The 922746-nt window shown below is 52.2% G+C and carries 855 protein-coding genes, 18 tRNA genes, 3 rRNA genes, 1 other RNA gene, 19 pseudogenes, 2 riboswitches and 1 other annotated feature (2 of these 899 cut by a window edge); of the genes and pseudogenes, 497 read left to right on the top strand and 399 right to left on the bottom strand.

Annotated features, from left to right (window positions below; translation table 11 throughout):
• The 6 genes from rluA to araB all read right to left on the bottom strand — a co-directional run.
• A protein-coding gene (gene rluA, locus SK33_RS19765) for a bifunctional tRNA pseudouridine(32) synthase/23S rRNA pseudouridine(746) synthase RluA (protein WP_048219734.1) crosses the window boundary here: on the bottom strand, positions 1-656 show its 5' portion. 4 nt of this gene lie to the left of the window's left edge; the window shows 656 of its 660 coding nt (coding positions 1-656); the start codon lies at positions 654-656; its stop codon lies off the left edge, out of view.
• Positions 657-667: 11 nt separating this feature from the next.
• Complete coding sequence (rapA, locus tag SK33_RS19760; RefSeq protein ID WP_003837386.1) at positions 668-3574, bottom strand: RNA polymerase-associated protein RapA; 2907 nt, start codon at positions 3572-3574, stop codon at positions 668-670.
• A 131-nt stretch (positions 3575-3705) separates the two neighbouring features.
• Positions 3706-6057, bottom strand: coding sequence for a DNA polymerase II (gene polB, locus SK33_RS19755; protein ID WP_048219732.1), 2352 nt, complete (start codon positions 6055-6057; stop codon positions 3706-3708).
• Positions 6058-6148: 91 nt separating this feature from the next.
• Positions 6149-6844 (bottom strand): L-ribulose-5-phosphate 4-epimerase, encoded by a 696-nt coding sequence (gene araD / locus SK33_RS19750; protein ID WP_003018841.1) that lies wholly within the window; start codon positions 6842-6844, stop codon positions 6149-6151.
• A gap of 97 nt (positions 6845-6941) precedes the next feature.
• A complete protein-coding gene (araA, locus tag SK33_RS19745; RefSeq protein ID WP_032948509.1) occupies positions 6942-8444 on the bottom strand; it encodes an L-arabinose isomerase in 1503 nt (500 codons plus the stop codon).
• A gap of 10 nt (positions 8445-8454) precedes the next feature.
• Positions 8455-10164, bottom strand: a complete 1710-nt coding sequence (araB, locus tag SK33_RS19740) for a ribulokinase (protein ID WP_048219730.1) — start codon at positions 10162-10164, stop codon at positions 8455-8457.
• Positions 10165-10503: 339 nt separating this feature from the next.
• On the opposite strand from araB, the gene araC reads away from it, so the two are divergent.
• Positions 10504-11349, top strand: a complete 846-nt coding sequence (araC, locus tag SK33_RS19735) for an arabinose operon transcriptional regulator AraC (protein WP_003018834.1) — start codon at positions 10504-10506, stop codon at positions 11347-11349.
• A gap of 119 nt (positions 11350-11468) precedes the next feature.
• Positions 11469-12236, top strand: coding sequence for a DedA family protein (locus SK33_RS19730; protein WP_003837398.1), 768 nt, complete (start codon positions 11469-11471; stop codon positions 12234-12236).
• Positions 12237-12333: 97 nt separating this feature from the next.
• On the opposite strand, the gene thiQ is transcribed toward SK33_RS19730, so the two are convergent.
• The 4 genes from thiQ to sgrR form a co-directional block, all read right to left on the bottom strand.
• On the bottom strand, positions 12334-13032 hold the full coding sequence (gene thiQ / locus SK33_RS19725; protein ID WP_003018829.1) for a thiamine ABC transporter ATP-binding protein ThiQ: 699 nt from the start codon (positions 13030-13032) through the stop codon (positions 12334-12336).
• On the bottom strand, positions 13016-14626 hold the full coding sequence (gene thiP / locus SK33_RS19720) for a thiamine/thiamine pyrophosphate ABC transporter permease ThiP (protein ID WP_048219728.1): 1611 nt from the start codon (positions 14624-14626) through the stop codon (positions 13016-13018). The genes thiQ and thiP overlap by 17 nt, the downstream gene beginning before the upstream one ends.
• Positions 14602-15585: a thiamine ABC transporter substrate binding subunit gene (gene thiB, locus SK33_RS19715; RefSeq protein WP_048219726.1), complete on the bottom strand. Its 984-nt coding sequence runs from the start codon at positions 15583-15585 to the stop codon at positions 14602-14604. The genes thiP and thiB overlap by 25 nt, the downstream gene beginning before the upstream one ends.
• 30 nt (positions 15586-15615) lie before the next feature.
• Positions 15616-15739, bottom strand: a riboswitch (TPP riboswitch).
• A 33-nt stretch (positions 15740-15772) separates the two neighbouring features.
• A complete protein-coding gene (gene sgrR / locus SK33_RS19710) occupies positions 15773-17428 on the bottom strand; it encodes an HTH-type transcriptional regulator SgrR (protein WP_003837406.1) in 1656 nt (551 codons plus the stop codon).
• A gap of 99 nt (positions 17429-17527) precedes the next feature.
• Here sgrR and sgrT point away from each other — a divergent pair, with 99 nt between their 5' ends.
• The 5 genes from sgrT to idnR all read left to right on the top strand — a co-directional run bounded on the left by sgrT (position 17528) and on the right by idnR (position 22667).
• Complete coding sequence (gene sgrT, locus SK33_RS19705) at positions 17528-17656, top strand: glucose uptake inhibitor SgrT (RefSeq protein WP_048219724.1); 129 nt, start codon at positions 17528-17530, stop codon at positions 17654-17656.
• A gap of 373 nt (positions 17657-18029) precedes the next feature.
• Positions 18030-19208: a sugar efflux transporter gene (locus SK33_RS19700; RefSeq protein WP_048219722.1), complete on the top strand. Its 1179-nt coding sequence runs from the start codon at positions 18030-18032 to the stop codon at positions 19206-19208.
• 277 nt (positions 19209-19485) lie between these two features.
• A complete protein-coding gene (idnO, locus tag SK33_RS19695) occupies positions 19486-20250 on the top strand; it encodes a gluconate 5-dehydrogenase (RefSeq protein ID WP_048219720.1) in 765 nt (254 codons plus the stop codon).
• A 58-nt stretch (positions 20251-20308) separates the two neighbouring features.
• A complete protein-coding gene (locus SK33_RS19690) occupies positions 20309-21592 on the top strand; it encodes an MFS transporter (protein ID WP_048219718.1) in 1284 nt (427 codons plus the stop codon).
• An 82-nt stretch (positions 21593-21674) separates the two neighbouring features.
• Positions 21675-22667 (top strand): DNA-binding transcriptional regulator IdnR, encoded by a 993-nt coding sequence (idnR, locus tag SK33_RS19685; RefSeq protein ID WP_048219716.1) that lies wholly within the window; start codon positions 21675-21677, stop codon positions 22665-22667.
• Between the two features lie 45 nt (positions 22668-22712).
• Here idnR and leuD read toward each other — a convergent pair whose 3' ends face one another.
• The 5 genes from leuD to leuL all read right to left on the bottom strand — a co-directional run bounded on the left by leuD (position 22713) and on the right by leuL (position 27572).
• Positions 22713-23318, bottom strand: coding sequence for a 3-isopropylmalate dehydratase small subunit (gene leuD, locus SK33_RS19680; protein WP_003837416.1), 606 nt, complete (start codon positions 23316-23318; stop codon positions 22713-22715).
• A gap of 10 nt (positions 23319-23328) precedes the next feature.
• The gene (gene leuC / locus SK33_RS19675) at positions 23329-24729 is read right to left on the bottom strand and encodes a 3-isopropylmalate dehydratase large subunit (protein ID WP_003845726.1); all 1401 of its coding nucleotides are present in this window, start codon (positions 24727-24729) and stop codon (positions 23329-23331) included.
• Between the two features lie 2 nt (positions 24730-24731).
• The gene (gene leuB, locus SK33_RS19670) at positions 24732-25823 is read right to left on the bottom strand and encodes a 3-isopropylmalate dehydrogenase (protein ID WP_003018804.1); all 1092 of its coding nucleotides are present in this window, start codon (positions 25821-25823) and stop codon (positions 24732-24734) included.
• Entirely contained in the window at positions 25823-27394 is a 1572-nt protein-coding gene (gene leuA, locus SK33_RS19665; RefSeq protein ID WP_003018802.1) for a 2-isopropylmalate synthase, read from the bottom strand. The genes leuB and leuA overlap by 1 nt, the downstream gene beginning before the upstream one ends.
• 91 nt (positions 27395-27485) lie before the next feature.
• Positions 27486-27572 carry a leu operon leader peptide gene (gene leuL, locus SK33_RS19660; protein ID WP_048998978.1) on the bottom strand — a complete coding sequence of 29 codons (87 nt, stop codon included), beginning with the start codon at positions 27570-27572 and terminating at the stop codon, positions 27486-27488.
• Positions 27573-28225: 653 nt separating this feature from the next.
• Between leuL and leuO the strand changes: the two genes are divergently transcribed.
• From leuO to mutT, 23 genes are all read left to right on the top strand, one after another.
• Positions 28226-29173 carry a transcriptional regulator LeuO gene (leuO, locus tag SK33_RS19655; RefSeq protein ID WP_032948523.1) on the top strand — a complete coding sequence of 316 codons (948 nt, stop codon included), beginning with the start codon at positions 28226-28228 and terminating at the stop codon, positions 29171-29173.
• 318 nt (positions 29174-29491) lie between these two features.
• Positions 29492-31216: an acetolactate synthase 3 large subunit gene (ilvI, locus tag SK33_RS19650; RefSeq protein WP_075262494.1), complete on the top strand. Its 1725-nt coding sequence runs from the start codon at positions 29492-29494 to the stop codon at positions 31214-31216.
• Between the two features lie 2 nt (positions 31217-31218).
• Positions 31219-31710, top strand: coding sequence for an acetolactate synthase small subunit (gene ilvN / locus SK33_RS19645; protein ID WP_003829566.1), 492 nt, complete (start codon positions 31219-31221; stop codon positions 31708-31710).
• A 180-nt stretch (positions 31711-31890) separates the two neighbouring features.
• Positions 31891-32895 (top strand): catabolite repressor/activator, encoded by a 1005-nt coding sequence (gene cra, locus SK33_RS19640; RefSeq protein ID WP_003018794.1) that lies wholly within the window; start codon positions 31891-31893, stop codon positions 32893-32895.
• A 613-nt stretch (positions 32896-33508) separates the two neighbouring features.
• Positions 33509-33967, top strand: coding sequence for a division/cell wall cluster transcriptional repressor MraZ (gene mraZ / locus SK33_RS19635; protein ID WP_003018792.1), 459 nt, complete (start codon positions 33509-33511; stop codon positions 33965-33967).
• Between the two features lies 1 nt (position 33968).
• On the top strand, positions 33969-34910 hold the full coding sequence (rsmH, locus tag SK33_RS19630) for a 16S rRNA (cytosine(1402)-N(4))-methyltransferase RsmH (RefSeq protein WP_048219711.1): 942 nt from the start codon (positions 33969-33971) through the stop codon (positions 34908-34910).
• On the top strand, positions 34907-35272 hold the full coding sequence (gene ftsL / locus SK33_RS19625; RefSeq protein ID WP_000625651.1) for a cell division protein FtsL: 366 nt from the start codon (positions 34907-34909) through the stop codon (positions 35270-35272). Before rsmH ends, ftsL begins: the two co-directional genes overlap by 4 nt.
• Positions 35273-35287: 15 nt before the next feature.
• Complete coding sequence (gene ftsI / locus SK33_RS19620; protein WP_003018783.1) at positions 35288-37054, top strand: peptidoglycan glycosyltransferase FtsI; 1767 nt, start codon at positions 35288-35290, stop codon at positions 37052-37054.
• On the top strand, positions 37041-38528 hold the full coding sequence (gene murE / locus SK33_RS19615) for a UDP-N-acetylmuramoyl-L-alanyl-D-glutamate--2,6-diaminopimelate ligase (RefSeq protein ID WP_003018780.1): 1488 nt from the start codon (positions 37041-37043) through the stop codon (positions 38526-38528). The genes ftsI and murE overlap by 14 nt, the downstream gene beginning before the upstream one ends.
• Positions 38525-39883, top strand: coding sequence for a UDP-N-acetylmuramoyl-tripeptide--D-alanyl-D-alanine ligase (gene murF, locus SK33_RS19610; protein ID WP_003018777.1), 1359 nt, complete (start codon positions 38525-38527; stop codon positions 39881-39883). Before murE ends, murF begins: the two co-directional genes overlap by 4 nt.
• A complete protein-coding gene (mraY, locus tag SK33_RS19605) occupies positions 39877-40959 on the top strand; it encodes a phospho-N-acetylmuramoyl-pentapeptide-transferase (RefSeq protein ID WP_003018774.1) in 1083 nt (360 codons plus the stop codon). Before murF ends, mraY begins: the two co-directional genes overlap by 7 nt.
• Positions 40960-40961: 2 nt before the next feature.
• A complete protein-coding gene (murD, locus tag SK33_RS19600; protein WP_048219709.1) occupies positions 40962-42278 on the top strand; it encodes a UDP-N-acetylmuramoyl-L-alanine--D-glutamate ligase in 1317 nt (438 codons plus the stop codon).
• Positions 42278-43522 (top strand): cell division protein FtsW, encoded by a 1245-nt coding sequence (gene ftsW, locus SK33_RS19595; RefSeq protein WP_003018770.1) that lies wholly within the window; start codon positions 42278-42280, stop codon positions 43520-43522. Before murD ends, ftsW begins: the two co-directional genes overlap by 1 nt.
• On the top strand, positions 43519-44586 hold the full coding sequence (gene murG / locus SK33_RS19590) for an undecaprenyldiphospho-muramoylpentapeptide beta-N-acetylglucosaminyltransferase (RefSeq protein WP_032937534.1): 1068 nt from the start codon (positions 43519-43521) through the stop codon (positions 44584-44586). The genes ftsW and murG overlap by 4 nt, the downstream gene beginning before the upstream one ends.
• Before the next feature lie 51 nt (positions 44587-44637).
• Entirely contained in the window at positions 44638-46113 is a 1476-nt protein-coding gene (murC, locus tag SK33_RS19585) for a UDP-N-acetylmuramate--L-alanine ligase (RefSeq protein WP_003018763.1), read from the top strand.
• Positions 46106-47026 (top strand): D-alanine--D-alanine ligase, encoded by a 921-nt coding sequence (locus SK33_RS19580; RefSeq protein WP_003018760.1) that lies wholly within the window; start codon positions 46106-46108, stop codon positions 47024-47026. The genes murC and SK33_RS19580 overlap by 8 nt, the downstream gene beginning before the upstream one ends.
• Before the next feature lies 1 nt (position 47027).
• Positions 47028-47861, top strand: a complete 834-nt coding sequence (ftsQ, locus tag SK33_RS19575) for a cell division protein FtsQ (protein WP_003018758.1) — start codon at positions 47028-47030, stop codon at positions 47859-47861.
• Positions 47858-49120, top strand: coding sequence for a cell division protein FtsA (ftsA, locus tag SK33_RS19570; protein ID WP_003018755.1), 1263 nt, complete (start codon positions 47858-47860; stop codon positions 49118-49120). Before ftsQ ends, ftsA begins: the two co-directional genes overlap by 4 nt.
• Positions 49121-49182: 62 nt before the next feature.
• Complete coding sequence (gene ftsZ / locus SK33_RS19565; protein WP_003018753.1) at positions 49183-50334, top strand: cell division protein FtsZ; 1152 nt, start codon at positions 49183-49185, stop codon at positions 50332-50334.
• A gap of 100 nt (positions 50335-50434) precedes the next feature.
• Complete coding sequence (lpxC, locus tag SK33_RS19560; protein ID WP_003018750.1) at positions 50435-51352, top strand: UDP-3-O-acyl-N-acetylglucosamine deacetylase; 918 nt, start codon at positions 50435-50437, stop codon at positions 51350-51352.
• 282 nt (positions 51353-51634) lie between these two features.
• Positions 51635-52141 carry a secA translation cis-regulator SecM gene (gene secM, locus SK33_RS19555; RefSeq protein WP_003018748.1) on the top strand — a complete coding sequence of 169 codons (507 nt, stop codon included), beginning with the start codon at positions 51635-51637 and terminating at the stop codon, positions 52139-52141.
• Between the two features lie 59 nt (positions 52142-52200).
• Positions 52201-54906, top strand: coding sequence for a preprotein translocase subunit SecA (gene secA, locus SK33_RS19550; protein ID WP_003018746.1), 2706 nt, complete (start codon positions 52201-52203; stop codon positions 54904-54906).
• A 56-nt stretch (positions 54907-54962) separates the two neighbouring features.
• Positions 54963-55352: an 8-oxo-dGTP diphosphatase MutT gene (gene mutT, locus SK33_RS19545; protein ID WP_003837443.1), complete on the top strand. Its 390-nt coding sequence runs from the start codon at positions 54963-54965 to the stop codon at positions 55350-55352.
• A gap of 88 nt (positions 55353-55440) precedes the next feature.
• Here the strand turns inward: mutT and yacG are convergent, their stop codons facing one another.
• The 3 genes from yacG to coaE are packed head-to-tail and all read right to left on the bottom strand — an operon-like array spanning position 55441 to position 57008.
• Positions 55441-55635, bottom strand: coding sequence for a DNA gyrase inhibitor YacG (gene yacG / locus SK33_RS19540; protein ID WP_003018740.1), 195 nt, complete (start codon positions 55633-55635; stop codon positions 55441-55443).
• A 9-nt stretch (positions 55636-55644) separates the two neighbouring features.
• On the bottom strand, positions 55645-56388 hold the full coding sequence (zapD, locus tag SK33_RS19535; protein WP_003837445.1) for a cell division protein ZapD: 744 nt from the start codon (positions 56386-56388) through the stop codon (positions 55645-55647).
• Positions 56388-57008, bottom strand: coding sequence for a dephospho-CoA kinase (gene coaE, locus SK33_RS19530; protein ID WP_048219707.1), 621 nt, complete (start codon positions 57006-57008; stop codon positions 56388-56390). The genes zapD and coaE overlap by 1 nt, the downstream gene beginning before the upstream one ends.
• 225 nt (positions 57009-57233) lie before the next feature.
• Between coaE and SK33_RS19525 the strand changes: the two genes are divergently transcribed.
• A complete protein-coding gene (locus tag SK33_RS19525; protein WP_003829510.1) occupies positions 57234-58277 on the top strand; it encodes a GMP reductase in 1044 nt (347 codons plus the stop codon).
• Positions 58278-58333: 56 nt separating this feature from the next.
• Here SK33_RS19525 and hofC read toward each other — a convergent pair whose 3' ends face one another.
• The 4 genes from hofC to nadC all read right to left on the bottom strand — a co-directional run bounded on the left by hofC (position 58334) and on the right by nadC (position 62492).
• Positions 58334-59536, bottom strand: coding sequence for a protein transport protein HofC (gene hofC, locus SK33_RS19520; protein WP_048219705.1), 1203 nt, complete (start codon positions 59534-59536; stop codon positions 58334-58336).
• A complete protein-coding gene (gene gspE / locus SK33_RS19515; protein ID WP_048219703.1) occupies positions 59526-60908 on the bottom strand; it encodes a type II secretion system protein GspE in 1383 nt (460 codons plus the stop codon). The genes hofC and gspE overlap by 11 nt, the downstream gene beginning before the upstream one ends.
• Before the next feature lie 9 nt (positions 60909-60917).
• Positions 60918-61355: a prepilin peptidase-dependent pilin gene (gene ppdD / locus SK33_RS19510; RefSeq protein ID WP_003018724.1), complete on the bottom strand. Its 438-nt coding sequence runs from the start codon at positions 61353-61355 to the stop codon at positions 60918-60920.
• A gap of 243 nt (positions 61356-61598) precedes the next feature.
• Positions 61599-62492: a carboxylating nicotinate-nucleotide diphosphorylase gene (gene nadC / locus SK33_RS19505; RefSeq protein WP_003837454.1), complete on the bottom strand. Its 894-nt coding sequence runs from the start codon at positions 62490-62492 to the stop codon at positions 61599-61601.
• Between the two features lie 87 nt (positions 62493-62579).
• Here nadC and ampD point away from each other — a divergent pair, with 87 nt between their 5' ends.
• On the top strand, positions 62580-63143 hold the full coding sequence (ampD, locus tag SK33_RS19500; protein ID WP_003018719.1) for a 1,6-anhydro-N-acetylmuramyl-L-alanine amidase AmpD: 564 nt from the start codon (positions 62580-62582) through the stop codon (positions 63141-63143).
• On the top strand, positions 63140-63994 hold the full coding sequence (gene ampE / locus SK33_RS19495) for a beta-lactamase regulator AmpE (protein ID WP_048219702.1): 855 nt from the start codon (positions 63140-63142) through the stop codon (positions 63992-63994). The genes ampD and ampE overlap by 4 nt, the downstream gene beginning before the upstream one ends.
• Positions 63995-64086: 92 nt before the next feature.
• Here ampE and SK33_RS19490 read toward each other — a convergent pair whose 3' ends face one another.
• The 3 genes from SK33_RS19490 to aroP all read right to left on the bottom strand — a co-directional run bounded on the left by SK33_RS19490 (position 64087) and on the right by aroP (position 67974).
• On the bottom strand, positions 64087-65037 hold the full coding sequence (locus tag SK33_RS19490) for a glycoside hydrolase family 43 protein (RefSeq protein WP_048219701.1): 951 nt from the start codon (positions 65035-65037) through the stop codon (positions 64087-64089).
• Complete coding sequence (locus SK33_RS19485) at positions 65037-66443, bottom strand: glycoside-pentoside-hexuronide (GPH):cation symporter (RefSeq protein WP_003837460.1); 1407 nt, start codon at positions 66441-66443, stop codon at positions 65037-65039. Before SK33_RS19485 ends, SK33_RS19490 begins: the two co-directional genes overlap by 1 nt.
• A 157-nt stretch (positions 66444-66600) precedes the next feature.
• Entirely contained in the window at positions 66601-67974 is a 1374-nt protein-coding gene (gene aroP / locus SK33_RS19480; protein ID WP_085951556.1) for an aromatic amino acid transporter AroP, read from the bottom strand.
• Between the two features lie 564 nt (positions 67975-68538).
• Here aroP and pdhR point away from each other — a divergent pair.
• The 5 genes from pdhR to traT all read left to right on the top strand — a co-directional run bounded on the left by pdhR (position 68539) and on the right by traT (position 76560).
• Positions 68539-69303: a pyruvate dehydrogenase complex transcriptional repressor PdhR gene (gene pdhR, locus SK33_RS19475; protein WP_003018699.1), complete on the top strand. Its 765-nt coding sequence runs from the start codon at positions 68539-68541 to the stop codon at positions 69301-69303.
• Positions 69304-69466: 163 nt separating this feature from the next.
• Positions 69467-72130, top strand: a complete 2664-nt coding sequence (gene aceE / locus SK33_RS19470; protein WP_003837462.1) for a pyruvate dehydrogenase (acetyl-transferring), homodimeric type — start codon at positions 69467-69469, stop codon at positions 72128-72130.
• A 14-nt stretch (positions 72131-72144) separates the two neighbouring features.
• Positions 72145-74034, top strand: coding sequence for a pyruvate dehydrogenase complex dihydrolipoyllysine-residue acetyltransferase (gene aceF, locus SK33_RS19465; protein WP_048219699.1), 1890 nt, complete (start codon positions 72145-72147; stop codon positions 74032-74034).
• 175 nt (positions 74035-74209) lie between these two features.
• Positions 74210-75634 carry a dihydrolipoyl dehydrogenase gene (gene lpdA, locus SK33_RS19460; protein WP_003018686.1) on the top strand — a complete coding sequence of 475 codons (1425 nt, stop codon included), beginning with the start codon at positions 74210-74212 and terminating at the stop codon, positions 75632-75634.
• 194 nt (positions 75635-75828) lie between these two features.
• Positions 75829-76560 carry a complement resistance protein TraT gene (gene traT, locus SK33_RS19455; RefSeq protein ID WP_003018683.1) on the top strand — a complete coding sequence of 244 codons (732 nt, stop codon included), beginning with the start codon at positions 75829-75831 and terminating at the stop codon, positions 76558-76560.
• A gap of 63 nt (positions 76561-76623) precedes the next feature.
• Here traT and SK33_RS19450 read toward each other — a convergent pair whose 3' ends face one another.
• Both SK33_RS19450 and SK33_RS19445 read right to left on the bottom strand, forming a co-directional pair.
• Positions 76624-77418, bottom strand: a complete 795-nt coding sequence (locus SK33_RS19450; RefSeq protein ID WP_003018680.1) for a DUF2950 family protein — start codon at positions 77416-77418, stop codon at positions 76624-76626.
• Positions 77419-77428: 10 nt separating this feature from the next.
• Positions 77429-79033: a DUF3300 domain-containing protein gene (locus SK33_RS19445; RefSeq protein WP_003018676.1), complete on the bottom strand. Its 1605-nt coding sequence runs from the start codon at positions 79031-79033 to the stop codon at positions 77429-77431.
• A gap of 448 nt (positions 79034-79481) precedes the next feature.
• Between SK33_RS19445 and acnB the strand changes: the two genes are divergently transcribed.
• The gene (acnB, locus tag SK33_RS19440) at positions 79482-82079 is read left to right on the top strand and encodes a bifunctional aconitate hydratase 2/2-methylisocitrate dehydratase (RefSeq protein WP_048219697.1); all 2598 of its coding nucleotides are present in this window, start codon (positions 79482-79484) and stop codon (positions 82077-82079) included.
• Positions 82080-82253: 174 nt separating this feature from the next.
• Positions 82254-82616 carry a protein YacL gene (yacL, locus tag SK33_RS19435; RefSeq protein ID WP_003018670.1) on the top strand — a complete coding sequence of 121 codons (363 nt, stop codon included), beginning with the start codon at positions 82254-82256 and terminating at the stop codon, positions 82614-82616.
• Positions 82617-82649: 33 nt separating this feature from the next.
• Here the strand turns inward: yacL and SK33_RS19430 are convergent, their stop codons facing one another.
• Entirely contained in the window at positions 82650-82997 is a 348-nt protein-coding gene (locus SK33_RS19430) for a YacC family pilotin-like protein (protein WP_003018667.1), read from the bottom strand.
• A gap of 153 nt (positions 82998-83150) precedes the next feature.
• Between SK33_RS19430 and cueO the strand changes: the two genes are divergently transcribed.
• From cueO to hpt, 3 genes are all read left to right on the top strand, one after another.
• On the top strand, positions 83151-84770 hold the full coding sequence (cueO, locus tag SK33_RS19425; protein ID WP_003018664.1) for a multicopper oxidase CueO: 1620 nt from the start codon (positions 83151-83153) through the stop codon (positions 84768-84770).
• Positions 84771-84954: 184 nt separating this feature from the next.
• Positions 84955-86610 carry a methyl-accepting chemotaxis citrate transducer gene (gene tcp / locus SK33_RS19420; RefSeq protein WP_003018660.1) on the top strand — a complete coding sequence of 552 codons (1656 nt, stop codon included), beginning with the start codon at positions 84955-84957 and terminating at the stop codon, positions 86608-86610.
• Between the two features lie 251 nt (positions 86611-86861).
• Entirely contained in the window at positions 86862-87398 is a 537-nt protein-coding gene (hpt, locus tag SK33_RS19415; RefSeq protein WP_003018658.1) for a hypoxanthine phosphoribosyltransferase, read from the top strand.
• Positions 87399-87467: 69 nt separating this feature from the next.
• On the opposite strand, the gene can is transcribed toward hpt, so the two are convergent.
• Positions 87468-88157, bottom strand: a complete 690-nt coding sequence (can, locus tag SK33_RS19410; RefSeq protein ID WP_032948539.1) for a carbonate dehydratase — start codon at positions 88155-88157, stop codon at positions 87468-87470.
• A 107-nt stretch (positions 88158-88264) separates the two neighbouring features.
• Here can and SK33_RS19405 point away from each other — a divergent pair, with 107 nt between their 5' ends.
• The 4 genes from SK33_RS19405 (at position 88265) to SK33_RS19390 (ending at position 91793) form a co-directional block, all read left to right on the top strand.
• Positions 88265-89191, top strand: a complete 927-nt coding sequence (locus SK33_RS19405) for an ABC transporter ATP-binding protein (protein ID WP_016149566.1) — start codon at positions 88265-88267, stop codon at positions 89189-89191.
• Positions 89188-89958: an ABC transporter permease gene (locus SK33_RS19400; protein WP_003018647.1), complete on the top strand. Its 771-nt coding sequence runs from the start codon at positions 89188-89190 to the stop codon at positions 89956-89958. The genes SK33_RS19405 and SK33_RS19400 overlap by 4 nt, the downstream gene beginning before the upstream one ends.
• 103 nt (positions 89959-90061) lie before the next feature.
• A complete protein-coding gene (locus tag SK33_RS19395) occupies positions 90062-90502 on the top strand; it encodes a PTS sugar transporter subunit IIA (protein ID WP_003018644.1) in 441 nt (146 codons plus the stop codon).
• A 61-nt stretch (positions 90503-90563) separates the two neighbouring features.
• Entirely contained in the window at positions 90564-91793 is a 1230-nt protein-coding gene (locus SK33_RS19390) for a polysaccharide deacetylase family protein (RefSeq protein ID WP_032937603.1), read from the top strand.
• Positions 91794-91799: 6 nt separating this feature from the next.
• On the opposite strand, the gene panD is transcribed toward SK33_RS19390, so the two are convergent.
• The 9 genes from panD to thpR all read right to left on the bottom strand — a co-directional run bounded on the left by panD (position 91800) and on the right by thpR (position 98959).
• Positions 91800-92180 carry an aspartate 1-decarboxylase gene (gene panD / locus SK33_RS19385; protein ID WP_003018640.1) on the bottom strand — a complete coding sequence of 127 codons (381 nt, stop codon included), beginning with the start codon at positions 92178-92180 and terminating at the stop codon, positions 91800-91802.
• A gap of 95 nt (positions 92181-92275) precedes the next feature.
• On the bottom strand, positions 92276-93130 hold the full coding sequence (gene panC, locus SK33_RS19380) for a pantoate--beta-alanine ligase (RefSeq protein ID WP_048219695.1): 855 nt from the start codon (positions 93128-93130) through the stop codon (positions 92276-92278).
• A gap of 121 nt (positions 93131-93251) precedes the next feature.
• Positions 93252-94043, bottom strand: a complete 792-nt coding sequence (panB, locus tag SK33_RS19375) for a 3-methyl-2-oxobutanoate hydroxymethyltransferase (protein WP_003018636.1) — start codon at positions 94041-94043, stop codon at positions 93252-93254.
• A gap of 120 nt (positions 94044-94163) precedes the next feature.
• The gene (gene folK, locus SK33_RS19370; protein ID WP_003018634.1) at positions 94164-94643 is read right to left on the bottom strand and encodes a 2-amino-4-hydroxy-6-hydroxymethyldihydropteridine diphosphokinase; all 480 of its coding nucleotides are present in this window, start codon (positions 94641-94643) and stop codon (positions 94164-94166) included.
• On the bottom strand, positions 94640-96037 hold the full coding sequence (gene pcnB, locus SK33_RS19365; RefSeq protein WP_203237415.1) for a polynucleotide adenylyltransferase PcnB: 1398 nt from the start codon (positions 96035-96037) through the stop codon (positions 94640-94642). Before pcnB ends, folK begins: the two co-directional genes overlap by 4 nt.
• Before the next feature lie 71 nt (positions 96038-96108).
• Positions 96109-97005 (bottom strand): tRNA glutamyl-Q(34) synthetase GluQRS, encoded by an 897-nt coding sequence (gene gluQRS / locus SK33_RS19360; RefSeq protein WP_016149569.1) that lies wholly within the window; start codon positions 97003-97005, stop codon positions 96109-96111.
• Between the two features lie 70 nt (positions 97006-97075).
• Positions 97076-97531, bottom strand: coding sequence for an RNA polymerase-binding protein DksA (gene dksA / locus SK33_RS19355; RefSeq protein ID WP_003018625.1), 456 nt, complete (start codon positions 97529-97531; stop codon positions 97076-97078).
• Between the two features lie 177 nt (positions 97532-97708).
• Positions 97709-98413 (bottom strand): DNA/RNA nuclease SfsA, encoded by a 705-nt coding sequence (gene sfsA, locus SK33_RS19350; RefSeq protein ID WP_048219694.1) that lies wholly within the window; start codon positions 98411-98413, stop codon positions 97709-97711.
• Positions 98414-98428: 15 nt separating this feature from the next.
• A complete protein-coding gene (gene thpR, locus SK33_RS19345) occupies positions 98429-98959 on the bottom strand; it encodes an RNA 2',3'-cyclic phosphodiesterase (protein WP_003018620.1) in 531 nt (176 codons plus the stop codon).
• A 73-nt stretch (positions 98960-99032) separates the two neighbouring features.
• On the opposite strand from thpR, the gene hrpB reads away from it, so the two are divergent.
• From hrpB to fhuB, 10 genes are all read left to right on the top strand, one after another.
• Complete coding sequence (hrpB, locus tag SK33_RS19340; protein ID WP_048219692.1) at positions 99033-101462, top strand: ATP-dependent helicase HrpB; 2430 nt, start codon at positions 99033-99035, stop codon at positions 101460-101462.
• Between the two features lie 177 nt (positions 101463-101639).
• Positions 101640-104177, top strand: coding sequence for a bifunctional glycosyl transferase/transpeptidase (gene mrcB, locus SK33_RS19335; RefSeq protein ID WP_003837501.1), 2538 nt, complete (start codon positions 101640-101642; stop codon positions 104175-104177).
• Between the two features lie 564 nt (positions 104178-104741).
• Positions 104742-105284 carry a fimbrial protein gene (locus SK33_RS19330; protein ID WP_003837506.1) on the top strand — a complete coding sequence of 181 codons (543 nt, stop codon included), beginning with the start codon at positions 104742-104744 and terminating at the stop codon, positions 105282-105284.
• A 50-nt stretch (positions 105285-105334) separates the two neighbouring features.
• Positions 105335-106048 carry a fimbrial biogenesis chaperone gene (locus SK33_RS19325; protein WP_165488874.1) on the top strand — a complete coding sequence of 238 codons (714 nt, stop codon included), beginning with the start codon at positions 105335-105337 and terminating at the stop codon, positions 106046-106048.
• A 32-nt stretch (positions 106049-106080) separates the two neighbouring features.
• The gene (locus SK33_RS19320; protein ID WP_048219689.1) at positions 106081-108564 is read left to right on the top strand and encodes a fimbria/pilus outer membrane usher protein; all 2484 of its coding nucleotides are present in this window, start codon (positions 106081-106083) and stop codon (positions 108562-108564) included.
• A gap of 35 nt (positions 108565-108599) precedes the next feature.
• The gene (locus SK33_RS19315; RefSeq protein ID WP_247751716.1) at positions 108600-109601 is read left to right on the top strand and encodes a fimbrial protein; all 1002 of its coding nucleotides are present in this window, start codon (positions 108600-108602) and stop codon (positions 109599-109601) included.
• 210 nt (positions 109602-109811) lie between these two features.
• Complete coding sequence (gene fhuA / locus SK33_RS19310) at positions 109812-112001, top strand: ferrichrome porin FhuA (protein WP_003018594.1); 2190 nt, start codon at positions 109812-109814, stop codon at positions 111999-112001.
• Positions 112002-112047: 46 nt separating this feature from the next.
• Positions 112048-112845 (top strand): Fe3+-hydroxamate ABC transporter ATP-binding protein FhuC, encoded by a 798-nt coding sequence (gene fhuC / locus SK33_RS19305; protein ID WP_003845793.1) that lies wholly within the window; start codon positions 112048-112050, stop codon positions 112843-112845.
• A complete protein-coding gene (gene fhuD / locus SK33_RS19300; protein WP_032948550.1) occupies positions 112845-113735 on the top strand; it encodes a Fe(3+)-hydroxamate ABC transporter substrate-binding protein FhuD in 891 nt (296 codons plus the stop codon). The genes fhuC and fhuD overlap by 1 nt, the downstream gene beginning before the upstream one ends.
• Positions 113732-115714 (top strand): Fe(3+)-hydroxamate ABC transporter permease FhuB, encoded by a 1983-nt coding sequence (fhuB, locus tag SK33_RS19295; RefSeq protein ID WP_003018589.1) that lies wholly within the window; start codon positions 113732-113734, stop codon positions 115712-115714. Before fhuD ends, fhuB begins: the two co-directional genes overlap by 4 nt.
• Before the next feature lie 73 nt (positions 115715-115787).
• Here the strand turns inward: fhuB and hemL are convergent, their stop codons facing one another.
• Positions 115788-117068 (bottom strand): glutamate-1-semialdehyde 2,1-aminomutase, encoded by a 1281-nt coding sequence (hemL, locus tag SK33_RS19290; RefSeq protein WP_048219685.1) that lies wholly within the window; start codon positions 117066-117068, stop codon positions 115788-115790.
• Positions 117069-117236: 168 nt separating this feature from the next.
• On the opposite strand from hemL, the gene clcA reads away from it, so the two are divergent.
• The 3 genes and pseudogenes from clcA (at position 117237) to erpA (ending at position 119084) form a co-directional block, all read left to right on the top strand.
• Positions 117237-118658 carry a H(+)/Cl(-) exchange transporter ClcA gene (gene clcA / locus SK33_RS19285; protein ID WP_048219683.1) on the top strand — a complete coding sequence of 474 codons (1422 nt, stop codon included), beginning with the start codon at positions 117237-117239 and terminating at the stop codon, positions 118656-118658.
• Positions 118659-118681: 23 nt separating this feature from the next.
• Positions 118682-118747 (top strand): annotated as a pseudogene (gene yadW, locus SK33_RS19280) (small protein YadW).
• Positions 118740-119084 carry an iron-sulfur cluster insertion protein ErpA gene (gene erpA, locus SK33_RS19275; protein ID WP_003018581.1) on the top strand — a complete coding sequence of 115 codons (345 nt, stop codon included), beginning with the start codon at positions 118740-118742 and terminating at the stop codon, positions 119082-119084. The pseudogene yadW and the gene erpA overlap by 8 nt, the downstream one beginning before the upstream one ends.
• 119 nt (positions 119085-119203) lie before the next feature.
• Here the strand turns inward: erpA and SK33_RS19270 are convergent, their stop codons facing one another.
• The 3 genes from SK33_RS19270 to mtnN are packed head-to-tail and all read right to left on the bottom strand — an operon-like array spanning position 119204 to position 121356.
• Entirely contained in the window at positions 119204-119827 is a 624-nt protein-coding gene (locus tag SK33_RS19270; protein WP_048219682.1) for a TRIC cation channel family protein, read from the bottom strand.
• Between the two features lie 37 nt (positions 119828-119864).
• Positions 119865-120665 carry a vitamin B12 ABC transporter substrate-binding protein BtuF gene (gene btuF, locus SK33_RS19265; RefSeq protein WP_048219681.1) on the bottom strand — a complete coding sequence of 267 codons (801 nt, stop codon included), beginning with the start codon at positions 120663-120665 and terminating at the stop codon, positions 119865-119867.
• Positions 120658-121356, bottom strand: coding sequence for a 5'-methylthioadenosine/S-adenosylhomocysteine nucleosidase (gene mtnN / locus SK33_RS19260; RefSeq protein ID WP_003018572.1), 699 nt, complete (start codon positions 121354-121356; stop codon positions 120658-120660). The genes btuF and mtnN overlap by 8 nt, the downstream gene beginning before the upstream one ends.
• 83 nt (positions 121357-121439) lie before the next feature.
• Here mtnN and dgt point away from each other — a divergent pair, with 83 nt between their 5' ends.
• The 3 genes from dgt to cdaR all read left to right on the top strand — a co-directional run bounded on the left by dgt (position 121440) and on the right by cdaR (position 125825).
• On the top strand, positions 121440-122957 hold the full coding sequence (gene dgt / locus SK33_RS19255) for a dGTPase (RefSeq protein WP_048219679.1): 1518 nt from the start codon (positions 121440-121442) through the stop codon (positions 122955-122957).
• A gap of 129 nt (positions 122958-123086) precedes the next feature.
• The gene (degP, locus tag SK33_RS19250; protein ID WP_003018567.1) at positions 123087-124520 is read left to right on the top strand and encodes a serine endoprotease DegP; all 1434 of its coding nucleotides are present in this window, start codon (positions 123087-123089) and stop codon (positions 124518-124520) included.
• A gap of 147 nt (positions 124521-124667) precedes the next feature.
• A complete protein-coding gene (cdaR, locus tag SK33_RS19245) occupies positions 124668-125825 on the top strand; it encodes a DNA-binding transcriptional regulator CdaR (protein ID WP_003018564.1) in 1158 nt (385 codons plus the stop codon).
• Between the two features lie 87 nt (positions 125826-125912).
• Here cdaR and SK33_RS19240 read toward each other — a convergent pair whose 3' ends face one another.
• From SK33_RS19240 to map, 4 genes are all read right to left on the bottom strand, one after another.
• On the bottom strand, positions 125913-126299 hold the full coding sequence (locus tag SK33_RS19240; RefSeq protein WP_003018562.1) for a DUF3461 family protein: 387 nt from the start codon (positions 126297-126299) through the stop codon (positions 125913-125915).
• A 109-nt stretch (positions 126300-126408) separates the two neighbouring features.
• Positions 126409-127233, bottom strand: a complete 825-nt coding sequence (gene dapD, locus SK33_RS19235; RefSeq protein ID WP_048219678.1) for a 2,3,4,5-tetrahydropyridine-2,6-dicarboxylate N-succinyltransferase — start codon at positions 127231-127233, stop codon at positions 126409-126411.
• A 31-nt stretch (positions 127234-127264) separates the two neighbouring features.
• Positions 127265-129937, bottom strand: a complete 2673-nt coding sequence (gene glnD, locus SK33_RS19230) for a bifunctional uridylyltransferase/uridylyl-removing protein GlnD (RefSeq protein ID WP_003837534.1) — start codon at positions 129935-129937, stop codon at positions 127265-127267.
• 113 nt (positions 129938-130050) lie between these two features.
• Positions 130051-130845, bottom strand: a complete 795-nt coding sequence (gene map, locus SK33_RS19225) for a type I methionyl aminopeptidase (RefSeq protein ID WP_003018555.1) — start codon at positions 130843-130845, stop codon at positions 130051-130053.
• Between the two features lie 324 nt (positions 130846-131169).
• Between map and rpsB the strand changes: the two genes are divergently transcribed.
• The 20 genes from rpsB (at position 131170) to tilS (ending at position 154641) form a co-directional block, all read left to right on the top strand.
• Positions 131170-131895 (top strand): 30S ribosomal protein S2, encoded by a 726-nt coding sequence (gene rpsB, locus SK33_RS19220; RefSeq protein ID WP_003018553.1) that lies wholly within the window; start codon positions 131170-131172, stop codon positions 131893-131895.
• 136 nt (positions 131896-132031) lie between these two features.
• A complete protein-coding gene (gene tsf, locus SK33_RS19215; RefSeq protein ID WP_003018551.1) occupies positions 132032-132883 on the top strand; it encodes a translation elongation factor Ts in 852 nt (283 codons plus the stop codon).
• 145 nt (positions 132884-133028) lie between these two features.
• Positions 133029-133754 (top strand): UMP kinase, encoded by a 726-nt coding sequence (gene pyrH, locus SK33_RS19210; RefSeq protein WP_003018549.1) that lies wholly within the window; start codon positions 133029-133031, stop codon positions 133752-133754.
• Positions 133755-133893: 139 nt separating this feature from the next.
• Positions 133894-134451, top strand: coding sequence for a ribosome recycling factor (gene frr / locus SK33_RS19205; RefSeq protein WP_003018547.1), 558 nt, complete (start codon positions 133894-133896; stop codon positions 134449-134451).
• 110 nt (positions 134452-134561) lie between these two features.
• On the top strand, positions 134562-135758 hold the full coding sequence (ispC, locus tag SK33_RS19200; protein ID WP_048219676.1) for a 1-deoxy-D-xylulose-5-phosphate reductoisomerase: 1197 nt from the start codon (positions 134562-134564) through the stop codon (positions 135756-135758).
• A gap of 187 nt (positions 135759-135945) precedes the next feature.
• Complete coding sequence (ispU, locus tag SK33_RS19195; RefSeq protein ID WP_003018543.1) at positions 135946-136704, top strand: (2E,6E)-farnesyl-diphosphate-specific ditrans,polycis-undecaprenyl-diphosphate synthase; 759 nt, start codon at positions 135946-135948, stop codon at positions 136702-136704.
• A 12-nt stretch (positions 136705-136716) separates the two neighbouring features.
• A complete protein-coding gene (gene cdsA, locus SK33_RS19190) occupies positions 136717-137574 on the top strand; it encodes a phosphatidate cytidylyltransferase (protein ID WP_003018541.1) in 858 nt (285 codons plus the stop codon).
• Between the two features lie 11 nt (positions 137575-137585).
• On the top strand, positions 137586-138938 hold the full coding sequence (gene rseP / locus SK33_RS19185) for a sigma E protease regulator RseP (RefSeq protein WP_003837540.1): 1353 nt from the start codon (positions 137586-137588) through the stop codon (positions 138936-138938).
• Positions 138939-138967: 29 nt separating this feature from the next.
• The gene (bamA, locus tag SK33_RS19180) at positions 138968-141385 is read left to right on the top strand and encodes an outer membrane protein assembly factor BamA (RefSeq protein ID WP_032948557.1); all 2418 of its coding nucleotides are present in this window, start codon (positions 138968-138970) and stop codon (positions 141383-141385) included.
• Between the two features lie 122 nt (positions 141386-141507).
• Positions 141508-141993 (top strand): molecular chaperone Skp, encoded by a 486-nt coding sequence (gene skp / locus SK33_RS19175; protein WP_003018533.1) that lies wholly within the window; start codon positions 141508-141510, stop codon positions 141991-141993.
• 3 nt (positions 141994-141996) lie between these two features.
• Positions 141997-143022 (top strand): UDP-3-O-(3-hydroxymyristoyl)glucosamine N-acyltransferase, encoded by a 1026-nt coding sequence (lpxD, locus tag SK33_RS19170; protein ID WP_003018531.1) that lies wholly within the window; start codon positions 141997-141999, stop codon positions 143020-143022.
• Between the two features lie 103 nt (positions 143023-143125).
• Positions 143126-143581 (top strand): 3-hydroxyacyl-ACP dehydratase FabZ, encoded by a 456-nt coding sequence (fabZ, locus tag SK33_RS19165; RefSeq protein WP_003018528.1) that lies wholly within the window; start codon positions 143126-143128, stop codon positions 143579-143581.
• A 3-nt stretch (positions 143582-143584) separates the two neighbouring features.
• Complete coding sequence (gene lpxA, locus SK33_RS19160) at positions 143585-144373, top strand: acyl-ACP--UDP-N-acetylglucosamine O-acyltransferase (protein ID WP_003018525.1); 789 nt, start codon at positions 143585-143587, stop codon at positions 144371-144373.
• Positions 144373-145521 (top strand): lipid-A-disaccharide synthase, encoded by a 1149-nt coding sequence (lpxB, locus tag SK33_RS19155; protein WP_003018522.1) that lies wholly within the window; start codon positions 144373-144375, stop codon positions 145519-145521. Before lpxA ends, lpxB begins: the two co-directional genes overlap by 1 nt.
• A complete protein-coding gene (rnhB, locus tag SK33_RS19150) occupies positions 145518-146114 on the top strand; it encodes a ribonuclease HII (protein ID WP_003018518.1) in 597 nt (198 codons plus the stop codon). The genes lpxB and rnhB overlap by 4 nt, the downstream gene beginning before the upstream one ends.
• A gap of 24 nt (positions 146115-146138) precedes the next feature.
• On the top strand, positions 146139-149621 hold the full coding sequence (gene dnaE, locus SK33_RS19145; protein ID WP_003018516.1) for a DNA polymerase III subunit alpha: 3483 nt from the start codon (positions 146139-146141) through the stop codon (positions 149619-149621).
• Positions 149622-149633: 12 nt separating this feature from the next.
• Positions 149634-150593, top strand: a complete 960-nt coding sequence (gene accA, locus SK33_RS19140; protein WP_003018513.1) for an acetyl-CoA carboxylase carboxyl transferase subunit alpha — start codon at positions 149634-149636, stop codon at positions 150591-150593.
• 99 nt (positions 150594-150692) lie between these two features.
• A complete protein-coding gene (gene ldcC, locus SK33_RS19135) occupies positions 150693-152831 on the top strand; it encodes a lysine decarboxylase LdcC (RefSeq protein WP_032948560.1) in 2139 nt (712 codons plus the stop codon).
• A 66-nt stretch (positions 152832-152897) separates the two neighbouring features.
• Positions 152898-153287, top strand: coding sequence for a VOC family protein (locus tag SK33_RS19130; protein WP_003018507.1), 390 nt, complete (start codon positions 152898-152900; stop codon positions 153285-153287).
• A 61-nt stretch (positions 153288-153348) separates the two neighbouring features.
• The gene (gene tilS, locus SK33_RS19125) at positions 153349-154641 is read left to right on the top strand and encodes a tRNA lysidine(34) synthetase TilS (RefSeq protein ID WP_048219675.1); all 1293 of its coding nucleotides are present in this window, start codon (positions 153349-153351) and stop codon (positions 154639-154641) included.
• Between the two features lie 63 nt (positions 154642-154704).
• Here the strand turns inward: tilS and rof are convergent, their stop codons facing one another.
• Entirely contained in the window at positions 154705-154965 is a 261-nt protein-coding gene (gene rof, locus SK33_RS19120) for a Rho-binding antiterminator (protein WP_048219673.1), read from the bottom strand.
• On the bottom strand, positions 154952-155152 hold the full coding sequence (locus tag SK33_RS19115) for a YaeP family protein (RefSeq protein WP_048219672.1): 201 nt from the start codon (positions 155150-155152) through the stop codon (positions 154952-154954). The genes rof and SK33_RS19115 overlap by 14 nt, the downstream gene beginning before the upstream one ends.
• A gap of 188 nt (positions 155153-155340) precedes the next feature.
• Between SK33_RS19115 and SK33_RS19110 the strand changes: the two genes are divergently transcribed.
• Genes SK33_RS19110 through nlpE form a run of 3 tightly spaced genes read left to right on the top strand, consistent with a single transcriptional unit; the run spans position 155341 to position 157034 of the window.
• Positions 155341-155886, top strand: coding sequence for a YaeQ family protein (locus SK33_RS19110; RefSeq protein WP_003018497.1), 546 nt, complete (start codon positions 155341-155343; stop codon positions 155884-155886).
• The gene (gene arfB / locus SK33_RS19105; RefSeq protein ID WP_003018489.1) at positions 155883-156305 is read left to right on the top strand and encodes an alternative ribosome rescue aminoacyl-tRNA hydrolase ArfB; all 423 of its coding nucleotides are present in this window, start codon (positions 155883-155885) and stop codon (positions 156303-156305) included. The genes SK33_RS19110 and arfB overlap by 4 nt, the downstream gene beginning before the upstream one ends.
• Before the next feature lie 30 nt (positions 156306-156335).
• Positions 156336-157034: an envelope stress response activation lipoprotein NlpE gene (nlpE, locus tag SK33_RS19100; RefSeq protein ID WP_113772704.1), complete on the top strand. Its 699-nt coding sequence runs from the start codon at positions 156336-156338 to the stop codon at positions 157032-157034.
• 44 nt (positions 157035-157078) lie between these two features.
• Here the strand turns inward: nlpE and proS are convergent, their stop codons facing one another.
• The 6 genes from proS to metN form a co-directional block, all read right to left on the bottom strand.
• The gene (gene proS / locus SK33_RS19095; protein ID WP_016149584.1) at positions 157079-158797 is read right to left on the bottom strand and encodes a proline--tRNA ligase; all 1719 of its coding nucleotides are present in this window, start codon (positions 158795-158797) and stop codon (positions 157079-157081) included.
• 113 nt (positions 158798-158910) lie between these two features.
• Positions 158911-159618 (bottom strand): tRNA (N6-threonylcarbamoyladenosine(37)-N6)-methyltransferase TrmO, encoded by a 708-nt coding sequence (tsaA, locus tag SK33_RS19090; RefSeq protein ID WP_003018479.1) that lies wholly within the window; start codon positions 159616-159618, stop codon positions 158911-158913.
• Complete coding sequence (rcsF, locus tag SK33_RS19085; protein WP_003018477.1) at positions 159615-160019, bottom strand: Rcs stress response system protein RcsF; 405 nt, start codon at positions 160017-160019, stop codon at positions 159615-159617. Before rcsF ends, tsaA begins: the two co-directional genes overlap by 4 nt.
• Positions 160020-160135: 116 nt before the next feature.
• Positions 160136-160951, bottom strand: a complete 816-nt coding sequence (metQ, locus tag SK33_RS19080) for a methionine ABC transporter substrate-binding lipoprotein MetQ (protein WP_003018474.1) — start codon at positions 160949-160951, stop codon at positions 160136-160138.
• Between the two features lie 44 nt (positions 160952-160995).
• Positions 160996-161649, bottom strand: a complete 654-nt coding sequence (locus tag SK33_RS19075) for a methionine ABC transporter permease MetI (protein WP_003018471.1) — start codon at positions 161647-161649, stop codon at positions 160996-160998.
• Entirely contained in the window at positions 161642-162673 is a 1032-nt protein-coding gene (metN, locus tag SK33_RS19070; protein ID WP_003018468.1) for a methionine ABC transporter ATP-binding protein MetN, read from the bottom strand. Before metN ends, SK33_RS19075 begins: the two co-directional genes overlap by 8 nt.
• A gap of 189 nt (positions 162674-162862) precedes the next feature.
• On the opposite strand from metN, the gene gmhB reads away from it, so the two are divergent.
• The 7 genes from gmhB to dkgB all read left to right on the top strand — a co-directional run bounded on the left by gmhB (position 162863) and on the right by dkgB (position 169931).
• On the top strand, positions 162863-163429 hold the full coding sequence (gene gmhB / locus SK33_RS19065) for a D-glycero-beta-D-manno-heptose 1,7-bisphosphate 7-phosphatase (protein WP_003829138.1): 567 nt from the start codon (positions 162863-162865) through the stop codon (positions 163427-163429).
• A 366-nt stretch (positions 163430-163795) separates the two neighbouring features.
• A 16S ribosomal RNA gene (locus SK33_RS19060) occupies positions 163796-165337 on the top strand.
• Positions 165338-165422: 85 nt separating this feature from the next.
• Positions 165423-165498: transfer RNA gene (locus tag SK33_RS19055), tRNA-Glu, on the top strand.
• Positions 165499-165719: 221 nt separating this feature from the next.
• Positions 165720-168625, top strand: a 23S ribosomal RNA gene (locus SK33_RS19050).
• 90 nt (positions 168626-168715) lie between these two features.
• Positions 168716-168831: ribosomal RNA gene (gene rrf / locus SK33_RS19045) — 5S ribosomal RNA — on the top strand.
• The 16S, 23S and 5S rRNA genes sit together here with 2 tRNA genes alongside, the layout of an rRNA operon.
• 55 nt (positions 168832-168886) lie before the next feature.
• Positions 168887-168963, top strand: a tRNA-Asp gene (locus tag SK33_RS19040).
• A gap of 164 nt (positions 168964-169127) precedes the next feature.
• The gene (dkgB, locus tag SK33_RS19035) at positions 169128-169931 is read left to right on the top strand and encodes a 2,5-didehydrogluconate reductase DkgB (protein ID WP_032937070.1); all 804 of its coding nucleotides are present in this window, start codon (positions 169128-169130) and stop codon (positions 169929-169931) included.
• A gap of 21 nt (positions 169932-169952) precedes the next feature.
• On the opposite strand, the gene yafC is transcribed toward dkgB, so the two are convergent.
• On the bottom strand, positions 169953-170867 hold the full coding sequence (yafC, locus tag SK33_RS19030) for a DNA-binding transcriptional regulator YafC (RefSeq protein ID WP_048219668.1): 915 nt from the start codon (positions 170865-170867) through the stop codon (positions 169953-169955).
• 104 nt (positions 170868-170971) lie between these two features.
• On the opposite strand from yafC, the gene SK33_RS19025 reads away from it, so the two are divergent.
• The 3 genes from SK33_RS19025 to SK33_RS19015 all read left to right on the top strand — a co-directional run bounded on the left by SK33_RS19025 (position 170972) and on the right by SK33_RS19015 (position 173926).
• On the top strand, positions 170972-172147 hold the full coding sequence (locus tag SK33_RS19025) for an MFS transporter (RefSeq protein WP_003838907.1): 1176 nt from the start codon (positions 170972-170974) through the stop codon (positions 172145-172147).
• A gap of 131 nt (positions 172148-172278) precedes the next feature.
• A complete protein-coding gene (locus SK33_RS19020) occupies positions 172279-173079 on the top strand; it encodes an endonuclease/exonuclease/phosphatase family protein (RefSeq protein ID WP_003031427.1) in 801 nt (266 codons plus the stop codon).
• Between the two features lie 76 nt (positions 173080-173155).
• Positions 173156-173926, top strand: a complete 771-nt coding sequence (locus SK33_RS19015) for a class I SAM-dependent methyltransferase (RefSeq protein WP_048219666.1) — start codon at positions 173156-173158, stop codon at positions 173924-173926.
• A 49-nt stretch (positions 173927-173975) separates the two neighbouring features.
• On the opposite strand, the gene mltD is transcribed toward SK33_RS19015, so the two are convergent.
• Both mltD and gloB read right to left on the bottom strand, forming a co-directional pair.
• Positions 173976-175334, bottom strand: a complete 1359-nt coding sequence (mltD, locus tag SK33_RS19010; protein ID WP_003031421.1) for a murein transglycosylase D — start codon at positions 175332-175334, stop codon at positions 173976-173978.
• 71 nt (positions 175335-175405) lie between these two features.
• Positions 175406-176161: a hydroxyacylglutathione hydrolase gene (gene gloB / locus SK33_RS19005; RefSeq protein ID WP_003031418.1), complete on the bottom strand. Its 756-nt coding sequence runs from the start codon at positions 176159-176161 to the stop codon at positions 175406-175408.
• A 33-nt stretch (positions 176162-176194) separates the two neighbouring features.
• Here gloB and SK33_RS19000 point away from each other — a divergent pair, with 33 nt between their 5' ends.
• A complete protein-coding gene (locus SK33_RS19000) occupies positions 176195-176917 on the top strand; it encodes a class I SAM-dependent methyltransferase (RefSeq protein ID WP_003031413.1) in 723 nt (240 codons plus the stop codon).
• Here SK33_RS19000 and rnhA read toward each other — a convergent pair.
• Positions 176914-177492 (bottom strand): annotated as a pseudogene (gene rnhA / locus SK33_RS18995) (ribonuclease HI). The gene SK33_RS19000 and the pseudogene rnhA overlap by 4 nt on opposite strands.
• Here rnhA and dnaQ point away from each other — a divergent pair.
• On the top strand, positions 177446-178174 hold the full coding sequence (dnaQ, locus tag SK33_RS18990; RefSeq protein WP_003031410.1) for a DNA polymerase III subunit epsilon: 729 nt from the start codon (positions 177446-177448) through the stop codon (positions 178172-178174). The pseudogene rnhA and the gene dnaQ sit on opposite strands and share 47 nt — an antisense overlap.
• Positions 178175-178308: 134 nt before the next feature.
• Positions 178309-178385, top strand: a tRNA-Asp gene (locus tag SK33_RS18985).
• A 49-nt stretch (positions 178386-178434) separates the two neighbouring features.
• On the opposite strand, the gene SK33_RS18980 is transcribed toward SK33_RS18985, so the two are convergent.
• From SK33_RS18980 to fadE, 9 genes and pseudogenes are all read right to left on the bottom strand, one after another.
• Positions 178435-179385 carry a phosphoglycerate dehydrogenase gene (locus SK33_RS18980; protein ID WP_048219664.1) on the bottom strand — a complete coding sequence of 317 codons (951 nt, stop codon included), beginning with the start codon at positions 179383-179385 and terminating at the stop codon, positions 178435-178437.
• Between the two features lie 73 nt (positions 179386-179458).
• Entirely contained in the window at positions 179459-180055 is a 597-nt protein-coding gene (locus SK33_RS18975) for a KpsF/GutQ family sugar-phosphate isomerase (RefSeq protein ID WP_003031405.1), read from the bottom strand.
• A complete protein-coding gene (locus SK33_RS18970) occupies positions 180048-181232 on the bottom strand; it encodes a MalY/PatB family protein (protein WP_048219662.1) in 1185 nt (394 codons plus the stop codon). Before SK33_RS18970 ends, SK33_RS18975 begins: the two co-directional genes overlap by 8 nt.
• On the bottom strand, positions 181232-181546 hold the full coding sequence (locus SK33_RS26800; protein WP_369707178.1) for a PTS transporter subunit EIIB: 315 nt from the start codon (positions 181544-181546) through the stop codon (positions 181232-181234). The genes SK33_RS18970 and SK33_RS26800 overlap by 1 nt, the downstream gene beginning before the upstream one ends.
• A pseudogene (locus SK33_RS18965) lies at positions 181546-182818 on the bottom strand (PTS transporter subunit EIIC); the annotation flags it as partial. The gene SK33_RS26800 and the pseudogene SK33_RS18965, both read right to left, overlap by 1 nt.
• 31 nt (positions 182819-182849) lie before the next feature.
• Positions 182850-183674, bottom strand: a complete 825-nt coding sequence (locus tag SK33_RS18960; RefSeq protein WP_003031398.1) for a PRD domain-containing protein — start codon at positions 183672-183674, stop codon at positions 182850-182852.
• 288 nt (positions 183675-183962) lie between these two features.
• A complete protein-coding gene (locus SK33_RS18955; RefSeq protein WP_003838871.1) occupies positions 183963-184373 on the bottom strand; it encodes a Spy/CpxP family protein refolding chaperone in 411 nt (136 codons plus the stop codon).
• 179 nt (positions 184374-184552) lie between these two features.
• Complete coding sequence (locus SK33_RS18950) at positions 184553-185320, bottom strand: amidohydrolase (protein WP_048219659.1); 768 nt, start codon at positions 185318-185320, stop codon at positions 184553-184555.
• A gap of 110 nt (positions 185321-185430) precedes the next feature.
• Positions 185431-187875 carry an acyl-CoA dehydrogenase FadE gene (gene fadE, locus SK33_RS18945; protein ID WP_003031392.1) on the bottom strand — a complete coding sequence of 815 codons (2445 nt, stop codon included), beginning with the start codon at positions 187873-187875 and terminating at the stop codon, positions 185431-185433.
• A gap of 239 nt (positions 187876-188114) precedes the next feature.
• On the opposite strand from fadE, the gene lpcA reads away from it, so the two are divergent.
• Positions 188115-188696, top strand: a complete 582-nt coding sequence (gene lpcA / locus SK33_RS18940; RefSeq protein WP_003031390.1) for a D-sedoheptulose 7-phosphate isomerase — start codon at positions 188115-188117, stop codon at positions 188694-188696.
• Positions 188697-188807: 111 nt separating this feature from the next.
• Positions 188808-189575, top strand: coding sequence for a class II glutamine amidotransferase (locus SK33_RS18935; RefSeq protein WP_003031388.1), 768 nt, complete (start codon positions 188808-188810; stop codon positions 189573-189575).
• Here SK33_RS18935 and dpaA read toward each other — a convergent pair.
• Positions 189546-190286: a peptidoglycan meso-diaminopimelic acid protein amidase gene (dpaA, locus tag SK33_RS18930; protein WP_003843847.1), complete on the bottom strand. Its 741-nt coding sequence runs from the start codon at positions 190284-190286 to the stop codon at positions 189546-189548. The two genes, SK33_RS18935 and dpaA, sit on opposite strands and share 30 nt — an antisense overlap.
• A gap of 348 nt (positions 190287-190634) precedes the next feature.
• Here dpaA and SK33_RS18925 point away from each other — a divergent pair, with 348 nt between their 5' ends.
• On the top strand, positions 190635-191396 hold the full coding sequence (locus SK33_RS18925) for a C40 family peptidase (RefSeq protein ID WP_048219657.1): 762 nt from the start codon (positions 190635-190637) through the stop codon (positions 191394-191396).
• 37 nt (positions 191397-191433) lie between these two features.
• Here SK33_RS18925 and SK33_RS18920 read toward each other — a convergent pair.
• Positions 191434-193152: pseudogene (locus SK33_RS18920) on the bottom strand (flagellar biosynthesis protein FlhA); the annotation flags it as partial.
• On the opposite strand from SK33_RS18920, the gene lafU reads away from it, so the two are divergent.
• The 3 genes from lafU (at position 193064) to dinB (ending at position 195798) form a co-directional block, all read left to right on the top strand.
• Entirely contained in the window at positions 193064-193978 is a 915-nt protein-coding gene (gene lafU / locus SK33_RS18915; protein WP_197090006.1) for a putative lateral flagellar export/assembly protein LafU, read from the top strand. The pseudogene SK33_RS18920 and the gene lafU sit on opposite strands and share 89 nt — an antisense overlap.
• A gap of 56 nt (positions 193979-194034) precedes the next feature.
• A complete protein-coding gene (locus SK33_RS18910) occupies positions 194035-194676 on the top strand; it encodes a hypothetical protein (RefSeq protein WP_048219656.1) in 642 nt (213 codons plus the stop codon).
• Between the two features lie 66 nt (positions 194677-194742).
• Entirely contained in the window at positions 194743-195798 is a 1056-nt protein-coding gene (gene dinB, locus SK33_RS18905; RefSeq protein ID WP_016149619.1) for a DNA polymerase IV, read from the top strand.
• 100 nt (positions 195799-195898) lie between these two features.
• On the opposite strand, the gene pepD is transcribed toward dinB, so the two are convergent.
• Positions 195899-197356: a cytosol nonspecific dipeptidase gene (gene pepD, locus SK33_RS18900; protein ID WP_048219654.1), complete on the bottom strand. Its 1458-nt coding sequence runs from the start codon at positions 197354-197356 to the stop codon at positions 195899-195901.
• A gap of 261 nt (positions 197357-197617) precedes the next feature.
• Here pepD and gpt point away from each other — a divergent pair, with 261 nt between their 5' ends.
• The 3 genes from gpt to crl all read left to right on the top strand — a co-directional run bounded on the left by gpt (position 197618) and on the right by crl (position 199880).
• Positions 197618-198076, top strand: coding sequence for a xanthine phosphoribosyltransferase (gene gpt / locus SK33_RS18895; protein WP_003031380.1), 459 nt, complete (start codon positions 197618-197620; stop codon positions 198074-198076).
• Between the two features lie 100 nt (positions 198077-198176).
• Entirely contained in the window at positions 198177-199421 is a 1245-nt protein-coding gene (frsA, locus tag SK33_RS18890; RefSeq protein ID WP_003031378.1) for an esterase FrsA, read from the top strand.
• A 57-nt stretch (positions 199422-199478) separates the two neighbouring features.
• Positions 199479-199880, top strand: coding sequence for a sigma factor-binding protein Crl (gene crl, locus SK33_RS18885; RefSeq protein WP_003031376.1), 402 nt, complete (start codon positions 199479-199481; stop codon positions 199878-199880).
• Positions 199881-199935: 55 nt separating this feature from the next.
• Here the strand turns inward: crl and phoE are convergent, their stop codons facing one another.
• Positions 199936-200991 carry a phosphoporin PhoE gene (gene phoE / locus SK33_RS18880; RefSeq protein ID WP_003031375.1) on the bottom strand — a complete coding sequence of 352 codons (1056 nt, stop codon included), beginning with the start codon at positions 200989-200991 and terminating at the stop codon, positions 199936-199938.
• A gap of 290 nt (positions 200992-201281) precedes the next feature.
• Between phoE and proB the strand changes: the two genes are divergently transcribed.
• The 13 genes from proB (at position 201282) to SK33_RS18815 (ending at position 215428) form a co-directional block, all read left to right on the top strand.
• Positions 201282-202385 (top strand): glutamate 5-kinase, encoded by a 1104-nt coding sequence (gene proB, locus SK33_RS18875; RefSeq protein WP_003031373.1) that lies wholly within the window; start codon positions 201282-201284, stop codon positions 202383-202385.
• Between the two features lie 11 nt (positions 202386-202396).
• Positions 202397-203650, top strand: a complete 1254-nt coding sequence (gene proA / locus SK33_RS18870) for a glutamate-5-semialdehyde dehydrogenase (protein WP_003031370.1) — start codon at positions 202397-202399, stop codon at positions 203648-203650.
• 270 nt (positions 203651-203920) lie between these two features.
• Complete coding sequence (locus SK33_RS18865) at positions 203921-204640, top strand: Crp/Fnr family transcriptional regulator (protein WP_016149621.1); 720 nt, start codon at positions 203921-203923, stop codon at positions 204638-204640.
• A gap of 595 nt (positions 204641-205235) precedes the next feature.
• Positions 205236-205823: a common pilus major fimbrillin subunit EcpA gene (ecpA, locus tag SK33_RS18860; RefSeq protein ID WP_003031365.1), complete on the top strand. Its 588-nt coding sequence runs from the start codon at positions 205236-205238 to the stop codon at positions 205821-205823.
• A gap of 52 nt (positions 205824-205875) precedes the next feature.
• Entirely contained in the window at positions 205876-206553 is a 678-nt protein-coding gene (locus SK33_RS18855) for a hypothetical protein (protein WP_003031363.1), read from the top strand.
• Between the two features lie 58 nt (positions 206554-206611).
• Entirely contained in the window at positions 206612-209104 is a 2493-nt protein-coding gene (locus tag SK33_RS18850) for a CS1-pili formation C-terminal domain-containing protein (protein WP_048219652.1), read from the top strand.
• Between the two features lie 4 nt (positions 209105-209108).
• The gene (locus SK33_RS18845) at positions 209109-210725 is read left to right on the top strand and encodes a hypothetical protein (protein WP_008324500.1); all 1617 of its coding nucleotides are present in this window, start codon (positions 209109-209111) and stop codon (positions 210723-210725) included.
• Positions 210722-211417 carry a fimbria/pilus periplasmic chaperone gene (locus SK33_RS18840; RefSeq protein WP_003031358.1) on the top strand — a complete coding sequence of 232 codons (696 nt, stop codon included), beginning with the start codon at positions 210722-210724 and terminating at the stop codon, positions 211415-211417. Before SK33_RS18845 ends, SK33_RS18840 begins: the two co-directional genes overlap by 4 nt.
• Before the next feature lie 144 nt (positions 211418-211561).
• Complete coding sequence (locus SK33_RS18835) at positions 211562-212293, top strand: winged helix-turn-helix domain-containing protein (RefSeq protein WP_048219650.1); 732 nt, start codon at positions 211562-211564, stop codon at positions 212291-212293.
• Positions 212268-212741, top strand: coding sequence for a hypothetical protein (locus SK33_RS18830; protein ID WP_003838775.1), 474 nt, complete (start codon positions 212268-212270; stop codon positions 212739-212741). Before SK33_RS18835 ends, SK33_RS18830 begins: the two co-directional genes overlap by 26 nt.
• Positions 212742-213082: 341 nt before the next feature.
• Positions 213083-214531 carry an EAL domain-containing protein gene (locus SK33_RS18825; RefSeq protein WP_003838773.1) on the top strand — a complete coding sequence of 483 codons (1449 nt, stop codon included), beginning with the start codon at positions 213083-213085 and terminating at the stop codon, positions 214529-214531.
• 192 nt (positions 214532-214723) lie between these two features.
• Positions 214724-215188 carry a methyltransferase family protein gene (locus SK33_RS18820; protein WP_003843778.1) on the top strand — a complete coding sequence of 155 codons (465 nt, stop codon included), beginning with the start codon at positions 214724-214726 and terminating at the stop codon, positions 215186-215188.
• Between the two features lie 164 nt (positions 215189-215352).
• Positions 215353-215428 (top strand) — tRNA-Thr (locus SK33_RS18815).
• Positions 215429-215442: 14 nt separating this feature from the next.
• Here the strand turns inward: SK33_RS18815 and SK33_RS18810 are convergent.
• The 13 genes from SK33_RS18810 to SK33_RS18750 form a co-directional block, all read right to left on the bottom strand.
• Complete coding sequence (locus tag SK33_RS18810; RefSeq protein ID WP_227658530.1) at positions 215443-216600, bottom strand: site-specific integrase; 1158 nt, start codon at positions 216598-216600, stop codon at positions 215443-215445.
• Complete coding sequence (locus SK33_RS18805; RefSeq protein ID WP_072011928.1) at positions 216483-216830, bottom strand: helix-turn-helix domain-containing protein; 348 nt, start codon at positions 216828-216830, stop codon at positions 216483-216485. The genes SK33_RS18810 and SK33_RS18805 overlap by 118 nt, the downstream gene beginning before the upstream one ends.
• Positions 216831-216871: 41 nt before the next feature.
• Positions 216872-217111, bottom strand: a complete 240-nt coding sequence (locus SK33_RS18800) for a DUF4060 family protein (RefSeq protein WP_047063783.1) — start codon at positions 217109-217111, stop codon at positions 216872-216874.
• Between the two features lie 2 nt (positions 217112-217113).
• Entirely contained in the window at positions 217114-219684 is a 2571-nt protein-coding gene (locus SK33_RS18795) for a Dam family site-specific DNA-(adenine-N6)-methyltransferase (protein WP_048219648.1), read from the bottom strand.
• The gene (locus SK33_RS18790) at positions 219681-219839 is read right to left on the bottom strand and encodes a DUF1317 family protein (protein ID WP_038155432.1); all 159 of its coding nucleotides are present in this window, start codon (positions 219837-219839) and stop codon (positions 219681-219683) included. Before SK33_RS18790 ends, SK33_RS18795 begins: the two co-directional genes overlap by 4 nt.
• Before the next feature lie 11 nt (positions 219840-219850).
• Entirely contained in the window at positions 219851-220537 is a 687-nt protein-coding gene (locus tag SK33_RS18785; RefSeq protein WP_048219646.1) for a hypothetical protein, read from the bottom strand.
• 16 nt (positions 220538-220553) lie between these two features.
• Positions 220554-221222 (bottom strand): AAA family ATPase, encoded by a 669-nt coding sequence (locus SK33_RS18780; protein ID WP_176690975.1) that lies wholly within the window; start codon positions 221220-221222, stop codon positions 220554-220556.
• Positions 221222-221893 carry an exodeoxyribonuclease X gene (exoX, locus tag SK33_RS18775; protein WP_048219644.1) on the bottom strand — a complete coding sequence of 224 codons (672 nt, stop codon included), beginning with the start codon at positions 221891-221893 and terminating at the stop codon, positions 221222-221224. The genes SK33_RS18780 and exoX overlap by 1 nt, the downstream gene beginning before the upstream one ends.
• Positions 221894-222094: 201 nt before the next feature.
• Positions 222095-222490 (bottom strand): hypothetical protein, encoded by a 396-nt coding sequence (locus tag SK33_RS18770; protein ID WP_048219642.1) that lies wholly within the window; start codon positions 222488-222490, stop codon positions 222095-222097.
• A gap of 82 nt (positions 222491-222572) precedes the next feature.
• Entirely contained in the window at positions 222573-222845 is a 273-nt protein-coding gene (locus tag SK33_RS18765; protein WP_021241758.1) for a hypothetical protein, read from the bottom strand.
• Positions 222846-222855: 10 nt separating this feature from the next.
• A complete protein-coding gene (locus SK33_RS18760; RefSeq protein ID WP_048219640.1) occupies positions 222856-223053 on the bottom strand; it encodes a DUF1482 family protein in 198 nt (65 codons plus the stop codon).
• A complete protein-coding gene (locus SK33_RS18755; RefSeq protein ID WP_048219638.1) occupies positions 223053-223253 on the bottom strand; it encodes a hypothetical protein in 201 nt (66 codons plus the stop codon). Before SK33_RS18755 ends, SK33_RS18760 begins: the two co-directional genes overlap by 1 nt.
• Before the next feature lie 225 nt (positions 223254-223478).
• A complete protein-coding gene (locus SK33_RS18750) occupies positions 223479-224111 on the bottom strand; it encodes a LexA family protein (RefSeq protein ID WP_048219636.1) in 633 nt (210 codons plus the stop codon).
• 98 nt (positions 224112-224209) lie between these two features.
• On the opposite strand from SK33_RS18750, the gene SK33_RS18745 reads away from it, so the two are divergent.
• From SK33_RS18745 to SK33_RS26790, 51 genes and pseudogenes are all read left to right on the top strand, one after another.
• Positions 224210-224425, top strand: a complete 216-nt coding sequence (locus SK33_RS18745) for a helix-turn-helix domain-containing protein (protein ID WP_048219634.1) — start codon at positions 224210-224212, stop codon at positions 224423-224425.
• Between the two features lie 51 nt (positions 224426-224476).
• Positions 224477-224797 carry a CII family transcriptional regulator gene (locus SK33_RS18740; RefSeq protein ID WP_000426372.1) on the top strand — a complete coding sequence of 107 codons (321 nt, stop codon included), beginning with the start codon at positions 224477-224479 and terminating at the stop codon, positions 224795-224797.
• Positions 224798-224800: 3 nt separating this feature from the next.
• On the top strand, positions 224801-224950 hold the full coding sequence (locus SK33_RS18735) for a hypothetical protein (RefSeq protein ID WP_172417777.1): 150 nt from the start codon (positions 224801-224803) through the stop codon (positions 224948-224950).
• 184 nt (positions 224951-225134) lie between these two features.
• On the top strand, positions 225135-225299 hold the full coding sequence (locus SK33_RS18730; protein ID WP_021241755.1) for a hypothetical protein: 165 nt from the start codon (positions 225135-225137) through the stop codon (positions 225297-225299).
• Positions 225286-226098, top strand: coding sequence for a replication protein (locus tag SK33_RS18725; protein WP_048219631.1), 813 nt, complete (start codon positions 225286-225288; stop codon positions 226096-226098). The genes SK33_RS18730 and SK33_RS18725 overlap by 14 nt, the downstream gene beginning before the upstream one ends.
• Positions 226095-226364: pseudogene (locus SK33_RS26795) on the top strand (DnaB-like helicase N-terminal domain-containing protein); the annotation flags it as partial. The gene SK33_RS18725 and the pseudogene SK33_RS26795, both read left to right, overlap by 4 nt.
• 1422 nt (positions 226365-227786) lie before the next feature.
• A pseudogene (locus SK33_RS26485) lies at positions 227787-228521 on the top strand (DnaB-like helicase C-terminal domain-containing protein); the annotation flags it as partial.
• Positions 228521-228811: a DUF4406 domain-containing protein gene (locus SK33_RS18715; RefSeq protein WP_048219627.1), complete on the top strand. Its 291-nt coding sequence runs from the start codon at positions 228521-228523 to the stop codon at positions 228809-228811. The pseudogene SK33_RS26485 and the gene SK33_RS18715, both read left to right, overlap by 1 nt.
• The gene (locus SK33_RS18710; protein ID WP_162771974.1) at positions 228808-228975 is read left to right on the top strand and encodes a hypothetical protein; all 168 of its coding nucleotides are present in this window, start codon (positions 228808-228810) and stop codon (positions 228973-228975) included. Before SK33_RS18715 ends, SK33_RS18710 begins: the two co-directional genes overlap by 4 nt.
• The gene (locus SK33_RS18705) at positions 228972-229514 is read left to right on the top strand and encodes a hypothetical protein (RefSeq protein WP_197698872.1); all 543 of its coding nucleotides are present in this window, start codon (positions 228972-228974) and stop codon (positions 229512-229514) included. Before SK33_RS18710 ends, SK33_RS18705 begins: the two co-directional genes overlap by 4 nt.
• Positions 229511-229993 (top strand): hypothetical protein, encoded by a 483-nt coding sequence (locus SK33_RS18700; protein WP_048219625.1) that lies wholly within the window; start codon positions 229511-229513, stop codon positions 229991-229993. The genes SK33_RS18705 and SK33_RS18700 overlap by 4 nt, the downstream gene beginning before the upstream one ends.
• Positions 229993-230331, top strand: a complete 339-nt coding sequence (locus tag SK33_RS18695; RefSeq protein WP_048219624.1) for a hypothetical protein — start codon at positions 229993-229995, stop codon at positions 230329-230331. Before SK33_RS18700 ends, SK33_RS18695 begins: the two co-directional genes overlap by 1 nt.
• 236 nt (positions 230332-230567) lie before the next feature.
• Complete coding sequence (locus SK33_RS18690; RefSeq protein ID WP_044702923.1) at positions 230568-231020, top strand: recombination protein NinB; 453 nt, start codon at positions 230568-230570, stop codon at positions 231018-231020.
• On the top strand, positions 231010-231309 hold the full coding sequence (locus SK33_RS18685; protein WP_044702921.1) for a DUF1364 family protein: 300 nt from the start codon (positions 231010-231012) through the stop codon (positions 231307-231309). The genes SK33_RS18690 and SK33_RS18685 overlap by 11 nt, the downstream gene beginning before the upstream one ends.
• Positions 231306-231788, top strand: a complete 483-nt coding sequence (locus SK33_RS18680) for an AsnC family protein (protein WP_052674422.1) — start codon at positions 231306-231308, stop codon at positions 231786-231788. The genes SK33_RS18685 and SK33_RS18680 overlap by 4 nt, the downstream gene beginning before the upstream one ends.
• Positions 231779-232141: a RusA family crossover junction endodeoxyribonuclease gene (locus tag SK33_RS18675; protein WP_045354712.1), complete on the top strand. Its 363-nt coding sequence runs from the start codon at positions 231779-231781 to the stop codon at positions 232139-232141. The genes SK33_RS18680 and SK33_RS18675 overlap by 10 nt, the downstream gene beginning before the upstream one ends.
• Complete coding sequence (locus SK33_RS18670) at positions 232138-232821, top strand: hypothetical protein (RefSeq protein ID WP_082138498.1); 684 nt, start codon at positions 232138-232140, stop codon at positions 232819-232821. The genes SK33_RS18675 and SK33_RS18670 overlap by 4 nt, the downstream gene beginning before the upstream one ends.
• A gap of 257 nt (positions 232822-233078) precedes the next feature.
• On the top strand, positions 233079-233426 hold the full coding sequence (locus tag SK33_RS18665; RefSeq protein ID WP_048219622.1) for a phage holin, lambda family: 348 nt from the start codon (positions 233079-233081) through the stop codon (positions 233424-233426).
• Between the two features lie 2 nt (positions 233427-233428).
• The gene (locus SK33_RS18660; RefSeq protein ID WP_048219620.1) at positions 233429-234043 is read left to right on the top strand and encodes a glycoside hydrolase family 19 protein; all 615 of its coding nucleotides are present in this window, start codon (positions 233429-233431) and stop codon (positions 234041-234043) included.
• Between the two features lie 207 nt (positions 234044-234250).
• Positions 234251-234595 carry an Rz1-like lysis system protein LysC gene (lysC, locus tag SK33_RS26480; protein WP_422651133.1) on the top strand — a complete coding sequence of 115 codons (345 nt, stop codon included), beginning with the start codon at positions 234251-234253 and terminating at the stop codon, positions 234593-234595.
• Positions 234576-234761, top strand: a complete 186-nt coding sequence (locus SK33_RS18650) for a hypothetical protein (protein WP_029403918.1) — start codon at positions 234576-234578, stop codon at positions 234759-234761. The genes lysC and SK33_RS18650 overlap by 20 nt, the downstream gene beginning before the upstream one ends.
• Positions 234762-234815: 54 nt before the next feature.
• The gene (locus tag SK33_RS18645) at positions 234816-235436 is read left to right on the top strand and encodes a putative metallopeptidase (RefSeq protein WP_001081498.1); all 621 of its coding nucleotides are present in this window, start codon (positions 234816-234818) and stop codon (positions 235434-235436) included.
• A gap of 31 nt (positions 235437-235467) precedes the next feature.
• Positions 235468-235941 (top strand): DUF2280 domain-containing protein, encoded by a 474-nt coding sequence (locus SK33_RS18640; protein ID WP_016243561.1) that lies wholly within the window; start codon positions 235468-235470, stop codon positions 235939-235941.
• 2 nt (positions 235942-235943) lie between these two features.
• The gene (locus SK33_RS18635) at positions 235944-237566 is read left to right on the top strand and encodes a bacteriophage TerL protein (protein WP_048219616.1); all 1623 of its coding nucleotides are present in this window, start codon (positions 235944-235946) and stop codon (positions 237564-237566) included.
• A complete protein-coding gene (locus tag SK33_RS18630; RefSeq protein ID WP_048219614.1) occupies positions 237566-239035 on the top strand; it encodes a DUF1073 domain-containing protein in 1470 nt (489 codons plus the stop codon). The genes SK33_RS18635 and SK33_RS18630 overlap by 1 nt, the downstream gene beginning before the upstream one ends.
• A complete protein-coding gene (locus SK33_RS18625) occupies positions 238920-239657 on the top strand; it encodes a phage head morphogenesis protein (protein ID WP_113772720.1) in 738 nt (245 codons plus the stop codon). Before SK33_RS18630 ends, SK33_RS18625 begins: the two co-directional genes overlap by 116 nt.
• Positions 239658-239671: 14 nt before the next feature.
• The gene (locus tag SK33_RS18620) at positions 239672-240904 is read left to right on the top strand and encodes a DUF2213 domain-containing protein (RefSeq protein WP_048219612.1); all 1233 of its coding nucleotides are present in this window, start codon (positions 239672-239674) and stop codon (positions 240902-240904) included.
• Between the two features lie 4 nt (positions 240905-240908).
• The gene (locus tag SK33_RS18615) at positions 240909-241412 is read left to right on the top strand and encodes a structural cement protein Gp24 (RefSeq protein WP_048219610.1); all 504 of its coding nucleotides are present in this window, start codon (positions 240909-240911) and stop codon (positions 241410-241412) included.
• Positions 241413-241423: 11 nt separating this feature from the next.
• Complete coding sequence (locus SK33_RS18610) at positions 241424-242365, top strand: DUF2184 domain-containing protein (RefSeq protein WP_048219608.1); 942 nt, start codon at positions 241424-241426, stop codon at positions 242363-242365.
• 41 nt (positions 242366-242406) lie between these two features.
• Positions 242407-242796 (top strand): STY1053 family phage-associated protein, encoded by a 390-nt coding sequence (locus tag SK33_RS18605; protein ID WP_006120171.1) that lies wholly within the window; start codon positions 242407-242409, stop codon positions 242794-242796.
• Positions 242762-243169 carry a DUF4054 domain-containing protein gene (locus tag SK33_RS18600; protein ID WP_048219607.1) on the top strand — a complete coding sequence of 136 codons (408 nt, stop codon included), beginning with the start codon at positions 242762-242764 and terminating at the stop codon, positions 243167-243169. The genes SK33_RS18605 and SK33_RS18600 overlap by 35 nt, the downstream gene beginning before the upstream one ends.
• On the top strand, positions 243166-243753 hold the full coding sequence (locus tag SK33_RS18595; protein WP_032177174.1) for a hypothetical protein: 588 nt from the start codon (positions 243166-243168) through the stop codon (positions 243751-243753). Before SK33_RS18600 ends, SK33_RS18595 begins: the two co-directional genes overlap by 4 nt.
• Positions 243740-244129 carry a hypothetical protein gene (locus SK33_RS18590; RefSeq protein WP_006120168.1) on the top strand — a complete coding sequence of 130 codons (390 nt, stop codon included), beginning with the start codon at positions 243740-243742 and terminating at the stop codon, positions 244127-244129. Before SK33_RS18595 ends, SK33_RS18590 begins: the two co-directional genes overlap by 14 nt.
• A complete protein-coding gene (locus SK33_RS18585) occupies positions 244119-244667 on the top strand; it encodes a phage neck terminator protein (RefSeq protein ID WP_420259170.1) in 549 nt (182 codons plus the stop codon). Before SK33_RS18590 ends, SK33_RS18585 begins: the two co-directional genes overlap by 11 nt.
• Positions 244668-244670: 3 nt before the next feature.
• Positions 244671-245831, top strand: a complete 1161-nt coding sequence (locus SK33_RS18580; protein ID WP_048219605.1) for a DUF3383 family protein — start codon at positions 244671-244673, stop codon at positions 245829-245831.
• A 10-nt stretch (positions 245832-245841) separates the two neighbouring features.
• Positions 245842-246282, top strand: coding sequence for a DUF3277 family protein (locus SK33_RS18575; RefSeq protein ID WP_000257257.1), 441 nt, complete (start codon positions 245842-245844; stop codon positions 246280-246282).
• 3 nt (positions 246283-246285) lie between these two features.
• Complete coding sequence (locus tag SK33_RS18570; RefSeq protein ID WP_000393957.1) at positions 246286-246711, top strand: phage tail assembly chaperone; 426 nt, start codon at positions 246286-246288, stop codon at positions 246709-246711.
• Entirely contained in the window at positions 246708-246899 is a 192-nt protein-coding gene (locus SK33_RS26475; protein ID WP_404995651.1) for a DUF6889 family protein, read from the top strand. Before SK33_RS18570 ends, SK33_RS26475 begins: the two co-directional genes overlap by 4 nt.
• Positions 246889-248892: a lytic transglycosylase gene (locus SK33_RS18565; RefSeq protein WP_048219603.1), complete on the top strand. Its 2004-nt coding sequence runs from the start codon at positions 246889-246891 to the stop codon at positions 248890-248892. Before SK33_RS26475 ends, SK33_RS18565 begins: the two co-directional genes overlap by 11 nt.
• The gene (locus SK33_RS18560; protein ID WP_048219602.1) at positions 248892-249518 is read left to right on the top strand and encodes a phage baseplate protein; all 627 of its coding nucleotides are present in this window, start codon (positions 248892-248894) and stop codon (positions 249516-249518) included. The genes SK33_RS18565 and SK33_RS18560 overlap by 1 nt, the downstream gene beginning before the upstream one ends.
• Positions 249515-249820, top strand: coding sequence for a phage baseplate plug family protein (locus SK33_RS18555; RefSeq protein WP_032177179.1), 306 nt, complete (start codon positions 249515-249517; stop codon positions 249818-249820). Before SK33_RS18560 ends, SK33_RS18555 begins: the two co-directional genes overlap by 4 nt.
• 2 nt (positions 249821-249822) lie before the next feature.
• Positions 249823-250893, top strand: a complete 1071-nt coding sequence (locus SK33_RS18550; RefSeq protein ID WP_048219600.1) for a hypothetical protein — start codon at positions 249823-249825, stop codon at positions 250891-250893.
• Positions 250894-250905: 12 nt separating this feature from the next.
• Entirely contained in the window at positions 250906-251250 is a 345-nt protein-coding gene (locus SK33_RS18545; protein WP_001216233.1) for a hypothetical protein, read from the top strand.
• Entirely contained in the window at positions 251251-251796 is a 546-nt protein-coding gene (locus SK33_RS18540) for a hypothetical protein (RefSeq protein ID WP_048219598.1), read from the top strand. It abuts the gene before it with no gap.
• A gap of 43 nt (positions 251797-251839) precedes the next feature.
• The gene (locus SK33_RS18535; protein ID WP_048219596.1) at positions 251840-252580 is read left to right on the top strand and encodes a phage baseplate assembly protein V; all 741 of its coding nucleotides are present in this window, start codon (positions 251840-251842) and stop codon (positions 252578-252580) included.
• A complete protein-coding gene (locus SK33_RS18530) occupies positions 252580-252933 on the top strand; it encodes a hypothetical protein (protein ID WP_016239889.1) in 354 nt (117 codons plus the stop codon). The genes SK33_RS18535 and SK33_RS18530 overlap by 1 nt, the downstream gene beginning before the upstream one ends.
• Positions 252934-254133 (top strand): baseplate J/gp47 family protein, encoded by a 1200-nt coding sequence (locus tag SK33_RS18525; protein ID WP_048219594.1) that lies wholly within the window; start codon positions 252934-252936, stop codon positions 254131-254133.
• Entirely contained in the window at positions 254130-254810 is a 681-nt protein-coding gene (locus SK33_RS18520; protein ID WP_001567589.1) for a DUF2612 domain-containing protein, read from the top strand. Before SK33_RS18525 ends, SK33_RS18520 begins: the two co-directional genes overlap by 4 nt.
• A complete protein-coding gene (locus tag SK33_RS18515) occupies positions 254810-255592 on the top strand; it encodes a gp53-like domain-containing protein (protein ID WP_082138497.1) in 783 nt (260 codons plus the stop codon). The genes SK33_RS18520 and SK33_RS18515 overlap by 1 nt, the downstream gene beginning before the upstream one ends.
• A 2-nt stretch (positions 255593-255594) precedes the next feature.
• Positions 255595-256020, top strand: coding sequence for a tail fiber assembly protein (locus tag SK33_RS18510; RefSeq protein ID WP_048219592.1), 426 nt, complete (start codon positions 255595-255597; stop codon positions 256018-256020).
• A gap of 5 nt (positions 256021-256025) precedes the next feature.
• A complete protein-coding gene (locus SK33_RS26790; protein ID WP_442781388.1) occupies positions 256026-256103 on the top strand; it encodes a tail fiber assembly protein in 78 nt (25 codons plus the stop codon).
• A 573-nt stretch (positions 256104-256676) separates the two neighbouring features.
• Here the strand turns inward: SK33_RS26790 and ykfI are convergent.
• The 6 genes and pseudogenes from ykfI to SK33_RS26695 all read right to left on the bottom strand — a co-directional run.
• Positions 256677-257018 carry a type IV toxin-antitoxin system toxin YkfI gene (gene ykfI, locus SK33_RS18500; protein WP_003031349.1) on the bottom strand — a complete coding sequence of 114 codons (342 nt, stop codon included), beginning with the start codon at positions 257016-257018 and terminating at the stop codon, positions 256677-256679.
• A gap of 20 nt (positions 257019-257038) precedes the next feature.
• Positions 257039-257356 (bottom strand): type IV toxin-antitoxin system YeeU family antitoxin, encoded by a 318-nt coding sequence (locus tag SK33_RS18495; protein WP_003031347.1) that lies wholly within the window; start codon positions 257354-257356, stop codon positions 257039-257041.
• 17 nt (positions 257357-257373) lie between these two features.
• On the bottom strand, positions 257374-257595 hold the full coding sequence (locus tag SK33_RS18490; protein ID WP_003031346.1) for a DUF987 domain-containing protein: 222 nt from the start codon (positions 257593-257595) through the stop codon (positions 257374-257376).
• 8 nt (positions 257596-257603) lie between these two features.
• Complete coding sequence (locus tag SK33_RS18485; RefSeq protein WP_003031345.1) at positions 257604-258080, bottom strand: JAB domain-containing protein; 477 nt, start codon at positions 258078-258080, stop codon at positions 257604-257606.
• 15 nt (positions 258081-258095) lie between these two features.
• Positions 258096-258557, bottom strand: coding sequence for an antirestriction protein (locus SK33_RS18480; RefSeq protein WP_003031344.1), 462 nt, complete (start codon positions 258555-258557; stop codon positions 258096-258098).
• 112 nt (positions 258558-258669) lie between these two features.
• Positions 258670-258762 (bottom strand): annotated as a pseudogene (locus tag SK33_RS26695) (DUF905 family protein); the annotation flags it as partial.
• A gap of 503 nt (positions 258763-259265) precedes the next feature.
• On the opposite strand from SK33_RS26695, the gene SK33_RS18470 reads away from it, so the two are divergent.
• The 3 genes and pseudogenes from SK33_RS18470 to SK33_RS26690 form a co-directional block, all read left to right on the top strand.
• A complete protein-coding gene (locus tag SK33_RS18470; protein ID WP_016245729.1) occupies positions 259266-261263 on the top strand; it encodes a BCCT family transporter in 1998 nt (665 codons plus the stop codon).
• 64 nt (positions 261264-261327) lie between these two features.
• Positions 261328-262605, top strand: a complete 1278-nt coding sequence (locus SK33_RS18465; RefSeq protein WP_003036928.1) for a DUF2254 domain-containing protein — start codon at positions 261328-261330, stop codon at positions 262603-262605.
• A 275-nt stretch (positions 262606-262880) separates the two neighbouring features.
• Positions 262881-263024: pseudogene (locus tag SK33_RS26690) on the top strand (oxidoreductase); the annotation flags it as partial.
• Between the two features lie 812 nt (positions 263025-263836).
• Here SK33_RS26690 and yfjT read toward each other — a convergent pair.
• From yfjT to SK33_RS18430, 6 genes and pseudogenes are all read right to left on the bottom strand, one after another.
• Positions 263837-264306, bottom strand: a pseudogene (gene yfjT / locus SK33_RS18455) (protein YfjT).
• Positions 264307-264329: 23 nt separating this feature from the next.
• Entirely contained in the window at positions 264330-264770 is a 441-nt protein-coding gene (locus SK33_RS18450; RefSeq protein ID WP_003029616.1) for a YfjS/YafY family lipoprotein, read from the bottom strand.
• Positions 264760-265005: a protein YpjK gene (ypjK, locus tag SK33_RS18445; RefSeq protein ID WP_003029614.1), complete on the bottom strand. Its 246-nt coding sequence runs from the start codon at positions 265003-265005 to the stop codon at positions 264760-264762. The genes SK33_RS18450 and ypjK overlap by 11 nt, the downstream gene beginning before the upstream one ends.
• 40 nt (positions 265006-265045) lie before the next feature.
• Positions 265046-265747, bottom strand: coding sequence for a DeoR family transcriptional regulator (locus SK33_RS18440; RefSeq protein ID WP_003029611.1), 702 nt, complete (start codon positions 265745-265747; stop codon positions 265046-265048).
• 216 nt (positions 265748-265963) lie between these two features.
• Complete coding sequence (locus SK33_RS18435) at positions 265964-266785, bottom strand: DUF932 domain-containing protein (protein ID WP_003029610.1); 822 nt, start codon at positions 266783-266785, stop codon at positions 265964-265966.
• A gap of 91 nt (positions 266786-266876) precedes the next feature.
• Complete coding sequence (locus SK33_RS18430; protein ID WP_003029608.1) at positions 266877-267740, bottom strand: GTPase family protein; 864 nt, start codon at positions 267738-267740, stop codon at positions 266877-266879.
• A 448-nt stretch (positions 267741-268188) separates the two neighbouring features.
• Between SK33_RS18430 and SK33_RS18425 the strand changes: the two genes are divergently transcribed.
• The 5 genes and pseudogenes from SK33_RS18425 to SK33_RS18405 form a co-directional block, all read left to right on the top strand.
• Entirely contained in the window at positions 268189-269094 is a 906-nt protein-coding gene (locus SK33_RS18425; RefSeq protein ID WP_032933065.1) for a helix-turn-helix transcriptional regulator, read from the top strand.
• A complete protein-coding gene (locus SK33_RS18420; protein ID WP_003029602.1) occupies positions 269094-270182 on the top strand; it encodes an SNF2-related protein in 1089 nt (362 codons plus the stop codon). The genes SK33_RS18425 and SK33_RS18420 overlap by 1 nt, the downstream gene beginning before the upstream one ends.
• Before the next feature lie 56 nt (positions 270183-270238).
• Positions 270239-270496: pseudogene (locus SK33_RS18415) on the top strand (IS3 family transposase); the annotation flags it as partial.
• A 67-nt stretch (positions 270497-270563) separates the two neighbouring features.
• Positions 270564-271715, top strand: coding sequence for an IS30-like element IS30 family transposase (locus SK33_RS18410; RefSeq protein WP_003029596.1), 1152 nt, complete (start codon positions 270564-270566; stop codon positions 271713-271715).
• Positions 271716-271724: 9 nt separating this feature from the next.
• Positions 271725-272329: pseudogene (locus tag SK33_RS18405) on the top strand (IS3 family transposase); the annotation flags it as partial.
• 165 nt (positions 272330-272494) lie between these two features.
• Here SK33_RS18405 and SK33_RS18400 read toward each other — a convergent pair.
• From SK33_RS18400 to SK33_RS26785, 6 genes are all read right to left on the bottom strand, one after another.
• The gene (locus tag SK33_RS18400) at positions 272495-273499 is read right to left on the bottom strand and encodes a LacI family DNA-binding transcriptional regulator (protein ID WP_003029591.1); all 1005 of its coding nucleotides are present in this window, start codon (positions 273497-273499) and stop codon (positions 272495-272497) included.
• 29 nt (positions 273500-273528) lie between these two features.
• On the bottom strand, positions 273529-274929 hold the full coding sequence (locus tag SK33_RS18395; protein WP_048219590.1) for a sucrose-6-phosphate hydrolase: 1401 nt from the start codon (positions 274927-274929) through the stop codon (positions 273529-273531).
• Positions 274929-276299: a sucrose-specific PTS transporter subunit IIBC gene (locus SK33_RS18390; protein ID WP_000345204.1), complete on the bottom strand. Its 1371-nt coding sequence runs from the start codon at positions 276297-276299 to the stop codon at positions 274929-274931. The genes SK33_RS18395 and SK33_RS18390 overlap by 1 nt, the downstream gene beginning before the upstream one ends.
• Positions 276300-276436: 137 nt before the next feature.
• Entirely contained in the window at positions 276437-277954 is a 1518-nt protein-coding gene (locus tag SK33_RS18385) for a carbohydrate porin (protein WP_003029587.1), read from the bottom strand.
• 165 nt (positions 277955-278119) lie between these two features.
• On the bottom strand, positions 278120-279043 hold the full coding sequence (locus tag SK33_RS18380) for an aminoimidazole riboside kinase (RefSeq protein WP_003029584.1): 924 nt from the start codon (positions 279041-279043) through the stop codon (positions 278120-278122).
• A gap of 228 nt (positions 279044-279271) precedes the next feature.
• The gene (locus tag SK33_RS26785; RefSeq protein ID WP_352145210.1) at positions 279272-279391 is read right to left on the bottom strand and encodes a hypothetical protein; all 120 of its coding nucleotides are present in this window, start codon (positions 279389-279391) and stop codon (positions 279272-279274) included.
• Between the two features lie 560 nt (positions 279392-279951).
• Between SK33_RS26785 and SK33_RS18370 the strand changes: the two genes are divergently transcribed.
• A complete protein-coding gene (locus tag SK33_RS18370) occupies positions 279952-280260 on the top strand; it encodes a maltose acetyltransferase domain-containing protein (protein WP_003029582.1) in 309 nt (102 codons plus the stop codon).
• Between the two features lie 28 nt (positions 280261-280288).
• Positions 280289-280945, top strand: a complete 657-nt coding sequence (locus SK33_RS18365; protein ID WP_003029581.1) for an ATP-binding protein — start codon at positions 280289-280291, stop codon at positions 280943-280945.
• Positions 280946-281000: 55 nt separating this feature from the next.
• Here SK33_RS18365 and SK33_RS18360 read toward each other — a convergent pair whose 3' ends face one another.
• The 5 genes and pseudogenes from SK33_RS18360 to SK33_RS18340 all read right to left on the bottom strand — a co-directional run bounded on the left by SK33_RS18360 (position 281001) and on the right by SK33_RS18340 (position 285094).
• Entirely contained in the window at positions 281001-281621 is a 621-nt protein-coding gene (locus SK33_RS18360) for an inovirus Gp2 family protein (protein WP_003029579.1), read from the bottom strand.
• A 461-nt stretch (positions 281622-282082) separates the two neighbouring features.
• Positions 282083-282847 carry a hypothetical protein gene (locus tag SK33_RS18355; protein WP_003029576.1) on the bottom strand — a complete coding sequence of 255 codons (765 nt, stop codon included), beginning with the start codon at positions 282845-282847 and terminating at the stop codon, positions 282083-282085.
• 134 nt (positions 282848-282981) lie between these two features.
• On the bottom strand, positions 282982-283203 hold the full coding sequence (locus tag SK33_RS18350; RefSeq protein WP_003847740.1) for a helix-turn-helix domain-containing protein: 222 nt from the start codon (positions 283201-283203) through the stop codon (positions 282982-282984).
• The gene (locus SK33_RS18345) at positions 283200-283649 is read right to left on the bottom strand and encodes a hypothetical protein (protein ID WP_032296090.1); all 450 of its coding nucleotides are present in this window, start codon (positions 283647-283649) and stop codon (positions 283200-283202) included. The genes SK33_RS18350 and SK33_RS18345 overlap by 4 nt, the downstream gene beginning before the upstream one ends.
• Before the next feature lie 105 nt (positions 283650-283754).
• Positions 283755-285094, bottom strand: a pseudogene (locus SK33_RS18340) (tyrosine-type recombinase/integrase).
• A gap of 593 nt (positions 285095-285687) precedes the next feature.
• Here SK33_RS18340 and SK33_RS18335 point away from each other — a divergent pair.
• Positions 285688-287166, top strand: a complete 1479-nt coding sequence (locus SK33_RS18335) for a hypothetical protein (protein ID WP_048219589.1) — start codon at positions 285688-285690, stop codon at positions 287164-287166.
• A 165-nt stretch (positions 287167-287331) separates the two neighbouring features.
• Here SK33_RS18335 and SK33_RS18330 read toward each other — a convergent pair whose 3' ends face one another.
• The 4 genes from SK33_RS18330 to SK33_RS18315 form a co-directional block, all read right to left on the bottom strand.
• Positions 287332-288513, bottom strand: a complete 1182-nt coding sequence (locus SK33_RS18330) for a MalY/PatB family protein (RefSeq protein ID WP_032948599.1) — start codon at positions 288511-288513, stop codon at positions 287332-287334.
• 12 nt (positions 288514-288525) lie between these two features.
• Positions 288526-289977, bottom strand: coding sequence for a Na+/H+ antiporter NhaC (nhaC, locus tag SK33_RS18325; RefSeq protein WP_048219587.1), 1452 nt, complete (start codon positions 289975-289977; stop codon positions 288526-288528).
• Positions 289978-290130: 153 nt separating this feature from the next.
• Positions 290131-291135, bottom strand: coding sequence for a LacI family DNA-binding transcriptional regulator (locus tag SK33_RS18320; protein WP_003838740.1), 1005 nt, complete (start codon positions 291133-291135; stop codon positions 290131-290133).
• A gap of 166 nt (positions 291136-291301) precedes the next feature.
• Entirely contained in the window at positions 291302-291751 is a 450-nt protein-coding gene (locus SK33_RS18315; protein ID WP_048219585.1) for a GNAT family N-acetyltransferase, read from the bottom strand.
• A 123-nt stretch (positions 291752-291874) separates the two neighbouring features.
• On the opposite strand from SK33_RS18315, the gene pdxR reads away from it, so the two are divergent.
• On the top strand, positions 291875-293344 hold the full coding sequence (gene pdxR / locus SK33_RS18310; RefSeq protein WP_048219583.1) for a MocR-like pyridoxine biosynthesis transcription factor PdxR: 1470 nt from the start codon (positions 291875-291877) through the stop codon (positions 293342-293344).
• Between the two features lie 192 nt (positions 293345-293536).
• On the top strand, positions 293537-294250 hold the full coding sequence (locus SK33_RS18305) for a GNAT family N-acetyltransferase (protein ID WP_048219582.1): 714 nt from the start codon (positions 293537-293539) through the stop codon (positions 294248-294250).
• A gap of 52 nt (positions 294251-294302) precedes the next feature.
• On the opposite strand, the gene cbdX is transcribed toward SK33_RS18305, so the two are convergent.
• The 13 genes from cbdX to puuD form a co-directional block, all read right to left on the bottom strand.
• Positions 294303-294392, bottom strand: a complete 90-nt coding sequence (cbdX, locus tag SK33_RS18300) for a cytochrome bd-II oxidase subunit CbdX (RefSeq protein ID WP_003838732.1) — start codon at positions 294390-294392, stop codon at positions 294303-294305.
• A 13-nt stretch (positions 294393-294405) separates the two neighbouring features.
• Positions 294406-295542 (bottom strand): cytochrome d ubiquinol oxidase subunit II, encoded by a 1137-nt coding sequence (appB, locus tag SK33_RS18295; RefSeq protein ID WP_003838730.1) that lies wholly within the window; start codon positions 295540-295542, stop codon positions 294406-294408.
• An 11-nt stretch (positions 295543-295553) separates the two neighbouring features.
• Positions 295554-297098 (bottom strand): cytochrome bd-II oxidase subunit 1, encoded by a 1545-nt coding sequence (appC, locus tag SK33_RS18290; RefSeq protein ID WP_008321019.1) that lies wholly within the window; start codon positions 297096-297098, stop codon positions 295554-295556.
• Positions 297099-297186: 88 nt separating this feature from the next.
• A complete protein-coding gene (locus SK33_RS18285; protein ID WP_048219580.1) occupies positions 297187-298044 on the bottom strand; it encodes a hydrogenase expression/formation protein in 858 nt (285 codons plus the stop codon).
• Complete coding sequence (gene hyaE / locus SK33_RS18280; protein ID WP_016149647.1) at positions 298041-298445, bottom strand: hydrogenase-1 operon protein HyaE; 405 nt, start codon at positions 298443-298445, stop codon at positions 298041-298043. The genes SK33_RS18285 and hyaE overlap by 4 nt, the downstream gene beginning before the upstream one ends.
• A gap of 5 nt (positions 298446-298450) precedes the next feature.
• The gene (gene hyaD, locus SK33_RS18275) at positions 298451-299032 is read right to left on the bottom strand and encodes a hydrogenase 1 maturation protease (RefSeq protein ID WP_048219577.1); all 582 of its coding nucleotides are present in this window, start codon (positions 299030-299032) and stop codon (positions 298451-298453) included.
• Positions 299029-299763 carry a Ni/Fe-hydrogenase b-type cytochrome subunit gene (gene hyaC / locus SK33_RS18270; protein ID WP_032948616.1) on the bottom strand — a complete coding sequence of 245 codons (735 nt, stop codon included), beginning with the start codon at positions 299761-299763 and terminating at the stop codon, positions 299029-299031. Before hyaC ends, hyaD begins: the two co-directional genes overlap by 4 nt.
• An 18-nt stretch (positions 299764-299781) precedes the next feature.
• Positions 299782-301575: a Ni/Fe-hydrogenase large subunit gene (gene hyaB / locus SK33_RS18265; RefSeq protein ID WP_008321012.1), complete on the bottom strand. Its 1794-nt coding sequence runs from the start codon at positions 301573-301575 to the stop codon at positions 299782-299784.
• Positions 301572-302699, bottom strand: coding sequence for a hydrogenase 1 small subunit (hyaA, locus tag SK33_RS18260; RefSeq protein WP_071524462.1), 1128 nt, complete (start codon positions 302697-302699; stop codon positions 301572-301574). Before hyaA ends, hyaB begins: the two co-directional genes overlap by 4 nt.
• A 210-nt stretch (positions 302700-302909) precedes the next feature.
• Positions 302910-304190 carry an NAD(P)/FAD-dependent oxidoreductase gene (locus SK33_RS18255; protein ID WP_046669776.1) on the bottom strand — a complete coding sequence of 427 codons (1281 nt, stop codon included), beginning with the start codon at positions 304188-304190 and terminating at the stop codon, positions 302910-302912.
• Between the two features lie 2 nt (positions 304191-304192).
• Positions 304193-305680, bottom strand: a complete 1488-nt coding sequence (puuC, locus tag SK33_RS18250) for an aldehyde dehydrogenase PuuC (RefSeq protein WP_003838712.1) — start codon at positions 305678-305680, stop codon at positions 304193-304195.
• 138 nt (positions 305681-305818) lie between these two features.
• Entirely contained in the window at positions 305819-306376 is a 558-nt protein-coding gene (gene puuR / locus SK33_RS18245; protein WP_048219575.1) for an HTH-type transcriptional regulator PuuR, read from the bottom strand.
• 25 nt (positions 306377-306401) lie between these two features.
• Complete coding sequence (gene puuD, locus SK33_RS18240) at positions 306402-307166, bottom strand: gamma-glutamyl-gamma-aminobutyrate hydrolase (protein ID WP_003838709.1); 765 nt, start codon at positions 307164-307166, stop codon at positions 306402-306404.
• A 212-nt stretch (positions 307167-307378) separates the two neighbouring features.
• Between puuD and SK33_RS18235 the strand changes: the two genes are divergently transcribed.
• Together SK33_RS18235 and SK33_RS18230 are read left to right on the top strand one after the other, a co-directional pair.
• Positions 307379-308797, top strand: a complete 1419-nt coding sequence (locus SK33_RS18235; RefSeq protein ID WP_032937032.1) for a glutamine synthetase family protein — start codon at positions 307379-307381, stop codon at positions 308795-308797.
• A 343-nt stretch (positions 308798-309140) separates the two neighbouring features.
• Positions 309141-310529, top strand: a complete 1389-nt coding sequence (locus SK33_RS18230) for an APC family permease (RefSeq protein WP_003838705.1) — start codon at positions 309141-309143, stop codon at positions 310527-310529.
• A 161-nt stretch (positions 310530-310690) separates the two neighbouring features.
• On the opposite strand, the gene SK33_RS18225 is transcribed toward SK33_RS18230, so the two are convergent.
• Positions 310691-311281: a hypothetical protein gene (locus tag SK33_RS18225; protein WP_048219573.1), complete on the bottom strand. Its 591-nt coding sequence runs from the start codon at positions 311279-311281 to the stop codon at positions 310691-310693.
• On the opposite strand from SK33_RS18225, the gene SK33_RS18220 reads away from it, so the two are divergent.
• Complete coding sequence (locus SK33_RS18220; RefSeq protein ID WP_000019445.1) at positions 311280-312260, top strand: IS5-like element ISKpn26 family transposase; 981 nt, start codon at positions 311280-311282, stop codon at positions 312258-312260. The genes SK33_RS18225 and SK33_RS18220 overlap by 2 nt on opposite strands.
• Positions 312242-312493, top strand: coding sequence for a hypothetical protein (locus SK33_RS26685; RefSeq protein WP_326928959.1), 252 nt, complete (start codon positions 312242-312244; stop codon positions 312491-312493). Before SK33_RS18220 ends, SK33_RS26685 begins: the two co-directional genes overlap by 19 nt.
• Before the next feature lie 2583 nt (positions 312494-315076).
• Here SK33_RS26685 and SK33_RS26780 read toward each other — a convergent pair.
• The 4 genes and pseudogenes from SK33_RS26780 to SK33_RS18200 form a co-directional block, all read right to left on the bottom strand.
• Positions 315077-316219 (bottom strand): annotated as a pseudogene (locus SK33_RS26780) (AAA family ATPase); the annotation flags it as partial.
• A 6-nt stretch (positions 316220-316225) separates the two neighbouring features.
• On the bottom strand, positions 316226-317782 hold the full coding sequence (locus SK33_RS18210; RefSeq protein ID WP_048219571.1) for a hypothetical protein: 1557 nt from the start codon (positions 317780-317782) through the stop codon (positions 316226-316228).
• 537 nt (positions 317783-318319) lie between these two features.
• Positions 318320-320542, bottom strand: coding sequence for an EAL domain-containing protein (locus SK33_RS18205; RefSeq protein WP_048219570.1), 2223 nt, complete (start codon positions 320540-320542; stop codon positions 318320-318322).
• A 504-nt stretch (positions 320543-321046) separates the two neighbouring features.
• Positions 321047-322159: an agmatine deiminase family protein gene (locus SK33_RS18200; protein WP_032948622.1), complete on the bottom strand. Its 1113-nt coding sequence runs from the start codon at positions 322157-322159 to the stop codon at positions 321047-321049.
• Between the two features lie 403 nt (positions 322160-322562).
• Between SK33_RS18200 and SK33_RS18195 the strand changes: the two genes are divergently transcribed.
• Positions 322563-323126 carry a DJ-1/PfpI family protein gene (locus SK33_RS18195; protein ID WP_003830885.1) on the top strand — a complete coding sequence of 188 codons (564 nt, stop codon included), beginning with the start codon at positions 322563-322565 and terminating at the stop codon, positions 323124-323126.
• Positions 323127-323182: 56 nt separating this feature from the next.
• On the opposite strand, the gene SK33_RS18190 is transcribed toward SK33_RS18195, so the two are convergent.
• The 3 genes from SK33_RS18190 to SK33_RS18180 all read right to left on the bottom strand — a co-directional run bounded on the left by SK33_RS18190 (position 323183) and on the right by SK33_RS18180 (position 325608).
• The gene (locus SK33_RS18190; RefSeq protein WP_048219568.1) at positions 323183-323929 is read right to left on the bottom strand and encodes an SAM-dependent methyltransferase; all 747 of its coding nucleotides are present in this window, start codon (positions 323927-323929) and stop codon (positions 323183-323185) included.
• Between the two features lie 10 nt (positions 323930-323939).
• Entirely contained in the window at positions 323940-324197 is a 258-nt protein-coding gene (locus tag SK33_RS18185; protein WP_003021255.1) for a YjhX family toxin, read from the bottom strand.
• A 430-nt stretch (positions 324198-324627) separates the two neighbouring features.
• Positions 324628-325608 carry an IS5-like element ISKpn26 family transposase gene (locus tag SK33_RS18180; RefSeq protein ID WP_000019445.1) on the bottom strand — a complete coding sequence of 327 codons (981 nt, stop codon included), beginning with the start codon at positions 325606-325608 and terminating at the stop codon, positions 324628-324630.
• A 1106-nt stretch (positions 325609-326714) separates the two neighbouring features.
• On the opposite strand from SK33_RS18180, the gene pepT reads away from it, so the two are divergent.
• The 4 genes from pepT to SK33_RS18160 all read left to right on the top strand — a co-directional run bounded on the left by pepT (position 326715) and on the right by SK33_RS18160 (position 330614).
• Complete coding sequence (gene pepT, locus SK33_RS18175; RefSeq protein ID WP_003021259.1) at positions 326715-327971, top strand: peptidase T; 1257 nt, start codon at positions 326715-326717, stop codon at positions 327969-327971.
• The gene (gene dcuC / locus SK33_RS18170; RefSeq protein WP_048219566.1) at positions 327968-329329 is read left to right on the top strand and encodes a C4-dicarboxylate transporter DcuC; all 1362 of its coding nucleotides are present in this window, start codon (positions 327968-327970) and stop codon (positions 329327-329329) included. Before pepT ends, dcuC (SK33_RS18170) begins: the two co-directional genes overlap by 4 nt.
• A gap of 322 nt (positions 329330-329651) precedes the next feature.
• Complete coding sequence (locus SK33_RS18165; RefSeq protein WP_032937024.1) at positions 329652-330281, top strand: DUF2913 family protein; 630 nt, start codon at positions 329652-329654, stop codon at positions 330279-330281.
• 96 nt (positions 330282-330377) lie between these two features.
• A complete protein-coding gene (locus SK33_RS18160; protein ID WP_003838687.1) occupies positions 330378-330614 on the top strand; it encodes a hypothetical protein in 237 nt (78 codons plus the stop codon).
• A 101-nt stretch (positions 330615-330715) separates the two neighbouring features.
• Here the strand turns inward: SK33_RS18160 and SK33_RS18155 are convergent, their stop codons facing one another.
• On the bottom strand, positions 330716-331345 hold the full coding sequence (locus tag SK33_RS18155; protein ID WP_016149658.1) for a LysE family translocator: 630 nt from the start codon (positions 331343-331345) through the stop codon (positions 330716-330718).
• A gap of 109 nt (positions 331346-331454) precedes the next feature.
• Here SK33_RS18155 and SK33_RS18150 point away from each other — a divergent pair, with 109 nt between their 5' ends.
• From SK33_RS18150 to foxA, 3 genes are all read left to right on the top strand, one after another.
• The gene (locus SK33_RS18150) at positions 331455-332360 is read left to right on the top strand and encodes a LysR substrate-binding domain-containing protein (RefSeq protein WP_048219565.1); all 906 of its coding nucleotides are present in this window, start codon (positions 331455-331457) and stop codon (positions 332358-332360) included.
• Between the two features lie 124 nt (positions 332361-332484).
• Positions 332485-333468, top strand: coding sequence for a helix-turn-helix transcriptional regulator (locus tag SK33_RS18145; RefSeq protein WP_048219564.1), 984 nt, complete (start codon positions 332485-332487; stop codon positions 333466-333468).
• 121 nt (positions 333469-333589) lie between these two features.
• Positions 333590-335698: a ferrioxamine B receptor FoxA gene (foxA, locus tag SK33_RS18140; protein WP_102190811.1), complete on the top strand. Its 2109-nt coding sequence runs from the start codon at positions 333590-333592 to the stop codon at positions 335696-335698.
• Between the two features lie 99 nt (positions 335699-335797).
• Here the strand turns inward: foxA and SK33_RS18135 are convergent, their stop codons facing one another.
• Both SK33_RS18135 and SK33_RS18130 read right to left on the bottom strand, forming a co-directional pair.
• The gene (locus SK33_RS18135) at positions 335798-336307 is read right to left on the bottom strand and encodes a hypothetical protein (RefSeq protein ID WP_226999280.1); all 510 of its coding nucleotides are present in this window, start codon (positions 336305-336307) and stop codon (positions 335798-335800) included.
• Positions 336308-336484: 177 nt separating this feature from the next.
• Positions 336485-338647 carry a TonB-dependent siderophore receptor gene (locus SK33_RS18130; RefSeq protein WP_003021283.1) on the bottom strand — a complete coding sequence of 721 codons (2163 nt, stop codon included), beginning with the start codon at positions 338645-338647 and terminating at the stop codon, positions 336485-336487.
• A 446-nt stretch (positions 338648-339093) separates the two neighbouring features.
• On the opposite strand from SK33_RS18130, the gene SK33_RS18125 reads away from it, so the two are divergent.
• From SK33_RS18125 to SK33_RS18105, 5 genes are read left to right on the top strand one after another with little or no spacing between them, the layout of a single operon-like run.
• Positions 339094-339921, top strand: coding sequence for an ABC transporter ATP-binding protein (locus SK33_RS18125; protein ID WP_003021286.1), 828 nt, complete (start codon positions 339094-339096; stop codon positions 339919-339921).
• On the top strand, positions 339918-340931 hold the full coding sequence (locus tag SK33_RS18120) for a FecCD family ABC transporter permease (protein ID WP_003021289.1): 1014 nt from the start codon (positions 339918-339920) through the stop codon (positions 340929-340931). Before SK33_RS18125 ends, SK33_RS18120 begins: the two co-directional genes overlap by 4 nt.
• A complete protein-coding gene (locus tag SK33_RS18115; RefSeq protein WP_032948629.1) occupies positions 340928-341980 on the top strand; it encodes a FecCD family ABC transporter permease in 1053 nt (350 codons plus the stop codon). Before SK33_RS18120 ends, SK33_RS18115 begins: the two co-directional genes overlap by 4 nt.
• A 15-nt stretch (positions 341981-341995) precedes the next feature.
• Positions 341996-342943 carry an ABC transporter substrate-binding protein gene (locus tag SK33_RS18110; protein ID WP_048219558.1) on the top strand — a complete coding sequence of 316 codons (948 nt, stop codon included), beginning with the start codon at positions 341996-341998 and terminating at the stop codon, positions 342941-342943.
• Positions 342944-342945: 2 nt separating this feature from the next.
• Complete coding sequence (locus SK33_RS18105; protein WP_003021298.1) at positions 342946-343839, top strand: MurR/RpiR family transcriptional regulator; 894 nt, start codon at positions 342946-342948, stop codon at positions 343837-343839.
• 73 nt (positions 343840-343912) lie between these two features.
• Here the strand turns inward: SK33_RS18105 and SK33_RS18100 are convergent, their stop codons facing one another.
• From SK33_RS18100 to SK33_RS18090, 3 genes are all read right to left on the bottom strand, one after another.
• Positions 343913-345010, bottom strand: coding sequence for a 4Fe-4S binding protein (locus SK33_RS18100; protein WP_048219555.1), 1098 nt, complete (start codon positions 345008-345010; stop codon positions 343913-343915).
• A gap of 219 nt (positions 345011-345229) precedes the next feature.
• Positions 345230-346618: a diguanylate cyclase gene (locus tag SK33_RS18095; protein ID WP_003021304.1), complete on the bottom strand. Its 1389-nt coding sequence runs from the start codon at positions 346616-346618 to the stop codon at positions 345230-345232.
• 79 nt (positions 346619-346697) lie between these two features.
• Positions 346698-347330 carry a LysE family transporter gene (locus SK33_RS18090; RefSeq protein WP_032948633.1) on the bottom strand — a complete coding sequence of 211 codons (633 nt, stop codon included), beginning with the start codon at positions 347328-347330 and terminating at the stop codon, positions 346698-346700.
• 269 nt (positions 347331-347599) lie between these two features.
• Between SK33_RS18090 and yahO the strand changes: the two genes are divergently transcribed.
• A complete protein-coding gene (gene yahO / locus SK33_RS18085) occupies positions 347600-347875 on the top strand; it encodes a DUF1471 family periplasmic protein YahO (RefSeq protein WP_003021310.1) in 276 nt (91 codons plus the stop codon).
• 32 nt (positions 347876-347907) lie between these two features.
• Here the strand turns inward: yahO and prpR are convergent, their stop codons facing one another.
• Positions 347908-349518, bottom strand: a complete 1611-nt coding sequence (gene prpR, locus SK33_RS18080) for a propionate catabolism operon regulatory protein PrpR (protein ID WP_048219553.1) — start codon at positions 349516-349518, stop codon at positions 347908-347910.
• Positions 349519-349770: 252 nt separating this feature from the next.
• Between prpR and prpB the strand changes: the two genes are divergently transcribed.
• The 4 genes from prpB (at position 349771) to prpE (ending at position 355321) form a co-directional block, all read left to right on the top strand.
• A complete protein-coding gene (gene prpB, locus SK33_RS18075) occupies positions 349771-350652 on the top strand; it encodes a methylisocitrate lyase (protein WP_003021316.1) in 882 nt (293 codons plus the stop codon).
• An 80-nt stretch (positions 350653-350732) separates the two neighbouring features.
• Positions 350733-351902, top strand: a complete 1170-nt coding sequence (gene prpC / locus SK33_RS18070; RefSeq protein ID WP_003838667.1) for a bifunctional 2-methylcitrate synthase/citrate synthase — start codon at positions 350733-350735, stop codon at positions 351900-351902.
• A 40-nt stretch (positions 351903-351942) separates the two neighbouring features.
• Complete coding sequence (locus tag SK33_RS18065; RefSeq protein WP_048219551.1) at positions 351943-353394, top strand: bifunctional 2-methylcitrate dehydratase/aconitate hydratase; 1452 nt, start codon at positions 351943-351945, stop codon at positions 353392-353394.
• Positions 353395-353434: 40 nt separating this feature from the next.
• Positions 353435-355321: a propionate--CoA ligase gene (prpE, locus tag SK33_RS18060; RefSeq protein ID WP_048219548.1), complete on the top strand. Its 1887-nt coding sequence runs from the start codon at positions 353435-353437 to the stop codon at positions 355319-355321.
• Positions 355322-355411: 90 nt separating this feature from the next.
• Here the strand turns inward: prpE and lacA are convergent, their stop codons facing one another.
• The 4 genes from lacA to SK33_RS18040 form a co-directional block, all read right to left on the bottom strand.
• Positions 355412-356023, bottom strand: coding sequence for a galactoside O-acetyltransferase (gene lacA, locus SK33_RS18055; protein ID WP_048219547.1), 612 nt, complete (start codon positions 356021-356023; stop codon positions 355412-355414).
• 28 nt (positions 356024-356051) lie between these two features.
• Positions 356052-357305, bottom strand: coding sequence for an MFS transporter (locus SK33_RS18050; protein WP_003021333.1), 1254 nt, complete (start codon positions 357303-357305; stop codon positions 356052-356054).
• A gap of 51 nt (positions 357306-357356) precedes the next feature.
• Positions 357357-360440 carry a beta-galactosidase gene (locus SK33_RS18045; RefSeq protein WP_048219545.1) on the bottom strand — a complete coding sequence of 1028 codons (3084 nt, stop codon included), beginning with the start codon at positions 360438-360440 and terminating at the stop codon, positions 357357-357359.
• Between the two features lie 121 nt (positions 360441-360561).
• Complete coding sequence (locus tag SK33_RS18040; RefSeq protein WP_048219542.1) at positions 360562-361644, bottom strand: LacI family DNA-binding transcriptional regulator; 1083 nt, start codon at positions 361642-361644, stop codon at positions 360562-360564.
• Positions 361645-361754: 110 nt separating this feature from the next.
• On the opposite strand from SK33_RS18040, the gene SK33_RS18035 reads away from it, so the two are divergent.
• Positions 361755-362417, top strand: a complete 663-nt coding sequence (locus tag SK33_RS18035) for a class I SAM-dependent DNA methyltransferase (protein WP_048219541.1) — start codon at positions 361755-361757, stop codon at positions 362415-362417.
• On the opposite strand, the gene SK33_RS18030 is transcribed toward SK33_RS18035, so the two are convergent.
• Both SK33_RS18030 and SK33_RS18025 read right to left on the bottom strand, forming a co-directional pair.
• Positions 362414-363364: a GlxA family transcriptional regulator gene (locus SK33_RS18030; protein WP_048219537.1), complete on the bottom strand. Its 951-nt coding sequence runs from the start codon at positions 363362-363364 to the stop codon at positions 362414-362416. The two genes, SK33_RS18035 and SK33_RS18030, sit on opposite strands and share 4 nt — an antisense overlap.
• Positions 363365-363382: 18 nt before the next feature.
• Positions 363383-364159 carry an MBL fold metallo-hydrolase gene (locus SK33_RS18025; protein WP_048219534.1) on the bottom strand — a complete coding sequence of 259 codons (777 nt, stop codon included), beginning with the start codon at positions 364157-364159 and terminating at the stop codon, positions 363383-363385.
• 377 nt (positions 364160-364536) lie between these two features.
• On the opposite strand from SK33_RS18025, the gene SK33_RS18020 reads away from it, so the two are divergent.
• Both SK33_RS18020 and SK33_RS18015 read left to right on the top strand, forming a co-directional pair.
• Positions 364537-364782 carry a YmjA family protein gene (locus SK33_RS18020; RefSeq protein ID WP_003021350.1) on the top strand — a complete coding sequence of 82 codons (246 nt, stop codon included), beginning with the start codon at positions 364537-364539 and terminating at the stop codon, positions 364780-364782.
• Between the two features lie 86 nt (positions 364783-364868).
• Positions 364869-365345, top strand: coding sequence for a cold-shock protein (locus SK33_RS18015; protein WP_003021353.1), 477 nt, complete (start codon positions 364869-364871; stop codon positions 365343-365345).
• 86 nt (positions 365346-365431) lie between these two features.
• On the opposite strand, the gene SK33_RS18010 is transcribed toward SK33_RS18015, so the two are convergent.
• The 3 genes from SK33_RS18010 to SK33_RS18000 all read right to left on the bottom strand — a co-directional run bounded on the left by SK33_RS18010 (position 365432) and on the right by SK33_RS18000 (position 367096).
• Entirely contained in the window at positions 365432-365842 is a 411-nt protein-coding gene (locus SK33_RS18010) for a VOC family protein (RefSeq protein ID WP_390888938.1), read from the bottom strand.
• A gap of 10 nt (positions 365843-365852) precedes the next feature.
• Positions 365853-366149, bottom strand: coding sequence for a putative quinol monooxygenase (locus SK33_RS18005; protein WP_048219528.1), 297 nt, complete (start codon positions 366147-366149; stop codon positions 365853-365855).
• Positions 366150-366283: 134 nt separating this feature from the next.
• Positions 366284-367096: a DNA-binding transcriptional regulator gene (locus tag SK33_RS18000; RefSeq protein ID WP_048219970.1), complete on the bottom strand. Its 813-nt coding sequence runs from the start codon at positions 367094-367096 to the stop codon at positions 366284-366286.
• Positions 367097-367287: 191 nt separating this feature from the next.
• On the opposite strand from SK33_RS18000, the gene SK33_RS17995 reads away from it, so the two are divergent.
• The 9 genes from SK33_RS17995 to mmuM all read left to right on the top strand — a co-directional run bounded on the left by SK33_RS17995 (position 367288) and on the right by mmuM (position 377449).
• Positions 367288-368952 (top strand): bifunctional 3-(3-hydroxy-phenyl)propionate/3-hydroxycinnamic acid hydroxylase, encoded by a 1665-nt coding sequence (locus SK33_RS17995; protein WP_048219526.1) that lies wholly within the window; start codon positions 367288-367290, stop codon positions 368950-368952.
• Between the two features lies 1 nt (position 368953).
• The gene (gene mhpB, locus SK33_RS17990; protein ID WP_003021366.1) at positions 368954-369898 is read left to right on the top strand and encodes a 2,3-dihydroxyphenylpropionate/2,3-dihydroxicinnamic acid 1,2-dioxygenase; all 945 of its coding nucleotides are present in this window, start codon (positions 368954-368956) and stop codon (positions 369896-369898) included.
• A 28-nt stretch (positions 369899-369926) separates the two neighbouring features.
• Complete coding sequence (gene mhpC, locus SK33_RS17985; protein ID WP_048219524.1) at positions 369927-370793, top strand: 2-hydroxy-6-oxonona-2,4-dienedioate hydrolase; 867 nt, start codon at positions 369927-369929, stop codon at positions 370791-370793.
• Between the two features lie 9 nt (positions 370794-370802).
• Positions 370803-371612 (top strand): 2-keto-4-pentenoate hydratase, encoded by an 810-nt coding sequence (gene mhpD, locus SK33_RS17980; protein ID WP_032936999.1) that lies wholly within the window; start codon positions 370803-370805, stop codon positions 371610-371612.
• Positions 371609-372559, top strand: a complete 951-nt coding sequence (gene mhpF / locus SK33_RS17975; RefSeq protein ID WP_003021377.1) for an acetaldehyde dehydrogenase — start codon at positions 371609-371611, stop codon at positions 372557-372559. Before mhpD ends, mhpF begins: the two co-directional genes overlap by 4 nt.
• Positions 372556-373569 carry a 4-hydroxy-2-oxovalerate aldolase gene (gene mhpE / locus SK33_RS17970; protein ID WP_048219522.1) on the top strand — a complete coding sequence of 338 codons (1014 nt, stop codon included), beginning with the start codon at positions 372556-372558 and terminating at the stop codon, positions 373567-373569. The genes mhpF and mhpE overlap by 4 nt, the downstream gene beginning before the upstream one ends.
• A gap of 68 nt (positions 373570-373637) precedes the next feature.
• Positions 373638-374852: a 3-(3-hydroxy-phenyl)propionate transporter MhpT gene (gene mhpT / locus SK33_RS17965; protein ID WP_048219969.1), complete on the top strand. Its 1215-nt coding sequence runs from the start codon at positions 373638-373640 to the stop codon at positions 374850-374852.
• Positions 374853-375126: 274 nt separating this feature from the next.
• Positions 375127-376530, top strand: coding sequence for an S-methylmethionine permease (gene mmuP / locus SK33_RS17960; RefSeq protein ID WP_044714461.1), 1404 nt, complete (start codon positions 375127-375129; stop codon positions 376528-376530).
• A complete protein-coding gene (mmuM, locus tag SK33_RS17955) occupies positions 376517-377449 on the top strand; it encodes a homocysteine S-methyltransferase (protein WP_048219520.1) in 933 nt (310 codons plus the stop codon). The genes mmuP and mmuM overlap by 14 nt, the downstream gene beginning before the upstream one ends.
• Positions 377450-377557: 108 nt before the next feature.
• Here the strand turns inward: mmuM and fbpC are convergent, their stop codons facing one another.
• The 6 genes from fbpC to SK33_RS17925 all read right to left on the bottom strand — a co-directional run bounded on the left by fbpC (position 377558) and on the right by SK33_RS17925 (position 385352).
• Positions 377558-378604 carry a ferric ABC transporter ATP-binding protein gene (fbpC, locus tag SK33_RS17950; protein WP_003021390.1) on the bottom strand — a complete coding sequence of 349 codons (1047 nt, stop codon included), beginning with the start codon at positions 378602-378604 and terminating at the stop codon, positions 377558-377560.
• Positions 378605-378615: 11 nt separating this feature from the next.
• Positions 378616-380694: an ABC transporter permease gene (locus SK33_RS17945; protein WP_048216772.1), complete on the bottom strand. Its 2079-nt coding sequence runs from the start codon at positions 380692-380694 to the stop codon at positions 378616-378618.
• Between the two features lie 69 nt (positions 380695-380763).
• A complete protein-coding gene (locus SK33_RS17940) occupies positions 380764-381795 on the bottom strand; it encodes an ABC transporter substrate-binding protein (RefSeq protein WP_003021397.1) in 1032 nt (343 codons plus the stop codon).
• Entirely contained in the window at positions 381792-383096 is a 1305-nt protein-coding gene (uhpC, locus tag SK33_RS17935; RefSeq protein ID WP_003021400.1) for an MFS transporter family glucose-6-phosphate receptor UhpC, read from the bottom strand. The genes SK33_RS17940 and uhpC overlap by 4 nt, the downstream gene beginning before the upstream one ends.
• Before the next feature lie 85 nt (positions 383097-383181).
• The gene (locus tag SK33_RS17930; RefSeq protein WP_048219519.1) at positions 383182-384723 is read right to left on the bottom strand and encodes an MASE1 domain-containing sensor histidine kinase; all 1542 of its coding nucleotides are present in this window, start codon (positions 384721-384723) and stop codon (positions 383182-383184) included.
• The gene (locus SK33_RS17925) at positions 384723-385352 is read right to left on the bottom strand and encodes a response regulator transcription factor (protein WP_003021406.1); all 630 of its coding nucleotides are present in this window, start codon (positions 385350-385352) and stop codon (positions 384723-384725) included. The genes SK33_RS17930 and SK33_RS17925 overlap by 1 nt, the downstream gene beginning before the upstream one ends.
• A gap of 335 nt (positions 385353-385687) precedes the next feature.
• Between SK33_RS17925 and tauA the strand changes: the two genes are divergently transcribed.
• Genes tauA through tauD form a run of 4 tightly spaced genes read left to right on the top strand, consistent with a single transcriptional unit; the run spans position 385688 to position 389104 of the window.
• Positions 385688-386650, top strand: coding sequence for a taurine ABC transporter substrate-binding protein (gene tauA, locus SK33_RS17920; protein WP_003021410.1), 963 nt, complete (start codon positions 385688-385690; stop codon positions 386648-386650).
• Positions 386651-386664: 14 nt separating this feature from the next.
• Entirely contained in the window at positions 386665-387432 is a 768-nt protein-coding gene (gene tauB / locus SK33_RS17915) for a taurine ABC transporter ATP-binding subunit (RefSeq protein WP_003838608.1), read from the top strand.
• A complete protein-coding gene (tauC, locus tag SK33_RS17910) occupies positions 387429-388259 on the top strand; it encodes a taurine ABC transporter permease TauC (protein ID WP_048219518.1) in 831 nt (276 codons plus the stop codon). Before tauB ends, tauC begins: the two co-directional genes overlap by 4 nt.
• Positions 388256-389104, top strand: a complete 849-nt coding sequence (gene tauD / locus SK33_RS17905; protein WP_003021417.1) for a taurine dioxygenase — start codon at positions 388256-388258, stop codon at positions 389102-389104. The genes tauC and tauD overlap by 4 nt, the downstream gene beginning before the upstream one ends.
• 59 nt (positions 389105-389163) lie before the next feature.
• Here tauD and hemB read toward each other — a convergent pair whose 3' ends face one another.
• Complete coding sequence (hemB, locus tag SK33_RS17900) at positions 389164-390138, bottom strand: porphobilinogen synthase (RefSeq protein ID WP_003021420.1); 975 nt, start codon at positions 390136-390138, stop codon at positions 389164-389166.
• 508 nt (positions 390139-390646) lie between these two features.
• Here hemB and ehaB point away from each other — a divergent pair.
• Both ehaB and iprA read left to right on the top strand, forming a co-directional pair.
• Positions 390647-393571, top strand: coding sequence for an autotransporter adhesin EhaB (ehaB, locus tag SK33_RS17895; protein WP_048219516.1), 2925 nt, complete (start codon positions 390647-390649; stop codon positions 393569-393571).
• A gap of 89 nt (positions 393572-393660) precedes the next feature.
• Positions 393661-394284, top strand: a complete 624-nt coding sequence (gene iprA / locus SK33_RS17890; RefSeq protein WP_003847633.1) for a hydrogen peroxide resistance inhibitor IprA — start codon at positions 393661-393663, stop codon at positions 394282-394284.
• Between the two features lies 1 nt (position 394285).
• Here the strand turns inward: iprA and ampH are convergent, their stop codons facing one another.
• Positions 394286-395443 carry a D-alanyl-D-alanine-carboxypeptidase/endopeptidase AmpH gene (gene ampH, locus SK33_RS17885; RefSeq protein WP_003021428.1) on the bottom strand — a complete coding sequence of 386 codons (1158 nt, stop codon included), beginning with the start codon at positions 395441-395443 and terminating at the stop codon, positions 394286-394288.
• A 384-nt stretch (positions 395444-395827) separates the two neighbouring features.
• On the opposite strand from ampH, the gene sbmA reads away from it, so the two are divergent.
• Both sbmA and SK33_RS17875 read left to right on the top strand, forming a co-directional pair.
• Positions 395828-397048 carry a peptide antibiotic transporter SbmA gene (sbmA, locus tag SK33_RS17880; RefSeq protein WP_003021430.1) on the top strand — a complete coding sequence of 407 codons (1221 nt, stop codon included), beginning with the start codon at positions 395828-395830 and terminating at the stop codon, positions 397046-397048.
• Positions 397049-397063: 15 nt separating this feature from the next.
• Positions 397064-398167, top strand: coding sequence for a DUF1615 domain-containing protein (locus tag SK33_RS17875; protein ID WP_003847631.1), 1104 nt, complete (start codon positions 397064-397066; stop codon positions 398165-398167).
• Here the strand turns inward: SK33_RS17875 and SK33_RS17870 are convergent.
• Complete coding sequence (locus SK33_RS17870) at positions 398152-398475, bottom strand: DUF2755 family protein (protein ID WP_003021437.1); 324 nt, start codon at positions 398473-398475, stop codon at positions 398152-398154. The genes SK33_RS17875 and SK33_RS17870 overlap by 16 nt on opposite strands.
• 264 nt (positions 398476-398739) lie before the next feature.
• Here SK33_RS17870 and SK33_RS17865 point away from each other — a divergent pair, with 264 nt between their 5' ends.
• Positions 398740-398958: a DUF2754 domain-containing protein gene (locus tag SK33_RS17865; protein ID WP_003021440.1), complete on the top strand. Its 219-nt coding sequence runs from the start codon at positions 398740-398742 to the stop codon at positions 398956-398958.
• A gap of 23 nt (positions 398959-398981) precedes the next feature.
• Here the strand turns inward: SK33_RS17865 and ddlA are convergent, their stop codons facing one another.
• A complete protein-coding gene (gene ddlA / locus SK33_RS17860) occupies positions 398982-400076 on the bottom strand; it encodes a D-alanine--D-alanine ligase (protein WP_003021442.1) in 1095 nt (364 codons plus the stop codon).
• A gap of 301 nt (positions 400077-400377) precedes the next feature.
• Here ddlA and SK33_RS17855 point away from each other — a divergent pair, with 301 nt between their 5' ends.
• From SK33_RS17855 to adrA, 5 genes are all read left to right on the top strand, one after another.
• Positions 400378-401574, top strand: a complete 1197-nt coding sequence (locus tag SK33_RS17855) for a multidrug efflux MFS transporter (protein ID WP_003021445.1) — start codon at positions 400378-400380, stop codon at positions 401572-401574.
• 248 nt (positions 401575-401822) lie between these two features.
• Positions 401823-402065 (top strand): sigma-S stabilization anti-adapter protein IraP, encoded by a 243-nt coding sequence (locus SK33_RS17850; RefSeq protein WP_003021448.1) that lies wholly within the window; start codon positions 401823-401825, stop codon positions 402063-402065.
• Positions 402066-402169: 104 nt separating this feature from the next.
• The gene (phoA, locus tag SK33_RS17845) at positions 402170-403585 is read left to right on the top strand and encodes an alkaline phosphatase (protein ID WP_048219515.1); all 1416 of its coding nucleotides are present in this window, start codon (positions 402170-402172) and stop codon (positions 403583-403585) included.
• A gap of 97 nt (positions 403586-403682) precedes the next feature.
• Positions 403683-404003, top strand: coding sequence for a phosphate starvation-inducible protein PsiF (gene psiF, locus SK33_RS17840; protein ID WP_003021454.1), 321 nt, complete (start codon positions 403683-403685; stop codon positions 404001-404003).
• A gap of 91 nt (positions 404004-404094) precedes the next feature.
• Entirely contained in the window at positions 404095-405210 is a 1116-nt protein-coding gene (adrA, locus tag SK33_RS17835) for a diguanylate cyclase AdrA (protein ID WP_086538773.1), read from the top strand.
• Between the two features lie 17 nt (positions 405211-405227).
• Here the strand turns inward: adrA and proC are convergent, their stop codons facing one another.
• Complete coding sequence (gene proC, locus SK33_RS17830) at positions 405228-406037, bottom strand: pyrroline-5-carboxylate reductase (protein WP_032948672.1); 810 nt, start codon at positions 406035-406037, stop codon at positions 405228-405230.
• 189 nt (positions 406038-406226) lie between these two features.
• On the opposite strand from proC, the gene SK33_RS17825 reads away from it, so the two are divergent.
• From SK33_RS17825 to ppnP, 5 genes are all read left to right on the top strand, one after another.
• Complete coding sequence (locus tag SK33_RS17825) at positions 406227-406682, top strand: YaiI/YqxD family protein (RefSeq protein ID WP_003021467.1); 456 nt, start codon at positions 406227-406229, stop codon at positions 406680-406682.
• Positions 406683-406868: 186 nt separating this feature from the next.
• Entirely contained in the window at positions 406869-407414 is a 546-nt protein-coding gene (gene aroL, locus SK33_RS17820) for a shikimate kinase AroL (RefSeq protein ID WP_032948673.1), read from the top strand.
• Between the two features lie 26 nt (positions 407415-407440).
• A complete protein-coding gene (gene yaiA / locus SK33_RS17815) occupies positions 407441-407632 on the top strand; it encodes a protein YaiA (RefSeq protein WP_003021472.1) in 192 nt (63 codons plus the stop codon).
• A gap of 246 nt (positions 407633-407878) precedes the next feature.
• The gene (locus SK33_RS17810) at positions 407879-408556 is read left to right on the top strand and encodes an AroM family protein (protein ID WP_003021474.1); all 678 of its coding nucleotides are present in this window, start codon (positions 407879-407881) and stop codon (positions 408554-408556) included.
• A 71-nt stretch (positions 408557-408627) separates the two neighbouring features.
• Positions 408628-408912 carry a pyrimidine/purine nucleoside phosphorylase gene (gene ppnP, locus SK33_RS17805; protein ID WP_003021477.1) on the top strand — a complete coding sequence of 95 codons (285 nt, stop codon included), beginning with the start codon at positions 408628-408630 and terminating at the stop codon, positions 408910-408912.
• A 49-nt stretch (positions 408913-408961) separates the two neighbouring features.
• Here ppnP and rdgC read toward each other — a convergent pair whose 3' ends face one another.
• Positions 408962-409873, bottom strand: coding sequence for a recombination-associated protein RdgC (gene rdgC, locus SK33_RS17800; protein ID WP_048219512.1), 912 nt, complete (start codon positions 409871-409873; stop codon positions 408962-408964).
• A gap of 91 nt (positions 409874-409964) precedes the next feature.
• Between rdgC and mak the strand changes: the two genes are divergently transcribed.
• On the top strand, positions 409965-410873 hold the full coding sequence (gene mak / locus SK33_RS17795) for a fructokinase (protein ID WP_044712870.1): 909 nt from the start codon (positions 409965-409967) through the stop codon (positions 410871-410873).
• A gap of 7 nt (positions 410874-410880) precedes the next feature.
• Here mak and araJ read toward each other — a convergent pair whose 3' ends face one another.
• The 3 genes from araJ to sbcD form a co-directional block, all read right to left on the bottom strand.
• The gene (araJ, locus tag SK33_RS17790) at positions 410881-412053 is read right to left on the bottom strand and encodes an MFS transporter AraJ (protein WP_048219967.1); all 1173 of its coding nucleotides are present in this window, start codon (positions 412051-412053) and stop codon (positions 410881-410883) included.
• Between the two features lie 192 nt (positions 412054-412245).
• Positions 412246-415389 (bottom strand): exonuclease subunit SbcC, encoded by a 3144-nt coding sequence (gene sbcC, locus SK33_RS17785; protein ID WP_048219510.1) that lies wholly within the window; start codon positions 415387-415389, stop codon positions 412246-412248.
• Positions 415386-416588, bottom strand: a complete 1203-nt coding sequence (gene sbcD / locus SK33_RS17780) for an exonuclease subunit SbcD (RefSeq protein WP_048219508.1) — start codon at positions 416586-416588, stop codon at positions 415386-415388. The genes sbcC and sbcD overlap by 4 nt, the downstream gene beginning before the upstream one ends.
• Before the next feature lie 190 nt (positions 416589-416778).
• On the opposite strand from sbcD, the gene phoB reads away from it, so the two are divergent.
• The 5 genes from phoB to malZ all read left to right on the top strand — a co-directional run bounded on the left by phoB (position 416779) and on the right by malZ (position 423950).
• The gene (gene phoB / locus SK33_RS17775; RefSeq protein ID WP_003021496.1) at positions 416779-417468 is read left to right on the top strand and encodes a phosphate response regulator transcription factor PhoB; all 690 of its coding nucleotides are present in this window, start codon (positions 416779-416781) and stop codon (positions 417466-417468) included.
• A gap of 50 nt (positions 417469-417518) precedes the next feature.
• Positions 417519-418814: a phosphate regulon sensor histidine kinase PhoR gene (gene phoR / locus SK33_RS17770; RefSeq protein WP_003021498.1), complete on the top strand. Its 1296-nt coding sequence runs from the start codon at positions 417519-417521 to the stop codon at positions 418812-418814.
• Positions 418815-419219: 405 nt separating this feature from the next.
• On the top strand, positions 419220-420539 hold the full coding sequence (gene brnQ, locus SK33_RS17765; protein ID WP_003021501.1) for a branched-chain amino acid transporter carrier protein BrnQ: 1320 nt from the start codon (positions 419220-419222) through the stop codon (positions 420537-420539).
• Positions 420540-420620: 81 nt separating this feature from the next.
• Positions 420621-421994 (top strand): proline-specific permease ProY, encoded by a 1374-nt coding sequence (gene proY / locus SK33_RS17760; protein WP_032948680.1) that lies wholly within the window; start codon positions 420621-420623, stop codon positions 421992-421994.
• A gap of 138 nt (positions 421995-422132) precedes the next feature.
• Positions 422133-423950 carry a maltodextrin glucosidase gene (gene malZ, locus SK33_RS17755; RefSeq protein WP_048219506.1) on the top strand — a complete coding sequence of 606 codons (1818 nt, stop codon included), beginning with the start codon at positions 422133-422135 and terminating at the stop codon, positions 423948-423950.
• Here malZ and SK33_RS17750 read toward each other — a convergent pair.
• A complete protein-coding gene (locus SK33_RS17750) occupies positions 423944-424846 on the bottom strand; it encodes a LysR family transcriptional regulator (protein WP_003021510.1) in 903 nt (300 codons plus the stop codon). The genes malZ and SK33_RS17750 overlap by 7 nt on opposite strands.
• A gap of 273 nt (positions 424847-425119) precedes the next feature.
• Here SK33_RS17750 and SK33_RS17745 point away from each other — a divergent pair, with 273 nt between their 5' ends.
• The 3 genes from SK33_RS17745 to SK33_RS17735 all read left to right on the top strand — a co-directional run bounded on the left by SK33_RS17745 (position 425120) and on the right by SK33_RS17735 (position 428362).
• Positions 425120-425761: a hydrolase gene (locus tag SK33_RS17745; RefSeq protein ID WP_048219504.1), complete on the top strand. Its 642-nt coding sequence runs from the start codon at positions 425120-425122 to the stop codon at positions 425759-425761.
• A 165-nt stretch (positions 425762-425926) separates the two neighbouring features.
• Positions 425927-426472: an antibiotic biosynthesis monooxygenase gene (locus tag SK33_RS17740; RefSeq protein ID WP_003021516.1), complete on the top strand. Its 546-nt coding sequence runs from the start codon at positions 425927-425929 to the stop codon at positions 426470-426472.
• Positions 426473-426493: 21 nt separating this feature from the next.
• Positions 426494-428362: an amidohydrolase gene (locus SK33_RS17735; protein ID WP_003021520.1), complete on the top strand. Its 1869-nt coding sequence runs from the start codon at positions 426494-426496 to the stop codon at positions 428360-428362.
• A gap of 121 nt (positions 428363-428483) precedes the next feature.
• Here SK33_RS17735 and SK33_RS17730 read toward each other — a convergent pair whose 3' ends face one another.
• Both SK33_RS17730 and acpH read right to left on the bottom strand, forming a co-directional pair.
• Positions 428484-429086 (bottom strand): peroxiredoxin, encoded by a 603-nt coding sequence (locus SK33_RS17730; RefSeq protein WP_003021524.1) that lies wholly within the window; start codon positions 429084-429086, stop codon positions 428484-428486.
• Between the two features lie 168 nt (positions 429087-429254).
• Complete coding sequence (gene acpH / locus SK33_RS17725; RefSeq protein ID WP_003021527.1) at positions 429255-429836, bottom strand: ACP phosphodiesterase; 582 nt, start codon at positions 429834-429836, stop codon at positions 429255-429257.
• 90 nt (positions 429837-429926) lie between these two features.
• Between acpH and queA the strand changes: the two genes are divergently transcribed.
• From queA to SK33_RS17690, 7 genes are all read left to right on the top strand, one after another.
• The gene (gene queA, locus SK33_RS17720; protein ID WP_003021529.1) at positions 429927-430997 is read left to right on the top strand and encodes a tRNA preQ1(34) S-adenosylmethionine ribosyltransferase-isomerase QueA; all 1071 of its coding nucleotides are present in this window, start codon (positions 429927-429929) and stop codon (positions 430995-430997) included.
• Positions 430998-431052: 55 nt separating this feature from the next.
• A complete protein-coding gene (tgt, locus tag SK33_RS17715; RefSeq protein ID WP_003021535.1) occupies positions 431053-432180 on the top strand; it encodes a tRNA guanosine(34) transglycosylase Tgt in 1128 nt (375 codons plus the stop codon).
• Positions 432181-432202: 22 nt separating this feature from the next.
• Complete coding sequence (yajC, locus tag SK33_RS17710; RefSeq protein ID WP_003021544.1) at positions 432203-432535, top strand: preprotein translocase subunit YajC; 333 nt, start codon at positions 432203-432205, stop codon at positions 432533-432535.
• A 27-nt stretch (positions 432536-432562) separates the two neighbouring features.
• Positions 432563-434410, top strand: a complete 1848-nt coding sequence (gene secD / locus SK33_RS17705) for a protein translocase subunit SecD (RefSeq protein ID WP_075262492.1) — start codon at positions 432563-432565, stop codon at positions 434408-434410.
• 10 nt (positions 434411-434420) lie between these two features.
• The gene (gene secF, locus SK33_RS17700; RefSeq protein WP_003021550.1) at positions 434421-435392 is read left to right on the top strand and encodes a protein translocase subunit SecF; all 972 of its coding nucleotides are present in this window, start codon (positions 434421-434423) and stop codon (positions 435390-435392) included.
• Positions 435393-435560: 168 nt separating this feature from the next.
• Complete coding sequence (locus SK33_RS17695) at positions 435561-435926, top strand: VOC family protein (RefSeq protein ID WP_003021554.1); 366 nt, start codon at positions 435561-435563, stop codon at positions 435924-435926.
• Between the two features lie 23 nt (positions 435927-435949).
• Positions 435950-436642: a helix-turn-helix transcriptional regulator gene (locus tag SK33_RS17690; protein ID WP_003021558.1), complete on the top strand. Its 693-nt coding sequence runs from the start codon at positions 435950-435952 to the stop codon at positions 436640-436642.
• Between the two features lie 45 nt (positions 436643-436687).
• On the opposite strand, the gene SK33_RS17685 is transcribed toward SK33_RS17690, so the two are convergent.
• Positions 436688-437551, bottom strand: a complete 864-nt coding sequence (locus SK33_RS17685) for a nucleoside-specific channel-forming protein Tsx (RefSeq protein WP_003021561.1) — start codon at positions 437549-437551, stop codon at positions 436688-436690.
• Positions 437552-437849: 298 nt separating this feature from the next.
• Positions 437850-438389, bottom strand: coding sequence for a DUF3251 domain-containing protein (locus SK33_RS17680; protein ID WP_003835973.1), 540 nt, complete (start codon positions 438387-438389; stop codon positions 437850-437852).
• Between the two features lie 153 nt (positions 438390-438542).
• Here SK33_RS17680 and nrdR point away from each other — a divergent pair, with 153 nt between their 5' ends.
• From nrdR to pgpA, 6 genes are all read left to right on the top strand, one after another.
• Positions 438543-438992: a transcriptional regulator NrdR gene (nrdR, locus tag SK33_RS17675; protein WP_003021571.1), complete on the top strand. Its 450-nt coding sequence runs from the start codon at positions 438543-438545 to the stop codon at positions 438990-438992.
• Positions 438993-438995: 3 nt separating this feature from the next.
• Complete coding sequence (ribD, locus tag SK33_RS17670; RefSeq protein WP_003021573.1) at positions 438996-440099, top strand: bifunctional diaminohydroxyphosphoribosylaminopyrimidine deaminase/5-amino-6-(5-phosphoribosylamino)uracil reductase RibD; 1104 nt, start codon at positions 438996-438998, stop codon at positions 440097-440099.
• 90 nt (positions 440100-440189) lie between these two features.
• A complete protein-coding gene (gene ribH, locus SK33_RS17665; protein WP_003021575.1) occupies positions 440190-440660 on the top strand; it encodes a 6,7-dimethyl-8-ribityllumazine synthase in 471 nt (156 codons plus the stop codon).
• A 19-nt stretch (positions 440661-440679) separates the two neighbouring features.
• Entirely contained in the window at positions 440680-441099 is a 420-nt protein-coding gene (nusB, locus tag SK33_RS17660) for a transcription antitermination factor NusB (protein WP_000801129.1), read from the top strand.
• A 77-nt stretch (positions 441100-441176) separates the two neighbouring features.
• The gene (gene thiL / locus SK33_RS17655; protein WP_048219499.1) at positions 441177-442154 is read left to right on the top strand and encodes a thiamine-phosphate kinase; all 978 of its coding nucleotides are present in this window, start codon (positions 441177-441179) and stop codon (positions 442152-442154) included.
• Complete coding sequence (pgpA, locus tag SK33_RS17650; protein ID WP_003021578.1) at positions 442132-442650, top strand: phosphatidylglycerophosphatase A; 519 nt, start codon at positions 442132-442134, stop codon at positions 442648-442650. Before thiL ends, pgpA begins: the two co-directional genes overlap by 23 nt.
• Before the next feature lie 69 nt (positions 442651-442719).
• Here the strand turns inward: pgpA and yajO are convergent, their stop codons facing one another.
• Genes yajO through xseB form a run of 4 tightly spaced genes read right to left on the bottom strand, consistent with a single transcriptional unit; the run spans position 442720 to position 446780 of the window.
• Entirely contained in the window at positions 442720-443694 is a 975-nt protein-coding gene (gene yajO / locus SK33_RS17645) for a 1-deoxyxylulose-5-phosphate synthase YajO (RefSeq protein ID WP_048219496.1), read from the bottom strand.
• Between the two features lie 56 nt (positions 443695-443750).
• On the bottom strand, positions 443751-445613 hold the full coding sequence (gene dxs / locus SK33_RS17640) for a 1-deoxy-D-xylulose-5-phosphate synthase (RefSeq protein ID WP_003021581.1): 1863 nt from the start codon (positions 445611-445613) through the stop codon (positions 443751-443753).
• Between the two features lie 24 nt (positions 445614-445637).
• Positions 445638-446537, bottom strand: a complete 900-nt coding sequence (ispA, locus tag SK33_RS17635) for a (2E,6E)-farnesyl diphosphate synthase (protein WP_003021584.1) — start codon at positions 446535-446537, stop codon at positions 445638-445640.
• Positions 446538-446780, bottom strand: coding sequence for an exodeoxyribonuclease VII small subunit (gene xseB, locus SK33_RS17630; protein ID WP_003021586.1), 243 nt, complete (start codon positions 446778-446780; stop codon positions 446538-446540).
• Between the two features lie 196 nt (positions 446781-446976).
• Here xseB and thiI point away from each other — a divergent pair, with 196 nt between their 5' ends.
• The gene (thiI, locus tag SK33_RS17625; RefSeq protein WP_048219494.1) at positions 446977-448425 is read left to right on the top strand and encodes a tRNA uracil 4-sulfurtransferase ThiI; all 1449 of its coding nucleotides are present in this window, start codon (positions 446977-446979) and stop codon (positions 448423-448425) included.
• A gap of 65 nt (positions 448426-448490) precedes the next feature.
• Here the strand turns inward: thiI and SK33_RS17620 are convergent, their stop codons facing one another.
• From SK33_RS17620 to panE, 3 genes are read right to left on the bottom strand one after another with little or no spacing between them, the layout of a single operon-like run.
• Entirely contained in the window at positions 448491-449573 is a 1083-nt protein-coding gene (locus SK33_RS17620) for a hypothetical protein (RefSeq protein ID WP_008320751.1), read from the bottom strand.
• Positions 449574-449605: 32 nt separating this feature from the next.
• Positions 449606-450196, bottom strand: a complete 591-nt coding sequence (gene yajL / locus SK33_RS17615) for a protein deglycase YajL (RefSeq protein WP_003021591.1) — start codon at positions 450194-450196, stop codon at positions 449606-449608.
• Positions 450159-451070, bottom strand: coding sequence for a 2-dehydropantoate 2-reductase (panE, locus tag SK33_RS17610; protein ID WP_048219493.1), 912 nt, complete (start codon positions 451068-451070; stop codon positions 450159-450161). The genes yajL and panE overlap by 38 nt, the downstream gene beginning before the upstream one ends.
• A gap of 174 nt (positions 451071-451244) precedes the next feature.
• Here panE and SK33_RS17605 point away from each other — a divergent pair, with 174 nt between their 5' ends.
• Positions 451245-451736 carry a YajQ family cyclic di-GMP-binding protein gene (locus SK33_RS17605; protein WP_048219491.1) on the top strand — a complete coding sequence of 164 codons (492 nt, stop codon included), beginning with the start codon at positions 451245-451247 and terminating at the stop codon, positions 451734-451736.
• A gap of 80 nt (positions 451737-451816) precedes the next feature.
• Here the strand turns inward: SK33_RS17605 and SK33_RS17600 are convergent, their stop codons facing one another.
• Positions 451817-453181 carry an MFS transporter gene (locus SK33_RS17600; RefSeq protein ID WP_048219489.1) on the bottom strand — a complete coding sequence of 455 codons (1365 nt, stop codon included), beginning with the start codon at positions 453179-453181 and terminating at the stop codon, positions 451817-451819.
• A gap of 182 nt (positions 453182-453363) precedes the next feature.
• On the opposite strand from SK33_RS17600, the gene SK33_RS17595 reads away from it, so the two are divergent.
• The 3 genes from SK33_RS17595 to SK33_RS17585 are packed head-to-tail and all read left to right on the top strand — an operon-like array spanning position 453364 to position 454648.
• Positions 453364-453846, top strand: a complete 483-nt coding sequence (locus tag SK33_RS17595; protein ID WP_003021598.1) for an Hcp family type VI secretion system effector — start codon at positions 453364-453366, stop codon at positions 453844-453846.
• A gap of 11 nt (positions 453847-453857) precedes the next feature.
• The gene (locus tag SK33_RS17590; protein ID WP_048219487.1) at positions 453858-454325 is read left to right on the top strand and encodes an STM2901 family protein; all 468 of its coding nucleotides are present in this window, start codon (positions 453858-453860) and stop codon (positions 454323-454325) included.
• The gene (locus SK33_RS17585) at positions 454325-454648 is read left to right on the top strand and encodes a DUF1493 family protein (protein WP_005125159.1); all 324 of its coding nucleotides are present in this window, start codon (positions 454325-454327) and stop codon (positions 454646-454648) included. Before SK33_RS17590 ends, SK33_RS17585 begins: the two co-directional genes overlap by 1 nt.
• A 56-nt stretch (positions 454649-454704) precedes the next feature.
• On the opposite strand, the gene cyoE is transcribed toward SK33_RS17585, so the two are convergent.
• From cyoE to SK33_RS17550, 7 genes are all read right to left on the bottom strand, one after another.
• Positions 454705-455595 (bottom strand): heme o synthase, encoded by an 891-nt coding sequence (gene cyoE, locus SK33_RS17580; RefSeq protein ID WP_003835956.1) that lies wholly within the window; start codon positions 455593-455595, stop codon positions 454705-454707.
• Between the two features lie 11 nt (positions 455596-455606).
• Complete coding sequence (locus tag SK33_RS17575) at positions 455607-455936, bottom strand: cytochrome o ubiquinol oxidase subunit IV (RefSeq protein WP_003021607.1); 330 nt, start codon at positions 455934-455936, stop codon at positions 455607-455609.
• On the bottom strand, positions 455936-456550 hold the full coding sequence (locus tag SK33_RS17570) for a cytochrome o ubiquinol oxidase subunit III (RefSeq protein WP_003021608.1): 615 nt from the start codon (positions 456548-456550) through the stop codon (positions 455936-455938). Before SK33_RS17570 ends, SK33_RS17575 begins: the two co-directional genes overlap by 1 nt.
• Entirely contained in the window at positions 456540-458531 is a 1992-nt protein-coding gene (cyoB, locus tag SK33_RS17565; protein ID WP_003021610.1) for a cytochrome o ubiquinol oxidase subunit I, read from the bottom strand. Before cyoB ends, SK33_RS17570 begins: the two co-directional genes overlap by 11 nt.
• Positions 458532-458550: 19 nt before the next feature.
• Complete coding sequence (gene cyoA, locus SK33_RS17560) at positions 458551-459498, bottom strand: cytochrome o ubiquinol oxidase subunit II (protein WP_003021613.1); 948 nt, start codon at positions 459496-459498, stop codon at positions 458551-458553.
• A gap of 458 nt (positions 459499-459956) precedes the next feature.
• On the bottom strand, positions 459957-461432 hold the full coding sequence (gene ampG, locus SK33_RS17555; protein ID WP_003021615.1) for a muropeptide MFS transporter AmpG: 1476 nt from the start codon (positions 461430-461432) through the stop codon (positions 459957-459959).
• Positions 461433-461476: 44 nt separating this feature from the next.
• On the bottom strand, positions 461477-462055 hold the full coding sequence (locus SK33_RS17550) for a lipoprotein (RefSeq protein ID WP_003021617.1): 579 nt from the start codon (positions 462053-462055) through the stop codon (positions 461477-461479).
• Positions 462056-462360: 305 nt separating this feature from the next.
• On the opposite strand from SK33_RS17550, the gene bolA reads away from it, so the two are divergent.
• From bolA to fadM, 9 genes are all read left to right on the top strand, one after another.
• Positions 462361-462678 (top strand): transcriptional regulator BolA, encoded by a 318-nt coding sequence (gene bolA, locus SK33_RS17545; protein ID WP_003021619.1) that lies wholly within the window; start codon positions 462361-462363, stop codon positions 462676-462678.
• 343 nt (positions 462679-463021) lie between these two features.
• Positions 463022-464320, top strand: coding sequence for a trigger factor (gene tig, locus SK33_RS17540; RefSeq protein WP_048219485.1), 1299 nt, complete (start codon positions 463022-463024; stop codon positions 464318-464320).
• A gap of 247 nt (positions 464321-464567) precedes the next feature.
• Entirely contained in the window at positions 464568-465191 is a 624-nt protein-coding gene (clpP, locus tag SK33_RS17535; RefSeq protein ID WP_003021624.1) for an ATP-dependent Clp endopeptidase proteolytic subunit ClpP, read from the top strand.
• 126 nt (positions 465192-465317) lie between these two features.
• Positions 465318-466592, top strand: coding sequence for an ATP-dependent protease ATP-binding subunit ClpX (gene clpX, locus SK33_RS17530; RefSeq protein ID WP_003831013.1), 1275 nt, complete (start codon positions 465318-465320; stop codon positions 466590-466592).
• A 184-nt stretch (positions 466593-466776) separates the two neighbouring features.
• Complete coding sequence (lon, locus tag SK33_RS17525; RefSeq protein WP_003021627.1) at positions 466777-469131, top strand: endopeptidase La; 2355 nt, start codon at positions 466777-466779, stop codon at positions 469129-469131.
• A 208-nt stretch (positions 469132-469339) separates the two neighbouring features.
• Entirely contained in the window at positions 469340-469612 is a 273-nt protein-coding gene (gene hupB, locus SK33_RS17520) for a nucleoid-associated protein HU-beta (RefSeq protein WP_003021629.1), read from the top strand.
• 267 nt (positions 469613-469879) lie between these two features.
• Positions 469880-471754 carry a peptidylprolyl isomerase gene (gene ppiD / locus SK33_RS17515; RefSeq protein ID WP_016149702.1) on the top strand — a complete coding sequence of 625 codons (1875 nt, stop codon included), beginning with the start codon at positions 469880-469882 and terminating at the stop codon, positions 471752-471754.
• A gap of 146 nt (positions 471755-471900) precedes the next feature.
• Positions 471901-472275 carry a helix-hairpin-helix domain-containing protein gene (locus tag SK33_RS17510; RefSeq protein ID WP_003021633.1) on the top strand — a complete coding sequence of 125 codons (375 nt, stop codon included), beginning with the start codon at positions 471901-471903 and terminating at the stop codon, positions 472273-472275.
• 102 nt (positions 472276-472377) lie between these two features.
• Entirely contained in the window at positions 472378-472776 is a 399-nt protein-coding gene (fadM, locus tag SK33_RS17505) for a long-chain acyl-CoA thioesterase FadM (RefSeq protein ID WP_003021636.1), read from the top strand.
• Positions 472777-472893: 117 nt separating this feature from the next.
• Here the strand turns inward: fadM and queC are convergent, their stop codons facing one another.
• Together queC and SK33_RS17495 are read right to left on the bottom strand one after the other, a co-directional pair.
• Positions 472894-473589 (bottom strand): 7-cyano-7-deazaguanine synthase QueC, encoded by a 696-nt coding sequence (gene queC / locus SK33_RS17500; protein ID WP_003021638.1) that lies wholly within the window; start codon positions 473587-473589, stop codon positions 472894-472896.
• A 65-nt stretch (positions 473590-473654) separates the two neighbouring features.
• Positions 473655-475355 carry an SgrR family transcriptional regulator gene (locus tag SK33_RS17495; protein WP_048219965.1) on the bottom strand — a complete coding sequence of 567 codons (1701 nt, stop codon included), beginning with the start codon at positions 475353-475355 and terminating at the stop codon, positions 473655-473657.
• Between the two features lie 226 nt (positions 475356-475581).
• On the opposite strand from SK33_RS17495, the gene cof reads away from it, so the two are divergent.
• Entirely contained in the window at positions 475582-476400 is an 819-nt protein-coding gene (cof, locus tag SK33_RS17490; RefSeq protein WP_048219482.1) for an HMP-PP phosphatase, read from the top strand.
• A gap of 50 nt (positions 476401-476450) precedes the next feature.
• On the opposite strand, the gene SK33_RS17485 is transcribed toward cof, so the two are convergent.
• Positions 476451-477506, bottom strand: coding sequence for a PLP-dependent cysteine synthase family protein (locus tag SK33_RS17485; protein WP_220128868.1), 1056 nt, complete (start codon positions 477504-477506; stop codon positions 476451-476453).
• A gap of 116 nt (positions 477507-477622) precedes the next feature.
• Between SK33_RS17485 and SK33_RS17480 the strand changes: the two genes are divergently transcribed.
• The 5 genes from SK33_RS17480 (at position 477623) to amtB (ending at position 483582) form a co-directional block, all read left to right on the top strand.
• Positions 477623-478081, top strand: coding sequence for an Lrp/AsnC family transcriptional regulator (locus tag SK33_RS17480; RefSeq protein WP_003021649.1), 459 nt, complete (start codon positions 477623-477625; stop codon positions 478079-478081).
• A gap of 44 nt (positions 478082-478125) precedes the next feature.
• Positions 478126-479898: a SmdA family multidrug ABC transporter permease/ATP-binding protein gene (locus SK33_RS17475; RefSeq protein ID WP_003021651.1), complete on the top strand. Its 1773-nt coding sequence runs from the start codon at positions 478126-478128 to the stop codon at positions 479896-479898.
• Positions 479891-481669: a SmdB family multidrug efflux ABC transporter permease/ATP-binding protein gene (locus SK33_RS17470; protein WP_048219480.1), complete on the top strand. Its 1779-nt coding sequence runs from the start codon at positions 479891-479893 to the stop codon at positions 481667-481669. Before SK33_RS17475 ends, SK33_RS17470 begins: the two co-directional genes overlap by 8 nt.
• 256 nt (positions 481670-481925) lie before the next feature.
• Entirely contained in the window at positions 481926-482264 is a 339-nt protein-coding gene (glnK, locus tag SK33_RS17465; RefSeq protein WP_003021657.1) for a P-II family nitrogen regulator, read from the top strand.
• Positions 482265-482295: 31 nt separating this feature from the next.
• Positions 482296-483582: an ammonium transporter AmtB gene (gene amtB, locus SK33_RS17460; protein ID WP_003835936.1), complete on the top strand. Its 1287-nt coding sequence runs from the start codon at positions 482296-482298 to the stop codon at positions 483580-483582.
• Between the two features lie 50 nt (positions 483583-483632).
• Here the strand turns inward: amtB and tesB are convergent, their stop codons facing one another.
• Positions 483633-484493, bottom strand: a complete 861-nt coding sequence (gene tesB, locus SK33_RS17455; RefSeq protein WP_003021663.1) for an acyl-CoA thioesterase II — start codon at positions 484491-484493, stop codon at positions 483633-483635.
• A 212-nt stretch (positions 484494-484705) separates the two neighbouring features.
• Between tesB and SK33_RS17450 the strand changes: the two genes are divergently transcribed.
• The gene (locus tag SK33_RS17450) at positions 484706-485275 is read left to right on the top strand and encodes a YbaY family lipoprotein (RefSeq protein ID WP_048219478.1); all 570 of its coding nucleotides are present in this window, start codon (positions 484706-484708) and stop codon (positions 485273-485275) included.
• A gap of 31 nt (positions 485276-485306) precedes the next feature.
• On the opposite strand, the gene SK33_RS17445 is transcribed toward SK33_RS17450, so the two are convergent.
• A complete protein-coding gene (locus SK33_RS17445) occupies positions 485307-485618 on the bottom strand; it encodes an MGMT family protein (protein ID WP_048219475.1) in 312 nt (103 codons plus the stop codon).
• A gap of 162 nt (positions 485619-485780) precedes the next feature.
• On the opposite strand from SK33_RS17445, the gene ffs reads away from it, so the two are divergent.
• The 3 genes from ffs to SK33_RS17430 all read left to right on the top strand — a co-directional run bounded on the left by ffs (position 485781) and on the right by SK33_RS17430 (position 486542).
• Positions 485781-485877, top strand: an RNA gene (gene ffs, locus SK33_RS17440) — signal recognition particle sRNA small type.
• 198 nt (positions 485878-486075) lie between these two features.
• The gene (locus SK33_RS17435) at positions 486076-486327 is read left to right on the top strand and encodes a hypothetical protein (protein WP_003021699.1); all 252 of its coding nucleotides are present in this window, start codon (positions 486076-486078) and stop codon (positions 486325-486327) included.
• Positions 486324-486542: a hypothetical protein gene (locus SK33_RS17430; protein ID WP_003021701.1), complete on the top strand. Its 219-nt coding sequence runs from the start codon at positions 486324-486326 to the stop codon at positions 486540-486542. The genes SK33_RS17435 and SK33_RS17430 overlap by 4 nt, the downstream gene beginning before the upstream one ends.
• A gap of 59 nt (positions 486543-486601) precedes the next feature.
• On the opposite strand, the gene yczR is transcribed toward SK33_RS17430, so the two are convergent.
• The gene (yczR, locus tag SK33_RS17425) at positions 486602-488029 is read right to left on the bottom strand and encodes a MocR-like transcription factor YczR (RefSeq protein ID WP_016149708.1); all 1428 of its coding nucleotides are present in this window, start codon (positions 488027-488029) and stop codon (positions 486602-486604) included.
• Between the two features lie 87 nt (positions 488030-488116).
• Here yczR and yczE point away from each other — a divergent pair.
• The 3 genes and pseudogenes from yczE (at position 488117) to SK33_RS17410 (ending at position 490316) form a co-directional block, all read left to right on the top strand.
• Positions 488117-488745 (top strand): annotated as a pseudogene (gene yczE, locus SK33_RS17420) (membrane protein YczE).
• Between the two features lie 64 nt (positions 488746-488809).
• Positions 488810-489163, top strand: a complete 354-nt coding sequence (locus tag SK33_RS17415; RefSeq protein ID WP_003831033.1) for a DUF1428 domain-containing protein — start codon at positions 488810-488812, stop codon at positions 489161-489163.
• A gap of 148 nt (positions 489164-489311) precedes the next feature.
• A complete protein-coding gene (locus SK33_RS17410) occupies positions 489312-490316 on the top strand; it encodes an IS110-like element IS5075 family transposase (protein WP_000427614.1) in 1005 nt (334 codons plus the stop codon).
• A 198-nt stretch (positions 490317-490514) separates the two neighbouring features.
• Here SK33_RS17410 and SK33_RS17405 read toward each other — a convergent pair whose 3' ends face one another.
• Positions 490515-492095: an EAL domain-containing protein gene (locus SK33_RS17405; RefSeq protein ID WP_048219473.1), complete on the bottom strand. Its 1581-nt coding sequence runs from the start codon at positions 492093-492095 to the stop codon at positions 490515-490517.
• 188 nt (positions 492096-492283) lie between these two features.
• On the opposite strand from SK33_RS17405, the gene SK33_RS17400 reads away from it, so the two are divergent.
• A complete protein-coding gene (locus tag SK33_RS17400) occupies positions 492284-492544 on the top strand; it encodes a type B 50S ribosomal protein L31 (RefSeq protein WP_003021719.1) in 261 nt (86 codons plus the stop codon).
• A gap of 1 nt (position 492545) precedes the next feature.
• Positions 492546-492686, top strand: a complete 141-nt coding sequence (gene ykgO, locus SK33_RS17395; protein WP_005125190.1) for a type B 50S ribosomal protein L36 — start codon at positions 492546-492548, stop codon at positions 492684-492686.
• A gap of 78 nt (positions 492687-492764) precedes the next feature.
• Here ykgO and SK33_RS17390 read toward each other — a convergent pair whose 3' ends face one another.
• The 6 genes from SK33_RS17390 to acrA all read right to left on the bottom strand — a co-directional run bounded on the left by SK33_RS17390 (position 492765) and on the right by acrA (position 499558).
• Positions 492765-493235: a YlaC family protein gene (locus SK33_RS17390; RefSeq protein WP_003021724.1), complete on the bottom strand. Its 471-nt coding sequence runs from the start codon at positions 493233-493235 to the stop codon at positions 492765-492767.
• Between the two features lie 116 nt (positions 493236-493351).
• Positions 493352-493903, bottom strand: a complete 552-nt coding sequence (gene maa, locus SK33_RS17385) for a maltose O-acetyltransferase (RefSeq protein ID WP_048219472.1) — start codon at positions 493901-493903, stop codon at positions 493352-493354.
• A 181-nt stretch (positions 493904-494084) separates the two neighbouring features.
• Complete coding sequence (locus tag SK33_RS17380; protein WP_002892050.1) at positions 494085-494303, bottom strand: HHA domain-containing protein; 219 nt, start codon at positions 494301-494303, stop codon at positions 494085-494087.
• Between the two features lie 27 nt (positions 494304-494330).
• Positions 494331-494705 carry an Hha toxicity modulator TomB gene (gene tomB, locus SK33_RS17375; RefSeq protein ID WP_003021733.1) on the bottom strand — a complete coding sequence of 125 codons (375 nt, stop codon included), beginning with the start codon at positions 494703-494705 and terminating at the stop codon, positions 494331-494333.
• Between the two features lie 487 nt (positions 494706-495192).
• On the bottom strand, positions 495193-498342 hold the full coding sequence (gene acrB, locus SK33_RS17370) for an efflux RND transporter permease AcrB (protein WP_003021736.1): 3150 nt from the start codon (positions 498340-498342) through the stop codon (positions 495193-495195).
• Between the two features lie 22 nt (positions 498343-498364).
• Positions 498365-499558, bottom strand: a complete 1194-nt coding sequence (acrA, locus tag SK33_RS17365; RefSeq protein ID WP_003835922.1) for a multidrug efflux RND transporter periplasmic adaptor subunit AcrA — start codon at positions 499556-499558, stop codon at positions 498365-498367.
• A 141-nt stretch (positions 499559-499699) separates the two neighbouring features.
• On the opposite strand from acrA, the gene acrR reads away from it, so the two are divergent.
• The gene (gene acrR / locus SK33_RS17360) at positions 499700-500350 is read left to right on the top strand and encodes a multidrug efflux transporter transcriptional repressor AcrR (RefSeq protein ID WP_003021744.1); all 651 of its coding nucleotides are present in this window, start codon (positions 499700-499702) and stop codon (positions 500348-500350) included.
• Positions 500351-500476: 126 nt separating this feature from the next.
• Positions 500477-503842, top strand: coding sequence for a mechanosensitive channel MscK (mscK, locus tag SK33_RS17355; protein WP_048219469.1), 3366 nt, complete (start codon positions 500477-500479; stop codon positions 503840-503842).
• Between the two features lie 75 nt (positions 503843-503917).
• Here the strand turns inward: mscK and rsmS are convergent, their stop codons facing one another.
• Both rsmS and priC read right to left on the bottom strand, forming a co-directional pair.
• A complete protein-coding gene (gene rsmS, locus SK33_RS17350) occupies positions 503918-504079 on the bottom strand; it encodes a pleiotropic regulatory protein RsmS (RefSeq protein WP_003021750.1) in 162 nt (53 codons plus the stop codon).
• Between the two features lie 14 nt (positions 504080-504093).
• The gene (gene priC, locus SK33_RS17345) at positions 504094-504621 is read right to left on the bottom strand and encodes a primosomal replication protein N'' (protein ID WP_003021753.1); all 528 of its coding nucleotides are present in this window, start codon (positions 504619-504621) and stop codon (positions 504094-504096) included.
• 69 nt (positions 504622-504690) lie between these two features.
• Here priC and SK33_RS17340 point away from each other — a divergent pair, with 69 nt between their 5' ends.
• From SK33_RS17340 to hemH, 8 genes are all read left to right on the top strand, one after another.
• Positions 504691-505068: a DUF454 family protein gene (locus SK33_RS17340; protein ID WP_003847534.1), complete on the top strand. Its 378-nt coding sequence runs from the start codon at positions 504691-504693 to the stop codon at positions 505066-505068.
• A gap of 193 nt (positions 505069-505261) precedes the next feature.
• Positions 505262-505813, top strand: a complete 552-nt coding sequence (gene apt, locus SK33_RS17335) for an adenine phosphoribosyltransferase (protein ID WP_003021759.1) — start codon at positions 505262-505264, stop codon at positions 505811-505813.
• Positions 505814-505931: 118 nt separating this feature from the next.
• Entirely contained in the window at positions 505932-507863 is a 1932-nt protein-coding gene (dnaX, locus tag SK33_RS17330; RefSeq protein WP_032948710.1) for a DNA polymerase III subunit gamma/tau, read from the top strand.
• Positions 507196-507260, top strand: a sequence feature (DnaX frameshifting element). Its footprint overlaps the gene before it by 65 nt.
• Positions 507864-507920: 57 nt before the next feature.
• The gene (locus SK33_RS17325; protein ID WP_003021764.1) at positions 507921-508250 is read left to right on the top strand and encodes a YbaB/EbfC family nucleoid-associated protein; all 330 of its coding nucleotides are present in this window, start codon (positions 507921-507923) and stop codon (positions 508248-508250) included.
• Positions 508250-508855 (top strand): recombination mediator RecR, encoded by a 606-nt coding sequence (recR, locus tag SK33_RS17320; protein ID WP_003021767.1) that lies wholly within the window; start codon positions 508250-508252, stop codon positions 508853-508855. The genes SK33_RS17325 and recR overlap by 1 nt, the downstream gene beginning before the upstream one ends.
• Positions 508856-508965: 110 nt before the next feature.
• Entirely contained in the window at positions 508966-510840 is a 1875-nt protein-coding gene (htpG, locus tag SK33_RS17315; protein WP_048219466.1) for a molecular chaperone HtpG, read from the top strand.
• Between the two features lie 232 nt (positions 510841-511072).
• Positions 511073-511717, top strand: a complete 645-nt coding sequence (gene adk / locus SK33_RS17310) for an adenylate kinase (protein WP_003021773.1) — start codon at positions 511073-511075, stop codon at positions 511715-511717.
• Between the two features lie 164 nt (positions 511718-511881).
• Complete coding sequence (gene hemH, locus SK33_RS17305) at positions 511882-512844, top strand: ferrochelatase (protein WP_003021775.1); 963 nt, start codon at positions 511882-511884, stop codon at positions 512842-512844.
• Here the strand turns inward: hemH and aes are convergent.
• Positions 512841-513800, bottom strand: coding sequence for an acetyl esterase (gene aes, locus SK33_RS17300; protein WP_003021777.1), 960 nt, complete (start codon positions 513798-513800; stop codon positions 512841-512843). The genes hemH and aes overlap by 4 nt on opposite strands.
• A gap of 152 nt (positions 513801-513952) precedes the next feature.
• Between aes and gsk the strand changes: the two genes are divergently transcribed.
• The gene (gene gsk, locus SK33_RS17295) at positions 513953-515257 is read left to right on the top strand and encodes an inosine/guanosine kinase (RefSeq protein WP_003021781.1); all 1305 of its coding nucleotides are present in this window, start codon (positions 513953-513955) and stop codon (positions 515255-515257) included.
• 44 nt (positions 515258-515301) lie between these two features.
• Here gsk and ybaL read toward each other — a convergent pair whose 3' ends face one another.
• Together ybaL and SK33_RS17285 are read right to left on the bottom strand one after the other, a co-directional pair.
• Entirely contained in the window at positions 515302-516981 is a 1680-nt protein-coding gene (gene ybaL, locus SK33_RS17290; protein ID WP_003021783.1) for a YbaL family putative K(+) efflux transporter, read from the bottom strand.
• A 225-nt stretch (positions 516982-517206) separates the two neighbouring features.
• Positions 517207-518427: an MFS transporter gene (locus SK33_RS17285; protein ID WP_048219464.1), complete on the bottom strand. Its 1221-nt coding sequence runs from the start codon at positions 518425-518427 to the stop codon at positions 517207-517209.
• 174 nt (positions 518428-518601) lie between these two features.
• On the opposite strand from SK33_RS17285, the gene ushA reads away from it, so the two are divergent.
• Positions 518602-520254: a bifunctional UDP-sugar hydrolase/5'-nucleotidase UshA gene (ushA, locus tag SK33_RS17280; RefSeq protein ID WP_048219463.1), complete on the top strand. Its 1653-nt coding sequence runs from the start codon at positions 518602-518604 to the stop codon at positions 520252-520254.
• 107 nt (positions 520255-520361) lie between these two features.
• On the opposite strand, the gene ybaK is transcribed toward ushA, so the two are convergent.
• From ybaK to SK33_RS17230, 10 genes are all read right to left on the bottom strand, one after another.
• Complete coding sequence (ybaK, locus tag SK33_RS17275) at positions 520362-520841, bottom strand: Cys-tRNA(Pro)/Cys-tRNA(Cys) deacylase YbaK (protein WP_003021794.1); 480 nt, start codon at positions 520839-520841, stop codon at positions 520362-520364.
• A 201-nt stretch (positions 520842-521042) separates the two neighbouring features.
• Positions 521043-521837, bottom strand: a complete 795-nt coding sequence (locus tag SK33_RS17270; RefSeq protein WP_032936959.1) for a TraB/GumN family protein — start codon at positions 521835-521837, stop codon at positions 521043-521045.
• A gap of 100 nt (positions 521838-521937) precedes the next feature.
• A complete protein-coding gene (gene copA / locus SK33_RS17265) occupies positions 521938-524439 on the bottom strand; it encodes a copper-exporting P-type ATPase CopA (protein WP_044712822.1) in 2502 nt (833 codons plus the stop codon).
• Between the two features lie 147 nt (positions 524440-524586).
• Entirely contained in the window at positions 524587-525357 is a 771-nt protein-coding gene (locus tag SK33_RS17260) for a heme ABC transporter ATP-binding protein (RefSeq protein WP_048219461.1), read from the bottom strand.
• On the bottom strand, positions 525354-526346 hold the full coding sequence (locus tag SK33_RS17255; protein WP_003021806.1) for a FecCD family ABC transporter permease: 993 nt from the start codon (positions 526344-526346) through the stop codon (positions 525354-525356). Before SK33_RS17255 ends, SK33_RS17260 begins: the two co-directional genes overlap by 4 nt.
• A 51-nt stretch (positions 526347-526397) precedes the next feature.
• On the bottom strand, positions 526398-527021 hold the full coding sequence (chuY, locus tag SK33_RS17250; protein ID WP_003021809.1) for an anaerobilin reductase: 624 nt from the start codon (positions 527019-527021) through the stop codon (positions 526398-526400).
• Entirely contained in the window at positions 527021-527515 is a 495-nt protein-coding gene (gene hutX, locus SK33_RS17245; RefSeq protein ID WP_048219459.1) for a heme utilization cystosolic carrier protein HutX, read from the bottom strand. The genes chuY and hutX overlap by 1 nt, the downstream gene beginning before the upstream one ends.
• A 12-nt stretch (positions 527516-527527) precedes the next feature.
• On the bottom strand, positions 527528-528865 hold the full coding sequence (gene hutW / locus SK33_RS17240; protein WP_003835810.1) for a heme anaerobic degradation radical SAM methyltransferase ChuW/HutW: 1338 nt from the start codon (positions 528863-528865) through the stop codon (positions 527528-527530).
• Positions 528866-528883: 18 nt separating this feature from the next.
• Positions 528884-529708 carry a heme/hemin ABC transporter substrate-binding protein gene (locus SK33_RS17235; RefSeq protein ID WP_048219457.1) on the bottom strand — a complete coding sequence of 275 codons (825 nt, stop codon included), beginning with the start codon at positions 529706-529708 and terminating at the stop codon, positions 528884-528886.
• 2 nt (positions 529709-529710) lie between these two features.
• The gene (locus tag SK33_RS17230; RefSeq protein WP_048219455.1) at positions 529711-531855 is read right to left on the bottom strand and encodes a TonB-dependent receptor plug domain-containing protein; all 2145 of its coding nucleotides are present in this window, start codon (positions 531853-531855) and stop codon (positions 529711-529713) included.
• A gap of 289 nt (positions 531856-532144) precedes the next feature.
• Here SK33_RS17230 and cueR point away from each other — a divergent pair, with 289 nt between their 5' ends.
• The gene (gene cueR, locus SK33_RS17225; protein ID WP_048219453.1) at positions 532145-532555 is read left to right on the top strand and encodes a Cu(I)-responsive transcriptional regulator; all 411 of its coding nucleotides are present in this window, start codon (positions 532145-532147) and stop codon (positions 532553-532555) included.
• Here the strand turns inward: cueR and SK33_RS17220 are convergent.
• Genes SK33_RS17220 through SK33_RS17205 form a run of 4 tightly spaced genes read right to left on the bottom strand, consistent with a single transcriptional unit; the run spans position 532552 to position 536774 of the window.
• Positions 532552-533268, bottom strand: a complete 717-nt coding sequence (locus SK33_RS17220) for a DUF3142 domain-containing protein (protein ID WP_044699397.1) — start codon at positions 533266-533268, stop codon at positions 532552-532554. The genes cueR and SK33_RS17220 overlap by 4 nt on opposite strands.
• Positions 533238-535382 (bottom strand): hypothetical protein, encoded by a 2145-nt coding sequence (locus SK33_RS17215; RefSeq protein ID WP_048219452.1) that lies wholly within the window; start codon positions 535380-535382, stop codon positions 533238-533240. Before SK33_RS17215 ends, SK33_RS17220 begins: the two co-directional genes overlap by 31 nt.
• Positions 535383-535401: 19 nt before the next feature.
• Positions 535402-535860 (bottom strand): NfeD family protein, encoded by a 459-nt coding sequence (locus SK33_RS17210; protein WP_003021832.1) that lies wholly within the window; start codon positions 535858-535860, stop codon positions 535402-535404.
• On the bottom strand, positions 535857-536774 hold the full coding sequence (locus SK33_RS17205; RefSeq protein ID WP_003021835.1) for an SPFH domain-containing protein: 918 nt from the start codon (positions 536772-536774) through the stop codon (positions 535857-535859). The genes SK33_RS17210 and SK33_RS17205 overlap by 4 nt, the downstream gene beginning before the upstream one ends.
• Before the next feature lie 134 nt (positions 536775-536908).
• Between SK33_RS17205 and fetA the strand changes: the two genes are divergently transcribed.
• On the top strand, positions 536909-537586 hold the full coding sequence (gene fetA / locus SK33_RS17200; protein WP_048219449.1) for an iron efflux ABC transporter ATP-binding subunit FetA: 678 nt from the start codon (positions 536909-536911) through the stop codon (positions 537584-537586).
• Positions 537573-538352 carry an iron efflux ABC transporter permease subunit FetB gene (fetB, locus tag SK33_RS17195; protein ID WP_003835795.1) on the top strand — a complete coding sequence of 260 codons (780 nt, stop codon included), beginning with the start codon at positions 537573-537575 and terminating at the stop codon, positions 538350-538352. The genes fetA and fetB overlap by 14 nt, the downstream gene beginning before the upstream one ends.
• A 78-nt stretch (positions 538353-538430) precedes the next feature.
• Here the strand turns inward: fetB and SK33_RS17190 are convergent, their stop codons facing one another.
• Genes SK33_RS17190 through tesA form a run of 3 tightly spaced genes read right to left on the bottom strand, consistent with a single transcriptional unit; the run spans position 538431 to position 540769 of the window.
• A complete protein-coding gene (locus SK33_RS17190; protein ID WP_003847508.1) occupies positions 538431-539285 on the bottom strand; it encodes a co-chaperone YbbN in 855 nt (284 codons plus the stop codon).
• A gap of 58 nt (positions 539286-539343) precedes the next feature.
• Complete coding sequence (locus SK33_RS17185) at positions 539344-540114, bottom strand: SDR family oxidoreductase (RefSeq protein WP_003835790.1); 771 nt, start codon at positions 540112-540114, stop codon at positions 539344-539346.
• Between the two features lie 28 nt (positions 540115-540142).
• Positions 540143-540769, bottom strand: a complete 627-nt coding sequence (gene tesA / locus SK33_RS17180) for a multifunctional acyl-CoA thioesterase I/protease I/lysophospholipase L1 (protein ID WP_003021850.1) — start codon at positions 540767-540769, stop codon at positions 540143-540145.
• On the opposite strand from tesA, the gene ybbA reads away from it, so the two are divergent.
• From ybbA to SK33_RS17150, 6 genes are all read left to right on the top strand, one after another.
• On the top strand, positions 540737-541423 hold the full coding sequence (gene ybbA, locus SK33_RS17175) for a putative ABC transporter ATP-binding protein YbbA (protein ID WP_003021853.1): 687 nt from the start codon (positions 540737-540739) through the stop codon (positions 541421-541423). The two genes, tesA and ybbA, sit on opposite strands and share 33 nt — an antisense overlap.
• The gene (gene ybbP, locus SK33_RS17170) at positions 541420-543834 is read left to right on the top strand and encodes a putative ABC transporter permease subunit YbbP (protein WP_048219447.1); all 2415 of its coding nucleotides are present in this window, start codon (positions 541420-541422) and stop codon (positions 543832-543834) included. The genes ybbA and ybbP overlap by 4 nt, the downstream gene beginning before the upstream one ends.
• A gap of 187 nt (positions 543835-544021) precedes the next feature.
• Positions 544022-545155: a porin gene (locus SK33_RS17165; RefSeq protein WP_003021860.1), complete on the top strand. Its 1134-nt coding sequence runs from the start codon at positions 544022-544024 to the stop codon at positions 545153-545155.
• 275 nt (positions 545156-545430) lie between these two features.
• The gene (locus tag SK33_RS17160) at positions 545431-546261 is read left to right on the top strand and encodes a MetQ/NlpA family ABC transporter substrate-binding protein (protein ID WP_003021862.1); all 831 of its coding nucleotides are present in this window, start codon (positions 545431-545433) and stop codon (positions 546259-546261) included.
• Between the two features lie 63 nt (positions 546262-546324).
• Positions 546325-547341 carry a virulence-associated ABC transporter ATP-binding protein SfbB gene (sfbB, locus tag SK33_RS17155; protein ID WP_048219445.1) on the top strand — a complete coding sequence of 339 codons (1017 nt, stop codon included), beginning with the start codon at positions 546325-546327 and terminating at the stop codon, positions 547339-547341.
• Entirely contained in the window at positions 547334-547993 is a 660-nt protein-coding gene (locus tag SK33_RS17150; protein WP_003021866.1) for a methionine ABC transporter permease, read from the top strand. The genes sfbB and SK33_RS17150 overlap by 8 nt, the downstream gene beginning before the upstream one ends.
• Here SK33_RS17150 and mnmH read toward each other — a convergent pair whose 3' ends face one another.
• From mnmH to ppiB, 5 genes are all read right to left on the bottom strand, one after another.
• Positions 547994-549079, bottom strand: a complete 1086-nt coding sequence (mnmH, locus tag SK33_RS17145; RefSeq protein ID WP_048219443.1) for a tRNA 2-selenouridine(34) synthase MnmH — start codon at positions 549077-549079, stop codon at positions 547994-547996.
• 96 nt (positions 549080-549175) lie between these two features.
• Positions 549176-550243 carry a 5-(carboxyamino)imidazole ribonucleotide synthase gene (gene purK / locus SK33_RS17140; protein ID WP_003021869.1) on the bottom strand — a complete coding sequence of 356 codons (1068 nt, stop codon included), beginning with the start codon at positions 550241-550243 and terminating at the stop codon, positions 549176-549178.
• Positions 550240-550749 carry a 5-(carboxyamino)imidazole ribonucleotide mutase gene (gene purE / locus SK33_RS17135; protein ID WP_003835756.1) on the bottom strand — a complete coding sequence of 170 codons (510 nt, stop codon included), beginning with the start codon at positions 550747-550749 and terminating at the stop codon, positions 550240-550242. The genes purK and purE overlap by 4 nt, the downstream gene beginning before the upstream one ends.
• A gap of 238 nt (positions 550750-550987) precedes the next feature.
• Entirely contained in the window at positions 550988-551710 is a 723-nt protein-coding gene (gene lpxH, locus SK33_RS17130; RefSeq protein ID WP_048219441.1) for a UDP-2,3-diacylglucosamine diphosphatase, read from the bottom strand.
• A gap of 2 nt (positions 551711-551712) precedes the next feature.
• Positions 551713-552207 carry a peptidylprolyl isomerase B gene (gene ppiB / locus SK33_RS17125; RefSeq protein WP_003021875.1) on the bottom strand — a complete coding sequence of 165 codons (495 nt, stop codon included), beginning with the start codon at positions 552205-552207 and terminating at the stop codon, positions 551713-551715.
• A 173-nt stretch (positions 552208-552380) separates the two neighbouring features.
• Here ppiB and cysS point away from each other — a divergent pair, with 173 nt between their 5' ends.
• Positions 552381-553766: a cysteine--tRNA ligase gene (gene cysS / locus SK33_RS17120; RefSeq protein WP_003831109.1), complete on the top strand. Its 1386-nt coding sequence runs from the start codon at positions 552381-552383 to the stop codon at positions 553764-553766.
• A gap of 91 nt (positions 553767-553857) precedes the next feature.
• On the opposite strand, the gene SK33_RS17115 is transcribed toward cysS, so the two are convergent.
• The 3 genes from SK33_RS17115 to folD form a co-directional block, all read right to left on the bottom strand.
• Positions 553858-554382 carry a metal-dependent hydrolase gene (locus SK33_RS17115; RefSeq protein ID WP_048219439.1) on the bottom strand — a complete coding sequence of 175 codons (525 nt, stop codon included), beginning with the start codon at positions 554380-554382 and terminating at the stop codon, positions 553858-553860.
• A 125-nt stretch (positions 554383-554507) separates the two neighbouring features.
• Positions 554508-554720: a ribosome-associated protein YbcJ gene (gene ybcJ, locus SK33_RS17110; RefSeq protein WP_048219437.1), complete on the bottom strand. Its 213-nt coding sequence runs from the start codon at positions 554718-554720 to the stop codon at positions 554508-554510.
• Between the two features lies 1 nt (position 554721).
• Entirely contained in the window at positions 554722-555588 is an 867-nt protein-coding gene (gene folD, locus SK33_RS17105) for a bifunctional methylenetetrahydrofolate dehydrogenase/methenyltetrahydrofolate cyclohydrolase FolD (RefSeq protein ID WP_003021887.1), read from the bottom strand.
• A 571-nt stretch (positions 555589-556159) separates the two neighbouring features.
• On the opposite strand from folD, the gene fimA reads away from it, so the two are divergent.
• The 6 genes from fimA to sfmF all read left to right on the top strand — a co-directional run bounded on the left by fimA (position 556160) and on the right by sfmF (position 562229).
• Entirely contained in the window at positions 556160-556714 is a 555-nt protein-coding gene (gene fimA / locus SK33_RS17100; RefSeq protein ID WP_032947919.1) for a type 1 fimbrial major subunit FimA, read from the top strand.
• A 77-nt stretch (positions 556715-556791) separates the two neighbouring features.
• Complete coding sequence (fimI, locus tag SK33_RS17095) at positions 556792-557325, top strand: type 1 fimbrial protein subunit FimI (RefSeq protein ID WP_003847496.1); 534 nt, start codon at positions 556792-556794, stop codon at positions 557323-557325.
• A gap of 41 nt (positions 557326-557366) precedes the next feature.
• Positions 557367-558059 (top strand): type 1 fimbria chaperone FimC, encoded by a 693-nt coding sequence (gene fimC / locus SK33_RS17090; protein ID WP_016149733.1) that lies wholly within the window; start codon positions 557367-557369, stop codon positions 558057-558059.
• A gap of 7 nt (positions 558060-558066) precedes the next feature.
• Positions 558067-560688: a fimbrial biogenesis usher protein gene (locus SK33_RS17085; protein WP_032948735.1), complete on the top strand. Its 2622-nt coding sequence runs from the start codon at positions 558067-558069 to the stop codon at positions 560686-560688.
• Between the two features lie 4 nt (positions 560689-560692).
• Entirely contained in the window at positions 560693-561700 is a 1008-nt protein-coding gene (gene fimH, locus SK33_RS17080) for a type 1 fimbria D-mannose specific adhesin FimH (protein ID WP_032948736.1), read from the top strand.
• On the top strand, positions 561693-562229 hold the full coding sequence (sfmF, locus tag SK33_RS17075; protein ID WP_003021899.1) for a fimbria assembly protein: 537 nt from the start codon (positions 561693-561695) through the stop codon (positions 562227-562229). Before fimH ends, sfmF begins: the two co-directional genes overlap by 8 nt.
• Positions 562230-562278: 49 nt before the next feature.
• Here the strand turns inward: sfmF and fimZ are convergent, their stop codons facing one another.
• From fimZ to fimW, 3 genes are all read right to left on the bottom strand, one after another.
• Entirely contained in the window at positions 562279-562911 is a 633-nt protein-coding gene (gene fimZ / locus SK33_RS17070) for a fimbria biosynthesis transcriptional regulator FimZ (RefSeq protein ID WP_048219431.1), read from the bottom strand.
• Between the two features lie 587 nt (positions 562912-563498).
• Positions 563499-564221 (bottom strand): fimbria biosynthesis regulator FimY, encoded by a 723-nt coding sequence (gene fimY / locus SK33_RS17065; protein ID WP_048219429.1) that lies wholly within the window; start codon positions 564219-564221, stop codon positions 563499-563501.
• A gap of 385 nt (positions 564222-564606) precedes the next feature.
• Entirely contained in the window at positions 564607-565200 is a 594-nt protein-coding gene (fimW, locus tag SK33_RS17060) for a fimbria biosynthesis transcriptional regulator FimW (RefSeq protein ID WP_003021906.1), read from the bottom strand.
• Positions 565201-565453: 253 nt separating this feature from the next.
• Between fimW and SK33_RS17055 the strand changes: the two genes are divergently transcribed.
• The 6 genes and pseudogenes from SK33_RS17055 (at position 565454) to SK33_RS17030 (ending at position 569900) form a co-directional block, all read left to right on the top strand.
• Positions 565454-565530: transfer RNA gene (locus tag SK33_RS17055), tRNA-Arg, on the top strand.
• Positions 565531-565696: 166 nt separating this feature from the next.
• Entirely contained in the window at positions 565697-566884 is a 1188-nt protein-coding gene (locus SK33_RS17050; protein WP_048219427.1) for a tyrosine-type recombinase/integrase, read from the top strand.
• A gap of 694 nt (positions 566885-567578) precedes the next feature.
• A pseudogene (locus tag SK33_RS17045) lies at positions 567579-567783 on the top strand (helix-turn-helix transcriptional regulator).
• 173 nt (positions 567784-567956) lie between these two features.
• The gene (locus SK33_RS17040; RefSeq protein ID WP_048219425.1) at positions 567957-568685 is read left to right on the top strand and encodes a hypothetical protein; all 729 of its coding nucleotides are present in this window, start codon (positions 567957-567959) and stop codon (positions 568683-568685) included.
• A gap of 303 nt (positions 568686-568988) precedes the next feature.
• The gene (locus SK33_RS17035; RefSeq protein ID WP_048219424.1) at positions 568989-569186 is read left to right on the top strand and encodes a helix-turn-helix transcriptional regulator; all 198 of its coding nucleotides are present in this window, start codon (positions 568989-568991) and stop codon (positions 569184-569186) included.
• Positions 569187-569294: 108 nt separating this feature from the next.
• Positions 569295-569900 carry a hypothetical protein gene (locus tag SK33_RS17030; protein ID WP_048219422.1) on the top strand — a complete coding sequence of 202 codons (606 nt, stop codon included), beginning with the start codon at positions 569295-569297 and terminating at the stop codon, positions 569898-569900.
• A gap of 79 nt (positions 569901-569979) precedes the next feature.
• Here the strand turns inward: SK33_RS17030 and SK33_RS17025 are convergent, their stop codons facing one another.
• Entirely contained in the window at positions 569980-570165 is a 186-nt protein-coding gene (locus SK33_RS17025) for a YlcI/YnfO family protein (protein ID WP_048219421.1), read from the bottom strand.
• A 187-nt stretch (positions 570166-570352) separates the two neighbouring features.
• Between SK33_RS17025 and SK33_RS17020 the strand changes: the two genes are divergently transcribed.
• From SK33_RS17020 to SK33_RS16950, 15 genes are all read left to right on the top strand, one after another.
• Positions 570353-570640, top strand: a complete 288-nt coding sequence (locus tag SK33_RS17020) for a host cell division inhibitor Icd-like protein (RefSeq protein ID WP_162771972.1) — start codon at positions 570353-570355, stop codon at positions 570638-570640.
• Positions 570633-570794 carry a hypothetical protein gene (locus SK33_RS17015; RefSeq protein ID WP_178317616.1) on the top strand — a complete coding sequence of 54 codons (162 nt, stop codon included), beginning with the start codon at positions 570633-570635 and terminating at the stop codon, positions 570792-570794. The genes SK33_RS17020 and SK33_RS17015 overlap by 8 nt, the downstream gene beginning before the upstream one ends.
• Entirely contained in the window at positions 570787-571191 is a 405-nt protein-coding gene (locus SK33_RS17010) for a CHC2 zinc finger domain-containing protein (RefSeq protein WP_048219419.1), read from the top strand. The genes SK33_RS17015 and SK33_RS17010 overlap by 8 nt, the downstream gene beginning before the upstream one ends.
• Positions 571178-571348, top strand: a complete 171-nt coding sequence (locus SK33_RS17005; protein WP_178317615.1) for a hypothetical protein — start codon at positions 571178-571180, stop codon at positions 571346-571348. Before SK33_RS17010 ends, SK33_RS17005 begins: the two co-directional genes overlap by 14 nt.
• Positions 571341-571568, top strand: coding sequence for a hypothetical protein (locus tag SK33_RS17000; RefSeq protein WP_048219417.1), 228 nt, complete (start codon positions 571341-571343; stop codon positions 571566-571568). Before SK33_RS17005 ends, SK33_RS17000 begins: the two co-directional genes overlap by 8 nt.
• Positions 571561-572301 (top strand): hypothetical protein, encoded by a 741-nt coding sequence (locus SK33_RS26470; protein ID WP_048219415.1) that lies wholly within the window; start codon positions 571561-571563, stop codon positions 572299-572301. Before SK33_RS17000 ends, SK33_RS26470 begins: the two co-directional genes overlap by 8 nt.
• Positions 572298-572603 (top strand): hypothetical protein, encoded by a 306-nt coding sequence (locus SK33_RS16990; protein ID WP_048219413.1) that lies wholly within the window; start codon positions 572298-572300, stop codon positions 572601-572603. The genes SK33_RS26470 and SK33_RS16990 overlap by 4 nt, the downstream gene beginning before the upstream one ends.
• 88 nt (positions 572604-572691) lie before the next feature.
• Positions 572692-573075 carry a hypothetical protein gene (locus tag SK33_RS16985; protein ID WP_048219411.1) on the top strand — a complete coding sequence of 128 codons (384 nt, stop codon included), beginning with the start codon at positions 572692-572694 and terminating at the stop codon, positions 573073-573075.
• Complete coding sequence (locus SK33_RS16980; RefSeq protein WP_053065189.1) at positions 573068-573715, top strand: hypothetical protein; 648 nt, start codon at positions 573068-573070, stop codon at positions 573713-573715. The genes SK33_RS16985 and SK33_RS16980 overlap by 8 nt, the downstream gene beginning before the upstream one ends.
• Before the next feature lie 10 nt (positions 573716-573725).
• Positions 573726-575849 carry a DUF927 domain-containing protein gene (locus tag SK33_RS16975; RefSeq protein WP_048219409.1) on the top strand — a complete coding sequence of 708 codons (2124 nt, stop codon included), beginning with the start codon at positions 573726-573728 and terminating at the stop codon, positions 575847-575849.
• Positions 575846-576238, top strand: coding sequence for a single-stranded DNA-binding protein (locus tag SK33_RS16970; protein ID WP_048219408.1), 393 nt, complete (start codon positions 575846-575848; stop codon positions 576236-576238). The genes SK33_RS16975 and SK33_RS16970 overlap by 4 nt, the downstream gene beginning before the upstream one ends.
• A 43-nt stretch (positions 576239-576281) precedes the next feature.
• Positions 576282-577268, top strand: coding sequence for a hypothetical protein (locus SK33_RS16965; RefSeq protein WP_048219405.1), 987 nt, complete (start codon positions 576282-576284; stop codon positions 577266-577268).
• 86 nt (positions 577269-577354) lie between these two features.
• A complete protein-coding gene (locus SK33_RS16960) occupies positions 577355-578170 on the top strand; it encodes an antitermination protein (protein ID WP_048219402.1) in 816 nt (271 codons plus the stop codon).
• A 289-nt stretch (positions 578171-578459) separates the two neighbouring features.
• On the top strand, positions 578460-578846 hold the full coding sequence (locus tag SK33_RS16955; RefSeq protein WP_053065188.1) for a hypothetical protein: 387 nt from the start codon (positions 578460-578462) through the stop codon (positions 578844-578846).
• A 33-nt stretch (positions 578847-578879) separates the two neighbouring features.
• A protein-coding gene (locus SK33_RS16950; protein WP_095033700.1) for an IS1-like element IS1B family transposase occupies positions 578880-579577 on the top strand; the annotation gives its coding sequence in 2 pieces (ribosomal slippage) (positions 578880-579129 and positions 579129-579577; 699 coding nt in all).
• A 15-nt stretch (positions 579578-579592) separates the two neighbouring features.
• On the opposite strand, the pseudogene SK33_RS16945 reads toward SK33_RS16950, so the two are convergent.
• Positions 579593-580564: pseudogene (locus tag SK33_RS16945) on the bottom strand (DNA repair protein); the annotation flags it as partial.
• Between the two features lie 299 nt (positions 580565-580863).
• Between SK33_RS16945 and SK33_RS16940 the strand changes: the two are divergent.
• On the top strand, positions 580864-581949 hold the full coding sequence (locus tag SK33_RS16940) for a YncE family protein (protein WP_048219399.1): 1086 nt from the start codon (positions 580864-580866) through the stop codon (positions 581947-581949).
• A gap of 146 nt (positions 581950-582095) precedes the next feature.
• The gene (gene pheP / locus SK33_RS16935; protein WP_003021979.1) at positions 582096-583490 is read left to right on the top strand and encodes a phenylalanine transporter; all 1395 of its coding nucleotides are present in this window, start codon (positions 582096-582098) and stop codon (positions 583488-583490) included.
• A 54-nt stretch (positions 583491-583544) separates the two neighbouring features.
• Here the strand turns inward: pheP and SK33_RS16930 are convergent, their stop codons facing one another.
• The 4 genes from SK33_RS16930 to SK33_RS16915 form a co-directional block, all read right to left on the bottom strand.
• Entirely contained in the window at positions 583545-584789 is a 1245-nt protein-coding gene (locus tag SK33_RS16930; RefSeq protein ID WP_048219395.1) for a mechanosensitive ion channel family protein, read from the bottom strand.
• 64 nt (positions 584790-584853) lie between these two features.
• Positions 584854-585507: an oxygen-insensitive NAD(P)H nitroreductase gene (gene nfsB, locus SK33_RS16925; protein ID WP_003021982.1), complete on the bottom strand. Its 654-nt coding sequence runs from the start codon at positions 585505-585507 to the stop codon at positions 584854-584856.
• 119 nt (positions 585508-585626) lie between these two features.
• Positions 585627-585995 (bottom strand): MmcQ/YjbR family DNA-binding protein, encoded by a 369-nt coding sequence (locus tag SK33_RS16920; protein ID WP_032948764.1) that lies wholly within the window; start codon positions 585993-585995, stop codon positions 585627-585629.
• Positions 585995-586576 (bottom strand): TetR/AcrR family transcriptional regulator, encoded by a 582-nt coding sequence (locus SK33_RS16915; protein WP_003021988.1) that lies wholly within the window; start codon positions 586574-586576, stop codon positions 585995-585997. Before SK33_RS16915 ends, SK33_RS16920 begins: the two co-directional genes overlap by 1 nt.
• Before the next feature lie 189 nt (positions 586577-586765).
• Here SK33_RS16915 and SK33_RS16910 point away from each other — a divergent pair, with 189 nt between their 5' ends.
• Together SK33_RS16910 and SK33_RS16905 are read left to right on the top strand one after the other, a co-directional pair.
• Positions 586766-587878: an MBL fold metallo-hydrolase gene (locus SK33_RS16910; RefSeq protein ID WP_032948766.1), complete on the top strand. Its 1113-nt coding sequence runs from the start codon at positions 586766-586768 to the stop codon at positions 587876-587878.
• Between the two features lie 17 nt (positions 587879-587895).
• Complete coding sequence (locus SK33_RS16905) at positions 587896-588237, top strand: RamA family antibiotic efflux transcriptional regulator (protein WP_003021996.1); 342 nt, start codon at positions 587896-587898, stop codon at positions 588235-588237.
• A 21-nt stretch (positions 588238-588258) separates the two neighbouring features.
• On the opposite strand, the gene SK33_RS16900 is transcribed toward SK33_RS16905, so the two are convergent.
• Together SK33_RS16900 and SK33_RS16895 are read right to left on the bottom strand one after the other, a co-directional pair.
• Positions 588259-588507, bottom strand: coding sequence for a DUF1158 domain-containing protein (locus SK33_RS16900; protein WP_008784044.1), 249 nt, complete (start codon positions 588505-588507; stop codon positions 588259-588261).
• Positions 588508-588574: 67 nt separating this feature from the next.
• Positions 588575-589693, bottom strand: a complete 1119-nt coding sequence (locus SK33_RS16895; protein WP_048219393.1) for a YbdK family carboxylate-amine ligase — start codon at positions 589691-589693, stop codon at positions 588575-588577.
• A gap of 142 nt (positions 589694-589835) precedes the next feature.
• Between SK33_RS16895 and SK33_RS16890 the strand changes: the two genes are divergently transcribed.
• Positions 589836-590558 carry a GNAT family N-acetyltransferase gene (locus SK33_RS16890; protein WP_048219391.1) on the top strand — a complete coding sequence of 241 codons (723 nt, stop codon included), beginning with the start codon at positions 589836-589838 and terminating at the stop codon, positions 590556-590558.
• Here the strand turns inward: SK33_RS16890 and entD are convergent.
• On the bottom strand, positions 590530-591183 hold the full coding sequence (gene entD, locus SK33_RS16885; RefSeq protein ID WP_048219388.1) for an enterobactin synthase subunit EntD: 654 nt from the start codon (positions 591181-591183) through the stop codon (positions 590530-590532). The two genes, SK33_RS16890 and entD, sit on opposite strands and share 29 nt — an antisense overlap.
• 49 nt (positions 591184-591232) lie before the next feature.
• Positions 591233-593506 (bottom strand): TonB-dependent siderophore receptor, encoded by a 2274-nt coding sequence (locus SK33_RS16880; protein ID WP_048219385.1) that lies wholly within the window; start codon positions 593504-593506, stop codon positions 591233-591235.
• A 253-nt stretch (positions 593507-593759) separates the two neighbouring features.
• Between SK33_RS16880 and fes the strand changes: the two genes are divergently transcribed.
• The 4 genes from fes to wzz(fepE) all read left to right on the top strand — a co-directional run bounded on the left by fes (position 593760) and on the right by wzz(fepE) (position 600475).
• A complete protein-coding gene (gene fes / locus SK33_RS16875; RefSeq protein WP_048219382.1) occupies positions 593760-594977 on the top strand; it encodes an enterochelin esterase in 1218 nt (405 codons plus the stop codon).
• Positions 594978-595007: 30 nt separating this feature from the next.
• Entirely contained in the window at positions 595008-595226 is a 219-nt protein-coding gene (locus SK33_RS16870) for an MbtH family protein (protein ID WP_003022015.1), read from the top strand.
• Positions 595223-599113, top strand: coding sequence for an enterobactin non-ribosomal peptide synthetase EntF (entF, locus tag SK33_RS16865; RefSeq protein ID WP_048219379.1), 3891 nt, complete (start codon positions 595223-595225; stop codon positions 599111-599113). Before SK33_RS16870 ends, entF begins: the two co-directional genes overlap by 4 nt.
• Before the next feature lie 228 nt (positions 599114-599341).
• Complete coding sequence (wzz(fepE), locus tag SK33_RS16860; protein ID WP_048219378.1) at positions 599342-600475, top strand: LPS O-antigen length regulator Wzz(fepE); 1134 nt, start codon at positions 599342-599344, stop codon at positions 600473-600475.
• Between the two features lie 46 nt (positions 600476-600521).
• On the opposite strand, the gene fepC is transcribed toward wzz(fepE), so the two are convergent.
• Genes fepC through fepD form a run of 3 tightly spaced genes read right to left on the bottom strand, consistent with a single transcriptional unit; the run spans position 600522 to position 603312 of the window.
• Complete coding sequence (fepC, locus tag SK33_RS16855) at positions 600522-601319, bottom strand: iron-enterobactin ABC transporter ATP-binding protein (RefSeq protein WP_048219377.1); 798 nt, start codon at positions 601317-601319, stop codon at positions 600522-600524.
• Positions 601316-602308, bottom strand: a complete 993-nt coding sequence (fepG, locus tag SK33_RS16850; RefSeq protein ID WP_003022026.1) for an iron-enterobactin ABC transporter permease — start codon at positions 602306-602308, stop codon at positions 601316-601318. The genes fepC and fepG overlap by 4 nt, the downstream gene beginning before the upstream one ends.
• Positions 602305-603312, bottom strand: coding sequence for a Fe(3+)-siderophore ABC transporter permease (gene fepD, locus SK33_RS16845; protein ID WP_003835646.1), 1008 nt, complete (start codon positions 603310-603312; stop codon positions 602305-602307). The genes fepG and fepD overlap by 4 nt, the downstream gene beginning before the upstream one ends.
• 109 nt (positions 603313-603421) lie before the next feature.
• Here fepD and entS point away from each other — a divergent pair, with 109 nt between their 5' ends.
• Positions 603422-604657 carry an enterobactin transporter EntS gene (gene entS / locus SK33_RS16840; protein WP_003835645.1) on the top strand — a complete coding sequence of 412 codons (1236 nt, stop codon included), beginning with the start codon at positions 603422-603424 and terminating at the stop codon, positions 604655-604657.
• 61 nt (positions 604658-604718) lie between these two features.
• Here the strand turns inward: entS and fepB are convergent, their stop codons facing one another.
• A complete protein-coding gene (gene fepB, locus SK33_RS16835) occupies positions 604719-605675 on the bottom strand; it encodes a Fe2+-enterobactin ABC transporter substrate-binding protein (protein ID WP_048219373.1) in 957 nt (318 codons plus the stop codon).
• A gap of 187 nt (positions 605676-605862) precedes the next feature.
• Between fepB and entC the strand changes: the two genes are divergently transcribed.
• Genes entC through entH form a run of 5 tightly spaced genes read left to right on the top strand, consistent with a single transcriptional unit; the run spans position 605863 to position 610722 of the window.
• Positions 605863-607038: an isochorismate synthase EntC gene (gene entC / locus SK33_RS16830; RefSeq protein ID WP_048219371.1), complete on the top strand. Its 1176-nt coding sequence runs from the start codon at positions 605863-605865 to the stop codon at positions 607036-607038.
• 31 nt (positions 607039-607069) lie between these two features.
• Positions 607070-608680, top strand: a complete 1611-nt coding sequence (entE, locus tag SK33_RS16825; protein ID WP_048219368.1) for a (2,3-dihydroxybenzoyl)adenylate synthase EntE — start codon at positions 607070-607072, stop codon at positions 608678-608680.
• 13 nt (positions 608681-608693) lie between these two features.
• Complete coding sequence (locus SK33_RS16820) at positions 608694-609551, top strand: isochorismatase (RefSeq protein WP_003847431.1); 858 nt, start codon at positions 608694-608696, stop codon at positions 609549-609551.
• Positions 609551-610306 carry a 2,3-dihydro-2,3-dihydroxybenzoate dehydrogenase EntA gene (entA, locus tag SK33_RS16815; protein ID WP_048219365.1) on the top strand — a complete coding sequence of 252 codons (756 nt, stop codon included), beginning with the start codon at positions 609551-609553 and terminating at the stop codon, positions 610304-610306. Before SK33_RS16820 ends, entA begins: the two co-directional genes overlap by 1 nt.
• 2 nt (positions 610307-610308) lie before the next feature.
• Positions 610309-610722, top strand: coding sequence for a proofreading thioesterase EntH (gene entH, locus SK33_RS16810; RefSeq protein WP_048219363.1), 414 nt, complete (start codon positions 610309-610311; stop codon positions 610720-610722).
• A 44-nt stretch (positions 610723-610766) separates the two neighbouring features.
• On the opposite strand, the gene SK33_RS16805 is transcribed toward entH, so the two are convergent.
• Positions 610767-614750: an autotransporter outer membrane beta-barrel domain-containing protein gene (locus SK33_RS16805; RefSeq protein ID WP_075262490.1), complete on the bottom strand. Its 3984-nt coding sequence runs from the start codon at positions 614748-614750 to the stop codon at positions 610767-610769.
• A 593-nt stretch (positions 614751-615343) separates the two neighbouring features.
• Between SK33_RS16805 and cstA the strand changes: the two genes are divergently transcribed.
• Positions 615344-617449 (top strand): pyruvate/proton symporter CstA, encoded by a 2106-nt coding sequence (gene cstA / locus SK33_RS16800; protein ID WP_003022061.1) that lies wholly within the window; start codon positions 615344-615346, stop codon positions 617447-617449.
• A 63-nt stretch (positions 617450-617512) separates the two neighbouring features.
• Positions 617513-617710 (top strand): YbdD/YjiX family protein, encoded by a 198-nt coding sequence (locus SK33_RS16795; protein WP_003022064.1) that lies wholly within the window; start codon positions 617513-617515, stop codon positions 617708-617710.
• Positions 617711-617824: 114 nt separating this feature from the next.
• On the opposite strand, the gene SK33_RS16790 is transcribed toward SK33_RS16795, so the two are convergent.
• Positions 617825-618913, bottom strand: a complete 1089-nt coding sequence (locus SK33_RS16790) for an oxidoreductase (RefSeq protein ID WP_048219361.1) — start codon at positions 618911-618913, stop codon at positions 617825-617827.
• 131 nt (positions 618914-619044) lie between these two features.
• Between SK33_RS16790 and SK33_RS16785 the strand changes: the two genes are divergently transcribed.
• A complete protein-coding gene (locus tag SK33_RS16785) occupies positions 619045-620205 on the top strand; it encodes a pyridoxal phosphate-dependent aminotransferase (RefSeq protein WP_048219359.1) in 1161 nt (386 codons plus the stop codon).
• On the opposite strand, the gene SK33_RS16780 is transcribed toward SK33_RS16785, so the two are convergent.
• From SK33_RS16780 to dsbG, 4 genes are all read right to left on the bottom strand, one after another.
• Positions 620206-620823: an IbrB-like domain-containing protein gene (locus tag SK33_RS16780; RefSeq protein WP_003022071.1), complete on the bottom strand. Its 618-nt coding sequence runs from the start codon at positions 620821-620823 to the stop codon at positions 620206-620208.
• Positions 620808-622031 carry a phosphoadenosine phosphosulfate reductase gene (locus tag SK33_RS16775; protein WP_048219357.1) on the bottom strand — a complete coding sequence of 408 codons (1224 nt, stop codon included), beginning with the start codon at positions 622029-622031 and terminating at the stop codon, positions 620808-620810. The genes SK33_RS16780 and SK33_RS16775 overlap by 16 nt, the downstream gene beginning before the upstream one ends.
• Before the next feature lie 150 nt (positions 622032-622181).
• Positions 622182-623102, bottom strand: coding sequence for a DNA-binding transcriptional repressor CitR (citR, locus tag SK33_RS16770; protein ID WP_048219355.1), 921 nt, complete (start codon positions 623100-623102; stop codon positions 622182-622184).
• Positions 623103-623306: 204 nt separating this feature from the next.
• A complete protein-coding gene (gene dsbG / locus SK33_RS16765) occupies positions 623307-624053 on the bottom strand; it encodes a thiol:disulfide interchange protein DsbG (protein ID WP_048219354.1) in 747 nt (248 codons plus the stop codon).
• 366 nt (positions 624054-624419) lie between these two features.
• Between dsbG and ahpC the strand changes: the two genes are divergently transcribed.
• The 6 genes from ahpC (at position 624420) to SK33_RS16735 (ending at position 631075) form a co-directional block, all read left to right on the top strand.
• Positions 624420-624983, top strand: coding sequence for an alkyl hydroperoxide reductase subunit C (gene ahpC / locus SK33_RS16760; protein WP_002894394.1), 564 nt, complete (start codon positions 624420-624422; stop codon positions 624981-624983).
• A gap of 154 nt (positions 624984-625137) precedes the next feature.
• On the top strand, positions 625138-626703 hold the full coding sequence (gene ahpF / locus SK33_RS16755; RefSeq protein WP_003835619.1) for an alkyl hydroperoxide reductase subunit F: 1566 nt from the start codon (positions 625138-625140) through the stop codon (positions 626701-626703).
• Positions 626704-626926: 223 nt separating this feature from the next.
• Positions 626927-627481, top strand: a complete 555-nt coding sequence (locus SK33_RS16750; RefSeq protein WP_032948786.1) for a TorD/DmsD family molecular chaperone — start codon at positions 626927-626929, stop codon at positions 627479-627481.
• Entirely contained in the window at positions 627478-629754 is a 2277-nt protein-coding gene (locus SK33_RS16745) for a molybdopterin-dependent oxidoreductase (protein ID WP_048219352.1), read from the top strand. Before SK33_RS16750 ends, SK33_RS16745 begins: the two co-directional genes overlap by 4 nt.
• Positions 629751-630308 carry a 4Fe-4S dicluster domain-containing protein gene (locus SK33_RS16740; protein ID WP_032948789.1) on the top strand — a complete coding sequence of 186 codons (558 nt, stop codon included), beginning with the start codon at positions 629751-629753 and terminating at the stop codon, positions 630306-630308. Before SK33_RS16745 ends, SK33_RS16740 begins: the two co-directional genes overlap by 4 nt.
• On the top strand, positions 630308-631075 hold the full coding sequence (locus SK33_RS16735) for a dimethyl sulfoxide reductase anchor subunit family protein (protein ID WP_032948791.1): 768 nt from the start codon (positions 630308-630310) through the stop codon (positions 631073-631075). Before SK33_RS16740 ends, SK33_RS16735 begins: the two co-directional genes overlap by 1 nt.
• Positions 631076-631144: 69 nt before the next feature.
• Here the strand turns inward: SK33_RS16735 and uspG are convergent, their stop codons facing one another.
• Both uspG and rnk read right to left on the bottom strand, forming a co-directional pair.
• Positions 631145-631573 (bottom strand): universal stress protein UspG, encoded by a 429-nt coding sequence (uspG, locus tag SK33_RS16730; protein ID WP_003022101.1) that lies wholly within the window; start codon positions 631571-631573, stop codon positions 631145-631147.
• Between the two features lie 183 nt (positions 631574-631756).
• Positions 631757-632167 (bottom strand): nucleoside diphosphate kinase regulator, encoded by a 411-nt coding sequence (rnk, locus tag SK33_RS16725; protein WP_003022104.1) that lies wholly within the window; start codon positions 632165-632167, stop codon positions 631757-631759.
• Positions 632168-632746: 579 nt separating this feature from the next.
• Here rnk and SK33_RS16720 point away from each other — a divergent pair.
• Positions 632747-633577 (top strand): alpha/beta fold hydrolase, encoded by an 831-nt coding sequence (locus SK33_RS16720; protein WP_003022107.1) that lies wholly within the window; start codon positions 632747-632749, stop codon positions 633575-633577.
• 96 nt (positions 633578-633673) lie between these two features.
• On the top strand, positions 633674-634297 hold the full coding sequence (locus SK33_RS16715; RefSeq protein WP_003022109.1) for a flavin reductase family protein: 624 nt from the start codon (positions 633674-633676) through the stop codon (positions 634295-634297).
• Positions 634298-634338: 41 nt separating this feature from the next.
• Here SK33_RS16715 and rna read toward each other — a convergent pair whose 3' ends face one another.
• The 8 genes from rna to citC form a co-directional block, all read right to left on the bottom strand.
• A complete protein-coding gene (rna, locus tag SK33_RS16710; protein WP_048219350.1) occupies positions 634339-635145 on the bottom strand; it encodes a ribonuclease I in 807 nt (268 codons plus the stop codon).
• Positions 635146-635255: 110 nt separating this feature from the next.
• Positions 635256-636719, bottom strand: a complete 1464-nt coding sequence (gene citT / locus SK33_RS16705; RefSeq protein ID WP_003022114.1) for a citrate/succinate antiporter CitT — start codon at positions 636717-636719, stop codon at positions 635256-635258.
• 25 nt (positions 636720-636744) lie between these two features.
• Entirely contained in the window at positions 636745-637650 is a 906-nt protein-coding gene (citG, locus tag SK33_RS16700; protein ID WP_003835603.1) for a triphosphoribosyl-dephospho-CoA synthase CitG, read from the bottom strand.
• Entirely contained in the window at positions 637619-638173 is a 555-nt protein-coding gene (gene citX / locus SK33_RS16695; RefSeq protein WP_048219348.1) for a citrate lyase holo-[acyl-carrier protein] synthase, read from the bottom strand. Before citX ends, citG begins: the two co-directional genes overlap by 32 nt.
• A gap of 3 nt (positions 638174-638176) precedes the next feature.
• On the bottom strand, positions 638177-639709 hold the full coding sequence (gene citF / locus SK33_RS16690; RefSeq protein ID WP_003022120.1) for a citrate lyase subunit alpha: 1533 nt from the start codon (positions 639707-639709) through the stop codon (positions 638177-638179).
• 9 nt (positions 639710-639718) lie between these two features.
• Positions 639719-640627 (bottom strand): aldolase/citrate lyase family protein, encoded by a 909-nt coding sequence (locus tag SK33_RS16685; RefSeq protein WP_003022123.1) that lies wholly within the window; start codon positions 640625-640627, stop codon positions 639719-639721.
• Positions 640624-640920 carry a citrate lyase acyl carrier protein gene (gene citD / locus SK33_RS16680; protein WP_003022125.1) on the bottom strand — a complete coding sequence of 99 codons (297 nt, stop codon included), beginning with the start codon at positions 640918-640920 and terminating at the stop codon, positions 640624-640626. Before citD ends, SK33_RS16685 begins: the two co-directional genes overlap by 4 nt.
• Positions 640917-641993, bottom strand: coding sequence for a [citrate (pro-3S)-lyase] ligase (gene citC / locus SK33_RS16675; RefSeq protein WP_032948797.1), 1077 nt, complete (start codon positions 641991-641993; stop codon positions 640917-640919). The genes citD and citC overlap by 4 nt, the downstream gene beginning before the upstream one ends.
• Positions 641994-642382: 389 nt before the next feature.
• On the opposite strand from citC, the gene dpiB reads away from it, so the two are divergent.
• Together dpiB and dpiA are read left to right on the top strand one after the other, a co-directional pair.
• Positions 642383-644044, top strand: a complete 1662-nt coding sequence (dpiB, locus tag SK33_RS16670; RefSeq protein WP_003022131.1) for a sensor histidine kinase DpiB — start codon at positions 642383-642385, stop codon at positions 644042-644044.
• Positions 644013-644693 carry a two-component response regulator DpiA gene (gene dpiA / locus SK33_RS16665; protein ID WP_003022133.1) on the top strand — a complete coding sequence of 227 codons (681 nt, stop codon included), beginning with the start codon at positions 644013-644015 and terminating at the stop codon, positions 644691-644693. Before dpiB ends, dpiA begins: the two co-directional genes overlap by 32 nt.
• Before the next feature lie 116 nt (positions 644694-644809).
• Here dpiA and dcuC (SK33_RS16660) read toward each other — a convergent pair whose 3' ends face one another.
• On the bottom strand, positions 644810-646195 hold the full coding sequence (dcuC, locus tag SK33_RS16660; protein ID WP_048219346.1) for an anaerobic C4-dicarboxylate transporter DcuC: 1386 nt from the start codon (positions 646193-646195) through the stop codon (positions 644810-644812).
• Between the two features lie 462 nt (positions 646196-646657).
• On the opposite strand from dcuC (SK33_RS16660), the gene pagP reads away from it, so the two are divergent.
• Entirely contained in the window at positions 646658-647221 is a 564-nt protein-coding gene (pagP, locus tag SK33_RS16655) for a lipid IV(A) palmitoyltransferase PagP (protein WP_048219344.1), read from the top strand.
• Between the two features lie 189 nt (positions 647222-647410).
• Positions 647411-647620 carry a transcription antiterminator/RNA stability regulator CspE gene (cspE, locus tag SK33_RS16650; RefSeq protein WP_000034825.1) on the top strand — a complete coding sequence of 70 codons (210 nt, stop codon included), beginning with the start codon at positions 647411-647413 and terminating at the stop codon, positions 647618-647620.
• A gap of 52 nt (positions 647621-647672) precedes the next feature.
• Here the strand turns inward: cspE and crcB are convergent, their stop codons facing one another.
• Positions 647673-648056, bottom strand: coding sequence for a fluoride efflux transporter CrcB (gene crcB / locus SK33_RS16645; RefSeq protein ID WP_003022693.1), 384 nt, complete (start codon positions 648054-648056; stop codon positions 647673-647675).
• Positions 648057-648146: 90 nt separating this feature from the next.
• On the opposite strand from crcB, the gene SK33_RS16640 reads away from it, so the two are divergent.
• Together SK33_RS16640 and tatE are read left to right on the top strand one after the other, a co-directional pair.
• Positions 648147-648935, top strand: coding sequence for a deaminated glutathione amidase (locus tag SK33_RS16640; RefSeq protein WP_048219342.1), 789 nt, complete (start codon positions 648147-648149; stop codon positions 648933-648935).
• 128 nt (positions 648936-649063) lie between these two features.
• The gene (gene tatE / locus SK33_RS16635; RefSeq protein WP_003022699.1) at positions 649064-649267 is read left to right on the top strand and encodes a twin-arginine translocase subunit TatE; all 204 of its coding nucleotides are present in this window, start codon (positions 649064-649066) and stop codon (positions 649265-649267) included.
• 98 nt (positions 649268-649365) lie between these two features.
• Here the strand turns inward: tatE and lipA are convergent, their stop codons facing one another.
• From lipA to SK33_RS16585, 10 genes are all read right to left on the bottom strand, one after another.
• Positions 649366-650331 (bottom strand): lipoyl synthase, encoded by a 966-nt coding sequence (lipA, locus tag SK33_RS16630; RefSeq protein ID WP_003022702.1) that lies wholly within the window; start codon positions 650329-650331, stop codon positions 649366-649368.
• A 206-nt stretch (positions 650332-650537) separates the two neighbouring features.
• Complete coding sequence (gene lipB / locus SK33_RS16625) at positions 650538-651179, bottom strand: lipoyl(octanoyl) transferase LipB (protein WP_048219339.1); 642 nt, start codon at positions 651177-651179, stop codon at positions 650538-650540.
• A 114-nt stretch (positions 651180-651293) separates the two neighbouring features.
• Complete coding sequence (gene ybeD, locus SK33_RS16620) at positions 651294-651557, bottom strand: DUF493 family protein YbeD (RefSeq protein ID WP_003022706.1); 264 nt, start codon at positions 651555-651557, stop codon at positions 651294-651296.
• 106 nt (positions 651558-651663) lie between these two features.
• Positions 651664-652875 (bottom strand): D-alanyl-D-alanine carboxypeptidase DacA, encoded by a 1212-nt coding sequence (gene dacA / locus SK33_RS16615; protein WP_003022711.1) that lies wholly within the window; start codon positions 652873-652875, stop codon positions 651664-651666.
• Positions 652876-653017: 142 nt separating this feature from the next.
• The gene (gene rlpA, locus SK33_RS16610; RefSeq protein WP_048219337.1) at positions 653018-654127 is read right to left on the bottom strand and encodes an endolytic peptidoglycan transglycosylase RlpA; all 1110 of its coding nucleotides are present in this window, start codon (positions 654125-654127) and stop codon (positions 653018-653020) included.
• A gap of 10 nt (positions 654128-654137) precedes the next feature.
• On the bottom strand, positions 654138-655250 hold the full coding sequence (gene mrdB, locus SK33_RS16605) for a peptidoglycan glycosyltransferase MrdB (protein ID WP_003022718.1): 1113 nt from the start codon (positions 655248-655250) through the stop codon (positions 654138-654140).
• A 2-nt stretch (positions 655251-655252) separates the two neighbouring features.
• Positions 655253-657154, bottom strand: a complete 1902-nt coding sequence (gene mrdA / locus SK33_RS16600; protein ID WP_003022722.1) for a peptidoglycan DD-transpeptidase MrdA — start codon at positions 657152-657154, stop codon at positions 655253-655255.
• Positions 657155-657184: 30 nt separating this feature from the next.
• Entirely contained in the window at positions 657185-657652 is a 468-nt protein-coding gene (gene rlmH / locus SK33_RS16595; protein WP_003022725.1) for a 23S rRNA (pseudouridine(1915)-N(3))-methyltransferase RlmH, read from the bottom strand.
• A 3-nt stretch (positions 657653-657655) separates the two neighbouring features.
• Complete coding sequence (gene rsfS / locus SK33_RS16590; RefSeq protein WP_003022728.1) at positions 657656-657973, bottom strand: ribosome silencing factor; 318 nt, start codon at positions 657971-657973, stop codon at positions 657656-657658.
• 254 nt (positions 657974-658227) lie between these two features.
• On the bottom strand, positions 658228-658839 hold the full coding sequence (locus tag SK33_RS16585; RefSeq protein ID WP_016149777.1) for an adenosylcobalamin/alpha-ribazole phosphatase: 612 nt from the start codon (positions 658837-658839) through the stop codon (positions 658228-658230).
• Between the two features lie 96 nt (positions 658840-658935).
• Between SK33_RS16585 and cobD the strand changes: the two genes are divergently transcribed.
• A complete protein-coding gene (gene cobD, locus SK33_RS16580; RefSeq protein WP_048219335.1) occupies positions 658936-660030 on the top strand; it encodes a threonine-phosphate decarboxylase CobD in 1095 nt (364 codons plus the stop codon).
• Here the strand turns inward: cobD and nadD are convergent.
• From nadD to leuS, 4 genes are read right to left on the bottom strand one after another with little or no spacing between them, the layout of a single operon-like run.
• Positions 660005-660646, bottom strand: coding sequence for a nicotinate-nucleotide adenylyltransferase (gene nadD / locus SK33_RS16575; protein WP_003022738.1), 642 nt, complete (start codon positions 660644-660646; stop codon positions 660005-660007). The two genes, cobD and nadD, sit on opposite strands and share 26 nt — an antisense overlap.
• Position 660647: 1 nt before the next feature.
• Positions 660648-661679 (bottom strand): DNA polymerase III subunit delta, encoded by a 1032-nt coding sequence (gene holA / locus SK33_RS16570; protein WP_003022740.1) that lies wholly within the window; start codon positions 661677-661679, stop codon positions 660648-660650.
• Positions 661679-662278 carry an LPS assembly lipoprotein LptE gene (gene lptE, locus SK33_RS16565; RefSeq protein WP_003022742.1) on the bottom strand — a complete coding sequence of 200 codons (600 nt, stop codon included), beginning with the start codon at positions 662276-662278 and terminating at the stop codon, positions 661679-661681. The genes holA and lptE overlap by 1 nt, the downstream gene beginning before the upstream one ends.
• 14 nt (positions 662279-662292) lie before the next feature.
• The gene (gene leuS, locus SK33_RS16560; RefSeq protein WP_113772697.1) at positions 662293-664875 is read right to left on the bottom strand and encodes a leucine--tRNA ligase; all 2583 of its coding nucleotides are present in this window, start codon (positions 664873-664875) and stop codon (positions 662293-662295) included.
• A gap of 235 nt (positions 664876-665110) precedes the next feature.
• Between leuS and SK33_RS16555 the strand changes: the two genes are divergently transcribed.
• Positions 665111-665593 (top strand): zinc ribbon-containing protein, encoded by a 483-nt coding sequence (locus SK33_RS16555; protein ID WP_048219331.1) that lies wholly within the window; start codon positions 665111-665113, stop codon positions 665591-665593.
• A gap of 96 nt (positions 665594-665689) precedes the next feature.
• Here SK33_RS16555 and rihA read toward each other — a convergent pair whose 3' ends face one another.
• The 10 genes from rihA to miaB all read right to left on the bottom strand — a co-directional run bounded on the left by rihA (position 665690) and on the right by miaB (position 676059).
• Positions 665690-666625, bottom strand: coding sequence for a pyrimidine-specific ribonucleoside hydrolase RihA (gene rihA, locus SK33_RS16550; RefSeq protein ID WP_003022751.1), 936 nt, complete (start codon positions 666623-666625; stop codon positions 665690-665692).
• A 116-nt stretch (positions 666626-666741) separates the two neighbouring features.
• Positions 666742-667467, bottom strand: coding sequence for a glutamate/aspartate ABC transporter ATP-binding protein GltL (gene gltL, locus SK33_RS16545; RefSeq protein WP_003022754.1), 726 nt, complete (start codon positions 667465-667467; stop codon positions 666742-666744).
• Positions 667467-668141 carry a glutamate/aspartate ABC transporter permease GltK gene (gltK, locus tag SK33_RS16540; protein ID WP_003022757.1) on the bottom strand — a complete coding sequence of 225 codons (675 nt, stop codon included), beginning with the start codon at positions 668139-668141 and terminating at the stop codon, positions 667467-667469. The genes gltL and gltK overlap by 1 nt, the downstream gene beginning before the upstream one ends.
• The gene (gene gltJ / locus SK33_RS16535; RefSeq protein ID WP_003022759.1) at positions 668141-668881 is read right to left on the bottom strand and encodes a glutamate/aspartate ABC transporter permease GltJ; all 741 of its coding nucleotides are present in this window, start codon (positions 668879-668881) and stop codon (positions 668141-668143) included. The genes gltK and gltJ overlap by 1 nt, the downstream gene beginning before the upstream one ends.
• A 159-nt stretch (positions 668882-669040) precedes the next feature.
• Positions 669041-669949, bottom strand: coding sequence for a glutamate/aspartate ABC transporter substrate-binding protein GltI (gene gltI / locus SK33_RS16530; protein WP_048219328.1), 909 nt, complete (start codon positions 669947-669949; stop codon positions 669041-669043).
• Between the two features lie 356 nt (positions 669950-670305).
• Positions 670306-671844 (bottom strand): apolipoprotein N-acyltransferase, encoded by a 1539-nt coding sequence (lnt, locus tag SK33_RS16525; protein WP_048219326.1) that lies wholly within the window; start codon positions 671842-671844, stop codon positions 670306-670308.
• Positions 671845-671868: 24 nt separating this feature from the next.
• Entirely contained in the window at positions 671869-672747 is an 879-nt protein-coding gene (gene corC / locus SK33_RS16520) for a CNNM family magnesium/cobalt transport protein CorC (protein ID WP_003022770.1), read from the bottom strand.
• A gap of 158 nt (positions 672748-672905) precedes the next feature.
• Positions 672906-673379, bottom strand: a complete 474-nt coding sequence (gene ybeY, locus SK33_RS16515) for an rRNA maturation RNase YbeY (RefSeq protein ID WP_003022773.1) — start codon at positions 673377-673379, stop codon at positions 672906-672908.
• Positions 673376-674422, bottom strand: a complete 1047-nt coding sequence (locus SK33_RS16510; protein ID WP_003022776.1) for a PhoH family protein — start codon at positions 674420-674422, stop codon at positions 673376-673378. Before SK33_RS16510 ends, ybeY begins: the two co-directional genes overlap by 4 nt.
• A 206-nt stretch (positions 674423-674628) precedes the next feature.
• The gene (miaB, locus tag SK33_RS16505; protein WP_048219325.1) at positions 674629-676059 is read right to left on the bottom strand and encodes a tRNA (N6-isopentenyl adenosine(37)-C2)-methylthiotransferase MiaB; all 1431 of its coding nucleotides are present in this window, start codon (positions 676057-676059) and stop codon (positions 674629-674631) included.
• A gap of 145 nt (positions 676060-676204) precedes the next feature.
• Between miaB and ubiF the strand changes: the two genes are divergently transcribed.
• Positions 676205-677380, top strand: a complete 1176-nt coding sequence (gene ubiF / locus SK33_RS16500; RefSeq protein ID WP_003022782.1) for a 3-demethoxyubiquinol 3-hydroxylase — start codon at positions 676205-676207, stop codon at positions 677378-677380.
• Between the two features lie 120 nt (positions 677381-677500).
• On the opposite strand, the gene SK33_RS16495 is transcribed toward ubiF, so the two are convergent.
• The 12 genes from SK33_RS16495 to nagB form a co-directional block, all read right to left on the bottom strand.
• A tRNA-Gln gene (locus SK33_RS16495) sits at positions 677501-677575 on the bottom strand.
• A 36-nt stretch (positions 677576-677611) separates the two neighbouring features.
• A tRNA-Gln gene (locus SK33_RS16490) sits at positions 677612-677686 on the bottom strand.
• Between the two features lie 43 nt (positions 677687-677729).
• Positions 677730-677806, bottom strand: a tRNA-Met gene (locus SK33_RS16485).
• A gap of 21 nt (positions 677807-677827) precedes the next feature.
• Positions 677828-677902, bottom strand: a tRNA-Gln gene (locus SK33_RS16480).
• A 37-nt stretch (positions 677903-677939) separates the two neighbouring features.
• Positions 677940-678014: transfer RNA gene (locus SK33_RS16475), tRNA-Gln, on the bottom strand.
• 23 nt (positions 678015-678037) lie between these two features.
• A tRNA-Leu gene (locus SK33_RS16470) sits at positions 678038-678122 on the bottom strand.
• Between the two features lie 9 nt (positions 678123-678131).
• A tRNA-Met gene (locus SK33_RS16465) sits at positions 678132-678208 on the bottom strand.
• 224 nt (positions 678209-678432) lie between these two features.
• The gene (gene asnB, locus SK33_RS16460; RefSeq protein ID WP_003847376.1) at positions 678433-680097 is read right to left on the bottom strand and encodes an asparagine synthase B; all 1665 of its coding nucleotides are present in this window, start codon (positions 680095-680097) and stop codon (positions 678433-678435) included.
• 299 nt (positions 680098-680396) lie between these two features.
• Positions 680397-681149: a ribonucleotide monophosphatase NagD gene (gene nagD / locus SK33_RS16455; protein WP_003022792.1), complete on the bottom strand. Its 753-nt coding sequence runs from the start codon at positions 681147-681149 to the stop codon at positions 680397-680399.
• Between the two features lie 166 nt (positions 681150-681315).
• On the bottom strand, positions 681316-682536 hold the full coding sequence (gene nagC / locus SK33_RS16450) for a DNA-binding transcriptional regulator NagC (protein WP_003022796.1): 1221 nt from the start codon (positions 682534-682536) through the stop codon (positions 681316-681318).
• A gap of 8 nt (positions 682537-682544) precedes the next feature.
• Positions 682545-683693, bottom strand: a complete 1149-nt coding sequence (gene nagA / locus SK33_RS16445) for an N-acetylglucosamine-6-phosphate deacetylase (protein WP_003022800.1) — start codon at positions 683691-683693, stop codon at positions 682545-682547.
• 60 nt (positions 683694-683753) lie between these two features.
• Complete coding sequence (gene nagB / locus SK33_RS16440) at positions 683754-684554, bottom strand: glucosamine-6-phosphate deaminase (protein ID WP_003022803.1); 801 nt, start codon at positions 684552-684554, stop codon at positions 683754-683756.
• Between the two features lie 342 nt (positions 684555-684896).
• Here nagB and nagE point away from each other — a divergent pair, with 342 nt between their 5' ends.
• The 4 genes from nagE to chiQ all read left to right on the top strand — a co-directional run bounded on the left by nagE (position 684897) and on the right by chiQ (position 690924).
• Complete coding sequence (nagE, locus tag SK33_RS16435; protein WP_048219323.1) at positions 684897-686846, top strand: PTS N-acetyl glucosamine transporter subunit IIABC; 1950 nt, start codon at positions 684897-684899, stop codon at positions 686844-686846.
• A 186-nt stretch (positions 686847-687032) separates the two neighbouring features.
• Positions 687033-688700 carry a glutamine--tRNA ligase gene (gene glnS, locus SK33_RS16430; protein ID WP_003022809.1) on the top strand — a complete coding sequence of 556 codons (1668 nt, stop codon included), beginning with the start codon at positions 687033-687035 and terminating at the stop codon, positions 688698-688700.
• 435 nt (positions 688701-689135) lie between these two features.
• Positions 689136-690542 carry a chitoporin ChiP gene (gene chiP, locus SK33_RS16425; protein ID WP_003022813.1) on the top strand — a complete coding sequence of 469 codons (1407 nt, stop codon included), beginning with the start codon at positions 689136-689138 and terminating at the stop codon, positions 690540-690542.
• A gap of 49 nt (positions 690543-690591) precedes the next feature.
• Complete coding sequence (gene chiQ / locus SK33_RS16420; protein WP_003022817.1) at positions 690592-690924, top strand: ChiQ/YbfN family lipoprotein; 333 nt, start codon at positions 690592-690594, stop codon at positions 690922-690924.
• 54 nt (positions 690925-690978) lie between these two features.
• On the opposite strand, the pseudogene SK33_RS16415 reads toward chiQ, so the two are convergent.
• The 9 genes and pseudogenes from SK33_RS16415 to ybfF form a co-directional block, all read right to left on the bottom strand.
• Positions 690979-691644: pseudogene (locus SK33_RS16415) on the bottom strand (MFS transporter); the annotation flags it as partial.
• Between the two features lie 53 nt (positions 691645-691697).
• The gene (gene tcuB / locus SK33_RS16410) at positions 691698-692837 is read right to left on the bottom strand and encodes a tricarballylate utilization 4Fe-4S protein TcuB (protein WP_048219321.1); all 1140 of its coding nucleotides are present in this window, start codon (positions 692835-692837) and stop codon (positions 691698-691700) included.
• Complete coding sequence (gene tcuA / locus SK33_RS16405; RefSeq protein WP_048219319.1) at positions 692824-694227, bottom strand: FAD-dependent tricarballylate dehydrogenase TcuA; 1404 nt, start codon at positions 694225-694227, stop codon at positions 692824-692826. The genes tcuB and tcuA overlap by 14 nt, the downstream gene beginning before the upstream one ends.
• Before the next feature lie 97 nt (positions 694228-694324).
• Positions 694325-695251, bottom strand: a complete 927-nt coding sequence (gene tcuR / locus SK33_RS16400; protein ID WP_003022829.1) for a tricarballylate utilization LysR family transcriptional regulator TcuR — start codon at positions 695249-695251, stop codon at positions 694325-694327.
• A 129-nt stretch (positions 695252-695380) separates the two neighbouring features.
• Positions 695381-695827, bottom strand: coding sequence for a ferric iron uptake transcriptional regulator (fur, locus tag SK33_RS16395; protein ID WP_003022836.1), 447 nt, complete (start codon positions 695825-695827; stop codon positions 695381-695383).
• The gene (locus tag SK33_RS16390; RefSeq protein ID WP_049259739.1) at positions 695820-695906 is read right to left on the bottom strand and encodes a ryhB-regulated fur leader peptide; all 87 of its coding nucleotides are present in this window, start codon (positions 695904-695906) and stop codon (positions 695820-695822) included. The genes fur and SK33_RS16390 overlap by 8 nt, the downstream gene beginning before the upstream one ends.
• Before the next feature lie 210 nt (positions 695907-696116).
• Entirely contained in the window at positions 696117-696647 is a 531-nt protein-coding gene (fldA, locus tag SK33_RS16385; protein WP_003022839.1) for a flavodoxin FldA, read from the bottom strand.
• A 155-nt stretch (positions 696648-696802) separates the two neighbouring features.
• A complete protein-coding gene (gene ybfE / locus SK33_RS16380; RefSeq protein ID WP_003022842.1) occupies positions 696803-697090 on the bottom strand; it encodes a LexA regulated protein in 288 nt (95 codons plus the stop codon).
• Between the two features lie 128 nt (positions 697091-697218).
• A complete protein-coding gene (gene ybfF, locus SK33_RS16375) occupies positions 697219-697992 on the bottom strand; it encodes an esterase (protein WP_003022844.1) in 774 nt (257 codons plus the stop codon).
• Between the two features lie 194 nt (positions 697993-698186).
• On the opposite strand from ybfF, the gene seqA reads away from it, so the two are divergent.
• Together seqA and pgm are read left to right on the top strand one after the other, a co-directional pair.
• Entirely contained in the window at positions 698187-698729 is a 543-nt protein-coding gene (seqA, locus tag SK33_RS16370) for a replication initiation negative regulator SeqA (RefSeq protein WP_032948828.1), read from the top strand.
• 24 nt (positions 698730-698753) lie between these two features.
• Complete coding sequence (gene pgm, locus SK33_RS16365; protein WP_003022854.1) at positions 698754-700394, top strand: phosphoglucomutase (alpha-D-glucose-1,6-bisphosphate-dependent); 1641 nt, start codon at positions 698754-698756, stop codon at positions 700392-700394.
• A gap of 100 nt (positions 700395-700494) precedes the next feature.
• Here pgm and kdpE read toward each other — a convergent pair whose 3' ends face one another.
• The 6 genes from kdpE to kdpF are packed head-to-tail and all read right to left on the bottom strand — an operon-like array spanning position 700495 to position 708276.
• Positions 700495-701172 (bottom strand): two-component system response regulator KdpE, encoded by a 678-nt coding sequence (gene kdpE, locus SK33_RS16360; RefSeq protein WP_003022856.1) that lies wholly within the window; start codon positions 701170-701172, stop codon positions 700495-700497.
• Positions 701169-703853, bottom strand: a complete 2685-nt coding sequence (gene kdpD, locus SK33_RS16355) for a two-component system sensor histidine kinase KdpD (protein ID WP_016149791.1) — start codon at positions 703851-703853, stop codon at positions 701169-701171. The genes kdpE and kdpD overlap by 4 nt, the downstream gene beginning before the upstream one ends.
• Before the next feature lie 10 nt (positions 703854-703863).
• On the bottom strand, positions 703864-704430 hold the full coding sequence (gene kdpC / locus SK33_RS16350; protein WP_048219317.1) for a potassium-transporting ATPase subunit KdpC: 567 nt from the start codon (positions 704428-704430) through the stop codon (positions 703864-703866).
• 8 nt (positions 704431-704438) lie between these two features.
• A complete protein-coding gene (kdpB, locus tag SK33_RS16345; RefSeq protein WP_048219314.1) occupies positions 704439-706487 on the bottom strand; it encodes a potassium-transporting ATPase subunit KdpB in 2049 nt (682 codons plus the stop codon).
• Positions 706488-706507: 20 nt separating this feature from the next.
• Positions 706508-708187, bottom strand: a complete 1680-nt coding sequence (gene kdpA, locus SK33_RS16340) for a potassium-transporting ATPase subunit KdpA (protein WP_048219312.1) — start codon at positions 708185-708187, stop codon at positions 706508-706510.
• A complete protein-coding gene (gene kdpF / locus SK33_RS16335; protein ID WP_001670793.1) occupies positions 708187-708276 on the bottom strand; it encodes a K(+)-transporting ATPase subunit F in 90 nt (29 codons plus the stop codon). Before kdpF ends, kdpA begins: the two co-directional genes overlap by 1 nt.
• Positions 708277-708584: 308 nt before the next feature.
• On the opposite strand from kdpF, the gene SK33_RS16330 reads away from it, so the two are divergent.
• From SK33_RS16330 to SK33_RS16315, 4 genes are all read left to right on the top strand, one after another.
• Positions 708585-708791 (top strand): YbfA family protein, encoded by a 207-nt coding sequence (locus tag SK33_RS16330; protein WP_003022870.1) that lies wholly within the window; start codon positions 708585-708587, stop codon positions 708789-708791.
• A gap of 89 nt (positions 708792-708880) precedes the next feature.
• Entirely contained in the window at positions 708881-709834 is a 954-nt protein-coding gene (locus SK33_RS16325; RefSeq protein WP_003835465.1) for a YbgA family protein, read from the top strand.
• 20 nt (positions 709835-709854) lie between these two features.
• Positions 709855-711273, top strand: a complete 1419-nt coding sequence (gene phrB / locus SK33_RS16320; protein ID WP_048219310.1) for a deoxyribodipyrimidine photo-lyase — start codon at positions 709855-709857, stop codon at positions 711271-711273.
• 160 nt (positions 711274-711433) lie between these two features.
• Positions 711434-712348 (top strand): Rpn family recombination-promoting nuclease/putative transposase, encoded by a 915-nt coding sequence (locus tag SK33_RS16315; protein WP_048219306.1) that lies wholly within the window; start codon positions 711434-711436, stop codon positions 712346-712348.
• A 50-nt stretch (positions 712349-712398) separates the two neighbouring features.
• On the opposite strand, the gene dtpD is transcribed toward SK33_RS16315, so the two are convergent.
• Positions 712399-713880: a dipeptide permease DtpD gene (gene dtpD / locus SK33_RS16310; protein WP_048219305.1), complete on the bottom strand. Its 1482-nt coding sequence runs from the start codon at positions 713878-713880 to the stop codon at positions 712399-712401.
• Positions 713881-714169: 289 nt separating this feature from the next.
• On the opposite strand from dtpD, the gene ybgI reads away from it, so the two are divergent.
• From ybgI to nei, 8 genes are read left to right on the top strand one after another with little or no spacing between them, the layout of a single operon-like run.
• Positions 714170-714913: a radiation resistance protein YbgI gene (ybgI, locus tag SK33_RS16305; RefSeq protein ID WP_003022887.1), complete on the top strand. Its 744-nt coding sequence runs from the start codon at positions 714170-714172 to the stop codon at positions 714911-714913.
• 15 nt (positions 714914-714928) lie between these two features.
• Complete coding sequence (pxpB, locus tag SK33_RS16300) at positions 714929-715585, top strand: 5-oxoprolinase subunit PxpB (protein ID WP_003022889.1); 657 nt, start codon at positions 714929-714931, stop codon at positions 715583-715585.
• Positions 715579-716511: a 5-oxoprolinase subunit PxpC gene (pxpC, locus tag SK33_RS16295; RefSeq protein WP_003022892.1), complete on the top strand. Its 933-nt coding sequence runs from the start codon at positions 715579-715581 to the stop codon at positions 716509-716511. The genes pxpB and pxpC overlap by 7 nt, the downstream gene beginning before the upstream one ends.
• Positions 716501-717235 (top strand): 5-oxoprolinase subunit PxpA, encoded by a 735-nt coding sequence (pxpA, locus tag SK33_RS16290; protein WP_003022894.1) that lies wholly within the window; start codon positions 716501-716503, stop codon positions 717233-717235. The genes pxpC and pxpA overlap by 11 nt, the downstream gene beginning before the upstream one ends.
• A 53-nt stretch (positions 717236-717288) precedes the next feature.
• Positions 717289-718011, top strand: coding sequence for a DUF969 domain-containing protein (locus tag SK33_RS16285; protein ID WP_048219302.1), 723 nt, complete (start codon positions 717289-717291; stop codon positions 718009-718011).
• Positions 718008-719003, top strand: coding sequence for a DUF979 domain-containing protein (locus tag SK33_RS16280; RefSeq protein ID WP_003022898.1), 996 nt, complete (start codon positions 718008-718010; stop codon positions 719001-719003). Before SK33_RS16285 ends, SK33_RS16280 begins: the two co-directional genes overlap by 4 nt.
• A 9-nt stretch (positions 719004-719012) precedes the next feature.
• Positions 719013-719657, top strand: a complete 645-nt coding sequence (gene pcp / locus SK33_RS16275; RefSeq protein WP_003022901.1) for a pyroglutamyl-peptidase I — start codon at positions 719013-719015, stop codon at positions 719655-719657.
• Positions 719658-719671: 14 nt separating this feature from the next.
• The gene (gene nei, locus SK33_RS16270) at positions 719672-720463 is read left to right on the top strand and encodes an endonuclease VIII (RefSeq protein ID WP_048219300.1); all 792 of its coding nucleotides are present in this window, start codon (positions 719672-719674) and stop codon (positions 720461-720463) included.
• Here the strand turns inward: nei and SK33_RS16265 are convergent.
• The 3 genes and pseudogenes from SK33_RS16265 to SK33_RS16255 all read right to left on the bottom strand — a co-directional run bounded on the left by SK33_RS16265 (position 720460) and on the right by SK33_RS16255 (position 723279).
• Positions 720460-721506 (bottom strand): AbrB family transcriptional regulator, encoded by a 1047-nt coding sequence (locus tag SK33_RS16265; protein ID WP_032938512.1) that lies wholly within the window; start codon positions 721504-721506, stop codon positions 720460-720462. The genes nei and SK33_RS16265 overlap by 4 nt on opposite strands.
• 175 nt (positions 721507-721681) lie before the next feature.
• Positions 721682-722965, bottom strand: coding sequence for a citrate synthase (locus tag SK33_RS16260; RefSeq protein ID WP_003022909.1), 1284 nt, complete (start codon positions 722963-722965; stop codon positions 721682-721684).
• Positions 722966-723168: 203 nt separating this feature from the next.
• Positions 723169-723279 (bottom strand): annotated as a pseudogene (locus tag SK33_RS16255) (hypothetical protein).
• Between the two features lie 383 nt (positions 723280-723662).
• Between SK33_RS16255 and sdhC the strand changes: the two are divergent.
• The 9 genes from sdhC (at position 723663) to SK33_RS16210 (ending at position 734445) form a co-directional block, all read left to right on the top strand.
• Complete coding sequence (sdhC, locus tag SK33_RS16250; protein ID WP_003831406.1) at positions 723663-724067, top strand: succinate dehydrogenase cytochrome b556 subunit; 405 nt, start codon at positions 723663-723665, stop codon at positions 724065-724067.
• Positions 724061-724408 (top strand): succinate dehydrogenase membrane anchor subunit, encoded by a 348-nt coding sequence (gene sdhD, locus SK33_RS16245; protein WP_003022916.1) that lies wholly within the window; start codon positions 724061-724063, stop codon positions 724406-724408. Before sdhC ends, sdhD begins: the two co-directional genes overlap by 7 nt.
• The gene (gene sdhA / locus SK33_RS16240; RefSeq protein WP_003022919.1) at positions 724408-726174 is read left to right on the top strand and encodes a succinate dehydrogenase flavoprotein subunit; all 1767 of its coding nucleotides are present in this window, start codon (positions 724408-724410) and stop codon (positions 726172-726174) included. Before sdhD ends, sdhA begins: the two co-directional genes overlap by 1 nt.
• A gap of 15 nt (positions 726175-726189) precedes the next feature.
• Positions 726190-726906, top strand: coding sequence for a succinate dehydrogenase iron-sulfur subunit SdhB (gene sdhB, locus SK33_RS16235; protein ID WP_032948848.1), 717 nt, complete (start codon positions 726190-726192; stop codon positions 726904-726906).
• A gap of 257 nt (positions 726907-727163) precedes the next feature.
• On the top strand, positions 727164-729965 hold the full coding sequence (sucA, locus tag SK33_RS16230; protein ID WP_003847318.1) for a 2-oxoglutarate dehydrogenase E1 component: 2802 nt from the start codon (positions 727164-727166) through the stop codon (positions 729963-729965).
• Positions 729966-729979: 14 nt separating this feature from the next.
• Positions 729980-731203 (top strand): 2-oxoglutarate dehydrogenase complex dihydrolipoyllysine-residue succinyltransferase, encoded by a 1224-nt coding sequence (gene odhB, locus SK33_RS16225; RefSeq protein ID WP_003022925.1) that lies wholly within the window; start codon positions 729980-729982, stop codon positions 731201-731203.
• Positions 731204-731293: 90 nt separating this feature from the next.
• The gene (gene sucC / locus SK33_RS16220) at positions 731294-732460 is read left to right on the top strand and encodes an ADP-forming succinate--CoA ligase subunit beta (RefSeq protein WP_003022927.1); all 1167 of its coding nucleotides are present in this window, start codon (positions 731294-731296) and stop codon (positions 732458-732460) included.
• Positions 732460-733329 (top strand): succinate--CoA ligase subunit alpha, encoded by an 870-nt coding sequence (gene sucD, locus SK33_RS16215; RefSeq protein ID WP_003022929.1) that lies wholly within the window; start codon positions 732460-732462, stop codon positions 733327-733329. The genes sucC and sucD overlap by 1 nt, the downstream gene beginning before the upstream one ends.
• A 225-nt stretch (positions 733330-733554) precedes the next feature.
• Positions 733555-734445 carry a PocR ligand-binding domain-containing protein gene (locus SK33_RS16210; RefSeq protein WP_008320064.1) on the top strand — a complete coding sequence of 297 codons (891 nt, stop codon included), beginning with the start codon at positions 733555-733557 and terminating at the stop codon, positions 734443-734445.
• On the opposite strand, the gene cobA is transcribed toward SK33_RS16210, so the two are convergent.
• The gene (gene cobA / locus SK33_RS16205) at positions 734424-735212 is read right to left on the bottom strand and encodes a uroporphyrinogen-III C-methyltransferase (RefSeq protein WP_003835432.1); all 789 of its coding nucleotides are present in this window, start codon (positions 735210-735212) and stop codon (positions 734424-734426) included. The two genes, SK33_RS16210 and cobA, sit on opposite strands and share 22 nt — an antisense overlap.
• A gap of 405 nt (positions 735213-735617) precedes the next feature.
• Between cobA and SK33_RS16200 the strand changes: the two genes are divergently transcribed.
• Positions 735618-736520, top strand: a complete 903-nt coding sequence (locus SK33_RS16200; RefSeq protein ID WP_003022936.1) for a LysR substrate-binding domain-containing protein — start codon at positions 735618-735620, stop codon at positions 736518-736520.
• A gap of 82 nt (positions 736521-736602) precedes the next feature.
• On the opposite strand, the gene cobO is transcribed toward SK33_RS16200, so the two are convergent.
• The 10 genes from cobO to glmS all read right to left on the bottom strand — a co-directional run bounded on the left by cobO (position 736603) and on the right by glmS (position 747758).
• Positions 736603-737205, bottom strand: a complete 603-nt coding sequence (gene cobO / locus SK33_RS16195) for a cob(I)yrinic acid a,c-diamide adenosyltransferase (RefSeq protein ID WP_003022939.1) — start codon at positions 737203-737205, stop codon at positions 736603-736605.
• A 9-nt stretch (positions 737206-737214) separates the two neighbouring features.
• On the bottom strand, positions 737215-738867 hold the full coding sequence (locus SK33_RS16190; RefSeq protein ID WP_003022941.1) for a class I fumarate hydratase: 1653 nt from the start codon (positions 738865-738867) through the stop codon (positions 737215-737217).
• 60 nt (positions 738868-738927) lie between these two features.
• A complete protein-coding gene (gene glsA / locus SK33_RS16185; protein ID WP_032942734.1) occupies positions 738928-739929 on the bottom strand; it encodes a glutaminase A in 1002 nt (333 codons plus the stop codon).
• Positions 739930-740054: 125 nt separating this feature from the next.
• The gene (locus tag SK33_RS16180) at positions 740055-741359 is read right to left on the bottom strand and encodes a dicarboxylate/amino acid:cation symporter (RefSeq protein WP_003022946.1); all 1305 of its coding nucleotides are present in this window, start codon (positions 741357-741359) and stop codon (positions 740055-740057) included.
• 168 nt (positions 741360-741527) lie between these two features.
• A complete protein-coding gene (locus tag SK33_RS16175; protein ID WP_008320068.1) occupies positions 741528-741845 on the bottom strand; it encodes a DUF4387 domain-containing protein in 318 nt (105 codons plus the stop codon).
• Entirely contained in the window at positions 741842-743212 is a 1371-nt protein-coding gene (locus tag SK33_RS16170; RefSeq protein WP_003022951.1) for an acyclic terpene utilization AtuA family protein, read from the bottom strand. The genes SK33_RS16175 and SK33_RS16170 overlap by 4 nt, the downstream gene beginning before the upstream one ends.
• Before the next feature lie 3 nt (positions 743213-743215).
• Positions 743216-744457, bottom strand: a complete 1242-nt coding sequence (locus tag SK33_RS16165; RefSeq protein WP_003022953.1) for a methylaspartate ammonia-lyase — start codon at positions 744455-744457, stop codon at positions 743216-743218.
• Positions 744457-745902 carry a methylaspartate mutase subunit E gene (locus SK33_RS16160; RefSeq protein ID WP_003022957.1) on the bottom strand — a complete coding sequence of 482 codons (1446 nt, stop codon included), beginning with the start codon at positions 745900-745902 and terminating at the stop codon, positions 744457-744459. Before SK33_RS16160 ends, SK33_RS16165 begins: the two co-directional genes overlap by 1 nt.
• An 18-nt stretch (positions 745903-745920) precedes the next feature.
• Positions 745921-747309, bottom strand: coding sequence for a methylaspartate mutase accessory protein GlmL (gene glmL / locus SK33_RS16155; protein WP_003835417.1), 1389 nt, complete (start codon positions 747307-747309; stop codon positions 745921-745923).
• Complete coding sequence (gene glmS / locus SK33_RS16150; protein ID WP_003022963.1) at positions 747309-747758, bottom strand: methylaspartate mutase subunit S; 450 nt, start codon at positions 747756-747758, stop codon at positions 747309-747311. Before glmS ends, glmL begins: the two co-directional genes overlap by 1 nt.
• Before the next feature lie 1217 nt (positions 747759-748975).
• On the opposite strand from glmS, the gene cydA reads away from it, so the two are divergent.
• The 18 genes from cydA to pnuC all read left to right on the top strand — a co-directional run bounded on the left by cydA (position 748976) and on the right by pnuC (position 760624).
• Entirely contained in the window at positions 748976-750544 is a 1569-nt protein-coding gene (gene cydA, locus SK33_RS16145) for a cytochrome ubiquinol oxidase subunit I (RefSeq protein WP_003022965.1), read from the top strand.
• Positions 750545-750559: 15 nt separating this feature from the next.
• Positions 750560-751699 (top strand): cytochrome d ubiquinol oxidase subunit II, encoded by a 1140-nt coding sequence (gene cydB, locus SK33_RS16140; RefSeq protein ID WP_003022968.1) that lies wholly within the window; start codon positions 750560-750562, stop codon positions 751697-751699.
• 14 nt (positions 751700-751713) lie between these two features.
• The gene (gene cydX, locus SK33_RS16135) at positions 751714-751827 is read left to right on the top strand and encodes a cytochrome bd-I oxidase subunit CydX (protein WP_003022970.1); all 114 of its coding nucleotides are present in this window, start codon (positions 751714-751716) and stop codon (positions 751825-751827) included.
• The gene (ybgE, locus tag SK33_RS16130; protein ID WP_003022971.1) at positions 751827-752120 is read left to right on the top strand and encodes a cyd operon protein YbgE; all 294 of its coding nucleotides are present in this window, start codon (positions 751827-751829) and stop codon (positions 752118-752120) included. Before cydX ends, ybgE begins: the two co-directional genes overlap by 1 nt.
• A gap of 150 nt (positions 752121-752270) precedes the next feature.
• A complete protein-coding gene (ybgC, locus tag SK33_RS16125) occupies positions 752271-752675 on the top strand; it encodes a tol-pal system-associated acyl-CoA thioesterase (RefSeq protein WP_003835413.1) in 405 nt (134 codons plus the stop codon).
• A complete protein-coding gene (gene tolQ, locus SK33_RS16120) occupies positions 752672-753364 on the top strand; it encodes a Tol-Pal system protein TolQ (RefSeq protein WP_003022976.1) in 693 nt (230 codons plus the stop codon). The genes ybgC and tolQ overlap by 4 nt, the downstream gene beginning before the upstream one ends.
• 3 nt (positions 753365-753367) lie before the next feature.
• Entirely contained in the window at positions 753368-753796 is a 429-nt protein-coding gene (gene tolR, locus SK33_RS16115) for a colicin uptake protein TolR (protein ID WP_003022978.1), read from the top strand.
• A gap of 64 nt (positions 753797-753860) precedes the next feature.
• Positions 753861-755117 carry a cell envelope integrity protein TolA gene (gene tolA, locus SK33_RS16110; protein WP_003022980.1) on the top strand — a complete coding sequence of 419 codons (1257 nt, stop codon included), beginning with the start codon at positions 753861-753863 and terminating at the stop codon, positions 755115-755117.
• Between the two features lie 128 nt (positions 755118-755245).
• Complete coding sequence (gene tolB / locus SK33_RS16105) at positions 755246-756538, top strand: Tol-Pal system beta propeller repeat protein TolB (protein ID WP_003022981.1); 1293 nt, start codon at positions 755246-755248, stop codon at positions 756536-756538.
• A gap of 34 nt (positions 756539-756572) precedes the next feature.
• Complete coding sequence (gene pal, locus SK33_RS16100; RefSeq protein ID WP_003022983.1) at positions 756573-757091, top strand: peptidoglycan-associated lipoprotein Pal; 519 nt, start codon at positions 756573-756575, stop codon at positions 757089-757091.
• 9 nt (positions 757092-757100) lie between these two features.
• Positions 757101-757892: a cell division protein CpoB gene (cpoB, locus tag SK33_RS16095; RefSeq protein ID WP_032948863.1), complete on the top strand. Its 792-nt coding sequence runs from the start codon at positions 757101-757103 to the stop codon at positions 757890-757892.
• 165 nt (positions 757893-758057) lie between these two features.
• Positions 758058-758133: transfer RNA gene (locus tag SK33_RS16090), tRNA-Lys, on the top strand.
• Positions 758134-758169: 36 nt separating this feature from the next.
• Positions 758170-758245 (top strand) — tRNA-Val (locus tag SK33_RS16085).
• A gap of 3 nt (positions 758246-758248) precedes the next feature.
• Positions 758249-758324, top strand: a tRNA-Lys gene (locus SK33_RS16080).
• A 45-nt stretch (positions 758325-758369) separates the two neighbouring features.
• Positions 758370-758445, top strand: a tRNA-Lys gene (locus tag SK33_RS16075).
• A gap of 32 nt (positions 758446-758477) precedes the next feature.
• Positions 758478-758553 (top strand) — tRNA-Lys (locus SK33_RS16070).
• A 281-nt stretch (positions 758554-758834) separates the two neighbouring features.
• Positions 758835-759878: a quinolinate synthase NadA gene (gene nadA, locus SK33_RS16065; RefSeq protein ID WP_048219296.1), complete on the top strand. Its 1044-nt coding sequence runs from the start codon at positions 758835-758837 to the stop codon at positions 759876-759878.
• A gap of 26 nt (positions 759879-759904) precedes the next feature.
• The gene (gene pnuC, locus SK33_RS16060) at positions 759905-760624 is read left to right on the top strand and encodes a nicotinamide riboside transporter PnuC (protein ID WP_048219295.1); all 720 of its coding nucleotides are present in this window, start codon (positions 759905-759907) and stop codon (positions 760622-760624) included.
• Here pnuC and zitB read toward each other — a convergent pair.
• Together zitB and SK33_RS16050 are read right to left on the bottom strand one after the other, a co-directional pair.
• Positions 760621-761562, bottom strand: coding sequence for a CDF family zinc transporter ZitB (zitB, locus tag SK33_RS16055; RefSeq protein ID WP_003022992.1), 942 nt, complete (start codon positions 761560-761562; stop codon positions 760621-760623). The genes pnuC and zitB overlap by 4 nt on opposite strands.
• Positions 761563-761675: 113 nt before the next feature.
• Positions 761676-762050, bottom strand: a complete 375-nt coding sequence (locus SK33_RS16050; RefSeq protein ID WP_003022994.1) for a YbgS-like family protein — start codon at positions 762048-762050, stop codon at positions 761676-761678.
• Positions 762051-762367: 317 nt separating this feature from the next.
• Between SK33_RS16050 and aroG the strand changes: the two genes are divergently transcribed.
• Positions 762368-763420 carry a 3-deoxy-7-phosphoheptulonate synthase AroG gene (gene aroG / locus SK33_RS16045; protein ID WP_003022997.1) on the top strand — a complete coding sequence of 351 codons (1053 nt, stop codon included), beginning with the start codon at positions 762368-762370 and terminating at the stop codon, positions 763418-763420.
• A gap of 107 nt (positions 763421-763527) precedes the next feature.
• On the opposite strand, the gene gpmA is transcribed toward aroG, so the two are convergent.
• From gpmA to modE, 7 genes are all read right to left on the bottom strand, one after another.
• Positions 763528-764280, bottom strand: coding sequence for a 2,3-diphosphoglycerate-dependent phosphoglycerate mutase (gpmA, locus tag SK33_RS16040; protein ID WP_003022999.1), 753 nt, complete (start codon positions 764278-764280; stop codon positions 763528-763530).
• A gap of 232 nt (positions 764281-764512) precedes the next feature.
• Complete coding sequence (galM, locus tag SK33_RS16035; protein WP_048219294.1) at positions 764513-765553, bottom strand: galactose-1-epimerase; 1041 nt, start codon at positions 765551-765553, stop codon at positions 764513-764515.
• Positions 765547-766695 (bottom strand): galactokinase, encoded by a 1149-nt coding sequence (gene galK / locus SK33_RS16030; protein ID WP_048219292.1) that lies wholly within the window; start codon positions 766693-766695, stop codon positions 765547-765549. The genes galM and galK overlap by 7 nt, the downstream gene beginning before the upstream one ends.
• 3 nt (positions 766696-766698) lie before the next feature.
• Positions 766699-767745, bottom strand: coding sequence for a galactose-1-phosphate uridylyltransferase (gene galT / locus SK33_RS16025; RefSeq protein ID WP_048219290.1), 1047 nt, complete (start codon positions 767743-767745; stop codon positions 766699-766701).
• Between the two features lie 9 nt (positions 767746-767754).
• Complete coding sequence (gene galE / locus SK33_RS16020) at positions 767755-768771, bottom strand: UDP-glucose 4-epimerase GalE (RefSeq protein WP_003023012.1); 1017 nt, start codon at positions 768769-768771, stop codon at positions 767755-767757.
• A 216-nt stretch (positions 768772-768987) separates the two neighbouring features.
• Positions 768988-770460 (bottom strand): molybdate ABC transporter ATP-binding protein ModF, encoded by a 1473-nt coding sequence (gene modF, locus SK33_RS16015; protein ID WP_048219286.1) that lies wholly within the window; start codon positions 770458-770460, stop codon positions 768988-768990.
• Positions 770461-770527: 67 nt separating this feature from the next.
• Entirely contained in the window at positions 770528-771316 is a 789-nt protein-coding gene (gene modE, locus SK33_RS16010) for a molybdenum-dependent transcriptional regulator (protein WP_003023018.1), read from the bottom strand.
• A gap of 130 nt (positions 771317-771446) precedes the next feature.
• Between modE and SK33_RS16005 the strand changes: the two genes are divergently transcribed.
• The 4 genes from SK33_RS16005 (at position 771447) to modC (ending at position 774319) form a co-directional block, all read left to right on the top strand.
• Positions 771447-771596, top strand: a complete 150-nt coding sequence (locus tag SK33_RS16005; RefSeq protein WP_003023026.1) for an AcrZ family multidrug efflux pump-associated protein — start codon at positions 771447-771449, stop codon at positions 771594-771596.
• A 199-nt stretch (positions 771597-771795) separates the two neighbouring features.
• Positions 771796-772569: a molybdate ABC transporter substrate-binding protein gene (gene modA / locus SK33_RS16000; protein WP_003023029.1), complete on the top strand. Its 774-nt coding sequence runs from the start codon at positions 771796-771798 to the stop codon at positions 772567-772569.
• Positions 772569-773258 carry a molybdate ABC transporter permease subunit gene (modB, locus tag SK33_RS15995; protein ID WP_048219284.1) on the top strand — a complete coding sequence of 230 codons (690 nt, stop codon included), beginning with the start codon at positions 772569-772571 and terminating at the stop codon, positions 773256-773258. The genes modA and modB overlap by 1 nt, the downstream gene beginning before the upstream one ends.
• Before the next feature lie 2 nt (positions 773259-773260).
• Entirely contained in the window at positions 773261-774319 is a 1059-nt protein-coding gene (modC, locus tag SK33_RS15990; RefSeq protein WP_003837092.1) for a molybdenum ABC transporter ATP-binding protein ModC, read from the top strand.
• Here the strand turns inward: modC and SK33_RS15985 are convergent, their stop codons facing one another.
• Positions 774320-775138, bottom strand: coding sequence for a pyridoxal phosphatase (locus tag SK33_RS15985; protein ID WP_003845370.1), 819 nt, complete (start codon positions 775136-775138; stop codon positions 774320-774322).
• Positions 775139-775303: 165 nt separating this feature from the next.
• Here SK33_RS15985 and pgl point away from each other — a divergent pair, with 165 nt between their 5' ends.
• On the top strand, positions 775304-776299 hold the full coding sequence (pgl, locus tag SK33_RS15980) for a 6-phosphogluconolactonase (protein WP_003023041.1): 996 nt from the start codon (positions 775304-775306) through the stop codon (positions 776297-776299).
• 57 nt (positions 776300-776356) lie between these two features.
• Here pgl and SK33_RS15975 read toward each other — a convergent pair whose 3' ends face one another.
• Positions 776357-777307 carry a LysR family transcriptional regulator gene (locus tag SK33_RS15975; protein ID WP_048219282.1) on the bottom strand — a complete coding sequence of 317 codons (951 nt, stop codon included), beginning with the start codon at positions 777305-777307 and terminating at the stop codon, positions 776357-776359.
• 178 nt (positions 777308-777485) lie between these two features.
• Between SK33_RS15975 and SK33_RS15970 the strand changes: the two genes are divergently transcribed.
• The 3 genes from SK33_RS15970 to SK33_RS15960 all read left to right on the top strand — a co-directional run bounded on the left by SK33_RS15970 (position 777486) and on the right by SK33_RS15960 (position 782504).
• Positions 777486-778538 (top strand): 4-oxalomesaconate tautomerase, encoded by a 1053-nt coding sequence (locus SK33_RS15970; protein ID WP_048219281.1) that lies wholly within the window; start codon positions 777486-777488, stop codon positions 778536-778538.
• Positions 778539-778620: 82 nt separating this feature from the next.
• Entirely contained in the window at positions 778621-780054 is a 1434-nt protein-coding gene (locus SK33_RS15965) for an anion permease (protein WP_048219279.1), read from the top strand.
• A 188-nt stretch (positions 780055-780242) separates the two neighbouring features.
• Positions 780243-782504, top strand: a complete 2262-nt coding sequence (locus tag SK33_RS15960; protein WP_048219277.1) for a hydratase — start codon at positions 780243-780245, stop codon at positions 782502-782504.
• 53 nt (positions 782505-782557) lie between these two features.
• Here SK33_RS15960 and SK33_RS15955 read toward each other — a convergent pair whose 3' ends face one another.
• Positions 782558-783841, bottom strand: a complete 1284-nt coding sequence (locus SK33_RS15955; protein ID WP_003837077.1) for a putative acyl-CoA thioester hydrolase — start codon at positions 783839-783841, stop codon at positions 782558-782560.
• 224 nt (positions 783842-784065) lie between these two features.
• Here SK33_RS15955 and hutI point away from each other — a divergent pair, with 224 nt between their 5' ends.
• The 5 genes from hutI to hutH all read left to right on the top strand — a co-directional run bounded on the left by hutI (position 784066) and on the right by hutH (position 790378).
• Positions 784066-785289, top strand: coding sequence for an imidazolonepropionase (hutI, locus tag SK33_RS15950; protein ID WP_048219276.1), 1224 nt, complete (start codon positions 784066-784068; stop codon positions 785287-785289).
• Entirely contained in the window at positions 785286-786227 is a 942-nt protein-coding gene (gene hutG, locus SK33_RS15945) for a formimidoylglutamase (RefSeq protein WP_048219273.1), read from the top strand. The genes hutI and hutG overlap by 4 nt, the downstream gene beginning before the upstream one ends.
• A gap of 87 nt (positions 786228-786314) precedes the next feature.
• Positions 786315-787034 carry a histidine utilization repressor gene (locus SK33_RS15940; RefSeq protein ID WP_003023059.1) on the top strand — a complete coding sequence of 240 codons (720 nt, stop codon included), beginning with the start codon at positions 786315-786317 and terminating at the stop codon, positions 787032-787034.
• 136 nt (positions 787035-787170) lie between these two features.
• On the top strand, positions 787171-788856 hold the full coding sequence (gene hutU, locus SK33_RS15935; RefSeq protein WP_048219270.1) for a urocanate hydratase: 1686 nt from the start codon (positions 787171-787173) through the stop codon (positions 788854-788856).
• Between the two features lies 1 nt (position 788857).
• Positions 788858-790378, top strand: coding sequence for a histidine ammonia-lyase (gene hutH, locus SK33_RS15930; protein ID WP_048219267.1), 1521 nt, complete (start codon positions 788858-788860; stop codon positions 790376-790378).
• 95 nt (positions 790379-790473) lie between these two features.
• Here hutH and SK33_RS15925 read toward each other — a convergent pair whose 3' ends face one another.
• Together SK33_RS15925 and bioA are read right to left on the bottom strand one after the other, a co-directional pair.
• A complete protein-coding gene (locus tag SK33_RS15925; RefSeq protein ID WP_003035168.1) occupies positions 790474-790950 on the bottom strand; it encodes a kinase inhibitor in 477 nt (158 codons plus the stop codon).
• A 57-nt stretch (positions 790951-791007) separates the two neighbouring features.
• Complete coding sequence (gene bioA, locus SK33_RS15920; RefSeq protein ID WP_048219264.1) at positions 791008-792297, bottom strand: adenosylmethionine--8-amino-7-oxononanoate transaminase; 1290 nt, start codon at positions 792295-792297, stop codon at positions 791008-791010.
• A gap of 76 nt (positions 792298-792373) precedes the next feature.
• On the opposite strand from bioA, the gene bioB reads away from it, so the two are divergent.
• Genes bioB through bioD form a run of 4 tightly spaced genes read left to right on the top strand, consistent with a single transcriptional unit; the run spans position 792374 to position 795998 of the window.
• Positions 792374-793414, top strand: a complete 1041-nt coding sequence (bioB, locus tag SK33_RS15915; RefSeq protein ID WP_003837062.1) for a biotin synthase BioB — start codon at positions 792374-792376, stop codon at positions 793412-793414.
• Positions 793411-794568 (top strand): 8-amino-7-oxononanoate synthase, encoded by a 1158-nt coding sequence (gene bioF / locus SK33_RS15910; protein ID WP_003035174.1) that lies wholly within the window; start codon positions 793411-793413, stop codon positions 794566-794568. The genes bioB and bioF overlap by 4 nt, the downstream gene beginning before the upstream one ends.
• Entirely contained in the window at positions 794552-795307 is a 756-nt protein-coding gene (bioC, locus tag SK33_RS15905) for a malonyl-ACP O-methyltransferase BioC (protein ID WP_003035177.1), read from the top strand. Before bioF ends, bioC begins: the two co-directional genes overlap by 17 nt.
• Positions 795300-795998 carry a dethiobiotin synthase gene (gene bioD, locus SK33_RS15900; RefSeq protein ID WP_048219262.1) on the top strand — a complete coding sequence of 233 codons (699 nt, stop codon included), beginning with the start codon at positions 795300-795302 and terminating at the stop codon, positions 795996-795998. Before bioC ends, bioD begins: the two co-directional genes overlap by 8 nt.
• On the opposite strand, the gene SK33_RS15895 is transcribed toward bioD, so the two are convergent.
• Together SK33_RS15895 and SK33_RS15890 are read right to left on the bottom strand one after the other, a co-directional pair.
• Positions 795964-796686, bottom strand: a complete 723-nt coding sequence (locus SK33_RS15895; protein ID WP_003035181.1) for an ABC transporter ATP-binding protein — start codon at positions 796684-796686, stop codon at positions 795964-795966. The two genes, bioD and SK33_RS15895, sit on opposite strands and share 35 nt — an antisense overlap.
• An 11-nt stretch (positions 796687-796697) precedes the next feature.
• Positions 796698-797045, bottom strand: coding sequence for a hypothetical protein (locus SK33_RS15890; RefSeq protein WP_134215992.1), 348 nt, complete (start codon positions 797043-797045; stop codon positions 796698-796700).
• Between the two features lie 410 nt (positions 797046-797455).
• Here SK33_RS15890 and uvrB point away from each other — a divergent pair, with 410 nt between their 5' ends.
• On the top strand, positions 797456-799477 hold the full coding sequence (uvrB, locus tag SK33_RS15885) for an excinuclease ABC subunit UvrB (protein ID WP_048219260.1): 2022 nt from the start codon (positions 797456-797458) through the stop codon (positions 799475-799477).
• Positions 799478-799599: 122 nt separating this feature from the next.
• Here uvrB and yvcK read toward each other — a convergent pair whose 3' ends face one another.
• Positions 799600-800508 carry a uridine diphosphate-N-acetylglucosamine-binding protein YvcK gene (gene yvcK / locus SK33_RS15880; RefSeq protein WP_048219258.1) on the bottom strand — a complete coding sequence of 303 codons (909 nt, stop codon included), beginning with the start codon at positions 800506-800508 and terminating at the stop codon, positions 799600-799602.
• A gap of 329 nt (positions 800509-800837) precedes the next feature.
• Positions 800838-800983, top strand: a riboswitch (molybdenum cofactor riboswitch).
• Here yvcK and moaA point away from each other — a divergent pair.
• The 6 genes from moaA to SK33_RS15850 all read left to right on the top strand — a co-directional run bounded on the left by moaA (position 800971) and on the right by SK33_RS15850 (position 804418).
• Positions 800971-801960, top strand: coding sequence for a GTP 3',8-cyclase MoaA (moaA, locus tag SK33_RS15875; RefSeq protein WP_032934386.1), 990 nt, complete (start codon positions 800971-800973; stop codon positions 801958-801960). It overlaps the preceding riboswitch by 13 nt.
• Positions 801961-801979: 19 nt before the next feature.
• Positions 801980-802492 (top strand): molybdenum cofactor biosynthesis protein B, encoded by a 513-nt coding sequence (moaB, locus tag SK33_RS15870; protein WP_003035187.1) that lies wholly within the window; start codon positions 801980-801982, stop codon positions 802490-802492.
• A gap of 2 nt (positions 802493-802494) precedes the next feature.
• Positions 802495-802980, top strand: a complete 486-nt coding sequence (gene moaC, locus SK33_RS15865) for a cyclic pyranopterin monophosphate synthase MoaC (protein WP_003035188.1) — start codon at positions 802495-802497, stop codon at positions 802978-802980.
• Positions 802973-803218 carry a molybdopterin synthase sulfur carrier subunit gene (gene moaD, locus SK33_RS15860; RefSeq protein WP_032948888.1) on the top strand — a complete coding sequence of 82 codons (246 nt, stop codon included), beginning with the start codon at positions 802973-802975 and terminating at the stop codon, positions 803216-803218. Before moaC ends, moaD begins: the two co-directional genes overlap by 8 nt.
• 1 nt (position 803219) lies before the next feature.
• Entirely contained in the window at positions 803220-803672 is a 453-nt protein-coding gene (moaE, locus tag SK33_RS15855) for a molybdopterin synthase catalytic subunit MoaE (protein ID WP_003035193.1), read from the top strand.
• A gap of 41 nt (positions 803673-803713) precedes the next feature.
• Positions 803714-804418 carry a Bax inhibitor-1/YccA family protein gene (locus SK33_RS15850; protein ID WP_003831536.1) on the top strand — a complete coding sequence of 235 codons (705 nt, stop codon included), beginning with the start codon at positions 803714-803716 and terminating at the stop codon, positions 804416-804418.
• 100 nt (positions 804419-804518) lie between these two features.
• On the opposite strand, the gene SK33_RS15845 is transcribed toward SK33_RS15850, so the two are convergent.
• The 3 genes from SK33_RS15845 to SK33_RS15835 are packed head-to-tail and all read right to left on the bottom strand — an operon-like array spanning position 804519 to position 807480.
• Positions 804519-805481, bottom strand: coding sequence for a lysylphosphatidylglycerol synthase domain-containing protein (locus SK33_RS15845; protein ID WP_048219255.1), 963 nt, complete (start codon positions 805479-805481; stop codon positions 804519-804521).
• Positions 805481-806722, bottom strand: coding sequence for a cardiolipin synthase ClsB (gene clsB, locus SK33_RS15840; RefSeq protein ID WP_003837040.1), 1242 nt, complete (start codon positions 806720-806722; stop codon positions 805481-805483). Before clsB ends, SK33_RS15845 begins: the two co-directional genes overlap by 1 nt.
• On the bottom strand, positions 806719-807480 hold the full coding sequence (locus SK33_RS15835) for an endonuclease/exonuclease/phosphatase family protein (protein ID WP_003035201.1): 762 nt from the start codon (positions 807478-807480) through the stop codon (positions 806719-806721). The genes clsB and SK33_RS15835 overlap by 4 nt, the downstream gene beginning before the upstream one ends.
• Before the next feature lie 131 nt (positions 807481-807611).
• Between SK33_RS15835 and SK33_RS15830 the strand changes: the two genes are divergently transcribed.
• Complete coding sequence (locus SK33_RS15830) at positions 807612-808022, top strand: YbhQ family protein (RefSeq protein ID WP_048219252.1); 411 nt, start codon at positions 807612-807614, stop codon at positions 808020-808022.
• Here the strand turns inward: SK33_RS15830 and SK33_RS15825 are convergent.
• From SK33_RS15825 to cecR, 5 genes are read right to left on the bottom strand one after another with little or no spacing between them, the layout of a single operon-like run.
• Entirely contained in the window at positions 807984-809090 is a 1107-nt protein-coding gene (locus SK33_RS15825; RefSeq protein ID WP_003837035.1) for an ABC transporter permease, read from the bottom strand. The genes SK33_RS15830 and SK33_RS15825 overlap by 39 nt on opposite strands.
• Before the next feature lie 10 nt (positions 809091-809100).
• A complete protein-coding gene (locus SK33_RS15820; RefSeq protein ID WP_003831545.1) occupies positions 809101-810234 on the bottom strand; it encodes an ABC transporter permease in 1134 nt (377 codons plus the stop codon).
• Positions 810227-811963, bottom strand: a complete 1737-nt coding sequence (locus SK33_RS15815; RefSeq protein ID WP_048219249.1) for an ATP-binding cassette domain-containing protein — start codon at positions 811961-811963, stop codon at positions 810227-810229. The genes SK33_RS15820 and SK33_RS15815 overlap by 8 nt, the downstream gene beginning before the upstream one ends.
• Positions 811956-812951 (bottom strand): secretion protein HlyD, encoded by a 996-nt coding sequence (gene hlyD / locus SK33_RS15810; protein WP_048219247.1) that lies wholly within the window; start codon positions 812949-812951, stop codon positions 811956-811958. The genes SK33_RS15815 and hlyD overlap by 8 nt, the downstream gene beginning before the upstream one ends.
• A complete protein-coding gene (gene cecR / locus SK33_RS15805) occupies positions 812948-813625 on the bottom strand; it encodes a transcriptional regulator CecR (protein ID WP_003035216.1) in 678 nt (225 codons plus the stop codon). The genes hlyD and cecR overlap by 4 nt, the downstream gene beginning before the upstream one ends.
• A 223-nt stretch (positions 813626-813848) precedes the next feature.
• Here cecR and rhlE point away from each other — a divergent pair, with 223 nt between their 5' ends.
• Positions 813849-815195, top strand: a complete 1347-nt coding sequence (gene rhlE, locus SK33_RS15800) for an ATP-dependent RNA helicase RhlE (protein ID WP_048219245.1) — start codon at positions 813849-813851, stop codon at positions 815193-815195.
• Between the two features lie 68 nt (positions 815196-815263).
• On the opposite strand, the gene SK33_RS15795 is transcribed toward rhlE, so the two are convergent.
• Positions 815264-815998 (bottom strand): GntR family transcriptional regulator, encoded by a 735-nt coding sequence (locus SK33_RS15795; protein ID WP_048219242.1) that lies wholly within the window; start codon positions 815996-815998, stop codon positions 815264-815266.
• A gap of 202 nt (positions 815999-816200) precedes the next feature.
• Here SK33_RS15795 and SK33_RS15790 point away from each other — a divergent pair, with 202 nt between their 5' ends.
• The 5 genes from SK33_RS15790 (at position 816201) to SK33_RS15770 (ending at position 823581) form a co-directional block, all read left to right on the top strand.
• Complete coding sequence (locus tag SK33_RS15790) at positions 816201-817553, top strand: class-II fumarase/aspartase family protein (RefSeq protein WP_048219239.1); 1353 nt, start codon at positions 816201-816203, stop codon at positions 817551-817553.
• Positions 817554-817586: 33 nt separating this feature from the next.
• Complete coding sequence (locus tag SK33_RS15785; RefSeq protein ID WP_048219237.1) at positions 817587-819008, top strand: DASS family sodium-coupled anion symporter; 1422 nt, start codon at positions 817587-817589, stop codon at positions 819006-819008.
• Positions 819009-819184: 176 nt separating this feature from the next.
• Positions 819185-821335 (top strand): ATP-dependent DNA helicase DinG, encoded by a 2151-nt coding sequence (dinG, locus tag SK33_RS15780; protein WP_003035224.1) that lies wholly within the window; start codon positions 819185-819187, stop codon positions 821333-821335.
• A 29-nt stretch (positions 821336-821364) separates the two neighbouring features.
• Positions 821365-822333 (top strand): DNA-binding protein YbiB, encoded by a 969-nt coding sequence (gene ybiB, locus SK33_RS15775; RefSeq protein WP_003035227.1) that lies wholly within the window; start codon positions 821365-821367, stop codon positions 822331-822333.
• 162 nt (positions 822334-822495) lie between these two features.
• A complete protein-coding gene (locus SK33_RS15770; protein ID WP_048219234.1) occupies positions 822496-823581 on the top strand; it encodes a malate/lactate/ureidoglycolate dehydrogenase in 1086 nt (361 codons plus the stop codon).
• Positions 823582-823678: 97 nt separating this feature from the next.
• Here the strand turns inward: SK33_RS15770 and ybiJ are convergent, their stop codons facing one another.
• From ybiJ to mcbA, 5 genes are all read right to left on the bottom strand, one after another.
• Positions 823679-823939 (bottom strand): DUF1471 family protein YbiJ, encoded by a 261-nt coding sequence (gene ybiJ, locus SK33_RS15765; protein WP_003035231.1) that lies wholly within the window; start codon positions 823937-823939, stop codon positions 823679-823681.
• 303 nt (positions 823940-824242) lie between these two features.
• Positions 824243-824509, bottom strand: a complete 267-nt coding sequence (locus SK33_RS15760; RefSeq protein WP_048219233.1) for a DksA/TraR family C4-type zinc finger protein — start codon at positions 824507-824509, stop codon at positions 824243-824245.
• 78 nt (positions 824510-824587) lie between these two features.
• The gene (gene ybiX, locus SK33_RS15755; RefSeq protein WP_048219232.1) at positions 824588-825265 is read right to left on the bottom strand and encodes a PKHD-type hydroxylase YbiX; all 678 of its coding nucleotides are present in this window, start codon (positions 825263-825265) and stop codon (positions 824588-824590) included.
• 43 nt (positions 825266-825308) lie between these two features.
• Positions 825309-827594, bottom strand: a complete 2286-nt coding sequence (locus SK33_RS15750; RefSeq protein WP_048219953.1) for a catecholate siderophore receptor Fiu — start codon at positions 827592-827594, stop codon at positions 825309-825311.
• A gap of 291 nt (positions 827595-827885) precedes the next feature.
• The gene (gene mcbA / locus SK33_RS15745) at positions 827886-828146 is read right to left on the bottom strand and encodes a DUF1471 family periplasmic protein McbA (RefSeq protein WP_003035239.1); all 261 of its coding nucleotides are present in this window, start codon (positions 828144-828146) and stop codon (positions 827886-827888) included.
• Positions 828147-828356: 210 nt separating this feature from the next.
• Here mcbA and rlmF point away from each other — a divergent pair, with 210 nt between their 5' ends.
• Positions 828357-829283, top strand: coding sequence for a 23S rRNA (adenine(1618)-N(6))-methyltransferase RlmF (rlmF, locus tag SK33_RS15740; RefSeq protein WP_003035241.1), 927 nt, complete (start codon positions 828357-828359; stop codon positions 829281-829283).
• Here the strand turns inward: rlmF and ybiO are convergent.
• The 6 genes from ybiO to rhtA all read right to left on the bottom strand — a co-directional run bounded on the left by ybiO (position 829280) and on the right by rhtA (position 835956).
• Complete coding sequence (ybiO, locus tag SK33_RS15735; RefSeq protein WP_048219229.1) at positions 829280-831517, bottom strand: mechanosensitive channel protein; 2238 nt, start codon at positions 831515-831517, stop codon at positions 829280-829282. The two genes, rlmF and ybiO, sit on opposite strands and share 4 nt — an antisense overlap.
• 118 nt (positions 831518-831635) lie before the next feature.
• Positions 831636-832358: a glutamine ABC transporter ATP-binding protein GlnQ gene (glnQ, locus tag SK33_RS15730; protein WP_003035246.1), complete on the bottom strand. Its 723-nt coding sequence runs from the start codon at positions 832356-832358 to the stop codon at positions 831636-831638.
• The gene (gene glnP / locus SK33_RS15725; protein WP_003035248.1) at positions 832355-833014 is read right to left on the bottom strand and encodes a glutamine ABC transporter permease GlnP; all 660 of its coding nucleotides are present in this window, start codon (positions 833012-833014) and stop codon (positions 832355-832357) included. Before glnP ends, glnQ begins: the two co-directional genes overlap by 4 nt.
• A 137-nt stretch (positions 833015-833151) precedes the next feature.
• Complete coding sequence (gene glnH, locus SK33_RS15720) at positions 833152-833898, bottom strand: glutamine ABC transporter substrate-binding protein GlnH (RefSeq protein ID WP_003035251.1); 747 nt, start codon at positions 833896-833898, stop codon at positions 833152-833154.
• Between the two features lie 365 nt (positions 833899-834263).
• Complete coding sequence (gene dps / locus SK33_RS15715) at positions 834264-834767, bottom strand: DNA starvation/stationary phase protection protein Dps (RefSeq protein ID WP_032936399.1); 504 nt, start codon at positions 834765-834767, stop codon at positions 834264-834266.
• A 301-nt stretch (positions 834768-835068) separates the two neighbouring features.
• Positions 835069-835956: a threonine/homoserine exporter RhtA gene (rhtA, locus tag SK33_RS15710; protein ID WP_003035255.1), complete on the bottom strand. Its 888-nt coding sequence runs from the start codon at positions 835954-835956 to the stop codon at positions 835069-835071.
• 353 nt (positions 835957-836309) lie between these two features.
• Between rhtA and ompX the strand changes: the two genes are divergently transcribed.
• Positions 836310-836825, top strand: coding sequence for an outer membrane protein OmpX (gene ompX, locus SK33_RS15705; RefSeq protein WP_003035257.1), 516 nt, complete (start codon positions 836310-836312; stop codon positions 836823-836825).
• 64 nt (positions 836826-836889) lie between these two features.
• Here the strand turns inward: ompX and SK33_RS15700 are convergent, their stop codons facing one another.
• Positions 836890-838476 (bottom strand): phosphoethanolamine transferase, encoded by a 1587-nt coding sequence (locus tag SK33_RS15700; protein ID WP_048219227.1) that lies wholly within the window; start codon positions 838474-838476, stop codon positions 836890-836892.
• 276 nt (positions 838477-838752) lie between these two features.
• On the bottom strand, positions 838753-838881 hold the full coding sequence (mntS, locus tag SK33_RS15695; protein WP_003836996.1) for a manganase accumulation protein MntS: 129 nt from the start codon (positions 838879-838881) through the stop codon (positions 838753-838755).
• Between the two features lie 186 nt (positions 838882-839067).
• Between mntS and mntR the strand changes: the two genes are divergently transcribed.
• Complete coding sequence (gene mntR, locus SK33_RS15690; RefSeq protein WP_048219225.1) at positions 839068-839541, top strand: manganese-binding transcriptional regulator MntR; 474 nt, start codon at positions 839068-839070, stop codon at positions 839539-839541.
• Positions 839538-840650 carry an anion transporter gene (locus tag SK33_RS15685; RefSeq protein ID WP_048219224.1) on the top strand — a complete coding sequence of 371 codons (1113 nt, stop codon included), beginning with the start codon at positions 839538-839540 and terminating at the stop codon, positions 840648-840650. The genes mntR and SK33_RS15685 overlap by 4 nt, the downstream gene beginning before the upstream one ends.
• 61 nt (positions 840651-840711) lie before the next feature.
• Here SK33_RS15685 and ldtB read toward each other — a convergent pair whose 3' ends face one another.
• Positions 840712-841632: a L,D-transpeptidase gene (gene ldtB / locus SK33_RS15680; RefSeq protein ID WP_003845438.1), complete on the bottom strand. Its 921-nt coding sequence runs from the start codon at positions 841630-841632 to the stop codon at positions 840712-840714.
• Positions 841633-841864: 232 nt separating this feature from the next.
• Between ldtB and SK33_RS15675 the strand changes: the two genes are divergently transcribed.
• Entirely contained in the window at positions 841865-843460 is a 1596-nt protein-coding gene (locus SK33_RS15675; RefSeq protein ID WP_003035269.1) for an ABC-F family ATPase, read from the top strand.
• Between the two features lie 143 nt (positions 843461-843603).
• Here the strand turns inward: SK33_RS15675 and SK33_RS15670 are convergent, their stop codons facing one another.
• The 4 genes from SK33_RS15670 to SK33_RS15655 all read right to left on the bottom strand — a co-directional run bounded on the left by SK33_RS15670 (position 843604) and on the right by SK33_RS15655 (position 849340).
• Positions 843604-844866, bottom strand: coding sequence for a DUF1479 domain-containing protein (locus SK33_RS15670; RefSeq protein ID WP_048219222.1), 1263 nt, complete (start codon positions 844864-844866; stop codon positions 843604-843606).
• Positions 844867-845019: 153 nt separating this feature from the next.
• Positions 845020-845835 carry a Cof-type HAD-IIB family hydrolase gene (locus SK33_RS15665; RefSeq protein ID WP_003836989.1) on the bottom strand — a complete coding sequence of 272 codons (816 nt, stop codon included), beginning with the start codon at positions 845833-845835 and terminating at the stop codon, positions 845020-845022.
• A gap of 167 nt (positions 845836-846002) precedes the next feature.
• Positions 846003-848435 carry a glycyl radical protein gene (locus SK33_RS15660; RefSeq protein ID WP_048219220.1) on the bottom strand — a complete coding sequence of 811 codons (2433 nt, stop codon included), beginning with the start codon at positions 848433-848435 and terminating at the stop codon, positions 846003-846005.
• A gap of 5 nt (positions 848436-848440) precedes the next feature.
• Entirely contained in the window at positions 848441-849340 is a 900-nt protein-coding gene (locus SK33_RS15655; protein WP_003035278.1) for a glycyl-radical enzyme activating protein, read from the bottom strand.
• A gap of 132 nt (positions 849341-849472) precedes the next feature.
• Between SK33_RS15655 and fsa the strand changes: the two genes are divergently transcribed.
• Complete coding sequence (fsa, locus tag SK33_RS15650; RefSeq protein ID WP_032948908.1) at positions 849473-850135, top strand: fructose-6-phosphate aldolase; 663 nt, start codon at positions 849473-849475, stop codon at positions 850133-850135.
• A gap of 179 nt (positions 850136-850314) precedes the next feature.
• The gene (locus SK33_RS15645) at positions 850315-851244 is read left to right on the top strand and encodes an Rpn family recombination-promoting nuclease/putative transposase (RefSeq protein ID WP_048219218.1); all 930 of its coding nucleotides are present in this window, start codon (positions 850315-850317) and stop codon (positions 851242-851244) included.
• 48 nt (positions 851245-851292) lie between these two features.
• Here the strand turns inward: SK33_RS15645 and moeB are convergent, their stop codons facing one another.
• Positions 851293-852042 carry a molybdopterin-synthase adenylyltransferase MoeB gene (moeB, locus tag SK33_RS15640; protein ID WP_048219216.1) on the bottom strand — a complete coding sequence of 250 codons (750 nt, stop codon included), beginning with the start codon at positions 852040-852042 and terminating at the stop codon, positions 851293-851295.
• Positions 852042-853277 carry a molybdopterin molybdotransferase MoeA gene (gene moeA, locus SK33_RS15635; protein ID WP_048219215.1) on the bottom strand — a complete coding sequence of 412 codons (1236 nt, stop codon included), beginning with the start codon at positions 853275-853277 and terminating at the stop codon, positions 852042-852044. The genes moeB and moeA overlap by 1 nt, the downstream gene beginning before the upstream one ends.
• A 174-nt stretch (positions 853278-853451) precedes the next feature.
• Here moeA and SK33_RS26775 point away from each other — a divergent pair.
• From SK33_RS26775 to gsiD, 7 genes and pseudogenes are all read left to right on the top strand, one after another.
• Positions 853452-853610, top strand: a pseudogene (locus SK33_RS26775) (nucleotidyltransferase domain-containing protein); the annotation flags it as partial.
• Positions 853593-853814 carry an aminoglycoside adenylyltransferase domain-containing protein gene (locus SK33_RS26770; RefSeq protein ID WP_412096470.1) on the top strand — a complete coding sequence of 74 codons (222 nt, stop codon included), beginning with the start codon at positions 853593-853595 and terminating at the stop codon, positions 853812-853814. The pseudogene SK33_RS26775 and the gene SK33_RS26770, both read left to right, overlap by 18 nt.
• A gap of 191 nt (positions 853815-854005) precedes the next feature.
• Positions 854006-854971 (top strand): beta-aspartyl-peptidase, encoded by a 966-nt coding sequence (gene iaaA, locus SK33_RS15625; RefSeq protein WP_048219212.1) that lies wholly within the window; start codon positions 854006-854008, stop codon positions 854969-854971.
• Positions 854958-856829, top strand: a complete 1872-nt coding sequence (gene gsiA, locus SK33_RS15620; protein WP_048219210.1) for a glutathione ABC transporter ATP-binding protein GsiA — start codon at positions 854958-854960, stop codon at positions 856827-856829. The genes iaaA and gsiA overlap by 14 nt, the downstream gene beginning before the upstream one ends.
• Positions 856830-856857: 28 nt before the next feature.
• A complete protein-coding gene (gsiB, locus tag SK33_RS15615; RefSeq protein ID WP_003035297.1) occupies positions 856858-858396 on the top strand; it encodes a glutathione ABC transporter substrate-binding protein GsiB in 1539 nt (512 codons plus the stop codon).
• A gap of 46 nt (positions 858397-858442) precedes the next feature.
• Positions 858443-859363, top strand: a complete 921-nt coding sequence (gene gsiC / locus SK33_RS15610) for a glutathione ABC transporter permease GsiC (protein WP_003836970.1) — start codon at positions 858443-858445, stop codon at positions 859361-859363.
• 2 nt (positions 859364-859365) lie between these two features.
• On the top strand, positions 859366-860277 hold the full coding sequence (gsiD, locus tag SK33_RS15605; protein ID WP_003035302.1) for a glutathione ABC transporter permease GsiD: 912 nt from the start codon (positions 859366-859368) through the stop codon (positions 860275-860277).
• A 57-nt stretch (positions 860278-860334) separates the two neighbouring features.
• On the opposite strand, the gene rimO is transcribed toward gsiD, so the two are convergent.
• Entirely contained in the window at positions 860335-861660 is a 1326-nt protein-coding gene (rimO, locus tag SK33_RS15600) for a 30S ribosomal protein S12 methylthiotransferase RimO (protein WP_003035305.1), read from the bottom strand.
• Positions 861661-861889: 229 nt separating this feature from the next.
• On the opposite strand from rimO, the gene bssR reads away from it, so the two are divergent.
• Positions 861890-862273 carry a biofilm formation regulator BssR gene (gene bssR / locus SK33_RS15595; protein WP_003035308.1) on the top strand — a complete coding sequence of 128 codons (384 nt, stop codon included), beginning with the start codon at positions 861890-861892 and terminating at the stop codon, positions 862271-862273.
• Between the two features lie 102 nt (positions 862274-862375).
• A complete protein-coding gene (locus SK33_RS15590) occupies positions 862376-863473 on the top strand; it encodes a PQQ-dependent sugar dehydrogenase (protein ID WP_048216664.1) in 1098 nt (365 codons plus the stop codon).
• Positions 863474-863478: 5 nt separating this feature from the next.
• Here SK33_RS15590 and SK33_RS15585 read toward each other — a convergent pair whose 3' ends face one another.
• The gene (locus tag SK33_RS15585) at positions 863479-864105 is read right to left on the bottom strand and encodes a glutathione S-transferase family protein (protein WP_003035313.1); all 627 of its coding nucleotides are present in this window, start codon (positions 864103-864105) and stop codon (positions 863479-863481) included.
• A 328-nt stretch (positions 864106-864433) separates the two neighbouring features.
• Between SK33_RS15585 and dacC the strand changes: the two genes are divergently transcribed.
• Positions 864434-865636, top strand: a complete 1203-nt coding sequence (dacC, locus tag SK33_RS15580) for a serine-type D-Ala-D-Ala carboxypeptidase (RefSeq protein WP_048219951.1) — start codon at positions 864434-864436, stop codon at positions 865634-865636.
• Positions 865637-865681: 45 nt separating this feature from the next.
• Here the strand turns inward: dacC and deoR are convergent, their stop codons facing one another.
• Positions 865682-866440: a DNA-binding transcriptional repressor DeoR gene (gene deoR, locus SK33_RS15575; protein WP_003035319.1), complete on the bottom strand. Its 759-nt coding sequence runs from the start codon at positions 866438-866440 to the stop codon at positions 865682-865684.
• A gap of 64 nt (positions 866441-866504) precedes the next feature.
• On the bottom strand, positions 866505-867113 hold the full coding sequence (gene ybjG, locus SK33_RS15570; RefSeq protein ID WP_003836958.1) for an undecaprenyl-diphosphate phosphatase: 609 nt from the start codon (positions 867111-867113) through the stop codon (positions 866505-866507).
• Between the two features lie 298 nt (positions 867114-867411).
• Between ybjG and SK33_RS15565 the strand changes: the two genes are divergently transcribed.
• Positions 867412-868644: an MFS transporter gene (locus tag SK33_RS15565; RefSeq protein WP_048219207.1), complete on the top strand. Its 1233-nt coding sequence runs from the start codon at positions 867412-867414 to the stop codon at positions 868642-868644.
• A gap of 28 nt (positions 868645-868672) precedes the next feature.
• On the opposite strand, the gene SK33_RS15560 is transcribed toward SK33_RS15565, so the two are convergent.
• The 3 genes from SK33_RS15560 to SK33_RS15550 all read right to left on the bottom strand — a co-directional run bounded on the left by SK33_RS15560 (position 868673) and on the right by SK33_RS15550 (position 871085).
• Positions 868673-868954, bottom strand: coding sequence for a hypothetical protein (locus SK33_RS15560; protein ID WP_003035330.1), 282 nt, complete (start codon positions 868952-868954; stop codon positions 868673-868675).
• Between the two features lie 107 nt (positions 868955-869061).
• The gene (locus SK33_RS15555; RefSeq protein WP_003035335.1) at positions 869062-869877 is read right to left on the bottom strand and encodes a Cof-type HAD-IIB family hydrolase; all 816 of its coding nucleotides are present in this window, start codon (positions 869875-869877) and stop codon (positions 869062-869064) included.
• Positions 869877-871085 (bottom strand): MFS transporter, encoded by a 1209-nt coding sequence (locus SK33_RS15550; RefSeq protein WP_003035338.1) that lies wholly within the window; start codon positions 871083-871085, stop codon positions 869877-869879. The genes SK33_RS15555 and SK33_RS15550 overlap by 1 nt, the downstream gene beginning before the upstream one ends.
• Positions 871086-871170: 85 nt before the next feature.
• Between SK33_RS15550 and SK33_RS15545 the strand changes: the two genes are divergently transcribed.
• Positions 871171-871719 (top strand): TetR/AcrR family transcriptional regulator, encoded by a 549-nt coding sequence (locus SK33_RS15545; protein ID WP_048219205.1) that lies wholly within the window; start codon positions 871171-871173, stop codon positions 871717-871719.
• A 5-nt stretch (positions 871720-871724) separates the two neighbouring features.
• Here SK33_RS15545 and SK33_RS15540 read toward each other — a convergent pair whose 3' ends face one another.
• On the bottom strand, positions 871725-872639 hold the full coding sequence (locus SK33_RS15540) for a LysR family transcriptional regulator (RefSeq protein ID WP_048219203.1): 915 nt from the start codon (positions 872637-872639) through the stop codon (positions 871725-871727).
• A gap of 102 nt (positions 872640-872741) precedes the next feature.
• Here SK33_RS15540 and SK33_RS15535 point away from each other — a divergent pair, with 102 nt between their 5' ends.
• Positions 872742-873656, top strand: coding sequence for a DMT family transporter (locus SK33_RS15535; RefSeq protein WP_048219202.1), 915 nt, complete (start codon positions 872742-872744; stop codon positions 873654-873656).
• 12 nt (positions 873657-873668) lie between these two features.
• On the opposite strand, the gene SK33_RS15530 is transcribed toward SK33_RS15535, so the two are convergent.
• The 3 genes from SK33_RS15530 to SK33_RS26460 all read right to left on the bottom strand — a co-directional run bounded on the left by SK33_RS15530 (position 873669) and on the right by SK33_RS26460 (position 875842).
• Complete coding sequence (locus tag SK33_RS15530) at positions 873669-874466, bottom strand: SDR family NAD(P)-dependent oxidoreductase (RefSeq protein WP_048219199.1); 798 nt, start codon at positions 874464-874466, stop codon at positions 873669-873671.
• Between the two features lie 164 nt (positions 874467-874630).
• On the bottom strand, positions 874631-875110 hold the full coding sequence (locus tag SK33_RS26465) for a hypothetical protein (protein WP_251363591.1): 480 nt from the start codon (positions 875108-875110) through the stop codon (positions 874631-874633).
• Between the two features lie 159 nt (positions 875111-875269).
• On the bottom strand, positions 875270-875842 hold the full coding sequence (locus tag SK33_RS26460; RefSeq protein WP_251363590.1) for an MFS transporter: 573 nt from the start codon (positions 875840-875842) through the stop codon (positions 875270-875272).
• A gap of 258 nt (positions 875843-876100) precedes the next feature.
• Between SK33_RS26460 and SK33_RS15520 the strand changes: the two genes are divergently transcribed.
• Entirely contained in the window at positions 876101-876313 is a 213-nt protein-coding gene (locus SK33_RS15520) for a hypothetical protein (protein ID WP_249418520.1), read from the top strand.
• Between the two features lie 61 nt (positions 876314-876374).
• Here SK33_RS15520 and SK33_RS15515 read toward each other — a convergent pair whose 3' ends face one another.
• Complete coding sequence (locus tag SK33_RS15515) at positions 876375-878060, bottom strand: aspartate:alanine antiporter (RefSeq protein WP_003035354.1); 1686 nt, start codon at positions 878058-878060, stop codon at positions 876375-876377.
• Between the two features lie 269 nt (positions 878061-878329).
• On the opposite strand from SK33_RS15515, the gene SK33_RS15510 reads away from it, so the two are divergent.
• Positions 878330-878710: an inner membrane protein YbjM gene (locus SK33_RS15510; protein WP_003035356.1), complete on the top strand. Its 381-nt coding sequence runs from the start codon at positions 878330-878332 to the stop codon at positions 878708-878710.
• 34 nt (positions 878711-878744) lie between these two features.
• Here the strand turns inward: SK33_RS15510 and SK33_RS15505 are convergent, their stop codons facing one another.
• Positions 878745-879008, bottom strand: coding sequence for a GrxA family glutaredoxin (locus SK33_RS15505; RefSeq protein WP_003035358.1), 264 nt, complete (start codon positions 879006-879008; stop codon positions 878745-878747).
• Between the two features lie 172 nt (positions 879009-879180).
• Between SK33_RS15505 and SK33_RS15500 the strand changes: the two genes are divergently transcribed.
• From SK33_RS15500 to rlmC, 10 genes are all read left to right on the top strand, one after another.
• Positions 879181-879471, top strand: coding sequence for a YbjC family protein (locus SK33_RS15500; RefSeq protein ID WP_032948923.1), 291 nt, complete (start codon positions 879181-879183; stop codon positions 879469-879471).
• Positions 879455-880177, top strand: a complete 723-nt coding sequence (gene nfsA, locus SK33_RS15495; RefSeq protein WP_003836934.1) for a nitroreductase NfsA — start codon at positions 879455-879457, stop codon at positions 880175-880177. Before SK33_RS15500 ends, nfsA begins: the two co-directional genes overlap by 17 nt.
• Before the next feature lie 59 nt (positions 880178-880236).
• The gene (gene rimK, locus SK33_RS15490; RefSeq protein WP_003836932.1) at positions 880237-881139 is read left to right on the top strand and encodes a 30S ribosomal protein S6--L-glutamate ligase; all 903 of its coding nucleotides are present in this window, start codon (positions 880237-880239) and stop codon (positions 881137-881139) included.
• A gap of 90 nt (positions 881140-881229) precedes the next feature.
• Positions 881230-881706, top strand: a complete 477-nt coding sequence (locus SK33_RS15485) for a YbjN domain-containing protein (protein WP_003035368.1) — start codon at positions 881230-881232, stop codon at positions 881704-881706.
• A gap of 433 nt (positions 881707-882139) precedes the next feature.
• Positions 882140-883252 (top strand): spermidine/putrescine ABC transporter substrate-binding protein PotF, encoded by a 1113-nt coding sequence (gene potF / locus SK33_RS15480; RefSeq protein ID WP_003035370.1) that lies wholly within the window; start codon positions 882140-882142, stop codon positions 883250-883252.
• 138 nt (positions 883253-883390) lie between these two features.
• On the top strand, positions 883391-884524 hold the full coding sequence (gene potG / locus SK33_RS15475) for a putrescine ABC transporter ATP-binding subunit PotG (RefSeq protein ID WP_003035373.1): 1134 nt from the start codon (positions 883391-883393) through the stop codon (positions 884522-884524).
• Positions 884525-884533: 9 nt separating this feature from the next.
• Positions 884534-885487: a putrescine ABC transporter permease PotH gene (gene potH / locus SK33_RS15470; RefSeq protein ID WP_003035374.1), complete on the top strand. Its 954-nt coding sequence runs from the start codon at positions 884534-884536 to the stop codon at positions 885485-885487.
• The gene (gene potI, locus SK33_RS15465; protein WP_003035376.1) at positions 885484-886329 is read left to right on the top strand and encodes a putrescine ABC transporter permease PotI; all 846 of its coding nucleotides are present in this window, start codon (positions 885484-885486) and stop codon (positions 886327-886329) included. The genes potH and potI overlap by 4 nt, the downstream gene beginning before the upstream one ends.
• Before the next feature lie 59 nt (positions 886330-886388).
• The gene (locus SK33_RS15460) at positions 886389-886877 is read left to right on the top strand and encodes a YbjO family protein (protein ID WP_003035378.1); all 489 of its coding nucleotides are present in this window, start codon (positions 886389-886391) and stop codon (positions 886875-886877) included.
• A gap of 41 nt (positions 886878-886918) precedes the next feature.
• Entirely contained in the window at positions 886919-888046 is a 1128-nt protein-coding gene (gene rlmC / locus SK33_RS15455) for a 23S rRNA (uracil(747)-C(5))-methyltransferase RlmC (RefSeq protein ID WP_048219195.1), read from the top strand.
• 323 nt (positions 888047-888369) lie between these two features.
• Here rlmC and SK33_RS15450 read toward each other — a convergent pair.
• The 3 genes from SK33_RS15450 to SK33_RS15440 all read right to left on the bottom strand — a co-directional run bounded on the left by SK33_RS15450 (position 888370) and on the right by SK33_RS15440 (position 890161).
• Positions 888370-888457: transfer RNA gene (locus SK33_RS15450), tRNA-Ser, on the bottom strand.
• 149 nt (positions 888458-888606) lie between these two features.
• Positions 888607-889284 carry an isochorismatase family protein gene (locus SK33_RS15445; protein ID WP_003035382.1) on the bottom strand — a complete coding sequence of 226 codons (678 nt, stop codon included), beginning with the start codon at positions 889282-889284 and terminating at the stop codon, positions 888607-888609.
• A gap of 16 nt (positions 889285-889300) precedes the next feature.
• Positions 889301-890161, bottom strand: coding sequence for a pirin family protein (locus SK33_RS15440; RefSeq protein WP_048219193.1), 861 nt, complete (start codon positions 890159-890161; stop codon positions 889301-889303).
• Between the two features lie 108 nt (positions 890162-890269).
• On the opposite strand from SK33_RS15440, the gene SK33_RS15435 reads away from it, so the two are divergent.
• Positions 890270-891181 carry a LysR family transcriptional regulator gene (locus SK33_RS15435; protein ID WP_003847025.1) on the top strand — a complete coding sequence of 304 codons (912 nt, stop codon included), beginning with the start codon at positions 890270-890272 and terminating at the stop codon, positions 891179-891181.
• Positions 891182-891260: 79 nt separating this feature from the next.
• Here SK33_RS15435 and infA read toward each other — a convergent pair whose 3' ends face one another.
• The 5 genes from infA to trxB form a co-directional block, all read right to left on the bottom strand.
• Positions 891261-891479: a translation initiation factor IF-1 gene (gene infA / locus SK33_RS15430; RefSeq protein WP_002211347.1), complete on the bottom strand. Its 219-nt coding sequence runs from the start codon at positions 891477-891479 to the stop codon at positions 891261-891263.
• Positions 891480-891764: 285 nt separating this feature from the next.
• Entirely contained in the window at positions 891765-892469 is a 705-nt protein-coding gene (aat, locus tag SK33_RS15420) for a leucyl/phenylalanyl-tRNA--protein transferase (RefSeq protein ID WP_032948928.1), read from the bottom strand.
• 44 nt (positions 892470-892513) lie between these two features.
• Positions 892514-894235 (bottom strand): heme ABC transporter ATP-binding protein/permease CydC, encoded by a 1722-nt coding sequence (gene cydC, locus SK33_RS15415; protein ID WP_003035722.1) that lies wholly within the window; start codon positions 894233-894235, stop codon positions 892514-892516.
• Positions 894236-896002 (bottom strand): heme ABC transporter permease/ATP-binding protein CydD, encoded by a 1767-nt coding sequence (gene cydD, locus SK33_RS15410; protein ID WP_048219191.1) that lies wholly within the window; start codon positions 896000-896002, stop codon positions 894236-894238.
• A 114-nt stretch (positions 896003-896116) separates the two neighbouring features.
• Positions 896117-897085 carry a thioredoxin-disulfide reductase gene (trxB, locus tag SK33_RS15405; RefSeq protein WP_003035727.1) on the bottom strand — a complete coding sequence of 323 codons (969 nt, stop codon included), beginning with the start codon at positions 897083-897085 and terminating at the stop codon, positions 896117-896119.
• A gap of 547 nt (positions 897086-897632) precedes the next feature.
• Between trxB and lrp the strand changes: the two genes are divergently transcribed.
• From lrp to SK33_RS15365, 8 genes are all read left to right on the top strand, one after another.
• Positions 897633-898127, top strand: a complete 495-nt coding sequence (lrp, locus tag SK33_RS15400) for a leucine-responsive transcriptional regulator Lrp (RefSeq protein WP_002439523.1) — start codon at positions 897633-897635, stop codon at positions 898125-898127.
• Between the two features lie 134 nt (positions 898128-898261).
• The gene (ftsK, locus tag SK33_RS15395; protein WP_048219190.1) at positions 898262-902281 is read left to right on the top strand and encodes a DNA translocase FtsK; all 4020 of its coding nucleotides are present in this window, start codon (positions 898262-898264) and stop codon (positions 902279-902281) included.
• 111 nt (positions 902282-902392) lie between these two features.
• Entirely contained in the window at positions 902393-903004 is a 612-nt protein-coding gene (lolA, locus tag SK33_RS15390) for an outer membrane lipoprotein chaperone LolA (RefSeq protein ID WP_003831898.1), read from the top strand.
• A 10-nt stretch (positions 903005-903014) separates the two neighbouring features.
• Positions 903015-904358 carry a replication-associated recombination protein RarA gene (rarA, locus tag SK33_RS15385; protein WP_003836910.1) on the top strand — a complete coding sequence of 448 codons (1344 nt, stop codon included), beginning with the start codon at positions 903015-903017 and terminating at the stop codon, positions 904356-904358.
• A 92-nt stretch (positions 904359-904450) separates the two neighbouring features.
• Positions 904451-905743 carry a serine--tRNA ligase gene (gene serS / locus SK33_RS15380; RefSeq protein WP_003836908.1) on the top strand — a complete coding sequence of 431 codons (1293 nt, stop codon included), beginning with the start codon at positions 904451-904453 and terminating at the stop codon, positions 905741-905743.
• A 236-nt stretch (positions 905744-905979) separates the two neighbouring features.
• A complete protein-coding gene (gene dmsA / locus SK33_RS15375) occupies positions 905980-908424 on the top strand; it encodes a dimethylsulfoxide reductase subunit A (protein WP_048219186.1) in 2445 nt (814 codons plus the stop codon).
• A gap of 10 nt (positions 908425-908434) precedes the next feature.
• Positions 908435-909052, top strand: a complete 618-nt coding sequence (locus SK33_RS15370) for a DMSO/selenate family reductase complex B subunit (protein ID WP_003035741.1) — start codon at positions 908435-908437, stop codon at positions 909050-909052.
• A gap of 1 nt (position 909053) precedes the next feature.
• Positions 909054-909917: a dimethyl sulfoxide reductase anchor subunit family protein gene (locus SK33_RS15365; protein ID WP_003035744.1), complete on the top strand. Its 864-nt coding sequence runs from the start codon at positions 909054-909056 to the stop codon at positions 909915-909917.
• A gap of 109 nt (positions 909918-910026) precedes the next feature.
• Here SK33_RS15365 and ycaC read toward each other — a convergent pair whose 3' ends face one another.
• Positions 910027-910653 (bottom strand): isochorismate family cysteine hydrolase YcaC, encoded by a 627-nt coding sequence (ycaC, locus tag SK33_RS15360; RefSeq protein WP_003035746.1) that lies wholly within the window; start codon positions 910651-910653, stop codon positions 910027-910029.
• 385 nt (positions 910654-911038) lie between these two features.
• Between ycaC and SK33_RS15355 the strand changes: the two genes are divergently transcribed.
• Both SK33_RS15355 and SK33_RS15350 read left to right on the top strand, forming a co-directional pair.
• Positions 911039-912187, top strand: a complete 1149-nt coding sequence (locus SK33_RS15355; protein ID WP_003035748.1) for an MFS transporter — start codon at positions 911039-911041, stop codon at positions 912185-912187.
• 213 nt (positions 912188-912400) lie between these two features.
• Positions 912401-913822: an amino acid permease gene (locus tag SK33_RS15350; RefSeq protein ID WP_048219180.1), complete on the top strand. Its 1422-nt coding sequence runs from the start codon at positions 912401-912403 to the stop codon at positions 913820-913822.
• A gap of 43 nt (positions 913823-913865) precedes the next feature.
• On the opposite strand, the gene pflA is transcribed toward SK33_RS15350, so the two are convergent.
• From pflA to ycaO, 4 genes are all read right to left on the bottom strand, one after another.
• Positions 913866-914606, bottom strand: a complete 741-nt coding sequence (pflA, locus tag SK33_RS15345) for a pyruvate formate lyase 1-activating protein (RefSeq protein ID WP_003035751.1) — start codon at positions 914604-914606, stop codon at positions 913866-913868.
• Between the two features lie 185 nt (positions 914607-914791).
• Entirely contained in the window at positions 914792-917074 is a 2283-nt protein-coding gene (pflB, locus tag SK33_RS15340; protein ID WP_003035753.1) for a formate C-acetyltransferase, read from the bottom strand.
• Between the two features lie 59 nt (positions 917075-917133).
• On the bottom strand, positions 917134-917991 hold the full coding sequence (gene focA, locus SK33_RS15335; RefSeq protein WP_003035756.1) for a formate transporter FocA: 858 nt from the start codon (positions 917989-917991) through the stop codon (positions 917134-917136).
• 404 nt (positions 917992-918395) lie between these two features.
• Positions 918396-920156, bottom strand: coding sequence for a 30S ribosomal protein S12 methylthiotransferase accessory factor YcaO (gene ycaO, locus SK33_RS15330; RefSeq protein ID WP_048219179.1), 1761 nt, complete (start codon positions 920154-920156; stop codon positions 918396-918398).
• A gap of 136 nt (positions 920157-920292) precedes the next feature.
• Between ycaO and SK33_RS15325 the strand changes: the two genes are divergently transcribed.
• From SK33_RS15325 to aroA, 3 genes are all read left to right on the top strand, one after another.
• Positions 920293-920985 carry a DUF421 domain-containing protein gene (locus SK33_RS15325; RefSeq protein WP_003847009.1) on the top strand — a complete coding sequence of 231 codons (693 nt, stop codon included), beginning with the start codon at positions 920293-920295 and terminating at the stop codon, positions 920983-920985.
• A 212-nt stretch (positions 920986-921197) separates the two neighbouring features.
• Complete coding sequence (serC, locus tag SK33_RS15320) at positions 921198-922286, top strand: 3-phosphoserine/phosphohydroxythreonine transaminase (protein ID WP_003847007.1); 1089 nt, start codon at positions 921198-921200, stop codon at positions 922284-922286.
• Positions 922287-922355: 69 nt separating this feature from the next.
• Positions 922356-922746 carry the 5' end (the start) of a 3-phosphoshikimate 1-carboxyvinyltransferase gene (aroA, locus tag SK33_RS15315; protein ID WP_003836893.1) on the top strand. Its footprint extends 893 nt past the window's final position, so 391 of the gene's 1284 nt are visible here — the first part of the coding sequence; it begins with the start codon at positions 922356-922358; the stop codon falls past the right edge of the window.

Genomic DNA, 922746 nt, shown 5'->3' with positions numbered 1-922746 from the left:
AAATCCGCCGGGACTTTAAACGTCATACTGTTGCCGTATTCGGGATGCGTGATGGTTAGCATCTCGGCGTGCAGCAGCAGGCGGGGTGCCAACGCCAGCGCTTCAGGCGGAGCATAGAAGCGATCGCCGAGGATTGGATGCCCTAACGCCAGCATATGCACACGCAGCTGGTGGGAGCGTCCGGTAATCGGTTTAAGCACGACCCAGGCGGTGTTATCCGCCGCGAACTCCACCACCTCATACTCTGTCTGCGCTGATTTCCCGGTCTCATAACACACTTTTTGTTTTGGCCTGTTCGGCCAGTCGCAAATCAGCGGTAAATCAACCAGACCCTCGGCCGGAGCGGGATGCCCCCAGACGCGTGCAACATACTGTTTTTTCGGTTCGCGCTCGCGAAACTGCCGTTTTAGCTCGCGCTCTGCCGCTTTGGTTAGCGCGACTACAATCACGCCGCTGGTGGCCATATCCAGACGATGGACGGATTCAGCCTGCGGATAATCGCGCTGGATACGCGTCATCACGCTGTCTTTGTGCTCATCCAGACGACCCGGCACAGACAACAAACCGCTCGGCTTGTTGACCACCATAATGTGCTCATCCTGATACAGGATGACCAACCAGGGTTCCTGCGGCGGATTGTAGTTTTCCATCCCCATGTATGGCTCCGTTACTGATGCGTCACGACGATCAGGCGCAGGGCATCCAGACGCCAGCCCGCCTGATCCAGGCTTTCCATCACCTGCTGACGGTTGCTTTCAATTGCGCTGAGTTCGTCATCACGGATGTTCGGGTTAACGGCACGCAGCGCTTCCAGACGGGAGAGTTCCGCAGTCAGTTTTTCGTCCGCTTCTTTACGCGCCGCGTCGATCAGCGCGCGGGCTGATTTTTCCACCTGTGCTTCACCGAGTTGCAGAATAGCATGAACGTCCTGCTGCACGGCGTTGACCAGTTTACTGCCGGTGTGGCGGTTAACGGCGCTGAGCTGACGGTTAAAGGTTTCGAACTCAACCTGTGCAGCGAGGTTATTGCCGTTTTTATCCAGCAGCATACGTACCGGCGTTGGCGGCAGGAAGCGGTTCAGCTGCAGCTGTTTCGGCGCTTGCGCTTCAACCACATACACCAGCTCAACCAACAGCGTTCCGACCGGTAATGCTTTATTTTTCAACAACGAAATGGTGCTACTGCCGGTGTCGCCAGAGAGGATAAGATCCAGACCATTACGGATTAACGGATGCTCCCAGGTAATAAACTGAGCGTCTTCACGCGACAGAGCGACATCACGCTCAAACGTAATGGTGCAGCCATCTTCCGGCAATCCAGGGAAATCTGGCACCAGCATATGATCGGACGGTGTCAGCACGATCAAATTGTCACCACGGTCATCCTGATTAATACCAACGATATCAAACAGGTTCATGGCGAAGGCGATCAGGCTGGTATCATCGTCCTGTTCTTCAATACTCTCAGCCAGTGCCAGCGCTTTTTCACCGCCGTTAGAGTGGATCTCCAGCAGACGATCGCGACCTTGCTCCAGCTGAGCTTTCAGCGCGTCATGTTGTTCGCGACAGGTTTTGATCAGATCGTCAAAGCCATCGGTATTTTCTGGTTCAGCCAGGTAGCCGATCAGATTGTTATAGACCGTGTCGTAGATGGTACGGCCGGTCGGGCAGGTATGTTCAAACGCATCCAGACCTTCATGGTACCAGCGCACCAGCACGGATTGTGCGGTTTTTTCCAGGTACGGAACGTGGATCTGAATATCATGTGCCTGACCAATACGGTCCAGGCGGCCAATACGCTGTTCCAGCAGGTCCGGGTTGAACGGCAGGTCAAACATCACCAGATTGCTGGCGAACTGGAAGTTACGCCCTTCGGAGCCGATTTCAGAACACAGCATTACCTGGGCGCCGCTATCTTCTTCGCTAAACCAGGCTGCGGCGCGGTCACGCTCAATGATCGACATCCCTTCATGGAACACGGCAGCGCGGATACCTTCGCGCTCGCGCAGAACCTGCTCCAGCTGAAGCGCAGTGGTGGCTTTTGCACAGATAACTAATACTTTTTGCGAGCGGTGGCTGGTCAGATAGCCCATCAGCCATTCCACGCGCGGGTCAAAGTTCCACCAGGTGCCGGTATCGCCTTCGAATTCCTGATAAATCTGTTCCGGGTAGAGCATATCGCGCGCCCGGTCTTCCGCGCTTTTACGCGCACCCATAATGCCGGAGACTTTAATCGCCGTCTGGTATTGGGTCGGCAGCGGCAGCTTGATGGTGTGCAGCTCGCGTTTTGGGAAGCCTTTCACACCATTACGGGTGTTACGGAACAGCACGCGGCTGGTGCCATGGCGGTCCATCAGCATCGAAACCAGCTCCTGACGCGCGCTCTGGGCATCTTCGCTGTCGCTGTTTGCCGCTTGCAATAGCGGCTCAATGTCCTGCTCGCCAATCATGTCGCCTAACATGTTCAGCTCACTGTTACTCAGCTTGTTGCCTGCCAATAACATAGCGACGGCGTCGGCGACCGGACGATAATTTTTTTGCTCTTCAACAAACTGGGCGAAATCGTGAAAACGGCTGGGGTCCAGCAGGCGCAGACGAGCAAAGTGACTTTCCATGCCCAGCTGCTCCGGTGTAGCGGTTAGCAGCAGGATGCCCGGCACACGTTCTGCCAGTTGTTCAATGGCCATATATTCGCGGCTGGGCGCGTCTTCGCTCCACACCAGGTGATGCGCTTCATCGACGATCAGCAGATCCCATTCGGCGTCACACAGATGCTCCAGGCGCTGTTTACTGCGACGGGCAAAGTCCAGCGAGCAGATGACCAGTTGTTCGGTTTCAAATGGGTTGTAGGCATCGTGCTGCGCTTCTGCATAACGCTCATCATCAAACAGTGCAAAACGCAGGTTGAAGCGACGCAGCATTTCGACCAGCCACTGGTGCTGTAATGTCTCCGGGACGATGATCAGCACGCGCTCTGCGGCGCCGGACAGCAGTTGTTGATGCAGGATCATCCCGGCTTCAATGGTTTTACCTAAACCCACTTCGTCTGCCAGTAAAACGCGAGGGGCATGACGACGGCCAACATCATGGGCAATGTTCAGTTGGTGAGGGATCAGGCTGGTACGTTGACCACGCAACCCACTCCACGGCATACGGTATTGTTCGCTCTGAAATTTACGGGCGCGATAGCGCAGAGCAAAGCGATCCATGCGGTCAATCTGGCCGGCAAACAGGCGATCTTGTGGTTTGCTGAATACCAGTTTGCTGTCGAGTAGTACTTCACGCAGCATGACACCGGTTTCTTCGGTATCCAGGCGGGTTCCGATATAGGCAAGCAGGCCGTTTTCTTCTTTTACTTCATCGACATGCAGTTGCCAGCCTTCATGGCTTGTTATCGTATCGCCAGGATTGAACATCACGCGGGTCACGGGGGAATCACTGCGCGCATACAGACGGTTTTCGCCCGTCGATGAGAAAAGTAATGTGACGGTTCGCGCATCCATGGCGACAACGGTACCAAGTCCCAATTCGCTTTCTGTATCGCTGATCCAGCGTTGACCAAGTGTAAAAGGCATATATGTTCGGCTCTATATCTTTAGTTGCAGGCAATACTCACCCTCTGCCAGAGTAAAGTGGCAGCAAGTGTATTGGGGTCCAGGAATGGAAAGGGCGCTATGGTACTGGATGGCGACGGTTTCGTCACGCGTCAAAATAACCCCAGTTGCCCTGTGAGTAGTGTAGCAAAATTATCGTCAATAAAGGGAAGAATTCCCTCGGCAACGGGTTGGATCTGGCGTGTCAGATAATGCTCGTAATCGAGCGCAGATAGCTGATAATCAACAGGTTCTGGGCCATTGACCGTCCAGACATATTTTATGGTTCCGCGATTTTGATACTGCGGTGGACGCCCCAGCTTTACATTCTGCTCATCGGCGAGGCGCGCGGCGCGCACGTGTGGTGGAACATTTCGCTGGTATTCGCTTAACGGGCGGCGCAGGCGCTTGCGGTACACCAGTTGTTCATCCATTTCACCGGCCATCAGACGGTCAATAGTCTCGCGAACAAACTCCTGATAAGGTTCGTTACGAAAAATTCGCAGGTATAGCTCCTGCTGAAACTGTTGGGCCAGCGGCGTCCAGTCGGTTCGTACCGTTTCCAGTCCCTTAAACACCATACGTTGCTCAGCGCCGTCCTGAATCATCCCTGCATAGCGTTTTTTACTGCCGGTATCTGCACCGCGAATGGTCGGCATCAGAAAGCGACAAAAATGGGTTTCAAATTCCAGCTCCAGCGCACTGGTCAGGTTTTGTTGTTTCAGCGACTGCGCCCACCAGTCGTTGACGTAGCTCACCAGCTCACGGCCAATCCGGGCGGCATCATCTTCTGAGTGCGCCTTTTTCAGCCAGACAAAGGTCGAGTCGGTATCGCCATAGATAACGTCGTAACCCTGAGCTTCAATCAGCGCTTTGGTCTGGCGCATGATCGCATGGCCGCGCATGGTAATGGACGAGGCCAGTCTCGGGTCGAAAAAGCGACAGGCGGTGGTTCCCAGCACGCCGTAAAATGCGTTCATGATGATTTTCAGCGCCTGCGAGAGCGGCTTATTGCCGCGGCGTTTTGCTTCATCGCGACCATGCCAGATCCGGGTCACGATTTCCGGCAGGCAGTGCTTTTCACGTGAGAACCAGGCGTCAAGGAACCCTTCGGTGCTGTGCTCCGGATCCGGCTGCGCCATTCCTTCGATAAGCCCCACCGGATCGATTAAAAAAGTACGAATTATTGAGGGGTACAGGCTTTTGTAATCCAGCACCAGTACCGAGTCGTATAAGCCGGGGCGCGAGTCCATCACGTAGCCACCGGGGCTGGCGTGCGCGGGGACTTCACCCAGGTTCGGTGCCACATAACCCGCCCGGTGCATTCGTGGCAGGTAGAGATGTCCGAAGGCGGCAACTGAACCACCGTGCCGGTCGACCGGCAGACCGTTGACCGTCGATCGTTCCAGCAGAAATGGCATGATCTCGGTTTTATGAAAAATACGCGTGACCAACTCACAGTCTTTGAGATTGTAGGTGGCGAGCGCGGGCTTATCCTGGGCAAACCGGCGATCGATTTCGTCCATCCTGTCCCAGGGATTATCAATTGACTTCCCTTCGCCCAGTAGCTCCTGCGACACCGTCTCCAGCGAAAATGACGAGAAATTCCAGAATGCGGATTTGAGCGCCTCAATGCCGTCGATAATCAGGCGACCTTTAGCCTGCGCGAAGAACACGCCGTTTTTGAAGCCATGCTCGCGCCACTCCAGCTCGCTATTGTCACGACCAAAACGCAGGGGAATGCGGTAACGTTCGGCGTGCTTTTGCAGGACGCGTAAATCGAATTGCACGACGTTCCAGCCGATTATCACATCAGGATCGTGACGGGCAATCCAGTCATTGAGCTTTTCCAACAACTGCGGGCGGCTTGCAACGTACTCAAGTTCAAAATCCAGCGCAGAGGCATCACCGTTTGCCGGGCCGAGCATATAGACAATACGCTGCCCACAGCCCTCAAGACCGATGCAGTAGAGTTCGCCGTGGCGCGTGGTTTCGATATCCAGCGATACCCATTTTAGCGGTGGTCGATAGTCAGGGTTCGGCTTCAGGCGGGCATTAACCAGCATGTCGTCATGTCTGTCGCCTTCGACCCAAACAGGGGAGGTGATAAAGCGCTCCATTAGATACCGCTCCGGCGGCCGTACGTCAGCTTCGTAGACGGTGACTGCGTTTTCGCGCAGCAGTTTTTCCAGCCGCATAAGCTGGCGATGTGAGCGGCAATACAGGCCGGAAACGGGCTGGCGGTGGAAGTCTTGCAACTGAAGAGGCGTCAGGCGATAGCCGTTTTCAGTACGTAATAGTGAGGTGACGCGAGGAACCTGACTGGTGGGAATAAACGCGACTGACTCCTGTGGCGCAAGCGTGACCTGCAGCGGCCCATCGTCTGTAGCCAGCCAGAATGAGACCTCAGTTCCCTGCGGAGTGTCCCGCCAGTGTCGGGTTAGAATAAAGCCTGCCTGCGCCACGCTGTGTATCCATTAAAAAACCAGGCATTATTATAGCCTGGTTCTGATAGATTGGCTGTGATTTTATACAGTTGTTATGTGTCAGCAGGGACTATTGCCCGTAGTAGGCTTTAGCACCGTGTTTACGCAGGTAATGCTTATCTAACAATGTTTGTTGCATATCTGGCAATTGCGGCGCGAGCTGGCGACAGAAGATCCCCATGTAGGCGACTTCTTCCAGCACGATGGCGTTATGCACTGCATCTTCGGCATTTTTTCCCCAGGCAAACGGACCGTGAGAGTGCACTAGCACGCCAGGCATCTGCGCGGCGTCAATACCTTGTTTCTCAAAGGTTTCAACGATTACATTGCCGGTTTCCCATTCATATTCGCCGTTGATTTCTTCGTCGGTCATTTTCCGTGTGCAGGGAATCGAACCGTAGAAATAGTCCGCATGGGTGGTACCCGTGGCCGGAATCGACTGCCCCGCCTGCGCCCAGATGGTTGCATGACGCGAATGGGTGTGAACAATGCCGCCAATGGTCGGGAATGCCTGATACAGCAGTCGGTGCGTTGGGGTATCGGAAGAGGGCTTCTTCTGGCCTTCGACTACTTCACCCGTGGCGATACTGACTACCACCATATCGTCTGCGGTCATTACACTGTAATCGACCCCGGAAGGTTTAATCACAAACACGCCGCGCTCGCGATCGACGGCGCTGACGTTCCCCCAGGTCAGGGTGACCAGATTGTGCTTAGGCAACGCCAGATTGGCTTCCAGTACCTGACGTTTAAGATCTTCTAGCATGTTAACTCCTGAATGCCGGATGGCGCTTCGCTTATCCGGCCTACGGTGATTTGTAGGCCCGGTAAATGAAATGCCACCGGGCAATCCGTTTCGACAATTAACGTTTGAACCCGTAATACACTTCGTTCCAGCGCAGCGCGTCCTTAAAGGCCGGCAGGCGGGTATCGTTATCGATCACCGCGATCTCGATATCGTGCATTTCAGCGAACTGGCGCATATCGTTCAGATCCAGCGCGTGGCTGAACACGGTGTGGTGCGCGCCACCGGCCAGGATCCAGGCTTCAGATGCAGTTGGAAGATCCGGGTGAGCTTTCCACAGCGCGTTAGCTACAGGCAGTTTCGGCAGGGAGTGCGGTGTTTGTACCGTGTCGATGCAGTTAACCAGCAGGCGAAAACGATCGCCGAGATCGATCAGGCTGGCAACCACGGCCGGGCCGGTTTTAGTGTTGAAGATCAGACGGGCGGGATCGTCTTTACCACCAATGCCGAGGTGCTGTACGTCGAGGATCGGTTTCTCTTCCACCGCGATGGACGGGCAAACTTCCAGCATGTGCGAACCGAGTACCAGATCGTTGCCTTTCTCGAAGTGGTAGGTGTAATCCTCCATAAATGAGGTGCCGCCCTGCAGACCGGTTGACATCACCTTCATGATGCGAAGCAGAGCGGCGGTTTTCCAGTCGCCTTCGCCCGCAAAGCCATAGCCTTGCTGCATCAGACGCTGTACGGCCAGACCCGGGAGCTGTTTCAGGCCGTGTAAATCTTCAAATGTGGTGGTGAAGGCGTGGAATCCACCCTGTTCCAGGAAGCGCTTCATCCCCAGTTCAATACGGGCCGCTTCCAGGACGTTCTGACGTTTTTCACCGTGGACTTGCGTCGCCGCCGTCATGGTGTAGGTGCTTTCGTACTCATCGATTAGCGCGTTGATTTCGCCGTCGCTAATTGCGTTCACTACCTGCACCAGATCGCCCACGGCCCAGGTGTTTACCGAGAAACCGAACTTGATCTGCGCAGCGACTTTATCGCCATCGGTGACCGCAACTTCACGCATGTTGTCGCCAAAGCGGCAGACTTTCAGGTGGCGGGTATCCTGTTTGGACACGGCCTGGCGCATCCAGGAGCCAATGCGTTCATGCGCTTGTTTATCCTGCCAGTGACCGGTGACCACGGCATGCTGCTGACGCATACGTGCGCCGATGAAGCCGAACTCACGACCGCCGTGCGCAGTCTGGTTCAGGTTCATAAAGTCCATATCAATGCTGTCCCACGGCAGGGCGGCGTTGAACTGGGTGTGGAACTGCATCAGCGGTTTGTTGAGGATAGTCAGGCCGTTAATCCACATTTTGGCCGGGGAGAAGGTATGCAGCCAGACCACCATCCCTGCACAGCGATCGTCGTAGTTAGCGTCACGACAGATAGCGGTAATCTCGTCAGGGGAAGTTCCCAGCGGCTTTAATACCAGCTTACAGGGCAGTTTGGCTTCAGTATTCAGTGCGTTAACGACGTGCTCCGCATGTTGGGTTACCTGACGCAGGGTTTCAGGGCCATACAGATGCTGGCTACCAATCACAAACCACACTTCATAGTTATCAAAAATCGTCATTGTCGTGTCCTTAATGTGTCAGGGTTGCCAGGTCTACCGGGGCTTGTTGCGCCGGAGCGGCAGTCGGAAGGTATTGTTGTTCAGCGCTTACCGCCCACTGCTGATAGCGGCGGTAGAGTTGTTCAAAACGTTGAGCCTGCTCTGGGCGAGGTTGCAGCGTGTTTTCCACGGCGCTTGCCATTTGCTGCTGAGCGGCTGGGATATCCGCGTGTACTTTCGCGGCAACGGCAGCGAAGATAGCCGCACCGAGTGCGCAGCACTGGTCTGAAGCGACAATCTGTAGCGGGCGGTTCAGCACGTCACAGCAGGCCTGCATGATGACCGGGTTTTTGCGCGCGATACCGCCAAGCGCCATTACGTTGTTAACCGCAATGCCTTGTTCGGTGAAGCATTCCATAATGGCGCGTGCGCCAAAGGCCGTGGCGGCAATCAGCCCACCGAACAGCGCTGGCGCGTCAGTTGCTAGGTTCAGATCGGTAATTACCCCTTTCAAGCGCTGGTTGGCATTGGGCGTACGGCGACCGTTGAACCAGTCGAGCACCACCGGGAGATGCTCCAGTGATGGATTTTTCGCCCATGCTTCAGTGAGTGCAGGCAGCAGCTGTTTTTGACTGGCTTTAATCTGGGACTGCAGTTCCGGATGCTGTGCGGCAAGCTGTTCCAGAGGCCAGCTCAGCACGCGGCTAAACCAGGCATAGATATCACCGAATGCAGACTGGCCAGCTTCGAGGCCAATAAAATCAGGTACTACGCTGCCATCAACCTGGCCGCATATGCCTTTCACCGCGCGTTCGCCGACGCTGTGCTTGTCGGCAATCAGAATGTCGCAGGTCGACGTGCCGATGACTTTCACCAGCGTGTTAGGCTGTGCGCCTGCGCCAACCGAGCCCATATGGCAGTCAAAAGCACCGCCTGCAATCACCACGCTTTCCGGTAGCCCCAGGCGCTGTGCCCACTCGGCGCACAGGGTGCCAACCGGCAGATCCGCGGTGAAGGTATTGGTAAACATTGGGTATTGCAGATGGCGGTTGAGGATGGGGTCGAGTTCGTCAAAGAAACTGGCTGGCGGCAGACCACCCCAGCTTTCATGCCACAGGGATTTATGTCCGGCGCTGCAGCGACCGCGACGAATATCCTGTGGGCGTACGGTGTTGGAGAGCAGGGCCGGAACCCAATCGCATAGCTCAATCCACGAGACCGCAGCTTCGGCTACCGCATGGTCCTGACGAGTTACATGCAGGATTTTGGCCCAGAACCATTCGCTGGAATAAATGCCGCCGATATAGCGGGAGTAATCGATCTTGCCCGGTGTGTGGCACAGGCGGGTGATTTCTTCGGCTTCTTCTACTGAGGTGTGATCTTTCCACAGGACAAACATTGCATTCGGGTTTTCCGCGAACTCCGGACGCAGTGCCAGTACGTTACCGTCTGCATCGATGGGCGCCGGGGTTGAGCCGGTACTGTCAACGCCGATCCCGACCACTTCCGCGCGCTGTTCAGCGCTCAGTTCGGCCAATACGGTTTTCAGCGCCGCTTCCATGGATTCAATGTAGTCGCGCGGATGATGGCGAAACTGGTTGTTTGGGCCATCGCAATACTGCCCTTCCTGCCAACGTGGATACCACTCAACGCTGGTGGCGATCTCTTCGCCGGTGGCACATTCCACCGCCAAAGCGCGTACTGAATCACTACCAAAATCGAGGCCAATTGCAATCGCCATCGTCTTACTCCATCCAAAAATACGGGTATGGATAAACAGTAGTGAGTAGCGATAAAAACCGTCAGGCAGGATCCGCTAATCTTATGGATTAAAATGCTGTGGCATCACAAAGTGTGACGCTGTGCAAATAATCAATGTGGACATTTCTGCCGTAGTTATAGACACTTTTGTTAGCCGATTTTGACGTTGGCGTAGTACATGTTTTTTACAAAGAGCTTTTCACAAGCGGGATTGGTGGTCCATTACCGCAAATACAGCGGCCCGCAGGGGCGACAGCGATGATGTCTGGCGTAATATGGACAAATTGTTTCTTGGCAGGACATAGGGAGTATTGAAATTATGGCTGAAACGCAAAACGATCCCCTGTTGCCAGGTTATTCGTTTAACGCGCATTTGGTGGCCGGATTAACCCCCATTGAGGCGAACGGATACCTGGATTTTTTTATCGACAGGCCGCTGGGTATGAAGGGTTATATCCTCAATCTCACCATCCGTGGCGAAGGGGTTATCAATAATCAGGGCAAGCAGTTTGTCTGTCGGCCTGGCGATATTCTGTTGTTTCCACCAGGAGAAATTCACCACTACGGACGCCACCCTGACGCCAGCGAGTGGTATCACCAGTGGGTTTACTTTCGCCCGCGCGCCTACTGGCAGGAGTGGCTGACCTGGCCAGCCATTTTTGCCCAGACCGGTTTTTTCCGCCCGGATGAAGCGCATCAGCCGCATTTTAACGAGCTGTTTGGGCAGATAATTAACGCCGGGCAGGGAGAAGGTCGTTATTCCGAACTGCTGGCGATTAATTTACTGGAACAATTATTGCTCCGACGTATGGAAGCCATCAATGAATCGCTACACCCGCCCATGGACAACCGCGTCCGCGATGCCTGCCAGTACATCAGCGATCACCTGGCGGACAGCAATTTTGATATCGCCAGCGTCGCGCAGCACGTCTGCCTGTCGCCTTCCCGTTTGTCGCATCTGTTCCGTCAGCAGTTAGGTATCAGCGTATTAAGCTGGCGCGAGGACCAGCGCATCAGCCAGGCGAAGCTATTACTGAGTACCACACGTATGCCCATTGCCACCGTAGGTCGCAATGTTGGCTTTGACGACCAGCTTTATTTCTCTCGTGTTTTCAAAAAATGTACCGGCGCCAGTCCGAGCGAGTTTCGTGCTGGATGTGAATAAAAAGTGAATGATGTATCCTGAAAGTTGTCATAACTCGCAATCTATTCAGACAATTGATGGCTTGACGAAGTTGAGAGGGGTTATCAAAATCCCTGCTTCGTAAATTTGACGGACACATTATGCAAGCATTGCTGGAACACTTTATTCTCCAGTCCGCCCTGTACTCTCTGATCGCCGTACTTCTGGTGGCTTTTTTGGAGTCGCTGGCGCTGGTTGGCCTGATTCTACCTGGGACCGTGATGATGGCGGGGCTGGGGGCGCTGATTGGCAGCGGCGAACTGAACTTCTGGCATGCCTGGCTTGCGGGCATTATAGGTTGCTTATTGGGGGACTGGATCTCTTTTTGGCTGGGCTGGCGCTTTAAAAAGCCATTGCACCGTTGGTCGTTCATGAAAAAGAACAAGGCGTTGCTGGATAAAACCGAGCACGCCCTGCATCAGCACAGCATGTTTACTATTCTGGTGGGGCGTTTTGTCGGACCGACGCGTCCGCTGGTGCCGATGGTAGCAGGCATGCTGGATCTGCCTGTCGCTAAATTTATCGTCCCGAATATTATCGGCTGCGTGCTGTGGCCACCGTTCTACTTCCTGCCGGGGATCCTGGCGGGAGCGGCAATTGATATTCCTTCTGATATGCAGAGCGGGGATTTCAAATGGTTGCTGCTGGCGACGGCGGTGTTGCTCTGGGTGGGCGGCTGGTTTTGCTGGCGGCTATGGCGCAGTGGCAAAGCGGCTGTCGATCGCTTAACGGCGTATTTCCCCCGCAGCCGTTTGCTGTATCTGGCGCCGTTGACGCTCGGGATCGGCGTGGTCGCCCTGGTGGCGTTACTGCGCCATCCGCTGATGCCGGTGTATATCGATATTCTGCGCAAAGTGGTGGGTTACTGACGATTCCTTTGCCGGATGGCGGCTTCGCCTTATCCGGCCTACAGGTCGCACATTATGTAGGCCGGATAAGGCGTTCACGCCGTCATCCGGCAACGCATTATGCTTTAATGCCCAATAGCGCCGAGGCGCTAGCGTTACCGCTTAACAGATCGTCCGTATCGCCCTGCCAGGCGATGCGCCCGTCGGCGACCACAATCGAGCGTGGCGCAATTCGCGCCGCATCTTCTACGCTGTGGGAAACCATCAGTAACGTCAGCTGCTTCTCGCGACAGACTTCGGCCACCAGCGTTAGCATCTCCTGGCGCAGCGCGGGATCAAGTGCAGAGAACGGTTCATCAAGCAGTAAAATAGGTTGTTCCCGCACCAGACAACGCGCCAGCGCCACGCGCTGCCGCTGCCCGCCGGAAAGCTCACCGGGGAGGCGTTCCAGCAGAGAGTCGATCCCCATTTGCTGGGCGATGTGGAGTATTTTCTCCCGCTGCGATGCGTTAAGCTTCAATCCAGGATTCAGGCCCAGGCCGATGTTTTGCTGTACGCTCAGATGGCTGAACAGGTTGTTTTCCTGAAACAGCATAGAAACAGGACGGCGCGAGGGTGGTGTCGTGGTGTGATCTTCACCGTCAATCACCATGTTACCGCTGGCAGGCGTGAGAAAGCCGGCAATCAGATTCAGCAGCGTACTTTTCCCGGCGCCGCTGGGCCCGAGTATCGCTATCTGCTCACCGTGCGCGACCGACAGCGTAAAGCGCATGGGCAGATGGTGATAAAGCCATGTGATATCAATCAGTTTTAACATTTCGACCCGGCAATTTCTCAATAACGGTAAACAGCGTAAAGCACAGGATCAGCAGTAATAACGCCGTAACTGCGCCATCCTGACTGCGATAAGAGCCAATCTGCTGATATAAATAAAACGGCAGGGTGCGGAAATCTTCATTACCAAATAACGCCACTACGCCAAAATCGCCAATCGACAGCACGCAGGCAAACGCCATCGCCTGTGCCAGCGGGCGCTTCAGGGCGCGCAGTTCAACCACTTTCAGGCGCGACCATCCCTCAATGCCCAACGACTGGCACAACATACTATAGCGCGCAGTGACGTCACGCATTGGGTTTTCCAGCACCTTCAATGCATAAGGGATCGCCATCAGCGCATTGGTAAAAATGACAATGCCGTCGGCAGATTCGGGAAGCCCAATAGTGTTATTGAGCAGCAGAAAGAAGCCGGTTGCCAGCACGATACCCGGCATGGCGAGGATCATCATGCCGCTCAGCTCCAGCATCTGACCTGCCAGCATCTGCTGTCGTGCACGAAGTTCACGACTGCTCCATAACAGCATCATGGTGAGTATGACGCATAACGCTCCTGCTGCTAATGCGATGCGCAGCGAGGTTCCCAGCGCCTGCCATAGCACTGGCTGCACCAGTACATCCAGAACATGGCGGTTTAAGCCATCGACAATCACCGCCAGCAGCGGCGGCAGCAACAGCAACAGGGCCAGAATAATCAGGATTGCGTCAGTCAGTCGGCTGTGCAGGCGATCGTCAGGATCGCGCCAGCCTTGTACCAGGGTAGCACCGGGAGCAATCGCGCGGCTCAGACGTTGACTGAGAAGCACCAGCGCCAAACAACAAACCATCTGGATCAACGCCAGCATGGCTGCGCGGGCAGGATCGTAATCAAAATTCAGCGCCTGATAGATAGCCAGCTCGATGGTCGTAGCCTGTGGCCCGCCGCCCAGCGACAGAACGGTGGCGAAGCTGGCGAAGCACAGCATAAAGATGAGTGCTGCGACGGGCAGGATCTGACGACGCAGCCACGGCCATTCAACAAAACGGAAGAAATGCCAGCCACGCATACCCAACTGAGCGGCTAACTGCCGCTGTTCGCCGGGAATACTCTCCAGCGATTGTAACAGCAGGCGGCTGGCCATCGGCAGATTGAAAAAGACATGCGCCAGCAGAATGCCCTGTAAACCGTATGGCGAAAACGTCCACTCCAGCCCGAATGTATGCCAGAGTGAGGCCAACCAACCCTGGCGACCGTAGACGCTAAGAATACCGAATACCGCGACCAGCACCGGCAGGATTAACGTCATTGCGCACAGACGCAGCAGCGCCAGACGTCCTGGAAAACGGCGACGATAGAGCGCTCTGGCAAGGAAAATCGCCGGGACAACCGACAGCACAGCGGATAGAAAAGCCTGCCAGAAAGAAAAGCGCACCACGTGCCACAGGTAGTCATCTTGCCACAGCGAGAACCACTCTCCCTGCGGGGCGTTAAACCACAGTGCCAGAAACGCGGCCAGGGCAACGGCCACCATCAGCGTGGCGGCGGTAAGCCCTGGAACCAGCCAGCCGGGGATTAACGGCTGACGGCGCGTTGCCATTCGCTAATCCATGCCTGACGTTGAGTCGCAACCTGCTGCGGCGTAAATTCCAGCGCGGTGGTCGGTTTATTCAGTTGCTCGAATCCTGACGGCAGGGCGACTTGCGTCACGGGATACATCCAGTTGCCGGTCGGAATCGCATTCTGGAATGCCGGAGACACCATGAACTTCAGGAATTTCTCGGCCAGTTCCGGCTGCTTGCTGGCCGCGGTGCGGGCGGCGACTTCTACCTGCAAATAGTGGCCTTCACTAAAATTAGCGGCGGCGTAGTTGTCTTTTTTCTCGGCGATGATGTGATAGGCCGGAGAGGTGGTGTAGCTGAGCACCAGATCGCTTTCACCTTTCAGGAACAGGCCGTAGGCTTCGCTCCAGCCCTTGGTGACGGTGACGGTTTTGGCTGCCAGTTTCTGCCACGCCTCTGGCGCTTTATCACCATAGACTTTCTGCATCCATAGCAGCAGACCCAGACCTGGCGTGCTGGTGCGTGGATCCTGATAAATGACGCGCCATTTTTGGTCGCTCTCTACCAGTTCTTTCAGGCTTTTGGGCGGATTCTTCAGCTTGTTCTTATCATAAACGAAGGCGAAATAACCGTAGTCAAACGGCACGAAGGTATCGTTTTTCCAGCCGCCGGGTACGTTAACGGTGTCGTTGGTTACACCACTTTGGGCAAACAGTTTGGTTTGTGTGGCGGCTTCCAGAAGGTTGTTATCCAGACCCAGCACGACGTCGGCTTTGCTGTTTTTTCCTTCCATGCGCAGGCGGTTAAGCAGCGAGACGCCATCTTCCAGCGCGACCAGTTTCAGCTCGCAATTGCAGTCAGCTTCAAAGGCTTTTTTGATTGTTGGGCCCGGGCCCCAGTCCGCTGCGAACGAGTCGTAGGTATAGACGGTCAGTACAGGTTTGGCGAAGACAGGCGCTGCGCACAGCAGTAAAAGCGGAAGACATTTTTTAAACACTTTGCACCTCAAGAGTTGGGTGGCAAAGGACTTGAGATAAGCCTCAAATCCCTTCGCCGGCATTATCCGGATCAGGTTCGACGGGTATCTCTCAGCCCATACGCAGATCGAATGATTTTGTGTATGTTTTTATTTAGCACCCCGTTGAGAACGGCGTTAGTGTAATGATTTTGTTGCTTAGCAGCAATTAAGGATCCGGCGGAGCAAACCACGCCGATTTAAAATCAAACCAGCCGAGGGTATTCATGCGCAGCCCGCGCATACTGCGCTGTCCCTGAATGATCAGCCAGTGGTGGATTAATGGCACAATGGCCTTTGTGGCGAGCAGCTGTTGGCACCATGCTGCCAGGCTCATTTCGCCCGTTCGCCAGCGAGCCGCATCGTTTTCCCAGTCCCGCGAGATACAGTTTTGCAGCAACGGGACTTCGCATAAATGGGCGAACAGTGAGAAGTCGAGCGGTAGGGTAAAGTTGGCGCTGTTGAGCCAGATATCGCTGACGATTTCACCTGCATGCCATTGATCGTAGTCGATCTCCTGAATATTCAACTGCACCTGATGTTGCGCGAGCAATGTCTTCATGATCTGCGCGATAATCCGGTGTTCGATGTGATCGCGATAGTAAGTGATTGTCAGCGTTTCCAGCCCGGCGGGTTTTTCACCATGGCCGGGTTTTGCGTGATGCCAGCGGGGGAGTAAACCATACGCGGGAAACCACAGTCGCTGGTACTGTTCGTCGGCGTGGCAGATTAAATTCGTTGGCGAGAGAATGCGGCTTACCCATTCACGGACCTCCTGGTTAGTGCCACGGTGGCTACGCGCATCAAACAGCAGGTAGTAGCAACCTTCTTCGAGGCGGCTTTCGATCGCCTTTTCATCCTCTGTGGGACCTTTTAGCGTTAACCCGCCGCCAGGCTCTTCTCCGATGTCGGGTAATACCCAAACGTTAACTTCGTCGATCAGGGCCCGGTAGCCAAAGTAATCATCAAATGCATGAATTTTCAGTTGGTTATTGGTGTTTCGTATTACCGCATACGGACCGGTACCAATCGGGTGACTGGAGAAGTTGTTTAGCGTTTCCCATTCTCGCGGCAGGATCATGGCGGGGACCTGCCCCAATAGCCAGGGAAGCCAGCGGTCTGGCTGGGCCAGATGGATATCCAGCGTCCAGGCCGTGGGAGAGACGATCTGCGTGATGTGTGAGTACAGCGGCAGGCTGTTAATGCGCATCAGTGAGGCGATAACATCTGCCATTTCCAGCTCGCGGCCATGATGAAAATGGATCCCCGGACGCAGGAAGAATCGCCAGTGTAAAGGTGAAATTTGCTGCCAGTGATGGGCAATGTCCGCTTCCAGTTCCCCATTTTCCTCATTTACCCGAATTAAGGCGCTGAAGATTTGCCGGGCGATATGGGTTTCGGAGCGGCGTAATGCCGTGCCGGGGAGCAGGTTGTGCATGGGGCGATAATAGAGAACGCGCATGATATGCCGACCCTGGCGAAAGCTGCGACCCAGATGGGAGACCAGCATTTGCCGTACGGCCGTTTTATCACCGACCAGTTGCACTAGTTGATCGATGCGATCCTGTTCCAGTAGGTCTTCCGCGCGCTGCTGCTGGAGCGCCAGCCCGGTATAGAGGAATGTCAGGCGCGAGCGTTTACCTCGTCCAACTTCAGCTTCCCACGTTAACCAGCCGCGATCTTGCATGGTATTAAGCAGTGTACGCATATGGCGGCGCGAGCAGCTCAGCAGATCCGCCAGCTCGTTGAGCGTCGTGTCTTGCGTTTTGCCGTCACAGCATTGCCACAGACGGATGAACTGTTGTTGCAAACGACCAGAAGACATAAAAGGGGAACTCCTGCGGAAAACTCAGCAATTTTATAATCCCTATATTAAGCCAATAATAGATTCCGATGAAGCGATGAGACAACGAAGGGGTCATCTATGCGTCAGTTCTGGTTGAAGTACTTTACCACGACGGAAAAATCGTCCTGGTTGGCTTGCCTGAGCGCACCGCAGCGCTTAAAGATGCTCGAAGAGCTGATGCAGTGGGAGATGATATCTGACTCCTGAATTGGAAATTGCAGACATCATGTGTGACTGAGTATTGGTGCAGGCTGTATCCTGCCATTATATCTGAGCATCGCTGGTGGCTATTTTTTCACATGGCAAGGCGCGAACAGTGAAATTTGGTGAACCAAATAAGGTGTGAGCAACACAGCTATGTGAAAAAATGGCCCCAGCCCTCCGGGACGCGTGTAAAAAACGCATACTCTGCGTTGTCAGGCTTGGGAATAGATTTCTATACCCAGCGCCCTCTGCCTGGATTATGCGTTTTTTACCCAGCGTCGATGCCAGATATAATGGCAGGATACAGCCTCGTTCACCCGCCAGCAGGTATTATCTGCTGGCTTTTTTCGTTTCAGCTGCGCTTAAAAGGAAAGATATGCTCTGGATTATGACCATGGGACGGCGCCTCAACGGCGTTTACGCGGCATTTATGCTGGTCGCTTTTATGATGGGCGTGGCGGGGGCATTGCAGGCACCCACCCTGAGTCTGTTCCTGAGCCGTGAAGTCGGGGCGCAGCCATTTTGGGTCGGGCTGTTTTACACCGTCAATGCGATTGTCGGGATCGTCGTCAGCCTTGGCCTGGCGAAACGATCCGACAGCCAGGGCGATCGGCGTAAGTTGATCATGTTCTGCTGTCTGATGGCAATTGGCAATGCGCTGCTGTTTGCCTTTAATCGCCACTATCTCACGCTGATCACCTGCGGTGTGCTGCTGGCCTCGCTGGCGAACACCGCCATGCCGCAGCTGTTTGCGCTGGCGCGAGAATATGCTGATAACTCCGCGCGTGAAGTGGTGATGTTTAGCTCGGTGATGCGTGCGCAGCTTTCGTTGGCCTGGGTGATAGGACCGCCACTGGCATTCATGCTGGCGCTGAATTACGGCTTTACGGCGATGTTTTCCATTGCCGCAGGTATTTTTGCCATTAGCCTGGTGCTGATTGCGCTGATACTGCCGTCTGTCGCGCGGGTGGAGCAGCCTGTAGACGTGCCGCTGGAACAGACCGGCGGTTGGCAGGACAAAAATGTGCGTATGTTGTTTATTGCCTCCACGCTGATGTGGACCTGCAACACCATGTACATCATTGATATGCCACTGTGGATAAGTCTTGAACTGGGCTTGCCGGACAAGCTGGCCGGGATCCTGATGGGGACGGCGGCTGGGCTGGAAATTCCGGCGATGATTCTGGCAGGCTATTACGTGAAGCGCTTTGGTAAACGGCGAATGATGATCGCGGCCGTAGCGGCAGGCGTGCTGTTTTATATTGGTTTGATCTTCTTTCACAGCCGTACGGCGCTGCTGGTGCTGCAACTGTTTAACGCGGTATTTATCGGTATTATCGCCGGGATAGGCATGCTGTGGTTTCAGGATCTGATGCCCGGACGTGCGGGGTCAGCGACCACATTATTTACCAACAGTATTTCAACGGGAGTCATTCTGGCAGGGGTGATTCAGGGGGCAGTTGCGCAAAGCTACGGTCACTATGCCGTCTATTGGGTGATTGCGGTGATTGCGGTGGTTACGCTGTGGATGACCGGGCGGGTGAAGGACGTTTAGTCCGGCGCAGTCCTGGCGTCGCAGTGCCCGGACTGGCGATATTTTGCATTAGTTTTTGTCGTTTTTGTAGGCCGGATAAGGCGTTTACGCCGCCATCAGGCAACCTGTCCCTACGGCCTGAACGCGTTACGCTTATCAGGCCTATCCCTCTTTTTTTATCTTGCACGTAAATGTAACGTTGATCACATAACGATCATTTTCCTCTTCCTGGATCTTCTTTTTTCTACTGTTACGCGTATACAGTTACGCGTAACAGTTATCAAAAAAGGAGTTTTTTATGAAAAACCTATTCGACCTGACAGGTAAACGCGCGCTGATTACCGGTTCCGCTCAGGGCATTGGTAACCTGCTGGCCAGCGGTCTGGCGGCGCACGGTGCTGAGATTGTTATTAACGACATTACCCAACTGCGTGCTCAGGTGGCGGCGGACAAACTGGTGGCCGAAGGCTATCGCGCTGTTGGCTATGGATTTGATGTTACCAACGGGGAAGAGGTGGCGTGCGCCATCGCGCAAATTGAAAAGGAAGTTGGGGCCATTGATATTTTAATTAACAACGCCGGAATTCAGCGTCGTTATCCCTTCACCGAATTCCCGGAGGCTGAATGGGACAAAGTGATTGATGTAAACCAGAAATCGGTCTTTCTGGTATCGCAGCAGGTTTCCCGCTACATGGTGCAACGCCGCCGCGGGAAGATTATTAATATCTGCTCAATGCAAAGCGAATTAGGACGTAAAACCATTACCCCCTACGCGGCGTCAAAAGGCGCGGTCAAAATGTTAACCCGTGGCATGTGCGTGGAACTGGCGGAATACAATATTCAGGTCAACGGCATTGCTCCCGGCTATTTCGCTACCGACATGACTACCGCGCTGGTCAACGATGAAGCATTCTCCGCCTGGCTGTTCCAGCGCACGCCCGCCGCTCGCTGGGGTAACCCGGAAGAGTTGATCGGCGCGGCGGTTTATCTTGCTGCACCGGCCTCTGACTTTGTGAATGGGCATCTTCTGTTTGTGGACGGCGGCATGCTGGCCGCGGTTTGATCGCTAACGAGGCCGCGGGAAGCGACCTCATCCTTTAATGATAATCCGAGGAGTGAGTATGAATATGCTCGCAAAACTGCCGGCGCGCCGCTGGTGGTATTTAATGCCGATTATTTTTATTACCTACAGCTTAGCCTACCTTGATCGCGCGAATTACGGCTTTGCCGCTGCCGCTGGTATCGAACACGATTTAGGGATTACTCAGGGAACCGCATCGTTAATTGGCGCGTTGTTCTTCCTGGGCTACTTCTTCTTCCAGGTGCCGGGCGCGATGTACGCCGTCAAGCATAGCGTGCGCAAAATGATTTTCTACAGCCTGATCCTCTGGGGGCTTTGTGCCGCGGCGACCGGCTTTGTCAGCAATATCCCAACGCTGATGGCGATCCGCTTTATTCTCGGCATCGTCGAAGCGGCGGTGATGCCCGCGATGCTGATTTATATCAGCAACTGGTTTACCAAAACTGAACGCTCGCGCGCCAACACCTTTTTAATTCTCGGTAACCCGGTCACAGTGCTGTGGATGTCGATTGTCTCTGGCTACCTGATTGAAGCCTGGGGCTGGCGCGAAATGTTTATCATTGAAGGTATTCCTGCGGTCATTTGGGCATTCTGCTGGGTGATTCTGGTGCGCGATAAACCGGCGGATGCGGGTTGGTTGAGCGAGCAGGAGAAGCAGGCGTTACAGCAGGCGATGGACCGCGAGCAGCGGGACATCAAACCGATGCGCAACTACGGTGAAGCGATGCGTTCACGCAGCGTCATTATGCTTTGCGCGGTGCATGCGCTGTGGAGCATCGGGGTGTATGGCTTCATGATGTGGATGCCGTCGATTCTGAAAAACGCGGCGCAGATGGATATTGTGGCGGTGGGCTGGCTGGCGGCAGTGCCGTATCTGGCGGCGATCTGCCTGATGCTGACGGTTTCCTGGCTATCCGATAAATACCAGAACCGTAAGCTGTTTATCTGGCCGCTGCTGCTGATTGCCGCCATCGCGTTCTTTGCCTCGTGGCTGTTGGGCAACCAGTCCTTCTGGCTCTCCTACGCGCTGCTGGTCGTGGCCGCCGCCTGTATGTATGCGCCTTACGGACCGTTCTTTGCGCTGATCCCCGAACTGCTGCCGCGCAACGTCTCCGGCGTGTCGATGGGAATGATCAACAGTTTTGGCGCGTTAGGGGCATTCCTCGGCGCGTGGCTGGTGGGTTACCTCAACGGCGTGACCGGCGGGCCGGGCGTCTCCTACACCTTCATGGCGATTGCTCTGCTGTCATCGGTGGTGCTGATGTACTGCGTTCGTGCGCAAAATGAAACCACGTCGCCGTCGGCTGAGGTGGTAACGCGTTAAGGTTGAGCGAGGAGTGCAGTCGCTAACCGGCTGTGATAAGGTTCTCTGCGAGCATAATGGGATGTTGGTCGTAGAGAACCTCATGAAAAACAATCGGATGACATTACAGGATATCGCTAATCTGGCCGGTCTGAATAAGATGACGGTCAGCCGTTATCTGCGTGACCCGAATCAGGTGTCGCAACGCAGCCGTGAATTGATTTCGAAAGTGATGGAAGAGAACAACTACATTCCTAACCGCGCGCCGGAAATATTGCTCAATGCGCGCAGTAAAACCATCGGCGTGTTGATCCCTTCTTTTCGTAACCAGATTTTTGCCGACGTGCTGGCGGGAATTGAATCCGTCACCTCGGCTTGCCAGTACCAGACGTTGATCGCCAACTACGAATATGACGCCGAGCGTGAAGAACGCGAGGTGCTGAATCTGCTCTCTTACAATATCGACGGCCTGATCCTCACGGGAAAGCTGCATACCGAGCGGATGATCCAGTACGTGCGCGCCAGCGGCGTACCGGTGGCGGAACTGATGGATATTAGCGGCCAGTATCTTGATATTCAGGTTGGGTTTGATAACGAAAAAGCCGCGTTTGAAATGACGCAGGCTTTTATCGACAGCGGCAAACGCAGCATTGCTTTCTTTGGCTCGATGGACGACCCCCGCGACCTTAGCCGTTTTCGCGGTACCGGGAAAGCGCTGGCAGCGCAGGGGCTGGAAGCGTACCACCTTGCGCCAAAAACGATTTCGTCGGTGGCGCTGGGCCGCAAGATGTTTCAGCAGGCGATGGCGGAAAAGCCGGATATTGACGCTATTTTCTGTACCAACGATGACCTGGCGGTTGGCGTGCTGCTGGAGTGTCAGGCACAGCAGTACGATGTGCCGGGAAAAATAGCGATTGCCGGTTTCCACGGGCTGGAAATTGGCCGCGCGCGGCTGCAAAAAATCGCCAGCGTGATTACACCACGCTATGAGATTGGCAAAACGGCGGCGGACATTCTGATTAAGCGTTTGAACGGGAAAGATGCGCCGGGCAGCGTTAATCTTGGCTACCAAATCTATTACGGCGATACGCTGTAGGCGAAGAGTAGAGGCTGGCCACCGTGCGGTGACCAGCGGGAGAGATTACTGCATAAACGCTGGCTGCTTGTCTTCGTACTCGGTGATGGCCGCTTCATGCTGCAGCGTCAGCCCGATGCTGTCCAGACCGTTCAGCATGCAGTGGCGGCGGAAGTCGTCGATTTTAAAGCTGTAGGACTTATCGCCTGCTTTCACCACCTGCGCTTCCAGATCCACTTCAAATTTAATGCCCGGATTGGCTTTCACCAGGGTAAACATTTCATCTACTTGCGCGTCGCTCAGAGTCACCGGCAGCAGTTGGTTATTGAAACTGTTGCCGTAGAAGATGTCGGCAAAGCTTGGGGCAATCACCACTTTAAAACCGTAATCGGTCAACGCCCACGGCGCATGTTCGCGTGACGAACCGCAGCCGAAGTTTTCGCGCGCCAGCAGAATTGATGCCCCTTTATATTCCGGGAAGTTCAAAACGAACTCAGGATTTGGCTGTTGCCCTTTTTCGTCCAGAAAACGCCAGTCGTTGAACAGATGAGCGCCAAAACCGGTACGCGTAACCTTCTGCAAAAACTGTTTGGGAATGATTGCGTCGGTATCAACGTTGGCGGCATCCAGTGGGACAACCAGGCCGGTATGCTGGGTAAATTTCTCTGCCATGGTAGTTTCCTTATTTGATGCTGCGAATGTCGGCAAAATGACCGGTAACGGCGGCAGCGGCGGCCATGGCCGGGCTGACTAAATGCGTGCGGCCACCGCGGCCCTGACGGCCTTCAAAATTACGGTTGCTGGTGGAGGCGCAGCGCTCGCCCGGATTCAGGCGGTCATTGTTCATGGCCAGACACATGGAACAGCCTGGTAAACGCCATTCGAATCCTGCTTCGATAAAGATCTTGTCCAGACCTTCTGCTTCCGCCTGCGCTTTCACCGGACCAGAGCCCGGCACCACCAGTGCCTGTACGCCTGGCGCAACTTTACGTCCTTTGGCGATTTCTGCCGCAGCGCGTAAATCTTCAATACGCGAGTTGGTGCAGGAACCGATGAACACTTTATCGATAGCCACTTCCGTTAACGGAATACCTGGCTTCAGCCCCATGTAAGCCAACGCTTTCTCAGCCGATGCGCGTTCTACCGGATCGGCAAATGACGCCGGGTCGGGAATATTATCGTTCACCGAGATGACCTGACCCGGATTCGTTCCCCAGGTGACCTGTGGCGCGATCTCTTCTGCCTGCAGGGTGACGACGGTATCAAAGGTGGCGTTGTCGTCGGTTTTCAGCGTTTTCCAGTACTCAACCGCGTGGGTAAAATCTTCGCCCTTCGGTGCGTGTAAACGCCCTTGCACATAGTTAAAGGTGGTTTCATCCGGTGCGACTAGGCCCGCTTTGGCACCCATTTCAATGGCCATATTGCACAGGGTCATGCGGCCTTCCATGCTCAGCGCGCGGATGGCTTCGCCACAAAACTCAACTACGTGTCCGGTACCGCCTGCACTACCGGTTTTACCGATAATCGCCAGCACAATATCTTTGGCGGTAATGCCAGGGGCTGCTTTACCGTTGACTTCAATCTTCATGGTTTTGGCGCGCCCCTGTTTCAGGGTCTGCGTCGCCAAAACGTGTTCAACTTCAGAGGTGCCAATGCCAAACGCCAGCGCGCCGAACGCGCCGTGTGTAGCGGTGTGGGAATCGCCGCAGACGATGGTCATACCCGGCAACGTCACGCCTTGTTCTGGCCCCATCACGTGAACGATACCCTGATACGGATGGTTCAGGTCATACAGCTCGACACCAAATTCGTTACAGTTCTTAATCAGCTCCTGCATCTGGATGCGTGCCATCTCACCCGACGCGTTGATGTCTTTGGTCTGGGTAGAGACGTTGTGATCCATGGTGGCAAAGGTTTTACCCGGCTGGCGTACCTGACGGCCATGCGCGCGCAGGCCATCAAACGCTTGCGGAGAGGTCACTTCATGCACCAGATGTCTGTCGATGTACAACAGCGGGGTTTCGTTTTGCGCTTCAAAGACGACGTGCGCATCAAACAATTTTTCGTATAACGTTTTGGCCATGATTACACCCCTTCTGCGACGTAACGGGCAATGATGTCGCCCATTTCATCGGTACCGACTGCGGCAGCGCCACGGGCTAAGTCACCGGTGCGAATGCCTTCTTCTAATGCGCGGTTGATGGCGCTCTCAATTGCGGTTGCCGCATCATTGGCATCCAGGCTATAGCGCAGCAGCAGCGCCAGCGACAGGATCTGGGCGATAGGGTTGGCAATGTTTTTCCCGGCGATGTCCGGGGCGGATCCGCCAGCAGGCTCGTACAAACCGAAGCCCTGATCATTCAGGCTGGCGGACGGTAACATGCCCATAGAACCGGTGATCATGGCGCACTCGTCAGACAGAATGTCGCCAAACAGGTTAGAGCACAGCAACACGTCGAACTGGGAAGGATCTTTGATCAATTGCATCGTCGCGTTGTCGATGTACATATGCGCCAGTTCAACGTCTGGGTATTCATTAGCAATTTCATTGACGATTTCGCGCCACAGAATCGATGTTTGCAGTACGTTAGCTTTATCAATCGACGTGACTTTACGGCGACGTTTACGGGCGGATTCAAACGCGATACGCGCAATACGTTCGATCTCGAAACGGTGATAAACCTCGGTATCAAAGGCTTTTTCATGTTGTCCGCTGCCTTCGCGGCCTTTTGGTTGACCGAAGTAAATTCCGCCAGTCAGTTCGCGTACGCACAGGATGTCAAAACCGTTCGCGGCAATATCTGCGCGCAGAGGGCAAAACGCTTCCAGACCCTGATAGAGTTTAGCCGGGCGCAGATTGCTGAATAATTTGAAGTGCTTACGCAATGGCAGCAGTGCGCCACGCTCTGGCTGCTGGTTTGGCGGCAGGTTTTCCCATTTCGGGCCGCCAACGGAGCCAAACAGAATGGCGTCAGCTTGTTCACAGCCTTCAACCGTTGCAGGCGGCAGCGGCTGACCGTGGTTATCGATAGCGGCACCACCCACGTCGTAGTGGCTGGTGGTAATGCGCATGTTAAAGCGGTTACGGATTGCGTCCAGTACCTTCAGGGCTTGCGCCATCACTTCCGGGCCAATACCGTCACCCGGCAAAACAGCAATATGATAATTCTTCGACATCACACGGTTTCCTTGTTGTTCTCGTTGTTCTGAGCTTTGCGTTGCAATTCTTTTTCGACTTCTTCGGCGCGCCAGATGTTGTTCAGCACATGAACCATTGCTTTAGCGGAAGATTCGACGATATCTGTCGCCAGACCGACGCCGTGGAAACGACGACCATTATAGTTGGCAACGATATCCACCTGACCCAGCGCATCTTTACCGTGCCCTTTGGCGGTCAGGCTGTATTTCACCAGTTCGACGTTGTACTCAGTTACACGGTTGATTGCCTGATAAATGGCATCGACCGGACCGTTACCGTTCGCCGCTTCGGCTTTGACTTCTTCACCACAGCCCAGCTTGACGGAGGCGGTGGCGATGTCGTTTGAGCCGGACTGCACGCTGAAGTAATCCAGACGGAAATGCTCCGGTTCTTCCTGCTGTTTATTAATGAAGGCCAGCGCTTCCAGGTCGTAATCAAATACCTGACCTTTTTTGTCCGCCAGTTTCAGGAATGCGTCGTACAGGTTGTCCAGGCTGTATTCATTTTCTTTATATCCCATCTCGTCCATACGGTGTTTCACCGCGGCACGTCCGGAACGGGAGGTCAGGTTCAGCTGTACCTGGTTCAGGCCGATGGATTCAGGCGTCATGATTTCGTAGTTTTCACGATTTTTCAGTACACCGTCCTGATGGATGCCGGAAGAGTGGGCAAAGGCGCCGCTACCGACAATGGCTTTGTTAGCAGGAATAGGCATGTTGCAGATTTGGCTGACTAATTGACTGGTGCGCCAGATCTCCTGGTGATTGATGCGGGTCTGTACATTCAGGATATCTTTACGCACTTTGATCGCCATGATCACTTCTTCCAGTGAGCAGTTACCGGCGCGTTCGCCGATACCGTTCATCGCGCCTTCCACCTGACGCGCTCCGGCGTGAACGGCTGCCAGTGCGTTGCCTACGCCCAAACCTAAATCATCATGGGTGTGTACGGAGATGATGGCTTTATCGATATTTGGTACGCGTTCATACAGGCCAGAAATGATTGCCCCAAATTCGAAAGGCATGGTGTAACCGACGGTATCGGGGATGTTAATGGTTTTGGCTCCCGCGTTAATGGCAGCTTCAACCACGCGAGCCAAATCGGCGATAGGGGTACGGCCTGCATCTTCGCAGGAGAACTCCACGTCATCGGTATAATTACGCGCACGCTTAACCATGTAGACCGCGCGCTCAATGACCTCATCCAGCGTACTGCGTAATTTCGTCGCGATGTGCATCGGCGAGGTGGCGATAAACGTATGAATACGGAAAGCCTCAGCGACTTTCAGAGATTCTGCGGCAACGTCGATATCTTTTTCTACGCAGCGAGCTAAGGCACAAACGCGGCTGTTTTTAACCTGACGAGCGATAGTCTGAACTGACTCAAAGTCGCCCGGTGAAGAAACGGGGAAACCCACTTCCATCACGTCAACGCCCATACGCTCAAGGGCCAGCGCAATCTGCAGTTTTTCTTTCACACTCAGGCTTGCCTGTAACGCCTGTTCACCATCGCGTAAGGTGGTATCGAAAATAATGACTTGCTGGCTCATGGTTTAGGTCCTTGGTTTCTTAGGGCGCCTTGCTTCGAGCATAAAAAAACCCGCGCAACGGCGCGGGTTTTTTGTCTTAACTGGAGCTGACTTAATGCTGAATGTCGTCCACCAGTCTACCGCGCAACGAAGATGCGTTTAGTAGTAGTAGACCGTTGAAACGAGCAATGTAAGTCATCAATTAAGCTCCAGGCGAATGCGATATGCTTTTAGTGGTACTGGATATGAAGACTGATGTCAACCCTCACCCCAGCAAATGCCTCGTTAGAGGGGGGAAGTTTCTGCAAAACTTAAGCGAATTGTGCTGAATTTTTCGGGGTACATAAAATTAATCAGTTGATGGTTGTACATAATTTTCATGGTTTGACATATTTGAGCATAGTTATTTGCATTTATTGTAACGGCGAACTGAAGGAAAAGTCGCTCTTGGGATTTCATATCTTAATGATTTATCTGTCTTTATAGTAATTATGAATGGCTATGGGTAGTGTGACACCACAAAATTGATAAATTAATGTTAACTTTTAATGTATTAATAATATAAACATTTAATTAAAACTTAAATACACATTCACGATACGTATGATTGTATATTCGCCATGCTTATGGTTATATTGTTTTTGAAATTTAAACATATGAATCACCGTGCAGTGACACTGCCACACTGCGATCGCATTGGTCTTTTGTTCATTTAGGTTTGTGCCTTTATGTTTTCCTAATTTTAATGTTTTTTCTTTTTCTCATCTTATATGTATGGTAAATCATATTAACGGAGATTATTTCTTCACTCCGTCTGGGAAAAGGGAGTTTAGAGTGACAGTGGAGTTAAATATGCCAGAAGTAAAAATAACAGATAAAACAAATATTATAGATATTGGGAAACCACAGCTTCGCATGGTTGATCTTAATTTATTAACCGTTTTTGATGCGGTGATGCAAGAACAAAACATTACCCGTGCCGCGCATACTTTGGGGATGTCGCAACCTGCTGTCAGTAATGCGGTCGCGCGCCTGAAAATTATGTTTAATGATGAGCTTTTTGTTCGTTATGGACGCGGTATCCAGCCGACAGCAAGAGCCTTCCAGCTATTTGGTTCTGTTCGCCAGGCATTGCAATTAGTGCAGAATGAACTGCCTGGATCGGGTTTTGAGCCAGCCAGCAGCGAGCGCGTATTCAATCTTTGCGTATGCAGCCCATTGGATAATATTCTGACCTCGTTGATTTATAATAGAGTTGAGCAAGTTGCACCAAACATTCATGTCGTATTTAAATCTTCACTCAATCAAAATACAGAGCATCAATTACGTTACCAGGAAACTGAATTCGTTATTAGTTATGAAGAGTTCCGACGTCCTGAATTTACCAGTATTCCGTTATTCAATGACGAAATGGTGTTAGTGGCAAGTAAAAAGCATCCGCGCATTAGTGGTCCTTTACTGGAAAGCAATGTCTATAATGAACAGCATGCGGTGGTGTCACTTGATCGCTTCGCATCATTCAGCCAACCGTGGTATGACACACCGGATAAACAATCCTGCGTGGCTTATCAGGGCATGGCATTAATTAGTGTTCTAAATATTGTGTCGCAAACGCATTTGGTCTCTATTGCGCCGCGTTGGTTAGTAGAAGAATTTGCCGATTCTTTAGAACTACAGATCTTGCCTTTACCGTTAAAATTGAACAGCCGCACATGCTATCTTTCATGGCATGAAGCCGCAGGCCGGGATAAAGGACATCAATGGATGGAAGAGTTGTTAGTCTCCGTTTGTAAGCAGTAGCATTTAGCAGAGTAAACCGGACGGTGCATCCTGTTTATTCTGCTTTTAACTTTATAACTGAAATTTTATGCTGAACTCTATTTTTTACGTCTGTCCAAAAGTGTCAAAAAATAGAGTAATCGCTGTAAGTCCCCATTTTTAAGCGATTATTTATCATACTGATTGCTTATGCTGGTTTAATTCTCCGTTTATTCGCGTCTTTCCTCCTTTTTATTCTTATTTACTCCAGTGCCACCCCTTCGGAGTCAATTGCCATGCGTCATCGTCAGCGGTTAATGTGTTGTTAAACCGCAATTCATTATAAGAGTGAGGCAAGCCATGGAGATGTTGTCTGGAGCCGAGATGGTCGTCCGATCGCTCATCGATCAGGGTGTGAAGCAGGTATTCGGTTATCCCGGGGGGGCCGTCCTCGATATTTATGATGCCCTGCATACGGTCGGCGGTATTGATCATGTGCTGGTCCGCCATGAACAAGCGGCGGTACATATGGCTGATGGCCTTGCGCGTGCCACGGGAGAAGTGGGGGTCGTATTGGTCACCTCAGGGCCGGGGGCGACCAACGCGATTACCGGGATCGCAACGGCTTACATGGATTCCATTCCGCTGGTGATCCTCTCCGGACAGGTCGCAACGTCGCTGATTGGCTACGATGCCTTCCAGGAGTGCGACATGGTAGGTATATCCCGCCCGGTGGTGAAGCATAGCTTCCTGGTCAAACAAACGGAAGATATCCCGCAGGTGCTGAAAAAAGCCTTCTGGCTGGCAGCAAGCGGTCGTCCGGGGCCAGTGGTGGTGGATTTGCCGAAGGATATTCTGAATCCGGCGAAAAAACTGCCTTACAGCTGGCCGGAATCGGTGAGTATGCGTTCGTATAATCCGACGACGACAGGGCACAAAGGGCAGATAAAACGTGCGCTGCAGACGCTGGTCGCAGCGAAAAAACCGGTTGTCTATGTGGGCGGTGGCGCGGTCAATGCCGCTTGCCACGAGCAGTTAGCTCAGATTGCTGAAGCACTTAATCTGCCGGTTGTCTCCTCGCTAATGGGGTTAGGTGCGTTTCCTGCGACGCATCGTCAGGCGCTGGGCATGTTGGGTATGCATGGTACCTACGAAGCGAATATGACCATGCATCATTCCGATGTGATCTTTGCCGTTGGCGTTCGCTTTGACGATCGAACGACCAATAACCTGGCAAAATATTGCCCGAATGCGACCGTACTGCATATCGACATCGATCCGACCTCTATTTCAAAAACCGTCACGGCGGATATTCCGATCGTCGGCGATGCCCGGCTGGTGCTGGATCAGATGCTTGAGCTGCTGGAGCAGGAGAAATCGCAGCAGCCGCTGGACGATAACCGTGACTGGTGGCAACAGATTGAGCACTGGCGTGCCCGTCAGTGTCTGAAATACGACACGCAAAGCGAAAGTATTAAACCGCAGGCGGTGATTGAAACCATCTGGCGTCTGACGAAAGGGGAGGCGTATGTGACCTCTGACGTTGGCCAACACCAGATGTTTGCCGCACTTTACTATCCGTTCGATAAACCGCGTCGCTGGATTAACTCAGGCGGCCTCGGGACTATGGGATTCGGTTTACCTGCGGCGTTAGGGGTGAAAATGGCTTTGCCGGATGAAACGGTAGTGTGCGTCACCGGGGATGGCAGCATTCAGATGAATATCCAGGAGCTGTCGACGGCGCTGCAATATGAACTGCCGGTGCTGGTACTCAACCTTAACAACCGTTATCTCGGCATGGTCAAACAGTGGCAGGACATGATCTACTCCGGGCGTCACTCACAGTCTTACATGCAGTCGCTGCCCGATTTCGTGCGCCTTGCTGAGGCTTATGGACATATCGGTATCCAGATTAATCGGCCTGAAGAACTTGAGAGCAAGTTGGGCGAAGCGCTGGAACATGTGCGTAACCATCGTCTGGTGTTTGTCGATGTCACCGTCGACGGTAGTGAACATGTCTACCCGATGCAGATTCGTGGGGGTGGGATGGATGAAATGTGGTTAAGCAAAACGGAGAGGACCTGATTATGCGCCGGATATTATCAGTATTGCTTGAAAACGAGTCAGGTGCATTATCGCGTGTTATTGGCCTCTTCGCCCAGCGTGGTTACAACATTGAAAGCCTGACCGTCGCGCCGACCGACGATCCGACCTTATCGCGGATGACGATTCAGACGGTAGGGGATGAGAAAGTCCTTGAGCAGATCGAAAAGCAGCTCCACAAACTGGTGGATGTTCTGCGCGTTAGCGAGCTGGGGCAGGGCGCTCACGTTGAACGAGAAATCATGCTGGTGAAAATCCAGGCCAGCGGTTATGGCCGGGAAGAAGTGAAACGCAACACGGAAATTTTCCGCGGGCAAATCATCGATGTCACGCCGTCTATCTACACCGTACAACTGGCGGGCACCAGCGATAAGTTGGATGCGTTTCTGGCAACGCTGCGTGAAGTCGCTAAAATTGTGGAAGTTGCTCGCTCCGGCGTGGTGGGGCTTTCCCGCGGCGATAAAATCATGCGTTAATCATGATCGGGTTCTTAATTCGCAAGCCCAACGACTCAGGTTGGGCTTTTTTTTGCGAAATCAGCGGTAACCAGAGACAAAAGCGGTTGCCGGAGTCATTATTCTGCGCTTAGATGTTAATAAATTTAACCCATGCCATCACAAAGGTTATGGTTTGTACATTTTACGCAAGGGGCAATTGTGAAACTGGATGAAATCGCTCGGTTGGCCGGCGTTTCGCGAACGACTGCAAGCTACGTTATTAATGGCAAAGCAAAGCAATATCGCGTAAGCGACAAAACGGTTGAAAAAGTCATGGCGGTGGTGCGCGAGCATAATTACCACCCGAATGCCGTGGCGGCCGGGCTGCGTGCTGGACGCACACGTTCTATCGGGCTGGTGATCCCGGATCTTGAGAACACGAGCTATACCCGGATCGCAAACTATCTGGAGCGCCAGGCGCGTCAACGTGGGTATCAGCTGTTGATTGCCTGCTCTGAAGATCAGCCAGATAACGAAATGCGCTGTATTGAGCATCTTTTACAGCGCCAGGTCGATGCCATTATTGTGTCGACTTCCTTGCCGCCTGAACATCCGTTCTACCAACGCTGGGCAAACAGTTCATTCCCGATTGTGGCGCTGGATCGTGCACTGGATCGCGAACATTTTACCAGCGTAGTGGGTGCAGATCAGGATGATGCGGAAATGTTGGCGGAGGAACTGCGTAAATTCCCTGCTGAAACCGTGCTCTATCTGGGCGCGCTTCCTGAATTATCCGTCAGTTTCCTGCGCGAACAGGGTTTTCGTACCGCGTGGAAGGACGATCCGCGTGAAGTCCATTTCCTGTACGCCAACAGCTATGAGCGGGAAGCGGCCGCGCAGCTGTTTGATAAATGGCTGGAAACGCACCCAATGCCTCAGGCGCTGTTTACCACGTCCTTTGCCCTGTTGCAGGGGGTGATGGATGTGACCCTGCGTCGTGATGGTCAGTTGCCGTCTGATCTAGCGATTGCGACTTTTGGCGATCACGAACTGCTCGACTTCCTGCAGTGCCCTGTTCTGGCAGTGGCACAGCGCCATCGTGATGTCGCGGAACGCGTGCTGGAGATTGTACTGGCAAGTCTGGACGAACCGCGTAAACCAAAACCAGGTTTAACGCGTATACGGCGTAATCTGTACCGTCGCGGTATTCTCAGCCGTAACTAAGTTCCCTCAATTGATGACGTCGGCGGGATAAGCCTCTGACGTCTTCAGTTTTTCTATTCTCAGAAATAACCGCATTATATTTAAGAATATTCTTTAGAATTATCTGAAATGTATTCTTGAAATACCCCGAATTAAAAATGCAACTATCCATTTTTGGGTTATTGATACGTAACGACGCGTTACGGTTGTATTATTTTGTTACATGCATGTGTGGATTTGCCGAATTAACAAACACTTTGCTCTCGTATTGCGGCCATCTGGTGCTTACCTTGGTCCTGCGCGGCGTACAGACCGATTAACTGGTACTGTTAACTCGCTGCATATTGTCCTAAAATGCCGCTCGCGTCGCAAACTGACACTTTATATTTTCTTCTGATGATATTCAGTTGTTTTAAACAATGATGAGTTGTTGGATTTTTTTCTTACAAATATTCATGACGTTAATTTGCTTCGTTTGCTGTACGGATTTTGTTCAACGCTGATATTAGCCGTAAACAATGGGTTTTTTGCTCCGCTAAGCGCCGCGACTTGCTTGACAAGGTTTTCCTCCGCTCCGTAAACTCCTTTAAGTGGGAATTTGTGGGATAAAGTGGTAATCGGGGGTGAGACTGGCATGTTCCGGGGAGCAACGTTAGTTAATCTCGACAGTAAAGGGCGCTTATCCGTGCCTACCCGTTATCGGGATCAACTGCTTGAGAGCGCTACCGGTCAAATGGTTTGCACCATTGACATCCATCACCCGTGCCTGCTGCTGTACCCCCTGCCTGAATGGGAAATAATCGAGCAGAAGCTATCGCGTCTGTCGAGCATGAATCCAGTTGAGCGTCGCGTACAGCGCTTATTGTTGGGTCATGCCAGCGAATGTCAGATGGATAACGCTGGTCGATTACTGATAGCGCCCATTCTGCGGCAACACGCAGGGCTAACGAAAGAAGTGATGCTGGTTGGGCAGTTCAATAAGTTTGAGCTGTGGGATGAAACGACCTGGTATCAACAGGTCAAGGAAGATATCGACGCTGAGCAGTCTGTTACTGGCGCGTTGTCGGAACGATTGCAGGATTTGTCTCTATAAAATGACGGAAAATTATAAACATACAACGGTGTTGCTGGATGAAGCCGTAAACGGCCTGAGTATTCGTCCAGACGGCATCTACATTGACGGGACATTTGGTCGCGGTGGTCACTCACGTCTGATCCTCTCCCAGCTTGGCGAAGAGGGGCGTTTACTGGCAATCGATCGCGATCCGCAGGCTATTGCCGTTGCTAAAACGATTACCGATCCTCGCTTCTCCATCGTACATGGACCTTTCTCTGCGCTGGCTGACTATGTCGCTGAGCGTGGACTGACCGGTAAGATCGACGGGATTCTTCTCGATCTGGGCGTTTCTTCACCGCAGCTCGATGACGCAGAGCGCGGTTTTTCGTTTATGCGTGACGGTCCGTTAGATATGCGTATGGACCCAACACGCGGTCAGTCAGCGGCCGAATGGCTGCAAACCGCCGATGAAGCAGACATTGCCTGGGTGATTAAAACCTTTGGCGAAGAGCGCTTCGGCAAACGCATTGCGCGCGCCATCGTGGAGCGTAACCGCATCGAACCGATGACCCGCACCAAAGAACTGGCGGAAGTTATTGCGGCGGCAATGCCGGTGAAGGACAAATTCAAACATCCCGCGACCCGTACCTTCCAGGCGGTGCGCATTTGGGTGAACAGTGAACTGGAGGAGATAGAGCAGGCGCTAAAAAGCTCGCTCAGCGTGCTGGCTCCAGGTGGTCGCCTTTCGATCATCAGTTTCCATTCGCTTGAAGACCGCATTGTGAAACGCTTTATGCGTGAACAAAGCCGTGGCCCTCAGGTACCGGCTGGAATACCGATGACCGAAGCGCAGATCAAAAAACTGGGCGGCCGTGAGTTAAGAGCACTAGGCAAGATGATGCCGGGTGAAGAAGAGGTCGCTGAGAATCCTCGTGCCCGTAGTTCAGTTCTGCGTATTGCAGAGAGGACGAACGCATGATCAGCAGAGTGACAGAAGCCCTCAGCAAAGTTAAAGGATCGATAGGAAGCAACGAGCGCCATGCATTGCCTGGCGTGATCGGTGACGATCTTTTGCGGTTTGGGAAGCTGCCACTCTGCCTGTTCATTTGCATTATTTTGACGGCGGTTACCGTCGTGACAACAGCGCACCATACGCGGTTACTGACTGCGCAGCGTGAGCAGCTGGTCCTGGAGCGAGATGCGCTGGATATCGAATGGCGTAACTTGATCCTTGAGGAGAACGCGCTCGGCGACCATAGCCGTGTTGAACGGATCGCAACGGAAAAGCTGCAAATGCAGCATGTCGATCCCTCACAAGAAAATATCGTAGTACAAAAATAAGGATAAACGCGACGCATGAAAGCAGCGGCAAAAACGCACAAACCAAAACGCCAGGAAGAACAAGCCAACTTTATCAGTTGGCGTTTTGCGTTACTGTGCGGCTGTATTTTGCTGGCACTGGGTTTTCTGCTGGGTCGCGTTGCCTGGCTGCAAATCATCGCGCCGGACATGCTGGTGCGTCAGGGTGATATGCGCTCTCTACGCGTCCAGGAAGTGTCTACATCGCGCGGAATGATTACCGACCGCTCTGGTCGTCCGCTGGCGGTGAGTGTTCCGGTTAAAGCTATATGGGCCGACCCGAAAGAAGTACATGATGCCGGCGGAGTGAGCGTTGGCGAACGCTGGAGAGCGCTGTCAACCGCGCTGAATCTCCCGCTCGATCAACTGGCTTCCCGCATTAACGCCAACCCGAAAGGGCGCTTTATCTATCTGGCGCGTCAGGTAAACCCTGACATGGCTGATTACATCAAAAAACTGAAGCTGCCAGGTATCCATCTGCGCGAAGAATCCCGCCGTTACTACCCTTCCGGGGAAGTGACTGCTCACCTCATCGGATTTACGAACGTCGACAGCCAGGGCATTGAAGGCGTTGAGAAGAGCTTCGACAAGTGGCTCACCGGACAACCGGGCGAGCGTATTGTACGTAAAGACCGGTATGGCCGCGTCATTGAAGATATCTCCTCTACCGACAGCCAGGCGGCGCATAACCTCGCGTTGAGCATTGATGAGCGTTTACAGGCACTGGTTTACCGTGAACTGAATAACGCCGTGGCGTTCAACAAGGCGGAGTCAGGCAGTGCGGTACTGGTGGATGTGAACACTGGTGAAGTGCTGGCAATGGCCAACAGTCCGTCCTACAACCCGAACAATCTCACTGGTACGCCAAAAGACGCGATGCGTAACCGCACCATTACCGACGTGTTTGAACCAGGTTCTACCGTTAAACCGATGGTGGTGATGACCGCGCTGCAGCGCGGTGTGGTACGCGAAAATACGGTCCTCAACACTATCCCTTACCGAATTAATGGTCACGAAATCAAAGACGTGGCACGTTATAGCGAATTAACCCTCACCGGGGTTTTGCAGAAGTCGAGTAACGTCGGTGTTTCCAAGCTGGCGTTAGCGATGCCGTCCTCAGCGTTAGTAGATACTTACTCACGTTTTGGGCTGGGAAAAGCGACCAATTTGGGGTTGGTCGGAGAACGCAGTGGCTTATATCCTCAAAAACAACGGTGGTCTGACATAGAGAGGGCCACCTTCTCTTTCGGCTACGGGCTAATGGTAACGCCGTTACAGTTAGCGCGAGTCTATGCAACGATCGGCAGTTACGGCGTTTATCGTCCACTGTCGATTACCAAAGTTGACCCTCCAGTTCCGGGCGAGCGTATCTTCCCGGAAGCGACCGTACGCACCGTGGTGCACATGATGGAAAGCGTGGCGCTGCCCGGTGGCGGCGGCGTGAAGGCGGCGATTAAAGGCTATCGCATCGCCATTAAAACCGGTACGGCGAAAAAAGTAGGGCCAGATGGCCGCTACATCAACAAATACATTGCTTATACCGCAGGTGTTGCGCCTGCGAGTCAGCCGCGCTTCGCGCTGGTTGTTGTTATCAACGATCCGCAGGCGGGTAAATACTACGGTGGCGCCGTTTCCGCGCCGGTCTTTGGTGCCATCATGGGCGGCGTATTGCGTACCATGAACATCGAGCCGGATGCGCTGACAACGGGCGATAAAAATGAATTTGTGAATAATCAAGGCGAGGCAACAGGTGGCAGATCGTAATTTGCGCGACCTTCTTGCTCCATGGGTGCCGGGTGCACCGGAGCGAGCACTGCGGGAGATGACGCTTGACAGCCGTGTGGCTGCATCGGGCGATCTCTTTGTCGCAGTATTAGGTCATCAGGCGGACGGGCGTCGGTATATCCCGCAGGCGATAGCGCAAGGTGTGGCTGCCATTATTGCAGAAGCGAAAGATGAAGCTACTGATGGTGAAATCCGTGAAATGCACGGCGTTCCGGTCATCTATCTTAGTCAGCTTAACGAACGTTTATCTGCACTGGCAGGCCGTTTTTACCACGAGCCTTCTGAGAAAATGCGTCTGGTCGGCGTGACCGGGACCAACGGTAAAACCACCACCACCCAATTGCTGGCGCAGTGGAGCCAACTGCTTGGCGAAACCAGCGCGGTGATGGGAACAGTAGGCAATGGCCTGCTGGGCAAAGTGATCCCGACGGAAAATACCACCGGTTCAGCCGTTGATGTCCAGCATGTGCTGGCGGGGCTGGTTGCGCAGGGCGCAACGGTTGGCGCGATGGAAGTCTCTTCACACGGTCTGGTTCAGCATCGCGTGGCGGCGCTGAAGTTTGCCGCATCAGTATTTACTAACTTAAGCCGTGACCATCTCGACTACCACGGCGACATGGAACATTACGAAGCCGCGAAATGGCTGCTGTATTCCACGCACCATTGCGGTCAGGCCATCGTCAATGCGGATGATGAAGTCGGTCGTCGCTGGTTGGCGAAACTCCCGGATGCGGTTGCCGTTTCGATGGAAGACCACATCAACCCGAACTGTCACGGTCGTTGGTTAAAAGCGGTTGACGTGAAGTATCACGACAGCGGGGCAACGATTCGTTTTACCTCCTCATGGGGCGACGGCGAAATTGAAAGCCGCCTGATGGGGGCGTTTAACGTCAGCAATCTGCTGCTGGCGCTGGCAACGCTGCTGGCACTTGGCTATCCGTTAGCTGATTTACTGAAAACGGCGACACAATTGCAGCCGGTTTGCGGGCGTATGGAAGTGTTCAGCGCGCCGGGTAAAACCACCGTGGTTGTTGATTACGCCCATACGCCAGATGCGCTGGAAAAAGCGCTACAGGCGGCACGTTTGCACTGTACTGGCAAACTGTGGTGCGTCTTTGGCTGCGGCGGCGATCGCGATAAAGGCAAACGTCCGTTGATGGGCGCAATTGCCGAGCAGTTTGCCGATGTTGTTGTGGTGACCGATGACAACCCGCGTACCGAAGAGCCGCGCGCCATTATTAACGACATTCTGGCGGGGATGCTGGATGCCGGACAGGCGAAGGTGATGGAAGGTCGCGCAGAAGCGGTGACAAACGCCATTATGCAGGCGAAAGAAAATGATGTGGTGCTGGTGGCCGGTAAAGGTCATGAAGACTACCAGATCGTTGGTTCACAGCGCCTCGATTATTCTGACCGCGTCACGGCAGCGCGTCTGCTGGGGGTTATCGCATGATTAGCGTAACGCTCAGCCAACTGGCGGAGATCCTCCGTGGCGAATTGAAAGGGGCCGATCTGACCCTTGATGCCGTAACAACCGATACGCGTAAAGTGACGCCGGGCTGCCTGTTTGTGGCACTGAAAGGCGAACGCTTTGATGCCCATGATTTTGCAGACAAAGCGCAAGAGAGCGGGGCCGGTGCGCTGTTGGTCAGCCGCCCGTTGGACACCAACCTGCCGCAGCTGATTGTTAACGATACGCGTCTGGCGTTTGGTGAACTGGCTGCGTGGGTTCGCGCCCAGGTTCCGGCGCGCGTTGTCGCGCTGACCGGCTCATCCGGTAAAACGTCCGTCAAAGAGATGACGGCTGCCATTCTGAGCCAGTGTGGTAACACCCTATATACCGCGGGCAACCTGAATAACGACATCGGTGTACCGATGACGCTGCTGCGCTTAAACAACGATTACGACTATGCCGTGATTGAGCTCGGTGCCAACCATCAGGGCGAAATCGCCTGGACCGTCGGCCTGACGCGTCCGGAAGCGGCGCTGGTGAACAACCTGGCCGCCGCGCACCTGGAAGGCTTCGGCTCTCTGGCGGGCGTTGCGAAGGCAAAAGGTGAGATTTTTACCGGTCTGTCAGCGAACGGTATCGCCATTATGAATGCCGACAACAACGACTGGCTGAACTGGCAAAGCATCATCGGCGATCGCAAAGTCTGGCGTTTCTCCCCGAATGCAGCCAATAGCGACTTTTCGGCGACCAACGTTCATGTGACCTCGCATGGCACGGAATTTTCTCTGCAAACGCCGACCGGAAGCATTGATGTCCTGCTGCCGTTACCGGGTCGCCATAATATCGCTAACGCCCTTGCGGCGGCGGCGCTCTCTATGGCGGTAGGCGCGACGCACGAGGCGATCAAAGCGGGTTTGAAGGATCTGCAAGCGGTACCGGGGCGTCTGTTCCCGATTCAACTTGCGGAAAATCAGCTGCTGCTGGACGACTCCTATAACGCGAACGTCGGTTCGATGACCGCAGCGGTGCAGGTGCTGTCTGAAATGCCGGGCTATCGCGTACTGGTCGTTGGCGATATGGCAGAGCTTGGCGCAGAAAGCGAAGCATGCCATGTACAGGTGGGGGTTGCTGCGAAAGCCGCAGGCATCGACCGTGTACTGAGTACGGGAAAACTGAGTCAGGCAATTAGCGACGCCAGTGGCGTTGGCGAACATTTTGCGGATAAAAGTGCGCTGGCCGCGCATCTTAAAGCATTGATTGCAGAACATCAGGTCATGACGATTTTAGTGAAGGGTTCACGTAGTGCCGCCATGGAAGAGGTAGTACGCGCATTACAGGAGAATGGGACATGTTAGTTTGGCTGGCCGAACATTTGGTCAAATATTATTCCGGCTTTAACGTCTTTTCCTATCTGACGTTTCGCGCCATCGTCAGCCTGCTGACCGCGCTGTTCATCTCTTTGTGGATGGGCCCGCGCATGATTGCCCGCTTACAAAAAATGTCCTTTGGACAGGTCGTACGTAACGACGGTCCGGAATCGCACTTCAGTAAACGCGGTACGCCAACCATGGGTGGGATCATGATCCTCACCGCGATAGTTATCTCCGTACTGCTGTGGGCATATCCGTCGAACCCGTACGTATGGTGCGTGCTGGTGGTATTGATTGGCTACGGCATTATCGGTTTTGTCGATGACTACCGCAAAGTGGTGCGCAAAGATACCAAGGGCCTGATTGCCCGCTGGAAGTACTTCTGGATGTCGGTGATTGCGCTGGGTGTAGCCTTTGCGCTGTACCTCGCTGGTAAAGACACCCCAGCTACCGAGCTGGTGGTGCCGTTCTTTAAAGATGTCATGCCGCAATTGGGGCTGTTCTACGTGCTGCTGGCGTACTTCGTGATTGTGGGTACGGGCAACGCGGTAAACCTCACCGATGGCCTGGATGGCCTGGCGATTATGCCGACCGTGTTCGTAGCAGCGGGTTTTGCGCTGGTGGCATGGGCTACCGGTAACATGAACTTTGCCAACTATCTGCACATTCCCTATTTACGCCATGCAGGCGAACTGGTGATCGTCTGTACGGCGATTGTCGGCGCGGGGTTAGGTTTCCTGTGGTTTAACACCTATCCGGCGCAGGTCTTTATGGGTGACGTAGGTTCGCTGGCGCTGGGTGGCGCGCTGGGCATTATTGCCGTGCTGCTGCGTCAAGAGTTCCTGCTGGTAATCATGGGCGGCGTATTTGTTGTAGAAACGCTGTCGGTCATTCTGCAGGTTGGCTCCTTTAAGCTGCGCGGACAGCGCATCTTCCGTATGGCGCCGATTCACCACCACTATGAACTGAAGGGCTGGCCGGAACCGCGCGTCATTGTGCGCTTCTGGATTATTTCGCTGATGCTGGTGCTGATTGGCCTGGCAACGCTGAAGGTACGTTAATCATGGCTGATTACCAGGGTAAAAAAGTCGTCATTATCGGTCTGGGATTGACCGGGCTGTCCTGCGTGGATTTCTTTCTGGCGCGTGGCGTGACGCCGCGTGTGATGGATACCCGCACAACGCCACCTGGCCTGGATAAATTGCCGGAAGCAGTTGAGCGTCATGTTGGCAGCCTGAATGATGACTGGCTGCTGGCCGCCGATCTCATCGTCGCCAGCCCTGGTATTGCCCTGGCGCATCCTTCGCTGAGCGCCGCCGCTGATGCAGGGATCGAAATTGTCGGTGACATCGAGCTGTTCTGTCGCGAAGCACAGGCGCCGATCGTCGCGATCACCGGGTCCAACGGGAAAAGTACCGTCACTACGCTGGTCGGCGAGATGGCGAAAGCGGCCGGTGTGAACGTGGGCGTTGGCGGTAATATTGGCCTGCCTGCGCTGATGCTGCTGGATGACGAACGCGAGCTGTATGTACTGGAGCTGTCGAGCTTCCAGCTGGAGACAACCTCCAGCTTACAGGCCGTAGCCGCCACCATTTTGAACGTCACCGAAGATCATATGGATAGATATCCGTTTGGCTTGCAGCAGTACCGTGCGGCCAAACTGCGTGTCTATGAGAATGCGAAAGTGTGTGTGGTCAATGCTGATGATGCGCTGACCATGCCGATTCGCGGGGCGGATGAGCGCTGCGTGAGCTTTGGCATCAACATGGGTGACTATCATCTCAATCGTCAGCAGGGTGAAACCTGGCTGCGGGTGAAGGGTGAAAAAGTCCTGAACGTGAAAGAGATGACGCTTACCGGCCAGCATAACTATACCAACGCCCTGGCGGCGCTGGCGCTGGCGGATGCTGCGGGTCTGCCGCGGGCGTCCAGCCTGAAAGCGCTGACTACCTTTACCGGTCTGGCGCATCGTTTCCAGTTGGTACTGAATCATAACGGTGTGCGTTGGATAAACGATTCAAAAGCCACCAACGTCGGCAGCACCGAAGCGGCACTGAATGGTCTGCACGTTGAGGGTACGCTGCACCTGCTGCTGGGCGGTGACGGGAAATCCGCCGACTTTATGCCGCTGCAACGTTACCTGACTGGCGACAACATTCGTCTGTACTGCTTTGGTCGCGATGGCGCACAGCTTGCCGCTCTGCGTCCTGAGGTTGCGGAACACACTGAAACCATGGAGCAGGCAATGCGTCTGCTCGCACCGCGTGTGAAGTCGGGTGATATGGTGCTGCTGTCGCCAGCCTGTGCCAGCCTTGACCAGTTCAAGAACTTTGAGCAACGTGGTGACGTCTTTACCCGTTTGGCGAAGGAGTTGGGTTGATGCGCTTCTCTCTCCCTCGTCTGAAAATGCCGCGCGTACCGGGACTGGGTGTCCTGGCGTGGATCTTCGCGGCACTTAAAGGCTGGGTGATGGCTTCGCGTGATAAAGACGCGGACAGCCTGATCATGTATGACCGCATGCTGCTGTGGCTGACTTTTGGTCTGGCAGCGATCGGTTTTGTGATGGTGACATCGGCATCGATGCCCGTAGGGCAACGCCTGGCAGGCGATCCCTTCCTGTTCGCTAAACGTGACGCGCTGTATATCTTCCTCGCGTTCTGTCTGGCGATGGTGACGCTACGTCTGCCGATGGAGTTCTGGCAAAAGTACAGCACGACGATGCTGATCGCCTCGATCATCATGTTGTTGATCGTTCTGGTGGTGGGGAGCTCCGTTAACGGGGCATCGCGCTGGATCGCGTTGGGTCCACTGCGTATTCAGCCTGCGGAATTCACCAAGCTGTCGCTGTTCTGTTATCTCGCCAACTACCTGGTGCGTAAAGTCGATGAAGTGCGTAACAACCTGCGCGGCTTCTTAAAACCGATGGGTGTGATTCTGGTGCTGGCAATCTTGCTGCTGGCGCAGCCTGACCTTGGTACGGTAGTGGTGCTGTTTGTCACGACGCTGGCGATGCTGTTTCTCGCTGGAGCGAAACTGTGGCAGTTCATTGCCATTATCGGTATGGGGATTTCGGCGGTGGTGCTGCTGATCCTTGCCGAACCGTATCGTATTCGCCGCGTAACCTCCTTCTGGAACCCATGGGAAGATCCGTTTGGCAGCGGCTACCAGTTGACGCAATCGCTGATGGCTTTTGGTCGCGGTGAGATTTGGGGGCAGGGGTTAGGTAATTCGGTGCAAAAACTGGAGTATTTACCGGAAGCGCACACCGACTTCATCTTCGCCATCATTGGGGAAGAGCTGGGTTATATCGGTGTGGTATTGGCACTTTTAATGGTATTCTTCGTCGCTTTTCGCGCGATGTCGATTGGCCGCAAAGCGCTGGAAATTGACCACCGTTTTTCAGGCTTTTTAGCCTGCTCCATCGGGATTTGGTTTAGCTTCCAGGCGCTGGTAAACGTCGGTGCGGCAGCTGGTATGCTGCCAACCAAAGGTCTGACGTTACCGCTGATCAGTTATGGTGGTTCCAGTTTGTTGATTATGTCGACGGCCATCATGTTTTTGTTACGTATTGATTATGAAACGCGTCTGGAAAAAGCCCAGGCGTTTACACGAGGTGCACGATGAGTGGTCAACCGAAGCGGTTAATGGTGATGGCAGGCGGTACCGGCGGGCATGTGTTCCCGGGGCTGGCGGTCGCGCATCATTTAATGGCTCAGGGCTGGCAAGTTCGTTGGCTGGGCACCGCCGATCGTATGGAAGCGGACTTAGTGCCGAAGCATGGCATTGAAATTGACTTTATTCGCATCTCCGGTTTGCGTGGCAAAGGTGTCAACGCTCTGCTTGCCGCCCCCGTGCGTATTTTTAATGCCTGGCGTCAGGCGCGGGCCATCATGAAGCAGTTTAAGCCTGATGTGGTGCTGGGTATGGGCGGCTACGTGTCCGGCCCTGGCGGTCTGGCAGCCTGGTCATTAGGCATTCCGGTTGTACTGCATGAGCAGAATGGCATTGCGGGATTAACCAACAAGTGGCTGGCGAAAATTGCCACTACGGTGATGCAGGCTTTTCCTGGCGCTTTCCCGAATGCGGAAGTGGTGGGTAACCCGGTACGCACCGACGTTCTGGCGCTGCCGTCGCCCGAAGTACGTCTGGCAGGGCGTGAAGGCCCGGTTCGCGTGCTGGTCGTCGGGGGGTCTCAGGGTGCACGCGTATTGAACCAGACGATGCCGCAGGTTGCCGCAGAGCTTGGTGACGCGGTGACTATTTGGCATCAGAGCGGCAAAGGTGCGCAGCAAACCGTTGAACAGGCATATGCTGACGCGGGACAACCACAGCACAAGGTCACTGAGTTTATTGATGATATGGCAGCCGCCTACGCGTGGGCGGATGTCGTAGTTTGTCGCTCAGGTGCGCTGACGGTAAGTGAAATTGCTGCCGCAGGTTTGCCTGCGCTGTTTGTGCCTTTCCAGCACAAAGACCGACAGCAGTACTGGAATGCGCTGCCGCTGGAGAAAGCGGGCGCCGCCAAAATTCTTGAGCAGCCGCAGTTTACTGTGGATGCCGTCGCTAACACCCTTTCCGGGTGGTCGCGAGAAACCTTATTAACCATGGCAGAACGTGCGCGCGCCGCATCCATATCGGATGCCACAGAGCGTGTTGCTAATGAAGTGAGCCGGGCTGCCCGGGCGTAATTGTGGTGATGCCTTTTGCATCGCATGAACTAAGAAGTTAATGGCTAAAGAATGAATACACAACAACTGGCAAAACTGCGTTCCATAGTGCCCGAAATGCGTCGCGTTCGGCACATTCACTTTGTCGGCATCGGTGGTGCTGGTATGGGCGGTATTGCCGAAGTTTTGGCCAACGAAGGTTATCAGATCAGCGGTTCTGACCTGGCGCCGAATCCGGTGACTCAGCAGTTGACGAATCTGGGCGCCACGATTTTCTTCAACCATCGCCCGGAAAACGTGCGTGATGCGAGCGTGGTGGTGGTATCCAGCGCCATTTCTGCGGATAACCCGGAAATTGTTGCGGCGCATGAAGCACGTATTCCGGTGATCCGTCGTGCTGAAATGTTGGCTGAATTAATGCGTTTTCGTCACGGTATCGCCATTGCCGGGACGCACGGTAAAACCACGACCACAGCGATGGTCTCCAGTATCTACGCGGAAGCGGGGCTGGATCCGACGTTTGTCAACGGCGGTCTGGTGAAGGCTGCAGGCGTCCATGCGCGTCTGGGTCATAGCCGTTATTTAATTGCGGAGGCGGATGAGAGCGATGCGTCGTTCCTACATTTGCAGCCGATGGTGGCGATTGTTACCAATATCGAAGCCGATCATATGGATACCTACCATGGCGACTTCGAAAATTTAAAGCAGACGTTTATTAATTTCCTGCATAACTTACCGTTTTATGGTCGTGCGGTGATGTGCGTTGACGATCCGGTGATCCGCGAGTTGTTGCCGCGCGTCGGTCGTCAAACCACAACCTATGGTTTCAGCGATGATGCTGATGTGCGCGTTGAAGATTACCAGCAGATTGGTCCACAAGGGCACTTCACGCTGCTGCGTCAGGGGATGGCCGATTTACGTGTGACATTGAACGCACCGGGCCGTCACAATGCGCTGAACGCGGCGGCGGCGGTGGCAGTTGCAACAGAAGAAGGCATTGAAGACGACGCAATTCTGCGCGCGCTGGAAAGTTTCCAGGGCACCGGACGCCGTTTTGACTTCCTCGGCGAATTTCCGCTTGAGCCGGTAAACGGTAAAGCCGGGACGGCGATGCTGGTTGATGATTATGGCCATCATCCAACGGAAGTGGATGCCACGATTAAAGCTGCACGCGCGGGCTGGCCGGACAAAAATCTGGTAATGCTGTTCCAGCCGCACCGCTTTACGCGTACACGCGATCTGTATGACGACTTTGCCAACGTGCTGACTCAGGTCGATGCGCTGTTGATGCTGGATGTATACGCCGCGGGTGAAGCCGCGATTCCGGGGGCTGACAGCCGTTCGCTGTGCCGTACGATCCGTGGTCGCGGTAAGATCGACCCGATTCTGGTATCCGATCCGGCTCAGGTGGCAGACATGCTGGCGCCGGTATTAACCGGCAATGATCTGATTTTGGTGCAGGGCGCTGGAAATATCGGCAAAATCGCGCGTTCCTTAGCTGAAATCAAACTGAAGCCGCAAAACCCGGAGGAAGAACAACATGGCTGATAAAATCGCGGTCCTGTTAGGAGGAACCTCCGCAGAGCGTGAAGTTTCGCTGAATTCCGGCGCGGCCGTACTGGCAGGGTTACGCGAAGGTGGTGTCGATGCCCATCCGGTTGACCCTAAAGATATTGATGTCACTCTTCTGAAATCTATGGGTTTTCAGAAGGTGTTTATTGCGCTGCACGGTCGTGGCGGGGAAGATGGCACGTTGCAGGGCATGCTGGAGCAAATTGGCCTGCCATATACCGGCAGCGGCGTCATGGCGTCCGCAATTTCGATGGACAAACTGCGCAGCAAGCTGCTGTGGCAGGGCGCAGGTTTACCCGTCGCGCCCTGGGTTGCATTGACCCGCTCTGAGTTCGAAAAAGGTCTTAGCGATGAAGCGGTTACAAAAATCTCTGCGTTAGGTTTGCCGCTGATTGTGAAGCCAAGCCGTGAAGGCTCCAGCGTAGGGATGTCAAAAGTTGAAGAAGAAAATGCTTTGCAGGGTGCATTAGCATTGGCTTTTCAGCATGATGAAGAAGTACTGATCGAAAAATGGCTCAGTGGCCCGGAATTTACAGTTGCGATACTTGGTGAAGAAATTTTACCGTCAATACGTATCCAACCCGCGGGAACCTTCTATGATTATGAGGCGAAGTATCTCTCTGATGAGACACAATATTTCTGCCCTGCAGGTCTGGAAGCTGAACAAGAGGCCCGTTTGCAGGAATTAGTCCTGAAAGCATGGACCGCATTGGGCTGTAAAGGTTGGGGGCGCATTGACGTCATGCTGGACAGCGATGGCCAGTTTTATCTGCTGGAAGCGAATACCTCTCCGGGTATGACCAGCCACAGCCTGGTGCCGATGGCGGCACGTCAGGCTGGCCTGAGCTTCTCGCAGTTGGTGGTAAGAATTCTGGAGTTGGCGGACTGATATGTCGCAGGCTGCGCTGAACACGCGAAACGGTGATGAAGAAGAAGTAAACTCCTCACGCCGCAATAATGGAACGCGTCTTGCAGGAATACTGTTCCTGCTGACAGTGCTGTGCACCGTGTTTGTCAGCGGCTGGGTAGTGTTGGGGTGGATGGAAGATGCGCAGCGGTTGCCATTGTCAAAGCTGGTGTTAACCGGCGAACGGCATTACACGCGCAATGACGATATTCGTCAGTCCATTCTGGCTCTGGGCGCTCCGGGAACCTTTATGACTCAGGATGTGAACATCATTCAGAGTCAAATTGAACGTCTCCCCTGGATTAAACAGGCGAGCGTCAGAAAGCAATGGCCCGATGAATTGAAGATTCATCTGGTTGAATATGTGCCCATTGCGCGTTGGAATGACCAGCATATGGTGGATGCCGAAGGCAATACGTTCAGCGTCCCAACCGGTCGGGCCAATAAGCAGGTATTACCTATGTTGTACGGACCGGAAGGCAGCGCAAGTGAAGTGTTGCAAGGGTTCCGTGATATGGGGCAGGTGCTGGCTAAGGATAGATTCACCCTGAAGGAAGCGGCGATGACCGCTCGTCGTTCCTGGCAGTTGACGCTGAATAACGATATTAAGCTCAATCTGGGCAGGGGCGATACGATAAAACGTTTGGCTCGCTTTGTGGAACTCTACCCGGTTTTACAGCAGCAGGCGCAAACCGATGGCAAACGGATTAGCTACGTTGATTTGCGTTATGACTCAGGAGCGGCAGTAGGCTGGGTTCCCTTGCCTCCTGAGGAATCTAATCAGCAACAGAATCAGGCACAGGCAGAACAACAATGATCAAGGCGACGGACAGAAAACTGGTAGTTGGACTGGAGATTGGCACCGCGAAGGTAGCCGCTTTAGTAGGGGAAGTTCTGCCCGACGGTATGGTCAATATCATTGGCGTGGGCAGTTGCCCATCGCGAGGTATGGATAAAGGCGGGGTGAATGACCTTGAGTCAGTGGTGAAGTGCGTACAGCGCGCCATTGACCAGGCTGAACTGATGGCAGATTGCCAGATTTCCTCGGTGTATCTGGCACTTTCCGGTAAACATATTAGCTGTCAAAATGAAATTGGTATGGTGCCCATTTCCGAAGAGGAAGTGACGCAGGAAGATGTGGAAAACGTGGTACATACGGCAAAATCCGTACGCGTTCGCGACGAACATCGTGTTCTGCACGTTATTCCGCAGGAATACGCCATTGACTACCAGGAAGGCATTAAAAATCCGGTAGGTCTTTCCGGCGTACGTATGCAGGCAAAAGTCCACCTTATTACCTGCCACAACGACATGGCGAAGAACATTGTCAAAGCTGTTGAACGTTGTGGTCTGAAAGTTGACCAACTGATTTTTGCCGGGTTGGCAGCCAGTTATTCCGTGTTGACGGAAGATGAACGTGAGCTGGGTGTCTGCGTGGTGGATATTGGTGGTGGTACAATGGACATCGCCGTTTATACTGGCGGGGCGTTGCGCCACACTAAAGTTATCCCTTATGCAGGGAATGTAGTGACCAGTGATATCGCGTATGCCTTTGGTACGCCGCCGAGCGATGCTGAAGCCATTAAAGTGCGCCATGGCTGTGCGCTGGGGTCCATCGTGGGTAAAGACGAAAGCGTTGAAGTGCCAAGCGTAGGTGGTCGTCCACCGCGCAGCCTGCAACGTCAGACCCTGGCAGAAGTCATTGAGCCGCGTTATACCGAGCTGCTCAACCTGGTCAACGAAGAAATTTTGCAATTACAAGAACAGCTTCGCCAGCAGGGTGTGAAACATCATCTGGCGGCGGGGATTGTGTTAACCGGTGGTGCTGCGCAAATTGAAGGTCTGGCGGCCTGCGCACAGCGCGTGTTCCATACGCAAGTACGTATTGGCGCGCCGCTGAATATCACTGGTCTGACGGATTATGCTCAGGAGCCGTATTATTCAACGGCAGTGGGGCTGCTTCACTACGGAAAAGAATCCCATTTGAGTGGTGAGGCTGAAGTAGAAAAACGCGTAACGGCATCAGTTGGCTCGTGGATCAAACGACTCAATAGCTGGCTGCGAAAAGAGTTTTAATTTTTAAAGAGACCATCGCACATTAACGGTCTCAGGCGACAGGCACAACGGAGAGAGAAACTATGTTTGAACCTATGGAACTTACCAATGACGCGGTGATTAAAGTCATCGGCGTCGGCGGCGGTGGCGGTAATGCCGTTGAACACATGGTGCGTGAGCGCATCGAAGGTGTTGAATTCTTCGCGGTGAATACCGACGCTCAGGCGTTGCGTAAAACGGCGGTTGGACAGACCATTCAGATTGGTAGCGGCATCACCAAAGGTCTGGGCGCGGGTGCGAACCCGGAAGTCGGCCGTAATGCGGCAGACGAAGATCGTGAAGCTCTGCGTGCAGCGCTTGACGGGGCAGACATGGTGTTTATCGCAGCAGGCATGGGCGGCGGTACCGGTACCGGTGCAGCGCCAGTGGTTGCTGAAGTAGCAAAAGATTTAGGTATTCTGACCGTTGCTGTCGTGACTAAGCCTTTCAACTTTGAAGGCAAGAAGCGTATGGCATTCGCGGAGCAGGGTATCACCGAGCTGTCCAAACATGTGGACTCTCTAATTACTATTCCGAATGACAAACTGCTGAAAGTACTGGGTCGCGGTATCTCCCTGCTGGATGCGTTTGGCGCAGCGAACGACGTACTGAAAGGCGCAGTTCAGGGTATCGCTGAACTGATTACTCGTCCGGGCCTGATGAACGTCGACTTTGCAGACGTGCGCACCGTGATGTCCGAAATGGGCTACGCGATGATGGGTTCTGGCGTGGCGAGCGGTGAAGACCGTGCAGAAGAAGCGGCTGAAATGGCTATCTCTTCTCCGCTGCTGGAAGACATCGATCTGTCCGGCGCACGCGGCGTGCTGGTCAACATTACTGCGGGCTTCGACCTGCGTCTGGATGAGTTCGAAACCGTGGGTAACACCATCCGTGCCTTTGCATCGGATAACGCGACCGTGGTAATCGGTACCTCTCTGGACCCGGATATGAACGACGAACTGCGTGTGACCGTTGTTGCGACTGGAATTGGTATGGACAAGCGTCCTGAAATCACTCTGGTAACCAACAAGCAGGTACAGCAGCCGGTAATGGATCGTTACCAGCAACACGGCATGGCGCCGTTGACGCAAGAACAGAAGCCGGTAGCGAAAGTGGTTAACGACAATACGCCGCAAACCACTAAAGAGCCGGATTATCTGGATATCCCTGCATTCCTGCGTAAGCAAGCTGATTAAGAATTAGCTGGAATTTGGGAATCTGCGCTCTTTGTGCTAAACTGGCCCGCCGAATGTATAGTACACTTCGGTTGGATAGTTAATTTGGCGAGATTATACGATGATCAAACAAAGGACACTTAAACGTATCGTTCAGGCGACTGGCGTCGGTTTACATACCGGCAAAAAAGTCACGCTGACGCTACGCCCTGCGCCGGCCAACACCGGGGTCATCTATCGTCGCACCGACTTGAATCCTCCGGTAGATTTCCCGGCCGATGCCAAATCTGTGCGTGATACCATGCTCTGTACGTGTCTGGTCAATGAGCATGATGTGCGGATTTCAACCGTAGAGCACCTGAATGCTGCTCTGGCGGGCTTAGGTATCGATAACATTGTTATTGAAGTTAACGCCCCGGAAATCCCGATCATGGATGGTAGTGCTGCTCCGTTCGTATACCTGCTGCTCGATGCGGGTATTGAAGAACTGAACAGCGCGAAGAAATTTGTTCGCATCAAAGAGACCGTTCGTGTCGAAGATGGCGATAAGTGGGCTGAATTCAAACCGTTTAATGGTTTCTCGTTGGATTTTACCATCGACTTTAACCATCCGGCGATTGATGCCAGCACGCAGCGCTACGCGATGAACTTCTCTGCAGATGCGTTCATGCGCCAGATCAGCCGTGCGCGTACTTTCGGCTTCATGCGTGATATCGAATATCTGCAGTCCCGTGGCCTGGCCTTGGGCGGCAGCTTCGATTGTGCCATCGTTGTTGACGATTATCGCGTATTGAACGAAGACGGTCTGCGTTTTGAAGACGAATTCGTTCGTCACAAAATGCTCGACGCGATTGGTGACTTGTTCATGTGTGGTCACAACATTATTGGTGCATTCACCGCGTATAAATCCGGTCATGCATTGAATAACAAACTGTTGCAGGCGGTCCTGGCAAAACAGGAAGCTTGGGAATATGTGACCTTCCAGGACGATGCAGAACTGCCTCTGGCGTTCAAAGCACCTTCGACCGTACTGGCATAACGACATACGCTGTCGTATAAATTCGACTGGTAAATCTGGCACTCTCTCCGGCCAGGTGAGCCAGTCGTTTTTTTATGTACTCATTAACGCAGCCTTTTCCAACGCAAATATTTCCCTGCCACTAGGTTAAAATAGTGTGCGATCGCTGCTTTCTTGAGCATATTTACCCATGGCCGGTTGTCATTACTGCTGTGGAGCGTACGCTTTAATGATAAGATTCGTGCGCAAAAAAATGTTTTGCATTCGTAACCCCAAACGCAGGGTATATCAGGTGGCAAAAACGTGAGTGGAATACTGACGCGTTGGCGACAGTTAGGCAGACGGTACTTCTGGCCGCATCTCCTGTTGGGGATGGTCGCGGCGAGTTTTGGCCTGCCCGCGCTCGGTAATGCTGCTGAACCCAATACCCCCGCGAAGGCGACCGCCAGCAATCACGATCAATCCGCTAAAGTTAACTTTAGCCAGCTTGCTTTGCTGGAAGCGACTAATCGCCGCCCAAATTTTACCGTCGATTACTGGCATCAACATGCCATTCGTACGGTTATCCGCCATCTTTCTTTTGCCATGGCGCCTCAGGCGTTGCCTGTTGCCGAAGAGCCGTTGCCAATCCAGGCACACCATCTTGCGTTACTGAATACGCTCAGCGCGATGCTGACGCAAGAAGGCACTCCGCCCGCGACAGTAAGTCGCGTGACATACGCCCACTTTACTTCTCAGGCCGCGTTTAGCGTTCCGGTCTGGATCAGCCAGCTGCAGGGTATCCGCGCTGGTCCTCAACGCCTCAGCTAAAAAAGAACCTTCCAACTTATAATTTTGACTCCGCATCGCGGGGCGTTTGAGATTTTATTATGCTAATCAAATTATTAACCAAAGTATTCGGTAGCCGTAACGAGCGTACGCTGCGTCGTATGCGTAAAGTGGTCAATGTCATCAACGCAATGGAACCGGAGATGGAAAAACTCTCCGATGATGAACTGAAAGCGAAGACCGCTGAATTCCGCGCCCGTCTGGAAAAAGGTGCCAGCGTTGAGAGCCTGATCCCGGAAGCGTTCGCAGTGGTGCGTGAAGCGAGTAAACGCGTGTTCGGTATGCGCCACTTCGACGTTCAGCTGCTGGGCGGTATGGTGCTTAACGATCGCTGCATCGCGGAAATGCGTACTGGTGAAGGTAAAACCCTGACCGCGACGCTGCCAGCCTACCTGAACGCATTAAGCGGGAAGGGCGTGCACGTAGTTACCGTGAACGACTACCTGGCTCAGCGTGATGCCGAAAATAACCGCCCGCTGTTTGAATTCCTCGGCATGACCGTTGGTATCAACATGTCTGGCCTGCCAGCGCCAGCCAAGCGTGAAGCCTACAACGCCGATATTACTTACGGTACCAACAATGAATACGGCTTTGACTACCTGCGCGATAACATGGCGTTTAGTCCGGAAGAGCGTGTTCAACGTAAACTGCACTATGCGCTGGTCGATGAAGTTGACTCCATCCTGATCGATGAAGCGCGTACGCCGCTGATCATTTCCGGCCCGGCTGAAGACAGCTCGGAAATGTATAAAAAAGTGAACAAAATCATCCCACACCTGATCCGTCAGGAGAAGGAAGATTCCGACACGTTCCAGGGGGAAGGCCACTTCTCTGTTGATGAGAAAGCGCGCCAGGTTAACCTGACCGAACGTGGTCTGGTACTGATTGAAGAGTTGTTAGTTAACGAAGGCATTATGGATGAGGGCGAGTCTCTGTACTCTCCAGGCAACATTATGCTGATGCACCACGTGACTGCCGCACTGCGTGCGCACGTGCTGTTTACCCGCGATGTTGACTACATCGTGAAAGACGGCGAAGTTATCATCGTTGATGAACACACCGGCCGTACCATGCAGGGGCGTCGCTGGTCCGATGGTCTGCACCAGGCTGTTGAAGCTAAAGAAGGCGTAGAGATCCAGAACGAGAACCAGACGCTGGCATCTATTACCTTCCAGAACTACTTCCGTTTGTACGAAAAACTGGCCGGTATGACTGGTACAGCAGATACCGAGGCCTTTGAATTTAGCTCCATCTACAAGCTGGATACCGTAGTTGTACCAACTAACCGCCCGATGATCCGTAAGGATTTACCGGATCTGGTGTACATGACCGAAGCGGAAAAAATTCAGGCGATCATTGAAGATATTAAAGAGCGTACCGCAAATGGCCAGCCGGTGCTGGTGGGTACTATCTCCATTGAAAAATCTGAAGTGGTCTCTAACGAGCTGACCAAGGCAGGCATCAAACATAACGTTCTGAACGCCAAGTTCCATGCCAGCGAAGCGGATATCGTCGCACAGGCGGGTTACCCGTCTGCCGTGACAATCGCTACTAACATGGCGGGTCGTGGTACCGATATCGTGCTGGGCGGTAGCTGGCAGGCAGAAGTTGCCGAGCTGGAAAACCCAACTCCGGAACAAATCGCGCAGATCAAAGCCGAGTGGCAGGTTCGCCATGACGCGGTATTAGCTGCTGGTGGTTTGCATATTATCGGTACTGAGCGTCACGAATCTCGTCGTATCGATAACCAGCTGCGTGGTCGTTCTGGTCGTCAGGGGGATGCGGGTTCTTCTCGTTTCTATTTGTCGATGGAAGATGCGCTGATGCGTATTTTTGCCTCTGACCGCGTGTCCGGCATGATGCGTAAACTGGGTATGAAGCCTGGTGAAGCCATTGAACACCCATGGGTGACCAAAGCAATTGCTAACGCGCAGCGTAAAGTGGAAAGCCGCAACTTCGATATTCGTAAGCAGTTGCTGGAATATGATGATGTTGCCAACGACCAGCGTCGTGCTATCTACACCCAGCGTAACGAACTGCTGGACGTAACTGACGTTAGCGAAACCATTAACAGCATTCGCGAAGACGTCTTCAAAGCGACGATTGATGCCTATATTCCGCCGCAGTCTCTGGAAGAAATGTGGGATATTCCGGGTCTGCAGGAACGTCTGAAAAACGACTTCGATCTGGATATGCCGATTTCAGAGTGGCTGGATAAAGAACCTGAGCTGCACGAAGAAACGCTGCGCGAACGTATTCTGGCAAACGCAGTAGAAGTTTATCAGCGCAAAGAAGAAGTTGTGGGCGCGGAGATGATGCGTCACTTCGAAAAAGGCGTGATGCTGCAAACGCTCGACTCTTTGTGGAAAGAGCACCTGGCTGCGATGGATTACCTGCGTCAGGGTATCCACCTGCGTGGTTATGCGCAAAAAGATCCGAAGCAGGAATACAAGCGTGAATCCTTCTCTATGTTTGCATCAATGCTGGAATCTCTGAAGTACGAAGTGATCAGCACTCTGAGCAAAGTTCAGGTGCGTATGCCTGAAGAAGTAGAAGCGATGGAGCAGCAGCGTCGCGAAGAAGCTGAGCGTTTAGCGCAGATGCAGCAGTTGAGCCATAAAGGTGATGATTCTGCTGCGGCAGAAGAGCTGGCGGCACAAACTGGCGATCGTAAAGTGGGTCGTAACGATCCGTGTCCTTGCGGTTCCGGCAAGAAATACAAACAGTGTCATGGCCGTCTGAGCTAAGAAAATAACTTATTGAAAAGGCGCAGACTTCTGCGCCTTTTTTATGGACGATGAAAATGAAAATATTGCAGATCGCCGTCGGGATTATTCGTAATCAGCACAATGAAATTTTTATCACCCAGCGTGCGGCTGATGCCCACATGGCCAATAAGCTGGAGTTCCCCGGCGGGAAAATTGAAGCGGGCGAAACGCCGGAGCAGGCGCTGATTCGCGAGCTACAGGAAGAAGTAGGGATCACACCGACTCAAAGTTCATTGTTCGAAAAGTTGGAGTATCAGTTTCCGGACAGGCATATCACTCTGTGGTTCTGGCTGGTTGAAAGCTGGGAAGGCGAGCCGTGGGGAAAAGAGGGGCAACCGGCGCAGTGGATTGCGCAATATGCTCTGAATGCGGAAGATTTCCCGCCGGCGAATGCACCGGTCATTGAAAAGCTGATTACTGGATAATGGTGTTCGTAGGCCGGATAAGGCAACACCGCCATCCGGCAAATTATGGCGGGGGTGCTACGCTTGCCCGCCCTACGTATTAGCACAATTACTTCTGCTCCTCACTCCAGTCGTCGCTTTCCGACAGATCGCCTGAGCTTGGGATGCGTTTCTCTTCTGCAGCCCACTCTCCCAGATCGATTAACTGGCAGCGCTTGCTGCAGAATGGGCGAAACGGACTGACTTCAGCCCATACTACAGGCTTGCCACAGGTTGGGCAGTTGACGATGGTTTGTTCAGACATGTTGACTCCTTAACAGCACGCCAGTTCAAAATCGAGGCGCTCAGGCACCTGACCATTCTCGCTATCCAGCGGCATAAAGCGGATGGCAAAACGGCTCTTATGACCAGAAATTTGCGGATAAAGCTGCGAATCAAGCGGCAGCTGCAAGCGCAGCAGATCTGCATCTTCGCCGTTGTCCTGATAAAAACCATTCAGGCTGGTTTGCTTACGAAACGGCGCTGAGTTGCGAATTAAATCCAGCACCAGCGACAGCGCTTGATTAAGCGGATTCAGGCTGGCAAGCCAGGTTTCAACCTGCGCGTCACGATACGATTGCGCCAGGTGTAACCAGATATGCAGAGTCGGCAGATCGAAACTGCAGCACCCGCCAGGAATACTTAAACGCTGACGTACGAGACCAATCAGACGATCTTCGCGCAGCGTCTGTCCAATACGCGGGGCAGAAATCAGAATGCTGCCTGCACTTTTTAACTGCTGGCGCAAAGAGTCGATTCTGCTTTGATCGACGCCGGGAACTTCGACCCAGGCCTGGAGTTTTCGCTGCTGTCGCTCCAGTTCTTTGAGGAGTTCGGTACGGACTTCGCCGCGTTCAAATACATCCAGTAAATCTCCGATATTGCGGAAAAAATGCAGAGCGCCGGCATGGTCAGCAATGGGCAAATTAACGGAGAGCTGTTGGATTAAAAACTCAATGCGCAGCCATGTACGCATCTTCTCATTGAGAGGGTGTTCAAAAAGGACCTGGGTGTGCATTACGGTTTTTCCTGTGAGACAAACTGCGACGCGCATTGCAAATAGAGCGCGTGCAGGCGGGCGACATCCGAGGCGATGGCTTCCGGTGCGCCATTATTATCAATAACATCGTCTGCCACGGCCAGCCGCGCTTCACGCGTTGCCTGGGCAGCAAGAATTTGTTCAACATGCTCACGTGTGACGTCATCACGCTGCATGGTGCGTCTGAGCTGGGTTTCGGGCGTGACATCCACCACGAGTACGCGGTCGGCTTTTTTATACAGCGAATTTTCCACCAGCAAAGGGACAACCCATAACAGGTAAGGTGAGGTCGATTGCTGAAACTGGCGCTGCGTTTCCTGCTGAATAAGCGGATGGAGCAGGGCATTCAGCCAGCTTTTCTCCTCTGGGGCGGAAAAAATGCGTTCGCGTAAAATGCGCCGCTGCAACGATCCGTCTGCGGCGATAACCTCGGAACCAAAATGTTCTTCGATCGCCTTAAGAGCAAGTGTGCCGGGTTCAACCACCTGGCGCGCAATAATATCTGCATCAATGATGTTTATTCCGAGGTCAGCGAACGCATTTGCAACGGTGCTTTTACCACTGCCAATGCCGCCGGTTAAGGCTACCGTATACCTCATAGATGCCGATCCTGGAGTTTAAGTTTGATTATCAAACAGTTAAAAGTTAAGCGTGCGAAGGCGAGGCTGCTGCAGGATTAACCTACTATTCGCCAGGTAAATTTATGGGATTGTAGCGTAAAAAAAGAGAATTTCGCAGTCTTGCGCGGCATTGATTAGTGCGTATGATAGCGTCACTGGAGTTGTGAGTTTCGATTTTTCGCCATTAACCCCAGGAATCCGCACATGCGTATCGAAGAAGATCTGAAGTTAGGTTTCAAAGACGTTCTTATCCGCCCTAAGCGTTCTACTCTTAAAAGCCGTTCCGATGTTGAGCTGGAACGTCAATTTACCTTTAAGCATTCAGGTCAGACCTGGTCCGGCGTACCTATTATTGCCGCGAACATGGACACTGTCGGGACGTTTGCCATGGCAACGGCGCTGGCATCCTTCGACATCCTGACTGCTGTGCACAAACACTATTCTGTTGAAGACTGGGCCGCCTTCATCGCAGAGAGCTCTGCCGATGTACTCAAACACGTAATGGTTTCAACTGGCACGTCTGACGCAGACTTCGAAAAAACCAAACAGATTTTGGCGCTCAACCCAGCGCTGAATTTTATCTGCATTGATGTGGCAAATGGCTACTCAGAGCATTTTGTTCAGTTTGTGTCGAAAGCGCGTGAAGCATGGCCGACAAAAACGATTTGTGCGGGCAATGTGGTCACCGGTGAAATGTGTGAAGAGCTGGTGCTCTCCGGTGCTGATATTGTCAAAGTAGGTATTGGCCCAGGTTCTGTATGCACCACGCGTGTAAAAACCGGCGTTGGCTATCCACAGCTTTCTGCGGTTATTGAATGTGCGGATGCAGCCCACGGTCTGGGCGGCATGATTGTCAGCGACGGCGGCTGCACAATGCCGGGTGACGTTGCAAAAGCGTTTGGCGGCGGCGCAGACTTCGTTATGCTCGGCGGTATGTTGGCCGGTCACGAAGAAAGCGGCGGCAAAATTGTTGAAGAAAACGGTGAGAAATTCATGCTGTTCTACGGTATGAGCTCAGAATCTGCCATGACGCGTCACGTTGGTGGTGTTGCACAGTACCGCGCTGCAGAAGGTAAAACCGTCAAGCTGCCACTGCGCGGCCCGGTTGATAATACCGCTCGCGATATTCTCGGCGGTTTGCGTTCTGCTTGCACCTATGTAGGCGCATCCCGTCTGAAAGAGCTGACCAAACGTACAACGTTTATTCGTGTACAGGAACAAGAGAACCGCGTATTCAATAGCCTGTAAAACAGGTCGTTCTGTGAAATGCCGGATGGCGTTACGTCGCCATCCGGCATTTGAATTTATCCCACTCCGCTCATCGCATCTCCCAAATGGAAAATCGGTAAATACATCGCGACAACCAGCGTACCGATGATAAGCCCCGTAATGACCAGCAACGCAGGCTCAAGTAATGCAGCCAAATTCTCAGCCTGAGCCAGGGTTTTCTCGCCATGGTGATGCGCGAGATTGCGCAGCATTGCATCCAGCGAGCCGGAAGCTTCACCAGTTCGGACCAGCTGTATGCACAATGGGCTGAATTCACCGCTATTTTTAAGCGCTAACCAGACCGGCTTTCCGGTGCTAATGTCGTGCTGAACCAGCGCTAAACGTTGCGACCAGAAAGGGTTAGCCAGCGTTTCGGTAACGCTCTCAAGACCCTGCAAAAAGGGAATGCCCGCATTTTGCGTTAACGCCAGAACGGTGAAGATCTGCGTGAGCTTTTGCCCTCTCACCATCGGCCCTATGACCGGGAGGCTGAGCAGCAATTTCTGGCGCAGAACGAGCCAGTACGGTTTCTGATTTATCAAATGATGTGCCGCAACCGCTACCAGGCCAAGTGCTACCGCCAGCCATCCCCATTGGCTGCTATAGTGTGCGATGGTAATAATCCACTGAGTGAGGGCCGGTAGCGGGGTGTTGAATGTCTGGTAGATGGCGGCAAACTCAGGGAGTACAAACTGCAACATCGCAAATACGACCAACACCGCCATTGTGATGATGATAAGCGGATAACGCAGGGCTTTTTTAACTTTATCAGCAAGTTGCTGTTGTTTCTTTTGCTGGTAGGCGAGTTCAAAACAGCAGTCGTCCAGCTTACCCGTAAGCTCTCCGGTGCGGATCATTGCCTGGTAAAGGGGCGGAAAAACGTGTTGCCATTGTGATAGTGAGGTGGAGAGGGTAATGCCCTGTTCCATATCGCAAGCCAGCGTACGCAGTAGCGCCTGCCATTGACTGCTGGGATGCTGTTCAGCAAGCAGAGCTAGCCCTGTTGAGAGCGTTAACCCTGCTTTTAGCAATGTCGCCAACTGGTGTATGGTTTCGGCACTTCTTGTACGGCTCCAGTGCGAGGTTTTGACACGCATACGTTTAATGCGTAGCGGCGTAATCTGTTGTTTCTCAAGAGCCAGCATTAATGACGGTCGGGTATCGGCCCATAGTGTACCTTCCAGCGATTTACCTTTGTTGTTAATGCCTTGCCAGCGCCAAAGCTGTTTAGCGGACATGAGGCATGCCCAGTACACGAATCAGCTCTTCAAATGTCGTTAATCCTTGCTCGACGGCCTGACAGCCATTCTCGAAAAGCGTTCTCCCTGATAGCTGAGCATCAGGTTCCACTCCGTCTACGGGGGTGCCACTGGCAATACTCTGACGTAATGCCGGAGTAACAGGGAGTACTTCAAACAATGCCGTACGGCCATAAAATCCGTGATAACAATGTTTGCAGCCAGGGGCCTGCCAATTCGGTAGTGGTGTAGGCCAGACAGCTTTCGGGAGTGTGATAGGCGTACTCTGACGTTGTCGGCAATGGGGGCACAACTTTCTGACCAACCGCTGTGCAATGACGAGCGTCAGCGCGGAGGCGATCATCCAGCGTGCGACCCCCATTTGTTGCAGACGCACCAGCGTTTCACTGGTGGAATTGGTATGCAGCGTAGAAAGAACCAGATGACCGGTTTGTGCGGCTTTAAGGGCTATTTCTGCTGTTTCTCCATCGCGGATTTCACCCACCATGATAATGTCGGGATCCTGGCGCAACAGAGCACGTAAGACTCCCTGAAAAGTCAAACCGGCGCGTGGGTGAATTTGCGTCTGGTTGATGCCTGCGATCGGGATCTCTACCGGATCTTCCACGCTACAGAGATTTACATCTGGCGTGTTTCGGGTTTGCAGCGCACTGTACAGTGTGACCGTTTTACCGCTTCCGGTAGGCCCGGTAACCAGAATCAGCCCCTGAGGCTGCTGCAAGGCTTGCGAAAATGCGGCCAGCTGCGCGTCTTGCATCCCCAGTGCGGCGATCTCCAGTGACTGATCGACCTGATGAAGTAGCCGCAACACGACTTTTTCGCCGTAGCGACAGGGCAGGGTGGCGATGCGAAACGAGATGGGTTCTCCTGAAATCTCAACGGTAAATTGTCCGTCTTGTGGAAGCCGATGCTCGGCAATATCCAGACTGCCTAATACTTTTAACCTCGCGGTGATGGCAATGCCCATCTCGGTCGTGATTTCCGGTAAAGCGTGGAGTACTCCATCCACACGTAATCTGATCCGATAGTGATTTTCCGCTGGCTCAAAATGAATATCAGAAGCCCGTTTCTCCAGAGCGGAATGAAACGTCTGATTCAGCAAGTCTGCTGCGCTGGCGCTGCTTTTTGTGACTACTGCAGGGAGCATTTTCTGCGGTGTATGCGTGTGGCCTTCCATTTGCTGACGTGTCCAGCAGACAATGTCGATGCGCCGGGTGGTGGCAAAATGCAGTGCATCCAGCAGTTCGTGTGATGGGGCGTCTACGACGGCGATATGCACCACTTCATTGTCTGCATCCAGTAATATTCCCTGATAACGTTGGCATAGCGCTGTAAGCTGGGTGGTATTCATCTCTGTTCCTTAGTGGGTATCGAAGCGGAAAACATCTTCACAGGCCTGCTGCAATGCGCTGTCGTTCTGGATGATGCAGTTACGGTTCCAGCCGGTAATGCCGTTGGCATTGTCCCAAGCTGGTGTCATGGTGATGCTTAACCCGTTCAGGCTTTCCTGCCCACTAAGGCTGACAACGCCTTTTTCAATGCTCATGGCTGAGACGTAACGGGTAGTTGTTGGCGTGGGAATACCATTCGTTCCGGCATCGCAGGTATCTGTTCCTCCATGCTCCAGTGCACAGAGCTCAACCGCTGTGCGATAGGGGACAAAAGTTTGCAGCATGTCTGTCAGCGCGGCTTTGCGCAGATAGTTTTGATATGCCGGAATACCGATGGCGCTAAGAATGGCAATAATGCCAATCACCACCATGAGTTCGATAAGCGTAAAGCCTCGTTGCTTGTTCATTGTTCACTCCTTGAGTTTGCTGGCGCTACTTTGGCAAACCGACGAGAGGACGGCGAGAGACAAAAAACAGAATGGGAAGGCGGATTCCGAGGACTTTTACGAAATTACAGAATCAGACAATGTATTTGCTAAGAGGCTCGAAGAAACTGCCGGATGGCGGCGTAAATGCCGTATCCGGCTTACAGAATAAACCTGTGTAGGATGCCTGATAAGCGAAGCACCATCGGGCAATACAATCAGCAATTAGCGAAAACGCATGGAGAGATCGAGTGCGCGAACATGTTTGGTCAGCGCGCCAACAGAGATGAAATCCACGCCGGTTTCGGCAAATTCGCGCAGCGTTTCATGGGTGACATTGCCCGAGACTTCCAGACGCGCCTGGCCGTTGGTGCGTTTTACCGCTTCGCGCATTTGGTCGGTTTCGAAGTTATCGAGCATGATGATGTCGGCCCCGGCTTTCAGCGCGTCGTCCAGCTCATCCAGGCTTTCTACTTCGACTTCAACCGGCACATCCGGGTGCAACCAGAATGCTTTTTCTACGGCCTGACGTACCGAGCCGGAAGCAATAATGTGGTTTTCTTTAATCAGGAAAGCGTCGGACAGCCCCAAACGATGATTCGCGCCGCCGCCGCACAATACGGCGTATTTTAGCGCGGTACGCAGTCCTGGCAGGGTTTTACGCGTATCCAGCAGTTGGGTCTTGGTCCCCGCTAACAGGTCGACGTATTTACGCACCTCGCTTGCTACACCTGAAAGCGTCTGCACAAAATTAAGCGCGGTACGTTCACCGGTCAGTAACACGCGGGAAGGGCCGTCCAGTTCAAACAGTGGCTGATTAGCCTTAATGCTGTCGCCATCTTCGACATGCCAGGTGATGTTTACATCATCGCCAGCCAGTTGAATAAAGACCTCTTCCACCCAACGTTTCCCACAAAAAACGCCATCTTCGCGGGTGATTACGGTAGCGTGGGAGCGCATGTCTTCGGGTAAAAGCTGTGCAGTGATATCGTTATTGGCATCAACTTCTCCGCCTAAATCTTCACGCAGCGCCTGAGCGACAGCGGCAGGGATATCGAGATTTATGCGTTCCAACAGCGCGTCACGTCGGTAGTCAGGGTTATAGCGGCGAGGCGGCATGATAAAACTCCAAATTGCTAACGAATCATAAGGTGGAAACATGCTACTCTGAACCTGATATGAGCACCACCAATAAGGAGATTCTGCATGTTGTTAGACGAGGGCTGGCTGGCAGAGGCGCGACGCGTTCCCTCTCCGCATTACGATTGCCGCCCGGATGACGAAAACCCTTCTCTGCTGGTGGTGCATAATATCAGCCTGCCGCCTGGCGAGTTTGGCGGCCCGTGGATAGACGCGCTGTTTACCGGCACGATTGATCCCAACGCCCATCCTTATTTTGCCGGAATCGCCCATTTGCGCGTTTCGGCCCATTGTTTAATTCGCCGTGATGGTGAAATCGTACAGTATGTCCCCTTTGATAAACGCGCCTGGCATGCCGGCGTCTCAAGCTATCAGGGCCGCGAACGCTGTAATGATTTCTCAATTGGTATTGAGCTGGAAGGGACGGATACGCTGGCCTATACCGACGCGCAGTACCAGCAACTGGCAGCCGTGACCAATGCCCTGATTACGCGTTATCCGGCTATTGCTAACAATATGACCGGACATTGCAATATTGCGCCCGAGCGTAAGACCGATCCCGGGCCCTCATTTGACTGGGCAAGGTTTCGCGCCCTGGTCACCCCCTCGTCGCACAAGGAGATGACATGACGCTGTTTACAACATTACTGGTGTTGATTGTTGAACGCCTGTTTAAGCTGGGTGAGCACTGGCAGCTTGATCACCGGGTTGAAGCTTTTTTCCGCCGGATTAAGCATTTCTCGATGATGCGTACGGTAGGCATGACTCTTATTGCGATGGGAGTAACGTTTCTGCTACTGCGCGCACTTCATGGGCTGCTGTTTAACGTTCCGTTGCTGGTGGCGTGGATCTTAATTGGCTTGCTGTGCATCGGCGCTGGTAAGACACGTCTTCATTATCATGCCTATCTGAACGCGGCGGCTCGCGATGACGCTCACGCTCGTGAGGCGATGGCCAGCGAGCTAACGCTTATCCATGGTGTTCCGCCGGACTGTGATGAGCGTGAGTTTTTGCGTGAACTGCAGAACGCGCTGTTATGGAACAACTTTCGCTTTTACCTGGCGCCGTTATTCTGGCTGATTGTCGGTGGCCCGTGGGGACCGGTGACGCTGGTGGGTTATGCTTTTTTACGTGCCTGGCAGTCCTGGCTGGCGCGCTTTCAGACGCCGCATCAGCGTCTGCAATCGGGTATCGATGCGATCCTGCATGTGCTGGACTGGATCCCGGTGCGCCTGGCGGGCGTGGTCTATGCGCTGTTAGGACACGGCGAGAAGGCGTTGCCAGCCTGGTTTGCGTCGCTTGCTGATCTGCATACTTCGCAATATCAGGTGCTTACGCGCCTGGCGCAGTTCTCGCTGGCGCGCGAACCTCATACCGATAAAGTCGAAACGCCAAAAGCGGCTGTTTCGATGGCGAAGAAGACCTCGTTTGTGGTGGTGGTGATTATTGCGTTGCTGACCATTTATGGGGCATTAGTATAGCGTTGTGCCGGATGGCGCTAACGCTTATCCGGCCTACAATGGAAAAACGTGTAGGCCCGGTAAGCGTTAGCGCCACCGGGCAGTGCAACGGTTTAGTTCGTATCAGCAGGCGGGATGCCAAAATCTGGCATGCCGTTTTCGTCCCAACGCACGAGCTTCAGACGAGTGTGGCGGTTTGGGTCGTACAGCGGATCGCCCTCGATTTCGGTGTAATTTCTCGCGTGATACACCAGCACATCTTCACCTTCTGGCGTTTGCGTAAAGCTGTTGTGTCCTGGCCCAAACTGGCGGTTTTCATAGCTGGTGGTAAAGACCGGGCGCGGTGATTTGTGCCAGTTCTGCGGGGTGAGCGGATCTGCGTCTAAGTCAATCCACAATAATCCCATACAGTAGTTCTCATCAGTAGCGCTGGCGGAATAGCTGATAAACAACTTGTCGCCGTGAACCATGACGGCAGGACCTTCGTTGACCCAAAAACCCCGGCATTCCCAGTCATATTCAGGATGGCTTAGCATGACCGGCTCGCCTTTAATCGTCCATGGATTTTCCAGTTCTGCGAGATAGATATTGGAGTTTCCGGCGATATCGGGCGATTTCTGCGCCCATAGATACCACTGTTTTCCCTGATGGTTAAAGGTGGTGGCATCGAGCGCAAAGGTATCAAACTGCGTTTTAATCTGACCTTTCTCCGTCCACTTTCCGGTCAGCGGATCGGTGTCGGCACATTCGAGCGCAAACATGCGATGCTGGAACATCCCCAGCTTGTCGAGCGACTGTGTGTGCGTGGCGGCAAAATAGATGTACCACTTGCCTGCCAGATGATGGATTTCGGGCGCCCAGATGAGTTGGCTCATGGGGCCGCTTTCTGGCTTGCGCCAGATGATAACCGGGGCGGCAGTGCGCAACCCTTCCAGCGAGTCGGCCCGGCGTATCTCCAGCCGGTCATATTCAGGTACTGAAGCAATGAAATAGTAGTGGCTACCGTCACGTAAGATAAACGGATCGGCACGCTGTTCAATAAAGGGATTTGGCCACTGATTCATTAGGCTTTCCTTACGGTTTCAGTCGTTTTTATATCGTGGTATTCATTCAGTTCACGGTAGTTGGCGCGGCGCTTTTCTAAATCTGTCTGGATTTGCTGCATAAACTCGCGGTCAACTTTCAGCAGACGAACCACGCCTGCAGTAATCAGGTAGCCTGCGCCCGGTATGATGGTAAACAGCAGCATAATACCGTTAATGGCGGAGTCGCTTTGCGTTTTCGCCCCAGCGTCGTAGCCGTACCAGGAGAGCAGGAAGCCGACCATCGCTCCGGCAATCGCCAGACCCAGTTTCAGGAAGAACAGGTTACCGGAGAAGCTGATTCCGGTGATACGTTTACCGGTTTTCCACTCGCCATAGTCATCGACATCCGCCATCAGCGACCAGTGCAGCGGGGATGGGATCTGATGCAGGATGTTGAGCAGGAAGTAGAGCACCATAATCATCATGGTGGCTTTCGGATCGAAGAAGTAAAACGCGGCGGAGAAAATCGCCAGGATGATATTGGTCCAGAAGAACACTTTCAGTTTGCACCAGCGATCGGTTAATACCTTCGCCAACATGCTGCCGATCATCATGCCTACAACGCCAAGACTGATAAACAACGTCGCAAATTGTGTACTCTGCTGCATAACCCAGGTCACGTAGTACATGGTGGCAGCCATGCGAATAAAACCCGGACAGACGTTGCACAGGGTTAACAGCAGAATTTTTACCCACTGATCGTTCTTCCACACATCTTTTAGATCGGCTTTTAAATCGTCATTGGTCGGGACGGCAGGACGGACACGCTCACGGACGGTTGCAAAGCAGAACAGGAACATACACATGCCGATGAAGGCCAGTACCGCCATCGCCATTTGATACCCTTTGGCTTTGTCTTCCCCGCCGAACCAGTCGGCCATGGGGAGCAGGGTGAGTGACAGCAGCAGAGTTGCAATTCCTACCAATACAAAGCGATATGACTGGCAGGCGACGCGTTCTTGCGGATCGTTGGTGATGACGCTGCCGAGAGAGCAATAGGGGATATTGATCGCCGTATAGGTAATTGAGAGCAGGAAATAGGTAACAAAGGCATAGATAACTTTGCTGTTATAGGTCCATTCCGGGGTGGTAAACATCAATACGCTGAATAATGCGTATGGGAAAGCCATCCACAAAAGCCATGGACGAAATCGACCATATTTGCTGCGCGTACGGTCGGCCATTGCGCCCATAATGGGATCAGTAACGGCATCAATAACGCGTACTGAGAGCAGTAATACGCCGACCAGAGCAGGCGCTAGACCAAAAATGTCTGTGTAAAAATAGTTAACAAACAACATGATGGCGCCAAAGATGATGTTGCATCCGGCGTCGCCCATTCCATAGCCAATCTTTTCTTTCACCGTGAGCTTACTGGTTTCCATCAACTGCACTCCATGAATGAAATATGGAGAGAATTATTGTCTGGTACCGGTGTTTTTGCGTTGCAGGATAACGCCGCTGATATGGACTAAACAGTCGTGAGTGGGAAAGTGTGAGGCAGGTAACAACCCCCACCTGGCGCAGGTGGGGGAGGAAAAATTAATGTGCTTTAACCGTGCCGGCCGTTTTCTGTTTGAACAGGTAACCAATGCCAAGAATAGCAATCCATACTGGGATTAAGTACACCGAGATCGCCATGCCCGGCGTCATCAGCATAATCACCAGTACTGCAGCCATGAAAATCAGGCACACCCAGTTACCCAGCGGATAGAGCAGCGCCGGGAAGCGGGTGGTAACACCCTGCTGCTGTTTGGCTTTGCGGAACTTCATGTGCGCAAGGCTAATCATTGCCCAGTTGATCACCAGTGCGGAAACTACCAGCGCCATCAACAGGCCAAAGGCAGATTCTGGCGCCAGGTAGTTGATCAGCACGCACAGAGCCGTCACCAGTGCGGAAACCAGAATGGTGTTCACCGGCACGCCGCGTTTGTCGACGTTCATCAGCGCTTTCGGCGCATTGCCCTGCTGTGCCAGACCGAACAGCATACGGCTGTTGCAGTACACACAGCTGTTATAGACAGAAAGGGCAGCAGTCAGCACCACGATGTTCAGGGCATTAGCAACAAACGTGTCGCCCAGTTCGTGGAAAATAAGGACAAACGGGCTGGTATCAGCCGTAACGCGCGTCCACGGCATCAGGGAAAGCAGAACCGCCAGCGAACCCACATAGAAAATCAGGATACGGTAGATAACCTGGTTGGTTGCTTTGGGAATGCTTTGCTCCGGGTTATCCGCTTCTGCTGCGGTGATCCCAACCAGCTCCAGTCCACCGAAAGAGAACATGATAATCGCCATCATCATCACCAGACCGGTGAAACCATGCGGCAGGAAGCCCCCCTGGTTCCACAGGTTGCTGACGCTGGCCTGCGGCCCGCCGTTGCCGCTGAACAGCAGCCAGCCGCCGAAGATGATCATCGCGACGACAGCAATGACTTTAATAATGGCGAACCAGAACTCCATCTCACCAAACACTTTCACGTTGGTCAGGTTAATGGCGTTGATAATCACGAAGAAGGCTGCAGCAGAGGCCCAGGTTGGGATCTCCGGGTACCAGAACTGGATATATTTACCGACTGCAGTCAGCTCAGCCATGGCAACCAGCACGTACAGTACCCAGTAGTTCCAGCCAGAGGCGAAACCCGCGAAACTGCCCCAGTATTTATAAGCAAAGTGGCTAAAGGAGCCTGCTACCGGCTCTTCAACCACCATTTCACCTAACTGACGCATAATCAAAAAGGCGATAAAGCCGGCAATAGCGTAACCCAGAATAATACCCGGTCCTGCAGACTGGATAACGGATGCGCTACCGAGGAATAACCCGGTACCAATCGCGCCACCCAGCGCGATTAGCTGTATATGGCGGTTCTTAAGACCGCGCTTGAGCTGATCGCCATGCTGTTGACTTTCCATCATGAAACCTCGTGTGTGGTTTTACTCTTCATATTTCGAGTACTTATTTTTTGAACTACGCAGCAATGCGTGTGTAAGTTTGCAATTCCGTTTGTTGTATTAATTTGTTTACAGATGCTTTTAATGAAATGTTGCCTTAATGCTTTTGTCTTGATCAGAATAATGATATGTGAGCGCGAATGCACCTGCTTTATGCGGGGGAGATGACGAGTTGAATAAAAAGAAACCATTTGTAAATGCGAGTTTATCTACCACAAAATTTCTATTTTGAATTTCTATTCATTAATAGTGATTTAAGTATCGATAAATAAGCAGGTGAATCGGTTCAGATGAGATAATTTTTCGTTTCAATTCCGTTAAAACTACCTCGAGGTGGGTAAATTTAACATTTGTGCATAGTTACATGTTTGAAACGTTATTTCTGTAATGTTGTTAAAATATGCCTCCTTTACTGATTTCAATCAAAACCTGTATGGACAGAAGGTGAATACTTTGTTACTTTAGCGTCAAGAACATGAAATTGGTAAGACCAATTGACTCCGGGCAAATGGCTTAAGACAGGAAATCATGGCCTACAGCAAAATCCGCCAACCAAAACTCTCCGATGTGATTGAGCAGCAGCTGGAGTTTTTAATTCTTGAGGGGACACTTCGCCCCGGAGAAAAACTCCCACCGGAACGCGAGCTGGCAAAACAGTTCGACGTCTCCCGCCCCTCCTTACGCGAGGCGATCCAACGCCTTGAAGCGAAGGGGTTACTGCTTCGTCGTCAGGGCGGTGGCACTTTTGTTCAGAGCAGCCTGTGGCAGAGCTTTAGCGACCCACTGGTAGAGCTGCTCTCCGACCATCCTGAATCCCAGTTTGACCTGCTTGAGACGCGCCATGCGCTGGAAGGTATTGCAGCTTATTACGCTGCACTGCGCAGCACGGATGAAGACAAAACGCGTATCCGTGAACTCCACCATGCGATCGAGCTTGCTCAACAGTCCGGCGATCTTGACGGTGAATCTGATGCAGTACTCCAGTATCAAATTGCTGTCACCGAAGCGGCACATAATGTGGTGCTGCTCCATTTGCTAAGGTGTATGGAGCCGATGCTGGCCCAGAACGTTCGGCAAAACTTCGAATTGCTGTATGCGCGTCGTGAAATGCTGCCACTGGTTAGCAGTCACCGTACCCGTATTTTTGAAGCAATTATTGCCGGGAAGCCGGAAGAGGCGCGTGAAGCGTCCCACCGTCACTTGGCGTTTATCGAAGAGATTCTGCTGGACAGAAGCCGTGAGGAAAGCCGTCGTGAACGCGCCTTACGCCGTCTGGAGCAACGAAAGAATTAGTGATTTTTCTGGCAGAACGTTAACCAGAAGATGTTGTAAATCAAGCGCCATATAAAGTGCGCGGCAACTAAACGCAGAACCTGTCTTATTACGCTCTCTGGCGAGAACGTAATGGGACAGGTTCCAGATAACTCAACGTATTAGATAGATAAGGAATACCCCCATGTCAGAACGTTTCCCAAATGACGTGGATCCGATCGAAACTCGCGACTGGCTACAGGCGATCGAATCGGTCATCCGTGAAGAAGGTGTTGAGCGTGCTCAGTATCTGATCGACCAACTGCTTTCAGAAGCCCGCAAAGGCGGCGTGAAAGTAGCGGCAGGTGCAGGGGCCAGCAATTATGTAAACACTATTGCCGTTGAAGATGAACCGGAATACCCGGGCAATCTGGAGCTGGAACGTCGTATTCGTTCTGCTATCCGTTGGAACGCCATCATGACCGTACTGCGCGCGTCTAAAAAGGACCTCGAGCTGGGTGGCCACATGGCATCCTTCCAGTCCTCCGCAACGGTATATGATGTTTGCTTCAACCACTTCTTCCGTGCACGCAACGAGCAAGATGGCGGCGATCTGGTGTACTTCCAGGGCCACATCTCTCCGGGCATCTATGCACGCGCATTCCTGGAAGGTCGTCTGACTGAAGAGCAGATGAACAACTTCCGTCAGGAAGTTCATGGCAAAGGCCTGTCTTCCTACCCGCACCCGAAACTGATGCCAGAATTCTGGCAGTTCCCGACCGTATCTATGGGTCTGGGCCCAATCGGTGCTATCTACCAGGCTAAATTCCTGAAATATCTGGAACACCGTGGTCTGAAAGATACCTCTAAACAAACCGTTTACGCCTTCCTGGGCGACGGCGAGATGGATGAGCCAGAATCAAAAGGTGCGATCACCATCGCGACCCGTGAAAAACTGGACAACCTGGTCTTTGTGATCAACTGTAACCTGCAGCGTCTTGACGGCCCGGTAACCGGTAACGGCAAGATTGTTAACGAACTGGAAGGCATCTTCGCGGGCGCTGGCTGGAACGTTATCAAAGTCATGTGGGGCGGTCGTTGGGATGAGCTGCTGCGTAAAGACACCAGCGGTAAACTGATCCAGCTGATGAACGAAACCGTTGACGGCGACTACCAGACCTTCAAATCCAAAGATGGTGCATACGTACGTGAGCACTTCTTCGGTAAATACCCGGAAACCGCAGCACTGGTTGCTGACTGGACTGATGAGCAAATTTGGTCTCTGAACCGCGGTGGTCACGATCCGAAGAAAGTTTACGCTGCACTGAAAAAAGCGCAGGAAACCAAAGGCAAAGCAACTGTAATCCTCGCCCATACCATTAAAGGTTACGGCATGGGTGATACCGCTGAAGGTAAAAACATCGCTCACCAGGTTAAGAAAATGAACATGGACGGCGTGCGTTATATCCGCGACCGTTTCAACGTTCCTGTGACCGATGAGCAGGTTGAAAACCTGTCTTACATCACCTTCCCGGAAGGTTCTGAAGAGCACACTTATCTGCACGCTCAGCGTCAGAAACTGCATGGCTACCTGCCAGCTCGTCAGCCGAACTTCACTGAGAAGCTGGAACTGCCGGCTCTGGAAGACTTCGGTGCGCTGCTGGAAGAGCAGAACAAAGAAATCTCCACCACTATCGCTTTCGTTCGTGCCCTGAACGTGATGCTGAAGAACAAGTCGATCAAAGATCGTCTGGTTCCGATCATCGCTGATGAAGCACGTACTTTCGGTATGGAAGGTCTGTTCCGTCAGATCGGTATCTACAGCCCGAACGGTCAGCAGTACACCCCGCAGGACCGTGAGCAGGTTGCTTACTATAAAGAAGACGAGAAAGGTCAGATCCTGCAGGAAGGTATCAACGAACTGGGTGCTGGCGCATCCTGGCTGGCTGCTGCGACCTCTTACAGCACCAACGATCTGCCGATGATTCCGTTCTACATCTACTACTCCATGTTCGGGTTCCAGCGTATCGGTGACCTGTGCTGGCAGGCAGGCGACCAACAGGCTCGTGGCTTCCTGATTGGTGGTACTTCCGGTCGTACGACGCTGAACGGTGAAGGTCTGCAGCACGAAGATGGTCACAGCCATATTCAGTCTCTGACTATCCCGAACTGTATCTCTTACGATCCGTCTTACGCGTACGAAGTTGCGGTCATCATGCACGATGGTCTGGAGCGTATGTACGGTGAGAAACAAGAGAACGTTTACTACTACATCACCACGCTGAACGAAAACTACCACATGCCGGCAATGCCAGCAGGTGCCGAGGAAGGTATCCGTAAAGGTATCTACAAACTCGAAACCCTCGAAGGTAAGAAAGGTAAAGTTCAGCTGCTGGGCTCCGGTTCTATCCTGCGTCACGTCCGTGAAGCAGCACAGATCCTGGCGAACGACTACGGTGTAGGTTCTGACGTTTACAGCGTAACCTCCTTCACTGAACTGGCGCGTGATGGCCAGGATTGTGAGCGCTGGAACATGCTGCACCCGATGGAAACTCCGCGCGTTCCGTACATCGCTCAGGTGATGAACGACGCTCCGGCAGTAGCATCTACTGACTATATGAAACTGTTTGCCGAACAGGTTCGTACTTATGTACCGGCTGATGATTATCGCGTACTGGGTACCGACGGTTTCGGTCGCTCTGACAGCCGTGAAAACCTGCGTCACCACTTCGAAGTTGATGCTTCCTACGTGGTTGTAGCGGCCCTGGGCGAACTGGCTAAACGTGGCGAAATCGATAAGAAAGTGGTTGCAGACGCAATCACCAAATTCAACATCGATGCAGATAAAGTTAACCCGCGTCTGGCGTAAGAGGTAAAAGAATAATGGCTATCGAAATCAATGTACCGGACATCGGGGCTGATGAAGTTGAAATCACCGAGATCCTGGTCAAAGTGGGCGACAAAGTTGAAGCTGAACAGTCGCTGATCACCGTAGAAGGCGACAAAGCCTCTATGGAAGTTCCGTCTCCTCAGGCTGGTATCGTTAAAGAGATCAAAGTCTCTGTTGGCGATAAAACTGAGACCGGCAAACTGATCATGATTTTCGATTCCGCCGACGGTGCAGCAGCAGCTGCACCTGCTCCGGCAGAAGAGAAGAAAGAAGCGGCTCCGGCAACAGCACCTGCTGCTGCGGCGGCGAAAGACGTACACGTACCGGACATCGGCGGCGACGAAGTTGAAGTTACCGAGATCATGGTTAAAGTGGGCGACACCGTTGCGGCTGAACAGTCTCTGATCACCGTTGAAGGTGACAAAGCGTCAATGGAAGTTCCGGCACCGTTCGCGGGTACCGTTAAAGAGATCAAAATCAACACCGGCGACAAAGTGTCTACCGGTTCCCTGATTATGGTCTTCGAAGTAGCGGGCGCAGCGCCTGCTGCTGCACCGGCTCAGGCGGCTGCTCCAGCAGCAGCGGCGGCTCCGGCTGCTTCCGGCTCGAAAGAAGTTAACGTACCGGATATCGGCGGTGACGAAGTCGAAGTCACTGAAGTGATGGTTAAAGTGGGCGATAAAATTGCCGCTGAGCAATCACTGATCACCGTTGAAGGCGATAAAGCGTCAATGGAAGTTCCGGCACCGTTCGCGGGCACCGTGAAAGAAATCAAAATCAGCACCGGCGACAAAGTTAAAACCGGTTCTCTGATTATGGTCTTCGAAGTCGAAGGCGCAGCACCTGCAGCCGCTCCAGCACAAGCAGCTGCTCCGGCTCCGGCCGCAGCACCAGCGCCTGCGCAAGCCGCAGCTCCGGCCGCGAAAGCGGAAGGCAAATCTGAGTTTGCTGAAAACGACGCTTACGTTCATGCAACACCGCTGATTCGTCGCCTGGCGCGCGAATTCGGTGTGAACCTGGCGAAAGTGAAAGGTTCTGGCCGTAAAGGTCGTATCCTGCGTGAAGACGTTCAGGCTTACGTGAAAGACGCTATCAAGCGTGCTGAAGCGGCTCCGGCTGCAGCAGCAGGCGGCGGTATCCCGGGCATGCTGCCTTGGCCGAAAGTGGACTTCAGCAAGTTTGGTGAAATCGAAGAAGTGGAACTGGGCCGTATCCAGAAAATCTCTGGTGCTAACCTGAGCCGTAACTGGGTGATGATCCCGCACGTTACTCACTTCGATAAGACCGATATCACCGATCTGGAAGCGTTCCGTAAACAGCAGAACGCCGAAGCTGAAAAACGTAAACTGGACGTGAAATTTACCCCAGTAGTCTTCATCATGAAAGCCGTTGCCGCAGCTCTGGAACAGATGCCGCGCTTTAACAGCTCCCTGTCTGAAGACGGTCAGCGCCTGACCCTGAAGAAATACATCAACATCGGTGTAGCGGTTGATACTCCGAATGGTCTGGTTGTTCCGGTCTTCAAAGACGTGAACAAGAAGAGCATTACCGAGCTGTCTCGTGAACTGACCGTGATCTCCAAGAAAGCGCGTGATGGCAAGCTGACTGCTGGCGAAATGCAGGGCGGTTGCTTCACCATCTCCAGCATCGGTGGCCTGGGTACTACCCACTTCGCGCCGATTGTGAACGCGCCGGAAGTGGCTATCCTCGGTGTCTCCAAGTCCTCTATGGAGCCAGTGTGGAACGGTAAAGAGTTTATGCCGCGTCTGATGATGCCGATTTCGCTCTCCTTCGACCACCGTGTAATTGACGGTGCGGATGGTGCGCGCTTTATCACCATCATCAACAACATGCTGTCTGACATTCGCCGCCTGGTGATGTAAGCGAAAAAGCCGGCCCGACGGCCGGCTTTTTTCTGGTAATCTCATGAAGTCAGTGAGGTTATTGTGCGAAAGACAAATCGGTTGCCGTTTGTTGTTTCAAAATTGTTAACAATTTTGTAAAATACGGGCGGATAGAACGACCCGGTGGACGACGGGTATAAATTAAGAGGTCATGATGAGCACTGAAATCAAAACTCAGGTCGTGGTACTTGGGGCAGGCCCTGCAGGTTACTCTGCTGCCTTCCGTTGCGCAGATTTAGGTCTGGAGACCGTCATAGTAGAACGTTACAGCACCCTCGGTGGTGTTTGTCTGAACGTCGGCTGTATCCCTTCTAAAGCGCTGCTGCACGTAGCAAAAGTTATCGAAGAAGCCAAAGCGCTGGCTGAACACGGTATCGTTTTTGGCGAGCCGAAAACCGATATCGACAAGATTCGTACCTGGAAAGAAAAAGTTATCACTCAACTGACTGGCGGTCTGGCTGGTATGGCCAAAGGCCGTAAAGTGAAAGTGGTTAACGGTCTGGGTAAATTTACTGGGGCGAACACCCTGGAAGTTGAAGGCGAAAACGGCAAAACCGTAATCAACTTCGACAACGCGATCATCGCGGCGGGTTCCCGTCCGATCGAACTGCCTTTCATTCCGCACGAAGATCCGCGCGTGTGGGACTCCACTGACGCGCTGGAATTGAAAACTGTTCCTAAGCGCCTGCTGGTTATGGGCGGCGGTATTATCGGTCTGGAAATGGGTACCGTGTACCATGCGCTGGGTTCAGAGATCGACGTGGTTGAAATGTTCGACCAGGTTATCCCAGCTGCCGACAAAGACGTGGTTAAAGTCTTCACCAAGCGTATCAGCAAGAAATTCAACCTGATGCTGGAAACCAAAGTGACCGCCGTTGAAGCGAAAGAAGACGGTATCTACGTTTCCATGGAAGGCAAAAAAGCCCCTGCCGAAGCTCAGCGTTACGATGCTGTGCTGGTAGCTATCGGTCGTGTACCGAACGGTAAAAACCTCGATGCGGGCAAAGCTGGCGTTGAAGTTGATGACCGTGGCTTCATCCGCGTTGACAAACAGCTGCGCACCAACGTGCCGCACATCTTTGCTATCGGCGATATCGTCGGTCAGCCGATGCTGGCGCACAAAGGTGTTCACGAAGGTCACGTTGCCGCTGAAGTTATCGCCGGTAAGAAACACTACTTCGATCCGAAAGTTATTCCATCCATCGCGTACACTGAACCAGAAGTTGCATGGGTTGGCCTGACTGAGAAAGAAGCGAAAGAAAAAGGCATCAGCTACGAAACCGCCACCTTCCCGTGGGCTGCTTCTGGCCGTGCTATCGCTTCTGACTGCGCAGACGGTATGACCAAACTGATTTTCGACAAAGAATCTCACCGTGTGATCGGTGGTGCGATTGTCGGTACCAACGGCGGCGAGCTGCTGGGTGAAATCGGTCTGGCGATCGAAATGGGCTGTGACGCTGAAGACATCGCGCTGACCATCCACGCTCACCCGACTCTGCACGAGTCCGTTGGTCTGGCAGCTGAAGTGTTCGAAGGTAGCATCACCGACCTGCCGAACCCGAAAGCGAAGAAAAAGTAATCTTCCCGTTTTTGTGAAAACGCCTCTTCGGAGGCGTTTTTTTTCCCGAAAGCTACCAGTTCTGGTAGTCATCTTATTGATATCTCCACTAAAAAAAATTGCGCAACTGCCGATACTTTTTTCGCCATTGTGTGGCTACTGGCCGCGCGGTTAAGAGGCTCTGGACTCTCTATTACACGAAAAAAGGAAAATACATGTCTTTAAAAAAAATCGCGGTTGTTGGCATGATTGTCGCGGCAATGACGCTGACCGGTTGTGGCGCGATGACCACCGCCGTTAAAAAACGTAACCTTGAAGTGAAAACGCAGATGAGTGAAACCATCTGGCTGGAGCCTTCCAGCGAGAAGACCGTCTACATTCAGGTAAAAAATACCTCTGACAAAGACATGAGTAACCTGCAAACCCTGCTGGCAAATGACCTGTCCGCGAAAGGTTATAAAGTGACCAGTTCACCAGACAGCGCTTATTACTGGGTACAGGCGAACGTATTGAAAGCGGACAAAATGGATCTGCGTGAAGCTCAGGGCTTCCTGAAAACGGGTTATGAAGGTGCCGCGATGGGCGCAGCGTTGGGTGCGGGGATTACCGCCTATAATAGCAACTCCTCTGGTGCGGCGCTGGGTGTTGGTATCGCGGCGGGGCTGATCGGCATGGCTGCGGATGCGATGGTGGAAGACGTAAACTACACCATGGTCACTGACCTGCAGATCTCTGAACGCAGCAAAGCGAAAGTGACAACGGATAACGTTGCGGCGTTGCGTCAAGGGACATCCGGTATCAAGTTGCAAACCAGCAGCGCGCAAGGCGATCGTGCAAAATATCAGACTCGCGTCGTGTCTAATGCTAACAAAGTGAATCTGAAGTTCGAAGAAGCGAAGCCGGTTCTGGAAGCTCAGTTGGCGAAATCTGTCGCTAACATCCTGTAATTTGCTGTGGGTTGCCGGGGGGCGGCTACGCCTTACCCGGCCAACTAATCTTTCGAATTGGTATCAGGGCGCTACGGGCTGCCAGGTTTTATCCGGATGGAATGTGGTTAACGCCTGTGCTTTTTGCTGAGAATCAACGCCGAGATCGGCCTGATAGACTTTATCATCACCGTTAATCATAAAACTCATCACGCCGGTGTGATCATAGCTAACAGGCCAGGCCACCATGGCAAAACCGCTGGTTTTGTCGGGAAGGATACGAAAATGATAGCCGTGATAGCCCGTGCCAGGTTCCTGTGGACTAAAGGCCGGGCCGAGTGGGCTTGGCGCTTCGCCGGGTGAAACAGGCCAGTACAGACCATCTTTTTTCCCTTCAGAACTGACAATCTTTTGCGCGTATTTCTGGTTCATCGCAAAATAGCTCTGCTGGGCATCTACATAAGCGTGTAACGCCTCGATAGCCGCGAGTTCGTTTCGTCCAATCTCACGGGTCAGGATCTCTTCGGCCGCTTCCTTGATATCAAATTGCCAGCCTGAAGCGTTTTTGACGACCGGGATTGGCAGTTGCCAGTCGCTATCCCCGACCACCAGATGCGCGGTATTGCCGTCGACAACGGTATTATGGCGAACCTTCCAGTCGCGCAGGAAACGATCAACCGCATCAGGATCGACGCCTTCTGGCGGTAGAAAATCACGCCAGTTTTCCCCGAGCAGGTTGCTCATTGCACTTTCATTTTGCTCACTAATCGCGTTTGCCAGCGCATCGGTCGCCTGGTCTGGTGTGCTGAAAGATTGTTGTGCCATCGCGGCAGCCGAAACCATGAACAACACAATTCCACTGAGTAGTTTATTTTTCATGTCGGTTCCCTTAACGATGACGGAATTCACGGTGTTCAGCACGCCCGCCAGAAGGCTGGCGCGATGGCTGATTACGGGCGACCTGCCGGCTCTGTGCCCCTCGCTGTTGCTGCGCCTGCCAGTTGGCGGAGCGACTGTCGTTCCCGCTCAGCGCATTGGCGCGTGGCTGGCTGGTCCGTTGTTGAAGATTGCGCTGTTGCACATTGCGTTGCTGCGCCGGTTGCGTGACCCGTTTCTCCTGTCGCTGGGCGGCTGCCTGACGATTCTCACGTTGCTGTGTGCTTGTCCGTTTCGCGGTTTGCGGTTTGGTATCGTAACCACGGTAGTTATTACGTTGGGAAATTTGCTTCAGCTGTTGGCTGGATGCCTGACGCTGGGCGTCTTTCGTGCCCGTACGCGCCGTCTGCGGGAATGTTTTTCCCGTTGATTTTTCCATTTGGCTCATCGCAGCCTGGCGTTGGCTATCACGGTTGACCGGTCTTTGCTGGGTTGAACTTAAGCCTGTAGCCGTGTTAGTGGAGTGGAAGCGGTTATTGAGCTGGTTATTTGGGTATGGCACACCCTCACGATAGGCCGGGTTGTGCTGCCAGGTACGGTTGGCGTCTGTCAGTCGTTGTCCACTGATTTTATTAAAGTTATCAACGTTAATATTGATGTTGTTATCACCATTACGGTTATAGCCGCCATGGTTATCCCAGTCATCATTATGATGGTGATCGTCGTCGTCATCCCAGTCGATGTTGCTGAAGATGGCATAGGTTGTTGCAACACCGAGGCTGAAGCCTAAACCATTAACGAAGCTGTTACCAAACTGCTCGCCGGGCGTTGGCGGCAGATAGGTTGGCGGATAGGCGGTGTTCGGCCAGGTACCGTAAACCGTATTCGGGTTATAGGTAGGAACGTACACCACCTGCGGATCGGCGGATTCAATTTTGATTACCGTTGGGCTTGTTGAGGCGGTCGTGGCTGTTGTGGTCACTGAACTGGTCGTCGACTCGCTGGTGACGGTTTTAGCCGGCGCCGCTTTGGTCACGGTGGTGACTGTCTGCTGCGGTGTCGATTGCAACGCACCGGTCTGTTGCGCCAGTGCACGCAGGCGTTGAACGGAATCCATAACATCTTTTGGCTGCGCAAGGAAAGCATCGCCCAGACTTTGTACCCACGGCGGATTTTCACCCATCAGCGACATCAACTGAGGAAAGGCGACCAGCGATTTCACGCTGGGATCCCAGGGCTGGCTGGCAACGGCCTGAATGGCGGCGTCGCCCTGCATTTTGGGATTGTCTTTTGACCACTGTGCGGCCTGGATGACGTTAGCCGGATAGGTTGAGGCCATCAAAATTTGCGACAGCAGCGAGTCTGGATAGAGTGCGATAGGTGCAACCCACTGATCGATTTGTGCTGCCGAGTAGGTTGGTGCCACGACGGGCGCTGTTTGGTCGGCCGGGGCAGGGGCCGCTATGGGCGCTGGAGCCGGTACTGACGGTTGCTGTGCAACGGGGGCCGGAACTGCAGGCTCCGTAGCACGACTTTTAACGAACATCACGCCTGAGGCGGCAAACAGCCCGACACTGCACAAAAGGACAAGCAGATGTGGCTTAAGGGGCAACTTCATAAAATGACTCCAACGAGACAAGCGCTGTGCCGTGAGGCGTTCCTGTTGCCGCGAGTATTATTCACCCGTGTTAGACAGTTTTGACTTTTATTGGGGATTCACCCGGTAGGTCCGGAAAAAGAGTGTGAGGATTTATTACACAATTATATCTGATGGCTGAAAAGTCGCTGGAAAATTCAGCATCTCGCGCTTGAAAATCAACCGTTTCAGGGTGGTTTTAGGTAGCCTGAATTGCGTTCCGCCTTGCCGCTACACCATTCTTAACGATTCAGCCAATTTTTTATGTTGCTTTTTTGTAAACGGATTAACACTTAATGAAAATCCTGTTATTGTGCCTTATGCGGTACCGGGCATTTACCCTACTAACTACTGTCTCACAGGAGCGTGAAGAGAATCGCCCATCTACAAAAGCGCCGCATTATGACAATGAGAGCGAGGAGATATCGTCGTGCTAGAAGAATACCGTAAGCACGTAGCTGAGCGTGCTGCCCAGGGGATTGTGCCAAAACCTTTAGACGCAACCCAAATGGCCGCACTTGTCGAGCTGCTGAAGACCCCGCCTGTGGGCGAAGAAGAATTCCTGTTAGACCTGTTGATCAACCGTGTTCCTCCTGGCGTAGATGAAGCCGCTTATGTTAAAGCTGGTTTTCTCGCTGCCGTCGCGAAAGGCGACACCACCTCCCCGCTGGTTACCCCAGAAAAAGCCATTGAACTGCTGGGCACCATGCAGGGTGGTTACAACATTCATCCGCTGATCGACGCGCTGGATGACGCCAAACTGGCACCGATTGCCGCCAAAGCGCTCTCTTCAACGCTGCTGATGTTCGATAACTTCTACGATGTGGAAGAAAAAGCCAAAGCGGGCAACGAATATGCGAAGCAGGTAATGCAATCCTGGGCCGATGCCGAATGGTTCCTGAACCGTCCGGCTCTGGCTGAAAAAATCACCGTTACCGTCTTTAAAGTTACCGGTGAAACCAACACCGATGACCTCTCTCCGGCTCCGGACGCATGGTCCCGCCCAGATATCCCGCTGCACGCGCTGGCGATGCTGAAAAACACCCGTGAAGGTATCGAACCGGATCAGCCGGGCGTAGTTGGCCCGATCAAACAGATCGAAGAATTGCAGAAAAAAGGTTACCCGCTGGCTTATGTGGGTGATGTTGTCGGTACCGGTTCTTCGCGTAAATCCGCGACCAACTCCGTGCTGTGGTTCATGGGTGACGACATTCCTCATGTGCCGAACAAGCGCGGCGGCGGCCTGTGCCTCGGCGGCAAAATTGCACCTATCTTCTTCAACACCATGGAAGATGCGGGCGCACTGCCGATTGAAGTGGACGTGTCGAACATGAACATGGGCGACGTGATTGACGTTTACCCGTTCAAAGGCGAAGTACGCAACCACGAAACAGGCGAACTGCTGGCCAGCTTTGAGCTGAAAACCGATGTCCTGATCGACGAAGTACGTGCCGGTGGTCGTATTCCGTTGATCATCGGTCGTGGCCTGACCACCAAAGCGCGCGAAGCACTGGGTCTGCCGCACTCAGACGTCTTCCGTCAGGCGAAAGACGTGGCGGAAAGCAGCCGTGGCTTCTCCCTGGCACAGAAAATGGTTGGCCGCGCCTGCGGCGTGAAAGGTATCCGTCCGGGCGCGTACTGCGAACCGAAGATGACCTCCGTGGGATCTCAGGATACCACCGGTCCAATGACCCGTGACGAACTGAAAGACCTGGCATGCCTGGGCTTCTCAGCTGACCTGGTGATGCAGTCCTTCTGTCACACCGCTGCCTATCCGAAGCCGGTTGACGTGACCACGCACCACACGCTGCCAGACTTCATCATGAACCGTGGTGGTGTTTCCCTGCGTCCGGGCGATGGTGTTATCCACTCCTGGCTGAACCGTATGCTGCTGCCGGATACCGTAGGTACCGGTGGTGACTCCCATACCCGTTTCCCTATTGGGATCTCCTTCCCGGCAGGTTCTGGTCTGGTGGCGTTTGCTGCAGCGACCGGCGTGATGCCGCTGGATATGCCGGAATCGGTACTGGTGCGCTTCAAGGGTAAAATGCAGCCGGGTATCACTCTGCGTGACCTGGTTCACGCCATTCCGCTGTACGCGATCAAACAGGGTCTGCTGACCGTTGAGAAGAAAGGTAAAAAGAACATCTTCTCTGGCCGCATCCTTGAAATCGAAGGTCTGCCGGATCTCAAAGTGGAGCAGGCGTTCGAACTGACGGATGCTTCCGCAGAGCGTTCTGCTGCGGGCTGTACCATCAAGCTGAACAAAGAGCCGATCGTTGAGTATCTGAACTCTAACATCGTTCTGCTGAAGTGGATGATCGCGGAAGGTTACGGCGATCGCCGTACGCTGGAACGTCGTGTGCAGGGCATGGAAAAATGGCTGGCGGATCCGCAGTTGCTGGAAGCCGACGCTGACGCAGAATACGCGGCGGTGATCGACATTGACCTGGCTGACATCAAAGAACCAATCCTGTGTGCACCGAACGATCCGGACGACGCGCGTCTGCTGTCTGATGTACAGGGTGAGAAGATCGACGAAGTGTTCATCGGCTCCTGTATGACTAACATCGGCCACTTCCGTGCCGCTGGTAAACTGCTGGATGCGCACAAAGGCCAACTGCCGACGCGTCTGTGGGTGGCTCCGCCAACTCGTATGGATGCGGCACAGCTGACCGAAGAAGGTTATTACAGCGTGTTCGGTAAGAGCGGTGCGCGTATCGAAATTCCAGGCTGCTCTCTGTGCATGGGTAACCAGGCGCGTGTCGCCGACGGCGCAACGGTGGTCTCGACCTCTACCCGTAACTTCCCGAACCGTTTAGGTACCGGGGCAAACGTCTACCTGGCTTCTGCGGAGCTGGCGGCGGTTGCGGCGCTGATCGGCAAACTGCCGACGGCGGAAGAGTACCAGACCTATGTGGCGCAGGTGGATAAAACTGCCGTGGATACTTACCGTTATCTGAACTTCGACCAGCTGTCTCAGTATACGGAGAAAGCCGATGGTGTGATTTTCCAGACCGCGGTGTAATGCGCTAACGCGTTTTGTGTAAAAACACATCAATGCCCGGAGAAGTCTGCTTCTCCGGGCATTTTTATTTCTATTCCTTATACCCACTACGCTTTTTTTCTGCCGCGCTGCTGCGATAATTACAGCAAGGCGCGATGCGGTATTGGCGCATTGCCGGGAGTAGAGGAAGACATTATGGATTACGAATTTCTGCGCGATATTACCGGGGTGGTAAAAGTGCGTATGTCCATGGGCCACGAGGTGGTGGGGCACTGGTTTAATGAAGAAGTGAAAGAAAACCTGGCCTTACTTGATGAAGTGGAACAGGCGGCGCGTGCGGTTAAGGGCAGTGAGCGCTCCTGGCAGCGAGCAGGGCATGAATACACGCTCTGGCTGGATGGCGAAGAAGTGATGGTTCGCGCTAATCAGTTGGAGTTCTCTGGAGATGAGATGGAAGAGGGGATGAGCTATTACGACGAAGAAAGTTTTTCGCTTTGTGGTGTAGAGGACTTTCTTCAGGTTGTGGCGGCATACCGCGAATTTGTGCAACAGCGTTAATTCATGCGGAGCCAGCGGGCTCCGCTATGTCTGTTACTTCACGTAGGCCAACAGGCTCAGAGAATCACGCGCCAGTGCTTTGCATTTCTTTGCCGTGGGGATGCCGATACCGCTGAGATCGCGGTAGCTGTCTTCACCCAGCGCTTTCATATTGAAGGTATCGTAATTACTCAGGTCCCACTGGTTTTGCTGGGCAAAAAAGACCAGTGCGCGACGGATCTGCCCATTAGGCAAATTCTGGTATCCACAGTCATTTTTCAGAAAAACAAAAACTGCCGTTAAATCGGCCATATCTTCGGCTTCGGACTCGCTGAGCGCGTAGCTGTTTGCGCATACGGCCATCAGGCTGCCGAACAAAACTGTTCTGAAAAACGTCTTCATTGCTTCTACCACTGCATCACGGAATTTAAACGTTAGCATACTGCGAGCGAAGCGACGACCTTTATTATTAGCCGTTCACTTGACCTTCCCGTAAGGGGAAGGCTTATGCTTAAAAGATAGCCTGCTTAAGCTGCTGAATATAAGGAAGTGATTATGCAACGTCGTGATTTTTTAAAGTACTCCGTGGCGCTGGGTGTAGCGTCAGCGTTACCTCTGTGGAGCCGGAGCGTATTTGCCGCAGACCGCCCTGCATTGCCCATTCCTGATCTGCTAACCGCGGATGCATCTAATCGCATGCAGTTGGTGGTGCAAGCCGGACAGTCGAGTTTTGCTGGTAAAACAGCGACGACCTGGGGATATAACGGCAATCTGCTCGGACCGGCGGTCAAGCTGAACAAAGGGCAATCGGTGACCGTGGATATCCATAACCAGCTTGCCGAAGAGACGACGTTGCACTGGCACGGGCTGGAAATCCCTGGTGAAGTCGACGGTGGGCCGCAAGGCATAATCCCGGCGGGCGGAAAACGTTCAGTGACCTTCACGCCGGATCAGCGCGCGGCAACCTGCTGGTTCCACCCTCATCAGCATGGAAAGACCGGTCATCAGGTAGCGATGGGGCTGGCCGGACTGGTGCTGATTGAAGACGAAGAGATTCGCAAGCTGATGCTGCCTAAGCAGTGGGGAATTGATGATGTGCCGGTAATTATTCAGGACAAACAGTTCTCTGCTGATGGGCAGGTTGATTATCAACTGGACATCATGACCGCCGCAGTCGGCTGGTTTGGCGATACGCTGCTGACCAACGGGGCGATTTATCCTCAGCATGCCGCACCGCGCGGCTGGCTACGTCTGCGTCTGTTGAATGGTTGTAACGCGCGCTCGCTGAACATTGCGGCCAGCGACAATCGTCCTTTGTACGTCATTGCCAGCGACGGTGGACTGTTGGCGGAACCGGTAAAAGTGACCCAGCTTCCTATGCTGATGGGCGAGCGCTTTGAAGTGCTGGTGGATGTCAGTGACGGCAAAGCTTTTGATCTGGTCACTCTGCCAGTTAGCCAGATGGGGATGGCAATTGCGCCATTTGATAAGCCGCACCCGGTGATGCGCGTTCAGCCGCTGCTGATTACCGCTTCCGGCACGCTGCCGGATACGCTGACATCCATGCCATCGCTGCCGTCACTGGAAGGTCTGACGGTGCGCAAGCTGCAGCTGTCGATGGATCCGATGCTCGATATGATGGGCATGCAAATGCTGATGAAGAAATTCGGCGGTCAGGCCATGGCGGGTATGGATCATGGAAAGATGATGGGCCATATGAATAATGACAATATGGACCACGGCAATATGAATCATGGCAATATGAACCACGGTGAGATGGGGAATATGCAGCATGGCAACATGGGCAACATGAAGCATGGCGGATCGTTTGATTTCCATAATGCCAACCGGATTAATGGTCAGGCGTTTGATATGAATAAACCGATGTTTGCCGCGGCAAAAGGGCAGCATGAACGCTGGGTGATTTCCGGTCAGGGCGACATGATGCTGCATCCGTTCCACATTCACGGCACGCAGTTCCGCATTCTGTCTGAGAATGGCAAAGCGCCTGCCGCACACCGTGCGGGATGGAAGGACACGGTGCGGGTAGAAGGTGGCGTGAGCGAGGTATTGGTTAAGTTTGACCATGACGCGCCAAAGGAGCATGCCTATATGGCGCACTGCCATCTGTTAGAGCATGAAGATACCGGGATGATGCTCGGCTTCACCGTCTAAACAAATCGCGCTGTGCTTATCCGGCCTGCAGAAATCTCTCGTAAGCCGGATGAGACACAGTCTCTTTACAGTGTTTCATCGCACGACTCCCACCTCCTGCAAATTCTGCTATTGCACATAAAGTAATCGCCTTTAGAACCGATAATCATTGGGTACCCAATGTGAGTTCAATGGATGAAATACTATGATTAAAAATGTGCGCGTTATTACCGGCATTCTTCTGGTTCTCGCCATTTTCTGTTTGCTACAGGCCGTGACAGGAAGTTTTTTTTATTCTGCAGTAAGCAATGATCGCCATAATTTCCAGAACTCAGGCACCCTGAATGCCCAACAGGAAAATCTGAGTGATAGCGTCAATACGCTGATTAAAACCCGGGTAACGGTAACCCGCGTAGCAATTCGTTTCTTAAAGAACCAACGCGATCCGGCCTCACTGGCGGCAATTGATACTTTGCTAAAAACGGCGAGTGAGTCGATGAAGAAGGCTGAGGGATACTTCGCGCATTATCAGTCATTGCCGCAGGTGTCGGGGCAGAATCCGCAAATTGCATCTGAAATGGAAAAACAGTATCGGCAGATGCACGACGTGATGGCGTTATCGATAGAGTATCTGCGCGCAAATAACTATCAGGCCTATGGCGATCTTGATGCTCAGAAGGCGCAAGATGAAATGGAAGCCAGCTATGACCAGTGGCGTAACGAAAATAACGCGTTGCTTCAGCACGCGGCGGCGGAGAATCAGCACAGCTTTACCCGCATGCAATGGACATTAGGGGCGATTGTCGTCGCTGTGCTCATCGTGCTGGGCATGATCTGGAGTGGGTTGCAGCATATGCTGCTTAAACCCCTGGCGCAGATTATGGAGCATATCCGCATTATTACCCGTGGTGATTTGACCCATCAACTCGACGTCCAGGGACGTAATGAAATGGGGCGTTTGGCGACGGGGTTAGATGAAATGCGACAGTCGCTGATTTCGACAGTCACGTCGGTGCGTAACAGCTCAGAAACGATTCATAGCGGTGCAGCGGAAATCTCGTCAGGTAACAACGATCTGTCTTCGCGTACCGAGCAGCAGGCTGCTTCACTTGAAGAGACTGCCGCCAGCATGGAACAGCTTACTGCAACCGTGAAGCAAAATACGGACAATGCGAAACAGGCGACTCAACTGGCTAAGAATGCGTCTGATACTGCCGCGCGCGGTGGACGGGTTGTTGATACTGTCGTGCACACGATGAGTGAAATTGCCGGTAGTTCACAGCAAATAGCGCAGATCACCAGCGTCATCGACAGTATTGCTTTCCAGACCAATATCCTGGCGCTCAACGCGGCGGTTGAGGCAGCCAGAGCAGGAGAGCAGGGACGCGGATTTGCTGTTGTGGCGGGTGAAGTCCGTACTCTGGCAAGCCGTAGCGCTCAGGCAGCCAAAGAGATCAAAGCGTTGATTGATAACTCAACTCACAGCGTGGGGATGGGATCTCAGCAGGTGTCGGACGCGGGTAAAACGATGAAAGAGATTGTCGCTGCGGTCACCCGCGTGACGGACATCATGGGAGAAATCGCCTCAGCCTCAGAGGAACAGAGTCGGGGGATTGAGCAGGTGAGTCTCGCGGTCTCGCAGATGGACAGTGTCACACAACAAAACGCCGCGCTGGTAGAAGAGTCTGCCGCCGCCGCCGCTTCGTTGGAACAACAAGCTGAACAGTTACGACTGGCCGTGGCAGCATTTCGCATCACTCGCGATACCTCCAACAGTGAGCATCGGAAACCGCCTAAGGATGCTCCGCAAGCAACCTCTGCGGGGAGTACGACACAAGACCCGCATTGGGAAACGTTTTAGCCACATGCTGTCGTGCGAACCAGGTTTTGCTTAATAAGCATACAAAAAACGACGCAAACGGGTTCTCCTGTGAACTATCAGAGGAACCCGCTCTCTTTACTGGTATACTTCATCAACTGAATTGTTTGTATGCTGTCGCAAGTTTTGTGGTTAGAGCGGGTCGCCGTCTGTCAGTCGGTGTATCAACGTAAGCGCTTTCTTTCGATCTGCATGATGTGTCAACTGATAAAAATCAGTGAGTTATAAGGTTTATGAAACATACTGTTGAAGTGATGATCCCGGAAGCGGAGATCAAAGCGCGTATTGCTGAACTGGGGCGCCAGATTAACGAACGTTACAAAGACAGCGGCAGCGATATGGTGCTGGTTGGTCTGTTACGTGGCTCATTTATGTTTATGGCGGATTTGTGCCGTGAAGTGCATGTCTCCCACGAAGTCGATTTCATGACGGCATCCAGCTATGGCAGCGGAATGTCTACTACGCGTGATGTTAAAATCCTGAAAGACCTGGATGAAGACATTCGTGGCAAAGACGTGCTGATTGTCGAAGACATCATCGACTCCGGCAATACGCTGTCCAAAGTGCGTGAAATTCTGAGCCTGCGCGAGCCGAAATCCCTGGCTATCTGCACGCTGCTGGACAAACCTTCTCGTCGTGAAGTGAATGTTCCAGTCGAGTTTATCGGATTCTCTATTCCAGATGAGTTTGTGGTCGGTTACGGCATTGACTATGCCCAGCGTTATCGCCATCTGCCGTATGTTGGCAAAGTGGTGCTGCTGGACGAGTAATTGGCGGGAGCGCCTGATGGCGCTTCGCTTATTCGGCCTGCGCGTTACTTCCGCAGGCCGAAAAGTCGTTTACGCGTCGCTGCCGCTTGTTGGTATCTGCTTGTGATTGGTATGTTTCTGGCTGAGGTTGGACAACCCCTGGCGATAGCGCTGCTCCAGCGTTTCGCGGCTGGTGGCGGTAACGTCGAGATCGCGCAACAGGCCATCATGAATACCGTAAGCCCAGCCGTGAATGGTAACTTTCTGACCGCGCTTCCAGGCTGAACGCATAATGGTTGAGTGGCCGAGGTTGTAGACCTGCTCCATGACATTCAGTTCGCACAGGGTGTCCATGCGACGTTCCTGCGGCATTTCGCCCAGCAGTGAGCTGTGTTTAAACCAGATATCGCGAATATGCAGTAACCAGTTATCAATCAGCCCCTGTTCTTTATTTTCAATCGCCGCCTGGACGCCGCCGCAACCATAGTGACCACAAATAATAATATGTTCCACTTCCAGCACATCCACCGCATACTGCACCACTGAGAGACAGTTCAGGTCGGTGTGAATAACCAGGTTGGCAACATTACGGTGGACAAATAATTCGCCCGGCTCAAGACCGGTTAATCGTTCGGCGGGAACGCGGCTATCGGAACATCCAATCCATAGAAAACGCGGATTCTGCGCATGTGTCAGCGTTTCAAAAAATCCGGGATCCTCTTCGACCAGCATCTTTGACCATAGTGCATTGTTGCTGATGAGTGTATCTATGTCTTTCATGGAGTTGTACGACCCGAAGCCAGATAAATTCGATGGGCTAATATAGGGTAACTCCAGCATTAATTAAACTATATATAAAATGTCAGAACGTAAGGTAAGTAAAAAACATGACCATTGCTCTGGAACTTCAACAACTTAAGAAAACCTATCCCGGTGGTGTTCAGGCGCTACGCGGTATAGATTTGCAAGTCGAAGCGGGCGATTTCTATGCGCTCTTAGGTCCTAACGGCGCAGGGAAGTCCACCACCATCGGGATAATCAGCTCGCTGGTGAATAAAACCTCCGGGCGGGTTAGCGTTTTCGGCTACGATCTCGATAAAGACACAGTTAACGCCAAACGCCAGCTTGGGCTGGTCCCACAGGAGTTTAACTTTAACCCGTTTGAAACCGTGCAGCAGATCGTGGTCAACCAGGCCGGTTACTACGGCGTTGAGCATAAAGAAGCGGTTAAACGCAGCGAAATTTACCTCAAACAGCTCGATCTGTGGGAAAAACGCAACGAACGCGCGCGCATGCTTTCCGGTGGGATGAAACGCCGTCTGATGATTGCCCGTGCGCTGATGCATGAGCCAAAATTACTCATCCTTGATGAACCGACGGCGGGCGTGGATATTGAGCTGCGCCGTTCAATGTGGGGCTTTTTAAAAGATTTAAACGACAAAGGCACCACCATTATTCTGACCACTCACTATCTTGAAGAAGCGGAAATGCTGTGTCGCAATATCGGCATTATCCAGCACGGTGAGCTGGTGGAAAACACCTCAATGAAGAGCCTGCTCTCTAAGTTGAAATCCGAGACCTTTATTCTCGATCTGGCACCGAAAAGCCCGCTGCCAAAACTGGAAGGCTACCAATACCGGCTGGTGGATACCTCCACGCTGGAAGTGGAAGTTCTGCGTGAACAAGGGGTCAACAGCGTGTTCTCACAGCTGAGCGCCCAGGGCATTCAGGTATTGAGTATGCGAAACAAAGCGAACCGACTGGAAGAACTGTTTGTTTCTCTGGTGCATGAAAAACAAGGAGATCGCGCATGATGCAGCTTTATTGGGTGGCGCTGAAAAGCATCTGGGCGAAAGAGATCCACCGCTTTATGCGCATCTGGGTCCAGACACTGGTTCCCCCCGTCATCACCATGACGCTCTATTTTATTATCTTTGGTAACCTGATCGGCTCGCGTATCGGCGAAATGCATGGTTTTAGCTACATGCAGTTTATCGTGCCGGGGCTGATTATGATGGCGGTGATCACCAACTCGTACGCGAACGTGGCATCGTCATTCTTCAGCGCTAAGTTTCAACGCAATATTGAAGAGCTGCTGGTCGCCCCGGTACCAACGCACGTGATCATTGCCGGTTTCGTCGGCGGCGGCGTGGCACGTGGCTTGTGCGTAGGCATTCTGGTAACGGCTATTTCACTGTTCTTCGTGCCTTTCCAGGTGCATTCCTGGGTCTTTGTGGCGCTAACGCTGATGTTAACGGCGGTACTGTTCTCGCTGGCCGGTTTGCTGAACGCAGTCTTTGCTAAAACTTTTGACGATATCAGCCTGATCCCAACCTTCGTACTGACACCACTGACCTATCTGGGTGGCGTGTTCTATTCGCTAACGCTGCTGCCACCGTTCTGGCAGGGGCTGTCGCATCTGAACCCGATTGTCTACATGATTAGCGGTTTCCGCTACGGCTTCCTGGGGATTCATGATGTTCCGCTAGTCACCACGTTTGGTGTGCTGGTGGTGTTTATCGCTGCGTTTTATTTGCTGTGCTGGTACCTGATTCAGCGCGGACGCGGCCTGCGCAGCTAATTCTTTCTTCCTCTCCTTGCCTGGGAGAGGAAGACTTTTGATGCTTGTCACCATTACGGATTTATCACACTGATAAACTACTTGCCTGCTAAGGAGGTAGGCAATGTTAGGTTGGGTAATTACCTGTCATGACGATAAGGCACAGGATATGCTGCATCGTCTGGAGAAAAAGTACGGCCCGTTGGCCCAATGTCAGGCGGTAAGTTTCTGGCGTGGACTCAGCTCGAATATGCTAAGCCGCATGATGTGCCACGCCCTGCATGCCACAGACTCAGGCGAGGGCGTGATATTCCTGACGGATATGGCCGGGGCCGCGCCTTACCGCGTGGCTTCGTTAATGAGCCATAAACATCCCCAGTGTGAAGTGATTTCTGGCATCAGCTATCCATTACTTGAGCGAATGATTTCGTCTCGGGAATCTATGAGCAGTTCAGCGTTTCGCGATTGCATCGTCGCACTTGGCGGCCCCGAAGTCTCCAGTCTCTGGCATCAGCAACAAAAAAATCCCCCCTTCGTGTTGAAGCATGATTTGTATGAGTATTAATCATTGGTATTGATGGCGCTTTTGCTACAATAGCCGAGGTTTCTCGCCTCGGTTATCTCATATGGTTATGCGCGTTCTGCTTGTTTTATTGCTCCTGTTTTCTGGCAGCGTCGCTGCGGCTTTGCCTGCTCGTTATATGCAAACCACCGAAGCCGCCGCCGTATGGGCGCAGATTGGCAATAAAATGGTGACGGTTGGGAATATTCGCGCCGGGCAGATCCTCGCCGTTGAGCCAATTGCCGCAGACTATTACGAATTTACCTTCGGCTTTGGCACCGGGTTTATTGATAAGGGGCATCTGGAGCCCGTTCAGGGGCGGCAGAAAGTCGATGATGGTCTGGGCGATCTCAATAAACCGCTCAGCAACCAAAGCCTGGTAACCTGGAAAGATACGCCAGTTTATAACGCTCCGGATGTCGGTAGCGCCCCGTTTGGCGTGCTGGCGGATAATCTGCGTTATCCGGTCATCAGCAAGCTTAAAGACCGACTCAACCAGACCTGGTACCAGATCCGCATTGGTGGCCGACTGGCCTATGTTAGCGCGCTGGATGCGCAGGAAGACAACGGCATCCCGGTGTTAACCTATCATCATATTTTGCGCGATGAAGAGAATACCCGCTTTCGCCATACCTCCACCACAACCTCCGTACGCGCTTTCAGCAACCAGATGGCCTGGCTCCAGGATCGCGGCTACACCACGTTGACGATGTATCAACTGGAAGGCTACGTGCAGAATAAAATGAATCTCCCGGCGCGGGCGGTGGTGCTGACTTTTGATGATGGTCTCAAGTCAGTGAGCCGTTATGCTTACCCCATTTTGAAGCAGCACGGCATGAAGGCCACGGCGTTTATCATCTCCTCACGCATCAAGCGCCACCCGCAGAAGTGGGATCCGAAATCGCTGCAGTTTATGAGTCTCTCTGAACTGAACGAGATCCGGGACGTGTTCGACTTCCAGTCGCATACCCATTTTTTGCATCGGGTTGATGCGAATCGCCGGCCGATCCTACTGAGTCGCAGCTATCATAATATTCTGTTCGATTTCGCCCGTTCGCGCCGGGCATTGTCCCAGTTTAATCCTCACGTTCTGTATCTTTCGTATCCGTTTGGGGGTTATAACGCCACGGCGGTAAAAGCAGCAGGCGACGCGGGATTCCACATGGCGGTCACCACGGTGAGAGGGAAGGTTAAGCCGGGAGATAATCGGTTCTTATTGAAAAGGCTTTATATTTTAAGGACGGATTCGCTGGAGACGATGTCGCGGCTGATAGTCAATCAGCCGCAGGGGTAAGTACTGTCAGGCAACCTGTACCGGAATAGCTTTCGCGGTGCGCTTCATCTCGTTGTCGCCTTCAAAATAGGCCACTTTCGGACGCCAGGTGCGGGCTTCTTCGTCAGACATGGTGACGAAGCTGGCGATAATTACAATATCGCCAACATCAGCGCAATGCGCCGCAGCTCCGTTCACCGAGATGATTCTGGAGCCGCGTTCAGCCGCAATTGCATAGGTTGAGAAACGTTTACCGTTGGTTACGTTCCAGATATCAATAGCTTCGTTTTCCAGAATACCTGAGGCATCGAGAAAATCCTGATCGATGGCGCAGGAGCCTTCGTAATGCAGGTCCGCCTGCGTGACTTTTACGCGGTGGAGCTTGCCTTGTAGCATGGTGCGAATCATAACTTCTATACCCTGTCGTTTACCTTGGCTAAGCAGACGAAATTGGCCTGCTTTGAGAAATTCTCAGGCAGTATTGCCCGATTTTTAACCCCTGTCTACTGGGCTAATGTAACGCTTTGATTATCGATCAGACGCGCCTGATCCAGCCAGGCGGCAGCCAGAATCACCGCGCGTTTGCTGGTTTCCGTCAGCTCCAGCAGCGTGTCGGCATCGCGAATCTGAATATCGTCGGCGCGGAAGCCTTTTTCATTCAGCTCCTGCTCGGCAATAGCAATAATCTCCTGCAACTCACGATTACCCGCAATCAGTTTTTCTGCGATGCTAGTCATCACTTTGTGCAGACCCGGCGCAATTTTACGCTGTTCTGCGGTCAGATAACCGTTACGTGAGCTAAGCGCCAGACCGTCTTTGGCGCGAATAATCGGCACGCCAACGATCTCAATGTCATAACCCATATCCGCCACCATTTTGCGGATCAGCGCCAACTGTTGGAAATCTTTCTCGCCGAAGCAGGCGAGGTCAGGCTGGATAAGGTTGAACAGCTTGCTGACGATAGTGGAAACGCCGCGGAAATGGCCCGGACGGCTTGCGCCTTCCAGCATGGTGGAGAGACCGGGAACCTCAACGAAAGTCTGGCCTTCCAGACCCTGTGGATAGATTTCCTCAACGGCTGGTGCAAAAACATAATCGACTTTGCGCTTGTTCAGCTTTTCACAATCTTCCTGCAGTGTGCGCGGATAACGCACCAGATCGTCCGGTCGGTCAAACTGCATCGGGTTGACGAAAATGCTGGCGATTACCACATCAGCCCGGGCTTTTGCCTCATCGACCAGCTTCATATGGCCGTCGTGCAGATTTCCCATGGTGGGAACCAGTGCGATGCGTTTACCTTCCTGACGCAGACGACGAATATGCTGGCGCAGCAGCGGCAGGGTTTCAATAATTAACACAACAAGACTCCTTAAATACGATGCCTGATGGCGCTTCGCTTATCAGGCCTACGCGTGAAATTGTAGGCCGGATAAGGCGCGTAGCGTCGCCATCCGGCGTAATGGCGTGCTGGCAGATAAATTAATGGAAGCTGTGTTCTTCGCCCGGGTAAACGCCGGACTCCACTTCAGTCATATACTGCCGCACTGCGGCGCGCATGTCGCCTGCTTCATTGAGGAAATTCTTCGCAAATTTCGGGATATGACCACCGGTAATGCCAAACGCATCGTGCATGACGAGAATTTGCCCGTCGGTGACGTTACCTGCGCCAATACCGATAACCGGAATAGAAAGTGCTTCAGTGACGCGCTTAGCCAACTCAACCGGCACGCACTCCAGCACCAACAGCTGAGCGCCAGCGGCTTCTAAGGCCAGCGCGTCATCCAGCAGCACTTGTCCGGCATCGCCGCGGCCCTGAATTTTATAGCCGCCAAACACGTTCACCGACTGCGGGGTTAACCCCAGATGGCCGCAAACCGGTACGGCGCGTTCGGTGAGCATTTTCACCGTATCAACCAGCCACGCGCCGCCTTCAATTTTGACCATGTTGGCGCCCGCACGCATAACCACCGCGGCGTTTTCAAACGCCTGTTCCGGCGTGGCGTACGTCATAAATGGGAGATCGGAAAGCAGTAGACAGTTAGGGGCGCCGCGACGCACAGCGCGAGTGTGGTAGGCGATATCGTCAACGGTGACAGGCAGAGTGGAGTCATGCCCCTGGATCGTCATGCCCAGCGAGTCGCCAACCAGCATCACGTTAATGCCCTCGTCAGCAAATAGTTTGGCAAAGCTGTAGTCGTAGGCGGTAATTGTCGCGAAGCGTTTTTTCTCTTGCTTGCATTTCTGCAGCAGTGAAATGGTAGTGGGTTTCATAACATTTCCTGATGATGAAAGTCATATTTATCGGCATTCTAACAGTCACATTCAGGGGGGCAATTGTTTTAAGCAATCGTTTGGCGCTAAAGCAGTAAACGCTAAAGGGGAGGAGATACTTTACCAGTGTGCAGGTTTTGCAATACCAAGATGGGTGAGGTGCTGATGCAGTCTGATACCATCCGGAAAAATAAGCTCAGGCGCAATTTCGAATAACGGCCACAGCATAAAACCACGGTTTTTCATGTCGTAGTGCGGCACGGTCAGGCGTTCGGTGTTAATCACTTCATCGCCAAACAGCATAATATCGAGGTCCAGCGTTCGCGGTCCCCAACGTTCAGCTTTGCGCACCCGGCCCTGTTGCAGTTCAATTCGCTGGGTATGATCCAGCAACGCTTCGGGGGCGAGAGCGGTATCCAGCGCCACGGCGGCGTTCAGATAGTCGGGCTGATCCTGTGGACCCAACGGGGGGGTGCGATAAAACGAAGAAACCGCAACGATACGGCTGTCAGGGATTTCGCCGATCGCTTGCACGGCAGCATTCACCTGCTCCAGGGGAGAAGCTAAATTACTGCCGATGGCGATATAAACGACGGTCACGCGCTACCTTCGCGACGCGGCGCACGCTTACGCGGGCGGCGATGGCGACGGCGTACGTCAGGCTCTTCATCCAGTTCGTTCAGCATGCCTTTTTGTTCCGGCGGCGCGGAAACCTGGAATTCACCCCACCATTTCGCCAGTCGTTGCAGTTCAGCGTTGTGTTCTACTTCGGCACGCAGTGCTAACAGGTCGTAAGCTGCGCGGAACTTTGGATGTTCCATCAGCTTCCAGGCGCGTTTACCCTGACGACGGGACATACGTAATTGCAACTGCCAGATATCGCGGGTTAGCGAGGTCAGACGTTTCGGGATCGCCAGCGAGCGGCAGGCTTCGTCCAGCACGTCGTTCATTGCCAGCGCGAAAGCGTCGTAGTAAGCCAAACCGCTTTCTTGCGCAATTTTCTGCGCGGCTTCCAGTAACGGATACCAGAACATCGCGGCGAACAAGAACGCCGGGTTAACGCGCATATCATTGTTAATGCGGTTATCGGTATTCTTCAGCACCTGAGCGATAATGCGTTCCATCGGGCTGTCACCGTCTTCGGTGAAGTAGCGTGTAATGGTTGGGAACAGCGGCTGGAACAGGCTGTACTCACGCAGTTTTTTATAGGTTTCATACCCATAGCCCGCCTGTAACAGCTTAAGTGCTTCTTCAAACAGGCGTGCGGGAGGAATGTCGTTCAGCAGCGTTGCCAGACGCGGGATCGGCTCTGCGGTTTCCGGGCTGATACGCATGTCGAGCTTGGCGGCAAAGCGCACGGCGCGCAGCATACGCACGGGATCTTCGCGATAGCGCGTTTCCGGATTACCGATCAGGCGAATGATGCCCTCTTCGAGGTCCTGCATACCGCCGACGTAATCACGTACGGTGAAATCGGCCACGCTGTAATACAGGCTGTTTATCGTGAAATCGCGACGTTGGGCATCTTCTTCAATGGAGCCGAAGATGTTGTCGCGCAGCAACATACCGTTTTGCCCGCGTTGCGACGTGGTGCGATCGGCTTCGCTGCCTTCATGATGGCCGCGGAATGTCGCCACTTCGATAATTTCTGGGCCGAACATGACATGAGCCAGACGGAAACGGCGACCGACCAGGCGACAGTTACGAAACAGTTTGCGCACCTGATCCGGCGTTGCGTTAGTGGTGACATCAAAATCTTTCGGCTTTTTGCCCAGCAAAAGATCGCGTACACCACCGCCAACCAGCCATGCCTCGTATCCGGCCTTATTGAGCCTGTACATTACCTTCAGGGCATTTTCACTGATATCTTTGCGGGAGATAGAGTGCTGCTCACGCGGAATTACCGTCATATGTGGACGGGCGACGGCGAGCTCAGCCTCGCGCTCCTCGCGGCTTAGCACCTTGCGGCAAAAATTAGCGACTCGGGTAAAAATAGTGCACCTCGGTAGTGTCAAACTTCAATCAGAACAAGTGTTGCTGTGTAAAAATAGCGGCTAATCATAGCTCAGCGTGGCGCATTTGAGAATGCCGGATTTAAGATCACTGATTCAGGCACTGTTGTCAGACGCCAGTTCTCAACGGCAAACGCCAGGATCTGGTCCACACGCATCTCCTGCCACGGGATATCGGCACGCTGGCCGAGAAAGCGTAGCGCGGCAATAATCACTGGGCGCGGATCGCCTTGTGGTAGCGCAGGTGCATGATTTTGTTTTGAAAGTTTAGCGCCTTGTTCGTTGAGCGCCAGCGGAAGATGAATATAGTCAGGCGCTTGCCAGCCAAACTGCTGATACAAAGAGATTTGCCGCACCGTGGGTTCGATGAGATCGGCGCCGCGAACAATCTCCGTTACGCCCTGAAAGTGGTCATCAACTACCACGGCGAGGTTATAGGCAAACAGCCCGTCGCGGCGGTGGATGATAAAATCTTCACCAGCAAGTTGCGGGTCAGCCTGAATCACACCGCGTAGCCGGTCAGTAAACTGCATCACGGGATGGCGTTGTTTAATGCGGACGGCCGCCTGTTCTGGCCCGAGGCGTAACTCACGGCAGTGACCGTCGTAAATACCGCCGACGCTTTGAATACGCGCTCGTGTGCAGGTGCAGTAATAGCTCAGATCCTGCTGATGCAGCCAGGTAAGCGCTTCGCGGTAGGCTTCATGGCGTTGGGATTGCCATAAAATATCGCCATCCCAGTGCAGGCCGTAATGTTCCAGCTGACGCAGGATCGTATCTGCAGCACCGGGAACTTCACGAGGGGGATCAATATCTTCAATGCGTACTCGCCAGATTCCGCGCCGGGCACGAGCCTGCAGGTAACTGCCGAGGGCGGCAATCAGTGAACCGAAATGCAGTTCGCCGGAGGGGGAAGGGGCGAAGCGGCCAATATAGTGTGAATCGCTCATTTTGCGGACTGACAAATAATAAGGCGGGAGAAACTCCCGCCTGTAGTAAATGTGGTAAAAATGACCGGAATTAACCTGCCATCTGTTTTTCGCGGATTTCTGCCAGCGTTTTGCAGTCGATACACAGATCGGCTGTCGGACGCGCTTCCAGACGGCGAATACCAATTTCTACGCCGCACGATTCGCAGTAGCCGAAATCTTCGTCTTCTACTTTCTTCAGCGTCTTCTCGATCTTTTTGATCAGTTTGCGCTCACGGTCACGGTTACGCAGCTCAAGGCTGAATTCTTCTTCCTGCGCGGCGCGGTCCACCGGATCAGGGAAGTTAGCCGCTTCGTCTTGCATATGAGATACGGTGCGATCAACTTCATCCCTAAGTTGATTACGCCATGCCTCAAGAATACGCCTGAAGTGCGACAGCTGGGCTTCGTTCATATACTCTTCGCCCGGTTTCTCCTGGTACGGCTCCACCCCAGCGATGGCGAGAATACTCAGGGACGATGTTTTACGGTTTTGCCCTTCTTGCATGTTGCTTCTCCTTAACACGCACTATCGATCCCCATGTTCGGGGGAAAAATCAGGTCGCTATAAATAGCAGATGCTTTTCCGGATAGCAATTATCTAAACGTAACACTTGACAACCCTGTGAGGAAAAGCGTATTTGCCCACGCGCCCAGAATACTAATTAACCAAATGTTTACACCATTACAAGGTAATGGGCAACGGCTCTTTAAGAGTCATGCCATGGGCAGAAAGTTCCGCTTTATAAACCAGAATTTCTACCCCCTTAAGCTGTGCTTCAACTAATAATTGCGCATATTTTGCATCGATATGGTGCGCGGGTGAAAACCGTGTAATGGCTGAATGCAACACGGCGAAAAATATCACCGCCCGCTTGCCTTCTGCCGCTACGCTCATCAATTCCCGAAGATGCTTCTGACCTCGTTCAGTGATGGCATCGGGAAAATAACCCTGATCATTTTCCGCCAACGTGACTGATTTCACTTCAATATAGCAGTCAGGTCGGGAATCCGCCTGCAACAAAAAGTCGATACGGCTCCCTTCTGCGCCGTATTTTACTTCACTTTTCAAAGCACTGTAGCCTGAAACTTCCGAAATAAGCTCATTCTGAATAGCCTCTTTCGTTAATCTATTGGCCCGCAGCGTGTTAACACAAATAAATGCCCCGGATTGGGTTTGCGTTAATTCCCAGGTATGTGGATATTTCCGTTTAGTATTTTCTGATGTCGAATACCAGACGGTATCACCCGGGGTGGCGCATCCGGTCATCGCGCCAGTATTTGGGCAGTGTAACGTTAACGTTGAGCCATCCGGTGTGATCACATCCGCTAAAAAACGCTTGTAGCGCTGGATGAGCGTTGCGGGTTGTAAAGGTGGAGAAAATTGCATAAACAGTCCCTTTAATTATTCAGTCAGCGTCCAGCGTTGCAGCTGCGTATAACGCGTGCGTCCTCGTGCGAATGAAGAGGAGTAAAGTGCGAACTCTGTGACCGGAAATGACCAGCCAAAGCCCGGTGGGGGGATGGGAACCGCGTGTCCGGCATCGCGCAGCAGCGTGATATGTGGGTGAAACGGCTGCGGGCTTTGATAACACCCGCTGCGCGCGGCCTGCGCCCGCAGCATATTCGCCAGTTGTAACAGTCCGCGCGGCGGCTGACGCATCCCCAGCCACACGACCCGCGAGCGCAGCCATTGCCCGGCATCATCCAGTTTGAGCGTAAAACCTGGCTGGCGAATGCGTCCGGCTAGTTGCGACAACGCCTGTTGCTTCTCTGCGCTGACATCACCTAAAAAGGCCAGCGTCAGATGCAGGTTTTCTGCCGCAACGGGACGCCCGGCTTCTGCGGGGAACTGCTCCGCACGCCAGTGAACAATTGGCTCACGGATTGCGCCAGGCAATTCAATCGCAAAGAACAGCCTTTTTGGCTCAGACATGATGGATACTCGGTTATGAATTAACGCGATGCTACAATGCAGCGCGAAGAATGTTAACCCTCTGGAGCTATTTGTGACGTCGTTGCCCGTTGCCGCCGTAGTGCCTGAACTGCTTACTGCCCTTGATGCCTCGCCGCAGGTGCTGCTGACCGCGCCGACCGGTGCCGGGAAATCGACCTGGCTGCCGTTGCGACTGCTTGAACATGGTGGCATCAAGGGGCGGATTATTTTGCTGGAGCCGCGCCGTCTGGCGGCACGCAACGTGGCGCAGCGGTTGGCGGAGTTGCTGAACGAAAAGCCCGGTGAGACCGTGGGTTATCGCATGCGCGCGCAAAGCTGCGTGGGGTCGCAGACCCGGCTGGAAGTGGTGACGGAAGGCGTCCTGACGCGCATGATCCAACGCGATCCCGAACTCACTGGCGTCGGGTTAGTGATCCTCGATGAATTTCACGAACGGAGCTTGCAGGCCGACCTGGCGCTGGCGCTGTTGCTGGATGTACAGCAAGGTCTTCGTGACGATCTGAAACTATTGATCATGTCCGCAACGCTCGATAACGGGCGCTTGCAGCAGTTATTGCCCGATGCGCCCATGATTATCTCTGAAGGCCGCACATTCCCCGTCGAGCGACGGTATCAGCCGCTGGCGGCACATCTGCGTTTTGACGAAGCGGTGGCGATAGCGACGGCGGAGCTACTGCGCCATGAAAGCGGGTCGCTGCTGCTGTTTTTACCGGGCGTTGGGGAAATCCTGCGCGTGCAGGAACAACTGGCAACGCGTGTGGGCGGCGATGTTGTGTTATGTCCATTGTACGGCGCGTTGACGCTGGCTGAGCAGCGTCAGGCGATTTTGCCCGCGCCGCAAGGTAAGCGCAAAGTGGTGCTGGCGACCAATATTGCCGAAACCAGCTTAACGATTGAAGGTATCCGGCTGGTGGTGGACTGCGCCCAGGAACGCGTGGCGCGCTATGACGCGCGTACCGGTTTAACGCGGTTGATTACCCAGCGCATTAGCCAGGCATCGATGACCCAGCGAGCCGGGCGTGCAGGTCGTCTGGAGCCAGGTATCTGCCTACATTTGCTTGCCAAAGAGCAGGCGGAAAGAGCGGCGGCGCAGGGAGAGCCTGAGATATTACAGAGCGATCTGTCCGGACTACTGATGGAGCTGCTGCAATGGGGATGTACCGATCCTGAGCAACTGAACTGGCTGGATACGCCGCCCGCTATTAACCTGCAGGCGGCAAAACGGCTGTTGCAGATGCTGGGCGCGCTTGAGGGCGACAGGCTCAGTGCCCGTGGGCAAAAAATGGCGGCATTGGGTAACGATCCCCGTTTAGCGGCTATGCTGGTTAGCACCAAAAATGACGATGAAGCGGCATCGGCCGCAAAACTGGCCGCAATTCTGGAAGAGCCGCCGCGCGGGGGCAGCACCGATTTGGCTGTGGCGTTTTCACGAAATCAGCCCGCCTGGCAGCAGCGCAGTCAACAATTATTGAAACGGCTTAACGTACGCAGCGGGCAGCCTGACGGCGCGTTGCTCCCTTTGTTGCTGGCGCAAGCGTTTGCCGATCGGATCGCCCGTCGACGTGGACAAGAAGGGCGCTATCAACTGGCCAACGGCATGGGCGCGATGCTGGATGCCGATGACGCCCAGGGGCGCCATGAGTGGCTGATAGCGCCGCTGTTACTGCAGGGTAGCTCATCGCCAGATGCGCGTATTTTGTTAGCGTTGCCGCTGGATATTGAAGCGTTGATGCAGGCATGTCCTGAGCTGCTGCAACAGTCCGATACTATCGAATGGGATGAAACCCAGGGAACATTAAAGGCACTGCGTCGGTCGCGTATCGGCCAGTTGACGGTAAAAGTACAGCCGCTGGCCAAGCCCTCGGAAGAGGAACTACACCAGGCCATGCTGAATGGTATTCGCGATAAAGGGCTAAGTGTGCTCAACTGGACGTCGGAGGCCGAGCAGTTTCGGCTGCGTTTGCAATGTGCGGCAAACTGGTTACCGGAGTACGACTGGCCTGCGGTAGATGAGGATTCTCTGCTGAAGACGCTGGAGCGCTGGCTGTTGCCACACATGAGCGGTGTGCACTCTTTACGCGCGTTAAAAGCACTCAATGTGGGTCAGGCATTGCGCGGTTTGCTGGACTGGTCAATGCTGCAACGTCTGGATAGTGAACTGCCGGCGCATTACACTGTGCCGACGGGAAGCCGGATTGCTATTCGCTATCATGAGGATAATCCTCCGGTATTGGCCGTTCGGATGCAGGAAATGTTTGGTGAAGCAAACACCCCGACTATCGCCCAGGGACGCGTGCCGCTGGTACTTGAGCTGCTGTCTCCGGCCCAAAGACCGCTACAGGTGACGAGTGATTTGAGTGCGTTCTGGCAGGGATCGTACCGCGAGGTGCAAAAAGAGATGAAAGGGCGTTATCCCAAACATGTCTGGCCGGACGATCCGGCGAATACCGCGCCAACGCGGCGCACCAAAAAGTATTCATAGCTGTATGCGTGGTTGCCTGATGGCGCTGCGCTTATCAGGGCTAACGTAGGCCGGATAAGGCGTTTTACGCCGCCATCCGGCATAAATACAGCTGAAAATTGAGAGATTTCTTCTTCTGTCGCAGGACGGAAGAACAGAGAATCGGGCCTTTGCGCCTGAATGTTGCGGAGAAAAAGCATGGCGGGGAATGACCGCGAGCCAATTGGACGTAAAGGGAAACCCTCACGTCCAGTGAAACAAAAGGTGAGCCGTCGTCAACTCAGAGATGAAGAGTATGACGACGATTATGATGATGATGACTATGAGGATGAAGAACCGATGCCGCGTAAGGGTAAAGGCAAAGGGCGTAAGCCTCGTGGTAAACGCGGCTGGTTCTGGCTGCTGGTAAAACTGTCGATTGTTTTTTTGGTGCTGATCGCCATTTACGGCGTCTATCTGGACCAAAAAATCCGTAGCCGTATCGACGGTAAAGTCTGGCAGCTTCCGGCGGCAGTATATGGCCGCATGGTTAACCTTGAGCCAGAAATGCCCATCGGCAAGAACGAGATGGTGAAGCTGCTGGAGGCCACGCAGTATCGTCAGGTCTCGAAGATGACGCGTCCGGGCGAATTCACCGTACAGGCGAAGAGCATTGAGATGATTCGTCGTCCGTTTGACTTCCCGGACAGTAAAGAAGGGCAGGTGCGCGCACGTCTGACCTTTGATGGCGATCATCTGGACACTATCGAGAATATGGATAACAACCGCCAGTTCGGTTTCTTCCGTCTCGATCCACGCCTGATTACCATGCTCTCTTCACCTAACGGCGAGCAGCGCCTGTTTGTCCCGCGCAGTGGATTCCCGGATCTGCTGGTAGATACGCTGCTGGCAACCGAAGACCGTCACTTCTATGAGCATGATGGCGTCAGCCTCTACTCGATTGGTCGTGCGGTGCTGGCCAACCTGACGGCCGGTCGCACGGTGCAGGGGGCGAGTACGCTGACTCAGCAACTGGTGAAGAACCTGTTCCTGTCCAGCGAACGTTCTTACTGGCGTAAGGCCAACGAAGCTTACATGGCGCTGCTGATGGATGCGCGTTACAGCAAAGATCGCATTCTTGAGCTGTACATGAACGAAGTCTATCTCGGTCAAAGCGGCGATAATGAAATTCGCGGCTTCCCGCTGGCGAGCCTCTATTATTTCGGTCGTCCGGTGGAAGAACTGAGTCTCGACCAGCAGGCGTTGCTGGTGGGGATGGTTAAAGGGGCGTCAATCTATAACCCATGGCGTAACCCGAAGCTGGCGCTGGAGCGTCGTAACCTCGTGCTGCGTTTGCTGCAACAGCAGCAGATCATCGATCAGGATCTGTATGACATGCTGAGCGCGCGTCCGTTAGGCGTACAGCCGCGTGGTGGAGTGATCTCGCCACAGCCAGCCTTTATGCAGATGGTGCGTCAGGAGCTTCAGGCGAAGCTGGGCGATAAAGTTAAAGATCTCTCCGGCGTGAAAATTTTCACCACCTTTGATTCCGTGGCGCAGGACGCTGCGGAAAAAGCGGCGGTGGAAGGCATTCCGGTGCTGAAGAAACAGCGTAAGCTGAGCGATCTGGAAACCGCGATTGTGGTGGTTGACCGATTCAGTGGCGAAGTTCGCGCCATGGTTGGCGGGGCAGAGCCGCAGTTCGCGGGCTATAACCGTGCGATGCAGGCGCGTCGTTCGATTGGTTCTCTGGCGAAGCCGGCGACCTATCTGACTGCGCTCAGCCAGCCGAAACTTTACCGCCTGAATACCTGGATTGCTGATGCGCCGATTGCACTACGTCAGCCGAACGGTCAGGTCTGGTCGCCACAGAACGATGATCGTCGCTATAGCGAAAGCGGAAAAGTGATGCTGGTGGATGCGTTAACCCGCTCCATGAACGTACCGACGGTAAATCTGGGGATGGCGCTGGGCTTGCCTGCCGTGACTGATACCTGGTTGAAGCTGGGCGCGCCGAAAGATCAGCTTAACCCGGTTCCGGCCATGCTGCTCGGGGCGTTGAACCTGACGCCGATCGAAGTGGCGCAGGCGTTCCAGACTATCGCCAGCGGCGGGAACCGTGCACCGTTGTCGGCGCTGCGTTCGGTGATTGCCGAAGATGGTACCGTGCTGTACCAGAGCTTCCCGCAGGCTGAGCGTGCCGTTCCGGCGCAGGCGGCGTATATGACGCTGTGGACCATGCAGCAGGTGGTTCAGCGTGGTACGGGTCGTCAGCTTGGCGCGAAATATCCTGGCTTGCATCTGGCAGGGAAAACCGGGACCACCAACAACAACGTGGATACCTGGTTTGCCGGGATCGACGGCAGCCAGGTGACCATCACCTGGGTGGGCCGCGATAACAACCAGCCAACCAAGCTGTACGGTGCCAGCGGCGCGATGTCGATTTACCAGCGCTATCTGGCAAACCAGACGCCAACACCTCTGGTGCTGACGCCACCGGAAGATGTGGTGGATATGGGCGTGGACTACGACGGTAACTTCGTTTGTAGCGGCGGGATGCGCACGCTTCCGGTATGGACCACCGATCCTGATTCGCTGTGTCAGCAGGGTGAAATGCTGCAGCAGTCGGGGAATCCGTTCGATCAATCTTCTCAACAGCCGCAGCAGCAGCCTCAACAGCAGCAACCGCCGCAGCAAGAGAAGAAAGACAGCGATGGCGTGGCTGGTTGGATAAAAGATATGTTTGGCGGTAACTAATTTTTTAGCTGTCCTCCCCCGCATCGGTGCCTGCTGATGTGGGGGAATTCTCCCTCTTGTTGTATTCGCATTTCGGTCTGTATAGCAAGCTCAGGATAGGGTGAACAGTGATGGTGTTTCCTGCCTATATTTTCCGTTTAATCATAAATTCAATATATTATTTTTTTGTATATATCATCGGTTGGTTGATTTTATTCTATTTTTTCTGCGTTTTTTTATTATCTGCCCGTATGCATATGTGGGCAATATTGTTTTTATGAATATATTCATGCTGGCTAAAATCACCATTAAGAAAATATTATTTTCATAAATTGTTCTGCTAAAACAAGATGTTGTGTGTTGTTTCTTTAGTTTTGGTGAATGTGTTGATTAGCTTTTATTCATCATGGTACGTAGAATAGATGACACAAGGGAATGTTTTAAACTGAATGAGTTGATAAAGATATATTATATCTATGATGTTGTTGGATTTATATTCCAGCACTTCTCCAGCCATTGTCTATTTCCCCTCTGTGTTAACTTTTCTCTTCATTGATTTTTGTGAACATATGTAAGGAATACGTTATGTGCAAAAAAATTATCATCTCGTTGCTTGTCAGTAGTGCAATGGCAACTGTAGCAACATCTGCTTTTGCCGTTGATACCGGGACGGTAACGTTTAATGGGAAAATTCTTCCCGATAGTTGCGTGGTTGATGTAAATGGTACAGCGACAAACGGTACTGTGACGTTTAACAACCTTTCTCAAACTGCGTTTGGCGAAGATAAAAAAGTCGGCGACACGCAATCTTTTGCGATTACGCTGACAGAATGTGATGCTGCGGTTGCCAACCTCAATATCAAATTTGATGGGACGCGTATTGCCGGATACGACGATGAAGTCTTGCAGGCGACAGGGACTGCGCAGAACCTCGGGGTACGTATGCTTCCAGAAGGGAGCAGCAACTACGTGAAATTTGATGGCTCAGATCCTGAAGCGGCACTGAATAAGACTAACGGCGAGAGCGTGGTTTTTAATTATAAAGCTGAGGTTATCCAGGTTGGTAGCACTTTACCAACTACCGGTGATTATACCGCACAAGCGACCTATACTCTGCTTTATCGTTAATCATCATAAACCTGGCCCAGGCAGGGCCAGTATTTCAATGGAATGGAAAGATGAAACGACTTATCACAGCATTAATACTTATATTAACCTCGGGATTAAATTCGGTTCAAGCTGGCGTAGTAGTGGGTGGCACACGAATTATATATCCGGCTAACCAATCTGAAGTACAGATTGCTTTAAAAAATAAAGATAATGATAAACGTTATCTGGTGCAGAGCTGGGTCAGTAATATTGATGACAGCAAAGCGCCATTTATTATGACACCGCCAATTTACAAATTGGACGAAAACCGCCAGACGCTGCTACACGTGGTTTATACCGGAAATAAATCGGCGCTACCTCAGGATCGTGAGTCATTATTTATGGCGAACATCAAATCTGTTGCAGCGATCCCAGAAGAATTGCATGACAAGAACACGTTACAATTTGCCATTAAAACTAAATTAAAACTGTTTTATCGACCGGCCTCATTGACAGAAGACGAGGCAAAAATGGCCTGGCAATCGTTGCAATTTAGCCGCCATCAAAATCAACTGGTGGTGAAAAACCCCACACCCTTCTATGTCACCTTCGGACAGATCTCTGTGGCGGGAAAAGCGATTAAACCGGCTACAAACCAGTCCTCTCCGACGGCATTAACGATGATGGTTGCTCCATTTGGTGAGCAGCGTTTTCCGCTGCCATCGGCTGTAAAAGGCAACGTTGTCTGGACCGCAATTAATGATTTTGGCTCAGAAACCGAACAGCGTAAACAGTCGCTGTAAATCAGCTATCGATGAGTTATGGGGTGACATTTATGCCTTCACATCGTACTGCCCGGCTTTTTGCTCTCAATACGCTGACATTCGCTATATTGACTGCGAGTGGTTCCGTTTGTGCTGATGATTATTTCAATCTCAGTGTACTTGAAACGGGAACCCCACTTGAGAATACCGGGGCGCTTGAAGCTTTTTTACAGCATAATGGTTTATCCCCCGGACGTTATTTAACGTCGATTGTTTGGGATCAGGATCGCATTGATAAACGAAATTTAAATTACTTCCTTTCAAAAGATAACAGCAAACTGATTCCGCAATTTACCAAAGCGGAGCTGCGCGAACTGGGCGTTAAAGTTGATACGGTTCCGGCATTAAATAATGTTAACGAAGATACGTTGCTGGGTGATATTAGCAAATATATCGCGGATGGACGCTATGACTTCAATCCGGAAACACAGGTGCTGCAATTACGTATTCCGCAGATCTACCGCGACCGCAAAATTTCGGGCGAAAGCAATCCCACTTTCTGGGATGACGGCATTCCGGCTCTGTGGACCAGTTACTATATTTCGGGATCGCACCAACAATCCGGAGGTCAAAATAATGCTTCGAACTGGGCAAGTTTGAATTCAGGGATGAATATCGGCCCCTGGCGTTTGCGTAACACCAGCAATTGGGGGAATGATAATGGTTGGCAATCTATTAATACGACGCTTGGACGCGATGTCAAAGCATTGCGTAGCCAGCTTCAGATAGGGCAAACCTACACTAACGGCGAACTGTTCGATAGCGTGCAGATGACGGGCGTTAAGCTGGAGACCGATACCAGTATGCAGCCCAGTGGATTACAGGGCTTTGCCCCAGTCGTTCGTGGGATTGCTAATAGCGATGCTAAAGTCACCATTAAGCAAAACGGTTACACCATCTACCAGACCAACGTCTCGCCTGGCCCGTTTGAAATTCGTGATTTAACGCAGGTGACGGCAGGAGCGGATCTGGAAGTCACCGTGACGGAGGCCGACGGTACAGAGCGCAGCTTTATTCAGGCCAGCTCCTCGGTGCCGATTATGCAACGTGAAGGCGCGCTGAAGTACAGCCTGGCGGCTGGGAAATATCGCGATGTTGATAACGGCGAGGAGCCGGAATTCAGCCAGGCTACGGCAATTTATGGCTTACCTTTCGGAATTACCGCTTACGGCGGTCTGCAGGGCGCGTCGATGTATCGTGCCGGACTGGTCGGCATCGGAGCTGATTTACGCGATTTTGGTTCGCTGTCGATGGATCTGACGGCGGCGAGAACCGCGTTTGACGACGAACGCGCGGATGCGAATGGCCAGTCGTGGCGCGCGCAGTACGCAAAAGATTTTCCGTTAACCAATACCACGGTCACGCTGGCCAGCTATCGTTATTCCACCTCCGGGTTTTATACCTTTCAGGAGGCTCTCGATCAGCGTAATAACAGCTACGACGATGACAGCATCTATAGCTATCGCGATAGCTATAACCGTCGCAGCCGCCTGCAACTTAATCTTTCTCAGTCGTTACAGAGCTGGGGATCGATATACGCCAACGCTTATCAGCAAGATTACTGGGGAATGGAAGGCCATGAACGAAGCGTGAGTCTCGGTTACAGCAGCAGTTGGCAGGGCGTTAACTGGTCGCTGAATTACAGCCTGACAAAAACGCCATCAACCACTAACGATCAGCAGTTTTCTATCTCAATGAATGTCCCTCTTTCGCGTTGGCTGGCGAATGCCTGGGGAACATATACTCTGACAAGTTCAAAAAATGGTAATAGTGCACATCAGGTTGGCGTCAGTGGAACGCTACTGGAAGATAACAATTTAAATTATAACCTTCAGCAAACCTACACCGATAACGATGTCGGTTATGGTGCCTATCTCTCTTCCCGGTATCGGACATCGGTTGGCGAGTTCAGCGCCAATTACAGTTATCAAAAAGACAGTAAACAGTGGGGCTATGGCGCTCAGGGTTCCGTTGTTGCGCATTCGCAGGGAATAACGCTTGGACAATCCATTCAGGATGCTTTTGCCATTGTGCACATTACCGATGGCGATAATGTAAAAATACAAAACTCCCGGGGGGTTTACACCGATTATTGGGGCAATGCCATTGTGCCAACTTTAACCAATTATCGCCGTAATACTATTACTGTGAATACTCAGGGACGTGATGATATTGATATTCAGGATGCTTCTCTGGATGTGGTTCCGACAAAAGGGGCCGTCCTGAAGGCTGACTTCACGGCGCGTTCAGGTAAGCGTGCATTACTTACCTTAAAACATGGTCAGAGCGTGGTTCCTTTTGGTGCTCTGTTAAGTATGGACGGTACGACATCGATCGTGGGTGACGACGGTGAAGTGTATGTCACTGGGCTAAAAGGAACACAGCGCATTGAGGTGCAATGGGGAAATACCGCACAGACGAAATGTACGGGCAGCGTAAGCGTGCCTGAGAACATGGGTACGGGAATTCTCTCAGCTACGGTTAATTGCCAATAATGGAAGATGGCTTATGAATACGGAAATTGTCAGATATGAGTAAAAGGAACATAAACATTTTCAGGGCTATGTTGATCATATTGATTTTAGCTGGATCTGCGGCACCTGTTTATGCCGCCACATGTACCGGAAATTACCCGGAAAATGGCGCAATGACCTTTCAGCTACCGGCAAGCATCACTGTGGAGCCTGACGTATCAGTTGGTACGGTTATTTATGAGGGAAGCATTGAGAGCGGCCAAATCGATATGGATTGCCAGGATACTGGCAACAAATACAAAGGTTACGCAGTGTTAACGGATGCCGATGCCCGCAATGGAGTGCTGGAAGGCGTTTATCAGACTAGCGTTCCAGGTATAGGTATCCGCATGGCTGAAGCGGAAGAACGAACACCTACCTTTACCTCTGAGGATATCGTCACACCCATGCATTTTTATAGCTATGGAGCAAGCGGATGGAACAGTATTCATACAAAGTACCATGCGTCAATGCAGTTGGTTGTGACGGGCGACGTCGAGGATGGTTATCTTGATACCTCCCAGCTGACAGCGCAAGAGAAGTGGGGTAATGATGTGATAGCTCAGATATTGGTATCTCCCACCAGCATTCATATCCAGACTAATACCTGTAACCTGGAGGATAAAAATATCTACGTGCCGCTGAAGACGATTAATGTCGATAACTTTGACAGTCAATTTTCAGAAGCACTCACCGATAACAGTTTCAAAATCGAGATTTCTGATTGTCGGGCAGGTACCCAAATCGATTATAAGTTCAACAGTGCTGGTTCGACAGGCGTTACGGATGGCAATATTTTGGCTATCGCCAGTGGAGACAGCTCTGCCAGCGGTGTCGGTATCCAGATTCTGGACACGAACAATAATGTGCTGAGTTTTGATCAAACCTATACAGCTGTGAGCAGCACCAGCGCTAACGAAGTGGCAGAAATTCCGCTGAAGGCACGCTATGCCAAAACCGGCAATGTCAAAGCCGGGAAAGTGGACGCCGTCGCGACTTTTGAGGTCTTTTACCGCTAACGCCTTGCGACCCGCTGCGGCGGGTTGTCAGCGCTCTAACATTCCAGCCTAATTTATTAACCCTTTCTTTTCATCTGGTTATTTCTTAACCCCTCAGTTTTAGTAGGGGCGCGTATTGCTTGCTATCTCGCCAGAGTTTCGAATATTATGCTGCCGTTATAATAATAATTCTCGTTTACGTTATCATTCACTTTCATCAGAGAAATACCAATGGCGCGTCTTAAAACTGCTCAGCCAAGTTCATCACTGCGTAAAATCGCAGTAGTGGTAGCCACAGCGGTTAGCGGCATGTCTGTCTATGCACAGGCGGCGGTTGACCCGAAAGAAGAAACCATCACCGTAACTGCAGCTCCTGCTCCGCAGGAAAGCGCATGGGGGCCAGCTCCGACCATTGCTGCTAAGCGTTCCGCTACTGCGACCAAGACTGATACGCCTATAGAAAAGACACCACAGTCTGTTTCGGTAGTGACCAACGAAGAGATGCAAATGCATCAATTCCAGTCGGTGAAAGAGGCTCTGGGATATACGCCTGGTGTGACTGTTAACAGTCGTGGCGCATCTAACACCTATGATTTTGTGATTATCCGTGGTTTCTCTTCCGTCGGCCTGAGCCAGAATAACTATCTGGATGGACTGAAATTGCAGGGTAACTTCTATAACGATGCGGTTATTGATCCCTACATGCTTGAACGTGTTGAGTTGATGCGTGGCCCAACGTCTGTACTCTATGGTAAGAGCAATCCTGGCGGCATCATCTCTATGGTCAGCAAGCGCCCGACCACAGAGCCGTTAAAAGAAATTCAGTTCAAAATGGGGTCGGACAATTTGTTCCAGACCGGTTTTGATTTTAGTGATGCGCTGGATGACAACGGGGAATTTTCCTACCGTTTAACCGGGCTGGCGCGCTCAACAAATGAGCAGCAGCAGGGTTCTGAATCACAGCGTTATACGATCGCGCCTTCCTTCTCATGGCGTCCTGATGACAAAACCAACTTTACGTTCCTGTCCTATTTCCAGAACGAACCGGAAACAGGTTACTACGGTTGGTTACCAAAAGAAGGCACCGTTGAACCGCTGCCAAACGGCAAGCGTTTGCCGACTGATTTCAATGAAGGTGCCTCAAACAATACTTATTCCCGCAATCAGAAAATGGTGGGATACAGCTTTGAGCATGGCTTTAACGATACATTTACCGTTCGCCAGAACCTGCGCTTTACTGAAATGAAGACGTCGCAGCAGAGTGTATACGGCACCGGGATCGCTTCCGATGGCCATACATTGAACCGTGGAACGGTCGTGGATGATGAGCGCCTGCAAAACTTTAGCGTCGATACGCAACTGGAAAGCAAATTTGCTACCGGTGCTGTGGAACATACTTTGTTAACTGGTGTTGATTTCATGCGCATGCGTAATGATATCAATGCTGCGTTTGGTAGTGCGCCACCCATTGATCTTAACGGCAACTATGACCCTGAGTATTTTGCATTTGGTGATACCGAACCGTATCAGATGAATGAAACCAAACAGACTGGTATCTACGTTCAGGATCAGGCTGAGTGGAATAAGTGGGTGTTTACCGTCGGCGGTCGCTACGACTGGTCTCAGCAAGCTACAACAATACGCCAGAACTCTTATACGCCAACGGAAGGATATATTGAGCGTAATGATCACCAGTTCACCTGGCGTGGTGGTGTAAACTACCTGTTTGATAATGGGATTACGCCGTATATCAGCTACAGTCAGTCGTTTGAACCGAGTTCATTTGACTTGTGGAGCGTGCCACGCGTTTCCTATGAGCCGTCCAAAGGCGAGCAGTATGAAGCCGGGATTAAGTATGTACCGAAAGATCTGCCGATTGTCGTCACCGGTGCGGTTTATCAGTTGACGAAAACCAATAATCTGACTGCTGATCCAACGAATCCACTGGCTCAGGTTCCTGCCGGTGAAATCCGTGCTCGTGGTGTTGAACTGGAAGCTAAAGCGGCGCTTACCGCGAATATCAACATGACTGCGTCTTATACCTATACCGATGCGGAATACACGAAAGACACCAATCTTAAGGGAAATACACCTGAGCAGGTGCCAGAACAAATGGCTTCTCTGTGGGGTGATTACACCTTCTATGAAGGTCCGTTATCTGGCCTGACGCTGGGTACCGGTGGGCGCTTTATTGGTTCAAGCTATGGCGATCCAGCAAATACCTTTAAGGTGGGTAGCGCAGCAGTCATGGATGCTGTTGTAAAATACGATTTAGCGCGTTTCGGTATGGCTGGCTCCAGTATTGCGGTTAACGTTAATAACTTGCTTGATCGTGAATACGTCGCCAGCTGCTTCCAGACCTATGGCTGCTTCTGGGGCGCAGAACGTCAGGTCGTTGCAACCGCAACCTTCCGTTTCTAATTTCTATTGGGCACGCTTTGCGTGCCCGTTTTACAAGTTGGCTGCTATGCAGGAAAACAGATCCCATCCCGACACTACTTTTGCGTTGCGTAATGTCTCCTTTCGTGTGCCTGGCCGCACGCTTTTGCATCCTCTCTCATTAACTTTTCCTGTGGGCAAAGTGACCGGCCTTATCGGCCACAACGGTTCCGGAAAATCGACGTTATTGAAAATGCTGGGACGTCATCAGCCGCCGTCAGAAGGTGAAATCCTGCTCGACGAACAGCCGCTGGAGAACTGGAGCAGTAAAGCGTTTGCCCGCAAGGTCGCCTATCTGCCGCAGCAGTTGCCGCAGGCCGAAGGGATGACGGTGCGCGAACTGGTGGCGATTGGCCGCTATCCGTGGCACGGGGCGCTGGGACGTTTTGGCGTTGCCGACAGAGAGAAAGTAGAAGAGGCGATTTCGCTGGTTGGCTTAAAACCGCTGGCGCACCGTTTGGTTGATAGTCTGTCCGGCGGAGAACGCCAGCGCGCGTGGATTGCCATGCTGGTAGCGCAGGACAGCCGCTGTCTGCTGCTTGATGAACCGACTTCCGCGCTGGATATCGCTCATCAGGTTGACGTACTGGCGCTGGTGCATCGCTTAAGTCAGCAGCGCGGGCTGACGGTGATTGCGGTGCTGCATGATATCAACATGGCGGCCCGCTACTGTGATTACTTAGTTGCGCTGCGCGGTGGTGAAATGATTGCACAAGGGACGCCAGCTGAACTGATGCGCAGTGAAACTCTGGAACAGATTTACGGTATCCCGATGGGCATTTTGCCGCATCCGGCCGGTGCCGCACCCGTGAGTTTTGTCTATTAATGATTGAATTACATCATATTACCCGTCGGCGGCTGCTTGCGGCGATGGCGCTGTCGCCGCTGCTGTGGCGGATGAATACGGCGCACGCTGCGGCGGTTGATACGCAGCGCATTGTGGCGCTGGAATGGCTACCGGTAGAGCTATTGCTGGCGCTGGGTATTACGCCGTATGGCATTGCCGATATCCCTAACTACAAGCTGTGGGTCAGTGAGCCCCCGTTGCCGGATTCGGTGATTGACGTCGGGCTACGTACGGAGCCCAATCTCGAACTGTTGACCGAAATGAAACCCTCGTTTTTGCTGTGGTCGGCAGGCTATGGTCCTTCCCCTGAAAAGCTGGCGCGGATTGCGCCTGGCCGGGGATTTAACTTCAGTGACGGTAAAAAGCCGCTGGCCGTTGCGCGACAATCGCTGCAGGAAATGGCGCAATTGTTCAATCTGCAAGCCTCTGCTGAACGCCATCTGACCGAGTACGATCGTTTTATCGCCAGCCTGAAACCGCGCTTCATTCAACGCGGCGCACGCCCTGTACTTCTCACTTCCCTGCTTGATTCACGACATATGCTGGTGTTTGGCCCAAACAGCCTGTTTCAGGACGTGCTGGATGATTATGGGATCCCCAACTCCTGGCAGGGCGAGACAAACTTTTGGGGCAGCACTGCCGTGAGTATTGACCGTCTGGCTGCTTATAAGGATGTCGATGTGCTGTGTTTTGACCACGGCAACGATAAAGAGATGACTGCACTGATGTCTACGCCATTATGGCAGGCGATGCCGTTTGTCCGCAGCGGACGTTTTCAGCGTGTGCCTGCCGTCTGGTTCTATGGTGCCACGCTCTCGGCGATGCATTTTGCCCGCATTCTGGATAATGCGCTGGGAGGCAAAGCGTGAGTAAACGAATTGCGCTGTTCCCAACGCTTCTTCTGGCGGTTCTGTTTGTCGCTGCCTGTTGGCTGACCTGGGTTAACTTCTCTGTTGCGCTACCGCGCAGTCAGTGGCAACAGGCTATCTGGTCACCGGATATCAATGCTATTGAGCAGATGGTTTTCCACTACAGTCTGCTGCCGAGGCTGGCGATTTCGCTGTTGGTCGGTGCCGGGCTGGGGCTGGTCGGTGTCTTGTTTCAGCAGGTGCTGCGTAACCCACTGGCAGAACCCACTACGTTAGGTGTCGCAACCGGGGCGCAGTTGGGCATTACGGTTACCACGCTGTGGGCTATTCCCGGTGCGCTGACCACGCAATTTGCGGCGCTGGCGGGAGCATGTGTTGTTGGGGCTCTGGTGTTTGGCGTTGCCTGGGGCAAACGTCTTTCTCCGGTGACGTTAATCCTTGCCGGGCTGGTGGTCAGCCTGTACTGCGGGGCAATTAACCAGTTGATGGTTATCTTCCATCACGATCAACTGCAAAGCATGTTTTTATGGAGCAGCGGCACGCTAACGCAAACCGACTGGAGCGGCGTACAGCGTCTGTGGCCGCAACTGCTGGGCGGTGTGATGCTGACGCTGTTGTTATTACGCCCAATGACGCTGATGGGACTGGATGACGGCGTGGCGCGTAACCTCGGTCTGGCGCTGTCGCTGGCACGTCTGGCGGCGTTATCGCTGGCCATTGTTATCAGCGCCTTACTGGTTAACGCGGTTGGGATTATCGGCTTTATTGGCCTGTTTGCACCGCTGCTGGCGAAAATGCTCGGCGCGCGTCGTCTGCTGGCGCGTCTGATGCTGGCCCCGCTGATTGGTGCGTTGATCCTCTGGCTCTCCGACCAAATTATTCTGTGGCTGACCCGCGTATGGATGGAAGTCTCCACTGGTTCGGTGACGGCGCTGATTGGCGCGCCATTGCTGCTGTGGCTGTTGCCGCGCCTTAGAAGTATGAGCGCGCCGGATATGAATGCCAGTAACCGCATCGCTGCTGAGCGCCAGAATGTACTGATGTTTGCCCTGGCGGGCGGGGCGATATTGCTGCTTACCGTTATTGTGGCGCTCGCGTTTGGCCGCGATGCGCACGGCTGGACATGGGCCAGCGGCGCGATGCTGGATGAGCTCATGCCCTGGCGCTGGCCACGTGTTCTGGCAGCGCTGATTGCCGGGGTAATGTTAGCGGTAGCTGGCTGTATTATTCAGCGTCTGACCGGAAATCCAATGGCCAGTCCGGAAGTATTAGGAATTAGCTCCGGGGCGGCATTTGGCGTGGTGCTAATGTTATTTCTGGTCCCTGGCAATGCCTTTGGCTGGCTGCTGCCGGCCGGGAGCCTCGGTGCGGCAGCCACCTTGCTTATCATTATGATTGCCGCCGGGCGCGGGGGCTTTTCACCGCACCGCATGTTGCTGGCAGGGATGGCGCTCAGCACGGCGTTTACAATGCTGCTGATGATGCTGCAGGCCAGCGGCGATCCGCGTATGGCGGGGGTGCTAACCTGGATCTCCGGCTCAACCTATAACGCGAGTGGCGAACAGGTGCTGCGCACCGGGATTGTAATGGTTATCCTGCTGGCGATGACGCCGCTGTGCCGCCGTTGGCTGACAATTTTACCGCTCGGCGGCGATACGGCACGGGCTGTCGGTATGGCTATTACGCCATCACGCGTGGGATTACTGCTGCTGGCGGCAGGGCTGACGGCGACAGCCACCATGACTATTGGACCGTTGAGCTTTGTCGGGCTGATGGCGCCGCATATTGCCCGGATGATGGGTTTTCGTCGGGCGATGCCGCATATGCTGATTTCGGCGCTGGCGGGTGGCGTGTTGCTGGTCTTTGCTGACTGGTGCGGCAGGATGGTGTTGTTTCCGTATCAGATCCCGGCGGGATTACTGTCGACGTTTATTGGCGCGCCGTACTTTATCTATCTGCTACGTAAGCAGAGCCGGTAATTTATGCCGCCATCCGGCCTATGGCGTAGAATGTAGGCCGGGTAAGCGTAAGCGCCACCCGGCAATTCATCCTTTACAGTTTCGCAAACACCCGGCGCGCGGCGTCGATGGTGTTATTGATATCTTCTTCACTGTGCGCCACGGACATAAAGCCTGCTTCGAACGCGGACGGCGCCAGATAAATTCCTTCATCCAGCATCATGTGGAAGAAACGCTTGAAGCGTTCAACGTCGCATGCCATCACATCCTGATAGCAGGTTACGGTTTCTGCATCAGTGAAGAAAATCCCGAACATCCCGCCTACATGGTTAACTACCAGCGGAATATTCGCTTCTTCGGCAGCTTCCAGCAGACCTTCCGCCAGACGCGTCGTCAGTTCGTTCAGCGTTTCATGAATACCCGGCTGGGAGACTTCGGTCAGACAGGCATAACCTGCCGCCATCGCGATTGGGTTACCGGAAAGCGTCCCCGCCTGGTAAACCGGTCCAGTCGGCGCCAGTGCGTCCATCACATCGCGACGCCCACCGAATGCGCCAACGGGCATTCCGCCACCGATGATTTTGCCAAGACAAGTCAGATCCGGCACGACGCCGTAATAATCCTGTGCACCGGCCAGCGCCACGCGGAAACCGGTCATCACTTCATCGATGATCAATAGCGCGCCAAACTCATCGCACAGTGCACGCAGGCCCGGCAGGAATTCCGGCAGCGGCGGGATGCAGTTCATGTTGCCTGCGACCGGCTCAACGATGATGCAGGCGATCTCCTGCGGATATTGTTCAAATGCCGCACGTACTGAAGCGAGATCGTTATAGGTGCAGGTCAGAGTGTGTTTCGCGAAATCAGCCGGAACGCCCGGGGAGTTCGGCTGACCCAGCGTTAACGCGCCCGAACCCGCTTTGACCAGCAGACAGTCGGCATGACCGTGGTAGCAGCCTTCAAATTTGATGATCTTATCGCGACCGGTGAAACCGCGCGCCAGACGGATTGCGCTCATCGTCGCTTCCGTGCCGGAGTTCACCATGCGCACCATGTCCATGGTCGGCACGAGTTCAGTGACCAGCTCCGCCATTTTCACTTCCATTTCGGTCGGTGCGCCAAAGCTTAAACCGCGCTCCGCAGCTTCAATCACCGCATTACGGATTGCCGGGTGATTATGGCCCAGCACCATCGGTCCCCAGGAACCGACGTAGTCAACATAGGCTTTACCATCGACATCGTACAGATACGCGCCGTCGGCTTTTTCGATAAACAGCGGAGTACCACCCACGCCAGTAAAGGCGCGAACGGGGGAGTTAACGCCGCCTGGGATAAGTTCGCGTGCTGCGCTGTAGAGATTTTCAGACTTACTCATGGATGGGGTCCTGGTTCGTAGAAAAAGTAAATGCCCGCTATTCTAGTTATTCAGAGAAGGTTATGAAAGTTTTACGCATTTGAAACAATACGATTTGCAGGGGATTTTCGTGAAATGTGCGAGTAGAATGCCGATTCCGTATTTGTATTACCAATTAATGATCATCTGATGAAGACAGACACTCCCTCTTTTGAAGCACAACAAATTGTGCGTTTACGCCGCAGGGATCAAATCCGTCGACTCCTGGAACGAGACAAAACGCCGTTGGCGATCCTGTTGATGGCTGCCGTAGTGGGTACAGTGACAGGGTTTGTTGGCGTGGCATTTGAGAAAGCGGTGACCTGGGTGCAGAATCAGCGCATTGGCGCGCTGGCTCAGGTTGCGGACCATGCCATTCTGCTGTGGCCGCTGGCATTTATTCTCTCTGCGTTGCTGGCGATGGTCGGCTACTTTCTGGTGCGTAAATTTGCGCCGGAAGCCGGTGGTTCGGGGATCCCAGAGATTGAAGGCGCGCTGGAAGAGCTGCGGCCTGTGCGCTGGTGGCGCGTACTGCCGGTGAAATTTTTCGGCGGTATGGGTACGCTGGGTGCCGGTATGGTGCTCGGGCGAGAAGGACCGACCGTGCAGATCGGTGGTAACCTCGGGCGCATGGTGCTGGATATTTTCCGCATGCGTAGCGCAGAAGCGCGACATACCTTATTGGCGACCGGTGCGGCAGCGGGCCTTTCGGCGGCGTTTAACGCTCCGCTGGCGGGGATCCTGTTCATTATTGAAGAGATGCGCCCGCAGTTTCGCTATAACCTTGTCTCGATCAAAGCCGTGTTTACCGGCGTCATCATGTCGAGCATTGTGTTTCGTGTTTTCAACGGCGAGGCACCGCTTATTGAAGTTGGGAAGCTCTCCAATGCACCGGTGAACACGCTGTGGTTGTATCTGGTCCTGGGGATTATTTTTGGCTGTGTCGGACCGTTGTTCAACACCATGGTGTTACGGACTCAGGATATGTTCCAGCGTTTCCACGGCGGCGATCTCAAAAAATGGGTGCTGATGGGCGGTGCGATCGGCGGTCTGTGCGGGATTCTTGGCTTAATTACACCTGAAGCGGCTGGAGGCGGGTTTAACCTGATACCTATCGCTGCGGCAGGGAATTTCAGCGTTGGTTTACTGCTGTTTATCTTTATTGCCCGCGTCATTACCACGCTGCTGTGCTTCTCGTCCGGCGCGCCCGGCGGGATATTTGCCCCGATGCTGGCATTGGGCACGTTGCTTGGCACCGCGTTCGGTATGGCGGCAGCGGCCTCTTTTCCGCATTATCATCTGGAGGCCGGGACCTTTGCCATCGCCGGAATGGGGGCATTGTTGGCGGCGTCGGTAAGGGCGCCGCTCACCGGTATTGTGCTGGTGCTGGAGATGACCGATAACTATCAGCTCATTTTGCCAATGATTATTACCTGTCTTGGCGCAACACTATTAGCCCAATTTATGGGCGGAAAGCCGCTATACTCGACTATCCTTGCCCGTACGCTGGCAAAACAGGAAGCGGAGCAGGCGGCTAAAAGCCAGGGTACAGCCGCTGGCGAGAATACTTGAACGAAATACCAGGGTATTAGATAATGGCCTTAACCATTGGGTTATAATTTGCCCAATTGCCAATGTCGTTTGGAGCAAAATATGAGTGATGACGTAGCGCTGCCACTGCAATTTACTGAAGCAGCAGCCAATAAAGTAAAAAGCCTGATCGCTGACGAAGATAACCCGAATCTGAAATTACGTGTGTATATCACCGGCGGTGGTTGCAGCGGTTTCCAGTACGGTTTCACCTTTGACGATCAGGTGAACGATGGTGATATGACCATTGAGAAACAAGGTGTTGGTCTGGTGGTTGACCCGATGAGCCTGCAATATCTGGTGGGCGGCGCGGTTGACTATACCGAAGGTCTGGAAGGTTCCCGCTTCGTTGTGACTAACCCGAATGCGAAAAGCACCTGCGGGTGTGGTTCTTCTTTCAGCATCTGATTGCTGTCTGTAATACCAGTGGTCTGATGGTGTAGGCCCGGTAAGCGTAGCGCCACCGGGCAATGTGCCGGATGGCGGCGTAAACGCCTTATCCGGCCTACATATTCTGCATCATCATGTCAACGTCCGTTATCATCCAGCGCAAACGTCGGTAATTTCAAATGCCAGCGAATGGCGGCAAGCCGAATCAGCAGGGTGACAATCATCCCCATCATACTGGCGTTTTCCAGTGAAACATCAAAGGTATAAAACGCCGTCGCATGCACGATCCCGCCGATAATACAGGCTGTGGCGTAGATCTCGGTGCGCAAAATCATCGGGACTTCACGTGCTAATACATCGCGAATGATCCCACCGCCGACGCCGGTAATCACCCCCATACAAATCGCAACCAAGGGTCCTGTTCCTGCGAGAAAGGCCTTGTTGACGCCAATACCCACGAACACCGCCAGGCCAACGGCATCAAGCACCGGAAGGATCCATTTCGGCAGGCGTCTTGGCTGCCGTACCAACAGGATCGTCAGCATGCTGGTGATCATCGCTACGACCAGATCGGTTGGATCTTTAACCCAAAAAACCGGTCCATTATCCAGCGCCATATCGCGGATCGTGCCACCTCCGACGGCGGTAACCACGCTGAGGACCAGGACGCCAAACGGATCCATACGTAATTTTCCGGCCAGTAATACGCCAGAGATTGCAAATACCGCGGTGCCGACAATATCAAGCCAATAGACGAGCATTTTTAAATCCTCACAACAGACCTGGTGGGGGCAGGCGCTAATTTATCTGTGAAAGCGCATTACAGAGTTGTTTTGCGGCGAGGATAATACGCGGGCTCGCGCGTTCGAACCAGTCACTATTAAGTGTAATAACGGGTATTTTTAGCTGGTTTCCCCAGTATTGCTCAATTTTCAGAGTTTCGCCCGGACCGCCGGTTGCAACAATAGCATGGGGGGCTCGTGCCAGGACCTGCTCACGGCTAACCTGCGGCCAGGGAACCCGACTACCGGCAAAGATGTTTTCTCCGCCGCATACCTCAAGAACTTCGTGCTGAATAGAACCTTTTCCACTGGTAAACAGAGGATTGGCACCAAACTGGAGAAACACGCGTTTTTTCGGTTTGTTGGCATACTGAGATTTAAGTAAAGCATAGTCATCAAGCATGGTTTGCGCCGCCTGTTTAGCTTGTTCAGGCTTGGGGCTCCACGCAGCCAACTGGCGTAGCGCATCGGCAACCTGCTCAATGGTAACGGCGTCCACCCAGATGACCTTAATTCCCAGGGAGGTCAGTTGATTCACCTGCCGCTCAGCATTTCCCCCGCGCCAGGCGACGACCAAATCAGGTTTCAGCGCCACAATACGCTCAAGATTCATACCTTGCCATGTTGAGACCTCTTCAATATTTTTGGCTTCTGGCGGGTAGTTTGAGTAGCTGCTGACGCCAACGGGGGTAATGCCAGCGGCAAAAGCGAGTTCGGTATTGGCAGGAGAAAGCGTTACAACACGCGGTGCGGCGTAAAGGAACGCCGGGAGAGTGAAAAGCAGGGCGACCAGCGCCCTGGAGAATAATTTAGCCATGCGCCAGTTTCTGCACCAGCGTTTCAACCATCAGGCTTGACTGCTTCGCGGCAACCACCAGGAATTCGTCAAAGCTGAGATGGGACTGCTGATCGGCAACGTCAGAGATAGCGCGAACCACGACAAATGGCACCTTAAAGTTGTGGCAAACGTGCGCAATTGCGGTCGCTTCCATCTCAACGGCAATCGCCTGCGGGAAGTTATGCTTAATTTTAGCCAGCCCCACGGAACCATTAATGAATGCATCGCCGCTGACGATAAGTCCGCGAACAGCGTTCAGATTGAGTTCGGCGATGCAAGATTCTGCGGCTGCAATCAACGCAGGATCGGCTTTAAAACCAGCCGGGCAACCCGGTAGCTGACCAAATTCATAACCAAAGGCAGTGACGTCGGCGTCGTGATAGCGCGCTTCATCAGAAACTACGATATCGCCGACTTTCAGCGTAGAGGCCAGGCCGCCCGCGGAACCGGTATTAATGATGGCGTCCGGCTTGCAGCGTTCAAGCAGCAGCGTAGCGCCGAGCGCCGCAGCCACTTTACCGATACCTGATTTCAGAAGCGCAACCTCAGTACCGTTCAGTTGGCCGGTGTAAATTTCACAACCGCCGAGCGTGATGGTCTGACGGTTTTCGATTTTGTCACGCAGCAGCGTAACTTCTTCTTCCATTGCACCAATGATGCCGATTTTCATAGATTTACTCGCGATAAGCCAGATTTGAGGGCATAGTCTATCATGCGCTTAAGGGGTAGCGCATTTCTCAGGCGGGAGAGGATATGGTACAGATCGATTTCCGAAAAAAAATAAACTGGCATCGCCGTTACCGTTCGCCGCAGGGCGTGAAGACGGAGCATGAGATCCTGCGAATTTTTGAAAGCGATCGTGGACGTATTATCAATTCTCCGGCTATTCGCCGGCTGCAACAAAAAACCCAGGTCTTTCCGCTAGAGCGTAATGCAGCGGTGCGTACGCGCCTGACGCACTCGATGGAAGTGCAGCAGGTTGGGCGCTATATCGCGAAAGAGATCCTCAGCCGACTGAAAGAGCTAAAGCTGCTGGAGCAGTATGGTCTGGATGAACTGACGGGACCGTTTGAGAGTATTGTCGAAATGTCGTGCCTGATGCATGACATCGGTAATCCGCCGTTTGGTCATTTTGGCGAAGCGGCGATTAATGACTGGTTTCGCCAGCGGTTGTATCCCGCCGACGCGGAAAGTCAGCCCCTGAGTGATGACCGCTGCCAGGTGACGGCATTACGTTTGCGTGAAGGTGAAGAGTCGCTGAATGATATTCGCCGCAAGGTACGCCAGGACTTGTGTTATTTTGAAGGCAATGCGCAGGGTATTCGTCTGGTGCATACTTTGATGCGTATGAACCTTACCTGGGCGCAGGTTGGCGGTATTTTAAAATATACCCGTCCGGCATGGTGGCGCGGCAGTGCACCCGAGACGCACAACTATTTAATGAAGAAGCCTGGTTATTACCTTTCCGAGGAACCGTATATTGAGCGGTTACGTAAAGAATTATCATTAGCACCTTACAGTCGTTTTCCATTAACCTGGATTATGGAAGCTGCCGATGATATCTCATATTGCGTGGCCGACCTGGAAGATGCCGTTGAGAAAAGAATCTTTAGCGTCGAGCAACTTTACCATCATCTGCATGAAGCGTGGGGGCATCACGAAAAAGGCTCTCTGTTTAGTCAGGTTGTTGAGAACGCCTGGGAAAAATCACGTTCAAATACATTAAGCCGCAGCACCGAAGATCAGTTCTTTATGTATTTACGCGTCAATACGCTGAATAAACTGGTTCCGTATGCGGCCCAGCGGTTTATTGATAATTTGCCGCAGATTTATGAAGGCAGCTTTAATCATGCGCTGTTAGAAGATGCCAGTAGCTTCAGCCAGTTACTGGACGTTTATAAGAATGTGGCGGTAAAACATGTGTTTAGCCATCCGGATGTTGAGCAACTGGAATTACAGGGCTATCGGGTGATCAGCGGGTTGCTGGAGATCTATCAACCGTTATTGAAAATGTCTCAGTCAGATTTTACTGAACTGGTCGACAATGAAAGAGTAAAACGTTTTCCTATCGAGTCCCGTTTATTTCAGAAGTTGTCTACCCGCCATCGTCTTGCGTATGTTGAGGCGGTTAGTAAAATATCGACGGAGTGCGCTGAGTATTCGGTTCTGGAATATTATTATCGCTGCCGGTTGATCCAGGATTATATCAGCGGGATGACAGATTTGTATGCCTGGGATGAATATCGTCGCTTGATGGCCGTAGAACAATAAATACTCATTTGTAAAGACGGCCAATAAAATTTTACTTTTTCCTTAAACTCAATTCTGGAACTTAGCGTTATAAAACGACTCTGACGTATACAGCAATTTTGCGTTACCTGTTAATCGAGAACGAAACACATGAAAAAAACCACATTAGCAATGAGTGCACTGGCTCTGAGTTTAGGTTTGGCGTTGTCCCCCCTGTCTGCAACTGCGGCTGAGACGTCGTCTTCAGCAATGACCGCCCAACAGATGCCAAGCCTGGCCCCGATGCTCGAAAAAGTGATGCCATCGGTGGTAAGTATTAACGTCGAGGGGAGCACGACGGTGAATACGCCGCGTATGCCGCGTAATTTCCAGCAGTTCTTTGGTGATAATTCACCGTTCTGCCAGGACGGATCTCCGTTCCAGAGTTCACCGTTCTGCCAGGGCGGCGCACCGGGCGCTGGTAACGGCGGCGGCCAGCAGCAGAAATTTATGGCGCTGGGTTCCGGCGTAATTATTGATGCTGCGAAAGGGTATGTCGTGACCAACAACCACGTGGTGGATAACGCTACGGTAATTAAGGTTCAGTTGAGCGATGGCCGTAAATTTGACGCGAAGATCGTGGGCAAAGATCCACGCTCCGATATCGCGCTGATCCAAATTCAGGATCCGAAAAACCTGACGGCGATTAAGCTGGCAGACTCCGACGCGCTGCGCGTGGGTGATTACACCGTAGCAATCGGTAACCCGTTTGGCCTCGGTGAGACCGTGACCTCCGGCATCGTTTCTGCTCTGGGCCGTAGCGGCCTGAATGCGGAGAACTATGAAAACTTTATTCAGACGGATGCTGCGATCAACCGGGGTAACTCCGGTGGCGCGCTGGTCAATCTGAACGGTGAGCTGATCGGCATTAACACCGCGATCCTCGCGCCGGACGGCGGTAACATCGGTATCGGTTTTGCAATCCCAAGCAACATGGTGAAAAACCTGACTTCGCAGATGGTTGAGTTTGGTCAGGTTAAACGTGGTGAGCTGGGTATTATGGGGACCGAACTGAGCTCTGAGCTGGCGAAAGCGATGAAAGTTGACGCTCAGCGTGGCGCATTCGTCAGCCAGGTAATGCCGAACTCTTCCGCAGCGAAAGCCGGTATTAAAGCCGGGGATGTGATTACCTCCCTGAACGGCAAACCAATCAGCAGCTTCGCCGCTCTGCGTGCGCAGGTGGGGACGATGCCGGTCGGCAGCAAAATCACCCTGGGTCTGCTGCGTGACGGTAAGCCGGTCACCGTGAACCTGGAATTGCAGCAGAGCAGCCAGACTCAGGTTGATTCCAGCTCTATCTTCAAAGGCATTGAAGGTGCCGATATGAGCAACAAAGGCCAGGATAAAGGTGTCGTGGTAAGCGACGTGAAACCGAATTCTCCGGCTGCACAGATCGGCCTGAAGAAAGGGGATGTGATTATCGGTGCGAATCAGCAGCCGGTGAAAAACATCGCCGAATTGCGCAAAATCCTCGACAGCAAACCCGCTGTGCTGGCGCTGAACATTCAGCGTGGCGACAGCTCCATCTATCTGTTGATGCAGTAATCTCCCTCAACCCCTTCCTGTACAGGAAGGGGTTCTTTTTGTGATACCTCCCACAACTCCATATTTCTCCCTTCCGCTTTGTGCATTTGCACAATGTCGCCGCTTATTATCTTCCCTATGCTTGAGCTCTGCTCACAGGAGGGGTTTATGGCTGGCTGGCATCTTGATACCAAAATGGCGCAGGATATCGTGGCGCGAACCATGCGCATCATTGATACCAATATCAACGTAATGGATGCCCGTGGGCGGATCATTGGCAGTGGCGATCGCGAACGCATTGGTGAATTGCACGAAGGTGCGCTGCTGGTGCTTTCGCAGGGCCGGGTGGTGGACATTGACGATGCAGTGGCGAGGCATTTGCACGGCGTGCGTCAGGGGATAAACCTGCCGTTGCGCCTGGAAGGCGAAATCGTTGGCGTTATCGGGCTTACCGGTGAACCGGAACATCTGCGTAAATACGGCGAGCTGGTGTGCATGACAGCCGAAATGATGCTGGAGCAGTCGCGCCTGATGCATCTGTTAGCGCAGGATAGCCGCCTGCGTGAAGAGCTGGTGATGAATCTGATTCAGGCGGAAGAGAATACCCCGGCGCTGATGGAGTGGGCGCAACGTTTAGGCATTGATTTGAACCAGCCGCGCGTGGTGGCAGTGGTAGAGGTTGATAGTGGCCAGCTTGGCGTTGACAGCGCGATGGCGGAGCTACAGCAATTGCAGAACGCGTTGACTACGCCTGAACGTAATAATCTGATTGCGATTGTTTCCCTGACCGAGATGGTGGTGCTGAAACCGGCGCTCAATCAGTTTGGTCGCTGGGACGCGGAAGATCACCGCAAGCGTGTTGAGCAGCTCATTGCTCGCATGAAAGAGAACGGACAGCTGCGTTTTCGCGTGTCGCTGGGCAACTATTTTACCGGGCCAGGCAGTATTGCCCGTTCGTATCGTACGGCGCGCACGACCATGATGGTCGGCAAGCAACGGATGCCGGAAAGTCGTAGCTATTTCTACCAGGATTTGATGCTGCCAGTTCTGCTGGACAGCCTGCGCGGCGGCTGGCAGGCCAACGAGCTGGCGCGTCCGTTGGTACGGCTGAAAGCAATGGATAACAACGGCTTACTGCGTCGAACATTAGCGGCGTGGTTTCGGCATAACGTTCAGCCGCTGGCGACCTCAAAAGCGTTATTTATCCACCGTAATACGCTGGAATATCGCCTGAACCGAATTTCAGAGCTGACCGGGCTGGATTTAGGGAATTTTGACGACCGATTGCTGCTGTATGTCGCGCTACAACTGGATGAGCAGCATTAATTCCTTGCCTGTTGGCGCTACGCTTATCAGGCAAAATGCCGGGGGGCGGCTTCGCCTTACCCGGCCTACGAACACATTCACTCGCGGTTATTTACGCGTTAGTTTTTCCAGATCGGCTTCAATTTCGCTGATCTTGTTGGTCACGACGCTTTCCAGATGACGTAAATCATCAAGGATCTTGCGTTTAAGATCGACTTCGCTGCGATCGCGCTGGCAGATCTGATCCAGTTCGTCGATCACATAGCGCAGGTTGGGACTGATCTCCTGCACTTCTTTGTAACCCTGGCCGACGCCATCGGCGACAACCGTTTTACGCTGACGGGGATATTTGAACTTCACGCTCTTGGCAAAAAACTCGCCTTTATCCTTCTGGAAATAGATTTTCAGGATATCGTTGTTGGCTTCTTGCCGCAGGCTGTAACGATCGATTTCTTCAGGATTAGTAATGCCCAGACTTTTCAGATTGTCATACATAGCGGTACCCTTAAGCTCACCATAACCATTGAATAATTAACGAAAAGCCTTGTTTATGCCACTCGCAGATGTAAAAAAAGCGGGCTAAGCCCGCTTTTTCAAATCACTGTTAGTCGATGGTGCGTAACAGTTCGTTGATTCCTACTTTGCCACGCGTTTTGGCATCGACTTTCTTCACAATCACCGCGCAGTACAGGCTGTATTTGCCATCTTTCGACGGCAGGTTGCCGGAGACAACCACAGAGCCCGCCGGAACGCGGCCATAATGCACTTCGCCGGTTTCACGATCGTAAATACGGGTGCTCTGACCAATGTACACGCCCATAGAGATAACAGAGCCTTCTTCGACTATCACGCCTTCAACCACTTCAGAACGTGCGCCGATGAAGCAGTTGTCTTCGATGATGGTCGGGTTAGCCTGTAACGGCTCCAGTACGCCACCGATGCCAACGCCGCCGGACAGGTGAACGTTTTTACCAATTTGCGCGCAGGAACCCACGGTCGCCCAGGTATCAACCATCGTACCTTCATCCACATAAGCGCCGATGTTCACGTAAGACGGCATCAGCACGGTGTTACGGGCGATAAACGCACCCTGGCGTACGGCCGCTGGCGGAACCACGCGGAAACCTTCTTTCTGGAAGCGTGCTTCGTCGTAGTTGGCGAATTTCATCGGCACTTTATCGAAGTAACGGCTTTCCGCACCCTCGATAACCTGATTATCGTTAATACGGAAAGAGAGCAGGACCGCCTTTTTCAGCCACTGATGCGTGACCCACTGACCCTCAATCTTTTCTGCGACGCGCAGTGCACCGGAATCCAGTAAAGCAATAACCTGATTCACCGCTTCGCGGGTTACGGTATCTACATTTGCCGGAGTAATGTCGGCACGGCGCTCGAAAGCGGTCTCAATAACGTTCTGTAACTGCTGCATTGTTAAACTCTTTCCATAATAAATAAAAACATTACCCTTTATCGTTTGGATTGAGGGCCTCTGTCAACCGTTGATGCACTTCCTGCTGCAGCTCATTATTAAGGGCGCGCCGGTCGGCGGTGGCGATTATGAATAAATCTTCTACTCGCTCGCCAATGGTTGTAATTCGGGCGCCATGCAGCGAAATTCCCAGATCGGCAAAAATCTGCCCGACCCGCGCCAGCAGTCCAGGCTGGTCGAGAGCGATAAGTTCAAGGAATGATTTTCGGTCGGTGTGGGTCGGCAGGAAAGTAACCTCGGTATCGACGGTAAAGTGGCGTAATTTTGCCGGCTGACGACGTGGTTGCGGTGGCTGCCAGCTGCGCTGCGTGATGGCCTGTTCCAGTCCAAAACGGATCGCTTCGTGTCGGTCTGAAGACAGCGGGCTGCCGTCCGGTTCCAGCACGATGAATGTATCCATCGCCATCCCATCTCGGGTAGTGAAAATCTGCGCATCGTGGACGCTTAGATTGCGCCTGTCCAGTTCGGCGCAGACGGCGGCAAACAGGTAAGGGCGATCGGGGCTCCAGATGAAAATTTCCGTTCCGCCGCGCGTGGCCTGCGGGCTGAGCAGGATTAGCGGCTTACTGAGATCGTGCTGCAGCAGATGACGCGCATGCCAGGCCAGTTGATTTGGGCTGTGGCGCACGAAATAGTTGGCGCGACAGCGCGACCAGATGTGGTGCAGCGCTTCTTCATCAATGTTGTCCATACGCAGTAGCGCCAGTGCCTGAAGCTGATGATGGCGAACGCGTTCGCGCATATCTGGCGTGTTTTGCATCCCTCGACGTAGCTGTTTTTCCGTCGCAAAGTACAGCTCGCGCAGCAGACTTTGCTTCCAGCTATTCCACAGCGTTTCGTTAGTAGCGCAAATATCCGCGACGGTCAGGCACACTAAAAAGCGCAGACGATGTTCCGTTTGTACTTCTTCAGCGAATTGCTTGATCACTTCCGGATCCTGAATATCACGGCGCTGAGCGGTCACCGACATCAGCAAATGCTGACGCACCAGCCAGACGATCAGCTGCGTTTCACGCGAGTTCAGACCGTGCAGCTCGGCGAATTTGAGCACGTCCTGGGCGCCGAGAACCGAGTGATCGCCGCCGCGACCTTTGGCGATATCGTGGAACAGCGCGGCAATCAGAATTAGCTCCGGCTGTCGCAAGCGCGGCCACAGATCCACGCACAGCGGATGGCGCGGACGGGTCTCTTCGTTAGCAAAACTCTCCAGCTTGAGCATCACACGGATAGTGTGCTCATCCACCGTATAGGCATGAAACAGGTCAAACTGCATTTGGCCGACAATGTGCGACCATTGCGGCATATAGGCCCACAAAACGCTGTGCCGATGCATCGGCAGCAGGCCGCGACTCACCGCGCCCGGATGGCGCAACATACTGAGAAACAGCGAACGCGCTTCCGGAATGTAGCAGAGTGGCTGGGTTAAATGACGGCGGGCATGACGCAAATGGCGCAGCGTGGTGGAGTAAATCCCGCTGATCGCGCTGTTACGTACCATGATGTAGAACATCCGCAATATCGCTTCGGGTTTACGGATAAACAGGTCGTCGTTGCGCAGATCGATCAATGTGCCGCGCAGTTGAAAGTCGTCATCAATCGGGCGCGGTTTTTCATCGGCTGGCAGGGCGAGGATCGCTTCGTCGAACAGTTGCAACAGCATATGGTTCAGTTCGCTGACCCGTCGCGTGACCCGGAAATAGTCTTTCATCATCCGCTCGATCGGCTCGTTGCCTTCGCCGCCGTAGTTTAGCCGTTGCGCCACGCTGAGTTGGCGGTCAAACAGCAGGCGGTTGTCGTAACGACTAACGACCAGATGCAGGGCGAAGCGAATCCGCCACAGGATATGCAAACATTCATTCAGTTCGGCGCGTTCTGCCAGCGTCAAAAAGCCGAAGCCGACCATTTCGTCCAGCGAGGTGGCGCCAAAATGGCGACGGGCCACCCATTGCAGAGTATGGATATCGCGCAGGCCGCCGGGACTGCTTTTGATATCCGGCTCCAGGTTGTAGCTGGTGCCGTGATAACGCTGGTGGCGCTGATTTTGCTCTTCCACTTTGGCGGCGTAAAATTTATCGGACGGCCAGAAACCTTCGCTAAAAATATGCTTTTGCAGCTCAAGAAATAACGCCACATCGCCGATAAGCAGGCGTGTTTCAATCAGGTTAGTGGCGACGGTTAAATCTGACAATCCTTCCAGCAGACACTCTTCCAGCGTACGCACGCTGTGCCCAACCTCCAGCCTCACGTCCCATAGCAGCGTTAACAGCTCACCGACTTTTTCTGCCTGCGAATCAGGTAGCTTTTTACGACTGAGGATCAGCAGGTCAATATCGGAGAGCGGATGCAGTTCGCCGCGCCCGTAGCCGCCAACGGCAACCAGCGCCAGGTCGGCAATTTGACCGAAACCGGCTTCAATCCACAGGCGCTGAAGCAACTGATCAATAAATTCGGTGCGGGCCTCAATGAGCTGTTCTGCGGAAATTCCACTGTCAAACGCTTCGCCTAACCAGCTCTGGAAGGTGTCGATATGCGCTTTAATACCGGTGCAGTTGAGGTCGTGCTGTGGCCATGTCCCAGGATTTTGTGGCTGGCCAGGCAGGGTGGGGAGGGCAGTATTTGCGTGCTGTTCAGGAAGAGTATTCATTATGCGCCACCCATTAAAAAGCCGGATGATGGCGTGAACGCCTTACCCGGCCTACTAAGTAGTACAATTTGTAGGCCTGATAAGATGCGAATGCATCGCCATCAGGCAAAACATTATTCGCCGTGAGTGATGATCGCCGGGATGGTGTCATCCTTGCGTAACGTCAGAATCTCACAGCCGTTTTCCGTCACTACAATAGTATGCTCGTACTGTGCAGACAAGCTCCGGTCTTTGGTTTTCACCGTCCAGCCGTCTTTCATGGTGCGGATGCGGTAATCACCGGCATTCAGCATCGGTTCTACGGTGAACGTCATGCCCGGCTGCAGTACCACACCGCCGTCGTCTGCATCGTAGTGCAGAACCTGCGGCTCTTCATGGAAGCCGCGACCGATACCGTGACCGCAGTATTCACGAACGACAGAGAAACCTTCACCTTCCGCATATTTCTGAATTGCAGCGCCCAGCGTGCGCAGGCGAATGCCCGGTTTCACCATCCGCAGCGCCAGATACAGGCTTTCCTGCGTGACGCGGCACAGACGCTCGCCCAGAATAGTAGGTTTGCCGACGATAAACATTTTCGAGGTGTCGCCGTGGTACTCGTCTTTAATCACAGTCACATCGATGTTGACGATATCGCCGTCTTTCAGAAGTTTGGCGTCGTCCGGGATCCCGTGGCACACCACTTCATTAATAGAGATACACACGGACTTCGGATAGCCGTGGTAACCCAGGCAGGCGGAAATGGCCTGCTGCTCATTCACGATATAGTCATTACAGATACGATCCAGCTCGCCGGTGCTGACGCCCGGTTTAACAAACGGTTCGATCATTTCCAGTACATCAGCGGCCAGGCGGCCAGCGACGCGCATTTTTTCGATTTCTTCAGGGGTCTTGATTGAGATAGCCATGAATTCTGTCCATCAGTGCCGATGATATCGGCAATAATTGTTTAAGTGCTGCCAATGGTATCAGTCCCGCATACGTGCTGCCAAATTGAGAATCATTAACAGCACACAGTGCCAACAATTATTGGTGTCTATGGCGTATTTGTGGTATAAAGCGCGCCGGACTTCCGATCCATTCGAAGACTACACACGATGGACGGGAGCGACAAATCTCACTTTGTGTAACAACACACACGTATCGGCACATATTCCGGGGTGCCCTTTGGGGTCGGTAATATGGGATGCGTGGAGGCTTAACCCCAACTTTTATATATAGAGGTTTTAATCATGGCAACTGTTTCCATGCGCGACATGCTCAAGGCTGGTGTTCACTTCGGTCACCAGACCCGTTACTGGAACCCGAAAATGAAGCCGTTCATCTTCGGTGCGCGTAACAAAGTTCACATCATCAACCTTGAGAAAACTGTACCGATGTTCAACGAAGCTCTGGCTGAACTGAACAAGATCTCTGCTCGTAAAGGTAAAATCCTTTTCGTTGGTACTAAACGCGCTGCAAGCGAAGCGGTGAAAGAAGCTGCTAACAGCTGCGACCAGTTCTTCGTGAACCATCGCTGGCTGGGCGGTATGCTGACTAACTGGAAAACCGTTCGTCAGTCCATCAAACGTCTGAAAGATCTGGAAACTCAGTCTCAGGACGGTACTTTCGAAAAGCTGACCAAGAAAGAAGCGCTGATGCGTACTCGTGAGCTTGAGAAACTGGAAAACAGCCTGGGCGGTATCAAAGACATGGGCGGTCTGCCGGACGCTCTGTTCGTAATCGATGCTGACCACGAGCACATTGCTATCAAAGAAGCAAACAACCTGGGTATCCCAGTATTTGCAATCGTTGATACCAACTCTGATCCGGACGGTGTTGACTTCGTTATCCCGGGTAACGACGACGCAATCCGTGCTGTGACCCTGTACCTGGGCGCTGTAGCTACTACCGTTCGTGAAGGCCGTTCTCAGGATCTGGCTTCCCAGGCGGAAGAAAGCTTCGTAGAAGCTGAATAATAAGGCACGCTCGTTAGAGCCCTTATAGACCAGGTAGTATCACGTTTGGTTAGGGGGCCTGTATATGGCCCCCTTTTTCACTTTTAAATCTGTGCGGTTTCATGCCGGGCAGATCAAATCTTCCGAGGATTTTAGAATGGCTGAAATTACCGCATCCCTGGTAAAAGAGCTGCGTGAGCGTACTGGCGCAGGCATGATGGATTGCAAAAAAGCACTGACTGAAGCTAATGGCGACATCGAGCTGGCAATCGAAAACATGCGTAAGTCCGGTGCAATCAAAGCGGCGAAAAAAGCAGGCAACGTTGCTGCTGACGGCGTAATCAAAACCAAAATCGACGGCAATATCGCTTTCATTCTGGAAGTTAACTGCCAGACTGACTTCGTTGCTAAAGATGCTGGTTTCCAGGCATTTGCTGACAAAGTACTGGACGCTGCCGTTGCTGGCAAAATCACTGACGTTGAAGTTCTGAAAGCACAGTTCGAAGAAGAACGTGTTGCTCTGGTTGCTAAAATCGGTGAGAACATCAACATCCGTCGCGTTGCTTCCCTGGAAGGCGAAGTTCTGGGTAACTACCAGCATGGTGCTCGTATCGGTGTTCTGGTTGCTGCAACTGGCGCTGACGAAGAACTGGTTAAACAGCTGGCAATGCACGTTGCTGCAAGCAAACCAGAATTCGTTAAGCCGGAAGACGTTTCTGCTGAAGTTGTAGAAAAAGAATACCAGGTTCAGCTGGACATCGCTATGCAGTCTGGCAAGCCGAAAGAAATCGCAGAGAAAATGGTTGAAGGCCGCATGAAGAAATTCACCGGCGAAGTTTCTCTGACCGGTCAGCCTTTCGTCATGGAACCGAGCAAATCTGTTGGTCAGCTGCTGAAAGAGCATAACGCTGACGTAACTGGTTTCATCCGCTTTGAAGTGGGTGAAGGCATCGAGAAAGTTGAGACTGACTTTGCAGCAGAAGTTGCTGCGATGTCCAAGCAGTCTTAATTTTGAAAGGAGCCGCCTGAGGGCGGCTTCTTTTTGTGTCTGGCTTGTAAATTCAGCGAACCGCTATAGTGGTCCTGCTGAAAAGCGACATACAATGTCGCTGGAATTAACTCATCTCATTCGTTGACAGTCTCAGGAAAGAAACATGGCTACCAATGCAAAACCCGTCTACAAACGTATTCTGCTTAAGTTAAGTGGCGAAGCTCTGCAAGGTTCGGAAGGCTTCGGTATTGATGCAAGCATCCTTGACCGCATGGCTCAGGAAATCAAAGAGCTGGTTGAGCTGGGTATTCAGGTTGGCGTAGTGATTGGTGGTGGTAACCTGTTCCGTGGCGCTGGTCTGGCGAAAGCAGGGATGAACCGCGTTGTGGGCGACCACATGGGCATGTTAGCCACCGTAATGAACGGTCTGGCGATGCGCGATGCGCTTCACCGCGCCTATGTGAACGCTCGCTTGATGTCCGCAATTCCTCTGAACGGCGTGTGTGATAACTACAGTTGGGCTGAAGCTATCAGCCTGCTGCGTAACAACCGCGTTGTTATTTTGTCTGCGGGTACCGGCAATCCGTTCTTCACCACCGATTCAGCAGCCTGCCTGCGTGGTATTGAAATTGAAGCGGATGTGGTACTGAAAGCCACCAAAGTCGATGGCGTATTTACTGCCGACCCGGCTAAAGATCCGACGGCGACCATGTACGAACAGTTGACCTACACTGAAGTACTGGATAAAGAGCTGAAAGTCATGGATCTGGCTGCGTTCACGCTGGCTCGTGACCACAAATTACCGATTCGTGTCTTTAACATGAACAAACCAGGTGCACTGCGCCGTGTTGTTATGGGTGAAAAAGAAGGCACGTTAATCACGGAATAATTCCCGTTGCGGCTAAATGCAGGTAATATTCCGCTTTAATGTCGCGGGATACGTCCCTCAAAATTAATCAAGACTATACTTGTCACATCTTGCGCGGCGGGTATGGTCTGACTGAAACAAGCTTTCAAGGATTCGTAACGTGATCAACGATATCAGAAAAGATGCTGAAGTACGCATGGACAAATGCGTCGAAGCGTTCAAAAACCAAATCAGCAAAATTCGCACGGGTCGTGCTTCTCCTAGCCTGCTGGATGGTATTGTCGTGGAATATTACGGCACACCGACTCCGCTGCGCCAACTGGCAAGCGTAACGGTTGAAGATTCCCGTACCCTGAAAATCAACGTGTTTGACCGTTCTATGGGGCCAGCCGTTGAGAAAGCCATCATGGCTTCCGACCTCGGTCTGAATCCAAGCTCTGCGGGTTCCGACATCCGCGTTCCGCTGCCGCCGCTGACCGAAGAACGTCGTAAAGATCTGACCAAGATCGTGCGTGGCGAAGCTGAAGGCGCGCGTGTTGCGGTACGTAATGTACGCCGCGATGCAAACGACAAAGTGAAAGCGTTGTTGAAAGAAAAAGAGATCAGCGAAGATGATGATCGCCGTTCTCAGGACGACGTACAGAAACTGACTGACGCTGCAATCAAGAAAGTTGATGCGGCGCTGGCAGAGAAAGAAGCGGAACTGATGCAGTTCTGATTCGCCTGTACGCTAAAAACGCCGCTTAGAAGGCCTGAGAAGGCTGGATGGCGGCGTTTTGCTTTTTTCTGTCTATATACCTTAAAGGGTAAAATTCTTCTGGATGTCTCATGAAGCAATTAACCATCCTGGGATCAACCGGTTCCATTGGTTGCAGTACGCTGGATGTAGTACGCCATAACCCGGAAAAATTTCGTGTTACTGCGTTGGTGGCGGGTAAAAATGTCGCCCGCATGGTAGAGCAATGCCTGGAGTTTTCTCCTCGCTATGCGGTAATGGACGATGAAAAAAGCGCTGCGTTGGTAAAAGCAGCTCTGCTGGAGCAGGGCAGTCGCACAGAGGTCATGAGCGGTCAGCAGGCTGCCTGTGATATGGCTGCGCTGGATGATGTTGATCAGGTCATGGCGGCAATTGTCGGCGCAGCGGGCTTATTGCCAACGCTGGCGGCAATTCGTGCGAGCAAAAGTATTTTACTGGCGAACAAAGAGTCTCTGGTGACCTGCGGTCGTCTGTTTATGGACGACGTGAAACGCCACAAAGTGCAGCTTTTGCCGGTAGATAGCGAGCATAACGCGATTTTTCAGAGTTTACCGCAACCTATCCAACACAATCTGGGATACGCTGACCTTGAGCAAAACGGCGTTATGTCAGTTCTGCTTACCGGGTCTGGTGGCCCATTCCGTGAAACGCCATTGCGCGATCTGGTCTCTATGACCCCCGATCAGGCATGTCGTCATCCGAATTGGTCGATGGGACGAAAAATCTCTGTCGATTCCGCCACCATGATGAACAAAGGTCTGGAATACATTGAAGCGCGTTGGTTATTTAATGCCAGTGCAAGCCAGATGGAAGTGCTGATTCACCCGCAGTCGGTTATTCATTCGATGGTCCGTTATCAGGATGGTAGTGTTCTGGCGCAGTTGGGTGAACCGGACATGCGTACACCTATTGCCCATACCATGGCATGGCCAGAACGAGTGACGTCCGGTGTTAAGCCTGTCGATTTTTGCAAACTCAGTGCGCTGACGTTTTCAGCACCTGATTACCAGCGTTATCCGTGCCTGAAGCTGGCGATGGACGCGTTTGAGCAAGGGCAGGCGGCGACGACTGCACTTAATGCCGCGAATGAAATTACCGTTGCCGCGTTTCTGGCGCAGCAGATCCGATTTACCGATATTGCTGACCTGAATTTATCCGTGCTGGATAAGATGGATTTGCAGGAGCCGCAGAGCGTTGATGACGTGCTGAAGGTTGATGCCATCGCGCGGGACGTCGCCAGAAAAGAAGTGATGCGACTCTCAAGCTGATGATAATCCCTCTACGGAGAATCGTGCTATTTGTTAGCGTTGGGCTTCAGTGATATAGTCTGCGCCACCCGATCGCGGGTATTTGCTTTTTTTCGGTCGGGTAAGCCGTGGTTTGACACGGCTTTTTTGTGGATGGGCTTCAGTATTCCTGAGTACCGTAAATCCTTTCAGGGACTAATAACGCGTTATGTTGTCTGCAACTAAACCATTAAGCGAAAATTTGCCAGCACATGGTTGTCGCCATGTCGCAATTATCATGGATGGCAATGGCCGCTGGGCGAAAAAGCAAGGGAAGATTCGCGCCTTTGGGCATAAGGCCGGAGCAAAATCCGTCCGCCGGGCTGTCTCTTTTGCTGCCAATAACGGTATTGATGCGTTAACGCTGTATGCCTTTAGCAGTGAGAACTGGAACCGACCTGCGCAGGAAGTGAGCGCGTTAATGGAACTGTTTGTGTGGGCACTTGATAGTGAAGTGAAAAACCTGCACCGCCATAACGTACGTCTGCGTATTATCGGGGATATCAGTCGATTTAACTCTCGTTTGCAAGAACGGATTCGCAAATCAGAAGCGATTACTGCCCAGAATACCGGGTTGACGCTGAATATTGCAGCGAATTACGGTGGACGGTGGGATATAGTCCAGGGGGTCAGGCAACTGGCACAACAGGTGCAGGATGGTCTGCTGCGTCCAGAGCAAATCGATGAAGAGATGCTTGGGCAGCAAATTTGTATGCATGAACTGGCTCCTGTGGATTTAGTGATAAGGACTGGGGGAGAGCATCGAATTAGTAATTTTCTGTTGTGGCAAATTGCCTATGCCGAACTTTACTTTACGGATGTTCTCTGGCCCGATTTCGATGAACAAGACTTTGAAGGTGCGCTGCATGCCTTTGCTAATCGTGAGCGTCGTTTCGGCGGCACCGAGCCCGGTGATGAAAAAGCCTGATGGGGGTCGCTTTTGCTGAAGTATCGCCTGATTTCTGCTTTTGTTTTAATACCCGTTGTCATCGCGGCGCTGTTTTTGCTGCCGCCGGTGGGGTTCGCCATTGTCACGCTGGTCGTTTGTATGCTGGCCGCCTGGGAATGGGGACAGTTAAGCGGTTTTACCACGCGTACACAGCGAGTCTGGCTGGCGGTTTTGTGCGGGCTATTGCTGGCGCTAATGCTGTTCTTACTGCCGGAATACCATCGCAATATTCATCAACCGCTGGTTGAAGTATCGCTGTGGGCGTCGCTGGGCTGGTGGGTCGTGGCGCTGTTGCTGGTATTGTTTTATCCCGGCTCTGCGTCGGTCTGGCGTAATTCCAAAACATTACGCATAATTTTCGGCGTGTTAACCATTGTTCCGTTTTTTTGGGGAATGCTGGCGCTACGTGCATGGCACTATGATGAGAATCATTATAGTGGCGCGCTATGGCTGCTGTATGTCATGATCCTCGTTTGGGGAGCGGACTCTGGTGCGTATATGTTTGGTAAGCTGTTTGGCAAACATAAGCTGGCACCGAAGGTTTCTCCTGGTAAAACCTGGCAGGGTTTTATTGGCGGACTCGCCACTGCGGCCGTGATCTCATGGGGTTATGGCATGTGGGCGAATCTTGAAGTTGCGCCTGTCACCTTGCTCATTTGCTCCATCGTTGCAGCCCTGGCCTCCGTGCTGGGTGACCTGACCGAGAGTATGTTTAAGCGTGAAGCAGGTATTAAGGATAGTGGTCACTTAATTCCAGGACACGGTGGTATTCTGGACCGTATTGATAGCCTGACGGCTGCGGTACCGGTCTTTGCCTGCCTGTTGTTACTGGTATTCAGGACGCTCTAACGGATGGTCTTATGCTGAGTATTCTCTGGAATCTGGCTGCATTCATTGTCGCACTTGGTGTGCTTATCACCGTGCATGAATTTGGTCATTTCTGGGTTGCGCGGCGCTGCGGAGTCCGCGTCGAACGCTTTTCCATTGGTTTTGGAAAAGCGCTTTGGCGGCGTACCGATAAATTAGGTACGGAATACGTTATCGCCCTGATTCCCCTCGGCGGTTACGTCAAAATGCTGGATGAGCGCGCTGAACCAGTCGCACCGGAGCTGCGCCATTACGCTTTCAACAATAAAACGGTTGGACAACGCGCAGCCATCATCGCCGCAGGTCCGATTGCAAACTTCCTTTTTGCTATTTTCGCTTACTGGCTGGTGTTTATCATCGGTGTCCCTGGCGTTCGTCCGGTTGTTGGTGAAATAACACCCAACTCGATTGCCGCGCAGGCGCAAATTCAGCCGGGTACGGAACTAAAAGCGGTTGATGGTATCGAAACCCCTGATTGGGATGCCGTGAGATTGCAACTGGTAGCCAAAATTGGCGATGAGCATACGACTCTCAGCGTAGCGCAGTTTGGCAGTAACCAGCGTCAGGACAAAACGCTGGATTTACGTCAGTGGGCATTTGAGCCAGACAAAGAGGATCCCGTCTCCAGTTTAGGGATTCGTCCGCGCGGTCCGCAGATTGAACCGGTGCTGTCAGAAGTGCAGGTTAACTCCGCTGCAAGTAAGGCGGGTTTGCAAGCAGGCGACAGGATCGTTAAAGTCAATGGTCAGCCGCTGACGCAATGGATGACGTTTGTGACGCTGGTGCGCGATAATCCGGATAAGCCGTTAGCGCTAGATATTGAAAGACAAGGAAGTTCCTTGTCTTTAACGTTAACCCCAGATTCAAAACAGGTTAACGGGAAGGCAGAAGGTTTTGCGGGCGTGGTGCCTAAAGTTATTCCTCTGCCTGATGAGTATAAGACTGTACGCCAGTATGGGCCATTCAGCGCCGTCCTCGAAGCCTCGGATAAAACGTGGCAGTTGATGAAGCTGACGGTCAGTATGCTGGGAAAATTGATTACCGGTGATGTAAAACTGAACAACCTCAGTGGGCCGATTTCTATCGCCCAGGGGGCTGGGATGTCAGCGGAATTCGGGGTTATTTATTACCTGATGTTCCTTGCGCTTATCAGCGTGAACTTAGGGATAATCAACCTGTTTCCGTTGCCCGTTCTTGACGGGGGGCATCTGCTGTTCCTGGCGATTGAAAAGCTGAAGGGCGGTCCGGTATCCGAGCGGGTTCAAGACTTTAGTTATCGCATTGGCTCTATCTTGCTGGTGTTGTTAATGGGGCTTGCACTTTTCAATGATTTCTCTCGGTTGTAAGAGAGTGTTAGGAAGAACGCATAATAACGATGGCGATGAAAAAGTTGCTCATAGCGTCGCTGCTGTTTAGCAGCGCCACCGTATACGGTGCTGAAGGGTTCGTAGTGAAGGACATTCATTTCGAAGGCCTACAGCGAGTCGCCGTTGGTGCGGCTCTCCTCAGTATGCCGGTGCGCACAGGCGACACGGTTAATGATGAAGACATCAGTAATACCATTCGTGCTCTGTTCGCCACCGGTAACTTTGAGGATGTCCGCGTCCTGCGCGATGGTGATACCCTTCTGGTTCAGGTAAAAGAGCGTCCGACGATTGCCAGCATCACTTTCTCCGGTAATAAATCGGTGAAAGATGACATGCTCAAGCAAAACCTCGAGGCGTCTGGCGTGCGTGTTGGCGAGTCTCTGGATCGCACCACGCTTGCCGATATCGAAAAAGGCCTGGAAGATTTCTACTATAGCGTCGGTAAGTACAGCGCCAGTGTGAAAGCGGTGGTGACGCCGTTGCCGCGTAACCGCGTTGACCTCAAGCTGGTCTTCCAGGAAGGTGTTTCGGCGAAGATCCAACAGATCAATATCGTCGGCAACCATGCCTTCACGACTGACGAACTTATCTCTCACTTCCAGTTGCGTGACGAAGTGCCGTGGTGGAACGTGGTGGGCGATCGTAAATACCAGAAACAGAAGCTGGCGGGCGACCTTGAAACCCTGCGCAGCTACTATCTGGATCGCGGTTATGCCCGCTTCAATATTGATTCCACTCAGGTCAGCCTGACGCCGGATAAAAAAGGTATCTACATCACCGTTAACATCACAGAAGGCGAGCAGTACAAGCTTTCTGGTGTTCAGGTGAGCGGTAACCTGGCCGGGCACTCCGCCGAAATTGAGACCCTGACGAAGATTGAGCCAGGTGAACTCTATAACGGCACCAAAGTGACCAAGATGGAAGATGATATCAAGAAGCTCCTGGGTCGCTATGGCTATGCCTATCCGCGCGTACAGTCGCAGCCTGAAATCAACGACGCTGACAAAACCGTTAAATTACGTGTAAACGTGGATGCGGGTAACCGTTTCTATGTGCGTAAGATTCGTTTTGAAGGTAACGACACCTCTAAAGATTCCGTTCTGCGTCGCGAAATGCGTCAGATGGAAGGTGCATGGTTGGGCAGCGATCTGGTCGACCAGGGTAAAGAGCGTCTGAACCGTCTGGGTTACTTTGAAACAGTTGATACCGATACTCAGCGTGTCCCGGGCAGCCCGGATCAGGTTGATGTAGTCTACAAGGTCAAAGAGCGTAACACCGGTAGCTTTAACTTCGGCGTCGGTTACGGTACTGAAAGCGGCGTGAGCTTCCAGGCTGGCGTTCAGCAAGATAACTGGTTAGGTACCGGTTATTCTGTCGGCATCAACGGCACCAAAAACGACTACCAGACCTATACTGAGTTGTCAGTGACCAACCCGTACTTCACCGTTGATGGTGTGAGCCTGGGTGGCCGTGTCTTCTATAACGATTTTGAAGCGAATGATGCGGATCTGTCCGACTATACCAACAAAAGTTATGGTACAGATGTCACGCTTGGCTTCCCGGTAAACGAATACAACACGTTGCGTGCTGGCCTGGGCTATGTCCATAACAAACTGTCCAACATGCAGCCGCAGGTTGCGATGGATCGTTATCTTGAGTCAATGGGCGAGACCAATACCAACAGTTTTGCCGCTGATGACTTCACCTTTAACTACGGTTGGACGTACAACAAACTGGACCGTGGGTACTTCCCTACGGACGGTACACGCGTCAACCTGAACGGTAAAGTCACCATTCCGGGTTCTGATAACGAATACTACAAAGTGTCGATGGATACCGCGACCTATGTGCCGATCGATGATGATCACAAGTGGGTGGTTTTAGGACGCACGAAGGTAGGCTATGGCGACGGTATTGGCAGTAAAGAGTTGCCGTTCTACGAGAACTTCTATGCGGGTGGCTCCAGCACCGTGCGTGGCTTCCAGTCTAATACCATCGGTCCGAAAGCGGTCTATAAACCTGGGGCTTATGCCGGAGATACCGACAGCTACGAAGAGTGTACCAATAAAGACGGTTCGTACTGTAAATCAGACGATGCGGTCGGTGGTAACGCCATGGCCGTAGCCAGTCTGGAATTTATTACCCCGACGCCGTTTATCAGTGATAAGTATGCCAACTCGGTCCGTACCTCCTTCTTCTGGGATATGGGTACCGTTTGGGATACTAACTGGCAGGATAGCGCTCAAACACGTGCTATAGGTGTGCCGGACTACAGTGATCCAAGTAATATCCGTATGTCAGCGGGTATCGCTTTACAATGGATGTCCCCATTGGGGCCGTTGGTTTTCTCCTACGCCCAGCCGTTCAAGAAGTACGATGGAGACAAAGCGGAACAGTTCCAGTTTAACATTGGTAAAACCTGGTAATTGTTCTTCGCAAAGGAATGTAGTGGTAGTGTAGCGATGACTTTAGGCGATCTTGCATGGGATCGCCTGGCCACGCAAAGAACTGCACCTTCGGGTGCAAATGGGATGGTAAGGAGTTAATTGTGAAAAAGTGGTTATTAGCTGCAGGTCTCGGTTTAGCGATGGCAACGTCCGCACAAGCGGCTGACAAAATTGCAATCGTCAACATGGGTAGCCTGTTCCAACAGGTTGCACAGAAGACAGGCGTTTCTGCTACGCTGGAAAACGAGTTCAAAGGCCGTGCCAGCGAACTGCAGCGTATGGAATCCGATCTGCAATCTAAGATGCAGCGTCTGCAATCAATGAAAGCAGGTAGCGATCGTACCAAGCTGGAAAAAGACGTTATGGCTCAGCGCCAGACTTTCTCTCAGAAAGCTCAGGCTTTTGAGCAGGATCGTGCGCGTCGCTCCAACGAAGAACGTGGCAAACTGGTTACTCGTATCCAGACTGCTGTGAAATCTGTTGCCAGCAGCCAGAGCATCGATCTGGTCGTTGACGCAAACACCGTTGCATACAACAGCAGCGATGTAAAAGACATCACCGCTGACGTACTGAAACAGGTTAAATAAGTAATGCCTTCAATTCGACTGGCTGATTTAGCAGAGCAGTTGGATGCAGAATTACACGGTGATGGCGATATCGTCATCACCGGCGTAGCGTCCATGCAATCTGCGCAAACTGGCAATATCACGTTCATGGTGAATCCTAAGTACCGTGAACATTTAGGCGTATGCCAGGCTTCTGCCGTAGTAATGACGCAGGACGATCTTCCTTTTGCTAAAAGTGCCGCGTTGGTAGTGAAGAATCCCTACCTGACCTATGCACGTATGGCGCAAATTTTAGATACCACGCCTCAGCCTGCACAGAACATTGCACCGAGTGCAGTGATCGATGCAACGGCGAAGCTGGGTAATAATGTCTCTGTGGGCGCAAATGCGGTCATTGAGTCTGGCGTAGAACTGGGTGATAACGTCGTTATCGGCGCAGGCTGCTTCGTCGGAAAAAATACTAAAATCGGTGCAGGTTCACGCTTGTGGGCGAATGTGACGATTTACCACGACATTCAGATCGGTGAGAATTGCCTGATCCAGTCAAGCACTGTCGTTGGATCTGATGGATTTGGTTACGCGAACGATCGCGGTAACTGGGTAAAGATCCCGCAACTTGGTCGCGTGATTATCGGCGATCGCGTTGAGATCGGCGCTTGTACCACCATTGACCGTGGTGCTCTGGACGATACTGTGATCGGTAATGGTGTTATCATTGATAACCAGTGCCAGATTGCGCATAACGTTGTGATTGGCGACAATACGGCAGTAGCCGGTGGCGTCATTATGGCGGGTAGCCTGAAGATTGGCCGTTACTGCATGATTGGCGGCGCCAGCGTGATCAATGGGCATATGGAAATATGCGACAAAGTCACGGTGACTGGCATGGGTATGGTGATGCGTCCTATCACCGAACCTGGCGTCTATTCCTCAGGCATTCCGCTACAACCCAATAAGGTATGGCGTAAAACAGCTGCACTGGTGATGAATATTGATGATATGAGCAAGCGCCTCAAAGCGATTGAGCGCAAGGTTAATCAACAAGACTAAAGCACCGTTTTTGCATGTCTGACTTTTCGGCCTGTCCCATTCATACGATTGCGACAGGCCGTGTTATTATTGCCTTTTAGTATATTTTGACAGGAAGAGTATTTTGACTACTAACACTCATACTCTGCATATTGAAGAGATTTTAGAACTTCTGCCGCACCGTTTTCCGTTTCTGCTGGTTGATCGCGTGCTGGATTTTGAAGAAGGTCGTTTTCTGCGCGCAGTGAAAAATGTATCCGTTAACGAGCCTTTCTTTCAGGGCCACTTCCCGGGTAAACCTATTTTCCCTGGCGTATTGATTCTGGAAGCGATGGCACAGGCTACCGGTATCCTTGCGTTTAAAAGCGTAGGAAAACTGGAACCAGGCGAACTGTATTATTTCGCGGGTATTGACGAAGCACGCTTTAAGCGTCCTGTCGTGCCTGGCGATCAGATGATCATGGAAGTGACTTTCGAGAAAACGCGCCGTGGCCTGACCCGTTTTAAAGGGGTTGCGCTGGTCGACGGTAAAGTTGTGTGCGAAGCAACGATGATGTGTGCCCGTAGCCGGGAGGCCTGATACGTGATTGATAAATCCGCCTTTATTCACCCGACCGCCATTGTAGAAGAGGGCGCCAGCATTGGTGCCAATGCTCACATTGGCCCATTTTGTATTGTTGGACCCCATGTTGAAATTGGTGAGGGTACCGTACTGAAGTCTCACGTTGTCGTGAATGGCCATACAAAAATTGGTCGCGATAACGAGATCTATCAGTTTGCCTCCATCGGTGAAGTTAACCAGGATCTTAAATATGCTGGCGAACCGACCCGTGTGGAAATTGGCGATCGCAATCGCATCCGCGAAAGCGTCACCATTCATCGTGGCACAGTGCAGGGCGGTGGAGTGACGAAGGTGGGCAGCGATAACTTACTGATGATTAATGCGCATGTCGCGCATGATTGTACGGTAGGAAACCGCTGTATTCTGGCGAATAACGCCACGCTTGCCGGACATGTTTCGCTGGATGATTTTGTTATCATCGGCGGCATGACTGCGGTGCATCAGTTCTGCATCATCGGTGCTCATGTGATGGTTGGCGGCTGTTCTGGTGTAGCCCAGGACGTGCCTCCGTACGTTATCGCCCAGGGCAACCACGCGACGCCGTTTGGCGTCAATATCGAAGGTCTGAAGCGTCGTGGATTCACCCGCGAAGCGATTACCGCGATTCGTAACGCCTACAAAGCGTTGTACCGTAGTGGTAAAACGCTGGAAGAAGTGAAACCAGAAATCGCGGAACTGGCGAAACAGTACCCCGAAGTTCAGGCTTTCAGCGACTTCTTTGAGCGCTCAACGCGTGGCCTGATTCGTTAATGACTGAACAGCGTCCTTTAACGATTGCCCTCGTCGCCGGAGAAACCTCCGGCGATATTCTTGGTGCAGGGTTAATCCGTGCACTCAAGGCTCGCGTTCCCAATGCGCGTTTTGTTGGTGTGGCGGGTCCGCTGATGCAGGCCGAAGGCTGTGAAGCCTGGTACGAAATGGAAGAGCTGGCGGTCATGGGCATTGTTGAAGTGCTCGGACGTCTGCGCCGTTTACTGCATATTCGTGCCGACCTCACTCGCCGATTCACCGACTTAAAGCCGGATGTTTTCGTTGGCATTGATGCACCTGATTTCAACATTACCCTCGAAGGGAACTTGAAAAAACAGGGCATTAAAACCATTCATTATGTCAGTCCGTCCGTCTGGGCGTGGCGACAGAAACGCGTTTTCAAAATAGGCAGATCCACCAACATGGTGCTGGCCTTTCTGCCTTTCGAAAAAGCGTTTTATGACAAATTTAACGTCCCGTGCCGCTTTATCGGTCATACCATGGCGGATGCCATGCCGTTGGACCCGGATAAAAACGCGGCACGTGATATTCTGGGCATTCCTCATGACGCTCACTGCCTGGCGCTACTGCCAGGAAGCCGTGGTGCAGAAGTGGAGATGCTCAGCGCCGATTTTCTGAAAACGGCGCAGCTATTACGCCAGCATTATCCGGATCTCGAAGTGGTGGTGCCGTTGGTGAATGCCAAACGTCGCGAGCAGTTTGAACGCATCAAAGCGGAAGTTGCACCGGAGCTTTCCGTACATCTGCTCAATGGTATGGGACGTGAAGCAATGGTGGCCAGCGACGCCGCACTGCTGGCTTCAGGTACCGCCGCGCTGGAATGTATGCTGGCAAAATGCCCGATGGTGGTTGGCTACCGTATGAAACCCTTCACCTTCTGGCTGGCGAAGCGTCTGGTGAAGACTGATTACGTTTCGCTACCTAACCTGTTGGCGGGAAGAGAACTGGTTAAAGAGCTGTTGCAGGAAGAGTGTGAACCGCAGGCGCTGTCGCAAGCGCTGTTGCCGTTGCTGGCGAAGGGTAAAACCAGCCATGCGATGCACGACACATTCCGTGAACTGCACCAGCAGATCCGTTGCAATGCTGATGAGCAGGCAGCGGATGCGGTCCTGGAGTTAGCGCAATGATTGAATTTGTGTATCCGCATACGCATTTAGTGGCGGGTGTGGATGAAGTCGGACGCGGCCCTTTGGTCGGCGCGGTCGTCACTGCTGCCGTCATTCTGGATCCGGCTCGCCCTATTATCGGTCTTAACGACTCAAAAAAACTGTCAGAAAAACGTCGCCTGGCGCTATTTGATGAAATTAAAGAAAAGGCGTTAAGCTGGAGCCTGGGTCGGGCGGAACCGCATGAAATCGACGAACTGAACATTTTGCATGCTACCATGCTGGCCATGCAGCGTGCGGTTGCGGGTCTGCATATTGCGCCCGAATACGTGCTGATTGACGGCAATCGTTGCCCGGCATTACCGGTACCGTCGATGGCGGTGGTCAAAGGTGATAGCCGTGTGGCGGAGATCAGCGCTGCATCGATTCTGGCAAAAGTGACCCGTGACGCTGAAATGGCGGCGCTGGATACGGTTTTTCCACAGTATGGTTTTGCACAGCACAAAGGTTATCCAACCGCATTTCATCTGGAAAAATTGGCACTGCATGGTGCGACTGAGCACCATCGCCGCAGCTTTGGCCCCGTCAAACGCGCACTGGGACTCTCGTCCTGATTCTTGTGTCGAAGGAATCTGAAGATGTCTGAACCACGTTTCGTCCACCTACGGGTGCACAGCGACTACTCCATGATCGATGGGCTGGCGAAAACCGGACCGCTGGTAAAAAAGGCGGCCGCGTTAGGCATGCCTGCGCTGGCGATCACCGATTTTACCAACCTGTGTGGTCTGGTGAAGTTTTACGGAGCGGGCCATGGCGCGGGTATCAAGCCGATAGTTGGCGCAGATTTTCATGTCCGCAGTGAGCTGTTGGGCGATGAACTCACGCAGCTTACCGTGCTGGCCGCAAATAATACCGGCTATCAGAACCTGACGTTGTTGATTTCGAAAGCCTATCAGCGCGGCTATGGCGCAGAAGGACCGGTTATCGACCGGGACTGGTTGGTCGAGTTAAAAGAAGGTTTGATTTTGCTCTCCGGCGGTCGCATGGGTGATGTCGGACGAAGTCTGCTGCGCGGCAATAACGCACTGGTTGACGAGTGCGTGGCGTTTTACGAAGAACATTTTCCCAATTGCTATTTCCTCGAACTGATTCGCACCGGCAGGCAAGATGAAGAAAATTATCTGCACGCAGCCGTAGCACTGGCCGAAACGCGTGGTCTACCGGTGGTGGCGACTAACGATGTCCGCTTCCTTGAAACCGGAGATTTCGATGCGCATGAAATCCGCGTAGCGATCCACGACGGCTTTACCCTTGATGACCCGAAACGCCCGCGTAACTATTCGCCGCAGCAGTACATGCGCAGCGAAGATGAGATGTGCGAGCTGTTCTCCGATATTCCGGAAGCATTGCAAAACACCGTCGAGATAGCTAAACGCTGCAACGTGACGGTGCGTCTGGGCGAATATTTCCTGCCGCAGTTCCCGACCGGCGATATGACCACCGAAGATTTCCTTGTGGCGAAATCACGCGAAGGGCTGGAAGAACGTCTCGAATTTTTGTTCCCTGACCCTGAAGTTCGTGCGCAGAAGCGCCCACCTTACGATGAACGTCTGGAAGTTGAACTTAAAGTTATCAACCAGATGGGATTCCCGGGCTACTTCCTGATCGTTATGGAATTTATCCAGTGGTCGAAAGATAACGGCGTACCGGTAGGCCCGGGACGTGGTTCCGGTGCTGGCTCACTTGTTGCCTATGCGCTGAAAATTACCGATCTCGACCCGCTGGAATTTGACCTGCTGTTCGAACGTTTCCTTAACCCGGAACGTGTCTCAATGCCCGACTTCGACGTTGACTTCTGTATGGAGAAACGCGACCAGGTCATCGAGCACGTGGCGGAAATGTACGGTCGTGATGCGGTTTCGCAGATTATTACCTTCGGTACGATGGCAGCAAAAGCGGTTATCCGCGACGTGGGCCGCGTACTGGGGCATCCGTACGGCTTCGTTGACCGTATTTCGAAGCTAGTACCGCCCGATCCGGGCATGACGCTGGCAAAAGCCTTTGAAGCCGAACCCCAACTGCCGGAAATCTATGAGGCAGATGAAGAGGTTAAAGCGCTGATCGATATGGCGCGTAAGCTGGAAGGCGTCACGCGTAACGCCGGTAAGCACGCTGGTGGTGTGGTTATCGCACCGACCAAAATTACTGATTTTGCTCCGCTGTACTGCGATGAACAGGGGCTGCACCCGGTTACTCAGTTTGATAAGAACGATGTGGAATATGCCGGTCTTGTGAAGTTCGACTTCCTCGGCCTGCGTACGCTCACCATCATCAACTGGGCGCTGGAAATGATCAACGCGCGCCGTGAAAAGAACGGTGAGCCACCGCTGGATATTGCGGCTATCCCGCTGGATGACAAGAAAAGCTTCGATATGCTGCAACGCTCGGAGACCACGGCGGTCTTCCAGCTTGAATCCCGCGGCATGAAAGACCTGATCAAACGTCTGCAGCCTGACTGCTTCGAAGATATGATCGCACTGGTGGCTCTGTTCCGCCCTGGCCCGCTACAGTCGGGAATGGTAGATAACTTTATCGACCGTAAGCATGGTCGCGAAGAGATTTCCTATCCGGATGTACAATGGCAGCATGAGTGTCTGAAACCGGTACTGGAGCCGACCTACGGCATTATCCTGTATCAGGAACAGGTTATGCAGATTGCCCAGGAGTTGTCCGGGTACACCCTTGGCGGCGCGGATATGCTGCGTCGTGCGATGGGTAAGAAAAAGCCGGAAGAGATGGCCAAGCAGCGCGGCACCTTTGAAGAAGGGGCGAAAAAGCGCGGCGTAGACGGCGAACTGGCGATGAAAATCTTTGACCTGGTGGAGAAATTCGCCGGTTACGGATTTAACAAATCACACTCCGCTGCCTATGCGCTGGTTTCTTACCAGACTCTGTGGCTGAAGGCGCATTATCCTGCCGAGTTTATGGCGGCGGTAATGACTGCCGATATGGATAACACCGAGAAAGTCGTCGGACTGGTGGATGAATGCTGGCGCATGGGGCTCAAAATCCTGCCGCCGGATATCAACTCCGGGCTTTACCATTTTCACGTGAATGATGATGGCGAGATTGTTTATGGCATCGGCGCGATAAAAGGCGTGGGTGAAGGGCCAATTGAAGCTATTATTGAGGCGCGTAACGAAGGCGGCTACTTCCGTGAGCTGTTTGATCTCTGCGCGCGCACGGATATCAAAAAACTTAACCGCCGGGTGCTGGAAAAGCTAATCATGTCCGGGGCGTTTGATCGCCTTGGCCCGCATCGTGCGGCGTTGATGAATTCGCTCAACGACGCACTAAAAGCCGCCGATCAGCATGCAAAAGCCGAAGCTATTGGTCAGGCCGATATGTTTGGCGTGCTGGCGGAAGAACCGGAGCAAATTGAACAATCCTATGCCAGCTGCCAACCGTGGCCGGAGCAGGTGGTATTAGACGGTGAGCGTGAAACGTTGGGGCTTTACCTGACGGGACACCCCATCAACCAGTATTTAAAAGAAATTGAGCGCTATGTCGGAGGCTACAGGCTGAAAGACATGCATCCGACAGAACGTGGTAAAGTCACCACGGCTGCGGGGCTCGTCATTGCTGCGCGGGTAATGGTCACCAAGCGCGGCAATCGTATCGGCATCTGTACACTGGATGACCGTTCCGGACGTCTGGAGGTTATGTTGTTTACCGATGCTCTGGATAAATACCAGCAATTGCTGGAAAAAGACCGCATACTTATCGTCAGCGGACAGGTCAGCTTTGATGACTTCAGTGGCGGGCTTAAAATGATGGCCCGTGAAGTCATGGATATTGACGAAGCCCGGGAAAAATATGCTCGCGGGCTTGCTATCTCGCTGACGGACAGGCAAATTGATGACCAGCTTTTAAACCGACTCCGTCAGTCTCTGGAACCCCACCGCTCGGGGACAATTCCAGTACATCTCTACTATCAGAGGGCGGATGCACGTGCGCGGTTGCGTTTTGGCGCGACGTGGCGTGTCTCTCCGAGCGATCGTTTGCTAAACGATCTCCGTGGCCTTATTGGTTCGGAGCAGGTGGAACTGGAGTTTGACTAATACAGGAATACTATGAGTCTGAATTTCCTTGATTTTGAACAGCCGATTGCAGAGCTGGAAGCAAAAATCGATTCTTTGACTGCGGTTAGCCGTCAGGATGAGAAACTGGATATTAACATCGATGAAGAAGTGCATCGTCTGCGTGAAAAAAGCGTAGAACTGACGCGTAAAATCTTCGCCGATCTTGGCGCATGGCAGGTAGCCCAACTGGCGCGCCATCCACAGCGTCCGTACACCCTGGATTATGTCCGCCTGGCGTTTGATGAATTTGATGAGCTGGCGGGCGATCGAGCCTATGCGGATGATAAAGCTATTGTCGGCGGTATCGCGCGTCTGGATGGCCGTCCGGTGATGATCATTGGTCATCAGAAAGGCCGTGAGACCAAAGAAAAGATTCGCCGTAATTTCGGCATGCCAGCGCCGGAAGGCTATCGCAAAGCGCTGCGCCTGATGGAAATGGCCGAGCGCTTCAACATGCCGATCATTACCTTCATCGACACCCCAGGGGCTTACCCGGGCGTGGGCGCGGAAGAACGTGGTCAGTCAGAAGCGATTGCGCGCAACCTGCGCGAAATGTCACGTCTGAGCGTGCCGGTAATCTGCACCGTTATCGGTGAAGGTGGTTCCGGCGGCGCGCTGGCTATCGGTGTGGGCGATAAAGTTAATATGCTGCAGTACAGCACCTATTCCGTTATCTCCCCGGAAGGTTGTGCTTCCATTCTGTGGAAAAGCGCCGACAAAGCGCCGCTGGCCGCAGAAGCAATGGGAATTATCGCGCCGCGTCTGAAAGAGCTGAAGCTGATTGACTCTATCATCCCGGAACCGCTGGGCGGCGCGCACCGCAACCCTGAAGTAATGGCTGCGTCCCTGAAGGCACAGCTGCTGGCCGATCTCGCCGATCTCGACGTGTTAAGCAAAGATGATCTGAAAAACCGTCGTTACCAGCGTCTGATGAGCTACGGTTACGCGTAAACTGCATTAATTCTGAAAAGGGCCACAATGCTGTGGCCCTTTTTTTTACCTGTGGTTTGGCCAGGCTATGATTAACTAAGGTTTTTCCAGGAGGAACGCATGAATATCATTGCCATCATGGGACCGCATGGCGTCTTTTATAAAGATGAGCCCATCAAGGAACTTGAATGTGCGCTGCAGCAGCAGGGGTTTCAGATTATCTGGCCGCAGAATAGCGTCGACCTGCTGAAGTTTATCGAACATAACCCGCGAATTTGCGGCGTCATTTTTGACTGGGATGAATACAGTCTGGAGCTGTGCAGCGACATCAACCAGCTCAACGAGTATCTCCCGCTCTACGCCTTTATTAATACCCATTCGACGATGGATGTCAGTGCGCACGACCTGCGCATGGCGCTGTGGTTTTTTGAGTATGCGCTGGGTCAGTCTGAAGACATTGCCACCCGCATCCGCCAGTACACCAGCGAATACCTCGATAACATCACGCCTCCTTTCACCAAAGCGCTGTTTACCTATGTGAAGGAAGGGAAGTATACCTTCTGCACGCCTGGGCACATGGCGGGAACGGCGTACCAGAAAAGTCCGGTCGGCTGCCTGTTCTATGATTTCTTTGGCGGTAATACGCTGAAAGCCGACGTGTCCATTTCCGTAACCGAACTGGGCTCATTGCTTGATCATACCGGTCCGCACCTGGAAGCGGAGGAGTATATCGCGCGTACTTTTGGTGCCGAGCAGAGCTATATGGTGACCAACGGCACCTCGACATCGAACAAGATTGTCGGTATGTATGCTGCACCTGCAGGCAGTACGCTCCTGATTGACCGCAACTGCCATAAGTCACTGGCGCATTTGCTGATGATGAGTGATGTGGTGCCAATCTGGCTGAAGCCCACGCGTAACGCGCTGGGGATCCTCGGCGGTATACCCCGTCGGGAATTTACCCACGCAAGCATTGAACGCAAAGTTGAGGAAACCAATCAGGCGCAATGGCCGGTCCACGCGGTGATCACCAACTCCACCTATGATGGCCTGTTGTATAACACCAACTGGATCAAACAAACCCTGGATGTGCCCTCCATCCATTTTGATTCAGCCTGGGTGCCGTATACCCATTTTCATCCGATCTATCAGGGGAAAAGCGGGATGAGCGGCGAACGGGTACCGGGAAAGGTGATTTTTGAAACCCAGTCCACCCACAAGATGCTGGCGGCGTTGTCACAGGCTTCGCTGATCCACATTAAGGGCGACTATGATGAAGACACGTTCAACGAAGCCTTTATGATGCACACCTCTACGTCTCCGAGCTATCCGATAGTGGCGTCGATAGAAACGGCGGCGGCAATGCTGCGTGGCAATTCAGGCAAGCGGTTAATCAATCGTTCGGTGGAACGGGCGCTGCATTTCCGTAAAGAAGTGCAACGTCTGCGTGAAGAGTCGGATGGTTGGTTCTTTGATATCTGGCAGCCGGAAAAGGTAGATGAAGCAGAGTGCTGGCCGGTAGCGCCAGGTGAAGACTGGCACGGATTTGTTGATGCTGATGCCGACCACATGTTCCTTGACCCGGTGAAGGTCACGATTTTGACGCCGGGAATGGATGAACAGGGAAATATGAGCGAAGAGGGGATCCCCGCGGCGCTGGTGGCGAAATTCCTTGATGAACGCGGCGTCGTAGTCGAGAAGACGGGACCGTATAACCTGTTGTTCCTGTTCAGCATTGGTATTGATAAAACCCGGGCGATGGGGCTGCTACGTGGCCTGACGGAATTTAAGCGCTCGTACGATCTGAATTTACGTGTGAAAAATATGCTGCCGGATCTATATGCTGAAGATCCCGATTTCTATCGCAATATGCGTATTCAGGATCTGGCGCAAGGGATCCATCAGTTGATCCGCCAGCATGATCTCTCCGGGTTGATGCTGCGGGCATTTGATACCTTGCCGGAAATGAAAATGACGCCGCACCAGGCCTGGCAGCGGCAGATCAAAGGTGAGGTCGAAACGGTAGCACTTGATCAACTGGTGGGGCGCGTTTCTGCCAATATGATCCTGCCTTATCCCCCCGGCGTGCCGCTTTTGATGCCCGGGGAAATGATCACTGCCAAAAGCCGGGCTGTCCTCGATTTTCTTCTGATGCTGTGCTCGGTAGGGCAGCGCTACCCTGGATTTGAAACCGATATCCATGGCGCTAAACTGGGTGAGGATGGCCTGTATCGCGTGAGAGTCTTAAAAATGGCATAACGACTTGCCTCACCCCAAGACGTTCGAGTAACGTTCTGACAGAAAAATGAAAGAGGCGATGACGCTATGCTGGGATTAAAACAGGTTCACCATATTGCCATTATTGCGACTGACTACGCGGCGAGTAAGGCATTTTACTGCGATGTGCTTGGCTTTACACTGATGAGCGAAGCCTATCGGGAAGAGAGAGACTCGTGGAAAGGCGATCTGGCATTGAACGGCCAGTATGTGATTGAGCTTTTTTCTTTCCCGTTTCCACCTTGCCGTCCGAGCCGACCGGAAGCCTGCGGTTTGCGTCATCTGGCGTTCAGCGTAGATGATGTGGAAAAGGCGATAATTCATCTGGAAAGCCATGATGTGAAATGCGAGCCGGTACGAATCGATCCGTTTACCGGCAAACGTTTTACGTTTTTTAACGATCCGGACGGATTACCCCTCGAACTGTACGAGCTGTAGGGCTTGTCATTGTGGCGTTAGCCCGGTAACGTGCCGGGCAATGCCATTGTAAGTAACCATCATGACGACACTCACGCTGAACACTTCTCTGCTGAATTCTCAATCGATTCTGGTCGCCTTTAGCGGCGGGCTGGATTCCACCGTATTGCTGCATCAGTTGGTGCAGTGGCGAGCGCTGCATCCTGATGTTGCTTTACGCGCAATCCACATTCACCACGGATTAAGCCCACACGCAGACAGTTGGGTACAGCATTGTGAGTCGGTATGCTCGCAGTGGCAGGTGTCGCTGGTGGTTGAGCGGGTACACCTTGAGGATGATGGTCTGGGCATCGAAGCCCAGGCGCGACGCGCGCGCTATCAGGCGTTTGCGCAGACCTTACTACCGGGCGAGGTGCTGATGACCGCACAGCATCTCGATGACCAGTGTGAAACCTTTCTGCTGGCGCTTAAACGCGGCAGTGGTCCTGCCGGACTTTCCGCCATGGGGGAAAGCTCTCCGTTTGCCGGAACCCAACTGATTCGACCGCTGCTGGCGCAAACGCGAGAGGCGCTTGAAGCATGGGCACGGCAGCATGAATTATGCTGGATTGAAGATGAAAGCAATCAGGATGATACCTACGATCGCAATTTCCTCAGATTGCGCGTTACCCCATTGCTCCAACAGCGCTGGCCGCACTTCGCGCAAGCCGTTGCCCGCAGTGCTGCGCTGTGCGCTGAGCAGGAGAGTTTATTGGATGAACTGCTGGCCAGCGATTTAGCCGATTGCATCACATCCCGCGGAACACTGTTACTGACGCCATTAATGATGATGAGCGGCGTGCGTCGTGCCGCGCTGCTTCGTCGCTGGCTGGCGGGGTTAAATGCGCCGATGCCTTCCCGTGATGGGCTGGAACGTATCTGGCAGGAAGTGGCGCTGGCGCGGGAAGATGCGTCACCAAGTTTTCGCCTCGGGGAGTACGAGGTCCGTCGTTATCAGTCACAGCTGTGGTGGGTGAAGTCAGTCGATGGGCAAAGCGAAACTATTATCCCGTGGTTAGAGTGGAAAACGCCGTTGACGCTGCCTGCCGGATTGGGTTCGGTTCAGTTAATCTCTGCGGGTGATTTGCGCTTGCCGCAAGCGGATGAAGTCGTCAGTATCCGTTTTAAAGCGCCAGGGTTATTGCATATTGTCGGGCGTAACGGCGGACGGAAATTAAAAAAAATCTGGCAGGAGCAGGGGATCCCGCCCTGGCGACGAGATACCACACCGCTGCTGTTTTACGGCGAAACGTTGATTGCGGCTGCGGGTGTTTTCGTGACGCGTGAGGGGACGGCGGAAGGTGAAGAAGGCGTGAGGCTGGTATGGCATGCCTGATGGTGCTGCGCTTATCAGGCCTACGTTTCACATGGAAAGTAGGCCGGATAAGGCGAAAAAAAGTTAAGATTCGCTGACCACCACGGTACCGATCTGCGGGTGGCTGAAGCTGGCAATTTTGTCGAGACGAAGCTCCCGGGTTTCACCTGCGACATCTGCGACCAGATACTCCACGTTTTTGCGTGAAACCAGGTCGTTCGCTTTCGCCTGCAAAACTTTGCCATCTTTTAGCGCCAGCGTCAGTAACAAATGGTGCTGGCAGGCGAGTTCAAGATTGTCGTAATCATCGCAGTTGATGGGTTGATACGTTTCATTCATTGACATAATCGCTCACCAGTAAGTTCGCGGCAGCATACGCCGCTTTTTCCCTGATCGACTCTGGAAGGGCGCTGTCTGCCGCCACTTCATTAAGCACCTTCAATACGCAACCCAGCGCATCCGGGATATACCCTAAGTCTCCGCTGGCGATTTCCGCGTACCGCTTGCGTATTAACTCACAATATTTTTCCACATGCCCTCCTGTCAGCACTCTGACTTAACCGTGGATGCAAGTCTAAGCCTACGAAGATAAACTCTGTTTAGCAAGGTGACTATACCATACTCATTCAAGCAATATCAGCGCCTTGATAGAGGAGCAGTTAGCAGCCTTTTGCCGCAGTTTTCGCTACAATGTGCGCCTGATTCGAAAGGAGTTCTCTCATGGCGCTTAAAGCGACAATTTATAAAGCCGTCGTCAACGTAGCGGATCTTGACCGCAACCAGTTCCTTGACGCGGCCTTGACGCTGGCGCGTCACCCCTCTGAAACCCAGGAGCGCATGATGTTGCGCCTGCTGGCCTGGATCAAATATGCCGATGAACGGCTGCAGTTCACGCGTGGTCTGAGTGCGGAAGACGAGCCTGAAGCATGGCTGCGTAACGACCATCTGGGTATCGATCTCTGGATTGAGCTGGGTCTGCCGGATGAGCGCCGTATTAAAAAAGCCTGTACCCAGTCTGGAGAGGTTGCCCTGTTTGCTTACAACAGCCGTGCGGCTCAGATCTGGTGGCAGCAAAATCAGAACAAGTGCGCGCAGTTTAAAAATCTGACCGTGTGGTATCTGGATGATGAACAACTGGCGCAACTGAGTGATTTTGCAGGTCGTACAATGGCGCTGCAGGCAACTATCCAGGACGGTGCTATCTGGCTGTCTGACTCTCAGAACAATCTGGAAATTCATCTGACCGCGTGGCAGCCGCGTTCATGATTGTTATCTCCCGAAACGTCTCTATCCCTGATAATGAGCTGGAAATCACGGCGATTCGGGCGCAGGGCGCGGGCGGTCAGCACGTTAACAAGACCTCGACGGCTATCCATTTGCGCTTTGACATTCGGGCCTCTGGCCTGCCAGAGTATTACAAGGAACGTTTGCTTGCCGCCAGCCATCATCTGATTAGCGGTGATGGCGTTATTATCATTAAGGCGCAGGAATACCGTAGCCAGGAACTTAATCGGGAAGCGGCAATCTCCCGGCTGGTAGCGGTGATAAAAGAATTAACCGCAGTGCAAAAAAGCCGACAGGCAACTCGCCCTACACGCGCCTCGAAAGAGCGCAGGTTGTCATCGAAGGCGCAAAAATCCACAGTGAAAGCACTGCGTGGGAGAGTTCGTCGAACGCAAGACTGACGAGCGGGAATAAAAATTTATAAGGAATTGATAGTGAAAACAGCAATATTGTCCGTAGTCGCTGCATGCACGCTTTTTTCCTTGATCGGCTGTAATAACCGTACTGAAGTTGAAGTACTACAGCCGACGCGGGCGGCAGAATTAAAACCGATGCAGCAAAGCTGGCGTGGCATCTTACCTTGCGCGGACTGTGAAGGGATTGAAACCTCTCTGTTTCTGGAGAAAGACGGTACATGGGTGATGAACGAACGTTATCAGGGCGTGCGGGATGAACTGTCTTCATTTGCCTCTTATGGCACATGGGCGCGCACTGCCGACAAGCTGGTGCTGACCGACAGCAAAGGTGAAAAGTCGTACTACCGGGCTAAAGGCGAGGCGCTGGAAATGCTCGATCGTGAAGGTAACCCGATTGAGTCACAGTTTAACTACACGCTCCAGCCGGTTTCCGCCAGCTTACCGGTGACGCCAATGCCGATGCGAGGCATGTATTTCTATATGGCTGACGCGGCAATCTTTACCGACTGCGCAACGGGTAAACGGATGCCGGTGGCGAATAATGCTCAGCTTGAACGTGACTATTTAGCTGCGCGTGCGGAAAACGGACAGTCCGTATTGCTGACGCTTGAGGCGCATTTCACGCTGGAGTCAAACCCGGATACGGGTGAGAAAGTGAAAACGTTGATGGCGGATAAAGACGCGAAATTTATCCCCGGTAAAGCGTGTAATTAATCGATAGAAAAAAGGCCCTGATAATCAGGGCCTTTTTGTTGGTATTAGCCTTTAATGGCTTTGACCAGGAAGTCGACGATGTCGCCGGTTTTAATCAGCTCTTTCTCGCCGTTACGACGGTATTTGTATTCGATATCGTCGTTGTCGAGGTTACGGTCGCCCAGCACGATAGTGTGCGGAATACCGATCAGTTCCATATCGGCAAACATCACGCCCGGACGCTCTTTACGGTCGTCCATCAGCACTTCAATACCCTGAGCGCGCAGCTCAGCGTACAGTTTTTCAGCCAGTTCCTGCACGCGGTAGGACTTGTGCATGTTCATCGGCAGAATCGCGACCTGGAACGGAGCAATGGCGTCTGGCCATACGATGCCGCGATCGTCATAGTTCTGTTCGATAGCAGCAGCAACCACGCGAGTGACCCCGATACCGTAGCAACCCATGGTCAGGATCTGGTTACGACCATCTTCGCCCTGTACGGCGGCTTTCATCGCTTCAGAGTACTTGGTACCCAACTGGAAGATGTGGCCGACTTCGATACCGCGTTTGATCATCAGCGTACCTTTGCCGTCCGGGCTCGGGTCGCCGGCGACCACGTTACGGATGTCTGCAACTTCCGGGGTGACTACGTCGCGATCCCAGTTGATACCGAAATAGTGTTTACCGTCGATGTTGGCACCGGCAGCGAAATCGCTCATTACTGCAACGGTACGGTCGATAACCACCGGAATCGGCATATTCACCGGACCGAGCGAGCCTGGACCTGCTTTTACCAACGCACGAATTTCTTCTTCGGTGGCAAAGGTCAGCGGGCTGGCAACCTGCGGCAGTTTTTCCGCTTTGACTTCGTTCAGCTCGTGATCGCCACGAACCAGCAGGGCGACCAGCGGGTAGCTGCTGCCTTCAACCGCTTTCACCAGCAGGGTTTTCACGGTTTTTTCGATAGGCAGGTTGAACTGCTCAACTAGTTCGGCGATGGTTTTGGCGTTCGGAGTATCAACCAGCGTCATTTCCTGAGTTGCTGCTGCGCGCGGCTCTTTCGGCGCAACGGCTTCGGCGAATTCGATGTTCGCCGCATAATCGGAGGAGTCGGAGAAGATCACATCGTCTTCGCCGCTCTGTGCCAGGACCTGGAATTCGTGAGAGGCGCTGCCGCCAATAGAACCGGTATCCGCTTGTACTGCACGGAAATCCAGCCCCATACGGCTGAAGATTTTGCTGTACGCAGCGTACATCGCATCGTAGGTTTCCTGCAGGGATTCCTGAGAGGTGTGGAAAGAGTAGGCATCTTTCATCAGGAATTCGCGGGAACGCATCACGCCGAAACGCGGACGGACTTCGTCACGGAATTTGGTCTGGATCTGATAGAAGTTCAGCGGCAGCTGTTTGTAAGAGCTCAGCTCGTTACGGATCAAGTCGGTGATCACTTCTTCATGCGTTGGGCCGAGGACGAACGAACGATCGCCACGGTCAGCAATACGCAGCAGTTCCGGGCCGTATTGTTCCCAACGGCCGCTCTCTTCCCACAGTTCAGAAGGCTGAACGACCGGCATCAACACCTCGATCGCACCGGCGTTGTTCATCTCTTCACGCACGATATTTTCGACTTTTTTCAGGACGCGCACGCCGGTCGGCAGCCAGGTATATAACCCGGAGGCCAGCTTGCGGATCATCCCGGCGCGCAGCATCAGCTGGTGGCTGATGACTTCGGCGTCGGCAGGTGTCTCCTTCAGAGTGGAGAGCAGATATTGGCTAGTACGCATGTTGTTACGGTTCCAGTTGAACGATCGAACAGGCTCAAAACGAGCCTGGCACAAAACAAAAGTGGTTTAGTTTACCAGCGAGAAAGGGATGTCAAAAGAGTACGCGACGCAAATTAGCGGGCTTCCAGAGCAAAGACCTCAAATCCTGACGGTGTGACGCGCCAGCGCACGTTAAAGTCCAGCAGCCAGACGGCGTAGGTTTTGCCTTCTTCCTCATTTTTACGGTAGGCAGGACGCGGATCCTGCGCCAGCACTTCGGTAATAAACTGACGAAGACGCGGGTAACGTTGTTCGAGCTTCAGTAGTTGCTCCGCGAGATCTTCACTGAACGTCACCTCGACGCTGGCCTGAGGTGCGTCCTGGGCATAGCTGGCGCGAGCATCAGGCAGCGATTCGGCAAACGGCAGATACGGCTTAATATCCACTACTGGCGTTCCGTCAACAAGGTCCAGTCCACCGAGTTCGAGGATTACGTGCTCTTTATGGCAGCGGATGCCCCGCAGCTCTACCAACGACATGCCAACAGGGTTAGGACGAAACGTTGAACGTGTGGCAAAGACACCCATTCTGGCGTTGCCACCAAGACGGGGAGGGCGCACGGTCGGACGCCATCCACCTTCCATTGTCTGGTGAAAAACAAAAATCACCCACAAATGACTGAAGGCTTCCAGGCCGCGAACGGCATCGGCCTGGTTATAAGGTGCGAGCAAATGCAGTTCGCCGCAGGCGCTTTTCACCAGACCTGGCTGGCGTGGAACGGCGAACTTTTCTTTATATGGTGAGCGGATAACGCCTATTTGCTCGAACTGAAAATGGCTCATTTCGCCGAAATGTTCAGTGCAGAACCGATGCAAACCGCCTGACGATAGCAACCCGGTGTTCCGCTGGTCACTTCGCAACTGTGCAGCAATACCGCATTAGCTTTCATTTTTGATGCGTTAATCTGCATGCGTTTGCGCGCGGTTGGAATGCTCGGAGGGGAATCCTGGTTGGATGCCTGGCAGGATTCACCGCTAACTTCGCCAAGATCGCGGAACGGCTTGCCTACTAAATCTTCAGCGTTAGTAATGATTCTTACCGGCGTCGCGCGCGGTGCTTTCGGTTTTTCCGGCTCCGCTTTCGGCGGGGTTGCGGTGCTTTGAACGGGTTCAACAGGGGATCTGCTTAACATAGAACAGCCGCTCAGCAAGAGTGCTACTAAACAGATCGGTAAAGCACGCATAATATTTCCTCAATGAATGATCTAAACGTCAGATATTGAATCAGGTGCTTGCATAAATGACAAGACGGGCAAGCGCCCGTCCTGATGATATTACATATTATGTAAACAGCCTAAAATTACCAGCCCTTAACAGCACCGCCGTTAAAGACTTTGTTTGCTGCTTCGTACACTTCATCAGACTGATATGCCTGAACGAATTTCTTCACGTTCTCAGCATCTTTGTTGTCTTCACGCGTCACGATCAGGTTTACGTACGGAGAATCTTTATCTTCAACAAAGATACCGTCTTTTGCCGGGGTCAGGCCGATCTGGCTGGCGTAGGTGGTGTTGATGACCGCCAGTGCGATTTGAGCATCGTCCAGAGAACGCGGCAGCTGCGGCGCTTCCAGTTCAACCAGCTTCAGATTTTTCGGGTTTTCAATCACGTCCAGCGCGGTCGGCAGCAGGCCAACACCATCTTTCAGCTTGATTAAGCCCACTTTTTGCAGCAGCAGCAAGGAACGGCCAAGGTTAGTCGGGTCGTTTGGAATCGCGACCTGTGAACCGTCCTGCAGCTCATCCAGTGATTTGATTTTTTTGGAATAGCCCGCAATCGGGTAAACAAAAGTATTGCCTACAGCAACCAGCTTGTAACCGCGATCTTTGATCTGCTGATCCAGGTACGGTTTGTGCTGGAAGGCGTTAGCATCGATATCGCCTTTGCTCAGCGCTTCGTTAGGCAGAACGTAATCGTTAAACGTGACCAGCTCAACGTCCAGACCGTATTTTTCTTTAGCTACTTTCTGCGCGACTTCTGCAACCTGCTGCTCTGCGCCAACAATAACGCCCACTTTGATGTGATTAGGATCTTTTTCATCCTGACCGCAACCCACAAGTGCCAGAGAACCGATCAGGGCTCCAACTGCCGCAAAGGTTTTGAATTTGAACGCCATGCTTATTTCCTTTTCTTAATGAGTTTTTAGTGTTGTGTGCAACGTTATTTGTGCGTGACAGCCCGGACGATGCGATCGCCGGATAACTGAATTAAATAAACCAGAACGACGAGCAATACCAGTACTGTATTCATTACTGTAGCGTTGTAACCAATATAGCCGTACTGATAACCAATCTGTCCAAGACCACCGGCACCGACGGCACCGCCCATCGCGGAGTAACCAACCAGCGTGATAAGAGTGATGGTGGCCGCATTGACCAGTCCTGGCAGCGCTTCTGGCAGTAATACCTTACGTACAATTTGCAGCGGCGTGGCGCCCATCGCACGAGAGGCTTCTATTAGCCCGGTCGGGATTTCGAGCAGCGCGTTTTCCACCATACGGGCGATAAACGGCGCGGCGCCGACGGTCAGCGGGACGATAGCGGCCTGCAGTCCGATAGAGGTGCCTACGATCATGCGGGTGAACGGAATCATCCACACCAATAAGATGATGAACGGGATGGAACGGAAAATGTTCACCAGCGCAGAGAGCGTACGGTAGAGCTTCGCGTTCTCAATGATTTGCCCCGGACGCGTTACGTACAGCAACACGCCAACCGGCAGACCGATCACAAAACCAAAAAAACCGGACACAAAGGTCATTGCCAGCGTTTCCCATACGCCGCGAACCAGAAGCCACATCATCGGCTCAGACATAACCTAGTACCTCTACTTTTACATGGTGTTCCTGCAACCAGTTGATGGCTGCTTGTGTATCTTCCTGTGTGCCGTGCATTTCAGTCAGCATGATGCCGAATTTCACACCGCCGGCGTAATCCATCTGCGCGCTAATAATGTTGTTATTAACGTTAAAACGGCGGGCCGTCTCAGAAAGTAGCGGCGCATCGACCGAATGACCGGTGAATTCCATACGCAGCATCGGCACACTGTCTGCTTCTGGCTCGGCTTTTAACCGTTCCAGGTAATCTTCCGGGATATCCAGGTGCAGCGTGGACTGAATAAATTTCTGTGCCAGCGGCGTTTTCGGGTGTGAGAACACTTCGCTAACGGTGTCCTGTTCAATCAGTTCACCATTACTGATGACCGCCACGCAGTCACAAATGCGTTTTACAACGTCCATCTCATGGGTTATCAGCAGAATGGTAAGTCCCAGACGACGGTTAATGTCTTTCAATAATTCCAGAATCGAGCGGGTCGTTGCCGGATCGAGTGCGCTGGTGGCTTCATCACACAGCAGCACTTTGGGATTGCTTGCCAGCGCACGGGCGATTGCCACACGCTGTTTTTGTCCACCAGAAAGATTGGCCGGGTAGCTATCGTGCTTGTCACCAAGACCAACCAAATCCAACAGTTCTGTTACACGGCGTTTGATCTCTTCTTTTGGCGTGTTATCCAGTTCCAGCGGCAGCGCGACGTTGCCAAACACGGTGCGGGAAGAGAGCAGGTTAAAGTGTTGGAAAATCATGCCGATTTGACGGCGAGCTTTGGTCAGCTCTGACTCAGAAAGCGTCGTGAGTTCCTGACCGCCGACCTGAACGCTGCCTTCGGTTGGGCGTTCAAGTAAGTTAACGCAGCGGATGAGCGTACTTTTACCGGCACCGGAGGCGCCAATAACGCCATAAATCTGCCCGGCAGGAACATGCAGGCTGACGTTATTTAACGCCTGAATGGTGCGAGTCCCCTGCTGGAACACTTTGGTGATATTCGAAAGTTTAATCATTGGTTATTTATTATCGTAATTAAGTTAGCCGTGGCATTTTCGTCTGTCAGGTACGGTCGAAGCCGTCAACTAGATGGATGTTAAGGCATCCAGACGTCTAAATCAATCAGGCTTTGCGCGATGAGCACTTTCTTGCCCGCTGAAACATGCGATACTAGAGCCACATGCCTTATTCAGGAGCTATAAAAGGTGGCAAAGTCTGTACCCGCAATTTTTCTCGACCGTGACGGTACCATTAATGTGGACCACGGTTATGTACATGAGATCGACGAGTTTGAGTTTATCGACGGCGTTATTGATGCCATGCGTGAACTTAAAAAAATGGGTTACGCGCTCATTATTGTGACGAACCAGTCTGGTATCGCGCGTGGTAAATTTACTGAGGCGCAGTTTGAAACGTTGACCGAATGGATGGACTGGTCGCTGGCCGATCGCGATGTTGAGCTGGATGGCATCTACTACTGCCCGCATCACCCACAAGGCACCGTGGAAGAGTATCGTCAGGTCTGCGACTGTCGTAAACCGCATCCTGGCATGTTTATCTCCGCCCGAGACTTCTTGCACATCGATATGGCCGCTTCTTATATGGTAGGCGACAAAATTGAAGATATGCAGGCGGCGGCAGCTGCAAATGTTGGCACGAAGGTATTGGTGCGCACAGGCAAACCCGTCACGCCGGAAGCAGAAAATGCGGCAGATTTAGTCATAAATAGTCTGGCAGACCTGCCAATGGCGATAAAAAAGCAGCAAAAGTAAGCGTTGTGGGTAAAAGGTGAGCGGTTGAAACAAAAATGCATTTTTCCGCTTGTCTTCCTGAGTCGACTCCCTATAATGCGCCTCCATCGACACGGCGGATGTGAATCACTTCACACAAACAGCCGGTTCGGTTGAAGAGAAAAACCTGAAAATGAGGGTTGACTCTGAAAGAGGAAAGCGTAATATACGCCACCTCGCGACAGAGCGCTAAAGCGCGTCGCAACTGCTCTTTAACAATTTATCAGACAATCTGTGTGGGCACTCGAAGATACGGATTCTTAACGTCGCAAGACGAAAAATGAATACCAAGTCTCTGAGTGAACATACGTAATTCATTACGAAGTTTAATTCACGAGCATCAAACTTAAATTGAAGAGTTTGATCATGGCTCAGATTGAACGCTGGCGGCAGGCCTAACACATGCAAGTCGAACGGTAGCACAGAGGAGCTTGCTCCTTGGGTGACGAGTGGCGGACGGGTGAGTAATGTCTGGGAAACTGCCCGATGGAGGGGGATAACTACTGGAAACGGTAGCTAATACCGCATAACGTCGCAAGACCAAAGAGGGGGACCTTCGGGCCTCTTGCCATCGGATGTGCCCAGATGGGATTAGCTAGTAGGTGGGGTAACGGCTCACCTAGGCGACGATCCCTAGCTGGTCTGAGAGGATGACCAGCCACACTGGAACTGAGACACGGTCCAGACTCCTACGGGAGGCAGCAGTGGGGAATATTGCACAATGGGCGCAAGCCTGATGCAGCCATGCCGCGTGTATGAAGAAGGCCTTCGGGTTGTAAAGTACTTTCAGCGAGGAGGAAGGCATTAAGGTTAATAACCTTAGTGATTGACGTTACTCGCAGAAGAAGCACCGGCTAACTCCGTGCCAGCAGCCGCGGTAATACGGAGGGTGCAAGCGTTAATCGGAATTACTGGGCGTAAAGCGCACGCAGGCGGTCTGTCAAGTCGGATGTGAAATCCCCGGGCTCAACCTGGGAACTGCATCCGAAACTGGCAGGCTAGAGTCTTGTAGAGGGGGGTAGAATTCCAGGTGTAGCGGTGAAATGCGTAGAGATCTGGAGGAATACCGGTGGCGAAGGCGGCCCCCTGGACAAAGACTGACGCTCAGGTGCGAAAGCGTGGGGAGCAAACAGGATTAGATACCCTGGTAGTCCACGCCGTAAACGATGTCGACTTGGAGGTTGTGCCCTTGAGGCGTGGCTTCCGGAGCTAACGCGTTAAGTCGACCGCCTGGGGAGTACGGCCGCAAGGTTAAAACTCAAATGAATTGACGGGGGCCCGCACAAGCGGTGGAGCATGTGGTTTAATTCGATGCAACGCGAAGAACCTTACCTACTCTTGACATCCACGGAACTTGCCAGAGATGGCTTGGTGCCTTCGGGAACCGTGAGACAGGTGCTGCATGGCTGTCGTCAGCTCGTGTTGTGAAATGTTGGGTTAAGTCCCGCAACGAGCGCAACCCTTATCCTTTGTTGCCAGCGATTCGGTCGGGAACTCAAAGGAGACTGCCAGTGATAAACTGGAGGAAGGTGGGGATGACGTCAAGTCATCATGGCCCTTACGAGTAGGGCTACACACGTGCTACAATGGCATATACAAAGAGAAGCGACCTCGCGAGAGCAAGCGGACCTCATAAAGTATGTCGTAGTCCGGATTGGAGTCTGCAACTCGACTCCATGAAGTCGGAATCGCTAGTAATCGTGGATCAGAATGCCACGGTGAATACGTTCCCGGGCCTTGTACACACCGCCCGTCACACCATGGGAGTGGGTTGCAAAAGAAGTAGGTAGCTTAACCTTCGGGAGGGCGCTTACCACTTTGTGATTCATGACTGGGGTGAAGTCGTAACAAGGTAACCGTAGGGGAACCTGCGGTTGGATCACCTCCTTACCTTAAAGAAACGTTCTTTGTAGTGCTCACACAGATTGTCTGATGAAAAGTAAATAGCAAGGCGTCTTGCGATTGAGACTTCAGTGTCCCCTTCGTCTAGAGGCCCAGGACACCGCCCTTTCACGGCGGTAACAGGGGTTCGAATCCCCTAGGGGACGCCACTTGCTGGTATGTGTGAGTGAAAGTCGCCGACCCCAATATCTCAAAACTTACCTTCGGGTGACGTTTGAGATATTTGCTCTTTAAAAATCTGGATCAAGCTGAAAATTGAAACGACACACTGTTTCATTTCTCCGTAATAAGAAATGAAAAATGGTGTGTTCGAGTCTCTCAAATTTTTGCAAGTCGATGATGAATCGAAAGAAACATCTTCGGGTTGTGAGGTTAAGCGACTAAGCGTACACGGTGGATGCCCTGGCAGTCAGAGGCGATGAAGGACGTGCTAATCTGCGATAAGCGTCGGTAAGGTGATATGAACCGTTATAACCGGCGATTTCCGAATGGGGAAACCCAGTGTGTTTCGACACACTATCATTACGTGAATACATAGCGTAATGAAGCGAACCGGGGGAACTGAAACATCTAAGTACCCCGAGGAAAAGAAATCAACCGAGATTCCCCCAGTAGCGGCGAGCGAACGGGGAGCAGCCCAGAGTCTGAATCAGCTTGTGTGTTAGTGGAACGGTCTGGAAAGTCCGACGGTACAGGGTGATAGTCCCGTACACCAAAATGCACAGGTTGTGAACTCGAAGAGTAGGGCGGGACACGTGGTATCCTGTCTGAATATGGGGGGACCATCCTCCAAGGCTAAATACTCCTGACTGACCGATAGTGAACCAGTACCGTGAGGGAAAGGCGAAAAGAACCCCGGCGAGGGGAGTGAAAAAGAACCTGAAACCGTGTACGTACAAGCAGTGGGAGCCTCTTTATGGGGTGACTGCGTACCTTTTGTATAATGGGTCAGCGACTTATATTCTGTAGCAAGGTTAACCGTATAGGGGAGCCGAAGGGAAACCGAGTCTTAACTGGGCGTTAAGTTGCAGGGTATAGACCCGAAACCCGGTGATCTAGCCATGGGCAGGTTGAAGGTTGGGTAACACTAACTGGAGGACCGAACCGACTAATGTTGAAAAATTAGCGGATGACTTGTGGCTGGGGGTGAAAGGCCAATCAAACCGGGAGATAGCTGGTTCTCCCCGAAAGCTATTTAGGTAGCGCCTCGTGAACTCATCTTCGGGGGTAGAGCACTGTTTCGGCTAGGGGGTCATCCCGACTTACCAACCCGATGCAAACTGCGAATACCGAAGAATGTTATCACGGGAGACACACGGCGGGTGCTAACGTCCGTCGTGAAGAGGGAAACAACCCAGACCGCCAGCTAAGGTCCCAAAGTCATGGTTAAGTGGGAAACGATGTGGGAAGGCACAGACAGCCAGGATGTTGGCTTAGAAGCAGCCATCATTTAAAGAAAGCGTAATAGCTCACTGGTCGAGTCGGCCTGCGCGGAAGATGTAACGGGGCTAAACCATGCACCGAAGCTGCGGCAGCGACACTATGTGTTGTTGGGTAGGGGAGCGTTCTGTAAGCCGTTGAAGGTGTACTGTGAGGTATGCTGGAGGTATCAGAAGTGCGAATGCTGACATAAGTAACGATAATGCGGGTGAAAAACCCGCACGCCGGAAGACCAAGGGTTCCTGTCCAACGTTAATCGGGGCAGGGTGAGTCGACCCCTAAGGCGAGGCCGAAAGGCGTAGTCGATGGGAAACAGGTTAATATTCCTGTACTTGGTGTTACTGCGAAGGGGGGACGGAGAAGGCTATGTTAGCCGGGCGACGGTTGTCCCGGTTTAAGCATGTAGGCGGAGGTTCCAGGTAAATCCGGTACCTTTTAACGCTGAGGTGTGATGACGAGGCACTACGGTGCTGAAGTAACAAATGCCCTGCTTCCAGGAAAAGCCTCTAAGCATCAGGTAACACGAAATCGTACCCCAAACCGACACAGGTGGTCAGGTAGAGAATACCAAGGCGCTTGAGAGAACTCGGGTGAAGGAACTAGGCAAAATGGTGCCGTAACTTCGGGAGAAGGCACGCTGATATGTAGGTGAAGTGATTTACTCATGGAGCTGAAATCAGTCGAAGATACCAGCTGGCTGCAACTGTTTATTAAAAACACAGCACTGTGCAAACACGAAAGTGGACGTATACGGTGTGACGCCTGCCCGGTGCCGGAAGGTTAATTGATGGGGTTATCCGTAAGGAGAAGCTCTTGATCGAAGCCCCGGTAAACGGCGGCCGTAACTATAACGGTCCTAAGGTAGCGAAATTCCTTGTCGGGTAAGTTCCGACCTGCACGAATGGCGTAATGATGGCCAGGCTGTCTCCACCCGAGACTCAGTGAAATTGAACTCGCTGTGAAGATGCAGTGTACCCGCGGCAAGACGGAAAGACCCCGTGAACCTTTACTATAGCTTGACACTGAACACTGGTCCTTGATGTGTAGGATAGGTGGGAGGCTTTGAAGTGTGGACGCCAGTCTGCATGGAGCCATCCTTGAAATACCACCCTTTAATGGCTGGTGTTCTAACGTGGACCCGTAATCCGGGTTGCGGACAGTGTCTGGTGGGTAGTTTGACTGGGGCGGTCTCCTCCTAAAGAGTAACGGAGGAGCACGAAGGTTAGCTAATCCTGGTCGGACATCAGGAGGTTAGTGCAAAGGCATAAGCTAGCTTGACTGCGAGAGTGACGGCTCGAGCAGGTGCGAAAGCAGGTCTTAGTGATCCGGTGGTTCTGAATGGAAGGGCCATCGCTCAACGGATAAAAGGTACTCCGGGGATAACAGGCTGATACCGCCCAAGAGTTCATATCGACGGCGGTGTTTGGCACCTCGATGTCGGCTCATCACATCCTGGGGCTGAAGTAGGTCCCAAGGGTATGGCTGTTCGCCATTTAAAGTGGTACGCGAGCTGGGTTTAGAACGTCGTGAGACAGTTCGGTCCCTATCTGCCGTGGGCGCTGGAGAATTGAGGGGGGCTGCTCCTAGTACGAGAGGACCGGAGTGGACGCATCACTGGTGTTCGGGTTGTCATGCCAATGGCATTGCCCGGTAGCTAAATGCGGAAGAGATAAGTGCTGAAAGCATCTAAGCACGAAACTTGCCCCGAGATGAGTTCTCCCTGAGACTATAAGTCTCCTGAAGGAACGTTAAAGACTATGACGTTGATAGGTCGGGTGTGTAAGTGTAGCGATACATTGAGCTAACCGATACTAATGAACCGTGAGGCTTAACCTTACAACGCCGAAGATGTTTTGGCGAAGAGACGAGATTCAGCTTGATACAGATTACATTAACCGGCGAAAAGCGGGTTAATAACAGAATTTGCCTGGCGGCTGTAGCGCGGTGGTCCCACCTGACCCCATGCCGAACTCAGAAGTGAAACGCCGTAGCGCCGATGGTAGTGTGGGGTCTCCCCATGCGAGAGTAGGGAACTGCCAGGCATCAAATTGCAGTAAACCGGGATGAAGAATCCGGGTAGTGACAAAGAAATTCGGTGGAGCGGTAGTTCAGTTGGTTAGAATACCTGCCTGTCACGCAGGGGGTCGCGGGTTCGAGTCCCGTCCGTTCCGCCACTTATTAAGAGCCCTGAGCATTAGCTCAGGGCTTTTTCTTTGCTTGCAATTTAATTATTGCTACATCCGCAAAAATCCTCTGCATTTATCACTCTTTTTCTATAAAGAGCTGGAAGTCATAATCCTCTTAGTTGATGAACATAGTGATTAAAAAGAGGAGTTCTATGGCTATCCCTGCATTCGGTTTGGGTACTTTCCGCCTGAAAGACGACGTGGTTATCGCTTCTGTTAAAACGGCGCTTGAGCTGGGCTACCGTGCTGTCGACACTGCGCAAATCTATGATAATGAAGCGGCTGTTGGTCAGGCGATTGCCGAAAGCGGCGTACCGCGTAACGAACTGTACATCACCACCAAGATCTGGATTGAAAATCTCAGCAAAGAAAAACTGCTCCCAAGTCTGAAAGAAAGCCTGAAGAAACTGCGTACAGATTATGTTGATTTGGCGCTGATCCACTGGCCATCTCCAGGAGATGCTGTATCTGTTGAGGAATTCATGCTGGCGCTGCTCGAAGCAAAACAGCAGGGACTGACTCGTGAAATTGGTATCTCAAACTTCACTATTGCGCTGATGGAAAAAGCCATTGCCGCAGTAGGCGCAGACAATATTGCGACCAACCAGATTGAGCTTTCTCCGTATCTTCAGAGCCGTAAGGTGGTTGACTGGGCGAAAGCACACGGTATCCACATCACCTCTTACATGACGCTGGCTTACGGTAACGCGCTGAAAGATGAAGTGATTGCGCACATTGCCGCTAAACATAACGCGACCCCGGCGCAGGTTATTCTGGCATGGGCAATGGGGGAAGGTTACTCCGTAATTCCTTCTTCTACCAAACGTGAAAACCTGGCAAGCAACCTGCTGGCGCTGGAACTGCATCTGGATGCCGAAGATAAAAAAATGATCGCGGCACTGGACTGCAACGATCGTCTGGTCAGCCCGGAAGGTCTGGCTCCTGCCTGGGATTAATTGCCCGATCCTGTGTATCCCTTACCCCTCTTTTACAGCTCCTTCGGGAGCTGTTCTTATATATTCACTTAAAAAGTCTATAAATGCACGAATACGTGTACTGACCGCACGATCGCTGTAGTAAACGGCGCTGAAAGGCATTTTTACCGGCAGACGTTTATCGGCCAGCAGTTCCACTAGCTCTCCCCGCGCGATCTCTTTATCTATCATATAATCTGAAAGACAGGCGATGCCGTTGCCGTTCAGGCAAAGCTGTTTTAGCGTTTCCCCACTGTTGGAAGAAATGCCACACTCGACCTCATGCAGCTGTCCGTCGCTACAGGCAATCGGCCAGGTATTGAGCGAAACCGGTTCGGAAAACCCCAGACACAGATGCTGTTTTAACTCCTCGACGGTCTCTGGTCTACCAAAACGGGCAATGTACTCCGGTGAGGCAATAATCTTGCGATAGCTGGTAAATAACGGACGCGCACGTAGACTCGAGTCAGTCAGTGTGCCCGCTCGTATAGCAATATCCACTTTTCGTTCAATAAGATTGATGAATGTTTCCGAGGAGACGAGAGACAACGTCATCTCGGGATACCGCTCCCGGAACGGTTTGATTAGCGGCATCAGGAAATGCAACATCACCGGTGTTGCTGCGTCGATGCGCAGCAGGCCGCGCGGAGTATTACGCGACTCCATGATTTCCGTTTCTGCTGCAGCCATCTCTTGCAGTATCTGCTGCACCCGCCTGAAATAGCGCTCTCCTTCCTCAGTGAGACTTAGCTGTCGGGTCGTTCGATTAAGCAAACTGACGCCCAGTTTCATCTCCAGCTTTTTTACTGCCCGACTGACCGCGGAATTGGCTTGTCCAAGCTGTTCTGCCGCCCGGCTAAAGCTGCCGCTTTCCACTACCGCTACAAAAATCGCAAGTTCTTCAGAGGTTGCTTTCATTTTTGCACCTGACGCAAAATTATATTGAGATTTTGAATATTTTTGTCATTAAAACATCCAGGCATACTGCGTGTCATCTGATTACTGATGTTACGGAGTTATTTATGCCTCTCGCTTTATTTGCACTAACAATTAGTGCCTTCGCTATAGGCACTACTGAGTTTGTGATTGTTGGTCTGGTGCCGACCATCGCTCAACAACTGGCGATCTCGTTACCTTCCGCCGGGATGCTGGTTTCCATCTATGCGCTGGGTGTGGCGATTGGCGCACCGGTACTGACCGCTTTGACCGGACGCCTGCCACGTAAACAGTTACTGGTTGCGCTGATGGTTCTGTTTACGGCGGGGAATTTGCTGGCATGGCAGGCTCCCGGGTATATGACACTCATTGTCGCTCGTCTGCTGACTGGGCTGGCACACGGCGTATTCTTCTCGATTGGTTCTACCATCGCGACAAGTCTGGTGCCAAAAGAGAAAGCGGCCTCCGCCATCGCTATTATGTTTGGTGGCTTAACGGTGGCGCTGGTAACCGGCGTGCCGCTGGGTACGTTTATTGGTCAACACTTTGGCTGGCGCGAGACTTTTCTTGCGGTATCAATGTTAGGCGTGATTGCACTGATCAGTAGCCAGCTGTTGATCCCCGCCAATATTCCCGGTCGTGCAGCCGCCAGCATTCGCGACCAGGTGAAGGTGCTGACTCATCCCCGTCTGTTGCTGATTTATGCCGTTACGGCACTGGGCTACGGCGGTGTATTCACGGCATTCACCTTCCTGGCACCGATGATGCAGGATCTGGCGGGATTCTCTCCGGCAGCAGTAAGCTGGATCTTACTGGGTTATGGTGTTTCAGTGGCTATCGGTAATATCTGGGGTGGTAAGCTGGCGGATAAGCATGGTGCTGTTCCTGCGCTGAAATTTATTTTCGCCGCGTTGTTTGTTCTGTTGATGGTTTTCCAACTGACGGCTTCTACGCAGTATGCCGCGCTGGCTACCATCCTGGTAATGGGGATCTTTGCCTTTGGTAACGTACCGGGGTTGCAGGTCTACGTGGTACAGAAAGCGGAACAATTTACGCCTAATGCTGTAGATGTGGCGTCAGGGTTGAACATTGCGGCGTTTAATATTGGCATTGCACTGGGTTCAGTGATTGGTGGACAAACGGTCGAGCATTATGGTCTGGCGCAGACGCCGTGGATTGGTGCACTTATTGTCCTGGTTGCTTTCCTTCTGATGGGACTCAGCGGTCGTCTTGATAAGCCCGCGCGCGTTGCTTTGGGGTAAATCATTGATGTAAGCGCCCACTTACAAAACAAACTGCAATTGTTCGTTGAAAGTGAGTGCTAAAATCCCTATAACAGAAGAACCAGTCCGGCTGCGGACTGGTTGACGTTACAGAGGTTTGAAAGTCTAAAGTGCGAAAAAACACCTATGCCATGCGTTATGTTGCCGGACAACCCGCCGAGCGGATTTTACCGCCGGGGTCGTTTGCGCATATTGGCCAGGCATTACCCGCAGGCGTTCCGTTAAGCAGTGAAGATCGCATTCGTGTGCTGGTATGGAATATTTTTAAACAGCAGCGCGCAGAATGGCAGTCGGTGCTGAAGAATTTTGGCAAAGATGCGCATCTGGTGTTATTGCAGGAAGCACAAACCACGCCAGAACTGGTGCAGTTTGCGACCGCTAACTATCTTGCTGCCGACCAGGTTCCCGCCTTTGTGCTACCTCAGCATCCCTCTGGCGTCATGACGCTCTCTGCTGCTCATCCTGTTTACTGCTGTCCATTGCGCGAGCGTGAGCCTATTTTACGGCTGGCGAAATCGGCGCTGGTGACGGTGTACCCGTTGCCTGACACTCGGCTGTTAATGGTGGTGAATATCCACGCGGTTAACTTTAGCCTTGGCGTTGATGTCTATAGTAAGCAGTTACTTCCCATTGGCGATCAGATTGCTCATCACAGCGGTCCGGTGATCATGGCTGGCGATTTTAATGCCTGGAGCCGTCGACGGATGAATGCGCTGTACCGCTTTGCGCGTGAAATGTCGCTGCGCCAGGTTCGCTTTACTGACGATCAGCGCCGCCGTGCGTTTGGTCGCCCTCTCGATTTTGTGTTCTATCGCGGTCTGAACGTAAGTGAAGCCTCTGTGCTGGTCACCCGTGCATCCGATCACAACCCGCTACTCGTTGAATTCAGTCCCGGCAAACCTGAACAATAACGGTGTGTCAGGTCTGCCATAGGGCAGGCCTGTGATGGTTGCCCTTCATATTTCATAACAACCGAAGGACAACACAATGACAACACGCTCTCACCATGACAACGTCGAAAAACAGTTTGGCTCTCAGGCTAATGCCTATTTAACCAGTACGGTGCACGCCTCTGGCCGTGACTTGCAACGTCTGGGGGAAAGGTTGTCGGCATTTCCGCAGGCTCGCGTATTGGATATGGGATGCGGAGCAGGGCACGCCAGCTTTGTGGCCGCGCAACAGGTAAAGCAGGTCGTGGCTTATGATTTATCGTCGCAGATGCTTGAAGTGGTTGCTAAGGCGGCAAAAGACCGAGGTCTGGAAAATATCGCCACACGGCAGGGGTATGCTGAAAGCCTGCCATTTGAAGATAACGTATTTGATGTGGTGATTAGCCGCTATTCCGCGCATCACTGGCATGATGTCGGGCGCGCGCTGCGGGAAGTGAACCGCGTTCTGAAGCCCGGTGGTGTACTGATTGTGATGGATGTGATGTCGCCTGGCCACCCAGTACGTGATATCTGGTTGCAAACCGTGGAGGCGTTACGCGATACCTCACACGTACGCAACTATTCCAGCGGAGAGTGGTTGTCGTTAATCAATGACGCCAATCTGATTGCCGATACCTTGTTAACCGATCGTCTGGCGCTGGAATTCAGTTCGTGGGTGGCGCGGATGCGTACGCCTGCAGCGTTGAGCGACGCGATTCGTGCCTACCAACAAAGTGCTTCTGCACAAGTGAAAGACTACTTTGCGTTACAGGGAGATGGCTCGTTTACCAGCGACACGATAATGGTTGAGGCACATAAAGCGGGATAAATGAAAAAGGCACTGGGGGGAAACCAGTGCCTTCATTTCTACAATGCTATCAGGAGTCCGGCATGTCGTTGTTTTTCACAAACAACGTTAGCTGATCGCCTGGCTGTAGATTATTCGTATCGCTGTTCCAGCGCATCACATCCTTGATGTTAACCCCGTGGCGTTTGGCAATACTCGAGAGCGAGTCGCCTTTACGCACACGATAGGTGATGCTATCGCTGTTGTTCGCCAGTCGCTGTGCGCTGCTGCCAGCGCCCACCGTCAGATTCTGGCCTACTTTCAGCGATGACCCGCGCAGATTATTCCACTGCTTAAGGTCATTGATGCTCACGCCAAGACGTGAAGCAACGCCAGAAAGCGTATCGCCAGAGCGAACTTTGTAGCTACGGCTGTTCAGCGGCGTGTTATCCGCGACCAGCGTTGACTGCACGGCTGCAATTTCGCCTGAAGCCAGAGACTCACGCAGCTTCTCTGCATGCTTCTTTGGCACCATCACATATTGCGGGCCGCTGGCACCCAGCGTGGAACCTTTCACGCCTGCATTGAAGGTCTTCAGCTTGCTAACGGAAATACCCGCCATATCGGCAACCTGAGCCATCTCAACCGGGCTACTCAGGCGAACACGTGCCAACGCGCGGCTTTCGTCTGTTGTTGGCAGACGTACGCCATAGCGTTTGCTGTTTTTGAGTATATCGCTCAATGCCAGCATTTTGGGCACGTATAGCTTCGTTTCCTGAGGCAATGGCAACGACCAGAAGTCAGTGGGTTTACCACGAGCTTTGTTCGTTTTGATTGCCTTCATGACACGACCTTCACCGCTATTATAAGCAGCAACGGTCAGCAGCCAGTCGCCATCAAACATCTTGTTCAGACGCTGCATCATGTCCAGCGCGGCGGTGGTGGAAGCCACAACGTCGCGACGTGCATCATAACTGCGGGTCTGTTTTAAACCATAATTGCGCCCCGTGCTCGGAATGATCTGCCAAATACCTGCGGCATTGGCGCCAGACGTTGCGTGAGGATCAAAAGCGCTCTCCACTATGGGTAGTAGTACCAGTTCCATAGGCATGTTACGTTTCTTAACCTGCCCGGCTATCCAGTACATATACGGCTCTGCCCGTAAAGTTACATCGTGGAGATAGCTCTTATTGCGTAAATACTTCTGTTTCTGTTCGCGAATCCGGCTGTTTTCCGGAATTCCCATCTTTAGCTCGTCACCAATGAAAGCCCACAAATCTTGATCAGCAGCGATAGATGTTCCGTCGTCCATCCATCGCGCCTGACTTGTAAACTTTCCTGCTTCCCCTTGACCAGCAGCAGAAAGGCTCTGTGCGTGTTGTTGGACGTTACCAGTATTCTGGCACCCAACAAGCAGGACAGAGGCGAGTAATATCGCTTTTGCCTTCATGTGTGTGTCAATAGTTGCTTAAAAGACGACCGATCATAACGGCGAAGTTTTCAAAAGGCAACCCGGAATTGTCAGAACGTATCTTTCTTTGACCTTAACCAGGCAAAACGCTCCTCAGGTTGTTGCAATATTGTTTCTTTGTTAATTTCATTAATTAAATCAATATCTTCTGTTCTTAAAAAAAGATTATTTCGCCGCTCATTTTTCAGAATTACGGGTAGTGTCATTTGTTTTTTTACGCGTAACTCATTAACTTTACGATAATATTCATTTATGAACGAATCGTGCGGGAGAATGCTTAAGGCAAACTTCATGTTTGCTAATGTGTACTCATGTGCGCAACAAATTAATGTATCGTCAGGAAGGGCGTTTATTTTTTTAAGTGATTGATACATTTGGGTCGCTGTGCCTTCGAAAAGTCGACCGCAACCGCCAGAAAAGAGTGTGTCACCACAAAATAAGTAAGGATGGCTAAAGTAACAGATATGTCCTAAAGTGTGACCCGGAGTAGCAATTACCCTAAATTCATGCCCCAAAACGAGTGCAATATCACCATCTTCGACTATGTGTGTCGTTCCCTTATCTTGCGTTTCAGCCGGTCCGTATACCACTATTTGTGGGAAATGCTGCAGAAGTTCTTTCACTCCGCCCACGTGATCCTGATGATGATGGGTTAGCAGAATGGCTTCAGGCACCCAGTTATGCTCTGCAATGGCTTTCAGAACAGGAGCCGCTTCACCCGGGTCCACAATCAGACAATGCTGGTCATTATTTGACAAGACCCAGATGTAATTGTCCTGAAATGCAGGAATACTGTTAAGATTCATATATTACCTCTCAATGCGTAACGGAAGGTTGTGATGAAACCGGCAAGGATCCCTCAAACTGTCGTAGCGCCCGTTAGCTGGGATGATCTGCCCTGGGGCGAACACTATCGTGAGGCGCTGGAGTATCAGCTTAACCCGTGGTTCGCAAAAATGTACGGTTTTCATCTGCTTAAGGTTGGTAATTTAAGCGCAGAAATCGATTCCGAAGCGTGCGCGGTTTCTCATCAGGTAAATGTTTCTTTGCAGGGTTCTCCCATGCAGGTGACGGCCGATCCTTTGCATCTTCCCTTTGCCGATAAGTCCGTGGATGTCTGTTTATTGGCCCATACGTTACCGTGGTGTTCCGATCCGCATCGCCTACTGCGTGAAGCCGATCGCGTGTTGATTGATGACGGTTGGTTGATTTTGAGCGGCTTTAACCCGGTAAGCCTGATGGGTTTGCGTAAACTGGTGCCCGTATTGCGTAAGACATCGCCCTATAACAGTCGGATGTTTACCCTCATGCGTCAATTGGACTGGCTATCATTACTGAATTTTGAAGTGCTGCACTATAGTCGTTTTCATGTTCTGCCCTGGAATAAGAAGGGCGGGAAAATGTTAAGCACCCATATCCCCGCGCTGGGCTGTTTACAGCTGGTGGTTGCGCGCAAGCGAACCATTCCACTTACACTCAACCCGATGAAACAAAATAAAAGCAAAACGCCTATCCGTCATGCCGTTGGCGCGACCCGGCAATACCGTAAACCGGACGCTTAAGCCTCAGTCTGATACCCAATATCATCCTGAGTTGGGCTCATGGCCGCGGCGCGCGCAAGCTCATCGCAGCGTTCGTTTTCCGGATGGCCTGCATGGCCTTTAACCCATTCCCATTTGATTTGATGAGGGCCCAAAGCGGCATCGAGACGCTTCCACAGATCGACGTTCTTCACTGGTTTTTTATCTGCTGTTTTCCAGCCACGCTTCTTCCAGTTGTGGATCCACTGCGTAATGCCCTGGCGCACATACTGGCTGTCCGTGCTGAGTATCACTTCACACTGTTCTTTCAGGGCTTCCAGCGCAACGATTGCTGCCATCAGCTCCATGCGATTATTAGTTGTAAGGTTGTAGCCTTCGCTAAAGGTTTTTTCGCGCCCGCGATAGCGTAAAATTGCCCCATAACCACCCGGTCCTGGATTTCCCAGGCAAGAACCATCGGTGAAAATTTCTACCTGTTTAAGCATCTCTGGTAGACTTCCTGTTTTAGCAAATCGAAATCAAACGATAAGTCTGACATAAATGACCGTTATGAGCACTGGAATTACACGACAGATCGTCCTCGATACCGAAACCACCGGTATGAACCAGATTGGCGCCCACTATGAAGGCCACAAGATCATTGAGATCGGTGCGGTTGAAGTGGTGAACCGCCGCCTGACCGGCAATAACTTCCATGTTTATCTGAAGCCGGATCGGCTGGTGGACCCGGAAGCGTTCGGTGTACACGGAATCGCAGACGAATTCCTGCTTGATAAACCCACGTTTGCTGATGTAGCCGACGAATTTCTCGACTACATTCGCGGCGCGGAGCTGGTCATCCATAACGCATCGTTCGATATCGGTTTTATGGATTACGAGTTCGCGAAGCTCAAGCGGGATATTCCGAAGACGAACGAATTCTGCAAAATAACCGATAGCCTGGCGCTGGCGAGGAAAATGTTTCCTGGCAAGCGAAACAGCCTTGATGCGTTGTGCTCGCGCTATGAGATAGACAACAGTAAACGAACCCTGCACGGCGCATTGCTTGATGCCCAGATTCTGGCCGACGTTTATCTGATGATGACCGGCGGGCAGACCACGATGGCGTTCTCAATGGAAGGCGACAGCCAGCAGAGGAATGACACGGGGATCCAGCGTATTGTGCGCCAGTCCAGCAAACTACGTGTTGTTTTCGCCACTGATGAAGAGTTAGCGGCCCATGAGTCACGCCTTGACCTGGTGCAGAAGAAAGGCGGAAGTTGCCTCTGGCGGGCATAGTTTGTACATTTACCGTATGAAAATGGCCGTTCGGGTGATTTTTGCAGCAAACGATTAAAAAACGTGAGAAAAAGCGTTGACGAGGTGCGAAGCAATCCGTAATATTCGCTTCGTTCCCAAGCGGAACACAACGCGGAGTGGTAGTTCAGTTGGTTAGAATACCTGCCTGTCACGCAGGGGGTCGCGGGTTCGAGTCCCGTCCATTCCGCCACTATTCAGAAAGCCTGAATCAGAAATGATTCAGGCTTTCGTCGTTTTAATCACTGCAAAATATTATCTATCATTTTACCATCAAAAAAATCAATAACTGACCGCGCGGTATGGATACCTGTCTGGTGGTACGATTCAACCGTCGCAGCGGCGATGTGTGGGGTCGTGATAATATTTCTGGAATGTAGCAGAGGGCTGAATTGTGGCAAAGGTTCATGCTGAAATACGTCGAGGGCGGAAAACACATTCCTTTCATCAATCACCTGCAACAAAGCGCGTTCATCGATTAATTTCCCACGAGCCGCATTGATGAGCAGGGCACCATTTCTCATCATAGAAAGGTATTTGTGACTGATAAAATTCTCTAAGGATGATGTATAAGGGAGAAGCACGACAATGACGTTGGACTGCATGAAGATGTCGTCAACCGACACAAACTTAACAGCCATTTTTTCAGCTATCTCATGATCCGGGTTTTTGTCGTACGCGAGAATTTCGATCTCGAAGCCGGACAACCTCTTAACCAACGTTTTGGCAATATTCCCAAAACCTAATAATCCTACCCGTTTACCATTTAATTCATTTCCCAGCGAGTATCCCCAATAGCCGTTTTGCATGTCCATATGATTACCGGGAATATTTCTCAGACCAGAAAAGATAAGGCCAATGATAAATTCGGCGACAGCGTTGGCATTGATGCCTCGTGCATTATTAACCACAATGCCTGATTTTTTTGCCGCGTAAGTATCTATATTATCAACGCCGGTACCAAATCTTGAGATGATTTTCAGTTTTGGTAGAAGAGAAAACACACTGGCGTCATAGCAATCCGTTCCGGCAATGACAGCATCAATAGATGCCCTCAACTCATCTGATTCTGATGCGATAAGATGATTCACACTGTTCTTGAAAATGAGATTATATTGATTATCGCGCAATAATTTGCAACCGGTTACACAACGAGCCGAAAAACTGGAAACGGTGATTAATACATTTTTCATATCTGTTACCTCGTACCTGAGAACGCCATCAGGTTGTGATGGCGTAGACCGGTTACAATAAAAATGACACAAGTTATGAATTTACTTTAACGCCGAGAGCACCTCCTGGATGAAATAAACCAAAATCGGTTCGGGTAAACTGCTTGAGTTCTGACAGCGTGAGGGCTACCGCATCTCCCACGACAAGAACAGCCGTAGAAGAGCAGGATGGAGCAAGACCTAAGGTGTCGGCTTCACTTTTTACGGGTATTTCAATCGATAAATCACAGCAGATAGCCAGCGACGAATTGTGGCTTCGGGTAAATGAGACCAGAAAATTTTTCATTTTTTTCAGACTTGGTAGCGTAGCTAACAGTTCTGCTGTCTCACCACTATTGGATATCAAAATAACAATATCTTCACTGGTAACCATGCCCAGATCGCCATGAACAGCTTCTGTTCCATGAATAAAAAAAGAGGGGGTACCGGTGCTGGCAAATGTCGCTGCCAATTTTTTTGCAATAATTCCTGATTTTCCTACGCCGATAAAGACAACTTTTCCGCTACAGGATTGCAGTATTTTTACAAGAGTTGCGGTTTCTGAAAGCGGTGCATTAATAATTTCCTCAACTGCTTTTTGCTCATTTCGCATAAATCCTTTAATGAGTGAGATGACCTCAGTATTATTCATGTCTGTTTTCCTGATTAATTTTATCAATAACGTAAGCCACCCGAGATAAGCCCTGGTATAGTTTTTCCCTGCTGCAAGCCAGATTTAACCGTAAATAGTTTTCCCCACCTGGTCCATATACGTTGCCTGCCATGATCCCCACTTTTCCTTCATGAATTAACATGGCGTAGAATTTTTCGAATGAACAATTGATGTGTGAACAGTCTATCCATGCAAAATAGCAACCCTCAGATTCTCTGAGTTTCAGAGGTGAAAGATTTTCTTGAACATAATGAACAGCAACATCAATGTTTGACTGAAGGTGTGACTTCAACTGTTGTAACCATACATCACACTCATTGTAGGCAACCATAGTGGCAATGATATTCAATACCGAAGGTGAATTCACAAAATCCCGATAACGAGTTATCACCCTGAATTTTTCATTAAAGATAATGTCAGGTGCGATAAGATACGAGCCCGTTAGAGCAGGGACATTAAATGTTTTTGAGATAGAGTTAAAAACAACCGTTTTATCGTAGTGCAATTTAAGTGCAGACGTAAATTTATGGCTAAAAGCGAAATCACTGTGGATCTCATCGGATAACAGCCAACAGTTATTTTTTATACATATCTCTGAAATTTTAATTAACTCATGCTCAGACCATACTTTTCCTGTTGGATTATGTGGATTGCACAATAAAATTACCTTTGCATGTTTTGCTCTGGCATTGAAGTCGTTCCAGTCTATGCCATACCGGCCATCATCATTTTTAATCAATGTTGAAGTGAGTAATTTTCTTCCACTATTTTTGATAACATCAAAGAATGCATTATATGCTGGAGTGAAAGTCAGAATGCTATCTTCAGGTACAGTTAATAATTCTAGCGCTTTGGCGATTGAGTACATCACACTCGGACTATAAGTAATCCAGTTAGCATCAATGATCGTATCATATTTCTGACCATACCAATGGCATATCGCGTTGAGATATTCGCTATGTTGCCAGCGACTATACCCGAGGACAGGATGTTCCAGTCTTTTCTGTAGCGCTTTGGTAATTGCTTGTGGTATGGGTAGATCCATATCAGATATGGAAAAAGGAATAATATCGTGTACACCAAATCTGTCTTCGCAGAAGTCCCACTGCGTGCAGTAAGTTCCTTTTCGCGAAATAGGCGTGTTAAAAATATCCATCAACATAACCCCATACATTTATCCATATCTTTACGCAAGGCGATGACTTTTGTACCAATAATGACCTGTAAGGTATTTTTATCGAGTTTGACAATTGCGATCCCTCCCTGCTTTTTAATGGCAGCTTCATCAATTGCTTCTATATCTTTGATTGTTAGCCGTAAACGTGTAACACAGTTATCCAGAGAGGTAATGTTTTCTTTTCCTCCGAGAGCCGCAATCATATTCTCAGCGGTGCTGACGTCTGTATTTCTATTTGCCACTGGTTGGACAGTCGGTGTTATCACATCAGCTGTTGTTGCAGATGGAACCATGTCACTGTCTTCTCTGCCAACAGTCATTAAGTTGTATTTTAGAATGGCCCATTTAAATACCATGTAATAAATGAAAAAATAGGCGATTTCTACACAGACAGCCACTGGCCATCCAGTTCTTGCACCCCGTAATACGCCAAAGCTTATAAACTGAATCAAATCTCCGGTGAATCCCATTTTCACGCCGAGATACGGTAAAAACATATTTGCGAAGCCATTCATAAAAGCATGGAATACAAATAAGACAGGGCTGACAAACAGGAATAAAAATTCAATCGGTTCGCTAACACCGCCAATAATTACAGTCAGTACCGCAGAGATTAATAATGCTTTAATAGCCTTGCGATTTTGTACATGAGCAGTCTGATACATAGCAAGAGCCGCACCTGCTAAACCATACTGGATCATTAGCTTACCTTGTTCCATTTTTCCGGCAAGGTCTAAGGGAATGACGGCGTTTTCTTTGACGTAGGCCATAAACATATTGAGAGTGCCGTAGTACTCCTCGCCGTTGATGATTGCTGATCCGCCAATCGGAGTAAATCTGAATACAGATGTGACTAAATGATTTAGTCCGAAGGGAATCGTTACGCGCTCTGCAACGGCATAGAAGAAATAACCTACCGGACCTGAGGTGGATATCCAATGGCCGATTAACATAAACATGTTAAAGAAAGGAGGCCAGACAAAAGGGATTATGATGCCGAAAACACTCATGACAACTAACGTAATGATAGGAACAAGGCGTGGGCCACTATAGAATCCCAACGACTCTGGGATACGCAGATTGACGATCCGTTTGTACATGGCGAATACCATCAACCCTGCAACGATTCCCCCCAATACGCTGGTATTGTATGACTGAATTCCCAGAATAATAGTTTGTCCATGTGTGGACATCTGATCTGTGGGGACGAGCAGACCGTGACTTTTAAGATAAAAATTTGTTCCCAAATGCATTGCCATAAACCCGACCAGGCCGGAAAATGCGCCATATGCTTTATCTTCTTTTTCTTTCAACAGACCCAGTGGGATGGCGATTGAAAATAATACCGGTAAATTAACAAAAGCGAATAAACCCAGGCTAACAATAAAATCTAAAAATGATTTAACAACAGGGTACCCTAATACAGGAATTAATTTAGCCATTTCCTCGCTGGCTAATCCACTTCCCAGGCCTAACATCATGCCGCATACGCTTAGCAGAGCGATTGGATACATAAATGCCTTACCCAGGCTCTGAAAAAAACTCCAGGCTTTTTTCTGTTTCATATTAACTGTCTCGTGATAAGGTGAAATACAATCAGTCCATCAATACCTTAATGCGAATTGAAAGATACAACTTTTCTTCCATCGCCAGTTCATAGTTAAACTCTGATTTTAAATACTCTTCTATTTTTATAATAGAATGTTGCAAGATTAAATCTTTCTCCAGAAAATGTTCATAGATATCACCGATGTCTTTATTCTTTATATTTTCGTTGCATAGCACCCGACAGGAGAAATATTTTAAATGGGTCATGAAACGTGAGTAGTTGAATGCGTTACGATCTACTCTTTTCTCGTAAACTTTTTCAATAATATCTGTGATTTTTTGTGAGAACTCTATAGTCCTGAGAGATTCATAGTTGGAGGTGTTTTCATAGTTATTCAAAATATGTAGAGCGATGAAACCAATCTCATCATCCGGAAGTCGGATGTTAAAATGCTCATTGACGATGGATAAAGCATCCCGACTAATAGCATACTCTGACTTGTATAATGCTTTTATCTCATCAAGGAATATATTATTGATTTGGATGCCAGCAGCGCATCGAGAGACTGCATTCGAAATGTGATCGGCAAGAATGAGTAAAAGCGATGGGTTCAACTTTTTGTCAAGATTTATCTCCGCATAACGGACTATGTTTTCAGATACAAAAACATAATCAATATCTACCCTTTCTATTAGTTTGTATAATTTTCCTTTTTCTTCATTTCTGACATAAAAAAATCGATTAGCAGGATGTGGTGGAACAGACATGCCATTTTTTCTGTTGTAACCTACGCCAGGGCCAGAAATGATGACTTCCTGACCATTCATCGATGCCAGCACACAATTATTGTTCATGACTTTTTCGATGATCATTTCATGGCTCCAAAAAAAAAGGCAAGACAAGTAAGAAGTAATAATCACTTCAAACGTTGTCTTGCCTGATTTAACAGTTACAAGATTACTCACTGATGTGTATACCCTACACAGGATTATCTTAAATAAATGAGATGCATGTCCTGTTTTGGGATTAGCATGACAAATTTAAGATGCCAGCCACACATACAACACACTAATAATTCATGTGGTGAATTCATGGGTGGGATATATAATATTTTCCTATGTATAGTGTTGTTCGTCCTTCCTTCAGCAGTGTGTAGGCAATTACTCGCTTAGCGTCTGTGCGATGTCTTTTTGCACCTGCTGGCGCTGTTCTGGAGTCAGCACTTTGTTCAGGTCAAAATAGTATTTCACGCGATAATAACGCGCCTGCTGTTCGATGTTGCTGAATGCCGAAAGCTGTTTTTTGACGGCTGTTTCATCCCACTTCCCGGACTTGATGACGTCAATCAACGCGCCGTCTTTAACATCCTTCACCGAAATCTGGCTTACGTTGGTTTCAAGCTGCTGGTGCAGTTTTTTAATCTGCGCAATCTGGTCAGTGCTCAACTTAAGATGTTGTACTATCGGATCCTGGGCTGGAGCCGGAACATTAGATGTGGTTGCTGCAAGCGTGCTAAAAGAAGCGCCAGCCACGGTAACTGCCAGCAAAGTCATGCGTAAGAAGTTCTTCATGTCGAGATCCTGATAAGGGAATTATTAACATTGTCAGTCACTCGCTGGTTACGAGTGATTATCTTTTGCAGGATACGATGCCCACCGCATGTCGCCACGCGAATTTGTTTTGCGGTTGGTTACGGAGTGAAACAATCCCGCCACGGAAAAACATTATGCAGCGGGAGTGAAGGCGATAGTTATAGCGTGAACGGGTCGGCATCCTGCCAGGCGGGAAATTTCTCGCGATATTCACGCAGCGCTGAGAGAGACAGTTCTGTGTCAATGCGTGTGGCCTGATGCGGCTCGGCGGTGGCAATAATCTCACCCTGCGGATTAATCACCCGGCTATCACCGCGATAATGATGCCCGTTACCGTCAGTGCCCACGCGGTTACATCCTGCTACATAAGCCTGGTTCTCAATCGCCCGTGCGGCAAGCAGAACCTGCCAGTGCAGAGAACGCGGCGCAGGCCAATTGGCAACATACAACGCAAGGTCGTAATCGTTGCGATTGCGCGACCATACCGGAAAACGCAGGTCATAACAGACCAACGGTAGAATGCGCCAGCCGCGCCATTCAACAATAACGCGCGCGTCACCCGCCTGGTAATGCTGGTGCTCATCCGCCATGCGGAACAGATGGCGCTTGTCGTAGAAATGCACATTACCTTCGGGTTCAACCAGCAAAAAACGATTCACCGGTCCCCGTTCAGACTGTATCGCCGCGCTACCTGCTATCAGGGCATTTGTCTGCTGCGCTTTGCTACGCATCCAGCTTACAACTTCTTCTTGCGGCAACGATTTATTTGCCGCTTCCATGGCAAATCCGCTGGTAAACATCTCAGGCAATACAATGACATCACGTCCGGCGACGGTTTCCAGTTGTCGGTCAAAATGGCGCAGGTTGGCCGGGCCATCCATCCAGATCAATGGTTGTTGCAGCAGAGTAATTTTCAAACCAGGCACGATCGAGGCTCCTCGTTGAACAACATTTTGACACTGTAGCATGAGCATTAATGAAAATGTGGCAATAAAAAGCCCCGCATTAAGCGGGGCTAAACGTCGTGCGAGTGTCGTTATGCGGCTTCGACTTTACGCACTTTCTCTGGCAGCTTTACCGGCTGAGTCGCCAGCTCCTCGGGTTCAAAGTCATCCACGTTGATACTGCGCAGGCGGCTCGCTTCGGCTTTCACCAGAATCGCGGCTTCATCTTTATCAATCAGCCCTTTCGCCAGCGCATTGTGCGCCAGTTCGTCGAGACGGGTAAATGGCAGGTTTTTACCCAACTCTTTACAGATCCGCTGGTGGATTGGGTCGGCTGCAATCACGTCCAGCAGCGCCTCTTCCAGCAAACCAACCGGGTTATGCTCGCTTGGCGTCAGATATTGACCGCGACCAATACGAGAACGAGTAGCGCTCGGAACCTGCAAAATCTTCGCGACTTTATGATCCAATTTGTCAGACGGTGCATGGTAGTGGCGACCGGTAGGGAAGATAACCACATTCAGCAAGCCCGCGACCAGACGGTTCGGGAAGTTCTTCAGCAGATCGTCCATCGCCTGTTCCGCTTTGTACAACGCATCCTGAACGCCCCAGTGAACCAACGGCAGGTCCGCTTCATGACGGCCTTCGTCGTCATAACGCTTCAGCACCGCGGAGGCCAGATACAGCTGACTTAACACATCGCCCAGACGTGCGGAGATACGTTCACGACGCTTCAGACTACCGCCCAGTACAGCCATCGACACATCTGAAAGCAGGGCCAGGTTGGCGCTCAGACGGTTCAGGTGCTGGTAGTAACGTTTGGTCGCATCGCCAGTTGGCGTGCTGCTGGTTAAACCACGCGTCAGGCCAAGCCAGAAGCTACGCACTTTGTTACTGCCGACGTGACCGATGTGTTTGAACAGCAGCTTGTCGAACGCATTCACATCGTTACTCTGTGCCGCAGCCATCTCTTCCAGAACATACGGATGGCAGCGAATCGCACCCTGACCGAAGATCATCATGCTACGGGTCAGAATGTTGGCACCTTCAACGGTAATAGCGATTGGCGCACCTTGATAAGCACGGGCGAGGAAGTTGCTTTCGCCAAGCATAATGCCTTTACCGCCAGTGATATCCATCGCATCGATGATTGACTGCTGTCCGCGGTGGGTGCAGTGATATTTCACGATGGCCGACAACACCGCCGGTTTTTCACCCAGCATAATGCCGTAGGTAATCAGTGATGCTGCAGCGTCCATCACGTAGGCGTTACCGGCAATACGTGCCAACGGCTCTTCAATACCTTCCATCTTGCCGATAGAGATTTTGAACTGGCGACGAATGTGCGCATACGCGCCGGTGGCCATCGCGACCGATTTCACGCCGCCCGTCGAGTTAGATGGCAGGGTAATACCACGTCCCACAGACAGGCATTCCACCAGCATGCGCCAGCCCTGACCGGCCATTTTCGGACCACCGATGATGTAATCAATTGGTACAAACACATCTTTGCCCAGTGTTGGACCGTTCTGGAACGGCACGTTCAGCGGGAAGTGACGACGCCCAATTTGTACACCTGGCGTTGAGGTTGGGATCAGCGCACAGGTAATGCCAAGATCTTCTTCGCCACCCAGCAGTTTTTCCGGGTCGGAGAGTTTAAATGCCAGACCCAGCACGGTAGCGATAGGCGCCAGCGTGATATAGCGTTTGTTCCAGGTCAGGCGCATACCCAGCACCTGCTGGCCCTGCCAGTCGCCCATACAAACCACGCCGGTATCAGGGATCGCGCCTGCGTCGGAGCCGGCTTCCGGGCTGGTCAGAGCAAAGCATGGGATCTCCTGACCGCGAGCCAGACGTGGCAGATAATGATTTTTCTGCTCTTCGGTGCCGTAATGTTGCAGCAGTTCGCCTGGGCCTAATGAGTTAGGCACGCCAACGGTGATCGCCAGGATCCCGGAAACGCCGGAGAGTTTCTGTAGAACGCGAGCCTGAGCATATGCTGAGAATTCCAGCCCGCCGTACTCTTTCTTAATGATCATCGCGAAGAAGCGGTGTTCTTTCAGATATGCCCACAGTTCCGGAGGCAGATCCGCGAGTTCGTGAGTGATCTGAAAGTCGTTCGCCATGCGGCACGCTTCTTCCACTGGACCATCAATAAACGCTTGCTCTTCAGCAGTCAGATGCGGCTGAGGATAGTTATGCAGTTTTTTCCAGTCAGGCTTGCCCTGGAACAGGTCACCTTCCCACCAGGTCGTACCGGCATCAATCGCTTCTTTCTCAGTACGCGACATCGGCGGCATGACTTTACGGAAACCGCGGAACACCGGTGCAGAGATCATAGATTTGCGCATCGGCGTAAAGTTAAACGGTACGAGAATAATGGCCAGAGGAACCAGCAGCCAGACTGACCACAGGCCAGCCACGCCAAGCGCGGCCGTCCAGGCGAGCAAAATTAAGCTGCTGAGGAATAAGCTCACGCGGTGATAAAACAGAACGCTGAGCAGAACAACCGTAGCGATAATACTCAAAATCATCATAACGAAAAGCTCCCTTGCTTGTAGGAGGTCTGACCACTTGTGATGATATGGTTGTAGTGGATGTAAATTCTTTTAGCAATGCGTTTACAAAATAATTACAACAAAGCTCACATTGTTGCTGTTTTAACCGGCACAAAAAATCAAAAGCCGTAGCCATTCCTGTGGCTTGTACTTCTCGCTGGTAGCGCTATCCGGTACACTGCACCTTGTCATTTACATTCATGCTGAAGGATATCCTCATGTACCAGGATCTTATTCGTAACGAACTGAGCGAAGCGGCGGAAACGCTGGCTAATTTTCTTAAAGATGACGCCAATATTCACGCCATTCAGCGCGCGGCGGTCCTGTTGGCAGACAGCTTTAAAGCCGGCGGTAAGGTACTTTCTTGCGGTAACGGCGGTTCCCATTGCGACGCGATGCACTTTGCCGAAGAGCTGACCGGACGCTATCGTGAAAACCGTCCTGGTTACCCTGCTATCGCTATCTCTGACGTCAGCCATATCTCCTGCGTCAGCAACGATTTCGGTTACGATTATGTGTTCTCTCGCTACGTAGAAGCCGTGGGTCGTGAGGGAGATGTCCTGTTAGGCATCTCGACTTCGGGTAATTCCGGTAACGTAATTAAAGCGATTGCCGCAGCGCGTGAGAAAGGGATGAAAGTTATCACCCTGACCGGTAAAGATGGCGGCAAAATGGCGGGCAGCGCGGATATCGAAATTCGCGTGCCGCACTTTGGCTACGCTGATCGTATTCAGGAAATTCATATCAAAGTGATTCATATCCTGATCCAGTTGATCGAAAAAGAGATGGTTAAACCATAAGAAGACGATTGCCGGATGGTGGCTGAAGCCGTATCCGGCCTACATGAGCGCCACGTAGGCCTGATAAGCGCAGCGCCATCAGGCAGTTCACGGTTTTAAGGTAGGTGATGTATGTGCGAACTGCTCGGGATGAGCGCCAATGTGCCAACCGATATCTGCTTTAGCTTCACCGGGCTGGTCCAGCGCGGCGGAGGTACCGGGCCGCACAAAGACGGCTGGGGTATTACGTTTTATGAAGGTAAGGGCTGCCGTACGTTTAAAGATCCGCAACCCAGCTTTAATTCGCCTATCGCCAAACTGGTACAAGACTATCCCATCAAATCCTGTTCCGTGATTGCCCATATTCGTCAGGCGAATCGTGGAGAAGTAGCGCTGGAAAATACCCATCCATTTACCCGTGAACTATGGGGACGTAACTGGACGTATGCCCATAACGGGCAACTCAGCGGTTATAAATCACTGGAGACCGGTAATTTCCGCCCGGTCGGTGAAACCGACAGCGAAAAAGCCTTCTGCTGGCTGCTCCACAAGCTGACGGAGCGTTATCCGCGCACGCCTGGCAATATGACGGCGGTGTTTAAATATATCGCGATGCTGGCAGGAGAACTGCGGGAGAAGGGCGTCTTCAACATGCTGTTGTCTGACGGACGTTATGTGATGGCCTTCTGCTCGACCAATTTGTTTTGGATCACGCGGCGTGCGCCGTTTGGCGTGGCGACATTGCTGGATCAGGATGTGGAGATTGATTTTAGCTCAGAGACCACACCCAATGATGTGGTCACCGTGATTGCCACTCAACCGTTAACCGGCAATGAAACCTGGCAAAAGATTATGCCAGGCGAGTGGGCATTATTTTGTCTCGGGGAGCGCGTAGTTTGATGCCAGTTGCGGCTGAACCACTTCGTGACTCAACGGCTTGCTGATAACGTAACGGCCATCGACGACGGAAACGGTCGGTGGCTTACGCGTTTGTTCGAAGTAATCGTATCCCGGTTTTAGCTGCGACCAGAACTCTTTGTAATACGAGAACTTATGGCGCTGCATGTTGGCATCGGTCATGCGGAACGGGTAAATGCTAACCTGTACGCTGGACTGCCCGAACACCAACGCGCCGGTGACAAACTGGAAAATCTCATCAATGCCGTTGTCGGTCATCGCATAGCAGCCGACGGAAACGCATGCGCCGTGGATCATCAGGTATTTACCTTCATAACCGTGGGCGCGATCGTAGGCATTAGGGAAACCAATGTTAATCGCTTTATAGAAGCGGCTATCCGGTTTCAGCTGTCCACGCTGAACGCTGTAAAATCCTTCCGGACTTTTGAAATCACCCTGACGCTGTTTCGGCCCTAAGCCACCGGAATAATTACAGATCTTATAACTGTCGAGCAATTGATACTGTTCGCCCATCTTGACGTACAGATCCAACGTTCGCTCTTCTTTGAAGATCTGGATATAAACGGGGGAGCCCATTAATTGCTGCTTATATTCTTTGCTGACAGGCGTAGTCGGGCTGCTGCTGCTCAGCAAACCGGCAAATGAAACGCACGGCAATAAAAGCATCGCAAGAAAAAATGCGATTTTACGCATACTGCTTATTCCTTGATAAAACGATCACACACGCCAGGACGGCAAAAGAGTCCCCAAATCGGATAAATCTGGATCTGGAGCGCTCACATTATCACCCAGAGAGTTTTTCGCAAGTCTCTCTTGCTGCGTTTACACTTTAGATTTTCTTTATACGGATAATTGTGCTTAAAGTCTGTCAGACACTGGCGTATTTTGCGGGTGAGCGACCGTCATTGAGCCCTATTAGTGCAAAATTCCTAATGTATTGAATTTAAAAAATTAATACTTTAATAATCAAATATTAAAATGGAATACCCGGTAATAGCGGTAGACTGCGCGGAACGTGTTTGATTAGGTATTTTTGTTTTCATGTCTTTTGTCTCTGCACCCCGACGCTTTTTGCCGGGTCTGCTGTCTTTGTGTGTTGTATTGTCCTCACCGTCTGTCGCCAAAGTTCAGCCCCTCTTATCTGACGCCCATGTAAGCTATGCGGCGCAAATTCGCATGCGTAATCGTGCCCGGCTGCTGAAGCAGTATCACGCACAGGTAAAAAAGCAGGCAAGCTACGTGGTGGAAGGCAACGCAGAAAGTAAAAGCGCGCTGCGCCAGCAGAACCGGGCGCTGATTAAACAGCACCCGGAGTGGTTCCCTGGCCCACTAAAAGCCAGCGACCATCGCTGGCAGGAACTGGCTGAGAATGATCATTTTCTTAGTAGCGATCATCTACACAATATCACTGAAGTGGCCATCCACCGACTTGAGCAACAGCTCGGTAAACCTTATTTGTGGGGCGGTACCGATCCGGATGAAGGGTTTGACTGTAGCGGGCTGATTTTTTATGCCTACAACAAAATCCTGGCGGCAAAATTGCCCCGGACAGCGAATGAAATGTATCACTATCGACGGGCTACTATTGTCGCTAACCGCGATCTTCGCCGTGGTGATTTAGTGTTCTTTCATATTCACAGCCGGGATATTGCCGATCATATGGGCGTCTATTTGGGGCAGGGACAATTTATTGAATCACCACGGACAGGAGAAACAATTCGGGTGAGCAATTTATCCGATGACTTCTGGCAGGATCATTATCTAGGCGCTCGTCGTATTCTTACGGAAAATACGATTCTGTAATCAAAAAGGCGGTGTAATGACACCGCCTCGGCAGGCGTTAACTTAACGCCCCCATGATCTTTAATTCCAGTTCATCCGGAACTTCGTTATAAGACAACACCTGTAGGCCCGGGGCAAACAGGCGCGCATAGCGCGCGAGCAAAGGACGTAACTGCGGCGCGACCAGCAGCACAGGCTCTTTCCCCGCCGCTTTCATCTGTTCTTTTATCTGCGGCATATTGGTCTGAAACTGATTCAGCATATTGGGATCGACCGGCACGCTATCCAGCACCACTTTTCCACTTTGCTGAGCCTGATTCACCACATTCGCCAGCAGATTCTCCAGTTCACTGTTCAGCGTATATACGGCCAGCTCATCTTTGCGCACAAACGGGTGGGTAATGCTGCGACGGAGCGCCAGACGCACATCCGCCGTTAACAAAATATGATCTTTGGTCACGGTGCTACTGGCGACAAGTACGGTGGCTATGGTGACGATATCGCGCAATGACACACCTTCGATAAGCAGCGCCCGGTACACTTTCAAGAGCTGGCTGTAATTCAGCGCTGCGCTCAAATCTTCCGCCAGACGCGGCGCCATAGAAGAGAGGCGGTTATGCAACTGCGTAATGTCATCGTAATTAAACAGCTCTGGAATATAGTTACGAATGATCTTATTCACATGCGTCGCAATGACGCTGGCACTATCAATAACCTGGTACCCCATATTTAACGCTTTAGCTTTTTGCGCCGGAACAATCCAGGTGACCGGCATACCATAGGCTGGATCGTGGCCTAAAACACCGTCGATCTCGCCATAGGTTTCACTGGAGGGCAGCGCCATCAGCTTATCTGCGGGAATATCGGCTTCATCGGCCTTGATCCCATTGATAAAAATGGCGTACTGGGTCGGTTTAAGGCGGAAGTTTTCGCGGATGCGAATTTCCGGCAGCAGTACGCCGTTCGTGTCTGAGATCACCTGTCGCACGCCGCGAATGCGTTGAGTGAGCGGATTCCCTTTGGATTTATCGACCAACGACACCAGCTTATATCCCAGGCTCAGGCTGATAGGTTCTATTAAGGGGATAGTTTCCCAACTGACCTGCTGCTCGGTGGTTTCAGCGATGGTTTTGGTCAGCGTTTCGAGATTTTTCTCTTCGGTCTCAGCCACCTTCGGTCGCTTGCTCATGCGCCAGGCGGTGAATCCCAGCAGGGCGCTGAAAATCAGGAAGGGGAAATGCGGCATCCCCGGCACCACTGCCAGCACAAACATAATGCTGGTGGCGGTATACAGCACGGAGGGGCTGGCCAGCAGTTGGCTACGTACGTCCGTGGCAATATCGCCGCTGTCGCTTACGCGGGTGACGATGATCGCTGCTGCTGTCGACAACAGCAGAGAAGGGATCTGGGCGACCAGGCCGTCACCGATGGTCATCAGTACGTATTGCTGGAAGGCGGCTTCGGCGCTTAAATCGTATTTAAAGATCCCGATACAGACGCCGCCGATCAGGTTGATAGCCAGGATCATCATCCCGGCGATGGCATCGCCGCGCACGAACTTTGACGCACCATCCATCGCGCCATAGAAATCCGCTTCGCCCGCTACGTCTTTACGTCGCGCTTGCGCCTGCGCCTGATTAATCAGTCCTGCGTTCAGATCGGCGTCGATCGCCATCTGCTTACCGGGCATGGCGTCCAGCGTAAAGCGGGCAGAAACTTCGGAGATACGCTCCGCACCTTTGGTCACCACGATAAAGTTAATTGTGAACAGCGTCAGCAAGGCTGACCGAGAAAATATTGTGGCGGCGCTGCACGGCCAGTCAATCTTTAACGGTGGCGGTATGGCACCTTTAAACAAGCTGGGCAAGCAGCCGATAGCGCCGGGTGCGCAGAAGAAAAACGTCACGCGCAACAAGTTGGATAAAACGGTTACCCCGCAAGAGACGGCGAAGATCACAGAAGATAACGCCAAAAAAGCGCTGGATGTAAATGAAAAAGCGGTGTTGCTGAAGCAAAAATCAGCGCGTGAATTGGGCGAGCTGGCGACCGATATTAACGTCATTGCCCGCAACGCACATATGGAAACCAACCTCGAGATGGAGATTGTTCCTCAGGGGTTGCGCGTACTGATTAAAGATGACCAGAACCGGAATATGTTTGAACGCGGCAGCGCCAAAATTATGCCGTTCTTTAAATCGCTGCTGGTTGAGCTGACCCCCGTGTTTGACTCGCTGGACAACAAGCTCATCATTACCGGACATACGGATGCGATGAGCTATAAGAGCAACATTTACAACAACTGGAACCTCTCCGGCGACCGTGCTTTGTCAGCACGACGCGTGCTGGAAGATGCCGGCATGCCGCAGGATAAAGTCATGCAGGTTAGCGCCATGGCGGACCAAATGCTGCTGGATGCCAAAAACCCGGAAAGCGCAGGCAACCGCCGTATTGAGATCATGGTGTTAACGCAAAGTGCTTCCGATACGCTGTATCAATATTTTGGTCAGCACGGCGAGAAAGTGGTTCAGCCACTGGTTGATAAGCTGGACAAACAAAAGCAGGTGGCCTCTTTACGTCAGCCCTCTGTTCCCGTCACTCATTAATTCTGTTTTCCGCCCCCCACGCAACGTGGGGGCAAATTATCCCTCAGGAAGGTAATGTGATAGATGTAACCCATATTATTCCATTGGATATTCATACTGATAACGTCACTGATGGGGCTTGTCAGGGCGCGCATTTCGACCCGGTTTCAGGTATCTGGTACACCGAGCCTCATGTGTTAAATGAGGGGCTTCGTGACTATGTCTACAACACCGACAGTTTTAACATCGTTGCGCCGTACTATCTGGTGATTACCTCGAAGATGCACTGCTGGAGCTGCCACCAGCTCATCCATATTCACGGGGTGATGTTTACCCGCTTTATCAGAAAAGATCAGGATGGCAAAGGCTGGCAATCTATTCGACGGAATACCTTTCTGTTCCACATTAATTCTCTGCCTGAAGAGATACAAAAGAACATCAAAGCCAGCAATTACTATCTGGATAAAAGTAAAACTACCGGGCTACGTTACTGGATGAATCATTGTGAAATTTGTGGAGAGCGTCTGGGCGACTATGAGCTTTTCTGCGTGGAAAATGATGCATTTCGCCTGATGACGATCGAAAAACTGCTGCGGGCAAAGATTCGCAAAGTGAATAAGCTTTTTGTCAGTACGGCGGGTAATCCCGCAGAACATAAGATCACGGACATCGTGCGTTACCTGTGCGATGCACGCTTCGTCATGAATGGTCCGGCCTAAGGTATAAACAGACTTCTCACAACATAAAAATACTGTATACTTAAACAGTATTGTGGGAGGCGAGCGATGCGCAAAATCATACATGTCGATATGGACTGCTTTTTCGCGGCGGTGGAAATGCGCGACAACCCCGCCTTGCGTGATATTCCCATTGCTATTGGCGGCAGTCGTGAACGTCGGGGAGTCATCAGCACGGCCAATTACCCGGCGCGCAAATTTGGTGTGCGTAGCGCAATGCCGACCGGAATGGCGTTAAAACTGTGCCCGCATCTCACGTTATTACCTGGTCGTTACGAGGCCTATAAAGAAGCCTCCCGCCAGATTCAGGCTATTTTCTCCCGCTATACCTCGCTGATAGAACCGCTTTCGCTGGATGAAGCCTATCTGGATGTGACTGACAGCACTCACTGCCATGGCTCAGCTACGCTGATCGCTCAGGAGATCCGCCAGACAATTTTTGCCGAGCTACAGTTAACCGCCTCTGCCGGAATTGCGCCGGTCAAATTTCTGGCAAAAATAGCCTCCGATCTCAACAAACCCAATGGGCAATATGTGATTACCCCTGCCGATGTTCCTGAATTTCTCAGAACATTACCGTTAGGCAAAATTCCCGGCGTTGGCAAAGTCTCTGCCGCTAAGCTGGAAGCGATGGGGTTGCGAACCTGCGAGGATGTTCAGAAATACGACCTGGCCATGTTGCTCAAACGTTTTGGTAAGTTTGGTCGCGTGTTGTGGGAACGTAGCCAGGGCATTGATGAGCGCGACGTCAACAATGACAGACTGCGCAAATCAGTCGGCGTCGAGCGTACTTTGGCAGAAGATATTCATGAGTGGGCTGAATGTGAGGAGATTATTGAGCGGCTATATCCCGAACTGGAACGACGTCTGGCCAAGGTAAAACCGGATCTGTTGATCGCCCGGCAGGGAGTAAAACTCAAGTTTAATGATTTTCAGCAAACCACTCAGGAGCACGTCTGGCCGCGCTTAAGTAAAGATGACTTAATTGCGACGGCGCGCAAAACCTGGAATGAACGTCGGGGAGGGCGGGGCGTAAGGCTGGTGGGATTACACGTCACGCTGTTGGATCCACAGCTGGAAAGGCAACTACTGTTGGGGCTGTGATGTTGATGTATTGCCGGATGGCTGCGTAAAAACTATATCCGGCCTACAAATCAGCATGTAGGCCGGATAAGCACCGCGCCATCCGGCGTTTAGCGCAGACTTACTTCGCCGGAATAGACTTCAGCAGTTCAGTCAGAAGCGTCCAGTAGTGGCCGACGCTTTCAATATGAACCTGCTCATCCGGAGAATGCGGACCGGTGATGGTTGGCCCGATGGAAACCATGTCCATATCTGGATACGGTTTCTTGAACAGACCACATTCCAGACCGGCGTGGATAATCTGGATGTTCGGCGTTTTGTTGAACAGACGCTGATAGGTTTCACGAACCAGGTGCATAACCGGAGAGTTGGCATCCGGCTGCCAGCCTGGGTATCCGCCTTTTGCCTGGGTTTTCGCGCCAGCCAGTTTACCCAGTGAATCCAGCATGCTCACCACGTAGTCTTTACCGCTGTCGATCAGAGAACGGATGAGGCAGTGAATTTCAACGTTGTCGTCAGTCATGGTTACAACGCCGACGTTCAGGGAAGTTTCTACCACGCCTTTGGCGACGTCGGAGTTGCGGATAACACCGTTCGGGGTGGCGTTCAGCAGACGCACAAAGCTGTCACGAGACTCAGCGGTCAGCGCGGCTTTGTCTTGAGTAACGGCATCCAGCAGCAGAGCCAGGTTCTTCTCTTTGGCTTCCAGTTCGTTTTTCAGGATTTCCTGGTAGGTGCCGACCAGCGCTTTTAACGCATCAACTTTATCTGCAGCTACGGCGAGGGTAGCAAAGGCTTCACGCGGAATCGCGTTGCGCAGCGTACCGCCGTTGAAATCAACCAGACGCAGATCCAGCTCTTGGGCGTGACCCGCCAGGAAGCGGACCAGCAGCTTGTTGGCGTTACCAAGACCCACGTGGATTTCACCGCCGGAGTGGCCGCCTTTCAGGCCTTTCAACGTCAGCTTAAAGCTCTGGAAGCCAGCCGGGATTGCTTCACGGGACAGCGGCAGGTTAGAGGTAAAGTCGATACCGCCTGCGCAACCCATGTAGATCTCACCTTCTTCTTCAGAGTCGGTGTTGATCAGAATATCTGCCTGCAGCCAGTTAGCCTGCAGACCAAACGCGCCATCCATACCCGCTTCTTCGGTCATGGTGAGCAGGACTTCTAACGGGCCGTGTACCACGTTGTCATCAGCCAGAACGGCCAGCGCAGACGCCATACCGATGCCGTTATCCGCACCCAGCGTGGTGCCACGGGCTTTTACCCATTCGCCGTCAATATAAGGCTGGATAGGATCTTTAGTGAAGTCGTGTACGGTGTCGTTGTTTTTCTGCGGGACCATATCCAGGTGCGCTTGCAGAACGACCGGTTTACGGTTTTCCATGCCTGCGGTAGCGGGTTTGCGAATCAGGATATTACCGACTTGATCGCGCTCGACGTGGAAACCTTTTTCCTGGGCCCAGCTCAGAATGTGTTCAGCGAGCTGCTCTTCATGATAGGACGGATGAGGAATAGAACAGATTTTGGCAAAAATATCCCATAGCGGTTGCGGGGATAATTGAGACAGTTCAGACACGTTGAGTCTCCTTGGCGATGTCCTACAAAACTTGCTTGCAGGCCACGGGGTTAGCAGAATTAAAAACATCACAAGTCAGGCTTGCGCGATGCGATTGAGAATACCACTTTCTCCGCTGACGGCTAGCATAAAGCATGCAAAAAGAGGCGCGGATTCCGCGAAACACTGGTTTTTAGTGCGTCAGATCTCTATAATCTCGCGCAACCTATTTCCCCCTCGAACACTTTTTAAGCCGTAGATAAACAGGCTGGGACACTTCACATGAGCGAAAAATACGTCGTCACCTGGGACATGTTGCAGATCCATGCACGTAAACTGGCAAGCCGCCTGATGCCTTCTGAACAATGGAAAGGCATTATTGCCGTTAGCCGTGGTGGTCTGGTACCGGGCGCATTGCTGGCGCGTGAATTGGGTATTCGTCATGTCGATACCGTATGCATCTCCAGCTACGATCACGACAACCAGCGCGAACTGAAAGTGCTGAAACGTGCCGAAGGCGACGGTGAAGGTTTCATCGTAATCGATGACCTGGTTGACACCGGTGGTACCGCCGTTGCGATCCGCGAAATGTATCCTAAAGCGCATTTCGTTACTATCTTCGCTAAGCCGGCAGGCCGTCCGCTGGTGAATGATTATGTTGTTGATATCCCTCAGGATACCTGGATTGAACAGCCGTGGGATATGGGCGTGGTGTTCGTCCCGCCGATCTCTGGTCGCTAATCTAAAAAGTTTTCAACGCCTGGCAACTGCCGGGCGTTGTTCTTTTTGTGCAGTGTCAGGTTACACTATGCCTTAGTGAGTACTCATGGAGGCTGCAATCATGTCACAGGCTAACCTCAGCGAAGTCCTGTTTAAACCCCGCTTCAAACACCCTGAAACGTCAACGCTGGTTCGTCGTTTTAATCACGGCGCGCAGCCGTCCGTACAATCTGCCCTGGATGGTAAAACCATTCCCCACTGGTATCGCATGGTGAATCGTCTGATGTGGATCTGGCGTGGCGTCGACCCGCGTGAAATCCTTGAGGTGCAGGCACGTATCGTGATGAGCGAAGCCGAGCGTACGGATAAAGAACTCTACGATACGGTTATCGGCTATCGCGGTGGGAACTGGATCTATGAGTGGGCGAAGCAGGCGATGGACTGGCAACAGAAAGCGTCTATGGAAGAGGATCCGCAGGTGAGCGGACGCCACTGGCTGCATGCGTCTACGTTGTACAACATTGCCGCTTACCCACACCTGAAAGGCGATGAGCTGGCAGAACAGGCACAGGCTTTGGCCAATCGCGCCTATGAAGAGGCCGCGCAGCGACTGCCGGGGACATTGCGCGAGATGGAATTTGCCGTTACCGGCGGCGCGCCAATCACTGGATTCCTGCATATGCCAAAAGGCGACGGTCCGTTCCCGACGGTGCTGATGTGCGGTGGCCTCGATTCCATGCAAACGGATTATTACAGTCTGTATGAGCGCTACTTTGCTCCACGTGGCATTGCCATGCTGACGCTGGATATGCCGTCGGTTGGGTTCTCATCAAAATGGAAACTGACTCAGGATTCCAGCCTGCTGCATCAGCATGTATTAAAAGCGCTGCCTAATGTTCCCTGGGTGGATCACACTCGCGTGGCGGCCTTTGGTTTCCGCTTTGGCGCTAACGTAGCGGTACGTCTGGCATATCTGGAATCATCACGCCTGAAGGCGGTGGCCTGTCTGGGACCAGTGGTTCATGCGCTGCTCAGTGACCCGCAACGTCAGGCGAGCGTCCCGGAAATGTATCTTGATGTACTTGCTAGCCGCCTGGGGATGCATGACGCCTCCGATGAAGCGCTGCGCGTTGAGCTTAATCGCTATTCATTAAAAGTGCAGGGCCTGCTGGGGCGACGCTGCCCGACGCCAATGCTTTCGGGGTTCTGGAAGAACGACCCGTTTAGCCCGGAAGAAGAGTCACGTTTAATCACATCTTCATCCTCAGACGGTAAGCTACTGGAGATTCCCTTCAATCCGGTGTATCGCAATTTTGACAAAGGGTTGCAGGAAATAACCAGTTGGATCAATCAGAGATTGTGTTAAAAGTTTGCTAAATTTTATCGATTTGGTAAAACAGGTGCTTCACCTAAGGAGATCGTAATGACGTTACCGAGTGGGCATCCGAAAAGTAGATTGATCAAGAAATTCACCGCGCTTGGCCCGTACATCCGGGAAGGGCAGTGCGAAGATAATCGATTTTTTTTCGATTGTCTGGCTGTTTGCGTCAACGTGAAACCCGCCCCTGAGAAACGCGAGTTCTGGGGCTGGTGGATGGAACTGGAGGCGCAGGAAAAACGCTTCACGTATAGTTATCAGTTTGGTTTGTTTGATAAAGACGGTAACTGGACTGCGGTGCCGGTGAAAGAGACTGAAGTGGTAGAGCGACTGGAATACACCTTACGTGAATTCCATGAAAAATTACTTGGCTTGTTAACGACGCTGAATCTGGCGCTGGAACCTGCTGACGACTTTAAGGATGAACCGGTTAAGTTAACGGCATAATGAACAGTGAAAAGCCGGATGGCGGCGCAACCCCATCCGGCTTTTTTATGCTATATCAAAACTGGTAGACCATACCGACTGCAACGATATTATCATCGTTGATGCCCAGCTTATTATCGCTATCGAGCTGGTTGATTTTATAATCGACAAACGCGGACATATTTTTGTTGAAATAGTACGTTGCGCCGAGATCAATATAATTCACCAGATCCTCATTGCCGACGCCTTCAATATCTTTCCCTTTAGACAGCACATAACCCAGTGACGGACGCAGACCAAAGTCAAACTGGTACTGAACGACCGCTTCGAAGTTCTGTGTTTTATTAGCAAAGCCACCGGAAATTGGCGTCATATTGCGCGTTTCAGAATAGAACGTTGCAATATAAATATCGTTAGCATCATATTTTAAGCCAGTTGCCCAGGCTTCTGCTTTATCGCCTGTACCGCGAGTTTGCAGATTCTGCTGGTTAGTACGATCGGAGTTGGTATAAGCGCCGCTCACCGCAAAATCGCTGCCGCCAAAGTCATAGGTAACGGAAGTACCAAAACCGTCGCCATTCTGTTTTTTCACATCGCGGTCCTGGTTTTTACCCTGATATTGCAGGGTCAGATCCAGGCCATCCACGACGCCGAAGAAGTCGGTGTTACGGTAAGTTGCCAGGCCGCTGGCACGTTTGGTCATAAAGTTATCGGTCTGTGCGGAGGAGTCGCCGCCGAATTCCGGGAACATATCGGTCCATGCTTCCACGTCATACAGCGCACCCAGGTTACGACCATAATCAAACGAGCCAAAATCTTTTAATTTCACACCGGCGAAGGCCAGACGTGTTTTTTGTTGGTTAGAATCGCTTTCAGCTTTATTGCCGGCGAATTCAGCCTCCCAACGACCATAACCGGTCAGTTGATCGTTAATTTGCGTTTCGCCTTTAAAACCTAAACGGATATAGCTTTGGTCACCATCTTTGCTGTCATAATCCGTCATGTAATGCATGGCTTTTACTTTGCCGTATAAGTCCAGTTTATTACCGTTCTTGTTATACACTTCCGCTGCCTGTACGGATGCCGACGCAACAATTCCCATCACCACTAATGCCAGAGTGCTCTTTTTCATTTTCATTCCTGATTAAAAGTACGCGCTAATATTCACTGGGTGTGATCCCCCGTTAAAAGACAGGAGGGTTTTTAACGTCTGGCAATGAACGTTTTATGACAAAGTAAGAATATTTTTAAAAAAGGATGTTTTTTTGTTTCTGTAATAAATGCGTCAAAATCTGCCGCTACGCTTGCTGATCCTGCGCAATAAAATTTCATGCTTTGTGCGCTGGTTGTTGGCAACCGGGGCCAGTCCTGCTAAAACGTTCGTTTGATATCATTTTCCCCAATTTTGAATGGCAGAGAATCATGAGTGACAGCCAGACGCTGGTGGTAAAACTTGGCACCAGTGTGTTAACGGGCGGATCCCGCCGCCTGAACCGCGCCCACATCGTAGAACTGGTTCGCCAGTGCGCGCAGCTCCATGCCGCAGGGCATCGTATTGTTATTGTTACCTCAGGCGCGATTGCCGCCGGACGTGAGCATCTTGGTTACCCTGAACTCCCGGCAACGATAGCCTCGAAACAGCTGTTGGCAGCGGTAGGGCAGAGCCGACTGATTCAACTATGGGAACAGCTTTTCTCGATTTACGGTATTCATATCGGGCAGATGCTGCTGACGCGTGCGGATATGGAAGACAGAGAGCGCTTCCTCAATGCCCGTGATACCCTGCGCGCGCTGCTGGATAACAACATCGTTCCTGTCATTAATGAGAATGACGCCGTAGCGACCGCCGAGATTAAAGTGGGTGATAACGACAACCTCTCAGCGCTGGCGGCAATTCTGGCTGGAGCCGATAAGCTGTTGCTGTTGACCGATCAGCAGGGGCTGTTCACCGCCGATCCGCGCACCAATCCGCAGGCGGAGCTGATCAAAGACGTGCACGGTATTGATGATGCGCTGCGCGCCATTGCCGGAGACAGCGTCTCGGGTCTGGGAACCGGCGGGATGGGAACAAAACTGCAGGCCGCCGATGTCGCGTGCCGCGCCGGGATCGATACCATAATTGCCGCAGGCAGCAAACCGGGCGTGATTGGCGACGTGATGGAAGGCGTTTCCGTTGGGACGCGTTTTCATGCTCAGGCATCTCCACTGGAGAACCGTAAACGCTGGATCTTCGGCGCGCCGCCTGCCGGAGAAATTACCGTTGATGAGGGCGCTACCGCAGCGATTCTGGAACGCGGCAGCTCATTACTGCCAAAAGGCATTAAAAGCGTGACAGGCAACTTCTCTCGTGGTGAAGTGATCCGCATCTGCAATCTCGAAGGGCGCGATATTGCCCACGGCGTCACCCGCTATAACAGCGATGCGCTGCGCCGTATTGCCGGACATCACTCACAACAGATCGACACCATCCTGGGCTACGAATACGGCCCGGTTGCTGTCCATCGTGACGACATGATCACCCGTTAAGGAACAGGCATATGCTGGAAAAAATGGGCATTGCTGCCAAAGCCGCGTCATATAAGCTGGCGCTGCTCTCCAGTCGCGAAAAAAATCGCGTACTGGAAACCATTGCTGATGAGCTGGAAGCGCAAACCGAAAGCATCCTCAGCGCGAACGTACAAGATGTTGAGCAGGCGCGAGCCAACGGCCTGAGCGATGCGATGCTCGACCGCCTGGCTCTGACGCCAGCGCGTCTGAAAGCGATTGCTGACGATGTACGCCAGGTGTGTAATCTCGCCGACCCGGTCGGGCAGGTGATTGACGGTGGGCTTCTGGACAGCGGTCTGCGTCTGGAGCGTCGTCGCGTCCCGCTGGGCGTGATTGGCGTAATTTATGAAGCGCGCCCAAACGTCACCGTTGACGTTGCCTCCCTGTGCCTGAAAACCGGCAATGCCGCGATCCTGCGCGGTGGGAAAGAGACCTACCGGACGAACGCCGCCACCGTGGCGGTTATCCAAAAGGCGCTGGAAGCCTGCGGTTTACCCGCGGCTGCCGTACAGTCGATTGATAACCCGGACCGCGCACTGGTCGCTGAGATGCTACGGATGGATAAGTACATCGATATGCTGATCCCTCGCGGTGGCGCGGGCCTGCACAAGCTGTGTCGTGAGCAGTCGACTATCCCGGTCATCACCGGCGGCATTGGCGTATGTCATATCTATGTTGATGATACCGCGGAGATCGCCCCGGCCCTGAAGATTATCGTCAATGCCAAAACCCAGCGTCCGAGTACCTGCAACACCGTAGAAACTCTGCTGGTGCATCAGGATATCGCCGCGCGTTTTCTGCCAGCATTGAGCCAGCAGATGGCACAAAGCGGCGTAACTCTGCACGGAGACGAAATGGCGCTGGCTACATTGAAGGCAGGACCTGCTAATGTGGTTGCGGTGAAAGCTGAAGAGTATGACGACGAGTTTCTGTCGCTGGATTTGAACGTGAAAATCGTCACCAGTCTGGATGATGCCATCGCCCACATCCGCGAGCATGGTACCCAGCATTCCGATGCGATCCTGACGCGTACGCTACGCAACGCCGATCGTTTTGTGAATGAAGTCGATTCTTCCGCTGTGTACGTTAACGCTTCTACGCGTTTTACCGATGGCGGCCAGTTTGGACTGGGTGCGGAAGTGGCGGTAAGTACGCAAAAACTGCACGCGCGTGGTCCAATGGGGCTGGAAGCACTGACTACATACAAATGGGTTGGCTTCGGCGACGACACGATCCGTGCGTAATTGAAAACGGGCGATTCCATAATAGCACTCTGATTTTCAAGGCTATTAAGGCATCGCCCTGTTAATTCTAACCTTCACTCCACTGCCACATTTTTCTATCCTGCGTTTTAACATCATCAGTCTGGTTTTGACCCATGCGTCCCTGTGCCAGAAAGGCGATGTATCACAGAATTTTCCCTGCCAGCATGAATTTTCCTGGTCTTAAGTTCACGTATTGTTCCCATGGCCCGATCTATTAGAATCAGTCTCATTTTTATGAGGAGTTGTTGCGTGAAATCGGATATTCACAAACATCGCATTCCTGTAGTGCCGCTCGGCAACCCGTTTCCCCCCCGCCATTGTTCGCTGTGTCCAAAGGGAGCGGCAATTGATCGTGATAATCAACACCGATTAATAGACAAAAGAAGAAGGTTTAAAGCTGGGGAGATACTCGCCCGGCAGGATGAAGCCGCAAACATGCTTTTTGTTATTCACGAGGGATACTGCAAGTCCAGCGTGGAATGCGGTGATAACGATTTTATCAGTCGCTTTTATGTTCCGGGAGATATCATGGCGCTGGATGCTGTCGAAGGGGGGAAGTACCTGACAACGATTAAGGCGGCAACGGCTGCGGAGGTATGTCATATCGATATTGCGCGGTTGTTCAAAGTAGCAGAAAAGGATCCGTCGGTTGCTGCCGCAGTCATCAAGTTTCTCTGCAGGGACAATGGATTCATTGTTGAAAAACTGCGGCGCTATGCGAATAAACATGCTGAGGCCAGGATCGCTGCTTTTCTGGTGGAGTTTTACGAGATGCATTTACGTATTGGCAGGCCAGAAACGACGCTTCACTTGCCATTCTCCCGGGAGGAAATTGCCAGTTATCTCGACCTTAAAATTGAAACCGTTAGCCGGTCATTTAAATCCCTCGAACAACAAAATTTGATTACCCTACATCGGGTACGAACGGTAACACTTAATAGTTATTTGGGATTAAAAGGTTTCAGCTAAATCTCTCCTGTTGAGCGTTATATAACTCTTGATATTCCAGGAATATTCTTTTTATATGGAAAATTCCTGGTTTTATTTATGTGAAATAATTATCAATTCGAATACTAATCCTCCAGCTTAGCGATTATTTTATAAGAATATTCCCCCTCATATGAATATTTCATGAGAATTTTCTTGTGAAGTTAAAGAATTAGCATAATTGCAACAAATAATAAGCATTATAGAGAAAATATGGAGGCGTTAATTATCTTTATGTTTTGTAAGGATTTTGCTTAGGTGGTATTTGTATGATCTTTTTGATATTTATCAAAAACATAAAAAAGATGAATTGTTTGGTATTGCTTATTTGTGCGGGTGATAATTCTGAAACAAGGCGCATTTCAAGTAATTCTGTCTTAGGAGACTTCTTAGATAAATTTTTTTGTGGGAAAATTCTTAGTTTTTTGTATTTTTTGCGTTTCAGGGTTTGTTGAGATGTTACTTAATTCAAATGATAATTTTTTGGCGCGGCAATTCTGGCTCGCAACTAATGGAACCGCTGGAGTGACTTAAAAATAAGACTCGGTGGTGAGTTTGTTCTTAGGAGAAGATAAAAATGAAAAAATTATTATTAGTAACCTCTCTGGCTTCTGTATTTGTTGCAGCAAATGCAATGGCAGACGTTACTGCTTCTGCAACTGCCTCGTGGGACGCGACGGCAACAAAAGATACCACCAGTATGTTGGTTGTCACCCCGCTGAACTCTTTGACTTTCCAGTATGCTGAAGGACTGAAAGCCTTCAACTCTCAGGACGGTGCTTTTGATGTGACTATTCAGGGTCAGGAAACGGCAACTGATTTTGAGCTGACTGCTCAGATCATTAGTAACACGCTGACCAACGCCAGTGGCGATGCGTCTACCCTGAACGTAGGGGTGGCATGGAATGGCACCGCGCTGACTAACTCATCAGATACTGTCCTGGTTAACTCCAGCTCGACTTCTGGTCTTGAAAGCCTGATGGCTGATGGCGCTTATAACGGTGCTGCTCGTGTCAGCGATCAATCCAACTTCAAATTCACCATCGCGTCAGCGACTTCTGATGGTAGCCAGGCAGTAACGGATTACTCTGCTCTGCCAGACGGCTATTGGACTGGCGATGTAAAAGTACAGTTTAATGCAACCTGGACGACTCCGTCTGCCTAAGTAATAAAAATTCGGGAGAGTTTTTTCTCCCGAATTTATCAGGAATGGCGTCATGAAAAAATATTTACCGGCAGTGATGTTGGTAGGGTTAGTAGCATCTTTTCCCGGATGGGCAATTAATGTGGGTGAAATCACATCGATAATGACTTCTGCTGAGAGTTCATTATCGAAAGAAATTACTAATACAACTGATGCGGCGCGTTATGTCAGTGTTTCGGTAAAACAATTGTCATCACCTTTGGCGGGGGGAGTCGAAATAAAGCCTGTCAATTCCGGAGAGTTACTTTCTACACCTGCCAATCTTATTCTTCCTGGTCAAGCAAAGGATGTTTTCCGCTTCTTTTATAAAGGACCAGCAGATGATCTCGAACGTTATTATCGTCTGCAATGGATAGATGAGCCGGTCACCGAGAGCGCGGAAACCCGGGCGAATAAAATGGCGGTAGCAACAGCGTCGGCAGAAATTGGCACTATTCTGGTGGTCGCGCCGCGAAAAGAACGTTTTGAATATAGCCGAAATGGCGATGTTATTACCAATACTGGCAATGTTTCGTTTCGTGTGATCGCCTATGGTGCCTGTAAGGATAAGGCTCGCGATCAGGGACGAGGTTGTCGCGAACGCTATTACATTATGCCAGGTACAAAAATAAAACTGCAGTTCACCGACATTAGTAATAGCCGCTCACGCATTGGTATCTGGCACGGTAAGCAGTTTATTACAGTGAAGTGATGGTCAATAGCAGCCATCTGTACGGGATAAATAAAAATACCGGATTGTAAGGATGCATATGACAACAAAATATATTGTCGGCGGTAGCATTTGTCTTTTTCTTGCGCTGACACCAGGAACTTCACATGCAGCCCCAGTAAAAGTGGGTAATTACGTTATTCCCAGCGCTTTCGCCCGTTCACTGGAGCAGGGAATGACGGTGCCGGTATATATTCGTTACAACGAGACTGACGAGAAAAGTCAGCAAAAAATTGCCGATGCGATGATTTCGCTTGTTGATGGCAATATTACAGTTAAAGCCCTGACTCTTGCTGAATTGCCTAATAATGCCGTGTTATCTGGAAAAACTCGTGCGTTGGTAGAAAAAATTCGTGATGTGAAATTTCACGATAACACCAATATCGAGCTATCGGACAATGCACGCCTGCAACTCAACGTCTCTTCATTTCACCTGGAGATGATAGTCAGCAAAGATGCGTTAACTGAAGCGATTGTCGCACGCAGTAGCCTGCTTGGACCTTCCAGCGTGGAGTCTCTCTCTAACGTCCTGAATTATAACTTTGGTACCTACTACAACGATTATCATAATGGCAGCAGTACCCGCAGCTATCTGACGGTGGACAATACAACATCGCTGCGTGAGCACCATATCAATATTAACGGTTCGTTTTACGGCATCGGCGACAGCAACGGCACCAGTAAACTCTATCGTGCGATGTATGAGCGTGATTATGACGGGTATCGACTGGCGCTCGGGATGCTCGACACCTGGAACGTGCAGTCTATTGCTAGTTTGAATGCGTTGAATGGTGGGAAAATTTACGGTGTGAGCTACGGAAACAAAGGAAGTACGGTTGTTGAGAATACCGCGCTTTCACTCACGCCGATTACCGTATTTTTGCCAGCCGCTGGCGAGGTTCATGTCTTCCGTGATGGGCGTTTGCTCAGCGTGCAGAACTTTAATATGGGCAGCTATGAAATTGATACCAGTCGCTTTCCGTATGGTGTTTATGACGTCACGGTAGATATCGTGGTCAATGGCCGGACAATTAATAGTCGTATTAGCAGGGTTAATAAAATCTTTGCCCGCCAACAAGCCGTCGGGATTGATCAGCTTTCGTGGCAACTGTTTGGTGGCTCACTGGATTATGACCGTGTGAGTTACAAGCGAAATCATTATCAAGATTTGGGCAACGAGCAGACCTGGATTGCCGGGGGGGCCGCATCGGTGACGCTGGCGATATTATCGGGGCTGGGCCTGAAATCCACGCTCTACGGTTTTGACAACAATGCGGTTAATGAAACGGATGTCACGCTCAATGTGAATGAATACGTAAGTATTGGCAATCAGACGCTAGTGGCGAACGATTCGTCATGGCGAAATATCAGTAACATCAACCTTAATGTCCCTGAGGGATACGGTTCCCTATGGGCATCTCGTGAAGACAGTAAAATTGGCGATCGTCTGCCTTTACAGGAGCGTGATAATTATTCCATTGGCGGGACTCTTAACCTCGGAAAGTTTATTCCTCATGGCGGCTCGCTCACCGTGAGTCAGACGGAGAATCGCTACTCGGGAAATAAATATCGTAATCTGGACTACAGCACGACCCTTTATTCAGGCAGGTATGCCACGGTTGGGTTGCGTGCAGGTATTCAGCGTTATTACTACAACAATCGGAATGACGATGGGCGACAGGAACGTTATGTCAGTCTGGATTTATCGTTGCCGTTGGCGACCTGGTTGAGCATGGGCGTCTCCCGGGATCGTTATGGCAGTACTCAGGGTAATCTCAGCGCGCGTAAGCAGTATGCTGAGGGCCCGATTAAATCGGTCGGATTGTCGGCATCAACGCGTCTGAGTGGCGAACAATATTACGACAATAATTATTCGGTAAACGGCAATTTGAGTTATGACACGAAATATAACGCCGGCACCGTATCGGTAACGCGTTCTGCTGACAACTCCACCAATATGAACTTCTCTTCTCAAGGTTCTCTGGCGTGGGCAGGTAAAGATTTCGGCCTGAGTAAAGAGCGGCAGCGGTCCGGCATCATTGTGAAAACAGATTTGACCGGTGAAGGGAAACTAGCTGCGAAGATTAATAACCGCAATTATCTTCTCAGCGGTAAATCAAATTTCATTGCACTGCCGCCCTATGCTCAGTACAAGCTGGAAATCCTCAATGATAAAAACTCTGAGGACAGCTTCGATATTGTTTCAGGACGCAAACAGGAGCTGACGCTATATCCGGGTAACGTGGGTGTTATCAATCCTGAAGTGAAAAGCATGGTCACTGTATTCGGGCGCATTCGTTATCCCGATGGACAATTGGCTGCAAATACCGATATCCATAACCACATCGGTAAAACGCGTACGGATGAAAAGGGTGAGTTTGCTATCGATATCGATAAAAAGTATCCGGTCATCACGTTAATTTCAGCCAATGGCAGCATATGCGAAGCCGATCTTGATTTGGAAAAAGCACGCGGCGCAGCGTGGGTTGGCGATGTGAAATGTGCAACGCAAACCACGATGGCGCAGAGGTAATAAAATGAAAGTATTAATTAAATTAGCTACTGTAATCTGTGCCGTAGGGAGTTTTTCACCTGTGCCTGCTTTGGCGTTGAATGCAATCTCTTCCGGCTCAGTCAGCAATAACTATTTGTTTATCGAAAATGCCATTGATAGTGAATACTTTATTACCCCATCGGCACTTGATCCGCGTTTCAGCGGGTCAAACACGTGGATAAAATACGGTACCTCTCAGGTGAGTCTCGGGTATTTAGGTTTTGTCGGCTGGACTGCGCCTGGAAATTATTATCAGGACATGTGGATTGATAACTCCCCGATTAACGGGCCTTTCCGGGGAATCCGTTGTTATAGTGGCACCCAATGCCCATCAACCGGGTTTATTGCCGGATTGGGCACTGACAAAAACGGTTTTTATCATGCGCAGGTCGGCTCTGTCGCAGGCGTTATTGGTGGCGCCTACGGATTCGCTTCCCTGACCGATACTGCTTATGAGTACTTTCGCAATGTGCCTACCGGTAGCAGCGAAACCTACGTGTTCAACCGCTGTTATACTTCTGTAAATTATGATTATTCTTCCGGGCAACGGTGCAAAGACCAATCGACAGGATCATGGAATTACGTCAATTACACGTTAACTAAACGCGGTCATCTGTCACTTGTCTCGACTAACGCATTTCAGGAGCTTTGGGTTGCCAGCGACGGTACGCCGAGCATCACCAAAGACTCTGGTTATTGCGAACTTGGCGTGGTAGGCGGTACTGACGGTGTGATTTGCAAAATGGTGAGTTATAACCTGCAACAAACGGCCAATCTGACCGCCTCCTTGACGTTTCGCGCTTTTGTCGATACGGCGATGCTTGGTTTTACGCCCGGAGCGGCCACCGTGAGATACTCCGGGAATGGTTCAAACTGGTATAACTATGGTACTTCAACTGCTTATTACAACGTTTTTACGACCTCCGGAGAATACATTTATATTTTTCTGTCAAAAGCATTTTTGAAGAATCTTGTCGATTCAGGGATCAGCATTACTAACAGTCAGCCCTTTACCTTCGGCTTTTATAATGGCTTAACACCAGAGTCAGGACACTACCAGTTTACCCCTTCGCTACAGCTCAATATTGTGCCGAAGGAGTATGGGATCAGTATCGTCTCTTCGGACAACACAGCTTCTGCGAGCGGTAGTGGCACGATTGGCGATGCCGCTCCTATAGAAATGGAGTACACCGTAACCGTCTCAGGTCCCCGTCAAGCAGACAGTATTACCGCGCAAGTTATTGGGGAAAGTACGACGATAAACAGTGTCCCTTACTGTCTGTTTACGTCTGCGCAAGGCGGGCTGTCCGTCCCCATTCCCGCTTTTCTGCAGTACAACAGTCAGTCGGGGGGCGTGGTGCAAAAACGAAATAGCTGCAGTGAAGCGGCAGTCAGTATGAGAGATGCGCAGTGGCAACAGACGCCCTGGGACGCAAATAACAATGACGATGGAAGCTATTATGCTACTGATTTGAAATTGCTTTTCCCAATGAATGATTCACGTTCGATGTTAACCGTTTCCGGCGCTGACTGGGAAGGTGTCGTCAGCGCCAGTGGAGAGATAAAAGTCACGGCGAATTGGGTGGGAGTGACGCCATGAACCGCCGTCGTCTGGCGCTTAGATGGGTATTTATTCTACTTTCCGGTCTGACAGCATTCTCTACACAGGCAGTCTACCTGGAGTCGACCATTTATGAGATGCCATCGGATAAAGCATTTATCAGTAAACGAATCTATAACGATAGCCAGAAACAGAATTTATACAGTATCGGCGCAGTAAAAATTGATAAGCCGGGACCGGGAGGTGAAAACAGAAGTGCTATTGCTGAAGGCGAACTTCTGTTTACTCCGCTGAATTTTTCACTGGCTCCGCAGGCGAGTGAGTTTTTTAAGATTTTCTACCGCGGGCCGCAGGATGATAAAGAACGCTATTACCGAATTCTGTTTCGTGAAATGCCGATCACGCTGTTTACCGAACGTAATCAAGGGAAAGGCGGGCAGGCTCTCCCGGTGATCGCTATGGACACCATATTGGTTGTTCGCCCGAGAAACATAAATCTGGCCTACACCATTGATGAGGCTAACGGAACACTGAAAAACACTGGGAATACTTTTTTTAAAATCATCGTACACCAAGGGTGCAATTCAACCGATGATGAAGCCACCATGCGTTATGTGTTGCCGGGTGAAACCTGGCGTAGTAGTGAGCTCAAAACAAAAAACCGAAAGTTTATCGTAGCGTTGCAGAAATACATCCCAGTAGGTCAGGGGTGCTTCAAACTCAATCAATAGTAAGCATTGAGTCTGATCCGATATGTCATGGTTAGATATCGAACCTATACTGTAACTATCTTTATACAATGCAGTATTCAGCTCAGCACAGATGAAACTTTGGTCATTTGTACTCCATGTCACGGTATTCAAGAGTCAGGTAGTATGAAAAGTATAATTAATGATCAGGCTGAGTACGATTCCACCAGAAAAAGCCTGAAACATCGCGATACTACAATAATCCTTTCGGCATCTACAGCGAGACTACTTGAGCTATTCATTGTCCATAAAAATCAACAACTCCATCGTGAGTTTATCATTGAAGAAGTATGGAAAAAGCATGGCATGGCCCCATCGGGTCATAGCCTTAATAAAAGTATCAGTATATTGCGAAAAGCATTTAGTGAGTTGGGGGCCGATAATCCCATTGAAACATTGCCCCGGCAGGGATTTTTGTTCCATGCTTCGGTCAATGATGAACAGTCATCTTTCAGTGGAGATGTACCTGTTCGTTCGGTAACAGAAACGGTGAACTCACCCGCAACACCGAAACGCAAAAATATTGTTCTGTTCATTTTATTGTTTGCCTTTCTTGGGAGCTCTGTTTTGATATTGCCAGCTCTTAATTCAGGTGCCACGAATTTTATCTATATCAGGGCAATAGGTGATTGTGAACTTTATACTGCCGATGACAATAATGCTGATAAAACGAAAGCGTTTTTATCTTCTGATATGTGGCGAAAAATAAATGCGACTTGTCATGATGGCAAGAAAACAATTGTTTTTTATGATGATAATAATTTATCGGCAGGTAATGATCTTAAAGAGAATTTTTTGGGGAACTGTACGCTGGATAAAGGAGGGGCTGCCCGTGAATGCGAAAATTATCTTTATTAGCGGGGCGATCTTTCTTGCGGTGATAACAGCATACTTTTTTTATCGCCATCAAGAACCTGAGACGCTGACCTGCTCTGCCAAGAATTACCTGCATCTGGAGGCGCAAACTCAGGGCGTAAAAATTGAAGGTGAAGTTCTGTTGGTTTTTCGTATTTCTTCCGCTACCGAAGGGCGGGTATCCCAGATAGGGAGCCTTAATATTCAGGGTAAGCACTATGCTGTAGATCGTAATGTTGTCCTGAATTTTATTGGCAAAGACCGTGACGGATATCTGCAGACTCGTCGCTTGGCTATTGTCAAAAATAAAAATGACAATGTTCCCGATGACATTACCGAACTGCTTATGTCTCAACAGGATATTTTCTATTATAAGGTCATCCGTATCGCAGGAAATGTCTATGCAATAAGAGATCTGCGACGTACGCTCATGGTTTGTCGGGCAGCATAAATCAAGGTAATGTGTTAGTATTTTGATTTTTGTGGTTGTATATTTTGTCGTTTCTTGCATTCGTGGTTTTTTGTTTTGCCTTGTAGTGAAAATGAGTAAAAGGATTTGTACTGATGAAAATTAGGAATTTTCCTTTTTTGATATTTAAAATGGATTTACCATTTAATGGGAATACGCATATGGATAATTGTGATTATAAACTCTGAAATTACGTGATATGGCTTATGGATAAAGTTAATTCACGAACCGCCTTATAATTGCTGGAGGCTGAAGGTGTTGTATATTCTCTCGTGTATATAACGAGGGACCTGCTATGCCATAAATTTAAGTTGGTGGTAACTATGAATACGAAAAAGGTTTTTCTGCTCAGTTATGATATTTTTCTTTTCTCAGGGATAAAAGCGTGGCTGCCAAATCTGGTACTGGTTGATGCGCGATCATTTATTTCTGGTACACAGTCAGTTATTCCACGATACCCGTCCTGTTTGCTGGTGATCGATAACCGGTTACCATTGCTACTGGTCAGGAAATGGTTTCAGAGAAATAGCACGCAGTTTATCAACATCAACTGTATTGTTCTTCGGATGAATGAAACTCGTTCTGTTAATCGAGGATACGAGGAGTATGCTTTCATTAATGGACGAGAATTATCTGATCAATTGATTTCTCAGCTAAGAGCCAATTTAATGGCACCCAATGAGGTTGTGGAGGTCACTAAAGGTTCGACGATTTTTAATTTTCATTTGACTGAATTTGAAGAGGAAATGTTGTATTCATCATTCACAAAAGAAAAATTGCACGACTTTTGTATTGCTAACTCACTAACAACTAAGTCAGTTTATCGATATCGGGAGCGGATAACCGCTCGTCTGGGATTTTCTCATTTTAATGAAACTATCATTTTTTTAACCAGGAATAATTTATTGCATGAAGGCTACCCGACAAACAGTCATTCTGGTGAGAATGTAATTTATGGCGATGCATATGATGTTTCAGATTCTGGCCGACTGAGTATGGCAATAAGGAATGAAGAAATCATTCCTTATTTTCAGCCCATCGTAAATATCAATGGGGACGTCTGTGGTGTTGAGGTTTTAGCTCGGTGGCCACAGGGCCATAATTATGCGATTTCTCAGCGTGAGTTTATACCTCTGGCTGAAAAAAGTGGCTTAATGAATGAGTTAACGAGCTATTTAATGACCACCGTCGCGCGTAATCTGGTCGACGGAAGCGAGGATATTAATAAAACGCTATTCGTCTCCTTTAATGTCAGTCCATCAGGTTTAAGTAATCCTGTTTTTTATTGGGAATGCCTTAACTTTATGGAGATAACGCAAAGACTACCGATAAAATTAATGATTGAAATAACCGAAAATCAGACCCTAACTATCACTCCAGCTCTCAAAGAGCTGATACGATCGTTGCGAAACAGAGGGGTGCTGTTTGCTTTAGATGATTTTGGCACGGGATACGCTAATCTCTGCTATCTCAATGAGTTAGACCTGGATGTAATCAAAATTGATAAAACGTTCATCAAGGCTATTAAAGAAGTTGAGCAACATATCCCTATGCTCGAGTCAATCATTCATCTTTCCGGACTCCTGGGGTTACGCATGGTGGCGGAAGGCGTTGAATATGGCTATCAGCAGCAATGGTTGCGGAAAAATAATGTGGATTACCTGCAGGGTTATCAATTTTTACCGCCAGTGATGTTTGATGATTTTATGCGTTTTTACAAGCAGTCTGTAGGGCTGTTTGAATCAGCGTCGGATTCAACTTTTTCAGCGTAAACTTGTCGGGAACATCAGGGGCGGATGCCTCTGATGCCGGTTTTTTTGCCGAGGTTAGTACTACAGATCCTGCCTGTCTGGTGAAGACGATAGCCTGTTCTGAGTGAAACATTGTTTGTTTATGTGTCTTTTACAGGGTATTTATAGCGGTATCAGCGTTAATCAAACCGCTTCCGAGGTTAGTCTATAGCCATGCGTCATTTCCTGACAAAATTAAGAGTCTGGCTTCCACCACCACTCATCTTAATATTATTCCTCATCGCGGATGCGTTGACGGCGATCCCGCGTTTCACATTTGGCGCGGCGACTATTGTAATAAGTGCATTGTTGGCTAGCGCCAGTTTGGCGATGATACTGCATACCGCGTGGCAGATGCGGAAGAAACGTACGACGCTAAACCCACTGCATGCAGAGAAATCGACCACGCTTGTTACTGGCGGATGTTATGCCTGGAGCCGCAATCCAATCTATCTTGGAATGAGTGGACTCCAGTTAGCTTTTGCTCTCTACGTCGGTAGCCTGATTGGAATATTGGTTGCACCACTGTTTATGCTGGCGGTTGCCAGATTGCACATTGATTTTGAAGAGGAACAACTGCGAAAACATTTCGGGCTGGAATGGAAACACTATGAGCAGCGTGTTCGCCGCTGGTTATAGAGTTCCCTTGCCGCGTACAGGATGCCTGTGACGACACGATTCGTGCGTAATTGAATCCGGATGATGCAAAAATAGGCGTTTGATTCGCAAGGCCATTGACGCGTCGCCCGGTTAGTTTTAACCTTCTACCCCGTGCTCACATTCGTGGACATGTCCTTTTCAGGGCCGATATAGCTCAGTTGGTAGAGCAGCGCATTCGTAATGCGAAGGTCGTAGGTTCGACTCCTATTATCGGCACCACTAACCACGCGGGTTCACGCGATATTCACCAGTTCAGCAAAAGCGCCTTGTGCCATATTTGTGCCATTCCCCGCCAGGAATGAGTCGATTTGCATGGCATGCTGCGTCAGATGATTCGGTGCCAGATGTGCATAACGCTGCACCATCTCGATACTTTCCCACCCGCCCATTTCCTGTAGCGCACTGAGTGGCACGCCGGACTGTACAAGCCAGCTCGCCCAGGTGTGCCGCAGGTCATGGAAGCGGAAATTTTCTATTCCCGCCCGCCTTAACGCTGCGCGCCATGCCGTGTTAGCATCAGACCGCATTTTGCGCACCGCCTTTGTTCTCGTTCCATCCGGGCGAACGGATGATTCAGTGTGAACAAAGACCCACCGGTTATGTTTCCCCAGTTGATCCCGCAGCACCTTACAGGCCGATTCGTTCAGGGCGACCCCAATCGCCCTTCCTGCTTTCGCGTCCTCGGGGTGAATCCACGCGACCTTCCTCTGCATATCAATTTGCGACCACTCCAGATCTGTGATGTTCGACCTGCGCAGCCCCGTCGCCAGTGCAAAAATAACAACCGGCTTCATATGCTCTGGAAGCTCCCGGATCAGGTTCGCCGCTTCCTCTTTGGTTAGCCAGCGAATACGCTTATTTTTCGGCACCGGGCATTTGATATTCGGCGCTTTGGCTATCCATCGCCATTCGTTGGCCGCGCATCGTAACAGCGCCCGGATGAAAGCAAGGTGCGTCGCCTTGGTGGCCGCCGCTGCTGGTTTGTCCTTAAATTCGGGAACCGGCTTCCCTCTTCGCAGCAGGCTGTCGCGCTTAGCCTCCCAGTTCATTCGATGCTTGCGGTTAACCATCGAACTCACCGCAGACAAGATCCTGTCTTCCGTGATTGCTGACAGGTCCATTCCTTTGAAGTGCATCCTCCAGAATCCGATCCGGCTTTTGTCATCGTCCAGGCTTTTCTTGTGCTGCTTTTCGTTAAGCCAGCGAACGCACGCTTCATCGAACGTTCGCGGCTTAAACTCCCCCATCTTATCAACTCGCCATGCTTCAGCTTTCAGCTGATCATAGAGCTCCTGCGCTTGCCTTTTGTCCGTTGTCCCAAGAGACCGTCTAATTCGACTTCCACCAGGCGTAACGAAGTCGCAGTGCCACGTACCGGCACGTTGTTTGATTGACATGCTTTATCCTCCTGCACATCAACCGCATTCACGGGTTGATTGTGGATCGGGTTCTTCACTGCCGCAATACAGTCTGTTTTGCAGATCAGGTATGGGCTTTTTTTCTTATGTGGATTTTTTCGGGTAGCAGCCAGGCGACCGGACTTTATCCACTGGGCAATCGTGCCTTTATCCACTTTAAGGAAGGCGGCGGCCTCATCTCTGGTAAATACTTCTTCGTCCATCGATGTTCTCCAGTGGCCCCAGCCGGGGCCGTCATTGTTATTCAGTGTGCCTGTGCTGGCAGGTTTCGAAGTTTGCGAACGCCGATCATTGCTGTGGCGACATAGCTGGTGGCCCGGTTGACGACTTCGACGGTGACCTTCATGCCGTCCACCTCGACGGTGTAATTTGTCTGGTGCTTCTGCCTGCCGTAATCGCCATATTTAGCGTGGTGCTCCGCCAGCGCAGCATCGCAAGCGCGGCGACCAATAGGTGATTGCTTACTGCGATTAATCAGCTTCATCATCACTTCACTCCCAAAGTCGCTACTACATCACTCGCTGTTTCGCGAGTGCTGCCTTTGCTGGATATAGCCCGGCGAGCACTGACGCGGTGCAGCGTGAAGCCGTGCTGTTCGTAAAGTTCAATTACTCGCGGTGCGGTAGAATTGCTGATTACCACTTTTGCCCCCCGCTGGTGGGCTGCCACACAGCTTTCCGCAAGCTCTACCTGGCTATCCCATGAGAACCCACCAGCCGCGTAGTTAGTGAAACCAGCGGTGCCGGGCAGCGGTTCATAAGGCGGATCGCAGTAAACGACGTCCCCATCACCTGCCAGCGCGAGCGTACGCCCGAAGCCTGCATTCATGAATACGCATGCGTGAGCCTTCCGCTTAAATGCCTTGATCTCTTCTTCCGGGAAATATGGCGCTTTATATTTCCCAAAGCCGACGTTAAAAAAACCGTCCAGGTTATAACGGATCAGGCCGTTGAAGCAGTGCCGGTTGAGGTAAAGGAATGCTGCTGCACGCTCGACCGCATCCAGCCGCTGCGCGTTGAATGCTTCACGAATTTCCGTGTAGTTGTCGGCATCATTCAGATGTCTGAATGCCTTCATTGCCTCATAGATCACCGAATCGGGGACCACAGCCAGCATCTGATACAGGTTAATCAGGTCAGCGTTGACGTCAGCCAGAAGGAAGCGTTCGTGCTTGTCCGAGTTTAGGAACACCGAGCCGCCACCCACAAAAGGCTCAATGAGGCGCTTACCAGCGGGGATCAGGCGATCCAGTTCCGGCAGCAGCGAATATTTACCGCCAGCCCATTTTAGGAACGGTCGCTGCCAGCTGCGCGGCGTAGGTTCTGCTATGGGCAGTGCTGCCGCGATACGTTCACCAATCCAGCGCATTACCGGGACGGCCATGCTGTTGCCGATCGCTTTATAGCGTGGCCCGTCCGGGCAATCAGCCACAGCTTTTCCGCGCCACGAAATCAGAGTGTGGTTATCGGGAAAACCCTGGAGTCGCTCGCATTCAACGGGCGTTAGGCGGCGAACCTGCATGCCAAACTGAACGACGTCAGCAGATGCACGCGAATCCTGCGTAAAGGCCACGTCTTCCTGATAGCCTTTACCTTGAGGGCCAGCAGCATCGTGGCGACCAATAGACGCGTGCTGGATGCAAATAGCGGGCGGCTGACCGCTGTTTGCATGGCTGGTATCGTGATTACCGGCTCTCAGCGTTGGTGACATATCCACGGTCGCATCAGCGCCATGGTCTTTGTAGCTGAAAGCTATTGCCGGGAAGCCTTGTCCTGGTTTACCTCCGCCAGTGGATAGAGGGCCGACTATTTGCCCGTCGCCGCCCTGCAAACGAATCTCACCACGACTGTTCTCCGCGAAAGCAATGGCTGGGGCCAGATTGGTGCCTGATTGTGCTGAAGTCAGCGTAGGGGCTTGTTCTTCAGCCCAACCAATGCCACCGGCTTTACTGCCCTGACCGGGTTTAAACCCATAACACACGGCGTTTTCCTGACCATGATTACGTCCCAACGTATGAGCCAACTCGTGATTAGTGTCAGGATCTTGCGTGCCATGGACAGCGAAGGTCTCTGTGTCAAAGTCCATTCTCACACCGTGGGCGGTGCATGCGGTTGCTACGTCGATACTTCCGCCAGTATTGCCTCCGCCATACGCCAAAACGTAGGTGTCCAAATCTTCTGCGGTGCTGTCGTTTTCTTTCGCCAACAATGTGCGGGAAATATCGGAATAAGCGTCTGATACAAGTCCAGATCCGCGCTGGCTGAAAATTTCCTGATTGCTGGCGCCAATACCACCAATATTGTTGGACTGGTTCAGGGTTGGGTGTGGATTTGCTGGGTTGTCCCAGTGACTACCGCCATCAGAGCGTTTTCCAGCATAGCTGGCAATTTCCGGTTGCGTTTCTCGGCGCGGCGGAGTATCCCGGCGCACGCTGTTGAGCTCAAAAAGTACCGCTGTGGGATCGAAGTCTTTTCTAGAACTTGCGACAACGAACACACGGCGGCGGCGTTGGGCCACTCCGAAAAATTGAGCATCAAGGACGCGCCAGGCGATAATCCTTTGTGGTCCAGACACACAACCTGCGTGCGTCCATTTTCCCCCTGCTGGCTGCAACTCGCTGCTTTCTCCGGCAAGTCCTGCCAAAAAGCAACCAAAGGCGTTGTCTTTGCTGCTGAGGACGCCCGGGACGTTTTCCCAGACGATGATCGCTTCATCTTCTCCGCGCTCGCGGCGTTTGTCGTCGATTGCATTCGCTAATTCCACGTAAGAAAGGGTTAACTGTCCGCGCTCGTCGTCCAGACCATTGCGCAGGCCAGCAATACTGAAAGCCTGACACGGCGTGCCGCCCACCAGCACATCTGGTGCCGCAACATCACCAGCGCGCACCGCAGCGGCGATTTTTGTCATGTCGCCGAGGTTCGCCACCTGCGGCCAGTGATGAGCCAGGACAGCAGACGGAAACGCTTCAATCTCAGCAAACCATGCTGGTTGCCATCCCTGCGACTCCCATGCGACGCTGGCGGCTTCAATCCCACTGCAAACAGATCCGTATCTCATGCTGCCACCTGCTTTTCGTTAAGTTCTTCGGCCAGTCGTTGCGCCTTCAGTGGGTTGGTAACGACTTCACCCCACGGCAGCAACCATCCGTTTTTCTCTTTGAGCCAGGGCAGGCGCACCGCGCCAACCCTGATTTCGTCCTGTGCGTGTGTCATGTCACACACCGTCAAAAGGGAATGTCATCATCAAATTCAGGAACTTGCTGACCGCTGCTCTGCTGCAAACGCGATTGTGGTGCGCCACCAGTCTGATTTGCATAAGGGTTGCCTCCATGTTGGGCATTGCGCGGACCAGAGAACTGCGCGCCGCCGTGCATACGTTCGTCCTTATCCTTCATCGACAGTTCAAGCGCGGCGATCGCTTCTGCTGGGGCATTCTCAGCGTGCTCGGCGTAGGTCTTACGTGTTCCCGGCTGGAAAACGTGGCGCACTTCGAACTTGTAGCCGTCACCGCCGTCGTTTTTGGTGTACAGCACCTTCTGGAGGAACAGGCCCACCTTTTTGCCAACCAGCGCCGGGCAGTGCCATTCGAGGCCGTTTTGACCCTGTACCTGCTGCGGTTGCGCCTGTTTGACCTGGGCGACCCACATCAGAGCTGATACCAGCCCCATGCCGAAAGTCTGCTGGCCGTCTTTGCCGAGGAAGTTAATGCGCAGGAAATTCGCCTTAAGCCCGTTCGAATCTAGGCTCAGTTCGAGCGCCTGGGACTGGCTGCCATCTTTCCCGAATGTGTACACCGCAGAAACGATTTCGCCCTCGTAAGCGCCGGTTTCGCTAATCCCGCCTGTTGCGCCAGCTTTCTTCGCCATCTCAGCCGTTTCGTTGTTCCACATAAAAGTCATTGGTTGGTTCATCGTTAAATCCTCAAAGTTACAATTCGGTCATAAATTCGGTGATAGCCACGTCTACGGCGTGGAGGTCGTTATCCATTTCCGTCTGGTCAGGAAACAGGTCAGGCGGCGCTTTGGCGGTGTCGTTGTCATCGCCTTTGATAAGAAAAACGTGTTTGCCGTCCTTCTTGATGGCGCGCAGCACGATGGAGAAATAGCCCTCCGGCGTCAGCTTTTCGTTGAGCATCTTCCCGGTGGTTTTCATGCGGATCTTCCCCTCGGTCTCTTCGGTGTGAGCCAGAAAATAAACGCGGAAGTCGTCCGGAAGCTCGGTGGCCGCCATGATGATTCGCCAGATGTGATCTGCCATTTCGGTGAACTTGGCATAGCCGGTCTGGTACGCGCGGTTCATGTTTTCGTGCTGCATGACCACCTGGAAATCGTCGATAATCAGAACGCGGCGGGTCTTTGAAAGCACCATGCGGTTGATGGTATCCAGTACTATTTCCCATTCGTCAGAGCGAATAACGTTACCGCGCTGTTTGCTTCCGTCTGGCAGCAGCTTGCCGTGAAGTTTCCAGCCCGCAGACTTGAATGGCAGCATCTTGGGGATGCACTGGAGCAGCATCACATCGTCCGGATTGAAGTTGCGCAGGCTATAGGACTTGCCCGCGCCAGAGTCACCGAGGATCAGCACTGGAGTACCCATCATTTACCCCCGTTCAGCCAGTAGTTGGCCGTAAACAGCACATCTTCATCATCACTGTTGGCGACGAGCCAGCGCAGGTAACCCGGTTCTGTCTTTGCCAGCTCGGAGAACGCGACGCCTTTGTGCTTACCGAAGCGGAGCGCATTAAGCAGGGAAGGGTTGTTGGAGATAGCGCGCATTTCGCCCATCGTCCATTTCGCCAGGCGACCCATGTAGAGCAACAATTCGGCGGTGACGTAGCAGTCATACAGCGCGCGGTGAGCGTAAAGCCCTTCAGGTACTTCCGGTTTCAGCCCGAGGCTGTAACGCAGGTACTGGTTGCTGTGGCTCTTGTGCTCCGGCAGGAGCGAACGCGCCAGCTTGGCGGTGCAGATCCACGGCGCATCAATTTGCGGCAGTTTGGATTTGTCGAACTTCGCGTTGTGGGCGACGTAGGCATCAGCCCCCAGATAGCGGCCAATTACTTCACTGAGCAGCGGCGCGCCTTCCACCATGTCTTCGGTGATATGGTGAATTGCCATGGCCTCAAAACCGATCGGCACGCCAGGCTTTACAAGGTCACTCATTGGGTTGCAGATCACCCCGTCGACGATATCGACGCTGGCAATTTCCACCACGGTTTCCGGGCCGCCTTCCAGCCCTGTCGTTTCGGTATCAATGACACGCAGCATTGTTAATCCCCTGTGTTCTGTAATCACAAACTGCATCGAAGTGAGCGAGCTGGTGGGCGATGGCCTCAAGGTCAGCTGGCGATAAGTGGTACATCAGGCACAGAAGCGCGATAAGGTTCATTGCCTGCTGTTGGTTTTCGGTCCGCATTGCTTCTTCTCCTGTTCTGGAAACCCGGCACCGTGGAGGCTGCCGGGATCAGGTCAGTCTTTCGGGTTGAGCTTTTCAGTTAGTTCAGCCACACAATCACGCCCGGCCTTTTTGTATGCTTCGGCTGCACTGCCGCTATATTTGTCGTCTACAGCCTGTTCGAACTGGTCAATGGAACCGAAGAAACAACCCGCAGCGATCCGAAACTCTTTGCCGGTCCACACAGCGAAGATGGTGCGTCTGGAGTAACCGCAGTTCTCACGATAAGAAACGTTCGTGATCTTCTCCGGGCGCAGGTAGAGCGAGCCGCCCACGGTCAGATTGTCCGGCAAGGCGTCGACGCCGCTAACATCTTCCAGATCTAGATTGTGGGTGACGGTAATATTCCCGTTATCGGAAACAGTGTGCTGAATATCGTTTTTAACGAGGTACTTAATTAAGTCGAACATTGCTGATCCTTAAATTTTGGGTGTAACAATCCTGTCGCTTTAATAGCCGACCATTCGGTTAAATTCGGTTATGCTGGTGGTGTCAGCCCTGCGATTCGCCGCAGAACGGGCAGAAACTCATTTTTACGTTGGTTTCCAGGCGGTTCAGGTTTTTAGCCATTTCGCCGTTTTTCTTTTTGGCCCGGTACGCCAGTTTGTATTTCAGCATCACAAACAGTTTGCCTTCGGAAAGAGAAAGAACCTGATTATCCCAACCGGTATCAAAAGTGCTTTCGCTTACTTCAGCACCTTCCGGAACCTTCTCTTTCAGTCGCGCTTCGATCTGAGCACCGACCTCATTAATGCAGTTGCACATCCCTTATCCCTCAAAATTTCGCGTCATAACCCGCTGGCGTTTCGTCAGCGTGAATGATGCCTTCGACTGGATAGCAGTTAGTGACGCCCATTTGCTCACTCACTGCTGCTTCACATTGCTGCTGGTTGTCGAAAATACCGACAACAGCGTCCTGGTAATCACCGTTCGTCATGGTGATGGTCAGCACTAATGCGTACAGGGCTCCCATCAGTGAGTCCCCGCAGGCACAAGATTTGGTTCGATGGTGCGTGAGGCATAAGGGCGGCGAATGTGGCGCAGATTGCCCTGCGGCTCGTGCCAGTAGGTGCCGTCGCGGTGGTCGTAGGAAACCTGCCATGCTGCGCCGGTGCGACTGTTGCGCATGACTACTGCACGACCGTTGTGTGGTACTGCGTGGTTAGTTTTCATCTCATCCTCGTGCCTTATCGCCGGCCAGCGGAGTTTTGGACCATCTGCGCATTTATGTGCATTGTTTGGATGAGGTAAATGTACAGATAAAACTGTATTTTCGTCAACAGACAAAACTGTATTAATTGGTGTGTTTTACATATGTGACTGTAATTTCTGTTGATTTAATTTTATAGATGCGAAAAAAAACCGACTTAATAGTCGGTTTAGGTTGGGAATGAAGGGTTAACGTTTTCTGCGGTAGATACGGTGTTCGATCATTACACCGATGATAGTGAGAGGCTGATGGTCACTATTAATCACTGGGTAATCATCGTTCAGGGGAACAAGTTCGAAATGCTGACAACCCATAATGTCTGTGTAGGTTGGCCGATACTTTTTGAAAGTTGCTTGTTGTCCGCCATTTTTAGCAACAACAAACTCGCCTGGAGTAGGTTCTAATTCTGGGTCAACAATGATCACATCGCCAGCTTTGAAATCTGGTTCCATGGAATCTCCTTCAATGCGAAGCGCAAATGTAAAGTCAGAAACATCAAGGTCTGTCAGAATGTATTCGAGATTTCCATCAAACGCCTCAATAGGACTCTTCTCTGCAAGCGCACCGGCTTGAACATAGCTGATCAAAGGAACCCTCCTGGAACTAACTTCAGCCATAGGCATAAACGCACCGCCATTCATAAGCCAGCTGGCATCGCATTTTAATGCTTTTGCTATACCAACAATATTTCGAGGTTTAAGGGTTTTTCCATCCTCTATGCTCTGCCAGGACTGCTGTCTAATACCTGCTATTTCTGCCGCTTCTGTCTGGGTCAATCCCAGCTCTACTCTTTTTTGTTTTACGCGATCTGCAAGGCTCATAAATCCCTCTCTCTGTATGCCCTGATAATCACAGTTAAAACTGTAATTGACAAACAGAAATAACTGTCACAGAATACAGATAAAACTGTGGAGGTAATATGGAAACAATTTCGCAGCGCATCAAGCAAAAGCGAGAGGAGTTGAATCTTTCTCAAGCCCAGCTCGCCGAGAGAGCCGGAATGAAGCAGCAATCACTTCAAGCTATTGAGGCTGGAACAACCAAGCGCCCTCGTTTTTTGTTTGAGTTAGCCAGTGCTCTGCACTGCGACCCAAAATGGTTGCTGTATGGTGAAAAACCTAACCATTCTCAATAATTACGCCGCGATAACGCGGTGTTTCAAACAACACCCAGAGGATTATTAACAATGGAGAACGCAATCGCACGAAAGTTAGACCCGCCAGTTATCAATCCGGTTGAGATAGAAAGCGTCCTGCTCAACCGGCTTGCATCAGTGGGCCAGAAGTCTTACGCCGAGCATATGGGCATCAGCGAGTCGACGGCCAGCAGGCGCAAAGCTGAGGGGCATTTCAGCACCATGGCGAAAGAGCTGGCCTTCCTAGGCATTCAAGCCGCGCCACCGGAAGCGGTGCTGGTATCGCGTGAATATCTGGCGTCAGTGGAAACGCTCGCTGATATCGGGCTGAAAGCCGAACGAGCCAGGCCGGGGCCGTTAGGTTGGGATTAAGCCATGAACCATATCGAATTCATCGAAAAGCATGTGCGTGAAGAACTGCTGAAGCTCGGTTTCTCTCTGGGAGTGGCTCAGGGGGGGGGCATTCCAGGCTATCGACATGTACAGGCGCATGAGCCAGGCAAGCCGAAAGGGGAAGATTTTTGATGATGTTTTACGGCACGCAAAGCTGTGGGCGGAGAAGCAACAGTTACCTGCTGACCGCTTTGAGAAGCGAAAAGTTAAACGGAACGCCCAGCCGGGCCTGTTCTGAAAAGGCGAAAGCCGCTGTGCGTCAACACAAGCGGCTCTCAGGTGCAACAAACGTGAGTAAATTGCGAGGTCAATTCTAATGCCTAAGCGCAAAAAGTACCAGGAAAATGAGGAACGACGCCTTCAGGATTCCCCTGATGGGCTGGTGGTTGCCGCGTCAAAAAACAGGGCGTTCGCCGAACGTCTGGTGGGCGTGATCCGTCTGGCTCTCGCTACGTCAGGAGTGAAAAATGGGCGTCGTTAAGTTAGCAGACTACAGGCCGCATCTGTCGGTCGTGGAGAGTCAGGTGGCAGATCTTGATGATGGGTATACCCGCATCGCTAACGAGCTGCTGGAAGCAGTTATGGCTGCTGATTTAACGGCTCGCCAGCTTAAGGTCGTTATGGCGGTTATCCGCAAAACATACGGGTTCGGTAAGAAATTTGACCGCGTTACCAATACGCAGATTTCTGCAATGACCGGCATTCATCATACGCACGTTTGCACTGCCAAAAATGAGATGATTGCCATGAATATCATCCTGACCAATGGTCTGTCGATAGGAATCAATAAGGTCATTTCTGACTGGGATTTCACTATTAGCCAACATGGCAAATCATTAGCCAAATCGGCTAATAAAACATTAGCTGAATCAGCTAATGCAGATAAGCCAACTCAGCTAAACACAAAAGAAACTATTCAAAAGAAAGAAAGAAAAGATCCCCCTGAATCCCCCAAGGGGGAGTGTGTCGGGCTGGAGGAAAAACCTGTCTCAAAGAAAACCCCGATCGACTACCAGGCAGTGCTGTCTGCATACAACACCACCCTGGGAGACCGCCTTCCCCAGGCAGAGGCACTAAACGACAAACGTCGCCGTGCTATCAAACGCCTGCTGACCGAACTGAAAGAGCCAACCGTCGAGGCTGTGGAGAATTACTTCGCCGCGTTCTCTGAGCGAGCACCAAAGTTTTACTTCGGTGAGAACGACAGAGGCTGGCGCGCCAGTTTCGATTATCTGCTGCGCTCTGACACCCTGCTGAAAACCAGGGAGAAGGCGCTATGACCGAAATGAACATGATCCCGCAGAACATCGAAGCGGAACAAAGCGTGCTTGGCGGCATGATGCTGGATAGCGGTAGCGACCGCTGCCAGACCGCCATGTCGATGCTCAAGCCTGAATCGTTCTACATCCGCCCCCACCAGGTGATTTTCGCCGAGATGCGGGAGCTGGTAGCCAACCAGAAGCCTATCGACCTGATCACCCTGATTGAGTCGCTGGAGTCCAAAGGTCTTGGCGAACAGGCTGGCGGCTTTGCCTACATGGCCGAAATATCCAAAAACACCCCCAGCGCGGCGAACATCGTTCACTACGCGATGCTGGTGCGTGAGAAAGCCATGGAGCGCTACGGCATCGACAAGCTGACCAGCGCCACCGAACTGCTGTATTCCCGCAACGGGATGACCACCAGCCAGAAGTTTGACGCTATTCAGACTCTGTTCACCGATATCGCTGACTACGCGAAAACCGGTAACCGACGAGGGCTCCGCGAATTTTCGGAAGTGATGGGAGACTGGGTGGACGAGGTGGAAGCGCGCTGGAGCGACTCAGACGCAACGCGAGGGCTTTCGACGGGGATCGGCTCGCTGGATGACCTGCTGCAACCGAAAGGACTGGTTAAAGGTGCTCTGATGGTGATCGGCGCACGTCCGAAGATGGGGAAAGCGCAACCGCTTAATTCACGCATTTTGCTTGCTGATGGTTCATGGACAACATTTCGTGACGTATGTGTTGGAGATCCCCTAGCATCAGTGGATGGACAACCATCATTCGTGTCTGGAGTTTTTCCTCAAGGGGAGCGAGATATTTACCGAGTTACGTTCTCTGACGGAAGAACCGTTGATTGCGCGGATGATCATTTGTGGGAAATTCATAGTAACCGTATTACCGGTGGCGTTGATGTTGTAGACACCAGCCGCCTACGGGACATGATGGAATGCGTTCGCTATCAAAGCCGCATTCATGTTCCTGGTATTAGCGGTGACTTCGGATTGCCTGTTGATTTAGGGATTAGCCCATGGCTGTTAGGTGCGTTACTTGGCGATGGAAATCTTGCAGGTACGCCACGAATCAGCATGACGGAACCATACATCATTGAGCGAGTAAGATCTGAAGTGGGTGACGATATTGAAGTCAGGCATGTTTCTGGCTGCGATTACTCCCTATCTCACAAGTTTAGCCGCAAATTATCTCTTACGCGGGTCATGCAACGGCTTGGTATCTACGGCCGGATGTCAGAGATTAAAATTATCCCGGATATTATTTTTTCTGCTGATAAGCAAACTCGTATTGATGTTCTATGCGGATTACTTGAAACCGATGGTTGGGTTGAAGGAAATAATGCCCTGCGCTTTAGCTCGGCAAGCAAGTTCCTGTCAGATGGTGTAAAGCGGCTGGTGCATTCTCTTGGTGGCGTGTGTCGTATGACAACCAAACAGGAGCCGAAATTCAGTTATAAGGGAGAAATGCGCAAAGGTATGGATGCCCATATTTGCGCAATCAGGTTGCCTGATGAGGTTCTATCACACATAAAATCTCCACGCCTGAAGCAAAAATTCACTGCAAAACGCATCAAAACAAGTGCGCCTGTTATCACGTCGGTTGAGTATATTGGACGTGAAGAGTGCATTTGCATCATGGTATCCCACGAGAGACATTTGTATGCAACTGACGGATACATTCTAACCCACAACACCACGCTGTATAGCCAGCTGGCCGTCAACTGTGCCGAAGTTGAGCAGCTCCCCGCGCTGATGTTCAGCCTCGAAATGCCGGATAAGCAGATTGTGGAGCGCATGGTGGGGCAGGTGAGCCGCGTAAATACCGATGTGTTTTATGGCGATCGGTACGACGACACAAAAGTCGCAATGGCCTTTGCTGCCGCTGGACGGCTGGCCCAGAACGGAAACCTGTACGTCGACGACACGCCCGGGATCACGCTGGCGCATATCGTCGCAGAGTCACGTCGCATCAAACGCGAACGCGGCGCTGTCGGCATGGTGCTGGTGGACTATCTGACCCTGATGACCGCAGACAAGGCTGACCGTAACGATCTGGCCTACGGGATTATCACGAAGGGGCTGAAGAACCTGGCGAAGGAACTGAACTGCATCGTGGTGCTGCTTACCCAGCTGAACCGCGATCTGGAGAAGCGCACCAACAAACGCCCGATGCCGAGTGACTCCCGCGACACCGGTCAGATTGAGCAGGATTGCGATTACTGGATCGGCATTTACCGCGAAGGCGCATACGACGAAAACGCAGATCAGGCGGCTACCGAATTGCTGTTGCGCCTGAACCGCCACGGCCCGACTGGCGTTGTTTATTGTGACCAGCGCAACGGGGCGATCTACGACTGCGACCAGGCTGCTGCTGAGCAGAAGCGCCGCGCGAATGATGCCAGACCCAACAAAAAGAGGGAATTTTGATGAAAATTTACATTGCTGGGCCAATGACCGGCATTCCGAAATATAACCGTCCTGCGTTCCATTTTGAGGCTATGCGCCTGGCTTCGGAAGGCCATGTGGTGTTAAACCCCGCGACGCTTCCCGATGGCCTGAGCCAGCCAGAGTACATGGATATTTGTCTCGCGATGCTCCGCTGCGCTGACGGCATTTTCCTGCTGTCCGGCTGGCAGAACTCCGCAGGCGCAAAAGCGGAACACGCTCTGGCTAAAAAGCTGGATCTGGAAATCATTCATCAGGAGAACGCGGTATGACCAACAAAACCAAAGAACTCGTAGCTGCCGGTCATGCGCTGGCGAAAGAGCTGCATTGCGCTGAATCTGCCGCGCTGGTGCGCGAACTGGCGACGCAGCTGGATGTGCAGCGTGTTCGTGCCGACATATTAGCCACAAAACTTCGTCAGGGAGCTGCACAATGAGCATCAAGGTCGAAAAAATTAACGTCTTATCTTTCATCGTTACTGGAGCCGATCGCCTTGACCCAGTTCGCGTGATGATTGAAAACATCGAGCCAGGAAGAGGGTTAATCACCATCACCTGCTTCGGGAAATCGTGGAATGCTGGTTGGGGCTCAATGGGCGGCGACACAGTTCAGGACTTCATTAAGCGCGTTAGCAATGACTATCTGATTGGGTGTCTTTCCCCTCAACTCCGCAGCACGGTTGATGATGACAACTATGCGAACCTTATTTTTGTGAAGTCAGAAATCATCAAACTTCGCCGCCAATTGGAGATTAGCTACGACGAAGCCCGGGTTATGTGGGATGAGGCCGAAAATGCTGACGATGTGAAAGCAAACTGCTGCGATTTCCAGCTTGGAGGGAATTTGCTCAGTCTATTCGGCGATGATCCGAGTTATGCAGGTTGGCCTACTGTTCCAAATCACGAATATCAATACCTCGAACGTATCGTTAACGCAGTTCGCGATGGTCTGAATGAAATGGAGCGTGCGGCATGAACAGAATCACCGAAGGTAAAAAATACTGCTATCGCTACTATGACGGGAACGACAGCGAAGGCCGCCCGATCGTCACTTTGTGGAAGCGCGTAATCATCCGCGAGACAGAGAAGACTTTCTGGCACGTCGAAGATATGCCGTACATGACCAATGAGCAGCTTATTAAATTCCGGACCGGTGGGCAGCCAGCGAACCAGAAACACCATGTTAAACGCTGCTTAAAAGGCGCTGATCGCTCCAGTTACCATTACACCAAAGAAGAAGCGTTGCAGGCATTTGTTCGGCGCAAAACCCACCAGATTAGCAAGATTCAGCTCGCAGAAGAAACGGCGCGCCTGTGTCTTGCTGGTCTTCGCGAGGCCGGGATCATTTCCGAGGGATATCGCTGTAAGGTCGAGAAACTGCCAGAAAGCGACAGATTCCTCGCTGCCAACCAGCCGGGGCCGATTGCGTCAGAATATAGCTGGGGCGAATACTGATGGCTAAATCCGCCGCCGAACGTAAAGCCGCCCAGCGTGCCCGGCAAGCTGCTGCTGGTGGGCGTAAATTTGAGCTCATACTTGATACGCAGGAACTGGAGATGCTGGAGCGCAATTGTGCCGCCCGCCGCCCGGGGCGAACGCCGTATGAAATGAGCGAATACGTTGCGATGCTGATCCGCCAGGACGATGCCCGCGTTCGTGGTCGCATCAAGTCAATCAGCGCGAACCGCTGCGGGAAATGTGGCGATGCGCTGCCGGTTGAGTCGTGTCCTTGCGACGGTGATTCGCAATGCTGGGTTACGCGTGGCTGGCATGAAACCAAATTAGTATCGTGACATGTCACAATATAATCAATAACATACAAGCCTCTTCGGAGGCTTTTTTCTTTGCTGCCAAATTGCTTTTGCCTGCATGCCCAGCCATAATATCCCTGTCAGCCTGAGAAACTGACGACCATCTGCGCCACGGAGAACACCATGGCGCTGCACCACCAGCAAAAACACTTTCGCCTGACGTTATCCGACGTCAGCGATTTGTCGTATCTGTCGCTTAACCTCTTCGGGGGTGACGCGTGAGCCAACAATTCCACCTCGTTAACGAAAGCGTTAAGCAGAACGCTATCAATTACATTCGTCAGTTACCGGTCGACAGCAAGCGCCCGCTGATTCTCGATGTCAAAGAGTCGACGCGCACCGCCATTCAAAACCGCAAGATGTGGCCGCTCCTGAAAGACCTTTCCGACCAGGTTCTCTGGTTCGGTAATAAATACGATTCCGACGACTGGAAAGACCTCATCACCGCGCTGGTGGCGAAGACCAAAAAGCAGGAACAGCGAATGGCCCCTGGCCTTGACGGCGGCGTCGTGATGTTCGGCCAGCGCACCAGCAAAATGACCATTCCCCAGATGGTCGAAGTCATCGAGACGATTTACTGGTTCGGCACCCAGCAGGGAGTCACTTTCAGCGAACAATCCCGCAATGAAATCGAATGGGCAAAGCGCTGGGGGGAAAGCAATGCGAAATAACCCCAGTCAGAGAACCTACCGCAGCAAAAAATGGCTCGCGGCTGTCGGGCAGATCGAGCAGTGCGTGTTATGCGGTTCGTGGGGGACGCAGGTAGCACATCGCAACGAAGGCAAAGGCATGGGCCTGAAAGCTGATGATTGCGCCACGGCGGCGATCTGCGTTTGCTGCCACGACAGCATCGACAACGGGAGCAAGCTATCGCGCGACGAACGTCGCCAGCTTATGGACCGCGCTATCGTTCTGACCGTTATCCAGATCGCCCGCCTTGGGCTGGTGGTGCCAGCATGAAAATTGACAAAACTGGACGATTGCTTAGCGATAACGCACTTAAAAATATGGGTGGCTCTGGGCGCTTCAAGGCTAAGCATGGGATGAAAAACACGCCGGAATACCGAGCGTGGATTGATATGAAAAACAGGTGTTCTAATCCGAATGTAAGGTCTTATTCAAATTATGGAGGTAGGGGGATCACTGTCTGTAAAGAGTGGGTAGAGAGTTTTGAAGAATTCTTCAAATACGTCGGTCCTCGCCCAGATGGTTACAGTCTTGACAGGATTGACACCAATGGGAACTACGAGCCCGGAAACATTAGATGGGTTACGAATCGCAGCCAACAAAATAATAAAAGAAATACCGTCTTTGTAATGTTTGATGGTCAAAAAATATCAGCCAGTGAGTATGCGAGAGCTGTAGGCATGAAGCCGGACACAGTACACGCAAGAATTCGTCGAGGCTTGAAGCTTGATGGGGCGATCATATGCAAGTGATTTATGAGATTACCCCTGTACCTAAGCCAAGACAAACCCGCGCAGACAAATGGAAAACACGGCCAGCGGTCATGCGCTACCGCGCGTTCTGCGATGAAGTGCGCCTTCGCAAAACCCACCTGCCGGAGTCCGGCGCGCATATCACTTTCGTTATGCCAATGCCCCCGAGCTGGAGCAAAAAGAAGCGGGAACAGTTCAACGGCAAGCCGCACCAGTCAAAACCAGACTGCGACAACATGCTAAAGGCGCTAATGGATGCGCTTTTTGATGATGATTCCAGCGTCTGGGATTGTCGCATCACGAAGCTTTGGGGCGAGAAAGGCCAGATCATCATCCGGGAGAACGCACAATGACACGCAACGACATTAACAATTATCAGAAGGCTTCTGTTGAGCGTACCAACTCGCAAAACCCCTGGGCGACGCTGGCAGCAGCTCCACGCAGATCTTACCTGGGAAAATATCGCCGACTGACACCATCGCAAAGCCGTTGGGTTCGTTCGTTGCTGAACCACTGGGGCGGCATGTACGGGGGCAGCGGGACAGAACACCTTTCTGGCGGTGGTGGTATGTGGTCGATGATATTGACCGGCTGGACTGGCGAACAGCAGGAGCGGATCGCTACCGTGCTGTCTGGTCTGCGAAAAATTGGCTATACCGGCGATGCGTTGTTTGAGCAGGCAAAAGCCATCATCTGGCCGAAGAAATCACTTTCTGACCTGATCGGCAATGCCGGGGATCAGGAGGAAGCGGCGTTCATGGAAGCTATCATTCTGAAGTCATTCAGTCCGGGAAGCCCGGTGTATGAAATCGGGAAAGACTATTACACCTGGCGGAAAACCATCAATGACATGGCTCGATGGATGCAATATTACTACGCACCGTTCCTGACAGAAAAACAATGTATTGACCGCGTGCGCTGGTGTATTGAGTTGTTCAACTCTGCTGTCTTCTTCACATTAAAGGATGAATTAGGCTTCGAAAATGCAAAAACTTGCGAAAAAGACTTGAAAACGAGTTTTGAAACTGCATAATTCAGATATGCTCGGACGTCAAAGGCGAAAGAGCTTACCCACCAGCGGAGATGCCTTGTGCGGAGCGGTGGGAACCACATTTAAGCCCTTGCAGAAATGCAGGGGCTTTTTGTTGCAATAATTCTATGGCTGCCACTCTCGCTGGTGGCCTTTTCTATTTTCAGGCTCCGGGAATCATCCTCGACTTTCCTTTGTCAATCTCGCCGAGAGTCTGAACCCTACACATAGCACCATCCGAACTTTCGGAGGTGAGGCTTATGAAAATGCACAATGATCCCCATTCCTGGCCGGACCTGATCGAATTGTTTCAGAGCTGGTGGCGAGGTGATACGCCACTTGGCGCTGTCCTTATGTCCCTGTTCATGGCTGGCTTACGCATTGCCTACTTTGGTGGCGGTGGCGGCTGGAAGAAAAAATCGCTGGAAATTCTGCTTTGCGGCGCGTTGACGCTGACATTCTCTTCAGCGCTTGAATATTTCGGATGGCCTAAATCTCTGTCTGTCGCTATTGGCGGCGGCGTTGGGCTTATTGGCGTTGATGCGATCCGGGGCTTTGCGATGAGGTTCATTGGTGGACGTATAGGTAGCGGCAATAACAAGGTTTAATTATGAATCAGTCTCAATTTCAAATGGCGGCTGGTATCAGCGCCGGGTTGGCTGCGCGCTGGTTTAAGCCAGTAGATGCTGCGATGAAAGAATTTGGCATTTCTGCTCCTGCTGACCAGGCGATGTTTATCGCTCAGGTAGGTCACGAGTCGGGCGGATTTAGCGCTGTAGTCGAAAATTTGAACTACACACCATCTGCGCTGGTGGCGACATTCGGAAAGAGGATCACACAGCAGCAGGCTGATGCACTTGGCAGAACAACCGAACACGCGGCCCGGCAGGATGCTATCGCCAATCTGGTGTATAGCAACCGCCTGGGTAATAAAGCGCCCGGCGATGGCTGGAAATATCGCGGCAGAGGGTTAATTCAAATCACTGGCCTTGATAATTATCGCACCTGTGGGGCGGCGCTAAAGTTAGACCTCGTTACTTCACCTGAACAGCTCGAACAGGAACTTCAGGCAGCACGCTCTGCCGCCTGGTTCTACACATCCAAAGGGTGCATGGCCTACGGTGGCGATATTACTCGTGTTACGCGCATTATTAACGGCGGCCTGAATGGCATTGAGGACCGCAAGATCCGCTACAACAAAGCGCGGGCGGCGCTGCTGGCATGAAAATGAGTTATTGGGTGCTCATTGTGACGTTTATCGCCTGTCTTGCTGGCGGTCTTGTCTGGTCAGCGGATCACTACCATGGAAAGTTTCTGGAGGAACAGCGTCGCGCTGACGATGCAGAACAGCGTGCTGATTCATCTGAGACCATCACCGCGAATGTCCTGCGCACCGTAGCAATAACGAACATCATTCTGGAGACAAACCAACATGCCAAGCAGCAGATCGCATTGGAGTCACAGAGAGCTAAGGAAGATATCAAAGTGGCTGTTGCGGATGATGATTGTGCTGTTCGTTTTGTGCCTTCTGGCGCAGTTAAGCGGCTGCACGACTACGCGAACGGTCTACGTTCCAGTTCCGGTGGTTCCGTTACCAGCCAACCTGACGGCTGAAACACCCCAGCCAGATTTACCCGATCCGTTTACGTGGGGAGCAAGCCTTAACCTGAATGTTGCGTTGTTGTCAGCGTTAGCACAGTGCAACAGGGATAAGGCTGATATCAGGACTTTCGAGAACAACAGGGCAGGACAAACCGATGGCACGATTAAACGTTGAAGTTATCCCGCCAAGCAGCGAGGCGCTGAACGGGATTTTTGCAGAGATTGAGCGTAAATATGCGCATCAACCACTGACGCCAAAAGTAATTGATGAAATGCAACGCGAAGTGGCGCGCCTTGTGCGGCGAATGATAACCACAAAGGTTACGTTCGTCCGGGACTGACATTACAGAAGCCCTTCACTGAGGGGCTTCGATAATGGAGCACTGGAATTATTCATGAACAGACCACACCCACCAGCGCATTTTACGATGCCACCTGACCCGAAGCCGTACATCAGCATTATGCCCGCTAATGACGTTGGCGAGTGGCTGAATCAGCACATCCTGAGCGATGAGGGTGACCTCTACAACCCTGACCACCAGCATTTGCTTGAAGCGGATCTGTGCTTTCTCTGGGCGTCGAACGCTTTCGAGAAGAAAGGGCGTTCCGTGCTGGGGCAGGCGGAAGAAGTGGCAATGCGTGCCGGAGGCTGGCAGAAAGCGCGGATGGAGCAGCAGATGTATGAATGGTTCGGCAGGGTGCCGCATTTCATCATCACGCTCGCCGCCGATTACTGTTCGCAATGTTCCGATCTGGAGTTCTGCGCGCTGATAGAGCACGAGCTTTATCACATCTGCCAGGCGACAGATGAATTTGGCGCGCCGAAGTTCACGCAGGAAGGGCAGCCAAAGCTGAAGCTGCGCGGTCATGACGTGGAAGAGTTTGTGGGCGTGGTTCGCCGTTACGGTGCAAGCCGGGACGTGCAGGAAATGATTGATGCGGCGAATCAGCCAGCGGAGGTTGCTCATCTCGATATTGCCAGAGCGTGCGGGACGTGCATGCTGCGACTGGCTTAAATACTGGACTGTATAAGACGAATGGTGATTTATGGCTGCATTAAAACCTGATGTGAAAGCCTTCATCATTCAGTCGCTTGCGTGCTATGACACGCCATCGCAGGTGGTCGAGGCTGTCCAAAAAGAATTTGGGATCAAGATCACCCGCCAGCAGGCTGAATCTCACGACCCCACGAAGGCCAGCGGTAAGACGCTCGCCAAAAAGTGGATCGAGATGTTCCACGCGACGCGCGAACGGTTCCTGACCGAAACCAGCGACATTCCGATCGCGAACAAATCCTATCGCCTCCGCGTGCTTGACCGCATGGCAACCAAAACCGAGGGGATGAAAAACTTCTCCCTGACGGCGCAGCTGATTGAACAGGCCGCGAAAGAGGTTGGCGACGCTTACACCAATAAGCTGAAGGTTGAAAGCACCGGCAAGGATGGCGGCCCGATCAAGACCGAGACGACCAACCTCACCGCAGATCAGGCCGCAGAGATTTACCGCAAGATGATGGGGTGATCATGCCTCTCCCGTTTGAATTCGATTTCAGAAAACCTGATTACCAGATGGTTTTTGAATGGCGGATGGAGCGCTTACAGCGCATTCGCCAGAACCCTGAAATGCTGCCAGCACTAAAACAGTTTTACCGCACCAACCCGGCACAGTTCATCATCGACTGGGGTATGACTACTGACCCGCGTAACATCGATTATGGCCTGCCGGTCACCATCCCTTTTCTGCTGTTCCCGAAACAGGAAGAGTGGATTCACTGGATCATGGAGCGGCGCGAAAAGCTGGAGAACGGCATCACCGAAAAGAGCCGCGAAATGGGGCTCAGCTGGACGGCGATCGGCCTGGCCTGCTCGCTCTGCCTGTTCAACAAAGAAATGGTTATCGGCTTCGGCTCCCGTAAAGAGGAATACGTCGACAGCACCGGTGACCCGAAAGCGCTGTTCTGGAAGGCGCGCAAGTTCGTGGAAACGCTGCCCGTCGAGTTTCGCGGTTCGTGGGACGAGAAGAAGCACGCGCCCTACATGCGCGTTGAGTTTCCCGATACTGGCGCGGTCATCAAAGGCGAGGCTGGCGACAATATCGGACGTGGTGACCGTACCACGCTCTACCTGGTGGATGAGGCTGCATTCCTCCAGCGTCCTCTGCTGATTGATGCGGCGCTGTCGCAAACCACCCGCTGCCGTATCGACCTGAGTTCGGTTAACGGCATGGCGAACCCGTTCGCGCAGAAGCGTCACGGCGGGAAGATACCGGTATTCACATTCCACTGGCGAAATGACCCGCGCAAGGATGAAGAGTGGTATCGCAGGGAATGCGAGAAAATCGACAATCCGGTGGTGGTGGCGCAGGAACTTGACCTGAACTACAGCGCATCAGCGGAAGGCGTCCTGATCCCGTCCGACTGGGTACAGGCTGCCGTCGACGCGCATATCAAGCTGGGTATTCAGCCAACGGGCAAACGACTGGGCGCGATGGACGTCGCCGACGAAGGCCGGGACAAAAACGCCTTTTCGACCCGTCACGGCTTCCTCCTGGAGAACGTGCGGGAATGGTCCGGCGTGGGCAGCGACATTTACCAGTCCGTTGAGAAGGTCTTCGGCTTTTGCGAACAGGACAACCTCGAAGAATTTCGCTTCGACGAGGACGGCCTGGGCGCTGGCGTTCGCGGCGATGCACGCGCCATCAACGAACTGCGTAACGCTGCGCGCCGACCGTCAATACTCGCCACACCGTTTCGCGGTAGCGGCGCGGTGTTTGATCCGGACGACGAAGCGGTGCGCGGCGACAACGGACAGGCCGCCCGCCTGAACAAGGACTTCTTTGCTAACGCCAAGGCCCAGAGCTGGTGGCAATTACGCAAGCTTTTCCAGAACACCTATCGCGCCGTGGTTGAGGGAATGGCCTACAACCCGGACGAAATTATCTCAATCAGCAGCGCCATGGCGAGCAAAGACAAACTCATCATCGAGCTGTCGCAACCGACCTATTCCATTAACGGTGTGGGGAAAATCGTTGTTGATAAACAGCCTGAAGGCACCAAGTCGCCGAACCTCGCCGACTCGGTGATGATCAGCTACGCGCCAATGAATTCAGCCCTGAACATCTGGGAGCTGCTAGGGAGACAGGCCTGATGGCACGAAACAAGCAAGCCTCTCAGCGAACGGCGCAGGCCACCGCTGATGGCTATGAAAACTTTGTCGCCCGCGTGGGGATGCAGACGCCTAACCAGCACTCAGCATCGACCTACCGGGCGAACTTCACCAGCCGCAACCGCATGCTGGTGGAATGGTCATATCGCGGATCGTGGGTTATCGGCGAAGCGGTCGACGCTATCCCGGACGATATGACCCGGAAAGGCATTCGCATCACTTCGGAGATTGACGCCAAAGACCGTGGTACCCTCGAAGCGCAACTGGATGAGTTGCAGATCTGGGATGCGCTGAACGACGTGCTGAAATGGTCGCGTCTCTACGGCGGCGCGGTCGGCTTCATCATGATCGAGGGGCAAGCACCAATGACCCCGCTGCGACTCGAAACCATTGGCGAGGGCAAGTTTAAGGGCATTCTCCCGCTCGACCGCTGGATGATTAACCCGGTGCTGACACGCCGCATTAAAGAGATGGGGCCGGACCTCGGCAAGCCTGAGTTTTACGACGTGGTGACCACCGCAACGGGCATTCCGGCCTGGCGCATCCATCACAGCCGCCTGATCCGCTTTGATGGCGTCACGCTGCCATTCCAGCAGAAGATGACCGAAAACGAATGGGGAATGTCGGTTGTAGAGCGTATCTGGGATCGGCTTACTGCGTTCGATAGCGCCACTGTCGGCGCGGCGCAGCTGGTCTATAAAGCGCATCTGCGTACCTATAGCGTGGAGAAGTTGCGCGAGCTTATCGCGCTTGGAGGCCCGGCGTTCGAAGCGTTGCTGAAGAACATCGACCTGATCCGCCAGTTCCAGAGCAATGAAGGTATGACGCTCATGGACTCGCGGGATAAGTTCGAAACCCACCAGTACAGCTTTAGTGGTCTGGATGACATTCTTTCGCAGTTTGCTGAGCAGATCAGCGGTGCCGTTGGTATCCCGCTGGTACGCCTGTTCGGTCAATCCCCGAAAGGCTTCTCTACTGGTGATGCAGACCTCGCCAACTATTACGACCGGGTGAGCTCATTGCAGGAGCGCCGCTTACGGCTGCCGATGCGCCGGATACTGGACATTATGCACCGCTCGGAACTCGGAAAGCCGCTGCCGGTCGATTTCACGTTTGAGTTTAACCCGCTATGGCAAATGTCAGACGTTGACCGATCAACGGTGGCCGTAAACACCACCAACGCGATCAGTACCGCGCTGGGCGACGGATTGATGACGCGTAAGGCGGCGATGACCGACCTGCGCGAAAACTCTGACGTCACCGGCATCGGGGCATCCATTACCGACGAGGATATCGAGAATGCCGAAGACGAAGCGCCGCCAGGCATCGGCGAACTTGGCGACAAACCGCCAGAGCCGCCAGGCGGAGATCCGATATCGAACGAGCCTACGGCAGATAGCGCGGGCGGTCGGGGATATCGTAAATGGTCGCTACGATGGTTCAAACGATAGCGTCACCGAAATAATGGATGCGCTGGAGCGCTACAGCGAAATCATCACCCCCTGGGCGACTAAGGTTGCTGAGAGCTTCACCGCCGACATTGCGCGCCAGAATGAAAAGCAGTGGCGTCAGCACAGTCGGAACATCAGCGCAGAACTACGCAACATGGTCGACCGCGCCCCGGTAGGCCAGGTGATGAAATCCATCGTCGCCGAGCAAATTAAGTACATCAAATCTCTGCCTCTTGAGGCCGCCGATCGGGTGTATGACATTCAGAACAAGGCCATCGAGGCTGTAGTAACTGGTGGCCGCGCTGAGCCATTCGCGAAAGAGATAGCTGCTTCCGGTGACGTGTCACGCTCACGAGCGAACCTTATCGCCCGGACTGAGCTTGGGCGCGCAACCGGTGCACTGGATCAGGCGCGTGCGCTGTCAATCGGCTCGAATGGTTATATCTGGCGTACAGCCGAAGATGGCGACGTCCGGCATTCTCATCGAGAGATGGAAGGGAAGTTTGTCGAATGGGGCCGACCTCCAACGCTTGACGGCATGACCGGTCACGCTGGCGAGCTCCCGAACTGCCGCTGTTACAAAGAAATCGTCTTCCCCAACCCTCATTCTTATCTCGCCTGAATCGCAGGTAAACCATGAAATATTTTTTCAATACCCGGCTAGGGGAAACCCGCTATCAGCTGGCTGACGGCTCGTTGCTGTGCAAAGACGTGCCGATAGGACGAACAGGTAAGCAGCTCTATGGTGCTGATGACCTGCCAAAACTGAAACCCGATAAGTTCGGTGAAATAGTCGTCACGCGTTCTCCTGAGCAGGTATTCCATCCCGCCACGCTTGCCTCATTCGAAGGAATGAGTATCACGGTGTTGCATCCCGAGGATGAAAACGGGGATGTGCGGCTGGTGAATCCAGAGAACTGGAAAGAGCTCGCGGTCGGGCATCTTCAGAATGTCCGGCGCGAGACGGGTGTGCAGTCTGATTTGATGCTGGCTGACCTTATCGTCAAAGACGAAAACGCCATTCAGCTTATCGAAGATGGCCTGCGTGAAGTGTCGTGCGGCTATGACGCTGAGTACGAGCAGACCGAACCCGGAAAAGCCGAGCAGGTCGATATTACCGGAAACCATGTGGCTCTTGTCCCCAAGGGCAGAGCCGGAAATCGTTGTGCAATTGGAGACAGAGACACAATGGCAAATCAAAAGAAAAGCTGGTGGACCCGCATGCGCACGGCCATCAAAACGGGTGACGCTGACACCATGAACGAACTGCTGGACTCTGCGCCAGCGGCTGTAACGGGTGATGAAGGGGATCTGCCGAGCGGCGTTAACCTCAACATTAACCTTTCACCGCAGCAACCATTACCGGACCAAAAGCCGGAAATGGGCGGAGAGCCAACCGGCGACGGCGAGGACGATATCAAAACCTTGCTCAAAGCCCTGCTGGCTAAGCTGGAAGGAAATGCGACGTGCGATAACGACAATAAGCCTGATGAAAAAGACAAAAAAGATCCGACCTGCGACGGCGAGGACGACGAAGAGGAAACCACGATTACCGGTGACTCTGCCTATCGTGCCGAAGTTATCGTCCCGGGTATCGATCTGAGCCGCAAGGTGAAACCGACCGCGTTCAAACGTGATGTGCTGGCTGCCGCTGACAAAACACTGGTTCGCCAGGTTGTCGGTGATGCGGATATCCGCAAATTGCCCAAGCAATCGGTCGATATGGCGTTTAACGCCGTGTCAGAGATTGCCAAAGGGCGAAACACCCGCACCACCACTGGCGATGCACAACGTCCAAATATGGGCATGACCAGCATCGCTTCCCTGAACAAACAAAACGCCGACTTCTGGTCTAACCGCAAAGGATAATCCAATGAATGCATATCTGTACCGGATGCCTGTTGGCATTGCCGGGGCTATCTCTCGCCCGCAGGACTTAACCGTCGAACCGGTGATCCTTAAATCCGCTAACGCCTTCGCTGCCTATGGTCTGGCTGGCAAATATGACGCTGACGGCTTTTTCGTGCCGCTGGCGGACGGTGACACCGCCGACAAGGTGAAGGGGATCTACGTTCGTCCGTATCCGACCACATCGCAGCCAGACATGGTTCGCCAGGTGGGGACGGATAAGAACTTCCCGGGTGACGCCATGAAGCGTGGCTACATGACCGTTAATCTCGGTTCTGATTTTGATGCCAGCACCATCAAAAAAGGCGCCCCGGTATACGTTGTCGTCTCCACTGATGAATCCATAAAAGTGCCGCTGGGCGGCTTCATGTCCACGTCCGTCAGTGGCAAAAACGTGGCGCTGACCAACGCCGAATTCACAGGGGCCGGTGACGCTAACGGCAATGCAGAAATCTCCTGGAAGATTTAAGGAACAGACGAATGATTACTTTTGATCAGGCAACCGTTGATAGCTCTGGTGCCTTTCTCATCGGGGAGCTGGAGCGACTCGACCAGACGCTGAACCTGCCGCTGGTGGGTTACACCTGGACCCGCGATATTCAGCTGCGTGAAGACGTTTCTATCGCAGATGACATTTCCAGCTGGACTAACACCAGTTTTGGCGCTGCTGGTACTGGCGCAAATCCGAACGGTAAAAACTGGGTAGGCAAAGACTCCACTGCTATTGCTGGCGTGAATGTTGATATCGGCAAAGACGGCAATCCGCTGAACCTCTGGGGAATGGAACTGGGCTGGACCGTTGTAGAGCTGGCAGCAGCTCAGCAGGTAGGTCGCCCGATTGATACCCAGAAGTACGACGGGATGCAGCTCAAATGGCAGATGGACAACGACGAGCAGGTTTACATTGGCGATGATGCGCTCGGCCTGAAAGGGCTGGCAAACCTTGTCGGTGTGACGCTGAACAATGCGCCGAAGACCTGGGCGAACTCCACCAACGACGAGATTCTCGATAGCGTGAACAGCGTTCTGTCGAATGCCTGGGCAGCATCCGGTTATTCCGTCGTGCCTTCTGATCTGCGCATTCCGCCAGAGCAGTATTCACTGCTGGCGAGCCGTAAGGTTTCCGAAGCGGGTAACCAGTCACTGCTGACCTATCTGGCCGTGAACACTATCGCTTTCCACCAGAACGGCGTTCCGCTGGAAATCAAAGCGGTCAAATGGCTGAAAGGGCGCGGAGTTGGCGGTAAAGACCGTATGGTCGCCTACACCAACGACAAGAAATACGTGCGCTATCCGCTGGTGCCGTTGCAGAGCGTTCCTGTCCAGTATCGCGGTCTGTATCAGATTGCGACCTACTACGGCAAGCTCGGTGCGGTTGAGCCAGTGTACAAAGAAACCCTGTCCTACGTGGACGGTATCTGATAACCAGAACGGCCCCGAAAGGGGCCAGAAGGAAACTGAAAATGGCGAAAGAAAAGCTGGTTACCATCCATGTTCACACCCCGTTTACGCTGACGCTCGGCGATCAGTCAAAACAGGAGTTTGGCCGGGGGCGGCATAACGTACCGGAAGAGGTCGCGTCTCACTGGTTCACCCAGGCGCACTCTGAGCTTTCCGAAAGCGTGATTAGCGACACCGATGATCTGCAACCCATTATCGACAGCCTGCAAGCGCAGATTGCCGACAAAGATAAGCAGATTGTCGATAAAGATCAGCTGATTGCCGATCTGAAAGAAGCGCTGCTCAAGCTGCAAGAGCAGAACGACAGCCTGCAAGCGCAGATTGCTGCCGCCCAGACTGGCGGTAATGGGGCGAAAGATGCCAAAGAATCAAAGCCTGCCAACAGTAAGTGATTTTCGCCGCGACTTCCCGCAGTTTGCTGACCCTGCCAAATATCCCGAAGCGCAAATCCAGTTTCGTCTGAATCTGGCCGATGTGCTGCTGAGTGAAAACGTCACCGGCAAAGAGTTGTTTCCGTACTTTGCCGAGTTGTTCGTGGCTCACTACATGACGCTATGGGCGGCAGATAGCCGGGCAATGCTGGTTGGCGGGCCGGGCGGTTCAACCAATGGTGTTCAGTCCTCCAAGTCCGTTGACAAGGTAAGCGTCAGCTATGACACCAGCGCGACGCTAAACCCTGACGCAGGCTTCTGGAATAACACCCGATATGGCACTGAATTTTATCAGCTGATCACGATGTTCGGTGCGGGCGGTCGCCAGCTATGAGTTTCAAAAGTGGTGTAACAACGAGGGTTGATAACGCTCAGGCCATTCTGGATGCGCTCCGGTCGCTAACCAAAAAGGATGTGCTGGTGGGCATCCCGGAAGAAGACAGCGAGCGTGAGGATGTTCCGTTTGGTAATGCCGGGATCGGTTACGTCAACGAATACGGCTCACCAGCGCAAAACATACCCCCACGCCCGCACCTGATCCCCGGCGTTAAATCCGTAGAGGAACAGACGGTGCCGCAGCTCAAAGCAGCGGCGCAGGCTGCGCTTGATGGAAATGCGGCGGGTGCGGAAAGAGCGCTTAACCGCGCCGGAACGCTGGCCGCGAATGGCGTCAGGCGTTACATGACCATTACCGGCTTTACACCGCTTGCTGATAGCACCGTTGAAGCACGCGCGCGTCGAGGGCGCAAAGGGGCGAAAGCTGAGTTAGCACGCAGATCGGCAGACGGAAAGCTTAATGCTATCAACCCAGATTCTGGTCAATTGATAAGCAATGAGAATGTAAGGCCGTTGATTGATACCGGACAGTACCGCAGAGCCATTACCCATATTGTGAGGGATAAAGATGCCGAATCTTGATGTAACAGACGTGCTTTTTGACCCCGATTTTTGCGACTTCAACCTGTGGGTAACGCGTCGCGCGCAAACGGTGGACGATGACGGGATCGGCAGCGACAGCGAAGTTAAAACGCAGTTTGCCGGGGTTGTTACTGTTGACCGCTCCCTGGAAAATCGCCGCATGCAGGCCGGGCAGGTTATCAGCGGCGCGATTCTTATCGTGACGACTGAACGACTTACGCAGGGGCAGACTGGCCGTGATGCCGATATCGTGACGTATCAGAACCGTGATTATCGTGTGACGTTCGTCGACCCGTATACCGCTTACGGTGCTGGCTTCGTCCAGGCGCATTGCGAACTGTTGCCGTTTGATGGGGGTACTCCCGTTGAGCAATAACACCAGCACAGAGCGCGGCTGGCTGACACCCACCAGCGGCGATCCGGATTATGACGAAGCGCTCGACAGGCTGCTAAGCCAGTGGATGCGCAACGTTTCCGGCTTGCCTGCTGGGATGGTTCGCCCGCGCTGGCAGAAAGACCAGCCGCCACTTCCACCAGTTGAAACGAACTGGTGCGCGTTCGGAGTTACCGGGTGGCCCATTGATAACAGTCCCGCATTCACCAGGCAGACCGACGAGGGCGCTCAGCTCTGGCGGCATGAAACGTTCGAATGCATGGCGTCGTTCTATGGCCCGGCTGGTATGTCTTATGCGTCCCGTTTTCGCGATGGCATATCTGTCCCGCAAAACAATGCTGAGCTGAACGCGCTTGGTTTGTCCCTTGGAGACTATACCGGTCTGACCCCTTTCCCCGAGCTTATCAACCAGCAATGGGTTCGCCGCTACGACATGACGGTGCGCCTGCGCCGGAAGGTTGTGCGCGAGTACGGCATCAAATCGCTGGTGGAAGCGCCAGTCACCTTTTTTGGAGAATAAACCATGACGCAGGGCTTACCTGTATCCAACGTTGTAAACGTTGATGTGATCATCTCGCCGAAAGCGGCTACTGGTCGTAACTTTGGCGCGCTGCTGATTCTTGGTTCTTCCACCGTTATTCCGGTGCAAGAGCGCGTTCGCCTTTATGCGTCCGTTGAGGACATTGGCGAGGACTTCGGAGTCGACAGCCCGGAATATGAAGCGGCGCAGGTTTTCTTCAGCCAGTCGCCGAAGCCGACGCAGGTTTATGTTGGCCGCTGGGCGAAGACGCTGACCTCTTCCGAAGGTGGCAGCGTGGAAACCATCGTGCAAGCTGTTAATGCATGTCTGCAATATACCAACTGGTATGGGCTGGTTGTCGCTGATGATGTTGCTGATGGCGGTGATGTGCTTGATGCTGACGACGTGATTGAGGTTGCTAAACTCATCGAAGCGTCCAGTCTGAGCCGAATTTTCGGGGTAACCTCTGCCGACGCCGAGATTATCAATACGACCTCGACGACCGATGTTGCGTCAAAATTAAAGGCTGGCAAGTATTCCCGGACCTTTATTCAGTATTCCACCAGCAGCCCTTATGCGGCGGTTTCAGCTTTCGGTCGCGCGTTTACTGTCAATTTCAACGGCAGCAATACCACCATTACCCTGAAATTCAAACAGGAACCAAGCGTAACCTACGAAACGCTGACGGTCGGTCAGGCTGCGGCAGTGGATGCGAAGAATGCGAACGTGTTCGTGTACTACGCCAACGACACGGCGATCCTGCAACAGGGAGTGATGGCAAACGGCGACTTCTTCGACGAGCGCCACGGGCTCGACTGGTTGCAGAACTACGTTCAGACCAACCTCTATAACCTGCTTTACACCAGCACCACCAAAATTCCGCAGACTGATGCCGGTGTGACCCGTCTGCTTTCCAACGTTGAACAGTCCATGGATCAGTCCGTCACGAACGGTCTGGTAGCGGCTGGCGTTTGGAATGGTGGCCCTATCGGACAGCTGAATTCCGGCGATACGCTGACCAAAGGTTATTACGTGTATGCGCAACCTCTGTCCGAACAGGCGCAGGCCGACCGCGAAGCGCGCAAAGCACCGTTAATCCAGGTGGCCTGTAAGCTGGCTGGTGCAGTTCATTATGCCGATGTGCAGATCAACGTGGTTCGCTAAGGAGCGATAAATGGCAACTTATTCTTTTCTCGATGTAACCGCGTCGCTCACCGGGCCGACCGGCGTTATCGATCTTGGTCAGGGTTCTGCGAACTCTGAGGAAGGTATCACCCAGACCATGGGCGGCAACAAGAACACCATGACCATCGGTGCCGATGGCGAAGTGATGCACAGCCTGCACGCCGATAAGTCAGGCACCATTACGGTAACGCTGCTGAAAACCTCCCCCGTGAACAAGAAGCTGTCTCTGGCGTATAACGCGCAAAGCCAGTCCTCTGCCACCTGGGGCAATAACGTGATCGTCATTCGCAACACGGCATCGGGTGATATTTCTACTGCGCGTTCGTGTGCATTCCAGAAACAGCCTGATTTCAATAACGCCAAAGAGGGCGGGACTGTTGCCTGGGTGTTCGACTGCGGCAAGATTGACCAGCTGCTCGGGGAGTTTTAACGCATGGAATTCGAAATTAAAGGCGTGAAATATCGCACTGCAAAGCTCAGCGTTTTCGAACAGCTGAAGGTGTCCCGAAAGCTGTTGCCGGTGCTGGCCGGGATGGTTTCTGACTTCCGGAGCGTTCAGGAGAAGATCAGCAGCAAAGACACCGAAGGCGCGATGGCTACTATCCTGCCCAAAATTGCTAATGCTGTGTCCGATCTGAGTGATGGCGATGTGGACGCTATCCTGTTCCCCTGCCTTTCCGTTGTTTCACGCGAGCACATGAAAGGCTGGGTGCCGGTATGCCAGCATGGCGAAATGGCGTTTGACGATATCGACCTGCTGACCATGCTGCAACTGGTGGCGCGGGTGGTCGCCGACTCGCTGGGAAATTTTTTGCAAGGACTCCCTACCAGCGAGACGCCCACCCCGCCAGCGGAATAACCTTCAACAGCCTGCCGGGCGGTGAAGATTTTATTCTTCGCCCGGCGCTTGCCTTCAATATTGACCAGAAAGACCTTAACAGTGGTGCGGTAGACCTCTGCCGCATCGCGCTTCTCAATGACTACCTCGACATGCGCGAGGATAACGACGCCCGGGTAGATAAATGGAGAGCGGCCAATGAGCGGTAACGCAGATACGATTAAAGACTTCCTTGTTTCGCTGGGGTTCGATATCGATCAGGCTGGCGCTAATAAGTTCGAAGCCGTGCTGAAAGGCGTTACCGCGAACGTTCTGAAGGTCGGCGCGGTGGTGGAAGGCGCAGCGCTGAGCATTGTCGGATTTACCACCCAGATCGCGAACGGTCTGGATAAAATTTACTGGGCATCCCAGCGGACGGGGGCCAGCGTCCAGGGCATCAAAGCGCTGGGCTATGCCGCATCGCAAACGGGTGCCAGCGCTGAGTCAGCTATGTCCTCCCTCGAAGGGCTGGCCGGTTTCATGCGTAGCAATCCGGGTGCGGAAGGGTTCCTGAACCGTCTGGGCGTACAGACCCGCGATGCCAGCGGAAAGATGCGTGATACTGCGGCCATCTTTACTGGCGTTGGGCAAAAGCTCAACAACATGCCGTATTACCGCGCGAAACAATACGCGCAGATGCTTGGCATCGATGAAAACACGCTGATGGCGATGCGCAGAGGGATGGGGCAGCTCAGTTCTGAGTACGCGTTGACGGCAAAGCGTATTGGTTTTAATGCTGAGTCAGCGGCTAAACAGTCCAATATTTTCATGACCTCCATGCGTAATCTGACGATGACGCTTGGACAGGCGAAAGACAAGATTGGCTCTAACCTAGCTGGTGGCCTTGCTGGCAGTATTGATAACTTCCGCAGGCAGATACTCGACAACTGGCCGAAGATTGAAGCGGTCATCACGAAGATCATCAAAGGAATTCTCTGGGCAGGTGACGCGATTACCCGCGTGTTATGGCGAACTGGGCAAGCTGTTGAGGGTGTGATCGCCTGGTTCAAAAAGCTGAACCCAGCCACGCAGCAGCTTATCGCATTGTTCAGTGGGCTGTTGGTTGCATGGCGGCTGCTAAATACCGCTTTCATGTCATCACCCTTGGGCATGATAACGACGCTTATTATTGCACTTGGTCTGCTCTTGGATGATTACCAGACGTGGAAAGAAGGTGGCAAAAGCCTGATTGACTGGGGGAAATGGAAGACTGAAATTGATCAGGCCGTCAAAATGATTGGTGACCTGAAAAAGACTGTTACGGACCTGACAAAAGCGCTGGCTAAGTTGCTCGGTATCGACCCCAAGTCATGGTCCCTAAAGTGGGATTTTAGCAACTTTATTTCGCAAATGGGTGAGTTCGGCAAGATGCTGAACATGATCGCTGATTTGCTGAATGCCATAAAAGATGGAAACTGGGTGCAGGCCGCTAACATAGGCAAACAACTGCTGAATCAGGGCAGCGGGCAACCGAGCGCCACACCGGCAGTAGAGGATAGCGCGAACAGAAGCGCTGACTGGGTTAAGGAAAATCTGGGCTTTGACCCGCGTAACGTAGGTAGAACCATTCGTGGATGGTTTGGTGATGATGAACCTGCCCAACATGCGCAGTCTGCTAAAGCTCCACGAGGTATTAGAAATAATAACCCCGGTAATATCGACTATCGTGGGCAATCTGGAGCGAAGCTCGAAAGGCCTGGCGGCAGGTTCGCGCGATTTGAAACTGCTTACGATGGCCTGAAAGCGCTTTCAAGACAGCTAATGCGCTACTTTGAAGGCAAGACCACAGGTAAGCCGCTGCAAACCCTTAACGATATAATCTCTACGTGGGCACCGGGGAATGAAAATAATACCGGTGCTTACATTGCTCAGTTATCGAAAATGATGGGTGTGGCTCCTGATGCCATTCTCAACCTTAAAGATCCGCAGGTAATGTCCTCTCTGATGAATGGAATTATCCATCATGAGAACGGGAGAAACCCTTACCCAAGTGAATTGGTTCGTATGGCCGCTGGTGGCGGTGCTTCACAAAACATACAGCAAGAAACGGTTATTAATATTCACGGTGTATCTGATCCACGTGAGGCTGCCAATATCACAGTTGAGCGGCAGAAGAACGTTAATTCACAACTAACTCAACAACTTCGAACGGTGCCGAGCTAATGGATATTCTCTCCGCTATTTTTCGCCAGCAATCCCGGCGAATTGGCATATTAATTCCCAGCGTGGTCGTCTCCGAAAAGCATTCTGATGCGCTCGAAATTACTGAGCACCCGGTGGAGAAGCCAACAACGAATAGCGCCTCGGGTTTCATCGCCGATCATGCGTATAAGCGCCCCAGCGAAGTCACAATGGAATGCGGCTTCGCTGGTGGCGGTTCGTTGCTGGACTTCATTGATACATCGTCAATCGGCCTCAGCGCCGGACTTAGCCCGAAAGAGACATACCAAAAGCTGCTGGATATGCAGCTTGAGCGCGTACCGTTCGATGTGGTTACCGGGAAGAGGGTGTACACCAATATGCTGGTGCGAGCCATTGAGGTGACGACCGATAAAACCAGCGAGAACGTGCTGAACTGCACGCTTACCCTGCGTGAAGTCATCATAACGCAGACAAAAAATGTCACCGTTGCTGATAAATCCGATATGCAGGACGGGGTTAGTACATCTGCGGTGCAGAATTCCGGGACTAAATCCACCACCCCAGTAAATGAATCGGTAATTAAGTCAACAGGGTGGTTTGATGGACTAAAAGGAACCAGTCTTGGTAACTCTATAGGTATCCAATGAATGTAACTGAAATCCCTTTATCGCCGGATAACCAGCTATTTCGCATTCAGTTAGCAGAGACAACATACACACTGAGAGTCATTTGGCGTGATTCTGCTGGCTGGATTCTGGATGTACAAGATAGCAGTGGCGAACCGCTTCTTTCTGGTGTGCCGCTGGTAACCGGTGTAAATCTTCTTGAGCAATATCCTCAACTAGGTATTAACGGGGCGCTGCTCGTTGGCTGCGATGTAGGCGCACCGGACGAGCCCACCAAAACCAACCTCGGCACATACAGCCACCTCATTTTCGTACAGGAGTAGAAATGTCTCTTAACTGGATGCGCCATTTTGAGTTGCAGCTGTTGGACCAGAACGGGCAGGGTGTTTCTCTGTCAGATTTTAAGGTCACGTTCCAGATCGAATGGGCAGATACACGCTGGCCGCGCGTGGCGAACGTGAAAATTTACAACCTTTCGACCGATACCACGAACAAGATACTTGGGCAGGAGTTTGCCAAAATTCGCATCATTGCCGGGTATGACGGTATAGCGCCGGATGTTGATGCGAGCCAGGTTGGTGTCGCCCGGGAGATTTCACCAGACCAGGTAGGGCAGGTGAACGGTCAGAACTACGGCCTGATATTTGACGGTGATATTCGCTTCACCGTCACCGGGAAGGACAACATCACCGATTCCTGGGTGCTGATTCAGGCCATCAGTAACCACGAAGCGTTCCTCTACGCGACTACCATCACCACGCTTGCCGCTGGTTATACCGTTGCGGACCTGCACCGGGCGACTATGCAGGATTTCAACGCGTTCGGCGTGACGCAGGGCATTACCGGTGACTTTCCTGATACCGTGTTTCCTCGTGGCCGCGCGATTTACTCATCCACCCGTAACGTGATGGATAATATTGCTGCGCAGTGCAAAGCGACATGGCAGCTGGTGGATGGTCAGGTTCAGATGGTGCCGGAGGATAAATACATTCACGAAGCCATTGTGTTGAATGCTGATACTGGCCTGATCGGTATGCCGCAACAGACGATGGGCGGCGGCGTAAATGTGCGGTGTCTGATAAACCCCAACATCCGCATTAATGGGCTTATTCAGCTCGATCAGGCTTCGGTATACCGCGCGACAGTTGGCAACTCCGATATTGCGCAATCGCTTGGGCGGATCGGGACGTCTGTATATAATGGGAACATCGAAAGTGACACGTTACCCAGCAAACAACAGGCTGCCAGCATTGCGACAGATGGCGTTTATATCGTCAAAGCTATCGACTATACTGGCGACACAAGAGGTCAGGCGTGGTACATGGATTTGATGTGTTTTGCGCGTGGCGCTCGTGATCTTTATAGCCCGAAAGCAATGCAAGGGACGACGAATTAGTGAGGTGGGGCCGTGAGACATTTACTTTGCACTGTTACCGTGTTCGCGGTGCTTATATCAGCACCCGCTTTTGCGGATCAGCAATGTGGTGATTTTAAAATCCATTGGGCAGATGATGGCTTAGCCAGAATCAATGGCGCAAAGCCAGAAATGCAAAAAATCACCTTCCTGAAAAACAAAGGCGATTATAACAATATCAAGATGGATTGGCGCATGGCTACCGATCAGCCTGGAAGATGGGTTGGTCTTGAGTACATCAATCGAAACGGCAAGATAATTCTCAATGCCCAGTGGCTGCAAGCCAGCATGAATGCGCCGCGTCAGTATGCAACCTATGATTGTATAAAGGTGAAATGAGTGACAGGTAAGGGACTGTCAACTATTGGCCCTTTGGAGCTGGCATCTCTAAATGATGATAACTTTGTTATTACCATTGTTTTTCCTCATTCGACGGCAAAAAATTATCCAATGGCTGTAGCCATTGCTGAGCTTTCAGATGTAAATAAAATTGGTGAGATAGCAGGGAAAAAATTCCATTTAGCGTCCTTTAGTAAAACGCCTGATCAACTTTCAAGAGCTGCAAACCTATGTTATCTGGTGTATGGAATTACTGGCGTTCAAGCCTTTATTAACGGTGAGTTGGTTGTAAATGTTCAGGAGTTATCATCTTCTCTTGGGTGTTATGCTCGATCACTAAAAGCCAACAATCAGCAGTCTTATTGCGAATGCGTTTCTAACTACCCGGGTAACTACCTTTTACCTTGCCGTTTACTTAGGGGGTGGGAAGGCGGAGTGTCCGATAAATTGCCATTTAGTTTGGCTGACCAAATACAAGCATTGGCAGTAAGTAAAGGGTGTAGTTGGTGCCCCAATTTCCACCCAGAAAAGATGAAGCGAATTTAATAACACAAACCCGCCGCTGAGCGGGTTTTTTTATGGAGTTTTTATGCCAATTCCAACTCAATCACAGATCGGCGGTGAGCAGCAGACCGCGCAGGCCATTGCCGATTCGGTGTCTACCCAGATGCGCGTGGCGATGCCAGGCATCATTCAGTCGTTCGATCCTGACACTGTTACCTGCACAGTAGAGGTGGCGCTTCGCGGTATTGTTGGCGATGGCTCCACCGAATTAAAACCGCTGGTGGATGTTCCTGTCATCTTCCCGCGCGGCGGCGGCTGCACGCTGACCTTTCCGGTTAAAGAAGGCGACGAGTGCCTGCTGATCTTTGCCGACCGTTGCATCGATTTCTGGTGGCAGAGCGGCGGCGTTCAGGAGACCGTCGACCCGCGCCAACATGACTTGTCTGATGCGTTCGCTATTGTTGGCCCGCAGTCGCAAGCACAGAAAATCAGTGGTATCAGCACCAGCGCCGCGCAGCTGCGAACCGATGATGGCGCGGCGTTCGTAGAGGTCGCCGCAGGACATAACATCACCATTAAAACGCCGGGCCAGCTTACGGCTACGGCTGAAGGTGGAACGACAATCACATCCCCGACTATCACGCTGAACGGCAACGTAACGATTAACGGTAACCTGTCTCAGGGAATGGGAGAAAGTGGTGGTACTGCGACGATGCTTGGGCCGGTTACGGTAACGAATGATGTGACAGCTTCAGGTATAAGTGTCGCCACGCATAAACATGGCGGAGTTCAGACAGGCGGGGGAACTACTGGAGGGCCGCAATAATGCGATACCGTCGCGAAGATGCTGACGGCGATTACACTTTCGGGCAGGGTGACGATACCTTCCTTATCGACAGCCCGGAGTGTGTCGCCCAGGCAGTAAAAACCCGCTTCGAGCTGTGGCGCGGTCAGTGGTTTCTCGATCTGACGGAAGGCACGCCGTATGTTCAGTCGGTGCTTGGTAAACAGCGATCTGACGTCTACATCCTGGCTATACGTGAACGCATACAGGACACACCGGGCGTTCTGTCGATTCTTTCCTTCGATACCAATTATGACGGCACCAGCCGTCGCGTCACCTTCACTTCCTCCATTGACACAATCTACGGCCAGACGACTGTAACAAGCGAGGCATAAATGGCTTTGAACCTCGACACGCTGGGGCTATCGGCAACGGTAACCGCCCAGGGGATTAGTGCGCCTGATTACCAGACAATCCTAGATACACTGACCAGCTATTTCAGGCAGATTTACGGTAGTGATGCCTACCTCGAACCAGACAGCAAAGACGGGCAGATGGTCGCGCTGGTGGCTCTTGCCGTGCATGACGCTAACAACACCGCTATCGAGATTTACAACTCGTTTTCACCGATGACAGCGCAGGCCGCAGCGCTTAGCAGCAATGTGAAAATTAACGGGATCACGCGAAAAGTAGCGACAAACTCTACTGCTGACCTTCTGTTAACCGGTACGGCAGGCACGACTATCACGAATGGCTCCGCACGGGATAAAAACGGCATTATCTGGAATTTTCCAGCGAGTGTGGCGATCGGCGTTGACGGTACTGTGCTGGTGACGGCCACATGTGCGAATAGCGGTTCGGTTGCGGCGATGGCCGGGACTATCACCACCATTAATACACCGACTCGCGGCTGGGTATCGGTAACCAACCCGGCTACGGCTACTGTCGGTTCACCAGCTGAAACCGACGCAGAGCTGCGCATTCGGCAGGGGCAAAGCGTCGCGCTACCATCGGTCACACCGTTTGAAGGCGTCGACGGTGCAATCGCTAACATTGCTGGCGTGACACGTCACAAACTGTATGAGAACGACACGGGGGCAACCGACAGCAATGGGCTGCCGCCACACTCGATTTCCGCCATCGTCGATGGTGGGGATGTTACCGAAATAGCCCAGACCATCAGGGGGAATAAAGGGCAGGGAACGGCAACCTACGGGACAACTTCTGTCACGGTGCCGGATACTTACGGTAATCCACACGTCATCAGTTTTTCGCGCTCTACCGATGTGCCAATTTTCGTAGCCATTACCCTGAAAGTTTTTACCGGCTATACCTCTCAAATCGGCGAGCAGATTAAACAGGCTGTTGCCGATTATATAAATGGCCTAACAATTGGCGACGACGTTCTGCTGAGCCGTATTTATTCCCCGGCAAACCTCGGCGTTGTGAGCGGCGGGAATGCCCGCTATTACGATATTACCGACCTGCTGATCGGTAAGTCGTCTGGCAGCGTATCGGCATCAAACATTGATATTGCCTATGATGCTTCTGCGTCCTGTAGCACCGCGAATATCAGTATCACGGTGACCTCATGAGCAAATACACCGAACTGATCACTAACTACCACGCTACCAAGCCACTCTTTTTTGACCATATAGATCTGAGCACCCGCCCGCTGATTGATGTGTCCAGCACTATGTCAGGGCTTATAACAGCCTTCGATATCGATACTGCTGTCGGTGTACAGCTCGACATCCTCGGTCTGTGGATCGGACGCAGTCGCATAGTCAGCCAGCCAATTAGCGGAGTTTATTTCAGCTGGGACACTGACGGGCTTGGATATGACCAGGGCATCTGGCAGGGGCCATATGATCCTGATTCTGGCTATACGACGCTGAGTGATGAGACGTACCGCATCATTCTGAAAGCGAAAATCGCTATCAACAACTGGGATGGCCGCAATGATTCACTGCCTCCCATCCTTGACGCTGCTACCGCAGGCTCTGGCCTGAAGATGCAGATCGTCGACAACCAGGACATGACTATATCGGTCTGGGTATTTCCCGAGACTGATATTTCTGATGTGTCTCTTGAACTGATTGCCGCTATCAAACAGGGCTATCTCACCGTTAAAGCTGCTGGCGTATGGGCTGGTGATGTTGAAACGCCTTCGGTAGAAGCACCATCCGAGGGTTCTAAATTCTTTGGGTTTGATATGGATAACGAATACATCGGTGGGTTCGATGTTGGAGCATGGGGGACAATACTCTAATGGCAATAAATAACTTTAAACCTTTCGCGACAGCAGCAAATGCTAACGTGATGTCTCAAGCTGACTGGGAAGCGCTTCCGGCTCTGCTTTCTGGCTTCATGGCAGGCAAAGCCTCCAGTGCGCAGGTGAACAAAGCTATTCGACAGGCCAGTTTTATCGCGGCAGCGCTTGCACAGTACACAGCAAACAAAAGCGGACTGGATATATTGGATGATGGCGACCTGAACGGGTTCATTACCAAAATGTCTTCTGCATTCGGTAAGGATTATCAGGCGCTTGATGCTACGTTGACGGCTCTGGCCGGGCTGGCTGGCGCAGCCAATAAACTCCCTTATTTTTCTGGCCCAGACGTAATGTCGATGACCGATTTTTCTGATATCGGAAGGGCAATAATCGCGGCAAGCACCAAGTCATCAGTGTTGTCATATCTTGAACTGGGGAGCGCCGCCAAAAAGAACACAGGAACAGACGCGGACCAGATACCGGATATGTCGTCATTTGCATTTGGTAGCCGCTGGATTACGCTTCCCAGCGGACACATCATCCAGTTTGATGTTTTAACTGCCGGTGTTGGAGACAAAGCAAACTGGCCAGTAACGAATTATCCTATTCCGTTTCCAAACGAGTTATTACTTCCTCCTGTTGCAATACACACAGGAAACGGAGCTGTAGATACGAGTGTTAATTTTATTGTTGACACTGAAGCATCTTTAACCCGTTTCCGGGCAGGAACAAGCGGCCTGACCCCACAAAATGGTGCATATATAGCAATAGGGAGATAACTATGTATTTATTTTCACGCAGCACATTAGCATTTTATCCCGATGTCTTACGAAACAACTATGAGGCAGCAGGAACTCTCCCCGAAGATGTAATAGAAGTCTCTGGAGACATACGCGATACATACAATGGTAAACCGCCGACAGGAAAACGTCTGGGTATCAATTCTGACGGAATGCCAATATGGGTTGATATTCCGGTTCCCACAAAGGAAGTGCTTATTCAGAACGCTGAAAATGAGCGTCAGCGACTGCTAAAACATGCTGACGCTGTGATGCTGGACTGGCGTACAGAGTTGCTGCTGGGTGAAATCAGCGACGCCAACAGAGATAAACTGTCGGCGTGGATGGCGTATAAAAATGAGGTTAAGTCGGCTGATGTGACAACCGACCCCGAGCGTGTTAACTGGCCTGTTCCCCCGGAGGCGTAGGCCATTTGATATCTGGTGCGCTGGAAGCAGTTGATACTTCGACTGCGCCGGATATCACTTGGCCTACGCCACCAGTGGCTTAATCTCATTATGGCGGTGTGCCAGATTTGTGTCATACATGGTAAATCGCCTTCCTCTTTCTTACATCATGTGCCATTAAGTTGAGCAATGTGAATGCGGTAATGTACATGTAAAACAGTTAGTTAAATGTGATTCTACTAATTCGTAATGCGAAGGTCGTAGGTTCGACTCCTATTATCGGCACCATTAAAATCAAATTCTTACGTAAGATCTTATCATTCTCCCACCAAAAAATTATTTTCATGTAACAGCTGGTGTAAGTAAATTCTATCAACGAAGATCAATCTTATCTACTGACCAAAAAGGCCTGATAGGGCTTCGCTCACTATACATCCGTGGCTGCAGGTTTAGTTGTCCATGTCTACACCACTCCTAAATTTAATGTGTTGGCAATGTGTTCAATAAAGCTCGAACAAATTAGCTCATTATGATCGGTTAATACTTCAACTTCTGGTTGCATGATTGTTTGTCCGTAAAAAGATAACGCGCCCGCCGGGTAGTAGCAGGCGCATTACGCAATAGGTAAACAAGGGAGGAAGTTCAGAAATGTAAATCGGGAAGGTTGTACGCAATGTTCATCGTACTACGTTGTTACGGCTTTGCCGCAACAAGCCAGTTGCCTGCCGCGCTCGCAGAATGTCTACAGCCCGGAGATAAGGAGATTGTTCCTGCCAGCTAAATCCCTTCCTGTCTATACGAACCAGCTCGTATTTTTCTACCAGAAAATTCACGGCATCGGCTAGGGTGATACCGGCATCGATGTGTTCCTTAATCACAGCCTCATTGCAGAATGGCGTGTCGTTTATTGTCAGACCATAGTGCTGTTCCAGCAGACGTGTCAGTAACATTTGCCAGACAGCCACGGGTGACAGGCAGGGCTTCACCGCCCGCTGAGTTGTTGCAGGTAAAGTTTTCATGTTTGCTCTCGTGAAGGTAATTAACGCTGAGTGGGGTAAATGGCGATGTATACGTAGCCGCAACTGCCAAGGGTGTCGGCTTCGCAGGTTAAATCGTTGTGGTACAGGGTAACGCAGTGGGCATGGTGGGTGCTGAGTTCACCAGTGGTCAGCATCGATTCCATCTGGCGGATAAAGTGCGGGAATGTTTCATCCAGCTTCCGGTATTCGATGTCACTGAACTTGCCGGTCATGCTGGCCCGGTCAGCCAGATAATGCAGTCGGTTGCCTTCCTGCACCAGACGGGCTCCCAGACGTGGCGTGATATCACGCTGCAGACCCCATGTGATTTTGCTCATTGATAACCTCTTTATTGTCAGTTCAGGGTGATGCTCATCAGGCAGGCATAAGGCCCCTCGCGGTCCTGGCGGCGTTCGGCGTATACCGCCAGGACTCCTGTGATATCCGGAACGTCCCTGCCGGTGTAATGGCAGACGCTACCGTGCCACTGGTATTTGCCGGTGCAGAAACGAAAGATTCGGGACTCAGGATGCTGGCGGTATATCGTCATTGCCCGGCGTTTACTGATAATTTTCATGTAATACCTCACAGCAGACCGTGTTCTGCGAACGAATAGATTTGCCTGCCGCCGACAATCAGATGGTCAGGGACACGGATATCCACCAGTTGAAGTACCTGAACCAGTCGCTGCGTGAGGGCTTTGTCAGCCTGGCTGGGCGTCGTCTCGCCGGAAGGATGGTTATGCGCCAGTATTACCGCTGCCGCGTTGAAGTACAGAGCGCGCTTGACCACCTCGCGGGGATGTACCTCGGTACTGCTAATAGAACCGGCAAACAGGGTTTCGTGGGCAATCAACTGGTTCTGCTGGTTCAGATACAGCACCCGGAACTCTTCCCGTTCAAGCGCGGCCATATGCAGCCGCAACCACTCCCGGACGGCATGAGTGGAGGTGAAGGCTACCCCAGGCTCATGCAGGTGCCGCTCCAGAGCCCTGAGCGCCCGCTGAATGAGACGCCGGTCCTGTGGCGTTATCTCGCCGGGTAAAAAGGAAAGCTGTTTCATTCGTTGCTCCTCCGGTCAGTCAATGATACGCAAAATGGCGTGGGCTTCAGAATGCTGCAGGGCATAGTCCCGCAGGCGGTAATAGTGCGCGGTCATTGCGTCACACTCTGTACGGCAGGCGTGATGGCTGTATTCAATCAGGCAGACAGCAATGCCTGCGGCTTCAGCACTCATGTCCGCGCCATTGCCGTTCATACCGTTGAACAGATGCCATTTATCGTCAACGTCAGCATCAGGGGCCATAAACGCGCCGCCATTGCTGAGCGTGTAAAAGGACCAGATACCACTGTTGTACTCGTCACAGAAGCGGTCCATCCAGGCGAAAATGCGGGGTTCCAGCGTTATCCATTGTGGGATAGAGCCAAAGTACTGCGGCCAGAAGCAGATACGCTGTTCGTCGGGTATCTGCGTTACGGTCAGTTCAAATTCGGATTCGTTAGCAGCAGATGCGAGGTTGTTTTTTGTCGCTGTTGTCATGGGTATGTCTCCGTCAATAAAAAAACGCCAGCGGCGACGGCTGGCGTATGCGGTAATAATGAGTGTTCGGGAAGATTAAATGTTGCTGGTAAATCATGCGGAGCCAGCAGATGGATACGTCCGTACAGATGCCTGGCTTGCGGGTATAGCGGTTAAGACCTTCACCGGCATCCGGTTCAAAGTTCCATGCCTGCCCTAGTCGTCTTCAATGTTAACGCCGGTGATACTGGCAGGAACTAATGGCCCTGCTGCGCAATCAGCCGATACCCACTACGGTAGGTCATAAAGCGATTAGTGAAACGACTTCAAACCTTCAGAATTATTCATTACTCCCCCCCTGAAAAATAATAAAAAAGCGGCAGAATCGTGAGATTCTGCCGTTAGTTGTGTATGTTCAGAGGAATGATATATATCTGAATATTTTTATAATGCTGATAGGCCGTTTTGTGCCAAAAGCAGAAGCTGGTAATTCGTGTCTAATATACTTCACTTAACGTATATCCCAGCTCTGGTACAGAATATGCAAATTAAATACCCAAGAAGTGGCAGGCTGATTAACAAAGAACTCCTTCGATTATAGGATGATTTGTATCGGCACTCATCACACCATGTGCTCGATTCACGCCGCATAGTCAGTTGAATTTTGCTACTCTGTAAGAGGTGGTAAGCATTATCCAATACGGATTTAAATCAATGGAATAAATGATTATGAGTGAAAATGAAACAATCCCAAAGAAGTCTCACAGCCAGATTAACAAAGCTGTATTCTTTACATCTGCTTTGTTAATTTTTCTTCTTGTCGCTTTTGCCGCTGCATTCCCGGATGTTGCTGACAAAAATTTCAAACTACTTCAGCAACAAATCTTCACGAATGCAAGCTGGTTCTACATCCTTGCTGTGGCCCTGATTTTATTGAGTGTCACGTTTCTGGGACTCTCACGCTACGGTGATATCAAGCTGGGTCCGGACCATGCGCAACCTGATTTCAGCTATCACTCCTGGTTTGCGATGCTTTTTTCGGCAGGGATGGGGATCGGCCTGATGTTCTTTGGCGTTGCTGAACCGGTGATGCATTATCTCTCACCTCCCGTTGGCGCCCCAGAGACTGTTGCGGCAGCGAAGGAAGCAATGCGGCTGACCTTCTTCCACTGGGGTCTGCATGCCTGGGCAATATATGCCATTGTAGCGCTGATTCTGGCCTTTTTCAGTTACCGCCACGGTCTACCTTTAACGCTGCGTTCTGCACTCTATCCCATTATTGGCGATCGCATATACGGACCTATAGGCCATGCGGTTGATATTTTTGCCGTTATAGGTACGGTCTTTGGCGTTGCAACATCGCTGGGTTACGGTGTTTTGCAGGTGAATGCCGGTTTGAACCACCTATTCGGGGTGCCCATTAATGAAACGGTGCAGGTCATTCTGATCGTGGCCATCACGGGGTTAGCGACGATTTCTGTGGTGACCGGCCTAGACAAGGGAATACGTATCCTGTCTGAGCTCAATTTGGGCCTCGCGTTGTTGCTCCTGGCGCTGGTCCTGTGTCTGGGGCCAACTGTGCTTCTGCTGAAGTCATTTGTGGAAAATACCGGCGGTTATCTTTCGGAACTGGTGAGTAAAACGTTCAATCTTTACGCATATGAACCTAAGTCGAGCAACTGGCTGGGGGGCTGGACATTACTGTACTGGGGATGGTGGCTTTCATGGTCGCCATTTGTGGGGATGTTTATCGCACGGGTCTCACGCGGCCGAACCATTCGCGAATTTGTCACCGGTGTGCTGTTTGTTCCGGCCGGCTTTACGCTCATGTGGATGACGGTGTTTGGTAACAGCGCAATCTATCTCATTATGAACCAGGGGGCGACCGATCTCGCCAATACCGTCCAACAGGATGTCTCGCTGGCCTTGTTCAATTTCCTGGAGCATTTCCCGTTCTCCTCCGTGCTGTCATTTATTGCAATGGCTATGGTCATCGTCTTCTTTGTCACATCTGCTGACTCGGGGGCAATGGTTGTAGATACTCTGGCATCAGGTGGGGTGGCAAACACACCCGTCTGGCAGCGAATCTTCTGGGCATCGCTCATGGGAGTTGTTGCAATTGCGCTTCTCCTTGCGGGAGGGCTGAGCGCGCTGCAAACGGTGACAATAGCAAGTGCATTACCCTTCTCCGTGATCTTGCTGATATCCATATACGGGCTGTTAAAAGCCCTGCGTCGAGATTTGACTAAGCGTGAAAGCCTGAGCATGGCGACTATTGCTCCTACGGCTGCACGTAACCCAATTCCCTGGCAGAGAAGGTTACGCAATATCGCGTATCTGCCGAAACGATCTCTTGTGAAACGTTTTATGGACGACATTATCCAGCCTGCCATGACGCTGGTTCAGGAAGAACTGAACAAGCAGGGGACGATAAGCCACATTAGTGACGCAGCCGACGATCGTATTCGTCTTGAAGTGGATTTGGGCAACGAGCTGAATTTTATATATGAAGTGAGGCTTCGCGGGTATAGCTCACCCACCTTCGCGCTCGCCGCAATGGATAATGATGAGCAGCAGACTGACCAACATCGATATTATCGCGCTGAGGTTTATCTCAAAGAAGGCGGTCAAAATTATGATGTGATGGGCTGGAATCAGGAACAGTTGATTAATGACATACTGGACCAGTACGAAAAACACCTGCACTTCCTGCACCTGGTTCGTTGATAGCAAAATGCCGTCCTAGGGGGCGGCAATTATTTATCCCGACCGCAATACGAGGGAATGCAGAATGATTTCACGCTGGCAATGGATTCTGAAGCAAACATTTAAGAAACTCTGGTTCAGAGCTACGTTATTCGCAATTGTCGCGATAATAACGGCTCTTTTATCTATTCTTTTTAAATCAATGATTCCTGAGTCGGTTTCAGTGAAGGTTGGTGCGGAAGCAGTTGATAACATTCTGAACATACTGGCATCGAGTATGCTGGCAGTGACCACATTTTCGCTGAGTATCATGGTCACAGCCTACGGTTCAGCCACTACTAATGTTACTCCCAGAGCAACGCGTTTAGTTGTGGAAGACGTAACCACACAAAATGTACTGGCCACCTTCATTGGTTCCTTTCTCTTCAGTCTGGTAGGAATTATTGCCCTCAATATGGGAGCCTACGGAGAAAGGGGAAGAGTCATTTTATTCATTGTCACACTCGTTGTCATTGCCCTCATCCTCATCACATTGCTTCGTTGGATACAGCATTTGACCTCTCTGGGGAGGGTCGGTGAGACAACAGCAAAAGTAGAACAGGCGGCCATCGAAACATTTATTGCGAGAGCCAGAAATCCCTGTCTCGGCGGATATCCATGGCTTGAGAGCTATGAACAGCCGAAAGGAACGGTTGCAGTTTATCCGAAGAAGATTGGCTATGTTGAATATATTGATATGGAGAAACTCAGCAAGCTGCTGGCCAATGATCCTCGTCATGTATACCTTGTGGCGCAACCAGGCAGTTTCATTCATCCGTCCATGCCAGCTTTGTACCTGAGTCAGGGCCAGGAGTCATCAATCTGCGCCGATTTACTTGAGACGATCATTGTCTCGGATGTGCGTTCATTTGCTCAGGATCCCCGATTTTGTCTTAGCGTCATGGCCGAAATAGCCTGCAGAGCCCTTTCACCCGCAGTGAACGATCCTGGAACCGCAATCGATGTCATTGGCAGAGGTGTTCGTATACTTTCTGCTTACGCGCAGAATAAGTCTCATGAAATTGAAGTGACCTATCCTTCAGTACACGTTGCGCCACTTCAGAACAACGATCTCCTGGAAGACTTTTTCTCACCTGTCGCACGCGATGGTGCCAGTATGAGAGAGATTCAGATAAGAGTGCTCAAAGGGCTATCTATGCTGAGTACGGGTTGGCCTGAGATGTTTGCTGATGCCGCGCACACTCTGGCAATTGAAACATTAGAGCATGCAAATCGCGCTGACCATATAGACTCCGATAGAGAATTCATAAAATCAATTTATTTTGATTTGTTTTTTGATGAAAACGCTAATAAGCAATCATAGTTGTGGAGCAAGCGATTTGGTTGCTAGCGAGACAAGAACAAAGCGTCTGCATGAGAATGGGCGTCTGCTTTGTATTAGAAGAGAACATACTGAGTCTTCATCACTTTTGCAGCAGGCTTTATCTCTACGTAAGACATCGCCTACAATCAAATATTTCGGTTTAATACCAGGAGAACACTAAATGTAGAAATTATGTCTACTCAGTTCGGAACAGACTACTGTTTTTTTATTCCGTAGCTGAGACCATCATATTTCCTCCAGCAAAGGAGATAAAAATGGAAAAATTATTTACCCAGTTTCAGACCGGTGATACTGACCTGGTAAACCGCGTCGTTATGGCCCCCATGACCCGCTCACGGGCAATGACTAGTGATACCGCTGATGAACTGACCGCAAAATATTATCAGCTGCGTGAATCCGTATGGGGCAAACCGGAGGTCGTCCGTGACGGGCTCAGGGATCTGGTTCGCCGCACGGGCGCAGATGAAATTATGGTGAACTCATGGCAAGGCACTCGTCTTTGCCGCTCTTCAGAAATAATGCTGAGTATTCTACCGGAAAGGCAAAAGGATCATTTACCAAAGATAATGACGAGAAAGTCATTGACGAAGCGGGGAAGGGGTTAAGTCATCAATCCATATCAAAATATCAGACGCCTGTTTACGCTATGCGGGCGTCCGCTTTTCGCTCACAGCGGACCTTCAATCCAGTAAGTATGTCGGCTTCGTGCTATGAGTCCAGCGATTATTGCAAGAATCGAAATACGCTAACCAACTGGGATCGGGGTACGTCGGCAATCGAAGCTGCAGGCAGGTAGCTCCTGCAGCCAGTATTGTTAACATTTCAACAGCAGCACTCTGCTTCTTTTTCACTACATTCTTCACAAATTCTGCAAGAGCAGAAGTCCTCAAGGTTATTGCACTGGCTACATTTTTTGCAGGTACAGTCCGACTCTTTCTCGTCACAGTTCTCACAAGTTCCACAAGTACATGCACTCATCATGTGTGCACACTTATCACAAATTTTATCCATAGTTTCTCTCAACCGCTAAATAAACAATCTCAACATAACACGTGATTATTTTATCATTGCTATATAGTCAACTAAAACTGGCCACTGCGCTCATTATTCGGAAGTGCCTGGACTAATCGGTGGAAATAAAAAATGAAAAAAATAAACCCTGACTGCTCCTGGCAGTCAGGTATGTTGTTATGGATGGAAAGCACAACTGTCACTCGTTAGTGCAGTCTGCTAATGTTGGCAGTGCCTTCGTAGCGTTCGTCAGGTCAACGCTGAAGGTCCCCGCTTTGCGGTCATTGACGTAGACGTCGAACTGCCTGGCCTTACGGATATCCATGATGAAACTAAACCAGGCATTATCCCCGTTACGCCAGCCAAGGGTTGAGGGAATGGCGTATTGCTTATGGGGCCCATCACCACTGTGATGTCGGTACTGTCATCATGCGAGCTGATCGTTTTATCCCCTGCGAGGGTCAGAAAAACCGATTGCTGGTAAATACCGTTCTGGTCCGGATTTTCCGTGCAGTTGATGGTAAACATCTTTCCGCTGCTATCCGTCACACTGTATTCCGCATTGCCCTGACCGTACCCCTGTTGCCAGAGTCCCGAAACCGCAGAGGCATTGAAGCTGACAAGCAGCACGCCAGCGAGCATGAGCCGACTTAAAGAATTTATTTTCATTTCTGTCTCCTTTGTCTTTGTATTTATTCCCGGTTATCAGGATTTGAGGGTATCAGCAGCCGTCCCATCAGTTTGCCGTCATGGGAATATTCAAGGAAACGCTCCCGGGTGCGCGGGTCCGTTTTCTCGTGGTATTCCAGGCTGATGTTGTCGGCAATACACAGCGCATTCATCAGCGGCTGCACGGTTTTCTCCTCCATATCCACGAGGTAGTAGTAACAGCCACCCTCGCAGCCATCGGGCGACTGACGGGTACGTAAGACCTGCATAGTGGGACCAGAAAGAGCAATCTGCGACCACTCTTCCCTGACATCATCCTGACGGCTCACCACATCGCTGAAGCGCGGAGGCGTGAGGTCCTTAAATTTACTGATAGCTTTCAGGTCATCACTCCTGTCATCGCAAGCGCTCAGAAACAGAGTGGAGGCAACCAGCGCCAGTAGAGGTAGTGTTTTACGTTTCATTATTTTTTCCTGAAATCAGACGAACCACTTTGGTAAAGACATAAATCCCCACGAAAATACCCACCGGCACGCCGACGAACGGCGTCAGCGCGACACTGGCAGCACCGGCTGCGCCACCTCCCGTCAGTAGTGCGGCAACGGTTGCAAGTGTCAGGGCCGTGAGGCTGTCGGACACTCCAGTTTTGTTCAGAATGATGACGATGATAACAATGGCGATAATGGCAATAACAGGCACTGGGCTCCTCCCTGTTGCCGGGTTGATAACAACGCCTGCGCTATTCCGGTGGGCTGTCAGCCGGAACAAACGTAAGCAGTGAATGCTGGATAAAGCGAAAATGGGGTAAGGCCTGAATGAAGACCGGGTCTTCAGTCAGGCGGCACAGACTGTCATTCCGGCGAAAAGTCTCCTGCAAAGGCTGAATCAGATGGATTTCATCAAGTGTGAATAAGGCGATATGTCCGTCGTGCTCTGCCACCAGATACCAGGCCTGCTGGTGGATAAGTAACCGGCAGGGAGCCAGCCGCTCACAGCGCTGCCCCTCGGCAATCAGCGTCACCCGCCTGCGCCCGGTAATGGCCTGAATCAGTCGCCAGAAAGACAATGCGCCTGATGGCGAAGGAGCCGGACTGGCGGGTGCGATTACGCAGGGAGACTCATCGCACATCAGCAGTGCGTTTACCAGACGACGGTCAAAGCCAGGGAAAAGACCGGCCATCCCGCTGCGGTGGGCAAAGATAAGCACGTCGGGCACCATCTGCGTCTCACTGCCCGCAGTGCGTAAGCGGCAATATCCGGACTGATACTCCAGGTCCAGATACATCAGCCGCTCACGAAAATCACGCCGCAGCGTGCGCACCGACACACCAAACTCAGCGGCCAGCTTACGCACACTCAGTGTTTCCCCTGCCACCAGACGGCTGATTATCAGTGACAGCCTGACAGCCAGCCGGTCATGGCGGCGTTCTGCCTGTGTCATGAGACGTTCTCCGTGAAAGTTAACTGACTGAAAATGATGTGATTACTTTAAAGAGGGGGTCGGACAGGGTATGGACATCACAGAAACTATTTTTCATTTCTGCAAAAGCCAGAGGCAGCGGGGGTTACAGGCCATTCCTCAGTGAGTGAGGACCGCCAGCACGGTGCGATGCGGACAGGTGGTGTCCGATATTAACAAAGCGGCAACATTAAACGGTCACTGCAGTTGCGTGAGCATCGCTTCCGCCATCACCCACAGTGCCCGGTTAAGTTTCACGTCCCCGTCGATACCGCGAACGGCACGGGTATGTGACCGTCCTCCTTTGGCATTACGGCCACTGAGCCCACCCTTAATCAGGTTCTCCTGAATACGCTGGTACGTGGTCCACAGGTCGCTACTCTCATCTTGCCAGCGGCGCGGGGAGAGGATCTGCGACTCAGTCACCGGCTGGTGGTCCTCACCAAAGCGGTACGTCAGCGCGGCTTTTGCCAGTGCCTGCTGCGCAGGTGGTGGCAACAGCAACGACTGCATCGCATCCCGCTTCTCCTCCACACGGTCAAAAATGCCCAGCACTTCATAGGCCCCCTCAATCACCTGACTCACTACATCGCCTTTGTGCGGCACACGCACCTCGCCAAATGACTCACCGCAGACGAGCCCGTTCTGACAAACCGCACGAAATAAACCCGGCAACATCTGGTACGAACTGGTGCCATCATGGGAGTTGAGCAGGATAATTTCTGGTACCTGTTTACCGGTAATCTGCCCCTCCCGACGAAGGCGTAGCATGTGTTTTGTGTGCTCGCGTCGACCCGGGTCGCGTACCCGGGTCTGACAGGCAAAGAACGGCTGGAAGCCTTCGCGCTGCAGGCTGTCCAGCAGGGATATGGTGGGTATATAGGTATAACGCTCACTACGGGATGCGTGTTTGTCCTCACTGAATACACTGGGCACCACGCGAAACAGCTCTTCGCGGGTTAACGGGCGGTCGCGACGGATAAGATTTGCTGCGCCAAAGCGCGAAGCCAGACGGGCCATAAGCAGACTCCTCATAACGGGAAAACAAATAAAAGGGATCCCCGTCGCATCTGCGACAGGGGCAGGGAAGTAACAGGGATGGGTTAAATACTCAGAAGAAGAAATCCCAGACGGCGCGGGCCACTGACACCACCGTGGTGCGCACGGCCTGAATGACAGCCCGTACCGGGGCGGGTATCAGGGGAAAGGCACTGATGCTATCGAGTACGGCCCCGACGGTTTCACCAAAATCGCTACGAGCCTGTTCCCGGACTACCGTCGTGCGAAAGGAAGACTGGAGTTGCGACACCACCGGGCTGGTGGCCTCACGTGGCAGGCACTTAATCATTCGCTCGGCCATCACCCGCAGTCCCCACTGAAGACGGACCGACACGGCACACACCGGATGTACGGGCTGGAACAGCTCATGCAGCAGACAGATTTTACGGCTGATATTCTGCTTCTGCGCCGTGGACAACGGTCCCCCACCGCTGGTGGGTTCGGCCTTATCCGACTGGCTGATAACAAACAGCACCTTATGCCGGTATACCTCTCCAATCACCTGATGATAAAAATGTTCATCCACCGCCAGCGCCCGGTCATCGGCCTTAATCAGCCACAGAACCAGGTCGAGCCGGGGGAGTTGTTCGCGGTACATCGCAGCATACTCGGTATCGCGAGCACCACTTTCGCCCACGCCGGGCAGGTCCACCAGCGTCATATAGCGCTCGCCGACTTGCAGGCGAAAGCGCAGTGGCTCACGGGTACATGCAGCCACATCGCTGACCGGTGATATATCTCCGGCAAACAGGGCATTGCACAGACTGCTCTTCCCAACACCGGTTTTACCCATAATGCCGATCACTGGCTCGTAGCGGGTTAACTGATTTATCTGCTGCAATATACGTTCAGACACCCACTGTGGCAGACCAGCGAGCGATTGCTGAAACGGCTTCAATCCTTCAGAATTGTTCATTACTACTCCTCTGAAAAATAATACAAAAACGGCAGGATCGTGAGATTCCACCGTTAGTCAGGTATGTTCAGAAGAATGATATCTATCTGAAAATAATTTGAATTAAGGTAAGCGTTAAACAGCTGCCGCCTGTGATCCCGGCCCCTAAGTCGTTAGGTTATTCTGCCCCCCTCATCCTCAAGCCAGACCAGTGGATAAGGGCAAATTGTCCGAGGGGCGATAGGGCATTGGGCATTGGGCATTGGGCATTGGGCATTAAGGTTTTATAGTTGTTAGGCATTAATCTAACGTTATAGAAACATCAGCTAATACGATGACTGTCTACGTTTGAAACGTCATCTCTTGCTTTTACATAAGTATTAATGTTGATTATCATCAATTTGATTATAATCATGGCACTTTATTGATTACCGTATTAAATTTTCATTTTTCCCTATAGTGATGATTCATGCCTAGTCCCCCTTGTAAGCGGCTTGACGACTTGAGTCAGGTCCAGCGCGAACGGCTGGCCTACATCGATTTTCGGCTTTACTTCTTCGGTGAGATCGGTCGCCCAGATCTGATTGAGCGCTTTGGCGTTGCTCCAGCAGGAGCGACTCGCGATTTGGCTTTGTACCGGGAAATCGCTCCGAATAACATCACCTTTGATGGTAGCGACAAGATCTATCGTATCGGGCAGGCGTTCTCTCCGTTGTTCGAGCACGCATCGCAGCGTGTTCTGTCGGCGCTGGCTCTGGGCTTTGGCGATGGCGTGAATGGCCCAATGCAGGCGTTGCTACCCTGTGAATCCCCCACAGCCCTGAGCATACCCAAGATGGATGTGTTGGCCGTGATTTGTCGAGCCATCCACTCCAAGCGCCCCGTCGCCATCCGCTACCACTCGATGAGCAGCGGAAAGTCCGAACGGATCATTGTGCCCTTTGCTTTGGTAGATACCGGCCTGCGCTGGCACGCCCGGGCCTTTGATCGCAAGAGTGGAGAGTTTCGGGATTTCGTCGTCACCCGCATCGAAGCGCCAACATTGCTTGAAGAGGTTCCGCAGGCCAACGAACGACCGGATAATGATATCCAGTGGACGCGCATCGTTGAGTTGGATTTCGTGCCGCACCCGCGTGTTGAACGCCCCGAAATCATCGAGATGGACTACGGGATGACCGGTGGCTCGATTAGGATGTACGTTCGTGCAGCGGTGGCAGGCTATATGTTGCAGCGCTGGCGTGTTGACTGCTCACCCAATCATTGCCTAAATGGACCGGAGTACCGTTTATGGCTCAAAGATCATCTCGCGATCTACGGCGTGAAAAACGCCTTACTGGCACCAGGCTATAGCACCTCTACAAAGGCTGACTCTTGATGGAACTGATCGACAATATCAATCGTCTGCTCGGAGACGACCTAAAGCAGACGCTCAAACCCGGTGCTCGCCTGAAGATCGCCGCCTCCTGTTTTTCGATGTACGCGTTTGAAGCGCTAAAAGCAGAGCTGGAAAAAATCGACGAGCTGCAATTCATCTTTACCTCGCCGACGTTCACCGCTAATGAAGTAACCGACAAGATTCGTAAGGAACGCAAAGAATTCCACATACCGAAGGCTGACCGCGAACGTAGTCTGTACGGTAGTGAGTTCGAAATTCAGCTGCGCAACAAACTGACCCAGCGCGCAATTGCAAAAGAGTGTGCGGACTGGATGCGGCGTAAGACAACATTCAAGTCCAATCGCAGCAAGGCTCCGATGCAGCAGTTTGCTTGTGTTCAGGCCGCCGCCGCAGAGACTGCCTACATGCCACTGCACGGATTTACGGCCGTCGATCTTGGCTACCAGCAAGGCAATGCTGTTTCAAACCTCGTCAACAAAATGGACGAGTCGACGTTTACGGCGACCTACCTCAATCTGTTTAACCAGATCTGGCAAGATCCTGAGAAGCTGGAGGATGTAACGGCGCAGATCTGCGACCACATTGCATCCGTCTACCAGGAAAACTCGCCTGAAAGTATCTACTTCCTGATGCTCTATAACATCTTCAATGAGTTTCTGGACGACCTCAACGAGGATGTCCTGCCCAATGACCGCACGGGCTATCAAGACACGCTCATCTGGAACAAACTCTTCAATTACCAGAAAGATGCTGCCACTGGGATCATCAACAAACTTGAAAACTACAGCGGTTGCATCCTGGCCGACAGCGTGGGCTTGGGCAAAACCTTCACCGCACTTGCCGTCGTAAAGTATTACGAACTGCGCAACAAGTCAGTTCTGGTGTTATGCCCCAAGAAACTTGCGGACAACTGGCTGAACTATAACCGCAACCTTAAGACCAACATATTTGCTCGCGACCGGTTCAGCTACGACGTGCTTTGTCATACTGACCTCAGCCGTACGAGCGGCGAGTCGTTTGGAACACAATTGAATCGCATCAACTGGGGCAGTGAAGTGGCACACTGAATTTGTCCACCTGAACAGAGGTGATATGCTCACCTCAGAACAACACAGGTGCTCCAATGAAAAAAAGAAATTTCAGCGCAGAGTTTAAACGCGAATCCGCTCAACTGGTTGTTGACCAGAACTACACGGTGGCAGATGCCGCCAAAGCTATGGATGTTGGCCTTTCCACAATGACAAGATGGGTCAAACAACTGCGTGATGAGCGTCAGGGCAAAACACCAAAAGCCTCTCCGATAACACCAGAACAAATCGAAATACGTGAGCTGAGGAAAAAGCTACAACGCATTGAAATGGAGAATGAAATATTAAAAAAGGCTACTGTAGATTCAATTGGTCAACGCAACAGTTATGTGAAAACATGGGGTTGCGGAGGTTTTTTGAATGAGACGAACATTTACAGCAGAGGAAAAAGCCTCTGTTTTTGAACTATGGAAGAACGGAACAGGCTTCAGTGAAATAGCGAATATCCTGGGTTCAAAACCCGGAACGATCTTCACTATGTTAAGGGATACTGGCGGCATAAAACCCCATGAGCGTAAGCGGGCTGTAGCTCACCTGACACTGTCTGAGCGCGAGGAGATACGAGCTGGTTTGTCACCCAAAATGAGCATTCGTGCGATAGCTACTGCGCTGAATCGCAGTCCTTCGACGATCTCACGTGAAGTTCAGCGTAATCGGGGCAGACGCTATTACAAAGCTGTTGATGCTAATAACCGAGCCAACAGAATGGCGAAAAGGCCAAAACCGTGCTTACTGGATCAAAATTTACCATTGCGAAAGCTTGTTCTGGAAAAGCTGGAGATGAAATGGTCTCCAGAGCAAATATCAGGATGGTTAAGGCGAACAAAACCACGTCAAAAAACGCTGCGAATATCACCTGAGACAATTTATAAAACGCTGTACTTTCGTAGCCGTGAAGCGCTACACCACCTGAATATACAGCATCTGCGACGGTCGCATAGCCTTCGCCATGGCAGGCGTCATACCCGCAAAGGCGAAAGAGGTACGATTAACATAGTGAACGGAACACCAATTCACGAACGTTCCCGAAATATCGATAACAGACGCTCTCTGGGGCATTGGGAGGGCGATTTAGTCTCAGGTACAAAAAACTCTCATATAGCCACACTTGTAGACCGAAAATCACGTTATACGATCATCCTTAGACTCAGGGGCAAAGATTCTGTCTCAGTAAATCAGGCTCTTACCGACAAATTCCTGAGTTTACCGTCAGAACTCAGAAAATCACTGACATGGGACAGAGGAATGGAACTGGCCAGACATCTAGAATTTACTGTCAGCACCGGCGTTAAAGTTTACTTCTGCGATCCTCAGAGTCCTTGGCAGCGGGGAACAAATGAGAACACAAATGGGCTAATTCGGCAGTACTTTCCTAAAAAGACATGTCTTGCCCAATATACTCAACATGAACTAGATCTGGTTGCTGCTCAGCTAAACAACAGACCGAGAAAGACACTGAAGTTCAAAACACCGAAAGAGATAATTGAAAGGGGTGTTGCATTGACAGATTGAATCTACAACCGCGCTCTTGATGTCAGACTCCCTGAACAGTTCTCGATAATCGGGAAACTCAGAGCGCATTATCCTGTGGTCACACTCTGCCATGTGTTCGGGGTTCATCGCAGCAGCTACAGATACTGGAAAAACCGTCCTGAAAAACCAGACGGCAGACGGGCTGTATTACGCAGTCAGGTACTTGAGCTACATGGCATCAGCCACGGTTCGGCCGGAGCAAGAAGCATCGCCACAATGGCAACCCGGAGAGGCTACCAGATGGGACGCTGGCTTGCTGGCAGGCTCATGAAAGAGCTGGGGCTGGTCAGCTGTCAGCAGCCGACTCACCGGTATAAACGTGGTGGTCATGAACATGTTGCTATCCCTAACTACCTTGAAAGGCAGTTCGCCGTGACCGAGCCAAATCAGGTGTGGTGCGGTGATGTGACCTATATCTGGACAGGCAAGCGTTGGGCTTACCTTGCTGTTGTTCTCGATCTGTTCGCAAGGAAACCTGAGGGTTGGGCAATGTCATTCTCACCGGACAGCAAGCTGACATCAAAGCGCTGGAAATTGCGTGGGAAGCTTGCGGTAAACCCGCCGGAGTGATGTTCCACAGTGACAGTAATAATGCCGGTGTCAGTCTTTACCACCACTCAGTTTGCCGTTTAACCCGATTGGTGTGATTACTGATGCAGTGAAGACCTTTCCGCATCACATCACTACAAATATTGATTTTTGATTGTTGGATTCGCACCAGATTTCACCTCTGTAGGGTATTCAAAAATGCTCAGTTATTACTGATGCCTAAACTGCAGCGTTGCGGGCAGGTAGCGTTGTAGCGTTTCGGGCGTATCGCCCTCGATCAATTGGCTTATCAGATCATAGCAGTGCCAGGCCAACTGGCGGTTATCCTGCTGTACGGTATCGATACGCAGCGACAGCGAATCATAAAGATAGTGATCGTCAAAGCTCGTCAGATGGATATCTGAGTCGAGTAAATGGTGCTGGCTCATATAGCGCAGTACCCCTTCGAGCAGTCCACAGGCGGCAGTGAACAGCGCCTTAGGCGGCCGCCCAAGTCGCGCGCAGAGTGCGGCGAACATCTCATAGCCTGAGCTCGGGTGGTAGTTACCGTTAATCACCCATTCCGGGCGCAGTGCAATACCCGCCTGAGCCAAACCCTGCGTGAAGCCGGTCAGACGATCGCGTGAAGGCGACAGACGCGACTGACCGCCTAAAAACCAGAACTCATCGCTATGCTTAGGTGCAATGCGGGAAATCAGTTCCGCCGTTGGGGTAATCGAATCAGTCATCACCAGCGGCAGCAGGCTTTCATTAGGACAACGGTCAAACAGCACTACTGGCAGTTGTTGGCTGAGCTTAAGATAGTCGGCATCGTTGTGCATACATGAAGCGACGATCAGACCGTCAACCTGGCGGGAAATCATGTTATTGACCACCACGCTCTCCTGACCGGGGTTTTCATCAGTACAAGAGATCAATAGCTGGACGCCTGCTTCGCGGCACAGCATTTCCAGCTCATGTGAAAAGACCGCAAAGCCGTGGTTGGTGATCTCCGGCACCACCAGTCCGATGGTGTGGCTGCGGTTGTCGCGCAGCGAGCGGGCGTGAATGCTTGGCTGATAGTGCTGCTCACGGGCAATCGCCAGTACTCGCTCACGCGTTTCCTGCGCCACACGCAGCTCCTTACCACGACCGTTCAGTACTAGGCTGGCGGTCGCTTTTGAGACGCCAGCCTGTTCGGCGATATCTTTAATGGTTACGCGTTTAGTTTTCATTACGACGCCATGAGCTTGAGGCAAAACGCTTATTCTACCATGCAAGTTCGCAGCGGCCAGTAGCAGAATGCGTCCGGTGTGATGCCAGAGAACATTAGCTGCCCTGAACAGGCCGGGAAGTAGCGGCAGCTCATCACTCCTTCGCCGCCGTTGATGAAAATCTCCACGCTAGACTGGTCGATGAAAATATGCAGCGAGCGGACGTCTCCGCGCCAGTAACGATAATGCTTCTCGTCGCTGGCCAGACTGGGTCGGGCCAGGCGGATCCCGCTGGCATCGCGTTCAAGGATTAATGCGCCGTCAAAATCGAGGCTCAAAATATCGTCCCCAGTGGTTTGTAGAACGATTTCCATCGGTGCCAGCGGCAGGGAGTTCCCTGCCCAGCCGTGCGCTTCGCCGCGCAGGGCGCTCAGCTCTCGTAGAGGACGTTGGTATAGCTGACCATCGATAAACTCCAGCTCACGCAGGCAGGTCATCTGATGGATCCAGCCGTTGGTGAGGGTCGGTTGAAGCATCTCTTCGCCCTCCGGCACGCCCATCCAGCCGACCAGCAGACGGCGGCCATCACTGGTAAGCATGGTTTGCGGGGCGTAGAACTCAAACCCTGCGTCCAATTCGTGCAGTTCGCCATGCTCGAAGGCCGCGCGGTGGTAGTCGAAATCGCCGCTCATCCACACTGCCGGGTAGGTGTTGAGATAGCGCTCTTTCTCACGAGGCACGCCCTGCGGGCAGCAAATCAGGACATGCTGGTCGCCGAGGGCAAACAGGTCCGGGCATTCCCACATATAGCCCGCGTCGTCCAGGCCATTGATGCCATAACCGGCGATTTCGCCCTGACTCGTCCACTCATGAAGGTCCGCTGAGCTGAATAACAACACCTTGCCACGCTTTTGCAAATCCTGTGCGCCCAGCACCATGTACCAGCGACCTTCGTGCTGCCAGACTTTCGGGTCACGCACGTGGCCGGTATAGCCCTCCGGCAGCGGTAATACCGGGCCGAGTTTGGTAAACGTGCCGTCGGCATTTTCCGTCGCCAGGCACTGCCACGTGGTTCGGCTGCCGTCGTCAAATTTTACGTTGCCGGTATAGCACAGGGTGAGCGTGCCCTGACTATCCACGGCGCTTCCGGAGTAGCAGCCGTTGCGGTCATACTCTTCATCCGGCATGAGCGCGATCGGCTCATGTTGCCAGTGCAGCAGGTCGGCAGAGCTCCAGTGCCCCCAGCACTTGAACTTATGATCGCAGGCGAGCGGGTTCCACTGATAAAACAGGTGATAACGTCCGGCAAATTCAATAAAGCCGTTGGGATCGTTCATCAGCCCGGTCACCGGCGCATGGTGCCAGCGGGGATAGTGGCTGTCGGCCAGCGCGCGCGGCTGGCCCTGCATAACAGCCTGCAAAATCGCAGGCAGGCGTGATGGATGTGACATTATTCAGCGTCCGTTTTGTATTTCAGTACCAGGGAGACGACAAAGGCGACGCCAAAGGCGATAACCATCCCGATAATGTAGTTCAGCAGCGAGCTGGCCTGCACGATAGCCATGCCAGGGATAGCCGTCAGGCCCACGGCGGTCATGTAAACATGCATGGATACCACCCACGCGCCGCCCACCGCGCCGCCAATCAGGGCTGCGATAAACGGTTTTACAAAGCGTAAGTTAATACCAAAAATCGCCGCTTCGGTGATGCCGAGCATGGCAGAAAACGCCGAGGGCAGGGTAATGGCTTTGATTTTGGCATCTTTCGTTTTGAACCACACCGCCAGACAAGCACCGCCCTGAGCGACGTTGGCCATCGCCCAAATCGGCAGCAGGAAGTTGACGCCGATGGATGGGTTGCCCAGCAGTCCCGCTTCGATGGCGTGGAAGCTGTGGTGAATACCGGTAATGACGATAACCGAATAGAGACCGCCAAACAGCAGTCCGGCCAGCCAACCGGCGTGGGTAATCAGGGTGCTAAGGACAAACGAAATACCGTCGCCAAGCGCGCGACCAGCCGGGCCGATAATCAGCAGGGCGATAAAACCGGAAATGATCACCGTCAGGAACGGCGTCAGGATCAGATCCAGTGCATCGGGGATCACGCGACGCAGCTGTTTCTCAACGATGCTCATAAACCACACCGCCAGCAGCACCGGGAACACCGTGCCCTGATAGCCGATCATGGCAATCTCAAGGCCGAAGAAGTTCATGGTGTGGAAACCGGCGGCCACACCCCAGGCGTTGGTGAGCGCCGGGTGAGTCAGGATGCCGCCAAGCGTCGCGCCAAGATAAGGATTACCACCGAACTCGCGGGCGGCGGTGAAGCCAATCAGGATCGGCAGAATAATAAACGCCGCTGAGCTGCACATATCCAGCATGATGTAGATGGCGTTACCCGGGTCGACCCAGCCGTACGTTTTAACCATCCCCAGAAGGCCCATCAACAGGCCGGAGGCGACGATAGCCGGGATGATCGGCACAAAGATGTTCGACAACAGGCGGGCAATGCGCTGGAAAGGATTCAGTTTTTTCGCCGCAATGTCGGCAGCTTCCGATTTGCTGGATTCGCCAATCCCTGCCGCCTGAATAAAGGCGGCGTAGACTTTGTTCACCACCCCGGTGCCGAAGATAATCTGCATCTGTCCGGCGTTACGGAAACAGCCCTTCACCCCATCAATTTTGCCGATGGCCTGCTGATCGGCCAGTGAGTCATCGACCAGCACCAGGCGCAGGCGTGTGGCACAGTGCGCGGCGCTGGCGATATTTTCCTTGCCTCCCAGAAGCGGAAGTAGCGAGCGGGAAATCTGTTCAAAATCCATAGTACCCTCTGAATGCGTATTGATTTTCGAGTTGTCGTCCCGTGGTAGCCGGAGCGCATTCTCTTCGTTGTTATTGTGTCCGGGGCGACGAAACGTATTTTGTCGCCCCGGCGGTTACTGTCGCCAGGTGTTAACCATCAAAACCAGGTTTCCATCTGCATCCCGAACGACCATTCGCCGCCCGATTTAAAACCACTGCTGCCCAGCGCGTCATCGCTGGCGTAATTATTGAGTTTTTTGCTCCAGTCCATCCACGAGGTGTAAAGACGGATTTCAGGACGGCTGAAGAAATCGCCGATGTCGCCAACCTTAAAGGTCGGGGCGAAGGTGAGCTTGTAGAAGCTGCCGTTTACCGCATGGCGATCGTTATAACCTTCAGGTTTGAGATCCATATACTGGTAACTGCCTTCATAAGCGAGGGCGAAGTTTTGATTGATCTCCTGGATCAGACGCATGTTGAGGGTTGCCCACTGGTAGCTGTCGCCATCGACATAACGGTCTTTACTGGTTTGCGCCAGTATCGCCGGGGCGATAAACCAGTTCTTGCTCAGTGGCGTGGTGCCGTAGCTGGCGAAGCGCCAGGTGTTAGCCCCCGAGCGTAACGCGCCGTCAGAGCCGACACCTTTAACTTCGGCACCCAGTCCGTGACCGTAGAGCAGGGCGGTTTTGCTGGCACCTTCACGCAGGCCGTAAAAACTGTCGTTGTGCAACCCGAGCAGCGCATGTACACCGGTATTTGCCGCATCGCCTTTGACCGGATTACCGTTGGTATCCTGGCGTTCGTCGTTGTCTTTTGCCCGCATCCCGCTGACCATCATCTGCACCGGCCCGATGAAATTGTTCATGCTGACGATGTAGTTCTGCACACTGTTGCTGGTATCAGCAATATCGCCGAAGTTACGCCCGTAAAGAGAGAAGTTGCTGCGAACGCTGTCGTTCCACCTGACATCGTAAATACCGCCGCCGGTACCGGCGAGGAACACGACATCCGAGTCGATCCAGTGAATGTCAAAGTTATCCCGGTCAAAGCGTTTCCCGGCCCACAGGGTGGAGCCTTTAAACGGCCCGTCGAAGGTGGGCAAGTTGCCCAGTTCAACAAAGGCCTGACGCACGTTCAAATCACTGGTGCTCGCCGTCCAGTCGTTATAAGTGGTTTGACCGTCGGCGACCATGACTTTGAAGCGGGTCGTTGCCCCGTTATCCAGGGTCTGCTTATGTTCAAGATTCATTTCAACATAGGTATCGGCCTGGTTTCCCAGGCGGCCAATAGCCCCACCGGTTTCCCCTGCTGGCGTCATGTAGGCTCCGGATTTGGTGCTGGCGCCGGAGTCATTCATTATCACGCCGGAGCGGGCGTAGCCGTGGAACTCAAACCCGCTTTTCTCATCGGCTTTTTTCTCCAGTTTGGCGGTACGCTGAGCCACTTCCTGAGTGCTGTCCTGGGTTTTTTGTTGCTGTGTCGTGAGCTGCTGTACTTTCTTCTCTGCCGACTCTGCGCGGGTTTCTGCCGTTTGCGCTCTGTTTTCGGCATCCTGTAAGCGTTTTTCCAGCGCAATTAAACGGGCTTCGATACTGCTGAGATCCGTTTGTGCATGGGCTGAGGCGGCGCCGGTTAGCAAAGCGATAAGAACCGCGAGTGTGCTTTTTCTGAACATATTGATTGCATCCCAAAAGGAAAATAAAAAATTGTGTGTTTTTGCTAAACCGGTTTAGTTGCAATGTTAAGCACGACATTTAACATTTTGAAATTGATTTTGCTAAACCGGTTTAATAAGTGTGATGGATGCAACAAAGTGGACCGCGTACGACGGTATTTAGGATCAAATCTGGCGGTGTAGATCGCGCTGGTATGGCAGGGCAGTCATCGCGCCTTTCGCCAGGGTTGCCAGGGCACCGCAGGTTTGCGCCAGAGCGAGCGTTGGCTCCAGGGCATTGATATCCGCCGGCATCCCGTTGGCAGCAAGGCTGGCAAGCAGTCCGGCGACAAACGCATCGCCCGCACCGGTGGTATCCACGCTGACAACCGGTTTAGCGCTGAAATGGATAAACTGCTGCTGGAATGCGGCGATGACGCCCGCTTTACCCTGAGTCACCAGCAGTAATTCAGGCTGATAACGCTCAGTGATGCTGGCGATCCCCTGCGCGATATCATTACTCCCGCTGATGAGTATCAGCTCTTCTTCGGACAGTTTCACCACGTTCGCCAGACGCAGGGCGCGGTCGAGACAGGCGTGCAACAGGTTCTGATCTTGCCAGAGATCCAGGCGGATATTAGGGTCAAAGCTCACCCGGCCACCGGCACGTTTGATGTTCTCCATAGCCGCGAAGGTAGCACTGCGGCTGGGCTCGGCGCTGAGCGCGATGGAGCAGATGTGCAACCACTGTCCGGCGGCAAACTGTGGCAGGTCTTCTTCAGCCAGGAACAGGTCAGCGCTGGGGCGTACCATAAAGGTAAAGGTGCGTTCACCTTGGTCATCAAGGTCGACCACCACAGTGGACGTGCGGTGATGATCGTCAAGATACATATGGCTGACGTCGACCTGCTCCTGTTGCAGGGTATGACGCATGTAGCGGCCAAACGGGTCACCGCCGACGCGGCCGATAAATCCGCTGTTGCCGCCAAGGCGGGCAACCCCTACCGCCACGTTAGCCGGCGCGCCTCCAGGGCACTGTAGCAAGCGCCCTTCACTCTCCGGTAGCAGGTCCACCACTGCGTCGCCCAGAACCCAAACTTTTGCTTTCATGCTAAAACCCTCCAAGGCTAAACTTAATTAAACCGGTTTAGCATATTAAATCACAGTGAATGAGTGGGGGAAAGTTCCAGCCGGAAAAGCACTGCTCAGGGCATAAAAACGTGAGCCGCCTTACGAAATAGAATTGATTCGACAGCTGTGAAGACTTACGTCCTGGACACAAATGGATCCTGGATAAATTACCATGCAACTTGATGAAATTATCATGTTTTATCTTATTTACAGATAAATCAAAGGGCTTTTAACACCACACTTCTTGGCATAATGGTTAAGTGTAGTAATGCTCGCTCTGGATGGGTTTGCTTCTATGCTGCGCAGGTATTTGTAAGAAATACCCATTCTACTGGCGAGTTGTTGTCGCATCAGGCCAGCGAAACTGCGCAATTTCATCAGCGTTTCTGGAGGGTTTCCTTTAAAACTTCATCGACAAAACCGCTTTTTACCGTAGATACAGTAAGTGCCTCTTCTCTGCCATTATCCCAGCATCCAAGGTTACCGGGTTCTGATGTAGTCTGCCGATATGCAAGAAATGCAACGGCATCATGCTGGTTATGATGCTGTTTAATCTTCATTGTCACATGGACTATTCAGGGAGCGACAAGCGCTCCCACATGAAAACAGAACCACTCGTTTCATTTACGTGCTTCCTCAAAAGTAATCTCATACCCAATACTTCTGATTTAGTAGGGTTCTGATCATATCATGCAGCTCGATTGCGCTCAATTTGACGGTTTTCATCTTTACACAATGCTCGGTTATGATACTTTGTGATAGGCATGACAAGATCTGGCCGTAATTTTTTAGAAGTGAGTTTGCCCGCCACTTCACGGGACAGCATACATCCGGATAAAACCGGTAACAGGAAAGGCTCCACGCTGCATACGGAGGAAACAGAATTAATGAATGATAAATTGCCGCCCTGCGCTGATACCAGGGTGGAACGTGTCCGTCTTAAAGATGGGGATTACTTTTTCCCTGCTGAACCCGCCATAAAAGCGGATTCTTTGCGGACAAAATCGCTCCTTCATCGTTTTAACCACACCGATCCTGCTCATATTGATTCCCGCCTGCTACTGATGAAAGAGTTGCTGCCTGAATGTGGGGAAGGGGTATCTGTCACCACGTCTTTCCACTGCAGCAGGGGGTATAACATTCGTAAGCGTCGTCTCAGCACCGTCTGGCAGATCCTGAAATTCCTGAGAGGATAGTGGACACCAAATATGGTGGACACTATCCATGAAATCATTAACCACAGTGCGTAAAAAAAGCCCTAATTATCCCGTTGAGTTCAAAATCAAAATGGTTGAACTCTCGCATCGACCAGATATCCGAGTCTTTGCGTTTGCCAGCGAGGATAAGGAGTACCAACCGTTACTCGATGATATTCTGGATGGTCCAATGGTTGGGCGTTTTGATACTGAGGAAGCCGGAAAGGCTTTGATCGATGGTGGATTGATTGAGCGTTTGATGTCAACTATCATGCCCTTTATCACTTCAGAGGCCCCTCTACCCGATACGCATCTACGTCGGGAAACAACCTGGTATTATCCACTGGAAGCTATTCGCGAAACTGTTGTAAATGCACTGGCTCATCGTGACTGGACACGCTTTGTTGAGATAGAGATTGGCTTGTATAGCAATCGATTTGAAGTTATTAGCCCAGGGGCGCTGAATAATTCGATGTCGATTGAAAAGATGGTTACAGGTCAGCGATCACCACGTAATACGATTATCATGGAAGTCTTACGTGATTATGGTTACGTTGATTTCAGGGGGATGGGAGTCAGGACAAAGATTATTCCACTAACACAGGCCATGAGTGGCCAACTCCCTGAGTTTACTGCAACAGATGATTACTTGAAAACAATACTTTATCGCTCACCATCTTCTTGATATATAAGGTCTGGCCTTTCCATCCATAAGAAAGGCCATTGCTGTAAAAAATAAATTACCCGCGACTGCAGCCGAAGCTACGGTCGCCATCTCCATATGCTTTTGTATCGAGTTTAGCTAGGTAGTCGAAGCGATTCAGTAATTTATTGTATTCTCCTTCAAAGTTAAAATCATTGACGTCTAAAATATAACGACAATTTTCAGGGTAGTGAACCAATCCCGGATAATCATCCAGTTCCAATCCCAGTGCGCTATACCATGCTCTTACAATCATCATCCTTAAATTTCTTTCAGCCTCATAATCACCTAAATGGTAATAAGCATCTTTATTAAAAAAAAGACCAAGGTGAAAGTGACATTTTCCTTCTTCGGAAAACTCCCGTGCCCAAACATGACGAACACGGTTTGGATATATTCTTTTGCCGTTAGCTGCTCTGGTTCTCTCATTGGCCTCCAACATGGCATTTAATGCATTACGGAAACGGGATATGGCACCAGGCTCTAGATTAGGAAAACAGCAAACAGTGTCACCTCTGTCTAAAATGGGTGGATAATGAACATCAACACGTAACGCCATTGTTCTGGGGAATTCACTGATAGCATCATTGACGACTCGTTCAATATGTTTTTTATAGGCGAGCACATGCTCACCATGGGAACCATGATATAATTCCATGTTTCGATCCTGTCGTTAGCCCTACGGCTTTGGATAGCCGTATATAGTAATATGATCAGACATAGCTGAATGTCTGTGGTTAGTTATATTAATTAACTGTTAATAGTAATGACTGTTATATAATACCTTTCCAACAATAAAACTTGTTATCAACCCATTACCCATGCAGTAAAATAATTAAAAAGCAACTCTGCAATTATAATCACCCAAAGATGCCGTTATCCCAGTGTCTTTTTACCGTGGAAATACTTATTCCTAAGATCTTTGCCACCTTGGATTGAGAGTAATGCTTAGCCTTCTCACTCTGAATTAAATGGGAATATTTACTTCCTTCAGGCCTTCCTAGAATTTTCTTTGATTTTGCTTTGTTAGTAGGCATCTTTTACCCTCATCAAGCTATTAGGTACTAACTCCATACTGTCGAGATGTATGCAACTAAGTGGTTATGCTTAACATTGGTATCAGAAAGTATGGCTTACTTCACCGTTAAAGGGGTTAATAATGATGGCATCTCCTCCTTTCATCGCCTTTTGAGGTGTATCGCCTTCGGCAATCACAGGGACCATTACCGCTAGATCATTTGTGTAATAAATTGGTATCCAGCAATAGCATGATTGTTTAGGGGGAGTTTTATTTCTTTTCAATACTGCTTCAACTCCAAATGTAATAAGTTCAAAGATTGGCATAATCACAATGCTGCTCAAATCAAAAAAACAACCATCGTAGACTGTTTCCTTTATCAGTATGATATTAGATAACCCTCCTGCAATGAGATGTTTGTGGTTCACGCGCCGATCTGTGTAAATAAAAATTGCTTTTTTTACATTGAAACTTTTTATAATGTATGAGAGCTTTTCATGAATTAATTTTTTTTCGCTCTTACCCATCTTATCATGAGGTATTTTGTGCGCATAAAAATCTTGATCGACAACCTCGTTCCGGTGTCGAATGTGAGTGTTCCAGACGGAATAAAAAAACTCTTCGTAAGTTAATTTTGGCTCACCCCGTGCGATTGAGGGGGCCTTCTCTTCAAAAATACAGCCTAATGTTGACTCCAAAGTTTGAGCTATATGATATTGCGATGTTATTTTATTCAATGCTGGGGCTGTGGCGTTTAACAAAAATGATATCACCTCTGACCTAGAATATCCTTTTGCATTGCTATAGTCGTCAATTGCATCAATAGTTGATTTTTTGTTTGCGCTGAAAGTGATGCGTTTTTTCATATGTATCCTTGACTTTCGTTAATGTAAAATGTGATAAACGGTGTGATTTAGTATCTTTTATCGACGGATTGTTTCTGTTAATTAACCCAGCTATTCTTTAGAATAGCTGGGGAGTTATGATTTTGATGCTGCTGTTAATTACAATATACTGAGAAGGTTAATAGGAACCTATCAATGTCTTTGCGTAACCAATAATGTCGGCTGTTAATTTTCTTTGGGCGTGGTAAACCATTAGGCAGCTTGTCTTGGCAAAGCCATTTTCGAATTGTTTGGGCTTTAAGGTTTAATAGATGTGCTAACTCACTTGTGGAAACAAGTTCAGATAGAGATGTTCTGGATTGCTCATATATGCTCATGCTACCACCTCAATGATTGAGATGCAGGCATATACAAAAAGTAATGAAATTAGAAGGGAAAGAAAGGACCAAAAAGAAAACAAAAAAGCCAAGCTTGAATAAGCTTCAGGGTCAGGATCACTACCTTCGCTTGAGCCGGATGAGGTACTTTTAGTTGATTTAGACGCATTACCTTGCGAGTTTTCGGCCTGATTTTTGTGCGAGATGATACGTGCAAAAAAAACGCCCAAAGTTTTATGTCGATTGTTTTTATTGTATAAAGAGTTTTTTTCACTGAGGTGTCCAAGAGCAGCTCGAATCCTGATGTTCACCTGTCTTTCCTGAAATATGGACTCAGCACAGGTTTGTCGCTGCTTACTAGAACGAACAACTTTGATCTTACCCACGACCCGTACTATTCGAGCCTTTGAGCTGGTTTGCGCAGAACTCATCAAAGAATTAGACATAATGCTTTATCTCCTGATTTAAAAGTGGACGATGGAATTTAAACCTTAAAATACACTTATGTCAACGATGGATGTTGTTCTGTAATCTATTGATATTAAATGAAATCAACGCATATCAACGGTTATTTTTTTACAATATTTGCTTGCTGTAAGATCCACCTCTCAATTTTTTCATGCCATTTGCGCAACAGATCTAACGGACGACGGCGGTAGTGTTTTTCCGCCAGTGCACTTGGTTTGTGTCCCATAATTTGAGCAACAATACCTGTTGGCACTTCAACCCATTCAGCAAGAGTGCCAAAACTACGGCGTAAGCCGTGAAGGCTGATATGTGGTAACTCAGCTCGAGCTAACGCTCTGTTGTGTGCTGAACGCGGTTCAATAATTTTGCCACTTTTACTGTTACTTCTGAAAACCCAACCCTCCTTATTTACGTCAGAATTTGGGAATTGCGCTAGCGCACTTAACAGCTCAGAAACATAAGGAGTGAGAGGGATGATACGTTCGCCTTCGATCTTGTCTTTAATCCTCATGCTTGACCATTTGAAATCTACGTCAGACCACCGAAGTGACGCAATTTCTTCACGCCGTGCACCGGTGAGCAAAAGTACCTGGAGATAGGCCGATGCAATGGGATTATTGAGGCTACGTACGGCACTGAACCAGATTTTTAACTGTTCTTTTTGTAAGCAATCTCCCGCTTTACTCGCTGATACTGGAACCACTTTTCTCACGTTATGATCTTGTGCAATATCGCCATGGATTATTCCCTGATATTTTTTCTGGTAATTAGCCCATTTGATAAATGCACGCAACAGACGGTAGGCATGAGCAGTGACGGTAGGCCGATTTTGTCTCTCTGTACTTAGCCATGCGGCAATGTTCTCTGGTGTTAGTTCCGATAACGGTAGGTCGAGTAAGCTAGCCAATGGTCCAGCCGAGGTTGGGCCCCGGCCTCTTTTTTTACTTTCGCCTCCACGGCTGGACAAGTTAATGTGATCGGCAATGTATCGAGTAGAATATGGGCGTTTAGTTTTTGCGCTGATTCCGGCTCTCAATTCTTCAAGGTAATCTTCCCAAGCGCTTGTGAAGGTTACCTTCGTTTTACGAGATTCAGCCTGCTGTGATTCCGCTTCAGCAATTTTTTCTGCCTTAGCTATACGCGGATCTATCCCTGTATCGATTAATGTTTGCAGCCGCCTGGCTTCGGCCCTGGCATCATCAATTCTCCAATCGTTAATGTTGCCAATGGTCATGCGAAGGGTTTTTCCCGCATATACGCTTTGGAACACAAAAGCTTTTGTTCCGCGAGTTGCCCTACATGCCAGGGAAGTTACGTCCGCATCCCAAAGAAATGCCTGGGTTTTTCCTTCAGATAAAGCAAATTTTCGAATGCGCTCGAAGGTGAGTTTTTGTCTTGGAAGTGCCATTTTGGGGCTCCAGATGAGAAATGTTACATCACCATAATGTAACGGCTAGTGTAAGTAAAATGGGGGAATAAACATCAACGCGTGTCAATTTTTATCAACAGGTGTTTTTCATAACACAATGTTTTATAATGAATTGCTTGTTTTAATAGTAGGTTTTTAAAGGGGTGAAAATATAATAACATCGCATTCGTAATGCGAAGGTCGTAGGTTCGACTCCTATTATCGGCACCACCTTTTCTCGTAAAATCATCAAGTTACTATTGCAGTGTTTTGCTTTGTTCAGCACTAATGTGCATTTTGTGCGTTGCGGATGTGACAAAATTGAGGCAACTGATGATCAATATATTTGTTTCAATGAGTTGAACAATACAAAGTGGGAGTTTTGTAAGACGTGCAATCGCAGGTCCTCGCCATTCTGTGAGCGGAGGTTTTAGCTCCGAATTACATGAAAACCACAATTTTACTTAGGGATGGGGTGATTTTACATGAGTAAGAACATTTACCTAGAAAAAACAATCGACTAACATAAACTTATTGGCAGAAATCCTTGTCATCTTGCGCTGTATTTTTTAATCTATCTTCAATATCTACCAGAAGATAGGCCTCTCATGAAATTCCAGGACGTTGCTACTTTTTCCGGAAATATTCTCACCTTTTTGGGATTGCCAGCACTGATTTTTTTTAAATTTTCCTCTTTTTTGTTTTTTCTGAATGAATGGAAGATTCCTTTCATATGTGGTTCTGTTGTCATTCTAATAACTACATTAATTTATCATCGAAAAAAAAGACGTTATCCCAACAAGTCGAGTTGTTTCTCATTGCTTGTGTTGTTTTTTGCAATGGGTTGTGCGATTTTCTACCAACCATATCCTGAATTTGCACAGATAAGCATTTCTGGCTTCTATAATGAAAAAGATGGGGGGTGGAATAGTAGTAATACAGATGAAAATGCTTATGACATCACTCACCAGATGGAGGAAACATGGAAAAGGGCCACATCTAAAGAGAATCCTTCATTCCAATTTGTGCCCCCGTTTGCGGTTGAGAACTGGCAATTTCCGACATTGTTTTTGACTCATCGTTCTAAACAGCAAATAATTAATTTGGCTGAAGCGAATTCTCGCTCAGTCGTAACGTTGGTAGGGTTTACACGTGATAATAAAATAGAGAAAATCCACTATAGTTTGAACGGGAAGTTGTTATCACCCAATGCGCATAGCATTAATTTAGAGAGTAGATGGTTTAATCAGATTTTTGATAAAATTATTTTGCAATCACAGTTAACTGATGCTCAAAAGCGAGAGATAATAGCTAAGATCCTCTTCATTGATATAAATGCCCGTACACTAAGTGCCCGAAAAGATGAAATGGACGCTATTGGTATGGCTAACCTGGTCGTTAAGATAAGAAGTGAGGTCATTGATTTAAAAGGGAGATATCCTTTTATAGACGATGAGCTCAACTTTTTGATGGCTGGTCTGACAGCTTCTTTCGTAGATGTTTATAGTGCAGAACTATCTGATGACGTCGCTGCTGGGTTTTTAGTGCAGGCACTCAGCTTTCATCCGTATTATCCTTATCCAGATAAGGAGAGTTTTCAACGCGCTTATGTCAAAAATAGTTATGATAAATGGAAACTAACTAATGACGCTGAAAATGATGTGACTTTATTGAGCCACCTTGCGCAGTTGACATATTTTATCGAAGATACTAAGGAAAAAGAAAAGATCATTGATGAATTTAAAAATCAGGTTTTTCTTCAAAACCAATCGCCTACGATTTTTTATTCAATGTTAGAAATGATCAAAACCAGTAATTCACTGCTTGATATACCAGTTAAACAAATTCATGAAATTAAAGAAATAGAAGATTATACGGATAATTTTCTTTATCAACATCCTGGCATGGATGATGAATTCATTGAGTTAAAAAGCGCATTGTTATACGGTGTATGCCATACCTGGTATGTTAATCATAATCGAAAAAAAGATGCTTCAAGGTTATTGAGGAAATTCACAAATATTGTGGATAATAATCCTAATGTGTTGCATTTTTTAATGAAAATGAAACAAGAAGATAGTGAATGAAAATAATAGTGCCTGAATCCTCGTTTTAGCTTGTAATAGCAAAAACGCGCTTAGACGCCCCTGTCTGTTGGTGGCTAACTGGTACTATATCACTTGGTTTTTCATTAAAATGGCTGATAATATCGAACGGCCCTGCGGCAGGGCCGATTCGTTTACTGAGCAGATTTAGCAAGATGTAAATGCAATACGCTTCAACCCCTCTACCGCTTTTTCGAGGTAGGCGCGTGGACATCCCATGTTCAGGCGGATAAAACCTTTTCCAGCAGGACCAAAACTATTTCCCATTGAAGGCGCAATACCGGCAACATCAAGCATTACCCATTTGAGCTGCTCATCATCCAGTCCAAGCGCTTTGCAATCTATCCACAGTAGATAAGTTGCCTGGGAAGGAACAACCCGAGCCCACGGGAGATGTTCATCAATTTGTTGAATAAACCAGCGTCGATTTTCAGCCAGATAGCCAAGTAACTCGTCTAACCATGGTGCACCATGTTGCCATGCTGCCGTACTCGCTTCGACGGATAGCGCATTGAATACATCCAGCCCATGTGCATCCAGACGGCGTAAAAAGTGTTCACGCAATGCCGGTGCCGGTATCAGAAAATTAGCAATACGCAATGTCGACAAACCAAACGTTTTACTGGCTGAAGTGGCTGAAATTACACGCGAATGCCAGCGTTCTCCCAGATGCAGAACTGAAGTAAATTGTTCTCCAGGAAGCAATAAATCTGCCCATATTTCATCAGACAGCAACGTCACATCATAGGTTTCGCACAGCGTAAGTAGCTGTTCCAGCTCCTGTGCAGACCAACAACGGCCGGTTGGGTTATGCGGATTACATAAAATCATCAACGGTGGACGTTCAGTCCGGAATAACATTTCCAGGTGAGCAAAATCCATTTGATAACCGGTAGCCGGGTCCTCATACAACGGATTTTCCAGCAACTGTCTGCCGTTCAAAGAGATAATTTTAGCGAATGAGCCATAATAAGGCCCCTGAACGACTACGCCTTCACCGGGTTGGCTCAGCATTTGTACGAGTAGCGATAATCCCGGAACAACACCTTCAATACTGCAGATCCACTCTTGCTTGATTTCCAGCTGATGCCGGGTTGAGAGCCATGAGATTAATGAATCAAAGTAGCTTTGTGGCCGTTCGCTGTAACCAAAAATACCGTGCCCGACGCGGTGAGTTAAAGCCTCCTGAACAGCGGGCGGGCAAGTAAAGTCAAAATCAGACACCCACATTGGCAACAGTTGATGTGTATCCTCGCCGAAATATCGCGCCATAAAGTCCCATTTCAGCGATGCGGTATCGTGGCGATCGATAATCTTATTAAAATCCATTACATGCTCTCCCTATTCTGTTGCCGTAATATTTTTTTTTGTTTCTGTCACTGATGGCGCCTTCGCAATACCGATTCCCGTGAAGCCGTAAATCAAGGCGAAGAAGATTGCGGCATAGCACTGAATCGCCCATGGCAATAAATCCAGTGTGCTCACTCCTAATGTTGTGGCCATATAAACTCCGGCGGCGGTCCATGGCAACAACGGCTCAATGACGGTGCCAGCGTCTTCAATTGTGCGGGACAGATTTTTGGTATCCAGTCCCATGCGGCGGTATGCGTCTTTAAATAATTCAGCTGGAACCAGAAGAGCCAGCTTGCCGTCGCTTGTCGCTCCGGTAACAAGAAGGGTGGTACCAATGGTTGCCGCAATTAACTGACCGACGCTGTGAATGACCGTCAGTAAGCGGTTAATGATAATGTTGAGTGCGCCCGTTAACGTTAAGGCACCGGCAAAAGAAAATGCGCAAAATACCAGAAGAATAGTGCTCATCATTGAGAACATTCCGCCACGGTTCAGCAGGCGCGGAACATCAGCAATAATGCCCTCACTCCCTTGCGGGAACATAGTAATGTTGAACCCATCTATAAAGGCATCCAGCCCCTGCTTGATGCTGAGTCCTTGCATGACAACGCCCAGAATCAGGGCTAATACGCATGCGCTCAGCATTAAAGGAATGACCGGCTTTTTACGAATCGCGCCCCACAACACAATAACCGGTGGCAAAATCAGAATGATATTGAAGTGGTATAGCGACTCCAGAGCGTTGACAATATCGGTAACCCGTTGTGGCGTGGCGACCTCGCCGAGCATATTGCTGTGGCCCGCAATAAGATAAACCACGGCGGCAAGCAGAAAGCTGGGAATAGTGGTCCACAATAAGTGCTGGATATGCTCGAAAAGGGTGGTATCTGCAACAATGGCCGCAAAGTTGGTGGAGTCTGACAGCGGTGATATCTTGTCACCGAAGTAAGCGCCAGAAACAACGGCACCTGCCGCTGCTGCCAATGAGACATCCAGTCCGGCGGCAACCCCCATCAGCGCTACGCCAACCGTTCCCGCGGAACCCCAGGAGGTTCCGGTACACACCGATACGACGCTGGTCAAAAAGAACGCGGCGATGAGAATATATTCGGGGCTGATGAGTTTAAGTCCCCAGTACACCATGTAAGGGATGGTGCCGCTGAACATCCATGTACCAATCAGGCCGCCAACACAGATAAGAATCATGATAACCGGCATTGCTTTGGCGAGTTTATCCACCACCGAATTAATGATGTCTTCCCAGCAATACCCTTGCCACCAGGCCATGCCCGCGGCGACTGCAGCAGAACAAAGCAATAAAGGCTCAATACGTAGCCCCATGATGCCGTAGCCAATAATTAACAGCAGTAGCATGGCTAAAATAGGGATCACTGCCAGTCCAAATGAGAGTGCTTTTTTCTGATTTTGAGAGGCATTCATTCATGAATCTCCAGTCTGTAAGGTCGCTCAAGAGTAGAGAACACTCTTTTGTCTGACTGTGATCGTTCATTGGCCCTCATGTAAGCGATTACATGAGGGCGCTAAATTTGAAGTCGATCACAACTCAGGGTCTTGACGATTTACGCATTGATTTCAGAGAGAGGGGGGAAGAACAGAATCGCGGATCACCAGCTCTGCAGTGAAACTATTCACGCTGGGACGCTGAGTTGCGCCCTTAAAAAGCTGTATCGCCAGCTGCGAAGCGCAGCGAGCCATGCGCTCAACGGGATAATGCATTGTTGTGAGTGCAGGGTAGAGATAGCGGGCCATCACCACATCATCAAATCCAACGATCGAAAGCTGTTGCGGAAGTGTAATTCCCTGCTGATGGAGGATACGCATAATCCCGGCGGCCATCACATCATTAAACGTCACCGCTGCGGTGAAAGGAATGCCGCAATTAAGCAGCTGATGTGCAGCGCGTTCGCCACCTTCTTCATTAAAGGGCACGCTAATCACCCAATTTTTATCTGGCGTAATACCATATTCAGCCAGCGCCTGGCGATAACCTTCCAGCCGCTCACGGCGATCGATAATCGGTAAGTCACTTGTCACGCAGGCAATACAACGGTGTCCTTGCTCCAGGAGGTGTAGCGTGGCTGTTTTAGCTGCTTGACTATTTTCCAGCCACACGCAGCGATTGGCCATCCCGGCAATATAGCGATTTACGACCACCATGGCAGGAAAATGAGCGGCATATCGCAACAGTTCCTTTTCAGACAGTCTACTGGCATGGACCACAATAGCTTCACAGCCCTGGTTTATCAGGAAATCGAGTCCTGATTTTTCCATTCCTTCATCGTGGCCACCGCTGCATACCATCAGCCGAAATTGCTGCTGGCGTGATACTTCTTCTACGCCTCGTGCAAGCCTGGCAAAAAAGGGATCGGCAAGATTGCCGGTCAATAACCCGAGCATGTCACCGCTGCGTTTCGCTAATGCAATAGCGGCGGCATTGCGATGATAGTTCAGTTCGCGCATGGCTTTTTCAACACGCTCACGCGTCACGGGTTCAACCCATGCGGTTTGATTAATAACACGTGAAACTGTTGCGGTGGACACTCCCGCTAACTCTGCAACATCCTTTATCGTTGCCATGCTGGCTCTTTACCTTTTTAATTCTTAAGAATTTGCTTATCGCTGGTTTTATTCCTTATCTTATTCAGGTTGGGGGGATTTGTCACCGATACATCCTCTGAGTAGATATACTCAGAGGCTTATTTTAGTATTTAATTATTCAATACTATCCTGAGTATTATTATACTTACATGCGATATTCGATCATCCCGCTCTTTTTGGCCACCCAGTCATACAGACGTTGCCCACGGAGATTGGTTTCATGCGTATGCCAGTATAATCTTGACGCGTGATTTTTTTTGGCTTGTTGTTGGACATATTCGATAAGTTGTTTACCGATGTGTTGGCCGCGTACATCTTCGCTAACAAATAAATCTTCGAGATAGCAATAGTTTGATTCTGCCCAGGTTGAGCGGTGAAAGAGATAATGAACCAGTCCCACTATTTTCCCATCATATTTTGCAACAGCACAATAAACAGGTTCGCTCGGGGTAAAGAAACGCTCCCACGTTAATTTTGTTACTTCATCTGAAATTATAGTGCGGTAAAATGTTTGATAGTTTATCCATAAAGGAAGCCAGCTGGCGTAGTCTTTTTGTTCTGCACTTTCAATAGTAACGGCATGCATGTTAGTCATATATATCCTGATATTTTATACGAGTAATGTGTTAGTATGATGATACTAAGAATTTTATAAACTCTCGTAAAGAGACACTTTCGATATATTGAAAGGATCCACTTTAGTATAAAGGTTAATACAATGAAGAAAAACAATGCGCCTTTATTTCAAGGATTTGTTTTAGGAAAAGGTGCGGTTAAGGAGCAGGTTTACCACATCCTCCGCGATCACATCCTCGAAGGGCGATTGCCGCCAGGAACAAAAATGCCGTCAACCAGGGCGTTGTCCGAAATGATGTCAATTTCACGAAACTCAGCGATCGCTGGTTATGACCGGCTATTAGATGAAGGGTATATCCTGACTCGTAAAGGGTCTGGAACATATGTCTCACATAATATTCCGGATCGGAGTATCAGCAATAGCTTTCCAGAGATGGCGTTGGGGGACGTCGTATCGCCTGATGAGCAGGTTCACAGCCGAAATAATCCTGTTCGCGATTTATGGTCAAATGAGTATGAAGGGCGCGGCATGAACCGTCTATTTGCGGTTGGTGTCGGGTGTACGGATCTCTTCCCGCATGCGTTATGGGGAAAGCTACTGCAACGTGTCTGGAGACAATCCCGGCATCAACTGGGAGCTCACACTCATCCTTGCGGGTATCTTCCTTTGAGAAAAGCGGTTTGCCGCTACATTAAAACAACGCGTGGAGTGAACTGTAACGAAGATCAAATAATCATCGTAAATGGTATTCAGCAGGCATTGAACATTACTGCACGAGCATTGCTGTCGGCAGGAAATGACGTTTGGCTGGACGACCCGGGTTACAAAGGCGCCCGCGGAACCTTCATGTCTGTTGGTGCTATGGTGAGGCCGGTACCGGTAGATAGCGAAGGAATGAACGTCCGCTATGGTATTGAGCATTTTCCTGACGCCAGGCTGGCCTATGTCGTCCCGTCGGATCAATATCCATTAAGTGGAACGTTGAGTTTATCCCGGCGTTTTGAGTTGCTGGAATGGGCGAAGTCGAATGAGGCATGGATATTTGAAGATGATTATAATAGTGAGTTCCGTTATGCCGACCGTTCTTTACAAGCTCTGCAAGGATTAGATCAGAATCAACGCGTAATCTATGCCGGAACATTTTCTAAAATGATGTACCCGGAATTCCGTTTAGGTTTTTTAGTTGTTCCGCCGGGTTTACAAGAACAGATTATGGTGACCAAATATTATTCCGATCTCGGTACCAGTTATCTTGAACAAGCAGTGATGGCAAATTTTATTGAGGAGGGGCACTATGCCAGTCATGTGCGTCGAATTCGCAAAGCATGCTATGAAAGAAGAACTGCGTTGGTCAATGCTATTCAATACTATCTTGCAGATAAAATGATTATTCAACCTTCAGACTCTGGCGTTCATATCGTATGTTGGTTGCAAAATGGGATGGCTGGGAGTGAAGTTGAAGAGAAAGCCAGATTACTAGGGATGGGAATACTATCGCTAAGTCGTTATTACCAGAGCGATGTCTCACGACAGGGGATTTTGATTGGTTTTGCAAATCATCCGGTAGAGGCAATTGTTGATGGGATTCGCCGTCTGGCTCAGGTTATTTAACTTATAATTTATTCAGCTCTTAGCATTAATGCAGTAAATACGTTTCTTTTGCTACGTGTAAAAATATTGTGCCTGTTTTTTGTACAGATAAATAGTGTGGATCTGTTAAAAACACGCATTGTGGTTCTTTTGGACTGCCCAGTTTGATCATACTCTGCGCTGGTTTAGCCCTGTTTTGTAAGAGGTATGGATATGTCGGGCATCTTTAATCAATTTCATCAACCCGTTGGTATGACTTTGTCTGACTGGAAAGGCGCCCCCTTTCCACAGGCTCAGCAAATTACAGGTCGCTATTGTAAGCTTGAACGTATTAACGCCGAACGCCATGCAAAAGAGTTGTATGAAGCGTACTGCGAAGCAAACGATTGTCGTGACTGGACATATCTGGCGGTCGGGCCTTTTGAGACCTTCGATACCTTCCTGGATTATGTAAAAAAGATGGAAGAACAGACCGATCCGATGCATTTTGCTGTGATCGATTTAACCAGTATGAAACCTGTTGGTACGTTTGCACTGATGCGGATTGATACCTCAAATGGCGTGATCGAGGTTGGCCATGTTTCCTACTCCGTACGCATGAAACGTTCGCGAATCTCAACAGAAGTCATCTCATTGCTTTTAAAGTACGTTTTTGAGGATCTGGGCTATCGCCGTTTTGAATGGAAATGCGATGCTCTCAATGCTCCTTCCCGTGGGGCGGCGGAGCGATTTGGCTTCAGTTTTGAAGGCATATTTCGTCAGGCTGTCGTCACGCGGGGGCGTAATCGAGATACCGCATGGTACTCAATCATTGACGGTGAGTATCCGTCACTTCGACCGGCCTACGATATGTGGCTCGATGAGCGTAATTTCGATAATCAGGGACGGCAGATTAGGCGTCTTGGCGAGCTGATGGAAAGGGGATAAAAAAGCTCCCCGAATAAACCGGGGAGCCAGAAAGCGTAGCGCCCGTGTAGAATTATCTCTGCCGCGACTCAAGCCAGACCAGCGCCAGCGTGGAGAGTCCGCACATCAGCAGAATGCCGACAAACCAAAACAGATACCACATCGTACAATCCTCCTTAATAAAGTTCGTGGTTGTGGCGGCGGATCGTTTCTACATTGATGCGCCCGAGCATTTTGTAATAACTCCACACGGTATAAAGCAGAACGATCGGTAGAAAAATCAGCACAATAACCAGCATGATACTGAGTGTCATCTGGCTGGAGGTGCTGTCCCACACCGTCAGGCTGGAGAGCGGATACGCGCTTGAAGGCATCACAAACGGAAACAGGGTGATTCCAGCGGTGAAGATCACGCAGGCCTGGCCCAGTGAAGCAAACAAAAATCCCCATACGGCCCGACGCTGTCCGCAGGCATAGATCGCGAGCATCGGGAAAATCATGCCAAGCAGCGGAATAATTAACAGCAGTGGTGACTGATAAAAGTGCGCCATCCACGCGCCCGGCGAGGTAGTTACTGCTTTTAATAGCGGGTTGGAAGGACCATTAGGATCCTGGCTTAGCAACACATAGCCATCGATCCCCGTCCATAGCCAGTAACCGGCTAACAGAAAGCAGAGCACGACCAGCATCGCGCTGCGGCGGGTAGCAGACAGCGCACGTTGGTGAAGAATGCCGTCGGTCTTCAACTGGAGCCACACGCCTCCTTGCAGAATAACCAGCATCAGGCTTAATGCGCCGCACAGCAGGGCAAAGGGTGAGAGTAACTGCCAGAAGGTGCCCAGGTATTGCACATGAAGCTGTGGTGTGAAGATAAAAGGCACGCCCAAAAACAAGTTACCGAATGCAACGCCGAAGATAACTGGAGGGACCAGACTGCCAATCACCAACCCGGTATCCCACATGGCGCGCCAGCGTGCATTGGCTATTTTTCCACGATAATCAAATGCCAACGGGCGAAAGAAAAGGGCGCACAACACCAGAATCATCGCCACATAAAAACCTGAAAATGCCGCGGCATAGACCCGCGGCCAGGCCGCGAATAATGCACCGCCCGCCAGAATGAGCCACACCTGGTTACCTTCCCAGTGCGCTCCGACGCTATTGATTAGTACCCGACGCTCATCATCGTTACGCGCGATCAGCGGCAACAGGCAGCCAACCCCCATATCAAACCCGTCGGTGACCATAAATGCCACCAGGATGATGCCAATCAGCAGCCACCAGATGAGCCGCAACGTTTCATAATCCAACATGATTATCTCCTTTATCCCTGTTGTTGCGCTGGTTGTTGGTTATGCATTGCATCCGGGCCAAGGCGCGCGTATTTCTGCATCAGGTAGACTTCGGCAATTAAAAACAAGGTGTAAAGCGTGAGAATTAGCCCCATGGAGAAGGCCAGTTGGCCTGCGCTTAACGCGGAGTGGGCGTACCAGGTCGGCAAAATATCCTGAATCGCCCACGGCTGGCGGCCAAACTCCGTCATAAACCAGCCGGCTTCAATGGCAATCCACGGTAGCGGCAGGCTCCACAGCGTCATGTGCAGTACCCAGCGATGCTGGTCGATACGCCAGCGTAAGGTCTGTATCAGGGCAATCGCCATCACCAGCAGCAGAAGTGAACCGCATGCAATCATGATGCGAAAACTCCAGAATACCGGTGCTACTTGCGGGATCGCACCGCGTTGCGCGGCCTGATATTGCTCCGGAGTGACATGGTTCATATCAGGCGCGTAGTTCGCCAGCAGGATGCCGTAACCCAGATCTTTCTCCACAGCGTGAAAAGCGTTCAGTACCTGAGGCGTGCGGTTACCTTTGGCGATTTCCTGCATCAGCAGCCACGCTTCCCGACCTCGTTGCAGGCGGGGGAGAGCATCCTCCATCAGATTTTTCAGCCCCGGAACCGGCGTGTCTAAAGAGTGCGTGGCCAGGATGCCCAGCAGAGCCGGTATCTTCACAGCAAAGGCGTTACGTTCTTGCTCCTGCTGCGGCCAGGCGATGACATGAAAGGGCGCGGGTGCCGGTTCGGTTTGCCATTCGCCTTCCATTGCCGCCAGTTTTACCGGCTGGCGTTGGGCAACCTCATAGGCTGAGCTGTCACCCAGTTGTAGAGTGCCGAGGATAGCCAGCGTGCCAAAAACGGAACCCACCGCGAAGGAACGCCGGGCGAACTCGCGATTGCGACCGCGCAGCAAATACCAGGCGCTGATGGACATAACAAACATGGCGCCGGTGACATAACCGGACATCACGGTATGCACAAATTTCACCTGGCTGATGGGGTTAAAGACCAGCTCGCTAAAGCTGCTCATCTCCATACGTAGGGTATCAATATTAAAGTGAGCGCCGGTTGGATATTGCATCCAGCCGTTGGCGTTGAGGATCCACAGGGCCGAGATATTGGAACCAAACGCGACCAGCCAGGTGACCATCAGGTGTTGGTATTTGGTTAAGCGTTGCCAGCCGAAGAAGAACAGACCAACGAACGTGGATTCGAGGAAGAAGGCCAGCAGGGCTTCCATTGCCAGAGGCGCGCCAAAAATATCTCCCACATAGTTAGAATAGAGCGACCAGTTAGTACCGAACTGAAACTCCATGGTCAGGCCGGTTGCCACGCCGAGCGCAAAGTTAATCCCGAATAACTTGCCCCAGAAACGCGTCATGTCGCGGTAGACTGTTTTGCCGGTCACCACATAAATGGTTTCCATGATGGCCAGCATAAAAATTAGCCCCAGCGTCAGGGGAACAAACAGAAAATGGTACAGCGCGGTCAGCGCAAACTGCCAACGCGATAAGTCAATGACGTCCCACATGCGAACTCCATCAGGCATTAGAGAGTGAATAGATAAGGTAGAAAACGCCAGACCCGCAGCATAAAAGCATGCGGGCCGGGAGAGAGGGTCAGACCGGTGGACCAGATGTCAGCCAGCCGCAGACTTCATCCAGACGCTGGAGCGAGTCGCGAAGATCTTCCGGCGCAGCCTGCACCAGTTCCGGTAATGGACAGATCTCATAACTTTCGAGCAGAAGCCCTTTCAGGGTATCCAGACAGCGCACATGCCAGACATGGCGCAGCGCCGTGGCGTCGATTTGGCTCTCGCCGTAGCCGATAGTGCGGATCTGGATGTGTCCTTCGCCACATAACCGAGCAAGAAACAGGCGATCCGCATCGCTAATTGGCAGTTGTGTGAGGTTAATGCTATGGGGTTGCAAGGCCGGATCGCGCACGTGCGCCAGCAGTTCCTGAGCCAGTGTCAGGCCATTCATTAGCCCGTCCACCGGCGGGGGCAACAGGCTGTCGTCCGGCAGTGTATTGAACGTTGCCGCCAGCCACAGTGCCCGCGGCGCGCTGCCTGCTTCCAGATGCTCCTCCCACTGCCCGTTGTCATTCTGACAACGCACCCGCCAGATACCGCAGAAAATCGACTCCTGGATCTCGCATGCTCTGCCGTCAGCATGCTGGATGCGCACTGAAACTTCGCCTTCGCCGAGCAGCGTATTCAAAAACGTGAGATCGTCTGCGTTGAGCGCGGATAAATCCCATCCCAGCACGTCCTGTTTGGCGGGAATGCGCCTCCTGAGCTGCTGGCGCACATCGGCTAACAATGCCATCACCGCCGGACTGTGCGGGCAGTTTTCCAGTGATGCCATGCTGGGGTCGCTGTTGACCTGGCAGGTGAGGGGTAAGGGATTCATGCTGAAGCTGTCATCGTCCGGCTGCGTTCCCGGCCCCAGCAGATGAAAAAAAGTGTCGCTCATCGTTCAGACTCCGGCGGCGTGCGTGGTTCAACTAAGGGGCGCATCAGGTTGAGCAGATCGGCCCACGGGTGGATGCCGCTGAGAATGCCGCTCAGTTCGCCGTGGATAAACACCAGTGTGGCCGGGAAGCGGAATACGCCAAAACGATCGCCAATCGCCTCGCTATGCTCGAGATCCGCCATGGCGATGTGCCAGTCAAACTGGGGAAACTCGCGGAGCAACTCGGCAATCATCACCGGATTATCGCTGACTTCCGGTGTACGGCGGGGATCGCTACTGAGTAACACCACACCGTCGCGAACGTGGGTTATCCAGTCATCCAGTTCGGGCGCGGTTAGCGGCTGCCAGCCTCGTGCCAGCATACGTTGCCATAGAGCAGGAAAAGGGTTGTCATTCAACATGTTGCTTATCTCTCCAGCGTTACGCGATACTGGCGAATATGCACGCCTTCATAGTTTTCCATCGACAGGCATTCATAGTTCAGGCAACGCGTTTCATCGTTGGTCTGTGGCACAATCCCCCACGCAGCCAGTTGCGTAAGTGCAGCCTGCTCCGCCGCCGGAAGCTGAGCACGCGCGATGTCGGTCAAGCTGCCGCCATAGTCGTCCAGCTGTACCGGTTGAAGTCCTACAAGGGCGATGTGCGAGGGCAGATGGCCGCGAATGTCCGCCAGCGCCAGCACTTCGGAGAAGCTGTTCTGATGCAGACTCATTTTTTTGGCGCTGAGGTAACTGGGGACTTTTTCACCGGCGTAGGTTTGCAGGGTCCCCGGCGCGAGACCGTAGTCGATGGCGTCCAGCAACAGCAGATGACTGGCCTGCTCAACGTAGCCCAGCAGATTCAGCCCCTGCGTGCCGCCGTCGACGATCTCAACGTATTCCGGCCAGTGATAATGGGCGTACAGGCGTTCGGCGACGCGAATGCCAAAGCCTTCGTCTGCCCACAGCAGGTTGCCTAGACCCATCACGATGACGTGTGGTTCGCTCATGACGCCTCCTTGTCGTGCTGACCTTTGGGAAATTTGTGGCTACGGTAGCCATTGACCATGGTGGAGATGACGGTATCGTCAGACATGATGTCCTCACGAATCGCCATATACACATGGCCTACGATGAAGGCGGCGATGAACCACATCCCCAACCGATGCCAGCTGTGGATATCGAGAGAGTTCCCACCGGTCCAGTAGAAAAACTCCGTCACATAGCGGAAAGGGGTAAAAATGGCGTACTGGCTATGTTCGCTGTATAAGGCAAAACCGGTGAGGATCATAAAAACGGAGAGCAGGAAATAACCGCACATTGCCGCCTGCGCGATGGGGTTATGACCGATATCATCTCCCGGTTTTTTTTCCAGAAACAGATACCAGCGCACGACCGAAAACGCGCCTCGCCACCAGCTGCGCCGCCAGACCGGCACGATAAAAAGTTCTCGTGAATAGCGGTTACCGACGAAGGCCCAGTAAATGCGCATCAGCAGGATCACCGTGAACACCATGGCGGCGGAGAAATGCACCAACCGGATGTCGCCCATATAGAACAGATAAGTGGCCTCACCGCTGACCGACGGCAGCGGTCGGCCAATGAAGTATCCGGTCACCATCAACACCAACATGCAGCCGACCGTCAGCCAGTGCCACAAGCGCACAGGCGCTTCAAACACATAGTGGCTGATAGCGGTATCACGCGCCTCCCCGACGCGTGGGGATGTTTTTCCAGTCATCGTTCCGTTCCTTAACGCTTAGCGAACCTGGACGGCGATAAGTTCGCTGCCGTCGTCGCCGAGTACGTGGGTTGAACATGCCAGGCAGGGATCGAAGCTGTGCAAGGTGCGCAGGATCTCCAGCGGTTGATCCGGTATCGCCATTTGGGTGCCCATCAGCGCCGCCTCGTAAGCGCCAATTTGTCCCTTCGGATCGCGCGGGCTGGCATTCCAGGTGGTCGGCACCACACACTGATAGAGATCGATTTTCCCGTCGCGAATCGATGCCCAGTGACCTAACGCGCCGCGCGGTGCTTCGGTAAAACCGATCCCGCGGCACTGCTGTGGCCAGCTTTCAGGCTCCCATTTTTCGGTGTTTGCGGTCGCCAGATTACCGTTTTTCAGGTTGGTCATTAGCTTGTCGAAGAAATATTGCAGTTTGCTCACGGCCCACTGGGCTTCGTGCGCGCGGCACAGAATACGCCCCAGCGTCGACTGCATACCCGAAAGCGGCAGCTTGAGGGCAGACATCATGCGATCGACGGATTCAATCGTGGCGGCATCCCCTTTGTGATAGGCAATCAGCGTGCGCGCTAGTGGTCCAACTTCCATGGCGTGTCCGCGCCAGCGCGGGGCTTTAATCCACGAATAGCGTTCCTGTTCGTTGAGCTGTTTGATATCAATATCGCTGCCTTTGACATCGCCCGGGTTATACCAGGGTTCAGTAATCCCTTCGAACGGGTGACGACCTAATTGATCGTCCGGATAACGGTACCAGGCATGATCGACAAACTCCTGAATTTGTTGCTGATCGGCCAGATCCACTGGCAGCACGTTTTTAAAATCACCGTTAATCACCGCGCCGCCTGGCATCAACAGGCTCTTCGCGCTGAAGTCATTGGCGATATCCGGGAATGCGCCGTAGCTCAAGACGCACTTATCAGAAAGCCCGGTGCCAATCTGGCTCCAGGACTTATTGAACTGACCGATAGCCAGCGCGTCAGGCACCATGACGTTGTTGATGAAATCAGCGGTGCGGGTGATGATCGACTGCACCAGGTTCAGGCGTTCCATATCGACTGCGCCAACCGCGCCGCGCTGATCGATATTAATCGCGCACGGCATACCGCCGACAATCCAGTTAGGATGCGGGTTCTTACCGCCAAACACCGTATGGATTTTGATGATCTCGCGCTGAAAATCGAGAGCTTCCAGATAATGGGCAAAGCCCATCAGGTTAGCCTCAGGTGACAGTTTGTACTGCGGATGACCCCAATAACCGTTGCGGAAAATCCCCAGTTGACCGCCGTCGACAAATTTCTTCAGGCGATTTTGGACGTCAAAAAAGTAGCCAGGGGAGGACTTCGGCCAGGCAGAAAGGCTTTGCGCCAGCTGCGATGTGGCGCGCGGATCTGCTTTCAGGGCATTCAGCACGTCAATCCAATCCATTCCGGCTAACTGGTAAAAGTGCACCAGATGGTCGTGGCACCACAGCGTCGCCAGCATGATATTGCGAATGATGTTGGCGTTGTCGGGCACCTTGATGCCAATGGCATCTTCAATGGCATACACCGATGCCAGGGCATGTACGCCGGTGCATACTCCGCAAATACGTTCGACAAAGGCCCAGGCATCGCGAGGGTCGCGCCCCTGCAGAATGATCTCCAGTCCGCGGAACATGGTGCCGCAGGAAACCGCGTTGGTGATGATATTCTGCTCATCAATGTTCACTTCACAACGCATATGGCCTTCAATGCGGGTTATGGGGTCCACAACCAGGCGGCGACCCGCATTGTTTAACGTATATCCCTGGGTTTGATACGAGTTGCTCATGCTTGGTTATCCTCTTTGTCCGGCTGCGGTTGTTCGGCTTTAGTTAACTGCTGTTTGTGGCGGTTATGTTGATTGACGGCGCTGGCGACTGCGTGGACGCCGACACCAGCCGCCACTACGCCAAGCGCGGTGAGGCCCACGGTGTCAGCGGTAGAATGCGTTCCCATCTGTGGAATATCGACCACGCGGCTGTAGAACGAACCGCGATCCCAGAAGCCGTTCTCCGAACATCCCAGACAACCGTGGCCGGACTGGATGGGGAAGGAAACTCCGCCATTCCAGCGGGTGGTGGAACAGGCGTTATAGGTGGTTGGCCCCTTGCAGCCCATTTTGTACAGGCAATAGCCTTTGCGGGCAGCGTCATCGTCCCAACTTTCAACGAACTCCCCGGCGTCAAAGTGGGCGCGGCGGTAGCATTTGTCATGAATACGCTGACCATAAAACATCAGCGGACGCCCCAGACGATCGAGTTCCGGCAGCCTTCCAAAGGTCACCATGTAGGTAATGATGGCGCTCATGACGTCTGGAATCGGCGGGCAACCGGGCACTTTCACGATAGGCTTATCGGTAATCACTTTATCGATCGGTGTTGCCTGAGTTGGGTTAGGCCGGGCAGCCTGCACGCAGCCCCAGGAGGCGCAGGTGCCCCAGGCGATAATCGCGCTGGCACCGGCGGCGGCTCTTTTAAGCTTTTCAATAAACGGTCGCCCGCCACTAATGCAGAACATCCCTTGTTCTCCCAGCGGAGGATTACCTTCGACGGCCAGAATGTATCGGCCGTGGTAGCGGCTTAGAATGTCTTCAAAGACCTCTTCGGCCTGTGTTCCGGCGGCGGCCATCAGAGTGTCGTCGTAATCAAGGGAAATCAGAGAGAGGATGACGTCTTTGGCGAGTGGGTGAGAGGAGCGGATAAATGATTCGGTACAGCAGGTGCATTCCAGACCGTGGATCCAGACGACCGGGATCCGGGGTTTGTTTTCCAGCGCCCAGGCGATTCTGGGCGTCATTCCGGCTCCCAACCCTAGCGATGTTGCCGCGAGGCTACAATATTTAAGAAAACTGCGCCTGCTCACGCCCTTGCGGCGCATCGCCTGATAAAAGGTCTCCTCGTTATTCGTATTCATAACACGCGTTTCTTCCCCCGTTGAGTTCTGGCGCACGCCGCCAGCGATAATCTAAAAAAGCCTATCCGATTAGCGGGGAGAAACAATGTAAAGTGTGTGGTTATGTCCTATTGCGATATTTTCGTGCCTGTTATCTGTTTTTCGCTTATTCGGCAATAAAAAAACGCACAGGGGGGACCGCCCTGTGCGTCGGGTTTATCGCGGAAGAACTTAAACCCCAAGGCGATCGCGTAAGCTGTAATAGGCCGCGCCCATGGCGGTAAACGGAATGCGCAGGCTGCGGCCTCCCGGGAACGGGTAATGCGGCAGTTTGGCGAAAGCGTCAAAACGCTCGGCATCCCCGCGCAGCAGTTCCGAAATCAGCCGTCCTGCCAGGTGGGTACAAGTCACGCCGTGGCCGCTGTAGCCCTGCATATAGTAAATGTTGGTATCAAGACGGCCGAACTGCGGCATGCGCGACAGCGTTAACAGGAAATTACCGGTCCAGCGGTAATCAATTTTTACCCCCTGCAATTGCGGGAAGGTCTTCAGCAGTTTCGGCATCACCAGACGCTCAATATCGTCCGGATCGCGAGCGCCGTAGACTACACCGCCGCCGTACAGCAGGCGGTTATCGCCGGTCAGACGGTAGTAATCCAGCAGGTAGTTACAATCTTCAACGCAGTAGTTTTTCGGGATCAGCGAGCGCGCCATCTCCGCCGACAGCGGTTCGGTGGTTAACACCTGCGTGCCACACGGCATGCTGCTTTTTGCCAGCGCAGGTTCCAGTTTGTCGCCGAGGTAGGCGTTGCCCGCGACAATCACAAAACGTGCCGTAACCTGACCTTTTTCGGTGCTGACCACTGCCGGGCTGGTGTGCTGAATACGGGTGACTGGCGACTGTTCGAACACGCGCCCGCCGTTCAGACGAATGGCGTTAGCCTCGCCAATCGCCAGGTTTAGCGGATGAATATGACCACCGCTGTGGTCGAGTAGCGCGCCGACATAACGATCGCTGCTGACTTCTCGGCGAATTTCGCTGCTATCCAACAGTTCAAGCTGCGTATTGCCGTAGCGTTCCCAGTTCGATTTCTGCTCCTCCAGAGTTTCCATCTGTTTGTGGTTCAGGGCCACAAACAGCCCGCCAGGACGATAGTCGCAGTCGATCTGATAACGTTTGATACGTTCGCGAATGATATTGCCGCCTTCAAACATCATACTGCCAAGCATTTTAGCGGCGTCCGGGCCGTAGGTGCGTTCAATGACGTCGATATCGCGACTGTAGGAGTTCACCAACTGACCACCGTTGCGCCCGCTGGCTCCGAAGCCAATTCGTGCGGATTCCAGTAGCACCACGTCGTAACCCATCTCTGATAAATGCAGGGCGGAGGAGAGTCCGGTATAACCACCGCCCACGACGCAAACATCACAGCTTACCGATTCGCTAAGGGTCGGGAACGGTTCGTATTGATTGGCGCTTGCGGCGTAATAACTGCTGGTATGTTCAGTCATGATTAAGACTCCAGGGAGATCCAGATGGTTTTTAATTCGCTAAATTTTTCCAGCGCATGCAGGGATTTATCGCGTCCGTTACCACTTTGCTTATAGCCGCCGAATGGCACGGTCATATCACCGTCGTTGTAGTTATTCACGAAGACCGAACCGGCCTTCAGGCGGCGACTCATGCGGTGCGCGCGCGACAAATCGCGGGTCCAGACCGCGGCGCCCAGACCGTAGTCGCTGTCGTTGGCCAGCGCCAGAGCTTCGGCTTCACTGCTAAAACGGGTGATGACCAGTACCGGCCCGAAAATCTCATCGCGGCTGACGTGGGCTTGCGGCGCGGTGTCGACAAAAATAGTCGGGCCGATGGCCGCCGGGTGTACGTGGCTGCGGCCATCCAGCGCCAGCGTGCCTTGCGCTTCACCGTCGCGAATAAAACTGTGTACGGTGTCGGCATGCGTGTTGTCGATAAGCGTGCCCATCGTGGTTTCCGGATCCAGCGGGTTGCCCGGCTGCCAGTTTTTCGCCTGCTCTTTTAAAAGCGCGATAAACTCGTCGGCAATACTTTCTTCCAGCAGCAGACGCGTACCGGCGATACAAACCTGGCCCTGGTTATAGAAAATACCTGCCGCTGCATTAGCGGCGGCTTTCGGCAGATCCGGGCAGTCGGCAAATACGATGTTGGCACTTTTACCGCCGGCCTCCAGCCAGACGCGTTTCATGTTGCTGTCGCCAGCATCTTTGAGCAGTTGCTTGCCGGTGCGGGTCGAACCGGTAAAGGTGATCACATCAACATCCGGATGCAGCGACAGTGCCTGGCCCGCCTCGTGACCGTACCCGCTCACAACGCTGAGCACGCCATCGGGCAAACCTGCTTTTTTAGCCAGTGCGGCCAGGCGAATCGCGGTCAGCGGTGATTTTTCGGAAGGCTTGAGGATCACGCTGTTACCCGCAGCCAGAGCCGGGCCGAGTTTCCAGCAGGCCAGCAGCAGGGGAAAATTCCACGGCACGATGGCCGCAATCACGCCCACCGGTTCGCGGACAATCAGCGCTAAATCGTTCACCGAGGTAGTGGCAACTTCACCATAGACTTTATCTATCGCCTCGGCGTACCAACGGATGGCGCGTGCCGCGCCGGGAATATCATCACGCAGGCTATGGCGAATCGGTTTACCGGTGTCGAGCGTTTCCAGTAGCGCCAGCTCCTCGTGATGCTGCTCCATTAAATCGGCGAGTTTGTGCAGCACCGCTTTGCGCTCTGCGGGTGATGCCTGCGACCAGTCCCCGCGTTCAAACACGGTGCGGGCTGCGGTGACCGCGCGGTCAACATCCGCTTTTTTGCCGCGGGCGACTTTGGCGAGCGGGCGTTGTCCTGCCGGATCCTGGGTAATAAAGGTTTCGTTATCGGCGGCGGCACAATATTCGCCGTTAATAAATAAACGGGTTTCCGGTGAATAATGGCTGGCTTTCTCACGCCAATATTTAAGATTCTGAAAGTTCATAGCTACTCCTTTTATATCAATAAGATAAAGTTCGTTGCTGATCTTTTTCAGGCAAAATCAGGCTGCACGATACCCCAGGGATGTACCCTGTTAATGCGCGTTATTTAAGAAGGCCTGAGAAACTCAGGCCGCTACTTATTAGAACGTGGTGGGAGTGTGGGCACTGATGATGCGGCAGATCCCCGCCGAAGTGTTGCTGAAGCTGTGTGGTATGCCGGTGTTAATGGCATAGCTTTGCCCTGCAACAAGAGGATACGTTTGACCGTTGATGGTCAGTATCACTTCACCTTCCAGTATTGTGCCAATCTCTTCACCCTGATGTTTAATTCTCTCCCCGGTTGTCGTGCCTGGCTGATAGGTTTCAAACATCATTGCCAGCGTACGATTCGGATTTCCGTTGTGTACCAGCTTCATGGATACTCCCTGACTCCCGATCTCAATCAAATCATCCTGATTGATAATCACCTGCGGTTCGTCAGGCTTTTCCGGTTCCGCGAAGAACTCGGAGAGCGACAGCCCATATACTTTCAATAGCTTTTGCAGCGTACTGATGGCAGGACTGACTTTATCCTGCTCTATGGTGCTGATGGCGCTATGCGTTAACCCAGACAGTTCGGCGGCACGACGCTGCGAAAGACCCAATTGCTGGCGGATCTCTGACAAACGTTTACCCGGCGCCAGGCCGTCATCGCTCATAATTGCATTTCCTTAACTGTAGTGGTCAGAGTCGCTGTTTTTCAGCGAGGTGGTTCTGACAAGCGGTGATAAAACCTTCAAGTAACAAACGCGACAGGGCGTATTCGCTACTGTTCCATTCCGGGTGCCACTGCACGCCGAGCGCGAAAGGATGGTCATGGACGCTGGCCGCTTCCACTAATCCATCCTGCGAGCGTGCTTCCACGCGCAGCTGCGGGCCAAGGGTTTTTGCGCCCTGACCATGCAAGGAGTTAACCCAAAACGTGCTGCAACCTGGTATTAACTGAGATAGCAATCCTCCCTGTTGAACCTGGACTTCATGAGATGGCGCATATTGCTGCTCCACCGGGAGTTCCGCATCTTCACGATGTTCCAGGAACTGTGAGTGATCGCACAGGCGACGATACAGAGTCCCGCCAGTGGCGACAACTAATTCCTGTAAGCCCCGGCAGATGGCGAAAATGGGAATGCGCCTTTCGAGCCCGGCGGTAATTAGCGCCATGCTCAGAAGATCACGCCCGGGATCGGCGTCAGACTCATCGCCATTTTCACCATAGAGGTGCGGCTGCACATTGCTTGGGCTTCCTGGCAGGAAGATACCATCCAGTTTCGGTAACAGCGCGTTCAGCAATTCGGGTTCCGCGAGCGCATGGGGCAGCGCTATCGGTAATCCACCGGCATTTAATACCGCATTCAGGTACTTTTCTTGCAGAGTCTGGGTCTCATGACCCTTAAGCCTGTTCCTACACATCACTACACCAATAACTGGCTTGTCAAATATATTGCCCATGATCGACCTCACGTTTTGGAATAAATTATTGCCAAACGGTTCCTTGTTGTGCAATTCCGTTCATTATTTTCTCAATCTAGCAGCGGAATAACCTCCTAGCAAACTTAATTTAACATTTGACAAACAATTTGTTTGCATCCAGAGTCGAATGGTGGACATTATATTTAACAGTCTAATCACAGAGCAGCTTACCAGGCCAACGGCGGTGAATCATGGAAACCAATATCGTAGAAGTTGAGAATTTTGTTCAGCATTCTGAAGAGAGACGAAGTAGCGCGTTTGCGCGCGAAGTTAAGCAGTATCTGGAACGCTATCCTAATACGCAGTATGTGGATGTGCTGTTAACCGACCTTAATGGTTGTTTTCGCGGTAAGCGCCTTCCGGTTGCTGGATTGCATAAGTTAGAGAAAGGCTGCTATTTCCCGGCATCTGTTTTCGCGATGGATATTCTTGGCAATGTGGTCGAAGAGGCGGGATTAGGCCAGGAGCTTGGCGAACCGGATCGGACTTGTGTACCGGTGGCAGGCACGTTAACCCCTTCGGCCGCCGATCCTGAATTTATTGCACAGATGATGCTGACGATGCTGGATGAAGATGGCGCTCCCTTTGACGTTGAGCCGCGGAACGTACTGAACCGACTCTGGCAGAAACTTCGCCAGCGCGGTCTGTTCCCCGTCGTAGCGGTAGAGCTGGAGTTCTATTTACTCGATCGTAAGCGCGATCCCGAAGGTTATCTGCAGCCGCCGTGCGCGCCGGGTACGGACGATCGCAATACCCAAAGTCAGGTTTACTCGGTTGATAACCTGAACCATTTTGCTGATGTGTTAAACGATATCGATGAACTGGCCCGTTTACAGCTGATCCCGGCTGACGGCGCAGTGGCTGAAGCCTCCCCTGGGCAGTTTGAAATCAACCTCTACCATACCGATAACGTGCTCGACGCCTGCGATGACGCGCTGGCGTTGAAACGTCTGGTACGGCTGGTGGCGGAGAAACATAAGATGCATGCCACGTTTATGGCAAAGCCTTATGAGGAGCATGCCGGTAGCGGGATGCATATCCACATCAGCGTCATGAATAACAAAGGCGAGAACGTGCTGGCCGATGCGAATGGCGATGATTCCATGTTACTTAAGCGTGCACTTGCCGGGATGATTGATCTGATGCCCGCGTCAATGGCGCTGCTGGCGCCGAATGTGAACTCCTATCGCCGCTTCCAGCCGGGTATGTATGTGCCGACTCAGGCTTCCTGGGGGCATAACAACCGTACGGTGGCGCTGCGTATTCCCTGCGGCGATCGTGATAACCATCGGGTTGAATATCGCGTGGCAGGGGCGGATGCCAACCCGTATCTGGTGATGTCGACCATCCTGGCGGGGATCCTTCACGGTCTGGATAACGATCTGCCGCTGCAGGAAGAAGTGGAAGGCAACGGACTGGAGCAGGAAGGGCTACCGTTTCCTATCCGCCAGAGCGATGCGCTGTGGGAGTTTATGCAAAACGACAGTCTGCGTGAATTATTGGGTGAGCGTTTTAGCCACGTGTATCACGCCTGTAAAAACGATGAATTAATCCAGTTTGAACGTCTTATCACCGACACTGAAATTGAGTGGATGTTGAAAAACGCCTGACAGTCGTACAGGTCATTTAAAAAGAAGTCGCATCATGCGGGCTGAGCGGAGCCAGCCCGTCAAAATTGCAGGAATACCTGCCATTTCCCGGATGTCGCGTAATGGAGCGCGGGCGACAACGGGTCTTCAGATAACCGACAGAGTTTGTGACGAGGAAATGTGATGATGCCAATGTTTAAAAACCAGCCCCGCGTGAGCATCCATGGCTCCCGCAGTAAGTACGGACCGCATCTGTGCCGTGCAACATTGACGCCTTTCTTATGGTTTTCTACCCCGATACGACCCAGGTCTGCTGTTCCCACATTTCGAACGCAGATCTGGGCTCGTCGCGGGGAGGAAAGCTATGTCGACTAATTCTTCTGTGGATCTTGCAGCCCAGCCGGGCAAAGCACAGCTGCGTAAATCTCTCAAGCTGTGGCAGGTAGTGGTGATGGGGCTGGCCTATCTCACGCCGATGACAGTGTTTGACACCTTTGGCATTGTTTCGGGTATCAGCAATGGCCATGTTCCAGCCTCCTATCTGCTGGCCCTGGCGGGCGTACTGTTTACCGCCATCAGTTACGGAAAGCTGGTGCGCCAGTTTCCGCAGGCCGGTTCGGCCTATACCTATGCGCAAAAAGCGATTAATCCGCATGTGGGGTTTATGGTCGGCTGGTCTTCACTGCTTGACTACCTTTTCCTGCCGATGATTAACGTACTATTGGCGAAAATTTACCTTTCCGCGCTATTCCCGGGGGTTGCGCCATGGATTTGGGTGGTGCTGTTTGTGGCGATCCTTACCGCGGCCAATTTGAAAAGCGTTAACCTGGTGGCGAACTTCAATGCCCTGTTTGTCCTGGTGCAGGTGGCGATCATCGTGGTGTTTATTTTCCTCGTGGTGCAGGGGCTGCACAAAGGCGAAGGGGTCGGGACCGTCTGGTCGTTGCAACCGTTTATTAGTCAGAATGCGCATTTGATTCCGATTATCACCGGGGCGACCATTGTCTGCTTCTCGTTTCTCGGCTTTGACGCGGTAACGACTCTCTCTGAAGAGACGCCAGATGCTGCGCGCACCATTCCAAAAGCCATTTTTCTTACCGCGCTGTACGGTGGACTGATCTTCATTGCCGCCTCGTTCTTTATGCAACTGTTCTTCCCGGACATTAGCCGATTCAAAGACCCGGATGCGGCGCTGCCGGAGATTGCGCTGTACGTCGGCGGCAAGTTGTTCCAGTCTATTTTTCTGTGCACCACCTTTGTGAATACGCTGGCGTCAGGTCTGGCGTCGCATGCCAGCGTTTCGCGCCTGCTGTACGTGATGGGACGCGATAATGTCTTCCCGGAGAAATACTTTGGTTATGTCCATCCAAAATGGCGTACTCCCGCGTTGAACGTCATCATGGTCGGGATTGTGGCGCTGTCGGCCCTGTTTTTTGATCTGGTGACCGCTACGGCGCTGATTAACTTTGGCGCGCTGGTGGCCTTTACCTTCGTTAATCTGTCCGTGTTTAACCACTTCTGGCGTCGTGAAGGACGTAAGCATACCTGGCAGGAAAAGTTGCACTATCTGGTATTGCCAATGGTCGGTGCCGCCACGGTAGCCGTACTGTGGGTGAATCTGGAAGTGACATCGCTGACGCTGGGACTGGTATGGGCCGGCGTCGGGCTGGTGTATCTCGCGTACCTGACCGGACGCTTTCGTAAACCGCCGCCGCAGTTTGACGCCGCGAAATCTGAGCGCGCCTGGGAGTGATGGATATGGAATCTGCTGAGATCTGGTAATGACGATTAATATTTAGCAGGGGGCCAGATTTACACCATCGGATGTGAAAGTCGGCCGTAGCTTTCGGTTAGTCAAATGAAAAACGGTATGCCACGGTGGAGAGTCGTGGCATACCTGCTTAGCGGTGTTGTTTACTGAACCGCAAGTCGATTTTTTTCCCTGATGAGATTGATCATTTCCATTTGCTCGTGGTTTGCCCTTACTAACAAACCGTCCAGAACGGCATCGTTATATTGTTCGCTTGAATAGGTTAATTCAAATAACCCCATCTTAATGATAATATCGCGAACCGCTTCATTTGGATCGTTAGCAAGTCTCAGTCGGATTTTCTGGCTGCTTCGTGGAGCAAGGAACCCACTAAACAGGCACCGAGCCAAATCGCTTCGAATCGTGACATCAGGGTCATTTGCCAGTTGCTCTTGCACCAGAAGAGAGAGCGGATTCATACGATCTGATTCTTCAATCAACTTTCTTTTAACGCTGTTATCTATATCCTTTGCCAACAATATCTGGACCTCTGGCGTTAACCTTTTATTTTTCGCCAATGCGAGCCTTATTCTGAAATCGTTATCTTTTATCAACCGATGCTGCACTTCTTCACTCAGTGGCGAATTGAAAAGTCCTTCCGAACCTTTAGCCAATGCTTCCCTAAGGAAGGTGCGAACAAGTTCCTGATATGAGATCATCATATTCATCCGGAGCGCATCCCAGAGGGACATCATGAGCCATCAACTCACCTTCGCCGATAGTGAATTCAGCACTAAGCGCCGTCAGACCCGAAAAGAGATTTTCCTCTCCCGCATGGAGCAGATTCTGCCATGGCAGAATATGACCGCTGTCATCGAGCCGTTTTATCCCAAGGCGGGCAATGGCCGACGGCCCTATCCGCTGGAGACCATGCTGCGTATTCACTGCATGCAGCATTGGTACAACCTGAGCGACGGTGCCATGGAAGATGCCCTGTACGAAATCGCCTCCATGCGCCTGTTTGCCCGATTATCCCTGGATAGCGCCCTGCCGGATCGCACCACCATCATGAATTTCCGCCACCTGCTCGAGCAGCATCAACTGGCACGTCAATTGTTCAAGACCATCAATCGCTGGCTGGCCGAAGCAGGCGTCATGATGACCCAAGGCACTTTGGTGGATGCCACCATCATTGAGGCCCCCAGCTCTACCAAGAACAAAGAGCAGCAACGCGATCCGGAGATGCATCAGACCAAGAAAGGCAATCAGTGGCACTTTGGCATGAAGGCCCACATTGGTGTCGATGCCAAGAGTGGCCTGACCCACAGCCTAGTCACCACCGCGGCCAACGAGCATGACCTCAATCAGCTGGGTAATCTGCTTCATGGAGAGGAGCAATTTGTCTCAGCCGATGCCGGCTACCAAGGAGCGCCACAGCGCGAGGAGCTGGCCGAGGTGGATGTGGACTGGCTGATCGCCGAGCGTCCCGGCAAGGTAAAAACCTTGAAGCAGCATCCGCGCAAGAACAAAACGGCCATCAACATCGAATACATGAAAGCCAGCATCCGTGCCAGGGTGGAGCACCCGTTTCGCATCATCAAGCGGCAGTTCGGCTTCGTGAAAGCCAGATACAAAGGGCTGCTGAAAAACGATAACCAACTGGCGATGTTATTCACCCTGGCCAACCTGTTTCGGGTGGACCAAATGATACGTCAGTGGGAGAGATCTCAGTAAAAACCGGAAATAACGCCAGAAATGGTGGAAAAAATAGCCTAAATAGGCTGATTCGATGTGTTTGCGGGAAAAAAATCGGCCCAGATCCGCGAAATTTTAATCAGCGAGTCAGCTTGGGAAGAAATGACCTGCTTATTCGCACCTTCCCTAACACAAATGGCATCATCTTCTACCAGTATGAGTTGTGCCGACGGATGCAGTTTAGGATAAGAGGCCATTTTCTGGCGAATTGACAGATCGCTATCTCTGGCAAGAAGGGTTTGTGTTAGAGGATTCAGTGTAAAGAGATAGTTTTCCTCCTCTGGTATCAGGTGGGCACGTACTCTTTGGTCTCTATCGTTTGCCAATTTCACCTGAACTGCTTTTCCTGGGCTTTGTGAGGCCGCAACTGCGCAGCGTACTTCGACAGATTTATCGTTCGCCAGTTGCCATTCGATCTCGCGATCTGTCCACCAATCACGTAACAGGGCGATGCGAACCTTGTCTTCATCATCAAGGAGCAGTTCGTGGAGAATCTTAGTATTCGTATTTTGGTTGGCCGCCAGTTTCTGACGCACATTGGCCTCTTTGTGCGTAACCAACTCTTCTTGCCCATCCCGACTCAATGTCGGGTTACTGGCCAACGCTTCGAGTATCTCTACGCTGCAGTTCTCCAGATTCAGGATTTTATTCTGTAGGGTTTCCGATAGAGCGGAATTACCGGCCAGCGCTAGCGCGATTTTTGACACACTCTTCGTTGATGGTAAACCTGAGTTTGCCCTCATGCTGGCTAAAATCGACTGTACGCTTTCCATCGCCGTGGCCAGACTGTTTACCGCCAATTCTGTTTGATAGATGCGTTCCATTAACGGTTCGCCGATTTGTGGGTTGCCCGCTAGATTCTCATGTATCGAAGCTGAGCCCGTGTCGTAAAGCTGGGTATAGTACTCTTCATTGAGATGCTGATTTAGTGCAAGCGCCAGTTGTACTTCCTCTTCATCCTTGATTAATTTACCAATGATGGGGGCGGTAAGGGCATTGTTCCTGGCCAGTTGAGCACGGATTTCGCTATCATGCATTTCAGCGAGCTGCGCCATGATTGGCCCCGTCAGGTTGCGATTACCTGCTAACGTGTAATGCACTTCCTGGTTACCGTTATCCAGCAATTGCTGTTGAGTTAATGCACTTATAGTGGAGTTACTTGCCAGCTCTTTTTGAACATCGTAGATATCATTGGCTAGTCGCTGTTGTACTTCACTCGGTAGATTTTCAGTGTAAGCTAACGATTTTCGAACCAGATGGTTTTGGTCCATCGCGAGATGATGTATAGCTTTCTCTGGCAGCGAATTGCGCCAGTGTACCAGGCGTGCGCGAACATCATCATCGCTATCATCCATTAAGGTACAGATCGTGTCGTCCGCAATGTTAGTATTGCCAGCTAATGCCTCACGTACTTCTGTGCAACTGTCTTTGGTCAGTTGTTCCTGAACCTCAGGGTGAAGAGCGTAATTGCTGGCAAGGGCAATACGAATTTTTTCTGACGGATGCTGGCTCAAATTGTTTTGCAACAGGGCGGTATCAAAGTGTTTGCTACCGGCGAGTTCTCTAAGAACTTCATCTGTGTCCTGGAGCAAAGAGTTTAATGCGGGATTGGACAGATTGGGGTGTTCGGCAAGCTTGCGACGAACCGAGACATGCGTATCCTGAGTCAGCCGTATCTGTGCGGTTGCAGCCAGGTTGGGGTTAGACGCTAATGACTCCCTAACTTCCGTACATTCATCTTTTGCTAACGCGAGTTGTACAGCTTCCGCGAGTAATCCTTCACGGCGGCGTTTAGCCAGTGTTTCACGCACGTCCTGATCGCTGTCCAGCGTCAGGATCTGTTGTACCGTTTCGCTAAGCCCATCAAGATCTGCTAGATCTTCACGCACGGTAAAATCGCGGTCCCTTGCCAGTATTTCCTGTACCTCAGGGTGAAGATTGCTATTGCGCGCCAGACGTCGGCGAATAGATACCCTGGAATCTTTCGCCAGTTGTAATTGCATTAATTTACTGAGATTTTTATTGGTAATAAGCATCTCGCAAACGTCTAATTCTGGATCACGCATTAAATGTTGAAGCAATGTACTATCTGTGCTGTTGCCAGCGAGCTGGAGTCGATGTTGAATAGTGAGCTGAAGCCGTTCGAATTGTGTTGCCATCAGATCATGCGGTGCATTTGCATGCATACAGGCCAGATGTAAAAGATCGATTTCAAACTCAGGCTGGTCATTAACAATGTTAATACGTTGGGTGAGTACCTGCTCAGGACAGTTCGGGTTACGATATACTGCTTTGCGTACGTTCAGGTCTGCATCTGCCGCCAGTTTTTCCAGTAAATCATCCGGACAATCTTCGCTATTAGCGACCTCTGCGCGGCGCAACGAGTTTGCACTATCCGCCATCTGAATCATCTGCGCTACGCTAAGACCATCGCTGGTGGAAGCTGGTTTGAGTTTGAGTTTCTCAAACAGCTCTTCGTATTGGGCAACCTGTTCACGCAGGGTCTCACGTAACGGAACTGTAAGCTGGATAGCTGCTTCCAGATCTTTCAACTCCAACTGGCGGTTTTCAAGGAATGCTATTTCTCGAGCTTCGTTGATAGCATTCTGAATATCTGCACCTGCATAATCACGGCACTGTGTTACCAGCTTATTGCGTTCATTCTGGGTCAGTTCAAGCGACTCACCTTTCAGATGGATGTCCAGAATAGCTGCTCGCTCTACGCCGTTGGGGAATCCGACGTAAAACACCTCATCGAATCGCCCTTTACGCAGCAACTCTGGAGGGAGCACGGTAATATTGTTAGCAGTGGCAATGACAAATACCGCACCGGTTTTTTCTTGCATCCAGGTAAGAAAATAGCCGAAAAGTCGTGAGGAAACCTCCGAACCACTGCCACTGTTCATGCCGACAAAGGCTTTTTCCAGTTCGTCGATCCACAAAATACAGGGGCTAATTGATTCTGCCATTGTTAGCGCCCGACGCATATTATGTTAACTTTCTCCGACGTACTTACCCAATAATGAGCCGATATCAAGACGTAGGAGTGGCAACTGGAATAAACCGGAGGCTGCTTTGGCCGCAAGAGACTTCCCACAACCGGGCATACCGGCGATAAGTACACCTTTAGGCGCCTGTACGCGTGAATCGCGAGCTTCACTCAGGCGGCGGAAAATCTGGGCGCGGCGAGTGAGCCAGGTTTTAAGGTTCTCAAGACCGCCGATGTCAGTTGCATTTTCGATTACGTGCAGCATCTCAAGCACGCCGCTTTTTGCGATAATCTGCTCTTTCCCATGCTGGATAAGAGCCAACGCCTCGTCATTAATTTGTTCATGCTGTTGACGAACTAGTGCTAATACTGATCGGATCTCTTCCTGGTTCAATCCGCAACACGCAGTATGCAGGCGCTGATGCATATTTTCCGGGACAAACAGATCAAGCATCTGGCAAAAACTGCTGAGCTGCTGGTTAATTTCCTCACCCTGGGGCAGTGACAGGGGGAGCAAGGTGATTTGCGACTCGATTTGTACTGGGATGTGCAAAGTTTCTGAAACAAGTACGACAACAGTTTTGCTCCGGTGGTGGCGCTGAATGCGGTTGAGCAATTGCTTTAACCGTGCAACGGCGAGTGGCTGGTTTTCCAGTGCACTGCGGGCATCTTTAATGATGAAGAGTTTTCCGTCCAAATCGTCATCGAGCAGCGAAGGTAAACTTTCTGCTAGTTCGGTGGCCTGACTCTGCGTGTTCCGAGGCTGTTTGTTACGGAAATCAACCCAGCCATATCCAAGATTCCACTCTTTGGGATACAGTGTCAGTTCTGTACTTATTTCTTGCAATAGCGTATCAACTCGGCTTTCTTCGCCGGAGTGGATGTAAAGCCCTGGATATCCAGCGAGGATATGGGATTTTATCTTGGTCTTAAGTTCGAGCAGATTCATCCGTATTTACCAGAATGAGAAAAGGTTTGAGGCAAAGTTACTGATACCCCGGCTAAAGGACTTAATGGCACGACCCGCGTTTTCAGTAACACTGGCAATGACCTTGGCAGCTGTTTTGGCAACAACCTTGCCCGCGCTATAGACGATTTCACCAATTTGCCCACCCGCTATACCACCTGCGACACCGCCAACAAACCCTCCAACGGCTGTACCAACTGGACCTAATACGGTACCAATCGCTGCGCCCAACGTGGCCCCCTCCGTTGCACCAGCAATTGCCATTATCGTGGTTATAGTGGTGTTACCGATGGCATCGAGCGCTTCCTCTCCAGTCAGTTCACCTTTGCCCAGTTTATAAAGTACCTTTGCATTCTGTATGCCCACGCAGACGATATTGGTAATTAGGCCCGCAGGAGTACTGCGTAATGCTGCGCCAAGAAAGCCGTTCTTGACAGCGACTACGACCGCTCCGGAAATAGCAACCTGTATAGCTGTTTGCGTACCGGTACGCAGCGAGCTTTCGAAAAACTCGTTGAGGTCTTCATTGGTGGATGGATTTTCACGACCGTTCAGGCGGTTCCAGGCACGCCTTGCAAGGATTCTGGCTCCCTGCATACCCACCGCAATACAGGCACCGAGCATAGCCTGTTTACCAATTTGCTTGGCAATATCAATACGATTAGTGTCATTCCAGTCGTACTGACGTGCTTCGGCATCTTGTTGAGCTTTTTTCTGTAATTCTTTTGCTTTCTCTTTAGAAAGTGGCTTAGAAGACACTCCGTCAGCTTCAATAACCTCTGTGCTGTTGGCCACATCTGCGCCTTGCCCCTCGGGAACTAGCGCTTGTTGATCGTTATAGTCGCCCCGATTGAGCTGAGTATTTGTAGCGTTTGAGTCAGCACCATATTTCGACTGATATTTGCAGACCACATTGCCGTTGCCGTCAACAATCTCAATATCAACGGAGTTTAGCTCCTGTGAACCAACAACCCGTGCACGATACGGACTGCCTTTGGTGGTTGCATCGATATTAAATGTATCGACGTGATGCTGTTCCGCAACAAGACCATCTAGATTGGGGTTTTGGTTGATATTCCCGGCCTGCGTGGTGATTGTTTTGCGCGCATTTTCGTTAGCGTCTACCAAGGCGCTATCGATAAGGCTGGCGTATTGGCCTACGTGTACCGAACCAGAAACTGCTGCATTTTTTTCTATCTCGCTAGCCAACCAGGAGGCACGGCTACGACCTTTATCCATATGCTGCTGTAATGAGTCGCGAGACTGGTTAAAGGCTTCTGTAGACCGTATTATCTGCCGACGAGTGTTTAGTAACTCTTCTTCGTTTTTCCAGATCTGTGGATATTTACGAAATTCATCATCCAACCATTGCCCCAATGGCTGATCGCCGCGAGCCTGGCAGGAGGTTACAAAAGAGCTAATAATGGATGCGGTCTGCTCTGGAGCATTAATCTCCTCTACAACTTGTAATTCTACCTGTGTGATGGAGGAAAATTCATCATCGTTAATGTTCTGTGCGAGATTATTATTTTGTTGTGTCATCATTTTTACCGTTAAATCTGCTGTGTGATATATCATCAAATGACTATGAAAATTGACGCAAATGATATTAGCCGTAATGCTAAATGCAGACTAGCGCAGCGATCACTAATATTGATTATGAACTCTATGACTGAGGTAGCCAAAATCTTCAGGTTGCCACCCGATTTGAAGCTTCTTGGCTAGTTTCTCATCAGGAATTAATTTCGGGGAAATACCGTGTTTTTAAGGCTAAAGCAACCTATCATGCAGGAAAATCCTTCTCACTGTTTTTTTTGCACAATACAAAATCTCCATATGGGGGAGCATTAATCTCCATATGAATTTCAAAAAACCTCTGAAAAAACCCTTATTTTTAGGAGGGGGGAGGCTCTACAACTCGTGGCTGTATGGCAATATCTGTAGACTGATTGGTAGCAACAACACGATGTTATGACGTTAAATTGCATGGTGTTTTGCTTAATTAATATGCAGTTTTCGTTAAGGGAATAAAAAACCGGCACGGGAGCCGGTAAGTGGAACAATGTAGGAATATAATTATTATTATAATTCAGCCAACTCAATAGGAACGGGTTTCCCTATATGGTATCCCTGTAACCAACCAATACCCATCGTAATTAGCATCTTTTCAATTTCCTCATTTTCAACAAACTCAGCTACTACTTCCATGTTTTTGAGTTTTGCTACTTCGCAGAAGGATCTGACGGCGCATCGACTAAATTCATCGGTCAGTATATTACGGATGAAGGAGCCATCAATTTTCAGAATATCTGCGTCTAATGTTCTGAGTCGTGAATAGCTTGACGCCCCTGTGCCAAAATCATCAATAGCAATTTTAGAACCGGCTTTACGTAATGCTCTCAGAACATCAGTGACATTAGCGTTGTCAATGATATCTGATTCAATGACTTCAAAAATTATACGTTTAGGTGCGATGGAATATTTTCTAAACAATGTGAAAACATTATCAAGAAAATCAATTTTATTAAGCGAGTCAGGTGTCAGATTAATGGAGAAATGACTGTTCGGGTCAGATTTCTGCCGTGACTGTATAAAACGAAATGTTTGCTCAATAACAGTGATATCCAGTGCAGGAAGTAATCCTGCCTCGCGAGCAACCGGTAGGATGGTGTCTGGAAAGATTAACTTACCATCAACCATTTTTATCCGAATAAGTATCTCGTGATAACGTGTCAGTCCCGTAGTTGAAACGATAGGCTGAACAACCAGCATCGTTGATACGATGGGTTGAGCCATAAGCTCAAACGATTTTCTGTCAATTGCTTTTTGCAACATATGACGAATGACAGCCTGACTGACAATTTTATCACCTGGCACCTGCGGGCTGAGTAACAACGGTTGTCCCTGCATTAACGAGATGTAGCTTTGGGTATTAAGATGTTTAATTGCTTGTGATAAATTTTTAATCAGGTTTTTCTCGGTGGTATATGCCACACCACAAGATAGTCCCAATTGGTAATCCTTCCAGATAAAACGAAAAGAGTTTAGGTCTTTGTAAAGAGCAGGAATGTCAGGGACAGTATTAAGGCGAAGAATTATTCCATGACCTGGTGCGTAATAAATGTTACCTGTATCCTTAATTAATTTACGTACATATGCGCTTAGCGCTTTTACAAATTCAAAACGGAATTCTATTCCATGAGTTTGCTCCAGCGTATTCAACTCTGTACAACGGATGTAACACAAGCACTCTGTTGCGTGTTTACGGATGTCCATTTGCAGGGCCTGAAAGTTAGGCAGTCCGGTATTAGGCTCTGATCTAAAAAGTTGTTTGAGGCGGCGGAGATATTTTCGGTTACGGACCACAAGTACACCGGTAACAACAATCGTAAGAGAAAAGACAAACACTATCGTGGAGGAAATCACGAGACTATGTAAATAATTATTATAGTTATCCGGCGAAATATAACTGTTTATATAATATCCCAACAGGATGAGCATTGTTACCCATACAGGGGATATAAAAGCATGGCCAATGCAGATCACTCCCCACAGCATTACTGGAAGTAACCACAGTAATGAATAGTCTGTAAATATAAGAATATCTTCTCTGATGACGATCAAAGCGGACATAATGCAGAGTAACAGCACCAGCCATAATACTTGATACAGAATAGGAGGGCCGGATTTTATCAGCGTCTTCACTTGTCTGATGTATAAAATGCACCATGCAGGGTTTTGAACGCTTCTAAGCAACAGATAACAAAAAGGGATGCCAGTCAGGCAAGAGTTCATCAACCACTGTAAGTTAATTAGTGTTTGTAGTGTAAAAAGGTTTGTGATCGGTACAGAGGCAGTGTTCGACTGGAGCCAGTGATCAATCGAGATGAATAGTAAGGCGTTGCAACACACGAGCCAGACAATACGCAGGGTTGTAAGCTGGCTACGACCAAAGCTAACCGCGCCTCGTTTACCTGTCGAGAAAAAGTAGAGTGTCTGGCTAATGAGAGCAGCCAGTAGCTGAGCCGTTAGCGTGAATACCGAAGATAAAGAGTAAGAGTAAAGGGCATACAAGAAAAAGGCACCCAAAATTGGCAGCGCCTTTTGCCGGTATAAAACCAGCAGTGCAGAAATAAGAGGTAAAGTGAGATCGTAAAAATGCAGGGTTATACCCGCAACATCCTCTTGCTTACTGAGATGACCAGCGATCAGCTGTAATGCAAAAAACGCGATGCCTACACAAAAATAGTCTCTAAATGTATTAATAAAATTTATATTTTCAGTTTTTCTTAGCAATATCATCATTCGCAATTCTCAGTGAGTTATCACCGTTCTCGATTTAAGTCATCTACTTAAAACAGGTTAGACTGGAGGTTTGAAATGTGTATTTTTGGATGTTTTCGCTAATTGAAAACCATTCTAAAATATGTTATGTAAATTTTTTAAAGGTAACCCTCGATAATTTCCGTGTGTTTCACAACGCAGGGAAGAACAATCTTTATGGCTGTGCTGATAATAAAAATTCCGTCAGTAGCCATTATTTAAGACAGAATGGACGATCGATAAAAACGATCAATATAAATCTTTTGATAGATTTTATCGATAGGTTTGGCAGATCATAAATACCACGAAAGATCGATAAAAGCTATTAAAATGTTATTTTTTAATGGTGTTTATTTCATAAATGTTAATTGAGCACTTTGTTTATTAAAAATTAACCTATGCAGGCATCCTTCTAAAGGAATTATTATGATATTGGCGGGAAAGTGAGTTTCCCCACCTTCCCACAATACACTCAATTGTTAATCATTAACGAGGTTGCTGCTGTGTCGCGCAGTGAATGCCGCCGCCGCCAGCCGCAATGCCATCAATATTCAGTTGTATAATTTCACGATCGATAAACAGCTCCTGCAAAATAGCATGGGTATTACGATCGGTGCGCTTATCGCCAAATTGTGGTGCAATGACGGCATCATTACACAGATAAAAATTGATATACCCTGCGGCAAAATCATCACTCGCATAAGTCTGGCGGATGGTAGAAGGTCCTTCCAGCGTGACGACCTTCAACCGTCGGCCTTTGGCATCCGTGGCGGCTCGTAATATGTCCAGATGACGTCGGGTGATCGCGTAATCAAAGGACGACGGATCCTGCTCAAGACCTGTCACCACCGTACCCGGATGCGTGAACCTGGCATAAAAATCTGTATGGCCGTCGGTAATATCCTTGCCGGCAATACCCGGCAACCAGATGATTTTCTCCAGACCTAGCAGTCGCTTAAGTTCTTCTTCGCATTCGGCTTTGCTGACGCCGGGATTACGGTTGGAGTTAAGCACGCAGCTCTCGGTAATAATCGCCGTGCCTTCGCCGTCTACCTCAATACCGCCACCTTCCAGAGTCAGCGCCGAGCGGATGAACTCGGTATGAACGTAATCAGTAACGAATTCAGCCACATCGGCATCACGTTCGTGCTCTTGCTTATTGCCCCATCCGTTAAAATTAAATCCCACACCGCCGAGCGCACCGCTGGCGCTTTTCACAAACACCGGCCCGGTGTCGCGGATCCACAGATCGTCTATCGGGTGAACCAGAAGATTGACCGACGGTCCGCACAGACGCGCGGCGAGTTCGCCGTCTTCTTCGCGTACCAACATATTTACGGGTTCAAATGCGGCGATGGTTTTAGCAACTAGCGCCAGGTTTTCCTGCACCACCGGTAGCAGATGAGGCTCCCAGATCTCCGCACTGGCACCAAACGCCATCCAGGTTGCCGCATGCGGTGCGCCTTCATCCGGCATTTGCCAGCGGCGGTCCTCTGTTGCGCGGGCAAATTGGCTAAAACTGATGCCTGTCATACCGGCGAGTAGCATACTCGTTGAAGTCACCAAACCTTGCCAGACGAACGAACGTCTTGTCATCATAGGATTAACCTTTACGTATATTTATCTGATATTGGATGAATAAAATAATAATAGATAGTTAATGTTCTGCGTATTTTAAATATTGAATAACAAATGAATTGATTGCGGATAAGTTTCATGCGGAATATATCACAGGAGATATTCGTTGCAATCTCTTCGTTTTATATTATGAGTGAAATTGACTACTATTAAAATTTCTCAACTATATATTTATATATAATTTATATTTATCAGCATGAACATGTGTCACGCCGTAGGCTCTGAAGCCTCGTCAGACGGGCCTTGCCGCGGATTGTGATCTGACCGATTGTTCTGTTGTATTTATTAATGCCATGAACCGTGTGGACTATAGTAAAGATGGCCGTTATTTCTCATCATTAATAACCATGAGTGGGGGATGTGAATGAAGAAGATACTGATGCTGGTCGGAGATTATGTCGAAGATTATGAAACAATGGTGCCTTTTCAGGCTTTGCAAATGCTTGGGCATCGTGTGGATGCCGTCTGTCCGGATAAAAGTCAGGGTGACTACGTTCAAACCGCCATTCACGATTTTGATGGGGCACAGACATACAGTGAAAAGCCGGGACATCGTTTTACGTTGAATGCGAATTTTGCCGAGGCGCGGGCCGCCGATTACGATGCTCTGTTGATCCCCGGCGGGCGTGCTCCGGAATATCTTCGACTGAATCCAGATGTCATTAAGCTGGTGCAAGATTTCAACACTGCCGGTAAGCCTATCGCTGCGGTTTGTCATGGGCCCCAACTATTAGCGGCGGCGGGAGTGTTAGAAAACCGGACCTGTAGCGCTTATCCGGCCTGTGCGCCTGAGGTCCGTCTGAGCGGTGGACATTATGCCGATATTGGCATTGATCAGGCCCACGTTGATGGCAATCTGGTGACGGCACCAGCATGGCCCGCGCATCCGCAATGGTTAGCTAAATTTGTTGAAGTATTAATGAAGTAAGCGACGATGAGATGAAAAAGTCGGTATAACCAGCCTGGCTATACCGACAGGATATATTACCTCTGCATGAGTGCGAACACGCCCCACCCGATATATTCCCGGGTGAAGGTAACGTGGCGTGCTGGTGAACTTCTCAGTTGCTCTCTGACTTCGACGGCAAACTCATCGTCCGGATTTGCCTTCAGCCACCGGCGCATCGTCAACCATTTTGCCGCCTCGTATCTGTCCCAACCCTCCTGGTCCGCCAGTACCATTTCAACCACGTCATAACCGAGCTGGTCGAAAGACGAAACGCGTTCTGGCAGAGAGAGGAAATCAGTCACTGAGGTCGCGCCGCAAGACTTAGCGATCTCCTCCGTTGCGGGTATCTGACGCCAGTACGGTTCGCCGATGAGCAGCATCCCGCCTGATTTGAGACTTTGTTCCAGCTGTTTGACCGTTCCGGCCACGCCGCCGGCAATCCAGGTTGCACCAACGCAGGCGGCAATATCGAATTTTTCTTCGGCGATATAACCTGTTGCATCGGCATGAATAAAACGCACGTGCTCAGCGACGCCCAATTCACTTGCCCGCAGGGTGGCTTGTTCGCTGAATAACTGGCTCATATCGATACCAACGCCGGAAATTCCATGATCGCGTGCCCAGGTGCACAACATCTCGCCAGAGCCGCTGCCGAGATCCAGGATGCGGGTTCCTGGGGCCATCCGTAAAACCTGACCTAACGTTGCATATTTCTGCGCGGTGAATGGATTATGAATGCGATGTGCGCTTTCGCTGATTGTAAAAATCTTCGGGATATCCATCTCTCTCTCCTTAGCGATTATCCAGTTGGGCGCGAACGTTGTTCAGCCCAGTGGTATTGATGCGGTAGGGCTGACCATTGACGGATTTGATCAGTTTTTTCGTTCTGAGCTTTTTGAATACATCGAGCGTGCAGTCGCAGAGCAGTAACCCTTCGCGGCTATAGCATTCGACGGAAGTGACACGACCTGATGCATCACGGACGTGAGCAATACGGCCACCTTTGGCGAGTACGTGTAAGGTACGTTGTTCCTGACGGGATAAATTCATACTGGAAAACCTGTTTAATCATCATGTGCAAAACGTGCAAACACACAGTGGTGTCCGCATTCGATTTCGGCGCATTGATAACCAGTCCGGCCTGAAAAGGTCGGTAAGCTGATTATCTGATGATTACATTCTCCAGCATCAAAGCCTCGGGTTGAGTTGATAGATATTTACCTGCTGAATCATACCAGCCTGGACGAGTAGGGGAATCGTCCTGTCGGGAAAATGTGATCTATGACTAAAAATTGCGTTTAGCTTATTTTATGATTTTTTAACTCTCAGCTAGGGAAGGTGCGAATAAGCAGGTCATTTCTTCCCAAGCTGACTCGCTGATTAAAATTTCGCGGATCTGGGCCGATTTTTTTCCCGCAAACACATCGAATCAGCCTATTTAGGCTATTTTTTCCACCATTTCTGGCGTTATTTCCGGTTTTTACTGAGATCTCTCCCACTGACGTATCATTTGGTCCACCCGAAACAGGTTGGCCAGGGTGAATAACATCGCCAGTTGGTTATCGTTTTTCAGCAGCCCTTTGTATCTGGCTTTCACGAAGCCGAACTGCCGCTTGATGATGCGAAACGGGTGCTCCACCCTGGCACGGATGCTGGCTTTCATGTATTCGATGTTGATGGCCGTTTTGTTCTTGCGCGGATGCTGCTTCAAGGTTTTTACCTTGCCGGGACGCTCGGCGATCAGCCAGTCCACATCCACCTCGGCCAGCTCCTCGCGCTGTGGCGCTCCTTGGTAGCCGGCATCGGCTGAGACAAATTGCTCCTCTCCATGAAGCAGATTACCCAGCTGATTGAGGTCATGCTCGTTGGCCGCGGTGGTGACTAGGCTGTGGGTCAGGCCACTCTTGGCATCGACACCAATGTGGGCCTTCATGCCAAAGTGCCACTGATTGCCTTTCTTGGTCTGATGCATCTCCGGATCGCGTTGCTGCTCTTTGTTCTTGGTAGAGCTGGGGGCCTCAATGATGGTGGCATCCACCAAAGTGCCTTGGGTCATCATGACGCCTGCTTCGGCCAGCCAGCGATTGATGGTCTTGAACAATTGACGTGCCAGTTGATGCTGCTCGAGCAGGTGGCGGAAATTCATGATGGTGGTGCGATCCGGCAGGGCGCTATCCAGGGATAATCGGGCAAACAGGCGCATGGAGGCGATTTCGTACAGGGCATCTTCCATGGCACCGTCGCTCAGGTTGTACCAATGCTGCATGCAGTGAATACGCAGCATGGTCTCCAGCGGATAGGGCCGTCGGCCATTGCCCGCCTTGGGATAAAACGGCTCGATGACAGCGGTCATATTCTGCCATGGCAGAATCTGCTCCATGCGGGAGAGGAAAATCTCTTTTCGGGTCTGACGGCGCTTAGTGCTGAATTCACTATCGGCGAAGGTGAGTTGATGGCTCATGATGTCCCTCTGGGATGCGCTCCGGATGAATATGATGATCTCATATCAGGAACTTGTTCGCACCTTCCCTAGCTGAGCGGTGTATGAATGTATTAAATTTATTGAATTTTCAGACATCTTCAGTAGCGGTATTGGTCGTAATGATGTGTAGTTGGTCTCACTTGCGTCACACTATAGATTAGTGATATTTAATCTTTTCTTATCTTAATTTTGTTTTATTTGATAAACAGGTCTTTATTATAAAAAGAATTTTTAATGGTGTTTGTTTTTAATTCTATTTAGGAATTTTCTTAACGTCATGAAGTGTGTATACTCAATCCTGCAAGAAGCTCTTCTGTTATCATCAAAACTATAAAAATGTCCTTAACACCCGTATTACCTCTGCCCTGTATCTCTTCTCAGGGGAGAGGTTTTTTTTCTGTATATTATTTTGATAGTCATCATAAATAGATAATTTAATATTATTGTTCTTGTTGCTTTACATTAGTGATGACGACAGATTTTTTTCTGTGAATCATACGTTACTATTGAAATAGTAACGCCATGAATCTATTTTATAGTGAATAGTGTAATTTTATATTTATTTGTAATGGTATTATATAATTTTTCTTATAACTGCCTGTTTTTCAGCGTTATGTTAATTCTCGCTTTTGAAATAATTGTGATTTTGTTCACGGATTTTAGTGCGTTAAGTGGCTATTTGTAGAGAGGTGCAAACGGTTGCATTTTGCTGTTACAGCATTCGTTCATTAAAAAATATAGCGATGGTATATCTTGTGTCGGTATTGGGTGCAAGAATCTAAATGATTTTTATTATCTCTTAGATATACGAATACCGTTTATGACTTCTGTTAGCTTAACACCATGGAAAATGCAGTAAAAACAGACAGGGAATATGATTTTATCAATCAGAACGGAGCTTTTAATCACTGGCATAATTACTGGCTTTTTATCTTCCTTTTTATAAATCGTTGTCGTAATGCCCATAAAGTCAGCATTCTGGGATGAGTGCTGATTTTATTTTGTTCTCAGATTATTCAACCCACGCTGTATGCAGGTCTTCTCTTGCAGTACCTCGTAAATGATACATTAAAGGATCTCCTGGAATGGATATTGTTGAACGCTTTATTAACTACACGAAAATCAATACCACGACCTCAAGGGAAAATGGTGCTAATGGGATAATGCCTTCTTCACCTGGTCAAATGGAACTGGCAAAACTGCTGGCAGTAGAACTTGAAGCATTAGGAATGGAAAACATTGAGGTCAGGGATACCGCTATTGTGACAGCGACATTACCTGCAAATACGGACGACGCGATCCCTGTCGTTTCCTTTTTTGGTCATCTCGATACCAGTGCGGAACAGACTGCGGACACAAAAGCACAACGTCTTCACTACAGCGGTGGGGATTTGTGTCTGAACCAGGAGCTAAAAATTTATCTGCGCGAAAGTGAATTTCCAGAACTGAAAAATTATATCGGTGATGACCTGCTGGTGACGGATGGTACCAGTCTGTTGGGGGCAGATGATAAAGCCGCCATCGCCGCGATTATGAATGCCCTGGAGTACCTTGTCGCACATCCGGAGATTAAGCATGGGCCGGTGAAGGTCGGTTTTGTTCCTGATGAAGAGCAGGGATTACGAGGTGCAAAAGCATTTGATGTTGCGGCGTTTGGGGCTGATTTTGGCTATACCCTGGACTGCTGCGGCATTGGAGAATTTGTCTATGAGAACTGGAACGCGGGTGATGCGGAAATCATCTTTACCGGCCAGTCCGCACACCCTATGTCGGCCAAAGGTAAGCTGAAGAACTCTCTGCTGATGGCGCATAAGTTTATTGCGATGCTGCCCGGAGGAGAGGCGCCTGAGTATACGGAAGGACGCGAAGGGTATTACTGGGTAAAACAACTTCAGGGTAACAGTGCCCGTACGGTACTTAAGCTGGATATCCGGGATTTTACCGAAGAGGGGTATAAGGCGCGTATGGCATATATCCGCCAGCTGGCCGTCAGCACCTGCGCGCTGTGGGGAGAAAACAGCGTGGTCTGCCATTTAACCGATCGCTATGCCAATGTGTTCAATAGCTTGCAGGGCGATGCTCACTACCCGATTGATATTGCGTTACGCGCGTATCAGAAGTGTGGCATTACCCCGCAACCTGTCGCCATGCGTGGTGGATATGATGGCGCAGTGTTATCGCAGAAAGGACTACCTTGCCCGAATATTTTTACCGGTGCCCATAACTTTCATTCGATTTATGAATACCTGCCGGTGCGTTCACTGCGGGCCGCCAGCGATGTCGTGGTAGCGGTCATTGAGGAAACCTTTGCTGAGTTCGCGCAGGGGAGAGCTCAGTCATGATTCAGGTGTTAATTGCCCTACTGGTGATCGTGGTGGTCGCGCGTCTGATCCTGAAAGGTTATCGCGCTGAACCCGTGTTGTTCATTGCTGGCCTGGTGTTGATGATTTGTACGGCGTTAACCGGATGGGGTTCTGTATTACCGAAGGGGGTTGCCAGTACGGGGATTTCATTTCTCGATCCTTTCGAGGTGATGCGCGATCTCTTTAGTACGCGTGCCGCCGATCTCGGCCTGATGATCATGGCGCTCATGGGATTTGCGCATTACATGGATCATATCGGGGCAAATGAAGCGGTTGTGCGGGTTGTGACGAAACCTTTGCGCGCGCTGCGTTCGCCCTATGTGCTTCTATTTTTCTCCTATCTGCTCGCCAGCATCCTGCAGTTGGCCATTCCATCCGCCACCGGGCTAGCCGTGTTGCTGATGGGGACGATGTTCCCCATTATGCTGGGGTTAGGGCTTTCTGCGGCCTCAGCCGCTGGGGTTATTGCCACCTCGCTTGGTGTGGCATATACCCCGACGGCCATCGATGCTATCAGGGGATCTAAAGCGGTCAATATGGATGTGGTGGAATACGTTGTTTACCACCAGGGACCCGCAGCGCTGGCAACCGTGCTGGTCGTCGGCATCTGCCATTTCTTCTGGCAGCGGCATTGCGACCGTAAAGCGGGGACGCTTCCAAGAGAAATCGGTAGCGCTGAGGTGACTGACTCAGGAAAAGCCCCGGCTTTTTATGCGCTGCTCCCGATGCTTCCGATACTGATGGCGGTGGGATCATCGGAAATGTTTGTCAGTGGTATTAACCTGAATATTATCACCATTGTGCTCATTTCGATGGCTGTTTGTATGTTGATTGAATGGCTGCGGGTGCGTGATTTAAAGTCAGTATGCGAAGGATTCAGCCATTTCCTTAAAGGCATGGGCACCGCCTTTACCGGGGTAGTTGGGCTGCTGGTTGCGGCAGGTGTTTTTGCCCACGGGATTAAAGTTATTGGTGCCATTGATCAATTAATCCTGATGGCGGAGCACGTGGGATTACCCCCATTTGCTATGGCGGTGGTGTTTGCGCTGGTGACGCTGGCGGCAGCAATTATTATGGGATCGGGTAATGCGCCATTCCTTGCTTTCGTTGAGCTGATCCCGCAAATCGCGGCAAGTATGGGCGCTAACGCTGTTGCCATGATCCTGCCGATGCAGCAGGCATCACATATGGGGCGGGCAATTTCACCGGTTTCCGGCGTGGTGATTGCCGTTTCCAGTGGGGCGAAAATAACGCCATTTGATGTGGTTAAACGTACCGCCGTACCGCTGATTGTGGGCTTTGTAACTCATACCCTGATCATCGGTATTTTCTATTAACTTCGTTTGTAACAAGCAAACTTCCGGCCTGCTAAATGTCCGGTAGTTTGCTTTTTCTGATTACAGCTCTCATCACCGCAGATGATATTGATTACTGGTGATTATTATTAACTTTTATCTTTATCGCATTATTCTTATTGGACATTGTTGAGCTATTCTGGATTAATGATTAATAAGTTTGATGTATTGTATTTGCACGTTTATTACATAGGGATAAGTTAACCTGGATCATATTTTGGCGATTTTAGTTGTAGTAATTTTTTAATAGAGTAATACAAGAATAACGTGGAATAACAATGACGATTTATTTGGGCAGGTTTAAGTGGTAAGGGATTCTGGAAGAGTTAGTACGTTACGACATCATTATCAGGATGATCTGGAAACATTTACCTGGAGTGCGTTAGTTGCAATTGGTATCGCAATAAAGGATCATAAGATCTACTCTAAAATGTCAGAGCATCTATTCATTATGCATTGGCTGGCTATTGCCAAAAAAAGAAAAATATTTTCGAAGAGTATTGTCAGTGAGCTTCAGTGGCTAATTGATGAGGGGAAGAAAAAAAGCATCAATGCACAACTTAAATTTAAAATAGAATATTTGTACGCCACGTCGAGTGGTGACGTGACAATGCAAAACGACTATTTTAAATTTACTCATACGATTGAAGTATTGAGAAATAATGGATGGGAGAGCTTTCTGCTCACTCCAGAGAAGTGGCAAGGACTTCATGAAAGTATTAAGGTCAGAAAAGGTGACTTTATCTTTATGGATGATGCCCGGCTTCAGGAGTGCTTTGGCGTGCAGGGCGAGATTGTCAAACCTTTCTGTATTCGAGTGTACGGCGATGTTGAGTTTGCAAAGTTAACGTTCATCAAACATAACCTGCCGGTTGAATTTGTGAAACACATTTCGAATGAGTTTCATTATTTCAATTTTCTTTCTGTTAAGTAATGCTTAATTGATATAGAGGAAAAATTTCTGTTTGTTCAAAGAGTAGTGATCTACTTGTGAAAGTATCGGATATATACCACGCGCAAAGGATAGCGAATGTTTACTCGAAAGTTAGTGATTACAACCGAATGGATAAGGTTGTCGGATACGTCAGACAATATGTCCATTTCTTTTCGGGGCGTTCTTGAGATCGGTGAAAGCACAGTTGTGCCAGATGACAATACACCTCTACTTCGTTTAGAAAATGACATGGCACCTATCGCCGTTGATGCGTTATCATGGGTGAGGGTGCCAGTTGAACGCCATGAAAATGTTATCGTCTATATTTTCTGAATCCGGGCTTATTAATCCATTAATAATATTAATGTCGATTTGTTCTTATTTTATCCTTCCCGGTGCAAGATGAGATGTCTGGCTGAACAATTTGTTGAGGATCACATCACGGGTGAGAGCATTTGTAGTGCGTGTACATTATAAATAATGCCAAACACCGCCACCGCGAGCAGAAAAAGAGAGGAGATAAAACCGCTGCATCTGGCAAAGCGCGCTGGTATCCAGCGTTTGAAAACCACGATGTAAAAAGACAACACCGTAACATCAAAAATAACCCACACCAGCGTTAGCGTCAGAATGCTGGTGGTGAAATCTTGCGTAATGGCAATGAACTGGGGGAAAAAAGCTACGAAAAACAAAATGTCCTTTGGGTTGGCGACCCCGGTCAGAAATCCGTGGATAAGCCCGCTGTTATCGCGCTTTCGCGCACCCAGTCCGGGTTTTGAGGCCCTGGTCTGCAGGCCGTTAATCGCCATCACTCCGATGTACAACGATCCCACAAGACCCAGTACGCCAAGCCATATCGCAGAGATTGAAACCACGCCAGCTAGCATCAGTGCAGCCAGAGCAATCAGTACTAAAGAAGCGCCGTTAGTGCCAATCAGCGTGAGAAAAGCCCGGCGATAGCCGTGCTGCGCCGCGGTGGTGGTAATCAGCGCCACGACAGGACCCGGTGTTAACAGCAGGGTTACTACGCTGAGGCTATAGGCAGCCAGTAAAGTGAAATTCATACCTGATTATCCTGATGATATTTTCCACCAGTATTCCGTTTACGTAGCGCATTGAAAAACGAATAAAACTGCGCTCTACTGTGAGTAAAACTCAACATAGAAACTCACGATGACGCTACCTCCGTTGTATGCCCTGAGGGCTTTTGAAGCCGCAGCCCGTCTGGGAACGTTCAGCAAAGCCGCTATTCAACTTAACGTGACGCCGGGCGCGGTAAGCCGTCATATTCGCACGCTGGAGGCATGGTTTGGCTGTGAGCTATTTATCCGCAGCGGCCCGCGTATCGAGATAACACCTTCTGGCCAAGGGTTAGCGCAGCAGTTGACGGCTGGGTTTCAGAGTCTGGAACACGCGTGTCATGCCTTTCGCAGCAGCAGTTATGAGCTACGGCTGAAAGCGCCGTCTACGTTGACAATGCGCTGGCTTCTGGATGTGCTGCGTCTTTTCCGTGAAGCGCATCCGACCCCGGTGATCGAAATTTCCAGCGTCTGGATGGATACCGATTCGGTATCCTTCAGTCGTGAACCGTATGACTGTGCGATCCTGTTAGGGAATGGCCATTTTGGCGACGATACCGACAGCCGGTTGCTGTTTCAGGAGTGGCTTATCCCAGTGTGTTCACCCGCACTGCTGGTGCAGGCGCAGCGCGATCTTTCTGCCTGTGAACTGATTCATCCCTCAGCGGATCGCCGAGACTGGCGTCGGTGGCTGCAACGCACTGGGAAGTTTCCGACGTTGAATCTTGCGCGAGGCAAAGTGTTCGACACCCTGGAGCAGGGTAGTCTTGCCGCGATGAGTGGTCATGGCGTGTCTGTTGCCGACCTGCTGCTAAGCCTGGCGGCCATTCAGGCAGGGATGTTGGCGTTACCGTTTAAAGATGCTGTGGCGACTGGCGAGGGGTATTACCTTGTCTGGCCAAAGGCTTCAACACGGCTCAGAAATATTGAGCTGCTGTATCGCTGGTTAAAAGAGGCTGCGCCGTGTGCCTCCTCGGCAGATCTAAACTGGCTGGATTAAGCTGTTTATTTAGCTGATTACCTATATTGATAATGGTTCTCATTATTATTGTCGTATTGTGCAGGTAATGGTAATGTTGCTTCAGTTATAAACCGTTAATCCCATTTCCTGTGCAGAAGACAGCATGAACAACACCACCGCCCTGAATGCCTCCGGACGCGTCGCTCGCACTTTCTCCGTAAGCGAGTTTATGGATTTTGGTGAGCGCTACGGGATCGATTACCGCTTTCCCCTGTTGGCACAAAGACCGGATTTGCCGTCTGGCAGCCCTGTTCTGCAAGGTGAAATTGAGGAGATGACTCTCCCCTGCGGGATGTGCGTGACGCACTCCGACGTACAGGTATTGCAACCCTACGAAACCACCTCTCGCCACGACAGTCCTCTGTATATGCTGGTGGTTCTGGAAGGCTGCGTGATCCTGACGCTTAACGGACAGGAGCATGTGGTGCGCTCCGGCATGGCGTTTAGCTCACGCCTGAGTGAGCACCAGACGATGCGTGCCCGTCATCATGCTGATTGTAAACTCCGGACATTATCGCTCGGTTTATATCCCGACGGCGCGTATCGCAAGGGGTTGCTTGAATCGTTGATGCGCGAGTGGGAAAGGTGCCAGACGCCGACGCTTATCTGGCAGGTACCGGGGTTTTTACTCAGCGGACTGCAGTACGCGCAGCAGAGTACGATTAGCCATGTTTCTCGTCAGCTGATGCTGGAAGGGCTGATATTACAACTGTTCGGTCATGGTCTCAGCATGTGTCAGGTCGAGAGCGGTAAACGTCTTGCGACGAGCGGTGAGCAGCAGCGGCTGGAGGTCGTTCGCCGACTGCTGGAGGAGAGTCCCGAAAATGACTACACCCTTAATGAACTGGCCCAACGCGCGGCGATGAGCCCCAGCAGCCTGCGCAGTAAGTTCCGTGCAGCCTATGGCTGTTCGGTATTCGACTACCTGCGCGATTGCCGTCTGGAACATGCGCGCGGCTATCTACTGGAAGGATATAGCGTACAGCAGGCGGCCTGGATGTCGGGTTATCAGCACGCTACCAACTTTTCTACCGCTTTTCGTCGCCGTTACGGCTTTTCGCCCGGCGATTTACTCAAACCTTGCTAATCCATATTTGCGTTTTACGCACGTGATTTCCTGACAATTTGGCACTGCGCATAGGCAACCTGGCATCCGGCATAGCTATCTCCGTCAGCAAAAAGGTAATAATTCTCACTTACAATTAGACATGCCTTTGGAGATATTCATGTTCGCGAAGACTCGCTTGGCGCTGCTGGTGGGATGGGTGACCGGCAGCGTGGCTTTTCCTCTGCTGGCGCAGGAAACAACAAAAAACGATACGGTGGTTGTCACCTCGCAGATGCAGAGCGGGGCCACGAAGCTTGCCACGCCGGATATTGAAACGCCGCAGTCGGTATCGATCGTTACCCGTGAACAGTTTGAAGAGCAAGGCGCAACCAGCGTGCGCCAGGCTGTCAGCTATACGCCGGGGGTGTACAGCAATCAGATTGGCGCCTCCAACCGCTTCGACTACATCGTGCTGCGTGGCTTTTCTGACGGGAGCCTGGATAACGTCTATCTCGATGGTCTGAAGATGATGGGCGACACCAACTCACACAGCTCGCTGGTGGTTGATCCGTGGTTCCTCGAAGATATCGAAGTCGTACGTGGCCCGGCTTCCGTACTGTATGGCCGTTCCTCCCCGGGCGGTATTGTGGCGCTGACCTCACGCAAGCCGTCGTTTGATGCGGGCGGTGAAGTGAAGCTGTTTGCCGGCAACAATAACCAGCGCGGCGCGGCGTTTGACGTCACCGGGGCGCTGGATGATAACGATCGAGTGGCGGCGCGATTGAGCGGGATGACGCGTTACGCAGACTCGCAGTTTGGTCCATTGAAGGAAGAACGTTACGCGCTGATGCCCAGCCTGACCTGGCGTATCACCGACCAGACGCGTCTGGATCTGATGGCCTATCTGCACCGTGACCCGGAAGGCGGAAGCCACTCCGGTCTGCCGTATGACGGCACCGTGGTTCCGCATTACGGGCAAAAGATCTCCAATACCTTTTACGAAGGCGAGGATGATTATGACAAATACGATCGCCGTGAAAACATGGTGGGCTACAACATTGAGCATATGTTTGATAGCGGTTGGTCGGTGCGGCAAAAGCTGCGCTATCTGCATACCGACGTTGAGCTGAACCAGGTGTATGCGGCGGGCTGGTTGAATGAAACCGAGCTTAATCGCGGCTACTCCGGCTCCGATGAAAAAATGTCGGCGATTACGCTGGATAACCAGCTCGACGGCAGCTTTGATACCTGGCAGGTAAACCACCGTTTGCTGGTGGGGATCGACTATCAGGATCGCAGCAACAATACTACCGGTTACTACGGCGCTTTCCCCCCGATTGACGCCTTTAATCCGGTGTACGGCGCGAAGCCTGATTACATCGACATGTATGCGCGTGAGAAACACAAGCTGCGACAGACGGGTTACTATTTGCAGGATCAGATGTCATGGGATCGCTGGCGTATTACGCTCGGTGGTCGCTACGATCAGGTCAGCGTTTCTAACATTGATAAGATCAAGGATACTCGCAGCGATCTGGATAAAAACAACTTCAGCACCCGCGCCGCGTTGCTCTATTTGTTCGATAACGGCTTTGCGCCGTACGTGAGTTACTCCACTGCCTTTACGCCCACCAGTTTTGCCGATGAGAACGGTAATCTGCTGGACCCGATGAAAGGCAAGCAGTGGGAAGCCGGGCTGAAATATGAGCCGGAAGGACTTAACAGTCAGTTCAGCGCGTCGGTGTTCCGTATCAATCAGACGAATATAGCCACTAAAGAAGAGCCGACCGATCCATACCGCTCGATTGGGGAAATTGAATCTGAAGGGGTGGAGCTGGAGGCAATTAGCCAACTGACGGATAGCTTACGTTTGCAGGCGGCGTATACCTATACCGACATTCGCTATAAGAAAAGCAGCCCGGAAGAGCAGGGCAAGCGCGCAGTGTACGCCCCGCGTAACCAGGCCAGTGCCTGGCTGAGCTACGATGTAAAAAGTGGTCCGCTGGACGGTCTGACGTTGGGTTCAGGCGTGCGCTACGTTAACGGTATTACCAGCGATCGCTTGAATACTCACACCCTGCCGTCATACACACTGGTGGATATGGTGATTGGTTACGACTTAACGAATATCGGTATTAATGGGTTGAGCGCGCAGCTGAACGTTAACAACCTGACCGACAAGCGCTACGTTGCGGCCTGTAACTCTCTCTCATACTGCTACTTTGGCGCCGAGCGCAGCATTGTCGGCAGTGTGTCCTGGAAATTCTGATGTTTTAGCCGGATGCAGCGCTGGCGCCTTATCCGGCCTGGTGCAGCGTGCAAATTGTATGCCTGATGAGCGTAGCGCATCAGGCATAGTGGATTGCGGTTATTGTGTAAAACCGTTTTGCATACAAATCTGCGCGCTGGTTCTCAGAGTAAAGGAGACTTTGTCTGGGTACTGACTGTAATAGTTATGCTCTTCTTCCAGCCCTTTTGCCTGCGCCAGACGTACCGTTTCCAGCGAGCAGGTACGGTAGATCAGGTCTTTATTCATATTGGTCTGCTTCTCGCGCTGTTTATCTGCGGAAAGCGCCAGCCAGTTTTCGGACAGTGAGTAATCGTAGACCACCCGATTTCCTTTCGCCTGTACGTTCTCAATGGTAATAAATTCGTCGATTTTCAGTCTTGGCTGCCCACGCATTTTTTTCTTATCTTCTGCGGCGGCATATTGGGCCAGCGCATGAATATCCATACTGGCTATTTTCTGTTTATAAGCATCTACATAGGCGGTAGGTTGCTGATAATGCTGAGCGTAAGCGTTTCTTAATTCCCCGTCACTCATCGTACAACCTGCCAGAAACAGAGGTAATAGCAGTGCCAGTTTTATTTTAGTCATGATGTTATCCCGTTCATTATTTTGATCCCAGTCGCCCATAATAAAATAGAAAAATTATTACGGATGATATTTAAGGTTGTATAAACGAGAGCACGATGGCACAAGTTCAATTGTCTTAAAATGGCAGGACAGACGGGAAACCCTGCCAGAATTGGCAGGGTTAATGGATGAAGAGGATCAGAATTCCATTTTCACCGTGAACTGCACTTCTCGTGGGTCGCCAATCTGATTACCCAGATTATTGGTGGCAATGGATGAAGTGTAATAGGTCTTATCAAACAGGTTTTTCACATTGAGCTGCAATGTGACCGGATACTGCAGCTTCATTTTATAAGCGGCAAAGGCATCGGCGACAAAATAGCCCGGCAGATAATAGTCTGCGCCATTGGTTGCGGAACGGCGGCTCACCCCATGACCCCCACCGCCAATCGTCAGGATATTGCCCATAAAGGCATTCTGAATATCGTAGGTGAGGAATAATGAGCCGGTATGCTTCGGTACATTAGGCAGCGACTTACCTTTGTAATCAGGATCTTCCGTCACTTTCGCGGCGGTATAACCGTAACTGGCGATGATATTGGTGTTGGTGGTCAACGAACCGGCGACATCCACTTCCACACCTTGTGAACGCACGCGACCCGCAGTTTTCGCCACAGTTTCGCCATTGATCATTTCGTTGTACAGCACATTGCGTTTATCAATATCAAACAGGGCAATATTGGCGGTGATACCGTCAAAGATATCGAATTTTGCCCCCACTTCATAAGCCGTTGAGGTTTCAGGTGGCAATTCGCCAATATAACTGGCGATAGAATATTGCGGCATGAAGGATCGCGACACGTTACCGAACAGCGATACCGACGGCGTCAGTTTGTACACCATACCGAATTTGGGCACCCACTGTTGGTCGGTACTGTCGGTGTTGACGTTGAACGGACGGCCTTTGCCAGCGTATTCGGTGTAGTACTGATAACGCATCCCGGCGACGGCGATCCATTTATCGGTCAGGTACAGCGCGTCCTGCACATACGCAGAATAGCTCTCTTGTTGAATAGTCTGATCGCTATCAGCGGCAGAAACGTTAGTACATTTACCCAACGTACCGTAGACAGGATTATAAATATTGAACCCTTTTACGTTCTTGCAGCGGATCATGTCGGTGCGTAGCAGATCGTAGTTCTCATAAGAGATGCCGGTGAGGATCTCGTTATAAAAGCCAGCGATATCGACGTTGCCCTGTAAATCGGCACGTGTGGCGTGCATGCGCTGGGTGGAACCTTGAGTGGCATCAACACGGCGGGTCAGATTTCCGCTTGCAGAATCATAAGCCATCACGCGAGCCTGATTATCGCTGTATTTATCCTGACTAAAGCTGTAGTCGAATTTCGCTGTCCATTCGCTGTTGAAACGGTATTCGGCATTCAGCTGCGCCAGATCCGATTCGCCATCGGTGATATTAAACGGCTCATCAAAACGGGTTTTGCGATCCACATTCACCGCGTGTTTGGTGTTGAGATCGAAAATGGTGCCGCGATCGAACGGGGCTTTATAGTCGCGATGTGAATAGAGCACGTTGACGGTGGCCTTGTCGCCAAACCAGGTAAGGGACGGGGAGATGAAGCTGCTCTGATAGGTGCCGAAGTTACGCCAGTAATCCTCATGCTGATATTCGCCAATCAGGCGATAGGCTAACTGAGTGCCTTCAATCGGCCCGGTCACGTCAAACTGCCCTGTGCCGCCGCCAAAGCTGCTGGAGGTTACTGAAATCGACCCGCCAAACTGCGTTTCCGGACGTTTGGTGACGACATTAATCAGGCCGCCGGGATCGAGAATCCCATACAGGGTTGAGGCCGGGCCTTTCAGCACCTCCACGCGTGAGGTGGCGGCGTTAAAGCTGCGCGGCAACACGGTTTTCAGACCATTGGTCATCACCGAGCCGTCACGGTTTGCGCCGAAGCCACGGCGGACAAACGCATCCTGTGTGCCACCTAATGTGTTGGTTTGCACGACGTTACTAACGTTATACAGCGCTTCGTCCAGCGTCGTGACATGCTGATCTTCCAGAACTTTATCGCTGACAGTGTTCACCACTTGTGGGATATCCAACAATGGCATGGATGTCAGCGTCGCGGTGGACGAACTCAGCGGTTGATAACCCGATGTTACGGCCTGATCGGCAGACGATGCATCTGCCCGAACGGTGATGGTATCTTCTCCTTTAGGCGGAGTCGTCTCTTTCTCCGCTGCAAATACCGCAGGTGTTGTTGTCATGCCCAGAAAGAGAGCAGAGCACAATGCCCGCCCTTTCATCCCCGAAAAGTAAGTCGTTAACTCAGCCATTATTTTATTTATTCCGCAAAAGACCCTGCCAAAAATGGGCAGGGAAACAAGTTGATTCAATTCATTGCCCGGCTTGCCAGCCCTGCATTTATCCATCTGTAAGCCAGCGTTACTGGCGTCAGACGTGTAATTGAGAATCATTCAATCATGGGTGTTTGTAGTAGTAAACGTAAAAATGAAAAAGAAACTACAAGCGATTTGACGCAATTTAACCGTCGTTTTTTTAAGGGTATTTAATTTTCAATGTATTGAAAAAGAATGGTTTTTATTGATTTTTTAGCGTTTTTTATTTGTGCTTTAGTTGTTGGCGACAGGTGATGTAACTACAGGGTGTAATTGCTTGACTACTACAGTGCAAGCCAGCAAGATCACAAAGAGAATGAGTTTTATTTTTATTTAGGGAGTTACTCATGCAGGCTTTGCCATGCGGCGGCGCAGGAGTGAACATGCCACAGCATGTGGAAAATACCGCCCACAGAACGGGCATTGAACTACAACAGCTTTCTGCGGGTTATCGCCATAACACCATTGTCCACGATATCTGTCTCACTATTCCGCAAGGCAAAATGACGGTACTGGTGGGGGCGAACGGCTCGGGTAAATCAACGTTGTTAAGCACTATCGCCCGTATGTTGAAACCGCACGGCGGCAGCGTATTGCTGGATGGCAAAGCCATTTATCAACAGCCTACCAAAGCGGTTTCACGCCAGCTCGGCATCCTGCCGCAATCCCCATTGGTGCCCGAAGGACTTACCGTTTTCGAACTGGTATCGCGTGGGCGTTTTCCCTGGCAGAACATGCTTTCGCAATGGACGGACGATGACGAACGCGCCGTGGAGCAGGCACTCCAGTTAACCGGAACTGCTGATTTTGCGCATTTGCCGGTAGAGAGCCTTTCCGGTGGGCAACGTCAGCGCTGCTGGATTGCGATGGCGCTGGCACAGCAAACGCCGGTCATCTTGTTGGATGAGCCGACTACGTTTCTCGATCTGCGCTATCAGGTGGAGATCCTCGAACTGTTGCATTCACTGACTCGCCATCATGGCCGTACTGTGGTTGTGGTCCTGCATGACCTGAATTTTGCCGTGAATTACGGGGACATGCTGGTGTTCCTCAAACAGGGGACGTTGCAGGGCGTCGTGCATGATGGCGAAAACTGCACGCCCGAGTTGATTAAGCACGTGTTTGACGTCGACGTGCAGATGTCGGTGAATCCTCTCACCGGCAAACCGTTCTTTATGCCGTTCCGCGCGCCGGGCGGGCAAGAGCAATGACGGTCATGGCAAGCACACTGGCTCGTCGCCGTGGCCGGATTATGCTGGCGTTCCCCGTGTTAACGCTGCTGTTGTGTGTTCTGGCAGTGGTGCATCTGGGTGTGGGCGCACGCACTATCAGCCCGCAGACCGTCGTGCAGGCGCTGTTCCACTTTGACGCGAAAAATTTCGACCACCGGATTATTGTCTCCTTACGTCTGCTGCGCATGACGGCGGCGATGCTGGTCGGCGCGGCGTTAGGTGTTGCGGGGGTTCTGTTGCAGGCGTTGATTCGTAATCCGCTGGGAGAACCGCATATTCTGGGGCTGAATGCCGGTGCGGCGTTTGTCGTTGTGTTGTGCACCGCGCTTGGCGTGACGGGGGTAAGCCAGCCATTGCTGGCGGCAGGCGGTGCTGCGGCACTCTTTTCGTTGGTGATGGCGCTTGCATCTGCCGGGCGCGGTGGCTTAACGCCGCTGAAGGTCACGCTGTGCGGCGTGGCGCTGTCGGCCATGGTGTCATCGCTTACTGCGGCCATCCTGATTCTGGATGAACAAACCCTGTTGGCAATGCGCACCTGGCTGGTGGGTGATCTCGCGGGTCTGCGTTGGGAAAGTGTCAAAAGTGCCGTTCCCCCGTCGCTTGCCGGTATGGTGCTGGCGATCGCTATCGCGCCGGGCCTGAATATTCTGGCTCTCGGCGACCGTATGGCCTGTGGGTTAGGGGTGAACATTCTGCGCATACGCTTGCTGGCGATGATCGCCATTGCGCTGTTGTGCGGTGCGGCAGTTTCTGTCGTGGGGCCGCTGGGATTTATCGGCCTGTTAGTGCCTAACGTTACCCGCCGTCTGGTAACAAAAGATATTCGTCAGATGCTACCGACGTCGGCATTGCTGGGCGCGGCGCTGCTGCTGCTGGCGGATATTGCCGCCCGCACGGTGCTGGCTCCGCAGGAGCTGGCTACAGGGATCATGACCGCCCTGGTGGGCGCACCGGCGTTTATTTTCATTGCGTCGAGGTTTTTGAAATGAACGATATGCTGCAACGTGCAGGGCTTCGTGCATGGCGGGTGGGTGGATTTTCTCGTGTCATTCGTCCCAAAACCGTGCTGTACAGCCTCAGCCTGACGGTGCTGGCAATCGCATTACTGCTGTTTGGCGTGATGCAGGGGTCGCTCCCGGTTCCGGCTTCCGCTATCGGACGGGCGGTGTTTGACCCTCAGGCGTTGACGGCTCAGCAACAGTATGTCGTTTGGGATGTACGACTGCCTCGACTGCTGATGGCGCTTCTGTGCGGGGCGATGCTCGGATTGGCAGGGGCGGCGATGCAATCTATCACCCGCAACGGGTTGGCCGATCCCGGGCTCATCGGTGTCAAAGAAGGGAGTTGCGTGGTGGTACTGGCCCTGGTGCTGCTTTTCCCGTCAGCAAGTCTGGTTTGGCGGCCCCTGGCGGGAATGGCCGGCGGCGCACTGGTCGCCACACTGGTGATGCTGCTGGCCCGTGATTTCTCCCGGCCTCGCTTTGTGTTGATAGGCATTGGCGTGTCGTGGTTCTTTGCCGCGGGAATGGGCGTATTTATGACCACCGCCGATGTCCGTGACGTACAGACTGCACTGGTCTGGCTGGCGGGGAGCCTTCATGCCGCCACCTGGCCACTGCTGCTGGTGGCACTGGTCTGGACGTTGCCTGCGGCCATCATCTTATTTGCCACGGCGCGCGCTTCGGATGTGGCGCTACTTGGCAATGCGACGGCAACGGGGCTAGGAGTCCATTTACCCCGACTGGCGTTGTTGCGTTTTCTCGCGCCGGTTGTACTCACCGCCGCCAGTGTTGCCTGCGTGGGCAGCCTCGGTTTTGTCGGGTTGATGGCGCCACACATGGCACGATTCTGGCTGCGTGGCGGACAAACAGCGCTGCTGTGGGGAAGTGCGTTGATCGGTGCGTTGCTGGTGCTGGTCACCGATACCGTGGGTCGTCTGGCGTTTGCACCACTGCAAATCCCCGCCGGGATCGTCATTGCCCTGGTCGGTGGACCGTTCTTTTTGCTGTTGCTCTGGCGTCGCCGGGATCGTTTGTAATTGTTAAGAGGGTATATGCGTTTAATCTTTTCATTGCTGCTGCTGGTCGGCTGCACCGTCCAGGCGGCGGAGCCTGTTCAGTCATTTACTGACGATCTCGGGCGAGTGGTGAACGTGCCGCTGCATCCGCAGCGTATTGTGTCATTGCACGATCTCGACATCACTATTCCGCTGATCGAACTTGGCGTGCCTCCGGTGGCCAGTCATGGCCGAACGCGCCCGGATGGCAGCAATTTTTTACGCTCCGGCGTGCTGCTGACCGGCGTGGATTTTGATAATTCGAACATGACGTATATCGGTACGGCAGACATTGATATTGAAGCCATTGTGGCGGCAAAACCGGATTTAATTATCACCGAACCCAGCCGTAACACGCCGATTGAGCAACTGGAAAAAATAGCGCCGACGGTCAGCATCGATCATCTTGATGGCGGTGCGCCGGAAATCTACCGCAAGCTGGCGCAGCTTACCGGTACGCAGAACCGGCTGGCATTGCTGGAACGGCGCTACCGTGAAGAAATAGCCCAGCTCAAGCGGACGGTCGATACGCAGCACATCTCTGTGGCGGTAATACAGGCCAATCAGGGCAAAATCAATGCGTTGCACACCTATCATTCCCTGGGGCGAGTTTTACGCGATGCTGGTTTCACTTTCCCGAAGATTATCGACAGTATTCCGCCGGGTGGGCGCATTGATGTCAGTGCGGAACGTCTGCCTGAACTGGATGCCGATTTTGTCTTCGCGACCTGGCGTGGCGATACCGGCGGTAAACCGCAGGATGAAATCGCGGCGATGGATGCGGTGATGCCTGGCTGGTGTGAGTTCCTGACCGCCTGCCAGCGCGGACATTACGTTTTACTCTCCCGTGAAGAGGCGATATCTAATTCCTATGCCTCGCTCAGTCTGATGGTGGCGCAGGTGCAAACGCACATCGCCGGACGATGGCTACCGGAGGCTAAATAACCATGCTGACGGCGAAAAAAGCCAAAAACCGTATTGATGTCTATGGTGACCGTTTTCGCGCCCGGGCGCATTTACTCTCGCCACGTATGCAGGCCGTGGCGCGTTATATCAACGAAAACCGCGAAGTGGTGCTGGAGTTTACAGCGATAGAAATCGCTGCCGCCACGCAAACATCTGACGCGACGGTGGTCAGGGCAATTCAGGCGCTGGGGTTTGCCGGGTTGCGCGATTTAAAGCAGACCATTGAACACTGGTTTGGCCCTGGCGTGACCTCAGAAGAGAAGATGACCACCACGGTGAATACGCTCTCTTGCGATGTTAATTCCAGTATTGATTTTGTCTTGCAGGGGCATCAGCGTACCTGTGAAGCGCTTTCTACACCGCAAAACCGCTATGCAATTGCCCAGGCGGTGGCATTACTGGTAGAAGCCCGTCAGGTGGGAATTTTTGGTATTGGCGCATCCGGCGTATTGGCGGATTATACCGTTCGTCTGCTCAGCCGTATTGGCCTGCCTGCGGTAGCATTTAATCGCACCGGGATTAACCTCGCGGAGCAACTGATCGCATTGCAGCGTGGAGATGTGCTGATCATGATGGCGCAGAAATCTCCGCACCGGGAAGGGCTGACGACCATTCGCGAGGCCAGGCGGTTGGGTGTCCCGGTTATTTTACTGACGAACGCGCTGGACTCCCGTTTTAGTAAAGAAGCGGATGTGGTGATTAACGTGCCGCGCGGCGGCGAGAATGGGAAAATGCCGCTCCACGGTACGGTGCTGGTGTGTCTGGAAATGATTGTGCTGTCTGTCGCTTCCACTGCGCCGCAGCGATCAATTAAATCCGTGAAGCGGATTAACGAACTGTATCGGGGCATTGGTAAATCCGGGGCGAAGAAATAAACCGGTGATATCCGCTGTGTAGGCCGGGTAGGGTGTTGTCGCCACCCGGCATAAATGCAGACAGTTCAAACCATTAATGGCCGATCATTCTGGCCTTCGGGATCAACTGGAAATACATATGATCCGGCACCGGCGTCTGCCAGACGTTGGCGTACACCGCATAACCTACGGCGGCAAACAGAATACCAAGCACCAGTAGCGCCATGGCAACACCTGACATCGTCCTCTGACGCCATAACGATTTACCACCGTTGCCTTGTGCGCCAGGCGGAGTCTGCAGTGAAAAGCTCAGCGTTGAGGCTACCGGGCAGGATTCAACGCAGGTCATGCAGCCAGTGCATTCCACGGTACGCACCTTAATCAGTCTGTCGACCGGGATATTCGACGGGCAGTTTTTCGCGCATTTTCCGCAGTCGATGCAACTGTCTGCGTTACGGCGGATTTTAAACGGCGAGAATAGCGAGAACAGGCCGAGCAGCGCGCCATAAGGGCACAGATAGCGGCACCAGGCATTGCGAATAAACAGGCTCAGGACGCTGATAACGACAACAAAGATGAGCGTAGCGGGGCCAATATGGCGAAAGAAATCGAGCATCTTCACGTCGATAATCATGCCATAGGCCGACATTAGAAAATACTGAATCCCCTGTGCAGGCATCGACAGGGCAATATATAAAAAGAAACTCAGCAACAGATACTTCAGACTGAGCAGCGGCATATCCAGCCAGCGCGGCAGCGTGAAGTTGCGACCAAAGACTTTTTTCCCCAGATTGCCGAGCAGTTCGGACAGTGTGCCCACCGGACATAACCACGAACAGAAGGCTTTTTTTAACAACAGACTAATCAGGATAAACGCAACTAACAGTAGCATGGAGGCGGCATGGATGGGAGGAAGAAAACCAGTTTCCAGCGTATAGCGGATATTCATCAAACCCGCGATCGGTAGCCATCCCTCAATACCACCAGGCCTTGGAATATAGACGCTGGTGCCGGCGGTTTCGAAATAGCGGACCCAGTAATAGAACGTTACGCCAATATAAATATTAATAGTCAGCAGGAGAAACTGGGTGGCTTTTCGCCAGCTGCTGGCATTGCGCCAGTCATTCCACGGCAGTTTGCCTCCGATCGTGCCAGGACGGCGCTGCCAGCGCGTTCTCTTCTTCCCATTCATGATTTTATACTATCCCTCATATTTCCCCTTCTGCATTCAGAAGGCGTTATCACCGGGATATGCTAGCGCCATTTAGATTTGGTGTATTTGATTTGCATCTTATTACGTGGCTGTTATTTTCATCATGCAAATATACTTGAATAAAAATAACAGCTCGATATTTATCGCAAGCCAGATAAATACCCTGAACGGGGTATTTATTTCTCTGCAAGGCAATGGTTATTCCTGATAAATCTCAACGCGGTCGCGACCATTACTTTTTGCCAGATAAAGTGCGCGATCGGCTTTATCAACCAGCTGTTTGTAGTCGGGATGATAATCATATTCGGCAATACCGATACTGACGGTAATAGAAAACGTTTCTGTCGCAGAGGCTGCCATGCGCATCCCTGCAATTTTCATGCGCAGCGTTTCCAGAATAATACTGGCCTGCGATTCATCTGACTCGACGAGCAGAATCATAAATTCTTCACCACCGTAGCGGAACACGTAATCGCTGCTACGGATATGATCATGAATGACCGCTGCGACATTTTTGAGTGTCAGATCGCCGGTATTATGCCCGAAGTTATCGTTAATTTGCTTGAAGTAGTCGATATCCAGCATCGCCAGGCTAAAAGGCTTACGCGCATGTAACGCCAGCGAGATTTCACGTCGCATGATGGTCGGAATAAAGCGGCGATTAAGCAACTGGGTCAACGAATCTTTACCATTTTCCTGCTTAACCAGCGCCTCAAACATTGAAGCGAGCAGGAAATGGATTTTTGCCGACAGCTGGCGAACATCCTGTAATAAGCTCATCCGCTCGGGTTCTGTCGGCTGATGCTGAGGTGACAGGGTTGTCGTCAGACGGGTGTCGATCTCTGCAATCAGTGATTCCATTTCTTTGAGCAAATTGCTGTTGCCAAGAATATGTTTTCCCTTATGTGAGAACCACATACCAAAATCAGAGTTCGCAAGAAACACCATTTCACCGAAAGGCATTCCGGTGGCAATGTTATAGATAAACTGGTTTTCCCAGTCGGTAAACGAACGGATTTGCCGTTCGCGCTCGACGTTAACGTCATCGTAAATAGTCTGCAGACGATACTGTTCCTGTGTATGCAGGGAGTTTTGGTAGCTTGGGGAATAGGAGACGGTCATGGCCTCCAGCGCAGTATCCATTGCCAGACTGCTAAAACAGATAGCCCTGCTCAGCAGGGAAGACGAGTCGTCAGCTTTGGTTTTCAACACCCGATACAGCTCATCTTTGAGCTTACGCGCACCGCGGTTCACCAGATCGATGGGCAGACCGATACGGGCATGCACTACGCCAATTTTGCGTTGTTTGGCCAGCAACTGTGAGAGATCTTCGTGCGCGCTGCCGAGCACGCTGCGTAACCAGTCAAACATACTGCCGCTGAGGCGGGTACTGACCTGTTCCGTATTGAGGAACAATGCACTTTGGGCATGGGAGAGCATATAGTCATAAAAAACGGTCACTAAATGGTGGATCTCTTCATCGCTTAACGATGTGAGGAGCGTGTGAACGTCAGGCGATGTTTGTCGTATCAGTGCCTGCCATTCTGTAAGGAGTAATGTGTCGTTTTCCGGTTCAATCTGTTCCATCTCGCTGCCACTCAACGTGCGATTAAAAATTCAGGCAGTATTACGGACAATTACCTCACGATGGTCAAGTTAAACTCTCTTATCGATGGCTAATACCCTCATAAATAAGCCTGAGCGCGAAGACACCTATTATTGCGCCAATGACTCGGCTGGCAACGCGTTGGATGCGGCCATATGCACGGCGTACAGCGGGTAACGAAAATGCCTGGCTGAGAAAAATACGCCAGATAACGGAAGACAATACAATACCTGCCCAGGCCATCAGCCTGGCCCACGTAGGTGTGTCTGCGCTTAAGGTGACCGAGAAGATACTAATAAAAAACAGTACGGTTTGTGGGTTCGATAAATCCGTTAGTAATCCTCGGCGGAAAAATACATACCAGGGGGCGGAAATCGGCTGCTGTAGCGTGGGCATTTGTGGCGTGGCCTGATGGCGGATGCTGTTCCAGGCAAACCACAGCAGATAGACGCCGCCGACAATCTTAATCAATGAAAATATCTCTTCACACTGGGTGATTAGCGTTGCCATGCCAAAAAGCCCAAGGCCGGAGTAAAACGCATCACCTAAGGCGACCCCCAGACCGGTCATCACACCTGCGCGTCGTCCGGATGCCAGGCTGGTTTGCACCACCACAAACAGATTCGCGCCGGGATTAAAAAAAGTTAAAACAAACAGGCTGACGGTGAGTATGACGGCGTGCAGAGGTTCCATAGACAACGTATCCATTAGTGAGGGCGGAAGCAGGGTCAGCTAACACTATAATTTTAGTATCCACGTCATTCTGCGTATTCACTCACACTGCGCGTTGAAAACGCAGCGCCGCTGCGTTTTGCGTATTTAACGATTAGCAAAATATCTTTATATTTCCGCCTGCTCTGGATCTTTTTATCAGCCTGAACTACTTATTAATCATCCTTGACTCGCGTGTCGAATGTTCAGGGGGCGATGATGGCATATATAACAAAACCTGGAGCTGGTCTATGAAAACTGGAATTAAAGTACTTATTGGTGCGTTAGCTTTTGTCGTGACCAACGCATATGCCGCGGAGTTTATGACAAAGCTTGAGTTTGAAAAGGTTGAGTCGCAGTACACAAAAATCGGTGATATCTCAACGAGTAATGAAGTTTCTGTCGCAGATGCCAAAGAAGAACTGCTGAAAAAAGCCGAAGAGAAAGGTGCCGATGTTGTGGTATTAACTTCCGGTCAAACGGATAATAAAATCCATGGCACAGCCAATATCTACAAGAAAAAATAATACGCTGCTGTAAAAATCACGATTCCCGTCGGTCATTGTACCGGCGGGTTTTCTTTTAATCTGCGCCAGAACGTGGTTCTGCTAATTCCGAGATAGCGTGCCGCCGCGGTTTTATCACCATTGAATTGTGCCAACACCTGCTGCGGCGTCAGCAATGACGATGATTGTGGTGAGTTTGCAACAATGGCCAGTTCTGGTAATAGCTGTTGTAAAAAATCCACATTCAGCTCCGGCTGCGGCTCGACGCTTAAAAATAGCGCCAGGCGCTCCATCATATTACGCAGTTCGCGGATATTCCCCGGCCAGCCATAATTCAGTAACGTCGGCTGACTTAAACTCAGCCCCTTGCGTACTGGCTCAGAAAACGGCACATCCAGTTCTGCCAGCGACTGTTTTAAAAAACCTTCCGCCAGCGGCAGGATATCGGGCAACCGCTCGCGTAGCGGCGGCAGCTTGAGGCGTAAAATGCTCAGGCGATAAAACAGATCGGTACGAAACTCCCCCTGTTTCATCTCCTGCTCCAGATTACAGTGTGTGGCGCTAATCACCCGGACATCGACCGGAATAGGCTGATGCCCACCGACTCGGGTGACCTCTTTTTCTTCCAGTACGCGCAGCAGCCGGGTTTGTAACGGCAGCGGCATCTCGCCTATCTCATCAAGAAAAAGGGTTCCGCCATGAGCAATTTCAAACAGGCCCGCGCGTCCTCCCCGACGAGAGCCGGTAAAGGCGCCATCTTCATAGCCGAACAGCTCCGCTTCCAGCAATGATTCGGTGATTGCTCCGCAGTTGACGGCAACAAACGGCGGCGAGGGTTTACCGCGCCGATTCTCCTGACGAGTGAAAAACTCACGGTGAATGGCCTGTGCCGCCAGCTCTTTGCCCGTACCGGTTTCACCCTGAATTAGCACCGGCGCACGCGAGCGGGCGTAGAGCATAATGGTGTGTCGCACCTGTTCCATCTGCGCAGAATGACCGCGCATATCACCGAGCGCGTAGCGGGTGCGTAACGTATCGCCAGAAGCGTACTGACCGTTTCTACGCAGCGTCAGGCGGGTCATATCAAGCGCATCGACAAAGGCCTGGCGCACGGTGGCCGCCGAATAGATAAAGATGCCGGTCATACCTGCTTCTTCTGCCAGATCGGTAATCAATCCCGCACCAACTACCGCCTGCGTGCCGCCAGCCTTCAGCTCGTTGATTTGCCCGCGGGCATCTTCCTCGGTGATATAGCTGCGCTGTTCAAGCTGCAAATTAAAGGTTTTTTGAAAGGCGAGAAGCGCAGGAATGGTTTCCTGATAGGTAATGACGCCAATCGACGAGGTGAGCTTTCCTGCTTTTGCCAGCGCCTGTAGCACGTCAAATCCGCTGGGTTTAATCAGGATCACCGGGATCGATAAACGGCTTTTCAGATACGCCCCGTTGGAGCCCGCCGCAATAATGGCATCACAACGCTCGGTAGCCAGTTTTTTGCGGATATACGCCACCGCTTTTTCGAAACCAAGCTGAATGGGGGTGATGGTCGCCAGGTGGTCGAACTCCAGGCTGATGTCGCGAAACAGTTCGAACAGGCGCGTGACAGAAACCGTCCAGATAACCGGTTTGTCGTCGTTCACCCGCGGTGGAAGATGCGTATCAGCCATAACTAACCCAAAAAGTAAGGAACCGAGTATTAGGGTTTAGTTGTGTTTCATAAATGTTGCAATGAAACATGAAGGAACGTTTCATGAAACGATAGCTGACACGCTTTTGTGCATCAAAGATACAGTAATTTATGTTAACATATTGTTTTTTAAGGGTAATGTATAAATTAATTAAAAATTAAGGTCTTTGGCATACCCCTTGCTTTAAGTAAATCAACGAATGCTAACAAGTTGATAACAAGAGGACGGGATATGTCTCTACACTCCCCAGGGCTGGCGTTTCGCGCCGCGCTCAGCAAAGAAAATCCATTACAAATCGTGGGCACCATCAACGCCAATCACGCTCTGCTGGCCCAACGTGCCGGGTATCAGGCGATTTATCTCTCCGGCGGCGGCGTCGCTGCGGGGTCACTGGGGCTGCCGGATCTTGGTATTTCAACCCTTGATGATGTGCTGACTGATATTCGTCGCATTACGGATGTTTGCCCGCTGCCCTTGCTGGTGGATGCGGATATCGGGTTTGGATCGTCAGCCTTCAACGTGGCGCGTACCGTGAAGTCGATTTCCAAAGCGGGTGCTGCAGCGCTGCATATTGAAGATCAGATCGGCGCTAAGCGCTGCGGCCATCGCCCGAACAAAGCGATCGTCTCTAAAGAAGAGATGGTCGACAGGATCCGCGCCGCGGTGGATGCACGTACCGATCCCAACTTTGTCATCATGGCGCGGACCGATGCGCTGGCGGTGGAAGGGTTAGAGGCAGCCATCGATCGTGCCCAGGCGTACGTCGAAGCAGGCGCGGACATGCTGTTTCCGGAAGCCATCACCGAGCTTGCGATGTACCGTCAGTTTGCCGACGCGGTGCAGGTGCCGATCCTTGCCAACATTACCGAATTTGGCGCTACGCCGCTGTTCACCACCGATGAACTGCGCAGTGCAAACGTCGCGATGGCGCTGTATCCGCTGTCGGCTTTCCGCGCTATGAACCGCGCTGCGGAAAAGGTTTACAACGTGCTGCGTCAGGAAGGAACGCAAAAGAGCGTGATCGACATTATGCAGACGCGTAACGAGCTGTACGAAAGCATCAATTATTACCAGTTCGAAGAGAAACTCGACGCGCTGTATAGCAAAAAGTAACCGTCGTAGGCCGGATAAGGCACAGCCGCCATCCGGCAATAAATTTGTACCCTACATATTATAAAAATGACGAGGACAACATGAGCGACACAACGATCCTGCAAAATAGTACCCATGTCATTAAACCTAAAAAATCGGTTGCGCTGTCAGGCGTTGCCGCCGGAAATACCGCGCTGTGTACCGTAGGCAAAAGCGGTAACGACCTGCACTATCGTGGCTACGATATTCTCGACCTGGCGCAGCAGTGCGAATTTGAAGAAGTCGCGCATCTGCTGATCCACGGGAAATTACCCACCCGCGATGAACTCACCGCCTATAAAAGCAAACTCAAAGCGCTGCGCGGACTGCCTGCTAACGTACGCACCGTGCTGGAAGCGCTGCCTGCTGCCTCGCATCCGATGGATGTGATGCGCACCGGCGTCTCCGCGCTGGGCTGTACGCTGCCGGAAAAAGAAGGTCATACCGTCTCCGGCGCGCGCGATATTGCCGACAAGCTACTGGCGTCGCTCAGTTCAATCCTTTTGTACTGGTATCACTACAGCCATAACGGCGAGCGTATTCAGCCGGAAACTGACGATGATTCCATTGGCGGTCACTTCCTGCACCTGCTGCATGGCGAAAAACCTTCGCGAAGCTGGGAAAAAGCGATGCATATTTCGCTGGTGCTGTACGCCGAGCACGAATTTAACGCCTCCACCTTTACCAGCCGCGTGATTGCCGGGACCGGCTCCGATATGTATTCCGCGATTATCGGCGCGATTGGCGCACTGCGTGGACCGAAACACGGCGGGGCGAATGAAGTGTCGCTGGAGATCCAACAGCGCTACGAAACGCCGGACGAAGCTGAAGCAGATATCCGTAAACGCGTGGAAAACAAAGAAGTGGTGATTGGCTTTGGCCATCCGGTTTACACCATCGCCGACCCGCGCCATCAGGTGATCAAGCGCGTGGCGAAACAGCTTTCTCAGGAAGGTGGTTCGCTGAAAATGTACAACATCGCTGACCGTCTGGAAGACGTAATGTGGGAAACAAAAAAGATGTTCCCCAACCTCGACTGGTTCTCGGCGGTTTCTTACAACATGATGGGCGTTCCCACCGAAATGTTCACCCCGCTGTTTGTCATCGCCCGCGTCACCGGCTGGGCGGCGCACATTATCGAACAGCGTCAGGACAACAAAATTATCCGTCCTTCCGCCAACTATACCGGCCCGGAAGATCGCGAATTTGTCCCGATTGAAAAACGTTGCTAATTCAAAAACCTCTAAAGATAAAAAACAGGAAATGTACCCTATGTCCGCACATATTTCGAACGTCCGCCCCGAATTTGACCGTGAAATCGTTGATATCGTTGATTACGTCATGAACTACGAGATCACCTCGAAGGTGGCGTATGACACTGCGCATTATTGCCTGCTTGATACCTTAGGCTGCGGCCTCGAAGCGCTGGAATATCCGGCCTGTAAAAAACTGCTGGGGCCGGTCGTCCCAGGTACAGTGGTACCGAACGGCGTGCGCGTACCTGGCACCCAGTTCCAGCTCGACCCGGTGCAGGCGGCGTTTAACATCGGTGCGATGATCCGCTGGCTGGACTTCAACGATACCTGGCTTGCCGCTGAGTGGGGTCATCCTTCTGATAACCTCGGCGGTATTCTGGCCACGGCTGACTGGCTGTCGCGTAATGCGGTGGCGGTGGGGAAAGCGCCGTTGACCATGAAAACGGTGCTGACCGGGATGATCAAAGCTCATGAGATTCAGGGCTGTATCGCGCTGGAAAACTCGTTTAACCGTGTTGGTCTCGATCACGTCCTGCTGGTAAAAGTGGCCTCCACGGCGGTGGTAGCTGAGATGCTTGGCCTGAACCGGGATGAAATTCTCAACGCCGTGTCGCTGGCGTGGGTCGACGGCCAGTCGCTGCGTACTTATCGCCATGCGCCAAATACCGGCACGCGTAAATCCTGGGCCGCAGGCGATGCGACCTCGCGCGCGGTACGTCTGGCATTGATGGCGAAAACCGGTGAGATGGGGTATCCGTCTGCGCTGACGGCGAAAACCTGGGGCTTTTACGACGTCTCTTTCAAAGGCGAATCGTTCCGCTTCCAGCGCCCGTACGGCTCTTATGTGATGGAAAACGTGCTGTTTAAAATCTCCTTCCCGGCCGAGTTCCACTCGCAGACCGCGGTAGAAGCGGCCATGACTCTGTACGAGCGGTTACAGGCCGCAGGTAAGACCGCTGCCGATATCGAAAAAGTGACCATTCGTACGCACGAAGCCTGTATCCGCATCATCGATAAAAAAGGCCCGCTGAATAACCCGGCGGACAGGGATCACTGTATCCAGTATATGGTGGCCATTCCGCTGCTGTTCGGGCGCTTAACGGCGGCAGATTACGAAGACGGCGTGGCGCAGGACAAACGCATTGACGCACTGCGCGAGAAGATCAACTGCTTCGAAGATCCGGCCTTTACCGCCGATTACCACGACCCTGAAAAACGCGCCATCGCCAACGCCATCACTCTGGAATTCACCGACGGCTCACGCTTTGAAGAAGTGGTAGTGGAATACCCAATCGGCCATGCGCGTCGTCGTGCTGACGGCATGCCGAAGCTGGTCGAGAAGTTCAAAATCAACCTGGCGCGTCAGTTCCCGACCCGTCAGCAGCAGCGCATCCTGGATGTCTCCCTGGACAGAACTCGCCTAGAGCAGATGCCGGTCAATGAGTATATGGATCTCTTCATTATTTAAACCAGCGTGCAGCAAGGCGTAAGTTCAACAGGAGAGCATTATGTCTTATAGCGAGTTTTATCAACGTTCCATAACGCAACCGGAGTCGTTCTGGGCCGAGCAGGCCCAGCGTATTGACTGGCAGCAGCCGTATACGCAGGTACTGGACCACAGCAACCCGCCGTTTGCCCGTTGGTTTTGCGGCGGCACGACCAATCTGTGCCATAACGCCATCGACCGCTGGCTGGAGAAACAGCCTGACGCGCTGGCGCTGATTGCTGTGTCATCAGAAACCGAAGAAGAACGCACGTTTACCTTTCGTCAGCTGTATGACGAAGTGAACGTCGCGGCGGCGATGCTATTGTCGCTGGGCGTACAGCGTGGCGATCGGGTGCTGGTGTATATGCCGATGATCGCCGAGGCGCACATTACGCTGCTGGCCTGCGCACGCATTGGGGCAATTCATTCGGTGGTGTTCGGTGGTTTCGCCTCGCACAGCGTGGCGGCGCGCATCGACGACGCCAGACCGGTGGTTATCGTCTCGGCGGATGCCGGGGCGCGCGGGGGCAAGATCCTGCCGTATAAAAAGCTGCTCGATGATGCGATCGAACAGGCGCAGCACCGACCGCGTCATGTGGTGCTGGTCGACCGCGGTCTGGCGAAAATGGCGCGGGTCGAGGGGCGAGACCTCGACTTTGCCGCCCTGCGCCAACAGCATCTCGGCACGAGGGTACCAGTTGTCTGGCTGGAATCGAACGAAACCTCCTGCATTCTCTACACCTCCGGGACAACCGGTAAACCGAAAGGCGTCCAGCGCGACGTTGGCGGCTATGCGGTCGCGCTGGCGACCTCGATGGACACCATTTTCGGCGGTAAAGCGGGCGGCGTGTTCTTCTGCGCGTCGGATATCGGCTGGGTAGTTGGGCATTCGTATATCGTGTATGCCCCGCTGCTGGCGGGGATGGCGACGGTGGTTTACGAAGGTCTGCCAACGTATCCGGACTGTGGTGTATGGTGGAAAATTGTTGAGAAATATCAGGTCTGCCGGATGTTCTCCGCCCCGACCGCCATCCGCGTGCTGAAGAAATTCCCGACCGCGCAAATCCGTAATCACGATCTCTCCTCGCTGGAGGTGTTGTATCTGGCGGGGGAACCGCTGGACGAACCAACCGCCAGTTGGGTAACAGAAACGCTGGGCGTCCCGGTTATCGATAACTACTGGCAGACCGAATCCGGCTGGCCAATTATGGCGATTGCCCGCGGGCTGGACGACAGGCCATCGCGTCTGGGCAGTCCCGGGGTGCCGATGTACGGCTACAACGTACAACTGCTCAATGAAGTCACTGGTGAACCCTGTGCGGCGAACGAAAAGGGCATGTTGGTGATTGAAGGCCCGCTGCCGCCGGGCTGTATCCAGACCATCTGGGGCGATGACGCGCGGTTTGTGAATACCTACTGGTCGCTGTTTTCTCGCCAGGTGTACGCCACCTTTGACTGGGGCATTCGTGACGCTGACGGCTATTACTTCATTCTGGGGCGTACGGATGACGTGATAAACGTGGCAGGGCACCGGTTGGGGACGCGCGAGATCGAGGAGAGTATTTCCAGCTATCCGAACGTTGCCGAAGTGGCGGTAGTCGGCGTGAAGGACGCGCTGAAAGGGCAGGTAGCGGTCGCGTTTGTTATTCCGAAACAGAGCGACAGCCTTGAAGATCGTGACATCGCACATTCGGAAGAGAAGGCGATTATGGCGCTGGTGGACAGCCAGATTGGCAACTTTGGCCGTCCGGCACACGTCTGGTTTGTGTCGCAGTTGCCGAAAACACGTTCCGGTAAAATGCTCAGACGGACGATCCAGGCGATCTGCGAAGGCCGCGATCCCGGCGATCTGACGACCATTGACGATCCCGCGTCGCTGCAGCAAATCCGTCAGGCGATCGAGGAATAGCGGTTATAACCAGGCCCGGTGGCGCGATGCTCACCGGGCCTGGTCGCCGGATAAGCCGCAATGCGGCACCATCCGGCGTTATGCCCAGTATCAAAGAGCATCTTCTAATTTATAGTTTTTATAATAATATTGCTTATCTCTGTCATTTATCTCGCGGATAACCCGACAGGGAACTCCCACAGCCACGACATTTGCCGGAATGTCTTTTGTGACGACACTCCCTGCGCCAATCACGGAATTATCGCCAATCGTTACGCCAGGATTGATGACCACATTACTGCCAATCCATACGTTATTGCCGATGGTGACCGGAAAGGAAAACATCTCTCCGAATTTCCTTAATTCATGATGAACAGGGTGACCTGTTACCGAGATAGTGACGTTTGGCGCAATTAATACGTTATCGCCAATGGTGACCGTGTAATCATCCACAATGGTAAAGTTAAAATTGGCGTAGAAGTTTTTGCCAATGTGAATATTGCTGCCGTAAGAGAAATAAATGGGAGGCTCGATCCACGCATTCTCTCCCACGGTGGCAAACATTTCACGAATCAGTTTTTCCCTCTTTTTAATCTCCGATGGACGCGTGTGGTTAAATTCATACATTAACTCCTTTCCGCGCAGTCTCTCTTCCGGCAGCCCCTCGCACATATCAGTAAACAGCTTGCCTGCTTTCATTCTGTCTCTCATAGACATGCTCATCGAAGATATTCCTTCTTGTTATTTGTCTTCAGACTTGTTTACTTGCCGGGGTGAAAACGCGGGAAAACGGCCCCGGTCCACTTAGGGTAAATACGGAAATCAACGTGAAGCTCAGCGCAATAATCCCCAGCACCAGATAAGCTCCCTGGAAACCAATACTTTCATACATTTTCCCGGCCAGAACTGACATGAAAATCATTGCTAACTGTTTGAAGAAGCAGAAACACACCAGATAAATCGTCGCCGAGAAACGCACTTCAAACTGACTGGTGATGTATTTGAAGCAACCGACGATCAGGAACGGTATCTCAAACATATGCAACGTTTTGAGAATAACGACTTCCAGCGCAGTAGTGGCGAATGAGGAGCCAATAATCCTTACCGACATAATCGTACCTGCCAGCAGCAGGGCGTTCTTCCCGCCGATGCGATTCACAATCAGCGGCGCAAAGAACATGATTGAGGCGTTGAGTAATTCTCCCATTGTCGTGACGTAGCCAAACACGCGGGTGCCCTGTTCGCCGGTGGCAAAGAACGAGGTAAAGAAGTTGGCGAACTGCTGGTCAAACACATCGTAAGTACAGGAAACGCCAACTACGTACAGGGAAAGGAACCAAAGTTTTGGTTGTTTAAATAACTCCAGCGCCAGCTTCAGGCTGAATGCCGAGTTATTGGCGCCTACCGCATCCGCGACTTTTGCAGAAGAGGGGGCATCTGTTTTTGAAAATAACAGCAGCAATGCCAAAATGACCGCGCAGCCGGAGCCTAACCAAAAGACAAATTGGTTATTGATGGTGAACATAATGCCGGCAATCGAGGCGCACAGCGCCCAGCCCACGCACCCAAACATGCGCGCGCGACCAAATTCAAAGTTGCTTCGGCGGCTGGCTTTTTCAATATAGGCTTCAATCGCCGGAGCGCCGGCATTGTAAATAAAGCCAAGGTAAATCCCACCGACAATTGAACCCAGTAAAATATTAACTTGTAATAACGGACCAAAAACGTAAATAAAGAACGGGGCAAACATTACCAGCATGCCGGTAATTACCCACAGCAGATGTTTACGCAGGCCAAGCTTGTCGGAGAGCAGTCCGAAAATTGGCTGGAATAACAAAGAAAACAGTGAGATACAGGCGAAGATGATGCCGGTATCGCCTTTGCTGATATGGTTTACCTCGTGTAACCAGATGGGGAAGAAGGGGAAATACGCACCCATAATAAAAAAGTAAAAGAAGAAGAAAAAGCCGAACATCCAAAAGTTAGTGTTTTTTAAATAATACATAACAGACTTCCTATAAATGCGGGCAGGTTTGGGCCTGCCCAACTTATATTATTATTTTTGGCCCCAGATGAACTGGAAGTGGTAGCGTCCGGCGCTCAGCAGAAATTCCGGCGACACGGAAGGGCTCCACGAATCATCGCCGCCAACGCCCATATGGAAGCCATCAATATTGAGCCAGGTGCCCGCCTCAGGTTGCAGCAAATGGCGGTGGCTGGTTGCCATCAGTTGCTGCTGGCTAAAGCGGCTGATGTTGAACAGGAAGTCCCCACGCCACTGGTGCGCGCCGTAGTGCAGTTCGCGCGTGCCGCAGCGCAGACCGTTTTCACTTGGGAAAACATACGGGGTGTACATCTCATCAAGCGACAGATCCCAGCGATCAAAACAGGCGGCGCCCAGACGGTCCGGGTAGTTCTCATGTGGACCGAGACCTAACCAGTTCACTCGCTCTGAGATCTGCACTAACTGGCAGCTCAGGCCGATGCGGGCCGGATGCGGCGTACCGCTGGCAACGTCGACATCCACCGTTATCTGCATTTCACCCTTGCCGTCAATGCGGTAGCTTTTTCGGCTGATGAACAGCGTTTCGCCCTGATACTGCCACGCATGTTCAGTGGTGATCAGTACCGCATCGCTCAGCGTATTGGCAGCACAGTGCAGTAACGTTGCTTCAGCCTGATAGTGACCGGCGGCCTTCCAGCGTTCGACCCAGGCGTTCGGGTCGATGCGGGTTGACTCGCTCACGCCGATGTCGTTGTCCAGCGGGGCGCGGGTGAACTGGTCAGTAAGCGGAGTCAACAGTTGGGCTGAATCGCCAATCCAGTACTGTGTCAGCAGGCCAGACTGACGGTCGAATTGCCAGCGCTTGTTGTCGTTCTCAACGGTAAAGACGTTTTCGCTCACATTGAGCTGTGGCGCGGTGCGGGCAGACGGCAGTTGCGTCAGGCTGAGCTTCTCTTGAAGCTTCCATTGCTGCCAGGCGCTGATGTGCCCGGCGTCTGACCACGCGGTTGCCTGAGGTTGTTCTACGCGTACCGTCAGCCACAGCTGACCTGCGGTTTCCGGCATCGGGACATCTGGCAGGGTAATCACCTGTCGACCCTGTGGAGCGATATCCAGAACGATTTCTCCGGCGGCCAGCGGGTTGCCGTCCTGGGCAATAGACCAGTGCAGAACTTCGTTATCGCTGCGGCGGAACAGATATTCGCTGGTCACTTCAATCTGGCGTTCAGCGCCCGGCAGTAACGTGAACTGGAAAAACTGCTGTTCATGTTTGGCCTCGTATAACGCCGGGTGTGGGGTGCGATCGGCGAACACCAGCCCGTTCATGCAAAACTGACGATCGTTAGGTGTGTCGCCAAAATCGCCACCGTAGGCTGACCATGCTTTACCGTTCTCATCATATTTGGTCAGCGACTGATCCACCCAGTCCCAGACAAATCCGCCCTGCAGGCGCGGATACTGACGGAACGCTTGCCAGTATTTGGCAAAGCCACCGAAACTGTTGCCCATGGCGTGGGCATATTCACAAAGGATCAGCGGACGCTGCTCGCCGGGCATCGACAGCCACTTTTTAATCGACCATTTGGGGACCGCGGGGAAGGGTTGATCCTGATCGACGCGGGCGTACATCGGGCAAATAATATCGGTCGCTGCGGTATTTGCACCGCCGCCTTCATATTGTACCGGGCGTGACGGGTCTTCTGATTTTATCCAGCGGTAGAGCGCGTCGTGATTGACGCCATGGCCGGATTCATTGCCCAGAGACCAGATGATAATGCTCGGATGGTTGCGATCGCGCTGCACCATGCGCGTGACGCGCTGGCTCATGGCAGGCAACCATGCGGGATCGTCGGTGAGGCGATTCATCGGCACCATGCCGTGGGTTTCAATGTTGGCTTCGTCGACGACATACAAGCCGTAGCGATCGCACAGGGTGTACCACAGCGGGTGATTTGGGTAATGGGAGCAGCGCACGGCGTTGAAGTTATTCTGCTTCATCAGGATGATGTCTTGTACCATCGTCGCCTCATCCATCACCTGGCCGTTGATCGGATGGTGCTCATGGCGGTTGGTACCGCGAATCAACAGCGGCTTACCATTGAGTAACAGCAGTCCGTTTTCAATGCAAACCTGACGAAAGCCGACGTCACAGGCCTCCGCTTCTATCAGCGCTCCATCCGCGGTGCGCAACTGCACAACGGCGCGGTACAGATTGGGCGTTTCGGCACTCCACAGCGCCGGGTGTTCGACGTTCAGACACAGAGTCACCCGGTCATGATAAGCACCGCGTTCATCAATAATCTCACTGCCGAGTGGGGAATTCGTTTCGGCTGTGAGCGTTTCTCCCTCCCACAATTGCAGGGCTACGCGTAAATCTTCGCTCGTGTTGCCCGCTACTCTGATTTCCACTGCCAGCGTGGCGCGGCTGAAGTCGTCGTTAAACCGGGTATTAATGCGCAGGTCGCGAATTTGCGTTGTGGGCTTATGCAGCAAAGATACGTCGCGAAAAATACCGCTCATGCGCCACATATCCTGGTCTTCCAGATAGCTACCATCGCTCCAGCGCAGCACCATCACCGCCAGACGGTTTTCGCCGTGCTGCAGATAATCGCTAAGATCGAATTCAGATGGCAGGCGGCTGTCCTGTCCGTAGCCGACCCAGCGGCCGTTGCACCACAAATGAAATGCGGAGTTCACGCCGTCAAAAATAATGCGCGTCTGACCCTCATCTAACCAGATATCGTCAATATAAAATGTGAGCGAGTAACATCCTGTCGGGTTCTGTGCCGGAACGTACGGAGGGTTAACCGGGATTGGGTAGGTGACGTTGGTATAAATTGGCGCATCGTAACCGTCCATCTGCCAGTTAGAGGGGACGTTGATAGTATCAGCTTGTGGCAGATCGCTTGTCAGCCAGCTTTCCGGCACAGCCTCCGGCGCGGCAAACCAGGCAAATTGCCACTGGCCATTCAGCGAGCGTAACTGACTCGAACGCTGATTAGTACGTGCGTCATCTGCTGAACGCCAGCTACAGAACGGTGGATGCGCCTCCAGGCGGTTGAGCTGCGTGACGCCGGGATTTTCCCAGTCACGGCGGGCCAGAACAGCGGAGAGTGAATCTGTGTTCAGGTTCATAACGGTATCCTGTTTGAATTTGTTATTCGCTCACAATTTCAATCAAAATACGGATAAGCGATCCCAACTGTAAAGGCTGGGGCGTTCAATGAGTGAACTGACTCACACAATTGTTGTGCGTTCACAATTTGGGTGCGAGCTGAGAAACTTGCCGCGCGAGCTGGATCAATGAATCGGCCAGCGCCTGGGGTGAGGTGGTTTGGGTGTTGGGTGGCAGAACCGTTTTGCGCTTAACCAGGGTGACGGGCAGCAGTTGGTTGCCCACGGTTGATTCGCCACGGGGAAGTTGCAGCAGCCTGTCGACGCTGGTTTCACCCAATAACGGAAAATCTTGCCTGATGGTGGTCAGCGGTGGAATGTAGCAGGCGCTGTCTTCGGTATCATCGTAGCCAATCACCGAGATATCTACCGCCACCCGCAGACCGAACTCGCTGATTGCGCGCATCGCGCCCAGCGCCATTTGATCGTTAGCGACCAGCATGGCGGTAGGGAGGTTACCGTTATTCAGCATATGCATCGTTTGCTGAAAACCAGACATCGCACTCCAGTCGCCTTCCAGCTCCACAACGGGTTGTAGCTGGTAATGTTCCAGATACTTGTGCCAGCCCGCACGGCGAAGCCTTGCCGAAACGGAAGTGTGCGGCCCGCTCAGCAGGGCGATACGCTGATGTCCGTACTGCACCAGATGTTCAACGCCGAGGCGCGCGCCGTCGTCATGCGAGAAAATCACGCTGTTAATTGGCGTCAGGTCAGAGACATCGAGAAACAGCACCGGCACCGTACTGCAGGCGGTGGCCACGGCAATGGCGTCTTCTTCATCCAGTGGATAGTTGATGATAAGCCCGGTTACACGCTGAGAAAGCAGGTTGTGGACCGCGGCTTTACATGCCTCAACGCCGCTGCGCTCGACCATGGCGATCACCACGCTGGCACCGGACTGGTCGGCACGGGATTTTATGGCGGCAACGATTTGCGACGGGGCATGCAGGGCAAGGTTCGCCGTCACAACGCCAATCAGCGGCGTCTGTTTGCCAGCCAACTGCTGTGCGACGCGGTTAGGGATGTAATTGAGTTCCGCCATCGCGGCCTCAACTTTTTGTCGGGTTTTTGCGGAAACGTGGCTGGCCTGATTAACGACGCGCGAGACGGTCTGGTAAGAGACACCTGCATGGTCTGCCACATCGTATAGCGTTACCGGTTTCACGTTTATCACCCCTGTCATGACGTTATCTGCGCGCTATGATGCCACAGCGGGACGGTTTTGGGGGATTTACGCATAGGTTCTGCGAGGCGCATTCCAGGGTTGCGGATCGTGTGCTGGAGGATTTATCGTCATTCTTCTTAACAGAAGAAAAAAGTGAGGACATTGTGAGCGACTCTGCGGCAAATAATATTCTGTCCATCTACCGACGTCATGCGGATGCCTTTGCCCGCCAGCGCTCGCGCACCTTGTTCGAGAAAAGCTGGCTCGATAAATTCATTTCCGTGATGGGCGGGCAGGGCAGCATTGTGGATATTGGCTGCGGCAACGGTCAGCCGATTGCCGGTTATTTTATCCAGCAAGGTTTTCAGCTTACCGGCGTTGATGGTTCCCCGGCGATGCTGGCGCGGGCCCGAAACACTTTTCCCGTACAGCGCTGGCTGGAGCAGGATATGCGCGAACTGGCACTCAATGAGACTTTCGATGGTCTGCTCGCCTGGGACAGTTTTTTCCATTTAACTCAGCAGGACCAGCAAAAGATGTTCCCGATTTTTGACCGCCTCAGCCATCCCGGCAGCGCGCTGATGTTTACCAGCGGTACGGACAATGGCATCGCGATGGGGCAATTTGAGGGTGAGCCGCTGTTTCACGCCAGCCTCGCGCCGGACGAATACCGCGCATTGCTGTTAGCGCATGGTTTTGCGGTAGTCGAGGTGGTGATGGAAGACCCGCACTGCGCCGGGCACACCGTCTGGCTGGCGCAAAAAAGAGGCTAATCGCCGCGAAAGGTTTTACGCCATTCAGCCGGGCTAACACCAAAGTGGGATTTAAAATGCTGACGCCAGGTGACGGGCGACTGAAAACCAACCTGTTCTGCAATGCGTTCAACGGGTAACTGGCTGGACTCCAGCAACGTCTGGCTACGGCGCAGGCGCTCGGCAATCAACCATTCGGCTACGCTTGACCCGGTGGCCTTCATAAAATGACGAGTGAGGGTACGACGGCTCATCATCACTCGCTGCGCCAGCTCATCGAGATTATGCGGTTCGTGGAGATGCTGGCGCAAATAGTCGAGCAGGGCGTTGATGCGCTGATCCTGGGTATTTTTCGCTACCGGTTGTTCGATAAACTGTGCCTGGCCGCCCTCGCGATGTGGCGGCACAATCATCCGTCGGGCAATCTGATTCGCCACCGTGCTGCCAAAACGCTGGCGGATGACGTACAGGCAGCAATCCAGCGCGGCGGCGGTCCCTGCCGAGGTAATAATACCGTCGTCATCCACGTACAGCGCGTTGATATCCAGATGGGCAGCCGGAAAGCGCGCCTGAAAATCTTGTTCGAATTCCCAGTGCGTAGCCGCCCGTTTGCCATCCAGCAGACCAGCATAGCCGAGAACAAACGCGCCCAGACATAACCCAACAATTTGCGCGCCGTTTTGTCGTGCGCGGTTGAGCGCATCAAGCAGGCTTTGTGGTGGTCGATGTGCCGTGGCACCCCACCAGGGGATCACTACGATGTCGGCAGCCTCCACCGCTTCATAGCCGTAGGCTGCGGTAAGGGCGAAGCCATCCTGCGAGGAAACGATGCCTGGCTGTTCGGCGCACAGTTGCACCTCAAAGCGCTTTTTCGCCGCCACTTTGTCACTGAAAATAATGCACGGCACTGAGAAGTGAAACGGGCTGAAATCTTCCACGGCAACAATGGCGACGTTAAGCGGTTGCATACGATTCCTCTGTGGAGTTTAAAACGTCAGGATTTCGCCATCTTCCGGCACGTTAACGAATTGCGCAATCTGGTTGTCGCGGGCGTACTCTTTCAAGGCCGCGCGGGTCAACAGACAGTGATTAATCGCCTCCATGTGGGTCGCCAAAATTTGTGCCTCGGGTAGTACGGAGTGGGTTTTTAGCACATCTTCCGCGCCCATTATAATTGGGCCAAACCCGATAACGTGGGCAAAGCCTGCGTTCAGAATGACCACGCCTGGCTGAAAAGTCCGCATGTTGGTTTCCACCTCGTCGCGCCAGATGGTGTCCCCTACCAGATACAGCGTTTTTTCCGCCGGATGCTGGAAGATAACCCCGCAGGCATCACCCAGACGCTCAGCCATTTGCGGGATGGCGTACGCGCGATCCGAACCGTGCTGGCCGCCGGTTTTACGCAGGGTGATATCACCAAGCGCGGTGTTTTGCGTCAGTACGGTCAGTTGCGTGAAACCTTGTCCCCGCAGTACCTGCGCATCGCGATCGTTTTGCACATAAATCGGTTTGTCTTTCGGCACGACACGAGCCGCTGCTTCATCCCAGTGGTCTTCATGCAGATGGGTCACGATCAGCGCATCAACGTTGAGCAGCGTGTCGATATCGACAGGCAGATCAACGGTCGGGTTGCGGATCTCGGCGCGAGCCGTTCCGGCAAAGCCCGGATAAGTACCTTTATCCGCCAGCATCGGATCAATCAGAAAAGTTTTACCGCCAAAGGTGATTTGCTGCGTGGCGTTACGGATTTGCGTGATGTTCATGATGTTTGCTCCACGTGTTGGATCAGTGGTGTCATCGTAGAGTGTTGTCCAGAAGATGAATGTGGGCAAATGGGCGACTAGCGATGGGATTGGGCCAATAGCAGATTACATATATCAATTATGTAATTAAAGTAATTTAATATTTCCTTTGTAGCTCGTTATTTAATTCGCAGCCATTATCTCGAAATGAATAAGAGTGCTGTTACTTAAATACGGAAAAATTTATTAAATACGAAGTGGTGCCAGAAAACATTATTGATATATGTAATGCATAGTGACCAATAAAACAGATCGCGAACCATGAAATAAGAATGCTATCATTCACATCAGACGCGGCAGGCAACTGCTGGCACACGCATATCCCCCCGGAGCAACTGATGAACAACGACATTCCGCTTAAATATTATGATATCGCCGACGAGTACGCGACCGAGGCCGCAAAGCCGGTGAGCGACACAGAACGTGACGCGCTGGCGCACTACTTCCAGCAGTTGATTACCCGTTTGATGAACAACGAAGAGATCAGCGAAGAAGCGCAGCAGGAGATGGCAACCGTGGCCGGTGTCGACGCTCAGCGTATCGATGATATCGCGGAGTTCCTCAATCGTTGGGGTAACGAGTAGCCAAAGGTATGGCCTGTGTTTTACACTGCGCGCAAATTGAGTAGGTATACTCTACGAGTAATAGGTTTAATCAGGCGGAAACAGCAATGAACGGAACAATCACAACGTGGTTTAAAGATAAAGGCTTTGGATTTATCAAAGATGAAAACGGCGACAATCGCTATTTTCATGTGATTAAGGTTGCTAATCCTGAGCTGATCAAGAAAGACGCGGCGGTGACTTTTGAGCCCACCACCAATAACAAAGGCTTGTCTGCCTACGCGGTAAAAGTCATACCAGACAGCAAGTACATCTATATCGCAGGCGAGCGTCTGAAGCTCACCTCGATCAAGTCATTCCTGGTCTACAGTGAAGAAGTCCCTGTAGAGACCCGTATCGACAAAGAAAATGCAGTGCTGTCTGTCGGCGTGCTGATGAACAGCATCCGACCAAAATCAGACGTGAAGCCTGGTGAAATGCGCACGCTGAAAAAGCTGGCTATCACCACCTTCCAGGGCACGACGCTGATTTTCTCGGAAGATGAAATCGACATCGACGAGACGGTGAAACTGCTTAAGGTCTGAAACCTTTCGGACTAAATGAAAACCGGAACGCTGCTCTTTTCAGAGTGGGTTTCGGTTTTTTTTGAGTCAAAAACTAACGTCAGGGTTTACGCTTTCTGCAATAAATCCCATCGATTGCCATAGAGATCCTCAAAGACTACCACGGTACCATACTCTTCTTCTCTGGGAGCTTCGCAGAACTTAACACCAGCTGTCTTCATTGTATTGTAATCACGCCAGAAATCATCAGTTTGCAGAAACAGGAAGACCCGCCCGCCACACTGGTTACCGATGAACGCTTCCTGAGTTTCATTAGCAGCCCTGGAGAGTAGCAAATGACAATCACTGTCCGGGTTCGGCGATACCACAACCCAACGTTTCCCCGGCTGCGGAGTATCTTCAACCAGGGTAAAACCGAGTTTGTTGGTGTAATAATCAATAGCTCTGTCGTAATCATCGACAACAATCGAAATCAATCCCAGACATTTTTTATGCTTTTTCAATATGTTCTCCTGCATAAAGTTAATATTAGTGAGGGTTCACTACGCCATCCATCAATATGTAACGTGCTTCCTGTCGCGTATATTGATCAATTAACGGTACAAGTCGTCGGAAATGCTCACTGGCACAATGTTCATCGAGAGCCGCGTGGTTTGGCCATTCTTCGATAAAAATAAAATGACCCGGATCTTTTTCATCAATATAGAGGTCGTAAGCAATACAATGCGGTTCTTTCTTCGTTGCCGATATTAGCTCTCGATACAACGGGAGAACGGTTTCAATAAACTCAGGTTTGATGAAATCCTCAGCAATGACCTTTAACATGCAGCCTCCTGGCAGAAAACGAATGCACACTATGTAATGAAGATTTTTTTGGGCAAGACGTCACAAAGTTATATCGGCCGGTTAGTGAATTATGCCAGCTATCAATCAGATGATCCGCATAACTGTGATCTACTTCACCTCCCGGCCACCAAAATCTCCTGCGACTCGACGCCGTCCTCAATCTGTTTCGCCACCTTTTGTAAGGCCGGAAGATGCTTTTCCGCGGCCTGTTCGATGGTCATGGCGCTGGCCATATACACCAGATTCAGGCAGCCGATCACTCGCTGTTCGCTACGGATGGGGACGGCGATAGAAGCGATTTTCTCCTCCTGATCCCAGCCGCGAAAGTTCTGGCCAAAACCGTCTTTTCGCGCCCGGGTTAAAATGGCATTGAGCTTCAGCGGTTCGCGCGCAAGCTGGAACTCTTCTCCTGGTCGGGAGGCCAGCATTTCAATAAGTTCCTGACGTTCATTCTCCGGACAGAATGCCAGCCAGGTCAGGCCGGATGCGGTTTTCAGCAATGGCAAACGACGCCCGACCATCGCCCGGTGAAACGACAGGCGGCTGAAGCGGTGGGTTGTTTCACGTACCACCATCGCGTCCACATCCAGCGTGGAAACGTCGGTCGGCCAGATGACCTCGCGCAGCAAATCCCCCAGCAGCGGGGCGGCGAGTGCGGAAATCCACTGCTCGTCACGAAATCCCTCGCTGAGCTGGCGGACTTTAATGGTTAAGCGAAAGCTGTCATCGGACAGGCTGCGCCGAACGTAACCCTCATCCTGCAGGGTTTCCAGCAGCCGTCTGACCGTGGTGCGATGCAGGCCGCTTAACTCAGCAAGTAAGCCAACACTGGCCCCACCATCGAGCCGGTTTAACATATTTAATAACATTAATCCGCGCGTTAATCCGCGTACGGTTTTGTACTCAGCGCTCTCGTCATTTTTCATATTCATTGACAAATCTACAGGTAAAACAACGTTGTGCACTTGGTGCACATCCAGGCATGTTTTGATTGTAGCGCAAAAACTCACTCCTATACTGACCGCACAACAAAAAATTATTCACATATTTTTAACAAAACAGATTGCGCCTCACCAGGGTCCGCAATTGCGTTTTGTCCGAGTCGTGAGGTTCTGAAATGACAACAAAAAACCCGGATATCCAACCCGCTGTGCAGCACACCGTGCAGGTGGCGATTGCCGGTGCCGGTCCGGTGGGGCTAATGATGGCCAACTATCTTGGCCAGATGGGCATTGAGGTATTGGTAGTGGAGAAGCTCGACACGCTGATCGACTATCCCCGAGCCATTGGCATTGACGATGAAGCGTTGCGCACCATGCAGTCTGTGGGGCTGGTCGAGCGCGTTTTGCCGCACACCACGCCGTGGCACGCGATGCGCTTTCTCACGCCGAAAGGCCGCTGCTTTGCTGATATCCAGCCGATGACCGACGAATTTGGCTGGTCGCGCCGCAATGCGTTTATTCAACCACAGGTGGATGCGGTGATGCTGGAAGGGCTGTCGCGTTTTCCCAACGTGCGCTGCCTGTTCTCCCGCGAACTGGAGGCCTTCAGCCAGCAAAACGGCGAAGTGACGCTGAATCTGAAAACGCCGGACGGTCAACGTGAAACGGTGAAGGCCCAGTGGCTGGTGGCCTGCGACGGCGGCGGCAGTAACGTCAGACGCTCGCTGAATGTGCCGTTTGAAGGCAAAACCGCGCCGAATCAGTGGATTGTGGTGGATATCGCCAACGATCCGCTCAGCACACCGCATGTGTATCTGTGCTGCGATCCGGTGCGCCCGTATGTCTCCGCTGCGCTGCCGCACGCGGTGCGTCGCTTTGAATTTATGGTGATGCCGGGGGAAACCGAAGCGCAGCTCAGTGAACCGCAGAATATGCGTCAGCTTTTGAGCAAAGTGCTGCCGAACCCAGACAACGTCGAACTGATCCGCCAGCGCGTGTATACCCATAACGCCCGTCTGGCCGAACGTTTTCGCATTGACCGCGTGCTGCTGGCGGGCGATGCGGCGCACATTATGCCGGTCTGGCAGGGGCAGGGGTACAACAGCGGCATGCGCGATGCTTTCAATCTGGCGTGGAAACTGGCGCTGGTCATTAAGGGCAAAGCCGGTGATGAGCTGCTGGATACCTACCAGCAGGAACGCCGCGACCACGCCAAAGCGATGATCGATCTCTCCGTGACCGCTGGCAACGTGCTGGCGCCGCCAAAACGCTGGCACGGCGCGGTGCGCGACGGGGTTTCCTGGCTGCTGAATTATATTCCGCCGGTCAAACGCTACTTCCTCGAAATGCGCTTTAAGCCGATGCCGCAATACCATGTTGGAGCACTGGTGCGTGAGGGTGACGCGAGAACGTCTCCGGTCGGCAAGATGTTTATCCAGCCGAAGGTGACGCTGGAATCGGGTGAAGTGACGCTGCTCGACAACGTTATTGGACCGAATTTCGCGGTGATTGGCTGGGGCTGTAACCCGCTGTGGGGCATGAGCGAGGCGCAGATCCAACAGTGGCAGGCGCTGGGGACGCGTTTTATCCAGGTCGTGCCGGACACGCAGATTCATACCGATCAGGATAACCACGACGGCGTTACCCGCATTGGTGATACGCAAAACCGCCTGCGCGCGTGGTTTGCCCAGCACAACGCCGCGCTGGTGGTAATGCGCCCGGACCGCTTCGTGGCCGCCATCGCCATTCCGCAAACCCTGGGCAGCACCCTGAATAAACTGGCGTCGGTGATGACACTTACCCGCGCTACTGCCGATATTCCTGTTGAAAAGGTGGCCTGATATGCACGCTTATCTTCACTGTCTTTCCCACTCGCCGCTGGTGGGGTACGTCGACCCGGCGCAGACCGTGCTCGACGAGGTTAACGGCGTGATCGCCAGCGCCCGGGCGCGTATTGCGGCGTTCGACCCGGAACTGGTAGTGCTGTTTGCCCCCGATCACTACAACGGTTTTTTCTACGACGTGATGCCGCCGTTCTGCTTAGGCGTGGGAGCCACGGCGATCGGCGATTTCGGCAGCGCGGCGGGGGAGCTGCCGGTGCCGACAGATCTCGCTGAAGCCTGCGCCCACGCGGTGATGAAAAGCGGCATTGATCTTGCCGTGTCCTACAACATGCAGGTCGATCACGGCTTCGCGCAGCCGCTGGAGTTTTTGCTCGGCGGTCTGGATAAGGTGCCGGTGCTGCCGGTGTTTATTAACGGCGTCGCCACGCCGCTGCCGGGCTTTCAGCGTACCCGCATGCTCGGTGAAGCGATTGGCCGTTTCGCCAGCTCGCTGAATAAGCGCGTGCTGTTTTTAGGCTCCGGTGGTCTATCGCATCAACCGCCGGTCCCGGAGCTGGCGAAGGCTGATGCCCATATGCGTGACCGCCTGCTCGGCAGCGGCAAACAGTTACCTGAAAACGAGCGCGAGCTGCGCCAGCAGCGGGTGATCAGCGCCGCCGAGAAGTTCGTGGCCGATCAAAACACGCTGCACCCGCTTAACCCCGTCTGGGATAACCGCTTTATGACCCTGCTTGAGCAGGGGCGTTTGCAGGAGTTGGACGCGGTCAGTAACGAAGAGCTGTCCGTGATGGCGGGCAAATCAACGCACGAAGTGAAAACCTGGGTTGCCGCCTTTGCCGCCATTTCTGCCTTTGGTAGTTGGCGCAGCGAAGGTCGTTATTACCGCCCGATCCCGGAGTGGATCGCCGGATTCGGCTCCCTGAGCGCTACCACACAGAACTGAAACAGAACTGAATATGCAGGAGAACATCATGACTTACCAACCGCAAACCGAAGCCGCTACCAGTCGTTTTCTGGAGGTGCAGGAAGCAGGCGAAACACTACGCGTGCATTTCAATGACTGTGGACAGGGCGAAGAGACCGTCGTGCTGCTGCACGGCTCCGGTCCTGGCGCGACGGGCTGGGCAAACTTCAGCTGCAATATTGATCCGCTGGTACAGGCCGGATACCGGGTGATCCTGCTGGATTGTCCAGGCTGGGGCAAAAGCGATGGGATCGTTAACCGCGGTTCGCGATCTGATCTCAACGCTCGCATTCTGAAAAGCGTGGTCGATCAATTGGATATTCAAACAGTCCACCTGCTGGGTAACTCGATGGGCGGTCACAGTGCTGTGGCGTTTACCCTGAGCTGGCCGGAGCGCGTGGGCAAACTGGTGTTAATGGGCGGCGGAACGGGCGGCATGAGTCTGTTTACCCCGATGCCGACCGAAGGTATCAAACGCCTGAATCAGCTGTACCGCGAGCCGACCATCGAGAACCTGAAGCTGATGATGGAGATCTTTGTCTTCGACACCAGCGACCTGACCGAGGCATTGTTTGAGGCACGCCTGAATAACATGCTGTCGCGTCGCGATCACCTGGAAAACTTTGTCCAGAGTCTGGAGGCCAACCCGAAACAGTTCCCGGATTTCAGCCCGCGTCTGGGTGAAATCAAAGCCCAGACCCTGATTGTCTGGGGACGCAATGACCGCTTTGTGCCGATGGATGCCGGTCTGCGCCTGCTCTCCGGAATTGCCGGTTCTGAGCTGCATATCTACCGCGACTGCGGACACTGGGCGCAGTGGGAGCATGCGGATGCCTTTAACCAGCTGGTGCTGAACTTCCTCGCACGCCCTTAAGGAACGGACATGACGAATCATAATCTTGAGCAGCTGGCCGCCGATTTACGTCAGGCTGAAGAAAAAGGGGAAGCCATCGCCCCAGTGCGTGAATTGATTGGTGTGGATAACGCCGAAGCGGCCTACGCCATTCAACGCATCAACGTGCAGTATGAAGTGGCGCGCGGGCGTCGCGTGGTCGGGCGCAAAGTAGGGCTGACACACCCGAAAGTGCAGCAGCAGCTTGGCGTCGATCAGCCGGACTTCGGTACGCTGTTTGCCGACATGTGCTACGGCGATAACGACACCATTGCGTTTGAGCGCGTGCTGCAACCGCGTATTGAAGCGGAAATCGCGCTGGTGCTGAACCGCGATCTGCCCAATGCCGACACTACTTTTGACGAGCTGTATAACGCCATCGAGTGGGTGCTGCCCGCGCTGGAAGTGGTCGGCAGCCGTATCCGTGACTGGTCAATCAAGTTTGTTGATACCGTGGCGGATAACGCCTCCTGCGGGGTGTATGTGGTCGGCGGCCCGGCACAGCGTCCGGCAGGATTAGATCTGAAAAACTGCGCGATGAAAATGACGCGCAATAACGAAGAAGTGTCCAGCGGGCGCGGCAGCGAATGCCTGGGACATCCCATCAACGCCGCCGTTTGGCTGGCGCGCAAAATGGCCAGCCTCGGCGAGCCGCTGCGTGCCGGAGATATCATTCTCACCGGAGCGTTAGGCCCGATGGTGGCGGTGAATGCGGGCGATCGTTTCGAGGCCCATATCGACGGTATTGGTTCAGTTACCGCCACCTTTTCAGCGGCGGTTACAAAAGGAAGTCAGTCATGAGTAAGCGTAAAGTCGCCATTATCGGCTCCGGCAACATCGGTACCGATTTGATGATAAAAATTCTGCGTCACGGCGTACATCTGGAAATGGCGGTGATGGTCGGTATCGATCCAGATTCTGATGGTCTGGCGCGTGCCCGACGCATGGGCGTTGCCACCACCCATGAAGGGGTGACAGGGCTTATCGCCATGCCGGAATTCGCCGACATCGACATTGTTTTTGATGCCACCAGCGCAGGCGCGCATGTGAAGAACGACGCCGCGCTGCGCGCCGTTAAACCAGCGATCCGCCTGATCGACCTGACCCCCGCGGCAATCGGCCCGTACTGCGTGCCTGTGGTGAATCTGGAGGCCAACGTTGATCAGCAGAACGTTAATATGGTGACCTGCGGCGGGCAGGCGACTATCCCGATGGTGGCGGCAGTTTCTCGCGTGGCAAAAGTCCATTACGCCGAAATTATCGCCTCGATCGCCAGTAAATCTGCGGGTCCTGGCACGCGCGCTAATATCGATGAGTTTACCGAAACCACCTCGAAGGCGATTGAAGTGGTTGGCGGGGCGGCAAAAGGTAAAGCGATTATCGTCCTTAACCCGGCCGAGCCGCCGCTGATGATGCGCGACACGGTGTATGTGCTGAGCGAAGCGGCCTCTGAGGTTGAAGTTGAAGCATCGATTAATGAGATGGCGGCGGCGGTGCAGGCGTACGTGCCGGGCTATCGTCTGAAACAGCGTGTCCAGTTTGAAGTCATCCCGCAGGATAAACCGGTCAATCTGCCGGGCATCGGTCAGTTCTTCGGGCTGAAAACCGCGGTGTATCTGGAAGTGGAAGGCGCGGCGCACTATTTACCTGCCTATGCGGGCAACCTCGACATTATGACCTCCAGCGCGCTGGCGACCGCTGAGAAAATGGCGCAGTCCCTCACTCGTCAGGCAGGAGAAGCAGCATGAACGGTAAAAAACTCTATATCTCTGACGTGACCCTGCGCGACGGCATGCACGCCATTCGTCATCAATATTCGCTGGAAAACGTGCGCCAGATTGCCAAAGCGCTGGACGACGCGAGGGTGGATTCCATTGAGGTGGCGCACGGCGACGGTCTGCAGGGTTCCAGTTTTAACTATGGCTTTGGTGCGCACAGCGACCTGGAGTGGATTGAAGCGGCGGCGGACGTGCTCAAGCACGCCAAGATCGCCACGCTGCTGTTGCCGGGCATCGGCACGATTCATGACCTGAAAAATGCGTATCAGGCTGGGGCGCGCGTTGTGCGTGTGGCGACCCACTGCACCGAAGCGGACGTGTCGGCCCAGCATATTCAGTATGCGCGTGAACTGGGCATGGACACCGTCGGCTTTCTGATGATGAGTCATATGACCACGCCGGAAAACCTCGCACAGCAGGCGAAACTGATGGAAAACTACGGTGCGACCTGTATCTATGTGGTCGATTCAGGCGGGGCGATGAACATGTCTGATATTCGCGCCCGCTTCCGCGCCTTGAAAGCGGTGCTGAAGCCGGAAACAGAAACCGGGATGCACGCCCACCACAACCTGAGCCTTGGTGTGGCGAACTCGATTGCTGCGGTAGAAGAGGGTTGTGATCGTATCGATGCCAGTCTGGCCGGTATGGGCGCAGGCGCAGGCAACGCGCCGCTGGAGGTATTTATCGCCGCGGCGGATAAGCTTGGCTGGCAGCACGGCACCGATCTGTATGCGCTGATGGACGCCGCCGACGATCTGGTGCGTCCGCTGCAGGACCGCCCGGTGCGGGTGGACCGCGAAACGCTGGCGCTGGGCTATGCTGGGGTGTACTCCAGCTTCCTGCGCCACTGCGAAGTGGCGGCGGCGCGTTATGGCCTGAGCGCGGTAGATATTCTGGTTGAACTGGGCAAACGCCGGATGGTGGGCGGCCAGGAAGATATGATCGTCGACGTGGCGTTGGATCTGCGCAACAGAAAATAAAAATGATTACGCGGCTGGCAACGTATCAGCCGCGATTCACCTGCATCGTGACCTCAGAGGTACATCTTATGGCTACCCGTACCCCCGCATCCTCATCCCGCCTGACGTTGACCGTCGGGCTGTGTTTTTTAGTCGCCCTGATGGAAGGGCTGGATTTACAGGCCGCTGGGATCGCTGCCGTCGGTATCGCCCATGCGTTTGCATTGGATAAAATGCAGATGGGCTGGATCTTCAGCGCGGGCATTCTTGGGCTGCTGCCCGGCGCGCTGGTGGGCGGCATGCTGGCCGATCGCTATGGCCGCAAACGCATTCTTATTGCCTCCGTGGCGCTGTTCGGCCTGTTCTCACTGGCAACAGCGATATCCTGGGATTTCTCATCGCTGGTGTTTGCTCGCCTGATGACCGGTGTTGGGTTGGGTGCGGCGTTGCCGAATCTGATCGCGCTGACTTCTGAGGCGGCGGGCCCGCGTTTTCGTGGGACGGCGGTGAGCCTGATGTACTGCGGTGTGCCGATTGGCGCGGCGCTGGCGGCAGCGCTCGGGTTTAGCGGTCTGGCCTCTGCCTGGCAAACCGTGTTCTGGGTCGGCGGGGTGATCCCGCTGCTGCTGGTTCCGCTGTTAATGCGCTGGCTGCCGGAATCACAGGTTTATACCCAACAAACGCAGGTGGCTGCCGCGCCGCTGCGCGCTCTGTTTGCGCCAACCACCGCGACAGCCACGCTGCTGCTGTGGCTGTGCTATTTCTTCACCCTGCTGGTGGTGTATATGCTGATCAACTGGCTGCCGATGCTGCTGGTCGAGCAGGGCTTTCAGCCCTCGCAGGCAGCAGGAGTGATGTTTGCTCTGCAAATCGGCGCGGCCAGCGGGACGTTAATTCTCGGGGCGTTGATGGACAAACTGCGTCCGGTGGTGATGTCACTTTTGATCTACACCGGGATGCTGGCATCACTGCTGGCGCTGGGCACGGTATCGTCATTGAGCGGCATGCTGATGGCGGGATTTGTGGCGGGGATGTTTGCCACCGGTGGGCAAAGCGTGTTGTATGCGCTGGCACCGTTGTTTTACAGCACGCAGATCCGCGCCACCGGCGTGGGAACCGCCGTCGCCGTCGGTCGTCTGGGCGCGATGAGTGGTCCGTTGCTGGCAGGAAAAATGTTAGCGCTCGGCACCGGAACGGTAGGGGTGATGGCGGCTTCTGCGCCGGGGATATTGCTGGCAGGGCTGGCGGTATTTATTCTGATGAGCCGCAAATCGCAGATGCCGATCCCTGCCAGCGGTGCTTAAGCGCTCATTCGGTAGTATGAGCTGGGAGATACGGTTCCCACTTCCGGGTGAACGCCAGTCGGTGAGGACGTTGCCAGAGTTTACATAAAGCCTAGCAACGGAGGCGTTATGAGCTGGCGGCCTTTTTTGTATTTGATTATTAATCCCCATCCGATATTAAGCGCCCGGCGCGGGCATCTGCGCCTGGTGCAGGGTTGACTTTGCATTCTGTTAACAAACGCGGTATAACAAACCTTCTTTGGATGTTTAGATGTCCATACGTTTAGAAGGTTATATGCAAACAACACAACAAAATGCGCCACTGAAGCGCACAATGAAAACGCGTCACCTGATAATGCTCTCCTTAGGCGGCGTGATTGGCACAGGGTTATTCTTCAATACCGGGTACATCATCTCCACTACCGGGGCGGCGGGAACGCTGCTGGCTTATCTGATTGGCGCGCTGGTGGTCTGGTTGGTTATGCAGTGTCTGGGCGAGCTGTCGGTCGCGATGCCGGAGACCGGGGCGTTTCACGTCTATGCTGCGCGTTATCTCGGCCCCGCAACGGGATATACCGTGGCCTGGCTCTACTGGCTGACCTGGACTGTAGCGCTGGGTTCGAGTTTTACCGCCGCCGGATTCTGTATGCAGTACTGGTTTCCACAGGTGCCGGTTTGGGTCTGGTGTGTGGTGTTCTGCGCGATTATTTTTGGCCTGAACGTCATCTCCACGCGCTTTTTTGCCGAAGGGGAGTTCTGGTTCTCGCTGGTAAAAGTGGTCACTATCATCGCCTTTATCATCCTCGGTGGGGCGGCGATTTTTGGTTTTATCCCGATGCAGGATGGCTCACCCGCGCCTGGACTGAGTAATATCACGGCAGAAGGCTGGTTCCCACACGGTGGCTTACCGATCCTGATGACGATGGTGGCGGTGAATTTTGCTTTTTCGGGAACCGAGCTTATCGGTATTGCCGCCGGAGAAACAGAAAACCCGCGCAAGGTCATTCCGGTAGCGATTCGTACCACTATCGCGCGACTGATTATTTTCTTTATCGGCACCGTGTTTGTGCTGGCGGCGCTGATCCCGATGCAGCAGGCGGGCGTGGAGAAAAGCCCGTTTGTGCTGGTGTTTGAGAAGGTGGGGATTCCTTACGCCGCCGATATTTTTAACTTCGTGATCCTGACGGCTATTCTATCCGCGGCGAACTCCGGGCTGTATGCCTCCGGGCGCATGCTGTGGTCGCTGTCAAATGAACGTACGCTACCGGCCTGTTTTGCGCGAGTAACGAAAAATGGCGTGCCGCTGACGGCGCTGTCGGTCAGTATGCTCGGTGGTGTGCTGGCGCTGTTTTCCAGCGTGGTGGCCCCGGATACGGTATTTGTCGCGCTGTCGGCAATCTCCGGATTTGCGGTGGTGGCGGTGTGGCTGAGCATTTGTGCTTCACACTTCGTCTTTCGCCGCCGTCATCTGCAGCAGGGTAAGGCATTGAGTGAATTGCATTATCGCGCGCCGTGGTATCCGCTGGTGCCGGTACTGGGATTTGTGCTGTGTCTGGTGGCTTGTGTCGGGCTGGCATTCGATCCAGCGCAGAGAATTGCGCTGTGGTGCGGGTTACCGTTTGTGGCAGTGTGTTATGGTGCTTATTTCCTTACTCAACCGCGTAAAGCCAAACAGGAGCCCGAACATGTCGCAGAATAATCCGTTAAGCGCCATCCTCGATAAACAGGATTTCCTGCTGCTCGATGGTGCGATGGCGACGGAGCTGGAAGCGCGTGGCTGTAACTTAGCCGATAGCCTGTGGTCAGCCAAAGTGCTGGTCGAAAATCCGGAGCTTATCCGCGAAGTCCATCTCGATTACTACCGGGCGGGGGCGCAATGCGCGATCACCGCTAGCTATCAGGCTACGCCGGCGGGCTTTGCCGCGCGAGATCTGGATGAAGCGCAGTCGAAAGCGCTGATTGGCAAAAGCGTGGAGCTGGCGCGTAAAGCCCGTGAAGCGTATCTGGCAGAGAACCCGCAGGCGGGCACGCTGCTGGTAGCAGGATCGGTCGGGCCTTACGGCGCGTATCTGGCGGATGGTTCTGAATACCGTGGTGATTACCAACGTAGCGCTGAAGAGTTTCAGGCGTTTCACCGCCCGCGCGTGGAAGCCTTGCTGGATGCCGGGGCCGATCTGTTAGCCTGTGAAACCTTGCCAAATTTTGCCGAAATTAGCGCGCTGGCTGAGTTATTGACCGCATATCCGCGTGCGCGGGCGTGGTTCTCATTTACCCTGCGTGACAGCGAGCACCTGAGCGACGGCACGCCGCTGCGTGACGTGGTTGCGTTGCTGGCGGATTATCCGCAGGTGGTGGCGCTAGGTATTAACTGCATTGCGCTGGAAAACACCACCGCTGCGTTGCAGCATTTACACAGTTTAACGGCGCTGCCGCTGGTAGTGTATCCGAACTCGGGCGAGCAGTATGATGCCGTGAGCAAAACCTGGCATCATCACGGTGGGCATTGTGCGCATCTGGCGGATTATCTGCCGCAGTGGCAGGCCGCTGGCGCACGGTTGATTGGCGGGTGCTGTCGCACCACGCCGAAAGATATTGCCGCGCTAAAAGCGCGAAGCTGAGAGTTTATCGGGCCTACTTCGTTCAATGTAGGCCCGATAAGCGCAGCGCATCAGGCATTGCCGGATGGTGGCACAAGCGCCTTATCCGGCCTACAAAGCCACAAAACGTTATGCCGCATCCGCCAGAACAAACATGCCGTACGGATGGATTTCGAGATAATACTGCTCGCCTACGTCCGGCTGTAAACGCGTAGCGTTGACCTGCAATAAGATCTCCTGCCCGTGCCATTCCACCGTGACTTCATACTGGGGGCCCATATAGGCCACGTGGCGGATCACGCAGCGCTGACTCTCTTCGCCGCGATCGCTAAGCGTGATCGCTTCCGGGCGCACGCCGACCATGCCTTCGCCTTGCGTATCAAAGTGCAGCGGGCGCGGCAGGTGGTAGCCGTAGATATCAACGTATTGGTCACCGAAGGTGGCCGGGAACAGGTTGGCGTCACCCATAAAACTTGCCATAAAGCGCGAGGCGGGCTGGCGGTAAAGATCCTGCGGTGAACCGATCTGCATGATGTGCCCCTTGTTCATCACCAGCACGGTATCGGAAACCGCAAAGGCTTCGCTCTGATCGTGGGTGACGTACAGCGAGGTGATATCAAACTGCTTTTGCAGTTCGCGGATCTTGTCGCGCATGCTGCGACGCAGGTTGGCGTCGAGGTTACTCAACGGCTCATCAAACAGCAGCACTTTCGGCTTGAGGATCAACGCGCGGGCCAGCGCTACGCGCTGCTGCTGACCGCCGGAGATCTGATCAACATAGCGCTCTTCGAATCCTTCCAGATCGACCATCGCCAGTGCCTCTTTGACACGGGTTTTCACCTCAGCGCGGGATACGCCGAGCATCTTCAGGCCGTAACCAACGTTCTCTCCCAGCGACATATGCGGGAACAGGGCATAGGACTGAAACACCATACAGATATCACGCTGCTGAATTGAGCGATGGGTGACGTCTTCGCCATCAATGAAAATCTGCCCTTCGCTCGGTTTTTCCAGCCCGGCGACCAGGCGCAAAATGGTGGTTTTGCCACAACCGGACGGGCCGAGCAGCGTCACCATTTGCCCCTGTGGGATGGTGAGGTTGATATTGTCGATTACCGTATTACTGCCAAATCGTTTGGTGACGTTGCGCAGTTCAACGAAATTTTTCTGAGTCATAGTGCGCTCCATTACGCCTGGTTTTTGGCTTTTGAACGGGAGGTACGTGATTCACCGATCAGCCAGTCAAAGATGAAAATAATCGCCAGCATCACCACGATCAGAATGGAACCGTAGGCAATCGCCACACCGTATTCGCCATCTTCCACGCGGTTCAGGATGTAGGCCGTGGCCACGCGGGTATCCGGCGTGACGAGGAACACAATGGCGCTGACGGTGGTAATGGCGCGCACAAAGCTGTAAATCAGCGCCGAAAGGATCGCCGGGCGTAGCAGCGGCAGCAGGATATGCGTAATGGTACGCAGCGAACCGGCGCGCAGGCTGAGCGAGGCTTCATCCAGTGATTTATCGATCTGGCCTAAGCCCGCGATACCCGCGCGAATGCCGACCGGGACGTTACGCATTACCATCGAGATAATGACAATCGCCGCCGTACCAGTGAGGTACACCGGGGCGCTGTTAAAGGCCAGAATGTACGATACGCCCGCGACGGTGCCTGGAACGGCAAAGCACAGCATGGTGGTGAACTCGATGGTCTTCTTGCCCTTAAACTGTTGGCGCACGACTACCCAGGCGATCAGCAGACCGAAGATGGCGGTGATCGGCGCGGCAATACCGGCGTAGAGCAGGGTGTCGAGCAGTGAAGGCCATGCGCCGTCGCTCATCCCCTGACCGAACAGTTTGGTAAAGTTCGCTAACGTCAGGGTGTAGTCCACGCCCCAGTTAACGGTGAAACTGCCGTAGAAAATGCTGCCGTACAACAGGGCGTTAAAGGCAATCCACACCGCCAGCAGCGCGACCACGCTCCATACCAGCGTCACAGGTAACGGCTGCACGTCGCCCCGGTAGGATTTACCGGAAACGGTGACGTATGAGCGTTTACCAATCCACATATATTGCACGCAGAACACCAGCAGTGAGAACAGCAGCAGGAAGGCACCCAGCGTACTGGCGGCCTGGTAGTCGAGCTGCGAACCGGTGATGTAGAAGTAGATTTGCGTTGCCAGCACGTCGAAGTTACCGCCGAGCACCAGCGGGTTACTAAAGTCAGCCAGCGACTGCACAACCACAATCAAAAAGGCGTTCGCCAGCGCTGGTTTCAGCAGCGGGACAAACACGCCGTTAAAGGTCTGCCAGCGGCTGGCACGCAGGGTGTATGATGCTTCTTCCAGCGACGGATGAATGGTTTTGATTGCTCCGTCGAGGATCATAAACGCCATCGGAGTGAAGGCCAGCACCTGCGCCAGCCAGATGCCGGTAAAACCGTACAGCCAGTTGGTGTTGGTTAAGCCAAACCATTCGACCATAAATTCGGTGATGTAGCCGGAGCGTCCCATCATCAGCGTGACGCCTAAACCCACGACAAACGGCGGGGTGACGATCGGCAAAATCGAGAAGATACGTCCGATTATGGCGCTGCGTCTGGCGATCCGGGTAGTATAGATAGCCAGTACCAGACCAAAGAAGGTACAGCCGACGCCGACGGCAATCGACAGCATAATCGAGTTGAGGATCACCTGAATGATATGTGCCTGCGACAGCACATTCATAAACGCCAGCGGGGCAAATTCCCCGGCGTCGTTGGTGAACATCGGAATAAAAATAGCGATACTCGGCCAGACGATAAAAATACCGATTAGCGCGACAATCGCGGTGAGCGAACCGATGACGAAACGGTCGCCGCCCAGCCATTCCAGACGGGTGAGCGCCAGGGTCATGATCGCGCCAAGTGCCACAAACAACACAATGGTGGCATAGCCTAAGCCGCGCCCCTCAAGAGTCGCGCTGGCGACGATAAACGCCATACAGAAAAAAGCCCAGCCCGCATCAAGATAATGGCGGCCGCGCTGTTCGCGCCTGGCCTCATGGAACGGACGCACCAGTAGCAGGCTCGGCAGCAGATACCATAACCAACTGATATTGAACTGTGACCAGCCGTAGGCGGCGAGTATTTCCTCGCCTGTCGACTCCAGCAGACCGTAGTCCAGGCTCCAGCTTGGCAACAGGGCAAACGCCAGCCAGCCAAGCAAAACCCAAAGAAATATCGCATCCCGTTTTTTCACGGGATGGAGTGCAAGTGTGTGTGACATAGCGGTTCCGGTATTCCAGGCCGGATGCGGTATTAACGCCGCACCCGGCAAATGATCGCCGATGTAGGCTTATTTACCCATCTTCACTTCGCTGACCCACTTATTGATCAACGCTTTACGCACGTCGGTCGAGCCGTACTTATCCATGTCGTAATTGATAAGTTTCAGGTCGTCGAGCTTCAGCGAGTTAGGAGACGTCTCGGCGGTGGTGTTGGTCAGGATCTGATAGGACTTACCTTTCTTCCACGCCAGTTCCTGGGCATCTTTTGACAGTACCCAGTCAACGAACAGTTTGGCGTTATCGAGGTTGCGCGCGCCTTTCAGAATGCTAACGCCGCCGATCTCATAGCCAGTACCTTCGCACGGTGAAATTAGCTCCAGCGGTGCGCCCTGTTCTTTTTCCAGCGAGTAGTCGTGCAGGAAGCCAATGCCAATCGCCGTTTCGCCACGGGCGGCGTTACGCGCTGGGGCAATGCCTGATTTAGTGTATTGAGAGACGTTGGCGTTGAGCTGTTTCAGGTAGTCAAAGGCCTGATCTTCACCCCACAGCTGGGCAAAAGTCGCCAGCGCGGTATAGGCGGTACCGGAGCTTTGCGGGTCAGCAATCTGGATTTCACCTTTGTATTCCGGTTTGGTCAGATCCTTCCAGCATTTTGGCACCGGCAGGTTTTTCTCTTTCAGGCGCTGGGTATTGACGCCAAAGCCCAGAATACCGACGTAAACCGCCGAGGAGAGATTGCCTTTCACCTTCGCGGGATCGCGGAATTTCTCCATGATCTGTTCGAGATTGGGTGATTTATACGGCTGCAGCAGGCCCATTTCCCCGGCCTGGGACTGCGGATCCAGCGTACCGCCGTACCAGACATCCGCCTGCGGATTTTTCTTCTCGGCATCCACTTTCGCCAGCGTACTGCCCGAGCCGTTGCGAATGAATGAGGTTTTCACATCATATTTTTCACCGAAGGCTTTGGTTTCGGTTTCGCACATCTCGTTAGTGGCGCTGCAATACACCACCAGACGGCCCTGCGCCTGAGCTGCATTGCTGAAGGCTGCCAGCGTCAGAGCGGAGGCAATTAGTGTAGAGGTAAGCGTCAGTTTCATTGTTTTATCCTTTGACTGAGAGAAGGGGTAATGCCTGCAATGAGCAGTGGCATCAGCAATAAACCCATAAAGACAGCGGCGACCGAGAGCAAACTGAACATTCCCGACCAGCCGTAGTGTTCTATGACCAGCGACAGCGGCCAACCCGCCAGCGCGGCCCCCAGATAGGCGAACAGCCCGAGAAAACCGGTAATTGAACCTGCTGCCGCTTTGTGTCCGCACTCCACTGCCGCGAGGCCAATCAGCATCTGTGGGCCAAACACAAAAAAGCCCACCGTAAAGAAACACATTGCCAGTAGCGCGTAGTGGTGCACCGGCGCCAGCCACAGCGCGGCGACGGAGACCATCAGCCCCAGCGTGAACAGCAAAATCATCGGCGCACGCTGACCGCTGAACAGCAGATCCGATCCCCATCCGGCAAACAGCGCCCCCAGCAAACCGCCAACTTCAAACAGCATCACCGTGGCATTGGCGCTGAGCAGATTCACGCCGTGGCTTTCCGTCAGCCAGATGTTGCCCCAGTCGTTGAGCGCAATGCGGATCAAATAGACCAATACATACGACACGCCGAGCAGCCAGATCATCGGGTTTTTCAGCATGGTGGTACGTAACATTTGCCACAGCCCCATCGGCGGACTTTGCTGTTCCTGACGCAGCTCCAGCGGGTCATGCCGCCATTCCCCAACCGTCGGTAATCCCTCTTCCCGGGGCGTGCCTTTCAGTTGCAGAGTGAGCCAAATGCCTAACGCCATGCTGATAATCCCCGGTGCCAGCATCGCTGCCTGCCAGCCCCACCAGTGGGCGGCAAAGGCGCTAATCAGCGGGATAACTGCCCCACCAATGTTGATCGACATATTCCAGCAGCCCCACCAGAATCCGCGTTCGTTGCGCGAGTACCAGTGGGTCAGTAGTCGGGCGCAGGGCGGCCAGCCCCAACCCTGGAAAAACCCGTTCAGCGTCCAGACCACCAGCAGCAGCGTCAGCGATTCACCAAAGGCGAACAGCACATTCAAAACACCGGTGGCGAAAAGGCCAATGCCCATAAATGCGCGTTGTCCGTGGCTGTCGTGCCACAGTCCGGCGGTAAATTTCGACAGGCCATAGGTCAGGTAAAACAGCGACCCCAGCAGGCCGATATCGCCTTTATCCAGACCGAGGTCCGTTTGTAGCGCCGGGAGGACGTAGTTAACGCTTTTGCGCGTCAGATAAAACGCGGCATAGCCAATGACCATACACATCAGCAGTCGGGGGCGTAGCGCCCGGTATTGTTGATCTGTTTCGCTGGCTGAGCGTGTATGCATGGCTGTCTCCGTTTGTGCTGACTATAGGAAAGTGAAAGCAAAAGAGGATGAGAGAAAGTCCAGAGTGGCTAAGACTTTTTCCTGGTTAGCGGCTGATTTGTTGCAAATTTGTGGGCAGGTTAACAATTACCCGTGTGCCGTTGCTTGATTCGAGCGTCAGTTCACCGCCAAGGGCGCTGACCCGCTCACGCATTCCCTGGATACCGAAACCGGGAATTTTTTCTGGCAGAATACCCACGCCATTGTCAGCGACGTCCAGAAACAAGCTATGTTCCTGCTGGCGCAGCGTAATCGACACATCGCTGGCATCGGCATGTTTACAGACGTTATTGAGTAACTCCTGCAACAGGCGATACAGCGTGAAGCGCACCGTTTCGTTTTCTGGCGTATTCTCTAGCTGATAATCAAAGCGACAGCGAATGCCCCGTTCAGCAAAAGCAAATTCATTCACCAGATGATGTAGTGCATCTTTAAAAGACAGTTCATCGAGCGCGGGTGGACGCAGCTGGCGCAGCAGCTGGCGGGTGGAGTGGTGAATACGCCGGGCCAGGTCGTTGATCTGATTTGCCGCTTCAAGCGTTTGCTCGCGACCCGGTGCGCGTTTGACCAGTTGTGATTGAATTTGAATGGCGGTGATGTTCTGACCAATTTCGTCGTGCAGTTCCCGCGCCAGGCTTTTGCGCGTGTTTTCTTCGGTGCGGATCAGCTGTTCGGTCAGCGTGCGACGCGCCGCCAGTTCAGTTTCCAGACGCTGGCGATAATGGTGCAGGTTTTGCGCCAGATGCTGCTGGCGGCTGATGGCGATCCCCAGCCCTATGCCGAGCAGCGCCTGGGTGGCGAGGAAAATCTCCAGCTCCAGTAAATTACTGAACCCGACGCCGATTTGCCGGGCGATGGTGATCATCATACTGCCGAGCAATCCGGACAACACGCCGCCCTGCCAGCCAAATTTCCACGCCATCACCACGTTCGGTAAAAACACCACGATCAGCAACAGGCGCTCGATCTCCGGCGACAACACCATCTGGGTGCCGATGCCAATAATAAAAAACAGGCTGCACCAGATGATAAGCGAGGTGCGCAGCGGGGGATTGGTGGTATCCAGCCCGAGCAAATGATAGCGGTGCTGCTGGCGCAAAAATTCATAGATCAGATAGACAAACGGCGTCAGCAGCACGCCGCCGGTAAACGACGCCAGGCCAATTAACGTTGCCGGACTTTGGATAAACGGTGAAAGCAGGGCGGTATTGAGCAATGAGGTGAGCGTCACCGCGGCCAGCAGCAGCGTTAAGCGCTGCCAGTAAAGGGGGAAACGGTGCCAGTATGACTGGCCGATGCTCGCCGGAATCAGGCTAATTAACGGCGCAGCCAGCAGGATATAGCCATTCAATAATTGCTCACTGTGCAGCCAGAACAACATCAGCACCGGCGGCAATACCAGCGCGGGCCAGTAACGGCGAGAAAGCAGGATGAGCAGCGCGAGATAGACGCCGTGTGGCAGGAACAGCGCCGCCTGCTGGCCGTTGTGGGTCAGGTAAAACCCCAGCGTCCACAGCATCAACCAGCCCGATCCCCAGGCCAGCAGAATAAACAGAGAAATAACCCAATGCCGAAGGCTACGCGACATTAATGCCCCGTTAATAGCTGGTGGTCGAGGGCAAAATGCACCAGATCGATGGTGCTGTGGCATTGCAGTTTGCCCAGCACGTTCGCCCGATGAACGTGTACCGTCTTGTGGCTGAGGTCGAGCTTGAAGGCGATCTCTTTTACGCTGTCGCCTTTGACCAACAGCTCAAACACTTCGCGCTCGCGTGGGGTCAGTACTTCCAGTACCTGCGCGGGCTGTTCGCCGCCGCGTAGCGCCCGCAGCGCATCGGCGCACAGGTAATGCCCGCCCATACCGACCGATCGTACCGCCTGCACCAGCTCCTCTGGTCCGCAGCGTTTGGTCAGGTAGCCACTGGCGCCGGCATCCAGCGCACTTTGCACAAACGTGGGTGAGTCATAGATGCTGAGAATGATGGCGCGAAAACCGGGCTTCTGTGCCCGCAGTCGTTTTAACAGGCTCAGACCATTTTCATCCGGCATGGCGATATCCATCACCGCAACGTTGACGTCATCATGCAGAAGTGCAGGCCAGGCCTCCGCTGCGCTGCTGTACTGACCGGTAACGTTGAGATCGTCTTCGAGACTGAGTAATTGCGCAAAGCCGGAACGCACCACCACATGGTCATCCACCAGCACAACATGAATCATGATTTTACTCTCTTGCCTGATAATGGCGTCTATGATGCCGGTCAGCGCCGCGCTGGCAATCATCCAAGTGTAGTTATGTAACGAATGTAACAAAATCGCAATAATTTGCCGGGTGTTGTAGGCCGGATAAGGCGCTTGCGCCGCCATCCGGCAACAGTGCCTGATGGCGCTGCGCTTATCAGGCCTACGAATTCCATCTGTAATGAGCAAAATCGCTAACTATTGCCGCTTTTTTTCTAAAAACGCTTTGTTCTTAGCCAGAATTTTTAATTCCTTTATCAAATTGTGCCGCAACGAAATACTGCCTCCATAACAAGACAGGGGAGCAGACAATCATGGCTATTTCATCGCGTAACGCACTTCTCGGTGCACTGGCATTCATCGCATTTCAGGCGCAGGCGGTGAACGTCACCGTCGCTTATCAGACCTCCGCCGAACCCGCCAAAGTGGCGCAGGCGGATAATACTTTTGCCAAAGAGAGCGGCGCTACCGTTGACTGGCGCAAATTCGACAGCGGCGCGAGCATCGTCCGGGCGCTAGCCTCCGGCGACGTGCAGATCGGTAATCTTGGCTCCAGCCCGCTGGCGGTCGCCGCCAGTCAGCAAGTACCCATTGAAGTTTTTCTGCTGGCGTCAAAGCTTGGTAACTCCGAGGCACTAGTGGTGAAGAAAAACATCAGTAAACCGGAAGATTTGATTGGCAAACGCATTGCGGTGCCGTTTATCTCCACCACCCATTACAGCCTGCTGGCGGCGTTGAAACACTGGGGGATTAAACCCGGTCAGGTGGAGATTGTGAACCTGCAACCACCTGCGATTATTGCCGCATGGCAGCGCGGGGACATTGACGGCGCGTACGTCTGGGCTCCTGCGGTCAATGCGCTGGAAAAAGACGGCAAGGTGTTAACCGACTCATCGCAGGTTGGTGAGTGGGGCGCACCGACGCTGGACGTGTGGGTGGTACGCAAAGATTTTGCCGAGAAGCATCCTGAGGTGGTGAAAGCCTTTGCCAAAAGCGCTATCGATGCGCAGCAACCTTATATCGCTAATCCCGATGAGTGGCTGAAGCAGCCTGAGAATATCAGCAAATTGTCGCGTTTAAGCGGCGTGCCGGAAGCGGATGTGCCGGGACTGGTGAAAGGTAACACTTACCTGACGCCGCAACAGCAGACTGCCGAACTGACCGGACCGGTGAACAAAGCCATTATCGACACCGCGCAGTTCCTCAAAGAGCAGGGCAAAGTCCCCGCTGTCGCGACGGATTACAGCCAGTACGTGACCGATCGCTTCGTGCAATAAATAAGGAGGCGCTGATGCTGCAAATCTCTCATCTTGCCGCCAGCTACGGTGGAAAACCGGCGCTGGAGGATATCAACCTGACGCTCGATAGCGGTGAGCTGCTGGTGGTACTCGGACCTTCCGGTTGCGGGAAAACCACATTGTTAAATCTGATTGCCGGATTTGTGCCGTATCAGCATGGCAGCATCACGCTGGCGGGTAACAGGGTTGACGGTCCGGGGGCAGATCGCGGGGTCGTATTCCAGAATGAAGGTCTGCTGCCCTGGCGTAACGTGCAGGACAACGTGGCTTTTGGTCTGCAGCTGGCGGGGGTGGATAAACCACAGCGTCAGCGTATTGCCCTGGAGATGTTGCAGAAAGTCGGGCTGGAGGACGCGGGCAAACGCTTTATCTGGCAGCTTTCCGGCGGACAGCGGCAGCGCGTCGGCATTGCGCGGGCGCTGGCGGCCAATCCTCAGTTGTTGTTGCTGGATGAACCTTTTGGCGCGCTCGACGCCTTTACTCGTGAGCAGATGCAAACCCTGCTGCTGAAGCTGTGGCATGAGACTGGCAAACAGGTGCTGTTGATTACGCACGATATTGAAGAAGCAGTGTTTATGGCGACAGAGCTGGTATTGCTGTCGCCAGGCCCAGGCCGGGTACTGGAGCGTCTGCCGCTGAATTTCGCCCGTCGCTTTGTGGCTGGAGAGTCGAGTCGCAGCATTAAGTCCGATCCGCAGTTTATCGCCATGCGCGAGTACGTGTTAGGTCGAGTCTTTGAGCAACGGGAGGCATTTTCATGAGCGTGGTGATTAATGATAAACCCCGTCGCCAGCGCGCGCTCAACTGGCGCTGGCCGTTCTCGCGGCAGATTACCTTAAGCCTTGGTACGTTGGCCGTCATTTTGGCGTTGTGGTGGACGGTGGCGGCGCTGCAGTTAGTCAGTTCGCTGTTTTTACCGCCACCGGGACAGGTTTTACAAAAGCTGATCGTTATTGCCGGTCCGCAGGGATTTATGGATGCCACCCTGTGGCAGCATCTGGCGGCGAGTCTGACACGTATTGTTATCGCGCTGCTGGCGGCGGTGCTGCTGGGCGTTCCGGTTGGAATCGCTATGGGGCTGAGTCCGACGATGCGCGGCATTCTCGATCCGATCATTGAGCTGTATCGTCCGGTTCCGCCCCTGGCCTATCTGCCGCTGATGGTCATTTGGTTTGGCATTGGCGAAACCTCCAAGATCTTGCTTATCTATCTGGCGATTTTCGCCCCTGTAGCGATGTCGGCGCTGGCGGGAGTGAAAAGTGCGCAGCAGGTGAGAGTGCGCGCCGCGCAATCGCTGGGAGCCAGCCGTGCGCAGGTGCTGTGGTTTGTTATTTTGCCGGGGGCATTACCTGAGATCCTCACCGGATTACGTATCGGACTTGGGGTGGGCTGGTCGACGCTGGTGGCGGCAGAGCTGATTGCCGCCACGCGAGGCTTAGGATTTATGGTCCAGTCTGCCGGTGAGTTTCTGGCAACGGATGTAGTGCTGGCGGGGATCGCGGTGATTGCCGTTATCGCGTTTATTTTAGAACTGGGTCTGCGCGCGCTTCAGCGCCGCCTGACGCCCTGGCATGGAGAAGTACAATGAGTGAACGTCTGAGCATAACCCCGCTGGGGCCGTATATTGGCGCACAAATTTCCGGCGCGGATTTGGCGCGTCCGCTGAGCGATAATCAGTTTGAACAGCTTTATCACGCGGTATTGCGCCACCAGGTGGTGTTTCTGCGCGAGCAGGTGATTACGCCGCAACAACAGCGGGCGCTGGCGCTGCGTTTTGGCGATCTGCATATTCACCCGGTCTATCCGCATGCCGAAGGAGTAGAAGAAATTATCGTGCTGGATACCCATAACGATAATCCGCCGGATAACGACAACTGGCACACCGATGTCACCTTTATCGACACGCCGCCTGCCGGGGCGATTTTAGCGGCGAAAGAGCTGCCATCAACCGGGGGCGACACCTTGTGGACTAGTGGGATTGCCGCTTATGAAGCATTGTCTGAGCCGTTCCGTCAGTTGCTGAGTGGCCTGCGGGCAGAGCATGATTTCCGTAAATCATTTCAGGAATATAAATATCGCAAGACCCCAGAGGAGCACCTGCGCTGGCTGGAGGCCGTCGCTAAACATCCACCGTTGCTGCATCCAGTGGTACGCACGCATCCGGTGAGCGGGAAGCAGGCGCTGTTCGTGAATGAAGGATTTACCACACGAATTGTCGATGTCACGGAAAAAGAGAGCGAGGCGTTACTGAGCTTTTTGTTCGCGCATATCACCAAACCGGAGTTTCAGGTGCGCTGGCGCTGGCAGCCCAACGATGTGGCGATTTGGGATAATCGCGTGACGCAGCATTATGCGAATGCGGATTATCTGCCGCAGCGGCGCATTATGCATCGGGCAACGATTCTGGGAGATAAGCCATTTTATCGGGCGTGATGATTACCGGAGACGCTTCACTTGCCGGGCCTACGATCTGTAGGCCCGGTTAGGCGTTATTAACGCAGAATTTTTTTCTCAGCCAGATCCAGTGCGAAGTAGCTGAAGATCAGATCCGCGCCAGCGCGTTTGATCGACCCTAAGCTTTCCAGCACCACTTTCTCTTCATCTATAGCCCCCGCCAGCGCCGCGAATTTGATCATCGCGTATTCACCGCTGACCTGATAAGCGCCAATCGGCAGCTCGGTGCGTTCGCGGATATCGCGCAGAATATCGAGGTACGCGCCAGCCGGTTTGACCATCAGGCAGTCTGCGCCTTGGGCTTCATCCAGCAGCGATTCGCGAATCGCTTCCCGACGGTTCATCGGGTTCATCTGATAGGTTTTACGATCGCCTTTCAGCGCGGTGCCCGCGGCTTCACGGAATGGGCCGTAAAAAGATGAGGCAAACTTAGTGGAGTAGGACATGATAGCGGTATCGGTGAAGCCCGCGGCGTCCAGCGCCTGGCGAATCGCCTGTACCTGACCATCCATTGCGGCGGAAGGCGCGATGAAGTCCGCACCCGCTGCGGCGGCAACCACCGCTTGCTTGCCGAGGTTGGTAAGGGTTAAATCGTTATCCACGCCGTGATCGCATAACACGCCGCAGTGGCCGTGTGAGGTGTATTCGCAGAAGCAGGTGTCGGACATGACGATCATTTCCGGCACGGTCTGTTTGCAGATACGCGACATGCGCGCCACCAGGCCGTCTTCTTTCCAGGCATCGCTACCGGTGTCATCCGTATGGTGGGAAATGCCGAAAGTCATCACCGAGCGGATGCCAGCATTAGCAATGCGTTCAATTTCGCGCGCCAGGTGCTTCTCTGGAATACGCATCACGCCTGGCATGGCGTCGATAGCTTTGTAATCGTCGAGTTCTTCTTCAACAAAGATCGGCAACACCAGGTCATTTAAGCTGAGTGTTGTCTCTTCAAACATAGCGCGCAGCGCGGGAGATTTGCGCAGGCGGCGAGGGCGTTGGATTAGGTCTGTCATGGTATGCCTGATGTTTGTGGAATCGAAGGCCGTAGTATACCCGAACCTGAGGGCGTGTGGTTTACGAAAGTTGGCGTTATATCTGGATTTCCTGTAACGAAGGGATGAATCATTAGCGCAATTTATTCACAAGCATAGCAATTTATTCATATTCATTATTTTGTTTATTGTTTTTTTATTATTTTAAATATCTATGCGTTTGCTTTTATAGCGTGGTGTATAGATTGTGTTTATTTATTGTCTATTTATTTGTTTGCGTTCTGATTCATTAGTGAATTATATGCTTTGAATGTTGGCTCTCTTTTAATTGATTGAAACTATTGGTTTTTATATTTCTTAAATGGCGTGGCTTGAATTTATTACGTTGTCCGGTTTCGGACAACGGGCAAAGAATAATTGAACCTTTCCTTAATGAAACCGCATAATCGTCCCTGCGAAACATAAAATGTTTTCTTTGCATTGATAATTGATGGATCAACTATATTACGTCCCTGAGGAGGGATGACAAATGCACATTTGGAAAAAGAAACTTGTAGTATCACAATTAGCATTAGCCTGCACTTTGGCAATCACTTCTCAGGCGAATGCTTCTACTGATATCTCTGGGACCGCCTACACAACGTTTACCCATTATAATGATGTATCTTATGCTGATGGCGTCTATTACGATGGATATGTCGGGTGGAACAATTACGACACCGATAGTATTTATAACGGTGATATTTATCCGGTAATCAATAACGCTACTGTCAACGGCGTTATTTCTACTTATTATCTGGATGATGGGCTGTCTACTAACACCAATAACAACAGCCTGACGATTAAAAACAGTACCATTCATGGTATGGTGACATCCGAATGTATGACCACGGATTGTTCTAACCGTACAGGTACCGACTACTACTACGATCGCCTGGCGATGAACGTTATCAACTCAACGATTGATGACAACTACGAACATTATACCTACAACGGTACGTATAATGACGCGGCTGACACGCACGTTGTCGACGTTTATAACCTGGGGACGGCTATCACGCTGGATCAAGAAGTTGATCTGTCTATCTCCAACAACTCTCACGTTGCGGGTATTACGCTGACTCAGGGTTATGAGTGGGAAGATATTGACGATAATACCGTCAGCACTGGCGTAAATAGCGGCGAAGTGTTTAACAACACCATTGTTGTTACCGATTCTACCTTGACCTCTGGCTCATGGTCTGATGAAGGTACCTCCGGTTGGTTTGGCAACACCAGCAATGCGAGCGACTACAACGGTAACGGCTGGAACGCTAATGATGTCGCATTAGCGGTTATTGCTCATCCGAATGCTGATAACGCGATGCAGACCACTGCCACGTTTGATAACGCTACGCTGATGGGCGATGTGCTGTTCTCCAGCAACTTTGACGAGAACTTCTTCCCGAACGGCGCAGATACTTACCGTGATACCGATGCCGATCTGGATACCAACGGATGGGATGGTACTGACCGTCTGGATCTGACTCTGAACAACGGCAGTAAGTGGGTTGGCGCGGCCATGTCCGTACATCAGGTTGATGTTGATGGTGACGGCGTTTACGATAGCTATGCTGCAGGTACTGAAGCCACTGCAACGCTGATCGACATCGCTGCCAACAGCCTGTGGCCAAATTCAACCTACGGTATTGATAGCGACACGACCTCTTATGACGAAAATGGTCATGTGGTTGGCAACGCTGTTTACCAGAGCGGTCTGTTCAACGTCACGCTGAACGGCGCTTCACAGTGGGATACCACCAAAACGTCTCTGATTGATACCCTGAGCATCAACAGCGGTTCCGTCGTCAACGTGGGTGATTCTACCCTGATCTCCGACACTATTGGCCTGACCGGTGGTTCTGCACTGAACATCAACGAAGATGGTCATGTTGCGACTGATACCCTGTCTATTGATAACAGTACCGTCACAATTGCTGATGATGTTGCTGCTGGCTGGAGTGTAGGAAGTGCTGCACTGTATGCCAACACCATCAACGTTACCAACAACGGTGTTCTGGATGTGGGTAACAGCACAGGTGATGCACTGCAGGTTGATACGCTGAATCTGACCAGCTACACCGACGCTTACAACCATGTTAATGCGGGTGTTTTCGACATCAACAGCACTAACTATGTACTGAATGCTGACCTGACCAACGATCGTACCAACGATACGACCCAGGCTAACTACGGTTATGGCGTGATCGCGATGAACTCTGATGGTCATCTGACTATCAACGGTAACGGCGATTCCGACACCTCAGGCGATCAGTCTGAAGTTGATAACTACGGTGACCATGTCGCGGCAGCAACCGGTAACTATAAAGTGCGTATCGACAACGCGACCGGCGCAGGCTCTGTTGCTGATTACAAAGGTAACGAGCTGATCTACGTTAACGACAAGAACAGCAACGCGACCTTCTCTGCAGCCAACAAAGCTGACCTCGGTGCTTACACCTATCAGGCACAGCAGCAGGGTAACACCGTTGTTCTGCAGCAGATGGAACTGACAGACTACGCGAACATGGCGCTGAGCATCCCGTCTGCTAACACCAATATCTGGAACCTGGAACAAGACACCGTTGGTACTCGTCTGACTAACGCACGTCATGGTCTGGTTGATAACGGTGGTGCATGGGTAAGCTACTTCGGTGGTAGCTTCGATGCAGATAACGGCACCATTAACTACGATCAGGATGTTAACGGCATCATGGTTGGTGTTGATTCCAAAATTGATGGTAACAACGCTAAGTGGATTGTCGGTGCTGCAGCAGGCTTCGCGAAAGGTGATATGAGCGACCGTACCGGTCAGGTGGATCAGGATAGCCAGACTGCCTACATCTACTCTTCTGCTCGCTTTGACAACAACATCTTTGTTGACGGTAACTTAAGCTACTCCCACTTTAACAACGATCTGTCTGCTAACATGAGCAATGGTCAGTATGTTGATGGCAGCACCTCTTCTGATGCCTGGGGCTTTGGCTTGAAACTGGGTTATGACCTGAAGCTGGGTGACGCAGGCTACGTAACGCCATACGGCAGCGTATCCGGTCTGTTCCAGTCTGGTGATGATTATAAGCTGAGCAACGACATGAAAGTTGACGGTCAGTCTTATGACAGCATGCGCTATGAACTCGGTGTAGATGCAGGTTATACCTTCGCCTACAGCGAAGATCAGGCGCTGACCCCGTACTTCAAACTGGCCTACGTTTACGACGACTCTAACAACGATTCTGACGTAAACGGCGATTCTATCGACAACGGTGTAGAAGGTTCTGCGGTACGTGTTGGATTGGGTACTCAGTTCAGCTTTACCAAAAACTTCAGCGCCTACACCGATGCTAACTACCTCGGTGGTGGTGATGTAGATCAAGACTGGTCTGCAAATGTTGGCGTTAAATATACTTGGTAAGACATCTCTCGTTGTTAAAGAAAAGATAATCTAACTCAGAAAAATGCCCGTCACGGATTTGACGGGCATTTATTGCAAGGAATGCTCAGATGTTGTCTGCAAATAAACCGCTTGTGGAATTTGGTAAGCTTGATAAATGTTTGTCGAAATATGGCAAACACTTTGAGTGTGATAACGATAAAGAAATAATTTATTCCAGTGATATAAACAGTGACGATACCTTTATCATTTTAAATGGTGTAATTTCCCTGAGGCGAGGGGAGAATGTGCTGGTCGGTATTGCACAGGCGCCATTTATTATGGGGCTTTCAGATGGCGTGATGAAAACAGATATACAATACAGATTAATCACGGAAAGCGATTGTACGGGATACCATCTACCTGCCTCACAAACAATTAATATAATTGAAGAGTGCCAGCTTTGGCGTGAAGCTTTTTGTTGGTTGGCATGGCAAAATTCCATGCTTGAATTGCGAGATCTGCAGTTGATCGGCAATAACTCCTACGATCAGATTCGCGCGACGCTGATATCCATGATGAAATGGGACGACGTACTGCGTTCGCGTATCGGCGTCATGAACTATATTCACCAACGCACGCGAATTTCCCGCTCGGTTGTCGCTGAGGTTCTCGCGGCTTTGCGTAAAGGTGGTTACATTGAAATGAATAAAGGCAAACTGGTGAGCATTAACCGTTTGCCTTTTGAGTATTAACTCAGGATGCGGGAATAACCTGCGGTTTGTTCCCGCTCAACTCTGCAACCAGATCGTTGATACCGTCACTCATATTGGTAAAACGGGTTAGCGGAGAACGGGTCACCACGATAAACGCCCCGACGTTTTGTTGTGGGATCATCGCCATATAGGTGATGAAACCACCACCGCCGCCGGTTTTTTGAATAATTCCCGGTCGGCCATTCTTCGGCGCCATGTAGACCCAGCCCAAACCAAGCGCATCGGCTCTGCCTGGAACATCCATTCCCACCACTTTAGTTAACTGCGTACGCTGATAAATCAGCGTCTGCATCCGGTCGGCCTGCTGGCTACGATGATAAAAGTCAGAAGAGAGATACTGCTGCATCCAGCGCATCATATCGCCGGGCGTAGAATAGACACCGCCGCTGCCCATTGCCGCCAGCGTATTGTTACAGGGGCTGGCGCCTTTTTCCGCGACCATCAGGCGTCGGCATTGATCGGGGGACGGGGTAAAGGTGGTGTCTTTCATCCCCAGCGGACGGGTGATTTTTTCTTCAAACAGCTGCGGATAAGGCTTACCAGAGGCCGCTCCCAGCGCATCGGCCAGCAGGTCAAACGCCAGGTTGGAATAAGATGCCTGTGAACCCGGTGCGGCTTTCAACGTGGCAGTAGAGAGATAGCTCCAGCGCTGCTCGCGGGTTGGCCAGACAAACACCGGGCGCTTTGCCGCGCCGCCAGGCTGCTCGCGCGGCAGCGCGCTGGTATGCGTCGCCAGATTCACCAGCGTAATCGGCGTGCCCTGATAAGTCGGCACGCGTGCACCTGGAGGTGCATATTTACTCAATGGATCGTTGAGTTTGACCGTGCCCTGATCGAGCAATTTCACCAGCATTTCGCTGGTCATTAATTTAGTGATTGAGGCAATTCGAATCACGGAATCAAGCTGTGGATGGACGTTGTTACCGGGACGCGTTTCGCCAAAGCTGCGAAATACGCGCTGATTACCATCAATCACCACGAGCGCCATCCCCGTAGCACCACTGCCGTAAAATATATGGTCGGCATAACGATCGACGATATCGGAGGCGAAAACCGGATCGGTTATAGGCTGTGCCGCCTGGACTGATGTCAATGACGCCGCACACAGCGCGGCAGAAAAAAGCAGACTACGTTTCAACGGTGGTGTCCATGAGTTAGAGAAAGTGAAAAAGGATGTCGTGCGTATGCGTATTTATACTACTCATCGGCGTATTGCAAAGCGCTTATCAACCAATGATAGTGGGAAAAACGTAACGATGAGTAAACGTAGGAGTTTCCTGGATTGCGGATGTTCGCTTTTGTGATCTCACGCTGTGATAATCTGCACATACTGGAACGTTGTCGAGTGTGAAAACCACAGAAACAATTCTTCATAACCGAGGTGCGAACTAAGTGCCTCGGTTTTGGTCACAATTGTCGGTTTCAGCTTGTGTTTTTGGGCGTAAGCCGTCTGGCCTCCGCACTCCACGGTGGCAAATGCACAGCAGTCGTCATAACGATAAGAAGTTAGCAGGAGAGCACTATGTTTAAGTCTTTTTTCCCAAAGCCGGGGCCGTTCTTTATTTCGGCATTTATTTGGGCACTAGTCGCCGTTGTATTCTGGCAAGCAGGTGGGGGAGCCTGGGTTGCACATATTACCGGCGCGTCGGGAGACGTACCTATTAGCGCAGCGCGTTTCTGGTCGTTGGATTATCTGATTTTTTATGCGTACTACATTCTTTGTGTCGGGGTGTTCGCGCTGTTCTGGTTTCTCTACAGCCCACACCGCTGGCAGTACTGGTCTATTCTGGGCACATCGCTGATTATTTTTGTGACCTGGTTTCTGGTTGAAGTCGGCGTCGCTGTCAACGCCTGGTACGCGCCATTTTATGACCTAATTCAAACTGCGCTCAGCGCACCACACAAGGTGAAGATTGAGCAGTTCTATCATGAAGTTGGCATTTTTCTCGGCATTGCGCTGATAGCCGTGGTCATTGGCGTGATGAACAACTTCTTCGTCAGCCACTACGTGTTCCGCTGGCGTACCGCGATGAACGAACACTATATGGCGCACTGGCAGCATTTGCGTCATATCGAAGGCGCAGCGCAGCGTGTGCAGGAAGACACCATGCGTTTTGCTTCTACGCTGGAAGATATGGGCGTCAGCTTTATCAACGCGATTATGACGCTGATTGCCTTCCTGCCTGTACTGGTTACGCTCTCTGCCCATGTTCCTGACCTGCCGATTGTTGGACATGTGCCTTATGGCCTGGTGATTGCCGCGATTGTCTGGTCGCTGATGGGAACCGGTTTGCTGGCCGTGGTCGGGATAAAACTTCCTGGGCTGGAGTTTAAAAACCAGCGCGTGGAAGCGGCCTATCGTAAAGAACTGGTCTATGGCGAAGATGATGGCAACCGTGCGACGCCACCGACGGTGCGTGAACTGTTTCATGCGGTACGCCAAAATTACTTCCGTCTCTATTTTCACTATATGTACTTCAATATCGCCCGTATTCTTTACCTGCAGGTTGATAACGTTTTCGGCTTGTTCCTGCTGTTTCCGTCGATTGTTGCCGGTACGATTACGCTCGGCCTGATGACGCAAATCACCAACGTGTTTGGCCAGGTGCGCGGCTCGTTCCAGTATCTGATTAACTCCTGGACAACGTTAGTGGAACTGATGTCTATTTATAAGCGTCTGCGCAGCTTTGAACGAGAGCTTGATGGTCAGGATATTCAGGAAGTTACCCATACGCTGAGTTAATAATAAGGAGATGTTATGTCGACGGTTTCCCGTCTTTACCCCTTGTCTGGTCTGGCAGCACTGGTGCTGGTGGGATGTAGTAGCCAACCCGCGCAGCCGCTAAAAAAGGGGGAGAAAGCCGTCGATGTGGCGAGCGTGGTGCGCCAGAAAATGCCCGCCAGCGTGAAAGACCGGGACGCATGGGCGCAGGATTTGGCAAAGACTTTTGAAAGCCAGAAGCTGGCGCCGACGGTTGAAAATATCTGTTCGGTGCTGGCGGTCGCGCAACAGGAGTCAAATTACCAGGCGGATCCAGCCGTGCCGAACTTAAGTAAAATCGCCTGGAAAGAGATCGATCGTCGTGCCGAGCGTATGCACATCCCGCTATTTGTGGTGCATACCGCGCTGAAGATTAACTCGCCAACGGGGAAAAGCTACAGCGAGCGGCTGGATACGGTGAAAACCGAAAAACAGCTTAGCGCGATCTTTGATGATTTTATCAACATGGTACCGATGGGGCAGACGTTATTTGGTTCGCTTAATCCGGTGCATACCGGTGGGCCGATGCAGGTTAGCATCGCCTTTGCTGAGCAGCATGCCAGCGGCTACCCGTGGAAAATGGCGGGAACCGTGCGCCAGGAAGTATTTAGCCGCCGCGGTGGGCTGTGGTTCGGTACGTATCATCTGCTTAACTACCCGGCGAATTACAGTGCGCCAATTTTCCGCTTCGCCGATTTCAATGCCGGGTGGTATGCCAGCCGCAATGCAGCTTTCCAGAATGCGGTCAGTAAAGCCAGCGGCGTGAAGCTGGCGATGGACGGTGATTTAATTCTCTATGGCAGCAGCGAGCCGGGCAAAACGGAGCTGGCGGTACGTAAACTGGCCGGGAAGCTGGACATGAGCGAGAGTGAGATCCGCCGTCAGCTGCAAAAAGGCGACAGCCTGGCCTTTGAAGAGACTGCGCTGTACGAGAAGGTTTATAAGCTGGCGGAAGCGAAGGCCGGGAAAACGCTTCCCCGTGAAATGCTCCCTGGCATTCAACTTGAAAGCCCGAAGATCACACGTAATCTGACTACCGCGTGGTTTGCTAAACGCGTGGACGATCGTCGGGCGAAATGTATGGGTCAGTCATCGTTATGATGACGGCGGCGCCAGCGCGCGAATGCCGCGATGGCGCCAAGAATCAGGCTTCCGGCGAGAAAAGGGACCAGTCCAAAAAGGGTTCCGACGCCCAGGCCGATTTCAACTCGTGGGCGCCCTGTCTCTTGCATTTGTAACTGCATCAACTGCTCATAGATGCCGGGAGCGTGGGCCAACAGATTTAAAATCTGCGCGCCTGCCCAGAAGCAAAATAGCACAAATACGGCATACGCAATGTTGCCGGGCAGGGAGGAGGGATCCCGATGCTTGCCCTTAAACAGGGATTTTGAGAGCGTAAAATCAGCCATAAAGACCTCCGGAAATAACCTGCTTTTTTTGACGTAATGCCTGTAACTGAAAGTGAGTCTGACAGGTGATCGGCAATGTCAATATCAGAATGATGGTAATTTCAGGTAGAGATTATTCCTGGATTTCGGTTTTTTGCTTAACATCACAATTACGCAACTTTAAGTGAAATTAATTTACATTTCAGAAATTCCGCACAGGCCACAGACGTGTATGAGGAAATGTGCGAGGATGCGTTTTCATGTTGTATATCCACCGGAGCCGTTATGAACCTGCCTGTTAAAATCCGCCGAGACTGGCACTATTATGCCTTCGCTATTGGGCTTATCTTTATTCTCAACGGCGTGGTGGGCTTACTCGGTTTTGAAGCGCAGGGGTGGCAAACCTATGCGGTGGGGCTGGTGACCTGGGTGATTAGCTTTTGGCTGGCCGGATTAATCATCCGTCGCCGCGTTGAAGATGATGAAGTAAAGGATGCCCAATAGCTATATCAGGCATCCTGGCGGGTTTACATACTGGTTTTCAGCGCGCTATCCGCAGCATGGCGTTCCAGCGCCAGTTCGATCAGGCGAGTGATCAAATCGGTATAGCCTAAACCGCTCGCCTGCCACAGTTTCGGATACATACTGATGTTGGTAAAGCCTGGCAGCGTGTTGATCTCATTGATCACAACGTTGTTTTCAGCAGTTAAGAAAACGTCCACGCGCGCCATGCCGGCACAGCCCAGTGTCTGGTAGGCCTGAATGGCGATTTCGCGGATCTTGTCGTTAATCTCTGGTGCAATTGCTGCCGGAACGACAACTGTGGCACCGTTATCGTCAATGTATTTAGTGTCGTAAGCGTAAAAATCGCTGTTCAGCACAATCTCTCCACAAGTACTGGCCTGCGGATGATCGTTGCCCAGTACAGCACATTCGATCTCGCGGCCTTTGATCCCTTGCTCCACCACGACTTTATGATCGAATTCAAATGCCAGCGCGACGGCCTGATCGTATTGGGCTTCGCTGGTTACTTTGCTGACGCCAACGGACGATCCCTGGTTGGCCGGTTTTACAAACAACGGCAGACCCAGGCGGGATTCCACTTCGCTAAAGCTGATGCTGTTGCGATTGGCGCGAGTGAGCGTAATAAATGGCGCGATGTTTAATCCGGCATCACGCAGCAGACGTTTGGTCACGTCTTTATCCATACAGGCCGCAGAACCCAGCACATCAGAACCTACGAACGGTAGGTTTGCCACGCGCAGCATGCCCTGCAGAGAGCCATCTTCACCCAGAGTGCCATGTACGATCGGGAAAATAACATCGACCGTCGGCAGCGGTTGACCGTTTTGTGCATCGATCAACTGGTGCGCTTGTTTACCCGGTACCTGCGCCAGGCTGGTCTCAGAAGGTCGCAATGCAATATGCGCCGGGTCGTCTGAATTGAGCAGATAATTACTGGCATCGCTGACGTGCCATTGCCCTTGTTTATCAATACCTAACAGCACAACGTCAAAGCGAGTCTTGTCGATGGCATCGACAATATTTTTTGCCGATTGCAATGACACTTCATGTTCCGCTGATTTACCACCAAATACGATTCCTACCCGCAACTTTGCCATCTTAAAAACCCATTCCATGAATGCAAAGCACATACATTACCACGACAAAACGCAGGTTTCCTCGGCTTCTGGCAGATTGTTTTGGCTGACGACAGGGGAATAGAACACAACAAACAAGCGGCCCGCACGCGAAGCATAATCCCCTGCTTATATTATGGGTTTGATGTGAGCTGTATCACAAATATGATGAGCGGGAAGATAAAATACTAAACTGTGATTTATCGCACCAGTGGACCCTTATTCAGCTAAGTAATTTGTTAAGCTGCTCGCAGTTTTCAGCTACTTATCGTTATGAGTCCTTATGGAATCCTGGAGAGTTAACCTTATTTCCGTTTGGTTCGGGTGCTTTTTTACCGGACTGGCGATTAGCCAAATCTTGCCTTTTTTACCACTCTATATCTCCCAACTGGGCGTGACCTCGCATGAAGCGCTCTCAATGTGGTCCGGATTAACGTTCAGCGTCACCTTCCTGATTTCAGCTATTGTCTCTCCAATGTGGGGCAGTTTAGCCGACCGCAAAGGACGCAAGCTAATGCTGCTGCGGGCCTCACTGGGTATGGCCATTGCGATTTTGCTACAGGCATTTGCTACTAACGTCTGGCAGCTTTTTCTGCTGCGCGGGGTGATGGGGTTAACCTCCGGTTATATTCCTAATGCGATGGCGCTGGTCGCGTCACAGGTTCCGCGTGAACGCAGCGGCTGGGCGCTGAGTACGCTGTCGACGGCGCAAATCAGCGGTGTCATTGGTGGACCGTTAATGGGGGGCTTTATTGCCGATCACGTTGGCTTACGGGCGGTATTCTGTATTACCGCCGCTTTGCTGGTGGTGAGTTTTCTGGTCACACTGTTTTTGATCAAAGAGGGCGTTCGTCCGACGATTAAAAAAAGTGAACGTCTGAGTGGGAAGGCCGTATTTGCCTCGCTTTCACATCCGGCGCTGGTGATCAGCCTGTTTTTTACCACCATGGTGATTCAACTGTGTAACGGTTCAATTGGGCCAATTCTGGCGCTGTTTATTAAATCAATGGTCCCAGATAGTTCGAATATTGCCTTTCTCAGCGGGCTGATAGCCTCTGTACCGGGCATTTCTGCTCTGATTTCCGCGCCTCGACTTGGTAAATTAGGCGACCGTATTGGTACTGAGCGGATTTTAATGGCGACGTTAATCTTCGCGGTGGTGCTGTTTTTCGCTATGTCGTGGGTCACCACGCCGTTGCAGTTGGGAGTTCTCCGTTTTCTGCTTGGCTTTGCCGACGGTGCGATGTTGCCGGCGGTGCAGACGCTGTTAGTGAAATACTCCAGCGACCAGATAACCGGGCGCATCTTTGGTTATAACCAGTCATTTATGTATCTCGGCAACGTCGCCGGGCCATTAATGGGGGCGACGGTTTCGGCAATGGCGGGGTTCCGTTGGGTGTTCATTGCTACAGCAAGCATTGTGCTTATCAATATCTGGCAATTGGCTATTGCGTTGCGACGTCGGCGCGGGGGGCGTTGAGTTCCTGATTAACAACGCTGCCTGTCAGCGTTGTTAATCTATAATTGTGTATTATATATTTGTGTGATTATTAATTTTCTTACCTTTTTATATTGAATCATTCTGCGTCAAGACGCATTTAGCCTTATTTTGTGTTGTGATTGTTTTCGCAAATCGTTTTATTACTTATAAAAATACAACTTTCATCCTCTAGGCAGTCGTGAGCCTTAATGATAACGTGACCCATATTTTGTTAAGGGAATAGGCAAATGAAAAACCTCGTCACTGAGTTGTTACTTAAACTCGCGCAAAAAGAAGAAGAGTCGCAAGATCTGGCGGTACAGGTCGAAACGTTAGAGCGGGTAATCATCGAAATGCTGCGCAATATGGCGTGGAACGATCGGCAAATATTTATTCGTCAAATTGAGGGGGCGCTGGCTGATGTAAACCGCATGCCCGCGTTTCTGACGAACATACATAACGCTTGCGAGATCGTACCAAAAGCGTTTTGAACCATCTGTGGCGGGGCACCCACAAATTATCATAAAAGTGTCACATCAAATACTTATAGTCGCTTTGTTTTAATTTTACCGTATTTATACATGGAGAATATAAAGTGAAACAAAGCGCACTCGCTATTGCCCTGTTACCTTTGCTGTTTACCCCGGTTATTAATGCAGAAACATCTACTGTAGCGGTTTTGGATAATCGTGCCGCTCAAGGTGATATCTCCACGCCGGGTGGCGCTCGCCGATTGTCTGCCGACCAAACCGCGGCTCTGCGCGAATCCCTGAACGACAAACCGGCCAAAAATATTATTTTACTGATTGGCGATGGGATGGGTGATTCCGAAATAACGGCAGCGCGAAATTATGCTGAAGGCGCGGGCGGCTTTTTTAAAGGTATTGATGCTTTACCGTTGACCGGACAATATACACATTATGCGTTGGATAAGAAAACCGGCAAGCCCGATTATGTGACAGATTCTGCAGCATCGGCGACGGCGTGGACGACCGGTGTTAAAACTTACAATGGTGCTCTGGGCGTTGATATTCATGAGAAAGATCACGCTACTATTCTGGAAATGGCCAAAGCGGCGGGTCTGGCGACAGGCAACGTTTCCACGGCTGAATTGCAGGATGCCACGCCGGCCGCGCTGGTTGCCCATGTCACTTCGCGTAAATGCTATGGCCCGAGCGTGACGGCTGAAAAATGCCCGACGAACGCGCTGGAAAAAGGCGGTAAAGGGTCGATTACCGAACAATTATTGAATGCCCGTGCGGATGTTACGTTAGGTGGCGGGGCAAAGACTTTTACTGAAACCGCTACGGCAGGTGAGTGGCAGGGTAAAACGCTGCGTGAACAAGCACAGGCCCGTGGTTACCAGATGGTGAGTGATACCGCGACGCTGGCGGCGATTACCGAAGCGAATCAGGATAAACCGCTGTTGGGTCTGTTCTCTGACGGTAATATGCCAGTGCGTTGGGAAGGCCCGAAAGCGTCTTATCACGGAAATCTGGATAAGCCGGTAGTGACCTGCACGCCAAATCCAAAACGTAGCGACAGCGTGCCGACTCTGGCACAGATGACGGATAAAGCGATTGAGCTGTTAAGCAAAAATGAGAAAGGCTTCTTCCTGCAAGTGGAAGGCGCGTCAATCGACAAACAAGATCACGCCGCTAACCCGTGTGGACAAATTGGTGAAACTGTCGATCTGGATGAAGCGGTGCAGCGTGCGCTTGCTTTTGCGAAGAAAGATGGCAACACCCTGGTCGTGGTAACCGCTGACCACGCGCATGCCAGCCAGATAGTTGCGCCGGATACTAAAGCACCCGGTTTAACGCAAGCGCTGAACACCAAAGATGGCGCGGTGATGGTCATTAGCTATGGCAACTCTGAAGAAGAGTCCCAGGAGCACACCGGCAGCCAACTGCGTATTGCAGCCTATGGCCCTCATGCGGCGAATGTGGTTGGCCTGACCGATCAAACCGACCTGTTCTACACCATGAAAGCGGCGTTAGGACTGAAATAACCCGACGCCCGGCGGCAATACTTTTGCCGTCGGGTGGTATTTTTATCGTTAGCAGCCAAACTTACCTGTGTGTCGTCGTTCAGAAAAGGATGGAGCTATGAAAATTACATTATTAATGACGTTGCTTTTTGGTCTTATTTTTTTAACTACCGTCGGTGCTGCCGAGAAGACATTAACCCCGCAACAACAACGTATGACCACCTGCAATCAGCAGGCAACGGCGCAAACCTTAAAAGGGGATGCGCGTAAGACGTATATGAGTGATTGCCTGAAAAACAGTAAATCTGGGCCTGAGGAAAAGAGTCTGACGCCGCAGCAGCAGAAAATGCGTGAATGCAACGTCAAGGCTACAGAACAGTCTCTGAAAGGCGATGATCGTAATAAGTTTATGAGTGCTTGCCTGAAAAAATCTGCTTAGCACTTCCGGGTGAGCAGATAAAATCGCTCACCCGAAATATCATACTTCCGCCGCCAGACCCCTTCCTATAATTTGGGAAATTTGTTTCAGAATATTCCCAAATACGATGAATGATGAAAATTTTTATCAAAAGAAGGTCGTCTCAAATGAAGCATTTATATTGCTTCATCAAAATGACCACCAACGTTCCGGTCTGCGATTTGCCCGACGAATCAGGCTGCCGCGAGCAGTGGGATTGGGGGGAATGTTTTTCCCTATCGCGTCGGTATTAGTTTCTCAGCCAATAACCGGAGGCTGGTGGCTTTTGCTGGTGGGATGGGCATTTGTCTGGCCACATCTGGCATGGCAATTGGCAAGTAAAGCTGTCGATCCACTGCATAGCGAATATACCAACTTAAAAGCCGATGCCATCCTCGCCGGGATGTGGATGGGGATTATGGGGATAAACTTGCTGCCATCCACGGCGCTGTTGATGATTATCTGTATCAACCTGATGGGCGCAGGAGGTATGCGAGTCTTCATCGCAGGCGCCGTGTTGATGGTGGTTTCCTGCCTGGTGACGTTACAGTTAACGGATATCCCCGTGGCTTTTAGCAGTACGCAGCTGAGCGTGCTGCTGTCACTGCCAGTGTTAGTGGTTTACCCGTTGCTGTTTGCCTGGGTGAGTTATAAGACGCTCATCCGGCTGGCAGAACATAAACGTCGCTTACAGGTTATGAGTACGCGAGATGGGATGACCGGTGTGTATAACCGACGTCATTGGGAGCTGTTGCTGCGTAATGAATTTGATAATTGCCGCCGCCATCAGCGTGATGCCACGCTTCTTATCATCGATATCGACCATTTTAAGAGTATCAATGATACCTGGGGCCATGATGTAGGGGATCAGGCCATTGTTGCACTGACCCGCCAGTTACAGATGACCTTACGCGGTAGCGATGTGATTGGGCGTTTTGGCGGTGATGAGTTTGCGGTAATCATGTGTGGCACGTCGGCGAGCAGCGCGATTGCAGCGATGTCTCGTGTTCACGAACGGCTTACCCAACTGCGTTTATCTTGCGCGCCGCAGGTTGACCTGCGCATTAGCGTGGGCGTTGCGCCGCTGACATCTGAAACTGAACACTATAGAGAATGGTTAAAATCAGCAGATATGGCGCTCTATAAAGCAAAGAATTCCGGACGTAACCGCACTGAAGCGGCGGCATGACGTCCGGCGGTGTTAACTCAGGAGCGGCTGAGTTTTTCCGATTGCTCCATGCACTTAATCATCGCTTCAATTACTGATGAACGGAAACCGCGGTCTTCCAGGACGCGTACCGCCTCAATGGTGGTTCCACCTGGTGAGCACACCATATCCTTTAATTCGCCAGGATGTTTACCCGTTTCCAGCACCATCTTCGCCGAACCCATTACCGCTTGTGCCGCAAATTTATAAGCCTGCGCGCGGGGCATCCCCCCCTGAACGGCGGCATCTGCCATTGCTTCGATAAACATAAATACATAGGCCGGTGCTGAACCGCTGACACCAACGACCGGATGAATCATTGCCTCCGCAATGACTTCAGCTTCGCCAAAGCAGCGGAAGATATTCAGCACGTCAGCCGTATCTTCCGGCGTGACTAAGGCGTTTGGCGTGACGGAGGTCATTCCGGCGTTCACCAGCGACGGCGTGTTTGGCATTGCGCGAATGATTTTACGATCGTGACCCAGCGCGCGGGCAAGCTGATCGAGGGTGACGCCTGCGGCAATTGAGACGACCAGGGAGTCTTTGTTCAGGCTGGAGGTAATTTCGCTCAGCACCTTAATCATAATGCCTGGCTTTACGGCCCCAAAAACAATATCAGCGATCTGCGCGACTTCTTGTGCAGACTGCGCCGCATTAATGCCGTACTGGTCGTGTAGCGCGGCGACCTTATCGGGGGAAGGGGTATAGACCCAGATTTGTCCGGGGAGAACCTGACCGCTGGCGATCATGCCGCCAAGAATGGCTTTGCCCATATTACCGCAGCCGATAAAACCAATTTTCTTGTCCATCTTGTCACTCCCTATGGATGATATTCATTGTTTTATACCCTAATTAGTTTAAGTAACTTGAATTATTTAGGGTAAATCTGGGAAAGCTAAGCTTAGCGCGGAATGAATATGTTCAGAAGGAGAAACAGCACTTTGCCTGAAAGTAAAAGCACGCGACAATGTGCGGCAGCACACCAGTGAGGAGAAGTTATGACAATATGGGTGGATGCCGATGCGTGTCCGAATGTGATTAAAGACATTTTGTACCGCGCTTCTGAGCGCATGCAAATGCCGCTTGTTTTGGTGGCCAACCAAAGCCTGCGCGTCCCGCCTTCGCGTTTCATCAGCACATTACGTGTGCCTGCGGGCTTTGACGTGGCTGATAACGAGATTGTGCGTCAGTGTAGCGCCGGCGATTTAGTGATAACGGCAGATATTCCGCTGGCGGCTGAAGTGATTGAAAAAGGTGCGGCGGCGCTTAACCCGCGTGGCGAACGTTATACCGAAGCCACGATCCGCGAGCGTCTGATGATGCGTGATTTTATGGATACGCTACGCGCCAGCGGTATTCAGACCGGGGGGCCGGACAGCCTTTCGTCCCGCGACAGACAGCATTTTGCGGCTGAACTGGATAAGTGGTGGCTGGAAGTTCAGCGTAGAAAATAGTATGTGTAATTTATTGTTTACACTTTATTCATTGTGAATTCTTGTTATAGTAGGGGTTAACTCATCTCGCCATTCTTTCTGTAATTTTTTCTTTACGATTTTGGCGATGTACTAGTTTGATGATATGATTATATTTTTAACCGCATCAGATCCCGCTTGTTGGCGGCTCTCTGGGGAAATTCTGTGATGACGCAACCTCTTTTTCTTGTTGGCCCCCGGGGGTGTGGTAAGACGACAACCGGTATGGCGCTGGCAAAGGCTATTGATTTCCAGTTCGTTGATACCGATCGCTGGTTGCAATCGCACGTGCAAATGACCGTGGCGGAAATCGTCGAAAGAGAAGGGTGGGAAGGGTTTCGTGCCCAGGAAACGACCGCTCTGCAGGCTGTCACAGCACCAGCAACGGTTGTTGCGACTGGCGGCGGTATCATTCTTACCGAATTTAACCGCCACTACATGCGCAGCCACGGCGTGGTTATCTATTTAAGCGCACCAGTATCGGTACTGGTTGATCGTCTGGAGGCCACGCCTGAAGAAGGATTACGACCTACCTTAACCGGCAAGCCGTTGACTGAAGAAGTGCAGGAAGTGCTCGCCCAGCGAGATGTTTTGTATCGCGAAGCCGCGCACTATATCGTTGATGCCACCAATGCGCCTGCGCAGGTGGTGGAAGACATTCTTGGGAGACTGGCGCAGGCAGCGCCACGGTTGCAGGGCGGTGTCTATACTTAATGTTCATCCAGTGAAAAGGAAGAACTATGCCGACACAACCACCTTACCCACGTCAAGCGACCATTGTTACGGTTGAAAAAGGGACGCCAGGCCAGACGGTAACCTGGTATCAACTTCGTGCCGATCACCCTAAACCGAATTCGTTGATCAGTGAGCATCCTTCGGCTCAGGAAGCGATGGATGCTAAAAAACGCTACGAAGACCCCGATAAAACCTGATATGAAGACCGCCCTGGCACGAGTCTTAAAAGTGCCAGTCCGGGCGTGCATCACATTTTTTTAAATTTCGCTGTATACAGTAAAAATTGAAAATTAAACAATAACAATCCAGTACTGGAATGATCTGGAATCTTTACACAATGCACCGCCGATCTACTGCTACGCTTTTGAGCATTTGTAGCACAGGTTAGCGTCCGGCACGTGTCCGGGATTTCACGGCAAAGTAAGAAAACGGTGGAGCAACAAATGAGTACGTCGTTGGCTATCCTCACGATTGGCGTTGTGCCGATGTGTGAGGTGTTACCGCTCCTGACGGAATATATTGATGAACAGCACATTACTCACCACAGTCTGCTGGGGCAGATGCAGCGAGAAGATGTGATGGCTGAGTACGGAGCTTCACCCGGTGATGAGCTGTTATTAACGCTGCTTAGCGACCATCAGCTTGCACATGTCTCGCGCCTGAAGGTAGAACGCTCGCTACAAAGTATCGTGGAGGTGCTGGATAATCAGGGCTTTGACGTGATCCTGCTGATGAGTACCGCTTCAATCACCCGTCTGACCGCCCGCAATAGCATCTTGTTGGAACCCATACGCATTATTCCCCCGTTAGTGGCTTCGATTGTCGAAGGGCATCAGGTTGGGGTCATAGTACCTGTTGCTGAATTGCTCAAAGCCCAGACACAAAAGTGGCAGGTGTTACAAACGCCGCCAGTGTATGCCGTAGCGAATCCAGTAGAAGGTTCTGAACAACAGCTGATTGATGCCGGGAAATATCTCCTTGAGCAAGGCGCTGATGTTCTCATGCTGGACTGCCTGGGTTTTCATCAACGCCATCGTGATTTACTGCAAAAGTCGCTGGATGTCCCGGTTTTGCTGTCCAATGTGTTGATTGCCCGACTAGCTTCGGAATTGCTGGCGTAATTTTGCGTGACAGGTGGAACGTCAGCCCCCTATATTGGTTCCTAACTTAATCACGAGATAGGGCCAGTTGTATGCTTCAAAGTAATGAATACTTTTCCGGCAAAGTAAAATCGATTGGTTTTACCAGCAGCAGTACTGGCCGCGCCAGTGTAGGCGTGATGGCTGAAGGTGAATATACCTTTGGTACTGCGGCGCCTGAAGAGATGACGGTGGTTAGTGGCGCACTGAACGTGCTGCTGCCGGGGGAAACCGAGTGGAAAGTATATGCCGCAGGCGACGTGTTTAACGTACCGGGCAACAGTGAGTTTCATCTGCAGGTAGCAGAGCCAACATCCTATCTTTGCCGCTATTTGTAAGCGTAAAAATGACGAATGGCGATATTGTGTCGCCATTCGCTAAACAGGGCTAACGTTGCGCTTCGCCGCCTAATCCTTCCACCAGACTTTTAATCAGCGCCGCCAGTTCACCTGTCATCAGGATGAAATCGGCATCAAAACGCTGAGCATAATCTTCACGGTCGATATCTTCGTTCTGATCGCGCAGCTCGTCGCTGAACTTCAGACGCTTAATGGAGCCGTCGTCACACATAACGAACTGAATACGCTGCTGCCAGTCGAGGGCCAACTTGGTGACCAGTTTGCCCGCCTCAATATGCACGGCGATTTCGTCGCAGACCAGATCCTGCTTTTTCGCGCGGATCACACCGCCGTCTTCAAGGATCGCTTTCAGTTCAGCTTCATCCAGTAACTGGAATCCTTGTGCTGTTGTGCCGGAGCGAACCCATTCGGTCAGCGTCAGCTCAATAAGGTTTTCCATCGTCAGCGGAACGACCGGCAGCGAACCGAGGCTTTTACGCAGCAGCGCCAGCGTATCTTCCGCTTTTTTCGCGCTTGCACAGTCGACCATGATCAGATCGTTGACGGTGTCGATCCACATCATTGTCTGGCTGAAGCGGCTAAAGGCGCGCGGCAGCAATGAGTGCAGAACTTCATCTTTCAGTGAGTCTTTTTCGGTCTTCTTGAGTTTGCGACCTTGCTCAGCTTCCAGTTTGAATATTTTGGCTTCCAGCGCCTGTTTGATAACCGGCGACGGCAGAATTTTTTCTTCTTTGCGGGCGCAGATAATAATTTGGCCATTGGCGGTATGCGTTAATGCATCGCTGTGCGATCCCATCGGCGGAACCCAGCCCATTTTTGCCATATCCTGGCTACCGCAAGGGGTGAACGTCATTGATGCCAGCTGTTTTTCCATCTCTTCGGCACGCAAAGAAACATCGCGGCTAAGACGGTAAACCATTAAATTTTTGAACCACAGCATGATAATTTCCACGGCCTTGTCGTTAAATCCAGCGGGCATGATAGCGAATTGTCGCTATGCTTGCATTGTTAATCGGGAAGAGGAGCAAACAGTGCGTATAGGTATCGATTTGGGCGGTACGAAAACGGAAGTTATTGCGCTTGGCGATGCGGGCGAACAGCTTTTTCGCCATCGCCTGCCCACGCCGCGTGATGATTATCGGCAAACGATAGAAACCATCGCCATGCTGGTGGAGATGGCGGAAAACGCCACCGGGCAGACGGGAACCGTTGGAATGGGCATTCCCGGTTCAATCTCGCCCTACACCGGGGTGGTAAAGAATGCCAACTCGACCTGGCTTAACGGGCAACCTTTTGACAAAGACCTGAGTGCGCGTCTGAATCGCGAAGTGCGGTTGGCAAATGATGCCAACTGTCTGGCGGTTTCTGAAGCGGTGGATGGTGCGGCGGCGGGGGCGCAAACCGTGTTTGCGGTGATTATAGGCACCGGATGTGGCGCAGGCGTGGCGCTGAATGGTCGGGCACACACCGGCGGTAACGGTACCGCAGGGGAGTGGGGGCATAATCCGCTGCCGTGGATGGACGAAGATGAGCTGCGTTATCGGCAGGAAGTCCCTTGTTATTGCGGCAAGCAAGGCTGCATTGAAACCTTCATTTCCGGGACCGGTTTTGCCACCGACTACCAGCGCCTGAGCGGTAAGCCGCTCAAAGGCAGTGAAATTATCAGCCTTGTTAATGCGCAGGATACTCTTGCGGAGCAAGCGTTGAGCCGCTATGAGCTTCGTCTGGCGAAATCACTGGCACATGTGGTGAATATTCTCGATCCGGACGTCATTGTGCTGGGTGGCGGAATGAGCAATGTCGATCGACTGTATCAAAACGTTCCGACGTTGATGCAGCAATTTGTTTTTGGCGGCGAGTGTGAAACGCCTCTACGCCAGGCGTTGCACGGTGACTCCAGCGGCGTGCGCGGTGCGGCCTGGCTGTGGCCGCACGTATAAACGGTTGTTATGTCGCGGGTGCAACCTGTTGTTGCACGCCGCGCTTCAGGCGACCATAGAGCAGCAGCGAGGACATCGCAGAAAACGACAGCAGTGCAGCCGGCAGCGTCACGTAGTTGTAGGTAAATCCCAGCGTCAACATCATGCCACCGCAGTACGCGCCAATCGCGCTGCCGAGATTGAAGGCAATTTGCCCGCCAGCCGCGCCCAGTAGTTCTCCCCCTTTAGCATTTTGCAGCAGCAAAATTTGCAACGGCGCCGACAGAGCAAACAGACCCGCGCAGCAAATGAAAGCGAAGGTCAGCGACGCGGCTTTGATGCCGCCAAAGGCAAAAAGCAGCAGCAGAGCCAGCACAATGACGAAGTCGGTTATTACCGCAATTCGCAGCGGCGTATAACGGCCTGACAGCCTACCGCTTAGCAGATTTCCCAACACCATTCCCAATCCCACCAGCATCATGATGAAGGTCATTAGCGCCTCGGAGAAGCCGGAGATATACATCATGTACGGTTTGACGTAGCTGAACCAGGCGAAAACCCCGGCGTTCCCAAACATCGTGGCGGAAAAAATGAACCACGGGGCGGGGCTTTTCAAAAAGTGAAATTGTTCGCGCAGTTTCCCTTTTGCCTCATCGCTAATGTTGGGGATCCAAAAAGCGACCGAGACTATTACGGCGATATTAAAGACGGCTATCAGCAGAAACGTGTAGCGCCAGCTAAATTCCTGGCTCAGCCAGGTGCCGACGGGAATGCCAACCAGATTGGCAACGGTCATCCCCGAAATCATGCCCGCGACGGCGGCAGTGACTTTTCCCGGACGGGCCAGCTTCGACAGGATAATCGCGCCCACGCCGAAAAATGCGCCATGAGGGAAGCCGGAAACCAGCCTGCCCACCGCCAGCATAAAATACGAGGAAGAGAGGGTTAAGATGGCGTTGCCAATCACGCACAGGGTGACCAGAAACAGCAAAATATGTTTGAGCGAAAAGCGATTGGAAAAGATCGCAATAATGGGCGCGCCCAGCACTACGCCAAAGGCGTAAAACGAAATCATATGGCCAGCGGCAGGAATGGAAATTCCCACGTCCCGCGCCAGCTCAGTGAGGACACCCATGATGCCAAACTCGGCCATGCCCAGCCCAAATGTTCCGAGCGCTAAAGAGAAAATGACTTTTTTCATACCACCTGCCAACAAGAAAGACGCAGGATATGCGTCATAGCGACGAATGTTCGCCGCCAATAGCGATAGCTTGCGGATAAGTGAAGTGGAATGCCATTTCATATCCGTCCCTGAGTATGCAATATTGTGCTACCTAGCGTGCCGGATAGCGTTAGCGCTTATCCGGCCTGTGACACCACATCCGCTGGCCGATTACTCCACCGCAAACATTTTGTCGAGTTTGCTGTAGCCCAGACCGTTGATTTTTTTCACTTTGATCTGTACCGGAATGCGCTCTTTCATCGCTTCAACGTGGCTGATGACGCCAATGGTTTTACCGGTAGCGTTGAGCGCATCCAGCGCGTCCAGGGCGGTATCCAGCGTTTCGCTGTCCAGCGTGCCGAAACCTTCGTCGAGAAACAGGGAGTCAATCCGCGTTTTGTGGCTGACCAGATCAGATAATGCCAGCGCCAGCGCCAGACTCACGAGGAAGCTCTCGCCGCCGGAAAGCGTACGCGTATCACGTACGGCATCGGCCTGCCAGGTATCAACCACTTCCAGCTCTAACGCTTCGCTGGCCTTGCGCTGCAACAAATAGCGACCGTGCAGACGGGTTAACTGGTTGTTGGCAAGCCAGACGAGGTTATCCAGCGTCAGCCCCTGGGCAAATTTGCGGAACTTATCTCCCTCTTTCGAGCCGATCAGCGCATTCAAATACCCCCAGTCTTCGACCTGCTGCGCGACTTTTTCAATCTCCTGCATCAGCGCCTGCTGCTGCTGGCGGTTTTCAGCATCTTGTTTGAGCTGCTGGCGAATTTCGCCCTGACGAGTAGTATTATCGCGTAGCAGTTGGGTGAGCTGCGCCAGCGCGTCGTGCAGATGCTGCGCCGTCAGCGTGAGATCCACTTCTGTTGGTTGCTGCTGTTGATGAGCCGCCAGTGCCTGCTGGGCCTGATTAACCAGCGTTTGCGCCTGCTGTCGCTGGCCTTCCAGTGATTGCTTCAACTGCTCCAGGCGATTAAAGGTCTCTTCGTCCAGCAGGGCGGCAATAAAGGCGTCGCGATCGGCAAAGATGCTGGCCTTTAATACGGCATCAAACTGCGCCTGGATTTCCGCGGCGCGCTGAACGTCCTGCGCCTCCTGCTGTTGCAAGGTTTGCCACTGTCCCTGTAAAGAGAGGCAATCGTCGTGCACCTGACGCCAGTTTTCCAGCGACAAATCCTCAATGTTTTCAGAAAGCGCCTCGGTTTCAGGCAGCGTTTCCAGCAGCGGCGCAAGCTGGGCAATCCGGGCCTGTAACTCGGTCAGTTCATTCTGACGCTGTTGCCACATTCGTGCTTCGTTCGCCCGTTCGCTTAGCCATGAGGCGACGTCATCCTCAGGCGGAAGGGCCAGACCATAACGGGAAAGCTCGGCGGTTAGCGTCGCCTGGCGCTGGTCAATATGCAACTGGAGCTGGGTAATCTGCTCGGTATGCGCGGTGATTTGCGCCTGCAAGGTATGACGCAGGCTCAACTGGTGAAGCTGTTGTTCGTACTCTTCCTGAGCGGCCAGCCACGGGGCAATGTCATCCTGCGGTTGCAGCGTGACGTTGAGGCTGGCGGTAACGGTCAGCCATTCTTGAGTAAGTGCTTGCTCCTCCTGAGAAAGCGTCTGTGCTTCGCGTTCATCCCGCTGAAGTTGCTGGGTTATCGCCTCAAGCTGGCCGCGTAACGTTGAACCCTCATCGGCCAGCGTTTTGACCTCTTTTTCCAGTGCCTCACGCCGCGTCTGATTCACGCTCAGTTCGAGCGTTTGATAGCGTTCAATCGCCGGATGTGCGGTGGAGCCGCATAGCGGGCAAGGCATGCCGGATTGCAACAATGCCCGTTGGCTTTCCAGATCTTTGATGCGGGCTTCTTGCTCGCAAATGACTCTCACATCAGTAAGTTGCTGATTTTTATCTTTATAGCGCTGACGTTTTTCGGCAAGCACCGCGTTGCGCTGGGTCAACTCTTGTTGACGCTGTACAAGCGTGGCGCGTAACTGTGCCAGTTGTTTTTGCTTTGGGGTGATTTGCCCGTGTAAATTGCTCAGCCGCTGGCGTAACGGGCGAAGCTGCACATGTTGCGCTAGCGCATCCGTTACCTCCTGCGGCGAAAGGGTCAGCGCGGGAAGCGTTAGTGCATTGAGCTTACGCGTGTCGTTCTCTCGCAGCTGCTGCCATTGGCGTAGCTGGGTGCTGGCGTCGGACTGTTGAGCCAGCAGCGCTTTCCATCCTGCCAGTTCGCTACTCCATAAGCGGAAGCGATCATGCTCATTAAGCCAGTCGGTTAACGTCTGTTGTTCGGCTAGCATCAAGGTCGACTGAATTTGCGCCTGCTGACGAATACGCCCGCGCAGCGTTAAGCTGCTTTGTAAGCGAGCATTCACTTCCTGAATCTTCTGGCGCGTACGCTCGATAGTAGCCGTTTGTTCCTGAATTCGCTCCCAGTGCGGGCGTAACGCCCTGGCCGGCAGTGCCAGACTCAGTGCCGCCAACTGCGGCTGCGCGTCTTCTTGCGCCTGAAGCGCTGCCTGTAATGCCTGCTGGTGGCGGTTTATATCCGTTTGTAGCTCATTTTGCCGAATGAGCCAGTTGAGGTGCTGTTGCTGGGTTTGTTGGCTGGTAAGGTATTGTTTTTCTTCGTCAGTAAGTACCTGCAAACTTTCTGTCAGAGATTGCACCTGCTCTGGCGCTAACAGCGCCACGCCGCTGGCCTGGGCCTGCAGTTTTTCCAGCTCCGTACGCGCTGATTTGTGCTTTTCAAACACCATGGCGGAGATTTGACCGTAGATCTCAGTACCGGTTAACTCTTCGAGCAGCTCGGCGCGCTCTTTTGGTTTGGCATTGAGAAATGCGGCAAACTGGCCCTGAGAGAGCAGCATGGAACGGGTAAAACGACCGTAATCCAGCCCGGTAAGCTCGGCGGTCATCTCCAGCTTGTCTTTGACTTTATCGGCGAGGATTTTACCGTCGGCGCAGCGGGCCAGCTCTACGCGCGGGACTTGCAGGTTGCCCTCAGGCTGGTTGCGTGCCCGGTTCTGGCTCCAGAATGCGCGGTAGGCTTCGCCCCGCACCTCAAATTCCACCTCGGCCAGACACTCCGCTGTGTCGCGGGTCATCAGGTCGTTTTGCGACTGTGACACAGTATTCAGGCGCGGCGTTTCGTGGTACAGCGCAAGGCAAATTGCGTCCAGCAGGGTGGTTTTCCCCGCGCCTGTGGGCCCGGTGATGGCGAACAGCCCGTTGCTGGCAAAAGGTTCTGCCGTGAAATCGACTTTCCATTCTCCCTTCAGGGAGTTGAGGTTTTTCAGGCGCAGGCTGAGAATTTTCATGCTTCAGCCTCCCCGGCAAGCGTCTGTACGGTTGCGCTAAACAGCTGATTAAGCCGCTCGCGCTGCGGTTCTTCGAGTTCTTCCAGCGCCAGTCGGCGGTCAAAAACCTCCGCCACGCTCAGCTCGCTTAATGTTTCACGACGTTCATTGGCCATAATACGTTCGCGCTGTTCCCGACTGCGGCGCACCAATAACACCTCTACCGGTAAATCTTCGGTCAAGGCCTGGATTTTACGCTGCATATCATGCAGATAGTCATCGGTGGTAATTTCAATATCCAGCCACACAGGCGGCTCTTGCTGTACGTTGCGCCACTGCTCAAGCTGGGCGGTAATGGCGGCGAGATCGCCTTTCAGTACCGCAAGCGGCTGGGTGACCGGTACGGTGAGATTCTCGACGGCGTTGAGTTTCCCTGCTTCAAAGCTCACCAGATGCACGCATTTGCTTTTGCCGCACTCGTCAAAACTGAGCGCAATCGGCGAGCCGCAGTAGCGAATATGCTCCGTGCCACCGATAACCTGCGCCCGGTGAATATGGCCCAGCGCGATGTAGTCCGCCGGAGGGAAGTTTTGTGCAGGGAAGGCGTCCAGCGTACCGATATAAATGTCACGGACGGCGTCACTTTTACTGGCGCCGACGGTGGTCAAATGCCCGGTCGCGATGATGGGCAGATTCTGATCACCACGCAGTGTGCAGGCATCCTGATACTGCTGCTGGTAATAGTCGGTGATGGCTGACAGCAAATGCTGCTGTTTTTCTTGCCCGGTTAGCCCGGCCTGGCTGGTAATGATGTCGCGTGGACGTAAAAAAGGAACCGGGCACAGAATCGCCCCCGGCGTGCCGTCACGTTGCGGCAGAATCTGCGGCGCATGACCGGCGCTGGCAACGACCGTGGTGTTGAGAAATGCCAGAATATCGCGGGATTCATTGAGTGTGGCGACGGAGTCGTGGTTGCCTGCCAGCACCACCAGATGACAGCCGGTTTGCTGTAAATTAACGACAAAACGGTTATACAGCTCACGGGCGTAGCTTGGTGGTGAGCCGGTATCGAAAATATCACCCGCCACAATAATGGCATCCACCTGATGGGATTGTGCCGTTTCCAGCAGCCAGTCGAGAAAGGCCTGATGTTCAGCGGCGCGGCTCTTGCTGTAGAAATTTTGGCCCAGATGCCAGTCAGACGTGTGAAGGATGCGCATAAGAGTTCCATGACGATAAAACAGTGGTGGGGATTATAACCTTTCAAGGACGGTAATATCTTGTCTCCGGGCTGTCATAATTCGCCGGGCTGCGTTAAACCTGGGCTATCTTTTCATAAATCTGTCATAAAACTGACGCATAATGGCACCGTATTGATGGCAAACGATTTAATTATAAACAGGGCAAATCATGGCGAGACGTATTCTGGTCGTAGAAGATGAAGCTCCAATTCGTGAAATGGTCTGCTTCGTGCTCGAGCAAAACGGTTTTCAACCCGTAGAAGCCGAAGACTATGACAGTGCTGTGAACCAACTCAATGAACCCTGGCCGGATCTCGTCCTGCTTGACTGGATGCTTCCCGGCGGCTCGGGTCTGCAATTTATTAAACATCTCAAGCGCGAAGCCATGACGCGGGATATCCCCGTGATGATGTTGACGGCGAGAGGTGAAGAGGAAGACCGCGTCCGGGGGCTGGAAACCGGTGCGGATGATTATATTACCAAGCCGTTTTCTCCCAAGGAGCTGGTGGCGCGTATTAAAGCGGTTCTGCGTCGTATTTCACCGATGGCGGTGGAAGAGGTTATTGAGATGCAGGGGCTAAGCCTTGATCCGACCTCGCATCGCGTGATGACCGGCGAGGATCCGCTGGATATGGGGCCGACTGAATTCAAACTGTTGCACTTCTTTATGACCCACCCTGAGCGCGTCTACAGCCGGGAACAACTCCTCAATCATGTCTGGGGAACCAATGTCTACGTGGAAGACCGGACAGTGGATGTGCATATCCGCCGCTTACGTAAAGCGCTGGAGCACAGCGGACATGATCGAATGGTGCAGACAGTTCGCGGGACGGGATATCGTTTTTCGACCCGCTTCTGACTGACAAGAATCAGGGCCTGATGGATTAGGCCGTTTATGGAGTAAGACGTTTGCTAGAACGATTGTCATGGAAAAGGTTGGTACTGGAGCTGATCCTGTGCTGCATACCGGCATTTATCCTTAGCGCTTTTTTCGGTTACCTGCCCTGGTTTTTACTGGCGTCGGTAACGGGCCTGCTTATCTGGCATTTCTGGAATCTATTACGTTTGTCCTGGTGGCTATGGGTCGACAGAAGCATGACGCCGCCGCCGGGGCGAGGCAGTTGGGAACCGTTGTTATATGGGCTGCATCAAATGCAGCTGCGCAACAAAAAGCGCCGTCGAGAACTGGGTAACCTGATCAAACGTTTTCGCAGCGGGGCGGAATCACTACCCGACGCGGTGGTGTTGACCACCGAAGAAGGCGGTATCTTCTGGTGTAACGGACTGGCTCAGCAGGTTCTGGGACTGCGCTGGCCGGATGATAGCGGGCAAAATATTCTTAACCTGCTGCGATACCCGGAATTCACACAATATCTGAAAACGCGCGACTTTAGCCGGCCTATCAATCTGGTGCTCAATACCGGACGGCATCTGGAAATTCGCGTGATGCCCTACACGGATAAGCAACTGCTGATGGTGGCGCGCGACGTTACCCAGATGCACCAACTGGAAGGTTCACGGCGAAACTTTTTCGCCAACGCCAGCCATGAGCTGCGCACACCGCTGACGGTGCTGCAAGGTTATCTGGAAATGATGCAGGAGCATCCGCTGGAAGGGACAACGCGCGAAAAAGCGCTGCATACCATGCGCGAACAAACGTACCGTATGGAAGGCCTGGTGAAGCAGCTGCTGACGCTGTCAAAAATTGAAGCTGCTCCGACGTTGCAACTGAATGAGAAAGTCGATGTGCCCATGATGCTGCGCGTGATCGAGCACGAAGCGCAAACCCTGAGCCAGCATAAACATACGTTTACCTTTGATGTCGATAACAGCCTGAACGTGCGGGGCAACGAGGAGCAGTTGCGTAGCGCTATCTCGAATCTCGTGTATAACGCGGTGAACCACACACCAGCGGGAACGCACATTACCGTACGCTGGCAGCATGTGGTCTCGGGGGCGGAATTTTGTGTGGAAGACAACGGTCCAGGCATTGCCGCCGAGCATATTCCACGTTTGACCGAGCGTTTTTATCGGGTAGATAAGGCGCGATCGCGGCAAACGGGCGGTAGCGGGTTGGGCCTTGCCATCGTGAAACATGCGCTGCATCATCACGACAGCCGTTTGAATATCGAAAGCGAACCAGGCAAAGGGACGCGATTTAGTTTCGTGATCCCGGAACGTTTGATTGCCAAAAGTAACGGTTAAAGCACATTCGTAAGATTATCTTTCCAAAAGCCAGCACAAGCTGGCTTTTTCTATGCGGTCAATATATGACTCCTGAATTTTACGACGTTTGATTGTTTTTTGTTCGAACTATTACCCATACCTTTTTCCATGAAATGGTGTTTTGTGCTAACCCCATTTTTCATATCGCTATATTGTTCTGGTTTTTGGATCCCACCTTGCTTTAAAACGTTATAAGCGTTTAAATTGCGCTCCAGGTGCTGTCATACCGACTGCATTTACGCGGTAAATCGAAAAACTATTCTTCGCCGCGCCAGGTCGGGAGTGTTTCCCGCTGGAATTGAGCAAAAATGCCGCTGTATTGTCCCCCAGGGAAAGGCAAAAATTTACTATTTTCAACACCACATCCACAGGCAGTAAGACTTTATGACCCATCAGTTAAAATCGCGCGATATTATCGCTTTGGGATTTATGACATTTGCACTGTTCGTTGGTGCAGGAAACATCATCTTCCCCCCAATGGTTGGTTTGCAGGCAGGTGAACACGTCTGGACTGCGGCTTTTGGCTTTTTGATTACCGCCGTTGGCCTGCCGGTACTTACCGTTGTCGCGCTGGCGAAAGTCGGTGGTGGTGTGGACCGACTGAGCACACCTATCGGTAAAGTTGCTGGTCTGCTACTGGCGACTGTTTGCTATCTGGCCGTTGGGCCGTTATTTGCTACCCCGCGTACCGCGACGGTCTCTTTCGAAGTCGGGATTGCACCGCTGACCGGTGACTCTGCGCTGCCGCTGTTTATCTATAGCGTTATCTATTTCGCGATTGTGATTCTGGTTTCGCTGTATCCGGGCAAACTGCTGGATACGGTGGGTAATTTCCTGGCGCCGCTGAAAATCTTGGCGCTGGTTGTTCTGTCTGTCGCCGCAATCGTCTGGCCAGCAGGCCCGATCAGTAATGCGATGGAAGCCTACCAAACTGCGGCATTTTCTAATGGTTTCGTGAACGGGTATCTGACCATGGATACGCTGGGCGCGATGGTGTTTGGTATTGTTATCGTTAACGCCGCTCGTTCGCGTGGTGTTACTGAAGCACGTCTGCTGACCCGTTACACCGTTTGGGCGGGTTTAATGGCGGGTGTGGGCTTAACGCTGCTGTATCTCGCGCTGTTCCGTCTGGGTTCAGATAGCGCGATTCTGGTCGATCAGTCTGCTAACGGCGCGGCGATTCTGCATGCGTATGTTCAGCACACCTTTGGCGGTGCAGGAAGCTTCCTGCTGGCGGCGCTGATTTTCATCGCCTGTCTGGTCACCGCGGTTGGCTTGACCTGTGCGTGCGCAGAGTTCTTTGCCCAGTACGTTCCACTGTCTTATCGTACGCTGGTATTTATCCTCGGCGGCTTCTCGATGGTGGTTTCTAACCTGGGTCTGAGCCATCTGATTCAGATCTCTATTCCGGTGCTGACGGCTATCTATCCGCCATGTATCGCACTGGTTGTATTAAGCTTTACCCGCTCATGGTGGCATAATTCTTCCCGCGTCATTGCACCTGCGATGTTTATCAGCCTGATTTTTGGTATCCTTGATGGCATTAAAGCTTCTGCAATTGGCGACGTGTTACCGGCCTGGACCCAGCGTTTACCGCTGGCGGAGCAGGGGCTGGCGTGGTTGATGCCAACAGTCGTGATGGTGGTCCTGGCAGTTATCTGGGATCGCGCCGCGGGTCGACAAGTGACCTCCAGCGCACACTAATATCACTGACAATAAGTTTTAACCACGGGGCTATTAACATGGCCCCGTGGTTTTTTTATTGTGTTAACAGGTTAGGAATCGATGGAAAGTAATAACAAGCTAAAGCGTGGGCTGAGCACCCGGCACATCCGCTTTATGGCATTAGGTTCAGCAATTGGTACCGGGCTGTTCTATGGCTCGGCCGATGCCATCAAAATGGCGGGGCCAAGCGTGTTGCTGGCCTATATTATCGGCGGCGTAGCGGCGTATATTATTATGCGCGCGCTGGGCGAAATGTCTGTTCATAACCCTGCAGCCAGCTCCTTCTCGCGCTATGCGCAGGAAAACCTCGGACCGCTGGCAGGCTATATCACCGGCTGGACCTATTGTTTTGAAATCCTGATTGTCGCCATTGCCGATGTGACTGCCTTTGGTATTTACATGGGCGTCTGGTTCCCGGCCGTACCGCACTGGATTTGGGTACTCAGCGTAGTGCTGATTATCTGCGCCATCAACCTGATGAGCGTGAAGGTGTTTGGCGAGCTGGAGTTCTGGTTCTCGTTCTTCAAAGTCGCCACCATTATCATCATGATTGTCGCCGGTTTCGGTATCATCATTTGGGGGATTGGCAACGGCGGGCAACCGACCGGTATCCATAACTTATGGAGCAATGGTGGCTTCTTCAGCAACGGCTGGCTCGGCATGGTGATGTCGCTGCAAATGGTGATGTTCGCTTACGGCGGGATTGAGATTATCGGGATTACCGCAGGCGAAGCCAAAGACCCGGAAAAATCTATTCCGCGCGCTATCAATTCCGTACCAATGCGTATCCTGGTGTTTTATGTGGGGACGTTGTTCGTCATTATGTCTATCTACCCGTGGAACCAGGTGGGTACCGACGGTAGCCCGTTCGTTATGACGTTCCAGCATATGGGCATTACCTTTGCTGCCGGGATCCTCAACTTTGTGGTTCTGACTGCGTCGCTGTCGGCAATTAACTCTGACGTCTTCGGTGTGGGACGTATGCTACACGGCATGGCGGAGCAGGGCAGTGCCCCAAAAATGTTTGCCAAGACGTCGCGTCGTGGCGTGCCGTGGGTTACGGTGATGGTGATGACCATCGCGCTGCTGTTTGCGGTTTATCTTAACTACATCATGCCGGAAAACGTCTTCCTGGTGATCGCCTCTTTGGCAACGTTCGCCACGGTTTGGGTGTGGATTATGATCCTGCTGTCGCAGATTGCTTTCCGTCGTCGTCTGCCGCCAGAAGAGGTCAAAGCGCTGAAATTTAAAGTACCGGGTGGGGTAACGACGACCATTGTTGGCCTGATTTTCCTGGTCTTTATCATCGCGCTTATCGGCTATCATCCGGATACCCGCATTTCGCTGTACGTTGGCTTTGCGTGGATTGTCCTGCTGCTGGTCGGCTGGGGATTCAAGCGCCGTCGCGAGCGCCAACTGGCTGAAGCACAGTAATATTTTTGCCGGGTAGCTTTGCGTTACCCGGCAATTTTCTCCTCCCCCGAACTCCTCCCCCAATAAACGTTAAGATGATGAGTGATCCTGCACTTCGCTATGGCAAGGTGACGTCATTATCATCAAAGGGGATACGTGATGTTGAACGTCTGGCACCTTCCGGTTGCCCCATTTGTTAAGCAAAACAAAGATCAACTGACGATTACATTATGGCTGACGGGGGAAAATCCACCCCAGCGGGTGACGCTACGCGCAGAAAACGATAACGAAGAGATTTCTCTGGCTATGCACAAGCAGCGCAGCCAGCCGCAGCCGGGCGTGACCGCGTGGCGAGCGGCGATCGATCTCTCCAGCGGGCAGCCTCGTCGACGCTATAGCTTTAAATTACTTTGGCTCGATCGTCAGTTGTGGTTCACCCCACAGGGATTCAGCCGTTTTCCGCCTGCGCGTCTGGAGCAGTTTGCCGTCGATGTGCCGGATAACGGTCCGCAGTGGGTCGCTGACCAGGTCTTTTACCAAATTTTCCCGGACCGTTTTGCCCGCAGCCAGTCGCGTGAAGCGGGCCAGGATAACGTCTATTACCATCACGCGGCCGGGCACGACATCGTGCGGCGCGAATGGGACGAACCGCTTACGGCTCAGGCCGGTGGCTCCACGTTCTATGGCGGTGATTTAGACGGCATCAGCGAAAAGCTACCGTACCTGAAAACGTTAGGTGTCACGGCGCTGTACCTGAATCCTGTGTTTACCGCGCCGAGCGTGCATAAATACGATACCGAAGATTATCGTCATGTTGATCCGCAATTTGGCGGCGACACGGCGCTGCTGCGCCTGCGGCACAACACCGAACAGCAGGGCATGCGCTTGATTCTGGACGGTGTTTTTAACCATAGCGGCGATTCGCACACCTGGTTTGACCGGCATAGTAGGGGAACGGATGGGGCGTGCCATAACCCAGAATCCCCCTGGCGTGACTGGTATCATTTCTCAGTTGACGGCGTTGCGCTCGACTGGCTGGGATATTCCAGCCTGCCCAAGCTGGACTTCTCTTCGGAAAGCCTGGTAAATGAAATTTATCGCGGCGAAGACAGTATCGTCCGTCACTGGCTGAAAGCGCCGTGGAGTATGGACGGCTGGCGTCTTGATGTGGTGCACATGCTGGGAGAGGCAGGAGGCGCGCGTAACAACCTACAACACGTGGCCGGCATTACGCAGGCGGCTAAAGAAACCCAGCCAGAGGCGTATGTGGTGGGTGAACATTTTGGCGATGCGCGCCAGTGGTTGCAGGCCGACGCAGAAGATGCCGCCATGAACTATCGCGGCTTTACTTTCCCTCTCTGGGGATTCCTCGCCAATACCGATATCTCATATGATCCGCAATTCATTGACGCCCAGACCTGTATGGCGTGGATGGATAACTACCGCGCGGGGTTGTCGCATCAGCAGCAATTGCGCATGTTTAACCAGCTCGACAGCCACGATACCGCTCGCTTTAAGTCTCTGCTCGGTAAAGACGTCGCACGTTTACCGCTGGCGGTGGTGTGGCTATTTACCTGGCCTGGCGTGCCCTGTATTTACTACGGCGATGAAGTGGGGCTGGATGGCAACAACGATCCGTTTTGTCGCAAACCTTTCCCATGGCAGCCTGAAAAACAGGACGCTAACCTGCTGGCGTTGTACCAGCGGCTGGCAAAATTACGCCACCAGAGCCAGGCGCTACGCCACGGTGGTTGTCAGGTGATTTACGCCGAGGATAACGTGGTGGTGTTTGTACGGGTGCTAAACCGCCAGCGCGTGTTAGTGGCGATTAACCGTGGTCAGGCTTGTGAAGTGGTCCTGCCAGCCTCGCCATTACTGAGCGTGAGTCATTGGCAGCACAAAGAAGGCAAAGGTGTGCTTGCCGACGATATCCTGACGTTGCCGGCGATTTCCGCCTCGGTATGGTCAGGTCATTGATATAAGTGCGCAATCGCCGGGCTTGCCAGCAGCGCGTCTCGCCACCAGCGCTGCGCCAGCCCATCACGGTTATTACGCCATGCCATATAGGCCACGTCTTTTTGGCGAAATGAGATAACCGTTTTTTCCACCAGCTCGCCCGTAGCAAGCCACGGGCTGGCAATATGGCGGGGGAGAAATCCGCAGCCCATGCCGGCTCGCAGTAGCATCACTTTACTGTGGAAGTCATCGACACGGATCTGCGCCTGCTCCTCCATCAGATTAGTTTGTAACGGATGGCAGAAGCGGGCGCTGTCGCTGATAATAATCGCCCGATGCAGGCACAACTGCTCGTTGGTCAGGCCATCAGGTGCTGCGGCCAGCGGATGCTCAGGCGCAACGACAAACACATTGTCCAATGTACCGAGCATTTTGTAGGACCAGGCCGCTGACGTTGGTGGTTCATTAATCGCCCCCAGAATAATATCTGCTCCATTATGGGTCAGTTCTTCCCAGGAACCCGCCAGCGTATGATGGGTAAAACTGAGGCGGGTTTGCTTATTCAGCGCGTGAAATTCATCGATAATGGGTAACAGCGAGGCGAAAGGAAAGGAGTCGTCCAGCGCAATCGCCAGCTCTTTTTCCCAGCCTGAACTCAGCTGTACCGCCTGTTTTTCGAGATCTTTTGCCGCACTTAGCAATAAACGTCCCTTTTCCAGCATCATCTGTCCGGTGTCGGTAAATTTAGCCCGGTGTCCGGAACGGTCAAGCAACTCGATATTCAGGTCGCTTTCCAGCTTTTGAATCATATAGCTGAGTGCCGCAGGCGTTTTAAACAGCGATTCGGCCGCCGCGGCAAATGAACCCTGTTTGTCGAGTGCGTCGAGAATAAGCAAAACATCCAGATTAATGCGCATAAGCAGAAAAGATCCTGAAAATTAAACTCTTCTGTTGTACCGAATGAAGAAAAACAATGCCAGTGAATAAATTAGATGAATCATGCGCATTTTTTTGATGTTGTTTAGGATATATCTCAACACAGAATTAATAGTTTCACAGGATGGTAAGTTTTCTTTAATAACTCGTTAGAAATTTCCCGCTATACTCAACAAGCTTTCTGATTCAGGATCCTGCTGCTGACGGCAGATACAGACCGTTGCCTTTTAACTTATTGATTAAGAAGGTGTGATATGTCTATTCGGGAACTGATTGACCCTCAAAACTCTACGCTTATTTTTATTGATCATCAGCCGCAAATGTCATTTGGTGTAGCGAATATCGATCGCCAGACTTTAAAAAATAATACCGTGGCATTAGCGAAAGCCGGGAAAATATTCAATGTTCCGGTGATTTATACTTCTGTTGAAACGAAAAGTTTTAGCGGATATATCTGGCCAGAATTGTTAGCGGTTCATCCTGATGTAAAACCCATTGAACGCACCTCGATGAACTCCTGGGAAGATGCGGCGTTTGTGAATGCCGTGGAAGCGACTGGGCGTAAAAAACTGATTATCTCCGCGCTGTGGACCGAAGTATGCCTGACTTTCCCGGCACTGATGGCGCTGGAAGCGGGTTACGAAGTATATGTGGTGACCGACACTTCCGGCGGCACGTCCGTGGATGCCCATGAGCGTTCTATCGACCGCATGGTACAGGCAGGTGCCGTACCTGTAACCTGGCAACAGGTTCTTCTCGAGTACCAGCGCGACTGGTCTCGCAAAGAAACCTACGACGCCGTCATGGATCTGGTACGTGAGCACAGCGGTGCCTACGGTATGGGCGTGGATTATGCCTATACCATGGTGCATGGCGCGCCAGAACGTAAAGCCTAAATACACGCCATCCTTCATGCTGCATCTTTGTTGGCTTCGCTTGCGTACCCCGGTCACTTACTTATGTAAGCTCCCGGGGAACCACAACCTCGATGCACCATGAATGGTTTTGTGTATTGCTTTCCTGGCCTAAGCGGCCTGTTTCCTCTCAACAAGGAACCCTTCATGGCGCAGAACAAACATGTGACGTTGGTGATTACCCACACCCTGCTGCCTGAGCAGGCGCAGCGGTATGAGCAGTGGCTGGGGAAAATCATGCCGGTAGCGGCCGAGTTTCCCGGTCATCTCGGAGCGAACGTGATTCGCCCTGCGGATGGCGACAACCTGTGGAATATCATCATTCGCTTCGACACGCTTGAGCATCTGTATAACTGGACCCAGTCTGATACACGCCGCGTGTTGGTGGAAGAGATCGTCCCACTGCTGGCGGAAGGTGATAAAACCGAAATTCGTACCGAAGCGGCATTCTGGTTTACGCCGCCAGCGCCCCATGTACGCCAGCCCAAACGCTGGAAACAGTTTCTGATAACCCTGCTGGTGATATTTCCTAGCACCAATCTGGTGCCGTGGTTGACCGGCATTGTGCTGCCTGCAATGAAGGGCTCGTTACTCCTGCATCTCATCAATGATGCCTGTGTGGTTGCGCTGGTGGTCTGGTTCTGGATGCCCATCGTAACCCGTCTGTTTGCCGGATGGCTGAAAAAAGCCTGACCGGTATCTCAGGAGATTGTTATGTCTCAAACTGCCACACTGATTCTGACTCACGGAAAAATTCATACTCTCGATAGGCAACGCCCGCAGGTCGAGGCGGTGGCGATTGCCAACGGAAAGATCCTGGCGACCGGTAGCCACGAGCGGGTAATGAGCTTTGCTGCCGAAGGGACGCAGGTTGTCGATCTGCAAGGACATACGGTGATCCCGGGCCTGAACGATTCGCACCTGCACCTTATTCGTGGTGGACTGAATTACAACCTGGAATTACGTTGGGAAGGCGTGCCGTCGCTGGCGGACGCCCTACGTATGCTCAAAGACCAGGCGGACAGAACGCCGTCGCCGCAATGGGTACGCGTGGTGGGCGGCTGGAGCGAATTCCAGTTTGCCGAACGTCGCATGCCAACCCTGGAAGAACTGAATGAAGCTGCTCCGGATACCCCGGTTTTTGTTCTGCATCTCTATGACCGGGCTTTGCTGAACCGCGCTGCGCTGAAAGCCGTCGGCTACACCAAAGCGACGCCGGATCCGGCGGGCGGTGAGATTGTGCGTGATAGCAACGGCAACCCGACCGGGATGTTGATCGCTAAACCAAACGCCATGATCCTTTATTCGACGCTGGCAAAAGGACCAAAACTGCCGCTGGAAATGCAGGTTAACTCGACCCGCCAGTTTATGCGTGAACTGAACCGCCTGGGGCTGACCAGCGCCATCGATGCGGGCGGCGGCTTCCAGAACTATCCGGAAGATTACGAGATCATTGAGCAGTTACACGCCAACAAGCAGATGACGGTGCGTATTGCCTATAACCTGTTTACCCAGCGTCCAAAACAGGAACTGGAAGACTTTGAACGTTGGACCGATATGCTCAAACCGGGGCAGGGGACCGACTTCTACCGCGCCAATGGGGCCGGGGAAATGCTGGTTTTTTCGGCAGCGGATTTTGAAGATTTTCTCCAGCCGCGCCCAGACTTGCCGGAGGGTATGGAAGATGAGCTGGAGCGCGTGGTGCGACACCTGGTGGAGCACCGCTGGCCGTTCCGCCTGCACGCCACCTACGATGAATCTATCAGCCGCATGTTGGACGTGTTTGAGAAGGTGAATCGTGATATCCCGTTCAATGGCCTGCACTGGTTCTTCGATCATGCCGAAACCATTACTGAACGGAATATCGAGCGCGTTAAAGCGCTGGGCGGCGGGATTGCTGTTCAGCACCGAATGGCGTTCCAGGGCGAATATTTTGTCGATCGTTATGGCAAAGATGCGGTCAAACACACGCCGCCTGTGGCGAAAATGCTGGCGGCTGAAGTTCCGGTAGGGCTGGGGACTGACGCCACCCGTGTGGCTAGCTACAACCCGTGGACCGCGCTCTATTGGCTGGTTTCGGGCCGCACCGTTGGCGGTATGGCGATGTACGATGATAACAACCGCTTGCCGCGCGACGTGGCGCTGGAACTGTGGACCGCTGGCAGCGCCTGGTTCTCCAGCGAGCAGGGTAAGAAAGGGCGAATCGAGAAAGATCAACTGGCCGACCTGGTGGTGCTGTCTAAAGATTACTTCAACGTGGCGGAAGAAGAGATCAAAGGCATTGAGTCAGTGATGACCATTGTCGATGGCAAAGTCGTGTATGCGGCAGGGCATTTCACCCCGCTGGCACCACCAGCCATCCCGGTTGTGCCGGACTGGTCGCCGGTGGTGAAGGTGCCGGGGCACTATCGCTCAGCGCCGCCTGCTGCGGCAAAAATTGGCGCAATGGTGCAGATGCATCAGTGCTGTGGTAGCTGTGGCGTACACGGTCATCAGCATGATATTGCGCGTCAATCAGGCATTCCGGTGTCAGATGACCGGGCTTTCTGGGGGGCGCTTGGCTGTTCCTGCTTCGCGTTTTAATTGTGGTTTGGATAAGCGTATTGTCGCGGGTGATACTTACAGAGAGTGACGCAATCGCCTACCTGACCTACGAACAATAAAAAAGGCCCGCACTAGCGGGCCTTTTGTCGATTCATGCCAATTACAGGCTGGAAACGTTCTCGGTCAGGTATTTTGCTACGCCGTCCGGAGACGCGTTCATACCTTCTTTACCCTTTTCCCACTGTGCCGGGCATACGTCGCCGTGCTCTTCGTGGAACTGCAGCGCGTCAACCATGCGCAGCATTTCGTCGATGTTACGACCCAGCGGCAGATCGTTAACCACCTGGTGGCGAACAACGCCGTTAGCGTCGATCAGGAAAGAACCGCGCAGAGCAACGCCAGCTTCCGGGTGCTCGATGCCGTAGGCTTTCTGGATTTCGCGTTTAATGTCAGCAACCATTGCGTATTTCACTGCACCGATGCCGCCTTTGTCGACAGGGGTGTTACGCCATGCGTTGTGGACAAATTCAGAGTCGAAGGAAACGCCAACAACTTCAACGCCGCGCTTCTGGAATTCTTCGTAACGTTTGTCGAATGCGATCAGTTCAGACGGGCAAACGAAGGTGAAGTCCATCGGCCAGAAGAACAGAACGGTAGTTTTACCGTTGGTATGCTGTTTGAAGTTGAAGTTTTCAACGATCTCACCGCTACCCAGTACCGCAGCTGCTGTGAAATCCGGAGCCTGACGAGTTACCAGTACCATATAATTCTCCTGCAATGTTAAGGGGTTTTTGGAACGCAACGCGGGCCAGTATAGAGAGTGTTCGTGAATAAGACAAAGAGGCGCTGGCAATCAATGAGACAGGTTTTGTCTATCAATCTTTTGCCGGATGACGGCTACGGCTTATCCGGCGGGGAATGCGGGTTGCAATCAAAGGGTTTTACGCCGCGCCTGGTCCATCATTTGCGGATAAAACTGCCAGAATCGTTCTTCTAACGCATCGTAATGCGTATTGAGGTCATACCATGAGTCGCGTAGGGCATCGAGCCGTGGACGGCGGCTGGCCATGCCGTTCAGGACGTTCTGGATAAAATCCATGTCCCGGTAGCGCTCAAGCCATTTCTCTGACCATATATAGTTATTCAGATTGATAAAGCGTGGCGGCGATTCCGGCAAAATAGTGGTTACCTGGGTACGGGCATAGCGCACAAAGTCCGTCAGCGGTAAGTCAGGGGAGATCTCCGACCAGTGGCGCGACAGAAAATGATCCCACATGACATCCAGCGTAATCGGCGCGACGCGGCGCGTTTCGCTACGAAACCATTCTTTGGCTTCACGCACCTGCGGCAGGTTATCTGTCATCACGTCGATACGACGATGCATGAAGATGCCTTCTACCACATCAGGCGAGTAGTGCGTTTCCGGATTACCCCGGACAAAATCGGCCAGCAGATTGCCGGAAAGCGAACTGTCGGCAAGGTGAGCGAGATGCAAATGTGCAAGAAAATTCATAGTTAAATGTTTATCCAGAGGGGTAAAGGTTGCAGGGAGAACGCCCCGGCACTAGACTACCCGCCTCTTATTTTAGTCTGAGTCAGTGTCATGCGCGTTACCGATTTCACCTTTGAACTACCCGAATCCCTGATTGCCCACTATCCGCAAGCTGAGCGCAGTAGCTGTCGCTTGCTGTCTTTGGACGGGCCGACGGGCGCGCTGACGCACGGTACTTTCACCGATTTGCTCGATAAGCTCAACCCTGGCGATTTGCTGGTCTTTAACAACACCCGCGTCATTCCTGCGCGTCTGTTTGGTCGTAAAGCCAGCGGCGGTAAAATTGAAGTGCTGGTCGAGCGTATGCTGGATGACAAACGTATTCTGGCGCATATTCGTGCCTCGAAAGCGCCGAAACCGGGCGCCGAGCTGCTGCTGGGCGATGACGAAAGCATTAAAGCAACGATGGTGGCGCGCCATGACGCGCTGTTTGAAGTTGAGTTTAACGACGAACGCAGCGTGCTGGATATCCTCAACGCGATTGGCCATATGCCGTTGCCGCCGTATATCGACCGTCCGGATGAAGACGCCGACCGCGAGCTGTACCAGACCGTGTACAGCGAAAAACCGGGTGCCGTCGCTGCGCCGACCGCGGGTCTGCATTTTGACGATCCGCTGCTGGCTAAACTGCGCGATAAAGGCATTGAAATGGCGTTCGTCACCCTGCACGTTGGAGCGGGTACTTTCCAGCCGGTGCGCGTAGACACTATTGAAGACCACATTATGCACTCCGAATATGCGGAAGTGCCGCAGGATGTGGTGGATGCGGTGCTGGCGGCGAAAGCGCGCGGTAACCGCGTGATTGCGGTGGGCACCACCTCCGTACGTTCACTGGAAAGTGCGGCGCAGGCGGCCAAAAACGATCTAATCGAGCCGTTCTTCGGCGATACACAAATCTTTATTTATCCAGGCTATAAATATCAGGTGATTGATGCTCTGGTCACCAACTTCCACCTGCCGGAATCGACATTGATTATGCTGGTTTCCGCATTTGCTGGTTATAAAAACACCATGCACGCCTATCATGAAGCGGTAAAAGCGGAATATCGCTTTTTTAGTTACGGGGATGCGATGTTTATCACGTACAATCCGCAGGCTATTTCTGAGCGTGTCGGGGAATAAGTTTCCGGCATGAGTGTTTAAAACGTCGGACTGTTTTTCTGACGCAGGAGTGAAGATGAAATTTGAACTGGATACCACAGACGGTCGCGCTCGCCGCGGCCGCCTGGTTTTTGATCGTGGCGTAGTAGAAACGCCTGCTTTTATGCCGGTCGGTACTTACGGCACAGTAAAAGGCATGACGCCGGAAGAAGTTGAAGCGACCGGCGCACAGATCATCCTCGGCAACACTTTCCACCTGTGGCTGCGCCCGGGGCAGGAAATCATGAAACTGCACGGCGATCTGCACGATTTTATGCAGTGGAAAGGGCCGATCCTCACCGATTCCGGCGGCTTCCAGGTGTTCAGCCTGGGCGATATCCGGAAGATAACCGAACAAGGCGTGCATTTCCGTAACCCGATCAACGGCGATCCGATTTTCCTCGATCCCGAGAAGTCGATGGAGATTCAATACGATCTCGGTTCCGATATCGTGATGATCTTCGACGAATGTACACCGTATCCGGCCGACTGGGACTATGCTAAACGCTCGATGGAGATGTCTCTGCGTTGGGCGAAGCGCAGCCGTGACCGTTTTGATAGCCTCGGCAACAAAAATGCGCTTTTTGGCATCATTCAGGGCAGTGTTTACGAAGATTTACGTGATATCTCCGTCAAAGGTCTGGTAGATATCGGCTTTGATGGCTACGCTGTCGGCGGTTTGGCTGTCGGTGAGCCGAAGGAAGATATGCACCGCATTCTGGAACATGTTTGCCCGCAGATTCCGGCAGATAAACCGCGTTACCTGATGGGCGTCGGTAAACCAGAAGATCTGGTTGAAGGCGTGCGTCGCGGTATCGATATGTTTGACTGTGTGATGCCAACGCGAAATGCCCGTAATGGTCATTTGTTTGTGACTGACGGCGTGGTAAAAATTCGTAACGCGAAACATAAAAGCGACACCAGTCCGCTCGATGCTGAGTGTGATTGCTACACCTGTCGCAATTATTCGCGCGCTTACTTGCATCATCTCGACCGTTGCAACGAAATATTGGGCGCGCGTCTCAACACGATTCATAACCTTCGCTACTACCAGCGTTTGATGGCGGGTTTACGCAAGGCTATTGAAGAGGGTAAATTAGAGAGCTTCGTGACCGATTTTTACCAACGTCAGGGTAGACCAGTTCCACCTGTGAACGTTGATTAATTTTAATAATGAGGGAATTTGAATGAGCTTTTTTATTTCTGATGCGGTAGCGGCAACAGGTGCTCCGGCGCAGGGCAGCCCGATGTCTCTGATTCTGATGCTGGTGGTGTTTGGTCTGATTTTCTACTTCATGATCCTGCGCCCGCAGCAAAAGCGTACCAAAGAACACAAAAATCTGATGAACTCCATTGCGAAAGGCGATGAAGTGCTGACTAACGGTGGTCTGGTGGGTCGCGTGACCAAAGTAGCAGAATCTGGCTACATCGCTATCGCGCTGAACGACACCACTGAAGTGGTTATTAAACGTGATTTCGTAGCTGCCGTTCTGCCGAAAGGCACCATGAAGGCGCTGTAATTTATTGTTTTCCCAAAGGGAACTGCCGTGTTAAACCGTTATCCTTTGTGGAAGTATGTCATGCTGATCGTCGTTATTGTCGTCGGTCTGCTCTATGCGCTTCCCAACCTGTATGGTGAGGATCCGGCTGTTCAAATCACTGGCGTGCGCGGTGCCGCCGCCAGTGAGCAAACGCTGATCCAGGTCCAGAAAACGTTACAAGAAGATAAAATCACACCTAAGTCTGTGGCTCTGGAAGAGGGTGCTATTCTCGCGCGCTTCGACTCCACTGATACCCAACTGCGCGCACGTGAAGTATTAATGGGCGTACTGGGCGATCAGTACGTCGTGGCGCTTAACCTTGCTCCGGCAACCCCGCGCTGGCTGGCTGCCATTCATGCAGAACCGATGAAACTCGGCCTTGACCTGCGTGGCGGTGTTCACTTCCTGATGGAAGTGGATATGGATACCGCGCTGAGTAAGTTGCAGGAACAAAATATCGATAGCCTGCGCAGCGATCTGCGTGAAAAAGGCATTCCTTATACTACCGTTCGCAAAGAAGATAACTACGGTCTGAGCATCACTTTCCGTGATAGCAGCGCCCGTGATCAAGCTATCTCTTACTTGAGCAAACGTCACCAGGATCTGGTTATTTCCAGCCAGGGCAGCAATGCACTGCGTGCTGTAATGACCGATGCGCGCCTGAGCGAAGCCCGTGAGTACGCGGTACAGCAGAACATCAACATTCTGCGTAATCGTGTTAACCAACTGGGTGTTGCTGAGCCGGTGGTACAACGTCAGGGCGCTGACCGCATCGTGGTCGAACTGCCGGGTATTCAGGATACCGCGCGTGCGAAAGAAATTCTGGGCGCAACCGCGACGCTGGAGTTCCGTCTGGTAAACACCAACGTTGACCAGTCCGCTGCAGCATCGGGTCGTGTTCCGGGTGATTCGGAAGTGAAACAGTCTCGTGAAGGTCAGCCTGTTGTGCTGTACAAGCGCGTGATCCTGACCGGTGACCATATCACCGATTCCACTTCCAGCCAGGACGAATACAATCAGCCGCAGGTTAACATCTCGCTGGATAGCGCGGGTGGTAACATCATGTCCAACTTCACCAAGGACAACATCGGTAAGCCGATGGCGACCCTGTTCGTGGAGTACAAAGACAGCGGTAAGAAAGATGCTAACGGTCGTGCAGTACTGGTGAAACAGGAAGAGGTGATTAACATTGCCAATATCCAGTCTCGCCTGGGTAACAGCTTCCGTATCACCGGTATCAACAACCCGAACGAAGCGCGTCAGCTTTCTCTGCTGTTACGTGCCGGTGCGTTGATTGCGCCGATTCAGATTGTGGAAGAACGTACCATCGGCCCAACCCTGGGTATGCAGAACATTAAACAGGGTCTGGAAGCGTGTCTGGCCGGTCTGGTGGTGTCTATCCTGTTCATGATCTTCTTCTATAAGAAGTTCGGTCTGATTGCGACCAGTGCGCTGATTGCTAACCTGGTATTGATTGTCGGTATTATGTCGTTGCTGCCGGGCGCTACGCTAAGTATGCCGGGGATTGCGGGGATTGTCTTAACCCTTGCCGTCGCGGTCGATGCGAACGTACTGATCAACGAACGTATCAAAGAAGAGTTGAGTAACGGGCGTTCGGTGCAGCAGGCCATCAACGAAGGTTATGCGGGCGCATTTAGCTCCATCTTTGATGCGAACATTACGACGCTGATCAAGGTCATCATCCTGTACGCAGTTGGCACCGGGGCAATTAAAGGGTTCGCGATTACTACCGGTATTGGTGTGGCGACGTCGATGTTTACCGCGATTGTCGGTACACGTGCCATCGTAAACCTGTTGTATGGCGGCAAGCGCGTCAAAAAGCTGTCAATCTGAGGAGTGCGAAGTGGCACAGGAATATACTGTTGAACAATTAAACCACGGTCGTAAAGTCTGGGACTTTATGCGCTGGGACTACTGGGCTTTCGGCATTTCAGGTTTCCTGCTGATTGCGGCCATCGTGGTGATGGGCGTACGCGGGTTTAACTGGGGTCTCGATTTCACCGGTGGTACGGTTATTGAAATCACGCTGGAAAAACCGGCCGATATGGACGTGATGCGCGATGCACTGGAGAAAGCGGGCTTCGTTGATCCGCTTCTGCAGAACTTCGGCAGCAGCCACGACATTATGGTACGTATGCCGCCAACTGAAGGTGCAGACGGCGGTCAGGTGCTGGGCAGCAAAGTGTTGAGTGTGATTAACGAATCCACTAACCAAAACGCCGCGGTGAAGCGAATTGAATTCGTGGGTCCGAGCGTGGGGGCTGATCTGGCGCAAACCGGTGCGATGGCGCTAATGGCGGCGCTGATCTCCATCCTGGTGTACGTCGGTTTCCGCTTTGAGTGGCGACTGGCTGCGGGGGTGGTTATCGCTCTGGCGCACGACGTGATTATCACACTTGGGATCCTGTCGTTGTTCCATATCGAGATTGACCTGACGATCGTCGCATCACTGATGTCGGTAATCGGTTACTCGCTGAACGATAGTATCGTTGTATCTGACCGTATTCGTGAAAACTTCCGCAAAATTCGTCGCGGTACGCCTTACGAAATCTTTAACGTGTCACTGACTCAAACGCTGCACCGTACGTTGATTACGTCCGGTACAACGTTGATGGTTATTCTGATGCTGTTCCTGTTCGGTGGTCCGGTACTGGAAGGCTTCTCGCTGACGATGCTGATCGGTGTTTCCATCGGTACCGCATCCTCTATCTACGTGGCATCGGCGCTGGCGCTGAAGCTGGGTATGAAGCGTGAGCACATGCTGCAGCAGAAGGTCGAGAAAGAAGGGGCGGATCAACCGTCGATTCTTCCTTAACCATTAAGAGTGAAGATACTGGAATCCCGATCGTAAGGTCGGGATTTTTTTTGCCTGTGAATTAGCGACAGGCAATTATCTTTTCCTGTTGCCACACTACTGACAGTATGCTGTCAGTAGCCCTGTCTTATAGTCCTTCTGAGATTACCCACACAGGCAGGAGGAAGTATGAGCAACGTAATTAATTGGTTTGAAATTCCTGTAGCACAAATGGATCGCGCCATCGCTTTTTATGAACCAGTGATGCAGGTTTCTTTGCGTCGGGAAAATATGGACTGCGCTGAGCTGGCCGTATTTCCGCATCAGGATCCCGCTCCCGGCGGGGCGCTGGCTAAATTTGACGGTATTACTCCTTCAGCGCAGGGCGCTATTATTTATCTGCATACGGACGATTTGGCGGCAACGCTTGAACGCGTCGCCACTGCTGGCGGTCAGTGTGTGTTTGGCCCACTCGAACTGGGGCAGGACATTGGTACGATTGCGCTATTTACTGACAGCGAAGGCAATCGTGTTGGTTTACATCAACCCGCGTAATATTTTCAGCACTGAGGATTAAAATGAGCAGACGCGCCGACCGCTTGTTTCAGATTGTACAAATCCTGCGTGGCAGGCGAGTGACAACGGCGGCGCTGCTGGCAGAACGTCTTGAAGTTTCTGAACGGACGATTTATCGCGATATCCGCGATCTCTCTTTATCCGGCGTGCCCATTGAAGGCGAAGTGGGCAGTGGATACCGCTTAATGGCGGGGTTTGATCTGCCGCCGTTGATGTTAACCCAGCACGAATCAGAAGCGTTGATGGTAGCGATTCGGTTGTTGAAAACATGGGGTGGGGATTCACTCTCACAGGCGCTGGAATCAGCACAGGAAAAAGTGTTGGCGATATTGCCGCCAGAGAGTCGGCGCAGAGCCGAGCAAACGCGGATTTTCGCGCCAGATTTTGGTAATCAGCCGCATTCACGCAGTGCGTTCGATCTCATACATCGCGCGGTTTCAGCTCAGCAGGTGCTGGCGCTGCATTATCGCGATGAGTCCGGGAACCTCTCGTGGCGCGACGTTCAGCCGCTGGGATTATTTTTCTGGGGCGAGCACTGGCTGCTGGTTGGCTGGTGCGAGAAGCGTGATGATTATCGTTGTTTTCGCGTTGATCGATGTCTGAAGATCACGCCACTCGACAGGCACTTTCGCGAATCTGCGGATCGTTCGCTAAGTGACTTTTTACGTAAAGTACGCTGTGAAGACCAGCCATAAAAAAGCCAGCGGTTAAGCTGGCTTGTTTGCGATAAATTGTCTGGATTAGAAGTTGTAACCTACGACCAGGTAACCACCCCAACCGGTAGATTTCGCGCTGAAGTCGCCTTCGCCCCAGTTCAGAGTATCCCCACCTTTCCACTGACCGCCGTTATGGAAGTAACGCGCTACCACAGAGTAGTGCCAGTGATCGTAGTTCAGCGCCAGGACGTGGCTGGAAGCGATAGAGTTGCTGGTGCGGTTCGGGTCATCACCCAAATCTGAGCCCCAGTCGAAGTTGGTGAAGCCGATGTAGGTCAGTTGGCCGCCCCAAACCTGGGTGATCGGCACAAAGTATTTCACTTTGAAACGGTAGCCATCCCACTCGTTTTCGTTGGATGCGCCATAGTTCTGCCACTGGTATTTAGCATAGACGTTCAGGGACAGACCCATCGGCAGACCGGTATCGATATCGGTACCCAAACCCATATACCAGGTGCTCTGGCGGCTGGCTTTGTTATCACCCATGTCGTAGATGTAGTTGTTGGCGAAATACCATTCTTTGAACGGACCAAAGCTCAGGTCAGCACCGGTCAGTTTATCGATGGAGAAACGCGGTTCGATTTCCATAAACAACGGGGAACCGTCAGACCAGATACCTTTATCGTTGCCGTTACCCCAGTCGAAGGTTTTCGGAATATCGATGTAGCCATAGAAATCAAACCAGTCTTTTTTGGCAAATGCTTCGTATTCCAGATACACGTCGTTGTTCAGTTTCGGAGAGAAACGGGTGTGATAGCTACCCACCACGTTAACGCTCTGGTGCCACCAGTCGGACAGATATTGCGGTTTGTCATTTTCTGCTGCGTTGGCAGTAAAAGACGAGGAGAGCGCCAGCACTGCACCGGCTGCAAGTAATGTTTTTTTCATATGTATGCCACTGTTTGAAATCCCTTTCGGGAGTGAAAAATGCGCAATTTGCGTTTCTAAATATTTCGTAATTCTTCGGAGCCTATTATAAAAATCATTGTTCACAAAAATATGTCTTGTTTCACAGTTCTATCATTTACGTAATCGATTGCGTTCACGTTTGCGTACTTTAGGCGGCGAATTGTACTGGCTCTCATGAATGTTGCCAAGTTTTACCAGAAATATCGGTTATGTCAGGGGAGTAACAAAATGGAGCGGAGTGATGTTGCGGAACGCACAAAACGTTCCGCAAAAAAGTTTATTGGCTAACAGGCTGGATGTCGTGGATGCGAACAAATCCTAACCTCTCTGGAGTGAGGCCATTTATCTGCAACGGAATGTCTACGTCGCTGGGAGCAAGAATACTCGCCGGAGCGTTGACTAACTGGTTGTGAACGTTCACTTCCTGATAGTTGTCCGTGGTGCCCTGAATTTGCCCGTACTCGACGGTGGCGCTAAAGGCGGGTAAAGGCGTGTTGGATTCACCCTGAATCCGTAGCGTCAGGCGCGTTCCATCAGCGTTAGGCGCAATGTTTACCAGCGACATGCGTAAAGTGCCAATCTGGCTGTCCAGCCGTGCCGGAGTTTTGGAACCCGGTAGCAGATAGACGCCGCTGGTTGATTTTGCATTCAACATATTTTGTTGCGTAATTTTTACTGTTTCCTGATTAAGCTGCGCCATCTCTTTATTCAATGTGCTAACGCTTTGATGCATCTGGCGTACTTCGCTTTGCTGTGCGCAGGCACTAAGACTAAAGAGACTTCCCACCAGGAGAATTCTTAGGTAACGTCTTGTCATTGTGATTACTTCCTTCATTGTCGCGATAGCATAATGGTAGTGTGGACTGAGCACGAAGGCATCGATCCTTTGTCTCAAAAGCGCAGTGCCTTTGTTGTCACGGCAGTTCAGGGTAAAATAGATTCTGTTAACCACTGAGGTACAGGACGCCGTATGCATTGCCCATTCTGTTTCGCCGTAGACACTAAGGTAATTGACTCTCGTCTTGTAGGCGAGGGCTCCTCGGTACGCCGCCGTCGGCAGTGTCTGGTCTGTAACGAACGTTTCACCACTTTTGAAGTGGCTGAACTTGTCATGCCGCGCGTTGTGAAAAGCAACGACGTGCGTGAACCCTTTAATGAAGAAAAGCTGCGTAGCGGCATGCTCAGAGCGCTTGAGAAACGGCCTGTTAGCGCGGATGACGTCGAAATGGCGTTAAACCATATCAAATCACAGCTGCGTGCGACTGGTGAGCGTGAGGTGCCGAGCAAGATGATTGGCAACCTGGTGATGGAGCAGTTGAAAAAGCTCGATAAAGTCGCCTACATCCGCTTTGCCTCTGTCTACCGGAGTTTCGAAGATATCAAAGAATTTGGCGAAGAGATTGCTCGCCTACAGGACTAAGCCATGCAGGATGAATTGTACATGGCGCGTGCGCTGAAGCTTGCTGCGCGCGGACGTTTTACCACTCACCCCAACCCCAACGTGGGCTGCGTGATTGTGAAGGATGGGGAGATCGTCGGTGAAGGATATCACCACCGTGCGGGCGAACCGCATGCCGAAGTTCATGCTCTGCGGATGGCTGGAGAAAAAGCGCAAGGGGCAACGGCCTATGTGACGCTTGAACCCTGTAGTCATCATGGTCGCACGCCGCCGTGTTGCGATGCGCTGATTGCGGCGGGGGTATCGCGTGTGGTTGCGGCGATGCAGGATCCCAATCCGCAAGTCGCAGGACGTGGGCTCTACCGTTTGCAGCAGGCGGGCATCGACGTCAGCCACGGGCTGATGATGAGCGAAGTTGAGCAACTGAATAAAGGCTTTCTCAAGCGCATGCGTACGGGATTCCCGTATCTGCAGCTTAAGCTTGGCGCGTCGCTTGATGGCCGTACGGCGATGGCCAGCGGTGAAAGCCAGTGGATTACCTCACCACAGGCGCGCCGCGATGTGCAACGCTTGCGCGCGCAAAGCCATGCCATTTTAACCAGCAGTGCTACGGTGCTGGCAGACGACCCTCAGCTTACCGTGCGTTGGTCGGAGCTTGGGGAGTCAACTCAGGCGAGTTACCCGCAGGAAGAGCTGCGCCAGCCAATCCGCATTGTTCTGGATAGCCAGAATCAGGTCACGCCGGAGCATCGTATTGTGCAACAGCCTGGAGAAACCTGGATTGTCCGGACTGAAGACGACCCTCGTAGCTGGCCGGAGACGGTTCGTAGCCTGAAGGTGCCGGAACATAACGGGCATCTGGATCTGGTGGTGCTGATGATGCAACTGGGCAAACAGCAAATTAACAGTATTTGGGTTGAAGCAGGTCCAACGCTCGCGGGGGCATTATTACAGGCCGGTTTGGTCGATGAGCTAATCGTGTATGTTGCGCCTAAACTGTTAGGCAGCGATGCGCGAGGATTATGTGTGCTTCCAGGCCTTGAGAAACTGGCTGACGCACCCCATTTTAAATTCAATGAGATACGCCAGGTGGGCCCGGACGTTTGCCTGCATTTAACGACTGCGTGAGGCTTTCTGATTTAGAGGAAGCAGCGCACAGAATATTATGATAAAATCCGCCCCCCTTACGGGGCCATAAATCGAACCCGAAGGAAGAATATGAACATTATTGAAGCTAACGTTGCTACCCCGGACGCTCGCGTCGCCATCACCATTGCGCGTTTCAACAACTTTATCAATGACAGCCTGCTGGAAGGGGCTATCGACGCCCTGAAACGTATTGGCCAGGTTAAAGATGAAAACATTACCGTTGTTTGGGTTCCAGGTGCATATGAGCTGCCGCTGGCCGCTGACGCACTGGCAAAAACCGGTAAATACGACGCGGTGATTGCGCTCGGTACGGTGATCCGTGGCGGTACCGCGCACTTCGAATATGTGGCTGGCGGTGCAAGTAATGGCCTGGCGCATGTCGCTCAGGACAGTGGCATTCCGGTAGCCTTCGGTGTTCTGACCACCGAAAGTATTGAACAAGCCATCGAACGTGCTGGCACTAAAGCCGGCAACAAAGGCGCAGAAGCAGCACTGACTGCGCTTGAAATGATTAATGTATTGAAAGCCATTAAGGCCTGATTTTTGTAAGGGGAAATCCGTGAAACCTGCTGCTCGTCGCCGCGCCCGTGAGTGTGCCGTCCAGGCGCTCTACTCCTGGCAGTTGTCCCAGAACGACATCGCTGATGTTGAATACCAGTTCCTGGCGGAACAGGACGTTAAAGATGTCGACGTTCTGTATTTCCGCGAACTGCTGTCCGGGGTGGCGACTAACAGCGCGTACCTGGATGGATTAATGAAGCCTTACCTGTCTCGTCTGTTAGAAGAGCTGGGTCAGGTAGAAAAAGCCGTACTGCGTATTGCGCTGTTTGAACTGTCTAAACGTAGTGATGTGCCGTACAAAGTGGCCATCAACGAAGCGATTGAACTGGCGAAAACCTTCGGCGCTGAAGATAGCCATAAATTCGTGAACGGCGTACTGGATAAAGCAGCACCTGTGATTCGCCCCAACAAAAAGTAATCCCGAGGCCGGCTGGATGGTGGAAGCTGTTTCCGCTGTCCCCGGCTTTTTCTTTTTTTTCTGCTGAGGCATAACGTATGGCATGCGGCGAGTTTTCCCTGATTGCCCGTTATTTTGACCGCGTAAGAACGTCTCGTCTTGATGTCGAAACCGGTATTGGTGACGACTGCGCACTCCTGAATATCCCTGAAAAACAGACGCTGGCGATCAGTACCGATACGCTGGTGGCAGGCAATCACTTCCTCCCCGACATTGATCCCGCCGATCTCGCCTGGAAAGCACTGGCGGTGAATTTGAGCGATCTGGCGGCGATGGGGGCCGATCCTGCGTGGTTGACGCTGGCACTCACGTTACCTGACGTTGATGAAGCCTGGCTTGAAGCCTTCAGCGATGGCCTGTTTGAACTCCTTAATTACTATGATATGCAGCTGATTGGCGGTGACACCACGCGTGGGCCACTGTCGATGACGTTGGGTATCCATGGCTACGTCCCCATTGGGCGGGCCTTAAAACGCTCTGGTGCGAAGCCGGGGGACTGGATTTATGTTACCGGTACGCCGGGAGACAGCGCGGCGGGGCTGGCGATTTTACAGAATCGGTTGCAGGTTGGAGATGCAAAAGACGCAGACTATCTGCTTAAACGCCATCTGCGTCCCACGCCGCGTATTTTACAGGGACAAGCCCTGCGCGATCTGGCCAGTGCGGCTATCGATATCTCCGATGGCCTGATTTCCGATCTGGGGCATATCGTTAATGCCAGCGGCTGTGGCGCGCGGGTTAACGTCGATGCGCTGCCTTACTCCACGGCATTCGCCCGGCACGTTGAACCGGAACAGGCCCTACGCTGGGCGCTCTCGGGCGGTGAAGATTATGAGTTATGCTTTACCGTACCGGAAATTAACCGTGGTGCGCTGGACGTGGCGCTGGGAAATCTCGGCGCAGCGTTTACCTGCATTGGGCAGATGAGCGCAGACGTGGAAGGCATTCACTTTACGCGCGATGGAAAATTCGTCACGTTTGACTGGAAAGGATATGACCATTTTGCCGCGCCTTAAAAAAGATGTCGCCAAAAGCCGCCTGAGTATGCGCAATCCGTGGCACCTGTTAGCCACCGGTTTTGGCAGCGGGCTGAGCCCAATTGTTCCTGGCACGATGGGATCGCTGGCGGCGATCCCTTTTTGGTATTTAATGACCTTTCTACCGTGGCAGCTGTATTCACTGGTGGTGATGTTATCTATCTGTATCGGCGTTTATCTGTGCCATCAAACGGCGAAAGATATGGGTGTGCACGATCACGGTAGCATTGTCTGGGACGAGTTTGTCGGGATGTGGATTACCCTGATGGCGCTGCCGACCAATGACTGGCAGTGGGTTGCCGCCGGATTTGTGATTTTCCGTATTCTGGATATGTGGAAGCCGTGGCCGATTCGTTGGTTCGATCGCAACGTGCATGGCGGGACGGGGATCATGATCGACGATATTGTGGCCGGAATACTCTCTGCCGGAATTTTGTATTTTATCGGTCATCACTGGCCGGTAGGTATCATTTAACCCTTTTGGGGGCTGTTGTAGGCCGGATGCGCTATGATTATCCGGCCTACAATTAGCCATCGCCAATACTTATTTAAATCCCACCACCGGATGCTGTTTGTACGGTGTTTCCAGCTCGGCAATCTGCTCCGGCTTCAGCGTTAAATCCACCGCATTGAGCAACTCATCCAGCTGTTCCTCGCGCGATGTACCAATAATCGGCGCTGCCACACCCGGTTTGCTCAGCAGCCAGGCCAGCGCAACCTGCGCGCGCGTTACGCCCAGTTCCTCACTGACGCCGGTCAGCCGTGCGGCGATTTGCGCGTCGTTTTCATCGCTCTCGTTGTACAAATTTTTACCGACTTCATCGGAAACCAGACGTGCTGTCGTTTCTCCCCATGGGCGCGTCAGGCGTCCACGTGCCAGTGGACTCCAGGGGATCACTGCCACGCCTTCCTCGTAGCACAGTGGCAGCATTTCGCGTTCTTCTTCGCGGTAGATCAGATTGTAGTGATCCTGCATGCTAACGAACTGCACCCAGCCGTGTTGCTTCTGTAAGGCCAGCGCCTGAGCAAATTGCGAAGCGTGCATGGAGGAGGCGCCGATATAGCGCGCTTTACCGGCTTTCACGACGTCGTTTAGAGCCTCAAGGGTTTCTTCAATAGGTGTGTTGTAATCCCAGCGGTGAATTTGCAGGATGTCGACATAGTCCATACCCAGACGTCTGAGGCTGTCGTCGATTGAGCGCAGGATTTGTGCGCGGGATAATTCTTCTGCTAAATCATCAACCTGGTGAAAAACCTTGGTAGCGACCACGACATCTTCGCGGCGGGCGAAATCACGCAGCGCGCGACCGACAATCTCTTCGCTACTGCCAGCGGAGTAGCTGTTGGCGGTATCGAAAAAGTTAATGCCGCCCTCAAGGGCGTGTTTGATTATCGGGCGGCTGCTTTCTTCAGGTAGCGTCCAGGCGTGATTGCCGCGATTAGGCTCGCCAAAAGTCATGCAGCCCAGGCAAAGGCGGGAGACCCGTAGGTCGGTTTTTCCTAAGATGTTGTATTTCATCAATCCACTCCTGCTTAGCTCGTGATGAATTAAGCATAGCAGGAGCGGGGAGAGGATTATGCCAGCCAGGCCTTGATTTTGGCCTCAATTCCGACGGCATTCAGACCCAGATCGGCGCGAGCTTCATCCTGAGTTCCCTGCGGGATGAAGAAGTCTGGTAGGCCAATGTTCAGCACCGGGACGGGCTTACGATGGGCCATCAGCACTTCGTTTACACCGCTGCCAGCACCACCCATAATGGCGTTCTCTTCAATGGTAACCAGCACCTCGTGTTGGGCAGCCATTTCAAGGATCAACGTTTCATCCAGTGGTTTCACAAAACGCATATCGACCAGCGTGGCGTTCATCGACTCTGCGACCTGAGCGGCTTCCGGCATCAGGGTACCGAAGTTGAGAATTGCCACTTTCTCCCCGTGACGTCTCACTATACCTTTCCCGATAGGCAGTTGTTCCAGCGGGGTCAACTCTACGCCCACCGCGTTACCGCGCGGGTAGCGCACGACCGTTGGACCGTCGTTGTAGTGATAGCCGGTGAACAGCATCTGGCGGCATTCGTTTTCATCACTCGGGGTCATAATGACCATTTCCGGGATGCAGCGCAGGAAGGAAAGATCGAACGCCCCTTGATGGGTTTGTCCATCTGCGCCAACAATTCCTGCCCGGTCAACGGCGAACAGAACTGGCAGTTTCTGGATGGCGACATCATGCAGCACCTGATCGTAGGCGCGCTGCAGGAAGGTCGAGTAAATAGCCACGACCGGCTTATAGCCGCCAATCGCCAGACCGGCAGCAAACGTCACCGCGTGCTGTTCGGCGATCGCCACATCGAAGTAGCGGTCCGGAAACTTACGTGAAAATTCCACCATACCGGAGCCTTCGCGCATCGCCGGGGTGATTGCCATCAGCTTATTGTCTTTCGCCGCGGTTTCGCACAGCCAGTCACCGAAGATTTTTGAATAGCTCGGCAGGCCACCGCTGCTTTTCGGCAGGCATCCGCTGGACGGATCGAATTTTGGTACCGCGTGGAAGGTGATTGGATCTTTTTCTGCCGGCTCGTAACCACGACCTTTTTTGGTCATGATGTGCAGGAACTGCGGGCCTTTCAGATCGCGCATGTTCTTCAGTGTGGTGATAAGCCCCAGTACGTCGTGACCGTCCACCGGACCGATATAGTTAAAGCCCAGTTCTTCAAACAGCGTACCCGGCACAACCATGCCTTTAATGTGTTCTTCGGTACGTTTGAGCAGCTCTTTAATCGGCGGCACGCCGGAGAAGACTTTTTTCCCGCCTTCGCGCAGCGAGGAGTAGAGTTTGCCAGAGAGTAGTTGCGCCAGATGATTGTTCAGCGCGCCAACGTTCTCTGAAATCGACATTTCATTGTCGTTGAGGATAACCAGCATGTCGGGCTTAATATCGCCTGCGTGGTTCATCGCTTCAAACGCCATCCCGGCGGTGATAGCGCCGTCGCCAATCACACATACGGTACGACGTTCTTTGCCTTCTTTCTCAGCGGCAACCGCAATACCGATACCTGCGCTAATGGAGGTTGAAGAGTGCCCAACGCTCAGTACGTCATACTCGCTCTCACCGCGCCACGGGAACGGATGCAAACCGCCTTTCTGACGAATGGTGCCGATTTTATCACGGCGTCCGGTCAGTATTTTGTGCGGGTAAGCCTGATGTCCTACATCCCAGATTAACTGGTCAAACGGGGTATTGTAGACATAGTGCAGCGCGACGGTGAGTTCCACCGTGCCCAGACCAGAGGCGAAGTGCCCGCTGGAACGGCTTACGCTGTCGAGCAAATAGCGGCGCAGTTCGTCGCAAAGCTTTGGCAGGCTCTCTTTTGGCAGCAGACGTAACTCCTGGGTGGAGTCGACCAGCGCCAGGGTCGGGTATTTGGCTATATCAAAACTCATCGCAAGCTCATGGGATATGTTGGTTTATTTATCACGCTGGATTATGTAGTCCGCTAGCGCTTCCAGTGCCGAGGTATCGAGTGACTGTGCGGCCAGCAAACTTAGCGACTGGCGGGCATCCTCGATTAAATCCCGGGCTTTATTCTGGGCTTGCTCAAGACCCAGAAGTGCAGGATAGGTACTTTTGCCAAGCTGCTGGTCAGCACCCTGACGTTTACCCAATGTTGCAGTATCGCCTACCACATCCAGGATGTCATCCTGAACCTGGAAGGCCAGACCGATGCTTTCTGCGTATTTGTCGAGTATTGCCAGGCATTCTCGCCCTTTATCGCCTGCGCTTAATGCTCCCAGACGTACGGCGGCGCGAATCAATGCCCCGGTTTTATGGCGGTGAATACGCTCCAGCGCATCCAGCTCAACCTGATGACCTTCAGCTTCCAGATCCAGTGCCTGACCGCCGCACATACCGGCGATACCACTGGCCTGAGCCAGTTCAGAGATCATCGCGATGCGGTCACGGTCAGATACTTCCGGCATTGGAGCGTCGCTGATAATGGAGAATGCCAGCGTTTGCAGCGCATCTCCGGCCAGGATCGCGTTTGCCTCACCAAATTTTACGTGGCAAGTCGGCAGACCGCGGCGCAGGTCATCGTCGTCCATCGCGGGTAAATCATCGTGCATCAGCGAATAGGCGTGAATGCATTCGACGGCGGCAGCGGGAGCATCAAGCGTACTCAGGCTGACACCAAACATCTGACCGGTCGCATACACCAGGAACGGGCGCAGGCGTTTACCGCCTAATAATGCGCCATATTGCATGGTTTCGACCACGGGAGTGTTCTGAAAGGGCAGTGGCGCGATAAAACGGCTCAGTGCCTGGTTGGCCTGCTCAACGCAAGCCTGTAGCTGCTGCGTAAAATCCATTTACTCATTATCCGGTGTAAAAGGCGTAAGGGCCGCGTCTTCAGTATCTGACAGCAGGATTTGTACGCGCTGTTCAGCCTGTTGCAATTTGACCTGTCCTTGACGCGCCAACTGTACGCCGCGTTCGAATTCGTTCAACGCTTCTTCTAACGGCAGGTCGCCGCCTTCCAGACGGGTAACAATTTGTTCCAGCTCGCTCAGCGCGGTTTCAAAACTGGCGGGCGCTTCATTTTTCTTCGGCATAATGAATGTCTGACTCTCTGTATTGGCAGCACAAGACTATGGTAACGGACTCGCACTGATAAGCAAATAACGCGCAATGTGCACAGTAGCCGCGTGATGGTGATATACTTGCGCGCCTGGATGCAGTCGCGGGTATGGGCTGCTGTATTTTTTTCCATTACAAGTCATTCAGACTTGCCTAAGAACCATTGCCGCCATGAAGTTTATCATTAAATTGTTCCCAGAAATCACCATCAAAAGCCAATCTGTGCGTTTGCGCTTTATAAAAATTCTGACAGGGAACATTCGTAACGTTTTAAAGCACTATGATGAAGACCTTGCTGTTGTCCGTCACTGGGATCACGTTGAGGTTCGCGCTAAAGATGAAAGCCAGCGCCTGGACATTCGCGACGCGCTGACCCGTATTCCGGGGATCCACCACATTCTCGAAGTAGAAGACGTGCCGTTTACCGATATGCACGATATTTTCGAGAAAGCACTGGTGCAGTATCGCGATCAACTGGAAGGTAAAACCTTCTGCGTACGCGTTAAGCGTCGTGGTAAGCATGAGTTTAGCTCCATTGAGGTGGAACGTTATGTTGGCGGTGGACTGAACCAGCATATTGAATCCGCGCGCGTGAAGCTGACGAAGCCGGACGTGACGGTTAATCTTGAAATCGAAAACGACCGTCTGTTGCTGGTTAAAGGCCGCTATGAAGGTATTGGCGGTTTCCCAATTGGTACGCAGGAAGACGTACTGTCGCTGATCTCCGGTGGTTTCGACTCCGGCGTGTCAAGCTACATGCTGATGCGTCGCGGCTGCCGCGTGCACTACTGCTTCTTCAACCTTGGCGGGGCAGCGCATGAAATCGGTGTTCGCCAGGTGGCGCATTACCTGTGGAATCGCTTCGGTAGTTCGCATCGCGTGCGTTTTGTTGCTATCAACTTTGAACCGGTGGTCGGTGAGATCCTGGAGAAAGTTGATGACGGCCAGATGGGCGTGGTTCTCAAGCGTATGATGGTTCGCGCGGCGTCGAAAGTCGCTGAGCGCTACGGCGTACAGGCGCTGGTAACCGGTGAAGCACTGGGTCAGGTGTCCAGTCAGACGCTGACCAACCTGCGTTTGATCGATAACGTATCAGACACCCTGATCCTGCGCCCACTTATCTCCCATGATAAAGAGCACATCATTAATCTGGCGCGTGAAATTGGCACCGAGGATTTTGCTCGTACCATGCCGGAGTACTGCGGTGTAATTTCAAAAAGTCCGACGGTGAAAGCGGTTAAAGCGAAGATTGAGGCCGAAGAAGAAAACTTCGATTTCTCTATCCTCGATAAAGTGGTTGAAGAAGCGAACAATATTGATATTCGCGATATCGCCCAGCAGACGCAGCAAACCGTGGTAGAAGTAGAAACCGTGAGCGGTTTCGGCCCGAACGATATGATCCTGGATATCCGTTCTGTGGATGAACAGGATGATAAACCGCTGAAGGTTGACGGCGTGGACGTCGTTTCTCTGCCGTTCTACAAGCTGAGCACCAAATTCGGCGATCTGGACCAGAGCAAAACCTGGCTGCTGTGGTGTGAACGCGGGGTGATGAGCCGCCTGCAGGCGCTTTATCTGCGCGAGCAGGGCTTTGAGAACGTGAAGGTGTATCGCCCGTAATTGAGTAAACACCGTGTTGTAGGCCGGATAAGGCGGTTACGCCGCCATCCGGCAATGCAACGATATTACTCAAAACGCACAGGAAGCGTCTTCCCGTTCGACTCCCAGACGCCCTGATAAACCCCGTCTTTTAACTCCAGCGTTATCTTCTCTTGCGCTTGTTCAGCAGCAGATGTCTTCAGTTCATAATGTTGATTGTTGGCCGTATCGCATTTGCCGGTTAATTCAATCGGTGCGCCAAATTTCTGGTAAAAGTAAGCCCCGTCAAAAAAATCACCGTATTTGCAGTCCACCTTCAACACAATACGCATGCTTTTTCCCAGCGTGCCGTACATTACTTTGCCGTCAATGCCGGGCGCTGGCGAAACCGGTGTTGTACTCTTTGCTCCAGTCAGATACTGGCCGTACGGCGTGAGCCGATTTTGCAGTTCCGCGGTTGGGATTTTAGTGGTGAAATCACCCAACTCGTCGAGTGCGCGGCTGGCGTGGTTGCTACAGCGCCCGTTCAGGAAAGCCAGATGGTCTTTTTGCAGGGAGAATTTGTCGATGTAGTACAAACCGTCGGTGTAGGTTGCGCACGATGCGTAGAATTCGATGTAGTTGAAAACTTCACCTTTCTCTTCTTTTATTTGTTCTGGTGTTTGCGAATTATGCGCCGTAACAAAGGTATCAATCTGGCCACGGATATCTTTTCTGATACGGGTGTTTAATTCACCCATCGTGGAGCGGGAGAAAAGATCGTTAAGGGTAATGGCTGCGCCGCTGGCTAAATCAAAGCTGATCGGCACATTGAACGACTCGCAATATGCCCCGCAGCCTTCGACAAACATGTTCAGAGTTAGAACTTTGGCGTCGCGATACTCAACCGTGTAGTCAAGGTTTGCGGTGGGGTTTCTCTCTGATTTCGCAAACTGGTTCACTGTTGTTTGTGGATTATTACCCGGTAGCTGATTGATAAAGCTTGCGAAAATATAATCGTTAATACGTTTCGCAACCTTGGGGTTATCCGTCGAGGAAAACCATGGCACGCGATATTGCATTTCAGTGCTTCCGGGATAGCGATACTCAATACTCTTTATGTCGAGTTGCGTCGCAGTGGCATAACCGGAAAGGAGCAGTAAAGCCACTCCACTTAGATATCCTTTCATTATGATTCCTTATAAGGGAGTGGCCTGAAGATTTATTCGTAGTAGTTATAGATTCCCGCTGCCATCACCAGTTGTGACGCAACTTCGTAAGCCTTTTCACGACTGACCAGAAGATCAATGATTTTCAAACCGAAATCGATTGAGGTTCCCGGTCCCTGGCTGGTTAACAAGTTGACGCGTGGATCCCACACGACACGCTTGTCCTGCCATTGATCCGCGGGGATCTTGTCTTTCAGCGCCGGGTAGCCGGTCATGTTACCGATGGGAAAAATGTCGTGTGGGACGAGGACGGTGGCAGCCGCGGCACAGATTGCCGCGACAATGCGTCCGGAGCGATGAAACTGCTTCACGGTTTCGACCAGCAGAGGGCTGTCGCGAAAACACTCGGCGCCTTTAATACCGCCCGGCAGTACGATAATGTCGAAATCGCCGTCAGCAACTTCGACTAATGGCGCATCCGCCAGCAGTTTCACACCGCGCGAGCACACGATCGTCAGGTTGCCATCGCTGGCGACGCTGGCGGTTGTGACCTTAATTCCGCCGCGAACCAGTAGATCGATAGTAGTAACCGCTTCGGTTTCTTCACTACCAGGGGCGAGACATACCAGTGCTTGAGCGCTCATACTCACTTTCCTTTCTTTTAACCATTTCAAACAGGCGGGCATTTTCCGGAACGGCGATGCCGTGCGCGCGTGCACGTTTTAACAAATAACCGGTAATGTAGTCGATCTCGGTATGACGCATGGCGCGAATGTCCTGCAGCATAGATGAGATATTTTCCGCCGTACTGTCAATCACTTGCTCGACATAATAGCGTAAATCATCCGCTGATGTGTGGTGGCCTTCGCGTTCGATCACCGCTGCCACTTCCTCACAGATGAGCGCTATTTTTTCGGGATGATGGTGTAGCTCACCGTTTGGGCAATCCCATAATGCGGTCAGCGGGTTAATGACGCAGTTGACGGCCAGCTTGCGCCACAGCTCGGCGCGAATGGTGTTGTGCCAGGCGACGTCCGGCAGCACCTCTTGCAGGGTTTCAGCCAGATAGCTGAAATCGCCGTCTTGCTCACGCGCCGGCCCAATACGCGTTGTTCCCTGAGCGACATGAATGATGACGTTCCCGTCACGGCGTGCTGCGTGGGTGGTGGTTCCCATCAGCAAGGGTTGCTTAATGTTATGTAACTCTTCAATCGTCCCCATGCCGTTGTGAATAAGCAGAATGGGCGTGGTTTCAGGCAGAATTGCAGACAGGCCTTTTACCGCATCAGAAACTTGCCAGGCCTTCAGAGTGACCAGCAGCAGGTCGCTTTTTGCCAAAAAGTCGGGGTCGTTTGCCGTCAGGGATTCATTAAAAACTGAGCCATCCGTGTCGATCAGGTTTACGCTGCAGTAGGGTTGCGGTACGCGCAGCCACCCTTGCACCTCATGTCCATGTTTGCACAGCGCTGTAAGCCATAGCTGTCCTAACGCTCCACATCCCAGTACGGTAATTTTCATTCTTCCTCCTCACCTGCAACAGCACCAGGTGTTAATCCATATCGACCGCACCCTATTATTGTTCGCAGATGTCGCTACCACGTACAATGAAAGGATACAGCCTAGTATAGCGCTGTCTGTTGAGTAACTTTGCAGGTATTATGCTTCGCATCAAAAATGAAGGGAGAGGAAAAGATGCCATCTTTCGATATTGTCTCTGAAGTTGATCTTCAGGAAGCCCGTAACGCGGTGGATAACGCCAGCCGTGAAGTCGAGTCACGCTTTGATTTTCGTGGCGTTGAAGCCACTTTTGAGCTGAATGAGTCAAATAAGACGATTAAGGTGCTGAGCGAGTCTGATTTTCAGGTTAATCAGCTGCTGGATATTTTGCGTGCCAAGCTGCTGAAACGCGGTATTGAAGGCACCTCGCTGGACGTACCAGAAACTTTCGTGCACAGCGGTAAAACCTGGTTTGTTGAAGCTAAGCTGAAGCAGGGCATTGAAAGCGCGGTGCAAAAGAAAATCGTTAAGCTGATCAAAGACAGCAAGCTGAAGGTGCAGGCGCAGATTCAGGGTGAAGACATTCGTGTGACCGGTAAGGCGCGCGACGATCTGCAATCCGTCATGGCGCTGGTTCGCGGCGGCGATCTCGGTCAACCGTTCCAGTTCAAGAACTTCCGCGATTAAGTCGTAATGCCTGATCCGGCCTACAGGTAGCACACGCTATTGGTAGGCCGGATAAGACGATAGTCGCCATCCGGCAATCATCACGCCTGGCTGATGGTCTGCTCAACCTCAAATCGATTGGTGACTTTGCTGTCGATTTTCACGTAGGCCGAATGCTCTTTCGCCACAATTAACACTTCGCTTATTCCTTCTTTTGCCAGCAGGCGCTGCTTTAACGTGTCATCTGCGGCAATTTCTGGTGGAATTTCCACACGCAGGCTGCTGACGTACGGTGGCTCTTTCATTGTGCTTGCCACAATCAACCAAACTGCCGCCAGCAGCGCACCGGCCAGAAATACGGCCTGACCATCAAACATTTCAACCACCCAACCGCCGAGCGAACCGCCAATCGCCACGCCAAGAAACTGGCTGGTGGAGTAAACACCCATTGCCGTGCCTTTGTAACCCGCAGGCGATTCTTTGCTGATAAGCGAGGGGAGGAGGGCTTCCATCAGGTTAAAGGCGAGGAAGAAGATCTGCACGCCCGCAATCAGCCCCCAGAAACGAATGTTAGCGCTCCACAATACAATCTCTGCAATAAGGATCAGGAACACGCAGGCGAGGAATACGCGTTTCATCCGGCGCTTTACTTCGGCGTAAATGATGAACGGCACCACGGAAACAAAGGACAGCAGCATCGTCACCAGATAAATTTTCCAGTGTTCTGCGGCGGGGAAACCGGCTTTCGCCAGTTGTCCTGGTAACGCGACGAAAGTGGACATCAGCAAAATATGCAGGCACATGATGCCAAAGTTAAGCTTCAGCAGTTTGGGCTCCGCCAGCACTTTGCTGAAGCTGCCTTTTACCATGCCCGACTCGCGGTTTAGTACGTGGCTGGTGCTATTGGGAACGACCCAAATGGTCAGCACGATACCCGTGGTGGCAAGGGCGGCAATCATCCAGAACAGCGCGTGTAGCCCCAGCGCATGGGTAACGATTGGCCCTAGCACCATCGCAATGGCAAAGGTGATACCAAAGCTGACGCCGATAAACGCCATCGCTTTGGTGCGGTTTTGCTCGCGGGTTAAGTCGGAAAGCAGCGCCATCACGGCGGCAGCAATCGCGCCAGAGCCTTGTAGGGCGCGGCCTAGAATAATTCCCCAGATTGAATCGGAAAGGGCGGCAATTACGCTGCCGAGAACAAATACCGCCAGCCCACCGACAATAAGCGGCTTACGGCCGATGCGGTCAGAGAGCAAACCAAAGGGGATCTGGAAGACGGCCTGCGCCAGGCCATAAATGCCGATGGCAAGGCCTATCAGCGCTTCACTGGCGCCCTGTAGCGCCATGCCGTATGTGGTCAGAACCGGTAGAACCATAAACATGCCAAGCATGCGCAACGAGAATACGGTCCCTAAACCCCAGGTGGCGCGCAACTCACCGGGCGTCATTTTGTAATCGTTCATTCCCACCTCTGTATTAATTTCGCGCCTAGTGTAAAGCGGGGAAGGAATGGGGTAAACCTCTACGATATGTGGAATTGTGTAGCGCGGAAACTTAAATAGTTACAGCTGCAACTAATTTACTTGCGATAATTTCAGGTGTAGTCTTTTTGTGGTTATTTCTAATGGAAAGAGGGAAAAGGAAAATGGCGATTCCAGGCAATATGTGGATTTATGACGATGGTGGCGCGCTGATTAAGGGCGGGTGTGACGTAAAGGGAAGAGAATACAGTATTGAATTTAAAGGTTTTCATCACAATCTCTCTATTCCAACTGATAATGCAACGGGTAAACCAACAGGCACACGCCAACATTCACCGATGATGATCGTCAAAGAGTTTGACTACTCGAGTCCCTATTTATACAAAGCGGTCGCTTCTGGTCAGAATCTTAAGTCTGCAGAGATTCGTTGGTACAAAATCAATGATGCCGGTCAGGAAGTGGAGTATTTCAACATGCTGCTCGAGGGCGTGCGGATTGTCTCGGTCTCTCCGACGATGGCTGGGCCAGAAGACAAAAACAACAATCACCTTGAAACCATAGAGTTACGCTACGAAAAAATCACATGGAAGCATTGCGACGGGAACATTATCTATACCGACGCATGGAATGACCGGCAGACGGCATAATGGGTGATTGAATGGACACAACTGAAGAAGCGAATGGAACCTATTGGTATCATGGTCACGCTAACGTAACGTCGGGTGAACTGTTTGATTTGATATTCATCGAGCAGTTGGCCGATTCCTTAGGTATCACCACGGAAGCTGTTACGCTGGTTTTGATCGGCCAACCATTTATTCCTGTCAAAGGAAAACTATCAGCAGCCACAAACACCCCAGGCACTAGTATTGCATCAATTCTATGTAGAAAACTTCTGAAAGGGGCTCGGTTCCCGTTTGGTTTAAGACTACACGCTCCTATGGGGAAGTTTTCCAAATTAAAGATGGTTCCAACAAACCAAATAGCAACTTACTTAGGCCGTTGGGTTCCTTTTATCGGGCATGCTCAGTTAATCGTGCTTTTGTTCGCGGTGACAAAACATACCCGCGATAAATACAACCTCATCGCGCGACCCAAAGATCGCATACAGTGGACATCTTTCTGATGAGAAATTATGAAGCTGAAGTTATTGAGTACATCATGAAGAATTACCCAATCAGGGAACGCTGGTTTAGACCTGGTCTTAGGCAGGTTACTAAAGAATGGACTCTGGAGGATGATTTTCAGTTTGTTCCGGAAGATGCATATGATTTTTTAGCTGATTTATTTGAACATTTTGATATTGAATATTCGAATTTTGATGGGAGGAATTATATTGAACAAGAATACCCTTTCTGGAAAAAAGAGCCTCCCGATATTGAGTTAAAACCTCTGACAGTTGGGATGATTATTGAGTCAGCAAAGGCCGGGAAATGGCTATATGATTGAATAGCTTTCTTGCCAATAAAAAGGGTGCCGAAGCACCCTTTTCGTATCAGCAGATTTTACCAGACGTAAGTCAGCAGGTTCTGCGAGTTTGGCACCATAAAGTCGACGGACATCATCACGGAAAGCGCGGTAATGGCGATGATGGAGAAGCCGAACAGCTTGCGCGCCCAGACTTTGTCATCTTCCACTTTATAACCGCGCAGCGCCATGCCCAACCACCAGACGCTCACCGCCGCAGCAACAATCAGGTATTTATAACCTGCATAGCCGCCCAGGGTTAGCATCAGCGTGGCGATAGCAAATGCGATGATATACAGCGTGATATGGTTTTTCGCGACTGAAATGCCTTTCACCACCGGCAGTACTGGGATGTTGGCAGCCTGATAATCCTTAAAGCGGAAAATCGCAATCGCGTAAGAGTGCGGCATCTGCCACAGGCTGAAAATAGCCAGCAGAATCAGCGCACCGCTATCGAACTCACCGGTTACGGCGCAGTAGCCAATCACCGGCGGCGCAGCGCCGGAGAGTGAGCCAATCAGCGTGCCATAAACGGAATGGCGCTTCATGTACAGGCTATAGACGCCCACATAGACCACGAAGCCCATTACCCCCAGCCAGCAGGCCAGAGGGTTCGCGCCAAACCACAGCAGCATAAAGCCAGCAATACCCAGCAGGGTGGCGTATACCAGTGAGACCGCAGGGGAAATCAGACCTTTAACCAGCACGCGGTTTTTGGTCCTCTCCATCTTCCTGTCGATATCCCTGTCGATGTAGTTGTTAAATACACAACCCGACGCCACAACCAGTGACACCCCAACCAGCGTGTAGATAAACAGGGGATAATCAATGCTGCCTTTCGAGGCCAGCAGGAACCCCCCAATCACCGAGATCAGGTTGCCAAAGATGATGCCTGGTTTCGTTACTTGCAGGTATTGCTTAAACATCATAATCGCCGCTCTTAGTGCATCATCATGTTGTAGTTAAGGTTCCACATAATCCAGATGGAGCCCACAACCAGGATGGCGATGATTAGCACAGTAAAGACAAAGGCCGTCATGTTCCAACCTTCATCAGATTTGCTATTCATGTGCAGGAAGCACACCAGGTGCACCAGAATCTGTACCACTGCCATTGCCAGAATAGTTCCCAGAATGACGGCCGGAGAGGCAGAACCTGTCATCACCATCCAGAACGGAATAACCGTCAGGATGATCGACAGGATAAAACCTGTCATGTAGGTTTTTACGCTGCCATGGGATGCGCCGCCGCTCTCGTTAGCATGACTCATTACATCGCCCCCATCAGATAAACAACAGTGAACACACAGATCCATACCACATCCAGGAAGTGCCAGAACAGGCTCAGGCACATGATGCGGGTACGGTTAGTACTGGTCAGGCCGCGACGAGCGACTTGCACCATCAGAACTGCCATCCAGATAAGACCGGAGGTGACGTGCAGACCGTGCGTGCCGACCAGCGCGAAGAACGCAGACAGGAAACCGCTACGATCCGGGCCCATGCCGTTAACAATCAGGTGATGGAATTCATAGAGTTCCATCCCGATGAATCCGGCACCGAACAAGAAGGTCAACGCCAGCCATGAGATAACCTGGCTCTTGTTGTTCTTGTACATGGCAATCGCTGCCATGCCGTAAGTAATGGAGCTGAATAACAGCAGGAATGTTTCAACCAGAACGAACGGCAGTTCAAAAATGTCCTTACCTGTCGGGCCACCTGCGGTGCCGTTCACCAGAACGGCATAGGTTGCAAACAGAATAGAGAACAGAATGCAGTCGCTCATCAGGTAGATCCAGAATCCGAAGATCTTGGTCTGGCCTGCATCGTGGTGCCCGTGTTCGTGCGCGTGGGCAGTCGCGTGCGTTAAAGTATCAGTTGCCATTTTTCAGCCCTGCCTTAGTAATCTCATCGAAATGCTGGTTTTCCAGTTTTTCGACTTCCGGGACCGGCACGTAGTAATCCACGTCTTCATCAAAGCTTTTCACAATCCAGCTGATGATCATGCCTGCGAAGCTTGCAATCGCCAGCCACCAGATATGCCAGATCATGGCGAAACCAAACAGTGTTGCGAAGGCGGTAATGACGATACCGGCACCGCTGTTCTTCGGCATATGAATTTCTTCATAGTGCGCAGGCTGCTTGTACGCTTCACCTTTTTCTTTCATTTCCCAGAAGGCATCACGCTCGTGAACGTGCGGCACAACGGCAAAGTTATAGAACGGAGGCGGGGAAGAGGTTGCCCACTCCAGCGTACGACCACCCCATGGGTCACCGGTCAGGTCACGGTTCTGCTCGCGGTCGCGAATAGAAACGTAGATCTGAATCAGCTGGCACAGGATACCCAGTGCAATCAGCGCGGCACCGCAGGCGGCAACGACCAGCATCGGATGGAACTGTGGGTCAATCTGCTGGCTGAGACGACGAGTCATACCCATGAAGCCCAGCACGTACAGCGGCATAAATGCTACGAAGAAGCCGATGATCCAGAACCAGAATGCGCGTTTACCCCAGGTTTCGTTCAGCGTGAAGCCAAACGCTTTCGGCCACCAGTAGGTCATACCTGCGAAGCAGCCAAATACGACGCCGCCGATGATAACGTTATGGAAGTGCGCAATCAGGAACAGACTGTTGTGCAGTACGAAGTCTGCACCCGGAACCGCCAACAGTACGCCGGTCATGCCGCCGACTGAGAAGGTCACGATAAAGCCAATCGTCCACAGCATCGCTGAGTGGAATACGATACGGCCCTGATACATGGTGAACAGCCAGTTGAAGATCTTCACCCCGGTCGGGATGGCGATAATCATGGTGGTAATACCGAAGAAGGCGTTTACGTTAGCGCCTGCACCCATGGTGAAGAAGTGGTGCAGCCAAACAACGAACGACAGAACGGTGATACACACGGTTGCCCACACCAGCGAGGTGTAACCAAACAGACGTTTACGTGAGAAGGTTGCCGCGATTTCGGAGAACACCCCGAAGACCGGCAGTACCAGAATGTACACTTCCGGATGGCCCCAGGCCCAAATCAGGTTGATGTACATCATCATGTTGCCGCCCATATCGTTGGTAAAGAAATGGGTACCCAGATAGCGATCCAGGGTCAGCAACGCGACGGTAACCGTCAGGATTGGGAAAGAAGCGATAATCAGGATGTTCGCGCACAGAGACGCCCAGCTGAATACCGGCATCTTGAACATGGTCATTCCTGGCGCACGCATCTTAATGATGGTCACAAAGAAGTTGATACCGGTCAGGGTTGTACCAATACCGGACAACTGGACTGCCCATATCCAATAATCGACCCCGACGCTTGGACTGTACTCTATTCCCGAAAGTGGTGGATACGCCAGCCAACCGGTCTGCGCGAATTCACCCACGCCCAGAGACAGGTTAACCAGGATTACGCCGACAACGGTGAACCAGAAGCTCAGGTTGTTCAGGAACGGGAATGCAACGTCACGTGCGCCGATCTGCAGCGGAACCACCAGGTTCATCAGACCGATAACAAATGGCATTGCCACGAAGAAGATCATAATCACGCCGTGAGCCGTGAAGATCTGATCGTAGTGGTGAGGAGGCAGGAAGCCCGCTTCACCCGCAGAAGCCAGCGCTTGCTGACTACGCATCATGATGGCGTCGGCAAAGCCACGAATCAACATGACGATTGCAACAATGACATACATGATGCCAAGGCGTTTGTGGTCAACCGAAGTCAGCCACTCTTTCCACAGGTAGGTCCACTTACCGAAGTAAGTGATTAGGCCCAGTAAGGCCGCACCACCGATGATAATGGCAGCGATCGTAACCATGACAATGGGTTCATGGAACGGCACTGCATCCAGCGTCAATTTTCCGAACATCGTATTCTTCCTCGGCCCCTTAGTGAGCGGATTCCGCGTGGCTCATGTCCATGCCTTCCATGCCTTCGTGTGCGTTGTGCTCACCTTCGGGTTGGGTCATGTCCATGCTCTTACCGTGAGCCATAAATTTGTTAATAACATCTTTAAACAAATCGGGTTTCACGTTGGAGAAGTATTCCACCTGGTTGTATTCGCTTGGCACAGCCACTTTCTCGAACGCAGCCATGTCGCTCATGGTGTTCGTGGACTGTTTAGCTTTAGCAACCCATTGGTCGAATTCGGCGCGGTCCTTTGTTGCGATAGCCTTGAACTTCATACCGGAGAAGCCTGGTCCGCTATAGCTTGCGGAGATACCATCATAAGTACCGACTTCGTTGGCGATCAGATGCAGTCGAGTCTGCATACCGGCCATGGCATAAATCTGGCTACCCAGACGCGGGATAAAGAAGGAGTTCATCACGGAGTTGGATGTCACTTTGAACTCAACCGGAGTATTCGCCGGGAAGGCGATTTCATTCACGGTAGCGATACCCTGTTCCGGATAGATGAAGAACCATTTCCAGTCCATGGAAACCACTTCGATGGTAATGGGCTTCTCGTCATGCGCCAGCGGTTTGCTTGGCTCAAGAGCGTGAGTGGTTTTCCAGGTCAGAACGGCAAGGAAAATGATGATTAAGATCGGCACCGTCCAGACCACAGCTTCCACTTTATTGGAGTGTGACCAGTTCGGGCTGTACTTCGCATCTTTATTGCTTGCACGATACTTCCAGGCAAAACCAACAGCCATCAAGATGGCAGGAATAACGACAATCAACATCAGGCCAAATGCCGTCAGTATCAGTGAACGTTGTTCCAGTCCAATCTGTCCTTTAGGGTCAAGCAGCGCAGAATTACAGCCACTGAGTAACGCAGTGCCTGCAATTAATGACAACCATCCCAAACTTTTATTGTATTTCCTGAGTCTCATTTAACGACCTCAATTCCACGGGACCGGGTGGCGTTTAAAGTGTGAGGGCATTTTACGGGAAGGTTACATTACTGTAAACATCCTTGGATCTGTGTTACTGGGTTCTGCCGTGCATGTCACATATGTTGCAATATATGTCGCTTTGACTTTAAGAACCTGTTGCAACATCACGTTATAACGAAAGCAGACAGGTGGGGGACAGGCTGAGGGCAATTGGTATAACCAATACGAAAATAAAACAATTGTTTAACAATTGATTATCAATAAAAAGACAAATTGGGAACAAAAAATAAATCTGTAGTGGCTGAATCGAGTAAGGAAAATAAAATATATAAAAGGCGTCAATAATTTCCAAATTCTTTGGCGCACAAAATAACAAATATTATTTTTATCAATTGTTGTTTATTTAGCCGTTATAATTACGCAGGGTGATTACAACGGCTTATTAATACGGTTTTTTACGCCAGACGGTTTTTGCGCAGAGCCAGATAATCCAGCAATCCACCAAAAATCACCCCGCAGACCGCGACCGCCACCGAGACTTCAAGCAGTTCCGGCAGGAAGGAGAAGTTGGTGTAATCCAGCGCGTTCATGGTTAACAGTAGCAGCCAAACCAGCAGAAGGCAGCAACCCACTACCAACGTCATTAATGCCAGACTGTACGCTCCACGAAATTCCGTACGCGGAATAAAGCTTTCATTTTGCCAGCTATGTTCCAGGGTCTGGCGACATACCAGCAGCAGTATGAGGCCGGGGATCGCGGCAAACACGGAGAACAGATAAAACGTCGGCCAGCCGTGTGCTTCGACAAACCAACCCGCTACCGGGCCAACATAAACGCGACCAACGGCTGAAAGCGCGGAGAGCAGGGCGAACTGGGTCGCTGAGAAGGACTTATTGCACAGCGTCATTAATAAAGCGACAAACGCCGCAGTGCCCATTCCGCCACACAGGTTTTCAAAGAAGACGGCGGCCGCCATACTGAACATGTGTTTGTCAGTGATGGACAATAGCCAGTAGCCTGCATTTGACGCCCCTTGCAGAATGCCAAATATCAGCAATGCGCGGAACAGCGAAAGGCGCTGCATCAGGATCCCGCCGTACAATGCACCAACGATGGTTGCCAGAAGCCCGAGCGTTTTATTCACCACACCAACCTCACCCGCATCAAATCCAACGCCGCGGATCAAAAAGGTGGTGGTCAGGCTCATGGCGAAGGCATCCCCGAGCTTATACAGCACAATAAGCAGCAGGATAAGCCAGGCGTTGTTACGACCAAAGAAGTCGCGCAGCGGAGCCGCAACCGCCTGTTCCAGCGTTTTAGGTACCGGAATGGTATCAGTCGGTTCAGGTGCTAACAGGGTGGCGATGATACAAGGAATCAACAGCGCTGCCATCAGCCAGTACATCCCTTGCCAGCCCAGCCAGCGATCGGCCATCCACAGGGCCAGTCCGCCTGAAACCAGCATCCCTAATCGATAGCCCAGCACGCTGATAGCCGCGCCGGTGCCGCGCTCTTCTGCGGGCAACACGTCGGTTTTCCAGGCATCAAAGACGATATCCTGCGAGGCCGAGCAAAAAGCGATCACTACTGCGAGTGCGGCCATCCAGCGTAACTGTGTGCCAGGCTCCAGAAAGCCCATCGCGGCGATAGAAATTAACAACAGCACCTGGGTCGCCAGCAGCCAGCCGCGACGTCGACCTAAAAACGGTGGCGTGTAACGGTCCATCAACGGGGACCAGAGAAACTTAAATACGTAGGCCTGACCTACCAGGGAAAAGAAACCGATGGTTTTAAGATCGATATTCTCGACCGTCATCCACGCCTGAAGCGTACCGGAGGTGAGTGCGAGCGGTAAACCGGAGGCGAACCCCAGAATAAGCAGGATAGCTGAGCGTGGTTGCTGAAAAATACGTAAGTAATGACTGGACATGGGCTTCTATAGGCCCGACGAACGCCGGGCCATATGGGCAGAAATTAACGAGCGTTCTGCTTGATGAAATCGTGAACGCTGGTGTCCTGAGACATATCAGCGATGGTGTCGGTCAGCACGCTGTTAACGGCGTCAGCGATATTTTTGTTAGAGGCCTGCAGTGCGCCTTCAACAGAATAGCTTGCGCGGTAGTTTTTGGTCATCTTGTTGCCGTTAGCAGCGGTCGCAATGATGGCGATATCTGCTTTGGTGGCAATGTTATAGCGCACGCTACCCTGAGACACGTCAGCGTACAGCTGGCTAACAATGATTTGCAGGTTTACAGCGCCGTTTGGTCCAATCATATAACCGCGTGCGGTCATCTGTTTTTCCAGTACTTCTTGCAGCAGGAAGCGCAGATCGCGGGACGCGGTCAGCGTAACCAGCTGGTTGTCGCGGGTGACTTTTGCCAGCGCTTGATCCTGACGCTGGTCGGCACCGTTGATGCTAACGGTCACGCCCATCAGGCTTGGGTCCTGCTGTGGCAGGGTAATTTTCGGGGAGACTTCAATAGTGGTCGGCGGCGTTGCGCATCCAGCTAACATGAACATCGCGACTAACGGGAAGAGGATTTTTTTAAACATGCCAGGGCTCTCAGCGAATCTAAATTGTATGGTTAAAGAAAATTCCCGCCATCATAACATCGCCAACGATGAGGGGAAGTGGGTAACGCATGTAAATTCATTGTGTTGTCCGTTTTATGACTTTGTGGAGACCATAAACGGACTTTTTGCAATAAAACGAAGTGAGGATTCAGTGAACTTCATCCGTTTGGCTGAGAAAATCAGACAAGCGCTAATTTTTTGTTGCTAAGGTGTAATGAAAACGGTAAAAGCGGCTAGTATTTAAAGGGATGGGTGACATCTCAGCGTTGTCGGAGGAAAATTTCATGATGATTCGTGAGCAAATAGAAGAAAAATTAAGGGCAGCGTTCGAACCCGTGTTCCTCGAAGTTGTGGATGAAAGCTATCGTCACAATGTCCCGGCTGGTTCTGAAAGCCACTTTAAGGTTGTGCTGGTTAGCGATCGCTTTACAGGTGAACGTTTTCTTAATCGTCATCGGATGATTTACAGCACGTTAACGGCGGAGCTTTCCACAACCGTTCACGCACTTGCCCTGCATACCTACACCATTAAGGAGTGGGAAGCGTTGCAGGATACGATTTTTGCATCGCCTCCGTGTCGTGGGGCGGGAAGCATCGCGTAAAACGGATTTGCAACAACCGACGCTTTTCCAGTATGTTGCTACAGATTATGTGAAAACGGCCTGCGGGCCGTTTTGTTTTGTCTGAATTCTGGGGCAGTCGTACAGTATTCAGACAAAAATTAGCCGGGAATTGTGAAAAAAGCCGCAGCAACGCGCGATAACCGTTCTCGACTCATAAAAGTGATGCCGCTATAATGCGCGTCTTATTTTTCGGAATGTCTTCGGGATGATTCTGACGACAGGGAATGTGATTGCTTATGAGAACATCCCAGTTCCGCGAAGCCAACAACCTGTGCTTGCGGAGAAGAGTTGACCGAGCACTGTGATTTTTTGAGGTAACAAGATGCAAGTTTCAGTTGAAACCACTCAAGGCCTTGGCCGCCGTGTAACGATTACTATCGCTGCTGACAGCATCGAGACCGCTGTGAAAAGCGAGCTGGTCAACGTAGCGAAGAAAGTGCGTATTGACGGTTTCCGCAAAGGAAAAGTACCGATGAATGTTGTTTCTCAGCGTTATGGCGCATCTGTTCGCCAGGACGTTCTGGGCGACCTGATGAGCCGCAACTTCGTTGACGCGATCATCAAAGAAAAAATCAATCCGGCTGGCGCACCGAACTACGTTCCGGGCGAATACAAACTGGGTGAAGATTTTACTTACGCGGTAGAGTTCGAAGTTTACCCGGAAGTTGAGCTGACTGGTCTGGAAGCAATCGAAGTTGAAAAACCGGTTGTTGAAGTCACCGACGCTGACGTTGACGTGATGCTGGATACCCTGCGTAAGCAGCAGGCTACCTGGAAAGACAAAGACGGCGCTGCTGATGCAGAAGACCGTGTAACCATCGACTTCACCGGTTCTGTAGACGGCGAAGAGTTCGAAGGCGGCAAAGCGTCTGACTTCGTACTGGCGATGGGCCAGGGTCGTATGATCCCAGGCTTTGAAGAAGGCGTTAAAGGCCACAAAGCTGGCGAAGAGTTCACTATCGACGTGACTTTCCCGGAAGAGTACCACGCTGAAAACCTGAAAGGTAAAGCCGCTAAGTTCGTTATCAACCTGAAGAAAGTTGAAGAACGCGAACTGCCGGAACTGACTGAAGAATTCATCAAACGTTTCGGCGTTGAAGATGGTTCCGTAGCAGGTCTGCGCGCTGAAGTACGCAAAAACATGGAACGCGAGCTGAAAGGCGCTGTGCGTAACCGCGTTAAGTCTCAGGCGATCGAAGGTCTGGTAAAAGCTAACGACATCGACGTTCCGGCTGCGCTGATCGACAGCGAAATCGACGTTCTGCGTCGTCAGGCTGCACAGCGTTTCGGCGGCAACGAGAAACAAGCTCTGGAACTGCCGCGTGAACTGTTCGAAGAACAGGCTAAGCGTCGCGTAGTTGTTGGTCTGCTGCTGGGCGAAGTGATTCGCACCAACGAACTGAAAGCTGACGAAGATCGCGTTAAAGGCCTGATCGAAGAGATGGCTTCTGCTTACGAAGATCCGAAAGAAGTGGTTGAGTTCTACAGCAAAAATAAAGAGCTGATGGACAACATGCGTAACGTCGCTCTGGAAGAGCAGGCTGTTGAAGCCGTTCTGGCGAAAGCGAAAGTGACTGAAAAAGCCACTTCCTTCAACGAGCTGATGAACCAGCAGGCGTAATTCGTCGCTTTTTTAGCTCGAATTTCGTACGCAAGCCCGTCACCTTTTGGTGGCGGGTTTTTTTTTGTCACGCATTTTGCATGGGAAGAGTGCGAAAACAGCGTTTCAGTGTTAGCGTTACAACAAAAGATTGTTATGCTTGAATTATGGCGATGTCGTACCCATTACTGAGGGACTAGCTGATAATCCGTCCATAAGGTTACAATCAGCACAGCAGGTTTTTTCAAATTTTATCCAGGAGACGGAAATGTCATACAGCGGCGAACGAGATAACTTTGCACCCCATATGGCGCTGGTGCCGATGGTCATTGAACAGACCTCACGTGGTGAGCGCTCTTTTGATATCTATTCTCGTCTACTTAAGGAACGCGTCATTTTTCTGACCGGCCAGGTCGAAGACCATATGGCTAACCTGATCGTGGCGCAGATGCTGTTCCTGGAAGCAGAAAACCCAGAAAAAGATATCTACCTGTACATCAACTCCCCTGGTGGAGTGATCACTGCCGGGATGTCTATCTATGACACCATGCAGTTTATTAAGCCGGACGTCAGCACCATTTGTATGGGCCAGGCGGCCTCAATGGGGGCGTTCCTGCTGACCGCCGGGGCGAAAGGCAAACGTTTTTGCCTGCCTAACTCTCGCGTCATGATCCACCAGCCTCTGGGCGGTTACCAGGGCCAGGCAACGGATATTGAAATTCATGCCCGTGAAATCCTGAAGGTAAAAGGGCGCATGAACGAACTTATGGCGCATCATACGGGTCAATCTCTTGAGCAGATTGAACGTGATACCGAGCGCGATCGCTTCCTCTCCGCTTCTGAAGCGGTAGAGTACGGTCTGGTCGACTCGATTTTGACCCATCGTAATTAATGCCCAGTGCGCAGGTGTGCCGCTATAATTACCTGGAGCGGCACAACGCTGACTAGCGTCTTGCGCCTGAGAATGGCATTTGCGTCGTCGTGTGCGGCACAAAGAACAAAGAAGAGGTTTTGACCCATGACAGATAAACGCAAAGATGGCTCGGGCAAATTGTTGTACTGCTCTTTTTGCGGCAAAAGCCAGCATGAAGTGCGTAAGCTGATTGCCGGTCCATCCGTGTATATCTGCGACGAATGTGTTGATTTATGCAACGACATCATTCGCGAAGAGATTAAGGAAGTAGCACCGCACCGTGAACGCAGTGCGCTGCCGACGCCACATGAAATTCGCAACCACCTGGACGATTACGTTATCGGTCAGGAGCAGGCGAAGAAAGTGCTGGCGGTCGCGGTATACAACCATTACAAACGTCTGCGCAATGGCGACACCAGCAATGGTGTTGAGTTGGGCAAAAGTAACATCCTGCTGATTGGCCCGACGGGTTCCGGTAAAACGCTGCTGGCTGAAACGCTGGCGCGCCTGCTGGACGTTCCGTTCACTATGGCCGACGCCACCACGCTGACCGAAGCCGGTTATGTGGGTGAAGATGTTGAAAATATTATTCAGAAACTGTTGCAGAAGTGCGATTACGACGTGCAGAAAGCACAGCGTGGGATCGTCTATATCGATGAAATCGACAAGATATCTCGTAAGTCTGATAACCCGTCCATTACCCGTGACGTTTCTGGCGAAGGCGTACAGCAGGCGCTGTTGAAACTGATCGAAGGTACGGTTGCTGCCGTTCCGCCGCAGGGTGGTCGTAAACATCCTCAGCAGGAATTCCTGCAGGTTGATACCTCCAAGATCCTGTTTATCTGCGGTGGTGCCTTTGCCGGTCTGGATAAAGTGATTGCTAACCGTGTTGAAACTGGCTCCGGCATTGGTTTTGGCGCAACGGTAAAAGCACAGTCTGATAAAGCCAGCGAAGGTGAACTGCTGTCGCAGGTCGAACCGGAAGATCTGATCAAATTTGGTCTGATCCCTGAGTTCATCGGTCGTCTGCCGGTTGTGGCAACCCTGAGCGAACTGAGTGAAGAAGCGCTGATTCAGATCCTCAAAGAGCCGAAAAATGCCCTGACCAAGCAGTATCAGGCGTTGTTCAATCTTGAAGGTGTTGATCTGGAGTTCCGTGAGGAAGCGCTGGATGCGATCGCCAAGAAAGCGATGGCGCGTAAAACCGGTGCCCGTGGTCTGCGTTCTATCGTCGAAGCCGCGCTGCTCGACACCATGTACGATCTGCCTTCGATGGAAGACGTCGAAAAAGTGGTGATCGACGAGTCGGTGATTGGCGGCCAGAGCAAGCCATTGCTGATTTACGGTAAGCCGGAAGCACAACAGGCATCTGGCGAATAATTCATCAATTCATACAGACATTTAATTAAAAAGGGGGGATTTTATCTCCCCTTTTATTTTTCCGTAAACATGGCGTTGAATGTGTGGGAAACATCCCCATATACTGACATACATGTTAAAGGTGGTGTGAAGCACAGTCGTACCACCTGATTACCTGGCGGAAACTAAACTAAGAGAGAGCTCTATGAATCCTGAGCGTTCTGAACGCATTGAAATCCCCGTATTGCCGTTGCGCGATGTGGTGGTTTATCCGCACATGGTCATACCCTTATTTGTAGGGCGGGAAAAATCTATCCGTTGTCTGGAAGCGGCTATGGACCATGATAAAAAAATCATGCTGGTCGCACAGAAAGAAGCGTCAACGGATGAGCCGGGTGTAAACGATCTTTTCACCGTCGGGACCGTGGCCTCTATTTTGCAGATGCTGAAACTGCCTGACGGCACCGTAAAAGTGCTGGTCGAGGGGTTACAGCGCGCGCGTATTTCAGCGCTGTCTGACAACGGCGAGCACTTCTCTGCGAAAGCAGAGTACCTTGACTCGCCTGCTATTGATGAGCGCGAACAGGAAGTGCTGGTGCGTACTGCTATCAGCCAGTTTGAAGGCTACATCAAGCTGAACAAGAAAATCCCACCAGAAGTGCTGACGTCGCTGAACAGCATCGACGATCCTGCACGTCTGGCGGACACCATCGCAGCGCACATGCCGCTGAAGCTGGCTGACAAACAGTCCGTGCTGGAGATGTCCGACGTTAACGAACGTCTGGAATATCTGATGGCGATGATGGAGTCTGAAATCGATCTGCTGCAGGTTGAGAAACGCATTCGCAACCGCGTGAAAAAGCAGATGGAAAAATCCCAGCGTGAGTACTATCTGAACGAGCAGATGAAAGCTATTCAGAAAGAGCTCGGCGAGATGGACGATGCGCCGGACGAAAACGAAGCGCTGAAGCGTAAGATCGACGCGGCGAAAATGCCGAAAGAGGCAAAAGAGAAAGCGGAAGCGGAACTGCAGAAGCTGAAAATGATGTCTCCGATGTCGGCGGAAGCGACCGTAGTGCGTGGCTACATCGACTGGATGGTTCAGGTACCGTGGAATGCGCGTAGCAAGGTCAAAAAAGACCTGCGTCAGGCGCAGGAAATCCTCGATACCGACCATTACGGTCTGGAACGCGTCAAAGATCGTATCCTTGAGTATCTCGCGGTCCAAAGCCGTGTGAACAAAATCAAGGGGCCGATCCTGTGTCTGGTTGGGCCGCCGGGGGTAGGTAAAACTTCTCTGGGGCAGTCCATCGCCAAGGCGACCGGGCGTAAATACATCCGTATGGCGCTGGGCGGCGTGCGTGATGAGGCTGAAATTCGCGGTCACCGCCGGACCTATATCGGTTCTATGCCGGGTAAACTGATCCAGAAAATGGCTAAAGTGGGCGTTAAAAACCCGCTGTTCCTGCTTGATGAGATCGACAAAATGTCTTCCGACATGCGTGGCGATCCGGCTTCCGCACTGCTTGAGGTGCTGGATCCAGAGCAGAACGTGGCGTTCAGCGATCACTACCTGGAAGTGGACTACGATCTCAGCGACGTGATGTTCGTTGCGACCTCTAACTCCATGAATATTCCGGCGCCGTTGCTGGATCGTATGGAAGTGATCCGTCTGTCCGGTTATACCGAAGACGAGAAGCTGAATATTGCAAAACGTCACCTGTTGCCGAAACAGATTGAGCGTAACGCGCTGAAAAAAGGTGAGCTGACGGTCGACGATAGCGCCATTGTAGGCATTATTCGTTACTACACCCGTGAAGCGGGCGTGCGTAGTCTGGAGCGCGAAATCTCCAAACTGTGCCGCAAAGCGGTGAAACAGCTGCTGCTTGATAAGTCACTGAAACATATTGAGATCAACGGTGATAACCTGCACGACTATCTGGGCGTACAGCGCTTTGATTATGGCCGTGCGGACAACGAAAACCGCGTTGGTCAGGTGACCGGCCTGGCGTGGACGGAAGTGGGCGGCGATCTGCTGACCATCGAAACCGCCTGCGTACCGGGTAAAGGTAAGCTGACCTACACCGGTTCTCTGGGTGAAGTCATGCAGGAATCCATTCAGGCTGCACTGACCGTTGTGCGTGCGCGTGCGGAAAAACTGGGTATTAATCCGGACTTTTACGAAAAACGCGACATTCACGTTCACGTACCTGAAGGAGCGACGCCGAAAGATGGCCCAAGTGCGGGTATTGCCATGTGTACCGCGCTGGTTTCTTGTCTTACCGGTAACCCGGTTCGCGCCGACGTGGCGATGACCGGCGAGATCACCCTGCGTGGTCAGGTTCTGCCAATCGGTGGTTTGAAAGAAAAACTGCTGGCGGCACACCGTGGCGGTATTAAAACGGTCTTAATTCCTGATGAGAACAAACGTGACCTGGAAGAGATTCCGGATAACGTAATTGCCGATCTGGACATCCATCCGGTGAAACGCATTGAGGAAGTTCTGGCTCTTGCGTTGCAAAATGAACCCTCTGGAATGCAGGTTGTGACGGCAAAATAGTGACCTCGCGCAAAGAGCATTAATAAAAACAGGGCTGGCAGGCCATTTCGGGCTTGCCAGCCTTTTTTTGTATAGCTAATTTAGATGACGGATTAGGCTTGCCATCATTAACGGGTGTTGTAAGGGCATGGCAGGCCTGATATAACTGCTGCGCGGTCGCACTTTGAAGGATTCAGGTGCGATATAAATTATAAAGAGGAAGAGAAGAGTGAATAAATCTCAACTGATCGACAAAATTGCTGCAGGGGCTGATATCTCTAAAGCTGCGGCTGGACGTGCGTTAGATGCAATTATTGCTTCTGTTACCGAATCTCTGAAAGAAGGTGATGACGTAGCGCTGGTAGGTTTTGGTACTTTTGCCGTTAAAGAGCGTGCTGCCCGTACTGGTCGCAACCCGCAAACAGGTAAAGAGATCACCATTGCCGCGGCTAAAGTACCGGGCTTCCGTGCAGGTAAAGCACTGAAAGACGCGGTAAACTAAGTGATTTCCCCTTTGGGGATGTGACGAAGTACAAGGGCGCATCGACTGATGTGCCTTTTTTATTTGTAATTCCGGTACTTTCTACGTGTTGTGGGCTGACAATTACCCCTGTTTCTTGTCACAATAGGCCTTTGTGCGCAGCGTTCAGGAAACGCTATGCTGCGTGAAGCATATATACTCAAAATCCTTGCCGCCGTTGTTGTGTCAACGCGCAGGCGGCTTTAGAGATAACGCGTATAGTCATCTACAGCGGAGTGTGGTTACACCATGATGGACAGCTTACGCACGGCTGCTAACAGTCTCGTGCTCAAGATTATTTTCGGTATCATTATCGTGTCGTTCATTTTGACCGGCGTGAGTGGTTACCTGATTGGCGGGGGCAATAACTTCGCCGCCAAAGTGAATGGCCAGGAGATCAGCCGCGGGCAGTTCGAGAATGCGTTCAACAGCGAACGTAACCGCATGCAGCAACAGCTGGGCGATCAATACTCCGAGCTGGCCGCGAACGAAGGTTACATGAAAACGCTGCGTCAGCAGGTGCTGAATCGTCTTGTTGACGAAGCGCTGCTGGATCAGTATTCCCGCGAGCTTAAGCTCAACATCAGCGACGATCAGATTAAACAGGCTATTTTTGCCACGCCTGCTTTCCAGGTCGACGGTAAATTTGATAACAACCGCTATAACGCAATTGTTAATCAGATGGGCATGACCGCAGATCAGTACGCTCAGGCATTACGTAATCAGCTTACTACCCAGCAGCTGATTAATGGCGTTGCCGGTACAGACTTTATGCTGAAAGGCGAAACGGACGAACTGGCGGCGCTGGTCGCACAGCAGCGGATCGTGCGCGAGGCGACGATTGACGTTAACGCACTGGCCGCGAAGCAGTCTGTTACCGAGCAGGAAGTTGCCAGCTACTACGAGCAGAATAAAAACAACTTTATGACGCCGGAACAGTTCCGTGTGAGCTACATCAAGCTGGATGCTGCTGCTATGCAGGAGACGGCCAGCGATGCTGATATTCAGTCTTACTATGACCAGCATCAGGATCAGTTCACTCAGCCGCAGCGTAACCGCTATAGCATCATTCAGACCAAAACTGAAGATGAAGCCAAAGCGGTACTGGACGAGCTGAATAAAGGCGGTGATTTTGCTGCGCTGGCGAAAGAAAAATCTGCCGATATCATCTCTGCCCGTAAAGGCGGCGATATGGGATGGCTGGAAGATTCCACCACCCCGGATGAGCTGAAAAATGCCGGTCTGAAAGAAAAAGGCCAACTGTCTGGCGTAATTAAGTCTTCCGTTGGTTTCCTCGTTGCGCGTCTTGACGACGTACAGCCTGCACAGGTTAAACCGCTGAGCGAAGCCCGTGACGACATTGCGGCAAAAGTGAAGCAGGAAAAAGCGCTGGATGCCTACTATGCGCTGCAACAGAAAGTCAGCGATGCGGCCAGCAACGATAACGAATCTCTGGCGGGTGCAGAGCAGGCAGCAGGTATGAAAGCGGTTGAAACGGGCTGGTTCAGCCGTGACAGCCTGCCGGAAGAACTGAATTTCAAACCAGTCGCTGACATCATTTTCAATGGTGGTCTGGTAGGCGAGAACGGTACACCTGGCAGTAACTCCGATATCATCACCGTAGATGGCGATCGCGCGTTCGTGCTGCGTATTGCAGAGCACAAAGCCGAAGCCGTGAAGCCACTGGCTGAAGTGAAAGAGCAGGTAACTGCGCTCGTTAAGCACAATAAAGCAGAGCAGCAGGCGAAGCTTGATGCCGATAAACTGCTGGCGGATCTGAAAGCCGGTAAAGGCGATGAAGCGATGAAAGCTGCGGGTCTGAGCTTTGGCGAGGCAAAAACGCTGAGCCGTACGGGTCAGGATCCGTTGAGCCAGGCTGCCTTTGGTCTGAGCCTGCCGGCGAAAGACAAGCCGAGCTACGGCGTAGCGAACGACATGCAGGGTAACGTTGTTCTATTGGCGCTGGACGAGGTGAAAGCCGGTTCTATGCCTGAAGCGCAGAAGAAAGCGATGGTTCAGGGGATCACTCAGAACAACGCGCAGATTGTCTTCGAAGCGCTGATGAGCAACCTGCGTAAAGCTGCAAAAATTAAAATCGGTGATGCGCTGGAACAGCAGCAATAACCGAGGCAGTTCGCAAAAAATTGCAAAAAGTTGTATCTACCAAAGGCCGCTTTCGCGGCCTTTTCCATTTCTGATATTTGCCATTTGTCTGCCGTTCTGCACCTCGCTATCGTGATTCCACTGTTAACAAACAAGGAGAAAACAGTATGAAACATGGAATCAAAGCCCTGCTTATCACTCTTTCATTGACCTGCGCCGGTATGGCCCAAACTGCATTGGCGGCTGAGCCTGTCGCCAAAAGCCAGGCGACACAAACCAAAGCGGAAAACTCAGGGGCGGCACAAAGCAAAGCCACACTGCCCGCTAAAGCAAGCGACGATGAAGGCACCAGGGTAAGCATCAACAGCGCTTCTGCGGAGGATTTAGCGCGAGTCATGAATGGCGTAGGTCTGAAGAAAGCGCAAGCGATTGTGAGCTATCGTGAGGAGTACGGACCGTTTAAAACGGTGGAGGATTTAAAGCAGGTACCGGGTATGGGCAGTTCGCTGGTGGAGCGTAATTTGGCAGTTTTAACACTTTAATAACTTGCACAGCGCTGAAAATTTGCCAGACTAGAGAGGTCATACCAGTTATGGCCTCACTACCCTGAATATATTCCTATAAAAACGTAAGGTTCCTGCGCTATGCAAACACAAATCAAAGTCCGTGGTTTTCATCTTGATGTCTATCAGCACGTCAACAACGCCCGCTATCTCGAGTTTTTGGAAGAAGCTCGCTGGGATGGTCTGGAAAACAGCGACAGCTTTCAATGGATGACTGCACACAACATCGCTTTTGTGGTCGTGAATATAAATATTAACTACCGTCGCCCAGCGGTGCTAAGCGACCTGCTGACCATCACCAGTCAGGTGCAACAGCTAAATGGCAAAAGCGGGGTGTTAAACCAGACAATTACCCTGGAACCGGAAGGGCAGGTAGTAGCCGACGCGTTGATTACCTTCGTCTGTATTGATTTGAAAACGCAAAAAGCGCTGCCGCTGGAAGGGGAGTTACGCGAAAAACTGGAGCAGATGGTGCAGTAGCTCAACGTTGCCTGATGGCGCTTCGCTTATCAGGCCTACGGGCGATATTGTGTACGATGAATGCTGTCGGTAGGCCGGATAAGGCGTTTACGCCGCCATCCGGCACTATTCACTCAATTATTTCAGGCCGGTTTTCTGCTTCATTGCCGCCATCACTGCCGGTTTATCCGCCAGATAATGGTTCAGGCCGTTGGCACGCAGATTACACGCCGCACAGTGACCGCAACCGTCACCTTTGATGCCGTTATAGCAGGTTAGTGTTTCTTCGCGTACCAGGTCCAGCTTGCCCCAGTAATCAGCCAGCGCCCAGGTTTCGGCTTTATCGATCCACATCAGTGGGGTTTCAAAGCGAATATCTTTCGCCATCCCCAGGCTTACGGCATGGTTCAGGGCTTTGACGAACTCATCGCGACAGTCCGGGTATCCAGAGAAATCCGTTTCACAAACGCCGGTAATGACTGCCTCTGCCTGCACCTGGTACGCGTAAATTGCTGCCAGCGTTAAGAACAGAATATTGCGTCCTGGCACAAAGGTATTGGGAATGCCGTTCGCATCCGGTTCGTAATCGGGTACCGGAATATTATCGCGGGTCAGGCTGCTGACAGCCAGTTCACTGAGCAGCGTGACATCAAGCACTTTGTGCGCGCGTGCGCCAAGTTTTAAGGCCAGGTCACGTGCGACATCAATCTCAGCGCGATGGCGCTGACCATAATCAAAGGTCACGCAGTGCACTTCATCATACTGATGCAGCGCTTGCGCCAGACAAGTCGTGGAGTCCTGACCTCCACTGAATACAACAACGGCACGTTTCATGGCTTTTCCTGACAAAATAACGAAGCCCTTATGGTAGCGCCTGGGCGTGTCGCCGACCAGCTTCTTCACGCTGAAGGAGGTGGCAGCCAGGCTTCGGTAAACTCAAACCAGCCACGAGGATTCAGGCGTACGCCGTTCACCCCTGGTGGCGCGCTGATGCGATAGTGATAATTGAACAGAGGCGTCAGGGTAGCGTCATGCATTAGCGTGGCGAAAACTGGTTGTAAAGCCGCGTGGCGATCGTCCTCATCGGCCTGGATTTGTAGGGCATCCAGGGTCGTTTGCAAATGTGTGTATGCTGGTGCATTCAATACATGTGACCAGAGCTGATCGCAGCGCAACCACTGTTCGAGAGTATATTCAGGTGCTTCACCAATCAGCCTGTCGCCCATCATCAGGTCGGCCTGGGCTAGGGGATGATTGCCATCCCAGTTTTTAGCATTATGAAAAATAAGCGTTAATTCACAGCCGAGCAGAGCCAACGCATGGCAAAGCTGTTCAGCCATAGCGTGAAGTTCTACCGGTAGATGATAAGCCAGCGTCAGCTTTTCCGGTAATGCTACCTCGTCGAGTTCATCCCATTGCGGGATACTCCATCCGGGCAGCAGTGCATTGCTTGGCGTGATCAGATTTTCATCCACTTCAAGCGTTTGTAGCAGGGAAGAACGGTGGATAATATCGACCAGTCGACGAGCCTGCTGCGTATTCAGGCGCGCGCTTTTTCTTAGCGTGAGATAGCAAAAACCAAGGCTGATCCCGCTGCTTACCTGGCTTAGCATAGGTAACTCTTCGGGTTTACCAATCGCAATTTGCACCGGATGGCGGCAGCTGGTGCCCAAATCCTGGGAGAAGAGCTGCGGGGTTATCCAGTATTCAATGGCTTTTAGCAGCGGATGACTCAGATGGTAGTGATCGTGACTCTCGATACGCACCAGCTCAGGAGTAAACAGTGTCAACCGGAACGGGCCGGTACCCACAAACGGGTGCTCAGGATGCGCCAGGTGACTGCTGTAGCTCGCCAGACGGTGCGCCAGCCAGAAGTCGGGACGATGCAGAATAAAGGTCAGACACTGGGGATGCGTCACTTCAATGCGCTTTACGCTGATAAACAGCTTATTCAGCGCAGGTAATTCTAACAGCTTCAGCAACTGTTGATGTAGTTGCGTGCTGCTTACCGTATCGCCGTTATGCCAATGCAGGGTGGAACGAATATAGAAATCCCAGCGCAGGCCGTCAGCGGAGATATTCCAGTGGTGGGCTAAGTCTCCACAGGGACGTTGCGTAGTGCTGTCAAATCGGGTCAGGCCAGAGAAAACTTGTCCAGCAAGGTGTTGCTCCGCGCGACCGGGGAGAAATCCAGGGTGCAAAGGGTCAAGCGGGCGGTAATAGGGGATACGCAGGGTTGGCGTGTCGTTTTGCCATTGGCCGCCCATAAACGGTTGTAGCAACGTTCTTAATTCTCCCGGTGCTAACTGAGCTAGTTCCAGCACGCTAAGCTGTTCTCCCTTTTGCAGCGCCTGTTCCATCATGGTGTTGCGCAGGGAATCCGGCGTCACCAAAAAGCGTAATTGCCCGCGTTTCCCACGCCCAGACTGGGCGTGCCACTCCAGCCAGCCAGCATCCTGCGCTTGCTTCAGCAGGGTTCGCACGTGGCGCTCACTGCAAAAACAGCGTTCGGCCAGTTCCCCAACGGTCACCGACTGCGGTTCGCCGTTCGAAGGCTGCCACAGGCGTTGGTATTGGTTCAGGCGATTCAACAATCTCATATACACTTCATCCTTCAAGCTGCCTCTTTGTTGGCTGCGTTTATTCACCCCAGTCACATACTGAAATGTATGCTCCTGGGCGTTCATTCACTTGCCGCCTTGATGCAACTTGAATGATTTTCTGTAATAAACCCGGAACAATTCATTTTATCTATTCACTATTACTTCCGTATATCTCAGGTGATACTGAATCACAAGTTAACCGCGTCACAGTGTGGAGAAAGAAATGGCTCGTCTGGCTGCATTTGATATGGATGGCACCCTTTTGATGCCGAATCACCATTTAGGTGACGAAACGCTTTCAACGCTGGCGCGCTTGCGTGAACGCGATATCACTCTGACATTTGCCACTGGCCGCCATGTGCTGGAAATGCGCCACATTTTGGGTTCTATCTCACTGGATGCCTTTTTGATCACCGGTAACGGCACGCGCATTCACTCTCTTGAGGGCGATGTGTTGCACCGTCAGGATCTGGATCCGAATGTTGCGGATATCGTGTTACATCAGAAATGGGATACCACCGCCAGCATGCATGTCTTTAATGACAACGGTTGGTTTACCGGACAAGAGATCCCCTCGCTGCTACAGGCGCATGTGTATAGCGGATTTCGCTACCAGATCGTCGATGTGAAACGTATTCCGGCTCATCAGGTAACGAAGGTCTGTTTCTGCGGCGATCATGAGTCTCTGATCCAGTTGCGCATTCAACTGAATGAAGCGCTGGGAGAACAGGCGAATCTCTGTTTCTCCGCGGTTGATTGCCTTGAGGTACTACCGCTGGGCTGTAACAAAGGATCCGCGTTGGCGGTATTGAGTGACCACTTAGGATATTCAATGTCCGAGTGTATGGCGTTTGGCGATGCTATGAACGATCGCGAAATGTTAGGCAGCGTTGGGCGCGGCCTGATTATGGGTAACGCAATGCCGCAACTGATGGCTGAACTGCCTCATTTATCGGTGATTGGACATTGCCGTAATCAGGCGGTGTCACACTTTTTGACGCATTGGCTGGACAATCCGCATCTACCTTATTCCCCCGAATGAGAGATCCCTTCCAGCAAGCCAGACTTCGCGTCTGGCTTTTTTTTGTCTGCTTAATGTGTATTCAGCAACTGGGCAAGTTCCACTTTCCACGGCGTTAAATCACCGATGTGCGCGTCAACCCATTGCGGGTTGTAGTAGGTTTCCAGATAGCGTTCACCGCTGTCGCAGAGCAGCGTCACCAGTGAACCGGTTTCTCCGGCGTTGCGCATGCGCGCGGCAAGTTGCAGCGTTCCCCACATGTTGGTGCCGGTTGAGGCACCGACTTTACGACCCAACTGCGTTTCCAGCCAGTGCGCGGTAGCCACGCTGGCGGCATCCGGCACGCGCAGCATTTCATCGACCACATCAGGAATGAAAGAGGGTTCTACGCGTGGACGCCCGATACCTTCAATTTTGCTTCCTACCGGGCTGCGCAATGTCGCATCGCGATCCTGCCAGAAGGGCAGAAATACCGAATTCTCCGGATCCACTACCATCAGGCGAGTATCGTAGCCCTGACAGCGGATATAGCGGCCAATGGTTGCTGAGGTGCCGCCGGTGCCGGCGCTCATCACGATATGGCGGGGAACGGGATTGGGCTCGCACTGCATCTGACGAAAAATGCTGTCGGCAATATTATTATTGCCACGCCAGTCGGTGGCGCGCTCAGCATAAGTGAACTGGTCCATGTAATGACCGTTCAGTTCACGCGCCAATTGTTCAGAGGCCGCGTAGATTTCGCAGGCGCTTTGCACGAAATGACAGCGACCGCCGTAAAATTCAATCTGTTCAACTTTACGTTTCGCCGTACAGGAAGGCATGACGGCAATAAACGGCAGCCCTAACAGTCGAGCGAAATAAGCCTCAGATACCGCCGTTGAACCGGACGATGATTCAATGATGGTGGTGCCTTCTTTGATCCAGCCATTGCACAATCCGTACAGAAACAGTGAGCGCGCCAGACGATGCTTCAGGCTCCCGGTCGGATGCGTGCTCTCATCTTTTAAATAGATCTGAATGCCCGGAAACGCCGGTAGCGACAGACGAATGAGATGCGTATCTGCAGAACGCTGATAATCCGCGTTGATTTCATTGATGGCGTTTTTAACCCAGGAGCTATTCATCATTAATAGATATCCGTTTGTCATTTTGTGCCCAGAATAGCGAAAAGCACGGAAAAAATTGTTGCCATTTAGCCTTTAAAATAGAATGTAAGTAGAAAATTCTTCTCTGTGGAGTGGATATGCTAGACAAAATTGACCGTAAGCTGCTTGGCTTACTGCAACAGGACTGCACCCTTTCTTTGCAGGCGTTAGCAGATGCCGTTAATCTGACTACCACTCCCTGTTGGAAACGCCTCAAACGGCTCGAGGATGACGGTGTTCTGCTGGGCAGAGTCGCCTTGCTGGATCCGGAAAAACTGGGGCTGGGCTTAACTGCGTTTGTGCTGATCAAAACTCAGCATCACAGCAGCGAATGGTATTGCCGCTTTGTCACTGAAGTGACCGGAATGCCCGAGGTTCTGGGGTTCTGGCGTATGGCAGGGGAGTATGATTACCTGATGCGAGTGCAGGTCGCTGATATGAAAAGCTACGATGAATTTTATAAGCGCCTGGTGAACAGCGTACCGGGCCTGTCTGACGTCACCTCCAGCTTTGCCATGGAACAGATTAAATACACAACTGCTCTCCCTATTGAATAATTCTCCCGGCGCTTATTGCCGGAAATTTTGTCAGGACATAACGCGTGCGATTATTTGCTCAATTAAGCTGGTACTTCCGCCGGGAGTGGCGTCGCTACCTCGGAGCGGTGGCCCTGCTTATCATCATCGCTATCCTTCAGCTTATTCCGCCGAAAGTGGTGGGGATCATTGTGGATGGCGTAACGACACAACGCTTCACCACCGAGCGGCTGCTGATGTGGGTGGGAACCATTGCTCTGATCGCCGTGGTGGTTTATTTACTGCGCTATGTCTGGCGCGTGCTGCTGTTTGGCGCATCCTACCAACTGGCGGTTGAGCTGCGGGAAGATTATTACCGTCAGTTGAGTCGTCAGCATCCAGAGTTTTATCTGCGTCACCGCACGGGCGATCTGATGGCGCGTGCAACTAACGATGTTGACCGCGTGGTATTCGCCGCCGGGGAAGGCGTACTGACGCTGGTAGATTCGCTGGTCATGGGATGTGCGGTGCTGATCGTGATGTCAACGCAGATAAGCTGGCAACTTACGTTGATTGCGCTGCTGCCGATGCCGGTGATGGCGATAATGATCAAACGTTACGGTGATCGACTCCATAACCGCTTTAAGCTGGCGCAGGCGGCGTTTTCCAGCCTCAACGATCGTACTCAGGAAAGCCTGACCAGTATTCGTATGATCAAGGCCTTTGGTCTGGAGGATCGGCAGTCGGCATTATTTGCCGCTGATGCTGAAGATACAGGTAAGAAAAACCTGCGCGTGGCGCGCATTGACGCCCGCTTTGATCCCACGATTTATATCGCCATTGGGATGGCTAACCTGCTGGCGATTGCCGGGGGAAGCTGGATGGTGGTTCACGGTTCGCTGACGCTCGGCCAGCTCACCAGCTTTATGATGTATCTCGGTCTGATGATTTGGCCGATGCTGGCGCTGGCATGGATGTTTAACATCGTCGAGCGCGGCAGCGCCGCGTATAGCCGAATTCGCGCCATGCTGGCAGAAGCGCCGGTAGTGGATGACGGTACTGAACTGGTGCCGGAAGGACGCGGCGAGCTGGCGGTAGCGATTCGCGAATTTTGTTACCCGCAAACCACCCACCCGGCGCTGGAAAATGTGAATTTTCAGCTTAAACCAGGGGAGATGCTGGGCATCTGTGGTCCGACCGGCGCGGGGAAAAGTACGGTGCTGTCGCTGATCCAACGTCATTTTGATATCACCCAAGGCGATGTACGCTTTCATGATATCCCACTAACGCGCTTACAGCTGGATAGCTGGCGCAGCCGGCTGGCGGTTGTCAGCCAGACGCCATTCCTGTTTTCCGATACCGTCGGCAATAACATCGCCTTAGGACGCCCGCAGGCCACCCAGGCAGAGATCGAGCATGTGGCGCGCCTTGCCAGCGTTCATGAAGATATTTTACGTCTTCCTCAGGGCTATGACACCGAAGTGGGCGAACGCGGGGTGATGCTGTCTGGTGGACAAAAACAGCGTATTTCTATCGCCCGAGCGCTACTGCTGAACGCTGAAATCCTGATTCTGGATGATGCGTTGTCGGCGGTAGATGGTCGTACCGAGCATCAGATCCTGCATAACCTGCGTCAGTGGGGCGAAGGCAGAACCGTGATTATCAGCGCCCACCGTTTATCGGCTCTGACGGAAGCCAACGAGATTATCGTGATGCAGCATGGGCATATTGCTCAGCGCGGTGAGCATGAATCTTTAGTGCAACAGCCCGGCTGGTATCGCGATATGTACCGCTATCAGCAACTGGAAGCGGCGCTGTCTGATGCGCCAGAAATAAACGAGGAGGCGGCTAATGCGTAGTTTTGGGCAACTATGGCCGACCCTGAAAAGATTGCTGGCGTATGGTTCACCATGGCGAAAACAGCTGGCGATTGCGGTAGTTATGCTGTGGGTGGCGGCTGCGGCGGAAGTCAGCGGTCCGCTGTTGATTAGCTATTTTATTGATAACATGGTGGCGAAGAACAATCTGCCGTTGGCGATGGTTGTCGGGCTGGTTGCGGCCTATGCCGGTCTGCAACTGCTGGCGGCAGGCCTGCATTACGCGCAGTCGTTGTTGTTTAACCAGGCGGCGGTTGGCGTCGTACAACAGTTACGCACTGATGTAATGGACGCTGCGCTGCGTCAGCCGCTCAGCGCCTTTGATACTCAGCCCGTCGGGCAGCTTATCTCCCGCGTGACCAATGACACCGAAGTTATTCGCGACCTGTACGTGACGGTGGTCGCAACGGTCCTGCGCAGCGCGGCCTTAATCGGCGCCATGCTGGTGGCGATGTTCAGCCTCGAGTGGCGTATGGCGCTGGTGGCGATGGCTATTTTCCCGGCGGTGATGGTGGTGATGGTGATTTATCAACGCTACAGCACCCCGATTGTGCGTCGGGTGCGCGCTTATCTGGCGGATATTAACGATGGCTTTAACGAAGTCATCAACGGCATGAGCGTTATCCAGCAGTTCCGCCAGCAGGCGCGATTTGGCGAGAGAATGGGGGAGGCCAGCCGCTCGCACTATATGGCGCGTATGCAAACCCTGCGACTGGATGGCTTTTTGCTGCGCCCGCTACTGAGCCTTTTCTCGGCGCTGATCCTCTGCGGTTTGCTGATGCTGTTCAGCTTTACCTCTGGCAGCTCCATTGAGGTTGGCGTGCTGTACGCGTTTATCAGCTACCTCGGCCGTTTGAACGAGCCGCTGATCGAGCTGACCACCCAGCAATCAATGCTGCAGCAGGCGGTTGTCGCCGGTGAGCGAGTGTTCGAGCTGATGGACGGACCACGTCAGCGCTATGGTGACGATGATCGACCGCTGAAGAGTGGGGATATTGAGGTGGATAACGTTTCATTTGCCTATCGTGACGACAATCTGGTGCTGCAAAATATCAGTCTGTCCGTGCCTTCGCGCAGCTTTGTTGCTTTGGTCGGACACACCGGTAGCGGCAAAAGTACGCTGGCCAGTCTGCTGATGGGTTACTACCCGTTGACGCAGGGCGAAATCCGCCTTGACGGACGTCCGCTGTCTTCTCTGAGCCACAGTGCGTTACGTCAGGGCATCGCGATGGTGCAGCAGGATCCGGTGGTGATGGCGGATACCTTCCTGGCAAACGTCACGCTGGGTCGTGATATCTCAGAAGAGCGGGTATGGCAGGCTCTGGAGACTGTGCAACTGGCAGCACTGGCGCGGGGGCTGAGCGAGGGGATCCATACCCGGCTGGGCGAGCAGGGCAATAATCTCTCCGTTGGGCAGAAACAGCTGCTGGCGCTGGCGCGGGTATTGGTGGAAACGCCGCAGGTACTGATCCTCGATGAAGCCACGGCCAGTATTGATTCCGGTACTGAACAGGCCATTCAGCACGCGCTGGCGGCGGTACGTGAACACACCACGCTGGTGGTGATTGCGCATCGGTTATCGACGATTGTCGATGCGGATACCATTCTGGTGCTGCATCGCGGGCAGGCGGTTGAGCGTGGTACGCACCAGCAACTACTGGCGGCGCAGGGCCGTTACTGGCAGATGTATCAGCTGCAACTGGCGGGGGAAGAGCTGGCGGCCAGCGCACATGAGGATTCGGTTATCGCCTGATGGCACTGAGCTTATCAGGCCTACGGTCAACGCGGTTTTGTAGGCCGGATAAGGCGTTTACGCCGCCATCCGGCAATCAACAATCTGGTGCAAAAATGTAACGCACTATGCACCGTCATAGTGCGTTTTTTCTTTTTCTCCCCCGGCAATACCCTGCAAGCCTGAATTATTCCGCGTTTTTCATTCCTGGCACACCCCTTGCAATATTCCTCTCGTGTATCTGCAGCCACTACTGAATTCTGACTGGAGGGGATCTATGAAGCTGGTTACCGTGGTAATCAAACCGTTCAAACTGGAAGACGTCCGTGAAGCACTGTCGTCTATTGGTATTCAGGGGCTGACCGTCACCGAAGTGAAGGGCTTTGGCCGACAGAAAGGTCATGCTGAGCTGTACCGTGGGGCTGAATATAGCGTCAATTTTCTGCCAAAGGTGAAGATTGATGTGGCGATTGCCGACGACCAACTGGATGGCGTGATTGATGTCATCAGTAAAGCGGCATACACCGGAAAAATTGGCGACGGCAAAATCTTCGTCGCCGAGCTGCAACGTGTGATTCGTATTCGTACCGGCGAAGCCGACGAAGCCGCACTGTAACTTCTGGCACACAGTGATAGGAAACCAAAAAATGAAGATAGCAACGATGAAAACAGGTATTGCTTCACTGGCGCTACTGCCGGGACTGGCAATGGCGGCACCGGCGGTTGCGGATAAAGCAGATAACGCTTTTATGATGATCTGTACCGCGCTGGTGCTGTTTATGACTATCCCTGGCATTGCGTTGTTCTACGGCGGTTTGATTCGCGGTAAGAACGTGCTGTCGATGCTGACTCAGGTGACGGTGACATTCGCTCTGGTTTGTATTCTATGGGTGGTTTATGGCTACTCACTGGCCTTTGGCGAAGGGAATAATTTCTTCGGCAACTTCAACTGGGTATTGCTGAAGAACATCGCGCTGACGGCGGTCACGGGGAGCTTCTACCAGTACATTCACGTTGCTTTTCAGGGTTCTTTCGCCTGCATCACCGTTGGGCTAATTGTCGGGGCGCTGGCTGAACGTATTCGCTTCTCTGCGGTGCTGATTTTTGTAGTGGTATGGTTAACGTTGTCGTACATCCCCATTGCCCATATGGTCTGGGGCGGCGGCTTGCTGGCTTCCCACGGTGCGTTGGATTTTGCCGGCGGAACAGTCGTGCATATCAACGCGGCGATTGCCGGTCTGGTTGGTGCGTATCTGATTGGCAAACGCGTCGGTTTTGGCAAAGAAGCCTTTAAACCGCATAACCTGCCGATGGTCTTCACCGGTACCGCTATTCTCTATATTGGTTGGTTTGGCTTTAACGCCGGTTCAGCGGGAACGGCGAATGAGATTGCCGCACTGGCCTTCGTCAATACCGTGGTCGCCACCGCCGCAGCTATCCTCGGATGGATCTTCGGTGAATGGGCGCTGCGTGGCAAACCGTCCCTGCTGGGCGCGTGTTCTGGTGCTATTGCGGGTCTGGTGGGGGTAACACCGGCATGTGGCTATATTGGTGTCGGCGGCGCGCTGATTATTGGTGTCGTTGCGGGACTGGCTGGCCTGTGGGGTGTGACCATCCTGAAGCGTATTCTGCGCGTGGACGATCCGTGTGATGTATTTGGCGTGCACGGCGTGTGCGGCATTGTCGGCTGCATCCTGACCGGGGTGTTCGCTGCCAGCTCTCTGGGCGGCGTGGGCTTTGCCGAGGGCGTGACCATGGGGCATCAGCTGCTGGTGCAACTGGAAAGCGTGGCGATTACCATCGTCTGGTCCGGTGTGGTGGCTTTCATTGGCTATAAGCTGGCGGATATGACGGTGGGTCTGCGTGTACCGGAAGAGCAGGAACGCGAAGGTCTGGATGTGAACAGCCACGGCGAGAACGCTTACAACGCTTGATGTTTCAATCTGCCGGATGGCAACGCTTTTGCGCCGCCATCCGGTAATTCTCAATTACGATTACGCATTACCCCTTCCTGCACGGTAGAGGCGACCAGCACGCCGTCCTGCGTATAAAACTCCCCGCGTACAAAACCCCGGGCACCGGAGGCCGAAGTACTCTCGACGTTATACAACAACCACTCATTGATATTGAACGGACGGTGGAACCACATGGAGTGGTCAATGGTGGCGATCTGAATCCCTTTTTCCAGAAAACCAATTCCGTACGGCTGCAGCGCAACAGGCAGGAAGTTCAGGTCTGAAGCATAACCCAGCAGATATTGATGGACGCGCAGATCGTCCTGTAGCTCGCCGTTTGCGCGGATCCAAACCTGGCGCGTCGGAGGTGCGACGTGACCTTTTAAGGGGTTATGAAATTCAACCGGGCGCACTTCCAATGGACGATCGTTGATAAATTTTTCTTTCAACAGCGGCGGCAGCAAATGCGCCACTGAGCGGGCAATTTCTGTTTCTGATTTAAGCTCATCGGGACTCGGCGCATCCGGCATGGTTTTCTGATGTTCAAATCCATCTTCCGGCGCCTGGAAAGAGGCTGTCATGTAAAAAATAGGTTTACCATTCTGGATTGCGGCAACGCGGCGCGCGCTGAAGCTGTTACCATCACGCAGGACTTCTACATCATAGATGATCGGCTTTTGGCTATCGCCGGGGCGCAAAAAGTAGCTGTGAAAGGAGTGGACCAGACGCTCTTCTGGTACGGTTTCCTTTGCGGCATACAGCGCCTGACCGACAACCTGTCCCCCAAAAACCTGACGTAACCCTAAGTCTTCACTTTGGCCCCGAAAGAGTCCTTCTTCAATTTTTTCCAGATTTAACAATGTCAGCAAATTTTTCAGCGCCAGACTCATACGTGCTCTCCAGGTTATATCGATCTCGCAGCGAGGTAGGCAGAGTATAACGCAATTTTGAAAGTGGTCCGATGGGTGCAATTGTCTGAATTAAAGGCCTATTACAGGCAAAAACAGCTGTCTTGTGCCACACTTAGTCACGTTATGTTTTTGTTAACCACTCTTCTGGCGAGGAAAGTTCTCGCTGGTGCATAGATGAAAAGGAGAATTTAATGAAACTCGTGCACATGGTAAGTGGTTTAGCGGTTGCGGTCGCTCTGGCAGCCTGCGCCGATAAAAGCGCGGATATTCAGACACCTGCGCCAAGCCCTAATACGTCAATTGCTGACACACAGTCTAAAATTCAGCAGCCTAATGTCTCCGGTACAGTATGGATCCGCCAGAAAGTGGCCTTGCCACCTGATGCGGTGCTGACCGTAACGCTGTCAGATGCTTCACTGGCCGATGCACCGTCAAAAGTGCTGTCGCAAAAAGCGGTCCGTACTGAGGGTAAACAGGCGCCATTCAGCTTCGTATTACCGTTTAACCCGGCTGATATTCAACCTAACGCCCGTATTCTGCTAAGTGCGGCAATTACGGTTAATGACAAACTGGTCTTCATTACTGATACCGTGCAGACGGTCATTAATCAGGGGGGGACAAAAGCTGACCTGACGCTGGTCCCTGTACAGCAAACGGCAGTACCGGTTCAGGCGAGCGGTGGGGCTGCCACCACGGTGTCGTCAACGTCACCAACCCAGGTGAATCCGTCTTCTGCCGTCCCTGCTCCCACACAGTACTAAGGCAGTCGTAACCCTCTCCGCCCAGAGAGGGTTAGTACACCCAGCGATAGCGCTGTAAATCGATTTGTCCGCTTCCTGAAACCACTATTCCTTCAGCCAGCAACGCCTGACGCTGCCGTTGCAGGTCGGGGCCTGTCAGCGAAATGGCACCATGACGATTAACCACCCGATGCCAGGGCAGAGTGCTGCCTTCGGGGAGACGCTTAAGCACGCCGCCTACCTGGCGCGCAGCACGCGGCGAACCGGCAAGCTTGGCAACATCGCCATAGGTAGTGACGAAACCTTCGGGGATTGACGCGACGATTTGCCAGACGCGTTGGGGGAAAGTGTCTTGTATATCCATCATTTATTCCTGCGCTAATCCTCCAGCATAATGCTGAACGGCGAAGGAGTGAAGCCGCATTGCACAAGAAAACAGCATCCGATACTGGATGGGTTGCAATTACAGGGTGCAGCAGTGATAATGCGCCTGCGCGTTGGTTAACAACGCTCTCAATGGGGGCTCTGTTGGTTCTCCCGCAACACTACTCTGTTTACCAGGTCAGGTCCGGAAGGAAGCAGCCAAGGCAGATGACGTGTGTGCCGGGATGTAGCTGGCAGGGCCCCCACCCAATTCTGCCGTCCGGCAATTTTCCTTCTGTTTATCTTCTTTTCTTTGTCATCGTATTGTCATTTTAATGTCATCAAATGCTGTCAATGTGTTTCGGGGATGTTATTTGATGCTTTTGCCGCCGCCATCGCACTGTAACGACAGGGTCTTACATTCGGTGTGTTTTGGCTGACCACAAGGATTTTCTACGATGTCGACCGCTGTATTGAATGTCAAAATTGATGAGGCGCTAAAAGAAAAGCTTCGCCATTACGCTGAAGTGCATAGTGAAAATTTAAGTATCGCGACGGAAAAACTACTGCTGATCGCGTTTTCCGCCGTTGAAGAGGCGGGAGTCTCCGCTGAGGATATCGATAGCCAGCATACGGAAGAATCCGTGGTTGAAGCACTGACTCCTAAAGAAATCAAAGCATTGCGAAGACTACTGAAGAAGAAAAAATGAAACAACAACCGCTCTCAACCGCCTGTAATTATGGCGAAGCCTGTGAAATGCTGCGTTCCGGTTATGTGAAACATGTTCGTCTGAGCTGGAACGTCGGCAGCGATGAGTTCTTCCGTATTGCCTCCGACTGGTGTGATGCCGGGGCAAAAATTAAGAAAGACGGTGAGAATTTCGTGATTTCTCTGAAGGGGTTTCCGGTTCCTCCTCAGCGTTAATATTGCCGGGACATCCTCGTCCATCACGGCATTCAAGGACGAGTCCTTTGACTCGTCGTTTAGATTATTTTACGTATTTTCCCGCTGCTGGACTGCAAACGCAGGTTATCCCAAATGGGTTGCAACACCCGGAAGGCGGCACGCGTTGTGTCATCCGGTAATGTGAAGGGCATACGCAAAAAGCGGTCAAATGCACCATCAAGACCGAAACGCGTACCGGTTCCCAACTGAATGCCTGCGATTTCGGCGCGCGTAGCGAATAGCGTTGCCAGCGTATCGGGCAGTTCAACCCAAAAAGAGAGTCCTCCCTGTGGCTGGGTAAACTGCCACTCCGGGAAATGTGCGTTCATCAGATCCGAGCACAGATCTCGCTGCGATGTGAGTAGCCGTCTTCTGTCAGGAAGAAAGTCGGCGGCATTATCCAGCAGCCAGCTGGTGGCGAGTTGTTCAAGCACCGGGGAGCCTAAATCGAAGGTGTCGCGAGTTTGTACCAGCGCCGCAATGGTTCGCGCCGACGCCCGAATCCAGCCCAGACGTAATCCTCCCCAAAAGCTTTTCCCGGCAGATCCCAGCAGGATGATCGGCGCATCGCGGTTGAATGCGGCAAGCGGCGGTGGTGGCGGGGCGTCATACCACAGGTTCACCATGGTCTCATCAATCACCAGCGTGGTGCGGGTCCTTTCAGCAATATCTGCCACGACCTGGCGAGTTGCAGCGTCCATGCAACGCCCGGTCGGATTGTGAAAGTCCGGCATCAGATAGGCCATTCTCGGTGCGGTTTGCGCGATGGTGGCTACCAGACCTGCCGTATCCCAACCGTGTTCGGGCAGCGACACACCGACGGGACGACATGATGCGCCTTGAATCGCGGCAATCGCCAGCGGATACGTGGGATGATCGACCACCACGCGATCGCCTGGGCCGGTGAGTAAACGCAGGATCAGCGCCAGGCCACTGACCGCGCCGTTCACGACCATAATCTCATCGGGCTGCGTCGGGAGTCCGCGTTCGCAATAATGTCGGGCGATGGATTCACGCAAAACCGCCAGTCCCTGCGGTAGATACCCGGAGCTCAGCAAATGCTGCGGCATCGCAAACAGCGCTTGTTGGTAAGCATGGTGAATTTCGGGACCGGCACTCAGCGCCGCCGTGGACAAATCCAGCGCTGTACCGGTACTGGTTCGTGTAGGCACATGACGAATGTGTTCCGGCAGGATCACCCGTGAGCCGCTCCCATGACGGCTTTCCAGATATCCCTCTTCACGCAGTTGCGCCATGGCGCTGGCGACGGTGGTTCGGCTCACTTGCAGAACGGCAGCGAGCTCGCGTTCGCCGGGTAAGCGACTATCCAGCGCCAGTCGACCATCAAGGATCAGCAAACGTAACGCTTCTGCCAGCTGTCGCCAGATGGGCGTTCGTGAGGGGTTTTCCTGCCAGTGTCCGAGCAGGCGCTGCAAAGACTGGCTTCCGTAACGGCGTGATGACATAGCAGTCCACTTTTTGAAAACTGGACATTAATCATAGTGCCAATTGCGGTGATGATGAAAGTTATCTGAGAGTGAGAGGGGAAAAGCATGCTGCGTCGTTTACTTCAGCTGTTTATCGGGCTGACGCTGTACGGTGTGTCGACGGCGATGTTTGTCCGTGCCGATTTAGGGGCCGATCCGTGGAACGTGTTTCACCTGGGCGTGGCCAATTTATTGTCGATGAATATCGGCGTGGTGATTATTGCCGTGGGTGTGTTGGTACTGCTGGCGTGGATACCGCTGCGCCAGCGTCCAGGGTTTGGCACGTTGAGCAACGTGATTATGATCGGGCTGGCGGCAGATGCCGCGCTGCTGGTGATTCCGGGATTTGAATCCCTGCTGGCGCGCAGCGGGCTGTTGGTGTCAGCGGTGATCCTGAATGCGTTAGCAACCAGCCTGTACATTGGTGCCGGTTTTGGCGCCGGTCCGCGTGATGGTCTGATGACCGGTATCCACGCACGTACCGGCTGGCCAGTACGACGAATTCGAACCGCAATTGAATTGTCGGTGCTGCTTATCGGTTGGTTGCTGGGAGAACCGTGGGGGTTGGCACGGTGCTGTATGCCTTGGCTATCGGACCACTCATTCAGCTTTGCCTGCCGTGGTTTCGGCATCAGCCGCAGGCACGTATTCGCATCAGGAATACGCCTGGGGCGCGATCGCCTGCTGGCGACTAAACTTAACCTCGACTGACGCGGCTGGAATCGGCTTGCCGCGCAGTACACTTCGGAGGTTTTTCTCATGAAGTATGTTGATGGCTTTGTGGTTGCCGTACCCGCTGAAAACAAGGAGGCGTACATTGCGATGGCGGCAAAAGCAGCTCCGCTTTTCAAGGAGTTCGGTGCATTGCGCGTGGTGGAGTGCTGGGCAGATGATGTCCCTGACGGCAAATTGACCGATTTTCGCATGGCTGTGAAAGCGCAGGATCATGAAGAAGTGGTATTCAGCTGGATTGAATACCCTTCCAAAGAGGTCCGCGACGCGGCGAATCAGAAGATGATGTCCGATCCCCGTATGAAGGAATTCGGTGAATCTATGCCATTTGATGGCAAGCGAATGATCTACGGTGGATTTGCGCCCATTATGGAAGAGTGATGTGACTGGCTGTGCGGCGTGCCGCCAGCCATCTCAACATCAACAGCCATGTTAAAGCCGTTTTTCTGCCCACAGTATAAATAATGAGATGGTCACTCCCTCCTTCCCAGTACTATGCTGAGGACAGGCTTTCATTCGGAGAACCATCATGGAAAACATTGCGCTTATTGGTATCGATCTGGGTAAGAACTCTTTCCATATTCATTGTCAGGATCATCGTGGGAAGGCCGTTTACCGTAAAAAATTCACCCGACCAAAGCTAATCGAATTTCTGGCGACATGCCCGGCAACAACCATCGCGATGGAAGCCTGTGGCGGTTCTCACTTTATGGCACGCAAGCTGGCAGAGTTAGGGCATTTTCCAAAGCTGATATCACCGCAATTTGTCCGCCCATTCGTTAAAAGCAACAAAAATGACTTCGTTGATGCTGAAGCTATCTGTGAAGCAGCATCACGTCCATCTATGCGTTTCGTGCAGCCCAGAACCGAATCTCAGCAGGCAATGCGAGCTCTGCATCGTGTCCGTGAATCCCTGGTTCAGGATAAGGTGAAAACAACTAATCAGATGCATGCTTTTCTGCTGGAATTTGGTATCAGCGTTCCGCGAGGTGCTGCCGTTATTAGTCGACTGAGTACCCTTCTTGAGGACAGTAGTTTGCCTCTTTATCTCAGCCAGTTACTGCTGAAATTACAACAGCATTATCACTATCTTGTTGAGCAGATTAAAGATCTGGAATCTCAGTTGAAACGAAAGTTGGACGAAGATGAGGTTGGACAGCGCTTGCTGAGTATTCCCTGCGTTGGAACGCTGACTGCCAGTACTATTTCAACTGAGATTGGCGACGGGAAGCAGTACGCCAGCAGCCGTGACTTTGCGGCGGCAACAGGGCTGGTACCCCGACAGTACAGCACGGGAGGTCGGACGACATTGTTAGGGATTAGCAAGCGGGGCAACAAAAAGATCCGAACTTTGTTGGTTCAGTGTGCCAGGGTATTCATACAAAAACTGGAACACCAGTCTGGCAAGTTGGCCGACTGGGTCAGGGAGTTGTTGTGTCGGAAAAGCAACTTTGTCGTCACCTGTGCTCTGGCAAACAAGCTGGCCAGAATAGCCTGGGCACTGACGGCGCGACAGCAAACTTACGAAGCATAAAGGCAGAAATACACCAGTTTAAACAATCATTCATCTGGTTTTGCGAATACTGATATTGATGATACTAACGGCCCACCGGCCTGTTGAGGAACCTGTAAAACGGAAAGGCTCATTGAAGCCGTATATTTTCTGGAGGTTCATCAGGCGCGGAACTCATCGAGGCGCGGGAATAAAATCCCATTCAGACGCCGGATAGATTCAAGCAAGCCAACTTGTCGTCAAAATCGGTGTTGCAAAAACGGGAGTGACCATAGATTCCGTTTTCGGCAGCGCTTTGCTGTAAAGCCAGCCTTGACCGTACTGCACTCCGTGCTTGCGTAGCCAGGTTTCCTGATTCTCGGTTTCGATACCTTCCGCCACCATCTCAAGTTTCAACGCTTTTGCTATCTCGATGATATGTGGCGTGACGTTGTTGTACTCCAGTGCATCGACGAACGATTTGTCTATCTTCAGAATGTCTACATCCAGATCCTGCAAATAACTCAGGCTGGAATAGCCGGTACCAAAGTCATCAATATAGATTGAATGACCCGCCTGACGGTATTTGGCAATAAACGGCGCGCTATTTTTTGGGTCAGCAAATTCGCGTTCAGTTAGCTCCAGCGCGATTTGCGCAGGCTTAAGTTGCCAGTGGTTCACCTTCTGGCTTAACAGGGCAGGAAGCGTTTCGGAGGACAGATCGGCTGACTCAAGGTTGATGGATATATGCTGCTCAGGATGCTGACGCAGCCATTTGCCTAAATCTTCAAATACGCTTTCAATAATCAACCGGGTGAGGGACTCTGTCAGCCCGGTTTCATGCGCCAGCGCGACGAAAATTTCAGGTGACAGATAACTCCCATCGGCCTGCTGCCAGCGAGCCAGCGCCTCTGCCCCAACCACTTTCCCCGTTTTGAGCGAGATAATTGGTTGATAGTGGACTTTGATGTCCCGATGCTGGATAGCGTCCTGCAACTGGTGATGGGGCGACTGTAAGCGGCGCAAAATACGCAAAACAAAGGCGGCGGTGAGCAAGCCGATAAGAATACCTGCCGGGAGCCAGATCAGTGCCTGCCGGTGCCAGGTTTTTTGCAATGGTAGGGTAGACGCCCATGTTACGATCGTGATGCCCAACTCAGGAAAGGGGCGGGCGTTATAAATGCTGCCATCTTTGTTAAAATGAGTAATCGATCGTTCTTGCTGTATATGCTGCAAAACGTCCGATGGCAGATCGGCGCTACTGGCAACCACGACGTTGCGCATGGTGCCAATGATAGTCACTTCAATCGGCCATGAGCCAAACGGGATGACGTCAATGAAAGAACCCGGATCGACCATCACAATATAATGTTCGCTCCCTAATGCTGCCATAAAGCGCTTGATGCCCAAATCATTTTGCGTGGTAAGCCATGCGCGATATCCATCAGGAGTGACTTTCATTGCGGGTGGAAATGCGTCTGCCTGGCTTCTTTTTTCCAGAGATGAGCATTGCGGAACGTTATCTTTGAGGTACAGCACTTCCTGAATATAGCGATAGCTATATGACAAACGACGCATTTCCAGCAGATGCTCATCACTACAAGGCACCCCCTGAAATGCTTCAATATGGCGTAATGCTTTTTTCGCCTGCTCGCCTACGCGTTCCGTACGTAATGCGACTCGTGTTGAGAACATGTCGAGTTCATCGATAAATTTCGTTTCGACCTGACGATGTGCCAGCCACAGGCTTAAACCTACAGGCGCGAGGATGGAAAGGAACAGTACCCCAGTCACCAGGCTTATCAGATGTCGTGTTGTCACAGTGATATCCTTATTTACACAGCGTAGGGAAAGTATATCTGAAACCCCGAAAAGCTATTCGATTGACATCATATATTTACGGCCACTTATCATCCCGTTTAACTCCCTGTAGCGTAAATCAGGTTGTGGTTTGTACAAGAGTGGTGTATTTTGTTGGTTATGTTATAACGTAACAAATCGAGGTTGCCATGAAACCGGATATTCATCCTTTTTACCGTACCGTGGTGTTTCACGATACCAGTGCCAATGAATTCTTTAAGGTCGGTTCGACCATTAAGACTGAGCGTGAAATTGAGTTTGAGGGGGAAATGTACCCGTACGTGACCCTCGATATCTCTTCTAAATCGCATCCGTATTATACCGGGAAACAAAAAACCTTTGATAATGAAGGTAGTGCAGCACGTTTCCAAAAACGTTTTGGTCATTTTATTGGCGTTAAGCGGGGTTAAAATGCAGGTACTCAATTCACTTCGCAGCGCAAAACAGCGCCATCCTGACTGCCAGATAGTAAAACGCAAAGGGCGTTTGTACGTTATCTGCAAAACGAATCCGCGCTTTAAAGCAGTACAGGGGCGTAAAAAGAGACGTTAGTTTCTTTGCCAGCATTTCAGGGATTAAAGTGCGTTGCCTGGGCTGGAACGCACTTTTTTTATCTGCGCTGAGATGCCGTTACTGGGTGGTCTGGGCGCGGGTAAGCGTAAAGACATCGTAAAACGAGAGTTCGCCTTTGCGCGATATCATCTTTTGCAGCTGTGCTTTATGTTCGCTATCCACGGACGGTGAGTGCAGGATAGTATCGATGAGCGAGGAGGGGACAAAGCGCGTGTTGTACCATTCTCCGTTATAGCAAACTCTAAAATCCAGAACGTCGATATCTTCAAAGCGGTACCGTGGCGCAACGTCGAAAAAGAAAAAGCCGTTGAGTACAACGAACAGTACCACCAGCAGCCATACTGAATCGACTAACGTTTCTGACTGTAGCATCACCGCCAGCGTGGCAAACCAGGCAACATACATGCCGATAAACAGCCCTGGGTGTTTGCGAATAAAGCTGATGCTAAAGCGCGGTTTGTTGTCGCGCTTCTCGCGAATATTTAAGTCGTCGATTGTTTCAGTAAGCAGGCGCTGTATTTCTGTCATCTCTTGCCTTCGTGATATCTGCAAAATTCAGGAGGGATCGCCCTATTTTAAAAGGGGATACCCTTTGAAGAAAGTAACAGATTAACCGTAATTTAGCATAACAGTTACATTTAAGATCACAGCGTTTTGATGATCCTTGCGGGATTGCCCCCAACCACGGTGTTCGCTGGAACGCTTTTAGTGACTACTGCACCTGATGCCACAACCACGTTATCGCCCAGCGTGACGCCAGGATTGATCACTGCACGGCCACCTATCCAGACATTATTGCCGATAGTCACTGGCTTTCCGAACTCCAGGCCACTGTTGCGCTCGGTAGCATCCAGCGGATGGGTCGCGGTATAGATATGAACGCCAGGTGCCAGCATGCAGTTGTCGCCAATATGAATTGGACAGACGTCGAGCATAACGCAGTCGAAATTAGCGTAAAAGTCTTTACCAAGATAGATGTTATAACCGTAATCACACCGGAAAGAGGGTTCAATATAGGCACCCTCACTCTGACCTAACAGATCATGCAGGATTGCCTGACGCTCATTTTTTTCATCGGGAGCGGTGAGATTGTAACGATAGATCAATTGACGAGCGCGTAGTCGGTCACTGCGCAGTGTTTCATCTGCCGGGCGATAGTATTCGCCGGCGATCATTTTTAGCTTTTCATTACGCATTACGATTTCCCTGTGTACTGAAGGTTATTTCAGCACAGTAAAACGTAATACAAGCAAGGGGAACGTTCCCGCTTCTTTGCTGTGATCATAGTCACGTGATTTGAATTAAATAACCATTGTAAATACGAAAATGGTTAGCCAGACAACTGTGCCGCTATACCTGACTTAACCTTGAGTGCAATTAGCGAATGAATTTCCAAACAGAAGTTGGAATCTTGTCGTAAAGCTTATTCATGGTCAATTCAGCAAGGCGATGATCTGCTGCTGAGTAAAATACAGCCAGTTCGTTGTCGGACAATTCATATTTATTTTTTTCAATAACGCGCTCTAGCGTATCAATTGTCTGGCAACGTCGCAGGCGCATCAAATAATCTGTTTTAGTTAATGGTTTATCGGACATAACTCTTACCTATGATTGTAATAATTTTTAACAAGACAAACTAACAGGATTAGCCCTGGTGGCATTGACAAAACAGCGAAACAGTCGATTACCTGACTTCCGCCATTTCTGCAGATCCTGCGTATTAATACCATAACTGCTGAACAACATAAAAGTGTCATCCAGGTATTCATCTATCTGCGCGATCAGCTTATTGTCCTCATTGTACTTAATTTTATAATTAAGTGCGAAGGTTGCAATATGCTCTATCAGTTCATTGAGCTGCAAGCTGGTTGCAGAGGTAGGGTCATTAACCCAGCCATGGTTACTTTGTTCAAGGTTTGCAAGACAGTCATGATACAGAGTTTCGCAGAGAAATTTAAGCTGCGCGATATCATGTCTTTTGGGTGAGTATTCATCCATAACGCATCCCCTTCTTAGTGGCTTAAACTAACCGAACACCTTTCGGGATGGATACAACAACTACCTGGAACTTGCCCGCGACTCCTGATGATTTAACTATAATCTACTCTAAAAAAGATTTCATCGTCATATCACGAAAAATTACAATTATGTAAAATTATGATGCTACGTCATTTTTACATTTTAACAGATAAATGCCGCTATTCGAAATGGGACAATTTCTTTATTCTTCGGGCAATCATCGGGTTATCTTGTTTAGGTTTAGCAACGAAAGGCAACAACCGACAATGTGAACCAGTGGATAGGATTAATCTTAATATTTATTAAAGTAAATAAGAACTCTCGCTGTTTTTTAAGAATAGCCTTTAAGGCTGCAAGGATTATATCGCTTATTTACCCGATAGAAAATAAACGGAATGGCAATAAGTGATTTTTATGATTTTTTCAGAAAAAAGGCCGCTTGCGCGGCCTTATCTTTAGAGATGTATCAATGATGCTCTACTGAGTGGCTATGCTCAATATCTTCATTTTTGCGGCTAAAGCGGCGGCGTACCACCACAAAGAACACCGGAACAAAGAAGATCGCCAACACGGTTGCCGTCACCATCCCACCCATTACGCCAGTACCAACGGCGTTCTGCGCACCGGAACCTGCGCCGGAGCTGATGACCAGCGGCATTACGCCCAGAATAAAGGCCAGTGACGTCATCAGGATTGGACGTAAACGCATGCGTACTGCGTCCAGCGTCGCCTCTATCAGACCTTTACCCTCTTTATCCATCAAGTCTTTGGCGAATTCGACGATAAGTATCGCGTTCTTCGCCGACAACCCAATGGTTGTGAGCAGGCCTACCTGGAAGTAAACGTCGTTGGTCAGGCCGCGGAACGTTGCTGCCAGCAATGCACCGATAACACCCAGCGGTACAACCAGCATTACGGAGAACGGAATTGACCAGCTCTCGTACAACGCTGCCAGACACAAGAATACGACGATCAGTGAAATAGCATACAGGGCAGGAGCCTGGTTGCCGGACAGTCGTTCCTGGTAGGACATACCAGTCCAGTCATAACCGATACCGGATGGCAGTTTGCTGGCCAGTTGCTCCATCATCGCCATGGCTTCACCGGTACTTTTACCCGGAGCGGCCTGGCCTAAGATTTCCATGGAAGGCAAACCGTTATAGCGTTCCAGACGCGGCGAACCGTATTCCCAACGTGAGGTAGAGAAGGCGGAGAACGGTACCATCTGTCCATCGCTACCGCGGACATACCAGTTGCCAATATCTTCCGGCAACATACGGTATTTCGCTTCAGACATGACGTAAACTTTCTTCACACGACCACGGTCGATGAAGTCATTCACGTAGCTTCCGCCCCATGCTGCACCCAGCGTTGTATTAATATCACTAATGGAAACGCCCAGAGCCTGCGCTTTTTCCTGATCGATATCGATCTTGAACTGCGGCGTATCTTCCAGACCGTTAGGACGAACACCGACCAACAGATCAGGATGCTTCGCGACTTCACCAAACAGTTGGTTACGCGCCTGAGTCAGCTTCTCATGGCCCAGACCCGCCTGGTCAATCAACTGGAAGTCAAAACCGGTTGCGGTCCCTAACTCCACAATCGCTGGCAGGTTAAAGGCAAAGACCATTGCGTCTTTAATCTGCGAGAATGCGCCCATTGCACGCTGAGTAATCGCTTCAACCTTGTTCTCTTCGCCAGGACGTTCACTCCAGTCTTTCAGAGAAACGAACGCGATGCCGGTGTTCTGACCACGACCAGCAAAACCGAAACCGTTAACGGCAAACACCGATTCAACGTTCGCTTTTTCCTTGGTCAGGTAGTAATCCGTCATTTCGTCCAGTACCTTCTGGGTACGCTCTTGCGTCGCACCCGCAGGCAGCTGAGCCATAGACAGGAATACCCCCTGGTCTTCATCTGGCAGGAACGAACTTGGCAGACGAACGAACAGATAGGCCATGCCCACAACGATAATCAGATACAGCGCCAGATAACGACCGGTGCTGCGCAGAATACCGCCCACGCTATCGGTGTAATGATGCGTGCTCTTATCGAACATGCGGTTAAACCAGCCGAAGAAGCCTTTTTTGCCTTCTCCGTGATCGCCTTTAGCAATCGGTTTGAGCATGGTCGCACACAGGGCAGGGGTCAGAATCAATGCCACCAGTACAGACAGCGCCATCGCGGAAACAATGGTGATGGAGAACTGACGGTAAATTGCACCGGTCGACCCTCCGAAGAACGCCATTGGGATAAATACCGCTGACAACACCATCGCGATACCCACCAATGCGCCCTGAATCTGGCCCATCGATTTTCGCGTTGCTTCCTTCGGCGGTAGTCCTTCCTCAGCCATTACACGTTCAACGTTCTCGACCACCACGATGGCGTCATCCACCAGCAGGCCGATGGCGAGCACCATCCCGAACATCGTCAGGGTATTTATTGAGAAGCCGAAAATCGCCAGGACGGCAAACGTACCCAAGAGTACCACCGGCACGGCGATAGTCGGAATCAGCGTCGCGCGGAAGTTCTGCAGGAACAGATACATTACCAGGAACACGAGGATGATTGCTTCTGCCAGCGTTTTCACTACTTCGTGAATAGAAATTTTCACGAACGGCGTGGTGTCATACGGGTAAACGATCTTCAGACCTGACGGGAAGAACGGTTCCATCTTCTTCAGTTCTTCGCGGATAGCGTTTGCGGTGTCCAGGGCGTTAGCACCTGTTGCCAGCTTGATACCCAGACCGGATGCCGGTTTACCGTTGAACTTCGCAATGATGTCGTAGTTCTCACCGCCCAGTTCCACTTTCGCTACGTCACGCAGACGAACCTGGGAACCATCCTGATTCACTTTCAGCAGGATTTTGCCGAACTCATCAGCGGAGGTCAGACGGGTTTGCGCAATGATCGATGCGTTAAGTTGCTGACCTTTCACCGGCGGCGTACCACCTAACTGACCGGCTGCAACCTGGGCGTTCTGCGCTTTGATGGCGCTGATTACATCAACCGGTGTCAGCTGGAAGTTGTTCAGTTTGTTCGGATCCATCCAGATACGCATCGCGTACTGAGAACCAAACAGCTGAACGTCGCCCACGCCTGAAGTACGGCTAATGGCATCCTTCATGTTGGCGCCAACGTAGTCGGAAATATCCTCCTGCGTCATGGTGCCGTTGGTGTTGATAACACCGACAACCATCAGGAAGCTGCTGGATGACTTCTCAACGCTAACCCCTTGCTGCTGTACTTCCTGAGGCAGCAACGGCATGGCCAGCTGCAGTTTGTTCTGCACCTGTACCTGTGCGATATCCGCATCAGTACCAGACTGGAAGGTCAGGGTGATCTGCACGGTACCCGTGGAGTCACTGTTTGAGGACATGTACATCAGGTTATCGATACCGTTCATATTCTGTTCGATAACCTGCGTAACAGTATCCTGTACTGTTTTGGCATCAGCGCCAGGATAGGTCGCGGAGATCGTCACTGCTGGCGGTGCAATAGTCGGATATTGCGCTACCGGCAATTTGAGGATCGCGAGCCCCCCTGCCAACATGATGATAATGGCGATCACCCACGCAAATATTGGGCGATCGATAAAGAAATTAGGCATGTCTTAACGGCTCCTGTTTAAGTTAAGACTTGGACTGTTCAGGCTGGCTACCGCTTTGGCCTTGCTGGTTGTTATCAGCGGTGATTTCCTGCGCTTTTACCTGCGCGCCAGGACGTACTTTCTGCAGCCCAGTAACAATCACGCGGTCGCCCGGCTTAAGTCCATCAGTGACTAACCATTTGTCGCCAATCGCTTGTGCGGCGACAATTTGACGAGTTTCAACTTTGTTGTCTGCACCGATAACCAATGCACTGGCATCGCCACGCGGTGTGCGGGTAACGCCTTGCTGTGGAACCAGTAATGCAGTTGGGTTAATCCCTTCTTCCAGACGTGCGCGGACGAACATACCCGGCAGTAAGGTATGATCCGGGTTCGGGAAAATTGCGCGTAACGTAATCGACCCAGTGGTTTGATCTACCGTCACATCAGAAAATTCCAGCGTACCGGACTGCGGGTATTTAATGCCGTCATTGGTCACCAGTTCGACTTTCGCTTTACCGTTCTCTTGCTTCAGCGTGCCGTTGGCCAGCTCTTGTTTCAGGCGCAGGAAGTCGTTGCTTGACTGCGTCACGTCTACATAGATGGGATCCAACTGCTGAACGGTCGCCAGTGCGGTCGCCTGACCGTTTTGCACCAGAGCGCCTTCCGTAACGGATGATTTACCAATGCGACCGCTGATCGGTGACGTCACTTTGGTGTAAGCCAGATTGATGCGTGCAGTTTCTACCGCAGCTTTCGCGGCAACAACGGCGGCGTTTGCCTGCTGTGCGTCAGCCAACGCGCTATCGTAGTCCTGTTGGCTGATGTATTTAGTACCCAACAGTTTCTGATAACGTTTCACCGTCAGTTGAGCAATGTTTGCTGCGGCTTGTGCTTTAGCCAGATCGCCTTTTGCACTTTCATAAGCGGCCTGGTAGGTAGCAGGATCAATCTGATAGAGAGATACACCCGCTTCGATGTCACCACCTTCCGTGAAATTACGTTTCAGGATAATCCCGCTAACCTGAGGACGAACTTCAGCAATACGAAACGCACTGGTGCGACCCGGAAGTTCGGTTGTGATCTGTAGAGGTTCAGTTTTGAGCGTAACAACTCCAACCTCTGGCATTTGCTGGCCCCCTTGTTGGGCCTGTTTGTCGTCACATCCTGTTAGCGCTAAGCTGCCTGAGAGCATCAGAACGACTGCCAGAGGCGTTAACCCTCTGTTTTTGTTCATATGTAAACCTCGAGTGTCCGATTTCAAATTGATCAATGGCTTAAAGCCCATAAACCCATTGCTGCGTTTATATTATCGTCGTGCTATGGTACATACATTCACAAATGTATGTAAATCTAACGCCTGTAAATTCACTGACCTATGGCACGAAAAACCAAACAACAAGCACAGGAAACACGACAACACATTCTTGATGTCGCTCTGCGTATGTTTTCGCAACAAGGGGTCTCATCCACCTCGCTGGCTGAGATCGCAAAAGCCGCTGGTGTGACGCGCGGTGCAATCTATTGGCATTTCAAAAACAAATCGGATTTATTCAGTGAAATCTGGGAGCTAGCAAAACCTAACATTGATGAGTTAGAGACTGAGTATCAGGCAAAATTCCCTGACGATCCACTATCAGTATTAAGAGAAATTTTAATTTACGTTCTTGAAACTACCGTGACAGAAGAACGCCGACGTTTATTGATGGAGATTATATTCCACAAATGCGAATTTGTCGGGGAAATAGCATCAGTTCAGTTAGTCGAACGTAGCCTGTGTCTGGAAAACTATGACCGTATAGAAAAAACGTTACGCCACTGTATGGATGTCAACATGTTGCCGGAAAACCTGAACACACGTCGTGTAGCGGTGTTAATGCGTAGCTATATTTCCGGGATCATGGAGAACTGGTTATTTGCTCCCGAATCGTTTGATCTGAAGAATGAGGCTCGCCAGTACGTGGCGGTGCTGCTGGAGATGTGTCTGCTTTGTCCAAGCTTGCGCCTGCAGGCAGGAGAGACAAGCTAGTTTGCCATTCTGCACCAGGAATTCTCCTGGTCGTTTTGCCTGCTGCTATTCTGCTGGTCACAGCCGTGATATTCTTGCCGCTTGACTATTTCCGGTCACTTTCCCGGTTCAGAAACATTCATTCTCATGACTATGTTGCAGCTCTATAAACGTTCACAGCATGTAATTGCTATTAGCATACTTTTCTTCATTCTATTGTTATCCTGCCAGTCATCTGCATTTGCGCGGGCGCAACAGAGTGGTGAACTGCCGACGAAAGCAGATATTCAGAGCCAACTGGACGCACTGAGTAAACAAAAAGATCTCTCCGCGCAGGATAAGCTGGTCCAACAGGATCTCATCGATACTATCGCCACGCTGGATAAAATCGATCGCGTGAAAGATGAGACCGTACAGCTTCGCCAGAAAGTGGCCCAGGCGCCGGAGAAAATGCGTCAGGCGACGGATGCGCTAAATTCGCTCAGCGATGTCGACAATGACGACGAAACGCGAAAAACGCTGAGCACGCTTTCCTTACGACAGCTTGAGTCACGCGTCGCGCAGGTGCTTGATGACCTGCAAAGCTCGCAAAACGATCTTGCTGCCTACAACAGCCAACTGGTGTCGCTCCAGACCCAGCCAGAGCGCGTACAAAATGCGATGTACACTGCGTCGCAGCAGATGCAGCAAATCCGCAACCGACTTGATGGCACTAATGTAGGCGAAGGTGCTTTACGCCCCAGCCAGCAGGTACTGTTACAGGCGCAGCAGGCGCTGCTGAATGCGCAGATCGACCAACAGCGAAAGAGCCTCGAAGGTAATACGATTTTGCAGGATACCTTGCAAAAACAACGTGATTACGTGACGGCGAACAGTAACCGCCTTGAGCATCAGCTCCAGCTCCTGCAGGAAGCGGTGAACAGCAAGCGACTGACGTTAACCGAAAAAACGGCGCAGGAAGCAGTCACGCCGGATGAAGCCGAGCGTATTCAGTCCAATCCGTTAGTGAAGCAGGAGCTTGATGTTAACCATCAGCTCAGCCAGCGTCTGATTGCAGCTACCGAAAACGGCAACAGCCTGATGCAGCAAAATATCAAAGTCAAAAACTGGCTTGACCGCGCGCTGCAATCCGAACGCAACATTAAAGAACAGATCGCCGTTCTGAAAGGCAGTCTGCTGCTGTCGCGTATTCTGTATCAGCAACAACAAACGCTGCCGTCGGCGGATGAACTTGCCGATATGACCAACCGGATCGCCGACTTGCGTCTGGAGCAGTTCGAGGTCAACCAGCAGCGCGACGCGCTGTTCCAGAATGATGCGTTTGTCGCCAAACTGGAAGAAGGGCACAGCAACGAAGTTAACGGCGAAGTCCATGATGCCTTACTGCAGGTTGTGGATATGCGTCGTGAACTGTTGGATCAGCTCAATAAGCAACTGGGCAACCAACTGATGATGGCGATTAATCTGCAAATTAACCAGCAGCAGTTAATGAGCGTGTCGAAAAACCTGAAAGGGATCCTCACGCAGCAGATTTTCTGGGTTAACAGTAATCGTCCGATGGACTGGGACTGGATCAAAGCTTTCCCGCAAACGCTTAAAGACCAGTTTAAGTCGATGAAAATCACGGTGAACTGGGAAAAAGCGTGGCCTGCAGTATTTATTGCGTTCCTGGCGGGATTGCCGCTGCTGCTCATTGCCGGGTTAATCCGCTGGCGTCTGAAATGGTTGAAAGAGTATCAGGCGAAATTAGCCGCTGCGGTGGGTAACCTGCGTAATGACAGTCAGCTCAACACGCCAAAAGCGATTCTGATCGATCTCATCAGAGCCTTGCCGGCGTGCCTGATTATCCTCGCGGTAGGTCTGATTCTGCTTACCATGCAGTTGAATATCAGCGACCTGCTGTGGGCGTTCAGTAAGAAGATGACAGTCTTCTGGCTGGTGTTTGGTCTGTGCTGGAAGGTGCTGGAAAAAGATGGCGTGGCAATTCGTCATTTTGGTATGCCAGCAAAACAAACTAGCCATTGGCGCCGCCAAATCGTGCGTATTAGCCTGGCGCTGTTACCGCTTAATTTTTGGTCGGTCATTGCTGAACTGTCACCGCTCAATCTGATGGACGATGTGCTGGGTCAGGTGGTGATTTTCCTCAACCTGCTGCTGATCGCCTTCCTGGTATGGCCAATGTGCCGCGAAAGCTGGCGTGATAAAGAGTCACATGGTCTGCGTCTGGTGACGATTACCGTGCTGTCTATTATCCCGATAGCATTAATGGTGCTGACGGCGACCGGCTATTTCTACACCACGCTGCGCCTGGCGGGACGCTGGATTGAAACGGTTTATCTGGTCATTCTCTGGAACCTGCTGTACCAGACCGTGCTGCGTGGGTTGAGCGTCGCGGCACGTCGTATCGCCTGGCGTCGCGCGCTGGCACGTCGTCAGAACCTGGTGAAAGAAGGAGCGGAAGGTGCCGAACCGCAGGAAGAACCGACCATCGCGCTTGAGCAGGTTAACCAGCAAACGCTGCGTATAACTATGCTGGTTATGGTTGCCCTGTTTGGTGTCTTGTTCTGGGCCATTTGGTCTGATTTGATCACCGTGTTCAGCTATCTCGACAGCATTACGCTCTGGCATTACAACGGTACCGAAGCGGGTGCGGCAGTGGTGAAAGACGTCACCATGGGTAGCCTGCTGTTTGCGATTATTGCCTCAATGGTCGCGTGGGCGCTGATCCGTAACTTACCCGGCCTGTTGGAAGTGCTGGTGCTCTCGCGACTGAAGATGCGTCAGGGCGCTTCGTATGCGATCACCACGATCCTTAACTACGCGATCATCGCCATCGGCGCGATGACGGTCTTCGGATCGCTCGGTGTTTCGTGGGATAAGCTACAGTGGCTGGCAGCAGCCCTGTCGGTTGGTCTTGGTTTTGGTTTGCAGGAAATCTTCGGTAACTTTGTTTCGGGCCTGATTATTCTGTTTGAACGCCCGGTCCGCATCGGCGATACCGTGACTATCGGTACGTTTTCAGGAACAGTCAGCAAGATCCGTATCCGTGCCACCACCATTACCGACTTCGATCGCAAAGAGGTGATCATCCCGAACAAAGCCTTTGTGACGGAGCGTTTGATCAACTGGTCGCTTTCCGATACCACCACGCGTCTGGTGATCCGCATCGGCGTGGCCTACGGTTCGGATCTGGACAAAGTGAAGAAAGTGCTGTTGCAGGCGGCGATGGAACACCCGAAAGTGATGCACGATCCGGAGCCTGCGGTGTTCTTTACCGCCTTCGGCGCCAGCACGCTGGATCATGAGCTGCGTTTATACGTGCGTGAACTGCGCGATCGTAGCCACACGGTTGATGAACTGAACCGTGCGGTCGATCGTTTGTGCCGTGAAAACGACATTGATATCGCCTTTAACCAGCTCGAAGTGCACCTGCACAACGCGAAGGGCGACACCGTGACCGAGGTTAAGCGTGACATCATTAAAGGTGATGATCCGACGCCTTCGGTAGGTTAATAGAAAAGCTCATCAGGCCTGCGAGCTTCGATTCATTCGTAGGCCTGATAAGTGCAACGCTATCAGGCATTTCAGCTATAGCGCGTTTTTTGAAGAAGAGAGCTGTTTCTTTTCGTAATCCCGTTTAACAATCTCCAGCGCCTTCAGTACGGTTTCAGGTGCAACCTGATTTTCCTCAAGTAAAACAATCAAATCGACGGCCAGTTTGACCTCGTCCGGGGCGTTCTCTAATGACATAAATTCTCCGGGGATTAACGGGTTAAACGCGCCAGCACGTTTTCTATTCTTGCCAGAGCATGACGGCAGCGCGCCAGTCGCGCCTCGAATGCTTCTACTTCACGATGCAGTTTTTGCTGTTCTGCAAAGCCGGTAGCCTGAGCCAGACGCTCTTTGCGTTCACGCGTCATTTCAACCAGACGGCGTTCAAACTCCTGATGTTGGACCCGCTTACGCTGCCAGCGCGCCAGACCTGGAGATGCACTGTCCCACTCGCGTAGCGACCAACTGGCAGTTTCACGTGAAATCGCCTCTAACTGTGAGGCAAGGTGTTCCGCAAGCCAGGTGATTTGTGGTAGTTGTTGCTGCTCAACGGCGCGACGTAGGGCAGTAAGATTATCGTCAGCTTCATCCAGGCAGGCCTGCAGCAATGTGCTGCGCGTGTGAAACAGATGCCTGTCAAAGCGGGCGCTAAGCGTTGTGTGGTGCGCCAGCGGAGCACAACGCTGTCGCAGGCGGTTAAGCTGGTTTTCGAGCGTCTGTAACAGCATGGCGGTTTTCACAACAACACTCCGATGAAAATGAGAACTGTTATGCTAAAGTAGCGATTCTCTGTGTTAAGTACTGATATTATGCAACGCATTATTCTAATCATCATTGGCTGGATAGCGGTAGTGCTAGGTACGCTGGGCGTAGTATTGCCTCTGTTGCCGACGACGCCGTTTATACTGCTGGCCGCCTGGTGTTTTGCCCGCTCATCGCCGCGTTTTCACGACTGGTTGCTTTACCGTTCGTGGTTCGGCGGGTATCTGCGTCACTGGCAAAAGCACCGCGCGATGCCGCCGGGAGCAAAACCGCGCGCTATTTTGTTGATCCTGGTGACGTTTGCTATTTCCCTCTGGCTGGTCAATATGATGTGGGTACGCGGCCTGCTGCTGGTTATTCTCGCCTGTTTACTGATTTTTATGTGGCGGATCCCGGTGATTGATGAAAAACAACAAAAGCAGTAAAGCGCAATAATCGCTGTTGCAATTGTCTCTCGCAGCCAGTAAATTCGACCGTTTTCGAGCACAGGCGCAGATGGTCAAAGGTTAACCAAGTGTAACCTTGGCCCTAATATAGACACAAAATCATTCAAGATACGTCGAGGATGAAGTGTATAGTGCGCCGTGAAGTAATACTGTATTAATCAGGCACAAACTTATGACCGCGACTGCACAGCAGCTTGAGTTTCTCAAAAATAGCATCAAAAGCATCCACGACTACCCAAAACCGGGCATTCTTTTCCGTGATGTCACCAGTTTACTGGAAGATCCGAAAGCCTACGCCCTCAGCATTGAATTGCTGGTTGAGCGCTACAAAAATGCGGGGATCACTAAAGTGGTTGGCACCGAAGCGCGTGGCTTCCTGTTTGGCGCGCCGGTAGCGTTGGGGCTGGGTGTCGGCTTTGTTCCGGTACGCAAACCGCGTAAGCTTCCGCGTGAAGTTATTGCTGAGACCTATGAGCTGGAGTACGGCACCGATCAGCTGGAAATCCACGTTGATGCCATCAAACCGGGTGATAAAGTCCTGGTTGTGGACGATCTTCTGGCAACTGGCGGCACGATTGAAGCGACCGTGAAGCTGATCCGCCGTCTGGGTGGCGAAGTGACCGATGCTGCCTTTATCATTAACCTGTTTGATCTGGGCGGCGAGCAGCGTTTGGAAAAGCAGGGGCTGACTTGTTATAGCCTGGTTCCATTCCCGGGCCACTAAGTCGGGCTATCTTATCCCGGTTGAAGTAATACCGAGACACACAACCTCGCCGTTGCTGCGAGGTTGTGTTAGCATTACCCTCCTGTGAATCCACCCTCCAGCCTTTCAGAGCCTGCCAATGAGTTATCAGGTCTTAGCCCGAAAATGGCGCCCACAAACCTTTGCTGACGTCGTCGGCCAGGAACATGTGCTGACGGCACTGGCGAACGGCTTGTCGTTAGGGCGTATTCATCATGCTTATTTGTTTTCCGGCACCCGTGGCGTCGGTAAAACCTCTATCGCCCGCTTGCTGGCGAAGGGATTAAACTGTGAAACTGGCATCACCGCTACGCCGTGCGGCGTGTGCGATAACTGCCGGGAAATTGAGCAGGGGCGTTTTGTCGATTTGATTGAAATCGATGCCGCCTCACGCACTAAAGTCGAAGATACTCGCGATCTGCTGGATAACGTTCAGTATGCGCCCGCGCGCGGTCGCTTTAAGGTCTATTTGATCGACGAAGTGCACATGCTGTCGCGCCACAGTTTTAACGCCTTGCTGAAAACGCTCGAAGAGCCGCCCGCGCACGTCAAATTCCTGCTGGCGACCACCGATCCGCAGAAGCTGCCGGTGACCATCCTGTCGCGCTGTCTGCAATTCCATCTTAAAGCGCTGGATGTCGAACAGATTCGCCATCAGCTTGAGCATATTCTCAAAGAAGAGCATATCGCCCATGAGCCACGTGCGCTGCAACTGCTGGCTCGCGCCGCAGACGGCAGCCTGCGCGATGCGCTGAGTTTGACCGATCAGGCGATTGCCAGCGGCGATGGTCAGGTCTCGACCGACGCGGTCAGCACCATGCTCGGCACGCTGGACGACGACCAGGCGCTCTCGCTTGTTGAAGCGGTTGTGGCTGCGGACGGCGAACGCGTGATGACGCTGGTGAACGACGCCGCCGCGCGTGGTATCGAATGGGAAGCGCTGCTGGTTGAGATGTCGGCTTTGCTGCATCGTATTGCCATGGTTCAGCTTTCACCTGCTGCGCTCGGTAGCGATATGGCCGCCATTGAACAGCGTATGCGTGAACTGGCGCGAATTGTACCGCCTACCGATGTGCAGCTTTACTACCAGACCCTGTTAATCGGGCGCAAAGAACTGCCGTATGCACCAGACAGACGAATGGGCGTCGAAATGACGCTGCTGCGTGCGCTGGCTTTTCATCCGCGCATGCCGCTCCCGGAACCTGAAGTCCCGCGCCAGTCGTTTGCCCCGGTCGCACCCACAGCGGTGATGACCCCGACGCAGGTGCCACAGCAGCAACCTGCGCCAGCGCAACAGCAACAGAATGTGCCGCTCTCCGATGCCACCAGTCAGGTGCTGGCGGCGCGCAGTCAACTGCAACGTGCTCAGGGAGCAACCAAAGCAAAAAAGAGTGAACCGGCAGCCGCTTCCCGCGCGCGGCCGGTGAATAATGCTGCGCTGGAAAGACTGGCTTCGGTGTCGGAACGTGTTCAGGCGCGTCCGGCAGTCTCTGCGCTGGAAAAAGCACCGGCGAAGAAAGAAGCGTATCGCTGGAAAGCGACCAATCCTGTTGCAGAAGTCAAAGAAGTCGTCGCCACGCCGAAAGCGCTGAAAAAAGCGCTTGAGCATGAAAAAACGCCGGAACTGGCGGCAAAGCTTGCGGCTGAAGCCATTGAACGCGACCCGTGGGCCGCCCAGGTGAGCCAGCTCTCGCTGCCTAAACTGGTAGAGCAGGTGGCGCTTAATGCCTGGAAAGAAGAGAATGGCAACGTGGTTTGCCTGCACCTGCGTTCCACGCAGCGACACCTTAATTCCAGCGGCGCGCAGCAAAAACTGGCCGAAGCACTGAGTACCTTAACGGGGTCAACGGTTGAATTGACCATCGTTGAAGATGATAATCCTGCGGTGCGCACGCCGCTGGAGTGGCGTCAGGCCATTTATGAAGAGAAGCTCGCGCAGGCGCGTGAGTCGATTATTGCGGATAATAACATCCAGACGCTGCGTCGTTTTTTCGATGCGGAGCTGGACGAAGAGAGTATTCGCCCCATTTGATCGTCAGCCTAATGGTTTGACGGTCGTCATCCCTTAACGTGATTGAGAGAGAAGCCTATGTTTGGTAAAGGCGGTCTGGGTAACCTGATGAAACAGGCCCAGCAGATGCAAGAAAAAATGCAGCAGATGCAGGAAGAAGTCGCCAAGCTGGAAGTGACCGGCGAATCTGGCGCGGGTCTGGTAAAAGTGACCATCAACGGCGCGCATAACTGCCGTCGCGTGGAGATCGATCCAAGCCTGCTGGAAGACGACAAAGAGATGCTGGAAGACCTGGTTGCTGCGGCATTCAACGACGCGGCGCGTCGCATTGAAGAGACGCAGAAAGAGAAGATGGCCTCTGTTTCTTCCGGAATGCAGCTGCCGCCTGGCTTTAAGATGCCGTTCTGATGCAAACCAGCCCGCTGTTAACTCAGCTTATGGAAGCACTGCGCTGTCTGCCGGGCGTTGGCCCGAAGTCGGCGCAGCGCATGGCGTTCACGCTGCTTCAGCGCGATCGCAGCGGCGGGATGCGTCTGGCGCAGGCGTTAACGAAGGCGATGTCGGAAATCGGCCACTGTGCCGATTGCCGCACCTTCACAGAGCAAGACGTCTGCAACATCTGTTCGAACCCGCGTCGCCAGGAAAACGGTCAGATTTGCGTGGTGGAGAGTCCGGCGGACATCTACGCCATTGAGCAAACCGGGCAATTTTCCGGACGTTACTTCGTGCTGATGGGACACCTGTCGCCGCTGGACGGTATTGGTCCTGATGATATCGGGCTGGATCGTCTTGAACAGCGACTGGCGTCTGAGCAAATCAACGAACTGATTCTGGCGACCAATCCCACGGTCGAAGGAGAGGCGACCGCCAACTATATTGCTGAGCTTTGCATGCAATATGGCGTTGAAGCCAGCCGTATCGCCCATGGCGTTCCGGTAGGCGGCGAGCTGGAAATGGTCGATGGCACCACGCTGTCGCACTCTCTGGCAGGACGACACAAGATTAAATTCTGAACAAACGGAGGCCGCGACGGCGGCTTCCGCTTGAAATCCTTCCCGCTTGTCCCCATTTCACCCTCAACGTGTTTTTACCATTGAATATGGCATTGTTGAGGTAGATCTACATGAAAGGACAAGAAACTCGTGGTTTTCAGTCAGAAGTAAAACAGCTTCTGCACCTGATGATCCATTCTCTGTATTCCAATAAAGAAATCTTCCTGCGTGAGCTTATCTCTAACGCCTCGGATGCGGCAGACAAGCTGCGTTTCCGCGCACTGTCTAACCCGGACCTGTATGAAGGTGACGGTGAGCTGCGTGTGCGTGTTTCCTTCGATAAAGATAAGCGTACGTTGACCATTGCCGATAACGGCGTGGGGATGAACCGTGATGACGTTATCGATCATCTGGGGACCATTGCGAAATCCGGCACCAAATCTTTCCTCGAATCCATGGGCTCCGATCAGGCGAAAGACAGCCAGTTGATCGGTCAGTTTGGGGTTGGTTTCTACTCCGCCTTCATCGTGGCGGACAAAGTCACCGTGCGTACCCGTGCTGCGGGTGATAAACCGGAAAACGGCGTGTTCTGGGAATCTGCGGGCGAAGGCGAGTACACCGTTGCTGATATTACCAAAGAAGACCGTGGTACCGAAATCACTCTGCATCTGCGTGAAGGCGAAGACGAGTTCCTCGATGACTGGCGCGTACGTTCCATCATCAGCAAATATTCCGACCATATCGCGCTGCCGGTAGAGATCGAAAAATCCGAAGAGAAAGACGGCGAGACCGTGGTTTCCTGGGAAAAAATCAACAAGGCGCAGGCGCTGTGGACCCGTAACAAGTCGGAAATCAAAGACGACGAGTACAACGAATTCTACAAGCACATCGCCCACGACTTCACTGACCCGCTGATCTGGAGCCACAACCGTGTGGAAGGTAAGCAGGAGTACACCAGCCTGCTGTATATCCCGTCGCAGGCGCCGTGGGATATGTGGAACCGCGATCACAAGCATGGTCTGAAACTGTACGTCCAGCGTGTCTTCATCATGGACGATGCCGAGCAGTTCATGCCGAACTACCTGCGCTTTGTCCGTGGTCTGATAGATTCTAACGATCTGCCGCTGAACGTTTCTCGCGAGATCCTGCAGGACAGCACCGTCACCCGTAACCTGCGCAGCGCGCTGACCAAACGCGTACTGCAGATGCTGGAAAAACTGGCGAAAGACGACGCGGAAAAATACCAGACCTTCTGGAAGCAGTTCGGCCTGGTGCTGAAAGAAGGCCCGGCGGAAGACCACGCCAACCAGGAAACGATCGCTAAACTGATGCGCTTCGCGTCTACGCACACTGACTCCTCCGCGCAAACCATTTCGCTGGAAGATTACGTGTCGCGAATGAAAGAAGGGCAGGAGAAAATCTACTACATCACTGCAGACAGCTATGCGGCGGCGAAGAGCAGCCCGCACCTGGAACTGCTGCGTAAGAAAGGCATCGAAGTGCTGCTGCTTTCTGACCGCATCGATGAGTGGATGATGAACTACCTGACCGAGTTCGACGGTAAGGCATTCCAGTCCGTTGCTAAAGCTGACGAGTCCATCGACAAGCTGGCGGATGAAGTTGACGAATCGGCAAAAGAAGCGGAAAAAGCGCTGACGCCGTTCGTTGAGCGTGTGAAAACCCTGCTGGGTGACCGCGTGAAAGAAGTGCGTCTGACTCACCGTCTGACCGACACGCCAGCCATCGTTACCACCGATGCGGATGAAATGAGCACCCAGATGGCGAAACTCTTTGCCGCTGCGGGCCAGGCCGTACCGGAAGTGAAATATATCTTTGAACTGAACCCGGACCACGTGCTAGTAAAACGCACGGCGGATACTCAGGACGAAGCACAGTTCAAAGAGTGGGTTGAGCTGCTGCTGGATCAGGCGCTGTTTGCCGAGCGCGGCACGCTGGAAGACCCGAACCAGTTCATTCGTCGTATGAACCAGTTGCTGGTATCCTGATACCTGTAATGTAATGCCGGATGGCGCTAACGCTTATCCGGCCTACAACATCTTTTTGATCGTAGGCCGGATAAGGTGTTTACACCGCCATCCGGCAATTTCTTTCCTTATTTTCAATTTTCCCGCCATTAACCGTTTCAGCGCAGACTACCTTCCTTGAGCCAATTGCGTGATGGTGGTATCGTTTAGCGCTTTTTAAAAAATATCGACAACCTTTAAGGGGATTTTCGTAATGCGTATCATTCTGCTTGGCGCTCCGGGCGCGGGTAAAGGAACTCAGGCTCAGTTCATCATGGAGAAGTATGGTATTCCGCAAATCTCCACCGGTGATATGCTGCGTGCCGCCGTGAAATCTGGCTCCGAGCTGGGCAAACAAGCGAAAGACATCATGGACGCCGGTAAGCTGGTGACTGATGAGCTGGTGATCGCGCTGGTAAAAGAGCGTATTGCTCAGGAAGACTGCCGTAATGGTTTCCTGCTTGATGGCTTCCCGCGTACTATTCCGCAGGCAGACGCCATGAAAGAAGCGGGCATCAACGTGGACTACGTTCTGGAGTTTGACGTACCTGACGAACTGATCGTTGACCGTATCGTCGGTCGCCGCGTACACGCTGCTTCTGGCCGCGTTTACCACATCAAATTCAACCCGCCTAAGGTTGAAGGCAAAGACGACGTGACCGGCGAAGAGCTGACCACCCGTAAAGACGATCAGGAAGAGACCGTACGTAAGCGCCTGGTGGAATACCATCAGATGACCGCACCGCTGATCGGCTACTACTCTAAAGAAGCGCAGGCGGGTAACACCAAATACGCGAAAGTTGACGGCACTCAGGCCGTGGCTGACGTGCGCGCAGCGCTGGAAAAAATCCTCGGCTAATTTTTTCGCGTAATTAAACCTCTTATCAGGTCTGCCAATATCTCGTAGGCCTGATAAGCGCAGCGCCATCAGGCAAATTCTCGTCTTACCTTTCACAGCAATTAGTTCTTCTTTACCGCTTTTCCGCTACAATTATCAACAATTTGAATCGATAAGAGGCGGTAATGCGTCAGACGAAAACCGGTATCCTGCTGGCAAACCTCGGCACTCCCGATGCCCCAACCCCCGAAGCCGTTAAGCGCTACCTGCGCCAGTTTTTAAGCGATCCACGCGTAGTCGATACGTCCCCTGCGCTGTGGTGGCCGCTGCTGCGTGGTGTGATTTTGCCGCTGCGAGCGCCGCGTGTGGCAAAGCTGTACCAGTCAATCTGGATGGAAGACGGTTCCCCACTGATGGTCTACAGCAAGGCGCAACAGCAGGCGCTGGCACAACGTCTGCCTGATACCCCTGTCGCGCTGGGGATGAGCTACGGTTCGCCATCGCTCGAAAGCGCGGTCGATGAACTGTTGGCAAGCGGAGTGGAACACATGGTGGTGTTACCGCTGTACCCGCAATATTCCTGTTCGACGGTTGCAGCAGTCTGGGACGAGCTGGCGCGCATCTTAGCGCGTAAACGCGGTATTCCCGGCGTCTCTTTTATTCGTGATTACGCCGATGACAGCAGCTACATTGATGCGCTGGCCAAGAGTGCCCGGGATTCATTCGCTCAACATGGCGAACCTGATTTACTGCTGCTCTCCTACCACGGTATTCCGCAGCGCTACGCCGATGAAGGCGATGACTACCCGCAGCGCTGTCGCGATACGACGCGTGAGCTGGTTTCAGCGCTTGGTCTGCCGCCGGAAAAAGTCATGATGACCTTCCAGTCTCGCTTTGGCCGCGAACCGTGGCTGACGCCGTATACCGATGAAACGCTAAAAATGCTGGCGGAGAAAGGAACTCGGCATATCCAGGTTATGTGTCCGGGCTTCGCGGCTGATTGTCTCGAAACGCTGGAAGAGATAGCGGTGCAAAACCGGGAAATTTTCCTTGAGGCTGGCGGTAAGCAATATGAGTATATTCCGGCGTTGAATGCCACACCGGAACATATCGAAATGATGGTTAAACTGACCGCCGCCTACCGCTAAAGCTGTTGCTTAAAGAAACGCGCGCCGTCCTGCAGAGCTTCATCGGCGGTTTTCATCACCCGCGAATAGTGCAGGAAGGCGTGCAGCGTACCGGGATACATTTTGTACTGGCAGGGCTGCTGATGCGCTTGTAACGTCTGGAATAATAAGCGGCTATCGTCAATCAGTGGATCGAACTCCGCACCGGCGATAAAACACGGCGGTACGTCGCGCGTCAGGTCGTTATTAAACAGGCAATAGTACGGTGACTCGCGATCGTCAGCGCTACGTAGGTACGCGTTTTCATACATCTGCAAGTCCTCGCGGGTTAACCCATCCCACGCTCCGCCCATCAGCCGTCGGCTCAGTGAATCCTGCAGCCCGTAAAGCCCATACCACAACAGCACGCCAGCCACCTTGCCGCAGGCAATGCGTTTATCCCGCAGCCACAGCGCGCTGGCAAGCGCCAGCATGGCTCCGGCGGAATCGCCCGCAAAACCAATCGTATTGATATTGAGGGAATAGTCGCCAGCATGTTGATGATAGTACTGGCAAACGGCGACGATCTCTTCGATGGCTTGTGGGTAGCGCGCTTCCGGCGACAGCGAATAGTCGATGCCAATAACTGTGCACTGGGTGTAGTGCGCCAGTAAACGCATAATCCGGTCATGGGTATCCAGATTACCGAGAATAAAACCGCCGCCGTGCAGGTAATACAGCGTGGCCTGGCTTTGGGGCTGCGGAGCGTAGATGCGTGTGGCAACGGGGCCGCACGCGGTAGAAATCACGCATTCTCGGGTATGCATCTGCGGGGCATCGGCATTCCACAGTCGCCGCTCATGAATGTAGTGTTGGCGCTGGGCCACGAAGTCATCGGCAGCGGGCCACGGCGGCAAATCGTCGCGATGAAAATTCACCACGCTTTTCATTTCATCCGAAATTTTGTCGAGTACGGGGATTTTGTTTTCCGGCTTCATAAAACGCTCCTTGTGAAGGTGAGTTATTGTAGAAATTAATCCCGGATAAACTGCGATCTCACCGTCCGATATTGAAACTCAGCGTCGCATCGCATGCGCAGCAGGGAATGTGCTACCATGCATCGCTCAGTTAACCACCCGTAAAATCGACCATGAAATTTCCCGGTAAACGTAAATCCAAACACTATTTTCCCGTCAGCGCGCGCGATCCGTTGCTGCAACAAATTCAGCCAGAAAATGAAACCAGCGCAGCCTGGGTGGTGGGCATCGACCAGACGTTGGTGGATATTGAAGCCAAAGTGGATGATGACTTTGTAAAACGTTATGGATTAAGCGCCGGGCATTCTCTGGTGATTGCCGATGATGTCGCAGAAGCGCTCTATCAGGAACTGGTGCGTGAAAATTTGATCACCCATCAGTTTGCGGGCGGTACGATCGGTAACACGATGCACAACTACTCCGTGCTGGCGGATGACCGCTCGGTGCTGCTGGGCGTGATGTGCAGCAATATCGAGATTGGCAGCTATGCGTACCGTTATTTATGCAATACCTCCAGCCGTACCGATCTGAACTACCTGCAAGGCGTTAATGGACCGATTGGTCGTTGCTTTACGCTGATTGGTGAATCCGGAGAGCGTACCTTCGCCATTAGCCCTGGGCATATGAATAAGCTACGGGCGGATAGCATCCCTGAATCGGTGATTGCCGGAGCGTCCGCGTTGGTGCTGACGTCCTATCTGGTGCGCTGCGAGCCGGGCGAGCCGATGCCGGAAGCGACCATGAAGGCGATTGAATACGCTAAAAAACACAATGTGCCGGTGGTACTGACGCTGGGCACCAAATTCGTCATTGCCGATAACCCGCAGTGGTGGCAGGCATTCCTCAAAGAGCATGTCTCTATTCTGGCGATGAATGAAGAAGAGGCTGAAGCGCTGACCGGCGAGAACGATCCGCTACTGGCGTCCGACAAAGCGCTGGATTGGGTGGATCTGGTGCTGTGCACTGCGGGTCCGGCAGGTCTGTATATGGCGGGCTTTACGGAAGAAGAAGTCAAACGTAAAACCCAGCATCCGCTGCTGCCTGGAGCGATTGCCGAATTCAATCAGTACGAATTCAGCCGCGCCATGCGCCATAAAGACTGTACCAATCCGCTGCGTGTGTATTCGCACATTGCACCGTATATGGGCGGGCCTGAAAAGATAATGAATACCAACGGTGCTGGCGACGGCGCGCTGGCGGCATTGCTGCATGATATTACCGCCAACAGCTATCACCGCAGTAACGTGCCTAACTCCAGCAAGCACAAGTTCACCTGGCTGACCTATTCGTCGCTAGCCCAGGTGTGTAAATATGCTAACCGCGTGAGTTACCAGGTGCTGAACCAGCATTCACCGCGCCTGACGCGCGGTTTGCCGGAACGTGAAGACAGTCTTGAAGAGTCGTACTGGGATCGCTGAGTTCTTGCCCGATGGCGCTACGCTTATCGGGCCTACGCGTAACATTAACTGGCGGTAGCAACTTCACCGGCAGGCGGTGTTTCAATTAGCTCCAGCATGGTGCGGGCGATTTCACGCTCGCCCATGACGACCTGATTGGCGCCGCGCTCGGTAATATATTCCACCTCATCGTCATAATGTGCGCGGGCGATAATCTCAATCGACGGGCACTTCTCGCGAGCGGAAGCGACAATTTCACCCGCTTCATAGCCATTCGGAATGGTTAGCAACAGCCAGCGTGCGCAATCCAGATGCGCCAGATTCATAATCTCTTCGTTAGCGGCATTTCCTAGCACCGCGCGGATCCCACGCTCGCGCAATTCATCCACCCGGGTACGTGAGGTTTCGATAACCACCAGCGGGATCCCCGCAGCCATCAATTTCTCACCCAGCAGGCTGCCGACGCGACCAAAGCCAACCAGCAGGGCGTGATTGCAGATATCCACCGGAATTTGCTTCTCTTCTTCGATAGCCTCTTCCAGAGTCTGCTCTTCCAGCGTTTCTGTTTTGGCGAGATATTTTTCTAACACCGCGAACAGCACCGGGTTGAGCATTATGGACAGGATTGCCCCTGCCAGCACCAGATTCTGTCCGGCCTGCGGCAGCAGGTTTAACGCCATTCCCAGACCCGCCAGGATAAAGGCAAATTCACCAATCTGCGCCAGACTGGTGGCAATGGTGAGCGCCGTGCGTTGAGAGTGACCAAACAGGCGCACCAGGAAATAGGCGGCAAGGGATTTACCAAAGATGATAATCGCCAGCGTGCCCAGTACTGCCAACGGCTGCTGGATCAGGACTAACGGATCGAACAGCATTCCGACGGAAACGAAGAACAGCACGGCGAACGCATCGCGCAGCGGCAGGGTGTCATGCGCCGCACGGTGGCTCAGCTCAGATTCATTCAGCACCATACCGGCGAAGAATGCGCCCAGCGCAAAGGAGACATCAAACAGCTCTACTGCGCCGAAGGCGATACCTAAGGCGAGGGCGAGGACTGAGAGGGTAAACAGTTCGCGTGAACCGGTTGCGGCGCTGCGGGCCATAATCCACGGTACCAGGCGACGACCCACCAGCATCATAATCGCGATAAACGCCACCACCTTACCGATGGTAATGCCCATATCGACGGCCAGCGAAGCAAAGCCGACATCTTCTTTTTCCAGCATTCCGGCGACTGCTGGCAGGAGAACCAGCGTCAGCACCATCATCAGATCTTCGACAATCAGCCAGCCAATGGCAATTTGCCCGCGCTGGCTGTCAATGAGCTGTCGTTCTTCAAGCGCACGCAGTAGCACCACGGTGCTGGCGGTTGAAAGACACAGACCAAACACGATCCCCACCATCAGCGACCAGCCTAATACAGCTGAAAGCGCCATACCCAGCAGCGTTGCCACTGCTATCTGGGCAATCGCGCCGGGAATGGCGATTGACTTTACCGCCATCAAATCCTTCAGGGAAAAGTGCAGCCCGACGCCGAACATCAGCAGAATAACGCCAAGCTCGGCCAGTTCAGGCGCGAGCTTAGTATCAGCAACAAAACCAGGTGTAAATGGACCGGCCAGAACGCCCGCTAACAGATATCCCACCAGAGGAGAAATACGTAGTTTATTGGCAATCATGCCTAATATAAAAGCGAGCACAAGGCCGCCGACAATGGTGGTGATAAGCGGGGTGGCGTGATGCATTCCGTCTCCTTTGGTTGCTGTGATGATCCTAAAAACCCAAACTACGAGTAATAGTTTATGACAATTTTAATGTTTATGTTTATGAATAATTATTGAATTTTGAAGAAAACGGGATTTTAAGCGTAAAAAAGCACGGATCGGAAAAGTACGGTGATATGTGAGAGGTAAAGGCTGATGGCTACTGTAAGTAATGACGGCCAAAATTTACTTTTGGCCGTCAGAAAATCAGGCTTTGTGTCGGTTATCAGGTAAGAATATGGTCAGTATCCCCAGAAGTGGCAGGAAAGCACATATTTTGTAGACCAAATCGATGCTGGTATGGTCGGCTATCAGCCCTAGCACCGCGGCTCCCAAGCCGCCCATGCCGAAGGCAAAACCGAAAAATAACCCAGAAACCATGCCGATACGCCCAGGAAGCAGCTCCTGTGCGTAAACCAGAATGGCAGAAAACGCCGATGCGAGGATAAAACCAATGATCATGGTTAAAATCCCGGTCCATTCCAGCGTTGCGTAGGGTAAAACGAGGGTAAATGGCGCAACGCCGAGGATAGACCCCCAAATAACATATTTTCTGCCAATTTTATCGCCTAATGGTCCGCCAATCACCGTCCCGGCCGCGACGGCAAACAGGAAGGCAAACAGGTGAAACTGGGCGTTTTGTACCGATAATCCGAATTTTTGCATCAGATAAAAGGTGTAATAGCTGCTGATGCTCGCCATATAGAAGTATTTGGAGAAAATCAGTACCAGCAGGATGCTTACAGCCAGCACCACTTTATTACGCGGCAACGGATTAACGATAGCGACCTTCGGCTTTCCTTTACTCATCCGATGCTGCGCGGCATACCAACGGCTGATTTGTGCCAGGACGACAATCGCTAATAGCGCAGCCAGAACAAACCAGGCCACATTACCCTTACCATATGGCGCGATGATGACAGCCGCCAGTAACGGTCCCAGTGAGCTGCCGAAGTTGCCGCCAACCTGAAAAATCGACTGAGCGAGGCCGTGGCGACCACCAGAGGCCATACGCGCCACGCGGGACGATTCCGGGTGGAATACCGAAGAGCCGGTGCCAACCAGCGCCGCGGCGAGCAGCACCATATGGAAGCTGCCGGCCATGGCCAGCAAAACAAGCCCGCTCAGCGTGAAGCACATTCCTATGGGCAGCGACCACGGCATCGGGTATTTGTCCGTCCAGTAACCCACCACCGGTTGCAGCAGCGAAGAAGCTAGCTGGAAGGTTAGGGTGATCATCCCGATCTGCATAAACGTCAGCGAGAACTCTGACTGCAATAGCGGATAAATCGCCAGGATCAGCGACTGAATCATATCGTTTAGCAAATGGGAGAGGCTGATCGCTCCTAAAATGCCAAATGAGGTGCGTGCTTTAGCAACCGACGCTGACGCGCCAGCCACAGGCTGGGTTGGTTCACTTATTGCCATAGAAAGTCACTTCTGTTTGGGTTGCGATTATGAGGGTAATCTATTTTGTTATTATTACCTGACTAACATACCTGCGGAAGGTGTTTGAAGGAAGTCTCATTTCTGAAAACATTTTCGACTATTATTTCATATCATTGTAATTTCAGTCGTTGATTTTGGCTCAGGGAGAGAAATATGAAGTTTTTAAAACGGGGCGTGGCGCTGGTGTTATTAGCCGCATTTACGCTGGCAGGTCAGCCAGCGCAAGCGTATGAAAAAGATAAAACCTACAAAATTACCATTCTGCATACCAATGATCATCACGGTCACTTCTGGCGTAGCGAATATGGGGAATACGGACTGGCGGCGCAAAAAACGCTGGTGGACGGTATTCGTAAAGAGGTGGCTGAGGAAGGGGGCAGCGTACTGCTGCTTTCTGGTGGTGATATTAATACCGGCGTACCGGAGTCCGATCTGCAGGATGCGGAACCTGATTTTCGCGGGATGAACCTGATTGGCTATGACGCGATGGCGGTCGGAAACCACGAGTTTGATAATCCGCTTAGCGTATTGCGCCAGCAGGAAAAATGGTCCAAATTTCCGTTTCTCTCGGCCAATATTTATCAGAAAAGCACCGGCGAGCGTTTATTTAAGCCGTGGGCCATCTTTAAGCGCCAGGATTTAAAAATTGCCGTACTTGGTTTAACCACTGACGATACGGCAAAAATTGGCAACCCTGAGTTCTTTACCGATATCGAATTCCGTAAACCTGCTGATGAAGCCAAACTGGTTATTCAGGAACTGCATATGGGTGAAAAGCCAGACATCATTATCGCGACCACCCATATGGGACATTATGACAACGGCAACCACGGCTCGAACGCCCCTGGCGATGTCGAAATGGCGCGCAGCCTGCCAGCAGGTTCGCTGGCGATGATTGTCGGTGGCCACTCGCAGGATCCGGTGTGTATGGCTGCGGAAAATAAGAAGCAGGTTGATTACGTACCGGGTACGCCGTGTGCGCCAGATAAGCAAAATGGGATCTGGATTGTACAGGCCCACGAGTGGGGGAAATACGTGGGCCGGGCGGACTTTGAGTTCCGTAACGGCGAAATGAAAATGGTTAACTACCAGCTCATTCCCGTTAATCTGAAGAAAAAAGTGACCTGGGACAACGGTAAAAGTGAGCGCGTACTCTACACCCCGGAGATTGTTGAAAACCAGCAAATGCTTTCGCTGCTGACGCCGTTCCAGAATAAAGGTAAAGCGCAGCTCGACGTGAAAATCGGTAGCGTCAATGCGCGCCTCGAAGGCGACCGTAGCAAAGTTCGTTTCGTGCAAACCAACATGGGGCACTTGCTGCTGGCTGCGCAAATAGCGCGAACCAGCGCTGATTTTGGCGTGATGAGCGGCGGCGGTATCCGTGACTCCATCGAAGGCGGCGATATCACCTATAAGAGCGTGCTGAAGGTACAGCCGTTTGGCAACATCGTGGTGTACGCCGATATGAGCGGGAAAGAAGTGATTGATTATCTGACCGCGGTGGCGCAAATGAAGCCGGACTCCGGAGCCTACCCGCAGTTTGCCAACGTCAGCTTTGTAGCGAAAGACGGCAAACTTAACGATTTGAAAATCAAAGGCGAACCTGTTGACCCAGCCAAAACCTATCGTATGGCAACGCTGAGCTTCAACGCCACCGGCGGTGATGGCTATCCGCGCATTGATAACAAACCAGGCTATGTGAATACCGGGTTTATTGATGCGGAAGTGCTGAAAGAGTACGTACAGAAGAACTCACCGCTGGATGCCAGTGCGTATGAGCCGAAGGGTGAGGTGAGCTGGCAGTAACAGGGCGGAGTGCCGGATGGCGGTGCAGGCACCTTATCCGGCCTACAGGTCAGTGCGATTTGTAGGCCTTAAAGCTGCGCGCCATCAGGCATTCATTCTATAACCGCTTAATCCCGGCGGGCGATATCGGCGAATTTCGCATCCAGAATTTTCGCCAGGTCGCTCGCTGCCAGTTCGATATCCAGCCCGCGTTTGCCGCCGGAAACATAAATGGTGTCAAACGTTTGGGCTGGCGCGTCGATAAGCGTCGGCAATCTTTTTTTCTGCCCCAGCGGGCTGATACCGCCTACCAGATAGCCGGTAGTGCGTTGCGCGACCATGGGATCGGCCATATCGACCTTTTTGGCACCCAATGCTTTGGCAACCTTTTTGAGATCCAGTTGACCTGCTACCGGTGTGACGGCGACCGCCAGATGCTTCATGTCGCCATTCACGGCAACCAGCAGCGTTTTGTAAACCTGGTCCGCGTTCAGACCTAACTTTCGCACCACTTCATCACCAAAGTTCGTCTCGGACGGATCGTGATCGTAGGTGTGGATCTGGAAAGAAATTTTGTTTTTTTCGAGTAATTTAACGGCGGGTGTCATAGCAATTTTCCTGGCCCAGACAAAATACGACTCAAGCATACGCCTGATGTCTGTCTAAAAAATAGTACCATCTTGCGCAATAGTATTGGCAGGATGATGACTTTGAGCGACAATCGAACTACACCGACGCTTTAAGCGCCGGGATCATAATAATGATGAAATTCCTCTTTGACGGGCCAATAGAGATATTGGCCATTTTTTTTACCGTAACATCTCCGGCAAATTTCCTTCTCCGTATAAATGCAGCGCGCCAACGGCCACGACGTAGTGACCAGCAGGCATCGCTCTGAGCCGATCGCGCCAGGCTGTGTTGCGTTGATGCATCAATACGTCATACAACGACTGGCTAAAGGTATTGGGAAGCGTCAGTTCGCTATTGTGCGGCGGCGTTTCAAGCCACCAGCCCATCATCTGCTGTAGCAGTCTGGCATTGGTATGCCAATGCGTCAGAGTATCGTCCAGCAGGGCCAGTCCGTTATCAGGCAACTGACATAACAGCTCGATTTGACTGGATGCGCCTTCCAGTTCAATTATCGGTTTATGCGCCTGCTTAGCCGCATTCAACAGTTGATAATCAATCCCGTATTCCGCCCGCAGCCCTAGCTGCTGTGCCTGCGTTGCCTGTAATACCATGGCAATTTGCCATAACGGCTGAGTGGAGAGCAGGGAAGGAGAAATGCCCAGTTCATCGGTGACCTTATGCAGATTATCTAACTGCTCCGGGCTGATGCGCTCTTCGAGTGCGGCAAAGGTCGGCAGGTCGGCAAACGGCGTGTCGTCACCGGAAACATCCGCTTCGACAATCAGCGCATCGGCATGCTTGAGTTTTTTGAGTAATTTGGCAGGCAGAGGCGCCATATCGCGGCTGCCCATGTGAATGCTGCCAATCAGATGAAAATGGCGGTTGCCGGGCAAAGAGATGTCGATGGCAGGCCAGGTATAGTGGTTGCCGCGCAGTGCAGACCATAATGCTTTTACCCGGTATAACAAATCCATACGACCTCCCTAAGTGGAGAACCATGCTAGCGCGTGGCCGGAAAAGTCGCAATGTGTGAATTGCCGGATGGCGCAGTTGATAGCGCCATCCGGCAAAGGGTTACTCTTTAGGTTTGAAGCGCAGCAGTCGGTTCGCGTTGCTCACCACGGTAATGGAAGAAAGCGCCATCGCCGCCCCGGCGACTACCGGGTTGAGCAGCGTGCCGGTGAACGGCCACAGGATCCCAGCGGCAACCGGGATGCCGATGCTGTTGTAGATAAACGCGCCGAGCAGGTTCTGTTTCATATTGCGTAGCGTTGCCCGGGAGATAGACAGCGCATCCGCAACGCCCATCAGGCTATGACGCATCAGCGTAATCGCGGCTGTTTCAATCGCCACATCGCTGCCGCCACCCATGGCGATCCCTACATCGGCCTGAGCCAGCGCAGGCGCATCGTTGATACCGTCACCGACCATGGCGACCTGGCGCCCCTGGCTCTGCAGACGCTTGATCGCTTCGGCCTTACCGTCCGGCAGAACGCCCGCAATCACCTCGTCAATACCCGCCTCTTTGGCAATGGCGTTGGCGGTCGTTGGGTTGTCGCCGGTCAGCATCACCAAACGATACCCGGCGCGGTGCAGGCGCTGGAGCGCTGCCACGCTGTCGCTACGCAGTGGATCACGAACCGCTAACAGCGCCGCCGCTTTACCATCAATCGCCAACAGGACCGGAGTTGAACCCTGGGAAGCCTGAGCGGTGATTTCAGCTTCCATTTCAGTGGTATCAACCTGCTGTTCATTGAGCAGAGCCTGATTTCCCAGCAGCAACGTATGACCTTCGGTCTCTCCGCTGACGCCTAACCCGCGCAGTGTACGGAAACCGTTGACCTGCGGCAGCGAGACATCGCCAGCTTTGTCCAGAATCGCCCTGGCCAGCGGGTGGCTGGAACCCTGTTCAAGGGCGGCAGCCAGACGAATTGCCCGCGCTTCATCGGTGTTGCCAAACGTTTTGATGGCGACAACCTGCGGTTTGCCTTCAGTCAGCGTCCCGGTCTTATCAAAGACGAGAGTATCGAGCGTGCTGGCGCGCTGCAGCGCATCGGCATCGCGTACCAGTACCCCAAACTCAGCGGCACGCCCCACGCCGGAAATAATCGACATCGGCGTTGCCAGACCCAGCGCACAAGGGCAGGCGATAATCAGAACGGTGGTGGCAATGACCAGCGTATAGACAATCTGCGGTGCTGGTCCAAAGAAATACCAGATAGCCGCACTGACCAGCGCAATGGCGACCACGACCGGAACGAACACCGAGGAGATACGGTCGGCCAGTTTGCCAATTTCCGGTTTGCTGCTTTGCGCTTGACGCACCATACGAATAATGCGTGATAGCGTGGTGTGGCTGCCAACGGCGCTGGCGCGGAACAGCACGCTGCCGTCCTGTACGACCGTACCGGCGTGGACGCTATCGCCTTCACCTTTTTGCTGCGGAATCGGCTCACCGGTCAGCATCGCTTCATCTAGCCAGGCTTCGCCCTGCGTAATTTCTCCATCGACTGGCACGCGGTCGCCGGTGGTCAGGCGCAACAACATTCCCGCCTGAACGTCTGCCAGCGGCACGTTCTTTTCACCTTCGTCAGTAACGACGCGTGCGGTCGGTGGCGTCAAATCAAGCAGTTTTTCCAGCGCTTTGGACGAGCGCTGGCGAGCCCGCGCTTCTAGCATGTGTCCGAGGTTAATCAGACCAATAATCATGGCGCTGGCTTCATAATAGAGGTGTCGCGCTTCCATCGGGAACCATTGCGGCCAGAGGTTGACGCTCATGGAATAGAGCCATGCCACCCCTGTACCCAGCGCGACCAACGTATCCATAGTCGCGGTGCCGTTCATCAGGCTTTTCCACGCATTGCGGTAAAAGTGACCGCCCGCGAAAACCATCACCGCAAGCGTTGCCAGACCAATCGTCAGCCACAGGCTGCGGTTGTCATCGCTCACCATCATGTTGTCGCCAATCATTCCCCATACCATGACAGGGATACCCAGCAGCAGCGCGACGGCCGCCTGCCAGCGAAAACGTTTCATGGTTGCCACGGCGGTTTCTTGCTGACGCTCGCGGCGCTTAGCATCATCTTCAATGGCTTCTGCGCCGTAACCTGCTTTTTCTACCGCCTGCACTAAATCTGCGGCGGAGGCACTGCCCATTACTAGCGCAGTGCGTTCCGCCAGGTTTACCCGTGCCTGGGTGACACCCGGTACGCTTTGCAATGCATTTTGTACACGGGTCACACAACTGGCGCAGCTCATGCCGTTTAACAGCAACTGTTGGCTGTCATCATCAGCCGTAGCTGCCGGAAGCTCGGAAGGGACCGCTGCCAGTGCTTCCGACGGGATTGATGACTCCGTCAGCGGTTTAGCCTTTGGGTGGCTTAACTCCGCGCCGTAACCGGCTTGTTTGATGGTTTCAATCAGCGCTTCTGCGCTGGCGCTCCCGGTAACATGCGCCTCTGTCACGGAGACATCCGCTTGCTCAACATCCGGACGTTGTTCCAGACTTTCTTTAACGCGTTTTACGCAGTGACCACAGGACAAACCGTCCAGGGTTAGATCGATTGTTTGAGACATAACCAACTCCTTCATTGCAGGTTTAACTGACTGTGATAAAGGTTAAACCTTCCAGCAAGGGGAAGGTCAAGGGTGTTTTTAGAAAAGATGAAAAAAGGGGCGAAGGGGGAAAAAACGGGAACGTCACCTCAGAGCGTTCCCGGTCTGTTATTGATTGAGAACGATAAGCGGCGTTCGATGCTCCGGTTCATTTATGACCGTGAGATCGGCACCGTACAGCGCGTTCAGCGCCCGTTGCTTCAGGACATCCTGCGGATACCCGTTATCAACAATCCTGCCGTGTTCCATCAATACCACGCGGTCGGCATAACGCGCTGCGAGGTTGAGATCGTGCAGGACGCAGCAGACGCTAAACTGCCGTTCACGCACCAGGCGACGCAGCAGACGAAAAAGGTGCTGCTGGTGGTGAATATCCAGGGCGGAGGTGGGTTCATCGAGAAATAACCATTTGGGCCGAGGCTCGGGCTCCCAAAGCTGAACCAGCAGACGTGCCAGCTGTACCCGCTGTTGTTCTCCTCCCGACAGATGCCGGTAATCGCGCGCGGCCAGCGCCTGGCAGTCGCACAACGTCATGATGTGTTCCGTTTCATCGCCCGTATTGCGCGTGCGATACGGATGCCTGCCCATGCGGATAACCTCCTGCACGCTAAACGGGAAGGCCATATGACTGTTCTGGCGCATCACGGCACGGGTTTTTGCCAGCTCGGTGATTGACCATTCGTTCAGCGGCTTGCCGAATAAGCTACAGCGCCCACTGTGAGGTTGCAGATAACCCGTGAGCTGGCGTAGCAGCGTCGATTTCCCGGCGCCATTCGGGCCCAGAATCGCGATGATCTCTCCTTCAGGTAGCGTCAGGGAAACATCGTCGGTCAATCGTCTGCCCTGAATGTGGTAAACCAGATTTTCAGCAACGATCATGACACCCTCCGGCTACGCAGTATTAACCACAGAAAATACGGTCCTCCGATCAGGCTGGTTAACAGACCAACGGGCATTTCGGCAGGCTGCACCAGAGTGCGGGCCAGCGTATCGGCAATCAGGAGTAGACAGGCGCCCGCCAGTGTCGAGCAGGGAATCAACCAGCGATGATCGGCGCCGGTAGTCATTCTGATCAGATGTGGGATCACCAGGCCAATAAAACCAATTACGCCGCTGACGGAAACGGCAGCACCAACCAGTAGCGAGCTGAGCAACAGTAACTGCTGGCGCTTACGTTTGACGTTCACGCCGAGGTAATGCGCCTCTTCATCACCCAATTGCAGCAAATTAAGCGTGCCCGCCATACAGACGGTGACAGCAATGGCTGGAAGAACAAAGGTACTGGCAACCAGCAGCGTTGGCCACTGGGCCTGGCCGAGATTGCCCATCATCCACAGCGTAAGTTGACGTAGCTGTTGCTCATCGCCCACATAGCTCAGTACGCCAATAGCCGAACCGCACAAAGCATTGATAGCGATACCGGCTAACAGCAGTTGCATCATTCCGCCGTGGCTATGACGCTGGCTTATCAGGAAAATAATCGTGCAGACCACCATGCTGCCCGCGACGGCAAAAATCATCTGCTCATACAGCACCAGCACCACGGGAAACGAAAAGGGGATAACTATCGCGATACCGACCATCAGCGCGGAGCCGCTACTGACACCAAGCAGGCCAGGATCGGCCATCGGATTGCGAAAAAGCCCCTGCATTATAACCCCTGCCGTTGCCAGCGCTGCGCCTACCAGAACGGCCAGCAACACACGGGGCAAACGGATGTTCAACCAGATGTCACGGTATTCGTCGTTGAACAGCGCGCTGAAGCTAATGTTCAGCGCCCCCTGGCTGGCTCCGAAGAGCATCAGAGCGACCAACAACAGAGAAAGACCCGTCAGAATGCTGACGGAAGAAAGCGAGTCCTTAAGCACGCAACGCTCCATAACGTCTTTGCGGCGCGAAGTTCCCGCGCCGCGAGGGGTTTACGCGGGTTTCAGTCCTGGCTCAACCAAACTGTAAATCTGGTTATTGAGTGACGGGGCTGTAGCCAGTTCGTGAATGTGCCTTGCAACATCTGCACGCATCACAAAACCATGGCACTCCTCGGCCTGTATCCGTTGCGCCTGACCTGTGGCTGCACCGTTCAGCAAACCGCCGGGGCGGAGAATGGCGTAGTCCAGTTGACTGGTTTGTAGCCAGCTTTCAGCCAACGATTTTTCGCGTACCGCCTGACCAAATGCGGCCCTGGCGCGTGGGGACAAAAAGGGCCAACTGTCGCCACAGCCAAGCGAAGTCACCAGAATCATGCGTTTGATCTCCGCTTTTTCTGCTTCATCAATGACGGTTCTGTGCGCCAGATAATCCTGGGCACCGCCCATGGAGGAGATCACCGTGGCATGTTGACCCGCTGCGCGACAGGCACAGGCGGTGACCTGGCTGTCGCAGGCGTCGCCAATGAAGACCTGCACACCTTTTTCCTGCAACCCGGCAGCGACCTGCGCGTTGCGAACGACGGCAATCACCGGACGTTGTTCCGCCAGTGCGAGTGCCAGTGTTTTCGCGCCGACGCCGCTACCACCTGCACCAAAAATGAGCCATGGAGCCATCAGGCATGTTCCTTTAAGGATGAAGACAGCGCGTGAAAGGCGCTGACCTGGTCGGCCAGTAGCTGACGATGCTCATCCCGACCGAGGAAAATTTTGAACATAGCGCTACCCGCCTGGTTAAAGAAGAGAATGGACGCGGTGTCCATGCCCATAAATTTGCGTTCAATCAGGGCGATATGTGTGCAGTTTTCTGCCTTGATATGACCGGTCATGCCTTTTTTGCCGCGCAGGTTGAAGTAACCGTGGCGGTGGAATCCTGAAGGTAATTCACCCGTGAATTCCAGTATGACATCAGCACTATGGACCAGGGTGGTGACTTTGCCCCATTCGCTGACGGTTTCCCAGACGGTATCAAATTGATCGCCGGAAACCAGCGTCGGGGAGGGGAGGTTTTTCACCACCTCCAGCAGCGTGGTGTTGTACTGGGCTGCGATAGCTTCCAGCGTACCGTCCGGCTCAGTTTTCAAAAAATCCTGTAAAGAGACATGGCTCATACTTCACTCCTTTTATGGTTGCTCTACCGCAATGCGCGGCGCGTTAAGTGCCTGAATCAGTTCATCAAGAGACTGCAAAATATTGCTCGCCCAAAAACGCCCTTCATTGGTCAGGCGTACACAGGTGCTGGCATCTCGCGTCAGTCCTGCGTGATGCCACTGGGTCAGTAGCGGGGTCAGTTTTTGTGCATGAGGTGTCAGTTCATCCAGCGGGACGCGGGCCGTTTCAATACCGGCCTGGAGGGTGTGTCGCCACTGGAAACCACGCTCGGCGGTGCGCATCATCATCATGAGCGGTTTTTTTCCGGCGGCGATGGATTCATGCCATGTGGTCAGATTGCGCTCGACCATCCAGGAATAGCCATTGACTGACCCTCCTGCGCCAGAACCGAATGCCAGACAGTCTGCGCCCTGTTTAATCAGCAGGTTGTACAGATTGCGTTCCCGTGTGGTGCGCGCCCAGTGGCTGTTGCTGATGCAGCGCCAGCCCGCGCTGTCCATAAAATCGCAGCCCTGAAGATAGAGGTCGCGACGTTCGGCAGGAGAGGGAACCGTTGTGCGCCCGGTTTCAACCGCTTTGCCAAGCGGTGTATTAGGGAGCAGGTTCAGAGCATAAAGATCTACGCCGTCGAGGCCGATGTCGCGGGCAATCGCCAGATCCTCGCTCCACACCTTTGCGTCCTGTCCTGGCAGACCAAACAGCAGATCGCAGACCACGGCGGCTCGATCCCGTTTTACCAACCCCTGCATAAAGGCCATCGCGGTCGGGCCGTCCGAAGTGCGCGCCATTTTCTTGCGGATCCGGCTGTTAAATGACTGAATGCCGATCGAAAATCGATTGGCGCCAGCGTCAAGGCAGGCATCTATTCGCGCATCGTCAAAATTGAGTACCCGCCCCTCAATGGTGATTTCGCAGTCCGGCGCCAGCGGTAGCTTGTCACGTAGTGCGGTGATGATTCTGGCCAGATCCCGTGCCGACAGCGCAGACGGTGTACCGCCGCCAAAATAGACGGCGTGAATCGGGGCCGACTGATGCAATGCGCTATCGGCTTCCATCTCTATTTCGCGTAATAGCGCGTTGGTGTAGCGGGCGCAGTGATCCTCTTCAAAGCGGTTTTGATAAAAACCGCAGAAAGTACAATGTGTTGCACAGAAAGGGATATGCAAGTACACCAACCGTTTCCGCGGTGGGGTTGGCTGGCTGATGACCTCCTGCCAGGTTTGTGACAATAGCTCTTTGGCAACCGGGATCGCCCCACGCCAGGGCATCGTGGCGCGGCGATCCTTAAATGGCTGACTTCCCTCGAGCGCAAAATGCGCGGTGAGATCCAGCGAGTGTTCAGTTTTCATTGTTCTTTATAAATCCAGTTAGTGAGGCCAGAATTGCTGGTGCAGGGCTTCAACCGCATCGGCGACGCGCGGCCCCATACCCAGAATTAGCGCCTGGTCAACCACCACAATGCGCTGGTTTTTCCAGGCCGCAGTGTGGGTAATACCGGCAATCGCGCTCAGACGAGCCAGACCGCCATCCACCATTTGCGACGTCACCACGATCACCTCTGGGTTGGCGGCGATCAGCGATTCCGCGCTGTAGCTTTTATACTGCGCATGGGTGGCGACATTTTGTGCGCCTGCGAGGGTCATAATGGCATCGGCAACGCTGCCTTTTCCGGCGACCTGTGGCGCGCTGCCGCCAGCGGAGAGAATGAACATGGCTTTGACCGGCGCGTTTTTCGCTGCCACGTTGTGCTGAACGCGATCCAGACGTTGACGTATGCGATCGATCAACGTCTCACCTTGTTCGGGAATGCGCAGGGTTTGAGCCAGTTCCCGAATGTTGGCGTACATCTGTTCGACGGTGGCCGGTACGCGCGGCAACGTCACGACGTTAACTTTTTGCGCCCGCAACTGATCCAACACGATTTGAGGGCCAGCATCCTGCCAGGTGATAAAGCTGTCCGGATGCAGCGATAAAATGCCCTCGCTGCTTAACTGCTTCCAGTAGCCGATATGCGGGAGTGCGGTAGTTTCGGGTGGATACGAGGTGGTTTCATCAACGCCGACCACCCGGTTGCCGATGCCCATGGCGTATATCAGTTCGCTAAGAGAGCCGCCCGCCACCACCAGGCGGTCGGCGGACTGGGCACTGAAAACGCAGGCGAGGCTCAGTAAGCCAATCAAGAGTTTTTTCATCGTCAGAAATTCCACGCAAAGCCAACGGCGGCATTGAAACCAGCGTCTGGAATAGATTCATGCGCGGTTCTGTAACGCTTGTCGGTCAGGTTGTTGAGCGCGAGGTTGACCTGATACTGATCCTGCGGACCGAACTCGGTGTTGAATGCAAGGTTAAGCGTGGCCCAGCCTGGGTAGTTGATTTCCGTGGTGCCGGTATTATCTTTGGCGCTGGACGCCGCGCGGATAAAGACATCGGACGTCAGGTTAGCGGCGTTCATCAACCAGGTATGTTTCAGGCCGACGCGCCCGGTCAGAGTGGGTTCGCCGGTATCCCAGGTTTTAAGGGTATTGCCTTCGTACTGACGGCGAATGAGATTACCGCTCAGGTAAGGTGAAACTGCCCAGCCGTTGTATTCTGCGGTGAGTTCCATGCCCCAGGTTTTGGCCCGATCGATGTTGTCGTAGTAGTAATAGCCGCCCCGTGAAGAGGTGGTATTACCGCTGCATACGGGTTGACCTGAACAGGCCAGGCTGGCGATATAGTCTTTGGCTTCGGAGTAATAAATGGCGCCGTCAATCAGCCACATATTCCCTTTATACCGTGCACCCAGCTCATAGTTATTCGAGTGTTCCGCCTTCAGGTTTGGATTGCCGTAGGTTACGCTGCCGCCTGCGGACGTCTGCAAAAACAGCTGAGTCAGCGTGGGGAAGACATAGCCCTGGGCATATGCAGCCCGAAGTTCAAGATCTTTAAAACCGGAATAGCGTAGGCTGGTTGAGGTCACCAGTTCATCATCGTGAACGGAATTTCCTCCGGTGGATTGCCTGGTGCTGCCGCTGCTTTGCAGGGTTTGCGTATCGTTGCGATTGAGTTTCGAAGACAGCCAGTACTGGCGTGCGCCCACGGTCAACGTCCAGTCATCGGCAAAGCGCCAGTCGTTTTGCGCGAACAATGAGGTGTTGCTTTGCTCCGCTTCGTTGTATGACAGGGTACGTGTTTGCGTATCGAAGAAGCCGGTAGCTGCGGTCTGGCGCGTACTGCCGTCCGTGTCCTGTTTTATTTTGTCATGCTGATATTGAGTGCCAATCACCAGCTCGTTGTTAGCAGGCAGGGAGAAGTTGCTCTGTAGCGTTACCCCTTGGGTATACTGTTTGTCGTTGGTATTGGTCTGATTGCTGACCGTCAGCGCTTTAATCATCGGGCTGGGGATAATCTGGGTCGTTTTGACCCGGTTTTCAAATTTGCGCTCTATTGTCTGGCTGTATGCGTCAACATGGATGTTCTTCAGGTAATCCCCATCGGCCGCGTAGTCGTAGAAAAGACCGATTTTCTCGCGTTCCAGCTTAGGTATTTTGACGCTAAAGTCGTCGAACTGGCCCTCTGGATCGTCAAACCAGGTTTGAGTAGACAGTTTGTAACGATCGAGGGAGAGCCCAAATTTGTGGCGATCGAAGTTGTAACCCAGCCATACGCCCTGGCCGTTATTACGGAAGTTGGTGTTGGGCAATCTTCCGTCAGGCGTATCGCGGTCCCCCTGGTCGGAATAGCTGCCATTGATGCGGTAGTCAAAGTTTCCGATGCTACCCCAGGCCGCTGCCGACTCTTCCCATCCTGCCGTTGCGGAGTTATAAACAGCCTTAACGCTGCCGCCGAGAGGCTTATCACCGCCTTTTTTGGTAATAAAGTTTACGACGCCGCCAATCGCCTGCGAACCGTAGAGGACAGAATAAGGGCCTTTGACCACTTCAATCCGTTCCAGCGCGGATTCGTCAATCAGCAAACCGGCTCCGTAGTTTTGTCCGGCACGTTGGTAACTGACGACCTGGCCGTCGATCAAAATCAGCACCCGCGAAGACGCTTCGCCACGGATACGAATTTGTTTCCGCCCTGCGAGGGCGTTATCGGTGACTTCGACGCCGGGAATATCTTGTAAATCATCAGCAATAGAAACGCTGGTGGAGTTTTGCAGTGTCTGGCGATCGATAACCTGGATGGTTGCCGGGCTATCCCAAAGACTACTTTCTGTGCGGTTAGCCGTGACGATAACCGTGTCTTCGTCGGACGTAGAAGCGTGTGTTGGAGAGGTAGCTGCAAAAGCGGCGCCGGACATGCATAATGTCAGGGCTGAAAGAATAAATGGCCTTTGGTTATTCCGTGGCAACATAAGAGAACCTTTATTGAATGTAAATGATCATCATTATCATTCGCGTTTATATATAAAATTGTTTCCCTTTGTTCAAGATGAAAGATGTAGAACCAATATATCTTTTGATTTGAGTCAATTTCGTGCAGTCATTAAATGCATAAATGTGATCTGAATCGGATATAACAATGTGAATTAAAAGGATTTGTGCATCGCGGTGAGGGTGGGAAATGTGCAGGGTTCTCGGGTCAATCATTAGGACAATCTGGGCTATAATGGGCTCAGTACCAACAAGATCCGCGGGGGAAATGTGAATATTAGCGATGTTGCGAAAAGAACCGGTTTGACCAGCAAAGCGATACGCTTTTATGAAGAAAAAGGTTTAGTGACGCCGCCGCTGCGTAGCGAAAATGGCTATCGCACATACAACCAACAGCATCTGAATGAACTTACGCTGCTGCGCCAGGCACGCCAGGTGGGTTTTAATCTCGAAGAGTGCGGCGAACTGGTGAATCTGTTTAACGATCCGGCGCGTCATAGCGCAGAAGTGAAAAAGCGTACCTTAGAAAAGGTAGCGGACATTGAGCGGCATATCAGCGAGCTGCAGGCCATGCGCTTGCATTTGCTGGCACTGGCGGAGAGTTGCCCTGGCGATGACAGCGCCGAATGCCCGATCATTGATAACCTCTCCGGCTGCTGCCACCATAAAGCGAAGGCTTAACGGCGAGGGGGATTAAGCATAAATACCACCGTGCCGCGGTACCACGGGGATTTCTCAAGCTGCGCTTCAGCCTGCGGGTCCCGGCTACCGTTTTGCACCAGCCCCAGCTTAAACGGAATGCGCAGACGACTGAGTGCGGGCAGATACGCCTGATAATTTGTTACCGTATGACGGCCCTGATAGCTCTGGACCACCAGTTCATCGACCGCCAGCGCATTCAGCGTGGCGACGTCGCCCGTTTTTGCCCAATCCAGCAGTCCAGTCACGCCAAGTGCAAACTCGGCCGGTAACTGTTGGCGTAATTGCTGCAGAAAGCGGGCGTAATCGGCAAGCTGATGGGTCGCCGCGTCAAAATCAACCTGCAGGCCGACCACGTGATTCCCGGCGGTCTGCCAGCGTTGCATCAATCTTATGATGCGAGCCGGGATCGCCTCCGGTACGTCGAGCGTGGTAAAGCGCACGGTCAGCCAGATAGAGGGAAAAGACAGGCGGCTGACCGGCAGCCCGAGACGCTGGAAAACCACGTTACCCGAACGAACCAGCACCTCACCCTGATGCAGATAGACCGTTTGTGCGTCTTTCAGCTCATCACTGGCCTTCACGCCGGACCACAGCCAGAAGGCCGGATGCTCACGGGCGGCGACGATATCCGCCGCCTGCGGCTGGCCTGTCAGCAGCGCGGTTACCAGTAGTATTTGAGTTTTTGCGCCCACGGACTTCCCGGATACTGCGTTTTCAGTTGGGTGAACCAGCCTTTACGCTGCAGTTTATCCACTTCCTCACCGCCGCACTCGTTAGAGCCTGACGGCGCATAGCACATGATGGCGCGATACAGCGCGAAGCTCTTGTCTTCAACCTCTGCTTTCGGCGAAGTGATCACCTGCTGATAGTAGCGTTGCCTGTCGAACTGACCGAACGGTTCCTTGCGCGATATTGCTGATTCAAGAACGTCGTTGCCAGCACTGTTTTTCCACAAATCGACGTGGGTTTGCGTGGTGCGGAAGAATTCGCCTAAGCAGTTCAGCGCGTGGGCATCATCCGCTTTTTTGCTCAATACCGTTACCGTTTCATTGAGGCTGCGACAGGTGTAACCGCGCTCGGCAGCGTCGCCGTTCCAGTCGAAAATACTCAGATTAACGTCATCAAACGCGTCGCCAATAACCGGCGGAGTAATGGCGCTGGCCAGTTTTCTGTCATTCAACCAGTCGCCAAAGCGGTTTTCGGTAAGATCGCGTACCAGCAGCGTATGCAGGGCGATGGTACGCTCTTCATTGTTAGGTCCATGGATGGCCTGCTGGCGCAGCAGTTCAGGCGAGGCCTGTGTTTTCAGTATCTGCGAGCGAAAACGCAGGTTGGTTACTGCGCTTTCTGGGGCAAATACCGCCGCCACGTCGCCGCTATAAACCAGCGTTGCGGCGAGCTTAGCCTGTACATACTGCTGCTGTTCGTTGTCCTGGCTGAGTTTTAGCAACTGCAGCCAGAAATCGCGCGCCGCGCTCCAGTTCTTCTGGCCCATCAGCGCTTCGCCGTACAGCACTTGTTCGCTGAAGGCGAGGGTATCGTGAACGGCAAGTTTCTGCGCTGGCGTAACTGCCTGAATAATCGCCGCGTAGTTCTCCGTCGCCAGCCACAGATTCAGTTGCAGATCGCGCCATAGCGGTAGTTTTTGGCTCTGCTCAAACACCGGTTTGCTGGCATCGAGCTGCGCCTGGGTCAGCGTGGGTTTACTGTTGTTATCCAGACGCAGCGCGCGCAGTAGTTCGATATAGCTGACAAGCGGCGCATCGGGGAATGCTTCCACCACGGACTGTTCGTAGAACGCCATACCGTAGACATTATCGTATTCGATGACAATTTCACGCAGTTGCCGAGCGTCAGCCGACTGCTGGAGCGTCTGCTCATACAACCCGGCCAGCTGCGGCCACGCCTGTAAATACCAGTTTATGCGACGCAGCATACCGCGCGCGGAGTCGGCATACAGGCCTTGCGGGAAGCGTTGCAGGTAGGCTTGTGCCTGCGTCTGAGCCTGAGTCGCGTCCTCGCGGTTAATTTTTGCAATATCAAAATCGCCGTACTCGCCTACGCTGTTCTGGCTGCTCTTGTTCAACGCCGCACGCATCAGCATGTATTGCGCGGTCTCTGCCAGCCACGGGCGCTCACTTTTGGCAAGCTGAGTGAAATCCCGTTCGGCGCTGGCATAATCACCGGCATAGAAACTGGCAGCTGCGGCCAGATAATTTTTATAGGACTGAGCCGGTGAATCAGCCGGGAGGGTGGCAAGTGAAGACTCAATTTGCTCGCGGGTTGCCCCGGATAGCAGCCCCGTACGCGCCTGGGCTAAGGCCTGGCGCTGTTCCGCTGTTAACGTCGAGTCGGCCAGCAGTGCGGCAAAAAATGCGCTGACGCTCTCGGTGTTATTCGAAACATGACGGTTCTCAAGCTCAGCGTCGTTGACGTTTATTTCGTCTGCGCTAATGTTCAGTTCGGCCATCTGTCGGGAGAGTGGGTTGTCTGCGGCGGATGCCGGAGCAGCGGCTGGCTGCGAGGTTGCCTCATCCCATTGCGGGTGATAGGCAAAATAGAAATCCCGGGAGCGGGTGATATCCGCTGGCATTGATTGCACCGGCAGAGCAAATGATTTTTCCTGGCTCAGCAGCCGCAGCAGGTTGTCGCGACTGTCGTTTTCAGGGTTGAAGGTCGGCGTGCCTTTCAGCAGGCAGCTGTCGTCGCTCCATTTGCAGTCTTCCATATCGAAAGAGGCGAATGCCTGCGGGGCGGCGGTCAGTAATGTGCAAAGGGCAAAGGCAAGGGGTGTCTTCCTGACCATAGTCTTATTTCCTGTCTTTTTAGTGTGATACCGCTTTAATAATCAGGGTTATCCCTTCAACGGCAATGACTTCAACCTGCGTTCCGGCGCTCAAATCGTCGCTGGCGCTAACGGGCCATGAGCTATCGCCGACGCGCATGTGTCCGCGACCATTGACCAGGGCGGTTTCCAGAATAAATCGTCGGCCAACCAGCTGCTGTCCGCGCTGGTTAAGATGGCTGTCGGCGGGTTTCTGCTCCTGAACGCGCCTTGCCAGCCATTTCCACCACAGCCACGCCGCCAGCAGGGTGAGGACGGCGAACATTGCCCCCTGCCACGCCCAGTCTAGCGGAACGAGCCAGACGACCAGACCGGTAATCACCGCTGCCACGCCGCTCCACAGCAGATAGCCGTTGCCGCCCAGCATCTCGGCGGCGAGTAGCAAACCGCCGAGGCTGAGCCAGAAGATGTGCGGGTGCACCAGAATCATCGCTATCATGATTTTTTCCGCTCGCTGGCGCTGTCCTTAACCAGTTCGGCGATCCCGGCAATAGAGCCCATCAGGCTGCTGGCATCCAGCGGCATCATCACCACTTTGCTGTTATTCGACGAGCCGATATGCTGCAGCGCTTCGGTGTATTTCTGTGCCACGAAGTAGTTCACTGCCTGAATATCCCCAGCAGCAATGGCCTCAGACACCATCTGCGTTGCGCGAGCTTCGGCTTCTGCTGAACGTTCACGCGCTTCAGCCTGTAAAAACGCGGACTGGCGTTCACCTTCCGCTTTAAGGATCTTCGACTGTTTCTCACCTTCGGCCTTGACGATTTCTGCCTGACGGATCCCTTCGGCCTCAAGAATGTAGGCGCGCTTGGTACGTTCGGCTTTCATCTGCGCGTTCATCGCGTCGATAAGTTCTGCCGGAGGACGCACGTCGCGGATCTCGATACGGGTGATTTTGATGCCCCAGGGATTCGTGGCTTCATCAACAATATGCAGCAGGCGCGTGTTGATGTTGTCGCGTTGGGAGAGCATTTCATCGAGTTCCATCGAACCGAGAACGGTACGAATGTTGGTCATGGTCAGGTTGATAATCGCCAGTTCCAGGTTGCTGACTTCATAGGCGGCTTTCGGTGCGTCGATCACCTGAATAAAGCACACGGCATCAATTGCGACGTTGGCGTTATCTTTGGAGATGACTTCCTGAGAAGGGATATCAAGCACCTGTTCCATCATGTTGATCTTACGACCAATGCGGTCCATGAACGGCACAACAAGGCTTAAACCCGGTTGCAGGGTTTTGGTGTAACGGCCAAAACGCTCTACCGTCCACTGATATCCCTGCGGGACGATTTTGACGCCAGCGCCGACGATCACCAGCGCGACAAAAATAAGAATAGGAATAAAAATGAGCATTGATGAAACCTCCTGTTGTGCTGTCCTTTACTGCCTCATTAATCAAATTATACCCGATTTATCAAGGTGGGCTCCCTTATAATAAATTACAGGCATAGACTGTCTGCACGAAAGATGTAAAAAAGGAATGGGTAATGGAAGAAAGCAGTATTTTGCTTCAGTTAAAAAATGTCGCATGGCAGGCAGGGGAGACGCAGGTTCTCAATAACATCTGTTTTGATCTCCGTGCCGGAGAATTTAAGCTGATTACCGGCCAGTCCGGCTGCGGGAAAAGTACGTTACTCAAGATTGTGGCGTCATTAATGAGTCCGACTGCTGGTGAAATTCTCTTTGAAGGCAAGGAGATCAATACCCTCAAGCCGGAAACGTATCGCCAGCAGGTCTCCTATTGTGCGCAAACGCCTGCTTTGTTTGGTGACACCGTTTACGACAACCTCATTTTCCCCTGGCAAATCCGTAACAAACGTCCGGAGCCGGATGTGTTTCTGAGCGATCTAGCCCGTTTTGATCTCCCCGAGACGATCCTCAGAAAAAGCATCAATGAGCTGTCCGGTGGCGAGAAGCAGCGCGTCTCGCTAATTCGTAATTTGCAGTTTCTGCCCAAAATCCTGCTGCTTGATGAAATCACCAGCGCGCTGGATGAGGCTAATAAACGTAATGTGAACGAATTAATTCACCACTATGTTCGCGATAAGAATATTGCGGTGCTGTGGGTGACGCACGACAAAGATGAAATTACGCATGCGGATAATGTCATAACCCTTCAACCGCACGCCGGAGAAATGCAGGAAGCACGCAATGAACGAGCATAATATTACCAATGAGTCCCTGGCATTAGCGATGATGCTGGTGGTGGTGGCGATCCTGATTAGCCACAAAGAAAAACTGGCGCTGGAGAAAGATATTCTCTGGAGCGTTTGCCGGGCAGTGGTTCAGCTGATTATCGTCGGCTATGTGCTGAAATATATTTTTGGCGTTAACCACAGTATTCTGACCTTACTGATGGTGCTTTTTATCTGCTTTAACGCGGCTTATAACGCACAAAAGCGCAGTAAATATATTGATAAAGCTTTCCTCTCGTCGTTTATCGCTATCACGGTGGGGGCGGGATTAACGCTGGCGGTGCTGGTTTTGTCTGGCTCTATCGAGTTCACGCCGATGCAGGTCATCCCGATCTCCGGCATGATTGCAGGCAATGCGATGGTGGCAGTGGGGCTGTGTTACAACAATCTGGGACAGCGGTTTAACAGCGAACAGCAGCAAATTCAGGAAAAACTTAGCCTCGGCGCGACGCCGAAAGTGGCCTCTGCGCCGCTGATTCGCGACAGCATTCGCGCCTCGCTGATCCCAACGATCGACTCTGCAAAAACGGTAGGGCTGGTAAGTTTACCGGGGATGATGTCCGGGTTGATCTTCGCGGGTATTGATCCAGTAAAAGCGATTAAATATCAGATTATGGTGACGTTTATGCTGCTTTCTACCGCCAGCCTGTCGACCATTATTGCCTGCTACCTGACTTATCGGAAGTTCTATAATTCGCGCCACCAATTAGTCGTAACGCATTTGAAGAAGACGTGATGTGATGCCGGAGGGATCGGTATTGGTAGAATTTGTATGCCCGATAAGCGCAAGCGTCATCGGGCAAAATCAAACGGATTAGTACAACAGTGCGTACAGTTGGCGGCGGTATTTTGAGGCCAGCGCATCGCCGGTTCCGAGTGCGGCAAGGATCTCCTGGAAGGTCTTACGTGCCTGACCGTCGGCAGCAGTGAGATCTTTCTTCAGGTGGCTGAACAGCAGTTCCAGTGATTCCTCGTTACGTCCGACCTGATGTAACTGGATGGCTAGTTGAGTTGCCAGCGCCGCATCCTGCGGATTGCTGGCGACTTGCTGCTGCAGCTGTTGGATTTCCGGCGTATCCGCCGCCTGCTTCAGTAGTTCTATCTGCGCCACCAGTCCCTGATAGCGGGTGTCCTGATCCTGCAACGGAATGGTTTTCAGCACCGCTTCGGCATCGTCAGAACGATTGAGGGCGATTTGCGTTTCCGCCAGCAGCAGGCCAATTTCGCTGCTTTGGTTGGAGATCTGCCAGGCTTCTTTCAGCAGCGGCAGTGCATCCGCGTGATTACCGGCTTCGATGAATTCGATAGCCTGACGCGCTTTCAGCTCTTCTTCGCTCGGCAACACTTTTTCCAGCAGTGCGCGGATAACCTCTTCCGGCTGCGGGCCCTGGAATCCGTCCACTGGCTGACCGTTCTGGAACAGATAAACCGTAGGGATGGCGCGCAGGCCAAACTGAGAAGCGATCATCTGCTCGGCGTCGCAGTCGAGCTTGGCGAGAATAAACTGACCGTTGTACTGGGCGGCAAGGCTCTCCAGTACCGGCGTCAATTGCAGGCAGTGCTGGCTGCGCTCAGACCAAAAATAGAACAGGACCGGCGTGGTCATCGACTGTTCAAGGGTCTGCTGCAGGTTCGATTCGTTAATGTTAACAATATTCTGTGTGGACATGGAGTTACTCTCTTTTGTCGATTTCTTGTTACATGGGGGCTGACGCGCGTGCTTCAACTCAACCCTGTAAAATTTTGTCCATTATGCGGCCTGGCAACAGGCGTTTAAGTAGCATCACTGCCCAGGTCACCAGCGTAACCGGATAACGTAGCTTTGGTTTATCGCTCTCAAATGCATGACGTACTTTGGCGACAACCGCTTCTGGTCCCAGCGTAAAACGCGCGGCAATGCCGGGGTTTTCCACGGGAGCATCGCTCTGGGTCTGGTTGACGTTTTCGGTAAAGCGGGTACGGATGGGGCCGGGCTCAATCAGGCTGACCTTAATGCCGCTGTGGCGCAGTTCCATACGCAGCGCGTCGGACCAGGCTTCCAGCGCATATTTGCTGGCGGCATAGGCGCCGCGTCCCGGCGTTGAGATCAATCCCATCACCGATGAAGTCATCACGATACGTCCTTCGCCGTGAGGGAGCATAGCGGGCAACAGGCGCATGGTAAGCTGATGTGCGCCAAAGAAGTTGGCGGAAAATTGCTGTTCCATCTGTTCACGGCTGATGGTGGGCAGGGGACCATAGACACCGTATCCGGCGTTGTTAAAGATCCCATATAAACGATTATCGGTCAGGGCGATCACTTCATCGGCGGCACGATCCACGCTTTCGGGTGAATCCAGATCCAGCAATACGCCAGTGAATCCCATACTGTTCATACGCGCGACATCGTCAGGTTTGCGACAGCCTGCCAGAATTTGAAAACCCTGGCGCTTTAGTTCAAGCGCGCTTTCCAGACCGATTCCGCTGGAACATCCTGTTATTAAGACCGATTTTTGCATAACTTTACCTGTCAGGATCTCCGTTGTTTTATGAGTCGTGATTTACTAGAGGGGTGAGATGTTGCGCCATCCAGTCGGCAATAAACGGCTGAGCGTCACGGTTAGGATGAATACCATCATCCTGCATCCACTGGGGTTTCAGATAAACCTCTTCCATAAAAAATGGCAGCAGAGGAATATCAAACTCTTTGGCGAGCTTTGGATAAATCGCGCTAAAGGTTTCATTATAACGGCGACCATAGTTTGCTGGCAGACGAATTTGCATCAGCAGCGGTTCGGCATTTGCCGCTTTCACATCCTGCAGAATCGTGCGCAGGGTTTGTTCGGTTTGCGCAGGCGCAAAGCCGCGCAGGCCATCGTTACCGCCAAGTTCGACCAGCACCCAGCGCGGCTGGTGCTGCTTGAGTAATGCAGGCAGACGGGCCAGACCTTGCTGCGAGGTGTCGCCGCTAATGCTGGCATTCACCACTGGCGTTTTGGTTTGCCATTTATCATTAAGTAGCGCAGGCCACGCGGCGCTGGCGGACATACGGTATCCGGCGCTCAGGCTGTCACCCAGAATTAATAACGTGTCCGCAGCGGCGGCGCGGAAAGTTAACAGGACCAGGAACAGGAAAGGCCAATGCCAGCGGAAAACATTGTTGAAGTTCATCATCTTAAGAAATCCGTCGGTCAGGGTGATCAAGAGCTATCCATCCTTACCGGAGTTGAACTGGTTGTCAAACGCGCCGAGACCATTGCGTTGATTGGCGAGTCGGGATCGGGGAAATCCACGCTGCTGGCGATCCTCGCCGGGCTGGACGATGGCTCCAGCGGTGAAGTCAGCCTGGTTGGGCAGGCGCTGCACACTATGGACGAAGAAGCCCGGGCGCAGCTGCGGGCGCGGCACGTGGGTTTTGTCTTCCAGTCATTCATGTTAATTCCAACCCTCAACGCGCTGGAAAACGTCGAACTACCCGCGCTGCTACGCGGCGAAAATAGCGGAAAAAGTCGTGACGGGGCAAAAACGCTGCTGGAGCAACTGGGGTTGGGAAAACGTCTTGATCATCTTCCGGCCCAGCTTTCCGGCGGGGAGCAGCAACGCGTAGCGCTGGCACGGGCGTTTAACGGACGCCCTGACGTGCTGTTTGCCGATGAACCAACGGGCAATCTGGACCGCCAGACCGGAGACAAAATCGCCGACCTGCTGTTTTCTCTGAACCGGGAACACGGTACCACCCTGATTCTGGTGACCCATGACCCGCAGCTGGCGGCGCGTTGCGATAGGCGTTTACGCCTGGTGAACGGACAGTTGCAGGAGGAGGCATGATTGCACGCTGGTTCTGGCGCGAATGGCGCTCGCCTTCATTACTGATTGTCTGGCTGGCGTTAAGCCTGGCGGTGGCCTGTGTACTGGCGCTTGGCAATATCAGCGATCGCATGGAAAAAGGGTTGAGCCAGCAAAGTCGTGAGTTTATGGCGGGCGATCGGTCGCTGCAAAGTTCGCGCGCCGTACCGAAAGCGTGGATTGACGAGGCGCGACAGCGTGGTCTGAAGGTGGGTGAACAGCTCACCTTTGCCACCATGACCTTTGCCCGGGATACGCCGCAACTGGCGAACGTCAAAGCAGTGGATGATGTGTATCCGATGTACGGCACGCTGCAAACCAATCCGCCGGGGCTGAAACCGCAGCCGGGCTCAGTGCTGTTGGCCCCGCGTCTGATGGCGCTACTCAACTTAAAAATCGGTGATTCCATCGACGTTGGCGATGCCACCCTGCGCATCGCCGGAGAAGTGGTGCAGGAACCGGATTCCGGTTTTAATCCCTTCCAGATAGCGCCGCGCCTGATGATGAACATGGCGGATGTCGAAAAAACGGCGGCGGTCCAGCCGGGAAGCCGTGTGACCTGGCGCTATAAATTTGGTGGTACGCCACAGCAACTGGAAGCCTATGAAAAATGGCTGCTTCCGCAGTTAAAGCCAGAACAGCGTTGGTATGGGCTGGAGCAGGATGAAGGGGCGTTGGGGAAATCACTGGAGCGTTCGCAACAGTTCCTGCTGCTGTCGGCACTGTTAACGCTACTGCTGGCGGTTGCTGCCGTTGCCGTGGCGATGAATCATTACTGTCGCAGTCGTTACGATTTGGTGGCGATATTAAAAACGCTCGGTGCGGGCAGGGCGCAGCTGCGCAAGCTGATTATCGGCCAGTGGCTGATGGTGCTGGCGCTGTCTGGCGTGACCGGCGGGCTGTTCGGGCTGTTATTTGAGCGGGTGCTGGTGGTATTACTGAAGCCAGTTCTGCCCGGTGAGCTACCGCCCGCCAGCCTTTGGCCGTGGCTGTGGGCACTCGGTACGATGACCGTCATTTCTCTGCTGGTGGGGCTACGCCCTTATCGCTTGCTGCTGGCGACGCAGCCGCTGCGGGTACTGCGTCGCGACGTGGTGGCAAACGTCTGGCCGCTTAAGGTCTATCTGCCCGTAGCAACGATAGTTGTGGTTGCGCTGCTGGCCGGATTGATGGGCGGAAGTATGCTGCTGTGGGCGGTACTGGCCGGAGCTGTGGTGCTGGCGCTGCTGTGCGGCGTGTTGGGCTGGATGTTGCTTAACCTGCTGCGTGGTCTGACGCTGACCTCGCTGCCGCTGCGTTTGGCGGTCAGCCGGCTGTTGCGCCAGCCGTGGTCAACGCTGAGTCAACTGTCGGCATTTTCGCTGTCCTTTATGCTGCTGGCGCTGTTGCTGGTGTTGCGCGGCGATCTCCTCGACCGCTGGCAGCAGCAAATGCCGCCGGAAAGTCCAAACTATTTTCTGATCAACATTGCCACTGAGCAGGTGGCTCCGCTGAAGGCTTTCCTTGCTGAGCATCAGGTGATCCCGGAGTCGTTCTACCCGATAGTGCGGGCCCGTCTGACGGCGATCAATGAGAAATCGACCGAAGGCAATCAGGATGAAGCGCTGAACCGCGAGCTTAATCTGACCTGGCAGGATACCCGCCCGGATCATAACCCGATCGTTGCCGGGAGCTGGCCGCCAAAAGCGGGCGAAGTGTCAATGGAAGAGGGACTGGCGAAACGGCTGAACGTTAAGCTTGGCGATCGGGTGACCTTTATGGGGGATACCCAGGATTTCAGCGCCACGGTCAGCAGTCTGCGTAAAGTGGACTGGGAAAGCCTGCGACCAAACTTTTTCTTTATCTTCCCTTCCGGCGCGCTGGATGCTCAGCCACAAAGCTGGTTAACCAGCTTTCGCTGGGAGAACGGCAACGGCATGCTGACGCAGCTTAACCGCGAATTCCCGACTATCAGCCTGCTGGATATTGGCGCTATTCTCAAACAGGTGAGTCAGGTGCTGGAGCAGGTGAGCCGCGCGCTGGAGGTGATGGTAGTGCTGGTCACCGCTTGCGGTATGTTGCTGCTATTGGCGCAGGTGCAGGTCGGGATGCGTCAGCGTCATCAGGAACTGGTGGTCTGGCGCACGCTGGGCGCGGGTAAGAAGCTGCTGCGTACCACGCTGTGGTGCGAGTTCGCCATGCTCGGGATGGTCGCCGGACTGGTGGCGGCCATCGGGGCGGAAACTGCGCTGGCGGTGCTGCAAACCCGCGTGTTTGATTTCCCCTGGGAGCCAGAGTGGCGGCTGTGGGTTGTGTTGCCGCTTTGTGGGGCATTGCTGCTCTCTCTCTGTGGCGGATGGCTCGGTTCACGTCTTCTTAAAGGCAAAGCGCTGTTCCGTCAGTTCAGCAGTTAATTCATATTCGTGATGATTACGCACCGGTTTTTTTAAATCGGTGCTTTTTTTATCTATGTAGCACAAAATGATAACTCATTGATATTTAACAGCACAGAACAATAAAAACCCGACAACACGAGTGTATTAATAAACGTTAATATTTGTATGCTGAATAATTGGCAGGCTATCTATCAAGGTACAAATAATGACTATAAAAAAAACGGCGCTGGCGGTATCGATCGGCGCAGCAGTGGCATTAACGACTTTCGCCTCCCAGGCGGAAATCACGGTCCTGAAACAAGATCCGCAGGCGGGCAACCCGCTGAGCCGTCTTAACTTCACCGTCGGCGGGAGTATTCGTCCGCAGTTCCAGAATATGGCCGGTGACGATGGTAAGAATGGCTACAAACGTAATGGTTTCGACGGCGGGACGCGTTTCCGCTTCGCTGCTGACTATTATCTGTTTGATGATATCAGTTGGGTGAGCTACTACGAGCTGGGCGTTAACTTCCCGGCGATGTTCAACTGGGACAATCACTATGCTAACGGCGCCAACGATACCACGCGTCGTATGCTGTACACCGGTCTGAAGAGCGCGACCTGGGGTACGCTGACCTTCGGTCAACAGAACAGCATTTACTATGATGTGGTGGGTGCGAAAACGGATATCTGGGACTACGACATGATCGGCCAGGCGCCAGGTAATGGTATCAATGGCGACTACGACGGTTCTTATCGTACACGTAAATCACTGAAGTATAAAAATACGGTAGGCGATGTTGATCTTTACGCGTCTTATCTGTTCAGCGATGACTACAACCCGAACAACGGTTTGCGCTACAAACGTAAAGGCGGCGGCTCGCTGGGTGTGGATTATCACATCACCGATGACCTGACCTGGGGTACGGCGTGGAACTACACCCGCGCGGAAATGCGTGGCAACACCAGCAAAACCTACGATCAAAACATCGTCGGTACTGCGCTGAGCTGGAAACCGGACAACTGGACTTTCTCGCTGGGCGGCGGTTGGTATCAAAACTTCATGACCACCAAAAAAGTCTCTGTTAATGACTATTTTGCCGGTGACGCCTGGGGTCTGGAATACTTTGCGGGATATACCTTCCCGGTTGGCCAGTATGCGCTGAAATCCGTGCAGCCATACTTTATGGGCGATCGTATTGAATACGTGAATGGCCGTAACTACCTGCGTACCGACAACGGTGTGGGTATCAGCTTCCAGCTGGATTACGGTTTCCGTGTGGATTACGAACACGTCTTCACCTCCAGCACCGACAATCTGGGCGACATGAACCTGGTGCGTCTGCGTTACGACTTCTAATCGAACGCCTGCCGCCCGATGCGCTTGCGCTTATCGGGCCTACGAGAGCAGGGGGATCGCGTTATTTGTAGGCCGGATAAGGCACTTGTGCCGACATCCGGCTTTTTCATGCCTTCTCACATTTAAAAACACACTCTGCAACATCATGAAATAATTTCAAGGACAGCAGGTTGTGATCTGTGTCATGTTAACAATCAGCCTGTTAACAGGCCAACAAGAACAACGCCGCAAGAACGGCGTGAGACATGACACCACAACGTTAAAATGGAGAGATTATGGGATTGCGTCAGAGTTTACGCGTCGCGACCGGGGCGCTGTTACTGGCCTGTGGATTACAATTTGCTCATGCGAACAGTGATCCGCACACCATCGTATTTGGCGTCGCACCTGGGCCGTACGGCGATATGGTAAAACAAGCCATTGCCCCTACGCTGAAAGAGAAAGGCTATAAGGTAGTAGTACGCGAATTCAGCGACTACGTGCAGCCTAACATGGCGCTCTCCAATGGCAGCATCGATGCTAACCTGTTCCAGCATTCACTCTACTTTGACAAATTCACCGCCGATAAAGGCCTGAAACTGAGCAAGCTGATTGTGGTCCCGACGGCCGGGATGGGTTTTTACTCACATAAAATCAAAAGCCTGGATGAATTGAAAAAAGGGGATGTGATCACGCTTTCCAACGATCCCACCAACCTGGCTCGCGGTCTGCGTTTCCTGCAGTCTATTGGCCTTATCACCATCAAAGATAACATCGATCCAACTAAAGCCTCCGAGCGCGATATCGCCAGCAACCCAAAAGGGCTGGTGTTTAAACCGCTGGAAGCGGCACAGCTGCCGCGTACGCTGGACGGTGTGACCGGTGCGCTGGTCAACGGCAACTTTGCCGTAGCGGCAAAACTGGATCTCGCCAGCGCCATCAAGCAGGAACACCTGGACGAAAATCTGAAAAATATCATCGCGGTACGCAGTGAAGATGCGGATAAACCATTCGCGAAAGATATTGTCGAGGCGGTGAAATCTCCGGCGTATCGTGCGGTGATCGACGATCCGCAAAATATCTACAGCGCCTTCCAGAAACCGGAATGGATGTCGGCAGCCCAATAATCGCTGCGCACAAGGGTTAACAGGGGCAGCGACGACTGCCCTTTTCGCATTTCTGAGGTAGCTATGATTGAGATTGAGAAAGTTTGCGTGGATTTTAGCGCAGGCCGTGGAGCATCAACCCGGGCGGTTGATGACGTTAGCTTGCGCATTGGCGCAGGTGAGATATTTGGCATTGTCGGGACCAGTGGCGCGGGGAAAAGTACGCTGCTGCGCACCCTGAACGCCTTAACGCGTCCGAGCCAGGGAAGCGTGAAGGTGAACGGCGTAGAAATTTCCGCACTGGAAGGCGTGCATCTACGTAAAGCCCGTCAGCGTATCGGGATGATTTTTCAACATTTTAATCTGATGCATACCCGTACCGTGGCGCAAAACGTCGCCTTTAGCCTGAAGGCTGCCGGATGGGAACGCAGTAAAATTGGCCCGCGCGTGAGCGAAATCCTGTCGCTGGTGGGGCTGTCAGACAAGGCGAACCGCTTTCCGGTTCAGCTCAGCGGTGGGCAAAAGCAGCGTGTGGGTATTGCCCGCGCAATTGCCAATCACCCGGATGTGCTGCTGTGTGATGAGCCCACCTCCGCGTTAGATCTCGAAACCTCGGCCACGATTCTGACGTTGCTAAAGCAGATCAACCAACAGTTGGGGATCACGATCGTGCTGATCACCCATGAGATGAACGTGATCAAATCGATTTGCGATCGCGTGGCGGTGATGTCCGGTGGCAAGGTGGTGGAGTCTGGTGAGGTGTTTGATGTTTTTGCTCACCCGCAGCACGCTTTCACTCAGCAACTGGTGTCGCATACCCTCAATCTGACGCTACCCGAGCGTCTGCGCCAGCATCTGCCCGGCCAGTTGCTGAAAATTCTTTTTATCGGCGATTCGGCAGAACAGCCGGTGTTGTCAGAAGTGGCGGTTAAATTTGGCGTGGCGGTGAACATTCTGCACGGCAAAATTGAATATATCGGCGAACGTGCGCTGGGGATTCTGGTGGTGCAACTGACCGCGCCGCATAACCCTTCTGCGGTGGATGTCGCCGTGGAACATATTCGTCAACGTACTGCACAGGTGGAGGTGATTCGTGGATGATTTATTGCCTGATTTGACGCTGGCGTTTAATGAAACCTTCCAGATGCTGAGCATCTCTACGCTGTTGGCGATTATTGGCGGTCTGCCGCTCGGTTTTCTTATTTTCGTTACCGACCGGCATTTATTCTGGCAGAACCGTTTTGTGTATCTGCTCAGCTCCGTGCTGGTGAATATTATCCGCTCGGTGCCGTTTGTGATCCTGCTGGTTCTGTTGTTGCCGCTAACCCAGTTTTTGCTCGGCAATACCATTGGACCCATCGCGGCATCGGTCCCACTTTCGGTAGCAGCAATTGCTTTCTATGCCCGTCTGGTTGATAGCGCGCTACGTGAAGTCGATAAAGGCATTATCGAGGCGGCGGAAGCGTTTGGCGCCAGCCCGATGCGCATCATCTGCACCGTTCTGTTACCGGAGGCGAGCGCGGGTCTGCTGCGTGGGCTGACGATAACGCTGGTGAGTCTGATCGGTTACTCCGCAATGGCCGGTATCGTTGGCGGCGGTGGAGTCGGCGACCTGGCGATTCGCTTTGGTTATTACCGCTACGAAACCCAGGTCATGATCGTCACCGTGGTGGCGCTGATTATTCTGGTGCAAGTCGTTCAGGTGCTGGGCGACTGGTTGGCGAAACGCGCAGACAAGCGCGACAGACATTGATTACTGTACGCTAAGCCAGTCAGCCACCTCCTGCCATGAGCCGCGAAAGACGATTTTCGCGGCTTTCTTTTCCAACTGATAGTGATACATCGGGTCGTAATACTCGTTGAGCAACGGTACCAGCCAGCTCATATGCGCGTCGGTGCTGCCCGTTGCCTGCTGTTCGTGCAGAGCCACGTCGAGCAGGGTGGTCAGCTCGGCAAAACGTTGCAAACCCAGACGACGGCGGATAGCAAACAGACCGTGGTGCAGATACTCGCTGTACTCCTGCCAGCCCTGACTCTCGCCATAAGCGTGAGTGAAATCGTGGTGCATGCGCACAAAATACTCTTCGCGCAGTCGCTCCAGCCGTAGCTCAAAAGGATCGTCCACCACCGCAATAGCGGCCTGGCTCATGCGTTCGCGCAAACATTCGGGCAGATGATTAGCACCGATCATGCGGCCTTCGTCTTCAAGTACCCACAGACGCAGATCCTGACGGCTGTCGGTTTTCAGCATTTCGACCGCCAGCAGGTTTTCAAAGCTTGCCTGGCTAAGCTGCGGTTCAACGGTGCGACCAAATGAGGAACCGCGATGGTGCGCCAGACCTTCGAGATCCACTCCGTTTGGCTGCTGTTGCACTAGCTGCGTTTTACCGTTCCCGGTACAGCCGCCAATTAAGACGATCGGTTTTTGCACTAGCTCTTCAGTCAGTTGAATCGCCGCCTGACGCAATGCTTTATAACCGCCTTGTATTAGCGGGTAGTCAGTACCGGACTCGTGCAGCCATTGCTGCACAATGTGCGAACGCTGGCCGCCGCGCGCGCAGCATAAGTAGCCCGCAGGATTTTGACGACAGGCATTCAGCCAGGCCTTCATGCGTTGCTGGCGAGTCTCGCCACAGACCAGTTGATGGCCGAGCGCGAGGGCGGCCTCAGGCCCCTGACGTTTGTAACAGGTACCCACGGCAGCACGTTCGTCATCGTTCATTAAGGGAAGGTTTATTGCGCCCGGCATGGCGCCCTGCTGAAATTCGACGGGGGCGCGTACATCGATTAAAGGCGTACCAGCGAGCAGAATTGCGCGATAGTCCGTTCCATCGTTCATGTTTGATCCTGAAAATACAAAACAGCAATGGAGGGGATTTTACGCGCCAGGGGAGGGGCCGGGGAAGGATAAAATCCATTCCCCGGCATTAATGGCTTATTTCAGCTTTGACTGCGCCCAGATAATACCGCTGGCATATTCCGGCGGCAGCAGGGGGATAAGCGCTTCCAGTGTCGCGCTAAGGCGCGCGGTATCGCTGTCGCTCAGGTTCAGGTGACCCACCTTACGCCCTTCACGCACTTCTTTGTCATACCAGTGCAGGTGTACCAGCGGCAGCTTCAGCCAGTCGTAGTTCAGGTCGCTACCAATCAGGTTTACCATCACCGAAGGATGGTTCACCACCGGCGTCGGTAACGGCAGGTTGGTAATGGCACGCAGGTGCAGCTCAAACTGGCTAATGCTGGCGCCGTTTTGCGTCCAGTGTCCGCTGTTGTGCACACGCGGAGCCAGTTCGTTGATCAGCAGACCTTCCGGGGTGATGAAACACTCCATCGCCATCACGCCGACATAGCCCAGCTCCTGCATGATGGCGGAGAGCATCGCTTCAGCCTGTGCCTGCTGTCTGGCGTTAGCTTGCGGGAACACTACGCTGGTGCGCAGAATGCCGTCTTGATGCAGGTTATGGGTTAGCGGATAGAAAACGGTGCTGCCGTCATGCGCCCGAGCGCCAACCAGTGAGACTTCGCCAGAGAAGTTGATTCCCCGCTCGACGATGCACTCGCCATAGCAATCATCCGGCAGTTGTGCGGTTTCATTTGCGCGCAAACGCCACTGTCCACGACCGTCATAGCCGCCGACGCGACGCTTGACGATCGCCAGCTCGCCGAGTTTGTCGAATACCGCAGACCATTCGCTTTTATCTGCCAGCAGTTGCCACGGCGCGGTCGCCAGACCGAGCTTGTCAAAAAGCTGCTTTTGCGTCAGACGGTCGGCAATAATCGGGAAGACGTCGCGGTTAACAAACGCCGGGTGGCGCGCCAGTTCGCGGGTGAGTGCCGTTTCCGGCCAGCGCTCAATCTCAGCGGTGATCACGCTTTGCTGAAAAGGGACAGCTGCCGGTTCAGCGTCCAGCCCGACGGGCCAGACCGCAATGCCCAGCGGCTCGCCGGCCTGACGCAGCATGCGTCCTAGCTGACCGTTACCGAGTACGCAGACCTGCTTCATGCCGCACCTCGCGGGTCCGGGTTTTCCAGCACTTCATCGGTTTGCGCTTTGCGCCAGTCGTCCAGACGCTGGTGTAATGCTTTGTCGTGTGTAGCCAGAATTTGCGCTGCCAGCAGGGCCGCATTGGCTGCACCCGCTTTGCCGATCGCCAGTGTTCCAACGGGAATACCGCGAGGCATTTGAACAATGGAGTAGAGGCTATCTACACCGCTCAACGCTGCGCTTTGCACCGGAACGCCGAGAACCGGCACCAGCGTTTTCGCCGCAATCATGCCTGGCAAATGCGCTGCGCCACCGGCTCCGGCAATAATCACCTGATAACCGTTCTCTTCAGCGCTTTCGGCGAAGCTGAACAATTTGTCTGGGGTGCGGTGGGCGGAGACGACTTCAACATGATGCGGAACGTCCAGGATTTCGAAGATTTCGGCGGCGAACTGCATGGTAGCCCAGTCGCTTTTGGACCCCATCACGATGGCGACACGCGCCGGATTATTGCGGGAAGACATGCGTCTGAAAACTCCTGTGGTGCACTACACTCGACTTTTGAGGCCACAGAGAATAGCATAATTAACCTTCAAGGAAAACGATTGCGCGCTTTACACTTCACTCTTCAAGCTGCCTCTTTGTTGGCTGCATCTGCTCACCCCAGTCACTTACTTTTGTAAGCTCCTGGGGACTCACAGATTTGCCGCCTCGATGCAACTCGAATAGTTTTGTGTAAAGAGGAACTGGATATCTGCAGAATTAAAACGGAAACGCGATTAGCTCAACGTCGCTGGACGTGACTTTTACCATTGAGCCTTCGGTATGCCATGCGCCTAATACCACGCGGAAAGCGGGTTGCTCATTGGCCGTGAGTTCGTGGGCAGCCGGACGGTGTGTATGTCCGTGAATTAACCACTGGACCTGATGTTTTTCCATCTCGTTAATCACGGCCTGCGGATTCACATCCATGATTTCCAGCGATTTACTGCTGTTGGCGGCTTTACTGTTGGCGCGCATTTTTGCGGCAATGCGCTGGCGAACAAACAGGGGCAGGGCGAGAAACAGCTTCTGTAGCCAGGGTTGATGTACTTTGGCGCGAAACGCCTGATAGCCTGCGTCGTCGGTGCATAAGGTGTCGCCATGCATGATCAGCACCTTGCGGCCATACAGGTCGAGCACTTTTTCTTCGGGAAGCAAGGTCATGCCGCTCGCACGGGCAAAACGTTTGCCGAGCAGAAAATCACGGTTGCCGTGAATAAAAAAGCAGGGGACGCCGGAATCAGCCAGTGATTTTATCGCTGCGGCCATTTCATGATGCAGCGGATTCGGGTCGTCATCGCCAATCCAGGCTTCAAACAGGTCGCCGAGAATGTATAGCGCATCGGCCTTTCGCGCATCTCCGGCTAAAAAACGCAGAAAACCGGCGGTGATCGCCGGTTCTTCTGTGCAGAGATGAAGATCTGCAATAAACAGTGTCGCCACGATTACTCGCTGACGGTCACGTTTTCGATGATAACGTCTTCTTTTGGCACATCCTGGTGCATGCCGCTGCGACCGGTGGAAACGCCTTTGATTTTATCAACCACGTCCATGCCTTCAACAACTTCAGCGAACACGCAGTAACCCCAACCCTGCATGCTTTCACCGGAGAAGTTCAGGAAGTCGTTGTCAGCAACGTTGATGAAGAACTGTGCGGTTGCGGAGTGCGGAGCCTGAGTACGCGCCATTGCCAGCGTACCACGGGTGTTTTTCAGACCGTTGTTCGCTTCGTTTTTGATCGCTTCTTTCGTGGCTTTTTGCTTCATGCCTGGCTCGAAACCGCCGCCCTGGATCATGAAACCGTTAATAACACGGTGGAAAATGGTGTTGTTATAAAAACCTTCGCGGCAGTAGTCCAGGAAGTTTTTAACTGTTTCAGGCGCTTTATCATCAAACGTTTTGATTACGATATCGCCGTGATTAGTGTGGAAAGTAACCATTTTTGCATCCTGTTCCGATAGATTGGTGCTTCGACCCCGTCAAGGGTCAGAGTTAGGGGTGTGTTATAGCATAACCGCAAGCTGTGATCACCTCGCAAAGTGTGCTGCTTCCGGTCTTAATTATGGGTATTATACAGACTTTACTATCCACACACGTCTACACGGAATCTTCGATGTTAAAAATCTTTAATACACTGACGCGCCAAAAAGAGGAATTCAAACCTATTCATGCCGGGGAAGTCGGCATGTACGTGTGTGGTATTACCGTTTACGATCTCTGTCATATTGGCCACGGACGTACCTTTGTTTCTTTCGACGTCGTCGCGCGCTACCTGCGCTTCCTCGGCTATAAGCTGAAGTATGTACGCAACATTACCGATATTGATGACAAAATCATCAAGCGCGCGAATGAAAACGGTGAAAGCTTTGTCGCATTGGTCGACAGAATGATCGCGGAAATGCATAGCGATTTCGATGCGCTGAATATTCTGCGCCCGGATCTGGAGCCGCGCGCTACGCACCATATCGCTGAAATTATCGAAATCACTGAGCAGCTGATTGCCAAAGGTCACGCTTACGTTGCTGATAACGGCGACGTGATGTTCGACGTGCCGACTGACCCGAACTACGGTCAGCTGTCACGCCAGGATCTGGATCAGCTGCAGGCGGGTGCTCGCGTTGACGTGGTTGATGTGAAGCGTAACCCGATGGACTTCGTGCTGTGGAAAATGTCCAAAGAAGGCGAGCCGAGCTGGCCGTCTCCATGGGGCGCAGGTCGTCCGGGTTGGCACATCGAATGTTCGGCGATGAACTGCAAACAACTGGGTAACCATTTCGATATTCACGGCGGCGGTTCGGACCTGATGTTCCCGCACCATGAAAACGAAATCGCGCAGTCCACCTGTGCGCATGACGGTGAGTACGTTAATTACTGGATGCACTCCGGGATGGTGATGGTTGACCGCGAGAAAATGTCTAAATCGCTGGGCAACTTCTTTACCGTGCGCGATGTGCTGAAATACTACGACGCCGAAACCATCCGCTACTTCCTAATGTCGGGTCACTATCGTAGCCAGCTCAACTACAGCGAAGAGAACCTGAAACAGGCGCGTTCTGCGCTGGAGCGTCTGTACACTGCACTGCGCGGTACCGACAAATCCGTTGCCCCTGCGGGTGGCGAGGCCTTTGAAGCACGTTTCATTGAAGCGATGGACGATGACTTCAACACGCCGGAAGCTTACTCCGTGCTGTTTGATATGGCGCGTGAAGTTAACCGCCTGAAGGGTGAAGATATGGCGGCGGCTAACGGTATGGCTGCGCATCTGCGCAAGCTCTCCAGCGTGCTGGGACTGCTGGAACAGGATCCGGAAGCGTTCCTGCAAAGCGGGGCGCAGGCGGATGACGGTGAAGTTGCTGAAATTGAAGCGTTAATCCAACAGCGCTTAGATGCGCGTAAAGCGAAAGACTGGGCGGCAGCTGATGCCGCGCGTGACCGTCTCAATGAGATGGGCATCGTGCTGGAAGACGGCCCGCAGGGCACCACCTGGCGTCGTAAGTAACGCTCTATATTGCCGGATGGCGGCTTACGTCTTATCCGGCCTACGATGGAATGATCGGTAGGCCTGATAAGCGTAGCGCCATCAGGCACTATTAATGACGTTTGTACCACCACAGCACACCCATCATCATAACGCCCGGCAGCCATACCCACATCAACTCCGAAGTTATTACCTGATGCCCATACGGTGTGGCGTAGCGTGATAGCGCAAACGGGGCGACTTTAATTACCTGCCACGGTGCAAAGAAGCGTTCATCCGACCACGGCCACAGCCAGCCGACGCCTTTGCCGCCTGTCGTAACGGAATCCAGCAGACTGTGTGACAGCAGTGAAACCGTCAGGAATAGCCAGCAGCGAATCAATCCCGCCTTAAACCATCGTCGGCCAATCAACACGCAGAGCAGCGGTACCACGAAGGCGAACAGCAGTGAGTGGGTAAATCCCCGGTGGCCAAACACATTGCCATAGGCGACACCGAACTTAAATGACAACACATCGGCATCTGGCAGCATAGCCAGAACGACGCCAGCAAACAGTAATCGTGGGGGGATGACTTTAAGTCCGAGACCTAACCCTAAACAGAGCGGAACGGCTACGTGGGTAACAATAGTGGGCATGATGATCGCTTCGTGTGGAAAAACAACATGCTAACAGTTCACTGTGAAGCGGGGATGAAGTCATTATCTGAAAACGAGAGGGAGAAGTGGCCGGATACGGTGTTTACCTCATCCGGCACTTAGGGTCACGCCACGACGCTAATGCTGTGACCTTCAAAGCTCACGGCCTGTCCGGCAACGATTTTGCATCGTTTACGCGTTTCAACAACGCCATCGACCTTCACCAACCCTTCGCCAATAGCAATTTTTGCCTGGGCGCCGCTTTCGCTCCAGCCTTCCAGCTTCAGCAGATCGCAGAGTTCAACATGCGGGTGTTTACCCAGTGAAAATGTGGCCATCTTAAACGTCCTTTACATCATGATATTCAACACACGCCTGCAGCGTGTTTTCGATAAGTGTGGCGACCGTCATTGGGCCTACGCCGCCGGGGACCGGCGTGATATATGACGCGCGTGCGGCAGCATCTTCAAAGACCACATCGCCAACAACCTTACCATTCTCCAGACGGTTGATGCCGACATCAATCACAATCGCACCTTCTTTAATCCACTCGCCAGGAATAAAGCCCGGTTTACCGACGGCAACAATTAGCAGGTCAGCATGCTCAACGTGGCGACGCAGATCTTTGGTGAAGCGATGGGTGACGGTGGTGGTGCAGCCAGCCAGCAGCAGTTCCATGCTCATTGGGCGACCGACGATGTTTGAAGCGCCAATGACGACCGCATTAAGGCCGTAGGTGTCGATGTTGTAACGCTCAAGCAGAGTCACAATACCGCGCGGGGTACAAGGACGCAGGCGCGGCGCACGCTGGCACAGGCGACCGACGTTATACGGATGAAAACCGTCAACGTCTTTATCCGGTGCAATACGCTCCAGCACTTTAACGTTGTCGATACCGGCAGGTAACGGCAGTTGTACCAGAATACCGTCGATGGTGGTATCTGCATTGAGCGTATCGATCAGCTCAAGAAGCTCCGCCTCGCTGGTGGTTTCGGGCAGGTCATAGGAGCGGGAGACGAACCCCACTTCGTCGCAGGCTTTGCGTTTACTCGCGACGTAAATTTGCGAAGCCGGATTGCTGCCTACCAGCACAACAGCCAGGCCTGGGGCGCGTAATCCAGCCGCTAAACGCGCCTGAACTTTTTGAGCAACCTCAGAGCGCACCTGCTGCGCAATCGTTTTACCGTCAATAATCTTTGCTGCCATCAGAGAGAGGATTCCGTCTGTTACGTTAAATCGAAGGGGATGCCACTATTTTGTCAGAAGCGGGACGTGCTGTCAGTTTTCGTTTGCGTTTTTATGTGCGCCAGGGCCGTCACGGGCTGCAAATGGTGTCAGCACAAAGGCTGAAGCCTTACGAATAAATAATAAGCACGCTAATTAAAATTAACGTGAATGAAACATCTCATCACCCTGGGTTCTTTATGGGTAATGCTTCATAAACCAGACTGTTACGTACTATTACGGCGGCATTTAGGTAATATTAACCAAGACTTTTCTTAGATCCCATTAAGAATTAGCCAGGGCTATTAAAAGGATTTGCAGGTATTTTTCATTAATTGAAATGTTTAATTTATCGCTGTGACGAATAGTCATATTCGCGAAGGATAATTAGTAAATCAAATACTCAGGAGAGTCGGGGTAAAAGGTTAGCTAATTCTCTTGCGATATATATCTTTACAGGATGCAGAGATAATTAGCCTGACATTTAATGTCGATAATGAAAACGGATCCCGCAGGATGCTGGAGCCGGATGTGTGTAATTCAAGGGAAATCCATGAAACGTAAATTAATGACCTCTTCTGTTATTGCCAGCCTGATGTTAGTCGCAGGTGCTGCGGTTGCAGCCGATCCGGTAAGTGTGAGCGGCGGTACTGTGCATTTTGAAGGTGAACTGGTCAATGCAGCCTGTGCAGTCAGTACTCAGTCATCCGATCAGGTTGTCACCTTAGGCCAGTATCGTACTGCCAGTTTTGCCGCAGTAGGTGATACAACGGCACAAATTCCGTTCTCCATCGTGCTGAACGATTGTGATCCGAAAGTTGCTGCAACCGCAGCCGTTGCTTTCTCTGGTCAGGCAGATGCCACCAACTCGGCTCTGTTGGCTGTTTCTTCAGGGAATAACACCACTACTGCTGGCGGTGTAGGTATCGAAATTCTGGACAACACGTCCACCGCGCTGAAGCCGGATGGAGCCACCTTCTCTACCGCTCAGGCGCTGGTAGAAGGAACCAACACCCTGCGTTTCTCTGCGCGTTACAAAGCCACTGCCACCAGCGCTACGCCGGGTCAGGCAAATGCCGACGCGACGTTCATCATGAAGTACGAATAAGCCGTTTTGATTTGCGCAAGGATGACGTTCGCCTCACTGGATGAGGCAATTTCCGGGGATGATGAAGGATGCGGCAGATGATAGGGAAAGGCGTGGCGCTGGCGGGAATGCTGTGCGTACTGCCTGTGTTTGCACATACGGTAATACTGGAAAGTGGCCGCCTTCACTTACGGGGGCAGCTCGTCAATGGTGCCTGCACGGTCGCTACTGACAGCCAAAATTTGCGGGTGCAAATGGGGCAGTATCGCACCAATGCTTTCTCCGGGACGGGGAGCTTTGCCTCTACCAGCGTGCCGTTTTCACTGCGCTTAACGTCATGCAGCTCCGATGTTTATGACCACGTTGGGATTGCGTTTGCAGGCGTGACGCCAGCGGAAGATCCGCAGGTTTTCCTTGCCAGTGGAGATGCGTCTGCGGCTTCGGGGATCGGCCTGGCGTTATTTGACCAGCGCCAACGGCAAATTATTCCGAATGCGCTGCCGCTTCATTATGCGCCGATTATAACGCAAGAGATGACGTTTCATTTCACTGCTCGTTATCGGGCTGTCTCGGAAAATATAACGCCGGGAACGCTTCGTTCAGACGTGTGGTTTACGTTGGTTTATCCCTGATTTATTTCCCAACGATAATCACACCAAAGGTATTTGTAGCTATGTTTAATTATCTAAAATCAGGTTTTATCCTTTTACTATTCTTATTTCCTGTTGCCAGTGTTCAGGCTGCCGGAGGCATTGCATTAGGCGCTACCCGCGTTATTTATCCAGCCGATGCCAAACAAACGTCACTGTCTATTAGCAATAGTGATACCAAAGAACGTTACCTGGTCAATTCATGGATTGAGAATAGCGCAGGTGTTAAAGAAACATCGTTTGTGGTTACGCCTCCGTTGTTTGTCAGCGAGCCCAAAAGCGAAAACACGTTGCGTATTATCTATGCAGGTGTTCCGTTGCCCAAAGATCGTGAGTCGCTGTTCTGGATGAACGTAAAAGCCATTCCGTCAGTCAATAAAAACAGCCTTGAGGGCAAAAACGTTCTGCAACTGGCGATTCTGTCCCGCATCAAGCTTTTTGTGCGCCCGAATAATTTGCCGCAAATTCCGGAAGATGCGCCCGGGATGCTGAAATTCTCCCGTTCCGGCAACCACCTGAAAATTAACAATCCGTCAGCGTATTACGTCACGTTGGTCAATCTCAACGTGGGGAAAACGAAGGTCGATAACGTGATGGTTGCACCGAAAAGCGATGCGCAGGTTCTGTTGCCAACAGGCGTGCAGGGCAACGTTACGTTCCAGACGGTCAATGATTATGGCGCTGTGACCCCGGCCCAAACGGTTAGCGTGCGTTGAGATAACGATGAATAAGACAACGTATTTTCCTGGCCTGTTTCCGGGGGTTACGCCACCGCTGGCGGGGGTGGCGTTGTCCACGCTGGCGGCGCTCTTTCCCTCTTTAAGCCATGGTGAAAGCTATTTTAATCCGGCCTTTTTATCTGCGGATACGGCAACCGTGGCGGATTTATCACGTTTTGAAAAAGGTAATCACCAGCCTGAAGGTGTTTATCGCGTGGATATCTGGCGCAACGATGAGTTTGTGGCTACTCAGGATATTCGTTTTACGACCAGCGCGGGAAAAGCCGGGGAGAAGTCCGGTGGGCTGATGCCGTGCTTTGGGCTCGACTGGGTAAAGCGCCTTGGTGTCAATATCGCCGCGTTTCCGGCACTCAATAAGGATGCGAACGATACCTGCATCAATCTACCTGAGGCGATTCCAGGCAGCGAGATTGCGTTTGATTTTTCTACCCTGCGACTAAACGTCAGCCTGCCGCAGGCGTCGATGTTAAACAGCGCGCGTGGCTATATTCCACCGGAAGAGTGGGATGAAGGCATCCCGGCCGCGCTGGTTAACTACAGTTTCACCGGCAGTCGCGGGAGTGATACGGACAGCTATTTCTTAAGTATGCTCAGTGGCCTGAACTATGGCCCCTGGCGCTTGAGAAATAACGGCGCATGGAGCTATTCCAAAGGTGACGGATATCACTCACAAAGCTGGAAAAACATCGGCACATGGCTTCAGCGCGCGATTATCCCGCTGAAGGGCGAGCTGGTGATGGGTGACAGCAACACCGGCAACGACGTTTTTGACAGCGTCGGATTCCGCGGGGCGCGGCTCTATTCCTCAGACAGTATGTATCCCGACAGCTTACAGGGTTACGCGCCTACCGTTCGCGGTATTGCGCGAACAGCGGCAAAGCTAACCATTCGTCAGAATGGCTATGTGATTTATCAAAGCTATGTTTCACCGGGCGCTTTCTCGATAACCGATCTCAACCCGACGTCATCCAGCGGTGACCTTGAGGTGACGGTGGACGAAAAGGACGGCAGCCAACAGCGCTATACGGTGCCGTACTCCACGGTTCCCTTGTTACAACGAGAAGGGCGTTTCAAATATGACGTGGTCGCAGGGGATTTTCGCAGCGGCAATAGCCAACAATCTTCTCCATTCTTTTTCCAGGGAACATTAATTGCTGGGTTACCAGAAGGCTACACCGCTTACGGCGGTACGCAGTTGGCCTCCCGCTACACGGCGGTGGTTTTAGGCACCGGCCGAAACCTGGGGGACTGGGGGGCGGTTTCTGTCGATCTGACCCATGCCCGCAGCCAACTGGCGGATGACAGTACGCATCAGGGGCAGTCATTGCGTTTTCTATATGCGAAATCGCTGAACAATTTTGGCACCAACTTTCAGTTGTTGGGATATCGCTACTCTACGCGTGGTTTCTATACCCTCGACGATGTGGCGTATCGCAGTATGGAAGGCTATGAGTACGAATACGACAGCGAGGGCAATCGCCACGATGTGCCCGATGTGAAGAGTTACCATAACCTGAGCTACAGCAAAAAGGGCCGTTTCCAGATAAACATTTCGCAGAATCTGGGGGATTACGGATCGCTGTATGTCTCGGGTAGTCAGCAAACGTACTGGAATACCTCAGACACCAATACCTGGTATCAACTGGGCTATGCCAGCGGCTGGCAAGGTATTAGCTATTCACTCTCCTGGTCGTGGAATGAATCGGTTGGCATCTCCGACACCGACCGTATTGTCGCGTTCAATATGTCAATACCGTTCAGCCTGCTGAGCGGACGGCGCTACTCGCGAGATAGCGCCTTCGATCGCACCTACGCCACCTTTAATGCTAACCGTAATAGCAATGGACAAAACAGCTGGCAGAGCGGGATCGGCGGTACGTTGCTGGATGGACGCAACCTGAGCTACAGCGTGAATCAGGGGCACAGCAGCACCAATGGCTACAGCGGAAACGCCAGTGCCAACTGGCAGGCGGCCTATGGCACGCTGGGCGTGGGATACAACTACGATCGCGATCAGCATGACTACAACTGGCAACTCTCTGGCGGCGTGGTGGGGCATGCGGATGGCATTACGCTCAGTCAGCCTCTGGGTGATACCAACGTGCTGATTAAAGCGCCTGGCGCACAGGGTGTGCGGATAGAAAACCAGACCGGCGTTCAAACCGACTGGCGTGGATACGCGGTGATGCCGTATGCCACCGTCTATCGCTATAACCGCGTCGCGTTAGACACCAATTCCATGAATAACAATACCGATGTGGAAAATAACGTCAGCAGCGTAGTACCAACGCAAGGGGCGCTGGTGCGAGCGGCGTTTGATACACGAATCGGTGTGCGGGCGCTGATTACCGCCAAATATGCCGGTAAACCCGTGCCGTTTGGCTCTATTGTGCGGGAAAACACCAGCGGCGTGACCAGTATGGTGGGCGAAGACGGGCAAATTTATCTCAGTGGTCTGCCGCTAAAAGGCGAGTTGCTGATCCAATGGGGGGAAGGCGCAAACGCTCGCTGCGTGGCGCGCTATGCCTTGCCTGAGGAGAGTCTGAAACAGGCGGTGACGCTCACGAACGTGACGTGCGAATCTCCAACGGCACGACAGGAATAATACGATGAAAAGACAAACGGGTTTGTTACTGGGAAGCGCTTTACTGCTGATGGCCCATTCGTCATGGGCGACGGTCTGCCATAACTCGAATGGCACGCCAACGGATGTTTTTTACGATTTGTCGAATGTCTTTAACAGCAGCAACAACCAGCCGGGACAGGTGGTAACGTTACCGGAAAAATCGGGCTGGATTGGCGTGAATGCCACCTGTCCGGCCGGAACGTCGGTGAATTACACCTATCGAAGCTATGTCACTGAACTTCCTGTTCAAAGTACCGAGGGTGGTTTTCAGTATCTGAAGCTCAATGACTACCTGCTGGGTGCCATGAGCATCACCGACAGCTACGCCGGGCTGTTTTATCCTCCAAGAAATTATATCCGTATGGGCGTTGACTCGAACGTTTCGAAGCAGAAGCCTTTTGGCGTACAGGATTCAAACCTGGTGTTTAAACTCAAAGTGATCCGCTCGTTTATTAACATGGTTCCGATTCCGCGTCAGACGATGTTCAGCGTCTATGTCACGACCAGTTCCGGAGATGCGCTAAGCACGCCGGTGTACACCATCAGCTACAGCGGTAAGGTGGAGGTTCCACAAAACTGTGAGGTGAACGCCGGGCAGATTGTTGAGTTTGATTTTGGCGATATTGGCGCATCGTTGTTTAGCAAGGCGGGGGCAGGAAACCGGCCCGAAGGCATTAATCCGCAGACCAAAACCGTGGCGATAAAATGCACCAACGTCGCCGCACAGGCCTACTTGACCATGCGTGTAGAGGCTGAGAAAGCCACCGGACAAATGATGGTTTCTGACAACCCGGATTTAGGTTTTATCGTCGCCGATAGCAGTGGTAACCCACTTACGCCTAACAATTTGTCCAGCAATATCCCATTTCAATTGGATGATAACGCCGCAGCAAGGGTCGGTATTCGGGCATGGCCGGTCAGCGTGACGGGGAATAAACCTACCGAAGGGCCTTTTACGGCTCGTGGCTATCTGCGAGTGGATTATGACTAACAAGCAAACGCCATTCGCAGGGGCGCTTCTGGCGATGGTGTCCCTGCTAACATTCAGTTCGTTGGGCCATGCCGCCTCGTCGCTGGGGGAAATCAATATTGAGCTGCGTGGCAACGTGGTGGACTTTACCTGTGCGGTGATTGCCAGCGACAGCAATAAGTCGGTGGAGTTGGGGACCTGGCCGACAAAGCAGCTTCAGACCAGCGGAGATACCACTCAACCGGTCGCATTTACGCTGAAGCTTGAAGGTTGCCCGCCGGGATCCGCGTCGATAACGTTTTCCGGTACTCCGGCTCCGGGCACGACGCTGTTGGCGCTTGATGATGCGGTCATGGCGCAAAAGGTGGCGATTGAACTGCACGACAGCGATCGTACGCGATTACCGCTCGAACAGGCGAGCCAGGCCGTGGGGATTGATGAGAACGGCAATGCCACGCTGACCTTTTTCGCCAACTATATCGCGTTAGCCGATGGAGTTCAGCCTGGCGTCGCCAGGGCTGATGCCACGTTTATGATTAACTATAACTAATCAATAAGCTGACAAAACGCTCCCGAACGACATCTCGCCGGGAGTGTTATTACATTAACTCATGCATTTTTGCATAATCGATCAGCTCAACGATGGTGTGCAACCCGAGCTTGGAGTAGATATTCGCCTTGTGAGCGCTAATCGTTTTATTGCTGAGTAACAACTGTTCAGCAATTTCCTTATTGGACAGACCGTTTGCCAGATAACGCAAAACCGTAACCTCGCGGTTAGAGAGCGGCATGTCATTCAGCACACCTTTTTGTGAGTTTATATTGTTAATGAAATTAAGGGTATCCGACGGGAAAAAAGAATATCCCGATAAAATCATTTTTACTGCATTGTAGATATCATTGAGATCATTTCGTTTACTGACAAAACCATTTGCACCGGCCCGGATAGCACGCCCGGCATAAAAAGACTCCGATTTAGAAGAGAGAAACAGCACCCGAGTTTTCTCCTGCAGAGACTTTATTCTCTTGAGTAATGTAAATCCATCCGAACCAGGTAGTTCAATATCCAGGATGACAAGATCGACCGGGTATGTGCGCAGGTGTTCTATTGCCGTACGGCTGTCGTCGGTTTTCAATACTACCTGAATATTACTGTTTTTCTCGAGTAGTACTTCTATCGACATTCTGACAATAGGGTGTTCGTCCATAATGATAACGGATGCTGGTTTCATTGTTGTATGCCTCAAACTGTTTGCGTATCTTGCGAATTTGATAAAACATCAGGCGTTATAATATTGTCAAATAGCCAAGAATTGTTCTGCGGGAAAACCGAATAAATATTATTTCATCCTTGTTTATTCGGTTGTTCTTCTGCAGAACAATGAATTTGTGGAAAATCCATTTCACACCGGGAAAACTAACAATTAATCAGGAAACTGTGGGGATTATACCTGCTCTGTTCTTTCGGAAAAGACTTACAACATCCCGGTTGTTAATGTCAGTTAGGATATTCTGAAAGATCCAGATGTGTTAATGACTATTGGTATTATTTATCTGCAGTTCGAATTATGGCAGATTGAAAATTTTTTTTAAATAGTAAAAACGATACAATAAACCAATTGTTTAGGTTTTGTTAAGGCTGCAATTAGGCTTTTTTATATTGAAATGCACAGAATCAGTAAGGTTAAGTGTGACAGTGGCACCAGGCATAATACCAGGAATAGTTGTAAATATTAAATATTTGTAAAAATTAGATCTTTTTTCTTATTCAAGAATAAGTAGTTTCCTAAAAAATCTTATCGCACATAGGGTTATGGTGTTAAATTAAATGAAGAGAGGTAACGTTGAGGCGGTGTATCAGATGCAAAAAGCGTTGTCTGCTGGGTAACCCCAGGCGCGTAATCAATTGGTTCAGGCGATAGATGATACGGTGGTAAGGTTGTGTTTGTAACAATGCAATCTTTTTTAAGGAGTTACCTTGTAAAAGTAAGGCAATCATCTCCCAATCGAGCTGATTTATGCGTCTGGAATGAATATAGTCAGGAACCGGCGATAATAAGGCGTGACGCACCTCCGGAAGGCGTAAATTGCGTGATAGGATATAAAATGGACCGGATAGTGAAATAAAGGTAGTCAGGTCTTCATCACGACTTGAAAGCATTATGAAGATCTGGATGTCATTACGCTGCTTAATTAGCTGGCGCAAACGTTCAAGTATATCGAAATAGGGGAGTGTTAAGCTTTCTATGTCAATCACTAACTGGCTAATTACTGGTTCTTGCATGCTGGGTAAGGCCGACTCAACGCTCTGGAAGACCGCCGTACATGTGCCTGAGAATAAATGTCGACTTAACGCGTAGGCCAGGTAGTAGTCTGTTGTAATTATCGCCTGAGATATAGTGTCGTCCGGTAATGTGTATTCGAGTTTTTGCGCCAGATACTCGAGCCGGTCAAATACTTGTGAGGTACAGTGGGGATATTGCCAGGTACAGTTAGTGTTTCGTATGCGGCGATAGCGGTCCCGGCGTTTTGCGCTGTGCATCCTTTTCCATTCCATTTCTGTTGCGGCAGGTCTGGATAAATTGCTGACTATAAACATCCCTGACCCAAATTTTTGCCAGCGTAAAGGTCAATGTCCTTGTGCCGTTGGGTTTCAGTACTTCAACAATCATCAGACTGGCAATTGCGTATCCCATCAGAATAATCTGCCGGAAGTTTTCTGATGTCTTACTCAATGCCCAAAAGATCGTTTTATCCAGTTCAACCTCTCTCTGATATTAGATAAAATATTACCGGGTGTGTCTTTCTGTTACCCCGGAAATAGTATGGCTGGATTATTCTGGCAGGCAGAGGATAGGTACAGTAGGAGTCGATACTTAATCGAGGATGAGATATTTCTCAATAAAAATTAGGCAGAGATACCCCGTCTAATTTTGTAGAAAATTCAGATGGGCGCGGATGTATCTTAAGAATTGCTGATCGTTTTTCACATGCAGCTTTTTCATTATGCCGCGGCGGGTCGCTTTGGCCTGAAGATCGCTTATTGAGAGTAGGTGAGCCGTTTCGGCTAAGGTATATCCGCTGGCGAGAAACATTAAGAACTTGCGTTCGTCGACAGAAAAGTTGCGGGTAGTGCAGTAATGGCAGATAGTTGCAGGCACGTTGTTGCGCAGCGCACGTTTTTGCAGGATGGGGACTAATTTTTTAGTCATTTCCTCAACGTCATCTTCCCGATAGATCAGCGGCAACATGTACAGGCAGGGCCGGAACATCAGCTTATCTTTATCGTTTCTGTTGCAGATGACAACCCGGTGTTGGCGGCGGGTATGGATCGGAATCTGATAGCAATCGGCGCTGAGCCAATCTTCATCCAGGGAGATAAACGCGATGTCAGCGCGATCGATATTCTCGACAGGTAAAAAGCAGATCTCCTGATGCCACTGATTTGCCAGATGGGAGATGATGATTTTCAGTCCATGTTCGAAGTGACTGTTTTCTTCCTTGATGGCGATACTTAACATTAAAGAGTTCCTGAACCACTGGAGGGGTAAGGGAATGTTAAGCAAAATCATAAATATTCTAAATACATGTATCCTTAAATCTGGCGTTTCGTGGGCTGAGTTGTTACCAGGTGATTTCCTGGATACCCTTGAACAAGCAGAAAAAATCAACATTCGTACACTTCGCCAGCAACTGAAATAAAAGGCATTGACTCAGCAGGCGCTGACCGTATAATTCACGCGTTTCATCTGCATGAAGTAATCACTTCGCAATGCGCCCTTAGCTCAGTTGGATAGAGCAACGGCCTTCTAAGCCGTAGGTCGTAGGTTCGAATCCTACAGGGCGTACCATCTTCACTTCTACTGACCTCTCTCAAAGTCTACTAAATCCAGATACAGCAAGACATACAGCAGGATTTCATTATCCCAACGTCTAGTACCATCTATTGAAATCTACGCTCATATGGGGGTACATTCGGGGGTATATATAGGTTCAATGAAGTGAGATACCCCCAATATGAAGCTAACAGCCCGCCAGGTAAGCACTGCAAAGCCAACAGATAAACCATATAAACTGTCTGATGGTGGTGGTTTGTATCTGCTCGTTAACCCGAACGGTTCCAGGTACTGGCGCATGAAATACCGCTATGCAGGTAAAGAGAAGCTGCTATCCATTGGTGTTTATCCTGATGTGACGCTTGCTGAAGCCAGAGATAAACGTACGGAAGCCAAGCGTGTACTTGCAGCAGGTGACGATCCCTCTGAAGTTAAACAAGCCGCCAGAGAAGCGAAGAATCTAGCAATTAATAACAGCTTCGAGCTTTTGGCGCTTGAATGGCATGAGCATAAGAAGCCGAACTGGTCTTCCGGGTATGCTGAGGACATTCTTGAATATCTACGAAAGGATATATTCCCGTATGTCGGAAAGAAGGCCATTACCGAAATTAAGCCGATGGACATGCTGTCAGTGTTGCGCAAAATGGAAGAACGAGGAGTACTGGATAAGCTCAAGAAAACCCGTCAGGCATGTCGGCAGATTTTCACTTACGCGATAATTACTGGCAGAGCAGAGGTAAACCCTGTAACCGATCTGGCCGGCGCACTAAAATCACCCAAGCAAAATCACTTCCCGCACCTACTCCCCGTCGAACTTGGTCCATTTATTCACGCAGTGAATGCCTACAGTGGTAGTAAAGTGACACGCATTGCGACATTACTGCTTATGTACACCAGTGTCAGGACCATTGAACTCCGCGCCTCAGAGTGGGCTGAATTCGACCTGGACAATGACTTATGGCAGATCCCCAAGGAACGCATGAAGATGCGCCGTCCTCACCTTGTACCACTTTCTAGACAGGTTAAATCTCACCTGTTGGAGCTAAAAGAGATAACCGGCTGGGGTAAGTATGTCTTCCCTGGCCGCAACGATGCTCATAAACCAATGAGTGAGGCCAGCATTAACCAGGTGATTAAACGTATAGGTTATGGCGGAAAGGCTACTGGCCATGGTTTCAGACACACGATGAGCACCGTTTTGCATGAGGAAGGATTTGACTCTGCATGGATAGAAACTCAACTGGCGCACGCTGACAGAAATACTATCAGGGGCACCTACAATCATGCTCAGTACCTTGACGGTCGGCGAGAGATGCTTCAGTGGTACGCTGACTATCTGGATGAACTGGCGGGTAAGGCTGCTGGGTAAACTGTTTATTCACGTGTAAGAGAAAAGTATTCGTTCCACTTGTTCCAGTTGTTCCATATGTATATTTATAAAGATAACTAACTGTTTTTATTAATATACATTCTCTTTGGCTGGAACAACTCTGGAACAACTTTTAGTGGTTTTGGTACAACTATCTAGTGAGGGGATATTCATATTTTGTGATTAGAAAAGTGCTGGACATGTAGACAGTAGTGATTTATATTTGCCACTAGTAGACGTTTGGTGCTCTTTAAAGATATTGGTTCTCTCTTACAAAAGGGAGATTGTGCGCCCTTGTGCATTGTTCTTTAATAATATTGCGTCTGTGAGAAACACAGATCGTGCCCTGAGAAAGGGCATCACCATCAAGTCATTTTTCTTATATATCTGTATGCCTGCGTGGCTGACAAAGCAAAAGTCGCTAAAGCATCACTGCTCTTTTCACAATGGCATTCCTGCCTACGTCGCTGAAAAGCGAATGCTCTTTAAAAAATGAAGCCTCAGAAGCTGAGGATAAAGCAACATAACTTGTTATGCTTGCTATGAAAATATTTAACAACCCCTATCTAATACTACTAACTACACGTGCTTGCATGATGTGGTTTTAGACATATTCACAAATCGGAACCATAAATAGAAACCTGTCACCTGGTGACTAGGTTCTTTTGTTGTGTCCGAATCATAGGAAAATAACATGGTTAAACACTATAAATTCATTCGTCTTTCTGAGGTACTGATTAGCAGGCTACAGTAAAGCGTGGATTTACCGACTGCTCAAAGAAAACAGCTTTCCACAATCTGTAAAAATTGATGCTTTTTCAATGGTGTTTATTGAAAGTGAGGTTGGTGAATGGATTAATCAGAGACTCTCTGAGTCACGTCAAGCCATGGTATTATAACAGTACTTGATTATTTCCTGTATACGCCTTCATTTTACTAGTTATGCATACAGTCAGATCTAGACATGTTTACGCCAGTAGACGATAATTCTGTTGTTTTCACAGCATCACCAAGATCAAGATTGAGAATTAAGAATTAACGCCTGAGGGCAAATCAAAGGGAGAGGAAGTGCATGTCGTTTTTTGGGGTTATCAATCGTGAACGCAAGGATATCGTTCCACTCAAAACATTCGTGCTTGAACTCTCAAAGCAGGAACAATGCTCCCCCCAAGAAATTTCGGCTATTATTCTAAGGGAATACAGAAAAGAGTTTCCAGAGTATGAGCCTTTTGATTTTTATTATCATGATTTAGTTAATTCATTTGTTAAAGTTGGAAAACACCACTGTATAGGATTGCTTGGACACTGCTCCTCTGTCGATGGATTTGATGAGGTTGAGCTATTTTGCCCGGTCGAGAATAGAATTACCGGATTAATGGATATGAGAGAAATAATAATTAAGGCACCAGAAATGGCTATGTTCCTTATGGATGTGGGTGTTGGCATGCCTGATTGTATTAAACATGTTCGCAAAGATGTAATGGATGCTTATAGCAGGAAGAATGCCATCCAATACACACGCCCACCAGAACCTTATAAACAAGATGAACAACCTGAATGGTCTAAATTCCGCGGTCGTGATACAGCTTTGACTTTAATCTCAGGGCTGTCGATGGCTCTATGTAAAGGTCACGCTAATTGCACGATAAACGGGAGACCAAATAAATCAGCTATAGCTAACGTGGCGACAAATAGTTTAATTGATGCTGGTTTTTTGTCCGAAACAGTGAGCGATCGCCAAATCAGAACCCTTCTTGCCTCCGCTTTGAAACACGCTGATTTCCAAGATACCGACAAATAGTTCTATTCAAAAACTACCAGCGGAACAAGCAATGCCTCTTTGATGAGTGAATGAGGCTTCCATTTTGCCGTATTTTCATTTTTACGCTTCCAAAATTATTTATTGAAACTTCCAAAATCACCATTGCAGAGTATGTGACTTCCAAAACAAATCATCTTAGAGTTTTTCTCTGGCGTTCGGCTTCCAAAACATAGAGTGTTCACTTCCAATTATTTTTCTAAATAATTCTCCAACTTCCAACATGTTGTCGATTTCCGTGATGTAATTTGTCATATGCACCGCAACAGACACTACGAGGTAAACATGTCGCAATCCTTTATCCGCCTATCAGAAGTTCAGCGCCGCACTGGCTACAGCAAAGCTTGGATCTATCGACTTATGGGGCAGGGTAAATTCCCTTCCTCTGTCAAAATTGGCTCTCGCTCAATTGCCTTTGTCGAAAGTGAAGTTGATGACTGGATTAACCAGCGCATCGAAGAATCGCGCAAGGAGGTGGTTTAATCAATCTTGAACACCCTATGTGCATTTGTTGCGTGTCGTTGCGTTCGCATCTGTTTATGATCCGATTGTCGCGACAGTTACCAACTAATTAACGACAGGTAAATAGCCATGAATAAATTAAATGTCCTCTACGGGCAGGGACTCGCTCAATCTGAAATCGGTCAGGCAGCTATTTCTGCACCTACTATGAGCAGTCTTGAAATGGTCGATTACATCAATGCAAATCGTAAAGCAAAAGCTAAATCGGAAGGGTTGACCTTTCCCTGCAAGAAATATCGCAAGCTCGAACACCGAAGCTTCATGAAGAAGGTGCCCAAAGTTCTCGGGGATGCAGCTGCAAAATTTTTTGCAACTGATACCTATATCAACGGTACCGGCGGTGTTGTGGAGAGGGATATTTGCAATTTTCCTAAGCGTGAAGCCTGCCTCATGGCAATGAGCTACAGCTACGAGCTGCAAGCGCAAATCTTCGATTACATGACAGAACTCGAGCATAACATTAACGGTGATCTCGTCTATACCATTCAGCAAATGGAAAATATCGTGTCATCTGCTCGAAAAGCATCTGATGAGGATTCGTCTGATGCTGGACGCCGATTACGCCAACGGCAGGATGATTTGCCTTTACTCGATAAGGCCGAAAAATTGGTGAAGGATTTTCGCCAGTTTTCGTTTGAGCTGATTGGTGGCGGGAAAGTCGAGGTATCTGAATGAGCGGCTTAACTATTGGCGCATCCCGTGTTCACAAAGAAAAAGGCAACGCTGCGAACGTTGCCTTTGAAAACCAGATCAATCACTGGACTGGATCATCTTTTGATTTTTTACGCTGTCGGCGTTTGATTTCACCTTTTGCTGCAGTAACTAAAAAACCAGCTGTACTCTCGCCTTCCTCCTTGAGTGATTCTATATCTTCCATCACTTCATGGGGGATTCGTACGGTGGTCATTTGTGATTTTCCGTTCTTTGCACCTGTTGCCATTACTGACGCTCCTTGTGGTTGGTGTATGTCAGTATACGCAAAAAAAAGATTAAAAAAAGACTTGCGGTGTATTTCACCTTGGGGTAGCCTTTCTTTCATGGGTGAAATACACCTTGAAGTATTCGAAGCCCAACTCGGACGGCAATCCGGTTGGGCCTCTAACCACAACGTTAGTTGGAGTAACATTATGGCATGTTCACATGATACCCAAACTCGCCCGGAATTCACATACCTGTTTCTGGGAACTCCGTCAGATAAAACCAACACCACGCCTGTTGTCCTGCGTGCTGAAGCCAACAATGAGCAACAGGCCCGCTCACATTTCCCCGGCTGGAATCTGGTATTCGCTGCGCAGATCCGCACTAAGGCTCCATGTCGCCTCCAGTTGATGGAAGGTGGTGATCACTTCTCCTGGATTTTCGAACAGCGTTTTGACGCCTGCACATCTGGTGTTCAGGAGGTGGCGCATGTCTGAACTCACCAAAACGGATGCGCTTATCGAAATTGAGGCACTTGCGCGTGCGGCTCAGTTCCTGACTGATACACCAGCACGCATTGAACTGGCAGGGATCCTTATGTCGCAGATTGAGAAAACCGCGAAAAAAGCGCAGGAGGCCGGGAATGAGTGACATCCTCAAAATCATTGGTCAGCACGTTCAGCTTGAGCGTCAGGGCAAAAACTATGTTGGGCTTTGTCCATTCCATCACGAGAGAACGCCATCATTCACGGTCGATCCTGCTACTCAGACATTCCGTTGCCTGGGCTGTGGTGCCCACGGTGATGTGGAAGAGTTTGCGAAGCTGATGCTGGTGAAAGGGCTGAATACTGTCACGACTGTGAACCTTCACGTTTCACCCGGTTTCACAGGGCGCGTGGTGGTTCAGCTCAAAGAAGGCCGTCATGTGTGCGATTACCCGCTGGTTAATGGGGAGCATGTTGCAACGCTGCCATCGTTCCTCGAAATGGCCTGTCGGGCTGGCTGGTCTGTCACACCTGAACAAGGGGTATGCAATGCGCAACGTTAAAGTCGGGGTTGGCCTTGATGCTTTGCATAAGATTCAGGCGCTTGCATCTGCCGCGGGATTTCTCACCTCCAGTGCGGACGAAGAGCAGTTGTGCCTTGAACTTATCGAGCTGATTGAAAAGATCGCCCGTGAAGCTGTGGAGGCTGACAATGGATAAGCCACATATTTACCGTACTGATAAGGATGTGTTGACCAACCTGCAACGCTCTCTGGATCTGATGAATTGTGCTACTCGCATTCTCGGTTCTGGGGAGAAGAATCTTCAGATGTACGTGATATCACTTGTGGATGTTGCAACCCATCTGACGCAACAGTCAACGAACGCACTGGATCTTGGTGAGCAGGCGGGAAATGAACACGAGGTGTGCAATGGCTGATAAAACTGAATTAATGGCTGGCTTTAGCGCGGATGAAACTTCCGGCGAAATTGATTCGGATACGCTGCTGGAAATGGTGAACGAAACCCGCGTTGAATGCGGTGAAAAACCGATTCGCAATAATGTCTTTATCGATCGCATTAAGGATGAACTGGTTGGGGAGTTTTACAAAACTTTTGTAAAACCTCAGGGCAGTAAGGGTGGACGCCCGTCTGAGGGGATCATCATGCAGATAAAGCAGGCTCTCCGCGTAGCTGCCCGTGAGTCAAAGGCGGTGCGCCGTGGACTGGTCGACAAGCTTGAAGCGCGTTATCAGCCTGCGCCCGTGCAGCGCGAACTGTCCACCATGGAAATTCTCCAGATTGCGATGGCGTCAGAGCAGGGGCGCCTGGCAGAAAAAGCTCGTGCTGACGAAGCCGAGCGCACCAAAGCCGAAATCGGCAGCCGCCGGGAAGCAACAGCGATGGCAACTGCATCTGCTGCCGTGCGTAAATCGAAACAACTGGCAGAACGCCTGGGCGAATCAGGGAAGCATGCCACGGTGAAAGCCGTGAAAAGTGTCACTGATATTGAGTATGGCTGGCGTCCACTTAAAAAGTGGTGTCAGGAGAACGGGCTGGAACCCCATAAAGTGCCGGACGCGCAGTTTGGCTTTGTTAAATCATGGCCGCGTGAGGCATGGGTGGCTGTGTATGGTGTTGATCTCATCGATTTCTGGGGAGAGCCGGTATGAGAAATATCGAACAGTTACTGACACGCTGTAATTTAGATAAAGAGGACGATGAAACCCTGTCCTGTATTCGCATGCATTCCGAAGGTGCATATGAAGGGATTATGTCCGGGCTGGGTTCTGTCGGCAATATCCTGTTCTGGGCCTGTGATAATAAAGAATACACAGGTGAAATGGCTAAAGAGGATTTGCGTAATCTGGGCGAAATGATGATGTATTTGCCGGGTATTGCTTCTGCTCTGAAATTTAATGCAGATGAAGCGGATTTCAGCATTCGTGAACGCAGGCAAAATATCGAGAAATAACTCCAGCATAGCGACATAAATTTAATCCGAAAAATAACGGCCATCAGGTCGGGGAATCACTCATCCTGATGGCAGGAGAACAGTAGTTATGAAAACGTCAAATAACTCTCTTGAATTAAACCGAAAACATATTGCCGATGCCTTTATTCATTATTGCCGGTTGCGTAATAACGGTTCGGCAGTACTTAACCTGATGGTGAAAAGACAGGTCGTAGCTCTCGATAATCTGACAGAGTCAGCCATCAGCAGTTGCCTCATCAATAGTATCGAACTCCAGTGCCTGCGTAAGTTTGGCAGTGATAAAGGACTACAGATGCTGAACGACACTTACGCTGGGATGTTGACGAAAGACTGTAGTCGCCTCACATCTGAAGGTGTTGAGTTTATGAATGAGGTTATGAAAGAGGCAGTGACTGCCGCACTGGATAATCCGAAAGATAATAGCTTTGGACTGGAGATTTATCATGCGTAAAACACAAAGTAATTATTTCTCTGGTGAAAACAGTCAGACAGAAAAATATATTCTGATGAGCCGTCTGGAAGCCGAGAAAAACGTAGTCCTTTATTTCCATCGCCAGCAGAGCGGAGGCAATACTGCCGTCCCGGAAACTGATATTCAGAAACTCGACAGCGGAGAGTATGACACGGATTTAGTGAATGGACTGCGTCTAGTTGCCTCCCTCTGGCACGGTATGCACGCCGGGGATTTTATTTTGAGTAATGAGCAGAATCTGATGCTCTGGCGCTGGGTGGTGGCCGCCGTATTTGTCTGTGAAATGTTTGATACCAACGGAACCGTCGAAGTGAAGAATGAACGGGGAGACTTGGAGGAAGTCGCAGTTTATAGCGGAGATCATGGGGGTATTGTCATTTATCCGTGGACTGAGCGCTTTGCTCTGGCAAACCATATTGAGGGACTGGCATACGAAATGTTCCCGGCGAACAAAGCCCCTGCAATGGCCTCGGCAATCTATCGCAGCATGATCGATATCAGCCCTGTCACCGGGATCGATATGTCTGAGGAGGGGCTTAAAGGTATGGCGCTTCTTCACGACAGCTTTATTGAAACGCTGAAGACGGAAGGCATTCCTGTGGCGCCGGTGGCTCACTGAGAGGCGGACGATGAAGAACGCACCTAACATGAATAAACTGCCTTCAGACCCGTTTGCAGAGGCGATTATTTTCGCCGGGGACAAAGCGTGGGCTTTTGCACAGGACTGGCAGCAACACAATACCATCGGTGATGACGTTCCTCCGGTCTGGCTCGGGAAGAAGCAGCTTGAGGAGCTCGACAGTCTGAATATTGTTAATGCCGGAAGGCGGTATGTCCGCGTCTACCGGGCTGGGGCAATTTCTGAAATGCAAATTAGCCAGATTGCAACAAAGCTGGCGCAGGCGGGGGTTCAGGAGGCCCGTCTTTACTCTGAGAGTCAGGAGCTTCTGGAAAACTGGACGGACCGTCTTCCGGCTCTGAAAGCCGACGCTGAAAGTGGCGACAGTACTGTTGTTTCCCTTTCGTCCATGAAGAAAAAAAAATCACCGGTTGCGGACGATGATCTGAAACCCCGTGTCGAAAGCCGTGATGATGGCGTTTTCTGGGTAACACCAAAAGTGGACAAGGAGAGCGGCGAAGTTATCACCAGTGAAAGCTGGTTATGCTCTCCTCTGGATGTCGTGAGTATCGGCACGGATGGTCGGGATCGCTATCTGATTGTGCGCTGGCAGCCAGAAGGCGAAGAGAAACCTCTAACCCGGGCTATCCCGCAGGCAGATATCGGTGAACGTGAGGGATGGCGTTTGCTTAAGGCCGGAGGCGTGAATGTCACGACCAAAAATAACCTGCGGGCCATTCTGGCCGACTGGATGCAGCGCAGCGGCAGCGGGCAACTCTGGCGGGTTGCTCATGCAACGGGCTGGCAGTGTGGGGCGTACATCATGCCCGATGGCGAAATTATCGGGAAACCTGAACACCCGGTGCTCTTTAACGGGCGAAGTTCAGCCGCTGCTGGGTACACCATGAAAGGGAATGTGGAAGGCTGGCGCAAAAGCGTGGCGGCTCTCGCGAACGGTAACCATTCAATGATGACGGCGGTTGCGGCTGCACTGGCGGCCCCATTAATCGGATTAACGGGCGCAGATGGTTTCGGCCTGCATTTCTATGAGCAGTCCAGCGCGGGCAAAACCACCACTGCCAATGTCGCCTCCAGTCTGTATGGCAATCCGGATGTGTTGCGCCTGACCTGGTACGGGACAGCGCTGGGACTGGCAAATGAAGCGGCGGCACACAATGATGCGCTGATGCCGCTGGACGAAATTGGGCAAGGGGCAGACCCGGTGGAAGTCTGGAAGTCAGCCTATGCGCTTTTCAATGGTACCGGGAAGTTGCAGGGGGCGAAGGAAGGCGGCAACCGCGAACTTAAACGCTGGCGCACGGTGGCAGTCAGTACTGGGGAGGTTGATATGGAAACCTTCGTGGCGGGAGCCGGTCGCAAGGCTAAAGCCGGACAACTGGTACGCCTGCTGAATATTCCCATGAGTCGCGCCACGGTCTTTCACGGCTACAAAAATGGCAAGCAGCATGCTGATGCTATTAAGGATGCGTATCAGAACAACTATGGCGCTGCCGGGCGTGAGTGGGTCCGTTGGCTTGCTGAACACAGGGAAGAAGCCACTAACGCTGTCCGTCAGGCAGAAGAACGCTGGCGCAGTCTGGTCCCTGCAGATTACGGCGAACAGGTCCACCGTGTGGCATCCCGCTTTGCCATTCTTGAGGCGGCTCTGCTACTCGGGAAGGTAATTACCGGCTGGGATGAACAGCAGTGCCGGGATGCCATTCAGCACAGTTACAACGCCTGGATCGGCGTGTTTGGTACCGGCAACAAAGAAATTGAGCAAATTATTGAACAGGCGGTGAGCTTTCTGAGCACTTTCGGTATGCGACGATTCGCCCCGCTGCCTTATGACGAACAAAGTATGCCGATAAGCGAACTGGCCGGATACCGGAATAAAGGGAATCACAATGATGATCCTGTTCTGTTTTATGTCTTGCCTGCAGTGTTCAAGGCTGAAGTTGCGAAGGGATTTGACAGTGGTCAGTTTGCCCGCACGCTGTGTGACGCCGGAATACTGAAAAAATCACCCAGCGATAAAGGGTATCAGACGCTCACCCCACGGCTCCGGCATCTGGGGAATATCCGTATGCGTTCATATTTACTGGTTCAGCTTGATGAGGGAGAGGGGCAATGACAGCACATATTGCAGCACATGGCCGGCTGGTGGTTGATGTACAGAGTAAAACTATCAGTAACGGCAACAGCATGGCATTTACGCGGCTGGCGGTGGCACTTCCCTGCCGGGATATTGAGAGCGGTGAACTGACATTCTGGCTGGGGGTAACGGCGTTCGGTAAGCAGGCTGACTATTTGCTGAAACACCAGAAAGGTGTCCTCATTAGCGTATCGGGCAATATGCAGGCCAACCAGTGGAAGGGGAATAACGGTGTTCTGCAGACGGGTTACCAGATGGTGGCTGATTCGGTGATCAGCGCGAAAACAGTACGCCCTGGAGGCAGGAAGAAAGGCACCGGTGTGCAACCGTCACCGGGTGATGACCTTGCGGATGACGTACCTTTCTGATAACAGGCAAGGCGGGGCAACCCGCCAGCATACAGGGTGTGCAATGAACAAAGATATTAAAGAGCAAATCCTCAGCCTTAAACGTAGCGGCAGAGGCTATAAAACCATCTCACGTGAAACCGGCGTCAATCTAAATACGGTGAAAAGTATCTGCCGCCGTTCCGGGTTATTTCGCGACAATCCTGAGCACAGGGCGTTGTTCACCATTCCTGAAACGAAATACAGCACCGAACTGGCGACAATTAAACCTCTGCCACCGCAACGGGTTATCACCGGCCATAAACAGACGGATGCGTACCTGTGGGTGCTGGAGGTTATCAAAACTGGTGAGCCCGTCCATATTGCCGCAGCGGAAGCAGCGCTGGAGAAACTGACCATCACACCGAAGGAGGCACAGGAACGATATACGCGATACCTGCAGCATAGCGGCGCGGGCTGGACCTCCGTGTTTTCGACAATGTGGCTCGATAACCCGCAGCACTTCATCAGCAGTGCGAAATCACAGCGAGATAAGGCCGCGAAGGTTCGTGGTGCCTTTGGAAGCTATGATGCGGCAATGGAACCCACGAAACCGGAACGGTTAATGATGGCGGCTTATGGTGAAATATATGGGGAAGGCTTATACGGCTGGACGGAGGAAGAAAAAGCACAAGGTAGCATTAAAGGCGATCGCATCTTCGAGGCATGGGACGCGCGGAAAGCCGTATCAAAGGGGTTTCGTGATGTACTTCCTGAGCCCTACACCCTGTCAGATGTGGTGCGGGAGTATCTTTACTGGGCATGGTTAGTTGATATGAGAAGCGCCGCCATAAAGGAAATCGATCCGGACGGCTATGGTGATGATTACCCGGAGATAAGCGACCGTGAAGATTACCTTGATAAGTTGCTGGAAACCATCAGCCCGCGCAACCAACAGGAAGCGCTGGAGGTGCTGAAATGGTATCTGCAGAGCGAGCGTCATCAGGGCTGCATGGATGCTGACAGTGACGGCGTGTATCTCAATCTGATTGGTGCGCACAATGCAGAATAACGACATTTTGTTTATTGCAATGAAATGGATGATTGTTGCAATAAGTGAGATAATAACCCTGTCCGGTCACCAGAAGGTATTTGCGCATGAAACTGGAATCATCACTCAAACATTTCAGCCCTCAGGGGATGCACATCAGCGACAGCGTGAAAGGCACCTCTCCGGATCGCCTCACCGGAACCGATGTTATGGTAGCCATCGGTACGACCAGCAGCCGCGCGCGTTTTGGTCTGTCCGCTTTCTTTGGTAAAACCGGGATCAGCAAAAGCGATGAGCAACTTGCGGTTCAGGCGCTGGCACGCCACGCAATGGAGACAGCACCAAAGAACGTGCGCAAAGCAGCCGGTGGTGAGTTGGGATGGTGCATGCTGATGCTGGCGCAATTTGCCTTTGCTGAATACTCTCGTTCGGCGGCTACCAGCGTGACGTGTCACAGCTGCAATGGTACCGGACGGACAACCCGCGAACAGGTCACCCGTAAAGTTTCGTACCCATGGGGTAAAGCACCATATTGGGCTAACCGCTCTCGTGCTGTTCGTCCGTCTGACTGGGAGCACTGGACTGAGGTAACAGAGGTTGTACCGGCCGTCTGTGATAGTTGCGGAGGCAAGGGAACAATCAGCGCCCGCTGCCGTTGTAGTGGAAAGGGCGAGGTACTGGACCGCATCGCGACAAAAGACCGCGGCGCACCGGTTTTCAAAACGTGTGAGCGTTGCAGCGGCGAGGGGTATTCCAGAGTGTCATCTGCGACCGTTCACCGAGCTATCCTTAAACGTCTGCCGGATCTCCATCAGTCCTCATGGTCTCGTAACTGGAAGCCATTCTATGAAATGTTGGTTGATGCACTGCACAAGGGAGAGCGTCAGGCATCATCAGAATTTGAGAAAGCAACAACTTATTGATGCGATCGGAGCAAATGGCGACACTTTTTGCACGTTAGTGTTGACTTTGCATAAAATTGTCCTGTATGCTTCTGATTATGGAGTATAACGCCTGTAGATAATTAACCTCGAAAAGCCCGCCACGGCGCGGGTTTTTTTGTATCCGCATTTCCTGCGCACCGCCCGCGCATCCATCACGTCGAACCAATCCATTTGAAATGAGCCTTTGAGGAAGTCGGTTAGCGCTGGCGAGCCTCGACGGGCTGATTTCCTGTGCGGCAAAGGTTCATCTCAAAGTAAGGTAAACGCCATGAGTAAAACTGATCCGACAGGCAGTAAAGAGCGGCTTGTTTTTGGAGTCGGAAAGCTTGATGTTCATCCTGTGATTATTAACGGGGTAAGGACGAGAGCATATAGAGTCTGGTTCAGTATGCTTAAAAGATGCTATGGGAAAGGTTCGTCATACAGACGTGATTATGAAGGGTGTTCCGTAGATCCGCATTGGCACAAATTTAGTAACTTTAAAGATTTTTACGATAAATTTTACTTTGAAGGCGCTGAACTTGATAAGGATTTGCTTAGCCTAGGTAATAAGGTTTATTCAAAAGAAAAATGTGTATTTATTCCTCAGTGGCTTAATACCTTTATTACCATAAGAACGGATAAGGCAAGCCCGGTGATGCTGCCAACTTACTGATTTAGTGTATGATGGTGTTTTTGAGGTGCTCCAGTGGCTTCTGTTTCTATCAGCTGTCCCTCCTGTTCAGCTACTGACGGGGTGGTGCGTAACGGCAAAAGCACTGCCGGACATCAGCGCTATCTCTGCTCTCACTGCCGTAAAACATGGCAACTGCAGTTCACTTACACCGCTTCTCAACCCGGTACGCACCAGAAAATCATTGATATGGCCATGAATGGCGTTGGATGCCGGGCAACCGCCCGCATTATGGGCGTTGGCCTCAACACGATTTTCCGCCATTTAAAAAACTCAGGCCGCAGTCGGTAACCTCGCGCATACAGCCGGGCAGTGACGTCATCGTCTGCGCGGAAATGGACGAACAGTGGGGATACGTCGGGGCTAAATCGCGCCAGCGCTGGCTGTTTTACGCGTATGACAGGCTCCGGAAGACGGTTGTTGCGCACGTATTCGGTGAACGCACTATGGCGACGCTGGGGCGTCTTATGAGCCTGCTGTCACCCTTTGACGTGGTGATATGGATGACGGATGGCTGGCCGCTGTATGAATCCCGCCTGAAGGGAAAGCTGCACGTAATCAGCAAGCGATATACGCAGCGAATTGAGCGGCATAACCTGAATCTGAGGCAGCACCTGGCACGGCTGGGACGGAAGTCGCTGTCGTTCTCAAAATCGGTGGAGCTGCATGACAAAGTCATCGGGCATTATCTGAACATAAAACACTATCAATAAGTTGGAGTCATTACCGCGTAAATGCTGCAAATCGTTCAATCGGTCACTCGCCATCATCGGTTCGAGGCCGCTTTGCAATTGAGTCAGTAGCGCCCGGACGGCGGCAAGATCGGCATTTTGACGTGCCTGGTTAAGCTGCACCATCATCTGATGCGCTTTCTCTTTCAGATCATCGGCTACCACGTCCGGGTGGCAAAGACGGCTGGCCTGACGCCACAGGCGTTTTAGCTCATTACGTTCATCAGAGGAAAGCCGCTGGTCACGGCTAAAACGATGCTGCGCATCCTGCTGCTGCTCCTGATATTCATCATATTCATGGCTGGCCTCTTCCTGTGCCTGACGGGTTGCGCTGTCGTCCTGGCGAGAAAAGTCGTTTTCCAACTCACGAATCTCCGCCAGCAGGGCGGTAATCAGTTCCGTTTGTTGCTGAATACGTTGGCGTGTTTCTACCGATTCGCGCGAATCTGAATTCTGGTTCATCCAGTGCTGCTTGAGCCTGGCCAGTTGATCAACAGCCTGGGAAATATAGTGCTGGCAGGATTGATAGTCTTTTTCCCGGCGTTTTCGCTCCGCTTCCTGTTTGCGCTGGGCGCTGGCGGCGAGCTGTTTACGCAGTTCGAGAATGCGGCTCATCAGCGGCCCAAGACGAAGGTGATACAGATCGTTGAAATCATCAAGGATTTGAATGCGCGTGTTGCGCTTATCGATCAGGTCACGCAGCTGTGTTTCGAGCGCTTTGAGTTCCAGCTTACTGGCGGCAATGGCTGGATCCTGCCACGTAGAGACTGCCCGTTGAGATTGCAGCCAGGCCGAGATTTCACGCAGGGCATCACTAAAACGTCGTTCTTCGATCGCCTGCACAATGGTGCCAGGTACGACTGACAAAGGTTCATTTTTAAGATGCGCCACCTGCTGGAAAATAATCTCCTCATCTTCCAGTTCAATAGCGCTTTTGACGATTTCCAGTCGTTTGATGATCTTATTCATGACAGTCGTTGCCTGGCCTGGCTAAAAAACGAGTGGCTGAAGTACAACAGCTTCACCCGTTTGAAAATGTTAGAAAAACAGTAAAGCGCATTCTGTGGCCTGCGATGCCTTTTCGTCCAGAATAATTCACTGTAATTATGAAAAACCGGAAGTCGCGCGCACCTGTCTGCATCTTCAAACCTCTGTTTCATGTTTTTTACTCTCGGGTAATTATTCTTGATTCAGTAAAGATAATGCGTATAGTTCTCATTCTCCTTTGTTATTAACTCTCTGTATTACTTCTGGTAAGGATCCCTACAATGAAAAAAACAACATCCGCGTTGGCATTGCTGATTGTTGCGGCGTTAAGCGGTTGTGCGCCGCATACCACGCCAGCCAGCAACGCCAGCGTTACGGAAAAAACAACGCAACCTGCCGTCACCGATGTACAGCAACGCGCGCTGGCGGCTGGGTTATATGAAATGGCGCTTAACCCGGCAGGGGATGCGTTGTACGTTGCCAGCGCCGAAGGATTTAAAGATGTGCAGGGCGGTGTGGTTTACAAGCTGGATCCGAAAACGCTTAAAACGCTCGGCTTGAGTCATACCGATATGAAAAACTTTGGTATGGCTATCTCGCCGGACGGTAAAACGGTGTATGTCACCAACTCACTGGATGGCGGCCTGAGCGCGCTGAATACCGCTGACGGTAAAGTGAAAAATCGCGTATTGTTCCCGGAACGTAACCCAGAAGGGTTCCCGTACGGTGCACGTCAGGTTCTGTTGCATAACGGCTTGCTCTATATTGGCGCCGTGGCGGATCCGGCGGTGATTTGGGTGGTTGACGCTGAAACCCTGACACTGAAAACCCGCATTAAAAATGCGGGTAAATGGATGACCGGACTGCATTATTCCGACGTGACGCAGCGAATTTATGCGGCTAACGGTGGCGGTGAAATTCTTGTCATCAACCCGCGTAATCAGCGTGTTGAGAAACGCTGGCAGCCGCTGGGGGAACAACCTGCGCTGCTGCTGAATATGGCAGAGGACGCGCGAACGGGTCGCTTGTTTGTTACCGACAACTCGAAAGCGAAGACCACCCTGGTGCTGGATATCCATACCGGTAAGCTGCTGAAAAAATTGGATGTGGGTGATTCGCTGGCGGTGAAATTCAACGCAAAACGCAACGAAATCTATATTACCCAGCGTGATTCAGGGAAATTACTCAGCCTGAATGCGACCGACTACAGTGTGAAGAAAAGCTGGGACTTACCGCCTAACCCCAACAGCCTGCTGCTCTCGGCAGATGGGCAAACCCTGTTTGTCACCGTGAAACAGAAATTTAATAAAGACCACTCCACCTCTGCGCCAGATAACGTGGTACGTATTGACCTGAATAAACAATAACAACTCGCCTTCTTTCTATTGTTTTTCTGCAGAGCCTCGGTGCGTTGGGCAAGGAAGCCCGGCGTATCCAATCGATTGCGCCTTGCGACAACCAGGTTGAAATGTTAAAAGAAGCCCCTTCAATAAAAACGACACAGGGGAAGGGCGTGAAAAACGCGTCAACTGCATCTGACACCAGCGTGTCTGATGCCGCGTCAACAAATGAGCCGACGCTTCAACGAGGGTTGCAAAACCGCCATATTCAGTTAATTGCACTGGGCGGTGCAATTGGTACGGGCCTGTTTTTAGGCATTGGCCCGGCTATTCAGATGGCGGGACCTGCGGTGTTACTGGGTTACGGTGTGGCCGGGATCATCGCTTTTTTGATTATGCGTCAACTGGGCGAAATGGTAGTGGAAGAACCCGTTTCCGGATCCTTTGCCCACTTTGCCTATAAATACTGGGGACCGTTCGCGGGTTTTCTGTCCGGTTGGAACTACTGGGTGATGTTTGTGCTGGTCGGTATGGCGGAACTGACAGCGGCTGGGATCTACATGCAGTACTGGCTGCCCGATGTCCCGACCTGGATTTGGGCCGCGGCATTCTTCGTGATCATCAACGCCGTCAATCTGGTCAACGTACGTCTGTATGGCGAAACGGAATTCTGGTTCGCACTGATTAAAGTGCTGGCCATTATCGGCATGATAGGTTTTGGCGTGTGGATGCTGTTTTCCGGTAACGGCGGGGAACATGCAAGCATCGATAACCTATGGCGTTACAACGGCTTTTTTGCTACCGGCTGGAACGGATTAATTCTGTCGCTGGCAGTGATTATGTTCTCCTTTGGCGGGCTGGAGCTTATCGGGATTACCGCCGCGGAAGCGCAGGATCCGCAGAAAAGCATTCCAAAGGCGGTAAACCAGGTGGTGTACCGTATTCTGCTGTTTTACATCGGTTCTCTGGTGGTGCTGTTGGCGCTATACCCGTGGGTGGAAGTGAAATCCAACAGCAGCCCGTTTGTGATGATTTTCCATAATCTTGATAGCAACGTGGTGGCTTCTGCGCTGAACTTTGTCATCCTGGTGGCTTCGCTGTCGGTGTATAACAGTGGCGTCTACTCTAACAGTCGTATGCTATTTGGTCTCTCGGTTCAGGGGAACGCACCGAAGTTCTTAACCCGCGTCAGCCGTCGCGGCGTACCGGTGAATTCACTGATCCTTTCCGGTGCTATTACGTCGCTGGTGGTACTGATCAACTATGTGCTGCCGCAAAAAGCCTTTAGCCTGCTGATGGCGCTGGTGGTGGCGACGCTGCTGCTGAACTGGATTATGATCTGCCTGGCACATCTGCGATTCCGGGCGGCGATGCGTCGCAAAGGACGTGACACACAGTTTAAAGCGCTGCTGTATCCAGCAGGGAACTACCTGTGTATTGCTTTCCTTGGCATGATCCTGGTGCTGATGTGTACGATGGATGAGATGCGCCTGTCAGCTATCCTGCTGCCAGTGTGGATCATTTTCTTGTTTGTGGCCTTTAAACTGCTGCGTCGTAAGTCCCGCTAAGTTTCTACCGATCTCATCCTGGTGATGAGATCGGTGATTTATCTATTCTGCAGATTAACGCTGAAACGCGCCAGACAGTGCGCGAATATCGTTTCCGGTAGGCGACTGATGAATGCGCAGGCCAAACTCTTCGACCACGGCAAAGATATGGTCGAAGATATCAGCCTGAATACTTTCATATTCCAGCCAGACCACCGTATTGGTAAAAGCATAAATTTCGATTGGTAATCCGTGATCGTCTGGCGCAAGCTGGCGCACCATTAACGTCATATCTTTGCGAATACGTGGGTGATGACGCAAATATTCGTTCAGATAAGCGCGGAAGGTGCCAATATTGGTCATTTGGCGGTGATTCAATACCGATTCAGGCGCATCTAATTGCTGATTCCACTCTTTGATTTCCTGGTGACGCGTGGTCAAATACGGTTTCAGCAGGTGTGCTTTATGCAGTCGCTGACGCTCATCATCATCAAGAAAATGGATACTGGTGGCATCAATGCTGATGCTGCGTTTAATTCTCCGACCACCTGAAGCCGACATTCCGCTCCAGTTTTTAAAAGAGTCTGATACCAGTGACCAGGTGGGGATCGTGGTGATGGTGTTATCCCAGTTGCGCACTTTGACGGTGGTTAAACCAATATCGATAACAGCACCGTCTGCACCGTATTTCGGCATTTCCAGCCAGTCGCCAAGCTTAAGCATGTCGTTGGCCGAGAGCTGTATTCCGGCCACCAGACCGAGAATCGGGTCTTTAAATACCAGCATTAGCACGGCTGCCATGGCACCCAGACCGCTTATCAGTATTGCCGGCGATTGACCTATCAGCAGGGAAATCATCAGGATCCCGACCAGGATGGCGGCGATCAGTTTGATACCCTGAAATATACCTTTTAAGGGTAATTGGGATGCGGCTGGGAGCTTTTGCGACAGGTTGAGAATAACGTCCAGCAGAGAAAACAGGGACAGCAGGGCGTACATCATGATCCACAGCTGTGCGCAGGTCACTAATATATCTGCCACTTCACTGCCTTTTTGTAGCCAGAGTGTAGCCTGTATATTGACGATGATACCTTGCAGCGTAAACGCCAGGCGGTGGAATAATTTGTTCTGCGTGATAATTTGCAACCACAGACGGGAACTGGTACTGGCGCGTTTTTCAAATGCGCGTAATACCACCCAGTGCAAAATAACGTGAACAATAATGGCGGTGAGAAAAATAATGCCAAAAATCATCACCAGCGAGGTGGTGTGATTTATTTCAATGCCGAGTTCTTCTACCTGAGATATCAATTCCTGCATAACGTCTCCTTAATAAACAGCGGTCTATGATGACCGCTGTGTGGAGCTTATGCAAATGTGGGGACTAGACTTCTGTCAGCGTTGTTTCCAGCGGCAGACGGGATTTCGGCAGCGCGGCGTTGAAATCTTCTACGCTGTGATGACCCACCGGGACCACCACTACGCTGGTGAAACCTTTTTCTTTCAGACCAAACTCTGCATCCATCACCGCCGCATCAAAGCCTTCGATCGGCACTGCATCCAGACCCATTGCTGCAACGCCCAGCAGGAAGTTACCAACGTTCAGATACACCTGTTTTGCCATCCAGTGGTTGTCATCTTTCAGTTCTTTGCGATGCATATCAGCAAAGAAGGTACGACCTTTGTGGTTTGCAGCTTTAGCTTCAGGGGTGGCGAAGCGGCCATCGCTCTCTTCCTGATCCACCACGCGCTCCAGCCACGCGTCGTCCATCGCCGTTTTGGCGCAGAACACTACTACGTGGGAAGCATCCAGCATTTTACGTTCGTTGAACACAAAGCCGCCGGCTGCGGATTTGGCCACACGCGCTTTACCTTCATCAGTGCTGGCAACGATAAAATGCCATGGCTGAGAGTTGGTGCTGGATGGGCTAAACTGCAGCAGCGTTTTTAATTTTTCGGCCTGCTCAGCGGTCAGTTTTTTAGTCGGATCGAATGCCTTAGTGGAGTAACGTTTTAAGGCGACAGAAACAATATCCATAACTACTCCTGGTGGTTTTTTATACCCTGCGGGTACGTTTTGTTTCAGCAGGGTACAGGGTTAGCAGGAAAAAGATAAGACAGGAAAATGCAAAAACACTTATCGGGGTTAACGATAAATCAATCTGGACGCAGGCGTTTTTGATCCCGCTTCGGCAAGCCGTCAACGACGCGGTGCCAGGAATCATTCACCAGCTCTGCCAGTAATGACTCGGTAATGTCGTCGCCCGGATAGACCGAGATCCAGTGCTTTTTATTCATGTGATAGCCGGGTTTAATGCTGGGGTAGATCTGCTGGTTTAACAGTGATTTTTGCGGATCGGATTTCAGGTTAATAAGCGGACGTCCGCGAAGCTCCGTGACCAGCATAAAAATTTTACCGCCAACCTTGAAGACATCGTATTCCGGGCCGAATGGCCAGCAGTGTTCGGTAAAAGGCAGTTCGAGCGCAAGGCGTTTCGCACAGGTAGGCAGGGTTTGGCCGTCCATTATTGTTCCTCGCGGGTTAGAGCGCGCCACATCGCTTCAAATCCCATCGATATGTATTCCTTGGCCCGGGCAGAGTCTCGGGCAGCGAACTCCATGGTGGTTTCCGCCAAAGAGAGAAAAAGGCCATCGCCAAAGGCGCGATATTCGTCAGACATAAACTCAGGTCGTACGTAACGATGACAAAGATCGCGCAGTTCGGGGAACATATCGTCAGCCTGCTGTTCTGTTTCTTTGCTGATTTTCTCGCTAACGGCTAACTGGCGAATCGTGCGATGCCCACAGGTATGGTTCAGGCCCCAGCTAATGTAGCTGTTCCAGATATAGTGAGTCATGGTTTTGGCATCGGTCACTGAGCGATCCAGATTTGCCATCATCGACTGACAGAGATCGTGCTTTAAAAAGAGGTAAAGCTCGTTGATCAAATCATCTTTGGTCGCGAAATAGCGAAACAACGTTCCCTCCGCAACACCTGCATTGCGGGCAATTACGGCGGTAGACGCCGCAATACCTGATTGTGCAAATGCTGTGGTTGCAGCTTCCAGTAATGCCAATTTTTTGTCTTCACTCTTCGGACGAGCCACTACACTTTACCCTTAAGTTGTAAAAAGCATGATTGAATCACGGCCTTTGCAGCACCGCAACGGTGAATGTCAAAGATTGAAAATCATCTTGACGGCGAACTTTCGATTTCTATAATGAGTGCTTACTCACTCATAATCAAGAGTCAGTCACGCAAACCAGCGGAAAGGGGGCGTGTTTAAGGTCAGGATATGAAGCGTCTCACAGTTTGTGTGGTTGTTATTATGCTCATTGGCGCAGCTGCAAGTTTACCGTTTTTACTCAATGCCGGGTTTGGTCAGGCACCGAAAGGGGCACAGCTGAGTCAGGTTGAACAGTCACCGCACTATCGTGATGGACAGTTTCATAACCAGGTGCCAACACCGGGCTATACCGGCAACAAAAGTATGCTGGCTGCCTGGTGGGAGTTTTTGGTCGCTAAGCGCGAAAATGCGCGGCCAGCACATCCGTTGCCATTGGTGGCGACCGATCTCGCCGGGTTATCTCCAGAGCAGGACACGCTTGTCTGGCTGGGTCACTCTTCGTGGTATTTGCAGCTGGCCGGTCAACGTATCCTGATCGATCCCGTGTTTAGCAACTATGCCGCACCGCTTTCATTCCTGAACAAAGCCTTTGCCGGTGATTATCCGTGGTCCGCACAGACGATGCCGGAGATCGATCTGCTTATTATCTCGCACGATCACTATGACCATCTGGATCTCGCCACGATCAAGGCGTTAATGCCGAAAATTAAGCGGGTGATTACGCCGCTTGGCGTAGGGTCACATCTGCGTTATTGGGGAATGCGCGGCGAGATAATCGACGAGATGGACTGGAATCAATCCATCAGAGTAACGGATTCGCTGATCGTTCATGCGTTGCCAGCCCGTCATTTTTCGGGGAGAGGCATCAAGCGCAATCAGACGCTATGGGCGAGTTTCATGTTTGAAACGCCGGAGCAGAACGTTTATTACAGCGGCGATTCCGGCTATGGGCCGCATTTTAAAGCCATCGGCGAGCAGTTTGGCTCGGTTGATTTGGCGATTATGGAGAACGGCCAGTATGACCATGACTGGAAGTTTATTCACATGATGCCGGAAGAGACGGCACAGGCTGCGGTCGATCTGCATGCGAAAGCCGTTCTACCAGGGCATGCAGGTCGTTTCGTTCTGGCGAAACATACCTGGGATGATCCTTACAAACGACTGGCGCTTGCAAGCCGTCGTTACAATTACCGATTGCTGACGCCAATGTTGGGTGAACCGGTAATACTGTCCGAACCGGACCAACTGTTTACGGCCTGGTGGCAACAGGTGACTCAATGAATACAGGGGAGAGCATGATGACGATTTCTGCTCAGGTAATTGATACGATTGTTGAATGGATTGATGATAATTTGAATCAACCATTGCGCATTGATGATATTGCACGCCATGCGGGATATTCAAAATGGCACCTGCAGCGTCTTTTTATGCAGTATAAAGGCGAAAGCCTCGGGCGTTACATTCGGGAACGTAAGCTGCTACTGGCCGCGCGCGATCTACGCGATACCGACCAGAAAGTGTACGACATCTGTTTGAAATACGGATTCGATTCGCAGCAGACCTTTACGCGTATTTTCACCCGTACGTTCAGCCAGCCGCCGGGCGCTTATCGCAAAGAAAATCATAGCCGAACGCATTAACAGCAAAAGGTTCTCGCGGGTCTAATCCGCCAGCGAGAACCAGCGCCGCCAGATGAAGCGCAGCACCAAATATTCAATCACACCCAGCAGTAAAAACCACAGACAAAACAGCAAAGTATAAAACTGATTGAGATCCATCAGATGAAAAATGGCGACGAGTTTTTGCGCCAGCACCAGGCCAAGCGAGGGGGCGGGCAGCAGCAGGCAAGACAAAAAAGCCAGTAGCAGGATCCCTGCTACGGTCATCAGTGATTCAAGCGGGTGTTTCATAACATTGTTAAACTTGAGTTAAAAAGCCATTGTCCGGGATCTCTGCGGGCAACGCAAATTCCCACGCTCAAAGCCCGGTCCAAATCTCACAATGTTTTTTCACCAGACCACTCAGTGACCCGCCTTCGGCGACGAAGTCACGCATGTTTTGTGCTTCATCATGATCATTTTTAACCTGCAGGTGTATAGCTTCAATCGCGCTGGCCGCGCCCACTTTATCCGCAGAGACCGCAACATTCTCCAGTAGTCGCAATGTGTCATCTGACAAGCGACAACCGTCGCCGGTATTGACGTCGGTGATGATTCCCGCCATACCAAAGCGACAGGCCTGAAAACGATTGAATTTATACAACAGGTAATCACGCTCCTGGTGCTTGAACGGCCGTTTGGTGAGTAACCAGTGGGCGGTAGCCTGAATAAGCCCTGCCATATTGACCGCATGATCAAGGGTCAGTGGCGTATCCATTACCCGAACCTCTACCGTGCCAAAGTGCGGGCTGGGACGGATATCCCAGTGTAAATCTTTAATACTATCAATCATGCTGGTGTAAGCCAGCCGACGGAATAGCCCCTCGAATTCTTGCCAGTTATTCACCCATGGCATCGGGCCATTATCGGGAAATCCGGAGAATATATTCAGTCGCGCGCAGGCAAACCGCGTGTCGGACGTCTGCATATAAGGTGAAACGGCAGAGAGCGCAATAAAATGCGGAACAAATCGCGACAGGCCGTGCAGAAGGTATATGGCATCGTCGCCGTTTGCGCAGCCGATATGCACATGCTGGCCAAATACCGTCGCCTGCTGAATGAGATAACCGAAATTTTCCAGGTTACGCCGATAGCGTTCGTCATCGCAGACTTCCTGACGTTGCCATTTTTGAAATGGATGCGTACCACCGCCACAAATGGCGAGGTGCTGCTCTGCAGCAACCCGCGTGATTATCTGCTGCATAGCGGATAATTCAGCACTCGCCTGGTCGATATTGCGACAAACTCCGGTCGCCATCTCCAGCATACTTTCCGTGATATCGTGCTTCACTTCTCCGGCGGTAAGCCGTGACTTTACGGCGTCAATCAGCCGGGAAGAATCCTGACTCAGGTCGTAGCCCGGAGGATTGACCACCTGCATTTCCAGTTCAATGCCTAACGTGAAAGGGTCAGAAACATGAAAATCGGGAAGTGGCATAAGACTCTCTTCAGCGTTGATTTTTAATCAGTATAGAAGGGCGGCTGATTTTCTGTTCGTTGTCAGATATTCCCTGGTGACGCTTTGAAGGTGAAATAGCTGGTGTTATAACTATTTTTTACTTTGCAACTGGGGTTGAATCGTGCCGGAAATAAATCTTTATGGGCAGACCGTCGGCGATGTTGTGCCGGACTGGAATGGCGCTGCCGTACTGCCACGGGAAACGCTTGTCGGTCAATATTGTCGACTGGTCCCTCTGGATGCCGACAGCCATGCCGCCGATCTGTTTGATGCCTACGCGCAGGCACCGGATGATCGCGACTGGACCTGGCTTGCAAGCTCTCGCCCCACAAGCGTTGAGGCTGCAGCTTGTTGGGTTGAGGGGAAATCCACTGATGCCTCTCTGGTTCCCTATGCCGTCATTGAGCAGCGTTTCGGACGTGCCGTTGGACTGGTGTGTTTTATGGCGATCGAACGAGAGCACGGTTCGGTCGAAATTGGTCATGTGACCTGGTCACCGCGCATGAAAAATACGGTACTTGGCACCGAAAGCATCTGGCTGCTGCTGCGCCAGGCGTTTGCGTTGGGTTATCGTCGCGTGGAGTGGAAATGCGACTCTCTGAACACGGCTTCGCGCCGGGCGGCGGAACGCCTTGGGTTTATCTTCGAAGGACGCTTTCGTCAGAAGATTGTGCGTAAGGGCCGCAATCGCGACAGCGACTGGTTATCGATGATTGACGGCGAATGGCCCCAGTGTGACGCCGTGTTACAGCGCTGGCTGGCGGCGGAGAACTTTGATGAACACGGGCGGCAACGCCGGTCAATGGCGGACTTTGTTACAAAGTCGCTTCACACAGAGTTATGATGTTTTCATCATGCTGAAACCAGCGAACATTAACTTCCTGCCCGGCGAGGTTTTGCGAAAATGACGGGGTGATTTGCACCGTTAAGTGTGTCGCTGTGAGTGCAACTATTTTGGCGCTGGCAAATCCCGGCAGCTCCGATGCCTGCGCGGAAAATGTTTTATACACGCTCTCTTTGGCGGAAAACGCCAAGGTTAAGGCGAGCGGAAAGGGAACCAAACTGAACTGTAAAAGCCGTTGTTCACAGTTATCGATAATACCGCCAGTCAGCTCAACTGCGGTTTGTGGCGTAAAAATAGCTTCTATATCCAGTCCGACGGGATGCGTCGATACCACCGCCAGCGCAGTTGACGTACTGTGGCTGATGCTGCCAAACAACTTTTGTGGCCACAGCGGTTGTCGCTGCCCGCCGATGCCAGGCACAGTTTTGATACCGTATTCACGTAATGCATGTACTGCGGCAATACGCCCCGCTAAGTGCTCAGCTTTACGCTTACGCCCACAGGATTGAAGCTGAGTATGGTGGGGGAGCCAGAACAGGTCGTGCTCTTGGAAGGTGTCGGGATCGAACTCGACAATGTGCAGCGTGTGGTCTGCGAAAGTGATCGTTGTGTGCGTTGTGTGCATCGTCGTTATTGTTTCCCTCTCCCCGTAGCGAGGAGAGGGAGAAACGTTATCAGAAGTGCGTGTTAACGCTCATGAACCACGTCCGGCCCGGTTCGTTATAGGTGTGCGCGCCAGCGCCCGCCATATAGTTCCCGGTTACAATATCGCCCGTGGTCTGGGCATTGCCTTCACGCCACAGACGTTTGTCGAAGACGTTATCCACGCCGCCAGTCAGGCTGACATTTTTCGTCACATCCCAGGTTGCGCTCAGGCCGACGATGCTGTACGGGCTGACTTCACTCGCCGAACTACCGGTTACCGGTTTACCCTGGTAATCGTATTTCTTCGGCTGCTGTTTACCGTACCAGGTGAAGGTTGATTGCAGCGATAAATCTTCACGCGCCTGCCAGCTCAGCGTTGAGTTCAGCGTGTATTCAGGAATAATCGACAAGCGCTCGCCGGTCTCTTTATTCTTACTTTGCAGCATGTAGGTAATGTTGTTGGTCCAGTTAACGGTTTCGCTAACCGGTACGTTCAACGTACCTTCCAGACCCTCAACCACTGCTTTAGGAATGTTTTCCCACTGATAGATATCAGTGTAAGTCGTCTTCCCTTTGCTGGTGATAGACGTTCTGTCGAACGGTACCGTACCCGCTTCAATCTTGTTGCGGTAATCGTTACGGAACCAGGTTACCCCGGCCAGCCAGCCGTCACGTTTGAACTCAAGACCAATCTCTTTGTTGATACTGGTTTCGGCCTTCAGGTCATCGTTGCCCATCATGTAGCAACCAATGCCCGTCGCGGAGCCGGTGGCGTAGCAACCCTGGCCTTTGCTGTACAGAATGTAGTTCGGGTTGAGCTGGTACAGGCTTGGTGCTTTATAGGCTCGCGCAATCCCCATCTTCAGCGTGAAGTCATCACCCAGACCCTGGGACAGGTTCAGAGATGGGCTCCAGTTGTCGCCAACGATGCTGTGGTGGTCGAAACGCAGACCCGGCGTCAACATGGTGCTGTCGGTCAGTTCCATGTTGTTTTCAGCAAACAGAGAGAAAATCTCCGCGTCTGAGTACGGGCTACGGTTGGTACTGCTCGAACCTGGAATATCACCGCCCATAAAGGTCTGTGAATTGGACAACATGTCCTTCATGCGTTGCTGGTTCCATTCGGTACCAAGCGTCAGGTTTTGGTTGACCAGCAGATCTAACGGAATGCTGACTTCACTGTGCAGCATGACGTCACTCAGGTCGGCGTCGAGATATTTTTGTGACGCATTCGGGTCGAAGATACCCTCAGTACCGCCCGCCAGACCTTCAGGCGTACGGGAGTTACGTGTATGTTCGTACTGCACCCAGTTGCTGGTGGTGACGCCGTTATCCCAGCCGCCATTCCAGGTCAGAGAGTAGTTCTGGCGGTAAAGACGGTTGGTCTCTTTCCCGTAGTTATCTTTCACCAGTTGGTTGGTGTTAGTGTTTTGAGTGTCGCCCGCATACAGGTTACCCTGACGGCTATAACCGGCTTCCAGTTCCAGTGACTGGAGTGGGGCGAAATCCCAGCGAACCACACCGTTAATGTCTTTGTTGATCACCCCTTCACGACCGGCTGGTAAGGTATTTGAATATGTGCCGGTACGTTCTGACTGATGACCCTGGTTGATGTCCCATGCGTCGGCCTGGGTTTTATCGAGATTACCGTACAGGCGGAAGCTGAAATCCCCACTCATTGGACCATTCAGGCTAAAGTTGGTGCGCTTGGTCGATCCTTCGTCTTTGTGTTCCGGGGCGTTGAAATAGGTATCCCAGGAACCGTGCCATTCATTGCTGCCTTTTTTGGTGATGATATTCACCACGCCGCCAGCTGCGCCATTGCCATAGCGTGCCGCGGCAGGACCGCGCAGCACTTCAATACGCTCAATCATTTCCGGTGGAACCCAGGCGGTATCGCCGCGGGTATCACGCTCGCCGCGCCAGCCCTGGCGTACGGAGTTACGGCTGGTAACCGGTTTACCGTCGATCAAAATCAGGGTGTTTTCTGGCCCCATGCCGCGAATATCGATCTGGCGGTTGTTGCCGCGCTGACCGCTGGTTGAGTTACCGGTCAGGTTAACGCCAGGCATGGTACGGATGATTTCCGACACATCGCGAGCGGGAGGGTTCTTACGAATTTCATCAGCGGTAATGGTTGAAACGCCCGGCGCCTGTAGGTTCTGCTGGGCGGCGGTAACGACGATGGTGTCTTCATGAGAGACAGCTACGCTATCGGTTTGATCTTCTGCCATTGCTGGCAGGGCTACCCCGTAAATCCCTAAATTGACCAATAAGGCCAGTGAATGAATCTTGTTGTTCATTGTATGTCCTGCTGTTCTTTTAGCCACGAGTACCAATGTGCCTCGGTGCGGCATTTGGTCTGATGTCGCCCGCATCTGCGTAAACTATCCATTCCAGAAAAAGTACGCAGCGCCAGGTCGGTTTATAAGTGGTGAAAAACTGTGCGCGCTTCCCACAGCGCGACAATACGCTATTGCAAATGCAAATAGTTATCAATAATATTATCAATATATTTCACGCTAGATCATAAAATTTCACAATAAACATGGGGTTATGGCGGTGACGACGTTAAAGATGGGAAGCGAGGCGTGGTGGCAGTCAAAAAAAGGCCCGGAGTGGGAGCGTGAAGACAACGGAAATTATCGTGTAACCTTCTGGTGGCGTGACCCGCAGGGAACGGAGAAAGAGTCAGCCATTCATCGCGTGTGGGTCTATATCACTGGCGTCACCGATCATCATCAAAACGCTACCCCTCAGTCGATGCAACGCATTGATGGAACAAATGTTTGGTGCTGGCGTGTTTCTCTCAGCGCCAACTGGCGCGGCAGCTACTGTTTTATCCCGACAACACGAAACGATATCTTTTCCTCGCTGGCGGTGGGCGCAGCGCCTGACCGAAGCGCACTGCGTGAAGGCTGGCGGCAATTGCTGCTGCAGGCCATTGCCGATCCCCTTAATCCGCAGAGCTGGCAGGGCGGTCGCGGTCATGCGGTGTCTGCGCTGGAAATGCCGGAGGCGCCCGTACAGCCCGGATGGGATCGACCTGAAAACCCCGATTCACCCGCAGTTTGCCTGCAATGGCGTAGCGCAAGGCTTGGTAATACGCGTCGCGTATGGGTATTTACCACCGGTGAGGCCCAAGCGGAATCTCGTCCGCTGGCTATCATGCTGGATGGGCAGTTTTGGGCACAGAGTATGCCGGTCTGGCCTGCGCTAACTTCACTTACGAATCGTGGACACCTTCCTCCTGCCGTTTATCTCCTGATTGATGCCATCGACACGACTCACCGTAGCCGCGAACTGCCGTGTAACGCGGATTTTTGGTTGGCGGTACAAGAGGAGCTGTTGCCGCTGGTGAAGACGACGACCGCATTCAGTGACGATCCGCAGCGTACTGTGGTCGCCGGGCAAAGTTTTGGCGGGTTGTCATCGCTGTATGCCGGGCTGAACTGGCCCGCGCGCTTTGGCTGTGTTCTTAGCCAGTCGGGCTCTTACTGGTGGCCGCATCGTGGTGGTGGTCAGGACGGAGCGATCGTCGAGCAACTGAAGACCGGGACCATCAGCGCTCAGGGACTGCGTATTGTCCTGGAAGCGGGGATCCGCGAGCCCATTATTTATCGCGCTAATCAGGCGTTATATGCCCAGTTACCTTCTGCACCACAGTCTATTTTCTGGCGTCAGGTTGATGGTGGACACGATGCGCTTTGCTGGCGCGGCGGTCTGATGCAAGGGCTAATGACGCTCTGGCAACCGCTTACCGACACGATTTAACCGGACGACGTTCCACGACAGGAGTTGAGTATGGAATTCAGTAACCCCTTCGATAATCCGCAGGGCCAGTTTTACATTCTGCAAAATCCCCAACGTCAGTTTAGCCTTTGGCCGCAGCAGTGTTCACTTCCTGCTGGTTGGCAAATTGCTTGCGAACCCCAATCCCAGGAAGCCTGCCAGCAATGGCTGGATGCAAACTGGACCACGCTGACGCCCGCGAACTATGTCGATATGCAGGAGGCTCCATGACTCAGCGTTTACCGTTAGTGGCGGCTCAGCCGGGGATCTGGATGGCGGAAAAACTCTCCACATTGCCCTCGGCGTGGAGCGTGGCGCACTACGTAGAATTAACCGGCGAACTGGACGCGTTGTTGCTGGCGAAAGCGGTTGTGGCGGGCCTGGAGCAGGCCGATACCTTGCGAATGCAGTTTAGCGAAGATAACGGCGAGGTCTGGCAATGGGTGGATCCTGCGCTCACTTTTGCGCAACCCGAAATCATCGATCTGCGCGAAAAATCCAACCCACATGAGGCGGCGCGTGCGTTGATGCAGGCAGACCTGCAGCAGGACATACGTGCTGACGGCAATAAGCCGCTGGTTTTTCACCAGCTTATACAGGTGGGAGATAAACGTTGGTATTGGTATCAGCGTTACCATCATTTGCTGGTCGATGGCTTCAGCTTCCCGGCCATTACCCGCCAGATAGCCGCAATCTATCGCGCATGGCTACATGGCGAGTCTACGCCAGACTCGCCTTTTACGCCGTTCGCCGAGGTGGTGGAAGAGTATCAACAGTACCGTCAAAGTGATGCCTGGCAACGGGACGGCGCCTTCTGGCGCGAGCAGCGAAAGCAACTCCCACCTCCTGCTTCGCTGTCGAACAATCCGTTGCCGGGACGCCCGGCCAGCGCGGATATTATTCGCATGAAGTTAACCGCGCCTGAAGGAGCGTTTCGCCGACTTGCGGCACGCATGCCTGACGTTCAGCGTGCGGATCTGGCTCTGGCGCTGGTGGCGTTGTGGCTGGGACGCTTATGCAGCCGAATGGATTATGCCGCCGGGTTTATCTTTATGCGGCGTATGGGCTCGGCGGCGTTGACGTCCACTGGACCGGTTTTAAACGTTCTGCCATTTGGTGTGAGGCTGGATGCGGCAGAAAGCTTGCCTGCGCTTGCACAACGACTGGCCGGGCAGTTGAAGAAAATGCGTCGGCATCAACGTTATGATGCCGAACAAATCGTTCGCGACAGCGGGCGTGCAGCCGGTGCAGAGCCGCTGTTTGGCCCGGTGCTGAATGTGAAAATATTCGACTATCATCTGAATATTCCCGGCGTTCAGGCGCAAACTCATACGCTGGCGACAGGACCGGTGAACGATCTTGAACTGGCGTTGTTCCCGGATGAAAACGGCGGGCTGAGTATTGAAATCCTGGCCAATAAACAGCGCTACGATGCAGAAACGCTGGCGCAGCATGCCTCGCGTTTAATCGGGCTTATCGAGCAGTTTGCTGACAATCCGTCGCTATGCTGCGGCGACGCCGGGATGCTGTTGCCTACAGAACATGAGCGGCTGGCGAAGATTAACGACACGACCGTGGAGATCCCGTTCACTACGCTTAGCGCACTGGTGACACAGCAGGCCGATAAAACGCCGGATGCCCCGGCGCTGGCCGATGCCCGTTATCAGTTTAGCTATCGCGAAATGCGCCAGCAGGTCGTGGCGCTGGCGAGCCTTCTGCGCGAACGCGGCGTCCGTCCTGGCGACAGCGTAGCTGTGGCATTACCGCGTTCTGTGTTCCTGACGCTGGCGCTGCACGGTATTGTGGAAGCCGGAGCCGCCTGGCTGCCGTTGGATACCGGATACCCGGACGATCGCCTGCGGATGATGCTCGAAGACGCGAAGCCAAAATTGTTGATAGCGACTGAAGAGCAACTGGCGCGTTTTAGCGATATCCCAGGGCTGGAAAGTCTCTGCTATGACTCGCCGCTGCCAGCAGAAGATGCTGCTCCGTTGGCGCTATCTCAACCCAATCATACGGCCTATATCATTTTTACTTCCGGTTCTACCGGTAGACCAAAAGGGGTGATGGTTGGGCAAACCGCCATCGTTAACCGTCTGCTGTGGATGCAAAATCACTATCCGCTGACCGCAGATGATGTGGTGGCGCAAAAAACGCCATGCAGTTTTGACGTCTCGGTATGGGAGTTTTTCTGGCCGTTTATTGCCGGGGCAAAACTGGTCATGGCAGAACCTGAAGCGCACCGCGATCCGCTGGCGATGCAACAGTTCTTTGCCCGTTATGGGGTGACGACCACGCACTTTGTCCCCTCTATGTTGGCCGCTTTTGTCGCTTCACTGACGCCGGAAACCGCGCGGGAGAGTTGTGCCTCTCTGAAACGGGTATTTTGCAGCGGCGAAGCCTTGCCAGCCGATTTATGCCGTGAGTGGGAGCAGTTGACTCATGCGCCACTGCACAATTTGTACGGACCAACGGAAGCTGCGGTCGATGTGAGCTGGTATCCGGCCTGGGGAGAAGATCTCGCTGCCGTAACCGGCAACAGCGTACCGATTGGCTATCCGGTTTGGAATACCGGTTTACGCATTCTGGATGCCATGATGCGCCCGGTGCCTTTCGGCGTAGCGGGCGACCTGTATCTGACGGGGATCCAACTGGCGCAAGGCTATCTGGGGCGTCCGGATCTGACGGCGAGCCGCTTTATCGCCGATCCGTTTAACGTCGGTGAACGTATGTACCGTACCGGAGATGTGGCGCGCTGGCTGGAAAATGGCGCGGTGGAATACCTCGGGCGCAGCGATGACCAGCTTAAAATTCGTGGACAGCGCATTGAGCTCGGCGAGATTGACCGGGTGATGCAGCAGTTGCCTGATGTCGAGCATGCCGTTGCCCATGCCTGCGTATTCAACCAGGCTGCGGCGACAGGCGGCGATGCGCGTCAACTTGTGGGGTATCTGGTGTCGCAATCGGGTTTGCCGCTGGATACGGCTGTGTTGCGGGAACGTCTGCGCGAAAAACTGCCTGCGCACATGGTTCCGACGGTATTGTTACAACTGGCGGAGTTGCCGCTTAGCGCGAACGGTAAACTGGATCGTAAAGCGCTACCGATGCCGCAGTTGACGTCGCGTGTTTCCGGGCGTGCACCGCGATCAGGGACTGAGACCACCATCGCGCAGTCTTTTGCGGCCTTGCTGGATTGTGAGGTGAATGATGTAGAGGCTGATTTCTTTGCGCTTGGTGGGCATTCGCTGCTGGCGATGAAGCTGGCAGCGCAGTTGAGCCGCATTTTTGAGCGTCAGGTGACGCCCGGGCAGATTATGGTGGCTTCCACCGTGGAACAACTGAGCGCATTGCTGGAGAGCAATGATGATGAACAGTCGCAGCGTCTGGGATTCGAGACGCTATTGCCACTGCGTGAAAGTCACGGCCCAACGTTGTTCTGCTTCCATCCGGCGTCGGGTTTTGCCTGGCAGTTTAGCGTGCTGTCGCGTTATCTCAGCCCTCAGTGGTCGATTATGGGTATTCAGTCGCCACGACCGGATGGCCCGATGCAAACGGCGGAAAATCTCGACTCGGTATGCGAACATCACCTGGCAACGCTGCTCAGTCAACAACCTCACGGACCTTACTATTTATTAGGTTATTCGCTGGGCGGCACGCTGGCACAGGGGATCGCCGCGCGCTTACATGCCAGAGGAGAGATGGTTGCATTCCTCGGGCTGTTGGATACCTGGCCGCCAGAGACGCAAAACTGGCAAGAAAAAGAGGCCAATGGGCTGGATCCAGCGGTGCTGGCGGAGATCGAGCGTGAACGCGAAGCCTTTCTGGCGGCGCAGCAGGGGAATGCGTCAGAGGCCTTATTTAACGCTATCGAAGGCAACTACGCCGATGCGGTTCGCCTGCTCACCACGGCGCACAGCGTGCCGTTTGCAGGTCACGCCACGCTGTTCGTTGCTGAGCGTACCTTAGTGCCGGGTGTCAGCCCTGAACGTAGCTGGGCCCCGTGGATATCCAGTCTGGATGTTTACCGCCACGACTGCGCGCATGTTGATATTATTTCCCCCACCGCGTTTGAGGCGATAGGACCTGTAATAAATACGCTGATTAATAAATCTGTGTAACAAGACGAATATTGCAGTCGCGGTGATCGAACAGCTCCACAATGTAAAAAATATGTTGTGGAGTTGTTGTTTTTGTGCGGTGCGAGGTGATGAAAGGGGTGAATAAATTCCGAATATAATTTTTGGTAGGGCGACAAGCGCAAAGAGTGTTTCGGATAATTCTGACTAGCTGGTAGACTTCTCCCACAGGAATGTTTTTCTTTTAGGAAAGTTTTCAGGTCACGCAACATGTCATCATTAAATATTAAGCAAGATAACGTTTCGGAATTTACTGGCTATCCTCAGCCAGCGGCAAACGCAAATGAAATCGATTTAGTGAACCTAATCGAAATCTTATGGCGAGCAAGAACGAAAATTATAGCGACCGTTTTCGCCTTTGCTTGTGCGGGTATTCTGGTATCTTTCCTGCTTCCGCAAAAATGGACCAGTCAGGCAATCGTGACCCCCGCAGAACCGGTTCAGTGGCAGAGTCTCGAGAATACGTTGACCAAATTGCGCGTGCTGGATATGGATATTAGCGTTAGCCGTGGTGATGTGTTTAACCTGTTTATCAAAAAATTCCAGTCGCCTTCATTGTTAGAAGAATATCTGCGCTCTTCACCTTACGTGATGGATCAATTGAAAGGCGCTGATATCGACGAAATGGAGTTGCATCAGGCAATTGTCAGGCTTAGTGAGAAAATGAAAGCGGTTGATACTAACCTGGGTAAGAAGAACGAAACTTCGCTGTATACCTCATGGACGCTGAGTTTTACCGCACCTCATGCCGAAGAAGCTCAGTCTGTGCTGAAGGGATATATCCAGTATATTTCTGATATTGTAGTGAAAGAAACGCTGGAAGATATTCGCAATAAACTGTCGATCAAAACCAGCTTCGAGAAAGAAAGGCTGGAGATGGATCGCGTCAGGCTCAAGAACCAGCTGGAAGCAAATATCCAGCGACTGAACTACTCGCTGGAGATTGCCAATGCCGCCGGGATTAAAAAGCCGGTCTACAGTAATGGTCAGGCGGTGAAGGATGATCCCGATTTCTCTATTTCACTGGGTGCTGACGGCATCGAACGTAAATTAGAAATAGAAAAATCAGTAACGGATGTTGCTGAAATTAACGGTGAATTACGTAATCGGCAGTATCACGTTGAGCAACTGTTAGCGATGAATGTGAGCGACGTAAAATTCACACCGTTTAAATATCAACTTACGCCTTCGCTGCCGGTGAAAAAAGATGGCCCGGCTAAATCAATGATCGTTATTCTGGCCGCATTACTGGGTGGAATGGTGGCGTGTGGTGGCGTTTTGCTGAACTATGCTATGGTGTCGCGTAAGCAAAAAATGACGTTTATTGATCAGCAACTGGTGTGATGAATTGTCGTATGGCGGCAAGCCAGCCGCCTTACGATAACGCGTGTTATTTGCTGCGTCCAAGCGGCACTACTAACGGCGTTCCGGCAACTGGATCGTCGATAATCATACAGCGCAGTCCATAGATTTTTTCAATAAGCTGCGCGGTGACGATCTCCTTCGGTGCTCCCTCGGCAATAATTTTTCCGTCTCGCAGCGCAATCAGATGCGTCCCATAGCGACAGGCCTGATTCAGGTCGTGCAAAACGGCGGCCAGCGTGTAGCCTTTTTCCCGGTTTAACTCACTCAGCAGTTCCAGCAGATCGATCTGATGACTGATATCCAGCCAGGTGGTGGGTTCATCAAGCAGCATAATCGACGTTTCCTGCGCCAGCACCATCGCAATCCATGCGCGTTGACGTTGTCCGCCGGAAAGGGTATCCACACTTTGTGATGCCAGGTGGGTGATACCCGTCGCCTGCATGGCGTTTGAGACCGCAATTTCATCCTCTTGCCGCCAGCGGGTAAACAGTGGCTGGTGCGGATAGCGCCCGCGGGCAACCAGCTCCTGTACCGTAATATCTCCCGGCGTGGTGGCGTTTTGCGCCAGCAAACCTATTCTTCGGGCGACTTCCTTGCTGGCATAGTGTTGAATATGTTCGCCGTCGAGCCAGACCTTGCCGTTCGCGGGCGTCATCAGGCGACTAAGCGTGCGCAGCAATGTCGATTTCCCGCAGCCATTTGGCCCGATAATCGCGGTGAAGTGACCGTCGGGAATCGACACATTGAGGTTTTCCGCCACGGTAAACTTGCCATAACCCAGCGTTAACTGGTCGCCACGCAAACGGGCTACTGATTCGGTCATTTTTTGCGGGACTCCTGAATTAACAAGACGATAAGATAAATACCGCCGAGGCTTACGGTGACAACGCCCACCGGAAGCTGATAAGGCATAAACAGCTGTTGGGCGCATAAATCCGCCATCAGCAGCAGCAACGCGCCGCACAGCGCTGACAGGGTTAATCCCCAGCGCGATGTGCCGCTTATACGTCGCGCGATATGCGGCGCGACAAGGGCAATAAACGAGATAGGACCCGCCAGCGCGGTGGCGGCAGCGGTCAGTACAACCGCAACCAGCATCATCATCAGACGCGAGCGCTCAACGCTGACACCAAGCGCACAGGCGCTGTCATCACCCATTTCCAGTAAGCGCATCCGGCGTACCAGCAATGTGGCGCATACCAGCATGATGATAATCAGCGGGGCAGACGGCCAGGTTTTGGCCCAGGTCAGGCCATTGAGCGATCCAGCGTTCCACAGTCCGGCCGTTAGCGCGGTTTCTAATGATGCTTTCAGCAGTAGCCAGGTGTTGAACGCCACCAGCATGGCGCGTATGCCGATACCAATAATAATTAGCCGGAAGGTGTCGATCCCATTGCGCCAGGCGAGCGCCCAGACCACCAGAGAAGTCAGGATCCCACCGAGCATGGCCGCCAGCGCGATCGCGGTAAGATGCTGTCCGAACAGCACCATTGCCACCAGCACACCGCTCCAGGCACCGGTATTAAAGCCCATCACATCCGGGCTACCCAGCGGGTTACGCATCAGCGACTGGAATATTGCGCCGCTCACGCCGAGCGCTGCGCCAATCAATAGCGCCATGAGCACGCGTGGCAAACGCCATTCGGTCACCACCAGGGTAATACTGCGCGGCGCATCGCCGAGCAGGGCGGCAATAATTTGCTGGGTTTCCAGCGTAACAACGCCGCTACGCAGGCTCCATAAACCAATGACGAGACAACCTGCAACCAGCAGCAGGCTGCTGATTATCAGGCGGCGGGAGAGGTGCATCATGCGCCACCCCCGCGCGATTTACGGCGTACCAGAAAGATAAGCACCGGCGCGCCGATGAAAGCGCTGACCACCGACACGCGCAGCTCGCCGGGAACAATCAGGCGACCGATGATATCGGCAATCAGTAACAGAGAAGGGGTTGCCAGCAGGGTGACGGGCAGTGACCAGCGGTGATCCGCCCCCACCAGCCAGCGCGCCATGTGAGGTATCATCAGGCCGATAAAGGCGATAGGACCGACAATCGCGGTCGCGCTGCCGCACAGTACGGTAATAACCAGCAGGCCAATAAACTGTGTGCGAGCGACTTTACTACCAAGCGCGGTAGCTGTGTCGCTCCCGAGGCTCAGGCTATTCAGGGCGCGACTGAGGAACAGTGCGACAGCCGCGGCAATCAGTACTGGTACCAATACCACCTTCAGCGTTTGCAGGCTGCGGATATCCAGTGAGCCAGCTTGCCAGAAACGCAACTGATCGTAAACGTCCGGGTTGAGCAGTGCGATGCCGGTGGATAATCCTTCCAGCACCGCGCCCAGGGCAACGCCCGCCAGCGTCAGACGTACCGGGCTTAACTGCCCACCGCCCTGACTACCGGTAAAAGCTACGATCAGCGACGCAGCCAGAGCACCGCAAAAGGCCATCAGCAGTTGCTCTTGCGCAGAGGAAAAGCCGAACAGCGCGGCGCCCAGCACAATGGCGAAGCTGGCACCGGAGTTGACACCCAGAATGCCGGGATCGGCGAGAGGGTTACGCGTGAGCGTTTGCATTAATGCGCCAGCCAGGCCCAGCGCACCACCGGCGAGCAGCCCCGCCAGCGTGCGTGGGAGTCGCGCGTCAAGCACGATGGTGCAATCAGCGCTTTGACAACTGCCGGTGAGCGCATCCAGCACCACGGAGGCAGGTAGCGACTTGGCGCCAATAACCAGACTTAATACCGTGGTCAGAACAAGTAATAACAATAGTCCGGGCACGGCGAAGGCGCGTGTCGCGGAAACAGAGCATGACATATCAACTTCCCTGATAATGATAGTAATTATCGTTATCGATCTTATTTGGATATGTTAGCATGTGCAGCCATCGAATGGATATTGAAAAAGTACCTGGTAAGGCTCTGTAATGAATCGACAATCATGGCTGCTCAATCTCAGCCTGTTAAAGACCCACCCTGCATTTCGTGCAGTCTTCCTCGCCCGTTTTATTTCCATTGTCTCTCTGGGGCTACTCGGCGTAGCGGTTCCGGTACAAATCCAGATAATGACCCAGTCGACCTGGCAGGTCGGTTTGTCGGTGACGCTGACCGGCAGTGCAATGTTTATTGGTCTGATGGTGGGCGGTGTGCTGGCCGACCGCTATGAGCGTAAAAAAGTGATCCTGCTGGCGCGTGGTACCTGTGGCATTGGCTTTATTGGCCTGTGTTTGAATGCGTTACTTCCCGAACCGTCGTTACTGGCAATTTATCTGCTTGGCTTATGGGACGGTTTCTTTGCTTCGCTGGGTGTGACTGCTTTGCTGGCAGCGACGCCAGCGCTGGTCGGGCGGGAGAATCTGATGCAGGCCGGGGCGATTACCATGCTGACGGTGCGTCTGGGATCGGTAATTTCGCCGATGCTTGGCGGGGTGTTGCTCGCGACCGGCGGTGTGGCCTGGAACTACGGACTGGCGGCGGCGGGGACCTTCATTACCTTACTACCGTTGCTGAGTCTTCCCGCGTTGCCGCCTCCGCCGCAGCCGCGTGAGCATCCGCTGAAATCGCTGCTGGCAGCATTCCGCTTTCTGCTTGCCAGCCCGCTGATTGGCGGTATTGCACTGCTCGGTGGTCTGTTAACCATGGCGAGCGCCGTGCGCGTGCTGTATCCGGCGTTGGCGATTAACTGGCACATGTCGAGTGCGCAAATTGGCCTGCTGTATGCGGCTATTCCGCTGGGGGCAGCCGTGGGTGCATTGACCAGCGGACAACTGGCGCACAGTCTTCGTCCGGGACTGATCATGCTGGCATCGACCGTGGCTTCATTTCTGGCTATCGGTCTGTTTGGCTTGATGCCCATTTGGCAGCTTGGGGTTATTTGCCTGGCGCTGTTTGGCTGGCTAAGTGCGGTCAGTTCGTTGTTGCAGTACACCCTGTTACAGACGCAGACGCCGGAAGCGATGCTCGGGCGAATTAATGGTTTGTGGACCGCACAGAACGTCACCGGCGATGCGATTGGCGCGGCGTTGTTAGGTGGTCTGGGCGCGATGATGACGCCAGTTGCTTCGGCAAGCGTGAGTGGGTTTGGGCTGGTGATTGTCGGTCTTTTACTGCTGCTGTTGTTGGGAGAAGTGCGCCGATTCCGGCAAGTCCCCGTGAATGTCTGATCGCGTTGTGCTCTTCGGATTGTAGGCCGGATAAGGCGTTAGCCGCATCCGGCGCTGGCAATTAAAACAGAGCCGACAGACGTTGCAGCAGCAGCATTGCGCTGTAGTAGTCGAGACGGAAGGTTTCCGTTCCCAGGGCGTAAACGCGTTTGTTCTGCACGGCCGGCAGATGCGCCAGCAGCGGATTGGCATAAATGGCGTCGGCATCTTTGCTGTCGCCAGCAAACAGGAATAGCGCTTCACCGTTCAGACCCGCCGCCAGGTTTTCACCGCCAAGCTGGATGATATCGTGGCGTTTGCCCTGGCTCTGGCTGGTGTGCAAACCCGCAGGCAGCGGCGCGAGGGTAAAACCTAACTGTTCCATCAGCTTGCCCTGGGCCGACTCAGGCGTCCACAGGTTGGCGCTGTGGGCTGCAGCGGTATACACCAGCGCGCTGACCGGCTGCGGCGGCAGGGTGATGCGTTGCTTTACCGCTTGCAGTTGCTTATCAAACTCGGCAATACGGGCTGCAGCCTGCTGCTCCTGACCGGTGATTTCACCCAGTTGCGTTAGCAGCGACTGCCAGCTTTTATCGTCGTAGTTGATGATAAGCGTGGGCGCGATGGTGGACAACTGGTCGTAGAGTGCGAGGGCGGAATCGCCGCCAGTGGCGCTTATCAGAATCAGATCCGGCATTTGCGCCGCAACGGCTTCGGCGCTCGGTTCGCCAATATACAGACGGCTCAATTTGCGCTCTTTTGCCACTTCGCTCCATTGACGCAAAAAACCCTGCGCATCGCCGATGCGATTGTTCGGCGTGGTGGCACCGCTGGCGATGACCGGAGCATCAATCGCCAGCAGCGAGCCGGTGAGGGTAACGCTGGTGGAGACAATGCGCTGCGGCTTTTGCTCAAGCGTATGCGTGCCGCGGCTGTCAGTAACCTGACGCGGCCAGTCGGCGGCATGACCTGAAGAAATTCCTGAAAGAGATAAACCTGCCAGTAAGAGTACGGTGCGGCAAAAAGAGGGGAGACTCACGAATCAGCTTCCTGTTATCAGTATAAGTAATGCTTCTCATTTTCATTGTTAGCGGGCAAGGATGCAAGCCAAAGTCGCACATTGTGTTACCACAAGAGTTGACATACCGCCGCTTTACTTTTAGGTTAGCGACCGAAAATATAAATGATAATCATTATTAGAGCCTTTATCATTTTTGGAGGATGATATGGATACGTCACTGGCTGAGGAAAAAACGCAGACTATGCCGACGCTCGCTTCCGACAGTTTTTTCTTTATGTCGCCGTACCGTAGTTTTACGACGTCAGGATGCTTCGCCCGCTATGCGGAACCGGCAATTGATGGCGACTCGCCAGACAGCCCTTTCCAACAGAAAATGCACGCACTGTTTGCTGATGCCAAATCGCAGGGTATCGCTAACCCTATCATGGCCGGGGCGATCCCTTTTGACACCCGCCAGCCATCATCGCTGTTTATTCCCCAGTCGTGGCAGACGTTTTCCCGCACGGCGAAGCAGCAGTCATCACGTTATTTTAACGCGCATCAGTCGCTGAACGTCGTGGAGCGTAAATCGATCCCGGAACAGGACTTTTTTGAAGACATGGTCGCCCGGGCGGCTGCGCTGACGGCTACGCCGGAAGTTGACAAAGTGGTGTTATCCCGCCTGATCGATATCACTGTAGACGCCAACATAGATAGCGGCGCGCTGCTGGAGCGGTTGGTAGCGCAAAATCCGGCGAGCTACAACTTCCACGTGCCTCTTGAAGACGACGGCGTCTTGATTGGCGCCAGTCCGGAACTGCTGTTACGCAAAGAAGACGATCGTTTCAGTTCATTGCCGCTTGCCGGTTCCGCGCGACGTCAGCCGGACGATGTGTTGGACAGAGAGGCGGGTAATCGCCTGCTGGCATCCGAGAAGGATCGCCATGAACACGAACTGGTGACGCAGGCGATGAAAAATGTATTGCGCGATCGTAGCCGTGAATTGCACATCCCTTCCTCTCCGCAACTGGTTACCACGCCTACACTGTGGCACCTCGGTACGCCGTTTGAAGGTAAAGCCAACGCGCAGGAAAACGCCCTGACGCTGGCGTGCCTGCTACATCCGACGCCTGCGCTGAGCGGCTTCCCGCATCAGGTCGCACGCAAACTTATCGCCGAGCTGGAGCCATTTGATCGTGAACTGTTCGGCGGCATTGTTGGCTGGTGTGATGCCGAAGGTAACGGTGAATGGGTCGTGACGATCCGCTGCGCGAAGTTGCTGCGCAATCAGGTGCGTTTCTTTGCCGGAGCAGGAATTGTCCCAGCCTCTTCCCCGGTTGCGGAATGGCGTGAAACGGGGGCCAAGCTATCCACGATGTTGAATGTTTTTGGACTGCATTAAGAGCCTTGTGGACTGGTTTTAAGGAGCAAAAATGAGTATTCCATTCACCCGCTGGCCGGAAGAGTTTGCCCGCAGGTATCGTGAAAAAGGTTACTGGCAGGATTTGCCGCTGACCGACATTCTGACCCGTCACGCCGACAGCGACCATACGGCGGTTATTGATGGTGAACGCCACCTGAGCTATCGCCAGCTGAATCAGGCCGCTGACAATCTAGCCTGCAGTTTGCGTCGCCAAGGGATTAAACCCGGTGAAACCGCGCTGGTACAACTGGGCAATGTGGCTGAGCTGTATATCACCTTCTTTGCGTTACTCAAGCTGGGCGTAGCTCCGGTGCTGGCCCTGTTCAGCCATCAGCGTAACGAACTCAACGCCTATGCCAAACAGATTGAACCGGCGCTGCTGATTGCCGATCGCCAGCATACGCTGTTTAGCGGGGACGATTTTCTAAACACTTTTGTGGCCGAACACAATTCAGTGCGCGTGGTGCAACTGCACAACGACGAAGGTGAACACAATCTGCAAACGGCGATAAGCCAACCTGATACTGATTTTACTGCTACACCGTCGCCCGCTGATGAGGTGGCGTACTTCCAGCTTTCCGGCGGGACGACCGGGACGCCAAAGCTGATTCCTCGCACTCATAACGATTACTACTACAGCGTGCGTCGCAGCAATGAGATTTGCCGCTTCACCGGAGAAACGCGTTATTTATGCGCAATCCCGGCGGCGCATAACTACGCCATGAGTTCGCCAGGCGCGCTGGGCGTGTTCCTTGCGGGTGGAACCGTCGTGCTGGCGGCCGACCCGAGCGCTACCCTGTGTTTCCCGCTGATTGAACAGCATCAGGTTAACGTCACGGCGCTGGTGCCACCTGCGGTGAGCCTGTGGCTGCAGGCGATTGCGGAGTGGGGCAGCAATGCGCAATTGGCTTCGCTGAAACTGCTACAGGTCGGTGGAGCGAGACTTTCCGCCACGCTTGCGGCGCGTATTCCGGCTGAGATTGGCTGCCAGTTGCAGCAGGTCTTCGGCATGGCGGAAGGGCTGGTGAACTACACCCGTCTGGACGACAGTCCTGAGCGCATCATCAATACCCAGGGTCGCCCGATGTGTCCTGATGATGAAGTCTGGGTAGCAGACGCTGACGGCAACCCCTTAGCTCAGGGAGATACTGGACGCCTGATGACCCGTGGTCCGTACACCTTCCGTGGTTATTTCAAAAGCCCTGAGCATAATGCCAGCGCCTTTGACTCCAACGGCTTTTACTGTTCCGGCGATCTGATCGCTATCGACCCGGATGGCTACATCACCGTTCAGGGACGCGAAAAGGATCAGATCAACCGCGGCGGGGAGAAGATCGCTGCTGAAGAGATTGAAAACCTGCTGCTGCGCCATCCAATGGTTATCCATGCCGCGCTGGTCAGTATGGATGACGAACTGATGGGCGAGAAAAGCTGTGCCTGGCTAGTGGTAAAAGAGCCGCTGCGCGCGGTTCAGGTGCGCCGTTTTCTGCGCGAACAGGGTGTGGCGGAATTCAAATTACCCGATCGTGTTGAGTGCGTTGAGTCATTACCGCTGACTCCAGTGGGGAAGGTAGATAAAAAACAATTACGTCAGTGGCTGGCATCACGTTCACTGGCCTGAAGGAGAAATAGAAATGGCAATTCCTAAACTGCAGGCTTATGCGCTACCAACGGCGCTCGATATTCCGGTGAACAAAGTCGACTGGGCATTTGACCCTGAACGCGCCGCGCTGCTGATCCACGACATGCAGGATTATTTTATCGGCTTTTGGGGCGATAACTGTCCGATGATGGAGCAGGTCGTCGCGAACATCGCCGCGCTGCGCCAGTACTGCAAAGAGCATAATATTCCGGTGTATTACACCGCTCAACCGAAAGAGCAGAGTGATGAAGACCGCGCTCTGCTCAATGATATGTGGGGACCGGGCCTGACGCGTTCGCCGGAACAACAAAAGATCGTTGAGGCGCTGGCGCCGGATGAAGCGGATACCATTCTGGTGAAATGGCGTTATAGCGCATTTCATCGCTCCCCGCTTGAACAGATGCTCAAGGAAACCGGGCGTAATCAACTGATCATTACCGGGGTGTATGCGCATATTGGCTGTATGACCACCGCAACTGACGCTTTCATGCGTGACATCAAGCCGTTTATGGTTGCCGATGCGCTGGCGGACTTTAGCCGTGATGAACACTTGATGTCGCTGAAATACGTGGCGGGACGTTCCGGGCGTGTGGTTATGACCCAGGAATTATTACCGACGCCGGTTCCGGCCAGTAAAGATGCGTTGCGCAGCGTTATTCTGCCGCTGCTGGATGAGTCCGAAGAGCCGATGGATGACGAAAACCTGATCGACTATGGGCTGGATTCCGTGCGCATGATGGCGCTGGCGGCGCGCTGGCGTAAGGTTCATGGTGATATTGATTTCGTGATGCTGGCGAAAAAACCGACCATTGACGCATGGTGGGCGCTGCTCTCCCGCGAGGTGAAGTAATGGCCGAATTTGATTTTGCCGGGAAAACCGTTTGGGTAACCGGGGCGGGAAAAGGGATTGGCTACACCACGGCGCTGGCGTTTGCGAATGCAGGTGCTGAGGTGACTGGATTCGATCGCGAATTTCCTCAGGATAACTACCCGTTTACGACCGAAGTGCTGGATGTGGCGAATGCCGGACAGGTAGCTGAGGTGTGCCAGCGCGTCCTCAAAGCGCGCGAGCGTTTGGATGTGTTGGTCAATGCCGCAGGTATTTTGCGTATGGGTGCCACCGATGCGCTAAGCGCTGAGGAGTGGCAGCAGACGTTTGCGGTTAACGTTGGCGGGGCGTTCAATCTGTTTCAGCAGACGATGGCGCAGTTTCGTCGCCAGCAGGGCGGGGCGATCGTGACCGTCGCGTCGGATGCGGCGCACACGCCGCGTATCGGCATGAGTGCTTACGGTGCCTCAAAGGCCGCGTTGAAAAGCCTGGCGCTGACCGTCGGACTTGAACTGGCAGGCAGCGGTGTGCGTTGTAATGTGGTTTCTCCGGGTTCGACCGATACCGACATGCAGCGTACGCTGTGGGTCAGCGATGACGCGGAGCAACAGCGCATTCGTGGATTTGGCGAGCAGTTTAAGCTTGGGATTCCGCTGGGGAAAATCGCCCGGCCGCAAGAGATCACCAACACTATTTTATTCCTCGCTTCCGATCTGGCCAGCCACATTACATTACAGGATATCGTGGTGGACGGCGGTTCCACGCTGGGGGCATGACGATGATCTGGAAACGTCATTTGACGCTGGATGAACTCAATGCCACCAGTCAGAACACGATGGTGGCGCATCTGGGAATGGTCTATACCCGACTGGGTAATGATGTGCTGGAAGCCGAAATGCCGGTGGATAGCCGAACGCATCAGCCGTTTGGCCTGCTGCATGGCGGCGCGTCGGCGGCCCTGGCGGAAACGTTAGGTTCGATGGCGGGTTATCTGATGACGCGTGACGGGCAGTGTGTGGTGGGGACGGAACTAAACGCCACGCATCATCGGGCGGTATCGCAGGGGAAAGTACGCGGCGTTTGTCAGCCGTTGCATCTTGGGCGTCAAAATCAAAGCTGGGAAATCGTCATCTTTGATGAGCAGGGACGACGCTGTTGCACCTGCCGTTTAGGCACGGCGGTGATGGGGTGAAAGATAAAACGCGTCTGAGCATACCAGACGCGTTTTTGTGTAGATTACCAGCTATAGTGCAGGTTAACGCTGCCACTGAGATCGCTGAAATCGTTGTTTCCTTTCTGCCCTGTTGCCTGCGCGCTAATGCTCCACTGATTGTTGATAGCGGCCTGGATCCCGAGTTTTATTTCAGCGCGATCGGCGGGAAGATCCAGGTTTACCGCTGAGTTATCAAAGGATACCGCCATATCATCGGTCATATGTAGCCAGTTGACTTCGGCGAATGGCTGAAGAACCGCATTGGTTGTCGGTGACGAACCCTCGACGCGAAGACCGAGGCGAGTGGTCCAGTTTTCGCTATTTTGACCGTCAATACGCGTATTGTGTGCTTGCACGCTGTCCGCTTTGTAGCTTTGCCAGACAACCTGTAATTGCGGTATCAGACTTAACGATTGGTTACTGGCGAAGTCCATCGTATATCGATAGCCGCTTTCCAGAGAGAGCGCGTTGGCGGTTGAGTCGTAATGTGTTGTTCCTGCATCACCGTTTTCAACGCTATTATCGTAGAAACCATATTGATACCAACTGTCGACATACCAGCCACGATGACGCATAGCATCAGCATACCAGGTTGCGTAAACGCCCAAATTGTAGCCGTCGATATCTCCGGTGGCTGAAAACTGGCTGCCATCTGCGCCGCGGTTTCCTGTGCTATCTGTACTGCCATTGATATAGCTTCCCATGAGTCCCAGCGTCAGACTTTGCTGACCGTTGTTCCAGGTGGCGATATCCCCGCCAAGTTGGAACTGGACGTAATCGCTGTCCATGTCGACATTTCCATCCGCAGCAGTAGAGTCCGTGTTTCCGCCTTTTACACGTAGCCATAAGTCGCCTTCATGTGAACGATACTGGCTATCTTCACGGTCGAAAAGCGTTTGCATTTGTAGCTCGCGAGCCAGCCACTGATTCCCCAGATAAGCGCCGATATCGGCACGGTATTGTGGATTTGATGGTTTACCGTCGCTGCCGCCGTCGTCGGGGTCGACAGGGGTTACGTCGCTGCCGCCGTCGTCGGGGTCGACAGGGGTTACGTCGCTGCCGCCATCATCGGGGTCGACAGGGATTACGTCGCTGCCGTCGTCGTCGGGGTCGACAGGGGTTACGTCGCTGCCGCCATCGTCGGGGTCGACGGGGGTTACGTCGCCGCCGCCGTCGTCGGGGTCGACAGGGGTGACGTCACTGCCATCGTCGTCAGGATCGACAGGAGTAATATCTCCCCCGTCATCGGGTGTCTCCGCCTGTGAGCGTAAATACCAATTTTCATTATCTTCGTATAAGCGATATTCGTACGGCCCAATCAGGACCCGATTGCCCAGCGAGAAAGCATCATCTGTTGATGTACCGCCAACATTCACAATTTCAATACCCTGGTCGGTGAATGCGCCTTCCCCTCCAGCCTGGTTGATGTACAGCGTGGTTTTACCGTCCACGTCACCCGCTACAATCAGTTCATCGGTCGGCGAGCTATCGTCGCCTAAACAAGTATTGAGTGTCAGGTTACCGCCTGTGCCAGTGTAGTTGCCGTTAATAGTCAATGTATTGCCCGGCGTCGTCCCGGAGCTCGCGATACTGCCCTTGTTGGTGACATTACCGTTTATGATAAAACCGCTTTGGGCGGCAGTATTATCGCCAAAGCGTAATGTTCCAGCGTTGTCCACGTTGCCGTTAACGGTGCCATTGCCACCTAAGGTTGAACCTTGCCCGACGGTGACATACTGTTGACTGCCTGCGGCACCAATAACGCCTGTCTCTGTTAGCCATAACGTCCCCTCCTGCACGGCGGTGGTACCGCTATAGGTGTTATTCGACGTCAGAGTGAGTGTGCCTTCTCCTTTTTTGGTCAGGCTCTTACCATCCCAACCGCTGCGCGTGTCTGATGCGACGTCTTCCAGTTGGCTATTGACAGTAAACTGCTTGCCGCCATCGAGGGTGAATGTGCCGTGAGCAGGGGTGGCGACGGAGCCAGACTGTCCGGCATACCAGCTCAGGCCAACACCCAATTGGTATTGGGTGTTATCTGTGGCGCTGATTTGTCCGAATACTGACAGGTAATCCGGTATTGAGTCAGTATCCGTTGATAAGCTGGCAAAATCTTCGGTGATTGCAGTGTCTGTATCAATCAACGTAATAGTTTCAATGTCTTGTAATTGAGCGTCAGAGGTGAATGTGCCGATATCCAGCGCATTGCCGCTATTACTGATATGTAAATCACCGCCTAACGCAATCTCATCCCCGGTAATCAATGGTGCGCTATTGGCGCTGGCCAGGGCTGCTGCGCTAAGATCAACATTCAGGATGCTACTTTCCTGCAACGTCAGGCTATTAGCATGTAATGTGCTGTCGGCTGCCAGTTCTACGGTACCCGCATTGTCCAGCGATGTCAGGGTTGAACTGTTAGTAACGAGCCATTTTCCTTGATCGGCGAGCGTAAGGCTAAGCTCAGAGTCCAGGCCCCGGGGGTTAAAGTCGTGATTGATGGATGTTGCGTCCTCAAAATAAGATCCCGCATCCATTGTCAGATTGATATATCCCCAGCCGCTATTAACGATGTCGCCGATAATCGTCATTTTTCCCGTACCGTTGATGGTGCCACCGGGCAATATATTGCTGCCGGACGACACTTTAGGTACCCAGATAGCGATTCCATCGTCGTTAGTTTTAATCGATGTGTCACCACTCAGATTGACGATGTCGCCCTGTTGAACCATAACGCCAGAAGCGTTGCTGGCTCCTGTCATGTCGATGTTCATGTTGCTGGCATTAATAATGCCTGCGCGGGTAAAACTGTTATCGCCTATAGCCGAAAGCCCGTAGGAATTGGCTCCGTTCATAATGATGTCGGTATTGGAGATATTAATAGTTGAACCACTAAATTGTGCTGATGCGCCATAGCCTCCCGAGGCATAAATTGTGTTTCGATTATCCTGAGAACCGTTGAAATTGATCGTTGATGGGTCAGAAAAAGATGTATTGGCTATCAGCCCGTACGTTTTGGCGGTGTCGCTTCGTCCGTCGATCGTACTGCCTTCACCAATATTAACGACGGTGGCATATATGCTACTTTGGGCTGTTATCGCTGTTCCTTGCGCTGTTTTTACCGTCAGGTTATCCGCGTCAAGTTCCCCGTATCCTCGGCCAGTGAGGTAAATAGTTGATGCCGTTCCGGTGGCGCTGATGGAACTGCCGGAACCGAGATCTACCAGACCTCCCTCTATACGGATACCTTCGGTTTTGCCGCCGGTCACTTCAGTTGTCAGGTTTTCGGCATGTGCTGCGGCAGTGACGTCTTCTTTTTTTGTCGCCGAATAATCTCCGACAAACAGACCATATCCTTCGGAAAAGACTGCCACGGTTATGGTCGAGTCGTGGCCAAAGTCGATGTTGCCTGAGATGTCTGCGCCGCGGCCACTTGTGTGTTCTGTAGAGGTAGTGGATACATCGATCGTCAGGTTATTAGCAGCGATCTGACTTCCCCTTCCTGACGTCAATCCATAGGCCGTTCCACCTGGAGTGGAGAGCGTTATCTTACTGCCTTCACCCAGATTAATATGGTTGTTTGACCCTGTCTGGATTCCATAAATCATCACGGTATTTGCTGAGTCTGCCGTTGTGACATCGATAACCAGGCCGTTCGCATTGAGCGTTGTATCTTTGCCGAAATAGAGACCACTGCCTCTCTCGGTACCACTGTTGATTTCTATGTGGGTGTTGTCTCCCAGATTGAGCGTGGTTTTCTCTGCCCTGGAGGTATCGATACCCGTCCCTCCTGATAATGATGTTATAGTGTCACCATTGTTCAGGATGATGGTTTCTCCGCTCTGTGGGCCTTTATCTGCGGCAAGGGCGGCGCTGGTCATGATGCCGACGGTTGATAAAAGCACCCCGGCAACGGTGGTTCGTACCCGGTTATCGCCACGAGAGCGTTCTGACACGACGATGAACATGTTTCGCGCGATATTCCAGACAATGCGATAGCATTTATTCATTATTTATATCCTTATAAAATTATGCCGCTATTAATGAATAACATTCTGCGTAAAATGATTTTGGATGTTTCTATGTATGCTTTTGAAATATATGTCAGAAGGTGGTGGTGATGATTTTATGTGATTTCACTTAATCAATGTTTCTTTGGATTATAGGTAGGGGGTATCGCTAAAGGTAGCTTTTGATGTCTGATTTTTTATCAGGATTAATAAAAGCACTCCATGTATAAAAAATGAGAATATCCTAAGATTATTAATGGTTTTATAATTAAGGATGTTGCTACTTATGGTTTTAAAATAAGGGCACATCGCCAGAGTGATGAAATGCTAAATAATTATAATTTACTGTAAATGTATCTATGTTGATGATGAATTCTGTAATTGGCCTCCTGGGCAAGCAAAACGCTGGCCCAGCCGCATAAGTAACGTAATTGTTTCAGCTATAGTTGTAGCAAAGGTGATCCAGTTAACAATGCAATGTAAATAGTCAGTGATGTCTCAGGTTTATGTGGTTGTCAGGTTGTTAAAATCAGGAAAGATGTTATAGAAACAAAATGTAACATCTTTCTGGATCACGCAAACGGACAACAACTATGAATAAATCAGGGAAATACCTCCTCTGGACATTGCTCTCCGTTATCGGAGCATTTGCCCTAGGATATATTGCGTTAAATCGTGGTGAACAGATCAACGCGTTGTGGATAGTCGTGGCGTCAGTCTGTGTCTACCTTATCGCTTACCGTTTCTACGGCCTGTACATCGCGAAAAATGTACTGGCGCTGGACCCGACGCGTATGACGCCAGCCGTGCGTCATAACGATGGTCTGGATTATGTACCCACCGATAAAAAAGTACTGTTTGGTCACCATTTTGCGGCGATTGCCGGAGCGGGTCCGTTAGTTGGACCGGTGCTGGCGGCGCAAATGGGCTACCTGCCGGGTATGATCTGGCTGCTCGCCGGGGTGGTACTGGCAGGGGCGGTGCAGGACTTCATGGTGCTGTTTGTTTCTACCCGTCGCGATGGTCGTTCCCTTGGCGAACTGGTGAAAGAAGAGATGGGCCCTACGGCGGGTGTTATTGCGCTGGTGGCCTGTTTTATGATCATGGTGATTATCCTCGCGGTACTGGCGATGATTGTCGTGAAAGCGCTGACCCACAGCCCGTGGGGAACTTACACCGTAGCGTTCACTATCCCGCTGGCGATTTTTATGGGGATTTACCTGCGCTATCTGCGCCCGGGCCGCATTGGTGAAGTGTCGGTCATCGGTCTGGTATTCCTGGTGTTTGCCATTATTTCCGGCGGCTGGGTAGCGGAAAGCCCGACCTGGGCACCGTACTTTGACTTTACCGGCGTACAGCTGACCTGGATGCTGGTGGGCTACGGTTTTGTCGCCGCCGTGCTGCCGGTGTGGCTGCTGCTGGCCCCGCGTGATTACCTCTCTACCTTCCTGAAAATCGGCACCATTGTTGGTCTGGCGGTAGGGATTCTGATCATGCGTCCGACGCTGACCATGCCAGCTCTGACCAAGTTTGTTGACGGTACTGGCCCGGTCTGGACCGGTAACTTGTTCCCGTTCCTGTTTATCACCATTGCATGTGGTGCGGTATCTGGCTTCCATGCGCTGATCTCCTCCGGTACCACGCCGAAGATGCTGGCGAATGAAGGGCAGGCTTGCTTTATCGGCTACGGCGGAATGCTGATGGAATCCTTTGTCGCCATTATGGCGCTGGTTTCCGCGTGCATCATCGATCCGGGCGTGTACTTTGCGATGAACAGCCCGATGGCGGTGCTGGCTCCTGCGGGCACGGTTGATGTAGTGGCTTCTGCGGCACAGGTAGTCAGTAGTTGGGGCTTTGCTATTACGCCAGATACTCTGCACCAAATCGCCAATGAAGTGGGTGAGCAATCCATTATCTCCCGCGCAGGTGGTGCGCCGACGCTGGCCGTCGGGATGGCGTACATTCTGCATGGCGCACTGGGTGGCATGATGGATGTGGCGTTCTGGTATCACTTCGCCATTCTGTTTGAAGCTTTGTTTATTTTGACGGCGGTTGATGCCGGTACACGCGCTGCGCGCTTTATGCTGCAGGACTTGCTGGGCGTGGTGTCACCGGGCCTGAAACGTACCGATTCGCTGCCAGCGAACCTGCTGGCGACGGCGCTGTGCGTGCTGGCCTGGGGTTACTTCTTACACCAGGGTGTGGTGGATCCTCTGGGTGGTATTAATACCCTATGGCCGCTGTTTGGTATTGCTAACCAGATGCTGGCCGGTATGGCGTTGATGCTCTGTGCTGTGGTGCTGTTCAAGATGAAACGCCAGCGCTACGCGTGGGTGGCACTGGTCCCAACCGCCTGGCTGCTGATTTGTACCCTGACCGCTGGCTGGCAGAAAGCGTTTAGCCCGGATGCAAAAATCGGCTTCCTGGCTATCGCCAACAAATTCCAGGCGATGATCGACAGTGGTAACATTCCGGCGCAGTACACCCAGTCGCAGCTGACGCAGCTGGTGTTTAACAACCGCCTGGATGCGGGTCTCACCATCTTCTTCATGGTAGTCGTTGTGGTGCTGGGTCTGTTCTCCATCAAAACTGCGCTGGCAGCATTGAAAGAGGACAAACCAACTTCGAAAGAGACGCCGTACGAGCCGATGCCTGAGAATGTCGAAGAGATCGTGGCGCAGGCGAAAGGCGCGCACTAATATTCTCTTAACCAATGAGCCCTCTCCTGAACGGGGAGGGCGTTTGTACGACAGGGAATCACTATGTTTGAAACACTCGCCAAAGCCGGGAAGTATTTAGGTCAAACCGCCCGATTAATGATAGGTGTGCCGGATTACGACAACTATGTTGAACATATGCGCGTCACGCATCCGGACCAAACGCCAATGACCTACGAAGAATTTTTCCGCGAGCGCCAGGATGCGCGATATGGGGGGAAAGGCGGCGCGAAGTGCTGTTGATTTTTTGCCGGATGGCGCTGACGCTTATCCGGCCTACAACATCGCATTTGCCGTTATAATTAGTCGTCGTAGGCCTGATAAGACGAAGCCGCTATCAGGCATCCCATACCCTAATCATACCGTAAACGACTCTACCTTTTCGAATGCTGCGCGCAGTGTCTCCGGCGTTAACGTTACCGGCAGGGCGTGAATGGACTCCACCGGGCGCAGGGTGTGCGTAATCACTTTGTCGATTTCTGCGCGATTATTGATATCCACGTCCAGTTGAGCTAATCGGGTTGGCAGGTTGAAGCGCTGATAGGCGGTAATTAACTGCGCCAGCACGTCATCTTGTCCCAACAACGCACTCTGCACCAGGATGCCGTACGCCACTTTAGTGCCATGTAAAAACTTCTCTGTTTGTGGGAGGACGGTCAGGCCATTGTGAACAGAATGTGCCGCCGCCACGCGGGTGTAGCGCTCGCCCAGACCACCAACCATGCCGCCTCCGGCAATAATCGCATCCACTACATCGCAAAACGCGCGGCTTAACGAGCCTTGTTGTTTGTCTGTCAGCGCCTGCTCGCTGCTTTCCAGCAGGACGTCGCGGATCGTCTGCGCGGCATCGATACCCAGACGAACAGTTAATGGCAGGTTTTCTGGCTGAGGCGCAAGCACGACGGCCTCGTACCACTTCGCCAGCGTGTCGCCGATCCCCGCCAGTAGATATTCCTCTGGCGCATTGAGAACGATCTCGGGTTCGACCAGAACGAGGAAATTGGCATCAGGGAAAATTTCAAAATGCAGCGCCTGGCCTGCATCGTTATACCAGACGGAGAGCGGCGTCCAGGCAGCGCAGGTCGACGCAATCGTAGGAATACCGACAAACGGCAGATCCAGACGACGGGCCAACGCTTTAGCGGTGTCGAGCAATGTTCCTCCGCCCACGCCAATCACCACGCTGCGATTCTCTCCCGACTCTTTTGCCAGTTGAGCAACATCGGTTTCGCTGCAATGTCCCGTAAACAGCAGGCGCTTAGCCTCGGCGAGATGAAATGTCTCTGGCAGATAAGGGCGGGCCGCATCGATAGCGCGCTCACCATAAACCCACACGGCGCGTGAAAGTTGGTCGGCAGTGAAAAAGTCGTTGAGTCTCGACAGGCTGCCGGGATGGGAAAAATAGTTGGCCGGGCCGGTGACGACGCGAATCTCGGTATTACTCATGTTGTGTTGTCCTTTGGCTGTCCTGTCCAGGCAGGTTATTTTTATATAGACGTCTGAACGTCTTGATTGCCAAATACTAGCATCGTGTTATAGTGGCTTCAACCACAACATCACACGCTGGGATAACAATAATGAGTAATAACCCGCTGATTCCGCAAAGCAAACTGCCTAACCTGGGCACTACTATCTTCACGCAAATGAGTGCGCTGGCGCAGCAGCATCAGGCCATTAATCTCTCGCAGGGATTTCCTGATTTTGACGGTCCGCTCTTTTTGCAGGAGCGTTTGGCGTATCACGTCGCGCACGGTGCAAACCAGTATGCACCGATGACGGGCGTGCAGGCGCTGCGCGAAGCCATCGCGGATAAAACGGCAGACCTGTACGGCTACAAACCCGACGCGAATAGTGAAGTGACCATCACGGCGGGGGCCACAGAAGCGCTGTATGCCGCGATCACTGCGCTGGCGCGCCCAGGTGATGAGGTGATTTGTTTTGACCCGAGCTACGACAGCTATGCGCCTGCGGTTGAATTATCCGGCGGGGTGGTTAAACGTATCGCACTGCAACCACCGTCTTTTCGCGTCGACTGGCAGGCTTTTAGTGCCTTACTCAGCGACCGTACCCGATTGGTTATCCTGAACACGCCACATAATCCTTCTGCCACCGTGTGGCATCACGCCGATTTTGACGCGCTGTGGCAAGCAATTAAAGAACGCGAGATTTTTGTCATCAGCGACGAAGTTTATGAGCATATCTGTTTCGCCAGGCAAGGGCATGCCAGTGTGCTGGCACATTCAGACCTGCGGGAACGCGCTGTTGCTGTTTCATCGTTTGGTAAGACCTACCATATGACCGGCTGGAAGATTGGCTACTGCGTTGCGCCAGCCGCCATTAGCGCTGAGTTGCGCAAGGTACACCAGTATCTGACGTTTTCCGTCAACACGCCGGCTCAGTTGGCCCTGGCGGATATGCTACGAGAAGATCCTGCACACTATCGCGAGCTGCCTGCGTTTTATCAGAAAAAACGCGACGTGTTGGTGAACGCGCTGCGTGACAGCCGACTGGAAATTCTGCCGTGTGAAGGCACGTATTTTCTGCTGGTCGATTACAGCGCCGTTTCCACGCTTAACGACGTGGAATTTTGCCAGTGGCTGACCACTGAAGTGGGCGTTGCGGCGATACCGCTGTCGGTGTTCTGCGCCGATCCTTTCCCGCATAAACTGATTCGTCTCTGTTTTGCCAAGCAAGAATCGACGCTGTTAACAGCAGCTGAACGTCTGGTGTCGCTGTAGCTATTTCACCGTCCAGGCTTTGGAGAATCGACGGTCGGCGAACAACTCTTGCAGACCGTTGATTTGCTTCAGGCGTAACACCTCGTCGTTGTCCATGCCGAGATCCTTGCCAATTCTTTCTTCACTCCATCCCAGTTGCGATAGCTCGCGGACAATCTCGGACATGGCGTGGATTTGATGACGCCCACGGGCGCGGTTGTGGCGAATGGTCGCCGCCATACGCTCATGGCGTTCTCGTTCTAAACAGGCAACCGGCAGATATCCTTTAAGCCTGGGCCTCAGTGAGGCTTTGGCTTTACCTAACTCGTGGCGGTGGAAACCATCGACAATTTCGTATTCCTCTGCCGTTGAGTGAACCACCACAATGGGCTGTGTAAACCCGTCTGCTTCAAGGGACTTCAGCAGCAGCTTTTTCTCCGGCGGCGCAACGTTATTGGGGTTGTAGTCATTGGGTGAAATGTGATCATTTTTAACCCAAAGTACGCAATCTACGGGTTCCTCGCGAAAGGGACTGACGCTGTGTATCGCCCGTCTGAATTCATTGATGGCTTCAATTCGTTCTTCTTCTGACAGGCCAGAAAGAAAGCCGAGGAGTTCCTGAGTTAGTCGGTGTTGCATAAGATTCCCCATTCCTGGCGTTTTGTTTTCATACGTTCGTTATAGCGTTGGTAGTTTTTGGGTTTCGTTGGACTGAATGAAAGTGCCCGACACCAGTAGTCATTATTCAACAGGACTTTGCAGATACGTCGCCATGAAGGAATATCTTTCGAACCAATATCGCCTTCTTGAGTTTGCGGGATATTATCCATGCCTTTTTTCTTATACCACTGCAAATAGACGGCGATTTTATTGCGGTAATGCTCTGCGGTAGTCTCCGGCATGCTGTTCAATAGCAGCATGGCATATTCCTGCCAGCTTAAATGTTCTGGTTTAAGTATTTTCCGATGACCGTAAAAATGGTTGTCATGACCGGCATAAATACCCCCGCTTTTAACACCGCTGACGCGGGTGCACATAGCTGCCCAGCGCTCGGGTTCAATGACATGATATAGCCATAATCCCTGACGCTGTTCCGGGCCAAAGGGCTCACAAATACGCATGTAGCGCGTGGGAACACCGGCCTGATACATTAGATTGTATAATGGATTACACGGCATTCTGGTTTTTGCAAACCACGTCCAGATATCGGCTGTTTTCCAGTCATACAACGGGTAAATATACCAGGTGTGTCCACCAGGTGCTGCAGTCGTCCACGGCTTATCATCGGCAAAGCGCTGTTTTTGCGAGTTGGCAATGGCAACAAAGCGGTTATATGACTCATCGGCGCGGATGCCCACCATCATCGCGGCTGGACGTTTCTCTGAAAACCAGTCAGCGAACTCACGAACAAATTGTTCAAAAGTCATACCGGGTTGATAGAAGGAGAAATATTCAGGATCGGTTATGGCATCTGCGGGCGGCTGGCGAACCCATTGTGTACTCGGCTCCCAACACTGCCATTCGGGTTGAAATTGTGACAGTGAATTTTGGGTAGTGAGCGGTAAGGCCACCCAATAAAATTGTTCGATGACATCGGCATAATGTTCACGTAGAGCTCCTACATAGTCGATAGTGCAGGAGAATTGTGCTTCCCAATCGATAAACAACACATTTATTTTTTTATGCAGTTGGCGTGCAAGCATGGCTGTCAGATGTAGCATTAGCCCTGAATCCTTCCCGCCGGAAAAGGAGACACAAACACGAGGTAGGGTTTCAAGTGTCCAGGTTATGCGCTCCAGAGCGGCTTCCAGCACGTTTTGACCAAGCGGGATTTTATAAATAGACATATTGAACTCATATCAGAATTATTATTCAAAATAATAACAAATGCTGACAATAAGATATGCTAATTTTTATTGGGTGCAACTTTTTTAATGTATTCATAATTATTTTGAATCGCATTCATTCATACAAATTCAAAATGAATTGATAAAGGTCTACTTGTTAGTTTTTAGGCTGTGCTTGCCGTCTATTTTTTTAATGAAATCGTCAAACCCAGTATTGTTGAGTGACGCTCTGTTATACATCAAAAATAAATTTATTTTAGGTAGTGGGAACTCGGTGTTAATTTCTTTTAAATTAAATGTGCCGGCATATTGCTCATAAATTGCTGTTGGTAGTAAACCAATGATATCTGTATTTGAAATGATGTTAGCAATCGTTATTAATGAGTCGCTACGGAAACCAATGTCACGATTTTCCAGAAAGAATTTGGTTTGTTGCCTGTATTCTTTAATGCCCTGATCTTCAGAAAGAAGCTGCGTAAACTGTTCTTTTAATATATTTTCAAGAGTGGTTTTTCCATTAATTCTGGGATGGTTTTTGTTACAGACTAATACTGTTTCGATGGTTTTAAATGGCGAACATATGATCGAGCGATTACTCACTGGAGCGGTAGTAATGACTAAGTCTGCCTTTCTGTAAGCCAACAGGTTTTCCGCACTTTCAGCAGTGATGAGTATGTCACGGTGCTCAATTTCGACATGTGAGTCTTCTCTGAGAAAATGAATAACTTCCGCGATATTAATAGTTGTTGTTAGTTGCGGGCAATAAATAATAAATTTTTTCTTCAGGCTGGAGTTATGCATAATGTTGATTGTCTGCTCCAGGCTGTTGAGATTTTTCTCAAGATGCTGATGTAGGTTAATTCCAGCCGTCGTTGGGGTGATTCCTTTACCTGAGCGAATAAACAGCGGGTCATTAAACTGTGTACGTAGTCTCTGCAATGACTGACTGACAGCAGAGGGCGTAATATACAGTGTTTCCGCCGCTTTACTGATGCTCAAATGTTGATATATGCATTCAAATATAATCAACAGGTTGAGATCGAACTTTTTGAGGTCATAGAGGTTAGCCATGCGTACCTTCCTGTGATGGTAATGTATTGAAAAATTCAATTGTGGAATAGTTTAAAGGGTAGTTATTCTTGAAATTTATGTTTGTGTGCTTAATGAATAATTAACTTTAGCTAAAATAGCACAAGTTGCGTAATTTTCAGCAGGAAAGTTAATTTAAATGAGTGATTGATATGAGAACGATAACAATCACTCATCTTGTTACTTTTATTTATTTCCCATGATAATGTTTAATTTTTCTTTATCCGGTAAGCCTACTTCCTGTTGTAACGTATCGTCTTTACTCATGTAATAGATAGCCGGCGTTACATTGGCCCCCAAATCATCCATCAACTTTTGGTTGATATTCAGTAACTTCATTTGCTCTGCAGGGACCGAAGCCGGGATTTCCAGCTTCATTTTCCCGCCGGATGCCTCATAGTCATGCCAGGTTTTGGCCGGATCTTTGGTTGCCAGAATTGCAGCGGCGGTGGCCGGACTTTCAGGTTTAATTACGCCAACCAATAATGTACGCAACTGAACTTTACCGGATTCTACCCACGGACGCGCCTGCTGCCAGAACTGTTTACAATAGGGACAGAAGGGATCGGCAAACACGTACACAATAACCGGTGCCTCTTTTTTCCCGTCCAGAATCCACGACGCCTTTTCCATTCGCTGCCACATCTCACGTCCGGCAGGGGCATAGATCTCTTTTTCTATGAGCGCATTACTGAGGTTTTCGCCTTTTTCATTATACATGTAGCCGGAGATGGCATGTTTACCGTCAGGCGTGACATAGATAGTGACCCCCATGTCCTGGTATTTTCCCAGATAGCCTTTCATTCCACCCGGTGCATCGAAAGGCTTCAGGATGGTAATGCCCTGTTTCTCAATAGCTTTAACGGGAGCAGGCAGTTCTTCGGCATGCACCACGGCAGGGAGCAGGGTTAAAAGTAAGGTACGTTTAAACATTGATTTTCCTTATAAAATCAGCAGGAAAGGGGGCTTAATTGCAAAACCTATCGCAGCCATAGGTAAGATCGACGGTCCGTCGATTGCCCTTTCTTGAGTTGGGTGATGTAATCCCCATCGCTGTTACGACCTTTGTTAAGGTAATGTAGAGCGCAACACATAGCCAGCCCTGCTGGCACTGACGTTACCTGCGGGTAGCTCGGGTAATGAGGCTCCCTGCATAGGGGGCCTTTTTTACTTTTGTCTTTTAGGTTCGATTGAGTAAGTTGTTAGTTAACGCTTATTGATTTGATAAAGGAAACGCATTAGCCCTGCTAAGAGATTTTCGTTAACTTATCTCTCAACGAAAACACGGAGGAAGTACAGATGTCTTTGATTAATACCAAAATTAAACCTTTCAAAAACCAGGCGTTCAAAAACGGTGAGTTCATCGAAGTAACCGAGAAAGATACCGAAGGTCGCTGGAGCGTCTTCTTCTTCTACCCGGCTGACTTTACTTTCGTATGCCCGACCGAACTGGGTGACGTTGCAGACCATTACGAAGAACTGCAGAAACTGGGCGTAGATGTGTATTCCGTATCTACTGACACCCACTTCACCCACAAAGCATGGCACAGCAGCTCTGAGACCATCGCGAAAATCAAATACGCGATGATCGGCGACCCGACTGGCGCCCTGACCCGTAATTTCGACAACATGCGTGAAGATGAAGGTCTGGCTGACCGCGCAACCTTCGTTGTTGACCCGCAGGGTATCATCCAGGCAATCGAAGTTACTGCTGAAGGTATCGGCCGTGATGCATCTGACCTGCTGCGTAAAATTAAAGCTGCTCAGTATGTCGCTTCTCACCCAGGTGAAGTTTGCCCGGCGAAATGGAAAGAAGGTGAAGCAACCTTAGCTCCATCTCTGGACCTGGTTGGTAAGATTTAAGTCGCATAATTTGTAGGCCGGATAAACGTAGTGCATCCGGCATTCCACAGGCGCAAATCTGCGCCTGTTTTATTCCAGCACCATGACGCAAGTTGCATTAATGCAGTCCCGCAAAATCGGCTTGCATGATGATGTTTTCAGAGAGGGAAGAAGAATGCTCGACACAAATATGAAAACCCAGCTCAGGGCTTATCTTGAGAAACTGACCAAACCTGTTGAGCTGATTGCTACGCTGGATGACAGCGCTAAATCGGCAGAAATCAAGGAACTGCTGACTGAAATTGCTGAACTGTCAGAAAAAGTCACCTTTAAAGAAGACAATACTCTGGCGGTGCGTAAGCCATCGTTCCTGATTACCAACCCCGGTTCTCACCAGGGACCGCGTTTTGCCGGTTCTCCGCTGGGTCATGAGTTTACCTCTCTGGTGCTGGCTCTGCTGTGGACCGGCGGTCATCCGTCAAAAGAGGCGCAGGCGTTGCTGGAGCAGATCCGCGATCTCGACGGTGATTTTGAATTTGAAACCTATTATTCGCTTTCCTGCCACAACTGCCCGGACGTGGTGCAGGCGTTGAACCTGATGTCGGTACTGAACCCACGTATCAAACATACGGCGATTGACGGCGGTACATTCCAGAACGAAATCACCGATCGTAACGTGATGGGCGTTCCGGCGGTATTTATGAACGGTAAAGAGTTCGGCCAGGGTCGTATGACGCTGACTGAGATCGTGGCGAAAGTGGATACCGGCGCAGAAAAACGTGCGGCTGAAGAACTGAATAAGCGCGATGCTTATGACGTGTTGATTGTCGGTTCTGGTCCTGCGGGGGCGGCGGCAGCGGTGTACTCTGCACGTAAAGGCATTCGCACCGGTCTGATGGGCGAACGTTTTGGCGGTCAGGTTCTTGATACCGTTGATATTGAAAACTACATCTCAGTACCGAAAACTGAAGGTCAGAAACTGGCAGGTGCGCTGAAAGCACACGTTGATGATTATGATGTCGATGTGATCGACAGTCAGAGCGCAAGCAAACTGATCCCGGCAGCGCAGGAAGGCGGTTTGCATCAGATTGAAACAGCCTCCGGCGCGGTGCTGAAAGCACGTAGCATTATCATCGCCACCGGCGCGAAATGGCGCAACATGAACGTTCCGGGCGAAGATCAGTATCGCACCAAAGGTGTAACCTATTGCCCGCACTGTGATGGTCCGCTGTTTAAAGGTAAGCGTGTTGCGGTAATTGGCGGCGGTAACTCCGGCGTTGAAGCGGCTATCGACCTGGCAGGTATTGTTGAACATGTGACGCTGCTGGAGTTTGCTCCTGAAATGAAGGCAGACCAGGTGCTGCAGAATAAGCTTCGCAGCCTGAAAAATGTCGACATCATTCTGAATGCGCAAACGACAGAAGTGAAAGGCGATGGCAGCAAGGTCACTGGCCTGGAGTATCGTGACCGCGTGAGCGGGGATGTTCACAATGTGGAACTGGCCGGTATCTTTGTGCAGATTGGTCTGCTGCCGAACACCAACTGGCTGGAAGGCGCCGTTGAACGTAATCGCATGGGTGAAATCATCATCGATGCCAAGTGCGAAACCAGCGTGAAAGGTGTTTTCGCTGCCGGTGACTGCACCACCGTACCGTATAAGCAGATTATCATCGCGACCGGTGAAGGCGCGAAGGCCTCGTTGAGTTCGTTTGATTATCTGATTCGCACGACAGTAGCATAAAAAAAGTAAGACTCACCTGCAATGTCAAAACCGCCAGTCATCCGCTGGCGGTTTTTTATTTCCATATACTCAAATTGTCAATTCTTGAAACAATAAACCGTATAAAACATTCACTTAATTAGCCTGATCATTATTTTTATCAAAGAAAGAGAGGGCGTTATCTTTATTATATTAACCTGCATTATTTTTTCATTTGTTGTGTGAATAAATGGTTGGTTAATTCATGGGTGAAATATATGAAACCCTGACGATCTTTGAATCGACAGGGTTATTGTTACGTGATTTTTTTATCTCTCACGATAGTTGCACGCTGAAAGCGGCTTATTCAGCTTTAGATACAAATGCCTCGGCGCTAACAGAGCAGGAGTGGCTGGAAGCGGAGTACGACTTCAATGCGCTGTTTGTCGGACCGCAGAAGCTAAAGGCCGCGCCGTTTGCTTCGGTTTATCTTGAAGAAGATGCCCTTGTAATGGGTAAATCAACCCTTAGCATTCGGGAATTCATGGCAAATATAGGGTTATCTATAAGTGTCGTGAATAATATTCCGGATGATCATATTTCCTGTGTATTGGAATTGGCGGTTTTATTATCAGCTAATTCCAGAGCATCGTCAGAATACCAGGTGACCCTTACTCGATATGCATCTGAGTATGTCGCGGTGTGGGTGCCCGAGTATATAGAAAAAATAAATATAAATGCACAAACCGCCACGTTGAAAAACGTAGCTGGAAGATTGTCTTCTTGGCTTGATGAATTAAAAACGAGAGTATCAGTATGAGTAATGAACCGGGAGTTCTGAACAGACGTTCATTTTTGAAAGGGTTGATTGCCCTTGGCACGGTCGCAGCCCTGCCTGGGGGATTGCTGACTTCACGCTGTGCATTGGCGCAACCGCCCATTCCATTTAACCCCAAAACCTACAAAATCTATCGTAACGCCTGTCCGCGTAACTGCTATGACACTTGTAGCCTGAAAACCTGGGTGAAGGATGACGTCATCACCTTTGTGGAGGGTGCGCCTGAGTCAACGTTTACGCATGGCACGCCGTGTGTGAAGGGACTGAGCTACCCGCGTCGGGTATACAGCCCGGACCGCATTAAATATCCGATGGTTCAGGATGTTCGCGGCAGCGGGAACTGGCGTCGTATATCTTGGGAAGACGCCATGCAGCGTATTGCGACCAAGATGCTGGAAATCAAAAAGAAAGACGGCTCAATGCTGGGTCTGGCGCTGTCAAAATACTCAGGCAACCTCGGCGTGATGGGTTATGCCGTTGAAGGGATGATGTCTTCGCTGGGTTACACCACGCGGTTTGCCGGAACGCCGTGCTGGCCAGCCGGTATTGACGCGCAAAACTACGACATGGGCGACATGTGGTGTAACGACCCGGAAGATATGGTGAAAGCCAAATACATCATTATCTGGGGGGCTAACCCTGCCTGGTGTTCAATGCACACCATGAAATATGTTTATCAGGCACGGGAAAAAGGCGCAAAAGTGGTCGTTATCGATCCGCTGTTAACCCAGACTGCCACGAAAGCCGATCTCTACTTGCGTGTCCGTCCAGGCTCAGATGGCGCTCTGGCGCTGGGTATGGCGCGTCATCTGGTGGATAAAGGTCTGGTTGATCAGTATTTCGTCAATAACTATTCCCACGGATACCCGGAATTCGAAGCCTATCTGCGCAACAGTGTGACCGTTGAGTGGGCCGCTGAGATCTGTGGTCTTTCCGCTGATGTTATTCGTCAATTGGCGGAAGAATTTACCGCCGTTAATCCTGCCACCGTGTGGATTGGCTACGGTATGCAGCGCCATGTCAACGGCGGCGCGAACGTCCGTGCGATCGATGCTTTTGTGGCAATGACCGGCAATATCGGCATTGAAGGCGGTGGCGCTCGCTACGGCCATTTGCAGACATGGGGCTATAACTACCATGGAATGATGCAAAAGCCGCCTGCCGGTTCTGTCGGCATGAAAGGTGCAGGTGGTCCGGTAGGCGAGTTTGTCAGCGATAGCGGAGAGAAGAGCGAATTTTCCGATCGTGCGCTGAATATCAACCAGACGGCGCAAGGGATCCTCGACGCCAGTGAGCCGCCGGTAAGAATGCTGTGGGTAGCCTCTAAAAATCCGTTTGCTCAGGATTTTGACCGCAACAAGATGATTAAAGCGTTTGAGAAACTGGAAATGGTGGTTTGTGTCGACCAGTTCTTCAACGAAACCGTCCAGCATGCGGATATCGTGCTGCCTGTCACGACAACCTTTGAACAATGGGATGTCTCTTCGTCCTATTGGCACTACTGGTTGTCCGTCAATGAGCCGGCTATTAAACCGCTGTATGAGTGCAAGAGCGATCCGGAAATAGCGGCGCTGCTGTCCAAAACCATCAATAAACTGGAAGCTGGTTCATGTACTTTCCCGCAGGAGTTTGATGCCAAACGCTGGTTGGATCAGGAATTCAACGAGGGGATGGGCAAACAGTTTGGCATTGCGGGTTGGGATGACCTGCTGGAAGGACCGCGCAAAGCAAAAATGGTCAGTACCGCAGCCTGGTACGATCGTAAATTCAAAACGCCATCGGGCAAGTACGAATTCAAATCAGAACGCTGTGCAGAAAATGGTCATACGGCATTGCCGGAATACAAAGCGGGTGCGCAGGGGGCATTACCGTTCCATCTGTTCACACCTCATCTTCAGTACGGCCTGCACTCGCAGTTTGTCAATCTGGACTGGATGCAGGTTTTCTGGCCAGAACCCTTTGTTTACATCCACCCGTCTGCCGCACAGAAAAAGGGGATCACTGAGGGCGCTCATGTCAAAGTCTTCAACGAGGCGGGTCATGTTGAGCTGCGTGCCAAAATCACCACCAATGTGCCGGAAGATTTCCTGGTGATGTATGAATCCTGGTTTAATAAGCTTAGTTACAACGTACAGAATGTGGTGAAAGATACGCCAGCCGATATGGGGAAAATGGCGACCGGCGCGCCAGGCGCGGCTATTCACAGTCAATTTGTAGATATTACTTTGTCAGGAAATGAAGGAGCAGCGGCATGAGACGCGCGTTTTTAGTTAATAGCGATAAATGCATCGGCTGCCGTGGCTGTGCAATGGCGTGTAAGAGTTTTAACCAGTTGGAACCTGAACGTTTCTGGCGCTATGTCTATCCGCTGGATAAAGAAATTTATCCGCATGAAGAGCGGGCGTTCTATTCGCTGGCCTGTAACCACTGCGAAAACCCGGCCTGTTTGGCGGCGTGTCCGGTAGAGGCGTACACCAAACGTGAAGATGGTGTCGTGGTGCATAACCCGGAGCGCTGTATTGGATGTAAAAACTGTATCCGCAACTGTCCATATGGTGCGCCGCGCTTTAATGAAGAGACGAAAAAGGCGGAAAAATGCAGCATGTGCTACGAACGTCTTGACGTTGGTATGCAACCGGCGTGTGTAAATGCCTGTCCGGTAGGTGCGCTGACGCTTATCGATCTGGATGCCGATCCTATACCTGATAATGCCGTACAGTATCCGCCAGGATTCCCGCGTATGCCGCAGCTTAATCCTGGCACGCGTTTTATCCTTGCGCGTCAGCCGAAGCAGTCGGAGGGTAAGTAATGGAAAAGTATGAACTTCCGCTGGTCATTTTTACCGTATTGAGCCAGATGTCGGTTGGGATCACGCTCATTCTGACGCTGCGTGTGCTGCAAGGAAAACTGGAAAGCAAGCGCCTGTACTGGCTGGTAAGTGGACTGGTTCTGGCGGCGGCGTCCGTGGCAGCGATCCTGCACCTTGCGCATCCGGATCGCGCCTACGATGCCCTGATTAACCTGCAGCACGCCTGGCTGAGCCGTGAAATTCTTGGCGCCACCTTATACGGTGCGGCGGTCGGGGTGACGTTTTTGGCAAAAGGGCACAAAGCGCCAGCTGTTCTGGCCTCTGTTCTCGGTATCGCGCTGGTGGCGGTGCAGGGGATGACCTATGCTGCCCCGGCAATGGTGGCGATCGCCAACGGTCTGACAATGCTGTTGTTCTTTATCACGGTGTGGGTGATGGGGTGTGCGGCGATTCCACTGCTTAACCTTGCACCTGCCGTTGCCGCATTACGCCAGGGGATTGTTGTGTGTATGGCGGTCATGATCGCCGCGCCCATTATCTGGCTAAGCGGCGGCACCATTATGCAGATGACGGCGCATGTCTGGCTGACGTCGCCGCTTTATCTGGCTAGTCTGGTGTGTCTGGCGGTGGCCTTTGTGTTAAGCCGTCAGGGAGAGCGTCGCGCAAAAGCGCTTTTTGTCCTGCTGTTTGTTGGCATATTCCTGAGTCGTCTGACGTTCTTTGGCGATACGATCAGCACTATCGTGAATATCGGTCATTTGTATTGATCGTGAGGTAATAAAAACCCCTGTCAGGCGTTAACCTGACAGGGGTTTTCTTTAGCGAATCAGTGGCTGTTAACGAACAACCAGCACTGGCAAAGTCGCGTGGCGGACAACGCTGGAAGCGTTTGAGCCGAGCAGATGGGTGCTGATTGATGGGTTACGCGACCCAATGACAACGACATCTGCATTCAACTCTTCACCCAACTCGTTGACCACATCACGGACACTGCCAAAGCGGACGTGTTGCTTAATACGGGAAGGATCGATGCTGAAGTGACCGACCATCGTTTGCAGACGGGTTTCCGCTTCGTGTTGCAGATGCTCTTCAAAACGACGGACATCGGCCGCAAAGCGGTGCAGGCTTAAGCTCGCTGAGCCTGGCAGCACATGCAGCAGATGGATAACCCCTTTATCCTGGGCCAGAAATTCTGCATGGCGAATAGCCTTGTCGCTCAGTTCCATTTCGAATACATCAACAGGCATTATGATTGTGTTGTACATAAACATTCTCCTTGTCATTACATGAACACATAACAGCATAGTATTAAAAATGATTCTGTCAGTCACGACACAGATTTATGTTTTGCGAACAGGAAAGAAAGCGAGGAGCAGGGAGATCTAACCGGAAAGAGGATGCGGATGCATCCTCTGTAAGATAAAGCGAGTGGCTTTGATAAGACAGAGTTAGCGCAGGTAGTCGCCTGCAGCTTCAGGCTGGTACTCAAGCTCAATAACTTCGAGGTGCGTTGAGGTCCCGCCTGGCAGTTCCCAGTGAATGGTATCACCAACGCGCAGCCCCAAAAGTGCAGCGCCGACAGGTGCCATTACCGAAAGCTGTGTGCTGCTGTCAGTCATAGTGGCCGGATACACCAGGGTACGCACACGGACTTCGCCATCACTCAGATTGCGGAATTTCACGCGGCTGTTCATGGTCACGACATCGTGCGGCATGGTTTCTGGAGAACACATTTGGGCACGATCCAGCTCGGCGTTAAGGGCGTCGGCAATCGGTAAACCAGCAAACGCAGGTTGCTCCAACAGGCGGTCAATGCGTTCCGCATCGAGGTCGTTAATGATGATAGTTGGTCTGGACATTTATTACTCCATGTCGTCGATACTGCGGGTGCGCAGGTAAATAATCCCAAAAGAAAACCCTCACCGTCAGGCGGCAAGGGTTTAGCTTTTATGATGATACTGAGACTTACCCCATGTTTGAAGTGATTTAGTTCACATTCAGGCAAATCATCAATATTGTCGCGTATGGTGTAATGTCAGTCAGTTAACGAACCTAAGGTAATAAATCTGTTGCCTCCGTCGCATTGCTACGTTCACCTTATGTTATTCACTTCTCTGAAACCATCCTACCTGTGAACGTGTTAAGGGTACTATCGCCGTACCCTTAACAATCCCGCCGGGAGCCTGGGTTGCAAGGGAGGCGGCGGTGAGCCTCCCTTGCTCGTTCACGGGTATCAGTGCTTCAGAGAAGTGATACCGCTGAGGTGAACGGAACCCTGAGCCGGGATCACATGTTCCCTATAATGCTTAACTGACAAGCATTACGCGTATGGTGTGATTTTAGCCGAAAAACGTGATCGTTCTCCAATTTGCATTATGCTTTTTAAGCGCTCGCTGCGGGCGCGTCAAACAACTCAGTGTTCCGCGACAGGAGATCTCATGAGCCAGTACGACAAACTTACCTTGAAAGACGGCAGCTATTTGCATTTTAAAGATTGGGGAAGTGGACAGCCCATTGTCTTCAGTCATGGTTGGCCGCTGACGGCAGATGCGTTTGAGGATCAGATGTTGTTCCTCGGGTCGAAAGGATTTCGTGTGATCGCCCATGACAGGCGTGGGCATGGGCGTTCGGCCCAACCCTGGGATGGTCACAATATGGATCAGTATGCTGACGATCTGGCTGAACTTACCGCGCATCTCAATCTTAAAGATGCCGTCCATGTCGGACACTCTACCGGCGGTGGGGAAGTGGCGCGGTATATTGGCCGGCATGGGACGCAGCGGGTGGCAAAAGCGGTGTTAATTGGCGCGGTGACGCCCATCATGATCAAGACTGACTTTAATCCAAATGGCGTGCCGAAAGAGGTATTCGATGGCATCCGTGAGGGGGTTGTGAACGATCGCGCCGCCTTTTTCTATGAATTGACCGCTGCATTCTATGGCTACAACCGTCCTGGCGCAAAAGAGTCGAAAGCCGTCAGGGAAAGTTTTGTTGAACAGGGTTTACAAGGTTCCATCAAAGCGTTGTACGACTGTATCCACGCGTTTTCGGAAACAGATCTGCGTGAGGACCTCAAAAAGATGACCATCCCGACGCTGGTGATCCACGGTGATGACGATCAGATTGTCCCGTTTGAAACCTGCGGAAAGGTTGCGGCGGAAATACTGCCTGATTCGCAGTTGAAGGTATATGTCGGCGGCTCGCATGGCATTTGCACCACCCATAAACAACAGATCAACGGTGACCTGCTCAACTTTATTCAGTCGTAATCGTTGGCAGATTGTTCTACGCTGATCTTCTTTTTCCAGGGGGATGAGCGAAGCATAATTTGTGCTGCGCTGACGTTAACTTCAACAGGGAACGCTATGTATTTCTATCAACCGTCACAGGGACACGGCTTACCGCATGACCCGCTAAATGCCATCATTGGACCGCGCCCTATTGGTTGGATTGCGTCGCGTGACGGCAATGGTCGGCACAATCTGGCACCATACAGTTTCTTTAACTGTTTTAACTATCATCCGCCGATTATCGGTTTCGCCAGCAGCGGCTGGAAAGACAGCGTGCAGAATATTATTGAAACCGGTGAATTTGTCTGGAACCTGACGACTCTTGAGCTGGCCACTGCGATGAACGAAACGTCAGCCAGCTTGCCGCACGGTGAGGACGAGTTTTTTGCCGCCGGGCTTAGCAAGGCAGATAGCCGGATAGTCAACGTGCCGCGCGTGGCGCAAAGCCCGGTCAATTTTGAGTGTCGCTTATCGCAAAGCCTGCAACTGACTACCGCTGATGGCTCACCGGTTGATACCTGGCTGGTATTGGGGGAAGTGGTGGGCATCCACATCGATGAAACGCTCCTGGAGGACGGCATCTATCAGACGGCGAAAGCGAAGCCGGTACTGCGCGCAGGTGGGCCAACGGCATATTATTCGATCAGTGAAACACACCGTTTTGATTTAGTTCGCCCGGACGCCCGAGCAAAACGCTAAGCTTACGGACCGACGCCAGCTTGCAGCGTCGGTCGCAAGTTTCAATATCCCACTTTGTCGATAATAAACTGTTTACCGCAGCTACCTGGATGCGGTTGCGGTAAGAATGACTGTGCAGATAACGTCTGGTTGATGTTGTCGGCTTTCAGGGATAACTGGATCTCAGTGAGATACGCCGGATTGCCGTGGCAGCTTAGCTTCACAGCTTTGACGTTCTCTTTGCCCCAGCTTTTGGCAACTGCGGCGTCAAATGCGTTACGGCTGACAGTTTTGCCGTAGTTTTCCGCCAGGAATTTGCCCACCTCGCTGTTCTTAACCTCATTATTCAGCCGTACCATCGTGCCAAAGTACGCGTCGGGATCAAAACCGAAACACGCGCCATGTTTGGCATACTCGTAACGTTCCAGACAGGATCTCCCTCCAACGCCGGGCATTACGGCGCTGAGTTTTGCTGCGCTTTCCAGCGACAGCCCGGTTTCGGGGGCCGCGCATTTACGGCTGGCACGTGCTTCAGGCAGGTTGGGAATAGGGCGAGTCGCGCAGCCAAAACGCATCCAGCGGCGGTTGTCGACTCCACGGGCGGCAATGGATTTAGGCAGGCTGGGCCATAAACCGTGAACGGTCAGGAAATCCGCTTTGTCTGCGCTCTCTTTTTGTAAACGACATTCGTCAGGCTCCTGACGATTACGCTCGTGTTGGCTCTGACAAAATCCGGTTTGCCAGGAGAGGGCCAGCACGTAGCTGTCAAAATCAGTGTATTGTTTTGCCTGAAGTTCATCGGCCTGAGCTGCAGAAACAGGCAGCAGAAGCGCTGCCAGTAATGAAGAATAACGCCATGTTGATGTCATGATGATTTCGGATACTTATATAAATTCTGAATATCATCTATTTAATCATAAAAAATGCCAGTCAGGTTTAGCTGACTGGCATCATTTTCATCAGGTGTGAACCGAAATGATTAGCTCCACATCGCCAGAATCGGCCAGCCGACCAGCAGAAGCATAGAGATGTAGATAACGCCGAAGATAGCACCCAGACGCCAGTAGTCTTTGGACTTCACATAACCACAGCCGTAGATGATAACGCCAGGGCCTGTTGCATATGGAGTCAGACAGCCCATGATACCGATGGACAGTACCAGCAGGATACACAGGTGTTCCATCGGCACGCCCGGGATACCTTTACCGACAGCCAGAATAACCGGCAGCATGGTGGCAGTGTGTGCAGAAAGGCTGGCAAACAGGTAGTGAGCAAAGTAGAACACCAGCACCAGCACGATTACGGTCGCGTTAGGCGAGAAGCCTTCCAGGTGCGTGCTCATGGTGTTGGCGAACCAGTCGATGAAGCCTGAACGGGTTAAACCATTCGCCATAACGACCAGCGTGGCGAGGTTAACCAGGGTGTTCCATGCGCTGTTATAGCGGGTAATGTCTTTCCACGGTACCACATGCAGCGCCAGCATCAGGGAGACAGCAAGCAAACCCACTGCGGTTGCATCAATCAGTTTACCACCGAAGACCCACAGGCCCAGGCTGAGCAGAACCAGACCGATCAGCGTTATCTCTTTACGGGTCAGTTTACCCATGCCTTTCAGTTCATCACCGGCCCATGCGGCAACTTCAGCACTGTGAGTGACCTCTGGTTTGTACAGAACGTATGACAACCACGGAGCAACGATCAGCAAAATAATACCAACCGGCAGGAAGCTGAGGAACCATTGCAGCCAGCTGATTTGAATACCGGCAATTTTGTTGACGAATTCCAGACCCAGTACGTTTGGCGCAGCACCGGTCACGAACATAGAGGAGCTCAGGCTGGTACTGATTACCATCATCCACATCAGGTATCCGCCGATACGGCGCGCGGAAGGATCGTTCGGGAATGATTTAAACAGCGGTGGCAGGTTTTTGATAACCGGGAATACGGTACCGCCGGTACGCGCTGTGTTAGACGGTGTAAACGGCGCCAGCAGAATGTCGATGATAACAATCGCATAGCCCAGCGTCAGGGTGCGTTTACCCATGAATTTCACCAGGAACAGCGCGATACGACGACCCAGACCGGTGACTTCATAACCCAGTGCGAAGATAAACGCACCAAACACCAACCACACGGTGGTGCTGGAGAAGCCCGCCAGACCCCATTTCAGCGCTTGCTTACCCGCTTTAAATGCCGGGTCGGCCAGTTCTGAAGCATCAAACAGCAGATAGTTGCTGCCGATAACGCAGATCGTTACGGCGATAAAGCTGATCGCTGTTGCCGGAATTGGCTCCAGGATCATACCGACGATCATCGCCACAAACACGGCAAAGTAGTGCCAGGCCTGTGGAGGCATTCCATCAGGGACGGGGATAAGAAACATGACGCCCATTACGACCAATGGGGCCAGTAACTTCCATATTTTATCTTTTGCTAAAGACATGTGTGTGATTCTCCGGAAAGGATCTTTAATTGTGATAATGATGAACTTGTGAAATCTGAGCTAAGAACCAGGTGACGATCAGCAGATCGGCGCAGCCTCCGGGACTGAGGTTGCGTTCAATGCACTGTTGGTCGAACTGGTGTAGGTATTCGAGATCGGCAGGGGTACGAATCCCCCCTTGCTGCATCAGGGCGGTGGCCTGCTGCTGTAGCCAACGCAGACCTTCTGCGCCGCCACGTGAAGCCACGTTGGTGTCGCCGTTGATAGACATCAGCAGCAATAAAGTGTCGAGTAACGCCAGTTCAGGGTCGCGGCCCTGAGTCAGCAGTGCGCGGTAGTGCGGCAGGGCATGCTGGATGACTAGCGGGTATCCCGCTTCGGCTTCGCCCCGTGCGCCGGTTAATCCCAGTTGCTGATAAAGACGTTGGCCTGCCGTGAGTTGTTGATTGTTCTGGCGCAGTTCGCGCTCGGTCAGACCACGGCAAAATGTTGCTGCCGTAGAGCAAATGGTTTCAGCGGTAACAGTTAGTTGGAGCTGGTGCAGGCGGCCAATGGCGGCGCACAGCAGGCCCAGAGAAAAGATGCTGCCTTTGTGGGTATTCACCCCTGCGGTGGCGCGAAACATATCAGCTTCGCAGGCCATGCCCAGCGGGCGCAGTCCTTTCAATACATCCTCAGGCGACAGCTGTGCGCTAAACGCCCCATATTCAATAAAACGTGGCAGCCAGGCCTGAATAGCCTCGGCGCTGCGATGAAAATCTTCCAGCGCCATATCTTTATGCGCGCCGTTGTTAATACGATCTACCAGACCGGGTTTGGGTGACAGGTTGACTTCAGTCAGCATGGCGCGCCACGCGAGCGTTGCGTAAGCATCAGGCAGATCCAGAGGAAGGACTGCATTATTGGTTGATGTTGCGGGAATCGGCATCATGCAGCAGTGCCTCCATCTGAGTGAGTAAGTCGGAAAGTGCGTGGGTTTTACCCCGCGCACAGTCGGCAGCACTTTGCTCGCACAGCAGACAGCGGCGGGCAGGGAGTGCGAAATGATGCCGGGACAGAATTTCCCCTTCAGGGGTCAGGACATCGATGTCCCATAGCCGTCCCAGCGGGTGTGAATGCTCAAGTTCAATCGTGGCGAGCTTGAGGTCGTGGGCCGGAGCCTCAATAGACAAAAGACCTTCTGGACCGCTGGCAGAAACCAGCGCTGTTTGCTCCCTGACAATCGAGGCAGATTGTTCCGCCAGCGCGAGCAAGGCGGTTACGCCGTGATTAAAGATGCGACGGGTTAATGCGCTGTCTTTAATCGGACCCGGTGCAACCACGGTGAACGAGACCAGTGGCGCAGAGTGGCGTGTCAGCCAGTCCTGTTGCCTTGCTTGTCTCTTATCGCGGCTGGCGAGCAGCTCGGGAATCGAAACCGCGTGTTGGGTGGCGAGTTCAGGGAGCAGGTGCATGGCTTATTCCTTCACCTGATGCACAACGTCAATCACTGAACCGTCGCGATAACGCACAACGGCAATCACGCGGTCAGTGAATTCGATAGCGCGTGGCTGACCGGTGAGTTGCTGTGCACGTTCGCGCAGCCATTCAATGGACACCACTTTCATACCGGCTTCTTTCAGTCGTTCTGCCAGTTCCGGACGTGCAGGGTTGACGGCGATACCGTGGTCAGTGACCAGAATGTCAACGCTGGAGCCAGGGGTTACGCAGGTCAGCACGTTATCAACCAGCGTCGGGATGCGTCCGCGAACCAGCGGTGCGACGATGATGGAAAGCGCTGCGGCCACAGCCGTATCACAGTGTCCGCCGGATGCGCCTCGCAGTACGCCGTCAGAACCGGTCAGTACGTTCACATTGAAGTTGGTGTCTACTTCTAATGCGCTCAGTACCACCACATCCAGACGGTCAACGGATGCGCCTTTTGAACCCCAGTTGGCATACTGGTTTGCACTGATTTCAATGTGGTTTGGGTTGCGGGCCAAGGACTCAGCCGCGTTACGGTCGAAGCTCTGCACGTCCAGCAGTTTGCGAATCAGGCCTTTTTCATGCAGATCCACGATGGTGGCGGTGATGCCGCCCAGCGCGAAGTCAGCACGGATATCGCGGCTGCGCATTTTGTCTTCCAGGAAACGCGTCACGGCCAGAGAAGCGCCGCCGGTGCCTGTCTGCAGTGAGAAGCCTTCATTGAAGTAGCCGGAGTTAGCAATGACCTCTGCCGCGCTACGGGCGATTAACAGTTCACGCGGGTTAGTGGTCATGCGGGTCGCATCAGCACCGATTTTGTCCGCATCGCCGACCTGATCGATCTGCACGATCAGATCTACCTGATCCTGTGTAATGCTGGCCGGGTTATGTGGATAGGTCAGCAGTTGTTCAGTCAGCAGGACAACCTGTTTCGCGTTTTCCGCGTCTACGCGGGCATAGCCCAGTGAGCCGCAGCATGCTTTACCGGTATAACCGTTGGCGTTACCAAACTGGTCGCAGGACGGTACGCCGAGGAACGCCACATCAATGCTGAGTTCGCCGCTTTGTACCAAGTGTACACGTCCACCGTGGGAGTGAATCTGTACCGGTTCGGCCAGCAGGCCACGGGAGATCTCTTCCGCCAGCGGGCCACGCAACCCGGAGGTATAAATACGGCTGACCACGCCCTGACGGATGTGCTCAACCAGCGGAGCATGGCAATCGCTCAGAGAGCTGGAGGCCAGCGTCAGATTTTTAAAGCCCATACTGGCGATGGCATCCATCACCAGATTAATGGTCAGATCGCCACCGCGAAAAGCGTGGTGGAAAGAGATGGTCATGCCATCCTGTAAACCCGAACGACGAATGGCGTCTTCCAGGTTAGCGCACAGCTTTTTGTCGCGCGGTTTTTGCGCCTGTAGTTCTACTTTTGCGGTGCTCTGATAAGCGGAAAGCTCACTTTCTGCATGACGGCTCCAGGTCGCCACGCGATCCTGGCGTTGAGACTGTTCGATTTTCTGCGTCATTTTTTTGCCTTATTCTTCGCGAATGCCGGAAAGTTCTGCACGGGAGATAACCAGAAGGGCGCGCTCGATAACCGGGCTGTCGACCATTTTGCCGTTCAGGGAAACCACTCCACGACCTTCGCGGGCAGCGGCTTCAGCGGCTTCTACGACCAAACGGGCGTGAGCCAACTCTTTGCGCGTCGGAGCGTACAGGTTATGCAGGAGTTCGATCTGGCGCGGGTTGATGAGCGACTTGCCGTCAAAACCCAACTGCTTGATGTGTGCGGCTTCGTGCAGGAAACCTGCTTCGTTGTTGGCATCGGAATACACGGTGTCGAACGCCTGAATACCGGCAGAACGTGCAGCCTGCAAAATAGAGCAGCGGGCAAACAGCAGTTCAGTACCCTCCGGCGAGCGTTCAGTGCGCAGGTTACGCACATAATCTTCAGCACCCAGAGCAATACCGATCAGGCGCTCGGAAGCGTGGGCAATTTCTACCGCACGGGTAATGCCTAACGGCGACTCAATGGCGGCTAACAGGCCGGTGCTGCCGGGTTCACGGCCACAGGCGTTCTCGATGCGCAGAATTTCACTTTCGATGTCGATGACATCCTGCGCGGTATCGGTCTTCGGTAAACGTACGATGTCAGCACCGCCGCGTACCACGGCTTCAAGGTCGTTGATGCCCCATTCGGAGTCGAGGGCGTTTACACGCACGATAGTTTCAACGTCGTGATACAGCGGATGCTGCAGCGCGTGGTACACCATGCGGCGAGCGGTATCTTTTTCACGCAACGCGACGGAGTCTTCCAGGTCGAACATCAGTGCATCTGCCGGGTAGATGAACGAGTTGCTGACCATGGCGGCATTGGCACCCGGTACGAACAACATGCTGCGGCGAGTACGGGTTTTACGTTGTTGCAAAGATGCGGAAATCACTGGCAATCCTCCCATGGCAGTGCCGGAATACCGCCAGCGCGGGCCAGTAGTGCTTCCAGTCGCGCACGTAAAATGCAGTCCAGTGCGCCTTTATCATCAACATTTAATTGCACGCCGCGTACGTTGTAGCGGGACAGAACGTCCAGGATGGTGGTCCGAATGGCATCACCGAACTGTTTTTCGACGCTACTGTTAACCTGCAGGTCAATATCCTGCGAATCGAGTGGGGCGATGCGAATCATCACATCACCGGACTCGAGTGTGCCTGCGACGGCTGCCTGGTTTATTTTCATTTTTCACCTGTTGCTAATGCGGGGGTATTTTGGCGGACTGCCGCACCCGATGAGGCTCGTTCAACCATGCTTTGCAGATAGTGCAGCGTGGCGTCAGGGACCAGGGATGCGATAGCCGTGAGATCTTTTTTAACCAGCAGCTTGCGCACCCAGGAGGCGGAAATCGGCATCTCCTGGAAGCACAGCCGCTCAATTTCCACCAGTTCAATCGGTGGGGCGGGAAGCGTTGGGGTCTCCAGCCAGTAGCGCATATCGTTGTTGTACTGGGAGGTGACGGAGCAATACGGCTCGGTACCGACGAAACGATGTGTAACGCCGAGAGCCGGTGCCAGGTACTGGCGGAAGATTTTCAGGTCTATTTCGGTGTAGCAGTGGTTAATAACGCTCTGCTCTTTGATGAAGTAGCACGGGAACGTGGCGCGGGAAATGATGTATTCCGAACCGCGATGCACGGTTAAACGTGGAATATCTTTTGTCCCTTTAAGCACCAGATCCAGCCGGTCTTCATACGGAAACCGTGAGGTATCTTCTTTGACCAAAAACAGATGCAGCCAGTCACATTGTGCGGCCGCCTGTTGGATCAGAAAACGATGTCCGTTGGTGAAGGGGTTGGCGTTCATGACGATACAACCAATTTTTTTCCCTTCACGACGCTGTTTTGCCAGAGATTCAGCGTAACGTTTCAGACGCGTGGTGCTGTTTTCCATCAGCACCATAATGCCGGGAACGCTGGTCAGCGTAGAAAAACCACACTGTTTAAACAGCGATTCGTACTCGGTTTTGGTATAGATGAAGAGGTGCGTACAGTGGCGCTCATAGGCGAGGTTGATTAACTCGGTCGCTAGCGTCAACGCTAAGCCTTCGCCCCGTACGGATTCGCAGATGGCGACACACTTAATAATATTCCCAGCGATACCGCCGCATGCAATCAAGCGGTCGTCACGGGTGACGGTGATAAATACTTCGACGGTGGTGTCAACGCTCAAATCATTCTCTTTCAGAAATTGCGTGATAGCCGCCATCTTTTTATTTTCTGAGCGTTTAACTTGCGTGAATATATTATTACCGAACATAGTGAATAGAGCCCCGATGCTATATTTGTTACTGGGTTTCTGTTTTTGTTGCTCTGCTTAGCAACCTGATAACGTTTTGTTTGCAATTGAAGGGAATGATTTTTTATTACGGAGTATTTCTTTTTTTCCCTGCTGCATACATCGTAAGGGGTATTTTGGAGGTGATTTTTGATTTATTTCACAATAAGTTAGAAGGTTTTAATGTGTTTTATGGTTTTAAGTTTTTTAATTAATTTAACCTCGAAATGGCGTGTGGTTTTAATTTGTTTAATTGATTTAAAGTGGGGAATCTGCAACGATCTTGTTTTATACCGTGACGTGTAAATAAAACATTTCTATTACAACTACAATGAGAAATAAGTTTCGGGCAACGTGGGTGAGGAAGATATATGGCTGAGCAGAAAAATAAAACACGGTTTCCTTTTTTCCGCAGCCTGGCGTTTCCTTTACGCATCTTTCTGCTTATTTTGGTCGTTTCTGTTTTTATCATCGCCGCCCTGGCACAATACTTTACCGCCAGCTTTGAAGATTATCTGGCCACGCATGTCCGCGATATGGCAATGAACCAGGCCAAAATCATCGCCTCTAACGACAGTATCATCACGGCAGTTAAACATCGTGATTACAAGCGTTTGGCGACGATTGCCGACAAACTGCAGAGCGGAACTGACTTCGACTATGTGGTTATCGGGGATACCAACTCCATTCGTCTATATCATCCGAACCCGGAAAAGATTGGCTACCCGATGCAGTTCACCAAACCCGGTGCGCTGGAAAAAGGAGAGAGCTACTTTATTACCGGTAAAGGGTCCATCGGGATGGCAATGCGCGCTAAAACGCCCATCTTTGATGACGATGGCAAAATCATTGGCGTAGTCTCAATTGGTTATCTGATCAGCAAAATCGATAGCTGGCGATCGGATTTCTTACTCCCGATGGCCGGTGTGTTTATCTTGCTGTTGTTGGTACTTATGCTGCTCTCCTGGTTTTTCGCTGCCCATATTCGTCGGCAGATGTTGGGTATGGAACCGAAACAAATTGCGCGGGTGGTACGTCAGCAGGAAGCGTTGTTCAGCTCGGTATATGAAGGATTGATTGCCGTGGATCCTGATGGATATATCACCGCAATAAACCGCAGTGCGAGGAAAATGCTGGGGCTGTCTTCACCTGGGCGAAAGTGGCTTGGAAAACCGGTGAGTGAGGTGGTTCAGCCAGCGGACTTTTTCACCCAACAGATTGCGGAAAAACGACAGGATGCGATGGTAAACTTTAATGGCCTGAGCGTTATCGCCAACCGTGAAGCGATTCGCTCTGGTGACGAACTGCTTGGGGCAATCATCAGTTTTCGTAGTAAAGATGAAATTGCTACCCTTAATGCGCAATTAACGCAGATCAAACAGTATGTAGAGAGCCTGAGAACGCTGCGTCATGAGCACCTGAACTGGATGTCGACCATCAATGGCCTGCTGCAAATGAAAGAGTATGACAAGGTTCTGGCCATGGTGCAGGGAGAATCCCAGGCGCAACAGCAACTGATTGACAGCCTGCGTGGCGCGTTTGCCGATCGTCAGGTCGCCGGTCTGTTGTTTGGCAAGGTGCAGCGCGCGCGGGAACTGGGCCTCACCATGACTATCGTTCCGGGGAGCCAATTGCATCAACTCCCCGAGGGGCTGGATAGCACAGAGTTTGCAGCAATTGTTGGCAATCTGCTTGATAATGCATTTGAAGCGAGCTTACGCACCCAGCAAGGCAACAAGGTCGTAGAGCTCTATTTGAGCGATGAAGGGGATGACGTGATCATCGAAGTTGCCGATCAGGGATGCGGTGTGCCGGAAGCATTGCGTGAGAAAATATTTGAACAGGGTGTGAGCACCCGTACCGATGAACCAGGTGAACATGGCATCGGTTTGTATCTGATTGCAAGTTATGTGAGGCGCTGTGACGGGGTGATTACGCTCGAAGATAACTCCCCTTGCGGTACCTTATTTTCTTTATTTCTTCCGAAAGTGAAAAAAAATAATGACGGAACCATTAACGCTGTTGATCGTTGAGGATGAAACGCTACTGGCGGAAATGCATGCTGAATATATCCGCCATATACCCGGTTTCAGCCAGATATGGCTGGCGGGTAATCTTGAGCAGGCGAGGATGATGATTGAGCGTTTTAAACCCGGTCTGATACTGCTCGATAACTACTTGCCGGACGGCAAGGGAATTACGTTGCTGCATGAGCTGACCCAGGCGCGCTATCCGGGCGGCGTAGTGTTTACCACGGCGGCCAGCGACATGGAAACGGTCTCCGAGGCCGTGCGCAGCGGTGCGTTTGATTACCTGGTCAAACCCATTGCCTACGAGCGGCTGGGGCAGACCCTGACGCGTTATCAACAACGTCGACGCATGTTGGCGGGGAATGACAGCGCCAGCCAAAAGCAGATTGATGAAATGTTTAATGCCTACGCGCGGGGCGAACCGAAAGGGGATTTACCGACCGGGATTGATGCGTTAACACTGAATGCAGTGTTGAAATTATTCGCCGACCCGACGGTACACCATACTGCGGAAACGATCGCCCAGGCGCTTACCATCAGCCGAACGACTTCCAGACGCTACCTGGAGTACTGTGCCAGCCGTCATTTGATTATTGCGGAGATTATTCACGGTAAGGTGGGTAGGCCGCAGCGTATTTATCATGGCGGCTAAATGCTGATTTCTGACGTAGGCCGGATAAGATGCTTTAGCATCGACATCCGGCAATGGTGCGGTTTAAATGCCGGATGCGGCGTAGATGCCTAATCCGGCCTAAATTTCACTGAGTATCAGCCGCCAACGACGGCTGAAGAAGAACCTGGTACCATCACTTCAGTTGCGATAATCACCACCAGCAGTCCAACCAGAACCGGAACCGAAGTACGTTTCACCACTTCGAACGGAGAAATCTTTGCCATACCTGCTACAGCGACAACCACGCCGGAGACCGGGGAGATGGTGCGCCCAAGGTTTGACGCCTGCAGCATCGGGATAACAAGGTAAGCCGGGTTAATGCCGGAAGAATGCGCCAGCTTAGGGATCATCTCAACGAAGGCGTAGAACGGGGCGTTACCGGAACCCGTAGTCATTGCCGCCAACATAGTCAGGATCACCAGCACCATCATCAAGATAATGCTCGCTGAACCAAACGAGGTGGCGATAGAAATCAGACTCTGAATAAAGCCGATTGTGCTCAGACCCTGGGCAAAAACACCCGCAGCGACTAACAACATCACCACGTTAGCAAAGGCATCCGCCATGCCACGGTAAGCGACTTCCAGACCAGAGAAAACCTTTTGGGTGTTGAACCCACGTACGAACTCCAGAATAGCCGCGATGAGCATGCACAGAACCAGAATCGTAATGATGTGCAGCTGCGGGCCCCATTTACCATCAAAAATCAGGACGCCAACGATCGGGGTAAACGGCAGAATGGCGTAAAATGACGGGGCAGTCGTGGTGATTTCAGCCACATCTAACATTTCATGAGAAATGTTCTCTTTTTTATCCAGATAACGCTGCCAGAAAAAGTGGGCAATCGCCATAGCAATGATGGCGGCAATGGAAATTGGCAGCGTGGTTTTAAAGGCGAAATCGATCAGCGGCATTTCCGCAGCTTTTGCCGCCAGCACCACATCACCGGATGTTGGTGAAAGAATAATTGCAGCAGGGGAGGCACAAATAGCCGCTGCAGCGCCACGGCTGATTCCAACGTTAACCATGACCGGGAACAGTGTTGCCATCAGCAAAACGCCCAGACCGGTTGCTGAAGAAACCGCCAGTGACATCAGGCAGGCGACAAAATAGGCGGCAATCATTAGCAGGTAAGGAGAGTTGATGTATTGCAGGGGCTTGGATGCCAGCTTAACGAGCATATCGTTCGCGCCAATATGGGTCATATAGGCGGCAAAACCACACAGCATCATGATCATCATGCCGAGATCGCCACCACGGCTCATCAGCAAAATTTTAATATATTCAACAATGTCTGTTGCCGTATAGCCCGTCGATGCCGCGCTGGATGGCAACACTTTATGCCCCATCAGCGCACTGATAATCAACAAAACCAGACCGCCAACAAACAGTACGCCTGTCGCGGAATAACCTTTAATGATGTAGCGCGCTACACCCACAATAACCACAACTCCAATAAGGAGTTCAATAAATGTCAACATCGTTTCCCCTGTCGCATTGCTGCCCAGAAAGTAAAAAAACTAAAAAAAGTAAAAAGTGGTGACAGAATGTGCCTAATAAACCGATAACTCTTGCTGATTAAAATCAATAAAAATACGGATTCAAGCGATGGCTTAGCCGTTTTTTCAGCATCGTGGTTAAAAAAAGAATCTCACAATAAAAAACTGTGAAGTGCAGCGCCGGTGTGTGTGTTTTGTGGTGATATTGATTCTTAATTGTTAATTTATTGTAATGATATTTAACTTTTCCCGGAGTAAAGAACAATTTATTGGCAATAAAGAGAAAATAGTTCCTATGAAATGGCTCAATAAATTAAGGGCTAATTATCTTAAAAATTTCATGCTGAGGAATATTCTGATTTTTTAGCTGCGCATTTTTGTTAAGCTAACATTAAGGTTGGGTTTGCTACAATTAATAATAAATCCCAGGATGGTAATTAAGTTGTGATTGTCGCTAAACGATATTTTCTCATTTTTTCATTTCTTTTTATTCAGTTAGCTTTCATTCCCCAGAGCGCTGCTGAAGATAAAGGCTGGTTCGCTACTTTTAAAGACAACGTCAGTGAAACCTGGCAGCAGCCGGAACATTATGATTTGTATATACCGGCTATTACCTGGCATGCACGCTTTGCCTACGATAAAGAAAAAACGGATCGCTACAATGAACGCCCGTGGGGGGCAGGATTTGGTCAATCCCGTTGGGATGATAAAGGTAACTGGCATGGACTTTATATAATGGCCTTTAAGGATTCCTACAATAAATGGGAACCTATTGGTGGTTATGGCTGGGAAAAAACCTGGCGACCGCTGGCCGATGAAAATTTCCATACAGGTCTCGGTTTTACCGCCGGTTTTACCGCGCGTGATAACTGGAACTACATTCCGGTACCCGTGCTGTTACCGCTGGCATCGATAGGGTATGGTCCGGCAACGTTCCAGATGACCTACATTCCGGGAACGTACAACAACGGTAACGTCTACTTTGCGTGGATGCGTTTCCAGTTTTGATGGACTACCTGTATTGTCAGGTGGATTATTAAAAAGTCTTTTTAAAACAGTGTGATATCAGCGTTAACTGAAAAATAACGCGACATTTATCACTTTTTGATAAAGTTCGACTGGACAAAGTGCACCACAATTGTTGTACTGATACCCGACACAGCATTTGTGTCTATTTTTCATGTAAAGGTAATTTTGATGTCTAAGATTAAAGGTAACGTTAAGTGGTTTAATGAGTCCAAAGGATTCGGTTTCATTACTCCGGAAGATGGCAGCAAAGACGTGTTCGTACACTTCTCTGCAATCCAGACCAATGGTTTTAAAACTCTGGCTGAAGGTCAGCGTGTAGAGTTCGAAATCACTAACGGTGCCAAAGGCCCTTCTGCTGCAAACGTAATCGCTCTGTAAGCATACGACAGCAAGCATTCAAAACCCGCTTAATTGCGGGTTTTTTTTCGCCTCAGTGTGCGGGAGAGGCCGAAACCAGCCAGAATGCCAGGGCGGTCATCGCAAATGATCCCAGCAGATTCGCCAGCACATTCAACATAGCCCAACCAAAGCGTCCTTCCTGTAGCAAAAACACCACCTCAGCCGAGAAAGTGGAAAATGTTGTTAGTCCCCCGCAAAAGCCAGTTGTAATCAGTACCTTCCACATTGGATCAATGTTTGTCATGCGATTAAACCATGCCAGACCCATACCAATGATAAATGCGCCAAGTAAGTTTGCTGCCAGCGTACCGAATGGAATGGCCTGATGTAGCGGGTTAAACCTCATGCTCAACATCCATCTTGCTACACTACCTGTACCACCACCGATAAAAACCGCTAAAAGGAGTTGTAACACTGCGTAATCCTGCTATTTGATTGTATATAGGATGAGTGTAACGCTGAATAATCGTGGTTGGCGAGCCTAACAACGTTTTCTGGAGGGAATATGTTCGTTGCAGCAGGGCAATTTGCCGTGGGACCTTCATGGGAAAAAAATGCAGAAACCTGCGTTTTACTGATGTCTCAGGCTGCGGGAGAGGGGGCATCGTTACTGGTATTACCGGAAGCGCTTCTGGCCCGTGACGATCTGGACCCAGACCTGTCAGTGAAATCAGCTCAATTGCTGGAAGGGGGATTTTTGACGCGCTTGTTGCGAGAAAGCGCGCAAAACGAGATGACGACAATCCTGACGATTCATGTTCCCTCTGTGCCTGGACGGGCGTTTAACATGCTGGTGGCGCTACGGGCAGGTCAGGTAGTTGCCCATTACGCTAAATTACATCTCTACGACGCCTTTTCGATTCAGGAGTCACGAAATGTGGATGCAGGGGACGTCATAGCGCCGCTGCTGGACGTAGGCGGGTTAAAAGTAGGGTTAATGACCTGTTATGATCTGCGCTTCCCTGAGCTGGCGCTGGCACACGCATTGCAGGGAGCGGAAATTCTCGTATTACCCGCAGCCTGGGTACGGGGATCGCTTAAAGAGCATCACTGGTCTACACTTTTGGCTGCAAGAGCGTTAGATGCAACGTGTTACCTGATTGCGGCGGGAGAGTGTGGTAATAAGAATATCGGCCAAAGCCGGGTCATCGACCCTTTTGGTGTGACCATTGCTGCTGCGGCGGAAACGCCTGCGCTAATTATGGCCGAGGTTTCTGCAGAGCGGGTAAGGCAGGTCAGAGCACAACTTCCGGTGTTAAGTAACCGACGTTTTGCGCCACCGCAATTATTATGACGTTTTTTTAAACAAGGCTTGATTCACCTTGTTACAGATTGCTATTGTGTGCGCGCGTCGAAAGGCCGTTAATATTCTCAGGTTAATATGGCGCTTTATGCAGCCTGGTTTAAGTGAAGAAGGTATCTATGGGTGAGATTAGTATTACCAAACTGCTGGTGGTTGCCGCACTGGTTGTTCTGCTGTTTGGTACCAAGAAGTTACGTACACTGGGTGGAGACCTGGGAACGGCAATCAAGGGCTTCAAGAAAGCAATGAACGACGATAATGCCGATGCTAAGAAAGATGCTGATGGTAGCGTTCAGGCTGAGAAGCTTTCTCATAAAGAGTAATGTCAGGAGCATGATGCTCATACTGCATACTCTGCATGAAAAAAAACCGGCAATTTGCCGGTTTTTTTATTGCTGATATGTAAGTGAGTATTACACGATTACTTCACTTCCAGCCCTTTGGCCTGCATGTCAGCATGGTATGAAGAGCGAACGAATGGACCGCAGGCTGCATGGGTAAAGCCCATGGCCATAGCTTCGGCTTTCATCTCATCGAACTCATCCGGGCTTACATAACGTTGAACCGGCAGGTGGTGACGGCTTGGCTGTAAATACTGCCCCAGCGTCAGCATGGTCACGCCATGACTGCGCAGGTCACGCATGACCTCAATGATTTCTGCATTGGTTTCGCCCAGACCAACCATCAGACCTGATTTAGTCGGAATCTCCGGGTGCGCTTCCTTGAAACGTTCCAGAAGCTTCAGCGACCAGTTGTAGTCCGCCCCCGGACGTACATTGCGATAAATACGCGGTACGTTTTCGAGGTTGTGGTTAAACACGTCTGGCGGCGTGGCGGTGAGGATATCCAACGCGCGATCCATACGACCACGGAAGTCAGGCACCAGCGTTTCGATTTTAATCGACGGGCTTTTCTCACGAATAGCGGTGATACAGTCAGCAAAGTGCTGAGCGCCGCCGTCACGCAGATCGTCGCGGTCAACGGAGGTAATGACGACATAGCGCAGCGCCATGTCAGCAATCGTCTGAGCAAGTTTTAACGGCTCGTTAGCATCCGGAGCAACCGGACGGCCATGGGCAACGTCGCAGAATGGGCAACGGCGGGTACAGATTGCGCCGAGGATCATAAAGGTTGCGGTTCCGTGATTGAAACATTCAGCCAGGTTAGGGCAGGAAGCTTCTTCGCAGACAGAGTGCAGGCCATTTTTGCGCATTGCCGCTTTGATGCCCTGGATGCGAGTGGAGTCCGCTGGCAGTTTTATTTTCATCCATTCCGGTTTACGCAGCAGGGCTTCACGCTCTGTTGCCACATTTTTTACCGGGATAAGAGCCATCTTATCGGCATCGCGGTATTTAACACCGCGTTCCATCACAATGGGTTTACTCATAGCTTGCGTGTTCCAGTTGCGAATTACGAAGGAAAGCGTTTCAATTCAAGGGAATGTTGCATTTATCAACTATTTTTGAATTAGTGATACGCAGTATATCATTGAAACGGGCCAGAAAGCAGCCTGACAGGCTGGCAAAATGTAAAATAGTTGTTGTTTTGTGCCATTTGCCACAACATTTGCCGTGGCAAAGTATGAACGTATTTTCAGTCTGTAACGTACTCGTGCGGTGGGTTACCCAACAGCGCTAATATGTTGGCCAGCAGGCGTGGGCGAACGCTCTCGGTCGTGGCTGCGCTATCCCACTGCGATACTTTCGCCATCTCCATTCCGGCGTAACCACAAGGATTGATACGCAGGAAAGGCGACAAATCCATATCCACGTTGAGCGCTAAGCCGTGAAACGAACATCCTCTACGAATACGTAATCCCAAAGAGCAGATTTTCTTCTCCCCGACGTATACGCCAGGCGCATCGGCTCGCGGGTGGGCATCAATGCCGATTTCCGCAAGTGTATTGACGACGGTTTGTTCCAGCAGCGTAACCAGTTCACGAACGCCAAGTTTGCGACGCTTCAGGTTCAACAGCACATACATGACCTGCTGGCCCGGCCCGTGGTAGGTCACCTGGCCACCACGATCGCTCTGGATCACCGGAATATCGCCCGGCATCAGTACGTGCTCTGCTTTACCTGCCTGACCCTGGGTAAAAACAGGATAATGCTCTACTAGCCAGATTTCGTCATAACTGTTTTCATCGCGGGTATCGGTGAATTCATGCATGGCCAGAGAAACTGGCTCGTAAGGTTGAAGACCGAGCTGGCGGACCAGAATTTTATCCTGATACAAAACGGCATCTCCGTAGATACTCACATAGAGTAGAGAATATAAAAGAGGGGGAAAAGTATATCACAGGAGGGAGGGGTTACCCGAGCGGGGATGCAGCGGGTAACCAACAGGTTTTTACAGTACCATGCGTACGATATCGATATTGCCTAATTCTTCGTACAGCGTTTCAACCTGCTCAATGTGTGTAGCAGTAATAGTGATTGAGACCGAGTGGTAGTTGCCTTTGCTGCTCGGTTTTACCGTCGGAGAGTAATCACCTGGCGCATGGCGCTGTACCACTTCAACCACCTGATCAACCAGCTCAGGCAACGCCTGCCCCATTACTTTGTAAGTAAATGGAGTAGGGAATTCAAGCAGTTCGTTAAGTTTGGTTTTCATGTCAGCTCCGGCGTTACATCAATAAATAATAACTCCCACAGCGTGTGGGAGTTATCTGGATACCTAGTATATGGGGACGTAAATCACACTTTCAAGTGTTCGATTTTTAGCCAAACCAGTGATGGAACATTAATTTAATGTAATCAATGATTTTCCCAAAGAAGTTGCCTTCAGGGATTTCCTGCAGGACTACCAGCGGGCGCTGTTCGATGGTTTTGCCATCCAACTGGAAGTTGATGGTGCCGACAACCTGGTTTTTCTGCAGCGGTGCATGCAGTTCTGTGGTGTTCAGCACATAGCTTGCTTTCAGATCTTTCATGCGGCCGCGCGGAATGGTCAGGTAGACATCTTTATCTACGCCTAACGATGCACGATCTGTGTTACCAAACCAGGCCGGTTCTGAAGCAAACTCTTTACCGACTTTCAGTGGATTCACGGTTTCAAAGAAACGGAAGCCCCAGGTCAGCAGTTTTTTACTTTCGGTTTCGCGACCTTTATAGGTGCGGCCACCCATGACGGCAGAGATCAGACGCATCTGACCTTCGGTTGCGGATGCAACGAGGTTATAGCCAGCTTTGTCGGTATGACCGGTTTTGATACCGTCGACATTCAGGCTGTTATCCCACAGCAGGCCGTTACGGTTTAACTGACGAATACCGTTAAAGGTGAACTCTTTTTCTTTATAGATAGAGTATTCGTTAGGCACGTCACGAATCAGGGCCTGGCCAATCATCGCCATGTCGCGAGCCGAGCTGTACTGACCGTCAGCATCGAGACCATGAACGGTCTGGAAGTGGGTGTTTTTCAGGCCCAGCGCGTTCACATAGCTGTTCATCAGACCGACGAAAGCATCCTGGCTACCGGCTGCGAAGTCCGCCATTGCCACACATGCGTCATTCCCGGATTGTAGGTTGATACCACGGATCAACTGGGAAACAGGAACCTGCATTCCAGGTTTCAGGAACATCAACGATGAACCTTTAAAGACCGGGTTACCAGTAGCCCAGGCGTCATTGCCGACAGTGACCAGATCGGTTTCTTTGAACTTGCCGGCTTTCATCGCCTGGCCGATGACGTAGCTGGTCATCATTTTGGTCAGACTGGCGGGGTCGCGGCGAGTGTCTGCGTTCTGTTCTGCCAGAACTTTGCCTGAATTGTAATCAATCAGGATATATGACTCCGCATCGATCTGCGGAACACCCGGGATCATGGTTTTAATATTCAGGTCATCGGCATGGGCAGCAGAGAGAGAAGCTGCGCAGAGAGCCGCGGTGAGCGCCATACGCTGCACGAAACGAGCGGAAAAAGTGGTCTTCATGGTCTGAACTACGACGTCCGTGATGAAATTAAAAAAAGTGCCCTACTATAGCAAATGCAAAACGGGCAGGCATCTGACTTTCCGCGTGACTTTGTTAATGTCATTTACAGAAACTGACAGTTCAGATACCTGATTTACGTTATTACACGCCGGTGATGAAGGACTGTAATTGCGCCTCGGATTGAAGACGCTGCTGCAATGTGGAGGCTTCAGCTTTGCTGGCGAACGGCCCCATCTGGATACGCCAGACTGCGCCATTTTGTACCACCCGACCTGGAACGCCAAACTGCTGGCTTAAACGTTTTTGATACTGCTGCGCACGCGACTGCTCGCTGACTGCGCCAACCTGAACCACGTAACGTCCGTTGGCTACTGCCGCTGGAGCAGGTGCCGCGACGGCGGCTGGTGTTGCTGCTGGTGCGGTTGGTGTTGCCGGTGCGGTGATGGTCGGTTGCGAAGCCGGAGTCGGCTCGCTACCTTCCAGCACGCCTGCGGCGAGGGTGGTTGGCGCACCGAGGAATCCACCGCTGTTCACTGGCGCACCGGTTGGATCATCGCTTTTCAGCGTGGAATTGCTGATCGGACGAATATCGCCTTGCGGCTGACCCGCATCCGATGGCGAAGGCATACTTCCCATATTACCGCCACCGCTTAAATCAGGACGCGCGGGCAGGGCATAGGTTTGCTTTGCGACTGTCGTACACGCCATACCCGGACCGGACAATGAACCATCCTGGGCGACGATGATCGGGTCGATACGCACTTTGGTGTTGTTGGAGGTATTCAGACGGTCAGCTGCTGCACGTGAAAGTGAAATCACGCGATCGTTGCCATAAGGGCCGCGATCGTTTATGCGCACGACAATCATCCTGCCGTTTGCCAGGTTAGTTACTCTGGCATAGCTTGGGACTGGCAGCGTCGGATGCGCTGCGGTCAGTTGCATCGGGTCGAACGCTTCACCAGACGCGGTTAAGTTGCTTCCGGGTTCCGCATCATAGATAGCGGCAAGCCCTGCCTGGCTAAAGCGGGAAGGGTCCTGGACGATTTTGTAGCTCTTACCATCACGCTGATAGTCCTGATTCGCCGTTGGGTTCAGGGGTTCAAAGCGCGGATCGGCCCCGCTGATTTCAACAATCGGACCATTACACACCGCAGGCTGCGGCGCGACAGCACCCTGTTGCTGACCATCATCACTCGAACACGCCGCGAGCATTCCTGCTGCGATGCAGATACCAAGCCACTGCTTACGCATTGCGTACCCCTTACACGCTTTTCGACAACATTTTTCTATGGGTGTGGATCGACATAACAATCCCGAACCCGGCCATCAGCACGATAAGTGCCGAGCCTCCGTAACTGACCAGTGGGAGAGGAACGCCAACCACGGGCAGAATACCGCTCACCATACCAATATTTACGAAGACATAAACGAATAATATCAACATTAAACCACCTGCCATGACGCGACCAAAGGTGGTTTGCGCGTGGGCAGCGATCCATAATCCGCGCATAATCAGCAAAATGTACAGCGCAAGCAGAATTAAGATCCCTACCAGACCCAGCTCTTCTGCTAATACCGCGAAGATAAAGTCCGTGTGACGTTCGGGTAAAAACTCAAGCTGCGACTGCGTACCGTGCAGCCAGCCCTTACCGCGTAGACCGCCGGAGCCAATAGCAATTTTAGACTGAATAATATGATAACCCGCACCCAGTGGATCGGTTTCGGGATCGAGCAACATCATGACGCGCTGACGCTGGTAATCATGCATCAGGAAGAACCACAGTATCGGGATAAACGCCGCAACCAGAACCACCGCAACACCGATTAAACGCCAGCTTAAACCAGAAAGGAACAGAACAAACAGACCGGAAAGGGCGACCAGTATTGAGGTACCGAGGTCAGGCTGAGCGGCCACCAGCAGGGTGGGCATAAATATCAGCACCAGTGCAATGGCGGTATTTTTTAGAGATGGCGGGCAAACATCACGGTTGATGAAGCGTGCGACCATTAGCGGCACGGCAATCTTGGCAATTTCGGAAGGCTGAAAACGCACAATACCCAAATCCAGCCAGCGCTGCGCCCCTTTGGATATCGCGCCGAAGGCATCTACCGCCACCAACAGGATGATGCAGAATATATAGAGATAGGGTGCCCAGCCTTCATAAACCCGGGGCGGGATTTGCGCCATCACCACCATGATGACCAGGCCCATTGCGATCTGGCCGACCTTGCGCTCCATCATGCCGATATCCTGGCCGCTGGCACTCCAGATGACCAGCGAGCTGTAAACCAGCAGCGCCAGCAAAATAAGCAACATCGTGGGATCGATGTGGATTTTGTCCCAGAATGTTTTTTTGTTCGGATTATCCGTCACGATTATTGGTCCTCCGCTGCTGCAACCGCGGGGTTTTCTGCAGGCAGATTGGTGTTGTTGTCGCCCAACATAATGTGGTCAAGGATCTGGCGCATAATGGTACCCACAGCCGGGCCCGCGCCACCGTTTTCAAGGATTATGGCGACAGCAACCTGGGGCTTATCATAGGGTGCGAAGGCCGTCATCAGCTTGTGGTCACGTAAGCGCTCGGCGATCTTGTGCGCGTTATAGGTTTCATTGGCTTTCAGGCCAAAGACCTGGGCAGTACCGGATTTCGCCGCAATTTTGTAAGGTGCGCTAGCGAAATACTTGTGCGCAGTACCGTTAGGGCGGTTTGCTACACCGTACATGCCGTCTTTCGCGATTTCCCAGTAACCGGAATGAATATCACCAACGGGCGGTTCGTGCGGCTGAACCCACGGAACCTGCTTGCCATTTTCTGCCGTGCTCATCAACAAATGCGGAACTTTTATCAAACCGTCGTTGATAAGGATCATCAGCGCTTTACTCATCTGGATAGGGGTTGCAGTCCAGTAACCCTGACCGATGCCGACCGGAATGGTATCACCCTGGTACCATGGCTTTTTAAACCGTTTTTGCTTCCACTCGCGGGTTGGCATATTGCCGGAGCGTTCTTCAGCGAGATCGATGCCCGTATATTTGCCGTAGCCGAATTTGCTCATCCACTCTGAAAGTCGGTCAATCCCCATATCATAGGCGATTTGATAGAAAAACGTATCCGCCGACTCTTCCAGAGAACGAGTGATGTTCAGATGACCGTGCCCCCATTTTTTCCAGTCACGGTAACGTTTTTCAGAGCCCGGTAATTGCCACCAACCTGGATCGAACAGACCAGTATTGCGGGTGATGACACCTGCACTTAATGCAGAAACCGCGACGTAAGGTTTAACTGTCGAAGCAGGAGGGTAAACACCCTGCGTGGCGCGGTTAACCAATGGGGTGTTCGGGTCATTGAGCAACCCAGAGTAATCTTTACTGGAGATACCATCGACAAACAGGTTCGGGTCGTAGCTCGGCATGGACACCAGCGCGAGAACGCCGCCGGTACGCGGGTCGGTAACCACCACGGCGGCGCGACTGCCTGCCAGCAGCGTTTCAATGTACTGCTGGAGTTTCAAATCGAGGGTGAGATAGATATCGTGCCCAGCCTGCGGCGCCACTTCTTTCAGCTGGCGAATGACGCGGCCGCGGTTGTTCACCTCAACCTCTTCATAACCGGTCTGGCCGTGAAGTACATCTTCGTAATAACGTTCAATACCCAGCTTGCCGATGTCGTGCGTCGCCGCGTAGTTAGCCAGTTTGCCGTCTTTGTCCAGGCGGTCTACGTCTTTATCGTTGATTTTTGATACATAGCCAATGACATGGGTCAGCGCAGAGCCGTAGGGGTAGTAGCGGCGTTTATAACCTTTAACTTCGACGCCAGGAAAGCGATATTGATTAACGGCAAAGCGTGCGACCTGAACTTCACTCAGGTTAGTTTTTACCGGAATGGATGTGAAACGGTGTGAACGGGCGCGCTCTTTTTTAAAAGCGGCAATGTCATCGTCCGTCAGGTCTACGACGTTACGCAGCGCGTCGAGGGTATCCTGAACGTTGTCGACCTTTTCTGGCATCATTTCTATCTGATAAATGGTGCGGTTAAGGGCGAGCGGAATTCCGTTTCGGTCATAAATGATGCCGCGACTGGGGGCGATAGGCACCAGTTTAATGCGGTTTTCGTTCGAGCGAGTCTGATAATCAGTAAAGCGAACGATTTGCAGATTATAAAGGTTGGCGATCAGCACGCCGGTGAGCAGCAAAATCCCCAAAAAAGCGACCAGCGCCCGGCGCACAAATAGCGCGGACTCAGCCGAATAGTCGCGAAAAGAATTCTGTAGTTTCATCCGCTGCTTAATCTACTCAAGAATCAATGATCACTCACGGTGATAAGGATGGTTGGTGGTAATGCTCCACGCCCTGTACAGACTCTCCGCAACCAGAACCCGAACAAGAGGGTGAGGAAGGGTTAACGCTGAGAGTGACCAGCTTTGTTCTGCTGCTGCTTTACAGGCAGGAGAAAGACCTTCCGGCCCACCAATCAACAAACTGACGTCACGACCGTCCAGTTTCCAGCGTTCCAGTTCGGTCGCCAGCTGCGGCGTGTCCCAGGGTTTGCCCGGGATATCAAGGGTGACGATGCGGTTTTTGCCTGCGGCAGCCAGCATCTGTTCACCCTCTTTGTCGAGAATGCGTTTAATATCCGCGTTCTTGCCGCGTTTTCCTGCCGGGATTTCGATCAGCTCAAAGGGCATATCTTTCGGAAACCGACGGAGATACTCCGTAAAACCGGTTTGCACCCAGTCAGGCATTTTCGTACCCACAGCGACAAGTTGCAGCTTCACGCATTAACTCCAGAGTTTTTCCAGTTCATACAGGCGACGGCTTTCTTCCTGCATCACGTGGACAATCACATCACCGAGGTCAACGACGATCCAGTCTGCGACGTTCTCGCCTTCTACGCCGAGCGGCAGCAGACCAGCAGTGCGGGACTCCTGAACAACGTGGTCTGCGATAGACATTACATGACGGCTGGACGTGCCAGTACAGATAATCATGCAATCAGTGATGCTGGATTTGCCCTGAACGTCTAAGGCGATGATGTCTTGACCTTTCAGGTCATCAATTTTGTCGATTACAAAATCCTGAAGTGCTTTACCCTGCAAGTGTTCCCCCTGGGTGAAAAGAGTTAAAAACGTCTGTTAGTATACCTGAACCAGAGGCGATATCGGGACAAATGTCTCCGAAAGCGCTTGTGAAGTGCGCTATCATCCCACCCCACGCCGCAGAATGCATCGCCATTTTTGTAAAACAATTTCTGCAAAGCTCTGAAGGGCGGGAAAAGTCAGGTTGCGGAGAATAACAGCCTGTCATGGGGTGTCAATGGGAGAGAAGCCCTTCGGCAGAAAAAACAGTGCTTTCACTCTCCGTCGTGCCATACAGCCCGGCTGTTAAGTACTTTCAGAACCGCAAAATCGTCGCAAAAATCAATCGCGCTCCAGCAACCTTGTTCGACGCGAAAATGCCACATTGCTGCTGCCGGCATGGACAACAAACGGGCGATCAACACGCTCAATACACCCTGATGGCTCACTACCAGCAGGTTTTGGCACATTTTGTAATCATCGAGTTGAGCAATGAAGCGTTCCACGCGCAGGGAAAATGCCTGAAAACCTTCGCCATTAGTGGGCGTCGCGTTCTGCCAGTCGTTACACCACACGGCGTAGTTTTCGGCGTCTTCGCGCGCCAGATCGCGATGGTGGCGCATTTCCCAGTCGCCAAAAAACATCTCATTGAGCTCAGGCATGTTACGCACAGGAATCTCGCGATCGCCTAAGATCAACTGCGTTGTATGGCGGGCGCGCTCCAGCTCGCTGCACAGAACGTTGTCGACAGGCACATCGCGTAACAGCGTACTCAGCGTTTGCGCCTGAGCTATTCCCCGTTCTGTTAGTGGTGTGGGAGCGTGGCCGCTATATAAACCCGCGACGTTGGCTTCAGTTTCGCCATGACGTACCAACCAGAGTCTCATTTTTTCCTCTTGGGGTTATTCGCACAAAACATGATGTTTGCCCTGATTGCGCAGAGATTTTTCACTAAAATACCTTTTTTTACGTGGAGCGGCACGATGTCTTTATTGAAGAGCGCGCATGGTGGTAATACCCGAGAAGCCGCCGAACTGTTGGGCGTCTCGCCTGAGCAATTGCTGGATTTTAGCGCGAATATTAATCCGCTGGGTATGCCAGCAGGTTTAAAACGCGCAATTATCGATAATATGGACTGCGCGGAGCGTTACCCGGATGTCGATTACGCGCAACTGCATGCAGCGTTGGCGGAGCATCATCAGATTCCGGCCTCGTGGATCCTGGCCGGAAACGGTGAGACCGAGTCTATTTTTACCCTGGTAGATAGCCTGAAGCCACGTCACGCGATGATCGTGACGCCTGGGTTTGCTGAATATCGTCGGGCGCTGCAATGGGGAGACTGTACGATCCATGAGTTTGCGCTGCGCGAAGACGATGGCTGGCAGCTTACCGATGCGATCCTCGATGCGTTAACCTCAGAGCTGGACTGCCTGTTTCTCTGCACGCCCAACAACCCCACCGGGTTACTACCGGATAACCGCCTGCTACGTGAGATTGCCTTACGTTGTGAGCGGCTTGGGATCAATCTGATCCTTGATGAAGCGTTTATCGATTTTATTGCCGGGGAGCCGGGGTTTATTCCGCTACTTCGGGATAAACCGCATATTTGGGTGCTGCGCTCGCTCACCAAGTTCTATGCGATACCGGGGCTGCGTCTGGGGTATCTGGTCAACAGTAACGAGCAGGCCGTTGTACAAATGCGCAGCCGACAAATGCCGTGGTCAATTAATGCGTTTGCTGCTCTGGCTGGCGAGATTATTTTACGCGACAGCGCTTATCAGCAGGCGACGTGGAAATGGCTGGAACAAGAGGGAGCGCGGTTTGAGCAGCAGCTACAAAACCTGCCCGGCCTGACGGTGTATCCCGGCCAGGCAAATTATCGTTTATTACGCTGCGATCGCGCGGATATTGATTTGCAACGGATGTTGCTGGAACAGCATGTCTTGATTCGCAGTTGTGCCAATTACCCTGGGTTGGACGCGCGTTATTACCGAGTTGCTGTTCGCAGTCAGGAAGAAAATGACCGCCTGCTGGTGGCATTAAACAACACGCTTAGCGGTACAACCCCTGCTGATTAATATAGTCAAGCACTGCGCCTGGCATCAGGTCGTCGCACGGCTCGCCTTTTTCCAGTCGCTCGCGAATGAGCGTGGCGGAGATGTTGAACCACGGCGTTTCGGCCAGGTAGATTTTCCCGCAAGGCAGGTTGTGCAGGTCATCCGGCGAATGAGTCAGGTGATCTTCCAGCCATTGCTGGTGCTTTTCCTGCGTCATTTCGAGAGGATAACCTGGACGTCGGCATACGATGAGATGGGTATTATCCAGAATCGTGTGGTAGTCGTGCCAGGAAGGGAAGGTCAGCAGCGAATCCTGACCAATGATAAACGCTAACGGCACATTCGGGCCTTGTTCCTCGCGCCACTCTTTTAGCGTTTGCGCGGTGTAGGAGGCCGTGTCGCGTTTCAGTTCGCGTTCATCCAGGGAAAACAGCGGTTTATCAGCAATGGCCAGTTCAACCATGCGCTTACGTTGCTCACCGGACGCTTCAGGCTGCGCACGATGCGGCGGCACGTTATTGGGCATGATGATGACCCGGGAAAGACCAATCAGATTCGCCAGAATTTCAACCGGTTTAAGATGACCATAATGCACCGGATCAAAGGTGCCGCCGAACAGAGCCTGCAATGATTTCATATCAACCATCAATAAAAACATCGGCCAGTGATTTATGGCAGAGCAAAAGGGACAGTCCCTCAAGTTCCGCCCACACTGACTGACCATAGTCTTGTTTAAGCGTAATTTCTGTACGCGTTAACAGCGTTACCGCCTGACGCAGCTGCGCCGGGTTCAGCCGGTTTAGCGCATCACCCATCATGCCCCGGCGATTTTGCCACACCCGGTGTTTATCAAACAACGTGCGCAAGGGGGTATTCGCCGACTGCCGTTTTAGGTTGACCAGCAACAGCAATTCACGCTGTATCGTACGCAGCAAAATAACCGGCTCACTGCCTTCCAGACGTAGCTGTTGCAGAATGTGCAGCGCGCGTTTGCTTTTGCCCATCAGCAGCGCATCCACCCAGTGGAACGGGGTAAAGTGCGCCGCATCGTTAACGGCTTTTTCTACGCGAGGCAGCGTTAGTTTGCCATCAGGCCAAAGCAATGCTAACCGTTCCAGCGCTTGCGCCAGTGCTAACAGGTTACCTTCATAGCAATAGCACAACAGCTGATTGGCTGCGTCATCCAGTTGCAGGTTATTGAGTTTAGCCCTCGCGGCGACCCAACGTGGGAGCTGTGCTTGCTCCGGCGTCTGGCAGCTGACCTGCACCGCATTATTGGCAAGTCCGGTATACCATGCGGCGTTTTCCTGCGCTTTAGTCAGCTTGTTACCACGAACAATCAGCAGCAGGTCGTTATGTAGCAGTGTGACGAGTGAAGCGAGCTGTTCGTTAATGGCGGCATTGGGGCCATTTTCAGGCAGTTGCAGGAGCAGGGTTTGACGGTTGGCAAACAGGCTCATCGCCTGGCAGAGTGAAAAAATCTCTCCCCAGTCGGTGCTGTTGTCCAGAGTGAAGGCGTGGTGTTCTTCGAACCCTTGTGTGGCAGCAGCCTGACGGATGGCATCCTGGCTTTCCTGCAATAAGAGGGGATCGTTACCTAAGAGCAAATACGCCGCGCGCAGCCCTTCATTGAGCTGTGCGCGGAGTTGTTCAGGGTACAACTTGAGCATCAGTTACCCAGCGTGGTGGAGACACGCGCCGGAGATGACGCAGGCTCTGCGGCTTTTGTCGCAGCTGGCTTAGCATCATCATCAGCATTGGATGACAGAGTATCAGCCAGATGTACGCTTGGCAGCTTACGAATTAACTGTTCAGCCGCTTTGTCATACATCTCTTTTACGATCATCTCCTGCTCGTTATCCTTCGCCAGTGCAGCCTGTGGGTTGTCAAAGAACGAACGATAAACTTTTGCGCTGATAGGGTAAATATCATGTCCTGGAATCAGCACGGTAGCGCTTACGGACATCACCATCTGGTATTCAGCCGTTTGACCGTTCTGGAATACCGACGCCGTATCCTGCGAAATGCTGACCGCGCCAAGACGTAAAGACGTCACATCTTTACGCATTGTACCGTCTTCAAGCAGCGTCACACCGTTCAGACGCAGCTGGTTACGGACCGCACGGCTTAACGGGCCGTTCGGATCGCCAGAGTTCAGGATCATGGTTTTCATTGAGGGTGGAACCTGCGTAGTACTACGCAGATGCCAGCCACACCCGGCGGTGACAAGCACCGCCAGAGATAACAACAATGTTGTCAGAAGTCGCACGCTTCCTCCCGCGCTTAGCCAACGACCAGATTGAGGAGTTTACCCGGTACATAAATCACTTTACGTACGGTAACGCCATCAAGATATTTTGCCACCAGATGCTCCTGGCCAGCACGTTCACGAACCTGTTCTTCTGTCGCATTTACCGGAACGGTAATTTTGCCACGGACTTTACCGTTCACCTGAACAACAACCAACGTCGAGTCTTCAACCATTGCGGCTTCGTCAGCTACCGGCCACGGTGCGTTGTCGATATCGCCTTCACCTTTCAGCGCCTGCCACATCGTGAAGCAAACGTGTGGGGTGAACGGGTTCAGCATGCGAACGACGGCCAGTAACGCTTCCTGCATCAGGGCTCTGTCTTGTTCGTCTTCCTGCGGTGCTTTCGCCAGCTTGTTCATCAACTCCATAATCGCCGCAATTGCGGTGTTAAAGGTCTGACGACGACCGATATCATCGGTCACTTTAGCAATGGTTTTGTGCACGTCGCGACGCAGCGCTTTTTGGTCTTCGCTCAACACATCAACGTTCAGTTCAGCTACATCACCTTTGGAGGTATGTTCGTAAACCAGCTTCCAGACACGTTTCAGGAAGCGGTTCGCCCCTTCAACGCCGGACTCTTGCCATTCCAGCGTCATATCAGCCGGAGAAGCGAACATCATGAACAGACGTACGGTGTCGGCGCCGTAACGTTCAACCATAACCTGCGGGTCGATACCGTTATTTTTCGACTTGGACATTTTGCTCATGCCGGTATACACCAGTTCATGGCCTTCTGCGTCCTGAGCTTTGACGATACGACCTTTCTCGTCGCGCTCAACGATGGCATCAACCGGAGAAACCCAGTTACGCTCACCGTTTGCACCAACGTAATAGAACGCATCGGCCAGCACCATACCCTGGCACAGCAGCTGTTTAGCTGGTTCGTCAGAGTTGACCATACCCGCATCGCGCATCAGCTTGTGGAAGAAGCGGAAGTAGAGCAGGTGCATGATGGCGTGTTCAATACCACCAATGTAGATATCAACCGGAAGCCAGTAGTTTGCAGCTTCTGGATCCAGCATCCCTTCGTTGTACTGCGGGCAGGTGTAGCGCGCGTAGTACCAGGAGGATTCCATAAAAGTATCGAAAGTGTCGGTTTCGCGCAGTGCAGGCATGCCGTTAACGGTGGTTTTTGCCCACTCCGGATCGGCTTTGATTGGGCTGGTAATACCATCCATAACCACGTCTTCCGGCAGAATAACCGGCAACTGGTCTTCTGGCGTCGGCAGTACGGTACCGTCTTCCAATGTCACCATCGGAATCGGCGCGCCCCAGTAACGCTGACGGGAAACACCCCAGTCACGCAGACGGTAGTTTACTTTACGCTCACCCACGCCAAGAGCCACCAGCTTGTCAGCAATGGCATTGAAGGCTGCTTCGAAGTCGAGGCCGTCAAACTCACCGGAGTTAAACAGCACCCCTTTTTCGGTCAGAGCTTTTTCGGACAGATCCGGCTCTGCGCCTTCAGCGGTCAGAATTACTGGCTTGATGGTCAGGCCATATTTAGTCGCAAACTCGTAATCGCGTTGATCGTGGCCCGGAACGGCCATGACTGCGCCCGTACCGTATTCCATCAGGACGAAGTTTGCTGCCCAAACTGGGATCTCTTCGCCAGTCAGCGGGTGAACGGCTTTAAAGCCCGTGTCGACGCCTTTCTTCTCCATGGTTGCCATTTCGGCTTCAGCAACCTTGGTGTTGCGGCATTCGTCAATGAAGGCGGCCAGTTCCGGGTTATTTGCAGCGGCTTTCTGCGCCAGCGGGTGACCTGCGGCAACGGCCAGATAGGTCGCACCCATAAAGGTGTCCGGGCGGGTTGTGTAAACGGTCAGCGTGTTGTCGTAATCGTTCACATCGAAGGTGATTTCTACGCCTTCAGAACGGCCAATCCAGTTGCGCTGCATCGTTTTCACGGTGTCAGGCCAGTGATCCAGGTTATCCAGGTCACGCAGCAGTTCGTCAGCGTAAGCGGTGATTTTGATGAACCACTGCGGGATCTCTTTACGCTCGACTTTGGTATCACAACGCCAGCAGCATCCGTCGATAACCTGTTCGTTCGCCAGTACGGTCTGGTCATTCGGGCACCAGTTGACAGCAGACGTTTTCTTGTACACCAGGCCTTTTTTGTATAGCTCGGTGAAGAATTTCTGTTCCCAACGGTAATATTCCGGGGTGCAGGTCGCCAGCTCACGGCTCCAGTCGTAACCGAAACCCAGCATTTTGAGCTGGTTTTTCATGTATGCGATGTTGTCGTACGTCCACGGTGCTGGTGCGGTGTTGTTTTTAACCGCAGCCCCTTCTGCTGGCAGACCGAACGCATCCCAGCCAATTGGCTGCAGTACGTTTTTGCCCAGCATGCGCTGGTAGCGGGCGATCACGTCACCGATGGTGTAGTTACGTACGTGGCCCATGTGTAGTCGACCAGAAGGATAGGGAAGCATAGACAGGCAGTAATACTTCTCTTTGCTCTCGTCTTCGGTAACTTCAAATGTGCGCTTCTCATCCCAGTGAAGCTGTACTTTGGATTCTATCTCTTCCGGGCGGTATTGCTCTTGCATGGCAGCCAGTGGTCCTGTTTTCAATACAGCTACAAACGTAGCTCTAGATGTGGTGTTTCAGATCCGCATAGCATAGCCCAAACGCCCGCGCCAAAACAGCCTTTCGCGCATTCAGCGTTGAATTCCCGCAAGGATAATTCTTGCACGAATTTACACACTCTGTGGACAGTCTTGCAAAGCGTAGCGTAAATAACGTCTATTATTATAGACAGTTAACGACCCAGGAGGCGAAGCGATGAACAAGGTTGCTCAATATTACCGTGAACTGGTAGCTTCACTGAGCGAACGTCTGCGTAATGGCGAACGCGATATCGATGCGTTGGTGGAGCAGGCGCGTCAACGAGTTATGCAGACCGGGGAGTTAACGCGAACCGAGGTGGAAGAGCTCACTCGGGCCGTCAGACGTGACCTGGAAGAGTTTGCTCTGAGCTATGAAGAAAGTCTCGATGAGGAGACAGACAGCGTCTTTATGCGGGTTATCAAGGAGAGTATCTGGCAGGAACTGGCCGATATTACCGATAAAACGCAGCTCGAATGGCGCGAAGTATTCCAGGACCTCAGTCATCACGGTGTTTATCACAGCGGCGAGGTGGTCGGATTAGGTAATCTGATCTGCGAGAAGTGCCACTTCCATTTAGCGGTTTACACCCCGGATGTGCTGCCGCTGTGTCCGAAATGCGGACACGATCAGTTTCAGCGCCGACCGTTTGAACCGTAATTGCTTATTGCCGGATGGCGACGCAAAGCGTCTTATCCGGCCTACAAATTGCACGATTTTGTAGGCCGGCTAAGCGTTAGCGGCATCCGGCGTGTGTTAGGCGTAAAACTTCAGCCGTTCTGCCAGCAAATCGACAAATCCCTGGCGATCAACATCCACCATCACGGTGGCGTTTGGCTTATTGCCGCTCAGGAAGTAGTAGTCCACCACGGTCATTCCCTGGGTATATTTACCCTGAGTTTCCACGCCAACCCAGCGTTCAACGGTGGTAAACAGTTCAGGTTTCAGCAGCCAGGCAATGGTGCATGGGTCATGCAGCGGTGCACCGATGAATCCCCATTTTTCATCTTTGTGATATTCAAAGAAGAAATCGAGTAGTTCAGCAACGATCGTCGAAACAGGATTGCCGATAGCGCGGAACCGCTCGGTATCTTCACGATGTATTTGTGCTTTATGCGTGACGTCCAGCCCGGCCATCACCACCGGAATACCCGACTGGAATACGATCTCCGCGGCTTCGGGATCCACAAAGATGTTGAACTCGGCGGCGGGTGTCCAGTTTCCGAGGCCCATTGCACCACCCATAATCACGATACGGTCGATTTTGGCGTGCAGTTCAGGATGGCTATTCAGTAGCAATGCCACGTTAGTTTGCGGCCCGGTGGAGACAATCGTCATCGGTTCCGGGCTTTCACGCAGGGTTTTCGCCATCAGTTCCACAGCGGTACAGTCTTGTGGCGCAAAAGTGGGTTCCGGCAGCGCCGGACCATCCAGCCCACTCTCGCCATGGACGTTATCGGCGATAATCAGATCGCGCATCAGTGGTTTCATAGCGCCACCGGCGACGGGAATATCCGTACGCTTGAGCAACGTCAGCATGCGCAATACGTTACGCAGCGTTTTGTCGGGAGTCTGATTCCCGGCTGACGAGGTTATCGCTTTCACATCCAGTTCAGGTGAGGCGAGGGCGAGAACAATTGCGATAGCGTCGTCATGACCTGGATCGCAATCAAACAGGATCGGAAGTGCCATTGTTGCTCCTTGTAAGTGGGACTTTGTGACAAGGTTAACGCTGGGCTGTATGTGTTTCGAGAGGCGAAGGGATAAAGCGTGAGGTGGCGCGCACATGGAGATGCGCGCCAGCAAGATTAGTGCAGGATTTTCGCGAGGAAGTCTTTGGCGCGGTCCGATTTCGGATTAGCGAAGAACTCTTCTTTCGGTGAGTCTTCAACAATTTTTCCTTCATCCATGAAGATCACCCGGTTCGCCACTTTACGCGCAAAGCCCATTTCGTGGGTTACCACCATCATGGTCATCCCTTCATTGGCCAGTTCAACCATAACGTCCAGTACTTCGTTGATCATTTCAGGATCAAGCGCCGATGTCGGTTCGTCAAACAGCATGGCGATAGGATCCATACATAGTGCCCGGGCGATAGCGACACGCTGTTGCTGGCCCCCGGAGAGTTGGGCCGGGAACTTCTCGGCATGTGCTGACAGACCAACGCGTTCCAGTAACTTTTGCGCTTTGTCGCGGGCCGGCTTTTTATCGCGCTTAAGCACTTTTACCTGCGCCAAAGTAAGGTTCTCAATGATCGACAGATGCGGGAACAGTTCAAAGTGCTGGAACACCATACCAACACGAGAGCGCAGTTTGGCCAGATCGGTTTTTTTATCATTCACCACGGTACCATCAACGGTGATGACGCCCTGTTGCACTGGCTCCAGCCCGTTCACCGTTTTGATAAGCGTTGATTTACCTGAACCTGACGGGCCGCAAACCACCACCACTTCACCTTTTTTCACTTCCGTGGAGCAGTCGGTCAGCACCTGAAAGTGACCATACCATTTAGAAACATTTTTCAGGGTAATCATTAAACTGTCCTTTTCTTCAAATAGCTGACCAACAACGATGCGCTCAGACTGAATACAAAATAAACGGCGCCAGCAAACAGGATCATTTCAACCTGTGTGCCGTCACGCTCGCCAATGGTGGAGGCGGTACGGAAGAAGTCTGCCAGACTCAATACATAGACCAGCGAGGTATCCTGGAACAGTACGATGCCCTGGGTCAGCAGCAGTGGTACCATCGCGCGGAAGGCCTGTGGCAGAATGATCAGCTTCATCGACTGCCAGTGTGTCATCCCCAGCGCCAGCGCGGCGCTGGATTGCCCACGAGAAATACTCTGGATACCGGCACGGATAATCTCGGAATAGTACGCAGCTTCAAACATCGAAAACGCGACCATCGCTGAGATCAGGCGAATATCGGTTTTAGGCGACAGACCCAGTACGTTTTGCAAAAAGCCGGGCACAATCAGGTAGAACCACAGCAGCACCATGACCAGCGGAATAGAACGAAATACGTTGACGTAGCCTTTCGCAAACCAGGCAATCGGCGCGAAGCTGGACAGACGCATTACTGCAAGGATGGTTCCCCAGACAATACCAATGACGACTGCCGTAACGGTGATTTTCAGGGTGATGATCAGCCCGTCCAGCAGATACGGCAGGGAAGGGACGATAGAACTCCAGTCAAATTCGTACATTATTTGCCTCCCAAATTGCCAGGCAGGCGGATTTTGCGTTCGACGAGATTCATCACCAGCATGATGACGGCGTTAATCAGGACGTAGGCCAGCGTGATGGCGGTGAACGATTCCCATGCGTGGGCGGAGTAATCCAGTAGTTTTCCCGCCTGCGCCGCCATATCCACCAAGCCGATGGTGGAGGCGATCGCGGAGTTCTTCACCAGGTTCATCATCTCTGAGGTCATTGGCGGAACAATCACGCGGTATGCGTTTGGAAGCAGCACATAGCGGTAGGCCTGCGGCAAAGTCAGCCCCATCGCCAGCGCGGCGTTTTTTTGCCCGCGAGGCAGGGACTGAATCGCGGCGCGAACCTGCTCACAGACGCGCGCGGCGGTAAACAGCCCCAGACAAAGCATGGATGAGAGGAAGAACTGAATGTTGGGATCCAGTTCCGACTTGAACCACATGCCAATGTTTTCCGGCAGCAGTTCAGGAATGACCAGATACCAGGTAAAGAACTGAACGATGAGCGGAACGTTACGAAACAGCTCAACGTATAGCGTGCCGATCCCGGAAAGGAAACGATTTGGGACGGTACGTAAGATGCCGAATAAAGAGCCTATGAGGAAAGCGATAATCCAGGCGGTGATAGATAACGCGACCGTGACCTGGAAACCACTCCAGAGCCAGCCGAGATAGGTGGTGTTGCCGAACGGGGCCTGTTGTAAAAAAATACCCCAGTTCCAGTCTATAGACATAAATCTACTCCAGAAAAAAAAGGGTAGCAGCGCTACCCTCGAAGATTGTTATTCGGCGTTTTGCGGTTTTCAGGCCTGATGGGGAACGACCATCAGGCTTATAGTCTGTCCGTGCCGAGTAACAATCGAGAGGGAGGGGAAGCCTCCCATTTATTTTAGTTAGTTAAGCGCTTTATCATTCGGTTCTTTGAACAGGGCTTTCATCTCGTCTGACAGTTCGAAATTCATGTTCAGGTTCTTCGGTGGAATTGGATTTTTAAACCACTTATCAAACCATTTCTCAGCTTCGCCTGAGGTCTGCGCCTTGGCGATAGTGTCGTCCATCAGCTTTTTGAACTCAGGGTCATCTTTACGCAGCATGCAGCCGTAGGCTTCCTGAGATTGCGGCTTGCCAACGATCTCCCAGTTGTCTGGTTTCTTCGCTTTCGCGCGTTCGCCAGCCAGCAGGGCGTCATCCATCATAAAGGCAACGGCGCGACCGCTTTCCAGAGTACGGAAAGAGTCACCATGGTCTTTCGCGCTGATGATGCGCATATCCATTTTTTGTTCTTCGTTCAGCTTGTGCAGCAGCACTTCTGAGGTGGTACCTGAAGTCACGACCACGGCTTTGCCTTTCAGGTCAGCGAAATCTTTGACGTCGCCGCCTTTTTTCGCCAGCAGACGGGTACCGACAACGAAAATGGTGTCAGAGAAGGCTGCTTGTTTCTGGCGCTCGACGTTGTTGGTGGTGGATCCACATTCAAAGTCGAAGGTGCCGTTTTGCAGCAGCGGGATACGGTTTTGTGAAGTAATCGGGATCAGTTTTACCTGCAGATCGGGCTTGTTCAGCTTTTTCTTCACCGCTTCAACGATCGCGTTGGAGTAATCCTGTGAATAACCGACCACTTTTTGCTGATTATCGTAGTAAGAAAACGGTACCGATGATTCACGGTGACCGACAACGATCACGCCATTTTTGGCGATCTTATCCAGCGTGCTGCCTGCCACGGGTGCTGCGTCTTCTGCGTGCGCCAGACCGGCGGACATTCCCATGACCAGCATGGCAGTGGCGAGCTTACGTAATTGCATATCCAACTCCTTTATCGTCTGCGCCAGGGACGCATTGATACCCATTGTGATGTTGTTATTGTTTGCTACTAAAACGTGCAGTCTTGTATGTGTTTGTTAACATTTAGTTTGGATGAATGTAAAGAATTTGCTGTGTTATTGTTTATTTTTGCGAAGTGCGCCGCACCATTTGGGGGCAAAAATATCTTGTTGCACTTTTCAGGTGCTACCGGCGCTCAACTTTGGTGCGACCAGGTTGCACATTCAGCCAAAACTGCGTTTGCCTTGTAGAACAAAGCAATAGACGTGCCAGAATGGGATGTGGGAAATGTTTGTGGGCCGGATAAGCGAGGCGTTATCCGGCCGGGGAAGGAAGGTTACTTACGACGTTGACGCAGGCTCATGACCACCGCACCAAAGCCAAACAGCGCGGTCAGCAGCCAGAGCGGCCAGTTACCGGTACGGGCATAAGGGGTCAGGCCCGTGGTTGGCGTCACGCTGGTGGTCAGAACCTGACGGGTAAACTGCGGGATCATCGCCTGAATCTCACCCTGAGGACCAATCACCGCTGTAATACCGTTGTTGGTGCTACGCAGCAGAGGGCGCGCCAGCTCAAGGGAACGCATCCGCGCCATCTGGAAGTGCTGCCACGGGCCAATGGACTTACCAAACCAGGCATCGTTGGAGATAGTCAGCAGGTAGTCCGTATCCGGACGGAAGTTATCCCGAACCTGTTCGCCAAGAATGACTTCGTAGCAGATGGCAGCCGTCAGCTTAAAGCCGTGCGCATGCAGCTGTGGCTGCACATAAGGCCCGCGGCTGAACGAAGACATTGGCAGGTCAAAGAACGGCGCTAACGGGCGCAGGATCGATTCCAGTGGGACAAACTCGCCAAAAGGTACCAAATGGTTTTTATTGTAGCGGTTGCTGGAATCGTAGCTGTACGGACTGTCTTTACCCAACGTGATGATGGTGTTGTAGGTGTCGTAACGATTCTGTTTGTTCAGACGCGCGTCCACGATACCGGTAATCAGTGTGCTGTTTTTCGATTTCAGCAGGTCATCCATCATGCTCAGAAAACGCTGTTGGTTAATTTCCAGATCCGGAATAGCAGATTCTGGCCAGATGATTAGCTGTGATTTGCCCATCTCGGGTTGGGTGGCGTCGAGATAAATCTTCAGGGTGTTGAGTAACTGACCTTCATCCCATTTAAGCGACTGCGGAATGTCGCCCTGCACCATCGAGACCTGGGTGGTTTTTTCCGGCTCAAGCGTGTACCACTGGATATAGCGCAGTGGAAAAGGCAGAGCAAAGAGCACGAGTGCGGCAACCAGCGGCTTCCAGTTACGTCTCACCAGCGCCAGCGCCAACAGGCCGCTAACCATCATCAGCAGGAAGTTAATCGCCTCAACGCCCATTACCGGCGCCAGCCCCTTTAACGGACCGTCGATCTGGCTATAACCGAACTGCAACCACGGGAAGCCGGTCAGTACCCAACCGCGCAGGAATTCCGTGATTTGCCAGACTACCGGCGCGGCAATTGCCACCCGCAGCCAGGTGGTTTTCGGCCACAAGCGCGCCAACACGCCGGCAAACAGACCGGTGTAGAGGGAAAGGTATGCGGCAAGCAGAACCACGAGGAAAATGTTAACCGGGCCGGGCATACCGCCAAACTGCGCGATACTGACGTAAACCCAGTTGATGCCTGAGCCAAACAGTCCCAGTCCCCAGAAGTAGCCGATAGCGGCAGACTGGAGCGGACGGCGGTTGAAGGTGAGAGCCTGCAGGCCCATCAGCGAAACAATCGCAGCGGGCCAGATGTCATACGGTGAGAAAGCCAGTGTCCCGCAGGCACCGAATAATAACGCCAGCAGCAGGCGAATGCGCTGGCGTTCAATTAATGGGGCAAATGCCATGTAGTCTTAGATCCAGTTTCGGGTTTATTCGTCCAGTTTTGGCTGGGGTGAGTCGTCCGGAATTCTGACATGAACCTGAATAATACGGCGGCTGTCGGCCATTGCCACTTTAAACTGGTAACCATCAATGTCGATAGTTTCCCCACGCGCGGGCAGATGACCAAAGGCCTGCATGACCAGCCCGCCAATGGTATCGACTTCTTCGTCGCTAAAGTGGGTCCCAAAAGCTTCGTTGAAGTCTTCAATCGGCGCCAGCGCGCGAATAGTCCAGGTGTGGCGACTGAGCTGACGGAAATCAATATCGTCTTCTTCGTCGTACTCATCTTCAATTTCACCGACAATCAGTTCAAGGATGTCCTCAATGGTCACCAGACCTGAGACACCGCCAAACTCGTCGATGACGATAGCCATATGATAACGCTGGGAGCGGAACTCTTTCAGCATGCGGTCAACCCGCTTGCTTTCAGGTACGACAACCGCCTGGCGTAACACTTTCTCCATGCTGAAGGCTTCGGCATCGCTGCGCATAAACGGCAGCAAATCTTTGGCCATCAGAATCCCTTCAATGTGATCCTTGTCTTCGCTAATCACCGGGAAACGCGAGTGAGCAGACTCGATAATGACATCGAGACATTCGTCCAGGGTCTGGTTGCGTTTCAGGGTAATCATCTGAGAGCGAGGGATCATGATGTCGCGCACGCGTTGGTCCGCAATATCCATTACCCCTTCGAGCATATCGCGCGTATCTTCATCGATAAGGTCGTTTTGCCCGGAATCACGGATCAGCTCCAACAGTTCGTCGCGGTTTTTCGGTTCACCGTGGAAAAGTTGGCTCAGTAACAGGGAAAAAAATCCCTTTTTGCTGTTTAAGGTGTCACTACTGTGTGAATTGTCGTCGCTCATGGCGTCGTATGGGTTCTCATGTTAGTTAATACAAAGCGCGTCATGCGTTTACTCAGCTGATGACGGCATGTTTTGCCTGATGGCGCTACGCTTATCAGGCCTACGAAAGGCATGAATGTAGGCCGGATAAGGCGCAAGCGCCGCCATCCGGCAAGCTACTATTCTGCAATCTTCTCGGCAATGTACGGATCCTCATAGCCCAGAGCAAGCATAATCTCTGTTTCGAGGGATTCCATTTCTTCCGCTTCATCGTCTTCGATATGGTCGTAGCCGAGTAAATGCAAGCTTCCGTGCACCACCATGTGCGCCCAGTGGGCCTCAAGCGGCTTACCTTGTTCCTGCGCTTCTTTCTCGACGACCTGACGGCAGATGATCAAATCACCCAGCAGCGGCATCTCAATGCCCGGCGGGGCTTCAAACGGGAAAGAGAGCACGTTGGTGGATTTATCTTTCCCGCGATAGGTCAGGTTGAGCTCATGGCTTTCCGCGTCATCGACCAGACGAATGGTTACTTCAGACTCTTCCTGAAACTGCGGGATCACCGCATCCAGCCACCCCTGAAACTGACTTTCTGTGGGTAAACCGGATTCGTCTTCACATGCCAGCTGTAAATCGAGAATAACCTGACTCATTTTTGTTCCTGCTCCTGAGCTTCGCGCTTGCGTTCTGCAGCCTGCTCGGCTTTACGTTTCTGTTCTGCTTCTTCCCAGGCTTCATACGCCGTGACGATACGAGCCACCACCGGATGGCGAACCACGTCTTCGCTATGGAAGAAATTAAAACTAATCTCGTCGACCTCAGCCAGTACTTCAATGGCATGACGCAGACCGGACTTGGTGCTACGTGGCAGGTCAATCTGGGTGATATCGCCGGTGATAACCGCTTTGGAGTTAAAGCCGATACGGGTCAGAAACATTTTCATCTGTTCGATGGTGGTGTTCTGGCTCTCATCAAGAATGATGAACGCATCGTTTAACGTACGGCCACGCATATAGGCCAGCGGCGCAACTTCAATGACGTTACGTTCAATCAGCTTTTCAACCTTCTCAAAACCGAGCATTTCGAACAGCGCGTCATACAGCGGTCGTAAATAGGGATCGACTTTCTGGCTGAGATCACCCGGCAGGAATCCCAGTTTTTCGCCCGCTTCCACTGCCGGACGGGTCAGCAGAATACGACGGATCTCCTGACGCTCAAGCGCATCAACCGCAGCGGCAACGGCGAGATACGTTTTACCCGTACCCGCAGGGCCAACGCCAAAGGTGATGTCGTGGTCGAGGATATTTGCAATGTACTGTGCCTGGTTCGGCGTACGCGGCTTAATTACTCCGCGCTTGGTCTTGATGTTCACCGCTTTGCCAAATTCAGGCACGCTGTCTGCGCTTTGCTCAAGCACACGCGCTTCTTTGATCGCCAGATGAATTTGTTCAGGCTCGATGTCCTGCGTCTGACCGCGCATTGGGGCGGTATCGACGTACAGACTACGTAAAATATCTGCCGCAGCGGTGACGCAAATTGGGCGGCCGGTCAGTTTAAAGTGGTTATCACGGCGGTTAATTTCGATGCCGAGGCGACGTTCCAGCTGTTTGATGTTGTCATCAAATGGGCCGCAAAGGCTCAACAGGCGGGCGTTGTCTGCGGGTTCAAGGGTGATTTCGCGAGTGTCTATGTTCAAACTGTTCCTCTTATGCATGTCTCGCCGGACGCTGAACATTTACCGGCATCTAAGGAAATTATTCACGCCATGGGGGAAAGGCGCAAGCATTGCAATAAATATGGGGATGCCAGGGCTGATTACAAGGCCCGTCGGGACAGCGAGCCCAGAAGTGTAGGCCCGATAAGTGTAGCGGTATCGGGCCTTTTTTACGTCTTTCAGCAGGATTAAGGCTGATAAATACCAACACCCAGATCGTTTTCTTTGCGGGTACGCGCAATGACCGATTCAGGGGATTCTGCGATGCGCAGGCCCATTTCGTCTTCGGTACGCACCACTTTGCCGCGCAGGGAATTCGTCCAGACATCGGTAATTTCAACATCCACAAACTTACCGACCATATCCGGGGTACCTTCAAAGTTCACCACGCGGTTATTTTCGGTACGCCCTGACAGTTCCATAATGCTCTTACGCGATGTGCCTTCAACCAGGATGCGCTGGATCGTACCAACCATACGACGGCTCCAGGCCATAGCTTGCTGGTTGATACGCTCCTGTAGAATGTACAGACGCTGTTTCTTCTCTTCTTCTGGTACGTCATCAACCATATCGGCGGCAGGGGTGCCAGGACGCGCAGAGAAGATAAAGCTGTAGCTCATGTCAAAATTGACGTCAGCGATCAGCTTCATGGTCTGCTCGAAATCCTGCGTGGTTTCACCTGGGAAGCCAACGATGAAGTCGGAGCTAATCTGGATATCTGGACGCGCAGCGCGCAGTTTGCGGATGATCGCTTTGTATTCCAGCGCCGTGTGGGTACGTCCCATCAGGTTCAATACGCGGTCTGAGCCGCTCTGTACCGGCAGGTGCAGGAAGCTCACCAGCTCTGGCGTATCGCGATAAACTTCAACGATATCATCGGTGAATTCGATCGGATGGCTGGTGGTGAAGCGGATACGATCAATGCCGTCGATCGCTGCTACCAGACGCAGCAGATCGGCAAAGGATCCGATCGTGCCGTCGTAGTTTTCACCACGCCAGGCGTTCACGTTTTGCCCCAGCAGGTTCACTTCACGCACGCCTTGGGCTGCCAGTTGGGCGATTTCAAACAGAATATCATCCGCCGGACGGCTGACTTCCTCACCGCGGGTGTAGGGAACCACGCAGTAAGTACAATATTTATTACAACCTTCCATGATGGACACAAACGCGCTTGGACCTTCAGCACGCGGTTCCGGCAGGCGGTCGAACTTTTCGATCTCCGGGAAACTGATATCAACCACCGGGCTACGGGTCGTGCTTCCACGCACTTTGTTGATCATTTCCGGCAGGCGATGCAGCGTTTGCGGCCCAAAAATAATATCGACGTAATGCGCGCGCTGGCGAATATGATCGCCTTCCTGAGACGCAACACAGCCACCGACCCCAATGATGAGCTTGGGATTTTTCTCTTTTAACAGTTTCCAGCGGCCCAGTTGATGGAACACTTTCTCCTGAGCCTTCTCACGGATTGAGCAGGTATTCAGCAGCAGCACATCCGCTTCTTCCGCCACGTCAGTCAGTTGATACCCATGAGTGGCATCCAGCAGATCGGCCATCTTCGATGAATCGTATTCGTTCATCTGACAGCCCCAGGTTTTAATATGGAGTTTTTTGGTCATCGACTTGCTCTTGCGAAATTGTGGCTGAAATGCAGGGCGCATAGTGTACTGCTTTGGCGCGGTTGTGACCAGTATGACGGATGTCAGCCTCAAGGGGTAAAAAATCCTGTAAACTTACACAATACATGTAACTGGAAAATTGACCATGACAAATCAACCAACGGAAATTGCCATTGTCGGCGGGGGGATGGTCGGCGGCGCGCTGGCGCTGGGACTGGCGCAGCATGGATTTTCGGTAACGGTGATTGAACATGCCGCTCCTGCGCCGTTTGTTGCTGGCGGACAGCCTGATGTCAGAATTTCGGCCATTAGCTCCGCCTCCGTGTCGTTGCTGAAAGGGCTGGGCGTCTGGGATACGGTTCAGGGAATGCGTAGCCATCCTTACCGTCGTCTGGAAACATGGGAATGGGAAAATGCCCATGTGATGTTTGATGCCGCCGAGCTTAAGCTGCCTCTGTTGGGCTATATGGTGGAGAACACGGTCCTGCAACAGGCGCTCTGGCAGGCGCTGGAAGTTCACCCTAAAGTTACGCTGCGCGTGCCGGCGTCGCTTCTCTCTTTGCATCAACATCACGATCGGCATGAACTTGAACTGGCAGACGGTGAAAAAATCAGCGCGAAGCTGGTTATCGGCGCGGATGGTGCCAATTCTCAGGTGCGGAAAATGGCCGGGATTGGCATTCATGCCTGGCAGTATGCGCAGTCCTGTATGTTGATTACCGTGCAATGCGAGCATTCGCCGGGAGACAGCACCTGGCAGCAATTTACCCCTGACGGTCCGCGCGCGTTTTTACCGTTGTTCGATAACTGGGCCTCGCTGGTGTGGTACGACTCACCAGCTCGCATCCGCCAATTGCAAGCGCTAAATATGCCGCAACTGCAGGCGGAGATCGCTAAACATTTCCCTTCACGACTCGGTAACGTTACGCCTGTGGCGGCGGGGGCATTCCCACTTACGCGTCGTCATGCGCTGCAGTATGTGCAACCGGGGCTGGCGTTGGTAGGTGATGCCGCGCATACCATTCACCCACTGGCGGGGCAGGGCGTTAATCTGGGTTTTCGTGATGTCGATGCGTTGATTGATGTGCTGGTGAATGCGCGTAGCTACGGTGAATCCTGGGCCAGTCAGCCGGTGCTCAAGCGTTATCAGAATCGCCGTATGACTGACAATTTCATCATGCAAAGCGGTATGGATCTGTTCTACGCCGGATTCAGCAATAACCTGCAGCCGCTGCGCATCATGCGTAATCTCGGGCTCATGGCCGCAGAGCGCGCTGGCGTACTGAAACGTCAGGCACTGAAGTATGCGTTAGGGTTGTAGCTCGAGTGGTGCCTGATGGCGCTACGCTTATCAGGCCTACAAGTCATGTAGGCTTGGTAAGTCTTGCCATCACCCGACGTTAGAAAAGCAAAAAGCTCGCCGAAGCGAGCTTTTTTAATATGGCTGGGGTACGAGGATTCGAACCTCGGAATGCTGGTATCAGAAACCAGAGCCTTACCGCTTGGCGATACCCCAACGGGTGCACCCACAAAGTGGACGACTTTTTGAAATTGGCTGGGGTACGAGGATTCGAACCTCGGAATGCTGGTATCAGAAACCAGAGCCTTACCGCTTGGCGATACCCCAACAATTTTTTGGATTTACCGAACGAGTCGATACGTCCTTAATATGGTGGCTACGACGGGATTCGAACCTGTGACCCCATCATTATGAGTGATGTGCTCTAACCAGCTGAGCTACGTAGCCAGATACTATCATATTCTTCGATGGCTGGGGTACCTGGATTCGAACCAGGGAATGCCGGTATCAAAAACCGGTGCCTTACCGCTTGGCGATACCCCAATGACCGTTGCGGTGAACCGCTATATCGAAGAAAAAATGGCTGGGGTACCTGGATTCGAACCAGGGAATGCCGGTATCAAAAACCGGTGCCTTACCGCTTGGCGATACCCCATCCGTGCAACGCTTACGGGTGAATGGTGCGGGAGGCGAGACTTGAACTCGCACACCTTGCGGCGCCAGAACCTAAATCTGGTGCGTCTACCAATTTCGCCACTCCCGCAAAAAAAGATGGTGGCTACGACGGGATTCGAACCTGTGACCCCATCATTATGAGTGATGTGCTCTAACCAGCTGAGCTACGTAGCCATCTTTTTTTTCGCGTAACCTTATCGGCGTTGCGGGGCGCATTATGCGTATTGAGCCTTGAAGCGTCAACCCCTTTTTCATTGAAAATAGCTGGAATGTGACTGTTTGGTTAGGTTGCGAACAGCATGACGCAATATTCGGCAATTATTAGTTATTAATTGTTTTTTTGCACAGAAAACAGACATAAAAAAAGAGCCCCGCAGGGCCCTTTTCTAAGGATTAACTTATTTATAAGCGGACTGGTGTACGCCAACCGCACGACCAGACGGATCGTTCATGGTTTTAAACGCTTCATCCCATTCGATCGCTTTAGCGGAAGAACAGGCTACAGACGGTCCGCCAGGTACGCATTCCGCAGCGCTCGCAACCGGGAACAACTCTTCGAAAATCTCACGGTACAAATACGCTTCTTTAGATGATGGCGTGTTGTATGGGAAACGGAAGCTGGCGGTTTCCAGTTGTTGGTCAGAAACTTGTTCAGCAGCGACTTCTTTCAGTGTATCAATCCAGCTGTAACCAACACCGTCAGAGAACTGCTCTTTCTGACGCCATGCGACGCTTGCCGGCAGGTAGGACTCAAAACATTCGCGCAGAACGTGTTTTTCCATTTTGCCGTTGCCGCACATTTTGTCCTGCGGGTTGATGCGCATCGCCACATCAAGGAATTTCTTATCCAGAAACGGCACGCGTGCCTCCACGCCCCAGGCTGACATCGCTTTGTTGGCACGGGCGCAGTCGAACATATGCAGTGCCTGCAGCTTGCGCACGGTTTCTTCGTGCAGTTCTTTTGCATTTGGCGCTTTGTGGAAATAGAGATAACCGCCAAATACTTCGTCCGAACCTTCGCCCGACAGCACCATTTTAATGCCCATCGCTTTAATTTTACGCGACATTAAGTACATTGGCGTCGAGGCGCGAATCGTCGTGACATCGTAAGTTTCGATGTGATAAATCACGTCGCGGATCGCATCCAGACCCTCCTGCACGGTGAAGTGGATCTCGTGGTGCACGGTACCCAAATGGTTCGCCACCTCTTGTGCAGCTTTCAGATCAGGAGCGCCTTCCAGGCCGACGGCGAAGGAGTGCAGCTGTGGCCACCAGGCTTCGCTACGTTCCTGATCTTCAACACGGCGTGCCGCGTATTTTTTAGTGATCGCGGAAATGACGGATGAATCCAGACCGCCGGACAGCAGTACTCCATAAGGAACATCTGACATCAGGTGGCTTTTCACCGCATCTTCCAGCGCCTGGCGCAGCTCGTTTTTATCGGTAACGTTGTCTTTGACTGCATCGTATTCAAACCAGTCGCGCTGGTAGTACTGACGAATTTCGCCGTCTTTACTCCATAAATAACTACCGGCCGGGAATTCTTTGATTGTGCGGCAGACAGGAACCAGCGCTTTCATTTCAGACGCAACATAGAAGTTACCGTGTTCGTCGTAACCCATATACAGCGGGATGATCCCAATATGATCGCGACCGATCAGATAAGCGTCCTGCTCGCTGTCGTACAGGGCAAAAGCAAACATGCCTTGCAGATCATCCAGAAACTCTGGGCCTTTTTCCTGATACAGCGCGAGGATAACTTCGCAGTCGGAACCGGTCTGGAACTGATAGCGATCGCCGTACTCAGCGCGCAGCGCCTGGTGGTTATAAATTTCACCGTTAACCGCCAGGATATGCGTTTTCTTCACGTTGTACAGCGGCTGAGCACCGGCGTTGACGTCGACGATGGACAGACGTTCGTGTGCCAGAATGGCGTTATCACTGGCGTAAATACCCGACCAGTCCGGGCCGCGATGGCGCATCAGACGAGACAATTCCAGGGCTTTTTTACGCAGTTCAACTGCGTCAGTTTTAATATCGAATACGCCAAAAATAGAACACATAACCTTCTCCGTTAACCTGTTGCGTGATGCTTTTTATGTTTGCTTGATAAAGAAAATGCCGCAAAGCGGGAGAGGGCGCAAGCGAATTGCGGGTCAGAAAATAAAAAATGCAATGGTCATTGTGGATTGGTGAAAAAAGATTACAGAATAGACGTGTTTATTGATGAATCGACAGTTTTATGGCGGTTTTATTGAATGGAGAGACTTCGTGGGGCGGATAAGGCGATGACGCCGCCATCCGGCAATAACGCTGCAAAATTGCCGAATAAGATGAACTCATGTCTTATCCGGCCTGCGAATCAAATCACATCAATTTCAGCAACAGACGGGTAAATCCAGCTTGGTCTGAACGGCATGTTGTCAATATCATCGAGCTTGGATACGCCAGACAGTACCAGGATAGTTTCCAGACCCGCCTGAAAACCTGCCAGAATATCGGTGCGCAGGTTGTCGCCAACAATGACGGTTTCTTCTGAGTGCGCCTGCATTTTGTTGAGCGCCGCGCGAATAATCCACGGGCTGGGTTTGCCGACATAAAATGGTTTACGACCTGAGATCTTCTCAATACCGGCACAGAGTGCTCCACAGGCGGGATAAAAGCCGCGACCGTGGGTATCCGGGTTAGTGGCGATAAAACGAGCGCCGTTGGCGACAAAATACGCCGCTTTATGCATCATGTCCCAGTTATAGGAACGCGTCTCGCCAACAATCACAAAATCGGGGTTCACGTCGGTAATGGTAAATCCAGCTTTATACAGTTCGTGAATTAACGCGCCTTCACCTACCACATAGGCCTTTTTTCCTTCCTGGCGACGAAGAAAATCAGCGGTAGCCATCGCGGAAGTATAAAAGACGCTATCAGGGACATTCACACCTGCGGTGGCGAAGCGGTTTGCCAGATCTTGCCCGGTCTGCGAAGGGTAGTTAGTCAGCAGGACTAACGGCAGACCTTTTTCCAGGATCCCAGTCAGAAATTCTGCCGCACCCGGTACAGCAACATTGTCGTGCATCAGCACGCCGTCGATATCACAAATTACATTCTTAATGGCCATGGACAATCCGACATTAAAAAAAGAAGGCATTACTATACACAAAATACACTACATCATTCGAGTTGCATCAAGGCGGCAAGTCTGCGAACCTCCGGAGCTTACTGAAGTAAGTGACTGGGGTGAGCAGATGCAGCTAACGCAGAGGCAGCTTGAAGGATGACGTGTATTAGCTTTCCAGCAAACGTTGCAGCAAAGTCCCGTTAAGCATTGCGCGTTTCACCAGCGCAAAGGCGCCAATGGCGGAGCGGTGATCCAGCGTGGACCGAACCACCGGTAAATTGTGGCGAAACGCCTTCAACGCCTGCGTGTTGATACAGCTTTCTATGGCAGGCAGCAGCACCTTATCCGCCTCGGTAATTTCGCCCGCAATGACGATTTTCTGCGGATTAAACAGGTTGATGGCGATAGCGATGGTTTTACCCAGATGGCGGCCAACGTGCTCGATGACTTCTGCTGCCAGATTATCGCCTTTATTCGCTGCCTTACAGATGGCTTTGATACTGCAATCATCCAGCGTGAGTCGACTTGGATAACCCTGCTTCAGTAAGTTCTGCACGCGATGTTCAATAGAAGCATTGGCGGCAATGGTTTCCAGACAGCCGAAATTACCGCAGTGACAGCGTTCACCCAGCGGCTCAACCTGAATATGACCAATCTCACCGACGTTGCCATTGCGACCGATGAAAATGCGGCCATTGGAAATAATTCCCGCGCCGGTTCCGCGGTGCACTCGCACCAAAATGGAGTCTTCGCAATCCTGGCTTGCCCCGAAATAGTGCTCAGCCAGCGCCAGGCTGCGAATATCGTGACCAACAAAGCAGGTAACTTTGAAGCGTTTTTCGAGCGCTTCGACCAGTCCCCAGTTTTCGACCTGAATGTGTGGCATATAGCGGATGACGCCGCTTTCAGGATCGACAAGGCCTGGCAGGATGACAGAAATTGCGATCAGCTCGCGGATTTTTCGCTGGCAGCTCTCAATAAAGATAGCAATGGTGTTGAGCAGCGCATATTCCAGCGTTTCCTGGGTGCGCTCCGGGAGAGGGTAATGCTCTTCGGCGACCACTTTACTGCTCATATCATAGAGAGTGAGCGTCGTATCGTGACGCCCCAGGCGTACGCCAATGGCGTGGAAATTGCGGGTTTCTGTGACGATAGAGATAGCGCGGCGGCCTCCGGTGGAGGCCTGCTGATCGACTTCTTTGATCAGCCCGCGTTCGATCAACTGACGCGTAATTTTGGTTACGCTGGCGGGGGCAAGCTGGCTTTGCTCGGCAATTTGAATTCGCGAGATTGGCCCATGCTGGTCAATCAGGCGATAAACCGCCGCGCTGTTAAGCTGTTTTACGAGATCAACATTACCTATTTGAGCTTGTCCGCCTGGTGTCATTCTTTCTCTTACTCAGTAACGACCTCGTTGCCATTAACGATGGTCTTGATAATTTTAAAGTCGTGCGTGAACGCAGTCAGGTTGGCTACTTTGCCTGGCGCGATGCTGCCGAGTTGTTTGTCGACGCCAATGGCGCGAGCAGGGTAGAGCGTTGCCATGCGCAGGACTTCGTCGAGAGCGATATTCGCATGCTCGACCAGATTGCGTACACCTTCAATCATGGTTAATGATGAACCGCTCAACGTACCGTTCTCATCAACACACAGTCCATTGCGGTAGTATATTGTTTTACCAGCGAAAATGAACTGTTCAATGTTTGCACCTGCTGGCGCGGTCGCGTCGGTGACCAGGCACAGCTTGTCGCCTTTTAGGCGCTTGGCGTTACGAATGTTAACGTAGTCAACGTGCAGGCCATCGGCGATGATACCGCAGTAGATATCGGCTTCATCAAGAATTGCGCCCGCCAGACCCGGTTCACGACCGGTAATGTACGGCATCGCGTTGAACAGATGGGTCGCAAAGCTGATGCCTGCGCGGAAGCCGATTTTGGCTTCTTTGACCGTTGCATTGGAGTGACCCGCAGAAACCACGATACCGGCATTAACCAGTTTGGTGATGACCTCTACCGGGACCATTTCTGGTGCCAGTGTGACTTTGGTGATCACATCCGCATTATCGCACAGGAAATCAACCAACGCAGCGTCCGGCTGACGGACAAATCCAGGATTATGGGTACCTTTTTTCACAAGGTTCAGCCACGGGCCTTCAAGATGAAGTCCTAATGCCTGATTCGGGTGTTTCGCCAGGTATTCACGCATCACGCGAACACCCTGTTTCATCAGGTCATCGCTGGTGGTGATAAGCGTTGGCAAATAGTTGGTGCAGCCAGATTTTTCATTGGCTTTCTGCATGATTTCCAGCGTTTCAACGGTCACGGCTTCTGCCGTATCGTTAAACTGTACACCGCCGCAGCCGTTTAGCTGTACATCAATAAAACCGGGGGAAACAATGGCCCCATTCAGTGAGCGCTGTTCAATTCCTGACGGTAACTCAGCCAGTGGGCAAACGCTGTCAATCAGGCCATTGGCGACAACAATCGCATGGTCATCAAGAATTTCGTGACCGGTAAAGATCCGGCCCTGGGTTAAAGCATACATTCCGACCCCCGATTTCAAAAAATGCCGCCCTGCAACTCATCGACAGAGCGGAGACATCAATTACAGACCTTTAATATTTTCCGCTTCTAACTCGTTGAAGTATTTCAGCGTCTTCACTTTCAGTTCCATGGTGGAAGGCTCATCGCAGACCACAACGGCTTTTGGATGCAACTGCAGGCAGCTGATGGTCCACATGTGGTTAACGTTGCCTTCAACGGCGGCTTGCAGCGCCTGTGCTTTCTGGTGACCCAGAACCAGGATCATCACCTCTTCGGCATCCAGCAGGGTACCCACGCCAACGGTCAGCGCATATTTAGGCACCTGGCTTACGTCGCCGTCAAAGAAGCGTGAGTTAGCAACACGTGTGTCGTGAGTCAACGTTTTGATACGGGTACGGGAAGCCAAAGAGGAAGCCGGTTCGTTGAACGCGATGTGACCATCGTTGCCTACACCGCCCATAAACAGGTGGATTTTACCGTAAGAACGGATTTTTTCTTCATACTGACGGCATTCTGCATCAATATCCGGCGCGTTACCATTGAGGAGGTTGATGTTTTCTGCTGGAATATCAACGTGATCAAAGAAATTGCGGTGCATAAAGCTGTGGTAGCTTTCCGGATGTTCTTTCGGCAGGCCAACATATTCGTCCATATTGAAAGTAACAACATGCTTGAAGCTCACCTGGCCCGCTTTGTGCATTTCAACCAATGCTTTATAAGCTGTCAGCGGAGTACCGCCAGTCGGCAGGCCCAGAACGAACGGACGATCTGCCGTTGGTTTGAACGCGTTAATACGGTTAACGATATGGCGAGCAGCCCATTTGCCGACTTGTTCAGCGGTATTCAGGGGGATCAGTCTCATTCTTCACCTCAAAAGTAAATGTAAGCAATTGGCGGATTGAGTCTCTGTGCAGTATTAAGCGTAACCTGGTTTTGCATCGGTAAGGATCAATCCGTTTCGATTTTTTGAATGATAAAATAAGTTTTCGTAGTTAGCCAGTGGAAGGGAGGGTTAATAACGATATTTGGTGACTGAAATCACAAAAAACACGCGTTTAATTTGCGATACGAATTAATTTTTCACACACTCTGAATGTAGATGAATGGTTAATATCGTTGTTCCAGAATCTTGCTGTCAGGAATGGTCACACAATAAAAATATGGCTTCAAAGAAGCCTAATCGGGGTCTCGTAGGGGGAATAAAATGAATATTTTAGGTTTTTTCCAGCGGCTGGGTAGGGCGTTACAGCTCCCCATCGCTGTGCTGCCAGTCGCGGCACTGCTGCTGCGATTCGGCCAACCAGATTTACTTAACGTACCCTTCATCGCGCAAGCGGGTGGGGCCATCTTTGATAACCTCGCGTTAATATTTGCGATCGGTGTTGCTTCCAGCTGGTCAAAAGACAGCGCAGGTGCAGCAGCGCTGGCAGGTGCGGTCGGTTATTTCATATTGACCAAAGCAATGGTTACCATTAACCCTGCAATCAATATGGGCGTGCTGGCTGGTATCATCACCGGTCTGGTCGGCGGTGCCGTGTATAACCGCTGGTCTGGTATCAAACTGCCTGACTTCCTGAGCTTCTTTGGCGGCAAACGCTTCGTGCCGATCGCCACTGGCTTCTTCTGTCTGGTGTTGGCTGCTATCTTCGGTTACGTATGGCCACCGGTACAGAATGCCATCCATGCGGGTGGTGAGTGGATCGTGGGCGCTGGCGCGCTGGGTTCCGGTATCTTTGGTTTCATCAACCGTCTGCTGATCCCAACCGGTCTGCATCAGGTGCTGAATACTATCGCCTGGTTCCAGATTGGCGAATTTACTAATGCTGCAGGTACCGTATTCCACGGTGACATCAACCGCTTCTACGCGGGTGACGGCACTGCGGGTATGTTCATGTCTGGCTTCTTCCCGATCATGATGTTTGGTCTGCCGGGTGCGGCGCTGGCGATGTACTTCGCGGCTCCGAAAGCACGTCGTCCGATGGTTGGCGGTATGCTGCTGTCCGTTGCGATCACCGCGTTCCTGACCGGTGTTACCGAGCCGCTGGAATTCCTGTTCATGTTCCTGGCTCCGCTGCTGTACCTCCTGCACGCACTGTTAACGGGTATCAGCCTGTTCGTTGCAACACTGCTGGGGATCCACGCAGGCTTCTCCTTCTCCGCAGGTGCGATCGACTACGTGTTGATGTACAACCTGCCGGCAGCAAGCCAGAACGTCTGGATGCTGGTAGTGATGGGGCTGGTGTTCTTCATTATCTACTTTGTGTTGTTCAGCGCGGTTATTCGTATGTTTAACCTGAAAACGCCGGGCCGCGAAGATAAAGAAGACGATATCGTTACTGAAGAAGCCAACAGCAACACTGAAGAAGGTTTGGCTCAACTGGCAACCAGCTACATTGCAGCGGTTGGTGGCACTGATAACCTGAAAGCGATTGATGCCTGTATCACTCGTCTGCGTCTGACCGTTGCCGACTCCGGTCGCGTAAACGATGCGATGTGTAAACGTTTAGGAGCATCGGGTGTCGTTAAGCTGAATAAGCAAACAATTCAGGTCATCGTGGGTGCGAAAGCTGAATCCATCGGCGACGAAATGAAGAAAGTTGTCGCGCGTGGCCCGGTGGCAGCAGCGTCTGGTGAAAGTGCGCCAGCAGCAGCGGCTCCGGTAGCAAAACCGCAGGCTGTAGCGAATGCAGTCACCGTTGAAGCGCTGGTTTCTCCGATTACCGGTGACGTAGTTGCGCTGGAGCAGGTTCCTGATGAAGCCTTCGCCAGCAAAGCTGTAGGTGACGGCGTGGCGGTGAAACCAACGGATAAAATCGTGGTTGCTCCGGCTGCGGGCACCATCGTGAAAATCTTCAACACTAACCATGCGTTCTGCCTGGAAACTGTTAAAGGCGCGGAAATCGTGGTCCATATGGGCATCGACACCGTCGCGCTAGAAGGTAAAGGCTTTAAGCGTCTGGTTGAAGAAGGTGCGGAAGTTACTGCAGGCCAACCGATTCTGGAAATGGATCTGGAGTTCCTGAACGCTAACGCACGTTCTATGATAAGCCCGGTTGTGTGCAGCAACAGCGATGATTTCGGCGCTCTGGTCATTAAAGCCGAAGGTCATGTGGTTGCCGGTCAAACACCACTGTATGAGATTAAAGGTAAGTAACTGCTCCTGAGTAAAGTGAGTTAAGTGCCTTAAGCGGCGGGGGATAGTCCTCCGCCGCTTTTTTTTGCAGCAAATGCCCTCATATCTCCTGCTGAACAGCTTTTTTGTGCAACTAATAGTTGTCTCCTGACGTCGCTTATAAGATCATACTCCGTTATACGTTGTTTACGCTTTGAGGAATCCACGATGAGTGAGGCTGAAGCCCGCCCGAGTAACTTTATTCGTCAGATCATCGATGAAGATCTGGCCAGTGGTAAGCACACCACTATCCATACCCGTTTTCCGCCGGAGCCAAATGGCTATCTGCACATTGGCCACGCGAAATCCATTTGTCTGAACTTTGGCATTGCGCAAGATTACCAGGGCCAGTGCAACCTGCGTTTTGATGATACGAACCCGGTTAAAGAAGATATCGAGTACGTTGAGTCGATTAAAAACGACGTTGAATGGTTAGGTTTCCACTGGACTGGCGACATTCGCTACTCTTCGGATTACTTCGATCAGCTTCACGCCTATGCGGTAGAGCTTATTAATAAAGGGCTGGCGTACGTTGACGAACTGTCAGCGGACGAAATCCGCGAATACCGTGGCACGCTGACTCAGCCAGGTAAAAACAGCCCGTACCGCGATCGTAGCGTTGAAGAGAACCTGGCGCTGTTCGAAAAAATGCGTACCGGTGGCTTTGAAGAAGGTAAGGCCTGCCTACGTGCGAAAATCGATATGGCTTCGCCGTTTATCGTGATGCGCGATCCAGTGCTGTACCGCATTAAGTTCGCCGAACACCATCAGACCGGCAACAAGTGGTGCATCTACCCGATGTACGACTTTACCCACTGCATCAGCGATGCGCTGGAAGGCATTACGCATTCACTTTGTACGCTGGAGTTCCAGGATAACCGTCGTCTGTACGACTGGGTGCTGGACAACATCACCATTCCGGTTCATCCGCGCCAGTACGAATTCTCGCGCCTGAATCTGGAATACACCGTGATGTCCAAGCGCAAGCTGAACCTGCTGGTGACCGACAAGCACGTTGAAGGCTGGGACGATCCGCGTATGCCGACGATCTCTGGTCTGCGTCGTCGCGGTTACACCGCTGCCGCGATCCGTGAGTTCTGCAAACGCATTGGCGTGACCAAACAGGACAACACCATTGAGATCGCTTCTCTGGAATCCTGCATCCGCGAAGATCTGAACGAAAATGCTCCGCGCGCGATGGCGGTTATCGATCCGGTGAAACTGGTTATCGAAAACTACCCGCAGGGCGAAAGCGAGCTGGTCACTATGCCTAACCATCCGAATAAACCGGAAATGGGCAGCCGTGAAGTACCGTTTAGCGGTGAAATTTGGATCGATCGCGCAGACTTCCGCGAAGAAGCGAACAAACAGTACAAGCGTCTGGTGATGGGTAAAGAAGTACGTCTGCGTAATGCTTACGTGATCAAGGCCGAACGTGTTGAGAAAGATGCAGAAGGGAAGATAACCACCATTTTCTGCACCTACGATGCTGACACCCTGAGCAAAGATCCGGCCGATGGTCGTAAAGTTAAAGGCGTTATTCACTGGGTGAGCGCGTCCCATGCGCTACCGATTGAAATCCGTCTGTACGACCGTCTGTTTAGCGTGCCAAACCCAGGTGCGGCGGAAGACTTCCTGTCCGTTATTAACCCAGAATCGCTGGTCATTAAGCAGGGTTACGGTGAGCCGTCGCTGCAGGCTGCGGTTGCAGGTAAAGCGTTCCAGTTTGAGCGTGAAGGTTACTTCTGCCTGGACAGCCGTTATGCAACGGCTGACAAGCTGGTGTTTAACCGTACCGTTGGTCTGCGTGATACGTGGGCTAAAGCGGGCGAATAAGTCGCAACACATCCTCTCTAAACGCCGCTTCATGCGGCGTTTTTTTTCGCAATAAAACCGTTTGACAGGCTCCGTTTGCGCAGCGAATTAATTACATGTCTGTAATAATAAATCGGCTGAATGTTTTTACGTTTAAATAACTTACCTCAATGTGAAATGGGCTGAAACCGATTTCATCTCTATGGAAAACAAGCGATTTTTTCATTTTATCAACGCTTTTTTATCTCCCAATGAAAATGTAACAGAAAGCAATGAAATATGTGCGGTTGCTCATACTATTACATACTCGTTACAGAAAGAGATTGATAATTCGCGTCGCGAAAAATAGTCTATTCATTGTAGTCACTGAGGTTTTCTTGGCGCTACTTTTTTAATTTTTGTTTTTTCGCTGTCCGCTTATATCGGCAGCATTTTTATGTCAAAGAGGATTAACATATGCGTACGTTTAGTGGCAAACGTAGTACGCTGGCGCTGGCTATCGCCGGTATCACAGCAATGTCGGGTTTTGTTGTCGCTCCGCAGGCACACGCCGAAGGATTTATTGATGACTCAACCTTAACCGGCGGCATCTATTACTGGCAGCGTGAGCGTGACCGTAAAGATGTGACCGATCATGACAAATACAAAACCAACCTTTCTCACTCCACCTGGAACGCTAACCTCGACTTCCAGTCCGGTTATGCGGCCGATATGTTTGGTATTGATATCGCAGCATTTACCGCTATTGAAATGAACGAAAGTAGCGAAAGCGGCCATCCAAACGAAATCGCATTCTCTTCCAAAAATAAAGGCTATGACGAGGATTACTCCGGCGATAAGAGCGGGATTAGCCTTTATAAAGCAGCAGCTAAATTTAAATACGGCCCAACCTGGGCGCGTGCCGGTTACATTCAACCAACCGGGCAGACTCTGCTGGCACCGCACTGGAGCTTTATGCCAGGTACCTATCAGGGGGCTGAAGCCGGTGCCAACTTCGACTATGGTGATGCTGGCGCACTAAGCTTCTCCTATATGTGGGCTAACGAATATAAAGCACCGTGGCACACCGAAGTCGATAAATTCTATCAGGCTGATAAAAAGACCAGCGTTGATTACCTGCATTCAATCGGCGCGAAATATGACTTCAAAAATAACCTGTTGCTGGAAGCGGCATTTGGTCAGTCTGAAGGCTACGTCGATCAGTACTTCGCCAAAGCCAGCTACAAATTCGATTTAGGCGGTAACCCGTTTACTACCAGCTATCAATTCTACGGCGCACGTGACAAAGTTGACGATCGCACCGTGAACGATATTTATGACGGCACGGCCTGGCTGCAGGCGCTGACCTTCGGTTATAAAGTAGCGGAAGTGGTTGACCTGCGTCTGGAAGGCACATGGGTTAAAGCAGATGGGCAGCAAGGCTACTTCCTGCAGCGTATGACCCCGACCTACGCCTCATCAAACGGTCGCCTGGACGTGTGGTGGGATAACCGTTCTGACTTCAACGCCAACGGCGAAAAGGCAGTCTTCTTCGGCGCAATGTATGACCTGAAGAACTGGAACCTGCCGGGCTGGGCAGTGGGCGCGTCCTACGTTTACGCATGGGATGCCAAACCCGCTACCTGGCAGCTCAACCCGGATGCGTACTACGACAAAAACCGCACTATCGAAGAATCTTCTTACAGCCTGGATGCGGTTTACACCCTGCAGGATGGTCGTGCGAAGGGCACTATGTTTAAACTGCACTTCACCCAGTACGACAACCATTCAGATATTCCGAGCTGGGGTGGTGGTTACGGCAACATCTTCCAGGATGAGCGCGACGTGAAATTCATCGTTATTGCTCCGTTCACTATCTTCTAATGCCAATAGCGGCAGGCCGTGCGCCTGCCGCCTCGTTGAGGAACGTGCTATGAAAAAACTGATACTCATCGCCGTTATGGCATCAGGGCTGGTGGCTTGTACGCAATCCCCTGCACCGAAAGAAGACAGCCGTCTGAAAGAAGCCTACAGCGCGTGTATTAATACCGCTCAAGGATCGCCGGAAAAAATAGAAGCCTGCCAAAGCGTGTTGAATGTACTGAAGAAAGAAAAACAGCACCAGCAGTTTGCCAATGAAGAAAGCGTACGCGTGCTGGATTATCAGCAGTGTATCCAGGCCACGCGCACGGGTAACGATCAGGCCGTTAATGCTGATTGTGATAAAGTCTGGCAGGAAATCCGCAGCAAGAATGCCGCGCAGTAATTCAAAAAATGAAAAAGACAACGGGCGGAGAATTTTCCGCCCGTTTGCATTTCAGAGCTTATTTTCCACTGGTTGATAACCCCGACTCAGCCGGACAAACAGCATTGCCGTGGCGGCGAGTCCGCAAAGTGCCGCGCACACAATAAAGAAGGGAATGCGCCAGCCCCATTCCGAGATCTGATCGTGTCCCAGAGTGGCGTTCAGACCGTAACCAATCAGCGCCGCCACCACAATGGCGACCTGTTGACTGGCCGACTGCCAACTGGTGTAGAAGCCTTTATTGCCAGGCGTGGCGATTTCCGAAAGATAAACCGAGACGCCGCCTAACTCTACGCCTGCAGAAAATCCCTGTAATAATCGTCCAAGTAATACCAGCACGGGAGCCAGCAGGCCAATACTGTGATAGCCAGGTACCGGGGCTATCAGCAGGGTACCGCAGCCCATAATCGCCAGCGTCACCATCAGGCCTTTACGACGACCAATTCTGTCGATATAAGCACCCAGCACAATGGTGCCAACGGGTCGCATTAAGAAACCCGAGCCAAAAACGGCGAAAGTTAACATTAGCCCGGCAAATTCACTCTCCGCGGGAAAGAAGGTCTTTGCAATATAGGTGGCGTAAAACCCGAACAGAAAAAAGTCGAACTGTTCGAGAAAATTACCGCTGGTTACCCGCAGTATTGCGCCGAAAGTTCCGGCGCGCGATGGTTGTTGTGTCATTGGGTTTGCTCCACTGTCTTATCATAATATTTATAGAGGTAAGAGTGTGCGGGTTATTTGTCTGTGACCCCCGCCTGTTTGCCGCGCCGTTTCTCAATCGCCCACTTAAGTAAGGCTGCGCAGCGGTAAAATCCATGGGCAAATTTTCCGTAAGGAATGGTCAGAAAGAGCGCCATGACCACGCCGAGGTGAATGGCGAGCAAAATAGCCATCCAGGACGAGTCTCTTCCTGCCAGCAGGGCTAAACCGGTCAGACTGGTCAGCAGCAGCAGTAAAATAAAACCGCGATCCATCTGTTTTTGCCGTGCGTCGCCATGTAGCGGTGAGCGCTTGAGATTGAGCCATAGCAAGCCAGCCGGGCCGACAACCAGGCCAATGCCGCCTAATGTGCCCAACATCACCGGCAAGCTGAAGAACGGATAGGGCGCTTCAATACCTGCGAAATAGTGATAGCCCGTCGCCACCACGGTGGCGGCAAAGCAGAGCAGAAAACCGTAGAAAGTGAAGTGATGAAAACGGCGCCGCATCAGAGTGAAGGCATCATCTGCTTCATTACAACCTTTACCGTGCCCACCATCGAGATACTTTAGCGTCAGCGCATCGTGTGAAGCTTCAGCAATTTCGACGGAACGTGGCATACCGGGAGAGATCTCGCGCCAGAAGCGGATAACGCCCGCCATCAGCAGACCTATCGCCAGAATAAATACCGAACCAAACATCCAGGCCAGCAGGTTATGCGGGAAAATTTGGTAGAAATCTCCGGCCAGCGGTGGATGGAGTAACGAGCCTTTTAACCCCATGGCGAGCAGTAAAAACAGGATCAGACCGAAAACCAGCGCCAGCGTCACGGTGACGCCTGCGCGACGATAAAGCGCGCCAAAGGCCGCGGGTTGCGCGTAGTGCTGATAGGTTTCAAGCCGGACTTCCGCCATCGCCTTCGGCACGTTGATGGCAAACTCATGAGGCGGGGCATACTGACAGGCGTGCAGGCAGGCACCGCAGTTATGGCACAAGTTTGCCAGATAATTGATATCCGCTTTACCGAATTCCAGGCGCTGCGTCATGGCCGGGAACACGGCGCAAAATCCTTCACAATAGCGACAGGCGTTGCAGACCTGCATCACGCGTTCAACTTCTGCTTCCGGTCCGGTGATAATTTGCGCTTCGATAATCAGTTTCTCAAGCTGCCTCATGACAAGTCTCCTTACGTGCGGCCAGCGCGGCTTCTTTTCCGGCAATACGGCCGAAGGTTGTGCCGATTGACATGCCCACGCCTGCGGTGTAGCCCTTGCCCAGCACGTTGCCCGCCATCAACTCTCCGGCGACGAACAGGTTGCGGCTTGGCTGCCCGGCAAAGTGTACGGCAGCGCGTTCATTCACTTTTAACCCGAGATAGGTGAAGGTGATCCCTGGCCGCAGGGCATAGCCGTAGTAAGGCGGCTGGTCCAGTGGTCGCGCCCAGTGTGTCTTCGCGGGGGTTAACGCTTTTGTCGTGCAGTTATCCAGAATGGTATGGTTGAACTGGCCGGGCTGGCAGGCGTTGTTGTACTCCGTCACGGTGTGGGTAAAGTGTTCGCCATTCAGCCCCAACTGATGAGCCAGCTCCGCCAGCGTATTGGCTTGTGCGCCATGAAAGACCGGAGGCATGAAGTGGCCGATGGCTTTACTGTCGATAATGGAGTAGCCAATCTGCCCTGGCTGTTGGGCGACCAGACGTCCCCAGATTGCGTAGCGTTTGGGCCAGAAATCTTCGCCTTCATCATAAAAACGCTCAGCTTCACGGTTGACGACTATGCCGAGCGAAACGCAGTCCACGCGGGTACAAATCCCGCCGTCATATAATGGCGCTCTGGCGTCAATGGCTACGCAGTGTGACTGGGAGGGTTCGCCGATGATGTCGGCTCCGGCATCCATCATAAATTTGAGCAGTACGCCCTGGTTAAAGCGCGTGCCGCGAATCAGAAAGTTATCTGCAGGCCATTCGCCGCGCTCGTTCTCTCCCCACGCTTCTCGCAGCCATTCGCGGTTTGACTCAAACCCACCAGCGGCAAGCACGCAGGATTTCGCTGTAATACGCTCTTCGCCTGCCAGCGCCGCCACGAACTCGCCGTTGTGCAGTTCAAGCGCCTGCACCGGGGTGTTATAGCGGATTTGTACGCCTAACTTTTCTGCGCTGCGATAATAGGCATTCACTAGGGCTTTCCCGCCGCCCATAAAAAAGGCGTTGGTTCGCGCCACGTGTAGAGCGCCAGAGAGAGGAGGTTGAAAATTCACGCCGTGTCGGCGCATCCAGTCGCGACACTGTGAAGAGGTGCGGATCACCAGACGTGCCAGGGCTTCGTTGGTATTTCCTTCCGTGACGCGCTGCAGATCTTGCCAATACTCCTCTTCCGGATAGCTTTCCACCAGCACATCCTGCGGCGCATCATGCATACAGCGCAGGTTACGCGTGTGTTGGGAATTTCCCCCACGCCATTCCCGGGGAGCCGCTTCGAGTAGTAAAACGGAAGCGCCTTGCTCCCGGGCGGTAAGGGCAGCGCACAAGGCAGCATTGCCACCGCCAATCACCAGAACATCAACCATCGTATACTCCATTACCATTTAACTAGTTGTTAAATTTGTAATTAAAATGTATACGAACGGCTTGTGCGGGCGCTATGGCGTAGTGCTAAAGAGGGCTTTAGTTATTGTAAAGAATGGCACCTGGCCAGCTTCCTGCTTCCACCAGTTGATGCATCACTTTCGTCAGCACCACGCGGGCTGCGAGGCCCGCCGGGGTGAGCTCATCGTCAGAGAGGCTCACCAGAAAGTTGGGGCGGCTAAGTATCGGATTATGGACGCCGATCACTCTTAGCGTCTCTTTATCGAGATGGGAAATCGCCGCTCCGGGTTGAAGAGTGGCGCCAATGCCACTGCGCACGGCGCGCATCAGCAGCGCCAGACCATCAATTTCTGTAGCGATCTCAATGCGTAGCGCGTGTTCCTGGCAAATCGCTTCCAGCCTGCCGCGCAGACCGTGGCCTGGGCTTGGCATTATCAATGGAATACGTGCCAATTCGGCTGGAGAAATATTGTCATCGGTAATATCAGCCAGTAGGGCATGGGTCCCAATCAAAAACAGCCGTTCTTCGAGAACCGGTCTGGCACTCCAGCGCAGGATCTTTTCTTTTTGAAACACCACAGCCAGATCAATCTGGCGGGTATTAATCATCCGTTCCAGATTACCAGAGAGACTTTCCACCACATGCAGGCGAACATCGCTATAGCTTTCCCGCATGGCGTGAATAAAAGGCATACCGAGAACTGAAGCGGTACTGGGAGCCATGCCGACGCTGACGTGCCCGGAAAGCCGGGATTCACGCGCGGCGAGGATTGCATCGTCTGCGTGACGGAGCGCCAGCTGCGCCTGGGAGTAAAAAGCCAGTCCGGCGCTGGTGGGTGTCACGCCTCGCGAAGTGCGCTGCAGCAGGCGAATAGCGAGTTCGTTTTCCAGACGCGACATTTGCTGGCTGAGTGCCGAAACCCCGATATTGAGATCGAGCGCCGCGCTACCCATGCTGCCGGTTTCTACAATGCGCACAAAATAGCGTAGCTGGCGAAGTTCCATTTCGACTCTCCGGAAGGGGGCAATTGATTTTTACATTAAAGCAACACAGGAGCGGAGGGAAGGGGAAAAGGGCAGGTAACGCCCATAAAAAAAGCCAACCGGATGGTTGGCTTTTCAGAAAGCATTACATTATTTGCCGTCGTGGGCGTGCTCATCTTCGCGGCAATCGCCTTCGGCACAGTGGCCGTAAAGATAGAGGCTATGGTTAGTTAAGCGAATGCCATGTTTAGCCGCAATCTCACGTTGGCGGGCTTCGATGGAATCATCGCTGAACTCGACCACTTTGCCGCAGTCAAGGCAGATGAGGTGATCGTGATGATGCTGCTGAGTCAATTCGAAGACGGATTTACCACCTTCAAAATTATGGCGGGTCACGATACCGGCATCATCAAACTGGTTCAGCACGCGATACACGGTCGCCAGACCAATTTCTTCACCCATATCGATCAGGCGTTTGTATAAGTCTTCCGCACTGACGTGATGGTTATCCGGTTCCTGAAGAACTTCCAGAATTTTTAAACGAGGAAGCGTTACTTTCAGGCCAGCCTTCTTTAATGCGGTATTGTTGTCAGTCATGCGGAATCTGTCCTGTAGCTAAACGATTCACTTCATTAACAGAAGTGACAGAAATTGCACTTGAGATAATGCGATTCATTATAGAACTGCCATGGCTAAATGAAAACTGCAAGTCTCTGGCATATATTGTTAATCAAAACGTGGTATCGCCGACAAACACACTGTGCAACACCCGATTGGCATCCAGCCATTGTACAGGGTCAGACGAAAAAGTTACAAATTTGTAGCAATTATTTTGATTGGTTTTATCTATTGATGCGGCGCAGATGGAAATCTGCGCCACACGAAATCAGGCATTAATGATTTCGTCGAGGTGCAGCTCTTCAGAGATCTGTTTAACCCATTTCTCTACGCGTTCTGCGGTCAGTTCAGGTTGGCGATCTTCATCGATAGCCAGACCGACAAAGTGGTCGTCGTCAGCCAGACCTTTGGACGCTTCAAAGTGATAACCCGCCGTTGGCCAGTGACCAACGATGGTTGCGCCGCGCGGTTCGATGATGTCGCGAATGGTCCCTAACGCATCGCAGAAATATTCTGCGTAATCTTCCTGGTCGCCACAGCCGAACAATGCAACCAGTTTACCGTTAAAATCAATGTCTTCCAGGGTAGGGAAGAAGTCGTCCCAGTCGCACTGCGCTTCACCGTAGTACCAGGTTGGGATGCCGAGCAGCAGAATGTCATACCCTTCGAGGTCTTCTTTGCTGCTTTTTGCAATGTCATGAACATCGGCAACGTCTTTACCAAGCTGTTTTTGAATCATTTTTGCGATGTTTTCGGTATTACCGGTGTCGCTGCCGAAAAAGATGCCAGTGATTGCCATGAGTAAAATAACCTCTTGAAACTTATTGAAATGGTGGTGGCGCATTGCCCACGGATAAGGGCAATCATAGCAGAACAGTCAGGCATGCGGAAACAGCAAACACGCAGGACTGCACTCTGTGCTACACGATTTATGATTTAGAGCAGAAATTCAGACTATGCCTGACCGCGCAATGCGCTGAGTTGGTTCATCAGCATCTCTTCGATGAGTTCACTGCGACTCATGTTGCGTGCCTCAGCCAGCTCGTTCAGAGCGTCAACGGCATCAGCGTTCAGTTTCAGTTCGACACGCTTAAGCCCGCGAACTTTGTCACGCTTAAGCTGATTACGTTTATTAATACGTAACTGTTCATCACGCGAGAGCGGATTAGTTTTGGGTCGTCCCGGGCGACGCTCCTGCGCGAACAGATCTAATGTCGTACGGTCCGTTTGTTCTTTGGCCATGATCTTGGTGACTTCGGGGAAACAATCAGCCAGGCGTCTGCCCGGATGGATAGCGCGCCATAATACATCAGCAGGGGATACACGCCAACGCCCGCGCGCGTAATCGCGCGCAGACGCTGAGTTTTTAATCAGTTAGCCTGCTCGCTCAGATAACGACGGATGGCGCGCAGCACCGCCTCCGGTTTTTCGGCATGCACCCAATGCCCGGCGCCTGCTATAACGTGCGCACGAGCTTGTGGGAATTGCGCCAGTAGTTGTTCGCGATACGCTTCGGTAACATACGGTGAGTTGCCGCCTGGGATAAACAGCGCCGGGTGCTCCCACGCAGGAATGGTTTCCCAACCGACGATATGCGGATATTGATCCCACAATACGGGAACGTTAAAGCGCCACTCGCCGTCAACAAAGGATTTCAGCAGAAACTGGATAACACCTTCCTCTTGCAGGTGCTGGCGCATGACGCTTGCCGCCTGCTGGCGTGAGGACGCTTGTGCATCGGTTACGGCATTGATTGCCGCAAAAATCTCATCGTGGCGGCGAACATGGTAGTCAACGGGAGCAATGTCGATGGCGACCAGCCGTTCGACGCGTTCCGGAGCCAGAGCAGTCAGCGCCATGACGGCTTTTCCGCCCATCGAGTGGCCAATAAAGATCGCTTTTTCGATCTGCCGATCGTCCAGCGTATCCAGCAGATCTTGCGCCATGGCCGGATAATTCATCTCAGGTGAACGAGGGGAGAGGCCATGGTTTCGCATATCGACCTGGATGATGTCGTGGTCGGCTACTAGATCGCGTGCCAGGATCCCCAGGTTATCCAGGCTGCCAAACAAGCCGTGAACCAGGACGATGGGAGAATTATTGTGCAGGTTTTGCGCAGATTGCGCTCGGATATTCAATTTCATGGCAAAGTTCTTTTTTTCACACTCACGGGTTAGGGTATCATGTTGACCATTCTGCCACATGGCTGCAACAACTACGGTTACTCTGAGTTTTGCTGGCCACCAGGCTTGACGCTATCCGCTGTTGGGATTTGCCTTTACACTACGTGTGTTTACCCCGACAACTTGTATTCAGCTAAACACTGCACTGGATTAAGATGAAAACGATTGAAGTTGATGATGAACTCTATAGCTATATTGCCAGCCACACCAAGCATATTGGCGAGAGCGCATCCGACATTTTACGGCGTATGTTGAAATTTTCCGCCGCATCACAGCCTGTCACTCCGATAGTCAAAGAAGTCCGCGCTGTGCAACCTGTCGTGGAAGCCAAGCCGGTTAACCCCGTAAAAGATAAAGTGCGCGCGATGCGTGAACTGCTGCTGTCCGACGAATACGCGGAACAGAAGAAAGCAGTAAATCGCTTTATGCTGGTGCTGTCTACACTCTATTCACTGGATCAAAACGCGTTCGCCGAAGCAACGGAATCGTTGCATGGTCGTACGCGTGTTTATTTTGCAGCTGATGAACAGACGCTGCTGAAAAATGGTAATCAAACCAAACCGAAGCACGTGCAAGGCACGCCGTACTGGGTGATCACCAATACCAATACCGGCCGTAAATGCAGCATGGTTGAACACATCATGCAGTCAATGCAATTCCCTGCGGAATTGATTGAAAAGGTTTGCGGAACAATTTAATCCTTGCATTAGAAGGACCAGGCAATGGCAATCCACAATCGTGCAGGTCAACCTGCGCAACAGAGTGATTTGATTAACGTCGCCCAACTGACGGCACAGTACTATGTACTGAAACCAACGGCAGGGAACGCTGAGCACGCTGTTAAGTTCGGTACGTCCGGACATCGCGGCAGTGCAGGTCGTCATAGTTTTAACGAGCCGCATATTCTGGCTATCGCCCAGGCGATTGCTGAAGAACGTGCGAAAAACGGGATTACTGGCCCGTGCTATGTGGGCAAGGATACCCACGCGCTGTCTGAACCGGCTTTTATCTCTGTACTGGAAGTGCTGGCGGCGAACGGTGTTGACGTCATCGTGCAGGAAAATAACGGCTTTACGCCAACCCCTGCTGTATCGAACGCTATCCTGGTCCACAACAAAAAAGGCGGCCCGCTGGCTGACGGCATTGTGATCACGCCGTCCCACAACCCGCCGGAAGATGGCGGCATTAAATACAACCCGCCAAACGGTGGTCCGGCAGACACCAATGTCACCAAAGTGGTGGAAGACAGAGCCAACGCGCTGCTGGCGGCCGGTCTGCAAGGCGTGAAGCGTATGTCGCTGGACGCTGCGCTGGCATCTGGTCATGTGAAAGAGCAGGATCTGGTTCAGCCGTTTGTTGAAGGACTGGCTGACATCGTAGACATGGCGGCGATCCAGAAAGCGGGTCTGACGCTGGGTGTCGATCCGCTGGGCGGTTCCGGTATCGAATACTGGAAGCGTATTGCTAAGCACTACAACCTGAACCTGACTATCGTTAACGATCACGTTGATCAGACTTTCCGCTTTATGCATCTCGACAAAGATGGCGCAATCCGCATGGACTGCTCCTCCGAGTGTGCGATGGCGGGGCTGCTGGCGCTGCGCGACAAGTTCGATCTGGCCTTTGCCAATGACCCAGACTACGACCGTCACGGTATCGTCACCCCGGCAGGGCTGATGAATCCGAACCACTATCTGGCGGTGGCGATCAACTACCTGTTCCAGCATCGTCCGCAGTGGGGCAAAGATGTTGCCGTCGGTAAGACGCTGGTGTCATCGGCGATGATTGACCGAGTGGTCAACGATCTGGGCCGCAAGCTGGTGGAAGTGCCGGTGGGCTTTAAATGGTTTGTTGACGGTCTGTTTGACGGCAGTTTTGGCTTTGGTGGGGAAGAGAGCGCGGGGGCATCTTTCCTGCGTTTCGACGGTACACCGTGGTCAACCGACAAAGACGGCATCATCATGTGCCTACTGGCGGCAGAAATTACCGCAGTGACCGGTAAGAACCCGCAGGAGCACTACAACGAACTGGCTGCTCGCTTTGGCGCACCGAGCTACAACCGCCTGCAGGCAAGCGCGACCTCCGCGCAGAAAGCGGCGCTGTCTAAGCTGTCTCCGGAAATGGTGAGCGCCAGTACGCTGGCGGGCGACCCGATCACCGCGCGTCTGACGGCTGCACCGGGCAACGGCGCTTCTATCGGCGGTCTGAAAGTGATGACTGACAACGGCTGGTTTGCCGCGCGTCCTTCTGGTACGGAAGACGCTTACAAGATCTACTGCGAAAGCTTCCTCGGTGAAGAACATCGCAAGCAGATCGAAAAAGAAGCGGTTGAGATCGTCAGCGAAGTGCTGAAGAACGCGTAAACCGTAGGCCGGATAAGACGCTAGCGTCGCTATTCGGCATGAATAATGAAAAAGCCGGACAGCAAATACGCTGGTCCGGCTTTTTATATTCAACTTAACGTCATGGCATGAACCGATAACCAATCCCGGTTTCGGTCAGAAAATGACGCGGACGTGCCGGGTCCAGTTCCAGTTTCTGGCGCAGGTGTCCCATGTAAATTCGCAGATAGTGGCTGTGTTCGACGGCGTTTGGTCCCCAAACCTGATTGAGCAACTGGCGCTGCGTCAGTACCTTTCCGGCATTATTCAGCAGTACCGCTAGCAGGCGAAACTCAATCGGCGTCAAATGAATCTCTTCATCACCACGATGTACTAGCCGGGCGGCGATATCTACTTTTACGTTGGAAAAATGCACCACCGGCTCGGGAGACGTGCCGCTGGCGTGGCGACGCAATGCCACGCGCAATCGCGCCTGTAGCTCGCCAATACCAAAGGGTTTACTGAGATAGTCATCGGCACCGGCATCCAGGGCGGCAATTTTATCACTTTCTTCGCTGCGGGCTGAGAGCACAATTACCGGTATTGCGCTCCATTGTCGCAGGTCACGAATAAAATCAATGCCGTCACCGTCCGGCAGACCGAGATCGAGAATGATGAGATCGGGTTTTCGCGTGGCGGCTTCCAGCAGACCACGTTGCAGCGTTTCCGCTTCATATACACGCAGACCATCGGCTTCCAGCGCGGTGCGCAGAAAGCGACGGATAGCCTGTTCATCTTCAACAATCAGTACGTTCGTCACATATCCTCATGAAAATCTTCAAGTTCAGGGGGGATTTCCTGGGGCAGTGTAACACGGAAACATGCTCCTCCCTGCGCGCGATTGTGGACGGAAATTGTACCGCCGTGCACGTCCACAATGGCCTGGCAGATTGCCAGCCCCAGCCCAACGCCCGGTACAGATGACTCTTTGTTTCCCCGGGAGAACTTGTCAAAAACTCGTTGCTCCATTCCCGATGGAATGCCAGGGCCATTATCCCAGACGTCCAGTTGCAGATGCTCACCATCGACGCTGGCATCAATACCGATTTGCGCCGCTGGACCTGCGTATTTAACAGCGTTTTCCAGCAGGTTAATCAGCACCCGTTCAAATAGCGGGCCATCGACGTGGATCAGCGTCAACGGCGCGGGTAGCGACAAATTAATAGGAGCAGAGAGTCCTGGCTCCAGCATCTGCAGGGCACTGCCGACCACCTCTTCCAGCGTTAACCACTCTTTCTTAAGATTAAAGCCGCCAGACTGAATTCGCGCCATATCCAGCAGGTTATTAACCAGTCGGGTCGTATTCAGGACGTGCTGGCGAATTTCGCTGGCCTGACGCGCGTGCGGCGATCCTTCGCTTGCCAGATCCAGCGTTAAGATCTCTGCCTGACCAAACAATACCGTCAGCGGTGTGCGTAAATCGTGGGAAAGGGCGGCGAGCAGGGCATTGCGAATGCTTTCACGCTCGCTGGCAAACCGGGCCTGCTCTTCGCTGGCGGTCAGCGTCAAACGCTCCAGCGCACTGGCGACCAGTAAAGTGAAAGTTTCCAGCAGGCGTTGCTGTTCGGGGATCATCAACTGGCGTAAATTTCCTGGTTCCACAACCAGCAGCCCATGCGTTTTGTCGGCGCTTTTTAACGGTAAAATTTGATACGGCACACCGGGTAAGGTGTCAGTGCCTGCGCCGGCCGGTTGCCCTTTATCAAAGCTCCACTGGGCAATGGCGTCATCCCACGGCGTCATGCCCTGTTGATGAGTGAGAGGGGCCAGCTTACCGTTCTCACCGGGCAGTAAAACCTGGCTGCGGGCCTGGAACGTTGAGGCAATAAACTGTTCGCTGGTGGCGGCGATATCCTGCTGGCTCCGTCCGACGGCCAGCGCTTTCGACATCTCATATAAATGACGCGTACGCTGTTCACGATAACGCGCTACCCGTGCCTGATAACGCACTCCGGCGGTGAGATTACCGATAACCAGCCCTACCGTTAACATCACGGCAAAGGTAAGCAGGTACTGGACGTCGGAAACGGCCAGCGTACCGCGTGGGGCAATAAAGAAGAGATCGAAGCTGGCAACGTTAATAAAGGTTGCCAGCACTGACGGCCAGCGTCCGTAAAAGAGGGCGATAACCACCACACCCAATAAATAGACCATCACCAGGTTGGCGGCGTCAAAGGCCATCAACCACTGCATGGCAATCAACGTAATGATGGCGCACAGCGCGACGGCAACCACGCAACCCTGAATTTGAACCCGCCACTTATCCTTAAAGGTGCGGCTATCTGCAGTTTGCAGCACAGGGCGCGAAGGTGGTTCGTCGAGCGCAACAATCATCAGGTCGAGATCCGGTGCGCGATGGGCCAGTTTGTCAGCAAAGGAATCACTGCGCCACCAGCGTCGCGTAGTCGGACGTCCGAGGACAATTTTTCCCAGATTATGCTCACGGGCGTAGCGGATTACTGCTTTATCTTCAGCGGGATCGGAAAGGGTGGCGGTTTCTGCACCCAGCTCTTGGGCTAATCGCAGGGCGCTTAAAATTGCGCGGCGCTGTTTTTCGGGCAGTCGGTGCAGCGCTGGCGTTTCGACATACACTGCATGCCATACGCTGCCGAGGCGCGCTGCCAGACGCGCGGCGGCACGCACGAGCTTTTCGCTGCCGGTGTTGTGTCCAATACACAGCAATATGGCGTCGCGGGTATGCCAGACTTTCTCCTCTCCCGGACGTCCACGCCAGGCACGCATCTGATCGTCAACCCGATCGGCCGTGCGGCGCAGGGCCAGCTCACGTAGCGCGATCAAGTTACCTTTGCGAAAGAAATGCTCGATGGCTCTTTCCGCCTGACCGGCGATATAGACCTTGCCTTCGTTCAGGCGCTGGCGCAAATCGTCGGGGGGAAGATCGACCAGCACCACATCGTCAGCAGCATCGAAAAAAGGATCGGGGACGGTTTCGCGAACCTGAATGCCGGTGACGCCGCTGACCACATCATTGAGGCTCTCCAGATGCTGCACGTTGACGGTAGTAAAAACGTCAATACCGGCTTCCAGCAGCTCTTCAATATCTTGCCAGCGTTTAGGGTGGCGTGAGCCTGGCGCATTACTGTGCGCCAGTTCATCCATCAAAATGAGTGCCGGACGGCGGGCCAGCGCCGCGTCGAGATCGAACTCGCTGATATGACGACCATGGCGCGCCTGTCGCTTTAGCGGCAGAATGCTGAGACCGTCCAGCAGCGCGGCGGTCTCTTTGCGTCCGTGGGTTTCCACCACGCCAATCAGCACATCTAATCCCTGCGCCCTTAGCCGCTGGGCCTCTGCCAGCATGGCCCAGGTTTTACCGACGCCTGCACACGCGCCGAAGAAAATTTTCAGTTTTCCCCGGTGCGGAGCGGTGGTCTGCTCCAGCAGGCGATCGGGGTCGGGGCGTAAGGGTTCGTTATGCATGTCCTTTTTCTCAGTGCTTATCCAGCGCTAAATTAAGTTCTACCAGGTTCACCACCGGTTGGCCGATAAAACTGACCAACGGCTTTTGCGTGTATTGTGCAACCAGGCGTGTGACCTCTTCAACGCTGAGGTTGCGAGCCTGCGCCACGCGGGGGATTTGCCAGACCACCGCAGCTGGCGTCAGGTTGTTATCCAGCCCGCTGGCGGAAGCTGTTACCAGCTCTACCGGAACGGCAGGATTTGCCTGCGGGTTAGCGGCACGCAGCGCGGCAATCCGGCTTTGCAGCTGTTTATCCAGTTCCGGGTTGCTGGCTGCCAGATTACTGCCGCCTGAAGCCATTGGATTATAGGGCATTTCCGATGTGGCTGAGGGGCGTCCCTGAAAATAACCGGCAGCGGTAAACTGTTGCCCAATGAGCTCGGAGCCGCGAACAATCTGACCTTCGCGGAGAAGCGAACCGTTAGCCTGGTGGGGAAACCACCATTGCCCCAGCGCAGTGGTCAGCAGCGGGTATGCCCCGCCGGTGATAAGCATCAGGAAAATCAATGTTGATAATGCAGGACGTAATCCACTCATCAGAAACCTCACACCAGACCCAGCAGGGTCAGCAGTAAATCAATTGCTTTGATACCGATAAACGGCACAACCAGACCACCCAGGCCATAGATCCACAAATTGCGGCGCAGCATCGCGGAAGCGGATAACGGTTTGTAACTCACGCCTTTCAGCGCCAGTGGGATCAGAAAGACGATAACCAGTGCGTTAAAGATAACCGCGCTGAGGATCGCCGAGTCCGGCGAATGCAGCCCCATCACGTTCAGCGCATTGAGCTGCGGGTAGGTGGCGGCGAACGCGGCCGGGATAATGGCAAAATACTTCGCTACGTCGTTGGCGATACTGAAGGTGGTCAGCGAACCACGCGTCATCAGCATCTGTTTACCAATGTGCACCACTTCAATCAGTTTGGTGGGGTTCGAGTCGAGGTCCACCATGTTACCCGCTTCTTTCGCTGCCTGGGTTCCGGAGTTCATGGCAACGGCCACATCGGCCTGCGCAAGGGCAGGTGCGTCGTTAGTTCCGTCGCCGGTCATCGCCACCAGACGACCTTCCGCCTGATACTGACGAATCAACGCCAGCTTGGCTTCCGGTGTGGCTTCGGCTAAGAAGTCATCCACTCCGGCTTCCGCGGCGATTGCGGCGGCGGTCAAACGGTTGTCGCCAGTGATCATCACCGTTTTGATCCCCATTTTACGCAGTTGGGCAAAACGCTCTTTAATCCCGCCTTTTACGATATCTTTCAGGGCAATCACGCCAAGTACGTGGGAGCCTTCAGCAACCACCAGCGGCGTAGCGCCAAGGCGTGCGACGTTTTCGACCTTCTGCTCAACGTCGGCGGGGAAGTGGCCGCCGTTGGCCTCGACGTGACGACGAATAGCATCGACCGACCCTTTGCGGATCATACGGTTGTCGATGTTGATCCCGCTCATCCGACTTTGGGCGGTAAACGGTACAAAGGTGGCGTGCAGCGATTGCACGTCGCGTATACGCAGATTAAAGCGCTGTTTAGCCAGAATCACGATGCTGCGGCCTTCCGGCGTTTCATCGGCCAGGGATGAAAGCTGCGCGGCATCGGCCAGCGTTTTTTCGTCCACGCCGTGGGCGGGCAGAAAATCTGAAGCCTGGCGGTTACCTAGCGTAATGGTGCCGGTTTTATCCAGCAGCAGTACATCCACGTCACCCGCCGCTTCTACTGCACGTCCGCTGGTGGCAATGACGTTCGCACCCAACATGCGGCTCATCCCGGCGACGCCAATCGCGGAGAGCAGCCCGCCTATCGTCGTAGGGATTAAACACACCAGCAGCGCAACCAATACCGTGACGCTGACCGCGCTACCGCCCCAGGCGGAAAACGGCCACAGCGTGGCCGTAGCCAGTAGAAAGACGATGGTCAGGGCTATCAACAGGATCGTCAGGGCAATTTCATTGGGCGTTTTACGCCGCTGTGCACCTTCAACCATGGCGATCATCCGGTCGAGGAACGTTTCACCAGGGTTTACGCTGCATTCGATAACCAACCAGTCGGAGAGGATGCGAGTCCCGCCGGTGACGGAGGCGAAATCACCACCGGATTCACGAATCACCGGCGCGGATTCACCGGTAATGGCGCTTTCATCTACCGACGCGCCGCCTTCGATCACCTCGCCGTCACACGGGATAATATCGCCAGCTTCCACCAGCACGATATCGCCTTTACGTAAATCATCGGCAGGGACGTGATCCATTGCCGCGCCGTATTTCGGTTCGCGAAGCTTGCGGGCAAAGGCGGTTTTTTTGACGCCTTTCAGGCTGTTGGCCTGAGCTTTACTGCGTCCTTCCGCCAGCGCTTCAGCAAAGTTGGCGAACAGAACGGTAATCCACAGCCACAGACTTATCGCGCCGGTAAACCAAGGATTACCCTGCATATGGCCTGTTGCCATCGCCACGGTTAACAGGGTCGTTAACAGACTACCCAGCCAGACGATAAACATCACCGGATTACGCCATTGGGTATGTGGGCTTAATTTTTTCACGGCGTCCATCAGCGCCTGTGCGACCAGAGAGGGTTCGAACAGCGCCAGTTTCTTGCGACTCATAGTAATGTGCTCCGCATCACTCAGTGTAATGACAGGTATTCTGCGACCGGGCCAAGCGCCAGGGCAGGAACAAAGGTGAGAGCGCCAACCAGTAACACTGTACCGATCAACAACCCGACAAACAGCGCTCCGTGGGTAGGTAGCGTGCCGGAGCTGGCTGGCTGGATCTTTTTACTGACCAGCGATCCGGCAATCGCCATCACGGGAATGATCACGCCGAAGCGACCGAAGAACATGCATAAGGCCAGCAGGCAGTTCCAGAACGGGCTGTTGGCGCTTAACCCGGCGAAGGCGCTACCGTTGTTGTTCGAGGCGGACGACACGGCATACAGCACTTCGCTAAACCCGTGTGGACCCGGGTTTAGCATGGCGCTGCGGCCAGCTTCGGTCATCATGGCGATCGCTGTGCCGATCAGGACCAGCGCAGGGGGGACCAGAATCGCCAACGCGGTCATTTTAATTTCGCGCACGTCGATTTTCTTACCCAGATACTCTGGTGTGCGGCCAATCATTAACCCGGCGATAAATACCGCCAGCAGCACGAACAGCAGCATGCCGTACAGACCTGAACCCACGCCGCCGAAGACCACTTCACCAATCTGCATTAACCACATCGGCACCATGCCGCCCAGTGCGGTGAAGGAGTCATGCATAGCATCGACAGCGCCGCAAGATGCCGCTGTCGTCACGACGGAAAACAGACTCGTGGCCAGCACGCCAAAGCGGCTCTCTTTGCCTTCCATGTTGATATTGCTGTCTGCACCGAATGCCATCAGGTGCGGGTTGCCCTGAACTTCGGCCCACATCACCACGGCTACGCAGACCACAAATATCAGCGACATGGCCCACAGCAGGGTCCGTCCCTGGCGACGATCGCCCACCACATCACCAAAGGCAAAACACACCGCGGTAGGAATTAAGAAAATAGCCAGCATCTGTACCAGATTGGTCAACGCGGTAGGGTTTTCAAACGGATGTGATGAGTTAGCGTTAAAGAAACCGCCCCCGTTAGTGCCAAGCATCTTAATCGCTTCCTGTGAGGCGACGGGCCCCATCGGCAGCAGTTGTTTAACCCCTTCAAGGGTGGTGATGGGCTGATAAGGCAACAGGTTTTGCAGCACACCTTGCTGAATGAAGAACAGCGCAATGAGCAATGCAATGGGGAGCAAGATCCACAGCGTAATGCGAATCAGATCGACCCAGGCGTTGCCCAAGGTGTTCATACTCTGGCGCGTGAAGGCGCGGGTCAGGGCAAAAATCACCGCAATCCCGGTTGCCGCTGACAGGAAGTTTTGTACGGTCAGCCCGACCATCTGGCTGAAGTAGCTTAAGGTGGTTTCACCAGCATAGGATTGCCAGTTGGTATTAGTGACAAAACTCACCGCGGTGTTAAGCGCCAGATCCCATGAAAGCCCTGGCAGTTGCTGGGGATTTAACGGCAGCAGGTTTTGCGCCATCAGCATCGAAAACAGGACCAGCAGGCCCAGTACATTGAGCGCGAGGATCGCCAACAGATACTGCCGCCAGTTCATCTCCTGCTGCGAGATGCCCAGAGAGCGCCACAGCATATGTTCCACGCCAGCCAGGCCCGGCAGGGACGTATTATTGATCAGTCGAGCCAGCCCAAAGCCCAGCGGTCTGGCGATGACAAACAGCACCAGCAAGAAACTGGCAATGAGTAAAAATCCTTGGGCCGCCATCAGAACGCCTCCGCATTAATCAGGGCATACACCAGATAACCTAATAATAAAAAGACCAGCACAATGCCGGTTATCACGCCTGCACTCACAGTGCACCTCCAGTGGCATAAATGTGATAACCAGAGCGTAGATTTTTACCTGCAAAGATTTCGCAAAAATCAGCGGGCGGGGTGTAAAAAAAGTATAAAAATGGCAAAAGCCATTATTTAACTAATGGTTAGTATTAATTTAACCTTTATGTAACTTAATTACGGTTTTTAGCTAAACGGAGCATCAATAGATAAAAATAAGTGGTCGGATGAGTAGCAAAATTACACACAAGGCGGTATTATTTTCATCAGTTAACCAAGTTTATTTTTCCGGTGCGATTCACCGAACAGATATATGGGAGAGGATTATGGACTTTTATAAAGAATATCCAGCACACATTGTTTTCTTGCGCCGTACCTTTGCCGTTGTGGCGGGCGTGCTGGCGCTGCCGGTCATGTTGTTCTGGAAAGACCGCGCCCGTTTTTACAGCTATCTGCACCGCGTCTGGTCTAAAACCAGTGATAAACCGGTGTGGATGGAGCAGGCTGAAAAAGCCACCTGCGATTTCTACTGATAGCTAATAAATCCCCAAAAGCCGCTGATATCAGCGGCTTTTTTGTTCATGATAGCTACACTTATCTCAGGAATGAGAAAGGAGCGATCATGAGCGAGAAAATCCCTGTAGGTATCAGTGCCTGTCTGTTGGGGGAGGCGGTTCGCTATGATGGTGGGCATAAGCGGCTAGCCTTTGCTGTGGAAGAACTGTCGCCGTGGGTCGCGTTCGAACCCGTATGCCCTGAAATGGGTATCGGGTTACCGGTCCCGAGACCTGCGCTGCATCTGGTCAAAGAGGGCGAGGCTGTCTCCCTGCGTTTTAGTGATAAGCGCGAGGGTGATTTGACAGACGTAATGACGGCTTTTAGTCAGCGACAAAGCAATCGTCTGGAGCATTTGTGCGGCTATATTGTCTGTGCAAAATCCCCCAGTTGCGGTATGGAACGGGTGCGGGTCTACGACGTGGAAGGCAAAAACAACCGTAAAGCGGGACGAGGGATCTTTACGTCCGTGCTGATGTCGACGTTACCCTGGCTTCCCGTGGAAGAGGACGGGCGTTTGCACGACCCGCAGATTCGGGAAAATTTTGTTGAGCGCATTTATGCCTTGCACGAGCTCAACGGTATCCGTCAGCAAGGGTTAACGCGCGGCGCACTAATCGATTATCACAGCCGTTACAAGCTATTACTGTTGGCCCATTCCCAGCCGGACTATCGCGAACTCGGGCGTTTTGTCGCGGCGATCGGCGAATGGCAAGATTTGCAGGCTTATTTTGTCGAGTATCGCTTAAGGCTGATGAGTTTGCTGGCGCATCTTCCCTCGCGGCGCAACCATACCAACGTGCTGATGCATGTCCAGGGCTATTTCCGTACGCAATTAAATTCTCGTCAGCGGCAGGAGCTGGCCTCTCTCATTGACGGGTATCGACGTTCGACTCAACCGCTGCTTGCGCCAATAACATTACTCAAACACTATATGGCGGAATATCCGGATGCTTATCTCTCCGGGCAGCGCTATTTCAATCCCTGGCCAGAGGCTCTGCGTTTGCGCTACGGGCGTTAACTTTTTTCTTCAGGAGTGTTATGACCACCCATTTGGTCTGGTTTCGGCGTGATTTACGCCTGCACGACAACCTCGCACTGGCGGCGGCTTGTCGGGATCGTTCTGCGCAGGTGCTGGCGTTATATATCGCTACCCCCGAGCAGTGGAAGGCGCATGATATGGCTCCGCGCCAGGCGGCATTTACCTGCGCGCAGTTGAATGCGTTACAAACAGCGCTGGCAGAAAAAGGCATCCCTTTACTGTTTTACGAAGTGGCTGATTTTGCGGCCAGCGTGGACACCATCAAAAGTGTCTGCCTGCAGCATAACGTCAGTCGATTATTTTATAACTATCAATATGAAATAAACGAACGCCAGCGTGATGCCGCCGTCGAAAAGTCCTTACCTCAGGTGGTATGCGAAGGGTTTGACGACAGCGTGATCCTGCCCCCGGGGGCGGTGATGACCGGCAATCATGAGATGTATAAAGTGTTCACGCCGTTTAAAAATGCCTGGCTGAAGCGGATTAAAGACGGTATTCCAGAATGCGTTAGCGCGCCGAAAATGAGGCACAGCGGCGCACTCAGCACGTCGTTAAGCGCAATAACGCTGAGCTATCCGCAGCAATATTTTGATGCGCAGAGGTTTGTGGCAGATGAAAAATTGGCCATCGCGCAATTACGCCATTTTTGCCAGCAGGCTGCGGGAGAATACGAGCAGCAGCGTGATTTTCCAGCGATTGACGGGACCAGTCGATTATCCGCGAGCCTGGCGACTGGAGGACTATCACCGCGCCAGTGCCTGAATCGACTGCTCGCGGAGCAGCCGCAGGCGCTTGAGGGCGGCAGGGGTAGCATGTGGCTGAACGAGCTTATCTGGCGCGAATTTTATCGTCATCTGATGACTTACCATCCGGCGCTGTGTCGGTATCAACCCTTTATCCGCTGGACCGATCGCGTGCAATGGCAGAATAATCCGACGCATTTACAGGCCTGGAAAACGGGTAGTACGGGTTACCCTATTGTGGATGCGGCGATGCGTCAGCTCAACGCCACGGGCTGGATGCATAATCGTTTACGCATGATTGCGGCCAGTTTTTTGGTGAAGGACCTGCTGATTGACTGGCGTAAAGGCGAACAATATTTCATGTCGCAACTGATTGATGGTGACCTCGCGGCCAATAACGGCGGCTGGCAGTGGGCAGCCTCAACCGGAACCGACGCCGCACCGTATTTCCGTATCTTTAACCCCACGACGCAGGGCGAAAAATTCGACCGTGACGGTGAGTTTATCCGCCAGTGGGTGCCGGAATTGCGCGACGTGCCGGGTAAAGCCATTCATAACCCGTGGTCGTGGGCAGAAAAAGCGCAGGTAACACTAAGTTATCCTCGCCCGATTGTGGATCATAAACAGGCAAGGCTGGCGACGCTGGCGGCATATGAGGCGGCGCGTAAAGGGTAAAGGCATGGTGGATTTTGCGTAATACCTTCCAACAGAATGAACATGTTGCAGTTGGGTGATTTTAGCGCTGAAGCGTGCGCTCAGTACCGTGAATACCCTGCTGCACAAGTTTTCTCTCAGCAGTAAATTTCCGTCATCTGAATGAAAATGACGGAAATTAATGACAACGCCAACGACCTCCACCCCGCATGATGCGGTGTTTAAAACGTTTTTACATCATCCCGAAACTGCACGGGATTTTCTCGACATTCACCTGCCAGCTGAACTGCGGATGCTTTGCGATTTGAATTCGCTGCAACTGGAGTCAGAAAGCTTTATTGAAGCGGATTTACGTTCGCGCTACTCCGACGTGCTCTGGTCTTTGCACACACGCAACGGTGACGGTTATGTCTATGTGGTGATAGAGCATCAAAGTTCAGCCGAGCCACATATGGCTTTTCGTCTGTTGCGTTATGCGCTGGCGGCGATGCAGCGCCATCTGGACGCAGGGCACAAGGAACTGCCACTGGTGATACCGATGCTGTTTTATCATGGCTGCCGAAGCCCCTATCCGTACTCATTGTGCTGGCTGGATGCCTTTGCCGACCCCGTGGCGGCAAGACAGCTTTATTCCAGCGCATTTCCGTTGGTAGACATAACGGTGGTACCCGATGATGAGATCATGGCTCACAGGCGAATGGCGCTGCTGGAATTAATGCAAAAACATATCCGTCAGCGGGATTTGATGGGGCTGATAGAACAACTGACCACGCTACTACTTACTGGATGCGCTAATGACACGCAACTGCAGGCGATGTTTAATTACATCCTACGATCCGGCGATGAATCTCGCTTTAATGAGTTTATGCAAGAGATGGCGCAACGGATCCCCCAACATAAGGAGAGGCTGATGACTATTGCGGAGCGGTTACGGTTAGATGGATTACAGGAAGGTTTACAACAAGGCAAAGAAGTAGGAAAGCGAGAAGCCGCATTACGTATAGCGCAAACTATGTTGGAGCAGGGAATAGATCGCGACATTGTGCTAATGGTTACAGGTCTTTCTGAAGAGGAACTCGCTGCAAGTTATGCGTAATTACCCGAAAAAACAGGCCCGAATCGTATTACATCATCGGGCCCTTACACTCAGGATTCTACCGCCAGCGGACGGTTTCTGAACTTAAGCGACTGGTACAGCCAAATCAGCAGCACCAACACCACGCAGGCCAGCGCGCCCCAGGTAATTTCGCTAAAGACATCAATATACGCATTGATGGAGTAGTTGATAGCGCCTGCAGCATCAAACGAGCCTTGCGACGTCTGATCGGCGATAACGCCTGCCAGATAGTTGGCGATGGCGCCGGACAGCAGCATATAAATGCCTGTTAATACGCCAGTCACCCCAGGGATCTCAATACGCGTAATTTGCGACATCGCCACCGGGTCGATAAACAGTTCGGCAAAGCCCATGACCGCCAGCCCTAATACCATCAGCGGCATGGAAGAGTGGCCGTAAGCTGCGGACCATCGGGCGCTTAAGGTCAGAATGCAGAACCCTGCGCTCATTAAACCGAGGCCAAGGGCGAATTTACCCCAGATACGTACGGTACGATTGCCGCCAACGCTTTCTTTGACTACCCAGGCCAGCACAATACCGCACAGCATAACGGCAAAGGCGTTAACCGACTGGAACATCGCGGTCGGGACGGAATACCCCAAAATATCGCGATTAACGAAGCGGTCAATATACAGGCTAATCGAACTGCCGCCCTGTTGAGCAAAGGCCCAAAACAACAGGCTGAAGAAGGTCAGCGTGACGATAAGCCCCAGCTCTTTGCGTTGTTTCTGTGTCTGCGCCTGGCGGTAGATCTTCGCCAGAACTGCCAGACCAATAACCGTGGCAACGATCACTGCGTAAACGGACCACTCTTTCCAGAACAGGACGGTAATCAGTAACGGCGCTGCAACCAGCAGAACTAACAGCCAGGCCCAGTTTGGCAGCATATACTTTTTCGCACACAGCACGGCCTTGTTGACGCCAGTGGTATGAGCGAAATGGCGATTACCGCATAAGAAAATCACCAACCCTGCCAGCATGCCAATCGCCGCCAGCGCAAAGCCCATCGCCCAGCTGTATTCTTCCTGCACGTATCCGCAGGCAATCGGTGCGACGATCGAACCGATGTTACCGGCTGCGTAGAGCAGAGAGAATCCACCGTCGCGACGCGGATCTTCAGGTTGATACAACTCGCCCAGCAGGCAACTAATGTTGGATTTAAACAGACCGTAGCCGCAGACAATGATCGCCAGCGACAGATAGAGGAACGCCGGGGCCATTTCGCTGGCGCCCAATACCAGATGTCCCACCGCCATTAAAAATGCGCCGATCATCACCGCCATTCGATTGCCTAGCACTTTATCTGCCAGGTATCCCCCGAGAATGGGGGTGACGTAGACCAGCGAACAGTAGGCGCTGAACAGTTCATATGCGTGATTATCGTCGTACTTGAGCTGGTTAGTGAGATACAGGATCAGCAGCGCACGCATGCCGTAAAAACTGAAATATTCCCAGATTTGTAGCGCGACGACGTAATAAATCGCCCGTGGTTGAGATGCTTGTTTATTCATTATTTTCTCGAAGTAAATGCCTCGCGACAGGCTGAGCGTACTGTGCGAATGTGTTTCCTTAAAGTTGTAACTTAGATACAGATCTGATTATTTTTGCAATATGCTGTCTGATTGCATAAATATACATGAATTGGATCGCGTAGTGGTAAGCAAATCATGTTCAAAGCGGGTGTGATTGTTTCTTGATGTGTCAGTGAAATGGCTATCGACGAACGCAGGCGAGGACGCTATTTTAACCTAAGCTGTGTTGCTGATTAGGCAGGCAGAATTAATGACTACGAGGACGATGATGAAAAACACCGAACTGGAACAACTGATCAACGACAAACTGAACAGCGCCGCCATTAGCGACTATGCGCCGAATGGTTTGCAGGTTGAGGGCAAAGAGACGGTGCATAAAATCGTGACCGGCGTGACCGCAAGTCAGGCGCTGCTGGATGAGGCGGTGCGCCTGCAGGCCGATGCGGTTATCGTTCATCACGGTTATTTCTGGAAAGGCGAATCTCCGGTAATTCGCGGCATGAAGCGCCATCGTCTGAAAACGCTGTTGGAAAACGATATCAACCTGTATGGCTGGCACCTGCCGCTGGATGCTCACCCGGAACTGGGGAATAACGCGCAGTTGGCCGCGCTGTTGGGGATTACCGTGATGGGTGAGATCGAACCGCTGGTGCCATGGGGAGAACTCTCCATGCCGGTTCCGGGACTGGAGTTGGCATCGTGGATTGAAGCGCGTTTAGGCCGTAAACCGTTATGGTGTGGTGATACCGGTCCGGAAAAAGTTCAGCGCGTCGCCTGGTGTACGGGGGGCGGTCAAAGTTTTATTGATAGCGCAGCCCGGTTTGGCGTCGACGCTTTTATCACTGGTGAAGTTTCAGAGCAAACCATTCACTCAGCCCGCGAGCAGGGGCTGCATTTTTATGCTGCCGGTCACCATGCGACCGAACGCGGCGGCATTCGCGCATTAAGCGATTGGCTTAATGAAAATACCGATCTGGACGTGACTTTTATCGATATTCCTAATCCAGCGTAATAAAGAGGGACGAAAGTGCAGCGAGCGCGTTGTTATCTGTTAGGTGAAACGGCAGTGGTTCTTGAACTGGAACCGCCCATTACGCTGGCGACTCAGAAACGCATCTGGCGTCTGGCCCAGCGTCTGGTTGATGCCCCGAATGTACTGGAAGCTATTCCAGGCATGAACAATATCACGGTGACCTTGCGCGACCCGCAAACGCTGGCGCTGGATGCGATTGAGCGCCTGCAACGCTGGTGGGAAGAGAGTGAAGCACTGGAGCCGGATTCGCGCTTTATTGAAATTCCCGTTACCTATGGCGGTGAGGCCGGCCCCGATCTGGCAGAGGTCGCCCGGCACAGCGGATTAAGTGAAAAGCAGGTTGTGGAACTTCATGCGTCGGTTGATTACGTGGTGTGGTTTATCGGTTTTCAGCCGGGATTCCCCTATCTCGGGAGCTTACCTGAACAACTGCATACTCCCAGACGTGCGGAACCGCGTTTGCTTGTTCCGGCAGGTTCTGTCGGTATCGGTGGATCTCAAACGGGGATCTACCCGCTTTCCACGCCTGGCGGGTGGCAATTGATTGGGCGTACCTCCGTTTCGTTATTTGATCCAAAACGGGAGGAGCCGATTCTGTTACGGGCTGGCGATACCGTGCGTTTTGTCCCGCAGAAGGAGGGGATATGTTAAACATCATCCGCGCTGGTATGTACACCTCAGTACAGGACGGGGGACGTCATAGTTTTCGTCAATCCGGAATCAGTCACTGTGGGGCGCTGGATAAACCGGCGCTGAACGTGGCTAACCTGCTGGTAGGTAATGATGCGAATGCCGCAGCGCTGGAAATCACGCTGGGGCAACTGGTGGTGGAGTTTGAAGCCGATGGCTGGTTTGCCCTGACCGGTGCCGGATGCGAAGCACAGCTGGATCGTACGCCCGTGTGGAGCGGATGGCGGTTACCGGTAAAAGCCGGGCAGCGCCTGACGCTAAAACGTCCGCTTCATGGCATGCGCAGTTATCTGGCGGTAGCGGGCGGTATTGATGTTCCCGAAGTGATGGGCTCGCGTAGTACCGATCTGAAAGTGGGCATTGGTGGGTTTGAAGGGCGTCTACTGCGTGATGGCGATCGACTGGCGATTGGCGTATCTACCCGGCAATTCAGCGAGCCGCAAGGTGTTAAGCAACTGATGTGGGGTAATCTCATTCGCGCGCTGCCCGGACCTGAATATCAGGAGTTTGATGAGGTATCGCAGGCTTCGTTCTGGCGCTCACCGTGGCAACTTAGCCCACAAAGTAACCGTATGGGGTATCGTCTTCAGGGGCAGCCGCTGACGCGCACGACCGATCGCGAGCTGCTATCACATGGCTTGCTCCCCGGCGTGGTGCAGGTTCCACATAATGGTCAGCCAATTGTGCTGATGAACGATGCGCAGACGACGGGCGGCTATCCGCGCATCGCCTGTATTATTGAGGCAGATATGTATCATCTGGCGCAGATCCCGCTCGGTCAACCGATTCATTTTGTGCAGTGTTCGCTGGAGGAAGCGCTGAAGGCGCGGTACGACCAGCAGCGTTACCTGGAACAGTTAGCATGGCGACTTAACAATGAAAATTGATCTCAATGCAGACCTCGGTGAGGGATGTGCGAACGATGCAGCGTTGCTGCAATTGGTGTCATCGGCCAACATCGCCTGTGGGTTTCACGCAGGCGATGCGCAAACCATGCTCTCAAGCGTGCGCGAAGCGCTAAAAAATGGCGTAGCGATAGGTGCGCACCCCAGCTTTCCGGATCGGGAAAATTTTGGCCGTAGTGCCATGACCCTGCCTGCGCAAACGGTGTATGCGCAGACGCTGTATCAAATTGGCGCGCTAGCTGCCATCACGCGGGCGGAGGGCGGTGTGATGCATCATGTCAAACCGCATGGCATGCTCTATAACCAGGCAGCGAAAGATCCTCAACTGGCTGATGCGATTGCGAAAGCGGTTCATGCCTGCGATCCGTCGCTGGTTTTAGTGGGACTGGCGGGAAGCGAACTGATTCGTGCTGGAGAACACTATGGCCTGGTAACGCGTCAGGAGGTGTTTGCCGATCGGGGTTATCAGGCCGATGGCAGCCTGGTGCTGCGTAGTCAGCCGGGCGCACTGATTGAGGATGAAGAGCAGGCGCTGGCGCAAACGTTAGAAATGGTGCAATCCGGCAGAGTAAAAAGCCAAAGTGGGACATGGGCGAGCGTTACTGCCCAGACGGTATGCATTCATGGGGATGGCGAGCACGCACTCGCTTTTGCCCGCCGCTTGCGTAGCGCCTTTGAAGCATGCAATATTCAAATTAGCGCATAAATTTATTCATACAAAACAATAATATATTACACAACAACATAAGGGATTTAATTATGGGAGAGGCTATTTCTCTCTGGCCATTGACGGGGATCGCCGTCATTGTGGTCGGATTTCTTTTACGTTTTAACCCGGTATTGGTGGTCATTATTGCCGGGATCGTCACGGGACTGGCGGCGCATATGCCTATCGCCACTATTCTCGAGAAACTGGGTGAAGGTTTTCTTAACACCCGCAACCTGCCGTTTATCCTGCTGATCCCACTGGCGGTAATCGGTCTGCTGGAGCGTCACGGTCTGAAAGAACGTGCACAGACGTGGATCGCAAAAATCCGCAGCGCCACCAGTGGCCGCCTGCTGATTGTCTATCTGTTCATTCGCGAAGCGACCGCTGCATTAGGACTCACCAGTCTGGGGGGGCATCCGCAAATGGTGCGTCCGCTGCTGGCGCCGATGGCGGAAGGGGCCGCTGAGAAAAATCACGGCGAGATACCTGGGGCGGTACGCTATCGACAGCGCGCAATGTCAGCGGCGACCGATAACGTCGGGCTGTTTTTCGGTGAAGATATCTTTGTTGCTTTCGGCGCTATCATCTTCATGCATAACTTTATGCTGGAGTCTGGTGGGATCCAGACCGAACCGCTGCATATCGCCCTGTGGGGGATCCCAACGGCAATTTGTGCTTTCCTGATCCACGGCACACGTTTGTGGCGTCTGGATAGCTATTTGCAACGTGAGGTGGCGAAAGCGAATGCCGCAGCGAAAGGGGAAGCGCAATGAATTTTCAACAAAGCTATCTCTACTGGCTGGCGGGCGCGGTATTACTGATTGTGGCCGTCATGTCCTGGCAGGATAAAGCGAACCCGCGTCGTTTCACCACTGGCCTGTTTTGGGGCATATACGGCGTACTGTTTCTGCTTGGCGACTGGACATTCTCGCTGTTTGGCGACAAGCGCGCGGTGCATATTGCCGTCGGTATTGCGGTGGTCGTCCTGGCGCTGATCGCCGGTTTTGGCGGCGTGAAGCTGGGAAGTTACCATCAACGGACGCAGCAACAACGCGAAGAGAGCGCCAGTCGCCTGGGCAACCGCCTTTTTTTCCCGGCGCTGGCGATCCCGGTAGTAACGGTTATTGGCGTGCTGATGTTCAACCATATTCCGGGCTTACAGGATGCGCTGTTTGGGCCGGGTAATCACGCCACGCTGGTGACGCTTTTTTCCATGACCGCAGGTTCGTTGATTGGCCTGGCGATGGCAATAAAAATGACCCATGAGCGGGTGCATCAACCGATCCAGGAGGCGCGCCGTCTGCTGGACTCCATCGGCTGGGCGTTCATCCTGCCACAGATTCTGGCCACGCTCGGGCTGTTGTTTACGGCAGCGGGCGTAGGCAACGGCATTTCATATCTGACGCAGGAATATCTGGCGGTAGACAGTCGCTTTATCGCAGTGGCGGTGTACACCATCGGCATGGCATTGCTGACTATGGTCATGGGCAATGCGTTTGCTGCTTTTCCGATCGTGACCGCTGGGATTGGTATTCCGATTCTTGTACTGCAACATGGCGGTAATCCGGCGGTAATGGCGGCGATTGGTATGTTCTCCGGTTATTGCGGGACACTGATGACGCCGATGGCGGCGAACTTTAACATTGTCCCTGCTGCGCTGCTGGAACTACCGGACAAAAATGCGGTGATTAAAGCTCAGGTGCCAACCGGTATACTGCTGCTGCTGGTCAACGTGTTCCTGATGTATTTCCTGATGTTCTTGTAAGGTGACAGGATGAAAACAGTACTCATCACGGGATTTGAACCCTTTGGCGGCGAGTCAGTTAACCCTTCCTGGGAAGTGGTCTCGGGACTCGATAATGTTATCATCGGTGGATGCCGCGTCGTTGCCCGCCAACTGCCGTGCGTCTTTGGCGAGTCTCTTGCCGTACTCAATGGCGCGATTGATGCGCTGTCGCCATCGCTGGTTCTGGCGGTGGGGCAGGCGGGTGGCCGCACGGATATCACCGTGGAACGCGTGGCGATTAACGTTGACGATGCGCGTATTGCGGATAATCAGGGGCAACAGCCGGTAGATGTGCCGGTTGTAGCCGATGGTCCAGCGGCATGGTTTAGCACGCTGCCGATCAAAGCGATGGTTATGGCTATGCGCAACGCGGGAATTCCGGCTTCGGTTTCCCAGACCGCTGGCACTTTCGTGTGTAACCACGTGATGTATGGCCTGCTGCATAAACTACGCGACGCACCGGCGGTGAAGGGCGGCTTTATTCACATCCCTTATTTGCCGCAACAGGCCGCACAGCATCCCGGGGCGCCAAGTATGGCGGCTGAAACAGTACGCCGGGCGCTGGAGGTCGCAATTGCCACCGCCTTGCAGGTGGAAAGCGATATCGCAGTCACGGGCGGCGCAACACATTAACAAAGGACAGTATTATGCCTGAAGGCCCGGAGATCCGCCGCGCGGCGGATAACCTGGAGGCGGCTGTCAAAGGCAAACCCCTGACGGAAGTCTGGTTTGCCTTTGAGCAGTTAAAACCGTATGAATCTCAACTAATTGGGCAGAGTGTTACCCAGCTTGAAACGCGAGGGAAAGCATTACTGACCCATTTTTCCAATGGCCTGACGCTGTACAGTCACAATCAGCTCTATGGCGTGTGGCGCGTGGTGGATACGGGCAACATCCCGCAGACCTCGCGGGTACTCCGTGTCAGATTGCAAACGCAAGACAAAACTATCCTGCTGTATAGCGCGTCTGATATCGAAATGCTGACGCCAGAACAGCTCGCCACCCATCCGTTCCTGCAACGGGTAGGGCCGGATGTACTGGATTTACGTTTAACGCCCGATGAGGTTAAAGCGCGTCTGTTATCTCCGCGTTTTTGCAATCGCCAGTTTTCTGGTCTGCTACTGGACCAGGCTTTTCTGGCGGGATTAGGTAACTACTTGCGGGTAGAGATCCTTTGGCAGGTAGGGTTGACCGGGCAGCATAAAGCGTCGCAGCTTGCCGATGAACAGTTGGATGCACTGGCGCATGCGCTGCTTGATATTCCACGTCTGTCTTATAACACCCGTGGGCTGGTGGATGAGAACAAACATCACGGTGCGTTGTTTCGCTTCAAGGTCTTTCATCGGGACGGCGAAGCCTGTGAGCGTTGTGGTGGGACTATCGAGAAAACGATGCTCTCCTCGCGACCTTTTTACTGGTGTCCGGGATGTCAGCACTAAGCGGGCCGTTTTGGCGCGTGCACCGAAATAAACCGCGCGACTGCGGGGCCAGTTAACAAAATGCTGAACAGTCGCAGGGTTTGCATCGCCATGATGAGCGCCATATCAGCGTGGCTTCCTGCGGCGATCACCGCAACAGAATCCACTCCTCCAGGACTGGTTGCCAGATAGGCAGTGAGAAAATCTATCTGCATGTAATGCGCCAGTCCCCAGGCCATACCGGCGCAGATCGCCATCAGTGAAAAAATGGACAACAGGATCTGCGGCAAAGGGCGCAGCGCCATTAAAAATATCTGCTTGTCAAAGCCCAGGCCGATTTGCCAGCCGATGGCCATATAGGCTATCGCCAGTAGCCATTCCGGCAGTTCAATCACCATCACTCCGCTTGCATTCAGCAAGGCACCCACCAGCATCGGCAATAGCATGACGCCAGAGGGAATACGCAGTAAGCGTCCAGCCGTGCCGGCAACGGCGGCCAGCATCAGAGTGCTGAAAAGATTGCCGCTTAGAGGCGGAAACCAGATGATTTGTTCACTGACCGCCTGCGCCTGGTCGCCCATCACCAGACGGGTGACCATCGCCGCCGCGCCGACCACCAACAGTACGCGCAGATACTGCATAAACGCCACCAGTCGGATGTCGGCACCATAATCCTGCGCCATCGCCACCATTGCCGCTGCGCCGCCTGGTGACGAGCCCCATGCGCCGGTGTTACCCGGTAGCGTACTGTAGCGAACCAGCAGCCAGCCGATTATCGCGCTGCTGATAAGGGTTGCCAGCAGGATAACAATCACCATCGGCCAGTGGGCTGCAAGGGTTGTGAAGATTGAACCGGTCAGATTTTGGGCAATCATGCAGCCGAGAATCGCCTGCGCGCCAAGAAATGTGCAGCGGGGAGGATGCAGAGAGATGCCGCGCAGACTGAAGATGATGCCAACGATCATGGAACCGAGCAGCAAGGGGCCTGGAAGATGGATAAACAGAAAGAGCAGGGAAAGCAGGAGCGATAGCACAAACAACAGGCTCCACTGCAAAACAGGCATCCCATGCTCCTGAGTAAAATGTGAGAAATCTCAGTAAATCATAGAGAAAGCACGATAAGAATAAAATAATGTGGATCAAATAAAAACAGGCCGGATACAGGCATTACCGCCTTGTCCGGCCTGGGAGCGTTTATAACTGCAAGCCGGACAGACGCTGGCGCCATCCGGCAGACAATTAACGCTTAATATCAGATTTAAAATCGCGCTTGTCGTAGCCGGTGTACAGCTGACGCGGACGGGCGATTTTCATGCCGTCGGTGTGCATTTCGTTCCAGTGTGCAATCCAGCCAACGGTACGCGCCATGGCGAAGATAACGGTGAACATGGAGGACGGAATACCCATCGCTTTCAGGATTATGCCGGAGTAGAAGTCTACGTTCGGGTAGAGTTTCTTCTCGATGAAGTATGGGTCGTTGAGCGCAATGTGCTCAAGTTCCATCGCCACTTCCAGCAGATCATCTTTGGTGCCCAGTTCTTTCAGCACTTCGTGGCAGGTTTCACGCATGACGGTAGCGCGCGGGTCATAGTTTTTATAAACACGGTGACCAAAGCCCATCAGGCGGAAGGAATCATTCTTGTCTTTCGCGCGGCGAACAAATTCCGGAATGTGTTTAACAGAGCTGATTTCTTCCAGCATTTTCAGCGCAGCTTCGTTTGCGCCGCCGTGTGCCGGTCCCCACAGGGAAGCGATACCAGCCGCGATGCAGGCAAACGGGTTAGCGCCAGAAGAGCCCGCGGTACGTACGGTAGAGGTTGAGGCGTTCTGTTCGTGGTCAGCGTGCAGGATTAAGATACGATCCATTGCGCGTTCCAGAATCGGATTCACTTCGTATTTTTCGCACGGCGTAGAGAACATCATGTTCAGGAAGTTACCGGCGTAGGAGAGATCGTTACGCGGGTACACGAACGGCTGCCCGATGGAATACTTATAGCACATCGCTGCCATGGTTGGCATTTTGGACAGCAGGCGGAAGGCGGCGATTTCACGGTGACGCGCGTTGTTTACATCCAGCGAGTCGTGATAAAACGCTGCCAGCGCTCCGGTGACACCGCACATAACGGCCATCGGGTGAGAGTCGCGGCGGAAACCGTGGAACAGACGCGTGATCTGCTCGTGGATCATGGTATGGCGAGTGACTGTGGTTTTGAACTCGTCGTACTCTTCCTGCGTCGGTTTTTCGCCGTACAGCAGGATATAACACACTTCCAGATAGTTGGACTCGGTCGCCAACTGGTCAATCGGGAAGCCGCGATGCAACAAAACACCTTCGTCACCGTCGATGAAAGTAATTTTGGATTCGCAGGATGCGGTAGAGGTAAAACCTGGGTCAAAAGTAAACATCCCTTTTGAGCCAAGGCTACGAATATCAATAACGTCCTGACCGAGCGTACCTTTCAGCACATCCAGTTCAATAGCAGCATCACCATTTAGAGTGATTTTTGCTTTAGTATCAGCCATTTACGGTCTCCTTAGCGCCTTATTGCTTAAGACTGCCGGAACTCAAATTTGCCTTCGTGCATCAATAAACCGTTACCAGTTTGTTATTTGGCTCGCCGCTCTGCGAAAGAGGGGATGACCTGGGTACAGAGCTATGGGCGCTTGCAGGTAAAACGGTCTTTTTATGGCGAATAAACTGCAAATCAAGAACTTAGCAATCCGAATTATTTAACCTGTCTATCACTAATAACTGTCCTGAAGGTATTGGTCAATACTTCCACACTGTTACATAACTAAATCTCCGGTGAAAGAGTGACCCCATAACTTTTACGCATTATATGCTTTTTCTGGTGTCGTTTGTAACAACTTTGTTTAATGATTGTCAAATCAGATGATTAAAAATTAAAATAATGTTGTTATCGTGACCTATGTCACTGTTCGGGATAAAACCCGACAAACTATATGTAGGTTAATTGTAATGATTTTGTGAACGTCCTATACTGCCGCCAGGTCTCCGGAATACCCTGCAATCCCGAGCCAACCAGCGTTGTAACGTGTCGTTTTAGCATCTGGAAGCAGTGTTTTATATGACGCGTAGTTATAGTAAGGACGCTGTCTGACCCGCACGCAGACCGGAGGAAGGAAATCCCGTCGTCTTTCAGGCTACAGGTGTCTTCATCTTCTGTACCCGAAGTCTAAAGGGAATAATAAGAACAGCATGTGGGCGTTATTCATGATAAGAAATGTGAAAAAACAAAGACCTGTCAATCTGGATCTGCAAACGATCCGGTTCCCAATCACGGCGATAGCGTCCATTCTCCATCGCGTATCCGGAGTGATCACCTTCGTGGCGGTCGGGATTCTGTTGTGGTTATTGGGTACCAGCCTTTCCTCCCCTGAAGGTTTCCTCACCGCGTCATCCATTATGAATAACTTTTTTGTGGAGTTAATTCTGTGGGGGATCCTGATTGCGCTGGCATATCACGCCGTAATGGGCATTCGCCATCTGTTGATGGATTTTGGCTATATCGAAGAAACCCTCGAAGCAGGGACACGCTCCGCCAAAATTTGTTTCGTTATCATTGTCGTGCTTTCACTTCTCGCAGGAGTCCTCGTATGGTAAGCAACGCCTCCGCATTAGGACGCAACGGCGTACATGACTTCATTCTGGTCCGTGCTACCGCTATCGTTCTGACGTTATACATCATCTTTATGGTCGGTTTCTTCGCCACCAGCGGCGAGCTGACGTATGAAGTCTGGACCGGTTTCTTCTCATCGGCATTCACCAAAGTCTTTACCCTGCTGGCACTTTTCTCCATCTTGATTCATGCCTGGATCGGCATGTGGCAGGTGTTGACCGACTACGTTAAACCTCTGGCTGTGCGCCTGATTCTGCAACTGGCTATCGTTGTTGCGCTGGTGGTTTACGTCATTTATGGATTTGTTGTGGTGTGGGGTGTGTAATGAAACTGCCAGTCAGAGAATTTGATGCTGTTGTGATTGGTGCCGGCGGCGCAGGTATGCGCGCGGCGCTGCAAATTTCCCAGAGCGGGCAGACTTGTGCGCTGCTCTCTAAAGTGTTCCCAACCCGTTCCCATACCGTATCCGCGCAGGGTGGCATCACCGTTGCGCTCGGTAATACCCATGAAGATAACTGGGAATGGCACATGTACGACACCGTTAAAGGGTCGGACTACATTGGTGACCAGGACGCTATTGAATATATGTGTAAAACCGGTCCGGAAGCGATTCTGGAACTGGACCACATGGGGCTGCCGTTCTCTCGCCTCGACAATGGCACAATTTATCAACGTCCGTTTGGCGGCCAGTCGAAGAACTTCGGCGGTGAGCAAGCGGCACGTACTGCGGCAGCGGCAGACCGTACCGGTCATGCGCTGTTGCACACGCTGTATCAGCAGAACCTGAAAAACCATACCACCATCTTCTCAGAATGGTATGCGCTGGATCTGGTAAAAAATGCCGATGGCGCGATTGTCGGTTGTACCGCGCTGTGTATTGAAACCGGTGAGGTAGTTTACTTCAAAGCCCGTGCGACCGTGCTGGCGACCGGCGGTGCTGGCCGTATTTATCAGTCCACCACCAATGCCCACATCAATACTGGTGACGGTGTTGGTATGGCTATCCGCGCTGGCGTGCCGGTGCAGGATATGGAAATGTGGCAGTTCCACCCAACCGGCATCGCCGGTGCGGGCGTTCTGGTAACAGAAGGCTGCCGTGGTGAAGGTGGTTATCTGTTGAACAAACACGGCGAGCGCTTCATGGAGCGTTATGCCCCGAATGCGAAAGACCTGGCGGGTCGTGACGTGGTGGCGCGTTCCATCATGATCGAAATCCGTGAAGGTCGCGGCTGTGACGGCCCGTGGGGTCCGCACGCTAAGCTGAAACTCGACCACCTGGGTAAAGAAGTGCTGGAATCCCGTCTGCCGGGTATTCTCGAACTGTCCCGTACCTTTGCTCACGTTGACCCGGTTAAAGAGCCGATTCCGGTTATCCCAACCTGCCACTATATGATGGGCGGTATTCCGACCAAAGTAACTGGCCAGGCGCTGACCGTGAATGAGCAGGGCGAAGATGTGGTGATCCCTGGGCTGTTTGCCGTTGGTGAAATCGCCTGCGTATCGGTTCACGGCGCTAACCGTCTGGGCGGCAACTCGCTGCTGGACCTGGTGGTGTTTGGTCGTGCGGTGGGTCTGCATCTGCAGGAATCTATCGCTGAGCAGGGTGACCTGCTGGATGCGACCGAAGATGAAATCGATGCTTCTCTGGCACGACTGAACCGCTGGAACGGTAACCGTAATGGTGAAGACCCGGTGGCGATTCGCAAAGCGCTGCAAGAATGTATGCAGCATAACTTCTCGGTATTCCGCGAAGGCGATGCGATGGCGAAAGGTCTGGAAGAGCTGAAAGCGATTCGCGAACGCCTGAAAAATGCCCGTCTGGACGATACCTCCAGCGAGTTCAACACCCAGCGCGTTGAGTGTCTGGAGTTGGATAACCTGATGGAGACCGCGTACGCCACTGCAGTATCTGCAAACTTCCGTACCGAAAGCCGTGGCGCGCATAGCCGCTTCGACTTCCCGGAACGTGATGATGAAAACTGGCTGTGCCATTCCCTGTACCTGCCAGAGTCGGAATCCATGACGCGACGTCAAGTCAATATGGAACCGAAGCTGCGCCCGGCATTCCCGCCGAAGATTCGTACTTATTAATGCGGAGACAGGACAATGAAACTCGAGTTTTCAGTTTATCGCTATAACCCGGATGTTGACGACGCTCCGCATATGCAGGATTACACCCTGGAGGCGGAAGAAGGGCGCGACATGATGCTGCTGGATGCATTGATGCAGCTGAAAGAAAAAGATCCGTCTCTGTCGTTCCGCCGCTCCTGCCGTGAAGGGGTCTGCGGCTCCGACGGTCTGAATATGAACGGCAAAAATGGACTGGCCTGTATCACACCTATTTCTGCGCTGAATCAGCCGGGCAAGAAAATTGTCATTCGCCCGCTGCCGGGTTTACCGGTTGTGCGCGATTTGGTGGTAGACATGGGGCAATTCTACGCACAGTATGAGAAGATTAAGCCTTACTTGTTGAATAATGGGAAAAATCCGCCGGCTCGTGAGCATTTACAAATGCCTGAGCAGCGTGAGAAGCTCGATGGGCTGTATGAATGTATTTTGTGTGCATGCTGCTCAACGTCCTGCCCATCATTCTGGTGGAATCCGGACAAGTTTATTGGCCCGGCAGGCCTGCTGGCCGCGTATCGCTTCTTAATTGATAGCCGCGATACCGAGACCGACAGCCGCCTGGAAGGTTTAAGTGACGCTTTCAGCGTATTCCGCTGCCATAGCATCATGAACTGCGTCAGCGTATGTCCTAAAGGGCTGAACCCGACGCGCGCCATCGGCCATATTAAGTCGATGCTGCTTAAACGTAGCGCATAAATTGTAGTGGTTGCCCGATGGCGACGTAAACGTCTTATCCGGCCTATAAGGGACATACCCGTAGGCCTGATAAGCTACGCGCCATCAGGCAATATAAGTGCAGGAAACCTCTAAAAACTGCCTCTTATCTCTGACAGTTTTTAAAGGTTCCTTCGCGAGCCAAACAAAAAGAGCTCGCAAGTGAACCCCGGCACGCACATCGGTGTGCGTGGTAGTATCCACGGCGAAGTAAGCATACAAATGCTTAAGGGATCACGATGCAGAACAGCGCTTTGAAAGCCTGGTTGGACTCTTCTTACCTCTCTGGTTCTAACCAGAGCTGGATAGAACAGCTCTATGAAGACTTCTTAACCGACCCTGACTCGGTAGATGCTAACTGGCGTTCGACGTTCCAGCAGTTACCTGGTACCGGAGTCAAACCGGATCAACTCCACTCAAAAACACGTGATTATTTCCGTCGACAGGCGTTGATTACCCCACGTTACTCTTCTTCTATTTCCGACCCTGATGCCAATGTGAAGCAGGTTAAAGTCCTGCAGCTCATTAACGCCTACCGTTTCCGCGGTCATCAGCATGCGAATCTTGATCCGCTGGGACTGTGGCAGCAAGAAAATGTGGCTGATCTGGACCCGTCTTTCCACGATCTGACCGATGCGGATTTCCAGGAAAGCTTTAACGTAGGTTCTTTTGCCGGCGGCAAAGACACCATGAAGCTGAGCGACCTGGTTGTTGCGCTGAAACAAACCTACTGCGGCCCAATTGGCGCCGAGTATATGCACATCACCAGCACCGAAGAAAAACGCTGGCTTCAACAGCGTATCGAGTCTGGCCGTGCCGCATTCAGTAGCGAAGAGAAGAAACGCTTCCTGAGCGAACTGACCGCAGCAGAAGGTCTGGAACGCTACCTGGGCGCTAAGTTCCCGGGCGCGAAACGCTTCTCGCTGGAAGGCGGTGATGCGTTAATCCCAATGCTCAAAGAGATGATCCGCCACGCTGGTAACAGTGGTACTCGTGAAGTGGTACTGGGCATGGCGCACCGTGGTCGTCTGAACGTTCTGGTTAACGTACTGGGCAAACGCCCGCAGGAACTGTTCGACGAATTTGCGGGCAAACATAAAGAACACCTCGGCACCGGTGACGTGAAGTACCACATGGGCTTCTCGTCTGATATCGAAACCGAAGGCGGTCTGGTACACCTGGCGCTGGCGTTTAACCCGTCGCACCTGGAAATCGTTAGCCCGGTGGTTATCGGCTCCGTACGTGCACGCCTGGATCGTCTGGACGAGCCGAGCAGCAATAAAGTACTGCCAATCACCATCCACGGCGATGCGGCGGTAACCGGGCAGGGCGTGGTTCAGGAAACCTTGAACATGTCGAAAGCGCGTGGTTACGAAGTGGGCGGTACCGTTCGCATCGTCATCAACAACCAGGTGGGCTTTACTACCTCTAACCCGTTGGATGCGCGTTCTACGCCGTACTGCACCGACATCGGTAAGATGGTTCAGGCGCCAATCTTCCACGTTAACGCGGATGACCCGGAAGCGGTCGCTTTCGTGACGCGTCTGGCTCTGGATTTCCGTAACACCTTCAAACGCGATGTGTTCATCGATCTGGTGTGCTACCGCCGTCACGGCCACAACGAAGCCGACGAGCCGAGCGCAACCCAGCCGCTGATGTATCAGAAAATCAAAAAGCATCCGACCCCGCGTAAAATCTACGCTGACAAGCTGGAAGCGGACAAAGTCGCCACGCTGGAAGATGCGACCGAAATGGTCAATCTGTACCGTGATGCGCTGGATGCTGGCGAATGCGTGGTGAAAGAGTGGCGTCCAATGAACATGCACTCCTTCACCTGGTCGCCGTACCTCAACCACGAGTGGGACGAAAGCTACCCGAACAAGGTTGAGATGAAGCGTCTGCAGGAGCTGGCAAAACGCATCAGCACCGTGCCTGAAGCCGTTGAAATGCAGTCGCGTGTTGCCAAAATTTACGGCGACCGTCAGGCCATGGCCGCAGGCGAGAAGCTATTCGACTGGGGTGGTGCAGAGAATCTGGCTTACGCCACGCTGGTTGACGAAGGCATTCCGGTTCGTCTGTCGGGTGAAGACTCCGGTCGCGGAACCTTCTTCCACCGTCACGCGGTCATTCATAATCAGGCTAACGGTTCAACCTACACGCCGCTGCAGCATGTGCATAACGGTCAGGGCACGTTCCGCGTATGGGACTCCGTACTGTCTGAAGAAGCGGTACTGGCGTTTGAATACGGTTATGCCACGGCAGAACCGCGCACGCTGACCATCTGGGAAGCGCAGTTCGGCGACTTCGCCAACGGTGCGCAGGTGGTTATCGACCAGTTCATCTCTTCCGGCGAGCAGAAATGGGGCCGTATGTGTGGTCTGGTGATGCTGCTGCCGCACGGCTACGAAGGTCAGGGTCCGGAGCACTCCTCCGCGCGTCTGGAACGTTATCTGCAACTTTGCGCTGAGCAAAACATGCAGGTTTGCGTCCCGTCTACCCCGGCACAGGTCTACCACATGCTGCGTCGTCAGGCGCTGCGCGGTATGCGCCGTCCGCTGGTGGTGATGTCACCGAAGTCGCTGCTGCGTCATCCGCTGGCGGTGTCTACGCTGGACGAACTGGCAAATGGCACCTTCCTGCCAGCCATTGGCGAAGTCGATGAACTTGATCCGAAAGGCGTGAAGCGTGTCGTGATGTGTTCTGGTAAGGTTTATTACGACCTGCTGGAGCAACGCCGCAAGAACGACCAAAAAGATGTTGCCATTGTGCGCATCGAACAGCTCTATCCGTTCCCGCATAAAGCGGTGCAGGAAGCGCTGAAACAGTTTGCTCATGTACATGATTTTGTCTGGTGCCAGGAAGAGCCGCTCAACCAGGGCGCATGGTACTGCAGCCAGCATCATTTCCGTGAAGTAATTCCATTTGGGTCAGCTCTGCGTTATGCAGGTCGCCCGGCCTCTGCCTCTCCGGCAGTAGGGTATATGTCCGTTCACCAGAAGCAGCAACAAGATCTGGTAAATGACGCGCTGAACGTCGATTAAATAAAGGATAAATAATGAGTAGCGTAGATATTCTTGTTCCCGACCTGCCTGAATCCGTAGCGGATGCAACGGTTGCAACCTGGCACAAAAAACCGGGCGATGCAGTACGTCGTGATGAAGTACTGGTAGAAATCGAAACTGACAAAGTGGTACTGGAAGTACCGGCATCAGCGGACGGTATTCTTGATGCGGTTCTGGAAGATGAAGGGACAACCGTCACTTCTCGCCAGATCCTTGGTCGCCTGCGTGAAGGCAACAGCACCGGTAAAGAAACCAGCGCTAAGTCTGAAGAGAAGGATTCTACTCCGGCACAGCGCCAGCAGGCGTCTCTTGCTGAGCAGAACAACGATGCCCTGAGCCCGGCGATCCGTCGCCTGCTGGGTGAGCATAACCTTGAAGCCAGCGCTATCAATGGCACCGGTGTCGGCGGTCGTATCACGCGTGAAGATGTTGAAAAACATCTGGCGAAAGCCCCGGCTGCGAAAGCCGAAGCAAAAGCGCCGGCAGCAGCACCTGCACCACAGGCTCAACTGGGCGCGCGTGGCGAAAAACGTGTTCCGATGACCCGTCTGCGCAAACGCGTAGCCGAGCGTCTGCTGGAAGCGAAAAATTCCACCGCCATGCTGACCACCTTCAACGAAGTCAACATGAAGCCAATCATGGACCTGCGTAAGCAATACGGTGATGCGTTCGAGAAACGCCACGGTATCCGTCTGGGCTTTATGTCTTTCTACGTGAAAGCGGTTGTTGAAGCGCTGAAACGCTATCCGGAAGTGAACGCGTCCATCGACGGCGATGACGTGGTTTATCACAACTACTTTGATGTCAGCATGGCGGTCTCCACGCCGCGTGGTCTGGTCACGCCGGTCCTGCGTGATGTGGATCTGCTGGGTATGGCTGACATCGAGAAGAACATTAAAGAACTGGCAGTTAAAGGTCGCGACGGCAAGTTGACGGTTGAAGATCTGACGGGCGGTAACTTCACCATCACTAACGGTGGTGTGTTCGGTTCCCTGATGTCCACGCCGATCATCAACCCACCGCAGAGCGCCATCCTGGGTATGCATGCCATCAAAGATCGTCCGATGGCGGTAGACGGCAAGGTTGAAATCCTGCCGATGATGTATCTGGCGCTGTCTTATGACCACCGTCTGATCGATGGTCGTGAGTCAGTAGGCTTCCTGGTAACCATTAAAGAGTTGCTGGAAGATCCAACGCGTCTGCTGCTGGACGTGTAGTTAATAAGAGTATCACCTGCCCCGTAGGTCTGGATGCTTATCAGACCTACGGGTAAAAGATAACGATTACCTGAAGGATGGACAGAACACATGAACTTACATGAATATCAGGCAAAACAACTTTTTGCCCGCTATGGCTTACCGGCACCGGTGGGTTATGCCTGTACTACTCCGCGTGAAGCAGAAGAAGCCGCTTCAAAAATCGGCGCTGGCCCGTGGGTAGTGAAATGTCAGGTTCACGCTGGTGGCCGCGGTAAAGCGGGCGGTGTGAAGGTTGTGAACAGCAAAGAAGACATTCGCGCTTTTGCTGAACACTGGCTGGGTAAACGTCTGGTTACTTACCAGACAGACGCTCATGGCCAACCGGTAAATCAGATTCTGGTTGAAGCCGCGACCGACATTGGTAAAGAACTTTACCTCGGCGCAGTTGTTGACCGTAGCTCCCGTCGCGTGGTCTTCATGGCCTCTACCGAAGGCGGCGTGGAAATCGAAAAAGTAGCGGAAGAAACCCCGCACCTGATCCACAAAGTGGCGCTCGATCCGCTGGCAGGCCCGATGCCTTACCAGGGTCGCGAGCTGGCGTTCAAACTGGGTCTGGAAGGTAAACAGGTTCAGCAGTTCACCAAGATCTTCATGGGTCTGGCGACTATCTTCCTGGAGCGCGACCTGGCGCTGATCGAAATCAACCCGCTGGTTGTCACCAAGCAGGGTGACCTGATCTGCCTCGACGGCAAACTGGGCGCTGACGGCAACGCGCTGTTCCGCCAGGCTGACCTGCGCGAAATGCGCGACCAGTCTCAGGAAGATCCGCGTGAAGCGCAGGCTGCGCAGTGGGAACTGAACTACGTTGCGCTCGACGGCAACATCGGTTGCATGGTTAACGGTGCGGGCCTGGCAATGGGCACCATGGACATCGTTAAGCTGCACGGCGGCGAACCAGCTAACTTCCTCGACGTTGGTGGCGGTGCGACCAAAGAGCGTGTAACCGAAGCGTTCAAAATTATCCTCTCAGATGACAATGTTAAAGCCGTACTGGTTAACATCTTCGGAGGTATCGTACGTTGCGACCTGATCGCTGACGGTATCATCGGCGCGGTAGCAGAAGTAGGTGTAAACGTTCCGGTCGTGGTACGTCTGGAAGGTAACAACGCTGAACTCGGCGCGAAAAAACTGGCTGATAGCGGCCTGAATATTATTGCAGCGAAAAGTCTGACGGATGCAGCTCAGCAGGTTGTTGCCGCAGTGGAGGGGAAATAATGTCAGTTTTAATTAATAAAGATACCAAGGTTATCTGCCAGGGCTTCACCGGTAGCCAGGGGACATTCCACTCCGAACAAGCGATTGCTTACGGTACGCAGATGGTTGGCGGCGTAACGCCAGGTAAAGGCGGCACCACGCACCTGGGCCTGCCGGTGTTCAACACCGTACGTGAAGCCGTAGAAGCGACGGGCGCGACCGCCACCGTTATCTACGTTCCGGCACCGTTCTGCAAAGACTCCATACTGGAAGCGATTGATGCTGGTATCAAACTGATTATCACCATCACCGAAGGCATCCCGACGCTGGATATGCTGACCGTGAAAGTGAAGCTGGATGAAGCTGGCGTGCGCATGATCGGCCCGAACTGCCCAGGTGTTATCACCCCGGGCGAGTGCAAAATCGGCATCATGCCGGGCCACATTCACAAGCCGGGTAAAGTGGGTATCGTTTCCCGTTCAGGTACCCTGACCTATGAAGCGGTTAAGCAGACTACCGACTACGGTTTCGGCCAGTCCACCTGTGTGGGCATTGGTGGCGACCCGATCCCAGGTTCTAACTTCATCGACATCCTGAAGCTGTTCCAGGAAGATCCGCAGACTGAAGCGATCGTCATGATCGGTGAGATCGGCGGTAGCGCTGAAGAAGAAGCGGCGGCATACATTAAAGATCATGTAACCAAGCCGGTTGTGGGTTACATCGCGGGTGTGACTGCGCCGAAAGGTAAGCGTATGGGTCACGCGGGTGCGATCATCGCAGGTGGGAAAGGTACGGCGGATGAGAAATTCGCTGCGCTGGAAGCTGCAGGCGTGAAAACTGTTCGTAGCCTGGCCGATATCGGCGAAGCGCTGAAAACCGTTATTAAGTAATAAATAAAAAACAGCCCTGACTCTCTGCGTAGTCAAGGGCTGGTCCCGTTTCGACATGGTTGGCCATCTGATGATGGCCTTTTTTTATTTTTAGTTATCTGAATCTTGCAAATTACTCATAATCATCTGCATAAATAAGATTATTTTTTGCGGTGAACATCATTCTTTCTCTTGATTAAATTCTGCATATTACCGGCTTTAATTTGATTAATGCCGGAGGATACCGTGTCGTTGAAAATTCAGGATGATTACCTACAATGTTTTTTCTCAATAGCAAAGGTATTTTCCAGTGCGACTGGATTAGCCACCGTCGTGGTTGATGTTACCGGAAAAATTCTCTCGGATTGTCATAATTTTAATTCGTTCTGCACATTAATGCGGGCGGATGAACGCTATTGTGTGAGTTGTCAAAAGTGTGACAAGTATTGTGCTTTTGAAGGATTAAAACACCTTAAACCCAGAATACTCAGCTGTCATGCGGGGCTAAGTCTGTTTTCTATGCCATTAATTCGCGAGGGGAATCTGTACGGTTTTATGCTCTGTGGGCAGGTGCGGGCAAAATATCAGGAATATAAAACTATCATTATTGATAATGAATACTCATGGATGGATGAACCAAAAATAAAAACTGAATGGAGTAAGGTGGCGGTAGTCGATAATAATACGCTGGTGGCATCAGCAAATTTATTGAATTTTATTATTGATAATTTTGAGACAGAACAACAATCTGATGAGATTGTTATCCCAGCGACCAGTTACATGCGTCATTATTTTACAGAACCTTCCCGACACGAGAAAAAGCTACTGGCAGCGTTGCGTTATATCGATGAGAATTTGTATGGTGAATTATCCCTTGAATCCGTAGCAGCTCACGTCTGCTTAAGCGCAAACTATTTCAGCCGTTTTTTTAAGAAACGGCAGGGCGTTAACTTTAAAACCTGGGTGAATCAGAAAAAAATGCAAAAAGCGGGGGAGTTATTGCACGATCCCGTTCATTCCATAGATAGCATTGCCCGGAAACTCCAATACGCACAAACCAGCTACTTTTGCCGCGTTTTCCGGGCGGCGCATCAAACGTCGCCCCAGTCTTTTCGTCATGCCAGACTGTCACAGTAAAGGTTTTCTGGCAGCTTGAAGGCTTCAGGGATAAAAGAGAGCCGATCGCTCAGGGTTACCACATCACCAATCACTATCAGTGCAGGGGGAAGGATGTTAGCTTCCTGCGCCTTGCTCAGTAGTGAACCGAGCGTACAGGTCAGTCGGCGTTGATTATCGCGGGTGGCAGACATAATAAGCGCTGCAGGCGTATCTGCTGATTTTCCACCCATCAATAATTCCTCACAGATAAACGCCAGATTGGCGATACCCATGACGATAACCAGCGTACCATTCAGTTTTGCCAGTTGACGCCAGTCCTGCTGTTGGTTGCCCTCCCGCGTATGGCCGGTCACGACGTGAAATCCCGAGGCGAAATCGCGGTGTGTTACCGGAATCCCGGCATAGGTCAGGCCACCAATGGTTGAGCTGATACCCGGCACCACTTCAAACGGGATGCCCGTCTCGACGAGATCCTCAACTTCTTCAGCCCCGCGTCCAAAAACATACGGATCGCCACCTTTCAGGCGTACAATATTATTGTGAGTTTGGGCATACTGGACAAGCAGCGCATTGATTTCATCCTGGGGTACACAATGGAAGCCTGGGTTTTTGCCGACATTGATAAGCAGGCAATCTGGTAATGCCCATTCCAAAATTTTAGGATTGACCAGCCGATCGTAAATAATGACGTCAGCCTGTTTAATGCACATCATTGCTTTGAGGGTGAGCAATGAAATATCACCGGGACCTGCCCCAACGAGCCAGACCTTTCCGAAAGTTTTCACATTGTGTCCTTTATCACGTCTAACAAAAAAAGGCAGAAACTACATCAAGGAATGATAAAAAGCAGTCGTTTGCCCGTAAGTTATAACGTGAAATTATCAAAAATTATCGCATTGATAATATTGATTAATCTCGCAAAGTTTTTTCTGCAATAAACAAGATGACTTGAAAAATTATTAAGAACTTATTGGCACTATTTGCTTAAGTTTAACCTTATTTAAATTGTGTTTATTGTTTCCCTTAAGTATTATTGGTTAATATTTACCCGTCATCAGTGTGAGTAAATCATGGATTGGATCAATGACATCAATGGATAAAATAAAATATAACTCTCGATGCTTATCTGGGTGTCTTGAATTATTTTTTATAAATTAAACTATTTTTGTACGCTGCAAATGGAAGAGGTTATGAGAGGAAAAATACCCAAGACGGAGTTGCTGGTAACTTTTGAAGTGGTTGCGCGTCACGAAAGTTATACCCGGGCAGCTGAAGAGCTGGCTTTAACACAAAGTGCTGTTTTCCGCCAGGTAAATGCACTGGAGGATTTTCTCAATACCGCGCTATTTAATCACGCCAAAAAACGCATTTTTTTAAATGCGGCGGGCAAACACTATTTAAGCATCGTTAAAGAAACGTTAAATAAGCTTGAACGAGATACGACGACGATAATGACCTGGCAGCCGACGGTACAGGTTATTGAGCTGGCGGTGAATCCGACGTTCAGCACGCACTGGCTGATCCCAAACCTGCGTGAATTTAACAAACTTAATCCTGATATTATCGTGAACATTCATTCCCTGGCGAATATTGGTGATTTTCTCAATCGAGAGTATGACGCGGCAATCATGCGCGAAGACTTTTATTCGCCATGGTCAGGGGTTGAGTACCTGTTTGAAGAGGAGATTCTGCCGGTATGCAGTCGCTGTTTGCTGGCCGAACCGGAACGAAAACTGGCGGTAAACGAATTACTAAACGAATTCCCGCTATTGCACCAAAGCACGCGCATCAAAGGGTGGCAGGAATGGTTTGCGCTGTCAGATGTCAGCAGTCCGTTGGTGAATAAAGGTCCGAGATTTGATTTGTTATCGATGCTGATCGCGGCGGTCCGCTCTAATCTGGGCGTTGCGCTGCTCCCGCGTTTTGCCATTCAGCACGATCTGGACAGTGGCGATATGGTCATTCCTTGCGATGTTCCGATGCGTACCGGGAATCGATTTATTATGACGTGGCGTGAAGAAAAATCGGAATCCGAGCATTTACAGATTTTCCGCAACTGGTTGCTCAGTAAGTCCGTAGTATCGGCTGCCTGAGGGTGGCTTATGCCTTATCAGGCCTACAACGATGGGTAGGCCGGATAAGACGCGTTAGCATCGTTATCCGGCAAAAGAACGGCTACCAGTCGATCCCAATCTGTGCCTGAATACCGCGGTCAAACGCGTGTTTGACCGGGCGTATTTCACTGACCGTATCGGCCAGTTCCAGTAACAGCGTATGGCATCCGCGTCCTGTGACGATAACGCTCTGACCGGCAGGACGATTTTCGATGGCGCTGATAACCTCTTGCGTATCCAGATAGTGGTAAGCCAGCATGTAGGTGAGTTCATCCAGCACCACTAGATCGTAATGCGCATCAGCCAGCATGCGCTTACTTTCCTGCCAGACAACCGTTGCCGCCTCGATATCTGCTTGCCGATTTTGGGTTTCCCAGGTAAATCCGGTACCCATAATATGGAATTCGACGCCGAGCGGTTGCAGTGTGTTGTACTCACCATTATCCCACTGACCTTTAATAAACTGCGCGATGCCAACGGTTTTTCCGTGACCCACTGCGCGCGTTGCCGTGCCAAAGGCTGCGGTGGATTTTCCTTTTCCGTTGCCGGTGAAGACAATCAGGATCCCTTTCTTCTCCGTTGCCGCCGCTACGCGGGTATCAACCTGCTCTTTCAGCTTCTGCTGACGCTGACGGTGTCTGTCGTTATTGGCGCGCGCTTCCATGGAAACTCCTTAATGCCCTGCCGGACAGGTTGCGCAGCGATGCTGCTGCTCGAACTGACTGAAGAAGTTATTACCTTTGTCATCCACTAATACGAAGGCGGGCATATTTTTAACTTCCATCATCCACACCGCTTCCATTCCCAGTTCTGGATATTCAAGACACTGCAGACTCTTCACGTACTGTTGCGCCAGTAGGGCTGCGGCACCGCCAATGCTGCCGAGGCTAAATCCACCGTGTTTGTGACAGGCATCAGTGACCTGCTGGCTGCGGTTACCCTTGGTGAGCATAATGAGGCTGCCGCCTTGTGCCTGGAAAGCATCGACATACCCATCCATGCGCCCGCCGGTGGTGGGTCCCATTGAGCCACAGGCCTGATTTTCCGGGGTTTTGGCTGGACCAGCATAGTAAACGATATGCTTTTTCATGTATTCCGGCATCGGTTCACCGTTATCCAGTCGCGCTTTGATGTTCGCGTGAGCGATATCGCGAGCCACAACAATCGGGCCGCTTAACGACAGACGTGTACCAATGGGCAAGGCGGAGAGATCATGTAGGATCTCACGCAGCGGACGGTTCAGATCCAGTTGTACGGTCTGGGCGCCGTTTTCTACCCGGTGAGAATCGGGGATAAATTTGCCCGGATTATGCTCGAGTTTTTCCAGCCAGATACCGTGTTTATTAATTTTGGCTTTAATATTGCGGTCGGCAGAGCAGGAGAGGGCCATCGCGATTGGGCAGGAGCCGCCGTGGCGCGGTAAGCGAATTACGCGAATATCGTGGGCAAAGTATTTGCCGCCAAACTGCGCCCCGATGCCAAACTCACGGCTGGCATTGAGCAACTCGGCTTCCAGCGCCGTATCACGGAACGCCTGGCCCAGCTCGTTCCCGCTGGTGGGCAGATTATCGTAATATTTGGTTGAAGCCAGTTTGGCGACTTTCAGCGTCTGGTCGGCGGATAAGCCCCCAACCACAAAAGCGATGTGATACGGCGGACAAGCGGCTGTACCCAGTGATTTCATTTTTTCGATCAGGAACGCGGTGAGCTTTTCCGGCTGCAGAATGGATTTGGTTTCCTGGAATAACGCCGCCTTATTGGCAGAACCGCCGCCTTTGTTAACGAACAGGAATTTATATTCATTACCCGGCGTGGCGCTGATGTCAATTTGCGCCGGCAGGTTTGTCTGAGTATTGACCTCGGTATACATGTCCAGCGGGGCATTTTGCGAGTAGCGCAGATTGTTTTCGGTGAAGGTGGTATACACGCCTTTGCTTAAGGCTTCGGCGTCATCGCCGCCTGTCCAGACATGTTGTCCTTTGCAGGCCACAATGGTTGCCGTCCCGGTGTCCTGGCAGTTAGGCAGTACACCTTTAGCTGAAACCTCTGCATTGCGCAGCAGCTGCAATGCGACGTACTTATCGTTACCGCTGGCCTGTGGGTCGTGCAAAATGCTGGCAATCTGTTTTAAATGTCCGGCGCGCAGGAAAAATGAAGCCTCATAAAACGCCTGCTGTGCTAACAAGGTTAACGCTTCCGGTGCAACCTTGATAACTTCCTCTCCGTCTAACTCCGTTACCGTAACGTGCTGGTTACTCAGTAATTCATATTCGGTACTATCTTTACTCTGAACAAAGAGTTCCTGCCAGACAAATGGTTTAGACATGTTTACTTCTCACCTCTTCGTATTGTTTGCCGGATAAGCAATGTGCCATCCGGCGTAAAGTTATTTGGCTAAAAAGACGTTGGCTTTTGTCGCTTCGGCGACATATTCGATAGTTTTCTGGGCACGAACGCTGTTTCCGGCTTCATCAAGCGGCGGAGAATAGACCGCAATCGCATATTCGCCTGGGACAACGGCAACCATGCCGCCGCCGACGCCGCTTTTCGCCGGAATGCCAACGGTGTACAGCCATTTACCGCTGCCGTCGTACAGTCCGGCAATTGCCATTTCTGCCAGTACCTGTGGAACATATTTCTCATTCAGCAACTGTTTGCCGTTGAACGGAGATTTGCCTTTGTTCGCCAGTACGGCACCCATTTTGGCCAGTTGCTCAACGGTGATATCCACCGAGCACTGGCGGGTATAAATTTCAACGGCTTCGTCAGTGTTGCCATAGAAGCTGTTATAGGATTCCATCAGTTTGGCCAGCGCCTGATTGTGCTGGTTGGTTTCCATTTCAGATTTGAAAACCGGTTCGTTCACGGTGAGAGTGGCATCGGCCCAGACGTTCAGGTTGTCGAGGATTTTGTTCCAACGATCGGTTTTGTCTTTGGCTTCAATCAGGCTAACGGTGCTCATGGCCCCGGCGTTTACCAGTGGGTTTTCAGGCGCGCCTTTGGTCAGTTCAACGGCCAAACCTGAGTTGAACGGCATGCCGGTGGCATTGGCGCCAAGTTTATCCAGCACTACCTGAGGACCGTGCTGCTCCATGGCGAGCGCCATGGTGAACACTTTACTCAGGGATTCCATTGGGAAAGGTTTGTTAACATCGCCAACCTGGTAGATCTTGCCGTCCACCGTCGCAATGGTGATGGCAAAATTTTTCGGGCTATAGGTCGCCAGAGCAGGGATGTAGTCGGCGACTTTTCCATCGTTATTACTTTTGTACTTCTGATGAGCCTGTTCTATCAGCTTGGCGTAGTCGGGCGTGGTTTGCGCGAATGTGGTTGCGCTAAACAAGACACTGAAAGAAAAGAGACTCACGCCGAGAATTGTTTTATTCATTATGCATTCCTGTTGGTGTGCTCATCTTGATGCCGGATGGCGGCGTACCGCCTAATCCGGCCTACGGATAGTTAAACGTTATGTAGGCCGGATAAGCGCAAGCGCCATCCGGCAATAACGTAGTATCAGGACAAAGCGACTTCCGTTTCGGTAACCGGGCGTTCCTGTTCCGGTGACTTCACTGGCGCAGTTCCACGGCAACCCTGGCCGAAGTGTTCGCCTTCCCAACGGCCCACAATGGCAGCGCCCATGGCGTTACTCATGACGTTGGTAGCGGAACGACCCATATCGAGGAACGGATCGACGCCCATCAGCAGGATCAAACCCGCTTCCGGAATGTTGAATTGGTTCAGTGTGGCGGCGATAACGACCATCGAGGCACGCGGTACACCCGCCATCCCTTTAGAGGTCAGCATCAGAATTAACAACATGGTAATTTGCTCGCCCATGCTCAGTTCGATGTTGCACGCCTGAGCAATAAAGACAGTGGCAAAGGAGCAATAAGCCATGGAGCCGACCAGGTTAAAGGAGTAACCGATAGGCAGAACGAAGCTGGCAATTTTTGAGGAAACGCCGAATTTTTCCAGCTTGTCCAGCGTACCCGGGAAGGCGGCTTCAGAGCTTGAAGTGGTAAAGGCCAGCAAAGCGGGTTCGAGGATTGATTTAGTTAACCGTGCGATGCAAGGCCCGACGATCATAGTAGACAGGCCAATCAGGATCGCCCACAGCATACCCAGCGTCAGGTAGAACTCACCCATGAAGATCCCGGCGCTAACCATCACACCCAGACCACGTTCGGCAATCAGACCTGAAATAGCGGCAAAAACGGTCAGTGGCGCAAACAGCATGACGTAACCCGTCAACTTCAGCATCACGTGCACCAGTGAATCCAGCACTTTCACAATAGGGTCGGCTTTTTCACCAATCGCAGCGAGGCTGCAACCAAGGAAGATTGAGAACACGACGATCTGCAGAATTTCGTTACGCGCCATCGCATCGACAATACTGGTCGGTACCGCGTGTGAGATGAACACTTTCAGCGTGAATGGCTCTGACTTAACGGCGGCAACCGCGCCGACGTCATGTGGCACAAAGTTGATACCTGCGCCTGGCTGGAAGATATTAACGATAACCAGACCCAGCGCGATTGACAGCAATGACGCGCAAATAAACAGGAAGAAGGTTTTCGAAAATATACGTCCGAGCGTTTTGGCATCACCCATTTTGGCAATACCCACAACCAGAGTTGAAATAACCAATGGTGCGATAATCATTTTCACCATACGTAAGAATATAGTGGTAAAAATGGAAATATCTGCTGCATAAGATTTTGCTGTTTCAGCCGCGGCCATATTATTTATGGCCACCCCGGCAATCATGCCGAGTATCAGGCCTAATATGATCATCTTCGTTAAACTTATTTTCTTCATGTGTACTCCATCGGATAAAGGTTGGTAATTGGAATTGTGTAGGGTGGCGTGCGCCTGAGCCTGGACAGCAGCTCAGACGCACGCCTGTTGTGACCAACCGCATGAATAATTCGAAGCACTGTGATACAGCTGAATTCTGTGCCCCAATGGTTGTTATTGTGTTTTTTGTTACAAGTCGAACTCAATACTTAATAATGGTGCGTGTTGCTGTGCACCATAAACATCATTGTCACCGACGTTGCCGGAAATAATATCGCGCGGCATGACGATTTTTACGGCATTCGCCGGATCGAACCATACAATATTGTGAATAAAGTCAGGTTTAACGTTATATAAACCGGCAATAAGCTGCGGTGTTAATTGCTCTGAGCGTTTTACGCGCTGATAATCTTCCCGGGTTTTAAATAAAATATCTAAAACCAGTTCGTACGGTCCGGCGTTTTTCGAGCGAATAACTTGTGCCAGTGAACAAATTGAGTGTTTCATGCCTGAACTCCTTCTGGCGTCACCTGTTCAATATGGAAATCAAAACGCAGCGCATCGCTCGCTTCAATCAGGTGATAGATCGAGAACTCATACACCGGTCCACTCTGAATATCAGATGGCGAGAACGGGAAGGCGAGGTTGCCCGCAGTCGCAATGCGATTTTCATAGCCGTAGTGCAGCAGGGTAGAGCGCACCAGCGAGCAAACGCTGTTGGCGATGTCCTGCGTCGGCGCAACGACATCCAGTAAAATTCCCAGTTCATGGCCCGCAGTTTTCATCGGTTCATGGTTGCCCATCACACCGTTCTTACCGTACAAGTGGAACGTCATGCGGATACTGTCGTCATTCAGGGAGAGGTTACGTGCAACGCTTGCCTGTACCTCTTCAAGAATCGTGTCAATCCCGGCAATCATAATCGGGTCGCGTGTTCCGGCGATGGTCAGGCAACGGAAGCCAACCTGGCGTGCACCTTCCAGTTTCAACGCATACGGTGTTTCTTCATGGCGTGAACCGCTGACATACACTTCACCCTCGTTAACCTGGGTGAAAGTGCATGCTTTCAGGTTCAGCACACCGCCTGGCCCTGGCAGGAAGTAAGGATCTGACTTCTCGTACAGGGTGTGCGCCGCAGCAGAAGTTTCAGTGAACTTACGCTTGGGATTGAACGCCTTCAGCGTAAAGCCGTTGTCGTCGATAATCCCCATCGCACAATCGGAGCCGGAGCCAGGGGTGGCGGCAATGGCAGCACACTCAAGGATCTTACCGCAATGAAGCGCCAGACCTTCATCAAAGCCCTGCATAATCGGCAGCGCGGCGAAGCAGGCCGGATCGTAGGCACGTCCGCCCAGGACCACCTGTGCACCGGCTTTCAGCGCACGCTGGAAAGGCTCGACGCCCATCTGCGCGACAATGTAGGTGCTCTCTTCAATGGCCTCGTGAGTCAGTTCAGGCACAAAATCGAGCGCGGTGATTTTGCCGTTATCCAGTGCCTGATGAACGATTTCTTTGTCGACATCAGACGGAATTAGCGCCATTGAGAAAGACAGTTTTTCTTCCTGCGCGATCTCATGGATTATTTGGCGACACCACTCCAGATGCGGAGCTGCGCCAGAACCACCGGCTGTGCCGATCACTACCGGGATGTTGTTCTTAACGCCTGCCACAATCATATAGCGCAGATCGCGTTTCACACCGGCCCTGTCAGTAAAGGGTTTACCTGCCCCCAGGTAGTGGGGGCCAGGATCGGAGGAACCTGCGTCAACAGCAATAAGATCCGGTGACTCTTCCATGGCTTTACGAAAACTTTCTTCCGGGAAGCCATAACCCAGGATAGCCGTAGGCGATAAGATCTTAAATGTGCGTGCCATCTCTTAATCCTTAGTTTGCAACAGCGCGATGGTGCGGTTCATTTCGTTAAACACGATGTTGAGACCTTCATCGAAACCCATACCCGGTTTGATCAGCATGCGCATTGGACGCGCGGCCAGCGCGACGTGTACGCAGGTACGAGCACTGATTTCCGTTTCGTTACAGGTACCGCCCTGATAGGCTTCCATTCCGTGTTTGTTGCAATACAGCACTGCATCAACGATGTTGTGAATACCGCCCAGATCCGGGGTTTTAATCTGCACCATGTGGCAGCTGCCCGCGTCGGTGAAGTCCACGATGTCCTGATAGGTGTTACACCATTCATCCGCAACGATTTTCACGCCGGAACCCAGACGAGTCAGCTCCTGAGTGATCTCGGTTAACATGCGGATCTGATCCGGCTTGTTACCGGCATCAACCGGGCCTTCAATGTACAGCGGTAGACCTTGAGCTTCGGCTTCCAGGCTGGCGATGTATTCGGCGCAACGCACTGGATCCATATCGAAGATCAGACCAATGGTGCCGTAGACATCAATATGCAGCGTCGGGTGATAGCTTTCGTTGGTGCGCAGGCTCAGGATGCGGTTAGACAACCAGCGGACGTACTCACGCAGTTTTTCACCTTTAAAGCCCAACTTCTCTTCAACGTTATTGATCAGGGCATGCGGCAGGACATCCACACCTTTGAGGATCATCTTGTCGACGGCGATATAACGGTCGTCGCCGCTCTGACCAAATAACGGAATGGCTTCCGGAACGCATGGCAGTTGCCATTCATCACAAACCACTTCGGCTTTCAGACGACCGGTAGCCAGTGCCGCCGCGTCGAGCAGTGCCTGAGACAGACCATAACGTACGGCGGTATGCAGCAGATGGCCGTCAATACGCAATTCATCAAAGAAACGGGCGTTGGTCAGGAACGAATCAACGTCACGACCTTCCAGCAACGGCTTGATGTGGTCGTTGAGGAACGGAATGAAGTTTTCAGCCAGGAACAGCGGGTCACGACCGCCTGCACCTGAATATTGCACCGCTGCGCAATCGCCCACAGCTACCGCACCGTTTTCCAGAATCAGTTGTACGGAAACACATTCACCCGCCTGACGAACAGAGGTAAATCCAGGCGTGACCGGATCGCCGGTGTAGATAAACCCGTCATGACCGGCGCCATTTTTGATGGCCTGCTGATCGTCAAAATAAAATGAGGAGTAGCCAGCGGTGAAAAGGGCCTTTTTGATTTTCATTATGGTCTTCCTATTAATTTACTGTGGGATACGGCGTTGATGTCATCAATGACCATCTGGAAAGAAGGCTTGCGGCCTTCAAAATGTGCGCGCTCTGCGACATAGTCGTGGTGCAGGGCGAGAATATCTTTCGGCAGCGGCACGGCACCGGCTTCAAGAATACGGATTGCGCCTGTGTTATCGCGAACAGGCAGGATCTTACCGGCGTTACAGGCGGCAGGAGCGAAAGGTACATCCAGCACGCCAGCTTCAAAGGCCAGCACCGTACCGCGCGCAATGTCGCCATTGCCCAGTTCGAAGACTTTCTTCAACACCGCGCGGACTTCGCTCTTAATCAGGTCAACTTCCTGCTCCACGGCAGCGCACTGCGGGAATTTCTGGTCGCTGACCATGTTGAGCATCTGGCGTGACGCTTTCAGACCCTGGGCGTTAGCTGCCGCGGTTGGGATACCGAACGCTTCGTGCGGGCTTTTGGTGATCACTTTTGTGGCACCCGACATACCAGCAACCGCTGCACCCCAGGCGATAACGGAGAAGGCTTTCGCTTCATCTTCCGGGAATCCGCCCATCCACTGGTGGAAAACGGTGCTCAGTTCGTAATCGTCGAAGCCATGGTTATGGAAGTATTCGTGGGACAGTTCACGCAGCGCCTGAATAGCGGCGATATCCTGCGTCAGGCTACCGACCTGGCCGTAGCCGACGGTAATGGATTTCACGCCTTGTTCCAGCGCCAGCAGACCTTCAATAATCGCCACCGAGTGGGACATAAACGGCGGGATCAGGGTACCGGTCAGCGGGCCAAACGGCTCACGGTTGATGCGAATGCCGTTCTCTTCGTACAGACCCATCAGACGGTCGCAGTACTGCCAGTCGCGAATGGATTTTTCCAGGGTGACGCGTTTGGCGTAAGGGATGTTGTAGGAGATACCGCCGCCTTCGTAGCTGGTGAAGCCACTGGCCATGGCGATTTCTGCCAGCAGGCGCGCATCCGGCGTACCGTGGCGAACCTGGATCGGTTTTTCCAGCGATTCAGTCATCCGGCGGCAGGCAGCAACCCCGTGATTGACGACTGGTAAACCATTCAGCTTGGAAGTACCTGCTTCGATGGATTTCTGGATCCCGACAGCGGCTTCTTCATAGCGGTTCAGACGGGTATAGGCATCGATAGTACTCGGCAGGAGGTCGCACTCTTCCTGCAATGTTTTGAGCAGCGCAATATGCTCATCCATTAATGCTACGCCTGCACGTGGCTGGCTCAGGGTTTTACCTTCCTGATCGGCTTTCAGCAGGGCAAGGGAGAAGCGTTTTTTATCTGGAATTGATTGCTGGTACTTCACGCCATCTTCGAAGTTCTCAACGTCTTTGCCGGTTTCCCAGGTTTGTAATACCTGATGCCTTTCGGTCATGAATTCGTCATGGGTCAATTTTTTATTTCGAAGTTCCATTCGTAGCTGCCTTAAGTTTTATAGGGTTAAACACTGAATGCTGGTGCGAGCAGCGGCTTGCGGGTACAGCCTGGCGACGTTTGCCAGAAGCGGGAGCAGGCCATTTGAATCGCGGTAATACTCAAACTGATTCGGTAACAGAATTCTTTTCCCCTGGTCGTCCAGCTCCCGGTATTTGAGCCAGTTATGGATATCGAACTGGCTGGCGCGAGAGAGCCATCCCCCTGAACCGACGACTTTGCGTACGGTGGTGAGATCGCGACCCATCTGTAAATCCACGTTACCCACGCAGGTGCAAACCTGCTTTTTAGTGCCCGCGTGGCGCTCAGCGGCATAGCCCACGCATAAACCTGCCAGCAGGGTGTCGTAATATTTCTCTTCCTCACTGAGTGGCAGGTAATCCGGTTGCCCTACCAGATGGCGCAGGTAGCGATAAAACGCTTCCTCACGCTGCGGTTGTTGGGCGAAGATGACTTTCACCATATCCTGCGTGCTTTCTCCCACCACGACGGCGGAAACGCGCATGCCCAGGTCGCCTTCTACGGTACGTTTGACGAACGGTTCAGGAACACCATGCAGGACGGTATCGGGGGAGAGGGTATTCGCGCTGGCCGAATAGACATCCGTGGTGGCTCCGCCCATATCAATCAGCATGAATTCCTTCCATGCGCTGTCGTAATCGCTAATGGCTTTCACTAACTCATAGACCGTCCATGGCGTCGGCATTGGCTCTTCGCCTGTTTCGCCAACAATGACGTCCAGACCTTTGCCTTTGACAATGCGTGACAAGAACACATCACAAATCGCCTGGCGTGCGGCAAACGGATTCGGGTGATCGAGGTCAGGCAGAATGTTGTCTACCGTGGTCAAATCCTTATGTCCCAGAATCGTTTGTATTTCGTCCTGAATGTCCCGGTTTCCGGCGTAGATAATGGCGCAATCAAGCTTTGAGCCTGCCAGCGCATGCGCATTCGCCAGGCCGTAACTTTCTTCGCCACCATCTGTACCGCCGGTAAACAGCAGAATATCTGGAGGGGATGACTCCAGCTCCTGGATGTCATGACGGTTCAGCTTGTACGAATAATATTGCGCGATTTTCGCTCCTGCCGAATGGGCGGTAACTTTTGCCGATTCCAGCGTAATGGAAGGCACCAGCCCCATTGCTGCAACGGCAAGCCCACCTTTCGCTGAGGAGGAGTATTTCAACTGCACTTCACCACTTTTCAGTAACGGGCGAGCATCGGCAACATTCAGCACCTGATTCAGGCTGGCAAAAAAACCGTCTGCCAGATGATGTGTGGTGGTTGGGGTCAGGACATGGTTTATCAGGGTTAAATCCTCGCCTTCATGGGCGAAGAGGGCTGCCTTGGTCCATGTCGAGCCGATATCGACAGAAACTGTTTGCATCAGATGGCCTCTTCCAGGCAACGCTGTTCGAGGCCATTGTGTTGGTGAATATCATTAGTGATAAGCGCGCAAACATCTTCCAGATCGTGACTGGGGGCGAAGACCCGGTTAAAGCCCATCTCTTTAAACTTCACTTCCACATCGGCGAAGTCATGTTTACCGACGACCAGGTTGCCGCCGACGTACAGCAGAATGTCGCCAAGGCCGCGTTCGATGCAGCGCTCACGTAATCCGAGACAATCAATGTCGCCATGACCGTAGATAGAGGACACCACGATGGCATCGGCGCCTGTTTCAATCGCAGCATCAATATATTCATCCTGGCTCACCATCACCCCGAGGTTGATTACGTGAAAATCATGAGCGGTAAAAACGCGATCCAGAACTTTATTACCTACTGCATGGCAGTCAGCACCGATGACGCCAATAACAAGTGTAGATTTCTTCATGGGTAATCCTCTGTAGGGCTGATGGTCAATAAGTGAAATTATTTTCTAATATTTAGAACATGGATTGTGACAACCTCTTAATAGGGTTGGAGTTTCTGTGGAAGCGAAAAAGGAAGCAATTGATCTATTTTCAAAATATCCTGAGAAAAATGATTGTTATATTTAGTCGCTATAAAAATCTTTTATAATCAGCGAGATATATCATTTTTTCTTGGCCGGCTTTAATTTATTAGGAAATTGAGTAATAAATTACTTGCCATGTTTGTGATCGAAATCTTATTTTGTTATGCGCGCCATTTATGTCGTGTTTTTAATAATTTCAAAAATCACAATTACTAATTAACTTGTGAACGACGTAACGGTTTTTTATTTTTTAATCTTATATGTCACAATTCATTTTTGTTAATTTTAGGATAAAAATGATAATGAAATGTTTGTGGCATATTTAATCTTTGCCACATAAGTGCAGAGTGGGCGTTAAAGATAACTTTCAGTGATGATTTAAGCGAAACTCCAGCGTTCTCTCGCAGAACACCAAACGCAATGCATCGGTCAATGTGGAACGTTTTCTCTTCCAGCTGAGATAGTTACATCTCGGTGTTAATTATAAGTAAAATTTAAATGAATAATTTGTATGAAATAACAAGTCCATGACTTGCTAAACAAAAAACTGTGAGCTACCTAGCATTAGTGATTCTTTATCTGCTATCAATTTTGTCAGCCGGGCTGGTTAAAAGATCGTGTACATTTAAATAAATATCCTATCATTTGTAGTAACGGCAATTACTCATTGAAAAACATGTTGTTAACATCGCATTCACTAGTCATGCGAGTGTTAAACACTATTAACATTAAATTTGAAAATTGATTTAAATCAATGTTTAAAACTTGGAAAACAGCATCAAAAGAGGTTAAATTGCTGCAGATCAAATTGGTCTGAAAGTGGTAAATTAGCTATAAATTGATCACTATCGAAAAATGCAAATTTGTCTCGATAAAAACCTGTTTATTGTAAGGATTTTACGGCGTAATATAATTGCGGGATCAATTTGAGTGTTTTATTAACATGTTTGTAACCTTTCTCCATTGTCCTTTCTTCACAAGAGAAGAAAGAGTAGCGGCGTAAGGAAGCAGATAAATTTGTATTGGGGCATGCGTGTGACCCTTTCTAACGGGGTTCACTCTCGGAGTCTTCATGCGATGAGCAAGGAGTCATGATGTTAGATATAGTCGAACTGTCGCGCTTACAGTTTGCCTTGACCGCGATGTACCACTTCCTGTTTGTGCCACTGACGCTCGGTATGGCGTTCTTGCTGGCCATTATGGAAACGGTCTACGTCCTTTCCGGCAAACAGATTTATAAAGATATGACCAAGTTCTGGGGCAAGTTGTTTGGTATCAACTTCGCTCTGGGTGTGGCTACCGGTCTGACCATGGAGTTCCAGTTCGGGACTAACTGGTCTTACTACTCCCACTATGTAGGGGATATTTTCGGTGCGCCGCTGGCGATCGAAGGTTTGATGGCCTTCTTCCTCGAATCCACCTTTGTAGGTCTGTTCTTCTTCGGCTGGGACCGTTTGGGTAAAGTCCAGCATATGTGTGTCACCTGGCTGGTGGCCCTGGGTTCTAACCTGTCCGCGCTGTGGATTCTGGTTGCGAACGGCTGGATGCAGAACCCAATCGCAGCGGATTTCAACTTCGAAACCATGCGTATGGAGATGCTGAGCTTCTCTGAACTGGTGCTCAACCCGGTAGCACAGGTGAAATTTGTTCACACTGTGGCATCTGGTTATGTATGCGGCGCGATGTTCGTTCTGGGTATCAGCTCCTACTATATGCTGCGCGGTCGTGACTTCGCGTTTGCTAAACGTTCTTTTGCCATCGCTGCCAGCTTTGGTATGGCTGCCATTCTGTCTGTTATCGTTCTGGGTGATGAATCTGGTTACGAAATGGGCGACGTGCAGAAAACCAAACTCGCAGCGATTGAAGCAGAATGGGAAACTCAGCCTGCACCGGCTTCCTTTACGCTGTTCGGTATTCCGGACCAGGATGCGCAGGAAAACCATTTTGCGATTCAAATTCCTTATGCGCTGGGCATCATCGCCACCCGCTCTGTTGATACACCGGTCATTGGTCTGAAAGACCTGATGGTGCAGCACGAAGAGCGTATCCGTAACGGGATGAAAGCGTATCAATTGCTGGAAGAACTGCGTGCTGGTACTACCGACCAGGCCGTTCGCGACCAGTTCAACAGCATGAAGAAAGACCTGGGTTATGGTCTGCTGCTGAAACGCTATACGGATAACGTCACCGACGCGACCGAAGCGCAAATTCAGCAGGCAACGAAAGATTCTATCCCTCGCGTTGCGCCGCTGTACTTCGCTTTCCGTATCATGGTGGCATGCGGCATTCTGATGCTGGCAATTATCGCGGTGTCCTTCTGGACTGTGCTTCGTAACCGTATCGGTGAGAAAAAATGGCTGCTGCGCACTGCGCTGTACGCGATTCCTCTGCCGTGGATTGCTATTGAATCCGGTTGGTTTGTCGCAGAGTACGGTCGTCAACCGTGGGCGATTGGTGAAGTGTTACCAACAGCCGTAGCGAACTCTTCGCTGACTGCTGGCGACCTCATCTTCTCGATGCTGTTGATTTGCGGCCTGTATACCCTGTTCCTGGTGGCTGAACTGTATCTGATGTTCAAGTTCGCACGCCTTGGGCCGAGTAGCCTGAAAACCGGTCGTTATCACTACGAGCAGTCCACTGTGACTTCTCAGCCGGCACGCTAAGACAGGAGTCGTCAAATGATCGATTATGAAGTATTGCGTTTTATCTGGTGGCTGCTGGTTGGCATTCTGCTGATTGGTTTCGCGGTCACTGATGGCTTCGACATGGGGGTGGGCATGCTCACCCGTTTCCTCGGTCGTAATGATACCGAGCGTCGAATTATGATTAACTCCATCGCCCCGCACTGGGACGGTAACCAGGTTTGGCTTATCACCGCGGGTGGCGCACTGTTCGCTGCCTGGCCGATGGTGTATGCCGCTGCGTTCTCCGGTTTCTATGTGGCGATGATCCTGGTACTGGCGTCTTTGTTCTTCCGTCCGGTCGGTTTTGATTACCGCTCCAAGATTGAAGACATGCGCTGGCGCAACATGTGGGACTGGGGCATCTTCATTGGTAGCTTCGTGCCACCGCTGGTGATTGGCGTGGCGTTCGGCAACCTGCTGCAAGGGGTTCCGTTCCACGTAGATGACTACATGCGTTTGTACTACACCGGTAACTTCTTCCAGTTGCTGAATCCGTTTGGTCTGCTGGCTGGTGTCGTGAGCGTTGGGATGATCATCACCCAGGGTGCGACCTATCTGCAGATGCGTACGGTAGGTGAACTGCATCTGCGTGCTCGTGCAACTTCACAGGTTGCGGCGCTGGTGACTCTGGTCTGCTTCGCGCTGGCCGGTGTATGGGTGATTTACGGTATTGACGGTTATGTTGTGACCTCAGCCCTGGATCATCATGCCGCCTCCAACCCGCTGACCAAAGAAGTGGCTCGCGTGGCTGGCGCATGGATGGTGAACTTTAACAATGCACCTATCCTGTGGCTGGTTCCTGCACTGGGCGTGGTTCTGCCGCTGTTGACCATTCTGACTTCTCGTATGGAGAAAGGGGCCTGGGCATTCGTCTTCTCTTCACTGACGTTAGCATGCATCATCCTGACTGCCGGTATCGCAATGTTCCCGTTTGTGATGCCATCCAGCACCATGATGAACGCAAGTTTGACCATGTGGGATGCAACGTCCAGCCAGCTGACGCTGAATCTGATGACGTATGTAGCTTGTGTGTTCGTACCGATCATTCTGCTGTACACCGGCTGGTGTTACTGGAAGATGTTTGGTCGCATCACTAAAGAAGATATTGAAAGCAACACCCACTCTCTGTACTAAGTAAGGAGCTTAAAATGTGGTATTTCGCATGGATTTTGGGAACGCTTCTTGCCTGTGCATTTGGGATAATCACAGCGCTGGCGCTTGAGCACGTTGAATCAGGCAAAGCCGGACAAGAAGATAGCTAATGACCAACATTATCGCGATGTTATACAACGCGATGGACAAGCGCCCCTTGCGGGCGCTTTCATTTGTGCTGGCAATCGTATTGGCCGGCTGCATATTCTGGGATCCGTCACGTTTCGCGGCCAAAACCAGTGAGCTTGAAATCTGGCATGGTTTTCTGCTGATGTGGGCGGTCTGCGCAGGCATCATTCACGGCGTTGGCTTTCGTCCTCGTGCCGTACACTGGCAGGGTATCTTCTGCCCGCTGATCGCGGATATCGTCCTCGTTGTTGGTCTGTTTTTCTTCTTCTTTTGAATAAGAAACATCCTTAAATATTTATGGGCTTGCATAAGCCCATAATTTTTTACTCTCTGTTTACTTTCCCCCATTCCAAAGCACCATTCCCGCGCGTATAGTAGCGAAGTTTGAAAGCACTAACCTTTTGTTGCATTACCGGGATGTAAAGTGAATACAACGCTGTTTCGATGGCCGGTTCGTGTCTACTATGAAGATACCGATGCCGGTGGGGTGGTTTACCACGCCAGCTACGTCGCTTTTTATGAAAGAGCGCGCACAGAGATGCTGCGTCATCATCACTTCAGTCAGCAGGTCCTGTTGGCTGAACGTGTAGCCTTTGTGGTGCGCAAGATGACCCTCGAGTATTTTGCGCCTGCCCGGCTCGACGATATGCTCGAAGTTCAAACCGAAATTACGTCAATGCGTGGCACCTCTTTGGTTTTCACGCAACGCATTGTCAACGCAGAGAACACCGTGCTGAATGAAGCCGAAGTTCTGATTGTTTGCGTTGATCCACTCAAAATGAAGCCTCGTGCGCTTCCCAAGTCTATTGTCGCGGAGTTTAAGCAGTGACTGACATGAATATCCTTGATTTGTTCCTGAAGGCAAGCCTTCTGGTTAAACTTATCATGTTGATTTTGATTGGTTTCTCAATCGCATCCTGGGCCATTATTATCCAGCGGACCCGTATTCTTAATGCTGCTTCACGTGAAGCCGAAGCATTTGAAGACAAGTTCTGGTCCGGCATTGAATTGTCGCGCCTGTACCAGGAAAGCCAGGGGCGTCGTGATAATTTGGCTGGCTCAGAACAAATTTTCTACAGCGGGTTCAAAGAATTTGCCCGTTTGCATCGGGCAAATAGCCACGCGCCGGAAGCGGTCGTTGAGGGGGCTTCCCGTGCGATGCGTATCTCGATGAACCGTGAGCTGGAAACGCTGGAAACGCATATTCCATTCCTCGGAACCGTTGGCTCCATCAGCCCGTATATCGGTCTGTTCGGTACCGTTTGGGGGATCATGCACGCATTTATCGCGCTGGGCGCGGTAAAACAGGCGACACTGCAAATGGTTGCACCGGGTATCGCGGAAGCGTTGATTGCAACGGCTATCGGTCTGTTTGCGGCAATCCCGGCGGTTATGGCCTACAACCGTCTGAACCAGCGCGTGAACAAACTGGAACTGAATTACGACAACTTTATGGAAGAGTTCACCGCGATTCTGCACCGCCAGGCGTTTACCGTTAGCGAGAGCAACAAGGGGTAAGCCATGGCCAGAACGCGTGGACGAGGTCGTCGCGAACTCAAGTCCGAAATCAATATTGTACCGCTGCTCGACGTACTGCTGGTGCTGTTGCTGATCTTTATGGCAACCGCACCGATCATTACGCAGAGTGTGGAAGTCGACCTGCCGGATGCGACCGAATCGCAAGCCGTCAGCAGTAACGACGAACCCCCGGTCATTATTGAAGTTTCCGGTATTGGGCAATACAGCGTGGTGGTTGAGAAAGATCGTATGGATCAACTGCCGCCGGAGCAGGTTATCGCGGAAGCGAAAAGTCGCCTGCAGACCAATCCGAAAACGGTCTTTTTAATCGGTGGTGCGAAAGACGTGCCTTATGATGAAATAATTAAAGCGCTGAACTTGTTACACAGTGCAGGCGTAAAATCGGTTGGCTTGATGACGCAGCCAATCTGATGACGGCGTTTTGCTGGCTTGAAAGATAGCACGTAACAGGCGAACAGTTTTTTGGGAACCGAGAGTGTCAAAGGCAACCGAACAAAACGACAAGCTCAAAAGGGCGATAATTATTTCAGCGGTGCTGCATGTCATTTTATTTGCAGCGCTGATCTGGAGTTCGTTCGATGAGCACATTGATGCTTCAGCCGGCGGCGGTGGCGGTTCGTCCATCGACGCCGTTATGGTCGATCCTGGAGCCGTTGTGCAACAGTACGACAGGCAGCAGCAACAGCAGGCAAGCGCGAAACGTGCTGAAGAGCAGCGTGAAAAGCAGGCGCAGCAGCAAGCTGAAGAACTTCGCGAGAAACAGGCAGCTGAGCAAGAGCGACTGAAGCAGCTGGAAAAAGAACGCTTAGCCGCGCAGGAAAAAGTGCGCGAACAGGCGGAACAGCAGAAGCAAGCTGAAGCCGCCGCCGCGAAAGCGCAAGAGCAACAGAAACAGGCTGAAGAAGCTGCGGCGAAGGCTGCTGCAGACGCGAAGGCTAAAGCTGATGCACAGGCGAAACAAGCGGCAGATGCCGCGAAGAAAGCCGCTGCGGACGCACAGAAAAAAGCTGAGGCGGAAGCTGCTAAAGCCGCTGCTGATGCGAAGAAAGTTGCCGAAGCACAAGCTGCTAAAGCTGCCGCGGACGCTGCGAAGAAAGCACAGGCTGAAGCCGCTAAGCAAGCAGCAGCCGAGAAAGCTGCCGCTGAGAAAGCAGAAAAAGCCGCCGCCGCGAAAGCGGCCGCTGCTGAAAAAGCGGCGGCTGATAAGAAAGCCGCAGCGGAAAAAGCAGCAGCAGACAAAAAAGCTGCAGCCGAGAAAGCCGCTGCCGATAAGAAAGCTGCGGCAGATAAAGCAGCTGCTGCTAAAAAGGCTGCGGCCGAAAAAGCCGCTGCAGCCTCTGGCGTTGACGACTTGTTGGGTGACCTGAGCTCCGGTAAGAATGCACCGAAATCGGGCGGTGGAGCGAAAGGAAACGGCCAACCGGCGAAAGATAGTGGTACAAGTGGTGCCAATGGCGGTGCATCTGGTGCTGATATCAGTGCTTACGCATCTCAAATTCGTAATGCGATCCAGAGCCGTCTGTATGGTGCAGATTTGTATGCAGGTAAATCTTGCGTATTACATATCAAGTTAGCACCCGATGGTCTGTTACTGGATGTGACCGAAGAGGGTGGGGATCCAGCATTGTGTCAGGCTGCGCTGACGGCTGCGAAAACCGCCAGAATTCCTAAACCGCCTAGCCAGGCAGTTTATGAAAAAGTAAAAGATGCCAAACTGGACTTCAAACTGTAATAACGACCCCTGAGAAATCAGGGGAAACGGTCTAAGGTTGATACTGAGTTGTGGTAGTTTTGTGTATTTGAGTTTGTTAACATTCTGCTAAATTATCGTGGGCTTTCCGTCCAGATAAGGGAGATATGATGAAGCAGGCATTACGAGTAGCATTTGGTTTTCTGATGCTGTGGGCAGCGGTGCTGCACGCAGAAGTACGTATCGAGATCACCCAGGGGGTGGACTCGGCGCGCCCGATTGGCGTCGTTCCGTTCCAGTGGGCAGGACCGGGTGCTGCACCTGAAGATATCGGTGGTATCGTAGGTGCTGACCTGCGTAACAGCGGTAAATTTAACCCGTTAGACCGTTCTCGTCTGCCTCAGCAGCCTGGTACTGCGCAGGAAGTTCAACCTGCCGCTTGGTCTGCGCTGGGCATTGATGCCGTAGTCGTCGGCCAGGTTACGCCGAACCCGGATGGTTCTTACAGCGTTGCCTATCAGCTGGTTGACACCGGTGGCGCACCGGGTACCGTACTGGCACAGAACACTTATAAAGTGAACAAGCAGTGGCTGCGTTACGCGGGGCATACTGCAAGTGACGAAGTGTTTGAAAAACTGACCGGCATTAAAGGTGCATTCCGTACCCGTATCGCTTATGTTGTTCAGACCAACGGTGGTCAGTTCCCGTACGAATTACGTGTGTCCGACTACGATGGTTACAACCAGTTCGTGGTACACCGTTCTCCGCAGCCGCTGATGTCTCCGGCGTGGTCTCCGGACGGATCAAAACTGGCGTACGTAACCTTCGAGAGTGGTCGTTCTGCACTGGTTATTCAGACGTTGTCTAATGGCGCGGTTCGTCAGGTAGCGTCGTTCCCACGTCACAACGGTGCGCCTGCGTTTTCTCCGGATGGCAGCAAACTGGCGTTTGCCCTGTCTAAAACCGGTAGCCTGAACCTGTATGTCATGGACATTGGTTCCGGTCAGATCCGTCAGGTGACGGATGGTCGTAGCAACAATACGGAACCGACCTGGTTCCCGGACAGCCAAAACCTGGCCTTTACATCTGACCAGGCCGGTCGTCCGCAGGTATATAAAGTTAACGTCAACGGCGGTGCTCCGCAGCGTATTACCTGGGAAGGTTCGCAAAACCAGGATGCGGATGTGAGCAGCGACGGTAAATTTATGGTAATGGTAAGTTCGGCCAACGGTCAGCAGCACATTGCCAAACAAGATCTGGTAGCGGGTGGCGTACAAGTTCTGTCGTCAACGTTCCTGGACGAAACGCCAAGTCTGGCACCTAACGGCACTATGGTAATCTACAGCTCTTCTCAGGGGATGGGATCCGTGCTGAATTTGGTTTCTACAGATGGGCGTTTCAAAGCGCGTCTTCCGGCAACTGATGGACAGGTTAAATTCCCTGCCTGGTCGCCGTATCTGTGATAATAAATAATTGATTAATAAAGGAATCATTGAAATGCAACTGAACAAAGTGCTGAAAGGGCTGATGATTGCTCTGCCTGTTATGGCTATTGCAGCGTGTTCTTCTAACAAGAACGCCAGCAATGACGGCAGCGAAGGCATGCTGGGTGCCGGCACTGGTATGGATGCAAACGGCAGCGGCAACATGTCTTCTGAAGAGCAAGCGCGTCTTCAGATGCAACAGCTGCAGCAGAACAACATCGTTTACTTCGATCTGGACAAGTACGATATCCGTTCTGACTTCGCTGCAATGCTGGATGCTCACGCTAACTTCCTGCGTAGCAACCCGTCTTACAAAGTCACCGTAGAAGGTCATGCGGACGAACGTGGTACTCCTGAGTACAACATCTCCCTGGGTGAGCGTCGTGCGAACGCCGTTAAGATGTACCTGCAGGGTAAAGGCGTTTCTGCTGACCAGATCTCCATCGTTTCTTACGGTAAAGAAAAACCTGCAGTACTGGGTCATGACGAAGCGGCTTACGCCAAAAACCGTCGCGCCGTACTGGTTTACTAAGAGAATTGCATGAGCAGTAACTTCAGACATCATCTGTTGAGTCTGTCGTTACTGGTTGGCATAGCGGCCCCTTGGGCCGCTTTTGCTCAGGCGCCAATCAGTAGTGTCGGCTCAGGCTCGGTCGAAGACCGTGTCACTCAACTCGAGCGTATTTCTAACGCTCACAGTCAGCTTTTAACCCAACTCCAGCAACAACTCTCCGATAATCAGTCCGATATTGATTCCCTGCGTGGTCAAATTCAGGAAAATCAGTATCAGTTGAACCAGGTTGTTGAACGCCAGAAGCAAATATTGTTGCAGATTAATAATCTTGGCAGCGGTAGTGCGCCTGCGGCGCAGTCTGCAGGTAGCGATCAGAGTGGGGCAGCTGCAACCCCTACGCCTGGTGCGGGCGCAGCGGCAGCGTCAGGAGCCCCGGCGCAGACTGGCGATGCGAACACTGATTACAATGCGGCCATTGCTCTGGTGCAGGATAAATCCCGCCAGGATGATGCGATTGAAGCATTTCAGAACTTCATCAAAAAGTACCCAGACTCGACTTACCTGCCAAATGCGAATTACTGGCTGGGTCAGTTGAATTACAACAAGGGGAAAAAAGATGATGCAGCGTTCTATTTTGCTTCAGTAGTTAAAAACTTCCCGAAATCACCAAAGGCTGCAGACGCGATGTATAAAGTCGGCGTCATCATGCAGGACAAAGGTGACACAGCAAAAGCTAAAGCCGTTTATCAGCAGGTTATCACTAAATACCCTGGCACTGATGGCGCGAAACAAGCGCAAAAACGCCTTGGCGCGATGTAATGAACACCATGCGACCAGAAATCGTGTTAATTCTGGTCGCGTCGTGTGATTCCTAAGCAGTTGAGTTATTTACATCGAAATTTTTGTTGCGCTAAAATCTGAAATCAGTAATATATGCCGCCGTTGCCAAGGGATATCAAACAGCCCGAAAGCGGCAAAAAAAGTGGGTCGTTAGCTCAGTTGGTAGAGCAGTTGACTTTTAATCAATTGGTCGCAGGTTCGAATCCTGCACGACCCACCACTAACTCAGTTAGTAAGTAGTATCCAGCGTAGTATCGGGTGATTAGCTCAGCTGGGAGAGCACCTCCCTTACAAGGAGGGGGTCGGCGGTTCGATCCCGTCATCACCCACCACTCGGGGCGTTAGCTCAGTTGGTAGAGCAGTTGACTTTTAATCAATTGGTCGCAGGTTCGAATCCTGCACGCCCCACCAATTTATTGGTGGTACCGAGTAAAAATTTTCAGGTTATACCCGAGCGGGTCGTTAGCTCAGTTGGTAGAGCAGTTGACTTTTAATCAATTGGTCGCAGGTTCGAATCCTGCACGACCCACCATCCTGAAAGTATAAAGAAGTAAACCCCATAAGGGGGCGTTAGCTCAGTTGGTAGAGCAGTTGACTTTTAATCAATTGGTCGCAGGTTCGAATCCTGCACGCCCCACCAGTGTAAAAAAGCGCCCTAAAGGCGCTTTTTTGCTATGCGCAGAATCAACGATTCGAACCTGCTTGCCTGATGCGCTTCGCTTATCAGTCCTACAGATGACACTATTCACGTAGGCCGGATAAGACGTCAGTCGCCATCCGGCATTCATCACACGCAATTATTGTGACTTTCTTACGCCAATCCGCTATCTTGTTTAGCATATAAAACAAATCTAACCGAATACGGCGTGCGTCACGCTTTTAATCGGTTATTTCGTTAAGCTAGTAAAACGAGAAAGCAAGATGAGCGTGATGTTTGATCCAGAAGCAGCAATTTATCCGTTTCCGCCGAAGCCAGCCCCGCTGAGTGTGGATGAAAAGCAATTTTATCGTGAAAAAATCAAGCGCCTGTTGAAAGAGCGTGATGCCGTTATGGTCGCGCACTATTACACCGATCCTGAAATTCAGCAATTGGCCGAAGAGACCGGTGGCTGTATTTCTGATTCTCTGGAGATGGCGCGGTTCGGCTCAAAACATTCTGCCTCTACGCTGTTGGTTGCAGGAGTGAGGTTTATGGGGGAAACCGCCAAAATCCTCAGCCCGGAAAAGACCATCCTGATGCCGACCTTACAGGCGGAATGTTCATTAGATCTGGGTTGCCTGATTGATGCTTTCAGCGCGTTTTGCGATGCGCATCCTGATCGTACTGTGGTGGTTTACGCCAATACCTCCGCTGCCGTTAAAGCACGTGCGGACTGGGTCGTCACGTCCAGTATCGCGGTAGAACTTATTGAGCACCTTGATAGTTTAGGTGAAAAAATCATCTGGGCTCCGGACAGACATCTGGGCAACTACGTGCAAAAACAGACCGGTGCAGACGTTCTTTGTTGGCAGGGGGCCTGTATCGTCCACGACGAATTTAAAACTCAGGCTTTAACACGCATGAAGGGGCTTTACCCTGATGCTGCGGTGTTGGTGCACCCGGAGTCCCCTCAGTCTATCGTTGATATGGCCGATGCGGTTGGCTCAACCAGCCAGTTAATCAACGCAGCTAAATCGTTACCGCATCAACAGCTGATTGTGGCGACTGACCGGGGCATTTTTTACAAAATGCAGCAGGCCGTTCCGGATAAAGAATTGCTTGAAGCGCCGACGGCTGGCGAGGGGGCAACCTGTCGCAGCTGTGCGCATTGTCCTTGGATGGCGATGAACGGCCTCAAGGCGATTGCTGAGGGCCTGGAACAAGGCGGAGCGGCTCATGAGATACATGTTGATGCTGCGCTGCGAGAAGGGGCGTTGTTGCCGTTAAACCGCATGTTGGAATTTGCGGCTACACTTCGAGCTTAATTAATTTTTTTGCTCTGGGGGAAAAGATGGACTTTTTTAGCACGCAGAACATTCTGGTACATATTCCGATCGGCGCTGGCGGTTACGATCTGTCGTGGATCGAAGCTGTGGGGACGATCGCCGGGTTGCTGTGTATTGGTCTGGCGAGCCTTGAGAAAATAAGCAATTACTTCTTCGGCCTGATAAACGTCACGCTGTTTGCGATTATCTTCTTTCAGATCCAGCTCTATGCAAGCCTGTTGCTGCAAGTTTTCTTCTTTGCCGCCAACATCTACGGCTGGTATGCCTGGTCCAGGCAAACTAACCAGCATGAAGCGGAACTGAAAATTCGCTGGCTGCCGTTACCAAAAGCGATCGGCTGGCTGGCGGCTTGCTTGGTAGCGATCGGTCTGATGTCGGTCTATATCGGTCCGGTCTTTGCATTCCTGACCCGCATTGCGGTGAACATTATGCAGGCATTAGGATTACAGGTTGTTGTGCCTGAGTTGCAACCCGATGCATTCCCGTTCTGGGACTCCTGCATGATGGTGTTGTCGATTGCGGCGATGATCCTGATGACGCGCAAATACGTCGAAAACTGGCTGCTGTGGGTGATCATTAACGTAATAAGCGTAGCGATTTTCGCCCTACAAGGCGTATATGCCATGTCGCTGGAGTATATGATCCTGACGGTTATCGCCCTGAATGGTAGCAGGATGTGGATTAACAGCGCGCGTGAGCGGGGTTCCCGCGCGCTGTCCCATTAATGGTGATGATGTGAATGGCCGGACACGCCTTGGTACAGGTGGCAGTCCGGCCCATTGCACGGCTGATACTCCATCTGGATCGTCGCGTGTTCAATCTGGTAGTGGTGGATAAGGAAATGCTGAATACGTTCCAGCAGGGCATCATGATCGTGCGGCGGGATCACCTGCACATGCAGCGTCATTACCGGTTTTTCACCCACCATCCAGACATGGACATGGTGTACATTGCGGACTTCGGGGATATCCCGGCTGAGATGGCGCTGCAGTGCGGCAATATCCAGCGTCAGCGGGGCACCTTCCAGTAATTCGTTAACGCTATCCTTTAACAGTCGCCAGGCGCTGCGCAGTACCAGCACGGAAACCAGAATCGAGAGAATTGGGTCCGCAGGCGTCCAGCCCGTCCAGATAATAATAAGCGCAGCGATGATCGCCCCGACCGAGCCGAGTAAATCGCCCATCACATGTAGTGCCGCGGCGCGGACGTTCAGGTTTTTCTCCTCACTGCCGCGGTGTAGAACCCAAAAAGCCAGCACGTTGGCGAGTAAACCCGCGACAGCTATAACCATCATCATGCCGCCTGCCACGGGGCGGGGCGTATGGAAACGCTCAATGGCTTCCCAGACGATTAAAATAGTGATCACGACCAATGCGATGGCATTAACAAACGCGGCCAGTGTCGTGAGCCTCAGCCAGCCGAAGGTGTGTCGTATTGTGGGCGGTCGATGGGAAAACCGGACGGCCAGCAGCGCGAAAAGGAGCGCTGCGGCATCAGTGAGCATATGCCCGGCATCAGCCAACAAGGCCAGTGAACCTGAAAGTATTCCACCTACCACTTCAACCAACATAAATCCGGCTGTAATGCAGAATGCAAACATCAAGCGGCGGGCATTATTGTCCTTGGGTTGCTCAGAGGAATTATGAGTATGCGAGTGCGCCATTATGCCATCCCTTTGTTATTCTCATCTTTACTGTATGCCATCATACCGTTTTTGGGATGATAAAATTAAAAAGGAGAGCTATTGCTCTCCCGTTATTAGCTTTATTTTCAGCGTTACTGCGTAGTGCCATCAGTTTTTGTCTCGGCATCATTATTAATGCCGTTTCCGGTCTCAACCTTCTTATTCACATCAGGGCAGCGACCGTCCTTACACATGGTGTTTTTGTGCATCTCGTCTTTGGTCATCCCTTCATGGTTCATTGATGAACCGTTCGGGTGCAGCATTGTGCCACCCGAATTCACGTTACTGTTGTCGACGTTATTTGGTGCCACGTTTTCGCGTGCGTCTGGGGCGACCTGACCGGCATCCGCCGAGGAATTTGCCTGGCCGTTATTGGACTGCGTATTAGTTTCAGCAGCCAGCGCCGCGCCGCTGGCGAGGCTGAGTGTAGCGGTAAGAAAGAGTGAAGCCAGCTTTGTCATATGCATAATATGCTCCTGTTATGGTCGATATGTCGGATAACGTCTTCCAACAGTGCATGTGCCAGTTACATCATTAATATGTGGTTAATAGTTTTGTCTGAGAAATCAAACCCAGCATAGAATCTTGAAATTTATGAAAATTAAAGCTGTTACAGTTATAAATTGTAGGTTGGATCTCGTTTTTCGCTACTTTATTGCGTTTTTTTGGCCAATTCCAGGATTAATCCGTCCAAAGTGTAAAACCCCGTTTACACTTTATGACTGAAGATATAGATTGGAGGGATTGCATTCATTTATATAAGTATGGCAACGCTGGAATAATCATGAATTATCAGAACGACGATTTACGCATTAAAGAGATCAACGAGTTATTACCGCCAGTCGCATTGCTGGAAAAATTCCCCGCTACTGAAAATGCCGCAAACACGGTGGCTCATGCCCGTAAGGCGATTCATAAAATTCTGAAAGGGAGCGATGATCGCCTGTTAGTGGTGATTGGGCCGTGCTCTATTCATGATCCGGCAGCCGCTAAAGAGTACGCCGCCCGCCTGCTGGCGCTGCGCGAAGAGTTAAAAGGCGAGCTTGAAATTGTCATGCGCGTCTATTTTGAAAAACCGCGAACCACCGTCGGCTGGAAAGGGCTTATCAACGATCCGCACATGGACAACAGCTTCCAAATCAACGATGGGCTGCGCATTGCACGTAAATTGCTGCTGGATATCAACGATAGCGGATTGCCGGCTGCGGGTGAGTTCCTCGATATGATCACGCCGCAATACCTCGCCGACTTGATGAGTTGGGGCGCGATTGGGGCTCGTACCACTGAGTCTCAAGTACACCGCGAGCTGGCATCAGGTCTGTCTTGCCCGGTTGGTTTTAAAAACGGTACCGATGGCACGATCAAAGTTGCGATTGATGCAATCAACGCAGCAGGGGCGCCACACTGCTTCCTGTCTGTGACCAAATGGGGTCATTCAGCGATCGTGAATACCAGCGGTAACGGCGATTGCCATATTATTTTGCGCGGCGGCAAAGAACCTAACTACAGCGCTCAGCACGTTGCCGACGTGAAAGAAGGTCTGATCAAAGCAGGGCTCTCTGCACAAGTGATGATCGACTTTAGCCATGCCAACTCCTGCAAGCAGTTCAAAAAGCAGATGGATGTTGCGAAAGACGTTTGCGGACAAGTCGCTGGTGGAGAAAAAGCGATTATTGGCGTGATGATCGAAAGCCATCTGGTCGAGGGTAATCAGAACCCGGATAGCGGCGAGCCGCTGACCTACGGTAAGAGCATCACCGACGCCTGTATTGGCTGGGAAGACACCGATGCGGTCTTACGCCAGCTGGCAGAAGCAGTAAAAGCACGCCGCGGGTAAAAACGCATCCGGGCTACGCTCGGTAGGCCGGATAAGGCAACGCCACTATCTGGCAATAAAAAAGCGTGGAGCATTCCACGCTTTTTTCTTTTGACCCGGGATGAAAATTACTTCGCTTTACCCTGGTTCGCAACGGCTGCCGCTTTTGCTGCGATCTCGTCAGCGTTACCCAGATAGTAGTGTTTGATCGGTTTGAAGTTTTCGTCGAACTCATATACCAGCGGTACGCCGGTCGGAATGTTCAGTTCAAGGATCTCATCTTCGCCCATGTTATCCAGGTATTTAACCAGCGCACGCAGAGAGTTACCGTGAGCGGCGATAATCACACGCTCACCGCTTTTCATGCGCGGCAGAATGGTTTCGTTCCAGTAGGGGATAACGCGATCGATGGTCAGCGCCAGGCTTTCGGTAACCGGTAACTCTTTGTCGGTCAGCTTCGCATAACGCGGATCGTGACCCGGATAACGCTCGTCATCTTTGGTCAGTTCCGGTGGCGTTACCGCAAAGCCGCGACGCCATTGTTTAACCTGCTCGTCACCGTATTTTTCAGCGGTTTCAGCTTTGTTCAGACCCTGCAGCGCGCCGTAATGACGTTCGTTCAGTTTCCAGGATTTCTCAACCGGCAGCCAGGCCTGATCCAGTTCGTCCAGTACGTTCCACAGGGTGTGGATGGCACGTTTCAGCACAGAGGTATAAGCAAAATCGAAGCTGTAGCCTTCCTCTTTCAGCAGTTTACCTGCCGCTTTTGCTTCGCCCACACCTTTCTCGGACAGATCAACGTCATACCAACCGGTAAAACGGTTCTCGTTGTTCCACTGACTTTCACCGTGACGTACCAGAACCAGCTTAGTTACAGCCATACACTCACTCCTATAAATCATATTGAATGATAATAATTCTCATTATATTGCCGTAATGCGTCAGCGGCAATCCTTACGCATAACCATAGCGAAAATAGCGCCACAGTGTAAGGTTCTTGTGAACTCAAGGTTGCGATTTTGTCTTTGAACGGTGGGGATTTGAGCGGTTCTACTGTGATAAACAAGCAACAGGCCCGATACGTTACGTCATCGGGCCTGGGAGGGGGAACGATTAGGCTGGAATAAACCGGTATTCCGTCACGCTGGCGTACTCTTCGCCAGGACGCAGGAAGCAGTCTGGCTGCGGCCATTCCGGATGGTTCGGGCTGTCCGGCAGGAACTCGCTTTCCAGCGCCAGACCTTGCCAGTCGGCGTAGGCATCAGGACCACGGGATGGCGTACCGCCGAGGAAATTCCCGGAATAAAACTGTAATGCCGGGGCGGAGGTGTAGACCTCCATCTGCAGTTTTTCATCCTGGGACCACAGTCGAGCGACCGGCGTATGCGTATTGCCCTGTGCCTGGAGCAGGAAGGCGTGATCGTAACCTTTTACCTTGCGCTGATCGTCATCGGCAAGAAATTCACTGCTGATGATCTTAGGCGTACGGAAATCGAAAGTGCTACCAGCGACGGATTTCAGTCCGTCGTGCGGGATGCCCATTTCATCAACCGGCAAGTACTCGTCGGCGAGGATTTGCAGCTTGTGTTGGCGCACATCCGTTTTGTCACCGTCGAGGTTGAAATAAACGTGATTCGTCAGATTCACCGGGCAGGGCTTATCGACCGTGGCGCGGTAGGTTATCGAAATACGATTATCGTCAGTCAGGCGATACTGCACGGTAGCGCAAAGATGGCCAGGGAAGCCCTGATCGCCATCGTCAGACGTTAAGGCGAACAGCACCTGGCGGTCATTTTGATTGACTATCTGCCAGCGACGTTTGTCAAAACCGTCCGGCCCGCCGTGCAGCTGGTTGTCGCCCTGACTTGGTATTAATTCAACGGTTTCGCCAGCAAAGGTATAACGGCTGTTGGCGATACGGTTCGCGTAGCGACCAATCGAAGCCCCCAGAAATGCAGCCTGTTCCGGGTATTGTTCCGGGCTGGCGCAACCGAGTAACGCTTCGCGCACGCTATCATCGCTGAGCGGAATACGCGCAGAGAGTAGGGTCGCGCCCCAGTCCATCAGCGTGACCACCATCCCTGCGTCATTGCGCAGGGTGAGCAGGCGAAACGGCTGACCGTCCGGAGCCTGCACGGGGATTTCGTTTAACATTGTCCGGCTCCTTGAGAAGGTTTGCAGACGTAGAATGTTTCTTTAATTCCAGTTTTTGCTTCGTACTGCTCAGCGACAGCTTGCTGTACGGCAGGCACCAAGTCTTGCGGGATCAGCGCCACGATACAGCCGCCGAAGCCGCCGCCGGTCATGCGTACACCGCCTTTATCGCCAATGGTCGCTTTGACAATCTCAACCAGCGTATCAATTTGCGGCACGGTAATTTCAAAGTCATCGCGCATTGAGGCGTGAGATTCCGCCATCAGTTGGCCCATACGCAGCAGGTCGCCTTTTTCCAGCGCCTGTGCTGCTTCAACGGTACGCGCATTTTCCGTGATCACGTGGCGAACTCGTTTGGCGACGATCGGATCCAGCTCGTGGGCGACGGCGTTAAACGCTTCAAGGTTAACATCACGCAGCGCTGGCTGCTGGAAGAAACGAGCGCCGGTTTCACACTGTTCGCGACGGGTGTTGTATTCGCTACCGACCAGCGTACGTTTAAAGTTACTGTTGATGATCACCACCGCTACGCCCTCAGGCATAGAAACTGCTTTGGTGCCAAGCGTTCGGCAGTCGATCAGTAGCGCATGATCTTTCTTACCAAGTGCCGAGATCAACTGATCCATAATGCCGCAGTTACAGCCGACAAACTGGTTTTCAGCTTCCTGACCGTTCAGGGCAATCTGCGCGCCGTCGAGCGGCAGATGATAGAGCTGCTGGAATACCGTACCCACAGCGACTTCCAGCGAGGCAGAAGAACTTAACCCCGCGCCCTGTGGGACGTTACCGCTGATCACCAGATCAGCACCGCCAAAGGCGTTATTGCGCTTTTGCAGATGTTTCACTACGCCACGCACGTAGTTTGACCACTGCTGGCTGTCGTGGGCGATAATCGGCGCATCAAGCGAGAACTCATCAACCTGATTGTCGTAATCAGCGGCGATCACGCGGACTTTTCGATCGTCGCGTGCCGCACAACTGATAACGGTTTGATAGTCGATGGCGCAAGGCAGAACGAAGCCGTCGTTATAATCGGTATGTTCGCCGATCAGGTTTACACGACCCGGTGCCTGAATAGTATGGGTGGCAGGGTAGCCAAATGTTTCTGCAAACAGAGATTGTGTTTTTTCTTTCAGACTCATTATTTAAACTCCGGATTCGCGAAAATGGATGTCGCTGACCGCACGCAGTCGTTCAGCCGCTTGTTCTGCCGTCAGGTCGCGCTGGGTTTCTGCCAGCATTTCATATCCGACCATAAATTTACGCACGGTCGCGGAACGCAGCAGCGGCGGATAAAAGTGTGCATGCAACTGCCAGTGTTGGTTTTCTTCACCGTTAAACGGTGCGCCGTGCCAGCCCATGGAGTAGGGGAATGAACACTGGAACAGATTGTCATAACGACTGGTCAGTTTTTTCAACGCCAGCGCCAGGTCAGCCCGCTGTTCGTCGCTCAAATCGGTAATACGCAGCACATGCGCTTTCGGCAGCAGCAACGTTTCGAACGGCCACGCGGCCCAGTAAGGTACAACCGCCAGCCAGTGCTCGGTTTCAACAACCGTACGGCTGCCATCCGCCAGTTCTCGCTGGACGTAATCAACGAGCATTGGCGCGCCTTGTTCGGCGAAGTATGCTTTCTGCAGGCGATCTTCACGTTCGGCTTCGTTAGGCAAAAAGCTGTTGGCCCAAATTTGTCCGTGTGGGTGCGGGTTCGAGCACCCCATCGCTGCGCCTTTATTCTCAAATACCTGCACCCAGGGGTAGATTTTCCCTAAGTCTTCGGTCTGCTCCTGCCACGTTTTTACGATTTCTGTCAGTGCAGGGACGCTGAGTTCCGGCAACGTTTTGCTGTGATCGGGTGAGAAGCAAATCACGCGGCTGGTACCGCGCGCGCTCTGGCAGCGCATCAACGGATCGTGACTGTCCGGCGCGTCGGGGGTATCGGACATCAGCGCCGCAAAGTCATTGGTAAAGACATAGGTCCCGGTGTAATCCGGGTTTTTGTCGCCGGTAACGCGCGTATTGCCAGCGCACAGGAAGCAGTCCGGGTCTTGTGCAGGTAGTACCTGCTTAGACGGAGTTTCCTGCGCCCCTTGCCACGGGCGTTTGGCGCGATGCGGTGATACGAGGATCCACTGCCCGGTGAGCGGGTTAAAACGGCGGTGTGGATGATCGACAGGATTGAATTGCGTCATGATTGGTCCTTAATCCGAATATCCCTGTGGGTGGCGTGACTGCCAGTGCCAGGTATCTTGCGCCATTTCATCCAATGTGCGGGTCACGCGCCAGTTGAGCTCGCGATCGGCTTTGCTGGCATCAGCCCAGTAGGCCGGAAGATCGCCGTCACGGCGCGGGGCGAAATGGTAATTCACCGGTTTACCGCAGGCTTTGCTAAAGGCGTGGACCACGTCCAGCACGCTGCTGCCGATGCCTGCACCGAGGTTATAAATATGCACACCCTGAATGCCTGCCAGTTTTTCCATGGCGGCAACGTGGCCGTCGGCGAGATCCATCACATGGATGTAGTCGCGTACGCCGGTGCCATCTTCAGTAGGGTAGTCATTGCCAAATATGGCAAGAGACTCGCGGCGGCCAACCGCAACCTGCGCGATGTAAGGCATCAGGTTGTTTGGAATACCTTGCGGATCTTCCCCCATATCTCCTGACGGATGAGCGCCAACTGGGTTAAAGTAGCGCAGCAGGGCAATGCTCCAGTCGGGCTGAGCTTTTTGCAGATCGGTCAGGATCTGTTCCACCATCAGCTTGCTTTTGCCGTACGGACTTTGTGGCGTGCCGGTGGGGAAGCTTTCAACGTAAGGAATTTGCGGCTGATCGCCATAGACGGTCGCGGAGGAGCTGAAAATGAAGTTTTTCACGTTGGCTGCGCGCATTGCATTCACCAGACGCAGAGTGCCGTTGACGTTGTTGTCATAGTACTCCAGCGGCTTGGCAACGGATTCTCCAACGGCTTTTAAACCGGCAAAATGGATGACCGTATCAATGGCATGATCGTGCAGAATTTCGGTTATCAGCGCTTCGTTACGGATGTCTCCTTCCACGAAGGTCGGATGCTTGCCGCCTAAACGCTCAATGACGGGCAGTACGCTGCGCTTGCTGTTGCAGAGATTATCCAGGATCACCACCTCGTGACCGTTTTTCAGCAACTGCACGCAAGTGTGGCTTCCAATGTAACCGCTACCACCTGTAACCAATACTCTCATAATTCGCTCCGTTAAGCCTATGGTATGCAATAACCATAGCATAACAAAGATGCGAAAAGTGTGACACGGAATAAATTAGTGGAATCGTTTACACTCCAAGATTTTCACTCGATGCTGCTGGTTACTTTATTATAAATCATTATGTTAGGTTGTTATTACAGCGATTGTCTGAAAAAAAACAGAAAAAAGGGCGTGATAAACGCCCTGGCATGAAAATTAACGCAGAGAGGTTTGTCGATAGCCGTAGATATCGCCCTCGGGTACAAACTCTAGCCGATGGGTAATGCAGGCCGGGGCATCTTCGGCGTGATGAGAGACGAACAAAAGCTGAGTTTCGCCTTCACCGATCAGGACATCCACAAACCGACGGATCAGTTGGCGGTTGAGCGGATCTAATCCTTGCAAGGGTTCATCGAGGATCAGCAATGTAGGATGTTTCACCAGAGCACGAACAATCAAGGCCAGCCGCTGCTGTCCCCAGGAAAGACTATGAAATGGCGCATCCGCGGTACGTTTATTGATGCCAAGAATATCCAGCCACTGTTGTACCAGCTTGTGCTGCCTGTCGGAGACAGCCTGATAAATGCCGATTGAATCGAAATAACCGGAGAGAATAACGTTGCGAACTGTCGTACTTACCCGGTAATCCAGATGCAGGCTGCTGCTGACATAGCCAATGTGTTTTTTGATATCCCAGATAGTTTCACCGCTGCCCCGGCGTCGGCCAAACAGGGTCAGGTCGTTGCTATATCCCTGGGGATGATCGCCGGTGATTAAACTGAGCAGGGTTGATTTCCCCGCACCGTTGGGGCCGACGATTTGCCAGTGTTCCCCCGGATTTACCCGCCAGCTCAGATGATGCAGGATAGGGCGATCGTTATACGAGACAGTGCCATCTTTAAGCACAATGCGCGGCTCGTTATCTGACAATGTGTGGCGTACTGAAGGCTCATCCGGCTCGGGTAACTGGATGCCTTCCAGCCGCTCGCTATGGGCAAGCTGAGCGATTAATGCTTGTTGCAGAAGGTCGATTTTTGCGCCGGTTTCCGTCAGTGTGCAATCGGCAAGCACGCCGGCAAACTGCACGAATTCGGGAATTTCATCAAAGCGATTAAGCACCAGTACCAGCGTTAAACCGGCCTGGTGCAGCTCATCGAGCAGTTCTGCTAACTGGCGGCGGGACGCGACGTCCAGCCCGTCAAAGGGTTCATCAAGGATCAGCAAATCTGGCGTGGACATTAATGCCTGGCAGAGCAGAGTTTTGCGTGTTTCACCGGTGGAAAGGTATTTGAAACGCCTGTTGAGTAGGACTGAAATGCCAAACTGCTGCGCCAGCGCAGCGCAGCGGGCGGGATCGTTGACCTCATCCTGAATGATTTCTGCGGTGGTGCGCCCTGTGTCGTCTTCACCGGGACTAAGAAGATCGGTGTTGTTCCGCTGCCACTCGTCGCTGACCAGCTTTTGGAGCTGCTCAAAGGAGAGTCGGGTAATACGTGTGAACTGGCAGCGGCGTTCGCCTTTCAGGAGCGGCAACTCGCCTGCCAGCGCGCGGGCCAGCGCAGATTTCCCGCTACCATTAGAGCCAACAAACGCCCAGCTATCACCCGCGTTTAACGTCAACGCATCTAACTGGAGCGTTTTTGTGTCGCTAAGACGAAACATGCCTTGCGAAATTTGCAACGATGACATTTTTTATCCCATTATTTGCAGCGATGAATAACAGGGATACGTGTTCTTCGGGCTGATGTCAATCAACTCAGCACAGCGTGGCGATAATCACTCTATCAGCATTAAAATATGCTGTGACGTTAGCGCCTTCAGTTAATGTGTGGGTCTGATCTATCGGCAACGTCGCGCAGAGCGTCTGGCCATCTGGCAACGTCATCAGCACTTCACACTGTTCCGCACCGCGTTCAATATGGCTAATCGTGCCCTGCAACTGGTTATCGGCAGCCTGAGCGATGGCGTCGTCCTGAGTGATTCCCACCCACGGCGCTTTCAGCAGAATCAGTACTTCTTTGCCTTCCTCAAGACCCAGACGCTCACCGCTTTGCGCAGTGATTGCCACTTTCAGGCGCGTTTCACCATCGGCCAGCAGGACGTCAACATGCTGCTGGACCTGATCGTGGTCGCGAGCGGTAATAGTGCCAAACCACTGGTTACGGGCGCTGGTTTGCAGTGAAAAACGCGAGATAGCTGCCAGCAGGCTGTTGAGCGGTAGCGCATCGTCATCGCTCAAAACATCAAACGCTTTTTGTTGGATTTGCGCCAGTAAATCATATAACTGGATTAAACGTTGGCCATAGCGCGTTAACACCGCGCCACCGCCGCCTTTACCGCCTGTGGCACGTTCAACCAGCGTCTGCTCGCTGAGCTGGTTCATTTCGTTAATCGCATCCCAGGCGCTTTTGTAGCTGATACCTGCATCCTTCGCGCCCTGACTGATGGAACCGGAAAGCGCAATGTGCTTAAGCAGAGAAATGCGACGGGGATCAGCAAAGAGTTTTTGCTGAAGTTTCAGCGTAAGAAGGATTTCGGCCTGCATCACAAGCTCCTGGCAAAAAAGGGTATTGTGACGGAAAACCGTGCCTGAGCAAAGCTGACCGCACAAAAGGGGAGTGCTTTTCTGCGTTATGTGGTTAGAATACAACTAAGGACTATATCTGGAGTTGACCATGTTAGAGTTATTGAAAAGTCTGGTATTCGCCGTAATCATGGTACCTGTGGTAATGGCCATCATTCTGGGTCTGATTTACGGACTGGGTGAAGTGTTCAACATTTTCTCCGGTATCGGTCAGAAAGACCAGTCCAGACAGAATCATTGATTCCCCAAACGCCCGCTCAGTCGGGCGTTTATATTTTTAGCCTTCCTACTCGTTTTCTCTCGCTACAGTTTCTCAAGATCCTGCTTTCCCTGCCGATATTTTCTTTGTGTAACCTCTAATTGGTATCAATAACCACTGGGAAAATCCTGGTTTACTCGTTATATTTGCGCCTACATAACGAAACGCAAAGGAGTTACAGATGGCACGTACATGGTTACGCTTGTTTGCAGGGGCAACACTTTCTCTTACTGTTGCCGGACATGCGCTGGCGGATGAAGGAAAGATTACCGTTTTCGCAGCGGCTTCGCTGACCAACGCGATGCAGGACATTGCAACGCAATATAAAAAAGAGAAGAACGTTGATGTTGTCTCTTCTTTTGCTTCTTCTTCCACACTGGCGCGTCAGATTGAAGCAGGCGCACCGGCCGATCTGTTTATTTCTGCCGATCAGAAATGGATGGACTACGCGGTAGACAAGAAGTCGATTGATACCGCAACGCGTGAAACGCTGTTGGGTAACAGCCTGGTGGTGGTTGCGCCGAAAGCCAGCGCACAGAAAGACTTCACCATCGACAGCAAAACCAACTGGACCAGTCTGTTGAACGGTGGGCGTCTGGCTGTTGGCGATCCGGAACATGTTCCGGCAGGCATTTATGCCAAAGAAGCGCTGCAAAAACTGGGTGCATGGGATACCCTGGCCCCGAAACTGGCTCCTGCTGAAGACGTGCGCGGTGCGCTGGCGCTGGTAGAGCGTAACGAAGCGCCGCTGGGGATCGTCTATGGTTCTGATGCCGTCGCTAGCAAGGGCGTAAAAGTTGTTGCGACTTTCCCGGAAGATTCGCACAAAAAAGTGGAATACCCTATCGCGATTGTTGATGGGCACAAAAACGCAACGGTTAGCGCGTTCTATGATTACCTGAAAGGACCGCAGGCTGCTGAAATCTTTAAACGTTATGGATTTACGACCAAGTAATGATACTGACCGATCCTGAATGGCAGGCCGTTATACTGAGCCTGAAAGTTTCTTCCCCGGCCGTGTTGTTTAGTCTGCCATTTGGGATCTTCTTTGCCTGGCTACTGGTGCGATGCAAGTTCCCGGGCAAAGCGCTGCTCGACAGCGTACTGCATTTGCCGCTGGTTCTGCCGCCTGTGGTGGTGGGGTATCTGCTGTTGGTCTCTATGGGACGGCGCGGATTCATTGGCGAATGGCTGTACGACTGGTTTGGCATAACTTTTGCCTTTAGCTGGCGTGGGGCGGTGCTGGCCGCTGCGGTGATGTCCTTCCCGCTCATGGTGCGGGCTATTCGTCTGGCGCTGGAAGGTGTCGACGTCAAGCTGGAGCAGGCGGCCCGCACGCTGGGAGCCGGACGCTGGCGCGTCTTTATGACCATTACGTTACCGCTGATGCTGCCCGGCATTATTGTTGGTACGGTGCTGGCGTTTGCGCGTTCCCTTGGGGAATTTGGTGCAACCATTACCTTTGTTTCCAATATTCCTGGCGAAACCCGCACCATTCCTTCGGCGATGTATACCCTGATCCAAACCCCCGGCGGCGAAAGTGCGGCGGCGAGATTATGTATCATTTCCATTGTGTTGGCGCTGATTTCGCTGCTGATTTCTGAATGGCTGGCGCGTATTAGCCGTGAGCGGACGGGGCGATAATCATGCTTGAACTTAATTTCTCCCAGACGCTGGGGACGCATTGTCTGACGCTCAACGAAACGCTGCCAGCCAGCGGCATCACCGCTATTTTTGGCGTTTCCGGTGCGGGCAAAACCTCACTGATTAACGCCATCAGTGGTCTGACGCAGCCGCAGTCCGGGCGCATCGTGCTCAACGGTCGGGTCTTAAACGACGTCGAGAACGGTATCTGTTTAACGCCGGAAAAACGCCGGGTGGGCTATGTTTTCCAGGATGCGCGCCTGTTCCCGCACTATAAAGTGCGCGGCAACCTGCGTTACGGAATGGCGAAAAGCATGGCCGGACAGTTTGATAAGCTGGTGGCGTTGTTGGGCATTGAACCGCTGCTTGACCGTCTACCAGGCGGTCTTTCTGGCGGTGAAAAGCAGCGTGTCGCCATCGGTCGGGCGCTGCTGACCGCGCCTGAGTTATTGCTGCTTGATGAGCCGTTAGCCTCGCTGGATATACCGCGTAAACGCGAACTGCTGCCTTATCTGCAACGCCTGGCGCGGGAAATTAATATTCCGATGCTGTACGTCAGCCACTCGCTTGATGAGATTTTGCACTTGGCAGATAAAGTGATGGTGCTGGAAAACGGGCAGGTCAAAGCGTTTGGTTCGTTGGAAGATGTCTGGGGCAGCAGCGTGATGCACCCCTGGCTGCCTAAGGAACAGCAAAGCAGTATTCTGAAAGTCAGCGTGCTGGAACATCATCCACACTACGCGATGACCGCGCTGGCGCTTGGCGATCAGCATCTGTGGGTCAACAAGCTGGAGCAACCGCTGCAAACCGCGCTGCGTATTCGTATTCAGGCCTCTGATGTTTCATTGGTACTGCAACCGCCGCAACAGACCAGTATTCGTAATGTTCTCCGGGCAAAAGTCGCGCAATGCTATGACGATAACGGTCAGGTGGAAGTTCAGCTTGAGGTGGGCGGTAAGACGCTGTGGGCGAAGATCAGCCCGTGGGCCAGGGATGAACTGGGTATCAAACCTGGCCTGTGGTTGTACGCGCAAATTAAGAGCGTATCGATTACCGCCTGATTACAGCAGGTGAGAGTAGATAAATTTTGCGATGCTGTCGGTGGTGTTATCACCAATCACGATGTTGGCGCGGGCTTTGACCGCGTCATCCGCGTTGCCCATCGCCACGCCAGTGCCTGCGGCTTCCAGCATGCTGATATCGTTAAAGTTATCGCCAAAGGCAATCACGTTTTCCATTGACCCGCCCTGTGCTTCTATCCACTGGGTCAAGCGTCGTCCTTTACTGTTGCCTTTACGGGCAATGTCGACCTGATCGTGCCAGGACCATTCACACTCCAGCCCCAACTGTTGCTCGACATACCGGCCAAACTGCTGCAGTTTCGGAATATCTTCGTCGGTCAGAGCAAATTTCCAGACGGCGTTAACGTCATGCGCCGCCTGCGCCAGCGAAGGAACCTGGGTGAAGGTCGGGCGCTGTTCCGGCGGCAGCGTTTGTGCCCAGTTAGCGGTACGCACTACATGCCCGGTAGGGCGCTCATACAGCATGGCCTCATCCACATACATCAGCCCGTGGATCTGATGTTCATCCAGCATTTCGATCAGCTGTAATGCCTGGTCTACCGGAAGGGGATCGGATTCCAGCACCTTTTTTGCTTGATAATCATACAAATAGGTACCGTTACAGCAAATTGCAGGTGTATCCAGCGCCAGTGCCTGATAAAAAGGATGAATAGCAACGTGATGGCGACCTGTGACAATGATAAGTTGGTAGCCTGCTTCTCTGGCGCGCGAGAGCGCTTCGAGAGAGGATGGCAGCAAGGTTTTTTTCGGGGTCAAGAGGGTACCGTCTAAATCCAGGGCAATCACGCGTGCGGTCATAGGTTTATCCAGATTAAGGTTGAGAATTATGTCTGTTGGAATGGTACACCGAGACGGGAGCCGGACAAAATTCTGAGCCTTAATTAAGCATTCACCGTTAAAAGCGTCTACCTTAGGCGTGTGTCAGGCAATTGCAGCCACCTGCCAAAAAGCAAAGGAGTATTCATGAAGCAAACCGTTTATACCGCCAGCCCTGAAAGTCAGCAAATCCACGTCTGGAGCCTGAATCACGATGGTTCTCTGACGCTGACACAGGTGGTTGATGTGCCGGGTCAGGTACAGCCGATGGTCGTCAGCCCGGATAAGCGTTACCTCTATGTTGGCGTGCGCCCGGAGTTTCGCGTGTTGGCTTATCGTATTGCGCCTGATGACGGTGCGCTGACCTTCGCGGCAGAGTCTGCGCTGCCGGGTAGCCCGACGCATATTTCTACCGATCATCAGGGACGTTTCGTGTTCGTGGGTTCTTATAACGCTGGCAGCGTGAGCGTCACGCGTCTGGAAGATGGTCTGCCGGTGGAACTGGTTGACGTGGTTGAGGGTCTGGATGGTTGCCACTCAGCCAACATCTCTCCGGATAACCGTACCCTGTGGGTTCCGGCGTTGAAACAGGATCGTATCTGCCTGTTTGACGTAAGCGATGATGGCCATCTGGTCGCGCAGGAACCGGCTGAAGTGACTACCGTGGAAGGCGCGGGCCCGCGTCATATGGCGTTCCATCCGAATAAGCAATATGCCTACTGTGTGAACGAACTGAACAGCTCTGTTGATGTCTGGGAGCTGAAAGATCCGTACGGCAAAATTGAGTGTGTGCAGACGCTGGATATGATGCCTGCAGATTTTGCTGATACCCGTTGGGCAGCAGATATTCATATCACACCTGATGGGCGTCATCTGTATGCCTGTGATCGCACCGCCAGCCTGATTACGGTCTTTAGCGTGTCTGAAGACGGTAGCGTACTGACTAAAGAGGGTTTCCAGCCTACCGAAACTCAGCCACGTGGTTTTAATATCGATCACAGCGGAAAATACCTGATTGCCGCCGGGCAAAAATCGCACCATATTGCGGTGTATAAGATTGCAGGCGAACAAGGACTGTTGACAGAGAACGGTCGTTACGCGGTAGGACAAGGCCCGATGTGGGTGGTGGTTAACGCGTACTAAAACGTCAGGTGTTACAAACGATCCGCAATCTTGTGAAGATTGCGGATTTTTTTATATTCATTCAACAAGCGGTAGATTTTCATGACGTTCAGCAACGGATGTCCAAAGACAGTCTTTGTCATCTGCCCATAAATTAAGCAGAAGAGAGAAGAAACGTTCAGCGGGAGGTGAGAGAATAGCGTCTTTACGCCGAATAACTCCCAGCGTGCGTCTAATAACAGGCTCAACCAGTGGGATACTTGTCAGGGTGGGATGCGGCGTTTGCGGCATTGCTAACACTGGTAACGCGGAAACGCCCAATCCAGCTTCAACCAGACCCAGCGAAGTGGACAGATGACGAACCTCGTAAAACCAGTTCAGTTTCCATGGTTTATCGGCCAAATGTTGTTCAATCAATAATCGGTTACCGCTTGAGGAGCGAACGCCTATCAATTTGTAATTCAGCAATTCCTGCCACTCCACCAACTGTTTATTGGCGAGTGGATGATCGCGCCGACAGGCCAGAACAAACGGTTCATTAACCAGTGGAGTGAACTCGATAGAGGAATTTGTGATGTTGTTCATATTTATTCCAAAATCAGCCTCATTGCAAAGTACGGATTCCATACAATTATTCGTACCTTGTTCAATAATTCGCACTTTGATATTGGGATACCGCTCATTAAATTTTCCTATTGCCAACGGCAAGAAATAGAAAACTGCGGTAGGAATACAGGATAATGTCACTATGCCATGATGATGAACATTCACATTACTAATATTAAAAATAGTTTCATCTAATGCCCTAATTAATTCTCTGGCTTCAGGTAAAAGCATTTTTCCCGCTTTTGTTAATGTGACTTTGCGAGTTGTTCTTTCAAAGAGTTGAGTGTGTAAATACTCTTCCATCTTTTTAATCCTGCGTGTTAATGCAGGTTGCGTAATATTAAGTAACTTGGCGGCATTGTTAAAAGAATCGGACTCTGCCAGTGTGACAAACGCCTTCATGCTTGATAATTCGTGTTTCATTCTGACTCCGGACTAAATCGGGGAAGCCCCTGTCTAAGATGAAAGTGTTCAGTGTATCTGCAATTCATAATTTTTAATTAATAAAAATAAATCACTAATCACGAAAATGAAGTCATTAGTCACCCTAATCATGACATGCAACCATGTACATAGTGAAAATAATATCGAGAGCATAATCATGAAAAAAATACCTTGCGTTATGATGCGCGGAGGAACATCCAGGGGCGCATTTTTATTAGCACAAGATCTACCGCAAGAAGAAAAACTGCGTGATGAAGTATTGATTAAAATTATGGGTTCTGGCAATGCGCTGGAAATAGACGGCATTGGTGGTGGCAATCCGTTAACCAGCAAAGTAGCGATCATTAGTCGTTCAAACGACCCGAAAGCTGATATCGATTATTTATTTGCTCAGGTATTGGTGCATGAGCAACGGGTCGATACCACGCCGAACTGCGGCAATATGCTTTCCGCCGTTGGCGCGTTTGCTATTGAAAAGGGATTAATTAATGCCGAAACGCCGACCACCCGCGTTCGTATTCGCAATGTAAACACCAACACGTTTATCGAAGCTGATATACAGACACCAAACGGCGTTGTTGAGTATGAAGGAACAGCAAGAATTGACGGTGTCCCGGGAACATCGGCCCCGATTGCATTGACGTTCCTGAATGCCGCAGGTTCTAAAACCGGGCATATTTTTCCAACGGGCCAACACATCGATTATATCAACTCCGTTCCGGTGACCTGTATAGATATGGCGACACCTGTCGTAATTATTCCTGCCGAATACCTGGGAAAAACGGGTTATGAATCCACGCAAGATTTAGATGCAGACCGCGAATTATTGGCGCGCATCGAGTCTATTCGTTTACAGGCCGGTGAAGCTATGGGCCTGGGAAATGTCAGCAATAAGGTTATCCCTAAACCTATTCTCATCTCGGTGCCTCAGCATGATGGCGCAATTAATGTTCGCTATTTTATGCCGCATTCTTGCCATAAAGCACTGGCAATTACTGGGGCGATAGCGATCGCCAGCAGTTGCGCCATTAACGGTACCGTTACGCGTCAGGTAACGGCAGGTGCGCATTACGGGAATATCACTATCGAACATCCAGGCGGCGCTCTTGATATTTATTTAACCAATGAAGGGGATGAGCCTGAAACTATCAGAGCTTCGGTTATTCGCACCGCCAGAAAAATATTCGCCGGTGATGTTTATCTTCCCTGACAGCATTGGCCACATGTTGCTGTGATTATGGAAAATCGAAAAACATTCTGTATTGCTTGTACAGATTATTCAGGGCCCCAAAATGAACGTAAAATCATTATGGAAGCTAATATTAATATTGGCCATCCCTTGCATTATAGGACTTATACCAGCACCGACAGGATTAAGTGAACTGGCTTGGGTGCTATTTGGTATTTATCTCGCAGCCATTGTCGGACTGGTGATCAAACCGTTTCCTGAACCGGTGGTATTATTGATTGCTGTTGCCGCTTCAATGGTGGTTGTCGGAAATTTAGGCAGCGGCATACTTAAAACCAGCAGCGTACTGAGCGGCTATGCTTCCGGTACGACATGGCTGGTGTTCTCCGCGTTTACTTTAAGCGCTGCTTTTGTGACGACGGGACTGGGCAAACGCATTGCCTATATTCTGATTGGTAAAATAGGTAACACCACGCTTGGCCTGGGCTACGTGACCGTATTTCTTGACCTGGTATTAGCCCCTGCAACACCGTCAAATACGGCGCGTGCGGGAGGCATTGTCTTGCCCATCATCAATAGCGTGGCGGTGGCGTTAGGCTCTGAGCCGGATAAGAGCCCCCGCCGCGTCGGCCACTACCTGATGATGACGGTGTATATGGTCACTAAAACGACCAGCTATATGTTTTTTACTGCGATGGCAGGAAACATTCTGGCATTGAAGATGATCAACGATATCTGTCAGTTACAACTAAGCTGGGGAGGATGGGCTCTAGCAGCAGCTTTGCCTGGACTGGTTATGCTGTTGGTAACGCCTTTAGTCATCTATTTGATGTATCCACCAGAAATTAAAAAGGTTGATAACAAAACTATCGCCAAAGCCGGGCTTCAGGATTTAGGGCCAATGAAAGGGCGCGAAAAAATGCTGCTGGGCATTTTCGTCCTCGCGCTATTAGGATGGATCTTTAGTAAAACTCTCGGCGTTGATGAATCAACGGTTGCCATTGTAGTAATGGGGACGATGCTTTTGTTTGGCATAGTCACCTGGGATGATGTGGTTAGAAATAAGGGTGGCTGGAATACCTTAATCTGGTACGGCGGTATTATCGGTTTGAGTTCGCTGTTATCGAAAGTGAAATTCTTTGACTGGTTAGCCGAACTGTTCAAAAACAATCTCGACTTTGGTAATCACGGCAATGTGGCGTTCTTCGTTATTTTGTTCCTGAGCATTATCGTTCGATATTTCTTTGCCTCAGGTAGTGCCTATATTGTGGCAATGATGCCGGTATTTGCCATGCTGGCGAACGTTTCTGGTGCGCCACTGATGTTAACTGCATTGGCATTACTCTTTTCTAACTCTTACGGCGGTATGGTTACCCATTATGGCGGCGCCGCGGGACCGGTTATTTTTGGCGTTGGATATAACGACATCAAATCGTGGTGGCTGGTTGGCGCAATGCTGACGTTCTTGACGTTCCTCGTCCATATTACGCTGGGCCTTTGGTGGTGGAATATGTTGATTGGCTGGAACATGCTCTAACTATACCCGTCATACTTCAAGTTGCATGTGCGTTGGCTGCGCTCGCTCACCCCAGTCACTTACTGGAGTAAGCTCTTGGGGATTCGCTCCCTTGCCGCCTTCCTGCAACTCGAATTATTTAGGGTATAAATTACATCGTTCATTGGTTGTCTGTGCTCTGGTTGGAGCACAGCAATGTGGAGTATCTAATGATTAAATTATATGAGAAAGGGATTTACCTCTCCGGTAATAATGAAATAATCGCTGAAGATGGGGTGTCTGAACCAATCTGTAAAGAAGAGGCGAAAAAAGGAACTATCGCGTGGTCGATTCTCTCAGAGCATAATACGTCCGGTGACATGAATAAGCTAAAAATTAAGTTTGATTCATTAGCCTCACACGATATTACCTTTGTCGGTATTATTCAGACCGCTAAAGCATCAGGAATGGAGCGCTTTCCTTTACCGTACGTTCTGACGAACTGCCATAACTCATTATGCGCGGTAGGGGGAACCATTAACGGTGACGATCATATGTTTGGTCTGTCTGCGGCACAGCGTTACGGCGGAATCTTTGTGCCGCCACATATTGCCGTCATCCATCAGTACATGCGTGAAATGATGGCCGGGGGCGGCAAAATGATCCTCGGCTCAGACAGCCACACGCGTTACGGTGCATTAGGCACGATGGCGGTAGGAGAAGGGGGCGGTGAGCTGGTCAAGCAGCTGTTAAACGATACCTGGGATATTGATTATCCTGGCGTTGTTGCCGTTTATCTGACCGGCAAGCCTGTTGCGGGCATCGGCCCGCAGGATGTGGCTTTGGCTATCATTGGCGCGGTGTTTAAAAATGGCTACGTCAAAAATAAGGTCATGGAGTTTGTCGGCCCTGGCATTCGCCATCTCTCAACGGATTTTCGCAACAGCGTTGATGTAATGACCACCGAAACCACCTGCCTGAGCTCTGTCTGGCAAACGGATGATGAAACTCGCAGTTGGCTGGCATTACACGGTCGCGAACAGGATTATCGCCCGCTCAACCCGCAGCCGATGGCCTGGTACGATGGGTGTATTTATGTCGATCTGAGTGCGGTTAAGCCGATGATTGCGCTGCCATTCCATCCAAGTAATGTCTATGAGATTGCTACACTCAATGAAAATCTGACGGATATTCTCCGGGAGATTGAAGTTGAATCTGCGCGAATCGCGCAAGGTAAAGCCAGCCTCTCGTTGTTGGATAAAGTGGAGAACGGACGCTTAAAAGTACAGCAGGGGATCATTGCTGGATGCTCGGGCGGCAACTTTGAAAACGTGATTGCTGCGGCGCAGGCATTACGTGGTCAATCCTGCGGTAATGATGCTTTCTCGCTGGCTGTCTACCCCTCGTCACAGCCGGTGTTTATGGATTTAGCGCAGAAAGGTGTCGTTACGGATTTACTGGGAGCGGGGGCCGTCATCAGAACCGCATTCTGTGGTCCATGCTTTGGTGCGGGCGATACGCCAATCAACAATGGTCTTAGCATCCGCCATACCACGCGTAACTTCCCTAACCGTGAAGGCTCGAAACCGGGCAATGGTCAAATGTCAGCCGTTGCGCTGATGGATGCGCGATCAATTGCGGCTACGGCAGCAAATGGAGGATTTCTCACTGCCGCGACGGATCAGGACTGCTGGGAGGCTGTACCTGACTATGCGTTTAATCCTGCGCCATATAAGAGCCGCGTATACCAGGGGTTTGTGAAAGGGGCCACGCAACAGCCGCTCATTTACGGCCCGAATATTAAAGACTGGCCGGAACTGGGTGCGTTAACAGAAAATATTCTGCTTAAAGTGGCCTCAAAAATACTTGATGACGTGACAACGACGGATGAGCTTATCCCGTCCGGAGAAACCTCTTCGTATCGTTCCAATCCTTTGGGGCTGGCGGAATTTACCCTTTCCCGACGCGATCCCGGCTATGTTGGCAGAAGCAAGGCGGTCGCTGAACGGGAAAAACAACGTCAGGCGGGTGACGTTAGCGAACTGGCGTCCGTTTTCGCACGCATCCAGCAGATTACCGGTCAGGAAAACACGCAACCACTGGAGACTGAGATTGGCAGCATGATTTATGCCGTCAAGCCTGGTGATGGTTCTGCGCGCGAGCAGGCGGCAAGCTGTCAGCGAGTGATCGGTGGGCTGGCAAACATCGCCGAGGAATATGCCACCAAGCGTTACCGTTCCAATGTCATTAACTGGGGAATGTTACCGCTACAAATGGCTGAGAAACCCTCTTTTGAGGTCGGGGACTATATCTATATTCCCGGTATTCGCCGTGCGCTGGATGAGTGCAGCCGCGAGATAAAAGCGTACGTTCTTCATGCTGATGGCGCGATGCGTGAAATCAGCTTGTATATGGAAAGCCTGACCGCCGAGGAGCGTGAGATTATTAAAGCGGGGAGTTTGATTAACTTTAATAAATCGCGTTTGGTGTAACGCCATAAAAAAGGTCGCCAGCGTAAATATGGCGACCTTTTTTTACTCTGGGATTACTGCTTTGGCTCGGCAACCACTTTGCTACCGATACCGCGGTTGTTGTATTCCCACATGCGGTTGAAGTTGGTGTCGTTCAGGTTGCGCTGGATTTCACCTTTGTCATCTTCCGCACCGGTATTACCGGCAAATGGGCGTTTTGCGATAACGCTGTCAGCCCATGGTTTTGCCATGTTAAAGCCTTCGTTAATCACGCTGTCACGGATAACGACCTGACCGTTAGTGTTGGAATCGACATCCAGCGATCGGCCTAACTGCGCCACGCCATCGCCGCTTGCCGTGAAGCGGCTATTAATCGCCAGGAAACCGTAGTAGATGTTTGACAGAGTAGCCGGTGCGAACACGTAACCTTCCTGCTGCGTACGAGAATTCACAACACGGAAATCGGTGTTCTCGAACACCACTGCGCCACGACCAGAAACGATATCCACATCACCTTCAATGTAGCTGTTGGTTACCAGCGTGCGAGGCTGACGATCGTTTTCCAGACGGTTTTGTACGCCGCTGTTGGTTACAAAGAACGTATTCTGACGACCCAGAATATTGACCTTGTTGATCTGCACTTTATCGCCATCGGTACGCAGTGCAACGGCCGGGTGGTTACCCGCATCAACGCTGTCACCGAGGTTGTTTTCGATGGTCAGGTTCTGCAATTGCAGACCGTTGTTTTGCGACCAGACGACGGCAGAACACATCACACCAATATTTGTGCCACGTTTGTTCTGGCAATTATCAAACATATACCACGCAGGTTTACCCGGCATATATTTACCGCCTGGGTTCACCGTACGACGCCAGTCTGCGGTGCTCATGTCACCGTCAATGGCCTGGCCAATTTTTACATCCAGCGGTTTTTCGCCCATACCGTACAGCGTCAGGCTACCCGTTGCTGCCGGGATGTATACCGTGCCCTGATACTCGCCCGGCATAATCGCGATGTACTGACGTTTGTTCGTACGTTTGATGATTGCCGCATCCACCGCAGCCTGAATGCTGGTATGGGTTACGCCCTGAGTGCCTGCCGGGCCAACGACGAAGTCAGGTTGTGCAGGCAAAGAAATTGAAGAAGGGCTCCATGGCGCGGTGTTTGGCGTCAGCGCGGAAAAATAGTGCGCAGCAACGAAGTTTTTCGCTTCATTGGCCGACAAGATCGGGCGCGAAGAGGTACCTGGCGCGGTCTGATCGGAAGGAATTTGATCGGGCGGTGTAGAGCTACAGGCGGTCAGCGTCACGCCAAAAGCCATTGCCAGCGCCAGACGGGAAACTGATGATATGTTCACAGGTTGCTCCGGGCTTTGAAAGTTATCCATTAAAGCCTGCTTTTTTATACTAAGTTGAGCGAAACGGGAAGGCGAAAAGGTAAAAAGTTGTTTTTTATCGCAGCAATGTCTGGCGCGGAGAGTCTTTATATCACAAATAGATAACAATTATGGCTCTTCAGGTTGACAACATCCCTATAATCAAAAATAAATGTCTATACAACCTATGACAAGTGGTGAGTCGAATGCAGCAATTCTTCCCTGATGATGTTATCTGGCGCAATGTTCGTCTGGCGACTATGGATCCTGAACGTGGTACCCCATATGGGCTGGTGGATGGTCACGCGCTGATCGTCCGCCAGGGCAAGATTCGCGATATCGTCCCGGAATCATCGTTATATCTCACACATGACAATACTTTTGATATGCAGGGCCGGCTGATTACGCCTGGCCTGATTGATTGCCATACGCATCTCGTCTTTGGCGGAAACCGCGCAGGTGAATGGGAGCAGCGGCTAAATGGTGTCTCCTACCAGCAGATAAGCGCTCAGGGTGGGGGGATCAATGCCACCGTATCGGCGACCCGCAGCGCCACGGATGAACAACTCTTACACGTAGCCCATCAGCGGATGGAACAGCTGATCAAAGAAGGTGTTACGCTGTTGGAAATAAAATCCGGCTACGGCCTGGATTTGCCGACTGAAGAGAAAATATTGCGCGTGGTGGCAGCGCTGGCGGCAGAGAATATCGTTGAAATCAGCTCGACGCTATTGGCTGCGCATGCGACGCCAACGGAATTCAGGGATGATCCTGACGGCTATATTACGCTGGTGTGCGAGACCATTTTGCCGCAGCTGTGGGAACAAGGGCTGTTTGAGACCGTTGATCTGTTCTGTGAAAGCGTTGGTTTTTCGTTGGCGCAGAGTGAGCGGGTGTTTCAGGCTGCGCAGGCGCTGGGCATCCCGATTAAAGGCCATGTCGAACAACTGTCATTGCTTGGCGGCGCACAGTTGGTAAGCCGCTACCACGGGCTATCCGCCGATCATATTGAATACCTCGATGAAGCGGGCGTGGCGGCAATGAGCCAAAGCGGTACGGTCGGCGTGCTGCTGCCCGGCGCATTCTATTTCCTCAAAGAGCAGCAGCGCCCACCGGTAGCGTTGCTGCGTCAATATCAGGTACCGATGGCGGTAGCGACAGATTTTAACCCCGGTACCAGCCCGTTTATCAGCCTGCACTGGGCGATGAATATGGCCTGCGTTCAGTTTGGCTTAACGCCGGAAGAAGCATGGGCGGGCGTAACCCGTCATGCGGCCCGGGCGCTGGGGCGTCACGCCACCCACGGTCAATTGAAGGCCGGGTTTGTGGCCGATTTTGTGGTGTGGGATGCCACACTTCCTGTTGAGATCCTGTATGAACCCGGGCGCAACCCGCTCTACCAACGCGTATTCAAAGGACAAATAGCATGACTCACTGGCAACCTGCTTCACCTGCGCTATGGCAGGGACGTGATGACCGGGCCGAATCGCCGAATGCGCTGCGCCTGTTTCAGACTATCACCCAGAGCCCGACGTTTAGCCCAGAAATGTATCGCGAGCAGATAGCGTTGCTCGGGTTTGCTTGCGACGAAGGTGTTAAACGTAATCAGGGGCGCACGGGAGCTGCCGGAGCGCCCGATTTGCTGCGCAAGGCGCTGGCGAATTTAGCCAGCCACGATGGGCATCATCGACTGGTGGATCTGGGCAATATTGTGGCGCAGGCCCCCGATCTTGAGGGCGCGCAGCAGGCGCTACGCAATGCAGTACAGCGTTGCCAGCAGGAAAATATGCGCACCTTTGTTTTGGGTGGCGGACACGAAACTGCATATGCCCATGGTGCAGGTGTGCTGGACGCGTTCCCGCAGGCGAAAGTGGGGATAGTCAACTTCGATGCGCATCTCGATTTGCGCCATGCCGGGCAGGCTACATCCGGTACGCCGTTTCGCCAGTTGGCGCAGCTTTGCGATGAACAACAGCGTGAATTTCACTATGCCTGTATCGGCGTCAGCCGGGCGGCAAACACCCAGGCGCTTTGGGATGAGGCCCAGCGGCTCGGTGTGACCGTAGTGGAGGATCTGCATTGTGGTACGGCGCAGGCGCAGCTAGCGCAGTTCATTGCCAATCTGGATGTCATCTATCTGACAATTGACCTCGACGTGCTGCCGGTGTGGGAAATGCCCGGTGTGTCGGCCCCCGCCGCGCTTGGCGTACCGTTGGCGACGCTGCTGAGACTGATTGAGCCTCTGTGTCGTAGCGGTAAACTACAGGCGGTGGATATGGTTGAATTTAATCCACGCTTTGACGATGATGGCAGGGCGGCGCGGGTTGCGGCGCGATTAGGCTGGCAAATCGCCCACTGGTGGCACTGACATACCTGATGGCGTTGCGCTTATCAGGTTCGGGTAATGCCTGTAAACTGTACCCACTCACATTTTCAGCTTAAGGAAGGCTCACGCATGCTCCCATCCCGTTCTGCTCCGGCTCCTTTTTACGAAAAGGTCAAACAGGAGATCAGCGAAAAAATTGCCAGCGGTATCTGGCAGCCTCACGATCGCATTCCGTCTGAGGCAGAGCTGGTGGCGCAGTATGGTTTTAGCCGCATGACCATCAACCGGGCGCTGCGTGAGTTAACGGATGAAGGTTTACTGGTGCGTTTGCAGGGCGTGGGGACGTTTGTCGCCGAGCCAAAAGGTCAGTCCGCGCTATTTGAAATTCGCAGCATCGCGGATGAAATCAACGCCCGTCAGCATCAGCACCGGTGCGAAGTGCTGACGCTGGAAAGAACCCGGGCAAACGCGCAGCAGGCTTTGGTATTAAACGTCAAAGAAGGCACCTCTATTTTTCACTCTGTCATGGTGCACTACGAGAACGATCTGCCGGTACAGATTGAAGATCGCTGCGTGAATGCCGAAATTGTGCCCGAGTATCTGGCGCAGGATTACAGCCAGACTACGCCGCACGCTTACCTGTCGCTGATAGCCCCCTTGACCGAAGGTGAGCATATTGTTGAAGCGGTACGTGCCAGCGCCGAAGAATGCGCGCTGCTGAACATCAAAGAACACGATCCCTGCCTGCTGATCCGCCGCAAGACCTGGTCCGCGTCATCCATTGTCTCTCATGCCCGTTTGCTGTTCCCTGGTTCCCGCTATCGACTGCAAGGGCGGTTTATGTCCTGATACAGGAGATGAAAACCGTGATTGCTGACGCAATATAATAAAAATGTATCTTAATTGTTAAAATCATCCTTGCGGTGACTTGTATAGACAAGTATATGTTACTTATCTATTCGACGTTCGCGAGGAGTTTTCTGTCATGTCCCATAGCAAATATCGTCAGCAGGATATTCGTGCCCCACGCGGCACCACCTTAACGGCCAAAAGCTGGCTGACCGAAGCGCCGCTGCGCATGTTAATGAATAATCTGGATCCCGATGTGGCGGAAAATCCGCATGAGCTGGTGGTTTACGGCGGGATTGGCCGCGCCGCACGGGACTGGGAATGCTATGACGCCATCGTCAACGCGCTGACCAAACTGGAGACCGATGAGACGCTGCTGGTCCAGTCCGGAAAACCGGTAGGCGTATTCAAAACTCACGACAACGCACCGCGCGTGCTGATTGCCAACTCCAACCTGGTGCCACATTGGGCTACCTGGGAACACTTCAACGAACTGGACGCCAAAGGGCTGGCGATGTACGGCCAGATGACCGCCGGGAGCTGGATCTACATCGGCAGCCAGGGCATCGTGCAGGGGACTTATGAAACCTTCGTTGAGGCCGGGCGTCAGCATTATCAGGGTAACCTGAGCGGGCGCTGGGTACTGACCGCCGGACTGGGCGGTATGGGCGGGGCGCAGCCGTTAGCCGCTACGCTTGCGGGGGCATGTTCGCTGAACATTGAATGCCAGCAAAGCCGAATCGATTTCCGTCTGCGTACCCGTTACGTGGACGAGCAGGCGACATCGCTTGACGATGCGCTGGCGCGTATCGACAAATACACTCGCGAGGGTAAAGCGGTCTCCATTGCGCTGTGTGCGAACGCCGCCAACGTTGTGCCGGAACTGGTGAAGCGCGGTGTGCGCCCGGATATGGTCACCGACCAGACCAGCGCCCACGATCCGCTGCATGGTTATCTGCCGTCTGGCTGGAGCTGGGAAGAGTATCAGGCAAAAGCGGTGTCCGATCCGCAAGGCACGGTGCAGGCGGCGAAACGTTCAATGGCAACGCACGTTGAGGCGATGCTGGCGTTTAGCAAAATGGGCGTGCCAACGTTTGATTACGGCAACAACATTCGCCAGATGGCCAAAGAGATGGGCGTGGAAAATGCCTTTGATTTCCCCGGCTTCGTACCTGCTTATATTCGACCGTTGTTCTGTCGCGGCATTGGCCCGTTCCGTTGGGTGGCGCTTTCCGGCGATCCGCAGGATATTTATAAAACAGATGCCAAAGTGAAAGAGATCGTGGCTGATGATAAGCACCTTCATCACTGGCTGGATATGGCGCGTGAGCGGATTAATTTCCAGGGTTTACCGGCGCGTATCTGCTGGGTCGGCCTGGAGTGGCGTCAGAAACTGGGGCTGGCGTTTAATGAAATGGTGCGCAGCGGTGAAGTATCCGCGCCGATTGTTATTGGCCGTGACCATCTGGACTCCGGTTCTGTTGCCAGCCCGAACCGCGAAACTGAAGCTATGCGTGACGGCTCAGACGCCGTATCCGACTGGCCGCTGCTGAACGCGCTGCTTAACACCGCCAGCGGCGCGACCTGGGTGTCGCTGCATCACGGTGGCGGGGTCGGTATGGGCTTCTCTCAGCATGCCGGGATGGTGATTGTTTGCGATGGCACCGATGAAGCCGCGGCGCGTATCGCCCGGGTCTTACATAACGATCCGGCGACCGGGGTGATGCGTCACGCCGACGCCGGATATGACATTGCGGTGGAATGCGCCGTCGAAGAAGGGCTAAATTTGCCGATGGTTACCGCGACGCAGGAGAAACGCTGATATGAACACCATGACACTCACGCCGGGCCATCTGAGTTTTATCCAGCTACGTGAAATCTGGCAGCAGCCGGTCAAACTGAGTCTGGATGCCGGGGCGATCGATGCTATTAACGCCAGCGTCGCCTGCGTCAATAATATTGTCGCTGAAGGCCGTACGGCGTATGGCATTAATACCGGCTTTGGCCTGCTGGCCCAGACCCGTATCGCCACGGAAGATTTGCAGAATTTGCAGCGTTCGCTGGTGCTTTCCCATGCGGCAGGTGTCGGCGAGGCGCTGGACGACGCGATGGTGCGTCTGATTATGGTGCTGAAAATCAACAGCCTGGCGCGCGGTTTTTCCGGTATTCGCCTGAGCGTGATTGAAGCGCTGATTGCGCTGGTGAATGCCGAGGTGTATCCGCTGATCCCGGCGAAAGGCTCCGTGGGGGCATCGGGTGACCTGGCGCCACTGGCGCATATGTCTTTGACGCTGTTGGGAGAAGGGAAGGCGCGCTGGCAGGGTGAATTGCTCCCGGCGACCGAAGCGCTGAAAAAGGCCGGGCTGGAGCCGATAACGCTGGAGGCAAAAGAAGGGCTGGCGTTGCTCAACGGCACCCAGGCTTCGACGGCCTTTGCGCTGCGTGGGCTAATTGAAGCTCAGGAACTGTTTGCGTCTGCAACGGTGTGCGGGGCGCTGACCACCGAAGCCGTGCTGGGTTCCCGTCGTCCGTTTGACGCCCGTATTCACGCCGCGCGAGGGCAGCGTGGGCAGATTGATGCCGCAACGCTGTATCGTCACGTATTGACCGACACCAGCTCGCTTTCGCAGTCGCATCATAACTGTGAGAAAGTGCAGGATCCGTATTCTCTGCGCTGTCAGCCACAGGTGATGGGGGCATGTCTGACGCAAATGCGCCAGGTGATGGATGTTCTGCTGGTGGAAGCCAATGCGGTTTCCGACAACCCGCTGGTATTTGCCGAAGAGGGGGATGTCATATCTGGCGGCAACTTCCATGCTGAACCGGTGGCGATGGCGGCAGATAATCTGGCGCTGGCGATTGCGGAAATCGGCTCGTTATCGGAGCGACGCATTGCGTTAATGATGGATAAACACATGTCGCAACTGCCGCCGTTTTTGGTGAAAAACGGTGGGGTGAACTCCGGCTTTATGATTGCTCAAGTCACGGCTGCCGCGCTGGCGAGTGAGAACAAAGCGCTGGCGCATCCGCATAGCGTAGACAGTTTACCGACGTCCGCCAACCAGGAAGATCACGTATCTATGGCTCCGGCGGCGGGGCGCAGACTGTGGGAGATGGCAGCAAATACGCGCGGCGTGATTGCCGTAGAGTGGCTGGCGGCGTGTCAGGGGATTGACCTGCGTGAAGGGTTAACCTCAAGCCCGCTGCTGGAGCAGGCGCGCCAGGCTTTACGCGAGCAGGTTGCTCATTACACGCAGGATCGCTTTTTCGCCCCGGATATCGAGTGCGCGACCGAACTGTTAGCGCAAGGAACGTTGCTGAAATTGCTGCCTGAATTTCTGTAGAAAATTGCCTGATGGCGACGCTGACGCGTCTTATCAGGCTTACGGTCTGCTTTGTACGCCGGATGAGGCTAAGCCGACATCCGGCATAACAGAACTTAGCTAAATATTGCGGTAATAGAAGCGCTGGCGAGCGAGTGGAAATGGACGTTAAATCCAACCATCGCGCCGCTGGCGTCCTCATCGACATCAATACGCTCCACATCCAGTGCGTGAACCGTAAAGATATAGCGGTGGTTTTCCCCCTTCGGCGGCGCAGCGCCACCATAACCGGCTTTACCAAAATCCGTGCGTGTTTGCAGCACGCCTTCCGGCAACGCAACCAGCCCCGAGCCGTAACCTTGTGGTAAAACCCGGGTATCTGCAGGCAGGTTAACCACCACCCAGTGCCACCAGCCGGAGCCGGTTGGCGCATCAGGATCGTAACAGGTCACGACAAAGCTTTTAGTCCCGGCGGGCACATCATCCCATGCCAGGTGCGGGGAAATATTATCCCCGTCATATCCCATGCCGTTAAAGACGTGGCGATGAGGAAGCTTTTCGCCATCGCGCAGATCGTTACTGATTAGTTTCATGCTGACTCCTCTCGTTAGCCAAAAAGTGTAGCCAGAAACCGTAGAGCTTACCGCTGATTAATCGCTAAAAAATGTTGCATTGCGCACAGCCTCGTTGACGGCCTGGGTCAGACGACGCAGTTGTTCGGGCTTGATGATGTACGGCGGCATCAGATAAATGAGCTTACCAAACGGTCTTACCCACACGCCCTGTTCGACAAAGAACTTCTGTAACGCGGCCATATTCACCGGATGCGTGGTTTCTATCACGCCGATGGCACCAAGCACGCGCACGTCGGCGACCCAACGGGAATCTGCCGCCGGGGCGAGTTCTTCACGCAACTGCGCTTCAATGGCCGCGACCTGCGAGCGCCATTCGCCGGTTTCGAGCAGCGACAGGCTGGCAGAGGCGACGGCGCAGGCCAGTGGATTACCCATGAAAGTCGGGCCGTGCATAAAACATCCGGCTTCACCGTTACTGATGGTTTCCGCAACCAGGCGCGCGGTCAGGGTGGCGGAAAGGGTCATCGTTCCGCCGGTTAACGCTTTGCCAAGGCACAAAATGTCCGGAGTGATATCGGCATGCTCACAGGCAAACAGCTTGCCCGTGCGACCAAATCCGGTGGCGATTTCATCGGCAATCAGCAAAATGCCTTCCCGGTCACACATCTTACGGATGCGCTTTAACCATTCGGGGTGATACATGCGCATGCCGCCAGCGCCCTGCACAATCGGCTCAAGGATCACTGCCGCAATTTCGTGGCGATGTGCGGCCATCAGACGGGCAAAAGGCACCATATCCAGTTCGTCCCATTCGCCGCCCATCCGGCTTTGCGGAGCGGGCGCAAACAGGTTATCAGGCAGATAACCCTTCCACAGACTGTGCATCGAGTTGTCGGGATCGCAGACCGACATCGCGCCGAAAGTATCGCCGTGATAACCGTTACGAAATGTCAGGAAACGCTGACGGGATTCACCTTTGGCCTGCCAGTATTGCAGCGCCATTTTCATCGCGACTTCCACGGCGACCGAACCAGAATCCGCGAGAAAAACGCACTCCAGCGCCTCGGGCGTCATCGCCACCAACTGGCGACACAGCGCAATAGCCGGGGCATGGGTAATGCCGCCAAACATCACGTGCGACATGGCATCAATCTGCGTTTTCATCGCGGCATTCAGCTGCGGGTGATTGTAACCGTGGATCGCCGCCCACCAGGATGACATGCCGTCAATCAGCTTCTCACCGCTGGCTAATATCAGTTCACAACCTTCGGCACGCGTCACCGGATAAACCGGTAGCGGGGAGGTCATGGAGGTGTAAGGGTGCCAGATATGGCGTTGGTCAAACGCAAGATCGTCCGTTGTCATAATCGACTTGTAAACCAAATTAAAAAGATTTAGGTTTACGAGTCTACACCAAACTAACAACGAAACGTATACCAATATGGCTCATTCTTCTCGCTGGACAATGTCGCAAGTCACCGAATTATTTGAAAAACCGCTGCTGGATCTGTTGTTTGAAGCGCAGCAGGTTCATCGTCAGCATTTCGATCCGCGGCAGGTACAAGTTAGTACGCTGCTGTCGATTAAGACCGGTGCTTGCCCGGAAGACTGCAAATACTGCCCGCAAAGTTCCCGCTATAAAACCGGACTGGAAACGGAACGTTTGATGGAAGTTGAACAGGTTCTGGACTCTGCCCGTAAGGCGAAACAAGCCGGTTCAACGCGGTTTTGCATGGGCGCGGCGTGGAAGAACCCTCACGAACGCGATATGCCGTACCTGGAACAAATGGTTCAGGGCGTGAAAGAACTGGGGCTGGAAGCCTGTATGACGCTGGGCACGCTGGACGAATCTCAGGCCCAGCGCCTGGCCAATGCGGGTCTGGACTACTACAACCACAACCTCGACACCTCGCCGGAATTTTACGGCAATATCATTACCACCCGTTCGTATCAGGAGCGCCTGGATACGCTGGATAAAGTGCGTGAGGCGGGCATTAAAGTTTGCTCCGGCGGGATTGTGGGGCTGGGTGAAACGGTGACCGACCGCGCGGGTCTGCTGCTGCAATTAGCGAATCTGCCGACGCCACCGGAAAGCGTGCCGATCAACATGCTGGTGAAAGTGAAGGGCACGCCGCTTGCCGATAACGACGACGTGGATGCTTTTGATTTTATTCGTACTATCGCCGTCGCGCGTATCATGATGCCGACCTCATACGTACGTCTTTCTGCCGGGCGCGAGCAGATGAACGAACAAACCCAGGCAATGTGCTTTATGGCCGGGGCCAACTCGATTTTCTACGGCTGCAAACTGCTGACCACGCCGAACCCGAACGAAGATAAAGATTTATTGTTGTTCCGAAAGCTGGGTCTTAACCCCCAGCAAACGGCGGTACTGGCGGGTGATAACGAACAGCAACAACGTCTGGAGCAGGCGCTGCGTACCCCGGATACCGACGATTACTACAACGCGGCAACCGTATGACCTGGCAGCAAAAAATCGACGATGCGCTAACGGCGCGTCGTCGTGCTGATGCGTGGCGTCGGCGCTATGCAGTGACACAGGGTGCTGGTCGCTGGTTACAGGCTGGCGGTCGTCAGTATCTGAATTTCTCCAGCAACGACTATCTCGGCTTAAGCCACCATCCGCAAATTATCTGCGCGTGGCAGCAGGGTGCTGAGCGTTTTGGCGTCGGCAGTGGCGGCTCGGGCCATGTCAGCGGTTATTCCGTTGCGCATCAGGCGCTGGAAGAAGAGCTGGCGCAGTGGCTCGGCTATTCCCGGGCGCTGTTGTTCATCTCCGGTTTTGCCGCTAATCAGGCAGTGATAGCCGCATTGATGGAAAAAGACGATCGCATTGTCGCCGACAGGCTTAGCCATGCCTCGCTGTTGGAGGCCGCCAGCCTTAGCCCTGCTGTTTTACGTCGCTTTACCCATAACGATCCGCAACATCTGGAGCGTCTGCTGACTTCCCCCTGTCCGGGGCAGCAGCTGGTGGTCACTGAAGGCGTATTCAGCATGGATGGCGATAGTGCGCCGCTGGCAAAAATCCACGCGGTGGCGAAACGGCAGGGCGCGTGGCTGCTGGTGGATGATGCGCATGGGATTGGCGTAAGCGGTGAGGAAGGGCGCGGTTCGTGCTCTCGACAGCAGGTGAAACCTGAGCTGCTCGTAGTGACGTTTGGCAAAGGGTTTGGCGTCAGCGGTGCGGCGATCCTGTGTTCTGATAGCGTGGCCGACTATCTGCTGCAGTTTGCCCGCCATCTGATCTACAGCACCAGTATGCCTCCGGCGCAGGCGCAGGCTTTACGCGCCGCGCTGGCGGTGATCCGCAGCCGTGAAGGCGATGAACGCCGGGAAAAGTTAGCGATGCTGATCCAGCGTTTTCGCGCTGGGGTGAATACTACGGATTTGACGCTGGCGCATTCAGACAGCGCTATTCAACCGCTGATCGTTGGCGACAATCATAAAGCCCTGCAACTGGCACAGACATTACGGCAACAGGGATGCTGGGTGACGGCGATTCGCCCACCAACGGTGCCCATTGGTACGGCCAGATTACGGCTGACGCTGACCCAGGCGCATGAGGTGCAGGATATCGATCGTCTACTGGAGGTGTTGCATGGCGCAGGTCAATAAACAGGCGATTGCCGCCGCGTTTGGCCGCGCTGCCACCCACTATGAGCAACACGCAGAGCTACAGCGTCAGAGCGCCGATGCGTTACTGGCACAACTCGATGGCCGGGCGTTCTCACGGGTTTTGGACGCGGGCTGTGGGCCTGGGCGTATGAGTCGCTACTGGAGGGAGCAGGGGAGTGAGGTCTGTGCGTTGGATCTTTCGGCGCAAATGCTGGCTGAAGCGCAGCGTCACGATGTTGCCCATCACTATCTGCTGGCGGATATCGAAGCCATTCCGCAGGCCGCTGCCACTTTCGACCTGGCCTGGAGCAATCTGGCCGTGCAGTGGTGCAGCGACCTACGCGGTGCGTTAAGCGAGCTATACCGGGTGGTGCGTCCTGGCGGAACGGTGGCGTTTAGTACCCTGGCGCAAGGTTCGATGCCGGAACTTCGTCAGGCGTGGCGAACAGTTGATGACCGGGAGCATGCCAACCGTTTTTTGCCCGTGGAGCAACTGGAAAACGCGCTGTGCGGCTGGGACGTTGAATACCAGTCTCATGCCGTCACGCTGTGGTTTGACGATGCGCTGAGCGCCATGCGCTCGTTGAAGGGTATTGGTGCGACGCATTTGCATGATGGACGCGAGCAGCGTGTGCTGACCCGCTCGCAACTGCGTCAGCTACAGCTCGCCTGGCCCTGTCAGCAGGGGAAATATCCGCTGACCTATCATCTTTTTTTGGGAGTGATTCAACGTGACTAACACGTATTTTGTCACCGGGACGGACACTGAAGTAGGTAAAACTATCGCCAGTTGTGCGTTGCTTCAGGCGGCGGGACAGTTGGGATTGCGAACCGTCGGCTATAAGCCGGTGGCGTCAGGCAGTGAAATGACGGATGAAGGTCTGCGAAACAGTGATGCGCTGGCGCTACAGCGCAACAGCGTTGTAGCCGTGGATTATGCAGCCATCAATCCGTATACCTTCGCGGAACCTACCTCACCGCATATCATCAGTGCTGACGAAGGGCGCCCCATTCAGGCCTCCGTGATGTCTGCGGGTTTACGCTTGCTTGAAGAACAGGCTGACTGGGTATTGGTGGAAGGTGCAGGCGGATGGTTTACGCCGCTTTCGCCTACGTTGAGTTTTTCTGACTGGGTAAAAGCGGAACAACTGCCGGTGATTCTGGTGGTTGGCGTTAAGCTCGGTTGTATCAATCATGCCATTTTGACCGCTCAGGCGGTGCAGCAGGCCGGGCTGACGCTCGCCGGATGGGTTGCCAATGATGTGACGCCACCCGGCAAGCGTCATGCTGAATATATGGCGACGCTAAAGCGTGCGCTTGCGGCTCCGCTGCTGGGGGAAATTCCTTGGCTGGCAGAAGAGCCGGAGCAAGCATCGACAGGTCGTTATATCGATCTTAGCGTTTTGTCTCTGGCATCCACCAGTCGTTGATTAGCGGGTCGCTGAATTGTGTTATTTGCCCTTGAGCCACGTTGCGGCCACGATGTAACAAGCAATAGCAGTCGGCGACCCGACGAATGAACGGCAGGCTCTGCTCCGCGAGCATAATGGTGATGCCAAGCTCCTGACTTAGCCTCACAATCAGATTCCCCAGTTTGTGGATATACGCCTGGCCTGTTCCTCGTGTGGGCTCATCGAGGATCAGCAGACGCGGGCGAGTGACCAACGCACTGGCGAGTGCAAGCTGGTGCTGATTTTCCTCCGACAATGCCACCCCTTTGGCCTGACGCAGTACAAACAGCTGTGGAAACAGGCGGTAAATATCGCTGCTGTTCATTGCTTCGCTTTCCTCAACCGCCTGGCGCGCAATGTGCAGATTTTCCTCTACCGTCAGTTGCGAAAAAATTCGCCGCTCCTGTGATACACAGTTAATACCTAGTGCAATGCGCTTTGCCGCCGGAATCTGAAGCAGATCGCAAGGTGGTGCGCCAGCCTGATGCCAGAACATAGTTCCGCTCTCAATCGGTAAATTGCCGATGATGCAATTGGCAAGCGTAGTCTTTCCCATCCCTGGAAGACCCAGCACGGCGGTACATTTACCGGGCAACAGGTCGAGATCGACATCCCAAAGCGAGTGTTGATTACCGTAATAGTGATTCACTGCACGAAGACTCAACATAGATTTCTCCCTCATGATGATATCCGCCTCGCGGAATGGTGGTCGGGAGAAAACTGCAAATCTCTTGCCAGAAGCGGAATTGGGGAAAAATACAGCAGGATGGCGTGCAGCGCTGGCGCTAAATTCTTACTGACCGCATTCCTGACGTTCTTTTGTGCACATTGGCAGTGCCTGGTGGTGTCGTGATGGTGCAGGCAGGAAAATGATGAAAATGCGAGCAAGATCTCGGCCATCCGAGGTCGCTTCGTTAGCTGATAAATATCAAAAAATAGCGATAATTTTTTTTTATCCCACCAGAAAAGACCATCAGGACGTTTTTGCCAGGCTACAGTCCATACGGGCTGGAGGCAGTTATCCACTATTCCTGTGGATAACCTTGTGTATTAGGGTTAGAAAACACAATGTAAGCGAGAGAAGACGCGGCCTGCGACTAAATTGATGCGAAAGACGGCTCGAGATAATAATCATTAAATTACAGGATGTTAGATAAATGCAATGGCTGTCGCAGAAGTGTCATGCGTTGCCACAAAACTTTCATCGAGTAGCTTGACAAATGTTAAAAAAGTCATTGGTTTGGGGATAACACATTTTTGCTGGTGTTTTATCTTGCCTGCGGACAAATTTTAGCCTGTAGTCACGGCCATTTTGCTGGGGTAACAGAAATATTCTGGCGCGTTACTGTTTTTTCATCCAGTATATTTTACTGGCAAAATATACGGCTGCGAGTAAAATTACACACCTGCCCGCCCATTGCTTCAGGTAGCTGCTCATGAGTAAACCGTTCAAACTAAATTCCGCTTTTAAACCCTCTGGCGATCAGCCTGAGGCGATTCGTCGCCTGGAAGAAGGTCTGGAGGATGGTCTGGCGCATCAGACGCTACTGGGGGTGACGGGGTCGGGGAAAACATTCACCATCGCTAACGTGATTGCGGACTTGCAGCGTCCTACCATGGTGCTGGCCCCCAATAAGACACTTGCTGCTCAGCTGTACGGTGAGATGAAAGAGTTCTTCCCGGATAACGCGGTGGAGTATTTCGTCTCTTACTACGACTATTATCAGCCGGAAGCCTACGTACCCAGTTCTGACACCTTCATCGAGAAAGATGCTTCGGTCAACGAACATATTGAGCAGATGCGCCTGTCGGCAACCAAAGCGCTGCTGGAACGTCGCGATGTCGTTGTCGTGGCGTCGGTTTCGGCGATTTATGGTCTGGGTGACCCGGATCTGTACCTGAAAATGATGTTGCACCTGACGGTGGGGATGATTATCGACCAGCGTGCGATCCTGCGTCGTCTGGCGGAGCTGCAATATACCCGCAACGATCAGGCGTTCCAGCGCGGGACCTTCCGCGTACGTGGTGAAGTGATCGACATTTTCCCGGCAGAATCCGACGACATCGCGCTGCGCGTGGAACTGTTTGATGAAGAAGTCGAACGTTTGTCGCTGTTTGACCCACTTACCGGGCAGGTCGAATCGACTATATCGCGCTTCACCATCTATCCTAAAACGCACTACGTGACGCCGCGAGAACGTATTGTACAGGCGATGGAAGAAATTAAAGTTGAGCTGGCAGAGCGGCGTAAAGTCCTGTTGGCAAATAACAAACTGCTGGAAGAACAACGCTTAAGTCAGCGTACCCAGTTCGATTTGGAAATGATGAATGAGCTGGGTTACTGCTCGGGGATTGAAAACTACTCCCGCTATCTGTCCGGGCGCGGCCCTGGCGAGCCGCCGCCGACGCTGTTTGATTACCTGCCTGCCGATGGCCTGCTGGTGGTGGATGAATCCCACGTGACTATCCCGCAAATTGGCGGCATGTATCGCGGCGATCGGGCGCGTAAAGAAACCCTGGTCGAATACGGATTCCGTCTGCCGTCGGCGCTGGATAACCGTCCGCTCAAATTTGAAGAGTTCGAGGCGCTGGCTCCGCAAACTATCTACGTTTCGGCGACGCCGGGCAACTATGAGCTGGAGAAATCCGGTGATGAAGTGGTCGATCAGGTGGTACGACCGACCGGCCTGCTGGATCCGGTCATTGAGGTGCGTCCGGTGGCGACGCAGGTTGACGATCTGCTGTCGGAGATCCGCACCCGTGCGGCGATTAACGAACGTGTGCTGGTCACCACGCTGACCAAACGGATGGCAGAAGACCTCACAGAATACCTCGAAGAACATGGCGAGCGGGTGCGTTATCTGCACTCTGACATCGATACTGTGGAACGCATGGAAATCATTCGTGACCTGCGTCTGGGCGAGTTTAACGTGCTGGTGGGTATCAACCTGTTACGTGAAGGTCTGGACATGCCTGAGGTCTCCCTGGTGGCGATTCTGGACGCAGACAAAGAAGGGTTCCTGCGTTCTGAACGTTCGCTTATCCAGACCATCGGTCGTGCGGCGCGTAACATCAACGGTAAGGCTATTCTCTACGGCGATAAAATTACCGCCTCAATGGCTAAAGCGATTGGTGAAACCGAACGTCGTCGTGAGAAACAGCAACTCTACAACGAAGAGCACGGTATTACGCCGCAGGGCCTGAATAAGAAAGTGGTCGATATTCTGGCGCTGGGTCAGAATATTGCGAAGACCAAGGCGAAAGGCAAAGGGAAGTCACGTGCAGGCGCGAAGTCTGAAGTTGTTGAATTGGATATGACGCCAAAAGCGCTGCAGCAGAAGATTCACGAGCTGGAAGGGCAGATGATGCAGCATGCGCAGAATCTTGAATTTGAAGAGGCAGCGACGATCCGCGACCAGTTGCATCAACTGCGCGAGTTGTTTATCGCAGCATCGTAAGAGTGTGCCGGATGCGGGGTAAACCCCTTATCCGGCCTACGGCAAAGATCGCGTTCGTAGGTCGGATGCCGGAGCAGAGCGTTTTGTAGGCCTGATAAGCGCCGCGCATCAGGTAAATCCGTTTAGCCTAGCGCCTGCACCGCTTTTTCCAGCGCGCTGTGCAACAACTGTCGGTCGTGGCGATACGGAATATCGCTGGCTTCCAACATGTCCTGAATCACAATGCGATCGCTAACGCTGGAAGCATCGACTTTCGGTCCGACAACCACCGCATCAATGACTTTTTTCCCGACGTACTGTTCGATGATGGTCAGCTTGTCGTTAAGCGTCAGGCTGGCTGCTGGCAGGCTTAATTCGCGCCCAAGATTGCCTATATACACCATCGGAGCCGATGTGCGACGCAAGGCCTGCGCCATTTCGTCGAGCAGCAGGATCGGCATCAGGCTGGTGTAAAAACTGCCAGGTCCTATCAGAATCAAATCAGCTTCAGCGATAGCCTCTACCGCTTCGCGCGTGGTTGGCACTTTTGGCGACAGCATCAGCTCCTGAGGCGGGATGGTGAGCTGATCGATATTCACTTCGCCATACACCTCATGCCCCTGATCGTCGATAGCCATTAAATCGACCGGCAGCTCAGACATCGGAATTAAATGCGCGTCGACTTTCAGTAGGCTACGAATTAAATTTATCGCCTCCAGAGGCCGCACGCTGAGGTGATCGAGCGCTTTTAACATCAGATTTCCGAGGTTATGCCCGGAAAGTTCGCCATTACCGCCAAAACGGTACTCAAACATCGCGGATGCGACGCTGGGCTGGGTAATTAACTGGTTCAGACAGTTACGCATGTCTCCCCAGGCTATCCCTCCTTCAGAGCGACGAATACGGCCTGTCGAGCCGCCGTTATCTGTGGTGGTGACGATACCCGTCAGGCGGGAACCTAATGGGGAAAGAGAGGAGAGAACGCGTCCTAATCCATGCCCTCCGCCGAGAGCGACAACGCGGTCCAGATCTGCCAGCGTGCGAGTGCGCATATATTTTCCTGATATCAATTGATCGGCGCTACAGTAACGTAAATAGCGTGTTTTCAGCAATTATCCAGTCGGCATCTGCCGTAATTATTTTCTGCGATCTACTCCTTTCTGACGAGATCCACCTGATGGCAAGATGATGTATATCAATGCAAAACTGTGGTTTTTGCTTATTCTGTAGCGAAATTGCACGATCACGTCGTTATGTATGTATTTATATAACGAAAGTGTACATGGCAAAAGCGACATTTACACGCTAGTATCGGCATAACCACTAAGTACTCTTAATAATTTGAGTTGCCGGAAGCCAACGCATCTGCAACACGAAGTATGACGAGTATAAACACTCTAGCCTCTGCACCTGGGTCAAATGATACGGTGCTTTGGCCGTGACAAGACTTGAAAAAGTTTGTCACCAGGGCGCAGGAAGAAATGACTACGTCTCCCGTATTTGGAAAGGTGTACATGGGCTCTCAACTTACCGATGCTTTCGCACGTAAGTTTTACTACTTACGTTTGTCGATTACCGATGTGTGTAACTTTCGTTGCACCTACTGCCTGCCGGATGGCTATAAGCCCGGTGGGGTCACCAATAACGGCTTTCTGACCGTTGATGAAATTCGCCGTGTCACGCGCGCGTTCGCCAGTCTGGGAACGGAAAAAGTGCGTCTGACGGGGGGCGAACCTTCACTGCGTCGCGACTTTACTGACATTATCGCCGCCGTGCGCGAAAACGACGCCATCCGTCAGATTGCGGTAACTACCAATGGTTATCGTCTGGCGCGCGATGCTGCTGCCTGGCGCGATGCCGGACTGACCGCGCTCAACGTCAGCGTCGACAGCCTGGATGCCCGTCAGTTTCATGCCATTACCGGGCAGGACAAGTTTCAACAGGTGATGGCAGGCATTGACGCCGCCTTTGATGCGGGTTTTGAAAAAGTGAAAGTCAACACCGTGCTGATGCGCGATGTAAACCATCATCAGCTGGACACCTTCCTTGCGTGGATCCAACCTCGGCCAATCCAACTGCGTTTTATTGAACTGATGGAAACGGGCGAGGGCAGCTCTCTCTTCCGTAAACACCATATCTCCGGACAAGTACTTCGCGATGAGCTATTGCGTCGCGGCTGGATTCACCAGATCCGACAGCGCAGCGACGGCCCAGCTCAGGTTTTCTGTCATCCTGATTATGTTGGTGAAATTGGTCTGATCATGCCTTATGAGAAAGACTTCTGCGCCACCTGTAATCGTCTGCGCGTTTCCTCTGTTGGCAAGCTTCATCTGTGTTTATTTGGTGAAGGCGGCGTAAGCCTGCGTGATTTGCTGGAAGATGACGCTCAGCAGCCGGCGCTGGAAGAACGTATTTCAGCCGCGCTGCTGGAGAAAAAGCAGACCCATTTCCTGCATCAGAACAATACCGGTATTACGCAAAACTTATCTTACATTGGCGGCTGATCGCTAAAAGGAGTTTTTCATGAGTCAGGTAAGCGCTGAATTTATCCCGACACGCATTGCTATTCTTACTGTTTCCAACCGTCGCGGCGAAGAAGATGACACCTCCGGCCATTATCTGCGTGACTCGGCGCAAGAAGCGGGTCATCAGATTGTTGATAAGGCGATTGTCAAAGAAAACCGTTACGCCATCCGCGCCCAGGTTTCTGCCTGGATTGCCAGTGATGATGTACAGGTAGTGCTCATTACCGGCGGTACCGGGTTAACCGAAGGGGACCAGGCGCCGGAAGCGCTGCAACCGCTGTTTGACAGAGAAGTTGAAGGGTTTGGCGAAGTCTTCCGTATGCTGTCGTTTGAAGAGATTGGCACCGCGACGCTGCAATCCCGCGCGATTGCCGGAGTGGCCAATAAAACGCTGATTTTCGCCATGCCGGGTTCGACCAAAGCGTGTCGTACCGCCTGGGAAAATATCATTGCGCCGCAGCTTGATGCCCGTACGCGTCCGTGTAATTTCCACCCACATTTGAAGAAATAAGTATGTCGCAACTGACTCATATTAACGCCGCTGGCGAAGCGCATATGGTGGATGTCTCCGCCAAAGCGGAAACTGTACGCGAGGCGCGTGCTGAAGCATTCGTGACTATGCGTAGCGAAACTCTGGCGATGATTATCGATGGCAGCCACCATAAAGGTGATGTATTCGCCACGGCGCGTATTGCCGGTATTCAGGCCGCCAAACGTACCTGGGATCTTATCCCGCTGTGCCATCCGCTGATGCTGAGTAAGGTGGAAGTCAATCTTCACGCTGAACCGGAGCACAACCGCGTACGGATTGAAACGCTGTGTCGCCTGACCGGTAAAACCGGCGTTGAAATGGAAGCGTTAACGGCGGCCTCCGTGGCGGCGTTGACCATCTACGATATGTGCAAAGCGGTGCAAAAGGATATGGTGATTGGTCCGGTGCGTCTGCTGGCAAAAAGCGGCGGCAAGTCCGGAGATTTTAAGGTAGATGCGCATGATTAAGGTTCTCTTCTTTGCTCAGGTACGCGAACTGGTAAACACCGATGCGTTAGAGGTTGCCGCCGAGTTTGCAACGGTAGAAGCGCTGCGCAAGCATCTTGCCGCAAAAAGCGATCGCTGGGCGCTGGCACTGGAAGACGGCAAGTTGCTGGCGGCGGTAAACCAGACGCTGGTCAGTTTTGATCATCCTCTTAACGCGGGTGACGAAGTGGCTTTCTTCCCACCGGTAACCGGAGGTTAAGATGGCGGAAACGCGAATTGTTGTTGGCCCTGCGCCGTTTCGCGTCGGGGATGAGTATCCCTGGCTGGCAGAGCGCGATGAAGACGGCGCGGTAGTCACTTTCACCGGTAAAGTGCGCAATCACAATCTCGGTGACAGCGTTAAGGCGTTAACGCTGGAACACTATCCGGGAATGACCGAAAAAGCGCTGGCGGAGATTGTCGACGAAGCGCGTTTGCGCTGGCCGCTGGGTCGGGTGACGGTGATTCATCGCATTGGCGAACTGTGGCCGGGTGACGAAATCGTGTTTGTTGGCGTGACCAGTGCGCATCGCAGCAGCGCGTTTGATGCCGGGCAGTTCATTATGGATTACCTGAAAACCCGCGCGCCGTTCTGGAAACGCGAGGCCACGCCGGAAGGTGAGCGCTGGGTTGATGCCCGCGACAGCGATAAGCTAGCAGCAAAACGCTGGTAGAGTACAATTGTTGTAGGCTCATACTGATTCAGGAGATTGTCATGGACCGATTCCCACGATCCGATTCTATTGTACAGGCCCGTTCCGGCCTGCAAACGTATATGGCGCAGGTATACGGCTGGATGACCTGCGGACTGTTGCTGACGGCGTTTATCGCCTGGTATGCGGCAAATACGCCCGCAGTGATGATGTTTGTCTTCTCCAGCAAAATCACCTTCTTTGGCCTGATCATCGCTCAACTGGCGCTGGTGTTCGTCCTGTCCGGTATGGTGCAAAGGCTGAGCGCGGGTATGGCGACCACGCTGTTTATGCTCTATTCGGCATTAACCGGGCTGACGCTATCAAGCATTTTTATCGTCTATACCTACTCGTCTATCGCCAGCACCTTCGTGGTTACCGGAGGGATGTTCGGGATCATGAGTTTGTATGGCTACACCACCAAACGTGATCTGAGCGGCTTCGGCAATATGCTGTTTATGGCGTTGATCGGTATTGTGCTGGCCTCACTGGTTAACTTTTGGCTGAAGAGTGAAGCGCTAATGTGGGCGGTGACCTATATCGGGGTGATTGTGTTTGTTGGTCTAACCGCCTATGACACGCAGAAGTTGAAAAATATCGGTGAGCAGATTGACCTGCGCGACAGCTCCAATCTGCGTAAATACGCGATTCTTGGGGCCTTAACGCTGTATCTGGACTTCATCAACCTGTTCCTGATGCTGCTACGTATTTTCGGCAATCGTCGTTAATTCTCTGTTGCCGGATGGCGCTGCGCTTATCCGGCCTACCGCTTGGTATCGAAAGTAGGCCGGATAAGGCGTTACGCCGCAGCCGGCACTATATACACCATCATTTCGCCATCGCCTTCTCGTTTTTTACCCGCAACTTTTTTGCCCGACTCTCCAGCAGCAAATAACACACCAGTGCCAGAAGCAGCGGAATAAAATAGTACAACACGCGATACGCGAGCAGGGCAGCAATGATTGTTCCCTGAGACGTGTCCTCTCCTGCCAGCAGCGCCATAAACACCGCTTCCAGCACGCCGATCCCCGCGGGAATATGCACGATTACGCCGGCAATACTGCTCACCAGCAGCACGCCCAGCACGAAGAAATAATCGATATTCTGACCGAGCAACAACCAGATAATCGCCCCCATTACCATCCAGTTCGCACTGGATATCGTCATTTGCGCGAGGGCAAATTTCCAGGAGGGCAGCACCAGTTTTTGGCCCTTGATGGTGATGTGACGATGTTTAGCGAAGGCGCAAAACCACAGATAAACAACAATAATCAGCAGCAGCGCAATGCCTAAGATGCGCAATGTGCCTTCATCGATATACCAGTGTGCGGGCAGTTCGACGACGCCGAAGGTAAATATAAAACCGCCCAGCAGAATATAGCCCAGCCAGTTAGTGGTAATACTCAGCGAAAAAATCCGCGTTATTGTGCTCCCCGGCAATCCGAGGCGCGAGTAAAGGCGATAACGCATCCCTATACCACCCACCCAGGTGCTCAACGTCAGGTTGAAGGCGTAACAGATAAACGACACCAGCATGACCTGGCGTTTTGCCAGTTTGTGGCCGCAGTAGTAGCGCCCGAGCAGATCATAACAGCCGTAAAGTAAATAACTGACGATCACCAACCCCACGGCGCTGAGCAGGGCGATCCGATTGTAATCGCGGATGACCGTCCACACCTCCTGCCAGTTGACCTTGCTGGCATAAACAACCAGCAGCACGATCACCGCAATAAAAAACAGCCATGTGAGGATCTTTTTCGCTAACCGCCAGCGTCGGTGGCTTTTTGCCATCAGGTTTTCCCTCCTGCATCCTCTGTTTGTATACGGTCCTGAGTTTCCAGAGCGGGCTGCGCGGGCGGCTCTACCTCGGCCAGATGCGGGGTATGCGCCGGCAGCCAGCCGACCAGCGCCGGGAAGTGGCGTAAAAAGTGGAAGGCCAGTACGCTCTTGGTCAGGTTCCACCAGGTGCGTTTTGGCAGCATGGATTCATCAACCCGCTTGCAGTCCTGCGCAATAATAGGGTTCAGGTTGTCACGCAGGGTCTGATTAAACGTACGGTCATGAATAATCAGATTTGCCTCCAGATTCAGTGACAGGCTCAGTGGATCAAGATTGCTGGAGCCCACCGTCGCCCAGTGATCGTCCATCAGCGCCACTTTGCCATGCAGAGGTTTACGGCGGTATTCATAGACATGGACGCCGCCTTTTACCAGATAGTTGTACAGCAGGCGGGCGCCCACTTTCACAATCGGCATATCCGGTTCACCCTGCACGATGAGTTTTACCCTAACACCCCGTCGGGCCGCTTTACGCAGGGCATGCAGAAAGCGATAGCCGGGAAAGAAGTAGGCATTGGCGATGATCACTTCCCGCCGTGCCTGGGTCAGCATTTTCAGATAGTGGCGTTCAATATCATCACGATGTTCTTCGTTATCGCGCCAGACAAACAGCGCCTGCGCTTCGCCGGGACGATGATTGTCGATTGCCCGGTGATGACGTCGCCACCAGCGTCGTACAGCGCTCTGTCCGGGCAAGTTTTCCAGCACGAATTTCAGAATGTCAGCAACGACTGGACCTTCAACGCGCACGGCGTAATCCTGCTTGGCCTCCGGACCGTAATCAGACATGTGTTCAGCGGAGTAATTGATGCCGCCAACAAAGGCAACACGATCATCAATGACCACAATTTTGCGATGCATACGACGAAAGAGATTAGTGCGCATCCCGAACAGACGCGGACGCGGATCGTAGTAGCGGAAAACAACGCCGGCTACGGTGAGCTCTTCGACAAAACTGTCGCTAAGATCCGGCGAGCCGTAGCCATCCAGTAACACCTCTGCTTTGATTCCTCGCCGGGCGGCTTCAAGCAACGCGGCATGCAGCTGTTTTCCTACCGCATCTTCAAACCAGATAAAGGTCTCGAGGATTATTTTTTGCTGCGCCTGTTCAATGGCGTCAAAGACGGCGGGGTAGAATTGATCGCCGTTTTCCAGTAGTTGAATTTGATTGCCTTCACGCCAGCCATATTTCATAAATGAATCTCCGCACTCAGAGGGGCATGATCGGACAAATGTCGCCAGTGACGCAGCGCCAGCGTCGTTGGGGTACTGGCATTCGCGTTTTTCACATAGATCCTGTCCAGACGCAGCAGGGGAAACTGCACCGGAAATGTTCGCGCCGGGCGGCCGTGGGCGCGGGTAAAAATTTCGTCAAGGCCAGCTTTGGCTTTCAACGGGCGATTGGCCGTTTGCCGCCAGTCGTTAAAATCCCCGGCAATCACCACCGGCTCCGCGTCGGGCAGGGCGTTAACCCAGTCTGCCAGCATTGCGAGCTGGGCCTGGCGGTGAGCTTCACGCAGGCCGAGGTGCACACACATCACATGGATGGGGTGGGAGAGCATTGGCGGTACGATTCGGCAGTAAAGGACTCCGCGCTTTTCACTCGCGCCGACCGACACATCACGATTTTCATAATGCTCAATGGGATACCGCGACAGCACAGCATTACCGTGATGTCCCTGCGGGTACACGGCGTTACGCCCGTAGGCGAAGTCGCTCCACATCGTGTCCGCCAGAAATTCGTAGTGGCTGGTATCCGGCCAGTTCTCAATGTGCAGCGAATGAGCTTCGTGCGCACCCATCACTTCCTGCAGGCATACAATGTCTGCACCGACCGTTCTGACGGCCTCCCTTAGCTCAGGTAAAATAAAACGCCGGTTGAAGGCGGTGAACCCTTTGTGAGTATTAATGGTGAGCACATTGAATGAAAATTGAACTCCCGATCCGCTCATGAGCCTCCCGTTGGCGTCACTTCCTAAATAAAATAGTGTAGTCATCGTCACAAAAAGATGCAGTGTTGCGGAATTTTCCGTAAAGTCCGGTACTCTGAACAATTAGTTGAAAATCCTTCAGGAGAAAAGCCATGAGGTGGCAACAACGTGTTCGTGTCGCAACGGGTCTAAGTTGCTGGCAGATTGTGTTGCATTTACTGGTAGTGGCGTTGCTGGTAATGGGCTGGATGAGCGGCACGTTGGTGCGCGTCGGCCTGGGATTATGCGTCGTTTACGGCGTAACGGTTTTATTAATGCTGGCCTTGCAACGTCACCATGAACAACGCTGGCGTGACGTCGCTGATGTGCTGGAAGAGCTGACTACCACGTGGTATTTCGGTGCCGCAATGATCGTGCTGTGGTTACTGTCGCGCGTGCTGCAAAACAACGTCTTGCTGGCAGTGGCGGGTCTGGTGATCCTGGCCGGACCCGCCGTGGTCTCGCTGCTGGCGAAAGACAAAAAGCTACATCACCTTACGTCGAAACATCGCATACGCCGCTGAGCCGGTTGTGGCCGCTATCACCAACAGCGGCCACAAACTTCCCCAGACAATCTGCAGACTCGCATCCTTCAGGTAAATCTGTTTCGTGATGTCCGTAAAATGGCGGATCGGGTTTATCCACGTCAGATTCTGCAACCAGACCGGCATGTTTTCGACTGGTGAGACGTAGCCCGAGAGTAAAATCGCCGGCATCATAAACACAAACACGCCGATAAATGCCTGCTGCTGGGTGGCGCACAGCGATGAAATCAGCAGACCAAAGCCGACCAGCGACAGCCCGTAAATTACCATTGTGAAATAGAACAACCCCAGTGAACCGGCAAATGGAATGTCATAAGCCCAGATACCAATTGCCAGCACAATGGTGGCCTGAAAGGTGGCCACAATCAGCGCGGGAACTGCTTTGCCGATGAAAATCTGCCAGGTGGTAAGCGGGGAGACCAGCAGCTGATCCAGCGTACCTTGCTCGCGCTCGCGAGCAACCGAAAGCGAGGTGACGATCATTACGCCGATAGTGGTGATCATGGCGATCAGCGACGGCACCACGAACCATTTATAATCCAGATTCGGGTTGTACCAGTTACGCACGACCAGCTCGCTGTTGTTTGGTTTCGGCTTGCCGTCCATCAGCTCCTGCTGATACGTCTTAACGATTTGCTGCAGGTAATTGGCGGCAATTTGCGCGCTGTTGGAGTTACGCCCGTCGAGGATAATCTGCATAGGAGCTTGCTGGAAGGTGTCCAGGTTGCGCGAAAAATTGGCCGGGAAGCGCACCAGCAGCAGGGCTTTTTGCGTATCGATGGTAGGCTTAATCTCCTGCGGGCTTTTCAGCAGCAGAACATGCGTAAAAGCGCTGGCGCGGGCGAAGCGCTGGGTAAGCTCAACCGAATGTTTACCGTTGTCTTCGTTATAGATAGCGATCGTGGCGTTGGTGACTTCCAGCGTTGCCGCGAACGGGAACAGGATCACCTGAATCAGCACCGGTAAAATCAGAATGGCTCGCGTCTGCGGTTCGCGTAATAGCGATTGCAGCTCTTTGCGAATTAATGTCCATAAGCGATGAAACATGCCCGTCCCCTTAATCCAGCCGACGTTTGGTTTTAAGCCACGTCAGGCCAATAAACATCACCGCCGAAGCGATTAAAAACAGCACGTTAATAATCAGCACCACTGGAATATTTCCCGCCAGAAACAGGCTTTGCAGGGTACTGACGAAATAACGAGCCGGAATAATGTAGGTTACCGCCCGGATAATCGCGGGCATGCTGTCTATCTGGAAGATAAAACCTGACAACATAATCGAGGGCAGGAAAGCGGCGTTCAGCGCGACCTGCGCGGCGTTAAACTGGTTGCGGGTGATGGTGGAAATAAGCAACCCCATGCCAAGCGTACTGAGCAGAAACAGGCTGGTAATGAAAAACAGGATCAGCAACGAGCCGCGATAGGGCACGCCAAGAATAAATACCGACACCAGCATACACAGCAGCATCGCCAGCATGCCGAGGAAATAATAGGGGATCAGTTTACACAGCAGTAATTCGACGCGGGTAACTTCGGTAGAAAGCAGTGCCTCCATGGTTCCGCGTTCCCATTCGCGCGCCACCACTAATGAGGTGAGGATCGCGCCAATCACCGTCATGATGATGGTTACCGCCCCGGGAATAATGAAGTGCTGGCTGATGGCCGCCGGGTTAAACCAGTAGCGGGTCTGCACGTCGATCAAGGGCTTGAATGATTCTCCACGGTCTTCCGCCCGCTGTTGCTGCCAAATCTGCCAGATACCTTCGACATAACCCTGCACAAAGTTGGCGGTATTGGGTTCGCTGCCATCGGTGATCACCTGGATCGGTGCCACGTCATTAGGTCGCGCCATCTGCTGGGCAAAATCCACAGGGATCACCACCAGCCCACGAATGCGCCCGGCCTGCATTTTCTCAATCAATTCCTGCCGGTTATCGCTGATGGTGGCGTCAATATACGGCGAACCGGTCATAGTATGGGTAAAATCCAGCGCCTCTTCGCTTTGCTGTTCGAGCAAAATCCCGACCCGCAGCTTGCTGGAGTCGAGGTTTATCCCGTAGCCGAAGATAAACAGCAGCAGCAGCGGGATCACCACCGCAATCAGCCAACTGCTGGGGTCGCGAACGATCTGGCGGGTTTCTTTCACGCACAGCGCACGTACGCGACGCCAGGAGAGAGCGGAGTTACTCATGCGTATGCTCCTTATCCCAGTCATTGATTAGCGTAATGAACGCCTGCTCCATGGTCGGGTCCGGCGTGTCGCTGTCGGCAGCCTGAGCTTTCAGGTCGTCCGGTGTTCCGCTGGCAATCAGTTTGCCGCGATACACCAACCCGATGCGATCGCAGTATTCCGCCTCGTCCATAAAGTGGGTGGTCACCATCACCGTGACGCCTTTTTCCACCATGCTGTTGATATGCAACCAGAACTCACGACGGGTGAGGGGATCGACCCCGGAAGTGGGTTCATCAAGGAACAGAATGTCGGGTTCATGCATCAGCGAGCAGGCCAGCGCCAGACGCTGCTTAAACCCTAGCGGCAGTTCGTCGGTGGCGTGGGAAGCGATACTCTTCAGGCCAAATGCCTCGCTCATTCGATCGATTTTCTCCTTCTGCGCCCGACCACGCAGGCCGTAGACGCCGGAGAAAAAACGCAGATTTTGTTCAACCGTCAGGTTACCGTACAGGGAGAATTTCTGCGCCATATAGCCCAGATGCTGACGCGCTTTGCCGGAGCTGACTTTCAGGTCCATATCCAGCACCAGCGCTTTACCGGAGGTGGGGACCAGCAGGCCGCACATCATTTTAAAGGTGGTGGATTTGCCGGCACCGTTGGGTCCTAACAGACCAAAAATCTCGCCGCGCTGTACGGAAAAGTCTACGTGGTCGGTCGCGGCAAAATCGCCAAACTTCTTGGTCAGCGCTTTGGCTTCGATCACCGTTTCGCCAGGCGTACCTTCTACGGTATGCAGGATAGCGCCCAGCGGGGATTCCGATGTTCCGGCTCCGCCGAGTAAATCGATAAAGGCATCTTCGAAGCGGGGTGCAGTTTCATTGATGGTTATCTGCGGCATGCCGTCAGCGTTTTGGATCTGCTGAGCTGTCGCCTCTTTTTTCAGGATTAAACGGACGGATTTCCCCTGAATCATTCCGTCGCTGACCAGCGGTAGTTTTAACGCGCGTTGCAGCAGTCGGCGGTTATTTTCCTGCGGACTGCTCATCAGGAAGCTGCGACCAGCCATGGTTTGCGTAAGCTGAGTAGGATCGCCCTGGTATAACAATTCGCCTTCGTTCATCAGCAGCACATCACGGCATTGCTCTGCTTCATCCAGATACGACGTACTCCAGAGGATCAGCATGCCGTCTCCGGCCAGTTCGTGGACCATTTGCCACAATTCGCGACGGGAAATTGGGTCGACACCCACACCTGGCTCATCCAGCAGCAGCACTTTGGGTTCGCCGACCAGCGTACAGGCCAGCCCGAGCTTTTGTTTCATGCCGCCGGAAAGTTTGCCGGCCAGTCGTCCGGTAAATGGCCCCAGCGAGGTAAATTCCAGTAACCGGGCAAAGGTTTTTTCTCGCGTTTCACCGGTGACGCTGCGCAAATCAGCATAGAGATTGAGGTTCTCCATGACGGTCAAATCTTCATACAGACCAAATTTCTGCGGCATATAGCCCAGCACCGCATGCAGAGCGCTGTCGTCCTTGATGGGATCAAAACCAATCACCGCAGCACTTCCGGCATCGGGTTTTAACAATCCTGCCAGCATGCGCATCAACGTGGTTTTCCCCGCGCCGTCCGGTCCGACAAGTCCGGTCACGTAGCCCGCATGCACGGTACAGTCGAGCGGGGCGACGGCGGGTTTTTCCATTCCGGCAAAGTTTTTTGTCAGCCCTTTGAGCGTAATAACGGCATCATTCATGCCGTGCCTCGTCACTAAATTTGATCGTTACCGGCATTCCCTGGCGCAGCGCATCGTCCGCGTCGGTCACCACAATACGCAGGCGATAAACCAGATCGGTGCGCAGGTCAGGAGTCTCAACTGTTTTCGGCGTAAACTCGGCAGTAGGCGACACGAAGCCGATTTTACCGTGATACGGTTTGTCCGGGCGACCGTCGGTATAGAGCAGGATCTCACGTCCTGGCTGCGCCTGGCTCAGATTCCGCTCATCTACGTAGGCGCGAACCCAAACCGGACGCGTAAGCGACAACGTCAGTACCGTGCCCCCTTCGTTCAGCATGCTACCAGGCTCCACCGCACGGGTGAGTAGTGTGCCGTCAGATGGCGAGGTCAGCGTGGTGTCGTGTAAATTGAGCTCTGCCTGCGCAAGCTGGGCCTGAGCTTGTTCGAGCGTGGCTTTCGCCTGTTCAATGTCTTGTACACGATTACCGCTGCGATACTGGGTAAGTTTGTCCTGCGCAGATTTCAGCGAAGCCTGCGCCTGATCGCGTGATGAACGGGCATTTTCCAGATCGTTGGCAGAAATGGTGCGGCTTTTCCACAATCCTACCTGCCGATTATAAAAGTTCTGCGCGTAATCATAGGCGGCCTGCGCCTGTTTGACAGCCGCTGCTGCCTGGGCAATCTCTTCTGTGCGATACCCGGCCAGCATCAAATCGTATTGCGCCTGGGCGGCGGCAACATTGGCTTTCGCCTGCATTAACGCGTTTTCATATGGGGCGTGATCCAGTTCACCCAGCACCTGACCGGCTGTAATAGCATCGCCTTCGTCAACCGCCAGTGAGGCCAGCCTGCCGCCAACGCGAAAACTCAGGTTGACGCTACGGATATCGACATTGCCGTACAACGTCAGGCCGTTATCTTGCCGACTTTGATACCACCACGTTCCACCGGCAATCACGGCAACGAGGGCCGCGATAACCAGCCCGAGCACGACAGGTTTTTTCATGACTCCAGACTCCTTTGCGTTAAACCTTGCAGAATAAGATCGATGTGACAGGTGATCGTTTGGTCAATCAGCGCGGTTTTATCCTCATCAAATTGTGACCAGCCCGTACGCAACAGAATGGTTTCTTTCCCCAGACGAAAAGCCAGCACCTCGCCGAGTATGGCGTGGGTATGCAGAATCATTTGGGTATCGTTGGCATCGCCGCCGGTATAGGCGGCAATCAGGCGCGTCAGGTGTGTATGCAGCGGATTGATAACCTGGTCGTGCACCAGTTGATAAGCCGCAGTGGGGGAAAGCTGTTCACGCGAGATAAATTTGCTCAGGTTAACGGTGTCGTCCTGGGTTAACAGCATGATCATATTTTTGCAGGCGCGCAGGATCAGTTCACGCATCGCGCCACGATCCGGTTCTGGCTGAGCGAATAAACGCTCGGCCTCTTCAGCGTGCGGACGAAACTGTGAGCCGATAAAATCTGCAATCCACTGGGCGCAGGCGAGATATAAATCCTCTTTTGAGCCAAAATAGTAGGTGATAGCCGCAATGTTTTGCCCGGCCTGTGCAGCGATATCGCGCGTCGTGGCGTGCAGACCATACTCGCCGAATTGTGCCAATGCGGCGGCAATGAGCTGGTTCTTCGCCTGTTCACCTTTGGTTGTCATGGTGGGTGTATTCATGGCACGACTCTGATCTTAATCAATCGATTGATTAAGATTATGACTGATGTGCAGCCTTGTCCAGTCCGGACGGTTATTTTCCAGTGAAGGGATAATTTATGCGGCACATCACAAAAACTGCTACACTCCGCCCCTTCATGACATTGTGGTTTTTGTCATCTCTATATTGTATGTATCTCCCTGAAAACGACACCGGTAACGGTCAGGGCGGTTCGGAGTTGTTATGTCTTTTGATTCCCTTGGTTTAAACCCTGAAATTTTACGTGCCGTTGCCGAGCAGGGTTACCGTGAACCTACCCCTATTCAGCAGCAGGCTATTCCTGCCGTGCTGGAAGGCCGCGATCTGATGGCCAGCGCCCAGACCGGTACGGGGAAAACGGCAGGTTTTACCCTGCCGCTGTTGCAGCACCTGATTACCAATCAGCCGCATGGTAAAAGCCGTCGTCCGGTTCGTGCGCTGATCCTCACGCCAACCCGTGAACTGGCGGCTCAGATTGGCGAAAACGTCCGTGATTACAGTAAGTATCTGAATATTCGCTCGCTGGTGGTCTTCGGCGGCGTCAGCATTAACCCGCAGATGATGAAACTGCGTGGCGGTGTGGATGTACTGATTGCCACCCCAGGTCGTTTGCTCGATCTGGAGCATCAGAATGCGGTAAAACTGGATCAGGTGGAGATCCTGGTACTGGATGAAGCTGACCGCATGCTGGATATGGGTTTTATTCACGATATTCGTCGCGTTCTGGCAAAACTGCCGGCAAAACGTCAGAACCTGCTGTTCTCGGCAACGTTCTCTGATGACATTAAATCGCTGGCCGAAAAACTGCTGCATAACCCGCTGGAAATCGAAGTGGCACGTCGTAATACCGCGTCCGAGCAGGTAACTCAGCACGTTCATTTCGTCGATAAAAAACGTAAACGCGAACTGTTGTCACAGATGATTGGTCAGGGCAACTGGCAGCAGGTGCTGGTGTTTACCCGTACCAAACATGGCGCGAACCATCTGGCAGAACAGCTGAATAAAGACGGCATCCGCAGTGCGGCAATCCACGGCAATAAATCTCAGGGGGCGCGTACACGTGCGCTGGCTGATTTTAAATCCGGTGATATTCGCGTGCTGGTAGCGACCGATATTGCCGCGCGTGGTCTGGACATTGAAGAGTTACCGCACGTGGTGAACTACGAGCTGCCAAACGTCCCAGAAGATTATGTGCACCGTATTGGTCGTACCGGGCGTGCCGCTGCTACCGGCGAAGCGTTGTCTCTGGTGTGCGTCGATGAACACAAGTTGTTGCGTGACATCGAGAAGCTGCTGAAAAAAGAGATCCCGCGTATTGCAACGCCAGGCTATGAGCCAGATCCCTCCATTAAAGCTGAGCCGATCCAGAATGGTCGCCAGCAGCGTGGCGGCGGTGGTGGTCGCGGGCAGGGCGGAGCAGGGCGTGGCCAGCAGCCGCGTCGTCAGGATGGCGGTGCGCCAAAAGCGAAGCCGCGTAATGGCGAAGGCAAACCGGCAGGCGAAAAGCCTCGTCCGCCGCGCCGTCCGCGAAAACCGTCTTCCGCCCAGTAATTCACCTTGCTGTCTGGCAGTATAAACACGCTATCCGGTCTACACAGGGTGTAGGCCGGACAGGTCAATCACTCCCCCGAACTTTGCGATTTCAGCACGATTGAGCAGGTATATCGTCCTGCCGGGTGAATCGAAATCGTCGTCTCAAATACTTTCCCGTCCCTGTCCAGATAACGACGCACAATTCTCATCGCTGGCGAATCAGGCGCTACGTTGAGGATCTTGGCCACCTTTTTGGGCACACCGACAGCCGTAATAGTCTGATGTACCTCATGGCTTTTGATGCCGTAATGCGTTTCGATCAAATCGCTGATTAACGAGTGCGGGTCGTCACGGATGTAGGTGCGCAGCTTGGCGTAATCCGTGTTGGCATAGCTGTCCGTCCAGCAGATTGGCGCGTCGGGGTTTTGCGCATCTTCACGAGTGCTGGCAATGTGCAGCCAGCGGGAACCTGGCGGGCAGCCAATCATCTGGGACAGCTCGATGTCCGCCACAATCTCATCGATTTTCTTGATGACGCGCAGATTGTTTTTGGCCAGCAGCAACAGATCCTCAAGATGCGATAGCGGGTGATTGACACCGTTAGCCTTAGGTTCGCAAACGCGAGTTCCTGCGCCTTTACGCCGTGAAATCAGACCTTGCTCTGTTAATTCCCTCAACGCCTCACGCATGGTGTGGCGGCTGACCTGCCATGTTTCGCACAGTTCCATTTCCGTTGGAAACAGCGATCCGGGGGCAAAGGTCCCTACCGAAATTTGCTGCGCCAGTTCACGTGCTATTCGCTTGTACAGAGATTCTTTCATCGCAGTTTCATCAAAATATTAGTGATCTTTATCACGAAAATTTGTACGGACTATTCCCTACATTTCTTATGAATACTATAAATGTCCGTACATTTAAATGTACGGACATTTTGTTATGTCTGGACATAGTGGCGGCGTTTGAATATCTAACAAACGACCGTAAACACGCATCTTATCACTATCAGATTTTCCAGGGGGATTTATGGCTTCGAATGTACTTGATTCTGTTCTGTTCAGGGATTCTTTCGGCACACCGGCGATGCGCGCGGTGTTTGACGATCGCGAGCTGTTACGCAAATACGTGGAAGTGGAAGTGGCATTAGCTAAAGCCCAGGCACGCTGCGGTGTGATACCCGAGGCTGCGGCACAGGAAATTGCTGAAAAATGTAATGCCGATACGCTCGATTTTGATTTATTGCGCCATGAAACCGAAATCGTGGGTTATCCGATCCTACCGCTGGTGCACCAGATTTCTAAACAGGCAGGCGAGTCCGGCGGCTATGTGCACTGGGGGGCAACCACTCAGGACATTATGGACACTGCTGTAGTTCTGCAAATTCGTGATGCTTTTGCGCTCATTGAGTCCGATATGGACAAACTTCGTGCAACGCTGGCCGATCTCTCACTCCGTTACCGTGATACGCCGATGGCCGGGAGAACCCATTTGCAGCAGGCTCTGCCAGTGACCTTCGGTTATAAAACAGCCATCTGGCTGGATATGTTTGAACGTCACGCGGAACGTCTGACTCAGGCGCGTCCTCGTATATTGGTCGGCGAATTTGCGGGTGCAGCCGGTACGCTGGCATCGCTGGGGGATAAAGGGCTGGCAGTACAAAAAGCGATGATGGAAGAGCTTGGGCTTAATGTCCCAACATCCACCTGGCATGTTGCGCGTGATGGTTTCGCCGAAGCGGTGAATCTGTTAGCAGTGATTACCGGGTCGCTGGGCAAGATTGCCTACGACGTAATGCTGCTTGCAGCAAACGAGTTTGGTGAGCTGTATGAGCCGTTTGTTAAAGGGCGCGGCGCCAGCAGTACTATGCCGCAGAAGCGCAACCCTATTTCCAGCGAGTTAATGCTGGCCTGTGCCAAAGGCGTTCGCCAACAGGCAGGGCTAATGCTTGATGCAATGGTGCAGGATCTGGAGCGTGCAACCGGACCGTGGCATGCCGAATGGATTGCTATCCCGGAAAGTTTCGTCCTCAGCGCGGGGGCATTGCATCAGGCTAACTTTATGCTGGCGGGGCTGGTGGTCGATGAAGCGGCGATGAAACGTAACCTCGGCATGACCAACGGACTGATTGTGGCTGAAGCGGTCATGATGGGACTGGCACCGTACATTGGTCGTCAGGATGCGCATGACGTCGTGTATGACGCCTGCCGTATCGTCAATGAACAAGGGGGACGACTGGCGGATGTGCTGAATGCGATGCCATCTGTCTCGGAACGACTTGACCCGCAGTTGATTGAAGAACTGACCGACCCGGCAAATTATCTTGGAATGGCGCCAGCAATGGTGGATCAGGTATTAGCGAGATATATGTCGCGGAAATGAACGCTCTCGGGCTAACGGAATAAGGATATTTTTATGTCAACAAATTCTGTCACGGGAAAATCCATTCTGTCGTTCCTGATACCGCTGGCGATAGGCGCGATCGTTTGGTTTTATCCCGTACCTGATGGTCTGACGCCTCAGGCCTGGCATATGTTCGCGATATTTGCCGCGACCATAGCCGCAATTCTTACCCAGCCGCTCCCTTCGGGGGCGGTGATGTTGATTGCACTTTGCGTGGTCATTTTTACCAAAACCTTGCCAGAGGCAAAAGCATTGTCAGGTTTTGCGTCCGGTACGGTATGGCTCATTTTCTGTGCCTACGTCTTGTCTCTGGGTTTTGTAACCTCGGGATTGGGGAAACGTATTGCGTATAAAATGTTATCGCTCTTTGGTGGCAGCAGCCTGGGTATCGCTTACTCACTGGGGGTTTCCGATCTGATTATGGCTCCGGCAATGCCATCCGTAACCGCGCGTTCCGGGGGGATTATTTTTCCTATCACTCGTTCAATCAATGATGTATTGGGCTCAGCGCCGGGGGTAACGGGCAAGCGTATCGGCGATTTCTTAACCATGGTGTGCTTCCAGTTTACGCCGATTACCGGGGCAATATTTCTCACCGGGATGGCGGCGAATCCGCTGGTAGCGAGTCTGGCGAAATCGTCATTAGGAATAGAGATAACCTGGGGCGGATGGTTTATTTCTGCAGTGGTCCCTGCGATGGTCTGTTTCTGCCTGATGCCGCTACTGGTCTATAAATTATTGGATCCTGAGCTTAAGCGAACGCCAGAGGCAAAAGCGATGGGCAAACAGGCGCTCGGTGAGCTCGGTTCGATGAGCAGCAACGAGAAAAAGGTCGCGTTTGGTTTTGTGCTGGCGCTGGTTGGCTGGGGCACCAGTTTGATTACTGGGTTGTCTGCCACATCTGTCGGACTGGGGCTGGCTGCTTATCTGTTTGCCTCGGGGGCCGTTAGCTGGAAAAGCCTGCTTAATGACCATGCAGCCTGGGATACGGTTATCTGGTTTAGCGTGATTATTAGTCTGGCGACCGGACTTGCCGATCTGGGCTTTATTAAATGGATGACAATAAAGTTAGGCAGCGGTATTCAGGGTTTTGGTGCGATCGAATCCTTTATTGTGCTGGGGATCCTTTACATTTACGTGCACTATCTCTTTGCTACGGCTACCGGACACGTAGCTGCGCTGTATGCTCCTTTCGCGGCCACGGCGATTGCTGCGGGTGCGCCGCCGATGATGGTCGCTATTTGCTTCGGTATCTTTAGTAACCTGATGTGGGGGAATACCGAGTATGGTGGTGGACCTGGCCCCATTTATTTTGCCCAGGGCTATTTTGAACGTCCGCGCTTTTACAAAATCAACCTCTGCGTGGTGACGGCGAATGTGATTATCATTTTTGCCGTGGGCATGCTGTGGTGGAAGCTGCTGGGATACTATTAACCGACACGTTTATTCGGCCTGCATGTACCTGACTGTAGGCCGAATAGGGTGTAAGCCGCTATCCGGCAATTTAAGCCAGAGCTGCGAAGCGCTTTCCAGAATGGGGGAAAAAGGTACATCCAGGGCCTGAAATGTGCCACAATAGTGGCTGTTTATACAGTATTTCAGGTTTTCTCATGGCACTAACGGCCGCGTTAAAAGCGCAAATTGCCGCCTGGTATAAGGCGCTTCAGGAACAGATCCCCGACTTTATCCCTCGTGCACCGCAGCGGCAGATGATTGCTGACGTCGCGAAAACGCTGGCAGGTGAAGAAGGCCGGCATCTGGCGATTGAAGCGCCGACCGGGGTGGGGAAAACTCTGTCGTATCTGATTCCCGGTATTGCCATTGCGCGTGAAGAGCAAAAAACGCTGGTGGTCAGCACCGCCAACGTCGCTTTGCAGGATCAGATCTACAGCAAAGATTTACCGCTGCTGCGCAAAATTATTCCCGACCTGCGTTTTACCGCCGCGTTTGGTCGCGGACGCTATGTCTGCCCGCGTAACTTAGCGGCGCTGGCCAGCACTGAACCCAATCAGCAGGATCTGCTGGCTTTTCTCGACGATGACCTAACGCCCAACAACCAGGAAGAACAAAAGCGCTGCGCCAGGCTAAAAGGCGATCTCGACAGCTACAAGTGGGACGGGCTGCGAGATCACACCGATATCGCCATTGACGACGGACTCTGGCAGCGTCTGAGCACCGATAAAGCTAGCTGTCTGAATCGCAACTGTCACTATTATCGTGAGTGCCCTTTTTTTGTCGCCCGCCGGGAGATTCAGGAAGCTGAAGTGGTGGTGGCTAATCATGCGCTGGTGATGGCGGCGATGGAAAGCGAAGCCGTTTTGCCGGAGCCGAAAAACCTGTTGCTGGTACTTGATGAAGGCCACCATTTGCCGGATGTCGCGCGCGATGCGCTGGAGATGAGCGCGGAAATCAGCGCCCCCTGGTACCGGCTCCAACTGGATCTGTTTTGCAAATTAGTGGCGACCTGTCTGGAACAGTTTCGCCCGAAAACCACGCCGCCGCTGGCGAATGCCGAGCGTCTGAACGGTCACTGTGAAGAGCTGTATGAACTGATTTCATCGCTCAATAACATTCTTAATCTGTATATGCCTGCTACTCAGGAGGCGGAACACCGCTTTGCGATGGGCGAACTGCCTGCAGAAGTGATGGAGATTTGTCAGCGTCTGGCAAAGCTTACGGAAATGCTACGCGGGCTGGCGGAACTGTTCCTCAACGATCTCAGCGAAAAAACCGGCACTCACGATATTGTGCGTCTGCATCGGGTTATTTTGCAGATGAATCGGGCGCTGGGCATGTTTGAGGCGCAAAGCAAACTGTGGCGGCTGGCATCGCTCGCGCAGTCGTCAGGCGCGCCGGTGAGTAAATGGGCGACGCGCGAGGTGCGTGACGGGCAGATCCACGTCTGGTTCCACTGCGTGGGGATCCGTGTGAGCGATCAGCTCGAACGACTGCTGTGGCGTAGCGTCCCGCATATTATTGTCACTTCCGCAACGCTGCGCTCGCTCAACAGCTTCTCGCGTTTGCAGGAGATGAGTGGTCTGAAGGAAAAAGCAGGGGATCGGTTTGTTGCGCTGGATTCACCGTTTAATCACGTTGAACAGGGCAAAATCGTCATTCCGCAGATGCGCTACGAACCGTTAATTGATAACGAAGAGCAGCATATCGCGGAAATGGCCGCCTATTTTCGCGAACAACTGGAAAGCAAAAAGCATCAGGGGATGCTGGTACTCTTTGCCAGCGGTCGGGCGATGCAGCGTTTTCTTGAGCACGTTACCGATCTGCGCCTGCTGTTGTTGGTGCAGGGCGATCAGCCGCGCTATCGTCTGGTAGAGTTGCACCGCAAACGGGTGACCAACGGCGAGCGCAGCGTGCTGGTTGGGCTGCAATCTTTCGCTGAAGGTCTGGACTTGAAAGGCGACCTGTTGACCCAGGTGCATATTCACAAAATTGCTTTTCCACCGATCGACAGCCCGGTGGTGATCACCGAGGGCGAGTGGTTGAAAAGCCTGAACCGCTACCCCTTCGAGGTGCAGAGCCTGCCCGCGGCGTCGTTCAATTTGATCCAGCAGGTTGGGCGACTCATCCGTAGCCATGGCTGCTGGGGAGAAGTGGTTATTTATGACAAACGTTTATTGACCAAAAACTATGGCAAGCGTTTACTGAACGCGTTACCCATATTTCCGATAGAGCAACCTGCTGTGCCAGACGTTATAGTAAAACCAAAAGAAAAAGCGAAACCCACGCGCCGCCGTCGGCGTTAACGATGCGAGCAACAGGCAAGGAGTTATCGATGGATTACCGCAAAATCATTAAAGAGATTGGGCGAGGAAAAAATCACGCGCGTGACCTGGACAAGGATACTGCTCGCGGACTGTATACCCATATGATGAACGGCGACGTACCTGACCTTGAGATGGGCGGGGTGCTGATTGCGCTACGTATTAAAGGCGAAGGCGAAGCGGAGATGCTGGGCTTTTACGAAGCGATGCAAAACCACACCATTCGCCTGACTCCGCCGGTTGCCAAACCCATGCCGATTGTCATTCCCAGCTACAATGGTGCACGCAAGCAGGCGAATTTGACGCCGCTGCTGGCGATTTTACTGCATAAGCTCGGTTTCCCGGTAGTCGTGCACGGTGTCAGTGAGGATCCAACCCGCGTGCTGACAGAAACCATTTTTGAACTGATGGGGATTACGCCAACGCTGCATGCCGGGCAGGCGCAGGCAAAGCTGGATGGTCATCAGCCGGTGTTTATCCCGGTGAGTGCGCTGTGCCCTCCGCTGGAGAAACAGCTGGCGATGCGCTGGCGCATGGGCGTGCGTAACAGTGCGCACACGCTGGCTAAATTAGCCACGCCGTTTGCTGAAGATGCGGCGCTGCGTCTTTCCAGCGTGTCCCACCCGGAATACGTCTCGCGTGTGGCGAAGTTCTTCGGCGATATTGGTGGGCGCGGCCTGTTGATGCATGGTACCGAGGGCGAAGTGTATGCCAACCCGCAGCGCTGCCCGCAGATAAGTCTGATAGATTCATCCGGTGTGCGAGTGTTACAGGACCGACAGAGCGAGATGCCTGACGAGCCAGTACCGCTGCCGGTGGCAAAAGATCCGGAAACCACCGCGCGCTGGATTGAGCGTTGTCTGGCTGGCAGTGAGCCGGTCCCGGCATCGTTGAAAATTCAGATGGCCTGCTGCCTGGTGGCAACCGGTGAATCCGCCTCGCTTGCCGAAGGACTTGCCCGCGTCGAGCAAAGCTTCTGATTCATTTGTTATCCCGACGGGCCTTTTACCTGGTCTGTCGGTTTTCTCTTTTCGGCAACGTGAAATTTCTGCACGTTTATTGACCTCCTGAGCGCCGTGGCGCAGCATAGTTTGTTGAAAAATAAGAAACACAACAAACACGCGACACAACAGGAGATAACAATGAACAGTGGACATCGCTTCCATGTGCCAACGCTACACGCTTTTATCCAGGCCGTTTTTCATCAGATGGGAAGCAATGATCAGGAGGCGCGGCTGGTGGCCGATCATCTGATAGCCTCTAACCTCGCCGGTCACGACTCCCACGGCATCGGTATGATCCCAAGCTATATTCGTTCATTCTCGCTGGGGCATCTGCAAATCAACCGTCATGCCAAAGTGGTAAAAGATGCAGGGGCGGTGATTACGCTTGATGGCGATTGTGCCTTTGGTCAGGTGGCGGCTCACGAAGCCATCACGCTGGGGATTGAAAAAGCTCGCCAGCACGGTATCGCCGCCGTGGCATTACATAATTCGCATCATATCGGACGTATTGGCTACTGGGCGGAGCAATGTGCGGCGGCAGGTTTTGTCTCAGTGCATTTTGTGAGCGTGGTCGGGATCCCGATGGTTGCACCGTTTCATGGCCGCGATAGTCGTTTTGGCACTAACCCCTTCTGCGTTGTTTTTCCGCGTAAAAATACCTTCCCGCTATTGCTGGACTATGCAACCAGCGCCATCGCGTTTGGTAAAACCCGTGTGGCATGGCATAAGGGCGAGCCGGTAGCTCCTGGATGTCTGATTGATGTGGCGGGGGTGCCTACAAGCGATCCTGCGGTAATGCAGGTTTCTCCGCTGGGGTCGTTGCTCACCTTTGCCCAGCACAAAGGTTATGCGCTGGCGGCGATGTGCGAAATTATGGGTGGTGCGCTTTCAGGGGGTAAAACCACACATGAAGAGAGCCTGCAGACCAGCCCGGACGCCATCATCAACTGTATGACCACTATTATTATGAATCCGGAACTGTTCGGCGCGCCGGACTGCGACAACCAGGTCGCAGCATTTGCTGAGTGGGTGAAAGCGTCCCCGCATGCTGAAGATGTCCCGATCCTGTTGCCAGGTGAGTGGGAAGTGAATACTCGCGAGGAACGGCTGGAACACGGTATTCCGCTGGATGCCGGAAGCTGGCAGGCGATTTGCGAGGCGGCGCTGCAAATAGGCATGCCGGACACCGTGTTGCAGGAATTCCGTCAACGACTGGAACACTAAGCAAAAAAAAGCCCGTCCAGTGGCGGACGGGCAAACAAAGGGTAACAAACAGGGTCAATGAGGGTTGGAGCATTGGGTCGTACAGGTAATCTTTCGGTTATTTATAGATAACCGCGGTGCCGCTCATTTTGTCTTTACCGACAGCGGAAGTGATGCTGTAACCAGTTGCGCCAGCAGCAGCCGCTTTCTCAGCCAGTTTGGCTTCCAGGCCATCCAGTGTGGTGGCGCCATCAGCAGAAACTACACCAATTTTATTCATGCTTTGTGCCTGAGTGGAGGAAACCGGCTCGGCAGCGAAAACGCCAAATGACAGGGTAGACAGGGCGATGGCAGCAACAGCAAATTTGATATTTTTCATGATTAATCTCTCGCAGGGTTGTTCTGTTGGTAGTCAGTGTTCTTTAAGAAGACGTTGTTCCGTCGATGTGATAAGTATCACGTTTTTTTGGGTGAGAGAAAATCGAATAGAATTGACGACATCAATCAAAAAAATTGAATGACAAATAACTTATTGAATATTAATAAATTCAGGCGAGGGATTTACAGTTCTTGTCATTGCGCTTTACAGAGAAACCAACAACGGCACATTTTGCCACACAGAGTGCGAAAAAGCGTGCTCGTAAAGGAAATCGTATGCGCTGAAACTTTTGGTAAAGATGAGTCAACGTAGCTGGCTGTCTTTCGAACCTCTGCGATTATATCCTGAAAATGTCGCGCTATGTGAATCTTTATCCTGTTGGCAAGTGATGCACAAGCGTACCCCTGGCACGGCCTCACGTCTGGCCTGAGGGATAGGATTGCCACATTCTTCGCATTCATACAGACTTTCCCCGGTCGGTAACTCACCGCGGGCGCGGGCAACAGCATCTTCAATAGTATTGTTGATCTGTTCGTTAACTGCGTCGTCATTTGCCCATCCGGATGCCATGTGTACCTCCTGCTGCTGATGTCTACAGACTAAGTATAGCGAAGGTGATGGCTGAAAAACGACCATGCGCCAGCAGTATCAGATTTCAGACCATTCGCGCAGCAGGTTATGGTAGAGATTGAGTAATGACAGGATTTCGTTGCTCTCCCCATGACGTGCCTTCAGGGACTGAATGTTTTTATCCAGTTCAAAAAGCATGGCGCGATTTTTGTCGTCACGGATCATCGACTGGATCCACATAAAGGATGCCACACGAACGCCATGGGTTACTGGCGTTACGCAGTGTAGGCTGCTGGAAGGGTAAAGCACCAGATCGCCTGCCGGAAGCTTCACCGCATGCTGGCCGTAGGTGTCATTAACCAGCAGCTCTCCGCCTTCATAATCATCCGGATTACTCAGGAATAAGGTTGCGGAAAGATCTGTGCGCATCCAGCCGTTCTCCGGATGGCTACGCACCGCACCGTCAACGTGAAAACCGTAGGTCTCGTTGTCCTGGTAGCGATTAAACAGCGGTGTTGAGAGCGTTTTCGGTAGTGCTGCGGCGAAGAAAAGCGCGTTGTTATTTACCGCAGTCTGTACCGCCTGTTGTAAAACGTCGTAGCGTTCACTTTGCGTATTCACCTGCTGGTTGTTTTTAACCAGCGCCCCTTGAGCGCCGGTAGTTGCGCGGCCATCAACCCAGTCGGCTGCGTCCAGTTGTTCGCGAAACCAGGCGACATCCTGCGCCGACAGAACGCCGGGAATGTGGTACATCATCAGTGTTTCTCCTGAAAGTGGGGCTTTCGCCCCACGCGATGGATCAGAAATGCATATTGGCAGTGAGCAGGAAAGTTCTTGGCTCGCCTGGATGATAACGGTATCCACTCTTGTTTATGGAGGATACATAATCGGTGTCGAACAGGTTATAGACGTTTAGCTGGAAATCGAGATTGCGATTCACGCGATAGCCCAGTTTGGCGTCGGCGACCCAGTAACCTTCAGTGTAGGATGGCGTACCCACGGCGCCGTCCGAACCGCGATGCATACTGCCCACGTAGCGTGCGCCCGCGCCAACGGAAACATCGTCGGTTGCCTGATACTGGCTCCACAGCGTGAACGCATGTTCCGGCGTATAGGGCAGGGAAGAAGAACCATCCTGAGCAACATTTTTGCCGCTGTGGATGGTGGCGCGTTGCTGGGTGTAACCCCCAATAACCTGCCATGCGGGGGTGATGTTGCCTGCTACCGAGAGCTCGTAGCCTTCAACGCGTTTCTCCCCGTACTGGGAATAGGTACCGTCGTCGTTCTGCTCAACTTCATTCTCAATATCCGTGCGGAAAATTGCGGCGGTTAACAGCAGGCGCTTATCCAGCACCTCCCATTTGGTGCCAATCTCGCTAGTTTTCGCTTTCTGCGGTTTGAAGTCGGTACGGTTTGCGCTGTTACCGCTTCCGCCCTGAGCAAGGGCAAAGTTGCTGCCGCCCGGCGGTTGCTGAGAAACGGCATAGTTAATGTAGACATTGCCGTTATCGGTCAGGTGATACAGCGCGCCCGCTTTCCAGTTCACCAGATTGCCTGATTTGGCAGTATCCACAGTGGTGACCGGGGAACCTTTGGCGACGCCTGTCGGACATGCCACTGCACCACGGCCAGAAGCGCCGCAAGCGGTGGCGCTGTCATATTCAGTGCGGTAATTGTCGAGGCGAATACCACCGTTCAGCTCAAACTCACGGGTAATTTGTAGCGTATCAAAAGCGTATACGCCAAAGGTATCGGTTTGCCCGTTAGCGTTGGCGCCGTTACGCGATAATCCGCCGATATTCACGTCGCTGTTGGGATGATAAATATTAACCGGCGGCGGGGTAATCGGGGCTACGCCATAGTTGGTTTGTGTTTCGCGCGTCAACTCCACGCCAGTGCTGATGTCGTGACCGATGGATCCCGTGTAAAACTTTGAGGTCAGGTTGGTCTGGTTGGTCAGGATTTTGTTACTGACATCTTTGGTATTTGCCAGGCGTGACCAGGTCCAGGTGTCGACGCTGCTGGTGGGTTGCGTAATATTAGACGCACCGCCCATCACCGCCGTCATCAGATAATCCTGTTTAATGCGCGACCAGCGGGTGGTGTTGCGAATCGTGGTGCTGTCGTTCAGGTCATGTTCAAAACGCATCGTCGCGGTATCGGTCGTCGAATCGTCGTAATCCGAGTTGGTGCCGTAGAAGTTATGCGTATCAACTTTTCCTGAATGATTCAGTGCAGACGTCCCTGCGGAAGGCGCGGAGTAACCCGGCAGGCCGATGGTGGGAATGCCTCCATCCGGTGTGTTGTGTTGAGTAACGTGCAGATAGTTCAGATACAGTCGGTTCTCGGTGCCTAAGCCAAAAGCAAGTGAGGGGGCCACGCCGTAACGTTCATTCTTCACGTTGTCGCGACCGGCATCATGTGTTTTTTCACCCATCAGGTTTAAGCGTGCGGCGGTGGTGTCGCCGATAACCTGGTTAATGTCCAGCGTACCACGGCGGAACCAGGCGCTACCGACGCTGGCCGACGCATCGATTCCTGAGTCGGTACGCGGCTGTTTGCTGATCATATTGATAGAGCCAGTCGGTGCGCTACGTCCATAGTCGGTACCGGAAGGACCTTTAATCACTTCGACCTGTTCGGTATTGAAGGTATCGCGCGTGACGCTGCCGATATCACGAACACCGTCGATATAAATACTGTTCGAAGTATCCGCGCCACGCATATAAACCGCATCACCGGTAGTGGAGTTGCCGTTTTCACCAGCGAAAAACGCGCCAACGCCCGGTACGTTTTTCAGCGCATCGGTCAAATTTGTTGCGCCTTGATCCTTAATCACCTGCTCAGAAATCACCGTCATGGTGCGGGTGGTATCCGCCACCGGGCGGGAGAATTTAGGGTCGGCAGACTGTGTTGGGGCGTACAGCGAAGGTTTGGCCGCTTCAACGACCAGAGTATCTTCTGGTTTTTTGTCCTGATCGCCTGCTGCGAAAGCCTGGGCTACCGGAGACAGGCCAATGCACAGACCGGCAAAAAAAGTCAGTGAATGAAAACTACTGGACGGCAAGTTGCGATTTTTATCCATTTTAATTAATGACTTATTATTTTTTGAGTAGACGGTTTCACTCACGCGAAGGGACATCTCTGTGGATGTTGTACCCTGCAGGTCTCGCGAAAATGAATGTGTAATTGATAATGATTTTAATAATCATTTCTAATCAGTGCGACGTTTTAGCATTCATTAATTCAAAAATAAATACATTTATTTACATTGGATTCAAAATGCCAACACATTGATTACAAATTGAGCCGAAAATGAAGTGAACAGCGCGCAGAAAACTGCATTCGGGCGAATGCAGTTGGGAGAAGGTGGGGGCTACTTATAGATAGTTGCGGTACCGTACATCTGGTTTTTACCGCCTGCAGAATTAACAACAAAGCCTTTTGCCCCTTGTTCTTTCGCTTTCTCTGCCAGCTTGTCCTCAAGGTCGCTCAGGTTAGAGGCGCCGGTAGCGGATACTGTGCCGGAAGCTTGTAGCTGACCGGTAGCTGGGCTGGTGTATGGCTGCGCAGCAAAGGAGGCAAATGTCATGCCGGTAAGTACGGTAGCGGCAAGTAATGTGAGGCATTTCTTCATGGTGATATCCTCTGAAAAACAACAGGTGTGCCTGATAAGTTTAGGTCGTCAGCGGATGACATTTACCGCAAAAAACTGGTGATGAACTGTCTGTTTTTCGAACAATCAGCAAAGCGTCAAACAGGCGTAAAAAATCAAATTTCCTTGTTGTGTGTGTTTACCACGTGGCGTTATGCGGGTATCTTACGCCGTTGTTAAAAGGAGAATGCTATGTCCGCCCAGAAACCGGGATTACACCCACGCAACCGCCACAATGGCCGTTATGATCTTGCGACTTTATGCCAGGTTACCCCAGAGCTGACGCAATTTCTCACCCTCACGCCCGGCGGGGAGCAGAGTGTTGATTTCGCCAATCCGCAGGCAGTAAAGGCGCTCAATAAAGCACTGCTGGCGCATTTTTATGCGGTGAAAAACTGGGATATTCCGGACGGTTTTCTGTGCCCGCCGGTTCCTGGTCGCGCTGACTACATTCACCATCTGGCCGACCTGTTGGGGGAAACCAGCGGAACCATTCCGGCAAATGCGAGCATCCTGGACATAGGCGTAGGGGCAAACTGTATTTATCCGCTGATCGGCGTGCATGAATACGGCTGGCGATTTACGGGCAGTGAGAGCAGTAGCGAAGCGTTTAACAGCGCTCAGGCGATCATAAACGGCAATCCGGGGTTAACCCGTGCTATTCGTCTGCGTCGTCAGAAAGATGCTTCGGCAATCTTCAACGGTATCATTCACAAAAATGAGCAGTATGAAGCCACATTGTGTAACCCGCCATTCCATGATTCTGCGGCCTCAGCCCGTGCAGGAAGCGAGCGTAAACGTCGTAATCTGGGGCAAGATAAAGATGATGCGCTGAACTTTGGCGGACAACAGCAGGAGCTGTGGTGTGAAGGCGGCGAAGTAGCGTTCATCAAAAAAATGATCGTCGAAAGCCAGGCTTTTGGGCGTCAGGTTATGTGGTTTACCACGCTGGTTTCGCGCGGCGAGAACTTACCTCCGCTGTACCACGCATTAACGGATGCGGGCGCGGTGAAAGTGGTCAAGAAAGAGATGGCCCAGGGGCAAAAGCAGAGTCGCTTTATTGCCTGGACCTTTATGGATAACGATCAGCGTCGTCGTTTTATGGCGCGTAAACGCTAAAGCGTTGGCTCGGTTGGCGGCAGCGGTTCGCTTGCCGCAGACGTTGGGCCATTCCCTGGTGCAGGCAACACTTGATACGTCTGTACCGGGGCGCGTATGTTGGCCAGATCGAAGTATTTCTTCACCTGGCTGTCGAGCGCAAAACGTACCGTCCACTGCTTCAGCGGCAAGGTGGTAAACGAGACCCGTAGTGTGAATGCCGTATTGGTTAATCCTACAATCCCGGCAAACGACGGCTCGCCGATAATCAGCCCGCGAATATCATCTTTTTCCATCACCGCAGCAACCGCATCTTTCAACGCCTGATTCGCTTTATCCGCATCCTCATGGCGGTCTACGTCGTAATTGGCGACGACCGATCCAATTCCCCGCACAAAGTTGGCGAAGGTCGTTATCGATGACCAGGGAATAATATGGTATGCCCCGGTGTCCTGACGCACGCCCACAGAACGGATGGACATCCGTTCAACCGTACCGGTGAGTGGGCCAATGGTCACCAGGTCGCCGGTGTTCATGCCATTTTCAAACTGAATAAAAATCCCGGTAATAATATCTTTTACCAGCGTTTGCGAGCCGAAAGAGATAGCCAGCCCCAGCGCCCCGGCCCCGGCCAGTAAGGGGGCGATATTGACGCCGATTTCCGACAACACAATCATGATGGTGATCGTGCTGATGATCACCGCCAGTGCGTTACGAAACAGTGTCAGTAGGGTGCGGGTACGAGCGCTGGGCAGCGGACGACCGTGGATATCGGAAGCCAGACGATTTTCAATCAGGCTGGCGAGAATCGTCCAGCCGATGGCGGAGAAGAATAAAATCAGCGCGATACGGATCAGGATATCCACTGTTTTTTCTCCTGCGCCGTAATGCAGCCAGTTCCAGAAGTCGAACAGTCCCCAGGCATTCAGTAGCAGCATCACCGCAACGCACACCGTCAGGATCCTGGCTACGCTTAACGCCGTCGACAGCCAGCCATTCAGCCGCTTTTGTAGTTCCGGATAGCTGCGCTGAGTGTGTGGCGAAAGGGTAATAGTTTTGGCAATCCAGCGGGAAAACATGCCGGAAACAAAGGCGGCAATTCCAATGATTACCAGGCTGCGCAGCGTAGCGCCCATCATGAATTTCAGGCTGTTGCCCGGATCAAACAGCGAAAAGAAAAACAGCACAATGAAATAGGCGCTGGCCAGCCAATGCCATACCAACGCAAAAGCACGAATAAACAGACTGAAAAAAGCGAGGGATCTTTCCGCCAGATTCAGCAAATGCTGCGTTATCTCTTTCTTGTTTCTGAAAATCAGGTACAGCGCCCATAGCGTGATACACAACATGATGATGACGTTGGCCATCGCGCCGACCTGCACATTGACCTGATTCGAAATAATGGGCACGGCAACGATAAGCCCATAGCCAATCAGGCTGCTCAATGAACTCAAACGGCGATTCCAGTAGCGTGCGCCAGCATCCTGAATGTTAAACGGGCGCAGCTCGGCCACCGTTGGGCAAAATATCAGGCGCAAAATGGCCTTGAAGAATTCAATCAGGGCGAAGGCATTGAGAAACAGGCTTTGCTGAAAGGCGATCGTGCGGCTGCCAGCGTTCATTTTGTCGCTCAGTATCTGCCCGACAAATAATGTCAGCGCCAGCAGAAGCAAATCAATAATGAATGCGCCAACGATCATCGCCGGAAGCTGAAGCCAGTTGCTGCGTTCGCGGTTTTTGCGTCGTGCCCATTGTCCCATTTTGCGATACAGCGGCAGCGCGCACAGGCGAATCAGCCAGAAAAAACCAAACACTGACACCGCCAGCATTAAAAAATGCGTCAGAGCATTGGTGAACGTTTGCGGATTAAAGGTCTTATGCGGGGCATCGGTAATATTGCGATAAAGCTGGGCAAAGCGGCTGGAGAGCGCCTCACCGTAGTGGCGGGTGACGTCCGTGACGTTTTCCAGTACCGTTTTTTCTTCCGTTAACGTGGGCGGGACAATGGTCGGCACCGGCTCGGCAGGAGGGGCAGTGGCCACTTTGCGTAACTGACCGATCAGCTCCTTCCGCGAGGCGTCATTTTCCAACACATCGGCCAGTGCACCGTAAGCCGCTTTTTTCTGTTCAATATCCGGCTCTTTCGCCGCTGTGGTTTGCGCGTTGGTTGATGTTGGCGTGGTGACGCCAGGAATTGTCACCGCCTGGGTCGGAAGACTCAACAGACAAACAATGATGAACAGGATCCCGCGCATGACTCCTCCCATGAGAAAATAAATACAAAAGGATAAGTATAGATGTCAGGGCGGGAGAGAATTGAAATGAGAGGATTCTGGTGAAAAACCTCCCTTCGGGCGAAGGGAGGCAGAGCTATCAGGATACGTGCTGCAAGAATTCCTGTAAGCGTTGGCTGGGCGGATTTTCAATCAGGGCCTGCGGATTACCGTCTTCGGCAATACGACCCTTATCAATGAAAATCAGGCGTGAAGCCACTTTTTCGGCAAAACCGATTTCGTGGGTCACAATCACCATGGTCATCCCTTCTTCCGCCAGATCCTGCATAACTTTCAGAACTTCGTGGCGCAGTTCTGGATCCAGCGCAGAGGTTGGCTCATCAAACAGCATCATTTTCGGCTTCACCGCCAGCGCACGGGCGATAGCCACACGCTGTTGTTGACCGCCGGACAGCTCAGAAGGGTAGTGATGGGCGCGCTCGGCCAGACCCACTTTCGCCAGCAGTTCTTTCGCCAGTTTCTCGGCCTGTTCTTTATTCGCCCCGCGTACGCGCTGCGGTCCGAACATGACGTTTTCCAGCGCCGTCAGATGCGGGAACAGATAGAACTGCTGAAATACCATCCCGGCTTCCTGGCGGATTAACCGCTCGTCTACCTTCGGATCGTTCACTTTCAGACCGTCGACGATCAGATCGCCAGAGGTTATCTCTTCCAGTTTGTTAATGCAGCGTAGCAGGGTAGATTTACCGGATCCTGACGGCCCGATAATCACCACTACTTCACCCTGTTGAATGTTCAGGTCAATATTGTGCAGCACCTGGGTTGGACCAAAGTGCTTAGAAACGTTTTTAAATTCAATCACAGGATTTTCATCCTTCTTTCCAGACGACGCAGAATGAAGCTCAGCACCAGCGTAATGATCAGATAGAACACCGCAACGGCGCTCCAGATTTCCAGTGCGCGGAAGTTACCGGCAATGATTTCCTGGCCCTGACGGGTCAGTTCAGCGACGCCAATGACAATAAACAGCGAGGTATCTTTAATGCTGATGATCCACTGGTTGCCCAGCGGCGGCAGCATACGACGCAGCGCGAGAGGCAAAATAACGTGGCGAATAGTCTCTGTGCGTGAAAGTCCAAGGGCCAGTCCGGCTTCGCTGAATCCTTTATGGATTGAGAGCACCGCACCGCGGGTGATTTCCGCAATATAGGCACCGGAGTTGATCATGATGGTGACAACGGCGGCGCTAAAGGGGTCAATGCGTAAATCGTTAAATGCCATTGGTAGAGCGAAGTAAATAAACATTACCTGCACAACGATTGGCGTACCGCGAATGACTTCGATAAACACCAGCGCTACGTGGTTGGCGATCCAACCGCCGAAAGTGCGCGCAAACCCTGCTGCAAGTCCGATTATCAGACCGCCAGCCAGACCGAGGACCGAGATCCACAGGGTCATTTTGGCGCCTTCAATCAAAAGCGGGATGGCGGGCCAGATGGCACTCCAGTCAAACTGCATATGTCGTTCCTGTTACCGTGGTGTAAATATTCAAATGCCCGTTTTGCCGGATGTGCTGTGCTTATCCGGCTTACAGGTCTCAAAAATCCAGGCGTAGGCCCGGTAAGCATCACGCCACCGGGCAACGCTACAGGTTATTATTTAGGTTCAGTACCGAACCATTTTTTGTAGATTTCGTTGTAAGTACCGTTCTCTTTCAGCGTTTTCAGCGCGCCGTTCACTTTCTCACGCAGGTCGTCGCTGCCTTTCGGGAAGGCGATGCCGTACTGCTGGGCTTCCAGTGATTCGCCTACAGCTTTGAACTGACCATTGCCAGCTGTTTTGATGAAGTAAAGAATGTTTGGTGTGTCGTGCAGCACGGCGTCTGCGCGGTTGGTGCCCAGTTCCATATACGCGTTATCGATGTTCGGGAACTGACGCAGGTCTTTAGTTTTGATATTCGCTTTTGCGTAATCAACGGAACCGGTGCCGCTCTTCACTGCGACAACTTTACCATCCAGATCTTTCACGCTTTTCACGTCGTTGTTATTCGCTTTCACCATCACTAACAGACCGCTTTTGTAGTAGCCGTCAGAGAAGTCGATCGCTTTTTTACGCTCATCGGTGATGGTGATACCCGCCAGTGCCAGGTCGATATTTTTGGTTTGCAGAGCCGGGATGATGCCGCTGAAATCCATTGGTTTCAGTTCATAATCCAGCTTCAGTTCTTTGGCGACAGCAGCCCACAGATCCACATCAAATCCAACGTATTTGTCACCCTGTTTGAATTCGAACGGTACAAACGCGGTGTCAGTTGCGACAACCAGTTTCTTATCTGCGGCATGGGAGGACACCGCAAAAGCCAGGGTAAGTGCAGCCAGTGAAACTTTTAATACAGACTTCATAGGATTTCCTTTTATATCCACGGGGCGATCCCCTGCGAGAACATATGGCTTAATGAAAGAATCGTGCCAATTTTGCAACTCATTGTTTTAACAAGAGGGTGTTTCGTTTCTCTGCACAATAAGTAGGGCAAAGCGAGTAATCTGCACTGTTTTGGGGCACTCATTTGGTGCGAACCAGGCACGGTGCAAACGGTATGACTATTTAGCGTAAAAATTGTTGATAAAACAATCTTTCGTTAACGATTGTGTGAGGTGATTATTACAAATAATTTACTTTGGAGTGACGAATGATCAATGTTATGCACCATAGATGTGCAAAACCCCCGCCGGAGCGAGGGTTATATAGGTAATTCTTATGTCTGCGGTTACTCAATGTTGGCTTCGATAAACCACAGGAATTTGTCGAGATCGCGAGAGGCTGCGGTAAAGATATCCGCGGTATCTTCGTCTTTTGCTTCGCTAATAGCCTTACGTACGCTGTTTGCAACTACGGCATAACGTTCGGCCAGCTCTTTTAAGTGGTCCTGTACGTTATGGATATCCAGCGGGTAACTTTTCAGAGGCGTTTTGCTATTAATAACCTGAGTTGTGCCCAGTGCCACACCGCCCAACTGTACGGCGCGTTCAGCCATAGTGTCGAGGTGATCGGTCAGGGCTGTACGGAAGCCATCCAGCATTTCATGTACCGCAATGAAGTTTGCGCCGCGCATGTTCCAGTGAGCCTGTTTGGTGATCAATGACAGGTCAATGAACTGGATTACTTGCTGATTCAGCAGTTCTACGGTCGCTTTCTTTTCGCTATCAGACACATCATTGCGGGTATAAAGGAGGGCGGATGCTTTTGTTTTTACCAGTTTCGCGGTACTCATATTTTCATATCCTCTTGATATTTATGTCCCAACTCTTCAACGGAATTAAGTATAGCGCTAAATTTGGATTTTTTTTTCCGGTGTTGCCTATTACTTTAATAGCGAAGAAGGGGTAAATATAAAATATCTAATAAAATCAATTGGTTGAATTATGTGTTCTTGCGGGATGTTATTTTTATGTTAATTTTGAGATTAAATGAAATATGCGGATGAGAAAATTATATTTTTTAGAATTATTATCACGCAGATTTACAATTGGATATTCTGCATGATTATGCAAACCATGCAGAATATTACGTGGTTAATTCACGTCGACTTGTTTTATTTGTGGCTCTTTACGAATAGTGAGCGTAGAGCCCATTGATGCGACGATAATGGCACCCAGAGCGAGTGTCTGGATAAGCGTCAGCGTTTCACCGAGGAAGATCATTCCGGAAACCGCTGCCAGGGCAGGTTCCATACTCATCAATGTACCGAAAGTACGCGTCGGCAGGCGCGTCAATGCAATCATCTCCAGTGAATAGGGAAGTGCAGTAGAGAGGACTGCAATGGCCAGGCCTAACGGCAGAATGGACCAATGCCACAGGGCATCACCAGCCTGGATCGCGCCGATTGGCACAAATACCAGTGCTGCAATTAATGACCCTACTGCGACGGTTGCCGGACCGTGTTCCGCCCCGGCTCGCTGCCCGGTAAGAATATAGATGGCCCAGCAGGCACCAGCCCCCAGCGCTAGCGCAGCACCGGTTAAATCGACGTGAGAAACGTCCTGACCTAATGGCAGCAGGAACCACAGTCCGAGTACAGCCAGTGCAACCCAAATGAAATCCACCGGTCGCCGGGATGAAAACAGCGCTACCGCCAGCGGGCCGGTAAATTCCAGCGCCACGGCAATTCCCAGTGGCACGGTCTGGATTGACAGATAGAAGAGATAGTTCATCCCGCCCAGAGACAGGCCATAAAACAGAAGGGGCAGGCGCTGTTCTTTGGCGAATCGCAAACGCCAGGGTTTAAAGAAGGCGATAAGGATGAGGGTGCCCAACGCAAGGCGCAACGCGGTAACGCCCGGCGCGCCGACGAGCGGGAACAGCGATTTCGCCAGAGATGCTCCGCTTTGAATGGAGGACATAGCAATTAGCAAAACCAAAATAGGCAACCAGACTGGCGCTTTTCGTGACGACCCCGGCATCCTTTCTCCTGTCAAATTATGTCAATAGAAGTAAAACAGCGAGTGTAATGGAAATACACACATGCGGTTGAGTATTCGTTGAAAAAAAAATTGCTCAGTTCCGTACAATGGCATGAAAATGATGGATTAATAATCTGCGTGATTAGGAATAATCTGGATGAATGTGCCATATTGTGCGCGCAATAATGGCATTTTACGTTAGAAAAGTGATGTTAATTGAAAGAGATAGCGGATTTCTGAAATGTTCTGTTACATGAAAGACCCCGTTAGACATCGCTAATCGCAAAGAGTTTCCCATCAATTTTTGGTATATTTAAAACTTAAGATTTACTTGAAGCACATTTGAGGTGGTTATGAAAAAAATTGCATGTCTTTCAGCACTGGCCGCTGTTCTGGCTTTCTCCGCAGGTACTGCTGTAGCTGCTACTTCTACCGTTACCGGTGGTTACGCTCAGAGCGATGCTCAGGGCGCAGCGAACAAAATGAACGGTTTCAACCTGAAGTATCGCTACGAGCAGGACAACAACCCGCTGGGTGTTATCGGTTCCTTCACTTACACTGAAAAAGATCGTACCGATGCTTCTGGCGACTACAACAAAACCCAGTACTACGGCATCACTGCTGGTCCGGCTTACCGTCTGAACGACTGGGCAAGCATCTACGGTGTAGTGGGTGTTGGTTACGGTAAATTCCAGAACGCAGCATCCCCGGCTGACAACCACACCACCAGCGACTACGGTTTCTCTTACGGTGCTGGTCTGCAGTTCAACCCGATCGAAAACGTTGCTCTGGACTTCTCCTACGAGCAGAGCCGTATTCGTAGCGTTGACGTTGGCACCTGGATCGCTGGCGTGGGTTACCGCTTCTAATCACTTCGGTGATATGAAAAATCCGCCTCTCGGGGCGGATTTTTTTTGCCTGCAATATGAGCTGTTAACGAGATTTGGTCTCGAAGATGTCGGTACCAAGGTGGTTGTAGTCCACCTTCTGCAGCTTAAAGTTGGTGATGTACACAGGCCCGGCTTTTTTCTCTGAGATAAAGCGGTAGCTGTTGGTTATTTCTTTTGCGCTAATCCCTGTCCACTGCGAGAAAAAGCTGAGGAAATCATTGGCGGATCGACGGGCCTTAATCACCCGATGCGCTTTATCATCGCTCGACAGCACCATGAAAGGTACCTGGAAATTCTGCTGGAACTGATCGTCATGCGCCAGGTACTGCACCTCTTTTCCACGCTCTTTAAACGCGAGGCCATGATCGGAGAAATAGACCATCGAGAAGCTGGTACCGCTATTACGTAGCTGATCGTATAGCTGGCGCAGTAGGTCATCCGTTTGCGTCATGGTGTACAGGTAGCAAGACGTCTCTTTTGACTGGACGAAAGTCTCGTACTTACCCTGCGTACGGTCGCAGGCCTGCGGATGTGAGCCCATTAAATGCAGTACAATAAGCTGCGGCTGAGTGCGCTCGGTTGCCAGCACCTGAGCGGTTATCTTCAACAGCGCTTCGTCACGGGTATTTTTATCCGCTTCGAAGTCACCGTTCTTGAGGAACTGAACTTCATCAGCGCGTTTTGCAATGCTGGCGATGGCCGTGTCGTATTCACCAATTTGTCCCTGATTGGAAAACCACCATGTCTGGAAACCTGCTCGGTTGGCCAGGGTGACAAAGTTATCCTGGAACTGGGGCTTATTGTCGACCACCCGATTCAGCGTCAGGCCGAGTGATTTTTGCGTTGAACCGCTGGCAGCAATGTAATCCGCAAAGATGTAGCCGTTAACGGAGCTGGCAAACGGGGTGTTATCCCAGTGACCGCCAAACGCGCCTAACGCATCGCGGCGGGCGCTTTCGCCGATCACCACGACGTAGGTGTGATACTTCGGCTTCACGGCGGTTACGGTCCAACTGTCTTTCACGCTCGACAGCTTCGCCATACGCTCTTGTTCGTCGAGCACTTCGTTGTTATTGACGATCACGTCCTTGGCAAACCGGAAAACCGGATAGCCAGTGTCTTTCAGCTTGAACACGCCGCCCCAGGCCAGGTTTTGTACCGGGGTAACAAAGAATGCGACAACGCTGAACAGCAAACAAACGCTGTCGAACTTGTTCCAGCCACGCTTTTGTTCATCTTTTTTACGACGTACGGCGATAACGCCGAGGGCGAAAATAAATACCCCAACCAGATAACTGTACCAGGGGAAGATGGTCAGGATTTCGGTGGACTCTTCCATATTGGTTGAGTGCAGCGCCAGCAAGGTATTGAAGTTCGGCGAGCCGTAAGCCTGGCCGAACGGAAAGTACATTGCCGCAATCAGCGAGCAAAGGCCAATCAGCACTTTCTGCGCGCGCGGCGCGCTGCGCCACAGCAGCATCAATATACAGGTGAAAGCAACGCTATAGAGCAGGCTAAGCGGATAGCCCAGCGCAAGGTTGATCAGCAGAGACTGTAAGAAATAGAGGCCAGTCCACGGACTAATCGCCCGGCTACGAGCAATGATTGAATCTTTGAGGGTTAAATTCATATGCCACTGTTACAAAAACGCCATGTGCTTACCCTGGCGCTAAGGGTCATTGCCTGCCTGAGAGAGCGAGAAGAGGGATAGGGTCCGCATCCGCGAGCCGCAATATACGCAGGGCTGCGAAAAGATAGAGTGTGCGCAAGAGAAGGTCAACTACTACAAAGAAATTGTTTTGCGAGGGACGTGGCAAAACTGACAAAAAGAAGGGTTATTGGGACGAAAACCACCACCGTACCCGGATGACGGCAGGAAAAAGAAGCGGCGTACCGCAACGCCGCATTAATTTTCTGAAGGTTTATCCTTCTCTGGTTTGCTGTTAATCATGTCACACAGCATAGAGATCAGCATCAACCGTACTTTAAAGGGAGAGTGGCTAAACACGCGTATACACCTCTTAAATTCATTCATGTAAACCTCCTGACTTCACGATCCCATCAGTCCTTGAGGGATGTCTTTATTATATACAGATATAGCACAGGCTATATTATATAGCTATTGCTAAAACGTTAATTTTTTGTGCCCGCGCAACTCTGGTTTACAATGAGCGCTCTCTAATCAGATGCCGTTAACGCGTCACAGTAACGAGGAAGCAGAATGAGTCGTCGCGCAGGTACGCCAACAACAAGAAAAGTGACGCAATTGGTGAATGTCGAAGAACACGTTGAAGGGTTTCGTCAGGTTCGGGAGGCGCATCGCCGTGAGCTGATTGATGACTACGTAGAGCTGATTTCCGATCTCATTATTGAGGTAGGTGAAGCGCGCCAGGTGGATATGGCCGCACGGCTTGGGGTTTCCCAGCCGACGGTTGCTAAAATGCTTAAGCGTCTTGCTTCAGTCGGATTGATTGAAATGATCCCCTGGCGAGGCGTGTTTTTAACCGCAGAAGGTGAACGACTGGCTCAGGAAAGTCGGGAGCGTCATCAGATTGTGGAGAATTTCCTGTTGATGTTAGGTATCAGTCCGGAAATTGCCCGTCGCGACGCGGAGGGGATGGAGCATCACGTCAGTAAGGAAACGCTGGAGGCTTTTAGCCGGTTTACGCAACAGCAAGGAACAGGCTCTGAATGAGTTTTCCTTTATTACGCGCCTTACAGCGCGATCGTTTTTTCCAGCTGTTAATCATCGTTGGGGTTGTACTGAGCCTGTTCACGCCATTTACCCCCCGGTCGTGGCCGGGAGCGATTGACTGGCACACAATTATCACGCTTAGTGGCCTGATGTTACTGACCAAAGGCGTGGAGCTAAGCGGTTACTTCGATGTGTTAGGGCGCAAGATGACCCGCCGTTTCAAAACAGAGCGCCAGCTGGCGATATTTATGGTGCTGGCAGCGGCGTTGTTGTCGACGTTTCTGACCAACGATGTTGCGCTGTTTATTGTTGTTCCGCTGACCATCACTCTGAAAAAATTGTGCGCTATTCCGGTGAATCGCCTGATTATCTTTGAGGCGCTGGCGGTTAACGCCGGATCGTTGCTAACGCCAATAGGCAATCCACAAAACATTCTGATGTGGGGACGCTCAGGCTTATCGTTTACCGCGTTTACCTGGCAAATGGCGCCGCTTGCGGGGGCCATGATGCTGACGCTGGTGGTGCTGTGCTGGTTCAGTTTCCCGAATAAAGCGTTGCACTATCATACCGGTACGCGCGCACCTGACTGGCTACCGCGTCTGGTGTGGGGCTGTCTGGTGTTGTACATCATCTTCCTTGTAGCACTGGAGTTAAAACAAGAGCTGTGGGGTCTGGCGATTGTGGCGGCGGGGTTCATGGTGCTGGCTCGCCGCGTGATCCTCTGCGTAGACTGGACGCTGCTGTTGGTGTTTATGGCGATGTTCATTGATGTGCACTTGCTGACGCAGCTTCCGGCCCTGCAGGGGATAACCCACCAGATTGGCGCGCTTTCAGCGCCGGGGCTTTGGCTGACCGCCATTGGCCTGTCGCAGTTTATCAGTAATGTGCCCAGTACGATTTTGCTGCTGAACTACGTCCCGCCAACGCTGCTTCTGGCCTGGGCGGTCAATGTGGGCGGCTTTGGGCTGTTGCCGGGATCGCTGGCGAATCTCATTGCGTTACGGATGGCGAACGACCGTCGGATCTGGTGGCGTTTTCATTGGTATTCGGTACCGATGCTGATATGGGCGGCGCTGGTGGGATATGGTTTGTTGCTGATGATGTCATAGCGACGCAGAGGCGATAAAAAAGGCGGATGATTCATCCGCCTTTTTCGTTTCAGGTATGTGCTTAGTTCAGGCGAACCGGCATACCAGAACGGTTCTGTACTGCCTGCTCAACGACGGCCTGATCGACGTCAGGCTGACCGGTGATGCTGGTAATGCTCTTGGTCAGGGTAATCGGTACAATTTCCCCGCCTTCGAACTGTGCTTCAGTCGTAGACAGCGGGTTATGTACTTCGATGTAACGGCTGCCGTCTGGTTCGGTAGTGGCTTTTACTGGCTCATCAATAAACTGTACACGGGTGCCGACCGGCACATTTTCAAACAAGAATTTGATGTCGTCGTTACGCAGACGTACGCAACCGTGGCTGACACGTAAGCCGACGCCGAAGTTAGCATTGGTACCGTGGATAGCATACAGGCGACCGATATACAGCGCGTACAGTCCCATCGGGTTATCCGGACCAGCCGGAACAACGGCTGGCAGCGGCTCGCCTGCAGCGCGGTATTCCGCATGCATTTTCGCCGTTGGCGTCCAGGTTGGGCCTGCTTTTTTACGTTCTACTTTGGTGGTCCAGTTGATTGGCGTGTCTTTGCCCAACTGGCCGATACCGATCGGCAGAACAATTACGGTGTTGGTGCCTTTCGGGTAGTAGTACAGACGCATTTCAGCGCTGTTGATAACAATACCTTCATGCACGGTATCCGGCAGGATCAACTGCTGAGGAATGTTCAGCACGGTGCCGCCTTTCGGCAGGAAGGTATCCACGCCCGGGTTGGCTTCCAGCATGTTAGACAGACCCATCTGATACTCCGCCGCAAAATACTCCAGCGGTTGGGTGTTGCCTTCAGGAATAGTAATGACCTGGTTTTGGCCAATCAAACGGCTGCCATCGGTCGGCAGCGGGTACGTGACGGCAGAAGCGGTGTTACAAAAACCAACTATTGCGAGTGCCGCCGCGAAAAGCGTTGTTAATTTCATATTCATGTTCATGTATGCGAGATTCAGTGCCAGGCAGGCTAGTGGGTTGAGATTTATGTAGTGTTGGGCACGCATTATATGTGCAATCTGAGCAACAAGGAATTCGGATGTGTACTAAATCACATTTTTTTCCTTTTGGTTTCACTTTATCCCTTCCGCATGAAGACGCGATCTTCTTGCAGACTTATGGCATAATAAGCGGTTTGTCACATATTTCTTTCTCTTTCAGGATACGCCAGTGTTAGTTTCCAGCAACGTCACTATGCAGTTCGGCAGTAAGCCGCTGTTTGAAAATATTTCCGTCAAATTTGGCGGCGGCAACCGTTACGGCCTGATTGGCGCGAACGGTAGCGGTAAATCCACTTTTATGAAAATTCTCGGCGGCGACCTCGAACCGACGCTGGGCAACGTTTCCCTCGATCCGAATGAACGCATCGGTAAGCTGCGTCAGGATCAATTCGCCTTTGAAGAATTCACCGTGCTTGACACCGTGATCATGGGTCACGCTGAACTGTGGGAAGTGAAGCAGGAGCGCGATCGCATTTACGCCCTGGCTGAGATGAGCGAAGAAGACGGCTATAAAGTTGCTGATCTCGAAGTTCAGTATGGCGAAATGGACGGCTACTCTGCGGAAGCGCGTGCGGGTGAACTGCTGCTGGGCGTAGGTATTCCGGTAGAACAGCATTACGGCCCGATGAGCGAAGTCGCGCCCGGCTGGAAGCTGCGTGTGCTTCTGGCGCAGGCGCTGTTCTCTAACCCGGACATTCTGCTGCTCGACGAACCAACGAACAACCTGGATATCGACACCATTCGCTGGCTGGAGCAGACGCTGAACGAGCGTGACAGCACCATGATCATCATTTCGCACGACCGTCACTTCCTGAACATGGTCTGTACACACATGGCGGATCTGGACTATGGCGAACTGCGTGTTTATCCGGGTAACTACGACGAATACATGACGGCGGCAACCCAGGCGCGTGAACGTCTGCTGGCCGATAACGCCAAGAAGAAAGCACAGATTGCCGATCTGCAATCCTTCGTCAGCCGCTTTAGCGCCAACGCGTCTAAATCTCGACAGGCGACCTCTCGTGCGCGTCAGATTGATAAGATCAAGCTCGACGAAGTGAAAGCGTCCAGCCGTCAGAACCCGTTCATCCGCTTCGAACAGGATAAGAAACTGTTCCGTAACGCGCTGGAAGTGGAAGCGCTGGCGAAAGGTTTTGATGAAGGTCCGCTGTTTAAAAACTTCAACCTGCTGCTGGAAGTAGGGGAGAAGGTTGCCATCATTGGTGCCAACGGCGTGGGTAAATCCACCATGCTGAAAACGTTGGTTGGCGATTTGCAGCCGGACAACGGTACCGTTAAGTGGTCTGAAAACGCCCAGGTGGGTTACTACGCGCAGGATCATGAATACGAGTTTGAAAACGATCTGACCGTCTTCGAATGGATGAGCCAGTGGAAACAAGAAGGCGATGATGAGCAGGTTGTGCGCAGCTTCCTTGGCCGTCTGCTGTTCAGCCAGGACGATATCAAGAAACCTGCCAAAGTGCTCTCCGGTGGTGAAAAAGGACGCATGCTGTTCGGTAAGCTGATGATGCAGAAACCGAATATCCTGGTCATGGATGAACCGACCAACCACCTGGATATGGAATCTATCGAGTCGCTGAACATGGCGCTGGAAATGTATCAGGGCACGTTGATCTTTGTTTCTCACGACCGTGAGTTCGTCAGTTCCCTGGCGACCCGCGTGATTGAGATTACGCCGGAACGCGTGATCGACTTCACCGGCAACTACGAAGATTACCTGCGTAGTAAAGGTATTGACGGTTAATTTACCCGTCGTCTTTCGTGTTACAGGTGTGTTGGCTGCACCTGTTCACCCCGGTCACTTACTTATGTAAGCTTCCGGGGATTTACAGGCTGGTCGCCTTCCTGTAACGCGAAATATTTAGGGAAAATTGCGTAAGCTACATATTAAATAATCCCCAGCGCGCGTTTACCGTGGATATTCAAATCCTCCAGCGTGAAGCGTCCTTCCCAGTTAGTTTCATAATCCTCTCGCGGGAAATCACCCGGCGATGCGCCTTTTTCCAGCGCAGCTTTCACTTTGTGGGCGTAGGCCAGATTTTTTTCGCACATCGGGGCGGCAGGGATATACATAACGTTACCCCAGCCCTGCTGATTTTCTACAGGCGCGACGGAGTGAATCACATCGCAATGCCACCACACGGAGTCTCCGGCGTCCAGTTGTGGAATGCTGGTTAACGCTTCAATCAGCAACGGATGCCATTGCGCAGAAATCGGCAGGACTCTGCCGGGCGCTACGCCGCAAAGCTCATCTTCCGGCACATCGCCAAGCAATGGGCGTAACAGCACATACGCCATCGCTTCAGGAATCGGAACCACGTGCAACAATCCCTGTCCTGGCAGCATATCGGACAACGCAGTCCAGCCCTGGAAGGTACGGAACACTGAACATTTGGTGGTGTTATCCACCGTGTACTCTTCTACTTCGGTGCGATGCGCAGCCTGCCACGGATCGTAATCTGCCAGCTTGCCATTGAAAACATGAGCAAATACCTGCTGATACGCAGGCAGCAGCCAGCGTTCCAGCGCGCCGGAATCCGTATGCGCGCCCAGCCCTTTGGAGGTGGTTCCCGGCGGACGGCGGCGTATACGGTCAGGGTAGATAACGCTGACATCCGGGTTAAACCATTGTTTACCTTCGCTTGAAAATGTCCAAAGACGATTGAGGAACGACTGGGCATTGGCCATTTCTTCACTTTGGCGGGCCTGCATCTGCGCCTGGGACCAGTAAATGGGGTAGATTTCAGGTCGCGATGCGCTCAGGGTGCCGAAGAAGTTATCGCCTGGCCCTTTGTAGACGTCATCAAAATGGTTGCGATCCAGGTAATCAAGCATCGACTGATCCCATGCCAGCGCCTGTTCGCGGGGGAAATGCCCTTTAATGACTGCGCATCCGCGACGCTTAATTTCTTCACGCTGCTCTGCACTCACGCGACCCGCTTTGATATCCGCATAGGACAACACAGGCCATACCGGGGAGCCTTGCGCTTTGAGAGCGTTGATTTCCGCCACGCGGGTGGCAATGGCATCGCTCAGTTGATTGAAGATCAACTGAACATCCCCAAGCTGTGCCCGCAGTTGCTGTTTCATCTGACGGATTGCCGCTTTGTGATCGGCGGGCAACGTGTCGCTGGTAAAAGTAAAAGCCATAACCACCTCGCATTAACTTTCATTCGAAACTAAATTTAATTGCAAGTGACAATATAAGTTAAAAGTTAGTTAATGCAAGTTTAAAAACCTGCTGGTGTGAGCAAAATAGAAAAAGAGTGAAAACCGGGATGAGGGATACCCCGGTTGGCAGGATCAGACGTTAAAAGGTGAAGTGTTATCCAGCACTGCCTGAATTACGTTCAGCGCGCCTTGATGGTTATTGTCATCGGTCTGATAGCGGGCAATCGCTTTGATGCTCTCTGCCGCATTGGCCATGGCGAAAGAGTAGTGCGCCATCTTCAGCATTTCCGCGTCATTGCCACTGTCGCCAATGGCGACCACGTTTTGCGGTGACAGGTTCCAGCGTTTTAGCAGACGGCTGATCCCGTTGGCTTTATGTAAGCCTGGAATGATCAGGTCGATAAACCCAAAGCCGCTGGTGACGGGCTTCATAATGCCGTCGAGAGCAGAATGAAGGTGATCGATAACCAGCGGGATCTGTTGGTCCGGTAAATTCAGCGAGAACTTGAACAGCACATCGTCGATATCCTGATAATCCTTGACGGGTTTCAGGCGGTGGTAGTGTTTTGACATCAAACCGACAAAGGACTCTGGGGCATTTTCGCTCACGTAGGCGCTTTGCAGTCCACAGGCCACAAAGTTGAGTTGCTTATCTTTGAGCAGTTCGCCAATGACAATGCGTGATTCGTGGCGCGTAAGCTCGCCGTGAAACAGCTGTTTGCCATGTTCAAACACCAGCGCCCCGTTCTCGGCGACAAAAGAGATCTCATCTTTGAGCTGCGGGAAAAAGGAGATCAACTGGTAATACTGGTTGCCGCTTGCCACGACAAATTCAATATCTCGTTTCTTCAGTTCCTGATACTGCGCCATAAAGCGTGCACGATCGTATTGCTTGGCGTCGTCGAGAAAAGTTCCGTCCATGTCTGTGACGATAACTTTGATGGTCATATATGCTCCTGGCTCATAACTGCGACCAGAAACATTTTAATAACAATGTGAGCTAAAGCACAAATTTAATTTCGAATGAAAGTAAAACGCCAGGTGGCAACTTCTCCTTACCCGGCTAAAGGGGGAGTATGTAAGCCCGGTAAGCGCAGCGCCACCGGGCGGGAGGGTTACAGCATATGTTCAGTGCGCGCGATGATATCGTCCTGAGCATCCGGTGAGAGAGCGGTGAAGAAGGCGGAATAACCTGCTACACGCACCACCAGGTCACGGTACTGATCCGGGTGTTTTTTGGCTTCCAGCAGCGTTTCACGAGAAACGATGTTGTACTGAATATGCCAACCTTTGTGCTCTTCAAAGAAGGTACGCAGCAGAATCATCAGCTTTTGTTTGTCAGACTCATTTTCCAGCGTGGCCGGGTTCAGCTTCTGATTTAATAGCACGCCACCGAGAATCGAACCGGTCGGCAGTTTACCCACCGAGCCAATTACCGCAGTTGGGCCGAGATGGTCCGTACCGGAAGCCGGGCTTGCGCCTTCTGCCAGTGGAGTGTGTGCTTTACGGCCATCCGGTGTTGCCATCGTTGCTGCGCCAAACGGCACGTTTGCAGAAATAGACGAGGTCCCGGCGTAGTAATTGCCGCCAACCGGGCCACGCCCGTAACGCGGATTATGATACTGTTTCAGTTCATCGATATAAGTCTGATAAGCGCGGGCCAGCAGCGTATCAACGCTATCGTCATCGTTGCCATATTTCGGTGCGCCGTTGATTAGTCGTTGGCGTAACTGCTCATGGGTCAGACCGTCAAAATCATCGGCCAGCGCGGCGGCCAGTTGTTGTTGACCGATAGCGCCCTGTTCAAAGACCAGTTTCTTCACTGCTGCCAGGCTGTTGCCGAGGTTGGCGATACCCACCTGCAAACCTGATACCCAGTCATACTTCGCGCCGCCTTGCTTAATGCTTTTCGCGCGTTCGATACAGTCGTCTACCAGCGCGGAGCACAGAATATCGTGTACGTTCTCTTCCAGCATGGTGTCAACGACATACTCGATTTCAATGGATTTACGCGTGTAGTAGCGAATCTGTGTATCCCAGGCATCCATCACTTCATCGAAATTGTTGAAGTTGCCAGCTGAGAGCGCTTTTTCCTGCGGCAGGAAGACTTTGCCGCTGGTGGCATCGCGTCCGCCTTCCAGCGCCGCCAGCATCACGCGGGCAAAGTTAATAAAGCTCATGCCGGTGCAGCGGTAGCCCCATTTGCCGCCAACGGCGGTTTCGATGCAACCAATAGCTGCATAGTCATAGGCGTCTTGCGGTTCAATGCCCAGCTTAATGAATTCCGGAATGACGATTTCATCGTTGTTAAAGGCTGGCATCCCGAAGCCGCAGCGGATCACCTGCACGCAGGCATCAAGGAAGTCATTACTCATCCCCGCGTGATAACGCACACTGAGGTTCGGCTGAGTAGAACGCAAGTGGCCACAGGACTCCAGAATGGCGTAGGAGAGCGGGTTGACGGCATCCATCGCCTGACCGCTAACTAGGTTCTGGCCACCTATGGTTACGTTCTGATACAGCGGGCTGCCCGCTGAGGCTTTCGAATGGGAGCCAGAACGGATTTTGTTCACTTCCAGCAGTTTCAGCCAGCAGCTGTGCAACAGCTCAATGGCGTGCTCACGATCGAGGCTCTGATTCAGTTCTACGTCACGACGGTAGAACGGGTAGAGGTACTGATCCATACGGCCAAACGATACTGAGTGACCGTTAGATTCAATTTGCAGAATCAACTGGATGAAATAGCACAACTGCAACGCCTGCCAGAATGTTTTTGGTGGCTCATGGGCAATCACATCACAGTTTTCCGCCATGGTCAGCAGTTCATCACGACGGCTGGTGCGCGTTTCTGTGGATGCCATTTTACGCGCCAGCGCGGCAAAGCGCTCAATGTGTAAAGTGACGGCTTCCAGCACGATATCAATCGCTTTTAGGAACTGATCGCCGTGGAGATCGTCCAGACACGTCAGATTGATGCGGGAGCGACGTTCATCGACTTTGTGGCGCAGGCCGTCGAGACCTTTTTCCAGTAGTAGCGGGAAGTTCACCGCCAGGTGTGCGTCGCCGGAGGTCATATTACCTTCGGCTTTGATAATGCCGGTTTCCAGCAACCCTTTCTGCTCGTCAGTGAACATCCCGTAGCAGCGATCCTGCACGGTCTGACCACGCCACCACGGACACACCTCGTGTAATACGCGTTTATTCTCTTCGCTTACCGCAAAGCCTGCGCCCGGTCTGTCGGCGAGGTCGTCGATCTCTTTTTCAATCCAGGAGACGGTGTATTCCGGGAAGATCGGCGCGGCGCGCACTTCGCTTGCCTGGTTACCGATAATCAGTTCGTCATGCTTGATCCAGATGGTGCGTTCCGCCAGATGATGGGCCAGCGCCAGCGCGCGGCGTACCGGGATCGGCTTATCCAGATGTTGCTGATACATCTCGGTATAGTGCTGGGCGCGCTCGGTACAAACCGGCGGTTTCACGATATGGATCAGGGCTGTTTTATGCGCTTTGATACGATCGCTGAGTGTGTCCAGTTTCAGAGTGGTCATGGCGATTATCCTCGTAGGGTCGCGGTTAAACCTTTAAGGCTGGCATACTGCTGGGCAAATTCGAGCAGTGCAGGCGCATCAAGCGGTTTATCCGGTGCGTTGTAGGGTTGACTGAGTAAGTGGTACTTGTTGATACCTAGGGTGTGGTAGGGCAAAAAATGAATCTCCCCGACGTGAAGCTCGTCGGCAGCAAAATCGGTAATAGCCTGGATGGCGGCTTCGTCAGCGTTGAACCCCTGAATCAGCGGTACGCGGATAATCATTTTTTTACCAGCTGCGGCCAGTTTTTTTAGATTTTCCAGCACACGAGAGGCGCTGCCATCGGTCCACTGTTTAAACGGCGCATCCGCCACGTGTTTTAGATCGGCCAGAAACAGATCGACGTCAGATAATGATGGTTCAATATACTTCCACGGGACATGCAGGCAGGTTTCCACTGCGGTATGAATGCCGGCGTCGTGGCTGGCTTTGAGCAAAGAAGCCGCCAGCTCTGGCTGCATAAACGGTTCGCCACCGGACAGGGTTAGGCCCCCTCCGCTGCGATCGTAAAACGGTTTATCACGCAATACGGTCGCCATGATTTCGTCCACGCTTTTTACCTCTCCACAGACGGTTAGTGCCTGCGTTGGACAGCAGTGGGTCAGCGCCGTCAGATCGTCATCGGTCAGTTTTTCGCGATGAATCAGCAACCCGCTTAGTGCCCGCTCAATTACTGCGGGTGCTGCCTGAGCACAAAGATCGCAACCATCAAGGCACAGGCGTGCGTCATAGAGCAGATCCTGCGTACGGGCGCGACTTTCCGGATTCTGGCACCACCGACAGCCCAGGGAGCATCCCTTAAGGAACACCACAGTACGGATCCCGGGACCATCATGCGTGGAATAGCGCTGGATATTGAAAATCATAAGCGACCTCTTTTCTTTCGTATAAAGATTAAATTACTTTCGAATGAAAGTTATATTGACGTGCGTCAACTAACCGTGAGGTTTCGCCGTGCTACCTTTTATTCATGCTAATTATTCGTTTGAGGAAAGGTTATGGAACTCTATTTAGATACGTCTGACGTTGATGCGGTAAAAGCTCTGGCGCGCATTTTCCCGCTGGCAGGGGTGACCACTAACCCGAGTATTGTGGCGGCGGGGAATCAGACGCTGGAAGTACTACTGCCGCAACTGCAGGAAGCGATGGGAGGACAAGGCCGTCTGTTTGCTCAGGTGATGGCGACCACCGCCGAAGGGATGGTTAGCGATGCGCGTAAGCTGCGGGCAATCATTGCTGATATCGTGGTCAAAGTGCCGGTAACAGCAGAAGGTCTGGCGGCTATAAAATTGCTGAAAGAAGAAGGGATCCCGACGTTGGGTACTGCGGTATACGGTGCAGCTCAAGGGTTATTGGCTGCACTGGCAGGTGCGGAATATGTTGCGCCATACATTAACCGCGTGGATGCGCAAGGAGGGGATGGCATTCAGACGGTGACCGACCTGCAGACGTTACTGAAAATGCATGCCCCGCACGCCAAAGTACTGGCAGCCAGTTTTAAAACGCCGCGTCAGGCGCTGGATTGCCTGCTGGCAGGCTGCGAGTCCATCACGCTACCGCTGGACGTTGCTCAGCAGATGATTAGCTCCCCGGCAGTTGATGCTGCCGTCGCGAAGTTTGAGCACGACTGGCAGAGCGCATTCGGTCGCACGTCTATTTAAACGAGAGTGCCGGGATGTAGTCCCGGCATTATTGCGTACATGTTTCCGTCAAAATGAATGTGTTGCAGTTGTACGCTTTTATCTGCGAATCCCTCTCGTAAAACCGACAAAGTCGGCATGCGACCCGTCATCATGGCAGGTACAGTCGTGTCATCATGTTAATCAGGTGACGGACCGCCATGAAAAAATCACCCACATCCACGCCGCACGATGCGCTATTTAAAACGTTTTTAAAATACCCGGAAACGGCGCGCTATTTCATTGAAATCCATCTTCCCTCCACGCTACGAACGCTGTGCGATTTTTCGACATTAAAGCTGCAACCGACCAGTTTTATCGAGGATAACTTACGTGCATATTATTCCGATGTACTTTGGTCGATGAAAACCAGTGAAGGGCACGGCTATATTTATGTCGTAATCGAACATCAAAGCCGCCCGGATGTTCATATGGCATTTCGCCTGATGCGTTATGCGATAGCGGCAATGCAAAGTCACCTCGACGCCGGGCATAATACGTTACCTTTAGTTGTGCCGATGCTGTTTTATCACGGAATCGATACACCTTATCCCTTCTCTCTATGCTGGCTGGATGAGTTTGATAATCCAACACTTGCACGTCAGCTCTACCTGTCAGCTTTTCCGCTGGTAGATATTACCGTTGTTCCAGATGAAGAAATTATGCAGCACCGACGCATTGCTCTTCTGGAACTGATTCAAAAGCATATTCGTCAGCGCGATTTGATGGGGTTGGTGGACAAGCTGGCCGCGCTGTTGGTTACCGGAAGCGCTAATGACAGCCAGCTAAAAGCGCTGTTTAATTACCTGCTAATCCAGCACGGTCACAAACCGCGCTTTGGACGATTTATGCGCAAGCTGGCGCAGCGGGTACCCGAACACAAGGAGAGTACAATGAATATTGTGGAAAAAATACGTAGGGCAGGACAGCGAAAGGGGATGCGGGAAGGCATGCAAAAAGGCTTGGTTGAAGGCCGCCGCGAGGAAGCGTTACGCATTGCTCACTCAATGCTGGACGATGGTCTCCCACGGGCGGTCATCGTGAGGATTACTGGGCTTTCTGAAGATGACGTTAAATCACTGACGTATTGAACGTATATTAATTCAGCCCCGGATAACAAACGCCGCCGGGGCTTTCGTTTATTGCCCGCAGACCTCGCACCCCGGATTACACATCAGCTTCATTTCGCGAAACTGGCAGGTCATGGCATCGTACATGACGATTTTTCCGGATGCCGGTTTACCGTAGTTTGCCAGCAGCTTAATGGCTTCCATTGCCTGTAACGAGCCGATCACGCCGATCAGCGGGGCCATCACTCCGGCTTCTACGCAGGTCAGGGCGTTTTCACCGAACAGACGGCTCAGGCAACGGTAGCAGGGCTCGCCTTCCTGATACGTAAAGACGGTAATTTGCCCTTCCATGCGAATTGCTGCACCGGAAACCAGCGGAACTCTGGCGGCATAGCATCCGGCATTCAGCTGATTGCGGATGCTGACGTTATCCGTACAGTCCAGCACCAAATCGTGTTCGGCAATAAGCGCGTGAATCTCGCTATCGTCCAGCAGCGCATTCACCGGCGTAATGGCGATATAAGGGTTAATCCGCGTTAGCGCGTCACGGGCGGATATCACTTTTGGTTGCCCTACGGTTGCATCGCTGTGCAGCGTCTGGCGTTGGAGGTTTGACACGGATACCGTGTCAAAGTCGAGCAGGGTTAAATGCCCGACGCCAGCACCAGCAAGGTACTGGGTTGCAGCACATCCCAGTCCCCCCAGACCAATGACCAGTACCCGCGCATCTTTGAGCGCTTCCTGACCTTCGAAATCGAAGCCGCGCAGAATGATTTGCCGGTTATAGCGCATCATCTCCTGGTCGCTGAGTTCTGCCATTACAGGCCTCCAAACAGTGCGTTAAATAGCTCAACTTCAACCCATTCTCCGACCTCAACGTTACCGCGATCGCGCTCCAGCACAATAAAGCAGTTGCCCTGGCTAAAGGAGCTAAAAATATGCGAGCCCTGGTGCCCGGTGGTAGTGACTTCCTGTTCGCCTTCCGCGGTACGCTGCAATACACCACGCTGAAAATCCAGACGCCCTGGCGTTTTCTTCAGGCGTGAAGCGGTGCGCACGCGCTGGCGCGGAGGCAACCCACAGGCGGTGTTGCCGCTGAGTTTCGCCAGCAGCGGTTGTACCAGTTGATAAAAGGTGAGGGCAGCAGACACCGGGTTACCCGGCAGGCCGCAAAACCAGCTGTTGCTCAGTTTACCAAAGGCGAACGGTTTACCGGGTTTGATGGCCAGCTTCCAGAAGGCAATTTCTCCCAGTTCTTCCAGAATGGTTTTGGTGTAATCCGCTTCGCCTACCGAAACGCCACCAGAGCTGATGACGACGTCGGCCTGGCTGTCGGCTTCGATAAATGCGGCCCGCAGCGCGTTGGGATCGTCGCGAATAATTCCTAAGTTGATCACCTCGCAGCCCAACTGCTGCAGCATCAGGTGAACGGTCAGACGGTTTGTGTCATAAATCTGCCCGTCACCCAGCGGCTGACCCGGCAGTTGCAGCTCATCACCGGTGGAGAACAACGCCACGCGGACTTTACGCACAACGGGGACCTCGGCAATACCGAGCGAAGCCAGCACGGGAAGCTCGGCGGTTGTCAGACGAGTTCCGGTAGGGAATACCACCGCGCCGTTGGCAATATCTTCACCGCGCAGACGAATATTTTGTCCGCTGCGGACGTCGGCGGTAAAACGCACACCGTCGTCAGTTTGTTCCGTTTGCTCCTGCATTACCACGGCTTCACAACCGGCAGGCACCGGGGCTCCGGTCATAATACGGATGCAGGTTCCCGCAGGCCACTCGCCGTGGAATGGCTGTCCAGCAAAGGCTTTGCCAGCCACCGCAAGAGGCTTGTCTGATTGTAAATCGGCTAATCGCACCGCATAGCCATCCATTGCCGAGTTATCGAATCCCGGCACATCAATCGGGGAGACGACGTCGGTGGCCAGAATGCGGCCAAAGCATTGAACCAGCGGCAGCGTTTCGACGGCGGTGAGTGGGGTAATACGCGAAAGCATCTGAGAAAGAGCCGTTTCAAGCGGCATCAGTCCGGCGGTAAATTCCATGAGAAGACTCCTGCGGGGCAAAATCGAATCCGCTCATTATGTCAGAAAATGGACGCGGACAGTATGCTACCTCAGGCTTAGGATCAGATCTGATACAGGTTTTCTGCCAGAGAATAGCGCTACAGGAAAAATGCAGTATAGACTCATGATTTCTGCTTTTCTCAAGGAGGCTAAATGTCTGCGACTATCCCGGATTCAATTCGACGACAGGTGAATGCCGCCAGTGCACTGATTGCGCGGATTATCGAGGGCGATCTGGTTGCTGTTCATTTGTATGGCTCTGCTGTTGAAGGTGGCTTAAAACCCCAAAGCGATATCGATTTACTGGTTACCAATAGGCAGCCACTTAATACCCGGCAAAGAGATGAAGGCGCCTCCTGGCTTATACCGCAATTACCCGTTGAGTATGCTGACACGCTGCAAGCCGCGCGTGCGGAATACCTGGGGTTAACTAAAAAGAACTGGGCTGCGTCTATGCCGTCTGTTGAACGCTTTGTGTTTTATGCAAAAAAACAGATTGCCGTTCGGCTTGAATAATATATTCAACGATGTTGGAAGCTCCCCTTTCTGATTAACTCATTTAAATAACCTGATGGGATGGGGTGTGAGGTACGGGCCTTAACCTTTACATGACGTCTGCATCTTTCTATATTCAAAAATCGAATCAATAAGTCACAGAAATTCTGATATTTATAACCCCGGTACCTGCCACCTAATGGACGAATAAAATGGGTAAAGCAGTCATTGCAATTCACGGCGGCGCAGGGGCTATCACCCGTTCGCAGCTGAGCCAGGAGCAAGAGTTGCGTTATATACAGGCGCTGTCGGATATCGTTGAAACCGGCCAACGGATGCTTGAAGACGGTCGTAGCGCACTGGATGTCGTTACCGAGGCCGTGCGCCTGCTGGAAGAGTGTCCATTGTTTAATGCCGGAATTGGCGCGGTGTATACGCGTGATGAAACCCATGAACTTGATGCCTGCGTGATGGATGGTAACACGCTGAACGCAGGCGCCGTCGCCGGAGTCAGCCATCTGCGAAACCCGATTCTCGCGGCTCGCCTGGTAATGGAACACAGCCCACACGTCATGATGATAGGTCAAGGGGCTGAAAACTTTGCCATTGCGCAGGGCATGGAGCGCGTATCAGCGGATATTTTCTCGACGCCAGAACGCTACGCTCAACTTCTGGCGGCGCGAACAGCGGGTGAAACGGTGCTGGACCATAGCGCGAGCCCGCTGGATGAAAACAACAAAATGGGTACCGTGGGTGCGGTCGCGTTAGATATGTTTGGCAATCTGGCGGCAGCAACATCCACCGGTGGGATGACCAATAAATTACCGGGGCGGGTGGGTGACAGTCCGTTGGTTGGCGCAGGCTGTTATGCCAATAATGCAAGTGTGGCAGTCTCCTGCACCGGAACCGGAGAAGTCTTTATTCGTGCTTTGGCGGCCTATGACATTGCGGCGTTGATGGACTACGGCGGTCTGAGTTTATCCGAAGCGTGTGAACGCGTAGTGATGGAAAAATTACCGGCGCTTGGCGGCAGCGGCGGTTTAATTGCTATCGATCATGAGGGCAATGTCGCTTTGCCGTTTAACAGCGAAGGCATGTACCGCGCCTGGGGATACGCAGGTGATACGCCAACCACCGGTATTTATCGGGAAAAAGGAGATAGCGTTGCCACACAGTGATGAGCTTGATGCCAGCGATGTGCTGGCAGTCAGCAATCTGAATATTGCCTTTGAACAGGAGCAGCAGCGTGTCAGCGCAGTGCGCAATCTGTCATTTCGCCTGAAGCGTGGCGAAACGCTGGCGATAGTCGGTGAGTCTGGTTCTGGTAAGTCGGTGACCGCCTTGTCGCTGATGCGTCTGATTGAACAGTCCGGCGGCGAGGTGAGCTGCGATGAAATGCTCCTCCGACGCCGTAATCGACAGGTTATTGAGCTGGGTGAACAGAGCGCATCACAAATGCGTCACGTGCGCGGTGCGGATATCGCGATGATCTTCCAGGAGCCTATGACATCGCTTAATCCGGTGTTTACCGTGGGCGAGCAAATTGCCGAGTCTATCCGCTTGCACCAGGGGGCCAGTCACGAAGAGGCGATGGTAGAAGCGAAGCGAATGCTCGATCAGGTGCGTATCCCCGAGGCGAAGGCGATTTTATCGCGTTATCCACACCAGCTTTCCGGCGGTATGCGCCAGCGGGTGATGATCGCCATGGCACTGTCGTGTCGCCCTGCGGTTTTAATTGCTGATGAGCCGACAACCGCGCTGGATGTCACCATTCAGGCGCAGATCCTGCAACTGATAAAAGTGTTGCAGCAGGATATGTCGATGGGAGTGATCTTTATTACCCACGATATGGGCGTTGTGGCGGATATTGCCGACCGCGTGCTGGTGATGTATCAGGGCGAGGCGGTAGAAACCGGCAGCGTTGAGCAGATTTTTCACGCTCCCCAGCATCCTTATACTAAAGCGCTGCTGGCAGCCGTGCCGCAGCTTGGGGCAATGAACGGGCATGAACTTCCGCGCCGTTTTCCGCTTATTTCATTACACGATCCCAGTCATGTAGAGCCGCAGACCGAACAGAATACCGTGGTTGAAGGCGAGCCAATTTTGCAGGTACATAACCTGGTGACGCGTTTTCCTCTGCGTAGCGGCATTCTAAATCGCGTAACTCGCGAGGTGCATGCAGTGGAAAACGTCAGCTTTGACCTGTGGCCGGGAGAAACGCTCTCGCTGGTGGGGGAGTCGGGCTGCGGGAAATCCACCACCGGTCGGGCGCTGTTGCGCCTGGTTGAGTCTCAGCGTGGGGAAATCATTTTCAACGGACAGCGTATTGATACCCTTGCTGCCAGCAAGTTGCAGCCGCTGCGTAGGGATATTCAGTTTATCTTCCAGGATCCGTATGCCTCGCTCGATCCACGTCAGACGGTGGGATATTCCATTCTGGAGCCGCTACGGGTGCATGGGTTATTGCAGGGTGATGCGGGGTCAAAACGGGTTGCATGGCTGCTGGAACGCGTAGGATTGTTGCCTGAGCATGCCTGGCGCTATCCGCACGAGTTTTCCGGCGGTCAGCGTCAGCGTATCTGTATTGCACGGGCATTGGCACTCAATCCCAAAGTGATTATTGCCGATGAATCTGTCTCGGCGCTGGATGTTTCAATTCGCGGGCAAATCATCAACCTGATGCTAGACCTGCAGCGAGAATTGGGTATCGCATATCTGTTTATTTCTCACGATATGGCGGTGGTGGAACGGATCAGTCACCGTGTGGCGGTAATGTATCTCGGGCAAATCGTTGAGATTGGCCCCCGACGCGCGGTGTTTGAAAATCCGCAACATCCGTATACGCGCAAACTGATGGCGGCAGTACCGGTTGCCGATCCATCGCATCACCGACCACAGCGTGTGCTGTTGTCGGATGATATCCCCAGCAATATCCGCAAGCGCGGCGAAGAGATTTCCCCCGTGTCGTTACAGTTAGTTGGCCCGGGACATTATGTTGCGCGTGGGCAACCAGAAAATGCGCTTTCGCGTTTATAACAGGCAGGCAGGGTTTAAGGAGAATAACATGACAAAAATTGTTGCTCGGAAATGGCTGGTTGCTGTGGGAGTGGCCTCTGCGCTGGCCGCATCGCCTGGCTGGGCCGCCAAAGACGTGGTGGTGGCGGTAGGATCCAATTTCACCACACTTGACCCCTATGACGCGAATGACACATTGTCGCAGGCGGTAGCGAAGTCGTTTTATCAGGGGCTGTTTGGTCTTGATAAAGAGATGAAACTGAAAAATGTGCTGGCAGAGAGCTATACGGTTTCTGATGACGGCCTGACTTACACTCTTAAGCTGCGTCAGGGTGTGAAATTTCAGGATGGCACCGACTTCAACGCCGATGCGGTTAAAGCCAACCTCGACCGCGCCAGCAATCCGGAAAACCGTCTGAAACGATACAACCTGTATAAGAATATCGATAAAACCGAAGTCGTCGATCCGTCGACGGTGAAGATTACGCTGAAACAGCCGTTCTCTGCCTTTATCAATATTCTGGCGCATCCGGCAACGGCAATGATTTCTCCCGCCGCGCTGGAGAAATACGGTAAGGAGATCGGTTTCCACCCTGTGGGGACCGGGCCGTACCAGCTTGATACCTGGAATCAGACAGATTTTGTGAAGGTTAAGAAGTTCGCGGGTTACTGGCAGCAAGGGCTGCCAAAGCTGGATACGATTACCTGGCGTCCGGTGACCGACAACAACACGCGTGCGGCCATGCTGCAGACCGGGGAAGCGCAGTTTGCCTTTCCGATCCCTTACGAGCAGGCTGCGTTACTGGCGAAGAATAAAAACCTGGAACTGGTGGCCAGTCCGTCTATTATGCAGCGTTACATCAGCATGAACGTCACACAAAAACCGTTCGATAATCCGAAGGTGCGCGAGGCGTTGAATTATGCCATCAACCGTCAGGCGCTGGTGAAAGTGGCGTTTGCGGGTTATGCCACGCCAGCAACGGGCGTTCTTCCTCCATCGATAGCTTACGCGCAAAGCTATACGCCATGGCCATACGACCCGGCGAAAGCGCGCGAACTGCTGAAAGAAGCAGGTTATCCGAACGGTTTTACCACCACGCTATGGTCTTCACATAATCACAGTACCGCGCAGAAAGTGCTGCAATTTACCCAGCAGCAGCTGGCGCAGGTGGGAGTTAAGGCTCAGGTAACAGCGATGGATGCCGGCCAGCGCGCGGCGGAAGTCGAGGGTAAAGCGCAGAAAGAGAGCGGGGTGCGGATGTTCTACACCGGCTGGTCTGCCTCTACGGGGGAAGCGGACTGGGCGCTGTCACCGCTGTTTGCATCACAAAACTGGCCGCCAACGCTGTTTAATACGGCGTTCTATAGCAATAAGCAGGTGGACAGTGATTTAGCGGCGGCCTTGCAAACTAACGATCCAGCGCAGAAAGCGAAGCTGTACAAGGATGCGCAGGATATTATCTGGAAAGAGTCGCCGTGGATCCCACTGGTAGTGGAAAAACTGATTTCGGCGCACAGCACCAGATTGACCGGGTTCTGGATTATGCCGGACACCGGATTTAGCTTTGATGATGCGGATTTAAAATAAGCTATTCATTCGGCCCCGCTAACCAGGGGCCGGCGAAGGGAGCGTGATGCTTAACTATGTTTTCAAGCGCCTGCTGGGGTTGATCCCAACGCTATTGATTGTTGCGGTGCTGGTGTTTTTATTTGTTCACCTGCTACCCGGCGATCCGGCCCGGCTGATTGCCGGACCGGAAGCTGACGCCGAGGTGATTGAACTGGTACGCAAGCAGCTGGGTCTGGACCAACCGCTGCATATTCAGTTCTGGCATTACATGACCAACGTGTTGCAAGGCGATTTTGGCACGTCGATGGTTTCTCGTCGTCCGGTTTCCGAAGAGATAGCCAGCCGTTTTATGCCGTCGTTATGGCTGACAATTGCGAGTATGGCATGGGCTGTGTTATTTGGTATGACGGCGGGGATCATTGCAGCCGTATGGCGCAATCGCTGGCCGGACAGGTTGAGTATGACGCTGGCGGTCACCGGGATCTCGTTCCCGGCGTTTGCGCTTGGCATGCTGCTCATGCAGATATTCTCCGTTGAACTTGGCTGGTTGCCAACCGTTGGCGCTGACACCTGGCTGCACTATATCCTCCCGTCTATTACTCTGGGCGCGGCGGTGGCTGCGGTGCTGGCCCGGTTTACCCGCGCCTCGTTCGTCGATGTGCTCAGCGAAGACTATATGCGTACCGCGAGGGCTAAAGGGGTGAGTGAGACCTGGGTGGTGTTAAAACATGGTCTGCGTAACGCGATGATCCCGGTGGTCACCATGATGGGACTACAGTTTGGCTTTTTGCTTGGTGGATCAATCGTGGTTGAGAAGGTGTTCAACTGGCCTGGGCTTGGGCGACTGCTGGTGGACTCCGTCGAAATGCGCGACTACCCGGTGATTCAGGCCGAGGTACTGTTGTTTTCTCTGGAGTTTATTCTTATCAACTTAGTGGTGGATGTGCTTTACGCCGCCATTAATCCGGCTATCAGGTACAAGTAAGGATGCGATTTTTTAACTGGCGCCGACAGGCGATTTTGAATGCAATGCCCCTTGTTAAGCCAGAGCAGATACGCACACCGTGGCATGAGTTCTGGCGTCGTTTCCGTCGACAGCACATGGCGATGTTTGCTGGGCTGTTTGTATTGCTCCTGATCATGGTCGCGATTTTTGCCCGCTGGCTGACGCCATTTGATGCCGAAAATTACTTCGATTATGACCGTTTGAATGATGGGCCGTCGATGCTGCACTGGTTTGGTGTCGATTCTCTGGGACGAGATATCTTTAGCCGCGTGCTGGTTGGCGCGCAAATCTCGCTGGCGGCGGGGGTTTTTGCCGTGTTTATTGGCGCGGCGATTGGCACAGTGCTGGGGCTGCTGGCGGGATACTACGAAGGTTGGTGGGATCGGCTGATTATGCGTATCTGCGATGTGCTGTTCGCCTTTCCCGGCATTCTGCTGGCGATAGCCGTGGTCGCCGTGCTGGGCAGCGGCATTGCGAACGTGATTATCGCCGTGGCCATTTTCTCCATTCCTGCTTTCGCGCGCCTGGTGCGCGGAAATACACTGGTGCTGAAGCAACAGACGTTTATTGAGTCTGCGCGCAGTATTGGTGCCAGCGATACGACCATCATTTTTAACCATATCCTGCCGGGTACGGTTTCATCGATCGTGGTCTTTTTTACCATGCGAATTGGCACGTCGATCATCTCTGCCGCGAGCCTGTCATTTCTGGGATTAGGCGCACAGCCGCCGACGCCGGAGTGGGGGGCAATGCTTAATGAAGCGCGTGCTGACATGGTGATCGCGCCGCACGTGGCGATTTTCCCGGCGGTAGCGATATTCCTGACGGTGCTGGCGTTTAACTTACTGGGAGATGGTCTGCGCGACGCGCTGGACCCGAAGATAAAAGGATAAATCACAGGCCGGATAAGACGTAATGCCTTATCCGGCCTACGGTTGAGTTACGCTTAATTAAACGCGTGAACCCCACAGATCGTATTCATCTGCGTTTTCGACCTTCACGCGGATGATATCACCAGGTTTCACCTTGGTTTCACCATTCAGGTATACCGCGCCGTCGATTTCCGGAGCATCAGCCATGCTACGACCAATTGCGCCTTCTTCGTCAACTTCATCAACGATAACCAGAATCTCGCGGCCCACTTTCTCTTGCAAACGTTCAGCAGAGATCTGCTGTTGCAATTGCATAAAGCGGTTCCAGCGTTCTTCTTTCACCTCTTCCGGGATTTGATCCGGCAGGTCATTAGCGCCAGCGCCTTCTACCGGGCTGTATTTAAAGCAGCCCACGCGATCCAGACGTGCTTCCTTCAGGAAGTCGAGCAACATTTGGAAGTCTTCTTCCGTTTCACCCGGGAAACCAACAATGAAGGTGGAGCGCAGCGTCAGTTCAGGGCAGATTTCACGCCACTGTTTGATGCGCGCCAGCTGTCTGTCTACGGAGCCTGGGCGTTTCATCAGTTTAAGAATACGCGGGCTGGCATGCTGTAACGGGATGTCCAGATACGGCAGGATTTTCCCTTCTGCCATCAGCGGGATCACGTCATCAACGTGCGGGTAGGGGTAGACGTAATGCAGGCGCGTCCAGATCCCCAGTTTTGATAACTGTTCGCACAGATCAACCATGCTGGTTTTGACCGGCTCGCCGTTATGGAAACCGGTCCGGTGTTTCACATCCACACCGTACGCAGAGGTATCCTGAGAGATTACCAGAATCTCTTTCACGCCCGCATCGACCAGACGCTTGGCTTCGCTGAGGACGTCGCCAATCGGACGGCTCACCAGATCGCCGCGCATGGATGGAATAATGCAGAACGTACAGCGGTGATTACAGCCTTCAGAAATCTTCAGATAGGCGTAATGGCGCGGAGTCAGCTTGACACCCTGCTCAGGAACCAGGCTCAGGAACGGATTATGCTTTGGTTTGGGTACGTAATGGTGAACGTGCTCCAGAACCTGCTCGTAGCTATGCGGCCCGGTGATTTCCAGCACCTTCGGGTGGACTTCACGGATCTGATCGACTTTCGCGCCCAGACAACCGGTGACGATCACCTTGCCGTTTTCGTTAAGCGCTTCGCCGATTGCTTCCAGGGATTCCTGAACCGCACTGTCGATAAAGCCGCAGGTATTAACGATAACCATATCCGCGTCGTCGTAGCTTGGCACGACATCATAGCCTTCGGTACGAAGTTCGGTCAGGATGCGCTCAGAATCGACGAGGTTTTTCGGGCAGCCGAGGGAGACAAAGCCGATTTTCGGCTGGTGGGTTACATTGCTCATAGCGTAAAAAGTGTTCAGTTGTTGGAATATTCAGGGCAGGGATTCTACAGAGTTCTGAACAAAAATTGTATCGCAATCTCAAATCATCAGCGGCCTGCTGGGCGCCGAATTAAAGATTATTTGTAAATTATGTTAATTTTAAGTGATGGATTGATCCTGGACACGACTTTGTTCAAAAAATAACCATACTATTAAGTTGCACCATAGTTGGAAAGAGGAGGAACAAAGTATGGTTGTTGACAGACTGAGAACCGATCTTCTCAACAAATTGATAAACGCCCGTATCGAACTTGCCGCTTATCTGCAGTTGAGAAAAGCGAAAGGCTACATGTCAGTCAGCGAGAGCGATCGTCTGCGTGATAATTTTTTTGCACTGAATCGCGAATTGCACGAACAATCACAGCTTCACGGTATGCATCTTGATCAGGAAGAGTGGAATGCCCTTCATCGTGCTGAAGGGGCGTTAGCCGCCGCCGCTGTTTGTCTTATGAGTGGACACCATGATTGTCCAACGTTTATCGCCGTTAACGCAGAGAAACTGGAAAACTGCCTGACAACGCTGACGCTGAGTATCCAGAGTTTGCAATCTTACCCAACGCTGGAACACGTCTGAATCAGGGGGAGGGCACTCCCCCTTTTCGTTAAGATTATGTAAATATGACGGGGTGATTCCCCTTGCTGGCTACGCTTTATGCAGAGCCATTAAGGAGGTGTTATGCGTCGACTCTTTCTCTGTGCTATCCCACTTGCGCTATTTTCCTCTTATGCCGTCGCGGTAAAAGTGGAAGTGCTGCAAACCAAACTCGATCATCCATGGTCACTGGCTTTTTTACCCGATAACCGCGGTATGCTCATTACGCTCAAAGGTGGACAGCTTCGACTCTGGCAGCCTGATAAAGGGCTTTCCGACCCGCTGACCGGCGTACCAAAAGTCTGGGCGAATGGTCAGGGCGGATTGCTTGATGTGGTGTTAGCTCCGGACTTTGAACGATCCCGCCGGGTGTGGCTAAGCTTCGCTGAAGCCGACCGCGAAGGCAAAGCGGGCACCGCGGTAGGCTACGGGCGATTGAGTGACGATCTCAAACACCTGCAAGGATTTCAGACCGTTTTTCGCCAACAGCCAAAGCTATCCACCGGAAACCATTTTGGTGGACGTCTGGTGTTTGATGGCAACGGCTATCTGTTTATCGGCCTTGGTGAGAATAACCAACGTTCAACTGCTCAGGATCTGGATAAGCTGCAGGGCAAGGTCGTACGGCTTACCGATGAGGGCAAAATTCCACCGGATAATCCGTTTGTGAACATGGCGGGAGCGCGGGCAGAGATTTGGTCGTATGGCATCCGCAACCCGCAGGGTATGGCGATGAATCCGTGGAGTGATGTGTTGTGGCTCAATGAGCATGGCCCACGCGGAGGCGATGAAATTAATATCCCCGAGAAAGGGAAAAACTACGGTTGGCCTATCGCGACCTGGGGTGTTAACTACAGTGGTTTGAAAATTCCCGAAGCAAAAGGTCAAATTGTTGCTGGCACGGAACAACCCATCTTTTACTGGGAAAAGTCGCCAGCGGTCAGCGGAATGGCTTTTTATAATAGCGATACCTTTCCACAGTGGCGGCAGAAGTTGTTCATCGGCGCGTTGAAAGATAAAGAAGTGATCGTACTGAGCGTTAAAGGGAATACGGTCACTGAGGATGGTCGTCTGTTGCAGGAAAGGGGGCAACGGATCCGTGATGTGCGCGTCGGACCAGATGGTTATATGTACGTGTTAACCGACGAGTCCGACGGGGAATTACTAAAAGTGAGTCCCTGATTTGTTTAGCTGACCGGGATCATCACGATTTTTTGAAACGCCGGGCGCTCGGTCAGTTGTTGATACCAGCGTTCCAGATGCGGGCGCGAGGTCCAGCTCAGGCCAACGTTGAACAGGTTATAGATAAACGGTGCCACAGCGATATCCGCCGTGCCAAATTCAGCCCCGGAGAACCATGACTGGTCTGCCAACGCGTTATCCAGAATGGCAAACAGGTTATCGCAAACTTGCTTACTGGCCTCAATGGCCGCTAGATCGCGCTGATCGGCAGGTGTTCTGACCAGGCCAAATAAGATAACCCGATGCGCAGGGCTTAGCGTCTGATTTGCCCAGTCCATCCATTTTTCGCCGACGGCGCGCGCGGCCGGTGCGTCAATCCACAAACGTTTTTGTCCGTACTGAGCGGCCAGATAGCGGACAATGGTATTGGATTCCCACAGCACAACGTCCGTTTCATCATCGCGTAGCAACGGGACCAGTCCGTTCGGGTTTAGTGCCAGATAGTCGGCATCGCGGTTACCGCCATGCTGTCCGCCCGCCAGAATTTGGTTATACGGCAGTTCCAGTTCCTCGAGCGTCCACAATACTTTTTTTACGTTGGTCGAGTTATTGCGACCCCACAGTGTAATCATAGTAACCCCGCAAATTAATTGAGCAGCTTTATGGCTGCAGATGCCATCTGACTAGCTCACATGGTGGGGTAAACCTAATATTTACGCAACAAAGTCTAAAAAAATCGTGCCAGGAGCAGCGCAGCGCGGCGTTATTGCATAAACTTTAAAAACTTTACCAACTTACGGTTTCTTTAAGCTCGTTAGTGCGTTATTACTCACCGCACTTATTTTACACGTCATCCATCAGACTTTTTCTGCATGGGTTGGTCGAGGTCGCTTGGCCGGTTTTGTGTAAACACGGTGTGGTATGACGTGGTTTTTTGGAATGGATACTCGGGTGGCATTTATGACGCAATACTTCTCTTCACTTCGCAGCTTTGCTGCAGGTTCTGCACTCTTAATCCTTTTGGCGCCGACCGTACAGGCGGCGGAGCAACCGACGGCCCCGCCGAGCGTGGACGCGCGCGCGTGGATTCTGATGGATTACGCCAGTGGCAAGGTGCTGGCGGAAGGTAATGCTGATGAGAAACTGGATCCTGCTAGTCTGACCAAAATCATGACCAGCTATGTGGTTGGGCAGGCGCTGAAGGCCGGAAAAATTAACCTCAACGACATGGTCACCGTGGGCAAAGACGCCTGGGCGACCGGTAACCCAGTCCTGCGCGGTTCGTCGGTCATGTTCCTCAAGCCCGGCGATCAGGTTGCGGTGTCAGATCTGAATAAAGGCGTTATCATTCAGTCAGGTAACGATGCCTGTATTGCACTCGCTGATTACGTTGCCGGCAGCCAGGAATCCTTTATTGGTCTGATGAACGGCTATGCGAAAAAACTGGGGCTGACCAACACTACTTTCCAGACGGTGCACGGTCTGGATGCGGCAGGACAGTTCAGTACCGCACGTGATATGGCGCTGCTCGGGAAGGCGTTAATTCACGATGTGCCGGAAGAGTATGCTATTCACAAAGAGAAAGAATTTACCTTCAATAAAATTCGTCAACCGAACCGCAACCGTCTGTTGTGGAGCACCAACCTGAACGTGGATGGTATGAAAACCGGGACCACTGCCGGGGCGGGATACAACCTGGTGGCTTCCGCGACCCAGGGCGATATGCGCCTGATCTCCGTGGTGCTGGGGGCGAAAACCGATCGCATTCGTTTTAATGAGTCAGAAAAGCTGCTGACCTGGGGCTTCCGCTTCTTTGAAACCGTTACGCCGATCAAGCCGGATGCGACTTTCGTTACTCAGCGCGTATGGTTTGGCGATAAGAGTGAAGTGAATTTGGGTGCCGGAGAAGGTGGTTCTGTGACCATCCCGCGTGGCCAGCTCAAAAACCTGAAGGCCAGCTTTACCCTGACTGAACCACAGCTAACTGCACCGCTGAAGAAAGGTCAGGTTGTGGGCACTATCGACTTTCAGTTGAACGGAAAATCCATTGAGCAACGTCCGTTGATGGTGATGGAAGATGTGCAAGAGGGTGGTTTCTTTAGCCGCATGTGGGACTTTGTGATGATGAAATTCCACCAGTGGTTTGGTGGTTGGTTCTCTTAATCTTACCTATTGCCGGATGGCGCAATCGCCGTCCGGCAGTATCTCTTAATACTTCAGCGTGATACGTTGCGCTTTAGCGTACTCAACATACTCATCGTCAGGGCGGTTATCACTGATAATGGTATCAAAGCGTTTTAATTCCCCCATCCTCGCAGGTCGCACCTTGCCAAACTTGCTGTGATCGACCACCAAAACGTGATGCTGCGCCATCGACATTGCCCAGTGCTTCACCGGCAGTTCTTCCAGATTAAAACAGGTCGCGCCTTTCTCGATATGAACGCCTGCCGCGGAATAAAAGGCGATATCCGGACAGAGATTGTTCAGCGTTTCTTGGAAGTCGAGCGGTTTAAAAATCGCGTTACTGGCATGGAATTCGCCACCACACAGAATGACGCGGCACTGCGGTTTTTCCTGCAGCACCAGAAACGTATTCAACGAGTAGCAGATTGCGGTGAAGGGCAGTTCATTGTCGATCGCTTCAATGATCCACGGCGTGGTAGTACCGCAATCGAAAAAGATGGTCTGATGCGCCTGCACGAGACTCGCCGCCAACTGGGCGGCGCGACGTTTTTCATCAACCAGACGGGATTTTTGATCGCTGATTAAATAATGGTTAGCGCTGCGGGGTTCCAGAACAATATAGCCCCCGAGCAGTACGACGGGAGCATCATGATTATTCAGGTCGCGACGAATGGTCATCTCAGACACGCCCAGCAACGTTGCGGCTTCTTTGAGGTGTAATTTATCGCTGCGTTTCAGCGCCTGCAGTAATTGACCAATACGCTCGTCGCGTCGAGTTTCCATAGTTCCCCTGGAGAATAGAATAAGTGCTCAGTTTCGCGCTTAATACTACTCTTTTTACCGTGGGTTAGTCACGTACCCAACCTTTACGGATGGGGAGGGCGAAGCAGGCGCGATAGCAAGTTTGCAAGCCGAGGTACAGGGTCGCGCCAAAGCGCTGCCAGATCATCTGGGCGCTCAGACAGCCGATCAACCCAGCCAGTAATCCGCCCAGCATATCCAGCGGCCAGTGTACTCCAAGGTAAACCCGCGACCAGGCAATCGCCACGGCAACGACCATCAGCAGAGCGCCCGTCCACAGGCGATGCCAGAACAGGAAGGCCAGTGCAAAGGTAAAGATAACCGTACCGTGGTCACTCGGGAAAGAGTCATCTGCCGCATGATGCAGGAAGTTGTAACCAATGTGGTTTACAAACGGGCGATCGTGAGGGAACAGATGTCCCATCAGCCAGGAAATCGTCAGACCAACTATCAACGCAATGGCCATTTTGATGACCAACTGGCGCTGGAGCGTAACCTGACCGCGAGGTCCCCATAGCCAGAGCACAACGGCTAACAGCGGCACAATGCTGATCAGATCTTTGGCAATGAAAATGGCGAGCGAAATTGCCCATTGCGCAGAGTCGGGTGTTGCATTGATCAGGTAAAAAAGTGAGTTGTTCAGATTTTCCAGCATAACGTCCAGACTCAGTGTAATCGTTGAAAAGGCCCATGGGAGCGAGAGCATAAAATTGCTTTCACGGGATAAAAAGCGGTCTTGTCTTATTTGTCTGCTAAATGACTATTTTTAAGACAATTAATGAGACTTATTGAGCATGATAGCGGTCTCAACTTAAATTAACCTTAAAGCAAAATCTTCTTGAGCAAATGAATGTAAAAATGTGCGCATTTTGCTTTCAAATCACATAATTCACTATCACCAGTACGGCGCATTTATTACACTTTGCGCGATTTTTCTATAGCTAAGAGACTGCATGCAGAACCGTTTATCTTCAGGCGCCCGTTTGGGGCGTCAGGCATTACTTTTCCCTCTCTGTCTGGTGCTTTACGAATTCTCTACTTATATCGGCAACGATATGATCCAGCCTGGAATGTTGGCGGTAGTGGAGCAATACAATGCCGGATTAGATTGGGTACCCACATCCATGACCGCCTATCTGGCTGGCGGCATGTTTTTACAGTGGTTGTTAGGACCGCTATCGGATCGTGTTGGGCGTCGTCCGGTGATGTTAACCGGCGTGCTCTGGTTCATCGTGACCTGCCTTGCGACCCTGCTTGCACAGAATATTGTGCAATTTACTTTCCTGCGTTTTTTGCAGGGGATAAGCCTGTGCTTTATTGGTGCGGTGGGTTACGCCGCCATTCAGGAATCCTTTGAAGAAGCGGTCTGCATAAAAATTACCGCGCTGATGGCAAACGTGGCGCTGATTGCGCCGTTGCTGGGTCCGTTGGTAGGCGCAGCCTGGGTACATGTTCTGCCGTGGGAAGGGATGTTTATCCTGTTTGCTGCTCTGGCGGCCATCTCCTTTTTTGGTCTGCAACGCGCGATGCCGGAAACGGCAACCCGGCTGGGTGAAAAGCTGTCGATTAAAGAGCTGGGCAAGGATTATAAGTTGGTGCTAAGGAACGTGCGTTTCGTTGCAGGCGCACTGGCGTTGGGTTTTGTCAGCCTGCCGTTACTGGCGTGGATTGCGCAATCTCCGATTATTATCATCAGCGGAGAACATCTCAGTAGTTACGAATATGGCCTGTTGCAGGTGCCGATTTTTGGTGCGCTGATTGCCGGTAACCTGGTGCTGGCGCGTCTGACTTCGCGAAAAACCGTGCGTTCGCTGATTATCATGGGCGGCTGGCCAATTGCCGTTGGCCTGATTATTGCCGCTGCGGCCACGGTGGTGTCATCTCATGCATATCTATGGATGACGGCGGGTTTGAGTATCTATGCGTTTGGCATTGGCGTGGCGAATGCGGGGCTGGTGCGCCTGACGCTGTTTGCCAGTGAAATGAGTAAAGGTACAGTTTCTGCCGCAATGGGTATGTTGCAGATGCTGATTTTTACCGTTGGTATCGAGCTGAGTAAACACGCTTATCTGCTGGGAGGCAACGGCTTGTTCAGCTTGTTCAATCTGGCCAGCGGCGTGCTGTGGCTGATTCTGATGGTGATCTTCCTGAAAGATAAACGGGTAGGGGATTCCCGGGAAGGCTAAAGCCCGGTTGCCCGGGCCTGGCAGAAACTTAGTGGTGATCGTCAATCTGATGTTCGATGATCATGCCTTCACCGACGCTGGCAACATGTCGCGCATAAGGATGTGCGCGATAAACAGGAGCCGGGGCAGGTGCCGGGGCAACATACACCGTTTGTGGCGCAGTAGTCACGTTGACCGCCTGCGGCACGCTGACGGAAGAGGGCACGATCACCACTTTATAACCGCTTGGTACATCAACGGTAACGCTTTGTGCAAATACTGACCCTGCAAAACCCAGCAACAATGTCGCCATCAGTACACTTTTCTTCATAATCCGCTCACCTGAAATATTCACTGGAAGTAATAATCCAGTGGGTTAATTTGAGGCGGATTATGAATAGATCATGCCATCATTTTGTTGCCGTCTGTGCTGAGGCGTTAATGCGTAAACGGTGCTTCATTCTTTAACACGCGGTCGATAATATCCAGGACGCCCTCTTCGTTGTTCGATCCCGCGCGATATTTCGCCGCCTTGATAACCGGCTCATGGGCGTTGGCCATTGCAAAACTAAATCCCGCCTGGCGCAGCATCTCAATATCATTTCCGCCATCGCCAAACACAACAACCTCATCGTCGTTAATATTCCAGCGTTGTTGCAGCAGCCGCAGACCATTTGCCTTATGCACGCCGGGAATAATTAAATCGATGCTGCCGTAGCCGGTATGCACCGGCACCATAATGTCGCCAATCGCCTCGTGGAGATCGGCCTGCACCTGTGGGATTCTGTCGTCGGAAATATTCAGCCCGAACTTGAAGAAAACGTCGTTAAGATTATCAAAATTATCTACAAATTCGAGACGATGATAATACATGGCGGAAACAGCTTTATGTTCATCGCTGTACTGCTTCAGCGTGTAGGCGCTGCTTTTACCACAGGCAATAATATCAATGTCCGTACGGGTGAGCAGATGTTCAACGATGGCCTGGAAATCATCCTTTGCCAGTTCGCCGTTAAAAACATCTTCACCTTCACTGACTACCCAACCGCCGTTTTCGGCAACAAATGAGATCTCACTGGCCAGTTCGGGGAAAAAGGAAATCAACTGATAATATTGATTGCCGCTGGCGACCACAAAGCGGATCCCTTGTTCTTTCATCTGGCGGTATTGCGCCATAAAGCGCTCACGGTTATAGGTTTTTTGGTCACTTAAAAATGTGCCATCCATGTCGACCGCAATTAATTTGATACTCATTAGCTGTTCTCCATCACCGTGGTATTTTTGAGATCCGGTTTCGCCACCGCTTTCGCGACGATGGCGGCAACGAGCACCAGCGCCAGCACCACCAGCATAGCGCTGCGCAGGCCGTAGTGTTCACCCAGGTAGCCCAGCAGCGGCGGTCCAACCAGGAACGCCAGATAGCCGGTTGTTGCGACAACGCTGACGCGGGTTGGTGCATCGGGGCCGGTGTCGCTGGCGGCTGAAATGGTCAGCGGGAAGCCGAGTGATGCACCGAGTCCCCACAAAATAACGGAAACACCCGCCACCCAAGAGCTGTCGACAAAAATAATCAGGCTAATCCCGAGAGCGCCCATCAGCGCACTGGCGCGCACCACCGTGACGCGGCTGTAGCGGTCGATGAACCAGCCGCCAGTAAAGCGGCCAACGGTCATGCCCAGCGTAAATCCGGCATAAATCAGAGAGCCTGATGTTGGGCTAAACCCATGACCGTCCACCATCAGCAGCGGAAGCCAGTCGTTGGCGGAACCTTCAGCAAATGCCATTGCGAGCACCACGACGCCAATTAGCAATAACTGGATATCGCGATAAAAAGGCAGTCCTTTTTCACCGGAGGGAGAACCATCAGCGGCATTTTTACCCGTACCCTCAGGAATTGCTTTGATGGCGATAAAGATAGGAGTGATAGCTACCAGCGCCGCTAGCAGAATATGCGCGTTTGCTGGGACGCTGAAGGCGGTAAGCATCATCCCGACTCCTGCGCCCGCCAGCGTTCCCAGGCTGTAAAAACCATGCATCATCGGCAGCACGGTTTTATTCATTTCGCGTTCAACCGCCGCACCTTCGACGTTGATGGCCACTTCTGCTGCGCCAAAGCTGGCGCCAAACACGGCCAGACCAAATGCGAAAAGCCAGGCGGAATGCAGCCAGAGCGCCACGCTGAGGATAGCCATCCCAATGACCGCACATGACATGGTAGTGCGGATCACTTTGCGCGTGCCAAATCGTTTCACCAGCCAGGCCGAACAAAGAATGCCACTCATCGAACCAATAGAGAGTCCAAACAGCACCGCGCCCATTTCGGCGGTAGAGATGGAGAGGATATCTCTGATGGCAGGGGTACGCGTTGCCCAGGAGGCCATTAATAATCCTGGTAAAAAGAAGAACGTGAACAGCGCCCAGGTGCGACGTCTTAAGGCTTTGCGTGATGAGATGCCAGTCATGAATTCGAGCCAAAGAAAAGAGGAAAGAAGACAACATTAGCAAGGTTGTGTACATTTGTACACAAATGCAAGAAGAGGAAATGCAGTGCGACGTGCAAACGATCCGCAGCGGCGGGAAAAAATAGTTCAGGCCACCCTTAAGGCGATAGTAATCCATGGTATTCATGGGGTTACACACCGTAAAATCGCTATGATTGCCGAGGTGCCACTGGGCTCAATGACCTATTATTTTGCAGGAATAGATGATCTGCTGTTGGAGGCATTCAGCTGTTTTACGCATACTATGTCTCAGCAGTACCAGGATTTTTTTGCCGACGTTGCTGATGTGCAGGCGGCCTGCCATGCGATTACCGATATGATTTACGGCTCCCAGGTCACAACGCCTGATAATATGGAGCTTATGTATCAGCTGTATGCTTTCGCCAGCCGTAAACCAGCGTTGAAAACGGTGATGCAGAACTGGATGCTACGTAGCCAACAAACGTTAGAGCAGTGGTTTGATCCGGTTACGGCGCGGGCGCTGGATGCGTTTATTGAAGGAATGACGCTGCATTTTGTCACGGATAAAAAACCGCTGCAGCGAGAAGATATTCTGATGATGGTGGAGCGTATTGCCGAATTGCCGCAGAGATAAAATCCTCAAAATGGTTTGTCGAGGCGGGTAACGGCCTGACGTAAAAAATCAATGACTTTTACCGCCTCTGGCGTCAACGGTCGGGCGGCTTTTTTTACCGTCCCGACATCCATGTAAGTAATAAAATCATCAATCGTTCTGTGCATGACGCGCAGACCATCCAGTGACCACGGGCGATACACCAGGTCGGATAAAATGGTTATCCCTCTGCCTTTTGCAACCAGACTTCTTATTGCTTCAAAAGAGTTGCTGCGAAAACTGATATTGGGCGTATAGCCACGCTGCTGCCAGTAATCGATGATTACGTCAGGGTATTTATCGGTTTCCAGCAGTAAAAATGGTAGTTTCTCGACGTCTATTAAACGGATCGATGCCTGGCTCTGTAGCGGATGCCCAATAGACGTCCACAGGCGGCGCTGTGAACGAATAAATGTTTCGATCTCCAGGTCGTTATCATGGTTGATATTTGAGGTCAGAAGCAGGCAAAAATCGACCTTTTGTTCCCGTAGAGCCTGTACCAGTTCCGGTGCAGTGGCTTCATAAAACACGATCTCCAGCAAAGGGAAACGTCGTTCAATATCGTTGAGTATATCCGGAATAAGATAGGCAGAGAGCGTTTCGGCAATGCCTATGCGCACTGTGCCAGTGAGAATTTCGCTCCTGTCATGCAGGGCGTCAATAGCCGAGTGGCTACTGTTGATGATGTTGCAGGCATGTGCCAAAAAGCGCTCGCCCTCAGCGGTGAGCTTCACACCTTTGGGATAACGTACAAATAGCTGCACGTCTAATGCTTCTTCCAGGTTCCGCATGGCAATGGTCATTGATGACTGAGAAATATGACAGCGTGCAGCAGCTTTGGAAATTTGTAATGTTTCTGCAAGCGCGATGTAAAACTCAAGTTGCCTTAGCGTAAATTTCATAGTTTTAATCTATGCAGATGGATAAAAACGTTATATTAGCATTCATTCTCACGCCGCCGTAGCCTTGTGGTCATACCGTACAACTGACAATAAGGCGCAAATATGCCCTATCTTTTACTCAGTCTGGCTGCCTGTTTTTGGGGTGGAAATTATGTGATTGGTCATCTCTTGGTCGCTGAAATTAATCCCATCGTTTTATCAGCGGCACGCTGGGTATTTACCGCGTTATTATTGATGACGCTCTATTTTCGTCAGGTCACAGAGCAATGGCCGGTGATGAAAAAATCCTTTGGTACTATCGTCTTCCTTGCGCTTTGTGGTCAGGTTCTTTTCCCCTTAACGTTGTATATCGGCTTGCAATATACAACCTCGCTTAATGCCGCGATTTATATGTCCACCACCCCGGCGCTCGTACTGTTAATCAATAAGTTCTTTTTTAAAGAGCGGATTTCTGCGCGAAATATAGCTGGTGTGATCCTGAGTACTGTTGGTGTTATATGGCTGGTGTCGCGGGGTGATATGATAAATGCGCGGGTATTTGCGCATCTGAATCAGGGCGATTTCTGGACCATGGGGTCAGCGTTAAGTTGGGCCGTCTATTGTGCTTTTTTACGCATTAAACCGCGTGAGGTAAAGGGAAACGCCTTTGTCGCAGTGAGCGCGCTGTTAGGTGCGATTGTACTTATTCCGGTACTGGCTCTGGAGTTGATACGCAATGGTATGCCGGGATGGAATAGCTATGCCAATACAGGCGTTGTAACTGGGCTGGCATACCTTGTTATTTTTCCTTCCTGGCTGTCATATCTATTATGGAACAAAGGGATTAGCGCCATTGGCGCAACGCGTGGAGAGATCTATTCACACTTGATCCCATTGAGTGGCGGATTATTTAGCGTGATGTTTTTGCACGTCGCTCTGCATTCATATCATCTGGTGAGCGCGTTGGTTATTATGTGCGGTATAGCATTGTGTTCCCGTCCGAGTGCAAAAAAAGGCTCGCAGCAGCACATGGCGTGAAAAGCGGGTAAATTAGCTTACGGTGGCGCCCCCGGTAATATTTACCACTGTGGCGGTCATAGCGCTGGCATGGTCTGAAGCGAGAAAGGTTGTAACCTCAGCGATTTGTGCAAGCGTAGGCAGGCGCGCGAGCATGGTACTTTGCGCCGCCCCCTCTAACCATTGATCGACGGTTAAACCCATTGACTGTGCTTTAGCGGTGAAAATTTCTCCGGTATAGGAGCCAGCCGCTACAGCATCCACAATTGCATGCGACCGCACGCCGACGACACGAATGTTTATTGGTCCCGTCTCGCTGGCGAGCGCCTTAATAAAAGCCTCTGTTCCTGCACAGCCGACGATATGGCCGAGATGCCCGGGCATCGCCATCGGGGCTGCGGGCGCAACGATGGTGAGAATAACGCCCGCTCGATTGCCGCCCATGTGCGGCGTTACGGCTTTTGCGATATTGAACTGCGCCGCAAGAAAAGGGGTGATACCGCTCATAAACTCAGAGAGGGATAATGCATCGATGCGCTTGCCCTGTTCGTGCATAAATCCCGTTGCGTTAACCACCACATCTATTCCACCGGTTTGCTGTACAAGGCGGGTAACTTCCTTCGATGCGTTGTGCTCGTCGAGTACATTGGTGATAAAGGTTTCGACTGTACCACCTGCCGTTCGGATAATACTGGCCGCCCAATCCAGCTTTTCCTGACTGCGCGCTCCCAGATACACATGGGCTCCTTCGCGCGCCATCGCCTGCGCAACCGCACTACCAATAGCGCCGCTGCCACCGAAGATCACTGCGACTTTGCCTGAGAGTAACATAGCAACCCCATCACCATTTAGCACCGAGTAAAGTATGTGCCATAACGGGCATGCTGCAAATTTGAGAAAGCGTTTCCGGGGAACCCCACTCAGCGATGAAAATCAGGTTATGTCGGGGCCATTGCTGCTATAGATCTTATAGCAGCAATGTCTATCAGCTCATTTTAACGCCGATCGGTTACTGTAAGTGTTTGATATTTCTTTAACATGTATATCATTATCAAAATTATCAAAAGCAAGTACATCATCCAGATGCTGGTATTTAGCTCAATTAAAAAACTACCGACACCTCCGATGACTGACGGAATAACCAGCGAGGCGGCTCCCATCAACGCAGAGGTCGCTCCCAGGTTGGTGCGCTGGCTGGACATGGTCAGGTAGGTATAGAGTGATTCGAACATCCCTCCAGCAAACATCAGGATAATAAAGAAGAATATAAAAATATTGACGTGATAACTAAGTATTATTAATGGAATACACAGTACAATAAATGAGGCGATGATTTTCAGCCACGAATTCAAAATTTGCGGCGCAGACCGTTTCTTAAGAAGTTTACCTGATAATGCAGCCCCCAGCAGTAGGAAGCCTCCAATAATTGATGAAAGCACACCAAATTGCGTTGATGAGTATCCAAACGTAACCATAAAAATAAATGGGGAGGCTGTGACATAGCAATAAATCAGCGAAAATGACAGACCAAGAGACAGACAAGGTAGATAAAATCGAGGTTGTTTGCTGATCTCTTTATACGTATTAAATGATGATTTTAATGAATAGGCAATCCTTCTCTCATGACTGAGTGTTTAAGGGAAGTTAAAATAAACGTATATTAACGTTATAATAGCATAGCCACATATCATTAAAAAAATTGCGCGCCATCCCCATAAGTCATTAATTATCCCTCCCAGCAGGGGCGAAGCAATGGGAACAACACCTTCGATAGTGATGATGATGGCATACAGCGTCGCGGCCACTGAACCACGAGTTACATCTCGAACTGCGCTGATTGCTGTAACCAGCGTTATTGATATAGAAAGACCTTGTATGACACGGATCGCCAGAAACATAACCAGATCGGTTGAGAGCGTGAGACAATATGTTGTCACGCCATAAATAACCGCACCTGTAAGCATAATTTTTCGCCGGCCAATAGCATCAGATAATGGACCAAAAATTAGCTGTCCAAAACCAATGCATAGGGTATAAACCATAATCGACAACTGCGTGGTTGAGACATTTTTTTCAAATTCTTTTGCGATGTCGGGAATTGAAGGTAAATAAGTGTCCACTCCCAGAATTCCCATTATCGTCAACATGGCCAGGCCGACAGTAAAGTAAATTATGTTCTTTCTATGAATAACAGTTTGCAGCTTCATTACTTATCACCATGAGTAAATTAAAAGCATGAAAAAGTTCACTATTTAAATAGAGATGCTGTGGATAATTATCGTGTAGGCAATAAAACAGAGTTGAAATGAACTGTCAAACTTTTGACTCAAAAAATTGAGATATGAGTCACAGGTATATAGCCATAATTTTCGATGGTAGGGTTCCAGTTAAATTTAATTGTGTTTGATTGCCAGGCAGCACGAGGAACCATAAGTACACTGACTTCGAATACAGGCATACTGCTGGTGTTGGTGTTGGTGTTGGTGTTGGTGTTGGTGTTGGTGTTGGTGTTGGTGTTGGTGTTGGTGTTGGTGTTGGTGTTGGTGTACGTGATTGATTTTTTCAGTAGTGAATTTCAGGCAACAAAAAACCCATCAACCTTGAACCAAAACGGCGGGGTTGATGGGCTCCACAAATTGGGGACATCAAAGAAAAGCAGTGGCAATAGTTATGACTGACGCCTTGAAGAAAAGTTCTGCTTACCTGCAAAAAATTTTCGTTTAAGGGTAAATTTCAGCGCTAACCAAGGCCAGGCCAGACAATGACGATGAGTGTCCCCGCTAATGTCAGCAGAACGTTGGCTATCGCGTAGGTTCCGGCATAGCCTAACGCAGGGATGTTGCTGCGTGCGGTGTCGCTGATGATTTCCATTGCCGGAGCACAGGTACGTGCGCCCATCATGGCACCAAACAGCAGGGCGCGGTTCATGCGCAATACGTAAGCACCAAACAAGAAACAGATAACAACCGGAACCAGGCTGACTACCAGACCGGCAATCAACATTTGACCACCGACGGCCCCCAGGCCATTACCAATGCCACTGCCTGCGCTTAAACCGACACCAGCCATGAATACCATCAGGCCAAACTCTTTCACCATGTTCAGCGCACCCTGTGGGATGTAGCCAAACGTTGGATGGTTGGCTCGCAGGAAACCCAGCATGATGCCGGCGAACAGCAGTCCAGCCGCATTCCCGATGCCGAAGCTGAAATTACTGAACTGGAAGGTGATCATCCCGATCATCAGACCGATGATAAAGAAGGCGCAGAAGGCCAGCAGATCGGTCACCTGACTGTGAATCGAAATGAAGCCGATACGATCGGCAATGGTTTTCACGCGACGAGCATCACCGCTGACCTGCAATACGTCACCTTTGTTGAGCACGACGTTGTCATCAATAGGCATTTCAATCTGGCTGCGGATCACGCGGTTCAGGAAACAACCGTGGTCGGTCAGTTTCAACTGGGCCAGGCGACGACCAACGGCATTGTGGTTTTTCACTACAATTTCTTCAGTGACGATGCGCATATCGAGCAGATCGCGATCGAACACCTCTTTACCGTTACGGAAGCTGGGATCGAGGCGGGCATGGGCGTCCGGATAACCCACCAGGGCTATCTCATCGCCCATTTGCAGCACCGCGTCACCATCCGGGTTGGCAAGAATGCCGTTGCGACGGATGCGTTCAATGTAACAACCGGTCTGACGATAAATACCCAGTTCACGCAGATTTTTACCATCGGCCCATGCCACCAGCTCCGGGCCAACGCGATAGGCGCGAATCACCGGGAGGTAAACTTTACGATTGGCATCAGTATCCAGGCCCCGTTCACGCGCGATTTGTTGGGCGCTGGTTTGCAGGTCCTGATGCTGAAGTTTCGGCAAATAGCGCGCACCAACAATCAGACTGACCAGACCAATCAAATAGGTGAGGGCGTAACCCAAGCTCAGGTTATCGAGAGCGCTTGAAAGTTGTGTTCCTGACATTCCTGAATGGCGCAAGGTGTCACCTGCGCCGACCAGCACCGGCGTTGAGGTCATCGAGCCAGCCAGCATACCCGCCGTCAGGCCGATGTCCCAGCCAAATAGCTTACCCAGCCCCAGGGCGATCAGCATTGCGCTACCGACCATCACCAGGGCAAGCATTAGATAATTTTTCCCATCGCGAAAAAAAATCGAAAAAAAGTTGGGGCCGGCTTCGACGCCGACGCAAAAAATAAACAGCATAAAGCCGAGATTTAATGCATCGGTGTTAATACTAAAGTGCTGCTGACCTAATAATAGGGAGACCACTAAAACGCCAATGGAATTACCGAGTTGGACTGAACCCAGACGTAATTTGCCCAGACACAGGCCCAGAGCCAGGACCACAAATAATAACAGGATGTAATTCCCATTTAACAAATCTGCGACGTTTATATTCACGGAGACTAACTTCTTGTTTACTAGTAAGCTATTGAAAGAAATGGCAATTTACGCTAATGTTTTTGCCAGAAATTAAGGGGCGACAGCATCGTACACAGCCCCGAATAATGCAGCATAACAATATATGCGGCTAGTTTAATCTCATTACGTATCAACGGCTATAAGAATCGTGTGGGTGTGTTTTTGGCATGGAATGCCGAGTTACTTTATCTGACTGGACGCCTGCGGGCGAAAAGAGTGTTCGATAGAGAATGTGTCAGGAGGAACGATTGAAACATAAGCAAAGTTGGGCGAGTGCGGTCTGCTGCTTTGTGCTCTTTATTGTGGTGTGTCTTTCATTAACGCTGAACGTGAAAGGGGCATTCAGAGCGGCAGGGCATCCCGAGGTCGGATTGTTGTTTTTTATCTTACCAGGTGCTGCAGCAAGCTTTTTTTCCCATCGTCGGGAAGTACTCAAACCCCTTCTTGGTGCAATGTTGGCGGCGCCGTGCTGCCTGTTACTGATGCGGTTCGTTTTTATGCCGACGCGTTCATTGTGGCAAGAGCTGGCGTGGTTGTTTAGTGCGGTGTTTTGGTGCGCGCTTGGCGCATTATGTTTTTTATTTATCAGTAGCTTATTCAATCAGCATCAACGGCGGAAAAAGAACTGATGACGCCCTCAAGCTGAGGGCGTAGAAACAGCTATCAGGCGAACAGATTCATATTCTCTTTTGCCCAGGCTTCAAAATCCGTGCAGCCGCCGATGTGTTTTTGATCGACGAAAATCTGCGGAACGGTTTCAACTGGCTTACCTACTGTTTTTTCCAGATCTGCTTTAGTAATTCCTTCAGCATGGATATCAATGTAGCGGAAGTTAAAATCGTCATGCTCACTGCTTAATTTTTCTGCTAATTCTTTTGCGCGCACGCAATACGGGCACCCTGGGCGACCAAAAATAACGGCAAACATCTCTTTCTCCTCGAACTTATCAGGCCGGATGGCAATACTTGTTATGATGCCGCGATTTGTGACGGATGGAAAGCAGGTTCAGCCTGTTGCTTTGATATCCTCAAGCTATATCTGTTAAACACGGCAAGCCGGAACGTTTTATAATGAAAGCCATTTCGCCGGGAGGCCGCGTATGCGCACAATTGGCGTATTACCCAAAAGCGTATTGATGCTGGAAATAATTGGGATGGTTTTGTTATCGCTGGCGCTGCTATCGCTTAACGATTACCTCACCTTGCCCGCACCGCTTAACAGCCCGTTAGCCTGCGTGGTGATGATATTTCTGGGCGTACTGCTGATGCTCCCTGCTGCGGTGGCGTTGATGTGGCGTATTGCGCAACTGCTGGCACCGCAACTGATGTCACGCGCACCAAGTGATTCAACTGATTTAGACAGAGACAAAAGAGATGACACCAACCATTGATTTACTCCGCAGCCACCGTTCCATTCGCCATTTTACCGATGATGCTATTTCGGATGCACAGCGTGAGGCGATTATTGCCGCCGCTCAGGGAACGTCAAGCTCCAGTTTTCTACAGTGCACGACGATCGTTCGTATAACGGATAAATCTCTGCGTGAATCGCTGGCTACCTTATCTGGCGGCCAAAAGCATGTGGCGCAGGCTGCTGAGTTCTGGGTGTTTTGCGCTGATTTTAATCGTCATTTGCAGATTTGCCCTGATGCGCAACTTGGGCTGGCGGAACAGCTGCTGCTGGGCGTGGTTGATACTGCAATGATGGCGCAAAATGCGTTGACGGCGGCAGAGTCGCTGGGACTTGGCGGCGTATTCATTGGCGGTCTGCGTAACAATATTGAGCCGGTCACCGAACTGCTGAAGCTGCCGCAGCACGTTCTGCCGCTGTTTGGTTTGTGCCTTGGCTGGCCTGCGGATAACCCGGATATCAAGCCGCGCCTGCCTGCGTCGCTTGTTGTGCACGAAAACCAGTATCAGCCGCTCGATACAGACGTTTTGTCGCAGTATGACGAACAGCTTGCACAGTACTATCTGACCCGCGGCAGCAATACGCGTCGTGACACCTGGAGCGATCACATTCGCCGTACCATCATTAAAGAAAGTCGCCCCTTTATCCTGGAATATTTGCATAAACAGGGATGGGCCACGCGCTAAAGATTTTAACCCAGTGTATGATACGCCAGCTTTTACCAGGTCATTCAGAGAGGTGCAGGGTGAAAATTGCCATTTTGTCCCGGGACGGAACGCTCTATTCTTGTAAACGCCTGCGTGAAGCGGCGATGCAGCGCGGTCACCTGGTTGAAGTTATCGATCCCCTTTCTTGCTATATGAACATCAGTCCGGCGGCATCTTCTATTCATTACAAGGGCCGTCAGCTTCCCCATTTCGACGCGGTGATCCCGCGGATTGGTTCCGCGATTACCTTTTATGGGACGGCGGCGCTGCGCCAGTTTGAGATGCTGGGTAGCTATCCGTTGAATGAGTCGGTAGCGATTACACGAGCGCGCGATAAGCTGCGTTCGCTACAGCTGCTGGCGCGTCAGGGAATTGATTTGCCCATCACCGGGATCGCCCACTCTCCCGACGATACCAGCGACATGATTGACATGGTTGGCGGTGCGCCGTTGGTGGTGAAACTGGTTGAAGGCACCCAGGGTATTGGCGTGGTGTTGGCGGAAACGCGGCAGGCTGCAGAAAGCGTGGTAGATGCCTTTCGTGGGCTGAATGCCCATATCCTGGTTCAGGAATATATCAAAGAAGCGAAGGGGCGCGATATCCGCTGTTTCGTGGTGGGCGACGAAGTAGTGGCCGCCATTGAACGACGGGCTAAAGAGGGCGATTTTCGTTCTAATCTCCATCGCGGTGGTGTGGCGACTATTGCGAGTATCACGCCGCGCGAAAGAGAAATTGCGCTCAAAGCCGCCCGGACTATGGGCCTGGACGTTGCAGGCGTTGATATTCTGCGCGCTGATCGAGGGCCACTGGTCATGGAGGTCAACGCGTCCCCGGGGCTGGAAGGAGTGGAGAAAACCACCGGGATAGACATAGCTGGCAAGATGATCCAGTGGATCGAACGTCACGCTACACCTGAATTTTGCCTTAAAATCGGCGGCTAAGCGCAATATCGATTGCGATCGTGGTATGACACGCTCTTTTTGCGTAAGCTGTGCCGGTATTTTTTTCATCAATAGAGGTCGCACATTATTATGACATCACTGGTCGTTCCCACTCTGGATACGTTGCGTCAATGGCTCGACGACCTGGGCATGAGTTTTTTTGAATGCGATACCTGTCAGGCGCTGCATTTGCCGCACATGCAGAATTTTGACGGCATCTTTGATGCAAAAGTTGATTTGGTCGATAACGTCATTCTGTTTTCCGCGATGGCAGAAGTCAGACCTTCTGCACTGCTGCCGCTGGCCGCCGATCTGTCCGCGATCAATGCCAGCTCACTGACGGTGAAAGCTTTTCTGGATATGCAGGATGATAATCTGCCAAAACTGGTGGTTTGCCAGTCTTTATCCGTTATGCCGGGCGTGACGTTTGAGCAGTTTGAATGTTTTGTTCGCCAGAGCGAAGAGCAGATATCGATGGTGATCCTTGAAGCCGGTGCGCATCAGCTGTTATTTAATGCTGAAGAAGATGCGCAGAATAGCACCGCTGAAATTCATTTCCTCCATTAACTCTTCCTGAATCTGGACATATATTGCGCAGCCGCTGCCAGAGCGGTTGCGTATTGCCCGTTTTTATTCTGTATTTAACCTTTCATTAAAGAATTATTCACCTCTATTCAGCGCCTTCCGCTTTACGTCATAGACAGTTCCTGCATAAAAAATTGATAAAAGACGTTTTTTAATCTGGGCTATATCCACAATTCCTGGCTAAAGTTATTCTTGCGAAGCTTACCAACGTCATCATTTAAACAGCCCCTTGTGACCTGTTCTACGGCCACAATGTATGTTTAATGCCTGGACGGATGCCAGCGAGCAATAGCGGCGTGAGGAGAGGTCTCTCTTTACATCGGTGCCGCATGAAAGAATATGCACGTTTCTTGCATATCATTAGAGTGTGACATTTTTGTTCGTTTGTTAACGAACTTTCAGAAGGAAAGAGATTATGACCGCCTTAAATAAAAAATGGTTATCAGGCCTGGTTGCGGGTGCTCTGATGGCCGTCTCTGCCGGCACGCTCGCTGCTGAACAAAAAACGCTGCATATATATAACTGGTCTGATTATATTGCCCCGGACACGGTGGCTAATTTTGAAAAAGAGACCGGAATTAAAGTCATCTATGACGTATTTGATTCCAATGAAGTGCTGGAAGGTAAGCTCATGGCTGGCAGTACCGGCTTTGACCTTGTCGTTCCATCCGCCAGCTTCCTTGAGCGTCAACTGACCGCGGGCGTATTCCAGCCGCTGGATAAGAGCAAATTGCCGGGCTGGAAAAACCTTGATCCTGAACTGCTGAAGCTGGTGGGCAAACACGATCCGGACAACAAGTTTGCGATGCCGTATATGTGGGCTACGACCGGTATTGGTTACAACGTGGATAAAGTTAAAGCTGTGCTGGGGCCGGATGCGCCGGTTGACAGCTGGGATTTGATCCTCAAGCCAGAAAATCTGGAAAAACTCAAAAGTTGCGGCGTCTCTTTCCTTGATGCCCCCGAAGAGGTGTTCGCCACAGTGCTGAACTATTTGGGTAAAGATCCAAACAGTACCAAAGCGGATGATTACACCGGGCCGGCAACGGATCTGTTGTTGAAACTGCGACCGAATATTCGCTATTTCCACTCTTCGCAGTACATCAACGACCTGGCAAACGGTGATACCTGCGTCGCAATCGGCTGGGCTGGGGACGTATGGCAGGCCGCAAACCGTGCGAAAGAAGCGAAAAATGGCGTCAATATCTCCTTCTCAATTCCTAAAGAAGGTGCAATGGCGTTCTTTGACGTATTCGCGATGCCTGCCGATGCGAAAAACAAAGACGAAGCCTATCAGTTCCTCAACTACCTGCTGCGCCCTGATGTGATTGCGCATATCTCCGACCACGTGTTTTATGCCAATGCCAACAAAGAAGCGACGGCTCTGGTCAGCCCTGAAGTTCGTGACAACCCGGGTATTTACCCGCCTGCGGATGTGCGAGCTAAGTTGTTCACACTGAAAGTACAGGATCCGAAGATCGATCGTGTACGTACCCGCGCATGGACGAAGGTAAAAAGCGGGAAATAAACCGATGTTTGGGACATGACCCGGCAGGATTTGTGCCTGCCGGGCAGCGTTGAGCCCGGACACATATAACCCGGCAATACGCACCGTTATGGTGCGTTATTTGCACCGTTTCTTTGTTTTATGCCGGAGAGCACCTGAGTGAATGATGCAACCCCACGCCCACAAGCGAAAATCCGCAAGGCGCTGACCCCGCTGCTTGAAATTCGCAATCTGACCAAGTCATTTGACGGTCAGCACGCCGTTGATGACGTCAATCTTACTATCTACAAAGGTGAAATATTTGCTCTGCTCGGCGCGTCCGGCTGTGGCAAATCGACACTGCTGCGGATGCTGGCGGGATTTGAACTGCCGACTACCGGGCAAATCATGCTTGATGGCGTCGATTTAGCGCATGTCCCGCCTTATCTGCGTCCAATTAATATGATGTTTCAGTCCTACGCCTTGTTTCCGCATATGACTGTCGAGCAGAACATTGCCTTTGGTCTCAAGCAGGACAAACTGCCGAAGGCTGAAATCGCCAGTCGGGTGAATGAGATGCTGGGACTCGTGCATATGCAGGAGTTCGCTAAACGCAAACCACATCAGCTTTCTGGCGGCCAGCGTCAGCGCGTGGCATTGGCGCGCAGCCTGGCAAAACGTCCAAAACTGCTGCTGCTGGATGAACCAATGGGGGCGCTGGATAAAAAACTCCGAGACCGCATGCAACTGGAGGTAGTGGATATCCTGGAACGCGTCGGTGTGACCTGCGTGATGGTGACGCACGATCAGGAAGAAGCCATGACGATGGCGGGTCGTATTGCGATCATGAATCGTGGAAAATTTGTCCAGATTGGTGAGCCAGAAGAGATCTACGAGCATCCGACCACGCGTTACAGCGCAGAGTTTATCGGTTCGGTAAACGTTTTTGAGGGACTGCTGAAAGAACGTCGGGAAGATGGTCTGGTGATTGAGTCTCCAGGACTGGTACATCCGCTGAAAGTGGACGCCGATGCTTCTGTTGTCGATAACGTCCCGGTGTATGTTGCGCTACGTCCGGAAAAAATCATGCTCTGCGAAGCGCCTCCGCCAGAGGGTTATAACTTCGCGGTAGGCGAAGTGGTGCACATTGCCTATCTGGGTGATTTGTCAGTGTACCACGTACGTTTGAAAAGCGGTCAGATGTTGAGCGCCCAGCTACAAAATGAGCATCGTTATCGTAAAGGGTTACCAACCTGGGGTGACGAAGTCCGTTTATGTTGGGATGCGGACAGCTGTGTGGTGTTGACGGTTTAAGGAGCGAAGATGAGTACACTTGAACCTGCGGCACGCGTGGATAACGCGGGGCGATTCAGGCTGTTTATGTCGCGGCTACAAATGAAGCACGGGCGCAAGCTGGTGATCGCACTGCCGTATGTGTGGCTGCTGCTCCTGTTTCTGCTGCCTTTTCTGATCGTCTTCAAAATCAGTTTGGCTGAAATGGCGCGCGCTATTCCACCCTATACCGACCTCGTTTCATGGGCTGACGATCAGTTATCCATCACGCTCAACTTAGGCAACTTCCTGCAACTGACGGACGATCCGCTCTATTTCGATGCCTACCTGCAATCGTTACAGGTGGCGGGAATTTCGACAATCTGTTGTCTGCTGCTGGGATACCCGCTGGCATGGGCCGTCGCGCACAGTAAACCCTCAACGCGTAATATTCTGCTGTTGCTGGTGATCCTACCGTCCTGGACCTCGTTTTTAATTCGCGTGTATGCCTGGATGGGGATCCTGAAAAACAACGGCGTCCTGAACAACTTTCTAATGTGGCTGGGCGTCATCGACCAACCGTTGACTATTTTGCACACCAATCTGGCGGTCTATATCGGCATTGTTTACGCCTATTTGCCCTTTATGGTGCTGCCGATTTATACCGCGCTGACCCGTATTGATTACTCGCTGGTGGAAGCGGCGCTGGATTTAGGTGCCCGACCGCTGAAGACTTTCTTTAGCGTGATTGTGCCGTTGACCAAGGGCGGGATTATTGCCGGGTCAATGCTGGTGTTTATTCCGGCTGTTGGCGAGTTTGTGATCCCTGAGCTGCTGGGTGGCCCGGACAGCATCATGATTGGCCGTGTGCTTTGGCAGGAGTTTTTCAATAACCGCGACTGGCCGGTGGCTTCTGCTGTCGCCATTATTATGCTGCTGTTACTGATTGTGCCGATCATGTGGTTCCACAAATATCAGCAAAAAAGCGTGGGGGAACACGGATGAATAACTTACCGGTCGTTCGCTCGCCGTGGCGTATTTTTATCCTGGTAGTTGGCTTTACCTTCCTGTACGCGCCGATGCTGATGTTGGTTATCTATTCGTTTAACAGCTCGAAGCTGGTGACGGTTTGGGCGGGGTGGTCAACGCGTTGGTATGGCGAGCTTTTTCACGATACCGCGATGATAAGCGCCGTAGGCATGAGCCTAACGATTGCCGCAGGCGCTGCGACGATGGCGGCAATCCTTGGTACCATCGCCGCCGTGGTAATGGTGCGCTTTGGTCGTTTTCGTGGTTCGAATGGTTTCGCCTTTATGATCACCGCGCCGCTGGTTATGCCAGATGTCATTACCGGTTTGTCGCTGCTGCTGCTGTTTGTAGCGTTGGCTCACGCCATCGGCTGGCCGGCTGATCGCGGAATGCTGACCATCTGGCTGGCGCACGTCACCTTCTGTACAGCGTACGTAGCGGTGGTGATTTCTTCACGTTTGCGCGAACTGGATCATTCCATTGAGGAAGCAGCGATGGATCTTGGCGCCACGCCGCTGAAGGTCTTTTTCGTCATCACGCTGCCGATGATTATGCCGGCGGTGATTTCCGGTTGGCTATTAGCCTTCACGCTGTCACTCGATGATCTGGTTATTGCCAGCTTTGTCTCTGGTCCTGGTGCCACAACGTTACCGATGCTGGTGTTCTCCAGCGTACGTATGGGGGTGAACCCGGAGATCAACGCGCTGGCGACGCTGATTCTTGGTGTGGTAGGAATTATCGGATTTATCGCGTGGTATCTGATGGCGCGAACAGAAAAACAACGGATCCGCGATATCCAACGTGCAAGACGCGGCTGAAAAAACTAAAATCTGCCAACCTGTCTATACGGCGCAGCTGTGGTGGTTGCGCCGTTTTCATGGAAGACGACGCGTTGGGATTTTTTAAGAAATCATCCACATCACATGCTCGCTTAAACGTCCCTGCTTTGGTGCAGGTGGCGGCGCTGGCTATTATTATGATCCGCTGTCTCGATCTGTTGATGATTTTTAATACGCTTGGGTTTCGTGGAACCAGTGAGTTTATTCATCGCAGTGTGCAGACCTGGAATTTGACGCTGGTGTTTCTGGGCAGTCTGGTGCTGCTATTTATCGAAATTTACTGTGCATTTTCGCTGGTAAAAGGACGGAACTGGGCACGCTGGATCTATCTGTTGACCCAGATTATCGCCAGCGTCTATCTGTGGGCAGCTTCGCTGGGCTACGGATATCCCGAACTGTTCAGTATTGCGGGGGAGTCCAGACGCGAAATCCTGCATACGCTGGTGATGCAAAAACTGCCGGATATGCTGGTATTGCTGCTACTGTTTGTTCCTGCGTCCAGCAGGCGGTTCTTCCGTTTGCAATAACGTGTATAATCTTGGCCCCCGGTTAATTTGTAGGTCTTTGTATGCAGTGCGCACTTTATGACGCCGAACGCTGTCGCTCCTGTCAGTGGATAACACAGCCTGTCGCCGATCAACTCTTCGCTAAAACAGCCGATCTACAGAATCTGCTGGCCGATTATCCGGTCGGAGAATGGTGCGCGCCGGTCAGTGGTCCGGAAAGCGCGTTTCGCAATAAAGCCAAAATGGTGGTCAGCGGCAGCGTGGAAAAACCGTTACTGGGGATGTTGCATCGTGACGGTACGCCGGAAGATTTGTGCGACTGTCCGCTCTACCCTGAGTCTTTTGCGTCCGTATTTTCCGCGCTTAAGCCGTTTATCGCCCGAGCAGGGTTAACGCCCTATAACGTTGCGCGTAAACGCGGGGAACTGAAATATTTGCTGTTAACGGAAAGCCGGTTCGATGGTGGCATGATGCTGCGTTTTGTCCTGCGTTCTGAAGCAAAACTGGCACAGTTGCGCGCGGCGCTGCCCTGGCTGCAGGCACAGTTCCCACAGTTAAAAGTGATCACTGCCAATATTCAGCCGGTGCATATGGCGATTATGGAAGGGGAGACAGAGATCTTCCTGACGGAACAACAGGCGCTGGCGGAACGCTTTAACGATGTACCGTTGTGGATCCGCCCACAGAGCTTTTTCCAGACTAACCCGGTGGTGGCGGGGCAGTTGTATGCCACGGCGCGCGACTGGGTGCGACAGCTTCCGGTTAATCACATGTGGGATCTGTTTTGCGGCGTTGGGGGTTTTGGCCTGCACTGCGCTACGCCGCAAATGAAACTTACGGGGATTGAAATCGCGCCAGAGGCGATTACCTGCGCGAAGCACTCGGCGCAGGAACTTGGGTTGCAGAATCTGCATTTTCAGGCGTTGGATTCAACTCAGTTTGCTACCGCTCAGGGCGAAGTTCCGGATCTGGTGCTGGTGAATCCGCCGCGTCGCGGGATTGGGAAACCGCTGTGCGATTTTCTTTCCCACATGGCACCGCGTTTTATTGTTTATTCCAGCTGTAATGCGCAAACCATGGCGAAGGATATTCGTGAGTTGCCTGGGTATCGCATTGAACGCGTTCAGCTTTTCGATATGTTCCCGCACACCTCGCATTATGAAGTGTTAACGCTGCTCAGCCGACAATAACTGCTATGCCTGATGGCGCTTCGCTTATCAGGCCTACAGGTTGTTCGTCATTCGTAGGCCGGATAAGGTGCTTGCACCGCATCCGGCAAATGCAATATGCGAAAAAAAAGCCCGTACTTTCGTACGAGCTCTTCTTAAAATATGGCGGTGAGGCGGGGATTGACTCGCTTCGCTCGCCCTGCGGGCAGCCTGTTCGCTATGCTCTCAGTCTGTCCAACTGGCTGCGCCAGTAGTCGAACCCCGGTCCGGGCTTCTCATCCCCACCAGGCTGTGCAACATGCGAAAAAAAAGCCCGTACTTGCGTACGAGCTCTTCTTTAAATATGGCGGCGAGGCGGGGATTCGAACCCCGGATACGTTGCCGTATACACACTTTCCAGGCGTGCTCCTTCAGCCACTCGGACACCTCACCATATTGTATTGCTGCCTGACCGCTTGGGGGGCAACGGGGCGCTACTATAGGGAGTTGCGCTAAAACGGTCAAGCAGAATTTACGTGTTAACTCTCGTTTGGTTACGCAATATACATATTCCTCCGCCCAGGCAGGCGCGGAGGATAGGATTAGCGCTGAGAGTCCAGTTTTTCGCCGTTGGTCACGACTTCCTGGGCTTTACTGTAGCTCTCGATCAGCAACTGATAAGCCGGGAAGACTTTGGTATACACTTCCGCCCATTCGGCGGCGTCTTCACGGTTCCATGTGCCCTGAATTTCAGACGCGACGGCGGCGGTATCCATCGGGACGACGCCAGCCTGAACAACGCGAGCCAGGGTGATTTCCTGCGCCATTTTGCTGTAAGTACCGGAAGCGTCGATCACTGCGAAGACCTTATAGCCTTCCGCAACTGCGCTGATAGCCGGGAAAGCCATGCACACGCTGGTAATCGTACCGGCGATAATTAGCGTCTTGCGACCTGTTGCTTTTACCGCTTTCACGAAGTCTTCGTTATCCCAGGCGTTGATTTCGCCTTTACGCGCCACGTATTGGGCATGTGGCGCATTAGCGTGGATCTCCGGGATCAGCGGGCCGTTAGGTCCCTGCGGTACGGATGCCGTGGTAATCACCGGTATCTTCGCCAGGGTCGCCATTTTAGCCAGCGCGGCGGCACGCGCACGCAGTTCTGGCATTGGCATGTCGCCGACGGTCTGGAACAACCCGCTCTGATGATCGATAAGCAGCATGACGGAATCATTTACATCGATGACGGGACGTGAACCATTAAAGTTTGCAGGACTGGACATATTCTTCTCCTTCGATTCAGATTTGGCCAAAGCGGCCGGAGTTAAAATCGCGTACGGCTTCAGCGATTTCTCGTTTCGTGTTCATTACAAACGGACCGTAACCTACAATCGGCTCGTTCAACGGTTCTCCAGAAAGCAGCAGCACGCTGGCGTCGCTGGAGGCTTCAATATGCAGCGTTTTCCCTTGCTGGCTCAGCACCACCAGTTGCGCTTCGCTGGCAGACGTAGTGCCGTTTACGGTGATATTCCCTTTCAATACCACCAGCGCAGTGCTCCATCCTTCCGGCTGGGACAACGTGAGCTGATGATTACGTTGTAAACGCATATCCCAAACGTTCAGCGGCGAGAAGGTATGTGCCGGGCCTTTTGTATCCTGATAGCTGCCCGCAATCACCCGAACGCTTCCTGCTTCATCAGGCAGGGCGACAGAGGGGATCACATCGCTGCTGATGCCCTGGTAACCCGGAACGGCCATTTTGTCTTTTGCTGGCAGATTGACCCACAGCTGTACCATTTCCAGTTCGCCGCCCTGACGGGTAAATTCTGGTGAATGGAACTCTTCGTGTAATATTCCTGCACCCGCAGTCATCCACTGCACGTCGCCGGGGCCGATAATGCCGCCGCGACCGGTTGAATCACGGTGTTCAACTTCGCCGCTGTAAACGATGGTCACCGTCTCAAAACCACGGTGAGGGTGCTCGCCTACGCCGCGTTTTTCGTTACCCGGCGTAAACGTATGTGGACCGGCGTAATCCAGCAGCAGGAACGGACTTAGTTGTTCAGCATGAGACTGGTAAGAAAACATCGAGCGAACCGGAAATCCATCACCAACCCAGTGCGGGCGAGGTGCGGTGTAGACGCCTGTTACGTGTTTCATTTGTGTCTCCTCAGTGGCGTTATCTTGATGTGAATAAGCTTATATTCATGACAGCGAGCTGAGTAGTAGCTAAAATAGTTCTCACTGTCTCATAAATAGGACAATTAGATGACGAAGCCAGATCTCAATGATTTTGCATGGTTTGTGCATGTTGTAGAGGAAGGAGGATTCGCGGCGGCGGGTCGGGCGCTTGATGAACCGAAATCAAAACTAAGCCGACGGATAGCGCAACTGGAAGAGAGGCTGGGGGTTCGACTGATTCAGCGAACCACCCGCCAGTTTAACGTGACGGAAGTGGGGCAAACCTTTTACGAACACTGTAAGGCGATGCTGGTTGAAGCGCAGGCGGCGCAGGATGCCATTGCCGCGTTACAGGTTGAACCGCGTGGCGTGGTGAAGTTGACGTGCCCGGTCACGTTGCTGCATGTGCATATCGGGCCGATGCTTGCTCGTTTTATGGCGCGTTATCCTGACGTATCAGTGCAACTGGAGGCGACAAATCGTCGTGTTGACGTCGTTGGAGAAGGTCTGGACGTGGCGATTCGTGTCAGGCCCAGACCATTTGAGGATAGCGACCTGGTGATGCGTGTGCTGGCGGACAGGGGGCATCGTTTGTATGCCAGCCCGCAGTTAATCGAGCAAATGGGGGCGTTACACTCTCCGGCGGAGCTGACACGCTGGCCTGGTTTGAGTCTCGCCTCGGGCAAACATGTACATCGTTGGGAGTTATTTGGCCCGCAGGGCGCGCGGGCAGAGGTGCATTTCACGCCGCGAATGATTACCACCGATATGCTGGCGCTACGTGAAGCCGCAGTTGCCGGTGTGGGGGTAGTGCAACTTCCGCAACTGATGGTAAAAGATCAATTAGCCGCGGGTGAACTGGTGGCGTTGCTCGACGGTTGGGAACCGAAGCGAGAAATTATTCACGCAGTCTTTCCATCACGCAGGGGATTATTGCCGTCAGTGCGCGCTTTAGTAGATTTCTTAACGGAAGAATATGCGCGGATGATTGAGGATTAAATACATATCCTCAGCCCACAAAAAAGGCCGGTTAAACCGACCTTTTATTATCTGGACGCCATTCGGGCGTTAAAAACAATCAGCGACTACGGAAGACAATGCGGCCTTTGCTCAGGTCGTACGGGGTCAGCTCAACAGTCACTTTGTCGCCCGTCAGGATGCGGATATAGTTTTTGCGCATTTTACCGGAGATGTGTGCAGTAACCACGTGACCGTTTTCTAACTCTACGCGGAACATGGTATTAGGTAACGTATCGAGAACGGTACCCTGCATTTCAATATTGTCTTCTTTGGCCATCTAATCCTCTGGGGTATCACTACCGTAATTTGAACCGGCAAGATAATGCCGAAGTTCTTTTAATAAGTAAAGATTTGTGCGTTTAAAACACAGCAAATCGGGTTTGGCGCATTACTCTAACCACACACGGCAAAGCCGCACTTAAAGCGCAACGTGTAAGGGAACGAGGAGATAAACGATAGGCGTTGCCTGACGCGAACTGTTCCTTAACGGCGGCGGGGTAATGGGCTAAACCAACTCTGCGCGACAATTATAACACCCCGACAAAAAATGTGCCGAAAACATTCACCCCTGAGGCGAAAATAACGTCCTGGGAACCCAGAAATGGCTCGGTAGCCGCTGCTGGCGCAGTCTGCTCAGGTGTTCAAGGTACTCCCGACGAGGGGTTTCGACGGCGCCCAGCGAAGCTGTGTGGCTATTTAATACCTGGCAGTCGATTAATTTTCCGCCCTGACGGATAAATTCAGCGCAAAAAACAAGCAGTGCGGTTTTGGACGCATTTTCCTGACGGCTGAACATTGATTCGCCACAAAATAGTGTACCTTGCGCCACGCCATACATACCGCCCACTAATTCATTTTGTCGCCACACTTCAATGGAGTGCGCATGGCCCAGTTCGTGCAGGCGATGGTAGGCGTCCACTACATCATGCGTTATCCAGGTGCCTTCTTCCCGGTCGTTCGCGCAGCCTTCAATCACCTGACCGAACGCGTAATTGAGCGTCACGCGATAAGGCGAGTTTTTATGAAAGCGTTTCATGCTGCGGCTGAGATGAAATTTCTCGGGCCAAAGAATGGCGCGTGGATCGGGCGACCACCAAAGGATGGGGTCGCCAGGCGAAAACCACGGGAAAATTCCGCGCTGATAGGCCATTAATAGTCGGGCTGGACTGAGATCGCCGCCAAGCGCCAACAAACCGTTAGGCTCGCGTAAAGCGCCTTCCGGTGAAGGGAAGGCTATAGAATGACGGGACAATTGCACCAGGCGCATGACTGCGAAACTCCACTACGCGAGTTTGATCGTTCAATAATAGCTTACAGACGTTGCTTAAACTGGTAATAACGTCCCTGCCGGGCTAACAAATCTGCGTGATTACCTTGCTCAATAATGTGTCCGTTGTCCATCACTATTATTTGATCAAAACGTGACAAGCCGCGCAGACGATGTGTCACCATCAGTACGGTTTTATCACGCATGGCATCGCCAATTAATTCAAGCATTTGGCTTTCTGTTGTTGCATCAAGTCCTTCGGTCGGTTCGTCCAGCAGCATCAGTGGGGCATCGTGCAATAAGGCACGGGCGATAGCCAGACGACGAAGTTCGCCACCAGAAAGCTGTCGACCCCCTTCGCCTAACCAGGCGTTGAGTCCATCACCCTCAAGCAGTTTGTCCAGACCGACGCGGCACAGCATTGCGGATAATGTGTCATCACTGGCGTGCGGTGCCGCCAGCAGAAGATTGTCGCGAAGCGTCGCGCTGAACAGGTGCACGCGCTGTGGCACGACGCTGATGCTCTGGCGCAGCGTGGTTTCACTGAGGGCTGAAATCGGCTGCTCATTAATCAGAATTTCGCCGTGCTGCGGATCCCATGCACGGGTAAGCAATTGCAGTAACGTTGACTTACCGCATCCGGTGCGGCCGAGAATCGCAATATGCTCACCGGGCTGAGCCTTCAGGGAAAGGGTGTCGAGCGCTTTTTGTGCTTGTCCCGGATAACTGAATGATACATCGCGTAGCGTGAGAGTGACCTGCTCAGAAACCGGGGAACCGGCATCCGGGAAGGTGACTTCTGGCTGCTGTTCAGTCAGTTCGGTGATGCGCAGCGCAGAGGCAATAACCTGTCCGAGATGCTGAAACGCGCCGGTGACGGGTGCTAATGCTTCAAATGCGGCCAGCGCACAGAAGACAAACAGCGCGATCAGCGCACCAGGCTGGGTATTGCCACCTACGCCACCTGAGGCCATCCATAACATCACAACCACTGCCAGTGCGCCGACTAACAGCATGACCGCCTGTGATAGCGCCGTTAATTCAGACTGACGTCGTTGGGCTTCATGCCACTGCAACTCAGTGGCTTCCATTTGCGCGCGGTAACGTTCACTGGCACCAAAGATGGTCAGTTCAGCCTGGCCCTGCAGCCAGGATGTTAACTGCTGACGATACTGCCCACGTAAATGCGTCAAGCTTTGCCCGGTGCTTTTACCTGCCTGATAAAAGAGTGGGGGCAAGATAAATAAGGTCAGCAGCATAATACCGCCGAGAGTAATAGCCAGCGTGAAATCGAGAACGCTTAGCCCCAGCGTGACCACCATGATGACGACAAAAGCGCCTACAAGCGGGGAGAGCACGCGTAAATAGAGATGATCGAGCGTGTCGACATCCGCCACCACGCGGTTAAGCAATTCACCTTGTCCATAACGGGACAGGCCAGCAGGAGAGAGCGGCAGCAGTTTGCTGAAGGTATAAATACGCAAATGTTGCAGCACGCGGAACGTCGCGTCGTGGCTGACCAATCGCTCGAAATAGCGGCCCGCGGTGCGGGTGATTGCCGCACCGCGTACCCCGGCGGCAGGGAGCATATAGTTAAAACTGTAAATCCCGGTGACACCCACCACAGCAGAAGCCGACAGGAACCAACCGGAAAGCGTCAGCAAACCAATACTTGCCAACAGTGTGACGATCGCCAGAACGATCCCCAGGGTTAACATCCATTTGTGACGTTTATACAGCGTCAGATAAGGTAGCAAAGCGCGCATTTAGATGTCCTCCTGACGATGAGCCAGTAATGTCGCAAACGCCCCGTTGGCTGCGCTAAGTTCTGCATAAGTGCCTTGTTCAACGATCTGTCCGTCCTGCATCACCCAGATAGCGTCCCAGTCGGCAAGGTCTTCAAGTTGGTGTGTCACCATCAGCGTAGTCTGGCGGCGTGACGCTGCGTTCAACGCTTGCATCACGCGTTGTTCGCTGTGTGCATCCAGGCTGGCGGCGGGTTCATCCAGCAGCAGCAACTGACACGGATTGAGTAAGGCGCGAGCCACGGCAACGCGCTGCGCTTGTCCGACAGAAAGTCGAGCCGCCTGATCGCCTACTGGTGTATCTACACCCTGCGGCAGTAGCGGTAAAAACTCACTGACCCAGGCGCTGTCGAGTGCGGCCTGCAGCTGTTCTTCGCTGGCATCGGGGCGAGCGAGCAGCACGTTATCGCGTAACGTGGCGGCAGGGAGCTGCGGATTTTGTCCAACCCAGGACAGCTGTTTGCGCCAGCAATCAGGCGACAGGTCACGTAGTTCAAAGCCGTTAATTCGCAGCGATCCCTGATAAGAGAGAAATCCGGACAGGACATTGAGCAACGAACTTTTTCCGGAGCCGCTGCGGCCAACCAGCACCGCGCGTTGACCGGCTGGCAGGGTAAAGTTGAGCGGGCCTGCAAGCACTTTACCTTCCGGCGAGGTGATGACCAGATCTCGTGCTTCGATTGACACGGCGTCTTTTGTCGCCAGCTCAATATCGCCACGCTCAGGATGTGCAAGCGGGGTTTCCATGAAGGTTTTCAGACTGTCTGCTGCACCAACGGCTTGTGCTTTGGCGTGATAAAACGTGCCCAGATCGCGCAGGGGCTGGAAAAATTCCGGCGCCAGAATGAGCGCGAGGAAGCCGGCAGCCAATGTGACACCTGTGCCGTAGTGTCCAAAATCGAGTTCGCCAAGGTAGGAAAAGCCGAAGTAAACCGCGACCAGTGCGATGGACAGGGAGGTAAAGAACTCAAGGACACCGGATGACAGGAAAGCCAGGCGCAGGACTTCCATGGTGCGCTGGCGGAAATCCTGTGACGCAGCGCGGATGCTTTCCGTTTCGGCTTCACCGCGACCAAAGATTCTTAGCGTCTCCATGCCCCGCAGGCGGTCGAGGAAATGGCCGCTGAGGCGAGCAAGAGCCTGAAAATTGCGGCGGTTAGCGTCGGCAGCACCCATACCAACCATCGCCATAAACAACGGGATCAGCGGGGCAGTTCCAAGCAGAATAAGGGCGGCCACCCAGTTTGACGGGAATACCGCCGCCACGATCAATAAGGGGACGCATACGGCCAACGCCATTTGCGGCAGATAACGTGCATAGTAATCATGCATATCGTCAATCTGCTCCAGGATCAACGTGGCCCAACTCCCGGCCGGTTTGCCTTGTATCCAGGCCGGACCTGCCTGTTGCAGACGGTCAAGCACCTGGCGGCGAATTTCAAAGCGAATATGCTGCCCTGCGTGAAACCCGACCCGTTCGCGTAACCAGACGACCCATGCCCGCAGGATGAAAATCAATACCAGCACGATGAAAGGAAGCAGAAGCGCCTCTCGGGGAATATTGGCCATGATCATATGGTCCAGAATTCGGGCCATGAGCCAGGCCTGAGCGACAATTAACAGGCCGCTCACGAACCCCAACAGGCGCGAAATGTTCAGCCATCGTTGGGAAATTACACTTTGCTGTTTTAACCAGCGGGTCAGCTCTTTTTGACGGGTTTTATTCATTGCACGCTTAGCAGGTGAGTTATTGGAATTTTTGGGCAGGGCAATGTTACAACGAGGCAAAAATAAAGGCGACTTATAGTCGCCTTTTTTACTTTTGTTACTGATTTGTAAAACTTATTTGCAAGCGTCCGCCAGACCGTCGAGATAACGTTCTGCATCAAGCGCGGCCATACAGCCCGTGCCCGCAGACGTAATCGCCTGGCGATAAATATGGTCCATCACGTCACCGGCTGCGAAGACACCCGGAATGCTGGTTTGAGTGGCATTGCCGTGAATACCGGACTGAACTTTGATGTAGCCGTTTTCCAGTTCAAGCTGACCGTCGAAAATAGCGGTATTAGGGCTGTGACCGATAGCGACAAATAACCCGGCAACGTCAAGTGATTCCACGTTGTCAGTGTTTTGCGTATCGCGCAGACGCAGTCCGGTTACGCCCATTTGATCGCCGGTCACTTCTTCCAGCGTGCGGTGGGTGTGAAGCACGATGTTGCCGTTTTCAACTTTATCCATCAAACGTTTGATGAGAATTTTCTCCGCGCGGAAGCTGTCGCGACGGTGAATCAAATGCACTTCAGATGCGATATTCGCCAGATATAGCGCTTCTTCAACAGCGGTGTTGCCGCCGCCGATCACCGCAACTTTTTGGTTACGGTAGAAGAAACCGTCGCAGGTCGCGCAGGCGGAAACGCCACGGCCTTTGAATGCTTCTTCTGAAGGCAGACCCAGGTAACGTGCTGAAGCGCCGGTGGCGATGATCAGTGCGTCACAGGTGTATTCACCGCTGTCGCCGGTCAGACGGAAAGGACGGTTTTGCAGATCAACTTTGCTGATGTGATCAAAAATGATTTCAGTGTCAAATTTGGACGCATGTTCGTGCATACGTTCCATCAGCAGCGGGCCAGTAAGATCGTGCGGATCGCCAGGCCAGTTTTCCACTTCTGTTGTTGTGGTCAACTGACCACCTTTTTCCATACCGGTAATCAGTACCGGTTGCAGGTTCGCGCGTGCAGCGTAGACCGCAGCGGTATACCCCGCAGGGCCAGAGCCCAGAATAAGAAGTTTACTGTGTTTGGTTGCGCCCATGAGATCCCCATAGTTGTTGGCAGGCAATGAGCAGGATTGTAGGGAATTTACAGACGTAAAAAAAGAGTATGGCGATTTTGTTAACAATATGTGTAATAGCAGAAACCGATGAACGGGGTGATCAGCCGTAATACTATAACGATTTCTACTTAAAATCGGTCAGTTATAAGGTGATAAAATGACGATTTTCCATCACTGCGAATGAATAACTGGCATGTTGTACTAAAAATCGATGTTTTGCTTTGACAATCCCCTGCTGTTTTGCGAAAACATTCAAGGAAGAAAAAAACTGTGTCATGTATGTGCTGCATAATCATGCATGTAGATACCATGTTTACCGTGTTAGCGAAATCTACGCATGGTGTGGACAGATGCCATTCGTGATGTCGATAGCCGCCGACAGGCAACGGTCTTCTCACCATAAACCCAGACATTGCGAACCGAAAATCCCTCTGGGTTGCGGTTTATTTTGATGGGTAGCGACTCTGAACAGTGATGTTGGTAGAGTCAGGCAGGAGTAGGGAAGGAATACAGAGAGACAATAATAATGGTAGATAGTAAGAAGCGCCCTGGCAAAGATCTCGACCGTATCGATCGTAACATTCTTAATGAGCTGCAAAAGGATGGGCGTATTTCTAACGTCGAGCTTTCTAAACGTGTGGGACTTTCACCAACGCCCTGCCTTGAGCGTGTGCGTCGGTTGGAAAGACAGGGTTTTATTCAGGGCTATACAGCGCTGTTAAACCCGCATTATCTGGATGCATCACTTCTGGTTTTTGTTGAGATTACTCTGAATCGTGGCGCCCCGGATGTGTTTGAACAATTCAACTCTGCAGTACAAAAACTTGAAGAAATTCAAGAGTGTCATTTGGTTTCCGGTGATTTCGACTATTTGCTGAAAACACGCGTACCGGATATGTCGGCATACCGTAAGCTGTTGGGGGAAACCCTGCTGCGTCTGCCTGGCGTGAATGACACACGTACTTATGTAGTCATGGAAGAAGTCAAACAGAGCAATCGTCTGGTAATTAAGACGCGCTAACACGGAACAGGTGCAAAATCGACGCAGTTTGATTACACTCCTGTTAATCCATACAGCAACAGTGCCGGGGTAACCCGGTGCTGTTGTCCGTTTTAGCATCGGGCAGGAAAAGCCTGAAACCTGGAGAGCCGTTTTTGAGCCAGGAATACACTGAAGACAAAGACGTCACATTGACGAAGTTAAGCAGCGGGCGCCGACTTCTGGAAGCGCTACTGATTCTTATTGCCCTTTTTGCCGTCTGGTTGATGGCTGCCTTACTCAGCTTTAACCCTTCGGATCCCAGTTGGTCACAAACCGCATGGCATGAACCTATCCATAATCTGGGGGGAATACCCGGAGCATGGTTGGCGGACACGCTGTTCTTTATTTTTGGCGTCATGGCCTACACCATTCCCGTCATCATTGTTGGCGGCTGTTGGTTTGCCTGGCGACACCAGACCAGCGACGAATACGTCGATTATTTTGCCGTCTCGCTGCGCATTATTGGCGTTCTGGCGCTGATTCTCACTTCCTGCGGGCTGGCCGCAATTAACGCCGATGACATCTGGTATTTCGCCTCTGGCGGCGTGATCGGCAGTCTGCTCAGCACTACGCTACAACCCTTACTGCACAGCAGCGGCGGCACGCTGACGTTGTTGTGCATTTGGGCGGCGGGATTAACGCTTTTCACCGGTTGGTCATGGGTGAGCATTGCGGAAAAACTGGGCGGCTGGTTACTCAATATCCTGACGTTTGCCAGCAACCGTACCCGCCGCGACGATACCTGGGTCGATGACGAAGAATATGAAGATGAAGAAGAGTCTGTCGATGCCGCTGATGGCAAACCCCATGAATCGCGTCGGGCTCGTATTCTGCGCGGTGCGTTAGCGCGCCGTAAGCGTCTGGCAGAGAAATTTACCAACCCGCTTGGTCGTCATACCGATGCGGCGCTGTTCTCCGGCAAACGCATGGATGATGAAGACGAAATTGAATACAGCGCCCGTGGCGTGGTTGCCGATCCTAACGATGTGCTGTTTTCCGGCAATCGCGCGACGCTGCCTGAATATGACGAGCTTGACCCACTGCTTAACGGCCATTCGGTGACCGAGCCTGTGGCTGCAGCAGCTGCAGCTACAACGGCCGCTCAGGCCTGGAGCGCGCCGGTAGATCCGTTGCTGCAAACCTCGCCCGTGACCAACACTGTTATGGAGCAACCGGCCCCAGCCGTAGCCTGGCAATCCGTACCAGGCCCGCAAACCGGTGATGCCGCGATTGCACCAACGCCTGAAGGTTATCCGCAACCAGCCCAGTACGCGCAACCTCCGGTGCAGCAGCCGTATGAGCCATGGCAACAGCCGGTTGTGGAGGAGAGTCCGCAGTCGCAATATTACGCACCGCAGCCGGAATCTGTTTATGCGCAGCCAGTCGCGCCGCAGTCGGAACCTGTTTATCAGCCAGAGCCTGTGCTGCAGCCTGTCTATCAACAGGATCCGACCTCTCAACAGAACGCCACATTCCAGCAGCCTGCTTATCAGCCGGAGCCTGCGCCGCAACCTGTTTATCAGCAGGAATCAATCCCTCAACAGAGCACTACGTTCCAGCAGCCTGTGGTTGAACAACCGCTTGTGGTGGAACCTGAGCCCGTGGTTGAAGAAGTTAAACCGACTCGTCCGCCGCTCTATTACTTTGAAGAAGTCGAAGAGAAACGTGCGCGTGAGCGTGAGCAACTGGCCGCATGGTATCAGCCGATTCCAGAACCTGCTCAGGAGCCTGAGCGTATTAAACCGTCTACGCCATCTATGCCGACGACTGCATCCATACCGCCCGTTGAGTCTGTTGCTGCTGTTGCACCGCTGGCTGCCGGTGTAAAAAGCGCCGCTTTAGGGGCGGGTGCAGCAACTGCACCTGTCTTTAGCCTTGCGGGCAGCGGTGCGCCGCGTCCGCAGGTGAAAGAGGGGATTGGCCCGCAGTTACCGCGCCCAAATCGTGTGCGCGTGCCTACTCGCCGGGAATTGGCGTCGTATGGCATCAAACTGCCGTCACAGCGTATGGCTGAAGAGAAAGCGCGCGAAGAGCAGCTTGATACAGATGCGTACAATGACGATGAAATGGATGCAATGCAGCAGGACGAGCTGGCACGCCAGTTCGCTCAGTCGCAGCAGCATCGTTATGGCGAAGAGTATCAGGACGATACCCACCAGACTGATGACGAAGATTCAGCCGCAGAAGCGGAACTGGCTCGCCAGTTTGCTTCTTCTCAGCAGCAGCGCTATTCCGGTGAACAGCCTGCCGGAGCGAATCCGTTCTCGCTCGATGACTTTGAATTTTCGCCAATGAAAACGCTGGTAGATGAGGGGCCGCATGAGCCACTGTTTACGCCTGGCGTGATGCCGGAGCCTGCGCCGCAGTACCAGGAACCAGTTGCACCGCAGCAGCATTATCAGCAACCGGCGCAACCTGTTGCACCGCAGCAGCATTATCAGCAGCCGGCGCAGCCTGTCGCACCGCAGCAGCATTATCAGCAACCGGCGCAGCCTGTCGCACCGCAGCAGCATTATCAGCAGCCAGCGCAGCCTGTCGCACCGCAGCAACATTATCAGCAGCCAGCGCAGCCTGTTACGCCGCCGCCGCAGGATAGTCTGATCCATCCGCTGCTGATGCGTAATGGCGACAGCCGTCCGGCGCACCGTCCAAGCACGCCGCTGCCATCGTTAGATCTGCTTACACCGCCGCCGAGCGAGGTTGAGCCGATAGATACGTTCGCGCTGGAGCAAATGGCACGTCTGGTGGAAGCGCGTCTGGCGGATTTCCGCATTAAAGCCGATGTAGTGAACTACTCTCCAGGCCCAGTGATTACCCGCTTTGAGCTTAATCTGGCTCCTGGGGTTAAAGCGGCGCGTATTTCCAACCTGTCGCGCGATCTGGCGCGTTCATTGTCGACCGCAGCGGTACGTGTGGTCGAGGTTATTCCAGGCAAACCGTATGTCGGACTGGAGTTACCGAATAAAAAACGTCAAACCGTTTATCTGCGTGAAGTGCTGGATAACGCTAAATTCCGTGATAACTCATCTCCGCTGACTGTGGTGCTGGGTAAAGATATTGCGGGCGAACCGGTGGTGGCCGATCTGGCAAAAATGCCGCACCTGCTGGTAGCAGGGACAACCGGATCCGGTAAGTCTGTTGGGGTGAACGCCATGATCCTCAGCATGCTCTACAAGGCGCAGCCGGAAGACGTTCGCTTTATCATGATTGACCCGAAAATGCTGGAACTGTCGGTTTATGAAGGCATTCCACATCTGCTGACCGAAGTCGTGACCGACATGAAAGATGCTGCTAACGCCTTGCGCTGGAGCGTCAATGAAATGGAACGTCGCTACAAGCTGATGTCGGCGCTTGGCGTGCGTAACCTTGCCGGCTATAACGAGAAAATCGCCGAAGCCGCCCGCATGGGACGTCCGATTCCGGACCCGTACTGGAAGCCGGGTGACAGTATGGATGTTCAGCATCCGGTGCTGGAAAAACTGCCGTATATTGTTGTGCTGGTGGATGAATTCGCCGACCTGATGATGACGGTTGGCAAAAAGGTGGAAGAACTGATTGCTCGTCTGGCGCAAAAAGCGCGTGCGGCGGGGATCCACCTGGTGCTGGCAACCCAGCGACCGTCGGTTGACGTTATCACCGGACTGATTAAAGCGAACATTCCAACGCGTATCGCCTTTACCGTGTCCAGTAAAATTGACTCGCGTACCATCCTTGACCAGGGGGGAGCGGAATCGCTGTTAGGTATGGGTGACATGCTCTATTCCGCACCGAACTCGACGATCCCGGTGCGTGTTCACGGCGCCTTTGTCCGCGATGAAGAAGTTCACGCAGTGGTTCAGGACTGGAAAGCGCGCGGTCGTCCACAATACGTCGACGGCATTACTTCTGACAGCGAAAGCGAAGGCGGCGGTGGCGGCTTTGATGGTGGCGAAGAGTTGGATCCGCTGTTCGATCAGGCGGTAAACTTTGTGACCCAGAAACGCAAAGCCTCAATCTCCGGCGTCCAGCGTCAGTTCCGCATCGGCTACAACCGAGCGGCGCGCATCATCGAGCAGATGGAAGCGCAGGGTATTGTCAGCGAACAAGGGCATAATGGTAATCGTGAAGTGCTGGCTCCGCCGCCCTTCGAATGATTGCAAAGTTAAGTAATTCAGTATTTTCTACTTTCCTCATGCTGATTTTTGGCCTGAAATGGATAGCAGAGGGATCTCCCCGTTGGGAGTGACGTATTTTGAGGAATAACGATGAAAAGAATCGCAATCACCTGTGCATTACTGTCGAGCTTTGTGGTGAGCAGTGTCTGGGCTGACGCTGCCAGCGACCTGAAAAGCCGTCTGGATAAAGTCAGTAGCTTCCATGCCAGCTTTACTCAGAAGGTCACGGACGGCAGCGGCGCAGCGGTGCAGGAAGGTCAGGGTGATTTATGGGTTAAACGTCCTAATCTGTTTAACTGGCATATGACCCAGCCTGATGAGAGCATCCTGGTTTCCGATGGGAAAACGCTGTGGTTCTTTAACCCGTTTGTTGAACAGGCGACCGCGACCTGGCTGAAAGACGCCACGGGAAATACGCCGTTCATGCTGATCGCGCGTAACCAGGCCAGTGACTGGCAGCAGTACAACATTAAGCAAAACGGCGATGATTTCGTGCTGACGCCAAAAACCAGCAGCGGTAACCTGAAGCAGTTTACGATCAATGTTGGGCGTGACGGGACGATCCATCAGTTTAGCGCCGTTGAGCAAGACGATCAGCGCAGCAGCTATCAGCTGAAATCTCAGCAGAATGGTGCGATTGAACCTTCCAAATTCACCTTTACCCCGCCGCAAGGTGTAACGGTTGACGATCAACGTAAGTAGAGGCGTGTGAGTGAGCAATCTGTCGCTCGACTTTTCTGATAATACCTTTCAGCCACTGGCCGCACGTATGCGGCCAGAAAATTTAGCGCAGTATATCGGCCAGCAGCATTTGCTGGCTGCGGGTAAACCCTTGCCGCGCGCTATCGAGGCGGGGCACCTGCACTCCATGATTTTATGGGGGCCGCCGGGGACGGGAAAAACTACGCTTGCCGAAGTCATTGCCCGTTACGCCAACGCCGATGTCGAACGCATTTCGGCGGTTACGTCTGGTGTAAAAGAGATTCGTGAAGCGATTGAGCGTGCGCGTCAGAATCGTAACGCTGGTCGGCGTACGATCCTGTTTGTCGACGAAGTTCACCGTTTTAATAAAAGCCAGCAGGATGCCTTTTTACCGCATATTGAAGACGGTACCATCACGTTTATTGGCGCCACCACCGAAAACCCCTCGTTTGAACTGAACTCGGCGCTGCTGTCACGCGCACGCGTTTACTTACTGAAATCGTTAACCACCGACGATATTGAACAGGTGCTGGACCAGGCGATGTCAGATAAAGCGCGGGGTTACGGCGGCCAGGATATCGTACTGCCGCCAGAGACGCGTCGGGCTATTGCCGAACTGGTTAATGGTGATGCGCGCCGGGCGCTGAATACGCTGGAAATGATGGCCGATATGGCCGAAGTTGATGATTCTGGCAAGCGCGTATTGAAACCAGAATTGCTCACTGAAATTGCCGGTGAGCGCAGCGCACGCTTCGATAATAAAGGCGATCGCTTTTATGATCTCATCTCCGCATTACATAAATCGGTTCGCGGCAGTGCACCGGATGCCGCGCTTTATTGGTATGCGCGCATCATTAGTGCAGGCGGTGACCCGCTGTATGTTGCTCGTCGCTGCCTGGCAATTGCCTCTGAAGATGTGGGCAATGCTGATCCTCGTGCCATGCAGGTGGCAATTTCCGCATGGGACTGCTTTACCCGCGTGGGACCAGCGGAAGGCGAACGTGCGATTGCTCAGGCGATTGTTTATCTGGCCTGCGCGCCGAAAAGTAATGCAGTTTACACCGCCTTCAAAGCCGCGCTGGCTGATGCACGTGAACGTCCGGATTACGACGTGCCGGTTCACCTGCGCAATGCGCCGACGAAGCTGATGAAGGAGATGGGCTACGGTCAGGAATATCGTTACGCCCATGATGAGCCAAATGCCTATGCCGCCGGAGAAGAGTACTTCCCGCAGGAAATGGCACAAACGCGCTATTATCACCCCACAAACAGAGGTCTTGAAGGCAAGATTGGCGAAAAGCTCGCCTGGCTCGCCGGACAGGATCAAAATAGCCCTATAAAACGCTACCGTTAGTGTTATCGTTGCGGTAATGTTGTCTCTGTATCCCTGTGACCGCAGGCTGTGGTCACTTTCTCCTATTTTAATTCGATAAGCACAGGATAAGCATGCTCGATCCCAATCTGCTGCGTAATGAGCCAGACGCAGTCGCAGAAAAACTGGCAAGCCGGGGCTTTAAGCTGGATGTAGATAAGCTGCGCGCTCTTGAAGAGCGTCGTAAAGTTCTGCAGGTACAAACTGAAAACCTGCAGGCAGAGCGTAACTCTCGATCGAAATCCATCGGCCAGGCAAAAGCGCGCGGGGAAGATATCGAGTCTTTACGTCTGGAAGTGAACAAACTGGGCGAAGAGCTGGATGCCGCGAAAGCTGAACTTGATACCTTACAGGCCGAGATCCGCGATATTGCGCTGACCATTCCTAACCTTCCAGCGGACGAAGTTCCGGTGGGTAAAGATGAAAATGACAACGTCGAAGTCAGCCGCTGGGGTACACCACGTGAGTTTGATTTCGAAGTGCGCGATCACGTTACTCTGGGTGAAATGCACACGGGTCTTGATTTCGCCGCAGCGGTTAAGCTGACTGGCTCTCGTTTCGTTGTTATGAAAGGCCAGATCGCGCGCATGCACCGTGCGCTGTCTCAGTTCATGCTGGATCTGCATACCGAACAGCATGGTTACAGCGAAAACTACGTTCCGTATCTGGTTAACCATGACACGCTGTACGGAACAGGCCAACTGCCGAAATTTGCTGGCGATCTGTTCCACACCCGTCCGCTGGATGAAGAAGCTGACAGCAGCAACTATGCGTTGATCCCAACTGCAGAAGTGCCGCTGACCAACCTGGTACGTGACGAAATCATTGACGAAGATGCGCTGCCGATCAAAATGACTGCGCATACGCCGTGCTTCCGTTCTGAAGCAGGTTCTTACGGTCGTGATACCCGTGGTCTGATCCGTATGCACCAGTTCGATAAAGTTGAGATGGTGCAGATCGTTCGCCCGGAAGATTCGATGGATGCGCTGGAAGAGATGACCGGTCATGCTGAGAAGGTCCTGCAACTGTTGGGTCTGCCGTATCGCAAGATCATCCTGTGCACAGGCGACATGGGCTTCGGCGCATGCAAAACCTACGATCTGGAAGTGTGGATCCCGGCGCAGAACACCTATCGCGAAATCTCATCTTGCTCCAACGTGTGGGATTTCCAGGCTCGTCGTATGCAGGCGCGTTGCCGCAGTAAATCCGATAAAAAGACCCGTTTAGTACATACGCTGAACGGTTCTGGTCTGGCGGTAGGACGTACGCTGGTTGCGGTAATGGAAAACTATCAGCAGGCTGATGGTCGCATTCAGGTTCCGGAAGTGTTGCGTCCGTACATGAATGGCCTGGAATTCATCGGCTAAGCTACCTTTCCCTGCTAAAAAAGCGCCTTCGGGCGCTTTTTTTATGCCCGTTTGACGTCGGACAATAACGACTACCTCCATAGGAGTAATACTGCCTTCAAATGAAAGTCAGTATTTATCTCTGTCTTTTCGCAAATTCAGTATCTACCAGTCTGTATATCGATAGTAACGTTATATAAAAATCTATACAACGAATATTTGCCTTTTGTTTATTGTGAGCAGCAGAGTGAGCCACTATTAAAACTAAGATCCCCGATGCCATGCTGGCAGCTGAGGTTAGTCGCCGAGGTTTGGTGAAAACGACGGCGATAGGCGGACTGGCGGTGGCCAGTAGCGCGTTTACCCTGCCATTTACCCGTATTGCAAATGCTGCAGAAGCCCTTAATCCAACACAGGCCAGTGAGAAAGTCATCTGGAGCGCGTGTACGGTGAACTGTGGTAGCCGCTGTCCTCTGCGTATGCACGTGGTAGATGGTGAAATAAAGTATGTTGAAACCGACAACACCGGTGATGACAACTACGACGGTTTGCATCAGGTACGCGCCTGTCTGCGAGGTCGCTCCATGCGTCGTCGCGTCTATAATCCCGATCGTCTGAAATACCCGATGAAACGCGTCGGCAAGCGTGGCGAAGGTAAATTTGAGCGTATCAGCTGGGATGAAGCCTACGACATCATTGCCAGCAATATGCAGCGTCTTATCAAAGACTACGGCAACGAGTCTATCTACCTGAACTACGGCACAGGTACGCTGGGCGGCACCCTGACACGCTCCTGGCCACCGGGCAAAACGCTGGTAGCACGATTGATGAACTGCTGTGGTGGCTACCTGAATCACTACGGTGACTACTCTTCAGCGCAAATCGCCGCCGGGTTGAACTACACCTACGGCGGCTGGGCAGACGGTAACAGCCCGTCAGACATTGAAAACAGCAAGCTGGTGGTTCTGTTCGGGAATAACCCAGGTGAAACCCGTATGAGCGGGGGTGGGGTAACCTATTACCTTGAACAGGCGCGACAGAAATCCAATGCCCGCATGATCATTATCGATCCTCGCTACACGGATACTGGCGCGGGTCGTGAAGATGAGTGGATCCCCATCCGTCCGGGTACGGATGCCGCGCTGGTAAATGGGCTGGCGTATGTTCTGATCACCGAAAACATGGTTGATCAACCGTTCCTTGACAAATATTGCGTAGGTTACGACGAGAAAACCTTACCGGCCGATGCACCGAAAAACGGTCACTATAAGGCGTATATTCTTGGGCAGGGCAAAGACGGTATTGCCAAGACCCCGGAATGGGCTGCGCAAATTACCGGGATTCCTGCTGAACGAATCGTCAAACTGGCACGTGAAATCGGTAGCGCTAAACCGGCATACATCAGCCAGGGGTGGGGACCGCAGCGTCATGCTAATGGTGAAATAGCGACCCGCGCCATTTCTATGCTGGCTATTCTGACCGGTAACGTTGGGATTAACGGCGGCAACAGTGGGGCGCGTGAGGGCTCATACAGTTTGCCGTTTGAACGTATGCCTACGCTGGAAAACCCTGTAGAAACCAGTATCTCGATGTTTATGTGGACGGACGCCATTGAGCGAGGTCCGGAGATGACGGCGCTGCGTGACGGTGTTCGTGGTAAAGATAAACTCGATGTTCCGATTAAGATGATCTGGAACTATGCGGGTAACTGCCTGATTAACCAGCACTCCGACATCAACCGCACACACGAAATCCTACAGGATGATAAGAAGTGCGAGATGATCGTTGTCATCGACTGCCATATGACCTCCTCGGCGAAATACGCGGATATTTTGCTGCCGGACTGTACCGCTTCGGAGCAGATGGACTTCGCACTGGATGCCTCCTGCGGGAATATGTCGTATGTGATTTTCACCGATCAGGCGATCAAACCACGCTTCGAATGCAAGACTATCTACCAGATGACCAGCGAGCTTGCGAAACGCCTAGGCGTTGAGCAGCAGTTTACAGAAGGTCGCACTCAGGAAGAGTGGATGCGTCATCTGTACGAGCAGTCGCGCAAAGCGATTCCTGAACTGCCAACGTTTGAAGAATTCCGCAAGCAGGGGATCTTTAAACAGCGTGACCCACAGGGGCATCACGTGGCGTACAAGGCGTTCCGTGAGGATCCTGACGCCAATCCGCTGACTACTCCCTCAGGTAAGATCGAAATTTATTCGCAGCAACTTGCCGAGATCGCGGCGACCTGGGAACTGCCGGAAGGTGATGTGATTGATCCACTGCCGATTTATACCCCAGGATTTGAAAGCATAAACGATCCTCTGGCGGAGAAATTCCCTCTGCAATTGACCGGTTTCCACTACAAATCTCGCGTCCACTCTACCTATGGCAACGTGGATGTTCTGAAAGCATCCTGCCGTCAGGAAATGTGGATCAACCCGATGGATGCGCAGAGACGCGGCATTAACAACGGCGACAAGGTGCGTATCTTTAACGATCGTGGTGAAGTGCACATCGAGGCTAAAGTAACGCCGCGTATGATGCCTGGCGTGGTGGCACTAGGCGAAGGGGCGTGGTATGACCCGGACGCAAAACGCGTGGACCAGGGCGGTTGTATTAACGTCCTGACGACCCAGCGTCCGTCTCCTCTCGCGAAGGGGAACCCATCACACACGAACCTTGTTCAGGTTGAAAAGGTGTAAGGAGTAACCGATGACAACCCAGTATGGATTTTTTATTGATTCCAGCCGTTGCACCGGTTGCAAAACCTGCGAACTGGCCTGCAAAGATTTTAAAAATTTAACCCCGGAGGTCAGCTTCCGCCGCATTTATGAGTATGCAGGCGGTGACTGGCAGGAGGATAACGGCGTCTGGCATCAGAACGTCTTTGCCTATTACCTCTCCATTGCGTGTAACCACTGCGAAGACCCAGCCTGTACCAAGGTGTGTCCGAGTGGCGCCATGCACAAACGTGAAGATGGCTTTGTCGTTGTCGATGAGGACGTGTGCATTGGCTGTCGGTATTGCCACATGGCCTGTCCTTACGGCGCGCCGCAGTACAATGCTGAAAAAGGGCATATGACTAAATGCGATGGCTGCCATGAGCGCGTCGCTGAAGGTAAAAAACCTATCTGCGTCGAATCCTGCCCACTGCGTGCGCTGGATTTTGGTCCGATTGAAGAGCTGCGCAAAAAGCATGGCACCCTGGCTGCGGTTGCGCCACTGCCGGGTGCGCACTTTACCAAACCGAGTATTGTCATCAAACCTAACGCCAATAGCCGCCCGACCGGGGATACCACAGGTTATCTGGCCAATCCGAAGGAGGTGTAAGATGGGAAGTGGATGGCATGAATGGCCGCTGATGATCTTCACGGTTTTCGGACAGTGTGTGGTTGGTGGCTTTATCGTTCTTGCGCTGGCGTTGATGAAAGGTGACTTGCGTCCAGAATCGCAGCAGCGCGTGATTGCCTGCATGTTTGGACTGTGGGTATTAATGGGCATTGGCTTCATTGCTTCTATGCTCCACCTGGGCTCGCCGATGCGCGCCTTTAACTCGCTCAATCGCGTTGGGTCTTCGGCGTTGAGTAACGAAATTGCCAGCGGTTCAATCTTCTTTGCCGTTGGTGGTATCGGCTGGCTGCTGGCCACGTTGAAAAAAATGTCGCCCGCATTACGCAATCTGTGGTTAGTTGTCACCATGGTGCTGGGTGTGGTTTTTGTCTGGATGATGGTACGCGTTTATAACACCATTGATACTGTGCCGACCTGGTACAGCGTCTGGACTCCGCTGGGCTTCTTCCTGACGATGTTTATGGGCGGTCCGCTGCTGGGGTATCTGTTACTGAGAATTGCTGGCGTGGATGGTTGGGCTATGCGCCTGCTGCCGGCAATTTCAGTGCTTGCTCTGGTCGTAAGCGCCATCATGTCTGTCATGCAAGGGGCTGAACTGGCGACGATCCACAGTTCGATTCAACAGGCTTCTGCGCTGGTTCCGGATTACGGCTCGCTGATGGCGTGGCGGATTGTGGCGCTGGCATTAGCGTTGTGCTGCTGGATTGTACCGCAAGTGAAGGGTTACCAGCCTGCCGTTCCGCTGCTTTCCGTGGCGTTTATTTTGCTGTTAGTCGGCGAGCTGATTGGTCGTGGCGTGTTCTACGGGCTGCATATGACAGTCGGTATGGCGGTGGCGAGTTAATCCAAACTATGCCGGATGGCAGCTTGCGTCTTATCAGGCCTACAGATCCGTAGGCCTTAAAGCTGTGCGTCATCAGGCAATATGTCAGGCCAGGGTTTTCGCCCTGGTTTTACTTCTGCTTAGTTAACGTGTCGTAGCTGGTCATCAGATTGCGGTAGTCCGGAATGTGATTCGAGAACAGCGTTGCCAGACCTTCGATATCGTTGCGCCAGTCGCGGTGCAGCTCGCACGCTACTCCGAACCATGTCATCAACTGAGCGCCTGCTTGAGACATCCGATCCCAAGCTGAATGACGGGTAATTTCATTAAATGTGCCTGAAGCATCGGTTACCACAAAGACGTCAAAGCCTTCTTCAATAGCTGAGAGCGCAGGGAAGGCGACGCAAACTTCCGTCACGACACCGGCGATAATCAGCTGCTTTTTGCCGGTCGCTTTCACTGCCTTCACGAAATCTTCGTTATCCCATGCGTTAATGTTTCCTGGGCGAGCAATATAGGGCGCATCGGGAAATTGCGCTTTCAGTTCCGGTACCAGCGGCCCGTTTGGTCCTGTCTCAAAACTGGTTGTCAGAATGGTTGGGAGGTTGAAGTATTTTGCTAAGTCACCCAGGGCTAGCACGTTGTTTTTAAATTTATCGGGATCGATATCCCGAACCAGAGAGAGCAGGCCAGCCTGATGGTCGACCAGCAGTACTGCCGCATTATCTTTATCAAGTCTTACGTAAGGTTTAGTCATGATATTTCTCCTGTTCAGCATCAGTGGGGGAAATTTGATGAGTTTAAGTCTACGAAAAGAACGATATCTGGAGTAGATGCCTAAATAAGAACTCACTGTTCTATTTTGAAGACAATGCAGCTCAGCATCCCGCATTGAGTTTAGTAAGAAATAAAAGTAAGGGTAATCCATGAAATTTTTCGACTGAACGTAACGCGAGATTTTTGTTTTAGATCAATAAAAACAAGCAGATGTGATTTTGTGTTTTTTATCTATTCACATTAAGAATCAGTAATGCAAATCGATCGACCAGAAAGCGCCTCAGCCCTTTGATTACGCCGATTGACAATGTTTTTAGCAGTGGCATGATGCGCATGAAATTTGAACTTCCTCACGGTTTTTATTCATGTCCACCTATACCCGTCCCGTCATGCTATTGCTGTGCGGGCTACTTCTGTTGACCCTGGCGATCGCCGTGTTAAACACGCTCGTCCCGCTTTGGCTCGCCCATGAAAATCTGCCCACCTGGCAGGTAGGCGTGGTGAGCTCGTCTTACTTTACCGGTAATCTGGTAGGGACGTTGTTGACAGGGTATTTAATAAAACATCTGGGTTTTAACCGCAGCTATTACATCGCCTCGCTTATTTTTGCCGCGGGCTGTGTCGGGCTGGGGATTATGGTGGGATTCTGGAGCTGGATGACCTGGCGTTTTATCGCCGGTGTTGGCTGCGCCATGATTTGGGTGGTGGTGGAAAGCGCGCTGATGTGCAGCGGGACTTCGCGTAATCGCGGACGTTTGCTTGCCGCCTATATGATGATCTATTACGTGGGGACGTTTTTAGGCCAACTGCTGGTGAGTAAAGTATCCACGGAATTGATGAATGTCCTGCCGTGGGTGACGGGTACTATCCTGGCGGGTGTTTTGCCACTGCTGTTTACGCGCATTGCCAATCAGCAGGGTGATGGGCAGCAGTCTACGCCTATTGTCTCCATGCTGAAACTCCGCCAGGCGCGTCTGGGCGTGAATGGCTGTATTATTTCCGGGATTGTGCTGGGGTCTTTGTATGGCCTGATGCCGCTGTATCTCAATCATCAGGGGGTGAGTAACGCCAGCATTGGTTTCTGGATGGCGGTCCTGGTAAGTGCAGGTATTCTGGGGCAATGGCCGATTGGCCGTCTGGCGGACAAGCTGGGACGTCTGTTGGTTTTACGCGTCCAGGTCTTCGTGGTGATCGTCGGAAGTATCGCCATGCTGAATCAGGCGGCGATGGCGCCCGCGTTGTTTATGTTGGGTGCGGCAGGCTTTACCCTCTACCCGGTCGCGATGGCCTGGGCCTGTGAAAAGGTGGAGCATCATCAGCTGGTCGCCATGAATCAGGCATTGTTATTGAGCTATACCGTGGGCAGTCTGCTGGGTCCTTCATTTACTGCGATGCTGATGCAGAATTATTCAGATAGCTTGCTGTTTATCATGATCGCCAGCGTATCGTTTATTTATTTACTGATGCTGTTGCGTAAAACGGGCCATACACCCAATTCTATTGCGCACATTTGACCTGATTTAACAGAATATGAACAGGTTCCCATACATACTGTTTATGTATGCTTTATGGGAACCTGCATTATTTTATCACACACTTCTTTCCTGAAAATAAAGTGTGCAGAAGGTTATAGTTTTACATCCTGCCGTTTCCGCTCGCTCAGTTTACCGCGCATAATCCCACGCCTCATTTATTGATAATCATAAAGCTTCCACGAAGGATTGCGTATGGCTGGTGTGCAGGAAAAACAATTGCGATGGTACAACATTGCATTGATGTCTTTTATTACCGTTTGGGGTTTTGGCAACGTCGTTAACAACTATGCCAATCAGGGATTGGTTGTTGTCTCCTCTTGGATATTTATTTTCGCGCTCTATTTTATTCCTTATGCGTTGATCGTCGGGCAGCTTGGTTCAACTTTTAAAGAGGGTAAAGGCGGCGTCAGTACCTGGATTAAACATACCATGGGGCCAGGGCTGGCCTATCTTGCTGCATGGACCTATTGGGTTGTGCATATTCCTTATCTGGCGCAAAAACCGCAGGCTATTCTGATTGCGCTGGGATGGGCGCTGAAGGGCGATGGTTCGTTGATTAAAGAGTACACCGTCGTGGCGTTGCAGGGGCTGACGCTGGCGCTGTTTGTCTTTTTCATGTGGGTTGCGTCCCGTGGCATGAAGTCGCTGAAAATTGTTGGGTCAGTTGCAGGCATCGCGATGTTTGTGATGTCCATTTTGTATGTCGTGATGGCGGTAACTGCGCCTGCAATTACGGATGTGCAGATAGCGACAACTAATATCACCTGGGAATCGTTTATCCCGCACATTGATTTTACCTACATTACCACGATCTCCATGCTGGTCTTTGCCGTGGGCGGCGCGGAGAAAATTTCGCCATACGTTAATCAGACACGTAATCCGGGCAAAGAATTTCCGAAAGGGATGCTCGTTCTGGCTGTTATGGTGGCGGTATGTGCGATTCTCGGATCGCTGGCTATGGGAATGATGTTTGACTCCCGGCATATTCCAGATGATCTGATGACGAATGGTCAATATTACGCCTTCCAGAAACTGGGTGAGTATTATGGTATGGGTAATTTGCTGATGGTTATTTACGCGATTGCCAATACGCTGGGACAGATTGCAGCATTGGTATTTTCTATTGATGCACCGCTTAAAGTTCTGCTGGGTGATGCTGATCGTAAATATATTCCCGAGAGCCTGTGTAAAACCAACGCTTCCGGTACGCCGGTAAATGGTTATATTCTGACGCTGGTGCTGGTGGCGATTCTGATTATGTTGCCAACACTGGGAATTGGCGACATGAATAATCTGTATAAATGGCTATTGAATCTTAACTCTGTCGTGATGCCATTGCGTTATTTATGGGTGTTTGTGGCGTTCATTGCCGTTATTCGTCTGGCGCAAAAATATAAATCGGAATATGTCTTTATTCGCAACCGATCGCTTGCGATGACCGTGGGGATCTGGTGCTTTGCCTTTACCGCATTTGCCTGTCTGACCGGGATTTTCCCGAAAATGGATGCCTTCACCCCAGAGTGGACATTCCAGCTCACGCTGAATATTGTGACGCCATTTGTGCTGGTTGGACTGGGATTGATTTTCCCGTTACTGGCGAGAAGAGGGCGTTAAGGCAGAGTCAGGTGGGTAACGTATCTGTTACCCACCATAAAAATCAATACATCACTTTATGTCCATATTGCTCGAGAATACCCTTCACGCGCTCCATGGTCTCTTTCTTCGGCGGTTTGACGCCATCCAGTTTGTACTCTTCGCCCATTGCCACCCATTTGTGTTTGCCCAGCTCGTGGTAAGGCAGCAGCTCGATTTTTTCAACGTTGCCCATATCGCGGGTAAATTCGCCAAGGCGGTGTGCGGAGTCGTCATCGTCAGACCAGCCAGGTACGACAACATAGCGGATCCACACTTTGATGTCTTTGTTGGACAGGTAACGCGCGAACTCGAGTGTACGATGGTTAGATACACCCACCAGATTCTGATGGATTTCATCGTTCATTTGTTTGAGATCGAGCATGACCAGGTCGGTGACTTCCAGCAGCTCATCGATCACCGGATCGTAGCGGCGAACAAAACCATTAGTATCCAGACAAGTATGAATACCTTCTTTTTTACAGGCCCGGAACCAGTCACGTACGAATTCAGCTTGCAAGATAGCTTCGCCGCCAGACGCTGTCACGCCGCCGCCGGAGGCGTTCATAAAGTGGCGGTAGGTCACCACCTCTTTCATTAATTCGTCAACGGTAACTTCTTTACCGCCGTGCGTATCCCACGTGTCGCGGTTATGGCAATACAGGCAGCGCATCAGGCAGCCCTGAAAGAAGGTAATAAAACGGATGCCCGGGCCATCAACAGTGCCACAGGATTCAAAGGAGTGAATGCGACCAATAACTGACATTGCGGTGTTTCTCCAGGTGTGGCCCATCCGGGGCCAGTGTTAGTGCACAGTTATTAACTGTGTCGAGTCTGTTTTGGCTGCTATCCATAAGTATAGATGGCTGACAAAGCAGGCTATTAAAAAGGCCCCACTTACGTGGAGCCTTTATTGTACGCTTTTTAAAGTACGATTTCAGTCAAAACCAATTACATAGTCTGAGTGAAGGTACGAGTAATAACGTCCTGCTGCTGTTCTTTAGTCAGGGAGTTAAAACGTACTGCGTAGCCAGAAACGCGGATGGTCAGCTGCGGATATTTTTCCGGATGTTCCATCGCATCCAACAGCATTTCACGGTTCATGACGTTCACGTTCAGGTGCTGACCACCTTCGATGGACGCTTCGTGGTGGAAGTAACCATCCATCAGACCTGCCAGGTTGGTCTTACGAACTTCGTCGTCTTTACCCAGAGCGTTCGGAACGATAGAGAAGGTGTAAGAGATACCATCTTTAGCGTAAGCAAACGGCAGTTTAGCAACGGAGGTCAGAGAGGCAACAGCACCTTTCTGGTCACGGCCGTGCATCGGGTTAGCACCCGGTCCGAACGGCGCGCCAGCACGACGACCATCTGGGGTGTTACCAGTTTTCTTACCATAAACCACGTTAGAGGTGATGGTCAGAACAGACTGAGTCGGGATAGCGTTACGATAAGTAGTCAGTTTCTGAATTTTCTTCATGAAACGTTCTACCAGGTCAACCGCCATGTCATCAACGCGAGAGTCGTTGTTACCAAACTGCGGGTATTCGCCTTCGATTTCGAAGTCGATAGCCAGACCGTCTTCGTCACGAATCGGTTTAACTTTCGCATATTTGATTGCAGACAGGGAGTCAGCAGCAACGGACAGACCAGCGATACCACACGCCATGGTGCGGATAACGTCACGGTCGTGCAGCGCCATCAGAGAGGCTTCGTAGCTGTACTTGTCGTGCATGTAGTGGATAACGTTCAGTGCAGTGACGTACTGTTTAGCCAGCCAATCCATGAAGTGATCCATGCGGTCCATAACTTCGTCGAAGTTCAGAACGTCGCCTTTGATCGGTTCAGATTTAGGACCAACCTGCATTTTCAGTTTTTCATCAACGCCACCGTTGATTGCGTACAGCATGGTTTTCGCCAGGTTTGCACGCGCACCGAAGAACTGCATTTGTTTACCAACAACCATCGGGCTTACGCAACAAGCGATAGCGTAGTCGTCGTTGTTGAAGTCCGGACGCATCAGGTCATCGTTCTCGTACTGCAGAGAAGAGGTGTCGATGGACACTTTAGCGGCGAATTTCTTGAAGTTCAGAGGCAGTTTTTCAGACCACAGAACAGTGATGTTCGGCTCCGGAGAAGGACCCATAGTGTACAGGGTGTTCAGGAAGCGGAAGCTGTTTTTGGTAACCAGAGTACGGCCATCAACGCCCATACCACCGATTGATTCAGTTGCCCAAATCGGGTCACCGGAGAACAGTTCATCATATTCAGGAGTACGCAGGAAGCGAACCATACGCAGTTTCATGACCAGGTGGTCGATCATTTCCTGTGCGTCTTGCTCGGTGATTTTGCCTGCTTTCAGGTCACGTTCGATGTAAGCATCCAGGAAGGTGGATACGCGACCGAAGGACATTGCTGCACCGTTCTGAGATTTAACTGCGGCCAGGTAGCCGAAGTAAGTCCACTGGATAGCTTCCTGAGCGTTGGTAGCCGGACCAGAGATATCGCAGCCATATTTAGCAGCCATTTCTTTGATCTGACCCAGAGCGCGGTGCTGTTCAGCGATTTCTTCACGCAGACGGATAGTTGCTTCCAGGTTTACGCCGTTTTCCAGATCGGACTGCAGAGAGACGAACTGAGCGTATTTGTCTTTCATCAGGTAGTCGATACCGTACAGCGCAACGCGACGGTAGTCACCGATGATACGGCCACGGCCATAAGCATCTGGCAGACCAGTCAGAACACCGGATTTACGGCAGTTCAGAATGTCTTTGGTGTAAACATCGAATACGCCCTGGTTGTGGGTTTTGCGGTATTCGGTGAAGATTTTTTTCAGCATCGGGTCCAGTTCGCGATTGTACGCTTTGCAGGAACCTTCAACCATTTTGATGCCGCCAAACGGAATGATCGCACGTTTCAGCGGAGCTTCAGTCTGCAGACCAACAATCTTCTCGAGCGCTTTGTTGATGTAGCCAGCGTCGTGAGAAGTGATGGTAGAAGCAACGGAGGTGTCAAAGTCAACAGGCGCGTGAGTGCGGTTTTCCTGTTTAACGCCTTCCATCACGCTGTCCCACAGTGCAGTGGTCGCATCAGTTGCGCCAGCCAGGAAGGACTCGTCACCCTCATATGGAGTGTAGTTTTTCTGAATGAAGTCACGTACGTTTACTTCATTCTGCCAGTCACCTTTGGTAAAACCTTCCCAGGCTGTGGCTAACTTTTCATTAAGCTCGGACATGTAACACCTACCTTCTTAAGTGGATTTTTTATTTACTGCGTGTAATGGGCATCATCAGATTAATGATGATCGTTACCACGCAGATAAATGACCCAGTATGTCAACCCGACCAACAAACCGCCGCCGATAATGTTACCGATCGTAACCGGAATCAGGTTATCGGTGATGAAATTCATCACGGTCAGGTGAGAAAAATTCTCCGGAGAAGACCCAACAGCGGTCCAGAATTCCGGGGTGGCGAAATCGCGTATTACAATACCCATAGGGATCATAAACATGTTTGCGATACTGTGCTCAAAACCGCTGGCAACAAACATTGCGACCGGTAATACCATGATAAACGCTTTGTCCATCAGGCTGCGGCCCGAGTAGCTCATCCATACCGCCAGGCATACCATCAGGTTAGCCAGGATGCCAAGGCTTACTGCCTCAACAAAAGTATGGTGCACTTTGTGGTCGGCTGTTTGTAGGACGTTGAGCCCCCACGCGCCGTTGGCGGTCATGTATTCGCCGGAAAGCCACATCAATAGCACGAAGAGCAAGCAACCCACCAAGTTACCGACATAAACGTTAAGCCAGTTTTTCGCTAACTGACCCCAGGTAATACGACCACTGGCTTTAGCAACGACGATCAGTACGGTTGAAGTGAAGAGGTCTGCACCGCAGACAACACAAAGAATCAGCCCCAGGGAAAAGCAGATACCACCTACTAATTTCGCCATGCCGAAAGGCATAGTACCAGTGCCGGTTGTGGCGGTAATATAGAAAACAAAGGCAATTGAAATGAATACACCGGCAGTAATTGCCAGATAGAACGTCTTAAGCGGATGTTTCGTTGCTTTATAGACGCCTGCTTCTTCGGCAACTTTGGCCATTGCAGCAGGTAGAATAAGATCAAAAGGGTTGTCAGCTTTCACACTAACTCTCTCTTTATTAAGTCGGCGACGAGATACTAACAAAGCATTATAGATGAGAATTTGATATAGATCATATCTCGCCTGGCTTATAGGCCCGTAAGACGCATGGTTTTTATGCGATTACGGTGTAACATGTTGATTATCCATATAAAAATAAATTTTAAAAATTATAAAGTGAGTTGAATTTTTTCTTTCAGCCTCCTATGGGACGGTTAATTAAAATGGAGTAATTGAGATAAAAAACCACATTAATAAGCTAATTTTTTTAATATCAACTACTAATATTTAACCTTGTTTTTACATTTATTTTTTGGTTTGACCAAAATAAAAAACGGGGCGCTTTAAGCGCCCCGTAATATAGCTCAGACAATACATTTAGCCTACTCGAGGCAAGTTGTTTGTCACTATTTTGACCAGTGTGCCGCTTTCGCGCGTTGCAATTTCTCATAGGCTTTCAGCAGAGACTGATGTGCCGGGAATGCCTGCAGATCGCTGTCTACTGGCTGAAGTCCATAAAACGGAGCTTCACCACTCAGTGCCGCACTTGCCGCTTCAACCGCCTCAGCGCCGTACATGCGGACAAACGCATTCAGATATTGCAGCGGCTGACGGTCCTCTTCCTGAGACAGCAGCAACAATGTTTGCAGGCAGCGATAGTAGTTTGCACGTTCCGCGCTAAAGACGGAGGCGTTAAATTCCATCGTCCATTCTGTCCACACCAGCGCCTGCTCCAGATCGCCACCGGCCAGCGCCAGCATCACTTTAAGCTCGCCAATACGCAGGGTGTACCAACCGTTATCCGCACCGGTCGCCAGACCGAGTAGCTCGCGCACGCGGGTAAAGTCGTCAAAACCTTCTTCATCCAGTTGTTCGATCAGATTGAGGTAGTCTTCTTTATCCCACTCACTGCCCGGCAGAGAGAGGATGGTGTCACGCAGATGGGCGCCCATAGCGTTGTTGGCTAACCACAGATCTTCTGCCGGATAGATGTCAGACATTCCCGGCACAATAATGCGGCACGCGTAAACGCTCAGGTGCTCATAGTCAGCGATATACACTTCTTTATCTTCAGCATTGAAGATGGCCATCAGGGTGGCGAACTCTTCTTCCGTGGTGCCAGAGAAATTCCAGTCAACGAACGGATAGTCGGCATCCTGCTTGAACAGATCCCATGAGATCAAACCGCTGGAATCGATGAAGTGAGTTTCAAGGTTGGTATGTTCTGCCACTTCCTCATCGTCAAAGGTCGGTGGGGTGAAGACATCAAGATCTTTCAGACCACGACCCTGCAGCAGTTCAGTGACGGTACGCTCCAGCGCCACGCCGAAATCCGGGTGTGCGCCGAAGGAAGCGAAGCAGGTACCGTTGGTCGGGTTGAACAGGACAACACAAATCACCGGATACTTACCGCCCAGCGAGCCATCATAGGCAAAAATTGGGAAACCTTCAGCTTCCAGTGTGGCGATGGACTCCACCACTGCCGGATAGCGCGCCATCACCTCGGCCGGGATTTCCGGCAGGCTGATGCTTTCGGCGATAATACGGTTCTTCACATGACGCTCAAAGACTTCAGACAGGCCCTGAACGCGCGCTTCGTTAGGCGTGTTACCCGCGGACATGCCGTTAGAAACATACAGGTTGCCGATAATATTCATCGGAATATAGACAGTCTGGTTATCCGACTGACGGGTAAACGGCAGGCCGCAGACGCCACGTTCTTCATTACCAGACTGCAGATCGATAAGCATGCTGCCAGTCAGTTCGTTATCTGGATCGTAAAACGCACGCAGACGTGCATCCAGTAAACCTTCTGGTACATCGTCTTCTTCTGTCAGCGGGAACCATTTTTCGTTCGGATAATGCACGAACGGGCCATTGGCGATAGTTTCGCCCAACCAGAAATCCGCAAAGAAATAGTTAGTCGACAGACGCTCAAAATATTCGCCCAGCGCGGAAGCCAACGCCGCTTTTTTCGTCGCGCCTTTACCGTTGGTGAAGCACAGCGCGCATTCTTTGTCGCGAATATGTACAGACCAGACGTTAGGGACGGGATTCAACCACGAGGCTTCTTCAATTTGAAAACCGAGGTCGAGCAATTTTTGCTGGAAGCGAGCGATGGAGTCTTCCAGAGCGGCATCTTTGCCGGGGATAAATGTTTGCGTCATGAAAATCACTTTTGTCGTACGGAAAGCGCGCAATGATACGGGTTTTCAATGAACGGCGCTATCGCCGCCGGAGCTCAGGCGTAAATAAAAGCATTGGCTATGCTTTCTTACAGCCAACCACGTTTAGAGCATATTAATGAAAGCTTTCGATTTGCACCGTATGGCGCTTGATAAGGTGCCCATGGATTTTCTGGGGGAAGTTGCGTTACGCAGCCTCTACACCTTTATATTGGTTTTTCTGTTTTTAAAAATCACCGGACGTCGCGGCGTACGCCAGATGTCGCTTTTTGAAGTGCTGATCATCCTTACGCTGGGTTCTGCAGCGGGAGACGTGGCATTCTATGACGATGTCCCGATGCTGCCAGTGCTGGTGGTTTTTATTACTCTTGCTGTGCTGTATCGGTTGGTAATGTGGCTGATGGCGCATAGTGAAAAAATGGAGGACCTGCTGGAGGGCAAACCCGTCGTGATCATTGAAGATGGCGAGCTGGCATGGTCAAAGCTCAATAGTGCCAATATGACGGAATTTGAATTCTTTATGGAACTGCGTTTGAACGGCGTGGAGCAATTGGGACAGGTGAAACTGGCTATTCTGGAGACGAATGGACAAATCAGCGTCTACTTCTTTGCCGATGAAGACGTAAAGCCGGGGCTCAGTATTTTACCTAAGCACTGTACGCAACGATTTAAAGTAATGCCTGAAGCAGGGGACTATGCCTGTATACGTTGTAGCGAAGTGGTGCAAATGAACGCAGGAGATCATCAATTATGTCCACGCTGTGCAAATCCAGAATGGTCGAAGGCCAGTCGGGCAAAACGGGTTACCTGACAGCAAAAATCTCGGTTTTTACCCGTCAATCCGATAGATTCTGTTGTGTGACCAATGACACATTTTTACCCTGGTCAGTTTTACCCATTGCGGCGCGTGTCACTGAATGATAAAACCGATATCCACAGGAATAACTTATACCAATGTCTGTCACCGGATTATCGTCAATGACAGGATGTTGATTGGACAACAACACAACGTGGTGAGGGGAAATGGCTCAGGTCTTTAATTTTAGTTCAGGTCCGGCAATGCTACCGGCAGAAGTACTTAAACTGGCTCAACAGGATCTTCGCGACTGGAACGGTCTTGGCACGTCGGTGATGGAAATTAGCCACCGTGGCAAAGAATTCATCCAGGTCGCCGAGGAAGCGGAGCAGGATTTTCGCGATCTTCTTAGCATCCCCTCCAACTATAAAGTGTTGTTCTGCCATGGCGGTGGTCGTGGGCAGTTCGCGGGTATCCCGTTAAATATTCTGGGTGATAAGACCACCGCGGATTACGTCGATGCCGGTTATTGGGCCGCCAGTGCAATTAAAGAAGCGAAAAAATACTGCACGCCAAACGTTATTGATGCCAAAGTCACCGTGGACGGCCTGCGTGCTGTTAAGCCGATGAGTGAATGGCAGCTTTCTGATAACGCGGCGTACCTGCACTATTGTCCGAACGAAACTATCGATGGCATTGCGATCGATGAAACGCCGAATTTTGCCAGCAACGTTGTGGTCACGGCGGATCTGTCCTCTACCATTCTTTCCGCACCGCTTGACGTTAGCCGTTATGGCGTAATTTATGCCGGTGCACAGAAAAACATCGGCCCGGCGGGCCTGACGATTGTCATCGTCCGTGAAGATTTGCTGGGTAAAGCTCATGTATCATGCCCGTCAATCCTCGACTATACCGTGCTGAATGACAACGACTCTATGTTCAATACGCCGCCAACCTTTGCCTGGTATCTGTCTGGCCTGGTCTTTAAATGGCTGAAAAAGCAGGGCGGTGTTAATGCAATGGATAAAATTAACCAGCAAAAAGCGGAACTGCTGTACGGCGTAATTGATAACAGCGATTTCTACCGTAACGATGTGGCGAAATCCAACCGTTCACGCATGAACGTACCGTTCCAGCTGGCTGACAGCGCACTGGATAAACTGTTCCTGGAAGAGTCTTTTGCTGCGGGCCTGCATGCGCTGAAAGGGCATCGTGTGGTCGGTGGTATGCGTGCGTCCATCTACAATGCAATGCCGCTTGAAGGTGTAAAAGCACTGACCGATTTCATGGTCGATTTTGAACGCCGTCGCGGCTAATCTGCTGTACTTTTCATCCCCACAGCCTGTCTGTGGGGTTTTTATGTCTGTTTTTGAGAGTCGAGTTTCATGGAATCCCTGACGTTACAACCCATTGCGCGGGTGGATGGCACAATCAATCTGCCTGGATCCAAAAGTGTTTCTAACCGCGCTTTGCTGCTGGCCGCATTAGCCAATGGCACCACTGTCCTGACCAACCTGCTGGACAGCGATGATGTTCGCCATATGCTCAATGCTCTGAATGTGTTAGGGATTAGCTATACCCTTTCTGCTGATCGTACCCGCTGCGAGATTATTGGCAATGGTGGTGCATTACATGCGCAAGGCTCAGTGGAACTGTTCCTTGGTAATGCCGGAACCGCAATGCGCCCGCTGGCCGCAGCGCTATGTCTGGGCAGCAATGACATCGTGCTGACGGGCGAACCGCGCATGAAAGAGCGCCCGATAGGCCATCTGGTTG

The sequence above is a fragment of the Citrobacter sp. MGH103 genome, assembly GCF_001034475.2.
Classification (GTDB): Bacteria; Pseudomonadota; Gammaproteobacteria; order Enterobacterales; family Enterobacteriaceae; genus Citrobacter; species Citrobacter freundii.
This window is presented reverse-complemented; position numbering and strand designations above follow the sequence as displayed.

Bases quoted from the DNA above. Each gene is read 5' to 3' on its own strand.
- rapA (WP_003837386.1), bottom strand. From the start codon at position 3,574: ATGCCTTTTACACTTGGTCAACGCTGGATCAGCGATACAGAAAGCGAA.
- araD (WP_003018841.1), bottom strand. From the start codon at position 6,844: ATGCTAGAAGATCTTAAACGTCAGGTACTGGAAGCCAATCTGGCGTTG.
- araA (WP_032948509.1), bottom strand. From the start codon at position 8,444: ATGACGATTTTTGATAACTATGAAGTGTGGTTTGTGATTGGTAGCCAG.
- araB (WP_048219730.1), bottom strand. From the start codon at position 10,164: ATGGCGATTGCAATTGGCCTCGATTTTGGTAGTGATTCAGTACGCGCT.
- araC (WP_003018834.1), top strand. From the start codon at position 10,504: ATGGCTGAAACGCAAAACGATCCCCTGTTGCCAGGTTATTCGTTTAAC.
- SK33_RS19730 (WP_003837398.1), top strand. From the start codon at position 11,469: ATGCAAGCATTGCTGGAACACTTTATTCTCCAGTCCGCCCTGTACTCT.
- thiQ (WP_003018829.1), bottom strand. From the start codon at position 13,032: ATGTTAAAACTGATTGATATCACATGGCTTTATCACCATCTGCCCATG.
- thiP (WP_048219728.1), bottom strand. From the start codon at position 14,626: ATGGCAACGCGCCGTCAGCCGTTAATCCCCGGCTGGCTGGTTCCAGGG.
- sgrR (WP_003837406.1), bottom strand. From the start codon at position 17,428: ATGTCTTCTGGTCGTTTGCAACAACAGTTCATCCGTCTGTGGCAATGC.
- sgrT (WP_048219724.1), top strand. From the start codon at position 17,528: ATGCGTCAGTTCTGGTTGAAGTACTTTACCACGACGGAAAAATCGTCC.
- SK33_RS19700 (WP_048219722.1), top strand. From the start codon at position 18,030: ATGCTCTGGATTATGACCATGGGACGGCGCCTCAACGGCGTTTACGCG.
- idnO (WP_048219720.1), top strand. From the start codon at position 19,486: ATGAAAAACCTATTCGACCTGACAGGTAAACGCGCGCTGATTACCGGT.
- SK33_RS19690 (WP_048219718.1), top strand. From the start codon at position 20,309: ATGAATATGCTCGCAAAACTGCCGGCGCGCCGCTGGTGGTATTTAATG.
- idnR (WP_048219716.1), top strand. From the start codon at position 21,675: ATGAAAAACAATCGGATGACATTACAGGATATCGCTAATCTGGCCGGT.
- leuD (WP_003837416.1), bottom strand. From the start codon at position 23,318: ATGGCAGAGAAATTTACCCAGCATACCGGCCTGGTTGTCCCACTGGAT.
- leuC (WP_003845726.1), bottom strand. From the start codon at position 24,729: ATGGCCAAAACGTTATACGAAAAATTGTTTGATGCGCACGTCGTCTTT.
- leuB (WP_003018804.1), bottom strand. From the start codon at position 25,823: ATGTCGAAGAATTATCATATTGCTGTTTTGCCGGGTGACGGTATTGGC.
- leuA (WP_003018802.1), bottom strand. From the start codon at position 27,394: ATGAGCCAGCAAGTCATTATTTTCGATACCACCTTACGCGATGGTGAA.
- leuL (WP_048998978.1), bottom strand. From the start codon at position 27,572: ATGACTTACATTGCTCGTTTCAACGGTCTACTACTACTAAACGCATCT.
- leuO (WP_032948523.1), top strand. From the start codon at position 28,226: ATGCCAGAAGTAAAAATAACAGATAAAACAAATATTATAGATATTGGG.
- ilvI (WP_075262494.1), top strand. From the start codon at position 29,492: ATGGAGATGTTGTCTGGAGCCGAGATGGTCGTCCGATCGCTCATCGAT.
- ilvN (WP_003829566.1), top strand. From the start codon at position 31,219: ATGCGCCGGATATTATCAGTATTGCTTGAAAACGAGTCAGGTGCATTA.
- mraZ (WP_003018792.1), top strand. From the start codon at position 33,509: ATGTTCCGGGGAGCAACGTTAGTTAATCTCGACAGTAAAGGGCGCTTA.
- rsmH (WP_048219711.1), top strand. From the start codon at position 33,969: ATGACGGAAAATTATAAACATACAACGGTGTTGCTGGATGAAGCCGTA.
- ftsL (WP_000625651.1), top strand. From the start codon at position 34,907: ATGATCAGCAGAGTGACAGAAGCCCTCAGCAAAGTTAAAGGATCGATA.
- ftsI (WP_003018783.1), top strand. From the start codon at position 35,288: ATGAAAGCAGCGGCAAAAACGCACAAACCAAAACGCCAGGAAGAACAA.
- murF (WP_003018777.1), top strand. From the start codon at position 38,525: ATGATTAGCGTAACGCTCAGCCAACTGGCGGAGATCCTCCGTGGCGAA.
- mraY (WP_003018774.1), top strand. From the start codon at position 39,877: ATGTTAGTTTGGCTGGCCGAACATTTGGTCAAATATTATTCCGGCTTT.
- murD (WP_048219709.1), top strand. From the start codon at position 40,962: ATGGCTGATTACCAGGGTAAAAAAGTCGTCATTATCGGTCTGGGATTG.
- ftsW (WP_003018770.1), top strand. From the start codon at position 42,278: ATGCGCTTCTCTCTCCCTCGTCTGAAAATGCCGCGCGTACCGGGACTG.
- murG (WP_032937534.1), top strand. From the start codon at position 43,519: ATGAGTGGTCAACCGAAGCGGTTAATGGTGATGGCAGGCGGTACCGGC.
- murC (WP_003018763.1), top strand. From the start codon at position 44,638: ATGAATACACAACAACTGGCAAAACTGCGTTCCATAGTGCCCGAAATG.
- SK33_RS19580 (WP_003018760.1), top strand. From the start codon at position 46,106: ATGGCTGATAAAATCGCGGTCCTGTTAGGAGGAACCTCCGCAGAGCGT.
- ftsQ (WP_003018758.1), top strand. From the start codon at position 47,028: ATGTCGCAGGCTGCGCTGAACACGCGAAACGGTGATGAAGAAGAAGTA.
- ftsA (WP_003018755.1), top strand. From the start codon at position 47,858: ATGATCAAGGCGACGGACAGAAAACTGGTAGTTGGACTGGAGATTGGC.
- ftsZ (WP_003018753.1), top strand. From the start codon at position 49,183: ATGTTTGAACCTATGGAACTTACCAATGACGCGGTGATTAAAGTCATC.
- lpxC (WP_003018750.1), top strand. From the start codon at position 50,435: ATGATCAAACAAAGGACACTTAAACGTATCGTTCAGGCGACTGGCGTC.
- secA (WP_003018746.1), top strand. From the start codon at position 52,201: ATGCTAATCAAATTATTAACCAAAGTATTCGGTAGCCGTAACGAGCGT.
- mutT (WP_003837443.1), top strand. From the start codon at position 54,963: ATGAAAATATTGCAGATCGCCGTCGGGATTATTCGTAATCAGCACAAT.
- yacG (WP_003018740.1), bottom strand. From the start codon at position 55,635: ATGTCTGAACAAACCATCGTCAACTGCCCAACCTGTGGCAAGCCTGTA.
- zapD (WP_003837445.1), bottom strand. From the start codon at position 56,388: ATGCACACCCAGGTCCTTTTTGAACACCCTCTCAATGAGAAGATGCGT.
- coaE (WP_048219707.1), bottom strand. From the start codon at position 57,008: ATGAGGTATACGGTAGCCTTAACCGGCGGCATTGGCAGTGGTAAAAGC.
- SK33_RS19525 (WP_003829510.1), top strand. From the start codon at position 57,234: ATGCGTATCGAAGAAGATCTGAAGTTAGGTTTCAAAGACGTTCTTATC.
- hofC (WP_048219705.1), bottom strand. From the start codon at position 59,536: ATGTCCGCTAAACAGCTTTGGCGCTGGCAAGGCATTAACAACAAAGGT.
- gspE (WP_048219703.1), bottom strand. From the start codon at position 60,908: ATGAATACCACCCAGCTTACAGCGCTATGCCAACGTTATCAGGGAATA.
- ppdD (WP_003018724.1), bottom strand. From the start codon at position 61,355: ATGAACAAGCAACGAGGCTTTACGCTTATCGAACTCATGGTGGTGATT.
- nadC (WP_003837454.1), bottom strand. From the start codon at position 62,492: ATGCCGCCTCGCCGCTATAACCCTGACTACCGACGTGACGCGCTGTTG.
- ampD (WP_003018719.1), top strand. From the start codon at position 62,580: ATGTTGTTAGACGAGGGCTGGCTGGCAGAGGCGCGACGCGTTCCCTCT.
- ampE (WP_048219702.1), top strand. From the start codon at position 63,140: ATGACGCTGTTTACAACATTACTGGTGTTGATTGTTGAACGCCTGTTT.
- SK33_RS19490 (WP_048219701.1), bottom strand. From the start codon at position 65,037: ATGAATCAGTGGCCAAATCCCTTTATTGAACAGCGTGCCGATCCGTTT.
- SK33_RS19485 (WP_003837460.1), bottom strand. From the start codon at position 66,443: ATGGAAACCAGTAAGCTCACGGTGAAAGAAAAGATTGGCTATGGAATG.
- aroP (WP_085951556.1), bottom strand. From the start codon at position 67,974: ATGATGGAAAGTCAACAGCATGGCGATCAGCTCAAGCGCGGTCTTAAG.
- pdhR (WP_003018699.1), top strand. From the start codon at position 68,539: ATGGCCTACAGCAAAATCCGCCAACCAAAACTCTCCGATGTGATTGAG.
- aceE (WP_003837462.1), top strand. From the start codon at position 69,467: ATGTCAGAACGTTTCCCAAATGACGTGGATCCGATCGAAACTCGCGAC.
- aceF (WP_048219699.1), top strand. From the start codon at position 72,145: ATGGCTATCGAAATCAATGTACCGGACATCGGGGCTGATGAAGTTGAA.
- lpdA (WP_003018686.1), top strand. From the start codon at position 74,210: ATGAGCACTGAAATCAAAACTCAGGTCGTGGTACTTGGGGCAGGCCCT.
- traT (WP_003018683.1), top strand. From the start codon at position 75,829: ATGTCTTTAAAAAAAATCGCGGTTGTTGGCATGATTGTCGCGGCAATG.
- SK33_RS19450 (WP_003018680.1), bottom strand. From the start codon at position 77,418: ATGAAAAATAAACTACTCAGTGGAATTGTGTTGTTCATGGTTTCGGCT.
- SK33_RS19445 (WP_003018676.1), bottom strand. From the start codon at position 79,033: ATGAAGTTGCCCCTTAAGCCACATCTGCTTGTCCTTTTGTGCAGTGTC.
- yacL (WP_003018670.1), top strand. From the start codon at position 82,254: ATGGATTACGAATTTCTGCGCGATATTACCGGGGTGGTAAAAGTGCGT.
- SK33_RS19430 (WP_003018667.1), bottom strand. From the start codon at position 82,997: ATGAAGACGTTTTTCAGAACAGTTTTGTTCGGCAGCCTGATGGCCGTA.
- cueO (WP_003018664.1), top strand. From the start codon at position 83,151: ATGCAACGTCGTGATTTTTTAAAGTACTCCGTGGCGCTGGGTGTAGCG.
- tcp (WP_003018660.1), top strand. From the start codon at position 84,955: ATGATTAAAAATGTGCGCGTTATTACCGGCATTCTTCTGGTTCTCGCC.
- hpt (WP_003018658.1), top strand. From the start codon at position 86,862: ATGAAACATACTGTTGAAGTGATGATCCCGGAAGCGGAGATCAAAGCG.
- can (WP_032948539.1), bottom strand. From the start codon at position 88,157: ATGAAAGACATAGATACACTCATCAGCAACAATGCACTATGGTCAAAG.
- SK33_RS19405 (WP_016149566.1), top strand. From the start codon at position 88,265: ATGACCATTGCTCTGGAACTTCAACAACTTAAGAAAACCTATCCCGGT.
- SK33_RS19400 (WP_003018647.1), top strand. From the start codon at position 89,188: ATGATGCAGCTTTATTGGGTGGCGCTGAAAAGCATCTGGGCGAAAGAG.
- SK33_RS19395 (WP_003018644.1), top strand. From the start codon at position 90,062: ATGTTAGGTTGGGTAATTACCTGTCATGACGATAAGGCACAGGATATG.
- SK33_RS19390 (WP_032937603.1), top strand. From the start codon at position 90,564: ATGGTTATGCGCGTTCTGCTTGTTTTATTGCTCCTGTTTTCTGGCAGC.
- panD (WP_003018640.1), bottom strand. From the start codon at position 92,180: ATGATTCGCACCATGCTACAAGGCAAGCTCCACCGCGTAAAAGTCACG.
- panB (WP_003018636.1), bottom strand. From the start codon at position 94,043: ATGAAACCCACTACCATTTCACTGCTGCAGAAATGCAAGCAAGAGAAA.
- gluQRS (WP_016149569.1), bottom strand. From the start codon at position 97,005: ATGAGCGATTCACACTATATTGGCCGCTTCGCCCCTTCCCCCTCCGGC.
- dksA (WP_003018625.1), bottom strand. From the start codon at position 97,531: ATGCAAGAAGGGCAAAACCGTAAAACATCGTCCCTGAGTATTCTCGCC.
- sfsA (WP_048219694.1), bottom strand. From the start codon at position 98,413: ATGCAATTTTCTCCACCTTTACAACCCGCAACGCTCATCCAGCGCTAC.
- thpR (WP_003018620.1), bottom strand. From the start codon at position 98,959: ATGTCTGAGCCAAAAAGGCTGTTCTTTGCGATTGAATTGCCTGGCGCA.
- mrcB (WP_003837501.1), top strand. From the start codon at position 101,640: ATGGCGGGGAATGACCGCGAGCCAATTGGACGTAAAGGGAAACCCTCA.
- SK33_RS19330 (WP_003837506.1), top strand. From the start codon at position 104,742: ATGTGCAAAAAAATTATCATCTCGTTGCTTGTCAGTAGTGCAATGGCA.
- SK33_RS19325 (WP_165488874.1), top strand. From the start codon at position 105,335: ATGAAACGACTTATCACAGCATTAATACTTATATTAACCTCGGGATTA.
- SK33_RS19320 (WP_048219689.1), top strand. From the start codon at position 106,081: ATGCCTTCACATCGTACTGCCCGGCTTTTTGCTCTCAATACGCTGACA.
- SK33_RS19315 (WP_247751716.1), top strand. From the start codon at position 108,600: ATGAGTAAAAGGAACATAAACATTTTCAGGGCTATGTTGATCATATTG.
- fhuA (WP_003018594.1), top strand. From the start codon at position 109,812: ATGGCGCGTCTTAAAACTGCTCAGCCAAGTTCATCACTGCGTAAAATC.
- fhuC (WP_003845793.1), top strand. From the start codon at position 112,048: ATGCAGGAAAACAGATCCCATCCCGACACTACTTTTGCGTTGCGTAAT.
- fhuD (WP_032948550.1), top strand. From the start codon at position 112,845: ATGATTGAATTACATCATATTACCCGTCGGCGGCTGCTTGCGGCGATG.
- hemL (WP_048219685.1), bottom strand. From the start codon at position 117,068: ATGAGTAAGTCTGAAAATCTCTACAGCGCAGCACGCGAACTTATCCCA.
- clcA (WP_048219683.1), top strand. From the start codon at position 117,237: ATGAAGACAGACACTCCCTCTTTTGAAGCACAACAAATTGTGCGTTTA.
- erpA (WP_003018581.1), top strand. From the start codon at position 118,740: ATGAGTGATGACGTAGCGCTGCCACTGCAATTTACTGAAGCAGCAGCC.
- SK33_RS19270 (WP_048219682.1), bottom strand. From the start codon at position 119,827: ATGCTCGTCTATTGGCTTGATATTGTCGGCACCGCGGTATTTGCAATC.
- btuF (WP_048219681.1), bottom strand. From the start codon at position 120,665: ATGGCTAAATTATTCTCCAGGGCGCTGGTCGCCCTGCTTTTCACTCTC.
- mtnN (WP_003018572.1), bottom strand. From the start codon at position 121,356: ATGAAAATCGGCATCATTGGTGCAATGGAAGAAGAAGTTACGCTGCTG.
- dgt (WP_048219679.1), top strand. From the start codon at position 121,440: ATGGTACAGATCGATTTCCGAAAAAAAATAAACTGGCATCGCCGTTAC.
- degP (WP_003018567.1), top strand. From the start codon at position 123,087: ATGAAAAAAACCACATTAGCAATGAGTGCACTGGCTCTGAGTTTAGGT.
- cdaR (WP_003018564.1), top strand. From the start codon at position 124,668: ATGGCTGGCTGGCATCTTGATACCAAAATGGCGCAGGATATCGTGGCG.
- SK33_RS19240 (WP_003018562.1), bottom strand. From the start codon at position 126,299: ATGTATGACAATCTGAAAAGTCTGGGCATTACTAATCCTGAAGAAATC.
- dapD (WP_048219678.1), bottom strand. From the start codon at position 127,233: ATGCAGCAGTTACAGAACGTTATTGAGACCGCTTTCGAGCGCCGTGCC.
- glnD (WP_003837534.1), bottom strand. From the start codon at position 129,937: ATGAATACTCTTCCTGAACAGCACGCAAATACTGCCCTCCCCACCCTG.
- map (WP_003018555.1), bottom strand. From the start codon at position 130,845: ATGGCTATCTCAATCAAGACCCCTGAAGAAATCGAAAAAATGCGCGTC.
- rpsB (WP_003018553.1), top strand. From the start codon at position 131,170: ATGGCAACTGTTTCCATGCGCGACATGCTCAAGGCTGGTGTTCACTTC.
- tsf (WP_003018551.1), top strand. From the start codon at position 132,032: ATGGCTGAAATTACCGCATCCCTGGTAAAAGAGCTGCGTGAGCGTACT.
- pyrH (WP_003018549.1), top strand. From the start codon at position 133,029: ATGGCTACCAATGCAAAACCCGTCTACAAACGTATTCTGCTTAAGTTA.
- ispC (WP_048219676.1), top strand. From the start codon at position 134,562: ATGAAGCAATTAACCATCCTGGGATCAACCGGTTCCATTGGTTGCAGT.
- ispU (WP_003018543.1), top strand. From the start codon at position 135,946: ATGTTGTCTGCAACTAAACCATTAAGCGAAAATTTGCCAGCACATGGT.
- rseP (WP_003837540.1), top strand. From the start codon at position 137,586: ATGCTGAGTATTCTCTGGAATCTGGCTGCATTCATTGTCGCACTTGGT.
- bamA (WP_032948557.1), top strand. From the start codon at position 138,968: ATGGCGATGAAAAAGTTGCTCATAGCGTCGCTGCTGTTTAGCAGCGCC.
- lpxD (WP_003018531.1), top strand. From the start codon at position 141,997: ATGCCTTCAATTCGACTGGCTGATTTAGCAGAGCAGTTGGATGCAGAA.
- lpxB (WP_003018522.1), top strand. From the start codon at position 144,373: ATGACTGAACAGCGTCCTTTAACGATTGCCCTCGTCGCCGGAGAAACC.
- rnhB (WP_003018518.1), top strand. From the start codon at position 145,518: ATGATTGAATTTGTGTATCCGCATACGCATTTAGTGGCGGGTGTGGAT.
- dnaE (WP_003018516.1), top strand. From the start codon at position 146,139: ATGTCTGAACCACGTTTCGTCCACCTACGGGTGCACAGCGACTACTCC.
- accA (WP_003018513.1), top strand. From the start codon at position 149,634: ATGAGTCTGAATTTCCTTGATTTTGAACAGCCGATTGCAGAGCTGGAA.
- ldcC (WP_032948560.1), top strand. From the start codon at position 150,693: ATGAATATCATTGCCATCATGGGACCGCATGGCGTCTTTTATAAAGAT.
- SK33_RS19130 (WP_003018507.1), top strand. From the start codon at position 152,898: ATGCTGGGATTAAAACAGGTTCACCATATTGCCATTATTGCGACTGAC.
- tilS (WP_048219675.1), top strand. From the start codon at position 153,349: ATGACGACACTCACGCTGAACACTTCTCTGCTGAATTCTCAATCGATT.
- rof (WP_048219673.1), bottom strand. From the start codon at position 154,965: ATGTCAATGAATGAAACGTATCAACCCATCAACTGCGATGATTACGAC.
- SK33_RS19110 (WP_003018497.1), top strand. From the start codon at position 155,341: ATGGCGCTTAAAGCGACAATTTATAAAGCCGTCGTCAACGTAGCGGAT.
- arfB (WP_003018489.1), top strand. From the start codon at position 155,883: ATGATTGTTATCTCCCGAAACGTCTCTATCCCTGATAATGAGCTGGAA.
- proS (WP_016149584.1), bottom strand. From the start codon at position 158,797: ATGCGTACTAGCCAATATCTGCTCTCCACTCTGAAGGAGACACCTGCC.
- tsaA (WP_003018479.1), bottom strand. From the start codon at position 159,618: ATGAGCCATTTTCAGTTCGAGCAAATAGGCGTTATCCGCTCACCATAT.
- rcsF (WP_003018477.1), bottom strand. From the start codon at position 160,019: ATGCGTGCTTTACCGATCTGTTTAGTAGCACTCTTGCTGAGCGGCTGT.
- metQ (WP_003018474.1), bottom strand. From the start codon at position 160,951: ATGGCGTTCAAATTCAAAACCTTTGCGGCAGTTGGAGCCCTGATCGGT.
- SK33_RS19075 (WP_003018471.1), bottom strand. From the start codon at position 161,649: ATGTCTGAGCCGATGATGTGGCTTCTGGTTCGCGGCGTATGGGAAACG.
- metN (WP_003018468.1), bottom strand. From the start codon at position 162,673: ATGATTAAACTTTCGAATATCACCAAAGTGTTCCAGCAGGGGACTCGC.
- dkgB (WP_032937070.1), top strand. From the start codon at position 169,128: ATGGCTATCCCTGCATTCGGTTTGGGTACTTTCCGCCTGAAAGACGAC.
- yafC (WP_048219668.1), bottom strand. From the start codon at position 170,867: ATGAAAGCAACCTCTGAAGAACTTGCGATTTTTGTAGCGGTAGTGGAA.
- SK33_RS19025 (WP_003838907.1), top strand. From the start codon at position 170,972: ATGCCTCTCGCTTTATTTGCACTAACAATTAGTGCCTTCGCTATAGGC.
- SK33_RS19015 (WP_048219666.1), top strand. From the start codon at position 173,156: ATGACAACACGCTCTCACCATGACAACGTCGAAAAACAGTTTGGCTCT.
- mltD (WP_003031421.1), bottom strand. From the start codon at position 175,334: ATGAAGGCAAAAGCGATATTACTCGCCTCTGTCCTGCTTGTTGGGTGC.
- gloB (WP_003031418.1), bottom strand. From the start codon at position 176,161: ATGAATCTTAACAGTATTCCTGCATTTCAGGACAATTACATCTGGGTC.
- SK33_RS19000 (WP_003031413.1), top strand. From the start codon at position 176,195: ATGAAACCGGCAAGGATCCCTCAAACTGTCGTAGCGCCCGTTAGCTGG.
- dnaQ (WP_003031410.1), top strand. From the start codon at position 177,446: ATGAGCACTGGAATTACACGACAGATCGTCCTCGATACCGAAACCACC.
- SK33_RS18980 (WP_048219664.1), bottom strand. From the start codon at position 179,385: ATGAAAAATGTATTAATCACCGTTTCCAGTTTTTCGGCTCGTTGTGTA.
- SK33_RS18975 (WP_003031405.1), bottom strand. From the start codon at position 180,055: ATGAATAATACTGAGGTCATCTCACTCATTAAAGGATTTATGCGAAAT.
- SK33_RS18970 (WP_048219662.1), bottom strand. From the start codon at position 181,232: ATGGATATTTTTAACACGCCTATTTCGCGAAAAGGAACTTACTGCACG.
- SK33_RS26800 (WP_369707178.1), bottom strand. From the start codon at position 181,546: ATGGTTCCATCTGCAACAACAGCTGATGTGATAACACCGACTGTCCAA.
- SK33_RS18960 (WP_003031398.1), bottom strand. From the start codon at position 183,674: ATGATCATCGAAAAAGTCATGAACAATAATTGTGTGCTGGCATCGATG.
- SK33_RS18955 (WP_003838871.1), bottom strand. From the start codon at position 184,373: ATGAAGAACTTCTTACGCATGACTTTGCTGGCAGTTACCGTGGCTGGC.
- fadE (WP_003031392.1), bottom strand. From the start codon at position 187,875: ATGATGATTTTGAGTATTATCGCTACGGTTGTTCTGCTCAGCGTTCTG.
- lpcA (WP_003031390.1), top strand. From the start codon at position 188,115: ATGTACCAGGATCTTATTCGTAACGAACTGAGCGAAGCGGCGGAAACG.
- SK33_RS18935 (WP_003031388.1), top strand. From the start codon at position 188,808: ATGTGCGAACTGCTCGGGATGAGCGCCAATGTGCCAACCGATATCTGC.
- dpaA (WP_003843847.1), bottom strand. From the start codon at position 190,286: ATGCGTAAAATCGCATTTTTTCTTGCGATGCTTTTATTGCCGTGCGTT.
- SK33_RS18925 (WP_048219657.1), top strand. From the start codon at position 190,635: ATGTCTTTTGTCTCTGCACCCCGACGCTTTTTGCCGGGTCTGCTGTCT.
- lafU (WP_197090006.1), top strand. From the start codon at position 193,064: ATGGCGTCCAGCGTAAAGCGGGCAGAAACTTCGGAGATACGCTCCGCA.
- dinB (WP_016149619.1), top strand. From the start codon at position 194,743: ATGCGCAAAATCATACATGTCGATATGGACTGCTTTTTCGCGGCGGTG.
- gpt (WP_003031380.1), top strand. From the start codon at position 197,618: ATGAGCGAAAAATACGTCGTCACCTGGGACATGTTGCAGATCCATGCA.
- frsA (WP_003031378.1), top strand. From the start codon at position 198,177: ATGTCACAGGCTAACCTCAGCGAAGTCCTGTTTAAACCCCGCTTCAAA.
- crl (WP_003031376.1), top strand. From the start codon at position 199,479: ATGACGTTACCGAGTGGGCATCCGAAAAGTAGATTGATCAAGAAATTC.
- phoE (WP_003031375.1), bottom strand. From the start codon at position 200,991: ATGAAAAAGAGCACTCTGGCATTAGTGGTGATGGGAATTGTTGCGTCG.
- proB (WP_003031373.1), top strand. From the start codon at position 201,282: ATGAGTGACAGCCAGACGCTGGTGGTAAAACTTGGCACCAGTGTGTTA.
- proA (WP_003031370.1), top strand. From the start codon at position 202,397: ATGCTGGAAAAAATGGGCATTGCTGCCAAAGCCGCGTCATATAAGCTG.
- ecpA (WP_003031365.1), top strand. From the start codon at position 205,236: ATGAAAAAATTATTATTAGTAACCTCTCTGGCTTCTGTATTTGTTGCA.
- SK33_RS18855 (WP_003031363.1), top strand. From the start codon at position 205,876: ATGAAAAAATATTTACCGGCAGTGATGTTGGTAGGGTTAGTAGCATCT.
- SK33_RS18850 (WP_048219652.1), top strand. From the start codon at position 206,612: ATGACAACAAAATATATTGTCGGCGGTAGCATTTGTCTTTTTCTTGCG.
- SK33_RS18845 (WP_008324500.1), top strand. From the start codon at position 209,109: ATGAAAGTATTAATTAAATTAGCTACTGTAATCTGTGCCGTAGGGAGT.
- SK33_RS18840 (WP_003031358.1), top strand. From the start codon at position 210,722: ATGAACCGCCGTCGTCTGGCGCTTAGATGGGTATTTATTCTACTTTCC.
- SK33_RS18835 (WP_048219650.1), top strand. From the start codon at position 211,562: ATGAAAAGTATAATTAATGATCAGGCTGAGTACGATTCCACCAGAAAA.
- SK33_RS18825 (WP_003838773.1), top strand. From the start codon at position 213,083: ATGAATACGAAAAAGGTTTTTCTGCTCAGTTATGATATTTTTCTTTTC.
- SK33_RS18820 (WP_003843778.1), top strand. From the start codon at position 214,724: ATGCGTCATTTCCTGACAAAATTAAGAGTCTGGCTTCCACCACCACTC.
- SK33_RS18805 (WP_072011928.1), bottom strand. From the start codon at position 216,830: ATGGACGAAGAAGTATTTACCAGAGATGAGGCCGCCGCCTTCCTTAAA.
- SK33_RS18800 (WP_047063783.1), bottom strand. From the start codon at position 217,111: ATGAAGCTGATTAATCGCAGTAAGCAATCACCTATTGGTCGCCGCGCT.
- SK33_RS18795 (WP_048219648.1), bottom strand. From the start codon at position 219,684: ATGAGATACGGATCTGTTTGCAGTGGGATTGAAGCCGCCAGCGTCGCA.
- SK33_RS18790 (WP_038155432.1), bottom strand. From the start codon at position 219,839: ATGACACACGCACAGGACGAAATCAGGGTTGGCGCGGTGCGCCTGCCC.
- SK33_RS18785 (WP_048219646.1), bottom strand. From the start codon at position 220,537: ATGAACCAACCAATGACTTTTATGTGGAACAACGAAACGGCTGAGATG.
- SK33_RS18780 (WP_176690975.1), bottom strand. From the start codon at position 221,222: ATGGGTACTCCAGTGCTGATCCTCGGTGACTCTGGCGCGGGCAAGTCC.
- exoX (WP_048219644.1), bottom strand. From the start codon at position 221,893: ATGCTGCGTGTCATTGATACCGAAACGACAGGGCTGGAAGGCGGCCCG.
- SK33_RS18770 (WP_048219642.1), bottom strand. From the start codon at position 222,490: ATGTTCGACTTAATTAAGTACCTCGTTAAAAACGATATTCAGCACACT.
- SK33_RS18765 (WP_021241758.1), bottom strand. From the start codon at position 222,845: ATGTGCAACTGCATTAATGAGGTCGGTGCTCAGATCGAAGCGCGACTG.
- SK33_RS18760 (WP_048219640.1), bottom strand. From the start codon at position 223,053: ATGGGAGCCCTGTACGCATTAGTGCTGACCATCACCATGACGAACGGT.
- SK33_RS18755 (WP_048219638.1), bottom strand. From the start codon at position 223,253: ATGAAAACTAACCACGCAGTACCACACAACGGTCGTGCAGTAGTCATG.
- SK33_RS18750 (WP_048219636.1), bottom strand. From the start codon at position 224,111: ATGAGCCTTGCAGATCGCGTAAAACAAAAAAGAGTAGAGCTGGGATTG.
- SK33_RS18745 (WP_048219634.1), top strand. From the start codon at position 224,210: ATGGAAACAATTTCGCAGCGCATCAAGCAAAAGCGAGAGGAGTTGAAT.
- SK33_RS18740 (WP_000426372.1), top strand. From the start codon at position 224,477: ATGGAGAACGCAATCGCACGAAAGTTAGACCCGCCAGTTATCAATCCG.
- SK33_RS18735 (WP_172417777.1), top strand. From the start codon at position 224,801: ATGAACCATATCGAATTCATCGAAAAGCATGTGCGTGAAGAACTGCTG.
- SK33_RS18730 (WP_021241755.1), top strand. From the start codon at position 225,135: ATGCCTAAGCGCAAAAAGTACCAGGAAAATGAGGAACGACGCCTTCAG.
- SK33_RS18725 (WP_048219631.1), top strand. From the start codon at position 225,286: ATGGGCGTCGTTAAGTTAGCAGACTACAGGCCGCATCTGTCGGTCGTG.
- SK33_RS18715 (WP_048219627.1), top strand. From the start codon at position 228,521: ATGAAAATTTACATTGCTGGGCCAATGACCGGCATTCCGAAATATAAC.
- SK33_RS18710 (WP_162771974.1), top strand. From the start codon at position 228,808: ATGACCAACAAAACCAAAGAACTCGTAGCTGCCGGTCATGCGCTGGCG.
- SK33_RS18705 (WP_197698872.1), top strand. From the start codon at position 228,972: ATGAGCATCAAGGTCGAAAAAATTAACGTCTTATCTTTCATCGTTACT.
- SK33_RS18700 (WP_048219625.1), top strand. From the start codon at position 229,511: ATGAACAGAATCACCGAAGGTAAAAAATACTGCTATCGCTACTATGAC.
- SK33_RS18695 (WP_048219624.1), top strand. From the start codon at position 229,993: ATGGCTAAATCCGCCGCCGAACGTAAAGCCGCCCAGCGTGCCCGGCAA.
- SK33_RS18685 (WP_044702921.1), top strand. From the start codon at position 231,010: ATGCGAAATAACCCCAGTCAGAGAACCTACCGCAGCAAAAAATGGCTC.
- SK33_RS18680 (WP_052674422.1), top strand. From the start codon at position 231,306: ATGAAAATTGACAAAACTGGACGATTGCTTAGCGATAACGCACTTAAA.
- SK33_RS18675 (WP_045354712.1), top strand. From the start codon at position 231,779: ATGCAAGTGATTTATGAGATTACCCCTGTACCTAAGCCAAGACAAACC.
- SK33_RS18670 (WP_082138498.1), top strand. From the start codon at position 232,138: ATGACACGCAACGACATTAACAATTATCAGAAGGCTTCTGTTGAGCGT.
- SK33_RS18665 (WP_048219622.1), top strand. From the start codon at position 233,079: ATGAAAATGCACAATGATCCCCATTCCTGGCCGGACCTGATCGAATTG.
- SK33_RS18660 (WP_048219620.1), top strand. From the start codon at position 233,429: ATGAATCAGTCTCAATTTCAAATGGCGGCTGGTATCAGCGCCGGGTTG.
- lysC (WP_422651133.1), top strand. From the start codon at position 234,251: ATGCCAAGCAGCAGATCGCATTGGAGTCACAGAGAGCTAAGGAAGATA.
- SK33_RS18650 (WP_029403918.1), top strand. From the start codon at position 234,576: ATGGCACGATTAAACGTTGAAGTTATCCCGCCAAGCAGCGAGGCGCTG.
- SK33_RS18645 (WP_001081498.1), top strand. From the start codon at position 234,816: ATGAACAGACCACACCCACCAGCGCATTTTACGATGCCACCTGACCCG.
- SK33_RS18640 (WP_016243561.1), top strand. From the start codon at position 235,468: ATGGCTGCATTAAAACCTGATGTGAAAGCCTTCATCATTCAGTCGCTT.
- SK33_RS18635 (WP_048219616.1), top strand. From the start codon at position 235,944: ATGCCTCTCCCGTTTGAATTCGATTTCAGAAAACCTGATTACCAGATG.
- SK33_RS18630 (WP_048219614.1), top strand. From the start codon at position 237,566: ATGGCACGAAACAAGCAAGCCTCTCAGCGAACGGCGCAGGCCACCGCT.
- SK33_RS18620 (WP_048219612.1), top strand. From the start codon at position 239,672: ATGAAATATTTTTTCAATACCCGGCTAGGGGAAACCCGCTATCAGCTG.
- SK33_RS18615 (WP_048219610.1), top strand. From the start codon at position 240,909: ATGAATGCATATCTGTACCGGATGCCTGTTGGCATTGCCGGGGCTATC.
- SK33_RS18610 (WP_048219608.1), top strand. From the start codon at position 241,424: ATGATTACTTTTGATCAGGCAACCGTTGATAGCTCTGGTGCCTTTCTC.
- SK33_RS18605 (WP_006120171.1), top strand. From the start codon at position 242,407: ATGGCGAAAGAAAAGCTGGTTACCATCCATGTTCACACCCCGTTTACG.
- SK33_RS18600 (WP_048219607.1), top strand. From the start codon at position 242,762: ATGCCAAAGAATCAAAGCCTGCCAACAGTAAGTGATTTTCGCCGCGAC.
- SK33_RS18595 (WP_032177174.1), top strand. From the start codon at position 243,166: ATGAGTTTCAAAAGTGGTGTAACAACGAGGGTTGATAACGCTCAGGCC.
- SK33_RS18590 (WP_006120168.1), top strand. From the start codon at position 243,740: ATGCCGAATCTTGATGTAACAGACGTGCTTTTTGACCCCGATTTTTGC.
- SK33_RS18580 (WP_048219605.1), top strand. From the start codon at position 244,671: ATGACGCAGGGCTTACCTGTATCCAACGTTGTAAACGTTGATGTGATC.
- SK33_RS18575 (WP_000257257.1), top strand. From the start codon at position 245,842: ATGGCAACTTATTCTTTTCTCGATGTAACCGCGTCGCTCACCGGGCCG.
- SK33_RS18570 (WP_000393957.1), top strand. From the start codon at position 246,286: ATGGAATTCGAAATTAAAGGCGTGAAATATCGCACTGCAAAGCTCAGC.
- SK33_RS18565 (WP_048219603.1), top strand. From the start codon at position 246,889: ATGAGCGGTAACGCAGATACGATTAAAGACTTCCTTGTTTCGCTGGGG.
- SK33_RS18560 (WP_048219602.1), top strand. From the start codon at position 248,892: ATGGATATTCTCTCCGCTATTTTTCGCCAGCAATCCCGGCGAATTGGC.
- SK33_RS18555 (WP_032177179.1), top strand. From the start codon at position 249,515: ATGAATGTAACTGAAATCCCTTTATCGCCGGATAACCAGCTATTTCGC.
- SK33_RS18550 (WP_048219600.1), top strand. From the start codon at position 249,823: ATGTCTCTTAACTGGATGCGCCATTTTGAGTTGCAGCTGTTGGACCAG.
- SK33_RS18535 (WP_048219596.1), top strand. From the start codon at position 251,840: ATGCCAATTCCAACTCAATCACAGATCGGCGGTGAGCAGCAGACCGCG.
- SK33_RS18530 (WP_016239889.1), top strand. From the start codon at position 252,580: ATGCGATACCGTCGCGAAGATGCTGACGGCGATTACACTTTCGGGCAG.
- SK33_RS18525 (WP_048219594.1), top strand. From the start codon at position 252,934: ATGGCTTTGAACCTCGACACGCTGGGGCTATCGGCAACGGTAACCGCC.
- SK33_RS18520 (WP_001567589.1), top strand. From the start codon at position 254,130: ATGAGCAAATACACCGAACTGATCACTAACTACCACGCTACCAAGCCA.
- SK33_RS18515 (WP_082138497.1), top strand. From the start codon at position 254,810: ATGGCAATAAATAACTTTAAACCTTTCGCGACAGCAGCAAATGCTAAC.
- SK33_RS18510 (WP_048219592.1), top strand. From the start codon at position 255,595: ATGTATTTATTTTCACGCAGCACATTAGCATTTTATCCCGATGTCTTA.
- ykfI (WP_003031349.1), bottom strand. From the start codon at position 257,018: ATGAAAACTTTACCTGCAACAACTCAGCGGGCGGTGAAGCCCTGCCTG.
- SK33_RS18495 (WP_003031347.1), bottom strand. From the start codon at position 257,356: ATGAGCAAAATCACATGGGGTCTGCAGCGTGATATCACGCCACGTCTG.
- SK33_RS18490 (WP_003031346.1), bottom strand. From the start codon at position 257,595: ATGAAAATTATCAGTAAACGCCGGGCAATGACGATATACCGCCAGCAT.
- SK33_RS18485 (WP_003031345.1), bottom strand. From the start codon at position 258,080: ATGAAACAGCTTTCCTTTTTACCCGGCGAGATAACGCCACAGGACCGG.
- SK33_RS18480 (WP_003031344.1), bottom strand. From the start codon at position 258,557: ATGACAACAGCGACAAAAAACAACCTCGCATCTGCTGCTAACGAATCC.
- SK33_RS18470 (WP_016245729.1), top strand. From the start codon at position 259,266: ATGAGTGAAAATGAAACAATCCCAAAGAAGTCTCACAGCCAGATTAAC.
- SK33_RS18465 (WP_003036928.1), top strand. From the start codon at position 261,328: ATGATTTCACGCTGGCAATGGATTCTGAAGCAAACATTTAAGAAACTC.
- SK33_RS18450 (WP_003029616.1), bottom strand. From the start codon at position 264,770: ATGAAACGTAAAACACTACCTCTACTGGCGCTGGTTGCCTCCACTCTG.
- SK33_RS18440 (WP_003029611.1), bottom strand. From the start codon at position 265,747: ATGACACAGGCAGAACGCCGCCATGACCGGCTGGCTGTCAGGCTGTCA.
- SK33_RS18435 (WP_003029610.1), bottom strand. From the start codon at position 266,785: ATGGCCCGTCTGGCTTCGCGCTTTGGCGCAGCAAATCTTATCCGTCGC.
- SK33_RS18430 (WP_003029608.1), bottom strand. From the start codon at position 267,740: ATGAACAATTCTGAAGGATTGAAGCCGTTTCAGCAATCGCTCGCTGGT.
- SK33_RS18425 (WP_032933065.1), top strand. From the start codon at position 268,189: ATGCCTAGTCCCCCTTGTAAGCGGCTTGACGACTTGAGTCAGGTCCAG.
- SK33_RS18420 (WP_003029602.1), top strand. From the start codon at position 269,094: ATGGAACTGATCGACAATATCAATCGTCTGCTCGGAGACGACCTAAAG.
- SK33_RS18410 (WP_003029596.1), top strand. From the start codon at position 270,564: ATGAGACGAACATTTACAGCAGAGGAAAAAGCCTCTGTTTTTGAACTA.
- SK33_RS18400 (WP_003029591.1), bottom strand. From the start codon at position 273,499: ATGAAAACTAAACGCGTAACCATTAAAGATATCGCCGAACAGGCTGGC.
- SK33_RS18395 (WP_048219590.1), bottom strand. From the start codon at position 274,929: ATGTCACATCCATCACGCCTGCCTGCGATTTTGCAGGCTGTTATGCAG.
- SK33_RS18390 (WP_000345204.1), bottom strand. From the start codon at position 276,299: ATGGATTTTGAACAGATTTCCCGCTCGCTACTTCCGCTTCTGGGAGGC.
- SK33_RS18385 (WP_003029587.1), bottom strand. From the start codon at position 277,954: ATGTTCAGAAAAAGCACACTCGCGGTTCTTATCGCTTTGCTAACCGGC.
- SK33_RS18380 (WP_003029584.1), bottom strand. From the start codon at position 279,043: ATGAAAGCAAAAGTTTGGGTTCTGGGCGACGCAGTGGTGGACCTGCTA.
- SK33_RS26785 (WP_352145210.1), bottom strand. From the start codon at position 279,391: ATGGGTATTTCTTACAAATACCTGCGCAGCATAGAAGCAAACCCATCC.
- SK33_RS18370 (WP_003029582.1), top strand. From the start codon at position 279,952: ATGAATGATAAATTGCCGCCCTGCGCTGATACCAGGGTGGAACGTGTC.
- SK33_RS18365 (WP_003029581.1), top strand. From the start codon at position 280,289: ATGAAATCATTAACCACAGTGCGTAAAAAAAGCCCTAATTATCCCGTT.
- SK33_RS18360 (WP_003029579.1), bottom strand. From the start codon at position 281,621: ATGGAATTATATCATGGTTCCCATGGTGAGCATGTGCTCGCCTATAAA.
- SK33_RS18355 (WP_003029576.1), bottom strand. From the start codon at position 282,847: ATGAAAAAACGCATCACTTTCAGCGCAAACAAAAAATCAACTATTGAT.
- SK33_RS18350 (WP_003847740.1), bottom strand. From the start codon at position 283,203: ATGAGCATATATGAGCAATCCAGAACATCTCTATCTGAACTTGTTTCC.
- SK33_RS18345 (WP_032296090.1), bottom strand. From the start codon at position 283,649: ATGTCTAATTCTTTGATGAGTTCTGCGCAAACCAGCTCAAAGGCTCGA.
- SK33_RS18335 (WP_048219589.1), top strand. From the start codon at position 285,688: ATGAAATTCCAGGACGTTGCTACTTTTTCCGGAAATATTCTCACCTTT.
- SK33_RS18330 (WP_032948599.1), bottom strand. From the start codon at position 288,513: ATGGATTTTAATAAGATTATCGATCGCCACGATACCGCATCGCTGAAA.
- nhaC (WP_048219587.1), bottom strand. From the start codon at position 289,977: ATGAATGCCTCTCAAAATCAGAAAAAAGCACTCTCATTTGGACTGGCA.
- SK33_RS18320 (WP_003838740.1), bottom strand. From the start codon at position 291,135: ATGGCAACGATAAAGGATGTTGCAGAGTTAGCGGGAGTGTCCACCGCA.
- SK33_RS18315 (WP_048219585.1), bottom strand. From the start codon at position 291,751: ATGACTAACATGCATGCCGTTACTATTGAAAGTGCAGAACAAAAAGAC.
- pdxR (WP_048219583.1), top strand. From the start codon at position 291,875: ATGAAGAAAAACAATGCGCCTTTATTTCAAGGATTTGTTTTAGGAAAA.
- SK33_RS18305 (WP_048219582.1), top strand. From the start codon at position 293,537: ATGTCGGGCATCTTTAATCAATTTCATCAACCCGTTGGTATGACTTTG.
- cbdX (WP_003838732.1), bottom strand. From the start codon at position 294,392: ATGTGGTATCTGTTTTGGTTTGTCGGCATTCTGCTGATGTGCGGACTC.
- appB (WP_003838730.1), bottom strand. From the start codon at position 295,542: ATGTTGGATTATGAAACGTTGCGGCTCATCTGGTGGCTGCTGATTGGC.
- appC (WP_008321019.1), bottom strand. From the start codon at position 297,098: ATGTGGGACGTCATTGACTTATCGCGTTGGCAGTTTGCGCTGACCGCG.
- SK33_RS18285 (WP_048219580.1), bottom strand. From the start codon at position 298,044: ATGAGCGACACTTTTTTTCATCTGCTGGGGCCGGGAACGCAGCCGGAC.
- hyaE (WP_016149647.1), bottom strand. From the start codon at position 298,445: ATGTTGAATGACAACCCTTTTCCTGCTCTATGGCAACGTATGCTGGCA.
- hyaD (WP_048219577.1), bottom strand. From the start codon at position 299,032: ATGAGCGAACCACACGTCATCGTGATGGGTCTAGGCAACCTGCTGTGG.
- hyaC (WP_032948616.1), bottom strand. From the start codon at position 299,763: ATGACTGGAAAAACATCCCCACGCGTCGGGGAGGCGCGTGATACCGCT.
- hyaB (WP_008321012.1), bottom strand. From the start codon at position 301,575: ATGAGCAACTCGTATCAAACCCAGGGATATACGTTAAACAATGCGGGT.
- hyaA (WP_071524462.1), bottom strand. From the start codon at position 302,699: ATGAATACGAATAACGAGGAGACCTTTTATCAGGCGATGCGCCGCAAG.
- SK33_RS18255 (WP_046669776.1), bottom strand. From the start codon at position 304,190: ATGACTGAACATACCAGCAGTTATTACGCCGCAAGCGCCAATCAATAC.
- puuC (WP_003838712.1), bottom strand. From the start codon at position 305,680: ATGAACTTTCAGAATCTTAAATATTGGCGTGAGAAAGCCAGCCATTAT.
- puuR (WP_048219575.1), bottom strand. From the start codon at position 306,376: ATGAGCGATGACGGCCTGGCGCCGGGTAAACGTTTGTCAGAGATCCGC.
- puuD (WP_003838709.1), bottom strand. From the start codon at position 307,166: ATGGGCAATATATTTGACAAGCCAGTTATTGGTGTAGTGATGTGTAGG.
- SK33_RS18235 (WP_032937032.1), top strand. From the start codon at position 307,379: ATGGAAACCAATATCGTAGAAGTTGAGAATTTTGTTCAGCATTCTGAA.
- SK33_RS18230 (WP_003838705.1), top strand. From the start codon at position 309,141: ATGTCGACTAATTCTTCTGTGGATCTTGCAGCCCAGCCGGGCAAAGCA.
- SK33_RS18220 (WP_000019445.1), top strand. From the start codon at position 311,280: ATGAGCCATCAACTCACCTTCGCCGATAGTGAATTCAGCACTAAGCGC.
- SK33_RS18225 (WP_048219573.1), bottom strand. From the start codon at position 311,281: ATGATGTCCCTCTGGGATGCGCTCCGGATGAATATGATGATCTCATAT.
- SK33_RS18210 (WP_048219571.1), bottom strand. From the start codon at position 317,782: ATGATGACACAACAAAATAATAATCTCGCACAGAACATTAACGATGAT.
- SK33_RS18205 (WP_048219570.1), bottom strand. From the start codon at position 320,542: ATGATGATATTGCTAAGAAAAACTGAAAATATAAATTTTATTAATACA.
- SK33_RS18200 (WP_032948622.1), bottom strand. From the start codon at position 322,159: ATGATGACAAGACGTTCGTTCGTCTGGCAAGGTTTGGTGACTTCAACG.
- SK33_RS18195 (WP_003830885.1), top strand. From the start codon at position 322,563: ATGAAGAAGATACTGATGCTGGTCGGAGATTATGTCGAAGATTATGAA.
- SK33_RS18190 (WP_048219568.1), bottom strand. From the start codon at position 323,929: ATGGATATCCCGAAGATTTTTACAATCAGCGAAAGCGCACATCGCATT.
- SK33_RS18185 (WP_003021255.1), bottom strand. From the start codon at position 324,197: ATGAATTTATCCCGTCAGGAACAACGTACCTTACACGTACTCGCCAAA.
- SK33_RS18180 (WP_000019445.1), bottom strand. From the start codon at position 325,608: ATGAGCCATCAACTCACCTTCGCCGATAGTGAATTCAGCACTAAGCGC.
- pepT (WP_003021259.1), top strand. From the start codon at position 326,715: ATGGATATTGTTGAACGCTTTATTAACTACACGAAAATCAATACCACG.
- dcuC (WP_048219566.1), top strand. From the start codon at position 327,968: ATGATTCAGGTGTTAATTGCCCTACTGGTGATCGTGGTGGTCGCGCGT.
- SK33_RS18160 (WP_003838687.1), top strand. From the start codon at position 330,378: ATGTTTACTCGAAAGTTAGTGATTACAACCGAATGGATAAGGTTGTCG.
- SK33_RS18155 (WP_016149658.1), bottom strand. From the start codon at position 331,345: ATGAATTTCACTTTACTGGCTGCCTATAGCCTCAGCGTAGTAACCCTG.
- SK33_RS18150 (WP_048219565.1), top strand. From the start codon at position 331,455: ATGACGCTACCTCCGTTGTATGCCCTGAGGGCTTTTGAAGCCGCAGCC.
- SK33_RS18145 (WP_048219564.1), top strand. From the start codon at position 332,485: ATGAACAACACCACCGCCCTGAATGCCTCCGGACGCGTCGCTCGCACT.
- foxA (WP_102190811.1), top strand. From the start codon at position 333,590: ATGCCTTTGGAGATATTCATGTTCGCGAAGACTCGCTTGGCGCTGCTG.
- SK33_RS18135 (WP_226999280.1), bottom strand. From the start codon at position 336,307: ATGACTAAAATAAAACTGGCACTGCTATTACCTCTGTTTCTGGCAGGT.
- SK33_RS18130 (WP_003021283.1), bottom strand. From the start codon at position 338,647: ATGGCTGAGTTAACGACTTACTTTTCGGGGATGAAAGGGCGGGCATTG.
- SK33_RS18125 (WP_003021286.1), top strand. From the start codon at position 339,094: ATGCCACAGCATGTGGAAAATACCGCCCACAGAACGGGCATTGAACTA.
- SK33_RS18120 (WP_003021289.1), top strand. From the start codon at position 339,918: ATGACGGTCATGGCAAGCACACTGGCTCGTCGCCGTGGCCGGATTATG.
- SK33_RS18115 (WP_032948629.1), top strand. From the start codon at position 340,928: ATGAACGATATGCTGCAACGTGCAGGGCTTCGTGCATGGCGGGTGGGT.
- SK33_RS18110 (WP_048219558.1), top strand. From the start codon at position 341,996: ATGCGTTTAATCTTTTCATTGCTGCTGCTGGTCGGCTGCACCGTCCAG.
- SK33_RS18105 (WP_003021298.1), top strand. From the start codon at position 342,946: ATGCTGACGGCGAAAAAAGCCAAAAACCGTATTGATGTCTATGGTGAC.
- SK33_RS18100 (WP_048219555.1), bottom strand. From the start codon at position 345,010: ATGAATGGGAAGAAGAGAACGCGCTGGCAGCGCCGTCCTGGCACGATC.
- SK33_RS18095 (WP_003021304.1), bottom strand. From the start codon at position 346,618: ATGGAACAGATTGAACCGGAAAACGACACATTACTCCTTACAGAATGG.
- SK33_RS18090 (WP_032948633.1), bottom strand. From the start codon at position 347,330: ATGGAACCTCTGCACGCCGTCATACTCACCGTCAGCCTGTTTGTTTTA.
- yahO (WP_003021310.1), top strand. From the start codon at position 347,600: ATGAAAACTGGAATTAAAGTACTTATTGGTGCGTTAGCTTTTGTCGTG.
- prpR (WP_048219553.1), bottom strand. From the start codon at position 349,518: ATGGCTGATACGCATCTTCCACCGCGGGTGAACGACGACAAACCGGTT.
- prpB (WP_003021316.1), top strand. From the start codon at position 349,771: ATGTCTCTACACTCCCCAGGGCTGGCGTTTCGCGCCGCGCTCAGCAAA.
- prpC (WP_003838667.1), top strand. From the start codon at position 350,733: ATGAGCGACACAACGATCCTGCAAAATAGTACCCATGTCATTAAACCT.
- SK33_RS18065 (WP_048219551.1), top strand. From the start codon at position 351,943: ATGTCCGCACATATTTCGAACGTCCGCCCCGAATTTGACCGTGAAATC.
- prpE (WP_048219548.1), top strand. From the start codon at position 353,435: ATGTCTTATAGCGAGTTTTATCAACGTTCCATAACGCAACCGGAGTCG.
- lacA (WP_048219547.1), bottom strand. From the start codon at position 356,023: ATGAGCATGTCTATGAGAGACAGAATGAAAGCAGGCAAGCTGTTTACT.
- SK33_RS18050 (WP_003021333.1), bottom strand. From the start codon at position 357,305: ATGTATTATTTAAAAAACACTAACTTTTGGATGTTCGGCTTTTTCTTC.
- SK33_RS18045 (WP_048219545.1), bottom strand. From the start codon at position 360,440: ATGAACCTGAACACAGATTCACTCTCCGCTGTTCTGGCCCGCCGTGAC.
- SK33_RS18030 (WP_048219537.1), bottom strand. From the start codon at position 363,364: ATGCAACCGCTTAACGTCGCCATTGTTGCCGTGGAAGATTTCAGCCCG.
- SK33_RS18025 (WP_048219534.1), bottom strand. From the start codon at position 364,159: ATGAACATCACGCAAATCCGTAACGCCACGCAGCAAATCACCTTTGGC.
- SK33_RS18020 (WP_003021350.1), top strand. From the start codon at position 364,537: ATGAACAACGACATTCCGCTTAAATATTATGATATCGCCGACGAGTAC.
- SK33_RS18015 (WP_003021353.1), top strand. From the start codon at position 364,869: ATGAACGGAACAATCACAACGTGGTTTAAAGATAAAGGCTTTGGATTT.
- SK33_RS18010 (WP_390888938.1), bottom strand. From the start codon at position 365,842: ATGCAGGAGAACATATTGAAAAAGCATAAAAAATGTCTGGGATTGATT.
- SK33_RS18005 (WP_048219528.1), bottom strand. From the start codon at position 366,149: ATGTTAAAGGTCATTGCTGAGGATTTCATCAAACCTGAGTTTATTGAA.
- SK33_RS18000 (WP_048219970.1), bottom strand. From the start codon at position 367,096: ATGAAAAATGACGAGAGCGCTGAGTACAAAACCGTACGCGGATTAACG.
- SK33_RS17995 (WP_048219526.1), top strand. From the start codon at position 367,288: ATGACAACAAAAAACCCGGATATCCAACCCGCTGTGCAGCACACCGTG.
- mhpB (WP_003021366.1), top strand. From the start codon at position 368,954: ATGCACGCTTATCTTCACTGTCTTTCCCACTCGCCGCTGGTGGGGTAC.
- mhpC (WP_048219524.1), top strand. From the start codon at position 369,927: ATGACTTACCAACCGCAAACCGAAGCCGCTACCAGTCGTTTTCTGGAG.
- mhpD (WP_032936999.1), top strand. From the start codon at position 370,803: ATGACGAATCATAATCTTGAGCAGCTGGCCGCCGATTTACGTCAGGCT.
- mhpF (WP_003021377.1), top strand. From the start codon at position 371,609: ATGAGTAAGCGTAAAGTCGCCATTATCGGCTCCGGCAACATCGGTACC.
- mhpE (WP_048219522.1), top strand. From the start codon at position 372,556: ATGAACGGTAAAAAACTCTATATCTCTGACGTGACCCTGCGCGACGGC.
- mhpT (WP_048219969.1), top strand. From the start codon at position 373,638: ATGGCTACCCGTACCCCCGCATCCTCATCCCGCCTGACGTTGACCGTC.
- mmuP (WP_044714461.1), top strand. From the start codon at position 375,127: ATGCAAACAACACAACAAAATGCGCCACTGAAGCGCACAATGAAAACG.
- mmuM (WP_048219520.1), top strand. From the start codon at position 376,517: ATGTCGCAGAATAATCCGTTAAGCGCCATCCTCGATAAACAGGATTTC.
- fbpC (WP_003021390.1), bottom strand. From the start codon at position 378,604: ATGACTCAGAAAAATTTCGTTGAACTGCGCAACGTCACCAAACGATTT.
- SK33_RS17945 (WP_048216772.1), bottom strand. From the start codon at position 380,694: ATGTCACACACACTTGCACTCCATCCCGTGAAAAAACGGGATGCGATA.
- SK33_RS17940 (WP_003021397.1), bottom strand. From the start codon at position 381,795: ATGAAACTGACGCTTACCTCTACACTAATTGCCTCCGCTCTGACGCTG.
- uhpC (WP_003021400.1), bottom strand. From the start codon at position 383,096: ATGCATACACGCTCAGCCAGCGAAACAGATCAACAATACCGGGCGCTA.
- SK33_RS17930 (WP_048219519.1), bottom strand. From the start codon at position 384,723: ATGTCGCGTAGCCTTCGGCATTGGGTTATTTCTCTGTTTATTCTGCTG.
- SK33_RS17925 (WP_003021406.1), bottom strand. From the start codon at position 385,352: ATGATTCATGTTGTGCTGGTGGATGACCATGTGGTGGTGCGTTCCGGC.
- tauA (WP_003021410.1), top strand. From the start codon at position 385,688: ATGGCTATTTCATCGCGTAACGCACTTCTCGGTGCACTGGCATTCATC.
- tauB (WP_003838608.1), top strand. From the start codon at position 386,665: ATGCTGCAAATCTCTCATCTTGCCGCCAGCTACGGTGGAAAACCGGCG.
- tauC (WP_048219518.1), top strand. From the start codon at position 387,429: ATGAGCGTGGTGATTAATGATAAACCCCGTCGCCAGCGCGCGCTCAAC.
- tauD (WP_003021417.1), top strand. From the start codon at position 388,256: ATGAGTGAACGTCTGAGCATAACCCCGCTGGGGCCGTATATTGGCGCA.
- hemB (WP_003021420.1), bottom strand. From the start codon at position 390,138: ATGACAGACCTAATCCAACGCCCTCGCCGCCTGCGCAAATCTCCCGCG.
- ehaB (WP_048219516.1), top strand. From the start codon at position 390,647: ATGCACATTTGGAAAAAGAAACTTGTAGTATCACAATTAGCATTAGCC.
- iprA (WP_003847633.1), top strand. From the start codon at position 393,661: ATGTTGTCTGCAAATAAACCGCTTGTGGAATTTGGTAAGCTTGATAAA.
- sbmA (WP_003021430.1), top strand. From the start codon at position 395,828: ATGTTTAAGTCTTTTTTCCCAAAGCCGGGGCCGTTCTTTATTTCGGCA.
- SK33_RS17875 (WP_003847631.1), top strand. From the start codon at position 397,064: ATGTCGACGGTTTCCCGTCTTTACCCCTTGTCTGGTCTGGCAGCACTG.
- SK33_RS17870 (WP_003021437.1), bottom strand. From the start codon at position 398,475: ATGGCTGATTTTACGCTCTCAAAATCCCTGTTTAAGGGCAAGCATCGG.
- SK33_RS17865 (WP_003021440.1), top strand. From the start codon at position 398,740: ATGAACCTGCCTGTTAAAATCCGCCGAGACTGGCACTATTATGCCTTC.
- ddlA (WP_003021442.1), bottom strand. From the start codon at position 400,076: ATGGCAAAGTTGCGGGTAGGAATCGTATTTGGTGGTAAATCAGCGGAA.
- SK33_RS17855 (WP_003021445.1), top strand. From the start codon at position 400,378: ATGGAATCCTGGAGAGTTAACCTTATTTCCGTTTGGTTCGGGTGCTTT.
- SK33_RS17850 (WP_003021448.1), top strand. From the start codon at position 401,823: ATGAAAAACCTCGTCACTGAGTTGTTACTTAAACTCGCGCAAAAAGAA.
- psiF (WP_003021454.1), top strand. From the start codon at position 403,683: ATGAAAATTACATTATTAATGACGTTGCTTTTTGGTCTTATTTTTTTA.
- proC (WP_032948672.1), bottom strand. From the start codon at position 406,037: ATGGACAAGAAAATTGGTTTTATCGGCTGCGGTAATATGGGCAAAGCC.
- SK33_RS17825 (WP_003021467.1), top strand. From the start codon at position 406,227: ATGACAATATGGGTGGATGCCGATGCGTGTCCGAATGTGATTAAAGAC.
- aroL (WP_032948673.1), top strand. From the start codon at position 406,869: ATGACGCAACCTCTTTTTCTTGTTGGCCCCCGGGGGTGTGGTAAGACG.
- yaiA (WP_003021472.1), top strand. From the start codon at position 407,441: ATGCCGACACAACCACCTTACCCACGTCAAGCGACCATTGTTACGGTT.
- SK33_RS17810 (WP_003021474.1), top strand. From the start codon at position 407,879: ATGAGTACGTCGTTGGCTATCCTCACGATTGGCGTTGTGCCGATGTGT.
- ppnP (WP_003021477.1), top strand. From the start codon at position 408,628: ATGCTTCAAAGTAATGAATACTTTTCCGGCAAAGTAAAATCGATTGGT.
- rdgC (WP_048219512.1), bottom strand. From the start codon at position 409,873: ATGCTGTGGTTCAAAAATTTAATGGTTTACCGTCTTAGCCGCGATGTT.
- araJ (WP_048219967.1), bottom strand. From the start codon at position 412,053: ATGAAAAAAGTCATTTTCTCTTTAGCGCTCGGAACATTTGGGCTGGGC.
- sbcC (WP_048219510.1), bottom strand. From the start codon at position 415,389: ATGAAAATTCTCAGCCTGCGCCTGAAAAACCTCAACTCCCTGAAGGGA.
- sbcD (WP_048219508.1), bottom strand. From the start codon at position 416,588: ATGCGCATCCTTCACACGTCTGACTGGCATCTGGGCCAAAATTTCTAC.
- phoB (WP_003021496.1), top strand. From the start codon at position 416,779: ATGGCGAGACGTATTCTGGTCGTAGAAGATGAAGCTCCAATTCGTGAA.
- brnQ (WP_003021501.1), top strand. From the start codon at position 419,220: ATGACCCATCAGTTAAAATCGCGCGATATTATCGCTTTGGGATTTATG.
- proY (WP_032948680.1), top strand. From the start codon at position 420,621: ATGGAAAGTAATAACAAGCTAAAGCGTGGGCTGAGCACCCGGCACATC.
- malZ (WP_048219506.1), top strand. From the start codon at position 422,133: ATGTTGAACGTCTGGCACCTTCCGGTTGCCCCATTTGTTAAGCAAAAC.
- SK33_RS17750 (WP_003021510.1), bottom strand. From the start codon at position 424,846: ATGCGCATTAATCTGGATGTTTTGCTTATTCTCGACGCACTCGACAAA.
- SK33_RS17745 (WP_048219504.1), top strand. From the start codon at position 425,120: ATGTCTATTCGGGAACTGATTGACCCTCAAAACTCTACGCTTATTTTT.
- SK33_RS17740 (WP_003021516.1), top strand. From the start codon at position 425,927: ATGGCGCAGAACAAACATGTGACGTTGGTGATTACCCACACCCTGCTG.
- SK33_RS17735 (WP_003021520.1), top strand. From the start codon at position 426,494: ATGTCTCAAACTGCCACACTGATTCTGACTCACGGAAAAATTCATACT.
- SK33_RS17730 (WP_003021524.1), bottom strand. From the start codon at position 429,086: ATGGTACTGGTAACTCGTCAGGCTCCGGATTTCACAGCAGCTGCGGTA.
- acpH (WP_003021527.1), bottom strand. From the start codon at position 429,836: ATGAATTTTCTTGCACATTTGCATCTCGCTCACCTTGCCGACAGTTCG.
- queA (WP_003021529.1), top strand. From the start codon at position 429,927: ATGCGCGTTACCGATTTCACCTTTGAACTACCCGAATCCCTGATTGCC.
- tgt (WP_003021535.1), top strand. From the start codon at position 431,053: ATGAAATTTGAACTGGATACCACAGACGGTCGCGCTCGCCGCGGCCGC.
- yajC (WP_003021544.1), top strand. From the start codon at position 432,203: ATGAGCTTTTTTATTTCTGATGCGGTAGCGGCAACAGGTGCTCCGGCG.
- SK33_RS17695 (WP_003021554.1), top strand. From the start codon at position 435,561: ATGAGCAACGTAATTAATTGGTTTGAAATTCCTGTAGCACAAATGGAT.
- SK33_RS17690 (WP_003021558.1), top strand. From the start codon at position 435,950: ATGAGCAGACGCGCCGACCGCTTGTTTCAGATTGTACAAATCCTGCGT.
- SK33_RS17685 (WP_003021561.1), bottom strand. From the start codon at position 437,551: ATGAAAAAAACATTACTTGCAGCCGGTGCAGTGCTGGCGCTCTCCTCG.
- SK33_RS17680 (WP_003835973.1), bottom strand. From the start codon at position 438,389: ATGACAAGACGTTACCTAAGAATTCTCCTGGTGGGAAGTCTCTTTAGT.
- nrdR (WP_003021571.1), top strand. From the start codon at position 438,543: ATGCATTGCCCATTCTGTTTCGCCGTAGACACTAAGGTAATTGACTCT.
- ribD (WP_003021573.1), top strand. From the start codon at position 438,996: ATGCAGGATGAATTGTACATGGCGCGTGCGCTGAAGCTTGCTGCGCGC.
- ribH (WP_003021575.1), top strand. From the start codon at position 440,190: ATGAACATTATTGAAGCTAACGTTGCTACCCCGGACGCTCGCGTCGCC.
- thiL (WP_048219499.1), top strand. From the start codon at position 441,177: ATGGCATGCGGCGAGTTTTCCCTGATTGCCCGTTATTTTGACCGCGTA.
- pgpA (WP_003021578.1), top strand. From the start codon at position 442,132: ATGACCATTTTGCCGCGCCTTAAAAAAGATGTCGCCAAAAGCCGCCTG.
- yajO (WP_048219496.1), bottom strand. From the start codon at position 443,694: ATGAAATACAACATCTTAGGAAAAACCGACCTACGGGTCTCCCGCCTT.
- dxs (WP_003021581.1), bottom strand. From the start codon at position 445,613: ATGAGTTTTGATATAGCCAAATACCCGACCCTGGCGCTGGTCGACTCC.
- ispA (WP_003021584.1), bottom strand. From the start codon at position 446,537: ATGGATTTTACGCAGCAGCTACAGGCTTGCGTTGAGCAGGCCAACCAG.
- xseB (WP_003021586.1), bottom strand. From the start codon at position 446,780: ATGCCGAAGAAAAATGAAGCGCCCGCCAGTTTTGAAACCGCGCTGAGC.
- thiI (WP_048219494.1), top strand. From the start codon at position 446,977: ATGAAGTTTATCATTAAATTGTTCCCAGAAATCACCATCAAAAGCCAA.
- SK33_RS17620 (WP_008320751.1), bottom strand. From the start codon at position 449,573: ATGAAAGGATATCTAAGTGGAGTGGCTTTACTGCTCCTTTCCGGTTAT.
- yajL (WP_003021591.1), bottom strand. From the start codon at position 450,196: ATGAGCGCTCAAGCACTGGTATGTCTCGCCCCTGGTAGTGAAGAAACC.
- panE (WP_048219493.1), bottom strand. From the start codon at position 451,070: ATGAAAATTACCGTACTGGGATGTGGAGCGTTAGGACAGCTATGGCTT.
- SK33_RS17605 (WP_048219491.1), top strand. From the start codon at position 451,245: ATGCCATCTTTCGATATTGTCTCTGAAGTTGATCTTCAGGAAGCCCGT.
- SK33_RS17600 (WP_048219489.1), bottom strand. From the start codon at position 453,181: ATGAACGATTACAAAATGACGCCCGGTGAGTTGCGCGCCACCTGGGGT.
- SK33_RS17595 (WP_003021598.1), top strand. From the start codon at position 453,364: ATGGCGATTCCAGGCAATATGTGGATTTATGACGATGGTGGCGCGCTG.
- SK33_RS17590 (WP_048219487.1), top strand. From the start codon at position 453,858: ATGGACACAACTGAAGAAGCGAATGGAACCTATTGGTATCATGGTCAC.
- SK33_RS17585 (WP_005125159.1), top strand. From the start codon at position 454,325: ATGAGAAATTATGAAGCTGAAGTTATTGAGTACATCATGAAGAATTAC.
- cyoE (WP_003835956.1), bottom strand. From the start codon at position 455,595: ATGATGTTTAAGCAATACCTGCAAGTAACGAAACCAGGCATCATCTTT.
- SK33_RS17575 (WP_003021607.1), bottom strand. From the start codon at position 455,936: ATGAGTCATGCTAACGAGAGCGGCGGCGCATCCCATGGCAGCGTAAAA.
- SK33_RS17570 (WP_003021608.1), bottom strand. From the start codon at position 456,550: ATGGCAACTGATACTTTAACGCACGCGACTGCCCACGCGCACGAACAC.
- cyoB (WP_003021610.1), bottom strand. From the start codon at position 458,531: ATGTTCGGAAAATTGACGCTGGATGCAGTGCCGTTCCATGAACCCATT.
- cyoA (WP_003021613.1), bottom strand. From the start codon at position 459,498: ATGAGACTCAGGAAATACAATAAAAGTTTGGGATGGTTGTCATTAATT.
- ampG (WP_003021615.1), bottom strand. From the start codon at position 461,432: ATGTCCAGTCATTACTTACGTATTTTTCAGCAACCACGCTCAGCTATC.
- SK33_RS17550 (WP_003021617.1), bottom strand. From the start codon at position 462,055: ATGTTTAAAAAAATCCTCTTCCCGTTAGTCGCGATGTTCATGTTAGCT.
- bolA (WP_003021619.1), top strand. From the start codon at position 462,361: ATGATGATTCGTGAGCAAATAGAAGAAAAATTAAGGGCAGCGTTCGAA.
- tig (WP_048219485.1), top strand. From the start codon at position 463,022: ATGCAAGTTTCAGTTGAAACCACTCAAGGCCTTGGCCGCCGTGTAACG.
- clpP (WP_003021624.1), top strand. From the start codon at position 464,568: ATGTCATACAGCGGCGAACGAGATAACTTTGCACCCCATATGGCGCTG.
- clpX (WP_003831013.1), top strand. From the start codon at position 465,318: ATGACAGATAAACGCAAAGATGGCTCGGGCAAATTGTTGTACTGCTCT.
- lon (WP_003021627.1), top strand. From the start codon at position 466,777: ATGAATCCTGAGCGTTCTGAACGCATTGAAATCCCCGTATTGCCGTTG.
- ppiD (WP_016149702.1), top strand. From the start codon at position 469,880: ATGATGGACAGCTTACGCACGGCTGCTAACAGTCTCGTGCTCAAGATT.
- SK33_RS17510 (WP_003021633.1), top strand. From the start codon at position 471,901: ATGAAACATGGAATCAAAGCCCTGCTTATCACTCTTTCATTGACCTGC.
- fadM (WP_003021636.1), top strand. From the start codon at position 472,378: ATGCAAACACAAATCAAAGTCCGTGGTTTTCATCTTGATGTCTATCAG.
- queC (WP_003021638.1), bottom strand. From the start codon at position 473,589: ATGAAACGTGCCGTTGTTGTATTCAGTGGAGGTCAGGACTCCACGACT.
- SK33_RS17495 (WP_048219965.1), bottom strand. From the start codon at position 475,355: ATGAGATTGTTGAATCGCCTGAACCAATACCAACGCCTGTGGCAGCCT.
- cof (WP_048219482.1), top strand. From the start codon at position 475,582: ATGGCTCGTCTGGCTGCATTTGATATGGATGGCACCCTTTTGATGCCG.
- SK33_RS17485 (WP_220128868.1), bottom strand. From the start codon at position 477,506: ATGATGAATAGCTCCTGGGTTAAAAACGCCATCAATGAAATCAACGCG.
- SK33_RS17480 (WP_003021649.1), top strand. From the start codon at position 477,623: ATGCTAGACAAAATTGACCGTAAGCTGCTTGGCTTACTGCAACAGGAC.
- SK33_RS17470 (WP_048219480.1), top strand. From the start codon at position 479,891: ATGCGTAGTTTTGGGCAACTATGGCCGACCCTGAAAAGATTGCTGGCG.
- glnK (WP_003021657.1), top strand. From the start codon at position 481,926: ATGAAGCTGGTTACCGTGGTAATCAAACCGTTCAAACTGGAAGACGTC.
- amtB (WP_003835936.1), top strand. From the start codon at position 482,296: ATGAAGATAGCAACGATGAAAACAGGTATTGCTTCACTGGCGCTACTG.
- tesB (WP_003021663.1), bottom strand. From the start codon at position 484,493: ATGAGTCTGGCGCTGAAAAATTTGCTGACATTGTTAAATCTGGAAAAA.
- SK33_RS17450 (WP_048219478.1), top strand. From the start codon at position 484,706: ATGAAACTCGTGCACATGGTAAGTGGTTTAGCGGTTGCGGTCGCTCTG.
- SK33_RS17445 (WP_048219475.1), bottom strand. From the start codon at position 485,618: ATGGATATACAAGACACTTTCCCCCAACGCGTCTGGCAAATCGTCGCG.
- SK33_RS17435 (WP_003021699.1), top strand. From the start codon at position 486,076: ATGTCGACCGCTGTATTGAATGTCAAAATTGATGAGGCGCTAAAAGAA.
- SK33_RS17430 (WP_003021701.1), top strand. From the start codon at position 486,324: ATGAAACAACAACCGCTCTCAACCGCCTGTAATTATGGCGAAGCCTGT.
- yczR (WP_016149708.1), bottom strand. From the start codon at position 488,029: ATGTCATCACGCCGTTACGGAAGCCAGTCTTTGCAGCGCCTGCTCGGA.
- SK33_RS17415 (WP_003831033.1), top strand. From the start codon at position 488,810: ATGAAGTATGTTGATGGCTTTGTGGTTGCCGTACCCGCTGAAAACAAG.
- SK33_RS17410 (WP_000427614.1), top strand. From the start codon at position 489,312: ATGGAAAACATTGCGCTTATTGGTATCGATCTGGGTAAGAACTCTTTC.
- SK33_RS17400 (WP_003021719.1), top strand. From the start codon at position 492,284: ATGAAACCGGATATTCATCCTTTTTACCGTACCGTGGTGTTTCACGAT.
- ykgO (WP_005125190.1), top strand. From the start codon at position 492,546: ATGCAGGTACTCAATTCACTTCGCAGCGCAAAACAGCGCCATCCTGAC.
- SK33_RS17390 (WP_003021724.1), bottom strand. From the start codon at position 493,235: ATGACAGAAATACAGCGCCTGCTTACTGAAACAATCGACGACTTAAAT.
- maa (WP_048219472.1), bottom strand. From the start codon at position 493,903: ATGCGTAATGAAAAGCTAAAAATGATCGCCGGCGAATACTATCGCCCG.
- SK33_RS17380 (WP_002892050.1), bottom strand. From the start codon at position 494,303: ATGTCCGATAAACCATTAACTAAAACAGATTATTTGATGCGCCTGCGA.
- tomB (WP_003021733.1), bottom strand. From the start codon at position 494,705: ATGGATGAATACTCACCCAAAAGACATGATATCGCGCAGCTTAAATTT.
- acrB (WP_003021736.1), bottom strand. From the start codon at position 498,342: ATGCCTAATTTCTTTATCGATCGCCCAATATTTGCGTGGGTGATCGCC.
- acrA (WP_003835922.1), bottom strand. From the start codon at position 499,558: ATGAACAAAAACAGAGGGTTAACGCCTCTGGCAGTCGTTCTGATGCTC.
- acrR (WP_003021744.1), top strand. From the start codon at position 499,700: ATGGCACGAAAAACCAAACAACAAGCACAGGAAACACGACAACACATT.
- mscK (WP_048219469.1), top strand. From the start codon at position 500,477: ATGACTATGTTGCAGCTCTATAAACGTTCACAGCATGTAATTGCTATT.
- rsmS (WP_003021750.1), bottom strand. From the start codon at position 504,079: ATGTCATTAGAGAACGCCCCGGACGAGGTCAAACTGGCCGTCGATTTG.
- SK33_RS17340 (WP_003847534.1), top strand. From the start codon at position 504,691: ATGCAACGCATTATTCTAATCATCATTGGCTGGATAGCGGTAGTGCTA.
- apt (WP_003021759.1), top strand. From the start codon at position 505,262: ATGACCGCGACTGCACAGCAGCTTGAGTTTCTCAAAAATAGCATCAAA.
- dnaX (WP_032948710.1), top strand. From the start codon at position 505,932: ATGAGTTATCAGGTCTTAGCCCGAAAATGGCGCCCACAAACCTTTGCT.
- SK33_RS17325 (WP_003021764.1), top strand. From the start codon at position 507,921: ATGTTTGGTAAAGGCGGTCTGGGTAACCTGATGAAACAGGCCCAGCAG.
- recR (WP_003021767.1), top strand. From the start codon at position 508,250: ATGCAAACCAGCCCGCTGTTAACTCAGCTTATGGAAGCACTGCGCTGT.
- htpG (WP_048219466.1), top strand. From the start codon at position 508,966: ATGAAAGGACAAGAAACTCGTGGTTTTCAGTCAGAAGTAAAACAGCTT.
- adk (WP_003021773.1), top strand. From the start codon at position 511,073: ATGCGTATCATTCTGCTTGGCGCTCCGGGCGCGGGTAAAGGAACTCAG.
- hemH (WP_003021775.1), top strand. From the start codon at position 511,882: ATGCGTCAGACGAAAACCGGTATCCTGCTGGCAAACCTCGGCACTCCC.
- aes (WP_003021777.1), bottom strand. From the start codon at position 513,800: ATGAAGCCGGAAAACAAAATCCCCGTACTCGACAAAATTTCGGATGAA.
- gsk (WP_003021781.1), top strand. From the start codon at position 513,953: ATGAAATTTCCCGGTAAACGTAAATCCAAACACTATTTTCCCGTCAGC.
- ybaL (WP_003021783.1), bottom strand. From the start codon at position 516,981: ATGCATCACGCCACCCCGCTTATCACCACCATTGTCGGCGGCCTTGTG.
- SK33_RS17285 (WP_048219464.1), bottom strand. From the start codon at position 518,427: ATGGCAATAAGTGAACCAACCCAGCCTGTGGCTGGCGCGTCAGCGTCG.
- ushA (WP_048219463.1), top strand. From the start codon at position 518,602: ATGAAGTTTTTAAAACGGGGCGTGGCGCTGGTGTTATTAGCCGCATTT.
- ybaK (WP_003021794.1), bottom strand. From the start codon at position 520,841: ATGACACCCGCCGTTAAATTACTCGAAAAAAACAAAATTTCTTTCCAG.
- SK33_RS17270 (WP_032936959.1), bottom strand. From the start codon at position 521,837: ATGGATTTGTTATACCGGGTAAAAGCATTATGGTCTGCACTGCGCGGC.
- copA (WP_044712822.1), bottom strand. From the start codon at position 524,439: ATGTCTCAAACAATCGATCTAACCCTGGACGGTTTGTCCTGTGGTCAC.
- SK33_RS17260 (WP_048219461.1), bottom strand. From the start codon at position 525,357: ATGATCGTTGCTGAAAATCTGGTTTACCACATTCAGGGCAGACGATTG.
- chuY (WP_003021809.1), bottom strand. From the start codon at position 527,021: ATGGCTCCATGGCTCATTTTTGGTGCAGGTGGTAGCGGCGTCGGCGCG.
- hutX (WP_048219459.1), bottom strand. From the start codon at position 527,515: ATGAGCCATGTCTCTTTACAGGATTTTTTGAAAACTGAGCCGGACGGT.
- hutW (WP_003835810.1), bottom strand. From the start codon at position 528,865: ATGAAAACTGAACACTCGCTGGATCTCACCGCGCATTTTGCGCTCGAG.
- SK33_RS17235 (WP_048219457.1), bottom strand. From the start codon at position 529,708: ATGAAAAAACTCTTGATTGGCTTACTGAGCCTCGCCTGCGTTTTCAGT.
- SK33_RS17230 (WP_048219455.1), bottom strand. From the start codon at position 531,855: ATGTTGCCACGGAATAACCAAAGGCCATTTATTCTTTCAGCCCTGACA.
- SK33_RS17215 (WP_048219452.1), bottom strand. From the start codon at position 535,382: ATGGTCAGGAAGACACCCCTTGCCTTTGCCCTTTGCACATTACTGACC.
- SK33_RS17210 (WP_003021832.1), bottom strand. From the start codon at position 535,860: ATGATAGCGATGATTCTGGTGCACCCGCACATCTTCTGGCTCAGCCTC.
- SK33_RS17205 (WP_003021835.1), bottom strand. From the start codon at position 536,774: ATGCTCATTTTTATTCCTATTCTTATTTTTGTCGCGCTGGTGATCGTC.
- fetA (WP_048219449.1), top strand. From the start codon at position 536,909: ATGGAAGAAAGCAGTATTTTGCTTCAGTTAAAAAATGTCGCATGGCAG.
- fetB (WP_003835795.1), top strand. From the start codon at position 537,573: ATGAACGAGCATAATATTACCAATGAGTCCCTGGCATTAGCGATGATG.
- SK33_RS17190 (WP_003847508.1), bottom strand. From the start codon at position 539,285: ATGTCCACACAGAATATTGTTAACATTAACGAATCGAACCTGCAGCAG.
- SK33_RS17185 (WP_003835790.1), bottom strand. From the start codon at position 540,114: ATGCAAAAATCGGTCTTAATAACAGGATGTTCCAGCGGAATCGGTCTG.
- ybbA (WP_003021853.1), top strand. From the start codon at position 540,737: ATGCCAGCGGAAAACATTGTTGAAGTTCATCATCTTAAGAAATCCGTC.
- tesA (WP_003021850.1), bottom strand. From the start codon at position 540,769: ATGATGAACTTCAACAATGTTTTCCGCTGGCATTGGCCTTTCCTGTTC.
- ybbP (WP_048219447.1), top strand. From the start codon at position 541,420: ATGATTGCACGCTGGTTCTGGCGCGAATGGCGCTCGCCTTCATTACTG.
- SK33_RS17165 (WP_003021860.1), top strand. From the start codon at position 544,022: ATGACTATAAAAAAAACGGCGCTGGCGGTATCGATCGGCGCAGCAGTG.
- SK33_RS17160 (WP_003021862.1), top strand. From the start codon at position 545,431: ATGGGATTGCGTCAGAGTTTACGCGTCGCGACCGGGGCGCTGTTACTG.
- sfbB (WP_048219445.1), top strand. From the start codon at position 546,325: ATGATTGAGATTGAGAAAGTTTGCGTGGATTTTAGCGCAGGCCGTGGA.
- mnmH (WP_048219443.1), bottom strand. From the start codon at position 549,079: ATGAACGATGGAACGGACTATCGCGCAATTCTGCTCGCTGGTACGCCT.
- purK (WP_003021869.1), bottom strand. From the start codon at position 550,243: ATGAAGCAGGTCTGCGTACTCGGTAACGGTCAGCTAGGACGCATGCTG.
- purE (WP_003835756.1), bottom strand. From the start codon at position 550,749: ATGTCTTCCCGCAATAATCCGGCGCGTGTCGCCATCGTGATGGGGTCC.
- ppiB (WP_003021875.1), bottom strand. From the start codon at position 552,207: ATGGTTACTTTCCACACTAATCACGGCGATATCGTAATCAAAACGTTT.
- cysS (WP_003831109.1), top strand. From the start codon at position 552,381: ATGTTAAAAATCTTTAATACACTGACGCGCCAAAAAGAGGAATTCAAA.
- SK33_RS17115 (WP_048219439.1), bottom strand. From the start codon at position 554,382: ATGCCCACTATTGTTACCCACGTAGCCGTTCCGCTCTGTTTAGGGTTA.
- ybcJ (WP_048219437.1), bottom strand. From the start codon at position 554,720: ATGGCCACATTTTCACTGGGTAAACACCCGCATGTTGAACTCTGCGAT.
- folD (WP_003021887.1), bottom strand. From the start codon at position 555,588: ATGGCAGCAAAGATTATTGACGGTAAAACGATTGCGCAGCAGGTGCGC.
- fimA (WP_032947919.1), top strand. From the start codon at position 556,160: ATGAAACGTAAATTAATGACCTCTTCTGTTATTGCCAGCCTGATGTTA.
- fimI (WP_003847496.1), top strand. From the start codon at position 556,792: ATGATAGGGAAAGGCGTGGCGCTGGCGGGAATGCTGTGCGTACTGCCT.
- fimC (WP_016149733.1), top strand. From the start codon at position 557,367: ATGTTTAATTATCTAAAATCAGGTTTTATCCTTTTACTATTCTTATTT.
- SK33_RS17085 (WP_032948735.1), top strand. From the start codon at position 558,067: ATGAATAAGACAACGTATTTTCCTGGCCTGTTTCCGGGGGTTACGCCA.
- fimH (WP_032948736.1), top strand. From the start codon at position 560,693: ATGAAAAGACAAACGGGTTTGTTACTGGGAAGCGCTTTACTGCTGATG.
- sfmF (WP_003021899.1), top strand. From the start codon at position 561,693: ATGACTAACAAGCAAACGCCATTCGCAGGGGCGCTTCTGGCGATGGTG.
- fimZ (WP_048219431.1), bottom strand. From the start codon at position 562,911: ATGAAACCAGCATCCGTTATCATTATGGACGAACACCCTATTGTCAGA.
- fimY (WP_048219429.1), bottom strand. From the start codon at position 564,221: ATGCACAGCGCAAAACGCCGGGACCGCTATCGCCGCATACGAAACACT.
- fimW (WP_003021906.1), bottom strand. From the start codon at position 565,200: ATGTTAAGTATCGCCATCAAGGAAGAAAACAGTCACTTCGAACATGGA.
- SK33_RS17050 (WP_048219427.1), top strand. From the start codon at position 565,697: ATGAAGCTAACAGCCCGCCAGGTAAGCACTGCAAAGCCAACAGATAAA.
- SK33_RS17040 (WP_048219425.1), top strand. From the start codon at position 567,957: ATGTCGTTTTTTGGGGTTATCAATCGTGAACGCAAGGATATCGTTCCA.
- SK33_RS17035 (WP_048219424.1), top strand. From the start codon at position 568,989: ATGTCGCAATCCTTTATCCGCCTATCAGAAGTTCAGCGCCGCACTGGC.
- SK33_RS17030 (WP_048219422.1), top strand. From the start codon at position 569,295: ATGAATAAATTAAATGTCCTCTACGGGCAGGGACTCGCTCAATCTGAA.
- SK33_RS17025 (WP_048219421.1), bottom strand. From the start codon at position 570,165: ATGGCAACAGGTGCAAAGAACGGAAAATCACAAATGACCACCGTACGA.
- SK33_RS17020 (WP_162771972.1), top strand. From the start codon at position 570,353: ATGGCATGTTCACATGATACCCAAACTCGCCCGGAATTCACATACCTG.
- SK33_RS17015 (WP_178317616.1), top strand. From the start codon at position 570,633: ATGTCTGAACTCACCAAAACGGATGCGCTTATCGAAATTGAGGCACTT.
- SK33_RS17010 (WP_048219419.1), top strand. From the start codon at position 570,787: ATGAGTGACATCCTCAAAATCATTGGTCAGCACGTTCAGCTTGAGCGT.
- SK33_RS17005 (WP_178317615.1), top strand. From the start codon at position 571,178: ATGCGCAACGTTAAAGTCGGGGTTGGCCTTGATGCTTTGCATAAGATT.
- SK33_RS17000 (WP_048219417.1), top strand. From the start codon at position 571,341: ATGGATAAGCCACATATTTACCGTACTGATAAGGATGTGTTGACCAAC.
- SK33_RS26470 (WP_048219415.1), top strand. From the start codon at position 571,561: ATGGCTGATAAAACTGAATTAATGGCTGGCTTTAGCGCGGATGAAACT.
- SK33_RS16990 (WP_048219413.1), top strand. From the start codon at position 572,298: ATGAGAAATATCGAACAGTTACTGACACGCTGTAATTTAGATAAAGAG.
- SK33_RS16985 (WP_048219411.1), top strand. From the start codon at position 572,692: ATGAAAACGTCAAATAACTCTCTTGAATTAAACCGAAAACATATTGCC.
- SK33_RS16980 (WP_053065189.1), top strand. From the start codon at position 573,068: ATGCGTAAAACACAAAGTAATTATTTCTCTGGTGAAAACAGTCAGACA.
- SK33_RS16975 (WP_048219409.1), top strand. From the start codon at position 573,726: ATGAAGAACGCACCTAACATGAATAAACTGCCTTCAGACCCGTTTGCA.
- SK33_RS16970 (WP_048219408.1), top strand. From the start codon at position 575,846: ATGACAGCACATATTGCAGCACATGGCCGGCTGGTGGTTGATGTACAG.
- SK33_RS16965 (WP_048219405.1), top strand. From the start codon at position 576,282: ATGAACAAAGATATTAAAGAGCAAATCCTCAGCCTTAAACGTAGCGGC.
- SK33_RS16960 (WP_048219402.1), top strand. From the start codon at position 577,355: ATGAAACTGGAATCATCACTCAAACATTTCAGCCCTCAGGGGATGCAC.
- SK33_RS16955 (WP_053065188.1), top strand. From the start codon at position 578,460: ATGAGTAAAACTGATCCGACAGGCAGTAAAGAGCGGCTTGTTTTTGGA.
- SK33_RS16940 (WP_048219399.1), top strand. From the start codon at position 580,864: ATGAAAAAAACAACATCCGCGTTGGCATTGCTGATTGTTGCGGCGTTA.
- SK33_RS16930 (WP_048219395.1), bottom strand. From the start codon at position 584,789: ATGCAGGAATTGATATCTCAGGTAGAAGAACTCGGCATTGAAATAAAT.
- nfsB (WP_003021982.1), bottom strand. From the start codon at position 585,507: ATGGATATTGTTTCTGTCGCCTTAAAACGTTACTCCACTAAGGCATTC.
- SK33_RS16920 (WP_032948764.1), bottom strand. From the start codon at position 585,995: ATGGACGGCCAAACCCTGCCTACCTGTGCGAAACGCCTTGCGCTCGAA.
- SK33_RS16910 (WP_032948766.1), top strand. From the start codon at position 586,766: ATGAAGCGTCTCACAGTTTGTGTGGTTGTTATTATGCTCATTGGCGCA.
- SK33_RS16905 (WP_003021996.1), top strand. From the start codon at position 587,896: ATGACGATTTCTGCTCAGGTAATTGATACGATTGTTGAATGGATTGAT.
- SK33_RS16900 (WP_008784044.1), bottom strand. From the start codon at position 588,507: ATGAAACACCCGCTTGAATCACTGATGACCGTAGCAGGGATCCTGCTA.
- SK33_RS16895 (WP_048219393.1), bottom strand. From the start codon at position 589,693: ATGCCACTTCCCGATTTTCATGTTTCTGACCCTTTCACGTTAGGCATT.
- entD (WP_048219388.1), bottom strand. From the start codon at position 591,183: ATGCACACAACGCACACAACGATCACTTTCGCAGACCACACGCTGCAC.
- SK33_RS16880 (WP_048219385.1), bottom strand. From the start codon at position 593,506: ATGAACAACAAGATTCATTCACTGGCCTTATTGGTCAATTTAGGGATT.
- fes (WP_048219382.1), top strand. From the start codon at position 593,760: ATGGCGGTGACGACGTTAAAGATGGGAAGCGAGGCGTGGTGGCAGTCA.
- SK33_RS16870 (WP_003022015.1), top strand. From the start codon at position 595,008: ATGGAATTCAGTAACCCCTTCGATAATCCGCAGGGCCAGTTTTACATT.
- entF (WP_048219379.1), top strand. From the start codon at position 595,223: ATGACTCAGCGTTTACCGTTAGTGGCGGCTCAGCCGGGGATCTGGATG.
- fepC (WP_048219377.1), bottom strand. From the start codon at position 601,319: ATGACCGAATCAGTAGCCCGTTTGCGTGGCGACCAGTTAACGCTGGGT.
- fepG (WP_003022026.1), bottom strand. From the start codon at position 602,308: ATGATGCACCTCTCCCGCCGCCTGATAATCAGCAGCCTGCTGCTGGTT.
- fepD (WP_003835646.1), bottom strand. From the start codon at position 603,312: ATGTCATGCTCTGTTTCCGCGACACGCGCCTTCGCCGTGCCCGGACTA.
- entS (WP_003835645.1), top strand. From the start codon at position 603,422: ATGAATCGACAATCATGGCTGCTCAATCTCAGCCTGTTAAAGACCCAC.
- entC (WP_048219371.1), top strand. From the start codon at position 605,863: ATGGATACGTCACTGGCTGAGGAAAAAACGCAGACTATGCCGACGCTC.
- entE (WP_048219368.1), top strand. From the start codon at position 607,070: ATGAGTATTCCATTCACCCGCTGGCCGGAAGAGTTTGCCCGCAGGTAT.
- SK33_RS16820 (WP_003847431.1), top strand. From the start codon at position 608,694: ATGGCAATTCCTAAACTGCAGGCTTATGCGCTACCAACGGCGCTCGAT.
- entA (WP_048219365.1), top strand. From the start codon at position 609,551: ATGGCCGAATTTGATTTTGCCGGGAAAACCGTTTGGGTAACCGGGGCG.
- entH (WP_048219363.1), top strand. From the start codon at position 610,309: ATGATCTGGAAACGTCATTTGACGCTGGATGAACTCAATGCCACCAGT.
- SK33_RS16805 (WP_075262490.1), bottom strand. From the start codon at position 614,750: ATGAATAAATGCTATCGCATTGTCTGGAATATCGCGCGAAACATGTTC.
- cstA (WP_003022061.1), top strand. From the start codon at position 615,344: ATGAATAAATCAGGGAAATACCTCCTCTGGACATTGCTCTCCGTTATC.
- SK33_RS16795 (WP_003022064.1), top strand. From the start codon at position 617,513: ATGTTTGAAACACTCGCCAAAGCCGGGAAGTATTTAGGTCAAACCGCC.
- SK33_RS16790 (WP_048219361.1), bottom strand. From the start codon at position 618,913: ATGAGTAATACCGAGATTCGCGTCGTCACCGGCCCGGCCAACTATTTT.
- SK33_RS16785 (WP_048219359.1), top strand. From the start codon at position 619,045: ATGAGTAATAACCCGCTGATTCCGCAAAGCAAACTGCCTAACCTGGGC.
- SK33_RS16780 (WP_003022071.1), bottom strand. From the start codon at position 620,823: ATGCAACACCGACTAACTCAGGAACTCCTCGGCTTTCTTTCTGGCCTG.
- SK33_RS16775 (WP_048219357.1), bottom strand. From the start codon at position 622,031: ATGTCTATTTATAAAATCCCGCTTGGTCAAAACGTGCTGGAAGCCGCT.
- citR (WP_048219355.1), bottom strand. From the start codon at position 623,102: ATGGCTAACCTCTATGACCTCAAAAAGTTCGATCTCAACCTGTTGATT.
- dsbG (WP_048219354.1), bottom strand. From the start codon at position 624,053: ATGTTTAAACGTACCTTACTTTTAACCCTGCTCCCTGCCGTGGTGCAT.
- ahpC (WP_002894394.1), top strand. From the start codon at position 624,420: ATGTCTTTGATTAATACCAAAATTAAACCTTTCAAAAACCAGGCGTTC.
- ahpF (WP_003835619.1), top strand. From the start codon at position 625,138: ATGCTCGACACAAATATGAAAACCCAGCTCAGGGCTTATCTTGAGAAA.
- SK33_RS16750 (WP_032948786.1), top strand. From the start codon at position 626,927: ATGGGTGAAATATATGAAACCCTGACGATCTTTGAATCGACAGGGTTA.
- SK33_RS16745 (WP_048219352.1), top strand. From the start codon at position 627,478: ATGAGTAATGAACCGGGAGTTCTGAACAGACGTTCATTTTTGAAAGGG.
- SK33_RS16740 (WP_032948789.1), top strand. From the start codon at position 629,751: ATGAGACGCGCGTTTTTAGTTAATAGCGATAAATGCATCGGCTGCCGT.
- SK33_RS16735 (WP_032948791.1), top strand. From the start codon at position 630,308: ATGGAAAAGTATGAACTTCCGCTGGTCATTTTTACCGTATTGAGCCAG.
- uspG (WP_003022101.1), bottom strand. From the start codon at position 631,573: ATGTACAACACAATCATAATGCCTGTTGATGTATTCGAAATGGAACTG.
- rnk (WP_003022104.1), bottom strand. From the start codon at position 632,167: ATGTCCAGACCAACTATCATCATTAACGACCTCGATGCGGAACGCATT.
- SK33_RS16720 (WP_003022107.1), top strand. From the start codon at position 632,747: ATGAGCCAGTACGACAAACTTACCTTGAAAGACGGCAGCTATTTGCAT.
- SK33_RS16715 (WP_003022109.1), top strand. From the start codon at position 633,674: ATGTATTTCTATCAACCGTCACAGGGACACGGCTTACCGCATGACCCG.
- rna (WP_048219350.1), bottom strand. From the start codon at position 635,145: ATGACATCAACATGGCGTTATTCTTCATTACTGGCAGCGCTTCTGCTG.
- citT (WP_003022114.1), bottom strand. From the start codon at position 636,719: ATGTCTTTAGCAAAAGATAAAATATGGAAGTTACTGGCCCCATTGGTC.
- citG (WP_003835603.1), bottom strand. From the start codon at position 637,650: ATGATGCCGATTCCCGCAACATCAACCAATAATGCAGTCCTTCCTCTG.
- citX (WP_048219348.1), bottom strand. From the start codon at position 638,173: ATGCACCTGCTCCCTGAACTCGCCACCCAACACGCGGTTTCGATTCCC.
- citF (WP_003022120.1), bottom strand. From the start codon at position 639,709: ATGACGCAGAAAATCGAACAGTCTCAACGCCAGGATCGCGTGGCGACC.
- citD (WP_003022125.1), bottom strand. From the start codon at position 640,920: ATGAAAATAAACCAGGCAGCCGTCGCAGGCACACTCGAGTCCGGTGAT.
- citC (WP_032948797.1), bottom strand. From the start codon at position 641,993: ATGTTCGGTAATAATATATTCACGCAAGTTAAACGCTCAGAAAATAAA.
- dpiB (WP_003022131.1), top strand. From the start codon at position 642,383: ATGGCTGAGCAGAAAAATAAAACACGGTTTCCTTTTTTCCGCAGCCTG.
- dpiA (WP_003022133.1), top strand. From the start codon at position 644,013: ATGACGGAACCATTAACGCTGTTGATCGTTGAGGATGAAACGCTACTG.
- dcuC (WP_048219346.1), bottom strand. From the start codon at position 646,195: ATGTTGACATTTATTGAACTCCTTATTGGAGTTGTGGTTATTGTGGGT.
- cspE (WP_000034825.1), top strand. From the start codon at position 647,411: ATGTCTAAGATTAAAGGTAACGTTAAGTGGTTTAATGAGTCCAAAGGA.
- SK33_RS16640 (WP_048219342.1), top strand. From the start codon at position 648,147: ATGTTCGTTGCAGCAGGGCAATTTGCCGTGGGACCTTCATGGGAAAAA.
- tatE (WP_003022699.1), top strand. From the start codon at position 649,064: ATGGGTGAGATTAGTATTACCAAACTGCTGGTGGTTGCCGCACTGGTT.
- lipA (WP_003022702.1), bottom strand. From the start codon at position 650,331: ATGAGTAAACCCATTGTGATGGAACGCGGTGTTAAATACCGCGATGCC.
- ybeD (WP_003022706.1), bottom strand. From the start codon at position 651,557: ATGAAAACCAAACTTAACGAACTGCTTGAATTCCCTACTCCATTTACT.
- dacA (WP_003022711.1), bottom strand. From the start codon at position 652,875: ATGAAGACCACTTTTTCCGCTCGTTTCGTGCAGCGTATGGCGCTCACC.
- rlpA (WP_048219337.1), bottom strand. From the start codon at position 654,127: ATGCGTAAGCAGTGGCTTGGTATCTGCATCGCAGCAGGAATGCTCGCG.
- mrdA (WP_003022722.1), bottom strand. From the start codon at position 657,154: ATGAAACTACAGAATTCTTTTCGCGACTATTCGGCTGAGTCCGCGCTA.
- SK33_RS16585 (WP_016149777.1), bottom strand. From the start codon at position 658,839: ATGAGACTCTGGTTGGTACGTCATGGCGAAACTGAAGCCAACGTCGCG.
- cobD (WP_048219335.1), top strand. From the start codon at position 658,936: ATGTCTTTATTGAAGAGCGCGCATGGTGGTAATACCCGAGAAGCCGCC.
- nadD (WP_003022738.1), bottom strand. From the start codon at position 660,646: ATGAAATCATTGCAGGCTCTGTTCGGCGGCACCTTTGATCCGGTGCAT.
- holA (WP_003022740.1), bottom strand. From the start codon at position 661,679: ATGCTCAAGTTGTACCCTGAACAACTCCGCGCACAGCTCAATGAAGGG.
- leuS (WP_113772697.1), bottom strand. From the start codon at position 664,875: ATGCAAGAGCAATACCGCCCGGAAGAGATAGAATCCAAAGTACAGCTT.
- SK33_RS16555 (WP_048219331.1), top strand. From the start codon at position 665,111: ATGAACAAGGTTGCTCAATATTACCGTGAACTGGTAGCTTCACTGAGC.
- rihA (WP_003022751.1), bottom strand. From the start codon at position 666,625: ATGGCACTTCCGATCCTGTTTGATTGCGATCCAGGTCATGACGACGCT.
- gltL (WP_003022754.1), bottom strand. From the start codon at position 667,467: ATGATTACCCTGAAAAATGTTTCTAAATGGTATGGTCACTTTCAGGTG.
- gltK (WP_003022757.1), bottom strand. From the start codon at position 668,141: ATGTACGAATTTGACTGGAGTTCTATCGTCCCTTCCCTGCCGTATCTG.
- gltJ (WP_003022759.1), bottom strand. From the start codon at position 668,881: ATGTCTATAGACTGGAACTGGGGTATTTTTTTACAACAGGCCCCGTTC.
- gltI (WP_048219328.1), bottom strand. From the start codon at position 669,949: ATGCAATTACGTAAGCTCGCCACTGCCATGCTGGTCATGGGAATGTCC.
- lnt (WP_048219326.1), bottom strand. From the start codon at position 671,844: ATGGCATTTGCCCCATTAATTGAACGCCAGCGCATTCGCCTGCTGCTG.
- corC (WP_003022770.1), bottom strand. From the start codon at position 672,747: ATGAGCGACGACAATTCACACAGTAGTGACACCTTAAACAGCAAAAAG.
- ybeY (WP_003022773.1), bottom strand. From the start codon at position 673,379: ATGAGTCAGGTTATTCTCGATTTACAGCTGGCATGTGAAGACGAATCC.
- miaB (WP_048219325.1), bottom strand. From the start codon at position 676,059: ATGACCAAAAAACTCCATATTAAAACCTGGGGCTGTCAGATGAACGAA.
- ubiF (WP_003022782.1), top strand. From the start codon at position 676,205: ATGACAAATCAACCAACGGAAATTGCCATTGTCGGCGGGGGGATGGTC.
- asnB (WP_003847376.1), bottom strand. From the start codon at position 680,097: ATGTGTTCTATTTTTGGCGTATTCGATATTAAAACTGACGCAGTTGAA.
- nagD (WP_003022792.1), bottom strand. From the start codon at position 681,149: ATGGCCATTAAGAATGTAATTTGTGATATCGACGGCGTGCTGATGCAC.
- nagC (WP_003022796.1), bottom strand. From the start codon at position 682,536: ATGACACCAGGCGGACAAGCTCAAATAGGTAATGTTGATCTCGTAAAA.
- nagA (WP_003022800.1), bottom strand. From the start codon at position 683,693: ATGTATGCTTTAACCCAGGGCCGGATCTTTACCGGTCACGAAATTCTT.
- nagB (WP_003022803.1), bottom strand. From the start codon at position 684,554: ATGAGACTGATCCCCCTGAATACCGCTGAACAAGTCGGCAAATGGGCT.
- nagE (WP_048219323.1), top strand. From the start codon at position 684,897: ATGAATATTTTAGGTTTTTTCCAGCGGCTGGGTAGGGCGTTACAGCTC.
- glnS (WP_003022809.1), top strand. From the start codon at position 687,033: ATGAGTGAGGCTGAAGCCCGCCCGAGTAACTTTATTCGTCAGATCATC.
- chiP (WP_003022813.1), top strand. From the start codon at position 689,136: ATGCGTACGTTTAGTGGCAAACGTAGTACGCTGGCGCTGGCTATCGCC.
- chiQ (WP_003022817.1), top strand. From the start codon at position 690,592: ATGAAAAAACTGATACTCATCGCCGTTATGGCATCAGGGCTGGTGGCT.
- tcuB (WP_048219321.1), bottom strand. From the start codon at position 692,837: ATGAGGCAGCTTGAGAAACTGATTATCGAAGCGCAAATTATCACCGGA.
- tcuA (WP_048219319.1), bottom strand. From the start codon at position 694,227: ATGGTTGATGTTCTGGTGATTGGCGGTGGCAATGCTGCCTTGTGCGCT.
- tcuR (WP_003022829.1), bottom strand. From the start codon at position 695,251: ATGGAACTTCGCCAGCTACGCTATTTTGTGCGCATTGTAGAAACCGGC.
- fur (WP_003022836.1), bottom strand. From the start codon at position 695,827: ATGACTGACAACAATACCGCATTAAAGAAGGCTGGCCTGAAAGTAACG.
- SK33_RS16390 (WP_049259739.1), bottom strand. From the start codon at position 695,906: ATGAATCGCATTATCTCAAGTGCAATTTCTGTCACTTCTGTTAATGAA.
- fldA (WP_003022839.1), bottom strand. From the start codon at position 696,647: ATGGCAATCACTGGCATCTTTTTCGGCAGCGACACCGGTAATACCGAA.
- ybfE (WP_003022842.1), bottom strand. From the start codon at position 697,090: ATGGCCAAAGAACAAACGGACCGTACGACATTAGATCTGTTCGCGCAG.
- ybfF (WP_003022844.1), bottom strand. From the start codon at position 697,992: ATGAAATTGAATATCCGAGCGCAATCTGCGCAAAACCTGCACAATAAT.
- seqA (WP_032948828.1), top strand. From the start codon at position 698,187: ATGAAAACGATTGAAGTTGATGATGAACTCTATAGCTATATTGCCAGC.
- pgm (WP_003022854.1), top strand. From the start codon at position 698,754: ATGGCAATCCACAATCGTGCAGGTCAACCTGCGCAACAGAGTGATTTG.
- kdpD (WP_016149791.1), bottom strand. From the start codon at position 703,853: ATGCATAACGAACCCTTACGCCCCGACCCCGATCGCCTGCTGGAGCAG.
- kdpC (WP_048219317.1), bottom strand. From the start codon at position 704,430: ATGAGTGGATTACGTCCTGCATTATCAACATTGATTTTCCTGATGCTT.
- kdpB (WP_048219314.1), bottom strand. From the start codon at position 706,487: ATGAGTCGCAAGAAACTGGCGCTGTTCGAACCCTCTCTGGTCGCACAG.
- kdpA (WP_048219312.1), bottom strand. From the start codon at position 708,187: ATGGCGGCCCAAGGATTTTTACTCATTGCCAGTTTCTTGCTGGTGCTG.
- SK33_RS16330 (WP_003022870.1), top strand. From the start codon at position 708,585: ATGGACTTTTATAAAGAATATCCAGCACACATTGTTTTCTTGCGCCGT.
- SK33_RS16325 (WP_003835465.1), top strand. From the start codon at position 708,881: ATGAGCGAGAAAATCCCTGTAGGTATCAGTGCCTGTCTGTTGGGGGAG.
- phrB (WP_048219310.1), top strand. From the start codon at position 709,855: ATGACCACCCATTTGGTCTGGTTTCGGCGTGATTTACGCCTGCACGAC.
- SK33_RS16315 (WP_048219306.1), top strand. From the start codon at position 711,434: ATGACAACGCCAACGACCTCCACCCCGCATGATGCGGTGTTTAAAACG.
- dtpD (WP_048219305.1), bottom strand. From the start codon at position 713,880: ATGAATAAACAAGCATCTCAACCACGGGCGATTTATTACGTCGTCGCG.
- ybgI (WP_003022887.1), top strand. From the start codon at position 714,170: ATGAAAAACACCGAACTGGAACAACTGATCAACGACAAACTGAACAGC.
- pxpC (WP_003022892.1), top strand. From the start codon at position 715,579: ATGTTAAACATCATCCGCGCTGGTATGTACACCTCAGTACAGGACGGG.
- pxpA (WP_003022894.1), top strand. From the start codon at position 716,501: ATGAAAATTGATCTCAATGCAGACCTCGGTGAGGGATGTGCGAACGAT.
- SK33_RS16285 (WP_048219302.1), top strand. From the start codon at position 717,289: ATGGGAGAGGCTATTTCTCTCTGGCCATTGACGGGGATCGCCGTCATT.
- SK33_RS16280 (WP_003022898.1), top strand. From the start codon at position 718,008: ATGAATTTTCAACAAAGCTATCTCTACTGGCTGGCGGGCGCGGTATTA.
- pcp (WP_003022901.1), top strand. From the start codon at position 719,013: ATGAAAACAGTACTCATCACGGGATTTGAACCCTTTGGCGGCGAGTCA.
- nei (WP_048219300.1), top strand. From the start codon at position 719,672: ATGCCTGAAGGCCCGGAGATCCGCCGCGCGGCGGATAACCTGGAGGCG.
- SK33_RS16265 (WP_032938512.1), bottom strand. From the start codon at position 721,506: ATGCCTGTTTTGCAGTGGAGCCTGTTGTTTGTGCTATCGCTCCTGCTT.
- SK33_RS16260 (WP_003022909.1), bottom strand. From the start codon at position 722,965: ATGGCTGATACTAAAGCAAAAATCACTCTAAATGGTGATGCTGCTATT.
- sdhC (WP_003831406.1), top strand. From the start codon at position 723,663: ATGTGGGCGTTATTCATGATAAGAAATGTGAAAAAACAAAGACCTGTC.
- sdhD (WP_003022916.1), top strand. From the start codon at position 724,061: ATGGTAAGCAACGCCTCCGCATTAGGACGCAACGGCGTACATGACTTC.
- sdhA (WP_003022919.1), top strand. From the start codon at position 724,408: ATGAAACTGCCAGTCAGAGAATTTGATGCTGTTGTGATTGGTGCCGGC.
- sdhB (WP_032948848.1), top strand. From the start codon at position 726,190: ATGAAACTCGAGTTTTCAGTTTATCGCTATAACCCGGATGTTGACGAC.
- sucA (WP_003847318.1), top strand. From the start codon at position 727,164: ATGCAGAACAGCGCTTTGAAAGCCTGGTTGGACTCTTCTTACCTCTCT.
- odhB (WP_003022925.1), top strand. From the start codon at position 729,980: ATGAGTAGCGTAGATATTCTTGTTCCCGACCTGCCTGAATCCGTAGCG.
- sucC (WP_003022927.1), top strand. From the start codon at position 731,294: ATGAACTTACATGAATATCAGGCAAAACAACTTTTTGCCCGCTATGGC.
- sucD (WP_003022929.1), top strand. From the start codon at position 732,460: ATGTCAGTTTTAATTAATAAAGATACCAAGGTTATCTGCCAGGGCTTC.
- SK33_RS16200 (WP_003022936.1), top strand. From the start codon at position 735,618: ATGAGAGGAAAAATACCCAAGACGGAGTTGCTGGTAACTTTTGAAGTG.
- cobO (WP_003022939.1), bottom strand. From the start codon at position 737,205: ATGGAAGCGCGCGCCAATAACGACAGACACCGTCAGCGTCAGCAGAAG.
- SK33_RS16190 (WP_003022941.1), bottom strand. From the start codon at position 738,867: ATGTCTAAACCATTTGTCTGGCAGGAACTCTTTGTTCAGAGTAAAGAT.
- glsA (WP_032942734.1), bottom strand. From the start codon at position 739,929: ATGAATAAAACAATTCTCGGCGTGAGTCTCTTTTCTTTCAGTGTCTTG.
- SK33_RS16180 (WP_003022946.1), bottom strand. From the start codon at position 741,359: ATGAAGAAAATAAGTTTAACGAAGATGATCATATTAGGCCTGATACTC.
- SK33_RS16175 (WP_008320068.1), bottom strand. From the start codon at position 741,845: ATGAAACACTCAATTTGTTCACTGGCACAAGTTATTCGCTCGAAAAAC.
- SK33_RS16170 (WP_003022951.1), bottom strand. From the start codon at position 743,212: ATGGCACGCACATTTAAGATCTTATCGCCTACGGCTATCCTGGGTTAT.
- SK33_RS16165 (WP_003022953.1), bottom strand. From the start codon at position 744,457: ATGAAAATCAAAAAGGCCCTTTTCACCGCTGGCTACTCCTCATTTTAT.
- SK33_RS16160 (WP_003022957.1), bottom strand. From the start codon at position 745,902: ATGGAACTTCGAAATAAAAAATTGACCCATGACGAATTCATGACCGAA.
- glmL (WP_003835417.1), bottom strand. From the start codon at position 747,309: ATGCAAACAGTTTCTGTCGATATCGGCTCGACATGGACCAAGGCAGCC.
- glmS (WP_003022963.1), bottom strand. From the start codon at position 747,758: ATGAAGAAATCTACACTTGTTATTGGCGTCATCGGTGCTGACTGCCAT.
- cydA (WP_003022965.1), top strand. From the start codon at position 748,976: ATGTTAGATATAGTCGAACTGTCGCGCTTACAGTTTGCCTTGACCGCG.
- cydB (WP_003022968.1), top strand. From the start codon at position 750,560: ATGATCGATTATGAAGTATTGCGTTTTATCTGGTGGCTGCTGGTTGGC.
- cydX (WP_003022970.1), top strand. From the start codon at position 751,714: ATGTGGTATTTCGCATGGATTTTGGGAACGCTTCTTGCCTGTGCATTT.
- ybgE (WP_003022971.1), top strand. From the start codon at position 751,827: ATGACCAACATTATCGCGATGTTATACAACGCGATGGACAAGCGCCCC.
- tolR (WP_003022978.1), top strand. From the start codon at position 753,368: ATGGCCAGAACGCGTGGACGAGGTCGTCGCGAACTCAAGTCCGAAATC.
- tolB (WP_003022981.1), top strand. From the start codon at position 755,246: ATGAAGCAGGCATTACGAGTAGCATTTGGTTTTCTGATGCTGTGGGCA.
- pal (WP_003022983.1), top strand. From the start codon at position 756,573: ATGCAACTGAACAAAGTGCTGAAAGGGCTGATGATTGCTCTGCCTGTT.
- cpoB (WP_032948863.1), top strand. From the start codon at position 757,101: ATGAGCAGTAACTTCAGACATCATCTGTTGAGTCTGTCGTTACTGGTT.
- nadA (WP_048219296.1), top strand. From the start codon at position 758,835: ATGAGCGTGATGTTTGATCCAGAAGCAGCAATTTATCCGTTTCCGCCG.
- pnuC (WP_048219295.1), top strand. From the start codon at position 759,905: ATGGACTTTTTTAGCACGCAGAACATTCTGGTACATATTCCGATCGGC.
- zitB (WP_003022992.1), bottom strand. From the start codon at position 761,562: ATGGCGCACTCGCATACTCATAATTCCTCTGAGCAACCCAAGGACAAT.
- SK33_RS16050 (WP_003022994.1), bottom strand. From the start codon at position 762,050: ATGCATATGACAAAGCTGGCTTCACTCTTTCTTACCGCTACACTCAGC.
- aroG (WP_003022997.1), top strand. From the start codon at position 762,368: ATGAATTATCAGAACGACGATTTACGCATTAAAGAGATCAACGAGTTA.
- gpmA (WP_003022999.1), bottom strand. From the start codon at position 764,280: ATGGCTGTAACTAAGCTGGTTCTGGTACGTCACGGTGAAAGTCAGTGG.
- galM (WP_048219294.1), bottom strand. From the start codon at position 765,553: ATGTTAAACGAAATCCCCGTGCAGGCTCCGGACGGTCAGCCGTTTCGC.
- galK (WP_048219292.1), bottom strand. From the start codon at position 766,695: ATGAGTCTGAAAGAAAAAACACAATCTCTGTTTGCAGAAACATTTGGC.
- galT (WP_048219290.1), bottom strand. From the start codon at position 767,745: ATGACGCAATTCAATCCTGTCGATCATCCACACCGCCGTTTTAACCCG.
- galE (WP_003023012.1), bottom strand. From the start codon at position 768,771: ATGAGAGTATTGGTTACAGGTGGTAGCGGTTACATTGGAAGCCACACT.
- modF (WP_048219286.1), bottom strand. From the start codon at position 770,460: ATGTCATCGTTGCAAATTTCGCAAGGCATGTTTCGTCTTAGCGACACA.
- modE (WP_003023018.1), bottom strand. From the start codon at position 771,316: ATGCAGGCCGAAATCCTTCTTACGCTGAAACTTCAGCAAAAACTCTTT.
- SK33_RS16005 (WP_003023026.1), top strand. From the start codon at position 771,447: ATGTTAGAGTTATTGAAAAGTCTGGTATTCGCCGTAATCATGGTACCT.
- modA (WP_003023029.1), top strand. From the start codon at position 771,796: ATGGCACGTACATGGTTACGCTTGTTTGCAGGGGCAACACTTTCTCTT.
- modB (WP_048219284.1), top strand. From the start codon at position 772,569: ATGATACTGACCGATCCTGAATGGCAGGCCGTTATACTGAGCCTGAAA.
- modC (WP_003837092.1), top strand. From the start codon at position 773,261: ATGCTTGAACTTAATTTCTCCCAGACGCTGGGGACGCATTGTCTGACG.
- SK33_RS15985 (WP_003845370.1), bottom strand. From the start codon at position 775,138: ATGACCGCACGCGTGATTGCCCTGGATTTAGACGGTACCCTCTTGACC.
- pgl (WP_003023041.1), top strand. From the start codon at position 775,304: ATGAAGCAAACCGTTTATACCGCCAGCCCTGAAAGTCAGCAAATCCAC.
- SK33_RS15975 (WP_048219282.1), bottom strand. From the start codon at position 777,307: ATGAAACACGAATTATCAAGCATGAAGGCGTTTGTCACACTGGCAGAG.
- SK33_RS15970 (WP_048219281.1), top strand. From the start codon at position 777,486: ATGAAAAAAATACCTTGCGTTATGATGCGCGGAGGAACATCCAGGGGC.
- SK33_RS15965 (WP_048219279.1), top strand. From the start codon at position 778,621: ATGAACGTAAAATCATTATGGAAGCTAATATTAATATTGGCCATCCCT.
- SK33_RS15960 (WP_048219277.1), top strand. From the start codon at position 780,243: ATGATTAAATTATATGAGAAAGGGATTTACCTCTCCGGTAATAATGAA.
- hutI (WP_048219276.1), top strand. From the start codon at position 784,066: ATGCAGCAATTCTTCCCTGATGATGTTATCTGGCGCAATGTTCGTCTG.
- hutG (WP_048219273.1), top strand. From the start codon at position 785,286: ATGACTCACTGGCAACCTGCTTCACCTGCGCTATGGCAGGGACGTGAT.
- SK33_RS15940 (WP_003023059.1), top strand. From the start codon at position 786,315: ATGCTCCCATCCCGTTCTGCTCCGGCTCCTTTTTACGAAAAGGTCAAA.
- hutU (WP_048219270.1), top strand. From the start codon at position 787,171: ATGTCCCATAGCAAATATCGTCAGCAGGATATTCGTGCCCCACGCGGC.
- hutH (WP_048219267.1), top strand. From the start codon at position 788,858: ATGAACACCATGACACTCACGCCGGGCCATCTGAGTTTTATCCAGCTA.
- SK33_RS15925 (WP_003035168.1), bottom strand. From the start codon at position 790,950: ATGAAACTAATCAGTAACGATCTGCGCGATGGCGAAAAGCTTCCTCAT.
- bioA (WP_048219264.1), bottom strand. From the start codon at position 792,297: ATGACAACGGACGATCTTGCGTTTGACCAACGCCATATCTGGCACCCT.
- bioB (WP_003837062.1), top strand. From the start codon at position 792,374: ATGGCTCATTCTTCTCGCTGGACAATGTCGCAAGTCACCGAATTATTT.
- bioF (WP_003035174.1), top strand. From the start codon at position 793,411: ATGACCTGGCAGCAAAAAATCGACGATGCGCTAACGGCGCGTCGTCGT.
- bioC (WP_003035177.1), top strand. From the start codon at position 794,552: ATGGCGCAGGTCAATAAACAGGCGATTGCCGCCGCGTTTGGCCGCGCT.
- SK33_RS15895 (WP_003035181.1), bottom strand. From the start codon at position 796,686: ATGTTGAGTCTTCGTGCAGTGAATCACTATTACGGTAATCAACACTCG.
- uvrB (WP_048219260.1), top strand. From the start codon at position 797,456: ATGAGTAAACCGTTCAAACTAAATTCCGCTTTTAAACCCTCTGGCGAT.
- yvcK (WP_048219258.1), bottom strand. From the start codon at position 800,508: ATGCGCACTCGCACGCTGGCAGATCTGGACCGCGTTGTCGCTCTCGGC.
- moaA (WP_032934386.1), top strand. From the start codon at position 800,971: ATGGGCTCTCAACTTACCGATGCTTTCGCACGTAAGTTTTACTACTTA.
- moaB (WP_003035187.1), top strand. From the start codon at position 801,980: ATGAGTCAGGTAAGCGCTGAATTTATCCCGACACGCATTGCTATTCTT.
- moaC (WP_003035188.1), top strand. From the start codon at position 802,495: ATGTCGCAACTGACTCATATTAACGCCGCTGGCGAAGCGCATATGGTG.
- moaD (WP_032948888.1), top strand. From the start codon at position 802,973: ATGATTAAGGTTCTCTTCTTTGCTCAGGTACGCGAACTGGTAAACACC.
- moaE (WP_003035193.1), top strand. From the start codon at position 803,220: ATGGCGGAAACGCGAATTGTTGTTGGCCCTGCGCCGTTTCGCGTCGGG.
- SK33_RS15850 (WP_003831536.1), top strand. From the start codon at position 803,714: ATGGACCGATTCCCACGATCCGATTCTATTGTACAGGCCCGTTCCGGC.
- SK33_RS15845 (WP_048219255.1), bottom strand. From the start codon at position 805,481: ATGGCAAAAAGCCACCGACGCTGGCGGTTAGCGAAAAAGATCCTCACA.
- clsB (WP_003837040.1), bottom strand. From the start codon at position 806,722: ATGAAATATGGCTGGCGTGAAGGCAATCAAATTCAACTACTGGAAAAC.
- SK33_RS15835 (WP_003035201.1), bottom strand. From the start codon at position 807,480: ATGAGCGGATCGGGAGTTCAATTTTCATTCAATGTGCTCACCATTAAT.
- SK33_RS15830 (WP_048219252.1), top strand. From the start codon at position 807,612: ATGAGGTGGCAACAACGTGTTCGTGTCGCAACGGGTCTAAGTTGCTGG.
- SK33_RS15825 (WP_003837035.1), bottom strand. From the start codon at position 809,090: ATGTTTCATCGCTTATGGACATTAATTCGCAAAGAGCTGCAATCGCTA.
- SK33_RS15820 (WP_003831545.1), bottom strand. From the start codon at position 810,234: ATGAGTAACTCCGCTCTCTCCTGGCGTCGCGTACGTGCGCTGTGCGTG.
- SK33_RS15815 (WP_048219249.1), bottom strand. From the start codon at position 811,963: ATGAATGATGCCGTTATTACGCTCAAAGGGCTGACAAAAAACTTTGCC.
- hlyD (WP_048219247.1), bottom strand. From the start codon at position 812,951: ATGAAAAAACCTGTCGTGCTCGGGCTGGTTATCGCGGCCCTCGTTGCC.
- cecR (WP_003035216.1), bottom strand. From the start codon at position 813,625: ATGAATACACCCACCATGACAACCAAAGGTGAACAGGCGAAGAACCAG.
- rhlE (WP_048219245.1), top strand. From the start codon at position 813,849: ATGTCTTTTGATTCCCTTGGTTTAAACCCTGAAATTTTACGTGCCGTT.
- SK33_RS15795 (WP_048219242.1), bottom strand. From the start codon at position 815,998: ATGAAAGAATCTCTGTACAAGCGAATAGCACGTGAACTGGCGCAGCAA.
- SK33_RS15790 (WP_048219239.1), top strand. From the start codon at position 816,201: ATGGCTTCGAATGTACTTGATTCTGTTCTGTTCAGGGATTCTTTCGGC.
- SK33_RS15785 (WP_048219237.1), top strand. From the start codon at position 817,587: ATGTCAACAAATTCTGTCACGGGAAAATCCATTCTGTCGTTCCTGATA.
- dinG (WP_003035224.1), top strand. From the start codon at position 819,185: ATGGCACTAACGGCCGCGTTAAAAGCGCAAATTGCCGCCTGGTATAAG.
- ybiB (WP_003035227.1), top strand. From the start codon at position 821,365: ATGGATTACCGCAAAATCATTAAAGAGATTGGGCGAGGAAAAAATCAC.
- SK33_RS15770 (WP_048219234.1), top strand. From the start codon at position 822,496: ATGAACAGTGGACATCGCTTCCATGTGCCAACGCTACACGCTTTTATC.
- ybiJ (WP_003035231.1), bottom strand. From the start codon at position 823,939: ATGAAAAATATCAAATTTGCTGTTGCTGCCATCGCCCTGTCTACCCTG.
- SK33_RS15760 (WP_048219233.1), bottom strand. From the start codon at position 824,509: ATGGCATCCGGATGGGCAAATGACGACGCAGTTAACGAACAGATCAAC.
- ybiX (WP_048219232.1), bottom strand. From the start codon at position 825,265: ATGATGTACCACATTCCCGGCGTTCTGTCGGCGCAGGATGTCGCCTGG.
- SK33_RS15750 (WP_048219953.1), bottom strand. From the start codon at position 827,594: ATGGATAAAAATCGCAACTTGCCGTCCAGTAGTTTTCATTCACTGACT.
- mcbA (WP_003035239.1), bottom strand. From the start codon at position 828,146: ATGAAGAAATGCCTCACATTACTTGCCGCTACCGTACTTACCGGCATG.
- rlmF (WP_003035241.1), top strand. From the start codon at position 828,357: ATGTCCGCCCAGAAACCGGGATTACACCCACGCAACCGCCACAATGGC.
- ybiO (WP_048219229.1), bottom strand. From the start codon at position 831,517: ATGCGCGGGATCCTGTTCATCATTGTTTGTCTGTTGAGTCTTCCGACC.
- glnP (WP_003035248.1), bottom strand. From the start codon at position 833,014: ATGCAGTTTGACTGGAGTGCCATCTGGCCCGCCATCCCGCTTTTGATT.
- glnH (WP_003035251.1), bottom strand. From the start codon at position 833,898: ATGAAGTCTGTATTAAAAGTTTCACTGGCTGCACTTACCCTGGCTTTT.
- dps (WP_032936399.1), bottom strand. From the start codon at position 834,767: ATGAGTACCGCGAAACTGGTAAAAACAAAAGCATCCGCCCTCCTTTAT.
- rhtA (WP_003035255.1), bottom strand. From the start codon at position 835,956: ATGCCGGGGTCGTCACGAAAAGCGCCAGTCTGGTTGCCTATTTTGGTT.
- ompX (WP_003035257.1), top strand. From the start codon at position 836,310: ATGAAAAAAATTGCATGTCTTTCAGCACTGGCCGCTGTTCTGGCTTTC.
- SK33_RS15700 (WP_048219227.1), bottom strand. From the start codon at position 838,476: ATGAATTTAACCCTCAAAGATTCAATCATTGCTCGTAGCCGGGCGATT.
- mntS (WP_003836996.1), bottom strand. From the start codon at position 838,881: ATGAATGAATTTAAGAGGTGTATACGCGTGTTTAGCCACTCTCCCTTT.
- mntR (WP_048219225.1), top strand. From the start codon at position 839,068: ATGAGTCGTCGCGCAGGTACGCCAACAACAAGAAAAGTGACGCAATTG.
- SK33_RS15685 (WP_048219224.1), top strand. From the start codon at position 839,538: ATGAGTTTTCCTTTATTACGCGCCTTACAGCGCGATCGTTTTTTCCAG.
- ldtB (WP_003845438.1), bottom strand. From the start codon at position 841,632: ATGAATATGAAATTAACAACGCTTTTCGCGGCGGCACTCGCAATAGTT.
- SK33_RS15670 (WP_048219222.1), bottom strand. From the start codon at position 844,866: ATGGCTTTTACTTTTACCAGCGACACGTTGCCCGCCGATCACAAAGCG.
- SK33_RS15665 (WP_003836989.1), bottom strand. From the start codon at position 845,835: ATGACCATCAAAGTTATCGTCACAGACATGGACGGAACTTTTCTCGAC.
- SK33_RS15660 (WP_048219220.1), bottom strand. From the start codon at position 848,435: ATGACCACTCTGAAACTGGACACACTCAGCGATCGTATCAAAGCGCAT.
- SK33_RS15655 (WP_003035278.1), bottom strand. From the start codon at position 849,340: ATGATTTTCAATATCCAGCGCTATTCCACGCATGATGGTCCCGGGATC.
- fsa (WP_032948908.1), top strand. From the start codon at position 849,473: ATGGAACTCTATTTAGATACGTCTGACGTTGATGCGGTAAAAGCTCTG.
- SK33_RS15645 (WP_048219218.1), top strand. From the start codon at position 850,315: ATGAAAAAATCACCCACATCCACGCCGCACGATGCGCTATTTAAAACG.
- moeB (WP_048219216.1), bottom strand. From the start codon at position 852,042: ATGGCAGAACTCAGCGACCAGGAGATGATGCGCTATAACCGGCAAATC.
- moeA (WP_048219215.1), bottom strand. From the start codon at position 853,277: ATGGAATTTACCGCCGGACTGATGCCGCTTGAAACGGCTCTTTCTCAG.
- iaaA (WP_048219212.1), top strand. From the start codon at position 854,006: ATGGGTAAAGCAGTCATTGCAATTCACGGCGGCGCAGGGGCTATCACC.
- gsiB (WP_003035297.1), top strand. From the start codon at position 856,858: ATGACAAAAATTGTTGCTCGGAAATGGCTGGTTGCTGTGGGAGTGGCC.
- gsiC (WP_003836970.1), top strand. From the start codon at position 858,443: ATGCTTAACTATGTTTTCAAGCGCCTGCTGGGGTTGATCCCAACGCTA.
- gsiD (WP_003035302.1), top strand. From the start codon at position 859,366: ATGCGATTTTTTAACTGGCGCCGACAGGCGATTTTGAATGCAATGCCC.
- rimO (WP_003035305.1), bottom strand. From the start codon at position 861,660: ATGAGCAATGTAACCCACCAGCCGAAAATCGGCTTTGTCTCCCTCGGC.
- bssR (WP_003035308.1), top strand. From the start codon at position 861,890: ATGGTTGTTGACAGACTGAGAACCGATCTTCTCAACAAATTGATAAAC.
- SK33_RS15590 (WP_048216664.1), top strand. From the start codon at position 862,376: ATGCGTCGACTCTTTCTCTGTGCTATCCCACTTGCGCTATTTTCCTCT.
- SK33_RS15585 (WP_003035313.1), bottom strand. From the start codon at position 864,105: ATGATTACACTGTGGGGTCGCAATAACTCGACCAACGTAAAAAAAGTA.
- dacC (WP_048219951.1), top strand. From the start codon at position 864,434: ATGACGCAATACTTCTCTTCACTTCGCAGCTTTGCTGCAGGTTCTGCA.
- deoR (WP_003035319.1), bottom strand. From the start codon at position 866,440: ATGGAAACTCGACGCGACGAGCGTATTGGTCAATTACTGCAGGCGCTG.
- ybjG (WP_003836958.1), bottom strand. From the start codon at position 867,113: ATGCTGGAAAATCTGAACAACTCACTTTTTTACCTGATCAATGCAACA.
- SK33_RS15565 (WP_048219207.1), top strand. From the start codon at position 867,412: ATGCAGAACCGTTTATCTTCAGGCGCCCGTTTGGGGCGTCAGGCATTA.
- SK33_RS15560 (WP_003035330.1), bottom strand. From the start codon at position 868,954: ATGAAGAAAAGTGTACTGATGGCGACATTGTTGCTGGGTTTTGCAGGG.
- SK33_RS15555 (WP_003035335.1), bottom strand. From the start codon at position 869,877: ATGAGTATCAAATTAATTGCGGTCGACATGGATGGCACATTTTTAAGT.
- SK33_RS15550 (WP_003035338.1), bottom strand. From the start codon at position 871,085: ATGACTGGCATCTCATCACGCAAAGCCTTAAGACGTCGCACCTGGGCG.
- SK33_RS15540 (WP_048219203.1), bottom strand. From the start codon at position 872,639: ATGAAATTTACGCTAAGGCAACTTGAGTTTTACATCGCGCTTGCAGAA.
- SK33_RS15535 (WP_048219202.1), top strand. From the start codon at position 872,742: ATGCCCTATCTTTTACTCAGTCTGGCTGCCTGTTTTTGGGGTGGAAAT.
- SK33_RS15530 (WP_048219199.1), bottom strand. From the start codon at position 874,466: ATGTTACTCTCAGGCAAAGTCGCAGTGATCTTCGGTGGCAGCGGCGCT.
- SK33_RS26465 (WP_251363591.1), bottom strand. From the start codon at position 875,110: ATGGTTACGTTTGGATACTCATCAACGCAATTTGGTGTGCTTTCATCA.
- SK33_RS26460 (WP_251363590.1), bottom strand. From the start codon at position 875,842: ATGAAGCTGCAAACTGTTATTCATAGAAAGAACATAATTTACTTTACT.
- SK33_RS15505 (WP_003035358.1), bottom strand. From the start codon at position 879,008: ATGTTTGCCGTTATTTTTGGTCGCCCAGGGTGCCCGTATTGCGTGCGC.
- SK33_RS15500 (WP_032948923.1), top strand. From the start codon at position 879,181: ATGCGCACAATTGGCGTATTACCCAAAAGCGTATTGATGCTGGAAATA.
- nfsA (WP_003836934.1), top strand. From the start codon at position 879,455: ATGACACCAACCATTGATTTACTCCGCAGCCACCGTTCCATTCGCCAT.
- SK33_RS15485 (WP_003035368.1), top strand. From the start codon at position 881,230: ATGACATCACTGGTCGTTCCCACTCTGGATACGTTGCGTCAATGGCTC.
- potF (WP_003035370.1), top strand. From the start codon at position 882,140: ATGACCGCCTTAAATAAAAAATGGTTATCAGGCCTGGTTGCGGGTGCT.
- potH (WP_003035374.1), top strand. From the start codon at position 884,534: ATGAGTACACTTGAACCTGCGGCACGCGTGGATAACGCGGGGCGATTC.
- potI (WP_003035376.1), top strand. From the start codon at position 885,484: ATGAATAACTTACCGGTCGTTCGCTCGCCGTGGCGTATTTTTATCCTG.
- SK33_RS15460 (WP_003035378.1), top strand. From the start codon at position 886,389: ATGGAAGACGACGCGTTGGGATTTTTTAAGAAATCATCCACATCACAT.
- rlmC (WP_048219195.1), top strand. From the start codon at position 886,919: ATGCAGTGCGCACTTTATGACGCCGAACGCTGTCGCTCCTGTCAGTGG.
- SK33_RS15445 (WP_003035382.1), bottom strand. From the start codon at position 889,284: ATGTCCAGTCCTGCAAACTTTAATGGTTCACGTCCCGTCATCGATGTA.
- SK33_RS15440 (WP_048219193.1), bottom strand. From the start codon at position 890,161: ATGAAACACGTAACAGGCGTCTACACCGCACCTCGCCCGCACTGGGTT.
- SK33_RS15435 (WP_003847025.1), top strand. From the start codon at position 890,270: ATGACGAAGCCAGATCTCAATGATTTTGCATGGTTTGTGCATGTTGTA.
- infA (WP_002211347.1), bottom strand. From the start codon at position 891,479: ATGGCCAAAGAAGACAATATTGAAATGCAGGGTACCGTTCTCGATACG.
- aat (WP_032948928.1), bottom strand. From the start codon at position 892,469: ATGCGCCTGGTGCAATTGTCCCGTCATTCTATAGCCTTCCCTTCACCG.
- cydC (WP_003035722.1), bottom strand. From the start codon at position 894,235: ATGCGCGCTTTGCTACCTTATCTGACGCTGTATAAACGTCACAAATGG.
- cydD (WP_048219191.1), bottom strand. From the start codon at position 896,002: ATGAATAAAACCCGTCAAAAAGAGCTGACCCGCTGGTTAAAACAGCAA.
- trxB (WP_003035727.1), bottom strand. From the start codon at position 897,085: ATGGGCGCAACCAAACACAGTAAACTTCTTATTCTGGGCTCTGGCCCT.
- lrp (WP_002439523.1), top strand. From the start codon at position 897,633: ATGGTAGATAGTAAGAAGCGCCCTGGCAAAGATCTCGACCGTATCGAT.
- lolA (WP_003831898.1), top strand. From the start codon at position 902,393: ATGAAAAGAATCGCAATCACCTGTGCATTACTGTCGAGCTTTGTGGTG.
- serS (WP_003836908.1), top strand. From the start codon at position 904,451: ATGCTCGATCCCAATCTGCTGCGTAATGAGCCAGACGCAGTCGCAGAA.
- SK33_RS15370 (WP_003035741.1), top strand. From the start codon at position 908,435: ATGACAACCCAGTATGGATTTTTTATTGATTCCAGCCGTTGCACCGGT.
- SK33_RS15365 (WP_003035744.1), top strand. From the start codon at position 909,054: ATGGGAAGTGGATGGCATGAATGGCCGCTGATGATCTTCACGGTTTTC.
- ycaC (WP_003035746.1), bottom strand. From the start codon at position 910,653: ATGACTAAACCTTACGTAAGACTTGATAAAGATAATGCGGCAGTACTG.
- SK33_RS15355 (WP_003035748.1), top strand. From the start codon at position 911,039: ATGTCCACCTATACCCGTCCCGTCATGCTATTGCTGTGCGGGCTACTT.
- SK33_RS15350 (WP_048219180.1), top strand. From the start codon at position 912,401: ATGGCTGGTGTGCAGGAAAAACAATTGCGATGGTACAACATTGCATTG.
- pflA (WP_003035751.1), bottom strand. From the start codon at position 914,606: ATGTCAGTTATTGGTCGCATTCACTCCTTTGAATCCTGTGGCACTGTT.
- pflB (WP_003035753.1), bottom strand. From the start codon at position 917,074: ATGTCCGAGCTTAATGAAAAGTTAGCCACAGCCTGGGAAGGTTTTACC.
- ycaO (WP_048219179.1), bottom strand. From the start codon at position 920,156: ATGACGCAAACATTTATCCCCGGCAAAGATGCCGCTCTGGAAGACTCC.
- SK33_RS15325 (WP_003847009.1), top strand. From the start codon at position 920,293: ATGAAAGCTTTCGATTTGCACCGTATGGCGCTTGATAAGGTGCCCATG.
- serC (WP_003847007.1), top strand. From the start codon at position 921,198: ATGGCTCAGGTCTTTAATTTTAGTTCAGGTCCGGCAATGCTACCGGCA.